Genomic DNA, 905,572 nt, shown 5'->3' on the forward strand with positions numbered 1-905,572 from the left:
AGCAAGTTCGACAACAAGTACGGCATCCGCCACTCGCTGCCCGACGGCCTCAACCGCGCCACCGACGTCCTCATCGGCGGCAAGGTCGCGTTCGTCGTGGGCTACGGCGACGTGGGCAAGGGCGCGGCCGAGGCGCTGCGCGGCCAGGGCGCGCGCGTCATCGTCTCCGAGGTCGACCCGATCTGCGCGCTCCAGGCGGCGATGGACGGCTACCAGGTCGCGCGCCTCGAGTCGGTCATCGAGCACGTCGACATCCTCGTCACCGGCACGGGCAACGTCGACGTGGTCCGCGTCGAGCACATCGAGCGCATGAAGCACCAGGCCATCATCGCCAACGTCGGGCACTTCGACAACGAGATCGACATGGCCGGCCTCGAGCGCCTCCCCGGCGTCGAGAAGGTCGAGATCAAGCCGCAGGTGCACGAGTGGCGCCTGCCGTCCGGCCGCAGCGTGCTCGTCCTCTCGGAGGGCCGCCTGATGAACCTCGGCAACGCGACCGGTCACCCGTCGTTCGTGATGAGCAACTCGTTCACGAACCAGGTGCTCGCGCAGATCGAGCTGTGGGTCCGCAACGACCAGTACCCGATCGGCGTGTACGTGCTCCCGAAGCACCTCGACGAGAAGGTCGCGCGCCTGCACCTCGACGCGCTCGGCGTGGAGCTCACGGAGCTGCGCCCCGAGCAGGCCGCCTACATCGGCGTCGCGGTCGAGGGCCCGTACAAGGTGGACCACTACCGCTACTGATCCGCGGATCCCGACGACGCCGTCCGTCCCCTCGCGGGGCGGGCGGCGTCGTCGCGTCCGGGCGCGGGGAGGCGGGGCGCGGCGCGGCGCATCCCGGCGGCGGGCGGCGGGCGGCGCGCGTCGGGCCGCCGACCGTCGGGTGCGCCGGTCAGGAGCCGGTGGACGCGCCGCGCGCCGGGAACCCGTGGGGGAGCCCCGCGAGGATCGGCTCCAGCGCGGCCAGGCGCTCCCGCTCGAGCATCAGCGCGCGGTGCTCGCGCTCGCGGCGCACCGCGCCGACGGCCTGCACGAACGACTCGGGATCCGTCGTCGGCAGCGGCGACACGTGCGGCGCGGCCTCGTCGGCGAGCTCGAGCGCGAGCCGTGCCCGCGAGGCGGGCGCCATGGCGTCGCGCTGCGTGAGGAAGCGGGCGATGCGGCGGCCGAGCGCGTCCGGCAGGCGCCCGACGTCGGCCTCGGACGCCCACGCCTCCAGCTGCGGCGGCACGGGCGGGAGGGGGCGCGGGTACGCGGGCACGCGCTCGTGCTGCGAGCGGGTGCCCGCCACGAGGTCGCCGAGGCGCTGCGACCGCGGCGACAGCAGGCCCACGAGTGCCGCGAGCCCGCCGAACGTGAGGTAGATCTCGAGGATCCCGACGAGGGCCCGGGCGACCGCGTGCCGGAGGCCGATGCCGCCGCCGTCCGCCCGCACGATGCGCGCGCCGACCGCCCAGCGGCCGAGCGAGCGTCCGCGCGAGGCGGTCTCGACGACCACGGGCAGCACGACGACGGCGAGCACGATCGCGGCGATGGCGCACGCGGCGGCGGAGGACTCGTCGAGCACCCCCTGCACGCCGAGCCAGCCGATGCCGAGCGCGAGGAGCAGGGCGACGGCGACCGAGGCGAGCACGTCGATCGCGGCGCCCGCGGCCCGGAGCACGAAGCCCGCCGGGCGGACGTCGAGGGCGACGGCCTCGCCGACCACGAGCGCGTCGGGACCGTCCGAGAGCGTCGGGTCGTGCGCGTCGGCGGCCGCCATGCATATAGTCAAGCAGATGGACCTCGACGCCTACACCGCCGCCCACCGGGACGGGTGGGACCGGCTCGCCCGCCTCGCCGGCCGGCGCCGGCTCACCGGACCCGACGCCGACGAGCTCGTCGACCTCTACCAGGCGGGCGCGGCCGAGCTGTCCGCGATCCAGGCGGCGGCGGGATCCACGGCGCAGGGCGACCGGCTCTCCATCGCGCTCTCGCGGGCCCGGATGCGCTTCACGGGCCAGACCACGAACGTGGCCGCGCGCATCCCGGCGTTCTTCGCGCTCGACCTGCCGGCGGCCCTGCACCGGATCCGCTGGCTCACCCTCGCGGTCGCCCTCGCGACCGTCGGCCTGGTCGCCCTCTACGCCACCTGGATCCTCCGCGACCCGTCGGCGATCGCGAGCCTCGGCAGCGACGCCGACCTGCGCAGGTACGTCGAGGACGACTTCATCGACTACTACAGCTCCAACCCGGCGGCCTCGTTCACGGGCCAGGTCTGGACGAACAACGCGTGGATCGCCGCGCAGTGCGTGGCCTTCGGCATCACCGGCCTCTGGGTGCCGTACGTGATGCTGCAGAACGCGCAGGGCCTCGGGACGACGACCGCGGTCATGTTCCACTACGGCGAGGGCGGCACGTTCTTCTCCTACATCCTCCCGCACGGCCTGCTGGAGCTCACGGCGATCTTCGTGGCCGCCGCCGCGGGCCTGCGCATCTCGTGGTCGTGGATCGCGCCCGGCGCCCGCACGCGCGGGCAGGCGCTCGCCGAGGACGGGCGGGCGCTCATCACGGTGGCCATGGGGCTCGTGCTCGTGCTGCTCGCCTCGGGGATCATCGAGGGCTTCGTGACGCCGCAGCCGTGGCCCGTGCCGCTGAAGATCGCGATCGGGGCCGTCGCGCTCGGGGCGTTCCTCTTCTACATGGTGGTCGTCGGCGGCCGGGCCGTGCGCGCGGGCGCCACGGGCGACCTGGACGAGTTCGAGGCGGGCGGCCGGCGGATCGTCGCGGGCTGAGCCCGATCGGATCCGCCGGCCGCCCGCCTCGCGGGTGGTGCCGGCGCGGGTGGTGCCGGCGCGGGTCAGGCCGCGGGCGCGCCGCCCGCCGGGTCGACGTCCGCCTCGAGGGGCGTCGCGGCCACGGACGTGCCGACGTGCAGGCGGAAGGCGCCCGGCTCGCGCCGCCAGCCCCCGTCCCAGTGCTCGAGGGTCCGCGCGCCGATCGCGACGTCCACGTCGGCGGACGCGCCCGCCGCGAGCTCGACCGTCGCGAAGCCCGCGAGCCAGCGGACCGGCCGGTCGACGGCGGATCCGGCGCGCGAGAGGTACGCCTGCACGACCTCCTTGCCCGTGCGGTCGCCCGTGTTCGTCACGCGGACGGTCGCGGCGACGCCGCCCGCGCCGTCGTCGCGGACCCGCAGGTCGTCGAGCGCGTGCGTCGTGTAGCCGAGGCCGTGGCCGAACGGATACGCGGGCGTCGCGCCGGAGCGGAGCCACGCGCGGTAGCCGACGTGGATCCCCTCGTCGTAGACCACCTTCCCGTCCACGGGCGTGACGGACCGCACGGGCACGTCCTCCTCCGCGGCCGGCCACGTGGTGGGGAGGCGGCCGCCGGGCTCGACGGCGCCGAGGAGCACGTCGGCGAGGGCGCCGCCGAACTCCTGGCCGCCGAACCAGGCGAGGAGCACCGCCTGCACGTCGTCGCGCCAGGGGAGGAGCACGGGCGAGCCCGAGTTGACCACCACGACCGTCCGCGGGTTCGCCGCGGCGACGCGGCGCACGAGCTCGTCCTGGCGGCCGGGGAGCGCGAGGGTGTCGCGGTCGAAGCCCTCGGACTCGACCTGCGCGTTGGTGCCGACCACGACGATCGCCACGTCCGCGCCGGTGGCCGCCCGCACGGCCTCGTCGAGGAGGCGGTCGGGCTCGGACTCGTCGGCCTCGAGGCCCACGGTGATGCCGAGGATGCCGGCGAGGCCGCCGGGCGCGCTCGTCAGCTCGAACTCGACCCGGAGGTCCACCGGCTCGCCCGCGGTCGCGCGGAGCGGCGCCGAGATGGAGGGCGGGGACATCAGGCTCGCGCCGAGGTCCATGCCCACGGGCGCGGCGCCGTCCTCGCGGAGGAGCGCGCCGTCGGCGAAGACGCGGCCGCGGCCGGTGGCGCTGAAGCCGAAGAGGACCTCGCCGGTCTCCTGCGGCGTCCAGCGCGTCGTGATCTCGATCACCGCCGCCGTGCCCGTGGGCGCGTCGCCGCCGAAGTACATGAGCGTCGTCGCGCGGCGGTCCTCCGCGAAGACCTCGGCGCCGTCGGCGTCGAGGAACCGCACGAGGGCGCCGGGCTCTCCCGTGCGGGGGTTGGCGATCTCCGCGAGCGGCAGCTCCTGGATCCCCTTCTGCACGACGGCGCCGCGGGCGTACCGCACCTCGACGTCGTCGCCGAGGGCCGCGCGGATCCCGTCGAGCGGCGTCACCACGTGCTCCGGGATCACGGTCGCGCTGCCGCCGCCCTGCGTGCGCGCCTCCACGGCGTTGTGGCCGATGACGGCGACGGTGCGGAGCGCGGACGCGTCGAGCGGCAGGGCGCCCTGCTCGTTGCGCACGAGCACGGCGCCGGCCGCGGCGGCCGTGCGCGCGAACGCGACGCCGTCCTCGACCTCGACGGGCGCGGGCACGACGGCGTCGAAGCCCTCGAGCGCGCCGACGCGGGCGGCGAGGCGGAGCAGGCGCACGACCTTGCGGTCGGGGTCCGCCTCGGGCACGCGGCCGTCGCGGACGGCCTCGAGGAGCGCGTCGCCCCACGCGCCCACCGGGCCCGGCATCTCCAGGTCCTGCGACGCGCGGGCGGCGTCGACGCTGCGGACGCCCGTCCAGTCGCTGACGACCACGCCGTCGAAGCCCCACTCGGAGTTGAGCGGCGTCTCGAGCAGGTCGTTCTCCGTGGAGGTCGTGCCGTTGATCGAGTTGTACGAGCTCATCACGAGCCAGGCGCGCGACTCCACGACGGCCTTCTCGAACGCGGCGAGGTACAGCTCGCGCAGCGCCCGCTCGGACACGACGCTGTCGGCCGTGAAGCGGTCGGTCTCGTACTCGTTGGCGACGTAGTGCTTGGGGGTCGCGCCGACGCCGTTCTCCTGCACGCCGCGCACGTACGCGGCGGCGAGGTCGGCGGTGAGCAGCGGATCCTCGCTGAACGCCTCGAAGTGCCGGCCGCCGTAGGGCGAGCGGTGCAGGTTGATGGTCGGGCCGAGCACGACGTCGACGCCCTTCCGGCGGGCCTCGACCGCGGAGGCGCGGCCGTAGCGGGCGGCGATCCCGGTGTCCCAGCTCGACGAGAGCGCGGACGCGGACGGCAGGTTGAGCGAGGGCGAGCGCTCGTCCCAGACCTCGCCGCGCACCCCGCTCGGGCCGTCGGAGACGAGCATGCGGCGGAGGCCGATCCCCTCCACGGGCCAGGTGGTCCAGAAGTCGCGGCCGGTGACCAGCTGCACCTTCTGCTCGAGGGTCAGGCGGCCGGCGAGCTCCTCCAGGGCCGCCGTGTCGGGGTCGAGCGGGGTGGGGGCGTCGTGCGTGTCGTGCGGGTCCATGGGTGCTCCTGGGGGGACGTCGGCGTCGGGTCGAGTCTGCTCGCGGTCGGCGAGGGCGGCGGGATCGGGGGCGTCCGTCACCGCACGCCCTTCACGCGGAAGGCGGCGAGCGCGCCGAGGATCCCGGCGGCGGCGCCGGAGAGGAACAGGCCCGGGTAGCCGAAGGCCGCGACCACGCCGCCGGCCGCCGTGGGCACGAGCGACTGCGGCAGGGCCTGCGCGATGTTGACGACGCCGAGGTCCTTGCCGTTGTCGGCGTCGCTCGGCAGCACGTCGGTGATGAGCGCGAGGTCCACGGCGTAGAACGAGCCGATGCCCGCGCCGATCACGAGCTGCGCGGCGTACACGACGGCGAGGCTGGGCGCGAGGGCGAGGATCACGAGGCCCACGACCGCGACGAGCGCGGCGGCGGCGACGAACACCTTGCGGCGGCCGAGGCGGTCGCTCAGCCAGCCAGCCACGAAGGTCGTCGCGACGACGCCGATCACGTTGAAGAGCGTCGCGACGAACACGGCGTTCGCCACGTCGGCCTCCGCTACCCCGAGGTCGTCGATGAGGTAGAGCGCGAGGTAGTTGGTGGCCGTCACGGCGGAGGCCGTGAGGAGGAAGCGCATGAGCCACGCCCAGCCGAAGTCGGGGTTGCGGCGCGGGTCGAACACGAACGAGCCGAGGAGCTCCCGCACGCGGAGGCGCGCCGCCGGGCGCTCGACGAGCACGCGGTCGCGGAAGACCAGCGCGAAGGCGACCACGACGGCCACGCCGACGGCGCCCGGCACGAGCACCTGCTGCGTGGTCGTGGTGAAGAGCTGCACGATGAAGGTGCCCACGACGAGCGAGCCGTTCTGCGCGACGCCGACGGCCGCGGCCACCCGGCCGCGGTTCCGGGGCCGCGCGGAGTCGGCCATCACGGCGATGAGCGCGGCGATGGCGGCGTTGAAGCAGCCCTGCACGAGCATCCACGCGCCGACGAGCGCGAGCACGGACGTCGCCTGGGTCAGGAGGACGAGGGCGCCGTAGCCGAGCACCACGCCGCCGATGATCCACGGGCGCCGCATGCCGAACCGGCCGGGCGTGCGGTCGGAGAGGCGGCCGGCGAGCGGGTTCACCACGAGCGCCACGAGCGCGCCGAGGCCGAGCACGAGGCTGAGCGTGCCGGCGGTGTTCCCGGGCGCGACCTCGGCGACCTTGAGCGCGAGCGACACGATGATGGGCGGGAGCAGCGCCACGAAGAGGCCGAGGAGCGCGATGGGCATCCCGATCTCGGCTCGGCGGGATCCGGGCGGGCGGACGCCGTCCGATCCGCTGTCGTGGGGGCGCGACGCGCCCCGGGTCTGCTGCTCTCGGACTGCGTCGGCCACGGTGCCTCCTGATGTCGGGCCGCCCTCGTCGGCGGCGCGGCACGACGGTAGCACGTGAAACCGACCAGTGGTAGGCATTGGCGGGCGCCCGGGATCGCTAGGGTCGACGCATGGCAGGGGCAGAGGGGCCGCGGCGCTACGCGAAGGGCGCCGCGCGACGTCGCGACATCCTCGAGGCGGCGCTGGCCCTCATCGCCGAGCGGGGCTACTCCGCGTCGTCGCTGCAGGAGATCGCCGACGCCGTGGGCATCAGCAAGGCCGGCGTCCTGCACTACTTCGACTCGCGCGAGGCGCTCATCGCGGCCGTGCTCGAGGAGCGCGACGCGCACTCGGCGGCGGACCACCGCGAGGCCGTCCCCGACGCCGACCCGAGCGACATGGTCGGCATGCTCCTGCACGCGAGCTCGCGCAACGCGGAGACGCCCGGCCTCGTGGCCCTCTACTCGCGGCTCGTCGTGGACGCCGCCGGGGCCGAGCACCCCGCGCACGCCTACATCGCCGGCCGCTACGCGCGCGTCGTGGGCGCGGTCGCCGACCAGGTGCGCGCGCTCGACGTGGCGCTCCCGGACGGCATGGACCCGGAGGGGTTCGCCCGGGTCGCGGTCGCCATCAGCGACGGGCTGCAGCTGCAGTGGAGCTACCGGCCGGACATCGACATGCGGGACGCGATCGAGCGGGCCATCCGCGCGCTCAGCGGCGGGGCGCTGCCGGTGCCGGTCGCGGATCCGGCCACGGCGCCCGCCTGAGCGGGGCGGCCGGAGCGCTCGACCCCTGCGCGGCGGCCTGCGCGGCGCAGACCCCGACGACCCCGACGCGGAGCGCCCGGCGCCTCAGAGCCGCCCGGTGGCCTTCAGCCGGATGTACCGGTCGGCGAGCGCGGGCGGCAGGTCCGCGGGCGCGCCCGTGACGACGTCGGCGCCGAGCCGGCGCACGGCCGCCTCCACGCGCGCCACGTCGAGGAGCGCGCGCTCGGCGGCGGCGGCCCGGTAGACGGCGGCGCGGCCCGAGCGGTCGGCGGCGCGCTCGGCGAGGCCCGGATCCACGACCGCCGCCACCAGCACGTGGTGCGTCCGGGTGAGCTGCGGCAGCGCCTGGAGGAGCGCGCGCGAGCTGCCGGGGGAGTCGATCGCGGTGAGCAGCACCACGAGCGACCGCTGCGACACGATGCGGCGCACGAGGGCGGGCACGGCCGTCCAGTCGGTCTCGAGGAGCTCCGGATCCACCGGCGCGAGCGCGTCGACCATGCGCGAGACGACGTCGCCGCCGGCTCCCGCCCGGACGCGCGCGCGGACGCGGCGGTCGTGCGCCACGAGGTCCACCCGGTCGCCCGAGCGCGTCGCGAGCGCGGCGAGCAGGAGCGACGCCTCGAACGCCGTGTCGAGGCGCGTCTCGTCCCGGATCCGGCCCGCGGCGGTGCGCCCCGTGTCGAGCACGAGCACCACGCGGCGGTCGCGCTCGGGCCGCCAGGTGCGCACGACCACGTCCTGCCGGCGCGCGGTGGCCCGCCAGTCGATCGAGCGGACGTCGTCGCCGCGCACGTAGTCGCGCAGGCTGTCGAACTCGGTGCCCTGGCCGCGGACCATGAGCGCCGTGCGGCCGTCGAGCTCGCGCATGCGCGCGAGGCGGGACGGCAGGTGGCGGCGGGAGCGGAACGGCGGGAGGACGCGGACGGCACCGGGGGAGAGGAGCGTCGCCTGGCGCGCGGCGAGGCCGAGCGGGCCGGCCGAGCGGATCGTGACGCGCTCGGTGCGGCGCTCGCCGCGACGCGTGGGCGTGAGGGAGAGGCGGATCGCGCGGCGCTCGCCCGCGGGGATCCGCACCCGGTCGCGCGTGGAGGACGCGCCGGCGGACGGCTGCCACGCGTCGCGCACGACGGCCCGCAGCAGGCGAGACCCGCGGTTCGTGACGAGCAGCACGCTCTCGCCCGTCTCGTCGAGGCGGATCCGCGCGGGCAGCACCCGCTCCAGCGCGACGGCCCGCGGGCTCCCGGCCAGCGCGAGGTCGACGGCGACGAGGAGGGCGACCAGGAGGATCCAGCCGGCGAGGACCGCGTACGCCGCGTCCGGCCCGTCACCGAGCAGGACGACGGGCGCGAGCCCCAGGAGGAGCAGCGCGATGGTGCGGCCGGTGAGGGCCATCTAGCGGCGCGCCACTAGATCGGCACCTGCACCTGCGACAGGACGCTGCGCAGCACGGCGTCGACGGAGACGCCCTCCAGCTCGGCCTCGGGCCGCAGCGCGATGCGGTGGCGGAGCACCGGCAGCACCATCTCCTGCACGTGGTCGGGCGTCACGGCCTCGAAGCCGCTGAGCCAGGCCCACGCGCGGCTGGCGGCGAGGAGGCTCGTGGATCCGCGCGGCGAGACGCCGAGCTGCACCGACGGCGAGCGGCGGGTGGCGCGCGCGAGGTCCACCATGTACGCGAGCACGTCCGGCCCCACCCGCACCTCGCGGACGGCGGCCTGCGCCCGGCGGAGCCCGTCGGCGTCGAGCACGGGCGCGACGCCCGCGGCGCGGAGGTCGCGCGGGTCGAATCCCTCGGAGTGGCGGCGGAGCACCTCGACCTCGGAGTCGCGCTCCGGCAGGTCGAGCACGAGCTTCAGGAGGAAGCGGTCGAGCTGCGCCTCGGGCAGCGTGTACGTGCCCTCGTACTCGACGGGGTTCTGGGTGGCCGCGACGAGGAACGGCTCGGGCAGCGGGTGGCTCTCGCCGTCGACCGTGACCTGCCGCTCCTCCATCGCCTCCAGCAGCGCCGACTGCGTCTTCGGCGGCGTCCGGTTGATCTCGTCGGCCAGCAGGATGCTCGTGAACACCGGCCCGCGGCGGAACGAGAACGCGCCCTCGCGGGAGTCGTACACGAGGGATCCGGTGATGTCGCCGGGCATGAGGTCGGGCGTGAACTGCACGCGCGCGGTGTCGAGCCGGAGGGCCTGGCTGAGCGAGCGGACGAGCAGCGTCTTCGCGACGCCGGGGACGCCCTCGAGGAGGACGTGGCCGCGCGCGAGGAGGGCGATGATCATGCCGGTCACGGCGCCGTCCTGCCCGACGACGGCCTTGCCGACCTCGGTCCGGACGGCGAGCAGGCTGGTGCGGAGGTCGTCGGTCATGGGTCCATTCTCCTGGGCGGGGCGGGCGGATCGGCGGGATCGGCGGGGTCGGCGGGGCGGGCGGCCTCCGGACGTGCGGGGCCGTCGGGCGCGGCGGCCGCGGCGACCCGGCGCTCGAGGGCGGCGAGGCGGCCCGCGAGGTCGACCAGGTCGCGGTCGCCGCGCGGCCGGTCGTCGAGGAGCAGGGCGCGGACGCGGGCCGGGTCCTCGCGGAGCGCGGCGGCGGATGCGGCGACCACGTCGTCCACGGACGCGAGCCGCCCGAGCGCCAGCGTCGACGCGATGCGGTCGACCGTGCCGACCCGGAGCGCGTCGAGGGCGTGGCCCCGCGCGTCCGCCCGCTGGTAGAGGCGCGCCCGGCCCTCCGCGGTCTCGTCGGCGCGCACCACGACGGGCAGCCGCTCGACGACGAGCGGGCCGAAGCGGCGGCCGCGCCACACGGCCGCGGCGATCGCCGCGAGGCCCGCGAGCGCGATCGCGGGCGTCACCCATCCCGGCGTGAGCTCGCCGAGGGTGGGCGGGGCGTCGCCCGCGGCGTCGTCCGGCGACGGCGTGTACCAGACGAGCCGCGGGCGCTGGCCGAGCACGCCGAGCGCCAGGGCGGCGGATCCGCGCTCCGCGATGCGCTCGTTGGTGAGCACCGGGTCGGCGCCGAGCACCGTCACGGTGCCGCCGTCGGCGCGCGTCGACGGGACCTCCACGAGCGCCCACGCGGAGCCGGTGTCGTCGGGGAAGCAGGTCGTCACGCCCGCGGCGGGCGCGTCGACCAGGCGGAACACGGGCGCGTCGGCGGGGAGGGACCCGGCCGCCGCGGCCGCCGGGAGCGCGCAGCCCGCGTCCAGGGCGCCGCTCGCCGACGCGGCCTCCCCGCCCGCCGCGACGGCCGGCGCGAGGGCCCGGAGCGTGCGGAAGTCGGGGGCGATCAGCACGGTGCGCGTCGCGAGGCCCGCCACCTCGGCGAGCCGCGCGTCGTCCAGCCGGTCGGAGGTGGGCCCGAGCACGAGGGTCGTGTCGTCCCCGTCGCCCGCGGCGGCGCGCGCGGCGTCGAGGGTGCCGACGACCTCGACGTCCACGCCCTGGGCCGCCAGCACGCGCGCGAGCGCCTGCGTGCCGCCGGGCGCGGCGCTGTCGGGGGCGAGCGGCTCGGCCTGGCGGGCCGCGCCGCCAAGCGCCAGGGAGACCAGCGCGATCACGACGGCCACGAGGGCCAGGGCGATCCAGCGGGCCGACCGGCGGAGCGCGTGCCCGGCCGTGCGCGTCTCGGCGGTCGCGCGGCCGGCCTCGGGCGCCGCGTCCGCCGGATCCTGGGCGCCGGTCCCGGGGGCCGGTCGGGCGGGGGCCGGCGCGCTCACGCGGCGCCCGTCGCCACGGGCTCGCGCCGCACGGGGACGGCCGTCCGGAGGTCGCGGTCGAGCGCGGCCAGCCGGTCGAGCGACTCCTCGGTGCCGGGGCGGTCGAGGTAGCGGACGCCGTCGAAGTCGGCGGCGGCCGCGAGGAGGCGGTCCGCGTGCGCGGGGTGGGCGGCGCCGGCGCGGCGGGAGAACCCGCGGGCCGTGGTGCCGGGATCCACCGCGACGATCGTGCGCTCGGCCTGCTCGCGCGCGATCGCCCGGAACAGGTCGGACACGGCGGCCGCGAGGTCCCCGGCGCGGCGGGCGGCGTCGGCGGACCGGCGGAGCTCCTCGGCGGAGCGCCGGTCGTCGATCCCGAACAGGGCGTCGCGGTCGGCGTCCGCGCGACGGCGGTCCCGCCGCGGGGCGCCGAACACCAGGAACGCGACCACGACGACCACGACCGCCAGGAGCGCGATGAGGAGCGGCACGAGGTCGCCGAGGCCGTCGCCCGCCCCGGAGAACAGCCGCGCGATCCAGTCGCCCACGGCCTGCGCGGCGAGGTCGAGCGCGGTGGGCCGGGCGGCCTGGTACTCGGGGCGCGACAGCTCGTCCCCGACGAGGCGGCGGGCCTCGTCGGCGTCGGGGTCGAGCGGCACGGCCGCGGCCAGCGTCCGGGGGGCCGCCCACCACGCCGCCGCCAGCGACGCGCCGATCGTCACGCGCGGCCCGGGACGGCGTAGGGGTCGCGGGCGTCCGGGCCGGCGGCCGACGCGGATCCGGCGGCGCGCTCCTCCGCGAAGCGCGCGAGCTCCAGGTCGAGGCCCTCGCGGCGCATGCGGAGGTCGATGTAGAGGATGGCCGCGTTCGACGACGTGACCACGCCGCCGACGCTGGCGACGACGAGGCTCACCACGAACACCACGACCTGCGACGCGACGTAGAAGGCCGTGGAGGCGTCGAACACCTGGAAGTCGAGCTGCCCGTTGGGGAAGAGCAGGGTCTGCAGGATGGAGGCGAGGAGCGTCAGCGGCACCGTGACCACGTTCGTCGCGAGCGACACGATGGCCGCGGTGAGCAGCAGGATCCCGAGCGTCCGCCAGAACGCGCCCGTGGAGAGGGTCCACGACCGGCGCGCGGCGGCGAAGGGCGGCAGCCCCTCGATCACGATCGCGCTCGGCGCGAACGCGAGCCGCGTCGACACCCAGGCCGCGACGACGGCGAGCCCGACCGCCCCGAGGACGCCGACGAGGATCCCGACCACGATGCCGGCCCCGCCCGCGAGCACGAGGAGCACGACGACGCCCGCGAGCACGCCGGCCACGAGGGTCCACCCGACGCTGACGACGAGGCTCCAGAGCACGAGGGGGCGGAGCCGGGGGAGCGTCGCCCGCCACAGGGCCCGCATCGGCAGGCGCTCGCCGAGCGTGCCGCGGGCGACCTCGTTCGCGATGACGCCCTGCAGGAACGCCGACGCCACGAGGGAGAGCACGAGGGTCACGAGCGTGGCGACCACGACGGCCGCGACGCCGCCCGCGATCAGCGCGCCGCGGTCGTCCTCCCGGGCCGAGAGCACGCGCGTGACGACGAAGCCGGTGACGCCGCCCACGAGCACGAGCGAGACGAGGCTGGCGACGCCCTGCACGAGGAGCGCCGTGCCGACCGTGGCGGCGGGGTTGCGCCGGAGCGTCGCGAAGGAGCCGGCGAGGATCGCGCCCAGGCCGAGGGGGCGCAGCGGCAGGAGGCCGGGCTTCGGCGGCGGGGTCCACCCGGACGGGGGAGCGGTCCACCCCGTGGGCGGCGCGCCCCAGCCGGTGGGCGGGGCGCCGGGCGCGGGAGGCGCGACCGGCGGCGGCTGCGGCGTCCGGTCCGTCCGCGCGTCGCTCCCCGGGGCATGGTCCGGCCCGGACGGCGCGGCGCCGGGCGCCTGCCAGCTCTGGTCATCGCTCACGCTGGCCAGCCTCCCACAGGCCCGCCGCCGCGGTCGGGGCGCCGCGCGCGGCGCGGGTCCGGGCGATCCCGCGGATCCACCGGCTAGCCTGGGGGTTCCGAGGACAGGGAACACGTAGGCAGATGACAGCACGGATCCTGGTGGTCGACGACGACACCGCGCTCGCCGAGATGATCGGCATCGTCCTGCGCACCGAGGGCTTCGAGCCCTCCTTCTGCGGGGACGGCGGCCAGGCGCTCGCGGCCTTCCACGAGGGCAAGCCCGACCTGGTGCTCCTCGACCTCATGCTCCCGGGCCTCGACGGCATCCAGGTGTGCGACCTCATCCGCGCCGAGTCGGGCGTCCCCATCATCATGCTCACGGCGAAGTCCGACACGGCCGACGTCGTCAAGGGCCTCGAGTCCGGCGCCGACGACTACATCGTCAAGCCCTTCAACCCGAAGGAGCTCGTCGCGCGGATCCGCACGCGCCTCCGCCCCGCGGCCGCCGCGTCGCCCGGGCTCCTGCAGGTCGGCGACCTCGTGGTCGACGTCGAGGGCCACGAGGTGCGCCGCGGCGACGTCCGGATCAACCTCACGCCCCTCGAGTTCGACCTCCTGCACGCGCTCGCGAGCCGCCCGCAGCAGGTCTTCACGCGCGAGATGCTCCTCGAGCAGGTCTGGGGCTACCAGTACAAGGCCGACACGCGCCTCGTCAACGTGCACGTGCAGCGCCTGCGCGCGAAGGTCGAGGACGACCCGGACAACCCGCGCATCGTCATGACCGTGCGCGGCGTCGGCTACCGCGCGGGGGCAGCGGCCTAGACCCATGCGCCCCCTGCCCGCGTGGCTCGTCGAGTGGAGGTCGTGGCCGCGCCGCCTCGTCCGGATCTGGTCGGTCTCCCTCCAGTTCCGCACCGTCCTCCTCACGGTCGCGCTCTCCGGCGGCACGGTCCTCCTCATCGGCGTGCTGATGACCCAGAGCATCTCGAGCGACCTCTTCCGCCAGCGCCTCGACACGGTGCTCGCGCAGTCGAACAGCGCCACCAGCCGGATGCAGGAGCAGTTCACGTCCTCCGACGCGTCCGACCAGACCGAGCTCGAGCAGCTGCGCACGCAGGTGTTCGACGAGCTCCGCGGCAGCGCCATCAACCTCTCCGACTTCGCGTTCCGGCGGACGCCGGGCACGGAGGCGCGGAACATCCTGCAGAACGCGTCCACGGCGGACTACGTCGACAGCCTCCTGAGCGCCGACCTGCGCCGGGCCGTCGGCGCGGGCTCGGGCACGCAGCAGTGGCAGTCCGTCGCGATCCCGGTGGGCGACACGGGGCAGACGAGCCCCGGCATCGTCGTGGGCTCCAGCATCGACATCCCGTCGGCCGGCCGGTACGAGCTGTACCTCGTCTACGACCTCGGCGACATCCAGCAGACCCTCGACTTCGTCGCCGGCACGATCCTCGTGGCCTTCCTCTTCCTCGTCGTGCTCATCGGCGCCATCGCGTGGGTCGTCGTGCGGCTCGTGGTCGCGCCCATCCGGGTGGCGGCCGACACCAGCCAGAAGCTCGCGGCCGGGCAGCTCGAGGAGCGACTGCCCGTCAAGGGCGACGACGTGATCGCGACGCTCGCCCGCTCCTTCAACGGCATGGCCGACTCGCTGCAGTCGCAGATCACCCAGCTCGCCGACCTCTCCCAGCTGCAGCAGCGCTTCGTGTCGGACGTGTCGCACGAGCTGCGGACGCCGCTCACCACGATCCGGCTCGCGGGCGGCGTGCTCTACGACCTGCGCGAGGACTTCAGCCCGCCCGCGGCCCGGAGCGCCGAGCTGCTGCACACCCAGGTCGACCGGTTCGAGACGCTCCTCGCCGACCTGCTGGAGATCAGCCGGTTCGACGCGGGCGCGGTCGACCTCGTCACGGAGCCCACGAACCTGGTGCGGCTCGTCGAGGACTCCATCGAGGAGTTCCAGGGCCTCGCCGCGCAGAAGGGCTCGGAGCTGCGGCTCGTCGCGCCCGGCGGCTACTTCGACGCGGAGATGGACGCGCGCCGGGTCCGCCGCATCGTCACCAACCTCCTCGGCAACGCCCTCGACCACGGGGAGGGCCGCCCCATCGTCCTCACGGTCGACAGCGGCCGGGACGCCGTGGCGCTCGCCGTGCGCGACTACGGCGTCGGCATGACGCACGAGGAGATGGGCCGCGTCTTCGACCGGTTCTGGCGGGCGGATCCCTCGCGCCAGCGCACCACGGGCGGCACCGGACTCGGCCTCGCGATCTCGCTGGAGGACACGAACCTGCACCACGGCTGGCTGCAGCTGTGGTCGCGGCCGGGCGAGGGATCCTGCTTCCGCCTCACCCTGCCGCGCCAGCCCGACGTCCCGTTCGACCGCTCGCCCGTCGCGCTCCCGCCCGACGACCACGCCGACGAGGAGGACGCCCGTGTCCCCGGCCCCTGATCCCCGCCCCGCCCGCCGCCGCCGTCGCCGCGGCGCCCGCTCCGCCGCCGTGGCGCTGGCGACGGCCTGCGCTCTGCTGCTCGCCGGCTGCGTCTCCATCCCGTCCGGCGGCCCCGTGTCCGAGGGCGATCCGGCCGCCGTCGCCGACGAGGCCGGCGTCAGCTACCAGCCCGACGGCCCGCAGGCCGGCGACGGCCCGGACGACGTCATCGCCGGCTTCGTCGACGCGGCCACCAGCTCCGCCGACCAGTACGGCACGGCCCGCCAGTTCCTCTCCGCCGACTTCGCGTCGCGGTGGGACCCGTTCGCCAGCGTCGTCGTGTGGGAGGGTCAGGCCGCGACGACCGAGGAGGTCGACGGCACCTACAGCTACTCCGTGACGACGATCGCCACGGTCGACGGCCAGGGCCACTACCGCGAGGTCGGCAGCGACCAGGAGACGCGCCTGTCCTTCCGCCTCGTGCGGGAGCGCGGCGAGTGGCGCATCGCCGACGCGCCCGACGGCATCGCGCTCCGCTCCACCTACTTCCGCGAGATCTTCAGCGCCCACGCGCTCTACTTCTTCGACCCGACCTTCTCGTTCCTCGTGCCCGACCTCCGCTTCTTCGTCACGCGCGCGTCGCAGAGCGTGAGCACGCGGATCGTCAAGTCGCTCCTGCAGGGCCCGTCGCCCTGGCTGTCGCAGCCGGCCGTGGTCACGGCGTTCCCCGAGGGCACGCGCCTCGCGTCGTCCGCGGTGACGACGTCGGGCGGCACGCCGCAGGTCGACCTCTCGACGGAGGCGCGCGCCGCCGACGACGTCACCCAGCAGCGCATGAAGCTCCAGCTCCGGCAGAGCCTGTCGGAGATCCCCTCGGTGCTCGACGTGCAGGTCCTGGTCGACGGCACGCCGCTCACCGTGCCGGACCTCGGAGGCCGCGGACCCGTCAAGGACCCGCAGTCGGAGTCACGCCCCCTCGTGCTCGCGCGGGGCGCGTTCGGCTACCTGGGCGGGGGCGAGGTCACGCCGCTCGGCACCCTCGGCACGCGGGTCGCCGCCCTCGGCGCGGACGCCGCCACGCTCAGCGCCGACGGGAGGCAGGCGGCCGTCCGTAACGGATCCGGCGTCTGGTCCGTCGGCGACGGCGACCGCGACGCCGTCCTCGTCGACACGCGCCCGGGCCTCGTGGCGCCGTCGCTCGACGCGCAGGGCTACGTCTGGTCCATCCCCGCGTCGGATCCGCGCGGCCTCGTCGCGTGGGGACCGGACGGCGTCGGCCACCCCGTCGCCGCGAGCTGGACGGGCACCGGCCGCGTCGTCTCCCTCGACGTGGCCCGCGACGGCGCGCGCGTGCTCGTGCAGCTGGAGACGGGGGCGGGACCCCAGCTCCTCGTGGCGTCGATCATCCGCGACGGCGGCGTGCCCACCTCGCTCACGGCGACGCCGCTCGAGCTCGCCTCGGCCCCCGGCACGCCGATCGACGCGACCTGGGTCGACGAGCTCCAGGTCGCCACGCTCACGCAGGCCCCGAGCGGCGACCGGCAGGTGGAGCTGCACGAGGTCGGCGGGAGGTCCCGCGACATGGGGACCGCCGCCGACGGGGTCGCCATCGCCGGCGCGAACGACGAGAGCGGCCTCCGCGTCCTCACCTCCGCGGGGGCGCTGCTCACGCCGCGCGGCAGCACCTGGCAGCAGACCGCGACGGGCGTCTCCTTCATCGCGACCAAGCGCTGACGCCGTCCACGGAACCGCCCGCACGCGCGCACCCGAGCGGCGCGCGGGCGGATCCTCCCGCCATGGTCCCGGTGCTGCCCCCTCCCGTCCGCTCCGCCCTGCTCGACGCGCTCGCCGTGGTCGCGCCCGTGTCCTGCGCCGGATGCGGGGCGCCCGACCGCGCGGTCTGCCCGGCGTGCGCGCACGCGCTCGTCGCGCCGCCGCTCGTCCGTCGCCTCGAGCTCCCGGCGTGCGCGGGGCCGCACGGGCGCGTGCCGGCCGCGCGGATCCCCGTCGGCTGCGGCGCCGCCTACGCCCCGCCCTGGCCCGCCCTGCTGTCGGCGTTCAAGGAGGAGGGCCGCACCGACGCGGCGCGGGCGATGGCGCCGTCGCTCGTCCGCGCGCTCGCCGCGGCCGTCGCCTCCGCGGCGGCAGACGTGGGTGCACCCGACCCCGGCCACGCCCGCGGCGACGACCGCACCGGACGCCCGGACGCGGCGCCGCCCCTCGCCGTGCTCCCCGTGCCGTCGCCCGCCGCCGCCCTCCGCCGCCGCGGCTACGCGCCGGTCGAGGTCCTCCTCGCGCGCGCCGGCGTCCGCCCGCTCCGCCTCGGGCCCCTGCGCCTGCCGCCGCTGCGCTTCACCCGCCGCCCCGCCGACCAGGCGGGCCTCGGCGTGGCCGCCCGCGAGGCCAACCTGCGGGGGAGCCTCGTCGCCCGGGCCGACCTCTCCGGCCGCCGGGTCGTCGTCGTCGACGACGTCCTGACCACGGGCGCGACGCTCCGCGAGGCCTGCCGTGCCGTCCGCGCCACCGGGGGCGAGGTGGTCGCCTGCGCCGTCCTCACCGCGGTCCCCGATCGCGGGCGCGGCGGGACCCGACGGCCGGCGTCACCCGATGGCCGCTCCCTGTGCACTTCCGATGCGCTCGCGGTCCACCCGCCGGATGCCTCGCGTCGGGACGGATCCGAGGTCTAGGCTCGCCCGAAAGGCGTGAAAGTGATCGCCCTCTTCCAGCGGGCGACGCGTCATGATCTGGAGGTACGTCATGGACATCAACATCACCGGCCGCAACGCGGAGATCACCGACCGGTTCCGCGTGTACGCCACCGAGAAGGCCGACAAGGTCGTCCAGCTCGCCGAGAAGTCCATCTCGCTCGACATCAAGGTCTCGCGCCACAGCGAGAAGTCCGGCGGATCCGCCGGGGACGACCGCGTCGAGATCACGCTCGTGGGCCCCGGTCCCGTCATCCGGGCCGAGAGCAGCGCCGCCGACAAGTTCGCGGCCTTCGACCTCGCCCTGGGGCGGATGCTCGAACGCCTCCGCCGCGCGAAGGACAAGAAGAAGATCCACCGCGGCAACCACCGTCCCGTCTCGCTCCAGGAGGCGGCCACCGAGGGCTTCGCCCAGATCGACCTCGACCCCGCCGACGTCGAGCTCATCGAGCGGGTCAACGGGAAGAGCGTCGCCCCGGCCGACCAGCCGGTCGTCGAGGACGACTACTGCCCGGTCGTCATCCGCACCAAGGTCTTCCCGTCGCAGTCCATGACGGTCGACGAGGCCCTCGAGCACATGGAGCTCGTCGGCCACGACTTCTTCCTCTTCATCGACGCGGAGACCGACCGCCCGAGCGTCGTGTACCGCCGCAAGGGCTGGGACTACGGCGTCATCGGCCTGGCCGACGGCGAGCAGGAGCTCGCGGGAGCCGGTGCCGGCTCCCGGTCGCTGCGCCGCTGATCCGCGTCCCGCTCCGACGAGGCCCCGCGCGCTCCGGCGTGCGGGGCCTCTCCGCGTCCGGCGTCCGGGCCCGCGCCCGATGATCGCGGCCCCGTCGCGACCGCCGCGTCGGCCGCATCGGCCGTCTCCCGAGGCCTGCGTCACCCGGGGTCAGGGCGCTCCCGGGAAGAGGGCCGGACGAGTCGGTACTATGGCGATGCTCGTCGGCGGCGACATCCGCGCGCCGTCACGGCGGTCGTCGTCATCCGGCGCCCGCCCATCTACGCAGGGAGACACCGATGGCCTCAGTACTCGAGAAGGTCCTTCGCGTCGGCGAGGGGCGCACGCTCCGCAAGCTGCAGAACTACGCCAAGGCGGTGAACCAGCTCGAGGAGGACTTCACGCACCTCAGCGACGAGGAGCTGAAGAACGAGACCGTCGAGCTCCGCGAGCGCCACGCCAACGGCGAGTCCCTCGACGACCTGCTCCCGGAGGCGTTCGCCGCCGTCCGCGAGGCGTCCCGCCGCACGCTCGGCCTCCGCCACTTCGACGTGCAGATCATGGGCGGCGCGGCCCTCCACCTCGGCAACATCGCCGAGATGAAGACGGGCGAGGGCAAGACCCTCGTGGCCACGCTCCCCGCGTACCTCAACGCCATCGCCTCGCGCGGCGTCCACGTCATCACGGTCAACGACTACCTCGCGAGCTACCAGAGCGAGCTCATGGGCCGCGTCTTCCGCGCCCTCGGCATGACCACCGGCGTGATCCTCGCGGGCCAGACCCCGCAGCAGCGCCGCGAGCAGTACGCCGCCGACATCACCTACGGCACGAACAACGAGTTCGGCTTCGACTACCTGCGCGACAACATGGCGTGGCAGGCGGCCGACATGGTCCAGCGCGGCCACTTCTTCGCGGTGGTCGACGAGGTCGACTCGATCCTCATCGACGAGGCCCGCACCCCGCTCATCATCTCGGGCCCCTCCGCGGGCGACGCGAACCGCTGGTTCACCGAGTTCGCGACCATCGCCAAGCGCCTCGTCCCCGAGGTCGACTACGAGGTCGACGAGAAGAAGCGCACCGTCGGCGTGCTCGAGGCGGGCATCGAGAAGGTCGAGGACCACCTCGGCATCGACAACCTCTACGAGTCCGCGAACACGCCGCTCATCTCGTTCCTGAACAACTCGATCAAGGCCAAGGCCCTGTTCAAGAAGGACAAGGACTACGTCGTCATGAACGGCGAGGTCCTCATCGTCGACGAGCACACCGGTCGCATCCTCATGGGCCGCCGCTACAACGAGGGCATCCACCAGGCCATCGAGGCGAAGGAGGGCGTCGCGGTCAAGGCCGAGAACCAGACCCTCGCCACGGTCACCCTCCAGAACTACTTCCGCCTCTACAAGAAGCTCTCGGGCATGACGGGAACGGCCGAGACCGAGGCCGCCGAGTTCATGAGCACCTACAAGCTCGGCGTCGTCCCGATCCCCACGAACCGGCCCATGCAGCGCAAGGACCAGTCCGACCTCATCTACAAGAACGAGAAGGCGAAGTTCGAGCAGGTCGTCGAGGACATCGCCGAGCGCCACGCCTCGGGCCAGCCCGTCCTCGTCGGCACCACGAGCGTCGAGAAGAGCGAGTACCTGTCGAAGCTGCTCGCCAAGAAGGGCGTCCGCCACGAGGTCCTCAACGCGAAGAACCACGCGCGTGAGGCCGCCATCGTCGCGCAGGCCGGTCGACTCGGATCCGTCACGGTCGCCACCAACATGGCCGGCCGCGGCACCGACATCATGCTCGGCGGCAACGCGGAGTTCCTCGCGGTCGCGGCGATGAACTCGCGCGGCCTCAGCCCCGTCGAGACGCCGGAGCAGTACGAGACCGAGTGGGACGACGTCTTCGCGGCCGTCAAGGCCGAGGTCGACCAGGAGGCCGAGAAGGTCATCGAGGCCGGCGGCCTCTACGTGCTCGGCACCGAGCGCCACGAGTCGCGCCGCATCGACAACCAGCTGCGCGGACGCTCCGGCCGCCAGGGCGATCCCGGCGAGAGCCGGTTCTACCTGTCGCTCACCGACGACCTGATGCGCCTGTTCAACAACGGCGCCGCCGCGAGCCTCATGGGACGCGACAGCGTGCCGGACGACGTGGCCATCGAGTCGAAGGTCGTCAGCCGCGCCATCCGCAGCGCGCAGGGCCAGGTCGAGGCCCGCAACGCCGAGATCCGCAAGAACGTCCTCAAGTACGACGACGTCCTCAACCGCCAGCGCGAGGCCATCTACGGCGACCGGCGCCACATCCTCGAGGGCGACGACCTGCAGGAGCGCTCGCAGCGCTTCCTCGAGGCCGTCATCGACGACGTGCTCGACTCGCACATCGGCGAGGGCAACGGCGACGACTGGGACTTCGACGCCCTCTGGACCGAGCTCAAGACGCTCTTCCCCATCTCCATCACCATCGACGAGGTGATCACCGAGGCCGGCAGCAAGGGTCGCGTCAACCGCGACTTCGTGCGCCGCGAGATCCTCTCCGACGCGAAGCTCGCGTACTCGAAGCGCGAGGAACAGCTCGGGGAGGCGGCCATGCGCGAGCTCGAGCGCCGCGTCGTGCTGTCGGTCATCGACCGCCGCTGGCGCGAGCACCTCTACGAGATGGACTACCTCAAGGACGGCATCGGGCTCCGGGCCATGGCGCAGCGCGATCCGCTGGTCGAGTACCAGCGCGAGGGCTTCGCGCTCTTCCAGCAGATGATGGGCGCCATCCGCGAGGAGACGGTCGGCTTCCTCTTCAACCTCGAGGTCGAGGTGCAGGCGCCGGCCGACGCCGAGTCGGTCGGACCCCGAATCCAGGCCAAGGGCCTCGCGGCCAACCAGGCCACGGCCGACAAGCTCCGCTACACCGCGCCGACGGACGACGGCAGCGTCGAGGTCCGCAACCAGCGCGGCCAGATCGAGAAGGCCGCCACGGCCAAGGCGCAGAAGGAGCAGGAGGCGGAGGACGCCGTCCTCGTCGGCGAGGACGAGCCCGAGGCGCCGCAGGGTCCGCCCGCGCGAGGCGCGTTCGGCCAGCCCACGGGTGGCGCGTCCGCGGCTCCGCAGAACCGCGAGGAGCGCCGCAAGGCCGACCGCCGGAAGTAGGCGTCCGGGCCCGCCCGGGCCCGACGCACGAGAAGGGCGCCCCTCCTAGGAGGGGCGCCCTTCTCATGTGCTCGAGGGATGCCTGCCGACCTCCACGCGGATGACGGCCGACGAAGTCGAGCGCGTCGCGCGCGTGAGGTCGGGGTGCGTCAGAGGACGTTGATGGCGGTGGCGCGCCAGCGGCGGTCGAGACCCTCGAGCCGGATGGCGACGGCACGGGCACGAGCGCGCCCGTGGACGACGATGACGGCCTCGATGACGCCGTCACGCGGGGAGAACGACGTGACCGTGCCGATGGTGAAGACCGGACGCGTGACCGACTGGCCCTTGGTGCGCCGGGCGCGTGCGCTGAGCACGACGCGCTTGAGCAGGTGACGGTAGACGTCGTCGCTCACCCATCGGGCGATCTGGTCGAGCTCTCGCGCGCCGGCGAGGATCTCGATGACGCAGCGCGTCAGGTTCTCGAGGAGCGGGCCGGAGGGCGGCAGATCCGAGCTGCTGCACGGCTGACGGCCGAAGAAGTCGTCGACGTCGAACCGCTTGCGCGTCGTCCCGCGGACCGTGGCGGTGGGGGCGGGAGCCGCGGTGGAGCCACCTGCGCGGCTCGACCCGGCGTCGCCCTTCTCCGGCGGGATGGATGCGGAGGCGGGCTTCCGTGCACCGGTCCGGCGCGAGGACGCGCTGTCGGCGCTCCCCGTGGCGGCGCTGCGGCGGTCGGGGAGGTCCTCCCGGGGCACTGCTTCACTCATGCGTCACTCCCATCCCGGTGCTCCCCCCCGATCGGGGGACCACGATGACTGGTCAACTGTGACATCGCGAGAGCCTCGGCGCATCTCCAGGAGGGAAGATGTGGACAACTGAGAGCGGATGTCAAGGAACGGACGCAAGGTGGCCAGGGTGTCCGAGCCCACGCAGCCGCCCTCTCCCGCCGCTTCCGCGCCTCCGGGAGCCGCGTCGTGAGGTGGGACGCCCTCTTCGACGACCTCGAGGGCCAGTGGGAGACGGCGCAGCTGGCCGAGGAGCGGGACCAGCGCGCCGAGGAGGAGCGTGTGCGCGTCGCCCGCACGGTGCTGCGCGAGCGGCTGCGCGCGCTCACGGCCGCGACGGCCCCACGCCCCCTGCGCGTCTCGCTGTCCGACGGGACGTGGATCGACCTCAGGGCCAAGGTCCTCGGTCGCGACTGGGTGTCCGGCGACCTGGTCGTGCCCGGGGAACCCGACGCCGGCCGGGAGCAAAGGGCGTGCATCCTGCCCCTGGCCTCCATCGACGCGCTCGCCCTCGACCGGGAGCAGGTGCGGGACAGCCTCGCCCCCACGTCCGCCCTCCCGCCGGAGCGCGGGATCGTGGATCGAATCGGACTGCCGTTCGTGCTGCGCGACCTGTGCCGTCGACGTGCGCGCGTGGAGCTGCGCCTGCGGGAGACCGTCGTCGGAGGGACGCTCGACCGCGTCGCCCGTGACCACGTGGACGTCGCGGTGCACGAGCCGGGGACGCCCCGGCGGGAGTCCGAGGTGCGCGGCTACCGGCTCGTCCCGCTGACCGGGATCGTGCTCGTCCGCGTCTGAACGCGGGTGTGGACAACCGCCGACGCGACCCGATCCCGTCCCCGACATTGACCCGCATGCCTCGCACACCCCGCTCCGCCCGTCCTGCGCGCCGCCCCGTCTGGCTGGATCCCCGCTTCGTCATCGGCCTCGTCCTCGTGCTCGCCTCGACCGGCGGCGTCGTCGCCCTGCTCCGCTCGGCCGACACGTCCGTCGTCGTCATGGCCGCGGGCGCGCCGCTCGACGCGGGGCGCACGGTGCACGCCTCGGACCTCGTCCCGGTCCGCGTCCGCCTCGACACGGCCTCCGGCCTGTACCTGACCCCCGACGCCGCCGAGGGGATGGTCGTGACCCGCTTCGTTGGCGCGGGCGAGCTGGTCCCGCGGTCGTCCCTCTCCTCCGCGGATGCACGGACGAGCGCCTCCGTCGTCATCACCACGGCGGCGGGCGCCGACCACCTCGTCGTGCCCGGCACGGTGGTCGACGTCTGGGCGGCCGCGTCCAAGGGCTCCGGGACGTCGGCGTACGAGGCGCCACGGGTCGTCGTCTCCGGGGCGACCGTCTCGCAGGTCATCCAGCCGCAGGGCTTCGTGGCGGACCAGGACCACACGCAGGTCCAGCTCACGGTGCCCCGACAGGACGTGGCGGCGGTGATCGCGTCGACGGATGCCCGCGACGAGATCACGCTCGTTCCCGTGGGCGACGCGGGGGCCTGAGCGTGGCCTCCCTCATCCTCGCGCTGCCGCCCCGCGTCGAGGACGCCCTCCTCCGCGACGTGGTCGACGCGGGGCACACGGTGCTCGCGCGCGTCACGGGCGCGCAGGAGGTGGTCGAGGCCGTGCGCGCAGCGACCGCGTCGCCGCTGCACCTCGTGATCGCCGCGGCGGCGACGACGTTGGACCGGGTCGTGCTCGCGGAGCTCGACGCCCGCGGGGCCCGCGCCGTGGCCGTGGCGTCGAGCGAGACGGACAGGCGCAACGCGCGAGCGCTGGGGCACCACGAGGTGGTGGACGAGGGCGCGTCGTGGCGGGAGATCGAGGAGCTGCTGCTGACGGTGCGGCCGGCGTCCTCGGCGACCCGCGCGCCCTCGGGGGTCCGACGCGACGACGCGATCGCGCCGCATCTCGCGGGAGACGAGCCCGACGGACGAGGGGATGGTCCCGCGTCCGATCGGACCCGCCTCTCGGGGGAGCCGTCGAGGCCGCGGGGTCGCCGCGGCGCCACGGAGATGGACGGCGTGGGGACGCGCGGCGACGACCGCGCGGACCGCGGCGCCGTGGGAGGAGAGGCGAGGAGCGGCAGCCGGCAGCGCGGGCGGCGCGGGCTCCGGCTCCTGCCCGGTCGTCGGCCCCGTGTCCCGGCGCCCCTCCGTCCGGTCGAGGCGAGCGACGAGGAGGGAGCGGGCGAGAGGGCTCCCGGGAAGGTGATCGCCGTCTGGGGCCCGCAGGGCGCACCCGGCCGGACGGCCACCGCGCTCGCCATCGCGGGGGAGATCGCCGCCGCGGGACGCTCCGCCGTCCTGGTCGACGCCGACGTCTACGGAGGGACGGTCGCCGCGACGCTCGGCCTGCTCGACGAGGCCCCGGGCTTCGCCGCCGCGTGCCGGTTGGCTGCGGCCGAGAGCCTGACGGTGGGGGAGCTCGAGCGCGTCGCGCAGCACCACCCGTCGACGCGTGCTCCGGGCTTCGCGGTGCTCACCGGCATCTCGCGTCCCGATCGCTGGCCGGAGCTCGCCGAGGGCCGCGTGTCCGCCGTGCTCGAGGCGTGCCGCACGTGGCGCGAATACACGGTCGTCGACGCGTCCTTCAACCTCGAGGACGACGAGGAGATCTCGAGCGACATGTTCGCTCCGCGTCGGAACGCCGCGACGCACGCGGTGCTCCGAGGAGCCGACCACGTGGTCGCCGTGGTGTGCGCGGACGCCGTGGGACTGTCGCGCTTCTTCCGCTCCTACGTGCAGCTCCTCGAGATCGTCGACCCGTCGCGGGTGTCCGTTCTGGTCAACCGCGTGCGGCCGAGCGCCGGGGGATGGGACGCGGCGGGGCAGGTGCGCCGCACGCTGTTCCGCTTCGGCAGCGTGGAGGCCGCCGCCTTCGTCCCGGAGGACCGGGAGTCCCTGGACGCCGCCTTGCTGGCCGGCGCGACCCTGCGGGACATCGCCCCCCGGTCGCCGGCGCTCGTCGAGTGGTCGCGCTTCACCCGGGCGACGCTGCTGCCGCCCGAGGACGCATCGCGGAGGATGAGGCGCGACGCCCGTCCGCGGCGCGGGGCCCTCCGTCGGGGGGAGGTGGTGGCGGAGGCGGACGCTGCCGGCCCGCCTAGGCTGTAGCCGTGTCCACGCTCAGCGATCTCGTGCATGCCCAGGGTCTCTCCTCCGACGCCGACGTCGAGTGGCTGCACCTCCTCGTCGGCGACTGGCAGCTCCTGGCCGACCTCGCGTTCGCGGACATCGTGCTGTGGGTCCCGACCGTCAGCGGCAGCTTCGTCGCCGTCGCGCACGCGCGGCCGTCCAGCTCCGCGACCCTCTTCTACCGGGACTTCGTGGGGCAGCCCATCAAGGCGGAGTGGCGCAAGCAGGTGACCGACGCGCACGAGAGCGCGCGCATCATCGACTCCTCCGCGCCGGACTGGTACGAGGAGACGCCCACGCGCGTGCGGGCCGTGCCCGTGCTGCGCCGGCTGGCGCAGGGCAGTCCCGAGACGACCGAGACGCCCATCGCGGTCATCACCCGGCACACGAACCTCAGCGAGACGCGCACGCCGAGCCGCCAGGAGCTCACCTTCAACGAGTGCGCCAACGACCTCTTCGCCATGATCGCCGACGGCGACTTCCCCGACCTCGGCTCGCCGACGGGCCCGCGCCGCGGAGCCCCGCGCGCCTCCGACGGCCTGCTCCGCCTGGACGTCGACGGCATCACGACGTTCGCCAGCCCGAACGCGCTGAGCGCCTTCAACCGCATGGGCTTCTCCGAGGAGCTCGAGGGGGAGTCCCTGGCGGACGCCACCTCGAGCCTCCTGACCGGCAAGCGGCTCACGGTCGACGAGTCGCTGCCGCTCATCGTCGCCGGACGGGCGCCCTGGCGCACGGACATCGAGTCGCGCGGCGTGACGGTGTCGCTCAGGGCCATCCCCATCCGCAGCCACGGCGAGCGGGTGGGCGCTGTCGTGCTCTGCCGCGACGTGACGGAGCTCCGGCACCAGGAGCGCGAGCTCATCACGAAGGACGCGACGATCCGCGAGATCCACCACCGAGTGAAGAACAACCTGCAGACCGTGGCGAGCCTGCTCCGGATCCAGGCCCGGCGCTCGCACACCGAGGAGGCGCGCGAGGCGCTCGGCCACGCGCAGCGGCGGGTCGGCGCCATCGCGGTCGTCCACGACACGCTGAGCGAGGGCCTCAACCAGAACGTGGACTTCGACGCGGTCTTCGATCGCGTGCTGCTCCTGATCGCGGAGGTCGCCTCGGCGCACAACACCCGCGTGCATCCGCAGATCCTCGGCCGGTTCGGGATCCTGCCGAGCGCCTACGCGACCCCGCTCGCGCTCGCGCTCACGGAGCTCGTCACGAACGCGGTCGAGCACGGCCTGGCCGGGCGCACGGGCGAGGTGGCCATCGAGGCCGCGCGCACGGAGGAGACGCTGACGGTGAGCGTGCGCGACGACGGCGTGGGCCTGCCGGAGGGCAAGGTGGGCACCGGACTCGGCACGCAGATCGTGCGCACCCTGATCCAGGGGGAGCTCGGCGGCACGATCGACTGGCACACGCTGATGGGCAGCGGCACGGAGGTCACCATCGAGGTGCCGCTGCGCTGGCTCGCGCCCGCGACGGCCTGATCCGGCGGACGCAGCTCCGGCCCGGGCCGGGACGAGAGCCCGGACGACGAGAGCCGGGCCGCCCCTGGGGCGGCCCGGCTCTCGTCGGTCGTGCGGTGCGTCGGATCAGCTGGCGCGGCGGGCGCGTGCGGCGCGGCGCTTGAGGGCGCGGCGCTCGTCCTCGCTGAGGCCGCCCCAGACGCCCGAGTCCTGGCCGGTCTCGAGGGCGTACTGCAGGCACATCTCGGTGACGGAGCAGCGACCGCAGACGGCCTTGGCCTTGTCGATCTGGTCGACGGCCGGTCCGGTGTTCCCCACGGGGAAGAACAGCTCGGGGTCCACAGTCAGGCAGGCTGCCTTGTCACGCCAATCCATAGGGGTGCTCCTCAGGTCGTTACTCGTTGCGCGGCTGATCAGCCGTGTGATGGGGGATGGGGCGAGGCGTCCGGGATCGGCATCGGGACGGGGCACGTGGCCCCTCCTCGTGAGATGCTCAGCTTCAGGAATGCGTTCCTTGTAAGCTCGGTTCCGGATCTGCTCACCACCCTGTGAACGAACTCGACCTGGAATATCGTCGCATAGAGCCAACGATCAATCAATAGCTTTGTATGGGAACGTGCTGTGACCGGAACCGGTGATGCCCTCGATCCGCGCGACGCCGGACCGGCCGCCCCGAGATCCGCGGCCGTGGTGCTGCTGGCGGTGCTCGTCGGGCTGGAGGCGCTCGGCATGGCGGGGCTCACGACGCTCCTCGTGGTCGACCTGCTGACCTCGACGCCGTCCTCCCTCGCCAGCGCCGTGGCGCTCATCGCCCTCGCGGCGCTCGCCGTCGTGTTCCTGGCGGCCATCGTGCGCGGGATCCTGCAGGGGCGGAGCTGGGTGCGACCCGCGGCGGTCACCTGGCAGGTCCTCCAGATCGCCGTCGGCGTGGGCAGCCTCCAGGGCGCCGACGCCCGTCAGGACCTGGGCTGGGGCCTCATCGTCCCGTCGCTGGTCGTGCTGGTCCTGCTGTTCACGCGGTCCGTCCTGGACGCCACGCGCCGCCGCTACTGAGCGCGCGACGCGCGGCGCCTCGAGCGTCAGGCGTCGACGCCGAGCTTCTTCCGCAGGGACGCCACGTGACCCGTGGCCTTCACGTTGTACAGCGGCAGGGCGACGTGCCCCTCGCCGTCGACGACGATCGTGGAGCGGATGACGCCCGTGACCTTCTTGCCGTAGAGCGACTTCTCGCCGTACGCGGCGTAGGCGCGGTGCACCTCGAGGTCGGGGTCGGAGAGCAGCGTGAAGCCGAGGCCCTGCTCCTCGCGGAAGCGCGCGAGGTCCTCCTGCGGGTCCTTGGAGACGCCGAGGACGCGGTAGCCGGCGCGCTGGAGGGAGTCCATGCTGTCGCGGAAGTCGCAGGCCTGCGTGGTGCATCCGGGGGTGCCGGCCGCCGGGTAGAAGTACACGATGACGTCCTGGCCGCGGAGGTCGGACAGGGTGACGGGGACGCCGTCCTGGTCGGGCAGGGTGAAGTCGGGGGCGGGCTGCCCCTTCTCGAGGCGGGTGGTCTCGGACATGGGGGAGCCTCTCGTTCGCGGGTCGGCCTCCATGCTAGAGCCGCGGCCCGGGCGCCGATCGCGGTGTCCACGCCCTCGATTGGCGTCGGCTCGCGACGTGGTGCTAGTGTCATCTCTCGGTCCGGTACCCCGTTCGACAGGGTCCTCACCTGCACCTCTAGCTCAATTGGCAGAGCAACTGACTCTTAATCAGTGGGTTCTCGGTTCAAGTCCGAGGGGGTGCACCACGACATCCATCCGCGCGGCGAGTCTGCCAGCCGCCGGTCCCGTCTTCCACTTCGCGTGCGTCCCGGCTCCGGGCGGATCGTCTTCGCCGGATGGTCCGACCCGTCGCCGCAGGATCGTCCCCGCCCGGTAGGGTCCCGGCGGACCACGGGCTGTCGCATGGCGGGAGGCCATGACGGGCGCGGGGTGGCGTGAGCGTCGCGGTGCGTGCCGCAGGGCGATCGCCACCCCGGACGGGTGCGACGGGCGTCGCCCGCCGACACCGCATCCGGCGTCGGCGCGGCGGGGGAGCTCCCGCCGCGACTGGCCGCGGACACCGCACCCTCTCTCGAGCGCGTGCGGCCTCCCGCGTGGCGCGCCCGCGACTCGACGGGTACCGCCCCGTTCGGGGCGGGGACAGCTCCATTTCCCTGCTCATAGAATTAGGTCGGCATCGACGTGCGATCGAGTGGGTGGGATCAGGGGCGGACGGGGGCGATGCCTCCGGCGACCGCTGACGCCACGCCCGCCGCGCTCCGTCACGGCGGCGCCGGGCCGTGCGCATCAGCTCCCGCGTCCCTCCTCCGCAGCTCGTCCCACGTTCCGAGAGGGAATGATGATCCGACCCACCTCGCTGCCGGTCCTCCGCGCATCCGCCGCCGTCGTCGCCGCGGCCATGGCCGCGCTCACCCTCACCGTCGCGACCCCCGCGGCACCGGTCGCGACGGCCGCCGTGGCCGCCGACCCGGGCGCCTCGACGCCGGTGCCGGTGGGCGCCGGCTCCTACGCCGCGGCACCCCCGAAGTCGCTCGACCGCCTGGGGCACGACGTGTCCGCGGTGGTGGACAAGGAGCTGTACATCGATCCCTCGATGCGCGGCGAGCCGGTCCCGACCAACTCGTGGTGGTCGGACCTCCTCGTGAGCAGGTACTCCGGCAACCTCTGGGCCGACCCGTTCGTCGTGTCGAACACGGAGCTGGGCACCCGCATCGCGTATCCCACCGAGTGGAACGACCAGGGCACCAGCATGCTCGACGACTCCGCGATCCAGGTGCAGGGCAGCGTGCCGCCGCAGCCCGACCCCTCGGACATCGACATGGCGGGCTTCGAGGAGGCCGCGTTCCCCGCGGGCTGGACCTCGACCGGGGACGCGTTCGCGACCCCGACGACGGGGACGGCCGCGGGCCAGACCGCCGTCGAGGGGTACCTCGGGAAGGGGCTCGTCAACTCCTTCACGACCGGGAAGGGCGACGGCGCCATGGGCACGCTCACCTCGCCCGAGTTCACCGTCGACCGCGACTTCATCAGCCTCCTGGTCGGCGGCGGAGCGCATCCCGGCCGCACCGAGGCGCGCCTCGTCATCGACGGCGCGACGGTCGCGTCGGCGACCGGCGAGCAGTCGGAGAGGCTGCGCTGGGTGACCTGGGACGTCACGGCCCACGCCGGGCAGCGGGCGACCATCCAGATCGTCGACGACATGCCGGCCGGGTGGGCGCACGTGCTCGTCGACCAGATCGTCCGCACCGACGCGCCGGAGGGCATCGGCGACCGGTTCGGCACCGCGTTCCGCGCCACGCAGGCCGACGCGCTGCGCTGGGGGGACTGGAACGTGAGCTGGCGGATGCACCAGTCCGCGACCCGCTACATGGACGTCACCCTCGCCCGCGGCACGCCGTACACCTGGTTCGAGTTCGCGGGCGTGGCGCCGCGGATCTCCGTGGGCGCCGGCGCCACCTTCGCCGCGGCCGACGGCACGCCGCTCCGGTTCCCCGCGACGGTCGACGCGTTCACCATCACGCAGGACGACCGCACCTTCGGCGTGCACGCGCCCCACGGCAGCTCGTTCGACCTCGCGGGTGACACGATCGAGGCCACCCTCGCCGCCGACCACCTCGTGGTGAGCGCCCTCCCGGCGACCGGCGCCGACCTCGACGACATGTCGGCCCACGCCTTCGCCATCCCCCGCGACACCACGATGGAGCACGAGTACAGCGTCGAGCGCGGCGAGGTGGTCGAGACGTACGCCATCGAGACCGAGGCGCTGCAGGGCACCGACCTCGACACCATCCAGGGCTGGCTGCCGCACACCTACAACAGCACGACCACGGACATCGACTACGCACCGGCGACCTACGCGACGCCGCGCGGGCTCATGAGGACCGCGATCGGTCACGGCGGCTGGAAGGTCACCTACCCGTTCACCGGGATCACGCCCGTGGCGCCCGCGCCGCAGGAGACCGGGCGCTCCCACGACTACGACCCGGCCGTGATGGAGGACTTCGTCCGCGGCTACGCCGAGCGCACCCAGTACGGCGGCGACACCTACTGGGGCGGCAAGGACGTCCTGCAGCTCGCCGAGTACATGACCATGGCCAAGCAGATCGGCGACACCGGGTCGTACGGGAAGCTCAAGGCCTCGCTCACGACGGCGCTCGAGGACTGGTTCACCTACGCGCCCGGCGAGAACGAGCGGTTCTTCGCGCGGTACGACACCTGGAAGGCCCTCATCGGATTCGGCGACTCCTACGGATCGCACGAGTTCACCGACAACCACTTCCACTACGGCTACTTCACCCTCGCCGCCGGCCTCCTCGCGTTCGAGGACCCCGCGTGGGCGGCCGAGTACGGCCCCATGGCCACCCTCGTGGCCAAGCAGTACGCCAACTGGGACAGGGAGGACGAGGACTTCCCGTACCTGCGCACGTTCGACGTGTTCGAGGGGCACTCCTACGCCGGCGGCTACAGCTCCGGCGGCGGCAACAACCAGGAGTCGAGCTCCGAGGCCATCCAGTCGTGGGCCGGCCTCTTCCTCCTCGGGTCGGCGCTCGGCGACACCGAGATGCAGGCCACCGGCGCGATGGGCTACGTCACCGAGCGCGCCGCGGTCATGGACTACTACCTCGACTACAACGGCAACCCGGACGCCGCCCACGGCACGGGCGCCGGGGTGTTCCCCGACGCGTACGCGCACAGCACCACGGGCATCCTCGGGGACTCCGGCCAGGCCTTCGCCACCTACTTCAGCGGCGACCCGGCCTGGATCTTCGGCATCCAGTGGATGCCGACCGGACCGTGGCTCAACTACCTCGGCTGGGACCGCGGCTTCTCGAACAGCCTGCTCGACGACATGTTCGACGAGCGGGCCCCGATCAACGGCCGGTGGGCGGAGGACGAGATCGAGGGCCTGCTCGGCCTCGCGGCCAAGCAGGCCGCGGGCACCGGCACCTGGTACGGCGGTGTCGTCACGAAGAGCCCGACCGACTCGGTGAACACGCTGAAGGACGTCGTCCGCAGGGCGTACCTCAACAACCCGGCGTACACGAGCGCGGAGGTGGCGGCCAATCCGCTCTTCGACGCCGCGACCGGGGAGCTGTACTTCACGGTCGGCGACGACGGCCAGCTGGCCTTCCCCGACGAGCACTGGACGCCGGGATCGCTGCCAGACGGGTTCGCTCCGGCGACCCCGCCGGCGGGCGACCCCGACGCGGATCCGGAGGGATGGGCGCCGGGCTGGGAGCTCTTCGACTACCTCTCGACCGACTACGCGGTCGACCCCGACGTGCAGCGGGGACTGCACGCCTACGACGTGTCCGGCTACGAGAGCGGCGTCGACACCGCGCAGGCGGCCGGCGTGTACAGCCGCATGGGCGACGCGCTCGGCAACGTGGTGCTCGGCATGACCGCGCAGAGCGACCCCGACTTCTACGCCGACATGCACGCGGAGCTGTCGAAGACGGACGACCCCGTCGTCACGAGCGACTCCATGGCCGGCGCGGTGTACTACAACGCCATGGCCAACCGCTCGCTCGGCAGCGAGGTGCTGACCCGGCACGTGGCGAACCCGACGAGCCAGGTGTACTACGACGCCGCGACGAAGGCGTACAGCTACGCGGTGTTCAACGGCACCGACGCGCAGGCCGGCTACGACGTGTACGACGGCGACGCGGTGATCGGCACCATCCAGGTGCCCGCGCACACGATGGTGCAGCACCACCTCGACGCCGAGCTCGACCGCATCGTCGTCACGGCCCCGGACTCCGCGAGGACCGTGCAGCGCGGGGACTCCCTCCGGTTCACCGCGGTCGGGTACGACCAGTACGGCGCGACCATCCCGATCGACGACCTGCGGTGGAGCGTCGACGGCGGCGGGTCCATCGACGCCGAGGGCATGTTCACGGCCACGGAGGACGCGGACCCGATCACCGTCACGGCCGCATCCGGGTCGACGACGGCCGGCTACGAGCTGCGCGTGGCCCCGCGCCCCGTGCTGTCGGCCCTCGCCGTGTCGCCCGGGTTCGTGCGCGTCACGGAAGGCGGCACCGCGCCGTTCTCCGCGACGGGCCTCGACCAGTACGGCGACCCGATCGGGACCGGTCCGGTCAGCTGGGAGACCACGGCCGACGGCGGTGTCGACGCCGCGGGCGTGCTCAGCGCCCGCGCCCCGGGCGCCGGTTACGTCCGCGCCTCGGTGGACGGCGCATCCGGGACGTCGGTCGTCGCGGTCGTCGCGCCCGGCACCGACATCGCGCAGGGCAAGCCCGTCGCGGCGTCGACATCCGACGGCGCCAACACGGCGGAGGCGGCGGTCGACGGCGCGTCCGGCACGCGTTGGGAGAGCGCGCACGGCGCGGGCGAGCAGTGGCTGCGCGTCGACCTCGGCGCGCAGCACGACATCTCGTCGGTGCACGTCGGCTGGGAGGCCGCGGCGGCCGCGGAGTACGAGATCCAGGTCGCGGACGACGCGGACGGCCCCTGGACGACCGCGCGGACGGTCTCCAAGACCGCCGCCACGGCCGACGACGTGGCCGTCGAGGCCACCGGCCGGTACGTGCGGATCCTCGGGCTCGAGCGCCTCACCGACTACGGCTACTCGATCTGGGACCTCGGCGTGACCGGGACCCCGTCGGCCTCCGCGATCGACACCACCGAGATCCTGGTCACGCCGCAGGACCCCACGGTCGTGAGCGGGCGGGACGTCGGGTTCGCCGCCTGGGCCTTCGACGCCGGGGGCAACGGGGGCAGGATCGCGGCGCCGTTCGCGGCGGAGGGCGGCACGATCGCCGCCGACGGCACGTACACCGCGGGCGCGACCCCGGGGACCTTCCCGATCGCCGTCGAGTTCGACGGCGCCCGGGGCTCGTCGACGGTCACGGTGCGCGCGAACGGGGCCGGCGGCTCCGGGCAGCCGGAGGTCCCGGCGCCGGGTGCGCTCGCCGACGTGGCGTACGGCAAGGACGTCACGGCGTCGTCCACCGAGAACGCGGGCACCCCCGCCGCGTTCGCGGTCGACGGGTCGCCGACCTCGCGCTGGTCGAGCGCGGCCCGCGACGACGCCTGGATCGAGGTGGACCTCGGTTCCGTGGCGACGATCGCGCGCATCGACCTGGAGTGGGAGGCCGCCTACGGGTCCGGCTACCTGCTGCAGACCCGCGCGACGGCCGACGACGACTGGGAGACGGTCGTCACCGAGTCGGCCGGCGACGGCGGGCACGACAGCCACGCCGTGGACGCCCGCGCGCGCTTCGTGCGGATGACGGGCGTCGAGCGGGCCACGCCGTACGGCTACTCGCTGCTCGGCCTCTCGGTGTGGTCGGCCGACGGCACCGTCTCCGCGAGGAACCTCGCCGAGGGGGCGACGGCCACCGCCACGAGCGAGCAGGCCCCGGGGACGAAGGCCGCGAACGCGGTCGACGGCGACCCCTCGTCGCGGTGGGCGAGCGAGGCGGGCGACGACCAGTCGATCACCGTCGACCTCGGACGGGCGTCGGAGATCTCCTCGGTCGCCGTGCGGTGGGAGGCGGCCCACGCCGCGGAGTACCTGATCCAGGGGGCTACCCGCGCGGAGGGCCCGTTCACGACGCTCGCCACCGAGACGGCGGGGGAGGGCGGGACGGAGACCTTCGCCGTGCGGGGCGAGCACCGCTTCATCCGCGTCCAGGGCGTGGAGCGCGCGACGCCGTACGGCTACTCGATCCACGAGATCGTGGTCCGCTAGCGCGAGGCGAGGGGGCGCGCCCGACCTCCGCCGACCACGTCGGGGGTCGGGGGAGAACCGTGAGAGAATACGGGTCGGACCATCACCGCGGACGCCCCTGGCGGAGCGCCGCGGAGGCCGGTGATCTCGGTGCACCGGCCACGTTCCCTGGCATCGCCTCCCGGCGCGGCCATGGTGCGCGACGTCGGCGCCCACGCGGCATGCATGCGCGTGCGCGACATCTCCGGCACACATCTCGAGGGATCGAAGGACAGCACTACATGATTTTCGAAGTAGGGGAGACCGTCGTGTACCCCCACCACGGCGCAGCCACGATCACCGCGGTCAAGACCCGCACCATCAAGGGGGTCGACAAGAAGTACATCACCCTCCAGATCCACCAGAGCGAGCTCGTCATCGACGTGCCCGTCGACAACGCCGAGCTCGTCGGGCTCCGCGACGTCATCGACAGCTCGGGCGTCGAGGCCGTCTTCGACGTGCTCCGCGGCGACGTCGAGGAGGAGGCCGGCAACTGGTCGCGCCGCTTCAAGGCCAACACCGAGAAGATGGGCTCCGGCGACGTCCGCCGCGTCAGCGAGGTCGTCCGCGACCTCTGGCGCCGCGACCAGGACTCGGGCGTCTCCGCCGGCGAGAAGCGCATGCTGGCGAAGGCCCGGCAGATCCTCGTCTCGGAGCTCGCGCTCGCGCAGAAGTCCACCGACGAGGAGGCGTCCGTCGTCCTCGACGGGGTCCTCGCGCAGAGCATCTCCGCCTGACCCCGCCGCGCCCCCCGCGCGCGGCGCCCGCCCACGGGCGGTCCCTCATCCCGAGGGGCCGCCCGTCGTCGTGTGCGGCCCCTGTCCCCGCGACGGCCGTCGGGCCGCCGGGCCGTCAGCGGGGAGGGCGACCGGCGTAGGGTGCGAGCATGCGCGATCACCCCGAACGACCCGACCACGACGGCCCCCTCGAGCAGAACCCGCTCCAGCCCGCCGGACGCGGGCTCAAGGTGTGGATCTTCGTCATCGCCGCGATCGTCGTCATCGCCGTGGTGGCCTTCGCCCTCGTGCGCCTCGCGACCGCCGGCCAGAACACGCCCGGCCCGTCGTCGCTCGGCGAGGTCCTCGGCGTCGTGGCCGCGGCGCGCGCCCTGATCTGATCCCCCCGCCGGCGATCGCCGGCGACGGGCGCGCGTGCCGCGCCCTCCCCACCCGACGCCGGATGCCGCGCTCCTCGTGTCGGGCGCTCCGTCGACCACGGCGTCCTCCATCCGGTATCCCGGGACCCGGGAGGTGGGGACGTGGACGAGCGCGGGCGACGCGGCGGGCGGTGGCGGGGCTTGATCCCGCGCCCGCGGTCCCGCGCCGCGGCGCTCCGCATCCTGCTCGCGGGCGCGGCCGTCGTCATCGTCGTCGCATCGGTGGCGGTCGGGGCGAGGGAGGCCTCCTCCGGTCCCGACGGCGGTGGCCCGCTCTCCGCGGAGGTGCGCGACGGCGCGGTCGTGGGCGTCCTCGCCCGCGCGGGGCTCGTCCGGGAGGGGCGGATCGACGTGGACGCGGTGCGCGCCATGACCGACGCGCTCGCCCCCGACGCCCGGGAGCGGGATCCGCGCTACGACCGCGACGCGTTCGGCCCGGCATGGGCCGACGCCGACGGCAACGGGTGCGATCAGCGGGACGACGTGCTCTCCCGCGACCTCGTCGGCGTCGTGGTCGCCCCCGACGACGCGTGCACGGTCGTCGCCGGGCACCTGGACGACGCGTACACCGGACGCGGGATCGACTTCGTGCGCGGACCCCGCACGAGCGCGGCCGTGCAGATCGACCACTTCGTGCCGCTCTCCTGGGCGTGGCGGCACGGCGCGTGGGCGTGGTCCGACGCGCGACGCGAGCGGCTGGCGACGGACCTCGACGAGCTGCAGGCCGTGGACGGACCGACGAACCAGGACAAGTCGGACCAGGGTCCCGCCACGTGGCTCCCGCCCGATCCCGCGTACAGGTGCCTCTACGTCACGCGCTTCGCCTTCGTCGTGAGCCGGTACCGGTTGGGCATCGACGACGCGGACCGGGCGGCCATCGACCTCGTGCTCGGCGAGTGCTCGTGAGGCGGGCGAACGGGCGGGTGGGCGCGCGGGTGGGCCGGCGACGGGACCGGCGACCGGCGCGGTGCGGGCACGACGCCGTGCCCCCGCCCCGCGCCCCCGCCCCGCGCCCCCGTCCCGCGGCGGCGTCGGTGCGCGCGCGTACGCTCGGATCGACGCGGCCGGGCGTCGCCCCGGCCACCCGGTCGGCGGCGGGCGACCGGAGAGGATCCGCATGTGGAGCAAGCAGAGCGGCGACGCGAGCGGCTCCATCGACCCGGTGCCGGAGCACCCCTACGCGCACCCCGTCCGCGGAGCCTGGCTCGTGCGCGTCGGGGACGGACCGGCGCTCGGCTGGGTGCTCCGTCACCGTGCCGACCTCGCCGAGCCCTTCTCCTACGAGGTCTACGCCTGCGGGCTCGGGTCCGATGGGCTGCGGGTCTGGGTGGCGCGGCGCGAGACGCTCAACGCGGCCGTGGCGTGGGTCGTGCAGCACGACCGGGAGCTCGTCGTGTTCGGGCGACGGCTGCGTCCCGATCCGACGCAGCCCGGCGCCGACGGGACGGACGCCGACCGGACGGACGCCGCCGCGCGGGCGGCTGCCGGTCCGCGGTCCCGGGACGACGACGCCGCCGCCCCCGGAGCGGGGGACGGCGGCGTCGGGACGCGCTGAGCGGCGCGGGTCAGCGCCTGCGCTGGTTCGTGGCGTCGCGTCCGGTGATGGGGAACGGCCCGGTGACGCCCTCGCGGAGGCGGGCGATCTCGAGGATCCGGTCGCGCTGCAGGTACCAGCCCACGACCAGCAGCGGGATGATGATCACGAGCGACGCGACCGTGAGGGTGCCGATCGGCCAGTCGATCGCCATCAGCACGAGCACGCTGACGAGGAACGCGAGCGTCAGCCACGAGGTGACGGGCGCGCCCGGCAGGCGGAACGTCGGCTCCTTCGCCTTGCCCTGCTTCGCCCAGGTGCGCAGGCGCATCTGGCACAGGATGATGGTCGCCCAGCCGGCCACGATGCCGAGCGCCGCGACGTTGAGCACGATCTCGAAGGCCTGGTCGGGCACGACCGCGTTGAGCGCCACGCCGAGGAGCGTGATGGAGCCGGTGAGGAGGATCCCGCCGAACGGCACGCCGCCCTTCGACATGACGGTCGTGAACTTGGGCGCCGACCCGTTCATGCCCATGGAGTGGAGGACGCGGCCCGTGCTGTAAAGGCCGGCGTTGAGGCTCGACATGGCGGCCGTGAGGACGACGAAGTTCATGACGGATCCGGCGACGGCGCCGACCTCGGGCGAGCCGAGGCTGGAGAAGAACGTGACGAACGGGCTCTGGTCGGCGCTGTACGCCGTGTAGGGGAGCAGGAGCGAGAGCAGCACGATGGATCCGACGTAGAAGATCGCGATGCGGAACACGACGGAGTTGATGGCGCGGGGGATGACCTTCTCCACGTCCTGCGTCTCGCCGCTCGCGGTGCCCACGAGCTCGATCGCGGCGTAGGCGAACACGACGCCCTGCACGACGAGCACGACGGGGACGAGGCCCTGCGGGAAGATGCCGCCGTTCTGCTGCAGCACCGTCCAGCCGGTCTGCACCTCGGCGCCGCCGACCGTGACGGGGAAGCTCCAGGCGAGCCACACGATGCCCACGATGAGGAAGACCACGAGCGCGGCGACCTTGACCAGCGCGAACCAGAACTCCATCTCGCCGAACACCTTGACCGCGACGAGGTTGAGCGCGAGGACGATCGCGAGGGCGATGAGGGCCAGCAGCCACTGCGGCGCCGCCGTGAAGGCGGACCAGTAGTGCATGTAGAGGGCGACGGCCGTGACGTCGACGATGGCGGTGGTGGCCCAGTTGAGGAAGTACATCCAGCCGGCGGCGTAGGCGAACTTCTCGCCGTAGAACTCGCGCGCGTAGGAGATGAACGATCCCGAGCTCGGGCGGTGCAGCACCAGCTCGCCGAGCGCGCGGAGGATGAAGAAGGCGAACACGCCGCAGACGAGGAAGACGATGGCGAGGGCGGGGCCCGCGGAGGCGAGGCGGCCGCCGGCTCCGAGGAACAGCCCCGTGCCGATCGCGCCGCCGATGGCGATCATCTGCAGCTGGCGGGGCTTGAGGCCGTGCTGGTAGCCCTCCTGCTCGTGGCTGAAGTCCTGCGCCACGAAATCCGGATCGGGCGGGACGGTGCTGCGGTCGCTCTCGCTTCGTGTCATCCGAATACGGTAGTGGTAAGGGGCATTCGCCCTGACACCCGCGTCGATCGACTTCCGCGGGGCTCTGCACCTGTGATAGACGCCGAGGAGGCGCGGATGGCACGCACGCACGGCTCGGGACGACGGATCCGGTCGCGCACGGCGGCGCTCGCCGCGGTCGCGGGCATGCTGCTCGTGGCGGGCTGCACCGCGGATCCCGGACAGCCGGGCGGCGCGACCCCGACCCCGACCGCGGCCCCGACGAGGCCAGCCGACGCCGGCGGGGAGGCGGGTACCCCGGCACCGGATCCGACCGTGACCCGCGCGCCGGGTCCGCCGACCCAGGCGGAGCTCGCCACCTGCTCCACGCTGGCGCAGGTCCTGCCCGACTCCACGAAGCTCGTGCAGGCGCTCGGCGACGGGAAGCCCGTCGACCCGACGATCCTCGAGCGGGTGAAGCAGGGCGACGCGTCCCTCGCGGGCATGGCGCCGGAGGGCATGAAGCCGCTGGTCACCGCGTTCTCGACCATCGTCGACGAGCTCGACGCGCTGCGCTCGGGCGCCGACACGGACGGCGCCTCGCTCGACACCGGGCAGTACCTGCGGGCGACGAACGCCTTCCTCGACTACTGCCTCGACGACGTCGGCTACGTGCCGCAGGCGGCGTCCCCGACGCCCGCGCCCTAGCGCCCGGGCGCTCCGCCGTCGGCGCGACCGGCGCCCTAGGTGCGCCGGGCGACCGCCTCGTCCGCCTCGATGTCCTCGCGCGCGTCCTCCCGGCGGTCGCGGCCGTCGCCGTCGTGCGTGACGACGAGGTGCGGCGTGCGGTGGATCCGGTACGAGATGCGCAGGTGCCGGTGCAGGACGAGCCAGGCGATCGCGATGACCGCGGAGACGAGGCCGGACGCCGCGCCCACCATGAGCGCCGTGCGCGGGCCCCACGTGTTCGCGACCCAGCCGACGACCGGGGCGCCGAGCGGGGTGCCGCCCACGAAGATCGCCATGTAGACCGCCATCACCCGGCCGCGCATGCGCGGCTCGACGGTGAGCTGCACGGTGCTGTTGGCGCTCGTCATGAGGGTCTGCGAGACGACGCCCACGATCACGAGGGCGCCCGCGAAGAGCAGGTACGTGGGCGCGATCGCGGCCAGCGCGGTCGCGATGCCGAAGAGCGCGGCGCCGACGAACACGAGGCGGATGCGGGGCCGCTCGCGGCGGGCGGACAGGAGCGCGCCCGCGACGGATCCGACGGCGAGGCTCGACGACAGCAGGCCGAACTCCGTCGCGCCCTTGCCGAACTCGACGCTCGCCATGGTGGAGGTGAAGATCGGGAAGTTGTAGCCGAAGGCGCCGACGAGGAAGACGATGACGAGGATCACCATGATGTCCGGCCGCCCGCCGATGTAGCGGAAGCCCTCGCGGAGCTGGCCCCGGGAGCGGGCGACGCGCTCCGGGCTGCGGAGCTCGCCGACGCGGAGGCGCGTGAGGGCGACGAGGACCGCGACGAAGCTCACCGCGTTGATGAGGAAGACCCAGCCGGTGCCGACGCCCGCGATGAGCACGCCCGCCACCGCCGGGCCGATCATCCGCGCCGCGCTGAACGACGCCGAGTTGAGGGCGACGGCGTTGGAGAGGTCGTCGTCGGAGACGAGCTCGGAGACGAAGGACTGGCGTGCGGGCGCGTCGAGCGCGGACGCGATGCCGAGGAGGAGCGCGAAGAGGTACACGTGCCAGAGCTCGGCACGCCCGGAGAGCACGATGAGGCCGAGCCCGAGGCCGAGGACGGCCATGGTGCCCTGCGTGATCATGAGGACTCGGCGCTTGTCGTAGCGGTCGGCGATGAGGCCGGCGTAGGGGGAGAGCAGGAGCATGGGGCCGAACTGGAGGGCCATGACGATGCCGACCGCGGTGGCGTCGTAGCGGGTGAGCTCGGTGAGGACGATCCAGTCCTGGGCCGTGCGCTGCATCCACGTGCCGACGTTGGAGACGAGGGCGCCCGCGAACCAGATGCGGTAGTTCGGCGCGCGGAGGCTGCGGAAGACGGCGCTCACGCGGAGGCCATCCGGCCGAGGAGGACGGCGGCGTCGGCGAGCGTGGCGCGCTCCTCGGGAGTGAGCTCGTCGAGGCGGAGCGACAGCCACGCGCTCCGCTGGCGGCGGGTCTCCTGCACGACGCGGCGGCCCTCGTCGGTGACGGAGACGGTGACCCGCCGCCCGTCGTCGGGCGCGGGCGAGCGCTCGGCGTAGCCGGCCGACACGAGGCAGTTGACCGTGCGGTTCATGCTCGGGGCCGAGACCCGCTCGAGCTCGGCGAGGCGACCGGGGCTCGCGGGCCCGTCGCGGAGGAGGAGGGCGAGGACCACGAACTGGCTGTCGCCCAGCTCGTGGTCGGCCTTCTCGGCGCGCAGGCGGCGCGAGAGGCGCATCACGCCGGCGCGGAGGCTCTGGCTGAGGTCGGGGGAGTCGGGCACCTGCTTAGGCTAGCTCATTAGACGCGCTAACGAACTCCTCCGGGGTGACGGGATGCTGCGAGCGGGCGCGATCCGGACACGGCCGGCGCCGACGCCGCCCGGTCCGGCCAGGATGGGAGGACGCCGCAGGACGCGGTGCCCGCGACGACGCGGGCGCCCGCCGCGGGACCAGAGGAGGCACGCATGACGCACCACGACGGCACGGACCACGCGCAGGACGACGCGACGCAGGACGACGCGGCGGGGCTCGGCGGCGAGGGCACGATCCCCGCGGGGAGCACCGGCGTCGCGGCCGGGCACGACGGTGGTAACGACCACTTCGAGCCCGAGGAGGACACCCCGCACCGCACCGACGAGGACGGCGCGGGCGCGACGGCCTGATCCGCCGGGTCCCGGATACGTCCGGGGCGCCCGGCCGGCCGAGACGGCCCCCGGCCGAGCCCGGCCCGCACCGCACGGGCCGGGCCGACCGCCCCGCGCGGGACCGCCCGGCGCCCACGTAGCCTTTATCCCCGTGGACACCGCGACCAACCCCCTCGACGGCACGCGCATCGCCTACCGGGCCTTCGGCGCCCGACCGGAGGGGGAGGATCCGCGCGACCCGGCGCACGCGCCCGTCGTGCTCGTGCACGGGACCGCCCTGTCGCAGGCGATCTGGCGCGGCTTCGGCTGGGTGCGCGGGCTCTCGCCCGAGCGGCCCGTCATCACGCTCGACCTCCGCGGACACGGCCGGAGCGGCACCCCGCACGAGCCCGCCGCCTACGCGATGGACCTCATGGTCGCCGACGTCGTGGCCGTGGTCGACGCGGTGGGCGTCCCCGCCGTGCACCACGTCGGCTACAGCCTCGGCGCGCGCGTCGGCTTCTCGCTCGCCGCGTCGCATCCGGAGCGTCTGCTCTCCACGTCGAGCCTCGGCGGATCCCCGCGGAGCGGCGTCGGCGTCTTCGACCGCGTGTTCTTCCCCGGCTGCATCGAGGCGCTCGAGGCGGGCGGGATGCCGGGCTTCCTCGACGCGTGGGAGCGCCACAGCGGGCATCCGGTCGACGCGGCGACGCGCGGGGCCTTCCTCGCCGACGACGCCCGGGCGCTCGCGGCGTACATGCGCGAGTCGGAGCGGGACGCCGGCGTGCCGGACGCGGTCGTCGCCGGATCCGACGTGCCGCTGCTCCTCGTCGCCGGCACCCGCGACCCCGAGCGGCTGCGGGCCGCCCACCACGTGCACGCTCTCCGCCCGGACGCGCCGCTCGTCGAGCTCGACGGCGCCACCCACGCGGACACGCCCAGGCACCCGGACGCGCTGCCCGCGGTCACGCGGTTCCTCGCGTCGCTCGGCCCGCTGGCGCGCTGACGGGCCCGCGCTGACGGATCCGCGTCGACGGACCCGCGTCCACGGGCCCGCGCCGACGGATCCGCGTCGACGGACCCGCGTCGAGGGATCCGCGCCGACGGCCCGCGCGGGCCGGGGACGCCGGCCCGGCTCCCGGGATCAGGCGGCGGCCGCCCCCGCGCCCCGCGCGGCCTCCGCATGCGCGAGCGCGGCGTTCCCCGCCCCGTGCGCGCGGTCGAGCTCGTCCGGATGCGCGGCCGCGGCCGCCTCGAGGGCGTCCGCCGCGCGCACGAGCGCGAGGTGCGACAGGGCCTGCGGCACGTTGCCCGCCTGCCGACGCTGCACCGGGTCGTACTCCTCCGACAGGAGCCCCACGTCGTTGGACAGCCCGACGAGCCGCTCCATGAGCTCGCGCCCGTCGGCTTCGCGGCCCGAGCGCGCGTACTGCTCGACGAGCCAGAACGAGCAGGCGAGGAACGGGTTCTCGCCGGCGGGCAGGCCGTCGACGCCCGCGCTCGTGTCGTAGCGGAGCAGGAAGCCCTCGTGCATGAGGGTCCGCTCCATCGCGTCCACCGTGGCGAGCATGTGCGGGTCGTCGTAGGCGCAGAATCCGGCCTGGGCGAGGATCAGCAGCGACGCGTCCACCGCGGTCGTGCCGTAGTGCTGGCGGAAGGCCCCGGTGGCGGGATCCACGCCCCGGTCGAGGATCTCGTCGCGCACCCGGTCGCGCAGCGTCCGCCACTGCTCCACCGGCCCGTCGAGGCCGTGCCGCTCGACGCCCTGCACGGCCGCGTCGAGGGCCGCCCAGATCATCGCGCGGGAGTGGGTGAAGTGCTGCTCGGCGCCGCGGATCTCCCAGATGCCGCTGTCCTGCCGCTCCCAGTTGTCCTCGACGTAGCCGATGAGCGCGCGCTGCAGCGGCCAGGAGAACTCGGTCTCGCCGACGCCGGCGTCGCGCGCGGCCTGGAGCGCCATCATCACCTCGCCGATGACGTCGGCCTGGTACTGCTCGAACGCGCCGTTGCCGACGCGCACGGGGCCGGATCCCTCGTAGCCCGGCAGGCTGTCGAGGTCGCGCTCGGGGAGGTACCGCTCGCCGCTCAGCCCGTACATGATCTGCACGTCGCCCGGATCTCCCGCGATGGCCCGCAGGAGCCAGGTGCGCCACTCGTCGGCCTCGTCGTCGAAGCCGTGCGCGAGGAGCACCTCCAGCGTGAGCGACGCGTCGCGCAGCCACACGTAGCGGTAGTCCCAGTTGCGCGGGCCGCCGAACTGCTCGGGGAGGCTCGTGGTCGCGGCCGCGACGATGCCGCCCGTGTCCTCGTGCGTGAGCGCGCGGAGCACGAGCAGCGAGCGGCGGACGGCGGCCTGGTGCGGGCCGGAGTGCTCGATGGAGCTCGCCCAGCTCTCCCACCACTCGGTCGTGTGCTCGAGCGCGGCGTCCACGTCGAACGCGGGCGGCTCGCTGCGGTGCGACGGGTACCAGGTGAGCGTGAGGTCGACGGTCTCGCCGGCCGACACCTCGAAGGCCACGCCGTGGTGGTGGTTCGTGGCGGTGAGCTCGGGGCCGCGGACCACGACGGCGTCGGGGCCGGCCACCGCGACGAGGCGGGGGTCGCCGTCGTCGAGCTTGCGGATCCAGGGCAGGGCCGTCGCGTAGCCGAAGCGCAGGCGGAGGTCGCCCTGCATCCGCACGGTGCCGTCGATGCCGCGGACGCGGCGCACGACGTCGGCCCGGCGGTTGCCCATCGACATGAAGTCGGTGACCTCGACGGCGCCCTCGGGCGTCTCCCACCGGGTCCAGAGCACGAACGTGTTGCCGAGGTAGGTGCGCATGGAGACCGAGGCGTCCGGATGCGCGGGCGCCAGGCGCCAGGATCCGTGCTCGTCCGTGCCGAGGAGCGCCCCGAACATCGACGCGGAGTCGAAGCGGGGCAGGCACAGCCAGTCGATGGAGCCGTCCCGGCCGACCAGCGCTCCCGTGTGGCAGTCCCCGATGAGTGCGTAGTCCTCGATGCGCATGGCCATGCGCCATGGTCGCACGGGCCGGCTGCGTCCCCGCCCGCGCCGCGTAGCCTGGCCGCATGCCCGCGACCTCCACGCTCCTCATCCTCGGCGCCAGCGGAGACCTCTCCGCGCGCCTCCTCCTCCCCGGCCTCGGCGAGCTCCTCGCGCACCGGCCCGACCTCGACCTGCAGCTCGTCGGCGCGGGCACGGAGGAGTGGGACGACGACAGGTGGCGCGAGGTGGTCCGCACGTCCTTCGCGTCGCTCGGCGCCACGGGCCCGGCGGTCGACCGCGTCGTCCAGGGCACCACCTACCTGCCGGCCGACGTCACCGCGCAGGCCGACCTCGAGCGCCTGTTCGCGGCGTGCGACGCGGCCCCCGCCGTCTACTTCGCCCTGCCGCCGGCGGTCACCGAGAAGGCGTGCGAGGCGATGACCGGCATGACGCTGCCCGAGGGCACGTCCCTCTCGCTCGAGAAGCCGTTCGGCACCGACCTCGCGAGCGCGCAGGCGCTCAACCGGCTGCTCGCGACGCTCGTGCCCGAGGAGCGCACCCACCGGGTCGACCACTTCCTCGGCCGCTCCACCGTGCGGAACCTCCTCGGGCTCCGCTTCGCGAACCGCCTGCTCGAGCCGGTGTGGAACGCGCAGCACATCGCGAGCGTCGAGATCGTCTACGACGAGCAGCTCGCGCTCGAGGGCCGGGCCCGCTACTACGACACCGCGGGCGCCCTCACCGACATGATCCAGAGCCACCTGCTCCAGGTCATGGCGGTGTTCGCGATGGAGCCGCCCGCCACCACGGGCGCGCGCGACGTGCGAGATCAGAAGGCCCTCGTGCTCCGCGCCACCCGGCCCTTCGGCGGCGACCCCGTCGCGTCCTCGCGTCGGGCCCGCTACACCGCGGGCGACGTCGAGGGCCGCGAGCTCCCGGCGTACGCGGACGAGGCGGGCGTGGATCCGTCGCGCGGCACGGAGACGCTCGCCGAGCTGACCGTGGAGATCGCCAACTGGCGCTGGGCCGGCGTGCCGTTCCGCCTCCGCTCCGGCAAGGCCATGGCGGACCACCGCCGCGAGATCGTCGTGACCTTCCAGCCCGCGCCGCACGTGCCCACCGGCCTCACGGGGGCCGAGGAGCCCGACCGGATCCGCATCCTCATCGCGCCCGACGAGCTGCACCTGGAGCTCAACGTCAACGGCCCGGCCGACCCCGACGTCATCGACCGCGCCGAGCTCGTGACCGCGTTCGACGCGGGCGACCTGCCGCCGTACGGCCAGGTCATCGACGGCATCATCTCGGAGGACGAGAGCCTGTCGGTGCGCGGCGACACGGCCGAGGAGTGCTGGCGGATCGTCGAGCCGGTGATCGCCGCCTGGCGCGCCGGCGACGTGCCGCTCGAGGAGTACCCGGCCGGATCCGCGGGGCCGTGGGACGGCCCGCAGGTGGCGCCGAAGGGCTGAGCCGCGCCCGGCGGCGCGCCCGGAGGCGCGGCCTAGGCGCTCCGGGTCGCGCGCAGCAGCGCGGGCACGCGCCGCGGGTCGCCCGCGAGCTCGGCGAGCGCGCCGTCGAGCGGGTCCTCGTCGAACACCGCGAGCTCGCGCGCGACGGCGTCCTCCCGGGCGGACCCCGCGCGGGCGTCCGGGGCGGAGGACCCGGTCGCTCCGGTCGCGCGCGCGTCCTCGAGCGGGAGGTCGGCCGCGGCGGGCGCCGCGCCGAGCGCCAGGGCGACGTCGCGCGCGATGTGCGCGGTCATCAGCTCGTCGAAGAAGCCGGCCGTCGACTCGGGCGTCCGGCGCACGAGCGCCCAGGCGCCGTCGGGGCCGAAGTGGTGGGCGAGCGCCGCGTGCACGATGAGCGCGATCGGGCGGAGGTCGGGATCGGCCTCGGCTTCCGCGGGCACGGGCACGGCTTCCGCGGTCGCGACGTCCGCCGGGGCCTCCGGCTCGGCCTTGTGCGCGGCGACGTGCGGCGGCCGGACCGGCCCGCCGTGCAGCCGGGCCGCGATGGCGGCGAGCTCGCCCGTCGCGAGCGACACCGACGGCGCACGCACGGGCGTCGACGCGGGCGCGTCGGCGGGGGAGGTGCCGGTGCCGGCCGTCCGGGGATCCGGCGCCGCGGGCGCGGCCTCGCTCGAGCGGGTCCTGCGCCTCAGCCATCGGAACATGATCCCGACCTCCCCGATCGCGTCCACGACGATCGGGATCATGATCGCGGCCGACACGCCCGGGCGGCGTCGCGACACGCCGGGCGGATCCGCATGGGGGCGCGGAGCGCGCGCCCCCGCGACGGCGGCCGGCCACGCGCCTCCCGGGGAGCGGCTGCGAGACTGGACGCTCCCGGGACAGCGCGGTCCGCCCCACCCGACTGGAGGATCCGTGGACCTGCCCTCGCTGCTCGCCCTGCCCGCCGTGGCCGTGACCGTGACGCTGCTCGCGGCCGTGGCCGCCGCCCTGCTCGTGACCGCCGTCGTCGCCCTCGTCGTGCGCGTCATCGCCCGACGCCGCGAATGGGCGGCCCGTCTCGTCGCCCGCGCCCGGCGCCCGTTCCGCGTGCTGCTCGTGGTCGTGGCGGTGTGGGTCGCGCTCCGCGCCTCCGTCGCGCCGGGCGAGCTGCGCGACGGGCTCGACCGCCTGCTGCACGTCGTGACGATCGTCGCGTCCGCCTGGCTCGTCTGCGCCCTCGCGATCTTCTTCGAGGACCTCGGGCTCAGCCGCTACCGCGTGGACGTCGCCGACAACCGCGTCGCGCGCCGGGTGCGCACGCAGGTGCTCATCATCCGCCGCCTCACGGTCGTGGCGATCGTGGTGGTCGCCGTCGGCGCGATCCTCCTCACCTTCCCGGGCGCGCGCACGGCCGGCGCGAGCGTGCTGGCCTCCGCGGGCCTCGTGTCGATCGTCGCGGGCCTCGCGGCGCAGTCGACGCTCGCCAACGTGTTCGCCGGGATGCAGCTCGCCTTCAGCGACGCGATCCGGGTCGACGACGTGGTCATCGTGGAGACCGAGTGGGGCCGCGTCGAGGAGATCACGCTCACCTACGTGGTGGTGCACATCTGGGACGACCGCCGCATGGTGCTGCCGTCCACCTACTTCACGACCACGCCGTTCCAGAACTGGACGCGCACCAAGTCGGAGCTGCTCGGCGCCGTCGAGCTCGACCTCGACTGGCGCGCGACCCCGGCGAGCATGCGCGAGGAGCTCGACCGCGTGCTCGCGACGACCGACCTCTGGGACGGCCGCGTCTCCGTGCTCCAGGTCACCGACGCGGTGGGCGGCTACGTGCGGATCCGGGTGCTCGTCTCCGCCGTCGACGCGCCGACCCTGTTCGACCTGCGCTGCCTCGTGCGCGAGCGCCTCGTGACGTTCCTGCACGAGAGCAGCCCGCAGTCGCTGCCGCGCACGCGGGTGCAGATGGTGGATCCGCACGAGACCGCCGACGCGTCCCGCGCGGGACGACGCGCGGCCGAGGCGGATCCGACGGGCCTGTTCTCCGGGACGGCCCAGGGCGACGTGCGGGCGGGGCTCTTCACCGGCCCGATCTCCACGGTGCCGGCCGAGGAGCGCATCGACCTCGAGGTCGACGGGGACCGCTGGCGCACGCACGACTGACGCGCACGCCCGGGGGCGTGCGCGTCAGTCGTGCGGGGCGGCTAGTTGCCGAGCTGCCCGTCGCGCGAGTCCTCGATGACGGTGCCGACGGCGATCGCCATCGTGATGCCCCAGCTCAGCCACATGAGGCCGAGCTTCCAGTCGCGCGGACCCCGCCGGGTGGTCTGGAGCGTGCTCCAGCCGCCGATGAGGGCGCTGAGGACGCTGCCGTTCAGGATGTACTTGCGCATGACACCTCCCAGTGTGCTCCCCACGGTACCGGGATCCGGCCGCCGCGACCGCGCCCGGCCCGCGCGGTCCCGCCGGTCACTCGGCGGGCGTCCCCTTTCCGCAGGCGGTGCGGGCTCCCGGCGGGCGGTGAGTACAGTGATCGCGGATCAGACAGGAGGCGCCCGTGCGCACAGCCCTCATCGGGGTGGTGCTCCTCGTCGTCGGCGCCGTCGCCGTGGCCACCGGAGCCCTCCCGCTCGACGACCTCGGCGTGCTGTACGAGCGGGTCTGGCCGATCCTCCTCTTCGTCGTGGCCATCACCGTGGTCACCGAGCTCGCCAGCGAGGCGGGCCTGTTCACCTGGATCGCCGAGCGGGCCGCCGGCCTCGGCCGCGGACGCACCTGGGCGCTCTGGCTCGCGACCGTCGCGCTCGCCTGCCTCTGCACGATCTTCCTGTCGCTCGACACGACGGCCGTGCTGCTCACGCCCGTGGTCGTGGTGCTCGCCCGGCACTGCGGGCTGCCGCCGCTGCCGTTCGCGCTCACCACGGTGTGGCTCGCGAACACGGCGTCGCTGCTCCTCCCCGTCTCGAACCTCACCAACCTGCTCGCGGAGCACGAGCTCGGCGGCCTCGGCCCGGCGGGCTTCGCGGCCCTCACGGTCGCGCCGGCGCTCGTGGCCATCGCCGTGCCCGTGCTCGCGATCCTCGTCATCCACCGCAAGGACCTCTTCACCCGCTACGAGGTCGGGCCGCCGACCGCGCCGACCGACCGGGTGCTGCTCGTGGGCAGCGCCGTCGTGGTGGGCCTGCTCGTGCCGGCGCTCGTCTCGGGCGTCGAGGTGTGGATCCCGGCGCTCGCCGCGGCGGTCCTCCTCGCGGTCCTCACGGCCGTCCGGCGGCCGCGGGTCCTCCGGCTCGGGCTCCTGCCGTGGCAGCTGGTGGTGTTCGCGTCCGGCCTCTTCATCGTGATGGAGGCGGCGCAGTCGCTCGGGCTCACCGCCGTGATGGCCGCGATCTCGGGCCAGGGCCAGGACGCCGCGTCCCTCTTCCGCCTCGCGGGCGTCGCGACGGTGAGCGCCAACGCCGTCGACAACCTGCCGGCGTACCTCGCGCTCGAGCCCGTCGCCGGATCCCCGGAGCGGCTCGTCGCGGTCCTCGTGGGCGTCAACGCGGGCCCGCTCATCACGCCGTGGGCCTCGCTCGCCACCCTGCTCTGGCATGAGCGGCTCGTGAGCATGGGGGTGCACATCAAGTGGTCGCGCTACGTGCTGCTGGGGCTCGTGGTGGCGCCGCTCACGGTCGGCCTCGCGATGCTGGCGTTCGTGCTGACGCGTTGATCCCGCGGGCGGTCCGGCCCGCGCGGAGCCGCCGACCTGGCAGGCCGCTGGCAGTCTGACCGATCGTGCAGGAGCTGACCGATCGGTCGACATAGGCTCGGCGGGTGACCCGAACCCCCCGCGCCTCCGCCGGCGACGAGCTCCGCACCATCGCCGCCGCGCGCTTCGCCCGCGACGGCTTCCAGGCGACCTCGCTGCAGCAGATCGCCGACGAGGCCGGCTACTCCAAGTCGAGCGTGCTCTACCACTTCGCCTCCAAGGAGGCGCTGCTCGACGCCCTGCTGGAGCCGACCATCGACGCGCTCGCCGAGGTCATCGAGCGGGCCGACTCCATCCGCGGCGACGCGGACGCCCGGCGCCTCTTCGTCGAGCGCTTCATCGACTTCCTCCTGCTGCACCGGCACGAGGTCGCGCTGTTCATCACGCAGGGCCGGTCGCTCGGCCACCTCGCCGTGATCGAGCGCGCCAACGACCTCGTGCGGACGCTCGGGGAGACCGCCGGCGCCCTCGACAGCACCCTCGACCAGCTGCGCTTCGGCGTGGCGCTCGGCGGCGCGGCGTACATCCTCGCCGCGAGCGACGACTGGTCCACCAACGAACCGCTGCCCGACGACGAGATCAGGGCCGCTCTCGTCGTGGTCGTGGGGGAGCTGCTCGCCCCCCTCGGCACCCGCTCCGCCTGATCCCCGCTCCGCCTGATCCCCGCTCCGCCTGATCCCCGCTCCGCCCATCCCCCCCGCACCACCCTCCGAAGGAGAGCCACCGCCCATGGCCACGCTGCTGTACCGACTCGGACGCATCTCGTTCCTCCACCCGTGGCGCGTCGTCGCCGCGTGGATCGTCATCCTCGGCATCCTGCTGGGCGGCGGGCTCGCGCTCGGCGGGAAGACGCAGGAGTCGTTCTCGATCCCGGGCACCGAGTCGCAGGAGGCCATCGACCGGCTGGCCGCCGTGTTCGCGCAGGCCGCGGGCGCGAGCGCGCAGATCGTGACCGAGGCGCCCGCGGGCGCCAAGGTCACCGACGACGCCGAGAAGGCGGCCATCGAGGCGACCGCGACGGCCGCGGCCGACGTGCCCGGCGTCGAGACGGCGCTCTCGCCCTTCTCCGAGTACGCGAGCGACGCGGTGTCCGAGGACGGCACCGTGGCGATCACGACCGTCCAGTTCGCCGGCCAGAGCGACCAGGTGACGACCGCGACGCTCGACGCGCTGAAGGAGTCGGCGCAGGCGGCCGAGGACGCGGGGATGACGGTGTCGTTCGGCGGCCAGGTCTTCCAGGACATCCACTACGGCGTGACCGTGACCGAGGCGTTCGGCGTGCTCTTCGCGGGCCTCGTGCTCGTGCTCACCTTCGGGTCGATGCTCGCGGCGGGGCTGCCGCTCATCGGCGCGCTCGTGGGCGTCGCGGCGTCCGCGGGCGCGCTGCTGGCGGCGTCGGCGTTCGTCACGGTCTCGAGCGCGTCGCCGCTCCTGGCCGTGATGATCGGGCTCGCGGTCGGCATCGACTACGCGCTCTTCATCCTCATGCGGCACCGGACGCAGCTCGCCAACGGCATGCCCGTCGAGCGCTCGGCCGCGACCGCGGTCGCCACCGCCGGCAGCGCCGTGATCTTCGCGGGCGTGACGGTGATCATCGCGCTGCTCGGCCTCCTCGTCGTGCAGATCCCGTTCCTCACGGTCATGGGCCTCGGAGCGGCCTTCGCGGTGCTGCTCGCCATGGGCGTCGCCACCACGCTGCTGCCGGCCATGCTCGGCTTCGCGGGCGAGCGCCTCCGGCCGAAGGAGGGCTCGCGGGCCGCGCGCCGCGCGAGGGCGCAGGCCGAGGGGACGCAGCGGACGCTCGGCGCGCGCTGGGTCAAGGTCGTCACGAAGGTGCCGATCATCCCCGTCGTGATCGTCATCGGCATCGCCGGCCTCCTCGCCGTGCCCGCGTCGCAGCTGCAGCTGGGGCTGCCGAGCGGGGCGACCGAGCCCGCGGGATCCACGAGCCGCGTCGCGTACGACACCGTCTCCGACGCGTTCGGGCCGGGCCACAACGGCCCGCTCGTCGTGCTCGTCGACATCACGCAGACGACCGACCCGATCGGGGTGCTCGGGCGGATCGGGGACGAGATCCGCGGGCTCGACGACGTGGCCTTCGTGGGCACCGGCACGCCCAACCCGTCGGTCGACACCGCCATCATCCAGGTGCTCCCGGACAGCCCGCCCGAGTCGGCGGAGACGACGGCGCTCATGCAGTCGATCCGCGACCTCGCGCCCGGCCTCCAGGACCGCTACGACACGCGCGTCTCCGTCACCGGCACCACGGCCGTGCAGAACGACATCTCGCAGCGGCTCGACCAGGCGCTCGTGCCGTTCGGGATCGTGGTGGTGGGGCTGTCGATCATCCTGCTGATGATCGTGTTCCGCTCGATCTTCGTGCCCGTGAAGGCCGCGGTCGGCTTCCTGCTGAGCGTCATCGTCTCGTTCGGCACCGTGGTGCTGATCTTCCAGGACGGGGCCTTCGCCGACGTCCTGGGCGTGACGCCCGGCCCCATCCTCAGCTTCATGCCCATCCTGCTCATGGCGATCCTGTTCGGCCTCGCCATGGACTACGAGGTGTTCCTCGTCTCCGGGATGCGCGAGGACTTCGTGCATCACGCCGACGCGAAGCGGGCCATCGTCACGGGCTTCTCGGGCGCCGCCCGGGTCGTGACGGCGGCCGCGCTCATCATGTTCTTCGTGTTCGCGGCGTTCGTGCCGGAGGGCGCGGGCGTCATCAAGACCATCGCCCTCGGCCTCGCGGTCGGCATCTTCTTCGACGCCTTCCTCGTGCGCATGACCCTGGTGCCCGCCGCCATGGCGCTCCTCGGGAGGCGCGCGTGGTGGATCCCGCGCTGGCTCGACCGGATCCTCCCGGACGTCGACATCGAGGGCGAGGGCCTGCGCGAGCACCAGGACGACGTGGACTGGGCGCGCGACTCGGGCGCCGCCGTCGCGGCCGAGCGGCTCGTCGCGGGCGTCCCCGGGCGACGGCTCGCGCCGGTCGACCTGCGCGCGCCGGCCGGATCCCTCGTGCTCGTCGAGGGCGACGTCGCCGACCGCCGGCTCCTCGGCGCCACGCTGGGGGCCCGGCTCGCGCCGCTCTCCGGCCGTGCGCAGGTCGCCGGGCACCCGCTCGCGTCCGAGTCCGGCCGCGTGCTCACGAGCGTCGCCATGGCCGACCTCGGCCGCGTCGACCGGGTGGACTCGGGGCTGACGGTGGGGGACCTCCTCGCGGAGCGCATCGACCTGTCCGAGCCGATGGGCCGCCGCCGCGGCGCACGCGCCCGGCAGGCCGAGTGGCTCGCCCGGATCGACCAGGCGGCCGACGCCGCGGGCGCGCTCCCCATCGGCGCCGACGACCCGGTCGGATCCCTCCTGCCGCTCGAGCGCGCCATCGCCCTCACCGCGGTCGCCGCCTCGGGACGCGCCCCCGTGCTCGTGCTCGACGTGGTGGACCCGTTCCCGGACGCCGCCGCCGAGCGCGCGTTCCTCGCCGCCCTGCCCGCGCTCGTCCACGAGAGCACGACCGTCCTCCTGGGCGCGCCGTGGTTCCCGGACGACCACGGGATCCCCGGGCGCCCCACCGTCCGCCTCCGGCTCGAGGCCGACGCGCCACCGTCGGGCGATCGACCCGACGACGACCGCGACGCCCGCCAGCCCGGCCACGACCAGACCGTCACCACCGTCGAGGAGACCCTCCGATGACCACCCGCTCCACCCGCCGACGCCTCGCCGTCGCCCTCGTCGCGATCGTGCCCCTCGCGGTCGCCGGCCTCTTCATCGGCTCGCTCTCGGACGTCGCGAAGGGCGTCGAGCGCGTGCCCGCCGCCATCGTCAACCAGGACGAGATCGTGCAGCAGAAGGCGCCCGACGGCACGGAGTCGCCCGTGCTCGCCGGCCGCCTGCTCGTGACGCAGCTCACCTCCGACGACAACCAGGCCTTCGACTGGACCATCACGAACGCCGACGAGGCGCAGCGGATGCTCGACGACGGCGAGGTCTACGCGGTGCTGACCGTGCCCAAGGACTTCTCCTCGTCGATCGTGTCGCTGTCGACGGAGACCCCGCAGCGCGCGCAGATCAGCGTGGAGACGGACGACGCGCACGGCTACCTGACGGGCGCGGCCACCCAGGCCGTCGGCGTCGGGATGACCAGCGTGTTCGGCAACGCCATCACCTCGCAGTTCGTCTCCGGCATCTACACGACCTTCGGCGGGCTCAAGGGCTCGCTCAGCGACGCCGGGGACGGCGCGACGAAGCTGGCCGACGGCGCGACCCAGCTCTCCGCGGGCGCCACGACGCTCGGCGACGGGATCACGCAGCTCGGCGACGGCATCGGCCGGACCCAGCAGGGCGCGACGCGGCTGGCGGACGGCCTCGGCACGTACACGGACGGCGTCTCGCAGCTGTCCTCCGGGCTCGACCGGCTGCAGACCGGCGCCGCCGGGCTCTCGCAGGTCTCCGACGGCGTCGGGCAGTACGCGGGTGGGGCCGGGCAGATCGCGCAGCAGGTCGCCGGACTCCGGCAGCAGCTCGCGGCGGACCCGCGGACGGCCCCGATCGCCGCGCAGCTCCAGCCGCTCGAGCAGGGGATCGACCAGTACGCCGCCCAGGGCCGCACGCTCGCGACGCAGGCGGCGGCGGGCATCCAGGGCGTGCAGCAGGGCATCGGCCAGAGCGCGTCCGGCGCGTCGCAGCTCGCGGCGAACGGCGGGGCGCTCGTCTCCGGCGCGCGCCAGCTCGGCGACGGCCTCGGCCAGCTGCGCACGGGCGCGACCGGCGCGGCGACGGGCGCGGGCGACCTCGCCACGGGCGCCACGTCGCTCTCGTCCGGCGCCACCGAGCTCGGGCAGGGCCTCGCGCAGGGCGCCGAGCAGATCCCCTCGCTCGACGCCGACCAGGCGGCCTCCGCCTCGGGCGTCGTCGCGGATCCGGTGGGCCTCACCGTGCAGCGCGAGAACGAGATCGACAACCCGGGCGACGCCATCGCCGCGATCTTCGTGCCCATCGGCCTCTGGCTCGGCTCCTTCGCGACCTTCCTCGTGCTGCGGCCGGCCGCGCGCCGCCTGCTCGCGTCGTCGGCCGCGACGGGCCGCGTCATGGGACGCGTGCTCGCCCGCGCCGGGCTGATCGCGCTCGCCCAGGTCGTGCTGCTCGTCGCCCTCGTGCACGCCGCGCTCGGCCTGTCGCTCGCGCTGCTGCCCGCGACCCTCGGGTTCGCCGCCGTCACCGCGGCGGCCTTCACCGCGATCCACTACCTGCTCCGCCAGGCGTTCGGCCGCACCGGCATGGTCGTCTCGCTCATCCTGCTGGCGGTGCAGGCCGCGGCGATGGGCGGGATCATCCCGCTGCAGCTCGTGGCGGAGCCGTTCCAGGCGATCAGCCCGTTCCTGCCGCTCACCTACGCGGCGTCGGGCATGCAGGCGATCATCGCCGGGGGAGCGCCCGCCGTCGCGTGGGGCGCCGCGGGCACGCTGGCGGCGTTCCTGCTGCTGAGCCTCGCCGTCTCCTACCTGGTGACGCGGCGCTCCCGGCGGGCGCGGAGCCTCGGCCTCCTGCCGGGCAGCGCGACGGCGTCGGCGGCCGTCGCCGTCTGACGCCTTCCGCACGACCCGATGCCGGGCGCCCTCGCGGGTGCCCGGCATCGCGCGTCTGGGGAGCCCGGCGCACGTGCGGCCGCGGCACCGCCTACCATTCGAGAACCGTTCTCGACAAGGAAGGCGCCCCATGCGCACCCCCTCCCTCCTCGGCGTCGGCCTCGTGGTCGTCGCCCTGCTCGCCGGCGGCGTCGGATCCGTCGCCGCCCCGCCCGAGACCGCGTCCGCCTCCGGCCGCGCGTCGTGGCTGCTCGTCGCCGACCCGGCGGCGCACGCCGTCTCGATCGTCGACTCCGCGACCGGCCGCACCACGGGCTCCCTCCCGGACACGACGCTGGGCGCGCACGCCGGCGTCGTGCAGCTGGGGCACGGCCGCATCGCCTTCGTCGACGAGGGCGGCCCGCGGCTCGACGTGGTCGACATCTCCTCCGCCGGGGTCCCGCGCCTCGCGTCGGCGACCCCGATCCCGTCCGCGGCCGGCACCTGGACGCGCGCCGGCTGGATCTCGGACGACGCCGGCCACCGGTACGTCGCGGTCGGGTCCGACCTCGACGGATCCACCACGCAGCAGGTCACGCTCGTCGACACGCGCACGGGCCGCGCGAGCACCGCGGAGATCCGCACGAGCGAGGTGACGCTCGCCACGACGGGCGCGCGCGGCACGGAGGAGATGGAGACGTTCCTCGTGGGATCCCCGCTGCGCCTCGTCGTGAGCGCCGGCGGGCACCTCGACGCCTACGACGCGGCCGACATCCTCCGCGGCGACGCGCACCCGGCCCCCGTCGCGTCGACGCCGCTCGGCGCGTACCCGCACGGGCCGATCGCGGACGCGCGCGGCACGGTCATCGGGTCGACCCTGCACGACGGCGTCGAGACGGTGCCGCTGACCCGGACCGGCTTCGGCACGGCCACCACCCGGGCGTACCCGGAGCGCGCGCAGCAGAGCTACCGGCCGCGCATGGCGCCGGACGGCGTGACCGCGGTGGGCGCGCAGGCGGGCGCCACCGCCGCCGACCCGGCCCTGCTCACGTCGTCGTCGATGCGCGGCGCGGGCATCGCGAGCGTCGCCCTCGGCACGGGGACGCCCACGCGCGCGGTCGTCGGGCCGTCCTCCGCCGCCGTGGTCGTGACGGAGGGTGGCGTCGACACCCTCGACCTCGTCGCGCGCGGCGCCGACGGCCTGTACGACGGGGCGGTCACGCGCGTCCGGCTCCCGGCGCTCGGGCAGGCGGCGGGCACCGGATCCTCCGCGCGCTTCCTCGCGGCCTCGGCCGACGGCTCGGAGCTGTTCCTCTCGCGGGCGGGGACGGGATCCGTGCTGGAGATCGACGTGCGCGGCACGACGGCCACCGTCCGCGGGACGATCGCCGTGCCGTCGGCGCTGGCGGACGGCGGCTACCTCGCCACCGTCGACCAGCACCAGCGGCCGTACGACCTCAGCGGGCGCTGACGCGCGGACGCCGACGCCGACGCCGACGCGGACGCCGCACCGCGCACGACGAGGGCCGCCCGGATCACCGGGCGGCCCTCGTCATGCGTCGTGCGGCGCCGGCTAGAGCGCGAGCGCGATGCGCCCGCTGAACACGCGGGTCACGGGCGGCGCGGCCAGAACCTCGCCGAGGCGCGCGGCGCCCTCGGGGGTGGCGCGCCAGGCGACGTAGGCGTCGTGGTCGGCGGTCGACGCCCACTGCTCGACCACGACCATGCGGGCGGGGTCGGCGTCGTCGACGAGGACCTCGAGGCCCTCGTTGCCCGCGAAGGCGCGGGTGGCCTGCAGGGTCTCGGCGAGGACGTCCGCGACGTCGCCGAGGCGCGTCTCGTCGACCTGGATCTCGAGGTGCACGGTGGTGCTCATGGTGTCTCCGGTCCCGACGCCGGGCGGGCGGGGCCCCGTGCGACGTCGCTCATGTGCGGGGACGTTCCCCTCGTCCATCCAACCCCCGCGGCCGTCGGGGCATGCCCGGGCGGGCGGCGCGGGCGTGTCGGCCGGAGGATCCGCGGGAGCCGCGCCCCGCTCAGCGGTCGCGGACGCCGCGGCGAGCGCGCACCGCCTCAGCGGTCGCGGCGGAGCGCCGTGCGGAGCCGCTGGTACCCGGAGAGCACGGGCGGGGCGACGGGCGTGCGCTCGGGTGCGGTGTCGAGCCGGAGCTGGCGCTGGGCGAACTCGCGCGTCTCGACGAGCATCGCGAGCCGCTGCTCCTCGGTCTTCGCCTTTCGCGTGTTGACCTCGGCGACGACGCCGCCCTGCCAGCCCTGCTCGGCGAGCCAGCGCAGGGTCTCGGCGACGGGCTGCGTGCCGCGGCCGGGGAGGAGGTGCTCGTCGAGGATGCGGCCGTCGTCCTGCGAGCCGGACCCGTCGCAGAGGTGCACGTGGCGCAGGCGCGATCCGAGGGACTTCGCCATCTCGAGCGCGTCCTGGCCGGAGAGCGAGGCGTGGGAGAAGTCGAGCGTGGTGGCGTCGCAGTCCATGTCGCGCGGATCCCAGCCGGGCGAGTACGCCTTCATGCTGCGGCCCGCGACCTGCCACGGGAACATGTTCTCGACCGCGATCTCGACGCCCGTCTCCGTCTGGATGGAGCGCACGATCTCGAGGAACGACTCGGCGTAGCCGGCCTGCCAGCGGAACGGCGGGTGCACCACGACGGCCGGGGCGCCGACCGCGCGCGCGAGCTCGGCCGACCGCTCCAGCTTCACCTTCGGGTCCCGCCCCCACACGAAGTGCGTGAGGAGGAGGACGGGCGCGTGGATCGACAGGATCGGCAGCCCGTGCTTCTCCGACAGGGCACGGAGGGCGGCGGCGTCCTGGGTGACCTCGTCGTTCGTCACCATGATCTCGACGCCGTCGAAGCCGGCGCGCTTCGCCATGGAGAAGGCGGCGTCGACGGGCTGGGGGTACACGCAGGTCGTGCTCATGCCTACTCGGATCACGACGGCGAGCGTACCCGCCGCCGCTGGGCGCCCGGGATACGCGGGAGGTCCGGCGCGTGTCGGGTACGCGACGCGGACAGGGGCGGTCGGCATGCTGGGAGGGACGACCGCGGCGCACGGCCGCGACGGCGGGAGGAGGCGGGATGTCGGCAGCGGGATCGGGCGGCGCGGCGGACGCGTACCGCAAGGAGCGGGCGGACGCGCCGCGCGGCTTCTTCGAGGCGGAGGCGGCGGGGCTGGCGTGGCTCGCCGAGGCGGAGCCCGCCGGGGGAGCGCGCGTCGTGCGCGTGCTCGACGTCGCGCCCGGGCGCATCGACCTCGAGCGGCTGCGGCCGGCGTGCCCCACCCGGGACGCGGCCCGCGCGTTCGGGGCGGCCCTCGCGATCACGCACGACGCGGGGGCCGACGGCTTCGGGTCCCCTCCGCCGCGGATCGACGGGCCGGCGTTCATCGGGCGCCAGCCGCTCTCGGTCGGCCGCGTCGCCCCGGGCGTCGGCGACGCCTCCGGAGCCGGATCCGGATCCGGCTGGGGCGCCTGGTACGCCCGCGAGCGCGTCCTGCCGTACCTCCGCCGCGCGGTCGACGCCGGGAACGCGACCGCCGCGCAGGCGGCCGACGTCGAGCGGGCCTGCACGGCCGCATCCGATGGCCGGTTCGACGACGGCGCTCCGGCCGCGCGGATCCACGGCGACCTGTGGTCGGGCAACGTGCAGTGGACCGACGGGGGAGCGGTAATCATCGACCCGGCCGCGCACGGCGGCCACCGCGAGACCGACCTCGCGATGCTCGCCCTCTTCGGCTGCTCGGGCCTCGACGACGTGCTCGGCGCGTACGCCGACGCCGGATCCCTCGCCCCCGACTGGCGCGACCGCGTCGCGCTCCACCAGCTCCATCCGCTCGCCGTCCACGCCGCGTCGCACGGACCGGCCTACGGCGACGCCCTCCATGACGCGGCGCGCGCGGTGCTCCGGATGTGAGGAGGCCCGCCCGCCGTCGTCACGGGCCGACGCGGCCCGGCCGTCCGGCGATCGCACTGGTAGCCTCGGATGACCGAGCAGGCACGACAGACCTCTGCGAGAACGAGACGGGAACCGTGACTCCGCCACCCTCATCCACGCCCTCCGCGACCGAGACGACCGCCGCCGAGCAGGCGGACGGCGGCGAGGTCCGGCCCGGCACCTACGACCTCGTCGTCGTCTCCAACCGCCTCCCCGTCGACCGCGTCGTCGCCGCCGACGGCAGCACCTCCTGGCGGCACTCGCCGGGCGGCCTCGTCACGGCGCTCGAGCCCGTCATGCGCGCCAACGAGGGCGCGTGGGTGGGATGGCCCGGCATCGCCGACCACGACGTCGAGCCGTTCGTCGACGCGGGCATCTCGATCATCCCCGTCACCCTCACGGAGCAGGACCTCGCGGAGTACTACGAGGGCTTCTCCAACGACACGCTCTGGCCGCTGTACCACGACGTCATCGCGCAGCCCAGCTACCACCGGGAGTGGTGGGACACGTACGTCAGCGTCAACCAGCGCTTCGCCGACGCGGCCGCCACGGCCGCCGCCCCCGGCGCCACCGTGTGGGTGCAGGACTACCAGCTGCAGCTCGTGCCGAAGATGCTCCGCGAGCAGCGTCCGGACCTCACGATCGGCTTCTTCAACCACATCCCGTTCCCGCCGTACGGCATCTACTCGCAGCTGCCGTGGCGCACGCAGATCATCGAGGGCCTCCTCGGCGCCGACGTCATCGGCTTCCAGCGCGTCGCCGACGCCGGCAACTTCACCCGCGCGGTCCGGCGCCTGTTCGGCTACACGACGCGCGGATCCACGGTCGACGTGCCCGTGCGCGGCGGCATCCCGCTCACCGTCCCCGGCACCAAGCCGTCGAAGCCCGTCCGCGAGCTCCGCACCCGCCAGGTCGTCGCCAAGCACTACCCGATCTCCATCGACGCGCGCAGCTACGAGGAGATGGCCAAGGACCCGGCCATCCAGGAGCGCGCCCGCCAGATCCGCGCCGACCTCGGCAACCCGAAGACGATCCTCCTGGGCGTCGACCGGCTCGACTACACGAAGGGCATCGGCCACCGCCTCAAGGCGTTCGGCGAGCTCCTCGCCGAGGGCCGCGTCACGGTGGAGGACGCCACGCTCGTCCAGGTGGCGAGCCCCAGCCGCGAGCGGGTCGAGACCTACAAGCAGCTGCGCGACGAGATCGAGCTGACGGTCGGCCGCATCAACGGCGACTACGGCTCCATCAGCCACACCGCCATCAGCTACCTGCACCACGGCTACCCGCGCGAGGAGATGGTGGCGCTGTGCCTGGCCGCCGACGTCATGCTCGTCACGGCGCTCCGCGACGGCATGAACCTCGTCGCCAAGGAGTACGTCGCCACCAAGCACTCCAACGAGGGCGTGCTCGTGCTGAGCGAGTTCGCGGGGGCCGCGGACGAGCTGAAGGCAGCGCTCCTCGTGAACCCGCACGACATCGAGGGGCTCAAGGAGGCGATCCTCCGCGCCATCGAGATGCCGAAGGCGGAGCAGCGCAAGCGCATGCGGTCGCTCCGCAAGCGCGTCTTCGAGAACGACGTCGCCGCGTGGTCGAGCTCCTTCCTGTCCGACCTCGGTCGCACGCACGCCGCCTCGATCCACGAGGGCCCCGACGAAGAGGTCGTCGAGCCCCTCATGGACGAGGGCTGGTAGCGCGCGTGGCCGAGCTGACCACCGACATCCAGGCCAAGGGCGGCCGCGGCTTCCCGGGCCGCCTCTTCGAGGCCCTCACCGAGCTCGCGCGCACGCCGCGCCTGCTCGTCGCGCTCGACTTCGACGGCACCCTCGCGCCCGAGGTCGACGACCCGGAGAAGGCGCGCGCCGTGCCCGAGGCCCGCGCGGCCGTCCTGGCGCTCCTCGCGCTGCCGGACACGCGCGTCGCGCTCGTCTCGGGGCGCGCGCTCCGCAGCCTCGAGGCGGTGGCCGACCTGCCGGACGAGGTGCTGCTCGTGGGATCCCACGGCGTGGAGATCCGCCTCGACAGCGACGACATCGAGCTCGTGCTCGACGAGGGCGAGCTGGCGCAGCGCGGCGTGCTCTCGGACGTGCTCGGCCAGGTCGCCGACTCCCTCGACGAGGTGTGGATCGAGGAGAAGCCCGCGGGCTTCGCCCTCCACACGCGCCTCGCCACGGAGAAGCACAGCCGCATCGCGCACCTCGTCGCGACGCAGGAGGCGCACGCGGAGGTCGACGGCCTCAAGGTGCGCTCCGGCAAGGACGTGCTCGAGTTCAGCATCCGCCAGGCCACCAAGGGCGAGGCCGTCGAGCACCTCCGCCGGTACGCGGAGGCGTCCGCGGTGTTCTACGCCGGCGACGACGTCACCGACGAGGACGCGTTCGCCGCGCTCCAGGCCGGCGACCTCGGCCTCAAGAGCGGCACCGGCGCCACCGCCGCCGACTTCCGCGTCGACGGCCCGCACGACGTGGCGCGCGTGCTGCAGGTGCTCGCGGACCTCCGCGGCGAGCCGGTCGTCCAGCCCGGGTGACCTCGCGGGCCTCCGCGCCCGGGACGTTCAGGCAGGCCCCAGGTAGACTGGGGAAATAGCCGACTCGCGAGAGGAGACCGCAGTTGCTCGTCCTCCTCTCGGCGTTCCTGATCGCCTCGATCCTGCTGCCGCTCCTCACCCGGGCGCTCGGCGTGCGCGCGTTCGTCGTCGCCGCGCTCGTGCCCGCCGCGGCCTTCGTCTTCACCGCCCTGCAGGGGCCGGCCGTGCTGCCCGACGGCGAGGTCGTGGAGCGGCTGGAGTGGATCCCGTCGCTCGGCATCGTCCTCGACATGCGGATGGACGCGCTGTCCTGGCTCCTCGCGCTGGTCGTGACGGGCGTCGGCGCCCTCGTCCTCCTCTACTGCGCGCGCTACTTCCGCTCGGGTGAGGACGGCCTCGGTCGGTTCGCCGGCCTCCTGCTCGCCTTCGCCGGGGTGATGTACGGCCTCGTCCTCGCGGACGACGTGTTCGTGCTCTTCACCTTCTGGGAGGCGACGAGCGTCCTCTCCTACCTCCTCATCGGCCACTACACCGGCAAGAAGGCGAGCCGCGGCGCCGCGCTGCAGGCGCTCCTCGTGACCACCGCCGGCGGGCTCGCGATGCTCGTGGGCCTCGTGATCCTCTCGGTCGCGGGCGGCACGACGAGCCTCGCGCAGCTCGTGGCCGACCCGCCCGGCGGCCCGCTGATCCCGGTCGCCGTGGTGCTGATCCTGCTCGGCGCCCTCTCGAAGTCGGCGCTCGTGCCCTTCCACTTCTGGCTCCCGGCGGCGATGGCCGCGCCGACCCCGGTGAGCGCGTACCTGCACGCCGCCGCGATGGTCAAGGCCGGCATCTACCTCATCGCCCGCCTCGCGCCCGGCTACGCCGACGTCCCCGGCTGGCGCGTGCTGCTCGTCTCGCTCGGCGTCGCGACGATGCTCGTCGGCGGCTGGCGCGCGCTCAAGCAGATGGACCTCAAGCTCGTCCTCGCCTATGGCACGGTGAGCCAGCTCGGCTTCCTCACGGTGGTCGTCGGCTACGGCACGCGCGACGCGGCGCTCGCGGGCGTCGCCCTCCTGCTCGCGCACGCGCTGTTCAAGGCCACGCTCTTCCTCGTCGTCGGCGTCGTGGACCACCGGGCCGGCACGCGCGACCTCCGAAAGATCAGCGGGCTCGGCCGCAAGGCGCCCGTGCTCGCGGTGATCACGGCGCTCGCCCTCGCCTCGATGGCGGGCCTGCCGCCGTTCCTCGGCTTCGTCGCGAAGGAGGCCGTGCTCTCCGCGCTCCTCCTCGACGCGGAGCTGGGCGGCGGCCTGGGCGGGGTCGCGCTCGTCGGCGTCTCGGTCGGATCCTGCCTCACGGTCGCGTACAGCGCCCGCTTCCTGTGGGGCGCCTTCGCCCGCAAGCGCGGCGTGGACGAGGTCCAGCCGGTGCACGAGCACCTCGACTTCCTCGTGCCGCCCGCCGTGCTCGCGGCGACCGGCCTCGTGCTCGGCTTCCTCGCCTCGACCGTCGACGGCTGGATCGCCGGCTACGCCGACACGCTGCCGGCCGTGAGCGCGGGCGCCTCCGGCGAGCCCGACCACACCTACCACCTGGCGCTCTGGCACGGGATCGAGCCGGCGCTGCTGATCTCGGCGGGCACGCTCGTCGTCGGCCTCGCGATGTTCCGCCTCCGCGACGGCGTCTTCGCCCTCCAGTCCCGCGTGCCGGCGTGGATCGACGCCGCGCGCGTCTACTGGGCCTCGATGCGCCTCATCGACCGGGTCGCGGCGCGCACCACGGCCACCACGCAGCGCGGGTCGCTGCCGTTCTACCTCGGCGTCATCCTGCTCGTGCTCATCGGCTCGGTGGGCTCCGCGCTCGCGCTCAACCGCTCCTGGCCCGCGACGGCCGTGCCGTTCGACCACCCGGCGCAGCCCGTCATCGGCGTCGTGATGATCGTGGCCGCCATCGCCGCCGCCCGCGCCGGCAAGCGCTTCCAGGCCGTCGTGCTCGTCGGCGTCACCGGATACGGCATGGCCGCGCTCTTCGCGCTGCACGGCGCGCCCGACCTCGCGCTCACGCAGGTGCTCATCGAGACGATCACGCTGGTCGCGTTCGTTCTCGTGCTCCGCCGCCTGCCCGTGCGGCTGGGGGAGCGGAACCGCTCGGTGCACCCGATCTGGCGCGCGTCCATCGGCATCGCCGTCGCCGCGCTCATGTCCACGGTCGCGGTGGTCGCGCTCGGCGCGCGCGTCGCGTCGCCCATCTCGCTGGAGTTCCCGCGCCTCGCCTACGAGCAGGGCCACGGCAGCAACGTCGTCAACGTCACGCTCGTCGACCTCCGCGGCTGGGACACGATGGGCGAGATCTCGGTGCTCATCGTCGCGGCCACGGGCGTCGCGAGCCTCATCTTCCTCAACCGCCGCACCGACTCCCTGCCCCGCCTCACGGCCCCCTCGCGCCGCAGCCTGCTCGCGCGCCTCTCCGGGCGGCACGACCCGTCGACCGCGGAGGCGCCGCTCGAGGTGGAGCAGGGCGCCGACGGACCGAGGATGGAAGCGCGCGAGGCCGTCAAGGACCAGGGGCGCACCGAGCGCAGCCCCTGGCTCCTCGCGGGCCGCACGCTCGCGCCGCAGAACCGGTCGATCCTCCTCGAGGTCGTCGTGCGGCTCCTGTTCCACAGCCTCATCGTCGTGTCGGTCTACCTGCTGTTCTCCGGCCACAACCTGCCGGGCGGCGGGTTCGCGGGCGGCCTCCTCGCGGGCATGGCGCTCGTCGCGCGCTACCTCGCGGGCGGACGCTACGAGCTCGGCGCCGCCGCCCCCGTCGACGCGGGCCGCGTGCTCGGCACCGGCCTCGTCTTCGCCGTCGGCACCGCGATCGTGCCGCTCGTCTTCGGCGCCGACGCCCTCACCTCCACCTGGATCGACACCGAGGTGCCCTTCGTCGGCCACGTCGAGTTCGTCACCAGCACCTTCTTCGACGTCGGCGTCTACCTCGTCGTCGTCGGCCTCACGCTCGACGTGCTCCGCAGCCTCGGCGCGGAGGTCGACCGCCAGGAGGAGAGCGACCGGACGGTCGAGCAGGGAGCGGACGGGATGGAGACCGAGCAGGGGGTGAGCGTGTGAGCGTCTCCGTCACCCTCATCCTGATCATGGCCGCGCTGTACGCCACGGGCATCTACCTCATGCTCGAGCGCAGCATGACGCGCGTGCTCCTCGGGTTCCTGCTCGTGGGCAACGCGACCAACATCCTGATCCTGATCATGTCCGGCCGCGTGGGCCTCGCGCCCATCTACGACCCCGACGTGGACCCGTCGGAGTACGCCGACCCGCTCCCGCAGGCGCTCATCCTCACGGCCATCGTCATCACGTTCGGCGTCTCGGCGTTCCTGATGGCCCTCATCTACCGCTCCTGGCGGCTGGCCAACGCCGACGTGGTGACGGACGACGAGGACGACCTCGCGATGCGCGGCCCCCGCACGGGCCTCGGAGAGGAGCCCACCGTCCCCGACGACGACGACACCGAGTTCGGCACCAACGCCGAGGCCGCCATCGCCTCCGCCCGGAAGCTCCGCGGCAACCGATCCGATCTGGAAGAAGCCATCGACGACTCCGCCGACGACGACGACGACCGCGACTTCCGCACGAGGCGCGCCGAGAAGGAGAAGGGGGAGGAGGGCCGGTGACGATCTTCCCGACCCTCATCCCGCTCGTCGTCCTCGTGCCGCTGCTCGGCGCGGCGGCGGCCCTCGTCGCCGCGCGCCAGCGCCGCCTGCAGGTCGCCGTCTCGGTGCTCGCGCTCCTGGTCGTCGTGGTGATCAGCGCCGTGCTGCTCGTGCTCGTGGACCAGCAGGGCGGCCAGTCCGTCGAGGTCGGCGGGTGGGCGGCGCCGTTCGGCATCGTCCTCGTGGTCGACCGGCTCTCGGCGCTCATGCTGTTGATCTCGTCGATCGTGCTGCTCGCGGTCCTCATGTTCTCGATCGGCCAGGGCCTCGAGGACGGCGACGGCGAGACGCCCGTCTCGATCTTCAACCCGACCTACCTGATCCTCGCGGCCGGCGTCTTCAACGCCTTCGTCGCGGGCGACCTCTTCAACCTCTACGTCGGGTTCGAGATCCTGCTCGTGGCGAGCTACGTGCTGCTCACGCTCGGCGGCACCGAGGCGCGGATCCGCGCGGGCGTCACGTACATCGTCGTGAGCCTCGTCTCCTCGATGCTGTTCCTCGCGTCGATCGCCATGATCTACGGCGCCCTCGGCACGGTGAACATCGCGCAGATCTCCGTGCGGCTCGACGAGATCCCGCCGGACGTGCAGCTGATCCTGCACATCATGCTGCTGGTCGCGTTCGGCATCAAGGCGGCCGTCTTCCCGCTGTCGTTCTGGCTGCCGGACTCCTACCCCACGGCGCCCGCGCCCGTCACGGCGGTCTTCGCGGGCCTCCTCACCAAGGTCGGCGTGTACGCGATCCTCCGCACGGAGACGGTCATGTTCCCGACCGACCAGCTCTCCACGGCGCTCATGGTGGTGGCGGCGCTGACCATGGTGATCGGCATCCTCGGCGCGGTCGCGCAGGCCGACATCAAGAGGCTGCTGTCGTTCACGCTCGTGAGCCACATCGGCTACATGATCTTCGGCATCGCGCTCAACACCGTGGCCGGCATGACCGCGACCATCTACTACGTGATCCACCACATCGTCGTGCAGACCACGCTGTTCCTCGCCTCGGGGCTCATCGAGCGCACGGGCGGCAGCACGTCCATCAACCGGCTCGGCGGCCTGCTGAAGGCGGCGCCGGTCATGGCGATCCTGTTCTTCATCCCCGCGCTCAACCTCGGCGGCATCCCGCCGTTCTCGGGCTTCATCGGCAAGGTCGCGCTCTTCGACTCCGGCGCCGAGGTCGGCGGCTGGCTCACCTACGCCGTCATCGCGGCGGGCGCGGCCACGAGCCTCCTCACCCTCTACGCCCTCGCCCGCGTCTGGAACATGGCGTTCTGGCGCGGGGCCGAGGAGGTCGAGGACTACGAGTCGCCCCTGCTCGAGCAGCTCTCCGAGCGCCCGGGCGGCGAGGCCGTGACGACCGTCCGCAAGACGCCCGTGCTCATGACCGGAGCGACCGCCGGCATGGTCGTCGTCAGCGTCGCCCTCACCGTCTTCGCCGGCCCGGTCTACGCCCTCTCCGAGCGCGCGGGGGAGAGCCTCACCGGGCCCGGATCCGGCAACGGCTCGGGCGAGCAGGGCTACGTCGAGACCGTCTTCCCGGGCGGCGTCCGATGACCCCGCGCCGCGCCCGCGCGCGCGCCGAGCGGCTCACGCTCCTGGTGCAGCTGCCGCTCCTCGTCTGGCTCGTGATCCTGTGGCTCCTGCTCTGGGGCCACGTCACCGTCATCTCGGTGGTCACCGGCATCGTCCTGGCGCTGCTCGTCACGCGCGTGTTCTACCTGCCGCCCGTGGAGCTGTCGGGCCGGTTCGACATCCGCTGGGCGCTGATCCTGCTCGGGCACTTCGCGGTCGACCTCGTGCGCGCGTCCTTCCAGGTCGCGGCGCAGGCGTTCGACTGGCGCCGCGTGCCCGTCAACTCGGTCATCGCCGTGCACCTGCACACGCGCAGCGACTTCGTCATGACGCTCACGGCCGAGGTCGTGTCGCTCGTCCCCGGCTCGATCGTCGTCGAGGCCGACCGCGAGCGCTCGATCCTGTACCTCCACGCCCTCGGCACCCCCACCCCCGAGGACGTGGAGCGCGTCCGCCGCACGACGCTCGACGTGGAGAGCCGCATCGTCTTCACCCTCGGCACGGCCGACGACGTGTGGCGCGTCAACCGCGAGCGGCGCGAGACGGGCCGCGAGCCGCTGCTGCAGACCCGCCGGCAGCGCGCGCACGAGCTGGTGCGGGACCGCGACCTCGAGGCGGGGCTCATCACGACGACGGGGGAGGAGCTCGCGTGAGCATCGTCATGCAGGTCGGCTGGGTGCTCGTCGGCGTCCTCTTCTTCTCGGCCGCGGTGATGGCGCTCGTGCGCATCGTGCGCGGGCCGAGCATCCTCGACCGGATCATCGCGTCCGACGTGCTGCTCACCACGCTCATCTGCGTGCTCGGCGCCGAGATGGTGTTCAACGGCCACACCCGCACGGTCCCGGTGATGCTCGTGCTCGCCATGACCGCCTTCCTCGCGACCGTCGCCGTCGCCCGCTACGTCTCGAAGCAGGACCCCTCGTGAACGACGTGCTCGCCTCCGGCCCCCTCGCCGACGCCCTCGACGTCGCGAGCCTCGTGCTCCTGCTCCTCGGCGGCGTGCTGTCGGTCGCCGCGGGCGTGGGCCTCCTGCGCTTCCCGGACCCGCTGGCGCGCATGCACGCGGCGACCAAGCCGCAGATCCTCGGCGTGATCCTCGTGCTCCTCGCGCTCGCCCTCCAGTCGAGGAGCCTCAGCACGGTCGCGATGCTCGTGCCCGTCCTCCTCTTCCAGATGCTCACCGCGCCCATCTCGGCCCACATGGTCGGCCGCGCCGGCTACCGCCTCCGCCACTTCCTGCGCGACGACCTGCTCGTCGACGAACTGGAGGAGGCCATCGACCGGGCCCACGAGGAGCTGCGCGACGCGGACGAGGTCGACGCCTCGACGCTCCCCGTGGGGTCCGCCGAGAACATCGCCGCCGAGGAGGCGGGCCACGTCCCCGGCGGCGCCGGTCCCCGCGACGAGGCGGCCACCGTGGCCTCGTCCGCTGACCCCGGGGACGGCGCCCGCGCGGACGAGCCGGACGACGGGCGCCTGCCCCCGGGCATCGGCTGACGCGGCGATCCGCTCGCCCCCAGCCCGCCGGGACTGCTCCGCGCGAGGATCTAAGCTCGTCCCATGCCTGAGATCGACATGAAGCCCCGGAGCCGTGACGTCACCGACGGGATCGAGGCCACGTCCTCGCGCGGCATGCTCCGCGCCGTCGGCATGGGCGACGAGGACTGGGAGAAGCCCCAGATCGGCGTCGCCAGCTCGTGGAACGAGGTCACGCCCTGCAACCTCAGCCTCGACCGCCTCGCGCAGGGCGCCAAGGAGGGCGTGCACGCGGGCGGCGGCTACCCGCTCCAGTTCGGCACCATCTCCGTCAGCGACGGCATCGCGATGGGCCACGAGGGCATGCACTTCTCGCTCGTCTCGCGCGAGGTCATCGCCGACAGCGTCGAGACCGTCATGATGGCCGAGCGCCTCGACGGATCCGTCCTCCTCGCGGGCTGCGACAAGTCCCTCCCCGGCATGCTCATGGCCGCCGCGCGCCTCGACCTCTCCTCGGTGTTCCTCTACGCCGGATCCATCGCCCCCGGCTGGGTGAAGCTCTCCGACGGCACGGAGAAGGAGGTCACGATCATCGACGCCTTCGAGGCCGTCGGCGCGTGCAAGGCCGGGACGATGAGCCAGGAGGACCTGACCCGCATCGAGAAGGCCATCTGCCCGGGTGAGGGCGCCTGCGGCGGCATGTACACCGCCAACACCATGGCGAGCGTGGCCGAGGCCCTCGGCATGAGCCTCCCCGGATCCGCCGCGCCGCCGAGCGCCGACCGCCGCCGCGACTACTTCGCGCACCGCTCCGGCGAGGCCGTCGTCAACCTCATCGCGAAGGGCATCACCGCGCGCGACATCATGACGAAGGAGGCGTTCGAGAACGCCATCTCCGTCGTCATGGCGTTCGGCGGGTCCACCAACGCGGTCCTCCACCTCCTCGCCATCGCGCGCGAGGCCGAGGTCGACCTCCAGCTCTCCGACTTCAACCGCATCGCCGACCGCGTGCCGCACCTCGGCGACCTCAAGCCCTTCGGCCGCTTCGTCATGAACGACGTCGACCGCGTCGGCGGCGTCCCCGTCGTGATGAAGGCGCTGCTCGACGCGGGCCTGCTGCACGGCGACGTCATGACGGTCACCGGCCGCACCATGCGCGAGAACCTCGAGTCGATGGACCTCGCGGACCTCGACGGCACGGTCCTCCGCAAGATGGACGACCCCATCCACGCCACGGGCGGCATCAGCGTGCTGCACGGCTCCCTCGCCCCCGAGGGCGCCGTCGTCAAGACCGCCGGCTTCGACCTCGACGTGTTCGAGGGACCGGCCCGCGTCTTCGAGCGCGAGCGCGCCGCCATGGACGCCCTCACGGAGGGCCGCATCTCGAAGGGCGACGTCATCGTCATCCGCTACGAGGGCCCGAAGGGCGGCCCCGGCATGCGCGAGATGCTCGCCATCACGGGCGCCATCAAGGGCGCCGGCCTCGGCAAGGATGTACTACTCTTGACGGACGGTCGATTCTCAGGCGGCACAACCGGACTGTGCATCGGCCACATGGCTCCCGAGGCGGTGGACGCAGGTCCCGTCGCCTTCGTGCGCGATGGAGACCGGATCCGCGTCGACATCGCCGCTCGCACGCTCGACCTACTGGTCGACGACGCCGAGCTCGCCGCCCGCCGTGAGGGGTGGGCCCCTCTCCCGCCGCGCTACACGCGCGGAGTCCTCGCCAAGTACGCCAAGCTCGTGCACTCGGCCGCCGAGGGCGCCATCACGGGATGACCCCCTCCTCACCTCCCGCACCACCTCCCAGGAATCGCGCACCCATGCCAGCTCTGCCCACCCCGCCCCCCACGCCGCAGGCGCCGACCGCCCACCAGGGCGACGAGATCCTCACGGGCGCCGAGGCGGTCGTCCGCACCCTCGAGCTCCTCGGGGTCGACGACATCTTCGGCCTCCCCGGCGGCGCGATCCTCCCCACCTACGACCCGCTCATGGACTCGACGAAGCTGCGCCACATCCTCGTCCGCCACGAGCAGGGCGCCGGCCACGCGGCCGAGGGCTACGCGTCCTCGAGCGGCCGCACCGGCGTCTGCATCGCCACCTCCGGCCCCGGCGCCACGAACCTCGTGACCGCCATCGCCGACGCCTACATGGACTCGGTGCCTCTGCTCGCGATCACCGGCCAGGTCTTCTCCACCCTCATGGGCACCGACGCCTTCCAGGAGGCCGACATCGTGGGCATCACGATGCCCATCACGAAGCACAGCTTCCTCGTCACCAAGCCCGAGGACATCCCGGCCACCATCGCGTCGGCGTACCACATCGCGTCCACGGGCCGTCCGGGCCCCGTCCTCGTCGACATCACGAAGGACGCGCAGCAGCTCGAGGCGCCGTTCCACTGGCCGCCGAAGATCGACCTGCCCGGCTACCGTCCCGTCGTCAAGGCGCACGGCAAGCAGATCCAGGCCGCGGCGCAGCTGCTGGTCGAGGCGAAGAAGCCCGTGCTCTACGTGGGCGGCGGCGTGATCCGCGCCAAGGCCCACGAGGAGCTCCTCGCGCTGGCCGAGGCGGTCGGCGCCCCCGTCGTCACCACGCTCATGGCGCGCGGCGCGTTCCCGGACTCGCACCCGCAGCAGCTCGGCATGCCGGGCATGCACGGCACGGTGCCGGCGGTGCTCGCGCTCCAGGAGTCCGACCTGCTCGTCTCGCTCGGCGCGCGCTTCGACGACCGCGTCACCGGCAAGGCGTCGCTGTTCGCCCCGGACGCGAAGGTCGTCCACGTCGACGTCGACCCGGCGGAGATCTCCAAGATCCGCATCGCCGACGTCCCCATCGTGGGCGACGCGAAGGACGTCATCGCCGACCTCGCCGTCGCGTTCCGCGAGGCGAAGGCCGCGTCCGCCGTGGAGCAGGACATCTCCGAGTGGTGGACGTACCTCGACGGGCTCCGCGAGGAGTTCCCGCTCGGGTACACGCCGCCCGCGGACGGCCAGCTGGCGCCGCAGTACGTCATCCAGCGCATCGGCGAGATCACGGGACCCGAGGGCGTCTTCGCCTCGGGCGTCGGCCAGCACCAGATGTGGGCCGCGCAGTTCATCAAGTACGAGCGCCCCAACTCGTGGCTCAACTCCGGCGGCGCCGGCACCATGGGCTACTCGGTGCCCGCGGCGATGGGCGCCAAGGTCGCCCAGCCCGACCGCGACGTGTGGGCGATCGACGGCGACGGCTGCTTCCAGATGACCAACCAGGAGCTCGCCACCTGCACGATCAACGACATCCCCATCAAGGTCGCGATCATCAACAACTCCTCGCTCGGCATGGTGCGGCAGTGGCAGACCCTCTTCTACGAGGGCCGCTACTCCAACACCGACCTGAACACGGGCGGGGGCACGCGCATGGTCCCCGACTTCGTGAAGATGGCCGACGCGTACGGCGCCCTCGGCATCCGCGTGACGAAGCCGGAGGAGGTGGACGACGCGATCCGCCTGGCGCTCGCGACGAACGACCGCCCCGTCGTCATCGACTTCGTGGTCAGCCGCGACGCCATGGTGTGGCCGATGGTGCCGCAGGGCCTCAGCAACAGCGCCATCCAGTACGCCCGCGACCACGCGCCCAGCTGGGACGACGACCTCGCCGAGACCGGGAGGACCGAGAAGTGAGCCACATCCTGAGCCTCCTGGTGGAGGACAAGCCGGGCCTCCTCACCCGCGTCGCCGGGCTCTTCGCCCGCCGCGGCTTCAACATCGAGTCGCTCGCGGTCGGCGCGAGCGAGATCGAGGGGCTGTCGCGCATCACCGTCGTCGTCGACGTGGAGGCGCTGCCGCTCGAGCAGGTGACCAAGCAGCTCAACAAGCTCGTCAACGTCATCAAGATCGTCGAGCTCGACCCGGGCCAGGCGGTGGAGCGGGAGCACCTGCTCGTGAAGGTGCGCGTGGACAACTCGACCCGCTCCCAGGTGCTCGAGGCCGTGAACCTCTTCCGCGCCCGCGTGGTCGACGTGGCCACCGACGCGCTGATCATCGAGGTCACGGGCGACTCGGGCAAGGTGCAGGCGCTCCTGCGCGTGCTCGAGCCCTTCGGCATCAAGGAGCTCGCGCAGTCGGGCCTCCTGGCCATGGGGCGCGGCTCGAAGTCGATCACCGACCGCGTCTTCCGCACCTCCTAGGGAACGCACGACGGCGCCCGCGGGGCAGCCGCTAGGCTCCCCGCGCACGGCACGACGCACGCACCCGAACGTCCACCACCCACGCCCCGCGCGAGCGCGAGGCGGCTCGGCACGACCGCCCCTCGCACCACCCGCGGGGACGACAGAACAAGGAGATCCATCACGTGACTGACATCGTCTACGACAAGGACGCCGACCTCTCGCTCATCCAGGGTCGCAAGGTCGCCGTCATCGGCTACGGCTCGCAGGGCCACGCGCACGCGCTCAACCTGCGCGACTCCGGCGTCGAGGTCGTCATCGGCCTCAAGGAGGGCTCGACGAGCCGCGCCAAGGCCGAGGAGCAGGGCTTCACGGTCAAGACGCCCGCCGACGCGTCCGCCTGGGCCGACGTCATCGTGATCCTCGCGCCGGACCAGCACCAGCGCGGCCTCTACGCCGACAGCGTCCGCGACAACCTCACCGAGGGCAAGACGCTCGTCTTCGCGCACGGCTTCAACATCCGCTTCGGCTACATCGAGGCGCCCGAGGGCGTCGACGTCATCCTCGTCGCCCCCAAGGGCCCGGGCCACACCGTGCGCCGCGAGTTCGAGGCCGGCCGCGGCGTCCCCGTCATCGTCGCCGTCGAGGTCGACGCGTCGGGCAAGGCGTGGGACCTCGCCTGGTCGTACGCCAAGGGCATCGGCGGCCTGCGCGCCGGCGCCATCCGCACCACCTTCACCGAGGAGACCGAGACCGACCTGTTCGGCGAGCAGGCCGTGCTCTGCGGCGGCACCTCGCAGCTGGTCCAGTACGGCTTCGAGACGCTGATCGAGGCGGGCTACCAGCCGCAGATCGCGTACTTCGAGGTGCTGCACGAGCTCAAGCTCATCGTCGACCTCATGTGGGAGGGCGGCATCGCCAAGCAGCGCTGGAGCATCTCCGACACGGCCGAGTACGGCGACTACGTCTCCGGCCCGCGCGTCATCACGCCCGACGTCAAGGAGAACATGAAGGCCGTCCTCGCGGACATCCAGTCGGGTGCCTTCGCGAAGCGCTTCATCGACGACCAGGACGCCGGCGCGCCCGAGTTCCTCGAGCTGCGCAAGAAGGGCGAGGAGCACCCCATCGAGTCGACCGGTCGCGAGCTGCGCAAGCTCTTCGCGTGGAACAAGGCCGACGACGACTACACGGACGGCTCGGTCGCCCGCTAGCCGACGCTCCACCCGCATCACCGGACGCCCGGTCGCCTCGCGCGACCGGGCGTCCGCGCATGCGGACCCGATCGTGCGCGTCGGGCGCGTCCTCGGTGTGGGCGCGCGCGGCGGGCGCTCGGATCGGAACCCGTACGATCGGGGGATGCCCCGCACCCCCGACGACGACGCCCTGAGCTGGGCCGGCGAGGAGGCGGATCCGACGCTCGCCCGCTCGCCGGAGCCGCAGCGCCCCCAGCCGCGCCGCACCTCCGCCGACGCCCGCGACGCGGACGCAGGTCGCGCATCCGCCCTCGGGGCGACGGCCGCGCGCCGTGCCGCCGCCGCAGCCGACGCGCCCGCCTCGGACGGTCCCGCCGCGCGTGGCCGCCTGGTCGACGAGGCCGAGGCCGCGCCCGAGGCGTCGCCCGAGGTCGTCGGGCTGGCGTTCTTCGGCGCCGTCGCGATCCTCGAGGCCATCGCCTGGTTCTTCGTGGTGCGCGACAACCCGTCGAACGCCGGATCCGCGTTCCAGGTCGGCGTGGCCCAGGCCACCGAGGCGCTCACCGTCCTCGCGCCCGTGCTGTGGCTGGCGGCCGTGGTCGCCGCCGGGCGCGGGATGCGCCTCGGCCGCCGCATGCTCGTGCTCGCGGTCGGCGCCGTGATCCTGTTCCCCTGGCCCTGGCTGGTGACGCGGTGAGCGCCGAGCGCACGACGGCCGGGTCGCCGGCGCCCGCTGCCGCCCGCCTGCGGCGCGGCCGGCCCACGCGAGCCGGCTGGGTCGTCGGGATCCTCGGCGCGATCGCCCACGGGATCCTCGTGTGGCAGGCGGTCGACCAGTACACGGCCTTCCGCGACATCGCGGCGGCCTTCGGCGGGACGCTCCGCGGGGGCACGGTGGCGGCGCTCGTCGGCGCGATCCTGGTGCCCGTCGTCGCGTTCGTCGTCGCGGCGCGCGCCACGCGCGGGCGCCCGATCGCCGCGCGCGTGCTCGTGATGCTCGCGGGCCTCGCCGCGGCGAGCGCGCTCACGGTGGGCCTCGCGACCCTGGTGCCGATGCTCTGACGCCGTCCCGCCCCGGCGATCGACCGCGGGCGCACGGCCCGTCGGACGGCGGACGGCGGTCGACGGCCGGCGTGGGCGCTACAGCGGCCAGCCCGCGAACAGCACCAGCGCGATCAGCACGACCTGCGCCACGAGCCGCGGCACCAGCGGGATCGCGATGCGCCCGAAGCGCTCCGGATGGCGCGCCGCGAAGGCGTTCGCGGGGAAGACGGCGACGAGGAACACCGCCAGCGCGATGCCCGCCGCGAGGCGGACGGGCTCGACGAGGAGGCCCACGCCGCCGGCGATCTCGCAGACGCCGGTGAACCACACGAGCGCCAGGGGAGAGGGCACGCCGGGCCGCCGGAAGGACGGCGGGATGATCTCCGCCATGACCCGGGCGGCCTTGGGTGCGAAGTGGTTCACCCCCATCCCGACGAACACGAGGGCCAGCAGGATCCGCACGGCGAGCTGGATCGCAGCCCACGTCTCATCGCTCATCCGCCCATTGTGGGGCCACTAGCATGTGATGGTCCCAGCCGCCCCCAGCCCGAAGGACCCCCATTGACCAAGCCCGTGGTGCTCATCGCCGAAGAACTCTCGCCCGCCACCGTCGACGCCCTGGGGCCCGACTTCGACGTCCGATCCGTCGACGGCACCGACCGCCCGGCGCTGCTCGCGGCCCTCGCCGAGGCGGACGCGGTGCTCGTGCGCTCCGCCACCAAGATCGACGCGGAGGCCATCGCCGCGGCGCCGCGCCTCCAGGTCGTCGCCCGCGCGGGCGTGGGCCTCGACAACGTCGACATCAAGGCCGCGACCACCGCGGGCGTCATGGTCGTGAACGCGCCGACCTCGAACGTCATCTCGGCCGCCGAGCTCGCCATCGGCCACATCCTCTCGCTCGCGCGCTTCATCCCGGACGCGAGCGCGTCGCTCAAGCAGGGCCTCTGGAAGCGCTCCTCGTTCACGGGCGTCGAGCTCTACGAGAAGACCATCGGCATCGTCGGCCTCGGCCGCATCGGCACGCTCGTGGCCCAGCGCCTCGCGGGCTTCGGCGCCACGCTCGTCGCGTACGACCCCTACGTCACGCCGGCCCGCGCGCAGCAGCTGGGCGTGCGCCTCCTCCCGCTCGACGAGCTGATGGCCGCGTCCGACTTCATCACCATCCACATCCCCAAGACGCCCGACACCACGGGCCTCATCTCGACGGAGCAGTTCGCGCTCGCGAAGCCGTCGCTGCGCATCGTCAACGCGAGCCGCGGCGGCATCATCGACGAGGACGCGCTCTACACGGCGCTCAAGTCGAAGCGCATCGCGGGCGCCGGGCTCGACGTGTTCGTGAGCGAGCCGCCCACGGGGTCGCCGCTGCTCGAGCTCGACAACATCATCGTCACGCCGCACCTCGGCGCCTCCACCGACGAGGCGCAGGAGAAGGCCGGCGTGTCGGTCGCGAAGAGCGTGCGCCTGGCGCTCGGCGGCGAGCTCGTCCCGGACGCGGTCAACGTCGCCGGCGGCGTCATCGACCCGTACGTGCGCCCCGGCATCCCGCTGATGGAGAAGCTCGGCCAGGTGTTCTCCGGCCTCGCGCACGAGGCGCTCACGAGCATCGACGTCGTCGTCCGCGGCGAGCTCGCCGGCTACGACGTGAGCGTGCTCAAGCTCGCGGCGCTCAAGGGCGTGTTCACGAACGTCGTCAGCGAGAACGTCTCGTACGTCAACGCGCCGCTCCTCGCGGAGCAGCGCGGGCTCGAGGTGCGCCTCATCACGGACGCGGTCTCGGAGGAGTACCGCAACGTGCTCAGCATCCGCGGCGCGCTGTCCGACGGCACGCAGGTGTCGGTCTCGGGCACGCTCACCGGCACGAAGCAGATCGAGAAGCTCGTCGAGATCGACGGCTACGACGTCGAGGTGCCGTTCAGCCGCCACCTCATCGTCATGAAGTACGAGGACCGCCCGGGCATCGTCGCGGTGTACGGCAAGGAGTTCGGCGACGCGGAGGTCAACATCGCGGGCATGCAGATCGCCCGCCAGGAGGCCGGCGGCCGCGCGCTCAGCGTGCTGAGCGTCGACTCGCCCGTGCCCGACGGCGTGCTGGAGAACGTGCGGAAGGCCATCCAGGCCACGTCGCTGCGCGAGATCGACATCGCCGACTGATCCCCGTCGGAACCATCACCGCGAGGGCGGCTGCTGCGGCGGCCGCCCTCGCGGCGCGTCCGGGCTGATGCCCCGCCTCAGCCGCGCGTCGAGCGGAGCCGCACCAGGTCGTCGACGACGCGGATGAGCTCGTCGAGCGCGGAGTCGGCGGGCGCGGATCCGCCCAGCCACGGCTGCAGCGCGGAGTTGTAGTAGAGCCCGTCGCCGATGAGCAGCACGGCACGGGCCACGGCGGGGTCGCCGACGGCCTCGAGGATCACCGCCGCCCACTCCTCCTGCAGGTGCGTGAGCGTGTCGCGCGCGCGCGGGTGGTTGCCCTGCGCGAGGCGGGACGTCGCGACGTAGGCGCGGTCGAAGGGCGTGGCGGTCGAGAGCGACCCGCGGATCCAGCGGTCGACCGGGCCGCGCTCCGCCTGCCGCAGCCGCTCCACGTCCTCGCGGGCGAGCGCCGACATGCGGGCGAGGAGTCCCTCGACGAGCGCCTCCTTGCCGCCGAAGTGGTAGAGCAGACCGCCCTTGGAGACGCCGGCCGCGGCGGCGACCGACTCGAGCGTCGTGCCGCGCTCGCCCTGCTGCACGAGCAGCTCCTCGAACGCGTCGAGGATGCGGTCGCGCGCCGACGCGGTGGACCCGGTCGCGGGGGAGTCGCCCGCGGTGCCGCCGGTCGGCGGGGCGGCGGAGGAGGCGGCGACGGGATCGGGGTCGGGAGCGGGCGGGTCGGACGGTGCGTCGGGCATGACCCCAGCGTAGCCGCGGCTTGCCCGCTGTACCGACCGGACGGTACAGTGATCCCGGTCGCTCCGGCGGCCCCGTCCGCGCGCCCCGCGCCGTCGCCTCCCGACGTCAGGAAGCCCCGTCATGTCCACGCCCCGCACCGCATCCGACCCCGTGACCGCTCCGGCCCGCGCCGGAACACGACAGTGGGCCGCCCTCGTGGTGCTCATGCTGCCGGTGCTGCTCGTCTCCATCGACAACACGGTGCTGAGCTTCGCGATGCCGTCCATCGCCCGCGACCTCGAGCCGTCCGGCGCCGCCCAGCTCTGGATCATCGACGCGTACCCGCTCGTGCTCGCCGGGCTGCTCGTGGCGATGGGCAACATGGGCGACCGCTACGGCCGTCGCCGCCTGCTCATGATCGGCGCCGCGGGCTTCGGCGTCGTCTCGGCGCTGGCCGCCTTCGCGACCGACGCGTCGCAGCTCATCGCCGCCCGCGCGGCGCTCGGCTTCTTCGGCGCGATGCTCATGCCCTCCACGCTGTCGCTCCTCCGCTCGATCTTCACCGACCGCAAGCAGCGCCGCCTCGCCATCGCGATCTGGGCGTCGGGCTTCTCCGGCGGATCCGCGCTCGGCCCGCTCGTGGGCGGCGTGCTGCTCGAGCACTTCTGGTGGGGATCCGTGTTCCTCGTGGCCGTGCCGGTGATGCTGCCGCTGCTGATCCTCACGCCCGTGCTCGTGCCGGAGTCGAAGGACCCGGCGCCGGGGCCGATCGACGTGGTCGCGATCGTGCTGTCGCTCGCGACCGTCGCGCCCATCGTCTACGCGATCAAGACCTTCGCGACGGAGGGCGTCACGCCGCTCGCGATCGCGGCGCCCGTGGTGGGCGTGGTCGCGGGCATCCTCTTCGTGCGGCGCATGGCGCGCGCCCGGAACCCCATGCTCGACGTGGGGCTCTTCCGCGAGCCCGTCTTCACGGGCGCGGTGCTCGTCAACCTGCTGAGCGTCGTCTCGCTCGTCGGATTCCTGTTCTTCGTCACGCAGCACCTGCAGCTCGTCGCGGGGCTGGATCCGCTGGCCGCCGGGTTCGCGCTCATCCCGGGATCCGTCGTGGTGATCGTGTCGGGCCTCGTGATCGTGCCGATCGTGGCGCGCGCCCGCCCCTCGCGGGTGGTCGCGATCGCGCTCGCCTTCTCGGCGGTCGCCTACGTGATCCTCGCGGCCACGGGCAAAGGCGCGTCGGTGGGGCTCCTCGTGTTCGCCTTCTGCCTGCTCGGCGCGGGCATCGGCGCATCGCAGACCATCTCGAACGACCTGATCATCGCCGCCGTGCCCCCCGCCAAGGCCGGTGCCGCGTCGGCGGTGTCGGAGACGGCGTACGAGGTCGGCGCGGTGCTCGGCACGGCCTTGCTCGGCAGCATCCTCACCGCGAGCTACCGGACGGGCCTCGTGCTGCCGGCCGGCCTGTCCGAGGGCGACGCCGTCGCGGCGCGCGAGACGCTCGGCGGCGCGGTGTCGGTCGCGGAGCGGGTGCCGTCCGACGTGGGCGCCGCGCTGCTGGAGTCGGCGCACACGGCGTTCGACGGCGGCGTGGTGACGACCTCGATCATCGGCGCCGTGCTGATGGTGGGCGCGATCGTCCTCTCGCTCACGAGCCTCCGTCGCGCGAGCTCGCACGACTGACCGCGTCCCGACCCGGGACGCACGTCGGGCCCGTCACCTCGCGAGGTGACGGGCCCGATGCGTTCGGGGAGCGGGTCAGACGACGTTGTCGTCCGAGCGCTCGCTGCGCGTGATGCGCTGCCCGGTGGCCGGGTCGATGCGCGTGCGCGTCTCGCTGACGGCCGTGCGGCGACGGGCGAGGAGCGCGACGCCGATGATGATGACGAGCGCGCCGCCGCCGATGAGGATGTACCCCACCAGCCGGAGGTCGACGCCGGGGACGGTGATGTCGACGGCGAACGCGAGGATCGCGCCGACGATGACGAGGAAGATGCCGAGGCCGATGCTCATGGGGGTCCTTCTGTCGGTCCCGCCGGGCGGCCGGGTGGGTCCACCGTAGCGCGCGGGTGCCGGCGGCGTGCGGGTAACCTGGCCCGACACCCACCGAGCCCGGGAGGATCCATGCCCCGCACCATCTCGCTCGCCGTCGTCCCCGGGGACGGCATCGGCCCGGAGGTCGTCCACGAGGCCCTCCGCGTGCTCCGGGAGGCGGTCCCCGCGGACGTGTCGCTCGACACCACGCAGTACCCGTTCGGGGCCGGGCACTACCTCGAGACCGGCGAGATCCTCACCGACTCCGACCTCGCCGCGCTCGCGCAGCACGACGCGATCCTGCTGGGCGCGGTCGGCGGCGACCCGCGCGACGCGCGCCTCGCCGGCGGCATCATCGAGCGCGGCCTGCTGCTCAAGCTCCGCTTCGCATTCGACCACTACGTCAACCTGCGGCCGACCGCCCTGCTGCCCGGCGTCGCGTCGCCGCTCGCCGCGCCCGGGGAGGTCGACTTCGTCGTGGTCCGCGAGGGCACCGAGGGCCCGTACGCCGGCAACGGCGGCGTGCTGCGGCGCGGCACCGAGCACGAGATCGCGACCGAGGTGTCCGTGAACACGGCGCACGGCGTGGAGCGCACCGTGCGGTTCGCCTTCGAGCTCGCGGAGAAGCGCGACCGCAAGCGCGTCACCCTCGTGCACAAGACCAACGTGCTGACCTTCGCCGGATCCCTCTGGCAGCGCACCGTCGACCGCGTCGCCGCCGAGCACCCGGACGTCGCGGTCGACTACCTGCACGTCGACGCGACCATGATCTTCCTGGTCACCGACCCGTCCCGCTTCGACGTCATCGTCTCGGACAACCTGTTCGGCGACATCATCACCGACCTCGCGGCGGCCATCTCGGGCGGCATCGGCCTCGCCGCGTCCGGCAACGTGAACCCCACGGGCGCGTTCCCGAGCATGTTCGAGCCGGTCCACGGATCCGCGCCCGACATCGCCGGCCAGCAGAAGGCCGACCCGACCGCCGCGATCCTGTCGGTCGCGCTCCTGCTCGACCACCTGGGCCTGCCCGAGGCCGCCGCGCGCGTCACGGCCGCCGTCACGGCCGACCTCGCGGCGCGCGCCGCGGGCGACGCGGCCCCCCGTTCCACCGCGGAGGTCGGCGACGCCGTCATCCGCGCCCTCTCCACGAACCGCTGAAGGACCCCATGAGCACCACCAGCAGCACAGCCACCACCAGCAGCACAGCCACCACCAGCAGCACAGCCACCACCAGCAGCACCGCCGCCACCGCCTTCCCCCTCTCGTTCGAGCGGACCCCGTCGGAGCGCGCCCGCGCCGACGCCGAGCGGGAGGCGATCCTCGCGGACCCGGGCTTCGGCAAGCACTTCACGGATCACATGGTCCAGATCGACTGGACCCTCGACGCCGGCTGGCACGACGCCCGCGTCGTCCCGTACGGCCCGCTGCAGCTGGATCCGGCCGCGAGCGTGCTGCACTACGGCCAGGAGATCTTCGAGGGGATGAAGGCGTACCGCCACGCCGACGGATCCGTCTGGACCTTCCGCCCCGACCGCAACGCCGCCCGCCTCCAGCGCTCGGCCCGCCGTCTCGCGCTGCCGGAGCTGCCCACCGAGGACTTCGTCGAGTCCGTGCGGCAGCTCGTGCGCGCCGACCTCGGCTGGGTGCCGACGGCCGCCGAGCAGAGCCTCTACCTGCGCCCCTTCATGATCGCCAACGAGAGCTTCCTCGGCGTGCGCGCCGCCCAGCGCGTGGGCTACTACGTCATCGCGAGTCCGGCCGGCGCGTACTTCACGGGCGGCGTCGCGCCGGTCTCCATCTGGCTCTCCACGCAGTACTCCCGCGCCGGCAAGGGCGGCACGGGCGCCGCGAAGTGCGGCGGCAACTACGCCGCGTCGCTCCTCCCGCAGGCCGAGGCCGCGTCGCACGGCTGCGCGCAGGTGCTCTTCCTCGACTCCGAGGAGGGCCGCTACCTCGAGGAGCTCGGCGGGATGAACATCGTCCTGGTCTACGAGGACGGCCGCCTGGTCACGCCCGACTCGGAGAGCATCCTCGAGGGCATCACGCGCGACTCCATCCTCGAGCTCGCGCGCGACCGCGGCCTCACGGTCGAGAAGCGCCGCGTCGAGCTGTCGGAGTGGGTCGACGGCGTCGCGTCCGGCGAGATCACCGAGGTGTTCGCGTGCGGCACCGCGGCGGTCATCACGCCCATCGGCCGCCTGATGGGCGAGGGCCTCGACGTCGGCGACGTCGACGCGCCCGCCGGCGAGCTGACGATGTCGCTGCGCCAGGAGCTCACCGACATCCAGTACGGCCGCATCCCGGACCGCCACGGCTGGCTCACGCGCCTCGACGCGTAGCGCGCGCTCCCGTGCGGGCGGCCGCGCGCCGCCCGCACGGCTAGGGTCGACAGCGTGAAGATCGCGCGATTCAGCACCGGTGACGACCCCCGCTTCGGCATCCTCGACGAGGAGGAGGGCCACCTGGTCGTCCTCACCGGCGACCCGATGTTCAGCGGCTACCAGACCACGGGCGAGCGCGTGCCGCTCGCCGACGCCCGGCTGCTCGCGCCCGTGATCCCGCGCTCCAAGGTCGTGGCCGTGGGCCGCAACTACGCGGCGCACGCCGCCGAGCACGGGAGCGAGGCGCCCACCACGCCGCTCATCTTCCTCAAGCCGAACACCTCGGTCATCGGCCCGGACGACGTCATCCGCCTCCCCGCCGACAGCGAGCGCGTCGAGCACGAGGGCGAGCTCGCGGTCGTCATCGGCCGGATCACGCGCGACGCCACCGTCGAGGACGCCGCCCGCTCGGTGTTCGGCTACACGATCGGCAACGACGTGACCGCCCGCGACATCCAGCACTCCGAGAGCCAGTGGGCCCGCGCGAAGGGCTACGACACGTTCTGCCCGCTCGGCCCGTGGATCGAGACCGAGGGCGCGTTCGAGGACGCGCTCATCGAGACGCGCGTGGACGGCGAGCTCCGCCAGTCCGGTCGCACGAGCGAGATGGTGCACTCGGTGGCCGAGCTCATCGCGTTCGCCTCGCGGGTCTGGACCCTGCTGCCCGGCGACGTGATCCTCACGGGCACGCCCGCGGGCGTCGGCCCGTTCACCGACGGCCAGGTCGTCGAGGTGTCGATCGAGGGGATCGGCACGCTCTCCAACCCCGCGCGCGCCCGCGCCTGACCATGGACCGCCCCGGCCGTGCGCTGCGCCTCGCGCTCGCGGCCGGGGCCGTCGCGATGCTGTCGGGGTGCGTCTACGACGTGTCCGACTACGGGCTCGAGACGCCGGGGCCGTCGGGCGCCGCGCCCTCCGCGTCGCCGACCGCCTCGCCCACCGCGGGCGCCGCGGAGCTCGGCCTCCCGGCGGGTTGCACGCCGGCCGACCTCGCGATCGACTGGGCGGAGCCGGAGTCGGGTCCCGCCGACGAGCTGCTCGCGGTGCGGGTCCTCACCGTGCGGATCCCGAGCGCGGGGGAGCAGCCCGGCCTCGGCTCCACCACGCAGCGCGTCACGCGCACCGACACCGCCCTGCGGCCGGCCCTCCGCCTGCGGCTCGACGAGCGGGACGGATCCGCCGTCCCCGTCGCCGACGGCCTGGCCCCGCCGGAGACCTGGGCGGCCTTCCTCGGCGCGGACCTCCGCGACCGCGACCTCGTGGGGCCGCGGTTCGGTCGTCCCCTGCAGATCACCTCGTTCGACCCCGCGCTCGACCGCGCGGCCCGCTACGTGATCGGCTACCTCGGCTCCGCGCAGTCCGCGCACGTGACGGTGACGGGCTGCGACGGCGGCTTCCGCGGATCCGGCACCCTCGAGGGCCTCGACCCCACGCGCTCCGCGGGCGCCGTCCTCCTGGAGTGCGGGGTGCCGCCCGGCGACCAGTACGACCGGTGGGACCTCCTCGAGCCGTACTGCGCCGACGTCGCGCCCGGCGCCGACGGCGAGGCGCAGCCCGAGCCCTAGAATCGTGACCAGGATGACTGACGCAACGACCCACCCCGTGACCACCGCTTCCGGCACCGACGTCCGCGTCCGGTTCTGCCCGTCCCCGACGGGGACGCCGCACGTCGGCCTCATCCGCACGGCCCTGTTCAACTGGGCCTACGCGCGCCACACGGGCGGCAAGCTGATCTTCCGCGTCGAGGACACCGACGCCGCGCGCGACAGCGAGGAGAGCTACGGCCAGCTCATCGAGGCGCTGCGCTGGCTCGAGATCGACTGGGACGAGGGCGAGGGCGTCGGCGGTCCGCACGCGCCGTACCGCCAGTCGCAGCGCACCGACCTCTACCTCGACGTGATCCGGAAGCTCACCGAGTCCGGCCACCTCTACGAGAGCTACGCGACGGCCGAGGAGATCGAGGCGCGCAACCGCGCCGCCGGCCGCGACCCGAAGATGGGCTACGACAACTTCGAGCGCGACCTCACCGAGGCCGAGCGCCAGGCGTTCCGCGACGAGGGCCGCGCGCCCGCCCTCCGCCTCCGCGTGCCGGACACCGACCTCTCGTTCGACGACCTGGTGCGCGGCACGGTCACGTTCCCCGCCGGGTCCTTCCCCGACTTCGTGCTCGTGCGCCCCAACGGCGCCCCGCTCTACACGCTCGTGAACCCGGTCGACGACGCGCTCATGGGGATCACGCACGTGCTCCGCGGCGAGGACCTGCTCTCGTCCACGCCCCGGCAGATCGCGCTGTACCACGCGCTCATCGACATCGGCGTGGCCGACGCCATCCCGCGCTTCGGCCACCTGCCCTACGTGATGGGGGAGGGCAACAAGAAGCTCTCCAAGCGCGACCCGGAGTCGAACCTGTTCCACCACCGCGACCGCGGCTTCATCCCCGAGGGCCTCGTCAACTACCTGGCGCTCCTCGGCTGGTCGCTCACGCACGACCGCGACGTGTTCTCGCGGATGGAGATGGTCACCGCGTTCGACGTCGCCGACGTCACGCCGGCGCCCGCGCGCTTCGACCTCAAGAAGGCGGAGTCGCTGAACGGCGACCACATCCGCCTCCTGGCGCTCGAGGACTTCGCCCAGCGCCTGGTACCGTACCTGCAGGCGGCCGGCGTCGTCGGCGCCGAGCTCACGCACGACGAGCGGCGGATGCTCGACGCGGCCGCCCCGCTCGTGCAGGAGCGCATGCAGCTCCTCGGCGAGGCGCCTGACCTGCTGTCGTTCCTGTTCACGACGGCCGACGCGCTGCCCTACGACGACGCGGCCGTCCAGGCGCTCAAGGACGACGCCCCCTCGGTGCTCGCCGCCTCGCGCGGAGCGCTCGACGGCGTCCCGCACACGCAGTGGGACGTCGACCTCGTGCAGGAGGTGCTGCAGAACACGCTCATCACCGGCATGGGCATGAAGCCGCGCCTCGCCTACGGCCCGCTGCGCGTCGCCGTCTCCGGGCGCCGCATCTCGCCGCCGCTGTTCGAGTCGATGGTGCTGCTCGGCAAGGACGAGACCATCGCGCGCCTCGACCGCCTCGCGGGGATGCTCGGTGAGTGATCCCGGGGGAACCGGCGCGATCGGTGCCGCGGCGACCGGCGCGGTCCCGGACGGCGCCGGGTCCACCGCGACGGGCGACTCGTACGACGTCGTCGTCATCGGCGCCGGCCCCGCGGGCCTGTCCGCCGCGCTGAACCTCGTGCGCGCCCGGCGCCGCACGCTCGTGCTCGACAGCAGCCGTCCGCGCAACGCCGCGACGCTCATGTCGCACGGCTTCGTCACGCGTGACGGGATCTCCCCGCTCGAGCTCCGCAAGCTCGGCCAGGTCGAGGTGGAGTCGTACGACGAGGGCGAGTTCCAGCTCGCCGTCGTGCAGTCCGCGGAGCCGTCCCCGGGCGGGTTCACCATCCGGGCGAAGGGCGTGCGGCGCGCGCCCGACCGCGAGGTGCGCGCGCGCCGGATCCTGATCGCCACGGGCCTCGTGGAGACCCTGCCCGACCTGCCGAGCATCCGCGCCTACTACGGCACCGCCGTGCACAGCTGCATGGAGTGCGACGGCTACGAGAAGGCGGACGAGCCGCTCTTCCTCATCGGCGAGACCGACGACCTCGTGGAGCGCGCGCTGCTGCTCTCGCAGTGGTCGCGCGACATCATCGTCTTCACGAACGGCGTCGCGGAGATCGACGAGGCGGGGGAGCGCGGGCTCGCGTCCCTCGGCATCCGCGTCGACCGGCGTCCCGTCGCCGACATCGAGGGCGAGCGCGCGGTCATCACCGGCATCCGGATGCAGGACGGCGCGGTCGTCCCGCGGTCCGGCGGCTTCGTGCGCCCGCGCTACTCGACGGCGCTCGACTTCCTCTCCGGGCTCGACCTCGACACGGACGACGACGGCCACATCGCCGTCGACGCCGAGGGCCGCACCTCGCACGCGGGCGTCTACGCGGCGGGCGACAGCTCGCAGCCGGGGCCGCAGCAGCTGATCATCGCGGCCGGCTTCGGCGCGCGTGCCGCGAGCGCGATCAACCGGGATCTGCTGCCCCGCATCTGACGCGTCACGGGCCCGTCGGGCGGGCGCCGGTTTGGCGTCGATCCGGCCGATGGGCTACACTCGACGAGGCCCGATCGCGCATCGGGACCTTGGGGTATGGTGTAATTGGCAACACGGAAGATTCTGATTCTTTTGTTCTTGGTTCGAGTCCAGGTACCCCAGCACTGAATACACAGGAAATGACGGGCCCGGTTAATCCGGGCCTTTTCCTTTTGCCTCCCCCTCCACAGCCGATGGCGTCGCGCTCTCGCCTCGGGAATCGCCGTGCACCGGCCGGGTGTCGGTCCGACGGACCATGATCGAGGCATGCCGCAGCGGACGAGGGGACGACCGATCGGTCGCCCGATCGTGCTCCAGCGGTGGCTCGTCGTGGCCGGAGCGGTGGTGGCGCTGGCGACGCTCGCGGGGCTCATGGTCCCTGCGGAGTGGAGGGTCCTCACCGCGGCGGTGTCCGCCCTCGCCGTCTTCGCCGGGGTGGTGCTGACGTGGCGCAAGACGCTCGCCGAGGAGGCGCTCCGCGCGAGGGCCGCCTCCCAGGAGGAGGTGGCGCTCCGGCGGGCGCGAGCGGACCGGGAGCGCAGCGCGATCCTCTTCGGCTACAACGTCAGCGAGCTCCTCGGCACCATCGACGGCCTGGCTCGACGACCGGCCTCGGAGCGCTCCCAGGAGATCGCCGCCGTCCGTCAGTCCGCCGCCGTGCAGTGCAAGGAGGGCGTCGGCGCGGTCGACGCTCGTGCCGCGTACTTCCGGGTGGAGGACCTCCGCGCGACCCGTCGGAGGATGACACCCGACAAGGTCGCCAGCAGCCCCGAGCGGACGGACGGCTTCACGACCGTGTTCGAGGAAGGCGGCGACGACGATCAGGATGTGTGGGATGTCCTCGACGGACGTCGGACCACGTCGTTCGTCGAGGACGTCGCGGAGTGGGAGGCCGCTCGCGCCGGCAGGCGGGGGACGCGTTCCTACGGCACGTTCATCACGGCCCGGGTCGAGGCCGGGGGCGTGGCCTTCGGCATCCTCACCGTCAACGCGGTCCGTCCCGGCAGCCTCCTGCACGAGGACAAGCTCTACGTCGCGGCCATGGCGAGGATCCTGGGCCTGGCGGAGCTGCTGTGCCTCACGACGCACGCGCACCGGACCGCGACGGATGCCGCCGCGGGGCGCAGCGGCATGTCGGGCGTCGTGCCTATGATCGGGTACCGGCAGGAAGGCGCATCATGAGCGACACCATCATCTGGAGCTCCGACACCCGCGAGTTCACCCAGGTCCCGCATCCGGAGCGCCGTCGCGAGGCCATCCGGGCTGTCCTCGCCGACATCCAGGAGGACCCGCGCGCGTCGGTCCGCGTCGTCGAGGAGCGCTCGCGCGCCCGCCTCCGGTGGGCGGACCGCGCCGAGGCTTGATCGCCGACGCCGCCCGCGGTCCCGATGGCGTGACGACGACGGCCCCGCCCGAGCATCTGCTCGAGCGGGGCCGTCGTCGCGTTCAGCGGGTGCGGATCAGGCGAGGCGCCCCTTCGGGGAGCTGTCGCTCGTCTTCGACGGGTCCTTCTCCACGACGTCGCCGAGGGCGTCGTCGATGCGGGTGAGGAGCTCGGCCGGGATCTTCACGCCCGAGGCCTTCACATTCTCGTGCACTTGCTCGGGACGCGAGGCGCCGATGATCGCGGACGCCACGTTCTCGTTCTGGAGCACCCACGCGACGGCGAGCTGGGCGAGCGACAGGCCGAGCTCGTCGGCGACGGGCTGGAGCTCCTGCACGCGGGTGAGCGTGTCGTCGTTCATGTAGCGCTTGATCATGTCGGCGCCGCCCTTGTCGTCCGTGGCGCGCGAGCCCTGCGGCAGGTCCTGGCCCGGCTTGTACTTGCCGGTGAGGACGCCCTGGGCGATGGGGGACCAGACGATCTGCGAGATGCCGAGGTCCTTCGAGGTCGGGACGACCTCCTCCTCGATGACGCGCCAGAGGGCCGAGTACTGCGGCTGGTTCGAGATGAGCTGGAAGCCCAGCTCGCGGGAGAGGCCGTGCGCCTCGCGGAGCTGCTCGGGGGTCCACTCGCTGACGCCGATGTAGAGCGCCTTGCCCTGGCGGACGACGTCGGCGAACGCCTGCATCGTCTCCTCGAGCGGTGTCTCGTAGTCGTAGCGGTGGGCCTGGTAGAGGTCCACGTGGTCGGTCTGGAGGCGCTCGAGCGAGCCGTCGATCGACGCCATGATGTGCTTGCGCGAGAGGCCGGTGTCGTTGTGGCCCTTGGCGCCGGTCGGGAAGTAGACCTTCGTGAAGATCTCGAGCCCGTCGCGGTTCTCGCCCTTGAGCGCTTGCCCAAGGACCTTCTCGGCGACGGTGTTCGCGTAGCCGTCGGCGGTGTCGAACGTGGTGATGCCGGCCTCGAGGGCGGCCTGCACGCACTGCGTGGCGGTGTCGTTCTCGACCTGCGACCCGTGGGTCAGCCAGTTGCCGTACGTGATCTCGGAGATCTTGAAGCCTGAGTTGCCTAGGTAGCGGAATTCCATGTCCCGACCCTACGCCGCATCCTCTGGGTGCCCTCGGGGCTGCCGCTGTCCGCCGGGTGACCGGGAGATGGACGCGCGGCCCCGCCCGATGGTGTCGGGCGGGGCCGCGTGGTGGTGCGGGCGAGGCGGCGGATCAGGCCTCGCGCGTCTTCGGGGAGCTCTCGTCGGTCTTGCGCGGGTCCTTCTCGACGATGTCGCCGAGGGCGTCGTCGATGCGGGTGAGGAGCTCCGCCGGGATCGTCACGCCCGACGCCTTCACGTTCTCGTGCACCTGCTCGGGGCGCGAGGCGCCGATGATCGCGGACGCGACGTTCTCGTTCTGCAGCACCCACGCCACGGCGAGCTGGGCGAGCGAGAGGTCGAGCTCGTCGGCCACCGGCTGGAGCGCCTGCACGCGGGAGAGCGTGTCGTCGTTCATGAAGCGCTTGATCATGTTCGCGCCGCCCTTGTCGTCGGTCGCGCGGGATCCGGACGGCAGCTCCTGGCCGGGCTTGTACTTGCCCGTCAGGACGCCCTGCGCGATGGGGGACCACACGATCTGAGAGATGCCGAGCTCCTTCGAGGTGGGCACGACCTCCTCCTCGATGACGCGCCATAGGGCCGAGTACTGCGGCTGGTTCGAGATCAGCTGGAAGCCCAGGTCGGTGGCGAGCGCGTGGCCGGCGCGCAGCTGGTCGCTCGTCCACTCGCTCACGCCGATGTAGAGCGCCTTGCCCTGGCGGACGACGTCGGCGAACGCCTGCATCGTCTCCTCGAGCGGCGTCTCGTAGTCGAACCGGTGGGCCTGGTACAGGTCGATGTAGTCGGTCTGGAGGCGCGTGAGCGAGGCGTCGACCGAGTCCATGATGTGCTTGCGCGAGAGGCCGGTGTCGTTGTGCCCCTTGGGCCCGGTGGGGCCGAAGACCTTGGTGAAGATCTCGATCGAGGCACGTCGCTCGTCCTTGAGCGCCTCGCCGAGCACGGTCTCCGCCTTGGTGTTGGCGTAGACGTCCGCGGTGTCGAAGGTGGTGATCCCCGCCTCGAGCGCGGCCTTGACGCACGCGGTCGCGGTGTCGTTCTCGACCTGCGACCCGTGGGTGAGCCAGTTGCCGTAGGTGATCTCGGAGATCTTGAAGCCGGAGTTGCCGAGGTATCTGAATTCCATGGTCCGACCGTACGCCGGGCGCATCCGCGGTCCCGCACGAAAGTGTGCGACGGCGGGGTCGCGTCGGTCAGGTGCGCGGGTTCCCGGCGACGTGCAGCGGCGCGAGCGCGGTGTCGAGCGCCGCCTCGAGCGGCCAGGCGGAGCGCTCCGGCTGGCTGAGCACCAGCCCGCCCTGGATGGCGGCGAGGATGACCGTGGCGATGCGCTGCGGATCCGCGGAGGGGGCGACGAGGCCCGCCTCGCGCATCCGCTCCACGCCGCGTGCCAGGAACGCGCGCCAGGACCGCATGGTCTCGGCGATGGCCCGCTCGAGCTCCGGGTCGAGGGCGGAGGCCTGCGTGGCGAGCGATCCGATGGGACATGCCCAGCGGCCGCGGCCGATGTAGTAGTCGACGAGCGCCGCGCGCCACGCCTCCCACGACTCCCACGAGCCGAGGTCGTGGATGTGCGGCTCCTGCGCCTCCATCAGCTGGCGGCCCTCCCACCCCGCGACCTCGCGCACGAGCTCGAGCTTGCCGCCGGGGAAGTAGTGGAACAGCTGGCTCTTGCTCGTGAGCGTGGCGGCGCGCACGTCGTCGAGGGTGGTGCCGCCGACGCCGGTGGCGAGGATCTGCTCGCCGGTGGCCTCGACGATCCGCTGGCGGGTGAGCCGCCCGCGCTCGGTGATCCTCGGCTCGGCCATGCCCCGATCCTACCTCGCTGGACCATCCGGTCCACTACGTGCTATCAATTGGACCATGCAGTCCAACAGTGAAGCCATCCAGTCCCTCGTCCCCGACACCCGGCTCGCCGGCCGCACGGCCGTCGTCACCGGATCCACCAGCGGCATCGGCGAGGCCGTCGCCCGCGTGCTCGCCTCCTCCGGCGCGGAGGTCGTCGTCAGTGGCCGCGACGCCGACCGAGCCCGTGCCGTCGTCGCCGCCATCACCGCGGCGGGCGGGACCGCGCACGCGGTGCCCGCCGACCTCGCGGGGGCCGCCGACGGCATCCGCCGGTTCGCGGAGGAGGCCACGGCCGCCCTCGGCGGCCGGGTCGACATCCTCGTCAACAACGCCGGCATCTACCCGGTCGGGCCGACGGCGGCGCTCGGCGACGACGACCTCGACGCCGTCCTCGCCGTGAACGTCCGGGCGCCGCACGTGCTCGTCGCGGCGCTCGCGCCCGCGATGGCGGAGCGGGGGAGCGGTGCCGTGGTCAACGTCGGATCCTGGATGTCGCGCGTCGGCGTCCCGTTCGGCGCCGCCTACACGGCGTCGAAGGCCGCCGTCGAGCAGATGACCCGCACGTGGGCGGCCGAGTTCGGCCCCCGCGGCGTGCGGGTCACCACGGTCGCGCCGGGCGTGACCGCCACGCCCGGCAACGCGTCGGATGCGGCGGTGCTCGACGCCATGACCGCGACCACGCCGGCGGGCGTCCCGGTACGCCCCGTCGACGTCGCCTTCGCCGTGCGCTTCCTCGTGTCCGACGAGGCGGCGTTCGTGCACGGCGCGCTGCTCGACGTCGACGGCGGCATCGGCAGCACGCGCCTCGGCTGAGCCGCCGCCGCCGTTCCCGTCCCACGTGACGACGCCCGCCCCCGGGATCCGGGAGCGGGCGTCGTGGCGGTGGTGCGGGGAGCGCTAGCGGCGCGGGGCGTCCGCGTCCACGCTGCGGCCGGAGCCGCGCGCCGCGTCGTCGTCCGCGTCGACCGGTGCCTTCTCGCCCTCGACGGAGGCCGCCTGGTCGGTGCCCTCGACGGCGGACGCGTCGCGCTTCGTCTTCGCGAGGCTCGCGACGGTCGCCACCGTGATGGTGAGGAGGATGAACGACAGCGAGAACCAGATCGGGATCTCGGGCGCCCACAGCATCGGCTCGCCGCCGTTGATGAACGGCACCTCGTTGACGTGCATGGCGTGCAGCACGAGCTTCACGGCGATGAAGCCGAGGATCACCGCGAGGCCCTGCGAGAGGTACACGAGGCGCTCGAGGAGCCCGGAGATCAGGAAGTACAGCTGGCGCAGGCCGAGCAGCGCGAAGGCGTTGGCGGTGAAGACGATGTACGCCTCCTGCGTCAGCCCGAAGATCGCGGGGATGGAGTCGAGCGCGAACAGCACGTCGGTGAGGCCGATGGCGAGCATCACCAGGAACATCGGGGTGAACAGCTTCTTGCCGTCGACGCGGGTCGTCAGCTTGTCGCCGTCGTAGTGGTCCGAGGTGGGGATGAAGCGGCGGAGCGTGCGGATGAGCTTCGAGTCGGACTCGTCCTCGTCGTGCGTCTCCTTCATCTGCTTGTAGGCCATCACGAGCAGCAGGGCGCCGAAGAGGTAGAAGACCCAGGAGAAGTTGTCGATGATCGCGGAGCCCATCGCGATGAAGATGCCGCGCATCACGAGGGCTATCGCGATGCCCACGAGGAGCACCTTCTGCTGGAAGGCTCGCGGCACGGCGAAGCTCGACATGATGATGAGGAAGACGAAGAGGTTGTCGACGCTCAGCGCCTTCTCCGTCACGTAGCCGGCGAAGTACTCGCCGCCGAAGGTCCAGTTCGAGAAGACGCCGACGCCCACGCCGAACACGAGCGCGATGACGATGTAGACGACCGACCAGGTCGCGGACTCCTTCAGCGTCGGCTCGTGCGCCTTCCGCACGTGCGCGAAGAAGTCGAAGACGAGCAGGCCGAGGACGGCCGCGATGGTCGCGGCCCAGAGCCAGAAGGGGATATCCATTTCGGGGGTTCTCCAGTACTCGGACCGCTGACGGGTCCGGTGGGGTACTGAAGGTCTCCTCCACCCCGCGAGCTGCTGCTCACGGAACCGGTCGTACGGGTCGGAGTGGTCCGACCGTATTGACGACACGACCGCCGGATGGGAGTACTCCCCTTCGAGGAATCACTCTATACGGCCGCATGGAGCGCTCCCGACCGTCCGGGCGGATCCGCAGCCGGACCGGCGCGGGACGAGGCGCGGCGACCGCTACTCGACGAAGAGCAGGCCGATGCCCCCGACCGCCGCGACCGCGCCGATGCCGATCAGCACGAGGCCGGTGATGCGGAGCGCGCGGCCGTCGAGCTCGGGCGCGTGGGTGCGGACCCGCCACGGGGCGCGCGGCGAGAACCAGACGCGCACGTCGGATCCGGGGGAGAGGTCGCGGGTCTCGGCCGTGTCGGCGGGTGCCTCGTGCACGTCGCCGTCGTCGTCGAACCAGCGGAGGACCCGCCTGGATCCGGCGCCGCCGTCGCCCGCGGGCGCGTCGGCCACGAGGCCCTCCGTGGCCGTCCAGCGCCGGCCGAGCACGCGCACGGAGACGCCGGCGACGTAGAGCGCGATGCCGGGGACGAGCGCGATCCAGGTGAGGAACTCGACGATGAGGGAGATGGCGGCGAGACCGTCCATGCCTGGTGCCCCCGCGTCCGCTCGTGGTGGACCCGACCGGGCCCGGAGCTCGATGCTATCGGGGCGGTCCGACCGGATCCGGCAGGCCGGCGCGGAACGGCCCCGCCGCCGCGGGTCGCCTAGAGGTCGATGCTGTCGCCGGGCTCGAGCGCGTGGAACTCGCCGCCGCCCTGCTCGGTCGCCCACTGGAGGCGGCCGTTCGACATGGCCTTGCCCGCGGTCGACAGCACCATCTCGTGCGTGGGGAACGCGCGGCGGGGCTTCACGGCGAGGACGTAGTCGATGGACTCGCTGATCTTCATCCAGGGCGCGCCGGCGGGGGCGGCGAGGAGGTCCACCTCGATGCCCTCGGGGATCGTGAAGGAGTCGCCCGCGTAGTAGAGCGCGTCGTTGACGAGCACGCCGAGGTTCTGCACGACGGGGATCGACTCGTGGATGACGGCGTGATCGCCGCCGAAGAAGCGGAGCGTGAACGGGCCGACCTCGATGACGTCGCCCGCCTCGACGACGGTCACGTCGAAGTCGGCTGCGGCGGCGGCGACGCCGGACGGCGCGTAGACGGGCACGCCCTCGTTCTTGTCGAGGATCCGCTTGAGCTGCTCGGGCGTCCAGTGGTCGGGGTGCTCGTGCGTGATGACGATGGCGTCGGCGTTCATGGCCTCGGTGATCGGGGTGGTGAAGGAGCCCGGGTCGATGAAGAGCTTCCGTCCGCTCTGTTCCAGGACCAGGGCCGAGTGCTCGAGCTTCGTCAATCGCATGAGAGGAGCCAACACCGTCGAGGCGGCCGGGGCAAACCGGCGGGCGGGGGCGGCCAGGCGCGGGCGTGGGGGCGTGGGGACGGCGTCGGATCGGGCGGATCCGGCCCGGTCGGGCCTCGATTTGGTCGGGCTGTGCGCGCTGTGGCATACTCGACGAGTTGCAAAAACGGCCCCATCGTTTAGCGGCCTAGGACACCGCCCTCTCACGGCGGTAACACCGGTTCGAATCCGGTTGGGGTCACCACCGCATCACCCAGCCCGGCTCCTCCTCACGGAGGTGCCGGGCTTTCTTCATATCTGCGTCGGCGGATCCGGCTCGGCGCGACACCCGCGGCCTGTACCGTCGAGGGGTGAGTGTGCACCTGGTCGGAGGCGGCCTGTCGGATGACGACACCCCCCTCCTCGCGCGGTTCCTGTCCGAGGCGACGACGAGGGCGACCGCGGCTGCCCGGTTGGAGCCGGCCCGCATCGCCGTGGTCCTCGTCCACGACGGCCTCGGCGCCGAGTGGTTCGACCAGTACGCCGCCGCGCTCCGTGCCGCGGGCGCGTGCGAGCCGGTCGCCGTGCTGGCGCCCGAGGGCGCGTCCATCGAGGTCGCGCAGCTGCAGGACGTCGACGGCATCGTCGTCGGCGGCGGCCTGACCCCCGCGTACCGCCAGGCGCTCGAGCCGGTCTTCGGCGAGATCCGCCGCCAGGTCACCGCGGGCGTCCCGTACCTCGGCTTCTCCGCGGGCGCCGCGGTCGCCGCCGAGACCGCCATCGTGGGCGGGTGGCGCATCGGCGACGTCGAGGTCGTGCAGGAGTCCGCGAGCGAGGACCTCGACGAGGTCACGGTCGAGCAGGGCATCGGCCTCATCGACGTCGCGGTCGACGTGCACGCCGCCCAGTGGGGCACCCTCACCCGGCTCATCGCCGCGACCGAGGCCGGGCTCGTCGAGGGCGGCGTCGCCATCGACGAGGGCACCGTGCTCATCGTGGGCGAGGGTCAGCTCGTCGTGCAGGGGCGCGGCAGCGTCTGGTCGGTCATCGGCTCGGAGACCGGCGTCACCGTCAGCTCCGCCGGCGCGTCCTGATCCGCCGCCCGTGGCGCTGACCCTGCCCGAGCTCGTCGAGCGCGGCCTCATGGACGCCGGCTGGGCGGAGGCGCTCGCCCCGGTGGCCGACGACATCGCGCGGATGGGGGAGTGGCTGCGCGCCGAGGTCGCCGCGGGTCGCCCCTACCTCCCGGCCGGCGACCGCGTGCTGCGCGCGTTCCAGCAGCCGCTCGCCGACGTGCGCGTGCTCATCGTCGGGCAGGATCCGTACCCCACGCCCGGCCACCCCGTCGGGCTGTCCTTCTCCGTCGAGCCCGACGTGCGGCCGGTGCCGCGGAGCCTCGTCAACATCCACCGCGAGCTGCGCGACGACCTCGGGATCCCGACGCCCGAGCACGGCGACCTCACCACGTGGACCCGCAGCGGCGTGCTGCTGCTCAACCGCGTGCTCACGGTGCGGCCGGGCGCGCCCGCGTCGCACCGCGGGAAGGGCTGGGAGGCCGTGACCGAGTGCGCCATCCGGGCCCTCGCCGAGCGCGGCGGCCCGCTCGTCGCGATCCTCTGGGGCAAGGACGCCGGATCGCTCGCGCCGATGCTCGCGCCCGTGCCGTCGATCACCTCCGTGCACCCGAGCCCGCTGTCGGCGTCGCGCGGGTTCTTCGGGTCGAGGCCGTTCAGCCGGGCCGACGCGCTGCTCGCCGAGCAGGGCGCGGATCCGGTCGACTGGCGGCTCTGAGCCCGGGAGCCCTCCCGCGTCCGTCCGCGTCCCCGCCCGCCGCGGACGGACCCGGACCGGCGCGCGGCGCTCCCCGTAGGATCGCCCCATGCTCGAGGAGGAATACCAGACGAGGCGCCGCCTGCCCGCCCACCTCCGCAAGCCCGCGCCGCCGGTGCCCGTGTTCTCCTACGAGATCCGGCCGGCCGCGACCTCCGACCTCCCGGACATCCGCGAGATCTACAACCACTACGTCATGAACAGCACCGTCACCTTCGACGAGACCCGCATGACGCTGGCCAGGTGGCGGGGCCGCTTCAGCCAGCTGGAGCGGATGGGGATGCCGTTCCTCGTCGCCGTGTCGCCGTCCGGGCAGGTGCTCGGCTACGCGCTCGTCGAGCCCGTCGGCAACCGCCGGTCGTCGCGCACGACGGTGGAGGACTCGATCTACCTCGGCGCCGCGTCCACGGGCAAGGGCCTCGGCCGCGCGCTGCTGGTGGCGCTCCTCGACGCGTGCCGCGAGGCGCGGATCCGGGAGGTCATCGCGGTGATCGCCGACCAGGGCGCCGACGCCTCCATCCGGCTGCACGCGTCGCTCGGCTTCACCGAGAGCGGGCGGATGGGGCGCGTCGGCTGGAAGTTCGGGCGCTGGCTCGGCACCGTCACCATGCAGGCGACCCTCAAGCCGACGGAGCGGCCGGGCCGGTGGGCGCGGGCCATGCGGCGAGCGACTCCCGTCGGCGACGCTCCTCGTCCTCCCACGCCCGCTGCCGCTCCTGGAGCCGCTCCTTCGCGGTGAGCGCGCGCGGGGCGACCGTCTCGACGCGGTGGCGGCGGGCCCACCAGCCGGCGAGGAGCGCGGATCCGAGCATCACGGCCATCGGCAGGATCATGAACGGGCCGCCGGTTCCCTCGCTGCGGTCCATGGACTCGGACATCTGGCCGAGCAGCGCCGTGGGGATGAACAGCAGCGTGTTGTTGAGCGCGTGGATGAGGACGGGCGCCTCGAGGCCGCCGGTCAGGCGCGCGGCGGTCGTGGCCGCGATGCCGAAGACGAAGTAGTAGGCGATGAGCCACGGGTCGGCGGCGAGGTGGGCGAGCGCGAAGAGCGAGCTCGACAGGATCGCGCCGACCACGAGGGCGACGCGGGTGTCGCGGAACCAGGATCCGACCGAGCGCTGCACCAGGCCGCGGAACCCGTACTCCTCGCCCGCCGACTGCAGCGGGGTGGTGAGCAGCACGATGACGAGGAACGCGACGACCTCGCCGTCGACCCGGATCTCGCCGCTCGGGTCGAGGGCGAACGTGAGCGCGATGTAGACGAGGAACACGGGCGCGATCACCAGCGCCACGCGGCCGAGCCAGCGCCAGCGGAAGCGCCCGACGACGGACGACATCGCGCGCATCGGCACCCCGAACAGCCAGCGCTGCAGGAGCATCGAGACCGGGATCAGAGCGGCGAGCGAGAGGTTCGTCGCGAGCATGATGACGGGCGTCATGGTCTCGACCGACGACGCGTCCGACGGGTCGAGGCGGCCGCGCGCGAACTCCACGGCGAAGGCGACGAGGCCGAACACGAGCGACAGCAGGAAGAAGGCCACGACGCCGAGGACGAGCGCGAGGATCCCGCGCCACGGACCGCCGGTGTCGCGGAGGCCGTGATGGTACGGCACGGGCGGGCGCTCGGGGAGCGGCGGCGGGGTCGGCGGGACGGGCGGCGCCGGGGCGGATCCGGCGGCTGCGGACTCGGGAGTCGGCGGCTGGGCGGGGGTCGTCGGCTCCGGTGCGCTCATGGGGCAACGGTACGCGGGGGCGGCTGGGGCGGGCATCCACCCGAGGGCGGAGGGCGGGCGGCGGAGGGCGGGTCGCATGCGGGGCGCGCGGCGGAAGGACGGGTCGCGGGGCGAGGGCGCGCGGCGGAGGGCGGGCGGCGGAGCGGCGGGTCGCGGTGCGTCGGCGCGGGGCGGCGGTGCGCGGCGGATGGACGTCGTCGCGCGCGATCGGGGCCGGCGCGCGCCGCGTACGGTGGACGGGACGAGAGGCGCACCCATGCAGCAGGACCAGGACCAGGACCAGGACCGGCCCGAGGACTTCGACGAGAAGCGGCACGAGCAGCTGACGACGGCCCCGAAGGCGGTGGAGTCGGATGCGGCGCCGCGCGTCGAGGTGTCGGAGCCGGAGGACGGCGTGACGCGGATCGACGTGGCGGAGACCGCGTCCGTCCGGCCGGGCACCCCGGCACCGACGCGCGACGCATGACCGACGGGGCGCCCACCGCGACCGCTGCCGCTCGCCCCGGCGCGCGCGACGTGCTCGTGCTCGGCGGCACCGCGCGGATCGGCCGGCTCGTCGCGGAGCGCCTGGTCGCGCGCGGCGACCGGGTGACGTGCCTCGCGCGCGGCGCCTCGGGATCCGCACCCGCGGGAGCGCGCCACGTCGCGGCCGACCGCGATCGCGACGACGCCTACGACGCGGTGGCCGGCACCGCCTGGGACGAGGTCGTCGACCTCACCTCCTCGGCGGCGCACGCGCGCGGCGCGGTGGCGGCGCTCGCCGGCCGGGCCCGGCACTGGACGCTCGTGAGCACCGTGTCGGTCTACGCGTCCGTCGAGCGCGCGGGCGACGACGAGTCCGCGGCCCTCGTGGAGCCCGTGGACCTCGACGAGTACGGCCAGGCGAAGGTCGCGGCCGAGCGCGCGGTGACCGCGGCCCTCGCCGGACGGCGCGCGATCGTCCGCCCCGGCCTCGTCACGGGCCCGGGCGACGACAGCGACCGCCTCGGCTACTGGCCCGCGCGGTTCGCGCTCGCGGGAGACGGACCCGTGCTCGTGCCGGACGCGACCGACCGGCGCGTGCAGGTGATCGACGCGCGCGACCTCGCCGACCTCGTCGTGGAGGTGGGCGCCCGCGGGCTCGACGGCGTGGTCGACGCGGTGGGGGAGAGCGTGCCGCTCGCCGACGTGCTGGACCTCGCGGCCGAGGCCGCCGGATCCGCGGCCGAGCGGGTCGTCGCCTCGGACGCGCGGCTGGCGGAGGCGGACGTCCGCCACTGGGCGGGACCGCGGTCGCTGCCGCTGTGGCTGCCGCGCCACGCGGCCGGCCTCATGGCGCGGAGCGACGCGGGGATCCGTGCGCTGGGCGCCCGACGGCGTCCGCTCGCCGAGACGATGCGCGGCGTGCTGTCCGACGAGCGGGAGCGCGGCCTCGAGCGGCCGCGCGTCTCGGGTCTCACGCGCGCCGAGGAGCTCGCCGTCCTGTCCGACCTGGGCTGACGCGGCGGGGCGTGACACGGCGAGGCCACGCCGCCGCGCGCCCGCTCCACGCACGAGCGCCGCGCATCGTCCAGGACGGGTGCGCGGCGCTCGGGTGAGGCGGGTGGATCAGCGGATCGCGGCCCGCAGCTCGGCGGCGGCCGCGGCCGGGTCGTCGGCCGAGTAGATCGCGCCGCCGGCGACGGCGACCACGGCGCCCGCGTCCTGCACGTCGCCGATGGTGCCGGGCTTCACGCCGCCCGCGACGGAGAACGCGACGCCGGAGGCCTTGCCGGCCTCGAGCAGGTCGCCGAACGTGTAGCCGTCCTCCGCCTGCTCGTCGAGGCCCGCGTGCATCTCCACGAACTCGGCCCCGAGCTCGGTGACCTCCTTCGCGCGCTTCGCCTTGTCGGGGACGCCGATGAGGTCGACGACGATGCCCTTGCCGTGCTTCTTGGCGGCCTTGACGGCGCCCGCGATGGTGCTGTCGCCCGCGACGCCGAGGACGGTGACGAGGTCGGCGCCCGCGGAGAACGCGATGTCGGCCTCGAGCTCGCCGGCGTCCATCGTCTTGAGGTCGGCGAAGACGATCTTGTCGGGGTGCGCCTCCTTGATCGCGGTGATCGCGGAGAGGCCCTCGGCCTTGATGAGCGGGGTGCCCAGCTCGATGATGTCGACGTGCGGCGCGGCCTTGCCGGCCAGCTCGAGCGCGTCCTTCGTCGTGAGCACGTCCATGGCTACCTGGAGCTTCATGCGGTTCCTCTTCCTGTCGTGATGCGTGGGGTGATGGGGATCGAGCGACCGACGGTCACTCGAGGTTGGCGTGACGCGGCCACAGCTCGTCGGCCGAGAGGCCGGACGCCTGCCACAGAGCGTGGAACACGGCGTCGCCGACGAGCGCGACGGAGAGCTCGAAGAGACCGCCCGCGTACTGCGCCGAGACCGTGCCGCCGTGGTCCTGCTTGGCGGCCGCGGGGATCAGCACGGTCACGTCCGCGAGGCCGGCGAGCGGCGAGTCGTCGGCCGTCGTCAGGGCCACGATGCGGGCGCCGACGTCGCGCGCGGTCTGCGCGGCGCTGACGATGCCGGCCGTGGTGCCGGATCCGCTCGCGACCAGGAGGACGTCGCCCTCCTCGATCGCGGGCGAGGTGGCCTCGCCGACGACGTGCGCGTCGAGCCCGAGGTGCATGAACCGCATCGCGGTCATGCGCAGCGCGAGGCCGGAGCGGCCGGCGCCGAGGGCGAAGACGCGGCGGCCGTCGCGGATCACGCGGGCGGCCTCGTCGAGGCGCGCCGCCAGGTCCGGCTCCGCGAGCGCGCGGGCGACCCGGGCGTTCTCCTCCGAGATGAGGGTGATCGCGGCGGCGACGTCGACGGGGGCGTCGCCGGTCGGGCGGGGGTGCGTCGTGTGGGTCACCTGTCGAGGATGCTCCCCGCCGCCCGTCCGCGCTGCCCACCCGACGGGTGGATCCGCCTACCCGTCCGAGCAGGTGCCGCCGCGGGAGGCGGGCCTTCCGGGTGGGCGTACGGTGGCGGGATGCCGACCCGGACCCACCCCGCCGATCCCGCCGCCCGTCCGTCCGCCCCTCCCGCCGCCCGGGAGGCGGGCGCGTCCGCCGGCGCCGTCGCGCTCCTCGACGGCCTGCACGACGCGCTCGCCGCGCCGCTGCAGGAGGTGGCCGGCGCGCTGTCGACGCTGCTGCAGCCGGTGGTCGCGCATCGCGCCCTCGTCGTCTTCACCGAGGACTGCACCGGCCGACCGCGCAAGAAGGCGGGCGAGGCCGAGGTCGTGGAGAACGTGACGATCGCCGAGCTCGACGGCATCCTCGCGAGCCTCGGCGCCCGATCCGACGACGGCGCGGACGACGGCGACCGCGCGCGCGACGACGAGGACGGCACCGCGTGGGCCGTCGAGCACCCCGTCGGCGGTCGTCCGCGCACCGTCGCCGCCTGGCGCGCCGACACGGGCGCGCTCCTCGTGCTCGTGGATCCGGTCGCCGCGCACGACGACGTGCCCGCCGCCCGCGAGGTGGTCCGGGCGCTGTGGCGGAGCGTCGCGCACGGGATCCGGCAGCAGGTCGCCGCGGCGCCGCCCGCCTACCTCGCGGAGGCGCGCGCCGTCTCCTCGGAGCGGGCCCGCGTCGTCGCCGAGCTCGGCGACGCCCATGCGACCACGCTCGAGTCGCTGCTCGCGGTGCTGCGCTCCTCGCGCACGGGCGACGCGGCCGCCCGCCAGACCGCCGCAGACCTGGCCACCAACGCCATGGTCGAGCTGCGGGCCGCCTCCGACCGCGACCGCTCGCTCGGCGAGGAGCCCGTCGCGCGCGCGTTCGCCCGCCTGCGCGACGACCTCCGGCCGCTCGTGCGCTTCCGCGACCTCGACGTGCAGTTCGTCGAGCCGCCCGTGGACGGCCGCGCGCTCCCGGGCGAGGTCGCGCACGCGGGCCGGGCCATCGTCCGCGGCGCCGTGCTCGCGCTCGTGGAGGAGCCGGACGTGACGCGCGTGCGCATCCAGTGGGACTGCGACGGCAGCAACCTGCTCGTCGGGATCCGCGACGACGGCGCGGGCGCGACCACCGCCGACCTCGACGCGCTGCGTCGCCTCACCGACCGGGTCGCCGCGCTCGACGGCACGCTCGAGGTGACGGCGACGCCCGGCTGGGGTTCCGAGATCGCCGTGCGCCTGCCGCTCGACGCGCCCGCCGCGGGGCTCGACGCCGCGGGGGAGGCGGGACTCAGCGGCCGCGAGCGGGAGGTGCTCGCGCTGGTGGCCGGCGGATCCCGCAACCGCGCCATCGCGACCTCCCTCGGGATCAGCGAGAACACCGTGAAGTTCCACGTCGCGAACCTGCTGCGGAAGATGGGCGCGTCGACCCGGGCGGAGCTCGCGGGGCTCGTGCGCGGCTGACCGGCACCGCGCGGGCCGGTCGGCGGGCGGCTGCGTTCGCCGCGGGTCCCGGAGTTAACCCCATGGAAACCTCAGATACGTAAGGTATTGGGCATCCCCACCCGCCGCCCGAACGAGGACGTCCCCGCATGCGCTCTGCCCCCACCCGCCATCCGTCCGGGGCCGCGCGCTCCGGTGCCCTCGCCCTCGTGGCGGGGCTCTCCGCCACCGCGGTCCTCGGCTTCGGCGCCGCGCCCGCATCCGCCGCCGAGGGCGACGTCGCCATCGACGTCTACTCGATCAACGACTTCCACGGCCGCCTCGAGACCACGTCGTCCACCGCGGGCGCCGCGGTCATCTCCGGCGCGTTCCAGCAGGCGAAGGCCCGGAACCCGAACAGCACGCTCATCAGCGCGGGCGACAACATCGGCGCGAGCACCTTCACCTCGCTGTCCCAGCAGGACGAGCCCACGCTCGACGCGCTGAACGCCATGGGCGTCTCGGTCTCCACCCTCGGCAACCACGAGTTCGACCAGGGCCGCGACGACGTGGACGGCCGCGTCACCGACCACTCCGACTTCCCGTACATCTCGGCGAACCTCTACGAGAAGGGCACGACCGAGCACGCGTACGCGGCGTACGACGTGCAGGACATCGGCGGCGTGCGCGTCGCCTTCGTCGGCGCCACCACCGAGGCGCTGCCGGAGCTCGTGAGCCCGGCCGGCCTCGCGACGATCGACGTCGGCAGCGTCGTCGACGCCTCCACCGCGACCGCCCGCGCGCTCCGCGACGGCGACGACGCGAACGGCGAGGCCGACGTGGTCGTCCTCGTGGTGCACGAGGGCGCGTCCACCTCCGACGAGGCGTCCCTCACCGACGACTCGGTCTTCGGCCGCATCGTCACGGGCGTGCAGGCCGACGTCGACGCGATCGTCTCCGGCCACACCCACCTCGGCTACGACTACGAGCTCCCCGTCGCGGGCAGGGCCCTGCCGCTGCCCGTGCTCCAGACCGGCAGCTACGGCACGAACCTCGGGCACCTGTCGCTGACGGTGGATCCCGCCACCAAGGCCCTCACCTCCATCTCCTCCGAGCTCGTGCCGCTGCTCACCACCGAGGGGAAGCCGGCGTTCCCGGCGGATCCCGCGGTGCAGCGCATCGTCGACGACGCGGTCGCGAAGGCCGAGGTGATCGGCAGCCGCACGGTCGGCGAGATCTCGGGCGACATCACGCGCGCCCGCCAGACGGACGGCGCCGAGAACCGCGGCGGCGAGTCCACCATCGGGAACCTCGTCGCCGACGCGCAGCTCTGGGCCACGCAGGCGGACCTCGGCACCGAGATCGCCTTCATGAACCCCGGCGGCATCCGCCAGGACCTCACCGTCGCGTCCTCGGGCGCCGGCGACGCGGAGGGCGAGGTGACCTACAAGGAGGCCGCCATCGTGCAGCCGTTCGCCAACACGCTGACGACCGCGCGGATCACGGGTGCCGGCATCAAGGCCGTGCTCGAGCAGCAGTGGCAGGACGAGGGCGCCACGCGGCCCTTCCTCAAGCTCGGCATCTCGCGCGACCTCACCTACACGTACGACCCGACGGCCGCGCGCGGCGAACGGATCACGGGCGTGTTCTTCCAGGGCGCGCCGGTGGATCCCGCGCGCGTCTTCACGATGGTCGCGAACAGCTTCCTCGCGGAGGGCGGCGACGGCTTCACCGAGCTCGCGAACACGACCGAGCAGAGCGACTCGGGCCGCGTCGACCTCACCGCGTTCGTCGACTACGTCACCGAGTTCTCGCCCGTCGAGCCCGACTCGGCGACGCGCTCGATCGGCGTCGTCGACACCACGGGCGCCGCTCCCCGGGCCGGGCAGCAGCGCTCCTACGAGCTGTCGTCGCTGCTCGTCTCCGGCGCGCCCGTGCAGGACACCGAGGTCGTGACGCTCATCGACGGCGCGGAGGTCGCGCGCACGCCGATCGCCGCCGCGGTGGTCGACACGACCGACGAGCAGGGCCGCGCGAGCGTGCGGTTCACGGTCCCGGCCGACCTCGCCGCGGGCGCGCACCAGCTCGCGTTCCTGCTGCCGAGCACGGGCGCCTCGGTGCTCTACGCGCTCGACACGGCGAGCGGGTCCGTCGTGCCCTCCGGCACGGGCGTCGTGCCCGCGCCGAGCACCGAGCCGACCCTCGCGGCGACGGGATCCGAGTCCGGACCCGTGCTCGGCGCCTCGCTCGCGGCGCTCGCCCTGGGCCTCGCGCTCGTCGCGTTCCGCCGCCGGGCCGCCGCCGCGGTCGCCGGGCGCCGCTGACGTCGGCGCGACCCGACGGACGGGGCGGGTGCCGGACGACCGGCGCCCGCCCCGTCCGCGCATCCGGCGCTGGTCGGAGCGCGGCGGCCCCGGCCTACGCTGGACCGGTGTTCGAACTCCACCACCTCAGCGCCCAGGACCTGTGGGACCAGCTCCAGCGCGGCGAGGTCACCCCCACCGAGCTCGTCACCCACTACCTCGAGCGCATCGAGCGGCTGGATCCGGGCCTCGGCGCCTTCACGACCGTCACCGCCGACCGCGCCCTCGAGCGCGCCCGGCACGTCGAGCGCCACGTGCCCCGCACCGCGCCGCTCTGGGGCCTGCCGTTCGGCGACAAGGACCTCTCCGAGCGCGCCGGCGTCCGCACCACCTTCGGCTCCCGCCTCTTCCGCGACCACGTGTCGGAGCGCACCGACGCGATCCCGCAGGCGCTCGACGACGCCGGCGGCATCAGCCTCGGCAAGACCAGCGCGCCCGAGTTCGGCCTGCCGTCGTACACCGAGAGCCTCGTCGCGCCGCCCGCGCGCACGCCCTGGGACACGACGCGCGGCGCCGGCGGGTCCAGCGGGGGAGCGGCCGTCGCGGTCGCCGCGGGCCTCCTGCCGTTCGCGCCCGGATCCGACGGCGGCGGCTCGGTCCGCATCCCGGCAGCGGCCACGGGCCTCGTCGGCCTCAAGCCCTCGCGCGGCCTCGTGCCCGCGGGATCCGGCCAGGAGTCGCTCGCCGGCCTCGTCGTGCCCGGCCCGCTCGCGCGCAGCGTCGCCGACGCGGCCCTGCTGCTCGACGCGATGATCGGCCGGGTCAACGGCCGCATCCCGCACCCGTTCACCCTGCGCGCTCCGGAGGACCACGACGGCGACCTGCTCGGCGCGGCCGTCCGCGGCGAGGGCCGGTTCCAGATCGGCGTGATGACCACCACGCCGTGGGACGACGCCTACGAGATCGCCCTCGACCCGTCCGCGCGCGACGCCCTGGCGGTCGCCGTGCGCGAGCTCGCCGCCGTCGGCCACGGCCTCGAGGACCTCGCGCTCCGGCCGGATCCGACCTACGCGCCCGCGTTCCGCACCATCTGGCAGGCGGGCGCCGCGGGGATCCCCGCCGAGGGCGCGGACCTGGAGCTCCTCGAGCCGCTCACCCGCTGGCTCGTGGAGCGCGGCCGCGCCCTCAGCGCGCGCGACCTCGCCCGCGCGCTCGCGCAGCTCACGGCCTACGAGCGCAGCGTCATCGCCCAGTTCGCGCACGTCGACGCCGTGCTCACGCCCGCGCTCGCGCAGGAGCCGCGGCCGATCGGCTGGTACGACGCGGAGGACGGCGAGCGGAACTTCGCGCAGCAGGTGGAGTACACGCCGTACACGTCGTTCGCGAACGTCACGGGCCTGCCCGCGATCACGCTGCCGGTGCACCTCACCGACGACGGCCTGCCGATGGGCGTGCAGCTGATCGGGCGGCCGGGCGGCGAGGCGACGCTCCTCGCGATCGGGCGCCAGCTGGAGCGGCGGCTGCGCTGGGAGCGGCGGCACCCGCCGCAGTGGTGAGGTCGAGCGGATCCGCTAGACGAGCCCGCTGACGCCCTTGACGATGGCCGTCGCGGCACCCGCGAACGAGATCACCACGACGGCGGTGCGCGCCCCGCGGCTCGGGATCCGGGGCGCGAGCAGGGTGCCCGCGCCGACGCCCGCGACGAGGGTCACGACGATCCCGATCCAGGCCGTCGTCCCGAGGTCCGGCCAGCGCTCGGGCGCCAGCACCAGCTTCGTGACGAGCGACGCCGCGCCCGTCGTGAGGAAGAACGGCTGCAGCGTGGCCGCGAACCCGCGCTGCTCCCAGCGGCTCACGACCGCGTAGACGCTCACGCTCGGGCCGCCGATGCCGGCCGCCGCGTTCATCATGCCCGCCGCGAAGCCGAAGCCGGCCATCACGCCGGGCCCGTCGACCACGCGCGTCGTCCGCCGCAGCGCGAGCGACGTCGTGAGGGCGGCCACCAGCAGCAGGCCGATGCCGATCTCGAGCGCCGGCTCCGGCAGCAGGTAGGCGAGCAGCGCGCCCGGCACGATGCCGACCACCGCGGGGCCGGCGAGCAGCAGGTAGCGGCGCCACTCCACGTCGCGCCGCACGCCCGCGAGGATCAGCGAGGCCGACAGCACGCTGCAGAGGTTGACGATCATCACGCCGTCGAAGGGCCCGAGCAGGATCACGAGCACGGGCGCCACGACGAGCGCGAAGCCGAGGCCCGTGACGCGCTGCGCCACCGCGCCCACGAACACGGCGACGAGGACGGGGGCGATCACCCTGACATCCTCCCGTGGATCCCGGCCCCGATCCGCCGCCCGCCCTCGCCCCGTGAGGTAAGGCATGCCATACTTAGGCTGTGCTTACCTCCACCGCGACCCTCGCCAGCAGCACGGCAGACGCCTCGGCCGTGGTCGCGGAGCAACCCGCGGTCGAGCGTCCCGCGTACCGGCCGTTCGCCGCCCGGGTCGCGCGCACCGAGCGCGTCAGCCCGACGTTCCTGCGGATCACGTTCCAGAGCGACGACCTCCGCGACTTCGGCGACGAGTGCCTCGACCAGCGCATCAAGCTGCTGCTCCCCGTCGCCGAGCACGGCCTGCCCGACCTCACCGGGGTCGGCGGCGACGACTGGTTCGCCTGGTGGCGCGCGCTGCCCTACGCCGAGCGCAACCCGCTCCGCACCTACACGTCCCGCGCGGTCCGCCGCGAGCTCGGCGAGGTCGACGTCGACTTCGCGCTGCACGGCGACATGGGCCCCGCGTCTCGCTGGGCGGGCTCCGCGCAGGTCGGCGACGACATGGTCCTCATCGGCCCCGACGCCCTGAGCCCCGCGCGCGGCCTCGGCATCGAGTGGCACCCGGGCGCCGCGCGCTCGCTGCTCCTCGCGGGCGACGAGACGGCCGCCCCCGCCATCTGCAACATCCTCTCCTCCCTGCCCGCGGACGCGGTCGGCTGCGCCTTCATCGAGGTGCCCGTCACGGGCGACCGCCTCGAGGTGCGCGTGCCGAAGGGCGTGCACCTCACCTGGCTGCCGCGCGACGGCCGCCCGAACGGATCCCGCCTCGAGGAGGCCGTGCGCCACTGGGTCGACTGCCACGTCAAGGTCGGCGCCATCGCCGCCCCCGAGGTCGCGCTCGCCGACGAGGCGCAGCCGCTCGCCGAGGACGACGCCGACGGCATCGTCTGGGACGCGCCCGTCGTCCACGAGGGCTCGACGCTCTACGCGTGGCTCGCGGGGGAGTCCGGCTGCATCAAGGCCCTCCGCCGCTTCCTCGTGCGCGACACCGGCATCGACCGCCGCCAGGTCGCGTTCATGGGCTACTGGCGCCGCGGCGCGGCCGAGGGCGCCTGACATGGCCGGATCCACCCGCACCCGCACCGCGAAGGGCACCAAGCGCCAGGTGCTGCTCGTCACCGACGAGACCGGCCTCTCCGAGACGCAGGCCGCCCTCGCGGTGCTGCCGATGTGCACGCGCGGCAGCGTCTTCGTGGAGGTGCCCGACGCGTCCGTCGAGGTCGCGCTCGCGCACCCGCCGCGCATGGTCGTCACGGTCATCTCCCGCGCGGGCCGCGGACCCGACGGCGAGGACGCCGCGCCCACGACCGTGGTCGCCCGGGCCGTCGGCGCGTGGGCGAGCGAGATGATGGTGTTCGCCGCCCCGATCTCCGACGAGCACCCCGTCACCGAGGTCAGCGTGCTGCTCGGCGGCCACGTCGGCGGGCACGACGACCTGCTGCACCTGCTCGCGACGCGCTGAGGCCCGTCCGCCCACGCGATCACGACGACGGGCGCGTACGCGCGCCCGCGCCCGCTGCCGCGTGCGAGCCAGCCGGCGTCCCGGCCCGCGGACGTCAGGCCCGGTCGGATCCGGCGAGCCCGACCGCGAGCTCCATCGCCGCCCACAGGTCCCGCCCCAGCTGCCGGTCGGCGGCCTGCGCCGTGGTCTTCCCGTCGGGCGTGAGCTGGTCGAAGTACGTGCCGTTCGGCGCGGCGATGTCCGGCACCGAGGCGAGCTGCACGAGCGGCACCGCGCCCGCCTCCGCGGAGATCCCGTAGGCGCCCATGGAGAGCGCGAGCAGCGCCTTCATCACGGTGCTGTCGGATCCGAACGACGTGCGGACGAGCCCCGGGTGGAACGAGACCGCCTCCATGCCGCTCGGGCCGACGCGCTCGGCCAGCGTGCGCATCATCAGGATCATCATGGCCTTCGACGTGCCGTAGGCCTGCCAGCCGCCGAGCCAGGGGCGCTTCCGCCAGTCGAGGTCGTCGAGGCGCACGCGACCCCAGAGGTTCGCGCGGCTCGCGGTGCCGATGACGCGCACCGGGCTCTCGTCGGCCCCGAGCCCGCGCTGCGTCTCCTCGAGCCGCGGGAGGAGCAGGCGCGTGAGGAGGAAGGGCGCGAGCACGTTGCGCTGGAGGGTCGTCTCGTGGCCGTCGACCGTCATGGTGCGATGCGGCACGAGGCTGCCGGCGTTGAGGGCGAGCACGTGGATCCGCGGGCAGGTGTCGAGGAGCGTCGCGGCCAGCCGTCGCACGTCGTCCAGCCGGTCCATGTCGGCGAGCACGTGCCGGGCGCCGAGCTCGGCGGCGATGCCGCGCGTGCGCTCCGGGTCGCGGCCCACCACGACCACGTCGGCGCCGCGCCCGTGCAGCTCGCGCGCGGCGATGCGGCCGATGCCGGAGCTCGCCCCGGTGATCACGACGGTGCGCCCGTCGAGCGGCCCCGTCACCGGTAGCCGCCCTTCTCCAGCCCCGCCTCGACCTCGAAGCGGTTGTGGTGCGGATCCCGCCCCGCCCAGGCGTAGAGCAGCGGCATGAGCAGGCCGTAGCGCCGCCACTGCACGACGTGCACGGCCTCGTGCTCGAGCACCGCGGGACCGGCGTTGTCGCGCGTGAGGTAGACCCGGCCGACGCACGTGCCGCCGCGGCCGAACACCCAGGACGGCAGGCCCGTGAGCACGATGAGTTCGCCGTGGCGGCGCACCTCGCCCGTGCTGAGCGGCAGGCCGATGGCCAGCGCGAGGCCCGTCGCGACGCCGCTGCCCGCGCGCGAGACGGGCGAGTCGAGCAGCAGCCCGCGGACCGCGCCCGCGACGGCGCCGAGGCCCGCGCGGATCACGCCGTCGGCCGCCCGTACATCTCGAGCAGGCGGAGCCAGACCTCGCTGATGGTGGGGTACGACGGCACGGCGTGCCAGAGGCGCGTGAGCGGCACCTCGCCGACGACCGCGATGGTGGCGGAGTGCAGGAGCTCGGCGACGTCCTGGCCGACGAAGGTGACGCCGACGATGACGCCGCGGTTCTCGTCCACCACCATGCGCGCCCGGCCCGCGTAGCCGTCCGCGTGCAGGCTGGAGCCCGCGACGGATCCGAGGTCGAAGTCGACGACGCGCGTGCGGATGCCAGCCTCGTCCGCCGCCTTCGCCGTGAGCCCCACGCTCGCGACCTCGGGGTCGGTGAACGTGACCTGCGGGACGGCGCGGTGGTCGGCCGTGGCGACGTGCACGCCCCACGGGGAGTCGTCGACCGTGCCGCCGGTCGCGCGCGCGGCGATGACCTCGCCCGCGGCGCGCGCCTGGTACTTGCCCTGGTGGGTGAGGAGCGCGCGGTGGTTGACGTCGCCCACGGCGTACAGCCACGGCGTCTCCGCGTTCACGTCGCCCGTGACGAGCATCGTGTCGTCGACGTCGAGGTACGCGCCGGGCTCGAGGCCGACGGTGTCGAGCCCCAGGTCGTCGGTGCGCGGCGTGCGGCCGGTGGCGACGATGACCTCGGCCGCCGTGACGAAGGATCCGTCGGACAGCTCCACGTGCACCTCGTCGCCGTCGCGCGTGACGACCGAGGGCGAGGCGCCGAGGCGCACGTCGACGCCCATGTCCTTCAGGCTGCCGCCGACGAGCTCGCCCGCGAAGGGCTCCTGCCCGGTGAGGAGGCCGCTGCGGGCGATGATCGTGACGGCGCTGCCGAGGGAGGCGTACGCGGTGGCCATCTCGGCTGCGACGACGCCGCCGCCGATGATGACGACCGAGTCCGGCACGACCTCGACGGCGGTCGCCTCGCGGCTCGTCCACGGACGCGCCTCGGCGAGGCCGGGGATGTCGGGGAGGAGCGCGGCGGTGCCGGTGGAGACGGCGACGGCGTGCGTCGCCTCGTGCTCCGTGACGGATCCGTCGGGCGCGGTGACCGTGACGCGGCGCGGCCCCGAGATGCGCCCGTGGCCGCGCGCGAGGTCGATGCCGATGCCCTCGAGCCAGCTCACCTGCCCCTGGTCGTCCCAGGAGCTGGTGAAGGAGTCGCGTCGCCTCAGCACGGCGGCCACGTCGAGGTCGCCCGTGACGGCCTCCGTCGATCCGGCGACGGCGCGCGCCGCGCGGAGGGCGCTGCCGGAGCGGAGGAGGGCCTTGCTGGGCATGCACGCCCAGTAGGAGCACTCCCCGCCGACGAGCTCGGACTCGACGACGAGCACGGAGAGCCCGCCCTGCTTCGCGCGGTCGGCGACGTTCTCGCCGACGGGGCCGGCACCGATGACGATGAGGTCGTAGGAGGTCATGGTCCCGACCCTACGCCCGGCCCCCGTCACGCTCCCGGGGCGGCTTCGGCGAGCGGATCAGCGGCCGACGAAGTCCGCCGGGCGGCGCTCGGCGGCGGCGCGCATGCCGCGCGCCGCGTCCTCGGACCCGGCCAGGCGCACGAGCTCGGCGGGCAGCGCGGCCGCGGCCGCGTCGTGGCCGTCCCGCTGCGCGACGCGGGCGTTGCGGAGCGTCGCCTGCACGGCGAGCGGGGCCTGCGCGGCGATGCGCTCGGCGATCCCGACGGCCGCCTCGAGCTGCTCGCCGTCGGGCACGACGAGCTGCACGATCCGCATCCGCCGCGCCTCCTCGGCGTCGAAGGGATCGCCCGTGAGCATCCAGCGCATGGCGTCGCCCCAGCCGGCGGCCGCCGGGAAGCGCAGGGTCGCGCCGCCGAACGGCAGGATCCCGCGCGCCACCTCGATCTGCCCGAACCGCGTGCCGGCCGCGGCGACCACGACGTCGCTCGCGAGCGCCAGCTCGATGCCGAGGGTGAGGCACGTGCCCTGCACCGCGAGGACGACGGGCTTGCCGACGCCGGGTCCCGCGACCCGCCAGGGGTCGAGGCCGTCGTCGGGCACCGAGTCGAGGCCGCCGCCGGGGCCGCGGCCGATGTGCGGAGCGACGTCCGCGAGGTCGAGCCCGCCCGTGAAGTGGTCGCCGATCGCGTGCACGACGCCGACCCGCAGCTCCGGATCCCGGTCGAGGAGGCCGTACGCGCTCGCGAGCTCGCGGAGCATGCGCATGTCGGCGGCGTTGCGCTTGGCGGGGCGGTCGAGGCCGATGAGGAGGAGGTGCCCGCGGCGCTCGACGCGGACGCGGGGCGCGTCGTCCTCGGCGGGCCGGTCGTCCGCGGGACGGTCGGGGGCGGATGGCGTGCGGTCGTCGTCGGTCACGGCGGTCTCCTCGTGGATCCCTCCCAGCCTCGCACCGCGTGCCCGCTGCCGCGACCTCCCGAACGGGAGCACGCGAGCCCGGGCACGCGAGCACGCGAGCCCGGGAGCACGCCGGCCGGACGCCCGAGCGCCGGCCCGGATCAGACGGGCCCGGTGAGCGCCCCGATGATCCGGAGCACGGCGCCCATGTCGTCCACGGCCGCGGCCGCGGAGCGGGGTGCGAACTCCGTGACGCCCGCGCCCGCGAGCGCGAACGCCCGCCGGAGCGCCTTGATCGCGTCGGTCAGCTGCGGCACCTCGAGCCCGAACGGCTCCGGCTGCCCGACGCCCGACATGACGCCCGGATCCAGCACGTCGAGGTCGACGTGCACGTAGACGGCGGTGGCCCCGGTCGCGGCGACGGCGGCGACGAGCGCGTCCGCCGTGAGCGCGTCGACACCGAGGGACGCGATGCCGCGCGCCGCGACGAGCTCCGACTCCGCGTCGTCGAGCGCCCGCACCCCGGCGAGCACGACGCGGTCGGCCGTGACGCTGCCCGCGGCGAGCTCGAGCCCGTCGACGCCCTCGCCCAGGACGGCGCGGAGCACCATGCCGTGGAAGGCGCGAGAGGGCGATGACCCCGGCGTGTGGAGGTCGGCGTGCGCGTCGAGCCAGACGACCGCGAGCCCCGGGTGCGCGCGGGCCGCGTGCTCGATCGACGTGAGCTCCACCCCGCCGTCGCCGCCGACGGTGACGAGCGGGCCGGACGCGGAGGCGGACGCGGCCTCGAGCGCGACGGCCTGGCGCGTGCGCACGGCGAGCAGCGACGCGTAGCGGTCGATCCCCGTGCCGAGCGACTCCCCGGCCTCGACGGGCACCTCGACGACGCGCGTGGCGGACGCGGGCAGGTCGCCGCGGATGGCCTCGGCGCCGTCCGCGAGCCTCATGGCGCGGGACGAGCCCGAGCCCTGCCATTGGGGGACGACGACGAAGGAGGCGGGCACGTCCCCAGTATCGCCTGCGGCGTCGGACATGGCGATGCCCGCCCTCGCCGCGGTGACGGGGAGGGCGGGCATCGTCGTGGGGAGGAGCGGACTACGCCATGTCGCGGTAGCGCTTCGCCTCGGCCAGGGCCGTGCGGAGGCCGGCGGCGTCGAGCTTCGGGCCGTAGCCGGGGGTGTCGCGCTGGATGCGCCAGCCCTCCGCGAGCGGCCCCGCGTCGACGGCGTCGTAGCCGAAGGAGTCGAGGATCGACGTGACGGTCGCCTTCGCCTCGGCGTCGTCGCCCGCGATGACGAGCGCGCGGCGGTCCGGCGTGCCCGCGGGGGTGCCGTCGGTCGTGAGGTCGGCCGCGTAGATGTGGTTGAAGGCCTTGACGACCTTCGACTCGGGGAGGTGGCGCTGCAGCATCTCCGCGGTCGTGGTGGTCTCGTCGTCGAGCTCGGCGATGTGGCCGTCGCGCTCCGGGTAGTAGTTGTCGGTGTCGATGACGACCTTGCCCGCGAGGGGCGCGACCGGCACGGTGTCGATGCTCTTCAGCGGGATGGTGACGACGACGATCTCGCCGGCCTCGGCGACCTCCTGCACGGTGGCGGCGCGCGCGTGCTCGCCGAGCTCGTCGATCAGGTCGGTGAGCGTCTCCGGGCCGCGGGAGTTGGCGATCACGACGTCGTGGCCGGTGGAGGTGAACAGGCGGGCGAGCTGGCTGCCGATGAGTCCGGCGCCGATGATTCCGATGTTGGTCATGCTGAGGGGAACCGGATCCACGGGGCTGCCATTCCCCGCCGGGACGACGACGGGCGCCGCCCCGGAGGACGGCGCCCGCGCATCGGACCGGGACGGCTACTCGCCGGACGTGACCTGCTTCGGCGTGGACCCGCCGGACTTGAGGGCGGCCAGGCGCGCCTCGACCTCGGTCAGCTCGCCGAGGTCCTCGAGCTCCTCGAACTGCGCGTCGAGGCTGGAGGCCTGCAGCTCCTCGGCGCCGCGGACCCGGGCCTCCTCGCGGCGGATCTTCTGCTCGAAGCGGCTCACCTCGCTGGTCGGGTCCATGATGTCGATGCTCTTCATGGCGTCCTGCACCTGCGACTGCGCCTGCACGGTCTTCTGGCGGGCGTTCAGCTCGTCGCGCTTCGACGAGAGCTGCTGGAGCTTGCCGCGCATCGTGTCAAGGCCCTGCTTCAGCTTCTCGACGACCTCGGTCTGCGACGCGATGGTCGGCTCGGCGCCCTTCGCCTCGCTCTCCGACTGCATCTGGCGCTGGAGCGCGACGCGGGCGAGCGCGTCGAACTTGTCGGCGTTCGGGGTGTTGCCGGCGTTCCGGTACTCGTCCGCCTTCTGGCTCGCGGCGAGGGCCTTGCGGCCCCAGTCGCCCGCGGCCTGGACGTCCTCGCGGTGGTCGTCCTCGATCATCCGGAGGTTGCCGATGGTCTGGGCGACGGCGCTCTCGGCCTCGCGGATGCTCTCCGTGTAGTCGCGGACCATCTGGTCCAGCATGAGCTGCGGGTCCTCGGCCTGGTCGATGAGGTTGTTGATGTTGGCCTTCGCGAGCTGCGCGATGCGGCCGAGGATGGACTGCTTGGACATGGGTGCTGCTCCTTCTCGTCTGGTGCTTCGTCGGAATGGGTTGATCATGGGTCGCTCTCGTCCTCGTCGTCGTGCTGGTCGTGCGCGGGGTCCGGGTGGGGGCGGATCCGCTAGAAGTCGCCGCCGCTGAAGCCGCCTCCGCCGCCTCCGCCGAAGCCGCCTCCGCCGAAGCCGCCGCCGCCGCCGCCGAAGCCCCCGCCGCTGAAGCCGCCGCCTCCGCCGCCACCCCAGCCGCCGCCTCCGCCGCCGCCGCTGAGCAGGCCGCCGATGATGCCGCCCATGATCGCGCCGCCGAAGGCGTCGCCGCCTCCGCGGCCGCCCATCATGCCGCCGCCGTAGCCGCCGTACCCGCCGCCCTGGTCGAGGTCGCGCTGGGCGGCCTCGATGGCCTGCGCCGAGTAGGAGGTCGCGGCCTGGGCCGCGGCGACCGCCCGGACGGGATCACGGGGTGCGGCCTCGTGCGCGTCGTCGAGCGCGCGCTGGGCGTGGGCGAGGCGCGTGCGCGCCTCCTCGCCGACGCCGCCGCGGCGCGTGGAGATGAAGTCGCGGGCCGTCGCCACCTGGCTCTCGGCGGTGGAGAGCGCGCGCGGCAGGTAGCCGATCGCGCGCTGCACCTGCTCCTGCTGCTCGCGCACGGGGGCGAGGGCCTCGTCGAGCCGCGCCTCCGCCTCCTGCAGCAGCGTGACGCTCGTGAGCGGATCCGCGAGGCGGCCCTGCAGCGGCTTCGCGTCGGCGATCGCCTGCTCGGCGGCCTCCACGAGGCGGGTCAGCTCGGGCATGCGGCCGCCGCGCTGCGCGGCGCGGGCGTCCTGGATGTCGCTGCGGACGTCCGCGATCTCCTCCTGCACGCGCGTCGACGCGTGCTCGAGGTCGGACGAGACGCGGTCGACCGCGTCGAGCAGCTGCCCCGCCTGGCCGACGGCCTGCTGCGCCGCGCGCACCTTGACCGCGACCTCGCCGGTGGACGTGCGGTCGCCCGCGCGGATCGCCTCGGCGGCCTCCTGCGCGGTGTCGGTCGCGAAGGAGAGGAGCGAGCGGGCCTGGTCGACGTTGCCGGTGACGGTCGTCATCGAGGGGCCGGCGTACCGGCGGCCGAGGAGGTCGACGGCCTCCTGCGTGCGCTCGATGCGGGTCTTCAGCGCCTCGGCGTCGGTGACGATCGCGGCCAGCGTCTGCGGCGCGTTCTGCTCGAGAGCGCGCAGCTCCTCGAACGACTCGGCCTGCGCGTCGAGCTCGCCGCGGGCCTCCTCGCACAGCTCGACGATGCGGGCGGCCCAGGTGCGGCGCTCCTCGTCGGTGTCCTCGATCGTGTCGTCGAGCTTCTGCTTGAGGGCGAAGGCCTCGCGGACCTTGCCGCCCGCGGAGACGAGCACCTCGCGGTAGGGCCCGACCGCGCCGGATCCGAACTCCGCCTCGGCGAAGCCCACCTCCTGCTCGCTGGTCTCGAGCGCGTCGTCGAGCTGCACGAGCATGCTGCCGGCGCGCTGCTCGGCCGTGCGCATCTCCTCGAGCACCGCCTGCCGCTTCTGCGCGAGGGCCTTCCTCTTGCGGCGTCGCCCCACGAGGGTCGTCACGACGGTGGCCAGGAGGATCGCGCCGAGCACGTAGAGGAGGACGAGGCCGAAGTCGATGCCGGAGCCGCTGCCGGCGGAGGGGGTGGATCCGGTGCCCGCCTCGGTGCCGGTGCCCGTCCGCGACTGGGAGTCGATGCCCTGCGCGGCGGCGATCGCGGCTGCCGCCCAGTTCCCGTCCTGGAGCTCGGGGCGGATCCCGTTCTGCAGGAGCTGGTCGCGGGCCGACTCGGAGAGGTCGGCGGGTGCGCCGAAGGAGACCTGGCGGGCGTCGACGGCCACGGCCAGGAGCGCGTCCGAGTCGCCGAAGCCGTTGGCGGAGTTGGTGGCGCGGCCCCAGGCCTCCTGGTTCGCGGCGCCCGTGAACGTATCGACGAACGCCACGTGGAGGGTGATGCCCGTGTCGGTCCGCAGCTGGTCGATCGCCTGCTGGATCTGCTGCTCCTGCGCGGACGTGACGGCGTCGACCGGGTCGAGGATCGAGGCCCCGCCGAAGTCCACCGGCTCGGTGGCCTGCGCCATCTGGGGCACGAGGGCCCCGGCCAGGCCGAGCGCGAGCGCGGCCCCCAGCAATCTCGCGGACCGCGGCATGCGACTCCTCCGTCGTCTCAAGGTCGTGCTCCGTCCAGGCTAGTGGCGCGGGTGCCGGGCGGGGCCGTGGGAGCGGCACCCGTCCGGGTCACGCGAGCTCCGTCGTCGTGCGGTCGCGGGGGTCCCAGCGGCGGAGGCCGGCGGCGGGCGCGTCGAGCGGATCCACCCGGCCGAGCGCGGCGACCGCCTCGCCGAGCTGCTCGGTCGTGAGGCGCAGGGCGAGCGAGACGTGCGGGGTCCAGGATCCGGGCCGCGTGTGGGGGACGACCTCGACCGGCTCGGCGTCGGCGTCCTCGTGGTCGCCGTCCGCGGCGGGCTCCGCCAGGGAGGCGTCGACGGCCGCGTGGATCCGCCCGTGCAGCGCCAGCAGCGCCTCGTCCACCACGACCTGCCGCGCCAGCACGAGGCCGCGCGGCGGGACGCCGAAGACGAGGAGGCCGCCCAGCCGGAGCGTCGGCAGGGGAGCGGAGGCGGCGATCCCGCGCACCGCGTCGTCCGCGGATCCGCCCAGCCCGTGCGCCGCGAGCAGCGTCACGTGCGGCCGGTTCGTCGCGCCGGCGTGGTCGGCGAGGCTCGGGACGCCCGCGTCGGCCAGGGCGCGCCACATGCCGCGGACCGCGGCGTCGGACGCCGCGTCCAGCGTGAGCTCGAGGCTGCCGGCGCTCAGGGGCGGGGCGGGGTCGCGGGCGGCGTGGGGCCCTGGCCGCCGCGGCCGCCGTCGGGGCCGAGCTTCCGCAGCTGGTCGTCGGCGGCCTGGCGCGCCTTCTGGATCTTGTCGGCGTGCTTGCTGCCGGTGGCCTTGTCGGCGATGCCGGACACCTTGTCGATGGCGGTGCGGCCGACGTCCTGGCCCTTCGACGTGCGCAGGAATCCGGTGGCGGCGGCGGCGATGCGGGACAGCTTCACGGGTGGTCTCCTATGTAGGGGATCGGGTGGGCCGCCGTGCCCGGGCGGCGCGGCGGTCGTCCTGGGACCATCCTGGCGGGTCGCGCCTGTGCCGGAGCGGGGAGTCTCCTCGGGAGAGGGAATGCGGCGGCCGCGCGTGGTCCGGGCGCGCGCCGACCGGAGACCGGGGAGCCGGCACGGCGGGCGTCCCGGCCGGTGCTACCCTGGATCCGCGCTCGCGCGCACCCTGGCCCCCATAGCTCAGGGGATAGAGCACTGCCCTCCGGAGGCAGGGGCGGAGGTTCGAATCCTCCTGGGGGCACACCTTCCCATATCCCGTGTTGGTGCGGTGAGCGGCCGGTCCCGTCAGCGGGGCCGGCCGCTCGTGCGTCCGGGGTCGTCGCGGCACGCGATCCGCGGGCGTCGGTCCGCGTGCGGCCACGGCGCGGCGGTGCGCGCCACCGCGACGGGGCGATGCCGAGGAACGCGGCCGGCATCGGATCCGATCGGCGGGCAGCAGGCGGCGGCGGCGGCCGCGGCGGATCCCTGCGGCCGGCGCACGACGAACACACGCGGCAGGGCCCGAGACGGGTCTCGGGTCCCGCCGCGTGGTGCTGGGCCCAACTGGGGGAGCGGGCCTGTCGACGACGCTAGGGGAGCGCGCCGCCGCCGAGAAGGCGCTCCGGTACTGGGAAACGCCAGTGGCGGAGGCGCCAATCCGATCGCGGCCGGGCGTCGAACATCCGCTCTCGCACGCCTCCGACGGCTCCGGCCGGTGCCGCCGGCACGCCCGCGGGAGCGGCCTAGGCTCGGCGCATGGCAGACGACGACGACGACTCCACCCCCATCCGCGACCTCCTGAAGGGCGCGAAGCCGAAGCCCCACGACTTCCCCGAGCTCGACCCGGCCGCGCTGCCCGGCGACCCGATCGACCTCGTCATCGACTGGATCCGCGACGCCGTCGCCCACGACGCCGCCGAGGTGAACGCGGTCGTCCTCGCGACCGCGGACGCCGAGGGCCGCCCGAGCGCGCGCACCCTCCTCCTCAAGGACGTGACGCCCACCGTCGACGACGAGCCCGGCGCCCTGTGGTTCTCCTCACTCGCCGAGAGCCCCAAGGGCCGCGACCTCGAGGCGAACCCGCGCGCGGCGCTCGTCGCGTACTGGCGCGAGCGCGGGCGCCAGATCCGCGCCACCGGCCCCGTCTTCCACGGCGACCGCGAGGTCAGCGAGCGCGACTTCCTCGCCCGCCACCCCGCGTCGCGCGCCGAGGTCATCGCGGGCGACCAGAGCGAGCCGATGCCCGACGCCGAGGAGCGCGACGCGCGCGTGGCCCGCGCGCGGGAGGCGGTCGACGCGGATCCCGAGCTCGTCGCCGAGTCGTGGCGCGCCTACGTGCTGCAGCCGACCGTGGTCGAGTTCTGGCAGGCGACGGAGGATCACGGCCAGCTGCGGATCATGTACCGCGCCGACGCGGACGGCACCTGGTCGCACACGCTCGTCTGGCCCTGACCCGCTGTCTGCGCTGCGGCCGCTCGCGTGTTGCGGCAGATGACGGGGAGGGTGCGGCGCCGCCCGGGAGCCCGCACACTGGATCCATGCCCGCACCCCTCCGCCGCCTCGCCGTCGTGCAGGTGACCCGATCCCGGCCCGAGGCCGTCGACTACCACCAGCTCGTGCAGGGCCTCAACATGCGCGTGGCCGAGGTCGCGGGCGCGGCCGGCTGGGTCGTCGAGAACCTCGCCGCGGAGGACGAGGGCGTCGAGTCGCTCCTCGAGCGCACGCGCGACGCGGACGCCGTCGTCATCATGGGCGGCGAGGACGTCGCGCCCCGCTTCTACGGCGGGCCGGCCGACTACGAGGGCCGCTCGCCGCACCGCGAGGTCGCGGACGCCGGCCAGATCGCGCTCGTCCGCCGCGCGGTCGCCGAGGGCACGCCGCTCCTCGGGATCTGCCGGGGCGCCCAGATCGTCAACGTCGCGCTCGGCGGCACCCTCCAGCAGCACATCGACGGCGTGGGCGAGCACCGCAACGCGGCGGACGACATCACCGCCGTCATGCGCGACCACGACGTTCGGGTCGCGGCCGACAGCCGCCTCGCGCGCGTCCTCGGATCCACCGCCCTCGTCGTGCGCAGCGCCCACCACCAGGCGGTCGACCGCCCGGGCGCCGGCCTCCGCGTCGTCGCGGTCGCGCCCGACGGCGTCCCGGAGGCGGTCGAGCACGAGACGGCGCCCATCACCGGCGTGCAGTGGCACCCGGAGGACGCGGCCGCCGCGCGCGACCAGCTCCCCGCCCTGCTGGCGGCGCTCGCCGACCAGTGCGCCCGACGCGAGCCCGCGCGGGCCGACGTCGCGGCCTGAGACCGCGCCGCCCGAGACCGCGCCGCCGGAGACCGCCCCACCGGAGACGGCGCGACCCGCCCGCGTCGTGCGCGGGCGGGTCGCCGCCGTCGGGATCCCGGTCGGCGTCAGGGCATCACGTCGCCGCTGTTCGGCCCGAGGGTCTGGCCGACGAACAGGTTGCCGTCCGGATCCGCGGCGAGCATCACCGCGACCGGCGCGACCTCGTCGACCGTGCCGAACCGCCCGAGGGGCAGCTCGCGCCGCTTGGCGGCCTTCCAGTCCTCGGAGATCCCGTCGACCAGCGGGGTCTCGACGGGCCCTGGCGCGATGACGTTCGCGAGCACGTTCGACGCGGAGACCTCGAGCGCGAGCGACTTCGTGAACGCGATGACCCCGGCCTTCGCCGCCGCGTAGTGCGCGAGGCCCGTGCCGCCCTTCTGCCCGAGCTGCGAGGCGATCTGGATGATGCGGCCGTCGCGCCGCGCGAGCATCCCCGGCAGCACGGCGCGCGTGACGAGGAAGACGCTCGTGAGGTCGACGTCGATCGTGCGCTGCCAGGTGGCGAGGTCCATGTCCACCACGTGCGCCTCGGTGAGGATGCCGTGCGAGGAGACGAGCACGTCGATCCGGCCGAGCAGGGCCTCCGCCTCCGCGACGGCCCGCGTCACCGCGCGCTCGTCCGCGAGGTCGGCGGCGACGGCGCCGTCCGCGCCGAGCGCCGCGGCCACGTCGTGCACGGAGGCCGCGCGGTCGAGGAGGACGACGCGGGCGCCGGCGGCGAGGAAGTGCGTGGCGACCGCGCGGCCGATGCCGCTCGCCGCGCCCGTGACGAGGGCCGTGCGCCCCAGGAGCCGCTCGCTGCGCGCGGGGCCGGGCGCCGCGTGCGCGCTCACTCCTGCATCGCGACCGTGAGGCCGCCGTCGGCGGTGATGCACTGCCCGGTGACGTACGCCGCGTCCGCCGACGCGAGGAAGGCGATGACCGCGGCCACGTCGTCCGGCGCGCCGACGCGGCCCGCGGGGATCCGCTCGGCCGCCCGGCGGAGGCCGTCGGGACCGAGCGAGTTGACGCCGTCGAGCGACTGCGGCGTCTCGATGAGCCCGGGGATCACCGTGTTGGCGCGGATGCCACGGGGCGCGAGCTCCACGCCCACGCTGCGCATCAGCCCCACCACGCCCGCCTTCGCGGTCGCGTAGTGCGCGTGGTCGGCCCAGCCGTAGACGCCGCCGGCGATCGAGGAGACGGCCACGACGGATCCGCCCGCGCCGAGGTGGGGCTCGGCCGCCCGGACGAGGCGCATGACCCCGCCGAGGTCGACGCCGAGCACCTCGTCCCAGCGCTCGTCGGTCATGCCGCCGAGGGGCGCGCGCCGGAGGATGCCCGCGGCCGCGACCACGTGGTCCACCCGGCCGTACGCGTCGAGGGCGGCCCGGACGAACGCGTCGACGGACGCGGTGGAGGACACGTCGAGGTCGACGGCGATGCCCTCGCCGCCGGCCGCGCGGACGGCCTCGAGGGTCGCGCCGGCGTCGTGCGGATCCGCGGGGAAGCGCCCCACGACCACGCGGTCGCCGCGCGCGGCCAGCCGCACGGCGGTCGCCCGGCCGATGCCCGAGGCGCCGCCCGAGACCAGCGCGACGGGCGCGTCCGACGCGCCGGTCACGCCGCCGCTCCCCGCGACTCGCCCGCGGGCTTCGCGAGCAGCATCACGAGGGCCGACGCGAGGATGCCGCCCGCGCCCACCCAGAGCGCGGCCGTGCCGAACGACATCGACCCCGCCGTCAGCGCCGTGAGCAGGAAGCCGCCGATGATCGCGCCGGGCTGGCTCATCGCGCCGATGAAGCTGGATCCGGTGGCCCGGCAGTCGCTGTCGAAGCAGCCGGCCTGGAAGAACAGGATCGCGGCGTACGGCCCGAGCAGGAAGAACAGGCCGACCATGTACGCGGCGAGCACGAAGCCCGCGTCGTCGGGGCCGAGCAGCATCACCGCGAACGCGAGCCCGGCGACGAGCCAGCCGCCGACGATCACGTTGCGCCGGCCGAGCCGGTCGCCCAGCCAGCCGTGCACGAGGTAGCCGAGGACGCCCACGCAGTTCGAGCCGATGACGAGCAGCAGCGCGTCGGACGCGTCGATGTGCTTGCCCGACTCGAGCACGGTCGTGCCGAGCACCGAGAACGTCTGGATCCCGAACCAGTTCAGCAGCCACGCGACGCTGAGCACGATCGTGCTGCGCAGGTGCTTCCCCTGGAAGATGCGCGCCAGCGGCGCCGACTTCTGCACGTCGAGCCCGGTGGCCCGCGCGAAGGCGGCGGCCTCGTCCTCGAGGCCCGCGGCGCGCAGCCGGCGGATCCGCTGCTGCGCCACGAACTGCGGGCTCTCCCGCAGCGTGAGGCAGACCGCCGCGACCACGAGCGCCGGCACGGTCGCCAGCCCGAACGCGATGCGCCACTCGCCCGGCCCGAAGACCGACGTGATGAGGGTCACGAACGCCGCCGCGAGCAGCGCCCCGATGGGCCAGCCGGTCTGCACGATGGCGTAGACGAAGCCCTTGTTGCGGCGGATCCGGTCGTCCTCCGTCAGCTCGTAGATCTCGTTGAGGTACGTCGCGTTGATCGACTGCTCGGCGAGCCCGAGCCCGCTGATGCTCCGGATGCCCACGAGCGACGCGGCGCCCGCGCTGAGCGCCGTGGCGCCGGACGACATGGCCGTGCCGGTCACCGAGACGACCATGCCCACGCGGCGGCCGAGCCGGTCGACCATCGGCCCGACGAGCAGCACGACCACCGCGGTGCCCACGCTCACGAGCGTCGAGACGAGCAGCGCCTCGCTGGTGTCCCAGCCGAAGTCGCGCGAGATGTCCGGCAGCAGCGTGCCGAAGAGGATGAAGTCGTAGACCGCGATGGTCCACGCGAGGAACGCGATGCCCGTCACGCGCCGGGTCTGGCGGACGCTGACGGTCTCGAGGGCGGCGGGCGCGGAGGAGCCGCCCGCCGGGGAGGCGGTGGGACGGGAGGTGCCGGTGCTCATGGTCGTGGTCCTTCGGGCGTCGGGTCGGTCAGCGGACGCGCGGCGAGCGCGCCTGGAAGTCGCGGGCGATATCGTCGAAGGTCGCCCAGCGGACGCCCTCGTGCGAGTTGATGTGCGCGATGAGCCGCTCGAGCATGAGCAGCACCTGCGGGCGCCCGGAGACGTCGGGGTGGATCGTGAACGTGAAGACGCCGTAGTCCTGCTCGCGGTAGACCCAGTCGAACTGGTCGCGCCACATCTCCTCGAGGTGGCGGGGATTCACGAAGCCGTGGCTGTTCGGGCTGCCCTTGACGAACATCATGGGCGGCAGGTCGTCGAGGTACCACGACGCGGGGATCTCGACGAGGTCGGTCTCCTCGCCGCGCACGAGCGGGTGCATCCAGCTGGCGGCGTCCTTCGTGTAGTCGACGCCCTGCCAGGTGTCGCCGACGCGCACGTAGTACGGCTCGAAGTCGCGGTGCATGAGGGAGTGGTCGTAGCGGATCCCGCGCTCGATGAGGAGCTCGTTGGTCACGCGGGAGAACTCCCACCACGGGGCGACGTAGCCGGTGGGGCGGCGGCCGGCGCGCGACTCGATCAGCTCGATCGAGCGGTCGAGCACGTCGGCCTCCTGCTGGCGCGACATCTCGATGGGGTTCTCGTGGCTGTAGCCGTGCGCGCCGATCTCGTGGCCCGCGGCGACGACCTCGTCGAACTGGCGCGGGAACGTCTCGATGGAGTGGCCCGGCCAGAACCAGGTGGAGGGCAGGCCGTGCTTGGCGAGCAGCGCGTTGAGGCGGGGCACGCCGACCTCGCCCGCGAAGAGCCCGCGGGAGATGTCGCCGGGGGAGTCCTGCCCGCCGTACGAGCCGAGCCAGCCGCTCACGGCATCGACGTCGATGCCGAACGCGATGATGATGTCCTTGGCCATGGGTGGTCCTTTCGATCGGGTGATGCGGGTCAGGCCGGCGTCGGGCGGCCGGCCGGGTGGGGGAGTGCGGTCGCGGGGTCGGCGGCGGTCGCCAGCAGGCGGCGCGCGTCGTCGACGGGGTGGTGGTCGAGGAACAGGGCGACGGCGATCCGCGCCTGCGCCACGGAGAGGCGGCCGAGCGGCACGGCGCCCGCGCGCACGGCGTCGACCGCGCCGCCGTCGCCGTAGAGCGCGGCGACCGGCCCGTGGGCCACGCGGGTGCCGAGCGCCACGAGGACGCCGGCGCGCGTCGCCGCCTCGATCTCGGGGATCAGCGCGCGGTTCGTGTTGCCCGCGCCCGTGCCGATGACGACGATCGCGCGGGCGCCCGCGGCGACGGCGGCGCGGAAGAGCACGGCGTCGGATCCGGGGTGCACGCTCACGCAGTCCACCCGGATCCCGTCGAAGCGGGGCGTGGGCAGCGGCAGCGGCGGCAGCGCCCGGGCGGGTGCGGCGAGGGCGACGTGGTCGCCGTCGACCCGGCCGACCGGGTCGCCGTCGCGCGCGGCGAAGGCGTCGGGGTCGAGCGTCCGGGCCTTGGCGACGCCGTCGGCCGCGTGGATGCGGGAGGCGAAGACCACGAGGACGCCCGCGTCGCGCGCCGCGGGCGACGCGGCCACGACGATCGCGTCGCGCAGATTGCCCGGCCCGTCGCCGCCCGGCGCGTCGGCGGCGCGCTGCGCCCCCGTGAGCACGACCGGCCGCGCGTCGTCGCCGACGAGCCGCAGGAGCGCCGCGGTCTCCTCGAGGGTGTCGGTGCCGTGCGTCACGACGACGCCGTCGACGTCGTCCCGCGCGAGGCCCGCGGCGACCGCCTCCGCGATGGTGCGGAGGTCGGCGTGCGTCAGTGCGAACGAGTTCGCGCGGAGCACGTCGCGGCTCTCCACGGTGATCCGGGCGGGCAGGGCGGGCAGGGACGCGAGGAGCGCGTCGGCGGGATCCGCGGCCACGGCGGCGCCGTCGGGGCGGCTGCGCGAGGCGATGGTCCCGCCGGTGGCGAGGACGAGGACGTGGGGCATGACGTCGATCCTGAGTTCCGCAAACGATTGCGTCAATGGTTCTCGTGGAACGTTCGTGTTGCCGTCCTGTTGCGCGCGTGTTTCGGCGTCGCCCGCGCGGACGCCCGCTCCGGGCGGCCCGCGGGCCCTGTGCCATGCTGGATCGGGTGAGGAGGCCCGAGTGACCCAGAAGCGCCGGCCGCCCACCACGCAGCGCATGATCGCGGAGCTGGCGGGCGTGAGCATCACCACCGTCTCCCGCGTGCTCAACTCCCGCGAGGAGCACCCCGAGCGGTGGGCCGGACCCGAGACCGTCGCGGCGATCCTCGACATCGCGCAGCGCAGCGGCTACCGGCGAAACCCGCACGCGGCGAGCCTCCGCACCTCACGCTCCGACCTCGTGGGCGTGCTCGTGCCGCGGCTGCAGGACTTCGTGCTCGCCACCGTCTACGAGGGCATCGACGAGGCCGCGACCGAGCGCGACGTCTCCACCTTCGTGACCAACAGCCTCGACCGGCCGGAGCTCCAGCGCACCCGCACGCGCAGCATGCTCGACCGCCGCGTCGACGGCATGATCTTCGGCGACGCCCACCTCGACGACCCGCTCCTCGACGAGCTCGCGGAGGAGGGCGTCCCCTTCGTCCTCGTCTCGCGCCGCCGCGGCGACCACGTCGCGATCACGTGCGACGACGTCGCCGGCGGGCGCCTCGCGGCCGAGCACCTCATCGCGCAGGGGCGGACGCGTCCCGCGGTCCTCGCGGGCATGGCGTTCGCTTCCACCGCGGTGGACCGCACGGCCGGGTTCCTCCAGGCCTACGCGGACGCGGGGATGCCCGTGCCGCCCGAGCGCGTGATCCACCTCGGCTTCGACGCGCCCGCGGGCCGTGAGGCGGCGGAGATGGTGCTGGCCGCGGCGCCCGGGGCCCGCCCCGACGCCCTGTTCGCCACCAACGACTTCGCGGCCATCGGCGCGATGGGCGCCCTCCGCGACGCGGGCCTCGCGGTGCCGGACGACGTCGCGCTCGTGGGCTACAACGACACGCCGCTCGCCGCTTCCGGGTCCATCGGGCTCACGAGCGTGCGCTCGCCCGCCCACCGGATGGGGCGCCTGGCGCTCGAGGCCCTGCTCGCGCTGGTCGACGGGCGGGAGCAGGAGTCGCAGCTGCTCGAGCCGACCCTCGTCGCGCGGGACTCGAGCGGGCCGCACGCGGGCTGACCCCCTCGGCCCCGGGCGTGCGCGCGACGCCCGCCGCGGATGCCACGATGGACGCATGCGCCGCGACGTCTCCTCCATGCTCGAGCTGCAGGTCGCCGGGGGGAGCGAGATGGCCTTCGCGGTCGCCGTCGCCCGCGGCGCCGACATCGCCTCCGAGTCCCTCTCCTTCGCGCTCGACGGCCGGCCCGTCGAGGCGACCGAGGTGGTCGACCGGCACGACACGCGCCTGCACGTGCTCGACGTGGGCGCCGGGGTCCTCACGATGGAGTACCGCGCCACGGTCACCGGCCGCCGCGACCCCGCGCCGCTGGACGACGTGGACCTCTGGGTCTACCGCCGCCCCAGCCGCTACTGCGAGTCGGACACCCTCTTCCCCACGGCGCGCGGCGAGTTCCGCGGCCTCGACGGCCTGCCGCTCCTCGCGGCCGTGCGCGCCTTCGTGGCGGACTCCCTGCGGTACGCGCCCGGATCCAGCCTCCCGACCGACGGCGCCGTCCGGACCCTGCTCGCGCGGCGGGGCGTCTGCCGCGACTACGCGCACCTCGTCATCGCGATGCTCCGGGCGCTCGACGTGCCCGCGCGCCTCGCCGCGGTGTACGCGCCCGGGCTCAGCCCCATGGACTTCCACGCGGTCGCCGAGGCGTGGGTCGACGGCGCCTGGCACGTGGTGGACGCCACCGGGCTCGCGCCCCGGCAGAGCCTGCTGCGCATCTCGACCGGGCGCGACGCGTCCGACACGGCGTTCCTCACCAACACGCGGAGCCTCGTCACCATCTCCCGGATGGAGGTGCTCGCCACGGTCGACGAGCTGCCGGTCGACGACGGGGCCGCGCCGGTCCGCCTGGGCTGAGGCGGCACCGGAACCGGAACCGGAGTCGGACCGCGGGCGACGCCGACCCGGTGCGCCCGATCAGCCGCCGACGGACTTCAGCACGGCGTTGCCGAGGTCGGCGTGGTCGCCGGGCTCGTAGAACGACGCCGAGCGCATGACGATCATGTGCTTCGACGAGTAGATGGTGGAGACGCCGATCGCGTCCTCCAGCTCGAAGTACGCCTCGACGCCCGAGGGGTAGCCCGCGATGGGGTCGTTCCGGAGGATGGCGGCGTCCCGGCGGGACTTGAGCTCGGTCGCGACGGGCTGCGCCACGTCGATCTCCACGTCGGTGCCGTCCGTGGCGTGGAAGGCGCAGGCGAGGCCCTGCATCGCGAGGACGTCGGCCCGCAGGCCGTCCGTGGAGGTGTCGGCGGGCAGCGCGGCGACGGCGAAGCCGGTGCCGAACGACGCGAGGTCGGGCAGCAGCTTCTGGCACGTCGTGCTCACCGGCGTGCCCTTGGGCGGCGCGGGCGTGGGCGAGGCGGGCGTGTCCCCGCCGGATCCGCCCGCGGGCGCCCCGGCGCCGCCGCCGGCGCTCGCCGTGGGCTCGGGCGTGGAGGGCTGCAGCGGCGCGGGGTTCGTGCACCCCGAGAGCAGGAGCGCGATCGCCAGCCCGGCCGCCGCGACGGCGGGCACGGAGCGCGAGGCCAGGGGGCGTGCGGGCGCGGGGAGGCGGACGGGCAAGGTGGTGCTCCTTCGGATCCGGTCGCGCCGCGCGGTGCGGCGCCAGGCGCGCGGCGTCGTGCCACGTGCGGGGGAGGCGGGATCGACACCCTACCGACCGCGGTCGAGGCGCCGCTGGGACGCTCCCCGGCTCCCCGGCCGGCCGTCGACGCGCGGGCGGGAGGGCGCCCGGCCGCCGGTAGGATCGATCCCCATGACGACCCCTGACCTGACCGGCGCACTGTTCGACATCGTGGCCGAGACGGCGGGTCGACGACCGGCATCCGAGGGCCTCGCGCTCACGCCCGACATGGTCGTCCTCGAGCGCCCGCGCAACCGCGACCACGGCGACTGGGCCACCAACATCGCCATGCGCATCGCGAAGCCGCTGGGCGAGAACCCGCGCGCGCTGGCGACCGAGATCGCCGAGGGCCTCGGCGCCCTGCCGCAGGTCGCGAAGGTCGACGTCGCGGGGCCCGGCTTCATCAACATCACGCTCGAGGCGGCGGCCGCGGGCGCCCTCGCGCGCACCATCGTCGACGCGGGGCGCGCGTACGGCCGGGGCACGACGCTCGACGGGATCCGCATCAACCTCGAGTTCGTCTCCGCGAACCCCACGGGCCCCATCCACCTGGGCGGCGTGCGCTGGGCGGCGGTCGGCGACAGCCTCGCCCGCATCCTCCAGGCCGAGGGCGCGGACGTCACCCGCGAGTACTACTTCAACGACCACGGATCCCAGATCGACCGGTTCGCCCGCAGCCTCCTCGCCAGCCACCTCGGCGAGGAGACGCCCGAGGACGGCTACGGCGGCGCCTACATCGGCGAGATCGCGGCCCGCGTGGTGGAGGGGTACGACGGCGACGTCGACGCGCTCTCCCGCGAGGAGCAGCAGGAGCTGTTCCGCAGGAGCGGCACCGAGCTGATGTTCGGCGAGATCACGCAGAAGCTGCACGACTTCGGCGTGGACTTCGACGTGTTCTTCCACGAGGACTCGCTGCACGAGTCCGGCGCCGTCGACCGCGCCATCGCGCGGCTCAAGGAGCTCGGCCACGTCTTCGAGGAGGACGGCGCCGTCTGGCTGCGCACCACCACGTTCGGCGACGACCGCGACCGCGTGGTCATCCGCTCGAACGGCGAGCCCGCCTACATCTCCGGCGACCTCGGCTACTACCTCGACAAGCGCGAGCGCGGCTTCGAGCAGAACATCATCATGCTGGGCGCCGACCACCACGGCTACGTCGGCCGCATGATGGCCATGGTGCAGGCGTTCGGCGACGAGCCCGGCGTCAACCTGCAGATCCTCATCGGCCAGATGGTCAACCTGCTGCGCGACGGCGAGCCCGTGAAGATGAGCAAGCGCGCCGGGACCATCGTCACGCTCGACGACCTGGTCGACGCGGTGGGCGTCGACGCCGGGCGCTACTCGCTCGTGCGCTCCTCCGCCGACCAGAACCTCGACATCGACCTCGCGGTCCTCGGCAAGCGCACCAACGACAACCCCGTCTTCTACGTGCAGTACGCCCACGCGCGCACGTGCGCGGTCGACCGCAACGCGGCCGCCTCCGGCGTCGAGCGCACGGCCTTCGCGCCCGAGCTCCTCACGCACCCGACCGAGTCGGCGCTCCTCGGGCTCCTGCAGGAGTTCCCCCGCATCGTGGCCCAGGCCGCGGAGCTGCGCGAGCCGCACCGGGTCGCGCGCTACGTGGAGGAGCTCGCGGGCTCGTACCACCGCTGGTACGACAGCTGCCGGGTCGTCCCGCGCGGCGACGAGGAGGTCACCGACCTCCATCGCACGCGCCTGTGGCTGAACGACGCGGTCCGCCAGGTCGTGTCCAACGGCCTCGACCTCGTGGGCGTCTCCGCCCCCGAGCGCATGTAGGGGAGCGGATCATGGCGGGGCGGTTCCTGGGCACCGAGGTCTTCGAGGCGCCCGAGCGCCGCGATCCGCGGGAGGCCAGGCGGCGGAGGCGCGGGCCGCGCGGCGGCACCGTGTTCATCTGGCTCCTCGTGCTCGCCGTCATCGGCGTCGGGCTCGCGTTCGGGCTGCGGATCATCGACCAGACCGTCCGCGGCGTGGCCGAGGACCAGGCCGAGCAGCGCATCGCCGAGCAGCTGCCCGGCCGCGTGTCGGGCAAGGTGAACGTGTCCATCCAGGGCGACTGGGTCATCCTCCAGCTCATCCGCGGCACGCTCGACCGCGTCGTGCTCGACGGGCCGAACCTCCAGGCGGACGGCACGCCGTTCCGGGCGCACATCGTCGCGACCGACGTGCCCACCGACCAGGAGCGCACGGTCGGCGGCGTGGTCGCGACCGTGACGATGGACGAGGCTCCCGCGAGCGCGCTGCTCGCGAAGACCGCCGGGACCCCGCCCGACCTGCGCTTCGGCGACGGCACGCTCGGCTACACCGGGTCCACGCGGATCCTCGGCCTCACCCTCGGCTACACCGTGTCCGCCGAGCCCGTGCTGCGCGACGGCTCGACCGTCGTCATCACGCCCGCCGAGGTGACGCTGCAGGCCGGCTCGCTCAAGGTGGACCTCGCGCAGACGATCCAGGGCATCCGCGACATCACCTACCCCGTGTGCGTCGCGCAGTACCTCCCCGCGGGCGTGCAGGTGCAGGACGTGACCGTCGCCGACGGGAAGGCGTCGATGACCGTCGCGTCGTCGTCGGTGAAGCTCACGCGCGACTCGCTCGGGGTCACCGGCAGCTGCGGCTGATCCGGCCCCGCCCCGCTCGGGCGTCCGCCTCGGGTGCTGTGCGGGCGTCCGCCCCGGGCGCCGTCACATGGGCGGGGCACCCCGATCCGCCTCGGTAGGATGCTCTCACCGCCTCCTCCTCCGGCTTCAGGGACCGCACCGGGTCCGCTCGCCATCCCGCACGTCCGCCCCGCGTACGAACAGGTGACTCCGTGACCGCGAACCCGCTGGCCCCGTCCTGGCTGCTGCCGCCCGACGACGCGAACGCGCTGGATCCGGGGCTGTGGTCCCGCGGCGCCGACCGCGACGCCGACGGCGCCCTCCGCATCGCCGGGGTCGCCGCCCCCGAGCTCGCCCGCCGCTTCGGCACCCCGCTCTACGTGGTCGACGAGGCCGACGTGCGCGGCCGCGCGGCCGAGACCCGGGCCGCCTTCGAGCGCGAGACCGCCGGGGTCGGCACGACCGCGCGCGTCTACTACGCGGGCAAGGCGTTCCTCAGCATCGAGGTCGCCCGGTGGATGGTCGAGGAGGGCCTCCACATCGACGTCTGCTCCGGCGGCGAGCTGGCCGTCGCGCTCGCGGCGGGCGCGGACCCGGCCCGCCTCGGCTTCCACGGCAACAACAAGTCCGTCGCCGAGATCGACCGCGCGGTGGCCGCGGGCATCGGGCAGATCGTCGTGGACAGCGTCATCGAGGTCGAGCGCATCGCCGCCGCGGCGGCATCGCACGGCCGCGTCCAGCCGGTGCGCCTCCGCGTGAACAGCGGCGTGCACGCGCACACGCACGAGTACCTCGCGACCGCCCGCGAGGACCAGAAGTTCGGGATCACGCTCGCCGACGCGCCCGACGTCGTCGCCCGCATCCGGTCGCACGCGTCCCTGTCCTTCACGGGCCTGCACGCGCACATCGGCAGCCAGATCTTCGAGACCGACGCCTTCGTCGAGTCCGCCCGGCGGCTCCTCGACCTGCACGAGCGGCTCCTCGCCGACGGCCCCGTCCCCGAGCTCAACCTCGGCGGCGGCTTCGGCATCGCCTACACGTCCGTCGACCGGCCCGTGCCCGTGCCCGAGATCGCCCGGCGGCTCGCCCGCATCGTGGGCGACGAGTGCGCGCGTCGGGGGATCGCGGTGCCCGTCATCGCGGTCGAGCCCGGCCGCAGCATCGTGGGGCCCTCCACCGCCACGCTCTACACGGTCGGCACCGTCAAGGACGTGCTCGTCACGGTCGGCGGCGTCGACGGCGAGGTGGCCGAGGCGGAGTCCGCCACGGGCGACGTGGAGGACCCGCGCGTCGCGGCCGAGGCCGAGACGGCGGTCCGCCGCTACGTGAGCGTCGACGGCGGCATGAGCGACAACGCGCGGCCCGCCCTCTACGGGGCGGACTACAGCGTGCGCCTGGCGGGCCGGACCTCGGACGCCGCCCCCGCGCTCGTCCGCGTCGCGGGGAAGCACTGCGAGAGCGGCGACCTGGTCGTGCACGCCGACTACCTGCCCGGCGACGTGCGCGCCGACGACCTCGTCGCCGTGCCCGCGACGGGCGCCTACTGCTGGGCGCTCGCGAGCAACTACAACTGGATCGGCCGCCCGCCCGTCGTCGCCGTGCGCGACGGCGAGGCGCGGGTCATCGTCCGCGGCGAGACCGTGGACGACCTGCTGGCGCGCGACGCGGGCACGCCGGCCGCCGCATCCCCCGACACGGACGGAGCACGATGATCGAGTACCGGAACCTGCGCGTGGCCCTGCTGGGCTGCGGCTCGGTCGGCACCCAGGTGGCGCGCCTCATGCGTGAGCACGGCGACGAGCTCGCCCAGCGCGTGGGCGTCCGGCTCGAGCTCGTGGGCATCGCGGTGCGCGACGCGGACGCCCCGCGCGACGCCTCCGTGCCGCGCGAGCTCCTCACCACGGACGCGGAGTCGCTCATCCTCGGTGCCGACATCGTCATCGAGCTGATGGGCGGCATCGAGCCCGCGCGCACCCACATCCTCGCGGCCATCCGCTCGGGCGCCGACGTCGTCACCGCGAACAAGGCCCTGCTCGCCACCCACGGGCCGGAGCTGTTCGAGGCGGCCGAGCAGGTGGGCGCGCAGCTCTACTACGAGGCCGCGGTCGCGGGCGCGATCCCCATCATCCGTCCGCTGCGCGACAGCCTCGCGGGCGACCGGGTCGAGCGGATCCTCGGCATCGTCAACGGCACGACGAACTACATCCTCGACGAGATGGACACGCACGGGCTCGGCTTCGACGAGGCCCTCGCGACGGCCACCGAGCTCGGCTACGCGGAGGCGGATCCGACCGCCGACATCGAGGGCCACGACGCGGCCCAGAAGGCGGCCATCCTCGCGAGCCTCGCCTTCCACACGCGCGTGCCGGTCGAGGCCGTGCACCGCGAGGGCATCACGGGCCTCGCGCCCGCGCAGTTCGCGTCGGCCCGCAAGGCCGGCTACGTGATCAAGCTGCTCGCCATCTGCGAGCGCCTCACGGATCCCGAGACCGGCCGCGACGGCGTCTCCGCCCGCGTGTACCCGGCGCTCGTGCCGCGCGACCACCCGCTCGCGGCCGTGCACGGCGCCAACAACGCCGTGTTCGTCGAGGCCGAGGCCGCGGGCGACCTCATGTTCTACGGCGCGGGCGCCGGGGGAGTGCAGACCGCGTCGGCCGTGCTCGGCGACGTCGTCTCGGCCGCGCGCCGCCACGTCGTCGGCGGCCCCGGCGTCGCGGAGTCGACGCACGCGGACCTCGAGACGCTGCCCGTCGGCGCGATCACGACCCAGTACCAGATCACGCTCCAGGTGGCGGACGAGCCGGGCGTGCTCGCCCGCATCGCGCACCTGTTCAGCGAGCAGGGCGTCTCCGTGGAGACGCTCGAGCAGACCACGCACCAGGCGCCCGTGGCGGGAGGGGCGGGCGACCGGCCCACCGCTAGCCTGGTGATCGGCACGCACCGCGCCACCGACGCGGCCCTCCGGGCCACCGTCGACGCGGTGTCGAACCTCGACGCGGTGACGGCAGTCGCGAGCGTCCTCCGAGTAGAAGGAGCCTGATGGCCCACCAATGGCGCGGACTGCTCCGCGAATACGCCGACCGCCTCGACGTCACGGACGCCACCCCGATCATCACGCTCGGCGAGGGCGGCACGCCGCTCATCCCCGCGCCCGCGCTGTCCGCCCGCACGGGCGCCGACGTGTGGGTCAAGTACGAGGGCATGAACCCCACCGGCTCCTTCAAGGACCGCGGCATGACGATGGCCATATCCAAGGCCGTCGAGCACGGCGCCAAGGCCGTCATCTGCGCGTCCACCGGCAACACCTCCGCGTCGGCCGCGGCGTACGCGACGCACGCGGGCATCACGGCCGCCGTGCTCGTGCCCGAGGGCAAGATCGCGATGGGCAAGCTCAGCCAGGCCGTCGCCCACGACGCGCAGCTGCTCCAGGTGCGCGGCAACTTCGACGACTGCCTCGACATCGCCCGCGAGCTCAGCGCGAACTACCCGGTGCACCTCGTCAACTCCGTGAACAACGACCGCATCGAGGGCCAGAAGACCGGCGCGTTCGAGGTCGTCGAGGTCCTGGGCGACGCGCCCGACTTCCACTTCATCCCCGTCGGCAACGCCGGCAACTACACCGCGTACACGCGCGGCTACCGCGAGGACCTCGAGGCGGGCAACGCCACGAAGCTGCCCCGCATGTTCGGCTTCCAGGCCGCGGGCAGCGCGCCCATCGTCGACGGCGCCATCGTCAAGGACCCCGACACGATCGCCAGCGCCATCCGCATCGGCAACCCCGCCTCGTGGAAGCTGGCCCTCGAGGCGCAGCTGCTCACCGACGGCTACTTCGGCGCCATCTCGGACGCACGGATCCTCGAGGCGCACCGCATCCTCTCCGCCGAGGTCGGCATCTTCGTCGAGCCCGCGTCGGCCATCAGCGTCGCCGGGCTCCTCGAGCGCGCCGAGGCCGGGCAGATCCCGAAGGGCGCGAAGGTCGTCCTCACGGTCACGGGCCACGGCCTCAAGGACCCGCAGTGGGCGCTCCGCACGGCCGACGGATCGGACGTCGCCCCCACGAGCGTGGGCGTCGACGTCGCCGAGATCGCGGGCGTGCTCGACCTGGTCGCGTCGTGACCGACGGTCCGATGACCACGGCGCTCCCCGTCGGGCGCCGCGTGCAGGTGCGCGTGCCCGCGACGAGCGCCAACCTCGGCCCCGGCTTCGACACGCTCGGCCTCGCGCTCGCGCTCTACGACGACCTCACGGTGACGGTGCGCGACGCGCCCGGCGCCACGGTCGACGTGCGCGGCGTCGGCGCGGGCGAGGTGCCCACCGACGAGACGAACCTCGTCGTCACCGCCATCGCCCACACCTTCGCCGCGTTCGACCAGCCGATGCCCGGCCTCGACCTCGTCGCCGAGAACCGGATCCCGCACGGCCGCGGCCTCGGCTCGTCCGGCGCCGCCATCGTGTCGGGGATCATGGCGGCGCAGGGCCTCCTCGCCGGCACCGTCGAGATCGACGCCGACGCGCTCCTCCGCCTCGCGACCGAGATGGAGGGCCACCCGGACAACGTGGCGCCCGCCCTCTTCGGCGGCCTCACCATCGCGTGGGTCGACGAGACCGGACCGCAGCACAAGAAGCTCGCCGTGCACCGCGGCGTCTCGCCGCTCGTGCTCGTGCCCGTCGCCACCATGTCCACCGCGCTCGCCCGCAGCCTCCAGCCGGAGTCCGTGCCGCACGAGGACGCGATCTTCAACGTGTCGCGGTCGGCCCTGCTCATCGCGGCCCTCATCCAGAGCCCCGAGCTGCTGCTCGCGGCCACCGAGGACCGCCTGCACCAGGACTACCGCGCGGCCGCCATGCCGGAGACGAACGCGCTCGTCCACCTGCTCCGCGAGGCGGGCTTCGCGGCCGTCGTCTCCGGCGCGGGCCCGTCGCTCCTCGTGCTCGGCAGCGACCCGGGCCAGCGGCTGACCGCGGCCCAGCTGGTCGCCGACCACGGCAGCACGCCGTGGCAGGCGCTGATGCTCGCCGTCGACGTCAAGGGATCCACCGTGCAGGTCGTCGACGCGGGCTCCGCCCCCTCCCGCTAGCCGGATCGCGCGGTCCTGCGGACCCGGCGCGCCGTTCCCCGCACGGGCCGGGCGCCGGGTGCTAGGATCGTCACGACCCCGGGGTCGACGGATCCACGCTTGAGCGTCGGAGATCCGGTCCCGGTGGTCGTTCTCACCACTCACCCGCTGTCGTCCCCGCCAGATCCCGCGCCTTCGTGCGCGACAGCAGCTCCGGACGGAATCAGACCGTCCGCCGCTCGGCGGAGACACACGCCTTCGGCTCTCCTCCGCACGGGCTTCGTCCCGGCGGATCGGGGAAAGGACCCACGAACATGACCGATGTCGACACCCGCGCCTCCGGCGCCGACCTGAGCACGCTCCGCGTCTCGCAGCTCCAGGCCATCGCCTCCGAGCTCGGGATCCCGGGCGGCTCCAAGCTCCGCAAGGGCGAGCTCGTGGCCGCGATCTCCGAGATCCAGGCCGCCCGCGAGCTGACCGTCCCCGCCGACGGGGCCCCCGCCGACCAGGCGCCCGCCGCCGAGGCCAGCGCCCCCGAGGCCCCCGCCGCCGAGGACGCCGCGCCCGCCGCTCCGTCCGAGACCCCCGTCGCCGAGCCCGTCGTCGAGGACGCCGCTCCCGTCGAGGCCCCGGCCGAGGCCCCCGCCGCGGAGGCGCCCGTCGCCGACGCGCCGGCCGAGCAGCCCGCCCGCTCCGGCCGCGGATCCCGGCGCGCCACCACCGCCCGCATCGTGCCCGAGCGCATCGCGGAGCCCGTCGAGGCCCCGGCCGCCGCCGAGCCCGCGAGCACCGGCCTCGAGGCCCGCATCGCCGAGGCCACCGCCACGGCCTCCTCCTCCGACGCGCCGCGCACCGCGGACGCCGCCCCCGCGACCCGCGCCGAGGCGCCCGCCGCGCGTCGCGGATCGCGCCGCGCCACGAGCTCCGGCGTCGTGGACCCCGCCGCCGAGGCCCCGCGCCAGGCAGCCCAGCACGTCAACAGCGGCCAGACCGCCGACCAGCTCGTCCCGACGGACGACGCCGCGGCGCCCGCCGCCGAGGACGGCGCCGAGTCCGCCCCGGAGCAGGGCTCCGAGCGCCGCGGCCGCGGCCGCCGTCGCGGAGGACGCGACGACCAGAACGGCCAGGGCGGCCAGTCCGGCCAGAACGGCCAGGCCGCGCAGGCCGACCGCGCGCAGGACGCCCCCGCCGAGGCCGCGACCGACGCGTCGACCTCCGGCGACGAGCGCGACGCCGACGACCAGGGCGGACGCCGCGACGACCAGGGCCGCGAGGGACGCGAGGGCGGACGCAACCGCAGCCGCAACCGCCGCAACCGCGACCGCGGGCGCGACCAGGACGACCAGCAGCAGGGCGGCCGCGACCAGGCGCCCCGCGAGCAGGCCCCGCGCGAGCAGGACGCCGACGACGAGGCGCAGGAGGAGGCCCGCACCGGCCGCCAGCGCCAGAACGGCCGCGGCCAGGGCGACCGCCAGCAGGACGTCCGCGCCGACCAGGCGCGCGCCGACCTCGGCCGCGACGACGACCGCAGCGGCCGCAGCCGCTACCGCGACCGCAAGCGCGGCCGCGGCCAGGGCGGCGACGACTTCGAGCCCGAGGTGACCGAGGACGACGTCCTCCTGCCCGTCGCGGGCATCCTCGACGTGCTCGACAACTACGCCTTCGTCCGCACGAGCGGCTACCTGCCCGGCACGAACGACGTCTACGTCTCGCTCGGCCAGGTCAAGAAGCACTCGCTGCGCAAGGGCGACGCCATCGTCGGCGCCATCCGCCAGCCGCGCGAGAACGACAGCCAGAGCCGCCAGAAGTACAACGCCATCGTGAAGATCGACTCGGTCAACGGCCTGCCGCCCGAGGAGGCCGCGAACCGCGTCGAGTTCGGCAAGCTCACGCCGCTCTACCCGCAGGACCGCCTCAGCCTCGAGACCGAGCCGAACAAGCTCACGACGCGGATCATCGACCTCGTGTCGCCGATCGGCAAGGGCCAGCGCGGCCTCATCGTCTCGCCGCCCAAGGCCGGCAAGACGCTCGTGCTCCAGGCCATCGCGAACGCCATCGCCACCAACAACCCCGAGGTCCACCTCATGGTCGTGCTGGTCGACGAGCGTCCCGAGGAGGTCACCGACATGCAGCGCACGGTGAAGGGCGAGGTCATCGCCTCCACCTTCGACCGTCCCGCCGAGGACCACACCACGGTCGCCGAGCTCGCCATCGAGCGCGCCAAGCGCCTCGTGGAGCTCGGCCACGACGTGGTCGTGCTGCTCGACTCCATCACCCGCCTCGGCCGCGCGTACAACCTCGCGGCTCCCGCATCCGGCCGGATCCTCTCGGGCGGCGTCGACTCGTCGGCGCTCTACCCGCCGAAGCGCTTCTTCGGCGCGGCGCGCAACATCGAGCACGGCGGATCGCTCACGATCCTCGCCACGGCGCTCGTGGAGACCGGGTCCAAGATGGACGAGGTCATCTTCGAGGAGTTCAAGGGCACCGGCAACATGGAGCTCCGCCTCTCCCGCGCCCTCGCCGACAAGCGGATCTTCCCGGCCGTCGACGTGAACGCCTCCGGCACGCGCCGCGAGGAGATGCTCATGGGCGCCGACGAGGTCAAGGTCACCTGGAAGCTGCGCCGCGCCCTCGCCGGGCTCGAGCAGCAGCAGGCCCTCGAGATCGTCCTCAGCCGCCTCAAGGAGACGACCTCCAACGTCGAGTTCCTCATGAAGGTCCAGGCCTCCATGCCCAACACCGCGAACGGCCAGTCCCACCAGAGCCACGGGCACGGCGCGCACGAGAAGGGCTGACGCGTGTTCGAGTCCGTCGTCCAGCTGCTGGAGGAGCACGAGGAGCTCCAGCAGCAGCTGGGCGACCCCGAGCTGCACGCCGACGCGTCGCGCTCGCGCAAGGTCAACCGCCGCTACGCGGAGCTGAGCCGGATCGTCGCCGCGCACGCGGAGTGGACCCAGCTCGGCGACGACCTCGCGGCCGCCCGCGAGCTGGCCGAGGAGGACCCGGCGTTCGCCGACGAGATCCCCGGCCTCGAGCAGGCGCTCGATGCGGCGCAGGAGAAGCTCCGGCGCCTCCTGATCCCGCGCGACCCCGACGACGCGCGCGACGTCATCATGGAGATCAAGATGGGCGAGGGCGGCGCGGAGTCCGCGCTGTTCGCCGCCGACCTCCTGCGGATGTACCTGCACTACGCGGAGTCCCGCCGCTGGAAGACGGAGGTCCTCAGCCAGACGCAGAGCGACCTCGGCGGCTACAAGGACGTGCAGGTCGCGATCAAGGGCACGTCCGACGACCCCGCGCTCGGCGTGTGGGCGCACCTCAAGTACGAGGGCGGCGTGCACCGCGTGCAGCGCGTGCCGGCCACCGAGTCGCAGGGCCGCATCCACACCTCGGCCGCGGGCGTGCTCGTGATCCCCGAGGTCGAGGAGGTGGAGGAGGTCGCCATCGACCCCAACGACCTCAAGATCGACGTCTACCGCTCGTCCGGCCCCGGCGGCCAGTCGGTCAACACGACCGACTCCGCCGTCCGCATCACCCACCTGCCCACGGGCATCGTGGTCGCGATGCAGAACGAGAAGAGCCAGCTGCAGAACCGCGAGGCCGGCATGCGCGTGCTCCGCGCGCGCGTCCTCGCGAAGCAGCAGGAGGAGATCGACGCGGAGGCCTCGGCCGTGCGCCGCAGCCAGATCCGCACGATGGACCGGTCGGAGCGCATCCGCACGTACAACTACCCGGAGAACCGCATCGCGGACCACCGCACCGGGTACAAGGCGTACAACCTCGACGCGGTGATGGACGGCGCCCTCGACCCGGTCGTGGACTCCTGCATCCAGGCCGACGAGGAGGCGCGGCTCGACGCGCTCGGGACGGACGCGTGATCCGCGCGACCGTCCCGGGCGTCGTGCCCGCCGCCGCCCGCGGCCCCCGCGCCCGTGGCTGACGGGGAGGGCGTCCCCGCCACGGTCGACGCCCTCCGCATGCGCGTCGGGTCGACGCTCGCCGCGGCCGGGATCGAGGATCCCGCGGTCGACGCGGAGCTGCTGATCGGGCACGTGCTCGACCTGTCGCGCGGGCAGGTGCAGTCCCGCGCGATCACGCGGGCCGCGGTCGACCCCGCTGACGCCGCGCGCGTCCTCGAGCTGGCCGCCCGTCGGGCCCGCCGCGAGCCGCTGCAGCACATCACGGGCGTCGCGCACTTCCGCTCGCTGGAGCTCCGCGTGGGCCCCGGCGTCTTCGTGCCGCGCCCCGAGACCGAGCACGTCGCGCAGCTCGCGATCGACGCGCTGTCCGCCGCGCCGGGGGAGGCGCCCGTCGCGGTCGACCTCGGCACGGGATCCGGCGCCCTCGCGCTCGCGCTCGCCACGGAGGTGCCGCACTCCCGGGTGCACGCGATAGAGGTGTCGCCCGAGGCGCACGCGTGGACCGCCCGCAACGTCGCCCGCCTCGCCCCCGGCGTGGACCTCGTGCTCGGCGACCTCGCCGACGCGTTCCCCGAGCTCGACGGCACGGTGTCCGTCGTCGTGTCGAACCCGCCGTACATCCCGGTCGACGCGGTGCCGCGCGACCCCGAGGTCCGCCTGCACGATCCCGCCCTCGCCCTCTACGGCGGCGCCGACGGGCTTGACGTCGTACGGCTCGTCTCGCGGACCGCCCGGCGGCTGCTGCACCCCGGCGGCGCGCTCGTCATCGAGCACGGCGAGCTGCAGGGCGCGGCGATCCGCGCGCTGCTCGACGCCGACGGCTGGCGCCAGACCCGGACGCACGAGGACCTCACGCGGCGCGACCGCGCGACCACCGCCGTCCGCTGACGCCCGGCGCGCGCGCCCGCGCACCCGGTCCCGTCCGCGTCGCGGGTCGGCGTGGCCCGCGGACGCCCGCCGCGCTCCGCCGCGGAGAGCCGGTCAGCCCTGCTGCGCCCGGATGAAGCGCTCGACCGCGGGCAGCAGGTCGCCGTCCCCGCGCACGTGGTGGCCGGTGATGCCGAGCCCGCGCGCGGACTCCACGTTGTCGATCCGGTCGTCTGCGAAGAAGGTGCGCGTCGCTGGCTGCGCGTAGGCGGCGAGCACGCCGCGGAACACGGCCGGATCGGGCTTCCGCGCGCCGTAGCCGCTCGAGGTCCGCAGGTGCTCGAGGCCGAACAGCGGCACGAGCTCGGGCGCGAGCGTCGGGAGGTGCCGGGCGGCGAGGGCGTTGTTGTTGGTGAGCAGCGTGATCCGCCCGGCCTCCCGCGCCCGCGCCACGGCCTCGAGCGCCTGCGGCCGCACCGTCATGGACGCGCGGCGGCGGCGCACCCACTCGTCCTCGTCGAGCTCGACGCCCACCGCGGCGCAGAACGCGGGCAGGTAGGAGTCGGCGTCGAACCGCCCCGCCTCGGCCGCCCACTCGCCGTCGTCGTTGTACCAGCGGCGGCGGAGCTCCGCGATGTCGTGGCCCGTCGCCGCCGTGATCCGGTCGGCCGGCCCCCGCCAGTCGTGGTCATAGAGCACGTCGTCCCTGTCGAACACGAACAGGAGCCCGGCGGCGGGCGAGGGGGAGGGCGCGGAGGTCATCCGCCCCAGTATGCGGCCGGTCCGGTCGCGCGGATCCTCCCGGGCCGTCGGCGCCGACTCGCGGACCCGCGTGCGACGGGTGCCGCCACGCGGATCCTCCGCTCAGGGCCGCGGGCGCGCGCTCGGCTACGATGAGCGACGACATGGCGCGCATCTACGACTGCTCAGTCGACACCGACCTCCTCACCGGCATGAGACTCGCCCGACAGGCGGTGGGCCGCGGCGAGGTCGTCGTCATCCCCACGGACACGGTCTACGGCATCGCCGCCGACGCCTTCAACCCGGACGCCGTCCAGCGCCTCCTCGACGCGAAGGGCCGCGGACGCGACGCGCCGCCGCCCGTCCTCATCCCCGGGCAGTCCACGCTCGACGCCCTCGCCGACTTCGTGCCCGACGTCGTCCGCCGCCTGGTCGACGAGTTCTGGCCCGGCGGCCTCACCGTGATCCTCGTGGCGCAGCCGTCGCTCGTGTGGGACCTCGGCGAGACGCGCGGCACCGTCGCGCTCCGCATGCCCGCGAACTCCGTCGCGCTCGAGCTCCTCGCGGAGACGGGCCCGCTCGCGGTGTCGTCCGCGAACAGGACCGGGCAGCCGGCGGCGGCGACCGCCCAGGAGGCCGTCGACCAGCTCGGCGCGAGCGTCGACGTCTTCCTCGACGGCGGCGCCGCCGGGGGAGCGGCCTCGACCATCGTCGACGCCTCGCGCGTCACGGAGGCGGGCGGCCGCGTCCGCATCGTCCGCGAGGGCGCCGTCACGCGCGCGCAGATCCAGCAGCTCATCGGCGACGAGCTCGAGCCCGTCGTCGCGGCCCCGAGCGAGCCGGCCGACGACGCGGGCGCCGCCGGCCCCGACGCCGCCGCCCCCGCGACCCCCGACGAGCCCGAGGCCCCGCGCGGCATCGCCAAGGGGGCCGAGCGCGACGCCCCCGCCGTGGATGCGCCGTCCTCGGTCGCCGCCGACGCGCCCTCCGCCGCCGACGCCCCGGCCGCCGACGACCCCTCCACGTACCCGACCTTCGTCGAGCCCGCGGCCGAGCCGTCCGAGCCTGCCGCGACCGAGCCGTCGGCGTCCGAGCCCTCCGCGGATCCGCCCGCGCACCCCCGGTGACCTACTACGCCGCCATGGCGGTCGTCTCCGCGGTCATCACGCTCGTGCTCTCGATGGTCGTGATGAAGCTCGGCTACCGCTTCAAGCTCTACCCGGCGATCCGCGCCCGCGACGTGCACACGCGCCCCACGCCCCGGCTCGGCGGCGTCGCCATGTTCGCGGGCATCCTCGTCGCGTTCGCGGTGGCCTCGCAGGTGAGCTGGTTCGGCCTCGTCTTCGACCGGCCCGGTCCCGTGATCGCGATCCTCGGCGCCGCGCTGATGATCGTCGTCATCGGCGTGCTCGACGACATCTACGACCTCGACTGGATGATCAAGCTCGCCGGCCAGATCCTCGCCGCCGGCCTCCTCGCCTGGCAGGGCGTCGCCATCTCGTCGCTCCCCATCGGCGGCCTCACGGTCGGCTCCTCGCAGATGTCGATCATGCTGACGATCTTCGCCATCGTCCTCGTCATGAACGCCGTCAACTTCATCGACGGCCTCGACGGCCTCGTCGCCGGCGTCGCGATCATCGCGAACGGCGCCTTCTTCCTCTACAGCTTCCTGCTCTCGGACACGGCCACCGGCCAGACCGAGCGGTTCAACCTCGCGTCGCTCATCAGCGCGATCCTCATCGGCGCCTGCCTCGGCTTCCTGCCCTTCAACTGGCACCCGGCGAAGCTCTTCATGGGCGACGCGGGCGCGCTGCTCGTCGGCCTCCTCATGGCCACGAGCGCCATCGCCGTCACGGGCGAGATCGACCCGAACCCGGAGACCTTCGGCCGCTCTCAGCTGCTGCCCGCGTTCCTGCCGATCCTGCTGCCGTTCGCGATCCTCATCGTGCCGCTGCTCGACTTCGCCCTCGCCGTCTTCCGCCGGCTCAAGGCCGGCAAGTCGCCCTTCAGCGCCGACCGCAAGCACCTCCACCACCGCCTGCTCGACATGGGCCACTCCCGCCTGCACGCCACGCTCATCTTCTACGCGTGGACGGGCGTCGTCTCCGCCGGCTGCCTCCTGATGTTCGTCGTGCAGCCCTACGCCTGGGGCGTCGGCTTCATCGTCGTCGGCATGATCGCCTGCGCCGTGGTCACGCTCGCCCCGCTCAGCCGTCGCAAGCGCCTCGAGGCTGCCGCGCAGCTCGTCCCCGCCGACGCGGACTCCGACGACGCCGCGGCCTACGACCCGCTCGACGAGGCCGCGGGCGACCGCCCCCTCGCGCGCCTCACGGAGTCCGAGCTCCAGACCGTGGAGCGCGAGCACGCCGGTCTCGCGCACAGCTCCCCACCGACCCGACCCACCGACCTCCCGCACGCGGGGGACCACAAGGAGACCGCATGACCGACCACACGAGCGCCCCCGGGACGACCGGCCGCACGCCCGCGCAGGCCGTGTTCACCCGCATCCTCGTGGCGGGCGCCCTGCTGGCCCTCGCCATCGCCGTCGTCGGCGGCATCGTCGGCTTCGCGGTCGACGGCGGTCGCGGCGTCGTCAGCGCCGTCATCGGCAGCGCCATGGCGCTGGTGTTCCTCGGCATCACCGCCGGCAGCATCCTCTTCGCCCAGCGGTTCCAGGCCTCCGACAGCTACCCGCAGCTCTTCTTCGGCATCGTGCTGGGCGCCTGGGTCGTGAAATTCGGCGTGTTCCTCGCCATCACGCTGGCGCTCAAGGAGCAGCCCTGGATCAACCTCGTGGTGCTCTTCGTGACCATCGTGGTGGGCGTCATCGGGGCCCTCGTGATGGACGTCGTGGTCATCAGCCGCGCCCGCATGCCCTACGTGAGCGACGCGCAGCTGCCCCGCAGCTGATCCGCACGCGGGTGCCGGAGTCGTGTGCGACGCGATTAGTCAGGGCACCCTCATTGTTGGTAGTCTCTCTCAAGACGATTCCCGTCGGGCCGTGCCCAGAACCACCTCACGCCGGCGTCTTCTCACCCCATCCGTTCGTCGCCGCGAGAGCTCGCGCTCCACGCCCCGAAACAGGAGATAGCGCTGTTAGCCATCGCTGCACCACGCATCATCACCCTCGCCGCTGAAGACTCGGGTGAGGGGTTCCACGCTCCCACCATCGGGGAGTTCTTCCCGCCGATCGCCTTCTTCGAGGGCACGGGCTTCGACCTGAACCGGATCATGCTGATCCGCCTCCTGGTCCTCGCGGTGCTCGTGGTCGTCTTCGTCCTCGGCACCCGGAAGCTCACGCTCGTCCCCGGCCGCGCGCAGAACCTCATGGAGATGAGCGTCGACTTCGTCCGCGTGAACATCGCCGAGGACATCCTGGGCAAGAAGGACGGCAAGCGCTTCCTCCCGATCCTCGCGACGATCTTCTTCCTCGTCGTCGGCATGAACGTCACGGGCATCATCCCGTTCCTCAACATCGCCGGCACGTCGGTCATCGGCCTCCCGATGCTCCTCGCGGTCATCGCGTACATCACGTTCATCTACGCGGGCATCAAGGACAGGGGAGTGGGCTTCTTCAAGAACAGCCTCTTCCCGGCCGGCGCACCGTGGCCCATCTACATCCTGCTGACGCCCATCGAGTTCCTGTCGACCTTCATCATCCGGCCCGTCGCGCTCACGCTGCGACTCCTGATGAACATGGTCGCGGGGCACCTCCTGCTGGTCCTCTGCTTCTCCGCGACGTGGTTCTTCCTCTTCGAGTCGCAGGGCGCCCTCAAGTTCCTGGGCGCCGGAACCCTCGTCCTCGGCTTCGCGTTCACGCTCTTCGAGCTGCTCGTCGCGGTCCTGCAGGCCTACATCTTCGCCCTCCTCACGGCTGTCTACATCCAGCTGGCCGTGGCGGAGGAGCACTAAGCGATCTCGTCCACCCACGAGATCACCCAACCGGAAGGAAACCCCAGTGGATCCCATCATTCTCGCCGAGATCAACGGCAACATCGCGACCGTCGGCTACGGTCTCGCCGCGATCGGCCCCGGCATCGGTGTCGGCATCGTCGCCGGGAAGACCGTCGAGGCCATCGCGCGCCAGCCCGAGATCGCGGGCCGCCTGCAGACCACGATGTTCCTCGGCATCGCGTTCTCCGAGGCGCTCGGCCTGATCGGCCTCGCGACCTACTTCATCTTCCAGTAAGGACCACGCGCATGATCTCGCCCCACAACGTGATGGCGGCAGGTGAAGAAACGACGCAGAGCATCCTGCTGCCCGCTGTCTACGACATCGTGTGGTCGGCGGTCGTGTTCGTCGTCCTCCTGCTGGTCATCTGGAAGTACGCGCTCCCGCGCGTGTACAAGCTGCTCGACGCGCGCTCCGAGGCGATCGCGGGCGGCATCGAGAAGGCCGAGCGCGCGCAGGCCGAGGCGGACGCCGCCAAGGAGGAGCTGACCGCTCAGCTCGCCGAGGCGCGTGCCGAGGCCGGTCGCATCCGCGAGCAGGCCCGCGTCGACGCCCAGCGCATCGCCGCGGAGATCAAGGAGCAGGCCACGGCCGACGCCGCCCGGATCACCGCCAGCGCGCAGTCGCAGATCGAGGCGGAGCGCCAGCAGGCGGTCGTCTCGCTCCGCTCCGAGGTCGGATCGCTCGCGATCGACCTCGCGTCGGGGGTCATCGGGCAGAGCCTCACGGACGACCAGCGCTCCACCGCGCTCGTCGACCGGTTCCTCGCCGACCTGGAGGCCAGCGAGACCGCCGGCAGGACCGGATCCGCCAGCTGATGGGCAGTGCATCGCGCGCATCGCTGGAGTCGGCCCGCCGCGTCCTCGTGGAGCTCGGGGGCGTCGACCTGTCGACGGCCGAGCAGCTCCTCGGGGCCGGTCGCGCCATCGGCGGATCCACGCACCTGCTCTCCGCGCTGGCCGACACCGGCATCGCGCCGGAGGTCAAGCACGCCATCGTGGACCGGGTCTTCGGCCCCACCGTCCAGGAGCCGGCGCTGCGCGTCCTCCGCGCGGTCGTCGACGGCCGCTGGTCGTCGAACGGCGAGCTGCTGGCGGGCATCGAGGAGCTCGGCATCCGTGCCGTGGCGATCTCGGCGCCCGAGGGCACGCCCATCGAGGCGGAGCTGTTCACCTTCGGCCGCGCCGTCTCCACCGACGACGCGCTGGAGCTGGCGCTCGGCGACAAGCTCGGCGACGCGCAGGCGAAGTCGACGCTCGTCCACCGTCTCCTCGACGGCCGGGCGTCCGCGCAGACCGTGGTCATCGTCGAGCAGCTCGTGCAGCAGCCCCGCGGCCGCCGCATGGGGGAGCTCATCCGCCACGCCGCCACGCTCGTGGCCGACCAGGCGGGCCTCACCATCGCGACCGTCCGCGTCGCCTCGCCCCTGTCGCCCGAGCAGTCGGAGCGCCTGGCGCAGGCCCTCAGCCGCCGCTACTCGCGGCGGGTGGAGCTGAACGAGGTCGTGGACCGCGACCTCGTCGGCGGCCTCCGCGTGCAGATCGGCGACGACGTCATCGACGGCAGCGTCGCCACCAGGATCAACGATTTGAGACTCCAGTTCGCCTGACCGGCGGGCGTCACCTCGGGAGCCGTCCGCTCTCGTGAATGCAAAGGGAAAGAAGATGGCAGAACTTTCGATCAGCCCCGACGAGATCCGGGACGCGCTCAAGGACTTCGTGCAGTCCTACGAGCCCGGCAAGGCCTCGACCGAAGAGGTCGGCTACGTGCTCGACGCGGGCGACGGAATCGCCCACGTGCAGGGCCTGCCCGGCGTCATGGCCAACGAGCTCATCACGTTCGCCGACGGGACCCTGGGCCTCGCCCAGAACCTCGAGGAGAGCGAGATCGGCGTCATCGTGCTCGGCGAGTTCGCCGGCATCGAGGAGGGCATGGAGGTGCGCCGCACCGGCGAGGTGCTCTCCGTCCCCGTCGGCGACGGCTACCTCGGCCGCGTCGTGGACCCGCTGGGCAACCCCATCGACGGCCAGGGCGAGATCGCGACCGAGGGCCGCCGCGCCCTCGAGCTCCAGGCGCCCGGGGTCATGCAGCGCAAGAGCGTGCACGAGCCCATGCAGACCGGCATCAAGGCCATCGACGCCATGATCCCGATCGGCCGCGGCCAGCGCCAGCTCATCATCGGCGACCGCCAGACCGGCAAGACGGCCATCGCGATCGACACGATCATCAACCAGAAGGCCAACTGGGAGTCCGGCGACACGAACAAGCAGGTGCGCTGCATCTACGTCGCCATCGGCCAGAAGGGCTCGACCATCGCCTCGGTGAAGGGTGCCCTCGAGGAGGCCGGCGCCATGGAGTACACGACCATCGTCGCGTCCCCCGCGTCCGACCCCGCCGGCTTCAAGTACCTCGCGCCCTACACCGGCTCGGCCATCGGCCAGCACTGGATGTACGGCGGCAAGCACGTCCTCATCATCTTCGACGACCTGTCCAAGCAGGCCGAGGCCTACCGCGCCGTCTCCCTCCTCCTGCGCCGTCCGCCGGGACGCGAGGCGTACCCCGGCGACGTGTTCTACCTGCACTCCCGCCTGCTCGAGCGCTGCGCCAAGCTCTCGGACGAGCTGGGCGCCGGATCGATGACGGGCCTGCCCATCATCGAGACGAAGGCGAACGACGTCTCGGCGTACATCCCCACCAACGTGATCTCGATCACCGACGGCCAGATCTTCCTGCAGTCCGACCTCTTCAACGCCAACCAGCGTCCTGCGGTCGACGTCGGCATCTCGGTCTCCCGCGTCGGCGGCGACGCCCAGGTGAAGAGCATCAAGAAGGTCTCCGGCACGCTCAAGCTCGAGCTCGCGCAGTACCGCTCCCTCGAGGCGTTCGCGATCTTCGCGTCCGACCTCGACGCGGCCAGCCGTCGCCAGCTCGCCCGCGGCGCGCGCCTCACCGAGCTGCTCAAGCAGCCCCAGTACTCGCCGTTCCCCATCGAGGAGCAGGTCGTCTCGATCTGGGCGGGCACGAAGGGCAAGCTCGACGAGGTCCCCGTCGAGGACATCCTGCGCTTCGAGCGCGAGCTGCTCGACCACCTCCACCGCAACACGGAGGTGCTGTCGCAGCTCAAGGAGAAGAACGTCCTCACCGACGACATCGTCGACGCGATGGACAAGGCCGTGGACGCGTTCAAGCTCGAGTTCCAGACGGGCGAGGGCAAGCCGCTCGCCTCCGTCGGCTCGGAGAAGTTCGAGGCGACCAAGGCCGAGGACGTCAACCAGGAGCAGATCGTGAAGGCCAAGCGCTGACGCGCTGACGCCACACGATCCGCCACCGACCGAGACCGATAGGGAGACTCATGGGAGCGCAACTCCGGGTCTACACGCAGAAGATCAAGTCCGCGCAGACGACGAAGAAGATCACCCGCGCGATGGAGCTGATCTCCGCGTCGCGCATCCAGAAGGCGCAGCAGCGGATGGCGGCGTCCGCGCCGTACTCCCGCGCCGTCACGCGCGCGGTCTCGGCGGTGGCGACGTTCTCGAACGTCGACCACATCCTCACGACCGAGCCCGAGAAGGTGGAGCGGGCGGCGATCGTCGTCTTCGCCTCCGACCGCGGCCTCGCCGGCGCGTTCAGCTCCAGCGTCCTGAAGGAGTCGGAGCAGCTCGCCGAGCTCCTCCGCTCGCAGGGCAAGGAGATCGTCTACTACCTCGTCGGCCGCAAGGCCGTCGGGTACTTCAAATTCCGCAAGCGGGACTCGGAGCGCATCTGGACCGGCAGCACCGAGAAGCCCGAGTTCGAGACCGCGAAGTCGATCGGCGACGCCCTCGTGGAGAAGTTCGTGACGCCGGCGTCCGAGGGCGGCGTGGACGAGATCCACATCGTCTTCAACCGCTTCGTCTCGATCGCCACGCAGAAGCCCGAGGTCGTCCGTCTCCTCCCGCTCGAGGTCGTCGAGGGGGTCGAGGCGCCCGAGCAGGGCACCGTCCTCCCGCTCTACGAGTTCGAGCCCGAGGTGGGCGACGTGCTCGACGCGCTGCTGCCCGTCTACATCGAGAGCCGCATCTTCAACGCGATGCTGCAGTCGGCCGCCTCCGAGCACGCCGCGCGCCAGAAGGCCATGAAGTCGGCGAGCGACAACGCCGACAAGCTCGTGACCACCTACACGCGGCTCCGCAACAACGCGCGACAGACCGAGATCACCCAGCAGATCTCCGAGATCGTCGGCGGCGCGGACGCGCTCGCCTCCAGCAAGTAACGCTTCCTACGCTTCACGAAAGAAGAGAGAGACAATGACTGACACCGCCACTGCGCCGGTCGACACCGACAGGGTGGCCGGCGTCGGACGCATCGCACGCGTCACCGGCCCGGTCGTGGACATCGAGTTCCCGCACGACTCGATCCCCATGGTCTACAACGCCCTCAAGACCACGATCACCATCGGCGAGGAGTCGACCGAGATCACGCTCGAGGTCGCCCAGCACCTCGGCGACGACCTGGTCCGCGCGATCGCCCTCAAGCCCACGGACGGCCTCGTCCGCGGCCAGGAGGTGCGCGACACCGGCGAGGCCATCTCGGTCCCCGTCGGCGACATCACCAAGGGCAAGGTCTTCAACGTCACCGGCGACGTGCTCAACAACGTCGGCGGCGAGCCGATCGAGATCACCGAGCGCTGGCCCATCCACCGCAAGCCCCCGATGTTCGACCAGCTCGAGTCCAAGACGCAGCTGTTCGAGACCGGCATCAAGGTCATCGACCTCCTCACCCCGTACGTGCAGGGCGGCAAGATCGGCCTGTTCGGCGGCGCGGGCGTCGGCAAGACCGTCCTCATCCAGGAGATGATCCAGCGCGTCGCGCAGGACCACGGCGGCGTGTCCGTGTTCGCCGGCGTCGGCGAGCGCACCCGTGAGGGCAACGACCTCATCATGGAGATGGAGGAGGCCGGCGTCTTCGACAAGACCGCGTTGGTCTTCGGCCAGATGGACGAGCCGCCGGGAACGCGCCTCCGCGTGGCCCTGTCCGCGCTCACGATGGCGGAGTACTTCCGCGACGTGCAGAACCAGGACGTGCTGCTCTTCATCGACAACATCTTCCGCTTCACGCAGGCCGGCTCCGAGGTCTCCACGCTGCTCGGCCGCATGCCGTCCGCGGTGGGCTACCAGCCGAACCTCGCCGACGAGATGGGCGTGCTCCAGGAGCGCATCACGTCGACCCGCGGCCACAGCATCACGTCGCTGCAGGCCATCTACGTCCCCGCGGACGACTACACCGACCCGGCACCGGCCACCACGTTCGCGCACCTCGACGCGACCACGGAGCTCAGCCGCGAGATCGCCTCGCGCGGCCTCTACCCGGCCGTCGACCCGCTGACGTCCACGAGCCGCATCCTCGACCCGCGGTACCTGGGCCAGGCGCACTACGACACGGCCACCCGCGTCAAGGCGATCCTGCAGAAGAACAAGGAGCTCCAGGAGATCATCGCGATCCTCGGCGTCGACGAGCTCTCCGAGGAGGACAAGGTCACGGTCTCCCGTGCCCGCCGCATCCAGCAGTTCCTCTCGCAGAACACGTACATGGCGAAGAAGTTCACGGGCGTCGAGGGCTCGACCGTCCCGCTGAAGAACACCATCGAGTCGTTCTCGAAGATCGCCGACGGCGACTACGACCACGTCGCCGAGCAGGCGTTCTTCAACGTCGGCGACCTCGACGACGTCGACCGCCGCTGGTCCGAGATCCAGAAGGAGAACGGCTGACATGGCCCGCGCTGATCTCACGGTGACCGTGGTGTCGGCCGACCAGCAGGTCTGGTCCGGTCAGGCGTCCATGGTCGTCGCGCGCACCAGCGAGGGCGAGATCGGCATCCTCGCCGGTCACGAGCCGCTCCTGGCGATCCTCGCGACCGGCAACGTCCGCATCACGCAGGACGGCGGCGCCGTGATCACCGCGGACGCCGACGAGGGCTTCCTCTCGGTCGAGAACGACAACGTGACCGTGGTCGCGCGCAAGGCCGCTCTGGTCGCGTAGCGTCGCCTCGCATCGTCCGAAGGCGGACGGTCCCCTCGGGGGCCGTCCGCCTTCGTGCGTCCGGCTGTCGTCGGTGCGGGTGCCGTCTCTGCGCCCGACACTCGCCCGTCCGCCCTCCGTCCGTCCCCGTCCACCGTCCGTCCCCGTCCTGGAGGTCCCGTCCCGTGCTCGTCCTGCTGCCGCCGTCCGAGACCAAGCGCGACGGAGGGGATCCCGGCTCCCGGCTCGACCTCGACCGGCTCGCCTTCCCCGCGCTGACGGAGGAGCGGCGGGCCGTGGTGCGTGCGGTGGCGGATCTCGCCCGGGATCCGGAGGCGGCGGCGCGGGCGCTGAAGCTGGGGCCGCGGCAGGCCGCCGAGGTGGAGCGGAACCGCGTCGTGGAGTCGTCGCCCACGATGCCCGCGCTCCTGCGCTACACGGGCGTCCTCTACGACCCCATCGGCGCCGCGGCCCTCGACGCGGAGCAGCTCGCCTTCGCCGGGCGCCACGTGGCCGTCCACTCGGCGCTCTTCGGGCCCGTCGCCGCGACCGACCCCATCCCCGCGTACCGGCTGTCGCACGACAGCCGGGTGCCGGGCGTGCGGATGAAGGCGCACTGGTCGGCCTCCGTCTGCGCGGCCCTGGCCGAGGTGCCCGGACTCGTGCTCGACCTCCGCAGCGAGGGCTACGCGGCGCTGGGGCCGCGACCGGGCCACGCGGACTCGGCCGTCGTGCGCGTCGTCGCTCGCGGGGAGGACGGCACCGTGCGCGCGCTCAACCACTTCAACAAGAAGGCCAAGGGCGAGCTCGTCCGGGCCCTCGTGCGGGGTGGGCGCGACCTCGGCACGGTGGCCGAGCTCCTCGAGTGGGCCCGGGAGTCCGGCATCGAGCTCGACCGCGGCGCCGACGGCGAGCTGGTGCTCGTGACCGCCTCCCGCTGACGCTCGACCGGCCGCATGCCGCACCCGCGGTCCCGGCGGATCGCGGCACGTCCCCGGCGTCGGAGCCGGGCTCGCGTGGCGTTCGGAGCCGACCGGTCGCGGCGGGATCAGGCGGCCCGGTGGCAGCCGACGACGTGGTCGTCGACGAGTCCGGAGGACTGCATGAGCGCGTAGACGGTGGTCGGTCCCACGAAGCGGAGCCCGAGCGCCTTGAGCTCCCGGCTGAGGGCGGTGGACTCGGGCGTGACCGCCGGGATGTCGTTCGCGGTCGCGGGGCGCCGGCGCGTCGTCGGATCCGCGGCGTGCGCCCAGATCAGGCGGTCCAGGGCGCCGTCGCCGCGCTCGTCGACCAGCGCCCGGACCACGCGCGCGTTGCCGCGGGCCGCCAGGATCTTCGCGCGGTTGCGGATGATGCCGGCGTCGCCCATGAGCCGCTCGACGTCGTCGTCGTCCAGGGCGGCGACCGCGTCGAGGTCGAAGCCGTGGAAGACCTCCCGGAACCGGGGGCGCTTGCGGAGGATGGTGATCCACGCGAGCCCGGCCTGGAAGCCCTCCAGGGACAGCTTCTCGAACAGGGGGCGATCGCCGTGCAGGGGCCGGCCCCACTCCTCGTCGTGGTACCTGCGGTACTCGGCGTCGGCCGCCGACCACGCGCAGCGGACCAGGCCGTCCTCGCCCGTGACCAGGGACGCGCGGGTCATGACGGCAGCACCGAGCCCTCGAGGGCGAGCAGGCGCAGCTTCGTGGCCACGCCGTCCCCGGCGCTGAAGCCCGTGACCCGGCCGTCGGAGCCGAGGACCCGGTGGCAGGGCACCAGGATGCAGAGCCGGTTCGCTCCGACCGCGCCGCCGACGGCGCGGGCACCGCCCGGACGCCCGGCGGCGTGCGCCAGCGCGCCGTACGTGACGACCCCGCCGTACGGCACGCGCAGGAGCGCCTCCCACACGGCGACCTGGAACGGCGTCCCGACGAGGCGCACCGGGACGTCGAGGACCGGCAGGCGGCCCGCGAGGTGCGCCTCGAGCTGCCGGGCGGCCTCGTCGAGCACCGGGCTCGAGCGGTCGGGCAGGTGGTCGAGCGGCAGCGCATCGGCGGTGGCGATGGAGAGGGCGACCACGCGGTCGCCGTCCGCGACGAGCTCGAGGCGTCCGACGGGGGAGGGGATCCGCAGCAGCGCGTGCCCGGGCGGGAGGGTGCCGCGCCCGGGAGGCATGCGCGGGGGCGCATCGACGGGGAGCGCCCGCGGGCGGGCGGCGGGAGCGGCGGCGGGAGCGGGGGGAGCGGTCATGCGGCGAACGTAGGGGCTGCGTGGCGGGCGTCCCGCGCGGGTCGACGGCTGGGGGATCCGCGCCGTCCGCATGGCCGGGGGAGGAGCCGGCCGGGCGTCTCCCGCGTCACCGCGAGCGCCCGTGCCCGTCCTGCGTGTGCACCTTGAGGTACACGAAGGTCTCGGTGCTCACGACGCCCTCGAGCGCCCGGATGCGCGCGTTCAGCAGCTCCACCAGCTCGTCGTCGTCCTCGCACACGACCTCGGCGAGGAGGTCAAAGGTGCCGGCGGTGATGACCACGTAGTCCACGGCCGGGATGGCGGCGAGGGCGTCCGCGACCAGGCGCACGTCGCCGCTGACGGTCACGCCGATCATCGCCTGGCGGGTGAGGCCGAGCTGCTGCGGATCCGTGAGCGCGACGATGCGGATCACCCCGCCGTCGGTGAGCTTCTGCACCCGCTGGCGGACGGCCGCCTCGCTGAGCCCGACGGCCTTGCCGATCTCCGCGTACGACCGGCGGCCGTCGGCGCGGAGCTGCTCCACGATGGAACGCGAGATCGCGTCGACGGGGAGCCCGCGTGCGGAGGGGCGGTGCGGCGTGCTCATCGTCCGAGCATGGCAGTCCGACGGAGGCCGGGCAACCGGATCCGTCGCTCGCGGACACCGGGACCGCGGGGATCGTCCGACGCATCCCGCCACCGCCGCACGCCCCCGGTGCGGGGCGCGCGGGCGGTAGGATCCGAGTCAGCGCGTCCGGCCGCCCGGGGCCCGGCGCCGACCGCCCCTCCGGGCGCCGATCCTCGATGGAGCCGATGACGTGAGCGAGGGCTCCCACCGTTCCGCGCCGGCCTCCGCGGGTCCTGCGGGCGTCGGCGTGGTCGTGCCCCACGCCGCGGTGCTCCTGCCAGCGGGGGTCGCCCCCGACGCGGTCGCGCGGGTCTGGGAGACGCTCGCCGGATCCGACGTGCGCGCCGAGTCCCTCGTCGCGGCGCTGCCGCTGCGGGGCGACGCGGAGGTCGCGTCGTTCGGCATCGCGGTCCACGACGAGGACGGGCCCGACGGCGCGCGCCTGCAGGTCGTGCTCCGCGGCGACGCCGTCATCGACGTCGCCGCCGACGGCGAGGTCCGCCGGATCGACGCGCGGGGCGCCGTCCCCTTCTACCTCGCGACCCTCGACCGCGTCGTCGCCTACCGGTTAGGCCGGGCCGTCGACGGCGTCGCGGCCGACGTCGTCGACGCCCTGCCGATCGTGGCGGGCGCCGTCGCCTGCGGGCAGGTCGCCTGGTCGCGGGGCGCCGGGAACGCCCCGTCGTCCGGCCGCCGTCACCGCGGCGCCCACGCGGGCCCGGACGCCGCCGCCGAGCCACCGGCCGTCGCCGCGGAGCCGGCCGACGCCACCGGGTCCGACCCCGTCGTCGCGCCCCCCGTCTCCGAGGCCTCCGCGCGCGCCCGGCAGGCCGCCGTCGCGACCGCCGCGATCCCCACGGCGCCGGCCGACGAGGGCCAGGCCGCTCCGCTTCCCGTCCACGCCTTCCGCATCGTGCCGGCGGACGAGACCGGCCGCATCGACCCCGGGGCGCCCGCCCGTGCCACGCGGTCCTCCGACCCGGAGCGCATCCCCCTCGACGTGCCCGCCGTCATCGGTCGCCGCCCGCGCCCGCCGCGGGTCGTCCGCGGCGCCGCCCCGCGCCTCGTCACCGTCCCGTCCCCGCTCGGCGAGGTCTCGAGCACGCACCTCGGGATCCGCCAGGAGGGCGGCGCGGTCGTCGTGACCGACCTGGACTCCACGAACGGCACGGCGGTGCTCGTCCCCGGCGCCGAGCGCCTCGCGCTGCACCGCGGGGAGTCGCTCGTGGTCGTCCCCGGCACGCGCGTGGACGTCGGCGACGGCGTCGTCCTCGAGATCCTGCCGGCCCGATGACCGCCATCGGCCCCGACGTCCCCGAGGCGCGCCTCGCCCTGCCCGACGGGCGGACCCTCGTGCTCGGATGGGCGTCGGCCACCGACCGGGGGCTCCGCCGCGACCACAACGAGGACAGCGTCCTCGCCGCCGTCCCCTACTTCGCGGTGGCGGACGGCATGGGCGGCCACGCGGCGGGCGACGTCGCGAGCGATGCCGTGATCCGCCGCCTCGCCGAGGAGCAGGCGCGCGCCGAGGGCGGCTTCGCGGATCCCGAGGGCGTGGAGCCCGCGCTGGAGCGCGCCGTCGAGGACATCCGCGAGGAGACCGGCGACCTCGAGCTGCACGCGGGCACGACCGTCACGGGCGCCTGCCTCACCATCGTGTCCGACCGGCCGTACTGGGCCGTCTTCAACGTGGGCGACTCGCGCGTCTACCAGCTGCGGGGCGACGTGCTCGAGCAGGTCACGGTCGACCACTCGGTGGTGCAGGAGATGGTGGACGCGGGCCGGATCACGCGCGCGCAGGCCGACCGGCACCCGGACGGCAACATCATCACGCGCGCGGTGGGGGTCGGCGACGCGGCGGAGGCCGACTACTGGCTGCTGCCGGTCACCGCGCGGCTGCGGCTCCTGGTCTGCTCCGACGGGCTGACGAAGGAGCTGCCGGACGCGGACATCCGGGGCCACCTGCTGCACGCGGACGACGCCGCCACCGCCGTCCAGCGGCTCGTGCGGGGCGCCCTCGCGAACGGGGGACGCGACAACGTCACGGCCGTGGTGGTCGACGTCCTCGGGATCGAGCCGGCCTCCGGGGCGCCCGCACCGGCGCGCCGCCGGGGCCTGCGTCGCTGACGACCGACCGTTCGGACCGGGCCTCCCGCGGTCAGCGCCGCTAGGCGTGCAGCGCGTCGTTGAGGATCGACCCGCCGCCGCGGCGCGGCACCGCCTCGACCGCGCCCGTGAGGGAGTTGCGGCGGAAGAGGATGCCGGGCCGCCCGGACAGCTCCACGGCCTTGACCTGCGGCACGTCCCCGTCGGCGTCGGGCGCCTCGCCCGCGAGCCGCACCTTCGTGCCCGCGGTGACGTAGAGGCCGGCCTCCACCACGCTGTCGTCGCCGATGGAGATGCCGACGCCCGAGTTCGCGCCGAGGAGCGCCCGCTCGCCGATGACGACCCGCTGCGTCCCCCCACCCGAGAGGGTGCCCATGATGGACGCGCCCCCGCCGATGTCCGAGCCGTCGCCCACGACGACGCCCTGCGTGATCCGCCCCTCGACCATGGAGGCGCCGAGCGTGCCGGCGTTGAAGTTGACGAAGCCCTCGTGCATCACGGTGGTGCCGGGGGCGAGGTGCGCGCCGAGGCGCACGCGCGAGGCGTCGGCGATGCGGACGCGGTCGGGCGTGACGTAGTCGAGCAGGCGCGGGAACTTGTCGACGCCGTGCGCGGCGATCCCCGCGCGCTGCAGCGACGGCCGGAGCCGGTCGAAGTCGTCCGGGTGCACGGGGCCGGCGTTCGTCCAGACGACGATGGGGAGATGGCCGAAGATCCCGTCGAGGGCCAGCGTGTTCGGCGCGACGAGCAGGTGGCTGAGCAGGTGCAGGCGGAGGTACGCGTCGGACGTCGACGCGGGTGGGGTCTGCAGGTCGATCTCGACGGTGACGATGTCGACCGTCACGCCGCGGCGGGGGTCCGCGACCGCGAGCTCCTCGATCCACGCCGGCGCGATCCAGCGGTCGCGGCCCGCGGGCAGGGTGCCGAGCTCGGGCGCCGGGAACCACGTGTCGAGCACCGTCCCGTCGGAGGCGACCGTCGCGAGGCCGTAGCCCCAGGCGGATCCGGAGGCGGGCAGGGGGGACGCGGGCGAAGCAGGGGAGGCCATGCGGCCAGCGTACCGATCGGCGCGCGCCCTCCCCGGTCCTCCCCAGGACGGGCGTCGGCCCCCGACTTAGGATGATCCGCATGCCGACCGAGACCCCCGCCGCGCCCGAGATCGACCTGACCGCCGGGAGCGTGGAGGTCACCCGCGTCATCTGCGACATCGAGTCCGTGTCCGGCGACGAGGCCCAGCTCGCCGACGCCATCGAGCGCGCGCTCGCGGGCTGCGCGCACCTCGAGGTGCTCCGCGACGGCGACGCCGTCATCGCCCGCACGCACCTCGGCCGCGACCGCCGCGTCGTCATCGCCGGCCACATCGACACCGTGCCCCTCAACCGCAACCTGCCCACGCGCACCGAGCACGAGGACGGCGTCGAGTACCTCTGGGGCCGCGGCACGGTCGATATGAAGGCGGGCGTCGCCGTGCAGCTGGTGCTCGCGGCCGAGCTCGCGGATCCCGCCTACGACGTGACGTGGATCTGGTACGACCACGAGGAGGTCTCCGACAGCCTCAACGGCCTCGGACGCCTCGCCCGCACCCGCCCCGAGCTCCTCGAGGGCGACTTCGCGATCCTCGGCGAGCCCACGCGCGCCGAGATCGAGGGCGGCTGCAACGGCAACCTCCGTGTCGAGGTCCGCGCGTTCGGGAGGCGCTCGCACTCCGCCCGCGCCTGGGTGGGCGACAACGCCATCCACCGCATCGCGCCCGTGCTCGCGACCCTGGCCGCATACGAGCCGCGCGAGGTGGAGGTCGACGGGCTCGTCTACCGCGAGGGGCTCAACGCCGTCGGCGTCTCGGGCGGCATCGCCGGCAACGTGATCCCCGACGAGGCGATGGTGCACGTCAACTACCGCTTCGCGCCGAGCCGCTCGGGCGCCGAGGCCGTCGCGCACGTGACGGGCCTGTTCCCCGGCTTCGAGGTCACGGTCGTCGACCTCGCCGAGGGCGCCCGCCCCGGGCTCGACGCCGAGATCGCGCAGCCCTTCCTCGCCGCGGTCGGCGGCGAGGCGCGCCCCAAGTACGGCTGGACCGACGTGGCCCGCTTCAGCGCGCTCGGCGTGCCCGCCGTCAACTACGGCCCCGGGGATCCGCTCCTCGCGCACCACGACGACGAGCGCGTCGACGTCGCCCAGATCGTCTCCTGCGAGCGCGGGCTGCGGGCGTGGCTGACGGCGCGCTGACCCGGCCGTCCCGGCGGCCGGCGCCGCGGGAGCTGGTGGCGGATGCGCGGTCGACGCGCGTCCCGTGGTGGGTTGCGGTCCTCGGCGTCTACCTCGCGAGCCGCGTCCTCACCACCGTGCTGATGCTCGTCTCCGCGCAGAGCCAGATCCGCACCCCGTGGGCCCCCGCCTCGCCCTCCTACCTGCAGTACGCGACCTTCTGGGACGCCGGCTGGTACCGCGACATCGCGACCTTCGGCTACCCGACCGTGCTGCCCGTCGACGCCGCGGGCCACGTCCAGTCCAATCCGTGGGCGTTCATGCCCGTGTACCCGGGGCTGGTGCGCGCCATCCAGGACGTCACCGGCGCGCCCTTCGACGTGGCGGGCGTCGCCGTGTCCCTCGTGGCCGGCGCGGGCGCCGTCCTCGTGCTGCACCGGCTGCTGTCGCGCTCCCTCTCCCCGTCGGCGACCATGACGGCCGTCGTGATCGTGTGCGTCGCCCCGGTGTCGCCGATGTTCCAGATCGCGTACGCCGAGAGCCTGCAGACCCTGCTGCTCCTCACGGCGCTCCTGCTCCTCTTCGAGCGGCGCTACGCCATGCTCGCGCCGGTCGCGGTCGTCATGGCGCTCACCCGGCCGCTCGGGCTCGCCTTCGCGCTCGCGCTCCTGCTGCACGGCGTCCACCGCCTGGCCACCGCCCGGCGCGACCCGTTCCCGCCGGGCGAGCGCGCGCGGCTCGTCCTCGCGACGACCGCGGCGGGAGCGGCCGGGGCGGCCTGGCCGGTGGTCGCGTGGATCCGCACCGGCTCGATCACCGCGTACACCGACACGGAGCTCTCCTGGCGGGCCGCCTACGTCGGCTACCGCCACCTCGTGCCGTTCGAGGCCTGGTTCGACGCGGGCGACTTCTGGATCGGCGGCGTGGCCGGCACCGTGGCCGTCCTGGGCGTCGTCGCGGCGTTCGTCCTCATCCTCACCCGGCCCTCGGTCCGCGCCCTCGGCCCCGAGCTGCGCATCTGGGTCGCCTCCTACGGCCTCTACCTCCTCGCCGTCTTCTTCCCGCAGTCGAGCGTGTTCCGCCTGCTGCTCCCGATGATCCCGCTGGCCGGCGCCCTCGCCGTGCCGCGCTCGCGTGCCTACCGCGTCGCGGTGGTGCTCGCGATGGTCGTCGGCCAGTGGCTCTGGATCGACCTCGTCTGGCGGGCCACCGCGGGGGACTGGACGCCGCCGTGACGCCCCCGCCCGGGGCGTCCGCGCGCCCCCTCCACCGACGCGGAGGGACTCGCGGGGCCTAGCACGACGCCCCGCGTTCATGCGGGGGCCTGTGCATACGGGATAATGGAGCCACATCCACGAAAGGGGAGCCGAATGGCAGCCATGAAGCCCAGGACCGGCGACGGACCGATGGAGGCCGTGAAGGAGGGCCGGCTCATCATCGTGCGCGTGCCCTTGGAGGGTGGCGGCCGTCTGGTCGTCTCCGTCAACGACGCCGAAGCGAAGGAGCTTCACGACGCCCTCGCCGCGGTCACCAGCGCGAGCTAGTCGGAACGCGCATCACGCGACACCGCCCGCCCCGTCGACGACGGGGCGGGCGGTGTCGTCTGCGCCGGGTGCCTCCGGGGATCCGCAGCGCGGAGGCCCGCGGACGCGGGACGGACGAGCCGGCGGTCAGCGTCCGGTCTTGGCGATCTGGAGCAGGCCGTCGCCCGCCGGGGACAGCGACGCGACCACGGCGCCGGATCCCGCCGTCTCCTGCACCAGGGTGCGGAAGGCCGCCGTCTGCGCGTCCCGGGCCGCGGGGTTCTGCACGCGGCCGCGCCACAGCGCGTGCGGGACGAGGACGAGGCCGCCCGTGCGCGCGAGGCGCAGGCCATGCTCGACGTACTCGATGACCTGGGCCGGATCCGCGTCCACCAGCACGAGGTCGTAGCTGGCGTCGCTCATGCGCGGCAGCACGTCGAGCGCGCGACCCGTGATGAGGCGCACGCGATTGGCGGGCACCTCGGCGTCGGCGAGGATCTCGCGCGCGGCCTGCTGGTGGTCGAACTCGACGTCGATGCTCGTGAGGATCGCGCGCGGCGCCCCGCGGAAGACGCAGAGCCCGGAGACGCCGGCGCCCGTGCCGATCTCGATGACGCTCGTGGCGCGCGTGGCCGCGGCGAGGAGCGAGATCTGCGCGCCGACGGCGGGGGAGACGGCCTCGATGCCCAGCTCGCGGGAGTGCTGGCGCGCGAGGGCGATGTGCTCGTCCTCCACGACGACGTCCTCGGCGAACTTCCATCCGGTCTCCTTGTCGGACACGCGGCACCTCCTCTTCCGGGTCCCCAGGGTATCGGCCCGGCGGTCGCCCTCCCGACCGGCGGGCGGGTGCCCGCGCCTGTCCGCGCAGCCCCCGCGGCGACCCGGCCGCTGACGTTCGCCTGCGCGCGGGCGGGAATGCGGCGTCGACCGACTAGCCTGTGATCATGTTCGGCCTGACGTTCGAGAAGCTGATGCTCATCGGCATCATCGCCGTGTTCCTGCTCGGCCCCGAGCGGCTGCCGGTCTACACGCAGAAGCTCGCCGACCTCGTGAAGGCGGCCAGGCGCATGGCCACGGGCGCGCGCGAGCGCATGCGCGACGAGCTCGGCCCGGAGTTCGACGAGGTCGACTGGAAGAAGCTCGACCCGCGCCAGTACGACCCGCGCCGCATCATCAAGGAGGCGCTGTTCGAGGACGAGCCCGTGGTCACGAAGCCGCGCGTCCCCGTCGAGACCACCGTCGCCCGCCGCCAGCGGCTCGAGCGGGAGGCCGCCGCGGCATCCGCGCAGCCGGCGCCGTTCGACGCCGAGGCCACCTGACCCGCGTCCCCCCCCCCCCGCACGGTCGCGGTGTCCGCTGCCACCCGCTGACCGGCATGGCCCGCACGCTCACCCTCCGCCGCTGACCCGCGCGTCCACCGCCCGCGCCTCCTCCCGGAGCGCGTCCACCACCGCCCGCACCGACGGTCGCTCCGCCCGGTCGGGGCGCAGCAGCACGTGCAGGTGGCGCTTCGACGCGACGCCCGTGAGCCGCTTCACGACCACGCCGTCGTGCTGCCCGGCCGTGTAGCGGGGGAGGAGCGCGATGCCGTGGCCCGCGGCCACGAGCGACTCCGTGATGCGGGTGTCGCTGAACCGCTGCACCACGCGCGCCGGCGCGCCCACCGCCTGCTCGATGTCGAGGAGGATCCGGTCGAACGGCAGCCCCTGCGGCACGCCGATCCACGGCTCGCCGGCGAGGTCCGACGGACCGACGGAGGCGCGCCCCGCGAGGCGGTGGTCGGACGGCATCGCCACGTCGAGCGGCTCCACCATCAGGGGCACGATCACGAGGCCCAGGCCCCGCCACGTGCCGGCGCCCGCGAGGGAGTGCGCGATGACCACGTCGAAGTCGCCCGTGAGGTCGGCGAAGGCCGCCGAGGTCGGATCCCGGTCGCTGGCGCGCAGCGTGAGGTCGGGGATCCCCGCGACGCGATCGAGCAGTCCCGGCAGGAGCATCTGCGCGGCCGTCGGGAACGTGGCGAGCGTGACCTCGCCGGAGGGCTGGTGCCGGAAGTCCTCCCAGAGGGCCTCGGCACGGGCCACCGCGACGGCGATGTCGGTCGCGGTGCGCGCGAGCGCGCGGCCGGCGTCGGTGAGCACGACGCCCCGGCCGGAGCGCTCGGTGAGCGGCACGCCCGCCTCGCGCTCGAGCACCTTCAGCTGCTGCGACACGGCCGACGGCGTGCGTCCGGCCGCCCGTGCGACGGCCCCCACGCTGCCGCGGTCGGCGAGCTCGCGGAGCAGTTCGAGGCGTCGAATGTCCATGAAGGCAGGCTACACAGTAAAGCAAGGACTATGAGCTTGTCCTGAACGGTCGCGGATGGTCCCATGGAGGTGCGGCGGAATGCGCCGCCGTCCGTCTTCCCGCAGGAGCTCCACCATGATCGTCTTCCTCATCGCCGTCGCCGCCCTCTCCGTCTCCGCCATCGCCGGCACCGTCGTCGTCACCGCCCGCGACGGCTACCGCGCCGTGCCGACGCGCACGCACCGCAGCCACGTGTAGTCGGATCCCGACGCACGAACCAGGAGGACGGCAGCCCGCGGGCTGCCGTCCTCCTCGCACGTCCGGGGCCGTCAGCGTCGAGGGACGACCGGGCGACGGTCTCGGAGCTCCTAGGAGACGGACAGGCCGAGACGGCGGCCCGCGAGGCCGCGGCCGCGGGAGGCGAGGTGGTCCGCCACCTCCTGGATCCGCTGGGCCGCCGGATCGGCCGGCGCCGCGAGGACGACGGGGGCGCCCGCGTCGCCGCCCGTGCGGAGGGCGAGGCTGAGCGGCACGCTCGCGAGGAGCGGGACGGGCGCGTCCTGGCCGATGGACAGCCGGCGGGCGACCTCGTCGCCGCCGCCCGACCCGAAGAGCTCCAGCACGGATCCGTCCGGCTGCACGAACCCGGCCATGTTCTCGACGACGCCGACCACGCGCTGCCCCGTCTGCCGCGCGACGAGCCCGCTGCGCTCGGCGACGTCCGCGGCCGCGGGCTGCGGCGTCGTGACGACGAGCACCTCGGCGTGGGGGAGCAGCTGCCCCACGGTGATGGCGACGTCGCCCGTGCCGGGCGGGAGGTCGAGCAGCAGCACGTCGAGGTCGCCGAAGAACACGTCGGTGAGGAACTGCTGGATGGTGCGGTGCAGCATCGGCCCGCGCCAGGAGACGGCGGTGCCGCCGGCGGCGTCGGGGTCGAGGAACATGCCGATGGAGATGACCTTCACGCCGTGCGCGACGGGCGGCAGGATCATGTCGCCGACGCGCGTGGGCTGGGCGGTGCGGCCGTCGGCGTCGACGAGGCCGAGGATGCCCGGGATGGAGAACCCGTGCACGTCGGCGTCGACGAGGCCCACCGCGAGGCCCTTCGCCGCCAACGCGACCGCCAGGTTAGCCGTGAGCGTGGACTTGCCGACGCCGCCCTTGCCGCTCGTGACCGCGTAGACGCGCGTGAGGCTGTCGGGCCCGAAGGGGATGCCGCGCTGGGCGGCCGGACCGCGCAGCCGTTCGGTGAGCGCGCGTCGACGCTCGGGGCTCATCACGCCGACCGTGAGCTCGATCCGCGCGACGCCCGGCACGGCGGTGACGGCCTCGCGGACGTCGCGCTCGATGGAGGTCGCGGCCGGGCAGCCGACGATGGTCAGCGCGATGTCGACGTGCGCGACGCCGTCGCCCTCGACGCGCACGTCGGAGACCATGTCGAGCTCGGTGATGGGGCGGCGGATCTCGGGATCCACGACCCGGCCGAGCGCGCGCCGGACGTCGTCGGCGGTCGCCGGAGGGGCGCCGGGCGCGTCAGCGGCCATGCGTCCTGCGGCTGCCGGGTCCGCCGGCCCCGGCGGTGCCCTCGGCCTCGTCGGCCTCGGGGTCGTCGCGGCGGTCGAGCTCCTCGAGGAGCTGGCGGAGCTCCGCGCGGATGAAGTCCTTCGACGCGACGTCCTTCATCTGCAGGCGGAGCGACACGACCTCGCGGGCGAGGTACTCGACGTCCGCCACGTTGCGCTCGGCGCGCTGGCGGTCCTGCTCGATCTGCACCCGGTCGCGGTCGTCCTGGCGGTTCTGCGCGAGCAGGATGAGCGGCGCCGCGTACGAGGCCTGGAGCGACAGGATCAGCGTGAGCGCCGTGAAGCCGAGCGCCGCCGAGTCGAAGCGCGCGGACTCCGGGCCGTACGTGTTGTAGCCGATCCACGCGACGCAGAACGCGGTGAGCCCCACGAGGAACCAGGGCGTGCCCATGCCGCGCGCGATGGACTCGGTGAAGCGGCCGAACCGGTCGCTGCTGCCGCGCGTGCGCAGCGGGAGGACGGTGGTGCGGAGGCCCTTGGGGGCGTCCAGGCGGATGTCGCGGTTACTCTGCCGTGCCACGGGGGATCCTCCGTCCTCGTACGGGTCCTGCGATGGGGATGGCGGCCGTGGCCGTGCCGTGGAACCGGGCGGTCGCGCGCTTGCGCGTCTCGCGTTCGGCGTCGGCGCTGCGCCAGTCGTCCGGCAGCAGGTGGTCGAGCACGTCGTCGATGGTGACCACGCCGACCAGGCGGTGGTTCTCGTCCACCACGGGAACGGAGACGAGGTTGTAGCTCGCCATGATCCGGGAGACCTCGGCCGCGCTCGTGTCGGCGCGCACGGGTTCCAGGCCCTGGTCGAGGAGCGTGCCGAGGCGCTCGTGCGGCGGGTAGCGCAGCATCCGCTGGAAGTGCACCATGCCGAGGAACCGGCCGGTCGGCGGCTCGTACGGCGGCAGCGTGACGCACACGGCGGCGCCGAGAGTGGGCGCGAGCTCGTGGCGGCGGATGAGCGCGAGGCCCTCCGCGACGGTCGCGTCGCCCGAGACGATGACCGGGTCCGTGGTCATGAGGCCGCCCGCGGTGTCCGGCGCGTAGCTGAGGAGCATGCGCACGTCGTCCGCCTCCTCCGGCTGCATCAGCTCGAGGAGGGCCTCGCCGCGCTCCTCGGAGAGCTGCGCGATGAGGTCCGCCGCGTCGTCCGGCTGCATCTGGTCGAGGACGTCGGCCGCGCGGTCGTCGTCGAGGGTCGCCATGATCTCGACCTGCTGCGACTCCGGCATCTCCTCGAGCACGTCCGCGAGGCGGGCGTCGGGCAGCTCCTCCGCGACCTCCAGGCGCCGCGCCTGGGGGAGGTCGAGGAGGGTGTTGGCGAGGTCGGCCGGGAGCAGGTCGGAGTAGGCGGCCAGGAACTGCGAGGCGGACTGGGCGACGCCCTCGTCCTGCAGCTCGGCGACCTCCTCCCATCCGGCGAAGAGGGTGGCGCCCTTGGCGAAGGGCGAGGGGCTCGTGCGGGGACGGCGGCAGAACAGCTGCGCGACCTCCCACTCGGCCTGGCGGGACTCCTCGATGGCGACGTCCTCGATGACGGCGGTGCCGGATCCGTCGCGCATGCTCACGCGGCGGCCGAGGATCTCGGCGATGACGCGCACCTCGCCCCCGCGCTGCTCGAAGCGGCGCAGGTTGATGAGCCCCGTGGTGATGATCTGCCCGGAGCCGATGCTCGTGACGCGCCCGATGGAGAGGAACACGCGCCGCTTGCCCGGCACCTCGACGATGAGGCCCACGACGCGCGGCGGATCGTCCTTGCGGTAGACGACGAGCACGTCGCGCACGCGGCCGACGCGGTCGCCTGCGGGGTCGAACACGCTGCACCCGGCGAGCCGGGCGACGAAGACTCGGGAGGCGCTCACGAGGCCAATCTAGTCGGTCGCCCTGCACCCTCCCGGCCCCCCGTGGAACACTGGACGGGTGACCTCCCCACTGATCGGACGCACCCCCCGCGCGCGCATGCCCCAGCTCCCGAAGGGCGAGCCCGTGGCCACCTACGACACCTACGACGAGGCCCAGAAGGCCGTCGTCGCGCTCGCCGAGGCCGACTTCCCGGTCACGCAGGTGAGCATCGTCGGCAACGAGCTCACGAGCGTCGAGCGCGTCACCGGCAAGCTCACCTACGCGCGGGCCGCGGCGGCCGGCGGCGCGAGCGGCGCGTGGCTCGGCCTCTTCCTCGGCCTCGTCACGTTCCTCTTCTCGCCCGTCCCCAACGTGTCGTCGGTCATCGGCGCGATCATCATCGGCCTCGGGTTCGGCGCCATCTTCGGCATCGTCAGCTACAGCATCACCCGCCGCCGCCGGGACTTCACCTCGGTCATGCAGGTCATCGCGACGAGCTACTCCGTGGTGGTCGAGCCAGACTCGCTGCACCGGGCACGGAACGTGCTGGGCCTCGGCGCCCCGACCACCTCGGTGTACGGCGAGCCGGTCGTGACCGCCCCGACGCCCGCGGACGCGCCTCCCGCGTCGCGTCCGGCCGGCCCCTACGGGGAGCGCGTGCCGGGACAGGGCGGATCCGACGCCCCGGAGCCGACCGCGCCGCCCACGTCGACCGACCGGCCCGTGGGGGAGCAGGGCGCGCAGGGCGCCTGACGCGCCCTCCCCGCGCGGGGCGCGCTAGGCGCGGCCCGCCATCCACGCCTCGACCTCGTCGGCCGTGCGCGGGATCCCCGCGGACAGGTTCTCGGCGCCGTCGCGCGTGACGAGGATGTCGTCCTCGATGCGCACGCCGATGCCGCGGAAGCGCTCCGGCACCGTGAGGTCGTCGGGCTGGAAGTACAGCCCCGGCTCGATCGTGAAGACCATGCCGGCCTCGACGATCCCGTCGATGTACATGTCGCGGCGGGCCTGCGCGCAGTCGTGCACGTCGAGCCCGAGGTGGTGGCTCGTGCCGTGCACCATGTAGCGGCGGTGGTGCTGGTTGTCCGCCTCGAGGGCCTCCTCCGCCGTGACGGGCAGCATGCCCCAGTCGGCGACCCTGCGCGCGATGACCTGCATCGCGGCGGCGTGCACCTCGCGGAAGCGGATGCCCGGGCGCACGATCGCGAGCGCCGCGTCCGCCGCCTCGCGCACGGCCTCGTAGACCTCGCGCTGCACGTCGGTGAAGGTGCCGGAGACGGGCAGGGTGCGGGTGATGTCGGCCGTGTAGTAGCTGTCGAGCTCCACGCCGGCGTCGACGAGGATCAGGTCGCCGGGCACGACGCGGCCGTCGTTGCGGGTCCAGTGCAGGATGCAGGCGTGCGGGCCGGACGCCGCGATGGTGTCGTAGCCGACCGCGTTGCCGTCGGCCCGGGCGCGCGCGTTGAACACGCCCTCGACGACGCGCTCGCCGCGCGCGTGGGCGAGCACGGCGGGCATGTCGGCGATGACGTCGGAGAAGCCGCGCCCCGTCGCGTCGACGGCCTCGCGCATCTGGCGGATCTCGTACGCGTCCTTGACGAGGCGGAGCTCCGAGGCGTCGCGGGCGAGGAGCGCGTCGCCGTCGTCCTCCGCGTCGCCGTCGCCGGCCGCTGCCCGGGCGGCGTCGACGCGCGAGGCGATCACGGCGTCGGCCTCGCGGACCACGCGGACGGCGCCCGCCGCGGCGATGGCGTCGTCGACGTCCGCGAGGGGCGCGGTGGCGAGGCCGAGGTCGGCCGCGACCTGGCGGAGCGACGGACGCGGGCCGATCCAGAACTCGCCGATCTCGGCGTTCGCGTAGAACTCGTCGCTGTCGCGGCCGGCGCGCTCGCGGAAGTAGAGGGTCGCCTCGTGCGCGGAGCCGTCGGCGGATGAGCCCTCGGCGACGGGCTCGAGGACGAGCACGGCGCCGGGCTCGCTGTCGGCGCCCCAGCCCGTGAGGTGGGCGAAGGCCGAGTGGGCGCGGAACGGGTAGTCGGTGTCGTTGCTGCGCTGCTTCAGGCGGCCCGCGGGGATCACGAGGCGCGTGCCCACGTGGAGCGCGGAGAGGCGGCGGCGGCGGTCGGCGGCGAACGGCGCCTGCTCGCGGGCGGGCGGGTCGACCTCCTCGCGGTCGGCCCAGTTCGTCGAGACGAAGTCGCTGAAGGCGGTGCTCGCGGGGGTGGTGCTGCGGTTGGAGGTGGCGCGGGGGACGGGGGCGGCCCCGGATCCGGTGGCCGGCGCGCCCGCGGGCGCGGTGACGGCCGGGGCCGGCGTCTCGGTCGTCGCGAGCGTCGCGGCCGGGTCGGCGGCGATGTCGGCGGGGGCGGTCTCGGACGCGGTGTCGGTGTTCTCGGCCATCCGTCGATCATCCCACCTGCTCCGGGCGGCGTCGCGGCCGGACGGGACGGGGGAGCGGCGCGCGGGATCAGCGCAGCGGGGTCAGCTGGGCGATGATCGGGCGGTGGTCGCTGCCGGCGCCGTCGCGGTCCTCGACGACGCGGAAGCCCGTGACCTCCCACCCTGGCGTGGCCATGACGTGGTCGATGGGCGTGCCGAGGAGGGCGGGGATCCCGGTCGGCCAGGTGCCGACGGCACCGTTGCCGGACGCGCGCGCCGCGTCGACGCACTGGCCGAGGTCGGTGACCTGGTCGCGTTCGGTGGGCGTGCCGCCGTAGCGGCTCATGTGGTCCAGCGTCGCGTTGAAGTCGCCCGCGATGATCACGTTGCCCTCGTCGCAGCGCTGGCCGAGCCAGGCGAGGTCGGCGCGCCAGTTGTCCATCTGCTCGGGGATGGGGGAGACGGGGTGCACGGCCATGATCACGGGCCCCTTCCCGTCGACCGGCTCCATGATGACCGTGGGCAGCACGCTCGTGGTGCCGCGCGACTCGTCGAGCCGGTAGTCGCCGTAGGCCGCGCTGATGAGGATGGTGGTGGAGCGCGCCGCCGCCACGTCGTCGAAGGCGACGGTCCGGACCCACATGGGGCGGCCGGCGTCGCGCATCATGACGGCGATCTCCGCGCCGGTCTCCTCGCGCGTCTCCGGCAGCGTGATGACGTCGGCGCCGGACTCGATGGCGAGGTCGGCCACCGCGCGGGCGCCGGTCGCGCCGCCGAGGGTGTTCCAGGACAGGACCGTGACGTCGGCGTCCTGCGGGGCGGCGAACGCCGTGTCACCCGCGCCGCGCGTCGCGAGGACCGCGCTGTTCGCCCCGATGAAGAGCGCGAGCAGCAGCGCGAGGCTCCCGAGGAGGCGCCGGCCCGGCCGGATCGCCAGGCAGAGGACGAGGACCACGACGAGCACCGCGGCCGCCGCGGCGACGAGCCCGCCGCGGATGGCGACGGCGTGGGCCACGAGGTACGTCTGCTCGAGGCCGAGGAGCTGGGGCCATGTGATGACGAGGAGGCCGGCGGCCGTGACGAGGATGACAGCTGCTCCGACGACCCGACCCATGACGCGTTCCACACTATGGCGGCTCTCTGGGAGAGCGCCGCCGCGGGGCCCCGCGGCGGGGAGCGGCCGGTGCGGCGGATAGGATCGCAGGATGCCGGACGAGCAGCCGGGTCCCATCGACCTGCACACGCACAGCTCCGTCTCCGACGGCACCGAGGCGCCCGCCGAGCTCGTCGCGCAGGCCGCGCGGCAGGGCCTGTCGGCCGTGGCCCTCACCGACCACGACTCCACCGCGGGCTGGGCCGAGGCGTCCGCCGCGGCGCTCGCCCACGGGATCACGCTCGTGCCCGGCATGGAGATGAGCACGCAGCTCGAGTACGCGAGCGTGCACGTCCTCGCCTACCTCTTCGATCCCGAGGACGCGGACCTCGCCGCCATGACCGCGCGCGTCCGCGGGGAGCGCATGACGCGCGCCGAGGCGATGGTCGGCCGCATCGCCAAGGACTACGCGCTCACGTGGGACGACGTGCTCGCGCAGACGACGCCGGGCAGCACCATCGGCCGGCCGCACATCGCCGACGCGCTCGTCGCGCGCGGGCACGTGGCCACGCGCACGGCCGCGTTCGAGAGCATCCTGCACTGGCAGGGCGGCTACTACCGGCCCCACTACGCGCCCGACCCGATCCTCGGCGTCGAGCTCATCACCGCGGCCGGCGGCCTCGCGGTCCTCGCGCACCCGGGCGCCCGCGGCCCCGAGCGCGTGCTCTCGGACTCGCGGATGACCGCGCTCGTCGCCGCCGGCCTCTTCGGCGTCGAGGTGCGGCACCGCGACAACCCGCCCGCGTCGCGCGTGCGGCTCACGGAGCTCGCCGAGCGGTTCGGGCTCGAGGTCACGGGATCCAGCGACTACCACGGCGCGGGGAAGCCCAACCGGCTGGCCGAGAACTCCACGGAGCCGGCGGTGCTCGCGCGCATCGTCGAGCGCGCGACGGGGTGGGCGCCGGTCGTGCCCGTGCCCGCGGCCTGACGCGGCGGGAGCCGCGGGCGACCGGATGGTGGTCGCCCCGACGCCGACCGCGCCCGACGACGCCGTCGGCGGAGGACGCGAGAGAGGGGCCGCATCCGGTGGATGCGGCCCCTCTCGTCGTGCGATGCGCTGCGCGGCTCCTAGGCCGTGGCGGTGGGGCGGTCGCCGCCGCTGCGCCGGCGGCGGTTGCGCGAGCGCGGGCGCGTCTCGCCGTCGGGACGCGGGGCGTCGTGGCCGCCGGCGGTGTCGGGCTGCTCGCTGCCGATGACCGCGGTCGCCTCGGCGGGGGTCGACGAGGAGGAGGAGCCGCTGCGCGAGCGCGAGCGTCCGCCCTCGCGCTCGCCGCCGCGCCCGCCGGAGCGGTCGTTGCCGCGGCTGCCGTCGCGTCCGCCGTCTCGCCCGCCGGAGCGGCCGCCGTCGGAGCCGCGGCTGCCGGGACGCTCGCGCGGGGTGCCGTCCGGGTTGACCGTGGGCGTCGCGCGGAGGCGGCCCTTGGACCCGGCCGGGATGTCGAGGTCGGTGAAGAGGTGCGGCGACGACGAGTACGTCTCGGTGGGCTCGGGCTGGCCGAACTCGAGGGCGCGGTTGATGAGCGCCCACTTGTGCAGGTCGTCCCAGTCGACGAACGTGACCGCGATGCCGGTCTTGCCCGCGCGGCCCGTGCGGCCGACGCGGTGCAGGTACGCCTTGTCGTCCTCGGGGATCGTGTGGTTGATCACGTGGGTGACGTCGAGCACGTCGATGCCGCGCGCGGCGACGTCGGTCGCGATGAGGATGTCCTTCTTGCCCGCCTTGAACGCGGCCATGGCCCGCTCGCGCTGCTCCTGGTTGAGGTCGCCGTGCACGGCGGCGGCGTTGAAGCCGCGGTCGTTGAGCTCCTCGACGAGGCGGGCGGCGGCGCGCTTGGTGCGCGTGAAGATCACGGTCTTGCCGCGGCCCTCGGCCTGCAGGATGCGGCCGATGACCTCGTCCTTGTCCATGTTGTGCGCGCGGTAGACGAGGTGGCGGATGTTCGCCTGCGTGAGGCCCTCGTCCGGGTCGGTGGCGCGGATGTGGATCGGCTTCGTCATGAAGCGGCGGGCGAGCGCGACGATCGGGCCCGGCATGGTGGCCGAGAACAGCATCGTGTGGCGCACGGCCGGCGTCTGCGCGAAGAGCTTCTCGATGTCGGAGAGGAAGCCGAGGTCGAGCATCTTGTCGGCCTCGTCGAGCACCATCTCGCGCACGCCCTGGAGCGAGAGCAGGCGCTGGCCCACGAGGTCGAGGAGGCGGCCCGGGGTGCCGACGACGATCTGCGCGCCGGCCTTGAGCTGCTCGATCTGCCCCTCGTACGCCTTGCCGCCGTAGATGGAGACGACGGTGGTGGCGCGGTTCGCGGTGGCGAGCTGGAGGTCCTCGGTGACCTGCACGGCGAGCTCGCGCGTCGGCACGACCACGAGGGCCTGCACGCCGGGCTCGGGGGTGAGGCCGAGCCGCTGGATGAGCGGGAGGCCGAAGCCGAAGGTCTTGCCGGTGCCCGTCTTGGCCTGGCCGATGATGTCCTGGCCGGACAGCGCCAGGGGGATGGTCTGCTCCTGGATGGGGAAGGGTTCGAGGATCCCGTGGTCGGCGAGCGCCTGGACCATGTCCTCGTCGATGTTCAGTTCGGTGAAAGTCACGTTGTGCCCTGTCTAGCGGTGCGGTCCACGCCCGGTCTGCTTCTCTGCGGGCGCGATGGGGCCCTTCCGTTGAGGGACCACCGGCGAGTTTAGCGGGCGGGGGCCCGGACGCCGCCTCCCGCGCCCTTTACACTGGCCACGTGCTCAAGATGTTCGGACGCCGGTCGACGACGATCGAGGCGCCCCGGGTCAGGTCCCGCGGCGAGTCGAAGCGCCGCGCCGCGTCGCCGACCGTGAGCGTCGACGACTTCTCGCCCGACACCCTCCGCTTCCTCGGCGCCGCCGCGTACCTGCAGCTCACCGTCTTCGAGACGCTGTCGCGGGCCGTGACCGAGGCGCCCGACCTCGCCGGCAAGGAGGCCGTCTCGACGGCCGCCGGCATCGCGCTCGGCAAGCACCAGGCGCTCGCCGCGGAGATCAAGCGGCTGGGCGGCGAGCCGAGCGTCGTGATGGAGCCGCACCGCGCGGCCTTCGACCGCTTCGTCGGCGTCGTCGCGGGCGCCGACTGGTACGAGAGCCTCATCTCCTCCTACGTCACCACCGGGCTGCTCGACGACTTCTTCGTGCGCCTCGCCTCCGCCCTCCCCTCCGACCAGCGCCAGCGCGTCGTCGTGCTGCTCTCCTCGGGCGTCGGGCAGCAGGGCATCGTCGACGCGGTGCGCGCGGGCATCCGCCGCGACCCCCGCCTCGCGTCGCGGCTCGCGATGTGGGGCCGCCGTCTCGTGGGCGACACGCTGCTCGTGGCGGGTACCGCCATGCGGGCGTCCCTCGCGGATCCGGCCGACGCGCGCGTGCACCTCGAGCCCGTGTTCGCCGGCATCATCACGGCGCACACCCGGCGCATGGACGCGCTCGGGCTCACCGCCTGACGCGCCGCGGTCCTCGACGACCGCCCGGACGCGACGACGCCCGGCCCCTCGGGGGACCGGGCGTCTGGTCGTGCGGGGCTCGGGTCAGCCGCCGATGGCGGCCAGGGCGCGCGCGTCCGCGGCGGACCGGCGCCGCCCCAGGACGAGGTCGACGCCCGCGGCGGCCAGGGCCGAGACGCCGAGCGTGGCGATCCAGATGACGCCCTGGTCCCAGCGGAGGCCCGCCCAGGTGAGCGCGACCCAGGCGGCCATCGCGGCGACCGTGCCGACCGCGGGCACCAGGAGCGCGCCGTGCGTGCCGCGGTGCGGCAGCGCGTACCGGGCGACGAGGCCGATGAGGGCGCCGAACAGCGCGACGAAGAGGAGCTCCACGGTCGGAGGCGGGCTAGCGGACGAAGCCGATGCGCGGGGCGTCCGCGCTGCCGAGCTCGACGTAGGCGAGGTGCGCGGTGACGGCGAGGTGCGTCGCGCCCTTCTCGTCGGTGAAGGAGAGGAACGGCGCGGAGTCGCGGACGGCCGCGGCGACGGTCTCCTGGACCTCCTCGGGCGTCTGCTTGGTGCTGAAGGAGAGCTCGCGGGCGGTGTTGACGAGGCCGATACGGATTTCCACGGGAGGTGCCTTTCGATGCGTCGGATGCGACGGTGCTCCCTCAGGCTAGGGCACCCGGATGCGCGACCCCGCGGCGTTCACTGAGGGCGGACGGGGCGCCGCGTCCGGCCCGTCGGGCGGCCGCCCGTCCGCGGATCCGGCGACGTCGGGGGTCGCCGGTAGCGTGGGTCCGTGACCATCCGGGGATTCCGCCAGCCGCCCGTCGCGTCCGCCCCGGGCGGCGCCGACCCCGTGGTCGAGCTGGACCCGTCGCAGCGCGCGGTCGTGGAACTCCCCGTCGGGGCGAGCGCCGCCGTGCTGGGCGCGCCCGGGTCGGGTCGCACCACCACGCTGCGGGAGCTCGTCGCCGACCGGATCCTCGTCCACGGGCTCGACCCGTCCGAGGTCCTCGTGCTCGCCCCGTCGCGCGCGGCCGCCACGCGCCTCCGCGACGAGCTCGCGCTGCGCGTCGGCGTCCCCACGCTCGGCCCGCTCGCCCGCACCGCCACGTCGGTGGCCTTCGAGGTGCTCGCCCGGCGGGCCGCCGAGACGGCGACCGCGCCGCCGCGGCTGCTCACGGGCGCCGAGCAGGACCAGATCATCGCCGACCTCCTCGCCGGGCACGAGGAGCTGGGCACCGGTCCGGCCTGGCCGGATCCGCTGGGCGTCGAGGTGCGACGGCTGCGCGCGTTCCGCACCGAGCTGCGCGAGCTGCTCATGCGGGCGACCGAGGAGCGCGTGCGCCCCGACGCGCTCGCCGACCTCGGCCGCGCGCACGGCGTGCCCGAGTGGATCGCGGCGGCGGACTTCGCCCGCGAGTACGAGGACGTCGTCGACTCGTTCCGCGGAGACCACCTCGACAGCGCGGAGCTGCTCGCGGAGGCCGTGCTCCTCGTGGCCCGCGGGGAGGCGCTCACGGGCATCCGCCTGGTCGTCGCCGACGACCTGCACGAGGCGACCGCCGCCACGCTCTCCCTCCTCCAGGCGCTCGCGGCGCGCGGCGCCGACGTCGTGGCGTTCGGCGACCCGGACGTGGCCGCGGCCACCTTCCGCGGCGCCGAGGCCGCCGCGCTCGGCCGGCTGTCCACCGTGCTCGGGCTCCCGGAGCTCGTCACCCTCGTGCTCGACCGCGTGCACCGGCAGCCGCCCGCGCTCCGGGCGCTCACGTCCGCGGTCACGGCGCGCATCGGCGCGGCGGGCGCCGGGCGGCAGCGGCAGGCCGGATCCGCGCCGGGCCTCGTCGACGACGCCGACCCGATCCAGGTCATCGAGGCGCCCACGCGCGCCATCGAGCTGGCGCGCCTCGCCCGCCGCCTCCGCGAGGAGCACCTGCTCGGCGGCGTCCCGTGGGCGCGCATGGTCGTGCTCGTGCGCTCCGGATCCCTCGTGCCCCAGGTCGCCCGCAGCCTCGCCACGGCCGAGGTGCCCACGCGCACCGCCGTCGCCGGCCGCGCGCTCCGCGACGACCTCGCGGCGCTCGCCCTCATCCGCGCGGTCGACGTGGTGCTCGGCCGCGTGCCGCTCACGCCCGACATCGCGGCCGAGCTCGCCACGGGTCCCCTCGGCGGTCTCGACGGCGTGGCCCTCCGTCGGCTCCGGCTCGCGATGCGCCAGGAGGAGCTCGCGGGCGAGGGCCGCCGGTCGAGCGACGAGCTGCTGGTGGAGGCGCTCGCCGCGCCCGGCCGGCTCGAGACGCTCGACCTCGCGCCCGCGCGCCGCCTCGCCCGGCTCGCCCGCACGCTGCAGGGCGCCCGCGAGCTCGCCGCCGCGGACGGCACCATCGAGGAGCTGCTCTGGCACCTGTGGGAGGGCTCGCGTCTCGCCGGCCCGTGGTTCGAGCAGGCGCTGCAGACGGGCATCGTCGCCGACCAGGCCAACCGCGACCTCGACGGCGTGGTCGCCCTGTTCACGGCCGCGCGACGCTTCGTCGAGCGGAACCCCGGCCGTCCGGCCTCCGACTTCGTCGAGGAGCTGCTCGGCGCCGAGGTGCCCGAGGACACGCTCTCGCCGCAACCGCTCGCCGACACCGTGCTCGTCGCCACGCCCTCCGCCGTCGTGGGCGCCGGCTACGAGGTCGTCGCCGTCGCCGCGATGCAGGAGGGCGTCTGGCCGAACCTGCGGCTCCGCGGATCCCTGCTGCACCCGCAGCGCCTCTCCGCGGTCGCGCGCGGGCTCGACCGCGTCGACGTCGACGAGCGCGCCGAGGTCCTCTCCGACGAGCTGCGGATGCTCGCGCTCGCCGTCTCGCGCGCCTCCCGCGTCGTGGTGCTGAGCGCCACCGCCAACGACGAGGAGGCGCCGTCGCCGTTCCTGCGCCTCGTGCCGCCCGCGCCCGGGCTCGCCGAGGCGGAGGCGGGCGCCGAGTCGGGGCGGGTGGCGAAGGACGCGCCCGCCGCGCTGCGGATCCGGCCCGACCACCCGCTGTCGCTCCGCGGGCTCGTCGGCGCGCTCCGGCGGGAGCTCGCGGTCGTCCACCGCGACGCCGTCCTGCTGGAGGACGGCCGCGTCGTCTCCGGCGACCGCACCGCGCGCCGCCTGGCCGACGCCACGCGGGAGCGCGGCCGCGCCGCCGCGGCCGCCCTCGCGCGGCTCGCGGCGGAGGGCGTGACGGGCGCGGATCCGGCCGAGTGGTACGGGCTGCGGGAGCCGTCCACGACCGAGCCCGTCGTCGACCTCGCCGACCCGGAGGCCCGCGTGCCCGTCTCGCCCTCGCGCCTCGAGGCGTTCGAGCGCTCGCCGCTCAACTGGTTCATCGACCAGGCGTCCGGCGGATCCACGAGCACCGCCATGGGCATCGGCACCATCGTGCACGCCGTCATGGAGGAGGCGAGCCTCGACCCCGACGCCGATCTGCACCCGGCCGCGCTCGAGGTCCGCCTCGACGAGCGCTGGGGCGAGCTGCCCTTCGAGTCGCCGTGGGTGGGGGAGCGCGAGCGGCGCCAGGCCGGCGAGCTCATCGCGGGCGTCAGCGGATACCTCCGCGACTTCGCGGGCGCCGGCGGCCGGATGCTCGCCGCCGAGGGCTCCTTCGAGCTCGAGGTGGGCGTCGCGCGGTTGCGCGGCATGATCGACCGCATCGAGCTGACGCCGGAGGGCCGCGTGGTCATCGTCGACCTCAAGACCGGGCGCCACTTCCCCACGCGGGCGGAGATCCCCGCCCACGCGCAGCTCGGCTCGTACCAGCTCGCGTTCGTCGAGGGCGCGCTCGAGCAGGTGCCCGCCGACGCCGCGTCCGGCGGCGCGAAGCTGCTCTACGTGTCGGGCGGCGCGCGCGGGCTGCCGTACCGCGAGCTGCCGCAGGAGCCGCTCACGCGCGAGGAGCTCGACGGGTTCCGCGCGCGCATCGCCGACGCGGCCGCGGGCATGGCGGGCGCGACCTTCGAGGGCACGCCGGACCTGGGGGAGCGGGATCCGGGGTCGGCCCGGCGGTACCGCATCCACCTCGTGCGGGCGGTGTCGGCGTGAGCGGCGCGGGCGCGACCGGCGGCGGGGTGGCCGGCGAGACCGGCGAGACCGGCGAGGCTGCCGCGGCGGGCGGCGCGGTCAGCGCGCGCCGCATCGCGGAGACCCTCGGCCTGCCGAGCCCCACGGAGCAGCAGCGGCGCGTCATCGAGTCGCCGCTCGAGCCGGGCCTCGTGGTCGCCGGCGCGGGCAGCGGCAAGACCGAGACCATGGCGAGCCGGGTCGTGTGGCTGCTCGCGAACGGGCACGTGGGCGTCGAGGAGATCCTCGGCCTCACCTTCACGCGCAAGGCCGCCGGCGAGCTGGGGGTGCGGATCCGCGCGCGCATCGAGCAGCTGCAGCAGGCGGGCCTCACGGCCGTCCCCGCGGACGCCTTCGCGACGCCCACCGTGCAGACCTACAACGCCTTCGCGAACGGCATCTTCCGCGACAGCGCCACGCTCATCGGGCGCGAGGCCGAGTCGGTCGTGCTCACGGAGGCGTCCGCCTGGCAGCTCGCGCGCCGGCTCGTGGTGGAGAGCACCGACCCGCGGCTGCTCGAGCTCGGGCGCGGGGTGGATCCCATCACGCAGGCCGTCATCTCCCTCAGCCGCGCGATGAGCGAGAACGTCGCCGACCCGGCCGAGGTCGTGCGTCTCGCCGGGGCGTTCACCCGCCTCGAGGAGCTGCCCTTCGGATCCGCGCGCATCAGGAAGGCGCCCGCGGCCGAGGCCGTCGCCGCCGTCGGCGCGCTGCCGCCGCTCGTCGACCTCGCCGTGCGGTTCCAGGAGGAGAAGACCCGGCGCGGCCTCGTGGAGTACAGCGACCAGGTCGCGTTCGCGCTCGCCATCTGCGAGCGGGTGCCGCAGGTCGTCGCCGAGCACCGGCGGCGCTTCCGCGTCGTGCTCCTCGACGAGTACCAGGACACCTCCGTCGTGCAGACCCGGCTCCTCGCCACGCTCTTCGGCGGCACGCCCGTCATGGCCGTGGGGGATCCGCACCAGTCCATCTACGGCTGGCGCGGCGCGAGCGCGGCCAACCTCGCGCGCTTCGGGGCCGACTTCGCGCCCGCGGGCGCCGTCGCGGCCGACGTGCCCGTATACGCCCTCTCCACGAGCTGGCGGAACCCGGCGTCGGTGCTCGGCGCGGCGAACCGCATCGTCGAGCCGCTCACCGCGGCGTCGCGCATCCCCGTGGCGCGCCTCGAGCCGCGCCCGGACGCGGGCGACGGCCGGCTCGATGTGGCCTACGAGGAGACCGTCGCCGACGAGGCCGCGAGCGTCGCCGCGTGGTTCGCCGGCCGGCTGCGGCAGCCCGGATCCGGCGACCGGCCCCGCTCGGCCGCCCTGCTCTGCCGGTCGCTCAAGACCATCGAGCCGTTCACGACCGCGCTCGCCGACCGCGGCGTGCCGTTCCGCGTGCTCGGGCTCGGTGGCCTCCTCGACCAGCCGGCCGTGGTCGACCTCGTGTGCGTGCTCCGCGTGCTGCACGACCCCACCGCGGGCAGCGAGCTGGTGCGCCTCCTCACGGGCGCCCGCTGGCGCATCGGCACGAAGGACGTGCACGCGCTGTCCCGCGTCGCGTCCTGGCTCATGGCGCGCGATCCCGCGCAGAAGGAGCTCGCCGCCGAGGTGCGGGCGGGCTTGCGCGCCTCCGTCGTGCCGGACGAGGTGGGTTCCGTCGTCGACGCGCTCGACTTCGTCGTCGGCGCGCCCGAGGGCCACCGCGCGCTCGACGGCTTCAGCGCCGAGGGCCTCACGCGGCTCCGCGCCGCCGGGCGCCAGCTCCAGGTGCTCCGCTCGCGCGTCGGGCTCGACCTCGTCGACCTCGTCACGGTCGTGCAGCAGGAGCTGCTGCTCGACATCGAGGTCGCCGCCAACGAGACGGATCCCCTCGGCCGCGCCAGCCTCGAGGCCTTCACCGAGCAGGTGGCCGGCTACCTCCAGGGCGACACCGCGGGCACGCTCGGCCCGTTCCTCGCCTGGCTCGCCGAGGCGGAGCGACGCGACAACCTCGCGCCGCGCACGGAGGAGCCGGAGCCCGGCACCGTGCAGATCCTCACCATCCACGGCTCCAAGGGCCTCGAGTGGGACGTCGTCGCCGTGCCGCGCATGGTCGAGGGCGAGCTGCCCGGCACGCTCCGGGAGAAGAGGGGCTGGGTCGCGTTCGGCGCCCTGCCGTTCGAGTTCCGCGGCGACTCCGCCGAGCTGCCGTCGCTCGCCTGGCGCGGCGTGGAGACGCAGAAGGAGTTCGCGGAGGCCATGGAGGCGTTCGGCGAGGAGCTCGAGGAGCGCAACGCCGCCGAGCAGCGCCGCCTCGCGTACGTCGCCGTCACGCGCACGCGGTCGGACCTCCTCCTCTCCGGATCGTTCTGGTCCACGCAGCAGAAGCCGCGCGGGCCCGGCGCGTTCCTCCGCGAGATCCAGGAGGTGGGCCTCATCGCGCCGGACGCGCTGCCCGAGGCGCCCGAGCTCGAGGAGAACCCGCTCGAGCCCGGATCCGCCCGCGTCGCCTGGCCGCTGCCGCCGCTCGGTCCGCGCGAGGCCCGCGTGCGCGCGGCCGCCGAGGCCGTCACGGTCGCGGATCCGCACGCCGAGACCGTCTGGACCCGCGACATCGACCTGCTCCTCGCCGAGCGCGACGCCCGAGCGCGCGACGCCGAGCTCGTCGACCTGCCCACCCGCATCCCGGCCTCGCGCTTCAAGGACTTCGTGAGCGACCCCGCGGGCGTCGCCGCGCGCCTGCGCCGCCCCATGCCGGAGCGCCCCTACCGGCAGACGCGGCTCGGCACGCTCTTCCACGGCTGGGTCGAGGCGCGCTACGGGCCCGCGGGCACGGCCGACGTCATCGACGCGTCCGGCGTCGAGCTCGATGCGGATCCGACCGAGCCGCCCGTGGAGCAGGAGGACCTCGACCGGCTGCGCGCCACCTTCGAGGCGAGTGAGTGGGCGTCGCGGAAGCCCGAGGAGGTCGAGGTCGAGATCCACATGGAGCTCGCCGGGCAGGTCGTCATCTGCAAGATCGACGCGGTGTTCCTCATCGACGGCCGGTACCGGGTCGTCGACTGGAAGACCGGCCGCACCCCGAAGGACGCGGCCGACCTCGAGCTGAAGCAGCTCCAGCTCGCCCTCTATCGCCTCGCCTTCGCGAAGTGGCGGGGCATCGACCCGGAGCTCATCGACGCGGAGTTCTACTTCGTGGCCGAGGGCCGGTCGCTGAAGCCGGAGCGCATCTACTCCGAGGAGGACCTCGTGGCGCTCTGGTCGGGTGCGCGCACGCCGGACGGGTCGCGCGGGCCGTCGGGGCCGACGGTGGGCTGAGGACGCGAGTCGAGCATCTCCTCGACCTGGTCGACGTCCATCACGGGCAGCGTCTCGTGCGCGATGCGCTGGCCCTCGTCGGCGCGCACGGTGTCGACGAGCGCGCTGAGCATGTTGACGGCGTCGTCGATGATGCCCTGGTTGCGCGTGTCGGTGCCGTGCAGCAGCCAGCGGGCGATCTCGAGCTCGGCGTAGAGGAGCGCGCGCTGCTTGAGCTGGCGGTCGACCGTGACGTGGTGCGCCTCGTTGTAGGCGCGGAACACGCTCTCGGCGACGTGCTCGGCGCGCGCGCCCAGCACCCAGTGCAGGTCGTGCGCGGGGTCGGCGACGCGGAGCTCGGACCAGCCGATCATGCCGGTCACGTCGTCGCCGTCGACGAGGAAGGACGAGGCCTGCACGGCGCCGTTCACGACCGCGGGCTGGAACTGCCAGAGCGACGCGTCGTCGAGCGCCTCCTCCCAGCGCGAGAGCAGCAGGCTCGGCACGAGCGCGGTGGCGGCGGCCCGGTCGATCAGCGCCGCGGTCTGGCTGTGGATCTCGGCGGCCGAGAGCACGGGCAGCCCGGCGTCGGCGACGAACCCGGTCGGCAGGCTGTGCACGGCGGAGACGGCGGCGCCGATGGAGCGCGCGAGGCCGGCGCCCGCGGGGATCTCGTCGAGCGAGATGACCCGACCGGGCACGTGCTCGTACACGAATCCGCGGGTGGGCCTGATGGGCGCCTGCCCCAGGAACTCGGGGACGCGGAACGGCAGGCGGGAGCGGATCCCGGTGCTCAGCGCGCGCAGCGCCACGAGGTCGGCGGACTGCTCGGACTCGGAGGCCTGGGTCGTGGGCACGCGCACGAGGAGCTCGCGGCCGTCCCCCGTCGTGAGGAGCGCGGAGTCGAAGTCGCCCGCGCCGCCGGCCGTGAAGGGGGTGCTGCGGACCACGTCGAGCCCCGCGACGGCCGAGGTCGCCAACGCGGCTAGAGTGAGATGGGATCTGGCCATGCCTTACAGGTTAGGTCGCTGGGAGCCCTCCGTCTCACCGCGCCACGCGCTTCCGGCCCCACCCGCGCACCGTCGGCGGGGCCTCGGCACCGCCGTCGCCGCCCCTCGGCCCGTCCGCCCTCGAAGTCGATTGGTCTCCCGTGCTCGACAGCTTCCTCTCCCGCCTGCCCCTGTCCCGCGAGGGCGTCGACCGCGACGGCCTGAACCGCGACTCGCCCGCCCTCTTCGACGAGCTGTGGGCGGATCCGGCCACGCGCGTCCTGCCGATGCACGGCCACCGCGCGCTCGGCTCCATCGCCGACGACCGCGCCGCCCTCGAGCTCCTCCCGGTCGACCGCGTCACCGCCGCGACCGTGCGCATCTACCTCGGCCGCACGACCATCGCGCACGAGGGCGAGCCCGCGGGCACGCCCGTCGTCGCCGCCGTGCTCTCCGACGCGGCCGCCGCCGAGCTGCAGCCCGCCGAGGACCGCTGGATCGAGCTGCGCGCCACCGCCGTCCAGCTCGACGACCGCGACGCCGCGCTCTTCACCGAGGCCCTCGCCACCGCGAACTGGCACGCCTCGCACGCGTTCTCGCCGAGGACGGGCGAGCCGACCGTGGTCGAGCAGGGCGGCTGGGTGCGCCGCGCGCCCTCCGACGGCTCGCAGGTGTTCCCGCGCACCGACGCCGCGGTGATCATGGGCGTCGTCGACCAGGACGACCGCCTGCTCCTCGGCGCGAACGCCATGTGGGGCGGCGACCGCTACTCGCTGCTCGCGGGCTTCGTCGAGCCGGGGGAGTCGTTCGAGGCGGCCGTGAAGCGCGAGGTGCTCGAGGAGTCCGGCGTCACCGTCGAGGACCCGCGCTACCTCGGCAGCCAGCCGTGGCCGTTCCCCGCCTCCGTGATGGTCGGCTTCCTCGCGCGGGTCTCCGCGACGAGCGGGCCCGCGACCCCGGACGGCACCGAGATCATCGACCTGCGCTGGTTCAGCCGCGAGGAGCTGCGCGGCGCGCTCGACGAGATCGCGCTGCCCGGCCCGTCGTCCATCGCGCGCGCCATCATCGAGGAGTGGTACGGCGGCCCCCTCGACGACGGCGAGCGGGAGTGGTGACGCGCCGATCGTGACCGACCAGCTCGTCCCCGGGACGCCCGGCCGCGACCCCTACGGATCCGGGCCCTCCGGCGCCCTCCCGGCGCCCATCGCCCTCGGCCCCGTGCCCGAGGCCGTCGACGAGCCCGGGGAGGACGTCCCCACCGCCGAGTCCCTGCTCGAGGCGCTCGACGACCAGCAGCGTCTCGCCGCCGAGGCGCTCCTCGGCCCCGTCGTCGTGCTGGCGGGCGCCGGCACGGGCAAGACGCGCGCGATCACGCACCGCATCGCGTACGGGATCCAGGCCGGCGTCTACCCGCCCAACCGGGTGATGGCGCTGACCTTCACGTCGCGCGCCGCCGCCGAGCTGCGCGGCCGCCTGCGCGAGCTCGGCGCGGGGCCCGTCGCCGCCCGCACCTTCCACGCGGCCGCCCTCAAGCAGCTCAACTTCTTCTGGCCGCAGGTGGTCGGCGGCACCATGCCGCGCCTCATCGAGAGCAAGGGGCGGATGCTGGGCCACGCCGCCGAGTCCCTCCGCCTCCGCCTCGACACGGCCGCCCTCCGCGACATGGCCGCCGAGGTCGAGTGGCGCAAGGTCTCGATGACCTCCGTCGAGGAGTACGGCCTCGCCGCGCGCACCACGCGCACGCTGCCGCCGCAGCTCGACGCCGACCAGGCGGTCGCGCTCCTCCAGGCCTACGAGGACATCAAGGACCAGCGCCGGCAGCTCGACTTCGAGGACGTGCTGCTCGCCACCGCCGGCATGATCGAGGCGGAGCCGTGGGTCGCGCAGCAGGTGCGCGAGCAGTACCGCTTCTTCGTGGTCGACGAGTACCAGGACGTCTCGCCGCTCCAGCAGACGATCCTCGACCTCTGGATGGGCGACCGCCGCGACCTCTGCGTCGTCGGCGACGCCAGCCAGACCATCTACTCCTTCGCCGGCGCGAAGAGCGCCTACCTCCTCGACTTCGCGTCGCGCTTCCCCGAGGCGACCGTCGTGCGGCTCGAGCGGAACTACCGGTCGACCTCGGGCATCACGGAGGCCGCGAACCGCCTCATGCGCGGCCGGCCGGGCGCCCTCACGCTCGTGTCGGCGGACGCGGATCCCGACGGCGACGGCACGGGCGCGGCCTCCGCCCGCGCGAAGGGCCGCGGATCCGCCGCCGTCCCCGGCCGCGGCGAGGGCTTCCGCGCGCCGCAGGTGAGCGCGTTCCCGTCCGACGGCGCGGAGGCGCGGGCCGTCGCGGGCGCGATCGCGCAGCAGATCTCCTCGGGCATCGCGCCCGAGGACATCGCCGTGCTCTACCGGATGAACGGCCAGTCCGCCGTGCTCGAGCAGGCCCTCGGCGACGCGGGCGTCAGCTACCAGGTGCGCGGATCCCAGCGCTTCTTCGACCGCCCGGAGATCAAGCAGGCGCTCCTCGCGCTCCGCGGCGCGTCCGTCTCCATCTCCGGCGAGCCGCTGTTCAAGTCGGTGAGCGACGTGCTCCGGGGCCTCGGCTGGAGCCAGCAGCCGCCCGAGCAGCAGGGCGCCGTACGCGACCGCTGGGAGTCGCTCGACGCGATCATGGGCCTCGCCGAACGGATGCCCGCGGGCAGCACCTTCCGCGCGTTCACCGACGAGCTGCTCGAGCGGCAGGCGGGCCAGCACGAGCCGACCGTCTCGGCCGTCACGCTCGCGACGCTGCACTCCGCCAAGGGCCTCGAGTGGGAGCACGTGTACCTGATGGGGCTCAGCGAGGGGCTCGTGCCCATCAGCTACGCGCAGACGCTCGAGGCGGTCGACGAGGAGCGACGCCTCCTCTACGTGGGGATCACGCGCGCGCGATCCGGCCTGCGGCTGTCGTGGAGCCGGAGCGGACCGCATCGATCGGGGCAGCGGGAGCCGTCGCGGTTCCTGGCAGAGCTCGACACCCGCATCGCGGGTGGGGGCGCGAAGCGCGGCGGCTGATCCGCCCGGTCCGCACGTCGAGCAGCGCCTGGTGCCCGGCGAGCGGGTTCTCGCCCGTGGCGAGCAGGCGGTGCGCCGGCCGCGCCGCGAGGGCCGCGACCTCGCCCGCGACGAGGCCCTCCTCGGATCCGCTGTCGCGCCCGAGCAGCTGCGTCGCGAGGGCGGGCCACGCCGGATCCGCGTCGCGCCGGTGCAGGTCGAGGCAGTAGCAGCAGACCGTGCGGCCCGGCTCCACCAGCGGACCGACCGCGACGTGCCGGTCGCCGAGCACGACCGGCAGGTGCGGCACGTCGGCGCGCGACCAGCGCCCGTAGACGGCGGGCGCGATCGCGAAGTGCGCCACGATCACGGCGAGGTCGGGCGGATCCGCGACGGGCGCCGTCCCTGCCGCGGCCCGGACGTCGTGCCCCGCGCGGGCGAGGGCGTCGGCGATCCGGTCGGCAGTGGGACCCGCGCCGACGATCGCGACCCGTCCCGTCGGCGTCGCGGGCCGGCCGTCGTCGCCCGGCGGGAGCAGCGCGGGCCGCACCAGGTCGAGCAGCTGCGTGACCTGCGCCGGTCCGGCGCCCTCGGTCGCGGCGATCATGTCGAGCCCGCCGCGGCTCACGCCGGTGCGGAGCGCGTGGAGCAGGCGCTCGTCGAGGCGGGAGACGGCAGTGAGCACCACGGGCGGGCGGTCGACGCCGAGCTGGAGGGAGTCCGGCGTGCGCCAGACGAGGGGGAGGCGGGGATCGAGTCGGATGGCCATGGGCGCGGAGAGTGCCGGACGCGCGGACCTCGCGCCGGGCGCGTCCACAGGGGCGGACGGCGCCGACGACGCGCACGACCCCGCAGACGCGCCGAGGCCGGCGCCGCGGGTGCGACCCCGGCCTCGGCGGGTGGTGCGGTGCGACTCAGACGGGGCGCGGATCCGTACCGTCGTCGTCCGGGCGGTCGTCCGTGGGCGCGTCCGGCTCGGTCGCGCGGCCCTGGCCGTCCTCGACGGGGCGCCCGGCGTCGGATCCGCTCAGCAGGTCCTCGAGCGCCTGGTCGACCTCGTCCGGCTGGGGCTCGCCCTGCGTGAGCCGCGCGACGAGCGCGTGCGGCGCGTCGACGTCCTCGCTCGTCGGCAGCACGTCGGGGTGCGACCAGAGCCGGTCGCGCTCCTCGGCGCCGACCGCGTCCGTGACGGCCTGCCACATGGCGGCCGCCTCGCGGAGGCGACGCGGCCGGAGCTCGAGGCCCACGAGCGTGGCGAAGGCCGACTCCGCGGGCCCGCCCGTCGCGCGACGGCGGCGGACGGTCTCGGCGATGGCGTCCGCGCGGGGGAGGCGCACGGTGGCGGCGGCCGTGACCACGTCCACCCAGCCCTCGATGAGCGCGAGCATCGTCTCGAGGCGGCCCAGCGCGGCGAGCTGGGCCTCGCTCTTCGGCGGGATGAGGGATCCGTCGACCATGGCCTGGCGGAGCTCCTCGGGGTTCGACGGGTCGAAGCCCTCGGCGAGCGTCTCGAGCCGCTCGGTGTCGATGTGCACGCCCTTCGCGAACTCCGTGATGGAGGTGATGAGCTGCAGCCGCAGCCAGCGCGCGTGGCGGAACAGGCGGGCGTGCGCGAGCTCGCGGACCGCGAGGTAGATCTCGACCTGGTCGTCGGGCACGTCGATGCCGGATCCGAATGCGGCGACGTTCTGGGGGAGGAGCGCGGCCTGCTGGTCGTCGAGGAGCGGGATGCCGACGTCGCCGCCGGAGACGACCTCGGTGGACAGCTGCCCGACCACCTGGCCGAGCTGCATGGCGAAGAGCGTGCCACCGAGGTTCCGCATCATGCGGCCGGCGCCCGCGACCATGCCGCGCATCTCCTCGGGCGCGTTCTGCTGCAGCACCTCGGTGAGCGAGTCGGCGATGCTGAGCGCGACGGGCTCGGCGAGCTGCGTCCACACGGGCATGGTGAGCTCGGTCCACTGCGCGCGCGTGATGAGGCGCGGCGCCACGGTGAGCTGGCTGACGTGGGTGACCTCGTCGAGCCAGAGCGCGGCCACCTGGAAGGCCTGGTCGAGGGGCGCGGACGCGGCCGCCGTGACCTGGGTCTGCTCCGCCGCGGCGAGCTGGCGGGCGCCCTCGCGGGCCACCTTCCAGTCGACGCCGTCGCCGCTGTTGCTGAGCGCGCCCTGCAGCTGTGCGATGAGCTGGCGCACCATCTCGGGGTCCTGCGGGAGGCCGGCGGCGCCGGCGAGCCGCTCCGGGTCGATCTGCCCGTCGCCGCCCAGGAAGCGCGCGAGCATGCGGCGGAACTCGTCCTCGGGATCGGGGGTGGGCTCGTCGGCCATGGGGGTCCTCCCGGTGGATCTGGCTCCCGATCCGCGGTGCCGCGGCCGGTGGATCCACGCTAGCCCGCGCCCACGGGAAACCCATCCGCATTCGCCTAGGCTGAGCCGTCGCGGCTTCCGCCCGCCGCGAACAGCGGCCCCTCGGGCCGCCCCGTCACCCGCCCGGCGGCCGCATCCCGGCCCGCCGCGCCCCGACCGCGAGGACCTCCGGATGAGCCTGTTCGCCCAGCACGCCCCCCGCGCACCCCGGCCTCCGCGCCGTCGCCGCGTCGGCCGCGTGCTCGCCGGCGTCGGGGCCGTCCTCGCCCTGTCCCTCGGCCTGATGCCGTCCCCCTACGTCATCGAGCAGCCGGGCCCGGTGTTCGACACCCTCGGCACGAGCGACCACCAGGGCACCGAGCGCCCGCTCATCTCCATCCCGGACCGCCCGACGTACCCCACCGACGGCCGCCTCGACATGCTCACGGTGAGCGTCGTCGGCAACCCCGAGCAGCGCCCCGACTGGTTCTCCGTCGTCTCCGCCTGGCTCGACCCGAGCCGCAGCGTCGTGCCGCTGGAGGCGATCTTCCCGGCCGACCAGACGGCCGAGCAGCGCGACGCCCAGAACCAGGTGCAGATGACGGACTCGCAGCAGGACGCCGTGGCCGCGGCCCTCGGCGAGCTCGACATCCCGGTGCCGCGGACCCTCGACGTGCAGAGCGTGCTGGCGGGCTCGCCCGCGGAGGGGGCGCTCCGCGCGGGCGACGCGATCCGCCAGGTCGACGGCGCGGACGTCGTCGACCTGGCGGACCTGCAGGCCCGCGTCGCCGCGGCCGGCACGAGCACCCCGCTGTCCTTCGCCATCACGCGCGACGGCCAGGAGAGCACGGTCGAGGTCACGCCCGCCGCGCGCGACGGGCGGCCGGTCATCGGCGTCGTCACCTCGACCGACTACCGGTTCCCGTTCGAGGTCGACATCCAGCTCGACGACGTGGGCGGGCCGAGCGCCGGCATGATGTTCGCGCTCGGGATCATGGACAAGCTCGAGGAGGGCTCCCTCACCGGCGGCAAGGCCATCGCGGGCACCGGCACCATCGACGCGGCGGGCGAGGTCGGCCCCATCGGCGGGATCCGGCAGAAGCTCTTCGGCGCCGAGCGCGCGGGAGCCGAGTACTTCCTCGCCCCCGCCGAGAACTGCGACGAGGTGCGCGGGCACGTCCCGGACGGCCTCCGCGTGTTCTCGGTGGCGACCCTCGACGACTCGCTGGCGGCGCTCGGCGCCATCTCCTCCGGTGGCGACCTGGACGCCCTGCCGACCTGCTGATCGCGCGCCCCACGACGCGGACGCGAGGGCCCCCTTACCAGACGAGGGGCCCTCGTCGCTCGCAGGTCGCTGGCAAGAGCCCCGCCTAGGATGAGGACTCCGCTGTCCCCGACTCTGAGGCACACACGTGACAAGCACATCCGCCCGGCCCGCCAGACGGAGCCGAGCCCCTCTCGCCATCACCGCGGCCATCATCGCCGCCCTCGTGATCGCGTTCTTCATCTTCGCCGGCTTCTACGCCGACGTCCTCTGGTACGACCAGCTGGGCTACCTGGGGGTGCTGCTCACGCAGTGGGGCGCGGGCATCGCGCTGTTCCTCGTCGGGTTCCTCGCCATGGCGATCCCGGTGTTCGTGAGCATCCAGATCGCGTACCGCTCGCGGCCCGTCTACGCGAAGCTCAACTCGCAGCTCGACCGCTACCAGCAGGTCATCGAGCCGCTCCGCCGCCTCGCCATGTTCGCGATCCCCGCGGTCTTCGGCCTGTTCGCGGGCGTCTCGGCGTCCAGCGGCTGGCAGCGCACGCTGCTGTGGCTGAACCGCACGCCCTCGGGCACCACGGATCCGCAGTTCGGGCTCGACGTGTCGTTCTACCTCTTCGAGCTGCCCTTCTACCATGCGGTCGTCGGCTTCGCCTCGGCCGTCGTCATCATCTCGATGCTCGGCGTGCTCGCCACCAGCTACCTCTACGGCGCCGTGCGGTTCACGGGCCGCGAGGTGCGCATCTCGAAGAGCTCGCGCATCCAGATCGCGGTCACGGCCGCCGTCTACTTCCTGCTCCAGGGCGTGAGCATCTGGCTCGACCAGTACTCCTCCGTGGTGAACAACGCCAACGGCGGCCTGTTCACGGGCGCGGCGTTCTCGGACGTGAACGCGGTCATCCCCGGGCGCGCGATCCTCGCGGGCATCGCCGGGGTCGTGGCCCTGTTCTTCATCGTCACGGCGGCCATCGGCCGCTGGCGCCTGCCCATCATCGGCACCGCCGGCCTCATCGTGGCCAGCATCCTCGTGGGCACGGCCTACCCGGCCGTCGTGCAGCGCTTCCAGGTGGAGCCGAACGAGCGCGCGCTCGAGTCGCAGTACTACGAGCGCAACATCGAGGCGACGCGCACGGCCTACGGCCTCTCCGACATCGAGGAGATCCCCTACGACGCGACCACGGACACCACGCCCGGCGCGCTGCGCGAGGACGCCGCCACGACGGCCAACATCCGCATCCTCGACCCCGCGGTCGTGGGCGACGCGTTCAGCCAGCTGCAGCAGTTCCGGCAGTACTACCAGTTCGGCGACAACCTCGACGTCGACCGGTACCAGATCGACGGCCGCGTGCAGGACACCGTGGTGGCGGTGCGCGAGCTCAGCCCGACCAACACGGGCACCTCGTGGGTCAACCAGCACCTCGTCTACACGCACGGCTACTCGCTCGTGGCGGCGTACGGCACGCAGCGCACCTCCGACGGCCAGCCCGTGTTCCTCGAGTCGGGCATCCCGGCCTCGGGCGACCTCGGCGACTTCGAGCCGCGCGTGTACTTCGGCGAGAACTCGCCCGACTACTCGATCGTGGGCGGACCCGCGTCCGGCGACAACGTCGAGCTCGACTACCCGTCGGGCGTCGACGGGGCCGACGAGACGTACACGACGTTCCAGGGGAACGGCGGGCCGAAGGTCGACAACGTCTTCAAGCGCCTCATCTACGCGCTGAAGTTCCAGTCGGAGCAGATCTTCCTGGCCAACCAGATCAACGACCAGTCGCAGATCCTCTACGACCGCGACCCGGCGCAGCGCGTCGGCAAGGTCGCGCCGTACCTCACCATCGACAAGGACCCGTACCCCAGCGTGGTCGACGGCCGCGTCGTGTGGATCGTCGACGGCTACACGACGAGCGACCAGTACCCCTACTCGCAGCGCCAGGACATGAGCCGGCTCATCACCGACTCGCAGCAGCCGCAGCCGCTCGTGCCGACCGACCAGATCAACTACATCCGCAACTCGGTGAAGGCGACGGTCGACGCGTACGACGGCAAGGTCACGCTCTACGCGTGGGACACCGACGACCCGATCCTCAAGACCTGGCAGAAGGTGTTCCCCTCGACCCTCAAGCCGATCGCGGACATCTCCGGCGGGCTCATGAGCCACCTGCGCGTGCCGGCGGACATCTTCAAGGTGCAGCGCGCCGTGCTCGGCAAGTACCACGTGACCGACCCCGGCTCGATCTACTCGAACCAGGACCTCTGGACCACGCCGAACGACCCGACCGCCACCACGGACCCGGGCACCACGGCGAAGCTCCAGCCGCCGTACTACCTGACCATGCAGATGCCGGGCCAGGACTCGCCGCGGTTCTCGCTGTACTCGACGTTCATCCCGCCGGCCACGCAGGACACCGCGCGGAGCGTGCTCACGGGCTACCTCGGCGTGGACTCCGACGCGGGCAGCACCGCGGGGGAGAAGGCGCCGGACTACGGGAAGCTGCGGCTGCTGACGCTGCCGAACGACGACACCATCCCGGCGCCGACGCAGATCCAGAACAACTTCAACTCGGACACCAACGTCGCGAACCAGCTCAACCTGCTGGAGCGGGGCGGACGGACCTCGGTCGTGCGCGGCAACCTGCTGACCCTCCCGGTCGGCGGCGGCCTGCTCTACGTGCAGCCGGTCTACGTGCGGTCCACGGGTGACACGAGCTACCCGCTGCTCCGCAAGGTGCTCGTCGCGTTCGGCGACAAGATCGCCTTCGAGGACACGCTGGATGCGGCCCTCGACAGCATCTTCGGGGGCGACTCGGGCGCCACCGCGGGGGACGAGGCCGTGGAGGGCACGACGCCCGCGGACCCCGGCGCCGTGGACGGCTCCGGAGGCGGCGCGACCGACGGCGGCACGGGGTCCACCCCGACGCCGACGCCCACCGCGACCACGTCGCCCGCGGCTCCCGCGCAGGACGTGCAGGCGGCCCTCGCCGCGGCCGGTCAGGCGCTGCAGGAGAGGGAGGCGGCCTACAAGGCCAACGACCTCGTCGCGGCGGCGCAGGCCGACCAGCGCCTGACCGAGGCGCTGAACCGGGCGATCGAGCTGGGCGCGGCCCAGCAGTAGCCCGGACGCTCCACCAGGACGGCCCCGGCGGCCCCGCGATGCGGGTGCTGCCGGGGCCGTCCTCGTGCCGGGGAGCGATCCGCGAGCGCGGGAGGCGCCGAGTGGTCATGAGCGCCTCGGACGTCTGGTAATGTATTCCTCGTAGCGCGGGGTGGAGCAGTTCGGTAGCTCGCTGGGCTCATAACCCAGAGGTCGTAGGTTCAAATCCTGCCCCCGCAACAGAACGAAGGCCCGGTCTCATCGAGACCGGGCCTTCTGCTTTCCCGGAGGTCCCTCAAGGGGACCGCTGAGCGATCCCAGCGCAGCGATATGCCCGCCGCGGCACGATCATCCCCGATGCGGGGCGCGGCCGGCCGGCGCGTCAGCGGTAGCGAGCATGCCGGGCATCTCGATGCGCGTGGTGCCGTCGACGTGGACGTCCGCGAAGGCAGACCGACGTGCCGCGATCCCCGGGGGCGGGCGGGCGCTCAGCGGGCGCGGCGGCCCGGGAGGAGCGCCTGCGCGAGCGGCAGCACGGAGACCACCAGCAGCACGGTGCCGAGCACCTCGTCGTCCGGGCGGAGGAGCACGCCGCCCGCGAGGAGACCGCCGAAGACGAGGGCGGAGATGGCGCGGCGGAGGGTGCGCTCCAGGGCACCCACGCGGCGCTCGAGCGTGGGGTCGCTGATGGGGAGCGCGCCCTCGTCGATGCGGGTGAGCAGCGCGTCGAGACGGCCGGGCAGGCGCGCGATCGTGCCCGCGGTGTCGGACACGCGCGTGCCGAGGTCGCGCACCACGTTGCCGCGCTCCTCGCGGATGAGGCGCTGCGCGTACGGCTCGACGGAGTCCCAGAGGTTGAACCGGGGATCCAGCGCGCTGCAGACGCCCGACGTGAGCGACATGGCGCGGATGATGAGGAGGAAGTCGTCCGGGAGCTGGAACGGCAGCGTGCGCACGACCTCCTGGAACTCGTCGGCGAACGCGCGGAACTCGCGCGGGTCGACCTCGCGCAGCTCCGCGAAGCCGAGCCCGCCGAAGCGCGCGAAGAGGCGGGTCATGGCGAGCTCGAGCTGCGTGGTGTCGGCCGAGGGGAGCAGCACGCCGATGTCGCGGGCCGCGTCGACGAGGCCCTTCCCGTCGCGCGAGGCGGCGGCGATGAGCATCTTGCGGAGGCCCCGGCGCGTGCTCGGCGGGACCTCGCCCATCATCCCGAAGTCGATGAAGGTGAGGGTCCAGCCCTGCTCGACCGAGCCGTCCGCGGCGGGCGTGACGAAGACGTTGCCCGGGTGCGGATCCGCGTGGAAGAAGCCGTCGGCGAAGAGCTGGTCGAACATGACGGCCGCGAACACCGGGGCGACCTCAACGGGGTCGATGCCGGCGGCCAGGAGCCCGGCGTGGTCGGTGATCTTGATGGCCGTGACGTCCTCGAGGGTCAGCACGCGCCGGGTGCTGCGCTCCCACACGATCTCCGGGACGGCGACGCGGGCGTCGGCGCGGAACATGTCCTGGAACCGCGCGGAGCTGCGGGCCTCGTGCAGGTAGTCGATCTCCTCGAGGCTCGTCTCGGCGAACTCCTCGACGAGCGCGGGCGCGTCGACCCGGTCCGAGACGAGCCGCACGTGCGTGAGCCAGCCGCCGATGCGGCGGAGCGCGGCGAGGTCGATGCGGACGATGTCGTCGATGCCCGGCCGCTGCACCTTGATGACGGCGCCCGTGAGGCCGGTGTCGGCGGAATCGATCGGGCCGAGGATCGCGCGGTGCGCCTGGCCGAGCGACGCGGCCGCGACGGGCGTCTCGTCCACCCATGCGAAGGCCTCGGCGAGGGGCATGCCGAGCTCCCGCTCGGCGAGCGTGCGGATCTCGGCGAACGGGACCGCGGGCACCTCGTCCTGCAGGTCCTCGAGCTCCGCGGTGATCTCGGGCGGCAGCACGTCGAGGCGCGACGACATGAACTGGCCCACCTTGATCATGAGGCCGCCGAGCTCGACCGCGAGCACGCGGAAGCGCCGGGCGAACCTCTTCATGCGGCGGGTGCGCGTGCGGTCGGCGATGCGTCGCAGCCCGACGCGCGGCAGGAACAGCTCGTACCACCACGTGACCGCGAGGTTCCAGGCGGCGAAGCGGAGGATGCGGCGGTAGCGGGCGCGCGTCTCCGGGGCGTCGCCCTCGGGAGCCGTCCCGGGTGCGGCGCCGGCCGTGGCCGCGGTCACTCCCGGGCGAGGATCGCGTAGAGGCGGCGGCGCACCGCGTCGAGCTCGGAGGCGGCCTCGGCGACCTGCTCCGGGGTGCCCGAGCGCTGCACCTGCGTGGCGGCCTGCGCGAGCGCGAGGCCGGCCTTGGGCAGCGCGGAGCGGTCGCGGCGGTCGTGGCCGGCGTCGTCGCGGCCGTGCGCGTGGTCGGCCCACGGCGCCGTGATGCCGTCGCGCGCGACCGTGGAGCGGCCCGCCTCGGTGAGCGCCCAGACCTTGCGGCCGTCCGTGGTCTCGGCGGCGATGAGGCCCTCGTCGGCCAGGAGCTGGAGCGTGGGGTACACGGCGCCGGCGTCCGGCGTCCAGGCGCCGTCGGTGCGCGCGGCGATGGCGTGGATGAGGGCGTAGCCGTGCATGGGCTCCTCCGCGAGGAGGGCGAGGACCGCGTGGCGGACGTCATCGGGACCGTGGCCGAGCCGGTGCCCGGTCTCGTGGCCGGGCATGCCGCCGTCGCGCTTCTCGAAGCGGACCCGGAGCGACTCCATCGCCTGCCACACGCCGTCGGCGGCGTCTCCGAATGCGGATCCTGCGGTCGGGGACGATGCGGCCATGACGAGCTCCTAGCTGTGGGACGTGCGCGGTGGTTCCGACGATAGGGCGCGCACCTGGCCGCGGACCCGGGAGGGGCGCGTTCGTCAGCGAGCCGACAGGTCCGCGGCATGGGGAGGGACCGCCGGGATCAGCCGACGGCCTGCGCGAAGCCGCGCGACGCATCCGCGAGGTGCTCGAGGCCGACCGGCAGCGCCCGGCCCTTGGCGCTCATCGACTGCGCCCACAGCCGTCCGGCGCGGTAGGAGGAGCGCACGAGGGGACCGGCGAGCACGCCGAGGAACCCGATCGCCTCCGCCTCCGCCTTGATCTCCACGAACTCCTCCGGCCGCACCCAGCGCGCCACGGGGAGGTGCCGCGGGCTCGGGCGCAGGTACTGCGTGACGGTGATGATGTCGCAGCCCGCGTCGTGGAGGTCCCGGAGCGCCTCCGACACCTCCTCGCGCGTCTCGCCCATGCCGAGGATGAGGTTGGACTTCGTGATGAGGCCCGCGTCGCGCCCCTGCGTGATCACGTCGAGCGAGCGCTCGTACCGGAACGCCGGGCGGATCCGCTTGAAGATGCGCGGCACCGTCTCGACGTTGTGCGCGAAGACCTCGGGGCGCGAGGAGAACACCTCGGCCAGCAGGTCGGGGTTCCCCGAGAAGTCGGTCGCGAGGATCTCGACGCCCGTCCCGGGGTTGTCGGCGTGGATCCGCCGCACGGTCTCGGCGTGCAGCCACGCGCCCTCGTCGGGCAGGTCGTCGCGCGCGACGCCCGTGACGGTCGCGTAGCGGAGGCCCATGCGCTTCACGGAGTCGGCGACGCGGCGCGGCTCGTCGGTGTCGTAGTCGGCCGGCTTGCCGGTGTCGATCTGGCAGAAGTCGCAGCGGCGCGTGCACTGCGAGCCGCCGATGAGGAACGTGGCCTCCCGGTCCTCCCAGCACTCGTAGATGTTCGGGCAGGCCGCCTCCTGGCAGACGGTGTGCAGGTCCTCCGTCTTCACGAGCTGCTGGAGCGCCTGGTACTCGGGCCCCATGCGGGCCGTGGTCTTGATCCACTCGGGCTTCCGCTCGATGGGCGTCTCCGCGTTCCGCACCTCCAGGCGGAGCATGCGGCGGCCGTCGGGGGCGGCGGCGCTCATGCGCGGATCCAGGTCGCGGCGGACATCAGGGTAGGGGTGGCGGCGGCGCTCATGCGCGGGCTCCGGCGACGGGGGAGAGGGAGGCGGTGGAGGTCATGGCGGATCCGTTCGGGGCGAGGGCGCGCATCAGGTGCGGGCGGAGGAGGGGGACGACGTCGGCCGGCGTGACGGTGCGGCCGAGGACGCGGCTGATCGTGGTGACGCCGGCGTCGCGGATGCCGCAGGGCACGATCCGGTCGTAGGCGTCGAGGGAGTTGCTGCAGTTGAGGGCGAAGCCGTGCAGGGTGACGCGCTCGGCGACGCGGACGCCGATGGCGGCGACCTTCTCGTCGCGCGGGGTGCCGTCGGGTGCCGCGCCGCGGATCCAGACGCCGGACCGGCCGTCGACGCGGCGGGCCGCGACGCCGAGGTCGGCGAGGAGGCCGAGCAGCGCGTCCTCGAGGCGGCGCACGTGGGCCACGACGTCGAGGGGCTCCGGCAGGCGAACGATCGGGTAGCCGACCAGCTGGCCCGGGCCGTGCCACGTGATGCGGCCGCCGCGGTCGACGTCGACGACCGGAGTGCCGTCGCGCGGCCGGTCCGTCGGCTCCGTGCGCCTCCCCGCCGTGTAGACGGAGGGGTGCTCGAGGAGGATGACGGTGTCCTGCGCCCGGCCCGCGACGACGTCGGCATGCAGGGCACGCTGACGCTCGAGGGCCTCGATGTACGGCACGGAGTTGGCGCTTAGCCCCGTGACGACGATGTCGACCACGGGGTCAGCATAGGGGCGCGCCTCCGGGGTGGCGAGGGACCGCGCGGCCGCGTCGCGTTGCGGGGGCGGCCCGCGGGGCGGAGGATCGACCTCGATGACCGACACCGCCGCACCCGCCGTCCCCGACCGTCCCGCCCGCGCCCCGCGGCCCCAGCACGTGCTGGAGGTGGTGCGCACCGAGCGGCTCGCACCGCACCTCGTGCGGGTGCACCTCGGCGGCGAGGGGACCCGGGCGTTCCTCGAGCAGGCCGTCCCCGAGCGGCTCGCCGCGACCGACGCCTACGTGAAGCTGATGCTGCCGCAGCCCGGATCCGGCGTCGCGCCGCCGTACGACCTGTCCGCCCTCCGCGCGACGCTCCCGCCCGAGGCGCTGCCGGCCGTTCGCACCTACACGCTGCGGCTCGCGGATCCGGCCGCGGGCACGGCGGCGATCGACTTCGTGGTGCACGGGGAGGAGGGGCTCGCGGGCCCGTGGGCGGCGTCGGCCCGACCCGGCGACGTGATCGCCGCGAGCGGCCCCGGCGGGCTGTTCCGGCCGACCCCGGACGCGGATGTCACGCGCGTCCTCCTCGGCGACGACTCCGCCGTGCCCGCGATCGCCGCGGCGCTCGCCGCGATGCCCGATGACGCACGCGGCGTCGCGCTGATCGAGGTCGACGGCCCCGCGGACGAGCTCCCGCTCGCGCACCCCGCGGGCGTCGAGGTGCGCTGGATCCACCGCGCGCGCACGCCCGACGCCGTGCCCGGCGCGCCCCTCGTCGCGGCGGCGCGCGCCCTCGACCGTCCGGACGGCGCGGTCGAGGTCTTCGCGCACGGCGAGCGCGGCGCGATGAAGGAGCTGCGGGCGCTCATGCAGGACGGCTGGGGCGTCGACCGGCGGGCCCTCTCGCTCTCCGCGTACTGGGCGCTCGGCCGCGCGGAGGACCGCTTCCAGGCGGAGAAGCGCGAGCCGGTGGGGGCGATCTTCGCGGACTGACCGCGCCTCGGGGTCGATGAGCCCGCCTGTGCGATCGGGGCCCACGAGCCGCCGCCCGGTCCGTACGCTCACCGAGGCCGTGCCTCCCGAGGCGTCCTCCCTCCGAGGCCGGCCCGCTCGCCGACAGCGCATGTCGCTGGACCGGGGAGAGCGCATCATGTGGATCGACGACGACGGCACCGTGTCGTCCATGTGGGTGAGCGGGTCGTTCCGGCTCCTCCCGTGGCGAGCGCGCTGGGCGCTCTGGACCGCCGAGCCCGACGACCTCGACGAGCTGGCGGACGACGTGACCGCGCTCGCGACCGCCGTCGGCAACGCCGCGTCCTGCCGACGGGAGTGGCCGGACCAGTCGGCGTACCGCATGCGGGAGATCCCCCGTCAGATGCTCGGCTTCCGCGGGCTGCGCGACTTCGCGGACGTGCGCGAGCACCTGCTCTCCTTCCCGCTGGCGCTCTCCGTGCAATGGCAGACGGATGCGGCGCAGGTCGCGGTGGACGTCGTCCGCACCGTGCGCCGCGGCACCCGCCGCCGGCGTCTCGCCCGCGGCGTGCACGTCGTGGCATCGCGGCTCCGGATCCCCGTGATCGGCCGCCCGGAGACGGCGCCGCCGCGGATCCGCCGCATCGCCCCGCTGGACGCGTGCGCGGCGCCCGGGCGGCTCGTGGACGAGGACGGCGAGCCGCTGCGCGATCCCACGCGCGCCGGGCGGCGCGCGTGATCCTCCCGCGGTGACGCCGTCCCCCCGTCCCCGTCCAGTTCGAGCCGTACGCCCCGCGCTCCTTCCTGCGCAACGCCGCGGTGCCGCCGTACGGCGACTGGCTGCCGGCCGGGATCGCCGGGCGCATCCGGCTGCCGGGGTACCCGCACCCGTGGGTGCTGGCCCGGACCATGCACGGGGACGACGAGCTCGGTCCTGACGCCTACCGCCTGGTGCTCCCCGAGGAGCTGCGGTACGGCGACACCGAGGACGACCGGATGGTGACCATGCCCGAATCGGGGTTCCTGCCCGGCCCCGAGGGCGGTCTCATCGACGTCGTCACGACCGCGCTCGACGTCCGGTGGGATCCGTCCCCCGAGGCGTGGGAGGAGGCGAGGGCGTGGTTCGTCCGGCAATCCGACCGCGGATGGGAGAGCATGACGCGGTGGCAGCGCCTGTCGTTCGGCTCGATCTCCGGTCGCCAGGGGAAGGGGCCCGTGGCGTTCTTCGACGTGGGGCCCTTCGAGGAGCCCTTCGGCTGACGCCGCAGCGCCCGGCCGGCGGAGGTGGCGGATCGGGCGGCGCCGCGTCCTCCCGAGGCCCGCGCATCCGCCATGCTGGTCCCTGCGCGTGACGCGGCACGACCGCCCGCGCGGATCCCGTCCCCCCACCCCGGAGACCGCCATGACCGCTTCCGCGTCCGAGCCCCTGCCCACGCCGCCCGCCGTCTCGCCCGGCGAGCCGACGACCGCGGGCATCCCGCACTCCGTGGCGGAGGACGTGCTCGGGATCCTCACCGGCACGTTCGTCGCGTCGTTCGGGCTCTTCCTGCTGCGCGACAGCGGCGCCGTCACGGGCGGCACCGCCGGTCTCGCGCTGCTGCTGAGCTACACGGGCGTGCTGCCGTTCGGCGTGCTGTTCTTCGTGGTCAACGCGCCGTTCTTCGCGCTCGCGGTGTGGAAGAAGGGGTGGCGGTTCACGATCCGCACGGTGATCTCGGTCGCGCTCGTCTCGCTGTTCTCGACGCTCCACCCGGCGATGGTGACGAGCCTCGACCTGCAGCCCGTCTACGGCGTGCTCGCGGGGAACCTGCTCGTGGGGATCGGGCTGCTCGTTGTCTTCCGCCACGGATCCAGCCTCGGCGGGTTCAACATCGTGGCCCTCGTAGTGCAGGAGCGGTTCGGCTTCCGCGCCGGGTACGCGCAGATGATCCTCGACGTGAGCGTGATCCTCCTCGGCCTCACGGTCGTGTCCGTCGGCGGCGTCGTCATGTCGGCGCTCGGCGCGGTGCTGCTCAACCTCGTGCTCGCGCTCAACCACCGGCCGGGGCGGTACACCGGGATCTGAGCGGGGTCAGCTGGCCCGCGGCGGATCAGCCGGCGGTCGTCGGCGGGGATCGGATCAGGCGGCGGTCGTCGGCCGGGATCGGATCAGGCGCCGGTCGTCGGCGCGGGGCGCGCGTCCGCGTCCTCCGCGGGGTGTCGCAGGTAGCCGCGGCGACGCAGTCCCACCTCGAGCGGCAGCGTCGCGAGCGGCGGGATCGCCGCGACGCCCGCGAGGAGCGCGGCCTTCCAGCCCCAGCGCAGTCGGATCGCCGCCACGGCCGTGACGATGACGTACAGCACGAACGCGGCGCCGTGCAGGCGCCCGAACACGAAGACGCCGAGCTCGGTGGTCTCCGTCACGTACTTGAGGAACATGCCGACGAGCAGGCCCGTCCACGTGACGGCCTCCACGATCGCGACCACGGCGAAGAGGCGGCCGAGCCGCGACGGGCGATCCGTGCGGTCGCGCGTGCCGCGGAGGAGGCGGGCGATGGCGCCCGATACGGCGGGGGAGGAGGCGGACCCCTGGCGCCCGTCGGCGTCGGGGCGGGCGGCGTCGGCGTGCGGCGTGTGCGTCATGGGGCCTTCCGGGGCGGGGCGGCGGATCCGGTGCGGATCCCCTCGGAGCGGAGCAGGTCGCCGCCAGGGTACGGGGGCCGTCCGGACGGAGGCTGAGGGTGGTGATGGCGGGCGGGGGCCTGGGCGAGCACCTGCGGGAGGGCTCCGGCGGGCGGGCCGCACGCGCCGCGATCATCCGCGGACGGCCCTCGGCACCCGCTGGTCGGAGGCATGTGGCAGCATTTCCCCACGGGGTGAATCCGCCTCGCGATCTGGGGGGATCACTTGGGGGAGTTCCGCACGCCCGTCCGCCGTGCCTTGGCACGGAGGACCGGCACCGCATCCGCGTCCGCACGTCTCGTCGCCGCCGTCACGGGGCTCAGCCTCGGGGTGGCGCTGCTCGTCGCGGTCGAGCCGCGTCCGGCGCCGGCCGCGGCGGCGACGTCGGCTGTCGCGTCGACGGCGTCCACCGCGTCGTCCGCGTCCACCGGCGCGTCCGCGCCGGCGGAGGGGACGACCCCGACCGCGGCCTCGATGATGCGGCTGCTCACCGCGACCGAGGACCCGCCCTTCACGACGACGCCCGCGCCCGTCATCACCGGCAAGGCCGTCATCGGGCAGCGCCTGCTCGTGACGACCGCGCGCTGGACCCCGATCGCCACCACCATCTCCTACGCCTGGCTCGTCGACGGCGTGCCCGTGACCGGGCAGACCTCGACCGCGTACGCCGTGCGGGCCGAGGACGCGGGCGCGGTGATCACCGTCGCCGTCACGGGCGCGCGACCCGGGTACGCGACCACGACCCGGACGAGCGCGCCCACCTCCGCCGTGCCGACGCCCGTCGTGGCGGAGTTCACGCGCGTCGACGCCCCGACCATCACCGGCAGCCCGATCGTCGGTTGGACGCTCACGGCACGCGCCGGGACGTGGACCCCGTGGCCGACGTTCTCCTACGCCTGGACCCGCGACGGCGTGCTCGTCGCCGGCCAGTCCGGAGCCTCGTACCGGGTGACCGAGGCGGACGCCGGCGCGGCGATCGCCGTCCGCGTCATCGGGACGAAGACCGGGTACGCGACCCGGGTCGTGACGAGCGATGCCGTGCGGGTGGCGGGCTCGGCGACGCCGACGGTCGCGCCCACGGTGACGCCGACGGTCGCGCCGACGGGGACGCCGCAGCCGACCCCGACGCCGACGGTCGCGCCGACCACGACGCCCAAGCCGACCCCGACGCCCACGGTCGCGCCGACGATCGCACCGACGCCGACGCCGACGCCGACGCCGACGCCGACCGCCGTGCCGACCCCGACACCGACCGCCGCGCCTACGACCGCGCCGACCCCAACGCCGACCCCAACGCCGACCGCTGCGCCGACGACCGTGCCGACGCCGACGCCGACGCCGACGCCGACCGTCGCACCGACCGCTGCCCCGACGCCGACCCCGACGCCCACGGTCACGCCGACCACCGCCCCGACGCCCACGGTCACGCCGACCACCGCCCCGACGCCCACCCCGACCCCCACCGCGCCGACCGTCCTGCCCTTCGCCGCCGCGGCGACGCCCACCATCGCGGGCACGGCGCGCGTCGGCTTCACGCTCACGGCGCGCGCCGGCGTCTGGACCCCATGGCCGACCTTCGGCTACACGTGGCTCCGCGACGGCGTCGCGATCGCCGGGCAGACCGCCGCGACCTACCGCGTGCAGGCCGGGGACGCCGGATCCGCCCTCAGCGTCACGGTCACCGGCACCCGCACGGGCTACGCGACCCAGGCGCTCACGAGCGCGGCGCTCGCCGTCCCGCCCGCGAGCACGCCGACGCCCACGCCGACCTCGCCCGCCCCGACGCCCGAGCCCACCGCCCCGCCCGCGGACGCGCCGTACGCCGTCGCCTCCACCCCGACGATCACGGGCACCGCTGGTGTCGGCTTCACGCTGACCGCGCGCCCCGGGGTCTGGACCCCGTGGCCGACGTTCTCCTACGTCTGGACCCGGGACGGCGTCGCAATCCCCGAGCAGACCGCCGCCACCTACCGCGTCCAGGAGACCGACCGGGGCGCGAGCGTCGCCGTCGTCGTCACGGGCACGCGCACCGGCTACGTGACGCAGTCGATCTCGAGCGAGGGGATCCTGGTGCCGCTGCCGGAGGTCGAGCCCGAGCCGCCCGCGCCGACGCCCGAGCCCGAGCCCGTGCCGGACGTGGCGTACGAGGCCGTCGGCGAGCCGTCGATCACGGGCCTCGGCCGCGTCGACTTCACGCTCACCGCGCGCGCCGGGACGTGGACCCCGTGGCCGTCGTTCTCGTACGCGTGGCTGCGCGACGGCGTCGTGATCCCCGACCAGACCGGGCCGAGCTACCGCGTGGTCGCCGGCGATGTGGGGACGGGCATCGCGGTCGCCGTCACCGGCACCCGCACCGGCTACATCACGCAGACCGTCACGAGCGCCGCGATCCCCGTGGTCGAGACGCCCGTCACGCCCCCGCCGCCTCCGCCCGCCGTGCCGTTCGAGGCGACGGTCGCGCCGGTGATCGCCGGCGACCCCGTCGCGGGGACCGTCCTCCGGGCCGCGACGCCCGCCTGGACGCCCGAGGCCACCGCCGTCGCGTACGCCTGGTCCCGCGACGGCGTGCCCGTCCGCGGCGCCACCGAGGCGACCTACGCGGTGGCGCGCGGCGACGCGGGCACGCGGATCACCGTGACCGCGACCGGATCCCGCTCCGGCTACAGGGACGCGACGCGCACGAGCGAGCCGACCGCGGTCGTCGTGGACGCCCTCGACGTGCCGCCCGCGACGCCCGCCCCGGCGCCCGGCGACGAGCCCTTCGCCGCGACGCCCGCGCCCACGCTCTCGGGGACGCCCGCCGTGGGATCCACCCTCACGGCGGCGACGCCCGAGTGGAGCCCCGTGGCCACGTCCATCGCCTACGCGTGGTCCCGGGACGGCGTCGTCGTGCCGGGGCGCACGGCCGCGACCTACGCGCTGTCGGCACGGGACGCCGGCACGCGGATCACCGTGACCGCCACGGGCCGCGCCGACGGCCTCGTGCCGACCGCGAGCACCTCGGAGCCCCTGTCCATCGCCTCGACCGGCGAGGGCTACGACGTGGTCGTGGTGCTCGGGCAGTCGAACGCGCAGGGCGTGGGCGCGGGCTACGACCCGGCGCTCGACGTCGCCGTGCCGGGCCTCGACCAGCTCGCCGGCAGCGGTGCCCAGGCCGGGAGGATCGTGCCGGCCAAGGACTCGCTGCACCACGTCACCACGTGGGTCAACGCGGGCGGCGTGCCGTCCGTGGGCCCGGGCATGGAGCTCGGCAGGCGGCTGCTCGCCGAGGCGCGTCCCGGCCGCAAGGTGCTCCTCGTGCCCGCCGCGATGGCCTCGACCTCGATGACCGGCGACGGCTACTACGCCTGGAACCCGGCCGACACCCGCGCGCGCGTGAACCTGTTCACGCGGGCGCTCGGGCAGATCGACCAGGCGCTCGCGCAGGATCCGGACAACCGCCTCGTCGCGGTCGTCTGGGCGCAGGGGGAGTCCGACGCCACGCGCACCACGGGCGACGGCTACCAGTCGATGCTCCTCGACCTCGTCGACCGGCTCGACGCGCGCTACGGCCCGGTGCCGTTCCTCATCAGCGGGATGGTGCCGGAGTGGCTGGCCGCTTCGTCGCAGCGGCAGGCGATCGACACGGCGCAGCAGGGCCTGCCCGCGCTGCGCCCGAACGTCGCGTACGTGCCGGGGGCCGCCGGGTTCAGCAGGAGCGAGGACGTGATCCACTACACGGCGTCGGGCGCGCGCGTCATGGGCGCGAAGCAGTTCGCGGCGTACCAGCGGGCGACCGGGGCGATCCCGGTCACGCGGTAGGCGGCGGGGTCAGCGGCAGGAGCCGGGAGCGCTCGCGTCGGATGTGCCCGCGCCAGTCGCGTCCGCGCCAGTCGCGTCCGCGCCGGGCGTGCCCGCGCCAGGCGCGCCCGCGTGGGGCGCGTCGGCCTCGGGCGCGCGCTCGCCCGTGAGGGCGGCCACGGGGACGGTGCAGGCGTCGCCCCGCCACGCCTCGACGCCCTCGCGGACGGCGAACGCGGCGATGGCCAGCCCCGCGACCGGATCCGCCCACCACCAGCCGAGCCCGGCGTCGAGCAGCAGGCCGACGAGGAGCGCCGCCGACAGCCACGCGCAGACGAGGGTCTGCCGCGAGTCGGCGACCGCGCTGGCGGACCCGAGCTCGGTGCCGGTGCGGCGCTCGAGCAGGCTGAGGGCGGGCATCACGGCGAGGCTCAGCGCGGCCAGGACGATGCCCGTGGGGCTCGGGCGCGCCGCGGATCCGCCGACGAGGGCGAGCGCGGCGTCGACGGACACGTAGGCCGCGAGGCAGAGGAACGACACCGCGATGAGCCGGAGGGCCGTGCGCTCGCGTGCCTCCGGATCCGGCGCCGAGAACTGCCACGCGACGGCCGATGCGGCGAGCACCTCCACGATCGAGTCGAGGCCGAAGGCGACGAGCGCGGTCGACGACGCGACCGCGCCGGCGGACAGGGCCACCCCCGCCTCCACGGTGTTCCACGCGATGGTGCCCGCGACGATCCAGCGGATCCGGCGGCGGAGCACGTCGCGCCGGGCGGGCGCGAGCGGCGGAGCGGCCGATGCAGGGGAGCCGGGAGCGGCCGACGCGGGGGAGTCCGCGTGACCGCGAGCGGCGGACCCCGGCGCGGCGGCGCTCACGCGCGTGGCTCGCAGCAGTCCGGGGCGCAGAGGGACGGATCCGCGCACGCCCGGTCCTCCTCCACCGCGAGGACGACCTCGACGAGCGTTCCGAGCCCGCGGGCGATGCGCGGGTCGGCGATCTCGTAGCGCGTGCTCCGCCCCTCGGGGACCGTGCGCACGATCCCGCAGCCGCGCAGGCAGCCGAGGTGGTTCGACACGTTCTGCCGGGTGAGGCCGAGCGACTCCGCGAGGAGCGCGGGGTAGGCGGGGCCGGCGAGCAGCTCCACGAGGATCCGGGACCGGGTCGGGTCCGCCAGCGCGCGACCCAGCCGGGTCATCACGTCGAGGCGCGGGGCGAGGGTGGGCATGCGGCGACGGTACAGCATCCGCTGTACCGTGCGCGAGCACGGCCGCGGGCGTCGGGGCCCGACGCCCGCCTCCCGGCGGACGTCCCGCGCGCCGGATGGCAGGATCGAGGGGCCGGCCCATCCGCCGTCCGCCGTCCACCCGAGTCCCGGAGGCCCCATGCCCGACCGCGCCCCGCACGTCGTCTTCGTCTGCGCCCGCAACGGCGGCAAGTCCCAGCTCGCGGCGGCGCTCATGCGGCACGACGGGGGAGGCGCGGTCGCCGTGTCGTCCGCCGGCACGGATCCCGGGACCGACCTCAACGCGCTCGCAGTGGCCTCGCTCGCCGAGCTCGGCATCGACGTGGGGGACGAGCGCCCCAAGCCCCTGACGGACGACATGGTGCGCGCCGCCGACCTCGTGGTCGTGCTCGGCGCCGAGGCCCACGTGGACGGCGACCGGGGCGTCGCGGTCGAGACGTGGATCACCGACGAGCCGTCGGAGCGCGGCATCGACGGGATGGAGCGGATGCGCCTCGTGCGCGACGACATCCGCGCCCGCGTCGGCGAGCTGCGCGGGCGGCTGGGCGGCGCGGCCTAGGCCTCGCGGCGCGGGGTCCGGCCCGCCGGGACGTCGTCGCGCCCCGACGGCCGCTCACCCCGATCGCCCCGATCGCCGCGCTCGCCCCGCGGACGCGCCACGAGCGCGTCCACGTGCCGCTCGAGCAGGCGGAGCGCGCGGGCGTGCTGCGCGGGATCCGGCTCGTGCACGAGGAGCTGCAGCGCGAGGCCCGCGACGAGCGCCTGCAGGTGGTCGGCCTCGTCGTCCGGATGCGCGTCCGGCCGCAGCAGCCCCGCGGCTCGCAGCTGCGCGAGCTGCGTGAGGCACGTCTCGCGCGCGGCCGCGTGGGCGGCCCGGCGCACCTCGCGGAGGCGCGGGTGCGACGCGGCGTCGGCGTGCAGCGCGGCCGTGACCTCGGCCTCCGCGCGGCGCTCGTCGTCGAGCGGGAGCCGCTCCGCGAGCACCTGGACCGTGCGGCGCCGGGCGTCCGGCTCGGAGCGGCGGCGCGCGGTGCGGGCGGCGACCCGGCGGCCGACGAGCGCGGTCGCGTGGGCCATCAGCTCGATCCGCGTGGGGAACGAGTGCCGCAGCGACCCGGTGCTGAGGCCCGCCTCCGCCGCGACCGTGCGCACGGACACGCCGCTCGCGCCGTCCCGGCGGATGACGCGCCAGACGGCCTCGGCGAGCTCGTCCTCGCGGCGCGCGCGGTCGATCAGGCGGGGCATGGCGTCACGGTAGCACCGGCGTCCGGCGGCTCCCGGGCGGCCCGGCGAACGCGTCGCGAACGGTAGCGTCGATCGGATGCGCCCCTTCACGCCGCCCTGCGGCCCCGTGGTCGGCTGGGCCGACGGCGAGGTCGTGCGGGCCACCGGCATCCCGTACGCCACCGCCGACCGGTTCGCCCCGCCCGTCCCGCACGCCGACTGGAGCCAGCCGCTCGACGCGACCGCGTGGGCGCCCGCCTGCCCGCAGGCGCCCATGGCGGAGCTCGACGCCGTGCTCGGCGACTTCGCCGGCCTCCGGGTCGACGAGGACTGCCTGCGCGTCTCCGTCACGATGCCGCGCGACGTCGCGCCGGACGCGGCGCTGCCGGTCATGGTCTGGATCCACGGCGGCTCGTACGTCGCGGGCGCGGGAGACGTGCCGATCATGGATCCGGCGCCGCTCGTCGCCGAGCAGCGCGTGGTCGTCGTCACCGTCACCTACCGGCTGGGCCTTCTCGGCTACCTCGGCGACGGCGCCGGCCGCCCCGCGAACCTCGGCCTCCTCGACCAGCTGGAGGCCCTCCGCTGGGTGGCCCGCAACATCCGCGCGTTCGGCGGGGACCCCGCTCGCGTGACGGCCTTCGGGCAGTCCGCTGGCGGCGACGCGGTCGCGCACCTGATGGCGCTCCCGGAGGCGGCGGGGCTCTTCCGCCGCGCCATCGTGCAGAGCGCGCCCCTCGGCATCTCCCGCGGACGGCGGCGGATGAACGCGGCCATGGCCCGCGCCTCCCGCGACCTCACGGCCGACATGCCCGTCGAGGACGTGGTCGCGCGGCAGGCGGCCGTCGAGCGCGTCGCGGCGCCGTACGGCCTCATCGGCGCGATGCCGTTCGGCACCCAGTACGGGCACGCGCCGCTGCCGCCGGAGTCGCGCCTCGACGCGGCGTGGGACCGCGCGGCGCCCGGCGTCGACGTCCTGATCGGCTACACAGCGGAGGAGGCGCGGCTGTTCCTGCCCGGCATCCCGTGGCTCGCGCGCCTGACACGGACGCCCGTGCTGGGGCCGCTCGTGCGGCGGGCGGCCGTCGCGGCGGTCACGGGGATCATCTACGGCGTGCCGGGCCGCCGCTTCGCCCGCCGGCACGCGCGCGCGGGCGGCACCGCGCACCGCTACGTGATCCGCTGGTCGGCCCCCGGCAGCCCGCTCGGCGCCGCCCACACCGTCGACCTGCCGCTCCTGTTCGGCGACGAGGAGGCCTGGCGCGGCGCGGGGCTGCTCGCGGGGGCGCCGTGGGAGGGGATCCAGCGCGACGCCCGCCGGGTGCGGCAGGTGTGGGGCGACTTCGCACGCGGCCGCATCCCCACCCGGCAGCTCGTCCCGGGCGTGCTGGAGCTGCGGCGCGTCGACGGGTAGGCCCGCGGCACCCGCTCGGGGGCCGTGCCGCGCCCGCCGTTGGGGCGTGGTGTCGGGCAGGCTGGGCGGGTCCGGATCCGGATCCGGACGCCCGCCCAGCCGAGCCGCCCGCACCGAGCCGCCACCAGGAGCCCCGTGTCCACGTCGAAGCCGTCCCGCACCGCCCGCGAGCGCCGCGGGCACATGATCTTCACCGGCGTCATCATCGCCGTCGTCCTCGTCTTCGCGGCATCCGCCGTGCTCCGCCCGGGCGCCGTGCCGTTGTGGGCCTTCCTCGGGCTGACGGCCGCGGGCATCGCCGTGGCGCTCGTCGGCTACGCCGCGGGGAACCACTGGATCCGCCTGCTGCTGGTGGTCGTCGTGCTGGGGGTCGTGCTCGCGCTCACCGCCGCGTCCATGGTCGCCGCCTCCGTGCCGTTCGCGGCGGGCGCGTTCGTCGGCGGCCTCCTCTCCCGCGACGAGTGGCCGTGGCGCCGGACCCCGGAGGAGCGGCTGCGCGAGAGCCAGCCGCGGTCGCTCGCGAGCATCGGGCCGTGGTCGGGATCCGGCCTCCGGGCGACGCTCGCGGACGTGCCGATCGGGCGGCGCCGGGAGACGGAGACGGGCGTGCTGCTGGAGGCCGGGGACGTGGCGCAGCGCTTCCGCGTCGACGAGCTGCACCGCCTGGCGAACGGCCGCGGCGACATGGCGGAGTCGGTCGACGCCGACCGTCCGGAGGTGCCGGACGGCACCGTCTACCTCGTCCGCGTCGACACGGCGTCGCCCGACTCGATCATCGGCGAGGTGCTCGTCGGCCTCCCCGGGGACGCGCTCGCGCTCGTGCCCATCGGCGATCCGATGACCGGCCCCGTCGCCGTGCTCACGGGATCCGACGCCGCGTCCTTCCGCGCCTGGGTGACGGCGATCCCCGCGCCCTGAGCGGCGCGCGACCTCAGGGCAGGGCGGCGACGACCGCGGCCACCACGTCCGGATCCGTCACGGGCACCATGTGCTCGGACCGCGGCGCCGGGATCCACGCGCCGTCGGCAGCGGCAGCGGCCGACGCCCGATGCGCGCGCACGAGGTCGGCCCGCTGCCGTCGGGTGAGCGCGCGGTACGCCGTGCCCGAGATCACGCGGACGGGCACGCCGGGGAGCGTCGCCGTGGTGCCGGGGTGCACAGCCACAGCCTGGAGGCCGGGCAGGAGGTGCCGCTGCTCGGCCGCGGTGGCGCGCGCGGCGCCGACCGAACCCGCCGCGGCGACGGCGTCCGCGAGGAGGGGCGCGGGCAGCCCGGCCAGAGCGATCCGGTGCAGCGGCGCGAGCAGGCCGACGCGGGCGAGCGGCACGAGCAGTGCGGCCTGCGCGGCGAAGGCGGTCCGCACGGCGCGCGTCGCGTAGGTGCGGGCGCGCTCGTCGCTCGGGTCCACCAGCACGACGCCGGCGGTCGGCAGCCCCCGCGCGATCCGCCGCGCCGCCGCCACGCGCACGATCGGCCCGCCCCAGCTGTGCCCGACGAGCACGAGGCGGCGATGCGGGAACGCGGCGATCACCGCCTCGAGGTCGTCGGCGAGGCGGGCGAGGTCCCGCGGCGCCGGATCGGGGTCGCTGGATCCGAGGCCCGCGCGGTCGTAGGCGACGACGCGGTGGGAGCGCGCGAGGATCCCGTGCACGAGACCCCAGGTGAGGCCGCTGCCGCCGAGGCCGGCCTCCAGGACGACGAGGTCGTCGCCGACGCCGTCGACCATCGCGCGGAGGCGGCGACCGTCCGGCGTCGTGACCGCGACGTCGCGCCCGAGGAGGCCGCCGCTCATGCGAGCACGGGCCACGTCCGTGGCGTGCGGCCGTCCGTCGCGAGGAGCCCCGCGAGCCAGTCGTCCTCGCGGCCGTCGCGGCCCGTCGCGCCGAGGCGGGCCACGCCCTCGAAGCGGAAGCCGAGCGCGCGGGCGACCGCGGCGGATCCGGCGTTCCCGGCGAACGCGCGCCAGCCGATCCGGATGAGCCCGAGGCCGGCGGACGCGTCGAACGCGTGGTCGACGACGGCGGCCGCGGCCTCCCGCATCAGCCCGCGACCCCGTGCGTGCGGCGCCAGCCAGTAGCCGATCTCCGCGGCGCCCTCCGCGACCTCGCTCAGCCCGACCGTGCCGACGAACGCGTCGCCGTCGAGCACGGCCCAGGTGAGGCGCTCGCCCGACGCCCAGCCGTCGGCGCAGAAGCCGGTGACGTAGGAGAGCGCGTCGTCGCGCGCGTACGGCGCGGGGACGGGCACGTAGCGCTGGATCGCCGGGTCCCGGCAGGCGGCGGCGATCGCGTCGACGTCGTCGAGCGCGGGCGGGCGCAGCGTCAGGCGCGGGGTGCGGAGGGTGACGGGATCCATCGGCCCACGCTATCGGCCGCGCACCCGGCGACCGCGACCGCATGCGACGACGGCCCGCCCCCTGCGGCAGGGGACGGGCCGTCGGGCGTGCGACGCGATCAGTCGCGGGGCTTGCGACCCCGGCGCTCGGGGGCGGCGCCGCGCTCGGCGGCACGGGGCCCGCCGCGGTCGGGGCGGATGTCGATCGGCCGGCCGTTGATGAGCGTGCTGGCGAGGCGGTCGAGCCGGTCCTGCGGCAGGCCGGCCGGCAGCTCGACGAGCGAGAAGTCCGGGCGGATGTCGATGTGCCCGAAGTCCTCGCGGCTGAAGCCGCCCTCGTTGGCGAGCGCGCCGACGATCTGGCGGGGCTCGACGCGGTGACGGCGGCCGACGTCGATGCGGTAGGTGGCCATGTTGCCGCTGCCGCGCGCGGGGCGGGCGCGACGCTCGCCGCGGTCGTCGCCGTCGCGGCCCGGGCGGTCGTCGCGGCGCTCGCGCTCGACGCGCGGCGGGCGGAGGTCGTCGGCCGAGAGCAGGAGCGGGGTGTCGCCCTGCGCCACGATCGCGAGCGCGGCGGCGACGTCGGACTCGACGACGTCGTGGTGGTTCACGTAGTGGCCCACGATGTCGCGGAACGCGTCGAGGCGCTCGCGGTCCTGCAGGGCGGCCGTGATCGCGTCGTCGAAGCGCGTGAGGCGGGTGACGTTGACGTCCTCGGCGCTCGGCATGCGCATCTCGGTGAGCGGCTGGCGGGTGGCCTTCTCGATGGCGGTGAGGAGGCGGCGCTCGCGCGGCGTGACGAAGCTGATCGCCGCGCCGCTGCGTCCGGCGCGGCCCGTGCGGCCGATGCGGTGCACGTACGACTCGGTGTCGATGGGGATGTCGTAGTTGACGACGTGGCTGATGCGGTCGACGTCGAGGCCGCGGGCCGCGACGTCGGTGGCGACGAGGATGTCGAGCTTGCCCGACTTCAGCTGCTCGACCGTGCGCTCGCGCTGGGCCTGCGCGACGTCGCCCGAGATGGCGGCGGCCGCGTAGCCGCGGGCGCGGAGCTTCTCGGCGAGCGTCTCCGTCTCGTTCTTCGTGCGGACGAACACGATCATGCCCTCGAAGTTCTCGGTCTCGAGGATGCGCGTGAGCGCGTCGACCTTCTGCGGGTACGACACCATCAGGTAGCGCTGCGTGGTGTTCGCGGAGGTCGTGGTCTTGTTCTTGACCGTGATCTCCTCGGGGTCCTGCAGGTACTTGCCCGAGATGCGGCGGATCTGCGCGGGCATCGTGGCCGAGAACAGCGCGATCTGCTTCGACTTCGGGGTGTCCGCGAGGATCGTCTCCACGTCCTCCGCGAAGCCCATCTTGAGCATCTCGTCGGCCTCGTCGAGCACGAGGAACTTCAGCTGCGACAGGTCGAGGGTGCCCTTGTCGAGGTGGTCCATGATGCGGCCGGGGGTGCCGACGACCACGTGCACGCCGCGGCGGAGCGCCGACAGCTGCACGCCGTAGCCCTGGCCGCCGTAGACGGGCAGCACGTGCACGCCGCGCATGCCGGACGCGTAGCGCTCGAACGCCTCGCACACCTGGAGCGCGAGCTCGCGGGTGGGCGCGAGCACGAGGGCCTGCGGCGTCTTCTGCGAGACGTCGAGGTTGGAGAGGATCGGCAGCGCGAACGCGGCCGTCTTGCCCGTGCCGGTCTGGGCGACGCCGAGGACGTCGCGGCCGGAGAGGAGGGAGGGGATGGTGGCGGCCTGGATGGCCGAGGGGGTCTCGTAGCCGACGTCCTTGAGGGCCTTGAGAACGGGGTCGGACAGGCCGAGGTCGCTGAAGGTCGTGCGGGGGGCGGCGTCCGCGTCGGGGGTGGATGCGGTGTCGTCAGTGCTCATGCCTCAACGGTAGGGGGTCCGGGGGGGCGTCGCGCCCCACCCGGGCGGATCCGGGGACGCGGGTCAGCGGGGCCGGCGCCCGACGTAGGCGGTGCGGGTGCCGCGGAGGCGGAGGCCGGGGATGCGCGCGAGGGCGTGCGGCCCGTCCGCGTCGAGGAGGGCGTCGAGCGCCGCGACGTCCGCCGGCGCGAGGCGGTCGGCGGAGCGGGCGCGGACGCGGGCCAGCCACGCGCGGGCGTAGGGGAGCGTGGCGGCGGCGGCGATCGGATCCGCGGGGTCGGGGGCGAGGGGGAAGGTGCGGGTCGCGACGTCGACGAGGCCCACGTCGCGGAGCCACGGGGCCCAGTCCGGGTGCGACGGACCGCCCGTGCCGCCGTGCGTGACGGCGTCGTCGAGGCGGTCGGCGAGGCCCGGGCCCGCGAGGTCGGGCCCGAGGTCGAGGTCGTCCGGCAGGAAGCGCGGCGGCCCGTCCATCTCCACGACGGCGACGAGGCCGCCCGGCGCGAGGCCGTCGTGGATCCGGCGGAGGAGGCCAGCCGGGTCCCGCACCTCATGCAGCACGAGCGAGGCCCACACGACGTCGGCGGGCGGGAGCGCGGGCCAGGCGTCGTCGAGGTCGGCGCGCACGGGGCGGATCCGGTCGGCGAGGCCGTCGACGACCGCGCGCTCGGCGACCCGGTCGAGCATGGCCTCGCTCGCGTCGACGGCGACCACCTCGGCCCGGTCGAAGCGCCGGGCCAGCGCGACGGATCCCGTGCCCGTCCCGGCGCCGATGTCGACGACGACGCGGCCGGCGGTGTCGCGGGCGAGGCCGCGGATCCACGTGGTCACCTCGAGGAGGTGGCGGTGCAGGATCCGCGCGTCGAGGTCGAGGAGGGCGGCGAGCGACGGGTCGGCCGGGGCGTGCGCGTGGTGGTGGGGCATGGATCCATGCTCGCGCGTCGCTGCTCCATGCGCATACGATCTTGCCCATGACGCAAGAGACCGACGTCGACGCCCTCGTCCGCCAGCGCATCCGGGGGCTCCGCGAGGCGCGCGGCTGGTCCCTCGACGTGCTCGCGGCGCGCTGCTTCCTCAGCCCGTCGACCCTCAGCCGGATCGAGACCGGCCATCGCCGCATCGCCCTCGACCAGCTGGTGCCGCTCGCCAAGGCCCTCGACACGACGCTCGACGAGCTCATCGAGTCCGGGGACGACGCCGACGTCGTGATCCGGCCGCAGAAGGACGTCGAGGCCGGGCGCACCACGTGGGTGCTGTCGCGCGGCGGGGGGAGCGCGTCGGGCGTCTTCGTCGCGAAGATGCGCCTCACCCCGCGGCGCCCGTTCCCCGTCGAGGAGCTCGGCGTGCACCCCGGCCGCGACTGGTTCACGGTGCTCTCGGGCACGGCGCGGCTGCAGCTGGGGGAGCGGACGATCCTCGTGGAGGCCGGCGACGCGGCCGAGTTCTCGACGATGGTGCCGCACGCCATCAGCGCGCACCGCGGGGTCGCGGAGGTGCTCACGATCCTCGACCGCGACGGGCAGCGGGCGCACCTCGCGACGACCGGGGCCGCGGCGGAGGCGGACTAGCCCTCGGGAGCCGGGTCTGCCGGGTCCTCGGTCGGGCCGGGGTCGGACGTCGGTACGGGATCGGGCTCGACCGGTGCGGTGGTGGGCTGCTCGGTCGGGACGGGGTCGGGATCCGTCGGGGCGGGCGGGGCGGTCGGCTCGGGGACGGGATCCGTCGTGGGCACCGGCTCGGTCGTGGGCTGCGGGTCCGTCGTCGGCGCGGGATCGCTGCCGGAGCCGCCGTCCGAGCCGCCGCCCGTCGAGCCGCCGCCGCCGCCGCCCGAGCCGCCGGTGCCGGTGCCGCCGCCGTTGCCACCCGAGCCGCCGCCGGGCTGCGCGCCCGGGCGGCTGGGGGTGCGCGTCGGCACGTTCGGGGCCTTCGGCACGGTGGGGAGGGCGATCCGCTCGGGAGCGGCCACGGCGAGCGTGAGGGTGACGACCGTGCCGGGCGCGACGCGCGTGCCGGCAGCCGGATCCTGGCTCGAGACGATGCCGGTGTCCTGGCGGACGAATCCGGCGCCGCCGGAGCCGGCGAACGCGATGCCGAAGCCGGAGGCGGCGAGCGTGTCGCCCGCGTCGGCGCCCGTCATGCGGGTCACGTCGACCATCTCGACGAGCCCGTCGGCGGAGACCGGGAGCGGGTTCGCGGGATCCGTGGCGTCGGGCACGGGGCGCGCGTCCGAGATCTCGATGGCGTCGGGGTCGGCGACGACGTCCGGATCCGCGGCGGGCAGCGTCGCTGCCACGGCGCCGCCCGCGATGAGCGCGAGCGCCAGACCGGCCGCGATGCCGCCGGTGGCGCGGGAGCGGATGCCGGGGATCCACGCGGCGCCGCGGCGCACGAGCGGCACGAGGCCGGCCGCGAGGGCCACGAGGCCGAGGGCGATGAGCAGCCCGGGCAGCCCCGCGACGAACGCGGCCGCGACGACGAGCACGGCGGCGATCGCGAGCGCGGCCCACGACCACGTGCCGCGGGCGGTGCGGGCGGGCGCGGTCCGCTGCAGGGCGGCGGCCGAGGCGGCGCTCGTCGCGGGCCGCGGCGGCGCGGGCCGCGGCGACGAGGGGCGCGGAGGTGCGGGGCGCGGGGAGGCGGGGACGTCCGGCGTCGGGGGGACGGCGGACCCGGGCGGCGGGATGCGCAGCGATCCCGTCGGCGGCGTGACCGGCGACCCGGTGGGCGGCGCGAGCGGGTAGCCGGCCGGCGGGGCCACGGGCGATCCGGTCGGCGGCGCGAGCGGCGCGTCCGCGGGGGACGCAGCGGCGGTGCCCCCGGATGCGGCGGCGGTCGCGGCGGACGCCGATCCGGCCGCGTAGTCCGCCGGCAGCGGCGACTCCGTGATGAGGCGCGGCTCCGGCGTCGACGACGCGCGGCCGGGGAACACCCGGCGGCCGGACACCAGCTCGGTCCAGCGGGATCCGTCCCAGTAGCGCTGGTCGCCCGCGCCGTCCCCGTACCAGCCGGGCTCGTCGGACGCCGGCGTCACCGACGTCGGGGAGGCGGGCGGCGGGGTGGACGACATGGTGCTCCTCAGGTGGAGAAAAGACTCCTGAGGTCAGGCTAGGCGGCAGTGCGCCGGCTCGGAAGCCCGGGCGCGTCGCGTGGCGTCGCGCGCGCACCCCCAGTCAGGGGCGCGCATCACCGGGCATCGCGGCGCGTCAGGATGCGGGCGGATCGCCCGCCGGTCGCGTCAGGCCGTCGTCAGCCGGTATCCGCGCTTGATCACCGTCTGGACGATGCCGCCGTCCGGGAGCGAGCGCCGCAGCCGCGAGATGGCGACGTCGACGGCGTGGTCGTCGAGCTCCTCGGGGGCCGCGCGGGCGAGCACGCGGCGCGGGACCGTCGCCCCCTCGGCCGCGACGAGCGCACGGAACAGCGCGAGCGGCACGGGGCTCAGCGGCACGCGCTCGTCGTCGATCACGACGAGCTTCCCGCGCAGCTCGACCGTGCCGTGCCGGGTCTCGACGCGCCCCACGCCGGATTCCTCCAGGTGCGCGCAGACGAGGCGGATGAGCGCGCCCATGCGGAAGCGGTCCGGCGTGATGGGCAGGATCCCGGCCTCCACGAGCGGTGCCGCGGTGACCGGTCCGACCGCGGCGGCGACCACCATGGTGCGCAGCGCCTCCTGCAGGTCCTCGAGCCGGCCGGCCGCGTCGGCCGTCGTGAACAGCGCCTCCACGGCGGGCGCGCTCGTGAAGGTGACGGCGTCGATCCCGCCCGTGCAGACCGCCTCGACGAGCCGCAGGACGCGCGCGGAGTCCTCGTGCACCGTCCAGCGGTAGGGCGCGACCGTGAGCACGCGCGCGCCGGCGGCCTCGAGGCGCGTAAGCTGCACCGGATCCGTGAAGCCGTGCAGCTGCACCGCGATCGTCGTGCCGGCGACGTCGCCGCGCAGCACCAGGTCGACGAGGGAGGTGGTGGTCTCCCGCTCGCTCATCCCGTGGTCGTCGAGGGAGGCCGCCCGGATGGCGCCGCGCGCCTTGGGGCCGCGCACGAGGATCCGGGCGTCGCCCAGCACCCCGGTGAGCTCGTCGCCGACGCCCGCCGCGTCGGCTGCCTCGAACCATCGGCGGATGCCGTAGGACGTGGTCGCGAGCAGGACGTCGGGGCGGGCGCGGATCACGGCGCGCGTCTCCGCCTCGAGCGCGGAGTCGTCGGCGACGCCGGTCATGCGGATCGTGGGTGCGTGCAGCACATCGGCCCCGCGGCGCTCGAACGCCGCGATGAGGTCCTCGGAGCGCCGGTCGGAGGTGATGCCGATGCGGAAGCCCTCGAGCTGGTCGGGCCGGAAGCCGGGGCCGTCGGCGCCGGCCGCGTCCGTGCCGGCGGCGGGGGTCTCGTCGGATCCGGTCACGGCGATCATCCCTCCACGGTCACGGCGTCGCCCGTGCCCGGCGGTCATCCTCCCACGGGGCGTGGCCGGCGCTCGCCGCCTCCTCCGCCCAGCCGGGCACGCGCACGACCTCGCCGACGACGATCACGGCGGGGGAGCGCGGCGCGACCGTGCCGAGCAGCCCGGCGACGCCCTGGACCGTGGTGACCGTGGTGCGCTGGTCGATGGCGTAGCCGCGCTCGACGATCGCGAGCGGCATGTCGGGACGCATCCCGTGCCGCTGGAGCCCGGCGACGAGGTGCGGGAGCGTGTTGACGCCCATGAGCACCACGAGGGTGCCGCCGATCCCGACGAGGTGACCCAGCTCCTCCTCGCCGAAGGGCACGTGGCCCGACACGACGGTGAACGCGCGGCTGACCTCGCGGTGGGTCACCGGGATGCCCGCCGCGGCGGGCACGGCCACCGCGCTCGTCACCCCCGGCACCACCGTCACCGGAACGCCCGCGGCCCGGCACGCGATGACCTCCTCGCCGCCGCGCCCGAAGACGAACGGGTCGCCGCCCTTCATCCGCACCACTCGGAGGCCCTGGCGCGCGTGCTCGACGAGCAGCTCCTCGATCCGACGCTGCGGCACCGCGTGGTGGCCCGGCGTCTTGCCGACGTCGACGAGCAGGGCGCCGGGCGCGAACGCGGCCACGTCGTCGGTGGGGCCGAGGCGGTCGTGGAGCACGACGTCGGCCTCGGCCAGCGCGGCGCGGGCCGCGACCGTCATGAGGCCGGGATCGCCGGGGCCGCCGCCCACGAGCGTCACGTGCCCGCGCGGCGTCGGCGCCCGCCCCGTCTGATCCTGGAACCACACGCGCGCGACCCGGCACGCCTCCGCGACCGCTGCCCGGCGCACGGGGTCGCCCTCCACCCAGACCAGGAGGTCGGGCAGGTCGGGTGACTCCAGGCGCGGGCCCGCGGCGTGGTCCGGCACGAGCTGCACGTCAGCGCCGTCCGCGGCGAGGCCCGCGGTGATCCGCCGGGTGGCGTCGGCGCCGCCGACCACGAGGACGCGACGGCCCCGGACGTCGAGGGGGATCGTCACGGCTCACCCCTCCCGCACGGGGATCGAGGGGCCGGACAGCAGCACGGACCCGTCGCGCTCCTCCGGGAAGGCGGGCCGGCGCTGGCCGCGCTCCTCGACCCGGGCGAGCGACGGATCCGGCGTGGTCGGAGCGTTGACGAAGGAGCGGAAGCGGCGGAGGCGGTCGGGATCCGCGAGGGTCGCCGCCCACTCGTCCTCGTAGCCGTCGATCTGGCGCGCCATGGCCTCCTCCAGCTCCGCCGCGATCCCGAGCGCGTCCTCGACCACCACGCGGTGCACGTGCTCGAGGCCGCCCTCCAGCTCCTCCTGCCAGCGCGCCGTGCGCTGGAGCCGCTCGGCCGTGCGCACGTAGTACATGAGGTAGCGGTCGATGTACCGGATGAGGGTGTCGTCGTCGAGGTCCTTGGCGAGCAGCTGCCCGTGCGCGGGCGTGAAGCCGCCGTTGCCGCCGACGTAGAGGTTCCAGCCGGTCTCCGTCGCGATCACGCCGATGTCCTTGGCGCGCGCCTCCGCGCACTCGCGCGCGCAACCTGAGACGCCCATCTTGAACTTGTGCGGCGAGCGCACGCCGCGGTACCGGAGCTCCAGGTGCACGGCCATGGCGACCGCGTCCTGCACGCCGTAGCGGCACCAGGTGGATCCCACGCACGACTTCACGTTCCGCAGCGACTTCCCGTACGCCTGGCCGGACTCGAAGCCGGCGTCGACGAGGATCCGCCAGATGTCCGGCAGCTGCTCCAGCCGCGCGCCGAACATGTCGATGCGCTGGCCGCCCGTGATCTTCGTGTAGAGGTCGTACCGCTCGGCCACCTCCGCGATGACCTTGAGCTTCGCGGGCGTGATCTCGCCGCCCGGGATGCGCGGGACGACGGAGTAGGTGCCGTCCCTCTGCATGTTCGCGAGCGCCCGGTCGTTGGTGTCCTGCAGCGGGCCCTGGCCGGCATCGAGGATGTAGCCCTTGGTCTGGGTGGCGAGCACGGACGCGACCACCGGCTTGCAGACGTCGCAGCCGAGGCCGGAGCCCAGGCGCTCGAAGACCTGCGCGGCGGAGGTGAGGCCGAGGATCCGCACGGTCTCGAACAGCTCGCTGCGGCTGACGGCGAAGTGCTCGCACAGGGCGCGCGACACCTCGACGCCCGCTGCCTCGAGCTCGGTGTCGAGGATCTTCTTCACGAGCGGCACGCACGACCCGCACTGGGTGCCGGCGCGGCTGCACGCCTTGAGCGCGGCGAGCTCGGTGCAGCCGGGGGCGCCGTCGGCTCCGCGCACCGCGTCGCGGACGTCGCCCGCGCTCACGTCGTTGCAGGAGCAGACCTGCACGTCGTCGGGCAGGTCGGTGGCGCCGGGCGCCTCGCCGCCGGCGGCCGAGAGGTACGCGCCGGGCTCGGCGCCGAGCTCCCGGCCGAGCAGCGGGCGGAGCGCGCTGTAGGGCGCCGCGTCGCCGACGAAGACGCCGCCGAGGAGCGTCTTGGCGTCGTCGCTCATCACGATCTTCTGGTAGAGGCCGCGGGCCGGATCCGCGTACACGACCTCGAGCGCGCCCGGCGTGCGCCCGAGCGCGTCGCCGAAGGACGCGACCTCGACGCCGGAGAGCTTGAGCTTGGTGGCGTCATCGATGCCGGGGAACTCGGCCTCTCCGCCCGTGATCCGGTCGGCGACGGTCTCGGCCATGGCGTTCGCGGGCGCGACGAGGCCGACGCACACGCCGTCGACCGCCGCCACCTCGCCGATCGCCCACACGTGCGGCGCCGAGGTGCGGCACGCCTGGTCGATCGCGACCCCGCCGCGCGGGCCGATCGCGATCCCCGCATCCCGCGCGAGCTCGTCCCGCGGGGTGATCCCGATGGAGAAGACGACGACGTCGGCCGGGATGGAGCGCCCGTCGGGGAGAGCGACGCCGGTCACGCGGCCCGTCGGCGTCGTGATGATCCCCGTGGGCCGCATCCCCAGGTGGAGGTCGATGCCCTGGTCGTGGATGATGCGGCCGAGCGCCTGCCCGGCGCCCTCGTCGAGCTGCGACGACATGAGCCACCGTCCCGAGTGGACGACCGCCGAGCGGGCGCCGAGCGCGTGGACGCCGCCCGCGGCCTCGAGGCCGAGCAGCCCGCCGCCCACGGTGACGACGTTCGCGGGCCGACCGACGCGCGCGCGGACGTCCGCGACCTCGGCCACGAGGTCGGCGACGTCGGCGAGCGTGCGGTAGACGCGGCCCGCGTGCGCGTCCGCGATGGGCGGCACGGTGGCGCGGGATCCGGTCGCCAGCACGAGCTCGTCGTAGCCGAGGACCTCGCCGTCGTCGAGCGCGACCGTGCGGGCGTCCGGGTCGATGCGCGTCGCGAGCCGTCCGGGCCGGCAGTCGAGCGCGACGTGCCGCCAGAACGCGGCGTCGCCGAGCGTGAGGTCGACCTCGCCGGCGAGGCGCTTCGAGAGCTGCACGCGGTCGTAGGGGAGGTGCGGCTCGTCGCCGACGACGGTGACGCGGAGGCCGGGCGCCGCGGGGTCCATGCGCGCGACGAGCGACTCGGTGAGGCGGTGCGCCGCCGGTCCGCCGCCGATCACGACCACGTGGCGGAGGCCGTCCGGCCCCGCGGTCGGGGCGCTCGCGGACGATGCGGCGGCGTGCGGCTCGGGCGGCGTGGTCGCGGATGCGCTCATGACGGACCTCCTCGGGGTGTGCTCCCACGCTAGGCAGGTCCCGTTTCCGGGTCGTTGCCTCCATGTCACGTCGTGTGACGCGCGTCTCACGGCGACGCCGCGCGGCCGAGAGGTCTTCGTTACGCCGCCGTCACGGCCGCGGTCGGCGGCCGAAACACGGGCTCCCTAGCGTGGCCGTCACGAGGCCGATCCCGCGACGGGGATCGACCGCATCCGCCGCCCCACCGGGCGCCGCCCGCGAGGAGGACGCATGACGATGACGGACGCACCGACCGACGGCACCGCCCTCGGGACGGACGGCCCCTGGACACCGGTCTGCCGCCTCGACCAGCTCGAGCCGCTGTGGGGCGAGGCCGCCCTCGTCGACGGCGACCAGGTCGCGGTCGTCCGGCTCCCGGACGGCAGGGTGCGGGCGGTCGCCCACGCCGATCCCGCCACGGGCGCCTTCGTCATGGCGCGCGGCATCGTCGGATCCCGCGGCGACCGCACCACCCTCGCCTCACCCCTGCACAAGGCCGTCTTCGACCTCGACACGGGGGAGTGCCTCACCGACCCCGCGCTCCGGCTGCCCGTGTGGCGGAGCCGGGTGCGCGACGGCGTCGTCGAGGTCGCCCGGAGCGCGGCGCTCGTCGCGGCGTCGCACGGCACGTCGGATCCGGCCGGCCGTCGGGCGGTCGCCGGCCTCGTGCAGGCCGTGCGGGAGCGGCGCCCGGATCTCCGCGTCGAGGACGCCCACGTGGACGTGCAGCAGCCCGACGTCCCGGCCGCCATGGAGGGGCTCGCCGACGCGGATCGCGCCGTCGTGGTCGTGCCCCTCCTCCTCAGCGCCGGCTACCACGTGCACGTCGACCTCGCGGAGGCCGCCGCGGAGGCGGCGCCGCGGGAGGTGCGCGTCGCCGGGGCGCTGGGGCCGGATCCGCGGCTCGCCACGGTGCTCGCCCGGCGCCTCCGCGCGGCCGGCCTCGCGGACGGCGACCGCGTGGTGCTCGCCGCCGCGGGATCCAGCGACGCCGGGGCCGTCGCCGACTGCCACGCGGTCGGCGCGATGCTCGCCGCGGAGCTCGGCCGCGACGTGGCCGTGTCGTTCATCTCCGCCGCCCGGCCGCGCGTGCCCGCGGCGGTGACGGCCGAGCGGGAGGCGCACCCCGGATCCCGCGTCGTCGTCGCCACCTACCTGCTCGCGCCCGGCTACTTCGCGATGCTCGCCGCGCGCGCGGGCGGCGACGCCACGAGCGCGCCGCTCCTCGTCGACGGGGAGGCGCCGCCCGAGGAGCTCGTCGACATCGTCGTCGAGCTGCACGCGGAGGCCGCCGCCGCGCTGCGCTGACGGGCGGCCGCTCCCAGCGGGACCGCCGCCCTCCCCATCCCGTCCCGCCGCGATCCGCGCGGGGGCACCCCGTCGCGCCCGCGCGACCCGACCCGTCATGCACCGCCCACGACCAGGAGAACGCCATGACCGAACTGCTCCCCACCCGCGCCGACCCCGGGACGCCCGCCGCGCCGACCGCCGCACGGGCACCGCGCACGGTCGACGCGCACGGCGCCTCCGCCCCCGGCCTCACCTTCCGCGACGGCGCCGTGATCGACGGCTGGGACCCGGAGGACCCGGCGCAGTGGGCGGGCGGCGGCTCGCGCATCGCCGCGCGGAACCTGCGCTGGTCGATCCTCGCCGAGTTCCTCGGCTTCGTCGTCTGGCAGCTGTGGTCGATCGTCGTGGTGCAGCTCCCGGCCGCCGGCTTCGACCTCTCCACCGGCGAGGTCTTCTGGCTCATCTCGATGCCGAGCCTCGTGGGCGCGACCCTCCGCTTCCCCTACACGTTCATGGTGCCGCGCTTCGGAGGCCGCAACTGGACGGTCATCTCGGCGCTGCTGCTGCTCATCCCGACGATCGCCCTCGCCGTGTGCGTGGGAGACCCCGAGACGCCGTTCGGCGTGCTGCTGCTCGTCGCGGCGCTCGCGGGCTTCGGCGGCGGCAACTTCGCGAGCTCCATGTCGAACATCACCTTCTTCTACCCGCAGAGCCGCAAGGGCTGGGCGCTCGGCCTGAACGCCGCGGGCGGCAACCTCGGGGCGTCGGTGGCGCAGCTCGTCGTGCCGCTCGTGATCACGGTGGGCGCCGCGGCGACGCTCGACCTGCCGCTCGCCGGCTGGATCTGGGTGCCGCTCATCCTCGTCGCCGCGTTCGGCGCGTGGCGCCGCATGGACAACCTGTCCCATGCCAAGGCCGACGGGCGCGCGTCGCTCGCCGCGCTCACGGAGCCGCACCTGTGGATCCTCGCCTTCCTCTACATCGGCACGTTCGGCTCCTTCATCGGCTTCGCGGGCGTGTTCCCGAAGCTCATCTCCGACGAGTTCCCCGAGATGTCGACGTTCGCGGTGGGCTCGGCGACGCTGTCGCTGGCGTTCCTCGGCTCGCTCATGGGATCGCTCGCCCGGCCGCTCGGCGGACGCCTGGCCGACCGCCACGGCGGCGCGCTCATGACCATGTGCGCGTTCGTCGTCATGGCGCTCGCCGTGGTCGCGGTCATCGCGACCCTCCCGCTCGGCAGCTTCCCGCTCTTCCTGGCGCTCTTCCTCGTGCTGTTCACGGCGAGCGGCGTCGGCAACGGCGCGACCTACCGCATGATCCCCGCGGTCTTCGCGCTCCGTTCCGGCACGGCGCGTGCGGGCAGCTCCTCCGGCGACGTCGGCACGCAGCGGAAGACGGCGGCGGCGCTCGGCCTCGTCTCCGGGCTCGGTGCGTACGGCGGCTTCCTCATCCCGCAGGCGCTCAGCCTCTCGAAGACGGAGACGGGCGGGTACTCGACCGGCCTCGGCGGGTTCGTCGTCGCCTACGTCGTGATGCTCGCGGTGACCGGTCTCGTCTACCTGCGGGCCGGCGGGATCCGCCGCGGGACCGCCGCGGGCGCGCGCATCTGATGCGGGCGGCCGGCGAGGAGGACGCGGGTGCTGCTGCCGACGCCGATGCGGGCGTCCGCGGGCACTGCCCGTACTGCGCGCTGCAGTGCGCGATGACGATGACGATGACGCCGACGGAGGCGCCGACGCCGACGCCGACCGGTCCGGCGGGGCCGCCGCTCGCGGTGACCGGCCGCGACTTCCCCACCAACCGCGGCGGGCTCTGCCGGAAGGGCTGGACGAGCGCGGAGGTGCTCACGGCCGCGGGCCGGCTCGTGCATCCGCTCGTCCGGGACGCGTCCGGCGAGCTCGTCCCCGCGACCTGGGACCAGGCGCTCGACCTCGTCGCCGACCGCCTCCGCGACAGCCGCGCCCGCTTCGGCGCCGACTCGGTGGGCGTCTTCGGCGGCGGCGGCCTCACCAACGAGAAGGCGTACCAGCTCGGGAAGTTCGCGCGCGTCGCGCTCGGCACCTCCCGCATCGACTACAACGGCCGGTTCTGCATGTCGTCGGCCGCGGCCGCCGGGAACCGCGCGTTCGGCGTCGACCGCGGGCTGCCGTTCCCGGTGTCCGACCTCGACGGCGCGTCCACGATCCTCCTGCTCGGCTCCAACGTGGCAGCGACCATGCCGCCCTTCATCGGCCACCTCGGCGGGGCGCGCGCCGCGGGCGGGCTCGTCGTGGTGGATCCGCGGCGCTCGGCCACCGCGCAGCTCGCGGACGACGGGGGCGGGATCCACCTGCAGCCCGCGCCTGGCACCGACCTCGTGCTGCTGCTCGGGCTCCTCCACGTGGTGCTGGCCGAGGGGCTCGCGGATGAGGCGTACCTCGCCGCCCGCACCACCGGGATCGACGCCGTCCGGCGGAGCGCCAACGCCTGGTGGCCCGAGCGCGTGCAGCAGGTGACGGGCGTGCCCGTCGCCGAGCTGCGCCGGGTGGCGCGGCGGCTCGCGGACGGGCGCGGCACGTACATCCTCACGGGGCGCGGCGTCGAGCAGCACGTCGACGGCACCGACACGGCGACCGTCGCGATCGACCTGGCGCTGGTCCTCGGGCTGCCCGGCCGTCCGGGATCCGGCTACGGCACGCTCACCGGCCAGGGCAACGGCCAGGGCGGCCGCGAGCACGGGCAGAAGTGCGACCAGCTGCCCGGCTACCGGCGCATCGCCGACCCGGCCGCCCGCGCGCACGTCGCGGCGGTGTGGGGCATCGATCCGGCCGCCATCCCCGGCCCGGGCGTGCCCGCGGTCGAGCTCCTCGGCGAGCTGGGGGAGCCCGGCGGGATCCGCTGCCTCCTCGTGCACGGGTCGAACGTCGTCGTCTCCGCGCCCGACGTGGTTGCCGTCCGCCGCGGCCTCGCCCGGCTCGACCTCCTCGTGGTGTGCGACCTCGTGCTCTCCGAGACCGCGGCGCTCGCCGACGTCGTGCTTCCCGTCACGCAGTGGGCCGAGGAGGAGGGCACGACGACCTCGCTCGAGGGCCGCGTGATCCGCCGCCGCCGGGCCGTCGCCCCGCCGCCCGGGGTGCGCACGGAGCTGGAGGTGCTGGCCGAGCTGGCCCGGCGGCTCGACGCGCCCTCGACCTGGCCGACCGACCCCGCCGTCGTGTTCGACGAGCTCGCGCGCGCCTCCGCGGGCGGCGTCGCCGACTACTCCGGGCTCAGCCACGCGCTCCTCGACGACGACGCCGTGGAGGGCTTCTGGCCGTACCCGGCCGGATCCGCGGGCACGCCCCGCCTCTTCGTCGACCGTTTCGCGCACCCGGACGGGCGCGCGCGGCTCGTCGCGGTGACCCCGCGGGACGTCACGGCCCGGGATCCGGCGCCCGTCGGCGGCGCGCTCACGCTCGTCACCGGGCGGCTGCTCGAGCACTACCAGTCGGGCGCGCAGACCCGGCGCGTGCCGGAGCTGCAGGCGGCGCAGCCCGTGGCGCGGCTGCAGATCCACCCCTCGGCCGCCGCGCGGCTCGGCATCGAGCACGGGGCGCCGGTCGCGGTCGCGAACGCGCGCGGCGAGGTGCGGGCCGTCGCGGAGGTGACCGCGGGGATCCGGCACGACACGGTGTTCCTCCCGTTCCACTTCGCTGGCCCGGAGTGCGCGAACACGCTGACCGAGGCCGCGGTGGATCCCGTCTCCGCCATGCCCGAGTTCAAGCGCACGCCCGTGACCGTGCGCGCCCTCGTCGACGACGGGGGCGCCGCGCATGGGTGAGCGGTCGCGGGACCGGCCCGCGCGCGTGGTGGTCGTCGGCAACGGGCCCGTCGCGGCGCGCCTCGTCGAGGGTCTGCTGCCGGCCGTCCGCGCGGGCGCGCTGCGGGTGGCCGTGGTGGGCGCCGAGCATGACGACGCCTACAACCGCGTGCTGCTGGCGGAACACGCCGTCGGCCGCGCCGACCGTGGGCGGCTCGAGGTGAGCGACGCCGCGGGGGCGCGGGAGGCCGGGGTGCGGATCCTCCGGGGCTGCGCCGTCGTCGCGATCGACCGCGCGCGGCAGACCGTCGCGCTCGACGACGGCGGCGAGCTCGCATACGACCGGCTCGTGCTCGCCACGGGAGCCCGCGCCCACGTCCCGCCGATGGACGGCCTCGAGGACGCGCGCCGCGACCGCCGGGACCGGCCGCGCGACGCGGACGGCCTCGACCGGGGACGGCACCCCCTGCCCGCGGGCGTCGTCGCGCTGCGCGACCTGCGGGACGCCCGGCAGGTGCACGCCGCCGTGCGCTCCCGCCGCAGGATCGTCGTGCTCGGCGCGGGCGTCCTCGGGATGGAGCTCGCGCTCGCGGCCGCCGAGGAGGGGGCCGACGTCGTCGCCGTGCACCACGGGGAGATCCCCATGGCCCGCAACCTCGACCGGGGCGGCGGCCGGACGCTCGCGCTCGTGGCCGATGCGTGGGGGGTGGCGCTCGCCGCCCATGCCCGGGCGGAGGGCGTCCTGCTGCACGATCGCGGCACCGCCGACGCGCGGTTCCAGGCGCTCCTCCTCGCGGACGGCGGACGCGTCGACGGCGACCTGCTCGTGCTCTCCTGCGGCGTGACCGCGCGCGACGAGCTCGCCCAGGCGGCGGGTCTCGCGGTCGGCCGCGGCGTGCTCGTCGACGAGGACCTCCGCAGCTGGACCGACCCCGACGTCTTCGCCGTCGGCGACTGCGCGCACGTGGCCCCGCCTGCGTCGGCGCGCGCCGACGGATCCGTGCCGGGCGGCCCGTCCGGCCTCATCGGACCGGGCTGGCGGCAGGCGGATGCGCTCGCGGGCCTCCTCGCCGCGGAGGCGGAGGCCGAGCGGGGCCTGGTGCCCGGGTCCGCGGGCGGCGCGTCGCTCTCGGCGGCGCGCGCCGGCGGCGCCGCCGACGGACGCCCCCTCGTCGTGATGCTGAAGGCCGAGGGCGTCGACGTCGTCGCGGGCGGCGACGTGACCGCCGAGCCGTGGGACGATCCGCCGCGTCGCCGCCGTCCGGGGCGCGCGCACGCGGGCGCGTGCGGAACCGGGTCGCTCGTCGCCGGCTCCGGGATGGACCCCGGTGCGCCGGACGCCGTCGGCCCCTCCCCGCGCGAGGTCGCGGTGTGGAGCGACCCCGCGCGCGGCGCCTACGTCAAGACCGTGACCCGCGACGGGATCCTCGAGGGGTTCGTCTCCGTCGGCATGCCGCGCGCGGGCGCGGAGCTGACGCTCCTCTACGAGCGCGGCGGCGAGCTGCCGGCCGACCGCTCCGTGCTGCTGCGCCTCGACGCGGACGACGCGGGCGCGCCCGCGACGTCCGATCCGCTCGCCCCCGACGTCACGGTCTGCTGGTGCAACGGGGTCACCGTCGGCGCGATCACGGCGGCGGCCGGCGACGGCGCGGCGACGGTGGCCGAGGTGGGCGCGTGCACGCGCGCCGGGACCGGCTGCGGGACCTGCCGCGGGCGGATCCAGGAGGTGCTGCAGGCCGCAGGCGCGGCCGCGGGGGCGGCGGTCGGCTAGAGCACGAGCGCCCGCACCGTCTCGCCGGACCGGATCCCGGTCGGCGGCACCACCGCGAGGGCGTCGGCGGACGCGAGGCCGCGGAGCATGCCGGGCCCCTGGCCGCCGAGGGGCGCGAGCCGCCCGTGGGCGTCGAGGGCGCACGCGACGAGCCGGGTCGCGAATCCGCCGCCGGGCAGGTCGTCGCCCGCGACGAGGAGCGGCAGGGGCGGCACCGGCGCACCGTCGCGCCCTGCCGCGAGCGGGGGGAGCAGGGACACGAGGCACGCGACCGCAGCCATCGGGTTGCCCGGCAGGCACAGCACGACGCGGCCGTCGGGCAGCTCCGCCAGCATCACCGGATGGCCGGGGCGCATCCGCACGCCGTCGACCACGAGGCGGGCGTGCAGGCCGTCGAGCGCCGCGCGCAGGTGGTCCGCGGGTCCGCGGGCGCTGGATCCGGTGGTGATCACGAGGGGCGCGGTCGTCGCGGCGAGGGCCAGGCGGGTGGCGCGGAGGTCGTCGCCGACGCGCACCGCGGATCCGACGGCGACGCCGTGCGCCGCGAGGAGGCCGGGCAGCGCGGGGCCGATGGCGTCCCGGACGCGGCCCGGTGCCGGGACGCCGTGCGCCTGGATCTCGTCGCCGAGGTGCAGGAGGTCGGCCGCGTCGGCGTCCCGCACGTCGACGCGGTCGTATCCAGCGGCGGCGGCGTGCCCGAGGCGGACGGCGGTGAGGCGGGTGCCGGCCGCGACGAGCACGCTCCCGCGGGTCGCCTCCTCGCCCGCCGGCCGGATGTCGGCGCCGGGCCGGACGGCGGACGCGGGGGCGAGCGCGCCGCGACGGAGGACGCCGTCGACCACCTCGCCGTGCTCGCTCCGGAGGATCCCTGCGCTCGCGGGCGGGACGGGCCCGCCGGTCGCGATCGGCCGGGCGTCGTCGGGTCCGAGCGGGGTGCGGGCGGGGGCGTCGCCCGTGCGCACGGGCGCGCCCACCCGCCAGGGGCCGGCGTCCGCGGATCCGACGGCCCAGCCGTCCATCGCGGAGACGGCCACCTGCGGCAGGTCGATCCGCGCGTGCAGGTCGTGCGCGAGGACCCGGCCGAGCGCGGCGTCGAGCGGCACGGACGCCGTGGCGCGGGCGAGCCGCGCGCGCATCCGCTCGCCGAGGCGCCGGGCCGATGCGCGCGCGTCGTCCCAGGAGGCGTCCCGCGCCGAGGGCGCGGGACCGGTGATCCCGGTGGCGGCGTCCTCGGTGCCGGCGGACTCGACGGGGTCCCCGTCGACCTCCGGGGGACGTGCCGCGACGCGCCCGCGGGTGCCGTCGCCGACGCGGGTCACGCGGGCCCGCCGAGGTCGGAGTCCGCGGGCGGGCGTCGTCCGTCGGCGCGGAGCAGGTCCGCTCCGCCCCGGGACCGGCCGTCCGCGTCGAGCGGTCCGACGGGATCGCGCAGGTGCGCGATCTCCGCCGTGATGTCGGCGGCGAGCCGACGCGCGTCGTCGGCCCCGCCGCCCGCACGGCCCACCGCGAGGCCGAGGAGGTAGGTCGTGAGCGGGGCCGCCGGGCGGGCGACCCCGTGGGCCGCGTCGCGCGCCAGGTCGAGGACGAGGGACACGTCGACCTCGTGCGCGGGGAGCTCGAGCAGCGCCGCCACGCGGTCGACCCAGCGGTCGAGGAGCGCCGGATCCTGAGGCCGGCTCGCGGGGGAGGCGGGTGCGCCCGCGGCCGAGGGGAGTGCGGTGTCGTCAGCGGCCATGGGCGGGGATCCTGTCGTCGAGGAGGCGGAGCCCGTGACGCCGGGCGTCGGCGGGGCTGTCGACGTCGGCGCAGAGCCGGGCGTCGAGGTCGGCGTGCGCGACGGTTGCCGGGCCGAGGGCCTGGAGGACCGCGCGCAGGGACGCGCCCGGCAGGCCACCCGCGCGGTCGACCGCGTCGAGCGCGTCGATGAGCGGCGCCGCGCGGTACAGGGCGAGGAGCGGCTGGGCGCGGCCGTCGGGATCGCGGGCGACGACGGCGTCGTGCCGCGCGGCCGCGGCGCCGTGGCGGAGCGGGAGGAGGGCACGCACCGCGTCCGGCGCGTGGGCGAGGTCGGCGGCGAGCACGAGGATCCAGGCCGGACCCGTCCCGCCGGGCTCCGTCGCGGCACCGAGGTCGAGGGCCCGCACGCCCGCCCCGAGCGCCGCCGCGGGACCGCCGTGCGCGGGTCGCTCGTCCACGAGCACGGCCGGTGCGAGGACGTCGCGGTGCGCGGAGGGCACCCCGCCCGGGCGGGTTCCCGCGCCCACGACGACGGTGCTCGCGCAGCCGGACGCCGCCAGCAGGGCGCCCCCGAGGAGCGTGACGCCGTCGCGCGCGAGGGCCGTCTTGTCGATTCCGCCGAGGCGGCGGGCCCGGCCGCCCGCGAGGATCACGGCGGCGACGTCCGGACCGGCGGCGGCACGCGCGTCGGCCGCTCCTGCTCCCACGGATCCTCCCGCCCTGCGCCCGGTGGCCCCGGCATCTCTCGTCGTGCGGCCGACGATACGGGCCGGCCGTTTCCGGCGCGTTGCGGCCGGGCGACCCGGCGCGTTACGCCGACCTCTCCATGGCACGCGCTGGCGGTGAGGCCGGTGGCGGGCGCGGCCGGAGCGGGGGAGCCGGGCTCAGGCGGCGCGCACGAGGCCGCCGCGAGCCGAGGCGGCGAGGAAGGGGGCCAGGTCGAGCTCGAGGATCCGCGTGCCCGCGTGGCGGAACGGACCGGCGGCCTCGGTGAACGCGACGCAGACGGGGTCGCCCGCGCGCGGCGAGCGGGGATCGGGTGCCGCGACGGACGCGGACGGGGCGGCGAGGGGAGCGACGGACACGGGCACGGGATCCTCCAGATCCACCGCCCGGGCGGGCGATGACCCCAGGTTGGCGGGAGACCCGCGCCCGCGCCTCCTCCGCGGGGACCGCGCGCCTCCTCCCCGGGTCGGGGATCGCGCGGGCCGCGTCAACCGGCGGATGCGCGCCCCCGCGCCGCCTCGAGGTCGCGCGCGTCGAGCCCGTGGCCGCCGGGTCGCACGTGCGACACGACGTCCGATCCGCGCGCCGCGGCCTCCCGCACGGTCCGCTCGACGTCGACGAGCGGGGCCATCGCGTCGGCATCGCCGTTGAGCAGCGTGATCCGGGTGCCGGCGAGGTCCGCGGCCGGCGCGCGGTCGCCCAACGGCCAGCGCGCGGAGAACGCGATCGTGGTCGGCAGCGCGGCCGGGTGCAGCAGCGTCGTCGCGAGCGCCATGTTCGCGCCGTTCGAGAAGCCGACCGCGAGGATCGGCCGGTCGCCCAGGTCGTGCGCGACGCGCGCCGCGGCGACGAGCTCCACGAGCTCGGCCGCGCGGGCGACCACGTCGTCCACGTCGAAGACGCCCTCGGCGTGCCGGCGGAACCAGCGGGCGGCGGATCCCTCGCGCACGCTCCCGCGCGGCGCGAGCACGGGCTGCCCGGGCGCCACGAGCCGCGCGAGCTCGACGCCCTGCCGCTCGTCGGCGCCCGTGCCGTGGAGGCCCAGGATCACCGGGCCGTCGACCGCGCCGGCCTGGAAGAGGTGCGGGGTGCGGTCGAGGATCGCGCTCACGCGACGGATCCGGCGTCGGTGGACGCGGGCGCAGCCGGGGCCGCCTCCTCGTCGGGCAGGCGCAGCGGCGGCACCGCGGCCTCGATGTCGGTGCGGCTCGGCTCCAGCCACGGCGGCAGGCGGAGGCTGCGGCCGAGCTCGAGCAGCGGCTCGTCGATGTCGAAGCCGGGGGTGTCCGTCGCGATCTCGAACAGCACGCCGCCGGGCTCGCGGAAGTAGATGGAGGTGAAGTACTGCCGGTCGAGGATCTGCGTCACCTGGTGCCCGCGGTCCACCAGCTCGTCGCGCCACGCCTGCTGGCGGGCGCGGTCGGGCACGCGGAACGCCACGTGGTGCACGGTGCCGCCGGCGGTCAGGCCCTGCTGCGCGGACGGCTCGGCCACGACGTCGACGATCGCGCCCGGGCCGCCCGCGCCCGCCGCGAAGCGGAACCGGCCGTCGCGCTCGTCCACGAGCCGGAGCCCGAGGTCGTCGGTGAGGACGGATGCGGTGCCGGCCGGATCCCGCACGGTGAGCACCGAGGAGTGCTGGCCGCGGATCGCGTGCTCGGCGGGGACGTCGGCCGAGTCCCACGGGTCGCGCGGGTCGACGACGGAGGACGCGACGAGGTCGATCTGCAGCCCGTCGGGGTCCCGGAGGGAGAGGCGCTCTTCGGCGGATCCGGTGTTCGTCACGGACGCGGCGACGCCGAGCCCGCGCAGGTGCTCGGTCCACCACCCGAGGCTGCCGGCCGGCACGGAGAACGCGGTCGTCGTGGACTGGCCCGCGCCGACGCGGCCCGCGGGCACGCCCTGCCACGGGAAGAACGTGAGGAGGGATCCGGGCCGGCCCTCGGTGTCGCCGTAGTAGAGGTGGTAGCTGCCGGGGCTGTCGAAGTTCACGGTGCGCTTCACGAGCCGGAGGCCCATGGCGCGCACGTAGAAGTCGACGTTCCGCTGCGGGTCGCCTCCGATGGCGGTCACGTGGTGCAGTCCCTGGGTGCTGGCGGTCATGAGGCGCTCCTTCCGCGCGGCCCGGTCGGGCCATGTCCATGCAAACGCATGAGATGGCGGATCATTCCCGTTCGGCGGACGCGGCGTCAGCCCTCGTGCTCGCGCGCCAGCTCGCTACGGATCGTCGCCTCGTAGGCCGTGCGGTCGAACGCGAACTCCAGCACGCGGTCCGCGCCCATCGAGGCCCACGGCTCCACCACGCGCTGCGTCTCCGTCTCCGACTTCTGCTCCTCGGCGCGCCGGCGGCCGAGGCCGAGGAGACGCCGCGTCCGTCTGGGGGGCCGAGGCGTGCTGGAGGTCCACATCCCGTCGGGCCACTCGAATCGGAGACCCCGCCACAGGACCCGGTCGTCGTCGAGGACGAGGTCGGCGGCGTGGAAGCCGCAATAGGGGTCGCCGCAGCTGCTGCAGGAGAGGATCGCGATGCGCCCCTCCGGCAGGTCGTCGACGAGGGATGGTCCCTCGCCCAGCAGCGAGCGGAGGTACGCCGCTCGGTCGAAGACCGGGGCGCATTGCGCGCCCGGCGTGGTGACGACCGCGATGACCGCGTCGGCATCCACGCCGTCGAGCGTCATCGTCCGCGGGTGCGCGGGCTCGCGGCCCTCGTCGATCGAGTCGATGAAGTCGAGGCGGCTGAGGGTGGTCATGCGCTCATGGTGCCATCGGGGCGGCGCGCCCCGTCCGGCCCCGCCACGCAGCTCGTGCGCGCCGCGCCTCAGCCCCCGACGGCCCGCCGCACCAGCTCCGCCACGCGCTCCTCGTTCGCGGGATCCACCGCGGTCAGCGCGTACGACGTCGGCCACATGGTGCCCTCGTCGAGGCGCGCCGGATCCTGGAAGCCGAGCGTCGAGTACCGGGTGCCGAACTTCGAGCCCGGCTGGAAGAAGACGACGGGCTTGCCGTCGGCGTCGGCGTAGGCCGGGAAGCCGTACCAGGTCTTGGGGGAGAGGCCCGGCGCGTGCGCGAGCACCAGCCCGTGCAGCCACTCGGCGATCGCGCGCTCCTCGGGCGGCATCGCGGCGAACGCGTCGAGCACGCTCTGGAGCGCGGCGGCCTGCTTGTCGGCGGCCTTCTGCGCCTTCGCCTCCTCGCGCAGCTCCTTCGCGCGCTGCTTCATCGCCGCGCGCTCGTCCGCCGAGAATCCGCTGTCGGTCATGTCCGCTCCCTGCCTGGTGGTGTGACTGGAGCGTGGCAGGCGGCGGGCGAGCCGACAAGCGCCCGGCGGATCCGCACCCCGGTCGGACGGCGTACCGTCGTCCCATGAGCACCCACGAGCAGGACCAGCCCATCATGGACGGCGCCGGCGAGGCCACCGCGGACGAGAAGCGCGCCGGGCTCGCCGAGCAGGTCGCCTACGACCACCGCGACAGCGGATCCGACGCGATGGCCGCCGACCTCGAGCGCCGCATCGAGGACGCCGGGCTCGGCGACGGCCCGGCCGACCCCGCCGCCACGCAGGCGACCTCCACGGGCCGCGACGGCATCGATGGCGAGGCCGACGCCGAGGTCGACGGGCCCCACCCCGCCTGATCCGACCGACACGCCCGCGAGGAGCCGCCCGGAATGGCCGGGCGGCTCCTCGTCGTTGGGGCAGGGGATGACCGAGAACCGAGAGACCCCCGCCCGCACGTCCGCCGCTCCCGCATCGCCCCGATCCGACGGCACCGGCCGCACGGCCCTCGTCGTCGGCGCCACCGGCATCAGCGGATCCGCCCTGGTCGACCAGCTCACCGCCGAGGGCTGGGACGTCCTCGCCCTCAGCCGCCGCGCCGGCGCCGACCGCCCGGGCGTCCGCTGGATCAGCGCCGACCTCCGCTCCGCCGACGACCTCCGCCGCGTCCTCGCGCCCGAGCAGCCGACCCACGTGTTCTTCACGGCGTGGTCGCGCCAGGCCACCGAGCAGGAGAACATCGACGTCAACGGCGGCATGGTGCGCGACCTCCTCGCCGCCCTCGACGGCGCGCCCGTCGAGCACACGGCGCTCGTCACCGGCCTCAAGCACTACCTCGGCCCGTTCGAGGCGTACGGCCAGGGCACGATGCCCGACACCCCCTTCCACGAGGAGGAGGAGCGCCTCGACGCCCCGAACTTCTACTACGCGCAGGAGGACGAGCTCTTCGCCGCCGCCTCGCGCCAGGGCTTCGCGTGGTCGGTGCACCGCTCGCACACCGTCATCGGCCACGCGGTCGGCAACCAGATGAACATGGGCCTGACCCTCGCGGTCTACGGATCCCTCTGCCGCGACCTCGGCCTGCCCTTCGTCTTCCCGGGCAGCGAGACGCAGTGGAACGGCCTCACCGACGTGACCGACGCGACCGTGCTCGCCGACCAGATGATCTGGGCCGCCACCCACGAGGCCGGCCGCGACGAGGCGTTCAACGTCGTCAACGGCGACGTCTTCCGCTGGCGCTGGATGTGGCCGCGCCTCGCCGCGTACTTCGGCGTCGAGCCCGTCGGCTTCGAGGACGCGCCGCGGCCGCTGGAGCAGCAGATGGCGGGCTACGAGGACGAGTGGGCGCGCATCGCCCGCGAGGCGGGTCTCGCGGAGTCCGACCTGGGCCGCATCGCCTCCTGGTGGCACACCGACGCCGACCTCGGCCGCGACATCGAGGTCGTCACCGACATCAGCAAGAGCCGGCTCGCCGGGTTCCAGACCCACCACCGCACGCTCGACAGCTTCCTCGGGCTGTTCGAGCGGTATCGCGCGGAGGGGCTCATCCCGCGCTGATCGGCGTGCCCGGTCCGGTCGGGGTCGGCCGGGCCGGCGCCCGCCCGTAGGCGAGGCGTCGGATCGCCCGCTCGGCCGGACCGGCGAGCCCGCGCCGCTCCATCGCGACGGCCACCGCGACCGTGACGAGCCACACCCCGATCGCCACGAGGGCGATCCGCGCCGTCCCCGCGCCCACCCCGAGGCCGAGCGACCACGGTTCGAGCAGGATGGCGAAGAGCGCCGACTGCAGCAGGTAGCAGGTCATCGACCGGCGGCCCACGGCGACGAGCGCGCGGAGGACCGGCCCGGGTGCCGGATCCCCACGGCGGGCCCGCCCCGCGACCGCCCAGCCGACGACGCCCAGCAGCCCGAGGGCGCCGGCGACGCCGGTGGCGCCGTGCAGCACGCCGAGCAGGTACAGGGCCACGGGGTCCGCGTCGAACGCGCCGACCGTCGCGAGCACGAGCGGCAGCGCGCCGAGCACGCTGACGGGCATGCCGACGAGCGCGAGCCGACGGAGGAGGGGCAGGTGCGCCACCGGATCCTCGAGCACCCGACGGCGGCCGAGGAGGATCCCGATCGCGGCGAGCGGCACGAGCGCGCCGACCGAGACGGGCGTCGAGACGAGGATCGCCGCCAGCGCGATCGCGCGGCCCGCGAGGTCGCCGAGGAACGTGCCGCCGCCGCCGAGCAGCGAGCCGGCCCCCGCGTCGACCGCGAGCCCGTCCGCCCCGGCGACGATGAGGAAGACGATCGCCGGCGCCCACACGAGCACGCGGAAGACGCGGTCGCTGGCCCGGTACAGGGCCGCGAGCGCGAGCCCGAGGATCCCGTAGCTCAACAGGATGTCGCCCTCGAACAGCAGCACCACGTGCAGGGCACCGAAGACCATGAGCCACGCGCTCCGGCGGAGGAGCAGCCGACGGGCGCGGGGTCCGTCGACGCCCGCGGCCGCCTGGCGCCGCAGGATCACCGCGAAGCCGTACGCGAACAGCATCGTGAACAGCGGGAACGCGCGGTTGTCGACGAGCGTGCCCACGAGCGCATCGGCGACGTGGTCGAGCGCGGAGCCGTCCGTCGGGCGGGCGAGAGGGCCCATCGGCCGGTCGGCGATGAAGTAGACGGAGTTGGCGAGAGCGATGCCGAGCAGCGCGATCCCGCGGAGCAGGTCGGGCGCGAGGCTGCGCTCCGCCACGGGCGTCGGGCCGGCATGGGCGACGGGCGCGGGGGATCCGGGGAGCGAGGTCACGGGTCCAGCCTGCCCGGTGCGGACACGCGGCGCCTCCAACGGGCGGGGGACCGCGCGTGGCGGCATCCACCGATCGGCCGATGCCGCGGATCGACCGCTCGGCCGTTCCGCTCGGACCCGGCGCGCGCGAGGCTGGACCCATGACCACAGCAGCCGTCGAGGAGCACGTCAGCGTGCGCGACCTCGCCAAGTCCTACGGCACGACCGAGGCCCTCCGGGGCGTCACCTTCGACATCCACCGCGGCGAGACCTTCGCGCTCCTCGGGCCGAACGGCGCGGGGAAGTCCACGACCATCGAGATCCTCGAGGGGTACCGGCTCCGCACGGGCGGATCCGCGACCGTGCTCGGCGTGGATCCCGCCACCGGCGGCCGCGCCTGGCGCGCCCGCATCGGCATGGTGCTCCAGTCGAGCTCGGAGAGCGGCGCCATGACCGTCCGCGAGCAGGTCGCGCACTTCGCCCGGATGTACCCGCGGCCGCGCGACGTCGACGCGACCATCGCGGCCGTCGGCCTCACCGAGAAGGCCGGCACCCTGCTGCGCGCTCTCTCGGGCGGCCAGCGGCGGCGCGTGGACGTGGCCCTCGGGATCATCGGCCGCCCCGAGCTGCTGTTCCTCGACGAGCCGACGACCGGCTTCGACCCGGAGGCCCGGCACCGGTTCTGGGACCTCGTGCGCGAGCTGAAGGCGGAGGGCACGACGATCCTCCTCACCACGCACTACCTCGACGAGGCCGCGCAGCTCGGCGACCGGGCCGCGGTGATCGCGGGCGGCGAGCTGGTGGCGATCGGCCGGCTCGACGAGATCGGGGGAGAGGAGGCGCGGATCCCGCGGGTGCTCTGGCGCGACGACGCCGGACCGCACGAGGAGCGCACGCGGGAGCCCGCGGCGTTCGTGTCGCGCCTGGCCGCCGCGACGGGGGGCGGCGAGCCGCGCGACCTGCGCATCGTCCGCCCGAGCCTCGAGGACGTGTACCTCGGGCTGCTCGCGGAGGCCGGGACCACGGACGACGCCGTGGCCTCCGCCGCCCCGGCGTCCGCCGAGGAGGTGGCGGCATGACCGCCGTCCGCCCCGCGCGTCCCGTCGCGGACCGCGACCGCGCCCTCGCCCTCCCCGGCGTGCTCCCGCTCGGGATCCACCGGATCCGCTACGAGGTGCGCCGCTACTTCCGGCAGACCGACACGATCATCTTCACGTTCCTGTTCCCGGTCATCATGCTGTCGATCTTCTCGGTCGCCTTCGGCTCGTCGGGCAACCTCGGCACGGCGCCCGACGGGTCCGGCGGCGTCAGCGCCGCGGCGTACTACCTGCCGGGCATGATCGCGGCGGGCATCCTCCTCTCGGGCGTGCAGAACCTCGCGGTCGACATCGCGATGGAGCGCAGCGACGGCACGCTCAAGCGGCTCGCCGGATCCCCGCTGCCCGTGCTCTCGTACTTCATCGGCAAGGGCGGCCAGGTGGTCGTCACGTCCCTGCTCCAGATGGTCGTGCTGCTCCTCGTCGCCCGGTTCGCGTTCGGGGTGGAGCTGCCGACCGCCGCCGGCCGCTGGCTGACGTTCGCGTGGGTGTACGCGCTCGGGATCACGTCCTCGGCCGTGCTCGGCATCGCGCTCAGCCGCATCCCGCGCTCGGGCGCCTCGGCCACGGCCGTCATCACGCCCATCGTGCTGGTGCTCCAGTTCATCAGCGGCGTCTACCTGGCCTTCACGATGCTGCCCACCTGGCTGCAGGACGTCGCCAGCTTCCTGCCGCTGAAGTGGATGGCCCAGGGCATGCGCTCCGTGTTCCTGCCGGAGGCGCTCGCCGCGAGCGAGCGCGGCGGCACGTGGGACCTCGCCGGGGTGGTGGTCGTGCTCGCGCTCTGGCTGGTCGGCGGCACGATCGCGGCGGCGGCGACCTTCCGCTGGATCCGCCGGGACTCGTGAGCGTGCGCGCCGGGTCGACGCCTGCCAGGCTCGGGGCATGATCCCCACCCGCTGGGTGCACGTCGCCTACGCGGTGAACCTGGCGCTCCTCGTCGCGCTCGCCGTCACCGGCCTCGACGACCCGGCGCCCGCGCTCGCCGCGGTCGCGGCCATGGCGGCGCTGTACCTGCTGATCGGCCGCCGGGCGCTCGAGGCCTCGGCGGCCGCGGTCGGCGGGGAGGCCCCGGTCCCCGCGGCCGTGCTGTTCCTCGTGCTCGTGATCCCGACGGCCACCTGGGGCGTCGCGACCCTCTCGTCGTTCGCGGTCGTGCAGTGCGTGCTGTGCCCGCTGGTCTGGATGCTGCTGCCGCGGATCCGCGACGCCGTCGTCGGCACGCTCGTGCTCACCGTGACCGTCGCCGTCGGGTTCGTCGTCGGCTTCGGCGACCTGCCCGGCGCCCTCCCGACCATGGCCGTGTCGCAGGGGCTCAGCCTCGCCGGCAGCATCGCGCTCGGCCTCTGGATCAGCCGCATCGCCGACCTCAGCCGCGAGCGCCTGGAGCTGCTCGACGGGCTCCGGGCCGCGCAGGCGCGGGTCGAGGAGCTGGGGCGCGTGGCCGGCGCGGCCCGCGAGCGCGAGCGGCTGTCGGCCGACATCCACGACACGGTCGCGCAGGACCTCACGGGCGTCGTGATGCTCGCCCAGCGCGGCCGGCGCGAGCTCCGCGGCGCCGACCCCGCCGCCGTCGAGGCGACCCTCGCGCTCCTCGAGGACAGCGCCCGCGACGCCCTCACCCAGACCCGCGCCATCGTGGCCGCCACCGCGCCCGTCGAGCTGACGGACGGCCTCGCGGCGGCGCTCGCCCGCATGGGCGCGCGCCTGGAGCGCGAGACGGGCACCCCGGTGTCGGTGCGGGCCGATGCCGGCGCGGACCCCGTCGACCGCGACGCCGAGGTCGTCCTCCTCCGCTGCGCCCAGGAGGGCCTCGCGAACGTGCGCCGCCACGCGTCCCCCTCCGCCGTGGAGCTGGGGCTCGCGCGGGAGGGCGGCGACCTGGTGCTCGTGATCCGCGACGACGGCCGCGGGTTCGACCCGGCGCGGGCGTCCGACGGCTACGGGCTCGCCGGCATGCGGCGCCGCCTGGACACCGCGGCGGGGCGCCTCGACGTCGCGAGCGGGCCGGACGGGACCGTGCTCACGGCGCGGATCCCCGCGCACGCGGAGGCGGCCGTCGCGGATCCCGTCGCGCCCGCCGCCGCGCCCGCCGCTCCCGCCTCCTCGACCACCGAGGCGGCGCGCGCGTGACCGCCCCGCGGATCCGCGTCGCCGTCGTCGACGACCACCCCGTCGTGCGCGCCGGCCTCGCCGCCCTGCTCGCGTCCGCCGACGACATCGAGGTGGTCGGCCAGGCCCCCGACGGCGAGGCAGCCGTCGCGCTCGCCGCCGCCGCGCGCCCCGACGTCGTGCTCATGGACCTCCGCATGCCCGGGCTCGACGGCGTCGGCGCGACCGCCCGCATCCGCGAGGCGTCGCCCGACGTGCGCGTGCTCGTCCTCACGACCTACGAGACGGACGCGAGCATCCTCACCGCCATCGAGGCGGGCGCGAGCGGCTACCTGCTGAAGGCGGCGCCCGAGGAGGAGATCCTCGCGGGCGTGCGCGCGGTGGCGCGCGGCGACGTCGCCCTCGCGCCCGCCCTCGCGGCGCGGCTCGTGCGGCAGGTCGCGCGGCCGGCCGCTCCCGCCGCCCCGACGCCGACGCTCAGCCCGCGCGAGACCCAGGTGCTCGCGCTCGTCGCGGCCGGGCGAACGAACGCGCGCATCGCCCTCGAGCTGCACGTGACCCCGGCCACCGTGAAGACGCACCTGCTGCACGTCTTCGAGAAGCTCGGCGTCGGCGACCGCACCCGCGCGGTCACGCTCGCGATGGAGCTCGGCCTGCTGCCACCCGCGACGCCGCGGTAACGCTTGGATAACGTCTCCGGGAACCGGTGTCCCCGGCTGCGGAAATGGATAAGTTCTGACCGACGACAAAAGCACGGATCCCCGCCCACGCGCCGATCCGCCGCCGTCGCCCGCACCACCCCCAGCACACCACCACATCGCAGCAGCACCCGACCCGAGGACGCGTCGGCGCACCACGACGGCCCTCGCGAGGACGCGACCGCCCGGTGCCCGCACGACCCGGATCGGCCACCCGAGAGGACCCGCCGACATGGCATCCGGACACAACGCACGAAAGATCAGCTCCCTCCTCCTCCTCGCCGGCGTCGCCGTCGGCATGACCGCGTGCGCGCCGCAGGGCGCGACGAACACCGGCTCCGGAGGCGGCGACGCCGCCGGCGGCACCGAGTGCAACGTGGGCATCTCGATGCCGACCCGCAGCCTCGAGCGCTGGATCAACGACGGCGAGGGCCTGAAGACCAAGCTCGAGGGCGACGACTGCACCGTCGACCTCCAGTACGCCGACAACAAGACCGACGCCCAGATCAGCCAGATCCAGAACCAGGTCGCCGGCGGCGCCAAGATCCTCGTGGTCGCGGCCGTCGACGGCAAGACCCTCGGCCCGGCGCTCGAGGACGCGAAGAGCCAGGGCGTCACGGTCATCGCCTACGACCGCCTCATCAACGGCACCGACGCAGTCGACTACTACGCCACCTTCGACAACTACAAGGTCGGCACGCTCCAGGGCGAGTTCATCCGCGACACGCTCGACCTCGACAACGCGGCCGGCCCCTTCACGCTCGAGCCCTTCGCCGGCAGCCCCGACGACAACAACGCCGGGTTCTTCTTCGGCGGCGCGTGGGACGTCCTCCAGCCCTACGTCGCGAGCGGCAAGCTGACCGTGCCCTCGGGCAAGTCGCCCGCCACGAGCGCCGACTGGCAGGCCATCGGCATCCTCGGCTGGGGATCCGACGACGCGCAGGCCGAGATGGACAACCGCCTGCAGTCGTTCTACACGGGCGGCCAGAAGGTCCAGGTCGTGCTCTCGCCCAACGACAGCCTCGCGCTCGGCATCGAGGCGTCGCTCGCGAGCGCCGGCTACGCGCCCGGCGCCGACTGGCCCGTCATCACCGGTCAGGACGCCGACAAGGCCAACGTGCAGGCGATCCTCGAGGACAAGCAGTCCATGACCGTCTGGAAGGACACCCGGGCGCTCGGCGACCAGGTCCAGAAGATGATCGGCGAGATCGTGAAGGGCGACGAGGTCACCGTCAACGACACGAAGTCCTACGACAACGGCAAGAAGGTCGTCCCGTCGTTCCTCCTCGACCCGCAGGTGGTCGTGAAGGACGACGTGCAGAAGACGCTCGTCGACTCCGGCTTCCTCAAGGCCTCCGACGTCGGCCTGTAGTCCCACCCGCGGTCGACGGGCGCCCGGCAGCACGCCGGGCGCCCGTCGGCCGCGTCACCGTCTCCACCCGGCGCCCGCCGACCCGGCGCGCGCCACCGACCCGAACGGGAACCAGGAGCCACAGGAATGAACGACGTCATCCTCCAGATGACCGGCATCGTCAAGGAGTTCACCGGCGTCCGCGCGCTCGACGGCGTGGACGTCACCGTGCGCCGCGGCCAGGTGCACGCGATCTGCGGCGAGAACGGCGCGGGCAAGTCGACGCTGATGAAGGTGCTCAGCGGCGTCTACCCGCACGGCTCGTACGAGGGCACCATCACGATCGACGGCCGCGAGGTCCGCTATGGATCCATCAACGACAGCGAGCGCGACGGCGTGGTGATCATCCACCAGGAGCTCGCGCTCAGCCCCTACCTCTCCATCGCGGAGAACATCTTCCTCGGCAACGAGATGTCGCGCGGCGGGGTCATCGACTGGAACAGGACCAACCTCGAGGCGGTCAAGCTCCTCAAGCGCGTGGGCCTCGACGAGAACCCGGCGACGCGCGTGCTCGAGCTCGGCGTGGGCAAGCAGCAGCTCGTGGAGATCGCGAAGGCGCTCTCCAAGGAGGTGAAGCTGCTGATCCTCGACGAGCCGACCGCCGCGCTCAACGACGACGACTCGGCCCACCTGCTCGGCCTCATCGGCCAGCTGCGCGACCAGGGCATCACGAGCATCATCATCAGCCACAAGCTCAACGAGATCCGCGCGATCGCCGACGACGTCACCGTGATCCGCGACGGGAAGACCATCGAGTCGTTCCCCGTCACGGACTCCGACGACATCGAGACGCGCATCATCCGCGCGATGGTGGGCCGCCCGCTGGACGCGCAGTTCCCGCCGCGGGACCCGCACATCGGCGAGGAGAAGCTCCGCGTCGAGGACTGGACCGTGCACCACCCGGTGGACGTCGACCGCGTCGTGGTCGACAACGCGTCGTTCTCGGTCCGCGCGGGCGAGGTCGTCGGGTTCGCCGGCCTCATGGGCGCCGGCCGCACCGAGCTCGCCATGAGCATCTTCGGCCGCTCCTACGGATCCGGCATCACCGGCCGGATCTACAAGGACGGCAAGGAGATCCGCACCCGCACCGTGAGCGAGGCGATCCGCAACGGCATCGCCTACGCGACCGAGGACCGCAAGCGCTACGGGCTGAACCTCATCGGCAGCATCACGGTGAACGTCTCGGCCGCGGCGCTCTCGAAGCTCGTCAAGCTCGGCGTGATCGACCGGCACCGCGAGTACGCGGTCGCCGACGACTACCGCAAGAGGATGAACATCAAGACGCCCGACGTGTCGGGGGTCGTCGGCAAGCTGTCCGGCGGCAACCAGCAGAAGGTCGTCCTCAGCAAGTGGATCTACTCGGGTCCCGACGTGCTCATCCTCGACGAGCCCACCCGCGGCATCGACGTGGGGGCGAAGTACGAGATCTACAGCATCATCAACCAGCTCGCGGCCGAGGGGAAGGCGGTCATCGTCATCTCCTCCGAGCTGCCGGAGCTCATCGGCCTCTCGGACCGGATCTACACGATCGCCGAGGGGCGGCTCACCGCGGAGGTCACCCGGGCCGACGCGACCCAGGAGGAGCTGATGCGGCACATGACCGCCAGCCGGAAGTCAGGAGTCGACCAGTGACCGTCATGCCCGAGCAGGCCACATCGCCGAACGTCCCCACGCCGGACGGTGTGAAGAAGCGCCCGCGCCGGCGCATCGACCTCCGCCAGTACGGGATCCTCGCGGCGCTGGCCGTCATCATCCTGCTGTTCCAGATCCTCACCGAGGGGCGGCTGCTCTACCCGGGCAACGTCGCGAACCTCATCCAGCAGAACGCGTATGTGCTGATCCTCGCGATGGGCATGGTCATCGTGATCATCGCGGGCCACATCGACCTGTCGGTGGGCTCGGTCGTCGCGACCGTCGGCGCCGTGGCCGCGCTCAGCATGAACGAGTGGGGCCTGCCGTGGGGGACCGCGGTGGTGCTGTCGCTCATCGTCGGCGCGCTGATCGGCGCGTGGCAGGGCTTCTGGGTCGCGTTCGTCGGGATCCCGGCGTTCATCGTCACGCTCGCGGGCATGCTCGTGTTCCGCGGCGTCGCGCTCGTGCTCCTCACGGGCGGCACGATCTCGGGCCTCCCGGCCGAGTTCAACTCGATCGGATCCGGCAACCTCCCCACCACGGGCGCGCCCGACCTCCTCACGCTCGGCATCGGCGCGCTCGTGTCGATCGCGCTGGTCGTGCAGCAGCTGCGCACGCGCGCCACGCTCCGCAAGCTCGAGCTGCCGCGCGAGCGGGCGGTCTCCTTCTGGATCCGCACCGCCATCGCCGTCTTCGCGATCATGTACCTCTGCTACCTGCTGGCGTACAACCGCGGGACGCCGATCATCCTGATCATCCTGGCGACGCTCGTGCTCCTGTACTCGTTCCTCCTCACGCGCACCGTCTTCGGGCGGCACGTGTACGCGATGGGCGGTAACCTGTTCGCGGCGATGATGTCCGGCGTCAAGACGCAGTGGGTCAACTTCTTCATCTTCGTGAACATGGGCCTGCTCGCCGGCCTGGCGGGCGTCGTCAGCACGGCGCGCGCCGGATCCGCCGTGGCCTCGGCCGGCCAGAGCTTCGAGCTCGACGCCATCGCCGCGGTGTTCATCGGCGGCGCCGCGGTGCAGGGCGGCGTCGGCACGGTCGTCGGCGCGGTCATCGGCGGCCTCGTGATGGGCGTGCTCAACCAGGGCCTGTCGATCCTGTCGGTGGACGCGGCGTGGCAGCAGGTCATCAAGGGCCTGGTGCTGCTGCTCGCGGTGGCGTTCGACGTCTACAGCAAGCGGCGCTCCGGGCGCTGACCCGCGGCACCACGACGACGGCCCGGCCGGTCCCGCGAGGGATCCGCCGGGCCGTCGTCCGTCCGGCATGGGGAGCGATCGCCCGCCGGGACCGCCCGCACCGCCAGGCTCGGCGCATGGGACACGGACCGCACGACGCTCTGTCGCGCGACGAGGTGGCGGCCCGGCTGGCCGAGGGGTGCGCGTGGCGCATCGCGTGGTGCTCCGGCGGACGGCTCCCGGATGCGAGCGGCGCCGGTCGCCCGCTCCCCGCCGGCGTCCTCGAGCGGGTCCCGTCGCCGGCGAAGCTGCGCGGCGGACGCCTGCCCTCCGGACGGAACTGGATGCTGGTGATCGAGCGCGAGGAGGACGGCCGGCCGGTCCTCCTCTTCGACGAGGGGCCCGAGGACCGGTTCGTCTGATCAGCCGCGGTGGCGACCGCGCGGGCGCTGCGCTGCGTCGGCCGGGGCTGCCGCGTCGACGCCCGGGTGCGACGGGTCGGCGAGCGCCGCCGCGGCGACGCCCTCGGACATCGCGTCGGCGTGCACGTGGTCGCCCTCCGCCGTCACGTCGTCCGCGGCCGACGCCCGGCGCTTCCGCCGGGTCTGCACGGCCGCGACCGTGATCGTGACCACCGAGTAGGCGATGAGCGCGACGGCCGCCGCCGGGATGATCCAACTGCGGGCCTGCCCATTGACCGCCTGGTTCGCCCAGCCGACCAGCGGCACGGAGTACCAGAGCTCGCCCTGGATCTGCTCGGGCGTGACCGGCAGCGAGTCGGGCGACGCGTTGTTGTCGCCCTGGAAGGTGAACGTGCGCGTGCCGTCGGAGGCCGAGGAGATCGCGGTGATGCGGTGCGTGATGACCGCCGGGTCGCCCGACCGGATCTGGTAGGTCGCCACGTCGCCCACCTCGAGCGTGTCCGTGTCGACCGGGCGCACCACGATGAGCGTGCCCGGCGGGAGGCGCGGCTCCATCGACTGCGTGAGGATCGTGAGCGGCACGGACCCCGAGACCTTCGGCACCACGAGCAGCACGCCCGCGAGCGCGATGACGACCAGCAGGATCCCGACGCTCAGCCCCACGGCCGCGGACCGCACGAGCTGGGGGAGGACGCGGCGGGGCGTCGTCTCCGGCTCGAGCTCGACCGGGGCGAGGTCGTCGGCCGGCCGGGCGCCGACGACCGCGTGGCGTCCGTCGCGGCGACGTCGGGGGAGGAGGCGGGGCATGAGCGTGCCGACCGTGGAGGGGCGGGGGATCACGAGCAGCGGAAGCCGCGCGCGCCGCTCTGCTCGAAGGCGACGACCGTGCCGTTGGCGACCTGGCGGACCTTGGCGCCGTTGCCGTCGAGGAGGTCGACGGAGACGGGCACCGTGCCGTCGGCGGCCAGCGTGGACGGGACCTGGTCGCGCGTGATGGCGGCCTTGCCGTAGGAGCCCTGCGACGTGGCGATGCGCGTGCCGTTGACCATGACGCCGTAGTTGGAGTCGGAGGGCGCGACCGAGGTGTCCCAGGCGACGAAGACGTACCAGTTGCCGTCCGTGGGCTCGCAGCGGAAGCCGCCCGAGACGGTCGGGCCCGCCGCCGTCTGCGTGGCGGAGGTGGAGGCGCGGCCGGTCCACGTGCCGGAGCCGAGGACCACGCCGAGCGTGCCGGTGACGGAGGCGGATCCGCTCGTGGGGAAGCCCGACGCGGTGGTGCGGACGCACCAGGTGGAGTGGGCGCCGCCGGCCAGGGTGCCGGAGACCGTGGGCGGGGAGGCCCAGGTGCCCGACACGGATCCGGAGCCGACGGACGTGGTGGCGGAGCAGCTCGACGCGGTCGTGCTCCACGCGACCACCTTCGTGCCGCTGGCCAGCGTGCGGTCGGCGGTCGCGGATGCGGTGGCGGAGACCGTGCCGGTCCAGGGGCTCTGCACGGTGCCGGTGTTCTTCACGACGACCGTGGCGGTGCGGCTCGGGCTGCTCGAGGTGACGGCGCCGGAGAGCTGGTCGAAGCCCGTGCTCGTGACGGACACCGTCGCCGCGCGGACCGACGACCCGGTCGTGGCGCTCGAGGCCCAGAGCGCGTGGACGGCGGTGCCGCCGCTGCCGAGGAGGATCACGGTGAGGCCCACGAGGAGCGCGGCGTGCAGGCGGCCGACGGGGCGGCGCGTGCGGCGGGCGCGGCTCACGGGGTGACCTGCGTGCCGGTGACGTCGAACGCGAGCTGGGCGGTGGCCCCCTGCACGGACTGCGGCGCGTCCTTGTCGAGGACGACCTCGGTGCAGACGACCGACGAGGCGCCGGGCTGGATGCGGACGAACCCGCTGGGCGTGTGCAGCGCGCCGGGGCGGCCGGAGAAGGTCGTGGCGCCGTGGACGCAGTCGGCCGTCGTCGCGACGGGGCCGAGGCGCAGCGACAGCTCGCCGGGGAAGGCGGAGTTCGACGAGGTTCCTCGCGTGGAGATGGCCACGTCCAAGGCTACCGTGCCGGTGTTCCTCGCGGTGAAGGCGGCGACGTTCCCCTGTCCGGGGAGGAGCGATGCGGTGTCGAGCGCCACCTGCTGCGTGATGACGAGGCCGCTCGATCCGCTCGTGACGCTCGCCGGCTGCGTGCTCGCCGCGCCGTTCCAGAGCGCGTAGCTGCCGCCGGTGGCGGCGAGGGAGGCGACGAGGACCGCGGTGAGGAGCCCGGTGGTGAGCCACGCGGCGCGGAGGGGGCTGACGCGGGTGGGACGGGCGGAACGGCGGCCGTGGGCGGGACGCGGGGCGGATGCGCGGTTCCTGCTCATGTCGTCCTCGTTCCTGGTCGTCGTGCAGTGGTGCGGTGGTGCGTGATGCGGGGGATGCGGTCGGGCGCGGCCGTGGGGGGACGGCCGCGCCCGGGTGGAGCCCCCTCCCCGCGGGTGACGTCACCGCGGAGAGGGGAGTCGGGGGACTAGACGGTGCGCTGCGTGAGCGTGAACGCCAGCTTGTCGAAGGAGAGCGTGCCGTTCTGGCCGGTGGTCGCGGCGGAGGGGAAGGTGACCGTGAGGACCACGTTGACCTTGGACGTGGACGTGGACGGCTTGACCGTGAAGGTGTTCGCGGCGGAGCCGGCGGTGATGCTCGCGTCGTTCGACGTGACGGCCAGCTTCGTGGTGACGGCCTGCTTGAGCGCGGCGTCGCCCGAGATGGACATGGGGTCGTAGGTGAGGTCGGCGGAGAGCGAGTCGCCGGTCGCGGTGACCGTGAGGGCGCTCGTGTACTGGAGGACGTTGCCGGGGACGATGCGGTACGTGGCGGGGTCGATGACCTTGCTGCCGCCGTTGGTGATGTCGGTCCAGACGCCCGCGGTGTCGGCCGAGAGGGCCAGGTTGCCCGACGAGACGCTCGAGGCGGCGACCGTGGCGTTGGCGTTCCACAGCGCGAAGCTGCCCGCGCCGCCGAGGAGGAGGACGATTCCGGCGGCACCGGCGACGGCGCTCGAGACGATCTTGTTCATGGGGGATTCCTGTTCTCGTACGCGGGGTGCCGCGCAAGCTGTGGGGGAGGCGGCGGGTGGGTGTCCCGCCGGTCGTCTCCGGTCCGATCGGGTCGCAGCGACTGCGTCCTCGTGGTGCCGACCGGTGTTCCTTCGACGTGCTCCACTCTGACGGGCCGGCCTCAAGCCACCCGCTGGCAATGCGCAAGAGACCCCGAGCTTTGCCGCAAGCCCGACCCGGCGTTCCCTCAAGCCGGTGGATCCCCGTGGTCGCGCGGATCCGCCGGGGGCCCCGCCGGTCTAGGCTCGGGCGACGGCGTGCTTCGACGGCCGGTACGGGAGGACAGCGCATGGTGTCTCCCGACGCGACCCGGACCGGCGGCGCCGGCGCCGAGCGCCCGCCGGGGTTCTCCCGGGCGCAGCTGCCGTTCCTCGTGAGCTGCGCCATCGTCGCGGTCATCGTCGGGGTGGTCGAGCCGAGCATCGAACGGGATCCGGGCTTCCTCGGCGCCCTCGCCCTCGTGGGCGTCGCGACCGTCCTCGCCGTGCTGCGCCTCGTGGGCGTCCTGCCCGCGCGGCTCCTCATCGTCGTCCCCGCGCTCGACCTGCTCGCGGTCGCCGTCATCCGGGACGCCACGGCCGCGTCCATCCCGTCCGCCGCCCTGCTGGTGATCTTCCCCCTCCTCTGGCTCGTCTTCGCGTTCCCGTCGGGCGGCGTGTGGGTGGCCGTGGGCGGCGCCGTCGCCATCTCGGCGCTCCCGCTCGTGCGCGACGGCGGCCTGCCGGGCACCCCGTCGGGCTGGGCCGACCTCGTGGGCACGCCCCTCCTCACCGCGCTCCTGGTCGGGGCGGCGGCGCAGGCGGCCGCGCTGCAGCGCCGCGCGCGCCGGGACCTCGCGGAGGCGACCGCCACCCAGGCGCGCCTCCTCGACGAGTCCCGCGAGCAGACCGCCATGATCCGCGACGTGGCGGACGCGGTCGACGTCGGCATCGTGTTCTTCGACGCCGACGACCGCCCCGTCGTCCGCAACGCCGCCGTCCGCTCGCTGCTCGACCTCGCGGGCTACGACCACGTGACGGGGATGGCCGGCCACGTCTACGGGTCCGACCGCGTCACGCCCGTCGCCCGCGACGGCCGCGTGCTCATGGAGGCGCTGTACGCCGACAAGGTGCACGGTCCCGTCTACTGGGTGGGGGAGCCGGGCAACCAGCGCGCCCTCGTCCTCTCGGTGCGCGCCATCGGCCGCCGGGACGGGCGCCTCTCCGGCACCGTGCTCGGCGCGTACGACGTCACCGACCTCGCGCAGGCCGTGCAGGTGCGCGACGAGTTCCTCGCCACGGTCTCGCACGAGCTGCGGACGCCGCTGACCTCGATCGTCGGCTACCTCGACCTGCTCGACGAGCTGCACGACACGGCCGAGCTCGGCATCGCGGCGGAGCTCGCCGTGATCCAGCGGAACGTGGACCAGCTCTCCACCATCATCGGCTCGCTCCTCGCGGGCGCCGACCACGCGCCCGCGCTCGTCCGCGGCCCGGTCGACCTGTCCGCCCTCGTGCAGGCCGCGGTCGACGCGGCCGCCTCCCGCGCCGAGGAGCGCGGGCTCGCGCTCGCGTCCCGCGTCGAGCCGGGCGTCGTCGTCGACGGGGACGCCGGCAGCCTCGCCCAGGTCGTGGAGGCGCTCGTCTCCAACGCCCTCACCTACACGCCGTCGGGCCGGGTGGACGTGACGCTCGCGCGCGAGGGGGACGACGCCGTCGTCGCGGTGGCGGACACGGGAGTCGGCATCAGCGAGGAGGACCAGCGCCACGTCGTCGACCGCTTCTTCCGGGCGCAGACCGCGCGCGACGGCGCCGTCCCCGGCCTCGGGCTCGGCCTCTCGATCGCCGAGCGCACCGTCACGGCGCACGGCGGGACGCTGCGGATCGCCAGCCGGCTCGGCCAGGGCACGCGTGCCGTCGCGACCCTGCCCGCGACCCCGCGTCCGGACGCCGCGCCGGCCGCGCCCTAGCCCTCTCCATAGCCGATGGCAAGGCCGGATCGCGAATCGACCGATCGCGCGGCCTCCGCCTAGACTCGGCCGGTCGATCGGGGGACCCCCTCGGCCGACGCCCCACGCACCCGAGCCCACAGGAGCCCATCCCCTCCATGACCTCCACGCGCACGTCCGCAGAACGCCTCCTCGACCGTCTCGTCCCCGGGCGACGGACGAACCCCGACGGCACCCGGCCACCTCGTCGCGACCACTCCGACCACCGCCTCCTCGAGGCCAGGTTCACCGGATCCGTCGACCTCTACGAGCCCGAGCACCCGAAGATCGACAGGCTCGTCTTCGGCGTCACGGCGGTCCTCGCGGTCGGCTTCGTCGTCTGGGGCATCGTGAGCACCGACGGCCTCGCCTCCATCTCGGGCGCGGCGCAGAGCTGGGTCATCGAGAAGACCGGCTGGCTCTTCGTGCTCGCCGCGAGCTTCTTCGTGATCTTCGTCCTGTGGCTCGCCGCCAGCCGCTACGGCCGCATCAAGCTGGGCGCCGACGACGAGAAGCCGCAGTTCAAGACGGTCTCGTGGATCGCCATGATGTTCAGCGCCGGCATGGGCATCGGCCTGATGTTCTTCGGCGCCGCCGAGCCGCTCAGCCACTTCGTCACCCCGCCGCCCGGCACCACGCAGCCGGAGTCGGAGGCGGCCATCCGCACGGCCATGGCCACCGCGATGTTCCACTGGGGCCTGCACCCCTGGGCCATCTACGCGGTCGCCGGCATCGCGATCGGCTACGGCACGTTCCGCAAGGGCCGCAAGCAGCTCTTCTCCTCCATCTTCCAGCCCCTCCTCGGCACGAAGCGCACCGAGGGCTGGGCCGGACGCGTCATCGACATGCTCGCGATCTTCGCCACGCTCTTCGGCTCGGCGGCCTCGCTCGGCATCGGCGCCACGCAGATCGGCGCGGGCCTCGAGTTCAACGGCTGGGTGCCGGAGGCCACGGCCCCGCTGCTCATCGGCATCATCGTGGTGCTCACGATCGCGTTCATCTTCTCGGCCGTCTCGGGCATCGCCCGCGGCATCCAGTGGCTGTCCAACATCAACATGGTGCTGGCCGTCGTGCTCGCCGTCTTCGTGTTCGTCGTCGGCCCGACGCTGCTGATCCTCAACCTCATCCCCGCCACCCTCGGCGCCTACCTCGGCGACATGACCGAGATGGCCTCGCGCACGGCGGCCACCGGCGGCGACGAGATGAGCTCCTGGCTCGCCAGCTGGAGCGTCTTCTACTGGGCCTGGTGGATCTCGTGGACGCCGTTCGTCGGCATGTTCATCGCGCGCATCAGCCGCGGCCGCACCATCCGCGAGTTCGTGGTCGGCGTGCTCCTCGCACCGAGCATCGTGGCCCTCATCTGGTTCTCGATCTTCGGCGGCTCCGCGATCCACGCGCAGCAGACCGACGGCGACATGACCGTCGACGGCGCCGTGGTCAGCGACAACACGCTGTTCCAGCTGCTCAACCACTACCCGCTCGCGAGCGTCAGCACCGTCCTCGTGATGCTGCTGGTCGGCATCTTCTTCGTCTCCGGCGCCGACAGCGCGTCGATCGTGATGGGGACCCTGTCGCAGCGCGGCGCGCTCCACCCGAGCCGCAAGGTCGTCGTCTTCTGGGGCGTCGTCATGGGCGCGGTCGCGGCGATCATGCTCGCCATCGGCGGGGGAGGCACCGAGGCCCTCACCGGCCTGCAGAACCTCACGGTCGTGGCGTCGCTGCCGTTCGTGCTCGTGATGCTCGTCGCCTGCTACGCCCTCTGGAGCGAGCTGCGCACGGATCCGCTCATCGTGCGCCGCCAGGTCGCGGTCGAGATGATGCGCGACGCGGTCGTCAACGGCGTCGAGCAGCACGGCGACCACTTCCAGCTGTCGGTCGACCCCGTCGATCCCGAGGAGGCCGCGACGCGCGAGCCCCTCGGCGACGAGGACGAGGCGCGTCGCTCCTGACGCCCGATCCGTGACCACGATGCCGACCCGCGCCCCGCGCGCGGGTCGGCATCGTCGTCTGCGGGACACCCGGCGTGCTCGGGGGCCGCGCGGACCCCTCGCGCGGCCCGCGCGTCGGTAGGGTGACCATGATGACGACCTCCACCCCCGCCTCCGCGCCCGCCTCCGCGCCCGCACCCGCCGCCACCGACGGGTCCGGTCGACGCGCCGCCGTCGTCTACAACCCCATCAAGGTCGACCTGGCGTCGCTGAAGGCCAAGGTCGCGCACGCCGCCGGCGTCGCGGGCTGGCAGGAGACCCTCTGGTTCGAGACCAGCGAGGACGACCCGGGCAAGGGCGCGGCGGAGGAGGCCCTGTCGCACGACGTCGACATGGTCATCGCCGCCGGCGGCGACGGCACGGTCCGCGCGGTCGCCGAGGGCATGGCCGGATCCGGCGTCTCGCTCGGGCTGCTCCCCTCGGGCACCGGCAACCTGCTCGCCCGCAACCTCAAGCTCACGCTCAACGACGTCGACCACTCGCTGGAGGCCGCGTTCTCCGGCCACGACCGGCAGGTCGACCTCGCGGCCATCGAGATCCTGCGCGAGGACGAGACCCGCGACAAGCACGTCTTCGTCGTGATGGCGGGCGTCGGCATCGACGCCAAGATGCTCGCGAACACCGACTCCGAGCTGAAGAAGCGGGTCGGCTGGCTCGCCTACGTCGACGCGATCTTCAAGGCCCTGCGCGATCGCGACCAGCTCCGCCTGCGCTACCGCCTCGACGGCCGCAGCACGCACCGCCGTCGCGCGCACACGCTCATCGTCGGCAACTGCGGTTCGCTGCCGGCCAACATCCTGCTGCTGCCGGACGCCGCGGTCGACGACGGCATCCTCGACGTGGTGCTCATGCGCCCCGAGGGGCTGTTCGGCTGGGTCCAGATCTGGGTGAAGGTCGCGTGGGAGAACGGCGTCGTCCGCCGCACGGCCGCGGGCCGCCGCCTGATGGGCCCGGAGAAGGAGGTGCGCGCGCTCGAGTACCGCACCGCCGAGGAGGTGGTGGTCCGCCTCGAGAAGGAGGAGGACATCGAGCTCGACGGCGACCCGTTCGGGCGCGCGCTCGGCTTCAAGATCCAGGTGCTGCCCGGCGGCCTCACCGTCCGGGTCCCGCAGGACTCCTGACCCGCGTCACGCGGACGGACCGGCGGCTGTCGGCCGTGCGTGGGAGGGTCGCGGCATGATCCGCACCCTCGCCGTCTCCGGCTACCGCTCTATCCGCGACCTGGCGCTGCCGCTCACCGGCCTCGACGTCGTCACGGGCGCGAACGGCAGCGGCAAGTCCAACGTCTACCGCGCCCTCCGCCTCGTCGCCGACATGGCGGCGGGCGGCGCCGTCGGCGCGCTCGCCCGGGAGGGCGGCCTCGAGGCGGTCCTGTGGGCCGGGCCCGAGGGCCTCTCGCGCGCCGTGCGCGACGGCGAGCACCCGGTGCAGGGGACGACGCGGAAGGGCCCCATCGCGCTGCGCCTCGGCTTCGCCGGGGACGAGCTGGGCTACCTGGTCGACCTCGGCATCCCGCAGCGGGATCCGCGCGCCCTGCCGCCGACCCTGTTCGGCCGGGACCCGGAGATCAAGCGCGAGCTCGTCTTCAGCGGACCGGTGGCGCGGCCCCGCTCGCTGGTGCTGGAGCGCCGCTGGCAGGACGTCCGCGTCCGCGACGAGGCCGACGGCTGGACGCACGTGCCCGCCCTCGTGCCGCCGCACCTCAGCGTGCTCAGCGAGGTGGCCGACGCGGTCACGAGCCCCGAGGCGATGATCCTGCGCCGGCGCATGACCGGGTGGCGCTTCTACGACCACCTCCGCACCGATGCCGAGGCTCCCGCCCGCCGGCCGCGGGTCGGCACGCGCACGCCCGTCCTCGCGAGCGACGGATCCGACCTGGCCGCGGCGGTGCAGACCATCCGCGAGTGGGGGAGCGGCGACGCGCTCGACGCCATGGTCGACCGGGCCTTCCCCGGCTCGACCGTCGTCGTCCGCTCGCAGGACGGCGTGCTCACCCTCGGCCTCCGGCAGCCGGGCATCCTGCGGGTCCTCGACGCCGCGGAGCTCTCCGACGGGACGCTCCGGATGCTCATGCTCACCGCCGCCCTGCTCACGACCGAGCCGCCCGAGCTGATGGTGCTGAACGAGCCGGAGACGAGCCTCCACCAGGACCTGCTCCCCGCCCTCGGCCAGCTCATCGCCGAGGCGTCGCGCCACGTGCAGATCCTCGTCGTGACGCACGCGCCGGGGCTGGCCGCGGCCGTGTCGGCGCACGCGGAGGCGGGGGAGCTCGTGCTGGAGAAGCCCCACGGCGAGACGGTGCTGCAGGGCCAGGGGCTCCTCAGCGCGCCGCCATGGGACTGGGGCAGGCGCTAGGCCGCGCGGCTCGTGCCGCCCGCACGACGACGCCTCCCGGTCGCGGCCCGGAGGGGCGGCGCGAGCGGGAGGCGTCGGGTGGTGCGAGGTGCGAGGTGCGGATCAGCGTCCGAAGGCCGCCGATGCCGGGCAGTCGAACGGGTCGCCGCCGGCCGAGAGGCCCACGCGGTTGAGGTAGGCGACGACGATGCCGTACGAGGCCAGCAGCGTGGTCTCGGTGTACGGGATGTTGTGCGTCGCGCAGTACTCCTTGGCGATGACCTGGGCACGCCGCAGTGCGGGCCGCGGCATGTTCGGGAAGAGGTGGTGCTCGATCTGGTAGTTGAGGCCGCCCATGTAGATGTCGGTGAGCCACGTGCTCTTGATGTTGCGGCTCGTGAGCACCTGGCGGCGGAGGAAGTCGACCTTCGAGTCCTTCGGGAGGACGGGCATGCCCTTGTGGTTCGGGGCGAACGACGCGCCCATGTACACGCCGAAGACGGCGAGCTGCACGCCGACGAAGGCGAAGGCCATGCCGACGGGGAGGAAGAAGAAGACGACCGCGAGGTACGCGATGATGCGCGTGGAGAGCATCGAGATCTCGAGCCAGCGCTTGTCGACCTTGCCGCGGCCGAAGACGGTGCGGAAGCCGTGCACGTGGAGGTTGAGGCCCTCGAACATGAGGATGGGGAAGAACGCGTAGCCCTGGTGGCGGGTGAACCAGCCGTAGACGCCCTTCGCACGGGCGGCGTCCTCCGTGGTGAAGGAGATGACGTCGCGCTCGATGTCGGGGTCCTTGCCCATCACGTTCGGGTTCGCGTGGTGGCGGGAGTGCTTGGTCATCCACCAGGAGTAGCTGATGCCGACGAAGAGGTTGGCGAGCGTGCGGCCCGCGATGTCGTTGGCCTTGCCGGAGGCGAAGACCTGGCGGTGCGAGGCCTCGTGGGCGAGGAAGGCGAACTGGGTGAAGACGATGCCGAGGCCCGCGGCGATGAGGAGCTGGAACCAGCTGTCGCCGAGGAGCACGAAGCCGGCGCCGAGGCCGACGAGCGCGGCGGTGATGCCGGCGAACATCAGCACGTAGAAGCCGACGCGGCGGTTGAGGAGGCCCGCGTCGCGGACGGTGTTGAGGAGGCCCGAGTACTCGGTGGTCGGGTTGGCTCCGCCGCCGCGCTTCGGGCGGGTCAGCACGATGCGGGGTGCTGCGGTGGTGTCAGTCATGGTCAGCTCGTTCGTCCGTGGCCTCTCGGCCAGGTGGAGCGGGCCGCCTCGGCGAGCCGCTGTCTGTCGACGTCGTGCGGGACACGACGCAGGCGCCGGGGATCTGGGGCAACCAGGACTCACACTCCCATAGGCGCCGGTCCGATGCACCAGGGAGACTCACAGCGCGGGCGGCGTGTCGCCGTCGATGGGGGACAGGACCCCGTGCTGCCGGGGATTACGGTCTGCTGGGCGGCTCCGGCACGATGACCGCGCGGCCGCGCACGGTGCCCGCGGCGAGGGCCGCGTAGGCGTCCGGGCCGTCGTCGAGCGAGTAGCGCTGCGTCTCGACCGACACCTGGCCGGAGCGCGCGAGGTCGAGGACCTCGATCAGCTCGGAGCGGCTGCCCCAGTAGGGCACGCGGATGGCGGCGTCGAAGGCCACGCGGCCGAAGCCGACCTCGACGGCGCCCCCGCCGATGCCGACGATGGTCACGTCGCCGCCGACCTCGACGACGTCGAGCGCGGTGGCCATGGTGGGCGTCGCGCCGACGAAGTCGAAGACGGCCTGCACGCCGCGGCCACCGGTGATCGCGCGGATCCCGTCGGCGGCGTCGGCGTCGCTGATCACGGTGTGGTGGGCGCCCACGTGGCGCGCGAGCTCCAGCTTCTCGTCGTTCACGTCGAGCGCGATGACGGTCGCGCCGCTGAGCGCGCGGAGGATCTGGATGCCGACGTGACCGAGGCCGCCGGTGCCGATGACCACGGCGAACGTGCCGGCGCCGAGCTTCGGCAGCGATGTCTTGATGGCGTGGTACGGCGTGAGGCCGGCGTCGGTGAGGGAGACGTTCTCGACCGGGTCGAGGTCGCCGAGCGGCACGAGGTGGCGCGCGTCGTCGACGATCATGTACTCGGCCATGGACCCGGGGGCGCCGAGCCCGGGAGGCTGGATGCCCTCGGCGGCCGCGTTCGGGCAGTGGTTCTCGCGGCCCTCGGCGCACGCGTGGCAGCGGCCGCAGCCCCAGGGGCCGTAGACCGCGACGGCGTCGCCGACCGCCAGGTGCGCGACGCCCTCGCCGAGCTCCTCGACGACGCCCGCGCCCTCGTGGCCGAGCGTGAGGGGGAGCGGGTAGCCGGCGGCGCGGTACTCCTCCTCGGAGAGGCCCATCACGTACTCGTCCGAGTGGCAGACGCCGGCGGCCGTGATGCGGAGCAGGACCTGCCCCGGCGCCGGCGACGGCTTCTCGATCTCGACGACCTCGGGGTGGGATCCGATGCGGGTGTACTGGAGCGCCTTCATCCGTCCACCGTATTACCCACCTGGGGGAACGTCCGGGCGTGTCGGTGGATCAGGGCAGGCGGCTGCCGTGCGGCGGCACGACGGGCGGGGCCACGGCGCGCTCGTGCTCCGGGAGCGCGAGCTCGGCGTCGGCGGCGTCGCGGAGGAGGGCCATGCGGCCGGCGGCCACGGACTGCGTCCACAGCGTCGTGGCGGACATCAGCAGGTAGACCGGGGCGAGCCACACCAGGGTCCCGGCCTCTCCCGAGAGCGCGTACACGGGGAGCCCGACGAGCGCGGCGAGGCTGAGCATGACCGCGCCGGGCACGGGGGTGGAACCGGACGCGATGACCCGACGCGTCTCCGGGGCCACCCGCTCGGCGGTCCCCGGGGCGAGGGAGACGCGGCCGCGCGCGTCCACGGCACCGTCGAGGAGGGCCGCGTCCCGCCAGGCCGGATGGGTCCCGACGACCGACGGGTGGCGGCGGATGGCGCGCGCGAGCCAGACGGACAGCGGGATCGCGCCGACGGCGACGCCGACGACCGCGCCGAGCACGATCGCCCCGGGGAGCGCGGTCGCCTCGCCGTCGGCGCGCGCGAGCACGGGCCGGATCAGCAGGCCCATCGCGACGCCCGCGAGCAGGGCGACGCCGAGCGCGACGATCCGGCGACGCGGGGTGACGACCTCGGCGATCCAGGCGGCGATGGCGCGGGCGCCGATGCGGGCGAGCGCGCGCTTCCCGTGGCCCGGGTCGACGGGCGTCGTGTCGTCGCGGGCGGCGGGCGCATCGGCGGGCGCACCGGCGCGGGCGTCAGCGGCGGTCGTGTCGTCGGCGGTCATGCGGGCCTCCCGGTCCGGGCCGGTCGTCGGCCCCTCCCATCCTCCCGGGCGTGTGGACCCGCCGGCGCCGCGGGACGTGCCCCGTTCTGGGCGCATCCGGGCGCGCGGCGTCGGGCGGTCGGGGCTGGACGCGCGTCGGAGGTGCCTGGGAGGCTCGCGGCATGACCGCAGCGCAGCCCTCGTCCGCGAACCCGTCCGAGCGCGGCGACGACGCCGTCCGGGACGACCTCGTCCGCCACCTCCGCCTCGCGCGCGAGGCCCTCGTCTGGAAGCTCGAGGGGCTCGGGGAGCACGACGTCCGCCGGCCGCTCGTGCCGACCGGATCCAACCTGCTCGGGCTCGTGAAGCACGCCGCGGGCGTCGAGGCCGGCTACCTCGGCTTCGTCTTCGGCCGGCCGTTCCCCGAGAGGCTCGACTGGATGGAGGAGGACGCGCCGCCGAACGCCGACATGCGCGCGACCGCCGACGAGTCCCGCGCCGACATCGTGGGCCTCGCCGAGCGCGTGGGAGCCCACGCCGAGGCGACCCTCCGGGCCCTGCCGCTCGACGCGCTCGGCACCGTGCCGTGGTGGCCGGGCGGATCCGGGAACGTCACGCTGCAGCGCATCGCGGTGCACCTCATCGCCGAGCTGAACCGCCATGCCGGTCACGCCGACGTCCTCCGCGAGCTCGTCGACGGAGCCGCGGGCCTGCGCGTCGACGACGGCAACCTGCCCGAGGGCGACGCGGCGTTCTGGCGCGCGCAGCACGCCGAGACCGCGCGCGTCGCCCGCGAGGTGGCGGGGCTGCCGCCGGTCGACTGACCGAGGAGCCCGCCGCGCGGACGCCGGCTAGCGGCGCGCGAACCGCAGGGTCGCGATCTCGAACGGGCGCAGCGTGATCGCCACGCCCTCCCCGGCCGGCACGACGTCGTGGCCCGCGAGCGGCCGCTCGAGCAGGTCGGTGCGGTGCGCCTCGCCGAGCCCGGCCGCGGCATCCACCCGCACGACCGCGTGCTCGCGCCCGCCGCGCGCCTCGTAGAGCCGCACGACGAGGTCGCCCGAGCGGTCCTCGGCGAGCTTCACCGCCTCGATCACGACGGCGGGGTTCGACGAGGTCACGAGCGGCGCGACGCCGTGGTCGCCCGCGACCTCGCGCACCGGCAGGTTGAGGCGGTACCCCGCGTCGGCGGCGTCGAGCACGTCGGGCGCCACGCGCACCGCGGAGCGCAGCACGTGCCGGCCCTGGTCGGCGTGCGGATCCGGGAACACGGGCGCCCGGAGCAGCGACTGGCGCACGAGGGTCGCGCTGCCGCCGTCGGGACGGGGGATCCGCGTCACGTCGTGCCCGTACGTCGCGTCGTTCGCCACCGCCACGCCGAAGCCCGGCTCGCCGACGTGCACCCAGCGGTGCGCGACCGTCTCGAAGCGCGCGGTCTCCCACGACGTGTTGGCGTGGGTCACGCGCTGCACGTGCCCGAACTGCACCTCGGAGGCGGCGCGGTCGGCGTGCACGTCGAGCGGGAACGCGAGCTTGAGGAGCTTCTGCCGCTCGTGCCAGTCGACGTCGGTCACCACCTGGAGCTCGGGCTCCCCGGCCGTCAGGGTCCACGTCTGGGTGATGCGGGAGGAGCCGGCCGCGCGCTCGACCACGAGGGCCGCGCCGTCGATCCGGACCGCCGACACGTCGGTGAGGTCGGTGCGGTTGCGGCGGTAGGCGTCGTCGATGTCCCACGCGTCCCACTGGTTCGGGGTGTCGCGGAACAGCTGGAGGAGGCCGAGTCGCTGGCCGGGGGCGACGAGGTCGCGGCCGGACGCGTGGTCGACCAGCGAGGAGACCGTGCCGTCGGCCGCGAACCGCGCGCGCACGAATCCGTTTTCGAGGACCCAGCCGTCGCCGTCGGGGACGGGCACCCCGGCGGCCGGGGCGTCGACCGCGACCGCCGCGGACAGCGCGCCCACGCCGTCCGCGTCGACGGGCGCCGCGTTGAACGCGATCCGCCGCTCGCCGGGTCCCGCGAGCGCGCCCTGCGCCTCCGCCACCAGCTCCCGCAGCCGGCCCTGCACGCGGGCGTGCTCGCGCTCGGCCTCCTGGTGCACCCACGCGATGGAGGTGCCGGGCAGGATGTCGTGGAACTGGAGCAGCAGCACGGTGCGCCACAGCGCGTCGAGCTCGTCGTGCGGGTACTCCACGAGGTCGCGGACGGCCGCGGTCGCGAGCCAGAGCTCGGCCTCCCGCAGCAGGTGCTCGCTCCGCCGGTTGCCCTGCTTCGTGCGCGCCTGCGACGTGTACGTGCCGCGGTGGAACTCGAGGTACATCTCGCCCGACCACACGTGCGGATCCCGGATCTCCGCCCGCGCGGCGTCGAAGAACGCCAGCGGCGTGCCGAGCGTCACGCGCGGCGACCCCTCGAGGTCGTGCGTGCGGTGCGCCGCCGCGACCATCTCGCGGGTCGGCCCGCCGCCGCCGTCGCCCCAGCCGAACGGCACGATGGAGGAGTTGCCCACGGCCTTCTCCGCGTGCTGCCGCTCCGCGCGCGCGAGGTCCTCCCCGGAGAGGTCGGAGTTGTAGGAGTCCACGGGCGGGAAGTGCGTGAAGACGCGGCTCCCGTCGATCCCCTCCCAGAGGAAGGTGTGGTGCGGCATCGTGTTGGTCTCGTTCCACGACTGCTTCTGCGTGAAGAAGTACTCGGCACCTGCTCCGCGCACGATCTGCGGCAGCGCGCCCGTGTAGCCGAACGAGTCGGGCAGCCACACCTCGCGGGAGTCGATCCCGAACTCCTCGCGGAAGAACCGCTTCCCGTGCACGAGCTGGCGGACGAGCGCCTCGCCGCCCGGCATGTTCGTGTCGGACTCGACCCACATGCCGCCCACCGGCACGAACCGGCCCTCGGCGACGCGCCGCCGCAGGCGCTCGAAGAGGCCCGGGTGGTCCTCCTTCAGCCACGCGTACTGCTGCGCGCTGGAGGCCGCGAACACGAAGTCCGGATCCTCGTCCATGAGCGCGAGCACGTTGGAGAACGTGCGCGCGACCTTGCGGCGGGTCTCGCGCACGGGCCAGAGCCACGCGGAGTCGATGTGCGCGTGGCCGACGGCCGTGACGCGGTGCGCGCTCGCGTGGGCGGGCGCGGCGAGCACGGCCCGGAGCTCCTCGCGGCCGGCGTCGGCGGTGCCCGCGACGTCGTCGGGGTCCACCGCGTCGCACATGCGCTCGAGGGCCGCGAGGATCTCGGCCCGCCGCGACGACGCCGGATCCAGCTCCGCCATCAGCCCGCGCAGCGTCCACACGTCGCGGTCGAGCTCCCAGACGGCCTCGTCGCGCCAGGCGAGGTCCATGGTGCGCAGCCGGTAGAGGGGCTCGTCACCCGCGGTCGCGGGGTCGCCGAGCGGCGTCTCCCCGTGGAAGGAGTCGCCGCCGATGTCGGGGTTCGAGGCCGCCTCGATCCAGAGGTCGATGGGCGTGCCCGGCGCCGTGCCCGCCCCGACGGCCGCGAGGGGCACGTACCCGTTGTACGGCTCGATGGCCTTGACGACGCTCCCGTCGGGGCGGTGCACGAGGCCCTCGGCCTGGAAGCCCGGCTGCCGGTCGCTGAAGCCGAGGTCGACGACGACCTCGAGGACGGTGCCCGCAGCGTCCGCGTCGGCGGGCACGACGCCCGTGACGTGGAACCACGTGGTGCCCCACGCACGGCTCCACGGGGTGCCGACCGCGAAGGGCCGGTACTCCTGCCGCACCGCCTCGGCGAACGGCACGGGTTCGCCGGGCGCGTCCCACGCCGCGATGTCGAGCGCCATCCGGCGGCGGTGGACGTTCGGCACGAGGCGGTCGCGCACGAAGCGCTCGATGCGGGCCTCGGCGAGCGCGGGGGTGGGGGGCATGGTCGTCTCCGATCGGTGGTGCGGCGGACCGCGGGAGGGATGGTCGGGCGCCGCGCGGTCGGCGCGCCCGTGGTGCGGGTCGGGGCGGTGCGGGCGGATGCGGGCGGTGGCGACGCGGGGCGCCGCCCGCGCATCAGCCCTTCACGGCGCCGGCGAGCGCGTTCGAGCCGCCGAGCGTGCGCGACACGAGCACGTACAGCGCGATGACGGGCACCGAGTACACGAGCGAGAACGCCGCGAGCTGGCCGTACGCGACCGACCCGTACTGCCCGAAGAAGGCGAAGATGCTCACGGCGGCGGGCTGCTTGTCCGGGCTCAGCAGCAGGATGAAGGGCACGAAGAAGTTCCCCCAGGCCTGGATGAACACGAAGATGGACACCACCGCGATCCCCGGCCGCATGAGCGGCACGACGATGTGGGTGAGCGTCCGGAGCATCGACGCGCCGTCGGTCCACGCGGCCTCCTCGAGGGAGATCGGCACGGAGTCCATGAAGTTCTTCGCCATCCAGATCGCCATCGGCAGGCTCGTGGCGGCGAGGAAGAAGACCGTGCCGCCGATCGAGTCGATGAGGTCGAGCGCGACGAAGAGGCTGTAGACGGGCACCATCATCGCGGTGATGGGCAGGCACGTCCCGAAGAGGATCCCGTAGAGGAACGGCTTGGTGATCCGCATCCGGTAGCGCGACAGCGGGTAGGCCGCGAGGATCGCGACCACCACCGTGACGATGGCGCAGCCGCCCGAGAGGATCAGGCTGTTCATCAGCGGGATGAACGCGATCTCGGGCGTGAGCACGGCCCGGAAGTTGTCGAGCGTGAACTCCTCCGGCACCTTCGCCGACAGCGTCGCCGACGGGTCGAAGGCCGCGAGCAGGAGCCACACGAGCGGCACGGCGAAGCACAGGGCGACGAGCACCAGCACGCCGTTCGCCACGGCGCGCATCACGCGGCCGCTCGGCGAGGTCATGCGGGAACCCGGCGGGCGGACCGCGCGGCGGGACAGGGGCGAGCGGGAGGCGCGGGCGGGAGCCGGCGCCGTCGTGGTCACGGCCATGGTCAGTCCACCTCCGGGCGCAGCGCCCTGATGTAGATCACCGAGAACACGGCTCCCACGAGGAGCATGATCGTGGCGATCGCGGTGCCGAAGCCCAGCTGCGAGAACTGGAACGCCTCCTGGTAGGCGAGGATCGGCAGGGTCGAGCTGCTGGTGCCGGGGCCGCCGCCCGTCATCACGAAGATGAGGGTGAAGACCGAGAGCGTCTGCAGCGTGGTGAGCATGAGGTTCGTCGAGATGCTGCGGCGGATCACCGGCAGCGTGATGAAGACGAGGCGCTGCCACCCGGTCGCGCCGTCCACCTCGGCCGACTCGGTGATCTCCGGCGGCACCTCCTGCACGGCGGCGGCGTAGACGAGCATCGAGAAGGCGGATCCGCGCCACACGTTCGCGAGGATCACCGACAGCAGCGGCAGCCCGTAGAGCCAGTTGGCGCCCGGGATCCCGAACCAGCCGAGGATCGTGTTGAGCGTCCCCGTGTCGTTGAAGAAGGCATAGGCGGCGAACGCGGCGACGATCTCCGGCAGCACCCAGGCGGCGATGACGAAGGTGCCGACGACCGCGCGCACGACGCGGTTCCCCTGGCGCATCAGGAGCGCCAGCCCGAGCCCGACGACGTTCTGCCCGACGACCGCGGAGAAGAAGACGAACGCGAGCGTGAGGAGCACCGACTTCGGGAAGTCGGGGTCCGCGAACAGCGCGGTGTAGTTGTCGAAGCCGATGAACTTCGCGCCGCCGGCGGCGTACCCGGTGAGGGACGCGTCGGTGAAGGAGCCGTAGAGGCTCGAGATCACGGGGCCCAGGAGGAACAGCGCGAGCAGGACGATGGAGGGGATCAGCGGGATCGTGCGCGCGCGGGTGCGGAGCGCGCGGGCGCGGGCGCGGCCCGGGCGGACGGGCGACGGCCCGCCCGGTGCCCGGCCGACGCCCGATCCGGCCGCGTCCCGCCCGTCGGCGCTCCGCACGTCGGCGTCGGGGCCGACCGGGACGGGGGCGAGGGTGGCCACGGATCAGTCCTCGGCCTTCTCGGTCCCGTCCGCGCCGACGATGCCGACGAGGGCCTGGTCGTACGCGGCGGCCGCCTCCTCGGGCGTCTGCTGGCCGGTCATCACCGACTCCATGGCGACCGTGATCGCGTTGGAGATGCGGCTGTAGTCGGTGGTCGCCGGCCGGAAGTGCGTCGTGTCGACGAGCGAGGAGAAGAACGCGGAGGTGGGATTCGAGGAGACGTACTCCGGATCCTCGGCCACGTCGCTGCGCACCGCGATCTGGCTGGCGGCGATGTCGTACGACTTCGAGCCCTCCTTGTCGAGCGCATCCGCGATGAACTCGAACGCCTTGTCGGGGGCCTTCGTCTTCGCTCCGACCGCGAGGGTCCAGCCGCCGGACATGCTCACGGATCCGGGCGCCTGGCCGTCCTGCGTGGGCATGGGCGCCTGCCCCATCACGGTGTCCCACTCGGGCCACGGGTTCGTGCCGCTGTCGAGCCAGGTGCCGCTCAGCCAGGATCCGTCGAGGTCGATGGCGAGCTTGCCCTGCGGCAGCCACTGGCCGGCGACGATGGTGCCGATGTTGGTGTCGAGCGCCTCCTCGGGCTTCGGGCCGACGCCGCCCTGGTAGACGTCGCGGATGAAGCCGAGCGAGTCCTCGAAGCCCTGCGAGCCCGTGAGCCACTTGCCCGACGCGTCGTCGTAGAGCGTGCCCGTGGGCGTGCCGTAGTGCAGCATCTCGAAGCCCTGCATCGTGGCGCCCTCGCCCTGCGGCTTGCCGGAGTAGACGTTGATCGGGACCACGTCCGGCAGCGCCTGCTTGAGCGTCTTCGCCGCGTCGAGCACGTCGTCCCAGGTCTTGGGCTCCCACGGCACCGGCAGCCCGGCCTTCGCGAAGAGGTCCTTGTTGTACCAGAGGGCGCGCGTGTCCGTGCCCATGGGGATCCCGTAGACCTTCCCGTCCTCGCCGACGCCCGCCTGCTTGGCGGAGTCGAAGAAGGCGCCCCAGTCGTCCCACTTCCCGACGTGCTCGTCGAGGGGGAGGAGGTACCCGGCGGCGGCGTCGGACTTGACCTTGAAGGTGTCCTCGTACATCACGTCGGGAGCGGTCGAGGGCGAGCGGTTCATCAGCGCGAGCTTGGTGAAGTAGTCGTCGTTCTGGGCGGCGATGGGCACGAGCTCGACCTTCATGCCGGGGTTCGCGGCCTCGAAGGTCTTAGCCGTCTCCTTCATGTGGTCGTCCATCTGGGTGAACGTCCCGAACTTCTGGTACGCGACCTTGATGGTCTTCCCGTCCCCGCCGCCGGAGCCGCCCGAGCAGCCGCTGGCGAGGAGGAGGGCGGCGACGGAGGCCGCCGTGATCTGGAGGATGCGCGCCCGCGTCCGGCGGTGCGGCGTTCGATTCGTCATGGTGCTCCCTTGCTCCACTGGCCCGGACGGTCGGCGTCGTCGCCGGTCGTCGAGGGTTAGCCAAACGTATGGACTAATCCATGTCAAGACATCAGGCACGGCGGATGCGCGACGATCCGGAGGCCGGAGGCCGGTGCCGGGGGTCGACGCTGCCGCCGTCGGGGCGCTACGGCCGGATGAGCATCGCGGACGGCCGCGGCGAGAAGGCGTTGTCGAGCACGAGGCAGGCGGCGCCCACCGCGGCGACGTCGTCGCCGATCGCCGACTCGACGATGCGCACCGGGTGCTTGGCGATGAGCGCGGGGGAGCGGCGCACCTCCTCGGGGAGCAGCTCCAGCACGACCCGCGAGATCGGCTGCCAGAAGGGACCGCCGCAGACGACCTCGTCGAGGTCGAGCAGGTTCACCTGGATCACCACGGCGTGCGCCAGGTGCCGGGCCGCGGCCCGCACGATCCGCCGGGCCGGGCCGTCCTCCGCGTCGGCGCGCGCGGCCAGGGCGTGGAAGGCCTCGCCGATGAGCCGCATGTCGACCGCGTCGCCGCTCGCCGCGGCCTCCGCGAGCGCCGCGTCCGAGACAGCCCCCGGCGCGAGCGCCCCGCCCTCGACGGCCTGGCGGACGAGCGCGTGCGGCGTGATGAGCTCGCCGACGCAGCCGATGCGCCCGCAGGTGCAGCGCCGCCCGCGCGACGCCACCATGATGTGCCCGGCGTCGCCCGCGTTCGAGCTCGCGCCCCGCACGGGCTCGCCGCCCAGCACGAGGCCCGTGCCGAAGCCCGTCCCGTAGTAGACGAAGGCGAGGTTCCGCCGGCCGCCGTCGCCGAACCACAGCTCGGCCACGGCCGCGGCGGTCACGTCCTTCTCGAGCAGCACGGGCAGGCCCGTCGCGGTGGCGAGCGCGGAGCGGAGCGGGACGTGGCGCCAGCGCGGCAGCATCGGCGGATCCAGCACCAGGCCCTCGGCGACGTCGATGGGCCCGGGCGCCGCGATGCCGACGCCGAGCACCGCGGACCGGTCGACGCCCGCGTCGCGGATCAGCCCGTCGACGAGCCGGGCCACCAGCGCCACGACGTCGTCCGGGCGCGACGCGGACGGCGTCGGCGAGCTCGCGTGCCGGAGCACGGCGCCCTCGAGGTCGAGGAGCACCGCGGTGATCACGGCCGGGTCCACGTGCACGCCCACGGCGAGGCGGCCGGCGGCCACGAGGTGCAGGAGCGTGCGGGGCTTGCCGGGGCCGCGGATCACGGTGCCGCCCTCCCGCACGAGCCCCTCGTCGATGAGGCGGCGGGCGACGTTGGTGACGGTCTGCGCGCTCAGCCCGGTGCGCTCGGCGACCTCGGACCGGCTCGCGCCGTCGGTCGCGCGCCGGATCGCGTCGAGCACGACGGTGCGGTTGTAGCCGCCGATCGCGGGGAGGTTCGTGCCGCGGCGCATCGGCATCCTCCTCGATCCGGGTCGGGCCCGTCGCGCACGGGCCCCTCCGCAGTATCCCGGATGGACGGGCCCCGCCCGGCCGCGGGCCGCCGGTGACCCCGTTCCCTTACCGCTGCCCGGGGCGGATCCGACACGCCCGGCCGGGCGTCCGCGGGTCGGAGCAGGGTGGATCCATGACCGACGTCCTCACCGCCCACGAAGCGGTCCGCACCCTGCCCCTGCCCGTCCCCGCGCCGCGCGGCCCGCTGAGCGCCGCGCTGATCGCCGACCTCCTCGGCGCGCCCGCCCGGACCGCGGCCCCGCAGGGCGCGGCCGCCGCCGATGGATCCGCGCGCACCGGCACCGCCGCCGACGCGCTCCGGATCGCCGCCGCCCCCGACCTCGCGGCGCTCGCCGCCGAGGCGCTCGCCGCGACGGACGACGTCGTCCGCGACGACGACGTCCAGCTCGCCCTCTTCTGCCTCTACGAGCTGCACCACGCGGGGATCGCCGGGGTCGACGACGACCGCGAGTGGGACCCGCGCCTCCTCGCCGTCCGCGGGATCCTCGAGGCCGCGTTCGAGGCCGCCCTGCGCGAGCGGGTGTCCGTGCCCGCGCGTCCCGAGGCCACGTCCGGGGGCGTGGCCGCCGCGCTCTTCGCGCTCACCGCGGCCGACTCCGGGCCGTCGCTGTCGCGGTTCGTCGCGCGCAAGGCGACCGAGGAGCAGCTCCGGGAGTTCCTCACGCACCGCTCGATCTACACGCTCGGCGAGGCGGATCCGCACTCCTGGGCCATCCCGCGCCTCCGCGGCCGCTCGAAGGCCGCGCTCGTCGAGATCCAGGCCGACGAGTACGGCGGCGGGCGGCCCGAGCGCGTCCACGCGACGATCTTCGGCGCCACGCTCCGCGGCGTCGGCCTCGACGACCGGTACGGCGCGTACCTCGACGACGTGCCCGCGATCACGCTGGCCTCCTCGAACGCCATGTCGCTCTTCGGCCTGCACCGTCGCCTCCGCGGCGCCATCGTCGGCCACCTCGCCGCGTTCGAGATGACCTCCAGCGTGCCCAGCCGCCTGTACGCGAGCGGGATCCGCCGCCTCGGCTTCGGCGACGACGTGGCCTGGTACTACGACGAGCACGTGGAGGCGGACGCGGTGCACGAGCAGATCGCGGCCCACGACCTCGCGGGCGGGCTCGTCGAGTCCGAACCCGAGCTCCTCGACGACGTGCTCTTCGGCGCGGCCGCGTGCCTCGAGGTCGAGGGCTGGGTCGGCGCGCACGTGCTGGCGAGCTGGACGGCCGGGCGGTCGTCGCTGCGGCGCGCGCCGGGCGGTCCGGCGGAGGAGGGCTCCGTGGACGCTGTCGTGGCGGGCGCGATCCCCGCGGGTGCCGTCCCGGCGGACGCCGCGTGAGCGTCGCACCCGCCGACGGCGAGTCGTCCGCCGCGCCCGCGCCCGCGCGCCCGGCCGGCGACGTCCCGCGCATCATCGCCTACCCGGACGGCCCGCTCCTCGTGCGCGGCGAGTTCGAGATCGTGGATCCTGACGGCCGTCCCGTGCCCCGCACGCGCAGCACCGTGGCGCTCTGCCGCTGCGGGGTCTCCTCGATCAAGCCCTACTGCGACGGCACCCACCGGCTGGTCGGGTTCCGCACGGACCCGCCGGCGCCCGCCGCCGACTGACCCCGCGGGGCCTCACAGCCGGTCGCCCGCGACGGCGAAGGTGTCGCACGCGGTGGGGCCGCCGGCGCGGCCGGTCTCGAACCAGCGCTGGCGCTGCTCGGCGGATCCGTGGGTCCAGGTGTCCGGATCCACGCCGCCGCCGCCCGACGCCTGGATGCGGTCGTCGCCCACCGCGGCCGCCGCGTCGAGCGCGTCGGCCACCTCCGCCGCGGTGACGGGCTCCAGGAACGGCGTGCCGGCGTCGTCGCGCACCTGCGAGGCCGCGCCGATCCAGGCCCCCGCGTAGCAGTCGGCCTGCACCTCGAGCCGCACGGAGTCGGAGTCCGGTCCCGTGCCGCGGCGGTCGGCGCGGTCGAAGGCCCCGGTGAGCTGCTGGATGTGGTGCCCCCACTCGTGGCCGACCACGTACATCTGCGCGAGCGGCCCACCCGACGCGCCGAACCGGGTGCGCAGCTCGTCGAAGAACGACGTGTCGACGAACAGGCGCCGGTCGGGCGGGCAGTAGAAGGGCCCGGTGGCGCTCGACGCCTCGCCGCAGCCCGTGGTCGTCGCCGCGTCGAAGAGCGAGAAGCCCGGGCTCGCGTAGTCCGCGATCCCGACGGCCGGGGCCTCCGCGGCCCAGTACGTGTCGAGCGAGTCGGCGGCGCCCGCCATGCGGCACTCGACGCTCGCGTTCGCCTCCCGGCCCGTCGTGCAGCCCTCGATCGCCTCGTCGCGCTGGTCGGAGGATCCGGTGCCGCCCCCGGCGCCGCCGCCCACGAGCTGCGACAGGTCGACGCCCGTGAACTGCTGCACGAGGATCACGGCCACGACGACCAGGAGCCCGCCCCCGCCCGCCGCGATGCCGGTCGTGCGTCCCCGGCCGCCGCGACGCCGCGTGACCTTGCTGCTGTCGATGCGGGCGTCGTCGTCGAAGGTCATGGACCGACCGTACCGGCGCCGGCGTCCGGCGGCAGGGGCAGGTCGGGCCGGGCGGCCGCGACGTCCGTGCGGATCCGCTCCACCGCCTCCCGCACGACGTCGTGCCCGCCGCGCGGCGCCGCCCCGGCGACCCGCGCCCGCCGGAGGAAGGCGTCCCAGTCGCCGCCGCCCGCGCGCAGCGGCCGCGACGCGGACAGGAGCGCGGCCCGGCGGAGCCACACGTCCTGCTCGCCGGCCCAGCGGTCGAGCGCGGCGTCGGCCCTGGCGCGCGCGGATCCGGCGAGGCCGTCCACGAGCGGCCCGATCACGTCGAGCGCGAGCGGGTCCACGAGCGCCCGCAGCCGCGCGTCGCGCACGAACCCCTCGATGCGGGTGAGGTCGCCGTTGTCGAGCCGCGCGACGTGCGCCTGCAGCAGCACGACCGCCGCGAGCCGCTGCTCGTACACGCGGCTCCGCCACAGCTCGGACGCCAGCGCCACCGCATCGTCGCGCGTCATGCCCGGCCGGCGGCGGCCGAGGTCCCGCACGGTCCCGCGCACGGCGCCCACGGACGCGCCCACGAAGGCCAGGTCGGAGCGCAGGCGCTCGCGCTCGGCGTCCGCGCGGTACCCGTCGCCCTCGCGCTCGAGGGTGGCCGCCACGAACGCGGCGTCCTCGCTCACCGGCGGCCCTCCGCCATGCCGGGCGTCATCCGGCGAGCGGCGCCGAGCCCTCGCGGCCGGTGCGCCGCACGAACGCCCGCCCGAACTCGGCGAGCACCTCCTCGGCCGGATGCTGCGGCGCCCACCCGAGCACCTCGCGGGCGCGCGCGGTCGACATCACGGGCGCGTTCGCGGCGATGTCGATCCAGCCGGGATCGGTCCGCTGCACGCGCAGCCGCCAGCTCGCGGACACGAGCGCGCGGAGCGCCGGGAGCGGCACGGTCACGACGCGCGCGCCGAGCAGGCGGCCGACGAGCGCGGGGTCGACGACCGGATCCGTCGCGATGTTGAAGGCCCCCGGCGCCCGCCGCTCCACCGCGCGCCAGAACGCGTCCGCGACGTCCTCGTCGTGCACGACCTGCGACACCAGCTCCCGCGGGAGCGGCAGCACGGGCGTGCGGGTGGCGAGCCCGAGCCAGCGCGTCGGGATCCACCGCCCGAGGAAGAGGCCCGCGATCTCCGCGGCCGCCTCGTCGTGCATCACGAGCCCCGGTCGCATGCGCGTCACGACGACCTCGGGGTGCGCGGCCGCGAAGGCGTCCATCGCGCGCTCGTTCTCGGCCTTGTGCCGCGAGTAGTGGGAGGTGTGGATCCCGCCGGTGGGCCACGTCTCGTCCCGCGGCCGGTCCTTCGGCGCCGCGCTGTACGCGCCCACGGACGAGGCCACGACCACCTGCGGCACGCCGGCCTGCGCGACGGCCTCGAGGACGTAAGCCGTGCCGAGCACGTTGGTGCGGTGCATCACGCGCTCGCGGTGGTTGGGCTGCAGCGCCCAGCCGAGGTGGATGACGGCGTCGGCGCCGCGCATCGTGGCCGCGAGCCCGGAGACGGCGCCGGCCGCGCCGATGTCGGCGAGCCGCCAGGTCACGCCGGAGTAGGGCTCCACGGAGGCGTCGGGCATGCGCCGCGCGACGCCCACGATCTCGGCCCCCGCGGCGTGCAGGCGACGGAGGATCCCCGTGCCGAGGTTCCCGGTCGCTCCGATGACGACGACGCGCATGATGCTCCTCTCCTGCGGACGCGGCCCGCCGGGCCGGCGGATCCGCGGGTCACCTCCATCATGCTCGCCGCGGCGGCGGACGGTCCGGCATCCCGCACGGGCGGGTCAGCGGTCGACGGCCTCGATCAACGAGCCCTGCGCGAACGTCAGCCAGTCGTACAGCCCCGCGCTCTCCTCGGGCGCCCGCGCGCGCCAGGCGTCGGACTCGTCGATCCGCAGCGGCACGGAGATCGCCAGCCGGAGGTCGTTGAGGGTCCGCAGCCACGCCTGCGCGTCCGCGGGGTCGAGCACGACGAGGAGGCCCCGCCGCCCGGGGCCGCGCGCGTCGGCCTCCGCGAGCGTGCCCTCGACGACGGACGCGTTCGCGGCCTTCGCCTCGGCGAGGTCGGTGGCGGTGAAGCGGCGGAACTCGGCGGACGCCTCGGCGTCGTCGGGGTACGCGTCGGGCAGGAGCCGCGCCGTGACCGGGCCGGGGGAGGCGGGCGACCGGTCGGCCCCGGCGGACGGGTCGTCCCCGTCGGCGAGGATGCCGGTCAGCTCGCCGAGGAGCCCGCGCAGCAGCGCGACCTCGTGCGGCTCGAGGTGCGCCTGGACGGTCCCGTCGGGCCGGGCGCGGAACGCCCTCACGCGTCGACCCGCTCGAGCGTCGCCCACAGGCCGTAGCCGTGCATCGCGAGCACGTGGCGCTCGATCTCCTCGCGGATCCCGGTGGCCACGACCGCCCGCCCGTCCTCGTGGACGCGCAGCATCAGCTCGTCGGCGCGCTCGCGCGGGAACCCGAAGTAGCTGCGGAACACGTACGAGACATACGTCATGAGGTTCACCGGGTCGTTCCACACCACGCAGCTCCAGACGGGAGGGGTGGCGGGGCGCTCGAGCAGGCCGGTGTCGGCGCCGGGGCTCGCGCCCGTGCTCGTGCCGGGGTCGCCCACGGGCGGATCCGCCGCGCGGCGGGCCCGGAGGAGGGGACGCGCGGCGGTGCGCGCGTCCGCGTGGATGGTGGTCATGCCGCTCCTCGGGTGCCCGCCCGGCCGATCCCCGGGGACTCCATCCTCTCGCGCCGGGACGGGCCGACGCGACGCCCCCGGCGACCCGTCACGCACCGGGCCGCACGAGTCCGCAGTCGTACGCGAGGATCACGGCCTGCACCCGGTCGCGCACCTCGAGCTTCGCGAGCACCCGGCCCACGTGCGTCTTCACCGTCGACTCCGACAGGTACAGGCGGCCCGCGATCTCCTGGTTGGTGAGGCCCTCGGCGAGGGCGGTGAGCACCTCGAGCTCGCGGGCGGTGAGCGGACGGAGCCGGGGATCCGCCGCGCCCGAGCCGCCGCCGGCGTCGGCGCCCGCCGCGGGCATCGCCGTGCCGAGCAGCTCGATCATGCGGCGCGTCACGCGCGGCGAGATGGCGGCGTCGCCGTCGGCCACGGCGCGGATCGCCTCCATGAGGTGCTCCGGCCGCGTGTCCTTCACGAGGAACCCGCTCGCGCCGGCGCGCAGGCCGGCGAAGGCGTACTCGTCGAGGTCGAAGGTCGTGAGCACGATGACGCGCGTCGCCGGGTGGCGCGCGACGATCTCCGTGGTGGCCTCGATGCCGTCCATGCCCGGCATCCGCACGTCCATGAGCACGATGTCGGGGGAGAGCTCGCCCGTGCGCGCGACGGCCGCGCGCCCGTCGGCGGCCTCGCCGACCACCTCGATGCCGGGCTCTGCGTCGAGCACCATCCGGAAGCCCATGCGCACGAGCGCCTGGTCGTCGACGATGAGCACGCGGACGGGGCGGGCGGGGTCGGTCATCGGTCCTCCTGGATCCGCGGGGGGAGCGGGGCGCGGCGGTCGCCGTCCCCGGGTCGCACGTCGTGGCGGCCGCTCGGCAGGGTCGCGAGCACGCGCCAGCCGCCGCCCTCCCGGCGGCCCGCCGACGCGGTGCCGCCGTAGACGGCCATCCGCTCGGACACCCCGAGGAGCCCGCGTCCGCTGCCCGGGACGGGCGGCACGACCGGACCGGTGACGTCGTCGTCCGTCACCTCCACGGTGATCGCGTCGGGCCGGTGGTCGACGCGCACGTCCACCCGGTCGGCGTTGGGCGCGTACCGCAGCACGTTGGTCAGCGACTCCTGCACGACGCGGAAGACGGCGAGCTGCCGGCCCCGGTCGTCGGGAGGGGCGCCCGTCGTCGTGAAGCGCACGGGCAGGCCGGTCGTGCGGAACGAGTCGACGAGCGCGGCGAGGTCGGCGTGGCCGGGCTGCGGCGCGCGGAGGGGCGGCGCGTCCGCGTCGGCGTCCTCGGCGAGCACGCCGAGCATCCGCCGCATCTCGGAGAGCGAGGTGCGGCCCGTGTCCGCGACCTCGCGCATGGCCTCGCGGGCGAGCTCGGGTCGCCCGACGGCGCTCGCGCGGGCCCCGTCCGCGAGGGTCACCATGACGGTGATCCCGTGGGCCACGATGTCGTGGATCTCCCGCGCGATGCGGGTGCGCTCCGCCGCGGTCGCGAGGAGCGCCTGCTGGTCGCGCTCGCGGGCGAGCTGCACCGCGAGGTCGCGCAGGGCGTCGACGTAGCGCTTCCGTCCGCCGATGTTGACGCCGATCAGCGTCGCGATCAGCATCGGGATGAGGGCCACCACGAGCAGCGTCGCCGCGGAGAGGTCGAGCGGTCCCGTCCCGGCGGTGGTCGGCACCACGACGGCCGCGAGGGCCGCCGCGCCGCCGAGTCCCAGCCATGCGCGGCGGGTGGATCCGTGCACGGCCACCGCGTACAGCGCCACCGCGATCACGATGCCGTCGAACGCGCCGGTGATGACGGCCGAGGCCGCGGCCGAGGCGCCGGCGATCGCGAGGACGGTCACGGGGCGGGTGCGGCGCGCCATCAGCGCGACCCCGGTGACGAGCGCCAGCACCACGACCACGACGCCCCCGGCGGGCACTGCCGAGCGGCTGCCGGACACCGCGCCCGACGCGATCGACGCCCACGTCACGACCAGGGCGAGCGCCCCGTCGACGACGCGCGGGTGCCGGGCCATCCAGCCGCGGACGGCGCCGGGCGGGGTGGGCAGGCGGACGCCGTCGGGCGCGGCGACGTCCGCCGCGCCCGACGGCGCCCTCCGGTCCGCGTCGATCAGGCGTCCCGCTTGCGGGCGAGCACCAGGGCGGGCACGAGGATCACGGCGACCCAGCCGACCATCACGAGCAGCGCCTGCCAGAACTCCAGCTCGCCAGGGGCGGGGGTGCCGGTGCTGTAGAGGCGGTTGCCCGCGCTCAGCGGGAAGTACCGCGCGAGGTCGGCCACCCAGTCGAGGACGCCGCCGAGCAGCTGGCCCACGATGGGCAGCACCAGCACGAGGCCGACGAGCGCCCCGATGCCGGCGGCGCCGTTGCGGAGGAGGAGCCCGAAGCCGAAGCCCATGAGCCCGATGAGCACCACGAACAGCACGGCGCCGAGCGCGGCCAGCAGGAACTCGCCCGAGAGCACGTCGACCTCGGCGCCGGCGGAGACGAAGAAGGCGCGCGCAACGAGCAGCGCGCCGGCCACGGCGACGGCCGTGACGACGGCCGTCACGAGCGTGTAGACGATGGCCTTCGCGGCGAGCACCCCGAACCGGCGGGGCGCGGCGCTGAAGGACGAGCGGATCATGCCGGTCGAGTACTCGCCGCTGATGACGAGGACGCCCAGCACCCCGGCCACGAGCATCGACAGCGTGACGCCGCTCAGCCCCACCGAGAGGAGGAGGTCGGTCGCGGGCACGCCCGGCAGTGAGATCTGCTCCCGCACCTGGTCGACGACCAGCGGCGTGAACAGCGTCGCGAAGCCGACGAGGATGAGGAGGACGAGCGCGAAGCACCAGATGGTGGAGCGGAGCGTGCGGAGCTTGATCCACTCCGAGCGCATGAGGCGGGGGAGCGTGGGACGGCCCGACGTCACCGGGGCGGGCGCGTAGGCGGTGCGGGTGGCGGTCATCGTGCGATCTCCTGCTCGGTCGTGCCGACTGCGGCGCTGTGGTACTCGACGTCGCCCTGCGTGAGCGACAGGTAGGCGTCCTCGAGGGACGCGGTGACGGGCGTGAGCTCGTGCAGCACGACCCCGGCCGACATCGCGGCGTCCCCGACCTGCGCGGCCGTGAGGCCCGTGATCTCGATGACGTCGCGCTCGACGCTCGTCACCACGACCTCGGGCCGGGCCACCGCCTGGCCGAGCCGGTCGGCGTGCGGGGAGCGCACGCGGACGAGGCCGCTCGTGGCTCCCGCGACGACCGCGGCGACGGGCGCGTCCGCGAGCACGCGCCCGCGGCCGAGCACGATGAGGTGGTCGGCCGTCTGCGCCATCTCGCTCATGAGGTGGGAGGAGAGGAGCACGGTGCGGCCCTGGCCCGCGAGGTAGCGGGTGATGTTGCGCACCCACAGCACGCCCTCGGGGTCGAGGCCGTTGACGGGCTCGTCGAGGATCAGCGTGCGCGGGTCGCCGAGGAGCGCGACGGCGATCCCGAGGCGCTGCCCCATGCCGAGCGAGAACCCGCCGACGCGCTTCCTCGCGACGGGCTGCAGGCCCGTCATCTCGATGACCTCGGTGACCCGCGAGCGCGGGATCCCGTGCGTGGCCGCCATGGCGAGCAGGTGGTTGTAGGCGCTGCGGCCGGTGTGCACGGCCTTCGCGTCGAGCAGGGCGCCCACCTCGTGCAGCGGCGCCTGCAGATCGCGGTAGCGGCGGCCGTTGACGGTGACGGAGCCGGACGTGGGGGCGTCGAGCCCGACGATCATCCGCATCGTGGTGGACTTGCCCGCGCCGTTCGGACCGAGGAATCCGGTCACCATGCCCGGCTGGACGGTGAAGCTCACGCCGTCCACGGCGGTCTTCGCGCCGTAGCGCTTGGTCAGGTTCTCAGCGACGATCATGCGCGCTGCCTCCTCAGGATGGGGTCGCGGGCCCAGCGCCCGCGGCTCCCACGTTAGGGGCGGCCCCTCGGCGGCGCGTCCCCCCTCCGGCCCCCGGCCGCGGCCCCCCGTGGTACCCGGGTGCCGTGTCAGCGCGGGCGGTCCGCCAGCCGGGCGAGTCGTCGCGCCGCCTCCTCGAGCACCTCCGTGCGCTTGCAGAAGGCGAACCGCACGAGCGAGGCGTGCTCGGTCGCGAGCGGCTCCCGGCAGAAGGCGGAGAGCGGCACCGCGACCACGCCCGCGAGCTCCGGCAGCCGCAGGCACAGCTCGCGGGCGTCCGGGAAGCCCAGCGGCGCCGCGTCCGCGACGATGAAGTAGCCCGCGGCGGGCAGCGTGATCCGGAAGCCCGCGGCCGTGAGGCCGGCGGCGAGGATGTCGCGCTTGGCCCGCAGGTCGTCGGCGATCCCCGCGAAGACCTCGTCCGGCAGGGCCAGGCCGACGGCGATGGCCGGCTGGAACGGCGCGCCGTTGACGAAGGTGAGGAACTGCTTGACCGCGAGGATCGCGGACACGAGCGGCGCGGGCGCGGTCAGCCAGCCGACCTTCCACCCCGTCGTGCGGAACGTCTTCCCGCCGGACGAGATGGTGACCGTGCGCTCCCGGGCGCCCGGCAGGGCGGCCACGGGCTCGTGGGATCCGTCGAACACGAGGTGCTCGTAGACCTCGTCGGTCACGATCACCGCGTCGTGCGCGATCGCGAGCTCCACGATCAGCTCGCGCGCCTCCCGCCGAAGCACGGTGCCCGTGGGGTTGTGCGGGTCGTTGAGGAGGATCACGCGCGTGCGGTCCGTGACCGCGCTCCGCAGATCCTCGAGGTCGGGCTGGAAGTCGGGTCCGCGCAGCGGCACGGTGCGGTGCACGCCCCGCGCGAGCGCGATGAGCGCCCCGTACGCGTCGTAGAACGGCTCGAGCGTCACGACCTCGTCGCCCTCCTCCACGAGCGCGAGGAGGGTGGCGGCGATCGCCTCCGTCGCGCCGGCCGTGACGAGCACCTCGGTGGCCGGATCGACGTGGATGCCGTGGAAGCGGGCCTGGTGGTCGGCGATCGCGCTCCGCAGCTCGGGCGTCCCGCGTCCCGGCGGGTACTGGTTCCACCCGGCGGAGATGGCCTCGCGCGCCGCCTCGAGCACCTCGGCGGGGCCGTCCTCGTCCGGGAAGCCCTGCCCGAGGTTGATCGCCCCCTTCGCCGCCGCGAGCGCGCTCATCTCGGCGAACACCGTGGTGCCGGGCGTCCCGTCCTCGGCCAGCAGCATTGCCCCGCGGGCCGCGCGCGTCCACGCGCCGGTGATCGTCATGCGCCCATCATGGCCGCAGCGTCGCCTATCCGGTCGACCGCCGCGTACGCTCGGGGCATCACGGCGGGGGAGCCGGCGGGAGGTCGCCCGCGGACGCGGGCACGGGACGTGCGCCGCACGCGACGACGCCTGTCAGCCCGGCCATAGACAACGCCCAGACTCCACCGTGATGCTGGCATCACCTGAGAGGAGCACCACTGATGACTGACAGTCCCCACGGAGCCGGCGACGACGAGGCCACGCGCGCACGCGCGACCGGTCCCGACGACTCCGCGACGGGCCCGTCATCCTCCGGTCAGGCGCGCGAGGGCGACCCGGCGACGACCGCCGCATCCTCCGGTGACGCGCGCGAGGCCGGATCCTCCTGGCCCGCCCCCGATGGACCCGCGGCCGCCGCCCACCCCGCTCCCACGGCTCCCGCCGCCACGCCGGCCGACCAGCGCGACACCCTCGCCTACGGCACGCCCGCCGCCGCCCTCCCGCCGGCCGACGGCGCGATCGCCCCCTCCGCCTCCGCTCCGGGCGAGGCCCCGAAGCCGCCGCGCCGGAAGGCGGGCAAGGCCCTGCCGCTCGTCGCGATGCTCGCCGTGGGCGCCCTCATCGGCGGCGCGGCGGGCGGCCTCACGACCTGGGCCGTGGCGCACGACGACGACTCCTCCGAGGCGGTCAGCCAGTCCCCGGCCAACATCACGGTCAACGACCCCGAGGACGCCACCCCCATCACCGCGGTGGCGGCGAAGGCCTCGGGATCCGTCGTCACCATCGACGTGGTGGGCGCCCAGGGCAGGGGCACCGGATCCGGCGTCGTCCTCTCCGCCGACGGCTACGTCCTCACGAACACGCATGTGGTCACCCTCGACGGCGAGACCGGGGACGGCACCATCCAGGTCAAGACCGCCGACGGCGCGCTCTACACCGCCAAGCTCATCGGCACCGACCCGGTGGTCGACCTCGCCGTGATCAAGCTCGACGGCGCGAGCGGGATGACGCCCATCGAGTTCGCGGACTCGTCGAAGCTCAACGTCGGCGACACCGCCATCGCGATCGGCGCGCCCCTCGGGCTCTCCGGCACCGTCACCGACGGCATCGTGAGCGCGCTCGACCGCAGCATCCAGGTCGCCTCCTCCGCGGCGCCGCAGACGCCGGGGGACGGCAGCCAGAGCGACGAGACGCCCTTCAACTTCTGGCCGTTCGGCAACGAGGGCCAGGGCGGCTCCGGGGGACAGGGCGGCTCCGGCGGCCAGGCGCAGCCGGCGGCGAACATCAACCTCGCGGTGATCCAGACCGACGCGGCGATCAACCCCGGCAACTCCGGCGGCGCGCTCCTCGACGGCGACGGCAAGCTCATCGGCGTCAACGTGGCCATCGCGAACGCCAGCGGGACGAGCGGCACCTCCGGGAACATCGGCGTCGGATTCGCGATCCCCTCCAACCTCGCCAAGCGCGTGGGCCAGGAGATCATCCAGGACGGGTCCGCCTCGCACGGCCTCCTGGGCGCGAGCGTCCGCGACGTCGCCAAGGGCGACTCGTCCACCCCGGTCGGCGGCGCGTTCATCGCCGAGCCGCAGAGCGGCGGGGCGGCGGCGGCGGCCGGCCTCAAGACGGGCGACATCGTCACGGCCTTCGACGGGCGTCCCATCAGCAAGGCCAGCGACCTCACGGCGCAGGTCCGCGCGATGCCGGGCGGCAGCGACGTGCAGCTGACCGTCCTTCGCGGCGGCCAGAAGCAGCAGGTCGACGTGAAGCTCGGCACGCTGCAGCAGTAGCGACCCCGCAGCAGGGTCAGGGGCGGATCGGCGACAGCCGGTCCGCCCCTCTCTCGTGCCGGGATCAGGGGATCCGGCAGGCTGGTAAACTCCTGCGAGGCTCGGCCAGGCAGGCCCCGGCCGCACCTCCCCACGAGATCGGCTCAGATGGCGAACCACCCGCGACGCGACCCCGTCGCCGGCATCCCCGGCGGCCTGCCCGCCGTGTCGTACGTCATGCCCATCCTCAACGAGGCGGCGCACGTGCGCGCGGCGGTGGAGAGCATGATGCGCCAGGACTACGCCGGCGACTTCGAGGTCGTCCTCGCGCTGGGTCCGAGCACCGACGGCACGACCGAGGTCGTGCGCGAGATGGCCCGGGCGGATCCGCGCATCACGAGCGTCGAGAACCCCACGGGCTCCACGCCCGGCGGCCTCAACGCGGCCATCCGCGCCACCCGCAACCCGGTCGTCATCCGCGTCGACGCCCACTCCCTCCTGCCCCGCGACTACACGCGCATCGCGGTCGAGACGCTGCAGGCCACCGGCGCCGACAACGTCGGCGGCCTCATGTCGGCCGAGGGCCGCACGCCGTTCGAGAAGGCCGTCGCCCGCGCCTACGGGGCCCGCGTCGGGCTCGGCGGCACCGCGCACCACGTCGGCGGCGAGGAGGGTCCGGCCGAGACCGCGTACCTCGGGTCGTTCCGCCGGGAGCGGCTCCTCGAGGTGGGGCTCTTCGACGAGGGCGTCCGCCGGGGCCAGGACTGGGAGCTCAACCGGCGCCTCCGCCAGAGCGGCGGCCTCGTGTGGTTCACGCCCCGGATGAAGGTCACCTACCGCCCCCGCTCCACCTTCCGCTCGCTGGTCCGGCAGTTCTTCGCGACGGGGCTCTGGCGCGGCGAGCTCGCGCGTCGCTACCCGCGGCAGAACGGCATCCGCTACTTCGTGCCGCCGGTGGCCGTCGCGGGCGTCGCCACGGGGCTCCTCCTCGGTGCCGCGGGGGTGGTCGGCCCGGCCGTCGGCCTGCCGGGCCTCCGTCGCCTGGTCGGCGCGTTCGCCGTGCCCGGCGTGTACGCGGGCTTCGTCCTCGTGAGCACCGTCGGCGTCGCGGCGCGCGACGGCGCGTCCACGATGCTGCGGTTCGCGGCGGTGCTGCCGTGCATCCACTTCAGCTGGGGCACCGGCTTCGTGCTCGGCTTCCTGCACCTCACCGACGACCTCGACGGGCACACGGGCCGATGACCCCCACGACCGACCCCGACGGGCGCGGCCTGCCCGGATCCATCGCCGAGCTCCGTCGGGTGACGCAGCCGCCCGAGGTGCGCCTGCGCGCCAACGCGGAGCACTGGACGGCGCACCTCTACCTCCGCGACCTCTCGCCGTACCTCACGTGGCTCCTGCTCCGCACGCGCATCAGCGCCAACGGCGTCACGGTCGTCATGATCCTCACCGGCTGGGCCGCCGCCGCCGCGCTCCTGATCCCCGGCATCGCGGGCGCCGCGCTCGCGCTCGTGCTCGGCCAGCTGCAGATGCTCGTGGACTGCTGCGACGGCGAGGTGGCGCGCTGGCGCCGCACCTCGTCCCCGGTGGGCCACTTCCTCGACGCCGTCGGGCACTACTCGACGGAGACGCTGATCGCGCTCGCGCTCGGCATCCGCGCGGCCGCCTACCCCTTCGAGGCGCCCGGCGACCTCCCGTGGACGACGCTGGCCTTCGCCCTGGCGCTCGTCATCGTCCTGAACAAGGCCCTGAACGACATGGTGCGCGTGGCGCGGGCGTCGGCGGACCTGCCCAAGGCGCCCGCGGGGGCCGGCACCGTGGCCTCGCAGCGGTCGCTCATCGCCACCGCCCGCCGCATCGTGCGCTTCCTGCCCTTCCACCGGATGTTCCACTCGGTGGAGCTCACCATCGTGACCTTCGTCGTCGCGCTGGCGGGCCTCGTCGCCGGTCAGCCGGCGACCGACCGGGTGTTCCTCGTCGCTCTCGTGCCGCTCGCGGTGCTCGCGCTCGTCGGCCACTTCGTCATGATCGTCACCTCGCGCCGGCTGACCTCCGCGTGACCGGCGCCCTGCCGCGCGTCGGCGTCGTCGTCCTCAGCCAGGGGCGTCGGCCGGAGGGGCTGGCGGCCTCCCTCGCCTCGGTCCTGCGCCAGGAGGGCGTCGCGCTCGACGTGGTGGTGGTGGGCAACGGCTGGGACCCCGTCGGCCTGCCTGCGGGGGTCCGCGGCCTGCACCTCCCCGAGAACCTCGGGATCCCGGCCGGGCGCAACGCCGGCGTGCCGCTCGTGGTCGGCGAGGCGCTGTTCTTCCTCGACGACGACGAGACCGTCCCGAGCGCGTCGTTCGTCCGGGACGCGCTCGCGCTGATGCGGGACCAGGTCGACGTGGCGCTCATCCAGCCCCGCATCGTCGACCCGACCGGAGCCGCGACGCCCCGGCGCTGGATCCCGCGCATCCGCAAGGGCGATCCCGCGGACTCGAGCGCCGTCTTCTCCGTGCTCGAGGGCGCGGTCGTGGTGCGCCGCGACGCGTTCGAGGCGGCCGACGGCTGGGCGGGGGAGTTCTTCTACGCCCACGAGGGGATCGAGCTCGCGTGGCGGATCTGGGACCAGGGGCTGCGCGCCTGGTACGCCGGCGACCTCGTCGCCCACCATCCGGCCGTCGCCCCCACCCGGCACGCGGAGTACCACCGCCTGAACGCGCGCAACCGCGTCTGGCTCGCCCGCCGCAACCTGCCCCTGCCGCTCGTGCCCGTCTACGTCGCGACGTGGACGGCCGTGCAGCTCATTCGCAGCGCCCGCGGCGCGGACGGGCTCGGCACGTGGCTGCGCGGCTGGCGCGAGGGCTGGACCACCTCCCCGGGCCGACGGCGACCCCTGTCCTGGCGGACCGTCCTCCGGATGACGCGCGCGGGCAGGCCGCCCGTCATCTGATCGTGACACGGCGCCCGGCGGTCACGATCTCCTACCGTTCCGCGCCCCCGACCGGGGCCGGGTCGGGAGCGTCCGGAGCGCTGGCTACGGTGGATGCATGGGTCTCCTGAACGACGCGCGCCTCGGCGTGCGCGCCATCCGCTCGCTCGTCCAGCAGCGTCGGGCGCGCGGATCCCTGCAGCGCAAGCTCGCGCTGCGTCCGCCGTCGCCGCAGGGCGAGTACCGCATCGCCGTGTACTTCGCCGACTCCGCGGTGAACATGTACCAGATCCGCCAGTGGTACCGGCCGCTGGTGGAGCTCGCCCGCACGCACCCGGTCGTGATCCTCAGCCGCCACCCCAGCGGGGCCGACGCGCTCCTCGACGAGAGCCCGCTGCCGGTCGAGTACGTGCGCCGGGTGGCCGACCTCGAGCGCGTGATCGCGGAGCAGGACATCCGCATCGTCCTCTACGTCAACCAGAACACCCGCAACTTCCAGATGATGCGGTACGGGCGCCGCTGGCACGTCTTCGTCAACCACGGCGAGTCCGACAAGATGTACATGACCACGAACCAGTTCAAGGCGTACGACTACAGCCTGATCGCGGGGGACGCGGCCCGCGCCCGGCTCGGCAAGGTGCTCTGGGACTACGACCTCGACCGGCGCGCGATCCCCATCGGCCGTCCGCAGGCGGACCACTACGCGGGCGAGCTTCCGTTCACGCCGGACGGCCGGACCGTCGTGCTCTACGCCCCCACCTGGGAGGGTGACCGGGCGGCGGCCGCGTACGGGTCCATCGCCTCGCACGGCGTCCCGCTCGTGCGCGACCTGATCGCCACGGGTCGGCACCGCGTCGTGTACCGCCCGCACCCGCGCTCGGGCGTCGTCGACCCCGAGTACGCGCGGGCGAACCGCGAGATCGCGGGCATGCTGGAGCGGGCCAACGCGCAGGACGCCTCCGCGCAGCACGTCGTCGACCGGTCCCGTGAGCTCGGCTGGCAGCTGTCCGCGGCCGACATGGCCATCGTCGACATCTCGGCCATGGTCTACGACCGGCTGGCGGCCGGGAAGCCGCTCATGGTGACGCGACCCGTGCAGGCCGAGGCGCAGGTCGACACCGACGGCTACCTCTCCGACTGCGAGTGGCTGACCGCGGAGGACGCCCGCGGCATCGTCGCGCGCCTCGACGAGCTGCAGCACGACGCGGCGGCCGACCGGCGGCTCGCGGCGTGGGTGCGCCACTACTTCGGCGACGCGACGCCCGGTGCCGCGACCGCGCGCTTCCACGCCGCGATCGACCACCTGCTGGCGGAGTGGGACCGGCACGCCGCCCTGCACGCGCGCGACGAGGCCACCGACGGCGGCGACGCCGAGGTGGACGACGAGGACGAGGAGTCCTGAGCGCGTCGTCGCCGCGAGGCGCCGGGGTCCCCGCCCGCTAGCGCTTGGCGGCCTTCTTCTCCGCGATGCGGATCACGCGGGGCTTCTTCCCCGGCACCGCGAGGTCGGCCGGGAACGTCGCGGGGGCCGGGCCGAACGCCTGGCGCGAGCTCGCGACGATCTTGCCGCCGAGCATCCGGTTGCCGGCTCCGCCGATGACGGCGCCGATGCCGAAGGGCACCGCGCGGCCGAGCGCGCTCGCGCCCTGGTTCACGACGAAGCGGCGGATGAAGGCGCGCTTGATCCGGTCGGCGATGGGCCCGATGGCGAACGACGGCAGGCCGGACGTGATGGCCCGGCCCCAGTTGGCGTTCCGGTCCACGGGCTGGCCGGAGAACTGCCCCGTGAACTGCTGGATGACCTGCGCGCCGGGGGCGCCGAGCATCATGGTCATGACGAGCGCGCGTGCCCGCACCGGATCCTCGACCGTGATGCCGTGGACCTCGGTGATGGACTGCGCGAACAGCGCGCTCGCCTCGAGGAAGCCCGCGGTCTCGACGCCCGTCAAGGCGAGCGAGACGCCCGTGCCGATGCCGGGGATGACCGCGCTGGCGCCCACGGCCGCGCCGCCCGCGGTGACCGCGGCGAGGAATCGCTTCTCCAGGATCGCGATGATGCGGTCGGGGGAGGCCTCCGGGTGACGCGCGCGGATCGACCGGATGTGGGCGAGCACGACGGGGCGCTGCACGGACAGGAGACGATCGATGCCCGTGGCCACGGCGGGATCGAGCTCGGGTGCGTCGTTCATGGGGAGAGCCTACGCGGCGGCGGCTGATCGTTCGTGCCCTCGGGGTCTGCGCGGCGCACGTGGCACTCCGGCGGTGCCCAGGTGAGCAGGCCGCGAACGCATGGGACGTCCGCGCTCTGGCTATTCCTTCATGTGGCGGATAAGCATGTGCCATGGTCACCACCGTCTCCGAGGCCGCCGCCGCGTTCGGCGCCCGCGTGCGCGAGCAGCGCCAGCGCATCGGCATCAGCCAGGAGACGCTCGCCGAGCTCTCCGGCATCCACTGGACCGCGCTGGGCAAGATCGAGCGCGGTCAACGGAACCCCTCCCTGCGGAACATCATCAAGATCGTGAGCGGCCTCGACGTGGACGCCGGGCTCCTCGTGACGGGCCTCACCGCCGACATGCTGCCGCAGGACGACGGCGACTCGCCGGCCGAGCTCATCCGCCTCGAGCGCGAGCGCGACCGGCGCGGCACCACGCCCATCAGAAGCTGACCCGCCACAGGTACTCGCCTCCGTCCGGTCGGAACCACCGCACCACGAGGACGGTGTCGAGCGCCAGGTCGTCCCCGCGGATGGTGGTCGACAGCCGCTCGCCGGGCCGCACGGTGACGGGCGCGCGCGAGAGCATCGTGCCGGAGCCGAGCAGGTGCAGCGAGATGGCGTGCAGCACCTCGTCGCCCACGTTGACGAGCGCGAAGCGCGGACGCTCGAGCGTGCGGTCGAAGTGCCAGGGCACGCGGTAGGCGGGCTCGGGATCCGGACGGACGGGCAGGGGCGGGACGGGTCGCAGCATGCGTGCACGGTAGGGGCGACGTGCGACGTGCGCGGTCGAGGGCCTGTGGAGGGGCGGGGCTGGGGAGGAGGGGCGCCTAGCCGGCCGTCGCCTTCGGGGCCGGGGGCGGATCGTGGTCGGCGTTGTAGGCGTCCACGACCCGGTCGATGGGGCCGTCGAGGACCAGCGCGCCCTTGTCGAGGTAGAGGCCGCGCGTGCAGAAGCGGCGCAGGTCCCGCTCGTTGTGCGAGACGAAGAAGAGGGTGCGGCCCTCCGCCAGCATCTGCTCGATGCGGTGGTAGCACTTCTCGCGGAACGCCTTGTCGCCGACGGCGAGCACCTCGTCGACCAGCAGGACGGGCTCGTCGAGCCGCGAGATGACCGCGAACGCGATGCGCACCTTCATGCCGCTGGACAGGTGCTTGTACGGGGTGTCCACGAAGTCGGGGATCTCGGCGAACGCGATGATCTCGTCGAACTGCGCGTCGATCTCCGCCCTCGACATGCCGTGCAGGCCCGCCGTGAGGTAGATGTTGTCGCGCACGGTGAGGTCGTTGACGAAGCCGCCCGTGATCTCGATGAGCGGCGCGACGCCCGCGTGCACGCCGATGGCGCCCTCGTCCGGGATCAGCACCTCGGCGACCAGCTTGAGGAGCGTCGACTTGCCCTGCCCGTTGCGGCCGACGACGCCGATCGCCTCGCCCGCGCGCACCTCGAAGGTCACGTGGCGCAGCGCCCAGAACTCGCCCGGCCGGGCGCGGCGGGCGGATCCGGCGAACAGGTCCTTGAAGCTGCGGCGGGCCTTGCGGTTGCGGCGGAAGCGGATGCCCGCGTCGCGGACGGCGATGACCGGCGCGGAGGCGTCGGCCGTGGCGGGTGCGGCGTCCATCAGATCTCCTTCAGCACGGCCGGCAGCGAGCGGCGGAAGACGAGCGCGCCGGCCGCGAGCAGGACGGCCGCGATGAGGGCGCTGACGCCGACGGCGTACCAGTCGAGCTCCGCGGGGAAGAACGCGGAGCGGTAGAGGCCGAAGATGCCCGTGAGCGGGTTGAGCGCCGCCCAGGGGTGCAGCTCGGCGGGGAGGTCGCGCGACGAGTAGACGACGGGGGAGGCGTAGAAGAGGAAGCGCAGGACGAGCTTGACGGCGCGCTCGAGGTCGCGGAAGAACACGACGAGCGGCGAGACGACCAGGCCGATTCCGAGCAGCAGCGCCGCCTGGATGAGCACGGCGAGCGGGAACAGGAGGACCTCGACCGACAGCCGCGCGCCGGCCACGACCGCGAAGACCGCGAGGACCGGCAGGCTCGCGATGAGCTCGAACCCCTTGGCGAGGACGAGCCGCAGGACCCAGATGGTGCGGGGGATCCGGGTCGACCGCACGAGCTTCGCCTGCGAGCTGAACGCCTTGGTGAAGTCGCTCGTGGCGCCGGTGAACCACATCCACGGCAGGAGCGCCGCGAGGAGGAAGACGATGTAGGGCTCCTCGCCCACGTCGCGGGAGAAGACGACGGTGAAGACGAACCAGTAGATGCCCGACATCACCAGCGGGTCGAGGATCGACCAGAACCAGCCGAGCGCGCTCGTGGAGTAGCGGACCTTGAGGTCGCGCGTGGTCAGCAGCCAGAGCGATCGGCGGTACCGGGCCGCGGGGGTGCGGGACGCGCGGCCGGGACGGACGGCATCGTGCACGGCGGGGATCCTCTGCGTCAGCATCCCCGAGGCGGCCTAGACGAAGAGGTTGGCCCTCTCGAGGTCCTCCGCGAAGTCGACCTCGACCGCGTACAGGTCGGAGATGTCTACCGGTTCGATGAGCAGGGAGTCCTGCTCGACGCCCAACTCTATTCCACGCTCGAAGTAGTCCTGGTCGCCGACGCGGGCGAGCTGTCGGATGAGGACGGGCTTGTCGGCCTTGGAGACGTAGTTGATGCCGACGGCCTCGCCGAGCCCGCCGACGACCGTCTTCGACAGCTCGCGGATGTAGCCCTCGGGGCTCGTCGTGTACTTGACCTCCTCGTCGGACACGCGGGAGGTGTTGACCGTGACGAAGGACTGGTCCCGGGCGATCATGGCGGCCGCGCGGCGCAGGATCATCGGGTCGAACACGACGTCGCCGTTCATCCAGAGGACGCCGCCGGGGCCCGAGGCGCGCAGGGCGCGGAGCAGGCTCTTCGACGTGTTCGTCTGGTCGTACTGCTCGTTGTAGATGTACTCGGCGTCCGGGAAGGCGTCGATGATGTGGTCGAGCTTGTAGCCGACCACGATGCTGACCTTGGCGTCGTCGCCGAGGCCGAAGCGGATGTTGTCGAACTGCTGGCCCATGATCGTGCGGCCGTCGCTGAGCTCGGTGAGGGGCTTGGGGAGGCTGCGTCCGAGACGGCTGCCCATGCCTGCCGCCAGGATGACTACCTGGGTGGTCATGTGTTCTCCGTTCGATGCGGGGTGCGGAGTCCGATCGGGAGCCCTCCGACGTCGAGGGTTCGCCGGGACTTCACCCGCGGGTTTCCTGTTCGACACGCCGTCATGCCTCCTCCACCTTACGCTGCGGGTGAGGAAATCCGGGGGATGCGGGCGCCGGTCGTGTCCCTTTCGTGACGTCCCGGCGGGCGCGCGAGGCGGGGGCGGACCCGCGGCCGGCACGCCCGCGCGCGATCCTCGACGTCGCGCGAGGACGCGCAGGCGGGCACGGAGGACGGCCTTGCTAACGTGGGCGCGTGACCGACGCCCCCGACGAGACGACCTCATCCGACGCGACGTCCGACCGGTCCGCCGTGCTGCCCGACGGAGCAGCGGGCAGCGCCTCCGCGACACGCTCCGACGCCGAGCGCACGACCGGCGCCGATGCCGCCGCTCCCGCGCCGCGACCCGCTCCGCGCCCGCCGCGGCGGGCCACGGCGCCCTCGCCGCGCACCGCCCCCGCCGTGGTCGTCGCCCCCACCGCGCCGCGCGTCAAGTCGCCTCGCGTCACGCCCCCCGCGGCCCGTCCGGCGGCGCTGGGCGAGGACGGCGACGACCCGACGACGGGCGCGGCCCCGCGGTCCCCGCGCGTGCGGAAGCGGACCCGCGTCCAGCGACCCGCGGGTGCCACCGCGGCCGACGCCGCTCCCGAGACCACGACTCCCGCCGACGAGCAGGGGCCCACGACGCCGGAGGCGGCAGCGCCGATCTCCGACGACTCGTCGGATGCCCCGGCCGGACCCGCGCCCGCGACGAGCGAGCGCGACGACGCCGTCGCGGAGCTGCGCGGGCTCCTCGACGCCGCCGAGCAGGATCACGCGGCCCGTGCCGGACGCGACGACCCGCGTGCGGATGCCCCCGCCGGGGCGGGTGACGCGCTCGTGGGCGAGGACGTCGACGACGCCCCCGTCGCGGCGGAGGACGACCGGCCCGGCGCCCCGGCCGATGACGCTGCCCCGGCTGACGACGCCGTCGAGGCTGATGACGTCGTCGAGGCGGAGGGCGCCGTCGCACCCGCGGCTCCGGCCGCGCCCGCCGAGGATCCGGACGACGCCACCGAGAGCTCCGTCGTCGAGGACGGGCCCTCGGCCCATGGCGAGCGGGATGACGCCGCCCCCGTCGAGGGGGCTGCCCCTGCGCACGAGTCCGCGGTGGACGCAGACGACCCCGCGGAGGAGGCCCTCCCCGAGGAGTCCGCGGCGCACGTCGAGGCCGCGGTCCTGCGAGACGCCGAGGAGACGCCCTCGACCGACGACACGCCCGCCCTGGATGGGACGCCCGCCGCGGACGAGACGCCCTCGACCGACCATGCGGCCGCCACCGACGATGCGGTCATGCCCGAGGATGCGCCGTCGATCGACGAGGCGACCTCGACCGACGAGGCGACCTCGACCGATGCAGCGACCTCGATCAACTCGTCCGATCGGACTGCGGGCTCCGACGCCGGACAGCCGGCCGAGCGCGCCGACGGAACCGCGGACGCCGCCGTCCCGGTCCCGGATCCGAGGCCGGAGCCCACCCGCTCCGTCACCGTGCGCACCGACAGCCTCACCGCGCCGCGATCGCCCCGGGGCGGCCTCGCGCGCGTCGACGAGACGGCGCTCACCCCCTCCGTCCGCGGCGACCGGGCCGCCGCGCCCGAGCTCGGCGACGAGGTCCTCGTGATCGAGGGGCTCACCAAGCGCTTCGACGAGAAGGTGGCCGTCGACGACGTCGCGCTCACGGTCCGCGCGGGGTCCTTCTACGGGATCGTCGGGCCGAACGGCGCGGGCAAGACCACCACCATGTCGATGGTCACGGGCCTCCTCCGGCCGGACGCCGGCACCGTCACCGTGAACGGCGTCGACGTCTGGCGCGATCCGCTCACCGCCAAGCGCAGCATCGGCGTGCTGCCCGACCGGCTCCGTCTCTTCGACCGCCTCACGGGCGCGCAGCTCCTGCACTACTCGGGAGCGCTCCGCGGACTCGACGCGGCGGAGATCCGCGACCGCTCCGCCGACCTCGTCGCCGCCTTCGGGCTCGAGGACGCCGTGGGCCGGCTCGTCACCGACTACTCGGCGGGCATGACCAAGAAGGTCGCGCTCGCCTGCGCGATGATCCACTCCCCGCGCGTGCTCGTGCTCGACGAGCCGTTCGAGTCCGTCGACCCCGTGTCGGCCGCGAACGTGGTGGAGATCCTGCAGGACTACGTCGCGCACGGCGGCACGGTCGTGCTCTCGAGCCACGGCATGGACTTCATCCAGCGCATCTGCGACCACGTCGCGATCATCGTCAACGGCCGCGTGCTCGCCGCCGGCACCATGGACGAGGTCCGCGCCGGGCGCACGCTCGAGGAGCGGTTCGTGGCGCTGGCCGGCGGCCGACGCACGGCGGAGGGGTTCTCGTGGTTGCACTCGTTCTCCGACTGAGGCTCGCGCTCCTCGCCAACGCGTTCCGCCGGAGCCCGTGGCAGGTGCTCGGGCTCGTGGTCGCCGCCGTGTACGGGATCCTCGTGACGGTCCTCGCGATCGGCGCCCTCGCCGGCCTCCGCGACGCGGACGTCTCCTCGGCGCGCGACATCGTCGTCGCCGGGGGAGCGCTCGTCGTCCTCGGGGCGCTCGTGGTGCCCCTCGTCCTCGGATCCGACGACGCCATGGACCCGCGCCGCTTCGCCCCCTACGGTATCGAGCCCCGGTCGCTGGCCTTGGCCCTCGGCGTCGCCGCGCTGGTGAGCGCACCCGGCGCGGCCCTCGTGGTCGTCGCGCTGACCACCGTCGTGACGTGGGCGCGCGACCCCGCGACGGCACTCGTGGCGATCCTCTCCGCGGCGGCGGCCGTGGTGACCTGCGTGCTCGTCGCGCGGCTGAGCACCGTCGCCGCCTCCGTCCTGCTCAGCACGCGCCGCGCACGGGAGGCGACGGGCCTCGTCGCGGGCCTGGTCGCCGTCCTCCTCGTCCCCGTGGTCGTCGCCCTCGCGCAGGCCGACCTGCTCGACGACGGCCTCCGCCCGGTCCGGGGCCTGCTCGGGGCGCTCGCCTGGACGCCGATCGGCGCCGCGTGGGCCGCACCCGCCGCGGCCGTCGCGGGCGACGCCGGCGGGGCGCTCGGCATGCTCCTCGTCGCCCTCGCCTCCGCCGCGCTCCTCGCGCTCCTCTGGACGCGGGCCGTGCCGTGGTCGCTCACGGCGCCCGACCGGGCGCGCAGCGGGCGGAGCCAGACCGGCCTCGGCTGGTTCGGGCGCTTCGGCGCGTCCCCCGCGGGTGCCGTGGCCGCGCGCAGCGTCACCTACTGGGTTCGCGACCCCCGCTACCGGGCGACCCTCGTCCTCATCCCCGTGCTGCCGCTCGTGCTGCTCGTCCCGCTCGTGATCGTCGACGTCGACGCGCACGTGCTCGCGCTCGTGCCGCTGCCGGTCATGGCGCTGTTCCTCGGCTGGAGCGTGCACAACGACACGGCGCACGACCACACCGCGGTGTGGCTGCACGTGGTGTCGGGGATCCGCGGCACGGCCGACCGCGTGGGGCGGCTCGTGCCGGTGCTCGCCATCGGCGTGCCGCTGGTCGCGATCGGCGCGCCCCTCAGCGCCCTGGGATTCGGGGACACGGCCGTGCTGCCGTCGGTAGTCGGCGTCAGCGGCGGGGTGCTGCTCGCGGGCGCCGGACTCGCGTCGCTCTTCTCGGCGCGCTTCCCCTATCCCGCCTCGCGTCCGGGCGACAGCCCCTTCCACGCGCCGCAGACCGTCGGCGCCGGTGCGTCCACCGTGCCGACGCTGACCTTCATCGCCACGGTCGTGCTGGCGCTCCCGTCGGCGTGGCTCGGCTGGCTCGGGCTCGTGCACGGCGGCGCGTACCCGACGTGGTCGCTCGTGGTGGGGCTCGGGATCGGCGTCCTCGCGCTCCTGGTCGGCGTGGTCGGCGGGGGCCGGGTCTTCGAGCGCCGCGGGCCCGAGCTGCTCGCCTTCGCGCAGCGCCACTGATCCCGGTCCGCGGCCCGGGCGCGCCCTCCACGGGACCCGCGGCCACGCCGACCGGCGGAGTCGCGCGCGACATCCCCCGGGGTCGCGGCATGCGCGGAAAAGTACACTGGGACGATGGTCATCCTCAGCATCGAACAGTCCCCCGGGAGCCCCGCCCAGGGCGGCGGCACCGACACCCTCGACCGCGAGCTCGAGGAGCTCCTCGAGCAGGAGACGATCGAGCCCGGCGATCACGAGCGCTTCTCGCACTACGTGAAGAAGGACAAGATCCTCGAGTCCGCCCTCAGCGGCAAGCCCGTCAAGGCGCTCTGCGGCAAGAAGTGGCTGCCCGGCCGAGACCCCGAGAAGTTCCCCGTGTGCCCGGACTGCAAGCGCATCTACGAGGGCATGAAGGCGGAGTAGGCGCGCGTCTGCGCGACCGGCCTCAGGCGGTCGAGCCCTCCTCGGTCGGGATGGCCGGGTCGCCGGCGCGGAGCCGGAACGCCTGCGCCGGCAGGTCCCGCACGACGCGCGCGTGGTGCGCGCGGGCCGCGGCGGTGCCCTCCGCGCCGAGCCAGCGGGGGTCCGGCTCGCCTGCCTCGACGAGCGGCACGACGAGGTCGCGGTCGCCCGGGCGCGGATCCGGGTGCGGTCCGACCGTGACGAGCTCCGCGGTCGCGACGCCGTCGGCGTCGTGCCGGCGGAGCGCGGCCTTGAGGCCGCCCCGGCTCTGCTTGCCGGTCGAGCGCTTGGCGACGGCCACCCACTCGCCCCGTCCGCCCGCCTCGCGGTGGGCGACGAGCTTGAAGACCATCCCCGCGGCGGGGGCGCCGGACCCGGTGACGAGCGACGTGCCGACCCCGTACGAGTCGACGGGGGAGGCGGCGAGGCCCGCGATGCCGTGCTCGTCGAGGTCGTTGGTGACGGTGATCCGCGTGCCGGTCGCGCCCAGCGCGTCCAGCTGGGCGCGCACCTCGCCGACGAGGACGGGCAGGTCGCCGGAGTCGAGCCGGACGGCGCCGAGGCCCGTGCCCGCGACGCGGACCGCGGTCTCGACGCCCTGGCGCACGTCGTAGGTGTCGACGAGGAGCGTCGTCCCGGCGCCGAGGGCGTCGACCTGCGCCCGGAACGCCTGCTCCTCGGTGTCGTGCAGGAGCGTGAAGGAGTGCGCGGCCGTCCCCATCGTCGGGACGCCCCAGGTGCGGCCGGCCTCGAGGTTCGAGGTGGCGCTGAAGCCGGCGATGAACGCCGCGCGCGCCGCGGCGACGGCCGAGCGCTCGCCCGTGCGGCGCGATCCCATCTCGGCGAGCGGTCGGGCGCCGGCGACCTGCACCATGCGCGCGGCCGCGCTCGCGACCGCCGAGTCGTAGTTGAGGACGCTGAGGACGAGGGTCTCGAGGATCACCCCGTCGGCGAAGGGCGCCTCGACCGTGAGCAGCGGCGAGCCGGGGAAGTAGACCTCGCCCTCGCGGTAGCCGGTGATGCGGCCGCGGAAGCGGTAGTCGGCGAGCCAGGCGAGCGCCTCCTCGCCGACGACGCGCTCGGACCGGAGGTACTCCAGCTCGGCGTCGCCGAAGCGGAAGTCGCGGATCAGCTCGAGCAGGCGGCCGGTGCCCGCGACGACGCCGAAGCGGCGTCCGCTCGGCAGGCGGCGGGCGAAGCACTCGAACACGCACTCGCGGTCGTGGGTGCCCGCCTTCAGCGCTGCGTCGAGCATCGTCAGCTCGTACCGGTCGGTGAGGAGGGAGGTCGCCTGGTGCACGTGCCCAGCCTAGGGCGGCGCCCTCGCGGCGGCCCGTCGCGGAGGTCGCGGCGGCCGGCAGGCGGTCGATCCGCCTGGCGCACGCGCCGCGGCGATGACGGGGGTCCGGCCTAGGGTCGCAGCATGCAGCGCACCCGATGGATCCTGGCCGACCAGCTGGGCGACCACTTCGACGACGGCGGGCCGATGCTGCTCATCGAGTCGCGCGGCCTCCTGGCGCGGCGCCCGTACCACCGGGCGAAGGCGCACCTCATCCTCTCCGGCATCCGGCACCGCGCGCGGGCGCTGGGGGACCGGGTCGAGTTCCACCAGGTGGAGCACTACCGCGACGCGGTCAGCGGTCGCGACGACCTCGAGGTGGTCGACCCCACGTCGCGCGGCCTGCGGCGCCTCGTGGCGGAGGTCGGCGCCGCGGTGCTGCCGAGCCGCGGCTTCGTCACGAGCGAGCAGGAGTTCGCGGAGTGGATGGCGGGCCGCACGTCGAACCGCCTCGTCATGGAGGACTTCTACCGCTGGTCGCGCGCCCGCACGGGCATCCTCATGGACGGAGAGGATCCGGTCGGCGGCCGCTGGAACTACGACCACGACAACCGCGAGCGTCCGCCGAGGGGAGCCGCGAGCCTCGGCCTGCCCGAGCCGTGGTGGCCTGAGGAGGACGACATCGACGCCGAGGTGCGCGCCGACCTCGACGAGTGGGAGCGCAAGGGGCTCATGCGCTTCGTCGGCGAGGACGGCCCGCGACGCTTCGCCGTCACGCCGGAGGAGGGACGCCTGGCCCTCGAGGACTTCGTCGCGACCCGGCTCAACGACTTCGGACCCTTCGAGGACGCCTCGCTCGCGGGCGACTGGACCATGGCGCACTCGCTGCTGAGCGCCACCTTGAACATGGGGGTGTTGGATCCGGCGGACGTCATCGAGCGCATCGTCGCCGAGCACGCGGCGGGCCGTGCGCCCATCCAGAGCGTCGAGGGCATCGTGCGGCAGATCATGGGCTGGCGCGACTACGTCTGGCACCTCTACTGGGCCTTCGAGGACGACTACACCTCGCAGAACCGGCTCGACGCGCATCGGGGCGTGCCGAGCGCGCTGCTCGACCTCGACGCGTCCGGCATCGAGGCCGCGTGCCTCGCCCACGTGGTCGACAAGGTCCGCACGCACGGCTGGGCGCACCACATCGAGCGCCTCATGATCCTCGGCAACCTCGCCCTGCAGCGCGGCTACGACCCGTCCGCCATGAACGACTGGTTCATCGACTCGTTCGTCGACGGCACGCCGTGGGTCATGCCCGCGAACGTCGTCGGCATGGCGCTGCACGCGGACGGGGGCCGGATGGCGACGAAGCCGTACGCGGGAGGCGGCGCCTACATCGACCGCATGTCGGACCACTGCGGAGGGTGCCCCTTCGACCCCAAGGTGCGCGTCGGTCCCACGGCGTGCCCGTACACCGCGGGCTACTGGTGGTTCCTCGACCGCAACCAGGACCGCCTCCGCGGCAACGCGCGCATGGCCCAGCCGCTCGCGGGGCTGAAGCGGCTGAGCGACCTGCCGGAGCTGGTCGCGCAGGAGGACGCGCGGCGCTCGATGTGAGCCGGGGGCCCGCGCACGCCGCCGCCGCGCACGCCGCGGGAGCCGCCCGGCCCGCCGGTAGGCTGGCGGGATGAGCGACGCGCCGATCGGGATCTTCGACTCCGGCGTCGGCGGCCTCACCGTGGCCCGCGCGGTCGCCACCCTCCTGCCGCGCGAGTCCATCGTCTACATCGGCGACACCGCCCACACGCCCTACGGCGACAAGCCCATCGCCGACGTGCGCCGGTACGCCCTCGCCGTGCTCGACGACCTGGTGGAGCGCGGCGTGAAGCTGCTCGTGATCGCGTGCAACACCGCGTCCGCCGCCATGCTGCGGGACGCGCGCGAGCGGTACGACATCCCCGTCGTCGAGGTGATCCAGCCGGCCGTCCGCACCGCGGTCAGCGTCACCCGCAACCACCGCGTGGGCGTCATCGCCACGCACGCCACGGTCACGAGCCGCGCCTACGACGACGCCTTCGCGGCCGCGCCGCACCTGGAGCTCACCTCCGCGGAGGCGCCGCGCTTCGTCGAGTTCGTCGAGCGCGGCGAGACCTCCGGGCCCGAGCTCATGGCGGCCGCCGAGGGGTACCTCGCGCCGCTGCGGGCGGCGGGCGTCGACACGCTCGTGCTCGGCTGCACCCACTACCCGTTCCTCGAGGGCGCGATCTCGCTGCTCATGGGCCCGGACGTCACGCTCGTCTCGAGCGACACGGAGACCGCCAAGGACGTCTACCGCGAGCTGGTCTCCGCGGGACTCGAGCGCCGCTCCGACGCGCCGCCCGTGATCCGCTACGAGGCCACCGGCGGCAGCGCGTCCGACTTCGAGGCGCTCGCGCGGCGGATGCTCGGCACGGGCGTCACGCACGTCGAGCTCGTCGAGACCGGCGCCATCCAGCTTCCCCGCCCGCCCCGGCCGGACGCGGCGACGCATCCGGACCGGGACGGCACCCCCACCCCCGACACGAGCCGAGGCCGCACATGACCGACGACACCCCCCGCCACGACGGCCGCGCCGCCGACCAGCTGCGCGAGATCACCATCGAGCGGAACTGGAGCGAGCAGGCCGAGGGATCCGCCCTCATCTCCTTCGGGCGCACCCGCGTCCTCTGCACCGCGTCCTTCACGAACCGCGTCCCGCGGTGGAAGGCCGGCAGCGGCCAGGGCTGGGTCACCGCCGAGTACGCGATGCTGCCCCGCGCCACGAACGAGCGCATGGACCGCGAGGCCGTCAAGGGCAAGGTCGGCGGCCGCACGCACGAGATCTCCCGGCTCATCGGCCGCAGCCTCCGCGCCGTCGTCGACATGAAGGCGCTCGGCGAGAACACGATCGTCATCGACTGCGACGTCCTCCAGGCCGACGGTGGCACGCGCACGGCGGCGATCACGGGCGCGTACGTCGCCCTCGCCGACGCGCTCGAGTGGGGCCGCGAGCGCAAGTTCATCGCGCAGCGCGCCACGCCGCTGAAGGACAGCGTCGCCGCGGTCTCCGTCGGCATCGTCGACGGGAAGCCGCTGCTCGACCTCGCGTACGTCGAGGACGTGCGCGCCGAGACCGACATGAACGTGGTGATGACCGGGAGCGGCTCCTTCGTCGAGGTCCAGGGCACCGCCGAGGGCGCGCCCTTCGACCGCGCCGAGCTCGACGCCCTGCTCGACCTCGCGCTCGGCGGCGGCACCACGCTCACCGCGCTGCAGGCGCAGGCGCTCGGGCGCTGAGGGGACCGCCCGTGATCCCGCTCGTCCTCGCCACGCACAACGCGCACAAGGTCGAGGAGCTGCGCCGGATCCTCGGGGCCCGCCTCGACGGAATCGACCTCGTCGCCTACGACGGCCCCGAGCCTGTGGAGGACGGCACGTCCTTCGAGGAGAACGCGCTGATCAAGGCGCGCGCGGCGGCCCGGCACACCGGCCATGCGGCCCTCGCCGACGACTCGGGCATCGGCGTCGACGTGCTCGGCGGATCGCCCGGCATCTTCTCGGCGCGCTGGTCGGGTTCGTCGCGTGACAGCCGCGAGAACCTCGAGCTCCTGCTCTGGCAGCTCGGCGACGTGCCCGACGCGCATCGCGGCGCGCGCTTCACGTGCGCGGCCGCCCTCGTCGTGCCGACGGCCGACGGCCTCGTCGAGCGCACGGCGGTCGGCGTGTGGGAGGGATCCGTCCTCCGTGAGGTCGCGGGGGAGGGCGGGTTCGGCTACGACCCGATCTTCCGCCCGGCCACCGGCGGCGCCAGCGCGGCCGCGCTCACCGCCGACGAGAAGAACCGGGTCAGCCATCGCGCGCGGGCGTTCGACGCGATCATGCCGGTGGTCCGCCGGGAGCTCCTCGGCGAGGTCTGACCGCTCCTCCCGCTCTGCTGAGAGCGGGAGTCGTTCCCGACTGCGGCGCCGGCTGGATCCGCATGGCCGCGGGCCCGTACGGTGGACGCATGGCCCCCGGATCGCACGACCACGGCGCGGCCACGACCGACCGCCGGCGCCTCGTCGCGGCCCTCCTCATCACCGCCGTCGTGCTCGTGGTCGAGGTCGTCGGGGCGCTGGTCTCCGGATCCCTGGCCCTCCTCGCGGATGCAGGCCACATGACGAGCGACCTGCTCGGACTCGGCATCGCGCTGGTCGCCACCGTCGTCGCCGCGCGTCCCGCGACCGACCGGCACACCTTCGGCTTCCAGCGCGGCGAGGTGCTCGGAGCGCTCGTGAACGGCCTGATCCTGTCGGTCGTCGCGGTCTACGTGGCCGTGCAGGGCGTCCAGCGGCTGCTCGCGCCGGAGGGCCCCGAGATCGACCCGCGCGTGATGCTCGTGGCCGCGGGCCTCGGCCTCGTCGCCAACGTCGCCGCGCTGCTCGTGCTGCGCGGGGGAGCGGAGCGCTCGATCAACGTGCGCGGCGCGTACCTCGAGGTGCTCGGGGACGCGTTCGGCTCGGTCGCGACCATCGTCGCGGGTGTCGTCATCGCCCTCACCGGCTTCGGCCGCGCGGACGCGATCGCGTCCCTCGTCATCGCCGCGCTCATCGTCCCGCGCGCGGTCGTGCTCCTGCGCGACGTCGTGCGCGTGCTCAACGAGTCGACGCCCGTGGGCACCGAGCCCGAGCGGATCCGCGCCCACCTGCTCGAGACCCCCGGCGTCACGGCCGTGCACGACGTGCACGTGTGGGCGATCACGTCGGGGTCGCCCGTCTTCACGGCGCACGTGGTCGTCGAGCCGGACGTGTTCCGCGAGGGCCGCACGGGGGAGCTCCTCGACCGGCTCGCGGGATGCCTCGACGACCACTTCGACGTCGAGCACAGCACCTTCCAGCTGGAGCCGGCGGAGCACGCCGGGCACGAGCACCGGCACCACGTCTGAGACGGCGGCCGACCCGTCGGGTGGGCGCCGCGGATCACGGCCCGGCGCCGCGTGTCACCGGCAGTCGGGGCATCGCCGGGGTCGATCGATCAGCGCCGCGTGGCCGCTCGCATCATCGACGCGTGCACGTCCGCTTCGCCGCCGCCCGCCTCAGCGGCGCGGGTCGTTCGACGGGTCCTGGTCGAAGGACTCGGGGGCGAGCGCGAGCTCCTCGCCGTCCTCCGCCGCGACGCCCGCCGCCTCCTCGTCGCGCGCGTGCTTGCGGGCGCGGAGGAAGTGGATGACGGTGGGCACCGCGGTCACGACGACGGCGCCGAGCAGCACGTAGTCGATGTAGTGCGTGACGAAGTCGCGGATGGGCGGGAACCCGTTGAGCAGGTGGCCGAGGAACGTGAGCCCGGCGCCCCAGATGAGCGCGCCGATCGCGTTGTAGAAGGAGTACTTGCGGTAGTCCATGTGGCCGACGCCCGCGGCGATGGGCGCGAACGTGCGCACGATGGGCACGAAGCGCGCCGCGATGACGGCGAGGCCGCCGAACCGCGCGAAGAACGCGTTGGTGCGCACGACGTTCTGCCGGCTGAAGATGCCCGAGTCCTTGCGCTCGAAGACCCGCGGTCCCGCCTTGTGGCCGATGAGGTAGCCGACCTCGCCGCCCGCGAACGCGGAGAAGGCGATGGCGAGGCAGATCCACCAGATGTCGATGCCCGTGATGCCGGGGAGCGTGAGGCCCGCGATGACCAGCAGCGTGTCGCCCGGGAAGAGGAAGCCGAAGAGCAGGCCCGTCTCGGCGAAGATGATGAGGCAGATCCCGACGAGGGCGAATCCCCCGAACGACTCGATGAGGGTCGTCGAGTCGAGGAAGTCGAAGAGCTGGGGATGCACGTGTGGGGCTCCAGTCGTGGTGGGCCGCGACGACCCGTTCGATCGAGCGGCGGCAGAGCACAGGATATCGGGAGCCGCCGCGAGCGCGCCGAGTCCCGGCCACCCCCGGTCGAGGGGCGCGGCGCCCTCAGCCGCCGAGCTCGGCGTGCCCGAAGAGGCCCGGGACGCCGCCGGAGTGCCAGAGCACGACGCGATCGTCCTCGCCGATGTATCCGTCGCGCACGGCGGCGACGAGCCCCGCGGCCGCCCGGGCGGTGTAGGTGGGGTCGAGGAGGATCCCGGTGGTCCGCGCCACGAGGGTCAGCGCGGCGCGCGCCTCGTCGGTGAGGCGCGCGTACCCGGCGCCCACGCGGTCCGCGTCGATGCGGAGGCGGTCGGCCGCGATCCCCGTGCCGCGCTCGGCGAGGAAGCCGGCGACCACGGCGCGCGGGTCGCCGACGGCGCCGCAGTGCACGCCGAGGACCCGCTCCGGCCCGAGCGCCTCGACGAGCCCGGCCATCGTGCCGCCCGATCCCAGCGCGACGACCACGTGGTCCACCTCGCCGACCTGCGCCGTCAGCTCGTGGCCCGCGTCGACGAAGCCCTGCACGGAGTGCGCGTCGGATCCGCCGAACGCCACGCGGTGCACGCGTGCGCCCGCGGACTCGAGCTCCGCGACGACGGATCCCGCCCGCGTCTCGGCGCCCGCGTCGCCCGACCAGACGATCCGCGCCCCGTACAGCGCGTCGAGCAGCACGTTGCCGCGCTCGGCGACCTCGTGCCCCTCGAGCACGAGCACGACGTGGAGTCCGAGCGCGGCACCGGCCGCCGCCGTCATGCGCGCGTGGTTGCTCTGCGGGGCGCCCGTGGTGACGACCGCGTCCGTGCCGCGCGCGACGGCACGGCCGAGCGAGCGCTCGAGCTTCCTGGCCTTGTTGCCGCCGCCGCCCCAGCCGATGAGGTCGTCCCGCTTCATCAGCAGCCGGTCGGGTCGGAGCCCGACGGCCTCCGCGAGCCGCGGGACGGGATGCACGGGCGTCGGCTCGGTCCAGAGGCGGAGGCGGTCGTCCACGGGTGCTCCTCGTCGCGGGTCGGAGCGCCGCGGCGGGCGGATCCGCTCCCCGTCGACCACGGGCGGGCGGGCCGCGCCCTCGTGCGGGAGAAGGGACTTGAACCCTCACGCTCGAAAGCACAGGAACCTAAATCCTGCGTGTCTACCGATTCCACCACTCCCGCGGGTGCCCGACCAGCTTAGGACGCCCCCTAATATGTTGATCGTGACAACGAAGACACTGGTAGCAGGCATCGACTCCTCCACGCAGAGCTGCAAGGTGGTCGTCCGCGACCTCGACACGGGCGCCCTCGTGCGCTCCGGCCGCGCGTCCCACCCCGACGGCTCGGAGGTGGATCCCGCGCACTGGTGGGACGCGCTCCTCGCGGCCGTCGCCGACGCGGGCGGCCTCGACGACGTCGCCGCCATCTCGGTCGGCGGCCAGCAGCACGGCATGGTCTGCCTCGACGAGTCCGGCGCCGTCGTCCGCGACGCGCTCCTCTGGAACGACACGCGGTCCGCGCCCGCCGCCGCCGACCTCCGCGACGAGCTCGGCGCCGACGCCTGGGCGAGCGCCACGGGCGTCGTCCCGGTGGCGTCCTTCACCGCCACCAAGCTCCGCTGGCTGCGCGACGCCGAGCCCGAGAACGCCGCCCGCGTAGCCGCCGTCGCCCTCCCGCACGACTGGCTGACCTGGCGCCTCCTCGGGCACGGCGTCGGATCCCCGGACCTCGCGGCCCTCACCACCGACCGCTCCGACGCGAGCGGCACCGCGTACTGGTCCAGCGTCACGGGGGAGTACCGCCTCGACCTGCTGGAGCGCGCGCTCGGCCGCGTCGTCGGCCTGCCGCGCGTGCTCGGCCCCGGCGAGTCCGCAGGGCTGACGGGCGACGGCATCCCCGGCGTCCCGGCCGGCATCCCCGTCGGCCCCGGCGCGGGCGACAACGCCGCCGCCGCGCTCGGCCTCGGCGCGGTGCCCGGCGACGTGGTCGTCTCCATCGGCACGTCCGGCACGGTGTTCGCCGTCACGGCGGATCCCATCACGGACGCGTCCGGCACGGTCGCCGGCTTCGCGGACGCCACGGGCAACTTCCTCCCGCTCATCGCGACCCTCAACGCCGCCCGTGTACTCGACGGCGGCGCGCGCCTCCTCGGCGTCGACCACGCGCGGCTGTCCGAGCTCGCGCTCGAGGCCCCCGCCGGATCCGACGGCCTCGTGCTCCTGCCCTACTTCGAGGGCGAGCGCACCCCGAACCTGCCCGACGCGACCGCGTCGCTGCACGGCATGACCCTCCGCAACTCGACGCCCGCGACCATGGCCCGCGCCCACGTCGAGGGCATGCTGTGCGGCCTGGCCGACGGCCTCGACGCGATCACGCGCCAGGGCGTCGAGGTCGAGCGCGTGCTCCTCATCGGCGGCGGCGCGAAGAGCCGCGCCGTGCGCGAGATCGCCCCGACCGTCTTCGGCGTCCCCATCCACGTGCCGGACGCGGGCGAGTTCGTCGCCGACGGCGCCGCGAAGCAGGCCGCGTGGATCCTCACGGGCTCGCTGCCCGAATGGCCCCTCGCGGGCGACGAGGTCTTCGACGCGCCGGGCGTGCCCGCGGTGCGCCAGGCGTACGCGGCGGCGAAGGCGGAGCTGGGGTACTGACGCCGGTCGCGCGCTAGCGGCGCGACCTGTGGACGGCCCGTGCGGGATCGGGTCCTGATCAGCATCCTGTGCGGGTGCAGACGCGGACGCCCCTTGACATCATCTCCGGACGGGTGCGGGAGCGCCTCCGCGACGACGGCGCGGTCGCCGAGGCGGCGGGCACCGCGGTGGTCGTGCGCGAGGAGGTCCGGCGGTTCGCGGAGCAGGCGCTCGGGTCCGACGCGCGGCTCCTCGACGACGAGGCGGCGACCGAGCGCGAGGTGCTCGCCCGCATCACCGGCTTCGGCGCGCTGCAGCCCCTCCTCGACGACGACACGATCGAGGAGATCTGGATCAACGCCCCCACGCGCGTGTTCGTGGCACGCACCGGCGTCCCCGAGCTGACGTCGCTCGTCCTCTCCGACGCCGAGGTGCGCGACCTCGTCGAGCGGATGCTGCAGTCCTCGGGCCGTCGGGTGGACCTGTCGACGCCGTTCGTCGACGCGTCGCTGCCCGACGGCTCCCGGCTGCACGTCGTCATCCCCGACGTCACGCGCCGCCACTGGGCCGTCAACATCCGCAAGTTCTCCCGGCGCATCCGCGACCTCGACCACCTCGTGGCCCTCGGCAGCCTCCCACTGCAGGCGGCGGAGTTCCTCCGGATGAGCGTGCGGGCCGGCCTCTCCATCGTCGTGAGCGGGGCGACGCACACCGGCAAGACCACCATGATCGACGCGCTGCTGTCCGCCGCCCGCGCGTCCGACCGCATCGTCACGGTCGAGGAGACGTTCGAGCTGGATCCCGCCGGCCGCGACGTCGTGGCGATGCAGTGCCGGCAGCCGAGCCTCGAGGGCTCCGGCGAGATCACGCTCCGGCGCCTCATCAAGGAGGCGCTGCGGATGCGGCCCGACCGGCTCGTCGTGGGGGAGGTGCGCGAGGCCGAGTGCCTCGACCTCCTCATCGCGCTCAACTCCGGCGTGCCGGGCATGTGCTCCATCCACGCCAACAGCGCCCGCGAGGCCCTCGTGAAGATGTGCACGCTGCCGCTGCTCGCCGGCCGCAACATCGACTCGGCGTTCGTGGTGCCCACGGTCGCGAGCTCCGTCGACCTCGTCGTCCACCTCGAGGTGCGGCCCTCGGGCGCGCGGCGGGTGGTCGAGATCCTGGCGCCCGGCGGCCGTCATTCCGGGATGGTGATCGAGGCCAGCTCGGTCTTCGCGCTGGAGGACGGCGTGCTCACCGCCACGGGCGGCCAGCCCGCCCACCTCGCCAAGTACCACGCCGCGGGGCTCGACCCGCTCCGCGTGCTGGTGGCGGCGCCGTGAGGGTCGCGCTCGGCCTCGCCCTCGGGGCCGGCCTCCTCCTCATGCTCGCGCCACGCCTGTGGCCGTCGCGGCCGGAGGCGCCGGGCGGGCGTCGCGGGGCGGCGGACGCGGTGCACGACCGCCTCACGCACGCCGGCCTCGCCAAGGTCTCCGTCAGCTCCTTCCTCGCCATCTCGGTGCTCGTCGGCCTCGCGGCCGGGGTGCTGGTCGAGGCGCTGCTCCGGATCGACGGCGCGGCGGTCGCGGCGGGGGTCGCGGGCACGGCCCTCCCGTGGATCGCGGTCGGCGCGCGGTCCGCCTCCCGGCGCCGCGCGTACCGTGCCGTCTGGCCCGACGTCGTCGACCACCTCGTGAGCGCGGTGCGCGCCGGGATGGGCCTGCCGGACGCGGTCGCCTCCCTCGCGGAGGCCGGGCCGGCCGTGCTCCGACCGGCCTTCCGCGCGTTCGCCGCGGACAACCGCACCACGGGCAGCTTCGGCGTCGCCCTCGACGAGCTCAAGGCGCGCCTCGCGGATCCCACGGCCGACCGCATCCTCGAGACCCTCCGCATGGCCAGGGAGGTCGGCGGCACCGAGCTGCCCGACGTGCTCCGCGGCCTCGCCCGCTTCCTGCGGGAGGAGGCCGCCATCCGCAGCGAGGCGGAGGCGCGGCAGTCGTGGGTCGTCAACGCGGCGAAGCTCGGCGTGGCCGCGCCGTGGATCATCCTGGCGCTCCTCTCCACCCGCTCGGAGGCGGCCGCGGCGTACGACACCCCCACGGGGACGGTCGTCATCGTGGTCGGCCTCGCCGTCTCCGCCGTGGCCTACCGGGTGATGCTCGCCCTCGGCCGCCTCCCCGAGGACCGGAGGTGGTTCGCGTGACGGGCGTCGAGTCGTGGGGCGCGGTGCTCGGGCTCGTCGCTGGCCTCGGCCTGTGGAGCATGCTCGGCGCGGTGCCGCGGCTGCGGCGGGCGCGACTGCTCGACCGCGTCGCGCCGCACGTGCTGGACGTCTCGGACGGGGCGCGGCGGCACCTCGCGCTCACCACCGTGCATCCGCTCCCGGTGCTCGGCACGCTCGGCGCGCCGGCGGTCGTGCCGCTGCGGCGGGGGCTGTCGCGCGTGCTCGGCGGCACCGAGCGCATCGAGCGGCTGCTGTCGCAGTCCGGATCGGCGGACGACGTGGAGCGTCACCGCTCCCGGCAGCTGGTCGGCCTGGTCCTGGGCGCCGCCGTCGGCGCGCTGACCGCGGCGGTCGTCGGCGGGGCGGCGCTGCTCGCGGGGACCCTGCCGCAGGCCCAGCTGGTCGTCGTCCCGATCGTGGGCGGCATCACGGGGCTCGTCCTCTGCGACACCGCGCTCGAGCGGCGGGCGAAGCGTCGCCTCATCCGCATCTCGGCCGAGCTGCCGACCGTCCTGGAGTTCCTGGCGCTCAGCCTCGCCGCGGGCGAGGGCCTGCTCGACGCGCTCCGCCGCGTGGCGCGCGTCGGATCCGGCGAGCTGGCCGCGGAGCTCGGGCGCGTGGTCGGCGACGTGGGGACGGGCATCCCGGTCGCCCGGGCCTTCGACGACCTCGCGCGCCGACTCGCCCTCCCCGCGGTGTCGCGCCTGGTCGACCAGCTGGCCGGCTCGCTCGAGCGGGGCACGCCGCTCGCGGAGGTGCTCCGCGCCCAGGCGCAGGACGCGCGCGAGGTCGCCAAGCGCGAGCTCCTCGAGAGCGCCGGTCGCAAGGAGGTGGGGATGCTCGTGCCCCTGGTGTTCCTGATCCTCCCGCTCACCATCGTCTTCGCCCTCTTCCCGGGCGTCTTCGTGCTGCAGCTCGGGCTGTAGCGCACCACCACCCCCACCGATCGAGAGGCATGACATGACCCGTCCCCACGCAGGCAGCGACACGACGACGCGCGTCGGCGACCTGGCCGACGACCGCGGCGACGTGCCGGGCTGGGTGCTCATCACCCTGATGACCGCCGGGCTCGTCGTCCTCCTGTGGAGCGTCGCCGGGCCGCTGCTGCAGAACGTCTTCACCCAGGCCATCGACCGGGTCACGTCCTTCTGATGCGCGACGACCGCGGCTCGGCCCCGGCCGAGTTCGTCATGGTCGGCGCGCTCCTGGTCGTGCTCGCCCTGTCGGTCGTGCAGCTCGCCCTCGCGCTGCACGTGCGCACGACCGTGCTCGACGCCGCCGCCGAGGGGGCGCGGGTCGCGGCGCTCGCCGGCTCGACGCGGGCGCAGGGGGTGGAACGGACGCACGACCTCATCGCCGCGGCCGTCGGCGAGCGGTACGCGGGGGACGTGACCGCGGCGACCGGCACCGTGCTCGGCCACCCGGTGGTCAGCGTCACCGTGCGCACCACGCTCCCGCTGCTCGGCCTCCTCGGCGTCGACCGCGGGCTGGAGGTGACCGGGCATGCGGCCGTGGAGCGCCTGGGCTGACGACCGCGGGTCGGCCGCGCTGGAGTTCATCACCGCCGGGGTGCTGCTGCTCGTGCCGCTCGTCTACCTCGTGCTCGCCCTGTCGGCGATCCAGGGCGCGGCGCTCGCGACGGAGGGAGCGGCGCGGCAGGCGGCGCGCGTGTACGTGCGGGCCGACGACGACGCGGCGGGGCGCCGGGAGGCTGAGGCAGCGGTCGACGTGGCGCTCGCCGACCAGGGCGTCCCTCCCACGGGCATCGCCCTCGACATCACGTGCACGCCGGATCCGCGCTCATGCCACGTCCCGCGCTCCCTGGTGCACGTGTCCGTGCGCGTGTCAGCCGACCTGCCGCTCGCACCGCCGGTCGTGGGACCGGACGCGCCGGGGGCCGTGGTCGTCGCCGGAGCGGCGGACGAGCGCGTGTCGGTCTTCACCCGGAGCGCGCCGTGAACCGCCGGGTCCACGACCGCTGGGCCCGCCACCGCCGGGTCGCGAGGATCACGCCTGCGCACGCAGCCGCGAGCGCGACCGGCGACGACGAGGGCTCCATCCTGCTGCTCGTGATCGCGGCGTGCGCCCTCGGTCTCGCCGTGATCCTCATGGTCTCCGCCGCATCGTCCCTGTACCTCGAGCGCGTGCGGCTCTCCGACCTCGCGGACGCCGCCGCGCTCGCCGGAGCCGAGTCCTTCGACGTCGACGGGCCCGTCGACCCGGCGGCCCTCGACGCGCCGGCCGGCGGGGTGCCGCATCCGGTGCTGACGGACGCCGGGGTGGCCGACACGGTGACGCGCTTCCTCGCCGAGGAGCCGACGACCGGCCTGCACGACCTGCGCGTCGACGGCGCCACCACGCCCGACGGCCGCAGCGCCCGCGTCACCCTGTCGAGCACGTGGATCCCGCCCGTCGCCTCCCTGCTCGTGCCGGACGGGGTCCGCATCGACGTGACGAGCACGGCCCGCGGCGTCCTGGTCGGGCCGGGCGCGGCGACGCCGGGACCGGTGGGAGGCGGCTGAGCCGCCTCCCACTCACGCGTCGGGTCAGCGGCTCGCGGTGCTCCCGACGACGTCGCGGTGCCGACGCGACCGGTCGCCGTCAGCGCGCGGGCCGCGGCTTCCGCGGGACGTACCGCGGCACGTACCGCACGAGGATCCCGGCGCCGATGAGGCCGAGCACCCCCATCACGCCGCTGGCGACGGCGAGCGACGCGGCGGAGGTGAGCGCGGCGATGAGGAGCGGGGACGCGGCGCTGCCGGCGTCGCCCGTGAAGCGCCAGGCGCCGAGGAAGGGAGCGGGGTCCTCGCGCGGGGCGAGGTCGGCGCCGAGGGTCATGAGGATCCCCGATCCCACGCCGTTCGCGACCGACATGAACATGGCCACGCCGATGAACCACTGCACGCTCGTCGGCAGGTCGGGCGTGAGCGCGAGCACGAGGTAGCCGATCCCGAGCCCGACCATCGACGGCACGGCGCTCCAGAGGCGGCCGAAGCGGTCCATGATCTGGCCGCTCGCGTAGAAGAGCGCGAAGTCCACGCCACCGGCGATGCCGATGATGAGCGCCGTGTTCGCGTCCGAGATGCCGATGCTCACGGCCCACAGGGGGAGGAGCACGCCGCGGCCCGCGCGCATCGCGCCGATGAGGGCCGCGCCGGATCCGAGCTTCACCAGCACGCCCTTGAAGCGCCAGAGGGTGCGCGCGAGGCCGGCCGACTCGCGGGCCGGGGGAGCGGTGCCCGCGGCGGCCGCGACCGACTCGTCGTCCTGCGGCTCGCCGGCCGTCGCGGGCGCGGCGCTCTGCAGGTCGGCCGCGCGGTTGCGCCGCACGACGTCCATCGGGTCGGGCAGGACGAGCAGCGTCACGGCGGCGGCGAGGCACGCGACGATGTGGATGACGAACGCGGACTGCGACGCCCCGGTCAGGTGGATCACGCCGGCCGCGAGGAACGGCCCGACGAAGTACCCGGCGCGGAACGTGCCGCCGAGCGTCGACAGGGCCCGGGCGCGGAACGCCTGCGGCACGAAGCTCGTCATGAACGCGTGCCGGGCGAGCGCGAACACGGCCGTCGAGACGCCGATGAGGAAGACGCCCACGCCCAGCACGAGCGGGTTCGGCGCGAGGAGGCACAGCACCAGGCCGCCGATGGAGACGAAGGCCGCGCCGATCATCGCGGTCCGCTCGCCGATGCGGCTCACCACGGATCCGCTCGGGATGTCGCCCACGAGCTCGCCGAGCATGATCATGCCGCCGATGAACGCGGCTATCGCGAGCGAGGCGCCGAGGCTGCCCGCGACGATCGGGATGATGGGGATGATCGCCCCCTCGCCGATGGAGAAGAGGAGCGCGGGGAGCAGCGCCGGGAGCGCCACCGCGCGGAGGGAGAAGGGGGTCTCGGGGCTGGACATCGCCCCCGAGCCTACGCGCGGGCGGCCGGGGTCCCGGCCGGGCCTGCCGGTAGGCTGGGCGGCACCATGATCGACCAGGACTTCTCTTCGCGGATCACAGAATTGCGCGACACCTACTCCAACATCCGCTCGGTCGTCGGCGTCGAGCGCCTGCAGCAGGAGGTCGAGGAGCTGAGCGCCCAGGCGGGCGAGCCCGACCTCTGGGACGACACGGAGAAGGCCCAGAAGGTCACGAGCGACCTGAGCCACCGGCAGTCCGAGCTCGCCCGGATCGACGAGCTGCAGCGCCGCCTCGACGACCTCGACGTGCTCGTCGAGATGGCCAAGGACGACGAGGAGTCCGCCGAGGAGGCGGTCGTCGAGCTCGACGGCATCACCAAGATCATGGACGAGCTCGAGGTGCAGACGCTCCTCAACGGCGAGTTCGACCCGCGCCCCGCCGTCGTCACCATCCGCGCGGGCGCCGGCGGCGTCGACGCCGCCGACTTCGCCGAGATGCTCATGCGCATGTACCTGCGCTGGGCCGAGCAGCACGACTACTCCGCCACCGTGCTCGACACCTCCTACGCGGAGGAGGCGGGCATCAAGTCGGCGACCTTCGAGATCGACGCGCCCTACGCCTTCGGCACGCTCTCGGTCGAGGCCGGCACGCACCGCCTCGTGCGGATGAGCCCCTTCAACTCCGCGGGCAAGCGCCAGACGTCGTTCGCCGCCGTCGAGGTCGTGCCGCTCATCGAGCAGACCGAGTCGATCGAGATCCCCGAGAACGACATGCGGGTCGACGTGTTCCGCTCCTCCGGCCCCGGCGGCCAGTCCGTCAACACGACGGACTCGGCGGTGCGCATCACCCACCTGCCCACCGGGATCGTCGTCACCTGCCAGAACGAGAAGAGCCAGATCCAGAACCGCGCCGCCGCCCTCCGGGTGCTGCAGTCGCGCCTGCTCCTCGTGCAGCGCGAGCAGGAGGCGGCCACCAAGAAGGAGCTCGCCGGCAACATCACGGCGAGCTGGGGCGACCAGATGCGCAGCTACGTGCTCGCGCCGTACCAGATGGTCAAGGACCTCCGCACGGAGCACGAGGTGAACAACCCGTCGAACGTGTTCGACGGCGACCTCGACGGCTTCATCTCCGCGGGCATCCGCTGGCGCAAGTCGCCCGACCGCGCCTGAGAGAGTCCGGGGGACCGCCCGCCGCGGTGAGTCGATGCGGCGTTCGGAGGGTCTGGTGCCTAGGGTCGTACCGACATGATCAGGTTCGACCACGTATCCAAGGTGTATCCCGGCAACCCCCGACCGGCGCTGAGCTCCGTCGACCTCGAGATCCTCCGGGGGGAGTTCGTCTTCCTCGTCGGCGCGTCCGGGTCCGGCAAGTCCAGCTTCCTGCGTCTCGTGCTCAAGGAGGACCGGCCCACGCAAGGGACGATCCACGTCCTGGGCCAGCAGCTGAACCAGCTGTCGAGCCGCAAGGTCCCCTACTACCGGCGGAGCCTGGGGGTGGTGTTCCAGGACTTCCGCCTGCTGCCGAACAAGTCCGTGTTCGACAACGTGGCCTTCACCCTCCAGGTGATCGGCAAGTCCCGCGGCTTCATCCAGGAGGCCGTCCCCGACGTCCTCAACATGGTGGGCCTCAAGGGCAAGGAGCAGCGGCTCCCGCACGAGCTCTCCGGCGGCGAGCAGCAGCGCGTCGCGATCGCGCGCGCCGTGGTCAACAAGCCCGCCGTGCTCCTCGCGGACGAGCCCACCGGCAACCTGGACCCGCTGACGAGCGCGGGCATCATGCAGGTGCTCGAGCGGATCAACGCCAACGGCACGACGGTCATCATGGCCACGCACGACTCCGGCATCGTCGACCAGATGCAGAAGCGCGTCATCGAGCTCATCGGCGGCGAGGTCGTCCGCGACGAGCTCGGCGGCCAGTACCAGACCTCTGCGATCGACCTGCCGCGCACGGCCGAGAACGCGGTCGGCGTGAACCCCGAGCACCCGCCCGTCGCGGCGCCCACGCCCGTGTTCGTGCCGGCGGCGCCGCTTCCCGCACCCGTGCGCCCGACCGCGCCCGCCGCTCCCGCCACCGCGGCGGAGCGGCGCGAGCAGGCGCGTCGCGACAAGCAGCGCCGCGCCGACGAGAAGGCGCGCGCCAAGGAGGAGGCGACCCGCGAGGCCGCGGCCGCCAAGGCCGCGCGCAAGGCGCCGAAGGAGAAGGCGCCCGCTGCGGCGCCCGCCGCCGCCGCGCCCGCGGTCGCCCCGGCGCCCGCCGCGGCACCGGTCCCCGAGGCCGCAGGGGAGGCCCCCGCGACGACGGAGCCCGCCGCGCCCCTCGTCCCCGCCGCGTCGCCCGTCCGCGAGTCGACGACGCCCCGTCCCGACCGCGACGCCGCACGGACGTCCACGTCCACGTCCACGCCCTCGGCCTTCGCGGAGGCGGCCCGCGTGGATCCGCTGCCCGCGCCCGCCGCGGAGCCCGCGCCCGCCGCGGCGCCGTCGTCCTCCGGGTCCCGTCCCGGCGACGGCGAGCCCGCCTCGCGTCCGGCCGACGCCACCCCCGCGGCGGACGACCGTCGCGAGTCCGCGCCGCGGGAGACCGCGCGTCCCGACGCCGGGACCGCGCGCCGACCCGGGGAGGAGCAGGCGCCGTCCCGAGCCGTCCCCGTGGTGCGAGAACCCGCCGACGAGCCCGTGCGGGAGTCCGCTCCGGTCGACGACGCGCCGCCGTCCGCCTCGGCGCCGCGGGCGCCCAGCCGCCGCAACGGCGGGGGAGCGGCACCCGCCGCCCCCAGCACCGGATCCATCCGCCGCCTGCCGGAGGGGACGGGCGTGATCCGCCTCCCCGACCTGTCCGACGGGCAGGGCGGCACCGCGCCCGCCGACGGGCGCGACGACGCCGAGCTCGCCGAGCTCGGCCTTGCCGAGAAGCTGGGGCTCCGCGCCCGCGGCGAGTCGCCGGACGACACCGGCGCACAGGATGTGGGGCCCACACGATGAGACTCGGACTCGTCCTCTCCGAGGTCGGCCACGGCCTCCGTCGGAACGTCAGCATGGTCGTCTCGGTCGTGCTCGTCACCTTCATCTCCCTCACGTTCGTGGGCGCCGCCGTGCTGCTGCAGATGCAGATCGGCCAGATGAAGAACTACTGGTACGACCGCGCCCAGGTCGCCATCGACTTCTGCACCGACACGTCGGTGCCGAGCGAGACCTGCGTCAACGGCAAGGCCACCCAGGAGCAGATCGACGCGGTGAAGGAGCGGCTCGACAGCGAGACGCTCGCCCCGTTCATCGACAAGTACTACTTCGAGGACCAGGACACGGCGTACAAGAACTTCCAGGAGCAGTTCAAGGGCGATCCCGTCACCGAGCTGGTGCAGCCGGAGTTCCTCAACGAGGCGTTCTGGGTGAACCTCAAGGACCCGTCGAAGTCCGACATCCTCAGCGACAGCCTCTCCGGGCTCGCGGGCGTGGAGAACGTGACGGACCAACGGCAGTACCTCGACCAGATCTTCTCGATCCTCAACGCCGCCAGCCTCACCGCGGTCGGCATCGCCGGGCTCATGCTCGTGGCCGCCGCGCTCCTGATCGCCACCACCATCCGGCTGTCCGCGTTCTCGCGGAGACGGGAGCTGGGCATCATGAGGCTGGTCGGGGCGTCGAACCGCTTCATCCAGACCCCGTTCATCCTCGAGGGCGTGTTCGCGGCGCTCATCGGGAGCGTGCTCGCCAGCGCGGCGACGGTGGCGCTCGTGAAGTTCTTCGTGCAGGGGTTCCTGAGCTCGAGGCTCACGTCGATATCCCTGGTGAACATGGACGACGCGCTGCTGGTGGTGCCGATCCTGCTCGCGGTCGGCGTCGTCCTCTCGGCGGTGTCGGCGAACTTCGCGATCAGCAGGTACCTCCGGATCTGATCCTCCGGTAGACTGATGGGCTGCCCGGATCCGGGCGCATCCACCTGAACCATCGAGGAGTCCACCGTGCCCAGGGAACGTGGCGAGAAGGTGGTGGCGACCAACCGCAAGGCGCGCCACGACTACACCATCGAGTCGACCTACGAGGCGGGCCTCGTGCTCACGGGCACCGAGGTCAAGTCGCTCCGTCAGGGGCGGGCGTCGCTCGTCGACGGCTACGCGTTCGTCGACGCCGGCGAGGCGTGGCTCGACGCGGTGCACATCCCCGAGTACAACCAGGGCACCTGGAACAACCACCCGGTCAGGCGGAAGCGCAAGCTCCTCCTGCACAAGGAGCAGATCCTCAAGATCCACTCCAAGGTGAAGGAGGGCGGCTACACGGTCGTCCCCCTGCAGCTCTACTTCGTCGACGGCCGCGCCAAGGTGGAGCTCGCCGTCGCGAAGGGCAAGAAGGAGTACGACAAGCGCCAGACGCTCCGTGAGCGCCAGGACAAGCGGGAGGCGGACCGCGCCATGTCCTCGCACCGCCGGCTCGGCGAGTAGGCGCGCACCGGTCCTCCCGGTGGTGCGGCCGGCTCGCGTCGGCTATCATTGAGGGCTGGCCGGGGTTCGCTCCGGCCGACGTTTGACAACTCGACAGCGTGGAACATGCGACCCGGCTCGGGCACCGACAGGTGCACGGTCGTGCATGGGGATGATCGGTTTCGACATTGCCTGCAAAACTGCGAGAAGCGGGTCGAGGATGCAGGGTCAGCTCGTAAACGATCTCTGCAAACTACAACTGCCGAAAACAAGCAGTCGTCCTTCGCTCTCGCTGCCTAAGCGAGCGAACTAACAGGACCGTCGACCCGGGGATGCTCTCTATCCGGTAAGTCGGCGTCAGAAAAGGGAGCTCGCTGCGCGGTCGTGCCTCAGGGCCGCGCGGGACTCGAACTGAGGCTGGGCCCGTCGGATCAGACGCCAGGAGCAAGTTCCGGGGCCGAGCAGGACGTCTTTCCTGGATACACCCGTAGAAGGCGCAGGCTTACAGCAGTGGACCGGGGTTCGATTCCCCGCATCTCCACCATCGCGTCGCATGTCCCACGCTCGTCGAGGACCGGATCCGTCCGGTCGACGCGAAGGCCCCGTCCACCCGGACGGGGCCTTCGTCGTCCGGGGAGCCGGATCAGCCCAGGGGTGCGCGGGGTGTCGCGGGCGCGGGAGCCCCCGGGTCGCTCGTCGCGAGGGCCGGAGCCGTGGTCCCCACCGCGGGCGACACCGTGCGGCCGCGACGTCGCCTCCGTCCGCCCGAGCGCCCGTACACGAGGTACATCGTGAGCCCCATGATGACCATGAGCAGCACCGTGTAGACGAACGTGATGCCCATGGAGTCGAGGTTCGCCTCGCCCTCCGTGCTCGCCTTGATGGCGATGCCGAGCGGCTCGTACAGCGGCTGATAGAGGAAGACCGCGGCGTCGTAGTCGTCGAGCAGGCTGTTGAAATTGAGCGCCGTGATGGCGGCGACCGTGGGGATCACGAGCGGCACCAGCACCCGCCGGAACGTCGTGAGCGACTTCGCGCCGAGGATCCGCGCCGCGTCCTCGAGCGACTGCGGCACGCTCGCGAACGCCGCCTTCAGCAGGCGCAGGGTGAACGGCACCTTGACGATGATGTAGGCCAGGAGCAGCAGCCAGGTCGTCCCCGTGAGCACCTGGCCGCCGATCAGCGGCTGCGGCCGGTCGAACGTCTGCAGCAGCGCGAGCGCGATGAGGATGGTCGGCAGGATCCACGGAATGTGCAGCAGGTACTCGAGCGTCGCGGTGACCCAGTTGCGGTTGCGCTGGATCATGCGCGCGACGAACAGGAGGCCTGCCACGACGATCACGGCGGCCAGCGCGCTGTAGACGAGGCTCACGATGAAGGGCCGGAGCACGTCGGGGGAGCCGAGGACGGTCGCGTAGTTCCGCAGCGTGAACGAGTCCCACGTGATGGTGCCCGTCTGCACGCTCTTCGAGTCGAGGAACGAGAACAGCACGATGAGGATCACCGGCAGCGAGTAGACCACGAACAGCGCGTACGCGACGACGTGCACGACGCCGTTCACCATCGGGTTCCGGATGCGCTGCTTCTGCAGCGGCGTCGCGACCTTCGCCACCGAGAAGTACACGCCCGACTTCTCGACGCGGTTCATGATCGCGAGCAGCACGATCGTCGCGACGCCCAGCACGATCGCGAGGAGCGCCGCGAGGTCGCGCGAGCTCGTGCTCTTGGAGAACGTGACGATCATGGGCGCCACCGTCTGGAAGCCCGTGCCGCCGAGCACCAGGGGAGCGGTGAGCGCCCCGAGGCCGGTGAGGAACGTGAGCACGGTGACCGCGAAGATCATGGGCCGCAGGGCCGGCAGCACGATGCGGAAGAGGATGCGCCCGTTGCCCGCGCCCATGCTCCGGGCCGCCTCGATGGTCTGGTGGTCGATCGCCGCGAGCGACGAGCGGAGGAAGAGCATGTGGTTCGTGGTGGTGGCGAAGGTCATCACGATGACGACCGCGAAGTAGCCCGAGAACCAGTCGGGGTCGAGGTCGGGGAACGCGCGCTGCGCGAGGGCCGTGACGAACCCGTGGCGCCCGTAGATGAAGTCGTAGCCGGCCGCCAGCACGATGCCGCCGTAGATGAGCGTAGTGGCGTAGCCCAGCCAGAGCACGCGGGATCCGCGCACCACGAAGTACTCGGTGACCAGCACGATGAAGATGCCGACCACGTTGACGGTGACGGCCAGGGTCACCGCGAGGAGCAGGCTGTTGCCGACGCTGCGCATGGCCCGGTCGGAGCTCACGAGCTTCTCGAGGGCGCCGCCGCTGAAGGACCCGTCGGGGAAGAACGTCGTGACGAGCAGGTTGGCGTTGGGGAGCACCAGGAACGTGACGACGAACCAGAGCGCGGCGATGAGCACCACGACGCCGAGCGGGGAGCGCAGCAGGGCGCGGACGGGGGTGCGCACGGCTACGACCGGTACTGCAGGATCGCGGCCGGGTCGATGCCCACGACGACCTCGGCGCCGGGCGCGAGCGGCGGGGCGCCCGTCTCGGCGACGAGCGCCTCGACCGCGTCGTCCCCGAGGTCGACCCGGTACGTGCTGTGGGGCCCGTGGTACGTGCGCTCGGCGACGACGCCGTCGAGGTGGATGCGACGGGAGCGCGAGGGCGTTGCGTCCCGCGGATCCACCGACACGCGCTCACGCCGCACGTACGCACGGCCCGAGGCGTCGAGGTCGGTCGCCCCCGCGTCGCGCAGGCGGGCGACCGTGCGGGGGCCGAGCGCGTTGATGGCGCCGACGAAGGTGGCGACGAACTCGGTGGCCGAGCGGTCGTAGATGTCCTCCGGGGTGCCGACCTGCTCGATCCGCCCCGCGTCGAAGACGGCGATGCGGTCGCTCATGGTGAGCGCCTCCTCCTGGTCGTGCGTGACGTACACGGTCGTGATGCCCAGGCGGGACTGCAGGCCCTTCAGCTGGTCGCGCAGCTGCACGCGGAGCTTCGCGTCGAGGTTGGAGAGCGGCTCGTCGAGCAGGAGGATCCGCGGCTCGAGCACGAGCGCCCGCGCGATGGCGACGCGCTGCTGCTGACCGCCGGAGAGCTCCGCCACGTTCTTGTCGAGCTGCGCCTCGCTCAGCTCGACCTGGTCGGCCATGGCGCGCACGAGCCGGTCGGTCTCGGCCTTGCCCGCCTTCCGCACCGTGAGGCCGAACGCGATGTTCTGCCGCACCGACATGCTCGGGAAGAGCGCGTAGTTCTGGAACACCATGCCCACGCGGCGCTTCTCGCTCGGCAGCCGCGTGGCGACCTGGCCGTCGATGACGATGTCGCCGCGGCTCGGGTCGACGAAGCCGGCGAGGGTCCGCAGTGCCGTCGTCTTGCCGCAGCCGGACGGCCCGAGGAGCGTGAAGAACTCGCCCTCGTGGATCTCGAGGTCGAGCCCAGGGATCGCCACCTGGTCGCCGAAGCGCACCTCGACGTCGTCGAAGCGGATCATCAGGGCAGGTACTCCAGCTCGGTCTTCTCGACCCAGTCGGCGATGTGCTCGCGCACGAAGCCGTAGTCGACGTCCTGCTTGTCGAGCGACTCGATGAGCTCCTTCACGGCAGGCAGCGCCTTCTCGCGCGCGGTCGTGTTGACGGGATAGCTCGAGAACTTCTCCGCGAACGCGCCCTGGACGTCGGCGCTGCCGAACCAGTCGATGAACGCGCGGGCGCGCTCCTCCTTCTTCGTGCCGGCGATCTCGGCGATCTGCTCGGTGACGAACGGGACGCCGGCCTTCGCGGGCACGATCTCGGTGGTCGTGCCGTACTGCGCGTCGCGCGCCGCGATGCCGCTCGAGGGGAGCGTGCCGAACGCGACCTCGCCGCGGGAGAGGCGGGCGTAGAGGTCCGTGCCCTCGACCGCGGGGGATCCGTTCGCGAAGTAGTCCTTCACGACCTGCCAGCCGGCGTCGCTGATGCCGAGGTCGCCGTCCGGGTCCTCGTAGGGCGCGAGGAGGCCCGCGAGGATGAGCTGCGGGGTCGCCTCGCCGAGGCGCGTGTTCACCTCGTACTTCCCCTCGTACTTCGACGAGTAGAGGTCCGTGACGTCCTTCGGCACGTCGCCGCCCGAGGTCTGCTTCGCGTCGTGCACGGTGACGATCGCCTGCTCCACGAGCGGCCAGTACGCGCCGTCGGCGGGGTCGCCCGCGGCCTGGTCGACCTCGTCCGACCACGCGGGCGTGTAGGCGGTGATGGCGTCCTCCGCCTTGAGGTCCTCGAAGTACATGTTGTTGAGGCCGAACACCACGTCCCCGACGGGGTTGTTCTTCTCGGCCACGATGCGGTTCGCGAGGTCGGCGCCGCCGAGGCCCACGATCTGGATGTCGAAGCCCGCCTTCGCCGCCTCGACCGTGACCCAGTCGCCGCGGCCGTCGCCGTTGGAGTTCGTGTAGACGATGAGGGTGTCGCCCGAGGCGGGGGAGGCGCCGGGCTCCGCGCTGCCGCCGCCCGACGACCCGCATCCGGCGAGGGCGAGCCCGGCCGCGACGACGGCGGCGATCGAGGCGGGGAGACGGCGGGCGCGGTTCTTCATGGTGTCCTCTCGGAGGGAGCACGGCGGCGTGCTCGCGGGCGGCGCCGATCCGGCGCGAAGTCCTCACCCTAGGAGCGGGATCCACGGCGGCCCGGCCCCGCGATCGCTGTTGGCGCGCTGTTCAGCGCAGGGACACCCCGGACGATTCCCTCAGGTGAGGAGCAAGCTGGTCGGGGCGCGTCGCGCCGCTCGCGGGAGCGGGAATACATAGCACGTGCATTGGATTCGATACCTCATGACCGGACGCACCACCGCGGAGACCCCCTCGACCACCAGCCCCGCCGACGACGATCGCGACCGCACGCGCTGGCAGGCCTTCTGGGTCTGCGTGGGCGTCGCGGCCCTGACGATCCTCGACCTCTCGAAGGTCAACGTCGGGCTGCCGTCGATCGAGGAGTCGCTGGGCGCCGGATCCACCGACCTGCAGCTCATCGTCGCCGGCTACGCGCTCGCGTTCGGGCTGGCGCTGGTGCCGGCCGGCCGCCTCGGCGACATCCGCAGCCGCCGCCTCATGTTCGTGATCGGCCTCAGCGCCTTCACGCTCGCGAGCCTGCTCTGCGCCCTCGCGCCCGACGTGAACACGCTCGTGGTCGCGCGGATCCTGCAGGGCGTCGCCGCGGGCATCCAGATGCCGCAGGTGCTCGGCCTCATCCAGCAGCTCTTCCAGGGCGAGGAGCGGGCGCGCGCATTCGGCCTGTTCGGCGCCGTCGTGGGCGTCTCGACGGCGTTCGGCCCGACCGTGGGCGGCCTGCTGATCCAGCTCGGCGGCCCGGAGGACGGCTGGCGGCTGCTCTTCTGGATGAACATCCCGCTCGGCATCGCGGCCATCCTCTTCGCGCTCAAGCTCCTGCCCCGGCGTCAGGCGCGGCCGGAGGGGAAGGTGGGCCTGGACCCCGTCGGCATCGTGCTCCTCGCGGTCGCGACGTTCTCGCTCATGCTGCCGTTCGTGCTCACGACCGGCGGACCCGACGACGACCCGCGCCGCTGGCTCTCGCTGGCGGTCGCCGTGGTCGCGGCCGCGCTCTTCGTGGCCTGGGAGCACCGCTACGCGTCGCAGGGCAAGTCGCCCGTCGTGCACTTCGCGCTGTTCCGGCTGTCGTCGTACCGCAACGGCATCCTCATCGCGACGGCCTACTTCGCCGCGATCCCCGCGGTGTTCCTGCTCACGACGCTCTACCTGCAGCAGGGCCTCGGCCTCGCCCCCGTGTTCGCGGGCATGGTCGGCATCCCGTTCGCCCTGTCCTCGGCCGTGACGGCGTGGATCGGCGGGCGCCTCGTGTCGCGCCTCGGCCGGCAGCTGGTGGTGATCGGCCTCGCGGTCGTCGTGGTCGGGATCACGCTCCTGCTGCTCGCGGCCGTGCTCACGCCGCGCGAGGTCACCCCGTGGGCCATGGCCGCGGCCATGCTCGTGGCGGGCGTCGGCGCGGGCTTCGTCATCTCGCCGAACCAGACCCTGACGCTCGCGGAGATCCCGGTCACCGAGGGCGGCGTCGCCGGGTCCATGGCGCAGGTCGGCCAGCGCGTGGGGACCGCCGTGGGCGTCGCGGCCGCGTCGGCCACGTTCTTCAGCACGCTCTACGCGGAGGCGGCGGGCGGATCCGACGCCAGCCTCGCCGTGTACCACGACGGCTTCCGCAACGGCTTCCTCGTCACGATCTCGCTGGTGGCGGTCGCGCTCCTGCTCGGGCTCGTGGACCTCGGGCAGCGCCGCCGCCGTCAGCGGGCCGCGACCGCCTGACCTCGTCGGGTTGGGCGCGCCCGCTCCGGATCCGGCGTCAGCGCGCGACGACCCCCAGCACGGCGTCGTGCAGGTGGCCGTTCGTCGCGAGCGCCGACCCGTGCCACGGGCCGGCCTCGCCGTCGATCGAGGTGAAGCGGCCGCCCGCCTCCTCGATCACGGGGATGAGCGCGGCCATGTCGTAGGGCTTGAGGTCGTGCTCGCCCGCGATGTCGAGGAGGCCCTCGGCCAGCAGCATGTAGGCCCACATGTCGCCGAAGTCGCGCGAGCGCTTGACCCGGCCGGACAGGTCGAGGAGCTCCTCGAGCCGGTCGGCGTCGCGCCAGCGTTGCACGCCGGCGACGCTCATGGAGGCGTCCTCGAGCCGGGCGACGTCCGAGACGCGGATGCGCCGCTCCTGGGAGGTGGTGGCCTGCCCGAGCGTGTCGTCGACGTAGGCGCCGAGGCCCGTCGCGCCCCACCAGCGGCGGCCGAGCGCGGGCGCGCTCACGACGCCGACCACGGGGACGCCGTCGACCGCCAGCGCGATGAGGGTGCCCCACACGGGCACGCCGCGCGCGAAGTTCGAGGTGCCGTCGATCGGATCGACGATCCACTGCCTCGACGACGAGCCGGACGTGCCGTACTCCTCGCCGAGGACGCTGTCGTGCGGGCGGCTGTCCGCGATGCCCGCCCGGATCGCGCGCTCGACGGACATGTCGGCGTCGGTGACCCAGCTGGAGTCCGCCTTCGTCTCGACGGCGAGGTCCGCGGAGCGGAAGCGGTCGAGCGAGATGGCGTCGGCCATGTCGGCCAGCTCCCTCGCGAGCCGCAGGTCGGACGACAGGGAGTGCAGGGGTTCGGAGGCCACGGGGTCGAGCCTAGCGAGCGGCCCGGCGCCGCCCGATCACTCCCCCTTGACGGCGTCCGAGCGGTTGGACACGAGGTGCTGCAGGGAGTGGAGGCGCTCGCGCCCGGCGTCGCCGAGCTCGCCGGCCTCGACGCGGTCGACGATCTCCCAGTCGTGCGCCTCCGTGAGCGGGATGCCGCCCGGCGGCTCGCCCTCGGGCAGGTGCGCGTAGCTGGCGAACGAGCGGAGGATGTTGGCCGGATCCACGTGGCCGAGCCCGAAGGACCGCACGCCCGGGGTGTCGATGATCCAGCCGTGGCCGCCGTCGCTCGTCTCGACGCGCATGGACACCGTCGAGCTCGAGGTGTGCCGCCCACGGCCGGTGACCTGGTTGACGACGCCGGTGGCGCGCTTCGCGTCGGGCACGAGCGCGTTGACGAGCGTGGACTTGCCGACGCCCGAGTGGCCGACGGCGACGGTCGTGCGGTCGGCCAGCAGCGCGCGCAGCTCGTCGAGCGGGACGTCGTCCGAGCGGCTGAGCACGATCGGCACGTCGAGCACGCGGAAGTGGGCGGCGAAGGGCGCGGGATCGGCGACGTCGGCCTTCGTGATGCAGAGGATCGGCTGGATCCCCGCGTCGAAGGCCGCGACGAGGTAGCGGTCGACGAGGCGGGCCCGCGGCTCCGGCTCCGCGGCCGCGACCACGATGAGCATCTGGTCGGCGTTGGCCACGATGACCCGCTCGACGGCGTCGGAGTCGTCGGCGCTGCGGCGCAGCAGCGTGCGGCGCGGCGCGATGCGGACGATCCGCGACAGGCTGCCCTCGTCGCCCGACGTGTCGCCCACGATGTCGACGCGGTCGTTGGTGACCACGGCCTTCTTGCCGAGCTCCCGGGCGCGCGTGGCCGTCAGCGTGTGCTCGTCGGGCGTGTCCTCGCCGACCAGCACGCCGAAGCGGCCGCGGTCGACCGTGAGCACGCGCCCCTCGACCGCGTCCACGTGGCCCGGTCGCTGCTTGCTGCGCGGCTTGTTGCCCTTGGGGTTCGGCCGCACGCGCACGGAGGACTCGTCGTAGGCGTCCCAGACGCCGTCGTCCTGCTCGGGATCCGCGAGCCAGCTCACAGGATCCCGCCGAGGCCGCCCGGGCCGGTCACGCCGCCGAGCGCCAGCGGGTCGACGGCGGCGCGCGGGGCGCGGCCGAGGAGCGCGCCCAGCCACAGCTCGGGGAACTGGGGGAGCGTCTTCGCGGTCGTGCCGATGTCGTCGATCTCGACGCCCGGCACCGCGAGCCCGATGATCGCGCCCGCCGTCGCCATGCGGTGGTCCTCGTACGCGCGCCAGGGGCCGCCGTGCAGGGGAGCGGGTGCGATGGTGAGGCCGTCCTCGAGCTCCGTGACGGATCCGCCGAGCCCGGTGATCTCGGCCGCCAGCGCCGCGAGCCGGTCCGTCTCGTGCCCGCGGAGGTGCCCGATGCCCGTGATGCGGCTGGGCCCGTCGGCCAGGGCCGCGAGCGCCACGAGCGCGGGGGCCAGCTCGCCGCCGCGGCTGAGGTCGAGGTCGACGCCGGGGATGCGCCCGCCCGCGGCCAGGCCCGGTCCGCCGTCGACGACGAGCGCGCCGCCCTCGCGCGTGACCGTGGCGCCGAAGCGCGGCAGCAGCTCGATGAGGTCGGCGCCGACCTGCGTGGTCTCCGCGGGCCAGCCGGGGATCGTCACGCGGCCGCCGGCGACGAGCGCGGCGACGAGGAAGGGCGCGGCGTTGGACAGGTCGGGCTCGATGGCGACCTCGCGGCCGCCGATGGCGGACGGCGGAACCACCCAGAGGCCGGGCTCCGGGCTGTCGACGACGACGCCGCGCTCGGCGAGCGTGCGGATCGTCATCGCGATGTGCGGCATGCTCGGCAGCGTCGCGCCCGTGTGCCGGAGCCGCAGCCCCTCGGTGAAGCGCGGCGCCGCGAGGAGGAGGCCGGAGACGAACTGGCTGGAGGCGGACGCGTCGATGCCGATGTCGCCGCCGGGCACCGCGCCGGTGCCGTAGAGGCTGAAGGGGAGGGCGCGGCGGCCGTCGTCGTTGACGTCGACGCCGAGGGCCCGGAGCGCCTCGATGGTGCCCGACATGGGCCGGCGGCGCGCGCTCGGGTCGCCGTCGAAGGAGACGGGGCCGAGGGCGAGCGCGGCGACGGGCGGCAGGAAGCGCATCACGGTGCCGGCCAGGCCGCACTCGATCGTGACGCCACCCGCGAGCTCCGCCGGCGTGATCCGGAGGTCCGGACCGAAGGCGCCGTCGCCCTCGACCTCCTCGACGACCGTGCCGAGCGACCGGAGCGCCTCGATCATCAGCCGGGTGTCGCGCGAGTGCAGCGGCGCGCGGAGCACCGACGGCGCGTCCGCGAGGGCGGAGAGGACGAGCTCGCGGTTGGTGAGGCTCTTGGATCCCGGCAGCGGCACGGTCGCGTCGAGCGGGCCGTCCGCGACGGGCGCGGCCCACGGCCCGTCGTCCTCGGGGACCGGCTGGTGGGTCCGGTCGTCGTCGTACGGGCTGAAGGTCGGACCGGAATACCTGAAGATCTCCATGGGTTCACCAGAGTACCGGGCACGCGTCCGGCAGGCCCGGATCCCGGGCCGGGAAGGAACACCCGTGATCACGAGGACAGCACCGGCGGCCCCGTCCGACGAGCTCGTGCGCGCCGTAGAATCTGCCTTGATGGCCAATTCGAGGAACACCAGTCACGACGCGTCGGCCGAGACCGCGGAGGGCGACGCGCCCACCGCGTCGACCGCGCCCGCCCAGCTCGTGGAGGCCGTCGTGCAGTCCACCGAGGAGGCGGCCGACCAGCAGGAGGCCGAGCGGGCCGAGGCCGAGGAGCCGCGCAAGGCCCAGCCCGGCGACAACCGCGAGCTCTTCGAGGAGCAGGCTCTGCCGTTCATCGACCAGCTCTACGCCGCGGGACTCCGCATGACGCGCAACCCCGCCGACGCGCAGGACCTCGTGCAGGAGACGTTCGTGAAGGCGTACACCGCCTTCCACCAGTTCAAGCAGGGCACGAACCTCAAGGCCTGGCTGTACCGGATCCTCACGAACACCTTCATCAACAACTACCGCAAGAAGCAGCGGGACCCCTACAACGGCACCATCGACGAGCTCGAGGACTGGCAGCTGGGCGGGGCCACCTCCGCCACCGCGACCACCACGCGCTCGGCCGAGGCGGAGGCCATCGACCACCTGCCGGACAGCACCGTCAAGGACGCGCTGCAGTCCATCCCGGAGGACTTCCGCATGGCGGTCTACTTCGCGGACGTCGAGGGCTTCTCCTACCAGGAGATCGCCGACATCATGAAGACCCCCGTGGGCACCGTCATGAGCCGCCTGCACCGCGGCCGCCGGATGCTTCGGGGCCTCCTTTCCGACTACGCGCGCGAGCGGGGCATCTCGACCGCGCATCTCACTGGAGCGACCAAATGAGCGACTGCGGCTGCGACAAGGCCAAGAAGGATCTCGAGGAGTACCTGCACCACGAGCTCGACAAGGCGGATGCCGCCGACATCCGCGAGCACATGGCGAACTGCGCCGACTGCGCGCGCGAGCACCGCGTGGGCGTCGTCCTGCGCGACACCGTCCGCCGCGCATGCACCGAGGCGGCCCCGGAGGACCTCCGCACGCAGGTGATGGACAAGCTCCGCGCCATCCAGGCCACCCACTGAGCCGCGCGGTCGCGCGCGGCCGGTAATCTCGGCATGTGACCAACGCGATCCAGTCCCTCGGGACGCCGTCCCCCTCCGACCTGACCGTGATCGTCGAGCTGCTCCGGCTGCTCGACTACGAGGTCGACGAGGAGCGGGTCGCGGCGCGCCTGTCGCGCATGACCGCGGCGGCCGGCCACGAGACCTGGGTCGTCCGAGACGACGCGGGCGAGATCGCCGGCCTCGCGGGCGGGCACCTCATGTGGGGGCTCGCCGACGACGAGCCCATCGCGCAGCTCATCATCCTCGTGGTGCGCGAGGGGCGGCAGGCCGGCGGCATCGGATCCGACCTCATCCGCCACTACGAGGCGTGGGCCCGCGAGCACGGCGCCACGCGCTTCCTCGCCACCAGCGCCGCCGCGCGCGACAACGTCACGCGGTTCTACGCGCGGCGCGGATACCACGCGTCGGGCATCCGCTACTCGAAGCTCGGCTGATCCGGCGGCGCGCGCGCTCCGACGCCGCGCGCCCGGCGCACCCCGCACGACGAGAGGCCCGGTCCCCCAGGGGATCGGGCCTCTCGTCGTGCCGGGCGGGCGCCCCTAGCGGATCACTCCGCCGTGGCGCGCGCGATCAGGTCGGTCTGCTCCGTGGCGTGGCGCTTGCTCGACCCGGCGGCCGGCGACGCGGCCGCGGGACGGGAGACGACGCGCACGGCGCGGTCGTGCAGGATCCGGCTGAGCTCCACGTGCACGAAGGGCCACGCGCCCTGGTTCTCCGGCTCGTCCTGGACCCAGACCACCTCGGCGTCGGGGTAGGACTCCACGACGCGGCGGACCTGCTCCTCGGGGAACGGGTAGTACTGCTCGAGGCGCACGAGGGCGATGGACGTGTCCTGGCGCTTCTCCAGCTCGCCGAGCAGGTCGTAGTGCACCTTGCCCGAGTGGAGGAGCACGCGGCGGACGGCGCCGCGGTCCTCGATGCGCACGTCGTCGATCACCGGCTCGAAGCGGCCCGAGGTGAAGGCCTCCACGTCGCTCGTCGCGCCGCGCAGCCGCAGCATGGCCTTCGGGGTGAAGACCACGAGCGGGCGACGGGGACGGGAGTACGCCTGGCGGCGCAGCAGGTGGAAGTACGACGCCGGGGTCGAGGGGCGCGCGACCGTCATGTTCTGCTCCGCGCAGAGCTGGAGGAAGCGCTCGATGCGGGCGGACGAGTGGTCCGGCCCCTGGCCCTCGTAGCCGTGCGGCAGCAGCAGCACGACGCTCGAACGCTGGCCCCACTTCTGCTCGGCCGACGAGATGAACTCGTCGATGATCGTCTGCGCGCCGTTGGCGAAGTCGCCGAACTGCGCCTCCCACAGCACGAGGGCGTCGGGCCGCTCGACGGAGTAGCCGTACTCGAAGCCCATCGCGGCGTACTCGCTGAGCAGCGTGTCGTAGATCCAGAACCGGGCCTGGCGGTCGCTGAGGTTGGCGAGGGGCAGCCACTCCTGGCCGTTGTCGCGGTCGTGCAGCACCGCGTGGCGCTGGACGAACGTGCCGCGGCGGGAGTCCTGGCCGGCGAGGCGGACGGGGGTGTTCTCCAGCAGCAGGGAGCCGATGGCCAGGAGCTCGCCGAAGGCCCAGTCGATGGATCCGTTGCGACTCATCTCGAGGCGCTTGCGCATGAGCGCCTGCAGCTTCGGGTGCACGGAGAAGCCCTGCGGCGGGTTGTCGTGCGCGTCGCCGACCGCCTGCACGACGGACTCGGAGACGCCCGTGGTCTCGGGCTCGCCGTGGCCGTCGTCCTGCTGCGAGTCGGGGCGTTCGAGGTCGGACACCGCGCCCTCGTCGTCGGTCTGGATGGGGATGGAGGACGTCTGCGCCGCGTGCGTCTCCGCGAAGGCGCGCTCCAGGCGGTCCTGGAAGTCCTTCTGCGCCGCGTCGTACTCCTCCTGCGTGATGTCGCCGCGGCCGACGAGCGCCTCCGTGTACAGCTTCCGCACCGAGCGCTTGGCCTCGATGAGGTTGTACATGAGCGGCTGCGTCATCGACGGGTCGTCGCCCTCGTTGTGGCCGCGACGGCGGTAGCAGACGAGGTCGATGACGACGTCCTTCTTGAACTCCTGGCGGAACTCGAACGCGAGGTGCGCGACGCGCGCCACGGCCTCGGGGTCGTCGCCGTTCACGTGGAAGATCGGCGCCTGGATGCTCTTGGCCACGTCGGTCGAGTACACCGACGAGCGGGACTCCGACGGCGGCGTCGTGAAGCCGACCTGGTTGTTGATCACGATGTGGACCGTGCCGCCCGTGCGGTACGCGCGCAGCTGCGAGAGCTGCAGCGTCTCGAACACGACGCCCTGGCCGGCCATCGAGGCGTCGCCGTGCACGAGGATCGGCAGCACCGAGAACGAGCCGATCGGCTTCCGGTCCTGCTTCGCACGCACGATGCCCTCGAGCACGCCGTTGACGGCCTCGAGGTGCGACGGGTTCGCCGCGAGGTACACCGGCATCTCCTCGCCGTGGACGCCGCGGAAGGTTCCCTCGGTGCCGAGGTGGTACTTGACGTCGCCGGAGCCCTGCACCGTGCGCGGGTCCTGCGTGCCCTCGAACTCGCGGAAGATCTGGCCGTAGCTCTTGCCCGCGATGTTGGTGAGGACGTTGAGGCGCCCGCGGTGGGCCATGCCGATCGCGACCTCGTCGAGGCCGTGGTCGGCCGCGCCCTGGAGCAGGGTGTCGAGCAGGGAGATGGTGGACTCGCCGCCCTCGAGGCTGAAGCGCTTCTGCCCGACGTACTTGGTCTGCAGGAACGTCTCGAAGGCCTCCGACTCGTTGAGCTTGGAGAGGATGCGCATCTGCTCGTCGTGCGTGGGCTTCGCGTAGGGCTGCTCGACCTTGCCCTGGATCCACTCGCGCTCGTCGGGCTGCTGGATGTGCATGTACTCGATGCCGATGGTGCGGCAGTACGAGTCGCGCAGGATGCCGAGGATGTCGCGGAGGAGCGCCTGCCGGCGTCCGCCGAAGCCGCCCGTGACGAACTCGCGGTCGAGGTCCCAGAAGGTGAGGCCGTGGTTCGTGATCTCGAGGTCGGGGTGGGTGCGCTGCTGGTACTCGAGCGGGTCGATGTCCGCCATGAGGTGCCCGCGGACGCGGTACGCGTTGATGAGCTCCTGCACGCGGCCGGTCTTCGAGACCCGCTCCGAGAGGTCGACGTTGATGTCGGTGGCCCACTGGATGGGGTCGTACGGGATGCGGAGCGCCGCGAAGATGTCCTCGTAGAAGCCGTGCTGGCCGATGAGGCGCTCGTGCACGATCTTGAGGAACTCGCCGGAGCCCGCGCCCTGGATGACCCGGTGGTCGTAGGTGCTCGTGAGCGTGATGGTCTTGCCGATGCCGAGCTCGACGAGCGTCTTCGGGCTCGCGCCCTGGAACTCGGCCGGGTACTCGAGGGCGCCGGCGCCGATGATGGCGCCCTGGCCCTTCATGAGGCGCGGCACGGAGTGGACCGTGCCGATGCCGCCGGGGTTCGTCAGGGAGATGGTGGTGCCGGCGAAGTCGCCCGCGGCGAGCTTGTTGCCGCGCGCCTTCTTCACGAGGTCCTCGTAGGCGGTGAGGAACTCGCCGAAGGTCATGCCCTCGGCCTCCTTGATGCTCGGCACGAGGAGCGCGCGCGTGCCGTCGGGCTTCGGCATGTCGATGGCGATGCCGAGGTTGATGTGCGCGGGGGAGACGACGCTGGGCTTGCCGTCGACCTCGTCGTAGTGCACGTTCTGGCTCGGGAACTCCTTGAGCGCCTGGATGAGCGCCCAGCCGATGAGGTGCGTGAAGGAGACCTTGCCGCCGCGCGCGCGCTTCAGGTGGTTGTTGATGACGATGCGGTTGTCGATCATCAGCTTCGCCGGGATCGTGCGCACGCTCGTCGCGGTGGGGATCGAGAGCGACGCGTCCATGTTGGTCGCGAGGCTCTTCGCCATGCCGCGCAGCGGGGAGACCTCGTCCTCGCCGGGCGGGGTGGGCTCGGCGCCCTTCTTGGCGGGCGCCTTCGCGGGCGCCTGGGCCGGGATCGGCTGCTGCTTGGGCGCGATGCTCGTGGTGCGCGCCGCCGGCTGGGAGCCCGTCGCGGGCTGCTGCGCCTGCGCGTCGGGCTGCCCGGCGGAGGCGGGGGACGGCGTCGCGGCCGGTGCGCCGGTGTTGGTCGCGGCGGGGGCGGACGTCTCGTCCGACTCCGGGATCTGCGGCTCGGCGGTCCGGTCGCCGGTCGCGGGCGTGGACTCGCGGCCCTCGATCACGGTCGCGTGGTAGTTCTCCAGGATCGGCCACCAGCTGCGGTCCACCGAGTCCTTGTCGACGACGTACCTCTCGTACATCTCGTCGACGAGCCATTCGTTGGCTCCGAAGTCGCCCGTGGAACCGTCATCGGTCCCCGTACCAGTCACCTGGCTCGACACAGTTGATCGCCCGCTCTCTTGCTGTTGGTCGTCTGCCTCGCGCGGTCGTTCGCTGGCCGCGCGTCCACGATGACCCAGCCTAAACCTTCCGCCGGTGGGGCCGGCGGGGTCGTGGGGGAGCGGCGCGTCGCGGCACCCGCTGATCCGGACGGGCGCCCTGGTGCGGACGCGGGGGCCGGGTTAGCGTCGGGGCATGAGGTTCACCGGAGAGGCTCCCGCCCACGACCTGACGTACTCGGACGTCTTCCTGAGCCCCGGCCGGTCGGACGTCGGCAGCCGGATGGACGTCGACCTCTCCCCGGGCGACGGGACGCCGTGCAGCATCCCCGTCGTCGCCAGCAACATGGGCTCGGTCACGGGACCGCGGCTGGCGGCCGTGCTCGCGCGGCGCGGCGGCATCGGGATCCTGCCGCAGGACCTGCGACCCCAGGAGCTCGACGCGGCCATCCGCCGGGTGAAGGACCAGCCGGTCGCCTACGACTCGCCGCTCGAGCTGCCGCCGGACGCGACGGCCGGGCAGGCGCGGGAGCTGCTCCCGCCCATCGCCGGCCACGGGATCGTGCTGCGGGACGCCGACGGGGAGATGGTCGGCTGCCTCGAGGGCACGCAGCTCGCCGGGGTGCCGGACGGCACGCGCCTCGGCGACCTCCCGCACGGCGCGCTCGCGTCCCTCGACGCCGACGACGTGCCCACGGGCCGCGCCGCGTTCGAGCTGATGCACGCGGCCGGCATCGACTTCGCGCCCGTCCTCGCGCACGGCCGCCTCGTCGGCACGCTGAGCCGGCGCAGCGCCCTCCGCTCCACCGTGTACGCGCCCGCCGTCGACGGGGACGGCCGCCTCGCGGTGGGCGCCGCGGTGGGCGTCAACGGCGATCCGGTCGGCCGGGCCCGGGCGCTCCTGGCCGCCGGGGTCGACGTGATCGTGCTCGACACCGCCCACGGCCACCAGGAGTCCATGCTCCGCGCGGTCCGCGCCGTGCGCGCGCTCGACCCCGCGGTGCCGCTCGTCGCCGGCAACGTCGTCACCGCGGGCGGCGCGCGCGACCTGGTCGAGGCCGGCGCGGACATCGTCAAGGTCGGCGTCGGTCCCGGCGCCATGTGCACCACGCGCATGATGACCGCCGTCGGCCGCCCGCAGTTCTCCGCCGTGCTCGACACGGCCGAGGCGGCGCGCGCGGCCGGCGCCCTCGTCTGGGCCGACGGGGGAGTGCGGTACCCGCGGGACGTCGCGCTGGCCCTCGCCGCGGGCGCCGCCAGCGTGATGATCGGATCCTGGTTCGCCGGCACCGTCGAGTCGCCCGGCCGCCTGCTCGTCGACGACGACGGCGGCCTCGCCAAGGAGAGCTGGGGCATGGCCTCCACCCGCGCCGTGCAGGAGCGCTTCGGCCGGCGCGAGGCGTTCGAGCTCGCCAGGCGCACGCTCTTCGCGGAGGGGATCTCGACGAGCCGGATCCGCATCGACCCGCTCCGGCCCGGGCTCGAGGACCTGCTCGACACGATCACCTCCGGCGTCCGCAGCGCGTTCACCTACGCCGGGGCGCGCACGCGGGCCGAGTTCGCCGAGCGGGCGACCGTGGGGATCCAGTCCGCGGCGGGCTACGAGGAGGGCAAGCCCCTGCCGGTCGGCTGGTGAGCCCCGGTATGCTCGACGGACGATGGACGACCCCCCTCCTGCTCATAGACCCCCGCCCCGCGCCGCCCACGACCTGAGGCCGGCCCCGCGCCCGGCGCCCGGGAGCCGCTCCGGTGCATGAATGGCTCCTCCTCGCCGTCGGACTGCTCCTCACCCTCGGCACCGGCCTCTTCGTGGCCAGCGAGTTCGCGCTCGTCAACCTCGACCGCTCCGACCTGGAGAAGCGCCAGGAGCGCGGCGAGAAGCGCCTCGGCCCGCCCATCCGCGCCCTGCGCATCACCTCCACCCACCTCTCGAGCGCCCAGCTCGGCATCACGCTGACGACGCTCCTCACCGGGTACACGATGGAGCCGGCGCTCAGCCTGCTGCTCGCGGGTCCGCTCACGTCGGCCGGCCTCGCCGAGGGGCTCGTGTCGCCCGTCTCGACCGTGGTGGCGCTCGTCGTCGCGACGCTCCTGTCGATGATCGTCGGCGAGCTCGTGCCCAAGAACTTCGCGCTGGCGCTGCCACGTGAGACCGCCAAGCTCGTCATCCCGTTCCAGACCCTCTTCACCAGCGTGTTCAAGCCCGCCGTGCTGCTGCTCAACAACAGCGCGAACGGGATCCTCCGCCTCGTCGGCATCGAGCCGAAGGAGGAGCTGTCGGGGGCCCGGAGCGCCGAGGAGCTGTCGTCGCTCGTCCGCCGGTCCGCGCTCGCGGGCCTGCTCGAGGACGACACGGCGATGCTCCTCAGCCGCACCCTCCGCTTCGCCGACCTCACGGCGTCCGACGTCATGACGCCCCGGCTCCGCGTCAAGTCGGTCGAGCGCACGGACAGCGCGCAGACCGTCATCGAGCTGGCCATGACCACCGGCTACTCCCGCTTCCCGGTCACGGACGACGGCGTCGACGACGTCATCGGCCTCGTGCACGTGAAGCAGGCCGTGGCCGTGCCGCGCGAGAAGCGCGCGCAGGTGCCCGTCACGGCGCTGCAGTCGGAGGCGATCCGCGTGCCCGAGACCATGAAGCTCGACGACCTGCTCGGCGAGCTGCGCGGCCGCGGCTTCCAGATGGCCGTCGTGGTGGACGAGTACGGCGGCACCGCCGGGGTCGCGACGCTCGAGGACCTCGTGGAGGAGCTGGTCGGCGAGCTCGCCGACGAGCACGACCGCACGCGCGCCGGCGTCGTCCGCTCGCGCGACTCCCTCACCTTCCCCGGCATGCTCCGGCCCGACGAGCTCGTGGAGCGCACCGGCCTCCGGATCCCCGAGGAGGGCCCCTACGAGACGGCCGCCGGCTTCGTCATGAGCGAGCTCGGCCGACTGCCCGTCGTGGGCGACGAGCTGCAGCTCGAGACGGGGATCCTCCGGGTCGAGCGGCTCGACGGCCGGCGCATCGACCGGATCCGGTTCACCCCGTCGCCCGAGCCCGTCGCCACCGCGGTGGGCACCACCCGCGCCGAGCGCCAGGCCGACCGGCAGGCGGGCCGACAGGCCGATCGCGAGGCGGGCCGACAGGCCGTCGCGGATCGCGCCGCCAGCAGGAAGGAGCCGTCCCGTGGGTGAGTACGCCGGGGGGATCATCGCGCTCGTCGTGCTGCTCGCCGTCAACGCCTTCTTCGTCGGCGCCGAGTTCGCGGTCATCTCCGCGAAGCGGTCGCAGATCGAGCCGCGCGCGGAGGAGGGCAGCCGCGCCGCGCGCGTCACGCTCTACGCCATGGAGCACGCGACGCTCATGCTCGCGACGACCCAGCTCGGCATCACCGTGTGCTCGCTGCTGATCCTCAACGTCTCCGAGCCGGCGATCCACCACCTGCTCGAGATCCCGCTGCACGCCACCGGGCTGCCCGAGGAGGCGATCTCCACGATCGCCTTCGTCATCGCTCTGCTGATGGTGTCGTTCCTGCACGTGGTGCTCGGCGAGATGGTGCCGAAGAACATCTCGTTTTCGGTGCCGGACCGGGCGGCGCTGCTGCTCGCGCCGCCGCTCGTCGGCATCGCGCGCGTGGTGAAGCCGCTCATCGTCGCGCTCAACGCGATCTCGAACGCGGTGCTGCGCGTGTTCCGCGTGGAGCCGAAGGACGAGGCCGCGAGCGCCTTCACGCTCGACGAGGTGCAGGGCATCGTCGACCAGTCGACCCGCGAGGGGCTCCTGGAGGACCGCACGGGCGCGCTCACCGCGGCGTTCGAGTTCACGGGCAAGAAGGTCGAGGACATCGCGATCCCGCTGGGCGCGCTCGTCAGCCTGCACGAGACGGCGTCGCCGTCGGAGGTCGAGCGGGCGGTCGCGCGGCACGGCTTCTCGCGCTACGTGATCGTCGACGACCGGGACGAGCCGTCCGGCTACCTGCACCTCAAGGACGTCATCGACCTCGACGAGGCCGACGAGTTCGTCCGCCCGGTGCCGGCCAAGCGGATCCGCCAGCTCGTCTCGATCTTCGCGGGCACCGAGCTCGAGGACGCCCTCGCGACCATGCGCCGATCCGGCGCGCACCTGGCCCGCGCCTTCGACGAGGCGGGCGAGACCACGGGCGTGCTGTTCCTCGAGGACATCATCGAGGAGCTCGTCGGCGAGGTGCAGGACGCCACCCGGCGCGTCTGACCGCCCGCACGACGACGGCCCGGCACCCTCGCGGGGTGCCGGGCCGTCATCGACGCTCGGGGGAGGTCAGGCCGCCCAGCGCGCCCGGTCGTACTGCTTGGGCCAGTAGTCGATCTCGACGCCCAGCTCGTGCGCGGCGCGGAGCGCGAAGTGCGGGTCGCGCAGCATCTCGCGGCCGAGCATCACGGCGTCCGCGCGGCCCTCGGCCACCACGGCCTCCGCCTGCGCGGGCTCGGTGATGAGGCCGACGGCGTTGAGCGCGACCTTCGCGTGCTCCTTCACGTACTCGGCGAAGGGCACCTGGTAGCCGGGGGCGACGGGGATCGTGACGCCCGTCGTGTTGCCGCCGGTGGAGATGTCGAAGAAGTCCGCGCCGTGCTCGGCCGCCCAGCCGGCGACGGTCGCGGTCTGCGCCTCGTCCCAGCCGGCGTCGCCCGCCCAGTCGGTCGCGGAGAAGCGCACGAGGAGCGGCGCGTCGGGGACCTCGGCGCGCACCGCGTCGATCACCTGGAGCAGCAGGCGCGCCCGGTTCTCGAGGCTGCCGCCGAACTCGTCGTCGCGGTGGTTGCTCAGCGGCGAGAGGAACTGGTGCATGAGGTAGCCGTGCGCGGCGTGGATCTCGAGCACGTCGAAGCCCGCGTCGACGGAGCGGCGGGCGGCGGCGGCGAAGTCGTCGACGACCTTCCGGAGCCCCGGGGCGTCGAGCGCGACGGGCGTGCCGTAGCCGGGGAACGGCTCGGCGGACGGGGCCACCGTGTCCCAGCCGCCCTCCGCGGCGGGCATGGTGCCGCGGCCGGAGAACGAGTACGTGGACGCCTTGCGACCGGCGTGCGCGAGCTGGATCGCGGCGACCGCGCCCATCTCGTGGATGAAGTCGACGATCGGCTTCCAGGCGTCGCGCTGCGCGTCGTCCCAGATGCCGGTGTCCTCGGGCGTGATGCGCGCCTCGGGGCTGACGCCCGTGGCCTCCGCCATCACGAGGCCGGCGCCGCCGCGGGCGAACGAGCCGAGGTGCGCGAGGTGCCAGGCGCCCGGGACCCCGTCGCGCGCGTCGATGCTGTACTGGCACATCGGCGCGACCCAGATGCGGTTGCGGGCGGTGACGCCGCGGACGGTGATCGGCTCGAAGAGCGGGGACGTGGTCATGGGGATCCTTCCAGGCGGGCGGCGGCGCGGATCCACGAGGGAGGCGCGGCGCACGGGGACGGGCGGAGGGCGACGGCGGCCTCATGGTCCCAAGGCCCGGCGCGGCCGCCGTATTCCCGCCCGCCTATCGTGAGGGGATGAGCGACGCGCGCGACGACCAGGTGCCCGAGGGCTGGATCCGACAGGACGAGGAGCGCACCCGGCGGGAGCTCCGCCTCCCGCGCGACGACGACGACAAGTACACGCGCGGCGTCCTGGGCGTCCGCACCGGGTCCGACCGCTACCCGGGCGCCGCGGTGCTCGGCGTGGAGGCCGCCGCGCGCACGGGCGTCGGCATGATCCGGTACCTCGGCCCCGCGGGCGCCTCCGCGTCGGTGCTCGCCCGTCGCCCGGAGGTCGTCACGGCCGACGGCCGCGTGCAGGCGTGGCTGGTGGGGTCCGGCATGGACGCCGCCCACCGGGACGACGCGACGACCGACGCGATCGCCGCGGCGCTCGCGCAGGGGCTGCCCGCGGTCGTCGACGCCGGGGCGCTCGACCTCGTGGACCGGGCGACCGGCCCGGTCGTCGTCACGCCGCACTTCCGGGAGCTGTCGCGGCTGCTGGAGGGCGCGGGCATCCGCGCGTCGGCCGAGGACGTCGCGGGGGACGCGCCGGCGTGGGCCGAGCGCGCGGCGCGGGAGCTGGGCGTCTGCGTGCTGCTGAAGGGGGCGACGACGCTCGTGGTGGGCGGATCCGCTCGCATCGCCGTGCGGGCGGGGACGCCGTGGCTGGCGACGGCCGGATCCGGGGACGTGCTGGGCGGCGTGCTCGGGGCGCTCCTGGCGGGCGCGTCGACGCGCGTGGCGGAGGCCGCGGATCCGCTGGCCGAGCTCGCCGGGGTGGCCGCCGCCGCGGCGTGGCTGCACGGGCGGGCGGGGGAGCGCGCGTCGGGCGGCGGACCGATCACGGCCCTCGACGTCGCCGAGGCGATGCCGAGGGCCGTGCGGGACCTCCTGGCGCGATCCGCCGAGGGCTAGGCCTTCGGCGCGACGTCGAGCGAGAACTCGACCGAGCCGTGGTCCTCGACCGTGACGAAGCCGAGGCTCGGCGCCTGGACGCCGAAGTCCTGGAACGTGATCGGGATGGAGCCGGTGATCTGGCCCGAGCCCTCCGTGAACGCGGCCTGCATCTGCGCGGTGACGGGCTTCGTCACGCCGTGCAGGGTGAGGTCGCCGGTCACGTCGTAGGTCGCCGGGACGCCGGACTCGACGCCGTTCGCCTCGATCGGCTGCGTGAGCGTGAAGGTGGCGGTCGGGAACTCCGACGTCTTCATCGCCTCGCCCTGGAAGTACGCGTCGCGCGGCGCCGCGTCCGTCGCCATGGTCGTCACGTCCACCGTGATGGTGCCGGACTCCACCTTCTGCCCGGCGACCGAGATGTCGCCCGTGACGCCCTTCGTGCGGCCGTTGACCGTGACCGGGGTGCCGTTGAGGACCTCGTTCACGCGGTAGCCGGCGTAGGAGTCGCCGCCCACGGACCAGTCGCCGGAGAGGTCCGTGAGGGCCTGGCCCGACGCCGCGGTCGCGGAGAGCGAGGGCGCCGCGTCGGGCGTGCCGGCGAGCTGCGCGTAGAGGGGGCCGCCGAACGCCGCGAAGGCGCCCACGAGGACGACCGCGCCGCCCGCCACCCCGATGATGATCTTGGTCTTCTTCTCCATGGCGTGCTCCTCCTGCTGCGATGCGGGCGGCCGCTCGGGCCGTCCTGTTCTGTGAACTCTCAAGTACCCGACGAGTGTCGCGGCAGGCGCGGACCGGCGTCGGCGTCCGTCCACAGGAGCCCGCGCTCGGTAGCCTGGGCGCACAGCCGGCCGCCGGCCGGGCGCCCGCCCGGAGCACCGCCGTCCGTCCACCACCGGGGGTCCCCATGCTCGTCGCCTTCTCCGTCGCACCCAGCGGGGGCGACGCGCCCGACGCCTCCGTCCACGACGCCGTGGCCGCCGCCGTCGAGGTGATCCGCGCGTCCGGGCTGCCGAACCGCACCGACTCGATGTTCACCACGATCGAGGGGGAGTGGGACGAGTGCTTCGACGTCGTCCGCCGCGCCACCGAGGCCGTCGCGCCCTTCGGGACGCGCGTGTCGCTCGTGCTCAAGGCGGACATCCGGCCCGGGTACGCGGGCGAGCTGACCGGCAAGCTGGAGCGGCTCGAGTCCGCGCTCGAGGCCCGGGGCGCCGACGCCTGAGGCCCGGCGCCGTCCGGGCGGCGGTCCACGCCGCCGTTAGGCTCGTCGGGTGAATCCCCCCATCTCCGGGCGGGCGACCCTGTCGCCGGCCCGCGTCCGCGTCGCCCTGCTCGCCCTCGCGATGGGCGGGTTCGCCATCGGCACCACGGAGTTCGTCGCGATGGGACTGCTGCCGCAGCTCGCGGCCGACCTGCTGCCGGAGGTGGCCGCCCGCTCGACCGAGGCCGCGAACGCGCAGGCCGGCACGCTCATCAGCGCCTACGCCCTCGGCGTGGTGGTGGGGGCGCCGACCATCGCGGCCGCGTCGGCGCGGGCGCCGCGACGGAAGCTCCTGCTCTGGCTGCTCCTCGCGTTCACGCTCGGCACGGTGCTGAGCGCGATCCTGCCGAGCTTCGGCCTCGTGGTCCTCGCCCGCTTCGTCGCGGGCCTGCCGCACGGGGCGTACTTCGGCATCGCGTCGCTCGTCGCCGCCCAGCTGATGGGGGAGGGCAAGCGGGCGCGCGGGGTCGCGTTCGTCCTCGCCGGGCTCACGATCGCCAACGTGATCGGCGTCCCGATCGTCACCTGGATCGGCCAGCACGCCGGCTGGCGCGTCGCCTACCTGGTGGTCGCCGCGATCTTCGCCGCGACCTTCGTCGCGGTCTTCCTCGCCGTGCCCGCGCAGGACGGCAACCCCGAGGCGACCCTCCGCCGGGAGCTCCGCGCCTTCACGCGCCTGCAGGTCTGGCTCGCGCTCCTCATCGGCGCGATCGGCTTCGGCGGGTTCTTCGCGGTCTACACGTTCGTGTCGCCGATGGTCACGGACATCACCGGGCTGCCGGAGTGGTCGGTGCCGCTCGCGCTCGTGGTGGTCGGCCTCGGCATGACGACCGGCAACCTCGTCGGCGGCTGGTGGGCGGACCGCGACGTGCGGACGTCGCTGCTGTCGCTGTTCGGCCTGCTGATCGCGTCGCTCGTGGGGCTCGTGCTCACGGCGACGAACCCCGTCGGCCTCTTCGCGTTCCTGTTCCTCATCGGCGGGTCGGCGGCGGCGCTGTCGCCGGGCATCCAGATCCGGCTGATGGACGTGGCGCACGACTCGCAGTCCATCGCCGCGGCGCTCAACCACTCGGCCCTCAACACGGGCAACGCGGTCGGCGCGGCCCTCGGCGGCGTGACCGTGGCGGCCGGACTCGGCTACACCTCGCCCGCGCTGGTGGGCGTGGGGCTGAGCGTGGCGGGCCTCCTCATCGCGCTGGCGAGCTTCGGGCTCGACCGGCGGCGACGCGGGGCCCGCGGGCCGGTCGACGGGCCGCGTCCGTCGACGCAGCCGATCGGCATCGGGGGCTGACCGTCCTGACCGCGGCGCCCGCGAGGGGCGCCCGCCGGTCGGCGCCGGGTCACTCGCCCTGGAGCAGGATGCCGTCCTGGATCGCGCGCTTCCGCAGCGCCACCTTCGTGCCCACGTCGAAGCCCGCGACGCGGTACTTCTCGCGGATCCGCTTGAGGTACGACTTCGCCGTCTCCTCGGAGATGCCGAGGCTGTAGGCCACGGACTTGACGGGCTCGCCGCCGCCGTAGAGCGCCATGACCCGGCGCTCCTGCGCGCTGAGCTTGGGGACGCCGCCGACGTCGGTGCTGTTGATGGCGAGGTCGAGCTCGCTCGAGATGTAGGACTGGCCGTCGGCGGCCAGGCGGATGGCGTCGACGATCATGCTCGCGTCCTCGCTCTTCACGAGGTAGCCGAGCGCGCCCGAGGCCAGCGCCTCGCGCACCACGTTGGGCTCGGAGTAGGTGCTCATGAGCACCGTCGGCACGCCCGTGGTCTTCAGCATCGAGAGCTTGAGCGAGATCGGCAGGTTGTCCTTGAGGTCGAGGTCGAGCAGCACGACGTCGACGGGGAAGCGCGGGTGCGTGAGCAGCTCCGGCCAGGTGGACACGGCGGCGACCATCTCGATGTCGGACGCGGCGTTGCGGATCCACTCGGTCAGGGCCCCGAGCAGCATCTTGTGGTCGTCCACGATGGCGAGGGTGATCGGTCGGTTCTCAGCTGACACGTGCTCTCCGGTCCTTGTGCGGGCCCTCACCGGTCGGCGGGGTTGTCCACGACGCAGTCGATCGTGATGAGGAGGCTCGCACCGCGGGTGGTGTCCGTGTGCGCGCCGACCTTGTCGATAGCATCCCACGTCGAGGGATCGAGGCGGGTCCGGGGGAGACCCGTGGTCGTGATGGCGATCGGCACGATCGCGCGGCGCAGCGGCACCGGCTGCTCGCCCGCCGGGCGGCCGCGCAGGGGGCCGAGCGCGAGCTGCACCGAGACGCCGGGCACGCCGTTGCGCCGCTCCGTCGAGGTGAGCAGGAGCCAGACCGCGGAGAGGAGGCCGTCGCGCTGGCGGCGGTCGAGGAGGCCCGCGAGCGCGTTCGGGTCGCTGAGCGTCACGTCGGGTCCGAGGAACTCCGACTCCGTGATCGCGTGGTGCAGCCACGTCTCGCGCCGCCCCTCGATGAGGTGGAGCCGCAGCTCGGTGGCGAGCGAGGCGGCGGTCGACGCGGCCAGCGGCGACAGGGGCAGCGGCTCGTCGCCCGTCGCCACGCCCTCGAGCAGCTGCTCGGCGGCGAGGTCGAGGCGCGCGAGCTCCTCCGAGGCGAGCATGCCGACCGCGTAGCGCGGCGCGGACACGGTGCTCTGCACGAGCACGCGGTCGAGCTCCATCTCCACGACGCGGCGGAATCCGCGGACCACGGCGACGCCGAACGCGGCGGGGACGACGGCCCGGGCGATGGCCGAGATCTCGGGCGCCAGGTCGCCGGGCCGCACGGGGTCCGACACGAGGAAGACGACGAGGAGCACGGCGCCGAGGGCCGCGTCCACCGTCAGGACCTCGCGGGCCGGGCGGTAGGTGACCGTGGTGAGCAGGGCGGCGCCGGCCGCGACGCCGGCGGTCGAGTGCTGCATCACGTCGCCGAGCGGCCACACGGCCACGAGGTCGAGGGCGACGACGGCGCCCATGCCCGCGACGAAGACGGCCATGAGCGGGCCGGGCATGCGGTCCCGCAGCGCCCGGACGGCGACGACGGACGCGACGAGGAGGGCGACCAGGAGGATCCACGCCGTCGCGGCGAGGCCGGGCGCCGGGAGCATGCGGTACTCGAGGGCGAAGCGCACCAGCCCGTAGCCGAGCGCGATGGCGCACACGACGGCGGATCCCGCGCCCAGGTAGCCGAGGCCGATCGACGTCGGCTGCGCGGGCGTGCCCGCCGGCAGCCGGATCCGGCGGCTGGTCCGGGCCGGGGCGGCCGCGTCGGCGCGCGTCACTTCGGCACCTCCAGCACGACGGTGGTGCCGGACCCGGGCGAGGAGAACAGGCGCGCGTTGCCGCCCACGTCCTTGAGCCGCGCGACCACCGACTCCTTGAAGCCGAGCTTCGCCGGATCCACGTGCGAGAGGTCGAAGCCCACGCCCGCGTCGGTGACCATGGCCCGCACGGTCGTGTCGTCGTCGGTGATGGTGACGTGCGCCTCGGTCACGCCCGCGTGCCGCCGCACGTTCTCGAGGCACTCGGCGAGGGAGAGGAGGAAGGCGTCGAGGATGTCGCTCGGCAGCAGCACCTGCCCGGTCCCGTGCCAGCTGACCTCGAGGCCCATCCGCCCGAAGCGCTGCTTCACGGACTCCAGCGTGTTCCCGAGCACCGACTGCTCCACGGGCTCCAGCGTGTACCCGCCGGAGGCCTGCGGCGTCGGGTTGGCCCCGAGCCGCAGCTGGCGGAGGAGCCGCGCGTCGTCGGCGGCCTGCTGGCGCATGGCCTGCGGGGTGACGCCGACGCCCGAGTGCGCGAGGAGGGTGAGGGTCGCGAGCACGGTGTCGTGGAGCAGGCGCGCACCCTGGCGGCGCTGGGCCTCGAGCTCGCTGGCCAGCCGCTCGGCGCGGTGGGCGCGGCCGATGTCGGTGATGCGCCGGCCGACGCGCCGGACCGCGACGCTCAGCCAGTAGCCGAGGATCGCGACGAGCAGCCACCCGAACACGTGCACGAGCACGACGTACGGGAACGCCGGGGTGCCCCAGGACGCCCCGACCGCCGCGACGCTCGTGAGCGCGAACGCGGCCACGACGATGCGGAGCCGCCCGTGCCCCATGGTCTCCAGGAGGGCGAGCGACCCGACGGATCCGGCGGAGACGTGGGTGAGCGCGGTGAGCGAGGAGGCGCTCCGACCGCCGAGCTGCGCGACGACCATGGCGGCGATGCCCGCGAGCACGACCGCGACCATCCAGCGGCGGCCGGCGGCGGCACCGAGGCGCCACTGCGCGACGCCGAGGACGGCGAGGAGGGCGACGCTCGCGGCCTCGACGGGCAGCGACAGCTCGCCCGGCAGCAGGATGCACGCGGCGGCGACGGCCGTGAAGCACAGGCCGTACACGCGCGCCGTCCTCTGCAGCAGGCGCTCGCGCTCGCGCTTCATGCGATCCATCGGGTCCCCGCTCGGAGTGCGACGCCGCCGGAGGCGCGCGCTGGGTGTGCCTCGATCCTAGGCGCGCGCACGCGATGCCTGTCACGTCCTGGCTTCGCGCGCGCCGATCATCCACATGCCGTACGTTCCGCGACCCGGTGGGCGCGGACGGCCGAGCGGATCCCGGCTACTCCGGGGAGATCCAGCCGTGGCGGATGGCGTGGCGTCGCAGCAGCAGCTTCGTGCCGAGGTCCGTGCCGGCGTGCAGGTACTTCCGCCGGCCGCGCTTGATGTACGACTTGACGGTCTCCTCCGTCGTGCCCATGGCCTCCGCGACGTCGCGGATCGACCGGCCGCCCGCGTAGAGCACGAGCGCGCGCTGCTCCTGCTGGCCGAGGCGCGGGTCCTCCGCGGCGTGGAAGTCCTGCATCGCCCGCTGCACGAGCGTCGTCTGCCGGGGCGTGCCGTCCGCGGCGGCGTGGATGGTCGCGATCAGCTCCTCCGACGACTCCGCCTTCGGCACGACCGCGGCGGCGCCCGCCCGCATGGCCCCGTGGATCGTCGACGCGTCGGCGTGCGTGCTGAGCAGGACGGAGGTCAGGCCGGCGCCGGCGAGCGTCCGGATCTTCTGCGCCACCGGCACGTCGTCGCGCAGCGCCAGGTCGAGGACCACGACGTCGAACGCGTCGGGGAAGCGGTCGTCCCGGATCAGCCCGATCCAGGTGGGCGACGTCGCGACGACGTCGACCCCGGTGCGCGGCCGCGACAGCCGCGCGCTCAGCCCGTCGAGCAGCAGGACGTGGTCGTCCACGAGGGCCACGCGGACCCGGTGGCCCTGACCCGTCGCGTGCGGCGGCCGTCGGCTCATCGGTGCTCCCCTCGTGCGCCGACGCCCGGAGGCGGCGGCGTGCTCCCAGGGGAAGCATAGGAACGCATGATGTCGCGCGGCGATGGCGCGGGCCGAACTCACCCCCGGACTGGGGCGCTGCTCCTAGGCGTCCGTCGCCAGGAGCCGGGCCAGCTCGCGGCCCACGGCCTCGCCCTCGATGAGGAAGCCGTCGTGCCCGTAGTCGGAGGAGATCACCACGACCTCGCCGCCGTCGATCGAGCCCGGGACGTGCCGCGCGACGAGCCGCTGGTCGTCCACGGGGAAGAGGCGGTCGCTGTCGATCCCGAGCACGAGCGTCGCGGCGCGGATCCGGGCGAGCGCCGCGGGGATGCCGCCGCGACCCCGGCCGACGTCGTGCGAGCTCATCGCGTCGATCAGGCGGATGTAGCTCGTCGCGTCGAAGCGGCGCGTGAACTTGTTGCCGTGGAAGTCGAGGTACGACTCCACCGCGTACCGTCCCGCGTCGCCCATGGGGCTGATCCCGCTCTGCCACGAGCGCGCGAACCGCTGGTTGAGCTCGTCCGGGCTGCGGTAGTTGAGGAGCGCCATGCGGCGGGCGAGCGCGAGCCCGCGGTGCGGCCCGTCGCCGTCGGCGGCGTCGAAGTAGTCGCCGTCCCGGTAGGCGGGATCCATCCGGATCGCCTCGGCCTGCACGGAGTTGAGCGCGATCTGGTCGGCGCTCGCGAGGGCGGGGGCCGCGAGCACCGCGAGCCGCCGCATCCGGTCGGGGTGGCCGACGCCCCACTCGAGCGCCTGCATCCCGCCCATGGACCCGCCGACGACCGCCGCCCAGACGTCGATCCCGAGCGCGTCCGCGAGGGCGGCCTGCACGGCGACCTGGTCGCGGACGGTGATGAAGGGGAAGCGGTCCGCCCACTCGACGCCGTCGGGCGCGAGCGACGCCGGACCCGTCGTGCCCTGGCACCCCCCGAGCATGTTCGGGGCGACGACGAACCAGCGGTCGGTGTCGATCGCGAGCCCGGGCCCGACGATGCCGGACCACCAGCCGCCCGTCGGCTGCCCGGGGCCGGCCGGGCCGCGGAGGTGGCTGTCGCCCGTGAGCGCGTGGAGGACGAGGACCGCGTTCCGCCCGTCTTCGTCGCGTTCGCCGAAGGTCTCGTAGGCGACGCGGACGGACGGGATCCGTCCGCCCGCCTCGAGCTCGACGTCGCCGACCGACGCGAAGAGCCGGTCGGCGACGGGGTCGCCCTCGCGCCACGCCCCGGATGCCGGGGGCCGGCCGATCAGGGAGCGGATCTGCGCGTCCGTCACGAGGCTCGACGGGACGGTGTCCTCGGGTGTCTGCCAGTCCATCCCGCCCAGTGAAGCACCGCCGCCGTCGCGCGCGGCGAGTGTTACGCCCCGTGCGCCCCCTGGCCCGCGGACGCCGAGCCGACGGCCGCGTCCTTGACCGCCCTCGCCGCCCGCAGGCCGCTCCCGAGGTCGTCGAGGATGTCGTCGATGCTCTCGAGGCCGACGGACAGCCGCACGAGCCCGGGCGTGACGCCCGCGGTGAGCTGCTGCTCGGGCGTCAGCTGCGCGTGCGTGGTCGACGCGGGGTGGATCACGAGGCTCCGGACGTCGCCGATGTTCGCCAGGTGGCTGAACAGCTGCAGCGAGTCGACGAGCGCGCGGCCGGCGTCCACGCCGCCCTTGAGCTCGAACGACAGCACGGCGCCGACGCCGCGCGGCGCGTAGCGGTCGGCCGCGGCCCGCCATGGGCTCGACGGCAGGCCGGAGTAGTAGACGGCCGCCACGTCCTCGTGCGCGTCGAGCCACTCGGCCACGGCCTGCGCGTTCTGCACGTGCCGCTCGATCCGGAGGCTCAGCGTCTCGATGCCCTGGATGAGCTGCCAGGCGCTCGCCGGCGCGATCGACGCGCCCAGGTCGCGCAGCAGCTGCACGCGCGCCTTGGTGACGTAGGCGACGCCGTCGCCCACCGCGTCCGCGTACGTGACGCCGTGGTACGACGCGTCGGGCGTGGTGAGGCCGGGGAAGCGCTCCGCGTGCTCGGACCAGGGGAAGCGCCCGCCGTCGACGACGAGCCCGCCGATCACCGTGCCGTGGCCGCCCAGGAACTTGGTGGCCGAGTGCACGACGACGTCGGCCCCGTGCTCGAACGGGCGGATGAGGTACGGCGTGGCGATCGTGTTGTCCACGATGAGCGGGACGCCGGCCGCGTGCGCCCGGTCGGCGACGCTGCGGATGTCGAGGATGTTGATGCGCGGGTTCCCGATGGTCTCCGCGAAGAAGAGCTTCGTGTTCGGCCGCACCGCCCGCGCCCAGGCCTCGGGGTCGTCCTGGTCCTCGACGAAGGTCGTCTCGATGCCGAGCTTCGCCAGCGTGTACTTGAAGAGGTTGTAGGTGCCGCCGTAGATGGAGGAGCTCGAGACGATGTGGTCGCCCGCCTCGGCGATGTTGAGCACCGCGAAGGTCGACGCCGACTGGCCCGACGCCACCAGCAGCGCCGCCGTGCCGCCCTCCAGGGCCGCGACGCGCTCCTCCACCACGGCCTGCGTCGGGTTCATGATGCGCGTGTAGATGTTCCCGGGCTGCGCCAGGGCGAAGAGGTCCTGCGCGTGCTGGGAGTCGTCGAACACGTAGGAGGTGGTCTGGTAGATGGGCGTGGCGCGCGCGTGCGTGACCGGGTCCGGCGCCGCTCCCGCGTGGATCTGCTGCGTCTCGAAGCGCCAGCCGGCCGCTCGGTCCTCGTCGTGGTCGCTCATGTCGCGCCCTTCCTTCCGCTGTCGGTGCACGCCGCCGTCGGGCGCACGCCGACCCTAGGAAGCGCGTCGCGGGCTGGTCAACGCGAGCCGTCGCGGGGCGTAACCCGCGGACATCCGCGTTCCCTACGCTGGGGTCATGTCCACAGCCAAGAGGGTCGTCGTCACGGGTGCGAGCTCGGGGATCGGCGCCGCCACCGTCCGCCTGTTCCGGAGCCGGGGGTGGGACGTCGTCGGCGTCGCCCGCCGCGAGGACCGCCTGCGGGCGCTCGCCGAGGAGACGGGCGCCTCCTACGCGGTCGCGGACCTCACCGTCCAAGCCGACGTCGATGCCCTGCGCGACCACCTCCGCGAGACGGGCGACGTGCACGCGCTCGTCAACAACGCCGGGGGAGCCGTCGGCACCGACTCGGTCGAGGGCGGATCCGCTGCCGACTGGGCCTGGATGTACGAGATCAACGTGCTCGCCGTGCAGCGCGTGACGAGCGCGCTGCTGCCGCTGCTCCGCGCGGGCGTCCCGGAGGGCGGGAGCGCCGACCTCGTGACGGTCAGCTCGATCGCCGCGCACGTGCCCTACGAGGGCGGCGGCGGGTACAACGCCGCGAAGGCCGCCGTGCACGCGATGCTCGGCGTGCTGCGCCTGGAGCTCGCGGGCGAGCCCATCCGCGTCATCGAGATCGCGCCCGGCCAGGTGCGCACCGAGGAGTTCTCGCTCGTGCGCTTCGGGGGAGACCGGGCGAAGGCGGATGCCGTGTACGACGGCGTCCCCGGCCCGCTCACCGCGGAGGACGTGGCCGACGCCATCGTCCACGCGGTCGAGCTGCCGCCGCACGTGAACGTCGACCTGCTGACCCTCAAGCCCGTCGCGCAGGCCGCCCCGCACAAGCTCGTGCGGAAGCCGCTGGCCGTGCGCGAGGAGCTGACCGACCGCGGCTGACAGGCATCGTGCGCGGATGACCCGCGTCACGCGCGGGTCGGCCGCCGGGCGGTCAGGCCGCGGGCTTCGCGGCGTCCGCGGCCGGCAGATCGGGCAGCGGGCCGGTGAGGAAGCCCTGCACGACGGGACCGTGGAGCGCGACGACCATCTCGCGCGACATGCTCGCGATGGGCTCGCTGCGCCAGATGTAGCGCGTGATGGCGATGCCGCCGAGCGCGGCGCCGACGAGGGAGTTGCGGATGTCCGCCTCCTCGGGGGGCGTGCCCTCGGGCAGCGCGTTGGTCCAGTGCTGCGGAGCGGCCTCGACGAAGCGGCGGTACGCGCCGCTGTCGTGGTCCGACGAGACGGTGACCCAGCGCATGATGGTGGACCCCACCGGATGCTCCCACGTGTGCAGCGCCGCGTCGACGAGGGCGGCGCCGCGCTCCTCGACGGGCAGCTCGCGGAGGCGCAGGTACGGGGCGACCAGGTCCTCCGAGGGGCGCAGCGCCTCCTCGAGGAGCGCCTCCAGCGAGCCGAAGTAGTAGCGGACGAGGCTCGGGTCGACTCCGGCCGTCGCGGCGATGCGCCGGGCGCTCACCCGGTCGGCGCCGGACTCGATGAACAGCATGCGGGCCGCGTCGATGATGCTCGCGCGCGCGTCGCCGGAGGTGCGGGGCCCCCGTCGCCTCGGGGCGGCGTCGTCGGCGACGCGGTCGCGGGGATCGAGCTCGTTCGCCAGTACGGCCATGGGGCGTCCCTCTCGTGTCATGGTCCATCAACGTAGTGCGGGGCCGCTGGCCGGATGCCCCGCATGAGGGAATTGTGAACAACCCGTCGGACGACCTGTAGTTTCGTCGAGGCGTCCTCGTGCCGCCTCCCCCTCCCTCCCGCTGAAGAAGGCGTCCGCGTGCCCCTGGTCCTCCCACCCCTGTTCGAGATCGTCTCGTTGACGATCCTGGTCGTCGTCCTCGTCGCCGACCTGCTCATCGTGTACCGGCGCCCGCACGTGCCGTCCACGAAGGAGTCGGCCCTCTGGGTCGCGTTCTACGTGGGCCTCGCGCTGGTGTTCGCGGTCATCATGCTCATCGTCGGCGGGCCCGAGCACGCGGGCCAGTTCGTGGCGGGCTGGCTCACCGAGTACAGCCTCAGCATCGACAACCTGTTCGTCTTCGTCATCATCATGGGGCGCTTCAGCGTGCCCCGGAAGTACCAGCAGGAGGTGCTGATGGTGGGCATCATCATCGCGCTGGTGCTGCGCGGGATCTTCATCCTCCTGGGCGCCGAGCTCATCGAGAGCTACAGCTGGATCTTCTACATCTTCGGCGCGTTCCTCCTCTACACGGCCGTCAAGCAGGCGGTGGGCGACGAGGACGAGGACAGCGAGGACTCGCTCTTCATCCGGTTCCTCCGCCGGCGCCTCAAGATCGCGCCGGACTTCGACGGCTCCAAGGTGCGCACGGTCATCGACGGCCGCAAGGTGCTCACGCCGATGGTGATCGTGTTCGTCTCGATCGGCACCACGGACCTGATCTTCGCGCTCGACTCGATCCCGGCCATCTTCGGCATCACCGAGTCGCCGTTCATCGTCTTCACCGCGAACATCTTCGCCCTGATGGGCCTCCGCCAGCTCTACTTCCTGCTGGGCGGGCTGCTCGACCGGCTCGTGTACCTCAAGTACGGGATCGCGTTCATCCTCTTCTTCATCGGCGTGAAGCTCGTGCTGCACGCCTTGCACGAGAACACCCTGCCGTTCGTCAACGGCGGGCAGGGGATCGAGTGGGCGCCCGAGATCCCGACCGTGGTGAGCCTCGTGGTGATCCTCGCCTCGATGCTGGTCGCGACGGTCGCGAGCCTCGTCAAGATGCGCGCGGACGGCACGCCCGTCACCGGCGCCGGCGCGGAGGCCGCGTCGGTCGAGCGCGCCGACGAGGACCGGTCCGAGCGGTGACCGACGCCCGCAGCATCGCGATCGGCGGGAGGCGCATCGACGTCTCGTGGGCCGCCCGCACCGACGTGGGCAGCGTCCGCGCCGTGAACGAGGACGGGCTCCTGGCGGATCCGCCGGTGTGGCTCGTGGCCGACGGCATGGGCGGGCACGCGTTCGGCGACCGCGCGAGCGCCACGCTGGTCGAGACCTTCGGCGGGCTGACGGGCGACCAGCCCGTGACGCGCGACCTCATCGTGGAGGCGGTCGACGCGTCGAACGAGGCGATCGGCGACCTCATCACGGGCGACGACCCGCCCGGCACGGTGGCCGGCACCACGCTCGCCGGCATCGCGCTCGTGCGGGCCGAGGACGGCGAGCCCCTCTGGATGGTCTTCAACGTCGGGGACTCGCGCGTCTACGCGTGGATCGACGGGCGGCTGCAGCAGGTCACGGTCGACCACTCGGCCGTGCAGGAGCTCGTCGACCAGGGGCGCATGACGCGCGCGGAGGCCGAGCGCAGCCCGGTGCGGAACCTCATCACGCGGGCCGTCGGCTCGCACGACGAGGTGGCCGCGGACGAGTGGCTGCTGCCCGTCTCCGCCCACCAGGTCTTCCTCATCTGCTCCGACGGCCTCACCAAGGAGCTCGACGACGACGCCATCGACGCGGTCCTGCGCCTGGCCCACGAGGACGGCGGCGGCGTCGACCGCGCCGCGGACGCCCTGGTCGCCCAGGCCCTCGCGTCCGGCGGCCGGGACAACGTCACGGTCGTCGTGATCGAGGCGGCCTCCGACGAGCAGCCGTCCGACGACGGGTCCGCGGGCGCGCCGTCACCCGAGGAATAGCCGCGGGCACCCGGCGTTAGACTCCCAGGATGCGCGAGGGCCCCTCGCGCCCCTTCCCTGAGGAGAGCCGCGTGCGGACTGCGAAGACCCTGGCCGAGAAGGTGTGGGCCGACCACCTGGTCGCCGAGGGCGAGGACGGCACCCCCGACCTCCTCTACATCGACCTCCACCTCGTGCACGAGGTCACGAGCCCGCAGGCGTTCGACGGCCTCCGTCTCGCCGGCCGCCCCGTGCGCCGCCCGGACCTCACCATCGCGACCGAGGACCACAACACGCCCACGATCGGGATCGACCAGCCCATCGCCGACCTCACGAGCCGAACGCAGATCCACACGCTCCGCGCCAACGCCGAGGAGTTCGGCATCCGCCTGCACTCCCTCGGCGACATCGAGCAGGGCATCGTCCACGTGGTCGGCCCGCAGCTCGGGCTCACGATGCCGGGCATCACCGTCGTGTGCGGCGACTCGCACACGTCCACCCACGGCGCGTTCGGCGCCATGGCGTTCGGCATCGGCACGAGCGAGGTCGAGCACGTCATGGCCACGCAGACCCTGCCGCTCCAGCCGTTCAAGACCATGGCGGTCACGGTCGAGGGCACGCTGCGACCGGGCGTGACGGCCAAGGACATCATCCTCGCGGTCATCGCGAAGATCGGCACGGGCGGCGGCCAGGGCTACGTGCTCGAGTACCGCGGCAGCGCCATCCGCTCGCTCTCCATGGAGGGCCGCATGACGATCTGCAACATGTCCATCGAGGCCGGTGCCCGCGCGGGCATGGTCGCCCCCGACCAGACCACCTACGACTACCTCCGCGGCCGGCCGCACGCCCCGACGGGCGCCGACTGGGACGAGGCCGTCGCCTACTGGGAGACGCTCGCCACGGACGACGACGCGGTCTTCGACGCCGAGGTCCTCCTCGACGCCGACACGCTGGAGCCGTTCGTCACCTGGGGCACGAACCCCGGCCAGGGCGTCTCGCTGAGCGAGCCCGTGCCGGATCCCGCCGCCGTCGCCGACCCGAACGAGCGCGCCGCCGCCGAGCGCGCCCTCGCCTACATGGACCTCGCCCCCGGCACGCCCATGAAGGATATCCCGGTCGACACGGTCTTCATCGGCTCCTGCACCAACAGCCGCGTCGAGGACCTGCGCGCCGCCGCCGAGATCGTGCGCGGCCGCACCAAGGCCGAGGGCGTCCGCGTCATGGTCGTCCCGGGCAGCGCCCGCGTGCGGCTCGAGGCCGAGGCCGAGGGCATCGACCGGGTCTTCACCGACTTCGGCGCCGAGTGGCGCTTCGCCGGCTGCTCGATGTGCCTCGGCATGAACCCCGACCAGCTCGCGCCGGGGGAGCGCTGCGCGTCCACCAGCAACCGGAACTTCGAGGGCCGCCAGGGCAAGGGCGGGCGCACGCACCTCGTGTCGCCGCTCGTGGCCGCGGCCACCGCCATCCGGGGCACGCTGTCGAGCCCGTGGGACCTGCAGGAGGCCGGCGTCGTCGACGCCGACGCGATCCGCCAGGCCGCCGCCGTCGGACAGGGGGCCTGACCCGTGGAGCCCATCACCCGCGTCACCGGCACCGGCGTCCCGCTCAAGCAGTCGAACGTCGACACCGACCAGATCGTCCCCGCCCAGTTCCTCAAGCGCGTCACCAAGACGGGCTTCGAGGACGCGCTCTTCTTCCAGTGGCGCAAGGACCCCGACTTCTTCATCAACCAGCCGGCCTACGAGGGCGCGACCGTCCTCGTCGCCGGTCCGGACTTCGGCACGGGCTCGTCCCGCGAGCACGCCGTGTGGGCGCTGCGCGACTACGGCTTCCGGGCCGTGCTCAGCCCGAGGTTCGGCGACATCTTCCGGGGCAACTCGGGGAAGCAGGGCCTCCTCACGGGCATCGTGACGGAGGACGACGTCGAGAGGCTGTGGACCGCGATGGACGCGGAGCCCGGGCTCGACCTCACCGTCGACCTCGTCGAGCGGATCGCCACGGCACCCGGCCTGACGGTCCCGTTCGAGATCGACGAATACACTCGGTGGCGGCTCCTCGAGGGGCTCGACGACATCGCCCTCACCCTCCGGGACGAGGACGCCATCACCACCTTCGAACACCGACGGGCCTCATGGCGCCCGCGCACCTTGCCGGCCCGGCCGGCAGCTCTGGAGAACTGAATGAACTCACTAGTCAGCGACGCCAAGAAGGCGGGAGAGCGAGTGGGTCTCCTGTCCGACTCCATCGTCATCAACGGCGGCATCCCGCTGCGCGGCCGCATCGAGGTCCGCGGGGCCAAGAACCTGGCCACGAAGGCCATGGTCGCCTCGCTCCTCGGCGAGAGCCCCAGCCTCCTGCGCTCGGTGCCGGACATCAGCGACGTGCGCGTCGTCTCTGGTCTCCTCGAGGTGCACGGCGTGACGCTCCGCAAGGGCGAGCAGGAGGGCGACCTCATCCTCGACCCGAAGGACGTCGAGAGCGCCCACATGGCGGACATCGACGCGCACGCCGGCAGCTCGCGGATCCCGATCCTCTTCTGCGGCCCGCTGCTGCACCGCCTGGGCGAGGCGTTCATCCCCGACCTCGGCGGCTGCCGCATCGGCGACCGCCCCATCGACTTCCACCTCGACGCGCTGCGCGCGTTCGGCGCGGTCGTCGAGAAGCTCCCGAGCGGCATCCGCCTCACGGCGCCGGACGGCCTGAAGGGCGCGAACGTCGAGCTGCCCTACCCGAGCGTCGGCGCGACCGAGCAGGTGCTCCTCACGGGCGTCCGCGCGAAGGGCGTCACGGAGCTGAAGAACGCGGCCATCGAGCCCGAGATCATGGACCTCATCGCGATCCTGCAGAAGATGGGCGCGATCATCTCCGTGGAGCCGAACCGCGTGATCCTCATCGAGGGCGTCGACCGCCTCGAGGGCTACACGCACCGCGCGCTCTTCGACCGCAACGAGGCCGCGAGCTGGGCCTCCGCCGCGCTCGCGACCGGCGGCGACATCTTCGTCGGCGGCGTGCGCCAGGCCGAGATGATGACCTTCCTCAACGTGTTCCGGAAGGTCGGCGGCGCGTTCGACATCGAGGAGGACGGCATCCGGTTCTACCACCCGGGCGGCGACCTCAAGCCCGTCGTCATCGAGACCGACGTGCACCCCGGCTTCATGACGGACTGGCAGCAGCCGCTCGTCGTGGCGCTCACGCAGGCGCCCGGCGTCTCGATCATCCACGAGACCGTGTACGAGAACCGCTTCGGCTTCACGGACGCGCTCAACGAGATGGGCGCCGACATCGTCGTGCACAAGGAGGGCCTCGAGGGCCACGAGCGCCGCGTCGCGCGTCGCGACTTCGAGCAGGCCGCGGTCATCACCGGACCGACGCACCTCCACGGCGCGGACATCACCGTGCCGGACCTCCGCGGCGGCTTCAGCCACCTCATCGCCGCGCTCACGGCCGAGGGCCGGTCCACCGTCAGCAATGTGGGGATCATCTCCCGCGGCTACGAGGACTTCATCGGGAAGCTGCGCCAGCTCGGCGCGGACTTCTCCTACGAGGGATAGCCTCGCCGGCGGCGCACCGCGCCGCCCACGCCGGCCGGGCGCGTCCCCAGGGACGCGCCCGGCCATCCGCCGGGCGGATCCCACCCGGCGGGCGACCGACGACGACCGCGACCCGACCGGAGCATCCATGGCGAACGAGAAGGCCCGACCGTCGATCTTCTGGGTGCTGGCCGCCCTCGTGCTCCCGGTGCTGAACGCGGCCGTCCGCTTCGACATCCGGCACCCCGAGCGGCTGCCCCGCACGGGCTCCTACGTGCTCGCGCCGAACCACTACAGCGAGATCGACCCGGTCGTCATGGGCGCGGTCGCCTGGAAGCTGGGACGGCTGCCCCGGTTCCTCGCGAAGGCGTCGCTGTTCGACGTGCCGGTGGTGGGCTGGTTCCTCCGCCGCTCGGGGCAGATCCCCGTGCAGCGCGACGGCGGCGTCCGCGGCGGCGAGGCCATCTCGGCCGCGAAGGACCTCGCGAGCGACGGCCGGATCGTCGTCGTCTACCCCGAGGGCACGCTGACGCGCGACCCCGACCTCTGGCCGATGCGGGGCAAGACCGGCGCCGTGCGGCTCGCGCTGCAGGCCGGCATCCCGGTGATCCCGACGGCCCACTGGGGCACGCAGGAGCTGATGGGGCGGTACTCCAAGCGCGTGCGCCTGTTCCCGCGCTCGACCATCCACGTGGCCGTCGGCGAGCCCGTCGACCTCTCGCGCTTCCGCGACCGGAGCCTAGACTCCGCGACCCTGACCGAGGCGACCGCGGTCGTCATGGCCGCCATCACGGAGCTCCTCGAGGAGCTCCGCGGCGAGACCGCCCCGACCGAGCGCTGGGACCCCCGCTCGAACAACCAGAAGGAGACCGGCCGATTTGAGTGACGCGACCGCGAGCCCCCGACCCGCAGGATCCACCGCCCCGAGCGCGGACGCGTCCGCCAGCGCATCCGCGTCCGCCGACGCGGGGGAGCGCCGCCGGGTCGTCGTCCTCGGCGCCGGCAGCTGGGGCACCACCTTCGCCAAGGTCATGGCCGACGGCGGCAGCGACGTGCTCATGTGGGCGCGCCGCCCCGAGCTCGCCCGGGAGATCTCCGAGGCGCAGCGCAACAGCGACTACCTGCCGGGCGTCAACCTCCCGCGGCGCCTCACGGCGGACGCGTCCCTCGAGCGCGTGCTCGACGGCGCCACCGACGTGTTCGTGTCGGTCCCCAGCCAGACGCTGCGCCAGAACCTCGAGGCCGCCCGGGACCTCATCCCGTCCGACGCCGTCGTGGTCAGCCTGATGAAGGGCGTCGAGAAGGGCACGGGCCTCCGCATGAGCGAGGTCATCGCGGAGACGCTGGGGCTCGGCCCCGAGCGCATCGCCGTCGCGTCGGGCCCGAACCTGGCGCTCGAGATCGCGCGCGAGCAGCCCACCGCGGCCGTCGTGTCGTCGGCGGACCCGGCCACGGCCGAGCGCATCGCGAAGATCGCGCGCAACCCCTACTTCCGCTCCTTCGTGAACACCGACGTGATCGGCACCGAGTTCGGCGGCGTGCTCAAGAACCTCATCGCCGTCGCGGTCGGCATCGTCGACGGCGTGGGCTACGGCGAGAACACCAAGGCGTCGATCATCACCCGCGGCCTCGCCGAGATGACCGCCTTCTCCGTGGCGTACGGCGCGCGCGCCGAGACCCTCGCGGGGCTCGCGGGGCTCGGCGACCTGATCGCGACGTGCGAGTCGTCGCTGTCCCGCAACAACACGGCCGGGCGACTGCTCGGCCAGGGCTACAGCTTCGGCGACGTCGTGACGCGCATGCAGCAGACCGCCGAGGGGCTCTCCTCCGTGGCGCCCGTGCTCGAGCTCGCCCGCCAGCGCGGCGTGGTGATGCCCATCGTCGAGCAGGTGTCGCAGGTGCTCGCGGGCACGCTCTCGCCGCGCGACATCGCCCCGCACCTCACGACCGACGACGACACTCCTCAGGGGGAATGACCATGGCCGACCGCATCCGCGTCGTCCTGCTGTTCGGCGGGACCTCCAGCGAGCACTCCATCAGCTGCGCCACCGCGAGCGGCGTCCTCGGCGCCCTCGACCGCGACCGCTTCGAGGTGATCCCGGTGGGCATCACCCGCGGCGGCGCCATGACGCTGCAGGCGGACGACGCGTCCGCCCTCGCACTCGACGCCGAGGCCCTGCCCGAGGTCATCGAGAACGGCACCCGCGTGCGCTGGCCCGAGGACGCGTCCTCGCGGGAGCTCCGCGTGCGCGACGCCGACGGCGCCGAGCGCTCCCTCGGGCGCGTCGACGTCGTGTTCCCGATCCTCCACGGCACGCAGGGCGAGGACGGCACCGTCCAGGGGATGCTCGAGCTCGCCGGCCTCCCGTACGTCGGCTCGGGCGTGCTCGCCTCCGCGCTCGGCATGGACAAGCACTTCGCGAAGACCGTGCTGCGCGACGCCGGCATCGCCGTGGCGCCGTGGACCACCGTGACGCGCCGCGAGTGGGAGGCCGACCCCGAGGCGGTCCGCGCGCGGGCCGCGGGGCTCGCCCTGCCGGCGTTCGTGAAGCCGGCGCGCGCCGGATCCAGCGTCGGCGTGAGCCGCGTCGCGGAGGCGGGGGAGCTCGACGCCGCCCTCGCGACCGCCTTCCGCGAGGACGACCGCGTGCTCGTCGAGGCCGGCCTCGTCGGCCGCGAGGTGGAGTGCGCGATCCTCGACGGCGGGCCGGGCGCCGCCCCGCGCGCGTCCGTCGCGGGCGAGATCGTCGTCTCCGGACGCGCGTTCTACGACTTCGAGGCCAAGTACCTGGGCGCCGACGGCATCGAGCTGGTCTGCCCGGCGGACATGACCGCGGATCAGCTGGCTGAGATGCAGGAGCTGTCGGTGCGCGCCTTCCGGGCCGTCGACGCCCGCGGCCTCGCGCGCGTGGACTTCTTCCTCACGGCCGACGGCTTCGTGCTCAACGAGATCAACACGATGCCCGGCTTCACGCCCATCTCGATGTTCCCGGCCTGCTGGGCCGCGTCGGGCGTGGCGTACCCCGACCTCATCTCCGAGCTCCTCGACGTGGCGCTCGCGTGGGAGGCGGAGGGCCGTCGCGCCTGAGCCGGTCGACGGCGGACGGCCCGGGGGAGTCGCGCGGCGCATCCGCGCACGGCCGAGCCCGGGCCGCCGCGACGGCGAGAGCCTAGGCTCGGACGCATGCTCGTAGGACGATCCGTCGCCCGGCCCCTCCTCCACCCCGACGCCCGGATCGGGGTCCCCGTGCGCCCCGCGGGCCGGCTCCCCGCCGTCGTGCGCCGGCCGGCGGGCGGGTCCCCGTCCCTCCGTCGGCCCACCGTCTCCGTCGTGATCCCCGTCCGCGACGACGCCGGGCACCTGCGCGCCTGCCTCCGGGCCCTCGCGGGGCAGACGGTCGCGCCCGACGAGGTCGTGGTCGTCGACAACGCCTCCCGCGACGACAGCGCGGAGGTCGCCCGCGCGGCCGGCGCGCGCGTCGTGCACGAGCCGGTAGTGGGGATCCCGGCCGCCGCGTCGACCGGCTACGACGCCGCCCGGCACGAGGTGATCGCGCGGCTCGACGCCGACTGCGTGCCGCCCGCGGACTGGATCGAGCGGCTCGGCGACGTGCTCGCCGCGCGCCCCGACGTCGCCGCCGTCACGGGCGCGGCGCGCTTCCTCGACGGCCCGCGCGCGCTCCGCGGGGTGGCCGCCGTCGCCTACCTCGGTGCGTACTTCGCCTCGGTGACGCTCGCGCTCGGGCACCCGCCGCTCTTCGGATCCAACTTCGCGCTGCGCGCGGACGCCTGGCGCCAGGTGCGCCACGAGGTGCACCGCAAGGGGACGCACCTGCACGACGACATCGACCTGTCCGTGCACCTCGGGCCCGAGCGGCGCATCGTGCTCGACCCGCACCTCGGCATGGGGATCAGCATGCGGCCGCTGACGCGCCCGTCGACCCTGCCGCTGCGGATGAGCCGGGGCATGGCGTCGCTCACGACCCACTGGCCGCACGAGCTGCCGTGGCGGCGCTGGTGGCGCACCAGCCGGATCGTCGTCGCGGAGCGCCGCGGACGCGGGCCGCGCGCGCTCGAGGCGCCGGTCAGCTCCCGGGCGGCGGGGCCACGCCGAGGTCCTGGGCGCTGACGCAGCGGTCGGTCTGCGGGATGGCGGAGACGACACCGCTGAGGTCGGTGAGCGCCGTGTAGCTCGCCTGCGTGGAGTCGATGACGACCTCGACCGCGGGCGTGCGCCCGAAGGTGGTGTACCGGATGTTCGGGGCCTTCGAGTCGTCCTCGACCCAGTCGACGTCGTCGTAGCTGATGCACGCGTCGGTCGTGGGGCCGGGCGTCGCGACGCCGCAGCGCAGGATGACCGTGCTCTGCGGATCGCCCCAGGCGCCCGTGCCCTGGGCGTCGGTCTCCCGCAGCGGCGCGGTGCCGAGCTCCGCGGGGAGGTGCACGACGACGTCGGCGCAGAGCGGATCCGCGGCGCCGGCCGCGGGCTCGAGCGAGACGGTGGGCGCGCATCCGGCGAGGAGGACGGTGATGCCGCACGCGGCGACGGCGGCGGCGGCGCGCACGGCGCGGGCGGGGCGGCGGGGAGTCATCGCGGCCAGGCTACCGTGGCAGTCGTGACGACTCCTGAGACGCCCCCGCCCGCCGACCGCCCGATGGCCGGGCCGTCCGGGGACGCACGATCCGACGTCGCCGCGACCGACGACGACGCGACCCTCGGCAGCGCGGGCGAGCTCGCGACCCTGGCGCGGATCCTGCCCCGGCTGCCCGAGGCCGACGCCGCCGACGCCGGGCCGGGGGACGACTGCGCGGTCGTGCGGGCGCCCGACGGCCGGTTCGTCATCACGACCGACATGATGGTGGAGGGCCCGGACTTCCGCCGCGCGTGGTCGACGCCGCACGACCTCGGACGCCGCGCCGCCGCCTCGAACCTCGCCGACGTGGCCGCGATGGGCGCCCGGCCGACCGCGCTCCTGGTCGCGATCGCCGCGCCGGCCGACACGCCGGTCCGGGACCTCGAGGCGCTGGCCGACGGGCTCCGCGACGGCTGCCGGATCCAGGCGCCCGGCTGCGGCGTGGTCGGCGGCGACCTCTCCGTCTCCGACGCGCTCGTCCTCACGGTGACGGCGACGGGGGACCTCGAGGGCCGCGCGCCCGTGCTCCGCTCCGGCGCGCGGCCCGGCGACGTGATCGCGGTGGCGGGCGCGCTCGGCATGGCGGCCGCCGGCGTCCGGCTGCTGTTCGACCACGCGCGGCGGGCCGTGCCCGGCGGCGAGCCCGTCCCCGACGCTGCCCTCGCGCGGGCGCTCCGGGCCGCGCATCCGGCTGCGGTGGAGGCGCAGCTCTCGCCCGTCGCGCCCATCGCCGCCGGCGTCGAGGCGGCACGCGCGGGGGCCACCGCGATGCTCGACGTCTCCGACGGCCCGCTCCTCGACCTCGCCCGGATGGCGCGCGCGAGCGGCGTGGGCATCGACCTCGACACCGCGGCCCTCGCCGAGGACGTCCGCCGGGTCGCGGACGCGCATCCGGCGCTCCCGCCCGTCGCGCTCGACCTCGTCCTCACGGGCGGGGAGGACCACGGCCTCGTCGCCGCGTTCCCGGCGGACGCGACGCTCCCGGCGTCGTTCCGGGTCGTCGGCGTCGTGCGGGAGGCGGATGCCGGGGGACCGGCGGTCACGGTCGACGGCGCGCCCTACGCGGGTCCGCGCACCCCGCGGGGCGGCTGGGACCCGTACGCCGACTGGGACGGGGCGCGCTAGCCCCGATCCGCCCCGGCCCACCACACGACGGTGTCGCCGTAGGCCCGGCGCCGGTCGAGCGCCATCCCCGCGGGCCACGCCGGCTCGGCCGACCGCGCGCTGCGCTCGACCATGACGACCGCGTCGTCGGCGAGCCGCGGCGCGAGGGCGGCGAGCTCCTCGGCGAGCTCCGCGTCGCCCACCTCGTACGGCGGATCGAGGAACGCGACGTCGTAGGTGCCGCGGTCGCCGAGGAGGAAGGCGTGCACGCTCTGGGCGGCGACGCGGATCGCGAGGTCGGCGCCGCGCGGGGCCGCGCCCTCGAGGATGCGCGCGTTCGACCGGCACACGGCCGCGGCGGGCGTCGCCCGCTCCACGAGCACCACCTCGCGCGCGCCCCGGCTGGCCGCCTCGAGTCCCAGGGCGCCGGATCCGGCGTAGAGGTCGAGCACGCGCGCGCCGTCGAGCGCGTCGCGGGCCTCGAGCCCGGAGAAGAGGGCCTCGCGCACGCGGTCGCTCGTGGGGCGCGTGCCCGTCCTCGGGACGCGGAGCACGAGGGAGCCGGCGAACCCGGCGACGATGCGGGTCACGACGGGCGTCCGACGGGGCGCGGGACGGAGATGCTCGGGGCGGGGTGCACGGGCGTCCACGCTACCGGCCGCACCGCCGCCGCGCCCGCCTCCCGCGCGCCCCGCGACCGCGCCGGCGAGGGGCCCAGCCGCTCACGGCCGCTCCCCGGACGCGCCCGGGGCGCTGACGTATGCTGCGAGGACGCCCACGACGCTGGAGGATCTGCGTGACGAGCCCCGAGTCCGAGTCCGTTCCCCTGCACGGCGGATCGGGCGCAGCGCCCGCCCGCATCCACCCCGCCCCGCGGACGGGGGCCCACGCGACGGCCCCGCGCGGATCCGCGTCGATGCCGCTGACGGAGGTGCGCCGGCTCGCCGAGCTCATCCTCGGCAACGTCGACGCCGTCATGTCCGGCAAGCAGGACGCCACCCGCATGGCGCTCACCGTCTTCCTGTCCGGCGGCCACCTCCTCATCGAGGACGTGCCCGGCGTCGGCAAGACCATGCTCGCCAAGGCGCTGGCGCGGAGCGTCGACTGCACGGTCAACCGCATCCAGTTCACGCCCGACCTGCTGCCCTCGGACGTCACGGGCGTCTCCGTGTACAGCCAGGCGGACCACCGCTTCGAGTTCCAGCCGGGCGCCGTGTTCGCGAACATCGTCATCGGCGACGAGATCAACCGCGCGAGCCCCAAGACCCAGTCCGCCCTCCTCGAGTGCATGGAGGAGGGGCAGGTCACGGTCGACGGCGTCACGCACGGGCTCCAGCAGCCGTTCACGGTGGTCGCCACGCAGAACCCCGTCGAGATGGAGGGCACGTACGCGCTCCCCGAGGCCCAGCGCGACCGCTTCATGGCCCGGATCTCCATGGGCTACCCGGACGCGTCCGCCGAGCTCGCGATGCTCCGCGACCGCGACACGGTCAGCCCGCTCGACGAGCTGCGGCCCGTGGTCGACGCCGACGACCTCGACGCGATGATGCACGCGGCCCGCGGCGTCTACGTGTCCGACCCCGTCGCGCGCTACGCCGTGGCGATCGTGCAGGCCACGCGCGGCCACGAGGACATCCGCCTCGGCGCGAGCCCCCGCGCCACCCTCCAGCTCATCCGGGCCGCGAAGACCCGCGCCGCGCTCGACGGCCGCGACTTCGTGCTGCCCGACGACGTCGACGCGCTGGCGGCCCCGGTGCTCGGCCACCGGCTCGTCGCGACCGGGCGCGCGCTCGGCCGACGCGGGAGCGGCCAGGCGGCCGTGGTCGAGATCCTGGAGCGCATCGTCGCCACCACGTCCGTGCCGCTGAGCGCCGCGGGTCGGACGCGCTGACCCCGTGCGGCCCCTCGCGCGCCTGATGCGCCGGATCGGCATCGACGCCGTCCCGCATCCGACCCTCCGCGGCATCGCCCTGCTCGCCGCGGGCGTCGCCGCGTTCGCGGGCGCGTTCATCGCGGGGCGGCGCGAGTTCGTCTTCATCGGCGTCGCGGTCCTCGCGCTGCCGCTGCTCGCGGCCGCCTGGCTGGTCGTCGCGCGCATCCGGCTGCACGTCGAGCGCTCGTTCTCCTCGGACGTCGTCGAGTCGGGCACCGCGACCACCGTCACCGTCTCCGTGGCGGGCACGGGCCCCTTCCCGACGCCGCCGGCGCAGGTGCTCGACGTCGTGCCCGGCGTCGAGGGGACGACGCCGCCCGCGGCGCTGCCGACCCTCCGCGGGCTGCCGCGCGGATCCCGCCGCGCGGCCGTGCGCCCCGTCCTCCGCTACGACCTCACACCCGAGCGCCGCGGCGTGCACGAGGTCGGGCCGCTCGCGGTCGAGGAGAACGACCCGTTCCGCCTGATGCTGCTGCGCCACGTCGCCGGCGGCACGTCGCGCCTCGTCGTGACCCCGCGCCTCGCCGACCTCGAGGCGGAGCCCGCCGGCCAGGTCGCGTCGGAGGGCGAGTCCGAGCGCGTGCAGCGCCGGGCGGACGGCGGCGAGGACGACCTCGGCACGCGCGAGTACCGCGCGGGCGACCCGCTCCGCCGCGTGCACTGGCGCGCCACCGCCCGCCACGGCGAGCTCATGGTGCGCCAGGAGGAGCAGCGGTCGAGCCCGCGCTCCCTCGTGCTCCTCGACACCCGCGCGGCCGCCTTCCCGCGCCACGCGGACGACGACGGCGAGGGCGACCACGCGTTCGAGCGGGCCGTCGCCTTCGCCGCGAGCATCTGCGTGCACCTCGAGCGGGGCGGATACGCGGTGCAGCTCGTCGAGACCGCGGGCGCGCCCGACGCCCCCGCGCCCGGACGCGCGGCCGACCCCGCCAGCGAGGCCGACCTGCTGCTCCACCTCGCCGAGGTGCTCCCGAGGGATCCCGACCCCGAGCGCGACGCCGTGCAGGAGCTCCTGTCCGACCTCCGCCGCAGCCGCCGCGCCGTGCCCCTGCACGCCGTCCTCGGCCGCCTGGACGAGGTCGAGGCCCGCCGCCTCGCCGGGCTCGGATCCGCCTGCCGGCCGGCCGTCGCCTTCCTCGCCCACCCCGGCCGCGTCGACGGACGGGACGACCGCGAGGCCGTCCGGATCCTGCACGAGTCCGGGTGGACCACGGTCGTCCTCGACGAGGGCACCCGGCCGGCCGACGCCTGGCACGCCGCGCGCTCCGAGGAGATGGCCCGATGACCGACCTCGACTCCGTGGGCCTCGGCGGCCGCGAGCGCTGGACCGTCGAGCCGCGGCCCCTGCCGGGCGAGCGGCGCGGCGGTCGCGGGCCCGCCGGACCCGTCGGGCCCGGGCGCGACGACCGGGCGTCCCGGCCGCGCGGCGCCGCCGCCGCCCGCTGGCCCCTCACCGTCGCGCTCGCGGTCGCGCTCCTGGCCGCGGCGGCGAGCCTCCACCTGCTCATCGAGACCGGACCCTGGTTCCTGCTCTGCGTGGTCGTCGTGGCCGCGGTGCTCGGCTCCGCGGCGCTGCTCCGCGCCGCGGGCGTCCCGCGCCTCCTCGCGTCGGCGGGCGGCCTCGTCGTGCTCGTGCTCCTCATCACGCTCGTCTTCGCGGGCCGCACGGCGATCCTCGGCGTGCTGCCGACGCCCGAGACGGTGCGCACGCTCGTCGCCGTGGGGGAGCAGGCGGGGGAGGAGATCTACCGCCGCTCCGCGCCCGTGCCGCCGCTCGCCTCCATCGTGTTCGTCGCCGTCGCGTCGGTAGGCGCGCTGGCCGTGCTGCTCGACGTGCTCGCCTCGGCCCTCCGCATGCCGGCGGTCACGGGCCTGCCGCTGCTCGTGCTCGTGTCCGTGCCCGGGGCGGTCCTCGTCGGCGAGTTCTCGATCGCGTCCTTCGCGGTCACGGCGCTCGCGTGGTTCGCGGTGCTCGCGGCGGACGCGCGCGACCGGGCACGGGACGGCGCGGGCGCAGCGGCCGTCCGGTCGGGCGGACGCGGATCCGGCGGCGGGAGCCCGGTCGCCGCGCGCGCGACCCTCCTCCCCGCGGGCGGGCTCGCGGCCGGCGCCGTGGTCTTCGCGCTGGTCGCCCCCGCGATCGTCCCCGGCCTCACGAGCGCCACGTTCCCCACGGCGTCCGGAGCGGGCGCCGGCGGATCCCGCGTCGTCAACCCGATCCTCGACCTCGGCGACGACCTGCGCCGCCCCGTCGACGTCGACGCGCTCCGCTACTCCACGGCCTCGACCACGCCCCTCTACTTCAAGGTCACGACGCTGTCCCGCTTCGAGGGCGAGGAGTGGGCGCCGTCGCCCCTCCGGCCGCCGGAGGAGAACACGGTCGACGCGATCGGGCCCGACCTCGGCGCGGGCCGCGACGTGCCGGTCGAGGACGTCGAGGCGCGCGTGCAGGTCGAGGGCTCCTCGAGCGCCTGGCTGCCGGCGCCGTACGCTCCGCGCAGCGTCGCCGGGCTCGAGGGCACGTGGCGCTGGTCGGAGCAGGGCCTCGAGATCCGCTCCTCCGACTCCGACAGCCGCGACCAGAATTACACCGTGCGCTCCGAGCTGCCCCGGCCGTCGCGCGAGCAGCTGGAGGCCGTTCCCGCCGCGACCGCGGGCGACCTCGCGCCGTTCCTGCAGATCCCCGACGGGACGCCGGCCGTCGTCGGCTCCACGACGGCCGACGTCCTCGCCGGCATCGACGACCCCTACGACCAGGCCCTCGCCCTCCAGCGGTTCTTCACGGGGGGCCAGTTCCGCTACTCCGAGGACGCGCCCGTCCAGCAGGGCTACGACGGCAGCGGCGTCGACGTCGTCGGCGAGTTCCTGCGGGTGCGCGCCGGGTACTGCGTGCACTTCGCCTCGGCCATGGCGATCATGGCGCGCGAGGCGGGCATCCCGTCGCGCGTGGCGGTGGGCTACCTCCCGGGGAACCAGGTCGGACGCGACGGCGACCTCATCACCTACCGCGTCGGCTCGCACGACCTGCACTCCTGGCCGGAGCTGTACTTCGCGGGCATCGGGTGGATCCCCTTCGAGCCGACCCCGGGCCGCGGGCAGGCCGCGCCGTACGCGCAGCCCTCCGCCGCACCGAGCGCCGCGCCCACCCCCTCCGCCGCGCCGACGCCCACGGCCGCCGCCACGCCCACCACGGCCCCCGCCCCCACGTCGTCGGCCGCGCCCGGCACGAGCGGCGCCGGCGCCGCGCGGATCCCGTGGGCCGGCATCGGCGTCGCGGCCCTCGTCCTCCTCGTGCTCGCGCTCCTCGCCGCGCCCGCGCTCCTCCGCCGCGCCCGACGCGCGCGCCGCCTCCGCGCCCTGGCCGCCGGCGACGCGCCGGCCGGCACCGCCTGGCGCGAGGCGGAGGACCGGGCCGTCGACCTCGGCATCCGCGTGCCCGACACCGAGTCGCCGCGCGAGCTCGGCCGTCGTCTCGCGGGCGACGACCCCGCCCTCCGGGATCCGGTCGCGCTGCTCGTCGGCGCGCGCGAGCGGGAGCGGTTCGCCCGGACCGACGCCCCGGTCGACGCGGCGACGGGCGCCGCCCAGGCCGACGCGCTCGTCGCGATCGGGGCGGCCCTCGGCGCCCGCGCGGGCCGGATCGACCGGCTGCTCGCGCTCGTCGCCCCCCGCTCGCTCGTCCGCCGCCGTCCGCGCGGGGAGGACGACGACCGGCGCGGTCCCGGATCCCGGGCGTCGGACGCGCCTCGTACACTCGGGGGATGACCGGATCCGACGCCGCGCTCGCGGGCGTCGTGGGCGGCCGCACCGCCGGCGTCCTGCAGAAGGCCTTCGGCCTGCGCACGGTCGCCGACCTCCTCGAGCACCTGCCGCGCCGCTACGCCCGCCGCGGTGAGCTCACCGCCCTCGCCGAGCTGCCGGTGGACCAGCAGGCCACCATCGTCGCCGAGGTCCGGGAGGTGCGCGAGCGCCCCATGCGCGCGCGTCGCGGCAGCATCCTCGAGGTGCGGATCACCGACGGCCGCGGCTTCCTCACCCTCACCTTCTTCAACCAGGCGTGGCGCGCCAAGGACCTGGTGCCCGGCGTCCGCGGCATCTTCGCGGGCAAGGTCAGCGACTACCGCGGCGCCCTCCAGCTCGCCCATCCCGACTACGAGCTCTTCGACGCGCACGAGGGACCGGAGCTCTCCGGCGGCGAGCCCGACGCGGCCGCGCGCCGCTGGGCCGAGATGCCCATCCCGATCTACCCAGCCACCGCGTCGATGGCGAGCTGGCAGGTCGCGAAGTCCGTGGCGCTCGCGCTCGACGCGGTCGACGACCTCGAGGACCCCGTCCCCGCCGACGTCCGCGCCGAGCGCGGACTCCTCCCGTACCGCGCGGCGCTCGAGGGCGTGCACCGGCCGGAGAAGGACGTCGACTGGAAGCGCGGCCGCGACGCCCTCCGGTTCCAGGAGGCCTTCGTGCTGCAGACCGCGCTGCTGCAGCGGCGGCAGGCGGCGCGCGCCCTGCCCGCCACCCCGCGGATCCCGACCCCGGGCGGCCACCTCGACCGCCTCGACGCGCAGCTTCCCTTCGAGCTCACGGGCGACCAGCGGCTCGTCGGCCAGGAGATCGCCGTCGACATGGCGCGCACCTGGCCCATGAACCGCCTCGTGCAGGGCGAGGTCGGCTCCGGCAAGACCCTCGTGGCGCTCCGGGCGATGCTCGCGGTCGCCGACACCGGCGGCCAGTCCGCGCTGCTCGCGCCCACCGAGGTGCTCGCCAGCCAGCACCTCCGCTCGCTCACGGCGTCGCTCGGCCCGGACCTCGCGGCGGAGCTCATGCCCACCCTCCTCACCGGCCAGCTCTCCACCGCGGAGCGCAAGCGCGCGCTGCTGCGCATCGTGAGCGGACAGGCGCGCATCGTCGTCGGCACGCACGCGCTCCTCGGCGACCGCGTCGAGTTCCTCGACCTCGGCCTCGTCGTGGTCGACGAGCAGCACCGCTTCGGGGTGGACCAGCGCGAGGCGCTCCGACGGAAGGGCGGCACGCCGCCGCACGTCCTCGTGCTCACGGCCACGCCCATCCCGCGCACGGTCGCCATGACGGTGTTCGGCGACCTGGACGTGTCGACCATCGCGGAGCTGCCGAGCGGACGCCAGCCCATCGAGTCCTTCGTCGTCCCGCTGCACGAGCACCCGGGCTGGATCGAGCGGGTGTGGACGCGCACGGCCGAGGAGATCGACAAGGGCCGGCAGGCGTTCGTGGTCTGCCCGGCCATCGACCCGCAGGATCCGGACGCCGAGGACGAGGACGCGGCCGAGGGCGCCGACGACGCGCCCGCCCGCCCGTCGCTCGCCACGGTCACCGAGATCGACGCGCTGCTCGCCGCCCACCCGCGCCTCGGATCCGTCCGCCGCGCCGTGCTGCACGGCCGCATGTCGGGGGAGGAGAAGGACCGCGTCATGCGTGCGTTCTCCGCGGGCGACATCGACCTCATCGTGGCCACCACCGTCATCGAGGTCGGCGTCGACGTGCCCAACGCCTCGACCATGGTGATCCTCGACGCCGACCGCTTCGGCGTCTCGCAGCTGCACCAGCTGCGCGGCCGGGTCGGTCGCGGCGGCGTGCCCGGGCTCTGCCTCATGGTCACGCACGCCGAGCCCGAGACCATCGCCCGCGAGCGGGTGGACGCGGTCGCCGCGACCCTCGACGGCTTCGAGCTCGCCCGCGTCGACCTCGAGCTCCGCCGCGAGGGCAACGTGCTCGGCACGAACCAGTCGGGCGGCCGATCGTCGCTCCGGCTGCTCCGGGTCGCGCAGGACGGCGACCTCATCGAGTCCGCGCGCGAGCACGCCCACGACGTGCTGGAGGCGTCGCCCGCGCTCGAGGGCCACCCCGCGCTCGCCCGCGCGCTGGCCCGCCGGCTCGACGACGAGGAGCGCGCCTTCCTCGACAAGAACTGATCCCGCCCCGGCCCTAGGCTGGCGGGATGCAGCGGATCGCCGTCGTCCCCGGATCGTTCGACCCCGTCACGCTCGGCCACCTCGACGTGATCCGCCGGGCGGCCCGCCTCTACGACGAGCTCGTCGTGCTGGTCGTGCACAATCCCGGCAAGACGCCCATGCTCCCGCTCGAGGAGCGCGTGGCGCTGATCGAACGGGTGATCCGCGACGCCGGCCTCCCCGCGACCGTGCGCGTCGACTCCTGGGGCGCCGGCCTCCTCGTCGACTACTGCCGGCAGGTCGGCGCGACCGTGCTCGTGAAGGGCGTGCGCTCGCAGCTCGACGTGACGTACGAGACGCCCATGGCGCTCGTGAACCGCGACCTGGCCGACGTGGAGACCGTGCTGCTGCTGCCGGATCCCGCGCACGCCCACGTCTCGAGCTCGCTCGTGCGGCAGGTCGAGGCGCTCGGCGGCGACGTGACGCCGTACGTGCCCGCGGCCGTCGCCGAGGCCCTCGCCGTCCGGCGGGATGGCTGACGACCCGTACCATGTACGGGTGTCCCGGTTCCAGAAGACCCCATTCACGGTCAACGTCCACGACATCGTGCACCGCCCCGGCGAGATGCGCGAGCTCGAGCTGACCATCACCCTCCCGGAGCGCATGGGGGAGGGCCTCATCGCCGTCCCCGCGGGCCGCGAGATGCAGGTCGCCGTCCGGCTGGAGTCCCTCCACGACGGCATCCTGGTGACCGGCGACGTCGACACGGTGGCCGACGGGCAGTCGGCGCGCACCCTCGCCGACATGCAGGAGCGTGTCCAGGTCGATTTCGCGGAGATGTTCGCGTATGGTCTTGATGAAGCTTTCGACTACCAGGTCCAGGACGAGCACGTGGACCTGGAGCCGGTCATCCGGGATGCGGTGGTCCTTTCACTGCCGTTCCAGCCCGAAGTGCCGGGCGAGGACCTCGATCTCGATCTGGGTCCCGGCATCAGCCTGGTCCTGGCGGACTCCGACCCGGAGCCCGTGATCGATCAGCGCTGGGCGGCCCTGTCCGGCTTCCGAGCTTCCGAAGACAGCGGTGCGGCGCGTGAAGACGCCGACACCGAAACGCAGAGAGATGAGAGTTAGCCATGGCTGTTCCCAAGAGAAAGATGTCCCGATCCAACACGCGTGCGCGTCGCTCGCAGTGGAAGGCCGAGGCTCCCACGCTCGTCAAGACCATCGAGAACGGCAAGGTCGTCTACTCCATGCCCCACCGCGCGCGCGTGGTCGAGGACGCCGCCGGCACGCCCCTGTACATGGAGTACAAGGGCCGCAAGGTCGCCGACGTCTAGTCGCCGCCCGCACGGTACGTCGGACATGACCGACACCCCGGGATCCCACGTCCACGGCGACCGCGACGCGCTCCGGCGCCTCCTCGCCGTGGACGTGAGCCCCGAGCTCCTCGAGCTCGCGCTCACCCACCGCTCGTACGCGTACGAGCACGGCGGCATCCCGCACAACGAGCGCCTCGAGTTCCTCGGCGACTCCATCCTCGGGCAGGCCGTCACGGTCATGCTCTACCTCGAGAACCCCGACCTCGACGAGGGCGAGCTCGCCAAGCGGCGCGCCAGCCTCGTCTCGAGCGTCGCCCTCGCGGAGGTCGCCACGCGCATCGGGCTCGGCGAGCACCTGCTGCTCGGCCGCGGCGAGGAGCTCACGGGCGGCCGGGCCAAGTCGTCGATCCTCGCGGACACGGTCGAGGCCATCATCGGCGCCTGCTACCTCGACGCCGGGGGAGAGGCTGCGACCGGTCTGGTGCTGCGCCTCATCGCGCCGCTCCTCGAGGACCCCGCGCGCTTCGGCGCCGCCATGGACCCGAAGACCGCGCTCCAGGAGAGCGCCGCGCGCCAGGGCCTCCCCGCGCCCGTCTACGACGTGAGCGACAGCGGTCCCGACCACAGCAAGCGCTTCCACGCCGTCGTGACCGTGGGCTCCGCCGTGCGGACCACGGGCGAGGGATCCAGCAAGAAGCAGGCCGAGATGACGGCCGCGCTCGAGGCGTGGACCCGCCTCGAGGCGCGCACCACGGCCTGACCCGCGGTGCCCGAGCTCCCCGAGGTCGAGGTCGTCCGAGCCGGCCTGGAGCCGGCCGTGACACGCGCCCGCATCACCGGCGTCGAGATCCTCGACCCTCGCTCGCTCAAGCGGCACGATCCGCTGGAGGGCGTCTTCGCCGACCTGCTCGTTGGCCGCGTCATCTCGTCCGCCGTCCGCCGCGGCAAGTTCCTGTGGCTGCCGCTCGAGCCCGACGTCGGTCGCGACGGCACAGGTCCCCGTGCGCTCGTCACGCACCTCGGCATGAGCGGGCAGGTCCTCCTCCGCGAGCCCGGCTCCGACCCGGACGGGCTGCTGCGGATCCGCCTGGGCATCGAGCACCCCGTGCACGGCGAGCTCGTGGTCGCGTTCGTCGACCAGCGGATCTTCGGGTCGATGGCCGTCGACCGCCTCGTCGCGACGCCCGACGGGCACGCGGGCGGTCGCGGATCCGACGGCGCGTTCGTTCCCACCCAGGTCGCCCACATCGCGCGGGATCCGCTCGACCCGGCGTTCGACGACGAGCGGCTGCTCGACCGGCTCGCGCGCCGCCGCACGGGCGTCAAGCGCGCGCTGCTCGACCAGACGCTCGTGAGCGGCATCGGCAACATCTACGCGGACGAGGCGCTCTGGGCCGCCCGGATCCACTACGCGCACCCCACCGACCAGCTCGGTCGCGGACGCGCGCTACGGCTGCTCGCCGAGGTGCGGACGGTGCTCGCGCGGGCGCTGGCCGAGGGCGGCACGAGCTTCGACGCCCAGTACGTGAACGTCAACGGCGCGTCCGGCTACTTCTCGCACTCGCTCAACGCCTACGGGCAGCAGGGCAAGCCGTGCCCGCGCTGCGGCACGCCCATCGTGCGCGAGGCCTTCATGAACCGCGGCTCGCACCTGTGCCCGCACTGCCAGGTGCTGCCGGATCCGGACGCGACTGCCGCCTGATCGGCCCCCGCCCGTCCGCGGCCGCCGGGGCGTGCCGCACGCGAGCCGCGAGGGAGACCATGCGTGTCCGTCCTACCCCTCGCATTCCGCCCTCTGCCTCTCCATGAACTCGGCGAACGACCGGGCGTAGGCGTGATCACCGCCGCCCAGCGCGTCCTCTCGGATCACCGGATGCTCGCCCTGGTCGTAGCGGGCCAGGTCGAAGGCGAACGACTCCTCGAGGCTGGGCACGAAGAAGCACAACCGATCCAGCGGTCTGGCGCCGCTGCTCACGTCGAGCTTCCTCACGTAGACGAGATCCTGGTCGGCATCGTCACGGAACTCCGGCGGCGCGAGCGTCAGCATGTCCTGGCCGGCTATGGAGATGTCCCCGTACTCCGCCGACCACCACCTGCAGGACTCGGGAAGCGGGAAGCCGAGCGCCTCCTCCGCGTCGGCTGTCCATGCGGGATCCACGGGGGGCCCGTGGCGGATCACGGAGGCGGTGGCGGCGATCTCCCGCAGCGCAGCTTCATCGAACACGTGGACTCCTGCACAGGATCGTCATCGACGAGTCCGCATCAGCCGGACGGCGGTCGAGAACGCGAACGTCATCGGTCGCGCCCCGCCCTCACCGAGTTCGAGGTAGACGCCGGCTGCCCCCGCGGGCGAGATGGGCAGAGACGTCGTGAACCCATCGGTGACGAGGACGGGGAAGCGCGCGACAAGATCCTCGATGCGTTCCGCATCGCCCGGGTCGATGCGGTGAACGGGTGCGATCAGCGAGTCCATCTCGATCTGGATGAATCGTGCCCCTGCCTGGACGAGCCGACTCAGGTGGGCTTCGTGGTCGAGCAGCCAGAGGTCGTCTCGCGCCACCCACATGCCGGTGCAGATCCACGGCACTCCGAGTGGCGCCAGCGAGGCGAGTTCGCGCGCCAGCAGGTCGGTCTTCTCCGGGTCGGTGGGAGCCCATTCGAGGTAGTCCGGCGCGAGACGATCGACCAGATCGCGGTCGATGGACAGCGGGTCGACCTCCATCGAGATCTCCGCATCCGTCGACGCTCTGATCTCCGCGTAGGTCGTCGTCGTGATCGCACGCGCCGCGTCAGGGTGCCCCTCGTCGGACAGTCGCACGCTGATGACATCGGCACCGCGCGCCATCCGGGCCTCGCTCGCGGAGCGGATCGGCCCGACCTTCAGCACCATGCCGTGAGCCCCGTGTGGCGTGTCACGCGCCGACTCCCACCTCGAGCGACGACCCGGGTCCCGAACACCAGGCCGCGGACCATCGGATTCCGCCACGGCGGGGAGGACACCGCGCCATCGTCCCACTCGACCGCCGAGGTCCCCGGGGGGCGAGTGGATTCCAAGCGCGTCTCCTCTCCGACGCCCTGCTCCACGGCCGGCGCGATCATCGGTCTCCGCCTCGCCACCTCTACTCCAGATCCCGATCGTACGGATCAAGCGACATCGTCTCGGCATCTCCGGCGAGGAATGCGCGGCGGTACCGGTCGAGGTACCTCTCCTCCGTCGCATTCCACTCAGCCTCGCCGGGCCACTGATCGGGAAGCGAGACGCCGTCTCGCATCACGCGGGTGAGCCGTGCATCTCCGGAATCGAGCGCTGTCCGCTGTGGAGAGCAGCGGTCGAAGACGGTCGCCTCCGAGAACTTCACCCCCACGAACGAGCAGTCGATGAAGGTGGCATGCCGGAAGACCGCTCCTCGGAGATCCGCACCGTCGAATCGGCACCGCTCGGAAGCGGTGTCGGGAGCGGACTCGAGTCGCGGGGCTCGGGCATCGGTGAAGTCGCAGTCGATGACGTGAGGACCCACCGCGACGCGAGTCAGGTCGGCGCCGCGGAAGCTGCTGCGCTTGAACCGGCGAGTGAAGCGCGGCTGACCGGCGAGCTCGACGGCGTCGAACCGACTGTCATGGATCTCCGACTGGAAGCAACTGGTCTTACCGCGAGAGAAGCTGAGGACCACGCGCGTGATGGTGAGGTGGTCGATGGCCAGGCCTTCGGCGCCGACCTCGATCCCCCGCAGATCGGTCAGGCTCGCCGGTGCATCCGGCCACGGAGAGACGAGCTCGTGGGCGTCCCTCACGGGCCGACGTCCCTGGACTGCAAGCTGATGCCGCAGATCGTCGATCATGGTGGATGTCCATCTGCGACGCAGTGCAGTCATCTCAGACCGTTTCACGAATGGACTCCATCACTGGAAAATCGGCTCGTACCGCGCTGAGGCTTCGACTGTCGACGAGCTTCGCTCGTGTCCCCTCACTCGCTCGAGCAGGAGCGTCCCGAGCGTCATGCGCTGGACGACGGTGGTGGCTGCCGGATCGGAGGACAGGACGGACCCGACAGCCACCAGCGACACCTAGTTCTTGATGAGCTCGATCGAGAGCGGGTACTTGTACGGGCGGCCCTGGTTCGCCGCGACGGCGGCCATGATCGCGAAGATGATCGTGACGACCCAGATCGCGAACACGAGCAGCAGCCCGATGCCGATCACCGACAGGACCAATCCGGCGACGTAGGCGATGAGCATCGTCAGGTGGAAGTTCAGTGCGTGTCGCGTGTGCTCCTTGATGAACGGGCCCCGGTCGCGCAGGACGAGATACCCGATGAGGGGGATCAGGAAGCCGAAGAGGACACCGCCGATGTGGATCAGGGTCGCCCAGAGCTTCTCCTCATCGGGGCGCAGCGGCGGTGTCGGATGGCTGCTGCTGTACGGGTCTCCCGAGCCGGGTGTTCCTGCCGCACCGCGATTCTCGGACGCGCCCGGAGGGGGCGTCGGGTGGTGACCTGTGGTGTTGCGGTCATCCTGCGGGGGAGTGGGGGGTGCATCGGTCATTCGCGTGACTCCAATCGTTCTCTTCGTGGTTCCTGGCCGGTGGGTCCTCGTGAGAATCGGCGCAGGCGTGGGTAGGGGGGTAGGGGATCCGGGTGCATCCGGCGACGTGGTGCCGCGGACGGGCTGTCGTCCGGCGTCGGCTGCGTCAGGTGCGATGCGGCGAGTCCGCATCGGGGCGGCCGCGTGCCGAGGCTGGTCGGGTCTGCGCCCCGGGACAGGTCGTCGGCCGGGGTCGCCCGGCCGACCCGCTCACGACACGGCCGCCGTTCCGCACTCCGCGCAGAATCGAGCGCTCTTCGCCAGGTCCGCGCCACAGGAACCGCAGGGACGGGCCATCGCGAGCGAGCCGCCGCACTCGGTGCAGAACTTCCCGCCACGTGCCTGCGCACCGCATGACGGACACGCCGCATGCGCCTGCTGCGCGAGCGACATGGTCCCGACGAGATCGACCGTCTCGAGTCGCTGCTGCATCTGGGTGCGGCGGGCCTCGGCCTGGAGCTGAGCCAGCTGTTCCACGATCACGGGCGAGCAACGGGCGCACTGCCCGACATCGGTGTTCCAGCAGCCGTCGCCGCAGACCCAGTCGCCGCATCCTCGGCACTGGTGGAAGCGGGGCGCGATCTCGGCGGTCGCCGTCTGCAGGGCCTGGTCCTTGGCGGGGGAGTTCGTCCCGCGGTCGAGGAGCCGGTCGGCCATGTACCCGACCTGGGCGATGGGGCCGCCGATGAGTCCGCTCAAGCCACGGGCGAGCTTCTGCCCCGTCGCACGCGGGTCGCGGCGGAACGCGGATCGGAAGCCGTTGCCGCAGCGCTCGCAACGGAACTCGAATTGGCATCCGTCCTGGTTGGACAGGTCGGTCACTTTGTCGGTGAACGGGATGTGCGTGGTCATCTCACTCCTGGCGAGGAACGGTGGGGTCGGGCGAGGAGGGGTGTCGAGGGGGAGTGCGGAGGATGGTCGCGACGAGCCCGCCGAACGCATGCTCGTCTGCGTAGCGGGCGGCTTCCATGAGCATCAGGTTGTTGATGAGCATGCCGCGGCCCATGAAGGTCGCCACCTCCTCATCGGAGCCGCCCCTGTCGCGGAGCGTGCGGTAGACCTCTCCGAACAGCCGGCGCGACTCGCGTCCGATCTCGGGTTCGGCTGTGGCGGCGGAGAACCCGTGGGCATGGACCAGAACGGCTTCCGGCATCGAGAGCACGAGCTCCCGGTAGGCGGCCCCGAGGCGCTGGGGATCGAACCCCCGGGCGGGCGCGGTCCGGAACGTGTCGATGATCATCTCTCCCGCATGTGCGTGTGTCCGGATGAAGAGCAGTCGCTTCGAGCCGTAGGCCTGGATGACGTACGGCTGGGAGACGCCCATCTGCTCGGCGACCTGCGCGGTGGTGGTGCCGAAGTAGCCCCGCGCCGCGAAGGCGCGCATCGAGGCGGCGAGCAGTTCGTCGTTGCGGGCAGGGACGCTCCGCTCCGACATGGTGCACCTGTCCCTCGCTCACCTGTTATCGAGCGATAACAGGATGGCCGGGCGCCGGGGGCGTGTCAACACCCTGCGGGGGCTCGCACGATGTCCGGCGGAGGTCAGGCATTGGCGTCGAGGGACGTGCCTGCGCCCCGTCGCCGGGGGCGCGGCGGTCGAGGGGCCCCGACGATCTCGCCCCTGTCACCGGCTCCCTCGATGACGAACCCGTTCTCGCGGATGAGGGCGTGGTCCGCCGCGGCCGTCTGCCCTTCCGCGGTGAGGTAGTCGCCCAGGAACATCGAGTTCGCGACGTGGAGCGCGAGGCCCTGGAGCGTGCCCAGGTGGAGCTCGCGGCCTCCGGCGAGCCGGATCTCCGCCTCCGGGCAGATCAGTCGAGCCAGCGCCACGATCCTGAGGCACCGCAGCGGGGTCAGCGTCCACCTGCCTGCCATCGGGGTGCCGTCGAACGGCACGAGGAAGTTGATGGGGACGGACTCGGCTCCCAGTTCCCGGAGCGCGACGAGGGCTTCGACGATCTGGCGGTCGGACTCGCCGAGTCCGACGATCAGTCCGCTGCAGGGGGAGACTCCCGCGCGCTGCACCGCGGTGATGGTGTCGACTCGATCGGCGTAGGAGTGCGTCCGCACGATCTCGTCGTGGAAGGACTCCGCGGTGTTGATGTTGTGGTTGTACGCATCCACGCCGGCGGCGGCGAGGCGCTCGGCCTGGCCGTCGCGGAGGAGCCCGAGGCACGCGCAGACCTCGACGCTCGGCTGCCGGGCCTTCACGTGGGAGGCGATGTCCGCCACCCGGTCGATGTCGCGGCGCGACGGTCCGCGTCCGCTGGCGACCAGGCAGACACGGGCCGCCCCGCCCGCGATGCCGAGCTCGGCGTTCTCGACCGCCTCCTCCGTCGTGAGCCAGGAGTACCTCAGGATGGGCGCCGTGGATCCGAGGGCTTGCGAGCAGTAGCCGCAGTCCTCGGGGCACATGCCCGACTTCAGGTTCACCAGGTAGTTCAACTTCACCCGGTCGCCGAAGTGCCGTCGCCTGACGGCGGAGACGGCGGCGACGAGGTCCAGCACCTCGGAGTCGGGTGCGTCCAGCACCCGGAGGGCGTCGCTGTCGTCGATCCGGCCGCCGGCGAGGGAGATGTCCGCGAGGTCGTGGAACCCGCTCATGCCTCGTCGCCGGCGGAGTCCGGGCGCACCTTCCGGACGGCCCTCCAGGCGGACGGGAGGAGGGCGCTCAAGGCCAGCACCTTCACGGTGTCGCCGATCAGGAACGGGACGACCCCGAGCACGAGCGCGCGCCCGAGGTCGACGTGCAGGGACGCGGCGAGCCACGGCACGCCGAAGGCGTAGATGACGATCGTGCCGAGTCCGCCGAGGAGCAGCGTCGTCCCCACCTTCCGATCCGCCCGGCGACGGGCGAGCTGTCCGACGATGAGGGCCGCGGCGACGAATCCGACGATGTAGCCGAAGGTCGGGATCGCGATCCCCGACTGGCCGGAGGAGAACACCGGGGCCCCTGCCGCGCCGAGCGCCAGGTAGAGCACGGCGCTCAGCGCTCCCCGTGAGGATCCCAGCACGGCTCCGGTCGCCATCACCGCGAAGGTCGACATCGTGATCGGCACCGGCGTGAAGGGGAGGGGGATGGTGATCGTGGCCGAGGCGACGATGAAAGCGGTTCCCAGCGCGACGAGGACGGCATCCGTGGCCCGGGATCGGCGGATGACGTCGGCCAGGTACCGCGTGGGGCGTGAGGCGACAGCGAGAGTCAAGACTCCTCCTAAACGGTGTTCAGTGAACAGTGTTCAGGAAGATAGCAGAGCGCGCGGCTGTGTCGGTCCTCGGGCAGGACGACTTCGGTCTCCCCTGGGCGGAGCGGCGGCCGGTCTCGATGTCGAGCCCAGCGCCATCTCCTGCTGCTGCCCGGACGAGCCGGCGCTTCTGACGGAGCGGGGGCATCAGATCATGGAAGCTGGCGAGCGCGCCGACCGCGCCGACCGCGCCGACCGCGGGCGGCGCGGATCCGCGCCGAAGTCGTGGCCGTGCCGCTCGACCATCGCCGAGCCGACGGCTTCCTCCTCGGCGTCGACACGATCATCGGCGGACGCTCATCCCCTGTCGCGCCGCAGATATCCATCGACGTCGAATTCGACGCCCGTGACCGGTTCGCCGTTGATCCTCATCCCGTCCACCAGGCACCCCTCGAACACAGCGGCATCGACCTCCCCGAGGACCTGGCTTCCCGCGAAGGACGCGAAGTCCAGCCTCGCGCCGTCGAACCGGCAGCCGTCGAACGTGCAGTGGTTGTAGATCGCCCCGGTCATCCTGGTTCGGGAGAAGTCGCAGCGCACGAACGTCGTGCCCATCGCCACGGCCCTGTCCATCGCGGCGCCCGTGAAGTCACAGTCGATGTATTCCGCCCCCGGGCGGATGCCGTTCAGCTTGGCACCCACGAAACTGGTGGCCTCGAATCGCCGCGTCACGATGGTGCCGCGCAGGTCGATCCCGTCGAATACGCAGCCCGAGAACTCGGACTGGCTCAAGGACGCCCCTTCCGTGAAGGTGGAATAGGACATGTCCGTGTCCCGGACCGTCAGGTACCTGATCGATCTACGGACGTCCAGTCCGCGGAAGTCGACTTTGCCGCCGTCGGTGAATCCGAACGGTGAGTCGGGCATGGACCCGAACGTCCGAGACGCGTGGAGGATCGCCTTGTTCACGGCCAGCGCCTGTTCGGGTGTCCATCTCGCCCGTAGATCTCCGCGTCTCATCTATGGCGACCTCCTCCTGGTCCGAGGTCGTCGGACCTCCCTGCGCGGTGAACGCTTCTCGCGCCACGGATGCTACGGGGGTATCGGAGGGCGGGAGACCGTGTGAGTCATCTTGGCGCGCATGTCGCGTGTCGTCGATCCATCCCGTCGCTCGTCCGAGGCGCCAGGTCACCCTCTGGTCCACGTGGGTCCGTGGCCTGCTGTCGGGACACGACGACCGATCCGGTGTCGGGGCCGCCTTCAGCGGGCATCCTGGTCTCCGCGCCGCTCGCGCGGGGCGCTGCGGGGTCCCGCGCGGTGCGGTGATCGGATTCGAACGAGGAGGGGCTCGATGGGAAGCGACGAGTGGTCGCCAGGGAACTGCACCGGGGATCGGCGTCGGCGGGCTCGACCATGACGGGTCTCCGGGACATGGGCGTGCATTTCAGCGAGCTCGGCGGGTTCGCCCTGATGTCGCCTGCGGTGGTGGAGCGCGAGCTCGCCCCCGCCGTGGGCGACGATCTCTGGGGCCGTCTCGCCGCCGACGTCACGGGCGACGACGCGACCGATCGCGGCGTCATCATCCCCGTGACCGTGGATGAGTCCGGTCACTGCCGGATCGGCTTCCGGTTCGATCCGGGCGCGGAGGAGGTCGTCGCTCCTGCGGGACCGCTGGAGGTCGTGGGGAACCGCGTCGTCATGATGAAGCTGGCATCCCTCCTCGCGTGGGACCCCGAGAGGTCCTTGTTCGCGCTCGACGTGCCTGACGGGTGGTACGCGGTCCGCGTCGTCTCCGGCCGCGGAGACGAGGTGGCCGACCTCACCGTGACGGTCGCCCTCAGCCCGACGGCCGGCCCTGTCCGCCGGACGGCGGATCTCGACCTGCGACTCGCGGCGGACGGCACCCGTCGGACCCCGGGCATGGTGTCGATATGGACGGGTCGATTCGGTGACGAGGAGCGCCTCTGGGAGCACGTGTCGCTCGAGCGCCCCCATCGAGGGCCTGCCGGGAGCGTCTTCATGCAGGCCATGGGACTGGGCTGGTACGACCAGGATCGGTCATCGACGGTCTGGTTGCGACGGGCGGACGGCACCACCTCCATGGACCTGCCAGAGGGCGCGTTCGCCGCTGCCGTGGCGAACGACCTCGCTCGACGACCCGATGACGACGCGGCGGTCCTCCTCTACGACCTCGACGCCCGCGACTTGCCCGAGCCACCCGGGCTCACGCCCCTGCGGCTGCTCGGCGCGTACCGCTACTGAGGCCGCGATGCCGGCGTCGCGGCGCCTGCTCCTCCCGGCCGTCCGCGTCCAGCGATGGAGGCGATCATCCGGTAGCTCGAGGCCCGTGGGATCCAGGGCTCGATGAGCGTCGCAGGTCCGGTTTCACGTTTCGTCATGCGTTGACCCCGCAATTCTGCTTCTGCTAACTTCGCCTCCACGCGGCCACCCGGTCGCGTATCTGCCACGACCGAGAAAGCGCATGATGGGTCTTTTTTCCGCATTCAAGAAATTACTCGACGGCCCCGGATTCGTCACCTCTGACAATTCTCGTGAGCTGGATGGAGACGAGCGGCGCGCCATCGCCATGGGTCACATCTACGCCCGAGAGGGAGGGCTGCCGATCGACGCCCTCACGATGGAAGCCGACCAGCCCACCACCCAGAAGCTCCTGGCACGCGCGTGGGGCGTGGTCGATCACGACTCCTACCTCGACACGATGGGATGGCTCCGCGAGACCGGGCACCGATCCCTGTACCCGATCGTCACGCCGCTCGTCGACCGGTCGATCGCCGAGCGAGCGTGGTCCAAGGCAGCGAATGCCATCCAGGCCGAGGGCGTGGCCGAGGCGGAACGCCAGGGGCTCGACGGAGGACAGGCCGCGCTCTTCTTCCGGGGGTGGCTCCGTTCGACCGTGAGCGGCGGGCGCGCCGAGCTGCCGGTTCCGCTGCCTGCGTCGATCGCCGCCTGGGACTGCGCGCGCGCCGTCCAGCTGTCACGGCTCGCCGTCGACGCCGGGTTCACCACAGACGCTGAGGCCTTCGGCCTGCTGACCCACTTCGTCACCATCTCCCGGGAGCACCATCAGTCGTGGCAGGAGTTCGGCGACGCCTTCGTGACGGGGAGGGCGTTCTGGTGCGCGAAGGACGTGAAGAACCCCGTGGACCAGGAGCTGCGGAGCTTCACCCTCGCGCGGGACGACCTCATCAGGCGCGAGGACTCACCCTGGCGGACGGCCGCCTGGTAGTGCGGATGCACCCGCGATCACGGCTGTCACGATCGGCCACGCATCGACCACTCGTCCTCCGCATGTGGCCGTCGCTCGTGCTGCTCGGAGCCACCATCACGGGGATGGTGATCGTCGCCGTCGGTCATGATGACATCGCCGATGAGGTCCAGACATTCCTTCAGGCGCTGCGACGCGCGCTCTGAACCCAAATTCGAAAGAGGCAACAAGACCCGATGTTCAACCCATTCAGCGCTCGCCGCACGAAAGCTCCCGTCGTGCTCGACGTGCACCTCAACTCGCGGCTGCAACCCCAGCACCGCGGCGACGTCTTCGAAGACCCCCTGGATCAACTCCTCGCGAAGCACGCCCCGGGCAGCGAGGTGATCGGCGGCGGTACCGAATTCGATCCGGAACGAGGGCCGCTGTCCTGCGATTCCGAGGTCCGACTCTCCGGCGACCCCGAGGAGACGACACGACGCGTCATCGACATCCTCGAGTTCCTCGGTGCCCCCACGGGATCGTGGGCGCGCCTGGGTGACGGTGAGCCGATCCGCTTCGGCACGTGGCACGGGCTGTCGCTGGCTCTCGACGGCACGACTCTGCCCGACGAGGTCTACGACCAGAACTCGACCCAGGACTTGGTCGACCGGATCGACGCAGCGCTTCCCGAGGACGCCGAGAGGCACTCTTCGTGGGCGGGACCAGCGTGGACGTACCTCTACTACTACGGTCGCGATCTCGAGGCGCTCCGAGCGGCGATCGAGTCGGTCACCAGCGTCCATCCGCTGGCCGCCAACCACGTCATCGAGAAGATCACGTAGGCAGCCATAGCGGCCTCTCGTCGCCGAGCGCCACGGTGCTCGAGCAGATCCCCGCTGACCCCGATCGCGTCTACAAGCTCACGGCGGACATCAGCTAGAGGATGACGGTGCCCGCGATGAGGACGTCGGCACGGCCTCCGACCCAGAGGCCGTCCTGGTCCTGTTCGATGTGGACGAGGCCGTGCCGGCCCATGGCGCCGCCTTGCGCTGCCGTGTACGGCGCTGCGATGCGACCCGCGGCGATGAGCCATTCGGCGGCCGCGGCGTTGAGGCTGCCCGTCACAGGGTCTTCGCGGAGTGGCTCGCTGCCGTCGGTGAAGAACGCGCGTACCTCGAGTGCGGAGCCCTTCGAGGGATCCCGAAGACCGAGGACCCCGATGTCCCACCTCCCGGGTTCTGTCGCAGCATCGGGGCGGAGGGCGAGCACGGCGTCGGCGTCGGCGAGCAGGACGCCCACCCACCCGGGACCGTTGTCGAGCCATTCCGCAGCTACGACGTCGCCGGGGCCGATGCCGAGGATCCTGGAGATGGCCGCGAGCAGATCAGGGTCGACGCAGCCGGAGCGCGTGCGCGGAGGAGCGACGAAGGCCAGGGTGTCGTCTTCCACCCGGATGGGGACGAGACCTGCCATGCACTCCTGCGTGACACGACCCGGGACGTTCGGGGTGTTGCCAGCGTCGAGCCAGGCGCGGACGGTGCCGAGGGTGGGGTGGCCGGCGAAGGGCAGTTCCAGGTCGAGGCTGAAGATCCGGACCCGGTAGTCGGCACCCGGCGATGTAGGCGGGAGGACGAAGGTGCACTCGGAGAGGTTCGTCCACGCGGAGAAACGGCGCATCGTGGCCTCGTCGAGACCGTCGGCGTCGAGGACGACCGCCACCGGATTGCCGGTGCCTGCGGTCGCGCCGAACACGTCGACCTGCCGGAAGTCCCGCTGTCGCGCGATGTCGAGCATGTCTGACAATCGACGTCCCCTCATGATCTGGTCGGTGGATGGAGCGCCCAGCGTGCCGGGTCTGACGCTTCGAGAACCGAGGCGGTCACTCGGTCCGTGGAACCCGGCTGCGTCGATGCTGCCACCGGGTCGCTGCTCGTGCAATGCAGATCCTGCCGCGTCGATCTGCGCTGTCACGGCGCCGTCATCGTGTCGTCGGAGATCCGTCTCATGATGCGGAGAGATCATGGTCGCGCCTGCGGTGAGCCGATCAGCCGCGAGATCGCCGTGTCGGTTCATGCAGCAGTCCTCCACGGCGTCGCCGTCGGCGGCGCCGTTCGGTCCGCCGTCGAGTGGGTCACGGTCACGGACGCGGAGAAGGCCGGTATTCGGCACGGGCAGCCGGCAGAAGGCCTCAGGAGCACGCCTAGGCCCTCCCGCCCGCCGGCGACGGACGGGAAGCCGATCGCGACGCGGGCGACGGGGACCAGCGTCGCGAGTTCCCGCCATGGGCCGAGGGTCGCCCCAGCGCGCACGACTCGCATCGTCTGTGTCGCGGCGACATCAGCTCGGATCTCGGTGAGGCCCTCCGCCACGTCGAGGACGGCGACGATGCCGAGGAAGGCGCCGATGCCTGTGCGGTCGGTCACCTCGATGTGGAGCGGTGTCTCACGGGGAGCAGCCTCTCGTCCCGGGTCGCGGGTCGCGGGTCTATGCCACCTGAACGATGTTCACCTATGCTGTGGCTCCGTAGACGACCTGCCGGATCGGGTTCGGTCTGCCGCGCGCGGCGCTCCGATCGCAGTCGGGATCGTCACGAGTCCGTTACCGCTGTCGCCGCTCACGCGGCGGACCGTCCCGCTGAATGGAGAAAGTCATGGACCCTGCCGGTTCCTGGGGGATCGAAGACCTAGACGGGCACGCCTGCACGATCGTCGGCCACTATGTCGGCCCGTGGGACGTGTCCATCGGGGGCGGCCCCGACCGATTCATGGTCACGGCATCGGCCGAGGACGGCCTGCGCATCGCGAACGCCCTGAGTGTCGCCGATGAGGATGAGGATGAGGACGAGGACGACACCGTCGACTTGACAGTAGGCGGTCAAGCGATCGAGTTCCCCCGCCGGTACGCGCTGACGCGAGATGAAGCGCTGGCGGCCATGGGCGATCTCCAGAGCGGCAGCCTCGACGTCTCCCGTTGGGAACTCCTCGGTGATGCGTGAGGGCAGACGACATGCCATGTCGCCAGGGCTCTGACCGGGGTATCCCAGAGGATGCGCGGAAGGTGAGATCGCGATGAGGCTCGGGAAGTCGTCTGATTCGAGCGGATGCACGAACGTCTATGAGATCTCGAATGAGATCGAGTCCGTCTTCCCGTTTCTGGAGGAGAAGTACGCGCACGTGGATGTGGAGGTCTTCGTGGTGTTCCGCTGCTTCCCGGGTCCGCACCGGCGGAAGGCGACGCGGAGGTATGTGAAGAGCGAGAGGGTGCTCTACATCGATCTGCACTTCGACGAAGAGATATTGAAGCATGCATCTGGCGACGAGCAGAGGGCCGCGATCAGTTGCGGCTTCCTCACCTATCTCAGTGGCAGCTTGAGCAATTACGAGTTCAGCGAGTTGCATGTGGAGAAGTTCATGAGCGATCTTCGAGAGGCATGTGAGGGGATCGGCTGGCGCACGGATTGCCCGCCCGAGAGCGTCCTTCCGGACGCACGAGGCCGCGGCCGATGAGCCGAAGAGCCGTACTGCTGCACAGTTCGCACCGCGACGCGTTCCTGGGGGACGACGTGGACATGGTGTTCTACGACCAGCCGGCCGATGTCGACGAGCTGACTCATGTCCGTGACGCGCATCTGTGGTCGCCGCACGGGGCGCGCATCGATCGTCTGCCCGAGATCGTCGCCGCGATGGCGGGTCTGAGGAAGCTGAGCATCGGGCCGGGTGATGTGTCGTCCGATGTCGTGACCCGGTTGCGGGAGGGCGACCTGCCCGAGGGTCTGCGGGAGCTGTCCATCCTCACCGGGAGGCGGCCTGTGACGTGGCCGGACGTGCGCCTGCCGAATCTGAACGCGCTGATGGCGGAGGGACCGCTCCGATTCTCCGTCGTCAGCTTCCCGGAGCTGCGGAGCCTCACCATCTACCCGCAGAGGTCGTTCGACGACGTGCGGCGAGCACTCGCGTTGCCGCTGGAGGAGTTGAATCTCCTCAACGTGCCCATCGACGAGCGGGTGTTCGCGCTCCTCGAACCGGTGGGTCTTCGGCGGCTGGGACTCCACGGTGGGCGCACACTGAAAGGGTTGACGGGCATCGGAGTGCTCGGGCAGCTGGAGTCCTTGCGTCTGAAGAACCTCACGAGCCTCGGTGACATATCCGAGCTGGCGACTCTCCAGCGGCTCGAGAACCTGGACATCCAGTACTGCAAGAGCATCACGGGAATCGCGGCCATCAACGAGCTCGCCGTCTTGCGACGTCTGATCCTGGTGGGTTGCGGGAAGATCGGTCTCTCGGAGATCGAGGAGAAGGTGTCGACGCTCGACACGGTGATCGGGGCCACCAGCTGAATCGACGCGGTACCCGTGCGCACCGCGCCGAGCTCGCGCGGTGAGATCGGCATCTATGCGAGTAGATGTCCGTGGGTCAACAGGATCCATGCGGCACGGGACGATGGCGCTGGTCTCTCCTCCCCGAGGAGGGGTTTCGACGCTCAGCCGCCGATATGCGCATCGAGCAGCACTCCAGAGAGTGCCGATGGGAATGCGCGACTGGCGCGGATCGAGCTGCGCTCGGCCGCATCGCCGGGCGCAGGGGATCGTCACTCCGCATAGGCGTCGGGGAAGAGCAGCTCGAGGGTGCCGCTCGGGGTGCCCAGTAGAGGTGGTCGCCTCGTGTCTGCCAGACGCTGACCAGGAACGCCTCGAAGGACGGTGCGATCACGGGCCAGCTCCCGACGACGCCGTGGAGCTCGGAGAAGCTGTCCAGCACGCGATCGGGACGATCGACGGACAGATCCACGGTGACGAACTCACCGGAGGACGTACGAGCGACCAGATACGCGCTCCGGCTCGTCGGGTCGTCCCATCCGGGATCGCCCGCGATCACCGGATTCGCGGGTATCACGTCCTCGGGCGCGAGAACCTGCACCTCGCCCGCCTGGCCCATGAACAGCGTGGCACCTCCGCAGGAGCGGTAGAACGTGACCAGGTCAGCAGGCAGGGTCTCGATGTCGTCACGCAGCCGAGGAAGGGACGTCGGTGGCAGCACGGCGCAGCCGCTGTGGAGTCGAGCCTCGGTCATCACGTCGAGCAGCCTCATCGGGAGCACGATAGCGGGATGCGGAGCGAAGATGGGATCGGTCGCTCCGGATGCCGTCCACGCTCCGCCACGCCCGTTCCCGTACGCTCATACCCCATGGACGCTGAGATGACCGTGCGGAAGGCCCTGATGCAGGCCGACCGCGGCGATCACGCGGCCGCAGTGGCCACCCTGCGTCAGCTGGTCGACGCAGACGACGCCGACTCGGTCGTGCGGGTACGAGCGCTGGTGATCCTCGGTGACATGCTCAGCAGCCAGGGAGATCGTCCCTCCGCCCGCCCCCTGTTGATCGAGGCGGTGGACATGGCCGAGCGCCTGGGTGAGGTCGACGACCTGCTCGACCACGAACTGATGCGAGCACGCGAGCTCCTCGACTGAGGGGGGGAGCCGAGCGGCGCCATTCCGCACGGCGGGTCCGTGGGACCCGGGTGAAGGGGGAAGGCGACGGGAGGGGCTCCGCATCTCATACGAGGAAGCAGCTCAGCCGAAGTATCGGCCTCGGAGCTCGCCCGGCTGCTTCACGATGACCTCGTACTCGGCATGCTGGTCCTCCATCACGGACAGCTGATCCTGGAGAGCGGCGACGACCTGGGCGAGCTCGATCACCTGAGAGCCCGGATGTACACAGGCCTGCCCGCCGACGGTGATGTCGACCCCGTCGTCGTCAGCAGCGTTCAGGACATTCAGCACGGTCCGCGGTGTCTCCACGCGGGCGACGTAGCCGCCGTCTCCACCACCGACCATGATCACGGTGTCGCCGGGTCCGAATGACGTCATGGTCCGGTCATCCAGTCGGGGATCGCCCGTCCGTGACACATGCTCGGCGGCTGGAGTGCGATCCGATGGCGACGGGGACTGGCGCGTATCCTACGCGCATGGCAGAGCACTCCCTGGGCTTCGAGCTGTTCCCACGAGATCTCGGCGGCCGGGATGAGCCCCCTGCCGCAGGCACGAGGGTGATCGGCCGCATGTTCGGCGACGAGTTCTCCGTCGAGGAGCGTGCCGACGGACGCGTCGTCGTCGTACGTGCTGCGAACGGGGAGGTCATCCCGCTGAATCGCGACCGGGAGGCGCTCGAGGAGTTCCTCGAGGCGTTCGACGAGTACGTGCGCGACGGGCCGCCCCCGTCTGGTCCCGTCGTGAGGACAGCGGCGCAGATGGCGGAGCGTCTCGCCCTGATGCGCGCCGGCGCGCTGAAGCCCGCGGCTCCGCGAACGCCGGCGGTGTCGCATGAGCGACGCGTGGAGCGGCTGCGGAAGCGGTGGGAAGCCGCGGACCCCGATGCGCTGGGCGTCGACGGGTGGTGGACGGGGACGCTGGAGCAGGCCGAGGACGAGCAGATCTGAGTCGCGGCCTCCCTGCCCTCCCGCGTGATGCGGTCTCGGTCGCCTCGGCCTAGAACTGGCTGAATCCCGGGACGACCTCGCTGACCCGCCCGTGCGCGTCGAAGTCGGCGTAGACGTACAACGCGCCGTACCCGAGGGGATAGTCGCCCTCCACGAAGCGAGAGCTCGCGCAACCTCACCGCCCGGGTCAGGGCATCAGATCGAGTGATGCCGTGTCGCTGATCTCGAGGTGTTCGGCGCCGAGGCACCATTCGGGAAGCCCGGCACTGACGTCGCCCCAGAGCTGGACCAGGGCGACGGATCGCGGTTCGCCGTCCACGAGCAGCGAATCGAGCTCACCGGAGAGCGGGATCTGCCTCAGGTCCGTCGGCATCCGCAGCCTCAGCGGCGCATGGATGCCGCTGATGGTGAGACGGGTCACCGAGGTGCGCGCGATGTCGAGGGTGGGTGACGGCGGGTCGTGCAATACGAGCCCGTCGACATCGACGAGCTGCGCGCGGTCGGGCGCTTCGCCGTGGTGCTCCGAGGTCGTGCACACCCCACGCGAAGTAGCAGGCGGGCGCCTGTCGCGACGCCGGCTGGGTCCGCGGTCCCTCTCGTCACATGCGGTCGCGCGCTCGCCTCTCACGTCGGAGATGCCGACTTGCTGTACTCGCATGCACCGATGTAGGTCAACGGAGCGTCGGCGGTGCCGGCACCGGGAGAGCCCTCGAGGTCGTACACGACGTACACCGCGTTGAATCCGTGCAGATCGATGGCGGAGACCAGGGCATGCGCGAACGACGCCCCCCAGGACAGCCCGCAGAGGGCGGCCCGGACATCACGGCACCCCTCGAGGTAGATGCCCTCGGCGAAGTCCTCGTCGTACCAGGGCACACCTGATCGGGAGATGAAGGCGCTGCTGACCGAATCACCCTCGTACTGCATCTCGACATGCGAGAAGAACTGCTCCTCGCTGTCGAAGTGCCCCGCCCAGACGGATACCAGCTGAGGGTCAGGGCCCACGATCATCTCCTCCCATGCCGGCCGGTCCTCTTCCTCCGACCTCACCGACCGGGCTCACGAGGCTACAGCTCCCCGAAGCGATCCCGCCTGCCCCTCGGGTGAGATGTCGGGCACCGACATGGAGACCGCGGGAGCCCTCGTGCGCGGCGCTCATGCCGCGGCTCAGCACCATCCCCGCTCGCGGTCGAGGAGATCCGATCCGAGATCAGCCCAGGCCGAGCTCCGTCCACCCTCAGCGGGCCGCGTCGACCTCCCGCAGCCAGCTCCCGCTCGTGCCGACGTGACGGAACCCCAGCGCCTCGTTCACGGCGAGCATCGGCCGGTTCTCGTCCGCGTTCCAGGTGACGACGCGGTCGGCCTCGGGCGCCTCGCGCGCCAGGAGCCGCAGGTTCTCGACCTTGAGGAGCATGCCCAGGCGGTGGCCGCGGTGCTCGGCGAGCACGAGCGTGTCCTGCTGGTAGGTGTACGCGTGGCCGTCGGATCGGCGGCCGCTGGGGGAGACGGCGATCTCGGTGAAGCCGACGAGGCGGCCGGTCGCGACGTGCTCGACCGCGGTGGTGAGACCCGTGCGGCCGGCGGACGCGCGGCGGGCCTCGGCCTGGCGGATCCGGTCGGCGTCCCAGGCGTCCTCGGCCTGCGGGAGGTCGCCCTGCGGGGTGTCGGTCGACATGCGCGTGTGCAGCACGGCCAGGTCGTCGAGCAGGTGCTCCGGCGTCGCGTCGACCCACGAGACGACGCGGTAGGCGTCCCCGGCGGCGCGGCGCGCGTCGGCGAGGTGCGCCGCGAGCGTCGGGGCGGCGGCGACGGTGTCGAGCGCGCTCGTCCGCGCGGTCTGGCCGAGGCGGTAGCCGGCATCGACGACGAAGCGGGAGGACGGGTCGTCGGCCCCCACCGCGCCGATGCCCGTGGGGGAGGGGATGGGGGTCCCGTTCGCCTCGGCGCGGTGCATCGTGAAGCCCATCAGCGTCCGGCAGCCCTCCTCGAGCGCGATCCGCTCGACGCGCTCGCGCAGGGCCCGCCCGATGCCCTGGCGGCGGTGCTCGGGGAGCACGGAGACGGCCACGTCCGACGTCGTCGGATCGTTGAGCCAGGTCGTGAGGAGGCCGCGGCCGACGATCCGCCCGTCGACCCGGGCGGCGTACAGGCGCTTCCGCACGTGCGCGACGTCGGCGTAGTCGGCGATCAGCTCCTGCGGGAGCCAGACGAACGCGTCGTGTCCGAGGTCGTGCGACTGCGCGCGGTTGACGACGTCGGTGAGGGCCACGAAGTCGTCCCAGCCCGCGGCGCCGGCGGCGGTCGGCGGGCGGACCTCCTCGACGGCGAAGGCGCGGTCGTCGGCGTCGTGCGGCATGGTCGGCTCCCTCGTCGGCGCGCGCGACCGTCCGGGGCCGGCGCTCCACCACGGTAGCGGCGGCACGACGGGCCGGGCCTCACGCGCGCGGCTCCCGGCCAGGCGCCTCCCGTCCGGTAGCGTGATCGAGACCATCACGCGAGGAGGGCGACGGGCGTGCACCTGAAGAGCCTGACCCTCAAGGGGTTCAAGTCGTTCGCGCAGCCGACCACGTTCCAGTTCGAGACGGGCGTGACGTGCGTCGTCGGCCCGAACGGATCCGGCAAGTCGAACGTCGTCGACGCCCTCGCCTGGGTCATGGGCGAGCAGGGCGCGAAGACCCTCCGCGGCGGCAAGATGGAGGACGTCATCTTCGCCGGCACGTCCACGCGCGGGCCGCTCGGCCGCGCGGAGGTCACGCTCACGATCGACAACGCCGACGGCGCGCTCCCCATCGACTACAGCGAGGTGGCGATCCGCCGCACGCTCTTCCGCAACGGCGGCAGCGAGTACGCGATCAACGGCACGTCCTGCCGCCTGCTCGACGTGCAGGAGCTCCTCAGCGACTCCGGCCTGGGCCGCGAGATGCACGTCATCGTCGGCCAGGGTCGGCTGGACAACGTGCTCCGCGCGACCCCCGAGGAGCGACGCGGCTTCATCGAGGAGGCCGCGGGGATCCTCAAGCACCGCCGCCGCAAGGAGCGCACCCTCCGGAAGCTCGAGGGGATGCAGGCGAACCTCACGCGCCTCAACGACCTGGCCGGCGAGATCCGGCGGCAGCTCAAGCCCCTCGGCCGGCAGGCGGAGGTCGCGCGGCAGGCGCAGACGGTCGCGGCCGTCGTGCGCGATGCCCGCGCCCGCCTCGTCGCCGACGAGGTCGTGGGCCTCCGTCGCGCGCTGGCCGAGCACACGCGCACCGAGGAAGAGCGCACGACCGAGCGCATGGTGCTGCAGGAGAAGCTCGACCGGGCCGTCCTCCGCTCCGCGCGCATCGTCGAGGAGCAGGAGGGCGACGAGGTCGACGGCGCCCGCCGCACGGCCTTCGCGCTCGAGCAGGTGCAGGAGCGCCTCCGCAACCTGCTCTCGCTCGCGCAGCAGCGGCTCGCGCTCCTCGGCTCCGCGGACGACGCCCCGGAGGCCGCCGCGGGTACCACGCCGGCGCAGGTGCAGGAGTCGCGCGACGAGGCCGAGCGGCTCGTCGCGCTCATCGCCGAGGCGGAGGCGGGCTGGGCGTCCGCCCGCCAGGCGACCGCCGCGGCCCGGCAGGCGCTCGACGCGCTCGACGAGGAGATCCAGGCGCAGAGCGCGCTCGTCTCCCGGCACGACCTCGAGATCGCGGGGCTCACGGGACGCGCCGAGACCGCGGGATCCCGTCTCGCGGCCGTGCGCGGCGAGGTGCTCCGGCAGCAGAACGCGCTCGACGCGGCGCGCGCCCGGCTCGCCGCGGCGGAGGCCGAGCGGGAGCGCGGCGAGGCGGAGGGCGAGGCCGACGAGCAGGGCGGATCCGAGCTGACCCGCGCCTACGAGGACGCGCAGGCCGACGTCGCCACCGAGGAGTCCGCCATCGAGGCCGTGCGCGAGGAGCTGCACGCGAGGGAGCGCGAGCGCGACGCCCTGGCCGCGCGCGAGCAGGCCCTGGCGAGCGCGCTCGACCAGCGCGACGGATCCAGCGACCTCGTCGCCGCCGGCCTGCCGGGCGTCCGCGGCCTCCTCGCCGAGCACGTGCATGTCCACCCGGGCTTCGAGGCCCCGGTCGCCGCGGCGCTCGGCACGCTCGCCGACGCGGTGCTCGCCGACACGCACGAGGACGCCGTGGCGGCGCTGCGCCGCGCGGTGGACGACGACCTCGGGCGCGTCGAGGTCGTCGTCGCGGGATCCGGCGCCGCGGCGGACGCCCCGGCCGCCGCCGCGGGCGGCCCGGTCCCCGCGTCCTCCGTGGTCGACGCGCCCGACGGCGTCCGGCGGATCCTCGCGGGCGTCGTGATCGTCGACGACCTCGACCAGGCGGTCACCCTCCTCGACGGCCCCGCCGCGCCCGCCACCGCGATCACCCGCGCGGGCGAGGTCGTCCAGGCGCACGTGCTGCGCGGCGGATCCGGCGCCACCCGCTCCAAGCTCGAGCTCGTCGCCGCGCGCGAGGCGTCCGCCGCGACGCTCACGGGCGTGCGCGCCCGCATCGACGACCTGCAGGTGGACCTCGCGGCCGGCCGGGAGCGCCTCCGCGCCGCCCGGGAGCGCGCCGCCACGGCGCTCGGCGGGCTCCGCGAGGCCGACGCGCGCCTCGCCGCGCACGCCGAGCGCCTCAGCCGCTCCCGCGCGCAGGCCGAGTCCGCCGCCGCCGAGCTCGCGCGGGTGCAGCGCGGCCTGGACCTCGCGAGCGCCTCCGTCGACGAGGCCGTCGCCGCGTCCGACGCCGCGCGGCGCGCGCTCGACGAGGCCCGATCCCGGCCCCGTCCCGTGCTCGACGCGAGCGGCCGCGACGCCCTCGTCGCGGAGTGGGAGGCGGCGCGCGAGGCCGAGATCGAGGCGCGCCTGCAGGTCGAGACCGCCCGCGAGCGCGTGCGCGCGGAGCAGGAGCGCACGGTCGCCCTCGAGCGTCGCCTCGCCGCCGAGCGCGCCGCCGCCGAGGAGGCCGCGCGCCGCCAGGTGATCCGCCGCCGCCAGATCGCCCGGGCCGCGTCCGTCGCCGACGCCCTGCCCGCGGTCGTCCGCGCCGCCGACCGCAGCACCGCCGAGGCGCGGCTCGTCCTCGCCCGCGCCGAGGAGTCCCGCGCGGGCCGCAACGCCGAGCTGGCCGCCCTCCGCCGCGAGGAGGCCGAGCTGCGGGAGCGCCTGCACGGGATCACCGAGGACGTGCACGGACTGGAGCTGCAGATCTACGAGAAGCGCCTGCAGGTCTCGCAGCTGCTGGAGCGCGCCGCGAGCGAGCTCGGACTGGGGGAGGAGGTGCTCGTCGCCGAGTACGGTCCCGACGTGCCCGTGCCCGAGGAGGCGCCGCTCCCGCCGCGGCAGCGTCCCCGGAAGGACGCAGCGGCCGACCCGGACGCGGATGCCGATGACGGGGCCGAGGCCGTCGCGGAGCCGGTGGATGCGCCGGCCGAGCGCGCGGAGCCGACCGACCACGGGGACGACGCCGACGCGGATCCCGACGCCGCCGCCGACGACGACACCGACGCCGCCCCGCCCGTCCCCACCCGCCCCTTCGACCGCGAGGAGCAGCGTGCCCGGCTGCAGTCCGCCGAGCGGAAGCTCGCGCAGCTGGGCCGCGTCAACCCGCTCGCGCTCGAGGAGTTCGCCGCGCTCGAGCAGCGGCACCTGTTCCTCACCGAGCAGCTCGCCGACCTGACGGCGACGCGCAAGGACCTGCTCACGATCATCGACGACCTCGACCGCACCATGCAGGGCGTGTTCGCGGCCGCGTTCGAGGACACGCGCCAGGCGTTCGACCGCGTCTTCCCGATCCTCTTCCCGGGCGGCACCGGCAGCATCCACCTCACCGACCCGGACGACCTCCTCACCACGGGCATCGAGGTCAGCGTGCGTCCGGCGGGCAAGCGCATCGAGCGCCTGTCGCTGCTGTCCGGCGGCGAGCGATCGCTCGCTGCGGTGGCCCTGCTCATCGCGATCTTCACCGCCCGGCCGAGCCCGTTCTACATCATGGACGAGGTGGAGGCGGCCCTCGACGACGCCAACCTCGGCCGCCTGCTCACGATCCTCGAGCAGCTCCGCGACACGTCGCAGCTCATCGTCATCACGCACCAGAAGCGCACCATGGAGATCGCCGACGCCCTCTACGGCGTCTCGATGCGGCAGGACGGCGTGAGCGCCGTGGTCGGCCAGCGGGTGAGCCGCGAGCCGCGTCCCGCGACGCCGACCGCGGGATCCGACGACGCCCCGTCCGTCGCCGCCGCCCACGACGCGTCCCCGGCTCCCGCCGACGCCCCGGAGGAGCGGGCGGCCTCCTGACCCGCGGCTACGCTGGGCACATGGCAGCCCGCACCCCCTGGTCCCTCTCCGGCGCGCTCCGCGGCATGTTCGCGAAGCCGACGATCGACGAGACCACGTGGGACGACCTCGAGACCGCCCTCATCACCGCGGACTTCGGGCCCGACGTCACCGAGGCCACCATCGATGACCTCCGCCAGAAGGTCGAGCGCTACCGCACGACCGACCCGCGCGACCTCCAGCGCATGCTCCGCGAGAGCATCGAGGAGCGCCTGGCGAAGCACGACCCCACGCTCAAGCTCAGCGCGCGCCCCGCCGTGATCCTCGTGGTCGGCGTCAACGGCGTCGGCAAGACCACCACCATCGGCAAGTTCGCGAAGTTCCTCCGCAACTACGGCCGCACGGTCGTCGTGGGCGCGGCGGACACGTTCCGCGCCGCGGCCGTCGACCAGCTCGCGACCTGGGCCGAGCGCGCGGGCGTCGAGATCGTGCGCCCGCAGCAGCCCGGGCAGGATCCCGCGAGCGTCGCCTTCCAGACCGTCGAGCACGCGATGCGCACGGGCACCGAGATGGTCATCATCGACACGGCCGGCCGCCTGCACACCAAGGGCGGCCTCATGGACGAGCTGTCGAAGATCCGCCGCGTGGTCGAGAAGCAGTCGCCCATCGCCGAGGTGCTCCTCGTCCTCGACGCGACGACCGGCCAGAACGGGCTCGCGCAGGCGCAGGCGTTCATCGAGCACGGCGGCGTCACGGGCCTCGTCATCACGAAGCTCGACGGATCCGCCAAGGGCGGCTTCATCCTCAACGTGCAGGAGCGCACGGGCATCCCCATCAAGCTCATCGGCCAGGGCGAGGGCATCGGCGACCTCACCGGCTTCACGCCCCACGTCTTCGCCCAGAACCTCGTCGGCTGACCCGACGCCGTCCGGGCGCAGGACCTCGCCGGCCCCCACGTGTCCGCGCAGGACCTGGTCGGCTGACCCGGGCCTGGCCCGACCGCGCTCCGGCGCCGGTTAAGCTGGACCCACCATGGCTACCTTCGGAACACTCTCGGACCGCCTCGCCGAGACCTTCAAGAACCTGCGCGGCAAGGGCAAGCTCAGCGCCGCCGACGTCGACGGCACCGTCCGCGAGATCCGCCGCGCGCTGCTCGAGGCCGACGTCGCGCTCGACGTCGTCAAGGCGTTCACCGCGTCCGTCCGCGAGCGCGCCCTCGGCGGCGAGGTCAGCCAGGCGCTGAACCCCGCCCAGCAGGTCGTGCAGATCGTCAACGAGGAGCTCGTCGCGATCCTCGGCGGCGAGCAGCGCCGCATCCAGTTCGCGAAGCGCCCGCCGACGGTCATCATGCTCGCCGGCCTGCAGGGCGCGGGCAAGACGACCCTCGCCGGCAAGCTCGGCAAGTGGCTCGCCAAGGACGGCCACACGCCCATGCTCGTCGCGGCCGACCTCCAGCGCCCCAACGCCGTGCAGCAGCTGCAGGTCGTCGGCGAGCAGGCCGGCGTCCCCGTCTTCGCGCCCGAGCCCGGCAACGGCCGCGGCAACCCCGTCCGCGTCGCCAAGGACGCGATGAAGCACGCGGTCGACAAGCAGTACAGCGTCGTCATCATCGACACGGCCGGCCGCCTCGGCGTCGACCAGGAGCTGATGAAGCAGGCCGCGGACATCCGCAAGGCCACCGACCCCGACGAGGTCCTCTTCGTCATCGACGCCATGATCGGCCAGGACGCGGTCGCGACCGCCAAGGCCTTCCAGGACGGCGTCGACTTCACGGGCGTCGTGCTCTCCAAGCTCGACGGCGACGCGCGCGGAGGCGCGGCCCTCTCGGTCGCCTCCGTCACCGGCCGCCCGATCATGTTCGCGTCCACGGGCGAGGGCCTCGACGACTTCGAGCCCTTCCACCCCGACCGCATGGCGAGCCGCATCCTCGACCTCGGCGACATCCTCACCCTCATCGAGCAGGCCCAGCAGGCCTTCGACGAGGAGGAGGCCATGGAGGTCGCCGCGAAGCTCGCGAGCGACACCTTCACGCTCGACGACTTCCTCAAGCAGATGCAGCAGCTGCGCGGCAAGGGCTCCATCAAGAAGATGATGGGCATGCTGCCCGGCATGGGCGCCATGAAGGAGCAGTTGGAGAACTTCGACGAGAAGGAGATCGTCCGCACGGAGGCGATCATCCAGTCGATGACCAAGGCCGAGCGCCAGAACCCGAAGCTCCTCAACGGCTCGCGCCGCCTGCGCATCGCGCGCGGATCCGGCATGACCGTCACCGACGTCAACGGCCTCGTGCAGCGCTTCGAGCAGGCCTCGAAGATGATGCGCACGGTCGCCCGCGGCGGCATGCCGCAGATCCCCGGCATGGGCCCGATGCCCGGCGCCCACTCGAGCCGCAAGCCCGTGCAGCAGAAGAAGAAGGGCTCGAAGTCAGGCAACCCGGCCAAGCGCGCGCAGGAGAACGCGGCGCTCGCGTCCGGCCAGCGCATCGGCGGCCCCACGGCCCCCGCGGGCTCCGGCTTCGGCCTGGCCGGTGCGGCGAAGGGCGGCCAGGACGGCGCCCCGAGCGAGGAGGAGCTCGCCTCGCTGCAGAAGTTCCTCGGGCGCTGACCCGGCGCTCCCGCACCGCCCTCGACGGCGTCCTCCCCGCGGGGAGGGCGCCGTCGTCGCATGCCCTCGACGCGCGGGGCGCCGCGTGCCACGGTGGGATCAGCGTCGCGGCCGTCCGTCGCGGCCCGCGCGTCAGGAGCTCCCCGTGTTCGCACCCGTCGCCGCCTTCAGCGGCTTCAGCGTGGACGACGTCCCCGCCGCGCTCGCCTTCTACCGCGGCGCCCTCGGCCTGGAGGTCGAGGAGGTGCCCGAGATGGGCATGCTCCGGCTCGTGCTCCCCGGATCGGGCGCGCGCGTCCTCGTCTACCCGAAGCCGGACCACGTGCCCGCCGCGTTCACCGTCCTGAACCTCGCGGTGGAGGACGTCGAGGCCGCGGTCGTCGAGCTGAACGCGCGCGGCATCGTCACCGCGATCTACGACGGGATGCCGACGGACGCCCGCGGCATCATGCGCGGGCACGGACCCGACATCGCGTGGTTCCGCGATCCGGCCGGCAACGTCCTCTCGGTGGTGGCGGCCTGACCGGACGCGCACCCGCCCCCGCTCAGCGGACGGAGCAGCGCCCGGAGTCGACGGGCGCCGTGGCGCCGGCCTGCTGGAGCACGGGCGCGATCTCGTCGAGCGTCATGGCGTAGCCCGTCTGGGAGTCGACGGTCGAGGTCGCGAACACGAGGCCGACGACCCGGCCCTGGGCGTCGAACAGCGCGCCGCCCGAGTCGCCCGGACGGACGGTGCCGCGGACGGAGTAGATCTCCCGCGTCACCGGCTGCTCGTGCTGGATGTCGGTGCCGAGCGCCTGCATCACCTCGCGGACGCGCGCGCTGGTCGCCTGGTATGGGCCGCCGCCCGGGTAACCCGCGACGACGGCCTCGTCGGATGGGCCCAGCTCGTCGCCGAGCGCGAGCGGCGCGGCGGTGAGGCCCGGCACCGCGAGGACCGCCACGTCGCGCGCGGGATCGAACACGACCAGCTGCGCGCGCATCAGCTCGCCCGTGCCGCCGGGCTGCACGTACACCTCGTCGGATCCGGTGACGACGTGGGCGTTGGTGATCACGCGCCCGTCCTGCACGACCCAGCCGCTGCCGGCCGACGACGTGCCGCACGCGGGTGCCGAGGAGAGGATCTTCACGACGCTGCCGGCGGAGCGCCGCACCGCGTCGGGCACGTCGGCGTCGGGCGCCGCGGTGTCGGCGATGGACTCCTGCCCGTTCGCGAAGACCCGCGGGTAGCCCACGTCGTGCAGGGCGTCATCGAGCGCGGAGAGGGCGGTGCCGCTGGAGACCGGGCTGACGCGGTCGAGGGTCGCGAGGATGCGCGACGACGAGGCGAGCTGGACCGCGGGGATCACGCCGCTGGATCCGAGGAAGCCGCCGATGAACCACACCGACACGGCCCACGCGGCGAGGCCGGCCACGGCGCCGATGCCGCGGTCGAGCCCCTGCGCCGCGCCGCGCGGACGCAGCAGGCGCGTGAGCACGCTGGCGACCTGGGCGAGGATCCCGCTCACGAGCGAGGTGGTGACGAGCATCAGCAGGGCTGCGGCGACGGTCCGCATGATCCCCGTGGCCACCCCGAACTGGTCGAGGAGCGCCAGGAACGCGGGCGTGATGGCGAGGGCCAGCAGCACGCCGAGCACGATCCCGGCCAGCCCGGCGACGGTGACGATGGCCCCGCGCCGCCAGCCGGTGAGGGCCGCGACGACCGCGACGACGAGGATGACGATGTCGACGGCGGGGCTCACCTCGACAGTCTGCCCCGGCTCACCGACCGAGACCTGAGCGCAGCTCCTCGACCAGGTGCGTCACCACGGGCGCGAGCGCGCCGTCGTTCTCCTCGGCGACCCGGAGCTGCCGCTGGTAGCTCGCGCCGCCGTCGACGATGTCGAGGATCCCGGCGAGCTCGTCCCCGCAGCCGAGCTCCTCGGCGACGGGGGAGAGGCGCTCCACGAGCGCGCGCGTGTCGTCGCCGACGAGGGCCTCGTCGCCGGCCGCGTCCTGGATCACGATGGCGTCCATGCCGTACCGGGCCGCGCGCCACTTGTTCTCGCGCACGAACCACGGCTGCATCCGGGGCAGCTCCTCGCCGCGGTCGAGCGCGGCGGACATGTCGTGCACGAGGCACTGCACGAGGGCGGCCAGCGACGCGATCTCGCGCAGCGTCGAGACGCCGTCGAACACGCGCGTCTCGAGCGTTCCCCACTTCGGCGCCGGCCGGATGTCCCAGCGCAGCTCGCTGTGGTGGTCGATGACGCCGACGTGCGTCATGTCGCCCACGAGCCGCTCGTAGTCGGCCCAGGTCGTGAGGTCCGGCGGCAGCCCGGCGGTGGGCAGCTGCTGGAACATGAGCGCGCGGTTGGACGCGTATCCCGTCTCCTGCCCCGACCAGTACGGGCTCGACGCGCTGAGCGCCTGGAACCGGGGGAGGTGAACGAGCAGCGCGTTGAGGATGGGGAGCGCCTTCGCGGCGTCGTCGATGCCGACGTGCACGTGCACGCCCCAGATCATCATCTGCCGGCCCCACCACCTGGTGCGGTCGAGGAGCGTCGCGTACCGCTCGTTGTCGGGCGTCACGTCCTGGTCGGGCCACGAGCTGAACGGGTGCGTGCCGGCGCACATGAGGTCGATGCCGAGCGGGTCGGCGACGTCGACCACGCGCTCGATCAGGCGCGCGAGGTCGTCCACCGCGGCGCCGACGCGCGCGTGCGGCGCGCTCACGACCTCGACCGTGTTGGTGAGGAACTCCCCGGTCACGTGCGGGTGCGCGTCGTCGTGCGGGAACGAGCGGAGGATGTCGGGGGCGACGCCCGCGAGCTCGCCGGATCCGCGGTCGACGCACGCGAGCTCCCACTCGATCCCGACGCGGGAGGGCGGCTGCCGGGCGAAGTCGATCTGCATGCGGGTCCTGCCGTCCACGGGGTCTCGGGGCGCATGCGCCGGGTGTCGTCCGATCATGCCACGCACCCCGCGGGGCGGCCGGGCGATGACGCCGTGCGGCGCGCCGACGGGAGGGGTCCCGGCCGCGCCCGGCGTCTGCCATAATGATCTGTCGAGTCCGCGATCGTCCGACCCTCTAATCAGGCGCCGCGAGACCCCATCGAACCTATGCCGAGTGTGCCCCCACGCTCACGGCCGTCAGTTCACCCCACACAAAGAAATTCAGGAGAATTGTGGCTGTCAAGATCCGTCTGAAGCGCCTGGGCAAGATCCGCGCGCCGTACTACCGCATCGTCGTCGCCGACTCGCGCACCAAGCGCGACGGCCGCGTCATCGAGGAGATCGGCAAGTACCACCCCACCGAGGAGCCCTCGTTCATCGAGATCCAGTCGGAGCGGGCGCAGTACTGGCTCTCCGTGGGCGCGCAGCCCACCGAGCAGGTCGAGGCCCTCCTCAAGCTCACGGGCGACTGGGGTCGCTTCAAGGGGGACAAGGACGCGGTCTCCACCGTCCGCACGCGCGAGGCGAAGCCCGCCTACGTCGCCGACGAGAAGAAGAAGCCGGTCCTCAAGCCCAAGACCGAGAAGGCCGCCCCCGCGCCCGAGGCCACCGAGGCCCCGGCCGAGGCGACCGAGGAGCAGGCCTAGCCCATGCTCGCTCCCGCGCTCGCTCATCTGGTCAAGGGCATCGTCGAGCACCCGGACGACGTCTCCGTGACGAGCAAGGGATCCCCCCGCGGCGAGGTCCTCGAGGTGCGCGTGCACCCCGAGGACCTCGGCCGGGTCATCGGCCGCGCGGGTCGTACCGCGAAGGCCCTCCGGACCCTGGTGTCGGCTCTCGCCGACGGCCAGCGCGTCCGCGTCGATGTGGTGGACACCGATTCCTGAGGTCGAGGGCCGGGACCCCGCGGCGTTCCGCGTGGGCCGGCTCACCAAGGCGCACGGGCTCAAGGGCGCCGTGAAGCTCGAGCTGTTCACCGACGACCCCGCCAAGCGCTTCGTCCCCGGCGCCGAGTTCAGCCTCCAGGTGCCGGATTCCTCGCCCTGGCACGGCCGCACCCTCACCCTCACCGAGCTGCGCTGGTACAACAGCCACCCCGTCGGGTTCTTCGAGGGCGTCGCCGACCGCACGGCCGCCGAGTCGCTCGCGAAGGCCATCCTCTGGATGACGCCCCCGGCCGACGAGCCCGCCGAGCCGGACGCCTGGTACGACCACCAGCTCGTGGGCCTGAAGGTCCTCCGCGACGGCGTCGAGGTCGGCACCGTCTCGCTGGTCGACCACTTCCCGGCGCAGGACCTGCTGCACGTCGACACCCCGAACGGCACCGTCCTCGTCCCTTTCGTGCAGGCCATCGTGCCGTCGGTCGACGTCGACGCCGGCACGCTCGTGGTCACGCCGCCGCTCGGCCTCTTCGAGGACGTCGCCGAGGAGGCGGAGCCCGCGGCCGCGCCCGACGCCGCCCCGGCCGCGGAGGACGCATCCGTCCCCGGCGCGGATCCCGCGCCCGAGGGCGACGACGCCCGCTGACATGCGGATCGACATCGTCTCGATCTTCCCGGAGTTCTTCGGGGTGCTCGACATCTCCCTGCTCGGCCGCGCCCGCCAGTCCGGCCTCATCGACCTGCGCGTGCACGACCTCCGCGCCTTCACGCACGACCGGCACCGCACCGTCGACGACACCCCGTACGGCGGCGGCGCCGGCATGGTCATGCGCCCCGAGCCGTGGGGCGAGGCGATCGACGAGGTCCTGTCCGACGACACGGATCCGGTCGTCATCTTCCCGTCGCCCGCGGGCGACGTCTTCACGCAGGCGATGGCGCAGGAGCTCTCCGCGGAGCCGCACCTCGCCTTCGGCTGCGGCCGCTACGAGGGCATCGACCAGCGCGTGGTGGACCACACGGCCACCCGCGCCCGCGTGCGGCTCGTGAGCCTCGGCGACTACGTGCTCAACGGCGGCGAGGTCGCGGTCATGGCGATGATCGAGGCCATCGGGCGCCTGGTCCCCGGCGTCGTGGGCAACCCGGCGAGCCTCGTCGAGGAGAGCCACTCCGACGGGCTGCTCGAGCACCCCAGCTACACCAAGCCGCCCGAGTGGCGCGGCCTCGCGGTGCCCGACGTGCTCCGCAGCGGCAACCACGGCGCCATCGCGGCCTGGCGTCGCGAGCAGCAGCTCGAGCGCACCCAACGTGTCCGTCCGGACCTGCTGCCCGACTGACCGCAGGACGCGCGCCGTCGTCCGCTAGGAGCGCGCGGTGAGGATCAGCGGCCCGGACTCCGTGACGGCGACCGTGTGCTCCATGTGCGCGCCGCGGGAGCCGTCGGCGCTGCGGAGGGTCCAGCCGTCCTTGTCGGTGTAGATCTCGTCGGTGCTCTGCAGGAACCACGGCTCGATGGCGATCACGAGGCCCGGGCGCAGCGGCACGCCGCGGTTCGGGCGGCCCTGGTTCGCGATGTGCGGGTCGCCGTGCATCGTGCGGCCGACGCCGTGGCCGCCGAAGTCGGTGTTGACCGAGTAGCCGGCCGCGGTCGCGACCGCGCCGATGGCGGCGGAGATGTCGCCCGTGCGCCCGCCGGGCTGGGCGGCGCGGATGCCGGCTTCCAGGGCTGCGGTCGTCACCTCGATGAGGCGCACGTCCTCGGGGCGCGGGGTGCCGACGATGACGCTGACCGCGGAGTCGCTGACCCAGCCGTCGACGGACGCCGCGAAGTCGAGGCTGAGGAGGTCGCCGTCCTGCAGCCGGTAGTCGTGGGGGAGGCCGTGCAGCACGCCGTCGTTCACGGAGGTGCAGAGCACCTTCCCGAAGGGGCTCGCGCCGAACGACGGGTGGTAGTCGATGTAGCAGGACTCGGCGCCGCGCTCGCGGATCATCCGGTGCGCCGCCCGGTCGAGGTCGAGCAGGTTGACCCCCACGTCGGCCTGCGCGGCGAGCGTCGTGAGCACGTGCGCCACGAACTCCCCGGCGGGTCGCATCTGGTCCATCTCGGCGGGCGTTCGCAGTTCCATCACGCGATGGATCCTACGCGAGGGGCATCGAGGAGCCTCGGCGCCGCCCAGGTTCCGCTCCTACCATGGGTCCATGCAGCAGTCCCCGGCCCTCGCCCTCCGTCGCGCGCTGCACCGCTGGCAGCCCGTCGCCGTCGTGGTGCTCCCCGCCTGGCTCCTCGTGGGCTGGGCGGTCTTCGGCTCCGGCGGCTGGGAGCTGCTCCTCGTGATCATCGCGGCCGGCGCCCTCGGCATCGCGCTCCTCGTGGGCCTCGGGCTCGTGCGCGCCCGCCGGTCGGTGCGCGAGTCGCGGGCCGTGTCGCCCGCCGACGCGGTCGCGCTCGGGGCGCTCACGCTCGCCGTCCTGGGCGCCGGCACCTACTCGGTCGTGAGCACCTGGTGCGCCGTGGCGGCCGTGCTGGCGCTGGTCGCGCTCCTCGTCCTCGCGGTCCGCCAGCTGCTCGTCGAGACCCGGCAGCGCATGCAGGAGGTCGTCTCCGTCCTCGAGCGCGACGCCCAGCCGCGTCCGCCGGAGTGGAAGGCGGCCGAGGGCCCGGACGCCGGCCGCACCATCCGCCTCGACTGACCCGCGCCCTCCGTCGGTCCTCCGCTTTGCGCTCGACGCGCCCGAGGTGACACAATGGGCGATCGTGCCTGCCGTCGACCCTGCCACGGGGGAGTCGGCCACTCATGCGGGCCGTTCCCCTTCCAGACATTGATGCGCAGTCGACCCGTGGCGGTTGCAGAGAGCGGTACACCATGCACATCCTCGATTCCGTCGACAAGGCGTCGCTGCGGTCGGACATCCCCGACTTCCGCGCCGGCGACACGGTCAAGGTCCACGTCAACATCGTCGAGGGCAGCCGCTCGCGCATCCAGGTGTTCCAGGGCATCGTCATCGGCCGTCAGGGCGAGGGCGTCCGCGAGACGTTCTGCGTCCGCAAGGTCAGCTTCCAGGTCGGCGTCGAGCGCACCTTCCCGGTTCACTCCCCGGTCATCGACCACATCGAGGTCGTGACGCGCGGCGACGTGCGCCGCGCGAAGCTCTACTTCCTGCGCGACCTGCGCGGCAAGAAGGCGAAGATCAAGGAGAAGCGCTCCTAGCGCATCCCCACCTGTCCTCCGACCGAGCTCCCGGCATCTACACTTGCCGGGAGCTCAGGCGGTTAAATGACAGACAGCACGGCGCCCACGGACACCAGATCCTCGGGCAGGCACAGCGACAAGCGTTCGCGCGGATGGAAGACGTTCCTGCGGGACGTCCTCGTCATCTTCGTGGTGGCCCTCCTCGTATCGGTCCTGATCAAGGCGTTCCTGATCCGGTCGTTCTACATCCCGTCGTCCTCCATGGAGGACACGCTGCAGATCGACGACCGCATCGTCGTGAACCAGCTCACGCCGAAGTTCGTGCCGCTGGAGCATGGCGACGTGGTCGTGTTCCGGGATCCCGGCGGGTGGCTCACCCCCTCGCCCCAGGTCGAGAAGCCGCCCATCGCGGCCGCAGTCGACTGGGCCCTCACGGCCGTGGGGCTGTCCGCGTCCGACAGCAATGATCACCTGATCAAGCGGCTCATCGGTCTGCCAGGCGACCACGTCGTCTGCTGCAACTCCCTCGGCCAGATGAGCGTGAACGACGTGCCGCTGGACGAGCCCTACATCAAGCTCGTCCCCGGCGTCACACGTGCGTCCGACGTCGACTTCGACGTCACCGTCCCGGCGGACTCGCTCTGGGTGATGGGCGACAACCGCGGCAACTCCTGGGACTCCCGGTACAACCAGGACGGTCCCACCAGGGGCTTCGTCCCCATCGACCACGTGGTCGGCCGGGCCTTCGTCATCACCTGGCCCATCGACCGCTGGTCGATCCTCAGCGACCACCCGGAGACGTTCGGCGACGTGCCGGACCCCGTCCCCGCGGGCTGATGCCCGTCCAGGACCCGACGCTCGAGCTCGAGCGGGAGCTCCTCGCCGCCGGCGCGGCCCTCGTCATCGGCTGCGACGAGGTCGGTCGCGGCGCCCTCGCCGGGCCCGTCGCGGTCGGCATGGCCGCGGTCGGGTCGGATGCCGGGGCCTTCCCGGCCGGTCTCCGCGACTCCAAGATGCTCAGCGCGAAGCGTCGCGAGGCGCTCCATCCCGTCGTCTCGGGGTGGGTGCGCCACTCGGCGATCGGCATGGCCTCCGCGGCGGAGGTCGACGAGCTCGGCATCACGGCGTGCCTCGGACTCGCCGGGCGCCGCGCGCTGGTCGAGCTGCACCACGCGGGCGTGCCGCTGCTCGCCAGCGTCGTCCTGCTCGACGGCGCGCACGACTGGCTGACCCCGCACCTCGCGCATCCCGTGCCGGTGCGGATGCGCGTCAAGGCCGACCGCGACTGCGCCTCCGTGGCCGCCGCGTCCGTGCTCGCCAAGGTGGAGCGCGACCGCATGATGACCGCGTGGCACGAGGACCATCCGGAGTACGGCTGGGCGGGCAACAAGGGCTACGGCAGCTCCGCGCACCTTGACGCCATCCGCGAGCGCGGCGCGTCGGCCCTGCACCGCCGCACGTGGCTCACCGGGGTCCTCGCGGGCTCGTCGTCCTGACGCACGGGGCCGGGCGGAGCCGGCGGGCGCCGACACGGCCGGCGGAGGGTGACGTCCTCCCGGGCGGATAGGATCGACGGACCATGGATGACGACGAGTTCGAGGACTACGACCGCGAGGTGGAGCTCGCGCTCTACCGCGAGTACCGGGACATCGTGTCCCAGTTCAAGTACGTGGTCGAGACCGAGCGGCGCTTCTACCTCGCGAACGAGGTCGAGCTCGTGCGCCGCGACACGGAGCACGACTTCTACTTCGAGCTGAGCATGAGCGACGTGTGGGTGTGGGACGTGTACCGCTCCGACCGCTTCGTGAAGTCCGTGCGCGTGCTCACCTTCAAGGACGTCAACGTCGAGGAGCTCTCGGCCAAGGAGTTCGAGCTCCCCAAGGAGCTCGCCATCGACGAGTAGGGCGCTCCGCCCCCTCCCCAGGCGCACGATCCCGGCGTGAGGCACGTGTTCCTCCGTGGACCCCCTCGCCGCCGTGCGCGTCGCGCATCCTCCTCGCGGAGGTGCCCATGACACGCACGCAGGACCTGGGACGACGCGGCGAGGATCTCGCCGCACGGCATCTGATCGCGCGGGGATACGCGCTCGTCGAGCGCAACTGGCGCTGCCGCGAGGGCGAGATCGACCTCGTGATGCGCCACGCGGGCACCACGGTGCTCGTGGAGGTGAAGACCCGGGCGGGCCTGGGGTACGGGCATCCGCTGGAGGCCGTGACGCGGGCCAAGGCCGCGCGGCTCCGCGTGCTCGCCGGGCTGTGGTGCCAGGAGCACCCGGAGCACCGCGGACCCGTCCGCATCGACGTCGTCGGCGTGGTCTGGCCGCCGGGTGCGGCGCCCACCGTCGACGTCATCCGGAGCGCCTGCTGATGGCCGTGGGACGCACGCTGGCCGTCGCCCTCTCCGGGCTCGACGGCTCGCTCGTCGACGTCGAGGCGGACATCACGAGCCAGCTGCCCGGCTTCGTCCTCATCGGGCTCCCGGATGCCGCGCTGAGCCAGGCCCGGGAGCGCGTGCGCGCCGCCACGGGGAACGCGGGATGCGAGTTCCCGGTCCGTCGCGTCACCGTCAACCTGTCGCCGGCCGTGCTGCCCAAGCACGGCTCCGGGTTCGACCTCGCCATCGCGCTGGCGGTGCTGGCCGCCGGCGGATCCGTCTCGGCCGAGTCCGTCGCCGGCACGGTGCACCTCGGCGAGCTCGGGCTCGACGGACGCCTGCGCCCCACGCACGGCGTGCTCCCCGCCGTGCTCGCCGCCCGACGCGCGGGCTGCCGCCGCGTCATGGTGCCGCGCTGCCACGCCGACGAGGCGTCGCTCGTGCCGGACATGCACGTGGTGGCCGTGTCCGGGCTGCGCGAGGCGGCGATCCACCACGGCGCCGAGCTGGAGCCGGAGCCGGATGACGGGGACGTCACCGGAGCTGCGCCGCCATCCGCCGCCGTCCTCCCGGTGTCGGTCGATCCGGCCCCCTGCCTCGGGGACGTCGTGGGCAACGAGGAGGCCGTCGAGGCGCTCGTCGTGGCGGCGGCCGGCGGGCACCACATGTTCCTGCTCGGTCCACCGGGCGCGGGGAAGACCATGCTCGCGCAACGGCTGCCGGGTCTCCTGCCCGACCTCGACGAGGAGGCGGCGCTCGAGGTCGGCTGCGTCCGGTCCCTGTGCGGCGACCAGCTCGGTCCGGAGCTGCCCGTGCGTCCGCCGCTGGAGGCGCCGCATCACACGGCGAGCGCCGCCGGGCTCGTCGGCGGCGGGAGCGGCCGCATCCGACCGGGAGCCGCCGTCCGCGCCAGCGGGGGAGTGCTGTTCCTCGACGAGGCTCCGGAGTTCTCGGGCGCGGTGCTCGACTGCCTGCGGCAGCCGTTGGAGTCGGGGGTGGTGAGCATCCACCGTGCCAACGGCGTCGCGCACTTCCCCGGCCGCTTCCAGCTGGTGATGGCGGCGAACCCGTGCCCGTGCGGCTCCTTCGGCGTGCCGGGCGCGGACTGCACGTGCCCGCCGCAGGCTCGCCGTCGGTACCTGGCCCGCCTGTCGGGTCCGCTCATGGACCGCATGGACATCCGGCTCACCGTGCGCCGGGTCACGAGCGCGGTCCACCGCGCCGCCGACGGGACGCCTCGCACGACCACCGCATCCGGCCGCGCCCGCGTCTCCGTCGCCCGCGCCGCCGCCGCCGAGCGCTGGTCCGCGACGCCGTGGAGGGTCAACGCCCACGCATCCGGGACGTGGCTCCGGCGGGAGGCGCGCCTCGGCCGCGGCACCACCGCCTCGCTCGACCGCGCCCTCGACCGCGGGCTCATCACGATGCGGGGGTACGACCGCGTGCTCCGCATCGGCTGGACGCTGGCCGACCTCGACGGTGCCCCGCGTCCGGACGCCGACCACCTCGGCCGCGCCCTCCTCCTGCGGGGTGCGTCGTGACGGACGGCGGCGTGCGCGCGGCGGCCGCGCACGACGGCTCCGGCGTCGACCCCGTCACCCACGCCGAAGCCCCCGGCACGGCGCGGGCTCGGGCGGTCGCGAGGCTCGGCATGTCCGCGGGCGAGGCGCGGGAGCTCGTCGCGGCCCTCCGGCCGACGGCGGGCATCGAGGGCGACCTCGACGCAGACGACGCACCGGAGATCATCGCGCGTTGCACCTGGTCCGGCATCGCGGAGCCGGGTGACCGCGTCGCCGGTGCTGTCGTGGGGGTGCTGGGAGCTACGGGCGCCCTCGCTGCGGTGGTCGACGCGCGGGACGCGGACGCCGTCGTCGGCCGGATGGTCGACGCCGGGCTCGTCCTCGCCCCGGACAGCCGCGACGCCCTCGTCGACGAGGTGCGCGCCGCCCTCGACCGATGGCGGCCGCGGGTCGTGCGCACCGAGGCGATGGCCCGGCTGCACGCCGCACGCACCGTCGGCGCGGGCGTGCTGGTGCCCGGTGATCCCGCCTGGCCCGGCGGAGCCGACGACCTCGGGCCCCATGCTCCGCTCGTCCTCTGGTGGACCGGCGAACAGCGGGCCCTGGCCGCCCTGTCGAGGTCCGTCGCGGTCGTCGGCGCCCGGGCCGCCACGGGATACGGGGAGCACGTCACGGCGGAGCTCGCCAGCGGGCTCGTCGACCGCGGCGTGGAGATCGTGTCGGGCGGGGCGTACGGGATCGACGGCGTCGCCCACCGAGCGGCGATCGCGTCCGGCGGCAGGACCGTCGCTTTCCTGGCCGGGGGCGTCGACCGCCTGTACCCGTCCGGGCACACGGAGCTCTTCGGCCGGATGCGACGGGACGGCGCCGTCGTGTCCGAGCTGCCCTGCGGCGCGTCGCCCACCCGCTGGAGGTTCCTCCTACGCAATCGACTCATCGCGGCCGTCAGCGCCGCCACCGTCGTGGTGGAGGCGGGAGCGCGCAGCGGGTCGCTCAACACCGCCAACCACGCGCTGGCGCTGGAGCGACCGCTGGGGGCGGTGCCCGGCCCCGTGACGAGCGTCTCCTCGTCCGGCTGCCACCGGCTGATCCGCGACTCCGGGGCCGTCTGCATCACCTCGGCGGAGGAGGCGATGGAGCTCGTCCCGGGCTGGAGCGGCAGCGCGGCGGAGGGGGCGCGCGGGCTCCCCCCGCAGTCGGCTGCGTCGCCCGCATCGCCGGGAGCGGCGCCGTCGCGGGGCGCCGCCGCGCGTCCGCGCGGCCCGGGTGTGGAGGAGGACGGGCGCGCGGCCTCGTCGGGGACGGATCGCACCGACGATCCGCGCGCGACGCGCGTGCTCGACGCGTTGAGCACGCGGCGCGGTCGGGAGACCTCCGACGTCGCGTCCCGGGCGGGGCTGGGCGTCGCGGAGACGTCCTCCGTCCTCGGGCGGCTCGAGCTGGAGGGCCTGGTCGCGCGTCCGGACGGGGGCTGGGTCCGGCGACCGGCGGCGCGATGACCGTGGCCGCGCCGCGCGCGGACCGGCGCCGCCCCGGCCGGCGCGGAGGGCCCGGTCGCGGCGGAGGAGCACGTAGCCTTCCGGCATGGAGACCCTCCGGACCGGTCGAACGCCCCTCGAGCAGGACATCGAGGACTTCGGCGTCGCGCTCCGGCTCGAGCGGGGGAGCTCGACGAACACCGTGCGGTCCTACGCGTCCGACCTGCACGACCTGGCTGCGCATGCCGCGAGGCAGGGCGTCACGGCCGCCGACGACCTCGACCTCGAGCTGCTGCGCGACTGGATGTGGCGCGCGTCCCAGGCGCGGCTCGCCCCCGCGACGCTCGCCCGGCGCTCCGCGGCCGTCCGCGGCTTCGGCGCGTGGCTCGTCCGCCAGGGTCGGATCGACGCAGATCCCGCGGCGCGTCTCAAGGCGCCCCGCGCCGGGGCGCATCTCCCGCGCGTCCTCGCCCGAGAGCAGATGTCGGCCCTCCTCGACGGGCTCGCAGCGCGCGCGGCGGAGGACGACCCGGTCGCCCTCCGCGACCTGGCGGCGGTCGAGCTGCTCTACGCCTCGGCGCTCCGCGTCTCGGAGCTCACCGGGCTCGACGTCGGCGACGTCGACGCGTCCCGATTGACGGCGCGCGTGGTCGGCAAGGGCGACCGGGAGCGCGTCGTGCCGTTCGGCGTCCCCGCGGCCGAGGCGCTGGACGCCTACGTCACGCGCGGCCGGCCGCGTCTCGTCACCCCGCGGACAGGCGCTGCCCTGCTGCTCGGCGCGCGCGGCGGGCGACTCGGATCGCGTGCCGTCTACGGGCTCGTCGCCTCGCTCCTCGAGGGCATCCCCGGATCGGGTCCGCAGGGACCGCACGCGCTCCGGCACACGGCCGCGACCCACCTCCTGGACGGCGGCGCGGACCTCCGCACCGTGCAGGAGATGCTCGGGCACGCCAGCCTCGGGACCACGCAGATCTACACCCACGTCTCCGTGGACCGGCTGCGTCGCAGCTACGTGGGCGCGCACCCGCGGGCCTGAGACGTGGACGAGCGCGTCTCCCGGTACGCACCGCGGGCTCGCGACGCGGACGAGCGCGCCTCCCGATGCGCATCGCGGGCTCGCGACGCGAACGGACGCGTCCGACCCGCGCCCACCCGCGGGCTCGTGACGCGGACGGACGCGTCCGCGCGGGCGGCTCGACGCAGGCCCTCCGTGGTGGTCGGTCGGCGGTCTCCGCGCTCGCGAGAGGGGACCGATCGTCAGTGTCAGCCGACACGCGCACCCGGAGGCGGATCGTCGCGCCCGCCCGCCCGCCCGCCCGCCCGTGCGCCCGTACGCACGTCCGCACGTACGCCCGGACGTACGCCCGGACGCGCGCCCGGACGCGCGCTCGATCGCGCGCGCAGCCGAGCCCGCCACGTCACGGGTCGAGCGGCAGCAGCACCGCGTGGCGGAGGGAGGCGAGGAGCAGGGCCGGATCCACGTACTCGCCGACGAGCCGGGCGCCGAGATGGACTCCGCCGTCGGGCTCGTGCCGGGGCTCGACGGCCACGGTGCCGATGACCTGCCCGGCCGACACCCGCTCGCCGGCCGAGACGGCCGGGACGACGGGCTCCACGGAGGACACGAGCCCGTCCGCGTGACGGATGCTCACGACGGGCCGGTCGACCACGACGCCCGCGAAGGACACCGTGCCGTCGGCCGGCGCCAGGACCTCGGCGCCCGGATCCGCCGCGACGTCGATGCCGCGGTGGCCCGGGCCGTACGCGGTGGTGGGAGGCGAGAACGGGCGGGTGATGAGGTGCGGGGGCCGCACCGGCCACTGCCATCGGGGCGCCGCCGACGATGTCGACGCGGGTCCACGGCCCGCGCCGCCGACATCCGCGGACACCGGGGCGGGCGATGCCGACCCTCGGCCGTCGCCGGTCGCGGAAGCGGCGACCGCGCGCGGGACCGGCCCGACCGCCTCCGCCGTCCCGCTCGGGCAGGCGGGCGCCACGGCCAGGCCGAACGCCATCCCGGCGATGAGGACGGCGCTGCCGGCCGCCCGGACCGTCCTGCGCCCCCGTCCCCCTTCCCGGCAGCATGCCGGAAGCCGCAGGCCGTCCGCGCCCGCCGCCGCGGATCCCGCCGGCCGCGTCGCCCGCCCCGCCGACGGCGAGCCCGTGAGCGCCCGAGTCCCGGTCATGGCCTGTGTCCCCGCCCGTCCCACACGCACCCGCACCTGGTCCCGGTCCCGCCCCCGCTGCCGCACCCGCTGCCGCCCCCGCTCCCGCTGCCGCACCCGCATCCGCATCCGCTCCCGCCTCCCGTCCCGCGACACCCCGCGCGCCGTCGTCCCGGGTCAGGATGCGCGCCCGCTAGCACGCCCGCCGCGGGGCGACCCGCACCGCGGAGAAGTGGCAGAGTGGTCCGTTGTGAACGAGACGACGACCCCCCGGGATGACAAGAAGCTCCAGCGACGCGCGATCGGGCTGGCCGTCTCGGCCGCGGTGGGGGGCTTCCTCTTCGGGTTCGACTCCTCGGTCATCAACGGCGCGGTGTCCGCGATCCAGGGTCGCTTCGAGCTGAGCGAGACGCTCATCGGCTTCGCGGTCGCGAGCGCGCTCCTCGGCTGCGCCCTCGGCGCCTACCTCGCCGGCCGCATCGCGGACCGCTTCGGGCGGCGCTGGACCATGATCGCGGGCGCGTTCTTCTTCTTCGTCAGCGCCTTCGGCTCCGGCTTCGCGTTCAGCGTCTGGGACCTCACCATCTGGCGCGTCGTCGGCGGCCTCGGCATCGGGATCGCCTCGGTCGTGGCCCCCGCCTACATCGCGGAGATCTCGCCGAAGCTCCTCCGCGGCCGGCTCGCGTCGCTCCAGCAGCTCGCGATCACGCTCGGCATCTTCACCGCCCTCCTCTCGGACGCGGTCTTCTCCGGCGCCGCGGGCGGCGCGTCCGAGGGCTTCTGGTTCGGCCTCGAGGCGTGGCGCTGGATGCTCCTCGTCTGCGCGATCCCGGCCGTGATCTACGGCTTCCTCGCCTTCCGCCTGCCGGAGTCCCCGCGCTTCCTGGTGGAGAAGGGCCGCAAGGACGAGGCGCAGGAGATCCTCGCGAGCGTCTGGAAGCAGGAGGACATCGACCGCGCGAGCCGCGACCTCGAGCGCCAGATCGAGGAGGACCGCGTCGCCAAGCGCACGGGGACGCTCCGCGGCAACAAGCTGGGCCTCCAGGGCATCGTCTGGATCGGCATCATCCTGTCGGTGTTCCAGCAGTTCGTCGGCATCAACGTGATCTTCTACTACTCCACGACGCTCTGGCAGGCCGTCGGCTTCGACGAGTCCCAGTCGCTCACGACCTCGGTCATCACCGCCGTCACGAACGTCGCCGTCACCTTCATCGCCATCGCGCTCGTCGACCGCATCGGCCGCCGCCCGATCCTGCTGACCGGCTCGCTCGCGATGGCCGTATCCCTCGCCGTTATGGCCATCTGCTTCAGCCAGTCCGCGACCGTCGACGGAGAGGTCGCCCTGCCGCAGCCCTTCGGCGTCATCGCGATCATCGCGGCCAACGTCTTCGTCATCGGGTTCGGCGCCTCGTGGGGCCCGCTCGTCTGGGTGCTGCTCGGCGAGATCTTCCCGAACCGCATCCGCGCGAAGGCGCTCGGCGTCGCCGCGATGGCCCAGTGGATCGCCAACTTCGCCATCACGGTCTCGTTCCCCGCGCTCTCCGCGTTCTCGCTGCCCTTCACCTACGGCATGTACGCCGCGTTCGCCGCCCTCTCGTTCGTCTTCGTCCTCACGAAGATCCCCGAGACCAACGGCATGTCGCTCGAGGAGGCCGAGACGCTCTTCGTCGACAAGCCCAAGAAGCGCAAGGACGCGGCGCGCGCCTGATCCGCCGCGCCGCCCGGCGCAGCGCCCCGCGGGTGCTACCATCGAGCAGCACCCGATCCAGGTCGGGTGACTACGCGTGCCCATCAGGCCTCCGCATCCACTCGGTCTCCTCGTGGCGATGATCCCAATCGCCGAAGGAGCGGATGCGCGCCGGGCACCAGGATCAGCGGTCGTCCCGACCGCCGAGCGAACCGACGAGGCGCGCCGCGTGAGCGCGCGCCGGAACAGGAGTACGGCCATGGCCGTCGTCACCATCCGCCAGCTGCTCGACTGCGGCGTCCACTTCGGTCACCCGAAGACGCGCTGGAACCCGAAGATGAAGCGCTTCATCTTCACCGAGCGCTCCGGCATCTACATCATCGACCTGCAGCAGTCGCTGGCCCTCATCGACAAGGCCTACGACTTCGTCAAGGAGACCGTCGCCCACGGCGGCACCATCCTCTTCGTCGGCACGAAGAAGCAGGCGCAGGAGTCCATCGCCGAGCAGGCGCAGCGCGTCGGCCAGCCCTACGTGAACCAGCGCTGGCTGGGTGGTCTGCTGACCAACTTCCAGACCGTGCACAAGCGCCTCAACCGCCTCAAGGAGCTCGACCTCGTCGACTTCGACGACACGACGCGCGGCTTCACCAAGAAGGAGCTCCTCATCCAGCGTCGCGAGCGCGACAAGCTGGAGAAGAGCCTCGGCGGCATCCGGAACCTCACCAAGACGCCGTCGGCGATGTGGGTCGTGGACACCAAGAAGGAGCACCTCGCCATCGACGAGGCGCGCAAGCTCGGCATCCCCGTCATCGGCATCCTCGACACCAACTGCGACCCCGACGAGGTCCAGTACCCGATCCCGGGCAACGACGACGCGATCCGCTCCGTCGCGCTGCTGACGCGCATCATCGCCGACGCCGCCGCCGAGGGCCTCATCCAGCGCCACCAGAAGCCCGACGCCGAGGGCTCCGCCCCCGCCGAGCCGCTGGCCGACTGGGAGCGCGAGCTCCTCGAGCAGGGCGACGCCGCGAAGGCCGCGCTGCCCGTCGAGGAGAACGACGTCGACGCCGAGGTCTCCGCCAAGAACGAGGCGAAGTCCGAGGACGAGGTCGCCGCCCCCGTGCACGCCCCCGAGTCCGACGACGCCACCGAGGCGAAGATCGAGGCCGAGGCGACCGACGCCGAGAAGGCGCCTGCCTCCGAGTAGTCCGACCACACGCACCATCCCGACGGGCGGGCGCGGGGAACCGCGTCCGCCCGTCGGGCTCTCACCACCGGCTGAACCCCGGATCATCACCTACAGAAGGAGTCCATGAGCATGGCGAACTTCACTGCCGCTGACGTCAAGGAGCTGCGCGACCGCCTCGGCGCCGGCATGATGGACAGCAAGAACGCGCTGGTCGAGGCCGACGGCGACATCGAGAAGGCCATCGAGATCCTGCGTCTCAAGGGCCAGAAGGGCAACGCCAAGCGCGGCGACCGCTCCACCGCCGAGGGCCTCGTCGCCGCGTCCGAGGAGGGCGGCGCCGCCACCCTCATCGAGCTCGCGTGCGAGACCGACTTCGTCGCCAAGAACGACAAGTTCATCGCGCTGTCCGAGTCCGTCCTCGCCGCGGTCGTCGCGGCCGGCGCGTCCACCGTCGAGGAGGCCCTCCAGGCCCCCGCCGGCGAGCAGACCGTCGACCAGCTGATCAGCGACCAGGCGGCCATCCTCGGCGAGAAGATCGCGCTCCGCCGCGTCGCCCGCCTCGCCGGCGAGCACCAGGAGGTCTACCTCCACCGCACGTCGAAGGACCTCCCGCCCCAGGTCGGCGTCGTCGTCGACTACTCGGGCACGGACGCCGAGACGGCGCGCAGCATCGCCCAGCACATCGCGTTCGCGAACCCCGAGTACCTCGCCCGCGAGGACGTCCCGTCCGACAAGGTCGAGGCCGAGCGCGCGATCGTCACCGAGATCTCCCGCAACGAGGGCAAGCCCGAGGCCGCCCTGCCGAAGATCATCGAGGGTCGCCTCACCGGCTACTTCAAGCAGGTCGCGCTCCTCGAGCAGGACTACGCGAAGGACAACAAGCAGTCGGTCAAGAAGGTCGTCGAGGCTGCGGGCCTCACGATCACGGGCTTCGCCCGCTTCAAGGTCGGCGCCTAGCACCACCACGGGGAGCCCGGGTCATCGCGACCCGGGCTCCCTTCTCCATGCCCGGGCGAGGTCCGGCCGCGATCCGCGGTCGTCCGGCCGGGCGCCACAGTAGATTGGACCGGGGCCGGATGCGGCTCGGACCGAGGGACGGGAACAGCAGCATGACCGATCAGACCACCAGGCGCCGCGTCCTCCTCAAGCTCTCGGGGGAGTCGTTCGGCGGCGGCCAGATGGGCGTCGACCCGGACGTCGTGAGCGCCCTCGCCCGCGAGATCGCCGAGGCCGCGCAGACCGTCGAGGTCGCCATCGTCGTGGGCGGCGGCAACTTCTTCCGCGGCGCGCAGCTCTCGCAGCGCGGCATGGACCGCGGCCGCGCCGACTACATGGGCATGCTCGGCACCGTGATGAACGCCCTCGCCCTGCAGGACTTCCTCGAGCAGGCCGGCGCCGCGACGCGCGTGCAGTCCGCCATCTCGATGACGCAGGTCGCCGAGCCGTACATCCCCCGCCGCGCGGAGCGCCACCTCGAGAAGGGCCGCATCGTCATCTTCGGCGCCGGCGCCGGGCTGCCGTACTTCTCCACCGACACCGTGGCCGCCCAGCGCGCGCTGGAGATCCAGGCCGTCGAGGTCCTCGTCGCCAAGAACGGCGTCGACGGCGTCTACACGGGGGACCCGCGCACGGATCCGTCCGCGACGCTCCTCGACACCCTCACCTACCAGGACGCGCTCCAGCAGGGCCTCAAGGTCGTCGACTCGACGGCCTTCAGCCTCTGCATGGACAACGACATGAAGATGGTCGTCTTCGGCATGGAGCCGGGCGGCAACGTCACGCGCGCCATCCGGGGCGAGCGCATCGGCACGATCGTCTCCAACTGACGAGGCCCCGCCCGCCGGTCCCGCGGCCGCGCCGGGCGGGCGCCTCTCCCCATCCGCGTTAAGATCGATCGGGCGCCTGCCGCGCCCGCGCTACCGAAGGAGAACCCGTGACCGTCGCCGAAGTCCTCGCAGATGCCCGAGACCGGATGGGCAAGGCCGTCGAGTCGGTGAAGGAGGACTTCGGATCCGTGCGCACGGGCCGTGCCAACCCCGCCCTCTTCCAGAAGGTCCTGGTCGAGTACTACGGCAGCCCCACGCCGCTCGGCCAGCTCGCGAGCATGAACAACCCGGAGGCGCGGACGCTCATCGTCACGCCCTACGACAAGACCGCGCTCAAAGAGATCGAGAAGGCGCTCGTCAACGTCCCCAACCTCAGCGCGACGGTCGGCAACGACGGCGAGATGGTCCGGCTGACGCTCCCCGAGCTCACGGAGGACCGCCGCAAGGAGTTCGTGAAGATCGTCCGCGGCAAGGCCGAGGAGGGACGCGTGAGCGTCCGCAACATCCGACGCCGCTCCAAGGACGAGCTGGACGCGCTGAAGGGCGAGGTCGGCGACGACGAGGTGGCCCGCGGCGAGAAGGAGCTCGAGGCCCTCACGAAGACGCACACCGACCAGGTAGACGACGCGCTGAAGCGCAAAGAGACCGAACTCCTCGAGGTCTAGGTGGACAGCCCCGACGATCCCGCCGAGCGGACGCCCGTCGTCCCGCCCCCGGCGGGCCCCGGCGGCGCTCCGCGGATCCGGCGGCACCGCGGCCGCGTGACCCGCGCGGACTTCGAGGCGCAGGTCCAGGCCACGCGGGCCGACCTCACGGCGCAGGTGCGCGCGACGCGCGCCTCGCTCGAGGCGACGAACGACCGCATCAACGCGCGCACTGGACGGAACCTCCTGTTCGCCGTGTCCGTGGGCCTGCTCCTCGGCGGGGTCGTGCTCGTGAGCCTCGTGGTGGTGAAGGAGCTCTTCCTCCTGATCGCGATGGCGCTCATGGCGTTCACCGCGTACGAGCTCGCCACGGCCCTCCGCCAGGCCGGGCGACGGGTCCCACGCGTCGGATCCGTGGTCGCGGTCGTCGCCTACCTGCCGATCACCTACTTCTGGCGGCCGGACGGGCAGTGGCTCGGCCTCCTCGGGGTCATGGCCGGGCTCGCGCTCTGGCGCGTGGTCGAGCAGGCGGTGCCGGCCCGGCGCACGTCCGCGCGCGCGCTCGCGGGCGACGTCGGCTCGAGCCTGTTCCTGCTCGCCTACGTCGGGCTGCTCGGCTCGTTCGCCGTGCTGCTGACAGCGGGCGACGGCGGGGAGTGGTGGACGCTCGCGTTCCTCATCCTCGTCGTCTGCTGCGACACGGGCGCCTACGTCGCCGGCCTCAACTTCGGCAAGCACCCCATGGCGCCGACGATCAGCCCGAAGAAGACGTGGGAGGGGTTCGCGGGCGCCGCGATCGCGGCCGTGCTGGCGGGCATCCTCCTGGCGGTCTTCATGATCGACCAGCCCGTGTGGTTCGGGGCGCTCATGGGCCTCGTCATCGTGGTGACCGCGACGATGGGCGACCTCGCCGAGTCGCTCATGAAGCGCGACCTCGGCGTGAAGGACATCAGCTCCTGGCTGCCGGGCCACGGCGGCTTCCTCGACCGGCTCGACTCGATCCTCCCGTCCGCCGCGGTGGCCTACGCGCTGTTCCTCATCGTCCAGGGAGTTCCCTCGTAGGATGTCCCGGATGACCACCACCTTCCCGAGCGCCGGACGCCGCGAGCGCGGCTACGACCCCGCCCAGGTCGACGCCTTCCTGCAGGACGCGCGCCGCTGCTACGACGACGAGGCCGACCGCTCCCTCACCTCGGAGACCATCCGGCGCGTCTCCTTCGACATGCGCCGCGGCGGGTACTCGGCCGCCGCGGTGGACCGCGTGCTCGAGCGCCTCGAGGACGCCTTCGCGGTGCGCGAGCGCGACCGCACGGTGGCGCGCGTCGGCGCGGACGCCTGGAACGCGGAGGCACGGAGGGCGGCCCAGGAGATCCTCGACCGGGTCAGCCGGCCGGCGGGGGAGCGCTTCGACCGCGCGGGCTTCCTGACGACCGGGTACGACCGCCGCGAGGTGGACCGCTTCGCGGACCGCGTCGCCAAGTACTTCCGCGGCACGAAGCCCATGAGCGTCGACGACGTGCGCACCGTGGCCTTCCACCCCCGTCGCGGCGGCTACCGCGAGGCGCAGGTCGACCTGCTCCTCGACGCGGTGGTCGACGTCATGAACGCCGTCCGCTGACCGATCCCACTCCTCCTCCACCGCATCCGCGCCTGGCAGGACGCCCCCGATCCCGCCCTCGACTCGCCATCCAGGTAACGGTTGGGTAAAGTCGTGCGGAGTTATGGGTAGACACGCGCACGACCTCGCTCCTCGCCAGCCGCTCACCGCCGCGCCGAGGCCCGTCCGCCGACGCCGGTCGGCGTTCTCCCGCGTGGCGGCCCCCACCATCGCGTTCGGCGCGGCTGCCGCCTTCATGCTCGTCAACGTCGTGGATCCCACGTCCGGGGCCGTCGCCAACCCGCAGTACCAGGAGTACCAGGCGACCGTGGCGCAGCTCGCCCGGGCCGACGCGCAGACGCTCACGGTCGCCTCCGCCCAGACGACCGTCGACATCGAGCCGGGCTTCCAGTCCGTCGCCCCGCCGCCGCCGCCCCCGCCCGTCGCGGCCGCACCTGCGCCGTCCACGGGGACCGGGTCCGGTTCGGGCTCCAAGTCCTCCGGCTCCGGCGCGCCCTCGGGTGGCTCCGTGGCCATCCCGGATCCCGGCAGCGCCCGCGGCATCGCGCGCAGCATCCTCGCCTCGCAGGGCATGGGCGACGACCAGTACGCCTGCCTCGACTACCTCTGGACCAAGGAGTCCGGCTGGCGCGTCAACGCGTACAACCCCAGCGGGGCCTACGGCATCCCGCAGGCCCTCCCCGGCAGCAAGATGGCGTCCGCGGGCGCCGACTGGCAGACCAACCCCGCCACGCAGATCGTGTGGGGCCTCGGCTACATCGACTCGCGCTACGGCTCGCCCTGCGGCGCGAAGGCGCACAGCGTCCTGAAGAACTGGTACTGACCCGACGCCCGTCCGGACCGCGATCCGGACGGGCGTCCGTCGTCCGCCCGGCGGGCTAGCCTCGGAGGATGGACTACGCGGCTCTCGGCGTCGCCGGGATCGCGACCCTGGTCGCCGTCACCCTGCTCGCGCGGCGCATCCGGGTGGCCACGCCGCTCGTGCTCGTGCTGGTGGGCGTCGGCGTCTCCTTCCTCCCGGGCGTGCCGCCGGTCGAGGTCCCCCCGGAGCTGATCCTCGCGGGAGTCCTCCCGCCGCTGCTCTACGGAGCCGCGGTGACGGTGCCGCTCGTCGACCTCCGTCGCAACCTCCGCACGATCGTGAGCCTCTCCGTCGTGCTCGTGCTGGTGTCGGCAGGCGGGATCGGGCTGCTGATCTACGCGCTCTTCCCGAACCTGTCCTTCGCGGGCGCGCTCGCCCTCGGCGCCGTCGTGAGCCCGCCGGACGCCGTGGCGGCGACGAGCATCGCCCGGCGCCTGGGCCTGCCGCCGCGCCTCGTCACGGTGCTCGAGGGCGAGGGCCTCGTCAACGACGCGACCGCCCTGGTGCTGCTGCGGACGTCCATCGCGGCGGTCGGCGCGACGATCGACCTCTGGCAGGCCGCGGGCGGCTTCCTCCTCTCCGCGGTGGGCGCGCTCGCCATCGGGATCGCCGTCGGGGCCCTGACGACCGAGATCCGGCGGCGCCTCGACGACCCCGTGCTCGACACGGCCATCTCCTTCGCGGTGCCGTTCGTGGCCTTCATCCCCGCGGAGGAGGTCGGGGCCTCGGGCGTGCTCGCGGTCGTCGCCGCGGGCATCTGGTCGGGGCACCGCAGCGCGTCCACGCTGTCGGCGCAGTCGCGCATCAACGAGCGGCTCAACTGGCGGACCGCGCTGTTCGTGCTCGAGAACGGGGTCTTCCTCGTGATGGGGCTGGAGCTGCGCGACATCCTCGACGAGGTGCACGAGGCCGACCTGGGCGTGGGCAGGGCGGTGCTGTACGGGATCCTCACCCTCACGGTGCTGACGCTCATCCGCTTCGCCTTCCTCGTGCCCCTGCTGCTGGGGCTCCGCCGCCACGAGCAGCGCGCCGCGGATCGCGCGCGACGCGTCGGGCACTGGCTGGAGCGGCTCCGACGCGCGCGGGGCGACGACCGGCCGAGCCGCCGGGAGCGCCGTGCGGCTCGGATCCTCCAGCGGCGCCGCGCCGACATCGAGGCGCTCCGCTCGCAGGGCCTCGGCTGGCGCGGCGGGCTCGTGCTCGGCTGGGCCGGCATGCGCGGCGTGGTGACGTTGGCCGCGGCGCAGTCGCTCCCGTCGGGGACGCCGTACCGGGCGCAGCTCGTGCTCATCGCCTTCACGGTCGCGATTGCGTCCCTGCTCGTCAACGGCGGCACGCTCCCGGCGGTCATCCGCCTGAGCGGCATCCGGGGGAGCGACGAGGTCGAGGACGAGCGCGACCTCGCCGAGCTGGTGTCGGAGCTCGCGGACGCCGGGATCCGCGCGCTCGACGAGGGGGCGCGGGGCCTTCCCGACGGCCAGGAGGTCGACCCCGAGGTGGTCGAGCGCGTGCGGCGCGACACGGCCCTGCGCGCGGAGTGGGCGAGCGAGCGCGCCGAGGCGATGGCGGCCGACGACGACGCGCCGCTCACCCCGCGCGCGACCTACCTGCTGCTCCGTCGCCACGTCCTCGACGCCGAGCGCCAGGCGCTGCTCGAGGCGCGCGGCTCGGGCACGCACCCGTCGCGGGTCCTCGCCCGCGCGCAGCGGATGCTGGACCACGAGGAGGCCCGCCTCGGCCGGCAGAGCGACGCCGGCTGACGGGACGGCGCGGCGCGCGGCCTAGGATCGGATCATGCCGCGCAGCAATCGACCCCGGGGGAGACGCCGCCCGGGGGACGAGGACGAGGACGTGCTGACGCGCCTCCTCAGCGGCTCGCAGCACACGGAGACCCGGCGCGGACGCGTGTGGAACGTGCAGCCCGTCTCCGCGGCCCGCGCGCTCAAGGTCTACCGCTGCCCCGGCTGCCTGCTCGACATCGAGCCGGGCCACGCGCACGTCGTCGCGTGGCGCGCCGACGGGATGATGGGCGAGGAGAGCGACCTCGCCGCCCGCCGGCACTGGCACTCCCACTGCTGGAAGGTCTCATGACGGACACCGCGCCCCGCCCCATCACGAGCTCCACGGAGCTGCCCGCCCGGCGCGAGGAGGTCGAGCTCCGGACGGCCGACGGCCTGCGCCTCGTGGGCGAGCTGGCGCTGCCGGCCGACCGCGATCCCGTCGCCACGCTCGTGACCCTGCACCCGCTGCCCACCGCCGGCGGCTTCATGGACTCGCACGTGCTGCGCAAGGCGGCGCTCCGCCTCCCCGCCCTCGCCGACCTGGCGGTGCTGCGCTTCAACACGCGCGGCACGACGTCGGCCCGGGGGACCAGCGAGGGCGCGTTCGACGGCGGCGAGGGGGAGCGGCACGACCTCGCGGCGGCCATGGACCTCGTGGCGGCGCGCGGTCTGCCGGCTCCCTGGATCGTCGGCTGGTCGTTCGGCACGGAGATCGCGCTGCGGCACGGCCGGGCGCACCCCGTCGAGGGCGCCGTGCTGCTGTCGCCCCCGCTGCACCGGGCGAGCGCCGAGGAGGTCGCCGCCTGGCACGGCGACCCGCGGCGCCTCGTGATCCTCGTGCCCGAGCACGACGACTTCCTCCAGCCGGCCGAGGCGCGGGAGCGGTTCGCGTCGGTGCCGGAGGCGGAGCTCATCGCGGTCGACGGCGCCAAGCACCTGTGGGTGGGCGAGTCGCAGGTGTCCCGCGTGCTCACCGAGATCGTGCGAGCGGTCCACCCGACGGCGCTACCGCTCCCGACGGAGTGGCCCGTCGTCTGACCCGTTCGGTCGTCAGCGCTCGTTCTGGAGCGGGACCGCCACCTGCCGGATGATGAGCAGCACCGCGGCGGCCACCGGCACCGCGATGAGCGCGCCGAGCACGCCGAGCAGCGTGCCACCCGTGAGCGCCGCGATGACCACGATGACGCCGGGCACCTTCACGGCGCGGTTCATGATGTTGGGGCTGAGGACGTACGCCTCGATCTGCATGTAGACGAGGTAGTACACGGCCACCGCGATCCACGTGTTCATCGACTCCGGCAGCAGCACGACCTGGCCGAGGACGATGAGCGCCGAGCCCGTGATGGTTCCGACGAGCGGCAGCAGCGAGAAGAGGAACGCGATGAAGGCCCACACGGCGGGGAGCGCCGCGCCCACGATGCTGAGGTAGACGAAGCTCAGCACGCCGTTGCACAGCGCGAGCCCCACCTGCCCGGTGACGTACCGGCCGACCGACTGGGTGATCTGCTCGGCGATGTCGGCGAAGCGCGCGCGGCGGGTCGCCGGCACCAGCTTGTAGACGCCGCTCTTGAAGGAGTTGAGCGAGGCCGTGAAGTACATCGTGAGGATCACGATGATGACCATGCCGAAGAGGAAGTTGCCGATGGTGAAGGCGACGTTGATGACGTTGCCCGTGATGGTCGCGACGTTGGAGGCGTTCGACAGGTAGGCGATGAGCTGGTCGGCGCCGCTCTGCACGTCGAAGACCTCGCGCGGCACGAACGACTGCAGGTTCGCGATGAACTGGTCTCCGCTCACGCTCTGGGCGTAGTCGACGATCTGCGAGACGAGCGCGCTCGCCTGGTTGACGACCACCGGGATCACGGCGAGGAGCACGCCGGCGAGGGAGCCGAGGAGCACGAGGAAGATCACGAGGATGGCGACCGGGCGCGGCACCCCCTTGCGCTCCAGGAAGGTGACGAGCGGGTCGATGCCGAGCGCCAGGAAGATGGCGGTGCCCACGTACGTGAGCACCGTGCCGAGGGAGACGAGCGCGCCGCCGATGACGAGCGCGGTGAGCACGCCGAGCCCGGCCAGGAGCCCGAGCCGGTAGGGGTTCTGGATCTTCACGTCGGGACCTCCGAGTCGGCGGCGCTCAGCGCTCGGTGCGGGAATCGTCGGAGGAGGCGTCGTCCGCCTGGGTCAGCACGCCGCGGACGTTCTCGAGGTACGCGGCCACCGCCTCGCGCTCGATCCTAATGCGGTCGAGGCGCTCCTCCGCGTCGGCCACCGTCTCGCGGGAGCGGCGCTCCGCGTCGGCCAGGGTCTCGCGGGCGCGGCGCTCGGCGTCGGCGATCGCGGCGCGGGCGTCGTGGTCGGCGTCCTCGCGCACGGAGCGGGCGGCCTCGCGGCTCTCGACCGCGAGCTCCTCCGCCTCCTGCCGTGTGGAGGCGAGGAGCGCCGTGACCTCCTGCAGCCGCGCCTCGGCCTCGCCCAGGTACGCGGCGGTGCGCTCGGCGGCGTCGCGCTGGCGCTCGGCGGCGTCCTGCGCGTCGTGGTCGCGCCGGGCGGTGATCTCGGCGTCGAGGTCGAGGTGCCCCTGCTCGATCTCGCGGCTGAGGGCCAGGCGCGCCTCGTCGGCCTCCGCGCCGAGGATCCGGCGCGTCTCGGCCGCCTCCCGCTCGAGGCGGAGCCGCTCGGCCTCGCGGCGGTCGGCCTCCAGGTCCTCGGCCTCGGCGATCTCCCGCTCGAGCGCCGTGCGCGCGGTGACGGCCTCCAGCTCCAGCTGCTCCCGGGTGGCGCGCGTCTCGAGGGCGAGCTGCTCGGTGCCCGCCGCGATGTCGCGGGCGAGGTCCGTGCGCGCCTCGTCGACGTCGCGCGCGAGCTCCGCACGGGCGGTCGCGACCTCGAGGTCGAGCGCCTCGCGCGTCTCCGCGATCTCGCGCTCGAGCGACGCGCGCGTCTCCTCGACGTCACGGTCGAAGGCGGTTCGCTCCGCCTGGATGCGGCGGTCGAAGTCGTCGCGCGACGCCTGCAGCTCGCGGGCCCAGTCGGTGCGGGCCTGCTCGACCTCGCGGTCGAGGTCGGCGCGGGTGCGCTCGTCGAGCTCGGCGAGGGCGATGCGCTGGGTCTCCGTCTCGAGGCCGAGGCGCTCCTCGACCTCGCGGACCTCGCGGTCGAGGTCGGCGCGCTCCTCGGCGACGGCCTCGTCGTGGCGGGCGCGGGCGTCCGCGAGCTCCCGCTCGAGGGCGCCGCGGGCCAGGACGCTGTCACGGGCGAGGTCGGCGGCGTCCCGACGGGCCTCGTCGGTCTCCCGGTCGACCCGGGCGCGGAGCTCGGCGACCTCGCGGGCCACCTCGGCGCGCAGCGCCTCGGTCTCGCGCTCGGCCGTGCCGCGGAGGTCCGCGACCTCGGTGCGCGTGCGGAGGAGGAGGGCGGCGGCCTCGCGCTCGGCGTCGCTGCGGAGCCCCTCGGCGCGGTCGTCCGCGCGCTCCCGGAGGTCGTCGGCCTCGCGGCGGGCGGCGTCGACGATCTGGGCGGCCTGCGCCCGGGCGGAGTCCACGAGGTGGCGGGCGGTGGCCTCGGCCTCGGCGCGCTGCGCGTCCGTCTCCTCCTGCGTGGCGCGACGGAGGCGCGCGGCGTCCGCGTCGGCCTGGGCGACGAGCCGCGTGGACTGCTCCTCGGCGACGCGGAGGGTGGCCTCCAGGCGGGATCCGAGCCCCGCGAAGGTGGGGCTGCCCACCTCCTCGAGCTCGTCGCGCAGCTCGCCCTCGACGCGGCGCAGGCGCTCGGCCTCGGCGCGCGCCTCGGCGGCGAGCTGGTTGGAGCGGATGAGCTCGCGGCGGAGGTCGCCGACCGCCCGATCGACCTCGTCGCGGTTGTAGCCGCGCATGGCAGGGCTGAACGGGGTGTCGTCGTGGGGCACGGGGACTCCTTGTCGGGCGTCCGCGCACGCGGGGGCGGGCGCGGCAGGTGCCGATCCTACCGAGACCGGCCCCCCTCCTCCGCGGGGCGTCCCCGGGGACGGAGGCGGCGGGAGGGGAGGCGCTCCCAGGGTCGTCCGGTATCCTTCGATGTCGTCGTCCGCCGCCGCCCGCCCGCATGTCGGCGGTGCGTCGCCCGGGCATCGCGCTCGTCGGCCGCCGCGGTCGCCGTGCCGGCCGCCGCCATCACCGCGGCCGCCCGCGACGACACGAGAGGAGACACCCGTGCGATTCGTCCTGGCGATCGCGACCTTCGTGGTCGCCGCCCTCATGATCGGGCTGGGCATCGCCCAGCACACGTTCCTGGCCGGACCCGACCGCATCACCGCGTCGACTTCGTCCGCCGGGGGCGCGGCCTACACGGTCATCGACGGGAAGACGCTCAACGCGCACCCCGGCCTGCAGGACACCGTGGCCCGCGGCGAGGGCGAGGTCTTCGCCGCCTACGGCCCCACGACCGACGTCGAGGCGTGGGTGGGCACCAGCCCCTACACGCGCGTCGCGGTCGACGAGGCCGGCGCCCTGACCAGCGAGGTCGTCGAGCCCGAGGCGTCCACGCCGACGCCCGCACCCAGCGCCACGCCCGCCCCGGAGGGCGACTCCGGCGCCCCGGCGACCGTCACCTCCGCCGTCACCGACCCGCGCGGATCCGACCTCTGGCTCTCCGAGCAGACCGGCGAGGGCGAGCTGTCGCTCAGCACGCGCCTGCCGGACGACGTCAGCGTCATCCTCGCCACGGACGGCACGGCCGCGGCACCCGCCGAGGTCACGCTGTCGTGGCCCTCCGAGGGCGAGAGCCCGTGGGTCCTCCCGCTCGTGATCGGCGGCATCGTCCTGCTGATCGTCGGCCTCGTGCTCTACCTCCTCGCGCTCCGCCACCTCCGTCGGAGCCGCGGCCCGCGCCGCAACCTGCCGCCGCGCGGCGGCCCCCGCATCCCGCGCATCGGCCCGGCCGCCCGCCGCGCCGCGCTCACCGCCGGCACGGGCGCGGCCCCGCCCGCCCCGCGTCGCGGCCGTCGCAGCATGATCGCCCTGCCCGTGCTCGTCGTCACCGGCCTCGCCCTGAGCGGCTGCACGGCCCAGGGCGCGCCCGCCGCCCTCACCGCAGGCGTGGACTCCACGCCGACGCCGACCCCCACGTCGTCGCTCGACGCCGCGCGCGAGGCCGAGGACGCGGATCCGCCCGTCGTCACCGAGGACCAGGCCGCGCGCATCGTCTCGCGCGTCTCCGAGGTGGCCACGGCGGCCGACCAGGCGCTCGACGCTGACCAGCTGGCCCCGCGGTTCGCGGGTCCCGCGCTCCAGGAGCGCACGTCCGACTACACGGTGCGCAAGGCCAAGCCCGACATCGCGGCGGTCCCCGCCATCCCCGCGGGCGACCTCCAGCTCACGCTGCCGCAGGCCACCGTCGCCTGGCCGCGCACGATCGCCGCGGTCGTCAAGGACCCGGACGCGGACGACGCGCCGACCCTGTCGCTGACGCTCGTGCAGACGAGCCCGCGCGAGAACTACCGCGTCCTCTACGCCATGCCGATCTCCACCACGGCGGCGCTCCCGGACGTGGCGCCCGCCGCGATCGGCGCCGCGCGGCTCGCGCCCGACGTGAAGCTGCTCGCGGTGCAGCCCGACCAGCTGTCCGCGGCCTACGCGGACCTGCTGAACAAGGGCGACCAGAGCGAGTTCGCGGCGCTCTTCGACGCGACCGACGACGGCGTGCGCGCGCAGGACGCCAAGCGCAAGGTGGACTTCCCGGCCTCCATCGGCGAGACCGGCTCGGTCGAGTTCTCGGCCACGGCGGACTCCGCGACGCCCGTGGCCATGTCGACCGTCGAGTCCGGCGCGCTCGTGAGCGTCACCGTGAAGCTCGGCATCGTCGCGAAGCCCACCGCCCAGGGCGCCAAGGTCAACGCGAACCCGGAGGTGCAGGCCATCACCGGGCTCACCGACTCGGCGAAGGGCTTCGACACCGTGCGCACGGCGCAGATGCTCATGTACGTGCCCCCCGTGAACTCGGGGGAGAAGATCCGCCTGTACGCGTCCAGCACCCACATCACCTCGGCCAAGGAGCTCCCATGACGAACGTGCCCCCCTCCGCCGCCAGCCTCCGCGGCGCCGTCGACCTGTCGTCCCTCGTGAACCGCGCGCAGGCACCGGCCGCGCCCGCGGGTGGCGCGCCCGCCGCCGCCGGCGGTCCCGGTGCCCCCGCGGGCGCACCGGGCGCACCGGGCGCACCGGGCGCACCGGGCGCACCGGGCGCACCGGGCGCACCGGGCGCGCCGGGCGCGCCTCAGACGGTGGACGTGCCGGGCCTCGTGCTGGCCGCGGACGACGCGTCGTTCACGCAGTTCCTCGACATCTCGTCCGTCGTGCCCGTCGTCGTCGAGCTCGTCTCCACCGGGCTCGCGAGCAGCCGGGAGCTCTCGCCCGTGCTCGAGCGCGTCGTCACCGAGCAGGCGGGGCGCGTGCTGCTCGTCCGCATCGACGTCGACCAGAGCCCGCAGCTCGGCCAGGCATTCCAGGCGCAGACCGTGCCCACGGTCGCGGCGCTCATCGGCGGCCGCCCTGTGGGGCTCTTCGCCGGCGTGATCCCCGAGGACCAGGTCCGCGACGTCCTCCAGCAGGTGCTGGAGCTCGCGCAGCAGAACGGCGTGACCGGCCGGGCCGTGGCGCCCGACGCGTCCGCCGCCCCGGCGGCCCCGGTCGAGGAGCCGCTGCCCCCGCACCACGCCGAGGCGTACGCCTTCATCGAGCAGGGCGACTACGCGTCCGCGGCCGCGGAATACCGCACGGCCATCGCGCAGAACCCGCGGGACGCGCTCGCGGTCGCCGGCCTGGCGCAGGTCAGCCTCCTGCACCGCCTCGACGGGAAGGCGGCGGACGAGATCCGCGGCGCCGCCGCGGCGGCGCCCGAGGACGTGGACGCGCAGCTGCTCGTCGCCGACCTCGACCTGTCGGGCGGCCACGTGGAGGACGCGTTCGCGCGCCTGCTCGAGCTCTTCCCGTCGGCCGACGCCGAGGGGCGCGAGGCCGTCCGTCAGCGCCTCCTCGAGCACTTCGAGGTCGTCGGCCTCGAGGACCCGCGCGTCGCGGTCGCCCGCCGCCGGCTCACCCGCCTGCTCTACTGACGCGCGTCCGCACCGACGACGACGGCGCCGCACCCCGAGGGGTGCGGCGCCGTCGTCGTATGGGGCGGCTGCGGATCAGACCGTGGGCACCCGCGGGGTGCCGTCGTCGGATCCGGGGGCGTCGTCGGTCGCGGACAGCCCCTCCACGGGCGGCTGCGCGTCGGGCGACTGCGGCAGCACGGGCGCGTCTGCCGCGTCCCCGAAGGGCGTGCCGTCGACCCGGGACTCGTCCGCGTCGGGCGCCGCGTGGGCCGGGGCCTCGACGGGCGTGAGGTCCGCCGGGTCCTGCCGCAGGCGCAGCCAGAGGCCCGCGAGCGGCGGCAGCGTGAGCTCCGCGGAGGCGGGCCGGCCGTGCCAGCCGTCGTCGCCCGCGTGCACGGCGCCGAGGTTGCCGACGCCGGATCCGCCGAACTGCTCCGCGTCCGTGTTGAGGATCTCCTCCCAGACGCCCGCCTGCGGCAGCCCCAGCCGGTAGCCCGAGATGGGCGCGCCGGAGAAGTTGTGCACGACGGCGACCTGGTTCCCGTCGCGGTCGCGGCGGAGGAACGCCAGCACGTTGCGCTCGGCGTCTCCCGCGTCGATCCACTCGAAGCCGGCCGGGTCGTTGTCGAGCGCCCAGAGCGCGGGCGTGTCCACGTAGGTGCGGTTGAGCGATCCGACGAGGTCGAACAGGGCGCGGTGCACGGGCTGGTCGAGGATCCACCAGTCGAGCCCGCGCTCCTCGCTCCACTCGGACGGCTGCCCGAACTCCTGGCCCATGAAGAGCAGCTGCTTGCCGGGGTGCGACCACATGAACGAGAGGTAGGCGCGCACGTTGGCGAGCTTCTGCCAGTGGTCGCCCGGCATCTTGCCGACGAGCGAGCCCTTGCCGTGCACGACCTCGTCGTGGCTGATGGGGAGGAGGAAGTTCTCCGTGTACGCGTAGACCATCGAGAACGTGATCTGGCCGTGGTGGTACGCGCGGTACATGGGGTCGACGGCGCTGTAGTCGAGGGTGTCGTGCATCCAGCCCATGTTCCACTTGAGGCCGAAGCCGAGGCCGCCCTCGCTCGTGGGGCGCGTGACGCCGGGGAAGCTCGTGGACTCCTCCGCGATCATCACGATGCCGGGGTGGGTGCGGTACGCGGTGGCGTTGACCTCCTGGAGGAACGAGATCGCCTCCAGGTTCTCGCGGCCGCCGTGCACGTTCGGCAGCCACTGGCCCTCCTCGCGGGAGTAGTCGAGGTACAGCATCGAGGCCACGGCGTCGACCCGGAGGCCGTCGACGTGGAACTCCTCGAACCAGTACAGGGCGTTCGCGACGAGGAAGTTGCGGACCTGCGAGTGGCCGAAGTCGAAGACGAGCGTGCCCCAGTCCTGCTGCTCGCCGCGGCGGGGATCCGTGTGCTCGTAGAGCGGCTGGCCGTCGAACTGCGCGAGCGCGAAGGCGTCCTTGGGGAAGTGCGCCGGGACCCAGTCCACGATGACGCCGATGCCCGCCCGGTGCAGGGCGTCGATGAGGGACTTGAGGTCGTCCGGGGAGCCGAAGCGCGACGTGGGCGCGTAGTAGCCGGAGACCTGGTAGCCCCAGGACCCGCCGAACGGGTGCTCGGCCAGCGGCAGGAACTCCACGTGCGTGTACCGCAGCTCCTGGAGGTAGGCGACGAGCTCGCCGGCGACCTCGCGGTAGCCGAGGCCCGGGCGCCAGGATCCGAGGTGCATCTCGTACACGCTCATGGGGGAGTCGTGCGGGTCGCGCGCGGCGCGCTCCTCGAGCCAGGCGGCGTCGTCCCAGACGTAGTCGCTCGTCTCGACGCGCGACGCGGTGGCCGGGGGCACCTCGGTCATGCGGGCCATCGGGTCGGCCTTCTCGATCCACTGCCCGGCCTGCGTGAGGATCTCGAACTTGTACGAGACGCCCGGCTCCACGCCCGGGACGAAGAGCTCCCAGACGCCGTTGCCATCGAGGCGGCGCATCGCGTGCTGCACGCCGTCCCAGCCGTTGAAGCCGCCGATGACGCGGACCGCGCGGGCGTGCGGCGCCCACACGGCGAACGCGACGCCGACGTAGGTGCGCGCGACGCCCCAGTGCTCGCGGTGCTGGGCGCCGAGGACGTCCCAGAGGCGCTCGTGGCGGCCCTCGCCGAAGAGGTAGAGGTCGAGGTCGCCGACCGTCGGGAGGAAGCGGTACGGGTCCTCGGCGGTCCAGGTGCCGCCGTCGCCGTAGCGCGCCTCGACCTGGTAGTCCTGCAGGCCGAGCACGTGCGCGCCCTGCCAGACGCCGTGGCCGAGGTGGGCGAGCTCGACGCGGGCACCGCTGGCGAGGACCACGGAGACGCCCTCGGCGAGCGGCCGGAGCGCCCGGACGACCACGAGGTCGTCGGAGACGCCGTCGATCGCGACCGGGTGCTGGCCGAGGACCGAGTGCGGTCCGGAGTGGACGCCCTCGGCGACGGCGCGCAGGTCGTGGTCGGCGACCTCGGGGAGGCGGATCGGGTCGGCGGCGGCGGCGGGGGAGCCCGCGGCGTCCGCGGCCGTCGCGTCGTCGTCGTCGGCCGGGGGCACGACCACGTCGGCGCCCGCCTCGGGCCGCGGCTCGGCGGCGGGCGGCACGACGACGTCGGCGCCGTCCCTCGGGTCCTGCTGGGGGGTGGTGTCGGTCATGTCCGTCATCCCTTCGATGCGGTCGGGTGGACCCGGAACACGTGCACGGGGTGCGTGAACGCGTCGAGCCGGACGAAGTTGGAGGTCGACCACGTGTAGACGTCGCCCGTGAGGAGGTCCTCGACGTCGAACACGGCGTCCTCGGCGAGGCCGAAGCGGGTCGGGTCGAGGTAGACCTGGGTCTCGCGCGCGGAGTGCGGGTCGACGTTGGCGACCACGAGGATCGTGTCGGCCTCGCCCGTGCCGGTGTGCTCGGCCGCGAGGTGCTTGGAGTAGACGAGGATCGAGTCGTCGTCGCTCCAGTGCACGTCGAGGTTGCGCAGCTGGCGGAGCGCGGGGTGCTGGCGGCGGATCTCGTTGAGGCGCGTGATCTCGGGCGCGATGGAGCCGCCGAGCTCCTCCTGGCGCGCCCAGTCGCGCGGCTTGTACTCGTACTTCTCGTTGTCGATGTTCTCCTCGGCCCCGGGGCGCGCGACGTTCTCGATCAGCTCGTAGCCCGAGTAGATGCCCCACGACGGCGACGCGGTCGCGGCGATGGCGGCGCGAATCCGGTACGCGGTCCGCCCGCCGAACTGCAGGTAGGGCGTGAGGATGTCGTGCGTGTTGGCGAAGAAGTTCGGGCGCAGGTAGTCGCTCGTCTCGTGGCTGACCTCGGTGAGGTACTCCTCGAGCTCCTTCTTCGTGTTCCGCCAGGTGAAGTACGTGTACGACTGCTGGAACCCGATCTTGGCGAGCGTCCGCATCATGGCGGGGCGCGTGAACGCCTCGCTGAGGAAGATCGCGTCGGGCTCGTCGCGCATCACCTGGTGGATGAGGCGCTCCCAGAACACGAGCGGCTTGGTGTGCGGGTTGTCGACGCGGAAGATCTTGACGCCGAGGCCGAGCCACACGCGCATGACGCGGAGCATCTCCCGGTACGACCCCTCCGGGTCGTTGTCGAAGTTCAGCGGGTAGATGTCCTGGTACTTCTTCGGCGGGTTCTCCGCGAAGGCGATGGAGCCGTCGGGCAGCGTGGTGAAGAGCTCGGGGTGCGTCGTGACCCACGGGTGGTCGGGCGAGGCCTGCAGCGCGATGTCGATCGCGAGCTCCATGCCGTGGTCGGCGACCGCGGCCACGAACTCGCGGAAGTCGTCGACCGTGCCGAGCTCGGGGTGGATGCTGTCGTGCCCGCCGTCCTCGGAGCCGATGCCGTAGGGCGATCCCGGGTCGTGGGGCCCCGCGGTGAGCGTGTTGTTCGGGCCCTTGCGGTTGGTGCGGCCGATGGGGTGCACCGGCGGGATGTAGACGACGTCGAAGCCCATGTCGCGGATCGCGGGGAGGCGGCGCGCGGCGGTGGCGAACGTGCCGCTCGTCCAGGAGCCGTCCTCGTGCTCCACGGCGCCCTCGGAGCGGGGGAAGAACTCGTACCAGGAGCCGACGGCCGCGCGCTCGCGCTCGACGACGATCGTGCGCGGGGGCGAGAGGGTGACGAGGCTGCGGACGGGCACGCGGTCGATCGCGGCGTGGACCTCGGCGGACGTCGCGGCGGCGAGGCGCTCCTCGGCGGTGCGGCCGGCGTCGGCGACCTCGGCGAGGGCGTCGCGGAGGACGCGCCGGTCGTCGGCCCTGCGGGCGTCGTCCGCGGCGGCGCGCTCGAGGAGCTCGGCGCCGAGGGCGAGCATCACGTCGACGTCGAGGCCAGCGGGGACCTTGATCTCCGCGTTGTGCAGCCAGGTGCCGAAGTCGTCGGACCACGCGCTGACGCGCCACGTCCAGACGCCCTGCGTCTCGAGCTGGGCCGTCGTGGTCCAGCGGTCGAGGCCGGGCTTCGTGGCGTCGAGCGACATGCGGTGCGACGTGACCGCGCCCGACGGGTCGGTGAGCTCGACGTCGGCGCCGATGAGGTCGTGGCCCTCGCGGAAGATCGTCGCGCCGAAGGGGACCACGTCGTGGACGAAGGACTTGGCGGGCCAGAGGTCGTCCTCGATCTGCGGGGTGAGCGACAGGATCGGGATGCGGCCGATGACGGGGACGTGGTCGTCCTCGGGGGCGTCGGCCTCGGGTGCGGCCGGCTGTACGGGCGTGGGCGCCGGGGCGTCCGCGGCCGGCGTCGCCACGTGCTCCGCGGGGACCGGCCGCTCGGCGGGAGCGGACCCCGCCGCGTCGACGACCGGCGTCGTGGCGGCCTCGGCGACCGGCGCGGCGTGGCGCGGGGCGGGGGCGGATGCGGGCACCGCGGCGGCCTCGGGCGCGGCGGGCTGCGCGGTCGCGGGCGTGGCGGGCTGCGGATCCGCGGCGGGCTGCGCCTCCGCGGCGGGTGCGGCCGGCGCGGTCGGCGGCTCGGGCGCGCGGGTCGGCTCGGGCGCGGCGGTCGGCTCGGGCGCCGTCGGCGCGACCGGCGTCGCCTGCTCGGGGGCCGCCGGCTCGGGCGCCTCGGGGATCAGCGGGGGCAGCGGGGCGGGCGGGCGCTGGGCGTCCTGGGCCTTCTGGGCCTTGGCGGCCTTGCGGGCCGCACGGCCGCGCACCGGGCGGGGGAGGGGATCGGGTCCGTCCTGGGGTGTGGTCACTGTTCGACCGTAGCCCGTGCGCCCTCCGGCTGTCGCTCGCCGCGGCGCGGAGGGACGCCGTCCGGATGCCCGACGCCGCCGCGTCACCCCGCGTCCGGGCCCCGTCCACGCGGGCGCCCGACCCTGGTGCGGTCCACCCCGCGCGCCTAGGCTCGGGGCCGAGCGCGCGGGTGCCTCTCGCCGCCGAACCGGTCCGAGGGAGTCCCGTGAAGGCCATCCGCAGATTCACCGTCCGTGCCGTCCTCCCGGAGGAGCTGTCCGCGCTGGACGAGCTCGCCGGGAACCTCCGGTGGTCCTGGTACGAGCCGACGCGTCGCGTGTTCGCGCACGTCAGCCCGGAGCTCTGGGAGGGCACCGGGCACGACCCGGTGGCGCTCCTCGGCGCGGTCGACCAGGAGCGGCTCCGCGAGCTCGCGGCCGACGAGGGCTTCGTGGCGTGGGCCGAGGAGCAGCGGGCCGACCTCCGCGCGTACTGCGAGCAGCCGCGCTGGTACCAGTCGCTCGAGGGCGACGTGCCCGAGGCCGTCGGCTACTTCTCGCCCGAGTTCGGGATCGCCGCGGCGCTGCCGCAGTACTCGGGCGGCCTCGGCATCCTCGCGGGCGACCACCTGAAGAGCGCGTCCGACCTCGGCGTCCCGCTCGTGGGCGTCGGCCTCTTCTACCGCTCCGGCTACTTCCGCCAGGGGATCTCCTCCGACGGCTGGCAGCAGGAGACCTACCCGGTCTTCGACCCGGACGGCCTGCCGCTCCAGGTGCTGCGCGACGCCGACGGCCGGCCCGTGCAGATCGCCCTCGGGCTGCCCGCCGACCGCACCTTGCACGCGCGCATCTGGCAGGCGCGCGTGGGCCGGATCCCGCTGCTGCTGCTCGACACCGACGTGCCCGACAACGACGACGACCTCCGCGGCGTGACCGACCGGCTCTACGGCGGCGGCGGCGAGCACCGGCTGCACCAGGAGCTGCTGCTCGGCATCGGCGGCGTGCGCGCCATCGCCGCGCACGCGCGCGTCACCGGATCGCCCGTGCCGCGGGTCTTCCACACCAACGAGGGCCACGCCGGCTTCCTCGGCCTCGAGCGGATCTCCGCGCTCATGGCGGAGGGCCTCGACTTCGACGAGGCCCTCCAGGTCGTCCGGGCGGGCACGGTGTTCACGACGCACACGCCCGTCCCCGCCGGCATCGACCGCTTCGACGTGGAGCTCGTGCGCGCGCACGTGACCGACGCGCTCCTGCCGGGCGTGCCGCGCGACCGCGTGCTGGAGCTCGGCGCCGAGGCGCACGACGGCGGCGACCTGGGCGTGTTCAACATGGCGCTCATGGGGCTCCGCCTCGCCCAGCGCGCGAACGGCGTCTCGCAGCTGCACGGCGAGGTCAGCCGGGGCATGTTCGCGGGGCTGTGGCCGGGGTTCGACACCGAGGAGGTGCCGATCACGAGCGTCACGAACGGCGTGCACGCGCCCACGTGGACGGATCCGATGCTCATGTCGCTCGCGGGCGAGCGCCTCGGCACGACGGACACGACCGCCGCCGACTGGTCCTCCCCGGCCGTGACCGACGGCGACCTGTGGGACGTCCGCGGCCGGATGCGCCGCCAGCTCGTCGCCGACGCCCGCCGCCGCGTCGTCCGTGCCTGGCGCGAGCAGAACCCGGGCGGCGTCGAGCCGGCGTGGCTCGAGGACGTGCTCGACCCGGAGGTGCTCACCATCGGCTTCGCGCGCCGCGTGCCGACCTACAAGCGCCTGACCCTGATGCTCCACGACCGGGAGCGCCTCCGCCGCATCCTCACCGACCCGGACCGGCCCGTGCAGATCGTGGTCGCCGGCAAGTCGCACCCGGCGGACGACGAGGGCAAGCGCCTCATCCAGGAGCTCGTGCGGTTCGCGGCCGAGCCCGAGATCCGCGGCCGGCTCGTGTTCCTGCCCGACTACGACATCGGCATGGCGCAGCTGCTCTACCCGGGCACCGACGTGTGGCTCAACAACCCGCTGCGGCCGCTGGAGGCCTGCGGCACGTCCGGCATGAAGGCGGCGCTGAACGGCGCGCTCAACCTGTCGATCCTCGACGGCTGGTGGAACGAGTACTTCGACGGCGGCAACGGCTGGGCGATCCCGTCCGCCGACCGCGCGCACGACGGCGCCGAGCGCGACGCGATGGAGGCGACGGCGCTGTACGACCTCATCGAGAACCGGATCGCGCCGCGCTTCTACGAGCGCGACGCGGACGGCGTGCCCGCCGGCTGGGTGCACGACATCCGCCACACGCTCCGGACGCTCTCGCCCGAGCTGAGCGCCGACCGCATGGTGCGGCAGTACGTCGAGCGGCTGTACGTGCCCGCCGGCCGGGCCCAGCGGATCGTCGCGGCCGACGACCACGCGCGCGCCCGGGAGCTCGCGGCCTGGCGGCGGCGCATCGTCGCGGCCTGGCCGTCGGTGCAGGTCGCGCACGTGGAGTCGGAGGGCGTGGGACCCCACGCGCAGGTGGGCGACGAGCTGCGCGTGCGCGCGTGGGTCGCGCTCGGCGGGCTCCACGCGGACGACGTCAGGGTCGAGGTCGTGCACGGGCGCACCGGCGAGGGGGACGTGCTCACGGACGTCGTGCGGCACGCGCTCGCGCCCGTCGGCGGCTCCGGCGGCCAGCAGGAGCACGTGGGCACCGTGCCGCTGCGCTCGGCGGGGCCCTTCGGGTACACCGTGCGGGTGGTGCCGCGGCACGAGCTGCTCGCGTCGAGCGCGGAGCCGGGGCTGGTCGCGGTCGCGGGCTGATCGTGGCGGCGCGCGCCCGGCATCCGGCGCGCGCCGCCCGCCGGCCCCCGCGGGTCAGGCTGGTGTCGCGGAGAGCTTCGCGGCGAGCACCTCGGCGAAGCGCGCGTAGCCGCGGTCGTTCGGGTGGTTGTCCGGGCCCATCCAGCCGTACGGGTCGCTCGCGCCCTCGCCCACCATCCGCGGGATGTGGGCGCCGATGTCGAACACGTCGGCGAGCGGATCGGCCGAGGCCGCGTCGCGCAGCGCCCCGAGGTAGTCGGCCCACGTCGTGCCGCGGATGGGCAGCGTCGTCCGCTCGTAGGGCGGCGTGAAGAGGATGGGCGCCTCGCTCGTGGTGCGGATCAGCTCGATGAGCACGGCCGCGTCCGACCGCACCTGCTCGGGCGTGCGCACCACCACGTCGTTGATGAGGTGCTCGGGCATCCAGAGGTCGAGCTCGAAGCGCGGGGCCGAGCGGATCCAGGTGCTCACCCCGTCGGGACGCGCCCGCTCCGAGAGCTGCCACAGCTGCGAGCCCGAGTTGCCGCCCTCGATCACGTGGATCCCGCGGTCCTCGTCGCCGTCGAACAGCCACGCGCCCTCGAGCTCCGGCTTCCCGCCCGCCCACGCCACGGCGATCTCGTGCTCGGCGGACTCCAGGACGGGGCTCCTCCAGGTGAGCGAGCCGCCGACGTCGGCGCGCACCGTCTCGGGCTCGCCGCCGTCGATCGTGATGGTGACGGCGGCGTCGAGCCCGGGCGCCCACCAGCAGACGCGCGCCGAGGTGATGCGCGCCCGATAGGTGCCGGGGCCGGACGCCTCGGTGAGCGGCACGACGCGGCGCCCCCAGCCGTGGCGACCGCCCGCGACCGTCGGGCCGGCGAAGGCGAAGCCCTGGTCGGCGGGGACGGTGACCTGGTGGCGGGACGCGACGTAGTCGAGGCCGCCGCGCGCGCCGGACGGGAACGCGGCGCGCAGCCGGTCGCGCAGCTGCGCCGGGTAGGCGTGCTGCAGGGTCGTCGCGCCCTGGCCCTCGGCGATGCTGTCGCCCAGCACGCCGATCGCGAGCCGCCGGCCGCGCACGTCGGCGCGCAGCGCGTAGAAGCCCGCGAGGGCGTCGTCAGGGGCGTAGGTCATGGGCGCGACGGGCGGGCCGCCGGACGCGGTGACGGCGGCGGCGGGCGGATCCGCGGGGGCGGGGGACGGACCCGCGGAGGCGCTCGCCGCGGGGTCGGCCTGACGCGGGGTGGCGGTGCAGCCCGCGACCGCGGCGACCGCGGACAGCGCCGCGAGGCCGCCGCCGGCCACGAGGGCGCGGCGGGTGAGCGTGCGTCGCCGGTCCGCGTCCGCGGGCGGGCGCTCGGGGCGGGGGCCCTCGTCGCGGCGGGAGATGTCGGCGGGGCCGCCGCCGGCGGGCGGAGCGGGGGAGTCCTCGGTCACGTGCGGCCTCCTCGTGCTCGGGCGCGGCGGGGCGCGGGGGATCGTGCGGTGCCGTCCCAGCAGAGCACAGCACCCCCGCGCGACGCGAACCCTCCGCGGCCCCCGTCCGGGTGGACGGCGGATCAGGTCGCGCGGTAGATCCGCAGCGCCGGGCCGCGCACCTCGACGCGGTCGCCCGGCGCGTCGTCCGCGGAGACGACCTCCGGGCGCTCCCACGCGCTCGACCACAGCAGGCGCCAGGCCGTGACGCCGTCCTGCTCCGGCAGCGTGACGGTCGCGGTCGTCTCCAGCCCGTGCACCACGACGAGGACCGTGTTCGGCTCCTCGGTCTCGGGCGTCGAGGCGCTGATCCACTGCAGCGTGCGTGTGCCCGTCGACTCCCACGCGGCCTCGGTCATGGGCGCGCCGTCCGCGTCGCGCCAGGCGAGCACCGACGCGCTCGGCACGCGGGCGTCGGGCTGCGCGTAGCGCACGGGCCGCAGCGCCGGGTTCTCGCGGCGGACGCGGATCAGGTGCCGCGTCGTCGCCTCGAGGTCGAGCCGCCACGCGTCCTCGTCGCGGTGCAGCCAGGTCGCCGCGTTGTCGAGGCAGTAGCCGTTGTTGTTCCCGCGCTGCGTGCGCCCGCGCTCGTCGCCCATCGTGATCATGGGGATCCCCGCGGAGACGAGGAGCGTGCCGAGGAGGTTCCGCGATGTGCGGCGGCGGGCGGCGAGGACGGCCGGATCGCGCGTCGGCCCCTCCACGCCGTGGTTCCAGGACCGGTTCGCGTCGGTGCCGTCGCGGTTCGACTCCCCGTTGCCGCTGTTGTGCTTGCGGTCGTAGGAGGTGAGGTCGGCGAGCGTGAAGCCGTCGTGGGCCGTGACGAACGAGACCGACGCGAGCGGGCCCCGGTCGGCGGCGAACGTGCCCGAGGACCCGGCGAGGCAGGAGGCGAGCGCCCCCACGCCGTGCGGCGCGCTGCCGGAGCGGCGGGCCTCGGCGACGTCCGTCAGCCAGAAGTCGCGCACCACGTCGCGGTAGCCGTCGTTCCACTCGCTCCAGCCGGATCCGAAGCCGCCCGTGCGCCAGCCGCCCATGCCCACGTCCCACGGCTCGGCGATCATCAGCAGCCCCCGGAGCGCCTCGTCCTCGACGATGGCGCGCAGCAGCGGGTGCTCCGGGTCGAAGTCGACGCGCTCGTCGCGGCCGAGGGCGACCGCGAGGTCGAAGCGGAAGCCGTCGACGCCCATCACGTCGGACCAGTGCTCGAGCGAGTCGAGCACGAGGCGCTGCGCGTCGGGCCGGGAGAGGTCGACCGTGTTGCCGCAGCCCGTCACGTCGATGGGCGTGCCGTCGGGCGCGTGCCGGTAGTACCGGGCGCCGTCGATGCCGCGGAGGCTCGTGACCGGGCCGTCGGCGCCCTCCTCGGCCGTGTGGTTGTAGACGACGTCGAGCACGACCTGGATCCCGGCGGCGTGCAGCGCGTCGACCATCCCGCGGAACTCGTCGGCGACCGCGTCGGCCCCGGCGTCGCGCGCCCGGCGGCTGGCGTAGGGCGCGTGCGGGGCGAGGTAGGCGAGCGTGTTGTAGCCCCAGTGGTTGATGCGGCCCTGCGCGCGCAGCCGCTCCTCGCTCGTGGACGCGTGCACGGGGAGCAGCTCCACGGTCGTGATCCCGAGCTCGACGAGCCGCTCGACGGACGCCGCGTGGCCGAGCCCCGCGTAGGTGCCGCGGAGGTCCTCCGGCACGCGCTCGTCGAGCTTGGAGAAGCCGCGGACATGCAGCTCGTAGACGACCTGGCGATCGCGCGGCACGACGGGGCGCGCGGCGCGGCGGGCGGCGCGCTCCTGCGCGGGCACCTCGCGCGTGGCGACCGAGCGCCACGCGGCGGGGCCCACCTGCACGAGGCCGCGGGCGTACGGATCCAGCAGGTGGCGCGTCGGGTCGAAGGAGTCGCCGGGCGCGGGGTCGCCGTCGACGCGCACGGAGTACGCGGTGCCGGGGACGAGCCGGGCGCTGGATCCCGTCCACACGCCGCCGTCGCCCCGCTCCATCGCCACGACCTCGACCGCGCGGCGGGGGTCGTCGACGTCCGCGACGGTGAGCTCCACGGCGGACGCGCCGTGGCTCACGACGCGCAGCGTGCCGCCCTGGTCGTGGAGCGTCAGCCCCAGGGGCACGGGCGGTCCGGGGCGCGGCATGCGACCTAGGGTAGGGGCATGACGGTCTACCTCGACCACGCCGCGACGACCCCCATGCGGCCGGAGGCGATCGCGGCGCTCGCCGGGGCGCTGACCCTGGTGGGGAACCCGTCCTCCATCCACTCGCACGGCCAGGAGGCCCGACGGGTGCTCGAGCAGGCGCGCGAGGACATCGCCCGCGCGCTCGACGCCGACCCGGTCGAGGTCGTCCTCACCTCCGGCGGCACCGAGTCGGTCAACCTCGGCATCAAGGGGCTGCACGGGGCCCGGGTCGCCGCGGACCCCCGGCGCACCCGGATCCTCGTGCCCGACGGCGAGCACCACGCCACCGTCGACACGGTCGAGTGGCTCGAGCGCCGCGGCGCCGTCGTCGAGCGGCTGCCCATCGACGCGCTCGGGCGCATCCGGGTCGACGCCGTCGCCGCCGCGCTCGCCGCCGACCCCGGATCCGTCGCCCTCCTCACCTTCCTCGCGGCCAGCAACGAGGTCGGCACGATCCAGCCCGTGGAGGAGCTCGCGGCGCTCGCCGCGGCCCACGGGGTGCCCGTGCACGTCGACGCGGTCGCGGCGCTCGGCCACATGCCCGTGCCGTTCCGCCGCTGGCGCGACGCGGGCGTCTCCGCGGTCAGCGTCTCGGCGCACAAGGTCGGCGGTCCCGTCGGCAGCGGCGCGCTCGTGCTCGCGCGGACCGCGACGGTGGACGCGCAGATCCACGGCGGCGGCCAGCAGCGCCAGGTGCGCTCGGGCACGCAGGACGCGGCGTCGGCCGTCGCGTTCGCGGCGGCCGTGACGCTCGCGGTCCGGGAGCTCGACGCCGAGCGGATGCGCCTGGCCGCCCTCCGCGACCGCCTCGTCGCGACCGCGCTCCGCGACGTGCCGGGCGCCGTCCTCCGCGGGGACCCGGATCCCGCGGGCCGCCTCCCCGGCAACGCGCACCTCACCTTCGCCGGCTGCCAGGGCGACTCGCTCCTCCTCCTGCTCGACATGGCGGGCGTCTCGGTGAGCACGGGATCCGCGTGCCAGGCCGGCGTCCCCGAGGTCTCGCACGTGCTCCTCGGCATGGGCATCCCGGAGGACGAGGCCCGGGGCGCCCTCCGCTTCACCCTCGGCCGCACCACGACCGACGCGGACGTCGACGCGCTCCTCGCGGCGCTGCCGGACGCCGTCGCGCGCGCCTCCCGGGCGGGCCTCGCGGGACGCGCGGCGCGTAGGCTCACGGGGTGAAGATCCTCGCAGCGATGAGTGGCGGAGTCGACTCCGCCGTGGCCGCCGCCCGCGCCGTCGAGGCCGGGCACGACGTGACGGGCGTGCACCTCGCGCTCAGCCGCATGCCGGGCACGCTCCGCACCGGATCCCGCGGCTGCTGCACCATCGAGGACTCGATGGACGCCCGCCGGGCGGCCGACCTCCTGGGCATCCCGTTCTACGTGTGGGACTTCTCCGAGCGCTTCGCCGCCGACGTGGTCGACGACTTCGTGGCCGAGTACCAGGCCGGCCGCACCCCGAACCCGTGCATGCGCTGCAACGAGCGGATCAAGTTCGCCGCGCTCCTCGAGAAGGCGCTCGACCTCGGCTTCGACGCCGTGTGCACCGGCCACTACGCGGACGTGCTGGAGGGGCCCGACGGGCGGCCCGAGCTGCACCGCGCGGCAGCGTGGGCCAAGGACCAGTCGTACGTGCTGGGCGTGCTCACGGCCGAGCAGATCGCGCACTCCTACTTCCCGCTGGGATCCACGCCCTCCAAGGCCGAGGTGCGCGCCGAGGCCGCCGCCCGCGGGATCCAGGTGGCGCAGAAGCCCGACAGCCACGACATCTGCTTCATCCCGGACGGAGACACGCGCGGCTGGCTCGCCGACCGCGTGGGCGCCGAGCCCGGCGAGATCCTCGACGGCCAGGGCGCGGTGGTCGGCACGCACGCCGGCGCCGCGGCCTTCACGGTCGGGCAGCGCAAGGGCCTCGCGATCGGCACCCCCGCGCCCGACGGCCGCCCGCGGTTCGTGCTGGAGATCCGGCCCAAGGACAACACGGTGGTCGTCGGCCCGCAGGAGGCGCTCGCCATCCGCGAGATCGCCGGGTCGTCGTTCACCTGGGCGGGCACGCCGCCGACGCGGCCGGACCAGGCGTTCGACTGCGACGTGCAGATCCGCGCCCACGCCGACCCGGTGCCGGCCAGCGCCCGGGTGTCGGGGGTCGACGGCATCATCGAGCTCGTGATCACCCCTCGCGAGCACCTCATCGGCGTGGCCCCCGGGCAGACCGCCGTCGTCTACGCCGGCACGCGCGTGCTCGGCCAGGTCACCATCGACCGCACGGTGAGCGCCGTCGACGACGCCCGCCCGCCGATGCGCGACGCCGCCCTCGTCGGCGCGGACGCGGGGGAGCGGCGCGCGTGAGCGACACCGCCAGCGCCTCGCCCGCCGCGGACGACGCCGTCCCCGCCAGCACGCCCGCCGACCTCGAGGCGGCGGCCGCGCGCGTCGACGCGCTCCGCACCGAGATCGAGCGCCACCGCGACGAGTACTACGCGTCGAACGCGAGCACCGTGAGCGACGCCGAGTACGACGCGCTCGTGCACGAGCTCGAGGAGCTCGAGCAGGCGCACCCGACGCTGCGCAGCCAGGACAGCCCCACGCAGACGGTCGGCGGCCGCGCCGAGACCACCCTCTTCGCGCCCGTCACGCACGCCGAGCGCATGCTCAGCCTCGACAACGTCTTCAGCGAGGAGGAGCTCGCCGAGTGGGCGGCCAAGGTCGAGCGCGACGCGGGGAGCGGCCGGGTCCGGTACCTCAGCGAGCTCAAGATCGACGGCCTCGCCATCAACCTGCGCTACGAGCACGGCGTGCTCGTCACGGCGGCGACCCGCGGCGACGGCGTCGTGGGCGAGGACGTCACGCAGAACGTGCTCACCATGGGCACCGTCCCCGCGCGGCTCGCCGGATCCGGGCATCCGCCGCTCGTCGAGGTGCGCGGCGAGATCTTCTTCCCCGTCGCCGAGTTCGACGAGCTCAACGCGCAGCAGCTGGCCGCGGGCGAGCGCGTCTTCGCGAACCCGCGCAACGCCGCCGCCGGATCCCTGCGGCAGAAGGAGGAGGGCAAGACCCCCGCGCGCCTCGAGCTCATGAAGGCCCGCATCCGCCGCCTCCGCATGCTCGTGCACGGCATCGGCGCGTGGCCCGTCCGGGAGCTCGAGCGCGACGCCCACGTCTCCGCGCAGTCCGAGGTCTACGGGCTGCTCGCGGGCTGGGGGCTCCCCATCTCCACGCACTTCCGCGTGTTCGACGACGTCGCCGACGTCACCGCGTTCGTGCGCCGCCACGGCGCGGCCCGCGCCGAGGTCGAGCACCAGATCGACGGCATCGTCATCAAGGTCGACGACCTCGGGCTCCACGAGGAGCTCGGCGCCACCAGCCGCGCGCCGCGCTGGGCCACCGCCTACAAGTACCCGCCCGAGGAGGTCAACACGACCCTCCTCGACATCGTCGTCAGCGTCGGCCGCACGGGCCGCGCCACGCCGTTCGCGGTCATGGAGAAGGTCGAGGTCGCCGGATCCGAGGTGCGCCAGGCCACGTTGCACAACCAGCAGGTCGTGAAGGCCAAGGGCGTGCTCATCGGCGACACGGTCGTGCTCCGCAAGGCCGGCGACGTCATCCCCGAGGTGCTCGGCCCGGTCGTGGAGCTCCGCGACGGCACCGAGCGCGAGTTCGTCATGCCCACGCTCTGCCCCGAGTGCCAGACGCCGCTGAAGCCCGCGAAGGAGGGCGACATCGACCTCCGCTGCCCGAACGCGCGCAGCTGCCCGGCCCAGGTCCGCGGGCGCGTCGAGCACGTCGCCTCCCGCGGCGCGCTCGACATCGAGGGCCTCGGCGAGGTCGCCGCCGCCGCGCTCACGCAGCCGCTCGAGCCCGAGGACCCGCCGCTGGAGACCGAGGCCGGCCTCTTCGAGCTGACGATGGCCGACCTCGTGCCCATCACGGTCGTCGTGCGCGACGCCGAGACCGGCATGGTCAAGGTCGACGAGAAGACGGGCGAGGCCAAGCGCGTCACGCCGTTCCGCCGCAAGCGCGTGCAGAAGCGCGACGGCGCGTTCGACCCGGCCGAGCCGTGGGGCGACGAGCTGTCGGTTCCCTCGAAGTCGGCCGAGGTGCTGCTCGAGAACCTCGAGAAGGCGAAGACCCAGGACCTGTGGCGCATCCTCGTGGCGCTGAGCATCCGCCACGTCGGCCCGGTCGCCGCGCGGGCGCTGGCCGGCTGGTTCGGCTCGCTCGACGCCATCCGCGCCGCCAGCCGCGAGGAGCTCGCCGCGGTCGACGGCGTGGGCGGCATCATCGCCGACGCGCTCCTCGACTGGTTCGAGGTCGACTGGCACCGCGAGATCGTCGAGCGCTGGGAGCGGGCGGGCGTCGTCACGGCCGTCCCCGGGCATCCGGGTCCGGGCGCCGCGGCGGCCGCGGGCGGCGTGCTCGCCGGCCTCACGGTCGTGGCCACGGGATCGCTCGAGGGCTACACCCGCGAGGGTGCGCTCGAGGCCATCATGGCGGCGGGCGGCAAGGCCGGATCCAGCGTCAGCAAGAAGACGCACTACGTGGCCGCGGGGCCCGGCGCGGGATCCAAGCTCGGCAAGGCCGAGGCGCTCGGCGTGCGGATCATCGACGCGGCCGAGTTCCGCCTCCTCGTGGAGCAGGGGCCGGACGCCATCGCGCTGCCGGAGCCGGAGGCCGACGCGGACCCCGAGGGCGAGGTCGGGCCCGACGCGGGTGCCGCTCCCGACGCCGAGACCGCGTCCGAGGCCGCGGGCACCGCAGGCGCGGAGCCCGCCACCGAGGACGACGCCGCCGCCCCCACGAGCTGACGGGCCCGGGCGGCGCGACCTCCCGTCGCTAGCATGGGAGCGCGTCGGCCCGGAGCACGGCGCATCCCGGCATCGGCTCTTCTGGGGGGCTCTCCACCCGTGTCCGCTCGCGTCCTCGCGCTGCTGATCACCGCGGCCCTCGCCGTCGGCCTGGTCGGCGCCGTCGGCGTCCCCCCGGCGGCCGCGTCGCCGCCCGCCGCGTCGCCGCCCGCCGCGTCGCCGCCCGCCGCGTCGCCGCCCGCCGCCGCGACGACCGCCGCCGCGACGACCGCCGCCGCGACGGCCGGGGGTGCGCACGTCGTCCCCGCGTCCGCCCTCCTCGCCGTGCCGGACGCCGCGGATCCCACGCTCGCCGCCCGGACGCCCCCTTCCCCGCGCGTGCTGGAGCTCCTGCGCCACGGCCGCGGGTCGGATCCGGCCCTCCGCGGCATGCCGCCGGTCGCGCTCCTCGCCGCGCTGCCCGCCCTCGACGACGCCGAGCTCCGCCGGCTCGCGCGCACGACCCCCGACCTGCTCCACGACCTGGTGCGCCTGCCGCCGACGGCCTCCACCGTCCGGGCGTGGTGGGACGCGCTCGCCCCCGACGACCGGGACGGCCTCGCGGCCGCGGTCCCCGAGCTCGTGGGGAACCTCGAGGGCCTGCCCGTCGACGTCCGGGACGCCGCGAACCGCCGCCACCTCGCCGAGCGCGGACGCCACCTGCACGCGACCGCCCGGTCGACCCCCGGCCGCGGCGCCCAGCAGGCGATCGGGCGCGACCTGCGGCTGCTCGCCGAGGTCCGCGCCGCGCTCGAGCCCGGTGCCGGACCGGATCGCGCGCTGCTCGCGCTCGACACGCGCTGGCCGGGACGCGCGGCGGTCGTCACGGGCGACCTCCAGGCCGCGGCGTACGTCGACGTCGTGGTGCCCGGCATGCTCTACGGCGTCTCCGAGCGGCTCGTCGACTGGACGGAGGTGGCGGCCCGGCTGCAGGACCAGCAGACGCGGCTGCTCGGCGGGCCGGGCCGGGCCGGCGGCGTCGCGACGATCGCGTGGCTCGGCTACCGCACGCCCGACCTCACGGGCATCGGATCGCTCGCCCTGGCCGAGGAGGGCGCCGTGCGCCTGGAGGCCGCCATCCAGGGCATCCGCGGGATGCGCCCCGACGCGCCGCCGCACGTCACGGTGATCGCCCACTCGTACGGGTCGACGGCCGCGCTGATCGCGCTGTCGAGCGGCCGGGCGTCGGCGGACGCCCTCGCCCTGGTCGGCTCGCCGGGCGGCGTCGTCCGCGACGTGTCCGAGCTGAGCGTGCCGGCCGACCGGGTGTACGTGGGGGAGGCGCCGTGGGATCCGGTGGTGGGCTCGTCCTGGTTCGGCACCGACCCCGGCAGCCCGGGCTTCGGGGCGCGGCCGTTCGGGGTCCGCGGCACGGGCGCCGCGTCCGGCGTGTCGGCCGACGGGGCCCTCGCGGGCGTCGCCGGCCACAACGGCTACTTCGACCGGGGGACGGAGTCCTTCCGCAACCTCGCGCTCATCGGGATCGACCGCCCGGTGCTCGACGCCGTCGCGACGGATGCGAGCGGGCGGGAGGGCCCGCGGTAGGGCGGGCGGATCAGCCCCGGCTGCGCTCGGCGTACTCGAGCCGCACGCCGTCGTCGCCGGACGCGACGAGGTGGCCGTCGTCCACGCGCCAGGAGGTGACCTCCGCGAGGTCGCGGAGGTACTCCGCCTCCACGCCGTCGTCCTCGCAGGGGAGCGCCCCCGGCGTGACGGCGGCGAGCATCCCCTCGCCCTGGTCGCGGATCGGGCCGGAGTAGTCGTTGCACGGGCCGCGCCCGCTGACCTCGCCGCCGCCCACCCGCATGGTGATGAGCGCGTCGCCGATCGCGAGCTGCCCGCCGGAGTCGCGGGCGTCGACCAGGTGCCAGTTGCCGCGCACGTCGCTGACGGGCGCGCAGCCGGCGAGGGGCACGAGGGCGAGCGCGACGGCGGAGGCCGCGACGGCGGCGCGGCGGGCAGCGGATCGACGGGCGGACGGGATCCGGGCTGCGGTGGGCATGGGGGTCACGCTAATAGAATCTCCCGGTACCCCTGCACACAGTCCTTTGGAGACGCATGTCCGACACCCGGCCCGAGCCCGACGACGCGACCGGCGGGGTGGAGACCCCCCGGGCGTCGACCCCCGCGGAGCAGATCAGCCGGGAGCAGGTGCAGCACCTCGCCGGCCTCGCGCGCATCCGCCTGAGCGACGAGGAGATCGACACGCTCACCACCGAGCTCGGCCTCATCGTCGAGTCGGTCGCGAAGGTGACCGCGGTCGCGGGTCCCGACGTGCCCGCCACCAGCCACCCGATCCCGCTGGTCAACGTGTACCGCCCCGACGTCCCGGGCGTGACCCTGACCACGGAGCAGGCCCTCCAGGGCGCGCCCGAGCACGACGGATCCCGCTTCAAGGTGTCCGCGATCCTCGGCGAAGAGCAGTAGGAGCACCATGACCGACGACCTCACGCGCCTCAGCGCGTCCGCCCTCGCCGACCGCCTCGCGTCCGGCGACGTCTCCAGCGTCGACGCGGTGCGCGCGCACCTCGACCGCATCGACCACGTCGACGGCGACGTCCACGCGTTCCTCCACGTCTCCGGGGAGCGCGCGCTCGGGCGCGCCGCCGAGATCGACGCGCAGCGCGCCGAGGGCGCCGCGCTCGGGCCGCTCGCGGGCGTGCCCATCGCCATCAAGGACGTGCTCTGCACCATCGACATGCCCTCCACCGCGGGCTCGCGCATGCTCGAGGGCTGGACGCCGCCCTACGACGCCACCGTCGTCCAGCGCCTCCGCGCCGCGGGCCTCGTGCCGCTCGGCAAGACCAACATGGACGAGTTCGCGATGGGCTCCTCCACCGAGCACTCCGCGTTCGGCGCCACGCACAACCCGTGGGACCTCGACCGGATCCCCGGCGGGTCGGGCGGCGGATCCGCGGCCGCGGTCGCCGCGTTCGAGGCGCCCGTCGCGCTCGGCTCCGACACCGGCGGGTCCATCCGCCAGCCGGCCGCCGTCACCGGATCCGTCGGCGTCAAGCCCACCTACGGCGGCGTGAGCCGCTACGGCGCCATCGCGCTCGCCTCCAGCCTCGACCAGGTCGGCCCCGTCTCCCGCACGGTGCTCGACTCGGCGCTCGTGCACGACGTCATCGGCGGGCACGACCCGCGGGACTCCACGTCGCTCACGGACGCGTGGCCGTCCTTCGCGGATGCCGCCCGCGCCGGGCAGCGCGAGGGCGCCCTGAAGGGCGTCCGCGTCGGCGTCGTGGAGCAGCTCGACGGCGAGGGCTTCCAGGCCGGCGTCACGCAGCGCTTCCGCGAGGCGCTCGCGCTCCTCGAGGAGGCCGGCGCCGAGATCGTCGAGGTGTCCGCCCCGAACTTCGAGCACGCCATCGCCGCGTACTACCTGATCCTCCCCGCGGAGGCGTCGAGCAACCTCGCGAAGTTCGACTCGGTGCGCTTCGGTCTCCGCGTGAACCCGCCCGGCGGCGGCACCGTCGAGGACGTCATGGCGGCCACCCGCGAGGCCGGCTTCGGCCCCGAGGTCAAGCGCCGCATCATCCTCGGCACCTACGCCCTGAGCGCCGGCTACTACGACGCCTACTACGGGAGCGCGCAGCGGGTCCGCACGCTCATCCAGCGCGACTTCGACGCCGCGTTCCAGCAGGTCGACGTGCTGGTCACCCCGTCGGCGCCCACCACGGCGTTCACGCTCGGCGAGAAGCTCGATGACCCGCTGGCGATGTACCTCAACGACCTCACGACGATCCCCGCGAACCTCGCGGGCGTCCCCGGCATCGGCCTCCCCATCGGGCTCGCGCCCGAGGACGGCCTGCCCGTCGGGATCCAGTTCATGGCGCCCGCCCGCGAGGACGCGCGCCTCTACACGGTCGGCGCCGCGCTCGAGCAGATCCTCGAGCGGCAGTGGGGCGGGCCCCTGCTCGCCCAGGCACCCGAGCTCGCGCGCGCCGCGCGCCGCACCACGGACGGAGACACGCACTGATGGCCAAGGCCGAGCTGATGGACTACGACAAGGCCATCGAGATGTTCGAGCCCGTGCTCGGGTTCGAGGTGCACGTGGAGCTGAACACGCGCACGAAGATGTTCTCCGACGCCCCGAACTTCTTCGGCGGCGAGCCCAACACCAACATCACGCCGGTCGACCTGGGTCTCCCGGGCTCGCTGCCCGTGGTGAACGAGCAGGCCGTGAAGCACTCGATCAGCCTCGGGCTCGCGCTCGGCTGCTCGATCGCGGAGAGCTCGCGCTTCGCCCGGAAGAACTACTTCTACCCGGACCTCGCGAAGAACTACCAGATCAGCCAGTTCGACGAGCCCATCGCCTACCGTGGCTCCGTCGAGGTCGAGATGCCCGACGGCCGCATCGTCACGGTGCCCATCGAGCGCGCGCACATGGAGGAGGACGCCGGGAAGCTCACGCACGTGGGCGGCGCGACGGGCCGCATCCAGGGCGCCGACCACTCGCTGGTCGACTACAACCGCGCGGGCGTGCCGCTCGTGGAGATCGTCACGGACATCATCTACGGCGCGGAGGGCGAGGCGCCCGAGCTCGCGAAGGCGTACGTGTCGACCATCCGCGACATCGTCGTGGCGCTCGGCATCTCCGACGCGAAGATGGAGCGCGGCAACCTCCGCTGCGACGCGAACATCTCGCTGAGCCCGCGCGGATCCGGCAAGCTCGGCACCCGCACGGAGACGAAGAACGTCAACTCGCTCCGCAGCGTCGAGCGCGCCATCCGCTACGAGATCCAGCGGCAGGCGGCGATCCTCGCGGCCGGCGGCACCATCACGCAGGAGACGCGGCACTGGCACGAGGACACCGGCCGCACGTCGGCCGGCCGCCCGAAGAGCGACGCCGACGACTACCGCTACTTCCCGGAGCCCGACCTGCTGCCCGTGCAGCCGAGCGCCGAGCTGATCGAGGAGCTGCGGGCCGCCCTGCCCGAGGCGCCCGCGATCCGCCGCCGCCGGCTCAAGGCCGAGTGGGGCTTCACCGACCTCGAGTTCCAGGACGTCGTGAACTCCGGGCTGCTCACCGAGCTCGTCGGGACGGTCGAGGCCGGCGCCGCGCCCCAGGCCGCGCGCAAGTGGTGGACGGGCGAGATCGCCCGCATCGCCAACGCGCGCGGGGTGGACGCGGCGACGCTCATCACGCCGGAGCAGGTCGCGTCCGTCGTCGAGCTCGTGGAGGCCGGCACGCTCACGAACCGCCTCGCGCGCGACGTGATCGAGGGCGTCATCGACGGCGAGGGCACGGCCCAGGAGGTCGTGGACGCCCGCGGCCTCGCGGTCGTGTCCGACGACGGCCCGCTCATCCAGGCCATCGACGAGGCGCTGCAGGCGCAGCCCGACGTGCTCGCCAAGATCCGCGACGGCAAGGTGCAGGCCGCCGGGGCCGTCATCGGCGCCGTGATGAAGGCCATGCGCGGCCAGGCGGACGCGGCCCGCGTCCGCGAGCTCGTGCTGGAGCGCGCGCAGGCCTCGTGACCGCCACCCTCGTCGCCCGGGGCCTCGCCGGAGGCCACGGGCACCGCACGCTGTTCTCCGGGCTCGACCTCACGGTCGCGCCCGGGGACGTCGTGGGCCTCGTCGGCGCGAACGGCGCCGGCAAGAGCACGCTGCTCCGGCTCCTCGCCGGCGTCGACGCGCCGCAGGACGGCCGCGTGCTGCTCTCGCCCGCCGACGCGTTCATCGGCTGGCTGCCGCAGGAGCACGAGCGGATCCCGGGGGAGACCGTGGCCGGCTACGTCGCCCGCCGCACGGGCTGCGCCGAGGCCTCGGCGGAGCTCGACCGCACGGCGGTGGCGCTCGGCGAGGGCCTGCCCGGCGCCGACGACGCGTACGGCACCGCGCTCGACCGCTGGATGGCGAGCGGCGCGGCCGACCTCGACGAGCGCCTCCCCGTCACGCTCGCGGAGCTCGGCCTCGACCTCGATCCCGCGCTCCCCACCGCGGGCCTCTCCGGCGGACAGGCGGCGCGCGTCGCCCTCGCCGCGCTCCTCCTCAGCCGCTTCGACGTCGTGCTCCTCGACGAGCCCACCAACGACCTCGACCTCGACGGTCTCGCGCGCCTGGAGACCTTCGTGCGCGGCCTCCGCGGCGGCGTCGTGCTCGTCTCGCACGACCGCGAGTTCCTCGCGCGCTGCGTCACGACCGTCGTCGAGCTCGACCTCGCGCAGGACAGCGTGCGCGTCTACGACGGCGGCTACGACGCGTTCCTCGAGGAGCGCCAGGTCGCCCGCCGCCACGCGCGCGAGGCGTACGAGCAGTTCGCCGACACCAAGGCCGACCTGGTCGCCCGCGCCCGCACGCAGCGCGAGTGGTCGTCGCAGGGCGTCCGCAACGCGATGCGGAAGGCGCCCGACAACGACAAGATCCGTCGCAAGGCCTCGGCCGAGTCGAGCGAGAAGCAGGGTCAGAAGGTCCGCCAGATGGAGAGCCGCATCGCGCGCCTCGAGGAGGTCGAGGAGCCGCGCAAGGAGTGGGAGCTCGCCTTCACCATCGGCTCCGCGCCCCGGTCGAGCGCCGTGGTCGCGACGCTCCGCGAGGCCGTCGTCACGCGCGGGTCCTTCACGCTCGGCCCCGTCTCGCTGCAGGTCGACGGCGGCGACCGGATCGGGATCACCGGCCCGAACGGCGCCGGCAAGTCCACGCTCCTCGGCCTGGTCCTCGGCCGCATCGCGCCCGACGCCGGCGACGCGTCGCCCGGTCGCAGCGTGCAGGTGGGCGAGATCGACCAGGCCCGCCAGTCGCTGCGGGGCGAGCTGCCCCTCGCGGAGTCGTTCGCCGAGCAGGTGCCGGACATGTCGCCCGCCGAGGTCCGCACGCTGCTCGCGAAGTTCGGGCTGCGCGCCGACCACGTCACCCGGCCCGTCGACGGCCTGTCGCCGGGCGAGCGCACGCGCGCGGGGCTCGCGCTCCTGCAGGCGCGCGGGGTCAACCTGCTCGTGCTCGACGAGCCGACGAACCACCTCGACCTGCCCGCCATCGAGCAGCTCGAGCAGGCGCTCGACTCCTACGAGGGCACGCTCCTGCTGGTCACGCACGACCGGCGGATGCTCGACGCCGTGCGCCTCGACCGGCACTGGCACGTGGACGCGGGCGTCGTCACCGAGTCCTGACCCGTCGGCCGGGCCGACCCGTCGGCCGGGCCGATGCGTCGGCAGGGCCGACCCGTCGGGCGCGGCCGGCCGTCGGCACCGCCGGCCACGTCCGCCCTACTGGTAGGTGACCAGGTCGGGCACGGGCGACACGTCCCGCATCGTCTGCTCGGGCGTGAGCATCGGCTCGTCCTCGTCGATGAAGTCCTTCCAGCCCCAGCGCACCCCGGCGGGCGCGTCGGCGTGCAGGGCGCGCCAGGTGGCCTGCTTGTCGGGCTGGCCGCCCTGGCCGTCGGCGTGGATGAGCATGGCGAGCTCCGGGTGGGACGTGTCGAGCGACGCCCGGTCGGTGATCATGCTCAGCCGGAACTGGTGCAGCACGAGCATCTTCTGCGGCAGGCCGCGGTCGCGCACGAGCCCGGCCAGCCAGTCGGTGGTCGCGTCCACCTCGGCGGCGGAGACGCTGCCGATCTGCTTCAGCGGCACCTGGTCCGGGCCGAGCCGCCACTCGGGGTCGAGCGCGAGGCCGACGCCGGGCTGCGCGAGCACGGACTCGTAGCGCTTGGCCTGGGTGAGGAAGTCGGTGCGGCCGGGCTGCAGGTCGATCACCACGTAGACGCCGGCCTCGCGCGCCGCGTCCAGCCACGGCTGCAGCGTCTCGACCGGGACCTCGGAGGAGTAGTCGCCGTCCGGTCCCGCGGACCCCGCCGCGACGGTGGCGATGAGCTCGAACATGGGGATCACGGGCTCGTCGGAGAGGGGCTGGTACTCGGCGGCCTGGGCCTTCGCGCGCGTCACGGCGTCGGCCGGGCCCTGCTCGCCGAGGACCCCGAGCGCGCCCGTGCCGGCCGCCCCGTACAGCGCGACGTACCGCTTGTCCGGGAAGACGAGCTGGCCGCCGCCCGGCAGCTGGTCGCCCGTGGCGGCGGTGCGGATCCGGCCCTCGAGCGACGCGTCGTCGGCGTACGCGGCGCCGATCGCGAGCGTGTGCGCGGCCTGGGCGTCGTGCAGGGCGGTGATCGCGTCGGCGGAGGAGCGCGGATCCGGCGAGGCCGCGGGCAGCACCGTGACGCCGACCCCGGCTGCGCGGGCCGTGGCGACGGCGGCGAGCGAGGACGCGGCGTCGGTCGCGAGGGCGTGCGCGCCGTCGAGGGCGGCGGCGGGTGCCGTGCGGGGGAGGCCGGCGTCGGGATCCGCGGAGGAGGCGGGCTCGCCGTCCCCGTCGGCGGGGGCCGTGAGGGCGGCCGCCTGCGCGACCGCGGCGGCCGGGTCGTCCCCGGCGGGAGCGGCCTCGGCGGCGGCCCCGGTGAGGCGCGCGACGTCCGCGGCGTGATCCGCCCGTACGACGGTGGTGGACTCCGGCAGGCCCTCGGTGGCGGCCTCGCCGACGCCGCCCACGGCGAGCACGTCGGCGGATCCGAGGCGCTCGATCTCGGGCACCGCGCCCGCGCCGTCCACGAGGAGCGGGGCGCCCAGGGCGACGGCCGCCTCGGCGCCGAGCGCCTGCGCGGCCACGTCGCCGGCCGGCGCCAGCACGGCCACGGGCGCGGAGCGGAAGAGGCTGCCGCTCATCGCGACCGACGCGCCGGAGTCGTCGGCGTCGCCGACCACCGTGAGGGCGGCGTCCGGGGTCGCCGTCACCGGGCGCTGCACCTCGGGCGGATCGGCCTCGGACGTGCAGGCGCCGAGGCCGGCGACGACGCCCGCGACGGCGAGGAGGGAGACGGAGGTGCGGAGGGACCGGGGGATTCGGATCGGGGACGGCACCCGTCCACGGTACGGGACGCCCCCGCGGCGCGCCCCCGCCCCGGGTGCCCGGGCGCGTCCCGCCAGCCGCCCGGGGGCGCCGCCGCCCGCCCGCGGACCCCGGCCACATGGCGGCCGGTACCGTGGACGGGTGACCGCTCTCCTGCCGCCGACCCTCCTGCCGACGACGACGATGTCCGGGATCCGCCCCGCCGCGACGGGGGAGGACCCGCTCCAGGGCCTCGACGGGCTCGTGGGCGCCGCCGCCCGCGTCATCGAGGCGCTCGGCGAGGTCGGCGTCGGCGCGATGACCTTCGTCGAGACGGTGTTCCCGCCCATCCCGAGCGAGGTCGTGCTCCCGCTCGCGGGCTTCGTGGCCGCGACGGGGCGGATGAACATCGTCCTGGTGATCATCGCCAGCACCCTGGGCGCGTACCTCGGCGCCCTCCTGCTCTACGCGCTGGGCCGGAAGGCGGGCGAGGAGCGCACCATCCGCGTCCTCTCGAGGCTGCCGCTCGTGGAGCGCCACGACTTCGAGGTCGCCGCCGCCTGGTTCCACCGGCACGGGCGCTCGGCGGTGTTCTTCGGGCGGCTCGTGCCCGGGGTCCGCAGCCTCATCTCGCTCCCCGCGGGCGCGGCGGGCATGCACCTCGGCACGTTCAGCTTCTACACGATCGCCGGCAGCGGGCTCTGGAACGGGGCGCTCATCGGCCTCGGCGCCGCGCTCGGCAGCCAGTACGAGCTGATCGACCGGTACGCGCAGTACCTCGACTACGCCGTGTACGCGGTGCTCGGGATCCTGCTGCTCCTCCTCGTCGGGCGCGCCGTCCGCCGTCGCGTGCAGGGCGGCCGCGGGGAGCGCTGACCCGATCCCCACGTGCCTCCCACGGGTCTCCCCGGCGGGAGGAATACGGTGGCGGCGGCTGATGCGGTCGGCGACCCGCGCCGATCCGGCCCTCTGCGAGAGGCACCACCATGGGATTCCTGGACAGGCTCCTGGGCCGCGACGAGCAGCCCGACGACCGGCGCGGACCCGCGTCAGCCCCGCGTGAGCGCAGCGCCGACGAGGTCGCGGTCGAGCGCTACCGCTACCTCCTCCGCACGGCGCCGCCCGAGCGCATCGAGGAGGTGCACCTCGAGGCGTTCCGGAAGCTGACCCCGGAGCAGCGCGAGATCCTCTTCCGCCAGCTCAGCTCGGACGCCGCCGAGGGCGACGCGCCCACGGACGACCGTCCCGAGTCGCTCGCGCGCTCGGCGACCCGCTCGGAGATGCGCGCGCCGGGCACGCTCGAGCGCACGCTGGGTCCGCGCGGCGGGCTCGCCGGGGGAGGCGGCGCGGGCATGGGCATGGGCGGCATGATCGCCGGATCGATGCTCGGCACCATCGCCGGCGTCGTGGTCGGCTCGGCCATCGCCCAGGCGCTGATCCCGGACGCGGTCGGACACGACCAGGCGGGGCCCGACGGAGCCGACGGGGCGGGCGACGCCGGTGCCGCGGACGGGAGCGGCGACGCGGGATCAGCGGACGCCGGGGCGACCGACGCCGGCGCGCCCGACGCGGGTGCCGGTGACGCGGGTGCCGGTGACGCGGGTGCCGGCGACTTCGGCAGCGGCGACTTCGGGGGCGGGGACTTCGGCGGGGGCGGCGACTTCGGCGGCGGTGCCGACTTCGGCGGGGGCGACTTCTTCTAGCGACGCGACGGGAGGCGAGGCGGCGCGCTCGGAGACGCTCCCCGGAGCCGGCCGGTCGCGACGCGACGAACGCGCGCGTCGCCCGGACTAGCCCCGCGCCACGATCCCCTCGCGCACCTCCCGGCGCAGCACCTTCCCCAGCAGGCTGGTGGGCAGCTCGTCGAGCACGACGATCCGCCGCGGCACCTTGTACGGCGTCAGGTGCCCGCGGAGCTCGGCGCGGGCGGCCTGCTCGTCGAGCGTCGCGCCCTCCTCGAGCACGACGGCCGCGACGACCTCCTCGTCGCCGCCGTCGCGGGGGATCCCGACGACGGCCGCGTCCCGCACCCCGGCGAGCTCGCGCACGGCGTCCTCCACCTCGGACGGCGAGACGTTGAAGCCGCCGGTGATGATGAGCTCCTTGATCCGGTCGGCGATGCGGACGAAGCCGTCCCCGTCGATCGTCACCACGTCGCCCGTGCGGAACCAGCCGCCCTCGAGCAGCACGGACGCCGTCTCCTCCTGCCGGCCGTGGTACCCCCGGAACACCTGGGGGCCCCGCACGAGCAGCTCGCCGGCCTCGCCCGCGGGCCGGTCGACCGACGGGTCGTCCGGATCCACGACGCGCACCTCGGTGTTCGGCAGCGGCAGCCCGACGGTCCCGGCGCGACGCGTGTCGCCGACGGGGTTCGCCATCAGCACGGGGGAGCACTCCGACAGGCCGTAGCCCTCGACGAGCCAGCCGCCCGTCTGCTCCTCCCACGGCACGACGACGGACTCGGGCAGCGCCATCGCGCCCGAGATCGAGATCGAGATGCCCGCGAGCGGCACCCCGGCGTCCTCGGCGGCCTGGCGGAGCTTCGCGTAGATGGGCGGCACGGCGGGGAGGAACGTCGGCGGGTGGCGGCGGATCGCCTGCAGCACGAGGTCGGGCTCGAAGCGCGGGAAGAGCACGAGGCGGGATCCCATGCTCATCGCGAAGGTCAGGCAGAGCGTGAGGCCGTACGCGTGGAACATCGGCAGCACGGCGTAGACGACGCTCGTGCCGCGCGGCACCGTGGGCACCCACGCACGCGACTGCGCGGCGTTCGCGCTGAGGTTGAGGTGCGTGAGCTCGGCGCCCTTGGGCGCACCGGTCGTGCCGCTCGTGTACTGGATGACCGCGAGGTCGTCGGCGGCGGGCCGCGGGTGGTCGACGGGCAGGGGCGCGGCGGCGGCGATGCGCTCCCACGGCGTCGTGCCGCTCACCTTCGCGGCGATGGCGGCGCGCGCGGCGCGGGCCTTCGGGACGGGCAGGCGGAGGAGCAGCCGCGTGCGCCGCGGCATGGCGCGCGTCACGTCGACGGAGACGATCCGCTCGGGCCGCACGCCGTCCGGCAGCGCCTGGATCGTCGCGACCGACCTGTCCCAGGCGATGACCGTGCGCGCGCGGTGGTCCTCGAACTGGTGCTGGAGCTCGCGCGGCGTGTAGAGCGGGTTGTGCTCCACCACCACGGCGCCGAGGCGGAGCACGGCGTAGAACGCGACCACGTGCTGCGGGCAGTTCGGCAGCACGATCGCGACGGGGTCGCCCGCCCGCACGCCCTGGTCGTGCAGGCCCTGGGCCGCCCGCGCGATGAGGTCGCCGAGCTGGGCGTAGCTCGTCTCGGCGCCGAGGAAGTCGAGCGCCGTGCCGCCGGGGAAGCGGAGCACCGACTGGTCCACGATGTCGACGAGCGACCCCTGCGGCAGGTCGATCTCGTGCGGGACGTCGGGCGCGTAGCTGGCCAGCCAGGGCCGGTCGGTGGGGGTGCTCACGCGTCCCACCCTAGGCCGCGGGGCTCGCGCGGCCCGCGACGTTCCCGGGGTCGGGAGGGTGGCGCCGCGGTGCGTCGGCGGCGCGGCGGTCACGGGGTCACCGGCGCCCGGCGTGCCGCCCCTCGGCGAGGTAGGCGAGGCGGCGGAGCGTCTCCACGTTGCGGGCGTGCAGCATCAGGTCCATGAGCGGCGCGGGGACGAGGCGGCCGGGTCCGCGCACGGCCTCCTCGGTCATGCGCACCTCGCAGCCGTCCGGCAGCGTGCGCACCTCGATCGTGACGCGGGCCTCGCCGATCGGCCAGCCCTTCGGCTGCATGACCATCCGGCGCGGGGCGTCCCACTCGAGGATCGTGGTGGCGTCGTCGATGAGGACGGGCCAGGAGCCGAAGGAGTGGTGCAGCTTCGCGCCGACGGCCGGCCAGGCGTCGTCGACCGCGCGCATCCGCGAGGCGCCGACGACCCACGCGGGGAAGAGCCAGCCGTCGGACACCACCTCGGCGACGTCGGCGGGCGAGCACTGCATGCGGCGGCGGGTGACGGACATGGATCCAGTCTGCCCCGCGCGCTCAGGCTCCGGTAACCACGGCCGGGGGCTCGACGCCCGCGAGCCGCCCTGCTACAGCGACAGGTCCGGCCCGCGCTCGATCCCGAACTCGTGACGCAGCGCGCTCCGAGCGGCCTGGTACCCGGCCATGCCGTGCACGCCCGGGCCGGGCGTGGCGGAGCTCGACGCGAGGTAGACGCCCGCGGCCGGGGTGCGCCACGGATCCGGCGAGAGCACCGGCCGCGCCAGCAGCTGCCAGACGCTCGCGGCACCCGCGGCGATGTCGCCGCCGATGTAGTTGGGGTCGTGCTCCTCCATGCCGACGGCGTCGATGCTCGAGGAGGCGAGGATCAGGTCGCGGAAGCCCGGGGCGAAGCGCTCGATCTGCCGGGTGATGGCCTCGGTCTGGTCGACCGTGGATCCCGCGGGTACGTGCGTGTACGCCCAGAGCACGTGCTTGCCCTCGGGGGCGCGGCCGGGGTCGTCGATCGAGGGCTGCGCGACGAGCACGTACGGGTCGTCGCTGTGCCGTCCCGCGGCCACATCGCGCTCGGCGCGCTGGATCTCGGCGCGCGTGCCGCCGACGTGCAGCGTGCCCGCGCGGCGCAGCTCGGGATCCGTCCACGGCACCGGGCCGGAGAGCGCGAAGTCGACCTTGGAGGCCGCGTTGCCGTAGCGGAAGCGGCGGAGGGCGCGGAGGTAGCGCGCGGGCAGGCGGTCGCTCGCGATGCGCGAGAGGGCCCGGGCGCTGGTGTCGAGCAGCACGGCGCGGGCGGCGGGCAGCTCGCGGAGCGTGCGCACCTCGGATCCCGTGACGACCTCGCCTCCGTGGGCACGGAGGTCGTCCACCATCGCGTCGACGATCGACTGGCTGCCGCCGATCGGCACCGGCCAGCCGCGGGCGTGGGCGTAGGCGCCGAGGGAGAGCGCGGCGGCGGCCGTCGAGACGCTCGGCATGGTCTGGATCGCGTGGGCCGCGACGCCCGTGAACATCGCGGGCGCGACGTCGCCGCGGAAGCGCGCGTTCCAGGCGGGCGAGCCCTGCTCGAGCGCGCGGAGGCCGAGGCGGATGGCGGTCGGCGGATGCCGCGGCACCTGGAGGAGCGGGCCGTTCGTGAACTGGGCGACGCGGTCCGCGGTCTCCGCGAGCGGCCCCATGAGCTGCCGCCACGCGCGCCCGTCGACGCCGAGCGCGTCGGCCGTGCGGTCGATGTCGCGGTAGGCGATGCCCGAGACGCCGCCGTCGAGCGGGTGCCCGTAGGAGATCTCCGGCACGACGAGGTCGATGCGCCGGTCGAGCTGGAACGCCCGGAAGAACCCCGACGCGAGGGCCATGGGGTGCACGGCGGAGCAGATGTCGTGGTGGAAGCCGGGGAGCGTGAGCTCCGCCGTGCGGCTCCCGCCGCCGATCGTGTCGGCCCGCTCGTGCACCTCGACCCGGAGGCCCGCCCGGGCCATCGTCACGGCCGCGGCCAGCCCGTTCGGCCCCGAGCCGACCACGATCGCGTCGATGTCACCCATGCGTCGAGGCTATCGGCGGCGGAGCGCGGCGGTGCCGGCGACGACGCCCGAGAGCAGGGCGCCCGCGCCGATCGCCACGGCCTTCGCGCGGTTGCGGACGATCCAGACCTGCGGGCTCGTCATGCGCGCCCGGTCGCTGAAGATGCCGCGCGCGCCGTGGTCGCCGGCGGTCGGCGTGTAGAGGTTCGTCGTCAGCATCGGCTGCGTCTTGTCCTCCGCCTGCTGGCCGGAGTAGCCGGTCTTCGCGAGGTAGCCGTCGAGCCAGTTCGCGACGAAGCGGTTGCCGAGCACGGTCATGACGGTGGGCTCGCCGACCCAGTTGCGCCGCTTCGGCTTCTCGGCGACCGCGGCGATGGCCTGCGCGCCCACCTCGGGCTCGAAGATCGGCGGCACGGGCTGCGGGTGGTGCGGCAGCTGCGACTTGACCCAGTTGAACTGGATCGTGTTGAGCGCGGGCATGTCGACCGTGGAGATGCGCACCTGGCTCTTGTTGTGGATCAGCTCGGTCGTCACCGACTCCGTGAAGCCCTGCACGGCGTGCTTGGCGGCGCAGTACGCGGCCTGCAGCGGGATCCCGCGGTGCGCGAGCGCCGAGCCGACCTGGATCACGTGGCCGCGGTCGCGCGGCACCATGCGGGACAGCGCGGCGCGCGTGCCGTTGACGAAGCCGAAGTAGTTGACCGCCGTGGCCCGCTCGAAGTCGGCCGGGTCGGTGGTGAGGAACTCGCCGAAGACGCCGACCATGGCGTCGTTGACCCAGAGGTCGATGGGGCCGAGCTCGTCCTCGACGCGGTCGGCGGCGGCCTCGACGGCCAGGCGGTCGGCGACGTCGGTGGAGATGCCGAGGCCGCGGCGTCCGCGCGCCTCGATGTCGGCGACGGCGCCCGCGAGCCCGTCCTCGCCTCGCGCGAGGACGGCGACGTCCCAGCCGCGGTCCGCGAGCTCCCGGACGGTGGCCCGTCCCAGTCCGGCGGATCCTCCGGTGACGACGGCGATGCCTCGAGTCATTGCGCTCCTTCGATGGTTGGTGCACGAAACGTGCCCCTCCACCGTAGGACCGCGCAGGCCGCGGGCAGGCGCTGGCCGCCCAGCTGCCAGGCGGCGGTCAGCCTTCGCGCTGCAGCTCCTCGCGCACCTGGCGGCGGAGCACCTTGCCGATGAGCGACGTCGGCAGCGCGTCGACCTGCACGACGCGGCGCGGGACCTTGTACGCGGTGAGGTGCGCGCGGCAGTACGCGCGCACGGCGGCCTCGTCGAGGGTGCGACCCGCGTCCATGACCACCGCGGCGGTGACGTCCTCGCCGCCGTCGGAGGACGGCATGCCCACGACCGCGACGGACTGGACGCCCGGGGCGCCGCGCACGACGTCCTCGACCTCGCTCGGCGACACGTTGAAGCCGCCCGTGATGATGAGCTCCTTCATCCGGTCGACGATGGTCGTGAAGCCGTCGGCGTCGACGCGCACGATGTCCCCGGTGCGGAACCAGCCGCCGTCGAGGAGCGCGGCGCGCGACTCGTCCGGGCGGCGCCAGTAGCCCTGGAAGACCTGCGGGCCGCGGATCAGCAGCTCGCCCTCCTCGCCGGGGGCGCGGTCGACCGTCGGGTCCTCGGGGTCCACGACGCGCACCTCGGTGCTCGGGAACGGCACGCCGACCGTGCCGGGGCGCCGGGACGGGCCGATGGGGTTGCCGAGGGCGACGGGCGACGTCTCCGTGAGCCCGTAGCCCTCCACGAGGTAGCCGCCGGTGAGGCCCTCCCAGAGCTCGACCGTGGCGACGGGCAGGTTCATCGCGCCGGAGATCGCGAAGCGGACGCCCGTGAGGTCGACGCCCTTCTCCTTCGCCCCGCGCGCGAGGCGCTCGTAGATGGGCGGCACCGCCGGCAGGAACGTGGGCGGGTGCTTCCGCGCGGCGGCGAGCACGAGGTCCACGTCGAACTTCGGGAACAGCACGAGCCGGGCGCCGATGGCCATCGCGAACGTGAGGCAGAGCGTGAGGCCGTACGCGTGGAACATGGGCAGCACGCCGTAGACCGTCTCGCCGCCGTCCGCGAGGCCCGGCACCCAGGCGCGGCCCTGCATGGCGTTGGCGTGCAGGTTGCGGTGCGTGAGGATCGCGCCCTTCGGGCTCGCGGTCGTACCGCTCGTGTACTGGAGGATCGCCGTGTCGTCGAGGGCGGGGCGCGGGCGGGAGGATGCGACGCGGCGGTGGTCGACGAGCTGCTCCCACGTGACGGTGTCCTTCACCGGCGCGGTGATCGCGGCGCGCGCACGGCGGGCGGCCGGCACCGGGAGGCGGAGCTTCAGGCGCATGGCGAGCGGCATCGCGGCGGGAAGGTCGACCGAGACGATGGTGTCCACCGGCACGTCCCGCGGCATGTCCTGGATGGTGCCGACGACCGTGTTCCAGGCGATGACGACGCGCGCGCCGTGGTCCTCGAACTGGTGGCGGAGCTCCCGCGGCGTGTAGAGCGGGTTGTGCTCCACGACGATTGCGCCGAGCCGCAGCACGGCGTAGAACGCGATCACGTGCTGCGGGCAGTTCGGCAGCACGAGCGCGACGCGGTCGCCCTTCCGGACCCCGAGCTTGCGGAGGCCCTCCGCGGCGCGGCTGATCCGGTCGCCGAGCTCCCGGTAGGTCGTCTCGCGGCCGAAGAACTCGAGGGCGACGGCCCTGGAGTGACGCTGGATGCTGCGCTCGACCATGTCGACGAGCGATCCCTGGACGGGCGGGATGTCCGCCGACACCCCGTCCGCGTAGCTGCGTACCCAGGGGCGGTCGGCGTCGATGCTCATGTCCCCACCATAGGGAATGCGCCCGGGCGCAGCCCGGGCGCATCGCTCGTGCATCGGTGGCGGGCTAGGCGGGGTAGACGACCCCGGTCAGCTGCTCGGACGCGTCCCAGAGGCGGCGGGCGAGCTCCGGGTCCTTCGACCACGGGCTCGAGGCGGCGAGGTGCGGCATGCCGCTCATCCCGCCGGGGCCCGCGGGGCCGTAGTAGTCGCCGGGGTGCACGCCGAGGCCCGTCGCGGCCTGGATCTGCGGCAGGGCGCCCACGCGCACGTCCTGGCCCAGGGCGGCCGGGCCGAACTTCGCGGCGAGGTCGCTCATCACGCCCTGGGGGCCGGATCCGGGACCGTTCTTGGCGAGGTTCGTCGACGTCACGCCGGGGTGGGCGGCGACGGCCGTGAGGCCCCAGGCGCGGTCGTCGGACAGCGCCTGCAGGCGGCGCATGAAGAGGAGGTTGGCGAGCTTCGCCTGGCCGTACGCGGCCCACGGGCTGTAGCGCTCCTCCGACTGGAGGTCGCCGAACGCGATACGACCCATCCAGTGCGCGAGGCTCGACACGACGACGACGCGGGGAGCGTCGGCCGCCTGGAGCGCGGGCAGCAGGAGGCCGGTCAGCGCGAAGTGGCCGAGGTGGTTCGTGCCGAGCTGCAGCTCGAAGCCGTCGCGGGTCTCGCGGCGGTCCGGCGGGGCCATGACGCCGGCGTTGTCGACGAGGATGTCGATCGGTCCGGCCTCGATCTGCCGGGCGGCGAAGTCGCGCACCGAGGCGAGGTAGGCGAGGTCGAGGGATCCGACCTCGACGTGGACGCCGGGGTGGCGGTCGCGGATCGCGCCCGCCGCGTCCTCGCCGCGCTCGGGGTCGCGCGACGTGAGGACGACGGACGCGCCGGCGGCGGCGAGGCGGCGGGCCGTCTCGGCGCCGAGGCCGCTGTTGCCGCCGGTGACGACGGCGCGCTTCCCGTCGAGCGGGCTGATGATGATGTCGGTGGGACGGGGCACGCGGACTCCTCATTGCGGGTGGGATCCCCACGCTAGCCGCCGCGGCCGGGCGTCGTCCGTGCGGCGGCCGGCGGGCCGTGCGACGCGTCGTCGTGCGGCGGGCGGCCCCGGGGTGGCTCACGCGCCGCGTGCCGGGCACCCGCGCCGAGCGGCCGATGGGACGATGGGCGCATGTGGATGAGACGCGGCCGGGATGGATCCGAGGGCGAGCGCGGCGGGGAGGCGTCGCACGCGATCGGCGTGGGGGCCGTGGTCGTGGTCGTCGACGGCGCCGCCGCGACCGGCGACGCGACGCTCGCGGGCGAGCCCGTGGGCCTCGTGGTCGCGTCCGCCTCCGACGGGCTCCGCAGCGTCAGTCCGGTGCCGACCGCCCGCGGACGCGCCTGGGTCGTGGAGCTCGGCGCCGACGCGGACGACGTCCCCGGCCGCCGGGTCGTGGTGCCGCAGAGCGCGCTGCGCCTCGTCGACGAGGCCGACGCGGTCGACGCCGGCGCGCCCGCCCTGCCCGCCGACGACCTGCCGCCGCGCGCGTGAGCCCGGACGCCGCGCCCGGCGCCGCAGCCACGGACGCGACACCACGCGCAGCCGCGGACGCCGCCGCCGTCGACCCCGTCGAGCTCGCCGCGGACCTCATCCGCATCGACTCCACCAACCCCGACCTCGTCGCGGGCGCCGCGGGGGAGGCCGCGGTCGCCGCGCACGCCGCCGCCTGGCTCCGCGCCCGCGGCTTCGCCGTCCGGATCCTCGAGGACGTCCCCGGACGCCCCACCGTCCTCGCGACCGCGGCGGGCACGGGCGGCGGCCGGACGATCCTGCTCGACGGGCACCTCGACACCGTCCCGCCCGGCGACCCGGAGCGCGGCGGCCTCCTGCCGCGCGTCGAGGACGGCCTGCTCCTCGGCCGCGGCGCCTTCGACATGAAGGCCGGGCTCGCGGCGATGATGGTCGCCGCCGACCGCGCCCGCAGGATCCGCACGCGCGGCGACGTCGTGCTCGCCCTCGTCGCCGACGAGGAGTTCGGCAGCAGGGGCACCGAGGAGGCCCTCCGCGCGCTGGCTGCGGACGGCACGGTCGTCGACGGCGCCGTCATCTCCGAGCCCAGCCAGTCCGAGGCGATCGTCGCCCACCGCGGCTTCGGCTGGTACGAGATCCGCCTCCGCGGGCGCGCCGCCCACGGCTCCATGCCCGAGCAGGGCGTCGACGCCATCGCGCATGCCGGCCTCGTGCTCCGCGAGCTGGACGCGCTCGGCGCGCGGCTCGCGGCGGGCCCGCGGCATCCGCTGCTCGGGACGGGCGCGGTGCGCGTGTCGCGGATCCACGGCGGCACGGACGCGGCGACCGTCGCGGATGCCTGCACCCTCACGATCGAGCGGCGCTACCTGCCCGGCGAGAGCCCGGCCGACGTGGAGGCGGAGCTGCGGCGGATCCTCGACGCGGTCGTCGCCCGCACGCCGGACATGGCCGCCGAGCTCGTGCCGCTCGTCGCCCGCGCGGCCTTCGAGGCCGACGTCGACGGGCCGCTCGCCCGCGCCGTGCTCGACAGCGGCGCCCGCGTCACCGGAGCCCCCGTCGCCCACCGCGGTGAGCCGTTCTGGACCGACGCCGGCCTCGTGCAGGAGGCCGGCATCCCGTGCATCCTGCTCGGCGTCACCGGCGGGGGCGCGCACGCGGCCGAGGAGTGGGCCGAGGTCGACTCGATCCGCGCGCTCGCGGACGTGCTCGAGGGCGCGATCCTCGACTTCTGCGGCCGGGCCGACGCGGCGGAGCGCTCGGCCTGAGGACCGGCGCCCGGCGCTGCGCCGCCTCAGTCCCGCGTCGCCGACCGCACGAGCCGCACGTCGAGCCGTCCGGCGTCGGCCGTGGCGGTCATCCAGGTGAAGTCGGGCTGGCGCCGGCGGTCGGTGGGGGAGCCGGGGTTCAGCAGCCGGAGGCCCGCGGGCGTGACGGTGTCCCACGGGATGTGGCTGTGGCCGAAGACGAGCACGTCGGTCTCCGGGAAGGCCGCGTCCATCCGCCGCTCGCGTCCCGTCGCGGCCCCGGTCTCGTGGGTGACGGCGATCCGGATCCCCTCGACGACCACCCGCGCCGTCTCGGGCAGGCGGGCCCGCAGCCCCGCGGGGTCGTTGTTGCCCCAGCAGGCGACCAGCCGCCGGGAGCGCGCCTCGAGCGCGTCGAGCGCGGGCTCGTCGACCCAGTCGCCCGCGTGGATCACGAGGTCGGCGGCCTCGACCGCCCGCCAGAGCGCCGCCGGCAGGTCCTTCGCGCGCTTCGGGAGGTGGGTGTCGCTGAGGAGCACGAGCGATGCGGTCACGCGCCCACGCTACGCGGACGCGTCACCGGGCGGGCGCCGAGCGGACGGGCGCGGCATGATGGACGGGACCCGTCCCCGACCGCCCCTGGAGGCGCGCATGACCGGCATCACCCGCGGCTTCGTCGGCCGCCCCCGGAAGGGCCCGGCCGACCGCCTCCCGCCCGGCCAGTACGACACCGAGGGCGGCTGGCCCGTCCTCACCGCCGAGGCCGTCCCGAACCTGCCGGAGTCGCGGTGGTCGATCGCGGTCGACGGCCTCGTCGAGCGGCCGACGTCCTGGGACTGGGACGCGGCGCACGCGCTGCCGCGCTCCGAGTACGCGGGCGACATCCACTGCGTCACCACCTGGACCCGGCTCGACACGCGCTTCGCGGGCGTCAGCGTCGACACGCTGCTCGACGCCGCGGGCCCGCTCCCGGAGGCGCGCTTCGTCCTCGCGACCTCGCACTCCGGCTACACGACGAACCTCCCGCTCGACGACCTCCGCGGCGGCCGCGCCTGGATCGCGTTCGAGGCCGACGGCCAGCCGCTCACGGCCGACCACGGCGGACCCGCGCGCCTCCTCGTGCCGCACCTCTACTTCTGGAAGAGCGCCAAGTGGATCGCGCGCCTCACGCTGCTCGACCGCGACCAGCAGGGCTTCTGGGAGCGCAACGGCTACCACGACCGCGGCGACCCGTGGCGCGAGCAGCGCTACCAGGGCGACCGCTGAGCGCGGGAGCGGGTGCCGGCGCGTCCCCGGCGGACCGCGTCCCCGCCGTCCCCGCGTCCGTCGGCGGCGAGTGGCGCACGGCGACGATCACGGCGGTCGAGCACCCGACGCCCGGCACCGTGCTGCTGCGCTTCGACGTGCCCGACCGGATCCCGCACCTGCCCGGCCAGCACTGCGTCGTCCGCCTGCGCGCGGAGGACGGCTACGTCGCCCAGCGCTCGTACTCGATCCTCTCGGCGCCGCACGAGCCGGGCGTCGAGCTGCTCATGGAGCGCTACGAGGACGGCGAGGTGAGCGGCTTCTTCGCCGAGATCGCGCGGGTGGGCGACGAGATCGAGATGCGGCTCCCCATCGGCGGCTTCTTCGCGTGGGACGGCGCGACGCCCGCGGTCGCGCTCGGCGGCGGGACGGGCGCGGTGCCGATCGTGTCGATGATCCGCCACGCGCAGCGCATCGGCGCCCCCGGCCTCGTCCGCGTGGCCGTCTCGGCGCGGACGGCCGTCGACGTGCCGTGCCGCGCGGAGCTCGAGGCCGCCGGCGCCCTCGTCGCGACGACGCGCGAGCGGCACGGGGTGCGCGGCTTCGGCCGGCTCCGGCCGGAGGAGGTGGCCGACCTCGCGGCGGGCGCGCGCGTGGCGTTCGTCTGCGGATCCACCGCGTTCGCCGGCGGGGCGACGCGCCTCCTCCTCGACGCCGGCGTCCCGCGCGAGGCGATCCGCGTGGAGCAGTTCGGCCCCTCCGGCGACTGACGGCGCGGGCCGCCCCTGCGCCGCGGCCCGGGCCGCTGCGCCCCAGCCCCACGGCTCCTCGGCCGTCCGGATCGCGACCGCATCGCGCCCGGCCGTTCCGCGCGCGCCGTCCCCGGGCCACACTGGTGCGGACGGCGAGGGCGCCGGGGGAGCGGGTGCCGGATGGAGCGGTCGGTCGTGCTGCTGCGCGGGATCAACGTCGGGCGGGCGAAGCAGGTGCCGATGCCGGCGCTCACGGAGGCGCTCGAGGGCCTCGGCTACACGCGCGTGCGCACGCACCTGCGGAGCGGGAACGCGGTCGTCGACCACGCGCGGCCGGCGGGGCAGGGCGCCGCGGTCGCCATCGAGGACGCCGTGCGCCTGGCCACCGGCGTGACCGCCGACGTGCACGTGGTCGGCGCGGACGACTTCCGCGCCATCGCCTCGGCCATCCCCTTCGCCGGCGTCGCGGACGACCCCTCCCGCCTCCTCGTCTCGTTCCTCGACCGTCCGCTCCGCCCGGCGCCGCCGCCCCCGGCCGCGGAGGGGATCGCCCCCGACCTCGTGCACGTCGCCGAGCGCGCCGTCTACTCGTGGCACCCGGACGGCGTCTCGCGCTCGCGCGTGCCCGCCGCCTTCTGGCGCGGCCTCGGGGCCTCCGTCACGGCGCGGAACGCCCGCACGGTGGCGGCCCTCGTCGCCCTCCTCGACGGCTGACCCGGCGTCCAGCCGGCGTGCCCCCCCGCTCGGGGGACGCATCCAGGGACCCGTCACGCCCCCGTTCGGGATCCGTCCCGCGCGGGCCTCCCCAGGCCGCGGAACGCGGGATAGGTTCGGAGTCGTGAGCAGATACGCGGACCGCTGGAAGTCCCACATCCTGGAGACCTTCTCCGCGGACTCCGAGGGGCGACCCCAGTGGATCCAGGACCTGGAGAAGGGCGACGACGCGGGCTGGTTCGGGCCCGGCTCCGCCGTCTGGTCCGTGCACGGCGGAATGCCGTCGCTCGTCGCCGGAATCCGCGCCCTCCTCATGCAGACCCTCCACCCGGGCGCCATGGCCGGCGTGCACGACTGGTCGAGGTACCGCGAGGATCCGCTCGGCCGCCTCGCCGGCACCGTGCGCTGGGTGGTCACCACCTCGTTCGGCGACCGCGACACCGCCGTCGACGTCAGCCGCCGCGTCCGCGGGTACCACCGCAAGGTGCAGGGCACGTTCGTCGACGGCCACGGCGTCGAGCGTCCGTACAGCGCCAACGACCCCGACCTCCTCTCCTGGGTGCACATCGTCTTCACCGACGCGTTCCTCAGCACGCACATGCAGTGGGGCCCGCCGATCCCCGGCGGCCCCGACCGGTACGTGGCCGAGTGGGCCAAGGCGGGCGAGCTGATGGGCGTGGAGGCGCCGCCGCGGTCGCACGCGGAGCTGCACGCGCAGATCGACGCCTTCCACGACCAGGGCCTGCTCCGTGCCGACGAGCGCACGCGCGAGACGATCTCGTTCCTCCGCGAGCCGCCGCTCCGGCCATCCATGCTCCCCGCCTACCGCGTGCTCTTCGCGGGCGCCGTCGCGTCGCTGGAGCCGCGGTACCGCGAGCTGCTCGGTCTCGACCGCGCGTCCTTCGGGCCGTTCCCGCTGCCGGCGCTCGCGTCGACCCGGGTGATGCTCGGGGTCGCCGGCCGCGTCATGGGCGCGCAGTCCACGAGCCACGAGGCGGCGCTCAAGCGCATCGCGCGGCTCGCCGAGGAGGGCACCGGGCGGGAGGCCGTGGACGCGGAGTGCGACGACGACGCCGGGCACCGCGCCCAGCCCGCGGCCTGACCGGCGGCGCGCCGCCGCGACGCCCGTCGCGGACCCGCCCGCGTCCGCCGATGTCGGCGGCCCGGGCTAGCGTGGGGACGACATGAGCAGGCAGGACGGATCGACCAGGCGCACGTCCGACGCGAGCGCGGACGACTCCGAGGCGACCATCCTCCACGTCGACATGGACGCGTTCTTCGCCGCGGTCGAGCTCCTCGAGCGGCCGGAGCTGCGGGGCACGCCCGTCATCGTCGGCGGATCCTCGGGGCGCGGCGTGGTCACGAGCGCCACGTACGAGGCGCGTCGGTTCGGGGTCCGCTCGGCCATGCCCATGGCGCAGGCGCTCCGGCTCTGCCCGCAGGCCACCGTCATCGGCGGCCACATGGAGAAGTACGCGCACTGGTCGAAGGTCGTCATGGGCATCTTCCGCGACGTCACGCCGCTCGTCGAGCCGCTCTCCATCGACGAGGCGTTCCTCGACGTGGCCGGGGCGCGCAACCTCTTCGGCTCGCCCGCGGAGATCGGCGCCATGATCCGGCGGCGCGTCCACGCCGAGACCGGCCTCACCTGCTCGGTCGGCGCCGCGTCCACGAAGTTCGTCGCCAAGCTCGCCAGCACCCGCTGCAAGCCGGACGGCCTCCTCGTCGTCCCGGCCGCCGAGACTCTCCCGTTCCTCCACGCGCTGCCGGTCGGCGCGCTCTGGGGAGTGGGGAGGACCACCGAGGAGGCCCTCCTCCGCCGCGGCCTTCGCACGGTGGCCGACATCGCCGACACGCCCCTGCCGACACTGCAGTCGATGCTGGGCGAGTCCGCGGGCGCCCGGCTGCACGACCTCTCCTGGGGGCGCGACCCGCGGCGGGTCAGCACCCACCGCGAGGAGAAGAGCATGGGGCACGAGAACACGTTCCACGACGACGTGGCGGATCCGGCCGTCGTGCGCCGGGAGCTCCTCGGCCAGGCCACGCGCGTCGCCGAGCGGCTGCGGCGCGCGGGGCTCACGGCGCGCACCGTGTCGCTCAAGCTCCGCTACTCCGACTTCCGCACCATCACGCGGTCGCGCACGCTCTCCGAGCCCACCGACGTGGCGCGGCGCATCTACGACGAGATCCGCGAGGTCTACGAGCAGGTCGCGCGCCCGGGCGACCGGATCCGGCTCGTCGGCGTGCGGGCGGAGCAGCTCGACGACGCCGACAACCGCGCCGTCGCGCTGTGGGACGCCGACGAGGGCTGGCGCGAGGCCGAGCGCACGGTCGACCAGGCCGCCGCGCGCTTCGGCCGCGGCGCCATCGGGCCCGCGTCGCTCCTGCGTCGGCCCGGCACCGAGCGGGCCGCCGTGTCGGATCCGCGCTCCGAGGCCTCCGCGCGCGATACCCTCCCGGGACGCCCACCCGACTGACGAGGACCCCATGACCGATCCCGCCGCGCCCGCCCCCGACGACCACGAGACCCCGGCCGGCGGGGAGGCGGTTCCCGCGCACGATCCCGCTGCCGCGCACGATCCCGCTCCGGCCCACGACCCGGCACCGACGGCTCCCGCCGCTCCGACGGCTCCCGCGGCCCACGAGCCGATCCCGCCCGCGGCCCCGCAGCCGTACGCTTCCGCCCCCGACGCGGCCCCCTACGGGCTCGCGCCCGCGCCGGTGCCGCCCGCCCCGGCCTCGATCGCCTGGGGCCACCCGGTCTACGCGGTCGCGCCGCCGAAGGGCCTCAGCCTCACCTCGATGATCCTGGGCCTCGTCTCGGTGTTCTTCTTCTGGACGTTCCTCTGCCCGCTCATCGGGCTCGTCTTCGGCATCGTCGGCATCCGCAAGGAGCCGGCCGGGCGCGGCTTCGCCATCACGGGCCTCGTCCTCAACGGGCTGCTGCTGCTCATCCCGGTCGCGTTCGTGCTCTCGATCGTCGTCGCCGGCGGCACGCTCTTCGGCATCGCGGCCACCACGCCGCGGTGACCTCGCGCCCGCTTCCGCTCCCGCTCCCCGCCGGTCGGGCGGGGTCGGGGTCGGGCGCAGCGCGCGTCGGCTACGGCCGGCCCATGCCCCGGTAGCGCCAGCCGGCCGCGCGCCACTCCACGGGGTCGAGGCAGTTGCGGCCGTCCACGATCACGGGCGAGGCGACGATGGCCTTGAGCTCCGCGGGGTCGATGGCGCGGTACTGCTTCCACTCGGTGAGCAGCATGACCACGTCGGCGTCGCGGGCCGCCTCCTGCCAGCTGTCCACGTAGGTGAGCTCGGGGAAGCGGCGGCGCGAGTTCTCGTTCGCGTACGGATCCGTCGCCAGCACGCGCGCCCCCTGGAGCTGCAGCTGGGCGGAGATGCTGAGCGCGGGGGAGTCGCGCACGTCGTCGGACTCGGGCTTGAAGGCCAGGCCGAGGACGGCGACGTTGCGGCCGAGCAGGGATCCGCCGCACACCTCGCGGGCGACGTCCACCGCGCGCACGCGGCGCCGCATGTTGATGGAGTCGACCTCGCGGAGGAACGTGAGCGCCTGGTCGGCCCCGAGCTCTCCGGCGCGGGCCATGAAGGCGCGGATGTCCTTGGGCAGGCAGCCCCCGCCGAAGCCGACGCCGGCGTTGAGGAAGCGCCGGCCGATGCGGTCGTCGTAGCCGATGGCGTCGGCGAGCTGGGTGACGTCGGCGCCCGTGGCCTCGCACACCTCGGCCATGGCGTTGATGAAGGAGATCTTCGTGGCGAGGAACGCGTTGGCGGAGACCTTGACGAGCTCGGCGGTCTCGTAGTCGGTGGTGACGCGCGCGGTGCCGGCGCCGATCGCGGCGGCGTACACCTCGTCGAGCAGGGCGCGGGCGGCCTCGCCCTCCTCGCCCGCGGGCAGGCCGTAGACGAAGCGGTCGGGCGTGAGCGTGTCGTCGACCGCGAAGCCCTCGCGGAGGAACTCCGGGTTCCACATGAGCGTGGCGCCGGGGACGCGCGCCTGCACGCGCTCGGCGAGGCGGCGTGCCGTGCCGACGGGGACGGTCGACTTGCCGGCGACGACGTCGCCGTCCGACAGGTGCGGGATCAGCGCGTCGACCGCCGCGTCGACGTACGTGAGGTCGGCCGCGTTCTCGCCGCGCTTCTGGGGCGTGCCGACGGCGATGAAGTGCACGCGGGCCCCGGCGGCCTCGGCCGCGTCGGTGCTGAACCGCAGGCGCCCGGTGGCGAGCTGCTCGGTGAGGAGCTCCGGCAGGCCCGGCTCGAAGAAGGGGGCGACGCCCTGCTGCAGCGAGGCGATCTTCGCGGCGTCCACGTCGATGGCCACCACGTCGTGCCCGAGCCGGCTCATGCAGGCCGCGTGCACGGTTCCGAGGTAGCCGCAGCCGATCACTGAGATGCGCAAGGGGAGTCCGTTCCGTCGAGTGGTGCCGCCGCCGTCCGGCATGCGGGAACCACTTCGGCGTGCCCCCCAGCCCCGGCCTGGATCGAACCTAGCACGGGCGCGGGACCGGACAGGGAGAGGGCCCGGGAGCGCGTCTCGGCGCTCCCGGGCCCTCGGATCGATCAGGCGAGCAGGGCCTCCGCGGCGTCCGCCACCGGGCCGAGGATCGCCGCGGTGCGCGCGGGGAGCACGACCTCGTCCGCGGCCAGCTCCACGCCGTCCGCGGTCGCGAGCAGCAGCGCGGGACGCTCGCCGACGACGGGCACGCGGCGCTCCTCGTCGGAGAGGTTCACCACGATCGACAGCTCGCCGCGGTCCATGACGAGCAGGCGCGCCTCCTCGTGCACCTCGACCTCGACCTCGGCGAACCGGGGGTCGGTGAGGTCGGGGTGGGCGCGGCGGAGGCGGATCAGCTCGCTGTAGAGCGCGAACAGGCGGGCGTGCTGCGAGGCGGCCGCCTCGGCGCCGTAGAGCTCCGACCAGTCGAGCTTCGAGTCCTGGAACGTCGACAGGTCCTGCGGGTTGGGCACGACGGACTCGTCCCAGCCCATCTTCGCGAACTCCTCGATGCGGCCCTTCGCGGTCGCCTCGCCCAGGTCGTGCTCGGGGTGCGACGTGAAGAACTGCCACGGCGTGGTCGCGCCCCACTCCTCGCCCATGAAGAGCATGGGCGTGAAGGGCGACGTGAGCGTGAGCACCGCGGCCAGCGCGAGGCCGCCCTCGTCGAGCGTCGCGGTGAGGCGGTCGCCCGTCGCGCGGTTGCCGATCTGGTCGTGGTTCTGGTTCGCGACCACCAGGCGGTGCGCCGGGATCCGCTCGAGGTCGAGCGGCCGCCCGTGCACGCGGCCCCGGAACGACGACCACGTGCCGTCGTGGAAGAAGCCGCGCGTGATGACCTTGGCGAGCGCCCCGAGCGACGCGAAGTCCTCGTAGTAGCCCGTGGTCTCGCCCGTGAGCGCGACGTGGACCGCGTGGTGGAAGTCGTCGCTCCACTGCGCGTCGAGCCCGTAGCCGTGCGCCTCGCGCGACGTGATCAGCTTCGGGTCGTTGAGGTCGGACTCCGCGATGAGCGTGAGCGGGCGGCCGACGTGCGCCGAGAGGACGTCCACCTGCACCGCGAGCTCCTCGAGGAGGTGCGTGGCGGTGTGGTCGACGAGCGCGTGCACCGCGTCCAGGCGCAGCGCGTCGACGTGGTAGTCGCCGAGCCACATGAGCGCGTTGTCGATGACGTACTCGCGGACGGGACCGGAGTCCTCCCCGTCGAGGTTGAGGCTGGACCCCCACGTGTTGGCCGACGCCTCGTGCAGGTACGGGCCGTAGACGGGCAGGTAGTTGCCCGACGGGCCGAGGTGGTTGTAGACGACGTCCTGCACGACGCCGAGGCCGCGCGCGTGGCAGGCGTCGACGAAGCGCTGGTACGCCTCGGGGCCGCCGTAGGTCTCCTGGACCGTGTACCAGAGGACCCCGTCGTAGCCCCAGTTGTGCGTGCCGTTGAAGCCGTTGACCGGGAGCACCTCCACCAGGTCGACGCCGAGCGCGACGAGGTGGTCGAGCCGGTCGATCGCGGAGTCCAGCGTGCCCTCGGGCGTGAAGGTGCCGATGTGCATCTCGTAGATGACGGCGCCGGCGAGCTGACGGCCCGTCCACGCCTGGTCGGTCCACGCGAACGAGGACGGGTCGTACGTGCGCGAGCGGCCGTGGACTCCCTCCGGCTGGCGGCGCGAGCGCGGGTCGGGCAGCGGGGTGTCGCCGTCGTCCACGAGGTAGCCGTAGTCGAGGTCGCCGGACGGCAGGGCCTCGGCGCGGTCGGCGTCGAGGGTCCACCAGCCGTCGCCCGTGGGGGAGAGCGGCAGGCGCTCGTCCCCGACGGACAGGGCGAGGGTGCGGGCCTTCGGGGCCCAGATGTCGAAGCGGTCGTCGGTCATGCTCAGCTCCCGGGGGTGGCGTCGGCGGCGGTGGTGGCGGGCGCGAGGATCGCGACCGGGTAGTCGGCGAGCAGCGCGGCGACGGACACGCGTCCGCCGTCGAGCCGGCGCCCGCTCACGTGGTCGACGAGCTCGCCGTCGGGCAGCGTGATGGTGGTCGATCCCCATCCGCCGCCGGACTCCAGCCCGACGGGCAGGCGGGTGGCCACGGTGATCGCGCCGCCGCGGTCGAAGGCGATCACGTGCGCCGCGGCGTCGCCGGCGGCGTGCAGCGGCTCGTAGCCCGTGAAGAGCTCCGGGTGGTCGCGGCGGAGGCGGAGCGCGCGGGCGGTGACGAGGAGCTTGGCGGCGCCCGTCTCGTCGATCGCGGGCTCGGCGCCCGCGAGGACCGCGTCGAGCGCGGCGCGGCGCGTGCCGAAGTCGACCTCGCGGCGGTTGTCCGGATCCACGAGGCTCGTCTCCCACAGCTCGCTGCCCTGGTAGACGTCGGGCATGCCGGGGGCGGTCAGCTGGATGGCCTTGGCCGCCAGCGCGTTCGACCAGCCGGGGCCGGAGAGCCGGTCGTAGAGCCCGGCCACGATCGTGCGGGCGCGCGGGTCGTCGAAGGCGGCGTCGACGAGCCCGTGCATGCGCTCCTCGAAGGCCTCGTCGGGCGCGGTCCACGTGGTCGAGTCGCCGGCCTCGCGGGACGCCTTCTCGGCGTACGCGTGCAGGCGCTCGCGCGACGCCGGCCAGGTGCCGACGAGCGTCTGCCAGAGCAGGTTGTCGAACGGGCCGTCGCCGGTGGGCGCGACCTCGCGGAGCTTCTCGAGCGCGTCGCGCCAGGCCTCGGGCGTCTCGGAGAGCACGTCGATGCGGGCGCGCACGTCCTCGCCGCGCTTCGTGTCGTGCGTCGAGAGCGTCGTCATCGCGTGCGGCGCGATGCGGTGGCGCTCCAGCTGGCGCGCGTGGAAGTCGTCGACGTCGATCGCGAAGATCGACGGGTCCGCGCCGACCTCGTTGAGGGAGACGAGGCGCGAGTAGCGGTAGAACGCGGTGTCCTCCACGCCCTTGGCCATGACCATGCCGCTCGTCTGCTGGAAGCGCTGCGCGACGAGCGTGGACGGGTCGGAGAGCTGGGGCATCAGCGCGTCGATGGTCGCGACGAGGTCGGGGCGGCTGGTGCGCGCGGCCTCGGCCGCCTCCTCGAGGTGCGCGAGCCCGCCGGGCAGGTAGCTGCGGTAGACGGGGAAGGTCGCGAGCAGCTCGGCGATGGCGTCGGCGGCGTCGGCCGGGGCGTCCTCCACGAGGCGCTCGAGCCGGAGGACCTCGCTGCGGAGGATCCCGTCGGCGATGCCGCGCTTGGTGCCGCGGATCATGTCGGCCCAGCTCGTGAGCTCGCCCTGCGGCAGGCCGCGGAGCGACGCCTCGAGGTGGTCGAGCTCGACCTGGCCGTCGGGGTCGACGAGCACGCGGTCGATCTCCGCGAGCGCGTCGTAGCCCGTCGTGCCGGCGGTCGCCCAGTCGGTGGGCAGCGTCTCGCCGGGCTCGAGGATCTTCTCCACGAGCACGTAGGCGCCGCCCGTGATGCGCGCCAGGTCGTCGAGGTAGCCCTGGGGGTCGAGCAGGCCGTCCGGGTGGTCGACCCGGAGGCCGTCGGCGAGGCCCTCGCGGAACCAGCGCGAGATCTCCGCGTGCGACTCCTCGAAGACGCGCGGCAGCTCGACGCGGATGCCCGCGAGCGTGTTGACCGCGAAGAAGCGGCGGTAGTTGAGCTCGGCGTCGGCGCGGCGCCAGTTGATCAGCTCGTAGGACTGGCGCTCGTGCACCGTGCGGGCGTCCGCGTCGTCCTCGGCCGTGCCGGGCGCGACGGGGTAGCGGGTGTCGTAGTAGCGGAGCTCGACGGTGCCGTCGTCGCCGCGCACGAGCTTCAGCTCGTCGAGCTCGGACTCGCCGTCGCCGAGCACGGGGATCCGGACCTTGCCGCGCCCGAAGTCCCAGTCGACGTCGAAGGCCTCGGCGTACCGGCTCGCGGTGCCGTGGGTCAGCAGGTCCCACCACCAGAGGCTCTCCACCGGGGTGGCGACGCCGACGTGGTTCGGGACGATGTCCACCAGCACGCCCATGCCGAGCTCGTGGGCGCGGTCGGCGACGGCCTTGAGGCCCGCCGCCCCGCCGCGCGTCGGGTCCACCTGCGCGTGGTCGACCACGTCATAGCCGTGGTCGGATCCGGGCTCGGCCGTGAGGATCGGGCTGAGGTACACCCAGTCCGCGCCGAGGTCCTTCACGTACGGCAGCTGCGCGGCCACGGCGGCGAGGTCGAAGGACTCCCGCACCTGGAACCGGTAGGTGGAGATGGGGGTTCTCAACTGATGTCGCTCCTTGGGTCTGCGGCGGGCCGGTCGGCCTGCGCGTGGGTGAGGACCGCGAGGCTCGCCGCGACCGAGTGGTCGGGCTCCACCTCGGGCTCCGTGTAGGCGCGCAGCACCACGAGTGCCTTGGCCGCCACGTCCACGACGCTACTCGCGCGGAGGGCCGTCGAGTCGGCTCCGACGCCCGCGGTGTCGATCACGGTCTCCCACGCGTCCGCGTACTCGTCCGACGGGAGCGTGAAGGACACGGGCTCGTCGTGCGCGTTGAAGTACAGGAGGAAGTGCGTGTCGTAGATGTCCTCGCCGCGGCGGTCGCGCCCGCGGATCCCGTTGCCGTTGAGGAACATGCCGATCGCCCGGAGGCCGGACTCCCAGTCGTCGTCCACCATGGGCGTCGCGTCGGCGTCGAGCCACACGATGTCGGGCAGCGGCTCGCCCTCGCCGCGGCGCACGGGCCGGCCGTCGAAGAAGCGCCCGCGACGGAACGTGGGGTGCTCCTTGCGCAGGCGCACGACCGAGGCCGTGAACTCCGCGAGCGGCTGGTCGGCCTGGTCCCAGTGCACCCAGCTGATCTCGTTGTCCTGCGCGTACGTGTTGTTGTTGCCCTGCTGCGTGCGGCCGAGCTCGTCGCCGTGGAGGATCATCGGCACGCCCTGCGACAGGATCATCGTCGCGAGCATGTTGCGCTGCTGGCGGCCGCGCAGCGTGAGGATCGCCGGGTCGTCCGTCGGCCCCTCCACGCCCATGTTCCAGGAACGGTTGTGGCTCTCGCCGTCGTTGTTGTCCTCGCCGTTCGCGTCGTTGTGCTTCTCGTTGTAGGAGACGAGGTCGGCGATCGTGAAGCCGTCGTGCGCGGTGATGAAGTTGATCGACGCGACCGGCCGGCGGCCCGAGTGCTCGTAGAGGTCGGCGGATCCCGTGATGCGGGCCGCGAACTCGCCGAGCGAGGAGGCCTCGCCGCGCCAGAAGTCGCGCACCGTGTCGCGGTACTTGCCGTTCCACTCCGTCCACTGCGGCGGGAAGTTGCCCACCTGGTAGCCGCCGGGGCCCACGTCCCACGGCTCGGCGATGAGCTTGACCTGCGACACCACCGGGTCCTGCTGCACGAGCTCGAAGAAGGTGGCGAGCTTGTCGACGTCGTAGAACTCGCGCGCGAGCGCGGAGGCGAGGTCGAAGCGGAAGCCGTCCACGTGCATCTCGGTCACCCAGTAGCGCAGCGAGTCCATGATCAGCTGCAGCGCGTGCGGGTGGCGGACGTTGAGCGAGTTGCCCGTGCCCGTGTAGTCCATGTAGTAGGTGGGGTCGTCCTCCATGAGCCGGTAGTAGGCCTGGTTGTCGATGCCCTTGAACGACAGCGTCGGGCCGAGGTGGTTGCCCTCGGCCGTGTGGTTGTAGACCACGTCGAGGATGACCTCGATGCCGGCCGCGTGCAGCGCCCGCACCATCGACTTGAACTCCTGCACCTGCTGGCCGAGCTCGCCCGTGGACGAGTAGGCGTTGTGCGGCGCGAAGAACCCGATGGTGTTGTAGCCCCAGTAGTTGCGGAGGCCCTTCTCGAGCAGCGTGTTGTCCTGCACGAACTGGTGCACGGGCATCAGCTCGATGGCCGTCACGCCGAGTCGCTGCAGGTGGTCGATGACCGCGGGGTGCGCGATGCCGGCGTACGTGCCGCGCAGCTCCTCGGGGATCCGCGGGTGCAGCTGCGTGAGGCCCTTCACGTGCGCCTCGTAGACGACGGTCTCGCTGTAGGGCGTGCGGGGGAGCCGGTCGCCGTCCCAGTCGAAGAACGGGTTGACCACGACGCCGAGCATCATGTGCGGGCCCGAGTCCTCGTCGTTGCGGCTCGCCGGGTCGCCGAACTCGTACGCGAACAGCGACGGGTGCCAGTCGAACTCGCCGCAGGTGGCCTTCGCGTAGGGGTCCAGCAGCAGCTTCGCGGGGTTCGAGCGGTGCCCGGCCTCGGGCTCGTACGGCCCGGTGACGCGGTAGCCGTAGCGCTGGCCCGGCTGCACGTGCGGGAGGTAGCAGTGCCAGACGTGCGCGTCGACCTCGGTCACGTCCACGCGGGTCTCGGTGCCGTCCTCCTCGATGAGGCACAGCTGCACCCTCTCGGCGACCTCGCTGAAGAGCGCGAAGTTCGTGCCGCTCCCGTCGAAGGTCGCGCCGAGCGGGTACGGGTTTCCGGGCCAGGTGTGCAAGTGGTCCTCCAGTTGGGTCGACTCGTCCGCCGACGGCGCGCGTGCGCGCGGGTCCGTCGGGGGCGGGGCAGGCGGTGGATCCGCGTGGGCCGCAGCGGCGGGGAGGCCGGATGCGACGCAGCGACGCACCAGGGGCGAGGCTACCGCGAGGACGCGGATCGCCCGGCATCCGGCGGGCCTCGCGGGGTACGGTGGGACGCATGACCAACCTCGTCGCACAGCTCGCAGAGAACGTGAAGAACGCCGGAGTGGGGACGGTCTACGGCGACCCCCTCGACATCGACGGCTCGACCATCGTCCCGGTGGCATTCGCCTGGTACGGCTTCGGCGGGGGCAGCGACCTCCCCGACTCCGACGGCAACGTCGCGGGCGGCGGCGGGGGCGGCGGCGCCACTTGGCCGATCGGCGCCTACATCGCCACCGACGGCGAGGTGCGGTTCCAGCCGAACGTCATCGCGCTGCTCGCGGTGGCCACGCCCGTCATCTGGATCTCCGGCAAGGTCCTCGTCAAGCTCATCAAGACGCTGAAGTAGCGCACGGCGTCCCCGGACGCGCACGACCAGCGCGGAGCGCGGGTGCCCTCGGGCACCCGCGCTCCCGTGCGTCCGTGGCATCTGCGCATCCCGGGCGCGCCGGATGCCCGACCGCGCGCTAGGATCGCACCGAACACGGGAGTCCGGTGAGCCGGGCTGAGAGGAAGACACCCAGTCTTCGACCGTCGAACCTGATCTGGATCATGCCAGCGCAGGGAGGCTTCCATCTCGCACCCGTGCCCTCTTCCACTCCTCCGAAGGGCACGTCCAATGACCGCATCACCCTCGTCCACCGCATCCGCCGCGAGCGTCGACCCCGGCGCCCGCGCTCCCCGCTCGGGCCTCCGCGCCCGCTGGCGCGTCATCGACATCGTCGTGGCCAGCGTCCTCGGCGTCGCGTCCGGCCTCGTCTTCGTCCTCTGGAACACGGCGTCCGTGCCGGTGAGCGGGCTCTTCGAGCCCCTCCTCCCGGGGCTCCAGGCCCTCGCCGGCGGCGGCTGGCTCTTCGCGGGCGTCCTCACCGGCATCGTGATCCGCAAGCCCGGAGCCGCCCTGTACGGCGAGCTCCTCGCGGCCTTCGTCTCGATGCTGGTCGGGAACGTCTGGGGCGTGAGCACGCTCCTCTCCGGCCTCACCCAGGGCCTCGGCGCCGAGCTCGTGCTCCTCGTCTTCCTCTACGCGAACTGGCGCGCGTACGTCGCCGTGCTCGCGGGCATGGGCGCGGGCCTCGGCATGGCCGTGACCGACCTCATCACCTACTACCCGGGCTCCTCGCCGCTCTTCGTCGCCGTCTACACGATCGCGGCGCTCGTCTCCGGGGCGGTCGTCGCGGGCCTGCTCTCGTGGCTGGTGGCCCGGGCGCTCGCGCGCACGGGCGCGCTCTCGCGCTTCGCCTCGGGTCGCGACACCGCGGCCCGGGTCTGAGCGTGCGGCGGCCCGGCCGACGCGGGTCGGCGGGCGCGCCGGTCGCCGGCACCGCTCCCGGGGGCGGATCGTCCTCGGGCGGCGCCGCCGTCCGGGCCGTCGGCTGGGGCTGGCGCCACGCGGGCCGGAGCGCCTGGGCCGTGCGGGACGTCGACCTCGTCATCGAGCCGGGGGAGCGCGTCCTGCTGCTCGGCGCATCCGGCGCCGGCAAGACCACGCTGCTGCACGCGCTCGCGGGCGTCCTCGGCGGCGACGACGAGGGCGAGAGCCGGGGCGAGCTGCAGGTCGACGGCGCGGATCCGGCCGGCCAGCGGGGGCGCGCGGGCCTCGTCCTCCAGGACCCCGACGCGCAGGTGATCCTCTCCCGCGTCGGCGACGACGTCGCCTTCGGCTGCGAGAACCTCGGCGTCCCGCGCGACGAGATCTGGGCCCGCGTCCGCGACGCGCTCGACGCCGTCGGCCTCGACGTCGCGCTCGACCGCTCGACGACCGCGCTCTCCGGTGGCCAGAAGCAGCGCCTCGCGCTCGCGGGCGTCCTCGCCATGCGGCCCGGCCTCCTCCTCCTCGACGAGCCGACGGCCAACCTCGATCCCGAGGGCGTGGGCGAGGTGCGCCGCGCGGTCGAGCGGGTCGTCGCGTCCACGGGCACCACGCTCGTCGTCATCGAGCACCGCGTGGCCGTGTGGCAGGACCTGGTCGACCGGGTGGTCGTGCTGGGTGCGGACGGCGGCGTCCTCGCCGACGGCGCCCCCGACGACGTGCTGCGCGACCAGGGCGCCTCCCTGGCGGCGGCCGGCGTCTGGGTCCCGGGACGCGAGCCGGTCGCCCCGGTCCGGTCGCCGGCCGCGCCGTCCCCGCTCCTCCGGGCCGACGGCCTCGGGGTGGGGCGGCGCCGCGGGGTCGCCGTGGCCGGCGACGTCTCCCTCGGGCTCTCCGCGGGCCGCGTCGCGGCGCTCACGGGCCCGAACGGCGGCGGGAAGAGCACGCTGGCGCTCACCCTGGGCGGCCTGCTGCCGGCCGTCGCGGGCCGGGTCGTCGCCGAGGGCGCGCTCGCGGACGGCCTCGGCGCGGATCCGTCCGCCTGGCGCTCGCGCGAGCTCGCCGCCCGCATCGGCACGGTCTTCCAGGATCCCGAGCACCAGTTCCTCGCGGCGACCGTCCGCGCGGAGCTCGAGGTCGGCCCCCGCGCCGTCGGCGCCGATCCGGTCGCCTCCCCGCGACGCGTCGACGAGCTGCTCGTGCGCCTCCGGCTCGACGGCCTCGCCCAGGCCAACCCGTTCACGCTCTCCGGCGGGGAGAAGCGCCGCCTGTCCGTGGCCACCGCGCTCGCGACGGCCCCGCGCCTCCTCGTCCTCGACGAGCCGACCTTCGGCCAGGACGCCCGCACCTGGGCGGAGCTCGTCGCCCTCCTCGCCGACCTCGTCGACCGCGAGGGCGTCGGCGTCCTCGCGGTCACCCACGACGAGCACCTCGTGGCCTCGCTCGCGGACGACGTGCTCCGGCTGGATCCCGCCGACGCGGCTCCCGCGCGCCTCCGGGTGGTGCGATGAGCGCCGCGATCCGCGAGGCCGTGCCGGCCTCGCGCGCGACCGGCCTCGCCGCGGTCAACCCCGTCGCCCGGCTGGCCGCCGCGCTCGTGCTGACGCTCGCGCTCGTCCTCAGCCTCGACGTGGTCTCCGCCGGCGCCGCGCTGGCGCTCGAGCTGCTGCTGCTGCCGCTCACCGGGATCCGCGTCCGGTCGCTCCTCGTCCGCGGCATCCCGATCTGGATCGCGGCCCCGGGCGCGGGCCTCACGATCCTGCTCTACGGGCGCACCTCCGGCGACGTCTACGCGCAGTTCCTCCTCGTGGTGGTGAGCGAGGGATCCGTGCTGCTGGCCGTGGCGACGACCCTCCGCGTGCTCGCGGTCGGCATCGCGTCGCTCATCCTGTTCTCGGACGTGGACCCGACCGACCTCGCCGACGGCCTCGCGCAGGTGTGGCGGCTCCCGTCGCGGTTCGTCCTGGGGGCCCTCGCGGGCGTCCGCCTGGTCGGGCTCCTGCTCCACGACTGGCGGTCGCTCGAGCTCGCCCGCCGGGCCCGCGGCGTGGCCGACCGGGGCCGCGTGCGCCGGTTCGCCGGGCAGGCGTTCGCCCTGCTGGTGCTGTCCATCCGCCGTGGCAGCAAGCTCGCCACCGCGATGGAGGCGCGCGGCTTCGGCGGCCCGGGCCTCCGCACGTGGGCGCGGCCCAGCGTCGTCGGCCGACGCGAGCACCTGGTGGTCCTCGTGGCCGTGCTGGTCGCCGCGGCGTCCGTCGGGGCCGCGGTCGCGGCCGGGACGTGGGACTTCGTTGCCGCCTGACGCGGGGGAGCGGCGCCCGGCGCTGGTCCTCGTCGACGGCCCCAGCGGATCCGGCAAGTCCACGCTCGCCGACGCGCTCGTCCGGGACGGCGACGCGGCGGCGCACCTCCCGCCGGGCGCCCAGCTGCTCCGCCTCGACGACGTCTACCCCGGCTGGGACGGCCTGGAGGCGGCGTCCCGCCACCTCGAGCAGCACGTGATGACGGGGATGCGTCCGGGCGGCCGACCGCGCTGGCGCCGCTGGGACTGGGCCGCCGACGCCCCTGCGGAGTGGCACGACCTCGATCCCGACCGGCCTCTCGTGGTCGAGGGCTGCGGATCCCTCACCCGCGCCGCGGCGGCCCTGGCGACGCACCGGATCTGGGTCGAGGCGGACGACGACGTCCGTCGCGCCCGCGCCATCTCCCGCGACGGCGCGTCCTTCGCGGTCGAGTGGGAGCGCTGGGACGCCCAGTGGCGCGCGCACGTGGCCCGCGAGGACCCGCGCGCCCTGGCCGACGCCGTCGTCCGCACGGACGCGGTCGCGGCGCCCGGGTAGCCTGAGGCCATGACCGATTCCGCACCCACCGACGTCCGCTACCTCGCCGTCTTCGCCGACGGCCCCCTCGAAGGCACCACCGAGACGCGCGTGCTCGTGGACGGCGCGCACGACGAGACCATCAGCACCCTCTCCGCCGTCGAGGGCAAGGAGTCCCTCTTCCAATACCGCGCCGGCGAGGTGACCGAGGTCGCGGGCGAGAAGCGCGTCACGTACTCGTTCGTGGCCGACGGCAGCGACGACGTCCTCGGCGAGGGCGACGACGAGTCCCTCGAGCTCTGATCCGTTCCCGGCGCCTCCGCGCCGGCCCCGACGGCCCCGGCCCGCGACGCGGCAGCCGGGGCCGTCGTGCGTCCGGGCGCGCTCGCGCCGGTCCGGCGTCAGGCCCAGCCGAGCTCGTGCAGCCGGTCGTCGTCGATGCCGTGGAAGTGGGCGATCTCGTGCACGAGCGTGACGTGCACGAGGTCGCGGAGCGCGTCCACGTCCTCCGCCTCGTGCAGGTGCGGCTCGCGGTACACGACGATGCGATCCGGCATCTCGCCGAACCCGTACTGGCCGCGCTCGGTCATGGCGACGCCGTCGTAGAGCCCGAGCAGGTCGAGGGACCCGTCCTCGGGACGGTCCTCCACCACGAAGACGACGTTGTCGAGGCCGTCGACCATCTCGTCCGGCAGCGCGTCGAGCTCGTCGACCACCAGCCGCTCGAAGTCCTCCGGGTCGCAGTGCAGCACGGATCCAGCCTCGCACACGCCCCGGACCCGGGCTGCCCCGGAGACGACGGAAGGGCCGGAGACGACGGAAGGGCCGGGACCCTCTCGGATCCCGGCCCTTCCCGGTGGGGTGGACGACGGGGCTCGAACCCGCGACTTCCGGCTCCACAAGCCAGCGCTCTGCCAACTGAGCTACGCCCACCATGCGGCCGATCCCGCTCTCGCAGACGGCCATGAATGAGGATACTACAGGCGCGGAGCCCATGCGGACGTCACGTCCGCGGAGATGGCCTGCACGTCCTCCGTCGCGGGCCCCGGAGCCGGCACGAAGGCGGCGCGGCGGTAGTACTCGAGCTCGCGGATGGACTCGAGGATGTCGGCGAGGGCGCGGTGCCCGCCGTTCTTCGCGGGGGAGTTGAAGTAGATCCGGGGGAACCACTCCTTCGCGAGCACCTTGATCGAGGAGACGTCGACGCTGCGGTAGTGCAGGTGCGCGTCGACGCGCGGCATGTACTTGGCGAGGAACGCGCGGTCGGTGCCGATGGTGTTGCCCGCGATGGGCGCCTTGCCGCCGTTCGGCACGTGCTGCAGCAGGTACTCGAGCACCGCGAACTCGGCGTCCGCGAGGCTCACTCCCGCGGGGATCTCGTCGAGCAGGCCCGAGGAGCGGTGCATGTCGGTGACGAACTCGCCCATGTTGGCGAGCGCCGCCGGATCCGGGTTGATGACGATCGTGAAGCCCGGGTCCACGGGGACGAGGTCGAAGTCGGTGACGACCACCGCGACCTCCACCAGCTCGTCGATCGCGAGGTCGAGCCCCGTCATCTCGCAGTCGATCCACACCAGCCGGTCCGCGTTGTTGCCCATCCCGAGATCCTATCGGCGGGCCGGGCGGGGCGGATCCGGCCCGCCTACCATGGGTGGGTGATCACCCTCCTCGCCGTCCTCCTCCTCGTCAACGGCGTCTGGAACGTCGTCGTCTGGCCGCAGTTCCTGAAGCGCGTCGCGAGGGACCCGCGTGCCCGCGCCGCTGACGGGTCCCGCACCCCGTTCTTCACCGTGCACCTCGTGCTCGTCTCCGTGTCGCTGCTCCTCGCGGCCCTCTCCCTCGTCGCCGCCGTCGCGGCCTTCCTCTCCTGACCTCCGCCGAGGACGCGGGCGCGCCCGGCGTCCGCGTCGTGATGTACTCCTCGCTGTTCTGCGTCCCGTGCCAGGCCACCCGGCGCGTGCTCGCCGAGGTGCAGCGCCTGCTGCCCTGGCTCGCCGTGGAGGAGCTCGACGTCGCGGCGCACCCCGACCGGGCCGAGGCGGAGCGGATCCGCTCGACGCCGACGATCCTCGTGCACGCCGGCGACGTGCAGGTGCTGCGCGCCGAAGGCGTGCCGACCGCCCCGCAGGTGCTGCAGGCCGTGGCGCGGGCGATGGACGCGTCCGCCGCGCCGCCCCGCTCCGGCCCGGGCGCCGCGGGACCCGCGTAGTACCCTCGTCACGACCCTCCGTAGCTCAATGGATAGAGCATCGGCCTTCTAATCCGACGGTTGCGCGTTCGAGTCGCGCCGGGGGGACCACCGCTGTCGCGGGGCACCTGTTCGTCGTAGATTTGGGCGCATGCGCGACATCCAGTCACAGATCATCGACGCCCTCGAGGTGCGACCGACCATCGATCCCGCGGACGAGGTCCGGAAGCGCGTCGACTTCCTCAAGGCCTACCTCCGCTCCACGGGCGCGGAGGGATTCGTCCTCGGCATCAGCGGCGGACAGGACTCCTCCCTCGCGGGTCGTCTCGCCCAGCTGGCCGTCGAGGAGCTCGCCGCCGAGGGCGTCCGGGCGGACTTCGTCGCCGTGCGGCTGCCCTACGGGGTGCAGGCCGACGAGGAGGACGCGCAGCTCGCCCTGCGCTTCATCCAGCCGAAGGCCAGCGTCGTGTTCGACATCAAGCGCGCCGTGGACGGCTTCGAGGCGGAGTACGCCGACGCGGCGGGCCACCGGATGCTCGACTTCACCAAGGGCAACGTCAAGGCGCGCTCGCGCATGGTCGCCCAGTACGCCCTCGCCGGACAGGCGCGCCTCCTCGTCGTCGGCACGGACCACGCGGCCGAGGCGGTCACGGGCTTCTTCACCAAGTACGGCGACGGCGGCGCGGACGTGCTGCCCCTCACGGGCCTCTCGAAGCGCCAGGGCCGCGCGCTGCTCGAGCACCTGGACGCCCCCGAGCGCCTCTACCTCAAGGCGCCCACGGCGGACCTCCTCGACGACACCCCCGGTCAGACCGACGAGGCGAACCTCGGCCTCACCTACGCCGACATCGACGACTACCTCGAGGGGCGCGTCGTCGCCGACGAGGTGGCCGAGGCCATCGAGGCGCGGTACGCCAGCACGGAGCACAAGCGCCGCGTCCCCGCGACGATGTTCGACGACTGGTGGAAGTGATCCGCGTCCTTCCCCGCACATGACGACGCCCCGCACCTCATCGAGGTGCGGGGCGTCGTCGCGCGAGGCCGAGGATCAGCGGCGCTCGGCCTCCGCGGCGCGGGAGTTCGCGGCGGACGACGAGGGGACAGGCGGGCTGTACTGCTCGTCGGGGGACTCGACGCGTCGCTCGGCGGCCTGCTGGTCGTCGGTGCCGGGGCGCCAGGGGACGGGGACCGCGGCGATGCCGGGGGAGGGCTCGGGCGCCCGGGGAGCCGGAGCGTCCGTCGCGGGCGAGTCGTCCTCGAACTGCCAGCGGGCGATGTCGCCCTGGAAGATCTTGCGGGCGCGGCCCGGGTGGTGCTGCCACTCCACGATGCGGTCGCGGAACTCGGCGAGCTGCGTGTCGAACTGGAACCCGAAGCTGCCGCTGCCGCGCTTGAACTCCGTGATCTCGTGCGCCGCCCACGTGGCCGCGGTCGCGGCGCCCTTGACCGGCATGAGGCGGATGCGGATGTCGGCCTCGCCGGCGGCGCGATCGGCGAGCACGCGCTCCTGCGGCGTGAGGCCGTCCCACACGGAGGCCTGACGCGCCGCGTCGACCAGCGCGCCGATGGCGGCCGCCTTCACCTCCCGGTCGTGGCGCGTGAGGACCCGCTGCGTGGCTCCGCGCGCGATGAGGGCGGCGAGCACGCCGGCCACCACGATGGCCACGAAGGGGACGATGACGCTCGAGAGGAGCTGCGTGCCCCGCTCGGACGCGAGGGCATCGAGGAGATCATTCCACCACTGCATGCGGTGACCGTACCCCGGGCTCCGGCCGTCGCCGGGGAGGCGAGGCGGGCGCGTCGCGGCCTCGGCATGCCGACGCGCAGCGGATCAGAACCGGAGGCAGTCGACGGCGTCCTGGAGGGCCCAGAAGTCACCGAGGGGGACGAACCCCTGCGCGTCCCGGCGGAGGCGCTTGGCGCGGAAGCGCTCGCCCTGCGGCTCGTGCATCCGCTCGACGTAGCCGAGCACGGCGCCGTCCGGACGGGTGACGCGCAGGAGCCCGTCGTGCAGCTCGCGCACCTGGGCCGCCGAGCGCGACAGGGGGGTGTAGGTGATGCTGGGCATGGTGTCCTCCGTCCGCGTGCCGCCGGCCCGGCGGTGTCTCGATGTCCCCGAAGCTACGGGGGACCACCGACATCGCGGCCGGCAGGAATGGGCGGCGTCCGATGACGGTTCCCTCCCATGTCGACCCGTGCGGACCTCGCGCGCGGCGACGGGAAGTAGGTTCATCTCTCATGCAGACATTCATCCTCGCCGGCGGCTGCTTCTGGTGCCTCGATGCGGTCTACCGCACGCTCGACGGCGTCCAGGACGTCATCTCCGGCTACATCGGCGGACACACCGCCCACCCCTCCTACGACGCCGTGTGCACGGGCGCGACCGGGCACGCCGAGGCGGTGAAGGTGGTCTTCGACGAGGAGGTCATCCCCGCCGACGTCATCCTCGACGTGTTCTTCACGCTGCACGACCCGCGCCAGCTCAACCGGCAGGGCGCCGACGTCGGCACCCAGTACCGGTCGGCCATGTTCCCCGCGGACGCCGAGCAGGAGCAGCTGTTCCGCGACGCCATCTCCCGCGCCGGCGAGCTGTGGGACGGCACCGCCGTCACCACGATCGAGCCGGTCGGCACCTGGTACGACGCGGAGGACTACCACCAGGACTTCTTCGCGAAGAACCCGGGCCAGGGCTACTGCAACGCGGTCGCCGTGCCCAAGGTCAACAAGGTGCGCAAGTCGTTCGCGCAGTACGTGCGCGCGGCCTGACCCACCCTCCCCGACGCCCCGCGGCCTGTACGGCCGCGGGGCGTCGGCGTACCATCGGCACGTCCGGGCGACGGAGCCCGGCGAGGAGAGGCGACGACGATGTCGATGACCACGAACACGAGCACGACCGGCCTGCCGCGCACCGCGGGCAAGACCTGGGTGGCCTTCGGGGCCACGGGGGCGCTCGCCTCCATCCACTCGCACGACGACGGGTACGAGGTGCGGCCGCTGCACCGCGGCGTCGTCGCCGGCACGTACCCGTCGCTGGAGATCGCGAAGTCCGCGCTCCGGGCGGGGCAGGGCGGCGACGTGGAGTTCTCCGCGCACTGAGCCGCCCGCGGCTCCTCCCCAGCGGGGGCGGACGCGCGCATCCGCCGTCCCCGGGACCCGCTCTCGTCGGCATGCCCGGGATCGTGCACGATGCGACCGCGGCACGGTGCCGCCGGGGGAGGCGGCATGCGCGGAACGGGCACGGCGGACGGGACGACGGTCGGCGACGGCGGGGGGATGCCGCATGCCCTGTTGCGCGGGCGGCTCGGCGGTGCCGCCCGCGGCATCCGCACGGCGGAGGGCTGGGAGGTGGCCGCCCTCCACGTGGGCGGCGTGATCGTCACGTGCGCGGGCGCGGGGGCAGCGGATGCCGTCCGGTCGCTCCACGCGGGCGACGAGGTCGTCGTGCGCGGGGTCCTGCGCGCCCGCCGAGGGGGACGTCCGGGCGACGACGCCGTCGAGATGGAGGCGACGCTCCTCGCCGTGCGGAGGCGGCGCGGGTCGCACCCGCGGAGACCCCGGGCGAGGCGCCCTAGGATCGCAGCATGAGCGGATCCCCCCGGTGGCTCGAGCCGGATCAGCAGCGCGCCTGGCGGACCGTCATCGTCGCGCTCAACCACGTCAGCGAGCGCATCGAACGGCAGCTGGTGCGCGACGCCGGCATGCCGCACGCGTACTACATGATCCTCGTCCGGCTGTCCGAGGCCGAGGGCAACGCGCTGCCCATGTCCGTGCTCGCGCGGGCCCTGCAGGCGTCCGCGAGCCGCACGTCGCACGCCGTGACCCGGCTCGAGCAGCTCGGCTGGGTCCGCCGGGTCCCGTCGTCGCGCGACGGCCGGAGCCTCCTCGCGGAGCTCACGGACGAGGGCCGCGGCACGCTGGCGGCCGCCGCCCCCGGGCACGCCGAGGAGGTGCTGCACACGGTGTTCGACCCGCTGAGCGCCGAGCAGACCGCTCAGCTCGAGGCCATCGCCCGCGATATCCTCACCACCATGACCGCTTCCTCCCCCCTCGACGGCCGGGGGAGCGCCCGCGGCGACGACCTGGCCATCCCCCCGGCCCCCGACGCACCCGCGGCGGGCGCGACCGCCCGGCCGGACGAGCACGTCGCGTGAGGGGCCGCATCGGCGCCCTCGTCGCACCCGCGCTCCTCGCCGCGCTCGTCCTGAGCGGCTGCACGCAGACGCCGTCGCCGACGCAGCCGACGGCCCCGGCGACGGCGGGGTCCGCGTCCCCCGACGCCGCCGCGTCCGCCGCCCCCACCACGGCGCCCGTGGACCCGGCGGGCACGGCCGAGGCCAACCTGCCGGCCTTCGAGGCGACGGCGGGCGGGGTCGTCTCCGCGGATCCGAACGCGAAGGGCCGCGCGATGGTCGACGCGCTCGTCGGCGTCGGGTTCCCGAAGGACAAGATGGAGGTCACGGCGGACGCGACGCCGCTCGGCAACTCCGTCGACTCGATCCTCGTGGCCGTGCGCCTGGGCGACGGCTGCCTCATCGGCCAGCGCGCGCAGGACGGCTTCTCCGCGCACGTGGAGCCGGCGCTGTCCTCCGGCCGCTGCCTGGTGGGGCAGACGCGCGCCATCGACTGGTGACCCGTGCCCGGCCGGGCCCCGACGGACGGCTGGTCGGCGTCCGGGCGTGCGCGGCACTGAATAGACTCGACCCATGGCTGAATACATCTACTCGATGGTCCGCGCCCGGAAGTCGGTCGGCGACAAGCTGATCCTCGACGACGTCACGATGTCGTTCATCCCGGGCGCCAAGATCGGCGTCGTCGGACCGAACGGCGCGGGCAAGTCCACGATCCTCAAGATCATGGCGGGCCTCGACACCCCGAGCAACGGCGAGGCCAAGCTGTCGCCCGGCTACTCGGTCGGCATCCTCATGCAGGAGCCCGAGCTCGACGAGTCGAAGACCGTCCTCGAGAACGTCCAGGAGGGCGTCGGCCCGCTGAAGGCGCAGGTCGACCGCTACAACGAGATCGCCGCGGCCATGGCCGAGCCCGACGCCGACTTCGACACGCTCCTCGCCGAGATGGGCACGCTCCAGGAGGCCATCGACGCCGCCGACGGCTGGGAGCTCGACTCGCAGCTCGAGCAGGCGATGGACGCGCTGCGCACGCCGCCGGGCGACGCCTCGGTCGCGAACCTCTCCGGCGGCGAGAAGCGCCGCGTGGCGCTCTGCAAGCTCCTGCTCCAGAAGCCCGACCTGCTCCTCCTCGACGAGCCCACCAACCACCTCGACGCCGAGAGCGTGCTCTGGCTCGAGCAGCACCTGTCCAAGTACCCGGGCGCCGTCCTCGCCGTGACCCACGACCGGTACTTCCTCGACCACGTGGCCGAGTGGATCGCCGAGGTCGACCGCGGGCGCCTCTACCCGTACGAGGGCAACTACTCGACGTACCTCGAGAAGAAGCAGGAGCGCCTCAGCGTCCAGGGCAAGAAGGACGCGAAGCTCTCCAAGCGCCTCGCCGAGGAGCTCGACTGGGTCCGCAGCAACGCGAAGGGCCGCCAGGCGAAGTCCAAGGCGCGCCTCGCCCGCTACGAGGAGATGGTGACCGAGGCGGAGCGCACGAGGAAGCTGGACTTCGAGGAGATCCAGATCCCCGTGGGCCCGCGCCTGGGCTCGCAGGTCATCGACGCGAACAAGCTGCACAAGCAGTTCGGCGAGCGGGTCCTCATCGACGACCTCTCGTTCACGCTGCCGCGCAACGGCATCGTCGGCGTCATCGGCCCGAACGGCGTCGGCAAGACCACGCTGTTCAAGACCATCGTGGGCTTCGAGCCGCTCGACTCCGGCGAGCTGAAGGTCGGCGACACGGTCGACATCTCCTACGTCGACCAGAGCCGCGGCGGCATCGACCCGGAGAAGTCGCTGTTCGAGGTCGTCTCCGACGGCCAGGACTACATCCAGGTCGGCAAGCAGGAGGTGCCCGCGCGCGCCTACGTCTCCACCTTCGGGTTCAAGGGGCCGGACCAGCAGAAGAAGGCGGGCATCCTCTCCGGTGGAGAGCGCAACCGCCTGAACCTCGCGCTGACGCTCAAGCAGGGCGGCAACCTGCTGCTGCTCGACGAGCCCACCAACGACCTGGACGTCGAGACGCTCGGCAGCCTCGAGAACGCGCTGCTCGAGTTCCCCGGCTGCGCCGTGGTCATCACCCACGACCGGTGGTTCCTCGACCGGATCGCGACGCACATCCTGTCCTACGAGGGCACCGAGGAGGACCCCGCGAACTGGTACTGGTTCGAGGGCAACTTCGAGTCGTACGAGCAGAACAAGATCGAGCGCCTCGGCGCGGACGCCGCGAAGCCGCACCGCTCCGCGTACCGCAAGCTGACGCGCGACTGAGCCGGTGACCCGGGTCCACGTCCCGGTCCACCTGCGGTGGGCCGACCTCGACGCCTACGACCACGTGAACAACGTGGAGGTCCTCCGGCTGCTGGAGGAGGCGCGCGTCCGCGCCTTCTGGCGGAGCGACGGCGACGACGACGGCGAGGACGCGGGGCTCGCGCTCATCGACGCGTCGGCGGGCGCGGCGACCATGACCCTCATCGCCCGTCAGGAGGTCGAGTACCTGCTGCCGATCTCCTACGGGCGGCGTCCGCTCGACGTGCAGGTGTGGCTGGGGCGGCTCGGCGGGTCCAGCTTCGAGGCGTGCTACGAGCTGCGCACGCCCGCGGGCGTCGAGCCGTCCGCGCTCTACGCGCGCGCCTCCACGACGATCGTGCTCGTCGACGCGGGGACCGGTCGACCGCGCCGCATCACCGATGACGAGCGCGCGGCATGGAGCGCGTACGTCGAGGAGCCCGTGGCCTTCAGCCGACGCGGCTGACGCGGGCGACGCGGGGCACGCGGGTCAGCCGTGCGCCTCGGCGGGGACGCGGGCGGCGCGGGGCACGCGGGTCAGCCGCGCGCCTCGGCGGGGACGCGCACCATGCCCTCCTGGGCGACGCTCGCGAGCAGCACGCCGTCGCGCGAGTAGATGCGTCCGAGGGAGAGGCCGCGTCCGCCCTGCGCGCTCGTCGACTCCTGCACGTAGAGCATCCACTCGTCGGCGCGGCCGAAGCGGTGGAACCACATCGCGTGGTCGAGGCTCGCGGCGTTGATGCCGGGCGTCGCCCACGAGAGGCCGTGCCGGCGGTAGATGGACTCGAGGATCGAGTAGTCGCTCGCGTAGGCGAGGGACGCGAGGTGCACGGCCGGGTCGTCGGGCAGGCGGCCGATGGCGCGGATCCACACCGCCTGATGCGCGACGCGCTCCTCCGCGGCGCCGAAGTAGACGGGCTGCTCGACGTGGCGCATGTCGAAGGGCCGGTCGTTCGCCCAGTGCGCGGCGACGGGGTGGTCGATGCGCGACAGCACGTCGCGCGCGCTCGGCAGCGACTCGGGCTCCGGGATGCCCTCCGGCATCGGGGCCTGGTGCTCGAGGCCCTCGTCGGAGTCCTGGAACGAGGCGATCATCGAGAGGATCGGGCGACCGTCCTGGTACGCCTGCGTGCGCCGCGTGGAGAACGAGCGGCCGTCGTGGATGCGGTCCACGGAGAAGGTGATGGGCTTCGTGACGTCTCCGGGGCGGAGGAAGTAGCCGTGCATGCTGTGCGGGCGGCGGTCGGGCTCGGTCGTGCGCATGGCGGCGACGAGCGACTGCGCGAGCACCTGGCCGCCGAAGACGCGGCCCATGGGCATCCACTGCGAGGGGCCGGTGGAGATGTCCTCGCTGGTGCGGGCGCCGGTGTCCGTGAGGTCGAGCGCGGTGAGGAGGCCGGCGAGCGGGCCGTCGTCGGGGGTGTCGGATGCGTGGTCGGTCATGGGTCCTCCGCCGTACGGGCCGGCCTCGGGCGGCCGGGCTGCCGGGCGGGCCGCCCGGGTGCATCCAGTAGCTTAGACAGGCCATGACGCCCTCCTTCGCCCTCCGGGACGCCCTCGCCCTCGGCGATCTGCAGACCTTCCTCGGGCGCTCCGCCCGCGTCGACGACGGGGCCGTGCGGCTCATCGGATCCGGGGGAGTGCTCGCCGTGTACACCTCGGTGCTGCAGCCGGCCGGCCTCCTCGACCGCGCGCCCACCGTCCTCGGCCTCCGCACGTTCGCCGCGGAGACGCAGGCGCCCGTCGACAGCGTGGTCCCGATCCGCGCCCTGCTCGACCGGCTCGCGCGGCTCGAGGGGCCCGCCACCGGCTCGCCCGGCGAGCCCGTGGGCGTCCTCGTGCCGCCGGACACCGCCACCGCGCCCTGGGCCGGGATCTCGCCGCCCCGCTCCGGATGGGAGCGCGTCGCCGACGTGCCCGCCGCCGCCCTGCGCGCCGCCGCGCGGGCCGGCATCGACGAGGTCGCGGCGGCCGTGCCCACGGGGATCGGCGAGCAGATCGTCTCGCGCGTGCGCGGCGAGGTCTGGGGCCGGCCCGTGGAAGGCGCGCCCGACGTGCCCGCCGGGGGCGCGTTCGCGGCCTACAGCCTCGGCTTCCTCGGTCCGGATCCCGCGCCCGACGCCGTCGCCGACGACGAGGAGCCGCCCGTCGCCGTCCTCCGCACCGGTCCGTGGACGCGCCTCACGACGGCGCGTGGGCACGTGCTCATCCGCCGGCTCTAGGAGCGGGTCGAGCCGGTCGCCGCCTCCCGTCGCCGACCGCTCGACGGGAGGCGCTCAGGACTCCTCGAACGTGTTCACCATCGCGTGGGCGGCGCGCTCCAGGTAGTCCCAGAGCTGGGCCTCGTGCAGGGGCGACAGGTCGAGCGAGTCGACCGCGACGCGCATGTGCGCGAGCCAGCGGTCGCGGGCGTCCGGGTTGACGCGGAAGGGTATGTGCCGCATCCGGAGCCGCGGATGCCCGCGCTCCTCGCTGTACGTCGTGGGCCCGCCCCAGTACTGCTCGAGGAACCCGGTGAGGCGTTGGATGGCGCCCTCGAGGTCCTCCTCCGGGTACATCGCGACGAGCACCGGGTCCTCGGCCACCCCGCGGTAGAACTCGCGGACGAGCTTCTCGAAGGTGGGGCGGCCGCCGACGTCGTCGTAGAAGGAGCTCGCGAGCAGGTCGGCCATCAGGATCCCTCGGGCGGAGTCGTGGGCTTCCGCGGGGCCCGGGGAGCACGCGGCGGCTTCGGCGGCGCGGCGTCTGCGGGCGCGTCGTCGGCGGGCTCCGGGTCCTCGGGCAGCACCGTCCAGGTGGCCGTGACCTCGTCCTCGTCGTCCGGGTGGCTCGCGGGCGCGGGGTCCTGCGCGGGGATCATCTGGGTCGCGCGCGGGTCGGGGCGGGAGCCGGCCGCGCCGCGGACGACCGGCGATGCCGGGGCCTCCGACGCGGTCGTCGGTCGCTGGGCCGCCTTGCGGGCGGCGCGCTTCTTCGGCGCGGGCGCCTCCGGCTGCTGCACGGGGGTCGGGACGGTGCGCGGCGGGTGCGCGCCGCCGACGCTCGCGGCGCTGTCGAACCCCGTGAGGACGACCGCGGACAGCGACGGCAGGGTCACGCCCATCTGGTCGAGGGCGCCCTTGAGGCGCCCGCGGAGCTCGCGGGACACGTCGTCCCGGGCGTTGCTGCGGGTCTTCACGACGATGCGGATCACCACGGCCGACTCCGAGATCGACTCGATGCCCCAGAGCTCCGGCTTCTCGACGATGCGCGAGCGCCACTTGGGCGTGGTCGCGAGCTCGGTGGCGGTGGCGAGCATGCGCTCCTGCACGGCCTGCACGTCGGTGTCGTAGGGGACGGCGAGGTCGATGACCACGCGCGCCCAGCCCTGCGACATGTTGCCGACGCGCAGGATCTCGCCGTTGCGCACGAACCAGAGCGTGCCGTTGACGTCGCGGAGGGTCGTGATGCGGATGCCGACGGTCTCCACGACGCCCGTCGCGGGACCCACGTCGACCACGTCGCCGACGCCGAGCTGGTCCTCCACGACCATGAACAGGCCGTTGAGGATGTCCTTCACGATGTTCTGCGCGCCGAAGCCGAGGCCCGCGCCGAGCGCGGCGGTGAGGAGGGCGAGCGAGCTCGTGACATCGGGGGCGACGACGGAGAGCACGCTCGCGATGACGATGACCACGATCACGACCGTGGTGATGTTGCTGAGCACGCTGCCGAGGGTGCGGGTCCTCTGGACCACGCGGACGGCCGTGAGGGGAGACGCCTGGATGGACTGGGTGTCGTCGACGTTCTGCCGCTTCTTGACGCCCGACACGATCCGGTCGACGGTCTGCCGGATCACCACGAGGAGGATCAGCCGGAGCAGGAGGCCGCCGGCGATGTAGGAGACGACCTTGATGAGGTCGCCCCACGTGGAGAAGAACGAGCCGTCGCCGCAGCACACCATGCTCAGGTCCATCGCGACGCGCTTCCGAGGGGGAGGAGGAGAGGGGTGGTCATCCGCCCGAGTGTACCGGCGGGGGCCGGGCCGGTCCTGGGTGCGCACGGGTCGCGGAGGGCGATGGGGCGGGACGCGGGAGGGGGCGGCCGCGTGCGCGACCGCCCCCTCCCCTCGTGCCGGTGGTGCTACTCGGCGTCCTTCGCCTGCGCGCGGAGCGCCCGCTCCACGCCCGACAGCAGCTCGCTGACGAGGCGGCGGAGCGCCGGCGGCTCGGGGTTCGCGTCGAGCCAGGCGACGGTCGCGTCGCGCAGCTCGGCGTCGGCGAGCGGCGACGGGTAGAAGCCGCCGATGAGCGCCGCGGCGATCGCGTAGCTGCGCGACTCCCACACGCCCTGCAGCGCGTCGAAGTAGGCGCCGACGTACGGACGCAGGAGCTCCGTGTCGGCCGCCCGGCGGAAGCCGAGGCCCGTGGTGCGGACGATCGTGTTCGGCTCGGTGTCGGCCTCCCACACGGAGGCCCACGCGGCGCGCTTGCCCTCCGCGGTGGGGAGCGCGGCGCGCGCCTGGGCGGCAGACTGGGCGCCGGTCGCCGTGCGGTCGGCCTCGAGGGCCGCGTCGATCTCGGCGGTGCCGGCGCGACCGCCCGCGACGAGCGCGGTCAGGAGCTCCCACCGGAGGTCCGCGTCGATCTCGACGCCCTCGAGCGTCTCGGTGCCGTCGAGGAGCGCCTGCACGTGGTCCAGCTGCGCGGGCTCGGCCGCCACCTGCGCGAAGGTGCGCAGGAACTGGAACTGGTTGTCGGATCCGGGCGCGGCCTGCGCGGTGAGCGCCCACAGCTCGGTGGCGACCGTCGCGAGCAGCTCGTCCCGGTGGTCCGGGGCCGAGTACGACGCGGCGGCCGTGGTGAGCTGCGCGAGGGCGTACCGGAGCGCCGTGGACTCGTCCTCGGTGGCGACGTTGTCGAGCACCAGGCGCGCGTAGTCGCGGGCGCGGATCTCGCCGTCGCGCGTCGCGTCCCACACCGAGGCGAAGACGAGCGAGCGGGCGAGCGAGTCCTCGAACGCGGCCAGGTGGCGCATCGCGACCTCGAGCGAGGCGGCATCGAGGCGGACCTTCGCGTAGGTGAGGTCGTCGTCGTTGAGCAGCACGAGCGCCGGGCGCTGGCGGCCGACGAGCTCGGCGACCTCGGTGCGGTCGCCGTCCACGTCGAGCTCGAAGCGCTCCGTGCGGACCAGGTGCGCGTCGCGGAGCTCGTAGAAGCCGATCGCGAGGCGGTGCGGCCGGAGCGTCGGGTAGTCCTCCGCGGCCTCCTGCAGCACGGCGAACGACGTGATGACGCCGTCCTCGTCCGTCTCGATCTCGGGACGCAGGGTGTTCACGCCCGAGGTCTTCAGCCACAGGTCGGTCCATCGCTCGAGGTCGCGGCCGCTCGTGCCCTCGAGCTCCCGGGTGAAGTCGCGGAGCGTCGAGTTGCCGAACGCGTGGCGCTGGAAGTACGCGGCGACGCCCGCGAGGAACTCGTCCTGGCCGACGTAGGCCACCAGCTGGCGGAGCACGGAGGCGCCCTTGGCGTACGTGATGCCGTCGAAGTTGACCTGCACGTCCTCCAGGTCGTTGATGGTCGCGTAGACGGGGTGCGTGCTCGGGAGCTGGTCCTGGTTGTACGCCCAGGACTTCTCGCCGGCGTTGAACGTGGTCCAGGCGCCCGTCCACTCGGTGCCCTCGGCGGTCGCCAGCGTGGAGATGTAGGTGGCGAAGGACTCGTTGAGCCACAGGTCGTCCCACCACTTCATGGTGACGAGGTCGCCGAACCACATGTGCGCGAGCTCGTGCAGGATCGTCGTGACCCGGCGCTCCTTCACGGCGTCGGTGACCTTGGAGCGGAAGACGTAGCTCTCGACGAACGTGACGGCGCCCGCGTTCTCCATCGCGCCCGCGTTGAACTCGGGGACGAAGAGCTGGTCGTACTTGGGGAACGGGTACGGGTACGCGAAGCGCTCCTCGTAGAACGCGAAGCCCTCGCGGGTCTTCTCGAAGACGTAGTCGGCGTCGAGGTGCTCCATGAGCGACTTGCGCGCGAAGACGCCGAGCGGGATCGTGCGGCCGTCGCTCGAGGTGAGCTCGCTGCGGACGACGCCGTAGGGGCCCGCGATGAGCGCCGTGATGTAGCTCGACATGCGGAGCGTCGGCTCGAAGGTCCAGGTGGAGGCGCCGTCGGCGGCGGCCGTGGGCTCGGGCGTGGGGGAGTTGGAGACGACCTCCCAGTGCGACGGCGCGGTGACCGTGAAGCGGAAGACGGCCTTGAGGTCGGGCTGCTCGAACACCGCGAACATGCGGCGGGAGTCCGGCACCTCGAACTGCGAGTACAGGTAGACCTCGTCGTCGACGGGATCCACGAAGCGGTGCAGGCCCTCGCCCGTGTTCGTGTACATGGCGTCGGCGACGATCGTCAGCTCGTTCTCCTGGGCGAGGTCGTCGAGGCGGATGCGGACGCCGTCGCTGACGTCGGCCGGGTCGAGCTCGCGGCCGTTCAGGGTCACGGCGTGCACCGTGCGCGTGATCGCGTCGATGAAGGTGGACGCACCGGCGGTGGCGGTGAAGCGCACGGTCGTGGTGGATCCGAACACCTCGGCTCCGCGGGTGAGGTCGAGCGTCACGTCGTACTCCGTCACGTCGAGGAGCGCCGCGCGCTCCTCGGCCTCGACGCGGGTGAGGTTCTCTCCTGGCATGCTGCTCCTGCTCGTCCGTGAGGTGGGTGGGGCCGTGCGCGCGGACGCGCCTCGTGCGGCCGTGCACCTGGCGGTCGGGGACCGGGGTGCCGCGGGTGGAGGGGCGCCGCTTCCGGAGCCGATCCTATTCCGTCGGCTGACCTAGGCTGGCGGCATGTCCGACGTACAGAGCAGCCCCCGCACGACCGCCGTCGAGTTCTGGTTCGACCCCTCCTGCCCGTGGGCGTGGATGACCTCCCGCTGGGTCGACGAGGTCGCCCGCCACCGCGACCTCGACATCACCTGGCGCGTGATGAGCCTCGCCGTCCTCAACGAGGACAAGGCCGACGACCCGAACTTCGCCGCCTTCCTCCCGCGCGCGCTCCGCTTCACGCGCCTCGTCGCCGCCGTCGAGGCCGAGCACGGCGCCCAGCACGTCAAGCCGCTGTACGACGCGCTCGGCACGCGCATCCACCTCCGCGACCAGAAGGACGCCGACGTGGTGATCCCCGAGGTCCTCGCCGAGCTCGGCCTCCCCGCGGAGCTCGCCGAGACCAGCCGCACCGACCGCTACGACGAGCCGATGCGCGCCAGCCACTTCGACGGCATCGAGCGCGTCGGACAGGACGTGGGCACGCCCGTCATCGCGGTCGACGGCGTCGCCTTCTTCGGCCCCGTCATCTCGCCCGCGCCGAAGGGCGAGGAGGCCGTCGAGCTCTGGGACGGCGTCGTCGCCGTGGCCGGCTACCCCGGCTTCTTCGAGATCAAGCGCTCGCGCACCGTCGGCCCGATCTTCGACTGATCCCTTTCCCGTCGCGGTCGCGGCGGCCGGCGCCCGCGGGTGCCGGCCGCCTCGCACGCGGCACGCCCGCCGTGCGGGCACGACGCCGCGACGCGCGGCAGGAGGAGTGCACCCGATGCGCATCCACATCGCGACCGACCACGCGGGCCTCGACTTCTCGAGGCACCTCGCCGAGCACCTGACCGGTGCCGGGCACGAGGTCGTCGACCACGGCCCGACCGCGTACGACGCGCTCGACGACTACCCGTCGTTCTGCATCCGCGCCGCCCGCGCGGTCGTCGCCGACCAGCGCGGCGGCACCACCGCCCTCGGCGTGGTCTTCGGCGGATCCGGCAACGGCGAGCAGATCGCGGCCAACAAGGTCGTGGGCGTCCGCGCGGCGCTCGTCTGGAACCTGTCGACCGCGGTGCTCGCCCGCCAGCACAACGACGCCAACGTGATCTCGATCGGCGCGCGCCAGCACACCGTCGACGAGGCCGTGTCGTTCATCGACGCGTTCATCGCCGAGCCGTTCTCCGCGGAGGAGCGGCACGCGCGCCGCATCGCGCAGCTCGCCGAGTACGAGACGACGGGGGCCATCGCCGGTCACCCCGTCACCGACTAGGCCGCCGTGCCCGAGGGGCATTCGATCCACCGGATCGCGAAGCAGTTCGAGGCGCACTTCGTGGGCGACGTCGTGCAGGCGTCCTCGCCCCAGGGCCGGTTCGCCGAGGGCGCCGCCGTGCTCGACGGCCGCCGCCTCCTCGCGGCGAAGGCCGTCGGCAAGCAGATGTTCCTCGAGTTCGACGGCGACGTCTGGCTTCGCGTGCACCTCGGCCTCTACGGCGCGTGGGACTTCGCGGGCGACGTGACGACCCTCAACCGGATGGGCCAGAACGGCATGCGGGGCGACGTGCCCGTCGACGACCGAGTGGACGACGCCCCGGTCGACTCCGACGCGGAGGATTCGCTCGCGAGCATCGGGGCGCCCCGTCGCGCGCGCCTGCGCATGGCGGAGCAGGAGAAGGTGCATGACCCGTTCTCGGCCGAGGCGTGGCCGCCCGAGCCGGTCGGCCAGGTGCGCGTCCGGCTCCTCACCGAGCACGCGGTCGCGGACCTCCGCGGGCCCACCGCCTGCGTCGTCGCCGATCCCGGCGAGGTGCGGCAGGCCATCGACAAGCTCGGGCCCGACCCCCTCGTCGACGGCGGCAAGCGCTCCGAGGACCGCTTCACGGCGACCGTGCGGAAGAAGCCCACGGCGATCGGGCTGCTGCTCATGGACCAGTCGGTCGTCAGCGGCATCGGCAACGTCTACCGCGCGGAGCTGCTCTTCCGCGCGCGGCAGAACCCGCACACGCCGGGGCGGGACGTTCCCGAGGACGTCGTGCGCGGCCTCTGGAAGGACTGGTCGAAGCTGCTGCGCAAGGGCGTCGAGGTCGGGCAGATGATGACGATGGACGGGCTGCGCGGGAAGAAGCTCGAGGCCGCGCTCCGCAACCGCGCGGATCGGCACTGGGTCTACCACCGCGAGGGGCTGCCGTGCCGGGTGTGCGGCACGAACGTCGTGATGGAGGAGGCCGCGGGCCGGAAGCTGTACTGGTGCCCGTACTGCCAGGCGTGACGCGGCGCTGACGCGGGGCTGTCGTCGCCAGCGCGCCGGGGCTCGTCGGGCGCCGGGGCGGAGCGGGCGCGGCGGTCATCCCGGCGCGGCGCCCGTTCCGGCGCGGACATGACGGAGGGGCCCGGATCCACGGTGGATCCGGGCCCCTCGACCGTCGGCTGGTGCGTGCCGGGTGCTACTCGCTGATGTGGGCGAAGAGGAACCAGCGGTCCTTCTCGAGCCCGCGGGCGATCTCGATGGCGACGTCCTGGCTGTTGACGTCGATCTCGCCGAGCTCCTGCACGGCGCGGTTGACGAGCTCCATCGTCGCGTCGATCTGCGCGATGACCTCGGCGATGGTGGCGCTCGACTGGCGGAACCCGGGGGTGAGCGGCGCGGTCGTGGTGGCGGACGCGACGGTCTCGATGCGGGCGTCGATGGGCAGGCCCAGGGCGACGACGCGCTCGGCGGCGGTGTCGGCCCAGTCCTGCGCGTGGGAGACGAGCACGTCGAGGAACTCGTGCACGCCGATGAAGTTGGCGCCGCGGACGTGCCAGTGGGCCTGCTTGCCGTTGACGGCGAGGGCCTGGAGGTTCACGACGACGGGGCTGAGGAACTGCGCGACCCCGGCGGCGACGTCGGCGGAGGCGGAGCTGGTGGGGACGTGGACGGTGTCGGTCATGGGTTCTCCTCGAACGGCGGACGGGTCTCGCGGGCTGCGGACGATGCCGTCAATCTCGCGCATCCCGACGGCGCCCGCAAGCAAGCTGAGGCATGGCTTACCGGGGCCGTCGGGGGATCAGCGGAGCGCCGACACGCGTGCGGCCACCTCCTTGACGTCCCGGATCCGCCGCTCGTAGCGCGCCGCCACGGCGATGAGGACGACGCCGCCGATGCCCGCCCACGCCCACCAGGGGACGGTGGCCGACGCCTCGCGGATCCACGGCCAGAGCTGGGCGAGCGCGTGCACGAGGAGCGCCGCCGCTCCGAGGAGGAACGGCGCCCGGAGCCGGAGGCGCGCTCCGACGAGCAGCGTGGCGAGCGCGAGGACCCCGAGGCCCACGATGCGCCATGCGGGGCTCGGCCCGAGGTCGGCCAGCAGCGGGGGGACGAGCAGGACGAGGAGCCCGGGTCCCAGGCGCCGCATGCTGCCCGCGGTCGCGTCCCGGAGGAGGTGCCGGGCGCCGACCGCGAGGAGCGCGGCGGCGATCGGGACCGTGACGGTCTCCACCGGATCCGCCGTGCCCGTGAGCGCGAGGACCACGGCGACCAGCCCGCCGAGCGCGAGCGCCGCGAGGGCGAGGACGCGGTCGCGCAGCGGGGCGGCGTCCACGGCTGGACCCGCCGGACGGGGTTCCGCGTCGTCCGGCGCGACGGTGGACGGCGCGACGGCGGACGGCGCGACTGCGGACGGCGCGCAGGCGACGTGCAGGATGGCGACGAGGCCGACCAGGAGGGCGGAGCGCGCGGCGACTCCGTCGATCCCCTCGGCGTGGGCGCGGAGGAGTCCGACCGTGCCGACCGCTCCTGCGCCGACGAGCGCGACCAGCACGGCGATCCTCGGAGCCATGGGGAGCAGGGACGCCGTGGGGAGGCGCGGGGGACGGGCTGCATCCTGTGCCGGCCCCGTGTCCGCTGCCTCCGCCGCGGGATCGCTCGCGGGGGCGCCCCAGCCCAGGCGCGACTCCCCGCTGCTGCGGGCGACTACGGCCTCGCGTGCGGGCAGGAGCGCCACGGCGACCACGAGGACGGCGGCCGCCGTGAGCGTCCAGAGGTCCGTGCGTCCGAACGTCGCCGGTTCGCGGGCAGCCAGCTGCGCGACGGTGCGACCGAATCCGACGAGCGGGACCGTGAGCCCCGAGGCCGCCGCTGTCACGAGGAGCAGGGGTCGCGTCGACGCGTGCGGTGCCGGGTCCGCACGGCGCAGGGCCGCGGCGGTCGCCAGCAGGACGACACCGGCCGCGCTCCCGAGGACCAGGGCCCGGACGGGCGTCCCCGTCCACGACGCGACGGCCGTCGGCAGGGCCGCGAGGAGCAGGGCGCCGAGGAGGACGGGAGCCGCGCCGGACGACCGTGCGCGATCCGCCGTCGATCCCCCACGGAGTCGGCGGGGGAGCCCGCGGTGCAGGAGCGCGGCCAGGATGAGCATGATCCCGGCCGGAGGCAGGACGTACGCCTCCACGGCGTCGACACTGCCGCGGGCGAGCGCCACCCACAGGGCCGCGGAGCCGAGCACGAGGGCCGCCCAGCCCACGTGTCGGCGTGCGCGGGAACCGGGTCCCGACGAGGCCACGAGCACCGCGACGCCCGAGAGCAGGAGCGCCACGGGGAGCCCGACGCCGTCCACGGACGCCGCCACCGCGACCGTCCCGACGACGAGCGCGCCCGTGGCCAGGTCGGCCGCGTGCGGGACGACCCGGAAGATCCGGTCCGCCGTGCGCGTCGGCAGGGATCCCGGAGCCGCGGACGCCGCCTCCGGGGCCGCCGACACGGCGGGGACCCGGAGGCGGTCGGCCGCGCCCACCGCCGCGACGAGCACGGCCACGATCGCGGGGACGGCGAGCGCGGCGGGGTCGGAGGAGGTGGAGCCGCCGCGCCAGGCGAGGAGCGCCACGACGACCGCGCCGAGCAGGGCGACGGCGGCGGAGCCGGCGAGCACGCGCCGGTGGACGGATCGCCGGACGAGGAGGACCCCCGCCCCGGCCACGAGCGCCACGCTCGCCACGAGCGGGCGGACGGCGCCCTCGCCGGGGTCGACCGACGCGAGCATCACCACGCCCACGAGCGCGCTGGCCGACATCCACGCCGAGCCGGCGACGCGGGCGTCGGCGGGATCGCGGGCGCCGCGCAGCGCGAGGGCGCCGACCACCACGAGCACCGCGGCCGGGACCGCCGTCTGGAGGTCGACGGCCGGGTCCCGGTCGACGAGCCCGGCGAGGCGCAGCGCGTGCGCGCCGCCGACGACCAGGAGCCCGATGCCGGCGCCGACCACGACGGCCCTCGGCAGCGGGCGGACGGGAGCCGGCGCGCGGCGCAGGGCCGCGGCGGCGGCGGTGGCGAGGACCGCGCAGATCCCGGTGAGGAGGGAGGCCCGGAGGACGTCGTCGGCCCGCCCGACGACGGCGAGCGGCAGGACGGCGGTGAGGATCCCCGCGAGGGTCAGCGCCACCACCCCGCGGCGGACGCGGGGTCCACCCGGGGCGTCGGCGCCGCCCCGGTCGGCGCGGAGGGCGGCGCGGTGCAGGAGCGCAGCGAGGAGGAGCAGCGCGCCCGCGACGGGCAGCCAGTAGGCCTCCGACATCGTGACCCCGCGCGCGAGCAGGCTCGACCACAGCGCGGCGATCGCCGTCCCGAGCGCCGTCCAGCCCCACGCGCGGCGCGCGCTGCGCGACACGAGCAGCCCGTCGTGGGCGATGGCGAGGACCGACGCCGTGGCGGCGAGGACGAGCAGCGGGATCCAGAGGAGCGCGTGCCCCTCCCGCGTCGCGTCGGACGAGATGGCCGCGAGGAGCGCCCCGCTCGCGACCACGGCCGTGCCGGCGTCGAGGGCGATGCGCAGCGCGCGGGAGGTGCTCCGGTAGGCGAGGAGTGCGGCCCCGGCCACCAGGAGCGCGACCGCCGCGGCGACCACGCCGTGCGGTGCGACACGGCGGCCGACCAGGGCGCCGGCCGTGAGGACGGCAAGCAGCGTCGACGGCGCGACGAGGCCGGCCGTCGCGAGGCGCCACCGACGCAGCGCGGTGGTGCCGGGTGTCCGGGGTGCGGCGGCTTCGGTGTCTGCCCGGATCGCCCGCGGGGGCAGGGGCGCACGTCGGACGCCGCCGACGCTCCACAGCACCAGGCCGACGACGAGCACCACCTGCGCGGCGATGGACCACGCCGGGGACGCGGTGAGCGAGCCGCCGACGCGATCCGCCCCGACGACGGCCGCCACCAGGGCCGCGAGGCAGGCGGGCAGCAGGACCGTCGCGAGGAGGGCGCGTCGCCGGACGCCGGGCGCCCCCGGCAGGGCGCCCGCGACGAGGACGACGAGCGCCGAGCCGAGGAGGACGAGCACGAGCGGATCCGCGGCCGCGTCGAGGACGCTCGAGCGCGGCGTCCGTCCGATGGCACCCGCGTGGACGAGCGACGGCGCCAGCGCCCCCGCCGCGATGAGCCCCACGAGCGCCGCCCCCGCCGTCGCCAGGCGCGCGGTGTCGTCGATGCGCGCGGTCCGCGATCCGACGACGAGGAGCAGGACCACGATCGGGGTGACCACCCACCACGTGCCGGTGCTGGCCCACGACGCGGCCCAGGCGAGACCGCCCGCCACGAGGGACAGCGCCAGGAGCGGGGCACCGGGCGGGACCACCGCCCGGCGTCGCTCCAGGGACGTCGCCGACCGCGCGGCGAGGCGCCAGGCGAGGGCGCCCGTGGATGCGGCGAGGTACGCGCCCGTCACGACGGCGACCGGTCCGAGGGCGGGGATCGCGACGAGGACCACGGCCGCTCCCGCCCACCCGAGGAGGGCACGTCGCGCCGGGAGACGGCCGCCCGCGAGCGCGGCGGCGACCGCGAGGATCCAGACGGCGACCAGTCCGGACGCGGCCGCGCGGACGTCCCCGGGGAGGCCGGCGACGCCGCTCGTCCGGCTGAGGACGACCACCGCGTCGGCGGACGGCGCCAGCCCCCACGCGGGCAGTCCGACGGCCAGCACGGCCGTGATGCCGCCGAGGCCCGCGATCGCGGCGGGCAGGCCGGCCAGGACCGCGATGACGAGCGAGGAGAGGGCGGCCACCCGCGCGGTCGCGGAGACCACGGGGTCGCGCAGTCGGCGTGATGCCACGTCGAGGACGGCGGCGACGAGCGCCGCCGCCGCGAGCTGCGCGCAGACCGTGAGGAGCGCCGGGCCTCCCGTGAGGGCCGTGATCGGCAGCGCCGCCGCGGCTCCCATGCCGGCGACGGCGGCCGCGAGCACGCGCAGCGGAGCGCCCGACGGCGTCCCGTCGTCTCCGGTGAGGGGAACCGGAGGCGTGGCCTCCCCGACGGGTCCCGCATGCGTGGTCCTCCCGTCGGAGTCCGGCCGTGCCTCGACGGGGCCCGTGGACGCGACGGCGTCGCGATCCCGTTCGTCGAGGCGACGCCCCGCGGGAGATGCCGCTCGGGCAAGAGCCCACGCGTGCACGCCGCTGGCGGCGGCGGCCGCGAGCAGGGGCACGGCCGGCACGGCATCGGGATCGACCGCACTGGCCGCCCCGGCCACGACCGCCGCCGCGGCTGCGACGACGCCGACCACGCGGAGGAGAGCGCGCTCGAGCCCGTCCGGGAGCCCGGCCGCGCGCCACCGCGGCGCCGCGTGGACGAGGGCGACCGCGGAGGCCGCGGCCAGGGCGAGCGCCGTGCGCGTGCCGGCGTCGGCCGAGGGGACGGCACCGACCAGGACGCCGACGCCGACGGGCAGCCCCGCCCAGCCGGCGATGCCCGCCGCGCGGATCCGCAGCAGGGGCCGGAGGGCGAGGAGCGCAGCCGAGACGACGAGCGTGCCGACGCCGAAGTGCACGAAGGGGTCGTTCGACGCGGCGCCGGCCAGGTCGTAGGAGCGCACGGCCCAGACGTCGAGGTGCAGCAGCACGATCCCGACCACGCCGACGGCCTCGGCGGTGCCGGGGAGGCGCCGCCTCGCCAGGATGCCCGAGGCGGCGAGGGCGGCGAGGGTGACCGCGGCCGTGATCGCCGCCCGCACGACGAGCCCGTAGGTCACGAAGGCGTAGACGACGTAGAAGACGGCGGCGACGGAGAGCAGCACCACGCCGACGGCGAGCAGCACGGCGGGGACGCTGATGCGGCGACGCGGCGCCGGGGGAGCGGCGTCCGCCATCGGCCTCGGCGTCCGGAGACGGGGGAGCACGGTCTCGCCCGCGGGAGCCGTGCCCGCCGACGTCTTGGCGGGAGCGGCGGGAACCGGGGAGCCCGTCGTCGCCGGGTGCACGGACGCCGCGGCCGTCACCGGCACGGAGGCGTCGACGATCGGACCGGCGGACGCCTGGTCGGCGGCCGCGACCGCGTCGGCGGCCGCATCGCGCCGGGCGCGCGCCGCCGCGTCGCTCCACCGACGCATGGCCTCCACGAGCCGCTCCCGCTCCGCGACCGCGTCCACCACGCGACGCGACGCCGTGAGCACGGCCACCGCGTCGGGCGCGCGGACGTCGAGCCCGCAGCGGCTGCAGACGAGCGCGCCCAGCGGCGCGAAGCAGGCCGGGCACAGGTCCGTGCGCAGGAGGTCGTCTGCTCGTGCGGGCCAGGGCTGATGCCCGATGCGCGACCCCCGTGCGTCGTCCTCGACCATGCAGCCCCCCGAGCTCGCCCGTTGCGGAAGCTCCCAGGCTATCCACGGATCGGGACGCTATCGCGGGTCGACGGACATGACGCGGCGGGTCGCCCCGGACGGGGGACGGAGGGCGTCTCGCCCAGGCTGGGGAGGAGCGGCGGGTTCGGCCTGGAGGGCCTGCTCTGACTGGGGCCGGGGCCCCGATGGAGGGGATGACGGGAATCGAACCCGCGTGATCAGTTTGGAAGACTGAGGCTCTACCATTGAGCTACATCCCCGCGACGCCGGCGCCGCCGCCCCGAAGGGCCGCACGCCGGATGCGCGGGATCCAGCGTAGCGCAGCCCCCGGTCGGCGGTGACCAGCGCGCGGCACGAGTCGGATAGGCTGTGCCACGGTCGATCCGGCTTCCGCGCGCCTGCACGTCAGGGGAGCGGTCATCGCCTCGACCGCACGGGAATGCGTGGCAGCCGGGGCGTAGCGTAGTGGCTAGCGCGTCCGCTTTGGGAGCGGAAGACCGCAGGTTCGAGTCCTGTCGCCCCGACCACATCCCCGACGACGAAATGCCGTCTCAGCCGAGGCGTGTACCGCGATTACAGGAGAACTCCACACGTGAAGACCACGGTCGAAAAGCTGAGCCCCACGCGCGTCAAGCTCGCGATCTCTGCGACCCCCGAAGACCTGAAGCCGCACATCGACCACGCCTACGGCCACATCGCCGAGCAGGTCGCCATCCCCGGCTTCCGCAAGGGCAAGGTGCCGCCGCCCATCATCGACCAGCGCGTCGGTCGGGAGGCCGTGCTGGAGCACGCCGTCAACGACGGCATGGACGGCTTCTACCAGGCCGCCGTCAAGGAGACGGACATCCGTCCCCTCGGCCGCCCGGAGGCCGACGTCAAGGAGTGGCCCGGCAAGGACCTCACCGGCGACCTGCTCCTCGAGATCGAGGTCGACGTGCGTCCCGACTTCGAGCTCCCCGCGTACGAGGGCCTCGAGCTCACCGTGGACTCCGTCGAGGTCACCGACGACGAGGTCGGCACCGAGCTCGACAGCCTCCGCAGCCGCTTCGGCACGCTGATCACGGTCGACCGCCCCGCGAAGACGGGCGACTTCGTCCAGATCGACCTCACCGCCACCATCGCCGGCAACGCCGTCGACACCGCGAGCGGCATCTCCTACGAGCTCGGCTCCGGCGACCTCATCGACGGCATCGACGAGGCGCTCGAGTCCCTCACCGCCGGGGAGAGCACCACGTTCGAGTCGAAGCTGCTCGGCGGCGACAACGAGGGCGAGACGGCCGAGATCGCCGTCACCGTCCAGTCCGTCAAGGAGCGCGAGCTGCCCGAGGCCGACGACGACTTCGCCCAGATCGCCAGCGAGTTCGACACGATCGACGAGCTGCGCGCGGACCTCAAGGTCCAGGTCGGCAAGTCCAAGGTCTTCGGCCAGGTCACCCAGGCGCGCGACCAGATCGTCGACAAGCTCCTCGAGACCGTCGAGATCCCCGTCCCCGAGAAGCTCGTCGAGGACGAGGTGCACCGCCACCTCGAGAACGAGAACCGCCTCGAGGACGACGTGCACCGCGCCGAGGTCAAGGAGTCCAGCGAGAAGGCGTTCCGCCAGCAGCTGCTCCTCGACGTCATCGCCGAGAAGGAGGACCTGAAGGTCAGCCAGGACGAGCTGACCCAGTACCTCATCCAGGGCGCGCAGCAGTACAACATGGAGCCGAACGAGTTCGTCCAGGTGCTGCAGCAGAACAACCAGATCCCCGCCATGGTCGGCGAGGTCGCGCGCAACAAGGCCCTCGCGGTCGTGCTCGACAAGGCGAAGGTCGTGGACGCCGACGGCAAGGTCGTCGACGTCACCGAGTTCACGCAGCCCGTCGTGCGCGACGCCGACGCCGTGACCGAGGAGCCCGCGGACGCGGACGCCGAGGCCGTCGTCGCCGACGCCCCCGCGGAGGAGGCCTCGGCCCCCGCCGCGGAGGAGGCGCCCGTCGAGAAGCCGAAGAAGAAGGCGGCGCCGAAGAAGAAGGCCGCCGAGAAGGCCGCCGACTCCGAGTAGTCGCACCCGCCGACCGCTCGCGCGGCCGGCACCACGAGGGCCCGGGGAGCATCAGCTACCCGGGCCCTCGTGCGCGCGGCGGCTGCCGTCTGCGCCCGCGGCGGCTGCGCTCTCCGCCCGCGGCGAACACGGGCGTCGGCGCGGATCCGCTCCGATAGATTCATGACTCGAAGCGACGAATGAATGGGAGCTCGAACAATGGCCGAACCGACACTGGTACCCGGTGTTTTTGACCGACTGCTGAAGGACCGCATCATCTGGCTCGGATCCGAGGTCCGCGACGACAACGCGAACGAGATCTGCGCGAAGATCCTGCTCCTGGCGGCGGAGGACACCGAGAAGGACATCTTCCTCTACATCAACTCGCCCGGCGGTTCCGTCACGGCGGGGATGGCCATCTACGACACCATGCAGTTCGTCCCCAACGACATCGTCACCGTCGGGATCGGGATGGCCGCCTCCATGGGGCAGCTGCTCCTCACGAGCGGCACCAAGGGCAAGCGCTACATCACGCCCAACGCCCGCGTGCTCCTGCACCAGCCGAGCGGCGGCTTCGGCGGCACCTCGAGCGACATCCAGACGCAGGCCCAGCTCATCCTCGCGATGAAGCACCGGCTCGCCGAGATCACCGCGGGCCAGACGGGCAAGACCGTCGAGCAGATCAACGAGGACGGCGACCGCGACCGCTGGTTCACCGCCCAGGAGGCGCTCGAGTACGGATTCGTCGACCACATCCGCGAGTCGGCGACCGACGTCGTCGGCGGCGGCGGCACCGAGACCTCCTAGAGCCCGCGACTTTCGAGACAGGTAAGAGAAGAGAACATGGAACTCCCCACCTTCGGCGGCGCCCGCGGCGCCGGCTCCACCGCCACGAGCCCGTCGTCGCGGTACATCCTCCCCAGCTTCGAGGAGCGCACGGCCTACGGCTACAAGCGCCAGGACCCGTACGCGAAGCTCTTCGAGGACCGCATCATCTTCCTCGGCGTGCAGGTCGACGACGCGTCCGCGGACGACGTCATGGCCCAGCTGCTCGTGCTCGAGTCGATGGACCCCGACCGCGACATCGTGATGTACATCAACTCGCCCGGCGGCTCCTTCACGGCCATGACGGCGATCTACGACACGATGCAGTACGTGTCGCCGCAGATCCAGACGGTCTGCCTCGGCCAGGCGGCGTCCGCCGCCGCCGTGCTGCTCGCGGGCGGCGCGCCCGGCAAGCGCCTCGCGCTCCCCAACGCGCGGGTGCTCATCCACCAGCCCGCCACGGGCGAGTCCAGCGGCGGACAGGCCTCCGACATCGAGATCCAGGCCGCCGAGATCATGCGCATGCGCTCCTGGCTCGAGGACACGCTCGCCAAGCACACCAACCGCGAGCGCGACCAGATCAACCGCGACATCGAGCGCGACAAGATCCTGGGCGCGGACGAGGCGCTCGAGTACGGCCTCATCGACCAGGTGCTCACCTCGCGCAAGAACCTGACGGCGGCGATCCCCGCCCGCTAGGCCCGCACGGACGAGAGGGGCGGTCGGCATCAGCCGACCGCCCCTCTTCCGTCGCCCCGATGTCCCGGCCCGGATGCGTCAGGCCGCCGGCTCCGCGATCTCGCCGCGCTCGATGGCCTCCCGCTCGAGCTCCCGCACGATCGGCAGCACCTGCGCGCCGAACCGCTCGATGTCCTCGAGGTAGTGCAGGAAGCCGAGCAGCAGCAGGTCCACCCCGCGCTTGCGGTACTCCACCATGCGCCGCGCGATCTGCTCCGGGGTGCCGATGAGGCCCGTGCGGAAGCCGTCGTTGTACTGCACGAGGTCGCGGAAGGTGGAGTCGGACCACATGCCCTTGCCGTCCCCGGTGGAGGATCCCGCCTGCTTCACGGCCTGGCGGAAGCCCTCGACGGCGTCGGGGTTCGCCTTCGCGATGATCTCCTCGAGCACGTCCTTCGCCTCCTGCTCCGTGTCGCGGGCGATGACGAAGCCGTTGAGGCCGAACCGCACCCGCTCCGCGCGCCCGGCCGCGCGGGCGGAGGCGAGCACGTCGTCGCGCTGCTCCTCGAACCCGGCGAAGTCCTTGCCGTTGGAGAAGTACCAGTCGGTGACGCGGCCGCCCATCTCGCGCGCGTCCGTGCTGTTGCCGCCCATGAAGATCTCCGGGTGCGCCCTTCCCGGCACGGCGACGGGCGGCGGCTTGAGCGTGAAGTCGTGGATCCGGTAGAAGTCACCGAGGTGCGTGAAGTCCTTCTCGGTCCAGAGGCCCCGGAGCACGCGGATGAACTCCTCGGTGCGGCGGTACCGCTCCCCGTGCTCGAGCCACGGCTCCCCGAACCCGACGAACTCGTCCTTGAGCCAGCCGGACACGACGTTGACGGCGGCGCGGCCGTGCGACATGTGGTCGGCCGTGATGATCCACTTGGCCAGCACGCCCGGGTGCCACAGCCCGGGGTGCACGGCGGCGATCACCTTGAGGCGCTCGGTGGCGAGGAGGAGGCCGAGGGAGAACGACGTGGACTCGTGCTGCTGGTCGGCGCCGTAGGACGCGGCGTACCTCACCTGGCTCAGCGCGTAGTCGAAGCCGTTCCTCTCGGCGAGCTGGGCGACCCGGACGTTGAAGTCGAAGTCGAAGTGCGTGCGCTGCTCGATGTCGCTCGTCACGAGGCCGCCCGAGACGTTCGGGACCCAGTAGGCGAAGGACAGCGCGTCGGGGGATGCGGTGGCGGGGTTCTCGGTCATGCGGACATGGTGGGCGACCGACGCTGGGGTGCACCCGCGTGTTGCGTCGTGTGACGCGTCGATAGCACGCGACGGGCCGTCCTCCCAGGGGTCCGGGCGATGTCCCATGCACGGGTTAGGCTCGTGGCACACCGCACGACTTCCGGGGAGGCATTCATGGCACGCATCGGCGAGAGCGCGGATCTGCTCAAGTGCTCCTTCTGCGGGAAGAGCCAGAAGCAGGTCCAGCAGCTGATCGCGGGACCGGGCGTCTACATCTGCGACGAGTGCGTGGAGCTCTGCAATGAGATCATCGAGGAGCGCCTGGCCGAGGCCAGCGAGGAGACCACGGGCGAGTTCGACCTCCCCAAGCCCAAGGAGATCTTCGGCTTCCTCGACGAGTACGTCATCGGGCAGGAGGCCGCCAAGCGCGCCCTGTCCGTCGCGGTCTACAACCACTACAAGCGCGTGCGCGCGGTCGGCACCATCGGCCCGGCGGAGGCGGTGGGCGAGGAGATCGAGATCGCGAAGAGCAACATCCTGCTCATCGGCCCCACGGGCTGCGGCAAGACGTACCTCGCGCAGACGCTCGCCAAGCGGCTCAACGTGCCGTTCGCCGTGGCGGACGCCACCGCCCTCACCGAGGCGGGCTACGTGGGCGAGGACGTGGAGAACATCCTCCTCAAGCTCATCCAGGCCGCCGACTACGACGTGAAGCGCGCCGAGACCGGCATCATCTACATCGACGAGGTCGACAAGATCGCGCGCAAGGCCGAGAACCCGAGCATCACGCGCGACGTGTCGGGCGAGGGCGTGCAGCAGGCTCTGCTGAAGATCCTCGAGGGCACGGTCGCCTCGGTGCCGCCGCAGGGCGGACGGAAGCACCCGCACCAGGAGTTCATCCAGGTCGACACCACGAATGTCCTGTTCATCGTCGCCGGCGCCTTCGCCGGCCTCGAGGACATCATCAGCCAGCGCGCGGGCAAGAAGGGCATCGGCTTCGGCGCCCCGCTGCACCGCAAGGACGTGAACGCCGACGTGTTCGGCGAGGTGCTGCCGGAGGACCTCCACAAGTTCGGCCTCATCCCCGAGTTCATCGGCCGCCTGCCCGTCGTCACGACGGTCACGCAGCTCGACCAGCGCGCGCTGATGGAGATCCTCACGAAGCCGCGCAACGCGCTCGTGCGCCAGTACCAGCGCATGTTCGAGCTCGACGGCGTGGAGCTGGAGTTCGAGCAGGGCGCTCTGGAGTCCATCGCCGACCTCGCCGTGCTCCGGCAGACGGGCGCCCGCGGCCTCCGCGCCATCCTCGAGGAGGTGCTCGGGCCGATCATGTTCGACATCCCCTCGGACGACGAGGTGGGGCGCGTGGTCATCACGCGCGAGTCGGTCGTGCAGAACGCGGCGCCCACCATCGTGCCCCGGGCCTCGATGCTCCGGGCGGAGAAGTCCGCCTGAGTCGATCTGCCCGATCCGATCCGGTCCGCCGGACGCGCGCGTCGCACGGACGGCCCGCATGATGAGAGCGCCGCACCCCGAGGGGTGCGGCGCTCTCGTCGTGCGGAACGCGGATCAGTCGGCGAGGCCCCGGCGCTCGAGGAGCGGCTCGATCACGGCGTCGCGTCCGCGGAAGTCGCGGTAGGCCTCCAGCGGGTCCTTCGATCCGCCGACGCCGAGGAGGCGCGACCGGAAGCGGTCGCCGTTCTCGCGGGTGAGCCCGCCGTTCTCGTGGAACCACTCGACGGTGTCGGCGTCGAGCACCTCGCTCCAGATGTAGGAGTAGTAGCCGGCGTCGTAGCCGCCTGCGAACGTGTGCTGGAAGTAGCTCGACGCGTAGCGGGGGAGGACGGCGGGCACGTCGAGGCCGACCGCGGCGAGGGCCTCCGCCTGGAAGGCGTCCACGTCCTCGACCGCGTCGTCGACGCCGATCCGGTGCCAGGCCTGGTCGAGGAGCGCGGCGCCCAGGTACTCGCTCGTGAGGAAGCCCTCGTTGAAGGCGGAGGAGGCCTGCACCGCGGCGACCAGCTCCTCGGGCATGCGCTCGCCCGTCTCGTGGTGCACGGCGTAGGAGGCGAGGATCTCCGGCCACAGCATCCACATCTCGTTCACCTGGCTCGGGAACTCGACGAAGTCGCGGAACACGTTCGTGCCGGCGAAGCGCGGGTAGGTGACCCGCGCGAACAGCCCGTGCAGCGCGTGCCCGAACTCGTGGAACAGCGTGTTGGCCTCGTCGTAGCTGAGGAGGGTCGGCTGGCCGGCGGGCGGCTTCGGCACGTTGAGGTTGTTGAGCACCACCGTGGGGGTGTCGAGGAGCGCGCTCTGCGAGATGAGCGGGTTCATCCAGGCGCCGCCGCGCTTCGAGTCGCGCGTGTGGAGGTCGAGCACGTAGAGGCCGACGGGGGACCCGTCCTCGTCGCGCACCTCGAAGACGCGCGCGTCCGGGTGGTACGCGGGGATGTCGTCGCGCTCGGCGAAGGTCACGCCGTAGAGCGCGGTCGCCGCGCGGAAGACGCCGTCGCGCAGCACGCGCTCGGACTCGAGGTAGGGGCGCATCCGCGCGGTGTCGACGGAGTAGCGCTCGGTGCGCACCTTCTCGCTGTAGAAGGCCCAGTCCCAGGCGGCGAGCTCGAACGTGGGCTCGCCGCGCTCCTCCTGGGTGCGGTCGATCACGCGCTGCAGCTCGACGGCCTCGGCGCGGGCGTTGCGGGCGGCGGCCGGGGCGAGGCGTCCGAGCATGTCGGCGACGGCCTCGGGGGTGCGGGCCGTCTGGTCGGCCGTGACGGCCGCCGCGTGGCTCGAGAAGCCGAGGAGGGCCGCGCGCTCGGCGCGGAGGCGGGTGATCTCCCGCACGAGCGGGCGGTTGTCGTGGTCGTTCCCGCGGGATCCGCGGGCGAGGGACGCCTCCATGATGCGCTGGCGCAGCCCGCGGTCCGTCAGCTGGGCGAGGTACGGGTGGCCCGTGGGCAGCACCAGCGTGATGAGGTGCTTGCCGTCGAGGCCGCGGTCGGCGGCGGCCTGCGCGGCGGCGGCGATCGCGCCCTCGCCGAGGCCGTCGAGCTCGGCCGGGTCGTCCACGACGACGGCGAGGTCGTTGGTGTCCTCGAGGAGGTTCGACTCGAAGCGCGTGGTGAGCACCGACAGGCGGCGGTTGAGGTCGCGCAGGCGCCCCTTGGCGTCGTCGTCGAGGCCGGCGCCGGCGATCGTGAACTCGGCGAGGTACCGCTCGACGAGGTACACGGACTCGGCGCCGAGGCCCGAGTCGTGACGGGACGCGTGCACCGTGCGGATCCGGGCGTAGAGCGCGGAGTCGAGGCGGATCGCGTCCTCGTGGGCGGCGAGCTCGGGGGCGATCTCCGCCTCGAGCTCGCGCGTGAAGGGGGAGCTGTCGGACGAGGTGAGGGTGAAGAAGACGTGTCCGACGCGGTCGAGGATCCGTCCCGCGCGCTCGAGGGCGACGAGCGTGTTCTCGAAGGTCGGCGGCTCGGGGGAGTCCGCGATCGCGCGCACCTCCGCCAGGTGCTCGGCGATCCCGGCCTCGAAGGCGGGGCGGAAGTGGTCCTCCCGGATGTCGTCGAAGGGCGGCATGCCGTAGGGGAGGGTGCTCGGCTCGAGGAAGGGGTTCGGGGGCGTCGTCATGTAGCGAGCCTAGGCCGGGCGCCGACCTAGGCTCGGGGGGTGAACAGCGAGCGATACACCCACGGCCACCACGAGAGCGTCCTCCGCGTGCACAGCGCGCGCACCGTCCGGAACTCCGCCGCCTACCTCGAACCGCATCTGCGGGCCGGGCTCGACGTGCTGGACGTGGGCAGCGGCCCCGGGACGATCACGGTGGAGCTCGCCGACCTCGTGGCGCCGGGCCGCGTGGTCGGGATCGACATGTCGGAGGAGGTCGTCCGGCAGGCCGCCGGGCTCGCCGCCGAGCGGGGCACCGCGAACGTGGAGTTCGCGGTCGGGTCCGTGTACGAGCTGCCCTACGCGGACGCGTCGTTCGACGTCGTGCACGCGCACCAGGTGCTCCAGCACGTCGGCGACCCGGTGCGGGCGCTGGCGGAGATGCGCCGCGTCACGCGCCCCGGCGGGCTCGTGGCGGCCCGCGACGTCGTCTACTCGAAGGTCGCGCTCTTCCCGGAGTCGGACGGGCTGCGGCTCTGGGCCGACGTCTACCTGCCCGTGCACCGGGCGAACGGCGGCGAGCCCGACGCCGGATCCCGGCTGAAGGCGTGGGCGCGGGAGGCCGGGTTCACGGACGTGGCGTCCAGCGCATCCGTGTGGTGCTTCTCCTCCGACGACGAGCGCGCGTGGTGGGGCGGCGCCTGGGCCGACCGGGCCGTGGCGTCCTCCTTCGCCGGCCAGGCGCTCGAGGGCGGCTTCGCCTCCGACGACGACCTGCAGGCCATCCGCGCCGGCTGGCAGGACTGGGCGGCGGACGCCGACGGGTTCCTCGCGATGCCGCACGGCGAGGTGCTCGCGCGCCGCTGACCGGTCGCCCGTCCCCGGACGCGAGGGAGGCCCGCCGGACGCGTCGTCCGGCGGGCCTCTTCGCGCGTCGCGTCCGCGACGCGGCGACGCGTCAGTCGTCGAACGGGTCGTCGGTGCTCTCGCCGGGGATCGTGATGGTGGCGGCGTCCTCGATCGGGTCGTAGCGGATCACGGTGCCGTCGTCGAGCTCGACCACGGGCTTCCGCTCGAGCCACGTGAGCGTCCAGCGCCACCCGGACGTGTCGGCGTCGAGCGCCACCACGTCGGACTCGACCGTCTTCACGGCGAGGAGGACGACCTCGGGGAGCTCCGCCGGGGCGGTGCCGCCGACGGGCCAGCGGGTGCCGAGCTGCATCAGACGTCCTGCTCGTAGGTGACCCACGTGGTGCGGCGGGCGATGCGGTCGTAGAGGCGCTGGGCGTCGGCGTTGTCCTCCGCGGTGATCCACCGGAGCATGCTCGCGCCGTCGCGGCGCGCGGCCTCGCCGACCGCCGCGACGAGCTGCTCGCCCACGCCCTGGCGGCGCGAGATCTCGCGCACGTACAGGTCGTCGAGCAGCAGGCCGTCGGCGCCGCGCGCCAGGCGCGCGAAGCGGTGGAAGTGGGCGAGGCCGACGAGGGTGCCCTCGTGCGCGTCGTCGACGGCCACGAGCCCGGTGCTCGCGTGCTGGTCGTCGATGAGGTGGCTCCACGCGAGCACGGCGTTCTCGTCGGTCAGCTCGATGCCGTAGGACTCGGCGTAGCCGGTGAACAGGTCGAACCAGGGGAAGAAGTCGCCGTCGCGGACGGGGCGGATCGAGATGGTCATGCGTCGGTCTCCTCGTGCTGCTCGGCGTTCGCGAGCGTGATGCGGGTGACGGCGGGGCCGTCCCCCTCGGTGAAGGTCAGGTCGGTGATGCGGCCCACGGCGCGGAGGTCCTGCGCCACGAGCTCGAGCGAGCGGATGTCCTCCGGCGACGCGGAGACCACGGCCTCGGCGACCGGGGTCTTCTGCGAGGCCTTGGCGTCGGTCTTGGCGCGGCGGATGCCCACGAGCGCGCGGCCGGCGAGGGCGAGGAGCCGCGGATCGGCCGAGCCGCCGGTCGCCGGGGCGTCCGGGGTCGGCGCGATCGGCCAGGGCGCGGTGTGGATCGAGCCGTCGTGCGACCAGCTCCACGCCTCCTCGGCCGCGAACGGCACGAAGGGCGCGAACAGGCGCAGCAGCACGTCGAGCGCCTCGCGGAGGGCCGCGACGGCGGATCCCCGGTCGGCCGGGTCGGCGTCGGCCGAGTAGGCGCGGTCCTTGACCAGCTCGAGGTAGTCGTCGCAGAAGGTCCAGAAGAAGCTCTCCGTGACCTCGAGCGCGCGGGCGTGGTCGTACTCCTCGAGCGCCGTGGTGGCCGTCTCGACGACCTCGGCGAGGGCGGCGAGCATCCCCACGTCGATGGCGTGCGTGGCCCGGGCGCCCTCCGGCGCCTCGAAGGACAGGATGAACTTCGCCGCGTTGAGGACCTTGATCGCGAGCCGACGGCCGATCTTGATCTGCGTCGGGTTCTGCGGGTCCATGGCGGCGTCAACACCGAGGCGCGCGGACGCGGCCCAGTAGCGGACCGCGTCGGAGCCGAACTGCTCGAGCGTGGCCGCGGGGGTCACGACGTTGCCCTTGGACTTCGACATCTTCTTGCGGTCGGGGTCGAGGATCCAGCCGGAGATCGCGGCCGTCCTCCACGGCGCCTGGCCGTGCTCCAGCTCGGCGCGGAGGACCGTGGAGAAGAGCCACGTGCGGATGATGTCCTGGCCCTGCGGGCGCATCGAGAACGGGAAGACGAGGTCGAACAGCTCGGGGTCGCGCTCCCAGCCGCCCGCGAGCTGCGGGGTGAGGGACGAGGTGGCCCACGTGTCCATGACGTCGAGCTCGCCCTGGAAGCCGCCGGGCACGCCGCGCTGGTCCTCCGTGAAGCCGGGGGCGGGATCCGACGACGGGTCGACGGGCAGCTGCTCCTCCGTCGGCGTGATCGCCTTGTCGAACTCCGCGTTGCCGTCGGCGTCGAGCGGGTACCAGACGGGCAGCGGCACGCCGAAGAAGCGCTGGCGCGAGACGAGCCAGTCGCCGTTGAGGCCGCCGACCCAGTTCTCGTACCGCACGCGCATGAAGTCGGGCACGAACCCGATCTCCCGGCCGCGCGCGATGAGGCCCGCGCGGAGCTCCTCGTCGCGGCCGCCGTTGCGGAAGTACCACTGCCGGGTCGAGACGATCTCGAGGGGCTTGTCGCCCTTCTCGTAGAACTTCACGGGGTGGGTGATCTTGCGCGGCTCGCCGATCAGCTCGCCGGACTCCGTGAGGAGCTCGACCATCGCGGCCTTCGCGGAGAACACCGTCTTGCCGGCGAGGGCGGCGTAGGCCGCGCGGCCCGCCTCGGACGTGATCGCGGCGGGCGCCTCGGAGACGATGCGGCCGTCGAAGCCGACGATCGCGCGGTTCTCCAGCTGCAGCTCGCGCCACCAGACGACGTCGTTGAGGTCGCCGAAGGTGCAGACCATCGCGATGCCGGATCCCTTGTCGGGCTGCGCGAGGTGGTGCGCGAGCACGGGCACCTCGACGCCGAAGACGGGCGTCGTGACGGTGGTGCCGAACAGGCCCTGGTACCGCTCGTCGTCGGGGTGCGCGACGAGGGCCACGCATGCCGCGAGGAGCTCGGGGCGCGTGGTGTCGATGATCACGTCGTCGCCGCCCGGGCGGTGGAACGCGAGGCGGTGGTACGCGCTCGGCTGCTCGCGGTCCTCCAGCTCGGCCTGCGCGACGGCGGTGCGGAAGGTGACGTCCCACAGCGTCGGCGCGTCGGCCTGGTACGCCTCGCCGCGGGCGAGGTTGCGGAGGAACGCGCGCTGCGACGCGACCTGGGCCTCCTGGCCGATGGTGCGGTAGCTCTGGCGCCAGTCGACGCTGAGGCCCAGCGTGCGGAACAGGTCCTCGAACTGCTTCTCGTCCTCCTCGGTGAGGCGCTCGCACAGCTCGATGAAGTTGCGGCGGCTGATCGGCTGCTGGTCGCCGGGCTTCGAGGTGCCGCCGGTCTCGGCGGGCTGGAAGCCGGGGTCGTAGGGGAGCGTGGGGTCGCAGCGGACGCCGTAGAAGTTCTGGACCCGGCGCTCGGTGGGGAGGCCGTTGTCGTCCCAGCCGAGCGGGTAGAAGACGCTCTCGCCGCGCATGCGGCGGTACCGGGCGATGACGTCCGTGTGCGTGTAGCTGAAGACGTGGCCGATGTGGAGGGATCCGCTCGCCGTGGGCGGCGGGGTGTCGATGGAGAAGACGGTGCCCGCGGTGGCCTCGTCGCGGCGGAAGTCGTAGGTGCCGTCGGCCTGCCAGCGGCCGCCCCACTTGGCCTCGAGGCCCTCGAGGGCCGGCTTGTCGGGGACCCGGGCGACCTGTCCGATCGCCTCCTGCGCGGTGTCCGGACGTCGTTCGTCAGCCATGCGTGCTCCGGTTCCCTCGATGTGGACGGCACCGTGTCGATGGTGAGGTGCCTTCTGTGCGGGGATAAGGCTACCGGATGGGGGCGCGACGGCCGGATGCGGGGACCGTCACGGGCCCCGCATCCGGCGCGGGCATCAGGCGTCGTAGTCCTCCCGGGCGGCGCGGAACGCCCGGCGCATGGCGTCGACGCGGGCGGTCAGCTCGGGCGGCACCCGGCCGCCGAACCGCGCGAAGTGCGCGTCCACGGCGTCGAGCTCCTCGAGCCAGGAGGCGGGGTCCAGCGCCAGCAGCTCGTCGAGCGCGCCCTCGGCGAGGTCGAGCCCGGCGACGTCGAGGTCGTCCGCCAGGGGCAGGCCGCCGACCGGGCTCGGGCGGACGTCCACGCGGTCCTCGACGCGGCGCACGATCCACTCGAGCACGCGCGCGTTCTCGCCGAAGCCCGGCCAGAGGAAGGAGCCGTCGTCGCCCCTGCGGAACCAGTTGACCTGGAAGACCCGCGGGGCTCCGGCGCCCAGGCCCGCGCCGACCTCGAGCCAGTGCCGCCAGTGGTCGGCCATGTCGTAGCCGACGAAGGGCTGCATCGCGAAGGGGTCGTGGCGGAGCTCGCCGACCCGGCCCTCCGCGGCGGCGGTGCGCTCGGACGCCATGGTCGCGCCGACGAAGACGCCGTGCTCCCAGTCGTCCGCCTCCGCCACGAGCGGCACGTTGGTGGCGCGCCGGCCGCCGAACAGGATCGCGTCGACGACCACGCCGTCGGGGTCGTCCCAGCCGTCCGCGAGCGTCGGGCACTGCTCGATCCCCACGGTGAAGCGCGCGTTCGGGTGCGCGGCGGGCGTGCCGGAGGCGGGCGACCACGGCCGCCCCTGCCAGTCGACGAGGCCGGCCGGCGGCGTCGGGGTCATGCCCTCCCACCACACGTCGCCGTCGGGGCGGAGCGCGACGTTGGTGTAGATCGCGTTGCCCCAGATGGTGGACATGGCGACCGGGTTCGTCGCCTCGCCCGTGCCCGGCGCGACGCCGAAGAGGCCGCGCTCGGGGTTGACCGCGCGGAGCCGGCCCTGCGCGTCCGGGCGGAGCCACGCGATGTCGTCGCCGAGCGTCTCGACCGTCCAGCCCGGGATGGTGGGCGTGAGCATCGCGAGGTTGGTCTTGCCGCACGCCGACGGGAACGCCGCCGCGACGTGGAAGCGGCGGCCCTCGGGGCTCGTGATGCGGATCAGGAGCATGTGCTCCGCGAGCCAGCCCTCGTCGCGCGCCATGGCCGAGGCGATGCGGAGCGAGAAGCACTTCTTGCCGAGGAGGGCGTTGCCGCCGTAGCCCGAGCCGAACGAGATGATCTCGCGCTCCTCGGGGAAGTGGCAGATGCGCTTGTCGGGGTTGTGCGGCCACGGGACGTCGGGCGTGCGGCGTCCCGCGTCGTCCACGAGCGGGGCGCCGAGGCCGTGCAGCGCGCGGACCCACGCGGTGTCCGGGCCGATGAGGCGGAGCGCGTCGTCGCCCATCCGGGTCATGAGCGCCATGCTCGCGACGACGTAGGGGCTGTCGGTGATCTGGACGCCGAGCTGCGAGATGGCGCCGCCGAGCGGGCCCATCGAGAACGGGACGACGTAGAGGGTGCGGCCGCGCATGGATCCGGCGAACAGCTCCCGGAGCTCCGCGCGCGTCTCGTCGGGATCGCGCCAGTTGTTCGTCGGGCCGGCGTCCTCCTCGCGGGCGGAGCAGATGAAGGTGCGGTCCTCGACGCGCGCGACGTCGGCCGGGTCGCTGCGGGCGAGGAAGCTGTGCGGGCGCCACTCGGGGTTCAGCTTGATGAGGGTGCCGGCGTCGACCATCTGCCGGGTGAGGCGGTCGTACTCGGCGACGCTGCCCGTGCACCAGACCACCCGGTCGGGGTGGGTGAGCGCGGCGACCCCGGCGACCCAGGCGGCGATGCGGGGATCGCGGCACAGCGCGGGCGCCTCCGTGCCAGGCGGCAGGGGGGCGGCGGCGGGCGTCGCGGCGGGCGGTGCCGCGGCGTCGGCGGCGGCGGGATCGGCCGCGCGCGGTCCGGCGGCGGTGAGCGGGGGTGCGTCCTGGATGGTGGTCATGTCGGTCCGTCCTCGTCGATCGGTCTGTTGTTCCAGCCTGCGACCCGTCAGGATGGGGTTCGGGGATCCGTCGGCGTGAAGAAGCGCCGATGTTCACGGAGAGGTGAAGGCATGGACCAGCTCGTCATCGGCCGGCGCATCCGGCACGCGCGGAAGGGCGCCGGGCTCACGCTGCAGGCGCTGGGGGAGCGGGCGGGGATCCTGCCGAGCCAGCTGAGCATGATCGAGAACGGCCGGCGCGAGACGCGGCTGTCGACGCTCGGCCGGATCGCCGGGGCGCTCGGCGTGGACGTCACGCACCTGCTCGCCGCCGACGCGCCGGATGCGCGCTCGGCCCTCGAGATCGAGCTCGACCGCGCGCAGCGCTCCTCCCTCTACGGCTCGCTCGGGCTGCCCGCCGTGCCCGCCAGCCGCGCGCTGCCGCAGGAGACGCTCGAGGCGCTCGTGGGCCTGCACCGCGAGCTCGCCCGGCGCGCCCGCGAGTCCATCGCGACGCCCGAGGAGGCCCGGCGCGCGAACACCGAGCAGCGGCTCATGATGCGCGGGCGCGACAACCACATCCCCGAGATCGAGGAGCTGGCCGAGCGGATGCTCGCCGACGTCGGCCACCGCGCCGGCGCGCTCTCGCATCGCAGCGTGAGCCGGATGGCCGAGGGGCTCGGCTTCGAGCTGATCTACGTGGACGACCTGCCGCGCTCGACGCGCTCGGTCACCGACCTCGGGGAGGGCCGCATCTACCTGCCGCCCGCGTCGATCCCGGGCGGCCACGGCCTCCGCTCCATGGCGCTGCAGGCCATGGCGCACCGCGTCCTCGGGCACGAGGAGCCCGCGAGCTACGCCGACTTCCTGCGGCAGCGGCTGGAGATCAACTACTTCGCGGCCGCGTGCCTCATGCCGCTCACGCAGTCGGTCGCGTTCCTCGCCGACGCCAAGGCGCGGCGCGACCTCGCGGTCGAGGACTTCCGCGACGCGTTCGGCGTGACGCACGAGGCGGCGGCGCTCCGGCTCACGAACATCAGCACGACGCACCTCGACCTGCGCGTGCACTTCCTCCGGGTCGGCGGCGACGGCGCGGTCTACAAGGCCTACGAGAACGACGGGCTGCCGCTGCCGGTGGACGTGACGGGCGCGGTCGAGGGCCAGCCCGTGTGCCGGGAGTGGGCGGCGCGCGGCGCGTTCGACCGCACGAACCGCACGACCGAGTTCCACCAGTACACGGACACGCCCGCGGGCACGTTCTGGTGCTCGACGCAGACCGGATCCACGGCCGAGGGCGAGTACTCGATCTCGTTCGGCGTGCCGTTCGCGCACGCGAAGTGGTTCCGCGGGCGGGAGACGACCGCGCGGAGCGTGTCGCGGTGCCCGGACGAGTCGTGCTGCCGACGCGCCGACCCGGAGGACGCCGGCCGGTGGCGCGACCGCGCCTGGCCGAGCGCCCGGCTGCATGCGCACATCCTCGCGCCGCTGCCGCGCGGGGCGTTCCCGGGGGTCGACGACCGGGAGCTGTACGCGTTCCTCGATCGGCACGCCGGGGTGTGACGCGGGCGTCGCCGGGTGGTCGTTCTCCGAGGCCGGGCCGACCGCCGCGCGTCCGAACCCGACCGGCCGTCAGCGCGCCGCGGCGTCCGGATCCAGCCGGGGCACGGCGTCGAGGAGCGCGCGCGTGACGGGGTGGGCCGGACGCGCGAGCACGTCCTCGGCCGATCCGCGCTCGACGACGCGGCCCTCGCTCATCACGGCGACCTCGTCGCTCATGTGCGCGACGACGCCGAGGTCGTGCGAGATGAGCAGCAGCCCGAGGCCGAGCCGGCGCTGCAGCTCGTCGAGGAGGTCCAGCACCTGCGCCTGCACGGCGATGTCGAGCGCGGAGACCGGCTCGTCGCAGATGAGCACGTCCGGCCGCGCGGCGAGCGCCCGGGCGATCGCGACGCGCTGGCGCTGCCCGCCGGAGAGCCGGGCGGGGCGGCGGCCCAGGAGCGCGGGCTCGAGGCCCACCTGCGCGAGGAGCGTGCAAGGCGTGTCGCGGACGTCCGGCCCGCGCAGGTCGGCGACCGCGAGGGCGTCGCGGAGGACGCGCTCGACGGTCCAGCGCGGGTCGAACGAGGCCAGCGGATCCTGGTACACGGCGCCCACGCGGGGCCGACGCGCGTGGCGGTCCCGTTCGGGGATGCCGCTCCACGGCTCGCCGTCGAGGGTCACGACGCCGGTGTCGGGCTCCTCGAGCGCGAGCAGCAGGCGCGCGACGGTGGTCTTGCCGGAGCCGGATCCGCCCACCAGCCCGAGCGTGCGCCCGCGGCGGACCTCGAGCGAGACGTCGTCGACGGCCGTGCGGACGGATCCGCCGGGGCCGCGGTACGCGCGGGTGACGCCGGCGGCGCGGAGGACGACGCGGTGGTCGGCCGGCGGGGTGGGCGCGGGTCGCGGGGCGTCGTGGTCGTCGGGGCCCGGGGAGGCGACGCCCGGGGAGGCGACGCCCGGGGAGGCGACGCCCGGGGAGGCGACGCCCGGGGAGGCGGGCGCCGCCGCCGCGCGGCGCTCCTCCGACAGCGGCACCCCGCGCGGGACGCCCGTGGGCACGGCCGCGACGAGCGCGCGCGTCCGGCGGTGCGCGGGCGCGCGGAGGACGTCCGCGGTGGGGCCCTCCTCGACGACGCGGCCGTCGTGCATCACGGCGACGCGGTCCGCGAGGCGGGCGACGACGGCGAGGTCGTGGCTCACGAGCAGCGTCGCCTGGCCGGCGGCGCGCAGCTCGGCGAGGAGGTCGAAGATCCGCGCCTGCACGGTCGCGTCGAGGGCCGTCGTGGGCTCGTCGGCCACGAGCAGCGGCGGGTCGAGGGCGATGGCGGCCGCGAGCAGGGCGCGCTGGCGGAGCCCGCCGGAGAGCTCGCCGGAGCGCTGGCGGGCGCGCATCCCGGGATCGGGCATGCCGACCCGCTCGAGCAGCTCGACGACGCGCGCCTGCCGGGCCCGCGCGTCCCGCATGCCGTGCAGGCGGAGCGGGTCGCCGATCTCGCGGCCGATCGGGCGGAGCGGGTCGAGCGAGGACAGCGCGTCCTGGAGCACGAGGCCGACGCCGGATCCGCGCACCCGCCGCCACGCGCGGGGCGTCGCCGCGCGGAGGTCGCGGCCGCCGACCTCCAGCGCCCCCGCCTCCACGTGCGCGCCCGCCCCGGCGAGGCCGAGGAGGCTCCGGGCGGTGACGCTCTTGCCGGATCCCGAGGTGCCGACGAGCGCCAGGCACTCGCCCGGCGCGATCCGGAGCGAGACGCCGTGCACGACGCGCACGCCGCCGAAGGACACGCGCAGGTCCTCGACGCGGAGCGCGAGGGGGACGGCGGGCGCGGCGGGCGGGACGCCGTCGTCGGGCGCGCGGCCGCTCACGACTCCCGCACCCGTCGCTCGAGCGCCCGGCCGAGCACGGTGGACGCCGTGGCCGTGAGCACGATCATCAACCCGGGCACCACGGTCAGCCACGGCGCGGAGCCGATGTAGGTGCGGCCCGCGGCGAGCATGGCGCCCCACTCGGGATCCGGCGGCACCGTCCCGAGCCCCAGGTAGCTGAGCGACGACGCCCACACGATCGCCTGCCCCACCCCGAGCGTGCCCAGCACGAAGAGCGGCGCCGCGGTGTTCGGCAGGATGTGCCGCGCGAGCACCACGAGCGGCGGGCGGCCGAGCACGGTCGCCGCCTCCACGTACGGCGACCGGCGCACCGACATGACGCGGCCGCGGATGATGCGGGCGTAGCCGGGGGCCGCGGAGACGCCCACCGCGAGCGTGGCGCTGCCGATCCCGGGGCCGAGGATCACGATGAGGAAGAGCGCGAGCAGGAGCCCGGGGAAGGCGAAGACGACCTCGATCACGCGGTTGACCGCGAAGTCGGCGACTCGGCCGAGGAGCGCGGCGGCGAGGCCCAGGACGGCGCCCAGGCCGAGGCCGATCGCGGTGGCGCTCACCCCGATCACGAGGCTCGGGCCCGCGCCGTGCACGACGCGCGTGAGCACGTCGCGGCCGGACTCGTCGGTGCCGAGGAGGTGGCCGGGCCCGGGCGCGCGGAAGGCCTCGGCGGGGGCGATGGCGAGCGGGTCGCCGGGCGCGAGGAGGCCCGGCGCGACGGCGGCCGCGACGAGGAGCGCGACCACGAGGGCCGCGCCCGCGGTGCCGGCGATCGCGAGGACCGGCACGGGCGGGCGCGACGGCGCGGTCGCGAGGAGCGTCTCGGCGCGGGGATCGCTCATCGCGCGGCCGCCCGCGGGGCGGATGCGCCGGCGGCCGCCGACGCGTCGGGGGCGGGGGCGGACGACGGCGCCGCGGCCGGCACGGGGCCGGTCCGCGCGTCGACGAGCCGCGGATCCACGAGGCGGGCCAGCAGGTCGGTGACCGCGGTGAGCACGATGTAGACGACGGCGACCACGAGCACGACCCCCACGATGACCGGGACGTCGCGGCTCGTCACCGCCGCGAGCGCCGTGCGGCCGAGGCCGGGGCGGGCGAAGATCTGCTCGACGACGACCGCGCCCGAGATGAGGAACCCGAACGCCCAGCCGGAGAGGGCGATGCCCGGGGCGGCCGCGTGCCGGAGCGCGTGCCGCAGCCGCACCCCCGCCTCGGACTCGCCGCGCGCCCGGGCCGCGAGCGCGAAGGGCGCGTCGAGCGCGTCGAGGAGGGCCTCGCGCATGATCTGGCCGAGGAAGCCGGCGAGCGGGATCGCGAGCGTCAGCACGGGGAGCACGAGGCCCGCGGGGGAGGACCCGCTCACGGCGGGCAGCCAGCCGAGGCCGGTGGAGAGGACGAGGATCAGCACCACGCCGATCCAGAAGTGCGGGAGCGACGCCGCGACGATCTCGACGCCCGCGCCGAGCGCCGCCGCCACGCGCCCCGCCCCGGTGGAGACGAACGCGAGGGCGAGCGCGAGGATCCAGGCCACGGCGAGCGCCAGCACCGCGAGCAGGAGCGTGCCCGGCAGCTGGCGCGCGAGCACCGCGACGACGTCCTCGCGGAGCGCGTAGGAGCGGCCGAGGTCGCCCTGCGCGAGGCGCCCGAGCTGCGCGAGGTACTGCACGAGGAGCGGCTGGTCGAGCCCGTACTCGGCGCGCACGGCCTCGACGGCCTCGGGCGGCGCCTGCGAGCCCGGGCCGCCGAGGATCGCCTGCGCCGGGTCGCCCGGGATCAGCCGCACGGCGAGGAACGTGACGGTCGCGACCGCCCACAGCACGAGCACCGCGCCGCCGATCCGCGCCGCCGCGGCCCGCAGGAGCGCGGGCGCGCGGGAGGCGGACGCGGGTCGGGCGCGGCCCCGGGTCACCGGGCGAGCCAGGCGTCGTACAGGGTGGGCGTCGCGACGGACGGCAGCGCGCGGAGGCCCTGCACCGCCGTGCCGTGCAGGAAGTGGTTCTGCTGGTCGTAGAGCGGGAGGATCCAGTACCCGGCCATGACCCGCTCCTGCACGTCGGCGTAGAGCGCGTTCCGGCGGTCGAGGTCGGTCGTGGAGCGGGCCTCGGCGAGCGCCTGGTCGATCTCCGGCACGGAGACCTTGGCGTGGTTCGCGAAGTAGCCGCTGGGCGCGGGCGTGATGCCCGAGGTGTCGTAGAGGATCCGCAGCACGTCGGGACCCGCCTTCGTGTACGGCGCGCTCACGAGCTCGTACGCGTCGTCGCCGAGCGCCTCGTACCAGCTGCCGAGGTCCATCGGCTCGAGCTGCACGTCGAACCCGACGGCCTTGACGTTCGCCTGGATCTGCTCGAACAGCGACTGCTCGGCGGGGATCGACTGGTTGGTGCTCACGGGGAAGCGCAGCGTGAGGCGCGTCCCGTCCTTGGTGCGGATCCCGTCGGCGTCCTTCGTCGACCAGCCGGCCTCGTCGAGCAGCTGGACCGCGCGGTCCGCGTCGATCGCGAAGAGGTCGGCGTCGGAGACGGCGGCGGGCTCGGTGCTGGCGAGCGGGGAGTGCGAGCGCTCGGCGGTCCCCTGGAACAGCGCCGTGATGCCTGCGTCGACGTCGGCCGAGCGGATGAAGGCCTCGCGGACGCGCTCGTCGTCGAAGGGCGCCTGGCCCGAGTTCAGCTCGATGCGGTTGGAGGCGCCCGGCCGCGGGGCGTCGAGCTCGCCGAGCGCGCCGGACGCCGTGGCGGAGGCGATGGCGTCGGGCTGCGCGTTGTCGATCACGTCGACCTCGCCGCTCTGCAGGGCCGCGTAGCGCGACGCGGCGTCGGGCAGGAAGCGCCAGTCGATGCGCTCCAGGTAGGCGGGGCCCGTGTGCGCGGCGTCGGCGGGCGGCGACGCGTAGGCGTCGTTCCGCACGAGCGAGATCGACTGCTGGCGGTCCCAGCGCTCGACGGAGAACGGCCCTGTGCCGATGGGCTGCGCGCAGTTCGCGTCCGTGCCGCGGGCGATCCCGGCGGGCGACTCCATCGCGAGCCACGGCTGGGAGAGCGACTCGAGCAGCGCGCTGTCGGGCGTGGAGAGCGTGAGCCGCACCGTGTCGGCGTCGACGGCGGTCGCGTCGGTGACCGCCTGCAGGGCGAGGTACCCGGTGGAGGAGAGCGTGGCGGGATCCTGCACGTGGCGGATGTTCGCGACCACGGCGTCCGCGTCGAACGGCGTGCCGTCGGTGAAGGACACGCCCTGCCGGAGCTCGAGCGTGAGGCCGAGGCCGTCGTCGCTCCAGGTCCAGCTGTCGGCGAGCCAGGGCGTGATCCCGCCCTTGCCGTCGAGGGACACCAGCGGCTCGAGGAACTGCGAGGAGACGAGCGCCTGCGGGTAGTTGCCGCCGACGTGCGGGTCGAGGCAGTCGGGCTCCGCGTCGCCGGACGCGTAGACGAGCGTGCCGCCGGGGACCGGGGTCGTGGAGGCCTCGGGGGTGGCGGTCGTGCAGCCGGAGAGGACGAGGGCGGTCGCGGCGAGGGCGCCGAGGCCCGCGAGGGCGCGGGCGCGCGAGGTGGGGATCATGGGTGCTTCCGATGTGCGCGCCGGACGGGCGCTGGTGCGGGTGGTTTCTGTACCGCGTCCAACAATACGCGAGCCGACGGCCGCCGGTGCGCGAGGATGGGCCCATGACCTCCGCCCGCCCCGCCGGCCGCCCGCGCCGCTCGTCGCGCGCGACCCTGGAGGAGGCGGCCGCCGAGCTCTTCCTCGAGCACACCTACGCGGCCACCACCGTGGAGCAGATCGCCCAGCGCGCCGGGGTCAGCCGCGCCACGTTCTTCAACTACTTCGCCTCCAAGGCCGACCTCCTCTGGGCGGGCCTCGATGACACGCTGCGGGAGGCGGGCGAGGCGGTCTCCGGCGTGGGGACCTGCGCCGCGCCCGTCGACGCCGTGGTCGAGGCGATCGCCGGAGCCGCCCGGGAGCGCGGCGAGGGCTGGCTCCCGCTCGCGCTCACCCAGCACGAGGTCATGGGCCTCGGCGCGGACGTCGCGGGGGAGGGCGTCGCCCGCGCGGCCCCGCTCGTGGACCCCGTCGCGCAGGCCCTCGCGCGCGGCGCCGGCCGACGCGCGTCCGACGGACCGGTGCGCGTGGCGGCGTCCGTCGTCGCCGCGGCCACGGCCGCCGCGGTCATGGCGTGGGCGGCCGACGGCGTGGGTCGCGGGCCGCTCGAGGGCGCGGTCCGCCGGGCGCTGGATCCGCTCCGCCCGGCGCTCCAGGCCGCCCTCGCCGCCGGCTGAACGCCGCGCGTCCTGCCGGCGAACGCGCCGAGCACGTCGGCCGCGGACCTTCCGCGACCGGTGGACGCGGTCCTACCCTGGCCGCGCGGCGCGACCGCGCCGCCCCCTCGAGATGAGAAGAGACGCCATGCACCTCATCAACGCCCTCTCCGACCGACCGCGACGGGAGGGCACCCGGTGGATCCGCGGACGTGCTCGCCGCCGCAGGACCCTCCCCGCCCTGCTCGCCCTGCTCGTCGCGATCGCCGGCATCGCGGCGGTCGCGCCCGCCGGGTCCGCGTCGGCCGTCGCCGCCGGATCCGGTCGCGCCACGCACTACTCGCTCGGCCCGGACGGCAACACGACGAACGGCAACTGCTCGCTCCCGTCGATCCCCGCGAACCGTCTCTACGTCGCCGTCGGACCCGACGCGTACCGGGGGAGCGCCGCGTGCGGCACCTACCTCGACGTGACGGGCCCGCGCGGCACCGTGCGCGTCGAGGTCGCCGACCTGTGCCCCGAGTGCGGAGCCCAGCAGCTCGACCTCAGCGAGGAGGCGTTCCGCGCGATCGGCGACTTCGACGCCGGCATCATCCCGATCTCGTGGAAGCCCGTCGCGGCCCCGACCGTGCCGCCGCTGGCGTTCCGGCTGAAGGAGGGGTCGTCGGCGTACTGGGCGGCGATCCAGGTGGTCGACGCCGGCACGGAGGTCCGCTCGGTCGAGGTGCGGGTCGGCGCGCGCTGGGTCCCGCTGTCGCGGACGACGTACGGCTACTGGCTCGCCTCGTCGGGCCTGGGCGCGGGCCCGTACACGGTCCGGGTCACCGACGTCACGGGACGCACGGCGACGGTGCCGGGCATCGCGCTCGACCCGATGCGGCTGCAGCGCACCTCCGCCCGGCTCGGCTGAGGGCCCGCGCGACGGCCGGGGCGCGGCGCACGGTCCGCCCCGGCCACCGCACGCGGCCGGGGGCCAGGATGTCCGCATGACCTCCGACGCCCCCGGAACGCCGACCCGCTCCGACCTCGCCTCCTCCTTCGGCGCCGTCGCCGACCAGTACGACCGCGTGCGGCCCGGGTACCCCGACGCGGCCGTCGACTGGATGCTCCCCGCGGGCTCCCGCCGCGTCGTCGACCTCGGCGCTGGAACGGGCAAGCTCACCCGCCTGCTCGCCGCGCGCGGCCTCGCCGTCACGGCGGTGGAGCCCGACGCGGGGATGCGCCGGGTGCTGGCGGAGTCGGCCCCCGACGTCGACGTCCGGGCGGGCAGCGGTGAGGCGATCCCCGTGGGCGACGGCGAGGAGGACGCGGTCCTCGTCGCGCAGGCATGGCACTGGATGGACGCGGGCGAGGCGGCGCGGGAGGCCGCGCGCGTGCTCCGCGCGGGCGGCCGGCTCGGCATCGTCTGGAACGTCATGGACACCGACGTCGACTGGGTCGCGCAGCTCGACGCCCTCCTCCAGCCGGGCCGGCGCTCCTCCGGACGCGCCGTCGAGCCCGGCCCGTTCCCCGGCTTCGGCCCGGTCGAGCACGCGTCCTTCCCGCACGTGCACCCCCTGGCGCCCGAGGACGTGGTGGCCCTGGCCGGATCCATCAGCCGGGTCATCACGCTGCCCGACGGCGAGCGCGCCCGCGTCCTCGACGACATCCGCACCCTCCTCGCCGGCCACCCGGACACAGCCGGACGCGACGTGCTCGAGCTGCCGTGGCGCGCCGACGCGTACCGGGCCCAGCTCGGCGGCTGAGCCCGCCGGATCCGCCGCCCGGGCGCGCTAGCATGGGGGCACAGGCGTCGATCCGGCCATCACCGGGGAGCCTTCGGAAGAGAGCCCCGCGCACGTCGGCGGGGAAGGTAGAACCGAACGGGTCGGGCCCGTCATCGCCCATGCAGAGTGGTCGCGCATCGCGCGGCAAGCGGGGTGGTACCGCGCTCGGGATCCGCACACGGCATCCGGGCGTCCTCGCGGAGATCCCCGTCGCCGCAGGAGATGCCATGACCTACCCCCGTCCCGTCCCCGACGACCCGGGCGCCCCCGACCACGTCGCCGCGAGCCCGCGCTTCCCCGACGTCGAGAAGGGGATCCTCGCGTTCTGGAAGCGCGACGACACCTTCCGCGCCTCCGTCGAGCGGCGCGAGGGAGGCGACGAGTGGGTCTTCTACGACGGCCCGCCCTTCGCGAACGGCCTCCCGCACTACGGGCACCTCCTCACCGGCTACGCCAAGGACGCGTTCCCGCGCTTCCAGACCATGCGCGGCAAGCAGGTCCACCGCCGCTTCGGCTGGGACACGCACGGCCTGCCCGCCGAGCTCGAGGCGATGCGCCAGCTCGGGATCACCGAGAAGAGCGAGATCGAGGAGATGGGCGTCGAGGAGTTCAACGCCGTCGCCCGCCGCTCGGTGCTCGAGTACACGGGTGAGTGGGAGGAGTACGTCACCCGCTCCGCGCGCTGGGTCGACTTCGAGGACGACTACAAGACGCTCGACGTCGACTTCATGGAGTCCGTCATCTGGGCCTTCAAGCAGCTGCACGACAAGGGCCTCGCCTACGAGGGCTTCCGCGTGCTGCCGTACTGCTGGCACGACCAGACCCCGCTGAGCAACCACGAGCTGCGGATGGACGACGACGTCTACCGCATGCGCCAGGACCAGTCCGTGACCGTCACGTTCCCGCTCGTCGGCGCGAAGGCGGAGTCGCTCGGCCTCACCGCCGTCCGCGCGCTCGCCTGGACGACCACGCCCTGGACCCTGCCCACGAACATGGCGCTCGCGGTCGGGCCGGACATCACCTACGCCGTCGTGCCCGCGGGCCCCGCCGGCACGCCCGACGCCGAGGCGCCCGACTCCCTGCCCCGCGCGTCGTCCGTGCAGCTCGCGGCCGAGGCGCTCGGATCCGAGTACCTCATCGCCCAGGACCTCGTGGGGAACTACGCCAAGGACCTCGGCTACGCATCCGCCGACGACGCGCGCGCCGCCGTCTCCCGCACCGTGCTCGGGCGGCAGCTCGAGGGCGTCGCGTACGACCGCCTCTGGGACTTCTACGCCGACACCGAGCGGTTCGGCACCGAGAACGCGTGGCAGGTGCTCGTCGCCGACTACGTCACGACCACCGACGGCACCGGCATCGTGCACCAGGCCCCGGCCTACGGCGAGGAGGACCAGCAGGTCTGCGCCGCCGCCGGCATCCCCGTGATCCTCTCCCTCGACGAGGGCGGCCGCTTCGTCGACACCGTGCCCGACGTCGCGGGGGAGCTGTGGTCGGACGCCGGGAAGACGCTCACGCGCATGCTCAAGGCGCAGGGTCGCCTCATCCGGCAGGCCAGCTACGAGCACTCGTACCCGCACTGCTGGCGCTGCAAGAACCCGCTCATCTACAAGGCCGTCTCCAGCTGGTTCGTGCGCGTCACCGACTTCCGCGACGACATGGTGCGCCTCAACCAGGACATCACGTGGACGCCCGAGAACGTCAAGGACGGCCAGTTCGGCAAGTGGATCGGCAACGCCCGCGACTGGTCCATCTCGCGCAACCGGTTCTGGGGCAGCCCCATCCCGGTGTGGAAGAGCGACGACCCGGCCTACCCGCGCATCGACGTCTACGGCAGCCTCGACGAGCTCGAGGCCGACTTCGGCGTGCGCCCGACCGACCTGCACCGCCCGTTCATCGACCGCCTCACGCGCCCGAACCCCGACGACCCGACGGGGAAGAGCACCATGCGCCGCATCGAGGACGTGCTCGACGTCTGGTTCGACTCCGGATCCATGCCGTTCGCGCAGGTGCACTACCCGTTCGAGAACCGCGAGTGGTTCGACGAGCACAGCCCGGCGGACTTCATCGTCGAGTACATCGGCCAGACCCGCGGCTGGTTCTACACGCTGCACGCGCTGTCGACCGCGCTGTTCGAGCGGCCGGCGTTCTCGAGCGTCGTGAGCCACGGCATCGTGCTCGGCAACGACGGCCAGAAGATGTCGAAGTCGCTCCGCAACTACCCGGACGTCAACGAGGTCTTCGACCGCGACGGATCCGACGCCATGCGCTGGTTCCTGCTCGCGAGCCCGGTGCTCCGCGGCGGCAACCTCGTGGTCACCGAGGAGGGCATCCGCGAGGGCGTCCGCCAGGTGCTGCTGCCGCTGTGGAGCACGTGGTACTTCTTCTCGCTCTACGCGAACTCCGCGCAGCCGGGCGGCTACGAGGCGACGCGCGACACGACGAGCGACGACGTGCTGGACCGCTACGTCCTCGCCCGCACGCGCCGCCTGGTGGCCGAGGTCACCGAGCACATGACCGCGCTCGACTCGACCCTCGCCGCGGCGTCGCTCCGCGACTTCGCCGACGTGCTCACCAACTGGTACGTGCGCCGCAGCCGCGACCGCTTCTGGGCGGGCACGGCGACGGGCGACACGCGCGCCTTCGACACGCTGTACACGGTCCTCGAGACCGTGACCCGCGTCGCCGCGCCGCTCCTGCCGCTCGTCTCCGAGCGCATCTGGAAGGACCTCACGGGCGGCCGCAGCGTGCACCTGGAGGACTGGCCGGAGCCCGACGACCTGCCCGCCGACGACCGCCTCGTGGAGGTGATGGACCGGGTCCGCCAGGTCGCGTCGACCGCGCTCTCGCTCCGCAAGCAGTCGGGCCTCCGCGTGCGCCAGCCGCTCGCGCGCCTCACGGTCGTGAGCGACGACGCCGAGGGGCTCGCCCGCTTCGAGGACATCCTGCGCGACGAGCTCAACGTCAAGGCCGTCTCCGTCGAGGAGCTCACCCCCACGAGCGCCTCCGACGCGGGCATCACGCGCCGCCTCACCGTCAACGCGCGGGTCGCGGGTCCCCGCCTCGGCAAGGGCGTGCAGCAGGTGATCCAGGCGGCCCGCTCGGGCGACTGGACCGAAGTCCACGGCGAGGTCGTCGCGGGCGGCGTGCCGCTCGTGGCCGGCGAGTACGAGCTCGTCCTGGAGGTGGCGGGCGACCGGGCCGACCAGGCGCTCGCGCTCCTGCCGGGCGGCGGCTTCCTGCTGCTCGACACCGCGCTCACCCCCGAGCTCGAGGCCGAGGGCCTCGCGCGCGACGTGGTGCGGAACGTGCAGGACGCGCGGAAGGGCGCGGGGCTCGACGTGAGCGACCGCATCGCCCTCGTGATCCGCCTCGACGCGGCGGGCGCCGAGGCCGCGGAGCGGTTCCGCGACCTCATCGCCCGTGAGACCCTGGCGGTGGCGCTGCGGATCGACGCGGACGCCGAGGCGACGGCGTCCGGCATCGTCGTCGGCGGCGGATCGCCCCTGGACATCGAGGTGGAGCGAGCATGAGTGACCAGCAGGGCGGACGGCCCTTCGACGACGACGAGCCCCGCCGCGACGACGACTTCGAGCCCGAGGGGGACCAGGGCGTCGACGCCGCGGCGCGCGCCCTCGACCCCGACGTCGACGGCCTGAGCGACGACCAGCTCTTCGCCGACGACGCGGCCGAGCTCCGCCGCGAGGCCGAGCGGTCGATCGTGGCCGGCCGCGAGGTCGACGACGAGAACTACTTCGAGCGCGAGGGGGAGCAGGTGTACCAGGCGCTCCTCTCCCGCGTCGGCGAGCAGGCGCCCCAGCCGCGCCTCACCGCGACCCGCCGCGTCGTCGAGCTGCTCGGCGACGTGCACCGCGCCTACAAGGTCGTGCACGTCACGGGCACCAACGGGAAGACGTCCACGAGCCGGATGGCGGAGAGCATCCTCCGCGCCGCCGGGCTCCGCACGGGGCTGTTCACGAGCCCGCACCTGGTGCGCGTCAACGAGCGCATCGTGATCGACGGCCAGCCCATCACCGACGAGGCGCTCAGCCGCAACTGGGCCGACGTCGAGCCGTTCATCGACCTCGTCGACCAGGAGCTCGGCGCGGCGGGGGAGCAGCCCGTCACGTTCTTCGAGGCGCTCACCGTGCTCGCGTTCGCGTCGTTCGCGGACGCGCCGGTGGACGTCGCCGTGGTCGAGGTCGGCATGGGCGGCGAGTGGGACTCCACCAACGTCGCCGACGGCGAGGTCGCGGTCTTCACCCCCGTGTCGCTCGACCACACGCAGCGGCTGGGCTCCACCGTCGCGGAGATCGCGCGCACGAAGTCGGGCATCGTGAAGCCCGCGTCCGACGTGGTCTCGAGCGCCCAGGTGCCCGAGGTCGTCGCCGAGCTGACGCGCGCGGCCGAGCTGACCGAATCGACCTGGTCGATGGAGGGGGAGCGGTTCCGCCTCCTCGACACGACCCTCGCGGTCGGCGGCCAGGTCATCAGCGTGCAGGGCCTCGCGGGCACCTACCGCGACGTCTTCCTGCCGCTGTTCGGCGCGCACCAGGCCCAGAACGCGGCGGTCGCGATCGCGGCGGTCGAGTCGTTCCTCGGCGGCGGCGACCACGCCATCCACGACGACGTCCTCGCCGAGGGCCTCGCCACCGTGACGAGCCCGGGGCGCCTGCAGGTCGTGGGCACCGAGCCGACCGTGCTGGTGGACGCCGCGCACAACCCGGCGGGCGCCGCGTCGCTCGCGGCCGCCCTGCCCGTCTACTTCACCTTCGACCGCGTGACGGCCGTGATCGGCGTGCTCACCGACAAGGACGCCGAGGGCATCGTGCGGGAGCTCGCGCCCGTGGTGGACCACTTCATCGTCACCCGGTCCGCGTCCGTGCGCTCGGTGGATCCCGACGAGCTCGCCCGCGTCGTCGTGGGCGTCGTCGGCCGCGACCGCGTCACGGTCGAGCCCGACCTCCGCACGGCGCTCGACGACGCGCGCGACTCCGCCGGCGAGACGGAGAAGGGCGCGGCGCTCGTCACCGGCTCGATCCTCCTCGTGGGCGAGGCCATCGAGCACGCGCGCGACGAGGGCTGGAAGACCGCGTGAGCACCGACGGCCGCCCGGCCCGCACGCGACGACCCCGTCCGCCCCGGACGACGGTCGAGATCCTCGGATCCATCGTCATGGGCTTCCAGGTGATCGTCGTGTTCCTCGCCAGCCTCGTCGCCTTCGGGCTCCAGGCGCTACCCGCGCTGCCCGCGCTCGGCGGCGGCGCCCTGCTCGTCCTCGCGATGCTCACGGTCGTCGGCTCGCTCCGCACGCCGCTCGGCGTGCGCGCGGGCTGGGTCGTGCAGGTCCTCGTCGTGCTCACCGGCTTCGTGCTGCCGGCCATGTTCGCGGTCGGCGGCTTCTTCCTGCTCCTCTGGGTCTACGCGATGGTGCAGGGCGCCCGCATCGACCGCGAGAAGGCCGCGGCCCGCGGCGCGTGGGAGCAGGCCATGCTCGACGAGCAGCGGGCCGCGCGATCCGACGACGACCGCCCCACCGATCACCGACCCACCACCGAGCCGCCGGCTCCCACCCCGTAGGAGGAACCCATGACCGCTCCCGTCCAGGAGACCCTCGTCCTCGTCAAGCCCGACGGCGTCGCCCGCGGCCTCACCGGCGAGATCCTCCGCCGCATCGAGGCCAAGGGCTACCGCATCGTCGACCTCCGCATGGTGCAGGCCGACCGCGCCCTGCTCGAGCAGCACTACGAGGAGCACCAGGGCAAGCCCTTCTACGAGCCGCTCGTCGCGTTCATGGAGTCGGGCCCGGTCGTCGCCGTGCGCGTCGCCGGGAACCGGGTCATCGAGGGCTTCCGCTCGCTCGCGGGCACGACCGACCCGACGGGCGCCGCACCCGGCACGATCCGCGGGGACCTCGGCCGCGACTGGGGCCTCGCCGTCGCGCAGAACCTCGTGCACGGCAGCGACGCGCCGGAGTCGGCCGAGCGCGAGCTCGCCCTCTGGTTCTAGGGGCTAGCACGACGAAGGGGCCGACCGGCGATCCGGTCGGCCCCTTCGTCGTCCCGGAGCCTCAGCCGAGGAGCGTGGGGAGCAGCGCCGGGAACGTCGCGATGATCGCGACCACGATGACCGCGTAGTTGAGCACGACGACGGCCCACGTGTACGGCGCCACCGCGTCGGCGGCACGGCGGACGCCCGCCGGCAGCGGCAGGAGCCCCGCCCGGGCGGTGGCGGAGAGCGTGCCCCACCACAGCGGGATCATCGCGCTCCAGACGAGCAGGCAGTAGGGGCAGAGCGCCCCGATGACGAAGACGCTCTGCGTGAAGAGCCACGTCACGAAGACCCAGCCCGCGAACGTGCCCAGCGCGAACAGGGTCCAGAACCAGCGTGCGAAGCGGGCCCCGGCGAGGAGCGCCATGCCGATCACCACGGGCACGACGAACGCGGCCACGCCGATGAGCGGGTTGGGGAAGCCGAACAGCGAACCCTGCCGCGACTCGATGACCGTGGCGCAGGAGATGAAGGGGTTGACGTCGCAGGAGAGCGACGCGCCCGGGTTCTCGAGCAGGTGCAGCCGGTCGAGCACGAGGACGAAGGCGCCGATCCAGCCGACGACGCCGGTGACGACCAGCAGGAGGGCCAGGGAGCGGGGGTGCACGGGGGCCCGGGTCGCGGTCATGCGGCGATCATGGCAGACCGCCGGGCGCCGACCCTGACGGCCGGGTGGACGTCGGCGTGCGATACTGGCAGGCAGGTCGCCCCGCCGCGCGGGACGGCCGCCATGAAGAGTCTTTCCCGGGGCAGACCCGGGCCGCCAGGCACGTCCGGCGGCGGATAGCCAGTTCCGTACCAGTGCGCACGACCGAAGCCTCGGGCCGGTCGTCGCAGACCAAGGATCGACGGAGACCCGCGAACGCGGGGATCCACTCGGAGAGCTACCGGGGTACGGCGCGGCCGTACCGCCCGGCTGAGGAGTGCACCAGAGATGGTGGAGAGAGACGAGAACACCGGCAGGAGGCGTCCGCGCCTCTTCGAGCGGCTCACGGGCCGCCGTGCCGAGCCGACCGCGGCCGAGGGGACCGACGGCACGTCCGTCCTCCCCGGTGCCGCGACCCCCGAGGCGAGCGGCCCGTCCGCCGCCTCCGAAGCGAAGGGCCGAACCCTGAACGAGAACGAGACCACCCCGTCCACGCCCGACGAGACGGAGGCGCCGGTCGTCCGACGCTCCCGCCGCGCGAGCGCCGCCGCCTCCGCCCCCGCGGGCGCCCCGACGGACGACGCCAGCGTCGACGCGTCCGCCGCCGCCGCCGCGCCGGCCGAGGCCCCTGCCGCCGAGGCCCCTGCCGCCGAGGGATCCGCCGACGCGGGAGAGGTCGTGGCGCCCGCCCGGGCGACCCGCACCCGCGCGCCGCGTCGTGCCGCGGCGTCCGCTGCCGCGGACGCGGCGTCCGCCGAGGAGCCGACCGCGGACGCACCTGCCGCGGCGACGACCCCCGACGCGGCCCCGGTCGCCGAGGACGCCGCCGTCGCGCCGGAGCCGGAGGCCCCCGCGGCTCCCGCCCGCGCGCTCCCGTCCCTCTCCGTCTTCTTCCAGGCCCCGGACATCGCGCCGCTGCCGCCCCGCCGCGAGCGGGACGACCGCCGCGACGACCGCCGCGACGACCAGGACGACGACCTCGAGCGCGACGAGCGCCCGTCGCGGTCCTCGCGCCGCGGCGGGCGCGGCCAGGACCGCAGCACGGGCCGCGACCCGCGCGACCGCGACGACGACCGCGACGATGATGAGGACGCCCCGTCGGTCCGCCGCCGCGCGCGCCGCCGCTCCGGCGAGGAGGGCCGCGACGGCGACGACGCGCCCGGCACCGTCGTCAAGGTCCGGACGCCCCGCGAGCCCGAGCTCATCACCGAGCCGCAGCGGATCAAGGGATCCACGCGCCTCGAGGCCAAGAAGCAGCGCCGCCGCGACGGCCGCGACGCCGGCCGCCGCCGTCCGGTCCTCACGGAGTCCGAGTACCTGGCCCGCCGCGAGTCGGTCGACCGCAGCATGATCGTGCGCTCGCGCGACGGCAAGATCCAGATCGGCGTGCTCGAGGACCAGGTCCTCGTGGAGCACTACGTCGCCCGCGCCGACGAGGCCTCGCTCATCGGCAACGTCTACCTCGGCCGCGTGCAGAACGTGCTCCCGAGCATGGAGGCCGCGTTCATCGACATCGGCCGCGGCCGCAACGCGGTCCTCTACTCCGGCGAGGTCGACTGGGAGGCCGCGAACGCCGACAAGGGCGGCGGCAACCACGCCCGCCGCATCGAGGTCGCGCTGAAGCCCGGCGACCGCGTGCTCGTCCAGGTCACCAAGGACCCGGTCGGCCACAAGGGCGCCCGCCTCACCAGCCAGGTCAGCCTGCCCGGCCGCTACCTCGTCTACGTGCCCAACGGGTCGATGAACGGCATCAGCCGCAAGCTCCCCGACACGGAGCGCGCGCGCCTCAAGAAGACCCTCAAGGAGGTGCTGCCCGAGAACGTGGGCGTCATCGTCCGCACGGCCGCCGAGGGCGCGACGGAGGAGCAGCTGAAGCTCGACGTCGAGCGCCTCACGTCGCAGTGGTCCGAGATCAGCCGCCAGGTCGAGAAGGCGCAGGCGCCCGCGCTCCTGCACTCCGAGCCCGACCTGCTGCTGAAGATCATCCGCGACGTCTTCAACGAGGACTTCCGCGAGCTCGTGATCGACGGCGGCGACGCCCAGGAGATCATCGAGGGCTACCTCCGCGGCGTGGCGCCCGACCTCATCGACCGGGTGCAGGCGTACTCGGGCGAGAAGGACTCGTTCGACCACTACCGCGTCAGCGAGCAGATCGAGAAGGCGCTCGACCGCAAGGTCTGGCTGCCGTCCGGCGGCTCGCTCGTCATCGACCGCACCGAGGCCATGACCGTGGTCGACGTCAACACCGGGAAGTTCGTCGGATCCGGCGGCAACCTCGAGGAGACCGTCACCAAGAACAACCTCGAGGCCGCGGAGGAGATCGTCCGCCAGCTGCGCCTGCGCGACATCGGCGGCATCATCGTCGTCGACTTCATCGACATGGTGCTCGAGACCAACCGCGACCTGGTGCTGCGCCGCCTCGTCGAGTGCCTCAGCCGCGACCGCACGAAGCACCAGGTGGCCGAGGTCACGTCCCTCGGGCTCGTGCAGATGACCCGCAAGAAGCTGGGCCTCGGCCTCCTCGAGTCGTTCTCGGAGAACTGCGAGACGTGCGCCGGGCGGGGGATCATCATCCACCACGACCCGCTCATGGCCCACAAGCAGACGCCGCAGGAGCCCGTGCAGGGCCAGGGTCGCCGTCGCGGCGGCAAGGGCCAGCAGGAGCACGGCACCGGCAGCGGGGGCAACGGCAACGGCGGCAACGGCGGCGGACGCGGCGGCGCCCCGGCGCAGCAGCAGCGGACGCCCGCGGCCAGCACGCACAGCATCACGGACGACGCCCGCTCGGCGCTCGCCAAGATCGCGACGAGCACCATCCAGACCGTCACCGACGCCGTCGACCGGGTCGAGGACGTCGTCCGCACCTCCGAGGAGCCGGCCGAGTCGGCGCAGCCCGCGACCGAGGCGCCCCGCGCCGACGAGCAGCAGCCGCGCGGCGACCGCCCGCGTCGCAGCCGCGGCGGACGGGGACGCGCGTCGTCCGCGACGTCGGAGGCCCGTGGGGAGCAGGACGCCGAGGCGCCCGTCGCCGCGGCCGAGCCGGCTCCCGCGGAGGACCCGACGCCCGTCGACGCGGCCGTGGAGGAGCCCGCGCTCTCGACGCTGGAGCCGCGCGAGGCGATCCGCCTCGAGCCCGTGCAGATCCTCGACATCCCGGTGGCGAGCACCCGCACGGCGCCCCGCCGCGTCAGCTCGGCGGATGCGGAGCAGCTCCTCGGCTCCGTGCTCGACGCGCTGCCGCAGCCCAAGGAGCCGGGCCAGGGCCGCTCGCGCAGCCGCCGCGTCTCCACCGCGACGCTGACGACGCCGGCACCCGAGGCCGACGCCGACGGCAGCTAGTCCGCTCGGCCGTCCGTACGACGGCCGCACGGAGGAGGGCCCGGAGCGCATGCTCCGGGCCCTCCGTCGTCCACGTCCCGCTCGCGCGGGCACGCTCCTCAGGAGCGGGGCGCCCGCCGCTCCCGCTGGGTGACGCGCAGCCCGCTCGCCTGGAGGCGACGGACGAGGTCCCGGTTCGACACGGGCACGGCGCCGCGCGCGACGAGCTCGTCGTAGCGGGCGGCGGGGACGTCGTAGTGGTCCCGGTCGAAGCCCCGCTCGGGGATGCCCGCGGCCCGGGCGAACGCGTGCAGCTCCTCGAGCGACGCGTCGCTCACGAGGTGCGCCCAGAGCGTCCCGTGCGCGGGCCAGGCGGGTCGGTCGAGGAGCACGCTCATCCGTCGATCCTAGGCACGCGGAGGTCGCGTCGCGCCCCGGGCGGTGCCGTCCCGACGCGCGACGCGCCCGGCGGGGATGCCCGGGGGAGCGCTCGCCCTCGCGTATGATCGACCGAGGACGCCGGGGGTCCGGAGTTTGACCCCTGTCCGGCGTTCCGGTAACGTGAGTCGCTGGCATGCGCTGATCCTCGAAGGTCGCGTGCGTGCCGCAGACTTCCTCCAATGATTCGGGCCACGAGGCGTCATGTCCTCAGTGAGTCAAGCCCGCGAGAGAAAACAGGTACGGAAAAGTGGTTTACGCAGTTGTGCGCGCCGGCGGTCGGCAGGAGAAGGTCGAGGTCGGGACCATCGTCACGATGGACCGGGTCAAGAACCAGCAGAGCGGCAAGGTCGTGCTCCCCGCGGTCCTGCTCGTCGACGGCGACACCATCACCACGGACGCCGCGAAGCTCGCCGACGTCACCGTCAGCGCCGAGATCCTGAACGACCTCCGCGGTCCCAAGATCGTCATCCAGAAGTTCAAGAACAAGACCGGGTACAAGAAGCGCCAGGGGCACCGCCAGGACCTCACGCGCGTCCAGGTCACCGAGATCAACTAGCACCGAGACCGCAGGGAGATACAGATGGCACACAAGAAGGGCGCGAGCTCTACCCGCAACGGCCGTGACTCGAACGCCCAGCGCCTCGGCGTGAAGCGCTTCGGCGGCCAGGTCGTCGGCGCCGGCGAGATCATCGTCCGCCAGCGCGGCACGCACTTCCACCCCGGCGTCAACGTCGGCCGTGGCGGCGACGACACGCTGTTCGCCCTCTCCGCCGGCTCGGTGGAGTTCGGCGTCAAGGGCGGCCGCAAGGTCGTCAACATCGTCGTCCCGGCCTAGCGCAGGCCGACAGCACGGACCCTGCAGCGGCACTGCCGCGCAGCACCGCAAGGGCGGGCCTCCTCGGCCCGCCCTTGCGTGCGTTCCGCAGGGACACCTCTAGAAGAAACGAGCGACAGCCATGGCGACATTCGTCGACACCGTGACCCTCCACCTGCGGGCGGGAAACGGCGGCAACGGCTGCGTCTCGGTGCGCCGCGAGAAGTTCAAGCCCCTCGCGGGTCCCGACGGCGGCAACGGCGGCAACGGCGGGGACATCGTCCTCGTCGCCGACCCGCAGGTCACCACCCTGCTCGCCTACCACCGCGGGCCGCACCGGTCCTCGCGCAACGGCGGGCCCGGCATGGGCGACCACCGCCACGGCACGCTCGGCGAGATGCTCGAGCTGCCCGTCCCGGTCGGCACCGTCGTCAAGGACCCCGACGGCGAGGTCCTCGTCGACATGGCGGTCCCCGGCATGCGCTTCGTCGCCGCCGAGGCCGGCCAGGGCGGGCTCGGCAACGCATCGCTCGCCACCACCAAGCGCAAGGCGCCCGGCTTCGCGCTCCTCGGCACCCGCGGCCACGAGGGCGACGTCGTCCTCGAGCTCAAGGTCGTCGCGGACGTCGCGCTCGTCGGCTACCCGTCCGCCGGCAAGTCGAGCCTCGTCGCGTCCATCTCGGCCGCGAAGCCGAAGATCGCCGACTACCCCTTCACCACGCTGCACCCGAACCTCGGCGTGGTCGAGGTCGCGGACTCGCGCTACACCGTCGCCGACGTGCCCGGCCTCATCGAGGGCGCGAGCGAGGGCAAGGGCCTCGGCCTCGAGTTCCTCCGCCACGTCGAGCGGTGCTCGGCCCTCCTGCACGTGCTCGACTGCGCCACGCTGGATCCCGGTCGCGACCCCATCTCGGACCTCGACATCATCCTGGGCGAGCTCGCCGCGTACCCCGTGCCCGACGGCCAGGTGCCGCTGATCGAGCGCCCGCAGCTCATCGCCCTCAACAAGGTCGACGTGCCGGAGGCCAAGGAGCTCGCCGAGCTCGTGCGCCCGGAGCTCGAGGCCCGCGGCTACCGCGTGTTCGAGATCTCCACGGTCAGCCGCGACGGACTGCGCCAGCTCTCCTTCGCCCTCGCGGAGCTCGTGGAGGCCGCGCGCACGAAGGCGCTCGAGCAGCCGGAGGCCGAGCGCATCGTCCTCCGCCCCCGCGCCGTGGACGAGAAGCCCTTCACGATCCGCGTCGACGGCGGCAGCTACGGCGACATCTTCCGCGTCCTCGGCGCGAAGCCCGAGCGCTGGGTGCAGCAGACCGACTTCACCAACGACGAGGCCGTCGGCTACCTGGCCGACCGGCTGGCGAAGCTCGGCGTCGAGGACGGCCTGTTCAAGGCCGGCGCGGTCGCCGGATCCAGCGTCGTCATCGGCGAGGGCGACGGCATCGTCTTCGACTGGGAGCCCACGCTCACGTCCACGGCCGAGCTCATCACGAGCCCGCGCGGCGCCGACGCCCGCGTCGACCCGATCCGCCGCCGCACCAACCAGGCGCGCCGCGAGGACTACTTCGCGCGCATGGACGCCAAGGCCGAGGCCCGCGCCCAGCTCGTGCGCGAGGGCGAGGCCGGGCTCTGGGCCGACGAGGACGGCGAGGCGCCCGCGGACGAGAAGGCCTGACCCGTGGGGACGGCTCCGCGCTCGGGCATGACCTCGCGCGCCGGCATCCCGGGCGCCCGGCGCATCGTCGTCAAGGTCGGCTCGTCGTCCATCAGCGGCGAGAACGCGGGGCAGATCGCGCCGCTGGTCGACGCGATCGCCACCGCGCACGGCCGCGGTGCCGAGGTCGTGCTGGTCTCCTCCGGCGCCATCGCGACCGGCATGCCGTTCCTGCGGCTCGACGACCGCCCGGCCGACCTCGCCACGCAGCAGGCTGCCGCCGCGGTGGGCCAGAGCATCCTCGTCTTCCGCTACCAGGAGGCGCTCGACCGCTACGGCATCGTCGCGGGCCAGGTGCTCCTCACCGCGGGCGACCTCGCCGCTCCTGACCACCGCGAGAACGCGCAGCGCGCCATGGTGCGGCTGCTGGGGCTCCGGATCCTGCCCATCGTCAACGAGAACGACACCGTCGCCACCCACGAGATCCGCTTCGGCGACAACGACCGGCTCGCGGCGCTCGTGGCGCAGCTCGTGCGGGCCGACCTGCTGCTCCTGCTGTCCGACGTCGACGCGCTCTACACGCGGCCGCCGCAGGAGCCGGGCGCCGAGCGCATCGCGCACGTCGGCTTCGGCGACGAGCTCGCGGGCGTCGAGATCGGGAGCACCGGCACGGGCGTCGGCACGGGGGGAGCGGTGACCAAGGTCGCGGCGGCCCGACTCGCCGCCGGATCCGGCACGGGGGTCCTGCTCACGTCGACCGCGCAGGTGGCGGAGGCGCTCGAGGGCGCGCCCGTCGGCACCTGGTTCGCGCCGCGCCCCTGATCCCGCGCGATCGTCCGGCGCCCCCGCCTGGCTAGGCTTCCCCCATGCCCACGACCGTCCCCGGCGCGCCCGGCGCCGCGCTCGCGCCCGCCGCCGATCCCGCCGCCGTCCGCCCCGAGACGGACGCGTCGTCGCCCGCGCTCGAGGCGATCCTCGTCGCCGCGCGCGCCGCATCGACCCGGCTCGCCGCCAGCACGGCGGGGGAGCGCGACGCCGCCCTCGACCGGATCGCCGAGGGGCTCCGCGCGGCGTCGGACCGCATCGTGGCGGCCAACGCGGAGGACCTCGCCGCCGGACGCGCGGCGGGCCTCGCCACCGGGCTCCTCGACCGGCTCGCCCTCGACGCCGCCCGCGTGCGCTCCCTCTCCGAGGCCGTGTCGGGCATCCGCCGCCTCGACGACCCGCTCGGGGAGGTCGTGCGCGGCCGCACCCTCCCGAACGGCCTGCTCCTGTCCCAGGTCCGCGTGCCGTTCGGCGTCGTCGGCGCGATCTACGAGGCGCGCCCGAACGTCACCGTCGACATCGCCGCGCTCGCCCTCCGGAGCGGCAACGCCGTCGTGCTCCGCGGCGGATCCGCGGCCCAGCGCTCGAACGCCGTCCTGGTCGAGGTCATGCGGGCGGCCGTCGCCGACGCGGGCCTCCCCGCGGACGCCGTGCAGACGGTGGACGCGCACGGCCGCGCCGGCGCCGCGCGGCTGATGCGCGCCCGCGGCCTCGTCGACGTGCTCGTGCCGCGCGGCTCCGCCGACCTGATCCGCACCGTCGTGGAGGAGTCGACCGTGCCCGTCATCGAGACGGGAGCCGGCGTCGTGCACGTCTATCTCGACGCGTCCGCGGATGCGGCCATGGCGGTGGACGTCGCGGTCGACGCCAAGGTCAGCCGCCCCAGCGTCTGCAACGCCATGGAGACGCTGCTCGTGCACCGGGAGGCGGCACCCCGGATCCTCCCGGCCGTCCTCGACGCCCTCCGGGACCGCGGCGTCACGATCCACGGCGACGCGGCCGTGCGCGACCTCTGGCCCGCCGCCGTCCACGCGACGGACGAGGACTGGGCCGCCGAGTACCTCTCCCTCGACCTCGCCGTCCGCGTCGTCGACTCCGCCGAGGACGCGGTCGCGCACATCGCCCGCTGGTCGACGCACCACACCGAGTCGATCGTCACCTCGGACGTGCGGGAGGCGGAGCGCTTCCTGGCCGCGGTCGACTCCGCGGTCGTGATGGTCAACGCGTCGACGCGGTTCACGGACGGATCCGTCTTCGGCTTCGGCGCCGAGGTCGGCATCTCGACGCAGAAGCTGCACGCCCGCGGCCCGATGGGGCTGCAGGAGCTCACGAGCACGAAGTGGATCGTCCGGGGGAGCGGGCAGGTCCGCGGCTGACCCTGCAGGCGGCCCTCCGAGCGGGAGCCGGAGCGCCCGCGGAAGCGACCGCGGCACGCCCGGGAGCGGATGCGCCCCTCCCGGGGGCCCGCCGATAGGATGGCAGGCGCCGCCTCCGTGCCCCGGGGCGTGCCACGAACGGAGATCCCATGCACGCGCTGACCACCACCATCCTCGCCGAGACCGAGCACGCCATGGAGCTCGCCGCTCCGCTCTGGGTCTTCCCGGCGGTCGCGGCCGTCGCGTTCATCGCGCTCGGGGTGGTCATGTTCAGCTTCCGCGACGTCAGCAACCGCCACTCGGAGAAGTGGGGCAAGCCGCCGGTGGCGGAGCAGGGCCACGGGACCGCCGACCAGGCGCACTGATCCGGAGCCCCCGCCCCATGACCACCCCCTCGACCCCGCGCCCGCGCATCGGGGTCATGGGCGGCACGTTCGACCCCATCCACAACGGCCACCTGGTCGCCGCGAGCGAGGTGCAGCAGCACCTGCAGCTCGACGAGGTGGTCTTCGTCCCCACCGGCCAGCCGTGGCAGAAGCAGACCGTCACGGACGGCGAGCACCGCTACCTCATGACCGTCATCGCGACGGCCGCCAACCCCCGCTTCACCGTCAGCCGTGTCGACATCGACCGCGGCGGCACGACGTACACGATCGACACGCTCCGCGACATCCGGCGCGCGCACCCCGACGCGGAGCTCTTCTTCATCACGGGCGCCGACGCCATCCAGCAGATCCTCGGCTGGAAGGACGTCCAGGAGCTGTGGGACCTGGCGCACTTCGTCGCCGTCACGCGGCCCGGGCACGACCTCACCGAGAGCGGCCTCCCGCACGCCGACGTAAGATTGCTGGAGGTCCCAGCGCTCGCCATCTCCTCGACCGACTGCCGGAGCCGAGTCGGACGCGGATTCCCCGTGTGGTACCTCGTCCCCGACGGAGTCGTCCAGTACATCTCCAAGCACCACCTGTATCGGAGCCCGCAATGACCCCCTCCCACGATGCGCCCGACACCGGGCCGACCTCGTTCGACGACGGTCCCGCTCCCGCGACCCTCGGGCTCAGCCGCCGCGAGATGCGCGCCGCCGAGCGCGCCCGCGCCCAGGCCCTCGGCATCGACGAGGCCGACGACGCGCCCGCCGAGGACGCGTCGACGACGTCCCCCGACGGCGAGGCCGGTGCGGGCGATGGTGCTGCCGACGCCGCCGGCGAGGCCGGGTCGGCATCATCCGCCGACGCCTCGGACGGCCCCTCCGACGAGCGCCCCGCGGAGTCGTCCGCGACGCCCGGCGTCGGCCCGGACACCTCCGCGATCCTCCTGTCCGGCGGCGTCCTGACCCGCCGCCAGCTCCGCGCCATCCGCGAGGCGGAAGAGGCGGCCCGCCAGCAGCGCGGATCCGAGCACGACGCCCCCGCCGAGGACGCGGCCGACCCGGCCGCTCCTCCCGCCGACGCGCCCGGCTCCGACGCCCCGCCCGTGGCTGACGACGCCCCCGACGAGGCGCCCGCCGCCGACGAGGCGCCGGCCCCGGTCGACGACGCCCCGCCGGCCGGCGACACCACGGTCCCGCCGTACGTCCGATACGGCCGCGGATCCCGCGCGACGCCGCGTCCGCGCGCCCCCTACGGCAGCGCCTATCGCCGGGCCGCCCTCGTCGAGGACGAGCGCGAGACCGCGGACGAGGTGGCCCCGGAGGCCGCGGCTGATGCCGCACCGGAGGCTCCCGCGACCGGCTCGGCGGAGTCCGCCGCCGACGCGTCGGCCAGCACGCCGTCGGCCTGGCCCTTCGCGCCCATCACCCCCTCGGTGGGCGATGCCGACCACGACGTCGACGCCTCGGGCGAGCAGCCCACCGTCCCGCCGCTCGCGACGCACCTGCCCGACCGCACCGAGGACCCGCGACCGTCGCCGTCCCTCGACGGCGCGGCCTGGGACTCCGCCGCCCCCGCCCCGCGCATCGAGCCGGCCTTCGGGACGCGCGCCTCCGACGCCGAGGACGACGACGCCCCGGGAGCGCCTGCGCGCTCCGACGAGGTCACGTCCCCGGACGCCGCCGCTCCGGCCGCGGCTGATCCGGCCGCCGCCGACGCACCCGCGCCGTTCACCCCGCCGACCGGCCACTGGTCGGTGCAGGACCAGGTCGACGAGGACCAGCCGCACACCGGCAACCACTTCATCCTCCCGACCGTGCCGCACGTCAACGACATGCAGCAGGCGCTGAACAGCACCGGCGAGATCATCATCACGGGATCCATCGACCTCCCGCGGAGCCTCGGCTCCATGGGCACGCACCCGGACCGCTTCGACACGGCCGACATGGACCGCATCCTCGAGCAGGGCGACGACCAGGACCACGCTCCCGGCGGCTCCGACTCGGAGCCCGTCCGCGCGAGCCGCGCCGTCAGCACCCACACCTCCACGCGCGCCGTCGTGCAGCCGCCGCCCCGCAAGCGCTTCACCGCGCCCGTCGTGGCGGCCGTCACGGCCGGGGGAGTGGCCGTCATCGGCGCGGGTCTCGTCATCGTCGCGTTCATGACGAATGTATTCTGATCGTCTGATCCACCACCCCACCCGTCCCGGAAGGACTCTGTGACCGCTTCTCCCCGCGCCCTCGACCTGCTCAAGGTCGCCGCCCTCGCTGCCGACTCCAAGCAGGCCATCGACCTGGTCGCGCTCGACGTCTCCGGGCCCCTGCCCCTCACCGACGTCTTCCTCATCGCCTCGGCCCGCAACGAGCGGAACGCGCAGGCGGTCGCCGACGAGATCGAGGACAAGATGATCGAGGCCGGCGCCAAGCCGCTGCGCCGCGAGGGGAAGAGCGAGGGCCGCTGGATCCTCCTCGACTTCGGCGACGTCGTCGCCCACGTCTTCACCGAGGAAGATCGCATGTACTACTCGCTGGAGCGCCTCTGGAAGGACTGCCCCGTCGTCGCCCTCGAGATCGAGCCGACGGCATCCGCATCCTGATCCGCTCGCGTCTCACCCGCGAGGGGATCGCCGCATGAAGTGCCCCAACGACTCGGCCACCCTCGTGATGAGCGAGCGCGCCGGGGTGGAGATCGACTACTGCCCCGACTGTCGGGGCGTATGGCTCGACCGCGGGGAGCTGGACAAGATCCTCGACCGCGCCGACCAGGAGGCGCGGCCCGCGGCCGCAGCCGTCCCGCCGGCCGCTCCGCTCGGCGGCTACCCCGACCCCGCGCGCGACGGCCGCCGTCGCGACGACGACCGGGACCGCCGCGGTGACGACCGCCGCCGCGACGACGACCGCGAGCGTGACCGCGCATACGGATCCCGCGACGACCGCGGGTACGGCTCCGCCGCCTCCTCGTCCGGGGGCGGGTACGGCACGGCTGACGGCTACGGCGGCAGGCGCCGGAAGAAGGAGAGCTGGCTCAGCGAGCTGTTCGACTGAGCCTTGGTCCGGCACCGACCGCCTCGGAGGATGCCCTGGTCATGGGGCGGTCGGAATGTGTAGTAATGTAGACGAGTCGCTTCCGCAGGGGAGCGGAGAACGGGTCTGTGGCGCAGTTGGTAGCGCACCTGCATGGCATGCAGGGGGTCAGGGGTTCGAATCCCCTCAGATCCACCGCACGAGCCCCGCACCTCATCGAGGTGCGGGGCTCTTCTCGTTCCCGGCGTCGCATGGCGAGGCCTCGGGTCCCGTGGCGTCGGGTCCCATGGCGTCGAGCCGGGGAGCGTCGCTGTCGTCGCCGTGCGGCCGACCGGCCCTCGCGGCCCCGCGCGCCGCGCGCGGATCACGGTCGGCGCGCGTGCTCGATCCGCTCGATGTGCGCGCCGTCGGAGGCCAGGAGCTCGACCAGCCGCTCGATCCGCTCGCCGCTGAGCTTCACCGTCCGGCCCCGGGCGACGCCCGCGAGCAGCGCCTCGAGCCGCTCGGGTCCCGCCACCACGGCCGTGGGGATGTCGGAGGAGCCCGGACGCTGCTCCTCCGGGCCGAGCACCAGCGCGTCGGGGTGGCTGTAGAGCACGACGGTGGTGAACCACGGCGCCGGCCCGCCGCGCTCCGCGATGTGCGCCGCGAGGCGCCGCGCCTGGGTCCGCACCTGCGACACCGGCGAGTCCCCGCCCCGGTGCGTGCGGACGGTGAGGGACGTGCTGGTCCCGTCGCCGACGACCTGCACGGCGAACGAGGCCTGCAGGTCGCCGTCGGGCAGCATGGCCGCGACTGCCGGGTGCACATCGCCCGGTCGGATGCCGTCGAGCACGAGCCCCCGCCAGTGCTTGCCCTCGATGATGAGCGCCCCGGTCGGCGTGAGCAGCACGTGGTCGACCTGGACGAGGAAGCGGGCGCCCCGATGCGGATCCACCCCCGGCAGCACGACGTTGGTGGCGAGGACCCCTCCGAGGCCCGCCGCCCGGCAGGCCTCGACGATCATGCCGTGCGAGACCACCTCCGTCCGCCACGTGCTCGCGAAGCGGCGTCGCGCCTCGGCCGCGTCCGAGACGGCCTCGGCGAGACGGCCGTCGGCCTCCGCGCGGTCGCGGGCGTGCGCGTCCGCGAGGGCGGTCGCGCGCGCCTCGTGCGCGTCCTCGAGCGCGCGGACGGCCCGGCCGTGCGCCGCCGTCGCCTCCCGCGCGGCCTCCTCCGCCCGCGCCGCGAGGGCGCGACGGGATCGGACGAGGACGGCGACGGCGAGGAGGGCGGCGGCGACGAGCGCCCAGGCGAGGATCTGCATCCTGCGAGGGAACCACGGCATGCGGGCCGCGCGGGCGAACCGCTCCCCGATCGGGGGACTGTCCTCCACTTGGAGGACCGGCGTACCGTGGATCAGGTCATCGACCCCCTGGAGCACCACATGTCGCACGCCACCCTGCACGGGAACAGCCGCACCGATCCGCACCGCGCGTCGGTGGTCGGATCCGCGGTGCTGGGCTTCCTGGCGGCGTTCGTGGTGGGCGCCACGGTCATCGTGACCCTGCTCATCACCTCGTTCGCGCAGGCCACCGAGGGCTACCCGGGGCTCGACGTCCCGGGCGTGGTGGACACGCGCATCGACCACGGCAGCGTCATCACGCAGATCGGCCCGGGCGGCTTCCTGTTCCCGCTGGCCGCCGGCCTGGTCGTCGGCCTCATCGTCGCCGTCGTCGTCTACGCGCGCCAGCGCCGCATCCAGGACTGAGCGGACCCGGCGCCCGTCCGGCCCGCGCGTAGGGTCGAGGGGATGACCGCCGACCGCCGCCTCCCGTCCCGCGCCAAAAGCCGTCGACGGAGGACGTCCCGCGGCGCCGCCCTCGCCGTCGTCGCGACGGCGGCCGCGCTCGGGCTCGCGGCGTGCACGACCCCGTCGCCCGACCTCCCGACGCCGCCTGCCGCGCCCCTGCGCGTCGTGTCGCTGGGCGACTCGTACTCCACCGGCACCGGATCCGCCGCGCCCCTGCCGGGCGACCCGGGCGTGTGCGGGCGCACGGTGGCGGCCTCCGTCCGGGTCGCGGCCGAGGCCGTGGGCGCCGAGCTCGTGGACGCGGCGTGCGACGGCGCCACGACGGCCGACCTCCTCGCCCCGCGCGAGCGCGGCGGGCGGACGCTGCCCGCGCAGATCGACGCGCTCGACGGCGGCGCGGACGTCGTCCTCGTCCGCATCGGCGGCAACGACCTCGGATTCCCCGCCCTCGTGGGCGGCTGCCTCGCCCGGGACGCGGACGGACCCGTCGCCGCGGGGCCGACCACGTGCGTCGACGCGCTCGCGCCCGCCGGCGGGACCGACGCGGTGCGGGCCCGCATCGACGGCGAGGTGTCGACGCGCCTCGCCGACGCCTTCGGCCGCATCCGGGCCGCCGCGCCGGACGCGCGCATCGTCGCCCTCGGGTACCTGACCGTGCTCGGCGACCCCGACACCCTGCCCGCGGAGGGATGCCTCGCCGCGACCGCCGCGTCCTCGGTCAACGGGCAGGTGCTCCTGACCGACCGCGACGCGCCCTGGCTCGCCGGCGTGCAGAGCGCGCTCGACGACGCCGTCGCGCGCGCGGCCGAGGCGGCGGGCATCCGCTTCGTCGACCAGGAGACGCCGACGGCCGCGCACGGGTCGTGCGTCGGCGACGCGGGCGATCCCTACGTCGCGGGCCTCGGCGGCAGCGCGGGGGACGTGCCCCTGCATCCGAACGCGGCCGGACTGGCCTGGGAGGCGTCGGCGATCGCCGACGTGCTGCGCGAGGAGGCCGCGGCGCTCGGGCGTTGACCGGCCCGCGATCCGGGTCCCGTCTGTGGATTCGTGTGGGATCGTGTTGCTTCGTCTGCGGATGAGGGCTACAGTGCGAGGACGCGAGGCGCACGTGCCCCGCGGAGTCGAAGGAGACCGCCCGTGTACGCCGAGGAACGCCAGGACCGGGTGGTCGACCTCCTCGAGCGCACGGGCCGCGTCGCCGTCATGGACCTCGCTCGCGACTTCGCGGTCACCACGGAGACCGTCCGCCGCGACCTCGCCCAGCTGGAGTCCCGCGGCGTGCTGCGGCGCGTCCACGGCGGGGCCGTCCGCGCGAGCCGGTCCACGCGCGTCGAGGAGAGCCTCGACGCCCGCAGCACCCGCAACACCGACGCCAAGGCGCGCATCGCGGACGCCGCGATGGCCCTGCTGCCCGCGACATTCCAGGGATCCGTCGCCGTCGACGCCGGGACGACCACCGGCCTCGTCGCGGAGCGCATCGCCGCCTGGACGCCGGACGTGGCCGGGCGCACGCTCGTCGTGGTCACGCACTCGATGGTGGTCGCGCAGACCGTGAGCCGGAACCCCGCCGTGGAGGTGCAGCTGCTCGGCGGCCGCCTGCGCGGCATCACGAGCGCCGCGGTCGGGCCCGCGACGCTCGGTCAGCTGTCGCGCCTGCGGCCGGACATCGCCTTCATCGGCGCCAACGGCATCCACGCGGGGTTCGGCCTGAGCACGCCCGACGAGGAGGAAGCCGCCGTGAAGACCGCCCTGACCCGGGGATCCCGCCGAGCCGTCGCGCTCGTGGACGCCTCGAAGGCGGGGGAGGAGGCGCTCGTGGGCTTCGCCGCCCTCGACGACCTCGACACCCTCGTGACCGACGCGCCGCCGGACGGCCCCCTCGCCGACGCGCTCGCCCGTGCCGAGGTGGAGGTGATGGTCGCGTGATCCTCACCCTCACGGCCAACCCGAGCCTCGACCGCACCATCGACCTCGCCGGCGCCCTCGCGCGCGGCGCCGTGCAGCGCGCCCGCGGCGTCACGGAGCAGCCGGGCGGCAAGGGCGTCAACGTGTCCCGCGCGCTCATCGCCTCGGGCCTCGACACGATCGCGCTGCTCCCCGGACGGCTCGACGACCCGATGCTCGTGGCGCTGCAGGCGGAGCGGATCCCGCTCGACCACCTCGACATCCACGGCCGCGTCCGGCAGAACGTCACGCTCACCGAGCCCGACGGCACGACCACGAAGGTCAACGAGCCGGGGCCCGTGCTGAGCGCCGCCGAGGCCGACGCCCTCGTCGCGCTCGTGGTGCGCCACGCGCGCGCCGCCACGTGGCTCGTGCTCGCCGGATCCCTGCCGCCCGGCCTCGACGACGACTTCCCCGCCCGCGTGGTGCAGGCCGTCCGCGCCGAGCTCGGGGACCGGGCGCCGCGGATCGCCGTCGACTCCTCCGGAGCCCCCATGGCGGCGCTCGTCGCGTCCGACGCCGTGGTCGACCTCGTCAAGCCGAACGGCGAGGAGCTCGCCGAGCTCCTCGGGCTCGACGACCCGGACGCGCTGGAGCAGGATCCGCGGCTCGCCCACGAGGCGTCCCGGTCCCTCGTCTCGCGCGGCTGCCGCGCGGTCCTCGCGACCCTCGGCGCCCGCGGAGCCGTCCTCACCACGGCCGACGGCGGGTGGCACGCCACCATGCCGCCGATCGTGCCGGTGAGCACCGTGGGCGCGGGCGACTCGTCGCTCGCGGGCTACCTGCTCGCCGACCACCGCGGAGCCGGACCGGAGGGGCGCCTCCGGCAGGCCGTCGCCCACGGATCCGCCGCCGCGTCCCTCCCCGGCAGCACCATGCCGTCCCCCGACCAGACCCGGCCGGACAGCGTCACCGTCCAGCCGCTCCTCCCGATCGCCGCCGATCGCTGACCCGTCCACCCTGGAGAAGAACATGCCATCGCTCATCACGAACCGCCTCGTGCTCCTCGACGCCGACCTCGGCGCCGACCGCGAGCACGCCGTCCGCACGCTCGCCGAGCGCGTGGTCGCCGAGGGCCGCGCCACCGACGCCGACGCCCTCTTCGCCGACGCGTGGGAGCGCGAGTCGAAGACCGCGACCGGCATGGGCGGCGGGCTCGCCATCCCGCACTGCCGCTCCGCCGCCGTGACCGAGGCCACGCTGGTCATGGCCCGCCCGGCGCCGACCGTCGACTTCGGCGCGCCGGACGGCCCCGCCGACCTCGTCTTCTTCATCGCCGCGCCCGACGGCGCCGACCAGGAGCACCTCGTGCTGCTGTCGCGCCTCGCGCGCTCGCTCATCAAGCCGGAGTTCGTCGAGGCGCTGCGCGCGGCCACCGACGAGGAGCAGGTCGTGTCGCTCGTCGAGGGGGCGCTCGTCGACGAGCCCGCCTCCTCCACCGGCGCGCCGGCCGCCGCCGCTCCCGCCCTGTCGACCTCCGCGTCCGGATCCGCCGCGCCGGCCCCTGCCGCCGACGCGCCCGTGCTCATCGCCGTCACCGCGTGCCCCACCGGCATCGCGCACACCTACATGGCGGCCGACTCGCTCGTCGCCGCCGCGAAGCGCGCGGGCGTCGAGCTGCACGTCGAGACGCAGGGGTCCTCCTCCGTCACGCCCGTCGACCCCGCGATCGTCGCGCGCGCCACGGCCGTGATCTTCGCCGTCGACGTGGACGTGCGCGATCGCGCCCGGTTCGCCGGCAAGCCCGTGATCCAGTCGCCCGTCAAGCGCGGCATCGACCAGCCCGACCAGATGGTCGCCGAGGCCGTCGCGGCCGGCAGGGACCCGAACGCGACGCGCGTCCCGGGCGGGGCCTCCGCCTCCGCCGGATCCGAGCAGGCGTCCCCGCAGGCCGCGCAGTCGGTCGGCGCGCGCCTCAAGCGCTGGCTCCTCACGGGCGTCAGCTACATGATCCCGTTCGTCGCGGGCGGCGGCCTCCTCATCGCGCTCGGCTTCCTCCTCGGCGGCTACCGCATCACGGAGACCGCGTCGGACGTCGTGCTGCAGAACTCGCTCGCGAACCTGCCGGACGGCGGCCTGCTCCAGTACCTCGGCGCCGTGGCCTTCGTCATCGGCAACGCGTCCATGGCGTTCCTCGTCCCGGCCCTCGCCGGCTACATCGCCTACGCGATCGCCGACCGGCCGGGCATCGCGCCCGGGTTCGTCGCGGGATCCGTGTCCGTCATCATGGGCGCCGGCTTCCTCGGCGGCCTGGTGGGCGGCCTCCTCGCCGGCGGCATCGCCTACGCCATCGGGCGCATCGACGTCCCGCGCTGGCTGCGCGGCCTCATGCCCGTCGTGATCATCCCGCTGCTCGCGTCCATCGTCGCCTCCGGCCTCATGGTCATGGTGCTCGGCGGGCCCATCGCGGCGCTCACGCGCGGCCTCAACGCGTTCCTCACCGGCCTGTCCGGCACCTCGGGCGCCCTCATCCTCGGCGTGATCCTCGGCGTCATGATGTGCGTCGACCTCGGCGGCCCGATCAACAAGGTCGCGTACTCGTTCGCGGTCGCGGGCCTCGGCGCCGGCACGCTCGACAACCAGGCCCCGTGGCAGATCATGGCCGCGGTCATGGCCGCCGGCATGGTGCCGCCGCTCGCCCTCGCGCTCGCCTCCACCGTCATCGACCGCCGCCTCTTCAGCCCGGCGGAGCGCGAGAACGGCAAGGCGGCGTGGCTCCTCGGCGCCGCGTTCATCTCCGAGGGCGCCATCCCGTTCGCCGCGGTCGACCCGCTGCGCGTCATCCCCGCGAGCATCGTGGGCGGCGCCGTCACGGGCGCCATGGTGATGGGCCTCGGCGTCGTCTCGCAGGCCCCGCACGGCGGCGTCTTCGTGCTCTTCGCGATGAACGGCACGTTCCTCGGCTTCCTCGCCTCCGTCGCCGTCGGCACCGTGATCTCGGCGTTCCTGGTCGTGCTCCTCAAGCGCTTCACGGTGAAGCGCCCCGAGGCCGTCGCCGAGGCGTCCGTCGACCAGGGCGTGCCCGTCGCGGCCTGATCCGCTCCCTTCCGACCCACCCGATCCCCGCACGAAGGAGAACACCATGACCGAGCGCACCGCCACCATCGGCAGCCGCGTGGGCCTGCACGCCCGACCCGCCTCCCTCTTCATCGAGGCCGTGCGTCGCACGGGCGTCGCCGTGAAGATCAGCAAGCCGGGCGGCACGCCGCTCGACGCGACGAGCATCCTGTCGCTCATGAGCCTCGGTGCCGCGAACGGCGACCAGGTCGTCCTCACAGCGGAGGGCGACGGCGCGGACGCCGCGCTCGACGAGCTCTCCGCGCTGCTCGAGTCGGACCTCGACGCCGTCGAGTAGTCCCGCACGACGAGAGGGCCCGGTCACCGCGATGCGGTGGCCGGGCCCTCTCGTGTCAGCCGGCGGGCGGCGTCACCACTCGGCGACGCGGTAGTCCTTGAGGAAGACGCCCGAGATGTCCTCGCCGGCCTGGCCCATGACGATGGGGTCGTACACGCGCGCGGCACCGTCCACCAGGTCGAGCGGGGCGTGGAAGCCCTCCTCGGCGAGCCGCACCTTGGTGGGGTGGGGGCGCTCGTCGGTGATCCAGCCGGTGTCGACACTCGTCATGAGGATGCCGTCGGTCTCGCGCATCTCGCGCGCCGACGTGCGGGTCATCATGTTGAGCGCGGCCTTGGCCATGTTGGTGTGCGGGTGGCCCGGGCCCTTGTAGGCGCGGGCGAACTGGCCCTCCATGGCGCTGACGTTGACGACGTACTTGCGGCGCGCGGTCGAGGCCGCCATCGCGGGCCGCAGCCGGCTCACGAGGAGGAACGGGGCCGTGACGTTGGCGAGCTGCACCTCGAGCATCTCGAGCGGATCCACCTCGTGCACCACCTGGGTCCAGCTGTTCGCGTCGTGCAGGTCGGGCACGAGGCCGCCCGCGTCGATGGCCGTGCCGGCGGCGAGGCGCGCGAGCGAGGAGGACCCCGCGGTCATCGCGAGCTCGGTGACCTCCGCGGCGGTGATGCCCGTGGCCGTCGACAGGATCGGGTGCGCCGCGACGCTCGCCGCGAGGGCCGCGGGGTGCGCGTCGTTCGTGTGGCCGAACGTGAGCAGCTCCGGGATCGGCCCGTCCGGCAGCGACGCGGACTCGGCCTCCGACAGCGGCGCGTACGAGCCGGGGGAGCGGCGCACGGTCTGCGCGGCGTTGTTGATGAGGATGTCGAGCGGGCCGGCGGCCGCGACGGCGTCGGCGAGGCCGATCACCTGGGCCGGGTCGCGCAGGTCGAGGCCCACGACGCGGAGGCGGTGCACCCACTCGTGCGCGTCGGGCAGGCCGGCGAAGCGGCGCACGGCGTCGCGCGGGAAGCGCGTGGTGATGGTGGTGTGGGCGCCGTCGCGGAGGAGCCGCAGCGCGATGTGCATGCCGATCTTGGCCCGGCCGCCGGTGAGGAGCGCGCGCATGCCCGTGAGGTCGGTGCGGGCCTCGCGCTTCGCGTGGTTGATCCGCGCGCAGTCCGGGCAGAGCTGGTGGTAGAACGCGTCGACCTGCGTGTAGTGCTGCTTGCAGATGTAGCAGGGCCGCGAGCGCAGCAGCGTGCCGGCGGTGGGCGCGGCGGTGGTGATCGCCAGCGGGATGCCCCGCGTCTCGTCGTCGATGCGGTCCGGGGCGCCGGTGGCGGTGGCGGCGACGACGGCGCGGTCGGCGGTGGCGACGGCCTCCCGCTTCTCGAGGCGGCGGGCCTTCTTCACGGACTTGAACATGCTCGCCGTGGCGCGGCGGACGGCGACGAAGTCGGGGTGCTCCTCGTCGATGTCGGCGAGCGAGCCGAGGACGCGGAGCGTGACGGCGAGGTCGGCCGGGTCGATGGAGGTGGCGGGAGCGTCGGGAGCGGGCGCGGCGGCCGCGTCGGGAGCGGGGGCGGCGGGATCCGCGGGCGCGGCGGGGTCGTCGGGGAGGGCGTCGGAGGGCACAGGAGATGATACCCGGCGGTGCGCGGGCGGATCGGACCGCGGGGCACGCCCTCGCGCTACATGGTGGTGGCGAAGCCCACGGCCGCCGCGATCACGGCCCAGAGGGCGATGGTCACCACGATGAGGGCGATGAGCCCGGTGCGGCGGTCGCGCCAGCGCGCGCGCTCCACCTCGGTGGGCGCGGCCTCGGGAGCGGGGGCCGCGGCATCCGCGGCGCCGGAGCCGGGGCGGTCGGATCCGGCACCCGTCGGCTGCGCGGTGCCGGAGGCGGCGGACGCGTCGGCGTGCGGGTCGGCGGATCGAGCGCGGTCGGGGCTGGGCTCGAGGGGGAGGGTCGGCATCCGGCGACCGTACGCGCTGCAGCCGGGGAGCCGCCGCCGCCTGTGGAGAACTCCAGCCGCGGCCCGGCCGCCCGGTCGTGGGGGAGGATGGACGCATCATGCCGGAGACCTCGCTCGCCCCCACGCTCACTGACGAGGCGGCCCGCCTGGCCGTGGACGGGGCCACCGATGACGCGATCTACGACGCGTTCGCGGAGTGGGCGCTCGCGCAGGGCATCGAGCTGTACCCGGCGCAGGACGAGGCGGCGCTGGAGATCGCGTCCGGCGCGAACCTCATCCTCTCGACGCCGACGGGCACGGGGAAGTCGCTCGTCGCCGTCGCGGCGCACTTCGCGGCGCTCGCCCGCGGCCGCCGGTCCTACTACACGGCGCCGATCAAGGCGCTCGTCTCGGAGAAGTTCTTCGCGCTCGTGGAGCTGTTCGGTGCCGCGCAGGTCGGCATGGTCACGGGTGACTCGTCGGTGAACCCGGACGCGCCGATCATCTGCTGCACCGCCGAGATCCTCGCCAACCGGTCGCTGCGCGGCGGTGCGGACACGCCCGTCGACCAGGTGGTGATGGACGAGTTCCACTTCTACGCGGATCCGCAGCGCGGCTGGGCCTGGCAGGTGCCGCTCCTGCTCCTCCCGCACGCGCAGTTCGTGCTGATGTCCGCGACGCTCGGCGACGTCACCGACCTCGCGGAGGACCTCACCCGGCGCACCGGGCGGCCGACCGCGCGGATCACGGGCATCGAGCGGCCCGTCCCGCTCTTCTTCCACTACGCCGTGACGCCCGTGCAGGAGACCGTCGAGGAGCTGCTCGACACGAAGCAGGCGCCCGTCTACATCGTGCACTTCGCGCAGGCCGCGGCGCTCGAGCGGGCGCAGGCGCTCTCGAGCATCAAGATCGTGACCCGGGAGCAGCGCGACGCGATCGCGGAGCTCATCGGCGGATTCCGGTTCAGCACGGCGTTCGGGAAGACGCTGTCGCGGCTCGTGCGGGCCGGCATCGGCGTGCACCACGCGGGCATGCTGCCGAAGTACCGGCGGCTCGTCGAGCAGCTCGCGCAGCAGGGGCTCCTCCGGGTGATCTGCGGCACCGACACGCTCGGCGTCGGCATCAACGTCCCGATCCGCACGGTGCTGTTCACGGGCCTCACCAAGTACGACGGCACCCGGATGCGGCAGCTGAACGCGCGCGAGTTCCACCAGATCGCCGGGCGCGCGGGCCGCGCCGGCTACGACACCGCGGGCACCGTGGTCGCGCAGGCGCCCGAGCACGAGACCGAGAACATCAAGATGCTCGAGCGGGCCGGCGACGACGTGAAGAAGCGGCGGAAGCTCGTGCGCAAGAAGGCGCCCGAGGGCTTCGTGTCGTGGGGCGAGCCGAGCTTCCGCAAGCTCATCGACGCGGAGCCCGAGCGGCTGACCTCGAGCATGCAGGTGAGCCACGCGATGATGCTCAACGTCATCGCGCGCGGCGGCGACGTGTTCGCCCACATGCGCGCGCTCGTCGAGGACAACCACGAGCCGCGGACCCGCCAGCTCGCGCTCGCGCGCCGCGCCCTCGCCATCTACCGCACGCTGCGCACGGCGGGCATCGTCGAGCAGGAGGCGGACCCCGACGGCGGGCCCGCGCGCATCACGCTGACGGTCGACCTGCAGGCCGACTTCGCGCTCAACCAGCCGCTCTCGCCGTTCGCGGTCGCCGTCTTCGAGCTGCTCGACCGGGAGTCGCCCACCTACGCGCTCGACATGGTGAGCGTGGTCGAGGCGACGCTCGACGACCCGCGGCCGATCCTGTCGCAGCAGCAGTTCAAGGCGCGCGGCGAGGCCGTGCAGGCGATGAAGGCCGACGGCATCGAGTACGACGAGCGCATGGAGCTGCTCGAGTCGGTCACGCACCCCAAGCCGCTCGAGGAGCTGCTCGACCAGGCCTTCACGACCTACGCGGCGAGCCAGCCGTGGATCGGCGACTTCGCGCTCAGCGCGAAGTCGGTCGTCCGCGACATGTACGAGCGGGCCATGAGCTTCAGCGAGCTGATCTCCTTCTACGGGCTCATGCGCTCCGAGGGCCTCGTGCTCCGCTACCTCTCCGACGCCTTCCGGGCGCTGCGGCAGACGATCCCGGACGAGGCGAAGACCGAGGAGCTGCTCGACGTGATCGAGTGGCTCGGCGAGCTCGTGCGCCAGGTCGACTCGAGCCTGCTCGACGAGTGGGAGGAGCTGTCGCACCCGACCGCGGCGCCCGGCGACGCGCCCGTGCTGCCGCCCGCGCCCAAGCTGCTGACCTCGAACACGCGCGCGTTCCGGATCCTCGTGCGCAACGAGATGTTCCGGCGGGTGCAGCTCGCGGCCCGCGAGGACCTCACGGCGCTCGGCGAGCTCGACGCCGCGGCCGGATTCGACGCCGACGCGTGGGGCGACGCGCTCGACGGGTACTTCGGCGAGTACGACCGCATCCTCACCGACGGCGACGCGCGCAGCCAGGCGCTCGTGACGATCGAGGAGGGCGCGACTGCGTGGACCGTGCGCCAGGCGCTGCACGATCCCGAGGGCGACCACGACTGGGGGATCGAGGCGACCGTGGACCTCGACGCGTCGAACGAGGCCGGCGAGGCGGTCGTGCGCGTGACGCGCGTCGGCACCCTCTCGTGAGCGCGGCCCCGCTCCTGCCCGACCTCGCCGGCCGGACCGTCCTCGTCACGGGAGCCAACGGCGGCGTGGGCTTCTGGACCTCGGCGCAGCTCGCCGGCGCGGGCGCGCGGGTGCTGCTCGCCTGCCGCTCCGCCGAGCGCGGGGACCGGGCCGCGCGGGCCCTCGTCGCGCGCGTGCCGGGCGCGGACGTGGACGTCGTGCCCCTCGACCTGGCCAGCCTCGCGAGCGTGGACGCATGCGTCGCCGCGGTGCGGGAGGACCTCGACGCGATCGTCGCGAACGCCGGCCTCACGCCGGCGGGCGGTCGCGCCCGCCACCGCCGCACGACGGTCGACGGGTTCGAGGAGCTCACGGGCACCAACGCGCTCGGGCACTTCGCGCTGGTCGCCGGGCTCGCCCCGCGGCTGCGGGCGGGCGGGCGCGTCGTGATGCTCGGATCCCTCGCCCACCGCTTCTCGCCCCTCGACCTCGGCGACCTCGCGGGGGAGCGTCGCATGCCCGCGCTCGTCCGGTACGGCCGGTCGAAGACGGCGTGCATGATGCTCGCGGACGCACTCGACCGGCGCTGGCGGGCGGCGGGATCCGACCGCGTCGCGCTCTCCGCGCACCCCGGCTACGCGGTGGACGCGCTGACCCCGCCGCAGGATCCGGCCGAGCGCGCGCGGGGCGTGGACGCCGCCCGCCGGCGCCTCGCCCGGGTGGGACGCGTCCTGGTGCAGGGGAAGGACGCCGGAGCCTGGCCGGTCGCGCACGCGGCCGTCGCCGACGGCGTCACGGGCGGCGCCTCCTGGGGACCCGCCGGGCCGCTCGAGCTGAAGGGCCCGCCGGCGCCCGCCTTCGTCGCCGAGCACGCGCGGTCCGCGGCCGTCGCGGATCAGCTGTGGGCCGCCGCCGAGGACGCGACGGGGATCCGCTTCCGGCCCTGACGACGACCGCCGGGATCAGCCCCGCGGCGTCCCGAGCACGTCGTCCAGCGCGTCGCGGAACGCGGCCGTCTCCGAGGGCGTGCCGACGGAGACGCGCAGCCAGCCCTCCGGCCCGGTCTCGCGGATCAGCACGCCCCGGTCGAGCAGGCCCTGCCACACGGCGTGCCGGTCGGGGAAGCGCCCGAAGAGCACGAAGTTCGCGTCGGACGGCGCGACCTCGAAGCCGCGTCCGCGGAGCCACTCGACGAGGCCGTCGCGCTCCTCCCGGAGCGACGCGACCTGCGCGAGCAGCACCGCGCTGTGGCGGAGCGCGGCCGTCGCGCTCACCTGGGTGATGCGGGAGAGGTGGTACGGCAGCCGCACGATCCGCAGCGCGTCGACCACGGCGGGGGAGGCCGCGAGGTACCCGAGCCGTCCTCCCGCGAACGCGAAGGCCTTGCTCATGGTGCGCGAGACGATGAGGCGCGGGTGCTCGGGCAGCAGCGAGACGGCCGTCGGGACGCCCTCGCGACGGAACTCGGCGTAGGCCTCGTCGATGACGACCACGCCGGGCGCGACGGACAGCACGTGCTCGATCTCGGGGATCGTCAGCGCCGTGCCCGTCGGGTTGTTCGGCGAGGTGAGGAACACGACGCTCGGCTGGTGCTGCTCGATGAGCGCCGTGACGTTCGCCAGGTCGAGCGTGAAGTCCTCCTGGCGGCGGCCGGAGACCCAGCGCGTGAGGGTGTTGCGCGCGTACTCGGGGTACATCGCGTAGTGCGGCGCGAAGGAGAGGGCCACGCGGTCGGTGCCGCCGAAGGCCTGGAGCACCTGCTGGAGGACCTCGTTGGATCCGTTCGCCGCCCACACGTTCTCCGGCCCGAGCGGCAGGCCGCTGTCGGCCGTGAGGTAGTCGGCGAGCTCGGTCCGCAGCTCCAGGAACTCGCGGTCGGGGTAGCGGTTGAGCCCGCGCGCCGCCTCGAGCACGGCCTCGCTCACGGCGACGGCCACCTCCTCGGGCAGCGGGTGCGGGTTCTCGTTCACGTTGAGGAGCACCGGCACGTCGAGCTGCGGGGCGCCGTAGGGCTCCTCGCCGCGCAGGTCGTCGCGGAGGGGCAGGTCGGCGAGGGTGGTCCTCGACCAGTCGGGGCTCATGGCTCTCCTTCGGGTGGCGGGATCCCATCCTCCCATCGCGACGCGCCCGGGCGTGCCGAGGCCGGGGCGGGTCGTCGGGAGCCGGTGCGCGCACGGGCGGCGGACGCACGGGGCGCGGCGGCTAGGGTCGTCGGATGCGCTCCCCCCTCGCCCGGCTCACCCGCGTCCGGCGCCCGGGGGACGTGCACCGCACCGAGTCCTCGCCGCCGCGCTGGCTCCTGCTCTCCCGCCGCTACGGGTCGCGGGCGATCCCCGTGGACCACGACCTCGAGCGCCGCACCGTGCTCGGCTTCCGCATCGCGATCAAGGTGTTCCGCTCGCCGCGCGGGAACGCCGGGCGCACCCTCTCCGCGGCGCCCTCGGGGATCGGGTCCGCGGGGCCCGCCGCCGGCCGGCCGTCGTTCGTGCTCGTGCACGGGATCGGCGTCTCCTCCCGCTACTTCCACCCCGTCGCGGCGCTGCTGGCCGAGCACGGCGACGTCCACGCGATCGACCTGCCGGGCTACGGCGAGTCGCCCCGGGTGCACCGGGACGTGACGCTCGACGACCACGCGGCCGTCGTGGCCGAGGTCATCCGGACGCACGGCCTCGTCGACCCCGTCGTCGTCGGCCACTCGATGGGCTCGCAGATCGTCGCGCGCCTCGCGGCCGAGCACCCGGAGGTCGCCGACCGCATCGTGCTCATCGCGCCGACGCTCGACCCGCGGAAGCGCGGCGTCGTGCGCGCCGGGCTCGCCCTCGCCCACGACACGCTGCGCGAGCCGCTGCTCTCGAACGCCGTCGTGCTCGGCGACTACTTCCTCCGCTGCGGCATCCCGTACTACCTGCGGCAGCTCCCGCACCTCATCCAGGACCGGGTGGAGGACCGCGCCGGGCGGATCCGCGCCCGCACGCTCGTCGTCGTGGGCGACCGCGACGCCGTCGTCGACCGCTCCTTCGCCCGGGACCTCGCCGACGCGATCCCGCGCGGCCGCCTCCACGTGGCGCACGGGCCGCACGTCGTGATGTTCACGGATCCGGTCGGCGTCGCCCGCGCGATCGTCGAGCATGCCCGCCTCGGCTGATCCCTCAGGCCCCGCCGACGCGTCCCGCGGCCAGGATGGAGGGGTGACCGCCGACGGACGAGACGCCCTCCCGCCGCTGTCCGCCCTCGCGAAGGCCGTCGACTGGGCGCTCGACTACGCCTACGTCCTCCGCTGGCAGGCCGCCGCCACCCTCTCCCGCGACGACGCGCACGCGTTCGAGGACGGGCGCGACGACCGCCCCACGATCCTCGTGCTGCCGGGCGTCTACGAGCGCTGGCAGTTCATGCTCCCGATCATCCGGCGGCTCCACGCGCGCGGCCACGGCGTGCACGTGGTCGGCGCGCTCGGCGCGAACGTGGGCCGGGTCGCCGAGATGGCCCGGCGTGCGCGGGCGCACCTGGAGGCCGCCGACCTCCGCGACGTCGTCGTCGTCGCGCACAGCAAGGGCGGGCTCATCGGCAAGCACCTCATGGCGTTCGACGACCCCGACCGGCGGATCCGGGCGATGGTCGCGATCAACGCGCCGTTCGGCGGGTCGTCGTACGCGCGCTTCATCCCGATCCGCAGCATCCGCGACTTCTCGCCGCGGAACGGCGCGCTCGTGGCGCTCGGCCGGTCGCGGGAGGCCAACGCGCGGATCACGAGCATCCACGCGCGCTTCGACCCGCACATCCCCGGCGGGAGCGCGCTCGAGGGCGCCGTGAACGAGCGGGTGCCGGCGGCCGGGCACTTCCGGATCATGGGCGACGAGGACGTGCTCCGCCGCGTGGAGGCCGCGATCGACCGCTCCGGGCCGGCGACGGGCCCTCAGGCCTGAGCGGGCGCGCCGCCCGGCGCATACTGGGCACATGCCCGACCCCGCCGCCCCCGCCCGATCGCGCGGCCCGGCCGACGGCCCCGCGGACGGCCGCGGCCGCACCGTCCTCGTCGTCGCGATCCTCGCCTCGTTCGTCGCGTTCCTCGACGGCACGGTCGTCAACGTCGCCCTGCCCGCCATCGGCGAGGACCTCGGCGGCGGCCTCGTCGTGCAGCAGTGGGTGGTGGACGCGTACCTCATCACGCTCGGCGCGCTGATCCTCCTGGCCGGCTCGCTCTCGGACGCGTTCGGCCGGGTGCGCGTGCTGCGCTGGGGGCTCGTCGGCTTCGGCGTGACGTCGCTCGTCTGCGCGATCGCGCCGACCGCGGGGATCCTCATCGCGGCCCGCGCCGCCCAGGGCGCGGCCGGCGCGCTCCTCGTGCCCAGCTCGCTGGCCCTCATCTCCCAGACGTTCCGGGGAGCCGCTCAATCGCGCGCCATCGGCTCGTGGACGGCGTGGACCGGCACCGCGATGCTCGTCGGGCCGGTGCTCGGCGGCGTGCTGGTGGACGCGCTCGACTGGCGGCTCGTGTTCGGGATCAACGTGCTCCCCATCGCCGTCACGCTCGTGCTGCTCGCGCGGCTCCCGCACGCCGCGCCCGCGGCCGACGGCACGCGCGTGGACGTGCCGGGCGCGGTGCTCGGCGCCCTCGGGATCGGCGGCCCGGTGTTCGCGCTCATCGAGCAGTCGCGGCTCGGGCTCGGGCATCCGCTCGTCGTCGGCAGCCTCGTCGTGGGCGTCGCGTGCCTCGTGCTGTTCGTGCTCCGGGAGCGCCGCACGCCGCACCCGATGCTGCCGCTGTCGCTCTTCCGCGAGCGCGACTTCCTGGTCGGCAACGTCGCGACCGTCGGGATCTACGGCGCCCTGTCGCTCGGCGGCTTCGTGATCGCCGTGTTCCTGCAGCAGACCGGCGGGCTGTCGGCGACGCAGGCCGGGTTCGCGCTCGTGCCCACGACGGTGATCATGCTGCTGCTGTCGACGCGCTTCGGCGCGCTGGCCGGGCGGATCGGGCCGCGGCTCCTGATGGGCGTCGGCCCGATCGTGGCGGGCGCCGGCTACCTGCTGATGCTGGGGGTCGCCGAGCCGGTCGACTACTGGTCGCAGCTGCTGCCGGGGATCGTCGTGTTCGGCGTGGGCCTCTCGATGACGGTCGCGCCGCTCACCTCGACCGTGCTCGAGGCGGTGCCGTCCGCGCAGGCGGGCATCGCGTCGGCCGTCAACAACGCGGTGTCGCGCGTGGCGGGCCTCGTCGCGATCGCGGCGATCGGCCTCGTCGCCGGGCCCGACCTCGACGTCCCGGCGTTCCACCGGGTGGTGCTCGTGACCGCGGCGCTGCTGGTCGCGGGCGGGCTGGTGTCCCTCGTGGGGATCCGGTCGCGCCGGGCGGCGGGGTCGGACACGGCGTCCGCCGACGCCGCGTCGACGGACGCGCCCGCGGCCTAGACCGCCAGCAGCACCTTGCCCACGTGCTGCGACGACGCCACGTGCGCGTGCGCGGCGGCCGCCTCGGCGAGCGGGAACACGCGGTCGACGACCGGGCGCACCGAGCCGTCCGCGACGGCCGGCCACACGTCCGCGCGGATCGCGTCGACGATGCGCGCCTTGTCGTCGGCGTCGCGCGCCCGGAGCGTCGTGCCCCAGATCCGCCCGCGCCGGGCCATGAGCTGGCCGATCGCGATGCTCGTCGGCGCGCCGCTCTGCGCGCCGATGACCATGATCCGGCCGTCGCGGGCGAGCGCGCGGATGTCGCGGTCGACGTAGTCCCCGGCGATCGCGTCGAGGACCACGTCCGCGCCGCGCCCGTCCGTCGCCGCGAGGAGCGCCTCGACGAAGTCCTGCTGGCGATAGTCGATGAGGATGTCCGCGCCGAGCGCGCGGCACGCCTCGAGCTTGGCGGGGCTGCCCGCGGTCACGGCGACCCGTGCGCCGAGGCACGTCGCGAGCTGGATGGACATGGTGCCGATGCCGCTGGATCCGCCGTGCACGAGCAGCGTCTCCCCGGGCTGGAGCCGCGCGTCGAGCACGACGTTCGACCACACGGTCGCGACCACCTCGGGCAGGCCCGCCGCCTCGACCAGGTCGAGGCCCTCGGGGACGGGGAGGACGTGCCGCTCGTCGACCGCGACGAGCTCCGCGTAGCCGCCGCCCGCGAGGAGGGCGCACACGCGGTCGCCGACGCTCCAGCGCGTCGCGCCCTCGCCGACGGCCGCGACCGTGCCGGACACCTCGAGGCCGAGGTGCGTCGGCGCCCCGGCGGGCGGCGGGTAGGCGCCCTCGCGCTGGCTGAGGTCGGCGCGGTTGACGCCCGCGGCCGCCACGCGGACGAGGACCTCGCCGGGACCCGCGACGGGATCCGGGAGCTCGGTGAGGGTGAGGACGTCGGGGCCGCCGGGGGAGTCGAAGGTGATGGCACGCATCCGGCCACGGTACGCCCGGGCGGTCCGCGCGGGCTGCGCGCGCTTCCCCGGGTGCCCTGTCGCGGCTCGTCACCGGAAGTGCATGAACTCGCAACGAGATCCGGGAATGGATGTCGGATCCATGCGCTTGCATATCTTCGAGGCCGTCGGCCCGCACCCCATGACCCCGCACGAGAGGCACGCACATGAGCGACACCAGCACCGTCCCCGGCTACATCGCCGGCACCTGGACCATCGACAAGACCCACAGCTCGGTCGGGTTCAGCATCCGCCACATCATGATCAGCAAGGTCAAGGGCACGTTCAAGGACTTCGACGCCGAGATCGTCACGGGCGCCACGCCCGAGCAGAGCTCCGTGAAGGCCCACGCGACCATCGTCTCGATCGACACGAACGAGCCGAACCGCGACCAGCACCTCCGCACGAACGACTTCTTCGACGCCGAGAACCACCCCACCATCGACTTCGTCTCCACCGCTGTCCGCGTGGAGAAGGACGGCGACGCGAAGATCGACGGCGAGTTCACGATGCGCGGCGTCACCAAGCCCGTCACGTTCGACGTCGAGTTCGGCGGCTTCGGCCAGGACCCGTACGGCCAGACCAAGTTCGGCGCGACGGCGACCACGGTCGTCAACCGCGAGGACTTCGGCCTCACCTACAACGCGGCCCTCGAGACCGGCGGCGTGCTGCTCGGCGACAAGGTCACCATCACGCTCGACATCCAGGCGGTCCTCGCGACCCCCGCGGCCTAGCGCTCCCGGCCGGGCACCGTCCCGGCCGCCTCCGCTCCGGCGGAACCGGCGCCCCCTGTCCCTCGCGGACAGGGGGCGCCGTCGTGCGCGGGGCGGATGCCGGGAGCGGCCGGCGGGGCGGCCCGCCCTCCCGCGAGCGGCCGTCTGGCGGGCGATCAGGCCACGGGGAGGAGCCCGAGCGCCCGGAGGGTCTCGGCCGGCCGTTCGACGTGCGCGAAGTGCCCGGCGTCGGGGACCACCGCGAAGCGCGTGCCCGGGACGTCCCAGGCGAGCCCGGGGAGGTCGTCCGGCCCGACGAAGACGTCGCGACCGCCGCGCACGGCGGTGACGTCGCAGGAGATCCGCGGCCACAGGTCGTCGGCGGGGTACGCGACGGCGATCCCCGTCGCCCGGAGGAAGCCGCGGGGCCGGACCTCCGCCGCCAGCGCCGCGATGACGGTCGCGGGCACCCGTCGCACGTGCGCGAAGAGCGGGGAGGTGAGCGGGCGCAGGAGCCCCGAGCGCTCGAGGAGCCGGACGAGGGGGAGCCCGGCCGGGCCGAGGAGCCGGGTCGTGCGCATCGCCCCGAGCATCATGCTGAAGCCGGGGAGCACGGCGAGGTCCCGGACGGGATGCGCGGCCGAGCGCAGGACCGAGCGCAGCGTGGGCGACACCAGCGCCACCGAGCGCACGCGGTCCGGATGGCGGACGGCGGCGTGGAGGGCGAGGAAGCCGCCCATCGAGTGGCCCACGATGCGGCAGTCGGCGTAGCCCAGGTCGTCGATGACGCGGAGCACCGCGTCGGCCATGGCGTCCAGCGTGACGTCCCCGTCCGGGACGCCGAGCACTGAGTCGCCCCACCCGGGGAGGTCGACGGCCACGACGTCGCCGAGGGGCGCGCCGGCGTCGCGGGCGGCGCGGAGGGCGGGCGTCCAGGTGGTCCAGGATCCGGCGGCCCCGTGGAGGAGGACCGTGGCCGTGGCGGAGCTCCGTCGCGGGTCGTGCTGCTGCCGCACCGTGCCGAGCGCCGTGCCGGTCGCGCCGGCGACCAGGCCGGAGGCGCGGGGATCCGGGTCGAGCCCGGACGGGCAGTAGCCGTCGCCGGACCGGGGGGATCGGCTCGCGATGCCGCGGGCGTCGCGCTCCGCGGCGGGGGCGCGCGGTCGCCGGGGCGGACGAGGGGGAGCGGAGCGGGGCATGCGCACGGACGGCCTCCGGGTCGGGGATCCGCCCAGGGTCCCCGACGGCGGCCTCGCCGCGCGGGCGGCGTCCCCAGCCCCGGTGCTCGCCGCGGCGCGCTGGTCGGACGCCGCCGGCGGATCACCTGGGTCCGGCCGATCGGGTGCGGCCTGCGGATCAGACGCCGGGGAGCAGCCCGAGCGCCCGCAGCGTCTCGGCCGGCCGCTCGACGTGCGCGAAGTGGCCGGCGTCCGGGATCACCGCGTGGCGGAGGTCGGGGACCGCGCGCGCCAGCCGGTCGAGGTCGTCCCGGGAGACGAACACGTCGTCGTCGCCGCGCACCGCGACGACCGGGCAGACGATGCGCGACCAGAGCCCGTCGGCGTCGTAGCCGCGCGTGACCTCCGCCGCGAGCGAGAACGCGCGGGGCCGGGCCTCCGTCGCGATCGCGTCGACGATCGACCGCCGCACGCGCCAGCCGTGCGCGAAGAGCGGGAGGGCGATCGCGCGCATCAGCCGGACGCGGCCGACGCCCCGGATGAGCGCCGCGCCCGGGCGGCCGAGGCGGCGCATGGTGCGCATGATCCCGAGCATCATCGTGAAGCCCGGGATGATGCGGAAGGCGCGCACCGGGTGGGCGACGCTCCGGATGACCGAGTACGTGGTGGGGGAGACGAGCGCGAGCGATTCGGCGCGCGCGGGATCGCGCGCGGCGAGGTGCAGCGCGATGAACCCGCCCATCGAGTGGCCGACGAGGCGCCAGCGCGCGTAGCCGAGGCCGTCGACCACGCGCGTGACGGCGTCGGCGATGGCGTCGACGGTCGCGTCCGCGTCGGCGGCGTCGAGCGGGGAGCCGCCCCAGCCCGGTAGGTCGATCGCGACGACGTCGGCGAACGGGGCGCCGGCCTCCCGGGCGGTCCCGAGCAGCGGCGTCCACGTGGTCCAGGACCCGGCGGCGCCGTGCAGCAGGACGGTCGCGGTGTCCGAGCCGCGGCGCGCCGGGTGGTGGTGCCGCACGACCCCGAGCGGCGTGGGCGTCGTGCCGCGCACGAGGCCGGACGCGCGCGGGTCCGGGTCGAGCTCGCGCGGGCTGTAGCCCGGGAGCGGCCGGGTCACTCGGCCCCGCCGATGATCTCCGACCGGATGCGGCGGATGTCCTCCAGCAGCGAGCCGATGAGGATCCAGTGCTCCTCGCTCGGCTGGAGCACCACGAGCGGCGCCGTGAGCGCCGGCTCCTCCTGCGCGGCGTCGGCGGATCCGCCGCCCGGCAGCGCGTGCTCGGCGAGCAGCCGCACGTCGTGGGCGGCGCGCGTCAGCTCGGTCGCGATGCCGCGCACGACGGGCTCCTCGGCGAGCGACGGGTCGTAGCGGTCGTGCACGGCCCGGGTCATCCCGACCACGCGGTTGACGAGCACGGTGAGGGTGGCGAGCAGCTCCCGGTCGGCCTCCAGCAGCGCGCGGTGCCGGCGGCGGAGCGGGTTGAGCGTGAGGCTCTCGAGGCCGCGGTCGACCTCGGCGACGGCCTTCGTGTGCCGCGGCCGGAGCTCGCGGGCGCGCACGAGCATGCGGTCGAGCTCCTCGCGATCGACGGGCTCCGCGAGCGCCCCCGCCAGCCGGTCGAGCGCGGCGGCGCAGTCGCCCGCGAGCCCGACCACCGCGCGCCGGCTCGCCTCGTGCAGCACCGGCGGGGCGATCGCGATGTTGACGACCACGCCGATCGCCGCGCCGAGGATCGTCTCCACGATGCGGTCGACCGCGTACACGGGCGAGAGCTGCCCGATGGCGAGCACGAGCATCGCGCTGATGGGGATCTGCGTGCTCGACCCGGGCGTGAGCCGGAACACCCAGCCCACCAGCACCGCGACGACGACCGCGAGCAGCACCACCCCGCTCGACGTGCCGAGCGCGAGGCCGAGGACGAGCGCGAGCAGCACCCCGGTGATCACGCCGAGGCTGCGCTCGACCGCCTTGCCGAAGGTCTGGTTGATGCTCGGCTGCACCACGAGCAGCGCCGCGATGGTCGCGAAGATGGGCAGCTGCGCCGGGAGCAGGGCGATGCAGACGAACCAGGCGATGATCGCGGCGACGCTGGTCTTGACCACCTGGACGAACGGGATCCGCGTGGTGGTGCGGACGGTCGTGGTGATGCGCACGTGCGGCCTCGGGCTTCCGTCTCGGGTGCCTCCATCATCCCGGAGCGCGGGCGCGGCGGCGACCCGCGGATCAGGCGACCTCGGCCGCGTCGTCCATCCCGTCCATGCCGTCCCCGCCGCCCTGCCGCCGGGCGTCCTGCCAGCGCGCCCACATCTCCTTGAGGTCCCACGCGTCCTCCGCCTGGATGGAGACGCCCCGCTCGCCCGTGCGCCGGGTGCGCCCGCGGATGACGAGCAGCCGCGTGCCGAAGAGCATGGGCCCCGCCTTCTGCTGCGCCTCGTCGAAGAAGGTGGAGTCGGAGCAGCCGGAGCCGTCGTCGAGGCTGATGAAGACCACGCGCTTGCCGCTGCGCATGGGCGGCGTCTGCGTGGCGATGCGGATCCCCGCGACCACCACCTCCGATCCGCTGCGCACCTCGAGCAGCTGGCTCGCCGGGATGACGCCGAGCTCGTCGAGCATCGGCCGGTAGCTCTCCAGCACGTGCGCGGTGACCTCCATCTGCAGGATGTCGAGCTCGGCGGCGACCCGCGCGCGGCCGTCGGGGTCGGGCGAGCCGCGCGGGATGAGGTCGCGGTCGTCGACGAACAGCGGCAGCTGCCCGGCCGGATCCGCGGGCCGGGCCGCCCGCGCCGTGAGCCGCCGCACGTACGCCATCACGTCGCCCCGGGACGCGGGACCGCGGGCGCCGGCGGCGTCGTCGGCGGACGCGGCCAGCGAGTCGAGCGCGCCCACCGCGGCGAGCCGCTCCAGCAGCGCGCGCGACGGCTGCGCCTTCGCGTAGAAGTCGCTGATGGAGTCGTACGGCTGGCCCGCGACGATGCGCGCCATCTCCGCCTCGCTCATGCCGTGCACGTCCTGCAGCGACAGCCGGATCCCGAGCTCGCCGATGCGCGTGCGCCCGGTCGTCGCCTCGCCCGCGACGCGCTCCACCCGGTAGACGCCGGTCGACCGGTCGACGTCGAGCGGCAGCACGGGCACGCCCATGCGCCTGGCCTCGGTGAGCAGCAGCCGCTTGGGGTACATGCCCGGGTCGTGCGTGAGGATCCCCGCGAGGAACTCCGCCGGGTAGTGCGTCTTCAGCCACGCGCTCTGCCAGGTGGGCAGCGCGAAGGCCGCGCCGTGCGCCTTGCAGAACCCGAACGAGCCGAAGCCCTTCAGCGCCTTCCAGATGCGCTCGACGTCGGCGTCGGAGAACGGGCGCCGGCCCGTGCGCCCGTCGACGTGCGTCGTGGTGCGCTCCCGGAAGGCCCGCTCGACCACGGTGTCCTGCCGCTCCATGTTGCGGCGCAGCTCGTCGGCCTCCGCGAGGGAGACCTGCATGCAGTCGGCGAAGATCCGGATGACCTGCTCGTGGTAGATGACGACGCCGAAGGTGGGCGCGAGGAACGGCGCGAACCGGGGGTGCAGGTAGTCGGGCCGGGTGATGCCGTGCTTCGTGTCGAGGAAGGGCGCCACCATGTTGCCCTTCATGGGGCCCGGCCGGAACAGCGAGATGTCGGCGATGAGGTCCTCGTAGACGTCGGGCTGCATCTTGCCGATGAGCTCGCGCTGGCCCGGCGACTCGATCTGGAACATGCCGAGCGTGTGCGTGGTGCGGATGGCGGCGAAGGTCTCCTCGTCGTCGTGCGGGATCTCGTCGAGCTCGATGCGGCCGTCGCGGTGCACGTAGCGCGCGTCGACCGGGATGCCGCCCGCGACCGCCGAGCGCGCGCCGTGGATGCGGTGGATCTCGTCCAGCGCGTACGCCATGGTGCTCTGCATCCGCACGCCCAGGATGTCGAGCTTGAGCAGCCCCATGTCGTCGATGTCGTCCTTGTCGAACTGGCTCATGGGCAGGCCCATGCCGCTCGGCTGCACGGGGCTCGTGCTCAGCAGGTCGGAGTCGCCGAGGATCACGCCGCACGGGTGCATGGAGATGTGCCGGGGGAGCCGGTCGAGCCGCTCGGTGAGGTCGACCAGCAGGTCGATGCTCGGGTCGTCGCGCACGAGGTCGGCGATGGGCTTGAGCTCGGGCTTCGTCTCGAGCACCGCCCGGAACTCGCGCGCGTTGAAGCGCCAGATGTTCTTGGCGATGAAGTCGATCTGCTGCTCGTCGAGGTCGAGCGCGAGCCCCGCGTCGCGCGCGGCGCCGCGGGCCCGGTAGGTGTTCTGCATCGACAGCAGCGTGACCCGGTTGCTGCCGTACCGCTCGAACACCCGGTGGTACACCTCGTGCCGGCGGGCGGACTCCACGTCGATGTCGATGTCGGGCAGCGTCGAGCGCACCTTGCCGAGGAAGCGCTCGAAGAGCAGGTCGTGCTCGAGCGGGTCGACGTTGGAGATGCGCAGCAGGTAGTTGACGAGGCTGCCGGCGCCGGATCCGCGCGCCTGGTTGCGCACGCCCATGTCGCGCATGAGCGAGCACACGTCGGCGACGGTGAGGAAGTAGGTGGCGAAGCCGAAGCCCGTGATGGTCTGCAGCTCGGTGCGCATCCGCGCGAGCACGCGCTGCCGCATGGCCTCGTCGACGTGGCCGAACCGCTCGGTGACGCCGGCCTCGGCCTTCCGCCAGAGCGCCTCGTCCGGGTCGCCCGTGACGCCCAGGACCTCCTTCTCCGGCAGCTTCGGCTTCCGCCAGGCGAGGTCGGCGTCCGGATCCAGCCGGCACCGGTCGGCGAGCTCCTCGGTGGCGCGCAGCAGGGCCTCGCCGGCGCGGCGGTCGAGGGCGGAGGCGCCGGCGACCTCGCGCGCGATCTCCTGCATCTCCTCCGGGGTCTTCAGCCACGCCTGGCCGTTCGGCTGCGCCCGGAACGAGCCGAGCGGCCGGAGCGTGCCCGCGGAGTCGAGCACGTCGCCCGTGAGCGCGTCGTCGGGCGCGAGGTAGCGCACGGCGTTGGTGAGGACGGCCGGGACGCGGTGCGCGTCCGCGAGCTCCAGCATCCGGGCGGCGTGGCGGAGGCTCGCGGCCTCGCCGGGCTCCGTGTAGTGGCAGACCACCTCGACGGCGATCGCGCCCGGGAGGAGCCGCGCCCACTCCGCGAGGTGCCGGGAGGCGAGCGCGTGGTCGCCCGCCGCGACCGCGCGGCCCACGTCCGAGTCGGGCCCGAGCATCACGGTGCCGACCGGCCCGTCGTCGCCGAGCAGGAACCCGGGCGGCCGGGTGCGCGAGATGCCCGCCTGGGCGCTGCGGGCCGTGCTCCTCGCCGTGCCCCGCCCGTGGCTCGCGCTGATGAGCCGGCTGAGCGCCGCCCACCCCTGGCCGTGCGTGCCGCCGTGCGCGAGCACCGTGATCCGGCCCGGGTGCTCGCCCGTGAGCCCGAGCTCGGCGCCGACGACGGGGGAGACCCCCGCGGCGATTGCGCGGCGGATGTGGCGGACGGCGCCGTAGAGCCCGTCGCGGTCGGTGACGGCCGCGGCCGACGCGCCCCGGGACGCGACCTCGTCGACCAGCGCCTCGGGCGCCGTGGTGCCGAAGTGGGCGGAGAAGGCGGACGCGACGTGCAGGTGGGTGAAGCTCACGCGCGCCTCCCGTGCTCGTCGCCGCGCGTCCTCCCCGGACGCGTCGTTCGAACGGATGTTCGACTCGCCCAGTGTAGGTCGGCTGCCCGGCAGCCGCGACCCGTAGTCTCGGAGGATGACCAGCGAACCCTCCACCCTCGTCATCCTCGGCGCCAGCGGCGACCTCACGGAACGCCTCCTTCTGCCGGGTCTCGGCAGCCTCGTGGCGAGCGATCGGGGGCGGCGGATCCAGCTCATCGGCACCGGCCGGAGCGAGCGCGGGGCGGACGAGTGGCGGAAGACCGTGAAGACCGCGTTCGACTCGGTGGACGCGAAGGGGCGCCGCGCGGCGGGCATCGTCTCGTCCACGAAGTACATCCAGGCCGACCCCACGGACCTCGACGACCTGAAGCGCATCCTCAACGCGTGCGAGGGCGCGCCGGCCCTCTACTTCGCGCTGCCGCCGGCCATCTCCATCGCCGTGTGCGAGAAGCTCGAGCAGCTCGACCTGCCGGAGGGCACCACGCTGGCGCTCGAGAAGCCCTTCGGCTCGAACAGCCGCACGGCCGCCCAGCTCAACCGCCAGCTGCTGAAGCTCGTGCCGGAGGACCGCATCCACCGCACCGACCACTTCCTCGGCCTCTCCACGGTGCTCAACCTCGTGTCGCTCCGCTTCGCGAACCGCTTCTTCGAGTCGGTGTGGAGCGCGCGCGACATCGAGGAGGTCGAGATCCTCTACGACGAGACGCTCGCGCTCGAGGGCCGCGCCGGTTACTACGACAAGTCGGGCGCGCTGGTCGACATGATCCAGAGCCACCTGCTGCAGGTGCTCGCGGTCTTCGCGATGGAGCCGCCGGCGAGCATCGACCCGGACGACCTCCGCTCGAACATCGCCTCCGTGCTCCGCGCCACCGAGGTCTGGGACAACGACCCCGTCGCGAACAGCCGGCGCGCCCGCTACACGGGCGCCACCATCGACGGCACCCGCATCCCCGCGTACGTCAAGGAGGAGGGCGTGGATCCGGGCAACGAGACGGAGACGCTCGCCGAGGTCACGTTCGGCATCGCCAACGCGCGTTGGGCGGGCGTGCCCTTCCGCCTCCGCTCGGGCAAGGCCCTCAAGGAGGCGTCGAAGCGCATCGTCGTCACGTTCAAGCCCGTCGCACACCTCCCGCGCGGCCTGCACGGCTCGGCCCGCCCGGACCGCCTGGTCATCGAGCTGAAGCCCGACGCCATCACCCTCGAGGTCACCATGGACGGCACCGGCGAGCCCTTCACCCTCACGCAGGCCGCCTTCCGCACCGAGTTCGCGCAGCCCGAGCTCACGCCCTACGGCGAGGTGCTCGACGGCATCCTCGCGGGCGACCCGCGGCTGTCGGTCCGCGGCGACGTGGCCGAGCGGTGCTGGCGCATCGTCGCGCCCGTCATGCGCGCCTGGAAGGGCGACCGCGTGCCCATGGCCGAGTACCGCGCCGGCTCCACGGGCCCGACCGCCTGGCGCTGACCGCGGGCCGCCGCGCCGCCCGGTGCGGTCGACCGGCATGACGGATCGCTGGGGGTCCGGCGCCTCCCCGGGCGGCGCGGTCGTCGCGCCCTAGCGTGAGGTCATGCCCGTGACCCTCACCGAGATCCCGCTCCCCGCCGCCGGCCCCGGCGCCTCGCCCGGCCTGCACGGCGTGCTGGCGGTCCCGGACGGCGTCGGGCCCTGGCCAGCCGTCGTGGTGGTCCACGAGGCCTTCGGCGTCACCGACGTGATGCGGCGCCAGGCGGAGCGGCTCGCCGCGGCCGGCTTCCTCGCACTGATGCCCGACCTGTTCTCCGCGGGCGGCGCGCGCCGGTGCCTCGTCGCCACCTTCCGCACGCTGGCCGCGGGCGAGGGCCGCGCGTTCGTCGACGTCGAGTCGGCCCGCCGGCTCCTCCTCGACCGCGACGACTGCACCGGGCGCATCGGGGTCATCGGCTTCTGCATGGGCGGCGGGTTCGCCCTCGCGGCGGCCTCCCGCGGGTTCGACGCCTCGAGCGTCAACTACGGCATGCTGCCCGAGGACCTCGACGGCGTCCTCGCGGGCGCCTGCCCGATCGTCGCCAGCTACGGCGGACGCGACCGGCAGCTCGCCGGGGCGGCGGCCCGGCTCGAGGCGGGGCTCGTCGCCCACGGCATCGACCACGACGTGCGGGAGTACCCGGACGCCGGGCACGCGTTCCTCAACGACGCGGAGTCGGGGCCGCGGATCCTCCGCCCGGTGCTCCGCGCCACCGGGCTCGGGCCCGAGCCCGCGTCCGCCGCGGACGCCTGGCGGCGGATCGACGCCTTCCTCGGCGCGCACCTGCGGGGCTGACCCGCCCGACGCGCACGCGAGACGCGCGCTCGTCGCCATAGCGCATCCGGCCCGTCGCCGTGCGGACCATCCACCGGTCTCGGTTAGCCTGAGGGGCATGCGGGCCGCCGTGCCCGAACCTCCCCGCCCGGCGACGAGAGATCCCCCCATGCAGCACGCCCCCCAGAGGACCCGCGCCGACCGGGCCCGCGTCCGCGGCATCGCGCGGCACGGACGCCTCCGCACGCCGAGCGCCGGCCGCACCGTGATGAAGGGCGTCGCGGCCGTCGTCGCCGTCGCGCTCGCGAGCACGCTCTCCGTCGTGGGCATCGCCGCCTGGGACCTCTCGCGCACCGTCTCCGCCAACCAGGTCGACATCTCCGGCGGTCAGGCGCTTCCACCGTCGCTCGGCGGGATCGACGGCGGCGCCAACATCCTCATCGTCGGCAGCGACAGCCGCGCCGGCCAGGGCGACGGCTACGGCGCGGCCAAGGACGTGGGCACCGCGACGCTCAACGACGTGACGATGCTCCTGCACATCAGCGAGGACAGCTCGCGCGCCACCGTGATCTCGTTCCCGCGCGACATGCTCGTCCCGATCCCCGCGTGCCAGGGCCCGGACGGCACGCAGTACCCGGCGCTCGCCCGCGCGCAGCTCAACGAGTCGCTGTCCCGCGGCGGCTTCGAGTGCACCGTGCGCATGGTCGAGGGCCTCACCGGGCTCGACATCCCCTACGGCGGCGTCGTCCAGTTCAACGGCGTGGTCGAGATGTCCAACGCGGTCGGCGGCGTCGAGGTCTGCGTGGCCAACGGCATCTACGACAAGAAGACCGACCTGGCGCTGGATCCCGGCCTGCACACCCTCCAGGGCAAGGACGCGGTGCAGTTCCTCCGCACCCGCTACGGCGTGGGCGACGGCAGCGACATCTCGCGCATCGGCAACCAGCAGGTCTTCCTCAGCGCGCTCGTGCGCACGATCAAGAGCACCGACACCCTGACGAACCCGGCGAAGCTCTACGGCATCGCGCGCGCCGTGGTCGACAACATGCAGCTGTCGACGTCGCTCGCGGACCTCGACACGCTCGTCTCCGTGGCGCTCACGTTCAAGGACATCCCGCTCGACGACGTCGTGTTCCTCCAGTACCCGGGCACGGTGCTCGCCAACGGGCGGGTGCAGCCGGACGAGGCCGCGGCCGCCCAGCTCGTGGGCCTGCTCGCGTCCGACGCGGACTTCTCGCTCGGCCAGCCCGCGGCGACGGACGAGGCCGGCAGCGTCCCGGGCAGCGTGCCGGGCGAGGCCGCCACGACGCCGCCCGCCGCGGAGTCGGCGGCCCCGGCGGACGGATCCTCGCCCGCCCCGGCGCCGTCGCCCACGTCGGAGGTGCTCGACCAGAGCATCACCGGGCAGACGGCCGCGCAGAGCACCTGCTCCAACGGCCAGGGCCGCTAGCGCCGCCCACCCGCTGGGATGTCGAGCGACCGGCGCCAGCGGTCGGTCGAGTATCAGCCGTCAGCCGTCGACGCTCAGCGGTCGGCGGGCGCCTCGACGACGCGCGGATCCGGGAACGCCGTCTCGACCGCGGGCGACGCGGTGCCGCGGGCGCGCATCCAGACGAAGAAGCCCGTGAGGGTGAAGGCGCCGTAGAAGACGTACATGAACGCCGACGCGTAGTAGCCCGCGCCCACGAGGAGCGGCACGCCGACGAGGTCGACCGCCACCCAGATGAGCCAGAACTCGACCCAGCCCTTGGCCATGCCGTAGGTGGCGAGGAGCGAGCCGACGAAGATCCAGGCGTCGGCCCACACGGGCTCGTAGGAGCCGAGCGCGCGGAAGAGGGGCGTGAGGAGCGCCGTGCCGCCGACGAGCGCGACGACGAGCAGGGCGCGCTGGCGGCCGGACGCCCAGCGCGGCACCACGGGCGCGCCACTGTGCCGGGCTTGCTGCCAGCGGTGCCAGCCGTAGACGGACACGGCGATGAACATGACCTGGCGTCCGGCCTGGCCGAGGAGGTTCACGGGGTTCGGCGTGCCGAAGACGGCGCCGAGGAAGACGGTGAAGAGGAGCACGTTGCCGACGATGCCGACGGGCCACGCCCAGACCTTCCGGCGCATGCCGCCGAGCGCGCTGGCGAGGCCGAAGAGGTTGCCGACGATCTCGCGCCAGAGGATGGTCTGGTCGCCGATGCGGAGCTGCGCGTCGAACAGCCACTCGAGTGCCGCCATGCGGGATCCCTCCGTGCGCCGCGGTCCGGGTGATCGCGTGCCGACGCCGTGCGCGGCGCCGTGGGATCCAAGGCCGCGACGCCGCCCGCTATTCCCCGCACGCCGCACGCCCGGGTGGGCGGGCGCTCAGGCGAACAGGCGCGTGTCGAGCTCCTCGTCCGACGCCGTGACGAGCGACCACCGGCCGCGTCCGTCGACGCTCAGGTCGAACGACCCGTCGACCCGGCGCGCGCCCGTGGTGAGCGGCACGGCCTCGACGCGCCACATCCGGAGCTCGAGCAGGTGCCCGCTCGCGCCGCGGGGCGCGCGGCCCGTGCGCTGCCACCAGTCGACCCGCGCGATCCACCGCTCGGGCGAGCTGACGACGCCGTAGACCACGCCCCGCCAGGTGAACCGGAGCGGCGAGCCGTCCCCCGAGAGCTCGACCTCCACGTCCTCGTCGATCCGCATCATGCCGCTCCTCCCATCGTCGCGCCGGCCGCGCCTCGTGCGTTCGAACGGGTGTTCGAACGTCTGATCCGAGTGTAGGAACGGGCGCCGACATCCACGAGGGGAGCGGGCGGATCCGCCTCACCCTCCACCGGAGGTCGAGGGTCGGGCGCGGCCGGCCGATCGGGCATGGATCCGGGCACGCGCGCGTTGGCCCTGGAGTCCCGAGGGCGGCAGACGCCTCCCTCGTCATCGACACCCGAGGAGGGTCCACATGACCGACACCACCACCGCGGCCGGCGCATCCGGCACGTTCACCATCGGCGGCGACCTGCCCGTCGTCCGTCTCGGCTACGGCACCATGCAGCTGACCGGCGAGGGCGTCTGGGGCGCCCCCGCGGATCCCGCCGAGGCCGTCCGCGTCATCCGCCGCGCCGCCGAGCTCGGCGTCACGTTCTTCGACACCGCCGACTCCTACGGCCCGTTCGTGGCCGAGGAGTTCCTCAAGGAGGCGCTCCACCCGTACGCCGACGACGTCGTCGTCGCAACCAAGGGCGGGCTCACGCGCCCCGGCCCCGGCGACTGGCGCCCCGTCGGCCGCCCCGAGTACCTGCGCCAGCAGGCCGAGCTGAGCCTCCGCCACCTCGGCCTCGAGCGCATCGACCTCTACCAGCTGCACCGCATCGACCCGGCCGTCCCGTTGGAGGACCAGATCGGCGTGCTCAAGGAGCTGCAGTCCGAGGGCAAGATCCGCCACATCGGCCTGTCCGAGGTCTCCGTGGACGACGTGAAGGCGGCGCGCGAGATCGCCGAGATCGTCTCCGTGCAGAACCTCTTCAACCTCGCCAAGCGCGACGCCGAGCCGCTGCTCGAGTACGCCGAGGCCGAGGGCCTCGCGTTCATCCCGTGGTTCCCGCTCGCGACCGGCGAGCTCGCGAAGGACGGCGGCCCGCTCGACGCCCTCGCGAAGCAGCACGACGCGAGCCCGTCGCAGCTCGCCCTCGCGTGGCTCCTCCGCCGCTCGCCCGTGATGCTGCCGATCCCCGGCACCAAGTCAGTCGGGCACGTCGAGGACAACATCGCCGCGGCGGCGATCGAGCTCACCGACGACGAGTTCCAGGCGCTCACCGACGCCGTCTGATCCCCGCGCGCGCGAGGGCCCCGCAGGAGATCCTGCGGGGCCCTCGTGCGTCGTGCCGTGCGCGCGGTGCCGCGCGATGGCGCCGCTAGGTGCCGATGCGGGTGCCGGAGTCGTCGGCGAGGCCGAGGTCGTCGAGCTGCGCGAGGAGGCTCGCGCCGTCCGGGGCGTAGACCCACGGGACGCTGCTGTCGAGCGCCCGCTCCTCGGCCTTCGCGCGGCCGCCCGCGAGGACGGCCTCGCCGGCGCTGAGCTGGCGGATGAGCACGACCTTCACGTTGTCGGGGTTCCGCTCCGCGAACTCGCCGTAGAGCAGCTCGTCGTGCTGGCCGTCGTCGCCCGCGAGGATCCACTTCACGCGCGGGAACTCCTCGGCGAGCCGCTGCAGGTTCAGCCGCTTGTGCTCCATGCCGCTGCGGAACCAGCGGTCGACCGTGGGACCCCAGTCGGTGAGGAGGATCGGGCCCGGCGGGTACAGGTTCCGCGACAGGAACCGGGTGAGCGTCGGCGCCACGTTCCACGCGCCCGTCGAGAGGTACAGCACGGGCGAGCCCGCGTGGCGCACGCGCAGCCGCTCGTAGAGGACGGCCATGCCGGGCGTGGGCGTCCGCGCGTGCTCGTCGAGCACGAACGTGTTCCACGCGGCGAGGAAGGGCCGGGGGAGCGCGGTGACCATCACGGTGTCGTCGATGTCGCTGAGGATCCCGGTGCGCACGTCGTCGCCCACGATGAACACCGGCGCCTCGACGGTCTCGGACCCCTGCGAGCGGATGCGGATGGTGTGCCACCCGCTCGGCAGCGCCGCCTCGACGACCGTGTCGACGACGCCGCCCCGGTCGGCCCGCACGTGGTGCTCGGTGCCGTCGATCTCGACGACCACGTCGACGTCGGTGAGCGGCACGCTCGTGAAGCTGCGCCAGCCGCGGACGACCTTGTCGCCCGCCAGCGCGCGCTTGCTCTTCGGGTCGGTGAGGAGGACGCGGCAGAGCACGCGCACCCACCGGACGGATCCGTAGCCCGCGTACGGGATGACGGTCGGCTGGAGGCCCCGTTTGCGGGCGCGGCCCTCGCGGATCTCGTGGATGCGGTCCTCCATGCGCGCCGCCCGGTGCAGCACGGGTGCGGCGGCGGGGGACTCGAGGAGCGTGCGGGTCGCGTGCTTCTTCTTCTTCGAGGAGGGGGCCACGGGCTCAGTCAAGCAGACCCGGGCGGAGCGGGACGCCGATCACACCGGGCGGGCGAGCTCCGCGGTGTCCGGCGCGCCCTGGTCGACGCCGGGGCCGACCTCGTCCATGGCGAGCTCCTCGATGACGTCCTCGGCCTGCGCGGCCACCGCGCGCAGCAGGTCGGGCGAGCCCTCCGCCGTGGGGTCGAGCCACTCCTCGACGACGTCCGGCGACAGCACGACGGGCATCCGCTCGGCCAGCGCCTCCACCGTGCCGGCCGCGGGGCGCGTGAGGACCGCGCAGCTCAGCACCCAGCGGGCCGGGTCGTCGGCCGCGCGCGACGGGTCCCGCCACCACTCGTACAGCGCCGCGAGCAGCACGATCCCGTCGCCCGCGCCGACGAGGTAGGGCGTGCGGAGGCCGTCGTCGGTCTCGTGGTGCTCGTAGTAGCCGGAGACGGGGACGGCCGCGCGCCGGGAGACGAGCGCCGGCAGGAGCTCGGGCCGGGAGGCGAGGGACTCGGCGGGGACCTCGGCGAGCGGCGGGCCCTGGTCCGGCCCCGGGGATCCGGCCGGGACGAGGCCCCAGCGCGCGGACTCGAGCCGCCGGACCGGCACCTGGTCCTCCGTGTCGCCCTCGGGGCGGCGGGGGAGCGTGTCCACCAGCACGGCGACGCGCTGGCCCGGCTCGATGCGCCAGGACGGGGCGGGCACGGCGCCGCCCGCGTGGTCGACGTCGAGCAGGGCGACCAGGTCGTCGGCGGACAGGGCCCGGGCGAGGATGCGCGTCATGCCCTCCATCCTGGCCGACGCCCGGACGGCCGGGTCCCGCGGGCGGCATCCGGTGGGCTGTCCGGCGAGCGTCCATTTGTTACGAAGTGGCGTCAGCGGACCCTCCGGTGCGGTCGATCCGCGGCGGGCGTGGTTCGCTGGTGTGCCTGGCAAGTGTCGATTCGTAGTGCCTACGAGGAATGAGCCACCCATGATCGAGTTCCACCACGTCCGCAAGCAGTACCCGGACGGCACGCTCGCGATCGAGGACTTCAGCCTCGTCGTCCCCTCGCAGACCACGACGGTCCTCGTCGGGTCCTCGGGCTGCGGCAAGACGACCCTCATGCGCATGATCAACCGCATGGTCGATCCCACGAGCGGCCGCATCGAGATCGACGGCACCGACATCGCCACGCAGGACGCCGTGAAGCTCCGCCGCAGCATCGGCTACGTGATGCAGAACTCGGGCCTCCTGCCGCACCGCAAGGTCGTCGACAACATCGCGACCGTCCCCCGCCTCACGGGCGTGGACAAGCGGACGGCGCGCGAGGACGCGCTGAAGCTCATGGACACGGTGGGCCTCGACCGCTCGATGGCCGACCGCTACCCGTCGCAGCTCTCCGGCGGCCAGCAGCAGCGCGTGGGCGTGGCGCGCGGGCTCGCGGTCGACCCGAACATCCTGCTGATGGACGAGCCGTTCGGCGCCGTCGACCCGCTCGTGCGCGACGACCTCCAGCAGGAGCTCATCCGGCTCCGCACCCAGCTCGACAAGACCGTCGTCTTCGTCACGCACGACATCGACGAGGCCTTCCTCCTCGGGGACCAGGTCGTGATCCTCGAGAAGGGCGGCCGCATCGCCCAGCAGGGCACGCCGCAGGAGATCCTCTCGGACCCCGCGAACGACTTCGTGCGCGACTTCGTGGGCGCCGACAAGGGCAAGCGCGCGCTCCACCTCGAGGACACCGGCACCGGCCGCGTGCTCGTCGACCGCGACGGCCGGCTCGTCGGCGTGCTCGACGGCGAGGACCGCGCCGCCCGGACCGCCGCCGCGTCCGAGCGCGCCACGACCGAGGCGGGGGCCGCGCACGCCCCCGGTGCTCCGGCGCAGGGTGCGGGACCCGCGTGAACTGGGTCCTCACGAACATCCAGACGGTGCTGGACCTGGCCGTCGCGCACGTGACGCTGGCGGCGCCGCCCATCATCGTGGGCCTCGTGCTGTCGCTGCCCTTCGGTTGGCTGGCCAACCGCTACCGGCCCGTCCGCGGACCGCTCCTCACGGTCGGCGGGATCCTGTACACGATCCCGTCCCTCCCGCTGCTCATCGCGATCCCGGCCATCATCGGCACGACGATCATCGACCCCCGGAACGTCGTCGTCGCGCTGACCGTCTACGCCCTCGCCCTCCTGGTGCGCATCACGTCGGACGCGCTGGCCGCCGTGCCGGAGGACGTCAAGCAGTCGGCCACCGCGATGGGCTACTCCGGCTGGGCGCGCTTCTGGCGCGTCGAGCTGCCGCTCGCCGGACCCGTGCTCCTCGCGGGCCTCCGGGTCATCTCCGTGAGCACGGTGAGCATGGTGACGGTCGGCGCGCTGACGGGCATCCAGAGCCTCGGCACCATGATCCTCACCGGGTACCGCCGCTCGTTCTACACGGAGATCGTCACGGGCGTCGTCGGCATCCTGCTCATCGCGCTCGCCTTCGACCTCCTGCTGCTGCTCATCGGACGCGTCCTCATGCCCTGGGCGGCCGTGACCTCCAGCCCGACCCGGCGGCGCCTGCGCCGCGGCGCCCTCGTGACGAAGGGGAGCACGCTGTGAACTCGTTCGCCGAGGCGTTCCAGCTCCTCCTCGACCCCTCCCGCTGGGGCGGCACGGGCGGCTACGCCCTCGGCCTCCGCGACCACCTCTGGTACACGTTCCTCGCGATCGCGCTGGCCTCCGTGATCGCGGTCCCGGCGGGCCTCTACATCGGCCACACCGGGCGCGGGCGCAACCTCGCCGTCGGGTTCTCCGGCGGGCTCCGCGCCCTGCCGACGCTCGGCGTGCTGGTCCTCCTCGGGCTGTACTTCGGGATCGGGCTGACCGGCCCCATCGTCACCTTCGCGATCCTCGGCATCCCGCCGCTCCTGGCGGGCGTCTACGCCGGCGTGCTCGCCGTCGACCGCGCGACCGTCGACGCCGCCCGGGCGGTGGGGCTCACCGAGTGGCAGATCCTCGGCCGCGTGGAGATCCCGCTCGCCCTGCCGCTCATCATCAGCGGCTTCCGCGCCTCGACCCTGCAGGTCATCAGCACCGTCACGCTCGGGGCCTACCTCGGCCTCGGCGGCCTCGGGCCGTACATCTTCACCGGCCTGACGACGCGGAACTTCCCGCTGATGCTCAGCGGCGCCCTCCTCGTCACCGCCCTCGCGCTCGTCGTCGACGGCGTGTTCGCGATCGTGCAGCGCCTCGTGATCCCGCGCGGCGTCGTCGCCGCCGCGGGCCGCACCCCCGACTCCGCCCGGACCTCGTCGAGGCCGGCGGTCAGCACCACCTCCTGAAAGGAACACAGCAATGTCCCACAGCATCTCCCGCCGGCTCCTCGTCGGCACCGTCGCGCTGGGCACCGCGATGGCCCTCGCCGGCTGCTCGTCCGGCGACCCCCTCGACACCTCGGGCGGCCAGGCGTCCGCCGCTCCCAGCGACACCATCTCCGTCGGATCCGCCGCGTTCGGCGAGAACGTCATCCTCGCCGAGGTCTACGCGCAGGCGCTCGAGGCCAACGACGTGAAGGTCACGCGCAACCTGCAGATCGGCGAGCGCGAGGTCTACCTCAAGGCGCTCGAGGAGGGGTCCATCGACCTCATCCCCGAGTACACCGGCAACCTGCTCGCCGCCTACGACGCCGACTCGACCACCACCTCCAGCGACGACGTCTACTCGGCGCTCGGATCCGCCCTGCCGGACGGCTTCGAGGTGCTCGACCAGTCGCCCGCCGAGGACAAGGACTCCTACAACGTCACCAAGGAGTACTCGGAGTCGAACGGCGTCACGAGCCTCTCCGACCTCGCGGGCAAGGGCACGATCAACGTGGGCGGCGGCGCGGTCCTGGGCGAGCGCGAGTACGGCATCCCCGGGCTCACCGACACGTACGGCATCGACGCGAAGCTCGTCACCATCGAGGACCAGGGCGGCCCCAACACCGTCAAGGCCCTCGTCGACGGCCAGGTGCAGATCGCGAACATCTACTCGACCACCCCGTCGATCCTCGACAACGGGTTCGTCACGCTGGAGGACCCCGAGAACCTCATCAAGGCGCAGAACGTCGTGCCGCTCGTGAAGACCGCGAAGATGAACCCCGACATCACCTCCATCCTCGACAAGGTGTCGGCCGCGCTGACCACCGAGGACCTCACCGAGATGAACCGCCGCAACCAGGGCGACGAGAAGGCGGAGCCCGCCGCCATCGCCGCCGACTGGCTGAAGGAGAAGGCCCTCTTCTAGGAGCGGGCGACCGGGCCGCGAGGCCCGTCCCGCGACAGGGGCCGACGCGCGAGCGCCGGCCCCTCGTCGCATCGGCCTCCGACGCGCACGCGACGGAGCAGAATGGACGCACCGATGCACGACCCGACGGCAGGAGCCCGCGCATGGCGAAGAAGAAGAAGTCCCCGACCGGCGAGGTGAGCGTGTTCGGCGCCGTGACGACCGTGGCCCGCGAGGTCCGCAAGCACAAGGTGGTCGCCGAGTCGGCCCCGCGCGGGCAGGGGGCGAACATCCCTCCCGCGCCCAAGCGCAGCCCCGAGGAGCTCAAGCGCGACATCCGCTCCGGCCGCGACGAGCTCGCCCGCACCGTCCGCGAGCTCGAGACGGCGCTCGACGTGCCCGCCCGGGCGTCCGAGCTGAAGGCCGAGGCCAGGGGCCGCGTGCGCGGGATCCGCGACGACGTCGTCGCGCGCGTCCGCACCACGGCCGACGACGTATCGGCCCGCACTCGTGCCTTCACGCGCAAGGACCCGGCCCTCGCCGCCTCCCTCGGCGCCGGCGCCGTGGCCGTCGTCCTCGCGGTGGGCGCCGCCGTCGTCTCCGGCGGCCGACGCTGACCGCCTCGATCCGCTCCATCGCGACCGAGGTCCCGCCGACCGTCCTCGCGCAGGAGGGGGTGCGCGACCTCTTCGGGAGCCAGCCCGAGCTCGGGCGCCTGGGCACGCGGCTCGTCTCGGCCGCCTTCGGGGCGTCGGGCATCCGCACCCGGCACACGGTGATCCGCGAGCTCGGCACGGCGCCCGGGATGGCCGGGGCATCGGCCGAGGCCGCCGAGCCGGAGGCCGCCGACGAGCCGCCGGTGTACTACGACCGGACGACCGGCCGCATCCTCACCCCGGGCACCGGCGCCCGCAACGACACGTACATCCGCGAGGCGCCCGCGCTGCTGCTCGGCGCGGCGCGCCAGGCCGTCGAGCAGGCGGGTGGCATCGAGGCGTCCGACGTGACGCACGTCGTCACCGTCTCCTGCACCGGCTTCTACGCGCCCGGCCCCGACTACGCCGTCGTGCGCGGCCTCGGGCTCGGCGCGTCCACCCAGCGCTTCCACCTCGGCTTCATGGGCTGCTACGGCGCGTTCCCCGCGCTCCGCATGGCGTCGCAGTTCTGCGCGGCCGACCCGGAGGCGGTCGTCCTCGTGGTGTGCGTCGAGCTGTGCTCGCTGCACCTGCACTCCTCGGGCGACGCCGACACGATCGTCGCGTCCTCCGTGTTCGGGGACGGCGCCGCGGCCGCGATCGTGACCGCGCGACCCGCGCCCGCCGGATCCACCGTGCTCGACCTCGACGCGTTCGAGACCGTCCTCACGCCCGTAGGCGAGGACGACATGGCGTGGACCATCGGCGACCAGGGCTTCGACATGATCCTGTCGAGCTACGTGCCGAAGATCATCGACGACCACATCACGGGCGCGCTCGAGCCGCTGTGGGCGCAGGTGCCCGCGCTCGCGGGCGTCGCGCCGGCGGAGGTCGAGGACTGGGCCATCCACCCGGGCGGCCGCAGCATCCTCGACCGCGTGGAGGACCGGCTCGCGCTGTCGCCCGCGCAGCTGCAGGCGTCCCGGTCGACGCTCGCGGAGGTGGGGAACATGTCGAGCGCGACCGTGCTGTTCGTCCTCGCGCGGATCCTGCACCGGACGCCGCCCGCGGACGTGCCGGGCCTCGACCGCGCCGACCTGGCCGCGCCCGTCGCGACCCCGGGAGCGGGCGCCGGCCGCGTGTGCGCCATGGCGTTCGGCCCCGGGCTGACCGTCGAGACGGCGCTCATGACCCGCCGCACCGCCTGATGGACCTCTCCCGCCGGGACGCCGCGCTCACCGAGCTCATGGACGACCCCGACTGCGATCCGGTCGCGCTCGAGCGCACCTACGCGCGGTTCGCGCTGGTGAACCGCGTGGTGTCGGGGTGGCGCGGGGTGTACCGGTCCCGGATCCGTCCGCTGCTGTCGGCCGCGCGGGTCACGACGCTGCTGGACGTCGGGTCGGGCGGCGGCGACGTGCCGCTGGCGCTGGCCAGGTGGGCGCGGCGCGACGGGCTGCGCCTGCGCGTCACGGGCATCGACCCGGACGCGCGCGCGTCCGCGTTCACGCGGGCCCTCCCGGCGGATCCCGACGTGACGTTCCTCCGCGCGTCGAGCTCCGACCTCGTGGGCGACGGCCGGCGCTTCGACCTCGTGACGAGCAACCACGTGCTGCACCACCTCGACGACGCCGCGTTCGACGCGCTGCTCGCCGACTCGGCCGCGCTCGCGCCGCGGGCGATCCACAGCGACATCGCCCGGAGCCGCCTGGCCTACGCCGCCTACGGGCCGGCGTCGCGCCTCGTGGCGCGCGGGTCGTTCGTGCACGTGGACGGGCTGCGCTCCATCCGCCGCAGCTGGACCCCGGTCGAGCTCGCGCTGCGGGCACCCGCGGGGTGGCGCGTCGAGGGCGCGCTGCCGGCGCGGGTGCTGCTCGTGCGCGACGCGACCGCCGGCGCCGGCGTGGCGCGATGAGCCGGGTCGACGTGCTCGTCGTGGGCGGCGGCCCGGTCGGGATCCACCTGGCCGCGCTCCTCGCGCAGGCCGGCCTCGACGTGCGCGTCTGGGAGGCGCGGCCCGAGCCCGCGCTGCTGTCGCGGGCGATCGGCATCCACGCGCCCGCGCTCGACGCGTTCGACCGGCTCGGCGTCGCCGACGAGATGGTCGCGGAGGCCGTGCTCGTGCGGCACGGCATCGCCATGGCCCGGGGCCGGGAGATCGGCCGCGTGTCCTTCGCCGGCGTCTCCGCCACGCACCCGTACGTCGCGGCGCTGCCGCAGTGGCGCAGCGAGGCGATCCTCGCCCGCCGTCTCGCCGGGCTCGCGCCGGACGCCCTCCGCCGCGGCGTCGCGCTCACGGGGCTCGAGGTCGATCCCCTCGGCGAGCCCGGCGGCGGCGTCCGGGCCACCGGTGCCGACGCGGACGGCCGGACCGTCGAGGTCGAGGCGCGCCTCCTGGTCGGCGCCGACGGCACGCGCGGCGCGGTGCGCGGCCTCCTCGGCATCGGCGTCGACGAGCGCCCCCTGCCCGACCGCTTCCTCATGGGCGACGCGCCCGACACCACCGACGGCGGCGACGACGCCGTCGTCACGCTGCACCCGGACGGCGTCGTCGAGTCCTTCCCGCTGCCCGGCGGCATGCGGCGCTGGGTCGTCGGGCTGCGAGCGGGGGAGCGGGACGGCGATCCGGCGGAGACCGTCGCCGCGACGGTGCGGGAGCGCACCGGGCACGTCGTGCGCGCGGCCGACCTCGATCCGGTGAGCGGCTTCGGCGTGCGCCGGCGCCTGGCGCGGCGGATGTCCGCGGGCCGCGCGATGCTCATCGGCGACGCGGCCCACGAGATCAGCCCCATCGGCGGCCAGGGCATGAACCTCGGCTGGCTCGACGCCGACTCCCTCGCGCCGATCCTCGTCGACGCCGTGCGCGCCCGCGACGGCGTGCCGGATCCCGCCCGCCTCGCCCGCTGGGAGCGCGACCGCATGGCGAGCGCCCGACGCGCGGCCGTGCAGTCGGAGATCAACACGGCGCTCGGCCGGCCCGTGCGCGGGCTGACGCGCGTGGCCAGGGACGCCGGGCTCCGCGCGGTCCTCGCGTCGCCCGCCGCGGCGGGCCTCGCCTCCGTCTACGCCATGGGGCGGGACGCGGGCGCGCGCGTCAGGTGAGGCGCGTCGCGTTCAGCGCGACCTGGGCGACCAGCAGCAGCGAGGCCGCCATGATCAGCTGGAAGAGCAGCCGCCCCGGCGGGCGCGTGACGACGAGCACGGCGCCCCACGCGGCGATCGCGAGGGTGACCGCGAGGCCGCCGACGGCGAGCGGCGTGAGGGGGAGGCCGGGATCCGCGAGCACGGGCCCCACAGCCGCCGCCAGCGCCCCGACCGCGAGGGCGCCGAACGCGACGAGGCCCGACGGCACGCGGCCGAGCCGGTGGGGCAGGCCGCGGACGCCCGTGCGCGCGTCGTCCTCGAGGTCGGGCAGCACGTTGGTGAAGTGGATGGAGACGCCGAGCACCCCGCCCGTCGCCCACGCCCATGCGGCGGCGGGCACGGGGTCGGCGGCGCCCAGCGCGACGACCGTCGGGAGGATCCCGAACGCCACCACGAACGGCACGACGCTCACGGCCGTGCGCTTCAGCCCCGCGTTGTAGGCCCAGCCGGATCCCACCAGGACGACGTGGGCGAGGAGGAACAGGGGCCCGAGCGCCGCCGACGCGACGAGGCACGCCGCCGCGGTGCCGAGCGCGGCGGCCCGCACCTGCGCCACCGTGACCTCGCCGCGTGCCACGGGCTTGTCGTCGCGGCCGACGCTGCGGTCGCGGCCCGCGTCGATCCAGTCGTTGGACAGCCCGATGGAGAGCTGGCCGAGGAGGACGGCCAGCGCGACCGCGACCACGCGTCCGGGCCCGTATCCCAGCGCCACGGCCAGCCCGGCGGCCAGCACGGTGACGGTTGCGGTCGGCCCCGGGTGCGAGGAGAGGGCGAGCAGGCGGACGAGCCGCAGGGCGCGCCTCACGCGAGCGTCAGCCCGTAGCAGTGCGAGCCCGCGGATCCCGCGTAGGCGCCGAAGCAGGGGATGGCCGCCCAGCCCTCGCGGGCGTAGAACCGCATCGCGTCGGGCTGCGCGTCGCCGGTCTCGAGCACGAGGTCGACGACGCCGAGGGCGCGCGCCGCCTCCTCGAGCGCCCGGAGGAGCGCGGTGGCGACGCCCGTGCCGCGCGCGGCGGGCACGACGTACATGCGCTTGAGCTCCGCCCACCGCGGGCCGTCCGGGCGCTCGGGGAGCATCCGGATCCCGCCGCAGCCGACGGGCGCGCCCCGGTCGTCGCGCGCGACGAGGAAGACGGCGACGTCGGCCGCCGTGGGCTTCGTGCCGGGCTCGGTGTCGCCGCCGTAGCGGAGGTCGAGCTCGTCGCGCTGGGCGCGGCGGAGGAGGGTCGCGTCCTCGTCGTCCCACGGGACCGGCGCGATGGTGCAGTGCATGGGTCGATCCTGCCGCACGCGCGGGCCCGCGCCGACCGCGCCGATACCCTGGTGGGATGCTGATCCGCCCCGCCGAGCCCCGCGACATCGACGACCTGCTGGACATCCGCAACGACGCGATCCTGCACGGCACGGCCCTCTGGATGGACGAGCCCGTCGACCGGGCCGAGCGCGAGCGCTGGTACGCGGCGACCACGGCCGCGGGCGAGCCCATCCTCATCGCCGACATCGACGGGCGCGTCGCCGGCTACGGCACCTACGGGCAGTGGCGCGACAAGTCCGGCTACCGCTTCTCGGTGGAGGACTCGGTCTACGTGCGCGAGGAGTTCCAGGGGCAGGGCATCGGCCGGGCGCTCGTGGAGGAGCTCATCGCGCATGCGAGGGCGGCGGGGAAGCGCGCGATGTTCGCGGACATCGAGGCCGGCAACGCGGGATCCATCCGGCTGCACGAGCGGCTCGGGTTCCGCCGGGTGGGGCTGCTGCCCGGCATCGGCGTCAAGTTCGGGCGGTCCCTCGACCTCGCGATCCTGCACCTCCCGCTCGAGGACGCGCCCCGCGACTGAGGGGGCGGCCCGGCGGCGGGCATGAGGCACGCGTCCCGGCACGGGGTCGCTGGCGGAGAGGCCGCCGATCGCTGTCGGACGGTCGAGAGGCCCGGCACGGGGTCGCCCGCGGATGCGTCGCCGATGCACGCCGGACGGTCGAGAGGCCCGGCACGGGGCGCGGGAACGCCTCACGGTGCCGGGCCTCTCCGACGGCCTCGGTCCTTCGGGGGAGAGGGGGCCGTCGTGGTCCGGGAGCGGTCCGTCCGGGGGGGGGTGGACGGACGTGCTCGTCGGGTTGCGAGCGTCGGGCCCAAGGGGGGGGGTAAGGGCCGTCCGCTCGTAGACGACTCTAGCCCGGTCCTCATTTATGCGGACACACCGGGGTGGCCCCAGAAAGAGGGGCGCGCGGTGGATCAGTCCTGGGACTCGTCCAGCTCGCGCGCGCCGACGGCGACGACGGCGTCCCGCAGGGCGTGGAAGTGGTGCACCTCGAGGCCGTTGCGGAGGAGGTACGGCTCGACGCCGCCGCGCCCCGCCAGCGAGTGCAGGGCCTGGATGACCGGCGCCGGATCCCCGGCCACGGCGTGCTGCGCGGCGTCGCGCACGTCGAGGCCGCCGGCCACCAGGGCGAGGGCCACGACGAGCGCGTCCGCGACCGACGCGGTGCGCGCGTCGTAGCGCTCGGGCGCCTCGGCCTCGACCCGCTCGGCGACCTCGGCGACGCGCCCGGCGAGCAGCGCGCCGTCGGCCACGAGGACGGCGACGTAGGCGGAGGCGGTCGCGGGTGCCGCGGCGGCGGGGCCGGCGGCGGAGCCGGGCGCCCGGGAGGCGGGGGCGGAGGAGGTCATGGCGGCCCTTCGGTCGTCGTGCGGTTCGGGTCGTGCGGGGCCGGGGAGCTACGGGTCGGGCTCGGCGGGAGCGCGACCCGGCGGGCCGCGCGTGGACGCGGGCGCACCGGGTCGACGCCGACCTGGTGCGTCATCGAAGGCTCGCCCGGCCGGATGAACGGCGGGTGTCGCGCGCGCCGCCGTCGGACGAACGCGGTCCGACCGGCATCCGCCGCGCCCCTCGCGCGGATCGTCTACAAGTCGTAGAATGGAGGGGTCGCGATGGAGCCTCGAACCGCACGATCCGCCCTCCACAGGAAGCGCAGCCGGTCGCCATGACACCGCATCCCGCCCGCCTCGACCACCCGCACCCGAGCCGTCCCGCGGCCGCCGACCCGTCGCGTGCGTCGCGCCCGACGGATCCCGCCCGCCGCCCGGTCGCCGCTCGGACCGGGGCCCCCGCGTGAACGAGCTCCTCGACCCGCTCGTCCTCTCGCGCTGGCAGTTCGGCCTCACGACCGTCTACCACTTCCTCTTCGTGCCGCTCACGATCGGCATGGCCGTCGTCTGCGCGCTCTACCAGACCGCCTGGGTCCGCACCGGCAGGCAGCAGTACCTGCGGCTCACGCGCTTCTTCGGGCGGATCTTCCTCATCAACTTCGCGATGGGCACCGTCACCGGCATCGTGCAGGAGTTCCAGTTCGGCATGAACTGGTCGGAGTACTCCCGCTTCGTGGGCGACGTGTTCGGCGCCCCGCTCGCGCTCGAGGGGCTCCTCGCGTTCTTCCTCGAGGCGTCCTTCATCGGCGTCTGGATCTTCGGCTGGGACAAGCTCCCGAAGCGGCTGCACCTCGCGTCCATCTGGGTGGTCTCGGTCGCGTCGATCCTCTCGGCCTACTTCATCCTCGCGGCCAACGCGTTCATGCAGAACCCGGTGGGCTACCGCATCGACGAGGCCCGCGGCCGCGCGGAGCTCACCGACATCGGGGCGCTGCTCACCAACAAGGTGGCCCTCGCCGCGTTCCCGCACACGATCTTCGCGGCCTTCATGTGCGCGGCCGCCGTCATCATCTCGGTCGCCGCCTGGCACCTGTCGCGCAACCAGCACCTCGACACGATGATGCCGGCCATGAGGTTCGGCATGTGGTTCATGGTCGTCTCCGGCGCGCTCACCATCCTGTCGGGCGACCAGCTGGGCCTCGCCATGGTGCAGACGCAGCCGATGAAGATGGCCGCAGCCGAGGCGCACTACGACACCTCATCGGGAGCGGCCGCGTCGTTCTCGCTCTTCACCTGGGGCACGCCGGACGGGTCGAGCGAGCTGTTCTCCATCCGCATCCCGTACCTGCTGTCGTTCCTCTCCACGCACACGCTCGACGGGACCGTGCAGGGGATCAACGACCTGCAGGCGCAGTACGTCGCCAGCTACGGCCCCGGCGACTACACGCCCACCATCTGGGTCACCTACTGGGCGTTCCGCTGGATGATGGGCTTCGGCATGGCGGCCATCGGCGTCGCCGTCGCGGGCCTCTGGCTCACCCGCCGCGGCCGCCGCATCACGAAGCCGTGGATGTGGAAGGTGGCCATCTGGGCCGCTCCGCTGCCGCTGCTCGCGATGACAGTCGGCTGGATCTTCACGGAGATGGGCCGCCAGCCGTGGATCGTCTTCAGCCTGCTGCAGACGTCCTCCGCCGTGTCGCCGAACGTCACCGGCCTCCAGGTGCTGATCTCGCTCGTCGCGTTCACGATCGTCTACGGCTCGCTCGCGGTGGTGGAGTTCCGCCTGATCCTGAGGGCGGCGCAGCAGGGGCCGGAGCCCGAGCGGGAGCCCGACCCCGTGACGGGCGAGGTCGTCCGGGAAGCGAGCGTGTACTGAGATGGACCTCCCCGCGCTCTGGTTCGGCGTCATCGCCTTCCTCTTCGTCGGCTACTTCGTGCTCGACGGCTTCGACTTCGGCGTGGGGATGAGCCTGCCGTTCCTCGCGAAGGACGACACCGACCGACGCGTGCTCATCAACGCCATCGGGCCCGTCTGGGACCTCAACGAGACGTGGCTCATCGTCGCGGGCGCCGCGCTCTTCGCGGCGTTCCCGGAGTGGTACGCGACCATGTTCAGCGGCTTCTACCTGCTGCTGCTCGCGATCCTCATCACGCTGATCCTCCGCGGCGTCTCGTTCGAGTACCGGCACCAGGGGGCGTCCGACCGGTGGCGCGGGTCCTTCGACGCGATGATCGTGGTCGGCTCGGTCGTGCCGGCGTTCCTCTGGGGCGTCGTGTTCGCGAACGTCGTGCGCGGCGTGCCGATGGATGCGGGCCACGACTACACGGGATCCACGCTCGACCTGCTGAACCCCTACGCGCTCCTCGGCGGGCTCACGACCCAGTCGCTGTTCCTCGTGCACGGGCTGCAGTTCGCGGCGCTGAAGACGGACGGGCCGATCCGGGCGCGTGCCCGTGTCCTCTCGATGCGGGTCGGGGCCGTGACCATCGTCGTCGCGGCGACGTTCCTCATCTGGACGACGCTCGCGCACGGCTCGGCGCTCTCGGGGCTCGTCTCGGTGCTCGCCGCCGCCGCGCTCGTCGCCTCGTACCTCGCCAACGTGTGCGGTCGGGAGCGCTGGGCCTTCGGGCTGCTCGCGGCGACCATCGCGCTCGCGGTGGCCAGCCTGTTCGCCGCGCTGCACCCGTACGTGATGCCGGCGTCGAACGACCCGGCGCACGGGCTGACGATCGCGAACGCGTCGTCGTCGCCGTACACGCTCACGATCATGACGTGGGCCGCGGGCTTCGCGCTGCCGCTGATCCTCGCCTACCAGGCGTGGACGTACTGGGTGTTCCGGAAGCGCATCACGCGCGCCGTCATCACCCGGGCCGCCCACTAGGCGCGCGATGAGGCCCCTGGACCCGCGGCTGCTGCGGGCGTCCGCCGCCGCCCGGACGATGCTCGTCGTCGGCGCCCTCGCGGGCGTCGTGCAGACCGCCGCGCTCGTCGGCTTCTGCTGGTCGCTCACGCAGCTCGTGGTGCGGGCGATCGCGGGGCGGACCCCGGAGGAGCTCGCGCCCGTGCTCGCGCTGGTCGTGGTCTCGGCGCTCGTCCGCGGCCTCGCGGGCTGGCTGCTCGACGTGGTCGGCGCGCGCGGCGCCGCGCAGGTCGTGGCGGAGCTCCGGCGGCGCGCGCTCCGGGCGGTCGTCGACCTCGGCCCCGCGTGGACCGCGCGCCGCAGCCGCGCCCGCGTGGCCACCGTGATCGGCCCCGGCCTCGACGCGCTCGACCCCTACTTCGCGCGCTACGTGCCGCAGCTCATCCTCACGGCCCTCGCCACGCCGATCGTCGTCGCGGTGCTGCTCCTCGCCGACCCGCTCACGGGCGTGACCGTGCTCGTGACGCTGCCCGTCATCCCCGTGTTCATGGTGCTGGTCGGCTGGGCGACGCAGGAGGTGCAGCGGCGGCAGTGGGCGCGCCTCACGGAGCTCGCCTCGGGGTTCCTCGACGTGGTCGACGGGCTCTCGACGCTGCTCGTGTTCGGGAGGGCCCGGCGGCAGACGGCGCGGATCCGGCGGGTCACCGAGGAGCACCGCGTCGAGACCATGCGCGTGCTCCGGATCTCGTTCCTGTCCGGCTTCGTGCTGGAGCTCGCGGCGTCGCTGTCGGTCGCGCTCGTCGCGGTCTCGGTGGGCGTGCGGTTGATCGGCGGGCAGCTCGACCTCGAGGTGGGGCTGTTCGTGCTGCTGCTCGCGCCCGAGGCGTTCCTGCCTATCCGGCAGGTCGGCGTGCAGTTCCACGCCGCCGCGGAGGGGGTCGCGGCCGCGGCCGACGTGCTCGGGATCCTCGACGAGGAGCGGGTGGGGCGGGCGGCCCGCGCCGCGGGAGCCGCAGCCGCTCCCGCTCCGGGGTCGGCGCGGGACCGGGCGGGCACCGCGCCCGGCGAGGTGGCTCCGGGCGACGAGCTCGTGATCCGCGACCTCGTCGTCGCGCATGGCGACCGGTGCGCGGTCGACCGCTTCACCGCGCGCCTTCCCCGCGGACGCGTCACGGCCGTGACCGGACCGAGCGGCGCCGGCAAGTCGTCGCTGCTCGCGGCGGTGCTGGGGCAGCTGCCCGCGAGCGGCGGCATCGGCTGGGCGGACCGCGACGCGGCCGCGGGGGACCCGGGCGCGCTCCGGCCGCTCGCGCCCGCGCAGATCGCCTGGGCCGGACAGCGGCCGGGCCTCGTCGCGGGCACGGTGCGGGAGAACGTGGCGCTGGGCGTCCAGGATCCGGACGACGCGCTCGTCCGCCGCGCGCTCGCCCTCGCGGCCGCAGACCACATCGACCCCGACCTCGCGCTCGGCGTCGGCGGCCAGGGCCTCTCGGGCGGGCAGGCCCAGCGGGTCGCCGTCGCGCGCGCCGTGCACCGCGCGCTCGCCCTCGACTGCCCGCTCGTGCTCCTCGACGAGCCGAGCTCGGCGCTCGACGCCGACGCCGAGGAGCGCCTCGCCCGCGGCATCCGGACGCTCGCCGACCAGGGCCGCGCCGTCGTCGTCGTGACCCACCGCCCGGCCCTGGTGGCCGCCGCGGACGTGGAGCTGCGGCTGGAGGCACCGGGATCCGCCGCGGCACGTCGCGCTCCCGACACATGGGACGCCGGGCTCGAGCGGGCCGGCGCCGCCGCCCCGGCATTGACGGAAGCCGACCCGGCGCGCCCCGCGCCCGAACCCGCCTGGCGCGCGCAGGTGGCGCCGTGAACCGCGACGAGGTGCTGCGCCTCGCGCAGCCGCCCCTCCGCCGTGCGCTTCCCGGGCTCCTCGCGGGGCTCGCGAGCGCGGCGGGCGCGGTCGCGCTCCTCGCCACGTCGGCGTGGCTGATCACGCGGGCCTCGGAGCAGCCGCCCATCCTGTTCCTCGGCATGGCGATCGTCGGGGTGCGGGCCTTCGCGCTCGGACGGGCCGCGTTCCGCTACCTCGAGCGGATCACGAGCCACGACGCGGCGTTCCGCGCCCTCGCGACGCTGCGGGTCGGGGTGTTCGAGCGGCTCCTGCCGCACGCGCCGGCCGGGCTCCGGCACACCCGGCGCGGCGACCTGCTCGCGCGGCTCGTCGGCGACGTCGACCGCCTCCAGGACCTCCCGCTGCGCGTCGTGCAGCCGCTCGCCGTGTCGGTGCTCGTCCAGGTGGCGAGCGTCGCGGTGGTGACGGCGGTGCTCCCCGCGGCGGGGCTGGCGCTCGCCGTCGTGCTCGCGGTGGCGCTGGCCGTGGGCGTCGTCGCGACGGGGGCGCTCGCGGGGCGCGCGGAGACGCGGATCGCCCCGCTGCGCGCGGCCGTGCAGGACCGCGTGCTCGACCTCGTCGGCGGGCTCGACGTGCTCACGGCGTTCCAGGCGGTGGACGCGCGGCTCGCCGACCTCGAGCGGGTCGCCCGGCGGCTCCGGCGGGAGGAGCTGCGGAGCGCGGCGGCGGCGGGCGCCACGACGGGCGTCGTCCTCGTCGGCACGGGCGCCGTCGCGGGCTGGACCGTGCTGCAGGGCGTGCCCGGCCTCGCGTCGGGGGCGATGGATCCGGCCTGGCTCGTCCTCGCGGCGCTCGTGCCGCTGGCGCTCGTCGAGTCGGCGACCGCCGTGCCGCTCGCGGTGCAGGCGTGGACGCGGGTGCGCACGAGCGCGGACCGGGTGGCGGGGGCCGCGCCCGCGGTCGTCCCGGCCGAGATCCCGACGGAGCAGGCGGACGACCCGGCGACCGCGACGGGCCCGGCGCCCTCCGCGCCCCGCGGGGGCGCGACCCTCGTGCTCCGCGACCTCGTGACCCGCTGGCCCGGTGCCGAGGGCGACGCCCTCCTCCCGGTGTCGCTCGCGGTGCGGCCGGGGGAGACGGTCGTCGTGCGCGGCCCGAGCGGATCCGGCAAGTCGTCGCTCGCCGCCGCGCTCGTCCGGTTCCTCGAGTCGACCGGCCGCTACGAGCTCGACGGCGTCGACGCCCGCTCGCTGCGGCCCTCCGAGGTGCGGCGGATCGTCGGCCTCTGCGAGCAGGCGCCGCACCTCTTCGACGCGAGCATCCGCCAGAACCTGCTGTTCGCGCGGGAGGAGGCGACCGACGCCGAGCTGCTCGCGGCGCTCGACCGCGTGGGCCTCGCGGACTGGACGGCCGAGCGCGGCGGCCTGGACGCGCGCGTCGGCGACCGGGGCGGCCTCGTCTCCGGCGGACAGGCGCAGCGGATCGCGCTCGCCCGGGCCCTCCTCGCCGACTTCCCGGTCCTGGTGCTCGACGAGCCGACCGCGGACGTCGACGCCGACCGCGCCCGCGCCGTCCTCCGCGACGTGCTCCAGGCGGCGCGCGACCGGGGCCGCGGGGTGCTGCTCCTCACGCACACGGACGTGCCGGCCGACCTCGTCGACCGGACGGTGGAGCTCGCGGCCGTCGGGGGAGCGGAGCGCCTGCCCTCCGCAGCCGGGTGACTCAGCCCGCGGGCAGCTCGCGCCGCAGCGCGTCGAGCCGCGCGCGCCACGCCGCCACGCGGCCCGGCTCCGCGGCGACGGCCGGCCCGTCGACCCACGCGCGCACCAGGCGGATCCCGTGCAGCGCGCTCACGGCCCACACCTCGTGCCCGTCGAGGTCGGCGGGACGCACCCGGTCGTGCAGCACGTCGACCCCGAGGGCCGTCGCGAGCGCGAGGATGCTGCGCTCGGTGACGCTCGGGATCCGCGGCACGTCGCCCTCGACCACCGCGAGCGCGTCCCCGTGCCACCAGAGGATCGCGCTGTACGCGCCCTCGACGACCGTCCCGTCGGCGGCGAGGATCACGGCCTCGCCCGCGCCGTGCCGGGCCGCGCGGCTCCGCAGGGCGCCGAGGGCGTGCAGGTCCGGGCCCTTGAGACGCGGCGTCGTGCGCGGATCCGGCCCGTCGTGGTCGCGCAGGACGACCGTCGCCGTGCGCTCCGGGGCCGGCCGCACGAGCAGGCGGGCGACGTCGCCGTCCGGGCCGCGCAGCGCCTCCACGCGGGGGAACCAGGCGCCCGCGCGCGGCAGGGCGGCGACGGCCGCGTCGAGGAAGGCGGCGGGATCCGGCACCGCGGCCGCCTGCGTCCGGAGCGCCGCGAGGAACCGCTGCCGGTGCACGTCGAGCGCGAGGACCCGCCCGTCGTCCACGAGGAACGAGTCGGCCGCGAGCACCCGGTGCCCGGCGGGCCGCGTCTCCTCGGCTCCTCCCCGGGTCGCGTCCCCGGCGTCGGGCGCCCAGCCCGCGGGGGTCCACCGGAGGATCTGCTCGGAGCTCATACCCTTGAGGCTAGGCGGCCACGGGGTGCGGCCACGACACCGGGAGGCCGCGCATGGACGGAGCGCACGCGCACGCGAGGGCGGCCGTCCGGGGGCGCCGCATGGGCGGGTGGCACGACCCCGATGCCGTGTTCGCGGCGCTCTTCGCCGACGAGGCCGCAGGTGACGTCGCGTGGCTCGACGACTCGGCGGGGGAGGGCTGGAGCTACCTCGCCGCGTCCGCGGGCAGCGTCACCCGGTGGCCCGACGGGGTCTTCGCCGGGCTGGCCGGCCTGCTGGCGGATGCGCCGGCCGCCCACCCCGACCCCGGCCTCCCGCCCGGCCTCGCCTTCCGCCTGGGCGTCGTCGGCTGGATCCCGCACGACGCCTGGCCCGAGACCGTGCCGCTGCACCACGCGCCGGTCGCCGGCGCGAGGTCCGACGCGACGTCCGAGGCGACGCCCGATCCCGCCGAGCCGGTCGCGGCCGCCTTCCTGCGGGTGGAGCGCCTCCTCGCCTTCGACCACGTGGCGTCCGCCGTGTGGGCGGTCGCGCGCGCCGGGGACCCGTGGCTCGACGCGGTCGAGGGCGACCTCGACGGCGTCCCGGCGCGCCCCCGGCGGACGGCCGCCGCGCCGTCGGCAGGCCCGTCCGACGCCGACCCCGGATCCGCCCCCGCCTGGCGCCACGACGACGACGCCTACCTGGCGCTCATCCGCTCCTGCCAGGAGTCCATCCGCCGCGGCGACGCCTACCAGCTCTGCCTCACCAACCAGGCGCGCGTCCCCGGGCGCGTCGACCCGGTGCGCGTGCACACGGCCCTGCGCGCCCTCAGCCCCACCCACCACGGCGGCTTCCTCCGGATCGGCGGCACGACGCTCGTCAGCGCGTCGCCCGAGCGCTTCGTGGAGGTGGACGCCGACGGCACGCTGCGCACGCTCCCCATCAAGGGCACCCGGCCCCGCCACGCCGATCCCGCGGCCGACGCGCGGGCCCGCGACGAGCTGCTCGCGAGCGACAAGGAGCGCGCGGAGAACGTGATGATCGTCGACCTCATGCGCAACGACCTCAGCCGCGTGTGCGTGCTCGGCTCGGTCCGCGTCACGAGCCTCTTCGCCGTCGAGGCCTACGCGCAGGTGCACCAGCTCGTCAGCCGGGTGGAGGGGGAGCTCGCGCCGGGCGTCACGGCGGTCGACGCGGTGCGCGCCCTGTTCCCCGCCGGATCCATGACGGGCGCCCCGAAGTCCGCCGCCGTCGGCATCCTCCGGGCTCTCGAGCGCGGGCCGCGCGGCATCTACGCCGGCGCGTTCGGCTGGTTCGGGGACGACGGGCGCGCGGACCTCGCCATGGTCATCCGCTCGGTCGTCGTCGCGGAGGGCCGCGCCACCGTGGGCGCGGGCGGCGGCATCACGGCGCTGTCGGTGCCCGACGAGGAGCTCGAGGAGGTCCGCGTGAAGGCCGCGCCGCTGCTCGCGGCCGTGGCCGCCGGGCGCGTGGCGGAGCGTCCGGAGAGCCTCCCGTCCTCCCTCCCCAGGGGCGCCGCCGGGGCCTGATCCGTCACCCCGCCGCCGGTTCGGGATCCCCCCGGCCGGGTCACTAGTCTTGTCGAGGCCTCCACGGCCGCGACCCCCGCATCGAATCGAGAGCGCCCTTGGCACACGAGACCCCCGACACCCCCGGCGACACCTACGACTTCCGCGCCATCGAGGCCGAGTGGTCGGAGGTGTGGGAGCGCGAGCAGCCCTTCCGCACGCCGGACGCCAACGACACCCGCCCCCGCAAGTACATCCTCGACATGTTCCCGTACCCGTCGGGCGACCTGCACATGGGGCACGCGGAGGCGTTCGCGCTCGGCGACGCGGTCGCGCGCTACTGGCGCCAGCAGGGCTTCACCGTGCTCCACCCCATCGGCTGGGACTCCTTCGGCCTACCCGCGGAGAACGCCGCCATCAAGCGCGGCGTCGACCCGCGCGAGTGGACCTACGCGAACATCGAGACGCAGAAGCAGTCGATGAAGCGCTACGGCCTGTCCTTCGACTGGGAGCGCGAGCTCCACACGAGCGACCCCGAGTACTACACGTGGAACCAGTGGCTGTTCCTCAAGATGCACGAGAAGGGCCTCGCCTACCGGAAGGACAGCTGGGTCAACTGGGACCCGGTGGACCAGACGGTCCTCGCGAACGAGCAGGTCCTGCCGGACGGCACGTCCGACCGCTCGGGCGCCGTGGTCGTCAAGAAGAAGCTCACGCAGTGGTACCTGCGCATCACCGACTACGCCGACCGCCTCATCGACGACCTCAACCAGCTCGAGGGCACGTGGCCCTCCAAGGTCCTCAACATGCAGCGCAACTGGATCGGTCGCTCCGTCGGCGCCGAGGTCGACTTCGTCGTTGAGGGGCGCGACGAGCCCGTCACGGTCTTCACCACCCGTCCGGACACGCTGCACGGCGCCACCTTCATGGTCGTCGCGCCCGACAGCGACCTCGCGGCCGAGCTCGTCGAGGGCGCGTCCGACGAGGTCCGGGAGGAGTTCCGCGGATACCTGGAGCGCACGCAGCGCCTCAACGAGATCGAGCGCTCCACGACGGACCGCCCGAAGACCGGCATCCCGCTCGGCCGCACGGCGATCAACCCCGTCAACGGCGAGCGGATCCCCGTCTGGGCCGCCGACTACGTCCTCGCCGACTACGGCACGGGCGCGGTCATGGCCGTCCCCGCGCACGACCAGCGCGACCTCGACTTCGCGCGCGCCTTCGACCTGCCGGTGCGCGTGGTGGTCGACACCACGCAGCCCGTCACGGGCGCCATCCGCATCATCCCCGAGGACGGCGAGCTGCCCGACCTCGAGGAGGTGCTGCCCGGCCGCACGGGCGTCGCGCTTCCCGGCGAGGGCCGACTCATCAACTCCGGATCGCTCAACGGCCTGAGCAAGCAGCCCGCCATCAAGCGCGTCATCGAGCAGCTCGAGGCGGAGGGGCGCGGGCGCGCGGCGAAGAACTACCGCCTGCGCGACTGGCTCATCTCGCGCCAGCGCTTCTGGGGCACGCCCATCCCCATCGTCTACGACGCCGAGGGCCGCGAGATCCGCGTGCCCGAGGACCAGCTCCCCGTGCGCCTGCCCGACACCGAGGGCCTCGACCTCACGCCCAAGGGCAAGTCGCCGCTCGCGGCCGCCACGGCGTGGACGAACGTGCCGAGCCCCGTGGACGGCAGCCCGGCCACGCGCGACCCCGACACCATGGACACGTTCATGGACAGCTCCTGGTACTGGCTGCGGTTCCTGTCGCCGAACGACGCCACCAAGGCGTTCGACCCGGCCGACGCCGACCGCTGGGCGCCCGTCGACCAGTACGTCGGCGGCGTGGAGCACGCCATCCTGCACCTGCTCTACTCGCGCTTCATCACCAAGGTGCTGTTCGACCTCGGCTACGTCACCTTCACCGAGCCGTTCAGCGCGCTGCTCAACCAGGGGATGGTGCTCTCCGGCGGCAGCAAGATGTCGAAGAGCAAGGGCGGCGTCGACCTCGGCTCCGAGATCGACCGCCACGGCGTCGACGCCATCCGCCTCACCATGGCGTTCGCCGGCCCGCCGGAGGACGACATCGACTGGGAGGACGTCTCCCCGTCCGGGTCCGCGAAGTTCCTGGCGCGCGCCTGGCGCCTCACGGGCGACGTCACGAGCGCGCCCGAGGTCGAGTGGAAGACGGGCGACGAGGCGCTGCGCCGCGTCACGCACCGCTTCCTCGCCGAGGGCCCGGGTCTGCTCGAGGCCTTCAAGTTCAACGTCGTCATCGCGCGCACCATGGAGCTCGTCAACGCCATCCGCAAGACCATCGACCAGGGCGCGGGCGGCGGCGACGCGGCGGTGCGCGAGGCCACCGAGGTCGTGGCGGTCGCTCTCAGCCTGTTCGCGCCGTACACCGCCGAGGACATGTGGAAGCGCCTCGGCTACACGGGCTCGGTCGCGTTCGCCGGCTGGCGCAAGGCCGACCGCAACCTGCTCGTCGTGAGCACGGTCACGGCGGTCGTGCAGGTCGACGGCAAGGTGCGCGACAAGCTCGAGGTCGACGCCCGCATCGGCGCCGACGAGCTCGAGGCCCTGGCGCGCGAGACGGCGGGCGTCAAGCGGTCGACCGCCGGCCGCACGATCGACAAGGTCATCGTGCGCGCTCCGAAGATCGTCAGCATCACCACCACGCCCGCGTCGTAGCGGGTCGCCGCGCACGCGGTCACGAGGGCGGTCCGGCATCCGGGCCGCCCTCGCTCCATCCCAGGGGCCTCCGCGCGGGACGATCCCCAGTCCGGCTGCGCGGCGTCGCCCGCACCGGCGTCGCGGCCTACCGTGCGCGCATGCGCCCCCACCGCCGCTCCCGGCCCGGTCCCCCCGACGAAGACCCGTACGTCGTCGCGGGCTTCGCGGAGACCGGCCCCGCGTGGGAGCCCGACGAGGATCCGTTCCCGACGGAGGAGCCGTTCCCTCCGGACCCGGCGGCCTCGCCCGGGGACCCCGACCCGGACGCCGACGCCCATGCGGACGGCGAGGCGGAGCCCGCGGGCGGGGTCGAGCACGCGGGTCGCGACCGCGCGTCCGGGCGCCGGCGCATCGACGCGCCCCACGGGCACGGCGCCGACGCCGACGGGACCACGCCCGTCCCCACGACGCGGCTGCCGGCGGAGCTCGCGGGGAGGCGTCCGCGGATCCGCCTCCGCACCGGGGTCGGGGCGGCCGCCGTGCTCGTGGCCGCGGCGCTGGTCGTCACGATCCTCGTCACGGCCGTCCAGGCGGCCGGGCCCACGGGGTCCGACGGATCGGGGTCGCCGTCGGCCCGCCCGTCCTCCCACGGGGCGGGGACCACGACCGGGCACGACGCGGACGGCTCGGGCATGGGCGGCGCCGCATCCGACGCGCGCTCCGACGGGGCTGGATCCACCCGCGCGGAGGGCGACGCGGCGGGCGCGGGCTCCCGCTCCGGCGACGCGGCCGGCGCCGACGCCGCGGACTCCGCGAGCGGCGGATCCGCGCCCGTCGACGCCACCCCCATCTACGTCCACGTGGTCGGCGCGGTCGTCTCTCCCGGCCTGTACCCGCTGGCGTCCGGCAGCCGGGTGGTGGACGCCCTCGCGGCGGCGCATGGCCTCGCGGCGGGCGCCGACCCCGCGGGCGTCAACCTCGCGCGCGTCCTCGCGGACGGCGAGCAGCTCGTCGTCCCGCGCCAGGGGGAGACCCCGCCCGTCGCCTCGGGTTCCGCCGGGGCGGCCGCAGGGGGCACGGGCAGCGCGTCCCCCTCCGCGCCCGTAGACCTCAACACCGCCACGGCGGAGCAGCTCGAGACGCTCCCGCGTGTCGGCCCCGCGCTCGCCGGGCGCATCATCGCCTGGCGGTCCGCGCACGGCCGCTTCGCCCGCGTCGCCGACCTCGGGCGCGTCCCGGGCGTCGGCGACCGGACGCTCGCCTCGCTGACGCCCCTGGTCCGCGTGTGACGCCCCCGCGCGCGGACCCGACCGCCCGCGACCACCCGGGTCGCAGCCCGCGCGACCACCCGCTTCGCAGGCCGGGCGACGTCCGCGGCGGCCGGAAGCGCGCGCGGACCGCCGCCGCGGCAGCGGCGCCCCTGGACCTGCGCCTCGCGATCCCCGCGGCGGTCGGATGGTGCGCGACGGCCGCGGCGATCGGCGTCTCCGGTTCCGCGGCTCCCGCGGCGGCCCTCGCCGCGGCGCTGGCCGCCGTGGTCGCGCTGACGTCGGTCGTCGCGTCACGGAGATCCCGACGCGCCGAGCACCGACGCGGCCCGCTCGCACGGCGACGCGGAGTGCGGGACGGATCACGGCGTCCGGCCCGGGCACGGCCCGGGATCCTGCGCGGTTCGGCGGGCCTGGCGGTCGCGGCGGGCATGGCGGCGATGCTCCTCGGCGCGGCAGCGGCTCGCGAGCCGCTGCGCCACCCGGCCGAGCTCGAGGCCGCGGCGGCCGCTCACGGCATGGTCGTCGCCGACGTCGTCCTCGACGAGTCGCCCGCTCCGGTGGCGGGTCGCCCGTCGGGCGGGTCCGCGGCACCCGCCCGGGTCCGGATCGTTGGCCACCTCCGTGCGATCCACGTCGGCGCGGAGGCGCACGGACGGGCCGCCGACCTCACGGTGACCCCGCCGGCACCGGTCCCCGTGGTCGTCTTCGCGTCCGCCTCCGCCGTGGGCGGCGCCCGGTCCGGGGTGGGATCGACGGTCCGGCTGAGCGCCGCGGTGCGACCGGCGGATCCGGGCGACGAGGCGGCCTACCTGCTCCTCGCCCGGGGCACCCTCGAACGGGTCGCCCGACCGGACGGGCCGCTGGCCCTCGCGGACGGGCTGCGCGCGGGCCTCACGCGCGCCGCGTCCGAGCTGCCCGGCCCGGGAGCGCAGCTGCTGCCCGGGCTGGCCATCGGCGACGTGTCCCAGGTGCCCGCCGACCTCGTCCAGACCATGAAGGACACCTCCCTGACGCACCTGACGGCCGTCTCCGGCGCCAACTGCGCGGTCATCGTGGGACTCGTGCTCGCGCTGTCCGCGGCCGTCGGGCTGCGGCGACCCGGCCGCGCCGTGGCGGCGGTGGCGGCCCTCGCCGCGTTCGTCGTGCTCGTGACCCCGCAGCCCAGCGTGCTGCGCGCGGCCGTCATGGCCGCGGTGCTGATCGTGTCCACCGTCACCGGCCGCCCGTCGCGGGGGCTGCCCGCCCTCGCCCTGGCGGTGGTGATCCTCCTCACGACCGATCCCTGGCTCGCGCGCGACCTCGGCTTCGCGCTGAGCGTGCTGGCCACCGCCGGCCTGTTGGCGCTCGCGCCGCCGCTCGCCGACCGCCTGGCGCGTCGGATGCCGCGCCGCCTCGCCGAGGCGCTCGCGATCCCCGTCGCCGCGCAGGTCGCGTGCCAGCCCGTCCTGCTCGTGCTGCAGCCGGGCCTGCCCGTCCACGGCGTGCTGGCCAACCTGCTGGCCGAGCCGGCGGCGGCGCCCGCCACGGTGGCGGGGCTCGTCGCCTGCGTCCTGCTGCCCGTCTGGCCGGCCGCAGGCGGGCTGGCGCTGCGGATCGCGTGGCTGCCGTCCTCGTGGATCGCCGCCGTCGCCCGCGTCATGTCCGAGCTGCCGTGGGGGAGGATCCCGTGGCCCACCGGCCCGGGAGGCGTCGTCGCGCTCACGCTGGCGAGCGCGCTGGTGGTCGCGGCGCTCGCCCTGGGACGCGGACCGGGGGAGCGCGAGCCCGCCATCTCCGCCGCCGGCGCTCCCGCCCCGTCAGCGGCCCCGCCGCCCGCATCCGAGGCGGCCCCCGCGCCGCTCCCCGCGACCGGCGATGTCCCACCCGACGGCTAACCTGGATCCGCTCGCGGCCCTCCGCCGCGGACCCGTCTCCCACCCCCGCCCGGAAGGACCCGCATGGCGACCAGGACCACCCGCGGCGCCGCGGCCAAGGCGTCCGCCGCCATCCCGCAGCTCGCGTGGGACGCCGTGCGGCCCGCCCCGATCGTGCTCGTCTCCGGCACCGAGTCGCTCCTCGCGGACCGGGCCATCCGGCGCCTGCGCGACATCCTCACGGCGGAGGACCCGAGCATCGAGGTCTCCGACATCGAGGCCGACTCCTACGCGCCGGGGGAGCTCATCACGCTCGCCAGCCCGTCGCTGTTCGCCGAGCCCCGCCTCATCCGCGTGGTCAACGTCGAGAAGTGCTCCGACCAGTTCCTGCTCGACGCCGTGGCCTACCTCGACTCGCCGGCGGACGACACCTACGTCGTCCTCCGTCACGCCGGCGGAGTGCGCGGCAAGAAGCTGCTCGATGCGGTGCGCGCGGGCACGGGCGGCGGCATCGAGGTCGTCTGCGCGGAGCTGAAGAAGGACAGCGAGAAGCACGACTTCGCGGTCGCCGAGTTCCGGGCGGCGAAGCGGTCGATCACCCCCGGCGCCGTGCGCCAGCTCGTCGCGGCGTTCCAGGACGACGTCAGCGAGCTCGCGTCCGCGTGCCAGCAGCTCATCTCCGACACGGCGCACGAGATCACCGAGGTCACGGTCGACGAGTACTACGGCGGCCGGGTGGAGATCAACGCCTTCGCCGTCGCCGACTCCGCCATCGCCGGACGCCGCGGCGAGGCCCTCGTGCTCCTCCGGCACGCGCTCACCTCGGGGGCGGATCCGGTTCCCCTCATCGCCGCCTTCGCCATGAAGATCCGCACGATGGCCAAGGTCTCCGGCGTCTCCGGCCCCTCGGGGCAGCTCGCGTCGAAGCTCGGCATGGCGCCGTGGCAGGTGGATCGCGCGCGGCGCGACCTGCAGCTCTGGGACGACGAGGGCCTGGGCCGCGCCGTCGAGGCCCTCGCCGAGGCGGACGCGCAGGTCAAGGGCGGCGGGCGCGATGCCGTCTACTCGCTCGAGCGCATGGTCCGCATGGTCGCCTCCCGCGGCCGCGACTGACGCTGCGCCCGGCGGCCGACGGAACGCCCACGCGCCCCCTTCCACGAACGGGGTGGGACGACGAAAACCCGTCCACGAGCACGTCCCCCGCACGACGAAGGGCCCCGCGCCATGCGGGGCCCTTCGTCGTGCGTGGTGCGGAGATCAGCCGATCTTGGCGACCTGCTTGGCGATCGCGCCCTTGCGGTTCGCGGCCTGGTTCTTGTGGATGACGCCCTTGCTGGCGGCCTTGTCGAGCTTCTTGCCGGCGAGGCTGACGGCCTTGACGGCCGCGTCCTTGTCGCCCGCGGTGATGGCGGTCTTGACCGAGCGGATCGCCGTCTTCAGCTCGCTCTTGACGGCCTTGTTGCGCTCCTGGGCCTTCTTGTTCGTGCCGATGCGCTTGATCTGCGACTTGATGTTTGCCACGTGTTATGTCTTCCGTTCGAGTTTTCGTCAGATGGATTGCCGCTCAGCGAGAGAGGGCGCCTGCGGCGATACCGCGTGATCGGGGAGGATCACACGCAAGCCAACAGGCGACGATACCAGGTCGCGGCCGGGAAATCAGGTGGCGGAGCCCGGCGCGTCGCGGTCCGCCCGCGGGGACGGCTCGCCCGGGCGCACGAAGCGGGTCTCCGGCACGTCGTCCACGGCGTCGCGGATGCGCCGCCGGAAGTCCGCGGGCATGTCGGGCAGCGCGTCCACCGGCCACCAGCCCACCTCGAGCGACTCGTCGTCCGCGACGTGCGCCTCGCCGCCGACGTAGCGGCAGCGGAACGTCAGGTCGAGGTAGCTCGCGCGGTCGCCGTTCGGGTAGGTGATCTCGCCGGTCGTGCCCACCGCGACGAGGCGCTCGACCTCGACCTCCACGCCCGTCTCCTCCGCTGCCTCGCGCCAGGCGCCCACGGCGGGCTCCTCGCCGGGCTCGAGGATGCCCGAGACGGGCGCCCAGCCGCCGGTGTCGCCGCGGCGGACGAGGAGCACGCGCGGGCCGTCGAGGATCACGGCGGTCACGCCGGAGAGCCACAGGGGCTCGGTGCCGATGCGCTCGCGGAGCGACACGATGAAGTCGGGGATGCCCATGCCGCGAGCCTATCGACGCGCATCCCGCGGCCCCGTCCCCCGCCCGCGGCGCCCCGCCCGCCGCCCGCGGCGCCCCGCCCGCCGCCCGCGGCGCCCCGCCCGCCGCGTCCGGCACGCCGTCGCCGTCCTAGGCTCGGAGCATGGCCCTCCCCGCAGATCCCACCGCCCCCGTCCGCGCCTCCGCATCCACCGTCACCGCCGTCGTCGGCGGCCACGTCGTCCCCGTCGACGGCGCCCCGATCCCCGGCGGCACCGTCCTCCTCCGCGACGGCCTCGTCGCCGCCGTCGGGCAGGCCGCCGACGTCGAGGTCCCCGAGGGCGCCACCGTCATCGACGCCGCCGGCCGCTGGGTCCTCCCCGGCTTCGTCGAGGCGCACGGCCACGTGGGCATCCACGAGGAGGCCAACGGCCCCGCGGGCAACGACACGAACGAGATGACCGACCCCGACATGAGCTCGGTGCGCGCGATCGACGCCATCGACATCGACGACGAGGGCTTCCGCGACGCGCTCAAGGGCGGCGTCACGACCATCGTCGTGAAGCCCGGCTCCGGCAACCCGATCGGCGGCCAGTCGGTCGCGATCAAGTCGTGGGGCGGCCGCACGATCGACGAGCAGCTCGTGAGCGACTCCGTGAGCGTCAAGAGCGCGCTCGGCGAGAACCCGAAGCGCGTGTACGGCGCCAAGGACCGCACGCCGTCCACGCGCCTCGGCGTCGCCATGGTGATCCGCCGGGCCTTCCGCGACGCGGAGGACTACCGCGCGGCCCGCGACCACGCCGAGAAGGAGGGCAAGCCGTTCTCGCGCGACCTCGGCAAGGAGACGCTCGTGCGCGTGCTCGACGGCGAGCTCGCCTGGGACCAGCACACGCACCGCCACGACGACATCGCCACCGCGATCCGCCTCGCCGACGAGTTCGGCTACCGGCTCGTCGTCAACCACGGGACCGAGGGCGACAAGATCGCCGACGTCCTCGCCGAGCGCGGCATCCCCGTCATCTTCGGCCCGATGATCACCTCGCGCTCCAAGGTCGAGCTCCGCGACCGCGCCGTCGCGAACCTCGCGGCGCTGCACCGCGCGGGCGTCCTCGTGGCCATCACGACCGACGCGCCCGTGGTGCCCATCGACTTCCTGGTGCACCAGGCGTCCTTCGCGGTCAAGGACGGGCTGCCCGCCGACGTCGCGATCCGGGCGATCACCGCGAACCCGGCCGCGATCCTGCGCCTCGACCACCGCGTCGGCGCGCTCACCCCGGGCCTCGACGCCGACGTCGTGATCTGGTCGGGCGACCCGCTCGACGTGCAGTCGCGCGCCGAGCACGTCATCATCGGCGGCGACACCGTCTACACCTGGGCCGACGGCGTCGGCACGACGGTCGAGCGCCGCACGCGCTTCGGCGCATGAGCGACGCGCCGGGGCCGGGCGCCCCGCGCACCGCGGTGGTCGCGGGCGCGTCCGGCTTCATCGGGCAGGTCCTCGTCCGCGAGCTGACGGAGGAGGGCTACCGCGTCCGCACCATCGGACGCGCGGGGGCCGACGCGCGCTGGGGCGACGCCGAGGGGATCCGCCGCCTCCTCGACGGCGCCGAGCTGCTGGTGAACCTCGCGGGCAAGAGCGTCAACTGCCGCTACGGCGTGGCGAACCGCCGGGAGATCCTGCGTTCGCGCGTGGAGACGACCGCCGAGCTCGGGCGCGCGATCCACGACAGCGCGTCGCCCGTGCCCGTCTGGATCAACGCCTCGACCGCCACGGTGTACCGGCACGCGACCGACCGTCCGCAGACCGAGTCGACCGGCGAGCTCGGCGACGACTTCTCGCCGTCGGTCGGCCGCGCCTGGGAGCGGGCGTTCTTCGCGCCCGAGCTGCCCGCCACCCGCCGCGTGGCGCTCCGCATCGCGATCGTCCTCGGCCGCGACGGCGCGCTGCAGCCGCTCCTCGGCCTCGCGCGCTTCGGCCTCGGCGGGCCGCAGCTCGACGGGCGGTTCCCGGGGCGCCCGTCGCGCATCCGGGCGGGCGCGCACCACGTCTTCCAGCCGACGAAGGGTCGCCAGGTCTTCAGCTGGCTGCACATCGACGACCTCGTAGGGATCATCCGCTTCGTCCGCGACACGCCCTCCCTCGAGGGACCGGTCAACGCGTCGAGCCCGGCGCCCGTCACTAATCGCCGGCTGATGAAGGTGCTCCGCGGGGCGGTGGGCATGCCGGTCGGCCTCGCCGCGAACCGGTGGATGCTCGAGGTCGGCATGTGGCTCTTCCGCACCGAGCCCGAGCTCGTCCTCAAGAGCCGCTGGGTCGTCCCGGAGACGCTCGAGGCGGCGGGCTACCGATTCCGGTGGCCGGAGCTGGATGCGGCCGTGCGGGACATCGTCCGGCGCTGACCCGGCGCGGCGCGCGCCCGGCCGGTCCGGTCGCGCGCCGCGGGGACGGCCCGGCGGGCGCCCGGGCGGGCGTCGCATGGGATGATCGTGGTTCCGCCCCACCGCACTGACCCCCCTGAAGGAACGCGTGAGCCCCCTAGCAACGAAGGCCCTCCGGCCCGCCGCGACCGACCCCGCGTCCATCCGCAACTTCTGCATCATCGCCCACATCGACCACGGCAAGTCCACGCTGGCCGACCGCATGCTGCAGCTCACGGGCGTCGTCGAGTCGCGCGCCATGCGCGCGCAGTACCTCGACCGCATGGACATCGAGCGCGAGCGCGGCATCACCATCAAGAGCCAGGCGGTGCGCATGCCGTGGGAGCTGGAGGGCAAGACCTACGCGCTCAACATGATCGACACCCCGGGGCACGTCGACTTCTCCTACGAGGTCTCCCGTTCGCTCGCCGCGTGCGAGGGCGCGATCCTCCTGGTGGACGCCGCGCAGGGCATCGAGGCCCAGACGCTCGCGAACCTCTACCTCGCGCTGGAGAACGACCTCACGATCATCCCGGTGCTCAACAAGATCGACCTGCCCGCGGCGGATCCGGACAAGTACGCGGCCGAGCTCGCCTCCCTCATCGGCGGCGACCCCGCCGACGTGCTGCGCGTCTCCGGCAAGACCGGCGCCGGCGTCGAGGAGCTCCTCGACCGGGTCTCCCGCACCATCCCCGCGCCCGTCGGCGACCCCGACGGCGCCGCCCGGGCCATGATCTTCGACTCGGTCTACGACGCCTACCGCGGCGTGGTCACCTACGTCCGCATGATCGACGGCAAGCTGAGCCCGCGCGAGAAGATCGCGATGATGTCGACGCGCGCCACCCACGAGATCCTCGAGATCGGCGTCAGCTCGCCCGAGCCCACGCCGTCCGACGGCCTCGGGGTCGGCGAGGTCGGCTACCTCATCACGGGCGTGAAGGACGTGCGCCAGTCGAAGGTCGGCGACACCGTCACGACCGCCGCGCGTCCCGCGACCGAGGCGCTGCCCGGCTACACCGAGCCGCTGCCCATGGTCTTCTCGGGCCTCTACCCGATCGACGGATCCGACTACCCCGACCTCCGCGACGCGCTCGACAAGCTCAAGCTCTCCGACGCCGCGCTCGTCTACGAGCCCGAGACCTCGGTCGCGCTGGGCTTCGGCTTCCGCTGCGGGTTCCTCGGGCTCCTGCACCTCGAGATCATCACCGAGCGCCTCTCCCGCGAGTTCGGCCTCGACCTCATCACGACCGCGCCCTCCGTGATCTACGAGGTCACCAGCGAGGACAAGAAGACGGTCACGGTCACCAACCCGAGCGAGTTCCCGGGCGGCAAGATCGTGAGCGTGTCCGAGCCCGTGGTGAAGGCCGCGATCCTCGCGCCCAAGGACTACGTCGGCACGATCATGGAGCTGTGCCAGTCGCGGCGCGGGATCCTGCTCGGCATGGAGTACCTCGGCGAGGACCGGGTGGAGATCCGCTACACGATGCCGCTCGGCGAGATCGTGTTCGACTTCTTCGACAACCTCAAGAGCAAGACGGCCGGCTACGCGTCGCTCGACTACGAGCCCGCGGGCTCGCAGGAGTCCGACCTCGTGAAGGTCGACATCCTGCTGCAGGGCGAGCAGGTCGACGCGTTCAGCGCCATCGTGCACCGCGACAAGGCCTACGCGTACGGCGTGCTGATGACGGGCCGCCTCCGCGAGCTCATCCCGCGCCAGCAGTTCGAGGTGCCGATCCAGGCGGCCATCGGCGCGCGGATCATCGCCCGCGAGTCCATCCGCGCCATGCGGAAGGACGTGCTCGCCAAGTGCTACGGCGGCGACATCACCCGCAAGCGCAAGCTGCTCGAGAAGCAGAAGGAGGGCAAGAAGCGCATGAAGATGGTCGGCCGTGTCGAGGTCCCCCAGGAGGCGTTCATCGCCGCGCTCTCGGGCGACACGGAGAAGAAAGCCAAGTAGCGGCGTCCTCCGCATGCACGACGCGCCCCCTGCCTCGAGAGGCAGGGGGCGCGTCGCATGTCCCGGAGCGGTCGGTCAGCAGCGGGCGGGAGCCGGGCGACCCGCGGTGACCCACTGCGAGTAGGTCATCTTCACGCCCTTCGGCGCCGCGTATCCGCGGTAGGTGATGTCGGAGGATCCCACGGCCTGGCAGTACCGGTCCCCGGGGAAGGACTTCACGACCTGCGGGGTCGGGAATGCGAGTGCCGCCCACTCGTCGTAGGTCAGGGCGTCGCCGCTCCCGTTCTTCGGGATCTCCTGCACGATCGCGGGACTCCACGCGAGCTTCCGCACGTACATGTCCGAGAACGGGTAGCTGTCGTGTCCGAACTCCTCGGCGAGCCGAGGGGATCCGAGGTGGGTGTACTCCGCGTACGTGAGCTTGTGCGTGGTCGTCGGTGCGCTGCTGCCCTGCTGGAGGAGCGAGGTGTTCACGAACACCTCCGACGACGAGGCGAAGCTGTAGGCGATGGCGGAGGACGGCAGCGATGTCGTGATCGGGCGGGGCGAGCCGACCCGCTGCCACTCGGCGAGCGACAACCGCGTCGCCTCGGCTCGGTCGTCGGTGCCGAAGGTGAGGTCGGCGAGCACGTCGGACGACCAGGTGTACGCGTGGTACGTGACCCCCGCGGCGACCGGAGCAGGGAAGCCGTCGGCCCGCCACTGGGCGTAGGTCGCCGTGGTGATGGAGGCTCCCTGCGTCTCGGTGCTCTGGTCGACGCGCACGAGGTCGCCGCGGAACGGGAGCGAGTAGTAGATGACGTTGCCGTTGCCCTCGGCGGCGGCGGGAGCAGCCGCGACGGCTCCTCCGACGAGCACCGCGCCGACGAGGGCGATGGAGACGAGCGGACGGTTCATGAGGGCCTTTCGGACGATGCTGCGGGCAGGGAGACCGCGAGGCGGTCGGACCCGAGCATGACCCGGATCCGACCGCCTCGCTCGATCTGTTCGACTAGCAGCGCGTCGGCGCCGGCTTCCCGGCCGTGACCCACTGCGCGTAGCTCATCTTCAGGCCCTGGGGAGCGGCGTCGCCACGGTAGACGATGTCGGCGGATCCAGCCGCCTGGCAGTAGCGGTCGCCGCGGAAGGACGCGACGACGCGGGGGGTCGGTCGGTCGAGGTAGACCCACTCGTCGTAGTCGACGAAGCCGCGCTCGCCGGTCTGGTAGTCCGGCCCGATGATAGTCGAGAGCCACGAGAGCTTCTCGTAGGAGACGTCGGGCTCGAGGTCGGCCGCGGGGGATCCGAGGCGGCTCCACTCGCCGTAGGTCAGCTTGTGGATCGCAGCGGTGTCCGTCTGCCAGCGGACGGTGGACGCGAACAGCTCGTCCGAGCTGGCGTACTTGAAGATGAAGGTGCCCGACGCGAGCACGTCCGTGCGCGGCGTCGGGAAGCCGGCCGCGCGCCATCCGGCGTAGTCGAGCTCCAGGGTGATGGTCTGACCCGGCAGGTCGACGTCCGCGTAGATCTCCGGCGCCCAGGTGTACTTGAGCGTCGTGAACGTCGCGCGGACGGGCGACGGGAAGCCGTCGGCCTGCCACTCCGCGTAGGAGGCGGTCGTCGGCTCCGCATCGCCAGCGGCCCGGTACAGGTCGCTGGTGAAGGGGAGCGAGTAGTAGGTCGCGCCCGAGGGCGCGGCCGCTGCGGGGGCCGCGAGGGCGGGTGCGGCGGTGAGGGTCGTGCCGAGCGCGAGCGCTCCGGCGACGATGACGGCGAACGATCGGTTCATGGTGCGGGTTCCTTCTTGCCTCTAGGTCGTGCGGTGGTGGGCAGCCGGTCGGCTGCCCACCGGGTGATCAGCAGCGTGCGGGGGCGGGCGAACCCGCCTCGCGCCACTGGCTGAAGCTGAGCTTCGCGCCCTGCGGCGCGGCGATGCCGACGTAGCGGATGTCGGCGGAACCCGCGGCCTTGCAGAACCTGTCGCCGTCGAATGACTTCACGATCTGCGGCGTCGGCTTGCCCCAGTACTCCCAGATGTCGTAGTCGATGGCCTCGATGTCGTAGGAGGGCACGGTGCGACCGACGATTGCCGGGAACCAGCCGAGCTTGCGGAAGCTGTCGGAGCTCACGGTCGGCGTCGGACGACCCAACGCGGAGTACTCGGCGAAGGTCAGCTTGTGATTGACCGGCACGTCATCGGCGAAGCTCAGGACGGAGACGAAGAGCTCGTCCGAGTAGCTGTACTTGTAGAGGCTCGAAGCCGCCGGCAGCACGTTCTTCGTCGGCGCGGGCGAGCCTGCGGAGGCCCACTGCGAGTACGACAGTCCGAGCGTCGACACGGCACCCGGCTCCGTCTGGATGTCGGCGTAGATGTCCGGAGACCAGGTGAAGCCGCGGTAGGCCACGGTCGCCGCGGCGGGCTTCGGGAAGCCGTCCGCCTTCCAGTCGTCGAAGTAGGCCGGCGCCGAGTAGCGACTTCCCTCGTAGGACTCCGTGACGTAGAGGTCGCCGCTGAACGGGACCGAGTAGTAGGCCTGGTGCTTCGGGGCAGCCTGCGCCGGCGTGGCGACGAGGGCGCCGCCGAGCGCGAGGGCTCCGGCGATGGCGAGGGCGGGGATCGAGCGGTTCACGATGGCCTTCCGAGGCGAGGGGGATTCAGGTGGGAGGAGCAGGAGGGAGAGGGGAGAACGGGAGGGCGGGCAGCCGGTCGGCTGCCCGCCCGGGGATCAGCAGCGTCCGGGTGCCGGGAACCCGGCCTCGCGCCACTGGGCGTAGCTGAGCTTCACGCCCTTCGGCGCGGCGATGCCGACGTAGCGGATGTCCGCGGAGCCCGCGGTCTTGCAGAACCGGTCGCCGTCGAAGGACTTCACGATCTGCGGCGTCGGGCGGGCGTAGTAGTCCCACGCGGCGAAGTCGATGACACCGACCTCGCCCGTGAAGTCCTTCGGTCCGACGACGGCGGGGAGCCATGCGAGCTTCCGGAAGGTGGTCGCCTCCACGCGGTCCACGGGCGGCTGCCCGAGGTGCGCGTACTCCCGGAAGGTGAGCTTGTGGAAGCCGGGCTCGTCGGTGAACGAGGCACCCTCGAGGACGAAGAGCTCGTCGGATCCGTCGTATCGGATGATCTCGTGCTGGTGGGCGAGCCGGTCGTCGCGCGCCGCGGGCCGGCCTGCGTGCGTCCATCGGTCGAAGTCGAGCATGGTGGTGGACGAGAAGCGGCCGAAGGTCTGGTCCGCCCAGATCGTCGATTCCCAGGAGTAGCCGATGTAGGTGACCGTCGCGGGCACGGGCGTGGGGAATCCGTCGGTACGCCACTCGTCGAAGGTGGCGCCGGAGGGGTCGAGCGAGGTGTCGCCCGGTCGCACGGCGATGAGCGTGTCGTCGAACGGGTTCGAGTAGTAGACGACGGTCCCTGCGGGTGCTGCGCTCGCCGGCGCAGCGGATGCTGCGGGGAGCGCAGCCCCGAGCAGCAGCGCTGCGGCGAGGGCGAGGGCGGGGATGGAGCGGTTCACGGTGGCCTTCCGAGGCGAGGGGGGAGGAGCAGGAGACGGGATGAGGAGAGGAGGGAGAACGGGAGAACGGGAGGGCGGGCAGCCGGTCGGCTGCCCGCCCGGGGATCAGCAGCGTCCGGGAGCGGGGAATCCGGCCTCGCGCCACTGGGCGTAGCTGAGCTTCACGCCCTTCGGCGCCGCGATGCCGACGTAGCGGATGTCCGCGGAGCCCGCGGCCTTGCAGAACCGGTCGCCGTCGAAGGACTTCACGATCTGCGGCGTCGGCCGGGCGAAGAAGTCCCACGTCCCGAAGTCGACGACGCCGATGCGGCCGGTCTGGTCCACCGGCCCGACGATGTTGGGGTTCCACGAGAGCTTGCGGAAGGCGGGCTCCGACTCGTCGTCGACACTCGGGTAGCCGAGGTGGGCGTACTCGGCGAACGTGAGCTTGTGCACGATGAAGTTGTCGCTCAGGCCGAGGCCCTCCCACACGAAGAGCTCGTCGGAGCCCGTGTACGCGCGGACCGTGGAGTCCGCGGCGAGCTGGTTCGTCCGAGGCGAGGGGAAGCCCAGGGAGCGCCAGGTCGGGTAGTCGACCAGTGTCGAGAACGAGATGTCCTCGACGGTGACGTCCTGGTAGATGGTGTCGCCCCACGTGTACTTCACGTAGTCGACGGCGGCCGGGCGGGGCGCGGGGAATCCGTCCGCCCTCCACTCGTCGTACGTGGCCACGAGCAGGCGCGACTGCCCGTCGGCGACGTCGACCTGGAACAGGTTGGACGACGCGGGGATCGAGTAGTAGGTGCCGTCACCCGGCGCGGCCTGCGCCGGCGTGGCGACGAGGGCGCCTCCGAGCGCGATGGCTCCGGCGAGGACGAGGGCGGGGATGGAGCGGTTCACGGTGGCCTTCCGATGGTCGACGCGGTGGTCGAGGGGTGATGGGAGTGGATGCCGGGCGGCGTCGCATCCGCGCCTCGACCATCTCCGACCCGCGAGCGGACCGGTTCGACGACGCGTGAGCTGACGTTCCCCTGAGCCGGTCGAACCGGCCATGGCTGAAAGCTATCTGCCCGGGAAGACGCGGAAGAGAACCCCGGGTCACGGACGGATAACGCTTCTGACCGGGACTACAGCGCCCGGATGAGGGCACCCGCCCCGGCGTCATCCGCACGGATGACCGGGGCCTCCGGCGGACCCCAGATCGGGGGTGGGCGTCCGTCGAGGGGCGCCGGGCGGGCTCGCACGCGGGACGTCGTCCGGGTCCTCCGCCGGGGTCTCGCAGCCCCACGCCGTAGTCTGATCCGCATGCGCCGCAGCACCTACACCGCGACCGCCGTCACGTACGGCTCCGTCGGCGGCACCCAGGCCGTCGACCTCATGACCTACCCGCCCGAGGGCTACCGCCCCTCCGAGGCGAGCGCCCGTCTGGGCAGCGGCGACGAGCGCTTCGAGCAGGCCGTCGCCCTCCTCATGACATGGGGGGTGCAGCGCGGCAGCGGCATCGACGTCACGCGCATCGAGCAGGAGGTGCCGGACGAGCCCGGCTACCGCGGGCTCGAGTTCGACGAGGACGGCGTGCCGCAGGCGCCCGCCGACCGCCCGCGCGAGGCGCTGTACGGCGACGACGGCACGGCGTGGATCACGTCGGGCACCTCGGCCGTGCTCCGCATGCCGTTCGGCCCGCTCCACCCCGAGGCGCCGGTGCGCGTCGTGTACACCGTCGAGGAGGCCGACCGCGTCGGCTTCGCCTACGGCACGCTGCCCGGCCACCCCTTCAGCGGCGAGGAGGCGTTCCTCGTCTCGCGCGAGCCCGACGGCAGCGTCTGGCTCACCCTCCGCGTCTTCTCCCGGCCGGCCTCGTGGCCGCTGCGGCTCGCGAGCCCCGTGCTGCGCGTCGTCCAGGGCGTCTTCACGCGCCGCTACCTTCGCTCGCTGCACCCGGCCGTCGCCTCCGCCTGATCCCGGGGGACGGCGCGATCCGGACCCTCGGTCGCCCGGCTCAGCGCGCGGCGAGCCCGTCCAGGAACGCGAGGACCTCATCGTGCCCGGCGCGGAGGTCCGGCACGACGAGCGCGGCGTGCGCGTCCGGCGCCCGCAGCGCGTCCACGTCGTAGGCGCCGGTCGCGACGGCCACGTACGGGAAGCCCGCCGCCTCGGCGGCCACGCCGTCCGCGGGGGTGTCGCCGATGATCACGACGGGCGCGCCGACGAGCTCGGCCGCGGCCCGCCGGGTGAGGTCGCTGCGGATCCTGGCCTCGTGCCCGAACGCGGACGCGTCCCAGTCGAAGAGATCCACGTCGAGCCCGGCGCCGTCGAGCTTGTACCGGGCGCGGAGCGGCGAGTTGCCCGTCAGCAGCGCGTTCACCCACCCCCGCGCGGCGACGTCGGTCACCAGCTCGGGGACGCCGACCGGGATGGTGCGCCGACCGGGTCCGTAGTGCTCGACGCGCGACAGCTCCTCGAGGTGCTGCCGCACCGGCGCGTGCAGGGACTCCGGCAGGCCGTAGACGTCGAGGGTCTCCCAGATGATCTGCCCGTCGGTCTTGCCGTGCGCGTGCACCGTGCGGTCCTCGAGCGGCTCGCCGGCCGCCAGCTCGATCGCGCGGTGGTACATGCTGCCGGAGCGCGGGCTGTTGTGGAGGAGCGTGCCGTCGACGTCCCAGAGGACGTGGAGGGGCCGGGGCGAGGGGGCGTCGGTCATGCGCCCATCCTGCCGGAGCCCGCTGCGCGGACCGCCCTCCCCGCCGGGGGATGATGGACGGATGCCGTCCGCCCTGCCCCTCGCCGATCCCGCCCCCGCCGACGGCCTGCTGCCCGCCTCCGCCGCCGAGGGCGCCGACGAGCGCGCGTTCGGCGTCTACCTGCACGTGCCGTTCTGCCGCGTGCGCTGCGGGTACTGCGACTTCAACACCTACACGGCGCCCGAGCTCCGCGGGGTCAAGCAGTCGGACTACGCGTCGCAGGCCGTGCAGGAGCTGCGCTTCGCGGGATCCGCGCTCCGGGCCTCCGGCGTCCCCGCGCGCCCCGCGTCCACCGTGTTCCTCGGCGGCGGCACGCCCACGCTCCTGCCCGTCGAGGACCTGGTGCGGATGCTCGACGCCGTGCGGGCGACGTGGGGCATCGCCGAGGGCGCCGAGGTCACGACCGAGGCGAACCCCGACAGCGTCGACGACGCCTACCTCGCCGCTCTCGCCGCGGGCGGCTTCACGCGCGTCTCGTTCGGCATGCAGTCCGCCGTGCCCCGCGTGCTCGCCACGCTCGAGCGCACGCACGACCCCGCGCGCATCGCGCCTGTCGTCCGCGGCGCCCGCGCCGCCGGCCTCGAGGTGAGCCTCGACCTCATCTACGGGACGCCGGGGGAGACCATCGACGACTGGCGCGCCTCGCTCGAGCAGGCGATCGCCCAGGAGCCCGACCACCTCTCCGCCTACGCGCTCATCGTGGAGCCCGGCACCAAGCTCGCGCGGCAGATCCGACGCGGCGAGGTGCCCGAGCCCGACGAGGACCTCCAGGCGGACATGTACGAGCTCGCCGACCGCATGCTCGGCGAGGCCGGCTACGAGTGGTACGAGGTGAGCAACTGGGCCCGCGGCGGCCGCCGCAGCCGGCACAACCTCGCCTACTGGCAGGGCCACGACTGGTGGGGCGTCGGCCCGGGCGCGCACAGCCACGTCGGCGGCGTCCGCTGGTGGAACGTGAAGCACCCGGCCGCCTACGCCGACCGCGTGCTCGCCGGGGCCTCGCCCGGGGCCGGCCGCGAGACGCTCGACGACGCCACGCGCGAGGTCGAGCGCGTGCTGCTGGGGGCGCGGATCCGCGACGGCCTGGCCATCCCGACCCTCACGGTCGAGGGCCGCCGCCAGGTCGCCGGGCTCATCGCCGACGGCCTCGTGGATCCGCGCGCCGCCCTCGCGGGCACGCTCGTGCTCACCCTGTCGGGGCGGCTCCTCGCCGACGCCGTGGTGCGCCGCCTCCTCGCGGACTGACGCGGCGCGGGACGACCACCGGCTGGCGGACCGCCGCGCGGCCCGGACGGGTCAGAGGACGACCGCGCCCACCTCGTCGCCGGCCTCGCGCTCGGCGTCGCTGCGCTCCACGCAGAACTCGTTGCCCTCGGGGTCGGCGAGCACCACCCAGCCGCTGCCGTCCGCGTTCCGGCGGTCGGCGACGAGCGTCGCGCCGAGCGCGAGCACCCGGTCGACCTCCTCGTCGCGCGTGCGGTCGTCGGGCGCCAGGTCGAGGTGGACGCGGTTCTTCGACGTCTTCGGGGCGTCCGTGCGCTGCAGGATGATCCCGAGGCCGGACACGGGGTCGCCGAGCCACGCGGCGTCCTCGCCGGGCCGGTTGGGCTCGTCGGGGTCCTCGGCGAAGCCCGTGACGCCCGCCCAGAAGATCGCGAGCCCGTGCGGGTCGAGGCAGTCGACGGCGACGTGCCGGATCCGGGCGCTCACCGGGTGACGCCTACTTGATCCACCGGATGTTGAGCGGGTAGCGGTACGGTCGGCCGCCCTGGACGCGGGCGCCGCCGATGATCGCGAACACGATGTTGACCACGACGACCGCGAAGATCACGAGGCCGAGCAGGACGGAGATGAGGATCCCGAGGAACGGGATGACCACGAACACGGCCTGCAGGACGTTGAGGATGACGAGCGCGCCGGCGACGTTGATCGTCCAGTTCGTCGCCTCCTTGCCCTCCTGGTCCGTGAAGCGGCCCCGCTCGCGGAACACGAGCCACACGATGAACGACGGCACGATGAGGATCGCGAGGAAGTGCGTGAGCGACGCCCACAGCCGGTCCTCTGCCGGGGTCAGGGGGGCGGGGGCTCCGTAGGGGTGGGGATCGGGTGCGGACATCGCGGGCCTCTCGGTGCGCGGCACGGCGGGAGGCCGGGGGATCGCGCGGGATCGTGGGTGGTGCCCGGCCTCGCCCGGCGCCTCCACGCTACCTCCGCCGACGCGCGACCGGCAATGCCGGACGGTCGGATCCACGCGGTACGATTGGCAGTCAGAACCGACGAGTGCCAGGAGGGAGCCGCCATGGTCTCGGAACGCGGACTCGACGTCCTCCGGGTGATCGTGCAGGACTACGTGTCCTCCCGTGAGCCCGTGGGCTCCAAGTCCATCGTGGAGCGCCACGCCTTCGGGGTCTCGGCCGCCACCATCCGCAACGACATGGCCCTGCTCGAGGAGGAGGAGCTGATCGCGGCGCCGCACACCTCCTCGGGGCGCGTGCCGACGGACAAGGGCTACCGGCTCTTCGTCGACCAGCTCGCGGACGTGCGTCCGCTCACGCCCGCGCAGCGCCAGGCCATCCACGTGTTCCTCGGGCAGTCCGTCGACCTCGACGACGTCCTCGCGCGCACCGTCCGGCTCCTCGCGCAGCTCACCAACCAGGTCGCGCTCGTGCAGTACCCGTCGCTCGCGACGAGCCACGTGAAGCACGTCGAGCTGGTCGCGCTGTCGGCCACGCGCGTGCTCACCGTGCTCATCACCGACACGGGCCGCGTCGAGCAGCGCGTCGTCGAGCTCCAGGGCGATCCCGACCAGGAGTTCCTCGCGGCCATGCGCACGCGGGTGAACGCGGCCGTCGGCGGCCTCGGCCTCGCCGAGGCGGCCGCGCGCCTCGAGACCCTGGCCGACGAGGTCGAGCCCGCCCAGCGGGCCGCCGCCTCCGCGCTCGCGGGCACGCTCGTGGAGCAGGTGCTCGCGAACCGCCAGGAGCGGCTGCTGCTCGCCGGATCCGCGAACCTCGCCCGCACGGAGCGCGACTTCCCCGGCAGCATCTCGCCCGTCCTCGAGGCCATCGAGGAGCAGGTGGTGCTCCTGCGCCTGCTCGGCGAGATGGAGGCCGACCAGCACGGCGTCTCCGTGAGCATCGGCCGGGAGAACGCCCCGTTCGGGCTCGGCGAGACGAGCGTGCTCACCAGCGGCTACAGCTCGTCGGGAGGCGTGCTCGCGCGCCTGGGCGTGCTCGGCCCGACCCGCATGGACTACTCCACCAACATGGCGTCGGTGCGCGCGGTCGCGCGCTACCTCTCGCGCCTGCTCGAGGAGCGGTGACGCCCGCACGCCGGCGCACCGCCCCTGTTCCCCACGACCATCACCACCGAAGGGCCCGACGTGGCTGACCACTACGAAGTACTGGGCGTGAGCCGCGAGGCGACGCCCGAGGAGATCAAGAAGGCGTACCGCAAGCAGGCGCGCCAGCTGCACCCGGACGTCAACGACGCCCCCGACGCGGCCGAACGGTTCAAGCTCGTGACGCACGCGTACGACGTGCTCTCCGACCCGCAGCAGCGGCAGCAGTACGACCTCGGCCCGCAGGCCGGGTTCGGCGGGGGCGGCGGCCAGGGCTTCGGCGGCTTCGGCGACATCTTCGAGACGTTCTTCGGCGGCCAGCAGGGCGGTGGCGGACGCGGTCCCCGCTCGCGCCAGGAGCGCGGCCAGGACGCGCTGCTCCGCGTGGAGGTCGAGCTCGAGGAGGTCATCTTCGGCGTGCACCGCGACCTCGAGATCGACACGGCCGTCGTGTGCGAGACCTGCCACGGATCCTGCGCGCAGCCCGGCACGAGCGCCGTCACGTGCGACATCTGCCGTGGCTCCGGCAGCATCCAGCGCCAGGTGCGCTCGCTCCTCGGCAACGTCATGACGTCGAGCCCCTGCGGCACCTGCCGCGGCTACGGCACCGTCATCCCGCACCCCTGCCCCACCTGCGCCGGCCAGGGCCGCGTCCGCGCGCGCCGCACGGTGCCGGTCGACATCCCGGCCGGCGTCGACACGGGCCTCCGCCTCCAGATGCCGGGCTCCGGCGAGGTCGGCCCCGCGGGCGGGCCGAACGGCGACCTCTACATGGAGATCAAGGTCGCGCACCACGACGTCTTCAGCCGCAACGGCGACGACCTCCTGGCCACCGTCGAGGTGAGCATGGTCGACGCGATCCTCGGCAGCGACGCGCGCATCGAGGCGCTCGACGGCGACGTCGACCTCGAGCTCCGCCCCGGCATCCAGAGCGCCGAGATCATCACGGTGCGCGGCCGCGGCGTCACGAAGCTCCGCGGCTCCGGGCGCGGCGACCTCAAGATCGGCATCCAGGTGATCACGCCGCAGAAGCTCGACCACAAGGAGCGCGACCTCATCCAGCAGTTCGCCAAGCGGAACAAGGCGCCGGCCCCGCACCTGGCGCACTTCCAGCAGGGCCTGTTCCAGAAGCTCCGCGACCGCTTCCTCAACGTCTGACCGTGGCGCACTTCCACCTGGCGGACGACCTCGGCGACGGCGACCTGGCCGTCGGCCGCGTCGTCGCGCTCGGCGCCGCGGAGTCGCGCCACGCGGTCACCGTGGGGCGCATCCGGGCGGGCGAGGCGCTCCTCGTCGGCGACGGCCGCGGGACGATCGCGTCGTGCACCGTCACGACCGCGGATGCGCAGCGGCTGGAGCTCCGGGTCGACCGCGTCGAGGAGCACCCCGAGCCGTCGCCGCGCGTGGTGCTCGTGCAGGCGCTCGCCAAGGGCGACCGCGACGAGCTGGCCGTGCAGGCGGCGACCGAGCTCGGCGTCGACGCGGTGATCCCGTGGCAGGCGCAGCGCTCGGTCTCCCGGTGGGAGGGCGCCAAGGTCGCCAAGGGCCGCGACCGCTGGCAGGCGATCGTGCGCGAGGCCGTGAAGCAGTCCATCCGGCCCCGCGTGCCCGCGGTGGAGGAGCTCGCCACCACGAAGGACCTCGTGCGGATGGCCGCGACCGCCCGCGTCCTCGTGCTCGACCCGACGGCCGCGATGCGGCTGTCCCGGCTCGACCTGGGGGCCACGGGCGCGGACGCCGCGTCCGACGTGCTCCTCGTCGTGGGCCCCGAGGGCGGCATCGGCCCGGCCGAGGTGGAGGCCCTCCGCGCGGCGGGCGCCATCCCCGTCGCGCTGGGGTCCGGGATCCTCCGCACGTCGACCGCGGGACCCGCCGCGCTGGCGCTCGTCAACGCGGCGCTCGGGCGATGGTGACGTCGCGGGTGCCGCGTAGGCTGGACGCATGAGCGAGACCCGAGAGCCCACCGTCTTCGAGCGCATCGTCGCCCGGGAGATCCCGGCCGAGATCGTCGCGGAGACCGAGCGCGTCATCGCGTTCGCGGACATCGCCCCGAAGGCCCCCGTGCACGTCCTGGTGGTGCCGAAGACGGCCGCGTACCGCGACGTCGTCGAGCTCGCCGCGGGCGACCCGGCGCTCCTCGCGGAGGTCGTCGAGGTCGCGTCGCGCATCGGCGCCGAGCGCGCGGGCGGGCAGTTCCGCCTCGTCTTCAACACGGGCGCCGACGCCGGCCAGACCGTGTTCCACGTTCACGCCCACGTGCTCGCCGGCTTCGGCGGCCGGGAGGACCATGTCGGGCTCTGACCCGCGGGGCGGCGCGTCGGCTGCGGCGGACCGCGTCGAGCAGACGGCGACGATGGACGGCGTGCTCATGGTGCGCCTCCTCGGACCGCAGGACCGGCTGCTCCGGCAGATCGAGCGCGAGCACCCGGACGTCGACGTCCGGGTCCGCGGCAACGAGATCACGCTCGTCGGCACCCGGGCGGACGTGGCCGCGGCCCGTCGGCTCATCGACGAGGTCGTGGCGATGGTGGAGGACGGACAGCACGTGGAACCCCAGGAGATCGAGACGAGCGCGCGCCGGCTCGGCGAGGACGACGGGCGGACCCTGTCCGACGTCCTGAGCGAGGCCATCGTGCAGTCGCGCGGCCGCACGGTGCGGCCGAAGACGCAGGGCCAGAAGGAGTACGTGCAGGCGATCGACGAGAGCACGATCGTGTTCGGCATCGGCCCCGCCGGAACCGGCAAGACCTACCTCGCGATGGCCAAGGCCGTCCAGGCGCTGCAGCGCAAGGAGGTCGAGCGCATCATCCTCACGCGGCCGGCCGTCGAGGCGGGGGAGCGGCTCGGCTACCTGCCCGGCTCGCTCACCGACAAGATCGACCCCTACCTCCGCCCGCTGTTCGACGCGCTCAACGAGATGATGGACCCGGAGCTCGTCCCGAAGCTCATGGCCTCCAACACCATCGAGGTCGCGCCGCTCGCCTACATGCGCGGCCGCACGCTCAACAACGCGTTCGTCGTGCTCGACGAGGCCCAGAACACCACGCCCGAGCAGATGAAGATGTTCCTCACCCGCCTCGGCTTCGGCTCGAAGATGGTGGTCACGGGCGACATCACGCAGGTCGACCTGCCCACGGGCTCGAGCGGGCTGCAGCTCGTCACGCGCGTGCTGGACGGCATGGACGACATCCACTTCTCCCGCCTCACGAGCGACGACGTCGTGCGGCACACCCTGGTCGGCCGCATCGTGGACGCGTACACGCGCTACGACGCGGAGCGCCAGGCCGCCGACCACCTCCGCGCCGAGCGCCGCACCGCCCCTGGGAGCACCCGATGAGCATCGAGATCAACAACGAGTCGGCCGTGGAGGTCGACGAGCCGCTCATCCAGCGGCTCGCGACGTACGCGCTGGACACCCTGCACGTGCACCCCGACGCCGAGCTCGCCATCGTGATGGTGGACGAGGGCGCGATGGAGCAGCTGCACGTGCAGTGGATGGACGAGCCCGGCCCCACCGACGTCCTCAGCTTCCCCATGGACGAGCTGCGCCCCGGCACGGAGGACCGGCCGACGCCCGCGGGCCTCCTCGGCGACATCGTGGTGTGCCCGCAGGTCGCGGCCGAGCAGGCCGTGACGGCCGGGCACTCGACGATGGAGGAGATCCTGCTGCTCACGGCGCACGGCATCCTCCACCTGCTGGGCTTCGACCACGCCGAGCCCGACGAGGAGCGCGAGATGTTCGGGCTCCAGCGCGACATCCTGATCGGGTTCGCCATGAGCGAGCGCGGTCGCTGACCCGCCGACGATGCTCGCCCTCCTCGTCCCCGCCTTCCTCCTGGTGGTCCTCGGCGGCCTCTTCGCCGCCTCCGAGGCGGCCATCTCGTCCCTCTCCCGCGCCGACATCCAGGAGCTCGCGCTCGCGTCGCGCGCCCGGCGGTCGATGCTCGCGATCTCGACCGACGCGGGCGCCTACGTCAACTCGCTGAGCTTCGTGCGCATCATCGCGGAGACGAGCGCCGCCGTGCTCGTCACCCTGGCGCTGGCGTACACGATCGCCGAGTGGTGGATCACGCTGCTGCTCGCCGCGGCCATCATGACGGCCGTCTCATTCGTGCTCGTCGGCGCCAGCCCGCGCTCCGTCGGCCGCGTCCACGCGCGCCCGCTGCTCGCGTGGACGGCGCTCATGGTGCGCGTGATCCGCGTCGCCATCGGCCCGGTCGCCGACGCGCTCGTCGCGCTCGGCAACCGCGTCACGCCCGGCCGGCCCAAGACCGTGGCGACGTTCACCAGCGAGGAGCAGCTCCTGAGCATGGTCGACGAGGCCACGGAGCTCGAGGTGCTCGAGGAGGACGACCGCGAGCTCATCCACTCCATCTTCGAGTTCAACGACACCGTGGTGCGCGAGGTGATGATCCCGCGCACCGACATGGTCGTGGTCGAGCAGACCGCCCAGGTCGGCAGCGCCCTCGGGCTCTTCCTCTCCCGCGGCATCTCGCGGGCGCCCGTCACGGGTCGCGACTCGGACGAGATCGAGGGCGTGCTCTACCTGCGGGACCTCGCGCGCATGGTCTACGAGCGGCCCGAGGAGGCCGAGCGCACGACGGTCGACCACCTCGCCCGACCCGCCGTCTTCGTCCCCGAGTCGCAGAAGGCCGACGCGCTGCTCCGGCAGATGCAGCTGGAGTCCAACCACCTCGCGATGGTGGTGGACGAGTACGGCGGCATCGCCGGCCTCGTGACGCTCGAGGACCTCATCGAGGAGCTCGTGGGCGACATCAGCGACGAGTACGACCGCGACGTGCCCGAGTTCGAGGACCTCGGGGACGGCGTGTACCGTGTGAGCGCCCGGCTCCCGATCGACGAGCTCGGCGACCTGTTCGGCCTCGAGCTCGACGACGACGACGTGGACAGCGCCGGCGGCCTGCTCGCCAAGACCCTGGGCCGGCTGCCCGAGCGCGGATCCGTCGTGCGGGTCGGCGGGCTCGTGCTCACGGCCGACCGGGTCGAGGGGCGCCGCACGCGCATCAGCACGATCCTCGTCGAGCGCGACCGCGCGGACGAGGACGACGACCACGAGGCGGCCCCCGCGGGCGCCGCCGCCAGCAGAGGACACGACCATGACTGACCCCCGGGACGACGACGCCGCGGACGACGCGACCACCGCCGCGGACACGGCGCCGGGAGCGGGGACCGAGGCGACAGCCGACGCGGCCGCGCCCGCGCCGCTCTCCGACGAGGCGTGGGGCATCGACCGCGACGCCGACACCGCGGCCGCCCGCCCGAAGCGCAAGCCCCGCGGCGGCGCGCCCGCCTACCGCGCCGGCTTCGTCTCCTTCGTCGGCCGCCCGAACGTGGGCAAGTCGACGCTCACGAACGCGCTCGTGGGGGAGAAGGTCGCCATCACGAGCTCCAAGCCGCAGACGACGCGCAAGGCGATCCGCGGCATCGTGCACCGGCCGGACGGGCAGCTGATCCTCGTGGACACCCCCGGGATCCACCGCCCGCGGACGCTCCTCGGCGAGCGGCTCAACTCCCTCGTGCAGACCACGCTCGGCGACGTGGACGTCATCGGCCTGTGCATCCCCGCCGACGAGCGGATCGGCCCGGGCGACCGGTTCATCAACGAGCAGCTCGACGAGTACCCGCGCGCCCGCAAGATCGCGATCGTCACCAAGACGGACTCCGCGTCGCGCCACGCGGTCGCCGAGCAGCTCCTGGCCGTGCAGGAGCTCCGGGACTGGGACGCGATCGTGCCCGTCTCCGCGGTCGAGGCCATCCAGCTCGACGCGCTCGTGGGCGAGCTGCTGAAGGCCCTGCCCGTCTCGGAGCAGCTCTACCCGGACGACGCCGTCACCGAGGAGGGGCTCGAGGCCCGCATCTCCGAGCTCATCCGGGAGGCCGCGCTCGAGGGCGTGCAGGACGAGCTCCCGCACTCCCTCGCCGTCACGATCGACGACATGATCGAGCGCGAGGACAAGGAGCTCCTCGAGATCTACGCGAACCTCTTCGTCGAGCGCGACAGCCAGAAGGGCATCGTCATCGGCGCCCAGGGGTCGCGGCTCAAGCACGTGGGCCAGGTCGCGCGCGCCCAGATCGAGCCGCTCGTCGGGAAGCGCGTCTTCCTCTCGCTGCGGGTGAAGATCGCCAAGGACTGGCAGCGCGACCCGAAGCTGCTCGGCCGCCTCGGCTTCTGACCGGCGGCCGGGCCTCCCGGTGGCGCGGCCGCCCGTCGGCCGCCGCGCGTACATCGCGCGGATGAGATCGGGGCGACGGGCCGCGGATCCTCGACCGAGGCGGGCGCGTCCGCCGGGCGCGGCCCGTACGGTGGTCCCATGCTGCGCAGGATCCCGAGGTACCAGGTCGTCCTCGACGTCGTCCTCGCCGTGGCGTTCGTCGCCCTCCTCGCCCCCGGGTCGATCGGCGTCATGGCCGCCGGCGCCTTCGGCGTCTTCTCGTTCACGACCTCGCCGGTCTCCCTCGTCCTCGTGCTCGTCATGGGCGCGGCCCTCGCCGTGCGCCGCCTGTCGCCCGGCCTCTCGCTCGCCGTCGCGTGGGCGGGCGCCGTCATCCAGATGGGCGCGGGCGTGGGCGTCGAGCCCGGCGACCTCGCCGTCGCGGGCGTCGTCTACTGCACCGCCGCCTACGGGGGCCGGCTCGTGCGCGCGCTCGGCCTCGCCTCGGCGCTCGTCGGCGGCGTCGTCGCCGCCCTCTACCTCTCGTACGAGTCCGGGCGCGTGCCCATCGGCAGCGCGGCCTTCAGCACGGGGGAGTGGACGGCGTACGCCACCCTCGTGCTCTTCCTCCTCCTCTGCGCGTGGAGCGTTCTGCTCGCCTCGTGGACGGCGGGCCGCCTCGTCGTCGCGTCGCGCGCGTCGCACGCCAGCCGGAGCGCGCAGGAGACCGCCGAGCGCGACCAGGCGCGGGCGCTGCACGACGTCGTGGTCGAGCAGGAGCGGAACCGCATCGCCCGGGACATGCACGACGTGGTCGCGCACTCGCTGGCCGTCGTGATCGCCCAGGCCGACGGCGCGCGCTACGCCCGGCTCGTGGATCCCGAGGCGTCGGACCAGGCGCTCCGCACCATCTCCACGACCGCCCGGCAGGCGCTGGGCGACGTGCGGATCCTCCTGGCGCAGCTCCGGCACAGCTCCGACGACAGCCCGCAGCCCGAGCTCAAGGAGCTCAGCGACCTCATCGAGCAGATGCGCTCCACGGGCCTCACGATCGCCTTCGTCGAGACGGGGGAGCCGGGCGCGTTCGGCACCGGCCAGCAGCTCGCCGTCTACCGGATCGTGCAGGAGGCGCTCACCAACGTGCTGCGGCACGGCGACGTCGCGCATCCCGTCGACGTGGAGCTGGCGTGGGAGCCCGACGGCGTGTCGGTCGCGGTGCGCAGCCGCACGCTGCCGGACCCGGTCCGGCCGCCGCGCACCACCACCGGGATCATCGCGCTGCCCGTGCTGCCGCCCGCTCCCGCGACCTCCCCGCAGCCGGTCGGCCACGGGCTCGCGGGCATGCGCGAGCGCGCGACGCTGTCCGGCGGCCGGTTCTCCGCGGGCGTGCGCGACGGCGTGTGGACGGTCTCGGCGTGGGTCCCCTTCGCGCCGGCGACCCGGCCCGTCCCGCGCGTGCCGGTCGCCGGCGCCGAGGCCGCGACCGGACCCGACGCCCGCAGCCGGCCGCTCACGCTCGACGAGCTCTTCCCGCCCGAGGCGGCCGCCGCCGGCACCGCGACGCTGGGCGCCGCCGTCAGCCCGCACCGCACCGCCGCCGCCCGTGGCGTCGCGGCCGCGGCCCGGCGCGCCGCCGACGACCCGCCCGCGCGGCCCTGACCCGGCCCTCCGCCGCACCGCACAGCCGCTCCACCCCGCCCGCTCCGCTCCGACAGAAGGACCCCCGTGCCGACACCCCCCATCCGCGTCGCCCTGGTCGACGACCAGGCCCTGTTCCGCACGGGCGTCCGCATGCTCATCTCCTCGCAGCCCGACCTCGAGTTCGCCGGGGAGGCGGCCAACGGCGAGGAGGCCGTGGGCCTCGCGCGGGAGCAGCGGCCGGACGTGATCCTCATGGACATCCGCATGCCCGTGATGGACGGCATCCACGCGACCGCCGAGGTGCTGCGCGCGGCCGACGCCCGGGGCGAACGGCCGCCGCGGATCCTCGTGCTCACCACCTTCGACCTCGACGAGAGCGCCGCGCGCGCCATCCGCGCCGGCGCGAGCGGCTTCGTGCTGAAGGACGCCGACCCCGAGTTCCTGCTCGCCGCCATCCGCACGGTCCACGCCGGCAACTCGGTCATCGCGGCCTCCGCGACCCGCCAGCTGCTCGAGCACTTCGACCCCGGATCCCAGCCGCGCGTCGCCCCGCCCGCCTTCGCCGCGCTGACCTCCCGGGAGCGCGAGATCTTCGTCCTGGCGGCGCGCGGGCTCAGCAACGCCGAGATCGCGCAGGCCGAGTTCCTCAGCGAGGCGACCGTGAAGACCCACGTGAGCCGCATCCTCGCGAAGCTCAGCCTCCGCGACCGCGTGCAACTCGTGGTCTTCGCCTTCGAGCACCGGCTCACGGGGACGCAGCCGCGCGCCTAGCCGCTCTGCACGCCCACCCGGGTCCGCCCGGGCCGGTGGGCTAGATTCGATCGCCGCCATCGCTCCCCGTTCCAGAGGAACCCTCCGTGCTCCACGACCTCGCCGACCTGCCGATCATCTCGGCGTCGTTCGTGACCGCGTCGACGGTCGGCTCGATCGTCGTCTTCGTGCTCCTCGCCGTCATCGCCCGCCGGGCGCGCCTGCGCACCGGCGCCCGCAGCGCGGATCCCCGGCGCACCCGGCGCGCGCTCCTCATCGGCGCCGCGACCGGCGCCGTCGCGGGCCTCGCCCTCACCTGGATCCTCGGCGACGCCCTCGACCTCTTCGGCGTCATCCTGTCCGGCCCGACGCGGGCGTGGACGGCCCTCGGCGGGCTCGGGCTCGGACTCGCCGTCGTGACGCTGCTCGGCAGCAGGCGCGCGGTCACGGGCGTCGGCGGACTCGGCCCGGCGCCGCGCCGCCTGCGCGTCCTGCACGCGGTCGTCGCGGCCGTGACCGTGCCCGCGGTGGCGTTCTCGGCCGCCGTGGGGATCAACGCGGACATCCAGGAGTACCCGAACATCGCGGCCGCCTTCGGCCTGTCGCGCATCGGACCGCTCGACCTGTCGTCCGTCGCGGGTCCGGAGGACCCCGCCGCCGAACCCGCGTCGAGCGACCCGGTGGAGGCGACCTGGAAGGCGCAGGAGAACCTGCCCCCGCGGGGCCGCGTCGGCAGCGTCACGATCCCGGGCACGCAGTCCGGGTTCCCCGCCCGCGACGCGCTCGTCTACCTGCCGCCCGCGGCGCTGGTGGCCGACGCCCCCGCGCTGCCCGTGGTCGTGGCCATGTCCGGGCAGCCCGGCTCCCCGCTCGACCTCGTCGACTCGGGCCGCATGGACAAGGTCCTCGACCGCTTCGCCGCGACGCACGGGGGCCTCGCGCCCATCGTGGTGATCCCCGACCAGCTCGGGGCGCAGGGCGCCAACCCGATGTGCGTCGACTCGCCCCTCGGGAACACCGACACGTACCTGACGGTGGACGTCCCGGCGTGGATCACCGCCCACCTGCGCGTGCTGCCCGGTCGCGACCACTGGGCGGTGCTCGGCTTCTCGCAGGGCGGCACGTGCGCGGCGCAGCTCGGGTCGTCGCACCCCGACCTCTTCGGCACGTTCGTCGACATCTCCGGCGAGGTCGCCCCGTCGCGCGGCGGCGACACCGTGGCAGCCGGCTTCGGCGGCTCCCAGGCGCAGTACGCGGCGGCGTTCCCGGCGGCCATCATGGAGGCCAGGCGCCCCTACGAGGACAGCGCGGCGTACTTCTGCGTCGGCGAGAACGACCAGCAGTACCGGCCCGAGGTCGAGCAGGTGCAGGCAGCGGCCCAGGCCGCGGGCATGGTCACGCGGATGAGCACGGCACCGGGACGCGCGCACGACTGGGGGGCCGTCAACCTCTGCGTCGCCGACGTCACCCCGACGCTCGCGCAGCGGCTGGGGCTCACGCGATGAGCGCCCGCCCCCGCATCCTCACCGTCCGTGGCGCCGCCCGCGCGCTGGCCGCCCGGCTCCTGGCCCAGCCGGTGACCCTCGGCATCGCCGCCGTGATCCTGCTGCTCGGCGTGCTCCCCGCGGTGTCCGACCACTGGGCGCACGTGATCCACCACGACCTCGCGACGGGCTACCTCCCGGTCGTCGAACGCGGCCACTGGTGGACGACGGCGACCGCCGCCTTCCTCACGGACGGCCCGGTCGAGCTCGTCGTGTCCCTCCTCGCCGTCCTCGTGCTCGTCGGCGCCGCCGAGCGGCTGATGGGCTGGTGGCGCACCCTCCTCGGCTTCGTCCTCACGGGCACCGTCGGATCGCTCCTCGGCATCGCGGTGCAGGCGCAGGGCCTCGTGGACGGCGAGCTGTGGTCGCACGGCGTGCGCGGCATCGCCACGGCGGATCCGCTCACGGCGGTGGCCGGCGTCCTCGCCCTCTCGAGCGCGTGGGCCGGGGTGCTGTGGCGGCGGCGCATCCGCGTCGTCCTCGCGGTCGTGGTGCTCGTGTTCCTGCTGTACTCCGGGCAGCCGTCGGACCTGTACCGGCTCCTCGCGATCATCGCGGGCGGCGTCGCGGGCGGGCTCCTCCACCGGCCGGGCGGCGGCGCGCGCTGGCAGCGCAGCTCCCACCACGAGGTGCGGGTGATCCTCGCCGCCGTCGTCGGCATCCTCGGCACCGGCCCGGCCATCGCCCTGCTGTCGCGGAGCCGCTACGGGCCGCTCGCGCCCATCGCCCTCCTGTTCGTCGACGACCGCGTGCCGGGCGACGCCATCTCCACGCGCTGCCTGTCGAGCGACTTCACGCACGACTGCCTGCAGGAGATCATGCTGGCCCGCATCGGCGGCGGCGTGGGCCCGATCCTGCTGTCCGTCGCCCCGCTGCTCGCCCTCCTCGTCGCCGCCTACGGCCTCGCCCGGGGGCGCCGCTTCGCCGTGTGGCTCGCCGTCGCGGTCAACGCGCTGCTCGCCGTCCTGTCGGCGTACGCCTTCGGGATGCTCGTGCACCGCGACATGGTCTCGCCCCGCCTGTCCGCGTCCCCGTCCGCGCACCCCGAGGCGGTGGCGGCGCTCGTGGCGTCCGTGCTGCTGCCGCTCGGCAGCGCCATCGTGCTCGTGCTGATGCGGCGGCACTTCACGATCCTCTCCACGGCCCCGGCCATCCGCCGCTTCCTCATCACGGTGGGCGCGGCGCTCGCGGGCCTCATGTCGCTCTTCGTGGGCGTCGGCCTCGCGCTGGCGGACGGCTTCACGCGCACCGTCGACCTCAACGACCTGGTGGCGGAGGCGCCCGACCGCTTCATCCCGGCGTCGTTCCTCCGCGGCGAGTCGCTCGACTTCCTGCCGACGGACCCGATCACCGACGTCGTGTACCGCGGCGTCGGCCCCGCGTTCTGGATCATCCTCGTGATCGCGAGCCTCCGGGCCATCGCGGACGTCCGCATGGCCGCCGTGCCCCGGGCCGCGTCGCTCGTGCGACCGGCGCTCGAGCGCGGGGCGATCGGATCGCTCTCGCACATGGCCACCTGGCCCGGCAACTCGTACTGGATCGCCGCCGACGGGGCGACGGTCGTCGCCTACCGCGTGGTGGGCAGCGTCGCGATCACCACGGCGGCGCCCTTCGGCGCGCCCGCCGACGACGAGCGGGCCCTCCGCGACGTCCTCGGCCAGTTCGCGCGCTACGCCGACGACAACGGCTGGACGCCGGTCTTCTACAGCGTGCCCGCGACCCTCACCCCGATCTTCCGCGACATGGGCTGGGAGACGCTCGTCGTCGCCGAGGAGACGGTCGTGCGCCCGGGCACGTGGCAGACCACGGGCAAGAAGTGGCAGGACGTGCGCACCTCGATCAACCGCGCCGACCGGGCGGGGATCCGCGCCGAGTGGACCACGTGGGGCGAGCTGCCGCTGGCCTGGGCGGGCCAGATCGACCAGATGTCCGAGGAGTGGGTCGCCGAGAAGGAGCTGCCCGAGATGGGCTTCACGCTCGGCGGCGTCGAGGAGCTGCGCGACCCGCAGGTGCGGCTCATGCTCGCGGTCGACGCCGACGACCGGGTGCAGGCGGCCACGAGCTGGCTCCCCACCTGGCGCGACGGACAGGTGGTCGGCTGGACGCTCGACTTCATGCGGCGCCGGCCCGACGGCATCAACGGCGTGATGGAGTTCCTCATCGCCCGCTCCGCGATGCGGATGAAGGAGGACGGCATCGAGTTCATGAGCCTGTCCGCGGCGCCTCTCGCGCAGACCCGGGCCGCGTCCTCCGCCGGGGAGTCGGACGCGGCGGGGGAGGAGCCCCGGGAGAGCGCGGTGGAGCGGATCCTCGAGTTCCTCGCCGACTCGCTGGAGCCCGTGTACGGCTTCCGCTCGCTGCTGGAGTTCAAGCGCAAGTTCCAGCCCGAGCTGGTGCCGCTGATCATGGCCTACCCGGACGCGACGGCGCTCCCCACCATCGGGCTCGCGCTCACCCGCGCCTACCTGCCGTCCACGTCGGTGCGCGACCTCACGCGCGTGCTCCGCTCCGCCCGCTGACCGACGCGGCCGCGCGCCCGCGGGTGCGGACCGCCCGGAGGCCGGTGTACCGTGGAGGCATGCAGTCCGGCCGCCTCCTCCTTAGTCGCCGCGGCGAGGCCTGATCCGGCCCTCCTCGTCGCGGAGTCCCGTCACGGCTGACCCGACATCGACGAGGAGACGACCATGAAGAGCACGCAGACCCCCAGCGGGATGCCGATCCACAAGTACCGCCCGTTCCACGAGCAGATCACCGTGGAGCTGCCCGACCGCACCTGGCCCGCCCGCCGGATCACCCAGGCCCCGCGCTGGTGCGCGGTCGACCTCCGCGACGGCAACCAGGCCCTCATCGACCCGATGAGCCCCGAGCGCAAGCGGATCATGTTCGACCTGCTCGTGCGCATGGGCTACAAGGAGATCGAGGTCGGCTTCCCGTCGGCCAGCCAGACCGACTTCGACTTCGTGCGCAGCCTCATCGAGGAGGGCGCGATCCCCGACGACGTCACCATCCAGGTGCTCACGCAGGCGCGCGAGCACCTCATCGCCCGCACCTACGAGTCGATCCGCGGCGCGAAGCAGGCCATCGTCCACCTCTACAACTCCACGAGCGTGCTGCAGCGCGACGTGGTGTTCCGCACCGACCGCCAGGGGATCATCGACATCGCGCTCGAGGGCGCGCGCCTCTGCAAGCGGTACGAGGAGACGATCCCGGACGTGGACGTCTACTACGAGTACTCGCCGGAGAGCTACACGGGCACCGAGCTCGAGTTCGCGGCCGAGATCTGCAACCGGGTCGTCGAGGTCCTCGACCCGACCCCCGAGCGCAAGGTGATCCTCAACCTGCCGGCGACCGTGGAGATGGCGACCCCGAACGTCTACGCCGACTCCATCGAGTGGATGTGCCGCCACATCGACCGCCGCGACGAGGTCATCGTGTCGCTGCACCCGCACAACGACCGCGGCACGGCCGTCGCCGCCGCTGAGCTCGGCTACCTGGCCGGCGCCGACCGCATCGAGGGCTGCCTGTTCGGCAACGGCGAGCGGACCGGCAACGTCGACCTCGTCGCCCTCGGCATCAACCTGTTCACGCAGGGCATCGACCCCGAGATCGACTTCAGCGACCTCGACGGCATCAAGCGCACCGCCGAGCACTGCAACCAGCTGGCCGTGCCCGAGCGGAGCCCCTGGGCGGGCGACCTCGTCTACACCGCGTTCAGCGGGTCGCACCAGGACGCCATCAAGAAGGGCTTCGAGGCCATGGCCGTCGACGCCGCGTCCCAGGGCAGGACGGTCGACGAGATCCCGTGGGCCGTGCCCTACCTGCCGGTGGACCCGCAGGACCTCGGCCGCTCCTATGAGGCCGTGATCCGCGTCAACTCCCAGTCCGGCAAGGGCGGCGTCGCCTACCTGCTGAAGGCCGACCACTCGCTCGACCTGCCGCGCCGGCTGCAGATCGAGTTCTCCGGCGTCGTGCAGGCGAAGACCGACGCCGAGGGCGGCGAGGTCACGAGCGCGCAGATCTGGTCGATCTTCCAGGACGAGTACCTCCCCGCGCCGCTGGACCGCGTCGAGGAGAAGTGGGGCCGGTTCGAGCTCACCTCCACGCGCACCTCGAGCGACATGGGCGGATCCGTCTCCCTGGACGTCGAGCTCCGCGACGGCGACGAGGTGCGGCAGGCGTCCGCCGCGGGCAACGGGCCGATCGCGGCGTTCCTGCAGGTGCTCGCCGACCAGGGCGTCGACGTGCGCCTCCTCGACTACGTGGAGCACGCCCTCAGCGCGAGCGGCGACGCGCTGGCCGCGTCCTACGTGGAGCTCGAGGTCGAGGGCGTGCGCCTCTGGGGCGTCGGCATCGACGAGGACAGCTCCACGGCGTCGCTCGAGGCCATCGTCTCGGGCGTCAACCGGGCGATCCGCCGCCGCGTGCGCGAGCCGGAGCTGGCCGCGGTCTGATCCGCGGGGCACGACGACGGCCGGGCGGCGACGCCCGGCCGTCGTCGTACGCGCGGTCCTCGGTGCGGGGTCCGTCGTGCGCGGGGAGCGACGCGTGCGGGCTCCCGTCGCGCCGGGTCAGCGGCGCGGACGCGGCCGGCGCAGCGCCGTGAACCGCAGGCGGCTGAGCGCCCGCTGCTCGGGCAGGCTCCAGCCGAAGCGCACCGCGAGGAGCCGCGTGGTGGCGGTGATCGCGACGCACACGATGGCGGCGATCCACATCGGCACGCCGAACGCGGCCAGCGCGACCACGATGATCGCGCCCACGCCGGCCGCGACCGCGTAGAGCGAGCCGACGTGCATCATGGCGATGGGCAGGTTGAGCAGCAGATCGCGCACGAACGAGCCGCCGACCGCCGAGACGACGCCGATGAACACGGCGGGCACCTCCGGGACGCCGGCGGCCATCGCCTTCGACGTGCCGATGGCGCAGAAGAGCCCGATGGTGAGCGCGTCGAGCACGGTGATGACGACGTCGAGCCGGGTGAAGATCCGCTCGAGCAGCATGCCCCCGAGGGCTGCGGCCACGGCGACGAGCATGAGCCAGTTGCTGGAGAGCGCGGCCGGCGTGACGTTGAGGAACACGTCGCGGAGGAGGCCGCCGCCGAGCCCGGTGGCCGTGCCGATGATGGCGACGCCCAGCAGGTCGAGCCGCCGGTCGCGGAAGCCCGCCGCGAACATGGCGCCCTGGAGGCTGCCGATGCTCACCGCCAGGAGGTCCGCCCACAGCGGGATGGTGAGGGGGACGGGATCCATGGCCTCCCCTTGATAGCACAGCGCGGGCGTCGCTCCCGGACCCGTGACGCCGGGCGGACCGGACCCGCCCCGCGCGGCGGCGGAGGGGGAGCCCGGCCGCGGGGCGGATAATCGACAGGTGCCCCTCTACCGTGACGAGATCGTCGTCCTGCGCACCCACAAGCTGGGCGAGGCGGACCGGATCGTCACGATGCTCTCGCGGCAGCACGGCAAGATCCGCGCGGTCGCGAAGGGCGTGCGCCGCACGCAGTCGAAGTTCGGCGCGCGGCTCGAGCCCTTCATGGTCGCCGACGCGCAGTTCTTCGAGGGCCGGACGCTCGACATCATCACGCAGGCCGAGTCCATCGCCTCCTACGGCGCCCTCATCGCGACCGACTACGGCAGCTACACGGCGGCCAGCGCGATGGTGGAGACGGCCGACCGCGTCACCGAGGACGAGGGGTCGCTGCAGCAGTACCTGCTCCTCGTCGGCGCGCTCCGGTCGCTGAGCCGCCGGGAGCACGGCGCGAGCCTCACGCTCGACTCGTACCTGCTGCGGAGCCTCTCGATGGCGGGCTGGGCGCCCAGCTTCCAGGACTGCGCGGTCACGGGCGCGCCCGGACCCCACTCCGCGTTCGTCGTGCAGCTCGGCGGCGTGGTCGCCGACGCGGCCGCCCCGCCCGGATCCCCGCGCCTCGACCCGGACACCCTCGCGCTCCTGTCCGCCCTCCTCACGGGCGACTGGCGGCACGCCGAGGCGGCGACGCTGCGGTCCCAGGCGCGGGCGAGCGGCGTCGTCGCGGCGTACGCGCAGTGGCACCTCGACCGGGGGATCCGCTCGCTCGGCCTCGTCGACCGCAGCGACGCCCGCCAGCTGCTGCCGCCGACCGAGCAGCCCGTGCCGCTCGACGCGCCCGACCTCGACGGCGCCGACCCGGATCCCGCCGCCGCCCTCGCCGCCGCGACCGCGTCCGTCGTGCGGGCCACGCCGCGCGACGCCGAGCCCGACGACGCGACCGCCGCCCGCGCGACCACCGACCCCGCCGACCGATCCCGAGCACAGGAGACGACCCCATGAGCCGACGCCCCGAGGTCCCCGGCCGCACCGACCTGCCGCTCGACTGGACGGGGGAGCGGCCGCCCGCCATCCCCGCCGAGCTCGTGCCGAAGCACATCGCGGTCGTGATGGACGGCAACGGCCGCTGGGCCAACCAGCGCGGCCTCCCGCGCACCGCCGGGCACCAGGCGGGCGAGGAGGCCTGGTTCGACACGGTCGCCGGCGCCGTGCAGCTCGGCGCGACGCACCTGTCCGTGTACGCGTTCTCGACCGAGAACTGGAAGCGCTCGCCCGCGGAGGTCCGCTTCCTCATGGGCTTCAACCGCGACGTGATCCACCGCCGCCGCGACCAGCTGAACGCCTGGAACGTGCGGATCCGCTGGGCCGGCCGGCGCCCGCGCCTCTGGCGCAGCGTCATCGACGACCTGCGGGTCGCGGAGGAGATGACCAAGGACAACACCGGCATGACGCTCACGATGTGCATCAACTACGGCGGGCGCACCGAGATCGGCGACGCCGTCAAGCGCATCGCGGAGGACGTGGACGCCGGCCGGCTCAAGGCGTCGCGCGTCGACGAGCGCACGATCCAGCGCTACCTCTACCTGCCGGACGTGCCGGACGTCGACCTCTTCATCCGCAGCTCCGGCGAGCAGCGCACGAGCAACTTCCTGCTCTGGCAGTCGGCGTACGCCGAGATGGTGTTCCTCGACCGGCTCTGGCCCGACTTCCGGCGGAAGGACCTCTGGGACGCCGTCGAGAGCTACGTCCACCGCGACCGGCGCTTCGGCGGCGCGGTCGACGCGCACGCGGCAGGCGACGACGAGGGGTCCGCGGAGGATCCCGACGCCCCGGACGCCGGCGACCGGGAGGCCGGCGCTCAGTAGCATCGGACGGGTGAGCACACCCGACACCGCCCCCGCCGCCCCGTCCGACCCCGCCGCCGACGCCGCCGCCGACGCGCCGATCCGCGTCGGGATCGTCGGCTACGGGCTCGCCGGCCGGGTCTTCCACGCGCCGTTCCTCGAGGCGAGCCCGGAGTACCGCATCGCGCTGGTGTCCACGTCCGACCCCGACCGCGCGGCCCTCGTGCGCGAGCGCCACCCCGGCGCCGACGTCGTCGCCTCCGCCGACGAGCTGTTCGCGCGGTCCGCCGAGCTCGACATGGTCGTCATCGCGTCGCCCGCCTCCGCGCACCTCCAGCAGGGCCTCCAGGCGCTCGACGCGCACCTCGCCGTCGTGATGGACAAGCCGTTCGTCGCCACCGTCGACGAGGCGCTCATGCTCATCGAGCGCGCCGAGGCGCTCGGCGTCGCCTTCTCCGTCTTCCAGAACCGCCGCCTCGACGGCGACTTCCTCACCGTCCGCCGCCTCATCGAGTCCGGACGCCTGGGCGACGTGCACCGCTTCGAGTCGACCTTCGAGCGCTGGGGTGGGCCCGTCCGCGACCGCTGGCAGGACCGCGAGACCCCGGCCGACGCCGCCGGCATCTCGTACGACCTCGGCAGCCACCTCATCGACCAGGCGCTCCAGCTCTTCGGCCCGGTCGTCGACTTCGCCTCCGAGCTCGCGACCGTCCGCGACGGATCCGCCAGCGACGACGACGCCTTCTACTCGCTGCTGCACGAGTCGGGCGTGCAATCGCACATCACCGTCAGCCGCGTCGCCGCCCTCGCGGGCCCCCGGTTCCGCGTGCTCGGCACCGCCGGCGCGTACGCCGTGCGCGGGCTCGACCCGCAGGAGCCGCTCCTCAAGGACGGCGCGGCGCCGACCGACGCCGGCTTCGGCGAGGCGCCGGAGTCCGACTGGGGGACCCTCGTCGAGGCGGCGGGCGACCCCGCGGGCGAGCGGATCCCCACCGAGCGCGGCCGCTACGCCGACTTCTACGCGGCGATGGCCGACGCCGTCCGCGGCCGCGGACCCGTGCCGGTGGAGCCGCGCGACGCGCTCGAGACCATCCGCATCGTCGAGCTGGCGCACCGCCGGTCCGCGGGCGACGAGGACTGAGCGACCCGCGCCCGTAGACTGGGGGCCGCCTTTCCCCCGGCGACGCCGGCGCCCCGCCGGCGGTCGCCGTCCGCCGACCGGGCACCCAGTCCGGCCCCACCAAGGAGCAAACGTGGCAACCCCCTCGCGTCTCGACCCGGTCATCAACCTCGCCAAGCGGCGCGGGTTCGTCTTCCAGGCGGGTGAGATCTACGGCGGCTCGCGCTCCGCGTGGGACTACGGGCCGCTCGGCGTGGCGCTCAAGGAGAACATCAAGCGCCAGTGGTGGCAGACCATGGTCAACGGCCGCGACGACGTCGTCGGCCTCGACTCGTCGGTCATCCTGCCGCGCCGCGTGTGGGAGGCCTCCGGCCACGTCGAGGTCTTCAGCGACCCGCTGGTCGAGTCGCTGCACACGCACAAGCGCTACCGCGCCGACCACCTCCTCGAGGCGTACGAGGCGAAGCACGGGCACCCGCCCGTCAACGGCCTCGCCGACGTCAACGACCCGGACACCGGCCAGCCCGGCTCCTGGACCGAGCCGCAGAACTTCTCCGGCCTCCTCAAGACCTTCCTGGGACCGGTCGACAACCAGGAGGGCATGCACTACCTCCGCCCCGAGACGGCGCAGGGCATCTTCGTCAACTTCGCCAACGTCCTGAGCGCCGCGCGCCAGAAGCCGCCCTTCGGCATCGGCCAGATCGGCAAGAGCTTCCGCAACGAGATCACGCCGCAGAACTGGATCTTCCGCACGCGCGAGTTCGAGCAGATGGAGATGGAGTTCTTCGTCGAGCCCGGCACCGACGCCGAGTGGCACCAGTACTGGATCGACCAGCGCTACGCCTGGTACACCGACCTCGGCATCGACCCCGAGAACCTCCGCCTCTTCGAGCACCCCGCGGAGAAGCTCTCGCACTACTCGACCCGCACGGTCGACATCGAGTACCGCTTCGGCTTCACGGGCGGCGCGTGGGGCGAGCTCGAGGGCATCGCGAACCGCACCGACTACGACCTGCGCACGCACTCCGAGGCGTCCGGCCAGGACCTCTCCTACTTCGACCAGACGAAGAACGAGCGCTGGATCCCGTACGTCATCGAGCCCGCGGCCGGCCTCACCCGCTCGATGATGGCGTTCCTGGTGGACGCGTACCACGAGGACGAGGCGCCGAACGCGAAGGGCGGCGTCGACAAGCGCACGGTCCTCCGCCTCGACCGCCGGCTCGCGCCCGTCAAGGTGGCCGTGCTGCCGCTGTCGCGCAACGAGCGGCTGTCGCCGGTCGCGCGCGAGCTGGCCGCCGAGCTCCGCAAGGTCTGGAACATCGAGTTCGACGACGCGGGCGCCATCGGCCGCCGCTACCGCCGCCAGGACGAGATCGGCACGCCGTTCTGCGTCACGGTCGACTTCGACACGCTCGACGACCGGGCCGTCACGGTCCGCGAGCGCGACACCATGGCGCAGGAGCGCATCCCGCTCGACGAGCTCATGGGGTACCTGGCCGGGCAGCTCATCGGCGCCTGACCCGCTCCGCGCACGACCGGTCCGCCGTCCCCCATCCCGCCCCGCGCGGGATCAGGGGCGGCGGATCGTCAGCTCGTCGGTGATGTCGCCCACGGTCGCGTCGAGCGCCGCGACGAGCGCGTCCGCGTCCACGAGCGCCGAGACGCCGTGCTCGCCCGCGCCCATGCCGATGCGGCGGCCGCGGACCCGCTCGTCGGCGTACACCGGCAGGTCGCCCTCCGCGCCGAGCGGCGTGATGGTGCCGCGCGCGTAGCCCGTCGCCTCGAGCGCGACCTCGGGCGCCGGCATCGAGAGCTTGTTGACGCCCACGAGCGCGCGCAGCTTCGCCCAGCTGATCTGCCGGTCGCCCGGCACGAGCGCGAGGAGCAGCGCGCCGTCGTGGCGCTTCACGACGAGCGACTTCACGAGATGCGACGGGGGGATGCCGAGGCCCGCGGCGGCCTCCTCGAGCGAGGAGGCGTCGGGGCGCTCGACGACCTCGACGCCGATCCCGAGGCGCGCGGCGTGGGCGAGCACGCGCGCCCGTCCGCGGGGCGCGGCGTCGTCGGATCCGGACGGGACGGGGGCGGGGGAGCTGTCGGCCATGCTCGGGCAACACCGCGGGAATGCCCCGCCTTCCCGACGGGTTGCCCACCCGTGACCGACACCCCCGCCTCCGCCCTGCCCGCCCTCCGCGTCGACGTCTGGTCCGACATCGCCTGCCCGTGGTGCTACGTCGGCAAGCGCCGGTTCGAGGCCGGCGTCCGGGCGTTCGCGGCGCAGACGCCCGACGCCCCGGCGGTCGAGGTCACCTACCGCTCCTTCGAGCTCGCGCCCGACACCCCGGTCGACTTCGCCGGCACCGAGGTGGACTTCCTCGCCGGGCACAAGGGCATCCCCGCCGAGCGCGTCCGCACCATGCTCGCCGACATGACCGCGCTGGCCGCCGCCGAGGGCCTCGCCTACGACTACGACGCGCTGCAGCACACCAACACGGTGCTCGCGCACGAGCTGCTCCACCACGCGCGGGCGCACGGGCTGCAGCTCGAGATGGTCGAGCGCCTGCTGTCCGCGTACTTCACCGAGGGGCGCCACGTGGGACGCGTCGCGGACCTCGTCGAGCTCGCGGCCGAGGTCGGCCTCGACGCGGACGCGGCGCGCGAGGCGCTCGAGTCGCACCGCCATCTCGACGACGTGCGGGCCGACCAGGCGCAGGCGGTGGCCTACGGGATCCAGGGCGTGCCCTTCTTCGTGGTCGACGAGCGCTTCGGCATCTCCGGCGCGCAGGACCCGACGGTCTTCGCGTCCGCCCTCGCCGAGGCGCTGGCCGCGCGCGACGGCGAGACCGTGCGCGTCGTCGCGGGCGAGGAGGCGACGCGATGAGCGCCGCGCCCGCCACCGGGACGCCGCCCGTGGTCGCGCCGGCCGTCGTCGCTCCGGCCGCGACGCCGGCGCCGCAGGTCCCGCTGCTCGCGATGCGCGGATCCGCCGACGCCGCCGCCTGCGAGGGCGACGCGTGCCTCGTGCCCGGCATGGTCGCCGACCCGGCCGCCGCCGGATCCGGAGCCGCCGCGGACGCGGATCCCGCCGCCGACCTCGCGCGCGTGCGCGACGCCATCGACTCCGGCCGCGCCATCTGACCGTCCCTCCCCAGGCGGCTCGGTCCGCCTCCCGGGGCGGATGCCCGCCCGCGTCCGCCGCCCGCCGTCCCGTCTGGGAGAATCGAGCCGTCATGTCCTCTCCGACCCTCACCCCCGTGCCCTCCGCGGCCGACGCGCCCGGCGCGCCCGCGCCCGCCGCCGAGCCGGCCCTCCGCATCGGCGGCATCCCGCTCGACGTGCCCGTGGTGCTCGCGCCCATGGCCGGCATCACGAACACCGCCTTCCGCCGCCTCTGCCGCGAGTTCGGCGCCGGCCTCTACGTCAGCGAGATGATCACGAGCCGCGCGCTCGTCGAGCGCACGCCCGAGTCCATGCGGCTCATCACGCACCACCCGTCGGAGAAGGTCCGCTCCATCCAGCTGTACGGGGTCGACCCGAAGACCGTGCGCGAGGCCGTCACCATGCTCATCGCCGAGGACCGGGCCGACCACATCGACCTCAACTTCGGCTGCCCGGTGCCCAAGGTCACCCGCAAGGGCGGGGGCGCGGCGCTGCCGTGGAAGCTCGGGCTCTTCACCGACATCGTGGAGGGCGCCGTGAAGGCCGCGGGCGACGTGCCGCTCACGGTCAAGATGCGCAAGGGCATCGACGCCGACCACCTCACCTACCTCGAGGCCGGCCGCGCCGCCGAGGCCGCGGGCGTCGCCTCCATCGCGCTGCACGCCCGCACGGCGAGCGACTACTACAGCGGCCACGCCGACTGGTCGGCCATCGCGAAGCTCAAGCAGGCCATCACGAGCGTGCCCGTCCTCGGCAACGGCGACATCTGGGCCGCGGAGGACGCCATCCGCATGATGGACGAGACCGGCGCCGACGGCGTGGTCGTCGGCCGCGGCTGCCTCGGCCGCCCCTGGCTCTTCGGCGACCTCGCGGCGGCGTTCCACGCCCGCGCCGCCGGCCTCGATCCCGCCGACACGCCCCGCGCGCACCCCTCGCAGGGCGCCGTGGCCGACACCTTCCGCCGCCACGTCGAGCTCCTCGCCGAGTTCTTCGAGAGCGAGGAGCGCGGCTGCCGCGACGCGCGCAAGCACGTGGCCTGGTACTTCAAGGGCTATCCCGTCGGCGGCGACCTGCGGGCGGCGCTCGCCTCGGCGTCGTCGCTCGAGGAGATCGACGGCCTGCTCGCCACCCTCGACCGCGACCAGCCCTACCCGGGCGCGGGCGCCGAGGGAGCGCGCGGCCGCCAGGGCAGCATGAAGCGCACGGCGCTGCCGGACAGGTGGCTCGAGAGCCGCGACATCGACGCGCAGGATGCGATGGACATCGCGGACGGGGAGATCCACAACAGTGGCGGCTGAGGGCATGACCGGACGGTCCACGTACAGCGAGACCGACGCCGAGCGCTGGTACCCGGAGCAGCACTCCTCCCGCCGCAGCGACTTCGCGCGCGACCGCGCCCGGCTCCTGCACTCCAGCGCGCTCCGCCGCCTCGCCGCGAAGACCCAGGTCCTCAGCCCCATGGCGGGCCTGGACTTCGCGCGCAACCGCCTCACGCACTCGCTCGAGGTGGCGCAGGTCGGCCGCGAGCTCGCCTCGAGCCTCGACCTCGACCCCGACGTGGTCGACACCGCGTGCCTCGCGCACGACATCGGGCATCCGCCGTTCGGCCACAACGGCGAGCGGGCCCTCAACGACTGGGCGTTCGACATCGGCGGCTTCGAGGGCAACGCGCAGACCCTCCGGCTGCTCACGCGGCTCGAGCCCAAGGTCATCGGGCCGGAGGGGCGGCCCTACGGGCTCAACCTCACGCGCGCCAGCCTCGACGCGAGCTGCAAGTACCCGTGGCCGAGCTCGCAGTCGGTGCCGGATCCGTCGGGCCGCGGCAAGTTCGGCTTCTACGACGACGACGTGGCGGCCTTCGAGTGGCTCCGCGAGGGCGCGCCCACGAGCCGCCGCTGCATCGAGGCGGAGGTCATGGACCTCAGCGACGACATCGCGTACTCCGTGCACGACTTCGAGGACGCCATCGTCGGCGGCTACGTGGACGTGCGCGCGCTCGGCGCCCGCGTGGACCACGAGGAGCTCGTGGACTCGATGGTCGCGTGGATCGGCGGCGCGCATTCGCACGAGGAGCTCATCCAGGCCTTCGACCGGCTCGACTCGCTCGACGTCTGGGTCGACGAGTACGACGGCGGCCGCGGCGCGCAGGCGGCGCTCAAGGACCTCACGAGCCAGCTCATCGGCCGCTTCGCGGGCGCCGCCACGCAGCTCACGCGCGCGACCCACACCGACCGCAGCCTCATCCGCTTCGGCGCGCACGTGGTGGTGCCACGGGCCATCCAGGCGGAGATCGCCGTGCTCAAGGGCATCGTCGCGGCGTTCGTCATGTCGAAGAACACGCGCCAGCCCATCTACGCCCGCCAGCGCGAGGTGCTCGCGGGCCTCGCCGACGCCCTGCACGCGCGCGGCGCCGACGAGCTCGACCCGGGCTTCGCGGGCGACTGGCGCGAGGCCGCGGACGACGGGGCGCGCAAGCGCGTCATCGTCGACCAGGTCGCCAGCCTCACCGACCAGTCGGCCATCGCCTGGTACGAGCGCCTGTGCGCACGGCCCGTCTTCTGAGCCCCGCGCGGAACGCCCGGCGGCCCGGGAGCGCGCCGGCGCCCGGACGTAGGATGAGCCAATGGCCCTGATCCGCAAGAGCGACATCGACGAGGTGCGCTCCCGGGTCAACCTCGGCGACGTGGTGGGGGAGTACGTCACCCTCAAGTCCGCCGGCGTCGGATCCCTGAAGGGCCTCTGCCCCTTCCACGACGAGCGCACGCCGAGCTTCCACGTGCGGCCCCAGGTGGGCTTCTACCACTGCTTCGGCTGCGGCGAGGGCGGCGACGTCTACACGTTCCTCCAGCGCATGGACCACGTCACGTTCGCCGAGGCCGTCGAGCGCATGGCGCAGCGCATCGGGTACCAGCTCCACTACGAGGACGGCCAGGCCGCCACCGACCAGGGCAACCGGTCGCGCCTGCTCGGCGCCAACGAGGCCGCGGCCGAGTTCTTCGTCGAGCAGCTCGGATCCGAGGAGGCGGAGATCGGCCGCACCTTCCTCGGGGAGCGCGGCTTCGACCAGGGCGCGGCGCAGCGCTTCGGCGTCGGCTTCGCGCCGCAGAGCTGGGACGCGCTGTCGTCGCACCTGAAGTCGAAGGGCTACTCCGAGGCCGAGCTCGTGACCGCGGGCCTCCTCAGCCAGGGCGACCGCGGCGCGTACGACCGGTTCCGCGGCCGGCTCGTATGGCCCATCCGCGACCTCACGGGCGCCACGGTCGGCTTCGGCGCGCGCCGCCTCCGCGAGGACGACAAGGGCCCCAAGTACCTCAACACCCCGGAGACGCCCGTCTACCACAAGAGCTCCGTGCTCTACGGGCTCGACCTCGCCAAGCGCGACGTGAGCCGCGGCCGCCAGGTCGTCGTGGTCGAGGGCTACACCGACGTCATGGCCTGCCACCTCGCGGGCGTCACCACGGCCGTCGCCACGTGCGGCACGTCGTTCGGCGTCGACCACATCAAGGTGCTCCGCCGCGTGCTCGGCGACGACAGCGGGCTCGGCGAGGTCGTGTTCACGTTCGACCCCGACGCGGCCGGCCAGAAGGCCGCCATGCGCGCCTTCTCCGAGGAGCGGCGCTTCGCCGCCCAGACCTACGTGGCCGTCGGCCCCGAGGGACTGGATCCCTGCGACCTCCGCCTCACGCGCGGCGACGACGCGGTGCGCCGCATGATCCAGGGCAAGAAGCCCATGTTCGAGTTCGCCATCAAGCAGATCCTCGCCGACCACGACCTCGACACCGTCGAGGGCCGCGTCGCCGCGCTCCGGGCGGCCGCGCCCGTGGTCGCGGACATCCGCGACCCCTCGCTCCGGCCGGGCTACGCGCGCGAGCTCGCGGGCTGGCTGGGCATGGACCTCACCGAGGTCGGCCGCGCCGTCCAGACGGCCGGCCGCAGCATGCCGGCCGACGGCGCGGACCGCTCGGGCGGCACGCCCTCGGGGCGCGGCGGATCCGGCGGGCACGGCCGCGACGAGGACGGCCCGGTCGTCGAGAGCTCCCGGTCGATGTCGCTCATGGACCTGCCCACCGACCTCGCCACCCGCCTCGAGCGCGACGCGCTCATGGCGATGCTGCAGCACCCGGAGCTCGTCGGGAACGACCTCGTCATGCGCGCGGCGCAGGTCACCTTCGTCAACGAGAGCCTCGCGGTGGTGCGCGACGGCGTCATCGGCAGCATGGACGCGCTCGGCGGCGCCGACTGGCTGTCGCGCGTGGCGCTCGAGGTGCCCGAGTCGTTCGCCACCCTGGTGAAGCAGCTGGGCGTCGCGCCGCTCCCGAACCGCGGCGACGCCGACAAGCTCGCGATCTACGTGAAGGGCGTCACGGCCGAGCTCGTCGGGCGCGACCTGCTGCGTCGGAAGGCCGACCTCATCGGCCGCCTGCAGCGCACCGACGCGACGCACGAACGCGAGCGCTACCAGGAGATCCAGCGCGAGCTGATGCAGGTCGAGGCCGAGCGCCGCGCCCTCCGCGAATAGGCCCCGCCGCGCATAGGCGGCTTTGTTTCATTCGTGTGAAGAAGCGTCGTCGCGCGTCCCCGGGGTCCGGACTGCTGTTTCCCGTGTGTTAGAAATCATGCACAGCACAGCGTCCGTGTCTTCCCGATGCGCGGGCGCGATCCCCTCCACGAAAGAGGCATTCGGAACATGACGTCCGCATTCTCCCGGCGCTCACGCGTCCTGCTCGCCACGGCCGGGTTCTCCGCCGCGGCCCTCGTCCTCGCCGGCTGCTCCGGCGGATCCGGCGACCCGCTCGCCGAGGACGGCGCGTCCGGCGGCGGCTCGATCGTCGTCGGCACGACCGACAAGGTCCTGTCGCTCGACCCCGCCGGCTCCTACGACAACGGCTCGTTCGCGGTGCAGAACCAGGTCTACCCGTTCCTGTTCAACAGCCCGTACGGCAGCCCGGACGTCGAGCCCGACCTCGCCGTCTCCGGCGAGTACACCTCGGCGAACGACTTCACCGTGAAGCTCAAGCCCGACCTGAAGTTCGCGAACGGCCACGCGCTCACCGCGAGCGACGTCAAGTTCACGTTCGACCGCATCGCGACCATCGCGGCCAACGGCGCCGACAACGGCAACGGCCCGTCCTCGCTGCTCGCGAACGTCGAGTCCGTCGCGGCGCCCGACGACACCACCGTCGTCTTCACGCTGAAGACCGCCAACGACCAGACCTTCGAGCAGGTGCTCTCGAGCCCCGCCGGCCCGATCGTCGACGAGGAGGTGTTCCCGGCCGACGCGCTGGCGGACCCCGCCGACATCGTCTCCGCGAACGCGTTCGCCGGCCAGTACGTCATCACCGACTTCCAGCTCAACCAGCTCGTCGCCTACGCGCCGAACGCCGACTACCAGGGCGTCCTGCCGAAGGCCGCGAACGGCGGCGTCACCGCGCGCTACTACGCGGACGAGACGACCATGAAGCTCGCCGTCCAGAACGGCGAGATCGACGTGGCGGGCCGCTCGCTCGGCGCCACGGACATCGCCGACCTCAAGAAGGACGACTCCGTCCAGGTCATCGACGGCCCCGGCGGCGAGATCCGCTACATCACGTTCAACCTGAACACGCAGCCCTTCGGCAAGACCACGGGCGAGGCCGACGAGGCCAAGGCCCTCGCGGTCCGCGCGGCCGCCGCCGACCTCATCGACCGCGACGAGCTGTCGACCCAGGTCTACAACGGCACCTACACGCCGCTCTACTCCTACGTGGCCGACGGCCTCTCCGGCGCCAACCAGGCGCTCAAGGGCCTGTACGGCGACGGCGACGGCGGACCGGACGCGGACAAGGCGGCGAAGGCCCTCTCCGACGCCGGCGTGCAGACCCCCGTGGCCCTGCAGCTCCAGTTCAACCCGGACCACTACGGCGCGGGCTCGGACGACGAGTACGCGCTCGTGAAGCAGCAGCTCGAGGCGACCGGCCTCTTCCAGGTGAACCTGCAGTCCACCATCTGGGACCAGTACAGCAAGGCTCGCGTGAACGACGAGTACCCGGCGTACCAGCTCGGCTGGTTCCCCGACTACTCGGACGCGGACAACTACCTCACGCCGTTCTTCTCCCCGCAGTCCTTCGTGAAGAACCACTACGACAACCCCGTCGTGACGGACCTCATCACGAAGCAGCTGTCGGAGGCAGACGCCTCCACGCGCGCCGCGCTCATCGGCCAGATCCAGGACGAGGTCGCCGCCGACCTGCCGACCCTGCCCCTGCTCCAGGGCTCGCAGGTCGCGGTGGCCGGCAAGGACGTGAAGGGCGTGACGCTCGACGCGTCCTTCAAGTTCCGCTACGCCCCGATCACCAAGGGCTGAGCCGACCGGCGGGAGGGCGGTCGATAGGCTGACGCCCTCCCCGGATGGGGCGTCCCGCTGCGGCGGGACGCCCCACTCCTGTGTCACCCGCGGTGGCACCGCCCGCCCGCCCCGCACCGCTCCTCCGCCGACCTGAAAGGCACATCCGCCGTGACCGTCATCCCGGACGCCGTCCCCGCGTCCGCACCCCCCGGCGCCAAGCCGCCCAAGGCCCGGAAGCAGGGGATCGGGCTCGGCCAGTACATCCTCATCCGCGCCGTGCTCATCATCCCGACCGTCTTCATCCTCGTGACGCTCGTGTTCTTCCTCATGCGCATCGTGGGCGACCCGATCTCCGCGGCCGTGGGCGACCGCCTCACGCCGGAGCAGCTCCAGGAGCGCCTGGCGACCGCCGGCTTCGACCGGCCGATCATCGTGCAGTACCTCGAGTACCTCGGCCAGATCGCGACGGGCGACTTCGGCCGCTCGCTCACCGACAACCGGCTCATCAGCGAGGTCCTGCTCCAGTACGGCTCCGCCACGCTCGAGCTCGTCATCTACTCGCTCATCGTCGCGTTCCTCATCGGCATCCCGCTCGGGCTCGTCGCCGCGTACTTCAAGGACCGCACGCCCGACGCCGTGCTGCGGATCCTCGCGATCCTCGCCTACGCCACCCCGGTGTTCTTCGCGGGCCTGCTCCTCAAGCTCGTCTTCTCCGTCTGGCTCGGGATCCTCCCGCTGTCGGGCCGCGCGGACACGCGCGTCGAGGTCGCCCTCGGGCGGCTGGAGAACCCGACGGGCATCTACCTCATCGACGCGCTCCGCCTCGGCAGCCCCACCGCCGTGAGCGACGTGCTCGAGCACGCGGTGCTGCCGGCGCTCGCGCTCGGCCTCCTCACCGCGGGCATCTTCCTGCGGCTCGTGCGCACCAACGTCATCTCCACGCTCGGCACCGAGTACGTGGACGCGGCGCGCTCGCGCGGCGTGGGCGAGTTCCGCCTCACGACGCGGCACGCGCTGAAGCCCGCGCTCATCCCGATCATCACGGTCGTGGGCCTGCAGATCGCCGTCATGCTCGGCGGCGCTGTGCTCACCGAGACCACGTTCGAGTGGCGCGGCCTCGGCTTCCAGCTGGCGCAGTACCTCGCGGCGCGCGACTTCGTCGCCGTGCAGGGCATCGTGGCGCTGCTGGCCGTGATCGTGGCCGTGACCAACTTCATCGTCGACGTCGTCGCGGCGCTCATCGATCCGCGAGTGAGGTACTGACATGACCGACACCACCACCGTCCCCGCGGCCGCCCCGGCGCGCCGCTCGCTCCTGTCGCGCCTGCCGCTCCTCTCGCACGTGCGGCAGAGCGTGGGCCTCCAGCGCGGCATGCTCGTCGCCGGCATGGTCATCACCGGGATCTTCATCGTGCTCGCCGCCCTCGCGCCCGTCATCGCGCCGTTCGGCTTCGCGCAGGGCCGCGACGACTCCGGGTCGTTCCCGCGCCAGTCCGCCCCCGACGGCACCCACGTCTGGGGCACCACCGTCGGCGGGTACGACGTGTTCTCGCGCGTCGTCTGGGGCACGCAGACCGCCCTCTCCGTCGTCGTGATCGCCGTCGTGCTCTCGCTGTTCGCCGGCGTGCTGCTCGGCGTCGTCTCCGGCTACCTCGGCGGCTGGCTCGACCGGATCCTCGTGGTCATCGCCGACGCCATCTACCCGTTCCCGACGCTGCTGCTCGCCATCGTGGTGAGCATCGTGCTGAACGGCGGGCAGTCGAGCCTCTGGGGCGGCATCCTGTCGGCGGCCGTCAGCATCACGGTCGTCTACATCCCGCAGTACTTCCGGGTGATCCGCGCGGAGGTCGTGCGGCTGAAGGCGGAGGCGTTCGTCGAGAGCGCCAAGGTCATCGGCACGTCGACGCCGCGGATCATGTTCGTGCACGTGCTGCGGAACTCCACCCGCACGCTGCCGCTGATCCTCACCCTCAACGCGTCGGAGGCCATCCTCACGCTCGCGGGCCTCGGCTTCCTCGGCTTCGGCATCGCGCCGACGTCGGCGGCCGAGTGGGGCTACGACCTCAACCGCGCGCTCGCGGACACCGCGAGCGGCGTCTGGTGGACGGGCGTCTTCCCGGGCGTCGCCATCGTGCTGCTCGTCCTCGGGCTCACGCTCGTCGGCGAGAGCGTGAACGACATCTCCGACCCCAAGCTGCGCGCCCGCAAGCGCGCCTCGACGAAGAAGGTGGCCGCATGAGCGACGTCGTCTCCATCCGCGACCTCGGGGTGACCTTCGCGACCGACGGCGGCGACGTCCGCGCGGTCGACGGCGTGTCCCTCACCGTCTCGCCCGGCGAGATCCTCGCCATCGTGGGGGAGTCGGGATCGGGCAAGTCCGTCACCGCCCGCACCGTGCTCGGGCTCCTCCCCGACACGGCCGTCACCGACGGCGCCGTGCTCCTCAGCGACCGCACGGGCCAGGGCGCGGTCGACGTGCTCTCGCTCTCCGCCGACGAGCTGCGCCGGGTGCGCGGCCGCGACGTCGCGATGGTGTTCCAGGAGCCGTCCACGGCGCTGAACCCCGTGCACACGGTGGGCTGGCAGATCATCGAGGGCCTCCGGGCCCACGGCCGCGTCTCGAAGAAGGAGGCGCGGGCGAAGGCGATCGACATCCTCCGCCGCGTCGGCATCCCGGATCCCGAGACGCGCGTCGACCACTACCCGCACCAGTTCTCCGGCGGGCAGAAGCAGCGCGTCGTCATCGCGATGGCGCTCGTGCTCGACCCCGGCCTCATCGTCGCGGACGAGCCGACCACGGCGCTCGACGTGACCGTGCAGGCCGAGATCCTCGACCTGCTGCGCCGCTGCCGCGACGAGTTCGGCGCGGCCGTGATCCTCATCACCCACAACATGGGCGTCGTCGCCGACCTCGCCGACCGGGTGGCGGTCATGTACCGCTCGCGGCTCGTGGAGCAGGCCGACGTGGCCACGCTCTTCGCGTCGCCGCGCGAGGAGTACACGCGGAACCTCCTGGCGTCCGTGCCGAAGCTCGGCGAGGGCGTCGCGGCGACCGAGGAGCGCGCCGCGGTGCGCACCCGGGCGCGCGCGGCGTCGACCACGCAGGCCGCGCCGGTCGTCGTGGCGAAGGGGCTCGAGATCGAGTACCCGGGCCGCCTGGGCTCGCCCGCCTTCCGCGCCGTGAAGGGCGTCGACCTGCACATCGAGGCGGGCGAGGTCCTCGGGCTCGTGGGGGAGTCGGGCTCCGGCAAGACCACCATCGGCCGCGCCATCGCGGGTCTCACGAGCGTGTCCGGCGGATCCCTGCAGGTGCTCGGCACCGAGATGCTGGGCGTGCGCGAGCGCGACTTCCGGAGGAAGCGGGCCGACATCGGGTTCGTGTTCCAGGATCCGGCGACGAGCTTCAACCCGCGCCTCACCATCGCCGAGTGCGTGGCCGAGCCGCTCATCGTCCACGGGCGGGCGAAGAGTCCCCAGGCCGCGCGCTCCCGGGTCGACGAGCTGCTCGAGGCCGTGCAGCTGCCGAAGGCGTTCGGCGACCGCTACCCGCACGAGCTCTCGGGCGGCCAGCGCCAGCGCGCGAGCCTCGCCCGCGGCCTCGCGCTCGAGCCGTCGCTGCTCGTGGCCGACGAGCCCACGAGCGCGCTCGACGTGTCGGTGCAGGCGCGCGTGCTGGAGCTCTTCGCCGAGCTGCAGCGCGAGCTCGGGTTCGCGGCGCTGTTCATCAGCCACGACCTCGCCGTCGTCGACCTCCTCGCCGACCGGATCGCCGTGCTGTACCGCGGCGAGCTGGTGGAGGAGGGCACGGGCGCCGAGGTGCTCGGGAACCCGCAGCATCCGTACACGCAGCGCCTGCTGGCGTCGCTGCCGGTCCCGGATCCCGCCGAGCAGGCCGAGCGCCGCGGCCGGCTGCACGCGCTCCGGGCCGCCGAGCGCGCGGACGGCTAGGCGGCCTCCGAGCGGGGCCCGGCCGATGCCGGGCATGATGGGACGCGACCCGCGCAGGCGTCCGGCCGGGCACGACGCCCGGCCGGACGGCCTCGCCGAGGACGGAGCAGCCGCATGACGCACACCCCCCGAGACGCCGAGCCGGGCGCGCCCGACGCCGCCGGATCCGCGTCGACCGAGCCCGTGCTCGACGCGCGCGACCTCCGCCTCGCGTACGCCCCGCGCCGCGGCGCCGACACCCCGCCCGCGGTGGACGGCGTCACGCTCCGCATCCGGCCGGGCGAGGTGCTCGGCCTCGTCGGCGCGAGCGGCTCCGGCAAGTCGTCGCTCGCGCGCGTGCTCGCCGGCCTCGTGCCGCCCGGCGAGGAGGGCGCCGCCGTCCCGCGCATCACGGGCGGCGACGCGTCGGTGCTCGGCCAGGGCCTCCGCCGCATGGGCCGCCGCGCCCGCACGCGCACCACCTACGCCATCGGCTACGTGCCCCAGGACGCCGGCACGACGCTCCACCCGCAGCTCACGGCGAGCGAGGCCATCGCCGAGCCGATCTTCTCCCGCGACCGCCGCTTCGACAGCCAGGTCGCCGCCCGCCGCGTGGTCACGCTCCTCACCGCCCTCGACCTCCCGCCCGGCACGCAGGACCGCTACCCGCACGAGCTCTCCAGCGGCCAGCGGCAGCGCGTGGCCCTCGCCCGCGCGCTCGTGCTCGGGCCCCGACTCCTCATCGCCGACGAGCCGACCTCCGGCGTCGACGTGATGAGCCGCGTCGCGGTCCTCGACCTGCTGCGCGACCTCCAGGCCCGCGGCGGGTTCTCGGCCCTCATCGTCAGCCACGACCTCGCCGTCGTCGAGCGCCTCACCGACCGGCTGGCCGTGATGCACCGCGGCACGCTGGTCGGCTACGGCGACATCGACCACGTGCTCGCGGATCCCACGCACCCCTACGTGCAGGGGCTCGCCGAGTCGCGCGCCGCGGCCGACGGCCGCCCGACCGCCGTCACGGCGTCGGATCCGGACCCCACCGCACCGCCCGTCGTGATCGACCAGCCCGCACCCCCCGCCCGCGTCCCGCACCCCCGGAGGCCCCTCGCATGACCGACACCGCCGCATCCGCCCCCGCCCCCCGCCGCGTCCACCGCGCGGTCGACGGCGCCACGCCCCACCGCCTCGAGGGCGACGCGCGCCCCGAGCCCGGCCCCATCGCGATGCTGCCCCGCACCGAGGACGCCTACCTCGAGGCCGTCCGCGCGGGCGGCGGCGAGGTCGCCGAGCTCTCGCCCGAGACGCGCGGCATCGTCTGGCTCTCGATCACGCGGGCCGCCGAGCTCACGGACACCCTGTCCGCGAACCCCCAGGTGCAGTGGGTGCAGCTGCCGTTCGCGGGCGTCGACGCCTTCGCCGACACGCTGCGCGCGTGCGACCGCCCGGGCCTCGTCTGGACGAGCGCGAAGGGCGCGTACTCGCAGCCCGTCGCCGAGCACGCCCTCGCCCTCACCCTCGCCGCCCTGCGCGAGCTCCCGAAGCGCGCGCGGGCCACGTCGTGGGCGTCGTCCAGCGGCCTCTCCCTGTACGGCGCCGAGGTCGTCGTGGTGGGCGCGGGCGGCATCGCGCTCGAGTACATCCGGCTGCTGCGCCCGTTCGACGTCACGGTCACGGTGGTCCGCCGCAGCGGCGACCCCGTCGAGGGCGCCGACCGCACCGTCACGGCCGACCGCCTCGACGAGGTCATCGCCGACGCCGACGTCGTGATGCTCGCGGCCGCCAGCACGGACGACACAGCCCGCCTCATCGGCGCCCCGCAGCTCGCGCGCATGAAGGGGACCGCGGTCCTCGTCAACATCGCCCGCGGCGCGCTCGTGGACTCCGACGCGCTGCTCGAGGCGCTGCGGGCGGGATCCATCCACGGCGCCGGCCTCGACGTCACCTCGCCCGAGCCCCTGCCCGACGGCCACCCGCTGTTCTCCGAGGAGCGCTGCGTCATCACGCCGCACACGGCCGACACCCCGGACATGGTGCGGCCGCTGCTCGCCGAGCGCATCCGGCTGAACACCGAGGCGTTCCTCCGCACGGGAGCGTTCGTGGGCATCGTCGAGCCGTCGTCCGGGTACTGAGGCGGGGCCCGCGCGAGCGCCCGGGCGAGCGGCCGGGCGTGCGCGTCGGGGGCGCCGCGTAGGGTGATCCGCGTGATGACGCCCGAGGAAGCCGCCGTGCCCGAGGTCTCGATGTGGGCGGGCGGGTACACGTCCGACTCGGGCGGGTCCGGCATCGGCATCACGGGCCTGACGGTCGACCCGGTCACGGGCGAGCTCGCCGTCGTCGGCACCGCGGTCGAGACGCCCTCGCCGTCGTTCCTCCTCGCGCGCGGCGACGTCGTCTACGCGGTGGGGGAGGCGGCCGACCGCGTCGAGGCCTTCCGCCGCGGCCCCGGGGGATCGCTCCGCTGGGCGGGCGGCCAGCCGAGCGGCGGATCCGGCCCCTGCCACCTGCACGTCGTCGACGACCTGCTCCTCACCTCCCACTACGGCGACGGCACCGTGGCCGTCCACCCGCTCGCGGAGGACGGCACCATCGGCGCGGCCGTCCAGCTCCTCGGCGCGGAGGGATCCGGACCGCGCCCGCAGCAGGACGGCCCGCACGCGCACAGCGCCCTGCACGTGGGCGACGGCGTCGTGCTCACCGCCGACCTCGGCACCGACACCGTGCACGTGCACGTCCTCCGCGGCGGACGGCTCGAGCGCGTCGCCGCCGTCGACCTGCCCGCCGGCACCGGCCCGCGCCACCTCGCGCTCCTCGACTCCGGCCGCGTGCTGCTCGTGGGCGAGCTCGACGGCACGCTGCACGCGCTGGAGGGCACCGGGACGACGTGGCGAGTCGCCGCCTCCACGCCGTGCGCGGCGGAGCCCGACCCGCGCGACTCCGCGGCCGAGGTGCGCGTGTCCGCCGACGGGCGGCTCGCGTACGTCGGCCTCCGCGGATCCGACCGCATCGCCGTGGTCGGCATCGGCGCCGACGGCGGGCTCGCGCCGGTCGCCGCGTTCGACTGCGGGGGCGCGATGCCGCGGCACCACGTGCTCGCGGGGGACCGGCTGCACGTCGCCAACCAGGCGTCCGGCACCGTCACCACCTTCCGGCTCGACCCGGCGACGGGGCTGCCCACGGCCGCCCCCGCGGTCCTCGCGGTGCCGAGCCCCACGTACCTGCTGCCCGTCGCCTAGGGCGCGTCGTGCGACGCACGACCCGCGGCGGATGATGTCGCCTCCCGCCCGGGGGCTGACGGGGTCGCCTCCCGCCCGGCGGCTCAGCGCAGCAGCATCGGCGCGGCCGCCCGGATCTCCTCCTCGACGCCCAGCCCGCGCCAGCCCGCCGAGGTGAACACCCGTCCGCCGACGCCGTTGCGGTCCACGAGCGCGAAGCCGACCGCGCGGATCCCGGAGTAGGCGAGGAGCACGGGCCGCCCGGGATCCGAGACCAGCGCGACGATGCGGTCCCGCCGGGCCTCGAGCAGGGGCAGGGCGTCCGCGGGCGATCGGTCGGCGGAGGGCGGCTCGGCGACGACGGCGTCCACGGGGTCCGGGTCCGGATCCGGGTCCGCCGTGCCCGCCGCGTCGCCGTCCGGCGCGGTGGCCGCCGTCGCGCGCTCCCGGTGGTCCTCGTCGAGCAGCGACCACAGCCGGTCCACGTCGTTCGGCCGCGCCTGCACAACCCGGAACATCCCCATGCGCCGACGCTACCTGTGGACAGGCGATCCGTCCGCGTCCCCATCCGGCCTAGCGTGACTCCATTGAGAACCGTTCTCAATAAGAGAGAGGAAGGATGCCGACATGATCGACGTCTCCATCACCAGGATCGCCGGCGACGACGTGCTGAGCGCGCCGCAGGGACCGGGCACGAACGCCCTCGTCCACAACCCGTTCGCCGTCGAGGCCATCGCCGGCGACGACGTGCTCAGCGCGCCGCAGGGACCGGGCACGAACGCCCTCGTCCACAACCCCTTCGCCGTCGAGGCCATCGCCGGCGACGACGTGCTCAGCGCGCCGCAGGGACCGGGCACGAACGCCCTCGTCCACAACCCCTTCGCTCTCCAGCACTAGGAGAGGGAAGCCGGCCGGCGCGCCCCGCGCGCCGGCCGGGACGACCTCCCGCATCCGCCGCCCGGCCTGCCGGCCCCACCCGAACGTGAGACCCGATGCTCCGCCTCGCCCCGCACCACCTCCTCTACCGCGTCGCCGCCGACGAGTGGCGGCACGTCAACCCCGCCCGCGAGTTCCACCGCGTGAGCGGACCCGACGCCCTCATCGCCGAGGTCGTCGCGCGACTCGCGGGGGAGGGCGTCCCCGCGTCGGACGATGCGCGATCCGCCGACGACCCCGCGGCCCCGCTCGTGCGGCTGCTCGAGGAGCGCGGCGCCCTCGTGCCCGGGATCCCCGACGCGGCAGGGCCCCTGCCCGGCACGGCTCCCGTGGCGATCCACGGCGACGGTCCGGTGGCCGACGCCCTGCGCGCGCTCCTCGGCGGGCGCGCCATCGCGGTCGGCGGGGACGGCGCCGGCAGCGGTGCCGACGCATCCGCCCTCGCGGAGTCCTGCGCCCTCGCCGACGCCTGCGCGCTGATCTCCGTCGCCCCCGAGCAGCCCGACGCCGCCTGGAGCCGCCTCGGCCGCGAGCTCGCCGGCACCGGCCTCCCCTGGCACCGCATCCACCAGGAGGGCGAGCTCCTCGTCGTGGGCCCGCTCCAGGCGGCGTCGGGTCCGGGATCCGTGACCTACGCCGACTACCGCGGACGCCGCCGCGCGGCCCACCGGGTGGTCGAGGAGCTCGACCGGCTGTGGGCCGAGGCCGACGCGCGCGTCGCCGCGGGCGTCGCGCCCGCGCACGCCTGGCACGGCGTCGGGACGGGCGCGGCCGCCATCGCCGCGGGCATCGCCCTCGACGAGCTCGCCGCGCACCTGCGGGGCGCGGATCCGGGCATCCGCCACGAGCACACGATCGACCTGGCGTCGGGGCGCGTCGAGCGCCATCCGGTGCTACCGCTCCCCGTGGACCTGGCCGCGCCGCCCGCGGCCGCCTCCGCCTCCGCGACCGGCGCCGCGGATGCCGCCCTCGCCGCGCCCGCCTTGGGCGCCCGGTGACCGGCGGCACGATCGCCGGGCTGCCGCTGCCCGCATCCGACGGCTGCGCCCTCGTCCTCGACGCGCACGTGCCGGAGGGCGCGGGCCGCGCCGACGGCATCGGGCGCGTGCCGTGCGTGGTCACGCGCACGCCGTACGGGCGGTCCGCGCACCTCGCCGAGGGCCGCGGCTGGCGCGAGCGCGGCCTCGCGTACGTGGTGCAGGACGTCCGCGGCCGCCACGACTCCGACGGCGCCTGGGCCCCGTACCGCGGGGAGCGCGAGGACGGCGCCGCGCTCGTCGACTGGATCACCGCCCAGCCCTGGAGCGACGGCCGCGTCGTCGCGTACGGCGGCTCCTACTCCGGGTACACCGCCTGGGCGATGGCGGTCGAGCGCCCCGACGCCGTGCGGGCGGTCGTCTCGCTCGGCCCGTCGATGTCGCTCGCGCGCACGAAGTTCGGCGGCGGCGGGATCCTGCGCCTCGCCGAGCACGCGTCCTGGTGGCTGGAGCGCGGCGACGCCCGCACGAGCCGCGACGGCCTCGCGGCGCGCGTCTTCCGCGAGCGGCCCGGGATCCTGCGGCACCTCCCCGTCCTCGACCTCCCGCGCGCGATGGGCGCGCACCTGCCGTCGTGGGCCGGGATCGTGGAGGACGGCGCGGATGCGCGCACGGGGGAGGAGATCACCCCCGCCGAGCTGGCCGGCCTCTCCGCCGCGACGCTGCACGTGGGCGGCTGGCACGACCTGCTGCTGCCGGAGACCCTCGAGCACCACCGCGTCGCCGGATCCGCCGTGCCCGGCACGCCGTCCCACCTCCTCGTCGGCCCCTGGGAGCACGACCTCGTCGCCAGCGCGTCCGGCCGCGTCGGCGACCTCGACCACGGCGACGACGCCGTCGTCCCGTGGGGCCGGATGCTCGTCGACTGGATCCGCGACGCCCTCGACGGCTCCCTCCCGCCCCGGCGCGCCGAGGTGCACGTGCGCCACGCCGGCTGGGAGCGGCACGACGACTGGCCGCCTCCGCACGCGTCGACGCGCGTGGCGTGGACCGCGGACGGCGCGCACGGGTTCGTGCACGACCCGCGGGATCCGCGCCCCTCCCGCCACGCGGGCGTCGACCGGCGCGCGCTCGCGTCCCGGCCCGACGCCGTGCGGGCCCGCACGCTCCCGCTGGAGGAGCCGCTGCGGCTGACCGGCGGCGTCTCCGTCGAGCTGGCCTCCGCCTCGGACGCGCCCGGCGTCGACTGGATCGCCCGGCTGCTCGCGCAGGACCCCGACGGGGCCGAGCAGGAGCTCGCGGCGGGGGAGACGACCGTCGCGGGCCCGCACGCCGACCGCCGCCTCGCGATCCCGCTGGGTCCCGTCGCGGCGGTCCTCCCGCCCGGCACCCGGCTCGTGCTCGAGCTGGCGGGAGCCGACGCGCCGCGGCTCGCGCGCAACCTCGGCGGGCCTCCGGCGGACCGGTACGGATCCTCCGGGCAGGAGCCGGTGCGGCAGGCCGTGCTCACGGGCGCCGCGACGCCGCTCGCGCTCGTGCTGCCGATCGCGGCGGGGGCGGCCCCGGTCGCGGACGACGTGACGGCGGGCGGTGCGCCCGCCACGGCCGAGCGCCACCACGCGCACGCGGCGGACGCGGTGGGCGCATGAGCGTCCACGACCTCGTCGACGCCCGCACGGGCCTCCTCACGTCCCTCGCGCGGCAGCCCGCCGACCCGCGGCTCCCGTTCGCGTGGGTCGGGCACGGCGCCACGGTCTCCCGCGCCGACCGGTTCGCGCCGTGGCGGGCCGACGGCTTCGGCTTCGGCGCGTCCTCCGGGGATCCGGTGCCGGCGCGGCTCGCGGCGTGCGGCGAGGCCGTCGAGCGGTACTGCGGCAACGCCGTGCCGGAGCGGTTGATGCGCGCCTCCCACGCCGCGCTCACCGCCCGCGGCCTCCGCGCGGTGGATCCCGACGACCTCGCGCTCTACTCGCCCGCCCAGCACGCCGCCCCCGGCTTCCCGTTCCGGCCCTTCACGCGGCGCGACGAGGTGCTGTGGACCGAGGGCACGGACCTGCACGACGGCGGTCCGGTGCTCGTGCCCGCCTCGCTCGCCTGGCTCGACTTCGTGCACGGCGCGCGCGCCGACGAGGTGCCGCGGCACTCGCTCGCGTACTCGGGCATCGCCGCGGGCGCGGACCGCAGGATGGCCGAGCGGAACGCGCTCGAGGAGCTGTGGGAGCGCGACGCCTGCGCGATCTGGTGGGCGAGCGGCGCCTCCACGCGCGCGCTCGACGACGGCGGCCGGATCACGGGCGCGCTCGGCTGGGCCGACGACGCCACGACGCCGCCCGTGCGCGTGCGGCTCCTGGAGGTGCCGTCCGAGTCGCCCGCGCCCGTGGTCGCCGCGTTCCTGGAGGAGGAGCACGCCGACGGATCCCGGCTCGTGGCCTTCGGCAGCGCCTGCCGCAGCACGCCGGAGCACGCGGCGACCAAGGCGCTCGTGGAGGCGCTCGGCCTCCTGCAGCTCACCCGCCAGCTCGTCGACCCCGCGAGCGAGGTGTGGCGGGCGGTCCGCGCGGGCGGCATCGAGGAGCACGTGTTCCTGCCGTACCGGGAGGACCGCCGCTACCTCGACGACGTCGGCCCCGGCTACGCGCGGCTCACCGACCTGCCGCCCGTGGCGCAGCTGCACCTGGATCCGCGGAGGAACGGCGCGCACCTCGACCGGCTGCGGCCGACCGCGACCGCCCCGCTCGACGACCTGCCGCGCATCGACGCCGCCGACCCGACCCCCGTCCACCTCGAGGCGCTGGCCCGGCTCGGCATGCGGGCCGTCTCCGTCGACCTCACGACGCCCGACGTCCGGCTCGCCGGGCTCGAGGTCGTGCGCGTCGTGGTGCCGGGGCTCGTGGGGAACGGGCCGCCCGCGTACCCGCTGCGCGGATCCGCCCGCCACCTCGACGTGCCGCGGCGACTCGGGTTCGACCGGATCCCCGCCACCGCCGACGACCTCGTCGCCGACCCGATCCCCCTGGCATGAGAGGCCCGATGGAGACCGCACCCGCACCCGCCGCCGCACCCGGCCTCGCCGCCGCACCCGGCCTCGCACCCGCCGACCCCACGCCCGCCGACCTCGTCGACGCCCGCACCGGGATCGTCCGCCGCGTCGAGCCGCGCGCGACGCCCGCGCACTTCCCGCCCGCCTTCGCGCTCGCCCACGCCGTGCTCGCCGACTCCGCGGCGCACTGCGGCTGGGCCTCCGACGCGTCCGGCGCGGGGCACGCGTTCGCCGACCCGGACGCCGTGCTCGGCGCGGCCGTCGGCGAGGCGGTGGAGCGGTACTGCGGCAACCTCGTGCCGGCGGGCCTCGTCCGCGCCTCCGCGGACGACCTGCGTGCCGCTGCCCGGCCCGTGCTGGATCCCGCCGCGCTCGCCCTGTACTCCGCCGCCCAGCACGCGAGCGGCCGGCTGCCGGTCGTGCCGCTCGACGCGCGCACCGTCGTCGACTGGGCCGAGGGGGAGCGCCTCGGCGCCGCCCCGCATCTGCTCGGCACCGGCGACGCCGTGCTCGTGCCGGCCTCGCTCGTCTGGGTGTCGCACGCGCTCCTGGTGCCGCCCGCCGTGCACCCGATCATGCAGGCGGGCCTCGCGACCGGCCGCTCGGTCGCCGAGGCGCGCTGGGGCGCCCTCTGCGAGGTGCTCGAGCGCGAGGCCATGACCCGGGCGTGGACGGACGGCGCGGGGTTCGAGGAGCTCGACGTGCCGCGGGCGCTGCACGACCTCGCCCGCGGACCCGCCGACGCGCTCTCCTGCCGGTGGCTCCTGCTCCCGTCCGAGGCCGGACCGCCCGTGATCGGCGCGCTCCTCCGCGACGCGCGCACCGGGTACCTCACCCTCGGCATGGCGAGCGGCGGCCGGCCGATGCGCGCCGCGCGCAAGGCGCTGGGGGAGGCGCTGCAGCTCCAGCTGTTCCAGGCCGACCTCGACGATCCGCATGGCCCGTACATGGCCGCGGCCCGGCTGCCGGGCAGCCCGCTGAAGCCGTGGCGCGCCGACCGCGCGTACCGGCTCTCCTACCGGCCGGACCTGTCCGACGTCGTCGACTACGGCTGCCACCTGCAGCTGCACCTCGACCCGGTGCTGCAGCTGGCGTTCCTCGACGAGCTCGACCGGTCGATCACCGGGCGCCGGGCGCTCGCGGACGTCCCGGACCGCTGGGACGGACCCGAGCGGCTACCCGAGCTCGTCACCGCGCTGGGGGACGCGGGCCGCGAGGCGATCGCGGTCGACGTGACCCTCCCGGAGATCCGGCGCGCGGGGCTGCACGTGACGCGCGTCGTCGTGCCGGGCCTCCGCTCGAACGCGCCGCACGCGCTGCCGTTCCTCGGCGGGCCGGATCCCGCGCCGCCCCGCCCGCCGCGCCCCGTGCCGCTGCCGCACTGACCGCGCGCGCCCGGCACCGGCCGCCGCGTCCGCCGCCGCATCCGCCCGATCCTCGCCCGACCACCGCCCGCACCCGACCGAGAGCCGCCATGCCCCCGACCTCCGCCCCGCCCCCGACCACGACCGCGACGCCGTCCGCCGCCGCCGGATCGCCCATCGCCGCACCGACCCCCGCGCGACCCGGCGCCCCGGCCCGGCGCGCGCGGCTCGTGCGTCGGATCCTCGTCCCCGCGCTCGTCCTCTCCGCGCCGCTCGTGCTCGCCGTCGCGATGGGCGTCGGGGCCGTCGCCGTCTCGCCGCCGCACGTGCTGCAGGTCGTCCTGCACCACCTGCTCGGCACCCCGCTCGAGGGGGCGGACCTCGACCCGATCGACGACCAGATCGTCTGGGTGTACCGGGCGCCGCGCGTGCTGCTCGCGCTGGTCACGGGCGCGTCGCTCGCGCTCGCCGGCACGGTGCTGCAGACGCTCATCCGGAACCCGCTCGCCGACCCCTTCGTGCTCGGGATCGCCTCGGGCGCCTCGCTCGGGGCCGTCGCCGCGCTCCTCGTGGGCGCGTCCGCCGCGGGCCTCCTCGCGACCCTCGGCGTGACCGGCGCGGCCTTCGCCGGCGCGATCGGAACCCTCGCGCTCGTGCTGGCCCTCGGGCGGCGCGGCGGCCGCGTGGATCCCGCGCGCCTCGTGCTCGTCGGCGTCTCGATCTCCTCGCTCCTCCAGGCGCTCACGAGCTGGCTGCAGCTGCAGGCCTCGCCCGACCAGATCGCGGGCGTGCTGTTCTGGCTGCTCGGCAGCGTCTCGGGCGCCGCCTGGTCGTCCCTCGCGCTGCCCGTGATCGCGCTGGCCGCGGGCCTCGTGGGCCTCCTCGCGGCGGGGCGCACCCTCGACGCGCTGCTCCTCGGCGACGACCGCGCCGCGTCCCTGGGCGTCGACCTCTCCCGGGCCCGGACGCTCCTCTTCGTGGTGTCGGCGCTCCTCACCGCCGCCGCGGTGTCGGTCGCGGGCGGCGTCGGCTTCGTCGGGCTGATCGCGCCGCACCTCGTCCGGCTCGTCGTCGGCCCCGCGCACCGGCGGCTCCTCCCGCTCGCCGCGCTCGTGGGCGGCCTGTTCCTCGTGCTCGCCGACCTCGCGGGACGCACGCTCACGGCGCCGCGCGAGCTGCCGCTGTCCATCGTCACCGCGCTCGTCGGGGTGCCCGTCTTCCTCGCGGTGCTGCTGCGGTCCGACGCGGGACGCGCGCGATGAGGCTCGCGATCGAGGACGTGTCCGTCCGCATCGGCCGCGCCACGCCCGTCGCGCACGCCACGCTCGAGGCGCGCGACGGCGAGCTCGTCGGGCTGGTCGGCCCGAACGGCAGCGGCAAGTCGACGCTGCTCAAGGCGCTGTACCGCGCGCTGCCCGTCGCCCACGGCCGCGTGCTCGTCGGCGACCGCGACCTCCGCGGCATGCGGCCCCGCGACTCCGCGCGCGTCGTCGCCGCCCTCACGCAGGACCCGGGCGACGACGGCGCGCTCGACGTCCGCGAGGTCGTCGCCACCGGTCTCACCCCGCACAAGGGCGCGCTCGACCGCGACACGGCCGAGGACCGGGAGCTCGTCGACGCCTGCCTCGCGCGCACGGGCGCGACGGCCCTCGCCGACCGCTCCGTCCGGTCGCTGTCCGGCGGCGAGCGCCAGCGGGTGATGCTCGCGGCGGCGCTCGCGCAGCGCCCGCGCATCCTGGTGCTCGACGAGCCCACCAACCACCTCGACGTGGCGACGCAGCTCGAGCTCCTGGACCTCGTCCGGGGACTCGGCGTCACGGTGGTCGTGGCCCTGCACGACCTCAACCTCGCGGCGGCGTACTGCGACCGGATCCACGTGGTGCAGGCCGGCCGCATCGTCGCCGGCGGCACACCCGACGAGGTGCTGCAGCCGCGCCTCATCCGCGACGTCTTCGGCGTCGACGCGCACCTGGGGGAGCACCCCGTCTCCGGTCGCCGCCACCTGTTCTTCAGCTCGCCCCAGCCCACCACGATCCCGGACGGACGCCCATGACCCCCCTCGCCCCCGCCTCATCCACGCCCCCCGCGCATCGGCCGCACGCGCATCGGCCCGCCGCGCCCGGATCCGCGCGCCGCCGCCGCCCGGCCCCGCGCCGGCTCGCCGCCCTCGCCGGCGCCGCCGCCGCGGCCGCCCTGCTCCTCGCGGGCTGCGCCGCCGACACCGCGGGCGCGGGCGCGCCCGACGCGGCCGCGACCTCCGGGCCCGTCTCCGTGGACAGCTGCGACCGCACTCTGTCCTTCCCCACCGGGCCCCAGCGCATCGTCTCGCTCTGGCCGGCCGTGACCGAGATGCTGCTGCAGCTGGGCGCGGCCGACCGGCTCGTCGGGCAGGCGTTCACGGACCAGTCGCCGCCGCTCGACGCGTACCGCGACGCCTACGACCGGGTGCCCGTCCTCGCCACGGGCGCCGTCGACCGCGAGACGCTGCTCGCCGCGCACCCCGACCTCATCGTCGCGGACGGCGAGTACCACTTCGACGGCACCGAGCTGCCGACCATCGACGACCTGGCGGCGCTCGGCATCCGCGTCTACGTCATCAGCTCGTTCTGCCACGGCCAGGTCACCACCGGGCACGTCGACGACGCGGCGACCGACCTCACGGCCCTCGGCACGCTCCTCGGCGCAGAGCCCGCGGCCGCCGACGCCGTCGCCGACCAGCGCGCCCGGCTCGCCGCGGTGGACGACCGCGTGCGGGGCGCGGATCCGGTCGACCTCGCGGTCCTGCAGGTCTTCGACGGCGCCGTCTACGCCGACGCCCGCGGCCTCTACAGCGACGTCGTCGCCCGCGCCGGCGGCCGCGACGTCTACGAGGACGCGCTCCCGGCCGACCAGTACTACGCCGAGGTGAGCGTCGAGGACGTCGCCCGGCGGGACCCGGGCACCATCGTCTTCCTCTACTCGACCGACGCCGAGCGCGACAGCGTGCGCGCCGACCTCGAGGCGCGGCTGCCGGGCGTGCGGGCCGTGCGCGAGGGCCGGATGCTGGCACTGCCCTCCACCGACTTCATCGGCTCCCGCGCGGTCGACGGCGTCGTCGCCCTGGACGCGCTGCTGCATGGCTGACGCGACGGCGGATCCGGCGGACGCGCCCGCCCCGGGACCCGCCCCGAGCGCCACCAGCAGGATGCGCACCTTCGTCCTCTCCCGCGGCGTGTCCTGGGCGGGCAACGCGCTCACGGCCGTGGCGCTCCCCGTGCTCGTCTACACGACCACGGGCGACGCGGCGCTCCTCGGCCTCGTCGCGATGATGGAGGCGCTCCCGTACCTGGTGCTCGCGCTGCCCGTCGGCGCGCTCGTCGACGGCTGGGACGCACGCCGGACGATGCTCGCCACCACCTGGCTGAGCGCCGCGGCGACCGCGACGGTCCCGCTCGCCGCCCTCGGCGGCACGCCGCACCCCGCGCTCCTCGTCGGCGTCGCGGCGGTCGTCTCGTCGCTGTTCGTCTTCTTCGACGCCGCGAGCTTCGCCGCCGTCCCCGCGCTGGCGGGCCGCGACCGCGTCGGCGCCGCGACCACCCGCATGACGACGGTCTACACGGTCATCGGCATCGCGGGGCCCCTGGCGGGCGCGGCCGCGGTCTCGGGGCTCGGCGCGCCCGCGGTCCTCGCGCTCGACGCCCTCAGCTACGCCGCCTCCGCGCTCCTGCTCGCGCGCGTGCGGTGGACGCCCGTCGCGCGGCCCGCGGCGCCGGCCCGCCGTCGCCTCGCCGCGGAGGTCCTCGAGGGGCTCGGCCACATCCGCCGCACCCCGCTCGTCCGCGACCTCACGCTCCTCGGCCTCGGCAGCAGCCTCACCGGGGGAGCGGTGACGGGGACGCTCGTCGTGATGATCGCGCGCGGCCTGCACGAGCCCGCCGACGGCCCGGCCCTCGGCGTGCTCGCCGCCGCGGCCGCGGTCGGCACGCTCGTCGCGTCGCGCGCGCTCGGCGCCGTCCAGCGGCGGCTCGGCGTCGGGGTCGTCGCCATCTGCGCGCTCGCCGCGCAGACCGCCCTCACGGCGGCGTGGGCGGCCGTCGGATCCCTCGTCGTCGCCGTGCTCGTCCTCGCGCCGTGGCAGGCCGCGGCATCGACGGTCGCGCTGTCCGGCATCGTCGTCCGCCAGACCGTGACGCCCGCGCAGCTGCAGGGCCGCGTCAACACGACGGCGCGCATGGTCGCCTGGGGCGGCCAGCCCGTCGGCGCCGGCCTCGGCGGCCTGCTCGCGGCCTCCGTCGGCATCCGCGTCGCGATCCTCGTCACCGGCCTCGGGGCGCTCGCGTCGCTCGTCGGGGCGCTCGCCTCGGGGCTCCGCCGGGCCCCGCGGCTGGCCGACCTGCCGGTCCCCGACGCCGCGGACGCCCCGGACCACCCGAGGTGATCGGAGGCGCCTGAATTCTTTGCTACGCTTTCCAGGTTGCTCCACGTGATCCTCGATAGCTCAATTGGCAGAGCAGCCGGCTGTTAACCGGCAGGTTGTTGGTTCGAGTCCAACTCGGGGAGCGAAGGCCTCGCGGCTCCACCCGCGGGGCCTTTTCCTTTCCCCGCATGCACGGCGCACGGCACACGCCGGGAGCGGCGCCGGTCGCGACCGACGCCGCGCCCCGCGCGCCTCAGTCCTCCAGGTGGTCGCGCCCCGGGAGCCACGAGTTGCCGGGCACGCCCCATCCGCTCTTCCGGATGACCTTCGCCACGGGCTTGCGGTGCTCGTGCGCGAGCCGGTCGGTGTAGAGCAGGCCGTCGAGGTGGTCGAACTCGTGCTGCAGGATCCGCGCGAACCAGCCCTCCGCCTCGATCTCGAACGGCCGCCCGTCGAGGTCGACCGCGTGGAGGATCGCCCGCTCGGCGCGCACCAGCGGGAAGCGCTCGCCCGGGAACGACAGGCAGCCCTCCTCCTCGAGGTCCTCGTCGGCGTCGCGCACGGCGACGGGCGTGATGAAGAGGTCGGGGTTCACGGCGACCCCGCGGAGCGGCTCGCCCGCCTCGGTCTCGTAGGAGTACACGAAGACGCGCAGCGGCACGCCCACCTGGGGCGCCGCGAGGCCCACGCCCGGCGCCTCGTCCATCGTCAGGAACATGTCGGCGACGAGGGCGCGGAGGTCGTCGTCGAAGGCCTCCACCTCCCGGGCGCGGGCGTGCAGGACGGGGTCTCCGGTGATCCGGATGGGGAGGACGGGCATGCTGCCGATGATAGGCGCGCTACCGTGGCGGGCTGTCCGCCGCCGAGGCGGCCGGTAGGGTCGGGGAGTGGACTTCGACGCCGGCCCCGTGCTCCAGGCAGCATCGCTCACCCCGTACCAGGCGCTCGGCATCCCCATCGCGCTCGTCGGCGCGGTCTTCCTCTCCGTCGGCGCGCAGCTGCAGTCGCAGGGAGTGGCCAAGATGGAGGCGCGCGGGAAGAAGAGCACGGCGGGCCTCAGCCTGCGGCAGCTCGGCGCGCTCCTCGGCCGGCCCTCGTGGGTCGCCGGCACCGTGATGCTCGGCCTCGCCATCGTGCTGCAGCTCACGAGCCTCCGCCTCGCCCCGCTCATCGTGGTGCAGCCGCTCGGCGCCGTCGCGCTCGTGGTCACCGCCATCCTCAACTCCCGGGCCACGGGCAAGCGGCTCGACCGCAAGGCCAAGCGCGCGGTGGCGCTCTGCATCGGCGGCGTCGGCCTGTTCGTCGTCTTCGCGGCCGTGTTCGCCAAGGAGACGCCCATCCAGACGCCCGAGCTCATCACGATCCTGGTGATCCTCGCGCTGGTGCTCGCGATGCTCGGCGGCCTCTTCCTCTACTTCCGCCGCCGCGTGCAGGCGATCTTCTACATCATCAGCGCGGGCGTGCTCTACGGCTTCGTCGCGACGCTCGCCAAGGTCGTCATCAACCGCATCACGATCGGCGCCTTCGACGCGCTCACGGTCGTCTGCGTCGTCGCGCTCGTCGCGGCCACGCTGCTCGGCGCGTACTTCGTGCAGACCGCGTACTCGTCCGGACCGCCCGACCTCGTCATCGCCGGCCTCACCGTCGTCGACCCGCTCGTCGCGGTCTGCATCGGCGTGACGATCCTCGGCGAGGCGGCCGACGCGCCCGTCTACGCGAGCGTCATGTTCCTCGTCGCGGGGGCGGTCGCGGTCGTCGGCGTCTTCCAGCTGGCGAAGCACCACCCGCACACGACCTGACGTCCCGGCGAGCCCACCGGCCGTCCTCGCGGCGTCCGGTGCGCCGCGCGGCCGCCGCGGAACACCTGCGATACGTTGCCTTTCGACACCCGGTCCCCGCCCCACGAGGGTGACGGATCCGGACGCCGACACCCCTGGAGAGACACCTCGTGCCGAACACCTCGGACCCGAACGCCCAGCACCCCGTTGATCCCGAACGCCCGTTGCGCATCGTCATCGGCGCGGACACGTTCCCGCCGGACGTGAACGGCGCCGCCCGGTTCGCGGAGCGGCTGGCGGCCGGCCTCGTCCGTCGCGGCCACGAGGTCCACATCGTCGCCCCGGCGGCCAGCCGCAAGCACGGCACGTGGACCGAGCTGCACGACGGCGAGGAGGTCACCGCGCACCGGCTGCGCAGCTGGCGCTGGTACCCGCACGACTGGCTCCGGTTCGCCCTGCCGTGGACCATCAACCAGAACAGCGCGCGGATCCTCGACGCCGTCCAGCCCGACGTCGTCCACTTCCAGTCGCACATCGTGACGGGCCGCGGCCTCAGCATCGAGGCGGCGAAGCGCGGCATCCGCATCATCGGCACGAACCACTTCATGCCCGAGAACATGCTCCAGCACACGCTGCTGCCGGTGGCGTGGCAGGACAAGGCGATCAAGGCCGCCTGGCGTGCCGCGCGCCGCACCTTCGGGCGCGCCGAGGCCGTCACCACGCCGACCCACCGTGCCGCGCAGTTCCTGGAGCGGTACACCGGTCTCACCGATGTGATCGCGATCTCCTGCGGCATCGACGCCGGCAACTACACGCCCGACTTCACGCCGCGCACGCGCAACCGCATCGTCTTCGTCGGCCGCGTGACGGGGGAGAAGCAGATCGACGTGCTGCTCCGCGCGTTCGCGCTCCTGCCCGCCTCGCTCGACGCCGAGCTCGAGATCGTCGGCGGCGGCGACCAGAAGAACGCGCTCGAGAGGCTGGCCGCGGAGCTCGGCATCGCCGACCGCACCACCTTCACCGGCTACGTCACCGACGAGGAGCTGCGCCGCGCGTACACCCGGGCCACGGTGCTCGCGATGCCGAGCATCGCCGAGCTGCAGTCCATCGTCACGATGGAGGCGATGGCGTCCGCGCTGCCCGTCGTCGCGGCCGACGCGATGGCGCTGCCGCACCTCGTGCACGACGGGGAGAACGGCTACCTGTTCCGCCCGAGCGACGCGGGCGACCTCGCCGCCAAGCTGCGGAAGGTGCTCGAGCTGCCCGAGGAGGAGCTCCAGCGGATGAAGCGCGAGAGCCTCGCCGTGGTCGCCAGCCACGACATCGAGCGCACGATCTCGACGTTCGAGAGCCTGTATCGTGGGGAGCCCGTGGCCGCCCCGGTCACGGACGAGGCACGCGGACGCACGGACGGCTCAGGTGCCGCCTAGGCCTCCCGACTCGGGGCGGTAGCTCAGCTGGTCAGAGCAGCGGACTCATAATCCGTCGGTCATGGGTTCAAGTCCCATCCGCCCTACTCCCGCGCAGCAGGATCCGGGATCCGTCCTCGGGTCTCCTGCGTCCTCGGCGGACCGCATGCGACGCCGGTCCGCCCGGCCGACCCGCCGAGGCCGTGCGACCCGCCCGCCGCGTCGGGCTACCGCTCCGCGTGCAGGAGCTCGCGGTCGATCCGGTCGAGGAGCGCGGCGCTCCGCCCGGTCTCGAGCTTGCGCAGGAACCACCCGGACGACGCCGCCACCTCGGGCCAGTCCGCCTCCGTGTAGACCTTGGTGAGCGACGGGTCGATGTGGTGGAGGTTGGCGTAGCGCCAGTTGCCCGGGCCCGCGTAGGGCTCGGAGCCGTCCGCGTGCGGACCGCCCGTCTCCCGTCCGCGCGCGGAGTTGAGGGCCAGGGACTGGTAGAACTTCTCCTCCGCGACGAAGACCCGACGGAAGTAGCGCTCGATCGCGGGCGTCACCGACGCCTCGAGCTCCGCCGCGAAGCCCGCCGTCATCGCGAAGTGCGTCACGCCGTGCGCGACGTGGAAGCCCGCGGGCGGCCGGAGCGGGCCGGCGGCGCGGGACGCGGACTCGAGCACCCGGATCGCGGCGTTGCGCGCGCGCCGCAGCCGCGGATCCGTCGTGCGGGCGCTGAGGAGCGCGAGGTCGCGGTGGTACCGGCGGTCGACCTGCGCGGTGTACTTCTCCTCGGATCCCGCCACGTCGAAGTAGCGCAGGAACTGCTTCCCGCCCGACCCGGCGAGCATCGCCTCGAGCTCCGCCACCGGCCGGATCGGGTAGTCCTGCCCGGACAGGAGCACGAGGTGCTCCTCCGGGCGGGCGCGCGCGATGCCCGCGGCGACCAGCCGCCGGATGGCCTCCACCTGCGAGTACCCACCCCAGTTGACCCGCACGCGGTCCGCGAGGAACTCGACGCGGTCCCGGTCCTCCGCCGCGAGGGCCGCGACGAAGGGCGCCTGGTCCACCTTCCGGTCGACGTGCACGACGACCGGGTGCGGTGCGAGCCGACGGATCGTCCGCGCGAGCAGCTCCGGCTCGCGGAACGTGTAGATCAGGAAGACGGACATCGGGCACCTGTCTGTGGGCGGTTCCTCGTTCGGCGGGTGCGGCCCGGGGCCGCCGCGGCGCTACTCGCGCAGCGTCGTGATGTGCTCGCGGTACCACTCCACGGTGGAGCGCAGCCCCGCGTCGAGCCCGATGGACGCGGTCCAGCCGGCGTCCGCGAGCTTGGAGACGTCGAGCAGCTTCTGGGGCGTGCCGTCGGGCTTCGTGGTGTCCCACTCGGTGCGTCCCTCGAAGCCGACGACGCGCGCGATGGTCTCGGCGATCTCGCGGATCGTGACGTCGCTGCCCGTCCCGACGTTGACCTGCTCGGGCCCGTCGTAGTGCTCCATCAGGTGCAGGCACGCGGCGGCCATGTCGTCGACGTGCAGGAACTCGCGGCGCGGCGAGCCGGTGCCCCAGTTCGTGACGGACTCCGCGCCCGATGCGCGCGCCTCGTCGTAGCGGCGGATGAGCGCCGGCAGCACGTGCGAGCCCTGCGGCGAGAAGTTGTCGCCGGGGCCGTAGAGGTTCGTCGGCATCGCCGAGATCCACGGCAGGCCGTACTGGCGGCGCACGGCCTGGATCTGCATGATGCCCGCGATCTTCGCGATCGCGTAGGCGTCGTTGGTGGGCTCCAGGTGCCCGGTGAGGAGGCTGTCCTCCGTGATGGGCTGCGGCGCGAGCTTCGGGTAGATGCACGAGGAGCCGAGGAACAGCAGCCGCTCGACGCCGTGGGCCAGGGCCGCGTCGAGCACGTTGACCTGGATCCGCAGGTTGTCGCTGAGGAAGTCGACGGGGTAGGTGCTGTTCGCGAGGATGCCGCCGACCTTGGCCGCCGCGAGCACCACGTGCACGGGCCGCTCCGAGGCGAAGAACGCGAAGACGGCGTCGCGGTCCTTCAGGTCGAGCTCGGCGGACGTGCGGCCCACGACGTCGGTGAACCCCTCCGCCTCGAGCCGTCGGACGATGGCGGAGCCGACGAGGCCGCGGTGGCCGGCCACGTAGATCCGCGCGGACCGGTCCAGCGGGGCGGGCGTGAAGGCGACGGCGTCGCGCTCGTCGGCCACGCGCTCGGCGCCGGTCACGCCTGGTCCGCCGTGGACTCGGCCGTGCCCCAGCTGGCGAGGCGCACGGTGTCGATCCACGGGCTGCCCTCGGCCTCGAGGGCCTGGATGTCGGCGTCGACCATGATGCGCGCGAGCATCGTGGTGTCGACGGTCGCCTCCCAGCCGAGCTTCTCGCGCGCCTTCGAGGCGTCGCCGACGAGCGCGTCGACCTCGGTGGGCCGGAGGTACCGCGGGTCGAAGCGCACGTGCTCGGACCAGTCGAGGCCGGCGTGCGAGAACGCGGTCTCGAGGAAGTCGCGCACGGTGAAGTTGCCGCCGGTGGCGAGGACGAAGTCGTCGGGCTCGTCGGCCTGCAGCATCCGCCACATGCCCTCGACGTACTCCGCGGCGTAGCCCCAGTCGCGGATGCTGTCGAGGTTGCCGAGGTAGACGTGGTCCTGCTTCCCGGCCTTGATGGCCGCGACCGCGCGCGTGATCTTGCGCGTCACGAACGTCTCGCCGCGGCGGGGCGACTCGTGGTTGAAGAGGATGCCGTTCACGGCGAACATGTCGTACGCCTCGCGGTAGTTCTTCGTGATCCAGAAGCTGTAGAGCTTCGCGGCTCCGTAGGGCGAGCGCGGGTAGAACGGCGTGGTCTCGCTCTGCGGCGGGGGAGTGGCCCCGTACAGCTCGCTCGAGGAGGCCTGGTAGAAGCGGGTCTCGATGCCCGAGAGGCGCACGGCCTCGAGCAGGCGGATGGTGCCGGTGCCCGTGGTGTCCGCGGTGTGCTCCGGCTCGTCGAAGGAGACGCGCACGTGCGACTGCGCCGCGAGGTTGTACACCTCGTCGGGCTGGATCTGCATCATGAGCGTCGTGAGGCGCGAGCCGTCGCTCAGGTCCCCGTAGTGCAGGAAGAGCTTCGCGCCGTCCTCGTGCGGGTCCTGGTACAGGTGGTCGATGCGCGACGTGTTGAACGTCGACGAGCGGCGGATGAGGCCGTGGACCTCGTAGCCCTTCCGGAGCAGCAGCTCCGCCAGGTACGAGCCGTCCTGCCCGGTGATGCCGGTGATGAAAGCCTTCTTGGCCATGGATCCCCCCAGATGTCCGTTCGGCGGCGCCCGCGGAGTCGCTCCGCGTCGGCCGGCCGTCCCGACGAATCTACTGGTCTCGGCGCTGGGCCCGGGAATCGGGGAGCGCCGCGGGGCGCAGGATTCACGCCATCGAAACATCGAGGGGTCACAATGTCCTCATGGGGGATCTTCGAACGACCGACGCTGCCCGCACGCGCGCGGCGGACGACCTGGGGGGCCTCGCGGTCTGCCTGGTCGGCATCAACTACTGGCCGGAGACCACGGGCATCGCGCCGTACACGACCGCGATGGCCGAGGCGCTGACGGACGCGGGGGCGACGGTGCACGTCGTCACGGGCATCCCGCACTACCCGCAGTGGAAGCTGCAGGACGCCAGGTACGAGCGCGGCCGGCGCTGGGAGGAGATGCGCGACGGCGTCCGCATCACCCGCGTCCGCCACGCCATCCCCGAGACCCCCGACCTCGTCGGCCGCGCGAAGCTCGAGGCCTCGTTCCTGCAGGGCGCGCTCCGCGAGGTGCGCCGGGACCGCAGCGACGTCGTGATCGCGGTCACCCCCTCGCTCGCCGGACTCGCCGCCGGGGCGCTCGGCCACGGCCGGCGCCCGTTCGGCGTCCTCGTCCAGGACCTCACCGGCAACGCCGCGGGGGAGTCGGGCACCACGGGCGGCCGGGCGTCGCGGCTGATCGCGTCGGGGGAGTACGCGCTGCTCCGCCGCGCCGACCGCATCGGCGTCATCACCCCGCGCTTCGGCGACCTCCTCATCCAGCAGGGCGTCGCCGACGAGGGCATCGTCAGCCTCCCGAACTTCACGCACATCACCCCCGTCGACGTCTCCACGGCCGCCGCGCGCACGCGCCTCGGCTGGACCCGCGACGCGTTCACCGTGGTCCACACCGGCAACATGGGCATGAAGCAGGGCCTCGACTCGGTCGTCGAGGCCGCCCGCCTGTCGGACGCGCGCGACCTCGGCATCGAGTTCGTGCTCGTGGGCGACGGCAACCAGCGGGCCGCGCTCGAGGAGCAGGGAGCCGGGATCCGCTCGCTCCGGTTCGTGCCGTCGCTCGACGGCGACGACTACCCCTACGCGCTGGCGGCCGCCGACGCGCTCCTGCTCAACGAGAAGCCCGGCGTGCGCGAGATGAGCATGCCGTCGAAGCTCACGTCCTACACGAGCAGCAGACGGCCGATCATCGCGGCCGTCGAGGACGGCGGGATCACGGAGGGCGTGGTCCGCGAGCACGGGGCGGCGGCGATCATCCCGCCCGGCGACCCGGAGCGGCTGCTGCAGGCCGCGCAGGACCTCCGCTGCGACGCCGCGCAGGCGGCCGACCTCACGTCCGCCGCCCAGCGCATGTTCCAGAACCGCTACTCGCCCGTCAGCGCCCACGCCCGCTACGTGCGCTTCGCCCAGCAGCTGGCCGGGCTGCGCAGCGGGGTCTCCGCGTGAGCGCGGACGCCCGGCGCGCCACCACCGTGCCCGTCATCGACCTCTCCCGGGCGCCGGGCGAGCGGCAGTCCTGGGACCGGCCGAGGCGCACGGTGTACCTGTGGGCGGTCGTCGAGCTCCTGCTGGTCACGAACCCGTGGCAGATCAGCTCGGCGCTGCGCGTCCGCGCGCTCCGGGCGTTCGGCGCCGAGATCGGCGACGGCGTGGTGTTCCGGCCCCGGACGCGCGTGAAGTTCCCGTGGAAGCTGCGCATCGGCGACCGGTCGTGGATCGGCGAGGGCGTCTGGTTCCACAACCAGGACCTCATCACCGTGGGCCACGACGTCGTCCTCTCCCAGGAGACGATGCTCACCACCGGCAGCCACGCGCACCGACGGGACATGGCGCTCGTCACGCGGCCCATCGTCATCGAGCCCGGGGCCTGGATCACGTCCCGCTGCATGGTGCTCGGCGGCGCCCACGTCGGCCGCTCCGCGCTCGCCCGTCCGATGACCGTCGTCTCCGGCGACGTGCCCGACGGCGCCGTGGTGTCCGGGCCCGACGGCGCCGTGGTCGGCTCGCGCTTCCCCGCCTCGTGACGCGCCCGCTGCGCATCGCGCACGTCATCCCCTACGTCTCCGCGGACGGCGCGTTCGGGGGCCCGGTCTCCGTCGCCGTCGAGCAGTCCCGCGAGCTCGCCCGCCAGGGGCACAGCGTGGTGCTCATCGCCGGCTGGGACGGCGAGGTGGAGCTCGGGGTCGCCGGCGTCGACGTGCGCCTCTTCCGCGCCCGCGCCCTCCCGGGCCTCGGCTTCAGCGGCCTCCTGTCGGGCGCGCTCCTCGCCGGCCTCCGCCGCCACGTCCGCGAGTTCGACGTGGTCCACCTCCACCTGGGCCGGCACCTGCTGGCCCTCGCCGCGGCCGACGTCTGCCGTCGGGCGGGCGTGCCCTACGTGCTGCAGACCCACGGCATGGTCGCCGAGGACGCGCGGGCGAGGTCGCGCGCGCTCGACGCGCTGGCCGTGCGGCGCGCCCTGGCCGGGGCGCGGGCCGTGCTGGCCCTCACCGACGAGGAGGAGCGCGGGCTCGGCGTCGTCTCCCGGGGACGCGCGCGCGTCGTGCGCATCCGCAACGGGGTGTCGCCCGCGTCGGTGGCGCGCCCGCGCGACGCCGACCGCGATCCCGAGGTGCTCTTCCTCGCCCGCCTGCACCCGCGCAAGCGCGTGCTGGCGTTCGCGGAGGCGGCGGCGCTCCTGCACGGGCGCGGGGTCCGCGCGCGCTTCGCCGTGGTCGGGCCGGACGAGGGCGACCTCGCCGCGCTGACCGCGTTCGTCGCCGCGCATCCGGGCCTGCCGCTGGCGCATGAGGGCAGCATCGCCCCCGGGACCTCCGGCGCGCGCCTGGCGGCCGCCGACGTGTACGTGCTGCCGAGCGTCCGCGAGGTCTTCCCGATGACCGTGCTGGAGGCCATGGCGGTGGCGACGCCCGTGGTCATGACCCGGGACTGCGGCATCGCCGACGAGCTCGAGGCCTTCGGGGCGGCCGCCGTCACCGACGGCTCGGCCGAGGAGCTGGCGGATGCCGTGGAGGCGATCCTCACCCGGGAGCCCGTCCGCGACGCGCTCGTCGCCGGCATGCGCCGCGCCGTCGCCGAGTCCTTCGGCATCCGGGCGGTGGTCGACGGCCTGGTCGACGTCTACGACGCGGGCCGGGGCGATGTCGTCCGCCCCTGAGCCCCCCCCCGCCGTCGCGTCCGGGCAGCCGGCCCGCCTCGACCGCCTCACGAGCCTGCGGTTCGTCGCGGCGCTCGTGGTCTTCGGCTTCCACGGGCTGGTGTTCTTCGAGGGCGACACGCTCCGGGTCCTCGACGTCCTGTTCGGCCAGGGCCGGAGCGGGGTGACCTTCTTCTTCGTCCTCAGCGGGTTCCTGCTCGCCTGGTCGTCGCGACCCGCGGATCGCGCGGTGCCGTTCTACCGGAGGCGCTTCGCGCGCATCTACCCCGCCTACCTCGCGTCGCTGCTGTTCGCCGCCGCGCTCTGGGCCGTGCTCGACCCCGCCTCGCTCGGGCGGGGACCCCTCACGCCGTTCCTCCTGCAGGCGTGGGCGCCGACGTCGGACTCCTACTTCGCCGTCAACGTGCCCGCGTGGTCGCTGTCCGTCGAGGCGTTCTTCTACCTGGCGTTCCCGTTCCTCATCCGCGGCCTCCGACGGCTGACGACCCGCGGGCTGGCGCTCCTGCTCGTGCCGATGGTCGCCGTCCCGGTGGCGCTGGCCGCGCTCGTCTCCCGGGACGCGGGCGCGACGGGCCTCGACGCGGACACCGTCTCGATCTGGCTCGCCTACTACTTCCCGCCGTCGCGGCTCCCCGAGTTCGTGGTGGGCATGATCCTCGGCGTGCTGGCGCGGAGGGACGCGCTCCCCGCGGTGGACTGGCACGCCGCCGTCGCGCTGGCCGCGGCCGTCTACCTCTCCGTGGGCGTGTGGCCGTCGGCCTACGGCGTCGCAGCGCTCGTGGTGCTCCCGTTCGGCCTGCTGATCGTGGCGGCGGCCCAGCGCGACGTCGCCGGGACGCCGGGCCTCCTGCGGGCACGGCTGCCGGTGCAGCTCGGGGAGGCGTCCTACTGCTTCTACCTGCTGCACCACGTGTTCGTCATCCGCCTCGCCCAGCCGGGGTTCCGCGACCTCGGGCTCGACGGGGCGCCCGCGTTCGCGCTCGCGCTCGTCCTAGCCCTGGTGGGCGCGTCCCTGCTGCACCGCCTGGTGGAGCTGCCCGGCGACCGGCTCCTGCGCGGGGCACGACGGCGCGGACCCGCCACGGGGACGCCGACCCCGACCGCCGCCCGCTGAGCTCCGCGCTACCTGCCCGGGCGCTCGTCCGACCGTAATCGCGACGGGCGGGACGCCATCAGGGACGAAGCCCGGCCAGGGGCGGAACGTCGTCAGCGATGGAGCGCCTCCCGGGCGGATCCTCGTCAGGGACCGGTCGACGGGGCCGGGCGGGTCACCGGCGCGTGCCGCCGGCGCCGCGCCTCGACGCCACGCGGGTCGTCCGCATCGCGTCCCGGAACGTGGCGGCGAAGTCCTCGGGCGTCCGGCGGAGGATCTCCGGCTCGTCGATGGGCACGGCGGGCAGGGCCGACGCGATCCCGACCCGCAGCCCCTCGACCGACACCCCCGCGACGACGACCCCGCGCATGTCGCGCACGGACGGGGTGACGCCGGCGTGCTCGCCCACCACCACCGTGAGGCCGGCCGCGAGGGCCTCGTTGACCGTGAGGCCCCACACCTCCTGGAGCGCGGGGTGCACGAGGACGTCGTGACGGGCGAACAGCTCGGGGAGCTCGTCCGCGGGCACGTATCCGGCGAACGCGATCCGCCCGCCCAGGCCGAGCTCGTCGGCCCGCCTCTCGAGCGCCTCGCGCTCCGGGCCCGCGCCGACCACGGTGAGGGTGCACGCCGCGAGCTCGGGCGCCGCCAGCGCCTCGATGAGGCTGACGACGTTCTTGCGCGGGATCAGCTGGCCGACGCAGAGTAGGCGCGAGCCCACCGGTCCGACCGCGGGTCCCGCGGCGAGGCGCGCCGCCCGCGTCCGCGCGTGGATGGCCGTCACGTCGACCGCGTTGAAGCCGACCCGGATGCGCCGCGGGTCGATCCCCTCGGCGACGAGGGCCTCCCAGGCCGCGATGCCCGGCACGACGATCTCGTCCATGCCGGCGAAGAACGCGCGGCGCACACGCGCGATGACGCCGCCGTGATGCTGCTGCGAGAGCCGGTGGGACTCGTAGAAGCCCACGCGCCGCACGCCGGCGAGCTTCGCCGACCAGGACGCCACCCAGTACGCCGGGGAGTCCCACCCGCCGATGAGGATCGCGTCCCTGCCGCGGAGCTCGGAGCGCGGGATCCATCCCGTCACGTAGTGCCGGGCCTCCCCGCGGCGGACGACGCGGTTCGGCAGGAACCGCGTTCGATACGCGGACGCCCGGTCGCCCGCCGTCCAGTCGTCGCCCCGGTTGTTGTCGTCGCTGCGCAGGCGCTCGTCGCTCTCGAGGAGCCACACCTCCAGGTCGACCTCGCGGGCGAGCGCGTCCCAGACGGGCACGCGGTAGGGCGGGGCCAGGTTCGTCATCCACACGACCGAAGGTCGGCGGGCCGCGTCGGGGTCGGGCTCGTGGAGGGCGAGCAGCGCTTCGACCGTCGCGCGCGTCGACGCCCCGTCCGGCACGGACCCGCCCGTCGCGTCGACGACCAGCTCGCGGAGGGCGCCGTCGGCGAGCGCCGACCCGGCGGCGCGGGGGAGCGCCTCCGACGGCGCGTCGACGACGACGGGTCCGAGCTCGCGGAGGTCGTCCGGGATCCCGCCCTCGAGCGCCTCGGCGAGGGGGACGGCGTCGGCGCTGCCGACGCGGGCGGCGATCCGCAGCACGGTCACCCCGGCGAACCGCGCGCGCAGCGCGGCGGCCTCGTCGTCCGACCGGGCCAGGACGGCGGAGGCGCCCCGGACCATGCGGGCGGATGCGCTGCGGTCCCCGGACAGCGGCGCGGGTCCGCCCGCCGTCTCCCCGGAGCCGTGCGTCTGCACGACGTACCGGATCCCGAGACGCCTCGCCGACGAGGCCACCTCGAGGTGGAGGGGGTCGGCGTCCGCGTGCACGTGGAGGACGTCGACGTCGCGCGCGTTGTCGACGAGCCACGCGCGCAGCGCGGGGGAGCGCAGGGCCGGCGATCCGGGGATCGCCTCGACGAGCGGGAGGACCACCCGGACCCCGGGGACGCGGAGCCCGGCGTCGCCGGGGCGCGCGACCAGCAGGGTCACGTCGTGTCCGCGGCGCGCCATCTCGCCGCACTGCTCGACGGCGTCGGCGAGGGTGCCGGACGCGACGCCGTCCGCGGAGGCCGCGGAGACGAACTGCACGATCCTCATCGGAGCGGGCGCCGGTCGTCGTGCGCATCCCGGGGCGCGGCGGCGCGCAGGACGATGTCGGACAGCCCCCGGGCATGGGCGTGCTCGTGCTCCACTGCTCTCCCTCGTCACGGGCCCGCCGAGGACCCGGGTTGGTCCGTGACGGCGAGCGTGGTGTGGCGGCTGCAGTCTAGGAGCGCAGGACGCGGCGTCCCCGCGAACTGTCCACCGGGGGAGCGCCGCTGTGCGCACCGGCGTGCCCGCGGGCGGGGCGGGGCCCGCCGGCCTCCCGTCAGGCGGGTCCGAGCGCGTCGAGGATGGTCGCGCTGATGGTGCGCGCGGCGGCCTCGATGGTCGGGTGGTCCGCGGGCGGCGCATCCACCGGCGCGTCCTCGGCCATCCACGCGCGGGCGTACGCCTCGGCGGTCGGCGGGACCTCGACGACGTCGACGCCGGGGCGCAGGTACTCGAACTCGGGGGCGTGCGCCGCACCGGAGGTCGTCACGACCCGGAGGCCCATGACGAGCGCGTCCACCGCCACGAGGCCGACCCGGCCCGGGTTCAGGAGCGAGTGGGACATCGCAGCCGCCGGGGCGAAGTCCGCGGGACCCGACTGCCCCAGGAGCACGACGCGTCCCGTCTCGCGCGCCAGCCGGTCCACCAGCTCGCGCGACTCGCCGTCGCCCGCGACCACGAGCCACTGCGCGGGATCCGCCGCGAAGACGATGCGGGCCGCCTCGACCAGCAGGTCGACGGCCTTGAAGCGGTTGAGGGCCCCGAGGAAGAGCGACACGCGCGCGTCGTCCGGCATGCCGTGCCGCGCGCGGAACGCCGCCGTGTCCGCCGGGGTGACGTCGTCCATCGCCCGCTGGAGCCGGGACGTGTCCGTGGAGTTCCGGAACGCCGAGACCTGGTCCTCGCGCAGCCGCGTCGAGGCGAGCACGTGGCGTCGACCGGTCTCCGTGTAGGTCAGGGCGCGGGTGGCCTGGGAGTTGAGGAGGTTCTCCGCCGCGTCGGCGAGCGGGGACTGGGTCGTCGTCGCCGAGATGCCGTGGCCGAGCGTGACGAACGGCTGCCGCAGCCCGGCACGCAGCCACGCGTTGAGGTTCGTGCCCTGCATCTCGGTGACGAGGAGCACGTCCCGTCCGCGCCACGTGCGCGGGAGGCGCCGGAACATGAACTTCGGCACGGACCGCACGGGCTGCAGCGTCAGGACGCCGACGCGGCTGGCCCAGCCCGGCTCGATGCCGTCGCCGCGTGCCGCGACGTCCCGCTCCTGCTCCCGGTCGCCGCCGTAGAAGACCCGGCAGTCCACGCCGGCCTCGCGGAGCTCGTCGATCACGGCGGACCAGAGCCGCTCGCGATAGCCGGGGACGTACGGCTGCGTCACCGCCACCCGGCGGTTCACGACCGTCCCCCGTCTGCCTGGCCCGTGCGCACGATGTCGTCCATCGTCTCCCCCCATCGACGATCGGGGGTGTCGGCGACCTCGGCTCCACCCGACCGCCCGCTCGTCCGCTGACCGGACCAGGTGCGCGTCATCACGACGGCGCCACCCCCTTCCGACGAGCCTAGCCGCCACCGGGGAGCGGCACCGCGGCACCGCGGCCTCCGGTGCCGCTGCGGGGCGGACGCCCGCACGGGGTCCGGCATACTGGTCCGGGCAGGGGGCGCGTCCTCCTGGTCGACGTCGGGAGGGGACGGATTCGCATGGGGGAGTGGGCATGTCGGGAGCTGTCGTCGGGGTCCGCGCACGGGACGGCGGCCACCACGGGCATCCGTCGCGCCGCACGGCACGGGCGCGCGTGCTGATCCCGCGCGCCGCACCCCACCGCCGCGGCCTCCACGCCGAGGACCGCCGCGCATGAGCGCCGACCGGCCCTCGCCGCCCGCCGCCGGCGACGCCGCCCCCGTCCTCGTCCTCGAGGGGAACGGCGACGGCCACCGCTTCTACTACGTGCGCCTCCTCGCGGACGCGATCCTCGCCGCAGGCGGACGCCCGGTGCTCGTGACCCGTCCCGGGCAGATGGACAGCCCGCAGGCGGCGGAGTTCCTGGCCGGGCTCCCGACCTCCTTCCGATCGGTCGAGGTCGCCCAGGCCGACGTCGCCTCCGCGTCGGTCGTGGCGCGGCGGCTCGGTGCGCGCCGCATCGTCGTCCCGGACGGCGACCGCCATCTCGTGTCGCTCGTCACGCGCCGCGGCAGGGACCTGCCCCACGTCACCGCGCTCGTGATGCGCGAGCCGGTGCTGCGCCGCGACCAACGGCTCCGCCCGCTCGCCCGCCAGTGGCTGAAGCGCGCCACGATGACGCTCGCCGGACTGCGCCGGTCGACCACCGTGACGGTCCTCAAGTCGTCCGTGTGGGCGGGTCGCTCCCGCTTCCCCGTCGCCCAGGATCCCGTGACGCTGGCCGCCACGACGGCGGACGTCGCCGCGTTCCGCGAGCGGTGGGACCTGGGGGCGGATCGCCGGTGGTTCGGCGTCGTCGGCGCCATCACCGCCCGCAAGAACCTGCCCCTCGTCGCTGAGGCCCTCGCGCGGGTCGCCGACGAGGGCGTCGGCCTGTTCGTCGGCGGGGCCGTGTTCGACGGCCAGCTCGCCGCGGCTGAGCCGCACCTCGCGGAGGCCCGCCGGCGGGGAGCCCGCGTGGTCGTGGTCGACCGGATGCTCGAGGACGTCGAGCTCGACGCCGCCATCGGCGCGGTGGACTGCGTCGTCCTCGCGCACTCGAACGAGGGCCCGAGCGGCATCCTCGGCAAGGCCGTCATGTCCGGCACGCGCCTGCTCCTGTCGGGGGCCGCGAGCCTCCGGCGCGACGCGGAGGCCGTGCCCGCGCACGCGAGCTGGACCCCGCTCACGGTCGACGCGATCGCGACGGGCATGGCGGACGCGCGCCGCGCCGACCGTCCCGCCGCGGTGACCGACATGGGCACCTCCCGCTTCACGGCGGCGCTGCTGTGACGGACGCCGCACCCGCCCCCGCGCCCTCCGGCGGCCTCGGCCGGCAGGCCACCTTCCTGGCCGCGTCGACCGCGTTCGCGCAGATCCTCACGGCGCTCATCTACCTCTTCGCCGCGCGGGTCAGCGGCCCCACCGCGTTCGGCCAGGTCGTCACGGCCATCGCGATCGCCACGAGCGCCGTGGGCGTCCTCGACTTCGGCACCAACTCGCTCTGGATCCGCGAGACGGCGAAGGGCGCGCTCACCACGCACGACCTCGCCCGCCGTGCGCTGGCCAAGACCCTGATCGCCCTGGTGGCCTTCTCGATCGGCGGCGTCCTCCTCCTCGTCCTCTCGCCCAACCCGTGGCTGTGGACGGCCGCCCCGATAGCCATGTTCCTGCTGATCTCGCAGACGGCCCAGGTCCCGCTCCGCGCGCACTCGCGCATCGGCGTCGTCGCGCTGTCCCTGGTCGTCGACCGCCTCGTCGGCATGCTCGTCCTCTTCGGCGGGATGCTGCTCGGCGCGGACGGCGCCGCCTCGCTGTGGCTGGCGCTCGTCTGCGGCTCCATCGGCGGCACCCTGCTGCTGGTGTCGCAGATGCCGGGACGCCGTCGCCTCCTGGTGTCCCCGGAGCTCCGGCACCACCCGTGGCGCGGATCCGGGTTCTACGGGCTGAGCTCGATGGCCGCCACGTCCCAGGTCCTCGACGTCGCCATCATGTCGGCCGTCGCGGGCCCCGCCGCGGCGGGCATCTACGGGGCCGTCAACCGGTGGACGCAGCCCATGGGCCTCGCGGTCTCGGCCTTCGCGGCCGCCGCCGTCCCCGTCGTCGCCCGCGCGCGGTCGTGGAGCGCGGCGTGGCCGCAGGTGAAGAGGGCGCTGTGGCTCCCGGGCGCCGCGCTGGCCGCGTGCGTCGTGGTGATCATCGGCGCCCCGGTCTTCGTGGACGTCCTGGTCGGGGACGCCTACGCGGAGTCGGCCACCGTCCTCCGGGTGCTCGCGTTCGGCACCCTGTTCGCCATCGTCAACCAGCCCGTCGCCGTGTTCCTCCAGAGCCTCGGTCGGGACAGGGCGGTGTCGTTCGTGACGCTCTCCCTCGTCGCCATCCAGCTCGGGCTGGTCGCCGTGCTGGCGTCGCTCTACGGCGCGGTCGGCGCCGCGTTCGCCTTCCTGCTCACGCAGGCGTGCATGCTCCTGCTCCTCCTGCTGCTCACCCGCACCGGACGCGCGCGGACCGGCGGGGGAGACCCGTCATGAGGATCCTGCAGCTCCTCCTCCGCCCGCAGATCGGCGGCGCCGAGACGCTGGTCGCCAGCCTCGCCGCGGAGTGGCGGCGGCTCGGCCACACCAGCGAGCTGGCCTACCTCGATCCGGAGGGGGCCTCGACGGGGAAGGTCGCCCGCGGGCTGCGGCTGCGGCGCGTCATCCGCGACGTCGACCCCGACCTCGTGGTCAGCCACTCCGCCCTCCCGAACCTCTACTCGGCGATCGTGACCCCGCGCCGGACGCCGCTGCTGTCCGTGCTGCACAGCGCCACCGACGACTTCGCGTCGACCCTGCTCCGGCAGGCGGAGGCGCGCAGCCGGACCCGGGCCCGGACCGTCGTCGCGGTGAGCCGGAAGCAGGTCGACGAGTACGCCGCGCACTTCCCGGGCCGACCCCGTCCGGTGCTCGTCCCGAACGGCATCTCCGGCGACCTGCCGCGGAGGCCCGAACGCACGCCGCGCCCTCCGCGCGTGATCACCATGGCGCGCGTGGCGAGCCAGAAGGAGCCCGAGCTCTGGCTCGACGTGGTCGACCGGTTCGCCCTCGCGGACCCGGGCGTGGCGTTCTCGTGGAGGGGCCCGGTGCTCCTGTCCGATCCCCGGATCGCGCGCTTCTGGGAGACCGTGCGGGCGCACGGCCATGAGGACCTCCTCCCGGGGCCCTCGGGCGACGTCGGCGCCGACCTCGCCGCCGCCGACCTCTGCTTCCACCCGTCCAGCCGCGAGGCGCACAGCATCGGCGTGCTCGAGGCGGCGGCCGTCGGGTTGCCCGTGGTCTGCAGCGCGGACGTCGCGGCCACCCTCCCGTCCTACGTGCCCGCCGCGACCTTCGTCTCGGGCGACGCCGCGTCCGCGGTCGCCGCCATCCGTTCCGTCCTCGACGACCATCCCGCCGCCCTCGCCCGAGCGGTCACGACGAGCGCGCGCGTCCGTGAGGAGTACAGCATCGGCGCCACGGCGCGCGCGTACCTCCGGATCGCCGGCGTCGCGGGCCCGAGGGAGCCGGCACCTCGCTGATCCGGCTCCGCCGACGCGAGGGGGAGCAGGACCTCGCCCTCGCGCGTCGGCGCCGCTCACGTGCCGTCCGCGGACGGCGCGGCCCCTGATGCCCGGGCTCCGGCATCCGCGCGTGCCGACGACGAGCCGGTCAGGTCGAGCGCCGCACGCGCCTCAGTACGCCCCGTCCCGCTGCAGCACGGCCCGCGCGGTCTTCCAGAGGATGACGAGGTCGCCCACGATGGACCAGTTCTCCACGTAGTACAGGTCGAGCCGGACGCTGTCCTCCCACGAGAGGTTCGAGCGGCCGCTGACCTGCCAGAGCCCCGTGATGCCCGGCTTCACGAGGAACCGGCGGTGCACCTTCGTCTCGTACGCCTCCACCTCGCGGGCGAGCGGCGGCCGCGGGCCGACGAGCGACATGGTGCCGTTGAGGACGTTGACGAGCTGCATCAGCTCGTCGAGGCTGTAGCGGCGGAGGAAGCGGCCGACCGGCGTGACCCGCGGGTCGTCCTTCATCTTGAAGAGGACGGAGTTCCCCGCGTCCCTGTCCTGCTTCTGCAGGTCCAGCAGGCGCGCCTCCGCGTCGGTGGCCATGGTGCGGAACTTGAGCATCGGGAACGGCCGCCCGTTGATGCCGACGCGCTCCTGCCGGAACAGCACGGGGCCGGGGGTGCTCAGGCGGATCGTCGCGGCGATGGCGAGGAAGAGCGGCGACGCGAGCACGAGGATGAGCACGCTCGCCACGATGTCGAACGCCCGCTTCGCGAAGAGCTTCGTGCCCTCGTAGCGCGGCGTCTCCACGTGGATGAGCGGCAGGCCGGCGACCGGGCGGGTGTGGATGCGCGGACCCCCGATGTCCGTGAGGCTCGGCGCGACCACGAGGTGCTGCCTGCCGGGCTCGAGCGACCAGCTCAGCTCCCGGATCCGCTCCGGCGCGAGCTCGTCGTTGCTCGCGATGACGATGGTGTCGGCGTCGACGGCGCGCATGGCGGCCGGGAGGTCGTCCAGCTTGCCGAGCACGGGGATCCCGGTGCCGGGGATCGTCGCCGCGATGACGCCCGACGGGATGCACGCCCCCACCACGAGGTAGCCGGCGTACGGCTGGCGGGCGAGCTCCCGGGCGAGGAAGCCCGTCGACGCCTCGGAGCCGATGAGGAGCACGCGGGACGAGTAGCGGCCCTTGGCCCGCTGCACGTTGAGCCACTGCCGCCACATCCAGCGGCTGAGCACGAGGGTCACGAGGCCCAGGGGGAGGGCGATGATGATGTAGCCGCGGGCGAAGTCGATGCGGCCGAGGAACGCCACGATCGCGACCATGCCGAAGAGCCGGACCGTGGCCGAGAGGATGAGCCGGTACTCCTGCGGCCCGGTGCCGAGCACGCGGTAGCCGCGGGTGCCGTAGAGGCCGAGGGCGAGCATCCAGGAGGCGACGATGACGATGGAGATGAGGGAGTAGCTGACGGTGACGCCGTCGTAGTCGCCGTTGAAGGCGACGTCCGACGTCGTGACGCCGAACCAGGCGATCTGCACGCCGAAGACGACCCAGATGAGCACGAGGAGGTCGGTGATGACGAGGCCGATCGCGTAGGTGCGGCGCCAGTCGTTCGCGCGGACGCCGTCGGCCTCGGTCACGGGTCCGGCGTCGGGCCGGGTGCCGCGCGCGGCGCGCTCCTCGGGATGCAACCGCGGGTCCGTCTCGCGCGCGTCCTGTCCGTGCGTCGCCCTCTGTCCGATCACTGTCCCCCCCAGCCGATGGTGCATCCCCCTGAGGCGTCATCGGCTCCAGGTTCCGAGACTACAGGCGAACCCCCGCATCCCCGGCGGCGCGACCCTCACCGGACGTGAGGTCATGGACCGGAGGCCGCGATCGGGTGGGTCAGATGCGCGTCCACGTGCCGCCGTCGCGGCGGGTGATGCTCGCCCGGGGCACGTCCACGAGCTCCGCGGTCCGCGCCCGGACGGTTCCGGCGACGCGCTCGGCCATGTCGTCGTCGTCGGCGGTGAAGCGGACGGTGAGGCGCGGCTCGCCCCGCACGACCTGGATGTCGTTCGCCTCGAGCGTCGCGCGCTCGGCGGCCACACGGGCCGCGGCGGGGAGGACGGCGCTCGGATCCGCGCCCGCGCGCAGGGCCCCGACGGTCATGGTGATGCGGTAGGAGGGCACGCCCCATGCTCTCGCACGAGCGGATGGTCCGTTAACGGGAGAACGGCTCCGACCGCATGGTCGGAGCCGTTCCCGGAAGCTCAGCGTGCGTCGCCCACCAGGGTGGGCGGGTGGCGTTAGAGCGGGCGGATGTTCTCAGCCTGGGGACCCTTGGGGCCCTGGGCGACCTCGAACTCCACCTTCTGGTTCTCGTCGAGCGACTTGTAGCCGCCCGTCGCGATAGCGGAGTAGTGAGCGAACACATCCGCGGTTCCGTTGTCGGGAGCGATGAAGCCGAAGCCCTTTTCAGCGTTGAACCACTTGACGGTGCCTGTTGCCATGACGAAATTTCCTTCAAAAAGAGATGCATCGATCCCGGGACCCGGGACCGCGGGTCATCCGCCCCTCTGACACGACTCCGGCGGACCGGGCGGATCCGAGGACCTGACGACTTGTGAGCAACCCTAGCGGGTACCGCGGCGCAAAAGGGGGATGCGGCGACATTCGCGGGGGTGTTTCCCTGCGTGACGCCGTGGAGGGGTCGCGTGACGCCGCGTCCCCGGACCGTCGGCGCGGGGTCGGCCGGCGGCGTCGGAGGCGGCCGCCATGATGGGGGAGTGCACATCCTGGTCGCGAGGACGCCCGAGGGCGTGCGGCTCGTCGACCTCGACGCGGCGGGCGAGGTCGTCGCCGTGCGCGACGTCGGATCCGACGCGTGGCCGCGCCTCGCCGCCGAGCGCGAGCGCGCCGCCGACCCGCCGCGCTGGGTGTTCGACGACACGCGCACGTGGGCGCGCCCGCTCCTGGCCGCGGGCGTCCGGGTCGCGCGGTGCCACGACCTGCGGCTCTGCCACGCGATCCTCCGCCTCTCCACCCTCACCGCGGACAGCGCCCTCGCGCGCACGCCGCCCGGGCCGTGGGACCGCCCCGCCGGCATCGCTCGCGACCCGGCGCAGGGCGCCACCCTCTTCGACGACCTCGACGCGGCCGAGGGCCGGTCCGCCGACGAGCTCCTCGTCGAGCTCCGGCTCCAGCTCCAGGCCGTCGCCGGCAGCGCCGCGCCCGGTCGGCTGCGCCTGCTGCTGGCCGCCGAGTCCGCCGGCGCCCTCGTCGCCGCGGAGATGGAGCACGACGGCCTGCCCTGGGACACGGGCGTGCACGACGCCCTCCTCGTCGCGGCGCTCGGGCCGCGCCCGGCGGCGGGCGGCACGCCGGCGGCCCTCCAGCGCCTCGCCGCGCGCATCCGCGACGTCCTCCGTGCCCCGGACCTCAACGTCGACAGCCCGCCTGAGGTGCTGCGCGCCCTCCGCCGCGCCGGCATCGACGCCTCCAGCACCCGCCAGTGGGAGCTGCAGGAGATCGACCACCCGGTCATCGCGCCCCTCCTCGAGCACAAGAAGCTGTCCCGCCTGCTCACGGCCAACGGCTGGACGTGGATGGAGACCTGGATCCGCGACGGTCGATTTTACCCCGGCTACGTGCCCGGTGGCGTGGTCACCGGCAGGTGGGCGGCCAGCGGGGGCGGCGCGCTCCAGCTCCCCCGGCAGATCCGCTCGGCCGTGCGGGCGGACCCGGGCTGGCGCCTCGTCGTGGCCGACGCCGCGCAGCTCGAGCCGCGGATCCTCGCCGCCCTCGCCGAGGACCGCGCGATGGCCGACGCCGGCCGGGGCACCGACCTGTACCAGGGGCTCGTCGACGCCGGCGTCGTCGACACCCGCGCCCACGCCAAGGTCGCGATGCTCGGCGCCATGTACGGGGCCACGTCGGGAGAGAGCGGCCGGCTGATGCCCCGCCTCGTCCGCGCGTACCCGCGGGCCACCGGGTACGTGGAGCAGGCGGCGCGCGCGGGGGAGAGCGGCGGGATCGTCAGCACGCGGCTCGGCCGGTCCTCGCCGCCGCCCGCCGACGCCTGGCGCGACGTCCAACAGCGCGGACAGGGCGCCGAGGCGTCGCCGGCGGACGCCGCTCGCGCGCGCACCTCGGCGCGCGACCAGGGCCGCTTCACCCGCAACTTCGTCGTCCAGGGCACCGCCGCCGAGTGGGCGCTCAGCTGGCTCGCCGGCCTGCGTCGTCGGCTGGCGGCGCTGGAGCGACCCGGATCCCGTCCCCACCTCGTCTTCTTCCTGCACGACGAGGTCATGGTGCACGCGCCCGACGACCGCGTCGACGAGGTGCGGGCGGCCGTCGCCGAGGCCGCCGCGGAGGCCGGGCGCCTGCTCTTCGGCGATGCCCCCGTCGACTTCCCCGTGACGATCGCGGTGGTCGACGACTACGCCCAGGCCAAGTGACGCGGCCCTCCGGACGCGACGATGCCCGGCCCCCTGGGGGACCGGGCATCGGATGCTGCGGGGAGGATCAGCCGCCGGAGCCGACGTCGCCCTCGTGGTCGTCGCCCTCGGCGGTGTTGCTGCCCGAGCCGTCGGGCGTGGAGTCCGAGGACCCGCTCTCCTCGGTGACCGAGGAGGACTCCACGTGCTCCTCCGTGTGCGTCGTCGTGCCGTCGTCGTCGGTCGAGGTGCTCTCGTGGTCTGTGCTCATGCCCCGACCGTACGCCCGCCTCCCGCCCGGGGGAACCCCGCCGACGACGACCGCGACGGGCCGCGCCGACTTGGCCGCCGACCCCCGGGCGGCGAGGATGGGGGCATGACCGATCCCGTCGCCCCCGCCGCCCCCGTGCCCACCGACCCGGCGCAGGTCCTCGCGGTCTTCCGCGCGCGCCGCGAGCAGATGGTCGTCCTCCCGCAGGGCAACCTGGCCCTCGTCAACACCCAGTGGATCTCGCACGACGCGGCGCCGCAGCCCGTCTACGGCATCCCCGGCACCTGGTCGCCGCTCGAGCCCGGAGCGTCGGGCCTGCGCGTGCAGGCCTCCGCCGCGGACGGCCTCGTGGTGGACGGCGTGCTCGTGGACGGGGAGGCCGTCGTCCGCGGCCGCGACGACGCGGCGCCCTCCGCCGTGGTCGCGAGCGACACGGTCTCCGCCTTCGTCATCGCGAGCGAGGAGAGCACCTACGCGCTCCGCGTCTGGGACGCACGGTCCGAGGCCATCCGCGACTTCGGCGGGATCGACGCGTTCCCCTACTCCGAGGAGTGGGTCGTGAAGGCGGACTTCACGCCCATCGAGGGCGGACGCGCCATGGGCTTCGAGCACCTCAAGGACGACGGGGCGACCAAGGACAAGGTGGTCCCCGGGGAGATCACGTTCACGAAGGACGGCATCGACTACTCGCTCGCCGCGTTCCGCGAGGGGCGCGCGCTCCTGCTCGTCTTCTCCGACGCCACGAGCGGCGAGTCGACCTACGGGGTGGGCCGGTTCCTGATGGTGGCGCCGTCGCCCGACGGCACGATCACGCTCGACTTCAACCGCGCCTACCTGCCGCCGTGCGCGTTCAGCTACAACTTCAACTGCCCGATGCCGCCGAAGCAGAACCGCTTCGCCGTGCCCATCGAGGCGGGGGAGAAGAACGTGCTCGCCAAGGACGGCGGCCTCCTGCACTGAGCCCCCGGGTCTCGCCGGCCGCCGCGGCCTACGGTCGCGCGTCGCGGCGGACGGGCCGACCGCGACGCGGGGCGGCGGCGAGGCCGGTCGGGCGTGCGCCCGCGGCACCGGCGTCGAGGATCCGCCGCTCGGCCGCGTCGAGCCACGCGAGGCGCGCGGTCAGGGCGGCCTCCAGGGCGTCGGCCGCCAGCGCGGCGGCGAGCGGGACGTCGGCGCCGTCCGCCTCCCGCGACAGCGCGAGCTCCCGGGCGTCCGCGCGGGTGCGCTCCCGCTGCGCCCGGACCAGGGCGCCCGCGTCCGCGCCCGGCAGGGACAGCGCGAGGGCGACCTTCACGAGCAGTTCGTCGCGCGTCGCCGGCGGCCCGATCGTCGCCTCCAGCCACGCGCCGACGTCGGCACGGCCCGCGTCCGTGATCGTGTACGGCACGTGCCCGGCCTCGTCGGTCGCGCCCTTCACGACCAGGCCGTCGCGCTCGAGCCGGTCGAGGGTGTTGTAGATCTGGCCGACGTTGAGGGGCGCCGCGGTCCCGGTGCGGGCGGTGTACTCCGTCCGGAGCTGGTACCCGTAGCAGGTGCCCTCGGTGAGGATCGCAAGGAGGGCGTGCCGCACCGACATGCGTCCCCCGTCCCCGGCCCCGCGGGCCGCCTCCTGGAGCATAGGCATTCCCGGCATGCACGCCGACGGGACCCGCCGCCGCAGGGTCCTGATCCGGCCGCGACGCGTCCCCACCGGCGCGTCGCGCCCGCGATGTTGCCGATCCCCAGGATCACCCGTCATGATGAGGACCGTCGGCGTCCGCGCCGGCCGCACCGACAGGTGTGGAGCTCGTCCATCGCACGCAGATCGTTGGGGAAGACGCATCTGATCGGATGGAGGAGACCCATGGAAGCGCCCGTCGACAACTCAAGACCGGCTCGAGGGGTGCTCTACGTGCACTCCTCTCCTCGCGCGCTCTGCCCCCATGTCGAATGGGCAGCGGGTCGTGCGCTGGGTCACGCCGTGAACTTCACCTGGGACCCGCAGCCGGTGCTCAAGGGCGCCATGCGCGCCGAGCACTACTGGGAGGGGCCGCCAGGATCCGGTGCCGCCATCGCGAGCGGCCTCCGCGGGTGGGAGCACCTGCGCTACGAGGTCACCGAGGACGCCGGCCTCGGTCGCGACGGCGGCCGGTGGATGCACACGCCCGACCTCGGCGTGTTCTTCGCGCAGACGGACACCGCCGGCAACACGGTGATCCCCGAGGACCGGATCCGCTACGCGCTCGACGTCGCCGGCTCCAACACGCTGGAGCTCCACCGCGAGCTGCGCCTGGCCATGGGCCAGGCCTGGGACGACGAGCTCGAGGCCTTCCGGCACGCGAGCGACTTCAGTCCCGTCGTCTGGCTGCACAAGGTCGGCTGACCGGGCCGCGTCGGGCGACTCCTCCCGCCCGGCGCAGCCCGGCGACGCCGACGGTGCGTGATAGGTTCCACGTGATGAGACCGGGGGGCCTCGCCGCCGCTGCTCGGGGCACGTGGAGCGCGATCCGACCGGACGGCTCCGCGGGACCACCCCCTACCGGACGTGCGACGAGCACAGCGAGATCGGCGACGACACCATGCGGGAACGACTCTCCACCGAACGCCCCGCGCTGGCCCGCCTGTCGGGCCCGGCCCTCGTCGTCGCCTGCGCGGCGTGGATCCTCGGGTCGACCTACCTCCTCGCCCGGGACCCCCTCGTGGGGACCGCGGTCGGGCTGGCGCCCATCGTCCTCTTCTTCATCGTCCGCAACTCGGTGGTCCGGTTCCTCTTCGTCGTCGTCGGCGGGCTGCTCGTCCTCGGCTCCAGCGGTGACCTGAGCGCGAACAAGATCGTCTACGCGGGGCTCCTCATCCTGTGCGCCGCGGTCTCCGTCGGCCGGCTCATCGCCTCGCCCCCGTCCTACGCGCGCCACTTCAAGTCGCTGATCTGGGTGGGGCTCGCCCTGCTGGCGATCGTGAGCCTGAGCTACCTGGCGTCGCCCGCCGGCTCCGACCTGGGCACGTTCGGCCGGCAGGCGATCTTCTACCTCCTCATCGTGCTGGGCCCGGTCATCGGGCTGGACGCCGGCCGCGACATCCCCCCGCGCATCACGTACCCCCTCGTGGGCGTCCTCGGCCTCGTGGCGGCGATCGGGTTCGCCTTCGACTGGTTGGAGAGGCGCGGCGTCACCGCGCTCTCGTCCGGACGGTTCATCCTCTCCAGCCTCATGCTGCCGTCGTTCGCGTTCGCGCTGGCCCTCGTCATGGTGTTCCACGCGGAGAAGCGCCTGGCCCGCATCCTCTGGCTGGTGCCGGTCGTCGGCATCCCCATCGCGATGCTGGTCACCGGCACGCGCACCAACCTCATCGTCTTCGCGGCGGTCTTCGCCGTCCTGGGCCTCCAGCGGAGCATGCGCGTGCCGCCGGGGAAGATGCTCGGCCTCCTCGTGATCGGCGGCGTCGTGGGCGGCCTGGTCTTCCCGATCGTCGCCTCCGTCGCGATCGCCGACCCCGACTTCCTGCAGAGCCGCATCCGGGCCTCGCTGACCGTCCTCAACGGCGAGGGCGGCGCCGACCAGTCGTACGCGATCCGGCAGAACGCCTACGTCGTCGCCACGAGCCTCATCGACAGCAGCCCGGTGTTCGGCATGGGGCTCGGCTACACGATCCCCATCACCCTCGACACCCCGCTCCTCACGGTCGTGCGCCTGGGATGGCTCGGGACGGTGGCGGTCGCGGCGTTCATCGCGGCCATGGGCTGGTCGATCTGGAAGGCGACGCGCGCCATCGGCCCGTCGCCCGCCACGACGGCGTGGTGGGGGCTGCTCCTCGTGATGCTCTGCAACATCCCCTTCGGCACGCCGTTGGAGGACCGCGGGTTCGGATTCACCCTGCTCCTCGCGACCGTGGCGATCGCGAGCGGACTGCACGCCAAGACCCTGCAGGGTCCATCGGCCGCGGTCGCGGAGCCGGCCCCGAGCACGCAGGGCCTCACGCGGGGCGCCGCGGCGCCGACCCGCACCGGCATCCCCACCTAGGCACGACCGGGGCGCACGTCGGGGCAAGCCCGGTGCCTCCGGGGCCCCGCACGCACGAGGAGAGGCCCCGACCGGATGGTCGGCACCTCTCCTCGTGGACGCGCCGGCTAGACGCTGCGGAAGGCGATGACGGCGTTGTGGCCGCCGAAGCCGAACGAGTTGCTGATCGCGAGCAGGTCGCCGTCGCCCAGCGACCGCGGCGACGTGACCACGTCGAGCTTGATGTCGGGATCCTGCTCGGTGAGGTTGATCGTCGGGGGAGCGGTGCGCTCGGCCAGCGCCTTCACCGTGAACACCGCCTCGATCGCGCCGGCGCCGCCGAGCAGGTGCCCGGTGGAGGCCTTCGTGGCGCTCACCGGGATGCCGTGGACGGCCTCGCCGAACACGCGCTCGAGCGCCTTGTACTCCGCGATGTCGCCGACGGGCGTGCTGGTCGCGTGCACGTTGATGTGCGACACGTCGGAGCGCGAGTAGCCCGCGCCCTCGATGCTCGTGATCATGGCCCGCGCGGCCGCCGTCCCCTCGGGATCCGGGGCCGTGATGTGGAACGCGTCGCTGGTGACCGCGCCGCCGACGAGCTCCGCGTAGATGCGCGCTCCGCGGGCCGTGGCGTGCTCCTCGGTCTCCAGCACGAGCGCCGCGCCGCCCTCGCCGAGGACGAAGCCGTCCCGCGAGATGTCGTAGGGACGCGAGGCGCCCGCGGGGTCGTCGTTGCGCTTCGAGAGGGCCTGCATCGCCGCGAAGGAGGCGATCGGCAGGGGGTGGATGGAGGCCTCGGAGCCGCCGGCCACGATGATGTCGGCACGGCCCGCCTGGAGGTGCGCGTAGGCGCTGGCGATCGACTCGGTGCTCGACGCGCAGGCGGAGACCACGGTCTGGATGCCGGCGCGCGCGCCGAGGTCCATGCCGACCGCGGCCGCCGGCCCGTTGGGCATGAGCATCGGCACCGTCATGGGCAGGACGCGACGCGGGCCCTTCTCGCGGAGGGTGTCCCACGCGTCGAGCAGGGTCCACACGCCGCCGATGCCGGTGGCCCAGTCGACGGCGAAGCGCAGCGGGTCGACCTCGGGGGAGCCCGCGTCGGCCCACGCCTCGCGCGCCGCCGTGAGGGCGAACTGGCTGGACGGGTCGAGGCGCTTGGTCTCGATGCGCGCCATGACCTCGGACGAGGGAACCTTCGCCTGGCCGGCGAACGTGACCGGGATGTCCCACTTCGCCACCCAGTCCTGCTCGAGCGTGGTGATGCCCGACTCTCCGCGGAGGAGCGCCTGCCAGGTCTCCTCGGCGGTCCCGCCGAGGGGGGACGTGGCGCCGATGCCGGTGACGACGATCTTCTTGGGGGTGGTCATGCGTGGCGTCTCCTCGACGTCGGGAACGGGGGAGGGGGACGGCCGGCCCCGCGAGCGGGACCGGCCGTCCTCCGCGCGGTCAGGACTGCGCGTTGGTGATGAACGTGACCGCGTCGCCGACGGTCTTGAGGTTCTTGACTTCCTCGTCCGGGATCTTGACGTCGAACTTCTCCTCGGCGTTGACGACGATCGTCATCATCGAGATCGAGTCGATGTCCAGGTCGTCGGTGAACGACTTGTCCATCTCGACGGTGTCGGTGGCGATCCCGGTCTCGTCGTTGACGAGCTCGGCCAGGCCGGCCAGGACTTCTTCGGTGGACAGTGCCATGTGTATCTCCTCGTGGTTCGTGATGACCGGAACAGCTTATGGGGCGGGGCTCAGGGCAGGACGACGACCTGCGCGCCGAACACGAGTCCGGCGCCGAATCCGATCTGCAGGGCGAGTCCGCCCGAGAGCGACGGGTCCTCCTCGAGCAGACGGTGGGTGGCGAGCGGGATGGAGGCGGCCGACGTGTTGCCGGTGGTCTCGATGTCCCGCGCGATTGCCACCGTATCCGGGAGGCCGAGCTGCTTGGCGAACTCGTCCACGATGCGCATGTTCGCCTGGTGGGGGATGAACGCCGCGAGCTGGTCGGGCGCGACGCCGGCCCGGTCGAGCGCCTCCTTGGCGACCTTGGCCATCTCCCAGACCGCCCAGCGGAAGACCTTCTGGCCGTCCTGGCGGAGGGTGGGCCACGCGGATCCGTCGCGCATGCTCTTCAGGGTGCCGGTCATGCCGACGGCGTCCCAGTTGGAGCCGTCCGAGCCCCACACGGTGGGGGAGATGCCGGGGGCGTCGCTCGGCCCGACGATCGCGGCGCCGGCGCCGTCGCCGAGGAGGAACGAGATGGAGCGGTCCGTGGGGTCGACGATGTCGGACAGCTTCTCCGCGCCCACGACGAGGACGTACTCCGCGAGGCCCGACCGGATGAAGGAGTCGGCCTGCGCGATGCCGTAGGTGTACCCGGCGCACGCGGCCGAGATGTCGTAGGCGGGGGCCGGGTTGGCGCCGATGCGGTCGGCGAGGAGCGCCGCCATCGACGGCGTCTGCACGGTGTTGCTCACCGTGGAGACGAGGACGATGCCGATCTGCTCGGGCCGGATGCCGGCCTTCGCGATGGCCTCGAGCGAGGCGGTGGTCGCGAGGTCGACGGCGTCGACGTCGGCGCCCGCGCGCTTGCGGGTGACGATGCCGGTGCGCTGGCGGATCCACTCGTCGGACGAGTCGATGGGCCCGACGAGGTCGTCGTTGGGCACGTCGAGCTCGCCGCGGGCGGCGCCGAGGCCCCAGATGCGGGTGAAGCGCTCGACGACGGGCGCGGTCTGGATGGTGGGGCGGGGCTGGGCGGTCATGTGTCCCTGTTCGGTGTCGGGTGCGGCGGGATCAGGCGTGCGCGTCGAGCATGTCGATGGCCGCCGGGAGGTCCTCGGGGGTGGAGAGGGCGAGGGTCGGCAGCCCCTTGAGGCCGCGCTTCGCGAGGCCGGTGAGCGCACCGGCGGGGGCGACCTCGATGAGGCCGGTGACGCCGGCCGCGTCGAAGGCCTCCATGCAGAGGTCCCAGCGCACGGGGCTCGCGACCTGGCCCACGATGAGGTCGAGGTAGGCGGCGCCGGAGTCGACCCGGCTGCCGTCGCGGTTCGTCCAGACGGGGAACCGGGGGTCCCGGGGCGCGAGCGGGGCGACGGCGTCCCGCAGCACGTCGACCGCGGGGGCCATGTGGTGCGTGTGGAACGCGCCCGCCACCTGGAGCGGGATGACGCGGGTCCCGCGGACCGGCTCGGCCTGCAGGGCCGCGAGGGCCTCGGGCTCGCCGGCCACGACGATCTGCCCGCCGCCGTTGAAGTTGGCGGGCTCCAGGCCCAGCTCAGCCAGCCGCGCCAGGACCGCGTCCTGGTCGCCGCCGACGACGGCGCTCATGCCCGTGCGGGTGATCGCCGCGGCCTCGGCCATGGCGTCGCCGCGGGTGCGCACGACGCGCATCGCCTCGTCGTCCGTGAGGATGCCGGCTCCGGCGGCCGCCGTGATCTCGCCGACCGAATGCCCGGCGATGCCCGCGACGTAGGCGTCGCGGCCGTCGGCGAGGAGCGCGCGCAGGGCCATGATGCCCGCCGCCACGATCAGCGGCTGCGCGACCGCGGTGTCGCGGATGGTGTCCGCGTCCGACGTGGTCCCGTGGGTGACGAGGTCGAGCCCGGCGGCGTCGCCCAGCTCGCCCAGGAGCCGGGCGTGCTCGGGGTGCTCGAGCCACGAGGAGAGGAAGCCGGGCTTCTGGGAGCCCTGACCCGGGCAGACGACGATGATCATCCGTCCATCCTCCCAGCGCGGGGGAGGCCCGTCGGAGTCGAGGTCCTACAGAGGATCCCCGGCGACGTTGTCACGACGCCACACGATCCGCGGCTCACCGCGCCGCCTGGCGCTTCGGGCGCGCCCGACCGGACGCCTGCTGCTTCGGCACGACCGTCCCCGCCTCCGCGATGCTGCCGATGATGAGGGCCGCCTGGAGGATGAGGGCCTCCCGGGCCCCGGTCGCGTCCCAGCCGATGACGTCCGACACGCGCTTCAGCCGGTACCGCACGGTGTTGGGGTGCACGAACAGCTCCCGGGCGGTCGCCTCGAGCGAACGCCCGGTGTCGAGGTAGCACCACAGCGTCGCGAGCAGCTCGGTCGAGTGCGCCTGCAGGGGCTTGTAGATGCGGTTGATGAGCGTGGAGCGCGCGAGCGGGTCCCCGGCCAGGGCCCGCTCCGGGAGCAGGTCGTCGGCGAGCGTGGGACGCGGGGCGTTGCGCCAGGACCGCGCCACCGCGAAGCCGGCGAGGGCGGCCCGCGCGCTGCGGGAGGCCTCGACGAGGCTCGGCACCTCGTGGCCGAGCACGAGGTGGCCGTTCCCGAAGCCGGGCTCGAGCTGGGTGGCGATCTCCAGGAACGTCACGGGCGGCGCCTCGGAGTCCGGGGCGTCCGCATCCGCGACCGCGGGCGACGCGCGCCCGATCACGAGCACGAGCCGGCTGCCCTGCACGCCGATGAGCACGTCGGCGTCGAGGTGCCGGGCCGTGCGCCGCAGCTGGTCGACGTCGAGGACGGGAGGCGCCGTTCCGACGAGGACCGACACCTCGCCGTGCCCGTGCCACCCGAGGGCGGCGATGCGGGACGGCAGCTCGTCGTCGTACTCGCCCGACAGGATGCTGTCGACCACGAGGGCCTCGAGCCGCGCGTCCCAGAGGCCGCGGGCCTCGGCGGCGCGCGCGTAGACGTCCGCCGCCGCGAAGGCGATCTCCCGGGAGTAGAGCAGGATCGCATCGCGCACCGTGCGGTGCCGGTCGCGCACGCGGTCCTCGACGACCTCCACGGTGACGCGGATGAGCTGCAGCGTCTGCTGCAGCGTCACCGAGCGCAGGAGCTCCCGCGGAGCCGCGCCGAACACGTCCGCCGCGATCCACGGCGTCGAGTCCGGATCGTCGTACCAGTGGATGAACGACGTGATGCCGGCCTGCGCGACGAGCCCGACCGCGGACCGCCGCCCCGGCGGCATCCCGCCGTACCAGGGCAGCGTGTCCTCGAGCCGCTTCAGCGTCGCGCTGGCGAGCTCGCCCGACAGGGACCGGAGCCACGCCAGCGTCTCCGCCTTCGTCTCCCCGGTCTCCACGTCGGTGTCGTGCCGGTCGCTCGTCGTCACGTCAGGTGGGCGCAGCTCACGCCTCGCCGCCCGCCGATCCGGTCGTGCCGGCGTTGACGTCGAGGAGGCGGTACTTGTCGATCGCCCACTTGGGCGCGTCGCGGTCGACCTTGCCCTGCTTGGCCAGGCGCTGCAGCGTCTTCACGACCATCGACGGGCCGTCGATCGCGAAGAAGCGGCGGGCCGCCGGACGCGTGTCCGAGAAGCCGAAGCCGTCGGCGCCGAGGGTGGAGTAGTCGCCGGGGACGAACTGGCGGATCTGGTCGGGGACCGCGTGCGAGAAGTCGGTGACCGCGACGAACGGGCCCTCGGCTCCGCGGAGCTTCTCCTCCAGGTACGGGACGCGCTCCTCGGAGTGCGGGTGGAGCAGGTTGTGCTCCTCCGCCGCGAGGCCGTCCCGGCGCAGCTCGCCCCACGAGGTGACGGACCACACGTCGGCGGACACGCCCCAGTCGTCGGCGAGGAGCTGCTGCGCCTCGAGCGCCCACGGCACGGCCACGCCGGACGCCATGAGCTGCGCCTTCGGGCCGTCGACCCAGCCGTCCTTGAGCTTGTGGATGCCGCGGACGATGCCGTCGACGTCCACGCCCTCGGGCTCGGCCGGATGGATGATCGGCTCGTTGTACACCGTGAGGTAGTACATGACGTTCGGGTCCTCGTGCTCCCCGCCGTACATGCGCTCGAGTCCCGTGCGCACGATGTGCCCGATCTCGTAGGCGTACGCCGGGTCGTAGGAGACGACGGCGGGGTTCGTGGCCGACAGGACGAGCGAGTGCCCGTCGGCGTGCTGGAGCCCCTCGCCCGTGAGCGTGGTGCGTCCCGCCGTGGCGCCGATGAGGAAGCCGCGCGCCATCTGGTCGCCGGCCGCCCAGATCGCGTCGCCCGTGCGCTGGAACCCGAACATCGAGTAGAAGACGTAGATCGGGATGAGCGGCTCGCCCTGCGTCGAGTACGTGGTGCCGAGGTTCGTGAACGCCGCCAGGGCGCCCGCCTCGTTGATGCCCACGTGCACGATCTGGCCCTGCGGGCTCTCCTTGTAGGAGAGCAGCAGCTCGCGGTCGACCGACGTGTAGTGCTGGCCGTTCGGGTTGTAGATCTTCGCCGTCGGGAAGAAGGCGTCGATGCCGAAGGTGCGGGCCTCGTCCGGGATGATCGGGACGACGCGGTTGCCGAAGTCCTTCGCGCGGATGAGGTCCTTGAGCAGCCGGACGAACGCCATCGTCGTGGCGATCTCCTGCGTGCCCGAGCCCTTCTTGGAGATGCGGTACGCCGAGTCGTCCGGCAGCGAGATGGCCGTGTGCTTCGTGCGGCGCTCGGGGGAGTACCCGCCGAGGGCGCGGCGGCGCTCCTGCATGTACTGGATCGCCTCGTCGTCCTGGCCGGGGTGGTAGTACGGCGGCAGGTACGGGTCCGCCTCGAGCTGGGCGTCCGTGATCGGCACGCGCATCTCGTCGCGGAACTGCTTGAGGTTGTCGAGCGTGAGCTTCTTCATCTGGTGGGTCGCGTTGCGGCCCTCGAAGCTCGGGCCGAGGCCGTAGCCCTTGACGGTCTTGGCGAGGATCACCGTGGGCTGGCCCGTGTGCTCGCTGGCCGCCTTGAAGGCCGCGTAGACCTTGCGGTAGTCGTGCCCGCCGCGCTTGAGGTTCCAGATCTGGTCGTCGGTGTAGCCCTCGACGAGCTTCGCGGTGCGCTCGTCGCGCCCGAAGAAGTTCTCGCGGATGTAGGCGCCGCTCTCGGCCTTGAAGGTCTGGTAGTCGCCGTCGGGCGTGCGGTTCATCAGCTCGAGGAGCGCGCCCTCGGTGTCCCGGGCGAGCAGGTCGTCCCACTCGCGGCCCCAGACGACCTTGATGACGTTCCAGCCGGCGCCGCGGAAGAAGCTCTCGAGCTCCTGGATGATCTTGCCGTTGCCGCGGACGGGTCCGTCGAGGCGCTGCAGGTTGCAGTTGATGACGAAGTTGAGGTTGTCGAGCTTCTCGTTGGCCGCGACCTGGAGCTGTCCGCGGCTCTCGACCTCGTCCATCTCGCCGTCGCCGAGGAAGGCCCAGACCTGCTGGTCGGAGGCGTCCTTGATGCCGCGGTTGGTGAGGTACTTGTTCGCCTGCGCCTGGTAGATCGCGTTGATCGGGCCGAGGCCCATCGAGACCGTGGGGAACTGCCAGAACTCCGGCATGAGGCGGGGGTGCGGGTACGACGAGAGGCCGCCGCCGTCGTGGCTCTTCTCCTGGCGGAAGCCGTCGAGCTGGTGCTCGCTCAGGCGTCCCTCGAGGAACGCGCGGGCGTAGGTGCCCGGGGACGCGTGGCCCTGCACGAAGACCTGGTCGCCGCCGCCCGGGTGGTCCTGGCCGCGGAAGAAGTGGTTGTACCCGACCTCGTAGAGGGCGGCGGAGGACGCGTACGTGGCGATGTGGCCGCCGACCGCGATGCCGGGGCGCTGGGCCCGGTGCACGGTGACGGCCGCGTTCCAGCGGATCCACGCGCGGTAGCGGCGCTCGAGGTCCTCGTCACCGGGGAACTCCGGCTCGTTCTCCGGTGCGATGGTGTTGATGTAGTCCGTGGTCGGGACCATCGGCACGCCGAGGTGCAGCTCCTTGGAGCGCTTGAGGAGGCTGAGCATGACGTCGCGCGCGCGACCCCGACCCTGCGCCTCGACGAGCCCGTCGAGCGACTCGTTCCATTCGGCGGTCTCTTCCGGATCGCTGTCGGTGTGGTTCACCGAGTACGGATCCTGGTCGTTGACAGTCACCCTCGACCTCTTCCTGTGGTGTGCAGACATCGTCTTCGGTGCCACGGGGCTCGAAGGGTGCGAGACCGCGCGTACGCCGAGGGCCAGCCTACCCATGCCGACCGACGGTCACGGACGACGGGCGGCGAGCCCCCGGACGGCGTCTCGGCGGCCCCCGCTGGACATCGCGGATCCCCGGCGTAAGCTCGTCACTCGTGCCAGACAGGGGACATCTGCCGGCACGGAAGGATCCGCACCCCATGGCCCTGGCCAACGACACACAGGCTCCCGACTTCGAGCTCGCCAACCAGTTCGGCGAGCGGGTCCGGTTGAGCGAGTACCGCGGTCACCGCGCGGTCGCCCTCGTCTTCTTCCCCCTGGCGTTCTCCGGCACGTGCACCGGCGAGATGTGCCAGCTCGAGGAGAACCTCGGCATGTTCGCCGACAGCCGCGTGGAGCTCATCGGCATCAGCGTCGACAGCAAGCACACGCTGCGGGCCTGGGCCGAGCAGCAGGGCATCGACTTCCAGCTCCTCGCCGACTTCTGGCCCCACGGCCAGGTCGCCAAGGAGTACGGCGTGTTCCTCGAGCAGAAGGGCTTCGCGAACCGCGCGACCTTCCTCATCGACACGCGCGGCATCATCCGCCGCAGCTTCATCACCGCGCCCGGCGAGGCCCGCGAGCTCGACGCGTACCGCTCCGCCATCCGCGACCTGGCGCTCGTCCCCGCCTGATCCCGTCGGCGCTCGCCGTCAGCTGAGGATGTTGACGGCACGCGCGATGACGAGCGCGAGGATCACGAAGCCCGCGAACGCCTGCAGCGCCATGAGGCCCTTGGCCCGGTGCGACAGCGGCATGACGTCGGTGGGGCTGTAGGCCATCGAGTTGGTCAGCGAGAAGTAGGCGTAGTCGACGAAGCCCGGCACCCAGTCCGCGTGCTCCGACGAGCGCCTGGCCACCTCGGACACGGCCCCCGCGTCCTCGTCCTGGGGGAAGCGGAAGTCCGCCGGCGCGAGAGACGCCCGGGCGTGGGTGCGGCGCGCGATGGGCCCGCCGCGGTCCATCTCCCAGTAGACGAGCGCGAACGCCAGCATGTTCGTCGTCCACACCTGCAGCGCCGTCAGGAGCAGCTCCGGACCCGCCTCCGAGGCGTCGACGAGGGCCACCACGAGCAGCACGAGGCTCACCTGGTTCGCGACCAGCAGGAGGCCGCCGAGGGCGAGGCCGAGGCCGCGCGACCACGTCGTCTCCCGGTCGAGGCGGCGCGGGTTGAGCGCGACCAGCGGGACGAGCAGGGCGACGGCCCCGACGACCACGGCGATCCGCACGCCCCCGGGCACGGCGGTCGGCGCGACGCCGTACAGCGCGACCGCGGCGAGGAGGCCGAGCGCGGCGGGCCAGCGGGACTCCGCGACGGCACGGCGCGAGGGGTGGGTGGGCACGGGGGAGAGGCTACGGCGATCGCCGCCGGGGGAGCCGGGGCGCGCCGACGCGGTCGACTAGCATGGCGGGGCGCCGGATCCCCGGCCGTCGGGGCCCTTAGCTCAGTTGGTAGAGCGCCACGCTTACACCGTGGATGTCGTCGGTTCGAGCCCGGCAGGGCCCACCTCCGGTCCCGCTCCCCGTGCGCCGATCGAGGACAGGCCGCGCACCAGCAGGTCGATCCCGAAGTCGAACGCGTCCGCCGCCTCGCTCTCCGCGTCGGGGTCGGCGGCGACCACGCCGAGGCGGACGAGCTGGGTCCGCTGCTGCTCATGGGCCACGTGGCCGAGCACGAAGTGCAGCAGCGCGCCCGCCGCGCGGTCGGCCGTGTCGGCGGGGAACCCGTCGGCTGCCACCGCCAGGGCGAGCGCGTCCCGGGCGTCCGCCGCGCCCAGGCCGAGCGCCGTCGTGCTCGCGACGACCTCGGCGCCGTCGCGGTGGGCGAGGAGCGCGAGGCGCAGCGCCGACGCCTGGGCGCGGACGCCCGCCGTCCGGGCACGCGCGGAGCCCGAGCCGTGGCGGTCCCACGCCGCTCCGGCCACGATGCGGTCGGCGACCGCCGCCAGGAGGGTCTGCTTGTCCGGGTAGTGCCAGTAGAGCGCGCTCGGCTGCACGTCGAGGGCGGCGCCGAGGCGCCGCATCGTGAGATCGGGGAGGCCGTGCTCGTCCAGGATCCGGAGGGCGGCCGACGCGACGTCGTCGCGGGTGAGGCGCCTCCCGCCGCGCGCATCGGCCATGCGCTCACTATAGTGAACGGCGTTCAGGAGGGACCCCGGCGCCGACGTCCGCGCCCGTCCCGCCCGCCGACCCGAAGGATGCCCGTGACCCCGTCCTCCCACCCCGCCCGCGTCTCCGAGCAGGTGGAGCGCGCCCCGCGCGTCGACGCCACCGACCTGGCGCGGGTAGCGGTCCTGGCCGCCGTGATCGCGGTGCTCGGCCTGCCCGGCGGCATCAGCGTCCTGGGCGGCGTGCCCATCACGGCGCAGACGCTGGGGGTGATGCTCGCCGGCGCGATCCTCGGCCCGTGGCTCGGCGCCCTCTGCATCGTCGTGCTCCTGCTGCTCGTCGCCGTCGGCCTCCCGCTCCTCTCGGGCGGCGCGGGCGGGCTCGGGGTGTTCGCCGGCCCGAGCGCCGGGTACCTCGTCGGCTGGATCCTCGGCGCGCTCGTGGTCGGGCTCGTGGTCCACGCGGGCGGGCGCAGACCCGTCGCCTGGCGCACGGCGATCGGCATGGCGGCCGGCGGGATCCTCGCGATCTACGCCGTCGGGATCCCCGTCCAGAGCGCGGTGACCCGCCTGCCCCTCGGCGAGACCCTCCTCACCAGCCTCGTCTTCCTGCCGGGGGACGCGATCAAGGCGGTCATCGCGACGGGCATCGTCATGACCCTGGTCCGCGGCTACCCGCGCGCCTTCCGTCGCCGCGCAGGCTGGACCCGGAGCCCCGCCGCGCGCCCGGTCCCGACGACGTGACGCATCCCGCGCTGCGGCTCGACGGCGTGGGCGTCCGGCTGGGCGACGTCGACGTGCTCGAGGGCGTGACGCTCGACCTCGACGCGCGCACGGTCGCGGTGGTCGGCGAGAACGGCTCCGGCAAGAGCACCTTCGCCCGGCTCGTCGGCGGGCTGATCCGGCGGGACGCGGGCGACCTCCGCGTGCTCGGCCTCGATCCGCAGCGCGACGCCCGCGAGCTGCGGCGCCGCGTGGCGCTGGTGTTCAGCAACCCCGACGCGCAGATCGTGATGCCGACCGTGCGGGAGGACGTCGCCTTCTCCCTGCGGCCGGAGCGGCTGCCGCGGGCGGAGGCCGACGCGCGGGTGGATGCGGCGCTCGCGCGTCTCGGGCTGGGTGACCTGGCCGACCGTCCCGCCCACGACCTGTCCGGCGGCCAGAAGCAGCTGCTCGCCCTGGCGGGCGCGTTCGTCCGCCGGCCCGAGCTGGTGATCGCCGACGAGCCGACCGCGTACCTCGACGCGCGCAACGCCCGGCGGGTCGCCGACCACCTGTTCGAGGACGGGCACCGGCTGGTCCTCGTCACGCACGACCTCGCCGCCGCGCGGCGCTGCGACGTCGCGGTCCTCTTCGCCGAGGGGCGCGTGCGCCGGGTCGGGACCCCCGACGAGGTCGTCGCCGAGTACGAGGCGATGCTCGCGTGACGGCGACGGGATCCGCCGCCGGACGCCTCGCGCGGATGCCCACCGGGCCGAAGCTCGTCCTCGTCGCGGCCGTCGTGCTCGGCGTCTCCCTGCTGCCGTCGACGTGGGCGGGGGCGGTCGCCGCGACCGGGATCGCCGTGGTCGCGTACGCGGTCGCCGGCCTCGGGGACGGCGCCATCGGGCTGCGCGCGCTCGGGCGCCAGGTGCGCGCGACGCGGTGGATCCTGCTGTTCACCCTGGTGACCCAGCTGGTCCTCCTGGGCGTCGAGCCGGCGGTGTCGAACACCGCGCGCATCGCGGCGGCGATCGCCCTGCCGGGCCTCCTGATGCTGACGACCTCGACGACCGCGCTCCTCGACGCCGTGGAGCGGGGACTGCGGCCGGCCGGACGGCTCGGCCTGGACTCCGAGCGCGTCGCGCTGCTGCTGGCGGTCACCGTCTCGACCGTGCCCGTGCTCGCGCGCCTCGCCCGCGACGTGCGCGACGCGCAAAGGGCCCGCGGCGGACGCGCGGGGATCACGACCTCGGTCGTCCCGTTCCTCGTCGTCGCCCTGAAGCACGCGGACGACCTGGGCGACGCCCTCGCGGCGCGCGGCGTGCGCTGACGGGACGCGGGCGCGGGGGAGCGCCCCGTGCATCCGTTAGGGTCCTCACGGTCTTCCCCGCTACTGTTCGACCATGAGCCCCGACACCGCCGACGACGAGGCCTCCTGGTCCGTGGTCGACGCCGCGACCCACGGGTCGAGCACGCACCCCGGATCGTCGCAGCGCGCGCTCTGGCCGCTGGAGCCGCTCGTGCCGACCGCAGGGATCCTGCCCGAGGTCACGGCGGCCGGCGGCGCGGGATCCGCCGCGCCTCGCGGACGCCGCGGCTGACGCCCTCCCGCGCGCCGGCGCCCGACGCCCCTTCGTTACGATGGGCGACGTGACCCCCACCCTCGCCGACGCCGTCCGCGCCATCGAGGACGCCTGGCCGCCCGCGGGCGCGTCGGACTGGGACTCCTCCGGCCTCGTCAGCGGCGATCCGCGGCGTCCCGTCCGCCGGATCCACCTGGCCGTCGACGCCGTGCGCACGACGGTGGACGAGGCGGTCGACGTCGGCGCCGACCTCCTGCTCACGCACCACCCCCTGCTCCTCCGCGGCGTGACGACCATCGCCGAGACCGGCTACAAGGGCGCCCTCCTCGCCGACCTCGTCCGCGCGGACTGCGCGCTCTACGCCGCGCACACCACGTCCGACGTCGTCGAGGACGGCACGTCCGGGCGCCTCGCCGCGCTGCTCGGGATCCTGCCGGAGACGCTCCGGCCCATCGAGCCGGCCACCGACGGCGTCCGCGGCATCGGCCGGGTCGGCGACCTGCCCGCCGCGACGACGCTCGGGCGCCTCGCCGCCGAGCTCGCCCGGATCCTGCCGCCGACGGCCACCGGCATCCGCGCCGCAGGGCCCTACGACGCTCCCGTCCGGCGCGTCGCGCTGTGCGGGGGAGCCGGCGACTCGCTCCTCGGCTCCGCCGCCGTCACGGGCGCCGACGTCTACATCACCTCCGACCTCCGCCACCACCCCGCCAGCGAGGCGCGCGAGTCCGCGGCGCTCCGCGGCGGGACCCCGTACCTCCTCGACACGTCGCACTGGGCGAGCGAGTGGCTGTGGCTCGACGTCGCGGCCGAGGCGCTCCGCTCCGCCCTGCCCGGCACCGAGGTCACGGTGAGCGACATCCGCACCGACCCCTGGGACTTCGCCGTCACCCAGTGACGCACGCGGCTCGCGCCGCACCCGCACCACCGGCCGGCGCGCACGCCGCACCGCCGCACCACGAGAGGGAGAGCATGAAAGCCGATCCGAGCGTCCAGAAGGAGCTCCTCGACCTGCAGGAGATCGACACCCGTCTCACGCACCTGCGCGGCCGCCTCGCGCAGCTCCCGCAGCTGAAGCAGATCGACGCGCTGCAGCGCGAGATGGACGGCGTCCGCCGTCGCCTCGCCGAGCGCACGGGCGTGGTCGAGGACGCGCAGACGGAGCTCGCGCGGATCGAGTCCGACGTGGCCGTCGTGCAGGCGCGGATGGACCGCGACCGCAGCCGCATCGAGGCGGGCGGCAGCTCCAAGGACGTGCAGGCGCTGGAGCGCGAGCTCGAGTCGCTGCTGCGTCGCCGCGGCAACCTCGAGGAGGTCGAGCTGGAGGTCATGCAGCGGCTCGAGGAGGCCCAGGCCGCGCAGGCCGAGGTGGCCGTGGAGCGCGACGCCCTCGGGGAGCGGATCGCCACCCTCGAGGCGGAGCGCGATGCCGCGGCCCTCGAGCTGCGCGTGCAGGCCGAGCAGGCGCAGGACGACCGCGACGCGCTCGCCCCGCGGTTCCCCGCCGACCTCCTCGCGCTCTACGAGAAGCAGCGCGCCCGCTACGGCGTGGGCGCCGCGATGCTCCACCGCGGCATCTCGCTCGGCAGCAACATCGCGCTCCACCAGAGCGACCTCGACGCGCTCCGCAAGCGCGCGCCCGACGACGTCGTCATCGACCCCGAGAGCAACGCGATCCTCGTGCGCACCGACGAGTCCGGCCTCTAGGGGCGTCGCCCGCGGGCGCCTGCCCTAGACTCGTCCCGCGGATGGGTCGGCAAGACGGTCGCGCCGCGGAGGAGCCCGAGAGGGCGAGACCGCGTCGAGGAACGTCCGGGCTCCGCAGAGCAGGGCGGTGGGTAACACCCACCCGGGGCGACCCGCGAGACAGTGCAACAGAGAGCAGACCGCCCGTCGCGCGAGCGGCGGGTGAGGGTGAAACGGCGGTGTAAGAGACCACCAGCGGCCCGAGTGATCGGGTCGGCTATGCAAACCTCGCCCGGAGCAAGGTCGAACAGGGGACGCACAGGCTGCTCGTCCAGTCCCCGGGTAGACCGCTGGAGGGCTGCGGTGACGCAGCTCCGAGATAGATGGCCGTCCATGGTGCCTCGGCACCGGGACAGAACCCGGCGTATCAGCCGGCCCATCCGCACCCCGCACGGAGAAGCGGCCGGGACCCCTGGGGATCCGGCCGCTTCCGTCGTCTAGGCGATGCCGCGCGTCAGTCCTCGGGCTTCGTCTTGTCCACGAGCTCGGCGGCGGGGGCGTGCGTGCTCGCGCCGACCGCGTGCGCGGCCAGGGCCGCCGCGCCCATGATGCCCGCGTTGTTGCGGAGCTCCGCCGGCACGATGGGCGTGCGCAGGCGCAGCAGCGGCAGGAAGTGCTTGTGGTTCTTGGAGACGCCGCCGCCCACGATGAAGAGCTCCGGCCACATCAGCTTCTCGAGCTGGCCGTAGTAGACCTGCAGACGCGCCGCCCACCGCTTCCAGTTGAGGTGCGCGCGCTCCTTGGCGGCGTACGAGGCGCGGCGCTCGAAGTCGCGCCGACCCGCCACGTCCATGTGGCCGAGCTCCGCGTTCGGGATGAGGACGCCGTCGTGGATGAGGGCCGTGCCGATGCCGGTGCCGAGCGTGGTCATGATGACGAGGCCGCGCACGTCCTTGGCCGCGCCGTAGCGGGCCTCGGCGTAGCCGGCCGCGTCGGCGTCGTTGACGAAGGTGATCTCGAGGCCCAGGCGCTCCTCGAACAGCTTCTCGGCCTCCAGGCCGATCCAGGTGGGGGAGACGTTCGCGGCCGACATGGTCGTGCCGTGCACGATCGCCGCGGGGAAGCAGACGCCCAGCGGCGTGCCCGCCGGGACCTCGCCGAGCGCCTCGATGATCTGCTTCACGGTGGCGACGATGTCCTCGGGCTCGCCGCCCTGCGGCGTCGGGAGCTTCACGCGCTCGCTGCGCAGCTCGCCGGTCGCGACGTCCACGATGGCGCCCTTGATCCCCGTGCCGCCGATGTCGATGCCGATTGCGGTCGTCGCGTCCTCGCTCATGCAAGCGACCCTACCGGCTCGTCCGACCGCGTCCCGCCCGGCCGGCGGGCTCCCGCGGGCCTAGCATCGGCAGCATGAGCGACAGCGACGAGCAGTACTGGTACGACGACCGCACGGGCGAGGTGGAGAAGGGGATGCTGTCCCCGGGCGTCCACCGCATCGGCCCGTTCGCCACCGCGGAGGAGGCCGCCGCCGCGCCGCAGCGCCTGCGCGAGCGCTCCGAGCAGTGGGCCGCCGAGGAGCGCGACGCCGACTGACGGCGTCAGTCGGAGTAGCTCTCCGCCTCCGACGGGAACGCGCCCGCGACGACGTCGTCCCGGTAGCGCGTGGCGGCGTCGAGCAGCACCCGGCGCATGTCCGCGTAGCGGCGCACGAAGCGGGGGACCCGCCCCGAGGTGAGACCGGCGAAGTCGGTCCACACGAGGATCTGCCCGTCGGTGCCGCGGCCGGCGCCGATGCCGATGGTCGGGATCCGCAGCTCGGCCGTGACGCGCCGCGCGATCTCCTGCGGCACCATCTCCAGCACGACCGCGAACGCGCCCGCGTCCTCGACGGCGCGCGCGTCGGCGAGCAGCGCCTCGGCCGCGTCGCCCCGGCCCTGGATGATGTGCCCGCCCAGGCCGTGCTCGCTCTGCGGGGTGAAGCCGACGTGGCCCATCACGGGGATGCCGGAGGAGACGACCCGGCGGATCTGCTCGGCGCTCCGCACGCCGCCCTCGAGCTTCACGGCGTGGGCGCGCGCCTCCTTCATGAACCGCACCGAGGTGGCGAGCGCCTGGTCGGGCCCCGACTCGTAGGAGCCGAAGGGCAGGTCGGCGACGACCAGCGCGCGCTGGGCGGATGCGGCGACGGCGCGCGCCAGCGGGAGGAGCTCGTCGACCGTGACGGGCACGGTGGTGTCGTAGCCGAGCACGGTGTTGCCGGCCGAGTCGCCGACGAGCAGGAAGTCGATGCCGGCCTCGTCGAAGACGCCCGCGGTGAGCATGTCGTAGCTCGTGAGCCCGGTGATCTTGAGGCCCTGCTCCTTGGCCCGGGCGAAGTGGCGGACGCGCACGCGCTTCGGGGCCGCCGAGGGCTCGGACGGGAGGCGGGCGGGCTCGGGCGGGGTGACGGCAGCGTCGGGGCTCTGCATGTCCGCGAGTCTACGGGCGGGCCCCGCCGCGATCCGCGCCGCCCCTGGTCAGCCGGTAGGTTGGACACCGACGAGAGGGTGGTGGATGGACAAGCAGCGTGACTTCGTCCTACGGACGATCGAGGAGCGCGGGATCAAGTTCGTGCGCCTGTGGTTCACCGACGTGACCGGCACCCTGAAGTCGGTCGCGATCGCCCCGGCCGAGGTCGAGGGCGCGTTCGCGGAGGGCCTCGGGTTCGACGGCTCCGCCATCGAGGGCCTCACCCGCTCGTACGAGGCCGACATGCTCGCCCACCCGGATCCGACGACGTTCCAGATCCTCCCGTGGCGCGGCGAGATCGACCCCACCGCGCGCATGTTCTGCGACATCTCCACGCCCGACGGGCAGCCGGCCATCGCCGACCCGCGCAACGTCCTCAAGCGCACGCTGGAGAAGGCGGCCGACCGCGGCTTCACCTTCTACACGCACCCCGAGATCGAGTTCTACCTGCTCAAGTCGAGCGAGTTCGGCGTCGACGGCCCGGAGCCGGTCGACGCGGCGGGCTACTTCGACAACGTCCCCGGCGGCACGGCGCACGACTTCCGCCGCCGCTCGGTGCGGATGCTCGAGGACCTCGGCATCTCGGTCGAGTTCAGCCACCACGAGGCGGGGCCCGGCCAGAACGAGATCGACCTCCGCTACGCCGACGCGCTCACCACGGCCGACAACATCATGACCTTCCGCACGGTCATCAAGGAGGTTGCGATCGAGCAGGGCGTCTACGCGACGTTCATGCCGAAGCCCCTGGCGCACCAGCCGGGCAGCGGCATGCACACGCACATGTCGCTGTTCGAGGGCGACGTCAACGCGTTCTACGCGTCGGGCGCCGAGTACCAGCTGTCCACGATCGGGCGGCAGTTCATCGCCGGCCTGCTCAAGCACGCCCCCGAGATCACGGCGGTCACCAACCAGTTCGTGAACTCCTACAAGCGCCTCTGGGGCGGCGGCGAGGCCCCGAGCTTCGTCACGTGGGGCCACAACAACCGCTCCGCGCTCGTCCGCGTCCCGCTGTACAAGCCGAACAAGGGCAACAGCTCCCGCGTCGAGTACCGCGCCATCGACTCCGCCGCGAACCCGTACCTCTCGTTCTCGCTCATGCTGGCCGCGGGCCTCAAGGGCATCGAGGAGGGCTACGAGCTCCCCGCCGAGGCCGAGGACAACGTCTGGAGCCTGAGCGACGCCGAGCGTCGCGCCCTGGGCTACGCGCCGCTGCCGTCGAGCCTCGACCACGCGATCCAGCTCATGGAGCGCTCGGAGCTCGTCGCCGAGACGCTGGGGGAGCAGGTGTTCAACTACGTCCTGCTCAACAAGCGGCAGGAGTGGCGCGACTACCGCGCCCAGGTGACGCCGTACGAGCTGCGCTCGAACCTCGAGATGCTCTGACGCGGATCCGCGCCCGACGCACCCGCACCGACATCCGACGACGAGGCCGGAGCCCCCGATGAGACGCGGACAGACCCTGACCGGCGCGCTCGCGCGCGCCGGATTCGCCCGGCTCAGCGAGGTGGGAGCCGCGCTGGCGGAGGCGGCGGACCTCTCGGGGTGGGCCGAGGCCGACCTCGTGGAGGCGCTGACCCCGAGCGCGGACCCCGACGCGGCGCTCGACGCGCTCGTCCGGCTGCTCCGCATCGACCCGGAGCGCACCCGCGCGGTCCTCGGCGACGGCGACGCGCGGCACCGGCTGGCCCGGGTGCTCGGATCCTCCGCGGGCCTCGCCGACTTCCTCGCGCGGCACCCGGCCGAGCTCGACGGGTTCGCCCGTCCGCTCGCCCACCTGCCGGCTCCTGGCGACGTCCGCGACGTGCTGCTCCGGTCCGTCGGCGCGGTCGAGGGCGTCGCGGCGACCACCGGAGCGGAGGCGCGCGCGGCGCTCCGCATCCGGTACCGCGCGCTCGTGGCGCGCGTCGCCGCCTGGGACCTCGTGCACCCGGACCCGCTCGTCGCGGTCCGCCCCGTCACGGCCGCCCTGGCCGACCTCGCCGGCGCCGCCCTCGAGGCGTCGCTCGCCGTGGCGCGCGCCGAGCTGTCCTCGCCCGGCACCTTCGGGCGCGCGCGTCCCGAGGAGATCGCGGCGACCCGGCTCGCCGTCATCGGCATGGGCAAGGCGGGGGCGCGCGAGCTGAACTACGTGAGCGACGTGGACGTCATCTTCGTGGCCGAGGCCGCGCTCGACGCCGACGGCGAGCCCGTCATCGAGCCCCATCGGGCGGTCGAGCTCGCGACGCGGCTCGCCGTGCTCACCATGCGCGGGATCGACGAGCACGAGGTCGAGCCGGCGCTCTGGGAGGTGGACGCCAACCTCCGCCCCGAGGGCAAGGCGGGCGCGCTCGTCCGCACCCTCGACTCGCACCTGGCCTACTACGACCGGTGGGCCAAGGACTGGGAGTTCCAGGCGCTGCTGAAGGCACGGCCGCTCGCCGGCGACGCCGAGCTGGGGGACCGGTACGCCGCCGCGGTCGCGCCGCTCGTCTGGTCGAGCGCCTCCCGCGAGGGCTTCGTCGGGCAGGTCCAGCGGATGCGCACGCGCGTCACCGACAACATCCCCGCCGACCAGCTGCACCAGCAGATCAAGCTCGGGCCGGGCGGCATCCGCGACATCGAGTTCACGGTGCAGCTCCTGCAGCTGGTGCACGGCCAGACCGACGAGGAGGTGCGGCAGCGCGGCACCCTGCCCGCGCTCGTCGCCCTCGCCGACGCCGGCTACATCGGCCGCGTCGAGGCCGGCGACTTCGCACGCGACTACCGCTACCTGCGCCTGCTCGAGCACCGCCTGCAGCTCGAGCGCCTGCATCGCACGCACCTCATGCCCGTCGACGAGGAGCGCCTGCGCGCCCTCGCGCGCAGCACGGGCCTCGACGGGCGCGCGGAGGAGCTCGTCGCGCGGTGGACGGCCACCAAGACGCGCGTCCGCACGCTGCACGAGCGCCTCTTCTACCGACCGCTGCTCGCGGCCGTGGCGTCGCTGCCGGAGGAGACCCTCGCCCTCACGAGCGACCAGGCGGCGGCGCGCCTCTCGGCCATCGGGTTCGTCGACGCGCGCGGCGCCCTCGGCCACATCCGCGCGCTCTCCCAGGGCGTCTCGCGGAGCTCCGCCATCCAGCGCCACCTCCTGCCCGTGCTGCTGCAGTGGTTCGCCGACGGCCCGGATCCGGACCACGGACTCCTCGCGTTCCGCCGGCTCAGCGAGGCGCTGGGCGAGGCGACGTGGTTCCTCCGGATGCTGCGGGACTCGGCGGGTGCGGCGCAGAGGCTCACGCAGGTGCTGTCGGGATCCCGCTACGTCTCGGAGCTCCTCGACCGCGTCCCCGAGGCCGCCGCCTGGCTCGCCCGCGACGAGGACCTCCGCCCCCGCTCCCGGGCGGCGCTCGACGAGGAGGCCCTCGCCACGGTCAACCGCCACCCCACGGCCGACGCAGCGGCCGCGGCGCTGCGCACGCTGCGGCGCCGCGAGGTCCTGCGCCTCGCGATCGGCGCCATCGTGGGCGTCACGCACGTCGAGACCCTCGGGCCGTCGCTCGCGGCCATCACCACGGTCACCCTGCGCGGGGTGATGCGCGCCATCCGCCGGGAGGACGGGCCCTGGCCCGAGTACGCCGTGGTCGCCATGGGGCGCTACGGCGGGGCGGAGCTCGGTTTCGGGTCCGACGCCGATGTCATGCACGTGTACCGCCCGATCGCCGGCATGGACCCCGACCTCGCGCAGCGCCGGGCCCAGCTCATCTCCTCGGAGCTGACGCGGCTCACCGAGGACTCGCGCCTGCCGCTCGACCTCGACACGGGCCTCCGCCCCGAGGGGCGCAACGGGCCCGTCGTCCGGTCGTTCGCCTCGTATCGCGCCTACTACGAGCGCTGGTCGCTCACCTGGGAGGCCCAGGCCCTGCTGCGGGCCCGCGGCGTGGTCGGCGACAGCGGCCTCATCGCGGACTTCACGGAGCTCGCCGACCGGATCCGGTACCCGTCCGCCATCGGCGAGGCCGACGTGCGGGAGATCAAGCGCATCAAGGCGCGCGTGGAGAACGAGCGCCTGCCGCAGGGCGCGGACCCGACGCGTCACCTCAAGCTCGGCCGCGGCTCCCTGAGCGACGTCGAGTGGCTCGTCCAGTTGCTGCAGCTGCAGCACGCGCACCGGCACCCGGCCCTGCGCACGCCGACGACCCTCGGCGCCCTGGACGCGGCGGTCGAGGCCGGGCTCGTGGAGGCCGAGGACGCGGGTCGGCTGCGGGACGCCTGGCTGCTCGCGTCCCGCGTGCGATCGGCGATGACCCTCTGGACGAACCGCACGGCCGACGTCCTCCCGGCGGACCGCGCGGCGCTCGACGCCATCGCCCGCCTGCTGGAGTACCCGCCCGGATCCGCGTCGGTCCTCGAGGAGGAGTACCTCGGGGTCACGCGCCGGTCGCGCGCGGTGTTCGAGCGGCTCTTCTACGGGCTCGACGACCGCGTCGACCCCCTCGGGTCCTGAGGCCGCATCGGCCCCGCGGGTCCTGACGCCGAGGCACGGCGCCCGCGCGAACGCCGAGCCGCCGTCCACGACGCCATCACCATCGCCATCGCCATCGACTTCGCGGACCCTCCTGCACGACGACGGGCCGCCCTCCCGGAGGAGGACGGCCCGTGCGTCATTCGCCCCGCTGCGGGGCGCCGGCGGGATCAGACGCCGTAGTACAGCTCGAACTCGAACGGGTGCGGGCGCTGCGCGAGGGGCTTGATCTCCATCTCGCGCTTGTACTCGATCCACGTCTCGATGAGGTCGGGCGTGAACACGTTGCCGGCCGTGAGGAACTCGTGGTCGGCCTCGAGCGCCTCGAGGGCGGCTCCGAGCGACGCGGGCACCTGCGGGATGTTCTTCGCCTCCTCGGGCGGGAGCTCGTAGAGGTCCTTGTCGACGGGCTCGTGCGGCTCGATGCGGTTCTTGATGCCGTCGATGCCGGCCATGAGCTGCGCGGCGAACGCGAGGTACGGGTTGCTCGACGCGTCGGGCGCGCGGAACTCGATGCGCTTCGCCTTCGGGTTCGTGCCCGTGATGGGGATGCGGATCGACGCCGAGCGGTTGCCCGCCGAGTACACGAGGTTGACGGGCGCCTCGAAGCCGGGGACGAGGCGGTGGTACGAGTTCACCGTCGGGTTCGTGAACGCGAGGATGGCGGGCGCGTGCTTGAGGATGCCGCCGATGTACCAGCGCGCGACATCCGACAGCCCGCCGTAGCCGGCCTCGTCGTAGAACAGCGGCTTGCCGTCGTTCCAGAGCGACTGGTGCGTGTGCATGCCCGAGCCGTTGTCGCCGAACAGCGGCTTCGGCATGAACGTGGCCGTCTTGCCCCACTGCTCGGCCGTGTTCTTGACGATGTACTTGAACTTCAGGATGTCGTCCGCCGCGTGCACCATGGTGTCGAAGCGGTAGTTGATCTCGGCCTGGCCGCCCGTGCCCACCTCGTGGTGCGCGCGCTCGAGGATGAGGCCGGCGTCGATCAGCTTGAGGCTGATGTCGTCGCGGAGGTCGGCCTGCTTGTCGACCGGGCTGACAGGGAAGTAGCCGCCCTTGTAGGGCGTCTTGTTTCCCAGGTTGCCGCCCTCCTCCTCGCGTCCCGAGTTCCAGGCGCCCTCCTCGGAGTCGACCGAGTAGAAGCTCGTGTGCTGGTTCACCTCGTAGCGGACGTCGTCGAAGATGTAGAACTCGGCCTCGGGCGCGAAGAACGCGGTGTCGGCGATGCCGGACGCGGCGAGGAACTTCTCGGCCTTCTTGGCCACCTGGCGCGGGTCGCGGGCGTAGATCTCGCCGTTGCGGGGGTTGTAGATGTCGAACACCATGATGAGGGTGCGCTCGATGCGGAACGGGTCGATGTAGGCCGTCGTCACGTCGGGGATGAGCTGCATGTCCGACTCGTGGATGCTCGCGAAGCCGCGGATGGACGAGCCGTCGAACAGCTGGCCGACGGAGAAGAACTCCTCGTCGACCGTGGACGCGGGGATGTTGAAGTGCTGCTGCACCCCGGGGAGGTCGGTGAACCGGATATCGAGGAACTTGACGTCGGTGTCCTTGATGAACGCGAGCACCTCGGATGAGTCTCTGAACATGTGGTGTCTCCAAAAGGGGGCCGGAGCGGATGAGACTGACGGTTTCAGCCTCTCCGACCCTAGGGGGAAGGGGTTACCTCGCCATAACCGCCGTGTTTCCGCGATGTTACGCAGGCTGCCCCGGGCGCGTCGCCGACTGTCCGCATGCCCGGGGGATCAGGGGATCCGCCGGCAGCGCGCCTAGGATCGAGGCGTGCCCGCGACCCCGTACAGCCCCGACCTCGGCGATCCCGGCCGGAACAGGTGGCCGGGGGAGCGCCTCGGCCTCCCGGAGCGGGGGCGCGGCTCGGTGGCCCGCGCGGGGCGCCGACTCGTCGGCGTCTGCATCGACTGGGCCCTCGCGGTGCTCGTCTCGTGGGCGTTCTTCGCCTACGACGCCTCGGCCACGCTCGCGATCTTCGCCGTGATGCAGTACGTCCTCATCGTCACCCTCGGCGGCAGCGTGGGCCACGTCGTGCTCGGCATGCGCGTACGGCCCCTCACGGGCGGGTACGTCTCCCTCTGGCGCCCCGCGCTGCGCACGGTCCTGCTCTGCCTGGTCGTGCCGGCCGTGGTCTGGAACGCGGATCAGCGGGGCCTCCACGACGTCTTCTCGGGCACCGTGCTCGTCCGCACCTCCTGATCGCGGGCCGTCGGTCGGGCATCCCGCTGACGGGGACCGGGATCAGCCGGGCTCGCACCCCAGGTAGACCAGCTCCGGGTCGACCCCTCCGAGCACCACGCGCGCAGGCGACCCGGCGCGGACCGCGCCCAGCTCGCGGCTCTCGGTCTCGCGGCCGTCGTCCGAGCGTCCCGTGGTCACCTCGAAGCGCGCGAGCGCCGCGCTGCAGTCCTCGGGCGCCGTCATGTCCAGCAGCGTGCACGACGTCGGGTCGACGCACTCGCTGGCCCGCGAGGCCGGGTCGAGGACCGGCACGACGACCGCGCCCTGCGTGAGGTCGGCGCCGATCGTCGTGAACTGCGCGCGCGTCGAGTCCTGGAACGTCACGAGGACCACCAGGATGCCGGCGAGGCCGCACACCGCGGCGATCGACGGGCCCAGTCCCCGACGGGCGAGCTCGCGGCGGGACCGTCCGTAGGGGTGCCGCCGCTCCGGCGCCGGGGAGGCGGCCGGTCGATCGCCGCGGTAAGCGCCCGCGGGGGCCGGACGCGCCGACGCCGCCGCTGCCGGTCGGGGCGACGCCGCTTCGCGGGGGATCAGCAGCGCGTCCCGCGCGAGGGTCAGCTGCACGAACCGCTCGTGCGCCGAGCGGAGCTGCTGCGGCGTCGCGCCGGGGAGCCGGTCGGGATGCGTGTCCCGGGCCCGGCGGGCGTAGGCGCGGCGGACGGCCGTCCGATCGGCGTCCACGTCGACGCCGAGGAGAGCCGCGGCGGAGACGGGATCCATGTGGTCAGTCTGCGCCGGGGCGGATGCCCGCGCAAACGGGCGGCGAGAGGCGGATCAGCGGGCGCGCGACGGGCGCACCTTGAAGGGGTCCACGCCCTTGGGGATCGGCATGCTGTTCTGTCCGAGCGAGGTCAGCCGGTTGTTGACGGCCAGCACCTCGGCCTTGGTGATGGTGCGGGGGAAGCGCTGCAGACGACCCGCGAGCTTGTGCAGCTCGACCGAGTCCGCGTCCGGGCCGACGAAGACGAAGTGGACGGGCACGTTGGGGAGGACGCGCGCGATCTTGCGCCGCTCGTCCTCGAGCATGCGCGTGGTGCGGCTCTTCGGCCCCTCGCCGATGAGGGCGACGCCCGGCCGCCCGACGGCGCGGTACACGGCGTCCTGCGACTTGCCGTTGACGGCGACGGGCATCTCGCTGCCGACCCAGCCGCGCTTCAGGGAGCTGCGGAGCACGACGCCGACGGCGCCGGGCTGGCCCTTGATCTGGAGGTAGGCCGCGCGCTCCGCCTTGCGCCCGAGGACGATGAGGAATGCGAGGACTCCGGCGAAGACGCCCGCGATGACGAAGAGGATGGCCGTGAGCCAGTTCCCGCCCGTCGCGAAGACCGCGAGGAGGATGCCGACGACGATGGGCCCGAGCAGCGCGAGGAGCATCCACCAGACCGAGCTCTTGTCGTAGCGCCGGGTCATCTGGAAGACCTGCCACATCTGCTTGATGCGGCCGGGTTCCTTGGGTGCCTTCGGAGAGGCTGTCTTGCGGGCCATGGTGCTCAGGATACCCGGTGCCCGGACGCGTCCCGGCACCGCGACGCGTCGGCTCCTCCTCAGGTTCGAGAACGCGACGCCGTCCCCGGACGGCCGCGGCGGTGCCGTCTCGATACGCGGCGTCGCGGATGCTCCGTGCACGAGGGCCCGCCCCTCCCGACAGGGGAGCGGCTGCCCGGGGAGGACGGTGGACGTGCAGGGAGCACGCGAGTCAGGGCGGGGTCCGCGCGAGGCGCGCACGCGAGAGGGGGAGCGACCGCCCGCGCGGACGCGCGGCGGCACGCGGCGGCGGACCGGTGCGGGATCCGTCGACGACGGATCCGTCCTCGCGGGATATCGGCTCGTCCGGCTCATCGGGCGAGGGGAGCGGACGCAGGTGTACCTCGGGCGTCCGACGGCGCCGCACGGCACCTCCGACGGGTCGTCAGGCAACGTCGCCGTCAAGGTGGTCCCCGCCTCGCGGCGGAGCCGCGGGGACACCGAGATCCTCGCGCTCCAGGCGGTCGACTCGGAGCACGTCGTGCACCTGCTCGACGTCGCGTCCCTCGCCGACGGCGGCGTGTGCCTCGTACAGTCCCTGTGCGCTCGCGGCACGGCCGCAGCGCTCGTGGGCAGGAGGGGCGAGCTGACGCCCGGGGAGGTGTGCACCCTGCTGACCTCCGTCCTGCGGGGCCTCGGCGACCTCCACCAGGTCGGTGTCGCGCACGGCGCGCTCGACCTCACGCACGTCCTCCTCGACGCGACGGGACGCCCGATCCTCGGCGGGCTCGGGTCCGCGCAGCTGCCGGGTGGAGCCCCAGGCGACGAGCCGGCAGCCGGACGCCACCACGGAATGGACCCGATGGCGGAGGACCTGGCGCGGGTGGCGCGCATGGCGGCGGCGCTCTGGACGCCCGGCAGGCCGACGGCGCGCTCGACCGACGCCTCCTGGGACGACTGGCTCGCCACGCTGGACGACGCGGTGCACGGCGAATCGGACCTCACCGCCCACGACCTCGCCGATCGGCTGCTGGAGATCGCGGACGCGGCTCCGCTGGCGGACGTGGCGTCCGACGGCCCCGGCGACGACCGGGGCCCGGTGGGCGGGACGGCCGGCTCCGGGGACGACCCGGCGGTCCTCGTGCGTCGACCCGAGCCCGAGCGGCGAGGGAGGCGACGGGAGCCGTCCACGAGCAGGGACGCCTCCGCCCGAGCCCGCCGGCACCGGGCTCCCCAGGAGACCCCCATTCGGCGGACGCGCGCCCGTCTCCGTGGAGCCGTCGCGACCGTCCGACAGGAGATGGCCCTCGTGCGCCCACGCGTGTGGATGGGCGGCGCGGCCGCGCTCCTCGTCGCCGCCTCGGGCGCCGTGGCCGTGCCGATGCTGGGGGCCGCCGCGCACGGGGCCCCGCAGGCGGTCGTCGGACCGACGATGCCGTCCGCGGACCCGGAGGCCGACGGCGGGACGACCGATGCGGTGCCGCCGGACGCCGCCCCGCTGCAGCCCGACGTCGACGCCGCATCCTCCCCGGACCCCGACGTCGCCGCACCGGCCCTGCTGCGCCTCCGGGCCGACTGCCTGCGCTCCTCCCAGGACGGGTGCCTCGGCGGGGTGGATCAGCCGGACTCCGCGATGGAGGATGCCGACCGCTCCCGGGCGCGCACGGGATCCGCGGACGCGGCTGCCCTGCACGCGACGGACCGCCTGGATCCGGCCCAGCGCCTCGGCGACTCGGCGCTGATCACGCTGCACGGGGACGCCGACGCCCCCCGACGCCGACCGGCCTCCCTCCTGATGGTCAGGGGGGAGGCCGGGTGGCGGATCCGCGACCTGATGGACGACCGGTGAGGTCGGCCATCAGGCCCCGGCGCTAGATGCCGAGGTCGGCGTCGAAGGCGCCGGCCTCGAGGCGGTTCTTCACCGCGACGAGGAAGCGCGAGGCGTCCGCGCCGTCGACGATGCGGTGGTCGTACGAGAGCGCCAGGTACACCGTGGAGCGGATGGCGATCGTGTCCTGGCCGTCGGCCGTGATCACGACGGGACGCTTCGTGACGATGCCCGTGCCGAGGATGGCCGACTGCGGGAGGAAGACCACCGGCGTGTCGAACAGCGCGCCGCGCGAACCCGTGTTGGTGAGCGTGAACGTGCCGCCGGCCAGCTCGTCCGGCGACAGCTTGTTGTCGCGCGTGCGGGCGGCGAGGTCGGCGATCTCGGTCGCGAACTGCGCGAGGTTCTTGCCCTCGGCGTCCTTGACCACGGGGGTGAGCAGGCCGCGCTCGGTGTCGACCGCGATGCTGATGTTCTCGTGGTCCGGGTAGACGATGCTGTCGCCGTCGACGGTCGCGTTGACGACCGGGTAGGCGCGCAGCGCCTCCGCGGCGGCCAGCGCGAAGAACGGGAGGAAGGAGAGCTTGACGCCCGTCTTCTCGACGAACTCGGCCTTCACGCGGTCGCGGAAGCGCGCGACCTTGGTGACGTCCACCTCGACGACGCTCGTGAGCTGCGCCGTCGACTGCATGGAGACGACGGCGCGGTCGGCGATGAGCTTGCGCATGCGCGACATCTTGGCCGTCGTGCCGCGCAGCGGAGACGTCTCGAGGGGAGCGGCGGCCGGAGCGGCGGGAGCCGACGGCGTCGAGGCGCTCGCGGCGGAGGCCGCGGCCTCGGCCGCCGCGAGGACGTCCTCCTTGCGGATTCGTCCGCCGACGCCGGTGCCCGTGACGGACGCGATGTCGACGCCGCGCTCGTTCGCGAGCTTGCGCACGAGCGGCGTCACGTAGCCGGCGTTGCCGGAGGCGGCCGGGGCGGGAGCCGCGGTAGGCGCCGGAGCCGCCGGAGCCGCGGCAGGCGCGGGGGCAGGAGCCGCGGCGACGGGCGCGGGAGCCGGCGCCTCCTGGGCGGCAGGAGCCTGCGTGGCGGCGGGTGCGGGCTCGGGCTCGACGGGCGCGGGCGCCTCGGAGTCGTCGTCCGCCTCCGTGGACGGGGTCACCTGGTCGTCGACGGCGTCCTCGGCTGGCTCGTCCTGCTGCACGGGCTCGGGCTCGGCCTCGGCCTCGGGCTGCTCGGCGGGGGCGTCGCCGCCGCCGGAGCCGTCGCCGATGCGCACGAGGACGGCGCCGACCTCGACGGTCTCGTCCTCCTGCACGAGGATCTCCTCGATCACGCCCGCCACGGGGGAGGGGATCTCGGTGTCGACCTTGTCGGTCGAGACCTCGAGGAGGGGCTCGTCCACCTCGACGTGGTCGCCGACGTTCTTGAGCCAGCGGGTCACCGTGCCCTCGGTGACGCTCTCGCCGAGTGCGGGGAGGTTGACGGATTCGCTCATGGGGTTGTCTCCTTCAGGCCCGACTCCGGACCCGGCTTGTGTGTCGGTGGTGGCGGGGTGCTACAGGGCGTGCAGCGGGGTGCCGGCGAGGGCCAGGTGGGCCTCTCCGAGCGCCTCGTTCTGAGTGGGGTGGGCGTGGACCAGGTTGGCGACGTCCTCGGGGTAGGCCTCCCAGTTCACGATGAGCTGGCCCTCGCCGATGAGCTCGCCGACGCGCGCGCCGATCATGTGGATGCCGACGACCGGGCCGTCCTGCACCCGCACGACCTTCACGGATCCGGCCGTGCCGATGATCGAGCTCTTGCCGTTGCCGCCGAGGTTGTACTCGTAGCTGGAGACCTTGTCGGCGCCGAACTTCTCGACGGCCTTCGCCTCGCTGTAGCCGACGCTCGCGACCTCGGGGTCGGAGTAGGTGACCTTGGGGATGTTGATGTCCTCGACGACGACGGGCTTGTTGCCCGCGATCTCCTCGGCGACGAAGATGCCCTGCTGGAAGCCGCGGTGCGCGAGCTGGAGGCCGGGGACGATGTCGCCGACGGCGTAGACGCCGGGGACGCTGGTCTGGAGGCGCTCGTCCGTCAGCACGAAGCCGCGGTCGGTCTTCACGCCCGCCTCCTCGAAGCCCAGGCCCTGGGTCGCCGGTCCGCGGCCGACGGCCACGAGCAGGATGTCGGCGTCGAACGCGGTGCCGTCCTCGAGCGTGACCTGCACGCCCTGGTCGTCCTGCGTGACCGACTTGAAGCGCACGCCGAGCGAGAACGCGATGCCGCGCTTGCGGAAGGCGCGCTCGAACTGCTTGCTGATCGACTCCTCCTCGTTCGGCACGAGGTGGGGGAGCGCCTCGATGATCTGCACGTCGACGCCGAAGGAGCGCCAGACGGACGCGAACTCGACGCCGATGACGCCGCCGCCGAGGATGGCGACCTTCTTCGGGATGTAGTCGAGCTCGAGGGCCTGCTCGCTCGTGATGACGCGGCCGCCGATCTCGAGGCCGGGGAGGGTGCGCGAGTACGAGCCGGTGGCGAGGACGACGCTCTTCCCGGTGATGGTCTGGTCGCCGACCTGCACGGTCGTGCCGGACGTGAGGCGGCCCTCGCCCTCGATGACGGTGATGCCGCGGGCCTTGATCAGGCCCTGGAGACCCTTGTACTTGCTGGCGACGATGGCCTCGCGGTACGCCGTGACGCGCGCGATATCGACCCCGTCGAACGTGACGTTGACGCCGTACTTCTCCGACTCCCGCGACACGTCGGCCACCTCGGCCGAGTGCAGGAGCGCCTTCGTGGGGATGCAGCCGCGGTGGAGGCAGGTGCCGCCCAGCTTGCCCTTCTCCACGAGGCCCACGGTCTTGCCCAGCTGAACCGCGCGGAGGGCGGCTGCGTAGCCACCGCTCCCGCCGCCGAGCACCACCACGTCAAAGTTCTGTTCCGACACCCAGGATCTCCCTCGTATGCATCAAGGTCGTCTCATGCGACCGCCCGACCGGGCAGGCGCGGGACCCCCTCAGGAGGCCTCTCCGAGCCTACTACGCGCGTGTAAAACCGGCGGCCAGGGCGAGGAGCGTGCGCACCCCGACGCCCGTCGGGCCCTTGCCCGTGAACCCGTGCCCGCCGCCCTTGTTGTGCGAGGGCCCGGCGATGTCGATGTGCGCCCACGGGATGCGCGGGGCGTCCTCGGCGTCGCTCGTGCGTCCGACGAACTCCTTGAGGAAGACGCCGGCGACGAGCATGCCGCCCGCGGGGTTGCCGGGCTTGACGTTGGCGATGTCCGCCACGTCGGAGTTGAGGAGCGCGCGCATCTCCTCGGGGAGCGGCATCCCCCACATGCTCTCGCCCTGCTCGCGCGCGACGCCGAGGAGCCGGGCCACGAGCTCGTCGTCGCCCATCACGGCGGAGTACCGCTCGCCGAGCGCGACGACCTGCGCACCGGTGAGGGTGGCGATGTCGATGACCGCGTCGGGGTGCTCCTCGCTCGCCGCGACGAGGCCGTCCGCCATGACGAGGCGCCCCTCCGCGTCGGTGTTCAGCACCTCGACGGTCGTGCCGCCGCGCATGCGCAGGACGTCGTCGGGGCGGATGGCCGACCCCGATGGCATGTTCTCCGCGATGCAGAGCCAGGCCGTGAGCCGCACGGGCAGCTCGAGGCGCGCCGCCGCGACGACGACCTCGAGGATGCTGGCCGCGCCGGTCATGTCGTACTTCATCCCGATCATCGGCACGGCGGGCTTCAGCGAGATGCCGCCGGTGTCGTAGGTGATGCCCTTGCCGACGAGCGCCAGGTGGCGCGTGGCGCCTGCGGGGGAGTAGGCGACCTTGACGAGGCGCGGCGGCCGGGTGGATCCCTGGCCGACCCCGAGGATGCCCCCGAAGCCGTCCGCGGCGAGCGCCTCCTCGTCCCAGACGCGCACGTCCACCGGCAGGTCGGCGGTGCGCGCGTGCACGGCGTCGACGAACGTGGCGGGGTAGAGGTCGAGCGGCGGGGTGTTGACCAGGTCCTTGGTGCCGGCGACGGCGTCGGCGACCGCGGTCGCCCGCGCGACCGCCTCGTCGGCGTCCTCGGCGGTCCACGAGTCGTCCGACGCGGCGACCGTGACGGCGGAGGCGCGCGCCTTCTGCCCCGCGAGGGAGTCGTGGCGGTAGGCGTCGAAGGCGTACACCCCGAGCGCCGCGCCCTCGAGCACGGCGGTCAGCTCCTCGAGGGAGGACACGGGCAGCGCCAGCACGACGCTCTCGATCCCGCGCAGCTGGCGCGTCGCCGTGCCGGCGGCGTAGCGGAGGGCCACCGCGTCCAGCGGGGCCGAGCCCACGCCGACGAGCGCGACGGTGCGGGCGGCCGTGCCGGTCCCGCCGATGCGCGTGACCTCGTCCCGTCCGCCGGTCACGCCGAGCGCGACGAGGTCGGCGGCATCCAGCTCGAGCCCCTCGGGGGCGTGCACGCGGATGCCCTCCTTGTCGGAGGAGACGGCGACGACGAGGACGTCGGCCGAGGTCTCGACGGCGCGGTCGGGGGACACGGAGAGGAGGGGTGTGGTCATGGGCCACGAGCCTATCGACGCGCGGACCCGCGCCGGCCGGGTCCGCCGGCCGGGCAGCTCGCGTGTTCGCTCTGGGCGGCACCGCTCCCGGCCGCCGCCGCGGGAGGCCGTCGGGAGCGCGGCCTAGAGTTGGGACATGGCTGACGCGGACGGACTGTACGAGATCGACACCGACATCGGCGAGGTCCCGACAGGCCTCCCCCTCGTCGCCGGGCTCACCGGGTTCTCCGACGCCGGGTCCGGGGTCTCCCAGGTCAGCGCCTACCTCCTCGACACGCTGAGCCACCGCGACGTGCTCCGCTTCGACACCGACACCCTGCTCGACTACCGCGCCCGCCGTCCCACCATCTACTTCGACCAGGACCACCTCGCCGACTACCGTCCGGCGCGGCTCGCCCTCTACCTCGCGCACGACGAGATCGGCCAGCCGTTCCTCCTGCTCACGGGCTTCGAGCCGGACTTCCGCTGGGAGGCGTTCACGGCCGCCGTCCTCGGCATCGTCGACCGCTACCGCGTCTCGACCACCACGTGGGTGCACAGCATCCCGATGCCCGTGCCGCACACGCGCGACATCAACGTGACGGTGAGCGGGAACCGCACGGAGCTCATCGACGCGCTCTCAGTCTGGAAGCCGCACACGCAGGTGCCGGCGAACGCCCTGCACCTGGTGGAGCACCGCCTGCACGACGCCGGGCACCCCGTGGCCGGGTTCGTCCTGCTCGTGCCGCACTACCTGGCCGACACCGAGTTCCCGCTCGCCGCGGTGGCCGCGCTCGAGAGCATCAGCGCCGCGACCGGCCTGATCTTCCCCACCGACCGCCTGCGCGAGGAGGGCCGGGACTTCGTCGGCCGCATCGACGAGCAGGTCGCCGGCAACCAGGAGCTCGCCCGGCTCGTGACGACCCTCGAGGAGCGCTACGACAGCTACATGGAGGACACGCCCCTCAAGTCGCCGCTGACGGACGAGGACGGCGCGCTGCCCTCCGCAGACGAGATCGCCGCCGAGCTCGAGAAGTTCCTCGCGCGACGCCGACCGGGGGACGGCGAGGCGGTCTGATCCGCCCGCCGGGACGGGCGCGCCGGTCCCGCGCACGACGCCGCTAGTCTCGGGGGCGATGAGCACACGCCGCGCCCGGATCGTCTTCGGCGTCGCCACCGTCGCCTACCTCTCCTCCGTCCTGCAGCGGGGGTCGCTCGGCGTCGCGGCCGTCGAGGCGGGCGACCGGTTCCACGTCTCCGCGGCGCTGCTGTCCACGCTCGCCGTCACCCAGCTCATCGTGTACGCGGCCCTGCAGATCCCCGTCGGCGTGCTCATCGACCGGGTCGGCCCCCGCGCGCTCCTCGCCGGCGGCGCCCTCCTCATGGTCGCCGGGCAGCTGACGCTCGCCTTCTCCACGACCCTCGAGGTGGCCGTCGCGGGACGCGTGCTGGTGGGCGCCGGGGACGCCATGACCTTCGTGTCGGGGCTCCGCCTCATCAACGCCTGGTACTCCGGGCCGCGGGTCCCCGTGCTCTCGCAGTGGTTCGCGAACGTCGGGCAGCTGGGGCAGGTGCTCTCGGCCGTCCCCCTCTCGCTCGTGCTGCACACCGCCGGCTGGACCCCGGCCTTCGTCGGCTCCGCATCGGTCGCGGTCGTGGCGCTGGTCGCCGTCGCGGTCGCGGTGCGGGACCGCCCGGCGGGGGATCCGCCTCCTCCCCGGGTGCCGTGGGCCGACTCGATGCGGGAGCTCGGGCGGAGCCTGCGCCGGCCGGGGACGCGCCTCGGCTTCTGGTCGCACTTCGTGACGCAGTCGCCCGGCGGCGTGTTCAGCCTGCTCTGGGGGTTCCCGTTCCTCGTCGGGGGACTCGGCTACAGCCCGGCGCTCGCCTCCGGGCTCCTCATCGTCATCGTGGCCTCGGGAATGGTGGTCGGCCCGGTCATCGGGATCCTCACGGGGCGGTTCCCGTTCCGCCGCTCGAACCTCGTCCTCGGCATCGTCGTGATGATGGGCGCGGCCTGGGCGCTCGTGCTCCTCTGGCCCGGCGTCCCGCCGCTCGGGGCGGTGCTCGTGATGGTCGTGGCGATCGGGATCGGCGGGACGGGATCGCAGGTCGGCCTCGACTTCGCCCGCACGTTCAACCCGCCGCGGAGCCTCGGCGCGGCCTCTGGCGTGGTCAACGTCGGCGGCTTCACCGCGAGCTTCACGACCATGCTGCTCATCGGCATCGCCCTGGACGTGCAGGACGGCATCCGGGTGGCCGGCGGCGCGGCGAGCGACCTCTACTCCCTCGACGCGTTCCGGCTCGCGTTCGCGGTGCAGTACCTCGTGGTCGGGTTCGGCGTCGTCATGCTCGTCCGCACCCGGCGTCGCACCCGTCGGGCGATGGCCGACGAGGGAATGCGGGTGGGGCCCCTGTGGGTTGCCTACCTCGACAGGCGACGCCGCCGCCGCGCGTGACGGTGGCTCGTCCTCACGCGCATCCGTGCAATAATCAGGTACGGACCCGTTCATGTCCCGCATCTCGCGCCGCCCCGGTGGTGCACGAGCAGCGGACTTGACATGGGTCCTAGCAATGTCCGAAAACAACCCCGACCCACCTCCGGCAGGTCACCCCGCAGAGCCACCGCGGAGCGCGAGACCGGTCGCCCGTGGGGACGAAAGGTGTTCGCATGGCCACCCCCTCCACCCCGTCCGCCACCCTGGACGCGGCGACCGCGACCGGCACGGCCGACGACGCCGCGACGGGCGAGGCGACGGCACCCGCCAAGCGCGCTCCCGCCCGCAAGGCGCCGGCCGCGAAGAGCACCGCGGCGAAGTCCACTGCCGCCAAGGCCCCGACCAAGGCCGCCGCCGCGAAGGCCGCTGCTGCGGCCGCCGCTGCCGATGAGCCCACCGCCGACGACGCTCCCGCGGCTCCAGCCAAGGCGCCCACGGCCCGCGCCAAGGCCGCTGCCGCGAAGAAGGCCGCCGCCGCCGCGGGCGACGACGCCGCCGCTCCGGCGAAGGCGCCCCGCAAGACCGCCGCCAAGAAGGCCGCGCCCGCGACGGACGGCCCCGGCGACGCATCCGACGAGGACGCCGAGGAGGTCGTGGTCCCGGCCGTCGAGGACGATTCGGAGGACGAGGCCGTCGAGGACGGCGCGCCCAAGCCGCCCGTCGTGCTGGAGCCGCTTCCCACCGGCGCCATGGTCCTGTCGAACAAGGAGGAGGACGAGGACGTCCCCGTCTACTCGACGACCATCACCGGCGCCACGGCCGACCCCGTCAAGGACTACCTCAAGCAGATCGGCAAGGTCGCGCTGCTCAACGCCGCGGAGGAGGTCGAGCTCGCCATGCGCATCGAGGCGGGCCTCTTCGCCGAGGACAAGCTGGCGAACACCCCCGGCATCTCGCGCGAGCTGGAGCGCGAGCTCCGCTGGGTCGCGCGCGACGGCCAGCGCGCGAAGAGCCACCTGCTGGGCGCCAACCTCCGCCTCGTGGTCAGCCTCGCCAAGCGCTACACGGGACGCGGGATGCAGTTCCTCGACCTGATCCAGGAGGGCAACCTCGGCCTCATCCGCGCGGTCGAGAAGTTCGACTACACGAAGGGCTTCAAGTTCTCCACGTACGCCACGTGGTGGATCCGCCAGGCGATCACGCGCGCCATGGCCGACCAGGCCCGCACCATCCGCATCCCGGTGCACATGGTCGAGGTCATCAACAAGCTCGCCCGCGTCCAGCGCCAGATGCTGCAGGACCTGGGCCGCGAGCCCACGCCCGAGGAGCTGTCGCGCGAGCTCGACATGACGCCCGAGAAGGTCATCGAGGTCCAGAAGTACGGCCGCGAGCCCATCTCCCTGCACACGCCCCTCGGCGAGGACGGCGACAGCGAGTTCGGCGACCTCATCGAGGACACCGAGGCGGTCGTCCCGGCCGACGCCGTCGGCTTCACCATGCTGCAGAAGCAGCTCGAGTCGCTCCTCGACTCGCTCTCCGAGCGCGAGGCGGGTGTGATCCGCATGCGCTTCGGCCTCGGCGACGGCATGCCGAAGACGCTCGACCAGATCGGCGACACGTTCGGCGTCACGCGCGAGCGGATACGCCAGATCGAGTCGAAGACCATGGCCAAGCTCCGCCACCCGTCGCGCTCGCAGTCGCTGCGCGACTACCTCGAGTAGGCCGTGCCGCTGCGCCTCGCCGTCGCCGCGGGACGGGCCGCCCGCTGGGCCGCCCGTCTCCGCGGCGGCGGTTCCGCCGTGCCCGGCGTCGTCGCCCTCCGCCTCGAGCCGCGCTTCCTCGAGCGCACCATCGCCGACCTGCCGCACGGCGTGGTCGCCGTCACCGGCTCCAACGGCAAGTCGACGACCACCCACATGCTCACCGCCGTCCTCCGGGCGCACGGGCTCCGCGTGTTCACGAACCCCTCAGGCGGCAACCTGCCGCAGGGCATCGCGTCGGCCGTGCTGGCGGATGCGGACGCCTCCGGGCGCCTGGACGCCGACGTCGCCGTGCTCGAGATCGACGAGGCCTACGGCGTCGCGCTCTCGGCGCTGCTGACCCCGCGCACGGTGCTCCTGCTCAACATCCAGATCGACCAGCTGAACCGCTTCCACGAGCCCGACCGCGTGGTCGGCATGCTGGAGCGCATCGCCGCGACCGCCACGGAGGCCGTGGTCGCGAACCGCGACGACGCCAACGTCAACGCCATCGCCGCGGACGCGACGTCGTCCGGCCGCGTCGCCGTCGACTGGTTCGGCGTCTCCCCGGGCCTGCTCGGCGACAGCAAGCACGGGCTCGCCTCCGCGCCGCGCTACGGCTCCGAGGAGCCGGCGCCCGTCGAGGCGCGCGCCGCGGTGGAGGCCGTGGCGCTCGAGGGGCGCGACGCCGTCTTCCGCCTCGCCTCGGGCGACCTCACCGCGACGCTCCCGTCCCGCGGGCTGCACTACGCGGTCGACGCCGCCGGGGCGCTCGCCACGGCCCGCCGGGTCCTCGGCGACCGCTTCGACCCCGCCCTCGCCGCCCAGGGCCTCGGCTCCGTCGCCGCCGTCTACGGACGCGGGGAGGTGCTGCGGGCCGGGGACGAGGACATCGAGATCATCATGATGAAGAACCCGGCGAGCCTCCAGATGAACCTGGACGCGCTGGACGACCCGCCCGAGCAGGTGCTCCTCGCGGTCGACGACGGCACGCCCGACCCGTCGTGGATCTACGACACCGACCTGTCCGCGCTCACGCACGCCGACGTCGTCTCGGGTACGAAGGGCTACCAGCTCGCCGTGCGCTTCGGCTACGAGGGGCTCGAGGTCGGCCGCGTAGAACCCGACCTTCGCCGCGCCGTGCAGACGTTCCTCGCGCTGGAGAAGCCGTCCCGCGGGGTCAAGACCATGATCGTCAACTACGAGCAGATGATGGCGATCCGCCGCATCCTCGGGCGGACGGACCTCGAGGGGGGACCGGCGTGAGCGACGTCCTGCGCATCCTGCACCTCTACCCGGAGGAGCTCGGCATCAACGGCGACCGCGGGAACGTGACGGTGCTCGTCGAGCGCGCGCGCATCCGCGGCATCCGCACGGAGGTCGTCCGTCACGCCCCGGGCGGCGGGCACCCCGGCGACGCCGACCTCGTCTTCGCGGGATCCGGTCCGCTCTCCGCGCAGCGCACGGTGCTGCCGGACCTCGTCGCGCACGCGGCGCACCTCGTCGCGCTCCAGGCGGCCGGCGTGCCGCTCCTCGCCGTGGGCGGCGGCCTGCAGCTGCTGGGGGAGACCGTGCGGCTCGTCGACGGCGGCGAGCTCGTGGGCGCCGGCGTGCTGCCCGTGCGCACGACGCTCACGGCGTCGCGTCAGGTGGGCGACCTCGTCGTCGACACGGCCGAGGGCGAGCTCGTCGGCTACGAGAACCACGGCTCGACGCTCGACGTCGGCGACCACGCGCCCCTCGGCACCGTGCGGGCGGGATCCGGCAACGGCGGCGGCCATGAGGGCGTGCGCGTCGGATCCTCGATCGGCACGCACCTGGGCGGCCCCGTGCTCGCGCTCAACCCGCGGCTCGCGGACGAGCTGCTCGGCGCCGCGCTCGCGCGTCACGGCCGGGAGCTCCCCGCGGACATCTCGGGCACGCTCGAGCGCCTCGACGGCTGGGCGCGCGAGGCGCGCGCCACCGTCATGGCCCGTCCCGCCCACTACTGACGGTCGTCCGTCGACCGCCCGCGCGGCCGCTCGCGGAAGGCGGGCGACCGGGGACGACGAAGGGCGCACCCTCCGAGGAGGATGCGCCCTGGGTCGTGCCGGGCGGAACCGGCGCCGGATCGGCGGCTAGGCCCGCTCGTCGAGCAGGCGGCTCGACTCGTCGTGCCAGCTCGTGGCGATGGCCGACAGCTTCTCCTGGTACTTCTTGCCGTGGTGGGCGCAGAAGAGGAGCTCGGAGCTGTTGACCTCGACTCGGATGTAGGCCTGCGCCCCGCAGCTGTCGCAGCGGTCGTTGGCGGTGAGCTGGTGGTTGTCGAGCTCGTCCACGGGACGCTCGGTCGCGGTCGGTGTCATGTGATGCTCCCCTCCGGGTCGGGTCTGGGTCGAGCCGAATGCGTCAAGTAGACCACGTGCTCCCGGGTGACCGCTGTCCTCGCGCCCGCCGTTTCGCTCTGCGCGTAGGCGCGGGCCGGGACGGCGGGTCGGAGGGGGAGGCACCGGGTGGCGGTTAAGATCGACACCGGCTCGCGTCCGGCGAACGCCGGACGCACATGGAGGACAGCACGTGGCAGCATCCGATTATTCCGCCCGCCATCTCTCCGTCCTCGAGGGGCTCGAGGCGGTCCGCAAGCGGCCCGGCATGTACATCGGCTCCACCGACTCGCGCGGCCTCATGCACTGCCTCTGGGAGATCATCGACAACAGCGTCGACGAGGCCCTGGGCGGGCACGGCGACCGCATCGACGTCCGGCTCCACGCCGACGGGAGCGTCGAGGTCCGGGACACCGCGCGCGGCGTCCCCGTCGACATCGAGCCCAAGACCGGCCTGTCCGGCGTCGAGGTCGTCTTCACGAAGCTGCACGCCGGCGGCAAGTTCGGATCCGGCTCCTACGCCTCCTCGGGCGGCCTGCACGGCGTCGGCGCGTCCGTCGTCAACGCCCTCTCCGAGCGCCTCGACGTGGAGGTCGACCGCGGCGGCAAGACGCACGCGATGAGCTTCCGGCGCGGCGAGCCGGGCATCTTCGACGACCAGGGGGAGCCGAGCCCCGACGCCCCCTTCCGGCCCTTCACGTCCGGCAGCGAGCTGCGGGTCGTCGGCAAGGTGCGCAAGGGCGTCACCGGCACGCGGATCCGCTACTGGGCCGACCGGCAGATCTTCACCCGCGGCGCGTCCTTCCTCACCGAGGAGCTGCTCGGCCGCGCGCGCCAGACGGCGTTCCTCGTCCCCGGCCTCGCGATCGACATCGAGGACCTCCGCGGGGAGCAGCCCGTGCGCGAGTCGTTCCGGTTCGACGGCGGCATCGCCGAGTTCGTCGACCACCTGGCCGTCGACGCGCCCCTCACCGACACGTGGCGCCTCGAGGGGTCCGGCACGTTCACCGAGACGGTGCCCGTGCTCACGGACGGCGGCGCGATGGTGCCGACCGAGCTGACGCGCGACTGCGCCGTGGACATCGCGCTCCGCTGGGGCACCGGGTACGACACGCGCTTCAAGTCGTTCGTCAACATCATCGCGACGCCCAAGGGCGGCACGCACCAGGCCGGCTTCGAGGCAGGCCTCCTCAAGTTCGTCCGCGCGCAGGTCGACGCCAACGCCCGCAAGCTCAAGGTCGGCACCGACAAGCTCGAGAAGGACGACGTGCTCGCGGGCCTCACGGCCGTGCTCACCGTGCGGTTCCCCGAGCCGCAGTTCGAGGGGCAGACGAAGGAGGTGCTCGGCACCCCCGCCGTCCGCCAGATCGTCTCGCAGGTGGTGCAGAAGGCCATGGCGGAGCGCTTCGAGTCGACCCGACGGGAGGACAAGGCGCAGACGGCCGTGCTCCTCGAGAAGGTGGTCGGCGAGATGAAGTCGCGGATCTCGGCCCGCACGCACAAGGAGACCCAGCGTCGGAAGAACGCGCTGGAGAGCTCGTCGCTCCCGGCGAAGCTCGTGGACTGCCGGTCGAACGACGTGGCCAACAGCGAGCTGTTCATCGTCGAGGGCGACTCGGCGCTCGGCACGGCCAAGCTCGCGCGCGACAGCGAGTACCAGGCGCTGCTGCCCATCCGCGGCAAGATCCTCAACGTGCAGAAGGCGTCGCTGCCGGACATGCTCTCCAACGCGGAGTGCGCGTCGATCATCCAGGTGCTCGGGGCCGGATCCGGTCGGACGTTCGACCTGTCGGCGGCGCGCTACGGGAAGATCATCATCATGAGCGACGCCGACGTCGACGGCGCCCACATCCGCACCCTGCTGCTCACCCTGCTCTTCCGCTACATGCGGCCGATGATCGACGAGGGCCGCGTGTTCGCCGCCGTCCCGCCGCTGCACCGCGTCGTGGTGATGAACCCGGGCTCGAAGCCGAACGACGTGATCTACACCTACTCGGAGCGGGAGCTCGCGGGCGTCCTCGCGCAGGCGAAGCGGCAGGGCAAGCGCTACCAGGACCCCATCCAGCGCTACAAGGGCCTGGGGGAGATGGACGCCGACCAGCTGGCGACCACCACAATGGACCGCCGCAACCGCACGCTCCGCCGCGTCCGGGTGGACGACGCGGAGGCGGCGACGCGCATGTTCGAGCTGCTCATGGGCAACGACGTGGCGCCGCGCAAGGAGTTCATCATCGACGGCGCCGGAGCCGTGCGGGACCGCATCGACGTGTGAGGCGGGGCGCCCGAGGGCGCGCACGACGACGGCCGCGGACCTGGAAGGGTCCGCGGCCGTCGTCGTCGTGCGCGCGGGCCTAGGTCTCGAGCGGGGCGGACCCGTCCTCGGCGGCGGGCTCAACGACGCCCGCCGCGGCGCCCGAGGCGGCGTCCGGGACCTCGGCGGGGGTGACCGCCTGGCCCACGCCGCCGATGGCCTTCTCGAGCGGGATGCCGGACCCGTCGCGCTTCATGCCCGTGGGCGGGAGCTGACGCACCTCACCGGCGGGGCCGACCGCGAGCGCGGGGCCGGGCCCCACCCAGGCGAGGGCGAGGTGGTCCTCGCCCTTGAGGTACGCGTGCGCGCGCACGCCGCCGGTGGCCCGTCCCTTGCGCGGGAAGTCGCCGAACGCGGACACCTTGGCGCGCCCGGGGTCGACGCCGGCGATGGTGGCCGACGACGCCGAGACGGTGACGACCTGCGCGCCCTCGGGGGCGACGGAGGAGAAGAAGAGCACGCGGGCGCCCGCGCCGAGGTTGACCCCGGCCACGCCGCCCGCCTGCACGCCCTGCGGCCGCACGGAGACGGCGGGGAAGTGCAGCAGCTGGGCCTCGCTCGTGACGAAGACGAGCTCGTCCGTCTCGGCCCCCTGGCGCGCGCCGACGACCTCGTCGCCCTTCTTCAGCGCGATGACCTCGTACTCGGGCTTCGCGGGCAGCGACGACGGCGCGACGCGCTTGACGACGCCCTGCCGCGTGCCGAGGGCGATGGCCTCGTCGGACTCGAGCGCGACGAGCGCGACGACCCGCTCCTTCCTGTCCGCGAGGCCGAGGTAGTCGCGGATCCGCACGCCCGCCCCGAGCTGCACGCTCGCGACGGGGACGACGGGCAGGTCGACGGGCGTCATCGTCACGAGGCGCCCCGTGTTCGTGATGGCACCGATGCGCGTGCGGCTCGTGGTCTCGATCGCCGTGAGCACCGCGTCGTGCGAGCTGCGGCGCACCGTCTGCAGCGGCGTGCCCGGGGCGTCGGTCGGCAGGTCGACGCGGACCGCGCGGCCGGTCGTCGAGAGCAGCACGCGGCAGGGCACGTCGGCGATCTCGAGCACGGGCGCCGAGCGGCGGCTCGACGCTCCCGCGACGCTCGGCGCCGCCTCCGTGAGCAGCGTGCGCCGGGGCGTCCCGAAGCGGTCGGCCACCTCCTGCAGCTCGCTGGAGACGAGCGCGCGCAGGCGGAGGGGATCCGCGAGGATCGCCTCGAGCTCGGCGATCTCCGCGCGCAGCCGGTCGCGCTCCTCCTCCAGCTCGATGCGGCTGAACCGCGTGAGCCGGCGGAGACGGAGCTCGAGGATGTAGTCGGCCTGCAGCGTCGACAGGTCGAACACGTCCATGAGGCGTGCGCGCGCCTGCTCGGTGTCGTCGCTGCCGCGGATGACCTGGATGACCTCGTCGATGTCGAGGATCGCGATGAGGAGGCCGAGCACCAGGTGCAGCCGCTCCTGGCGGCGCGCGAGCCGGTAGCGCGTGCGGCGCGTGACCACGTCGAGCCGGTGCGCCACGTAGACCTGCAGCAGCTCCTTCAGCCCGAGCGTCTGCGGGCTGCCGTCGACGAGCGCGACGTTGTTGATGCTGAAGCCGTCCTCGAGCGGCGTGTACCGGTAGAGCTGCTCGAGCACGGCCTCCGGGTTGAAGCCCGTCTTGATCTCGATCACGAGCCGCAGCCCGTGCGTGCGGTCGGTGAGGTCCGTGACGTTCGTGATGCCGGACAGCTTCTTGTTCTGGACGCCGTCCTTGATCTTCTCGATGACCTTCTCGGGCCCGACGAGGTAGGGCAGCTCCGTGACGACGAGCCCCGACTTCCGCGGCGTGAGGCTCTCGACGGAGACGCGCGCGCGGGTCTTGAAGCTGCCTCGGCCCGTGAGGTACGCGTCCTTGAGGCCCGCGAGGCCGATGATCGTGCCGCCCGTGGGCAGGTCGGGGCCCGGCACGAACGCCATCAGGTCGTCGAGCGAGGCGTCGGGGTGGTCGATGAGGTGGCGCGCCGCGCCCACGACCTCGATGAGGTTGTGCGGCACCATGTTCGTCGCCATGCCCACCGCGATGCCGCTGGCGCCGTTGACGAGCAGGTTCGGGAAGGCCGCCGGCAGCACGGCCGGCTGCATGAACGCGTTGTCGTAGTTCGGCACGAAGTCGACGACGTCCTCGTCGAGGCCCTCGACCATGGCGAGCGCGGAGGCGGCGAGCCGGGCCTCCGTGTAGCGGGGCGCGGCGGGGCCGTCGTCGAGCGACCCGAAGTTGCCGTGCCCGTCGATGAGCGGCACGCGCAGGGTGAACGGCTGCGCCATGCGCACCATGGCGTCGTAGATGGCGGAGTCGCCGTGCGGGTGCAGCTTGCCCATCACCTCGCCCGTGACGCGGGCGGACTTCACGTGCCCGCGGTCGGGGCGGAGGCCCATCTCGCTCATCTGGTAGAGGATCCGGCGCTGCACGGGCTTGAGGCCGTCGCGCGCGTCGGGCAGGGCCCGGGAGTAGATGACCGAGTAGGCGTACTCGAGGAACGAGTTCTCCATCTCGGTGGAGACGTCGACGTCCTCGATCCGCTCGGCGGGCTCGTCGGGCGTGGTGTTCGTGGTGGAGGGACTCATGGACTCTCTGGGTCGGGATCGCGCTGCTTCGGATCGGCGTCACGACGCGGATGCGCGTCGGGCTGCTGTGGCAGACTGGGCCGGATGGCCCCCATGCTACCGGCGCCCGGATCCGGCCGGATGAGCCTCACCGCGGTCCTGCCCGGCTGCCTCGCCGCCCTCGCGGGGGAGGGGTCGGAGGCGTCCCTGCCCCCGGTCGACCGCGCCGTGGTCGTGCTCGTCGACGGGCTCGGATCCGCCGCCCTCCGCGCGCGGGCCGGTCACGCGCGGAACCTGGTGCGCGACTGGCGGAAGCGCGACCTCGTCGACGTGGGCTTCCCCACCACGACCGCCGCCAGCATCACCTCGTTCACCACGGGGGTGCGCGCCGGGGAGCACGGCCTCGTGGGCTACAGCGCGCTCGACCCCGCGGGCGACCGCGTCCTCAAGCTCCTCTCCGGCTGGGATGCCTGGAGCGTGCCGGAGGAGTGGCAGCCCGTCCCCACGGTCTTCGAGCGCGCGGCCGCGCAGGGCCTCGCGGCGTTCGCGGTCGGGCCGGCGCGCTACTCCGGATCCGGCTTCTCGCGCGCCGCCCTCCGCGGCGCGACGTACGTGGCCGCCGAGTCCATGGCCGACCGGTTCGCCACGACCCGGGCGCTGCTGGACCGCACGCCGCGCGCGCTGGTCTACCTGTACGTCCCCGAGCTCGACCAGGCCGCGCACTCGCACGGCTGGCAGTCCGACCGCTGGCTGCGGGGGCTCGAGGAGCTCGACGCGGCCTTCGGCCCGTTCCGGGACCGCCTCGGCGCCCGCGAGGGGCTGCTCGTCACCGCGGACCACGGGATCGTCGACGTGCCCGCGGAGTCGCAGGTGCTCTTCGACCGCGTGCCCGAGCTCGTGGCGGGCGTCCGGCACGTCGCCGGCGAGCCGCGCTGCCTGCACCTGCACCTCGAGCCCGGCGTCGACGCCGACGCGCTGGCCGACGCGTGGCGCGCCTCCGAGGGCAGCCGCGCCCACGTGGCCACGCGCGAGGAGGCCGTCGCGGCGGACTGGTACGGCGGCGTACGCGACGGGGTCGCCGCGCGCATCGGGGACGTGGTCGTCGCCGCGCGCGCGCTCATCGCCTACTACGACGGGCGCCCGCGCGACCAGGGCGCACGGCGCATGGTCGGCCAGCACGGGTCCTTCTCCGACGAGGAGCGGCTCGTGCCGCTCATCCGCGCCGGGGCCTTCGCGCGCGACTGACCCGGATGCGGCGCCGCGGCGGACCGCGTCAGGCCAGGTCGTCGTCGCTGCGCGCGCCGAAGACGATCTCGTCCCAGCTCGGCATCGCCGTCCGGCCGCGTCGTCCGGAGGCCTTGCCGGCTCCCCGCGACTCGGCGCCGCCCGGGGTCCGCAGGCCCTCGTCCTCGTCGTCGGCCGGAGAGCGCTCGCGTCCCGTCTCCCCGCGGCCGATCCCGGGGATCACCGTGGAGCGCACCGGGGCGGAACCGCGCTGCCCGCCGCGCGGACGCGTGAGCTGCTCGCCGCCGTGCGCGGCGGGCACGGGCGACTCGACGGCGTCGTCGCCCTCGTCCTCGCGCGGCACCGACTCGCGCTCCCCGCGCCGGCGGCGGAGCGCCTCCAGCAGGTCGGCGGTCTCGTTCAGCTCGGCCTGCGCGACGCGGGCCGGCTGCTGGCTGCCGGCGGGGTGGTTGCCCTGGCGCCCGAGGTGGGCCACGGACGCGCCCTCCTCGCGGCGCGGGACGTCCCACTGCTGGGGCGCGGTGTCCTGCGTCGCGGACGGGGTGGGCTCCGGGAGGCGGAACGCCCCGCTGTCGAACCGCGTGACGCCGTCCTCCTGGTGCGTGTCCACCGCCTCGGGCGGCAGCGCCCGGAGCCTCGGGATGAGTGCGCCGCGGATCTCGCCCTGCTGGGACAGCGTGACGGCCTCGTTGTTCGCGGGGGAGAGGGCGTGCTTCTTGGGGTCGTAGGTCCAGCGCGCGTCGTGGTCGATGTCCTCGGAGGTGAAGGACACCTTCACCACCCATCCGCCGAGCTGCTCCTTCCAGCTGCTCCAGCGCACCTCGGTCGCGCCCAGCGACTCGAGGCGCTCCTCGATGACCTGGCCGAAGAGCGTGCCCTGGCCCATCGGGTCGACCTCGATGGCCGTGTGCACGGGGACCTTCATCGCGCTGCGGACCACGTGCTCGCGCTCGGCGACGACGGGGCCCTCGAACTTGCGCACGTACTCGACGGACGCCCCGGTCTCCCGGGCGACGTCCTCGGCGCTCATGCCCTGGCGGATGAACGACTGGATGATGCGGGGCGCGGCCTTGCGCACGGCGCCGCCGTCCCCCGTCTGGCGGCGCAGCGCCTGGCGGAACGCGTCGTCCATGGCGAGGCGGTGGCGTTCGCCGCCCGCCGCCTCGACGACGAGGGCGCCGTCCTCGACTCCGACGATCTTCAGATCCTGCATGTGTTCCACGCCTCTCGCGCTCACTGGACGATTCACGATGACACGAACCGGCCCCTCTTCCGGGGAATACGCGTGGCGCGCCGCGACTTGTGTCGGACGAGAGCGCCGGGAGGCGGGATCGCGGCGCCGGACGGCACTCAGTTAGTGCGCGAACGGTGTACCGTGTGAGTCCGCATCCGCGGCCCGGAGACGGGTCGGCGCTCCGCATCGGAACGGCCGATCAGGCGCCTCGCGAGGGGTCCTGGAGCGGTTTGCTATCCGGATGCGATTCATGCAAACTGTGCCCGCCGATTCCGTTCGGCGGTTATTCGAGAAGTGGACAGGAATGGCAACTGATTACGACGCCCCGCGCAAGACGGAGGACGACTCCGACTCGATCGAGGCTCTGAAGGAGCGCGTCCCGGACCGCATGTCCGGGGTCGTGGACGTCGACGATGCCGACAACCCCGGGAGCTTCGACCTCGCCGGAGCCGACCTCTCCGACCTCGAGCTCGAGACCGTGGTGCTGCCGCCGCAGGCGGACGAGTTCACCTGCGTGAGCTGCTTCCTCGTGAAGCACCGCTCGCAGATCGACCACCAGGAGAAGCTCGGGCCCATCTGCCAGGAGTGCGCCGCCTAGCGCGACGCCGGGCGAGAGCCCCTAGAGGCCCCGCGCCTCACCGCACGTCATGATCGCCGCGATCCCCGGATCGCGGCGATCAGTCGTTCCGGGTCCCGCGTGGACAGCAGCCAGTACGGCGCCGGGTCCGTCGGGTCGAGCAGCGGTACGCGGACCACCGGATCCACCCACCCGCGGATCACGAGGTGCGCCCGCGCGTGGAGGCGCACGCCGCGCTCGGCCGTCGCCTCGGCACCGCGGAACCCCTCGGGGTCGCCGAGCTGGTCGACGTCGATGGACGCGGGACCGGCGCGCAGCCGTCCGTCGGCCACCTCGATGACTGGGCTGGTGAGCACGAGGACGGCGACGACGCCCCCGTAGAGGACGATCGCGACCACCACGCCGGCCAGCACGCTGATGGGGAGGAACACGAGCAGGCTCGCGGGGATGACCAGGGCGGTGGCGACGAAGAGCCAGGGAGCCGGCCGGAGCCGCTCCGCGTAGGGGGAGGCGTGCATGCGCCTATTCGATCAGATTCCTGCACTAGCCTCGGACCGTGCCCGATCCCGTCGACGTCCTCATCGCGGGCGACGCCCCGATCCCCGCCTACGCGCACCCCGGCGACGCCGGCGCCGACCTCGTGAGCGCGGAGGCCGTGCGCCTCGAGCCCGGACGACGGGCCACCGTCGGGACCGGCGTCTCGATCGCCCTCCCCGACGGCTACGCCGCCTTCGTGCTGCCGCGCAGCGGGCTCGCCGCGCGACACGGCATCACCATCGTCAACGCGCCCGGCACCGTCGACGCCGGCTACCGCGGCGAGATCCGGGTGACGCTCCTCAACACCGACGCCGACGACGCGTACGATGTCGCGGTCGGCGACCGCATCGCGCAGGTCGTCGTCATGCCGGTCAGCCGGGTGCGCTTCGTGCCCGTGGAGAAGCTGCCCGGGAGCCACCGCGGCTCGGGGGGCTTCGGCTCCACGGGCACCGGCGCCCTCCCCGCCCGAGAGTCAGGAGACCGAACATGACCGACGACACCACCGACCAGCCCGACGACGCCGTCGCGGACGAGGCCGAGCACGTCCTCGACGCGAAGTCCGCGCCCGACGACCGGGCCGACGAGGGTCCCCTCGACGAGACCGAGGCGAACCCGGTCCGTCCCTACGTCGACCTCGGCGGGATCAAGATCCTGCCGCGCGAGGGCCTCCACCTCCGCCTCGAGGTGGCCGAGGGCACGCAGCAGGTCGTCGCCGTCGGGCTCGACTTCGCCGAGTCCAGCCTCCAGGTGCAGCCGTTCGCGGCGCCGCGCTCGAGAGGGCTGTGGCACGAGATCCGCACGACCATCGGCGAGCAGATCCAGCGGCAGGGCGGCACGACGCGCCTCGCCGACGGCCCGTTCGGCCCCGAGCTGCACGCGGTCATCCCCGTCGTCCCGCAGCCGGGCCAGCCCGCGGCGACCACGCGCGACGCGCGCTTCATCGGCGTCGACGGACCGCGCTGGTTCCTGCGCGGCGTCATCACGGGCCGGGCCGTGTCCGACCCCGAGGCGGCCGCCGCCGTCGAGGACCTGTTCCGCAGCGTCGTCGTGGTCCGCGGATCCTCGCCCATGCCGCCGCGCGACCTCATCCCCCTGAAGATGCCGGCCGCGCAGGTCGGCACCACGTCGGGCGCCGCACCCGCAGGCGAGGCCGCGGCTCCGGCCCTGGGCTCCTGAGCATGACGGCGGGGGAGGAGCCGCGCCGGCCGGAGCCCGGTCCCGACGCGCGGCCCGAGCAGCCGGCTCCCGCCCCCGCTCCCGGTGAGGCGATCGGCGCGAGCATGGCCCAGGCGGCCGAGCGCGCCGGGCTCGGCCAGGCCGCGCGCGGCGAGCAGATGACCGCCTCCGCCCTGATCGGCGCCATGGGCGGGGTCCGCGGCGTCCTCGAGGCGATCGTGCCGGGCCTCCTCTTCCTCGTCGCCTTCACGATCACGCGCGACGTCGTGCTGTCCGTCGCCGTCCCGGTCGCGGTCGCGGTCGCGGCTGTCGTCGCGCGGCTGATCCAGCGATCGGCCGTGGCGCCGGCCGTCGGCGGCCTCGTCGGCATCGTGATCTCCGCCGTCCTCGCCCTCCGCTCCGGGGAGGGCCGGGACTTCTACGCGCTCGGCCTCTGGACCAACGGGGCGTACTTCACGGCCCTGCTGGTCTCCGTCCTCGTCGGCTGGCCGCTCGTCGGCGTCGCCGTCGGGTTCCTGATGGGGGACGGCACCGCCTGGCGACGCGATCGCCGGAAGGCGCGCGCCCTCCGCCTCCTCACGGTGGTGTGGGTCGGCTTCTTCGGCCTCCGCCTCGCGGTGCAGCTCCCGCTCTACCTGGCCGACTCCATCGACGCGCTCGGCGTCGCCCGCCTCGTCATGGGCACGCCCCTCTACGGCGTGCTGCTCGTGCTCTCCTGGCTGTTCGTCCGCGCGGTGTACGCGGGCGAGCGGTCCGCTCGGCCCGCCGCCTGAGCCGTCACCCGCCGGCCCGGGCGCGCCGCGGCGCCGGGCCACCGATGCGGTGATACGTTTATCTCGACGTCGAGATACATCGACGCCGTCCCCGCCTCGCGTCGGCGCGCCCGCTCAGGGTCGCCTTACTGGACCCGGCCGCGGCGGGCGACCAAGATCGGATGACGGGCGGAACGCGGGTTCCGCGCCCATCCAGCGAGGGAAGAGGGCCACGTGTCTGCAATCAACAGCTTCGGCGCGAAGGACACACTCCGCGTCGGGGACACCGACTACGAGATCTACCGCATCGACACCGTGGCGGGCCACGAGCGTCTCCCGTTCAGCCTCAAGGTGCTGCTGGAGAACCTGCTCCGCACCGAGGACGGCAAGAACGTCACCGGATCGCAGATCAGCGCCCTCGGCGACTGGGTGCCGGAGTCGGAGCCCGACACCGAGATCCAGTTCACCCCCGGCCGCGTCGTGATGCAGGACTTCACCGGCGTCCCCTGCATCGTCGACCTCGCCACCATGCGCGAGGCCGTCGGCGAGCTGGGCGGGGACCCGACCCGAATCAACCCGCTCGCGCCGGCCGAGCTCGTGATCGACCACTCGGTCATCGCCGACCTCTTCGGCTCCGAGGACGCGCTCGAGCGCAACGTCGACATCGAGTACGAGCGCAACGGCGAGCGGTACCAGTTCCTCCGATGGGGCCAGACGGCGTTCGAGGACTTCAAGGTCGTCCCGCCCGGGACCGGCATCGTCCACCAGGTCAACATCGAGCACCTCGCCCGCGTCACCATGACGCGTGAGGTGGGCGGCGTCCTCCAGGCCTACCCCGACACCTGCGTCGGCACCGACTCGCACACCACCATGGTGAACGGCCTCGGCGTGCTGGGCTGGGGCGTCGGCGGCATCGAGGCCGAGGCGGCCATGCTCGGCCAGCCCGTCTCGATGCTCATCCCCAAGGTCGTCGGCTTCAAGCTCTCGGGTGAGATCCCCACCGGCGTCACCGCGACGGACGTCGTGCTCACGATCACGCAGATGCTCCGCAAGCACGGCGTCGTCGGCAAGTTCGTCGAGTTCTACGGGACCGGCGTCGGCGCCGTCCCGCTCGCGAACCGCGCCACCATCGGCAACATGAGCCCCGAGTTCGGCTCCACCGCCGCGGTGTTCCCCATCGACGACGTCACGCTCGAGTACCTGCGCCTCACCGGTCGCAGCGAGGAGCAGGTCGCGCTCGTCGAGGCCTACGCCAAGGAGCAGAAGCTGTGGCACGACGCGGACGTCGAGCCGTCGTTCAGCGAGTACCTCGAGCTCGACCTCTCCACGGTCGTCCCGTCCATCGCCGGCCCGAAGCGCCCGCAGGACCGCATCGAGCTCACGGATGCCAAGGGCCAGTTCGAGCGCGACCTCAACGACTACGCGAAGGTCGACCACGACATCGTCGACCTCGCGTCGGCCATGAGCTTCCCCGCGTCCGACCCGGGCGAGCTCCAGCCGGAGGACGAGCACTCCACGCACGAGACGCACCACGCGTCGCACAGCCCCGCGAGCGTCACGAAGCCGACGCGCGTCACCCTCGAGGACGGGCGCGACTTCACGCTCGACCACGGCGCGGTGGCCATCGCGGCGATCACCTCGTGCACCAACACGTCGAACCCGTCGGTGATGCTGGCGGCCGGGCTCCTCGCCCGCAACGCCAGCAAGAAGGGCCTGAAGGCCAAGCCGTGGGTGAAGACCACGCTGGCGCCCGGCTCCAAGGTCGTCACCGACTACTACGAGAAGTCCGGCCTCACCACGTACCTCGAGGACCTCGGCTTCTACACGGTCGGCTACGGCTGCACGACCTGCATCGGCAACTCGGGGCCGCTGCTCGACGAGATCTCCACCGCGGTGCAGGACAACGACCTCGCCGTGACGGCCGTCCTCTCGGGCAACCGCAACTTCGAGGGCCGCATCAACCCCGACGTGAAGATGAACTACCTCGCGAGCCCGCCGCTCGTGATCGCGTACGCGCTGGCCGGGTCGATGAACTTCGACTTCGACGCCGACGCGCTCGGCACGGACACCGAGGGCAACGACGTGTTCCTCAAGGACATCTGGCCCGACGCGGCCGAGGTCCAGTCGACCATCGACAGCTCCATCGACACGGGCATGTTCACGCACCAGTACGCCGGCGTCTTCGACGGCGACGAGCGCTGGCGCTCGCTCCCCACGCCCACGGGCGCCACGTTCGAGTGGGACGCGGAGTCGACCTACGTGCGGAAGCCCCCGTACTTCGAGGGCCTCACGATGGAGACCACGCCGGTCTCCGACATCACGGGCGCCCGCGTGCTCGCGAAGCTGGGCGACTCGGTCACGACCGACCACATCAGCCCGGCCGGCTCCATCAAGGCGGACAGCCCGGCGGGCCACTACCTCGACGAGCACGGCGTCGGCCGTAAGGACTACAACTCCTACGGCTCGCGTCGCGGCAACCACGAGGTGATGATCCGCGGCACGTTCGCGAACATCCGCCTGCGGAACCAGCTGCTCGACGGCGTCGAGGGCGGCTACACGCGCGACTTCACGCAGGAGGGCGGCCCGCAGTCGTTCATCTACGACGCGTCGGAGAACTACCAGGCCGCCGGCACCCCGCTCGTGATCCTCGCGGGCAAGGAGTACGGCTCCGGCTCGTCGCGCGACTGGGCGGCCAAGGGCACGAGCCTGCTGGGCGTCAAGGCCGTCATCACCGAGAGCTTCGAGCGGATCCACCGCTCGAACCTCATCGGCATGGGCGTCGTCCCGCTGCAGTTCCCGACGGGCGAGACCTGGGACACCCTGGGGCTCGACGGCACCGAGGAGATCAGCATCACGGGCCTCGAGGAGCTGAACTCCGGCACCACGCCGCGCACCGTGCGCGTGGTCGCCGCCCCCACCTCCGATTCGCCCGCGGGCAAGGAGACGGTGGAGTTCGACGCGCTCGTCCGCATCGACACCCCCGGCGAGGCGGACTACTACCGCAACGGCGGCATCCTGCAGTACGTGCTGCGCAGCCTCGTCGCGTAACAGCACCCTGAGGAGGCCGGGCGGCGACGCCCGGCCTCCTTCGTGCATGCAGGGCCCTGCGTACACTCGAATCGGCGGACGTCGCGACATGGCGTCCGAGGGAAGGCGGTCAGCATGGGAATCCTCGAGACCATCACGGGACCCCGGGACCTCGACCGGCTGAGCCGCGAGCAGATGCTCGAGCTCGCCGCGGAGATCCGGCAGTTCCTCGTGGCGGAGGTGTCCAAGACCGGCGGCCACCTGGGCCCCAACCTCGGCGTCGTGGAGACGACCCTCGCGATCCACCGGGTCTTCGACTCGCCGAAGGACCCCATCGTCTTCGACACCGGGCACCAGTCGTACGTGCACAAGCTCGTGACGGGCCGCCAGGACTTCAGCCGGCTCCGCGCCTCCGGGGGCCTCGCCGGCTACCCGCAGCGGTCGGAGTCCGAGCACGACATCGTGGAGAGCTCGCACGCGTCCAGCTCGCTGAGCTGGGCCGACGGCATCTCGCGCGCCTTCGGCATCACGGGGCAGACCGACCGGCACGTGGTCGCGGTGGTGGGCGACGGCGCCCTCACCGGCGGCATGACGTGGGAGGCGCTCAACAACATCTCCGACGACAACACGCGGAAGCTGATCATCGTCGTCAACGACAACGGCCGCTCCTACGCGCCGACCATCGGCGGCATGGCGCGGTTCCTCAACACCGTGCGCACGCGCCGCACCTACCGCGGCCTGTACGAGACCAGCCAACGCGTCTTCGGCGTCTTCGGCGCGCCGGGGGACAGCCTCTACCGCGGGCTCCGCGGCGGGCTGCACGGCTTCCTCACGCGGGTCACCGACAACGAGGCGCTGTACTCGAACCTCGACATCAAGTACCTGGGGCCCATCGACGGCCACGACCAGCAGGCGATGGAGGAGGCGCTCGAGCAGGCGCGCGACTACGGCGCCCCGGTCATCGTCCATGCCATCACCGAGAAGGGCCGCGGCTACGAGCCCGCGCGCCGGGACGTGGCCGACCAGTTCCACGCCGTCGGCCAGATCGACCCCGAGACGGGGGAGCCGATCGACGCCGCGCAGGCGGCGAGCTGGACGAGCGTGTTCGCGGACGAGATCCTCGCCCTCGCGGACGAGGACCCGCGCATCGTCGGCATCACGGCCGCGATGCTGCGTCCCGTGGGCCTCCACAAGTTCGCGGAGAAGCACCCCGACCGCGTGCACGACGTCGGCATCGCCGAGCAGCACGCGGTGACGAGCGCGGCCGGCCTCGCGTACGGCGGCCTCCACCCCGTCGTCGCGCTCTACGCCACCTTCGTGAACCGGGCGTTCGACCAGGTCCTCATGGACGTGGCGCTGCACCGCGCCGGCGTGACCTTCGTGCTCGACCGCGCGGGCGTCACCGGCCCCGACGGGCCCAGCCACCACGGCATGTGGGACCTCGCGCTGCTGCAGATCGTGCCGCACATCCGCCTGAGCGCCCCGCGCGACGCGACGCGGCTCCGCGAGGAGCTGGGGGAGGCCGTGAAGGTGGACGACGCGCCCACGGTCGTGCGCTTCTCGAAGGGCACCGTGGGCGACGAGATCGAGGCGCTGCGGCGCCTGGACGACGGTGTCGACGTGCTGCACGAGTCGGAGGCGAAGGACGTCCTCATCGTCACCGTGGGCCCGATGGCCGCCATGGGCATCGAGGTCGCCGAGCGGCTCCAGGCGCAGGGCATCGGCGCGACCGTCGTGGATCCGCGTTGGGTCGTCCCCGTGCCGCGGAGCGTCGTGGAGCTCGGGGGCACGCACCGCCTGGTCGTGACCATCGAGGACGGCGTGGTCGTGGGCGGCATCGGCACCCGGATCCGCCAGGACCTCCGCGAGGCCGGCATCGACACGGGCGTCACCGAGCTGGGCCTGCCGGACGAGTTCCTCGACCACGCGAGCCGCGGCGAGATCCTCGAGCGCGTCGGCCTGACGCCGCAGCACATCGCGCGCGACGTGGTCGCGCAGGTCCTCGGCAGCCGCGTGCCGTCCGCCCGCCCGCTGCGCGACGACGCCGACCGCGTCTCCGTGGCGCCGGAGGAGGACGAGCAGGCCTAACCGCCGCGTCGCACGACGGAGGGCCCGGCCATCACGGCCGGGCCCTCCGTCGTCCGGTGGAGCGCTACGCCACGCCGCGGATCGCCGGCCGGTGGAACGTCGTGCCGAACGCGCGCTCGCTCGCGCCGACCCGGTCGAGGTAGGGCGTGAGGCCGCCCATCTGGAACGGGTAGCCGGCGCCGAGGATGAGGCACAGGTCGATGTCCTCCGCCGCGTGCACCACGTCGTCCTCGAGCATGCGGTGCACCTCGTCGGCGAGCCCCGTCTCGACCCGCTCGCGGATCGCCTCGGCCGTCATCGGGTCCTTGCCCCCCTTCACGATCTTGACGGCCTCCTTGTCGAAGCCCGTCGGCCGGCCCTTCGCGTCACGCGCGTAGATGCGCCCGAGGTCCGCGAGCCGGTGCAGGTTCGGGCTCTCGAAGAACCGGTCCGGGAACGCCGCGTGATGCGTGTCCAGCACGTGCGCCCCGACCTTGAGGCCGACGAGCTCGAGCAGCTCGAACGGCGTCATGGGGAGGCCGAAGGGCGCGAGCGACCGGTCGACGACCTCGAAGGGCGTGCCCGTGTCGACCGCGTGCATGGCCTCGCCGAGCACCTTGGCGAGGATCCGGTTGACGACGAAGCCCGGGGTGTCGCGCGTGATGACGGCGTTCTTGTTGAGCTTCCGCGCGACCTGCATCGCGGTGGAGAGCGTCGCGTCCGTGGTCTGCGGCGTGCGCACGACCTCGATGAGCGGCATGACCGCGACCGGGTTGAAGAAGTGGAAGCCCACGAGGCGCTCCGGGTGCGCGAGCCGCTCGCCGATCCGCTCCACCGAGAGGGACGACGTGTTGGTCGCGAGGATCGCGGTGTCGGAGACGTGCTGCTCGATCTCCGCGAAGACCGCCTGCTTCACGCCCAGCTCCTCGAAGACGGCCTCGATGACCCAGTCCGCGTCGGCGAAGTCGGCCTTGTCGGTCGTGCCCGTGACGAGCGCCGTGAGGCGGTTGGCCTCGTCGCGGGAGACGCGCCCCTTCTCGGCGAGCTTCCGGATCTCGCCGTGGATGCCGGCGACGCCCGCGTCCACGCGCGCCTGGTCGAGGTCGGTGATGACCACGGGCACCTGGAGGCGGCGGACGAACAGCAGCGCGAACTGCGAGGCCATGAGCCCGGCGCCGACGACGCCGACCTTGGTCACGGGCCGCGCGAGGTCCTTGTCCGGGGCGCCCGCCGGCCGCTTCGCCCGCTTCTGCACGAGGTCGAAGGCGTAGATGCTCGCGCGGAACTGGTCGCCGGAGATGAGGTCGGCGAGGGCCTCGTCCTCGGCGGCGAAGCCCTCCTCGCGCGTGCTGCGCTTGGCGGCCTGCAGCAGGTCGAGCGCCCGGTACGGCGACTGCGCGACCGTGCCGATGCGCTGCTCGAGCGACCTGCGGGCGATGCCGATGGCGACGTCCCACTTGGCGATGCGCTCGAGGCGGCCGGGCGCGTTCGGACGCGTGACCTCGATCGCGCCGGAGATGACGCCGTCGGCCCAGCGGATCGACTGCTCGAGGAACGACGCGGACGGGAAGGACGCGTCGGCGATGCCGAGCTCCATGACGTCCGCGGCCTTCAGCGTGCGGTTGTTCTTGAGCGGGTTCTCGATGATCACCCTGAGGGCGTTCTCGATGCCGATGAGGTTCGGCAGCAGCCACGCGCCGCCCCAGCCGGGGATGATCCCGAGGAACACCTCGGGCAGCGCGACGGCGGGGACGGATTCGTCGACCGTGCGGTAGTCGGAGTTGAGGCCGATCTCGAGCCCGCCGCCGAGCGCGAGCCCGTTGACGAACGTGAACGACGGGACGCCGAGCCGGTGCAGCCGACCCAGCGTGTCGTGCCCGAGCTGCGCCATCTGCCGGCCGACCTCGCGGCTGGGGATCTCGCCGACCTTGCTGAGGTCGGCGCCCGCGGCGAGGATGAACGGCTTGCCGGTGATCGCGACGCCGCGGATCTCCCCGGCGGCCGCGCGTGCCGCGAGCCGGTCGAGCACGTCGGCGAGCTCGAGCAGCGTGGCCGGGCCGAGGGTGGACGGCCGGGTGTGGTCGCGCCCGTTGTCGAGCGTGACGAGCGCGAGCACGCCGCCGGAGGGCAGCGGCACGTCGCGGACGAACGAGTGGGTGACGACCTCGTCGGGATCGAGCGCCACGAGCTCCCGGAAGCGGCTGGTGTCGGTCACTTGGTCCTCTTCCTCTTGCCGGTGAAGTGCGGGTTCTCCCAGATGACGCTGCCGCCCTGGCCGAGGCCCACGCACATCGCCGTGAGGCCGTAGCGGACCTCGGGGTGCTGCGCGAACTGGCGCGCGAGCTGGTTCATCAGCCGGACGCCGCTGGACGCGAGCGGGTGCCCGACGGCGATCGCGCCGCCGTACTCGTTGACGCGCGGGTCGTCGTCGTCGATGCCGAAGTGGTCCAGCAGGCTGAGCACCTGGATGGCGAACGCCTCGTTGAGCTCGAACAGCCCGATGTCGTCGATCGTGAGGCCGGCCTTGCGGAGCGCCTTCTCGGTGCTGGGCACCGGGCCGATGCCCATGATCTCGGGCTCCACGCCCGCGAAGGCGAACGAGACCAGCGTCATCTTCGGGGTGAGGCCGAGCTCCTTCACGGCGTCGCCGCTCGCGAGCAGCGCGGCCGTGGCGCCGTCGTTGAGGCCCGACGAGTTGCCGGCCGTGACGCGCCCGTGCGGGCGGAACGGGGTACGGAGGCCGGCGAGCCCCTCGAGCGTCGTCTCGGGGCGCATGGCCTCGTCGCGCGTCGCGAGCCCCCAGCCGCTCTCGGAGCGGGTCGCGACGGGCACGAGGTCCGGCTGGATCTCGCCGTTCGCGTACGCGAGGGCTGTCTTCTGCTGGCTCGCGAGCGCATAGCGGTCGGCCCGCTCGCGGGTGAGCGCGGGGAACCGGTCGTGGATGCGCTCGGCCGTGTTGCCCATGTTGAGGGCGTCCTGGCTCACGAGGCGCTCGGCGAGGAAGCGGGGGTTCGGATCCGCGTCGAAGCCCATCGGGTGGCGGCCCATGTGCTCGACGCCGCCCGCGATCGCGAGGTCGTAGGCGCCGAACGCGATGCCGCCGGCGGTGGCGGTGACGCTCGTCATGGCGCCCGCGCACATCCGGTCGATGGCGAAGCCCGGCACGGAGCGGGGGAGCCCGGCCAGGAGCGCCGCGGTGCGCCCGAGCGTGAGGCCCTGGTCGCCCGTCTGGGTCGTGGCCGCGATGGCGACCTCGTCGATCCGGTCCTTCGGGACCTCCGGGTTCCGCTCCAGCAGCCCGATCATGGCCTTGACGACGAGGTCGTCGGCCCGGGTCCGCCAGTACATGCCCTTCTCGCCCGCTCGTCCGAACGGGGTGCGTACCCCGTCCACGAAATGGACTTCGGCTCTCTCGACCACTGACGCCTCCTCGCATCGATTTCCCCCACCCTAGGAAGAAGCCGGACGGGGGCCGAATCCGTTGACTGTTCCTACGAGGCCCCGTCGTCGGCTGCGTCGTCCGCTTGGTCCGCATCGACAAAGGCCGCCGCGACCGCGGGGGCCGCCGCCTCGATCTGCCAGGGACGCGCGCCCCACGAGGCGAGCGCCTCGCCGACGGCCTCGGGGGCGAGGTCGGCGGGCGGCGTCCACGCGACGCGACGGAGCACTTCGGGCGTCAGCAGGTTCTCCTGGGGGAGGGACATGCCGTCGGCCACCTCCTGGACGGCCGCGCGGGCGCGCTTGAGGCGGCGGTCGGCGGCGGGGTCCTTGTCGGCCCAGGCCTTGGCGGGCGGCATCGACTCGCCGGCGCCGCGCAGCGACGGGAACTCGGTCGCGGCGAGCCCGCGCTCGACGGCGGCCCACCAGCGGTCGATCTCGCTGCGGCTCGCGCGGCCCGAGAACTCCCGGACGGCCGCGAGGTCGCGCTTGGACTGCGGCAGCACCCGCGCGACGGCCACGAGGGACCCGTCGGGGACGAGGCGGCCGGGGCTCGTGTCGACCTCGCGCGCGTAGGCGTCCCGGGCCTCCCACAGCTCCTTCGCGACCGCGAGGTTGCGTCCTCCGCGGACGCCGTGCAGGCCGCTCAGGCGACGCCACGGCTCCACGCGCGCCGGCTTCGCCTCCTTCGCGATGGTCGCGGCGAACTCCTGCTCGGCGATGCGCGTCTTGCCCTGCTCGTCGAGGCGGCGCGCGATCTCGTCGCGGACGTCGACGAGCAGCTCCACGTCGAGCGCCGCGTAGACGAGCCAGGCGCGGGGGAGCGGGCGGGTCGACCAGTCGGCGGCCGAGTGCTCCTTGGCCAGGTGGATCCCGAGCAGCTCCTCCACCACGGTGCCGAGGCCCACGCGGGGCAGACCCAGGAGGCGCGAGGCCAGCTCGGTGTCGAAGATGCGCTGCGGGTCGAGCCCGACCTCGCGGAGGCACGCGAGGTCCTGGCTCGCGGCGTGCAGGACCCACTCGACGTCGCGGATCACCGCGTCGAGCTCCGCGAACGAGCCGACGGCGGGCGGGTCGAACAGGAACGTGCCCGCGCCCCGGCGGAACACCTGGATGAGGTAGGCGCGCTGGCTGTAGCGGAAGCCGGAGGCGCGCTCGGCGTCGACGGCGATGGGCCCGGTGCCGGCGGCGATCGCGTCGACCGCGCGCAGGTACTCCTCGCGCGTGTCGATGACCGTCAGGTCGCCCGTGGCCGCGGCCTCGCGGAGGGCGGGGCGCGCGGGCGCGTCCTGGACGGCGGTCGACGGGTCGGCGGACTCCGCGGACGGCGCCGACGCGGCCTCGGCGGGTGCGGAGGACGCGCGACGGCCGCGCCCGCGGGTCGTGCGCGGGCGGGCCTCGGAGCCGTCCGGCTCCGCCGCGGGGGAGTCGGGCACGGGCGCGACGGACGCGTCCGACGCCGTGGCGTCCGCGACGGCCGCGGTCTCCGCGGGGGCGGCCCGACGCGTCCGGGTGCGCGCCACCACGGCGTCGGTGGCGGTGGATCCGGGCACGTCCGAGAACAGGGAGGCGCCCATGGCCGGGCGGCGGAGCCGCGGTGAGGTGACGGATCCGGAGGCGTCCGCGCGGCCGTCGGCGGGGTCGGGGATGTCGGACGGGGCGTTCACGTCCGGGTGCGTCGCGCTGATAGCAGTGTCACTCCTTCGCCCGCGGGAGGGAGTCCGGCGAGCATGCACAGTAGTTCCCCCCAGCCTTCCACATGGGCGGTCACGTCGGCGTCGGCGGGCGTCCACGAGGCGCGCAGCTCGATCTTCGCGCCGCTGCCCTGGCGGGCGAGCTCGCCGTAGCCGGTGGAGATGATCCGCGTCGCCGTGCCCGAGGGCGCCGAGTAGCGGGCGCCGCGGGAGGCGAGCCCGTCGACGAGCCACGACCACGCCACATCCGCGAGGAAGGGGTCCGTGCCCATGTCGGTCTCGAGGGGCGCCTGCGCGAAGCAGACGATGCGGAACGCGCCGCCCCAGGCCTCGGGCTCCTCGGGGTCGTGCAGCAGGATGAAGCGGCCCGTGCCGAGCTCCGAGTCGGACGCGTGGCCGGACGGCGACACGTCCGCCGCGAGCGCCACGGCGTAGGGCGCGAGGTTCGACGACGGCGACGGGATCTTGGTCAGCACGAGCTCGGACCGGGTGGTGGCCCGCCGGAGCGCGTCCAGCGCCGCGCGGAACTCGGGCGGATCCTCGGCGCTGTCACGGGTGTCTACCACGTGGGCAGACTACGTTCCGCGGTCGCGCCCGCCGGGAGCCACGCCGGTCGGCTCCGGGCGATGCGCCCGCGACCAGGGCATCAGCCGCGGTCGACGGCCCACCGGGCGTACGTGCGGTGGTCGTCGTCCACGAGCAGCTGCGCGAGGCGCATGGGCGCGTGGATCCCGGAGCCCGCCGGCACGAGGGGCATCAGGGGCGTGACGAGCTCGGGGGAGGTGGTGAGGCAGAGCTCGTCGACGCGGCCGGCGGCGAGGAGCGCCGCGGCGAGGGCCGGCCCGCCCTCGCACACCACGCTCGTGAGGCCGTGGCGGCCGAGCGCGTCGATGACGTCGTCGCCCGAGAGACGGCCGTCCGCGGCCGCGCCCAGCGGGACCGGCACGATATCGGCGGGGACCCCGTCGAGGGTGGCGAGGGCGCGGTCGCGCGCCTCGGGCGGGCACAGGACGAGCAGGCGGCCCGCCTCGGCGTCGGCGTCGAAGCGGTGCCCGGCGAGGTCGCCCGACGACGTGGCGACCGCGAGGGGCGTGCGGCGGGGGAGCACGTACCGCTCGGCGCGCACCGTGCCGGCGCCGACCAGGACGACGTCGGCGAGCTCGCGGATCACCCCGAGGATGCGGCGGTCCACGACGCTGCTGAGGCTGTCAGAGGACCCGTCGGCCCCGATCACGCTGCCGTCGACGGACGCCACGAAGTTGAGGCGCACGTGCACGGGGGATCCGGGCCGGTAGAGGCCCTCGAGCCAGACCCGCGTGCCGTCGTCGTCGAGCCCGCGGGTGGCGGCGTCGCCTGCGCCCGCCACGGGCAGGACCCGCGAGATCCTCACCCGGCGAGCCGCTCGCGCACCTGGCGCTTGACGCGGCCGAGCATCGCCGTCATGCCGCGCATGCGCAGCGGCGAGACGGCGGCGTCGAGCCCGATGGTCGACGGGTAGTCGTCGGGCACCGCGAGCACATCGTCGGCCGGGAGCCCGTCGAGCCCCTGCGCGAGGATCGACGCGAAGCCGCGGCTCGTCGGCGCCTCGGCCGGCGCCTGGGCGTGCACGTGCACGTCGCCGTCCACGACCTCCACGAACATGAACACGGGCGACTGGCACTCCTCGACCCGCTCGAGCAGGTCCGGGTGCTCGGCGTAGCGCGCCGGCAGCTCCGGCAGGTCGTTGCTGAAGTCGAGCAGGAGGAGCAGCCGGTCGCGCTGCCCGAGCGCGAGGAAGTCGTCGCGGATCTCGGCGAGCGCCGCGGGCAGCGCGGGGGAGCCGCTCATCGGGAGGGCAGCTCCCCGGGCTCGGCGCCCTGGACGATGGGGACGCGCACGGCGGAGCCCCACTCGGTCCAGGATCCGTCGTAGTTGCGGACGCCCTCGAAGCCCAGCAGGTGCGTGAGCACGAACCACGTGTGGCTCGACCGCTCGCCGATGCGGCAGAGGACCACGACGTCGTCGCCGTCGGAGAGGCCCGCGCCCTCGCGGTAGACGGCGTCGAGCTCGGCGCGCGTCTTGAAGGAGCCGTCCTCGGCGGCGGCCTTGGCCCACGGCACGTTGCGCGACGTGGGGATGTGGCCGGCGCGGAGCGAGCCCTCCTCGGGGTACGCGGGAGCGGTCGTGCGCTGGCCCGTGTACTCCTCCGGGCTGCGGACGTCGATGAGCGGGTGGCCGAGGTGCGCGAGCACGTCGTCCTTGAACGCGCGGATCTCCTCGTCGCGGCGCTCGACGACGGGGTACTCGACGGGCGCGACCTCGGGCTGGTCGGTGGTGGTCGGGCGGCCCTCGGCGATCCACTTGTCGCGGCCGCCGTCGAGGAGGCGCACGTCCTCGTGGCCGAAGAGCGTGAAGACCCAGAGGGCGTAGGCGGCCCACCAGTTGCTCTTGTCGCCGTAGACGACGACCGTGCTGTCGCGGGAGATGCCCCGCTCCGACATGAGCTGGGCGAACCGCTCGCCGTCGACGTAGTCGCGCTGGACCGGGTCGTTGAGGTCGGTGTGCCAGTCGAGCTTGACCGCGCCGGGGATGTGGCCGGTCTCGTACAGCAGCACGTCCTCGTCGGACTCGACGACCACGAGGCCGGGCGTGAGCGCGCCGTCCGCGAGGCGCTCCTGCAGCCAGTCGCCGCTCACGAGCCGCTCGGGGTGGGCGTACTCGGCGAACCTGGGGGTGGTGTCCGGCTCGACGGCCATGGGGCTCTCCTGATCTCGCGGCCTCGAGGGCCGCGCTGGGTGGGACGCGGTCTAGTCTGGGGGTCTCCCGCGGGCGCTCGGCGCGCGCGACGACCACCATCCACGGTAACGGTTCGCGATGCGCGGGACCTTCCCATGACAGCCGGAGACCCACCTGTGACGAACACCGACACCGGATCCCGGCACCACGACGAGCGCGGCGCGGGACCGGGGGCGCTCGTCGGACGGTCGCCGAGCATCACCGGCCAGGAGATCGCCGCGCACCTCGTGCCCCCGCGGCAGTTCGACGAGGCGCGCTTCGACACCTACCGGCCCGACCCGGAGTACGACACGCAGGCGCAGGCCGTCGAGGTGCTCCGCGCGTTCTCGGGCGACCGCGCCGGATCCCGTGGCGGCCTCTTCTCCCGGCGGAAGGCCCCGGCCGTGAAGCCCGGCGTCTACCTCGACGGCGGCTTCGGCGTCGGCAAGACGCACCTCCTGGCCTCCCTCTGGCACGCGATGCCGGGGCCGAAGTACTTCGGCACCTTCATCGAGTACACGGCGCTCGTCGGCGCCCTCGGCTACCAGGGCGCGGTCGAGATCCTCCGCGGCGCGACGCTCGTCGCCATCGACGAGTTCGAGCTCGACGACCCGGGCGACACCATGATGATGACGCGCCTGCTCTCCGACCTCGTGGCCGACGGCACGCGCATCGCCGCGACCAGCAACACCCCGCCGAACGCGCTGGGGGAGGGGCGCTTCGCCGCGGCCGACTTCCTCCGCGAGATCCAGGCCATGAGCGACCGGTTCGACACGATCCGCATCGACGGCCTCGACTACCGCCGCCGCGCCTTCGAGGGCCACGCGGTGACGGTCGACGACGCCGACCTCGACGCGCGCGCCGAGGCGGCCGGCGCCGGCGGGCGACAGGTCACGGTCGACGGCTTCGCCGAGCTCGTGGGGCACCTCGCGCGCCTGCACCCGTCGAAGTACGTGAAGCTCATCGAGGGCGTCGACGTGATCGCCCTCCGCGACGTCACCCAGCTGACCGGGCAGACGGACGCGCTCCGCTTCGTGGCGTTCGTCGACCGCGTGTACGACGCGCAGATCCCGCTGCTCGCGACGGGCACCCCGTTCGACGAGGCCTTCTCCGCCGAGATGCTCGCGGGCGGGTACCGGAAGAAGTACCTGCGGGCGATCTCGCGGCTCATCTCGCTCACGGCCTCGGCCCGCGAGCTGTAGCGCACGCGGCTCCCACGGAGCTGGGTCCGGGGCCGCCGAGGCGGCCTCCCGAGCGTCCGGTAACACGATGTTCACACGGCCGCCTCCCGTGTAACGCGCCCGAAACACGTCCGGCGAGCCCGCGAAACCTCGCCCCCGGACACTGGTTCCGTACCCGGCACCCGGCACGCGCCGAACCACCCGACCACACGGGCGGCCGCTCGCCCCCGTCGGTGCGACCCCTGCACGATCTACGAGAGGTGAAACACCATGGACCAAGGCAACACCGCCTTCCTCCTGATCGCCGCGGCGCTGGTCCTCCTGATGACGCCGGGTCTGGCGTTCTTCTACGGCGGGCTCGTCAAGGCCAAGAGCGTCATCAGCATGATGATGATGAGCTTCGGGGCCATGGGCCTCATCGGGCTGCTCTGGGTCCTGTACGGCTACGCCATCGCGTTCGGCAACGGCCCCGACGGCGCCGCGGGCAACCCGCGCTTCGTCGGCATCGACGGCGTGCTCGGCATCGACCTCGGCCAACTCGGCCTCGGGGACGCGTACACGGCGGCCCTCGGCGAGCAGACCTCCGCCTACCCGACGCTGGCGTTCGCCGCCTTCCAGGCGACCTTCGCGATCATCACCGTCGCGCTCATCTCCGGCGCCATCGCCGACCGCGCCAAGTTCGGCGCGTGGATGGTCTTCGCCGGCGTCTGGGCCACGATCGTCTACTTCCCGGTCGCCAGCTGGGTCTTCAACTTCACGCTCGCCGACGGCGCGACCGTCGACGGCGGGTGGATCGCCTACAACGTCGGCGCCATCGACTTCGCCGGCGGCACCGCGGTGCACATTAACGCGGGCGCCGCGGCCCTCGCCCTCTCGCTCGTCCTCGGCAAGCGCGTCGGGTTCGCCAAGGGCATGCACGTGCCGCACAACCCGCCCTTCGTGCTCCTCGGCGCCGGCCTGCTGTGGTTCGGCTGGTTCGGCTTCAACGCCGGATCCGAGCTCGCGGCCGACGGCATCGCCGCCATCGCGTTCCTCAACACCATCGCGGCGCCCGCCGCGGCCATCCTCGGCTGGCTCGTGGTCGAGAAGATCCGCGACGGCAAGCCCACCTCGGTGGGCGCCGCCTCCGGTGCCGTCGCGGGCCTCGTCGCCATCACCCCGGCCTGCGCCGCGCTCTCGCCGACCTGGGCGATCGTGCTCGGGCTCGTCGCCGGCGCCGTCTGCGCCGTGGCCATCGAGCTGAAGTTCAAGCTCGGCTTCGACGACTCGCTCGACGTGGTGGGCATCCACCTCATCGGCGGCCTCATCGGCACGCTCTACATCGGCATCTTCGCGACCAACGTCGGCCTCATCTACTCGGGCTCGCTCGAGCAGCTGGGCAAGCAGGCCCTCGCCGCGTTCGCCGTGCTGATCTACTCGTTCGTCCTCTCCTACGTCATCGGCACGATCATCCAGAAGACCATGGGCTTCCGGGTGAAGAACGAGGACGAGATCGCGGGCATCGACACGATCGTCCACGGCGAGGAGGGCTACGTGCTGGAGACCTCCGGCCGCTGACCCGCCGCTCCGCGCCACCGACGGGCGCCGCTCCTCGCGAGGGGACGGCGCCCGTCGTCGCGTCCGGGGCGCGAGCGGCACGTGTCCGGGACGCGACCGGCGCGCGGCCGCGTGTTCGCCCAGCGCGGAGCCCGGCGTCCTGCGGGCCGTCGGGGCGCGGGCCGGGCGTACGGTGGACGGACGCGGGGAGCCGAGCACGACGGCGCCCCGCTCCCCGTGACCATCGAGACGAAGAAGACGAGAGCACATGGCATCCCCCCTCATCACCCTGAACAACGGCGTCACCATCCCGCAGCTGGGCTTCGGCGTCTTCCAGACCCCGCCCGCCGAGACGCAGCAGGCCGTGGAGCGCGCCTTCGAGGCCGGCTACCGCCACATCGACACCGCCGCCGGCTACTACAACGAGGAGGGCGTGGGCGCCGCCATCCAGGCGACGGGCATCCCGCGCGAGGAGCTCTTCATCACCACCAAGCTCCGCAACGGCGACCAGGGCGCGGACAGCGCCCGCAGCGCCTTCGAGGACAGCCGCCGCAAGCTCGGCGTCGACGCGGTGGACCTCTACCTGATCCACTGGCCCTACCCGAAGCACGGCCTCTACGTGGAGACGTGGAAGACCTTCGAGGCGCTGCACGCCGAGGGCCTCATCCGCGCGATCGGCGTCTCCAACTTCCTCCCGGAGCACCTGGAGAAGCTGGCCGCCGAGTCCGACGTCGTGCCCGCGGTCAACCAGATCGAGGTGCACCCCACGTTCCAGCAGCACGATCTCTCGACCTTCTCGGTCGAGCGCGGCATCGAGGTCGAGGCGTACAGCCCGCTCGGCCAGGGCGCCGACCTCGAGTCGGAGGTCGTCACGCGCCTCGCGAAGGAGCACGACGCCACCCCCGCGCAGATCGTGCTCGCGTGGCACCTCGCGCAGGGCCGCATCGTGATCCCGAAGTCGGTCACCCCGGAGCGCATCGTGCAGAACTTCCAGAGCATCGAGGTCGAGCTGTCCGTCGAGGAGCTCGCCGAGATCGACACCCTGGAGACCGGCACGCGCCTCGGCGCCGACCCGGCGACGGCGGACTTCACGCAGTTCCCGTCCTGATCCACCCGCCGGGATCCCGGCCGCACGACGCCCGCCCGGCCCCCTCGCCGCGGCGGGCGTCGTCACGCGCGGACCCCGCATCACGCGGCGCTCGTGCACGGGCCCCGAGGGGGCTAGCCTGAGCCACACGACGCTCCCTCAGGCCGGAGGCGATCGCCTCGGACCCGTCGGGGCGCGGCCCACCGTCAGGAGCATCGTGATCGATCCCACCGTCCCGCATGCCCGGCTCGCCGACGCGCTCAGCTCCGTGTCCGAGCGCATCGACGCGTCCGTCGACGCCAGCTGGGACGGGCTCACCGGCGTCCAGGTCCTCATCCTCCGTCGGCTCTCCGGCACCGAGCGGATGGACCGCGCGTCGCTCGCGCTCGACACCCGCACCGCCCGCGCGGCCACCGTGCCGAGCCTCGCGTCGCTCATGCAGAAGGGCCTCGTGCTGGAGTCGGAGGACCCCGTCGGGTCCTACCTGCACCTCTCCGACGGGGGACGGGAGCTCCTGCTGGGCGTCCGGACGGCCCGCGCCGAGTGGATGGAGCAGGCCGCGCGTCTGTCGAAGCCCCCGGTGCACGGCGACGACCTGCTGCGCGCCGCGGCGCTCTTGGAGCACCTGCGCGCCACGGACGACATCTGAGCGCGCACGGCGCGAGCCCGGATGCGCGCGACGCGAGACCGGATGCGCGCGACGACGACCTGGTCGCGCGCCTGCGGGCCGCGGGCTGCGTGTTCGCCGAGGAGGAGGCCGCGCTGCTCGTCGCCGAGGCGGCGCACCGCCATCCCGACCACGGCTCCGGCCCGGGCGCCGGGCGGGACGGACGCGCGGAGGGGCTCGAGCGCATGGTCGCGGCCCGCGTCGACGGGGAGCCCCTCGAGACGGTCCTCGGCTGGGCCGCGTTCGCGGGACGGCGGATCATCGTGCGCCCCGGCGTGTTCGTGCCGCGCCGACGCACGGAACGCCTCGCGCGGGCGGCGGTGGCCGCGGCGGGCGAGGTCGCGCATGCGGTCGTCGTCGACCTGTGCTGCGGCTCGGGTGCCATCGCCGCCGTGCTCGCGGACGACGCGCCGGGCGCGGTCGTGCACGCGGCCGACGTGGATCCCGTCGCCGTCGCGTGCGCGGCGGAGAACCTCGTCCCGCGCGGGGCCTCGGTGCACCAGGGCGACCTGATGGCGGCGTTGCCCGCGACGCTGCAGGGCGGGATCGACGTCCTGGTGGCCAACGTGCCCTACGTGCCGCGCGCCGGGCTCGACCTCATGCCGCCCGAGGCCCGCCTGCACGAGCCGGAGGCGACGCGCGACGGCGGGGTCGACGGGCTCGACGTGCTGCGGCGCGTGGCGCGGGGGAGCGGCCCGTGGCTCGCGCCCGACGGGCTCCTCCTCGTCGAGGTCGCGGACGCGCAGGTCGACGCCGCCCTCGACGCGATCGCGCGCGCCGGCCTCGAGGCGCGGGTCGAGCCCGGCGACGCGAGCGACGCGCAAGACCCGGGCGACGACGCGGCCGAGGACGAGGACGACGGCACGCGGGTCGTGACCGGCCGACGCCGCCGCTGACCGGCCGGCACCACGTCGCGGGCCGAGGGGGAGGCGCGCCGCGCATCCGCACCCCGCTGCGGATATCGTTGCCTCCTGTCCACAACCCGCTCGGCGGCCGGCCGGTCCTCCCTAGGGTCCAGGTGTCCCATCCACCGTACGAGAGGCACCAGTGACCCCCACCCCATCCCGTCCCGACGCGTCCGTCCGCACGACGCCGTCCCTCCCGAACCGCGACGCCCGCCGTCGCCCCCGTCGCGGCCTCGCCGCCCTCGCGTCGGCCGCCGCCCTCGTCACCGCCGTCGCCGTCGGCCTCCCGGCGGGCTCCGCATCCGCCGCCGCCCCGAGCACGCCCGTCCCCGGCATGCAGGTCCCCGCGCTCAAGGACGTCCTCGGCGCCGCCGGCATCGAGCACGTCGGCGTGGCGATGGGCAGCGGCGAGGTGCAGGGCACCTCGGCCGACCTCATCGCCCGCCACTTCAACGCCATGACCCCGGAGAACGAGGGCAAGGCCGACGCCATCCAGCCCGTCGAGGGCCGCTTCGACTTCACCGGCGTCGACAAGCTCCTCGACTTCGCCGACGCCCACGGCATGAAGATGTACTTCCACGTCGACTTCTGGATGCCGCAGACGCCCGCCTGGTTCTTCCTCGACAACGGCCGTCCGCTCACGAACAGCCCCGCCGACCAGGCGCTGCTCAAGGCGCGCATGGAGGCCCACGTCAAGGCGATCTCCGACCACATCGCGTCCCGCTACCCGAACGGGAACAGCCCCATCTGGGCGATGGACGTCGTCAACGAGGTCATCGACGACGGCCCCAACGCGAACCCGCACCACATGAAGGACACCCGCTGGTTCCAGGTGCTGGGCGAGGGCTTCGTCGACGAGGGCTTCCAGCTCGCGAAGAAGTACTTCCCGGGCGTGAAGCTCTTCATCAACGAGTACAACACCGACTCGCCGAGCAAGCGCACCGACTACCTCGGGCTGATCTCCGCCCTCCTCCAGCGCGGCATCCCGGTCGAGGGCGTGTCGCAGCAGAGCCACATCGGGCTCCGCACCGACATCGAGCAGCTGAGGAACACGATCCACGCGGTGAAGGCCCTCGATCCGAACCTCATCGAGGCCATCTCCGAGCTCGACGTCGGCGCCTCGCAGGCGGCCGCGACCGGCAACAGCCAGAACCGCGCGCACACGGCGCCGATCTACTCGAACCCGGACGACACCGCCGCGGCCGTGGGCTGGGTCTACAAGGACCTGTTCACGATGATCCGGCAGGAGGCCGCGAACCTCGACTCGGTCACCTTCTGGGGATCGGACAACTCGCGCACCTGGCTGCACAGCCCGTCGATCGACCAGCCGTGGGACCAGCCGCTCCCGTTCGGGGTGAACCAGGAGGCCATGCCCGCCTACTGGGGCATCGTGGACCCGTCGAAGCTCCCGGCGCGTCCGCCGCTGCCGGAGGCCTGATCACCTCCTGAGTCACCACAGCGGCCCCCGTCCTCGTCGAGGACGGGGGCCGCTGTGCGTTCGTTGCCATACGCAACAAAGGTTTTCGAATACCTTGCCCCCCGCAGGGGAGGGTGCCTACGGTGCGAGCATCCGACACCGAAGTCGGACCACATGGAAGGTGTTCGACGATGAGCATTCCCCGCACCACCACGTCCGCGCTCGCGGACGTCAGCCCTCCGAGCCCCGGCCGCAGCGGCCTCGGGGCCCGCCCGCGACGCGACCGCCGCCGCGGCCTCGCCGCCCTCACCGCCCTCGGCCTCCTCGCCGCAGCGGGCGCCCTGACCGCCCCCGCCGCCCAGGCCGCCGACCGGGTCCCGGCCGGGGTCGGATCCGACTTCGAGTCCGGCACGGACGGCTGGGCCCCGCGGGGCGACGGTGTCCGCATCGCCCCGAGCACCGAGGCGCGCACCGGGTCCGGCAGCCTCCTCGTCACCGACCGCACGCAGGAGTGGCACGGCGCCGCCCTCGACGTCACGTCGTCGCTCGCCGTCGGCCAGGAGGTCGAGGTCACCGTGTGGGCGCGCCTCGCGCCGGGGGAGGAGCCCGCGTCGCTCAAGGTCTCCGTGCAGCGGGACACCGGCGGCGGCAGCGGCTACGACGGGGTCGCCGGAGCCGCCGCGCGCGTCACCGCCGACGCGTGGACCGAGCTGACGGGCACCTACACGCTCGGCGGACCGGTCGACAAGGCGCAGGTCTACGTGGAGGGCACCGTCGGCGCCGACTTCCTCCTCGACGACTTCCAGCTGGGCGACGCCGTGGGCACGCCCGTGCAGACCGACATCCCGGCGCTCAAGGACGTCCTCGGTGCCCGCGGCATCGAGCACGTCGGCGTCGCCATCGACGGCCGCGAGACCGTCGGCGCGGGCGCCGACCTCGTGAGCCGCCAGTTCGACGCCTTCACGCCGGAGAACGCCGGGAAGCCCGAGAGCGTCCAGCCGGAGGAGGGGCGGTTCACGTTCGCGCAGATCGACCAGCTGCTCGACTACGCCGACCGGACGGGCACGAAGGTCTACTACCACGTGCTGTTCTGGCACTCGCAGACGCCCGCGTGGTTCTTCCTCGACGGCGACCGCCCGCTCACCGACAGCCCCGCCGACCAGGCGATCCTCCGGGCGCGCATGGAGGCGCACGTGAAGGGCATCTCGGACCACGTGGCGGCCCGCTACCCGGACGGCGGCAGCCCGATCTGGGCGATGGACGTCGTGAACGAGGTCATCGACGACGGCCCCAACGACAACGCGCACGACATGCGCGACAGCCGCTGGTACCAGGTGCTGGGGGAGGGCTTCGTCGACGAGGGCTTCCGCCTGGCGCGCGCCTACTTCCCGGGCGTGAAGCTCTTCATCAACGACTACAACACGGAGCTGCCGACCAAGCGCGCCGACTACCTCGAGCTGATCTCCGCGCTCGTCGCCCGCGGCGTGCCGATCGACGGGGTGGGCCACCAGGCGCACGTCGACTTCGCGCGGCCCGTCTCGTGGTTGCGCGACTCGATCCGCGCGGTGGAGCGCATCGACACGCGCCTGCTGCAGGCGATCACGGAGCTCGACGTGAACGCGTCGAACCAGAACGAGGGCGCCGACGTGAGCGGGGCGCCGCAGGATCCGTACACGCCGGTGTACGCGGACGACGCCGAGGCGGGGGCGGAGGTCGGCTACTACTACCGCGACCTCTTCCAGATGATCCGGCAGCAGGCCGCGTCGATCGACTCGATCACCTTCTGGGGCGTGAGCAACGCGCGCAGCTGGCTGCGCACGTGGCCCATCGCGCGACCGTGGGAGCAGCCGCTCCCGTTCGACGACGCCCTGCAGGCGGCTCCCGCCTACTGGGGGATCGTGGACGCGAAGAGGCTGCCGGCGCGTCCGGCCGACCTCTCGGCGCCGCGCATCGCGGACGTGGACGACATCGCCGCGGTGGCGACCAAGGCCACGGGCACGCGCGTCCCGTACGCGCTGCCGTCGGCCATCGACACCCGCGACGGGAACGTGCGCGTGGTGTGCGACCCGCCGCGCAGCGGGGTCTTCCCGGTGGGGACGACCACGGTCACCTGCACGGCGGAGGACCGCGCCGGCAACGTGCGGACGACCACGTTCGACGTGGTGGTGACGCGCGCCGGCAGCTGACCGCCGCTCGCGGATCCCGCGCCGTCCTCCCGGACGGCGCGGGATCCGTGCGTCAGCGCAGCGCGGAGATGACCAGCACCAGCGCCGCGAAGCCGACGATGGTCCACGGCATGAGCAGCAGCACCGAGGAGGCGACCCGCCAGCGCCGGTCCGCGTCGCGGGAGAGACGCTCCCGGAGCGCCTCGGCGACGGCCTGCCGGGACAGGGAGACGGACAGCGCGGCCGCGGCGACCAGCAGGCCCGCCCCGCTCGCGATCGCGGCCGGCGCCATGTCGGCGCTGCCGTCGATCCAGGCGGACCCGCTGAGGGCCACGAGGACGAACGTGGCGATGAGCGCGAGGACGATGAGCGCCGGGGCCCCGGCGGGGGACTCGTCGTCGGGATCCGCGATGGCCGCGGCGTAGACGACGGGGTCGCCGAACGCCGTGCCGGCGTCGCCCCCGGCCTCGCGCACGTGCTGCCGCACGGTGTCGACCGCCTCCTCGATCCGGTCGGGGGCCATGTGCCTCCTGTCCAGCTCGGTGCCGAACTCGTCGATCCACCTGTCGGTCGTGTCCATCAGCTGCTCCTGTCGATCTCGTTGAATGCGTCGGCCGTGCCCGTGAAGCGCGCCCACGCCTCGCGGAGCCGTGCCGCGTGCGCGTGGCCGTCCTCGGTGAGGACGAAGTACTTGCGGCCGGGGCCCCCGTCGCCCGGGCGCCATTCCGTCGCGACGAGCCGCCGGCGCTCCAGCCGCGCGAGCAGGGGGTAGAGGCCGCTGCCGGTCACGCCCCGGAACCCGGCCCGTTCGAGCCGCGTCAGCATGGCGTAGCCGTAGGACGGCCCGTCCCTCAGGGAGGTGAGGACGAGGAGGGGGAGGAGCGCCCTCACCCATTCGCCGCTCGGCTCCAGGGCGGGCGACGTCCCCGCCTCGTGCCCGTCGTCGTGATCCATGACTAGATCGTGTCCCGGACTAGTCGCTCTCGATACCGACGAAGGTATCGACCTCCGGGACCGGGTTCCTCGGCCGTCGTGGCGGCCCGTCCCCGCCGCGCCGGCGCCGCGGGTCCCCGCGGGGCCCGGTCCGGGGCATCCCATCGGACCATCGCGAGTAGACGTACGTCGTCCCGCGCTGGCCGTGAGGAGGCGGCCCCCGCGGACGGTCCTGCCTAGCGTGGGCCGTGCACCAGGCATCGAGCACCCGCACCTGCCACGGACGGGTCCACCTGGTGCCGGATCAGGAAGTTGTCACCATGAGCGCCATCAGCACGGACATCACGAACTCGAGCCGGACGTCCACCTGGAAGGTGGCGGCCGTCGGGGCCGCACTCGCCTTCGCCGTCGTCGGACTCGTCGTCACCGGCTTCGACCCCATGTGGATCGCCGGATCGCTCGGCATCAGCGCCGCTGCCGCGAGCCAGATCGTGGCGGCCATCAAGGCCGGCCGGACGGCCGTGACGGTCGTCGCGGCGATCGCGGGCGCGGGAGTCGCATCCGCCATCACCGCGACCATCGCGTTCATCGCGATCAGCTGGGCCGCCGGTCCCGCCATCGCCTGACGATCGCCCCACCGGGGGTCGGACGTCCGGTACGTCCGACCCCCTCTCCTCACCCAGAGCATCAGAGATCGAGGCCATCCATGTCGTCCACCTCCCTGGAGCACCGCTCCGCCGCCCGCCCGACGACCGTGACGGCGGCGTTCTGGCTCGTCCTGCTCTCCGCGGCGGTCGCGGCCGTCTCCGCGTTCCTGGCCATCCAGGCCCTCCTCTCGGCCGAGGGCTCGGAGGAGCTCCGCCGGACGATCGAGGCGACACCGGAGGCCGCGGGAGGCGACATCGACATGGAGTCGCTCGTGGGCATCGCCCGTGCGACCGCGGTCGCCATCCAGGTCCTCCTCATCGTGGTGTCGATGGCGATCGCCCTGTGGATCGCGTTCGCGATGCGCTCCGGCCGCGCGTACATCCGCATCGTCGCGGTCGTGCTGGCCGTGTTCCAGGCGGTGGGCACCGTGACGGCCCCGTCGCCCGCCTCCGTCGTCAGCCTCGCTCTCATCGTCGGCGCGCTCGTGCTCATCTGGGCTCCGGCCTCCAGCCGCTACGTCGCGGAGCGCACGGCGGCGCGACGCCGTCCGCAGGACCCCGCGCGCGAGCCGTCGTTCGTCGGATGACGACCACCCCGGCCGTGCGCAGGGGCGCCGTCGCGGCCCCTCCCCGCCCGAAGGCCTACCTGCTGTCCGCCTCCGTCGTGCTGGTGCTCGCGGGAGCGGGCTCCGCCGCCGGCGCCGTGGCGATGACGGGCATCGCGATCCCCGGCGCGTCCGGGGTCCGCGCCGGGCTGGCGGGGAGGAGCGGATTCGACGAGACGCTCCTCGGCGTCCTGGCCGCGAACGTGCCCGTCGCCGCCTCCCTCGCCGCCGGCCTCGTCACGTTCGGCGCGGTCTCCGCGCTCTTCGCCGTGCTGCTCGGCGTCTACCTCGGCGCCACGGTCGCCGGATCGGTCAACACCGTCGGCGCCGGGCCCCTGCTCGACTCCGTGGGCGCCTACGTGGGCCTGGAGATGCTGGGCCTCCTCCTCGCCGGCGTGGCCGGCATGCTGCCCGCCGCGCACGTCGTGCTCGGGATGAGGGGCGTGCGCAGCAGCGCGTGGCGCCGGTACCTGTCGGCCCTCGCGCCCGCCGCCGTCCTGCTCGGGATCGGCCTCGCGCTGCTGGCCGTCGGGGCGGTCGTCGAGGCCACGGTCATCACGGCGAGCGGATCCGGGCTGGGCGAGAGGTGATCGACGTCGCGGGCGCGCGCAAGGCCTACGGCCAGGTCGCGGCCCTGGACGACGTGGAGCTCCATGCGCGAGCGGGCGCCGTGACCGCCGTGGTCGGCCCGAACGGCGCGGGGAAGTCGACGCTTTTCCGCGCGATCCTCGGGCTCGAGCGGCTCGACGGCGGCAGCGCCCTCGTGGACGGCGTCCCCTTCGCCCGGGCTGCGTCTCCCCAGCGGGTGGCGGGCGCGGCCATCGACTCGTCGTCGTTCCACCCGCGCCGTCGAGCCGTCGACGAGGTCCGGATCGCCGCGGCCGCCGGGGGCATCGGGCGGCGTCGCGTGCCGGAGGTCCTGGAGGAGGTCGGCCTGGCGCACGCCCAGCGCAAGCAGGTGCGCACCCTGTCGATGGGCATGCGGCAGCGGCTGGCCATCGCCGTGGCACTCCTCGGGAGACCCCGGAACCTGATCCTGGACGAGCCCCTCAACGGCCTCGACGTCGACGGGATCCAGTGGGTGCGGGAGCTCCTCCTCGCGAGCGCCTCCGCCGGCAGCACCGTGCTCATCTCCTCCCACGTCCTCACGGAGGTCGAGCGCGTCAGCGACGACGTCCGCATCCTCGTGGGGGGCCGGATCGCGTCCCGCGACCGCTCCGTGGCCTCCGCCGCGGGGGCTCCGCCCACGGAGGTGCTGGTCGTCACCGACTCGCCCGTGGAGCTGGCGGCGCTGCTGCGTCGGCATGGGGCGACGACGGAGGGCGAGGGGAGGAGCCTGCGCGTGCGCGGCATGCGCGCCCGCACCGTCGCGGAGCTGGCCTTCCGCGACCGGATGCTCGTGGAGACCCTGTGCGAATCGACGGAGTCGCTCGAATCCGAGTACCGCCGCGTCCTGGCCGACGCGCGGCCGCGCCCCGACGCGTCCCGGCGCCCTCTCGAGGGACGGCCGGCGTGACCGGGGAGCACGAGCCCACCCTGCGGACGCGGCGACGGCAGACGGCGGGCGACGTGCTGCGATCCGAGCTCCTCATGGCCTGGACCCTCGGGTCGCAGCGGATCCTGTGGACCGCGGCGCTGGTCGGGGGGCTGGTGGGGACGGGGACGGCGCTCGTCTTCGTGGAGGTGCTCGCCGCCGTCGGGGGAGCGGCCGCCTCGGAGGTGGACGCGCTCGTCGGCCGCGCCTCCGTCAGCGGAGCCGCGACGGTGGCCCTGCTCCTGGGCCTCTCATCCATCCACCTCTCCGCCGGGCAGCGGTCCACCGGTCGGCAGCGCCTCACGCACCAGATGGTCCCCGCGACGAGCCGCACGTTCGTCGCGCGCGTCGTCGTGGCGGGCGGCATCGCGGCCGGCGTCGCGGTCGCCGCCTTCCTCACGGGCGCGATCCTCGTGGCGGGCGTGTGCGCGCTGACGGGGCGGACCGCGGACGCCCTCGGCGCGCATGGACTCGCGATCGTCGCCTGCACCACGGCCGGCGTCACGCTGACCGTGGTGCTGGCCGCGGCGATCGGCCTCGTCGCCCGACACGGCGTCGTGGGGGCCACCGCGTTCCTCGGGATCATGGTGATCGGCCCCGCCGCGCTGGGCACGGTCGGCGCGACCGCCTCCCTCGAGGCCCTCTCCTGGGCGGCGACCGCGCTCCCGGCGGGCCGCCTGGGCGCGGTCGTCGAGTCCGCCGCCGTGGGCGACGCCGAGGGCGCGCTCCTGGCGCTGGCGGCGCTGCTGGCCTGGGCCGCTGCGGCGCTGGGGCTGGCCTACGCCGTCTGGCGGGCCGAGGGCGCCGCGCGGCCCGGCCGCGGACAGGCGACGCCGGGGCGCGCGCGGTGATCGCCGAGACGAGGACGTCCGCGATCATCGCGGCATCGACGTCGACGCGGCGGTGGCGGCGGTTCGTCGCCGTCCCCGTGCTCACCCCCCGGCTCGGCCTCGCCGCCGCGGGCCTCGCCGCGGCGGCGTGGACGGGAGCGGGCGTGTGGGCGGGCTTCGTCGTCGTGGCCCTCGGCGTCGACGCGGGGACCGTCCTCACGGCGGCCACCGTGCTCGTGCTCCTCGCCGGCGTCGGGGCCGGCTCCCTCTGGGCGGAGGTCCGAGCGGCCCTGGCCGAACCGCGCAGCTGGTCGTTGTTCGCGCAGATGGGGACGAGGCCGCGCACCTACCTGATCGGCCGGCTCCTGGTGCCCCGCGCGGCACGGCTCGGAGCGGCGTGCTGCGGCGCCCTGAGCACCTGCGCCACGGCGTCCCTCCTCCGCCCCGAGGCCCTCACCCCGGCCCACTGGGCGCTCATCCCGCTCGCCGCGGGGGGCGGCCTCTCCGTGGGCGTCCTCCACGCGACCGTCCGCCTCGAGCGCATCCGGCGGGCGTCGCCGACGCGGGCCGTGCTCCTCCCGATCGCGGTCGTCGGGGCGCTGGTCGCGTCCTGCTGGTGGTGGGCGGCCTCCTGGCTGCCGGGTCCGGTCGAGGCGCTGCTGGCCGGCACGACGCCGGATGCCCTCCCGGCCGTGCCCTGGCCGAGGGCGGCGGTCCTCGGGGCGGCGTGCGTCGCGTGCGCGGTCCTGGCCGCGACGCGCTTCCACCGCGCCGGCGCCCTGACCTGGTCCACCGTGACGACGCGATCCGACCTGACCGGTCCCCGTGCACCCCGCCGACCCGCACGCACCGGGGGAGCGCGCGTGCTCGTCGAGGTCATGCTGCTCGACCTCCGCCGCGCGATCCGGGCGTTCGAATGGCGCGTCCGTCCGGCGGCGTACCTCCTCCTCTCCCTCGCCGTCTCCGCCGCGCTGCTCGGCGCGATGGCCTCGTGGATCCTGGGCGACGGAGCCGAGGCGCTGCTCTCGAGCGACGTGGGGGCGACGCTGGCCGGGGGAGTGACGGCGGGGTACGTCCTGATCGTCTGGACCACCGCATCCGCGTGGTCGTCCCTCGACTCGGACCGGGGCGGGACCGTCCTCATGCGCTCGCTCCCGCACGGCATCCGCATCCTGGCCGCGGCCCGAGCCGCTTCGGGGGCGTTCGTCATCGGCGCCGCGGGGCTCCTGCTCCTCGGCGTGCTCTGCGCCTTCGCGCCCCTCGGACCCCGCGCCGTCGGCACGGCCGCGTCCGCCTGCGCGACAGTGGCCCTCCTCGCACCGACCCTCGGCTGCTGGGTGTCGCTCCGCCACCCGCACACCGAGTGGAAGGAGGTGGGGGAGATCGGCCGACACGGCTGGGCGCGATCGGGCATCACCTACCTGCTGGGTGCCGGCATGGCGCTCACGACCGCCGTGGCGTCGGGACGCGACTGGACCGCAGGGGAGGCCACCGCGGTCGCCCTCGCGTCGGCGTTGCTCACCCCGCTCGTCGCCGCCGGCGTCACCGCCACCCTCCCCACGAGAATCGGAGTCGGACATGCTCGAGGTTGATGCCGAGATCGGGTACGCGCACGGCGCGGCCATCCAACGCGTGCGACTCCTCGTCGCACCGGGGGAGTTCGTGCTCGTGCGCGGTCCCAACGGCGTGGGCAAGTCCACGCTGCTGAGCACCGTGGCGGGGATCCGCGCCCCCCTCGCCGGGACGGTCACGGTGGCCGGGCGCCCCACGCAGTCCTCCCGCGCACGGCACGACATCGGCTACGTCACCGACCCGCCGAACCTGTTCGAGGAGCTCACCCCGGCCGAGCACCTGCGTCTGGCGATGTCGCTGTGGCGCGCCTCGCGGCTGCCGGTGACCGGCATGGCGGCCGCCGCGGGCGTGCTCGAGGGCACGCCGGAGCTGCCGGCGACCATGCTCTCCCTGGGGCAGCGGAAGCGGTTGGGCATCGCCCTGGCGGTGCTGCACGGTCCGCGGCTGTGGGTGCTGGACGAGCCGTTCAACGGGCTGGACGACGCGAGCTGCCGCCGGCTCCGGGGATCCATCGACGAGCACCTCGGTCGCGGAGGCGCCGTCGTCTGCGCGACCCACGACGTGGACGCGCTCGACCGTCCGGACGCGACAGTCCTGGAGCTGGCCGCGGGAAGCGCGACGGTCTCGCACCAGGCGTCCACCGCTCCGAGCCGCGCGTCCGGACCGGTCGCATGACATGAGGACCGCCACCGGCGGATGGGAGCGGGCCGGCACGGCGCTCGGGCTCCGCGGCCTGGCTCGGGAGCCTCGGGTCATGGGACGTCCCACGAACGGAGCCGGGAGCGCCGGCAGACCTCGATGCGGGAGACGGCGACACCGCGACCCCGACGGGGTCCCCGGCAGCCGGAGCGGCGGGCGCGATCACGAGCGGGGAGGGCACGGAGTGCGTCTCGCTCAGCCCCCTCCAGCGGACCGGTCCATCGGGACGAGCCATGACGCAGGGGTCTCGAGTCCGCTCACCATCGCGACGGAGCAGCCGCTGGCGTGTCCGGCGGGCGAGCACGGGGTTCGATCGCCACGCCGTCCTGCCCGTCCACTCCGGCACCCCTCCCGGACCGCCCTCCGGGAGCGGTCCCGATGCGTCAGAGTCCCGTCGTGGACGACACCACGTCGACGAGGAAGCGCGTGACCTCGCCCGGGTGGGTGAGCATCGCGGCGTGGGGTGCTGCGACCGTGTCCACGCGAGCGCACATGCGGTGGGCGAGCTCGGCCTGCGTGGCGGGGTCGAGGGCGCGGTCGTCGGAGGCGATGAGGTAGTGGGCGGGCACGCGCGTCCACGCGGGCCTGCCGGACGGGGTCCGGTCGATCCCGATCCGCGGGGTCCTCTGCACCGCGGCGGGCACGAGCGCGGCCGAGGCGTCGGCCCCGGTGATCATCACGTCGCCGGAGCGGGCGCGGGCGGTGGTGGCCGGTGTCACCGCGGAGGTGAGCTGCTGCGCGGTGCCGACCGGACCGGACCGCCGATCTCGGCCATCCGGTTCCGATCCCGGACCAGCGGTGTCGGTCAGCTGCTGGCCGTGGGGTCGGCTCCGAGGCGGTCGACGAACGAATGAAGGGTGTCCCGGAGCTCCATGAGCTCGGCGATCGACATCCCGGTCCGGGCAGCGATGCGGCCGGGCACCTGCTCGGCCTGCTCCCGCAGCGCGCGCCCGGCGTCGCTGAGCGTCACGCGCACGACGCGCTCGTCGTCCGCGCTGCGCGCCCGTCGCACGAGCCCGGCCGCCTCGAGGCGCTTGAGGAGGGGCGTCAGCGTCGCCGGCTCGAGCTGCAGGGCACCGCCGAGGTCGGAGATCGACCTGTCGTCGCGCTCCCAGAGCGCGAGCATCACGAGGTACTGGGGATGCGTGAGCCCCAGCGGCTCGAGGATCGGCCGGTACAGCGACACGACGGTCCGGGCGGCCAGGACGGCGGCGAAGCAGACCTGGTTGTCGAGCGTCAGGGGATCCGTGCTCATGTCGTGCCCTTCCTCCGGCGCGGCCGCCGCCCGTGGACCGGCGAGCATTTACCGCGTACACTAAACACTATGACACGCGGTACTGGGGACAAGGACGGCACGCCACGCGAGCGCGGCTTCGGGGCGGCCGTCGAGAGGTTCAACGCACGGCTGCGTCCCTACCTGGGCGCACCTCCGCTGGGCCCGTACACGGACGACCCGGTGCCGACGCCGCGGTCGCGCCTCTGCCCGATGTGCGGGAAGCCGATGCCGGACCACGACATCGACCGCTCGGGCGCTCGGACCCAGGTGCGCTGTCCCGTCTGACGCGGAGCGGCCGGCGCGGAGCGGCGGGCGCGCCTCGAGCGAGCGGAGCCACTCCGCCGTCCGCGGCGCGGATCCGCGAAGGCGCCGCCCGCCCCTTCGGCTCGTCGAGGTCGACCAGGTGGGCGCGGAGCTCGCCGGGAGATGCGGAGAGGGGTCGCCTGCGCCGAGCCGGCCGGGCACGACCCCGGTCGAGACCGCCTACATGACATAATGTGCATTATCGGCGACTCCGGGAGCGGCCGAGAGGGGCTCCATCTCATCGTCGCACGACGCTCGGGCGACCCCTAGGCTCTGGGCCATCCAGCTCCCCACCGGACGTTTTGTCGCGTGAGCTGACGTGCGCCGCGCACGGAAGCCGACGGCAGGGACGATCCGGCGCCGGAGCCCCGTCGAGATCAGCGGAGGCCCCCCCATGTCCCGTGCACGCATCCTGCCCGTCGCGTACTTCGCGCTCGCCGCCGTCGGCCTCGTGGCCACGTGGTGGTTCAACCTCCGGTATCGCGGCGACGACTACGTCGCGGACTGGTTCGCCAACCCGGCCAGCTCGTCCGCGGCGGTCGACATCATCGTCGTGTTCGCGGTCACCGTGCCGTTCTACGTCGTCGAAGGACGGCGAGTCGGGTTGCCGACCTGGTTCCCCGTCCTGCTCGTCCCCATCTCGCTCGTCGGCGCCGTGGCGTTCGCGCTGCCGCTGTTCCTCGGGGTGCGCGAGCTGCGCCTGACGCGTCGGCGCCGGGATCCCGCCGACGGGCGCCCGTCCGGCACGGCCGCGGAGTAGCCGCCGCACGTCCGGCGAGCGGCTCGTCCGCGGCCGACGCGGACATCTGGTCGATAGTGACGCTATCATCATGTCATGCCCGACATGACGATCTCCGAGCTCTCCGCCCGGTCCGACTGCCCCGTCGCGACCATCAAGTACTACCTGCGCGAGGGACTGCTCCACGCGGGCACCAAGGTCAACGCCCGGAAGACGACCTTCGACGACAGCCACCTCGCCCGCATCCGGCTCGTGCGGGGCCTCATCCACGTCGTCGGCGTGAGCGTGGAGCAGGCCGGGACGATCCTGCGGCTGATGTCGGATCCCGAGCAGAGCGTCGCGGGGGCGATGCGCGCGGCCACGGAGGCCCTCCCGTCGGTGGGCCGCGCCGCGTCGCCCGACCACGGGACCGCAGGGTCGCGGGACCCCTCCCCCACGCGCGAGCTCCTGGACCGGCTCGGCGTGCGGCATCGCGAGGATTCCGTTCCCGTGGAGCAGCTCGAACGCGCATTGGAATTGGCGGGATCCGCGGGGATCGCGCTGGACGAGCACCAGATCACGGAATACCTCGCGGCGGTGCGGCGAATCGCTCGTGCGGATTTCTCGCGGGTGCCCTGGGACGACCCGCGGGCCGCCGTGGAATTCGCCGTCCTGGGCACGGCGCTATACGAGCCGGTGCTCCTCGCCCTGCGCCGGGTGGCGCACCACGAGATGGGGCTGGACCTCGAGGCACGGGACGACTGAGGAGCGCTCCCCTCGCCGCACGCGGTGGATCGCCCGATCGGCGCCGCAGAATACCACGCATCTGAGCACCTAGGTGAACCTTGCCCCCGGGCGGAAGATCGTTCTCCGCGTTCTGCGCGTTTAGCTCCCTCCATGACGGCATCCGAAGGCTCGGTCGGAGCGGACCGCGGTCCAAAGGAATGGCCGATCCGCCGGGTATCTCGCGGGATATTCGCCAGCGGGCCCGCGCCCCCGCCCGGGGGTGCGGGCCCGGTCCGCGATAACGAGGACTTCATCCGCCGCGGAGTCGGGATGCTTGAACACTTGACAACGTCTAGTGCCGAACGCTTGTCTACGACTCGGAGTTGGTCGACGACCGACCGGACGGGCGCCGCAGGCTGCCCGTCGCCATCAGGCGCAGAGGGAGCGGCACATGGTCGATGCAACATCGGTGGAATCCTGGCTCGTCGAGAAGATCGCCGCGCGCACCGGGATGGAGAGGGCGGAGGTGGATCCGGAGAGGTACTTCGACGAATTCGAGCTCGATTCCACGGAGGCGCTCGTGCTCGCCGGGGAATTGGAGGAATGGCTCGGATTCGACGTCGCCCCGACGGCCCTGTGGTACTTCCCGACCGTCGAGAAGCTCGCCGAGCACATCGCGGCCGAGTCGGCCTCGCGGTAGACGAGCGACGTCCCGCGTCATGACCTCCTCGAAGCGCCGCGTCCACGTGATCCACCCCGGCACGCTGCCCGCGTCGGTCTACGCGGGGCTCACGGCGTCCGCCCCGGACGTCGCGCTCTCCGTCAGCGACCTGGGCGCGCATCGGGAGTACGTCCACGCGGGACTGGACGCCCGCATCCCGACGCCGACGATGGACTCCCTGACGCGGCACATCCTGGCGGAGGACGGGGACGCCGTCCGCCGGGCCGAGCTGCTCGTCGGCTGGTCGTTCGGCGGCCTCGTCGCCCTGGCCCTGCGGCGGGAGGCCGACCTGCGGGTCCACGTGGGCCTGCTCGACACCGTCGCCCCCGTCGTCGACGTGGACGGGACCCGGTCGCTCACCCGGCGGTGGCTCGCCGACTACCTGGGCGCGCGCGCCGGACGTCCCCTGGCGCTGCCGGCCGCCGTCCCCGGCGAGGACCCCCTCCCGCCGCTGCACGCCGCGGCCGTGGCCGCGGGGGCCGTCGCCCCGGACGTGACGATCGGCGGGTTCCGCGCCCTCGTCCGCGCCTACACGGGCGGCCTGGAGCGCAACGTCCGGATCACGGGGTCGAGCGACGTCCCGGACGTGACCGACGCCACCCTCGTGAAGCCGGAGGTCGGCCTCCTGCCCGACACCGCGTCCAACGGCTGGGACGCCGTCGCCCCCGACCTCCCCGTCGTCGCCTGCCCGGGCGACCACTACTCGATGCTCACGCTCGGCTCCGCCTCCCCGGCGGTGCTCGCGCTCATCCCGCACCGCTGACCGCCTTCCCCCACCCCTCGAGGGCCGCTCGCCGCCGACCGCGCGAGAGGCCCCTCCTCGCAGACCCTGGAGATCGACATGGACGACACCGCAGACGCAGGAACCCTCGACCGACGACTCGCCCGCACGCCCCTGGCGGTCGTCGGCCTCTCCAGCCTGTTCCCGGGCTCGACGGATGTCGAGGGCTTCTGGAACGGCATCGTGGACCGGGTCGACGCGATCCGGGACATCCCCGACTGGCACTGGGACGTGGAGGACCACTACTCCCCCGACCGGACCGCCCCCGACAAGACCTACGCGCGGCGCGGCGGCTTCATCGACCCGGTGCCGTTCCACCCCATCGACTTCGGCATCCCGCCGTCCCAGCTCGACGTGACCGACGTGCTCCAGCTGCTCAGCCTCGTGGTGACCCGGGACCTGCTCCGCGACGCGGGGACGGACGCCGGCGACTGGTACGACGCCGCGCGGACGGGCGTCGTCCTCGGCGTCACCGGCGCGAACCAGCTGACGCAGCCCCTGTCGGCGCGGCTCCAGACGCCCGCGATCCTGCGCGCCGCGCGGTCCGTCGGGCTGAGCGAGGCGGACGCCGCGGAGATCGCGCGGCGCTTCCGCGCCGGGTTCGCGCCGTGGGAGGAGAACTCCTTCCCCGGCATGCTCGGCAACGTCGTCGCGGGGCGGGTGGCCAACCGCTTCGACCTCGGCGGGATGAACATGACCGTCGACGCGGCGTGCGCGAGCTCGCTCGGCGCCCTGCGCGCGGCGGCGGCGGAGCTCGTCGACCACCGGGCGGACACCATGATCACCGGCGGCTGCGACGCGGAGAACACGGTCTTCATGTACCTGTGCTTCTCGAAGACGCCGGCCTTCAGCCCGTCGGGCGACGTGCGGCCCTTCGACGCGTCGTCGGACGGCACGCTCATCGGCGAGGGCATCGGCATGCTCGCCCTCCGGCGCCTCGAGGACGCGGAGCGGGACGGGAACCGCATCTACTCGGTGATCCGCGGGATCGGCTCGGCCAGCGACGGCCGCTACAAGTCCATCTACGCCCCGCGCGCCAGCGGCCAGCAGCTGGCGCTCCGCCGGGCGTACGAGGACGCGGACTGCGCGCCCACCTCGGTCTCCGTGGTCGAGGCGCACGGGACGGGGACGGCCGTCGGCGACGCGACGGAGCTCCGCGCGCTCAGCGAGGTGCTCGCCGAGGCGGGCGCCGCCGAGGGGTCCATCGCGATCGGGTCGGTGAAGTCGCAGATCGGCCACACCAAGGCCGCGGCGGGCGCCGCCGGGCTCATCAAGCTGTCCCTCGCGCTGCAGCACCGCATCGTGCCGCCGACCATCAAGGTCGAGACGCCCGCGAGCGCGTTCGCCGGCAGCCCCCTGCACGTCAGCACGCAGCCGCGCCCCTGGTTCCGGAGCCCCGACCAGCCCGTGCGCCGCGCGGGGCTGTCGGCCTTCGGCTTCGGCGGCACGAACTTCCACGTGGTCCTCGAGGAGCACCCGGCCTCGCGGGCGATCGGCAACGCCCTCGACCGCAGCGTCGTGCGGCTGTGGGCCGCGCCCACGCCCGCCGAGCTCGCGGCGGCCCTCGAGGACGGCGCGGCGCCCGTGGCGTCGGGCACGGCGATCGACCCGGGCTGGCCGCGGATCGCGCTGGTCGCGCCGACCACGGACGCGGCCGACGCGATGCGGTCCGGCGCCGCCCGCCGCATCCGCGCCGAGTCCGACGCCGCGTGGTCCGACCCGCGGGGATCCCACTACCGCCCGGCCGCCCTCGACGGCGCCCGCGTGGGCCTCCTGTTCTCCGGGCAGGGCAGCCAGCACGTCGACGCCGCGCTCTCCGCCGTGCTCCGCGAGCCCGTCCTCATGGACGCGCTGGAGGACGCGTACGCGACCGCGGGCCTGGAGGGGCTGGCGGCGATCGCCTATCCCCCGCCCGCGACCGACGACGCCGGCCGGTCCGCCCGCACGGCCCGGCTCCGGGAGACGCAGGACGCGCAGCCCGCCATCGGCGCGCTGTCCGCCGCGCACCACCGCCTGCTCACCGGGCTCGGGCTCGCGCCGTCGGCGTTCGCCGGCCACAGCTTCGGCGAGCTGACGGCTCTGTGGGCAGCCGGATCGCTCGACGACGCGTCCTTCCTGCGCCTCGCGCGCCTCCGCGGCGAGGCGATGGCCGCGGCCGCGAGCGGGCACGGCGACGCCGGGGCGATGGTCGCGGTCCTCGCGGATCGCGCGACCGCGGACGCGCTCGTCGCGGCGACCGAGGGACTCGTCCTCTGCAACGTCAACAGCCCCCGGCAGCACGTCGTCGGCGGATCGCGCGAGGCCGTCGACCGGGTCGTGCGCCTCGCGGAGGAGCGGGGCGTGCGCGTGGTCGAGCTGCCGGTCGCGGCGGCGTTCCACACGCCGGCGGTCGCCGGCGCGGTCGACGCGTTCGGCGAGGCGGTCCGGGCTGCCGGGGTCGGGGCCCCCACCCGCGGTTCGGTGCACGCGAACACGCCGGGCGGCTCGTACGGATCCGACGTCGCCGCCAACGCGGAGCTCCTCGCCGCGCAGCTCGCGCACCCGGTGGACTTCGAGCGCGGCGTCCGGCGGATGCACGAGGACGGCGTCCGCGTCTTCGTCGAGTGCGGCCCGGGAAACGTGCTCGCGCGCCTGGTCACCGAGATCCTGGGCGACGCCGACGACGTGCTCGTCGTCGCCGCCGACGCCGGGGATCCGGCGACCTCGCAGCACGTCCTGGCCACGACGATCGCCCGGCTCGCCGTCGCCGGCGCCCTCGAGCGCTGGCAGAGCGCCGGCCTGCGGGAGCGGCCCGTCCCGCGCGAGGGCACGGGGCCCGCGGTGATGCTCACGGGCGTCAACCACGTGTCCGCCGCCCGCGCGGACGGGTACGAGCGCCTCCTGGCCGAGCCGTACGAGCTCACGTCCCGCGCGCCCCGCTCCCCCGACGTCGCCGCGTCGGCCGCCCTCGCGGTCGCCGCGTCGAGCGCCGTCGCCGTCCCCCCGCACGCCGCTCCCCCCACGCCGGCGCCCGCCGGCCGCGTCGCGGACGAGGTCCCCCTCCCCGTCCGCGCCCCCATCCCGATCACCACCCACCGCACACGAAGCGAGCCGGAGAACATGAGCGTCATCCACACCACCCCCAGTCGTCACCTCGACCTGGCGCGGGAGCAGCTGAACGTCCACGCCGACTTCCTGTCCGGCCAGCAGGACGTGAGCCGCGCCCTGCTGTCCATGCTCGAGGGCGACCACGACCACGTCCCCGTGGACGGGATCCGCGAGATCGTCGCCCAGTGCATCGCCGTGGGCGACGCCCACGTGCAGGTGAACCGCATGATCTCCGCCGGCGGCGCCGACGAGCCCGCCGACGGGTCGAGCCGCGGAGCGCGCTCCGGGCGGGCCCGCATCGGAGCCCCGGCTGACGGCGGCGGCAGCGGCGGGAGCGGCGGGAGCCGACCGGCACGGCACGAGGGCGCGCTCGCCGAGCGCCCGGCGCCCCGGTCGATCGCGCTCCGGGACGACCACGTGCGCGCGGGGTCCGAGATGACCCGCATGGGCGCCCCGACCGCGACGGAGGCCGTCGTGCACGCGGCGGCCGCGAACCCGGGAGCGCACGCCGCCGCATCGGCGACGGCCCCGCCCGCCGTCCAGGAGGACGCGACCCCGGCCGCCCCCGACGCGTCGCCCGACGTGGTCGCCGACACCGCGGCCGCGGACGCTCCCGCGGCCCCCGCGGTGGACGTGGACATGGAGGCGCTCGTCCGCGAGGTCGTCGCCGAGAAGACCGGCTACTCGGCCGACATCCTCGAGCTCGACATGGGCATCGAGGCCGACCTCGGCATCGACTCGATCAAGCGCGTGGAGATCCTCGGCGCGATCGGCGAGCGCTTCCCCGGCCGCGCCCCGTTCTCGCCGGAGGAGGTCGCCGAGCTGCGCACGCTGGGCGACATCGTGGACGCGCTCCGCACCCCGGGCTCCGGCACCAGCCGCGAGCGTCGCGCCGCCGCGGCGGCCGACGACGAGGAGGCGGCGCCAGGGATCCGCAGATCGGTCGTGCGATGGCGGCGGATCCCGGGGCCTGACCTCCCCGCGAGCCGTCCGCGGCGGCGGGTGGCGCTCGTCGACCTGGCCGACGCTCCGCTCACCGCGCCCCTGCGACGGGCGCTCGAGGGCGTGGGCCACGAGGTCCGCGTGACGACGCCCGACGACCTCGGCGACCTCGCCGGGGACATGGTCCTCGTGGCGGGCCCCGGCGGGGACGCCACCGGCGCGCTCGTGGCCGCGCTGATCGCGGTCCAGGCGTTCGTCCGCGCGCACGGCCCGCGCCCCGCCGACGACGAGGCGGCGCCCCGCCTCCTGGCCGTCGGCCTCCTCGACGGCCGGGACCCGGACTCCGCCGACGGGATCGCCGCCGCCGGCCTCGCGGGCCTCGTGCGGACGGCGCGCATCGAGCACCCGGGCATCCGGTCCCGCGCGGTGATGCTCGAGGACGGGGGCGGCCTCGACCCGGACGCCGCGGCGACCGCGCTCGTCGACGAGCTCGACGACGCGGCCGACGGCCTCGACACCGTCCGGTGGAGCGCGGGCGAGCGCTCCGCGGTCCGCGTCGAGCCCGACGACACCGCCGCCGCCGCCGCCGCCCAGGACGCCGACGCCGCCGTCCCCTCCGCGCGAGCCCGCTGGGACGACCTCGACGTCGACGACGCCGTGCTCGTCACGGGCGGCGCGCAGGGGATCACCGCGCTCTGCGTGCGGGAGCTCGCCGCCGCGAACCCCCGCCCCGCCTACGTGCTCGCCGGCCGCACCCCGTCCGCGGAACCGGCGTGGGCGACGGGCCTCGCCTCGCCCGCCGAGCTGCGCGACGCCGCGGCGACGCTCCTGCGCGACGCCGGGAAGCGCCCGACGCCCCGCGCCGTGGGAGCCCTCGCGGAGTCCGTCCTCGCGGGACGTCGCGTCGCGGAGCAGCTCGCCGCCCTGGAGCGGGCCGGCGTCCGCGCGCACTACGTCCGCGTCGACCTGACCGACGCGGACGCGACCCGCCAGGCGCTGGCGCCGTTCGCCGCGCGCATCACGGCCGTCGTGCACGGCGCGGGGGCCATCGCCGACAAGCTGATCGCGGACAAGGCGCCGGAGGACGCCCGCCGCGTGATCGCCACCAAGCTGCGGAGCCTCGAGAACGTCCTCGCGGGCCTCGGCGGCTCGACCCGCCTCCGTCACGTCGTGCTCTTCTCGTCCGTCGCCGGGCTCTTCGGCAACCGGGGCCAGGGCGACTACGCCATGGCGAACACGGTCCTCGACCGGTGGGCCGAGGGGCTCGCCGCGCACCTGCCCGCCGCGCACGTCGTCTCGATCGACTGGGGCGCGTGGGACGGCGGCATGGTCTCCGACGCGGTGCGGGCCCTGTTCCGCGCCCGCGGCTACGCGCTCGTCGCCCCCGGCACCGGCGCGCGGATGCTCGTCGAGCAGACCACCGCGCCGCACGTCGACCAGCGGCAGGTGCTCATCGGCCCCGCGGAGCCGCTCTCCGGGGATCCGGTCCTCGCCCGCCGCACCCGGTCCGCGCTGCTCCTCGACGGGCTGTTCGGCTCCGAGCTGGTGCGGGCGCACGCGCTCGACGGCACGAGGATCCTGCCCCTCGCCGCGGCCGCGTGCCTCCTCGCCGCCGCCGGCGGACGCCACACCGGGCGCCTCCCTGCCGAGCTCCGGGACGTCCGCGTCTCCGCGGGCGTCGGGGACGCGGACGCCGGCCCCTTCGTCGTGCTGCTGGAGGACGCGACGGCCGACGGCCCGGGCGACGCCCGGATCCACGCGGTGCTCGCCAGCGCGGGCGACGGTCCCGGCGGACGCGACCGCCCGCGGTTCGCGGCGACCCTCGCCTCCGCCTCCCCCGCCCTCCCTGGCGGGACGCCCGCAGCGCCGCCGTCATCCACCTCCCCCGTGCGCCCCCTCGACCCCTACGCCTCGGGCCTGCTCTTCCACGCCGACGCGCTACAGGCCGTCACCGGCGTCCAGCGGGACGAGGACGCGGTCACCGTGCACGCGGTGAACCCCGCCGTCGCGCGCCCGCTCGCCACCGAGGCCGGCGCGATGGACGTGGTCGCGCTCGACGTGGCCATGCAGGCGGCCCTCGTGTCCGCCCACGAGGCGGGCGGCATGGTCGCCCTGCCCTCCGCCGTCGGATCGCTCCGGTGGACCGGGGGCACGGCGGCCGGCGACGCGCTGCGGATCCGGGCGACCGGCATCCGGGCCCTGGCCGACCGCACGCGCATGGACCTCGTCGTGACCGCGGTCCGCGCGGGTCGGGAGCACGTGGTCGCCACGCTGGACGACGTCGAGGTGACCCGCCGCCCGGCGGCCGTCACCGCCCCGAGCGCCGCCGACGCGCTCGTGACGGCGGGTGCGTCATGACGCAGCGCATCGCGGTCGTGTCCATGGAGTGCCTGCTCCCCGGCGCGGACGGCGTGCCCGCCTTCGAGCGGCTGCTCGCCGACGCGACCGACGCGCGCGGGGCCGACGACCCCCGCCTCCCCGCCGCGGGCTCCTCGGCGGGCGCGACCTTCGCCTCCCGCCGCGGCGGCTTCCTCGACGCGGCCTCCCGGGAACGCGCCCGCGCCGGCAGCGGGCTCGACGCCGACGCGGACGACGCGCGCGCCTGGGCGTCCTACGTGGTGCGCCGCGCCCTCTCCCGGGTCGGCGGTCCCGGGGCCGACCGCTCGCGGACGAGCCTCCTGCTCGGCTGCTACACGTTCCCCACGGACCGCTCGGCGCGCGTGTCGCTGTCCCTCATCGAGGACGAGGTGCGGGCCGGCCTCGACGACGCCGGCATCGCCACGACGCCGCGCTCGGCCCCCGACGCGGCCCTGCCCGGGCACGTCGACGTCGCCGGATCCGTGGCCGACGCGGTCGCGGACGCCGCGGGCCTCGGCGGCCGACGGCTCGTCCTCGACGCCGCCTGCGCGTCGGGCCTCTACGCCGTGCGCCTCGGCTGCGACGCCCTCGCCGAGGGCACGGCGGACACCGTCGTCGCCGGCGCGGTGTGCGCGCCCGACCTGCCGCTGCTCCACGTCTCCTTCTCGGACCTCGGCGCGTACGGGAGCGGGCTCTCCGCGCCCTTCCGCGCGGGCAGCACGGGGATCCTCACCGGCGAGGGCGCCGCGGTCGTCGTCCTCCGGCGCCTGGAGGACGCGATCCGCGACGGCGACGAGGTCCTCGCCGTGATCGACGGCTCGGCGATCACGAACGACGGCGCCGGGCAGCACCCGCTCGTCCCGGGCCGGGACGGGCAGCGCTCCTGCTACGAGCTCGCCTACGCGGACGCGGGGGTCCTCCCCGCCGACGTCGACTACGTCGAGTGCCACGCGACCGGCACCCCGGTCGGCGACCGCACCGAGCTCGCGTCCCTCGCGTCCTTCTTCGGCGAGCGCATGCCGCTCCTCGGATCCGTGAAGGGCAACATCGGGCACCTCCTGACCGTGGCGGGCATCACGAGCCTCATCAAGGTCGTGCTCGCCCTCCGCTCCGGCACCATCCCGGCGACCGTGGGGGGCGACGCGAGCGCCCCGCTCCTGCACGACCGGGTGGTGGAGCGGCCGACGGCGTGGCCCGACGTCGCCGGGCGTCCGCGGCGCGCGGCCGTGTCCGCGTTCGGCTTCGGCGGCGCCAACGCCCACGTGGTGCTGTCGCACGCGCCCGACGGGGAGTCCGCCCCCACGCCCGGCCCCGCCCCGCGGCCGGCGGCGCGGACGACGCTCGCGGTGACGGGCGTCGGCGCGTACGTCGGCGCGGGAGCGCGGATCGACGACCTCCTGCGCGTCGAGGGGACGGGCGACCGCGCCCCGCTCCTCGACGCAGACACCACCGCCCGCTCGACCCGGGCCCCGCGCGACGGCGCCCCGCTCGGCCCGATCGCGCTCGAGCCCATGGCCGACCGGATCCCGCCGACGGACGTCCGGCACATGAACCCGGCCCCCCTCGCGGTCGCCCGCGCGGTGCGCGACGCGTTCGCGGACGCCGGCGGACCGCCCGCTCCCGGCACGCGGACCGCCGTCGTCGTCGCCCTGGACCTCGAGGCCCGGGCCCACGAGCGGCTCGCGCACCTGCACGCGGACACGATGCTCGGCCGCGTCCTCGACCCGTCGATCGCCGGGTCCCGGACGGCCGCCACCGCCTCCCTCCTCCGCGACGCCCTCCACGCGCGGCTCAGCGCCAACGAGGTCCTCAGCTGGATCGGGAGCATCACGGCGGCGCGGATCAGCGCGACGTGGAACCTCACCGGGCCCTCCTTCACCGTCTCGGCCGGGCCGCTCGGCGTGCTCCGCGCGATCGAGGCGGCGCAGCTGCTCCTCTCGGACCCGACGATCGACCAGGTCGTCGTCGCCGGCGTCGACCTCTCGGTGACGGCCGAGCGCGCGCTCCTCCCCGGCGCGTCCGACCGCCCCCTCGAGGCCGCGACCGCCCTCGTGCTGCGCCGCCCCGAGGACGCGCCGGGCGCCTCCGCCCTCCTCGACCCCGTCGACCCGGCGGAGCGGCAGGATGCGGCGCCGCAGGTCGTCGACGTGCACGCCGCCACCGCCGCGGGCCGGGCGGCCCTCCTCGACGCCGCCCTCCCCCGCGGCGCCGACCACGACCCCGACGGCACCGCCGTCGCGAGCACCCGCGAGACGTGGGGCGACGCGGCCAACGCCGCGGCCGGCCTCATGGTCGTGCGGATGGTCCTCGCGCTGCGTGGCCGCGTCCTGCCGGGCACCCCCGCCGACGTCGACCTGCCGGAGGACCGCCGCCGGGGGCTCGACGTGGCCCGCGCCGGCGAGGTCGTGCCGGGGACCCCCTGGCTCGCGCGACGGGACCGCCCGCGGATCGGCCTGGTGTCCGTCGAGGGCCACGGCGGCGCGACCGGCGCCCTCCGCGTCCGCGAGCCCGACGACGCCCGGCGCGTCGACGGCCGCGCGGCGTGGCGGGCGGGCGGCGGCGCGCGCCTGCTCCGCCTCGACGCGGGGACGCGCGATGCGCTCGTCGAGCGGCTGCGGCTGCTCGCGGACGGCGTCGCGCCCGAGGACCTCCCGGCGACGGGCGCCGGATCCGAGCGCCTGGTGCTGGTGTTCCGCGACCGGGCCGCGCTGCCGCGCGAGGCGGCCCGGGCGCGGGACGCGCTCGCGACGCTCCCGCCCGGCGCCCGCTGGGCGGCGCCCGGGGGCAGCAGGTACGCGACCGTCGATCCGGCGCGCGTCCCGCGGATCGGCTACGCCTTCCCGGGCGCGTTCACCGCGTACCCCCGGTTCGGCGCCGACCTGCTGCGCACGGTGCCGACAGCCATGGACGCCCTCGACGGGCTCGTCCGCGCATCGCGGGAGGACGTCACCCTGGCGCGCCTGTACCCGCGGCGCTCCGAGGCCCCCGGCCCCGCCGACCTCATGCGCCGGGAGGCGGAGCTGCAGGCCGACGTGCCGTTCATGCTCGGCGTGGGCACGACCTTCGCCATCGTCTACGCCGACCTGCTCGAGCGGGTGACGGGGCGCCCGCCCGCGGCGACCATCGGCTACTCCCTCGGGGCGTCGTCGATGCTCTTCGCCACCCGCCGGTGGGACCGGGAGCATCGGAGCCTCGCGCGGATCACGGCCTCTCCCGTCTTCCGGGACGAGCTCGCGGGCGACCTCCGCACCGTCCGCCGCGCCTTCGCGACGGACGACGGGACGCCCGTCGCCGAGGTGTGGCGCGCGGTCGTGGTGCTCGCGCCGTCCGACGAGGTGGCGGCGCGGGTCGCCGGGCGCGACCGGCTGTTCGTCACGCACGTCAACACGCCCGCCGAGGTCGTGGTCGCCGGGCTGTCCGCCGACGTGGAGGCGTTCGTCCGCGAGACCGGCTTCCGCACGGCGCCGTCGCCCGTCGTCTCGCCGCTGCACTCGCCGCTGGCCGAGGGGTGGGCCGACGAGCTCGTGGAGCTGCACCGCTTCCCCACGGGTCCCGGATCCGACGCCGCGCTCCTCGACGCCGTCGGCGGCGCGGCCATCTCCCCCGACGCCGGATCCGACGAACTCGCCACCCGCATCGCGCGCTCCGTCATCGAGCCCGTCGACCTCCCGGCGCTGGCGCGGGCCGTCGCCGAGCGCGTGGACCTCGTCCTGGAGGCCGGCCCCGGGGGGACGTGCGCGCGCTGGATCACGGACACGCGGATCCCCGGGCTGCGCGCGCTCGCGCCCGACCATCGCGGCGCGCCCTTCGGGAGCACCTGGCCGGCCTTCCTCGCGGAGCTCGTCACCTCCGGCATCGACGTCGACATCGCCGACCTGGCCGTCGATCCCCGCACCACCCCGCCGGAGGGCCCGCTCGTGGGACGCACCGCATCCATCCGCCAGGACGTGGCGGCGGCGTTCGGCACGGCGGACGCGGGCGCGGTGCGGGGAACCCGCGCGGACGCCCGCCCCGCCGCGTCCGCGCCCGCCGACGCCGACGCCGGCTCGTCCGCCCCCGCCCCCGCCCCCGGCTCGGCGTCCGCCGCCGCCGCGGCCGCGGCCATCACGTGGGAGGCGGCCGCGGTCGCCCTGAGCCCGTGGTGGGACGACCGCGGGCGTCCCCTCCCCGCCGATGACGGGGCCCCCGGGGATGCGGGCGCACCCGCCGATCCCGGCGCGGCGGACGACGCCGGTCCCCTCGGGGACGACGTCCCGCCGGACGGATCGCCGGAGGGCGCGAGCGCCCTCGTGGCGGAGGGCCGCGACGCGCTGCGCTGGCAGGTGCTCGAGGCGCACCGGGACTCCCTCGAGCTGCAGCACGCGCTCCTCACGGCCGCCGCCGCCGAGATGCGGGGCGCTGCGGCGGACCGCGGATCCGACGCCGACGCCGACGCCGCGACACCACCGCCCGCATCGACCCCACCGCCCGCCGCCGACCGCCCCGCGCCCCCGGGTGACGCCGTCCTCTGGGACGCGGACGACCTAGTGGAGTTCGCGACGGGCCGCATCGCCCCCGTGTTCGGGCCCGCGTACGCCGACATCGACGACCTCGCCGTCCGCGTCCGGCTGCCGGCCCCGCCGTACCACTTCGTCTCCCGCGTCCTCGCGGTGGACGGCGAGCGCGGTCGCTTCGGCCGCTCCACCATCACGACCGAGTACGACGTGCCGCTCGACGCGTGGTACCTCGTGGACGGCGGGGTGCCGCCGGCCGTCGCCATCGAGGCCGGGCAGGGCGACCTGGTCCTGGTCGCCTGGCTGGGCATCGACGCGGAGAACCAGGGCCGGCGCGTCTACCGGCTGCTCGACAGCACGCTGGTCTTCCACGGCGACCTGCCGCGGGCCGGGCAGACGCTGCGGTACGAGATCACGATCGAGCGCTTCATCCGCAACGGCCCGACGACGCTGTTCTACTTCAGCTACCGCTGCTTCGCCGACGGGGTCCTGATCCTCGAGCTGACGCGCGCGACGGCCGGCTTCTTCTCGGCCGACGAGCTCGCCGCGCCGCTCGGGATCCTGTCCGACGCCGGCGAGCCGCGGGTCCCGGAGACCGGCCCCGAGCGCCCCTGGCTGAAGCCGGTCGCGCGCACCGACCACCACGTGCTCGACGCGGCGGACCTCGCGCTCCTCGCGGACGGGGACGTCGGCGCGGTCTTCGGCCCGGAGCACGCGCAGCCCGCGGGCGCCAACCGCGCCCTCCGGCTCCCCACCGCGCAGCTGCGGATGATCGACGGCGTGGTCGTCGACCCGGAGGGCGGCACCCGCCGCCTCGGGCACGTCACCGCCTCGTTCGCCCTCGATCCCGACGCCTGGTACTTCCGGTGCCACTTCACGGACGACCCCGTGCTGGCCGGATCGCTGGTCGCCGAGGGGGCCGTGCAGGCCCTCCAGGTCCTGCTGCTGCACCGGGGCTTCCACCTGGTGCTGCCGGACGCGCGCTTCCAGACGATCCGGGGCATCACGACCGAGGTGTCGGTGCGCGGCCAGATCGTCCCCGGCGACGCCGCCCTCCGCTACGAGCTCGACGTCACGGAGCTGACCCTGCTCCCCCGGCCCACCGTGGTCGCGGACGTCGTCGTCTACCGCGACGACCAGGCCGTGGTGCGGATGCGCGACTTCGGCATGCAGATCCGCGAGAAGGACGGCGCCCCCTTCCGCCCCGGCGACGGCGGCGTCTCGCCCTTCCTCGGCCGCACCAGCAGCCGCGGCGTGCCGACGGTGGTCAACGAGCTGCAGCTGGCCCACGCCGCGCGCGGGGACCTCGGCACCGCGATGGGCCCCGAGTTCGACGTCTACGGCGACCGCCGGGCGCCGCACATCCCGAACCGCGACTTCCAGTTCGTCGACCGCATCGAGTCGGTGACGGGCGCCCGCGGCGCGCTCGCGCCGGGGATGGTCATGGTGAGCGAGTACGACGCCCACGCCGACAGCTGGTACTTCCGGGAGAACCCGGCGGGCGCCATGCCGCACGCGGTCCTGCTCGAGTCGTCGCTGCAGGCGGCGATCCTCCTCGGCTACTACCAGGGCGCGACGCTCGACCAGCCGGACGTCGAGTTCGCGATCCGGAACCTCGACGGATCCGCGGAGCTCGTCGCCCCCGTCCCGGCGCCGGGGTCCACCATCCGGCAGCGCACGGAGCTCGTCTCCAGCTCCGCCGTGCAGGGCAACGTCCTGCAGCGGTTCCGCTACGAGCTGTCGGGACCGGACGGGCCCTTCTACCGCGGCGAGTCGGTGTTCGGGTACTTCTCGGACGACGCGCTCGCGACCCAGGTCGGGCTCGACGCCGGCCGGCGGACGGTCCCCGAGTCCCTGCGCGCGGGCGCGGGCGAGCCGGACGCGGTCCTCGACGGCGCCGCGCTCGCCGCCCGCCACCGCGGCCGCCCGGATCGGCTCGCGCTGCCCGGCGGACGGCTCGACCTCCTCGACGAGGTCCGGATCCACCTGGATGCCGGCCCGGCCGGGCTCGGGCGCGTCTGGGGCCGGCGGGACGTGACGCCGGAGGACTGGTACTTCACGCGCCACTTCCACCGGGATCCGGTGCAGCCGGGGTCGCTCGGGATCGAGTCGATGCTGCAGGCGCTGCAGGTCCTGGTGCTCGAGGCCGGCCTCGCGGACGGCATCCCGGATCCGCGCCTCCGCCTCGCCACCGGCGTCACCACCACCTGGAGCTACCGCGGCCAGGTGGGGACGACGGACGCGGAGTGCTCCGTCGAGGTCGGCGTCACGCGCGTGGACAGGACCCCCGGGTCGGTCACCGTGGTCGCCGACGGCTCGCTCTGGAAGGGCGACCTGCGCATCTACGCGGTCACCGGGCTCGCGATCCGCATCGCGAGCGGCGCGGACGACGACCAGCACGACCTGCACGACCCGCACGACACCGACGACGACATCGACCAGGAGGAGCACGATGACTGACCCATGGGGCTGGAGCGGACCGGGGAGGCCCGCGACGTCGGCCGACGCCCTGGAGCGGGCGATCCACGACGTGGCACGACCGGTGTTCGTCGTGGAGACGCCCGAGGGGGTCGCGGTCGCGACCGACGGCGCCCTCAGCGCGACGCCGCGGCACCGGCTGCTCGCCGCGGCGGGGCCCGTCGACCCGGGAGGCCTCGGATCGGCGGCGTTCCGCGAAGACCACGGCGTCCGCGCCGCGGCGATGGCCGGGGCCATGGCGGGCGGCATCGCGTCCGTCGAGCTCGTGTCGGCCCTCGCCCGGGCCGGGCACCTCGCCTCCTACGGCGCGGCCGGGCAGCTCCCGGAGCGCATCGACGAGGCCGTGCGGCGGATCCGCGAGGCCGCGCCCGGCCGCCCCTTCGCGGTCAACGTCATCCACAGCCCGAGCGAGGCCGCGCTCGAGGAGGGCGTGGTCGACGTCCTGCTGCACCGCGACGTCCGCCTGGTCGAGGCGTCCGCGTACCTCGAGCTCACCGAGCCCCTCGTGCGGTACCGCCTCACCGGCGCGCATCGCGACGGTCAGGGGCGCGTTCGCGGGCGCAACCGCGTGATCGCCAAGGTGTCGCGGCCGGAGACCGCGCGCCTGTTCCTCGCGCCCGCGCCGGAGGCCCTCGTGCGCCGCCTGCGCGACCGCGGCGCGATCACCGAGGAGGAGGCGGCCCTGGCGCCGTCCCTCCCGATGGCCGACGACATCACGGTGGAGGCGGACTCCGGCGGGCACACCGACCGGCGCCCCCTGCTGCCGCTGCTCTCGAGCATCCTCGTCCTCCGCGACCGGCTCGCCCCGGGCCTCGGCACCACGCCCCGGGTGGGCGCCGCGGGAGGGCTGGGGACGCCGCACGCCATCGCCGCGGCGTTCGCGATGGGCGCCGAGTACGTGGTGACCGGATCCGTGAACCAGTCCTGCGTCGAGTCGGGCACGAGCGACGCGGCGCGGTCGATGCTCGTCGCCGCCGGGATCGCGGACTTCGCGATGGCGCCGGCCGCCGACATGTTCGAGCTCGGGGTCGAGCTGCAGGTGCTGCGCAAGGGCACCATGTTCCCCATGCGGGCGGCCCGCCTCTCCGCCCTCTACCGCGCGCACGACTCCCTCGACGACCTCGGCGAGGACGACCGCGCGTGGCTCGAGCGCACGGTCCTCCGGGCGCCGGTCGAGGCCGTCTGGGAGAGCTGCGTGGAGTACTTCACGCGCCGCGACCCGGATCAGCTGCTCCGCGCCCGGGACCACCCGAAGCGCCGCATGGCCCTCGTCTTCCGGTGGTACCTGGGCATGGCGTCCCGCTGGGCCGCCGTGGGGGACGCCGAGCGCGCCGCCGACTACCAGATCTGGGCGGGCCCCGCCCTCGGGGCGTTCAACGACTGGGTGGCGGGCACGGCCCTCGCGCGGCCGGAGGAGCGGCGGGTCGCGCTCGTGACGGACGTGCTCCTCGGCGGCGCGGCGGTCATGATGCGCAAGAGCATCCTCACCGCGGGCGGCATCCGCTCGGGACCGGTGGATCCGCAGCGCCTCCTCGACGCGCACGCCGCGGCCCACGCGGCCGCGACGACGGGCGGGTCCCGGGCATGACCGCCGTGACCGTCGCCGACGTCCCGGCCGTCGCCCCGGTCCCCACCGGAGCCCCCGCGGACGCCGCCGACCACGACCTGCGCTGGCTCGGCGATCCCTTCGCGCCCGACAACCCCGCCGGCTTCGCGCAGGCGGTCGGGCGGGCGCGCCGCGGCGAGCGCCCGACGGCGCTCCTGGAGCGCGCGCGGGCCGAGGACCTCCACCTCCTCTACACGCCGCGGGCCTGGGGCGGCACCCTCGACGACCCGGTGCGCGCCGGTCGCACCGCCCGCACGCTGGTCGCCCGGGACGGCGACGTCATGACGAACCTCCTCATGTCGCTCACCCCCGTGCTCGTCACCGGGCTCCTCGGCAGCGGGGCCCAGCGGGCATCCGCGGTCGACGCGGTCACCCGCGGCGCGGACGTCGGCTACGCCCTCTCGGAGCGCGAGCACGGCTCCGACCTGCTCCGGATGGACACGACGGCGCGCACCGACGGCTCCCGGGTGGTCCTCGACGGCCGCAAGTGGTGGGTCGGCCGGGCGCCCACGGCGGAGCGCTTCGTCGTCGTCGCCCGGAGCGGCGGACGCGGACCCACGGCGTTCTCCGCCTACGACGTCCCCGCCGACGCCCCGGGCCTCTCGGTGGACGCGCCGCACGGGACGGCGGGCTTCCCCGGCACCGCGTTCGCGGACGTGGGCCTCTCCGGGGTCGCGATCCCGTCGACGGCGCTCCTCGGCGCGGAGGGATCCGCGATGGAGGCGATCCTCCGGTCCCAGTCCGTCGTGCGGGTCCTCAGCCTCCCCGCGTCGCTCGCGGGGATGGACGCCGACCTGATGCTCCTCGGCCGCATCGCCGAGGAGCGCCGCGGGGGTCGCGCGCTCCGGGACGACCACGTCTTCCTGGCCGACGCGGGCCGCATCGCCGCCTGGGCGCTCGCCGCGGAGGCCGTCGCCGAGGGCGCCCTGCGCGAGCTCCTCACCGATCCCGCGTCCGCCGTGCTCCGCTCCGCGTGCGCCAAGCACGTCGTGTCCCGCTGCGTGCAGCAGGTGCACGACCTCGTCGGCGACGCCCTGTCGACGCGGGGGGTCGACGGCGCCGGGCCGTGGGGCATGCACGAGCAGGTCGCCCGGAACGCGCGGATGATCCGCGTCATCGACGGGAGCCCGATGTCGACCCTGCGCGCCGTCGCGGGGTCGCTCCCCCGGATCGCCGCCGAGGAGGACGACGACCGGTCCGGGGAGGCGCACCCGCCGCCCGGTCGCGCGCCGGACGGGCTCGACCCGGCCCGCCTCGCCGTCGCGCCCCCGCGCCGCGACCGGGCGGTCGCGGGCCTCCGGCTGGACGCGGACGCGCTCCGCGCCTCGCCCGACGGCGGCTTCGGATCCGACGTCGAGCGCCTCCTCGACGCGCTCGACCGGTCGGACGCCCGCATCCGCTCGAGCGCGGCCTCCTCCCGGGAGTCCCGCTCCGCGCACCTCGTCGCCGAGATGCGGCGCCGGTCGTTCCTCTCGAGCGCCGCGAGCGCGATCTGCGCCCGGCACGGCGGCCTCGTCGGCCCCCTCGCCGCACGGCTCGGCGTGGACCACGTCCCCGTCCTCACCTCGGCGCTGCTCGACGGCGCGGGGCACGGGCACGACGGCGGCCGCGTCGACGACGAGGTCGACCGGGGACGCGGGCTCCTCGACGCCCTCCGCGGCGACCTGCGGGGACGGCGGGACGATGACTGAGCCGGGCACGGGCCTGCACGCTCCTCGCGGCTCCCGCGGCCGCCCCCGCCGCCTCGCGCTCGGCGCCTCCTTCGAGGCGGCGATGGGCGACGCCTGGGGCTCCGGCCCCTTCGGCTACGCCGCCAGCCGGCGACGTGACGAGGACGAGCGCGAGGCGAGCGACGAGTACGGGGCGCTCCGTCGGATGGGCTTCCTCGAGTGGACCATCCCGGCGAGCGCCGGCGGCCTCGCGGTCGACGTCGACGAGACGTTCCTCCTCACCCGGCTGCTGTCCCGGCGCGACCAGACGCTCGCCGTCACGGCCATGGCCACGTCGGTGGGCTACCTCCCCGTCTGGGTCGACGGCACCGATGCGCAGCGCCGGGAGCTCGGCGCGCGCATCCTCGCCGGCGACCGCGTCGCCTTCGCGCTGTCCGAAGAGGCCCACGGGAGCGACGTGCTGGGCAACGAGACGGTCGCCGTGCGGGACGGCGCGGACTGGCGCGTCTCCGGACGCAAGGAGGGCATCGGCAACGCGCCCCTCGCGCGCTTCCTCACCTGCGTCGCGCGCACCGGGGCGCGGCCGGGCCCGGGGAGCCTCTCCCTCCTGCTCGTCGACCGGACGACGGCGGGCGCGGATCCGGAGACGGTGCGCTCGGGGCGGACCTGGCGCCTGACCGGGCTCCGCGGCTTCGCGCTCGGCGACGTCTCCCTGCGCGACGCGCACGTCCCCGCATCCGGTCTGATCGGGCAGGAGGGCCACGGGCTCGAGACCGTCCTCCGCTCCGGGCAGGTCGCCCGCGCGCTCGTCACCGCGCTGCCCCTGGGCGGCGCCGACACCTCGCTCCGGCTCGCCCTCGACTTCGCCAGCTGGCGCCGGATCTTCGGCAGGACCGTCGCCGAGAGCCCCTACAGCCGGCGGCAGCTCGCGGAGTGCTTCGCGCAGCTCCTCTTCGCCGAGAGCGCGAACACGACGGCGATCCGCGGCATCCAGGCGTTCCCGGGGCACGCGTCGATCCTGAGCAGCGCCGTGAAGTACCGCATCCCGCGCCAGCTCGCGGCGCTGCAGGACGTCCTCACCGACGTCCTCGGCGCGCGGCACTTCGACCGCGACGCCCCGCGGGCGTGGCCGCACGCGAAGGCCGTGCGCGACGGCCGGGTGGCGCACTTCGCGGACGGCAACGGGGTCGTGAACCTCAAGGTCGTCGCCGCGGCCCTCGACCGCGTCCTCCCCGCCGACGTCCGGATGGCCGACGTCGCCGATCCCGGGGACGCGCTCGCCCGGGTCGCCGACCTCGACGCGGAGCTCCCGGGCTTCCGCCCCGAGCGCCAGACGGTCGCGCCCCAGGGGGCGGACGTCGTGACCGTCGCCCTGGCCGGCGCCGCCCGGCGGCTGGCCGCCGACGCGGCGGAGCCCGGACCCGCCGGCGACCTGGCCCGGCGCGTCACGGCCGACCTCGACGCGCTCTGGGAGCTCGGCCGCGCGGCCCGTCTGCGCCACGCCGCCCGGGCGCGGGCGGAGGGCGCGGCGTACCTGTCGTCCGTGCATCCGCTCCGCACGGCCGAGCTCGGCTGCGTCGTCGTCATGGCCGGATGCGCCGCCGCGGCCTGGGCCGGGAACCCGCGCGCCCTCGGGGACGAGGAGGACACCCTCGCCGTGTTCGCGCTCGGCCTGGCCCTCCAGGTCGGCACCGCCGACGACGTCGACGACGGGATCGTCGAGCGGGTCATGCGCGTGGCCGAGCGCCTCCACGCGGAGGGGCGCCTGTTCTCGCACCTGCCGGTGCGGCTGGCCCCGGAGCGGGAGGCGCCGCCGTGGCGCTAGCGCGGAACGCGCTCCGGATCGCCGACGCCGCGACCGCGGCCGCGCTCGCCGCCCGACCGCTGGCCTCCGCCGCTGACCGGGCGCGCCACGACCGCATGCGCTCCGCACGCGCGCGCACGGGCTTCGCCGCGACCCGCGCGCTCGCGGCCGACATGCTGCGGGAGCGCGGCATCCCGGAGCCGCAGGCGATCCGCGCGGATCCCCGCGGCCGGCCGTTCCTCCCGCCGTCGTGCGGCCTCTCCATCAGCATCTCCCACACGGATACCTGGGTCGCGGTCGCCCTCGCCGCGGACGACCGCTGCGGCGTCGACGTGCAGTCGCCGCTGGATCCCCGGGCCTTCACCCGCGCCGTCCTCCAGCGCTACCTGCCGCCGGGCTGGGCCGACGCCCTCGCGGACGGCGGGGACGCGACCGCCCCGGCGACCCTCACCCGCATGTGGGCGACCGTCGAGGCCGCGCTCAAGTGGCGCGGGACCGGCTTCGCGCACGGCCTCGACGTGCTCCGCTGGGAGGCCGACGGGATCCGGACCCTCGTCCACGACGACGAGGCGGGGCGCTCCGCCCGCGTCGACGCGCGGCGCCTGCCCGACGGGTCGGTGCTGGCCCACGCGTTCGACCCGCCCGCCGACGCCGTCGACGTCCACGTCGCCGTCCACGTCGCCATCGACTCCCCCTCCCCCGGCGCGCGCCACGACTCGCGGTGCGCACCGACCCCCGCCCCGACCCCCGCAGAAGGAAGACCCACATGACCACGCACCTCCCCCGGCTCGCGATCATCGGCGCCGGCGTCTCCGGCATCGCCGCCGCCCACGACGCGCGCGACCGCGCCGACGTCGTCGTCTTCGAGGCCGCGGACCGGGCCGGCGGCCACGCGGACTCCCACGACGTCGCCCCCGGCATCGGGCTCGACACGGGGTTCGTCGTCCTCAACCGGCCGAACTACCCCCGCTTCTCCGCGTTCCTCGACGAGCTCGGCGTGGCGACCATCCCCCACGTCGGCGAGTTCACGTTCTTCGACGACTCGACCGGCCGCGTCTACGGATCCCGGGAGCTCGAGTCCGACACCGAGCCGGCCGATCCCGAGCTCGCGGAGATCTGGCGGGAGTCCGCGCGCTTCGGCGTCGAGGGCCCGCGGGACTTCATCCGCGGCCGGGCCGACGTGCCCCTCCGCGAGTACCTCGACGCGAACGGGTACTCGCGCGCGTTCCAGGAGGGCTACATCGTCCGGCTGAGCACCGCGGTCTGGTCGGTGCCGTACGACCTGATCTGGGACATGCCCGCCGCGACCGTGATCGCGTACTTCGTCGCGCACGGCAACAGCTCGCTGGGCGGCCGGGGCGTCGGATGGGAGACGGTCGCCGGCGGCTCCCGGCGCTACGTCGACGCGGCCCTCGCCGCCGCCGGCGCGGACGTCCGCCTCTCCACCCCCGTCGCGAGCGTCGCCGAGGACGAGGACGGCGTCACCGTCACGACGGCGGACGGCCGCGTCGAGCGGTTCGACGCCGCCGTCGTCGCGACGCACGGCGACACGGCGCGCGACCTGCTCGCCTCGCCCACCGACGGACAGCGCCGGGCGCTGGCCGGCATCCGCTACTCGGAGAGCCGCGTCGTGCTCCACACCGACGTCCGCGTCCTCCCCGCCGACCGGTCGCGGTGGGCGAGCTGGAACTACGGCGACGCGGAGGGCCCCGACGGCCGCGTGCCCTACGTCGCGTGGTACCTGAACAAGCTGCAGGGGTTCGAGTCGACGACCGACTACATCGTGACCCTCGACCACGTCGGCGAGATCGACCCCGCCCTCGTCCTCGCCGACGACCGTGTCCGCCACCCGATCATCGACTTCGAGCTCCGGGCGCTGCAGCGGGAGATCCACCGGCTCACGGTCAGCCCGCGCGTGGCCCTCGCGGGCTCCTACTTCCACTCCTCCGACCTCGGCTGGGACGTCATCGGCTCCCACGAGGCCGGATACGCGTCGGGCGTGCGCGCCGTCCGGGCGCTCGTCCCCGTGCGGGAGCCGAGCACCGCGGCCGGGTAGCGGCGGCACGGCGGAGGGGCGCAGCGGCTGATCCCGCCCCTGCGCCCCTCCTCGTCGTCACCCGCCGTCCGCGACGGACCGGCGACGACGCGTCAGCCCTCGGCGGACCTCGCCGCGACCCGGCTGCGCGCCTCGCTCCAGTCCACGGGCAGGAGCTCGGCGGACTCCCGCCAGAACACGAACACGCTCGAGGCCATGCTCACCCTCTGCCGGCGGGCCGCCCCGCTGTGCGGCGAGGTCCGCGCGTACTCCTGGATGGCCTCCTCGGACTCCCACGCGGACAGGGTCCAGAACGTCCGCCGGAGCGGCAGCGCCTCGAGCGCGACGCCGACGCACCCCGGAGCGCGCCGCGACTGCCGCCAGGAGGCGATGGAGTCGGCGAAGAACCCGGGCACCGCGCGGAGACCCGTGAGCTCGAACCTCGACGCCATCACCACGACCTCGCCCGTCGCCGATCCCGCGGCCGGGCCGGCCGACCATCTGAGCTGCACCATGCTGTTCCTCCTAGAGGGATCGGCCCGCGGTCGCGGGCTCGGGGGACGGGACGGAAGCGGACGCGGATGCGCGGGGGCCGGCGTCCGCAGCCGTCGCGCGGCGCGGCAGGCCGATCATGGCGACCGCGCCGGCGGCCGTGATGGCCGCGCAGGTCAGGAGCGCCGGCCGCATGCCGTCGACGAACGGCTGGCCGGGCAGGTAGTCGCCGCTGCCGACGAAGATCGCCGTCGCCAGGGCGATGCCCACGGCCATGCCGAGCTGCCGCAGCGTGCTGTTCACGCTCGAGGCGATGCCCTGCTCGGACTCGACGCGGCCGGTGAGGACGGCGCTGGCGAGGGGCGCGAACGTCAGGCCCATGCCGATGCCCGCGGCCACCATCGGCAGCACGACGTCCGCGTACTCCGTCCGCGCCTCGATCCGCAGGGCGATCACGAGGATGGCGGCGGCCTGGAGGGCGAGCCCCGTGATGAGCACGGGCTTCACGCCGAGGCGCTGCACGATGAAGCCGCTGAGGGGCGCCACGACCATCGGCGCGAGCGTCCAGGGGGCGGCGCGCAGTCCGGCCTCGAGGGCCCCGTACCCCATCGACACCTGCAGGAACTGGCTGAGGAGGAAGATCGCGCCGAACACGCCCGCGCTGAACAGGAGGCCGCCGAAGTTCGCCAGCGCGAAGGCGCGCTCGCGGAAGAACCGGAGCGGCAGGAACGCGTGCGGGCTGCGGTGCTCGTGGAGGATGAAGGCCGCGAGCCCGACGGCCGAGAGGGCGAAGGCCGCGAGGATGCGCCAGTCCGTCCAGCCGCGGCGCTCGCCCTCGACGACCGCCCAGATCAGCGGCAGCGTCACGACGATGCCGAGGACCGAGCCGAGCACGTCGAACCGGAGCTTCCGCCCCGTGGACTCCCGCAGCGCCACGAGCACGAGCGCCACCGTCACGACGCCGATCGGCACGTTGAGCCAGAAGATGCCCGGCCAGGTGAAGCCCTCGACGACCGCGCCGCCGATGATGGGACCCGCCGCGATCCCGAGGCCGTTCACGCCGCCCCAGACGCCGATGGCGATGGGCCGGGCCTTCGCCGTGGTCGACGCGGAGACGAGCGCGAGCGACAGGGGGACGATGCCGGCGGCGCCCAGCCCCTGGACGGCCCGTGCCGCGATCAGCATCTCGGAGCTGGAGGCGAGCGCGGCGGCGATCGACGCGGCGGTGAAGAGCACGACGCCGCCGAGGAACACGCGGCGGCGCCCGATCAGGTCCCCGAGCGCGGCGACGGGGAGCATCAGCGCCGTGAAGACGATGCTGTAGGCGTTCACGAACCACTGGAGCTGCTCGACGGAGGCGTCGAGGTCCACCTTGATGATGGGCAGGGCGAAGGTCATGACGAGGCTGTCGAGGGCCGCCATGAACATCGGCAGGGACGCGGCGACGACGGCGAGGACGGCTCCGTGCGGCGGACGTTCGGGGGATTCGCGGGACACGTGCTTCCAATCCGTAGGGGTCGGTATCGCGTCGATAGTAGCACTGTCTACGTGTCGCTGGACAGTGTCAAGCGACATTCGCCGGGACGTCATCATGCGTGCACGCGCACCGCCCTCGCCCGGCCGTGGGCGCGGGCGCGGGGACGCGGGCCCGGGGATGCGATGCGGATGCGAACGCGAACGCGCCCCCGACGGCGTCGCGCCCCACGGGCCGGAGGGCACGACGGAGGCGGTCCGACCAGGACGGCACGGCGCCGGGTCACCGGGGCCCTCGGGCCCTCAGCCGGTCAGGACGCCGCGAGCTCGAAGGCGTCGACCATCGAGTCGGCCAGCCGCTCGATGTCGCCGTCCGTCGCCATCCGCTGCAGCGCGCCGTCGCGGATCAGCGCTACGAGCCCGTGCGCGAAGGCCCAGCTCACGAGCGCCAGGACGGGCGCCCGCATCTCCTCCGGCTCGTCGCCGGCGGACGTCGCGGCGGCGGAGAGGAAGCTGATGCTCTGGGCCTGCGCCGCCCGGAGGTCCGGGTCGTCCGGGTGCAGCTGGTCGGGCCGGAACATCAGCTCGAACAGCGCGGGGTTGTCGAGGCCGAAGCGCAGGTAGACGCGGCCGAGGACGCCGAGCCGGGAGCCCGAGGCCGCCTCGGCCTTCGCCAGCTCCTCGGACAGCTCGATGAAGCCCTGCGCCGCGATGGCCGTCAGGAGCCCCGCGCGGTCGCCGAAGAAGTACTGGGGCGCCGCGTGCGTGACCTTGGCGCGCCGCGCGATGCTCCGGACGCTGATGCCGGAGACGCCGCGCTCCACCAGCTCGTCGCGGGCCGCGGCCACCAGGCGACTCCGGGCATCGGGTCGCCGGTCGTCGGAGGTGGACATCGCCTGACCTTCCCATGTGCACCCGGTGATGTCAATCGAGCGGATCCGGTGTGACGCGCGGCCGATCGCGCGCCGCCGCGTCAGCCGGCCAGGGCCGCGCGCGCGACGTCGACGAGCTCCGCCGGCTCGATCGGGTCGACGCTGGCCGCGAGCTCGTCGAGCGCGAACCAGCGGTGGGCGTGGATGTCGTCGAACTCGTCGGGCATCCAGTTGTCCGACACCGGCGTGAACGCGTCCGCGCGCACGAGGTAGAAGGTCGAGTGGCCGACGTCGAGGCCGCCGTCGATGCGCGGACGCGCGTAGTCGTGCTCCCACACCGGCTCGCCGACGGACTCCACGCGGAGCCCGGTCTCCTCGAAGAGCTCCCGGCGCGCCGCGACCGCCGGCGTCTCGCCCGGGTCGATGCCGCCGCCGGGCGTCAGCCAGCGCGGCGGCAGGTCGACGACCACGGAGTAGTTCGTGAGGAACAGCAGCAGCCGGTCGCGCTCGTCCACCAGCAGGATCCGCGCGGTGTCGCGGACGTGCCGCACGACCCCGTCGGCGGTCATCGGCCGTCGCCGACCGGCAGGTGCCGCGCCCACCACTCGAGGATCGCCTCGAAGCGCTGCACGCGGTGCCGCGGCCGCCCGGACCGGCTCAGCTCGTGGTCCTCGCCCGGGAAGACGAGCATCTCGGTCTCGACGCCGGCGCGCACGAGCGCCAGGTGGTACCGCTCGGCCTGCGACAGCGGGCAGCGGAGGTCGTCCTCCGAGTGGACGACGAACGTGGGCGTCCGCACCTGGTGGGCGAACGCCTGCGGGCTCTGCGCGCGACGCGTCCCCTCGTCGTGGCCCGTGTACTCCTCGCCGAAGAACGTGCCGATGTCGGAGGTGCCGGTGAAGAGCTCCGGGTCGAGGAAGCCGCGCTCGACGATCGCGCCCTGGAAGCGGTGCTCGTGCGCGATGGTCCACGCGGTGAGGTAGCCGCCGTACGAGCCGCCCATGATGCCGGCGCGCGATCCGTCGATGGAGTCGTGCACGGCGACGGCGCCGTCGAGGAAGTCGAGCACGTCGTGCATGTCGACCGTGCCCATGCGCTCCTTGATGACGCGGCCGTGCTCCTGGCCGTATCCGGCCGCGCCGCGCGGGTTGCAGAGCAGCACCGCGTACCCCGCGTCGGCGTACACCTGCGCCTCGTCGAAGAGGTGCACCCCGTAGGCGGCGTAGGGCCCGCCGTGGATCACGAGGAGCACCGGATGCGGCCCCTCCCCCTCCGGCAGCACGACCCAGCCGTGCACCGGGTACCCGTCCCGGCCCTCGACGACGAGCTCGTGCAGCGGCCGGATCCCGCGCTCGCGGAGGGACGCGGAGAAGTCGGTGAGCGGGACGAGGGCGGAGCCCGCCTCGGGGGCGCGGTCGTCGCGCACGAGCGCGAGGTCGCCGTGGGTGCGCGGGTCGGTCAGGGAGACCACGATCGCCCCTCCCCCGACGCCAACCCCGGTGACCTCCACCTGGTCGTCGACGAGGGCCTCGACCGCGCCGTCCGCGGTGACGCGCAGCAGCTGCACGGTGCCGCGCGAGGCGTTGAGGACGAGCACGGCGTCGCGGTCGAGCACGGTGATGTCGCTGCGGCCGAGGTCGACCGTCTCCGCGTCGGTGAGGACGCGCGGGGCGGCGTCGGCCGCGTCGAGCACGTACAGGGAGGTGTTGCGGGCGACGAAGTCGACGCCGCTCTCCCCCAGCTCCTGGGCGAGCAGGTAGACGCGCCCGCCGTCCACGGCGACCGCCTCGCCGACGCCGAGCCCGGCCTCGTGCGAGACGACCGTGCGCACCTCGGGGACGCCGGAGGGCGTCTCGCCTGGTGCGGGGACCCGCACGGCGTAGGCGCCCGCGAGCAGGTCGTCGTCGCGGCCCGCGTGCCGCGAGGCCACGAAGAGGACCTCGGTGCCGTCGGCCGAGAAGCGCGGGGAGCCGTGGTCCACGGGCTCGTCGGTGAGCCGGATGACCGGCGGCACCCCGGCGCGCTCGGCGGCGGACGGCGAGGCGTCCGCGCCCTGGCCGCGCAGGGCCGGATCCGCGGCGTCCGGGTACCCCGAGGGCGCCGCCGCCGCGAACGGCTCGGCCTCGAGGTCCGGGACCTCCACGAGGTGCAGCTGCACGTGCCGGTCGGTCGACCAGCCGAGGCCGTTGGCGAGGTACTTGGTGGTCGTGATGCGCCGGGCCGGCTCGGCGGCGGCGGGGACGCCCTCGACGCTGCCGTACCGGCCGGGCTCGGCGACCCGCGCCGCGTACACGATGCGCGTGCCGTCCGGCGACCAGTCGTACGTGCCGACCCCGAGCAGCTCGTCCGTGACGGCGACGGGCTCGCCCCCGGAGGCGCGGACCACGTGCAGCTGCGGCGGCCCCTTCGGCTCCGCGCGCAGGAACGCCAGCACGGCGCCGTCCGGCGAGAGGCGCGGGGCCGTGTCGCGGAAGCCGCGCGTGATGCGGCGGGGCGGCGCGGATCCGTCCGTCGCCACCTCCCACAGCTGTCCGGTGTACGCGTCGGCGTGCACCCGCGGCCGCGTCACGGACGCGACGGCACGGCGGCCGTCGGGCGAGACGGCGGGGCGGGAGACGGACAGGAGGAGGTCGAGATCCGTGGTCTTCATCGCCCCGAGCCTAGCCCGGGCCGGTCAGCCGCGGCCGGCCGGGCCGACGCCGCCGGGCGTCACTCGGGGCGGAAGCTGCTCGTGTCGCCCACGAGGCGCAGGTGGTCCGCCGGGATGGGGTCGACGACCGCGCGCGCGACCTCGGCCGCGAACTGCGAGACGTTGTAGAGGCCGCCCGAGGCCTCCTTGCGCTCCTGGATCGCCTCGGGGTTCATGCGGCTGAGGAGCGTGGCCGTGATGGTGCCCTCGATCATGTCGCCCGAGACGACGACGAAGCCGATGTCGCGGGCGTCGAGCTCGGGGATGAGCTCGCGGAGGGCGTCCTCCCCCGCGCGCTTGCTGCGGGCGACGGCCTCGTACTCGGGCATCGTCTCGGTGGTGCGGATGAAGTGGGCCTGGTGGCTGGTGACGAACACCACGCGGCCCCCGTCGGACAGCAGCGGGAGGGCGCTCCGGAGCACGTTCAGCTGCGCGTCGCGGTTGAGGGTCATGGCGTAGTCCTCGGCCATGCCGCTCTCCATGCCGCCGGACGCGTTGAGCACGAGCACGTCGAGCCCGCCGAGCTCGGTGCGGATGGTGTCCATCAGCGCGTCCACGGACGCCGGGTCCGTGAGGTCGGCCCCGACCGCGACGGCCTTCGTGCCGCCCTCCGCGAGCTTCGCGACGAGCTTCTCGGCGCGCGCGGCCTTGTTGCGGTAGTTGACGACCACGTCCGCGCCGGCGCCGGCGAGGTAGGCCACGGTGTCGGCGCCGATGCCGCGGGACGAGCCGGTGACCAGGGCGCGGCGACCGCGCAGCTCGTCGGGGGCGAACGGGCGGATCTCGTCGACGGTGCTCACAGGGGTCTCCTCCTCGGGGGTGCGCACCCGCGGGCGCGCGACGGGTCTTCCGGCTGCTGCCGGGACTCCGACGGGCGGGCTGGGCACCACGCCGACGGCGCCTGAGAGCCTACCAACGGCCCCGCGCGCCCGGGTCGAGGTCGCGCCCGGGTCTAGGTTCGGAGCAGGCCACGAGGGGGAGGCACGGACCATGGCGCACCGCCCCGACGACGCTCCCGACGACGCGCGCCCCGTCCGCTACCTCGACGACGCGCTCCCCCGCGTGCTCGCCCACCGCGGCGGGATCCGGCAGGGCACCGTCGAGAACACCCTGGGCGCCTTCCGCGCCGCGTGGGACGCCGGGGTCACGCACCTCGAGACGGACGCGCGCGCCACCGCCGACGGCGCGTGCGTGCTCTGGCACGACGCCGACCTGCGTCGGCTGACGGGCGACCGGCGCCGCGTCGAGGACATGACCCTCGCCGAGCTGCGCGCGATCGACCTCGGGTCGGGCGCCCGCGTGACGACCCTGGCGGAGCTGCTCCGCGCGCTGCCGTCCGCGCGCGTCAACGTCGACGTGAAGGGCCGGTCGGCGCCCGCGGCGGTGGCGCGCGAGGTGCGCGACGCCGATGCCGTGGGGCGCGTGCTGGTGACCTCGTTCTCGGGGTCGCGGCGCCGACGCGCGGTCGCGCTCCTCCCGGGGGTCGCGACGTCGGCCGACGCCGGCCGCCTCGTCGTCGCGGTGCTCGGTGCGCGGATCGGGCTCGCCCCCGTCGTCCGCACGGCCCTCGGCCGCGTCGACGCCGTGCAGATGCCGCGTCGTGTCCTGGGGATCCGCACCACGTCCCCCGTGATGGTCCGCCGACTGTCCCGCGCGGTCCGCGAGGTGCACGTGTGGACGATCGACGACCCGGCGGAGGTGATCCGCCTGGTCAGCGCGGGGGTCCACGGCATCGTCACCGACCGGCCCGAGCTCGCCATCGCCGAACTCCGAACCCACGACTGGGATTCGCCTGGGAACCGGCTGCCCTGAGAAAGGATCCTCACAGCCGCGCGGTTTACAACGGGGAGTGCATCGCGAGAGGAGACCACCATGGCAGATCGCAGCTTGCGCGGGATGCGGCTCGGTTCCACGAGCCTGCAGAGCGAGGAGGGCGTGAGCTTCTCCCCCCGGCAGAGGAAGACCTATCGCACGGCCGACGGCACCACGTTCGAGGTCGTGTTCTCGGCGGACGCCGAGGTCCCCGAGGTGTGGGAGTCGCCGAAGAGCGGCCAGGAGGGACGCCTCCTCGACGCCGAGGGCGCGCCCGTCGCCCACGACGAGGTCGAGGCGAAGATCCCCCGGAGCCACTGGGACATGCTGCTCGAGCGCCGCACGCGCGCCGAGCTCGAGGAGCTCCTCGAGGAGCGCCTCGCCGTCCTCCGCGCACGGCGCGGACAGCATCGCATCGGCGCCTGACCCCGCCTCCGATCGCGACGCGTCACGAGAGCCCCCGGCTGCGGCCGGGGGCTCTCGTGCGTCCGGGGGGGCCCGCGCCGCCGCCCGGGTCAGCGGGCCGCGCGCCGCCCGCGGCGGCCGAGCGCCAGCCCGGCCACCGCGAGGGCCCCGAGGCCGAGGCCCGACACGAACCACTCGATGTCGCGGCCGACGAGGATCGCGGGCGTCACGACGTCCGCGGTCGGCACGTCCACCACCATCGACCCGGCGGTGAACCAGGGCAGGCGGTCGAGGTCGCGGCCGTCCGGTCCGACGATCGCGCTCGTCCCGACGGTGGAGATGTTGACGACGCTGCGGCCGGTCTCGAGCGCGCGCATGCGCGCGATGGCCAGCTGCTGGACGCTCTCGTCGGTCCGGCCGAAGTCGGCGTTGTTGGACTGCGCGAGGATGAGGCCCGCGCCCTCGTGCACCATGTCGGTGGTCAGCTGGTCGTCGACGATGTCGAAGCAGATGGCGATGCCCGCGGTGACGCCGGCGACGTCCATGACCTGGTCGGTGGTGCCCGGCGTGTACTCCCGCTGGATGAGGCCGATGAGGTCGGGGGCGAACGGCTCCCAGAACGCGCGGTCGGGGACGTACTCGCCGAACGGGACCGGGTGCTTCTTGTCGTAGTGGTCGGTCGCCCGTCCCCCGGTCCACACGATCGACTCGTTGTAGAAGCGGCCGTCGCGCTCCGTGACGGTGCCCACGACGAGCGGCGCGCCGAGCCGCGCCACCACGCGGTCGAGCGCCGCGGCCGACCCCGCGTCCCGGAGCGGATCCGCGTCGGCCGCGTTCTCGGGCCAGACGACCATGTCCACGCCCGCGTCGGACGGGATCGCCTCCGTCGCCTGGAGGTGCGCGCGCAGGATGTCGCCGTAGCGCGCGCCGTCGAAGTAGCCGGCCTTCGCGTTCCCCTGCACGGCGGCGACCCGGGTGGTCCCCGTGGTCGCCACGGGGAAGGCGGGGACGACGAGCACCAGCGCGACCGCGATCCCCGCCACGAGCGCGCGGGCCGAGCGGCGCACGCGCTCCTCGGCCGCCAGCTCGAGCAGCAGGGCCACGAGGAGCACGAGCACGAAGGACAGGCCGGACAGGCCGAGCCAGGTGACGAGGTGCGCGAACGGGCTCTCGGACTGGGACAGCGCCACCCTCCCCCAGGCGAAGCCGCCGTACGGCCACACCGCGGAGATCGCCTCGCGTGCCGTCCAGAGGCCCGCGACGGCGACGGGCAGGAGGACGACCCGGCCGGCGACCGTGGGGAACGCCCGCGGGATCCAGCGGTACGCGGTCGCGATGACCGCCGCACCCGCCGCGACGAACAGGGACTCCAGGGCCGAGAGGGCGATCCACGGCACGGGGCCGAGGTACAGGGACGCCCACTCGATGTGCGTGAGGTAGAAGGCGAGGCCGGCCACGAGCCCGATCAGGGACGCCGGCCCGGCCCGCCGACCCCGCAGCGCGAGGAGCACGAGGGCGATGCCCGGGAAGACGAGGGGCCACAGCCCGCGGTCGGGGAACGCCGCGTCCAGGACGGGTCCGGACGCGGCGGCGGCGAGGAGCGCACCCCACAGCGGCAGCGGCGGACGGGTCGGCTCGACGGGCGCGAGCCCGGCCGACGGCGCGGGCAGGGGGCGCTCCCGCCGGGGCGCGCGGGCGAGCGCGGTCACACCGACGAGTACGCGACGATGCCGCGCCGGATGCTGTCGAGGGCCGTGCGCGCGTTGCGGGAGACGGGGCCGTCGGCGACGATCGACAGCTGGTCGAGGAGGTCGATGGTCTGCTTGGTCCAGCGGACGAAGTCGCCCGCGGCGAGGTCGGCCTCGTCGAGCACGGCGTCGAGGCTGCCGCCGCGCGCCCAGCGGTGCATGGGCGCGCACAGGCCGGTCGACAGCGGCTCGGTCGTCGGCAGGCGGCGCTCGCGCTCGACGTCGTCGAGCCGCGACCAGATCTCCTCGGTGCGCTCGAGCGCCGGCCGGAACGCGCCCCGCGGCAGGTTCCGGTCGTTGCGGTCGCCCTCGTCGCGACGCGGCTGGTAGACGAGCGACGCGGCCATGGCGGCGAGCCCGGCCGGATCGAGGTCCACCCACACCTGCGTGCGCAGGCACTCGGCGACCAGGAGGTCGCGGTCGCCGTAGATGCGCTTGAGCATGCGCCCGTTCGGGGTCGGCGCGACCTGCCCGTCGGCGGCGCGCTTGAGGTAGCCGAGGGAGAGGAGCAGCTCGGTGACCCGGTCGAAGACCTTCGCGACGGCGTTGGTGCGCGTGCGGATCTGCTGGCCGAGGGCATCCGTCTGCCGCTTGAGGCGCCACCAGCGCTCCGCCCAGCGCGCGTGCGACTCGCGGTCCTTGCACGCGTGGCAGGGGTGCGCCTTCATGCGGCGGCGGAGGTCGGCGAGCTGGCGCTGGCGCTTGTCGCGTTCGCCGTGCTGGCCGGGCTGCTGCGTGTCGGCGCGCACCGCGGTGGCGCGCTCGAGGTCGCTGAGCTCGCGGCGGAGGCCCGAGTACTCGCGGAAGTCGCCGAGGTGGCAGGCCATCGCCTTCTCGTAGCCAGCGAGCGACTCCTCCTGCGTGCGGACCTTGCGCGCCAGGTCGACGACGGCGCGGTCGGCCTGGAACTGGGCGAAGGACGACTCGAGCACCTCGCGCGTGCGCTCGCGGCCGAACTGGTCGATGAGGTTGACGGCCATGTTGTACGTGGGTCGGAAGCTGGAGTTGAGCGGGTAGGTGCGGCGGGAGGCGAGGGAGGCGACGGCCTGCGGGTCGAGACCGTCCTTCCACTGGATGACCGCGTGGCCCTCGACGTCGATGCCGCGACGCCCGGCGCGCCCCGTGAGCTGCGTGTACTCCCCCGGCGTGAGCGGCACGCGCGCCTCGCCGTTGAACTTCTCCAGCTGCTCGAGCACGACCGTGCGCGCGGGCATGTTGATCCCGAGGGCGAGCGTCTCCGTCGCGAAGACGGCCTTCACGAGCTTGCGCTGGAACAGCTCCTCGACGACCTCCTTGAAGGCCGGGAGCATGCCGGCGTGGTGGGCCGCGACGCCGCGCTCGAGACCCTCGAGCCACTCCCAGTAGCCGAGGACGGCGAGGTCCTCGTCGCGGAGCGTGCGGCAGCGCTCCTCCACGACGGCGCGGATCTCGTCGCGCTCGTCCGCATGCGTGAGCCGGACGCCCGCCCGGAGCACCTGCTTGACCGCGGCGTCGCAGCCGGCGCGGCTGAAGATGAAGAAGATGGCGGGCAGGAGGTTCCGCTCCTCGAGGAGGGCGACCACCTCGGGCCGGTCCATGCGCCCGCGCTCCCAGGGGCCCGGAGCGCGCCGACCGGCGCCGCCCGCTCCCCCGCGGCCGCGGGCCTGGCCCTGCCCGCCGCGCACGCGGGCGGACTCGCGGCCGCCGCCGTGCGTCATCCGGACGAGCTCCGGGTTCACCCGGTGCGTGGCCGCGAGGCCCGAGGAGTCGAAGAGGTCGACCATCCGGTGGCGCACGATGACGTGCTGCTCGAGCGGCACGGGTCGGTCCTCGGAGACGATGACGTCCGTCTCGCCGCGGACGGCCTGCAGCCAGTCGCCGAACTCCTCCGCGTTGGAGACGGTGGCGCTCAGCGAGATCATGCGCACGCTCTGCGGCAGGTGGATGATGACCTCCTCCCACACGGCCCCGCGGAAGCGGTCGGCGAGGTAGTGCACCTCGTCCATGATCACGAAGGCGAGGTCGCGGAGGAGGTCGGAGTCCGCGTAGAGCATGTTGCGCAGCACCTCGGTCGTCATGACGACGATGCGCGCGCGGCTGTTCACGTTCGTGTCGCCGGTGAGGAGCCCCACCTCGTCGGGCCCGTACTCGGCGACGAGCTCGGCGTACTTCTGGTTGCTGAGCGCCTTCATCGGCGCCGTGTAGAAGATCTTGGCGCTCGGCCGCTGCATCGCCAGGTACACCGCGAACTCGGCGACCACGGTCTTGCCCGCCCCGGTGGGCGCGGCGACGAGGACGCTGCGCCCGTTCTCGAGGGACGCGGCGGCGGCGCGCTGGAACGGGTCGAGGTCGAAGCGCAGCCCGCTGGCGAACTGCTCCAGGAGCGGGAGGCCGCGGCGGCTCCGGGAGGCGGCGTAGCGTTCGGCGGGCGAGAGCTGGTCTGTCACGATTCTGCCAGTCTAGGCGTCGGATCCGGGCATCGGCCGGGCGCGGACGCGACGACGCCCGCCCCTTCCGGGACGGGCGTCGGGCGGTGCGGGACGCGATCGCCTCAGGGCAGCAGGTCGTCCGCGAGCGACGCGGCGCGGCGCGCGCGGCGCCGGTCGTTGAGCAGGGAGATGCCGGCGGCGATCAGGTACAGGATCGTCATCGGCACCGCGAGCAGGAACATCGACATGACGTCCGCGGCGGGCGTCGCGATGGCGCAGAACAGGATGATCAGCAGGATGGCGATGCGCCACGACTTGATGATCGCCTTGCCGGTGAGGATGCCCATGAAGTTGAACAGCACGAGGAACACCGGCAGGACGAACGCGATGCCCACCGCGAACACGAGCTTCAGGACGAAGTCGAAGTACTCGCGCGCCGTGATGAACGACGAGTCCCCCGATCCGGCGAACTGCGTGAGCAGCGCGACGATGTGCGGCAGCACGAACCAGCCGGCCGCGCAGCCGCCGAGGAACAGCGGCACCGCGGAGAAGAAGAACCCGAAGGTGTAGCGGCGCTCGGTCTTGGTGAGGCCGGGGACGAGGAACGCGAACACCTGGTAGAGCCACACGGGGCTCGAGATGATCAGGCCCACGTAGAGCGCGATCTGCAGCCGCAGGTCGAACGCGGACGTGATCGTGGGGAAGTTGAGGCTCGCGTTCCGCCCCTGCTCCGCGTTGATCTGCTCGATGGGCGCGCGCAGCGCCTCGAGCACGAACGACGACAGGAACCATCCCACCACCATCGCCAGGATGATGGCGACGCCCGCGATGAACAGGCGCTTCTTCAGCTCCAGCAGGTGCTGGACGAGGGACATGCGCCCCTCGGCGTCCCGCTTCTTGGCGCGGGGCCGCTCGGTGGTGCTCACGGATCAGGCGCGGGGGCGGGAGTCCCCGTCACGCGGGGAGTCGTAGCGCGGGGCGTCGTAGCGGGGCTCGTCGACGCGGGCGTCCGCGGGACGCACGTAGTCGCGGGGAGCTGCGTCACGAGGAGCGTCGCGGTCGTCCGAGCGGTAGCGCTCCTCGTCCCGGCGGCGGTTCTCGTCGCGGGTGTCGTCGCGACGGTCGGATCCGCTCTCCTCCTTCATGGTCTTCACCTCGCCCTTGAAGATGCGCATCGACTGGCCCACGCTCTTCGCCAGCGCCGGCAGCTTGGTGGAGCCGAAGAGCAGGACGATGACGACGAGGATGATCACGAGGTGCCATCCGGTGAGGTTTCCGAGCATGTGGTTCACGTTCCTTCAGGTCGGGAGGGGCCGGACAGTCGTTGTCGGATCCGCGACGAGTCTAACGTCGCGACCCCGGCGACGGCAGGGTGCCGGCGAGCGGTTCACGCGGAGTTCGCCTCGGGCGCCTACCGGTGTTCGCGGAGGGCTCCGAGGTGACAGGTGTTCGGAGCGGACCCCCGTCATGGTGGGTGGCGTCCCCTCAGCCCTCCGCGTCGTAGGCCGCGGCGGCGCGCTCGGCCCAGTCGGCGACGGCCGCCCGCGCCTCCGGCGGCCCGGTGACCACGACGACGCCGGCCATGCCCGAGACGAGCCGGACCAGGCCCTGGTAGTGCGCCACGCGCACCGTGATGCCCACGCGGCCCGGGCTGCCGGGGATCGGCACGGGCCGCTCGTCGCCCACGAAGTCGCCGAGGAGCGGCAGCGCGGACTCCGCCACCTCGAGCGTCACACGGAGGTCGTCGGGGCTCGGCTCGAACAGCGTGTCGCCGAGGACCACGTCCTGGGGGCGGTGCTCCGGCGGCAGATCCGTGACGAGCAGCTCGTCGAGGCGGTCGAGGCGGAAGGTGCGGACGGCGCCGCGCGCCAGATCCCAGCCACGCAGGTACCAGTCCTGGTCGACCGACTCGAGGCGCAGCGGATCCACCACCCGGCGCTCCGTGCCGCCCCGGGGGCTGCGGTAGTCGAACTCGACGCGGCGCTCGTCGGCGATCGCGCGGCGGAGGTCCTCGCGCGTGCGGTCCCCCGCTCCCGCGGCGACGGCCACCTGGCTGGGGCTCGCCGAGGAGCCGCGCGCCAGCTTCGCCATGAGCTGTCCGACGAGGTCGAGGTCGCTCGCGTCGGCCTGGGAGGACACGTACTGGAGCCCCGCGATGAGGGCCGCCGCCTCGCGCGCGGAGAACCGCGGCGAGTCGTCGAGGGCCACCATGTGGGTGATCACGATCTGGTCGTTGTCCTCGAAGTCGTCCCAGGCGATGTCGAACAGGTCGCCGTGCTGGTACGAGGACGTGGATCCGGGCACGCCGGAGACCGCGATGAGGCGCACGGCCTGGCGGATCTGCTCGGCCGGCACCCGGAAGTGCGCGGCCGCCTGGGCGACGCCGACCCGGCCGTGGTCGGTGAGGTAGGGCACGAGGGCGAGCAGGAAGGCGAGCTTGTCCTGCGCCTGGAGCGGTGCGGCGCGGTCGGTCACGATGCGTCCCCCCGGTGGGCGGCGGCGGTCTCGGCGAGGCGGGCGCGCACGGCGTCGCGCAGCCGGGGCGGCGCGACGACGCGCGCCTCGGGGCCGAAGCCGGCCACCTCATCGGCGAACAGGTTGGTGTCGGAGTAGTGCACGCGCAGGCGCCCGTCGCCGAGGTCCTCGGTGTCGCGACGGCGGCGGAGGCGGATCTCGGCGTCGGACCCGGGGGCGACCGCCACCTCGCCGACGCCGTTCGCCCAGACCCGGTCGAGGTCGGCGAGGGCGCGCTCGGCGTGGTCCTCCCCCTCGGGGGTGAACGCGCGGCTCGTCACGCGCACGCGGTCGACGATGCGGGAGAGCAGGAAGGTGCGCGGGCCGTCGGCGTCCTGGTCGACGCCGTGCAGGTGCCAGCGTCCCTGGTGCTGCACGAGCGCGAGCGGCGCGACGGTGCGGGTCCGGGCGGTGCGCTCGCCGGGCTTGAGGTAGCCGAACGTGACGAGCACGTGCCGCTCCAGCGCGACGCTGAGCGGCCCGAACGCCGCCTCGCGGGTGCGGAGCCGCGGCGCGTAGCCGATGACCGGGTCGTCGGACTCGACGCCGAGCGAGCGCAGCTTGATGAGCGCGCGGCGCGACTCCCCCGACAGCGACCCCTCGCGCCACACCATGGCCGCGAGGTTGAGCAGCGTCGTCTCCTCCGGCGTGAACGACAGGTCGGCGGGCAGCTCGTAGGCGCCCCGCGGGATCCGGTAGCGGAGCAGCTGGTTGTTGCCCTCCTGGCCCGGGGACTCGACCGTCTCGAGCGGCACGCCGAGGTCGCGGATGTCGTCCTTGTCGCGCTCGAACTGGCGCTCCAGGTTCGCGTTGTCGCCGCCGGCCCGGTACCGCTGCCGGTATCCCTGGACGCTCGAGAGGACCTCGTTCTTGGTCAGGCCCTGCTCGGTGGCGAGCAGCGCCAGCACCAGGCTGAACAGCCGCTCCTCGACCGGCACGGCGGGGCGGGGGGATGACTCGGGCACTCGGATGTCCTCACGGTGGTGCAGCCCCCGGCCGGTGGCGATGCGCTTACTTGCTCGGCTTGCTCGTCCCGAGGATATCCACCACGTAGACGAGCGTGGAACCCGCGGGGACCTTGGCGGACGCCTGGTCGCCGAATCCGTCGGCGGGCGGGACCACCGCGATGACCTGGTCGCCCACGTGCTTGCCCACGAGGGCCTTGGCGAGCCCCGGGGTGACGACCACCGCGGAGGGCGCCGCCGACGCGCCGCCCGTGCTCGCCGTGGCGGGCACCTGGAGCGGGCCGCCGGCGGCCCAGCTGGATCCGAAGACGGCCTGCTTCTCGGCCGACGCGCTCGTGCCCCAGACGACGCCCGTGTACTGCATCGTGACGACGTCGCCCCCGGCCACCTCGTCGCCGTCGCCCGCGCGCAGCAGCGCGTCGCGGTACTCGGTGGGCGGCGTGCTCGGCGGGATCGTGACGCCCGGGACGCCGTCGTCGGTCGTGACGACCGAGGGGAAGCCGGCCTGCGCGGGACGCGGGTCGCCGGTGGCGCGCTCCGGGAAGGAGGACGTGATGTCGACGACGAGGACGAGGCCGTCCGTCGCCGCGAGCCCGCGGGAGGAGAGGTCCTGGCCCGGGAAGACGGCGGAGACGGGCACGGTGACGGCGAGGCGCGAGCCGACCGGCATGCAGGTCATGGCGTCCTCGAGGTACGGGAGCCCCTCGTGCAGCGACGCCGTGGTGAACACGTCCGACCCGGTGGTGCGGGAGTTCGGGGCGACGCGGGCGTAGTCCGCGAGCGTCTCGCCCGTCTTCCCGTCGACGATGGAGGCCGCCGCGGTGATGCCCTGGTGCGGCTGCACCCGCGCGCCGTCGCCCTCGACGAGGACGGACACCTCGGTGCCCGAGGGCTTGAGCGGGGTCGGGAACGTGACGGACGCCGGCGCGCTGCCGACGTCGCCCGTGGCGGTGACCGTGCTCGACGAGGTGCCGGGCTGCCCGAGGGGCGTGCAGTCGGCCGCGGAACCGGATCCGGAGCCCGAGGGGCTGCAGGCGGCGAGCGACAGGACGATCCCTGCGCAGACGGTGAGCGCGGCGGAACGGCGCACGTGACTCCTCTTTCGATGGTGGGGGCGGCCGGCACGCACCCGCGTGATCGGCCCTGTCATCCTAGGCGGTGGGGTCGGCGGGCTCCGGCGCATCGCCCGGGACCTCGGGAGCGGCGGCGCCGTCCGCCTCGGCCGCGTCGCGCGCGCCGGCCAGCTCGGCCCCGTGCTCCGCGATGCGGACGCGCTTGCGCAGGACCTTGTCGCTGACGCGCCGCTCGCCGAGCGATCCGGGGGTCCAGGCCTCCATGTCCTCGTCGCTGAAGTCGGACTTCGAGGCGCGGCGCTTGAGCTGCGGGAGGACGGATCCGGGCGCGAGGCGCCGGGCGGTGATGAGGAAGCCGGTGTGCCCGATCATCCGGTGCTCGGGGCGGACCGCGAGGCCCTCGACGTGCCAGCCGCGGATCATCGTCTCGCTCGCGTCGGGGTTCGTGAACAGGCCCGTGTCGCGCAGCGCCTCGGCGACGCGCGACAGCTGCGTGACCGTGGCCACGTAGCAGAGCAGCACGCCGCCGGGCGTGAGGGCCTCGGCGACCGCGACGACGCACTCCCACGGGGCGAGCATGTCGAGGACGACGCGGTCGACGGAGTGCGGCTCGGTGACGGTCGGCAGCGCCTCGGCGAGGTCGCCGAGCGTGATCGACCAGTTCTCCGGGCTGTGCCCGAAGTAGCTCGAGACGTTGCCGCGGGCGACGTCGGCGAACTCCTCGCGGCGCTCGAAGGAGAGCAGCGTGCCGGTGGGGCCGAGGGCGCGCAGCAGCCACATGGAGAGCGCGCCGGATCCGACGCCCGCCTCCACGACCGTGGCGCCCGGGAACACGTCGGCGAGGCCGAGGATCTGGGCGGCGTCCTTGGGGTAGATGATCGCGGCGCCGCGGGGCATCGACATGACGACGTCCGACAGGAGCGGCCGGAGCGCGAGGCACTCGACCCCCGCGCTGTTCGTGACGACGCTGCCGTCGGGGAGGCCGATGAGGTCGTCGTGGTCGATCATGCCCCGGTGGGTGTGGAACACCTTGCCGGGCTCGAGCAGGATCGTGTTGAGGCGGCCCTTGGGGCCGGTGAGCTGCACGCGGTCGCCCGCGCGGAAGGGGCCGCTGAAGCGCGCGGCCGCGGTGTCGACGGTCATGCGCGCACCTCGTCGCGGGTCGGGGCGACGGCATGGCGCGCGTCGTGGGCGGCCTCGACGTCGGCGAGCGTGCGGCCGGCGAGCGTGTCCCAGAGGACGTAGGCGTCGTCGGCGGGCAGGGGGACGTGGTGCGGGACGGCGATCACGGTGGCGCCGGCGGCCACGGCGGAGGCGACCCCGGGGACCGAGTCCTCGATGGCGACGCAGTCGCGGATGTCGACGCCGAGCAGGTCGGCGGCGGCGAGGTACGCCTCGGGGTGCGGCTTGCTGCGGGCGACGTCGTCGCCGGCGACCACGTGGTCGAACGCGTCGAAGGGCACGGCGTCGGCGACCTGGCGGGCCATGCGGCCGATGCTCATGGTGACGAGCGCGGTGGGGACGCCGGCCTCGCGGATGGCGCGCAGGAGCTCGCGCGCGCCGGGGCGCCACGGCACCTCGACGAGGATCTGCTCCATCACGCGGTCGCTGAGGCGGTCGATGATCTCGCCCACGGGCAGGTCGACGCCGGCCTCCTGGAGGATGCGCGCGGAGTCGGGCAGTCCGTTGCCGACGAGGCGGAGCCCGTCCTCGTGCGTCCACGTGCCGCCGAACGAGCCGACCAGCGCCTCCTCCGCCACCATCCAGTAGGGCTCGGTGTCCACGATGGTGCCGTCCATGTCCCAGAGGACGGCCGCGGGTCTGTTGCTGATCACGGGGAGCGAGTCTATCGGGGGGCCGCCGCGTCCTAGGATCGTACGACGACCGCCGGCCGGGCGGACGGGGACGGGAGTCACGTGGCGGATGCCGAGAGGTTCGTGAGCGGACGGCTGCTGGTCGTCGCCTTCGAGGGCTGGAACGACGCGGGCGAGGCGGCCAGCGGGGCGGTCCGGGCGCTCAAGGAGCTGCTCGACCTCGAGGCGGTGTCGTCCGTGGATCCCGAGGACTACTTCGACTTCCAGTTCAACCGCCCCACCATCGGCTTCGCCGAGGACGGCACCCGCGAGCTCGAGTGGCCGGGCGCCACGCTCTACGGCCCGAAGGACCCCCGACGACCCGCCCAGGACCTCGCCGCCGACGCGCAGCTCGGCGTGAGCGGCGACAACGGCGGCAGCATCCACCTCCTCCTCGGCGTCGAGCCGTCGCGGCACTGGACGGCGTTCACCGCCGAGGTGCTCGACGCCGCCCGGGCCGCCGGGGTGGAGGGCGTCGTGCTGCTCGGCGCGCTGCTCGCCGACGTGCCGCACACGCGGCCGATCACGGTCTTCTCCACGAGCGAGAACGCGGACGTCCGCGCCGAGCTCGGCATCGAGCGGAGCACGTACGAGGGCCCCGTCGGGATCCTCAGCATCATCGCCCAGCGCGCCGAGGAGATGGGCATGCCCACGGTCTCGCTCTGGGCGTCGGTCCCCCACTACGTGCACAGCGCGCCGTCGCCGAAGGCCACGCTCGCGCTCATCGACAAGCTCGAGGAGATGGTCGACGTGGTGATCCCGCGCGGCGAGCTCATCGAGGAGGCCGCCACGTGGGAGGCCGGGATCGACCAGCTGGCGGGCGAGGACGAGGACATGGCGTCCTACATCCAGCAGCTCGAGCAGGCGCGCGACACGGTCGACTCCCCCGAGGCGAGCGGCGAGGCCATCGCGCAGGAGTTCGAGAAGTACCTCCGCCGGGGCGACGGGCCGCGCGGACGCGGCGACGACCGGCCGGACGAGCCGTGGCGCCCCCGCGAGCCGAAGGACCCGAAGGAGCCGTAGGAGCCGTAGGCCCCGGAGGCCGGGACCGGCGGCTCCTCCCGCGCGGCGCCGCGCGGGCACGGGCCGTCGCGGAGGTCAGGCCGCCGGGCTCCCCAGCCGCACGCCGAGGAGCGCGTCGACGGCCTCGACCTCGACGGGCGCGGCGGGCACGCCCGTGGCCACGCGGAGGTCGACCAGCAGCAGCGCGCCGGGGGTGTCCAGGTCGTCGGCCAGGCGCTCGCGGACGAGGTGCACCAGCTCGCCGGGCTCCCCGGGCTCCCCAGCTACGACGTCGGCGTCGGCGTCGGCGTCGGCCGACGGCGTCGCGTCGGCGGCCCAGGCGTCCCACGCGGCGAGCCGGGCGACGGACTCCTCCAGGAGCGCGTCCGTCCACTCCCAGTCGGCGCGGTAGTGCTGCGCGAGGAGCGCGAGGCGGATGGCGCGCGGATCCACGCCCGCGGCCCGCAGGCGCGACACGAGCACGAGGTTGCCGAGCGACTTGCTCATCTTCTCGCCCTGGTAGGCGACCATGCCGGAGTGCGCGTAGACGCACGCGAAGTCCTCGCCGGTGAGGGCGGAGGCATGGCCGGCGGACATCTCGTGGTGCGGGAAGATCAGGTCGCTGCCACCGCCCTGAACGGTGACCGGGCGGTCGAGCTTCCGCAGGGCGATGACCGCGCACTCGATGTGCCAGCCGGGCCGGCCGCGGCCGACGACGCTGTCCCACGCGGGCTCGCCCGCGCGCTCGGCGCGCCACAGCAGCGGATCCAGCGGGTCGCGCTTGCCGGGGCGGTCCGGGTCGCCGCCACGCTCGGCGGAGAGCACAGCCATGGTGTCGCGGTCGTAGCCGCTCTCGTCGCCGAGGGCCCACGGGCCGTCCTCGCCCGCGCGGGCGACGTCGAAGTAGAGGTCCCGGGCACCGGGCTCGGCGGCGTCCGGCGTCGCGACCGGGTACGCCGTGCCGCGGCGCACGAGCTCGGCGACCGCGGCCGCCACCTCGTCGACGACCTCCGTGACGCCGACGTAGGAGTCGGGCGGCAGGATCCGCAGCGCCTCCATGTCGGTGCGGAAGAGCTCGACCTGCTCGGCGGCGAGGTCGCGCCAGTCGACGCCCGTGGCCGTGGCGCGCTCCAACAGCGGGTCGTCGACGTCGGTCACGTTCTGCACGTAGGCGACGTCGTAGCCGCGGTCGAGCCACACGCGCTGCAGCGTGTCGAACGCGAGGTACGTGGACGCGTGGCCGAGGTGCGTGGCGTCGTAGGGGGTGATGCCGCAGACGTAGAGGCCCACGCGGCCGTCGCCCACGCACTCGGCGGGGCGCACGGATCCGGTGCTCGTGTCGTGCAGGTGCGGGACGGGCGGCTCCCCCGGGACGGCGGGGACGGCGGGGCGTGACCAGGCGCGCACGGGATCAGGCCGCGATCGCGCCCGTGCCCAGCAGCACGAGCAGCACGACGCCGAGGGCGACGCGGTAGACGACGAAGGGCATGAACGTGCGCGTGGAGATGTAGCGCATGAGGCCGGCGATGACCGCGAGGCCGACGACGAAGGCGATGAGCGTCGCGACCGCGGTCTGCCCGGCGCCCGCCTGCCCGGTCTCGTCGAAGCTCTTCACGAGCTCGTAGAGGCCGCTGCCGAACACCGCCGGCACCGCGAGGAGGAACGAGTACTCCGCCGCGACCGGGCGGGCGTAGCCGAACGCGCGCGCCGCCGTCGTGGTCGCGCCCGAGCGCGAGACGCCGGGCACGAGGGCGAGCGCCTGGGCGATGCCGATGCTCACGCCGTGCCCGTAGGTCATGTCCTTCTCCCCGCGATCGCTGCGGCTGTACCGGTCGGCGAGGCCGAGCAGGATGCCGAACACGATGAGCACGATCGCGACGATCCAGAGGGAGCGGAAGGTGCTGCGGATCGTGTCCTGGAAGAGGTAGCCCGCGATGCCGATGGGGATGGTGCCGATGATGACGAGCCAGCCCATGCGCACGTCCGGGTCGCCCTTCGGCATGCCGCCGCGGAGCGAGCGGGACCAAGCCGACAGGACCTTGCCGATGCGCTTGCGGAAGAACACCACGACCGCGAGCTCCGTGCCGAGCTGCGTGATGGCGGTGAACGTGGCGCCCGGGTCGCCGCCCATGAAGAGCCCGGCGATGCGGAGGTGCGCGCTCGAGGAGATGGGCAGGAACTCGGTCAGGCCCTGGACGAGGCCCAGGATGATCGCCTCGAGATAGCTCAAACGGGTGCTCCAAGTGTCGGGTGGCCCACCTGGGGCTCGGTTCTAGTACGTCAGGAGGAGGTCGCGGAGGACCTGCCTCCCGAAGACTAGTGCGTCGAGCGGGACGCGCTCGTCGACGCCGTGGAACATCGCCGGGAAGTCCATCGAGGCCGGGAGCTTGAGCGGCGCGAAGCCGTATCCGGTGATCCCGAGGAGGCTGAGGGCCTTGTTGTCCGTGCCCCCGGAGAGCATGTACGGCAGCACCTCGGCGTCGGGGTCGTGCGTCCCGAGGGTGGCGACCATGGCGTCGACGAGCGGACCGTCGAACGGGTTCTCGAGGCCGACGTCCTGGTGCACGATGCGCACCTCGACGCCCTCGCCCGCGAGCTCGCGGACGCGCGCGAGCACCTGGTCCTCCTCGCCCGGGAGCACCCGGATGTCGACGAGCGCCTCGGCGGTGTCGGGGATCACGTTGTGCTTGTAGCCGGCGGCGAGGAGCGTCGGGTTCGTGGTGGTGCGGAGCGTCGCGGCGATGAACTTGGACGCCGTGCCCGTGGCGATCGCCAGGTCGTCCGGGGTGACCTGCGTCGGGTCGGCGCCGACGATGCGGGCGATCTCGTCGAGCAGCTGACGCGTGGTGTCGGTGAGGTGGACGGGCCACTCCTCCATGCCGATGCGCGCGACCGCGCCCGCGAGCCGGGTGACGGCGTTGTCGCGGTTGACCTGCGAGCCATGGCCCGCGGTGCCGGTGGCGACCAGGCGGATCCAGATGAGCGCCTTCTCCCCCGTCTGCAGCAGGTACGCGCGCTTGCCCGCCAGGTCGATCGAGTAGCCGCCGACCTCGCTGATGGCCTCGGTCGCGCCGGCGAACCACTCGGGGCGGTTCTCGACGACGTAGGCGGAGCCGAGCACGCCGCCGGCCTCCTCGTCGGAGAAGAAGCCCATGATGAGGTCGCGCTCGGGTGCGCGGCCCGAGGTGATGATCTCCTGCAACGCGGTGATCATCATCGCGTCCATGTTCTTCATGTCGACCGCGCCGCGGCCCCAGAGCATGCCGTCCTTGATCACGCCGCCGAACGGGTCGACGGACCAGTTCGCGGGGTCGGCGGGGACGACGTCGAGGTGGCCGTGCACGACGAGCGCGGGCTTGTCGCGGTTGCGGCCCGGGATGCGCGCGAGGACGCTCGTGCGACCGGGCGCCGCGTCGATCAGCTCCGGCTTCAGCCCAAGGTCCAGCAGGTGCTGCTCGACGTACTCGGCGGCCTCCGTCTCCCCCTCCGACCGGCCCTCGCCGTGGTTGGTCGTGTCGAACCGGATGAGGTCGCGGGCGATCCGGGCGGTGGCGTCGAGGTCGTCGGGGAGCGTGTCGGTCATGGGTCCACGCTATCGAGGCCGGGCACGGGCGTCCGGCCCGCGGGTGGTCGAGAGGCCTCCCGAGCCGTGCTAATGTCGTCTCTCGGCAGCCGGAGACGGCGGGCCGCACATCCTGTCCGGATGGCGGAATTGGTAGACGCGCTAGCTTGAGGTGCTAGTGCCCGTATTAGGGCGTGGGGGTTCAAGTCCCCCTTCGGACACACACGAGAGCCGGTCGGATCCTTCGGGATCCGGCCGGCTCTCTCTTTCTCCTCGTCGCCGCGGGCGACGACCGCGCGCCCGTTCCCGGGCTCCTCGGCCGGCGTCGGGCTACAGTCGCACTCGGCCCGCACGAGGCCACCGGACCCGAGAGCGAGATCGCATGACCGTCGTCGACAGCGCCGTGTACGTCCAGGGGGTCCGCACCGCGGATCCGGAGAGCCTCGACGAGACGTTCGAGGTGCTGCGCGAACGCCGGGGCCTCGCCTGGATCGGCCTCTACCGGCCGGACGCCGACGAGCTCCGCCACGTCGCGGACGAGTTCGGGCTGCACCCGCTGGCCGTCGAGGACGCCCTCACCGGCCACCAGCGCTCGAAGATGGAGCGCTACGGCGACACGTGGTTCGTCGTCCTCCGGCCCGCCCGCTACGTCGACGCCGACGAGCGCGTCGAGTTCGGCGAGCTGCACGTGTTCGTGGGCCCCGACTTCGTGGTCACCATCCGCCACGCCGAGTCGCCCGACCTGTCCGCCGTCCGCCGCCGCCTGGAGGACGACCCCGAGCTGCTCGGGCTCGGCGCCACCGCCGTGCTCTACGCGATCCTCGACCAGGTCGTCGACGAGTACGGCCCCGTCGCCGCGGGCCTCGAGGACGACGTGGACGAGATCGAGGACCAGATCTTCGGCGCCGACCCCGACGTCTCCCGCCGCATCTACGCCCTGATGCGCGAGGTCACCGCCTTCCAGCGCGCGACTGCGCCCCTCGGCGCCATGCTCGACGACCTGCGGGTCACCGCCGAGCGGCGCGATGTGGACCTGGAGCTCCGACGGGGCTTCCGCGACGTCCACGACCACGTCATCCGCGTCGCCGAGCGGGCCGACGCATTCCGCACGCTGCTGCAGAACGCGCTCACGGTGCACACGACCCTCGTGGGCCAGCGCCAGAACGACGAGATGAAGCGGCTCACCGAGACGAGCCTCGCGCAGAACGACCAGGTCAAGCGGATCTCGTCCTGGGCCGCGATCCTCTTCGCGCCCACGCTGGTCGGCACCATCTACGGCATGAACTTCACCAACATGCCGGAGCTGAAGTGGACCTACGGCTACCCGCTCGCGCTCGGCCTCATGGTCGTGATGGGCGGCATCCTCTACGCCGCGTTCCGGAAGCGCGGCTGGATCTGATCCCCGGGCCGGTCGGCCGTCCGCCGCGCCGATAGGGTGACGGGATGCGCGTCGTCGTCATCGGAGCCACCGGCCACATCGGGACCTTCCTCGTCCCCCGCCTCGTCGACTCCGGCCACGACGTCGTCGCCGTCAGCCGCGGCACCCGCGAGCCCTACCGCGGGTCCCCGCTCTGGGATCGCGTCGAGCGCGTCACGGCGGACCGCGACGCCGAGGACGCCGCCGGCACCTTCGCCGAGCGGATCGCGGCGCTCGCGCCCGAGGTCGTGATCGACCTCGTGTGCTTCACGCCCGAGTCGGCGCGCCACCTCGTCGAGGGGCTGCGCGGCCGCATCCGCCACCTCGTCCACGTCGGCAGCATCTGGACCCACGGCCTGAGCGCCGCGCTCCCCCTCCGCGAGGACGACCCCAAGGAGCCGTTCGGCGAGTACGGCGTGCGGAAGGCCGAGATCGAGCGGTACCTGATCCACGAGTCGCGGTCGGGCGGCGTGCCGTCCACGGTGGTGCACCCCGGCCACATCAGCGGCGGCGGCTGGCCCGTCATCACACCCGTCGGCAACCTCGATCCCGCCGTCTGGACCGCGCTCGCCACGGGCGCGCCCCTCGCCGTGCCGGGATCCGGCAGCGAGACCATGCACCACGTGCACGCCGACGACGTCGCGCAGGTGGTGCAGCTGGCCGTCGTGAACCGCGAGACGGCCGTGGGCGAGAGCTTCCACGCCGTCTCCGAGCGCGCCCTGTCCGTCCGCGGTTTCGCCCACGCCGCCGCGGCCTGGTTCGGCCGCGAGCCCGAGCTCGAGCACCTCGACTGGGACGGCTTCCGGGCGCGCACGGACCCGGAGCACGCGGACGCCAGCTGGGAGCACCTCAGCCGCAGCCACGTCGCCAGCATCGAGAAGGCGCGGGACGTGCTCGGCTACGCGCCGCGGTACACGAGCGAGGAGGCGGCCCGCGAGGCCGTCGAGTGGATGGTGCGGTCGGGCGAGCTGGACGTGCCGCTCCCCCGCTGAGCGCGCGAGGATACGACGCCCCCGGCGTCCCGGCTCCCGCCGCGCGACGTCAGACGAAGCGCGCGTCGAGCACGAGCCGGGTGCGGACCGCGAGCAGGCGCTCGGGCTCCATCGCGGTGAGGCCGGGCAGTCCCTGGGCGACGTGGTCGGCCAGCAGCGTGCGCGCGACGGCGTAGGCCGGGATCGCGTGCGGGTCGTCGGCGCCGTGCAGGACGACCGGCGCCGCGCCGAGCACGCCCGAGGGGAGCGACAGCACGAGCCCGACCACCGGCACGTCCATCTCCCGGGCGAGCGCGCGCGCTCGGGCGTCGAGGCTCCGGAGGACCCCGGCGCGCGCCGCGGGGTCGGTCGCCGCGGCGGATCCGCCGGGCACCGACTCGACGGCGACGAGCCCCTGCGGCCCGAGCACCAGGTGGTCGACGGCGTCGCCCGAGCGCGGCACGGCCACGCTGTTCCAGAACGCGTACGACGGCCCGAGCTCCATGAGCTCGCGCGCCGTCTCCTCCTGGGCCACGGCGGCGCGGAGGGCCGCGGCCGCCTCCTCGGGGACCTCCGCGACGAGGTCGGCTGCGTAGGCGTCGGCCTCGAAGCGCCGGCGGAGCCCCTCGAGGCGCGTCAGCCGGTCGCTGTAGGCCGCCATCAGGTCGGGGTAGGCGCGCAGCGCCCGCTCGTGCGCGAGCACGTCCTCCTGCAGACGTCGGGCGGCGACGCGACGCGGCTCCTCCGAGCGGAACCAGGCGCGGCCGAGGGGGCCGGCGAGGGCGAGGCCCGCGCTCGCGCCGAGGACCGCGCCCGCGAGCGCGCCGATCGCCCCGAGGCCCGCGACGAGCAGCACGACGGCGAGGACCACGGCGAGCACGGGCGGGGCGACGGCGCGCGTCCGCCGCACGTACGGTCCGGGCTCGGGCGACAGCGCCGGGCCGCCCCGCGGCGGGACGGGCGTCGCCGGCACGACGGGCTCGGCGGGATCCGCCAGCCACTCCCGCACGAGCGCCAGGTAGCGGAGGCGGGCGAAGCCGCCGGGGTGGCCGAAGCTGCGGGTGCGGGCGGCACCGCGCTGCCGGGGCGCTCCCGGGCGGCCTCGGCGCGCGGCCGGATCCCAGGCCGGTCCCGCGGTCGACTCCGGGTGCGCGGGGTGCGCGCGTCCCGCGTCCTCGGGGGCGGCGGGAGCGTCGCGGAGGGTGCGCTCGTAGCGGGCGCGGCTCTCGGGATCGCCGACGGCCTCGAACGCGTCGCGCACGGCCTGGAACTCGTCGGCGCTCCCGCCCATGTCCGGGTGGGCGGCGCGGACGCGGCGGCGGTAGGCGCGGCGGATCTCGTCCTGGGACGCGGCCGCGTCCACGCCGAGCACGGCGTACGCGTCGGCGTCGCGCGACGGGACGGGCATGGGACTCCTCGCGGGCGCCGGTCGGGCGGCTCCCAGGATGCCGAGCGTAGGCGAGGTCGCCTGGGCGACGCCCGAGCGCCGGATGCACGCCCCGCGCACCTCTCGACCACGGGCGCGCCCGCCCGCGCCGCGCGCGTGATACCACCTGCCACGCCGCGCCCGCGAACTTCGCGCCTCCCGGCAAGCCTGCGTAGGGTGTCCCCCGCCGACGCCCCTCCCGGTGACCGACCGACGCAGAGGAGACCGACATGTGGGACTTCCTGTCCGCCCGAGCCGACCAGATCGCCTTCTCCGCCTGGCAGCACCTCAGCCTCGTGGTGCAGTGCCTGGTGCTCGCCACCCTGATCGCCGTGGGCATCGCGGCCGCCGTGTACCGCAGCCGCCCGCTCACGTCGCTCGCCAACAGCGTGTCCGCCGTCGGCCTCACGCTCCCCGCGTTCGCGCTGGTGGGACTGCTCATCGCGCCCCTCGGCTTCGGCGTGCCCCCCGCGGTCGCGGTCGTCACGTTCTTCGCGACGCTCCCGATCCTCCGCAACGCGGTGGTGGGGCTCGCGGGCATCGACCCGACGATCGTCGAGTCGGCGCGCGGGATCGGCATGGGGCGGATGCGCACGCTCCTCCGCGTGGAGCTGCCGCTCGCCTGGCCCGTCATCCTCGGCGGCATCCGCGTGTCCGCGCAGATGGTCATGGGGATCGCCGCGGTCGCCGCCTACGTGCTGGGACCGGGGCTCGGCGGCTTCATCTTCTCCGGGCTCTCCCGGCTCGGCGGCCAGAACTCCACCGAGTCCGTCCTCACCGGCGTCGTCGGCGTCGTCCTGCTCGCCCTCCTGCTCGACCTCGTCCTCGTCGGCATCGGCCGGCTCACCACACCGAGAGGCATCCGTGTCTGAGACCACCACCACGACCCCCGGCACCCCCGAGATCAGCGGCCGGTCGATCCTGCTCGACCGCGTCACCAAGCGCTACCCCGGCCAGGCGAAGCCCGCCGTCGACGGCATCACGCTCGAGATCCCCGCGGGGAGGATCGTGATGCTCGTCGGCCCCTCCGGCTGCGGCAAGACCACGACGCTCAAGATGATCAACCGGCTCATCGAGCCCACCGAGGGACGCGTGGTCCTCGGCGACGAGGACGTCACGGGGATCGACGGCGACGAGCTGCGGCGCCGCATCGGCTACGTGATCCAGGCCGGCGGCCTCTTCCCGCACATGACGGTGGCCGCCAACATCGCCGTCGTGCCGAAGATGCTCGGCTGGGACGCCGCCCGGATCCGCGCCCGCGTCGACGAGCTGCTCGAGCTCGTCTCGCTCGACCCCGAGCAGTACCGCGACCGCTACCCGAAGGAGCTGTCCGGCGGACAGCAGCAGCGCGTGGGCGTGGCCCGGGCGCTCGCCGCCGACCCGCCCGTGCTGCTCATGGACGAGCCCTTCGGCGCCGTGGACCCGATCACGCGGCAGCGGCTCCAGGACGAGCTGCTGCGCATCCAGGCCGAGCTGCAGAAGACCATCGTCATCGTCACGCACGACTTCGACGAGGCCGTGAAGCTCGGCGACTGGATCGTCGTCTTCGCCGAGGGCGCGCGCATCGTCCAGTACGACACCCCGGAGCGGATCCTCGCGGAGCCCGCCGACGCGTTCGTGGAGGAGTTCATCGGCTCCGGCGCCGGGCTCAAGCAGCTGACGCTCCGGCGCGTGGACGAGGTGCCGCTCGCCTCCGCCGTGATCGCGCACCCCGGCGACGCGGCGCGCGACGTGCTCGCCCGCATGGACGAGGTCGGCCACGGCCACGCGGTGGTCGTCGACGCGCGCGAGCGCCCCCTCCAGTGGCTGTCCCGCCGCCAGCTCGGCCGGCTCGAGGCGGTCGGTCGGGTCCCCGAGCCGCGGCTGCCCGTGATCGGCGCCCGCGCGACCCTCAACGACGCCCTCGACACGATGCTCGTCTCGAGCGCCGGCGCCGCGCTCGTCACCGGACGCGGCGGCGCCTTCCTCGGCGTGATCGACGTCGAGACGGTGATGGACGCGATCACGAGCGCCCGGGCCTCGGCCGCCGACGGCCAGGACGACGCGCCCGTCGGGACCAACACCGGCACGATCGGCACGGTCGGCGCCGACGCCGAGCGGGCCGACCCCGCCGCGTCCGCCGCCGCCGCGTCCGACGTCGCGGAGGGGCCGGGCGCATGAGCATCGCCCTCGACGCCCGCACCGGCGTCCCCCGCGGCGCGAGCACCTGGCGCGGGCTCGTCGCGCAGCCCGTCGCCATCGCGGTGGTCCTCGCGGGCTACGTCGCCTGGCTGCTGATCGCGCCGCTCACCGCCGTGGAGCGCACGACCCTCGCCCCCGCGGCGCTGGGGAAGGCGACCCTCGAGCACCTCGTCCTCACGTTCACCGCCGCCGCGATCGTCCTGCTGCTCGCCATCCCGCTCGGGGTCCTCCTCACGCGCGCCCGCTTCCGGCCGTTCTCCGCGCCGGTGCTCGCGGTCGCGAACCTCGGGCAGGCGGCGCCGGCGATCGGGCTCGTGGTGCTGCTCGCCATGGCCGTGCCCGACGGCTTCACGGCGAGCCTCGTCGCCCTGGTGCTCTACGCGGCGCTGCCCGTCCTCCGGAACACCATGCTCGGCATCCGCGGCGTCGACGAGCGCCTCGTCGAAGCCGGCCGCGGGATGGGCATGAGCCGCGTCGCCGTGCTGTTCCGCATCGAGCTGCCGCTGGCCGTGCCCGTGATGCTCGCCGGGATCCGCACCGCCCTCGTGCTCCTCGTCGGCACCGCCGCCCTCGCCGCGTTCGTGAACGGCGGCGGCCTGGGCGTCCTCATCACCACGGGCGTGAGCCTCTACCTCTACCCCGTCCTCGTCTCCGGGGCCCTCCTCATCGCGCTCCTCGCGCTCGCCATCGACTGGCTCGGCCGCATCGTCGAGCACGTCGCCCGCCCGAAGGGACTCTGACCGTGCCGCTCCTCCCCCGATCCCGCCGCCGGCGCCGCATGCTCGCGGCCCCCGCGCTCGCCGTGGCCGCGCTCGCGACCCTCACCGGGTGCGGCCTGCAGCCCGCGACCGCCTACGTGCCGGACGCGGCGCCCGGCTCCATCCGGCCGCTCGACCTGCCGCCGGGCGCATCGCTCACGGTGACGTCGAAGAACTTCACCGAGCAGCTGATCCTCGGCAAGATCGCGGTCATCGCGGCGAAGGCGGCGGGCTTCCAGGTGACGGACGAGACGAACGTGCCCGGCAGCGTGCCCGCGCGCGAGCTCATGACGAGCCATGGTGCCGACATGACGTGGGAGTACACGGGCACGGCCTGGCTCAGCTACCTCGGCGAGAAGTCCGGCATCCCGGACCAGCGCGCCCAGTACGAGGCCGTGCGCGACGCGGATGCGGCGAACGGGCTCACCTGGCTGACCCCCGCGCCGCTCAACAACACGTACGCGCTCGCGATGCGCAGCGAGGAGGCCGACCGGCTCGGCATCACGAAGCTGTCGCAGATCGCGGACCTGCCCGTGGACCAGCGGACGTTCTGCGTGGAGGCGGAGTTCAACTCCCGGAGCGACGGGCTGTCGCCGCTGCTGGAGGCCTACGGCATCCCGCGCGGATCCGCGGACGGCGTGCCCGACGGCAACGTCTCGATCTTCGACACCGGCGCGGTCTACACGGCGGCCGACCGCGGCACCTGCCAGTTCGGCGAGGTCTACACGACGGACGGGCGCATCGACAAGCTGGGCCTCACGATCCTGCAGGACGACCTCGGGTTCTTCCCCGCGTACAACGTGGCGCCCGTGCTCGACAGCGCGACGCTCGCCGAGTACCCGGGGCTCGAGGACGTGTTCGACCGCATCTCCCCCGAGATCACCGACGACGCGCTCCGGAAGATGAACCTGGAGGTGGACGACCAGGGCGAGGAGCCCGCGGACGTCGCCTACCGCTTCATGGTCGACCACGGCTTCGTGACCGCGCCGTAGGCCGGCGTCGCCGGGGACGTCAGCTGCGCATCCACCTGCGGAGCTGCCCGCCGGACCACGACCGCGCCCGCTAGCTGCGCATCCACCTGCGGAGCTGCCCGCCGGACCACGACCGCGCCCGTCAGCTGCGCATCCACCCGCGGAGCTGCCCGGCGGACCTTGACCGCGCCCGCTAGCTGCGCATCCACCTGCGGAGCTGCCCGCCGGACCACGACCGCGCCCGCTAGCTGCGCATCCACCTGCGGAGCTGGTCGATGCGCTGCTGCAGCTGCGTCACGCTGCACTGGCCGACCGCGGGCCCGCCGCAGACGCGCCGGAGCTCCGCGTGCACGAGCCCGTGCGGCTCGCCGTGCAGCTTGGCGCGCATGCCGACGAGGCTGTTGAGGAGCTGCCGCTGCTCCTTGAGCGTGCGGTACAGCGGGATGTCGTCCGGGTCCTTGGGGGCGCCGCTCTCCGCCTGCTTGCGCTCCCGCTCGCTGGCGTGCTTGGACTGCCGGTGCTGCCGCTGGGCGAGGAGCTCACGCACCTGCTCGGGCTCGAGGATCCCGGGGAGCCCGATGAACTCCTCCTCCTCGAGGCTGCCGACGTCGGCCATCTGCCCGAACTCGGCGCCGTCGAAGAGCACCTTGTCGAAGGTGGCCTCGGAGCCCATCGCCTCGAAGGAGAACTCGCTGAGGAGGGAGTCGGACCCCTTCTCGCTGCGGTTCGCCTCGCCCATCATGGCGTCCTCGGGGTTGTAGAGGTCGCCCTCCTTGGAGGAGTCGCGGTCGAGGGCGTGGTCGCGCTGGCGCTCGAGCTCGTTGGCGAGCACGAGGAGGTTCGGGACGCTGGGCAGGAAGATCGACGCCGTCTCGCCGCGGCGGCGGGCCCGCACGAAGCGGCCGATGGCCTGCGCGAAGAACAGCGGGGTGGACGCGCTGGTGGCGTACACGCCGACGGCGAGGCGCGGCACGTCGACGCCCTCGGACACCATGCGCACCGCGACCATCCACCGCGAGGTGCCGGCGGAGAAGCGGTCGATGTTCGCGCTCGCCTCGACGTCGTCGGAGAGGACGAGGGTGACGGGCTGGCCGCTGAGGCGCTGGAGGATCGCGGCGTAGGCGCGCGCGGTGGTGTGGTCGGTCGCGATGACGAGGCCGCCCGCGTCCGGGATCGACTGCCGCACCTCGCTGAGGCGGCGGTCGGCCGCGGCGAGAACCTGAGGGATCCACTCCCCGTCCGGGGCGAGCGCCGTGCGCCACGCCTGCGAGGTGATGTCCTTCGTGTTGCCCTCGGCGAGCTGCGCCTCCATCTCGTCGCCCATCTTGTTGCGCCAGCGCATGCTGCCGGCGTAGGCGAGGAAGATGACGGGCCGGACGACGCCGTCGGCGAGCGCGCGGCCGTAGCCGTAGTCGTAGTCGGTCTGCGAGAGGCGGACGCCGCGGTGGTCGCGGAGGTAGCTGACGAACGGGATGGGCGCCGTGTCCGAGCGGAAGGGCGTCCCCGTGAGCGAGAGGCGGCGGGTCGCACGCTCGAAGGCCTCGCGGATCGCGTCGCCCCAGCTGAGCGCGTCGCCGCCGTGGTGGACCTCGTCGAGGATCACGAGGGTGCGGCTCGACTCGGTCATGGTCTTGTGCAGGTACGGGTTCGCGGCCACCTGCGCGTACGTGACGGCGGCCCCGTGGTAGTGCCGGCCGAGGGCGCCGGAGCTGTTGCTGTACATCGGGTCGAGGCGCACGCCCGCGCGCGCCGCGGCGTCGGCCCACTGCTTCTTGAGGTGCTCGGTGGGCGCGACGACCGTGATCCGGTCGACGGTCTTGCGGTGCAGCAGCTCGGAGGCGAGGCGGAGCGCGAACGTGGTCTTGCCGGCGCCCGGGGTCGCGTTGGCGAGGAAGTCGCGCGGCTCGTTCTCGAAGTAGGCGGTGAGGGCCTCCTCCTGCCAGGCCCGCAGCTTGCTGACGGTGCCCCAGGCGGCGCGCTCCGGGAAGGCCGGCGAGAGGTGCTCGGCCGCGGCGGATCCGACGTGCGGAGGAGGGGACGGCAGGGTGCTCACTCGACCTCACGATACCCGCCCGCGACCGTCGGCCCGACGGCTCGCGCCCCCGTCGGGGAGGACGGCGGGAGCGGATCCGCACGGCCGTCGGCGAGGCGTCCCGGCGCTCCCCGTCCGGCGGATCCGGAGCCCGGCGGACGGCCGGGCGCGTCGCCTCCCCTGCCCCTCGGCGCACGTCGACCGGCTGCCCGGCGTGCGCTCAGACCGGGCGCCCGGCGGGCCCGAGGAGCGCCGTCGCGAGCGTCTCGGCGGCCTGCCGGTCGCTCGGCGGGTGGAAGCCGCCGGCCAGCGCGTCGCGGTGCAGGCGGCCGAGCTCGTCGCCCGTGCGGAACGCCGATCCGCCGACGACGCCGACGGCCGCGCGCACGACGTCCGCCGCGGTGCGCGTGGCGCGGGCCTTGGCGCCCACGAGGAGCGACGGCCACCGGTCGCCGTGGTCGACGCCGCGGTCCACGTCCTCGGCGAGCGCCCGCAGCTGCGGGGCGAGGGCGTCCTGCTGGAGGGCCGCCTCGGCGACGAGCGCGCGCACGGCGGGGTCGACGGCGAGGGACGCTCCGCCCGCGGCGTGGGAGGTCCTGCTCCGCGCGGACGCGACCGCGAGGTCGAGCGCGCGCCGGCCGAGCCCCGCGTACACGGACGCGATCAGCAGCTCGAAGGCCTGGAGGACCGCGAGCGCGAAGGGGTCGTCGCGACGTCCCGCCTCGCGGCGGCGGACGACGTCGGCGGCGGGGGCATGCACGTCGCGCAGCTCGACGCTGTCGCTGCGCGTCGCGCGCATGCCGAGGGTGTCCCAGTCCTGGACGATCTCGAGGCCCGGCGCGTCGCGGCGCACGAACGCGTGCACGAGGAGCGGCCGCTCGGGATCGGCGTCGTCCCGGCCGAAGAGCCCGAGCCGGGTCCACGCGGGAGACATGCTCGCGGACGCCTTCGTGCCCGTGAAGTTGTAGCCGCCCGTGCCGTCGGGCACGGCGCGCGTGCGGGCGTCGCCGAGGCCGGCGTCGTTGCCGGGCTCGCTGATGGCGAAGGCGAGCACCTCGCCACGGGCGGCGTCCTCGAGCACGCCGCGGAGGGAGTCGTCGCCGCGGTCGGCGAGGATCCGCGCGACGGCCGTCCAGACGAGATGCATGCCGACGCCGAGGGCCGTCGCGGGAGCGGCCTCCGCGAGGAGCGACTGGCAGCGCACGGCGTCCGCGAGCGAGGCGCCGGATCCGCCGAGGTCGCGCGGCACGAGGAGGCGCAGGTACCCCGCCTCCCGCAGCTCCGCCAGGTCCTCCGTGAAGAAGGCGGCGCGCTCGTCGTAGCCGGCGGCCCGGGAGCGGATCCGCTCGAGCAGGGCGTCGTCGAGGAGCGCGTGCGGATCGAGCGGGTCGGCCGGCGTCATGCGCCCATCCTCCCCCGGGCAGGCGGCAGCCCGGGGCCCGGATCCCGCCGCTCAGCCGGCCGACAGGACCAGCGCGTTGCCCCACGGGTCCTCGAACGCGAGCGCGCGCCCGTCGTCCCGCGTGGCCACGCCCGCGTGGCGGAGCCGCGCGTCGACGGCCTCGACCTCGTCGCGCGTGGGCACCTCGATGCGGACGGTGCCGAGCCCGAGCGTCGCCGGACGCCGACCCGCGCCGCGGCTGTTCCAGGTGTTCATGGCCATGTGGTGGTGGTACCCGCCGGCCGAGACGAAGATCGCCGAGCCGTGCCAGCCGGCGACGAGCTCGAAGCCGAGCGTGTCGACGTAGAACGCGCTCGCCGTCTCCGTGTCGCCCACCTGGAGGTGCACGTGCCCGATGCCGGCCGCGTCGTCCGCGGGCGAGGCGACGGGCGCGAGCTCCTGCTGCAGGTAGGCGTTCGGGTCGAGGCGGAGCGAGCCCATGACGACGTGCCCGTCCTCCCACGTCCACTCGTCCCGCGGGCGGTCGGTGTAGAGCTCGACGCCGTTGCCCTCGGGGTCGGTGAAGTAGAACGCGCGGCTCACCAGGTGGTCGGCGCTGCCCGCGTACGTGCCGGGCGCGCGACGCGCGACGGAGGCGACCGAGCGCGCCAGGGCCGCGGGGGTGTCGAAGAGCACGGCCGTGTGGAAGAGGCCCGCGTCCCCGGGGCTCGGCAGGTCGAGGCCGTGCCCGGTCTCCAGGATCACGGCGGGGGCGCTCCCCCGGCCGAGCGTCGCGGACCCCCGGCCCTCGGCGACGAGGTCGAGGCCGACGGCGTCGCGGTAGTAGGCGGTCATGGCGTCGAGGTCGCGGACCAGGAGGGTCACGGGCCCCATGGTCGTGTCGGCGGAGAGCAGGTCGGGCATGGGTCCTCGGGTTCGCTCGGGGTGGATCAGGTTGCTTGAGGGCTCAACCAACTCGTCGCCGCGGTCATTCCCGCGCCCCGTACGCGAGTCCCGGCGCGAGGCCGTTCCTATGATGGGATGCGCCCCACCCGGAAGGAACCGCATGACCCAGCCCCACCCCTGGCGCCGCTACGTCGCCCTCGGCGACTCCTTCACGGAGGGCATCGGCGATCCCGAGCCGGGCAGCCCGGGCGGGCACCGGGGCTGGGCGGACCGCGTGGCCGAGGTGCTCGCGGATCAGGTCGAGGGCTTCTCCTACGCGAACCTCGCCATCCGCGGACGGCTCCTCGCGCAGATCGCCGACGAGCAGGTCGAGCCGGCCCTGGCCCTGCACCCCGACCTCGTGTCCCTCTCCGCGGGCGGCAACGACATCCTCCGGCCGGGCGCCGACCCCGACCGGCTCGCGGACCGCCTCGACGGCATGGTCGCCCGGCTCTCCTCCGAGGGCGCGACCGTGGTGCTCTTCACGGGCACCGACGTCAAGTTCTCCCCCGTGTTCGGGCGCCTCCGCGGCAAGGTCGCGATCTACAACGAGGACATCCGCGCGATCGCCGCCCGGCATGACTGCATCGTGGCCGACCAGTGGTCGCTCACCGAGATCCAGGACCCGCGCATGTGGGACGTCGACCGGCTGCACCTCGCGCCGCTCGGCCACCACACGGTGGCGCGCATGGTGCTCGCCGCGCTCGCCGTGGAGAACGACCTCGAGCCCCGGAAGCCCGAGCCGCTCCCGGCGCGCACGTGGCGGCAGGCGCGCGCGGGCGACATCGACTGGGCGCGGTCCTACTTCGTGCCGTGGGTGCTGCGGCGGCTCCGCCACCAGTCCTCCGGCGACGGGCGCACGGCCAAGCGGCCGGACGCCTCGCCGTGGACGCGCGTCGACGCGGGCGGCTGACCCGCGACGCCGGTCGTCAGCCGAGCAGCTGCGCGGGGTTGCCCAGGCGCCACCATCCGTCGGGGCCCGGGATCGCGCGGTCGAGCGCGAGAGGCACCTCCACGCTCTGCGCGCCGGCGGTGACGGTCGCCGTGCCCACCGCATCGCCCGCCGCGGCCTCTCCCGCCCCGCGCGCGTCGACGGTCGTGGTCACGGGCGTGTCCCCCCACACCAGGAGCGATTCGTCCTCGGTGGCGACGGCCTGCGCCGTGGCGCCCCACGCGGTCGCGTAGTCGGCGAACGGCTCCCCCGCGGTGGCGACCCGCACCACGTGCAGGTTCGCGGTCACGGTGGGCAGGAGCGCCACCACCTGGCGGGCGAGCTCCGCGTGGTCGCGGGCGCCGAGGGTGATCCCGACGAGCGTCACGTCGCGGTCGCCCACCTTGGTGTCCACCGCCCAGAGCAGGCACTTGCCCGCCTGCTCGAGCGTGCCCGTCTTGATCCCGCGGAAGCCCGGCACCGCGGCCAGCATGTTGCGGTTCTGGATGGTCCCGACGCCGGGGAGGTCCGCGCTCCGCTGGTCGACGATGCCCGAGAGCACGGGGTCGGCGAGCGCCATCTCGCCGATGCGCACGAGGTCCGCGGTCGTGCTCACGGTCTCGGGCGAGAGCCCCATGGCGTCGGCCACGTGCGTGCCGGTCAGCCCGTGCTCCGCGAGCCAGGCGTTCGCCGCGGCGACGAACGCGTCGTTGGATCCATACGCCCACACCCCGAGCGCCGCGGCGTAGTTGTTGGCGCTCGCGAGCAGCGCGCCCTCGAGGAGGTCCCGCTGGGCGAGGCTCGTGCCCGGCACGGCCGGCTCGACGATGCCGTCCTGCTGGAGGATCTGCCCGCGCAGCGCCTCGTCCTCCGCCGTGAAGGTCACCTGCGGCCCCTCCTCGCCGGGCGCGAGCGGCTTGGCCTGCAGCACCACGAGGGCGGTGACGATCTTGGTGATGCTCGCCATCGGGCGCGGCGTGGGCGTCGCGTCGTCCGTCGCGAGGACCCCGTCGAAGCCGACGGCGCCCACCGCGGAGACGCCCGCGCCCGGCCAGGCCTCGGGCGTGAGGACGTTGACGACCGGATCGGGCGCGTCGACCTGCGCGACCGCCGGGGGCGGATCCGCGGTCAGCGTGACCGGGACGTAGACGCCGCCCGAGACGAGGAGCGCGGCCGCGACCCCGGTGAGGGCGATGCGCCGGGCGCGGCTCACGCGGGCACCCGGAGCGCGTAGAGCGCGACGGCGCTCGCGGCGGCGACGTTGAGCGAGTCCACGCCGTGCAGCATCGGGATGACGACCGTCGAGTCGGCGTGGCGGAGCGCGGCGCGGCTGAGGCCGTCGCCCTCGGTGCCGAGGACGAGCGCGATCCGCTCCGGCGGATCCGCCGCGAAGGCGTCGAGCGTCACGGCGTCGTCCTCCAGGGCGAGCGCGGCGAGGTGGAAGCCGGCCTCGTGCAGGAGCGTCACGGCCTCCGGCCACTCGGGCAGGCGGGTCCACGGCACCTGCAGCACGGTGCCCATGCTGACCCGGACGCTCCGGCGGTAGAGCGGGTCGGCGCAGCGCGGGGTGATGAGCACGGCGTCGGCCCCGATGCCGGCGACCGCGCGGAAGATGGCGCCGACGTTCGTGTGGTCGACGACGTCCTCGAGCACGACCACGCGTCGGGCGTCGCGCAGCACCTCGGCGACCGCGGGCAGCGGCGGCCGGTGCATGGCGGCGAGCGCCCCGCGGTGCAGGTTGTACCCGGTGAGCCGCTCGAGCACCGCGGCCTCGCCCACGAAGACGGGGACGTCCGGGAAGGCCTCGAGGAGCGGCGCCACGTCGTCGAGCCACTGCTCCTGCAGGAGCACGGAGCGGGGCACGTGACCCGCCGCGAGCGCGCGTCCCATGACCTTGGTCGACTCGGCGATGTAGAGGCCGCCCGCCGGCTCGCTGACGCGGCGGAGCGCCACGTCGGTGAGCCGGGAGTAGTCCTCGAGCCCCGGGGAGTCGAGGTCCTCGATGCGGTGGATGTGCACGCCGGTCCTCTCCGTGCGCCGCGTGGACGGCGCTGCTCGCGCGGAGCCATCGCGGGGGTGCGCTGTCTAGACTCGGCAGGACAATGATGCCCTGCCCCGTCGTCGCCCGCCGACGGGGCCGGGCGTCCGCTCGGCACCGGGAGGCCCCATGAGCACCGCTCTCCGCGACGATCCCCTGCCCCCCGCGGGATCCACCGTGGCCGAGGCCGTCGACCTGATGCGCGGCCGCCGCACGGCGGTCCTCACGGGCGCGGGCCTCAGCACCGACTCGGGCATCCCCGACTACCGCGGCGAGGGCGCCCCGAAGCGGAACCCGATGACGTTCCAGCAGTTCCGCAGCGAGGGCGACGACTTCCGCCGCCGCTACTGGGCGGGAGGCCACCTCGGCTGGAAGGCCTTCAGCTCGGCGCGGCCCAACGACGGGCACGCCGCGCTCGCCGACCTGGAGGGCGCCGGCGTCGTGTCGGGCCTCGTGACCCAGAACGTCGACGGCCTGCACGAGCGCGCCGGCTCCCGCCGCGTGGTGGACCTGCACGGATCCCTCGACCGCGTCCTCTGCCTCGACTGCGGCCAGGCCTACGCCCGGTCGGCGATCGCCGACCGCATCAGCGCCGAGAACCCCTGGCTCGACCAGCCCGACGCGGTGGAGCTGAACCCCGACGGCGACGCGCAGGTGCACGACGTCGACCGCTTCCGGATCCCGGTCTGCAGCGTCTGCGGCGGCATGCTCAAGCCCGACGTGGTCTTCTTCGGCGAGCTCGTGCCCACCGAGCGCTTCCAGGAGGCGAGCGCCATCGTCTCCGACGCGGACGTGCTCCTCATCGCCGGGTCCTCGCTCGCCGTGAACTCCGGCATCCGCCTGCTCGAGCTCGCGCGGAGGAGCCGCATGCCGATCGTGATCCTCAACCGCGGCATCACCAAGGGCGACACCCGCGCCACCGTGCGCCTCGAGGGCGGCACCAGCGAGACCCTCCGCGCCATCGCGACGGAGCTCGCCGCGTGACCCGCATCGTGCTCGTCCGCCACGGCCGGACCGCGTGGAACGTGGAGCGCCGCGTGCAGGGGTCGAGCGACATCCCCCTCGACGACACCGGCCGGGCGCAGGCGGCCACCGCGGGCGCGCTGCTCGCGGAGGCGGTCCGCGGCGGACCCGGGTGGGACGCCGTGTACGCCAGCCCACTCGGGCGCGCGTTCGAGACGGCGTCGATCATCGTCGAGCACCTCGCGCTCGGCGGCTCCCCCAGCGCCGGTCCCCGTCCGGAGCCGGCGCTCGCGGAGCGCCGCTACGGCCTCGCCGAGGGCCTCACGCACTCCGAGATCGAGGCGCGCTTCCCGGACGGCGACGTCCCCGGCCGCGAGACCGTCGAGTCCGTCACGGAGCGGGCCGGCGGCGCGCTGCTGCGCCTCGCCGAGGAGCACCCGGGCGGCTCGCTCGTCGTCGTGTCGCACGGCGGGGTGATCGCCGCGCTCGCCCGCAGCCTCGACGCCTCGCTCACCGGCCGCCCCGGCCCCATGATCGAGAACGGCTCGGCGCACACCTTCGGCGTGGTCGACGGGACGCTGTCTCTGCTGCGGTTCGGCGGCGTCGCGGAGCTCGCGGCCTCCGTGCCGTCGTCGGACGCCCGCCCCGCCTGACCCGTCGTCGCACGCGAGCCCCGGCGGGCCCGGCCGCCCGCGGTCAGGCCGCCGGGTGCCGCGCCCGCGCGACCTGCTCGAGCAGGTCCCCGAGCGCGACGGCCGAGCGGTCCCAGTCGTAGGCCGCGGCCCGGGCGACGCACGCGGCGGAGCGACGGCGCCACTCCGCGGGGTCGTCGAGGGAGCGGACCGCGGCCGCGAAGCCCTCGGGATCCTCCGGGTCGACGTAGATCGCGGCGTCCCCGCCGATCTCGCGGAAGATCGGGATGTCGCTGACCACCACGGGGAGCCCGACGCTCATCGCCTCGATGACGGGGATGCCGAAGCCCTCGTCGCGCGACGCCGTGAGGAGCGCGGTGGCGCGCCGGAGCGTCCGGGCGTACTCGGCGTCGCTCGCGCCGTCGCGGAAGACGAGGCGCGCGCCGTCGGCCAGCTCCTCGAGCCGCGCGCGCTCGGGGGCGGAGACGCGGCTCATCAGGTGGAGCTCGTGCTCGGGCAGGTCGTCCGCGGCGCGCACCAGGGCGTCGACGTTCTTGTACGGCATGTACGAGCCCATGTACACGAGCGTCCGCTCGGCGGGCGCCTCACGCGGCCCGTCGGGCACGCCGTCGGGCGCCGGCGCGAGCTCCGCGGCGTTGGGCACGACGACGACGGGGCGGGAGGTGAGCCGGTGCCGGCGGATCAGCCCGCGCGTCGTCTCGGACACCGTCACGATCGCGTCCGCCCGGTCGAGCAGCAGGCGCTGGGGCCACCAGGCGAGGTGGAAGGCGCGCCACAGGGCGCGCACCCCGACGGGGAGGTCGCGCGGCGGGCGCCGGTGGCGGTAGTAGATGAGGTCGTGCAGCGTGAGCACGAGCGGGTAGTCGCGGCCGCGGGAGCCCATCGTCTGCATCGGGCTGTAGACCACGTCGGGCCGCAGCCGCCGCACGCGTCGGGCGACCCACGGCTCCGACGCCCCCGTCGGCGCGCTCACGAGCTGCCACGGCAGGTCGGGCAGGAGCTCGAGCTGCCGGTGGTCGCTGATGAGCATGGTCACGTCGAAGCGCTCCCCGAGCCGCGCGACGAGCTCGGCGCCGTAGCGGCTGATCCCGTCGTGGCGCCCGAGGCGCGTGTACCGGCAGTCGAACACGAGCCTCACGACGCGCTCCCCTCGTCGAGGAACGCGCGGATGAAGCCGGCGGCCTCCCGGGGCGTCTCGTAGTGGATCAGGTGCCCGACGCGCGGGATGACCTCGAGGCGCGCGTCCGCGAACAGCCCGCGCAGCCGGTGCTGGGCCGCGACGGGCGTGATGTCGTCGCGCTCGGCCGCGACGAGCAGCACGGGCACGCGGACCCGGGGCGCGTAGGTGCTCGCGTCGGAGGACACGGACGCCCGGAAGGCCTCGAGCACGACCCGGCGGTCGCCGAACGCGCTGAAGAACCTGTCGTGCTGGTCGTTGATCCAGCGGCGGAGCCCCCGGTCGCGCGTCTTCGCCATGGCCTCGCTCATCACGCGCACGATCGCGCGGTTGCGCAGCAGGCCGAAGCCCGCGCGCTCGGGGAGGACGGCGGCGGCGCGGTAGTAGAGCACGGCGAGCCGGGTGAGGATCCCGCGCGGCCCCTCGAGGGCGGGCGCGGCGATCGGGTTCACGAGGATCGCCCGCGGGTTCGGCAGGCCGTCCGCGAGCGCGGCCGTGACGACGATGGAGCCGAAGGAGTGCCCGAGCACGGTCGCGTGGCGCGTGCCCGTGGCGTCGACGAACGCGCGGAGCCAGGCGGCGTACCCGGGGATGTCGTGCCGGGCGTCCGCGAGCGGCGCCGAGTCGCCGAAGCCGGGCAGGTCGGGAGAGAGGATCCGCACCCCGGGCAGCTGCGCGACCACGGGCTCGAGCCCGTGGTGGTCGCCGCGGAACCCGTGCACGACCACGAGCACGTCGCGCGCGTCGGCGGGTCCGTACTCCCACCACGCCGTGCGGCTCCCGAGGAGGTCGGCGGTGCGCCGGACGACGGGGATCCGGTCGAGCTGCGGGGCGTAGGGAGAGGGGACGTTCATCGGGGTCGAGTCTACGAGCGGCGGGCGCCCCCGCCCCCGGGCGCGCCGGGCCGGGCCGGGCACCCGGCGCGCCTAGAGTTGCCCCGAGCCTTCCCGCCCCGCCGTCGACGCGTCCCGTCGCGCCCCTGAGGAGAACCGTGAGCTTCACCGCCCCCATCACCCTGCCCGGCCTCACCCTCGACAAGCAGTGGTACAAGCGCTCCGTCTTCTACGAGGTGATGATCCGCTCCTTCGTCGACTCGAACGGCGACGGCACGGGCGACATCCAGGGCCTCATCTCCAAGCTCGACTACCTGCAGTGGCTCGGCATCGACGGCCTCTGGATCCCGCCCTTCTTCCAGTCCCCGCTCCGCGACGGCGGCTACGACATCAGCGACTACATGTCGGTGCTGCCCGAGTTCGGCACCCTCGACGACTTCAAGGAGCTCGTCACCAAGTCCCACGAGCGCAACATGCGCATCGTGATCGACCTCGTGATGAACCACACCTCCGACCAGCACGAGTGGTTCCAGCAGTCCCGGTCCGACCCCGACGGCCCCTACGGCGACTTCTACGTCTGGAGCGACACCGACGAGAAGTACGAGGACATCCGCGTCATCTTCGTCGACACCGAGGAGTCCAACTGGACCTTCGACCCGGTGCGCCGCCAGTTCTTCTTCCACCGCTTCTTCTCGCACCAGCCCGACCTCAACTTCGACAACCCCAAGGTGCACGAGGCCATCTACGGCGTCATCCGCCACTGGCTCGACATGGGCGTCGACGGCCTCCGCCTCGACGCGATCCCGTACCTCTACGAGACCGAGGAGGGCAACGGCGAGGGCGAGCCCGCGACGCACGAGTTCCTCAAGCGCCTCCGCGCGATGGTCGACGAGGAGTACCCGGGCCGCATCCTCATCGCCGAGGCGAACCAGTGGCCGCGCGAGGTGTCCGCGTTCCTCGGCACCGAGGAGGAGCCGGAGTGCCACATGGCGTTCGACTTCCCGATCATGCCGCGCATCTTCTACTCGCTCCGCTCGCAGACGGCGGACGAGCTGAAGCGGATCATGAGCGAGACGTTCGAGATCCCCGACGCCGCCGCGTGGGGCGTCTTCCTCCGCAACCACGACGAGCTGACGCTCGAGATGGTGAGCGAGGAGTACCGGCAGGCGATGTACGGCTGGTACGCGTACGACCCGCGCATGCGCGTCAACATCGGCATCCGGCGCCGCCTGGCTCCGCTGCTCGACAACTCGCGCGCCGAGCTCGAGCTCGTGCACGCCCTCCTGTTCTCGCTCCCCGGCAGCCCGTTCCTCTACTACGGGGACGAGATCGGCATGGGCGACAACATCTGGCTGCCGGACCGCGACGCGTCGCGCACGCCCATGCAGTGGACCCCCGACCGCAACGCCGGGTTCTCCACGGCCGACCCGGGCAAGCTCTACCTGCCCGTCGTGCAGTCGCTCGTCTACAACTACGCGCAGATCAACGTGGAGTCGCAGCTCGCCCAGTCCCGCTCCCTCCTGCACTGGGTGCGGAACGTCATCCACGTGCGGAAGGCGCACCCGGTCTTCGGTCAGGGCACCATCCGCGTGCTGCCGACCGACCACGAGAGCGTCCTCGCGTTCGTGCGCTCGTACGAGGGCAGCGGCACCCACTTCGGCGACCGCGCCGAGGACGTGCTCTGCGTCTTCTCGTTCGCGCACAACCCGGTGTCCGTCACGATCGACGCGTCCGACTTCGCGGGCTCCCAGCTCTACGACCTCTTCGGCGGCGGCGTCTTCCCGACGGTCGGCGACGACGGCCGGCTCACCCTCACCCTCGCCACGCAGAGCTTCTACTGGCTCCACATGGGTGCGCCCGCCATCGGCGGTCGCCCGTAGCATCTACAGGATGAGCTCCCGCTGGCACCACTCCCTCGCCTCCTTCGACCTCGAGACGACGGGGGTGGACGTCGAGACCGCGCGCATCGTCACGGCGTGCATCGTCGTGCTCGACGCCGACGGGGAGGTCACCGAACGGCACGACTGGCTGGCGGATCCCGGCGTCGAGATCCCCGCGGGCGCCGCCGCCATCCACGGCGTCACCACGGAGCGCGCCCGCGCCGAGGGACGCGACGCCGCCGCCGTCGTGCTCGAGATCGTCACGACCATCCGCGAGGTGTTCGCCCGCGGCCTCGCGCTCGTGGTCTACAACGCGCCGTACGACCTCACGCTCCTCAACCGGGAGGCCGTGCGTCACGGCGTCGAGCCGCTCCGCGACACCGGCCCCGTCATCGACCCCCTCGTCATCGACAAGGCGGTCGACACCTACCGCCGCGGCAAGCGCACGCTGTCCGTCGCCGCCGAGCACTACGGCGTGCGGCTCGACGACGCGCACGACGCGGGCGCCGACGCCATCGCCGCCGGCCGCGTCGCGCAGGCCATCGCCGGCCGGTACGCCGACCAGCTCGACATCCCCGTGCTCGACCTCCACGACCGCCAGGTGGACTGGTCCCGCGTGCAGGCGGAGAGCTTCCAGGACTACATGCGCCGCACGCGCGACCCCGCGTTCACGACCTCGGGCGCCTGGCCCGAGCGCCACGCCGACAGCTGATCCCGGCGGGCGTCGCGCTCCCCGCGGGGAGAGCACCACCCCGTGCACGACGAAGGGCGCCCGGCCGGAGCCGGGCGCCCTTCGTGGTGCTGCTGAGGGCTGCTACTTCTTGGTGCCGAAGTTCGCGTAGCGCGAGTTGAACTTCTCGACGCGGCCGGCGGAGTCCATGATGCGCTGCTTGCCCGTGTAGAACGGGTGCGACTCGCTCGAGATCTCGACGTCGATGACCGCGTACTCGACGCCGTCCTCCCAGACGATGGTCTTGGAGCTGCTCACGGTGGAGCGCGTGAGGAAGGTCGCGCCGGAGGCGAGGTCGCGGAAGACGACGGGGGCGTACTTGGGGTGGATGTCGGTCTTCATCGGGGTGTCCTTCGTCGTTTCTGGTGTCTGCGTGGGAAGCGTGGGTGCCCGGGATGATCACCCGACCAGTGGACGAGCCTACCAGACGGGTGCCCGGATCGGGTCGGCGCGCCGAGGGACGGCGCAGGCGGATCAGCGGCGGACGGCGCGGGCCGTGAAGCGGCCGTCGTCCTGCGTGACCTCGAGCTCCAGGCGGAAGGTGCGGCCCAGGTTGTCGGCGGTGATGACGTCCGCGAGCGGTCCGGCCGCGACGACGGCGCCGTCGCGCAGGAGCAGCCCATGCGTGAACCCGCGCGGGATCTCCTCCACGTGGTGCGTGACCATGACGATGCCGGGCGCCTCGGGGGCGGACGCGTAGCCGCCGAGCAGCTGCAGCAGCTCCTCGCGCGCGCCGAGGTCGAGGCTCGCGGCGGGCTCGTCGAGGAGCAGGAGCTCGGGGTCGGTCATGATCGAGCGGGCGATCTGCACGCGCTTCTGCTCGCCGTCGCTCAGCGTGCCGAACCGGCGCTGCTCGAGGTGGTCGAGGCGCCACTCGGCGAGGACGCGCTGCGCGCGGCGCACGTCGATGTCCTCGTAGTCCTCGTTCCAGCGGCCGGTGACCGAGTACGCGGCCGTGAGCACGACGTCGAGCACGGTCTCGTCGGCGGGGATGCGGCGCGCCATCGCGGTGGAGGCGAAGCCGATGCGCGAGCGCAGCTCGAAGACGTCGACGCGGCCCAGCTCGTGGTCGAGGACGGTGGCCGTGCCGGAGGACGGGTGCGCCATCGCCGAGGCGATCTGCAGGAGGCTCGTCTTGCCGGCGCCGTTCGGGCCGAGGACGACCCAGCGCTCGTCGCCGTCGACGGTCCAGTCCACGTGGTCGAGGATGGTCGTCCCGTTCCGGACGAAGGACACTCCGGACAGGGAGAGGACGTGGCTCATGCCCGCCAGTCTATCCGCCCGGGCCGCGGCTCCGGCCCGACGGCACCCGGGCCGGGGAGCCGGTCAGCGGAGGATCGACGCGTAGATCGCCTCGGTCTGCCGGGCGATCCGGTCCCAGCCGAACTCGCGCTCGGCGCGCGCCCGGCCGGCCTCGCCCATGCGGCGGGCGGCGTCGGGATCCGCGACGACCTCGATGAGCGCGGCGGCGAGGTCGCGGACGAAGCGCTCGGGGTCGGTGGGCGTTCCCGTGCCGTCGGTGGCCTGGTCGATGGGGACGAGCCGGCCGGTGACGCCGTCGTCGACGACCTCGGGGATCCCGCCCGTGGCGGTGCCGACGACGGGCGCGCCGCACGCCATCGCCTCGAGGTTCACGATGCCGAGCGGCTCGTAGACCGACGGGCAGACGAAGACCGTGCCGGCGGTGAGCACGGCGGAGAGCTCGCGGCGCGGCAGCAGGCGGTCGATCCAGACGACGCCCGAGCGCTCCTCCTGGAGGCCGCGGACGAGGGCCGTCACCTCCTCCATGATCTGCGGGGTGTCGGGCGCGCCGGCGCACAGCACCATCTGCACGTCGGCGGGCAGGAGCGCGGCCGCGCGCAGCAGGTACGGCAGGCCCTTCTGGCGGGTGATGCGGCCGACGAACACGACCGACGGCCGCGACGGGTCGATGCCGAGGGAGCGCACGAGCTCGTCGTCGTGCACGGGCGCCCAGGCCTCGAGGTCGATGCCGTTGTAGACGGTGTGCACGCGCGCATCGTCGAGCGCGGGGTACGAGCGGAGGATGTCGCGCTTCATGCCGTCGCTCACGGCGATGACGGCGTCGGCCGCCTCGTACGCCGTGCGCTCGATCCAGCTGGAGACGCGGTAGCCGCCGCCCAGCTGCTCGGCCTTCCACGGACGAAGCGGCTCGAGGCTGTGGGCCGTGACGACGTGCGGGATGCCGTGCAGCATCGACGCGACGTGGCCCGCGTGGTTCGCGTACCAGGTGTGGGAGTGCACCACGTCGGCGCCGGCGACGTCGCTCGCGATGGCGAGGTCGACGGCCATGGTCTGCAGGGTCGCGTTGGCGCCCGCGAGCTCCGACGGCACGGGGTAGGAGAAGACGCCGGGCTCGTCGCGCGGCGCCCCGAACGCCCGGACCACGACCTCGGTCCGCTGCCGCATCGCCTTCACGAGCTCCGTGACGTGCACCCCGGCACCCCCGTAGACCTCGGGCGGATACTCCTTGGTGATCACGTCTGCTCGCATTCGTCGAACGCTAGTACATGCCCTGCGGTGCATCTACGCTGGGGCAATGGCATCGAAGAAGATCTTTGGAATCGTGCTCGCCGGCGGCGAGGGCAAGAGGCTCATGCCGCTCACCGCGGACCGCGCCAAGCCCGCCGTCCCGTTCGGCGGCCAGTACCGGCTCATCGACTTCGCGCTCTCCAACCTCATCAACTCGGGGCTGACGCAGATCGTCGTGCTGACGCAGTACAAGTCGCACTCGCTCGACCGCCACGTGTCGCAGACCTGGCGCCTCAACCAGATGCTCAACTCCTACATCGCCTCGGTCCCCGCCCAGCAGCGCCTCGGCAAGCGCTGGTTCAGCGGCTCGGCCGACGCCATCCTGCAGAGCCTCAACCTCATCAACGACGAGAAGCCCGACATCGTCGTCGTGGTGGGCGCGGACCACGTGTACCGCATGGACTTCAGCCAGATGATCGACGCGCACATCGCGTCGGGCCACGGCGCGACGGTCGCCGCCATCCGCCAGCCCATCGAGCTGGCCGACCAGTTCGGCGTGATCGACGTGGACCCGGCGAACCCCTACGCGATCCGCGCGTTCCTCGAGAAGCCGAAGGACCCGCAGGGCCTCGACGACTCCCCCGGCGAGGTGCTCGCCTCCATGGGCAACTACGTCTTCGACACCGACCAGCTCATCGACGCGGTGCGCCGCGACGGCGAGAACCCCGAGTCCGCGCACGACATGGGCGGCGACATCGTCCCGTGGTTCGTGGAGCAGGGGAACGCGGGCGTCTACGACCTCAACCGCAACGAGGTCCCCGGCGCCAACGACCGCGACCGCTACTACTGGCGCGACGTCGGCACGATCGAGTCGTTCTTCGACGCGCACCAGGACCTCATCTCGGCGCTGCCGGTGTTCAACCTCTACAACAAGGACTGGCCGATCTTCAGCCAGCAGCTCAACAGCCCGCCGGCGAAGTTCGTCCGCGACGCCCAGGGCAACACGGGCACGATGATCGACTCCATCACCTCGCTGGGCGGCGTCATCAGCGGCGCCCACGTGGAGCGCAGCGTCCTCGGACCGTGGGTCATCGCCGAGTCGCAGGCGCGCATCGTCGACTCCATCGTGTTCGACAAGGTGCACATCGGGGCCGGCGCGGTCATCAGCCGCGCCATCCTCGACAAGGACGTCGAGGTCGAGCCCGGCGCCACCGTCGGCGTGGACCACGACCGCGACCGCGCGCGCGGCTTCACGGTCACCGACGGCGGGATCACCGTCGTGGGCAAGGGCGTGCGCGTCACCCCGTGAGCGCCGTCCTCCCCCTGACGCCACCCGCGACGGCCGCGTCCGAGCCGCGGTCGGCGCGCCCGCGCATGCTCGTCGTGCTCGACGTCGACTCCACGCTCATCGAGGACGAGGCGATCGAGCTGCTGGCCGCGGAGGCGGGCTCGCTCGACGAGGTCGCCGACGTCACCGAGCGGGCGATGCGGGGCGAGCTCGACTTCGCCGAGAGCCTCCGCTCCCGCGTGCGCACGCTGGCGGGCCTGCCGGAGTCGGTGCACGCCATCGTCGGAGCGCGGATCCGCGTCACGCCGGGCGCCGAGCGGCTCGTGGCCGGGCTGCACGACGCCGGCCACGCGGTGGCCGTCGTCTCCGGCGGCTTCCACGAGCTGCTGGATCCCCTCGCCGAGCGGCTCGGACTCGACCTCTGGCGCGCGAACCGGCTGGAGACCGCCGACGGGCGCCTCACGGGACGCGTCACCGGACCCGTCATCGACGCCGCGGCGAAGCGCGCCGCCGTCGAGGAGTGGAGCGCCGGGCTCGGCATCCCGCTCTCCCGCGTGGTCGCCGTGGGCGACGGCGCCAACGACCTCGAGATGATGGCCGTCGCCGGCCTCTCCGTCGCCTTCGACGCGAAGCCGGCCGTCCGCGCGCGCGCCGACGTCTGCGTCGACCGTCGCGACCTCGCGCAGGTGCTCGCGCTCCTCGGCCTCCCCCGCTGACGCCCGGCCGATCCGCGCGTCGCCGCCTCAGCCGGTGACGACCGCCCGGGCGATGGCCACGAGCTGCGCGATGTTCGCGGGCATCCGCTCGCGCTCGGACGGCAGGCTCGCGAGGTGCGTGACGTTGTCGAGGTACGCCAGGAAGATGAACGCGCCGAAGCGCTCGTCCGGGACGCCCGTGCTGCCGCCCGCCGCCGTGTAGGCGCTGTGGAACTGGGCGCGCTGCCGCGGCGCGAGGTACATGATCGCGGCCGCGACGTCGAGCCCGGCGGGCCCCAGCCCGCAGCGGTCGAAGTCGATGACGGACGCGCCCGCGGGACCCTGGATGAGGTTGCCCGGGTGGTAGTCGCCGTGCACCATGATCGGCGGGCCCGCCTGCGCGAGCGTGGCCCGCAGCTCCTCGACGGCGCCCGCGAGCGCGGCGGCGGTGGATCCGTCGGCCATGATCCCGGGATACCCGTCCGCCAGCCGCTCCAGCCGGAAGGCGGCGTAGTCGGCGTCGTAGCGCCGGCGGCGCGACGCGAGCGCGACCGCCTGCGGATCCGCCCCCGCGGAGTGCAGGGACGCCAGCGCCTCGGCGAACGGCCCCGCATCCGACGACGCGGGGAGGCTGCTCAGCATGTCGCCGTCGTGCCAGGTGAGGAGGCTCGCGAGCCGCAGCTCGACCCGGTCCCCCGACGCGCCCGTCACCGCGCGGCGCAGGCCGACCTCGTCGTCGTCCGGCACGGCGGCCTCGACCGTGGCCGTCCAGGCGCCGTCGCGCGTGCGCTGCGGCACGGGGACCGAGGGCCCGCCGCGCTCGGCGAGCAGGGCCAGCCAGTCGAGCTCGAGGTCGATCTCGTGGGGCTTCCGCCGGGCGACGTGCAGGCGGAGCAGGTACCGGGATCCGCCGTCGACGTCCACGCGGTACGCGTGGTTGTGCGTGGCCCCCAGCTCGGTGAGCGCGGCGGGACCGAGGTCCCACGCGGCCAGGAGGTCGGACACGGCCGTCTCCCCCGCGAGCGGGGTCAGTGGCCCATGCCGAGGCCGCCGTCGACGGGGATGACGGCGCCGGAGACGTACGCCGCCTCGTCCGACGCGATCCACGCGACGACGCCCGCGACCTCGGCCGCGGTGCCGTAGCGGCCGGCGGGGATGGACTTCCGGTACTCGGCCGCGGTCGCCTCGGGGAGCTCGGCCGTCATGTCGGTCTCGATGAAGCCGGGAGCCACGACGTTCGCGGTGATGCCGCGGCCGCCGAGCTCGCGCGTGACCGAGCGCGCGAGGCCCACCAGCCCGCTCTTGGACGCCGCGTAGTTGACCTGCCCGCCGGAGCCGTAGAGGCCGACGACGCTCGAGATGAGGACGATGCGGCCGAAGCGCGCCTTGAGCATGCCCTTCGACGCGCGCTTGACGACCCGGAACGCGCCGCCGAGGTTCGTGTCGACGACCTCGGTGAAGTCGGCGTCGCTCATGCGCATCATGAGGGTGTCGCGGGTGATGCCGGCGTTGGCGACCACGACCTCGACGGGCCCGTACGCGGCCTCGACCTCCGTGAACGCGGCGTCGACGGACGCGGCGTCCGTGACGTCGGCGCGGACGGTGAGGCTGCCGGCAGGGCCCTCGCCCGACCGGGCGGTGACGGCGACGCGGTGGCCCCGGCGGAGCATCTCCTCCGCGATCGCGAACCCGATCCCCCTGTTGCCTCCGGTGACGAGGACGGTGCGTGCAGTGCTCATGGGGGACCTTCCATTACGGCTCGGCGGGGGCTCGCGGACGCGGACGAGCCTATCGGTGGCCGGGCGTACCCTGGTCCCGATGGGGCGCGCGACGTGCCCTCGAAGGACGCCAACCACGCATGCCAGCCTCGCAGCAATCGGTCACCAGCCTCCCCCGGTCCCCGCAGGAGGATCGCCACGCCCGCATGGTGAAGTACACCATCGCGATGAGCATCAGGATGGTCTGCATCCTCTCCTGCCTCTTCCTCCAGGGCTGGTGGCTCGCCGTCGCGGCCGTCGGCGCCGTCGTGCTCCCCTACTTCGCGGTCATCCTCGCGAACGTGGGCGGCAACCAGGGAACCGCGGTCGAGCGTCCGGGCGGCGTGATCGTCGTCTCCGCGCGGCACTCGGGCTTCCCGCCGCCGGCCGAGCCGTACGTCCCGTCCGAGCCGTTCACGATGTCGGAGCCGTACGCGCCGTCGGAGCCGTTCCGCTCCTCCGAGCCCTTCACGACGCCCGAGCCCTTCACCACGTACGAGACCGGCCGCGCCCCCGCGCCGCGCCCGGACGCCGCCCGCCCCGCATCGGCCGCCGAGCCGGGCGTGCCCGACTCCCCGACCGACGCGTGAGCGGGCTCGCCTCCTGGGGGCTCGGCTCCGGCCCGTCCCCCGACGTCGTCGAGTGCTCGCGCGCCGGCTGCCGGGCGGACGCCGCCTGGCGGGTCGAGTGGCGGAACCCGCGGATCCACGGGGTCGAGCGCGTCAAGACCTGGACGGCCTGCGACGAGCACGTCGACTTCCTCCGCGACTTCCTCGCCGGCCGCGACTTCCCGGTGCGGGTCGCCGCCGTCGACGCACCCGTCGAGGGGGCGATCGCGTGAGCCGCTGGCGCTTCGTCCTCAACCGCCGATGGGCGGGCTACCTGCTCGTGGCCGTGGTGTTCTCCATCGCCTGCGTGCTGCTCAGCCACTGGCAGTTCGCGCGCCGCGACGAGGCCCTCGCCGAGATCGCGAAGGTCGAGGACAACTGGGACCGCGCTCCCCAGCCGGTGGACCAGGTGCTCGCCGACACCTCCGCGTACGTCGACACGCAGAAGTGGACCCCCGTCTCGATGACGGGCACGTACCTCGTCGACCAGCAGATCCTCGCGCGCAACCGCCCCTTCAACGGCCAGCCCGGCTTCGAGGTCCTCACGCCGCTGCGCCTCGAGGACGGCCGGGTGTTCGTCGTGGACCGCGGGTGGGTGCCCATCGGCAACTCGCAGGACTCCCCCGACTCCGTGCCGGCTCCGCCCGCGGGCCAGGTCACCGTCACGGCGCGCCTCAAGGCCGGCGAGCCCGAGCTGCCGGGGCGCTCGGCTCCCGAGGGGCAGATCGCCACCGTGAACCTGCCCGACATCGCCGAGCGCGTCCAGGCGCCGACGTTCACGGGCGCGTACGGCCTGCTGATGTCGGAGGACCCCGCGCCCGCCGACGCCACGCCGTTCGCCACGCCGCGGCCGGAGGAGGACGAGGGCCCGCACCTCTCCTACGCGTTCCAGTGGCTCGTGTTCGCGGTCATCGCGTTCGTGGGGCTCGGCGTCGCGATCCGCAACGAGTACCGCATCATCAACCAGGACGACCCCGAGGAGCAGGACCGGGAGCGCGCCCGCCAGGCGAAGCGCGCGCGGAAGCAGCCCTCGGACGCCGACGTCGAGGACCGGATCCTCGACGAGGCCCGCTGAGCCGATGCAACGGAGGCGGCCGCGCCCCGAGGGCGACGGCCGCGACCGGGTGGGTCAGGCGAGCTCGATGAGGTCCATGTAGTCGGGGCTCCAGTGGTCCTCGGTGCCCTCCGGCATGATGAGGACGCGCTCGGGGTTGAGCGCCTCCACCGCGCCGGAGTCGTGGCTCACGAGCACGACGGCGCCGGAGTACGTGTTGAGCGCGCCGAGGATCTCCTCGCGGCTCGCGGGGTCGAGGTTGTTGGTGGGCTCGTCGAGGAGCAGCACATTGGCGCCCGACACGACGATCATCGCCAGGGCCAGGCGCGTCTTCTCGCCGCCGGACAGGACGCCCGCGGGCTTCGCCGAGTCGTCGCCCGTGAACAGGAACGAGCCGAGGACGCGTCGCGCCTCCATCTCGGAGATGTCCGGCGAGGAGGACACCATGTTCTCCAGCACGCTGCGCTTCACGTCGATCGTCTCGTGCTCCTGCGCGTAGTAGCCGATGCGCAGACCGTGGCCGGGTTCGAGCCGGCCGGTGTCGGGCTGGTCGACGCCCGCGAGGATCCGCAGCAGCGTCGTCTTGCCCGCGCCGTTGAGGCCGAGGATGACGACCTTGCTCCCGCGGTCGATCGCGAGGTCGACGGCCGTGAAGATCTCCAGCGAGCCGTAGTTCTTGCTGAGGTCGCTCGCCATGAGCGGCGTGCGCCCGCAGGCGACGGGCTCGGGGAAGCGCAGCTTCGCCACGCGGTCGACCGCGCGCACCTCCTCGAGGCCGGAGAGCATCTTCTCCGCGCGCCGCACCATCTGGTGGGCGGCGGCGGCCTTCGACGCCTTCGCGCCGAACTTCGCGGCCTGCAGCTGGAGGACGCCCGCCTTCTTCTCGACGTTGGCGCGCTCCTTCTTGCGGCGCTCCTCGTCCGCGGCGCGCTGGCGCTGGTAGTGCTTCCAGCCCATGTTGTAGATGTCGATGACCATGCGGTTGGCGTCGAGGTAGAAGACGCGGTTGACGGTGTCGCCCACGAGCTCCACGTCGTGGCTGATCACGATGAGCCCGCCCTGGTACCCCTTGAGGAACTCGCGGAGCCAGGTGACGGAGTCGGCGTCGAGGTGGTTGGTGGGCTCGTCGAGCAGCATCGTGTCGGCGCCGGAGAAGAGGATGCGCGCGAGCTCGATGCGACGGCGCTGGCCGCCGGAGAGGGTGCTGAGCGGCTGGTCGAGGATCCGGTCGGGCAGGCTGAGGTTGCTCGCGATGGACGCGGCCTCCGCCTCGGCCGCGTAGCCGCCGAGCGCGACGAAGCGCTCCTCGAGCCGGCCGTAGTCCTTCATGGCCTTCGCCGAGACCTTCTCGTCCGTGGACGCCATCTCGAGCATCGCGCGCTGCATGTCGAGCGAGAGCGTGCCGAGGCCGCGGGCGTCGAGGATGCGCGTGCGCGCCAGGTCCTCCGGGTTGCCGGAGCGCGGGTCCTGCGGGAGGTAGCCGATCTCGCCGGAGCGGTCGATGCGGCCGCCCGTGGGCTGGCCCTCCCCCGCGAGGATCTTGGTGAGAGTCGTCTTGCCGGCGCCGTTGCGGCCGACGAGGCCGATCTTGTCCCCCGGGCTCACCCGGAACGAGACGTCCTCCATGAGGACGCGGGCGCCGACGCGCAGCTCCAGGTCGTGTACAGCGAGCACGGTGAGGGGTCCTTCTGATCAGCGGATGTCCCACGGTCCGTGGGATGAGGGCGACCCGCAGCAGAGGGGGTCGAGCCCGGTCGGTCGAGGGCGTCCATCGGACCCGACCGGTCCAGTGTACGAGACGGCGGCGTCCGGACCCTCCCCGGACCGGGCGGGAGGGCGCCGACGCGACGACGGCCCCACCCGGTGCGGGTGGGGCCGTCGTGGTCGGGCGACGCGGGGCGCGGATCAGATGGAGAAGCCGAGGGCCCGCATCATGTCGCGGCCGTCGTCGGTGATCCGCTCGGGACCCCACGGCGGCATCCACACCCAGTTGATGCGGAACGCCGCCACGACGCCGTCGAGCGCCTCCGCGGTCTGCTCCTCGAGCACGTCCGTCAGCGGGCAGCCCGCCGACGTCAGCGTCATGTGGATGATGAGGGCATCGTTCTCGTCGTCCCACGCGAGGTCGTAGATGAGCCCCAGGTCGACCACGTTGATCCCGAGCTCGGGATCCATGACGTCCTTGAGCGCCTCCTCGACCTCGTCGAACTTGGCCGGGGTCAGCGTGCTCTGCGTGCTCACGCGTCCACCGTGGTCGAGGGGGTGAGGAAGCGGTCGTAGCCCTCCTCCTCGAGGCGGTCGGCCAGCTCGCGGCCGCCCTGCTCGGCGACGCGGCCCGCGACGAACACGTGCACGAAGTCGGGCTGGATGTAGCGGAGGATGCGCGTGTAGTGCGTGATGAGCAGGAGCCCGAGGCCCGTGTTCGCCTTCGCGCGGTTGACGCCCTCGGAGACGATCTTGAGCGCGTCGACGTCGAGGCCGGAGTCGGTCTCGTCGAGCACCGCGAACTTCGGCTTGAGCAGCTCGAGCTGCAGCACCTCGTTGCGCTTCTTCTCGCCGCCGGAGAAGCCCTCGTTGACGTTGCGCTCGGCGAACGCGGGGTCCATCTTGAGCGCCGCCATGGAGGTGCGGACGTCCTTGATCCACCCGCGGATGGCCGGGGCCTCGCCGTCGATCGCGGTCTTGGCGGTGCGGAGGAAGTTCGTCGTGGTGACGCCCGGGATCTCGACCGGGTACTGCATGGCCAGGAAGAGACCCGCGCGGGCGCGCTCGTCCACCGTCATGTCGAGGACCTCGACGCCGTCGAGCGTGATGGAACCGGAGTCGACGTGGTACTTCGGGTGGCCCGAGATCGTGTACGCCAGCGTGGACTTTCCCGAGCCGTTGGGGCCCATGATCGCGTGGATCTCGCCCTCGTTGATCGTGAGGTCGACGCCCTTGAGGATCTGCTTGCGACCCTGCTCGGTGTCGACGCTGACGTGCAGGTCGGTGATGGTGAGAGTTGACATGCGTGCGGTTCCTCTAGCTCTTCGGGGTGGTGTCGATGTGGATGTCGCCGTCCACGATCGACACGGGGTAGACGGGGACGGGCTCGTACGCCGGCAGAGTGCGCGGCTTGCCCGTCTCGAGGGAGAACTTCGACCCGTGGGCCCAGCACTCGAGGGTGTCGCCCTCGACGAACCCCTCGGCCAGCGAGATGTCGCCGTGCGTGCAGGTGTCGCCGATGGCATGCACGGTGCCGGAGGAGTCCTTCACGAGCGCGATGGCGAGGCCCTCGATCTCGATGCGGAGCGCCTCGTTCTCGCCCAGCTCGTCGACGGCGCAGATGCGGACGGCGGTCATCGGACGACCGCCCCGGTGGTCGTGCCGGCCAGCTCGGCCTCGATGGCGGCCTGCAGCCGCTCCTCGAGGTCGGGGACGCCGATCTGCTGCACGATCTCGCTGAGGAAGCCGCGCACGACGAGGCGGCGCGCCTCCTCCTCGGTGATGCCGCGGGCCTGCAGGTAGAAGAGCTGCTCGTCGTCGAAGCGGCCCGTGGCGCTCGCGTGACCGGCGCCGGCGATGTCGCCGGTCTCGATCTCGAGGTTCGGGACCGAGTCGGCGCGCGTGCCGTCCGTGAGGACCAGGTTGCGGTTCTGCTCGTAGGAGTCGGTGCCGGGCGCGGAGCGGCGGATGAGCACGTCGCCGATCCACACGGTGCGCGCGCCCTTCCCCTGCAGCGCGCCCTTGTAGGTCACGCGGCTGCGGGTGTTCGGGGCGTCGTGGTCCACGTACACCTGCTGCTCGAGGTGCTGGCCCGCGTCGGCGAAGTACACGCCGAGCAGCTCGCCGTCGGCGCCCTCGTTCGAGAGGTGGGCCGAGGGGTTGACCCGGACGATGGATCCGCCGAGCGTCACCACCACGTGCTTGAGCTTCGCGTCGCGGCCGACGACGGCCTGGTGCGCGGCCAGGTGGCGCGCCTCGTCGTCCCACTGCTGCACGGTCACGACGGTGAGCTCGGCCTGGTCGCCGACGACAATCTCGACGTTCTCGACGAGCGACGCGGATCCGGCGTTGTCGAGGATGACCACGCCCCGGCTGAAAGGCGCGGCCGTGATGACGGTGTGCGCGGCGCGCGCGACGGAGCCGAGGTCGGAGCGGCCGACCGTGACGGTGACGCGCTCCTCCCCGGTGACGTCGATGGCGAGCGCCTCGCCGAACGACGACCAGGCGTTGGCCTGGGCGCGGTCCTCGGGGGCGCCGGCGGTGCCGACGCGGGCGTCGTCCCGCGGGATCCAGGAGACGGACGTGCCGGCCGCCTCGGAGCTCGTGACCGGGTAGCGCGAGCCGTCGAGCTCTCCGGAGATGAGGTCGTCGAGCCGGCGGACGGGCGTCAGCTTCCAGACGGCCTCACGGCCGGTGACGGCGTCGAACGCCTCGACGTCCGTGGACGTGAAGCGCTCGGAGCGGGTCTGGATGGGGATGACGCCCCACCCTCCGTCGGTGTGCGGTCGGGCGCCGTTCCCCAGGGGGGCGACGGCTTCGGTGGTGGCGAGTGGGGTCGTCATCTAGCCGACGGATCCTTCCATGCCCATCTCGATGAGCTTGTTGAGTTCGAGCGCGTACTCCATGGGCAGCTCTCGGGCGATGGGCTCGATGAAGCCGCGGACGATCATGGCCATGGCCTCGTCCTCGGGCATGCCCCGGCTCATCAGGTAGAACAGCTGCTCCTCGCTGACGCGCGAGACCGTGGCCTCGTGGCCGAGCTGCACGTCGTCCACGCGGATGTCGATCGCGGGGTACGTGTCGGAGCGGGAGATGGTGTCGACCAGCAGCGCGTCGCAGCGGACGGTGTTGGCGGAGTGGTGGGCGGCCGCGTCGACGCGGATCTCGCCGCGGTAGCCGGCCCGGCCGCCGCCGCGCGCGATGGACTTCGAGACGATCGACGACTGCGTGTACGGCGCCATGTGCACCATCTTCGCGCCGGCGTCCTGGTGCTGGCCGGGGCCCGCGAAGGCGACGGACAGCGTCTCGCCCTTGGCGCGCTCGCCCATGAGGTAGATGGAGGGGTACTTCATCGTGACCTTGGACCCGATGTTGCCGTCGATCCACTCCATGGTCGCGCCCTCGGCCGCCGTCGCGCGCTTGGTGACGAGGTTGTAGACGTTGTTCGACCAGTTCTGGATGGTCGTGTAGCGGACGCGGGCGTCCTTCTTCACGATGATCTCGACGACCGCGGAGTGCAGCGAGTCGGACTTGTAGATGGGCGCGGTGCAGCCCTCGATGTAGTGGACGTAGCTGCCCTCGTCCGCGATGATCAGCGTCCGCTCGAACTGGCCCATGTTCTCGGTGTTGATGCGGAAGTACGCCTGCAGCGGGATCTCGACGTGGACGCCCTTGGGCACGTACACGAAGGAGCCGCCGGACCACACGGCCGTGTTCAGCGCCGCGAACTTGTTGTCGCCCGCGGGGATGACGGTGCCGAAGTACTCCTTGAACAGGTCCGGGTGCTCGCGCAGCGCCGTGTCGGTGTCCATGAAGATGACGCCCTGGTCCTCGAGCTCCTTCTGGATGGAGTGGAAGACGACCTCGGACTCGTACTGGGCCGCGACGCCGGAGACGAGGCGCTGGCGCTCCGCCTCGGGGATGCCGAGCCGCTCGTACGTGTTCTTGATGTCGTCGGGCAGGTCCTCCCACGTCTGGGCCTGCTTCTCCGTGGAGCGCACGAAGTACTTGATGTTGTCGAAGTCGATGCCGGACAGGTCGGCGCCCCACGTCGGCATGGGCTTCTTGCCGAAGAGCTCGTAGCCCTTCATGCGGTTCGCGAGCATCCACTCGGGCTCGTCCTTCCGCCGCGAGATGTCGGCGACGACCTGGGGGGAGATGCCGCGCTTGGCCGAGGCGCCGGCGACGTCGGAGTCGGACCAGCCGAACTCGTACTGCCCCAGGCTCTCGAGCTCCGGTCGGTCGATGAGCACATCTGACATGGCTACCTGCTTTCCTGACGATCTGGGCGTATCAGCGCCGTATCGGCAACCCCCTCGCACGGCGGGGCCGCTTCGGTGACGAGGGGAAGACTGTGGGTCTCAGGGATGCCGCGGCTTCGCGCCTCGCACCCCTCTTAGGATGAACATGAACGCGGGTGGACTTGTTCCCGCCGTCCTCGCTGACGTGCCGGATGCCGCAAGGCCCGACGTGTTCCATGAACCACCCGATTCTACGGGCAATCCAGCGGGCGCGGAAGGCAGGCAGTGACTCACGGCACCGATGCGGGGCAGTCTCCCAGTGGGAGCGTGCTAGGTCAGACCACCATGGTGGCGAGGAGGCTGCGGGAGCGGCTGCCGGACGGGATCACCCGCGCGACGCGGATCCTCGTCTGGACCACGCTCGTCGTGCAGACGCTCGTCGTCGGCACGGGCGGGCTGGTGCGGCTCACGGGCTCCGGGCTCGGCTGCCCCACCTGGCCGCGGTGCACGGCCGACTCGTTCGTGTCGACGCCGGAGATGGGCGTGCACGGGATCATCGAGTTCGGCAACCGCCTGCTCACGTTCGTCCTGGTGATCGTCGCGATCGCCACGTTCCTGGCGGTCCTGCGGCTGCGGAACCGCGGACGCGGGCTCTTCTCCCTCGCGCTCGCCATCGGCCTCGGCATCCCGGCGCAGGGCGTCATCGGCGGCATCACGGTGCTCACGGGCCTCAACCCCTACATCGTGGGCCTGCACTTCGTCGTCTCGGTGGTGCTCGTGGTCCTGTCCACCGTCCTGGTGTGGCGCACGTACCACCCGCTCGACGAGGCGGAGCGGTCGGTCCCCGCGTCCTTCCTCGCGCTGGCGCGGGTGACGGCCGCCGCCGTGGGCGTCACCATCCTCGTCGGCATCGTCGTGACCGGATCCGGCCCCCACGCCGGGGACCAGGGCGCCGCGCGCAACGGCCTCGACCCCGAGCTGCTGCAGCACGTGCACAGCTGGCCGGCCTACACGACGTTCGGCCTCACGATCGCCCTGGTCGCGATCGCGGCACGCCACCGCTGGGCCGCCGTCTCCCGGTGGACGCGCGTGCTCCTCGGCGTGGAGCTGCTGCAGATCGCGGTGGGGCTGATCCAGGCGCGCACCGGGCTCCCCGAGTTCCTGGTGGGCCTGCACATGGTGCTCGCCTGCCTGCTGGCCTCCGCCATGACGGCGACGCTCCTGAGCACGACGCGTCGCGCGGACGCGCTCCGCCTCACGCCCGCCGAGGTGCGTCGCGCCGCCCACGTCGGCTGATCCCGGGACGCGCTCCCGTCGACGCCCGTCCGAGCACCGCTCGGGCGGGCGTCGCCGTCCGGGCGGCGGTCCGCACGGTCCCGCTCCGGGCGTCGCCGTGTCGAACGGCGGTCCGCACGGTGCCTCGATCCGTCGCCGCAGCGACCTCGCGCGAGCCCCGCGGGATTCCCGGAGACCACGGCGATCCCATGCCCCGCTCGGGCGAGGGCGGCGGCACCGGCGTCCGAGGCGCGCGGACATCGCGTGACCGACAGCCGGAGGCGCTCTCCGTCGGACACGCGACCTGACCGACAGCCGGGTGCGAGCGTCCCGGGCGGGTCCCCGTCATGGCACGCCCCTCCCCGGGATGCCGAGGAGCCGTCCGGCAGGAGGTCGCGCGGCGACGGCCGTCCGACCGACTCGCCACGCGCCGTCAGATGTTCGGCGACCGCCGGTGAGGCGTCCGCCGTTCGGAGACCGGCCGTCGGACGTCAGGCGCCGGGCCTGGCCGCCACGAACCGTCGCGTGGGCCGGAGCCGGGGCGCACCGCCTCGCGATCGTCCCGCTCGCGGCCGCGCGGATCAGAAGGGCAGCAGCGGATCGATGCCGACCGCGAGGAACAGCAGCGAGAGGTAGGAGATGGACGCGTGGAACACGCGCATCGGCTTGATGGGCTCGTGGCGCACCGCGAGGTCGTACAGGCGGTGCGTCTCGTAGACGAACCAGCCGCCGCCCGCGAGGGCCGCGAGCGTGTAGACGAGGCCCATGCCGGCGACCGGGATGAGCAGCAGCGAGCAGGCGAGCGTCGCCCACGCGTAGAGGATGGTCTGGAGGCCGACGGCCGCCCGCCCGCGGACCACCGCGAGCATCGGCACGTTCACCGAGGCGTAGTCGTCGCGGTACTTCATGGACAGGGGCCAGTAGTGCGGCGGCGTCCAGAGGAACACGATCATGAAGAGGATGACCGGCGCCCACGAGATGTCGCCCGTGACCGCGGCCCAGCCGATGAGGACGGGCATGCAGCCGGCGGCTCCGCCCCACACGATGTTCTGCGGCGTGCGGCGCTTGAGCCAGAGCGTGTAGACGAAGACGTAGAAGAGGATCGCGGCGAGCGACAGCGCGGCGGCGAGCCAGTTCGAGATGACGCCGAGCCAGACGATGCTGGCGACGCCGATGACCCAGGCGAAGACGAGGGCCTCGCGGTCCGACAGCTCCCCCGTGACGAGCGGCCGACGTTGCGTGCGCTTCATGACGCGGTCGATGTCGCGGTCGATGTAGCAGTTGAACGCGTTGGCGCTGCCGGCGCTCAGGGTGCCGCCGACGAGCACGCCGAGGATCAGCCAGGGGTTCGGCCATCCGCCCTGGGCGAGGATCATGACGGGCGCGGTGGTCACGAGCAGGAGCTCGATGACGCGCGGCTTCGTCAGTGCGACGTACGCCTTGGTCTTCCTCGCCACGCCGATCGTCTCCCGATCGACCCGGCTCTGCACCGCAACGTTCATCGCACCTCTAACTCGCCGGACATTCCCTCCCCATGGTAGGCCACGGCACCTGCGAGCCGAGCCGCGGGCGGGCGCCCGGACGGGCTCGGAACACCGAGGGCCGGGTGGGTGTTCCCTATACTGATAGGCGGTCCGGCTGGGCCTCCCCCCATCTTCAGAAGGGCTAGAACCAAGTGGCAGCATTGCAATGGGACCCCATCGACAGCAAGGCGGTCGACACCGCACGGATCCTCGCCGCGGACGCGGTCGAGAAGGTCGGAAACGGTCACCCCGGCACCGCCATGAGCCTGGCCCCGGCGGCCTACCTCCTCTTCCAGAAGGTCATGCGCCGCGACCCGTCCGACAGCACCTGGATCGGTCGCGACCGGTTCATCCTCTCGGTGGGCCACAGCTCGCTGACGCAGTACACGCAGTTCTTCCTCGGCGGCTACGGCCTCGAGATCGAGGACCTCCAGGCCCTCCGCACGTGGGACTCCAAGACCCCGGGCCACCCGGAGTACGGCCACACCGACGGCGTCGAGATCACCACCGGCCCGCTCGGCCAGGGCCTCGCCTCCTCCGTCGGCTTCGCCTACGCCGCCCGTTACGAGCGCGGCCTGTTCGACCCGGAGACCCCGGCGGGCGAGAGCCCCTTCGACCACTTCGTGTACGTCATCGCCGGCGACGGCGACATGCAGGAGGGCATCACCTCCGAGGCGTCCTCGCTCGCGGGGCACCAGGAGCTCGGCAACCTCATCGCGATCTACGACAGCAACCAGATCTCGATCGAGGACGACACGGACATCGCCTTCACCGAGGACGTGGCCGCGCGCTACGAGTCCTACGGCTGGCACGTGCAGCACGTGGACTGGAAGAAGAGCGGCGAGTACGTCGAGGACGTCCAGGAGCTGTTCGACGCCGTCGAGGCCGCCAAGGCCGAGACGCGCAAGCCCTCGCTCATCATCCTCAAGACGATCATCGGCTGGCCGTCCCCGAAGAAGCAGAACTCCGGCAAGATCCACGGCTCCGCCCTGGGCGCCGAGGAGCTCGCGGCCGTCAAGCAGATCGTCGGCTTCGACCCCGAGAAGAGCTTCGAGGTGCCTGACGGCGTCCTCGAGCACACGCGCCAGGCCGTCGAGCGCGGCCAGGAGCAGCACCGCGAGTGGGAGGAGAAGCTCGCCGCGTGGGCCGAGGCGAACCCCGAGCGCAAGACGCTGCTCGACCGCGTCCTCGCCGGCGACGCCCCCGAGGGCCTCGACGACGCGCTCCCCGTGTTCCCCGCGGGCAAGGACGTCTCGACGCGCGCCGCGTCCGGCAAGGTCATCAACGCCATCGCCGAGGTCATGCCCGAGCTGTGGGGCGGCTCCGCCGACCTCGCCGAGTCGAACAACACGACCATCGAGTCCGCGCCGTCCTTCGTCCCCGCCGAGCGCTCCACCGACATGTGGAAGGGCGACCCCTACGGCCGCGTCCTCCACTTCGGCATCCGCGAGCACGCGATGGGCGCGATCCTCAACGGCATCGTCCTCCACGGCAACACGCGCCCCTTCGGCGGCACGTTCCTCATCTTCAGCGACTACATGCGCCCGGCGGTCCGTCTCGCCGCGCTCATGAAGGCGCCGTCGATCTTCGTCTGGACGCACGACTCCGTCGCGCTCGGCGGCGACGGGCCGACCCACCAGCCGGTGGAGCAGCTCGCCAGCCTCCGCGCCATCCCGGGCCTCGACGTCATCCGCCCCGCGGACGCCAACGAGACCGCCCAGGCGTGGAAGACGATCCTGACGCGTCGCATGGGACCCGCGGGTCTCGCGCTGTCGCGCCAGAACCTGCCCGTCGTCGAGCGCGGCACGGGCGACGCGACGGCCACCGAGTACGCCTCGGCCGCCGGCGTCGCGAAGGGCGCCTACGTCCTCGCCGACACCGAGGGCACGCCCGACGTGATCCTCATCGCCACGGGCTCCGAGGTCCAGTTCGCGCTGGAGGCCCGCGAGGCCCTCGCCGCGGAGGGCGTCCAGGCCCGCGTCGTCAGCGCCCCGAGCCTCGAGTGGTTCGAGGAGCAGGACGCGGCCTACAAGGAGCACGTGCTCCCCGAGGCGGTCGCCGCGCGCGTCTCCGTCGAGGCGGGCATCTCGCTCTCCTGGAAGCAGTACGTCGGGCACCACGGACGCAGCATCTCGATCGAGCACTTCGGCGCCAGCGCCGAGTACGAGGTCCTGTACCGCGAGTTCGGCATCACCACGGAGGCCGTCGTGAAGGCGGCCAAGGAGTCCATCGCCTCCCTCTAGAAGCTGACGAGGAGCGGGGCGGCCGAGCTGCTCCGCTCCCCACCGGCCCGCCCCGACCCGCTCGCCTCGACGAGGCCCCCGGGTCGGGTACACGTGAGGGGCGCGCGTGCGCGCCCCTCCCCCAGAACCTCACAACCAGCATGGAGAAGGCAACATGACCGACACCACATCCCCCACCGCGCAGCTCTCCGCCGCCGGCGTCAGCATCTGGCTCGACGACCTGTCCCGCGAGCGCATCGACGCCAAGGGCATCGAGAAGGTGATCGCCGACCGCGACGTCGTCGGCATCACCACCAACCCCACCATCTTCGCGTCGGCCCTCGCCAAGGGCGAGGCGTACGACGCCCAGGTCCGCGAGCTCGCGGCCGACGGCGCCGACGTCGACCGCGCGGTCTTCGAGATCACCACCCGCGACGTCGGCGAGGCCGCGCGCATCTTCCGCCCCGTCTACGACCGCACCGCCGGCTTCGACGGCCGCGTCTCCATCGAGGTCTCCCCCGACTTCGCGAACGACACGCAGGCGACCATCGACGAGGCCCACAAGCTGTGGGACAAGATCGCCGAGCCCAACGTCATGATCAAGATCCCCGCGACCCGCGAGGGCCTCGAGGCGATCACCGAGGTCATCGGCGCCGGCATCAGCGTCAACGTGACCCTGATCTTCTCGCTCGAGCGCTACCGCGAGGTCATCAACGCGTACCTCACCGGCCTCGAGAAGGCGAAGGCGGCGGGCATCGACCTGTCGACCATCCACTCGGTCGCGTCCTTCTTCGTGTCGCGCGTCGACACCGAGATCGACAAGCGCCTCGACGCGCTCGGCACCGAGCAGGCCACGGCGCTCAAGAGCAAGGCCGGCGTCGCCAACGCGCAGCTCGCCTACCAGGCCTTCGAGCAGTCCTTCGCGTCCGAGCGGGCCCAGGGCCTCCTCGGCGCCGGCGCCAACAAGCAGCGCCCCCTCTGGGCCTCGACGGGCGTCAAGAGCCCCGACCTGCCCGACACGCTCTACGTGACGCAGCTCGTCGCGGCCGACGTCGTCAACACGATGCCGGAGAAGACGCTCGACGCGACCGCCGACCACGGCGTCATCGAGGGCGACACCATCACGGGCTCCTACGACGCCGCGAACGCGATCCTCAACGAGGTCGACTCGCTCGGCATCTCCTACAAGGAGGTCACCGAGCTCCTCGAGAAGGAGGGCGTCGAGAAGTTCAAGGTGTCGTGGAGCGAGCTCATCGAGACCGTCACGAACGCCCTGGACGGCGCCAAGTGAGCGTCCGCATCGCGCTGAGCGGCGCGGCGGCCACGGCCGTCGAGACCCACGTGCCCGCGCTCGTCGAGGCGCACGTCGCCTCCGGCATCACGGGCCTCGACGGCAGCCTCTGGGGCCCGGACGCCGAGTCCGAGGCCACGAAGCGCCTCGGCTGGACGCAGGCGGTCTCCGTCTCGCGCCCGCTCGTCGCCGAGATCGAGGCGCTCCGCGAGGAGCTCCGCGGCGAGGGCGTCGACCACGTCGTCCTCGGCGGCATGGGCGGATCCTCGCTCGCTCCCGAGGTCATCACCCGCACCGCGGGCGTCGAGCTCACGGTCCTCGACTCGACCGACCCCGGCCAGGTCCTCGCCGCACTCGGCGACCGCCTCGCCACCACGGTCGTGGTCATCTCGTCGAAGTCGGGCTCCACGCTCGAGACCGACAGCCAGAAGCGCGTCTACGAGAAGTCGTTCCGCGAGGCGGGAATCGACCCGACCCGCCGCATCGTCATCGTCACCGACCCCGGCTCCCCGCTCGACGAGTCGGCCCGCGCCGACGGCTACCGCGTCTTCAACGCGGACCCCGACGTGGGCGGCCGCTACAGCGCGCTGACCGCGTTCGGCCTCGTGCCGTCCGGCCTCGCCGGCGCAGACATCTCCGGGCTGCTCGACGAGGCGGAGGCCGCGTCCGCGCAGCTCGCCGTCGACGACGTGTCGAACCCGGGTCTCGTGCTCGGCGCCGCGATCGCCGGCACCTCGCCGCTGAAGGACAAGCTCGGCATCGTCTCCGACGGCACGCACATCGTGGGCTTCGGCGACTGGGTCGAGCAGCTCATCGCGGAGTCGACCGGCAAGCTCGGCACGGGCCTGCTGCCCGTCGTGCTGCCGACCGACGCCCCCGAGCTCTCGCTCGGCCTCGCCGACCTGCAGATCGCACGGCTCGTCGCCGACGCCGACGCGCACGACGCCGCCGAGGGCGAGATCGTCATCAGCGGCACGCTGGGCGCGCAGATCCTCACGTGGGAGTACGCCGTCGCCGTCGCGGGACGCCTGCTCGAGATCAACCCGTTCGACCAGCCCGACGTGGAGGCCGCCAAGGTCGCCGCGCGCGGACTGCTGGACGACCGCCCCGCCCCCGAGGCCCCCGTCGTCACGACGGACGGCATCGAGGTCCGCGGCACGAGCGACGTCACCGACGGCGCGACCGACGTGTCCTCGGCGATCGACGCCCTGCTCGCGCAGGTCGGCCCCACGGGCTACGTCGCCGTCCAGGCCTTCGTCGACCGCCTCGCGCTCCCCGAGCTCGAGCGCCTCCGCGACGCCGTGGCCCGCAAGGCCGGCCGTCCCGTCACGTTCGGCTGGGGTCCCCGGTTCCTGCACTCCACGGGGCAGTTCCACAAGGGCGGCACCCCCGTCGGCGTGTTTCTGCAGATCACCGCGGACGCCGCGTCGGACCTCGAGATCCCGGACCGCCCCTTCACCTTCGGCGAGCTCATCCAGGCGCAGGCCGCCGGCGACGCCACCGTGCTCGCCGAGCACGGTCGTCCCGTCCTGCGACTGAACCTAACCGACCCCACCACGGACGCCCGGGCTCTGCTCTCGACGCTCGAATGACCGCATCGCCGGATCCGTCCGGCAGATCGAGGAGTTACATGTCGCCGGTGGATATCACCCCGGAATTCAATCCACTGCGGATCCCGTCAGACCGACGGCTGAACCGCATCGCGGGGCCGAGCAGCCTCATCATCTTCGGCGTGACGGGTGACCTGTCGCGCAAGAAGCTGATGCCGGCCGTCTACGACCTCGCCAACCGGGGGCTCCTGCCCCCCGGCTTCGCGCTCATCGGCTTCGCCCGGAGGGACTGGGAGGACCAGGACTTCGAGCAGGTCGTGTACGAGGCCGTCAAGCAGTACTCGCGCACCAAGTTCGACGAGGACGTCTGGCGCCAGCTGGCGCAGGGCATCCGCTTCGTGCAGGGCACCTTCGACGACGACGAGGCGTTCCAGACGCTGAAGGACATCACGGAGGAGCTCGACCGCGAGCGGGGCACGATGGGGAACCACGCGTTCTACCTGTCGATCCCGCCGAAGTCCTTCCCGCTGGTCACCGAGCAGCTCCGCCGCTCGGGCCTCGCGGAGCAGAAGGAGGGCCACTGGCGCCGCGTCGTCATCGAGAAGCCCTTCGGGAGCGACCTCAAGACGGCCCGCGAGCTCAACGCGGTCGTCGAGACGGTCTTCCCGCCGGACTCGGTGTTCCGCATCGACCACTACCTGGGCAAGGAGACGGTCCAGAACATCCTGGCGCTGCGCTTCGCGAACCAGCTCTACGAGCCCCTGTGGAACGCGAACTACGTCGACCACGTGCAGATCACCATGGCCGAGGACATCGGCGTGGGCGGCCGTGCCGGCTACTACGACGGCATCGGCGCGGCCCGCGACGTGATCCAGAACCACCTCCTGCAGCTCCTCGCCCTCACGGCCATGGAGGAGCCCGTCGCGTTCGACGCGTCGAGCCTCCGGGACGAGAAGGAGAAGGTGCTCTCGGCGGTGCGCCTGCCGAAGGACCTGTCCACCGCCACCGCCCGTGGGCAGTACGCCGGCGGATGGCAGGGCGGCGAGGAGGTCGTGGGCTTCCTCGACGAGGACGGCATGGACCCCGAGTCCCTGACCGAGACCTACGCGGCCATGCGGCTCGACATCAACACGCGCCGCTGGGCCGGCGTGCCGTTCTACCTGCGGGCGGGCAAGCGCCTCGGCCGCCGTGTGACGGAGATCGCGGTCGTGTTCAAGCGCGCCCCGCAGAACCTGTTCGCGGAGGACCAGACCTCGGCCCTCGGGCAGAACGCGCTCGTCATCCGGGTGCAGCCCGACGAGGGCGTCACCATCCGCTTCGGCTCCAAGGTGCCGGGCGCGGGGATGCAGGTGCGCGACGTCACCATGGACTTCGGCTACGGCCACGCCTTCACCGAGGCGAGCCCCGAGGCGTACGAGCGGCTCATCCTCGATGTGCTCCTCGGCGACCCGCCGCTCTTCCCCCGTCACCAGGAGGTCGAGCTGAGCTGGAAGATCCTGGACCCCATCGAAGAATTCTGGCGCACGCAGGGCCAGCCCGAGCAGTACCGTCCGGGCACCTGGGGGCCGGCCTCGGCCGACGAGCTCCTCGCCCGCGACGGACGGACCTGGAGGCGGCCATGAGAGTCGATCTGCCGAACACCACCACCGCCAAGATCTCGAAGGCGCTCGTCAAGATCCGCGAGGAGGGCGGCGCGGTCGCCCTCGGCCGCGTCCTGACGCTCGTCATCTCCACCACGCTGGGTAGCGAGGAGGAGGCCATCGAGGCCGCCAACGACGCGTCGCGCGAGCACCCGATGCGCGTCATCGTGATCTCGACGGAGCGCGGCGCCGCACGGGAGACGACCACCGAGTCGGCTCGCGTCGACGCCGAGATCCGCGTGGGCGGCGACGCCGGCGCGAGCGAGGTCGTCGTGCTCCGCGTGTACGGCGCGGCCGCCGAGGACGAGGAGAGCCTGGTCACGGGCCTGCTCCTCCCCGACGCGCCCGTCGTCGCCTGGTGGCCGCACGACGCCCCCGCGGTCGTCAGCCAGTCGCCGCTCGGCCGCATCGCCCAGCGGCGCATCACGGACTCGTCCACGAGCAGCAACCCCCGCGTGGCGCTGCAGCACCTGGCCGAGACCTACGCCCCCGGCGACACGGACTTCGCCTGGACGCGCCTCACGCTGTGGCGGGCCCTGCTCGCGGCGGTGCTCGACCAGCCGCCGTACGAGCCCGTCACGCAGGTGGAGGTGTCCGGCGCCGCCGACTCCCCCTCCACCGTGCTCCTTGCCGCGTGGCTGGGGCTGCAGCTGCAGGTCCCCGTGCTGCACGAGGTCACCACGCGGGCCACCGGCTCCAGCGGCATCCACGGCGTGCGGCTCCACCGCGCGTCGGGCGTGATCGACCTCGACCGGCCGATCGCGAACGTGGCGACGCTCAAGCAGCCGAACCAGCCCACGCACGACGTGAGCCTCCCGCGCCGGAGCCTCCGCGACTGCCTGGCCGAGGAGCTGCGGCGCCTGGACCCGGACTCCCTCTACGGGGACGTGATCCGTCACGGACTCGAGCGGTCCACCGCGGGCCAGGGCTACATCACCGCGTCCACCACCGCAGGGAAGGACTCGGCCGACCGATGACGAACGACCGCAGGGTGCTCGTGCACCCCGACAAGAAGGCCATGACCGGCTCCGTCGCCGCGCGCTTCCTCACGAAGCTCGTGGACATCCTGGACGAGGAGGAGACGGCCAACGTCGTCCTCACCGGGGGGACGGTGGGTCCGAGCATCCTCGCGGCCGTGAACGAGTCCGCGGCGCGCGACAGCGTCGACTGGACCCGCGTCCACTTCTGGTTCGGCGACGAGCGCTGGCTCCCGCAGGGCGACCCCGAGCGCAACGACACCACGGTGCGCGAGGCGCTGCTCGACCACATCGACCTGCCCGCCGAGAACGTCCACGCCATGGGCGCGAGCGACGCGGGGCTCAGCCTCGACGAGGCCGTGGCGGCGTACACGGCGGAGCTCGCCGAGCACGCCAACGGCGAGACCGCCCTCCCCCGGTTCGACATCACGTTCCTGGGCGTCGGGCCGGACGGGCACGTCGCATCGCTGTTCCCGGACAGCGAGGGCATCCGCACGATGGACGCCGCGGTGATCGGCGTGCGCAACTCGCCGAAGCCGCCGGCGGAGCGCATCTCGCTGACGCTGCCGGTGCTCAACTCGTCGCTCCGGATCTGGATGGTGCTCGCCGGTCCGGACAAGGCCTTCGCGCTGGGCCTCGCCCTCGCGGGAGCGGACCGCACCGAGGTGCCCGTCGCGGGCATCAAGGGCCGCAAGCGGACGGTGTTCTTCATCGACCGCGAGGCCGCGGCGGACGTGCCGGAGAACCTCATGCTGTCGTCCTACTGACGACGCGGCCGGTTCCCCCGGCCGATGCGATCACGGGCGGGTCTCCTCGGAGGCCCGCCCGTCGTCGTCGCCGCCCGTCGTCGTCGCCGCCAGTGGAATGCAGAACGCCCCCGTCCGATGGACGGGGGCGTTCGACGTGGTGCGCTGGGCCTACTTCGTGGCCTTCACGGTGCCGCGGCGGGCGCGGAGCTGCTCCAGCGCCTCCTCGAGGAGCTGGCTCGCCTCCTCCTCGCTGCGACGCTCCTTCACGTACGCGAGGTGCGTCTTGTACGGCTCGAGCTTGGCGACCGACGGCGGGTTGGCCTTGTCGCGCCCGGCCGGGAGACCCGACTGCGGGGAGTCGATGGTCTCGGGGATCTCCTCCTCGGGCAGGTTCGCCGCGAAGTGGCGGACGGTCTCGTTGCCGAGGGCGTCCCAGTACGAAATCGAGATGCGCTCCGCGTGGAAGCCGCGGTCCTGCTCGCCCATGGGGCCCGCGCCGACGCGCGAACCGCGGATGGCGCTTCCTCCTGATGCCATGTGGCTGCTCCCTACAATCCGGTGTCGAACTTGGTGATCAGCCCGAGGACCACGATGCACGTGACCCAGACGAGGCCGAGGATGACGGTGATGCGGTTCAGGTTCCGCTCGGCGACGCCCGACGAGCCGAGGCTCGACGTGGTGCCGCCGCCGAACATGTCGGAGAGACCGCCGCCCCGCCCCTTGTGGAGCAGGATGAGCATGGTCAGCAGGAGGCTGGTGATTCCCAGAACCACCTGCAGGACTACCTGGAGGATTTCCACGTGCGGCCTTTCGGGTGCGGTGCTGTGGCCGAGTCGACCGGTGGACGGCCGATGGGCCGTTGTCGATTATAGCGGGCGCCTGGACGCGGGGAGCCGCCCGCGCCCGGATGGACGCGAGCGGCTCGGGGACGCCGGTGGATCAGACCCCGACGTGGGAGCGGAACCGCACGATGGCGGAGAACTCCTGCACGTCCAGGCTGGCGCCGCCGACGAGCGCGCCGTCGACGTCGGGCTCCCGGAGGAAGCCCGCGATGTTGCCGGACTTCACGGATCCGCCGTAGAGGATCCGCGTCGCCTGGGCCGCCTCGTCGCCGAGCAGCTCCGCGACGACGGCGCGGAGGGGCGCCGCGACCTGCTGCGCCTGCTCGGGCGTCGCGGCCGTGCCGGATCCGATGGCCCAGACGGGCTCGTAGGCGACGACGACGTCGGCGCCCTTCGGCAGGCCCTGGAGCGCGACCCGGAGCTGGGCCACGGGGACGGCGCTCGCGCCGTGCTCCTCGAGGTCGGCCGCGGTCTCGCCCACGCAGATCACGGGCACGATGCCGTGCTGCACCGCGGCCGCCGACTTCGCGGCCACCTGCTCGTCGGTCTCCCCGTGCAGCGTGCGCCGCTCGGAGTGGCCGACGATGACGTACCGGCAGGCGAGCTGCGCGAGGAACGTGGCCGAGATCTCGCCCGTGTACGCGCCGGACTCCTGCGCCGACACGTCCTGCGCGCCGTACGCGATCTCCAGCTTGTCGGCCGTGACCAGCGTCTGCACGCTGCGGATGTCGGTGAAGGGCGGGAACACCGCCACCTCCGCGTCCGTCGCCTCGTGCTTGGCGTCCTTGAGGCTCCAGGCGAGCTTCTGCACGAACGCGATGGCCTGGAGGTGGTCCAGGTTCATCTTCCAGTTGCCCGCGATGAGGGGCGTGCGCCCCTGCGGGCGATCGGTCACTGCCATCCGAGGACCTCCAGTCCCGGCAGGCGCTTCCCCTCGAGGAACTCGAGGCTCGCGCCGCCTCCGGTCGAGATGTGACCGAAGCGGTCATCATCGAATCCGAGCGCGCGGACGGCCGCGGCGCTGTCGCCGCCGCCGACCACGGACAGCCCCTCGACGCGCGTGAGCGCCTCGGCGACCGTCTTCGTGCCGGCCGCGAACGGCTCCAGCTCGAAGACGCCCATGGGGCCGTTCCAGAACACCGTCGTGGAGCCGCGGATGATCGTCGCGAACGCGTCGGCGGTCTCGGGGCCGATGTCGAGCCCGAGCCCCTTCGCGCCCGCGGGCGTCTCCTCGATCGCGTCGGCCCGCGTCACCTCGTGGGCGGCGTCGGCGGAGAACCCGTCGGCGACGACCACGTCGGTGGGGAGCACGATCTTCACGCCGCGCTCCTCCGCCTCAGCCAGGTAGCCCTTGACGGTCTCGACCTGGTCCTCCTCGAGGAGGCTCGCGCCCACCTCGTGGCCCTGGGCCCTGAGGAACGTGAAGAGCATCCCACCGCCGATGAGCAGCGAGTCGACGCGCGGGAGCAGGTGGCCGATGACGCCGAGCTTGTCCGACACCTTGGATCCGCCGAGCACGACGGTGTACGGCCGCTCCGGGTTCTCCGTCAGGCGGTCGAGGACCTCGAGCTCGCTGGCGATGAGCGACCCGGCGGCGCTGGGGAGCGCCGACGCGAGCTCGAACACGCTGGCCTGCTTGCGGTGCACGACGCCGAAGCCGTCGGACACGAAGGCATCCCCGAGCTCGGCGATGGACTCCGCGAAGCCGCGGCGGACGGCCTCGTCCTTGCTCGTCTCCTCCGCGTGGAAGCGGAGGTTCTCGAGCACGACGACCTCGCCGTCGCCGAGGGCCTCGACGGCCGCACGCGCGGAGTCGCCCACGGTGTCGGTCGCGAAGGCCACGTCGGCGCCCAGCAGCTCGCCGAGGCGGGCCGCGACGGGACGCAGGCTGTACTTCTCGTCGGGCGTGCCGTCGGGGCGGCCGAGGTGCGAGATGACGACGACGCGGGCCCCGGCCTCGCGGAGACCCGAGAGGGTCCCCAGCGAGGCGCGGATGCGCCCGTCGTCGCCGATCACGCCGTCCTTCAGGGGGACGTTGAGGTCGCAGCGCACGATGACGCGGCGTCCCCGGAGATCCCCCAGGGAGTCGATGGTGCGGAGTGCCACGGCCGGTTACAGGCGGTCGGCGACGTACTCGGTGAGGTCGACGAGGCGGTTGGAGTAGCCCCACTCGTTGTCGTACCACGACGCGACCTTGACCTGCGAGCCGATGACCTTGGTGAGGCCGGCGTCGAAGATCGAGGAGTGCGGGTCGTTGACGATGTCGCTCGAGACGATCGGGTCCTCGGTGTACTTGAGGATGCCCTTGAGGGGGCCCTCGGCCGCGGCCTTGTAGGCGGCGTTGACCTGCTCGACCGTGACGTTCGCCGTGGTCTCGATGGTGAGGTCCGTGATCGAGCCGGTGGGCACGGGCACGCGGAGGGCGTAGCCGTCGAGCTTGCCGACGAGCTCCGGGATGACGAGGCCGAGCGCCTTGGCGGCACCCGTCGACGTCGGGATGATGTTGACCGCGGCGGCACGGGCGCGACGCAGGTCGCTGTGCGGGCCGTCCTGCAGGTTCTGGTCGGCCGTGTACGCGTGGACCGTGGTCATCAGGCCGCGCTCGATGCCGAACTCGTCGAGGAAGACCTTGGCGAGGGGCGCGAGGCAGTTCGTGGTGCAGGACGCGTTGGAGATGACGTCGTGGGTGGCGGGGTCGTAGGTGCCCTCGTTGACGCCGAGGACCAGGGTCGCGACGTTGTCGCCCGTGGCGGGCGCGGAGACGAGGACCTTCTTGGCGCCGGCGGTGATGTGCTTGCGCGCGTCCTCCGCCTTCGTGAAGCGGCCCGTGGACTCGATGACGATCTCGACGCCCAGCTCGCCCCAGGGGAGGTTCGCGGGGTCGCGCTCCTCGAGGACGCGGATGGCCTTGCCGTTGACGACGATGTTGTCGCCGTCGAGCTCGACGGTCGCGTCGAGGCGGCCCGTGATGGAGTCGTACTTGAGCAGGTGCGCGAGCGCCTTGTTGTCGGTGAGGTCGTTGACGGCGACGATCTCGATGTCGCTGCCCTTGGCGAGCGCGGCGCGGAAGTAGTTGCGGCCGATGCGGCCGAAGCCGTTGATGCCGATCTTGACGGTCACGTGTTCTCCTGGTGTTCTGCGCGCTCGGGGGCGGCGGTGGGTGAGGGAGGTCGGGGTCTTCGGGGAGCCGGGGCGTGCGGATCCGCGGGCGGCCGGGGTCTCCCCGCCGACCGCCCGCGGATGCGGCTACGAGAGGAGGAAGAGGCCCTGCGTCTTGGTGCGGGTCGCCTCGAAGCGCGCCTGGACGTCGGCCCAGTTGACGATGTTCCAGAACGCCTTGACGTAGTCGGCCTTAACGTTGACGTAGTCGAGGTAGAACGCGTGCTCCCACATGTCGAGCAGCAGGATCGGGACGGTCGCCGCGGCGAGGTTGCCCTGGTGGTCGTAGAGCTGCTCGATGATGAGCTTCTCGCCGAGGGAGTCCCACGCGAGGATGCTCCAGCCGGAGCCCTGGATGCCGAGGGCGGAGGCGGTGAAGTGCGCCTGGAACTTCTCGTACGAGCCGAAGAACTCGTCGATGGCCGCGGCCAGCTCGCCGGTGGGCTTGTCGCCGCCGTCCGGGCTGAGGTTGTTCCAGAAGACCGTGTGGTTGACGTGGCCCGCGAGGTTGAACGCGAGGTCCTTCTGCAGCTTGTTGACGAAGGTCAGGTCGCCGGCGTCGCGCGCCTCCTGCAGCTTGACGAGGGCGGTGTTCGCGCCGTCGACGTACGTCTTGTGGTGCTTGTCGTGGTGCAGCTCCATGATGCGGCCGCTGATGCTCGGCTCGAGGGCCGAGTAGTCGTACGGGAGGTCGACGAGAGTGTAGTCAGCCATAGGTGTATCTCCTCTTCATTGCCCGGGGGCTCCCGGCCAGAGGCCGGGGGTGGGTGACGGGTCGAGTCTAGTCCGGCGGCCCTCCGCGCCACCTGGCCGGATGACGTCCGGCGTCCGGCGGATCACCCCCGCTCCCGTGCGCGGGAGGCGGCGTCCCCTCGCCGGAGCGGCGGCGTCCGGCGACGCGGCTCAGACGTCGTCGAGGTCCGCGGGGAGGTTCGCGTCGGTGCCGGGCAGACCCTCGTCGACGGCCTTCTTGTCGGCCATGGCGAGCAGCCGGCGGATGCGGCCCGCGACGGCGTCCTTCGTCATGGGCGGGTCGGCGTGGTGCCCGAGCTCGTCGAGGCTGGAGTCGCGGAAGCGGAGGCGGAGGTCGCCCGCGTACTTGAGGTGGTCCGGGATGTCCGGGCCGAGGATCTCCATGGCGCGCTCGACGCGCGCGCAGGCGGCGACGGCGGCCTGCGCGGAGCGGCGGAGGTTGGCGTCGTCGAAGTTGACGAGCCGGTTGGCGGTGGCGCGGACCTCGCGGCGCTGGCGCATCTCCTCCCAGTTGAGGACGGTGCCCTGCGCGCCCATGACGCGGAGCATCTGGCCGATGGCGTCGCCGTCGCGGATCACGACGCGGTGCACCCCGCGGACCTCGCGGGCCTTGGCGCTGACGTCGAGGCGGCCGGCGGCGCCGACGAGCGCCATGGCGGCCTCGTTGCCCGGGCAGGTGACCTCGAGGGCGGCGGAGCGCCCCGGATCCGTGAGGGTGCCGGCGGCAAGGAACGCGCCGCGCCAGACGGCCGCGATCTCCTCGCGCGAGCCCGTCGTGAGGCGGTTCGGCAGGCCGCGGATGGGGCGGCGGCGGGCGTCGAGCAGGCCGGTCTGGCGGGCGAGCGTCTCGCCGCCCTCCATCACGCGGACCAGGTAGTGCGTGGCGCGGCGCATGCCGGAGGCCGGGACCACCGAGATGTCGCTGCGGACGCCGTACAGCTCGGCCAGGTCCTTGCGAACGCGACGGGCCAGCAGCGGGGTGTCGAGCTCGGACTCCACCGCGATGCGGTTGGAGATGAGGTGCAGACCGCCGGAGAAGCGCAGGATCGTGGCCAGCTCGGCGGCCCTCACCGTGGTCTTGCTGACCTCGACGCGTGACAGTTCTTCCTTGACGTCCGAGGTCAGAGGCAAATGCTTACTCCCTTGATGAGATGGGTGCCCTACTCCCGGCCGAGGTCGCGGTGCTTGGTGCTGACAGCGACGCCGGGAAGGGCGCGGAGGAGGCTGGAGAGCTCCTCGGCGACGGCCACCGAGCGGTGCTTGCCGCCGGTACAGCCGATAGCGATCGTAGCGTGTCTCTTGTTCTCGCGCTGGTACCCCGCGAGCACCGGGGAGAGCGCGCGGGCGTAGGCCTGGACGAACTCCTCGGCGCCCTCCTGGCCCAGCACGTAGTCGCTCACGGCCTTGTCGCGGCCGGTCAGCGGGCGGAGCTCCGGCGTCCAGAACGGGTTCGGCAGGAAGCGCATGTCGGCCACCATGTCGGCGTCCGCGGGCGTGCCGTACTTGAACCCGAAGCTCATGACGGTGACGCGCACGCCGGCGTCGTCCGCGCCGCTGAACCGCTCGGTGACGGCGGTCGCCAGCTGGTGGATGTTGAGCTCGGACGTGTCGATGACGAGGTCGCTGGCCTCGCGGATCTCGATCATTCGCGCGCGCTCGGCCGCTATGCCGTCGAGCAGCGTGCCGTTGCCCTGGAGCGGATGCGGCCGGCGCACCTGCTCGAAGCGCCGCACCAGCGCCGCGTCCGTGGCCTCGAGGAAGAGGACCCGCAGGCGTGGCCCCGTGCCGAACGTCTGCAGGATGTCCCGCAGCTCGGAGAAGAAGTCGCCGCCGCGGACGTCGACCACCGCCGCGATCTTCGGGAGGGACGTGCCCGCGCGGCCGGCCAGCTCCACGAGGGGCTTGAGCATCTGCGGCGGGAGGTTGTCGACGACGTACCAGCCGAGGTCCTCCAGCGCGTTGCCGACGGTGGAGCGGCCCGCGCCGGACATCCCCGTCACGATCATGACGTCCTGCTGGGGGATCTCCACGCTCATGCGGGCATGCACCTCTCGTCGCGCTGTCGGTGGATCCAGTCTAGGTGCGACCCACGACGCCGGGTCGGGCCGGGTTCACGAGCGCAGACGCTCGTAGACGGCCTGCGCGAGGGTCGGCCCGATGGTGCGGACCGCGGCGATCTCCTCCACCTCGGCCTGCTTGAGCTTCGCCACCGAGCCGAACTGCTGCAGCAGGCGCTGCACGCGCGACGGCCCGAGGCCGGGGATCTCGTTGAGCACCGACGTGATGTCGCGCTTCCGGCGCGCGCGCTGGTGCGTGATGGCGAACCGGTGCGCCTCGTCGCGGATGCGCTGGATGAGGAAGAGCGCGTCGCTGTTGCGCGGCAGGATGATGGGGTAGTCGGAGTCCGGCAGCCAGATCTCCTCGAGGCGCTTTGCGATGCCCGCGAGCTGGATGCCCGTGACCCCCGACTCCTCGAGCGCCCGCTGGGCGGCGGCGACCTGCGGCTGTCCGCCGTCGACGATGAGCAGGTTGGGGCTGTAGGAGAACTTGTTCACCGGAGGCGCCTCGCCCAGCTCCGGCGGCGCGGCGTCCGCCGGCACCTCCGCCTCCTTGCCGAGGTACGCGAGGCGGCGCGTGATCACCTGGTGGATGGACTCGGTGTCGTCCGTGGAGTCGGCGATGTTGAAGCGGCGGTACTGGTCCTTGCGCGGCAGCCCGTCCTCGAAGACGACCATCGACGCGACGATGTTGGTGCCGCTCAGGTGCGAGACGTCGTAGCACTCCATCCGCAGCGGCGCGTCGGGCATGCCGAGCGCCTCCTGGATGTCGGCCAGCGCCTTCGACCGGGTGGTGAAGTCGGAGCTGCGCCGCGTCTTGTAGAGCATGAGCGCGTTCTGCGCGTTGGTCGCGGCGGTCTGCGCGAGCGCGGCCTTGTCGCCGCGCTGGGCGACCCGGAGGTCGACCTGCCACGAGCTCGGGCGCCCCCGGCGCACGGTGCCGTCGTCCTCCCCCGCGGCCCGGCGCTGGCTGAGCCACAGCTCGAGCTCGGCGGCGTCCACCGGCAGCTCCGGGACGAGGACCTCGCGCGGCGGATGCGCCTCGTCCTCGTAGGCGTTGTGCAGCACCGTCTCGACGAGCTCGCCGATGCCGATGTCGAGCTCCTTGTCGACCACCCACGTGCGCGTTCCGCGGATGCGGCCGCCGCGCACCATGAACTGCTGCACCGCCGCGGCCAGCTCGTCCGCGGCGATGCCGAACACGTCGGCGTCCACACGGTCGTCGAACACGACCGCGGTCTTCGACAGCGCGGCCTCCAGGGCGCCGATGTCGTCGCGGTGGCGGGCGGCGGCCTCGTAGTCCATCTCCGCGGCGGCGTCCTTCATCCGCTGGGTGAGCTGGCCCACGTACTTCGAGTCGTTGCCGGCCATGAAGCTCACGAAGTCGTCCGCGATCTCGCGGTGCTCCTCCTCCGACACGCGGCCGACGCAGGGCGCGGCGCATCGGCCGATGTCGCCCAGCAGGCACGGCCGGTTCGTCTGGCGGGCGCGCTTGAAGGTGCTCTCCGAGCAGGACCGCATGGGGAAGACCTTGAGCATGTGGTCGACGGTCTCGCGGATGGCCCACACCTTGGTGTACGGCCCGAAGTACTTGGCGCCGCGGATCTTGCGGTTGCGCGTGACCATGACCCGCGGGTAGTCCTCACCCAGCGTGACCGCGAGGTACGGGTACGACTTGTCGTCCCGGAACTTGACGTTGAAGGGCGGGTCGAACTCCTTGATCCAGGTGAACTCGAGCTGCAGCGCCTCGAACTCGCTGCCGACCACGGTCCACTCGACGCCGGCCGCGGACGTGACCATGCGGCGGGTGCGCTCGTGCAGGCTCTCCAGCGGCGCGAAGTAGTTGGCGAGGCGGGCGCGGAGGTTGTTCGCCTTGCCCACGTAGAGCACGCGGTCCGCGGCGTCGCGGAAGCGGTACACGCCCGGCGACGTGGGGATCTCCCCCGCCGCCGGACGGTACCCGACGGTGTCGGCGCGGGCCATCAGACGGCCGCGCGCTCCTCGCGCGCACGCGGCGACGCGACCGCGGAGGCCTCGGCCTCCGCGTCGAAGACCTCGCGGAGGAACTCGCCTGTGTAGCTCTCCGGCACCGTGGCGAGGTGCTCGGGGGTGCCCGTCGCGAGCACGGTGCCGCCGCCCGCGCCGCCCTCGGGACCCATGTCGATGAGCCAGTCGGCGGACTTGATGACGTCGAGGTTGTGCTCGATGACGATGACGGTGTTGCCCTTGTCGACCAGGCCGTTGAGCACGAGCAGGAGCTTGCGCACGTCCTCGAAGTGGAGGCCGGTGGTCGGCTCGTCGAGGACGTAGACGCTGCGCCCGTTCGACCGGCGCTGCAGCTCGGTGGACAGCTTGACGCGCTGCGCCTCGCCGCCCGAGAGCGTCGTGGCGCTCTGCCCGAGCCGCACGTAGCCGAGGCCCACGTCGACCAGCGTCTTCATGAAGCGGTGGATGGCCTGGATCGGCTCGAAGAACTCCGCCGCCTCGCTGATGGACATGTCGAGCACCTCGGCGATGCTCTTGCCCTTGTAGTGGACGCTGAGGGTGTCGCGGTTGTAGCGCGCTCCCCCGCAGACCTCGCACGCGACGTACACGTCGGGCAGGAAGTTCATCTCGATCTTGATGGTGCCGTCGCCCGAGCACGCCTCGCAGCGCCCGCCCTTGACGTTGAAGCTGAAGCGGCCGGGGAGGTACCCGCGCGCCTTCGCCTCGGTGGTCTCGGCGAACAGCGTGCGGATCCGGTCGAACACGCCCGTGTAGGTGGCGGGGTTCGAGCGCGGCGTGCGGCCGATGGGGTTCTGGTCGACGTGCACGACCTTGTCGAGGTTCTCGAGCCCGGTGACGCGGGAGTGCTTGCCCGGCACCTTGCGGGCGCCGTTGAGCTCGTTGGCGAGCACCCGGTAGAGGATGTCGTTCACGAGCGACGACTTGCCGGATCCGCTGACGCCCGTGACGGCCGTGAGGGTGCCGAGCGGGAACGCCGCGGTGACGTTCTGCAGGTTGTTGGCGCGGGCGCCGACCACCTGGATCTGCCGCTTGCGGTCGATCTTGCGGCGCTTCGCCGGCGTCGCGATGGCGCGTCGGCCCGCGAGGTAGTCGCCCGTGAGCGACTCGCGGTTCTCGATGAGGCCCGCGTACGAGCCGGAGTGCACGACCTTGCCGCCGTTGACGCCGGCGCCCGGTCCGATGTCGACGATCCAGTCGGCCGTGCGGATGGTGTCCTCGTCGTGCTCGACGACGATGAGCGTGTTGCCGAGGTCGCGCAGCTTGATGAGCGTCTCGATGAGCCGCCGGTTGTCGCGCTGGTGCAGGCCGATCGACGGCTCGTCGAGCACGTACAGCACGCCGGTGAGCCCCGAGCCGATCTGCGTGGCGAGGCGGATGCGCTGCGCCTCACCACCCGAGAGGGACGCCGCCGCGCGTGCGAGGTTGAGGTAGTTGAGGCCCACCTCGATGAGGAAGTCGAGCCGGACGCGGATCTCCCGCAGCACCTGCGCGGCGATGTGCGCCTCGCGGTCGGTGAGCTCCAGCTGCGCCATGAACGTCTGCGCGTCCGAGAGGCTCATCTCCGCGACGTCGGCGATGTTCGCGCCGTGCACCAGGACCGCGAGCACCTCGGGCTTGAGGCGCTTGCCGTCGCACACCGGGCACGGGATCTCGCGGAGGTACTCGCCCCAGCGCGCGCGCTGGTTGTCGGTCTCGGCTTGCGCGAACTGGCGCTCGATGTAGGGCATGACGCCCTCGAAGCCGGACGAGTAGGTCATCTCGCGGCCGTAGCGGTTCTTCCACTTGACCTGGACCTCGAAGTCGTTGCCGCGGAGGACCGCCTCGCGCACCTCCTCCGACAGCTTCCGCCAGGGCGTGGTGAGCGAGAACTTGAGGTCGCGCGCGAGACCCGCGAGCAGCTTCTCGTAGTACTGGAACAGGCCCTTGCCCTGCGTGGTCCACGGCAGGATGACGCCGTCCGCGATGCTCAGCGACTCGTCGCCGATGAGCAGCTCCTGGTCGACCGACATGCGCGTGCCGAGGCCGGAGCACTCGGGGCACGCGCCGAAGGGCGCGTTGAAGGAGAAGGTGCGCGGCTCGATCTCGGTGAGCTGGATCGGGTGGTTGTTCGGGCAGGACAGCTTCTCCGAGTACGTCTGCAGGCCCGCGGGACCCTCGACGTCGACGAAGTCGATCATGACGATGCCGTCGGTGAGGCGGAGCGCGGTCTCGAGCGAGTCCGTGAGGCGCCCGAGGATCTCGTCGCTCGCGACGAGGCGGTCGACCACGACCGAGATGTCGTGCTTGTACTGCTTCTTGAGCTTGGGCGGGGAGCTGAGCTGGATGAGCTCGCCGTCGACGATGGCGCGCGAGTAGCCGCCCGAGGCGAGCTCCGCGAAGAGGTCGACGAACTCGCCCTTCTTCTGCGACACGATGGGGCTCACGACCTGGTACCGGGTGCCGGTCTCGAGCTCCATGAGCTGATCGGCGATCTGCTGCACGGTCTGGCGGGAGATGCGCTCGCCGCACACGGGGCAGTGGGCCACGCCGATGCGCGCCCAGAGCAGGCGCATGTAGTCGAAGATCTCGGTGATGGTGCCGACGGTGGAGCGCGGGTTGCGGTTCGTGGACTTCTGGTCGATGGAGACCGCGGGGCTCAGGCCCTCGATGAAGTCGACGTCGGGCCGGTCGACCTGGCCGAGGAACTGGCGCGCGTACGCGGACAGCGACTCGACGTAGCGGCGCTGGCCCTCGGCGAAGATCGTGTCGAACGCGAGGGACGACTTGCCGGACCCCGACAGGCCCGTGAAGACGACGAGCGAGTCGCGCGGGATGTCGAGGTCGACGTCGCGGAGGTTGTGGACACGGGCGCCGCGGACGCTGAGGAGGGAGGAGGACTCGACGGGGGAGATGGACACGCATCCATCGTATGCGTCGCCACCGACACCTCCGACGGCGCGGGGGTCGCCGGCCATCGCCGCTCCCCCGCGCCGGCCCCTCAGGACAGGTGCCCGGCCTTCTCCATCTGCCGGAGCTCCCGCTTGAGGTCGCCCAGCTCGTCACGGAGGCGCGCCGCGAGCTCGAACTTGAGCTCGCCCGCGGCCTGCAGCATCTGGTCGTTGAGGTCGGAGATGATCGTCTCCAGCTCGTTCGCCCCCGCAGCCGCCTTGCCCTCGCGCCGGAGGTTCGGCGTGGGCGAGCGCTTGCCGCCGCCGCGGCCCTCGAGCATCTTCTTCGTGTCCTCGCCCTCGCGCGCCAGGATCTCGGTGATGTCCGCGATGCGCTTGCGCAGCGGCGTGGGGTCGATGCCGTGCTCGGTGTTGTAGGCGACCTGCCGCTCGCGACGCCGGTCGGTCTCCTCGATGGCGCGCTTCATGCTGTCCGTGAGGACGTCGGCGTACATGTGCACCTCGCCCGAGACGTTGCGCGCCGCGCGGCCGATGGTCTGGATGAGCGACGTGGACGAGCGGAGGAAGCCCTCCTTGTCGGCGTCGAGGATCGCGACGAGCGACACCTCGGGGAGGTCGAGGCCCTCGCGCAGCAGGTTGATGCCGACGAGCACGTCGTAGATGCCGGCGCGCAGCTCGCTGAGCAGCTCGACGCGGCGCAGCGTGTCGACGTCCGAGTGGAGGTAGCGCACGCGCACGCCCGCCTCGGCGAAGTAGTCGGTGAGCTCCTCGGCCATCTTCTTGGTGAGGGTCGTGACGAGGATGCGCTCGTCCTTCTCCACCCGGATGCGGATCTGCTCCAGCAGGTCGTCGATCTGGCCCTTGGTGGGCTTCACGACGATGGCCGGGTCGACGAGGCCCGTGGGGCGGATGATCTGCTCCACCACGCCGTCGCCCATGCCGAGCTCGTACTTGCCGGGCGTCGCCGACATGTACACGGTCTGCGGCACGCGCTCGGTGAACTCGTTCCACTTGAGGGGCCGGTTGTCGAGCGCGCTCGGGAGGCGGAAGCCGTGCTCCACGAGCGTGCGCTTGCGCGACGAGTCGCCCTCGAACATGGCGCCGATCTGCGGCACGGTGACGTGCGACTCGTCGATGACCACGAGGAAGTCGTCCGGGAAGTAGTCGAGCAGGCAGTGCGGGGCCTCCCCCGCGTCGCGGCCGTCGATGTGGCGCGAGTAGTTCTCGATTCCGGAGCAGAAGCCGATCTGCTGCATCATCTCGATGTCGAAGTTGGTGCGCATGCGGAGGCGCTGGGCCTCGAGAAGCTTGCCCTCGCGCTCGAGCACCGCCAGCCGCTCCTCGAGCTCCTGCTGGATGGTGCCGATGGCCCGCTGCATGACCTCGGTCTCGGCCACGTAGTGCGAGCCGGGGAACACGGACACCGAGTCCATCTTGCGGACCACGTCGCCCGTGAGCGGGTGCAGCGTGTACAGCGCCTCGATCTCGTCGCCGAACATCTCGATGCGGATGGCCAGCTCCTCGTACATCGGGATGATCTCGATGGTGTCGCCGCGCACCCGGAAGTTGCCGCGCGAGAAGTCGACGTCGTTGCGCTGGTACTGCATGGAGACGAACTTGCGGATGAGGGTGTCGCGGTTGATCTGCATGCCCACCTGGAGCGCGACCATGGCGTTCATGTACTGCTCGGGCTGGCCGAGGCCGTAGATGCAGGAGACCGTGCTGACCACCACGACGTCCCGCCGGCTGAGCAGCGAGTTGGTGGTGGAGTGGCGGAGGCGCTCGACCTCGGCGTTGACCGAGGAGTCCTTCTCGATGAAGGTGTCCGTCTGCGGCACGTACGCCTCGGGCTGGTAGTAGTCGTAGTACGAGACGAAGTACTCGACGGCGTTGTCCGGCATGAGCTCGCGGAACTCGGTGGCGAGCTGGGCGGCGAGCGTCTTGTTGTGGGCGAGGATCAGCGTGGGCCGCTGCACCTGCTCGATGAGCCAGGCGGCGGTCGCGGACTTGCCGGTGCCCGTGGCGCCGAGGAGCACCACGTCGGGTTCGCCGGCGTTGACCCGGCCCGCCAGCTCGGCGATGGCCGTGGGCTGGTCGCCGCTCGGGGAGTACTCGCTGACGACCTTGAAGGGGCGCACGGACCGGGTGGGCTGCATGCTCCCGAGTCTACGAGCGGCCCCCGACACCGCCGGACAGGTTCGCCCAGAGCCGATCCGTCTGCCCGAGCGTGGACGCGAGCGAGACGCCGGAATCGATGACGTCGTCCGCCACCCGGAGCCGCTCCTCGTCGGACGCCTGCAGGGCGATGCGACGCTCCGCCTCCTCGGCGGCCATGCCGCGGAGCTCGACGAGCCGTCGGATCCGCTCCGCCCGCGGCGCGTGCACCACGACGATCCGCTCGAACTCGTCCGTGCGCCCGGACTCCACGAGGAGCGGGATGTCGTAGACGACCACCGCGTCCGGGTCGGCCTCCCCCGCCTCGGCCATGCGCTGCGCGGACAGCGCGCGGACGGCGGGGTGGGTGATCGCCTCGAGGTCGCGTCGGGCGTCCGGGTCCTGGAAGACGATCGCGCCGAGCGCCGGCCGATCGAGCGCCCCGTCGGCGCCGATGACGCCGGCGCCGAAGCGGCGCGCGATCTCCGCCAGCGCCGGCGTCCCCGGCTCCACGACCTCGCGGGCGAGCCGATCGGCGTCGATGCGCACCGCCCCGAGCTCCGCCAGCCGGTCGGCCACCACCGTCTTGCCCGCGGCGATGCCGCCCGTCAGTCCGATCACGCGCATGGATCCACCCTAGGCGCGGCCGCGCCGGAGACCGACGCCCCGGGGCGGGCGCTCCGGAGCCGGGCTCCCCGCGCACGACGGAGGCCGCCCTCCCCGAAGGAGAGCGGCCTCGTCGTGGTGCGGGTGGGACTACTTCGAGCTGGACAGCTTCTCGCGCAGGGCGGCGAGGCTCTCGTCGTCCGCCAGCGTGCCGGCGCCCGTCGAGTCGCTCGTGAAGCCGGGGCCGGCGGACGTGATGCCCGTGTCGGCCGCCTCGGCCTCGGCTGCTGCCGCGACCTGCTTCTTGTGGGCCTCCCAGCGGGCCTGAGCTGCGGCGTACTGCTGCTCCCAGGTCTCGCGCTGGGCCTCGAAGCCCTCCTTCCACTCGTTGGTCTCCGGGTCGAAGCCCTCGGGGTACTTGTAGTTCCCCTGGTCGTCGTACTCGGTGAGCATGCCGTAGAGGGCGGGGTCGAACTCGGTGCCCTCGGGGTCGACGCCGTCGTTGGCCTGCTTGAGGCTCAGCGAGATGCGGCGACGCTCGAGGTCGATGTCGATGACCTTGACGAACACCTCGTCGCCGACGGACACGACCTGCTCGGCGAGCTCGACGTGCTTGCCGGAGAGCTCCGAGATGTGCACGAGGCCCTCGATGCCCTCGGCCACGCGGACGAACGCGCCGAACGGCACCAGCTTGGTGACCTTGCCGGGTGCGACCTGGCCGATGGCGTGCGTGCGGGCGAAGACCTGCCACGGGTCCTCCTGCGTCGCCTTGAGCGACAGCGACACGCGCTCGCGCTCCAGGTCGACCTCGAGGATCTCGACGGTCACCTCCTGGCCCACCTCGACGACCTCGCTGGCGTGCTCGATGTGCTTCCAGCTGAGCTCGGAGACGTGCACGAGGCCGTCGACGCCGCCCAGGTCCACGAACGCACCGAAGTTGACGATCGAGGAGACCACGCCCTTGCGGACCTGGCCCTTCTGGAGGTTGTTGAGGAACGTGCTGCGGCTCTCGGACTGCGTCTGCTCGAGCAGGGCGCGGCGCGACAGGACCACGTTGTTGCGGTTCTTGTCGAGCTCGAGGATCTTGGCCTCGATCTCCTGGCCGAGGTACGGCGTGAGGTCGCGGACGCGGCGCAGCTCGATGAGCGATGCCGGGAGGAAGCCGCGGAGGCCGATGTCCACGATGAGGCCGCCCTTGACGACCTCGATGACGGTGCCGGTGACGACGCCGTCGGACTCCTTGATCTTCTCCACGTCGCCCCACGCGCGCTCGTACTGCGCGCGCTTCTTGGACAGGATCAGACGGCCTTCCTTGTCCTCCTTCTGGAGGACGAGGGCCTCGACGGTGTCGCCGACCTTGACGACCTCCGTGGGGTCGACGTCGTGCTTGATCGACAGCTCACGCGAGGGGATGACGCCCTCGGTCTTGTAGCCGACGTCGATCAGGACCTCGTCCCGATCGATCTTCACGACGGTGCCCTCGATGAGGTCTCCGTCGTTGAAGAACTTCAGTGTCTTCTCGACCGCGGCGAGGAAGTCCTCAGCAGATCCGATGTCGTTGATCGCGACCTGCTTGGGCGCCTTGTCGGTCGTTGCGATTGTCATGTAGTTAGTGCTCCAGGATGGGCATGAATAAGGCCGCTGGCGCGGACCCGCGCGGGTACCGGTCGAGCGGCGGACGGATGGGTCGTCGCAGAAGCGCGACAGTCGATCTTAGACCCGGGTCGCGAGGCGGGACAACCGCGCCGCGCGGGCCGATGCGGGCCGCGCGGCGCGAGGGACGGCCGGACGCGTCAGCGGAGGACCGCGGCGCGGAGCGTGTCGAGGCCCACGCCGCCGACGTCGAGCGCGCGGCGGTGGAACTCGCGGACGTCGAACGCGGCGCCCTCGCGGCGTCGGGTCTCGTCGCGGAGGTCCTCCCAGATGCGCTGCCCCACCTTGTACGACGGCGCCTGGCCCGGCCAGCCGAGGTAGCGGTTGACCTCGAAGCGCACGAACGACGGATCCATGTTGACGTTGCGGCCCATGAAGTCGAAGGCGAACTCGGCGTCCCAGACGGCCTCGCCGTCGGGGCGCGTCTTGCCGAGGTGGACGCCGATGTCGAGCACGACGCGGGCGGCGCGCATGCGCTGGCCGTCGAGCATGCCCAGGCGGTCGGCCGGGTCGTCGAGGTAGCCGAGCTCCTGCATCAGGCGTTCGGCGTAGAGGGCCCAGCCCTCGGCGTGGCCGGAGGTGCCGGCGAAGCGGCGCCACGTGTTGAGCTCGGCCTTGTTGTAGGTGGCCTGCGCGATCTGCAGGTGGTGCCCCGGGACGCCCTCGTGGTAGACGGTCGTCAGCTCGCGCCAGGTGTCGAACTCGGTGACGCCCTCGGGCACCGACCACCACATGCGGCCGGGGCGGCTGAAGTCGTCCGCGGGGCCGGAGTAGTAGATGCCGCCCTCCTGCGTGGGGGCGATCATGCACTCGAGCGCGCGGATCTCCTCGGGGATGTCGAAGTGCGTGCGGCCGAGCTCCTCCACGGCGCGGTCGCTCGTCTCCTGCATCCAGGCGCGGAGGGCGTCGGTGCCGTGCAGCTTGCGGGACGCGTCGCCGTCGAGGTGGGCGATGGCCTCGAGCACGGTGGCGCCTGGGAGGATCTCGCGGGCGACGGCCTCCTGCTCCTCCACCATGCGCGCGAGCTCGCCGACGCCCCACTCGTACGTCTCGTCGAGGTCGACCTCGGCGCCGAGGAACGAGCGCGAGCGGAGGGCGTACTGCTCGCGGCCCACGGCGTCGGCCTCGCGGCCGGCGGGCTCGAGCTCGGTGCCGAGGAACGCGGCGAGGCGCGCGTAGGCGGTGCGCGCCTCCTCGGCGCGGGCCGCGAGGTCCCGGCGGAGCGAGGCCGGCAGCTCGCCGGAGTCGGCCCGGGCCTCCTCCGCGAAGGAGCGGAAGAACCCGTCGGGGGCCGCCTGCCGCTCGACCTGGCCGAGCACCTCGCGGATCTGCCGCTTCGCCGGGGTCTGGCCGCGGCGCACGCCCTCGCGCAGCGTCTCGACGTACCCGTCGACCGCGCCGGCGACGTTGCCCAGGCGCGTGGCGAGGTGCTCCCAGTCGCCCTCGGTGGCCGTCGGCGAGATGTCGAAGACCTCGCGGATGCCCTGCGCGGGCGACGCGATGACGTTGAGGTCGGAGAGGTGGACGCCCGCGTCGTGCATCTCGACGTCGAGCTCCAGCTCGCGCGTGAGGTCCATGCGGGTGACCTCGTCCACCGCGTCGACCGGGCGCGCGTCGGCGAGCTGCCGGATGACCGCGCGCGCGGCCTCGGCGTGCGCCGCGTGGCCCGCGGGCGACGTGTCGCCGTACTCGCCCTCGCGCCCGGGACGGCCCAGGTAGACGCGCTCCTCCGGGTGCAGGTCGAGCGAGGCGTCGATCCACCCCTCGGCGATTCGGTCGATGTCCGTCTGCGGTCGGGGGGCCTTCGGCGTCGTCGTCATCCCTCGACGTTACCGGCTCCCAGCAGCGACCGGACGGCCGCGGGATCGGTGGCGCCGCGCAGCCGCTCGGCGCGCACGGGGTCGAGCAGGATCTCCGCGAGGCGCGACAGCAGGGCGATGTGCCCGCCGCCCGTGGCCGCGATCCCGATGACGATGCGGACGTCGTGCCCGTCCCAGTCGACGCCGTCCGGGAGGCGCAGGACGCTGATGGCGTCGGCCCGCACCAGATCGCGTCCGGCGGCCAGCGTGCCGTGCGGCACGGCGACGCCCTCGCCGACGAACGTGGAGACCGAGCGCTCGCGCTCGACCATCGCGTCCACGTAGCCCGGGTCGACCGCGCCGGCGGCGACGAGCGCCTCGCCCGCCTGGCGGATGGCCGCCTCCCGGTCGGCGGCGCGCGCGTCGAGCCGGATGGACCCGTCCGCGAGGAGGTCCGAGAGTCGTCCGTTCGTCATGCGTGCTGCTCCTCGTGCTCGGGGGTGGGGACCGGGTGGTCGCGGTCAGTGCGCGGCGGCGGCCCACGAGTCGCCGCGGCCCACCTGCACCTCGAGCGGCACCCGGAGGTCCGCCGCGTGGGCCATGCGGTCGGTGACGATCGCCTCGAGCGCGTCCCACTCCCCCGGGGCGACCTCGAGGATGAGCTCGTCGTGCACCTGGAGCAGCATGCGCGACGCCATGTCGCGCTCGCGCATGTCGGCCTCGATGCGGATCATCGCGATCTTCATGATGTCGGCCGCCGACCCCTGGATCGGCGCGTTGAGGGCCGCGCGCTCGGCGTTGTCGCGGAGGACGCGGTTGGGGCTGTTCAGGTCGGGGAACGGGCGGCGGCGACCGAAGATCGTCTCCGTGTAGCCGGCGGCGCGCGCCTCCTCCACGACCTGGCGGAGGTAGTCGCGCACGGAGCCGAAGCGCGCGAAGTAGTCGGTCATGAGCTGCTTCGCCTCGGACGACGGGATGCGCAGCTGCTTCGAGAGGCCGAACGCGCTGAGGCCGTAGGCCAAGCCGTAGCTCATGGCCTTGACCTTCGTGCGCATCTCGGCGCTCACGTCCGCTGGCGTGACGCCGAAGATGCGGGACCCCACGAACCGGTGCAGGTCCTCCCCCGCCGCGAACGCCTCGATGAGGCCCTCGTCGCCGGAGAGGTGCGCCATGATCCGCATCTCGATCTGCGAGTAGTCGGCCGTGAGCAGCGTCTCGTACCCCTCGCCCACGCGGATGGCGCTGCGGATGCGGCGGCCCTCCTCGGTGCGGACGGGGATGTTCTGCAGGTTCGGGTCGTTCGAGGAGATGCGGCCCGTGGTGGTGCCGGTCTGCACGTACGTGGTGTGGATCCGCTCGTCGTCGCCGATGCCGCGCTCGAGCGTCTGGATGATCTGGCGCAGCTTGCTCGCGTCGCGGTGCTCGAGCAGCAGGTCGAGGAACGGGTGCGGGTTCGACGCCTGGAGGTCGGCGAGGGCGCCCGCGTCGGTGGAGAAGCCCGTCTTGTTGGCGCGCGTCTTCGGCATGCCGAGCTGGTCGAAGAGCACCTCCTGCAGCTGCTTGGGCGAGCCGAGGTTGATCTCCTTGCCGATCTCCGCGAACGCCCGCTGGGCGAGGTCGGTGATGCGCTCCTGCAGCTGAGCGGACAGCTCGGCGAGCCCCGCCCGGTCGGTGGCGACGCCGCGCAGCTCCATCTCCACGAGCACGAGCAGCGTCGGCATCTCGATGTCGACCATGACCCCGAGGGTGCGCTCGTCGAGCACCTGGCGCAGGGCCTCCTCGACCCGGAGCGTGTACCAGGCCTCCGTCGGCGCGGTGAGCGCCTCGGTCTCGGGCACGAGCTGGTTCGCGTCGGGCTCGGGCAGGTCCTCCAGGAGGTACCGGCTGACGAGCGCGGCCAGCGTCTTGTCGGTGAAGCCGGGACGCAGCAGCCAGCCGGCCACGAGCACGTCGAACGCGAGGCCGGCGACGGCGAGGCCGGCGCGGCGCATGGCCTTCACCTGCACCTTGGCGTCGGCCATGATCTTCGGCGCGTCGCTCGCGAGCCAGCGCTCGAAGGGCGCGTAGTCGGCGCGGCCCTCCTGCCACGGCAGGGTGACGGACTCGGTCGCGCTCGCGATGCCGAAGCCGACCGGCTTCCCGTCCTGCGTCTCCACCGTGAGGCCGAGCCCGTGCGGCGACGCGGCGACCTGGGTGCGGATCCACTTCTCCAGCTCCTCGTCGAGCAGCTGCTGCGCCTGCGGGGCGGCCGGGGCCGTCGACGGCTCCTGCTCGACCGCGCCGACGGGCGTGCCCTCGCTCGACGCGGAGGCGCCGGATCCCTCGAGCTTCAGCACGCGGTCCAGCAGCTGCTTGAACTCCAGCACCTGGAACACCTCGCGGAGGGCGGGCTCGTCGATGGGCTTGCGCTCCAGGTCCGCCGGGCCGAGCGGCAGCTCGACGTCGGTGAGCAGCCGGTTGAGGCGGCGGTTGCGGATGACGTTCTCGTACTGCGCGCGCAGGTTGTCGCCGACCTTGCCCGGGATCTCGTCCCGGTGCTCGAGGACCGCGTCGAGCGATCCGTACTGGTTCAGCCACTTGACGGCGGTCTTCGGCCCGACCTTGTCGACGCCGATGAGGTTGTCGCTCGTCTCGCCCACGAGCGCGGCGATGTCCGGGTACATCCCCGGCTGCACGCCGTACTTCTCGAACACCTTCTCGGCGTCGTAGCGCGTGAGCTGCGAGACGCCCTGGGTGGACGGGTAGAGCAGCGTGACGTCGTCGTTGACGAGCTGGATGGCGTCCCGGTCTCCCGAGACGACGAGCACGCGGAAGCCCTGCTCCCGGCCCTGGGTGGCGAGGGTCGCGAGGATGTCGTCCGCCTCGTGGTCCTCCTTGGTGAGGGTGGGGATGTTCATGGTCTTCAGCGCCCGCTCGAGCAGCGGCACCTGCCCGGTGAACTCCATGGGCGTCTCGCCGCGAGTGCCCTTGTACTCCGGGTACTCGCGCGTGCGGAAGGAGAAGCGGGAGATGTCGAACGCGACGCCGACGTGCGTGGGCTTCTCCTTCTGCAGGAGGTTGATGAGCATGGCGATGAAGCCGTGCACGGCGTTCGTGTGCTGCCCCTCGCGGTTCTGGAAGCTCTCCGCCGGCAGGGCGTAGAACGCCCGGAACGCCAGGGAATGGCCGTCGATGACGAGGAGGGTAGGCTTTTCCGTGTTCGGCACGGTCCCAGCCTATCGAGGGCCCCCGACCTCGGACCCGGCCTCGGAGGATCGCCCATGACCCAGCCCGCACCCGAGTCGTCCGCCACCGCGCGGCTCCTCCGCCAGCCCCAGGACGTGGGCGCGCTGGCCGAGAAGATGGGCATCGTCTTCCACGAGCTCAGCCCCGAGCGCGCCGTCGCGACCATGCCCGCGGAGGGCAACACGCAGCCCTACGGCGTGGTGCACGGCGGCGCGTACGTCGTGCTCGCCGAGTCGCTCGGATCCATGTCCGCGAACGTCCACGCCGGTCCCGACCGCGTGGCGTTCGGCATCGAGCTCAACGCGAGCCACACGCGCTCCGCGTCCGCCGGCACGATCACGGGGACCTGCACGGCGATCCACCTGGGCGGCACGCTCACCACGCACGAGATCGTGATGACGGACGACGAGGGACGGCGCCTCTCCACGGTGCGCATCACGAACATCATCCGCGAGCGCACGCCCCGCTGATCGCCGCGGACCTTCGTCGGCAGACCGGCCGGGGGCGCCCGGCAGGGTCCCTACTTCTTGGCGCTGAGCTGCTCGATGATGGCCTGGGCCACGTCGTGCATGGTGAGGCGGCGGTCCATCGACGCCTTCTGGATCCAGCGGAACGCCTCGGGCTCCGTGAGGCCCATCTTCTCGTTGAGCAGGCCCTTGGCCCGGTCGACGAGCTTGCGGGTCTCGAAGCGCTCGACGAGGTCGGAGACCTCGGCCTCGAGCGTGATGATCTGCGCGTAGCGGGCCAGGGCGATCTCGATCGCCGGCAGCAGGTCGTTCGGCGTGAACGGCTTGACGACGTACGCCAGCGCGCCGGCCTCGCCCGCGCGCTCGACGAGCTCCTTCTGGCTGAAGGCCGTGAGGAGGACGACGGGCGCGATGTGGTTGCGGTTCAGGCGCTCGGCCGCGGAGATGCCGTCGAGCTGCGGCATCTTGACATCCATGATGACGAGGTCGGGACGCAGCTCGGTGGCGAGGGCGACGGCCGTCTCGCCGTCCCCGGCCTCGCCGACCACCTCGAAGCCGTTGTCGCGGAGCGTCTCCACGATGTCGAGGCGGATGAGCGACTCGTCCTCGGCGACGACGACACGGCGGGGGGCTGCGGGGGTTGTTTCCTGGTCACTCACGGATAGGAGCCTACGGTATCGTCGGCCGGGCCGGTGCGTGCCGGATCGGCCGGACGCCTGCGGTAGCGTCGGACGGCCGAGGTGCGCCGGATTGGCGGAATGGCAGACGCGGAGCACTCAAAATGCTCTGTCCGTGAGGGCGTGTGGGTTCGAGTCCCACATCCGGCACCGCGTCCCGCGAGGGGCATGCGAAGAGGGCGGGCGACCACGTGGTCGCCCGCCCTCCTCGCGTGCCCGCCGGAGCCGGAGCCCCGCGGTGCCGCGCTACTTCTCGTACGCGGGAGCCGCCTCGTTCACGGCGTCGCCGACGACGTGGACGCGCAGCTCGTTGGTCGACCCCGCGATCCCGGGAGGGGACCCGGCGATGACGACGACCTTCTGGCCGACCTCGGCGAGGCCCTCCGCGAGGAGCACGTCGTCGACCTGGTGGAACATCTGGTCGGTGTGCGTGACCGGCTCGACGAGGTAGGACTGGACGCCCCACGAGAGCGCGAGGCGGCGGCGGATGCCCTCGTTCGGCGTGAACGCGAGGATCGGGATGCCGTTGCGGAGCCGGGTCATGCGGCGCACGGAGTCGCCGGACTCGGTGAACACGCAGAGGAACTTGGCCTCCACGAACTCGGCGACCTCGGCGGCCGCGAGCGTGATGGCCCCGCCCTGGGTGAAGGGGCGCGTGCCGAGCTTCGGGATGCGCTCCAGCCCGTGCTCCTCGGTGGACTCGATGATGCGCGCCATGGTCTTCACGGTGACGACGGGGAACTCGCCCACGCTCGTCTCGCCGCTCAGCATGAGCGCGTCGGCGCCGTCGAGCACCGCGTTGGCGCAGTCGGAGGCCTCGGCGCGCGTGGGGCGCGGGCTCGTGATCATCGACTCGAGCATCTGCGTCGCGACGATGACGGGCTTGGCCTTGCGGCGGGCGAGCTCGACCGCGCGCTTCTGCACGATCGGGACGGCCTCGAGCGGCAGCTCGACGCCGAGGTCGCCGCGGGCGACCATGATCGCGTCGAACGCGTCCACGATCTCCTCGAGGGCCTCGACGGCCTGCGGCTTCTCGACCTTGGCGACGACGGGGACGCGGCGGCCCTCCTCGTCCATGATCTCGTGCACGCGGACGATGTCCGATGCGTCGCGCACGAAGCTCAGCGCGATGAGGTCGGCGCCGAGGCGGAGGCCCCAGCGGAGGTCCGCCTCGTCCTTCTCGGAGAGCGCGGGCACGTTGACCGCGACGCCCGGGAGGTTGATGCCCTTGTTGTTGCTGACGGTGCCCGCGACCTCGACCGTGGTCGTGACGCGGGTGCCGTCGGTGGAGACCACTCGGAGCGTGACCTTGCCGTCGTCGATGAGCAGCGGGTCGCCGGCCTTCACGTCGCCGGGCAGGCCCTTGTACGTGGTGGAGCAGATGTCCTTCGTGCCGAGGATGTCCTCGACCGTGATGACGAACGTGTCGCCGAAGGCCAGGTCGTGCGGGCCGTCGGAGAACTTGCCGAGGCGGATCTTCGGGCCCTGCAGGTCGACCAGGACCGCGACCGCGCGGCCCGCGTCGTCGGCGGCCTTCCGGATGGTGGAGTAGATGCCCTCGTGGACGTCGTACGTGCCGTGGCTCAGGTTCATCCGGGCCACGTCCACGCCGGCGTCGATGATGGCGCGGATGCTCTCATAGGAGCTGGTCGCGGGCCCGAGGGTCGCGACGATCTTCGCTCGTCTGGTCATGCTCTGTCTGTCTCGCGTTTCTGCGTCGCACGTGGACGCGGGTCGGGTCAGTGGTCGCGACCGCGCGCACGGGTGCGGCGGGCGGCCGGGTCAGATGGAGAGAGCGCGGTCCGTGGGACGGACCGGGAACGGGAGCTCCGTGTCCCCCTCAAGGTACCGGTCGACGGCGGACGCCGCTGAACGTCCCTCCGCGATGGCCCAGACGATGAGGGACTGGCCGCGGCCCGCGTCGCCCGCGACGAACACGCCGGCCTGGTCGGTCTGGTAGTCCTCGTCGCGCGCCACGTTGCCGCGGTCGTCGAAGGGGACCTCCAGCTGGGACTCGAGCGCGTCCTTCTCGGGGCCGGTGAAGCCGAGCGCGAGGAGCACCAGGTCGGCGGGGATCTCGCGCTCGGTGCCCGACTTCGGCACGCGGCGCCCGTCGCGGAACTCGGTCTCGGCGACCCGGACCGCACGCACGTGCCCGTCGTCGTCCTTCAGGAACTCGACCGTGGTGGCGAGGTAGTGGCGCTCGCCGCCCTCCTCGTGCGCGCTCGACACCTCGAAGAGGGTCGGGTACGTGGGCCACGGCTGGTCGGGGCGGCGCTCCGTCGGCGGCTGCTGGCCGATGGCGAGGTTGGTGACCGAGGCCGCCTTCTGCCGGTGCGCGGTGCCGATGCAGTCGGCTCCCGTGTCGCCGCCGCCGAGGACGACGACGTGCTTGCCCTCCGCGTGGATCTGCTCGGGCACCTGGTCGCCGGCCGTCGCGTGGTTCGACTGGCGCAGGTAGTCCATGGCGAAGTGCACGCCGTCGACGTCGCGGCCCGGGATGTCGAGGTCGCGGGGCACGAGGGCGCCCGTGCAGACGACGACCGCGTCGTACCGTAGGCGCAGGTCGGACCAGGTGATGTCCTTCCCGATGTCGACGCCCGCGCGGAAGCGGGTGCCCTCGGCGGTCATCTGCGCGAGGCGCGCCTCGAGGTGCTTCTTCTCCATCTTGAAGTCGGGGATCCCGTAGCGCAGCAGGCCGCCGATGCGGTCGTCGCGCTCGAACACCGCGACCGTGTGGCCGGCGCGCGTGAGCTGCTGCGCGGCGGCGAGGCCGGCGGGACCGGATCCGACGACCGCCACGGTCTTGCCCGTCAGGCGCTCGGGCGGGTGCGGCTCGACCCAGCCGTTCTGGAAGGCGTCGTCGATGATCGACACCTCGACCTGCTTGATGGTCACGGGCGGCTGGTTGATGCCGAGCACGCACGAGCTCTCGCAGGGCGCCGGGCACAGGCGGCCCGTGAACTCCGGGAAGTTGTTCGTGGCGTGCAGGCGCTCGATGGCCTGCCGGCCCTCGCCGCGCCAGGTGAGGTCGTTCCACTCCGGGATGAGGTTGCCGAGCGGGCAGCCCTGGTGGCAGAACGGGATGCCGCAGTCCATGCACCGGCCGGCCTGGCGCACGAGCTCGCCGCGCTCCTGCTGCTCGTACACCTCCTTCCAGTCCATGAGCCGGACCGAGACGGGTCGGCGCTTGGGGAGCTCGCGCTCCGTCACCTTGAGGAAGCCCTTGGGGTCAGCCACCGGTCACCTCCAGGATGCGCTTCCAGGCGACGTCGCCGTCGGGGTCGATTCCCTCGTCCACCGCGGTCTGGCGGGTGGCGAGGACGGCCGCGTAGTCCCGCGGCAGGATCTTGGTGAATCGCGTCATGGACGCCTCCGGGTCGGTGAGCAGGCGCTCGGCGACGGTCGAGCCGGTCTCGGCGAGGTGCCGGCGGAGCAGGTCGAGCACGATCTCGGCGTCGGCGCTCCCGAGCGGGTGCAGCTCGAGCTCGCCCGACGCGAGGGCGTCGGTGTTGATGCGGTCCTCGGCGAGGTCGAGCACGTAGGCGGTGCCGCCCGACATGCCCGCGCCGATGTTCCGGCCGGTGCCCCCGAGCACGAGGGCGAGCCCGCCCGTCATGTACTCGAGCGCGTGGTCGCCCACGGCCTCGACGACGGCCGTGGCGCCGGAGTTGCGGACGAGGAACCGCTCCCCCACCATGCCGCGGATGAACATGGTGCCCTGGGTCGCGCCGTAGCCGATGACGTTGCCCGCGATGACGTTCTCCTCCGCGGGGAAGCCGGCCCTCTCATCGGGCCGCACGACGATGTCGCCGCCGGAGAGGCCCTTGCCGAGGTAGTCGTTGCTGTCGCCGACGAGGCGCAGCGTGATGCCCGACGGCATGAACGCGCCGAAGGACTGCCCGGCCGAGCCGCGCAGCGTGACGTCGATGGATCCCGTGGGCAGCCCGTCCACCCCGTGGCCCTTCGTGACGAGGTGGCCGAGCATCGTGCCGACCGCGCGCGCGGTGTTGCGCACGGGCAGGTCGATCTCGACGCGGCCGCCGTGGTCGAGCACGTCGCGGCTGAGCCGGATGAGCTCGTTGTCGAAGTGGTCCTCGAGCTCGTGGTCCTGCGACCGGGCGTGCTTCCGCGGCTCGTCGTCCGCGAACGTCGGGCCCACGAGGATCGGCGAGAGGTCGAGGCCCGACGCCTTCCAGTGGTCGACCGCGTCCTCGACGCCGAGCAGGTCGTTGCGGCCCACGATCTCGTCGAGCGAGCGATAGCCGAGCGCCGCCAGGTGCTCGCGCACCTCCTGCGCGATGAACTCGAAGAAGTTGACGACGTGGTCCGCCTTCCCCGGGAAGCGCTTCCGCAGCTCCGGGTTCTGCGTGGCGACGCCGACGGGGCAGGTGTCGAGGTGGCAGACGCGCATCATGATGCAGCCGGACACGACCAGCGGCGCCGTGGCGAAGCCGAACTCCTCGGCGCCGAGCAGGGCGCCGACGATCACGTCGCGGCCGGACTTCATCTGCCCGTCGACCTGCACGACCACGCGGTCGCGCATGCCGTTGAGGCGGAGGGTCTGCTGCGTCTCCGCGAGGCCGAGCTCCCACGGCGTGCCCGCGTGCTTGAGCGAGTTGACGGGGCTCGCGCCCGTGCCGCCGTCGTGGCCCGAGACGAGGATCACGTCGCTCAGCGCCTTCGCGACGCCCGCGGCCACCGCGCCGATGCCCGACTGGCTGACGAGCTTCGTGTGGATCCGGGCGGAGGGGTTCGCGCGCTTGAGGTCGAAGATCAGCTGCTTCAGGTCCTCGATCGAGTAGATGTCGTGGTGCGGCGGCGGGGAGATGAGCCCCACGCCCGCGGTCGCATGGCGGGTGCGCGCCACCCACGGGTAGACCTTGCCGGGCGGCAGCTGCCCGCCCTCGCCGGGCTTGGCGCCCTGCGCGAGCTTGATCTGGATGTCGTCCGCGTGCGTGAGGTACATGCTCGTGACGCCGAAGCGCCCCGAGGCGACCTGCTTGATCGCGCTGCGGCGCTCGGGGTCGAGCAGGCGCTCGACGTTCTCGCCGCCCTCGCCGGTGTTCGACTTGGCGCCGAGCCGGTTCATGGCGATGGCGAGCGTCTCGTGCGCCTCCTCGGAGATCGAGCCGTAGCTCATCGCCCCCGTGGAGAAGCGCTTCACGATGTCGGAGATGGGCTCGACCTCGTCGAGCGGCACGGGCGGACGCGTGCCGGTCCGCAGCCGGAACATGCCGCGGAGCGTCATGAGGTCCTTCGACTGCGCGTCGACCATGGAGGTGTACTCGCGGAAGATGTCGTACCGCCGCATGCGCGTGGCGTGCTGCAGGCGGAAGATCGTGTCCGGGTTGAACAGGTGCGGGGACCCGTCGCGACGCCACTGGTACTCGCCGCCCGTCTGGAGCCGCTCGTGCGAGAGCACGGCGCCGTCCGTGGGGTAGGCGCTGCGGTGCCGCGCGGCGTTCTCGGCCGCGATGACGTCGATGCCGACCCCGCCGAGGCGCGTGGTGGTGCCGGAGAAGTACTGGTCCACCAGCTCCTGCGAGAGGCCGACGGCCTCGAAGCACTGGGCGCCCGCGTACGACGACACCGTCGAGATGCCCATCTTGGACATGATCTTCAGCACGCCCTTGCCGAGCCCCTTGATGAGGTTCCGCGTGGCCTTCTCCGGCGTGACGCCCGTGAGCATGCCGCTGCGCACGAGGTCCTCGCACGACTCCATGGCCAGGTACGGGTTGACCGCCGAGGCGCCGTACCCGATGAGCAGCGCGATGTGGTGCACCTCGCGCACGTCGCCGGCCTCGACGACGATGCCGACCTTCATCCGGGTCTGGCGGCGGATGAGGTGGTGGTGCACGGCCGCGATCATGAGGAGCGACGGGATGGGCGCGAGGTCGCGGGTGGAGTCGCGGTCGGACAGCACGATGAAGCGCGCGCCGTGCTCGATGGCGCGGTCGACCTCGTCGCACATCGCGTCGATGCGCTTCTGCATGGCGAGCGGGCCGTCGTCGACGCGGTACAGGCCGCTGACGATCGTGGTGGTGCGGCTGCCCGGCCGGTGGTCGATGTGGATGACCTTCGCGAGCTCGTCGTTGTCGATCACCGGGAAGTCGAGCACGACCTGCTCGGCGTGCTCGGGCCCGGCGTCGAGGAGGTTCCGCTGCGGGCCGAGGCCGAGGCGGAGGCTGGTGACGACCTCCTCCCGGATGGAGTCGAGCGGCGGGTTCGTGACCTGCGCGAACTGCTGCGTGAAGTAGTCGAAGAGCAGGCGCGGCCGCTGCGAGAGCACGGCGATGGGGGTGTCGGAGCCCATGGCGCCGAGGGGCTCGGCGCCGACCTTCGCCATGGGCATGAGCAGCATCCGCACCTCCTCCTCCGTGTAGCCGAAGGTGCGCTGGCGCCGGACCACCGAGGCGGGCGTGTGCACGATGTGCTCCCGCTCGGGGAGGTCGGCGAGGTGGATCCGGTTGCGGAGCCACTCCCCCCACGGCGCGCTGGCCGCGAGCTCGGACTTGATCTCGTCGTCCTCGATGATGCGGCCGGCGTCGGTGTCGACGAGGAACATCTTGCCGGGGCGCAGGCGGCCCTTCCGCGCGATGCGCGCGGGGTCGATCTCGAGCACGCCGATCTCGCTGCCGAGCACGACGAGGCCGTCGTGCGTCACGAGGTAGCGGCCCGGGCGCAGGCCGTTGCGGTCGAGGGTGGCGCCGACGAGCGTGCCGTCGGTGAACGTGAGCGCGGCCGGGCCGTCCCACGGCTCCATGACCATGGAGTGGTACTCGTAGAAGTCGCGGCGGACCGGGTCGATGTCGGTCTGCTTCTCCCACGCCTCGGGGACCATCATCATCATCGCGTGCGGCAGGCTGCGGCCGCTGAGGCTGAGGAGCTCGAGCACCTCGTCGAACGACGCGGAGTCGCTCGCGCCCGGCGTGACGATGGGCAGGAGGGGCGACAGGTCGCCGAGCAGCTCCGACTCGAGCTGGGACTGGCGGGCGCGCATCCAGTTGCGGTTGCCCGCGACGGTGTTGATCTCGCCGTTGTGCGCCATCATCCGCAGCGGCTGCGCGAGCGGCCACGAGGGGAACGTGTTGGTGGAGTACCGGGAGTGCACGATGGCGAGCTTGGAGGCGAAGCGCTCGTCGGAGAGGTCCGGGTAGAAGGGCTCCAGCTGGAGCGTCGTGACCATGCCCTTGTAGACGAGCGTGCGCGAGGACAGCGAGATGAAGTACGCGCCGAGCTCCCGCTCCGCGCGCTTGCGCAGACGGAAGGCGAGGCGGTCGAGGGCGAGGCCCTCGGGGCGGTCCGCGGCGTCCGCGGGCGCGTCGGCGGTGAGGAAGAGCTGGCGGAACGCGGGCATCGCCTTGCGTGCCAGGTTGCCGAGGTGCGACGGGTCGACGGGCACCTCGCGCCAGCCGAGCACGCGCAGGCGCTCGGACGCGGCGATGCGCTCGATGCCGGCCTGCAGCTCCTCGCGCTCGGCGTCGTCGACGGGCAGGAAGGCCATGCCGACCGCGTACTCCCCCATCGGCGGCAGTTCGAAGCCCACGACGCCGCGGAGGAACGCGTCGGGGATCTGCGTCATGAGGCCCGCGCCGTCGCCGGTGCCGGCGTCGGAGCCGATGGCGCCGCGGTGCTCGAGGTTCCGGAGCGCGCCGAGGGCGTTGACGATGATGTCGTGGCCGGGCGTGCCGCGGAGCGTGGCCACCATGGCCAGCCCGCAGGCGTCCTTCTCGAACGCCGGGTCGTACAGGCCCTGCTTCGCGGGGAACGCGCCGCCGGGAGGGGAGGTGGAGGAGAACGCCATGGGAACCGTCCTAGATGCACTGCGGAGGGACGTCGCTGGCCCTGTGGTGGGGACCGCCTCGCGGGAGGAGGCGGTGACCGCGGGGGTGCCCGCGCTGGGGACTAGGCGCGTCCGCTTGTGGCGGGGAGAGCGTGGGAGTCCGACCCGGTGGATGCCCGCTCGGCGTCGCCGTCGGTGAAATCCGATTCCGTGTACACCGATGCTACCTCGCCGTCGCGGCCCGCCTTCGCGCGCGCGCTTACGTCATCCGGGGTGCGGCCGGGCAGGTACGGGCTCGGCTCGCTGCCGACGTGCCGCCGGGTCTGCACGAGGAACAGCACGAGACCGATCGCGACGGCGATGAAGGCCGCCCACACGTTGGTGCGGATGCCGAGGATGATCTCGCTCGGATCGATGCGGATGGACTCGAAGACCATGCGCCCGAGCCCGTACCACATGAGGTACACGGCGAGGCCGCGGCCCCACTGCAGGCGCACGGCGCGGCCCAGCAGCATGATGAACAGCGCGCCCGCGACGTTCCAGACGATCTCGTACAGGAACGTGGGGTGGAAGAGCGTGCCGGCGGGGAGGCCCGCGGGGAAGGCGGCGTTGGTCGCGTCGACCTCGAGGCCCCAGGGCAGCGTGGTCGGGGTGCCGAACAGCTCCTGGTTGAAGTAGTTGCCCATGCGGCCGGCGGCCTGCGCGAGCAGGAGGCCGGGCGCCAGCGCGTCGGCGAAGGTCCAGAAGCGGACGCCCGTCCACTTGGAGCCGAGCCACACGCCCACGGCGCCGCCGAGGAGCGCGCCGAAGATGGCGATGCCGCCCTCCCAGACGTAGAGCACGCGCCACAGGTTCGCACCCTCGTAGAAGTAGTCGCCCGGGTGCGTGAGCACGTGGAACGCGCGGGCGCCGACGATGCCGAGCACGAGCGCGCACAGCGTGAAGTCGATGACCGTGCCCGACTCCACGCCGCGCGCCACGAGGCGGCGGTTGGTGAGGAAGGCCGCGATGAGGATGCCGACGAGGATGCACACGGCGTACGCGTGGATCACGAAGGTGAGCGGGAGGTCCACGCCGAGGCCCTGGAGCCACGCCGTGACGTCGAACCGGGTGTCGGACGGATCCGGGCTGGGGATGCTCATCGGGACGAACAACGGATGGCGCTCACTTTCGCAGGGGGGTCGGCGGGCGCGGCGGGACCGCGGGCCGGGGGCTACTGTAGCGCGGTTCCGCGCGCGAGATCCGCCGCGGCGCGGGCGACGCCGGGCACCCCGCCGTCGGCCAGCGCCGCCACGAGGGCGGATCCGACGATGGCGCCGTCGGCGTAGTCGAGGACCTCGCGGACCTGGTCGCCCGTGGAGATGCCGATGCCGACGCACGCGCTCGTGGAGCCGGCGTCGCGCAGGCGCGCGACGAGCCCGCGGGCCGCCTGGTCGACGTCCTGGCGTGCGCCCGTGATCCCCATGGTGGAGACGGCGTACACGAAGCCGCGGCTGCGCTCGACGGCCTGGTGCAGGCGCGCCTCGCTCGAGGACGGGGCCGCCAGGAACACGCGGTCGAGGCCCGTGCGCTCGGAGGCGGCGAGCCAGTCGGCGCCCTCGTCGGGGATGAGGTCGGGCGTGATGAGGCCGGCCCCGCCCGCCGCGACGATGTCGTCGGCGAAGCGCTCGACCCCGTACTGCACGACCGGGTTCCAGTACGTCATGAGGAGGACCGGCGCGTCCACGCGCTGCGTGATGGCGTGGAGCGCGTCGAAGCCGTCGCGGAGGCGGAAGCCCTGGGCGAGCGCGGTCTGGGTGGCGCGCTGGATGACGGGGCCGTCCATGACCGGATCGCTGTAGGGCAGGCCGAGCTCGATGACGTCGACGCCGTTCTCGACGAGGGCGACGGCCGCCTCGATGCTCGTGGCGACGTCCGGGAATCCGACGGGCAGGTAGCCGACGAGCGCGCCGGACCCCTGCTCGCGGCGGAGGGCGATGGCCCGCTCGACCGGGCTGGCGACGGGCGGCGCCGCGTGGGCCGTCACGACTGCTCCGCCCCGGCGTCGATGAGGTCGAAGTAGGCCCCGGCCGTCTCCATGTCCTTGTCGCCGCGACCGCTCAGGTTGATGAGGATGATCGCGTCCGGGCCCAGCTCCTTGCCGAGCTCGAGCGCGCCCGCGAGCGCGTGCGCGGACTCGATGGCGGGGATGATGCCCTCCGTGCGGCTGAGCAGGCGGAGCGCGCTCATGGCCTGGTCGTCCGTGACGGGACGGTAGGTGGCGCGGCCGAGGTCCGACAGCCACGAGTGCTCGGGACCGACGCCCGGATAGTCGAGTCCCGCGGAGATCGAGTGCGAGTCGATGGTCTGCCCGTCCTCGTCCTGGAGGAGGTAGCTGCGGGCGCCGTGCAGCATGCCCGGCCGGCCCTTGGTGATGGTGGCCGCGGTGCGCGGGGTCTCCGCGCCGTCGCCGCCGGCCTCGAACCCGTAGAGGGCCACGTCGGCGTCGTCGAGGAAGGCGTGGAAGATGCCGATGGCGTTGGATCCGCCGCCCACGCACGCGGCGACGGCGTCGGGCAGCCGGCCGGTGAGCGCGAGGACCTGCTCGCGCGCCTCCTCGCCGATGACCTTCTGCAGGTCGCGGACCATGGCCGGGAACGGATGCGGTCCCGCGACCGTGCCGAAGACGTAGTTCGTGGTCTCGACGTTGGTGACCCAGTCGCGCATGGCGTCGTTGATGGCGTCCTTGAGGGTGCGGGAGCCGGAGCGGACGGGCACGACCTCGGCGCCGAGCAGGCGCATCCGGGCCACGTTGAGCGCCTGGCGCTCGGTGTCGACCTCGCCCATGTAGATGACGCAGTCGAGCCCGAAGAGCGCCGCCGCGGTCGCGGTGGCGACGCCGTGCTGGCCGGCGCCCGTCTCCGCGATGATGCGCTTCTTGCCGATCTTCTTCGTGAGCAGCGCCTGGCCGAGCACGTTGTTGATCTTGTGGGAGCCGGTGTGGTTGAGGTCCTCGCGCTTGAGGATGATGCGGGCGCCGCCGGCGTGCTCGGCGAAGCGCGGCACCTCGGTGATGAGGGACGGCCGGCCGGTGTACGTGCGGTGCAGCTCCTGGAGCTCCGCGATGAAGGCCGGGTCGACCTTCAGCTCCTCCCACGCCTCCGCGAGCTCGTCGAGCGCGGCCACGAGCGACTCGGGGACGTACCGCCCGCCGAAGTCGCCGAAGTACGGGCCGGTCGCGCTGCGGAGGTCCGTCACGGGCGCGCCTCCAGGAACTCCGTCAGGGTGCGGACGGGATCGCCGGTGACGAGCGCCTCGCCCACCAGCACGACGTCGGCCCCGGAGCGGCGGTAGTGCGCCACGTCGTCGGCGGTCTTCACCGCGGACTCGGCGATGCGGATGACGCCGGACGGGATGGAGTCGGCCAGCGAGCCGAACAGGTCGCGGTCGAGCTCGAAGGTGGTGAGGTTGCGGGCGTTGACGCCGACGACCTGGGCGCCGAGGTCGAGGGCGCGCGACACCTCCTCGGCGGAGTGGGTCTCGACGAGCGCGGTCATGCCGAGCTCGTTGACGAGCGCGTGCAGCTCGACGAGCGTCTTCTGGTCGAGCGCGGCGACGATGAGGAGCACGAGGTCGGCGCCGGACGCGCGGGCCTCGAGCACCTGGTACGCCTCGCCGATGAAGTCCTTGCGGAGCACGGGGATGGAGACCGTGTCGCGGACCTGCTCGAGGTCGTGCAGGGAGCCGCCGAACTTGCGGCCCTCGGTGAGCACGCTGATGGCGCTGGCGCCGCCGGTCTCGTAGCGGGACGCGAGGAGCGCGGGATCGGGGATCTCGGCGAGGGCGCCGCGCGAGGGGCTCGAGCGCTTGACCTCGGCGATGATCTTGACGCGGTCGGCCGGCGCGAGCGCGCTGAGGACGTCGAGCGCGGCGGGCCGGGCGAGGGCCGCGGCCTCCACCTCGGCGAGCGGGCGGGTCTCGCGGCGCGTGGCCGCGTCCTCCAGGGCGCCGGCGAGCAGGTCGCCGAGCATCAAGAGTGCGCCTTCGTGGGCGAGGTGCGGTGCCCGTCGACGCCGTAGCCCATCTTCTTCATGATGCCGCCGACGGCGAAGCCGACCAGGACCAGGCCCGCGGAGGCCCACACGACGGGCGCGAGGGAGAACCAGAAGGCGATGGTGCCCACGGCGAAGCCGATGAGCGCGATGACGACCGCCGTCCAGGCCGCCGGCGAGTTGCCGTGGCCGGTGTCTGCTGACTCTGTGGACATGCGTGCTCCTCCTGGGTCGTGCGGGTGGGATCGGGGTCGAGTCTACCGTGCGGCGTCGGGGCGGCCGTCGGCCTGGGGAGCGTCCTCGGCCGGGTCGCCGGCCTCGCGGCGGGTGGGGTCGGCGCCGCCGCTCAGGCTGTCCCAGGCGGCCACCGGGTCCTCGGTGGGGACGATGCGGCGGGCCGGCGCGTCGGCGGCCGCGTCGTAGCGCGAGCGGCCCGTGGGCCAGCGCGGGCCCGTGATCGCGACGAGCACGCCGGTGAGCGCCGACGCGATGCCGGCCACCAGGGTCACCGGACCCCAGGGCGTGGTGGTCCAGCCGACGACGAGGTCGGCGACGGGCGCGGATCCGGCGACGCCCGTGACGGTCGTGACCGCTCCCTCGCCGGCCTGCACGGGACCGGAGACCGCGGCGAGGGCCGTGACGGCGACCGTGGCGCCGATGAGGACCTGCAGGATCCCGAGCACCACGCGCAGCGCCCGGCCGGCGATCGCGAGCGCCCCGGCGAGGGCGAGGCTCGACAGCGCGAGGGCGCTGAGCGCGGGCGCCGCGACGCTCCCCGCGACCGGGACGAGCGCGGGCGCCTGGCCGCCGATGCGGAGCGTCGACCAGTCCTGCGACCAGCCGAGGAACGTGGCCGCGCTGGTGGCCAGGACGAGCAGGAGGGCGAGGGACTTCGTGCGGCGGGTGACGCGCATCAGCGCACGCGCCGCATGGCCTCGGCGACCGCGACCGCGCGCAGCGGCGCCGCCGCCTTGTTCTGCGACTCGAGGTACTCCGCGTCGGGGTCGGAGTCGGCGACCATGCCGCCGCCGGCCTGCACGTGGGCGACGCCGTCCACGATGGTGGCGGTGCGGATCGCGATGGCGAGGTCGGCGTCGCCCGCGAAGTCGAAGTAGCCCACCACTCCCCCGTAGACGCCGCGCTGCGCGGGCTCGAGCTCGTCGATGATCTGCAGCGCGCGCGGCTTGGGCGCCCCCGAGAGGGTGCCGGCCGGGAAGGTGGCGCGGAAGACGTCGATGCTCGAGACGCCGGGCCGGAGCGTGCCCTCGACCGAGCTGACGAGGTGCATGATGTGGCTGAACCGCTCGACGCGCATGAACTCGGTGACCTCGACGGATCCGGGGGCGCACGCCTTGAGCATGTCGTTGCGCGCGAGGTCCACCAGCATGAGGTGCTCGGCGCGCTCCTTCGGGTCGGCGAGGAGCGACTCCTCGTGGGCGACGTCCTCCTCCACGGTCCCGCCACGCGGACGCGAGCCCGCGATGGGGTGCATGTAGACGTGGTCGTCGGTGACGGTGACGAGCGCCTCGGGCGAGGATCCGACGATGGAGTACGGCTTCCCGTCGGCGTCCTCGAGCGTGAGCAGGTACATGTAGGGGCTCGGGTTGAGCACGCGCAGGATGCGGTAGACGTCGATCGGCTCGGCCGTGGTCGGCTGGTCGAAGCGCTGCGAGACCACGACCTGGAACACGTCGCCCTCGTGGATGTGGTGCTTGCTGCGCGCGATGGCCTCGTGGAAGTCCGCGGGCTGCGTGCGGAGCGTGGGCGACGGCTGCGCCTGCAGGTCGACGTCGGCGAGGAAGGTCTCGGCGGGGCGGGCGAGGTCGGCCTGCATGCGGTCGAGGCGCGCCTGCGCGTCCGCCCACATGGCGTCCTCGTCGTCGACGCCGTCGTTGAGGGCGGTGGCGACGAGCGTGACGGTTCCGCGGCGGTGGTCGAGGACGGCGAGCTCGGAGACGAAGCTCAGGGCCTGGCCGGGCACGGGCACCTCGGCCGGCGGACGGTCCGGCAGGCGCTCGATCTGGCGCACGGCCTCCCAGCCGATGAAGCCCACGAGGCCGCCGGTGAGGGGCGGCAGGCCCGGGATGCGCGGGGTCTCCCAGCGCGCGTAGAGCGCGGCGAGGGCGGCGAGCGGGCCGTCGGGCGCGTCGTCGCCGAGGGCGCGCCGCGCGTCGACGCCGTAGTCGAGCCAGCAGGCCTCGTCGCCCTGCTGCGTGAGCACGCCGAAGGACGAGACGCCGACGAACGAGAACCTCGTCCAGATGCCGCCCTGGCCGGCGGACTCGAGCAGGAAGCTGCCGGGGCGTCCGGCGGTGAGCTTGCGGTGCACGCCCACGGGGGTCTCGCCGTCCGCGAAGACCTCGCGGAGCACGGGGATCACGCGGTGGTCGGCGGCGAGGGCGCGGAAGCCGTCGCGCGTGGTGGTGCCGGGCGCTGCGGCGGATGCGCCGGGGCGCGGGGTCTCGCTCATGGGGTGGGCCCTTCGTCGGCGGCGGGGCGCGCGCCCGGGACGGGGTGGAGGTGGTCCGCGTCGAAGCAGGTGCGCGTGCCGGTGTGGCAGGCCACTCCTACCTGGTCGACCTGGACGAGGACCGTGTCGCCGTCGCAGTCGAGCGCCGCGTCGCGCACGTACTGGGCGTGCCCGGAGGTGTCGCCCTTCCGCCAGTACTCGCTCCGGGAGCGGGACCAGAAGGTGACGCGGCCGGTGGTGAGCGTGCGGCGGAGCGCCTCGCGGTCCATGTAGCCGAGCATGAGCACCTCGCGCGTGTCGTGCTGCTGGATCACCGCGGGCAGCAGCCCGTCGTCGGCGAAGGAGGCGCGGGCCAGGATCCCGTCGACGTCCGGGCTCGCGGCGGGCCCGCTCATCGCCTGACCACCCGTCCGGCGTCGGCGAGGGCGCCCTTGACGTCGCCGATGGTGAACCGGCGGGAGTGGAAGACGCTCGCGGCGAGCACGGCGTCGGCGCCGGCCTCGATCGCGGGCGCGAAGTGGTCGAGCTCGCCCGCGCCGCCCGAGGCGATCACCGGCACGCGGCTCGCGGCGCGCATCGCGGCGACGAGCTCGAGGTCGAAGCCGTCGCGCGTGCCGTCGGCGTCGATGGAGTTGACGAGCAGCTCGCCGGCGCCGCGCTCCACGGCCTCGCGGGCCCAGGCGACGGCGTCGATGGTCGTGCGCGTGCGGCCGCCGTGCGTCGTGACCACGAAGCCGGACGCGGTGTCGCCGCGGGTCACGTCGAGCGAGAGGACGCAGACCTGCGCGCCGAACCGGTCGGCGATCTCGCCCACGAGGTCGGGCCGGGCGATGGCCGCGCTGTTGACGCCGATCTTGTCGGCGCCGCTCGCGAGGAGCCGCGCCACGTCGTCGGCGCTGCGCACTCCCCCGCCGACCGTCAGCGGGATGAAGACCTGCTCGGCGGTCGCGCTCACGACGTCGTACATCGTGGAGCGGTCCTCGACCGTGGCCGTGACGTCGAGGAACGTGAGCTCGTCGGCGCCCTGCTCGTAGTAGAGGCGCGCGAGCTCGACGGGGTCGCCCGCGTCCTGCAGGTCGAGGAAGTTGACGCCCTTGACGACGCGGCCGGCGGCCACGTCGAGGCAGGGGATCACGCGGACGGCGAGGTCGCCGGAGGACGGGGACCCGGGCACGGGGCGATCGGCGGCCACGTCAGATCCGGGCGGCGTGGATGGGGCTGACCAGGATCGCGCGCGCGCCGACCTCGTGCAGCCGGTCCATGATCTGGTTCGTGTCGTCGCGCGGCACCATCGAGCGCACGGCGACCCACGCGGGATCCTGCAGCGGCGAGATGGTGGGCGACTCGATGCCGGGGGTGATGGCCGTGGCGGCGTCGAGCAGGTCGAGCGGCACGTCGTAGTCCATGAGCACGTAGCGGCGCGCGACGAGCACGCCCTCGAGGCGGCGGAGGAGCGTGGCGGCGCCGGGCTTCTCCTCGGCGCCCGAGATGAGCACGGCGGTGGAGCGGAGGATCACCGGGCCGAAGATCTCGAGGCCGGCCTTGCGGAGCGTGGTGCCCGTCTCGACGACGTCGGCGATGGCATCCGCGACGCCGAGCTGGATGGCGGACTCCACGGCGCCATCGAGGCGGATGAGCTGCGCCTCCACGCCGTGCTCGCGCAGGAACCCGCCCACGAGGACGGGGTAGCTGGTGGCGATGCGCACCCCGGCGAGGTCGGCCAGGTCGGAGAACCGGCCGACGGGGCCCGCGAAGCGGAACGTGGATCCCGCGAAGCCGAGCTCCGCGGTCTCCGCCGCCTCGGACGCGGAGTCGATGAGGAGGTCGCGGCCGGTGATGCCGACGTCGAGCGCGCCGGATCCCACGTAGGTCGCGATGTCGCGGGGGCGGAGGTAGAAGAACTCGACGTCGTTGCGCGCGTCGAGGACGTAGAGCTCCTTGGGGTCACGCCGGCCGGCGTACCCGGCCTCGGCGAGCATCTGGGCGGCGGTCTCGGCGAGCGAGCCCTTGTTGGGCACGGCGACACGGAGCATGGGGATCACTTCTTCCGATGGAGGGGACGACGCGGGTGACGGGGCGCGTCACAGATGTCGGCCGACGTCCTCCAGGGTGAGCCCGCGCGCGATCATCATGACCTGCACGTGGTACAGCAGCTGCGAGATCTCCTCGGCCGCGCGGTCGTCGGACTCGTGCTCGGCGGCCATCCAGACCTCGGCGGCCTCCTCGACGACCTTCTTGCCGATCGCGTGCACGCCGCCGTCGAGCTCGCGGACGGTGCCGGACCCCTCGGGCCTCTCGGCGGCGATGCGGGTGAGCTCGCCGAACAGGTCATCGAAGGTCTTCACGTGCTCCAGGGTACAGGCGCGCGAGGGCGCCCCCGGCACGACGACGGGAGGCCGGGAGCGCGATGCTCCCGGCCTCCCGGTGGTGGTGCCGCTGCCGCGGCGGACGGCTCGCTAGCCGACGCCCTGCAGGTCGATCACGAAGATCAGGGTGCGGCCGGAAAGGCGGTGTCCGCCGCCCGCGGGGCCGTAGGCGAGCTCCGGCGGCACGACGAGCTGGCGGCGTCCGCCGACCTTCATGCCGGGGATGCCCTGCTGCCAGCCGGCGATGAGGCTGCGGAGGGGGAAGCGCACGGACTGGCCGCGGCTCCAGGACGAGTCGAACTCCTCGCCGGTCTCGTAGTCGACGCCGAGGTAGTGCACGTCGACTGTGTCACCGGGCTGGGCCTCGGGGCCGTCGCCCACGGTGACGTCGGAGATGGTGAGCTCTGCGGGGGCCGGGCCGTCGACGGGCTCGACCTCGGGCTTGGTGGTGTCGGTCATGGATCCAGTCAAGCAGATCCGCGCCGGGCCTCCGTCTAGTGCGCGTGCGTGTGGGCCTCGGCCGCGCGGCGCAGCTCGGCGATGGACGCCTCCGGGTCGCCGCCGCGGAAGACGCCGGATCCGGAGACGAACGTGTCGGCGCCGGCCTCGGCCGCGCGGCCGATGGTCTCGACGTCGATGCCGCCGTCCACCTGGAGCCAGACGTCGTGGCCGGACTCGCGGAGGCGGGAGCGGAGGGCGCGGAGCTTGGGCATCGTCTCGGGCATGAAGGACTGCCCGCCGAAGCCGGGCTCGACCGTCATCACGAGCACCTGGTCGAACTCGTGGAGGAGGTCGAGGTAGTCGTCGACGGGGGTGCCGGGCTTCAGCGCGATGCCGGCGCGCGCGCCGATCTCCCGCAGGCGCCGGGCGAGCGCGACGGGCTCGCGCGTGGCCTCGGCGTGGAAGGTGACGCTCGCGGCGCCCGCCTCCGCGAAGCCGGGGGCCCAGCGGTCGACGTCGTCGATCATGAGGTGGATGTCGAGCGGCACCGGGGTCACCTGCTGGAGGCGCTCCACCATCGGCAGGCCGAACGTGAGGTTCGGCACGAAGTGGTTGTCCATGATGTCGACGTGCACGAGGTCGGCGGTGGCGAGGCGCTGGATCTCGCGCTCGAGGTTCGCGAAGTCGGCGGACAGGATGCTCGGTTCGATGCGGACGGGCATGCCCCGACCCTACCGGCGGGTCAGCAGGGCGATGAACATGGCGTCCGTGCCGTGCCGGTGCGGCCAGAGCTGCACGCTGGATCCGCGGGTGGCGGCGTCCGGGTCGGCGTCCGGCAGCTCGAGGTCGCCGTCGGCCACCTCCTGCAGCACGGCGCGGGTGTCGAGCGCCGTGACGTCGGCGTGGCGCTGGAGCGCGGCCTGCACGATGGCGCGGGTCTCGGCGAGGTGCGGCGAGCACGTGACGTAGGCGAGGACCCCGCCGGGCGCCAGCGCGGCGATCGCCGAGTCGAGGAGCGCGGCCTGCAGGGCGCCGAGGCCCGCGACGTCGCGTGGGGTCTTGCGCCAGCGCGCCTCGGGCCGGCGGCGGAGCGCGCCGAGGCCGCTGCACGGGGCGTCGAGGAGGATCCGGTCGAAGGCGCCCGGGTGCTCCTCCCCCACGGTCGTGCCGTCGGCCTCCCACACCTCGGTGTCGCCGGGGACGGCGCGGAGGGCGTCGCGGACGAGGCCCGCGCGCGCGGGGACGAGCTCGTTCGCGGTGAGCAGGGCGCCGGACCGGCCGGCCTCCGCGGCGAGCAGCGCGGCCTTGCCGCCCGGTCCCGCGCACAGGTCGAGCCAGCGCTCGCCCGGGGTGACGGCGCGGGCGCGGCTGAGCGCGAGCGCGGCGAGCTGGGAGCCCTCGTCCTGCACGCGGACGCGGCCCTCGGCGACGCCGGGCGCGTCCATCGGGTCGCCGCCCTCGAGGTAGGCGCCCACGGGCGAGAAGGCGGCCGGCTGCTCGCCGGTCTCCTCGACGGTCGCGAGGCCGGGGAGCGCGACGAGGCTGACGGCGGGCGCGGCGTTGTCGGCGCGCAGGAGGTCCTCGAGCTCGTCGGCACGGCCCTCGCGGGCGAGCGCCTGGCGGAGGGCGCGCAGCACCCAGAGCGGATGGGAGTGCTCGAGCGCGAGCCGCTCGTCGTCGCTCGCGGCGCTGTCGAGGACGCGCTCGCGCCACTCGGCGGGCTCGGAGCGCGTGATGGTGCGGAGGACGCCGTTGACGAATCCGGTGGCGGAGCGGGATCCGACCGCGCGCGCCATGTCGACGCCCTCGTTGACGGCGGCGTGCGTGGCGACGCGCATGCTGAGGAGCTGGTGCACGGAGAGGCGCAGCACGTCGAGGATCGGCGCGTCGATCGCGGTGACGGGGCGGCCGGCGGCCAGCTCGATCACGCGGTCGTAGTAGCCGGACATGCGGAGCGTGCCGTAGGCGAGCTCGGTGGCGAGGGCGGCGTCCTGCGCGGAGAGCGCGGCACGGCGGATCCGGACGGGCAGGAGGAGGTTGGCGTACGCGTCCGACTCGCGGACCGCGCTGACGACCTCGTAGGCGACGCGGCGGGCCGGGCTCACGGTGGCGGGGCCGCCGACGTCGCCGCCGTCGCGCCCGGCCGCGCGGGAGCGGTCGTCGGGGCGGCCTCGGCCGGCGCCCGCGGGACGGCGTCCGCCCGGTCGGCGGGCGGGGGATCCGGTGCTGTCGCTCATCGTGCGGTGAGGTCCTTCCTCGTGACGCCTGGCCGTCGGTCGGCGGCGGGCGATCCTGTGCTCGGGCTCATCGGGCGGTGAGGCCCGTGCCCGTCACGCCGCGCCACCAGTCGGCGGCCGGCATGGGGTTCTTCCCGGCGGGCTGCACCTGGATGAGCTCGACCGGGTGGCTGGCGGTGCCGACGGCGACGCGGCCGTCGACGGACGCGATCGCGCCGGGGGGCAGCGGCGCGGCGTCGTGCAGGGCGGCCGCGCGGTGCACCTTGAGGCGCACGTCGTCCACGGAGGTGTGCGCGCCGGGCTCGGGCGTCACGCCGCGGATGCGCGCGAGCACCTCCCCCGCGGGCCGCGCCCAGTCGATGCGGCCGTCGTCGATCGTGGTCTTCGGCGCGAGGGTCGGCTCGCCCTCCTGCGGGCGCGCGACGGCGGTGCCCGCGCCGATGGCGTCGACCGTGCGCAGCAGGAGGTCGGCGCCCTGCTCCGCGAGCGCGTCGAGCACGTGGCCGGCCGTCTCGTGCTCGCCCGTGGGCCGCTCCTCCGTCGCGAAGACGGGACCCGTGTCCATGCCGCGCTCCAGCTGGAAGACGCTCGCGCCCGTGACGCGCTCGCCCGCCATGATCGAGCGCTGCACGGGCGCGGCGCCGCGCCAGCGGGGCAGCAGGGAGAAGTGCAGGTTGATCCAGCCCTTCGCGGGCGTCGACAGCAGCGGCTCGCGGACGAGGCCGCCGTACGCGACGATCACGCCGAGGTCGGCCCCGACCGCCGCGACGCGGGCGGTCGCCTCCTCGTCGAGGCGGTTCACGCGGAGCGTCGGGATGCCGAGGCGCTCGGCCTCCGCGGCCACGGGCGACGGGGTGAGGACGCGCTTGCGGCCGAGCGGGGCGTCGGCGCGCGTGACGACGAGGGCGACCTCGTGGCCGGACGCGGCCAGCAGCCGGAGCGAGGGCACGGCCGCGAGCGGCGTGCCGGCGAAGACGAGTCTCATCTGGGTCCATTCCGGGGGCGGCGTGCGGGGTGGGCGGGGCGGGCGGAGGAGGCGCATGCCGGGACGACGCGCCCGGGCGCTCGCGCCGCGCGGCGAGCGCGGATCAGAACAGCCCCGTGTCGTCGAACCGTACACGGAGCGGGACGGTGGGCCGGAACCCGGTGCGGCCCGCGACGGGCTTGCGGCGGCTGGAGGCGTTCTTCACGACGGCCGCTCGGAGCTCGCGCGCCGCGTCGCCGCCGCGGGCGTAGTCGAGGCGGACGATGGCGCGCACGCGGCCCTGCTCGGTGGGCACGGGACCGAGGACGTCGACGCCCTCGATCCCGTCGAGCCGCTCGACGGCCTGGCCGACCGCGTCCGGCAGCCCCTCGACGCTCGCGGCGCGCACCGCGGGCGGGAAGCGCAGGGCGCGGCGCTCGAGGAGCTCCTCGTGCGCGTAGCGCGGCTGCTGCCAGGTGGCCAGGGCGCGGGCCACCTGGCCGCCGACGCCCACGAGCATCACGGGCGCGCGGGGGGCGGCGAGGGCGGCGGCGTTGGACCACTGGCGCAGCACGTCCTCCCCCACCCGCAGGCTCTCGCGCGCGAGCATCCGCTCGCCGTCGAGGAGGAGGACCGCCCGGTAGCCGCCGGCCGCCACCGGCTCGGCGCCGCGCGTGGCGACGACGAGCCGGGACTCCGCGTCGATCTCCTGCACGTGGCGCTCGCCGTCGGCCAGCACGACCTGCACGCCGGGGAAGGCGCGGCCGAGCTCCTCCGCGGTGCGGCCGGCGCCGATGGTCACGAGGCGCAGCTCGTCGGACCCGCAGTTGGCGCACGTCCAGTCGCCCGCGAGGTGGCCGCACCAGCCGCACGTGGGCGTGCTCGTGGCGGTGGACATGCCGAGCGGACCCGTGCACACCGTGCAGCGCGCGGCCTGGCGGCAGGCGCGGCAGGCGACGAGCGGCGCGTAGCCGGGGCGCGCGACCTGGATGAGGACCGGCCCGTGCTCCACCGCGTCCTTCGCGGCGCGCCAGGCGCCCGATGGGATCCGCGCCTGCCGGGCGAAGCCCTCGTCGCCCGTCTGGGATGTCGTCGGGATCACGCGCGGCGGCCGGTTCACGGCGGGCACGACGCTCCCCAGGTGGCCGATGGCGACGAGCCGCTCGACCTCGGTGCTCCGGGAGTGCGCGAGCAGCACGAGCGCGGTGCCCTGCTGCTGGGTGCGGAGGAGCGCGACGTCGCGGGCGTGCGCGTAGGGGCTCAGCGGCTCGGCGTGCAGCGGATCGCCCTCGTCCCACATCGCCAGGAGGCCGAGGCGCGGCGCGGGCGCGTACACGGCGGAGCGGTTGCCGACGACGATGCGCGGCTCCTCGCCGAGCCCCTGGAGGAACGCGCGGTACCGGTCGGGGCCGGACTGGCGCGCGTCGGTGCGGATCACGGACCCGTCGGGCGCGTGGGCGGCGAGGGCCGCCTCGAGCTGGTCCTGGTCGCGGTAGTCCGGCACGACGAGGACGCTGCTGCGCCCCGATGCGAGCACCCGGACGGCCGCCTGCGCGAGCGTGACGGCCCAGCGGCCGGCCCACGCGCCGCCGGGCAGCTCGACGACCTCGGGGATCGCCTGGACCGCGGCCCGTCCGGATCCGTCGACGACCGCGTCGAGCGAGCCGGGCGCGTAGCCGTCGACGGGCGGGAGCGCGGCGTCCGCGAGCGGCGCCGCGGAGGGGTCGGTCGACAAGGCGCCGGCGTCCGCGATCGACTCCCCCGCGTCAGAGGCGCCGGCCGTGTCCGCCGTGCCCGATGCGTCGCCGTCGGCCGCCGCCGTGAGGGCCGCGAGGTGCGCCTTCTCGACGCGGACCTGGCGCGGCGGCACCGCCAGCCGCACCACGTCGGACGCCGTGCCCGCCTGCCGGTCGGCGACGGCGCGCGCGAGCGCCCACACCTCCGGCCGCAGCACGGGGATCGGCGACACGACCTGCTCGACCTCGCTCAGCGCGCCGTCGTAGCCCTGCCCGTCGCCGACCTCGATCACGTAGCCGTCGGCCACGCGCCCCGCGGAGCGCAGCGGCACGCGGACGCGGACGCCCGGCACGCAGGTCGCCCGCAGCGCCTCGGGCACGGCGTAGTCGAACAGCCGGTCGAGCTGCGGCAGGGGCGAGTCGACCATCACCCGCACCACGGGCGGACGCCCGTCGGCCCCGCCCGCGGGCGTCGCGGTGCCGGGCGCGGTCTCCCCCGCCGTCATCGCGCGCCCCCGGTCACGGCGCGACCCGCGCGGCTGGGCGCGTCAGAGCCCCGCGGCGCTCTGCAGGTCGGCGACACGGTCGAGCGCCTCCCAGGCGAAGTCCGGCAGCTCGCGGCCGAAGTGCCCGTAGGCGGCGGTCTGCGCGTAGATCGGGCGGAGCAGGTCGAGCTGCTCGACGATGGCCGCCGGACGCAGGTCGAAGGTCTCGCGGATGGCGCGGACGATGCGCTCCTCGGGCACGTGCGCCGTGCCGAACGTCTCGACGTAGAGGCCCACGGGCGCGGCCTTGCCGATGGCGTACGCGACCTGCACCTCGAGCCGGTCGGCGAGGCCCGCGGCGACCGCGTTCTTCGCCACCCAGCGCATGGCGTACGCGGCGCTGCGGTCGACCTTCGACGGGTCCTTGCCGCTGAACGCGCCGCCGCCGTGCCGGCTGAACCCGCCGTACGTGTCGACGATGATCTTCCGGCCGGTGAGCCCGGCGTCGCCCTTGGGGCCGCCGATCTCGAACTTGCCGGTGGGGTTGATGAGCAGGGTCGCCGCGCGCGAGTCGAGCTCGATGCCGATCTCCGCGGCCTGCGCGAGCACCGGGCGGATCACGTGCTCCTCGACCTCGCGGCGGAGGTCCTCCTGCGAGACCTGCGGGCCGTGCTGCGTGGAGAGCACGACCGTGTCGACCGTGCGCGGCACGAGGCCGTCGTAGCCGATGGTGACCTGGGTCTTGCCGTCGGGCCGGAGGTAGGGCAGCTCGCCCGAGTGGCGGACGGCCGCGAGGCGCTCGGCCAGGCGGTGCGCGAGGTAGATGGGCAGCGGCATGAAGACGGGGGTGTCGCGCGACGCGTAGCCGAACATCAGCCCCTGGTCGCCCGCGCCCTGGAGGTCGTGCGCGTCGGTGGACGCCGATCCCGACCGCGACTCGTACGAGCGGTCGACGCCCTGCGCGATGTCGGGCGACTGCGCGCCGATGGAGACCGTGACGCCGCAGTTGCTGCCGTCGAAGCCGACCTCGGAGGAGTCGTAGCCGATGTCCCGGATGCGGTCGCGGACGATCTGCGGGATGTCGACGTAGCCGGACGTGGTGACCTCGCCCGCGACGTGCACGAGGCCCGTGGTGACGAGCGTCTCGACGGCCGCGCGGCTCGTCGGGTCCTGCGCCAGGAGCGCGTCGAGGATGCTGTCCGAGATCTGGTCGCAGATCTTGTCGGGGTGGCCCTCGGTGACGGACTCGGAGGTGAACAGGCGCAGATCGGTCACAGAGGAGCTCCAGGGGATCGCGTGGCATCCGCCCGTCGCTGCCGCGGAGTCGCTACCGCGGAGCCGGGAGACCCACTACGTCGAGAATTCGATGGGCCACCTGCTCCTTGGAGCCGGAGGCCTCCGCCAGTGTATCGCCGGTCCTCGCGAGCACCGTGATGGTGTTGCGCTCCGCGGCGAACCCCTCGTACCATCCGACCCTGTTGAGGACGAGCAGGTCGCAGCCCTTCCGCGCGAGCTTCTCGCGGCCGATCCGCAGCAGCTCGTCCGGGTCCTCCTCGGTCTCCGCCGCGAAGCCGACGACGACGCGGCGCGTGCCGTCCGCGCGCGGCACGGCGGCGTCGGCGGCGAGCCGCTGGAGCACGTCGGGGTTCCGCACGAGCTCGACGGAGAGCGCGTCCCCCGCCTGCTCCTTCTTGATCTTGCCCTCGGACACGGACACCGGCCGGTAGTCGGCGACGGCCGCGGCCATGATCACGACGTCGGCATCGTCCGCCTCGCGGACCATCGCGTCGGACAGCTCGAGCGCGGTCGACACGGGCACGACGCGGACGCCCGCGGGCGCGGGCACCTCGAGGTGCGCGGCGACGAGCACGACGTCGGCGCCGCGATCGCGCGCGGCGACGGCGAGGGCGACGCCCTGCCGACCGGACGAGCGGTTGCCGAGGAAGCGCACGGGATCCAGCGGCTCGCGCGTGCCGCCGGCGGACACGAGGACGCGGCGGCCCTCCAGGTCGCGGCCGCCGGGGCGCACGGCGGCGAGGGCCGCGGCGATGACGTCCTCCACCTCGGCCATGCGGCCGGGCCCGGAGTCGGTGCCGGTGAGGCGGCCCGACGTGGGGCCGACCAGGGTGGCGCCGCGGGAGCGGAGGATCGCCGCGTTGGCCTGCGTCGCCGGGTGCTGCCACATCTCGGTGTGCATCGCGGGGGCGATGACGAGGGGCGCGCGGCTGGCGAGGATCGTGGTGCCGAGGAGGTCGTCCGAGAGGCCGAGGGCCAGGGACGCCATCGTGTGCGCGGTGGCCGGGGCGACGACGATGAGGTCGGCCTTCTGGCCGAGCGCCACGTG

At 74.0% G+C, this 905,572-nt stretch carries 807 protein-coding genes, 16 tRNA genes, 2 other RNA genes, 2 pseudogenes and 1 riboswitch (2 of these 828 cut by a window edge); of the genes and pseudogenes, 475 read left to right on the top strand and 352 right to left on the bottom strand.

The window, feature by feature from the left end; genetic code table 11:
- Positions 1 to 744: the 3' portion of an adenosylhomocysteinase gene (ahcY, locus tag FGG90_RS01005; RefSeq protein WP_094126035.1), read on the top strand. Its footprint begins 741 nt before the window's first position; the window shows 744 of its 1,485 coding nt (coding positions 742-1,485); its start codon lies beyond the left edge, outside the window; its stop codon occupies positions 742 to 744.
- Between the two features lie 148 nt (positions 745 to 892).
- Here the strand turns inward: ahcY and FGG90_RS01010 are convergent, their stop codons facing one another.
- Positions 893 to 1,762 carry an RDD family protein gene (locus tag FGG90_RS01010; RefSeq protein WP_094126034.1) on the bottom strand — a complete coding sequence of 290 codons (870 nt, stop codon included), beginning with the start codon at positions 1,760 to 1,762 and terminating at the stop codon, positions 893 to 895.
- A 16-nt stretch (positions 1,763 to 1,778) separates the two neighbouring features.
- Here FGG90_RS01010 and FGG90_RS01015 point away from each other — a divergent pair, with 16 nt between their 5' ends.
- A complete protein-coding gene (locus FGG90_RS01015) occupies positions 1,779 to 2,774 on the top strand; it encodes a stage II sporulation protein M (RefSeq protein WP_094126033.1) in 996 nt (331 codons plus the stop codon).
- 65 nt (positions 2,775 to 2,839) lie between these two features.
- On the opposite strand, the gene FGG90_RS01020 is transcribed toward FGG90_RS01015, so the two are convergent.
- Positions 2,840 to 5,338 (bottom strand): beta-glucosidase H, encoded by a 2,499-nt coding sequence (locus FGG90_RS01020; RefSeq protein ID WP_094126032.1) that lies wholly within the window; start codon positions 5,336 to 5,338, stop codon positions 2,840 to 2,842.
- 77 nt (positions 5,339 to 5,415) lie between these two features.
- Positions 5,416 to 6,696: an MFS transporter gene (locus FGG90_RS01025; protein WP_094126031.1), complete on the bottom strand. Its 1,281-nt coding sequence runs from the start codon at positions 6,694 to 6,696 to the stop codon at positions 5,416 to 5,418.
- A gap of 110 nt (positions 6,697 to 6,806) precedes the next feature.
- On the opposite strand from FGG90_RS01025, the gene FGG90_RS01030 reads away from it, so the two are divergent.
- Positions 6,807 to 7,442 (top strand): TetR/AcrR family transcriptional regulator, encoded by a 636-nt coding sequence (locus tag FGG90_RS01030; RefSeq protein WP_094126030.1) that lies wholly within the window; start codon positions 6,807 to 6,809, stop codon positions 7,440 to 7,442.
- Positions 7,443 to 7,526: 84 nt separating this feature from the next.
- Here the strand turns inward: FGG90_RS01030 and FGG90_RS01035 are convergent, their stop codons facing one another.
- From FGG90_RS01035 to FGG90_RS01055, 5 genes are read right to left on the bottom strand one after another with little or no spacing between them, the layout of a single operon-like run.
- A complete protein-coding gene (locus tag FGG90_RS01035; protein ID WP_094126029.1) occupies positions 7,527 to 8,834 on the bottom strand; it encodes a DUF58 domain-containing protein in 1,308 nt (435 codons plus the stop codon).
- A 14-nt stretch (positions 8,835 to 8,848) separates the two neighbouring features.
- Positions 8,849 to 9,802: an AAA family ATPase gene (locus FGG90_RS01040; protein WP_086516703.1), complete on the bottom strand. Its 954-nt coding sequence runs from the start codon at positions 9,800 to 9,802 to the stop codon at positions 8,849 to 8,851.
- Positions 9,799 to 11,154, bottom strand: a complete 1,356-nt coding sequence (locus FGG90_RS01045) for a DUF4350 domain-containing protein (RefSeq protein ID WP_133065114.1) — start codon at positions 11,152 to 11,154, stop codon at positions 9,799 to 9,801. The genes FGG90_RS01040 and FGG90_RS01045 overlap by 4 nt, the downstream gene beginning before the upstream one ends.
- A complete protein-coding gene (locus FGG90_RS01050; protein WP_237583485.1) occupies positions 11,151 to 11,855 on the bottom strand; it encodes a DUF4129 domain-containing protein in 705 nt (234 codons plus the stop codon). The genes FGG90_RS01045 and FGG90_RS01050 overlap by 4 nt, the downstream gene beginning before the upstream one ends.
- Positions 11,852 to 13,084, bottom strand: a complete 1,233-nt coding sequence (locus FGG90_RS01055; protein ID WP_094126028.1) for a glycerophosphoryl diester phosphodiesterase membrane domain-containing protein — start codon at positions 13,082 to 13,084, stop codon at positions 11,852 to 11,854. Before FGG90_RS01055 ends, FGG90_RS01050 begins: the two co-directional genes overlap by 4 nt.
- Positions 13,085 to 13,206: 122 nt before the next feature.
- On the opposite strand from FGG90_RS01055, the gene mtrA reads away from it, so the two are divergent.
- From mtrA to secA, 6 genes are all read left to right on the top strand, one after another.
- Entirely contained in the window at positions 13,207 to 13,887 is a 681-nt protein-coding gene (gene mtrA / locus FGG90_RS01060; protein WP_086527181.1) for an MtrAB system response regulator MtrA, read from the top strand.
- Between the two features lie 4 nt (positions 13,888 to 13,891).
- A complete protein-coding gene (mtrB, locus tag FGG90_RS01065) occupies positions 13,892 to 15,514 on the top strand; it encodes an MtrAB system histidine kinase MtrB (protein WP_094126027.1) in 1,623 nt (540 codons plus the stop codon).
- Positions 15,498 to 17,228 carry a lipoprotein LpqB gene (gene lpqB, locus FGG90_RS01070; protein WP_094126026.1) on the top strand — a complete coding sequence of 577 codons (1,731 nt, stop codon included), beginning with the start codon at positions 15,498 to 15,500 and terminating at the stop codon, positions 17,226 to 17,228. The genes mtrB and lpqB overlap by 17 nt, the downstream gene beginning before the upstream one ends.
- 62 nt (positions 17,229 to 17,290) lie before the next feature.
- On the top strand, positions 17,291 to 18,181 hold the full coding sequence (locus tag FGG90_RS01075; protein WP_094126025.1) for a ComF family protein: 891 nt from the start codon (positions 17,291 to 17,293) through the stop codon (positions 18,179 to 18,181).
- A 70-nt stretch (positions 18,182 to 18,251) separates the two neighbouring features.
- Complete coding sequence (gene hpf, locus FGG90_RS01080; protein ID WP_094126024.1) at positions 18,252 to 18,941, top strand: ribosome hibernation-promoting factor, HPF/YfiA family; 690 nt, start codon at positions 18,252 to 18,254, stop codon at positions 18,939 to 18,941.
- Positions 18,942 to 19,219: 278 nt separating this feature from the next.
- Positions 19,220 to 22,045, top strand: coding sequence for a preprotein translocase subunit SecA (secA, locus tag FGG90_RS01085; RefSeq protein WP_094126023.1), 2,826 nt, complete (start codon positions 19,220 to 19,222; stop codon positions 22,043 to 22,045).
- 149 nt (positions 22,046 to 22,194) lie between these two features.
- Here the strand turns inward: secA and FGG90_RS01090 are convergent, their stop codons facing one another.
- Entirely contained in the window at positions 22,195 to 22,794 is a 600-nt protein-coding gene (locus FGG90_RS01090; protein WP_094126022.1) for an Rv3235 family protein, read from the bottom strand.
- A 207-nt stretch (positions 22,795 to 23,001) separates the two neighbouring features.
- On the opposite strand from FGG90_RS01090, the gene FGG90_RS01095 reads away from it, so the two are divergent.
- Genes FGG90_RS01095 through FGG90_RS01110 form a run of 4 tightly spaced genes read left to right on the top strand, consistent with a single transcriptional unit; the run spans position 23,002 to position 27,423 of the window.
- Positions 23,002 to 23,610, top strand: coding sequence for a hypothetical protein (locus FGG90_RS01095; protein WP_094126021.1), 609 nt, complete (start codon positions 23,002 to 23,004; stop codon positions 23,608 to 23,610).
- A gap of 56 nt (positions 23,611 to 23,666) precedes the next feature.
- Positions 23,667 to 24,305, top strand: a complete 639-nt coding sequence (locus FGG90_RS01100; RefSeq protein ID WP_094126020.1) for a flagella basal body P-ring formation protein FlgA — start codon at positions 23,667 to 23,669, stop codon at positions 24,303 to 24,305.
- Between the two features lie 2 nt (positions 24,306 to 24,307).
- Positions 24,308 to 25,918 (top strand): P-loop NTPase family protein, encoded by a 1,611-nt coding sequence (locus FGG90_RS01105; protein ID WP_094126019.1) that lies wholly within the window; start codon positions 24,308 to 24,310, stop codon positions 25,916 to 25,918.
- A 2-nt stretch (positions 25,919 to 25,920) separates the two neighbouring features.
- Positions 25,921 to 27,423 (top strand): sensor histidine kinase, encoded by a 1,503-nt coding sequence (locus FGG90_RS01110; protein WP_086516715.1) that lies wholly within the window; start codon positions 25,921 to 25,923, stop codon positions 27,421 to 27,423.
- Positions 27,424 to 27,528: 105 nt separating this feature from the next.
- On the opposite strand, the gene FGG90_RS01115 is transcribed toward FGG90_RS01110, so the two are convergent.
- A complete protein-coding gene (locus FGG90_RS01115; RefSeq protein ID WP_012037746.1) occupies positions 27,529 to 27,777 on the bottom strand; it encodes a WhiB family transcriptional regulator in 249 nt (82 codons plus the stop codon).
- 246 nt (positions 27,778 to 28,023) lie between these two features.
- Here FGG90_RS01115 and FGG90_RS01120 point away from each other — a divergent pair, with 246 nt between their 5' ends.
- Entirely contained in the window at positions 28,024 to 28,455 is a 432-nt protein-coding gene (locus FGG90_RS01120) for a hypothetical protein (protein WP_094126018.1), read from the top strand.
- Between the two features lie 26 nt (positions 28,456 to 28,481).
- Here FGG90_RS01120 and bcp read toward each other — a convergent pair whose 3' ends face one another.
- Positions 28,482 to 28,961 (bottom strand): thioredoxin-dependent thiol peroxidase, encoded by a 480-nt coding sequence (bcp, locus tag FGG90_RS01125; protein WP_094126017.1) that lies wholly within the window; start codon positions 28,959 to 28,961, stop codon positions 28,482 to 28,484.
- Positions 28,962 to 29,112: 151 nt separating this feature from the next.
- Here bcp and FGG90_RS01130 point away from each other — a divergent pair.
- The 6 genes from FGG90_RS01130 to FGG90_RS01155 all read left to right on the top strand — a co-directional run bounded on the left by FGG90_RS01130 (position 29,113) and on the right by FGG90_RS01155 (position 37,889).
- Positions 29,113 to 29,188, top strand: a tRNA-Lys gene (locus tag FGG90_RS01130).
- A 593-nt stretch (positions 29,189 to 29,781) separates the two neighbouring features.
- On the top strand, positions 29,782 to 35,160 hold the full coding sequence (locus FGG90_RS01135) for a discoidin domain-containing protein (RefSeq protein WP_133065113.1): 5,379 nt from the start codon (positions 29,782 to 29,784) through the stop codon (positions 35,158 to 35,160).
- 260 nt (positions 35,161 to 35,420) lie between these two features.
- Positions 35,421 to 35,915, top strand: coding sequence for a CarD family transcriptional regulator (locus FGG90_RS01140; protein ID WP_012298114.1), 495 nt, complete (start codon positions 35,421 to 35,423; stop codon positions 35,913 to 35,915).
- Between the two features lie 149 nt (positions 35,916 to 36,064).
- Complete coding sequence (locus FGG90_RS01145; RefSeq protein WP_094126015.1) at positions 36,065 to 36,295, top strand: hypothetical protein; 231 nt, start codon at positions 36,065 to 36,067, stop codon at positions 36,293 to 36,295.
- Between the two features lie 180 nt (positions 36,296 to 36,475).
- On the top strand, positions 36,476 to 37,240 hold the full coding sequence (locus FGG90_RS01150) for an HNH endonuclease family protein (RefSeq protein WP_378143279.1): 765 nt from the start codon (positions 36,476 to 36,478) through the stop codon (positions 37,238 to 37,240).
- Positions 37,241 to 37,451: 211 nt separating this feature from the next.
- A complete protein-coding gene (locus FGG90_RS01155) occupies positions 37,452 to 37,889 on the top strand; it encodes a hypothetical protein (protein ID WP_094126014.1) in 438 nt (145 codons plus the stop codon).
- 10 nt (positions 37,890 to 37,899) lie between these two features.
- Here FGG90_RS01155 and FGG90_RS01160 read toward each other — a convergent pair whose 3' ends face one another.
- Positions 37,900 to 39,432 (bottom strand): amino acid permease, encoded by a 1,533-nt coding sequence (locus FGG90_RS01160; RefSeq protein ID WP_094126013.1) that lies wholly within the window; start codon positions 39,430 to 39,432, stop codon positions 37,900 to 37,902.
- A 96-nt stretch (positions 39,433 to 39,528) separates the two neighbouring features.
- On the opposite strand from FGG90_RS01160, the gene FGG90_RS01165 reads away from it, so the two are divergent.
- The gene (locus FGG90_RS01165) at positions 39,529 to 40,098 is read left to right on the top strand and encodes a hypothetical protein (RefSeq protein WP_094126012.1); all 570 of its coding nucleotides are present in this window, start codon (positions 39,529 to 39,531) and stop codon (positions 40,096 to 40,098) included.
- A 35-nt stretch (positions 40,099 to 40,133) separates the two neighbouring features.
- On the opposite strand, the gene FGG90_RS01170 is transcribed toward FGG90_RS01165, so the two are convergent.
- Together FGG90_RS01170 and FGG90_RS01175 are read right to left on the bottom strand one after the other, a co-directional pair.
- Positions 40,134 to 41,462 (bottom strand): MFS transporter, encoded by a 1,329-nt coding sequence (locus tag FGG90_RS01170; RefSeq protein WP_094126011.1) that lies wholly within the window; start codon positions 41,460 to 41,462, stop codon positions 40,134 to 40,136.
- The gene (locus FGG90_RS01175) at positions 41,459 to 41,881 is read right to left on the bottom strand and encodes a MarR family winged helix-turn-helix transcriptional regulator (RefSeq protein WP_094126010.1); all 423 of its coding nucleotides are present in this window, start codon (positions 41,879 to 41,881) and stop codon (positions 41,459 to 41,461) included. Before FGG90_RS01175 ends, FGG90_RS01170 begins: the two co-directional genes overlap by 4 nt.
- Before the next feature lie 183 nt (positions 41,882 to 42,064).
- Between FGG90_RS01175 and FGG90_RS01180 the strand changes: the two genes are divergently transcribed.
- Together FGG90_RS01180 and FGG90_RS01185 are read left to right on the top strand one after the other, a co-directional pair.
- The gene (locus tag FGG90_RS01180) at positions 42,065 to 42,262 is read left to right on the top strand and encodes a hypothetical protein (RefSeq protein ID WP_094126009.1); all 198 of its coding nucleotides are present in this window, start codon (positions 42,065 to 42,067) and stop codon (positions 42,260 to 42,262) included.
- 133 nt (positions 42,263 to 42,395) lie between these two features.
- Positions 42,396 to 43,229: an alpha/beta fold hydrolase gene (locus FGG90_RS01185; protein ID WP_094126008.1), complete on the top strand. Its 834-nt coding sequence runs from the start codon at positions 42,396 to 42,398 to the stop codon at positions 43,227 to 43,229.
- Between the two features lie 138 nt (positions 43,230 to 43,367).
- Here FGG90_RS01185 and FGG90_RS01190 read toward each other — a convergent pair whose 3' ends face one another.
- Positions 43,368 to 45,236: a glycoside hydrolase family 15 protein gene (locus tag FGG90_RS01190; protein WP_094126007.1), complete on the bottom strand. Its 1,869-nt coding sequence runs from the start codon at positions 45,234 to 45,236 to the stop codon at positions 43,368 to 43,370.
- A gap of 56 nt (positions 45,237 to 45,292) precedes the next feature.
- Here FGG90_RS01190 and FGG90_RS01195 point away from each other — a divergent pair, with 56 nt between their 5' ends.
- Positions 45,293 to 46,675, top strand: a complete 1,383-nt coding sequence (locus tag FGG90_RS01195) for a glucose-6-phosphate dehydrogenase (protein WP_094126006.1) — start codon at positions 45,293 to 45,295, stop codon at positions 46,673 to 46,675.
- 32 nt (positions 46,676 to 46,707) lie between these two features.
- Here the strand turns inward: FGG90_RS01195 and FGG90_RS01200 are convergent, their stop codons facing one another.
- On the bottom strand, positions 46,708 to 47,457 hold the full coding sequence (locus FGG90_RS01200) for a hypothetical protein (RefSeq protein ID WP_094126005.1): 750 nt from the start codon (positions 47,455 to 47,457) through the stop codon (positions 46,708 to 46,710).
- 133 nt (positions 47,458 to 47,590) lie between these two features.
- On the opposite strand from FGG90_RS01200, the gene FGG90_RS01205 reads away from it, so the two are divergent.
- Positions 47,591 to 48,820 carry a mechanosensitive ion channel family protein gene (locus FGG90_RS01205; RefSeq protein ID WP_210433002.1) on the top strand — a complete coding sequence of 410 codons (1,230 nt, stop codon included), beginning with the start codon at positions 47,591 to 47,593 and terminating at the stop codon, positions 48,818 to 48,820.
- Between the two features lie 41 nt (positions 48,821 to 48,861).
- Here FGG90_RS01205 and FGG90_RS01210 read toward each other — a convergent pair whose 3' ends face one another.
- The gene (locus tag FGG90_RS01210) at positions 48,862 to 49,050 is read right to left on the bottom strand and encodes a hypothetical protein (protein ID WP_063072817.1); all 189 of its coding nucleotides are present in this window, start codon (positions 49,048 to 49,050) and stop codon (positions 48,862 to 48,864) included.
- A 164-nt stretch (positions 49,051 to 49,214) separates the two neighbouring features.
- On the opposite strand from FGG90_RS01210, the gene FGG90_RS01215 reads away from it, so the two are divergent.
- The 5 genes from FGG90_RS01215 to FGG90_RS01235 all read left to right on the top strand — a co-directional run bounded on the left by FGG90_RS01215 (position 49,215) and on the right by FGG90_RS01235 (position 57,440).
- Complete coding sequence (locus FGG90_RS01215) at positions 49,215 to 50,369, top strand: SLC13 family permease (protein WP_094126004.1); 1,155 nt, start codon at positions 49,215 to 49,217, stop codon at positions 50,367 to 50,369.
- A gap of 104 nt (positions 50,370 to 50,473) precedes the next feature.
- A complete protein-coding gene (locus FGG90_RS01220) occupies positions 50,474 to 51,052 on the top strand; it encodes a TetR/AcrR family transcriptional regulator (protein WP_086516732.1) in 579 nt (192 codons plus the stop codon).
- 85 nt (positions 51,053 to 51,137) lie between these two features.
- A complete protein-coding gene (locus FGG90_RS01225) occupies positions 51,138 to 54,098 on the top strand; it encodes an MMPL family transporter (protein ID WP_094126003.1) in 2,961 nt (986 codons plus the stop codon).
- A complete protein-coding gene (locus tag FGG90_RS01230; protein WP_094126002.1) occupies positions 54,095 to 55,990 on the top strand; it encodes a YhgE/Pip domain-containing protein in 1,896 nt (631 codons plus the stop codon). The genes FGG90_RS01225 and FGG90_RS01230 overlap by 4 nt, the downstream gene beginning before the upstream one ends.
- 130 nt (positions 55,991 to 56,120) lie before the next feature.
- Positions 56,121 to 57,440, top strand: a complete 1,320-nt coding sequence (locus FGG90_RS01235) for a hypothetical protein (RefSeq protein ID WP_094126001.1) — start codon at positions 56,121 to 56,123, stop codon at positions 57,438 to 57,440.
- 102 nt (positions 57,441 to 57,542) lie between these two features.
- On the opposite strand, the gene FGG90_RS01240 is transcribed toward FGG90_RS01235, so the two are convergent.
- Both FGG90_RS01240 and FGG90_RS01245 read right to left on the bottom strand, forming a co-directional pair.
- Positions 57,543 to 57,845: a putative quinol monooxygenase gene (locus FGG90_RS01240; RefSeq protein WP_063072823.1), complete on the bottom strand. Its 303-nt coding sequence runs from the start codon at positions 57,843 to 57,845 to the stop codon at positions 57,543 to 57,545.
- Positions 57,846 to 58,042: 197 nt separating this feature from the next.
- Positions 58,043 to 58,918, bottom strand: coding sequence for a sugar phosphate isomerase/epimerase family protein (locus tag FGG90_RS01245; RefSeq protein WP_094126000.1), 876 nt, complete (start codon positions 58,916 to 58,918; stop codon positions 58,043 to 58,045).
- 143 nt (positions 58,919 to 59,061) lie between these two features.
- On the opposite strand from FGG90_RS01245, the gene FGG90_RS01250 reads away from it, so the two are divergent.
- From FGG90_RS01250 to FGG90_RS01320, 15 genes are all read left to right on the top strand, one after another.
- A complete protein-coding gene (locus FGG90_RS01250) occupies positions 59,062 to 59,895 on the top strand; it encodes a fructosamine kinase family protein (protein ID WP_094125999.1) in 834 nt (277 codons plus the stop codon).
- Between the two features lie 116 nt (positions 59,896 to 60,011).
- Positions 60,012 to 61,607 carry an alpha,alpha-trehalose-phosphate synthase (UDP-forming) gene (gene otsA, locus FGG90_RS01255; protein WP_094125998.1) on the top strand — a complete coding sequence of 532 codons (1,596 nt, stop codon included), beginning with the start codon at positions 60,012 to 60,014 and terminating at the stop codon, positions 61,605 to 61,607.
- 5 nt (positions 61,608 to 61,612) lie between these two features.
- A complete protein-coding gene (gene otsB / locus FGG90_RS01260) occupies positions 61,613 to 62,440 on the top strand; it encodes a trehalose-phosphatase (protein WP_094125997.1) in 828 nt (275 codons plus the stop codon).
- A gap of 83 nt (positions 62,441 to 62,523) precedes the next feature.
- Entirely contained in the window at positions 62,524 to 65,532 is a 3,009-nt protein-coding gene (locus FGG90_RS01265) for a Na+/H+ antiporter subunit A (protein WP_094125996.1), read from the top strand.
- On the top strand, positions 65,529 to 66,092 hold the full coding sequence (locus FGG90_RS01270; protein WP_094125995.1) for a Na(+)/H(+) antiporter subunit C: 564 nt from the start codon (positions 65,529 to 65,531) through the stop codon (positions 66,090 to 66,092). The genes FGG90_RS01265 and FGG90_RS01270 overlap by 4 nt, the downstream gene beginning before the upstream one ends.
- Entirely contained in the window at positions 66,089 to 67,681 is a 1,593-nt protein-coding gene (locus tag FGG90_RS01275) for a Na+/H+ antiporter subunit D (protein WP_094125994.1), read from the top strand. Before FGG90_RS01270 ends, FGG90_RS01275 begins: the two co-directional genes overlap by 4 nt.
- On the top strand, positions 67,678 to 68,352 hold the full coding sequence (locus FGG90_RS01280; protein WP_094125993.1) for a Na+/H+ antiporter subunit E: 675 nt from the start codon (positions 67,678 to 67,680) through the stop codon (positions 68,350 to 68,352). Before FGG90_RS01275 ends, FGG90_RS01280 begins: the two co-directional genes overlap by 4 nt.
- On the top strand, positions 68,349 to 68,624 hold the full coding sequence (locus FGG90_RS01285) for a monovalent cation/H+ antiporter complex subunit F (protein ID WP_094125992.1): 276 nt from the start codon (positions 68,349 to 68,351) through the stop codon (positions 68,622 to 68,624). Before FGG90_RS01280 ends, FGG90_RS01285 begins: the two co-directional genes overlap by 4 nt.
- Positions 68,621 to 69,196, top strand: coding sequence for a monovalent cation/H(+) antiporter subunit G (gene mnhG, locus FGG90_RS01290; protein ID WP_094125991.1), 576 nt, complete (start codon positions 68,621 to 68,623; stop codon positions 69,194 to 69,196). Before FGG90_RS01285 ends, mnhG begins: the two co-directional genes overlap by 4 nt.
- 63 nt (positions 69,197 to 69,259) lie before the next feature.
- A complete protein-coding gene (gene ilvD, locus FGG90_RS01295; protein ID WP_086516746.1) occupies positions 69,260 to 70,954 on the top strand; it encodes a dihydroxy-acid dehydratase in 1,695 nt (564 codons plus the stop codon).
- A gap of 44 nt (positions 70,955 to 70,998) precedes the next feature.
- Positions 70,999 to 72,834, top strand: a complete 1,836-nt coding sequence (locus FGG90_RS01300; protein WP_237583486.1) for an acetolactate synthase large subunit — start codon at positions 70,999 to 71,001, stop codon at positions 72,832 to 72,834.
- A complete protein-coding gene (gene ilvN, locus FGG90_RS01305) occupies positions 72,831 to 73,340 on the top strand; it encodes an acetolactate synthase small subunit (RefSeq protein WP_094125990.1) in 510 nt (169 codons plus the stop codon). Before FGG90_RS01300 ends, ilvN begins: the two co-directional genes overlap by 4 nt.
- 164 nt (positions 73,341 to 73,504) lie before the next feature.
- Positions 73,505 to 74,530, top strand: coding sequence for a ketol-acid reductoisomerase (gene ilvC / locus FGG90_RS01310; protein WP_086516748.1), 1,026 nt, complete (start codon positions 73,505 to 73,507; stop codon positions 74,528 to 74,530).
- Positions 74,531 to 74,675: 145 nt separating this feature from the next.
- Entirely contained in the window at positions 74,676 to 75,209 is a 534-nt protein-coding gene (locus FGG90_RS01315) for a hypothetical protein (protein ID WP_094125989.1), read from the top strand.
- On the top strand, positions 75,206 to 75,574 hold the full coding sequence (locus tag FGG90_RS01320; RefSeq protein ID WP_094125988.1) for a hypothetical protein: 369 nt from the start codon (positions 75,206 to 75,208) through the stop codon (positions 75,572 to 75,574). Before FGG90_RS01315 ends, FGG90_RS01320 begins: the two co-directional genes overlap by 4 nt.
- Positions 75,575 to 75,652: 78 nt before the next feature.
- Here the strand turns inward: FGG90_RS01320 and FGG90_RS01325 are convergent, their stop codons facing one another.
- Positions 75,653 to 76,054, bottom strand: coding sequence for a DoxX family protein (locus FGG90_RS01325; protein ID WP_094125987.1), 402 nt, complete (start codon positions 76,052 to 76,054; stop codon positions 75,653 to 75,655).
- Positions 76,055 to 76,117: 63 nt separating this feature from the next.
- On the opposite strand from FGG90_RS01325, the gene serA reads away from it, so the two are divergent.
- On the top strand, positions 76,118 to 77,707 hold the full coding sequence (gene serA / locus FGG90_RS01330) for a phosphoglycerate dehydrogenase (RefSeq protein ID WP_094125986.1): 1,590 nt from the start codon (positions 76,118 to 76,120) through the stop codon (positions 77,705 to 77,707).
- A 77-nt stretch (positions 77,708 to 77,784) separates the two neighbouring features.
- Here the strand turns inward: serA and FGG90_RS01335 are convergent, their stop codons facing one another.
- Positions 77,785 to 78,444: a TetR/AcrR family transcriptional regulator gene (locus tag FGG90_RS01335; protein ID WP_094125985.1), complete on the bottom strand. Its 660-nt coding sequence runs from the start codon at positions 78,442 to 78,444 to the stop codon at positions 77,785 to 77,787.
- Positions 78,445 to 78,565: 121 nt separating this feature from the next.
- On the opposite strand from FGG90_RS01335, the gene FGG90_RS01340 reads away from it, so the two are divergent.
- A complete protein-coding gene (locus tag FGG90_RS01340; RefSeq protein WP_094125984.1) occupies positions 78,566 to 80,104 on the top strand; it encodes an MFS transporter in 1,539 nt (512 codons plus the stop codon).
- Between the two features lie 75 nt (positions 80,105 to 80,179).
- Here FGG90_RS01340 and FGG90_RS01345 read toward each other — a convergent pair whose 3' ends face one another.
- On the bottom strand, positions 80,180 to 80,434 hold the full coding sequence (locus tag FGG90_RS01345) for a DUF6458 family protein (RefSeq protein WP_094125983.1): 255 nt from the start codon (positions 80,432 to 80,434) through the stop codon (positions 80,180 to 80,182).
- A 111-nt stretch (positions 80,435 to 80,545) separates the two neighbouring features.
- Between FGG90_RS01345 and FGG90_RS01350 the strand changes: the two genes are divergently transcribed.
- The 9 genes from FGG90_RS01350 (at position 80,546) to FGG90_RS01390 (ending at position 88,326) form a co-directional block, all read left to right on the top strand.
- Positions 80,546 to 81,613 (top strand): 3-isopropylmalate dehydrogenase, encoded by a 1,068-nt coding sequence (locus FGG90_RS01350; RefSeq protein ID WP_094125982.1) that lies wholly within the window; start codon positions 80,546 to 80,548, stop codon positions 81,611 to 81,613.
- Between the two features lie 8 nt (positions 81,614 to 81,621).
- Positions 81,622 to 82,794: a branched-chain amino acid aminotransferase gene (locus tag FGG90_RS01355; RefSeq protein ID WP_094125981.1), complete on the top strand. Its 1,173-nt coding sequence runs from the start codon at positions 81,622 to 81,624 to the stop codon at positions 82,792 to 82,794.
- Positions 82,795 to 82,848: 54 nt separating this feature from the next.
- The gene (locus tag FGG90_RS01360; RefSeq protein WP_094125980.1) at positions 82,849 to 83,622 is read left to right on the top strand and encodes a fumarylacetoacetate hydrolase family protein; all 774 of its coding nucleotides are present in this window, start codon (positions 82,849 to 82,851) and stop codon (positions 83,620 to 83,622) included.
- Positions 83,623 to 83,624: 2 nt separating this feature from the next.
- Complete coding sequence (locus FGG90_RS01365) at positions 83,625 to 84,401, top strand: hypothetical protein (protein ID WP_094125979.1); 777 nt, start codon at positions 83,625 to 83,627, stop codon at positions 84,399 to 84,401.
- Positions 84,402 to 84,414: 13 nt separating this feature from the next.
- Positions 84,415 to 85,935 carry a glutamate--tRNA ligase gene (gene gltX / locus FGG90_RS01370; RefSeq protein WP_094125978.1) on the top strand — a complete coding sequence of 507 codons (1,521 nt, stop codon included), beginning with the start codon at positions 84,415 to 84,417 and terminating at the stop codon, positions 85,933 to 85,935.
- Positions 85,936 to 86,032: 97 nt separating this feature from the next.
- Positions 86,033 to 86,923: an NAD(P)/FAD-dependent oxidoreductase gene (locus FGG90_RS01375; protein ID WP_210433078.1), complete on the top strand. Its 891-nt coding sequence runs from the start codon at positions 86,033 to 86,035 to the stop codon at positions 86,921 to 86,923.
- A gap of 90 nt (positions 86,924 to 87,013) precedes the next feature.
- Positions 87,014 to 87,085 (top strand) — tRNA-Gln (locus FGG90_RS01380).
- A 144-nt stretch (positions 87,086 to 87,229) separates the two neighbouring features.
- The gene (locus tag FGG90_RS01385; RefSeq protein WP_094125977.1) at positions 87,230 to 88,144 is read left to right on the top strand and encodes a hypothetical protein; all 915 of its coding nucleotides are present in this window, start codon (positions 87,230 to 87,232) and stop codon (positions 88,142 to 88,144) included.
- On the top strand, positions 88,141 to 88,326 hold the full coding sequence (locus FGG90_RS01390) for a hypothetical protein (protein ID WP_094125976.1): 186 nt from the start codon (positions 88,141 to 88,143) through the stop codon (positions 88,324 to 88,326). The genes FGG90_RS01385 and FGG90_RS01390 overlap by 4 nt, the downstream gene beginning before the upstream one ends.
- Positions 88,327 to 88,422: 96 nt before the next feature.
- On the opposite strand, the gene FGG90_RS01395 is transcribed toward FGG90_RS01390, so the two are convergent.
- The 3 genes from FGG90_RS01395 to FGG90_RS01405 all read right to left on the bottom strand — a co-directional run bounded on the left by FGG90_RS01395 (position 88,423) and on the right by FGG90_RS01405 (position 91,259).
- Entirely contained in the window at positions 88,423 to 89,433 is a 1,011-nt protein-coding gene (locus tag FGG90_RS01395; protein ID WP_094131128.1) for an aldo/keto reductase family protein, read from the bottom strand.
- 133 nt (positions 89,434 to 89,566) lie between these two features.
- Positions 89,567 to 90,577: an aldo/keto reductase family protein gene (locus tag FGG90_RS01400; protein WP_094131126.1), complete on the bottom strand. Its 1,011-nt coding sequence runs from the start codon at positions 90,575 to 90,577 to the stop codon at positions 89,567 to 89,569.
- Between the two features lie 67 nt (positions 90,578 to 90,644).
- A complete protein-coding gene (locus FGG90_RS01405; protein ID WP_094131124.1) occupies positions 90,645 to 91,259 on the bottom strand; it encodes a TetR/AcrR family transcriptional regulator in 615 nt (204 codons plus the stop codon).
- Between the two features lie 55 nt (positions 91,260 to 91,314).
- Here FGG90_RS01405 and FGG90_RS01410 point away from each other — a divergent pair, with 55 nt between their 5' ends.
- Positions 91,315 to 92,112: an SDR family NAD(P)-dependent oxidoreductase gene (locus FGG90_RS01410; protein ID WP_094131122.1), complete on the top strand. Its 798-nt coding sequence runs from the start codon at positions 91,315 to 91,317 to the stop codon at positions 92,110 to 92,112.
- Positions 92,113 to 92,196: 84 nt separating this feature from the next.
- Here FGG90_RS01410 and FGG90_RS01415 read toward each other — a convergent pair whose 3' ends face one another.
- The 3 genes from FGG90_RS01415 to FGG90_RS01425 all read right to left on the bottom strand — a co-directional run bounded on the left by FGG90_RS01415 (position 92,197) and on the right by FGG90_RS01425 (position 94,706).
- A complete protein-coding gene (locus tag FGG90_RS01415) occupies positions 92,197 to 93,282 on the bottom strand; it encodes a TerC family protein (RefSeq protein ID WP_094131120.1) in 1,086 nt (361 codons plus the stop codon).
- A gap of 246 nt (positions 93,283 to 93,528) precedes the next feature.
- Positions 93,529 to 93,948 (bottom strand): DUF3592 domain-containing protein, encoded by a 420-nt coding sequence (locus FGG90_RS01420; RefSeq protein ID WP_094131118.1) that lies wholly within the window; start codon positions 93,946 to 93,948, stop codon positions 93,529 to 93,531.
- Positions 93,949 to 94,067: 119 nt separating this feature from the next.
- The gene (locus FGG90_RS01425; protein WP_094131116.1) at positions 94,068 to 94,706 is read right to left on the bottom strand and encodes an MBL fold metallo-hydrolase; all 639 of its coding nucleotides are present in this window, start codon (positions 94,704 to 94,706) and stop codon (positions 94,068 to 94,070) included.
- Between the two features lie 168 nt (positions 94,707 to 94,874).
- Between FGG90_RS01425 and FGG90_RS01430 the strand changes: the two genes are divergently transcribed.
- From FGG90_RS01430 to FGG90_RS01445, 4 genes are all read left to right on the top strand, one after another.
- Positions 94,875 to 94,950, top strand: a tRNA-Glu gene (locus FGG90_RS01430).
- 106 nt (positions 94,951 to 95,056) lie between these two features.
- Positions 95,057 to 95,779, top strand: a complete 723-nt coding sequence (locus FGG90_RS01435; protein WP_094131114.1) for a Type 1 glutamine amidotransferase-like domain-containing protein — start codon at positions 95,057 to 95,059, stop codon at positions 95,777 to 95,779.
- 10 nt (positions 95,780 to 95,789) lie between these two features.
- A complete protein-coding gene (locus tag FGG90_RS01440) occupies positions 95,790 to 96,476 on the top strand; it encodes a uracil-DNA glycosylase (protein ID WP_094131112.1) in 687 nt (228 codons plus the stop codon).
- Between the two features lie 88 nt (positions 96,477 to 96,564).
- Positions 96,565 to 97,254, top strand: coding sequence for a GNAT family N-acetyltransferase (locus FGG90_RS01445; protein ID WP_094131110.1), 690 nt, complete (start codon positions 96,565 to 96,567; stop codon positions 97,252 to 97,254).
- Here FGG90_RS01445 and FGG90_RS16105 read toward each other — a convergent pair.
- The gene (locus FGG90_RS16105; RefSeq protein ID WP_272930228.1) at positions 97,136 to 98,248 is read right to left on the bottom strand and encodes a CPBP family intramembrane glutamic endopeptidase; all 1,113 of its coding nucleotides are present in this window, start codon (positions 98,246 to 98,248) and stop codon (positions 97,136 to 97,138) included. The two genes, FGG90_RS01445 and FGG90_RS16105, sit on opposite strands and share 119 nt — an antisense overlap.
- Before the next feature lie 256 nt (positions 98,249 to 98,504).
- On the opposite strand from FGG90_RS16105, the gene FGG90_RS01455 reads away from it, so the two are divergent.
- Positions 98,505 to 98,714 (top strand): hypothetical protein, encoded by a 210-nt coding sequence (locus tag FGG90_RS01455; RefSeq protein ID WP_094131106.1) that lies wholly within the window; start codon positions 98,505 to 98,507, stop codon positions 98,712 to 98,714.
- Positions 98,711 to 99,727 (top strand): NAD-dependent epimerase/dehydratase family protein, encoded by a 1,017-nt coding sequence (locus tag FGG90_RS01460; RefSeq protein ID WP_094131104.1) that lies wholly within the window; start codon positions 98,711 to 98,713, stop codon positions 99,725 to 99,727. Before FGG90_RS01455 ends, FGG90_RS01460 begins: the two co-directional genes overlap by 4 nt.
- Positions 99,728 to 99,835: 108 nt before the next feature.
- On the opposite strand, the gene hxlA is transcribed toward FGG90_RS01460, so the two are convergent.
- Together hxlA and hxlB are read right to left on the bottom strand one after the other, a co-directional pair.
- The gene (hxlA, locus tag FGG90_RS01465) at positions 99,836 to 100,459 is read right to left on the bottom strand and encodes a 3-hexulose-6-phosphate synthase (protein WP_012037809.1); all 624 of its coding nucleotides are present in this window, start codon (positions 100,457 to 100,459) and stop codon (positions 99,836 to 99,838) included.
- 55 nt (positions 100,460 to 100,514) lie between these two features.
- On the bottom strand, positions 100,515 to 101,123 hold the full coding sequence (gene hxlB, locus FGG90_RS01470) for a 6-phospho-3-hexuloisomerase (protein WP_094131102.1): 609 nt from the start codon (positions 101,121 to 101,123) through the stop codon (positions 100,515 to 100,517).
- A gap of 120 nt (positions 101,124 to 101,243) precedes the next feature.
- Between hxlB and FGG90_RS01475 the strand changes: the two genes are divergently transcribed.
- The 3 genes from FGG90_RS01475 (at position 101,244) to FGG90_RS01485 (ending at position 106,431) form a co-directional block, all read left to right on the top strand.
- The gene (locus tag FGG90_RS01475; protein WP_094131100.1) at positions 101,244 to 102,614 is read left to right on the top strand and encodes a LuxR C-terminal-related transcriptional regulator; all 1,371 of its coding nucleotides are present in this window, start codon (positions 101,244 to 101,246) and stop codon (positions 102,612 to 102,614) included.
- A 128-nt stretch (positions 102,615 to 102,742) separates the two neighbouring features.
- A complete protein-coding gene (locus tag FGG90_RS01480) occupies positions 102,743 to 104,896 on the top strand; it encodes a bifunctional metallophosphatase/5'-nucleotidase (RefSeq protein ID WP_094131098.1) in 2,154 nt (717 codons plus the stop codon).
- 107 nt (positions 104,897 to 105,003) lie between these two features.
- Positions 105,004 to 106,431: an amidase gene (locus tag FGG90_RS01485; RefSeq protein WP_094131096.1), complete on the top strand. Its 1,428-nt coding sequence runs from the start codon at positions 105,004 to 105,006 to the stop codon at positions 106,429 to 106,431.
- A 15-nt stretch (positions 106,432 to 106,446) separates the two neighbouring features.
- Here the strand turns inward: FGG90_RS01485 and FGG90_RS01490 are convergent, their stop codons facing one another.
- Positions 106,447 to 107,184, bottom strand: coding sequence for a sulfite exporter TauE/SafE family protein (locus FGG90_RS01490; protein WP_094131094.1), 738 nt, complete (start codon positions 107,182 to 107,184; stop codon positions 106,447 to 106,449).
- A 131-nt stretch (positions 107,185 to 107,315) separates the two neighbouring features.
- Between FGG90_RS01490 and FGG90_RS01495 the strand changes: the two genes are divergently transcribed.
- Positions 107,316 to 108,257: a siderophore-interacting protein gene (locus FGG90_RS01495; protein WP_094131092.1), complete on the top strand. Its 942-nt coding sequence runs from the start codon at positions 107,316 to 107,318 to the stop codon at positions 108,255 to 108,257.
- A 1-nt stretch (position 108,258) separates the two neighbouring features.
- Positions 108,259 to 108,663, top strand: a complete 405-nt coding sequence (locus tag FGG90_RS01500) for an SIP domain-containing protein (RefSeq protein ID WP_094131090.1) — start codon at positions 108,259 to 108,261, stop codon at positions 108,661 to 108,663.
- Positions 108,664 to 108,757: 94 nt separating this feature from the next.
- Here FGG90_RS01500 and FGG90_RS01505 read toward each other — a convergent pair whose 3' ends face one another.
- The 10 genes from FGG90_RS01505 to FGG90_RS01550 all read right to left on the bottom strand — a co-directional run bounded on the left by FGG90_RS01505 (position 108,758) and on the right by FGG90_RS01550 (position 118,003).
- Positions 108,758 to 109,636 (bottom strand): SDR family NAD(P)-dependent oxidoreductase, encoded by an 879-nt coding sequence (locus tag FGG90_RS01505; protein WP_094131088.1) that lies wholly within the window; start codon positions 109,634 to 109,636, stop codon positions 108,758 to 108,760.
- Positions 109,633 to 110,025 (bottom strand): Fe-S oxidoreductase, encoded by a 393-nt coding sequence (locus FGG90_RS01510; RefSeq protein WP_094131086.1) that lies wholly within the window; start codon positions 110,023 to 110,025, stop codon positions 109,633 to 109,635. Before FGG90_RS01510 ends, FGG90_RS01505 begins: the two co-directional genes overlap by 4 nt.
- Positions 110,022 to 111,455 carry a dihydrolipoyl dehydrogenase family protein gene (locus FGG90_RS01515; RefSeq protein WP_094131084.1) on the bottom strand — a complete coding sequence of 478 codons (1,434 nt, stop codon included), beginning with the start codon at positions 111,453 to 111,455 and terminating at the stop codon, positions 110,022 to 110,024. The genes FGG90_RS01510 and FGG90_RS01515 overlap by 4 nt, the downstream gene beginning before the upstream one ends.
- A gap of 57 nt (positions 111,456 to 111,512) precedes the next feature.
- Positions 111,513 to 112,370 carry a crotonase/enoyl-CoA hydratase family protein gene (locus tag FGG90_RS01520; RefSeq protein WP_094131082.1) on the bottom strand — a complete coding sequence of 286 codons (858 nt, stop codon included), beginning with the start codon at positions 112,368 to 112,370 and terminating at the stop codon, positions 111,513 to 111,515.
- Between the two features lie 140 nt (positions 112,371 to 112,510).
- Complete coding sequence (locus tag FGG90_RS01525) at positions 112,511 to 113,353, bottom strand: arginase family protein (protein WP_094131080.1); 843 nt, start codon at positions 113,351 to 113,353, stop codon at positions 112,511 to 112,513.
- A gap of 91 nt (positions 113,354 to 113,444) precedes the next feature.
- Positions 113,445 to 114,095, bottom strand: coding sequence for an NADPH-dependent F420 reductase (locus FGG90_RS01530; protein ID WP_094131078.1), 651 nt, complete (start codon positions 114,093 to 114,095; stop codon positions 113,445 to 113,447).
- 96 nt (positions 114,096 to 114,191) lie between these two features.
- On the bottom strand, positions 114,192 to 114,935 hold the full coding sequence (locus FGG90_RS01535; RefSeq protein WP_094131076.1) for a PspA/IM30 family protein: 744 nt from the start codon (positions 114,933 to 114,935) through the stop codon (positions 114,192 to 114,194).
- Between the two features lie 110 nt (positions 114,936 to 115,045).
- The gene (locus FGG90_RS01540; protein WP_094131074.1) at positions 115,046 to 117,097 is read right to left on the bottom strand and encodes a TPM domain-containing protein; all 2,052 of its coding nucleotides are present in this window, start codon (positions 117,095 to 117,097) and stop codon (positions 115,046 to 115,048) included.
- A gap of 88 nt (positions 117,098 to 117,185) precedes the next feature.
- Positions 117,186 to 117,704 carry a 2'-5' RNA ligase family protein gene (locus FGG90_RS01545; RefSeq protein ID WP_094131072.1) on the bottom strand — a complete coding sequence of 173 codons (519 nt, stop codon included), beginning with the start codon at positions 117,702 to 117,704 and terminating at the stop codon, positions 117,186 to 117,188.
- 56 nt (positions 117,705 to 117,760) lie between these two features.
- On the bottom strand, positions 117,761 to 118,003 hold the full coding sequence (locus FGG90_RS01550; protein WP_094131070.1) for an antitoxin: 243 nt from the start codon (positions 118,001 to 118,003) through the stop codon (positions 117,761 to 117,763).
- A gap of 229 nt (positions 118,004 to 118,232) precedes the next feature.
- Between FGG90_RS01550 and FGG90_RS01555 the strand changes: the two genes are divergently transcribed.
- From FGG90_RS01555 to FGG90_RS01565, 3 genes are all read left to right on the top strand, one after another.
- Positions 118,233 to 118,304, top strand: a tRNA-Arg gene (locus FGG90_RS01555).
- Positions 118,305 to 118,798: 494 nt separating this feature from the next.
- Positions 118,799 to 119,494 (top strand): pyridoxine/pyridoxamine 5'-phosphate oxidase, encoded by a 696-nt coding sequence (locus FGG90_RS01560; RefSeq protein ID WP_094131066.1) that lies wholly within the window; start codon positions 118,799 to 118,801, stop codon positions 119,492 to 119,494.
- Positions 119,495 to 119,580: 86 nt separating this feature from the next.
- Positions 119,581 to 120,345 (top strand): gamma-glutamyl-gamma-aminobutyrate hydrolase family protein, encoded by a 765-nt coding sequence (locus tag FGG90_RS01565; RefSeq protein WP_094131064.1) that lies wholly within the window; start codon positions 119,581 to 119,583, stop codon positions 120,343 to 120,345.
- Between the two features lie 107 nt (positions 120,346 to 120,452).
- Here FGG90_RS01565 and FGG90_RS01570 read toward each other — a convergent pair whose 3' ends face one another.
- The 5 genes from FGG90_RS01570 to FGG90_RS01590 are packed head-to-tail and all read right to left on the bottom strand — an operon-like array spanning position 120,453 to position 125,322.
- Entirely contained in the window at positions 120,453 to 121,220 is a 768-nt protein-coding gene (locus tag FGG90_RS01570; RefSeq protein WP_094131062.1) for an SDR family NAD(P)-dependent oxidoreductase, read from the bottom strand.
- On the bottom strand, positions 121,217 to 121,990 hold the full coding sequence (locus tag FGG90_RS01575) for an SDR family NAD(P)-dependent oxidoreductase (RefSeq protein WP_094131060.1): 774 nt from the start codon (positions 121,988 to 121,990) through the stop codon (positions 121,217 to 121,219). The genes FGG90_RS01570 and FGG90_RS01575 overlap by 4 nt, the downstream gene beginning before the upstream one ends.
- Positions 121,987 to 123,354 carry an MFS transporter gene (locus tag FGG90_RS01580; RefSeq protein ID WP_094131058.1) on the bottom strand — a complete coding sequence of 456 codons (1,368 nt, stop codon included), beginning with the start codon at positions 123,352 to 123,354 and terminating at the stop codon, positions 121,987 to 121,989. The genes FGG90_RS01575 and FGG90_RS01580 overlap by 4 nt, the downstream gene beginning before the upstream one ends.
- A 28-nt stretch (positions 123,355 to 123,382) precedes the next feature.
- Positions 123,383 to 124,264: a polysaccharide deacetylase family protein gene (locus tag FGG90_RS01585; RefSeq protein WP_094131056.1), complete on the bottom strand. Its 882-nt coding sequence runs from the start codon at positions 124,262 to 124,264 to the stop codon at positions 123,383 to 123,385.
- Between the two features lie 29 nt (positions 124,265 to 124,293).
- Positions 124,294 to 125,322 (bottom strand): asparaginase, encoded by a 1,029-nt coding sequence (locus FGG90_RS01590; RefSeq protein ID WP_094131054.1) that lies wholly within the window; start codon positions 125,320 to 125,322, stop codon positions 124,294 to 124,296.
- Between the two features lie 160 nt (positions 125,323 to 125,482).
- On the opposite strand from FGG90_RS01590, the gene FGG90_RS01595 reads away from it, so the two are divergent.
- Together FGG90_RS01595 and FGG90_RS01600 are read left to right on the top strand one after the other, a co-directional pair.
- Complete coding sequence (locus FGG90_RS01595; RefSeq protein WP_210433077.1) at positions 125,483 to 126,517, top strand: LacI family DNA-binding transcriptional regulator; 1,035 nt, start codon at positions 125,483 to 125,485, stop codon at positions 126,515 to 126,517.
- 55 nt (positions 126,518 to 126,572) lie between these two features.
- Positions 126,573 to 127,367 carry a transglutaminase-like domain-containing protein gene (locus tag FGG90_RS01600; RefSeq protein WP_094131052.1) on the top strand — a complete coding sequence of 265 codons (795 nt, stop codon included), beginning with the start codon at positions 126,573 to 126,575 and terminating at the stop codon, positions 127,365 to 127,367.
- A gap of 60 nt (positions 127,368 to 127,427) precedes the next feature.
- On the opposite strand, the gene FGG90_RS01605 is transcribed toward FGG90_RS01600, so the two are convergent.
- Positions 127,428 to 128,075, bottom strand: a complete 648-nt coding sequence (locus FGG90_RS01605) for a hypothetical protein (protein WP_094131050.1) — start codon at positions 128,073 to 128,075, stop codon at positions 127,428 to 127,430.
- A 193-nt stretch (positions 128,076 to 128,268) separates the two neighbouring features.
- On the opposite strand from FGG90_RS01605, the gene argS reads away from it, so the two are divergent.
- From argS to prmC, 9 genes are all read left to right on the top strand, one after another.
- Positions 128,269 to 129,933 (top strand): arginine--tRNA ligase, encoded by a 1,665-nt coding sequence (argS, locus tag FGG90_RS01610; protein ID WP_094131048.1) that lies wholly within the window; start codon positions 128,269 to 128,271, stop codon positions 129,931 to 129,933.
- An 11-nt stretch (positions 129,934 to 129,944) separates the two neighbouring features.
- Positions 129,945 to 130,775, top strand: coding sequence for an LmeA family phospholipid-binding protein (locus FGG90_RS01615; protein ID WP_094131046.1), 831 nt, complete (start codon positions 129,945 to 129,947; stop codon positions 130,773 to 130,775).
- A gap of 191 nt (positions 130,776 to 130,966) precedes the next feature.
- Positions 130,967 to 132,466 carry a diaminopimelate decarboxylase family protein gene (locus tag FGG90_RS01620; protein WP_094131044.1) on the top strand — a complete coding sequence of 500 codons (1,500 nt, stop codon included), beginning with the start codon at positions 130,967 to 130,969 and terminating at the stop codon, positions 132,464 to 132,466.
- Positions 132,463 to 133,794: a homoserine dehydrogenase gene (locus tag FGG90_RS01625; RefSeq protein ID WP_094131042.1), complete on the top strand. Its 1,332-nt coding sequence runs from the start codon at positions 132,463 to 132,465 to the stop codon at positions 133,792 to 133,794. The genes FGG90_RS01620 and FGG90_RS01625 overlap by 4 nt, the downstream gene beginning before the upstream one ends.
- Positions 133,794 to 134,870: a threonine synthase gene (gene thrC, locus FGG90_RS01630; RefSeq protein WP_094131040.1), complete on the top strand. Its 1,077-nt coding sequence runs from the start codon at positions 133,794 to 133,796 to the stop codon at positions 134,868 to 134,870. The genes FGG90_RS01625 and thrC overlap by 1 nt, the downstream gene beginning before the upstream one ends.
- Positions 134,871 to 134,881: 11 nt before the next feature.
- On the top strand, positions 134,882 to 135,832 hold the full coding sequence (thrB, locus tag FGG90_RS01635) for a homoserine kinase (RefSeq protein WP_094131535.1): 951 nt from the start codon (positions 134,882 to 134,884) through the stop codon (positions 135,830 to 135,832).
- Between the two features lie 293 nt (positions 135,833 to 136,125).
- The gene (gene rho / locus FGG90_RS01640) at positions 136,126 to 138,606 is read left to right on the top strand and encodes a transcription termination factor Rho (protein ID WP_094131038.1); all 2,481 of its coding nucleotides are present in this window, start codon (positions 136,126 to 136,128) and stop codon (positions 138,604 to 138,606) included.
- A 3-nt stretch (positions 138,607 to 138,609) separates the two neighbouring features.
- Entirely contained in the window at positions 138,610 to 139,689 is a 1,080-nt protein-coding gene (prfA, locus tag FGG90_RS01645) for a peptide chain release factor 1 (protein WP_094131036.1), read from the top strand.
- Between the two features lie 54 nt (positions 139,690 to 139,743).
- Complete coding sequence (gene prmC, locus FGG90_RS01650; RefSeq protein ID WP_094131034.1) at positions 139,744 to 140,619, top strand: peptide chain release factor N(5)-glutamine methyltransferase; 876 nt, start codon at positions 139,744 to 139,746, stop codon at positions 140,617 to 140,619.
- A gap of 93 nt (positions 140,620 to 140,712) precedes the next feature.
- On the opposite strand, the gene FGG90_RS01655 is transcribed toward prmC, so the two are convergent.
- Entirely contained in the window at positions 140,713 to 141,360 is a 648-nt protein-coding gene (locus tag FGG90_RS01655; RefSeq protein ID WP_094131032.1) for an HAD family hydrolase, read from the bottom strand.
- 131 nt (positions 141,361 to 141,491) lie between these two features.
- Here FGG90_RS01655 and FGG90_RS01660 point away from each other — a divergent pair, with 131 nt between their 5' ends.
- From FGG90_RS01660 to yaaA, 12 genes are all read left to right on the top strand, one after another.
- Positions 141,492 to 142,466 carry an L-threonylcarbamoyladenylate synthase gene (locus FGG90_RS01660; protein WP_237583487.1) on the top strand — a complete coding sequence of 325 codons (975 nt, stop codon included), beginning with the start codon at positions 141,492 to 141,494 and terminating at the stop codon, positions 142,464 to 142,466.
- Complete coding sequence (locus tag FGG90_RS01665; RefSeq protein WP_094131028.1) at positions 142,463 to 143,782, top strand: MraY family glycosyltransferase; 1,320 nt, start codon at positions 142,463 to 142,465, stop codon at positions 143,780 to 143,782. The genes FGG90_RS01660 and FGG90_RS01665 overlap by 4 nt, the downstream gene beginning before the upstream one ends.
- The gene (locus FGG90_RS01670) at positions 143,779 to 144,249 is read left to right on the top strand and encodes a hypothetical protein (protein ID WP_094131026.1); all 471 of its coding nucleotides are present in this window, start codon (positions 143,779 to 143,781) and stop codon (positions 144,247 to 144,249) included. Before FGG90_RS01665 ends, FGG90_RS01670 begins: the two co-directional genes overlap by 4 nt.
- Before the next feature lie 321 nt (positions 144,250 to 144,570).
- Positions 144,571 to 145,251, top strand: a complete 681-nt coding sequence (gene atpB, locus FGG90_RS01675; protein ID WP_337249879.1) for a F0F1 ATP synthase subunit A — start codon at positions 144,571 to 144,573, stop codon at positions 145,249 to 145,251.
- A 46-nt stretch (positions 145,252 to 145,297) separates the two neighbouring features.
- Positions 145,298 to 145,528, top strand: a complete 231-nt coding sequence (gene atpE / locus FGG90_RS01680; RefSeq protein WP_063072899.1) for an ATP synthase F0 subunit C — start codon at positions 145,298 to 145,300, stop codon at positions 145,526 to 145,528.
- Between the two features lie 11 nt (positions 145,529 to 145,539).
- Positions 145,540 to 146,109, top strand: coding sequence for a F0F1 ATP synthase subunit B (locus FGG90_RS01685; RefSeq protein WP_086517411.1), 570 nt, complete (start codon positions 145,540 to 145,542; stop codon positions 146,107 to 146,109).
- Entirely contained in the window at positions 146,109 to 146,900 is a 792-nt protein-coding gene (locus FGG90_RS01690) for a F0F1 ATP synthase subunit delta (protein WP_094131022.1), read from the top strand. The genes FGG90_RS01685 and FGG90_RS01690 overlap by 1 nt, the downstream gene beginning before the upstream one ends.
- A 55-nt stretch (positions 146,901 to 146,955) precedes the next feature.
- Positions 146,956 to 148,593 (top strand): F0F1 ATP synthase subunit alpha, encoded by a 1,638-nt coding sequence (gene atpA, locus FGG90_RS01695; RefSeq protein WP_094131020.1) that lies wholly within the window; start codon positions 146,956 to 146,958, stop codon positions 148,591 to 148,593.
- A 50-nt stretch (positions 148,594 to 148,643) separates the two neighbouring features.
- Positions 148,644 to 149,543, top strand: a complete 900-nt coding sequence (locus FGG90_RS01700) for a F0F1 ATP synthase subunit gamma (protein WP_094131018.1) — start codon at positions 148,644 to 148,646, stop codon at positions 149,541 to 149,543.
- Positions 149,544 to 149,577: 34 nt separating this feature from the next.
- Positions 149,578 to 151,038 (top strand): F0F1 ATP synthase subunit beta, encoded by a 1,461-nt coding sequence (gene atpD, locus FGG90_RS01705; RefSeq protein WP_086517407.1) that lies wholly within the window; start codon positions 149,578 to 149,580, stop codon positions 151,036 to 151,038.
- A 1-nt stretch (position 151,039) separates the two neighbouring features.
- Complete coding sequence (locus tag FGG90_RS01710; protein ID WP_012037856.1) at positions 151,040 to 151,309, top strand: F0F1 ATP synthase subunit epsilon; 270 nt, start codon at positions 151,040 to 151,042, stop codon at positions 151,307 to 151,309.
- Between the two features lie 164 nt (positions 151,310 to 151,473).
- On the top strand, positions 151,474 to 152,229 hold the full coding sequence (yaaA, locus tag FGG90_RS01715; RefSeq protein WP_094131016.1) for a peroxide stress protein YaaA: 756 nt from the start codon (positions 151,474 to 151,476) through the stop codon (positions 152,227 to 152,229).
- A 107-nt stretch (positions 152,230 to 152,336) separates the two neighbouring features.
- Here the strand turns inward: yaaA and FGG90_RS01720 are convergent, their stop codons facing one another.
- The 3 genes from FGG90_RS01720 to FGG90_RS01730 all read right to left on the bottom strand — a co-directional run bounded on the left by FGG90_RS01720 (position 152,337) and on the right by FGG90_RS01730 (position 154,103).
- Complete coding sequence (locus FGG90_RS01720; RefSeq protein ID WP_094131014.1) at positions 152,337 to 152,930, bottom strand: DNA-3-methyladenine glycosylase I; 594 nt, start codon at positions 152,928 to 152,930, stop codon at positions 152,337 to 152,339.
- Positions 152,927 to 153,517 carry a methylated-DNA--[protein]-cysteine S-methyltransferase gene (locus FGG90_RS01725; RefSeq protein WP_094131012.1) on the bottom strand — a complete coding sequence of 197 codons (591 nt, stop codon included), beginning with the start codon at positions 153,515 to 153,517 and terminating at the stop codon, positions 152,927 to 152,929. The genes FGG90_RS01720 and FGG90_RS01725 overlap by 4 nt, the downstream gene beginning before the upstream one ends.
- 106 nt (positions 153,518 to 153,623) lie before the next feature.
- Positions 153,624 to 154,103 carry an Lrp/AsnC family transcriptional regulator gene (locus tag FGG90_RS01730; RefSeq protein ID WP_063072906.1) on the bottom strand — a complete coding sequence of 160 codons (480 nt, stop codon included), beginning with the start codon at positions 154,101 to 154,103 and terminating at the stop codon, positions 153,624 to 153,626.
- Positions 154,104 to 154,314: 211 nt separating this feature from the next.
- Between FGG90_RS01730 and FGG90_RS01735 the strand changes: the two genes are divergently transcribed.
- Complete coding sequence (locus FGG90_RS01735) at positions 154,315 to 155,418, top strand: FHA domain-containing protein (RefSeq protein ID WP_094131010.1); 1,104 nt, start codon at positions 154,315 to 154,317, stop codon at positions 155,416 to 155,418.
- A complete protein-coding gene (locus FGG90_RS01740) occupies positions 155,415 to 156,251 on the top strand; it encodes a PP2C family protein-serine/threonine phosphatase (protein WP_094131008.1) in 837 nt (278 codons plus the stop codon). The genes FGG90_RS01735 and FGG90_RS01740 overlap by 4 nt, the downstream gene beginning before the upstream one ends.
- A 40-nt stretch (positions 156,252 to 156,291) precedes the next feature.
- Here the strand turns inward: FGG90_RS01740 and dapD are convergent, their stop codons facing one another.
- The gene (gene dapD / locus FGG90_RS01745) at positions 156,292 to 157,278 is read right to left on the bottom strand and encodes a 2,3,4,5-tetrahydropyridine-2,6-dicarboxylate N-succinyltransferase (RefSeq protein WP_094131006.1); all 987 of its coding nucleotides are present in this window, start codon (positions 157,276 to 157,278) and stop codon (positions 156,292 to 156,294) included.
- An 80-nt stretch (positions 157,279 to 157,358) separates the two neighbouring features.
- On the opposite strand from dapD, the gene dapE reads away from it, so the two are divergent.
- The 3 genes from dapE (at position 157,359) to FGG90_RS01760 (ending at position 159,979) form a co-directional block, all read left to right on the top strand.
- Positions 157,359 to 158,456 carry a succinyl-diaminopimelate desuccinylase gene (dapE, locus tag FGG90_RS01750; protein ID WP_094131004.1) on the top strand — a complete coding sequence of 366 codons (1,098 nt, stop codon included), beginning with the start codon at positions 157,359 to 157,361 and terminating at the stop codon, positions 158,454 to 158,456.
- On the top strand, positions 158,438 to 159,670 hold the full coding sequence (locus FGG90_RS01755) for a hypothetical protein (protein WP_094131002.1): 1,233 nt from the start codon (positions 158,438 to 158,440) through the stop codon (positions 159,668 to 159,670). Before dapE ends, FGG90_RS01755 begins: the two co-directional genes overlap by 19 nt.
- A 135-nt stretch (positions 159,671 to 159,805) precedes the next feature.
- Positions 159,806 to 159,979, top strand: coding sequence for a DUF3117 domain-containing protein (locus tag FGG90_RS01760; RefSeq protein WP_012037866.1), 174 nt, complete (start codon positions 159,806 to 159,808; stop codon positions 159,977 to 159,979).
- 126 nt (positions 159,980 to 160,105) lie between these two features.
- Here FGG90_RS01760 and FGG90_RS01765 read toward each other — a convergent pair whose 3' ends face one another.
- Positions 160,106 to 160,738: an O-methyltransferase gene (locus FGG90_RS01765; protein WP_094131000.1), complete on the bottom strand. Its 633-nt coding sequence runs from the start codon at positions 160,736 to 160,738 to the stop codon at positions 160,106 to 160,108.
- 164 nt (positions 160,739 to 160,902) lie between these two features.
- Between FGG90_RS01765 and FGG90_RS01770 the strand changes: the two genes are divergently transcribed.
- Entirely contained in the window at positions 160,903 to 161,277 is a 375-nt protein-coding gene (locus FGG90_RS01770; RefSeq protein ID WP_053775682.1) for a Sec-independent protein translocase family protein, read from the top strand.
- Between the two features lie 69 nt (positions 161,278 to 161,346).
- Here FGG90_RS01770 and FGG90_RS01775 read toward each other — a convergent pair whose 3' ends face one another.
- On the bottom strand, positions 161,347 to 162,264 hold the full coding sequence (locus tag FGG90_RS01775) for a LysR family transcriptional regulator (RefSeq protein ID WP_094130998.1): 918 nt from the start codon (positions 162,262 to 162,264) through the stop codon (positions 161,347 to 161,349).
- A gap of 115 nt (positions 162,265 to 162,379) precedes the next feature.
- Between FGG90_RS01775 and FGG90_RS16110 the strand changes: the two genes are divergently transcribed.
- Positions 162,380 to 162,502 carry a hypothetical protein gene (locus FGG90_RS16110; protein ID WP_272930229.1) on the top strand — a complete coding sequence of 41 codons (123 nt, stop codon included), beginning with the start codon at positions 162,380 to 162,382 and terminating at the stop codon, positions 162,500 to 162,502.
- Positions 162,503 to 162,612: 110 nt separating this feature from the next.
- Here FGG90_RS16110 and FGG90_RS01780 read toward each other — a convergent pair whose 3' ends face one another.
- Genes FGG90_RS01780 through FGG90_RS01790 form a run of 3 tightly spaced genes read right to left on the bottom strand, consistent with a single transcriptional unit; the run spans position 162,613 to position 165,677 of the window.
- Positions 162,613 to 163,788: an Mrp/NBP35 family ATP-binding protein gene (locus FGG90_RS01780; protein ID WP_094130996.1), complete on the bottom strand. Its 1,176-nt coding sequence runs from the start codon at positions 163,786 to 163,788 to the stop codon at positions 162,613 to 162,615.
- On the bottom strand, positions 163,778 to 164,347 hold the full coding sequence (locus tag FGG90_RS01785; RefSeq protein WP_094130994.1) for a DUF1003 domain-containing protein: 570 nt from the start codon (positions 164,345 to 164,347) through the stop codon (positions 163,778 to 163,780). Before FGG90_RS01785 ends, FGG90_RS01780 begins: the two co-directional genes overlap by 11 nt.
- Entirely contained in the window at positions 164,331 to 165,677 is a 1,347-nt protein-coding gene (locus FGG90_RS01790) for a magnesium transporter MgtE N-terminal domain-containing protein (RefSeq protein WP_094130992.1), read from the bottom strand. Before FGG90_RS01790 ends, FGG90_RS01785 begins: the two co-directional genes overlap by 17 nt.
- Before the next feature lie 58 nt (positions 165,678 to 165,735).
- Between FGG90_RS01790 and FGG90_RS01795 the strand changes: the two genes are divergently transcribed.
- Positions 165,736 to 166,410 (top strand): YflT domain-containing protein, encoded by a 675-nt coding sequence (locus FGG90_RS01795; protein ID WP_094130990.1) that lies wholly within the window; start codon positions 165,736 to 165,738, stop codon positions 166,408 to 166,410.
- Positions 166,411 to 166,434: 24 nt separating this feature from the next.
- On the opposite strand, the gene FGG90_RS01800 is transcribed toward FGG90_RS01795, so the two are convergent.
- Together FGG90_RS01800 and FGG90_RS01805 are read right to left on the bottom strand one after the other, a co-directional pair.
- On the bottom strand, positions 166,435 to 168,057 hold the full coding sequence (locus FGG90_RS01800) for an aminopeptidase P family protein (protein WP_210433076.1): 1,623 nt from the start codon (positions 168,055 to 168,057) through the stop codon (positions 166,435 to 166,437).
- Positions 168,058 to 168,124: 67 nt separating this feature from the next.
- On the bottom strand, positions 168,125 to 169,150 hold the full coding sequence (locus FGG90_RS01805) for an endonuclease/exonuclease/phosphatase family protein (RefSeq protein ID WP_094130988.1): 1,026 nt from the start codon (positions 169,148 to 169,150) through the stop codon (positions 168,125 to 168,127).
- Positions 169,151 to 169,241: 91 nt separating this feature from the next.
- Here FGG90_RS01805 and FGG90_RS01810 point away from each other — a divergent pair, with 91 nt between their 5' ends.
- Complete coding sequence (locus FGG90_RS01810) at positions 169,242 to 170,117, top strand: PHP domain-containing protein (RefSeq protein WP_094130986.1); 876 nt, start codon at positions 169,242 to 169,244, stop codon at positions 170,115 to 170,117.
- A gap of 140 nt (positions 170,118 to 170,257) precedes the next feature.
- On the opposite strand, the gene FGG90_RS01815 is transcribed toward FGG90_RS01810, so the two are convergent.
- The gene (locus tag FGG90_RS01815; RefSeq protein ID WP_094130984.1) at positions 170,258 to 171,775 is read right to left on the bottom strand and encodes a DEAD/DEAH box helicase; all 1,518 of its coding nucleotides are present in this window, start codon (positions 171,773 to 171,775) and stop codon (positions 170,258 to 170,260) included.
- A 149-nt stretch (positions 171,776 to 171,924) separates the two neighbouring features.
- Between FGG90_RS01815 and FGG90_RS01820 the strand changes: the two genes are divergently transcribed.
- Complete coding sequence (locus tag FGG90_RS01820) at positions 171,925 to 172,644, top strand: ferritin-like fold-containing protein (RefSeq protein WP_237583554.1); 720 nt, start codon at positions 171,925 to 171,927, stop codon at positions 172,642 to 172,644.
- 84 nt (positions 172,645 to 172,728) lie between these two features.
- Here FGG90_RS01820 and FGG90_RS01825 read toward each other — a convergent pair whose 3' ends face one another.
- Complete coding sequence (locus tag FGG90_RS01825; RefSeq protein WP_094130980.1) at positions 172,729 to 173,016, bottom strand: hypothetical protein; 288 nt, start codon at positions 173,014 to 173,016, stop codon at positions 172,729 to 172,731.
- 13 nt (positions 173,017 to 173,029) lie between these two features.
- Positions 173,030 to 173,254: a DUF3107 domain-containing protein gene (locus FGG90_RS01830; protein ID WP_094130978.1), complete on the bottom strand. Its 225-nt coding sequence runs from the start codon at positions 173,252 to 173,254 to the stop codon at positions 173,030 to 173,032.
- 171 nt (positions 173,255 to 173,425) lie between these two features.
- Between FGG90_RS01830 and FGG90_RS01835 the strand changes: the two genes are divergently transcribed.
- Positions 173,426 to 176,698, top strand: coding sequence for an ATP-dependent helicase (locus FGG90_RS01835; protein ID WP_094130976.1), 3,273 nt, complete (start codon positions 173,426 to 173,428; stop codon positions 176,696 to 176,698).
- A complete protein-coding gene (locus tag FGG90_RS01840) occupies positions 176,695 to 179,994 on the top strand; it encodes a UvrD-helicase domain-containing protein (RefSeq protein ID WP_378143268.1) in 3,300 nt (1,099 codons plus the stop codon). The genes FGG90_RS01835 and FGG90_RS01840 overlap by 4 nt, the downstream gene beginning before the upstream one ends.
- On the opposite strand, the gene FGG90_RS01845 is transcribed toward FGG90_RS01840, so the two are convergent.
- Positions 179,907 to 180,983: a phosphotransferase gene (locus tag FGG90_RS01845; protein ID WP_094130974.1), complete on the bottom strand. Its 1,077-nt coding sequence runs from the start codon at positions 180,981 to 180,983 to the stop codon at positions 179,907 to 179,909. The genes FGG90_RS01840 and FGG90_RS01845 overlap by 88 nt on opposite strands.
- Before the next feature lie 140 nt (positions 180,984 to 181,123).
- On the opposite strand from FGG90_RS01845, the gene nudC reads away from it, so the two are divergent.
- A complete protein-coding gene (nudC, locus tag FGG90_RS01850) occupies positions 181,124 to 182,077 on the top strand; it encodes an NAD(+) diphosphatase (protein WP_094130972.1) in 954 nt (317 codons plus the stop codon).
- A 10-nt stretch (positions 182,078 to 182,087) separates the two neighbouring features.
- Positions 182,088 to 184,007, top strand: coding sequence for an ATP-dependent helicase (locus FGG90_RS01855; RefSeq protein WP_094130970.1), 1,920 nt, complete (start codon positions 182,088 to 182,090; stop codon positions 184,005 to 184,007).
- On the opposite strand, the pseudogene FGG90_RS01860 reads toward FGG90_RS01855, so the two are convergent.
- A pseudogene (locus tag FGG90_RS01860) lies at positions 183,970 to 184,755 on the bottom strand (TOMM precursor leader peptide-binding protein); the annotation flags it as partial. The gene FGG90_RS01855 and the pseudogene FGG90_RS01860 sit on opposite strands and share 38 nt — an antisense overlap.
- Before the next feature lie 145 nt (positions 184,756 to 184,900).
- A complete protein-coding gene (locus FGG90_RS01865) occupies positions 184,901 to 186,313 on the bottom strand; it encodes a zinc-dependent metalloprotease (RefSeq protein ID WP_094130966.1) in 1,413 nt (470 codons plus the stop codon).
- A 211-nt stretch (positions 186,314 to 186,524) separates the two neighbouring features.
- On the opposite strand from FGG90_RS01865, the gene FGG90_RS01870 reads away from it, so the two are divergent.
- From FGG90_RS01870 to FGG90_RS01880, 3 genes are all read left to right on the top strand, one after another.
- Positions 186,525 to 187,616, top strand: a complete 1,092-nt coding sequence (locus tag FGG90_RS01870; protein WP_094130964.1) for a YlbL family protein — start codon at positions 186,525 to 186,527, stop codon at positions 187,614 to 187,616.
- A 127-nt stretch (positions 187,617 to 187,743) separates the two neighbouring features.
- Positions 187,744 to 190,704 (top strand): UPF0182 family membrane protein, encoded by a 2,961-nt coding sequence (locus FGG90_RS01875; protein ID WP_210433075.1) that lies wholly within the window; start codon positions 187,744 to 187,746, stop codon positions 190,702 to 190,704.
- 145 nt (positions 190,705 to 190,849) lie between these two features.
- Positions 190,850 to 190,923 (top strand) — tRNA-Met (locus FGG90_RS01880).
- A 248-nt stretch (positions 190,924 to 191,171) separates the two neighbouring features.
- Here the strand turns inward: FGG90_RS01880 and FGG90_RS01885 are convergent.
- The 4 genes from FGG90_RS01885 to lipB all read right to left on the bottom strand — a co-directional run bounded on the left by FGG90_RS01885 (position 191,172) and on the right by lipB (position 195,355).
- Complete coding sequence (locus FGG90_RS01885) at positions 191,172 to 192,893, bottom strand: ABC1 kinase family protein (protein ID WP_094130962.1); 1,722 nt, start codon at positions 192,891 to 192,893, stop codon at positions 191,172 to 191,174.
- Positions 192,890 to 193,483, bottom strand: coding sequence for a PadR family transcriptional regulator (locus tag FGG90_RS01890; RefSeq protein WP_094130960.1), 594 nt, complete (start codon positions 193,481 to 193,483; stop codon positions 192,890 to 192,892). Before FGG90_RS01890 ends, FGG90_RS01885 begins: the two co-directional genes overlap by 4 nt.
- 128 nt (positions 193,484 to 193,611) lie before the next feature.
- Complete coding sequence (gene lipA, locus FGG90_RS01895) at positions 193,612 to 194,604, bottom strand: lipoyl synthase (protein WP_210433074.1); 993 nt, start codon at positions 194,602 to 194,604, stop codon at positions 193,612 to 193,614.
- Between the two features lie 49 nt (positions 194,605 to 194,653).
- Positions 194,654 to 195,355 carry a lipoyl(octanoyl) transferase LipB gene (gene lipB, locus FGG90_RS01900; protein WP_094130958.1) on the bottom strand — a complete coding sequence of 234 codons (702 nt, stop codon included), beginning with the start codon at positions 195,353 to 195,355 and terminating at the stop codon, positions 194,654 to 194,656.
- A gap of 94 nt (positions 195,356 to 195,449) precedes the next feature.
- On the opposite strand from lipB, the gene FGG90_RS01905 reads away from it, so the two are divergent.
- The 4 genes from FGG90_RS01905 to FGG90_RS01920 all read left to right on the top strand — a co-directional run bounded on the left by FGG90_RS01905 (position 195,450) and on the right by FGG90_RS01920 (position 198,375).
- On the top strand, positions 195,450 to 196,331 hold the full coding sequence (locus FGG90_RS01905; RefSeq protein WP_094130956.1) for a siderophore-interacting protein: 882 nt from the start codon (positions 195,450 to 195,452) through the stop codon (positions 196,329 to 196,331).
- A gap of 157 nt (positions 196,332 to 196,488) precedes the next feature.
- Positions 196,489 to 197,049, top strand: a complete 561-nt coding sequence (locus FGG90_RS01910; protein ID WP_133065169.1) for a hypothetical protein — start codon at positions 196,489 to 196,491, stop codon at positions 197,047 to 197,049.
- Positions 197,050 to 197,129: 80 nt separating this feature from the next.
- Entirely contained in the window at positions 197,130 to 197,570 is a 441-nt protein-coding gene (locus tag FGG90_RS01915) for a hypothetical protein (protein ID WP_237583488.1), read from the top strand.
- 142 nt (positions 197,571 to 197,712) lie between these two features.
- On the top strand, positions 197,713 to 198,375 hold the full coding sequence (locus FGG90_RS01920) for a YitT family protein (protein ID WP_086518020.1): 663 nt from the start codon (positions 197,713 to 197,715) through the stop codon (positions 198,373 to 198,375).
- Between the two features lie 83 nt (positions 198,376 to 198,458).
- Here FGG90_RS01920 and FGG90_RS01925 read toward each other — a convergent pair whose 3' ends face one another.
- A complete protein-coding gene (locus FGG90_RS01925) occupies positions 198,459 to 198,932 on the bottom strand; it encodes a DUF3817 domain-containing protein (RefSeq protein WP_237583489.1) in 474 nt (157 codons plus the stop codon).
- A gap of 297 nt (positions 198,933 to 199,229) precedes the next feature.
- On the opposite strand from FGG90_RS01925, the gene FGG90_RS01930 reads away from it, so the two are divergent.
- Positions 199,230 to 202,772, top strand: a complete 3,543-nt coding sequence (locus FGG90_RS01930; protein ID WP_237583490.1) for a sialate O-acetylesterase — start codon at positions 199,230 to 199,232, stop codon at positions 202,770 to 202,772.
- Positions 202,773 to 202,781: 9 nt separating this feature from the next.
- On the opposite strand, the gene FGG90_RS01935 is transcribed toward FGG90_RS01930, so the two are convergent.
- Both FGG90_RS01935 and cmtR read right to left on the bottom strand, forming a co-directional pair.
- Positions 202,782 to 203,513, bottom strand: coding sequence for a cation diffusion facilitator family transporter (locus FGG90_RS01935; RefSeq protein WP_094131529.1), 732 nt, complete (start codon positions 203,511 to 203,513; stop codon positions 202,782 to 202,784).
- Between the two features lie 110 nt (positions 203,514 to 203,623).
- Entirely contained in the window at positions 203,624 to 203,977 is a 354-nt protein-coding gene (gene cmtR / locus FGG90_RS01940) for a Cd(II)/Pb(II)-sensing metalloregulatory transcriptional regulator CmtR (RefSeq protein ID WP_094130949.1), read from the bottom strand.
- Positions 203,978 to 204,134: 157 nt separating this feature from the next.
- Between cmtR and FGG90_RS01945 the strand changes: the two genes are divergently transcribed.
- Positions 204,135 to 204,554, top strand: coding sequence for an arsenate-mycothiol transferase ArsC (locus FGG90_RS01945; RefSeq protein ID WP_094130947.1), 420 nt, complete (start codon positions 204,135 to 204,137; stop codon positions 204,552 to 204,554).
- Here FGG90_RS01945 and FGG90_RS01950 read toward each other — a convergent pair.
- Complete coding sequence (locus FGG90_RS01950; RefSeq protein WP_094130945.1) at positions 204,551 to 205,240, bottom strand: TetR/AcrR family transcriptional regulator; 690 nt, start codon at positions 205,238 to 205,240, stop codon at positions 204,551 to 204,553. The two genes, FGG90_RS01945 and FGG90_RS01950, sit on opposite strands and share 4 nt — an antisense overlap.
- Before the next feature lie 76 nt (positions 205,241 to 205,316).
- On the opposite strand from FGG90_RS01950, the gene FGG90_RS01955 reads away from it, so the two are divergent.
- On the top strand, positions 205,317 to 206,633 hold the full coding sequence (locus FGG90_RS01955) for a carboxylesterase family protein (RefSeq protein WP_094130943.1): 1,317 nt from the start codon (positions 205,317 to 205,319) through the stop codon (positions 206,631 to 206,633).
- 135 nt (positions 206,634 to 206,768) lie between these two features.
- Positions 206,769 to 207,551 carry a hypothetical protein gene (locus tag FGG90_RS01960; protein ID WP_094130941.1) on the top strand — a complete coding sequence of 261 codons (783 nt, stop codon included), beginning with the start codon at positions 206,769 to 206,771 and terminating at the stop codon, positions 207,549 to 207,551.
- Between the two features lie 13 nt (positions 207,552 to 207,564).
- Here FGG90_RS01960 and FGG90_RS01965 read toward each other — a convergent pair whose 3' ends face one another.
- The 4 genes from FGG90_RS01965 to FGG90_RS01980 form a co-directional block, all read right to left on the bottom strand.
- Positions 207,565 to 208,425, bottom strand: coding sequence for an alpha/beta fold hydrolase (locus FGG90_RS01965; RefSeq protein WP_094130939.1), 861 nt, complete (start codon positions 208,423 to 208,425; stop codon positions 207,565 to 207,567).
- Positions 208,422 to 208,988, bottom strand: a complete 567-nt coding sequence (locus FGG90_RS01970; RefSeq protein ID WP_094130937.1) for a GNAT family N-acetyltransferase — start codon at positions 208,986 to 208,988, stop codon at positions 208,422 to 208,424. The genes FGG90_RS01965 and FGG90_RS01970 overlap by 4 nt, the downstream gene beginning before the upstream one ends.
- Before the next feature lie 98 nt (positions 208,989 to 209,086).
- Positions 209,087 to 210,847 (bottom strand): DEAD/DEAH box helicase, encoded by a 1,761-nt coding sequence (locus tag FGG90_RS01975; protein WP_094130935.1) that lies wholly within the window; start codon positions 210,845 to 210,847, stop codon positions 209,087 to 209,089.
- 63 nt (positions 210,848 to 210,910) lie between these two features.
- Positions 210,911 to 211,771 carry a class I SAM-dependent methyltransferase gene (locus FGG90_RS01980; RefSeq protein ID WP_094130933.1) on the bottom strand — a complete coding sequence of 287 codons (861 nt, stop codon included), beginning with the start codon at positions 211,769 to 211,771 and terminating at the stop codon, positions 210,911 to 210,913.
- Between the two features lie 47 nt (positions 211,772 to 211,818).
- Here FGG90_RS01980 and FGG90_RS01985 point away from each other — a divergent pair, with 47 nt between their 5' ends.
- Positions 211,819 to 212,415: a helix-turn-helix domain-containing protein gene (locus FGG90_RS01985; protein WP_094130931.1), complete on the top strand. Its 597-nt coding sequence runs from the start codon at positions 211,819 to 211,821 to the stop codon at positions 212,413 to 212,415.
- On the opposite strand, the gene FGG90_RS01990 is transcribed toward FGG90_RS01985, so the two are convergent.
- The 4 genes from FGG90_RS01990 to nirB all read right to left on the bottom strand — a co-directional run bounded on the left by FGG90_RS01990 (position 212,412) and on the right by nirB (position 218,970).
- Positions 212,412 to 213,914, bottom strand: coding sequence for a PASTA domain-containing protein (locus FGG90_RS01990; RefSeq protein WP_094130929.1), 1,503 nt, complete (start codon positions 213,912 to 213,914; stop codon positions 212,412 to 212,414). The two genes, FGG90_RS01985 and FGG90_RS01990, sit on opposite strands and share 4 nt — an antisense overlap.
- A gap of 168 nt (positions 213,915 to 214,082) precedes the next feature.
- A complete protein-coding gene (locus tag FGG90_RS01995) occupies positions 214,083 to 215,255 on the bottom strand; it encodes a uroporphyrinogen-III synthase (RefSeq protein ID WP_094130926.1) in 1,173 nt (390 codons plus the stop codon).
- A 10-nt stretch (positions 215,256 to 215,265) separates the two neighbouring features.
- Entirely contained in the window at positions 215,266 to 216,315 is a 1,050-nt protein-coding gene (cobA, locus tag FGG90_RS02000; protein WP_237583491.1) for a uroporphyrinogen-III C-methyltransferase, read from the bottom strand.
- Positions 216,316 to 216,318: 3 nt separating this feature from the next.
- Positions 216,319 to 218,970 carry a nitrite reductase large subunit NirB gene (nirB, locus tag FGG90_RS02005; RefSeq protein ID WP_094130924.1) on the bottom strand — a complete coding sequence of 884 codons (2,652 nt, stop codon included), beginning with the start codon at positions 218,968 to 218,970 and terminating at the stop codon, positions 216,319 to 216,321.
- Between the two features lie 250 nt (positions 218,971 to 219,220).
- Between nirB and nirD the strand changes: the two genes are divergently transcribed.
- From nirD to FGG90_RS02030, 4 genes are all read left to right on the top strand, one after another.
- Positions 219,221 to 220,297, top strand: coding sequence for a nitrite reductase small subunit NirD (nirD, locus tag FGG90_RS02015; protein ID WP_094130922.1), 1,077 nt, complete (start codon positions 219,221 to 219,223; stop codon positions 220,295 to 220,297).
- A 125-nt stretch (positions 220,298 to 220,422) separates the two neighbouring features.
- Positions 220,423 to 221,889, top strand: coding sequence for an MFS transporter (locus FGG90_RS02020; protein WP_094130920.1), 1,467 nt, complete (start codon positions 220,423 to 220,425; stop codon positions 221,887 to 221,889).
- 92 nt (positions 221,890 to 221,981) lie between these two features.
- Complete coding sequence (locus FGG90_RS02025) at positions 221,982 to 224,078, top strand: molybdopterin oxidoreductase family protein (RefSeq protein ID WP_237583556.1); 2,097 nt, start codon at positions 221,982 to 221,984, stop codon at positions 224,076 to 224,078.
- Positions 224,071 to 225,828 carry an FAD-dependent oxidoreductase gene (locus FGG90_RS02030; RefSeq protein WP_094130916.1) on the top strand — a complete coding sequence of 586 codons (1,758 nt, stop codon included), beginning with the start codon at positions 224,071 to 224,073 and terminating at the stop codon, positions 225,826 to 225,828. Before FGG90_RS02025 ends, FGG90_RS02030 begins: the two co-directional genes overlap by 8 nt.
- Here FGG90_RS02030 and FGG90_RS02035 read toward each other — a convergent pair.
- From FGG90_RS02035 to FGG90_RS02070, 8 genes are all read right to left on the bottom strand, one after another.
- Positions 225,825 to 227,147, bottom strand: coding sequence for a molybdopterin molybdotransferase MoeA (locus tag FGG90_RS02035; RefSeq protein ID WP_210433073.1), 1,323 nt, complete (start codon positions 227,145 to 227,147; stop codon positions 225,825 to 225,827). The two genes, FGG90_RS02030 and FGG90_RS02035, sit on opposite strands and share 4 nt — an antisense overlap.
- Positions 227,144 to 227,563: a DUF6457 domain-containing protein gene (locus FGG90_RS02040; RefSeq protein ID WP_210433072.1), complete on the bottom strand. Its 420-nt coding sequence runs from the start codon at positions 227,561 to 227,563 to the stop codon at positions 227,144 to 227,146. Before FGG90_RS02040 ends, FGG90_RS02035 begins: the two co-directional genes overlap by 4 nt.
- A complete protein-coding gene (gene mobA / locus FGG90_RS02045) occupies positions 227,553 to 228,272 on the bottom strand; it encodes a molybdenum cofactor guanylyltransferase (RefSeq protein ID WP_165771412.1) in 720 nt (239 codons plus the stop codon). The genes FGG90_RS02040 and mobA overlap by 11 nt, the downstream gene beginning before the upstream one ends.
- Before the next feature lie 177 nt (positions 228,273 to 228,449).
- On the bottom strand, positions 228,450 to 228,650 hold the full coding sequence (locus FGG90_RS02050) for a hypothetical protein (RefSeq protein WP_133065167.1): 201 nt from the start codon (positions 228,648 to 228,650) through the stop codon (positions 228,450 to 228,452).
- Positions 228,651 to 228,778: 128 nt separating this feature from the next.
- Positions 228,779 to 229,402 (bottom strand): alpha/beta hydrolase, encoded by a 624-nt coding sequence (locus FGG90_RS02055; protein ID WP_094130912.1) that lies wholly within the window; start codon positions 229,400 to 229,402, stop codon positions 228,779 to 228,781.
- Positions 229,399 to 230,394 carry a ring-cleaving dioxygenase gene (locus FGG90_RS02060; protein WP_094130910.1) on the bottom strand — a complete coding sequence of 332 codons (996 nt, stop codon included), beginning with the start codon at positions 230,392 to 230,394 and terminating at the stop codon, positions 229,399 to 229,401. Before FGG90_RS02060 ends, FGG90_RS02055 begins: the two co-directional genes overlap by 4 nt.
- 86 nt (positions 230,395 to 230,480) lie before the next feature.
- Positions 230,481 to 231,041 (bottom strand): hypothetical protein, encoded by a 561-nt coding sequence (locus FGG90_RS02065; RefSeq protein WP_094130908.1) that lies wholly within the window; start codon positions 231,039 to 231,041, stop codon positions 230,481 to 230,483.
- Between the two features lie 68 nt (positions 231,042 to 231,109).
- A complete protein-coding gene (locus tag FGG90_RS02070) occupies positions 231,110 to 231,550 on the bottom strand; it encodes an iron chaperone (RefSeq protein ID WP_094130906.1) in 441 nt (146 codons plus the stop codon).
- Between the two features lie 104 nt (positions 231,551 to 231,654).
- Between FGG90_RS02070 and FGG90_RS02075 the strand changes: the two genes are divergently transcribed.
- Together FGG90_RS02075 and FGG90_RS02080 are read left to right on the top strand one after the other, a co-directional pair.
- Positions 231,655 to 231,924, top strand: coding sequence for a hypothetical protein (locus tag FGG90_RS02075; RefSeq protein ID WP_094130904.1), 270 nt, complete (start codon positions 231,655 to 231,657; stop codon positions 231,922 to 231,924).
- A gap of 67 nt (positions 231,925 to 231,991) precedes the next feature.
- Positions 231,992 to 233,122 carry an SDR family oxidoreductase gene (locus FGG90_RS02080; RefSeq protein ID WP_094130902.1) on the top strand — a complete coding sequence of 377 codons (1,131 nt, stop codon included), beginning with the start codon at positions 231,992 to 231,994 and terminating at the stop codon, positions 233,120 to 233,122.
- Here the strand turns inward: FGG90_RS02080 and FGG90_RS02085 are convergent.
- On the bottom strand, positions 233,109 to 234,353 hold the full coding sequence (locus FGG90_RS02085; RefSeq protein WP_094130900.1) for a DUF418 domain-containing protein: 1,245 nt from the start codon (positions 234,351 to 234,353) through the stop codon (positions 233,109 to 233,111). The genes FGG90_RS02080 and FGG90_RS02085 overlap by 14 nt on opposite strands.
- Positions 234,354 to 234,493: 140 nt before the next feature.
- Here FGG90_RS02085 and FGG90_RS02090 point away from each other — a divergent pair, with 140 nt between their 5' ends.
- The 8 genes from FGG90_RS02090 (at position 234,494) to FGG90_RS02125 (ending at position 242,888) form a co-directional block, all read left to right on the top strand.
- Positions 234,494 to 235,411, top strand: a complete 918-nt coding sequence (locus FGG90_RS02090; RefSeq protein ID WP_094131525.1) for an ABC transporter ATP-binding protein — start codon at positions 234,494 to 234,496, stop codon at positions 235,409 to 235,411.
- The gene (locus FGG90_RS02095; protein ID WP_094130898.1) at positions 235,408 to 236,277 is read left to right on the top strand and encodes an ABC transporter permease; all 870 of its coding nucleotides are present in this window, start codon (positions 235,408 to 235,410) and stop codon (positions 236,275 to 236,277) included. The genes FGG90_RS02090 and FGG90_RS02095 overlap by 4 nt, the downstream gene beginning before the upstream one ends.
- A 37-nt stretch (positions 236,278 to 236,314) precedes the next feature.
- Positions 236,315 to 237,562, top strand: a complete 1,248-nt coding sequence (locus tag FGG90_RS02100) for a sensor histidine kinase (protein WP_094130896.1) — start codon at positions 236,315 to 236,317, stop codon at positions 237,560 to 237,562.
- A complete protein-coding gene (locus tag FGG90_RS02105) occupies positions 237,559 to 238,221 on the top strand; it encodes a response regulator transcription factor (protein WP_094130893.1) in 663 nt (220 codons plus the stop codon). The genes FGG90_RS02100 and FGG90_RS02105 overlap by 4 nt, the downstream gene beginning before the upstream one ends.
- Positions 238,222 to 238,471: 250 nt before the next feature.
- Positions 238,472 to 239,611, top strand: a complete 1,140-nt coding sequence (locus FGG90_RS02110) for a substrate-binding domain-containing protein (RefSeq protein WP_094130891.1) — start codon at positions 238,472 to 238,474, stop codon at positions 239,609 to 239,611.
- A 126-nt stretch (positions 239,612 to 239,737) separates the two neighbouring features.
- Positions 239,738 to 241,282: a multiple monosaccharide ABC transporter ATP-binding protein gene (mmsA, locus tag FGG90_RS02115; RefSeq protein WP_094130889.1), complete on the top strand. Its 1,545-nt coding sequence runs from the start codon at positions 239,738 to 239,740 to the stop codon at positions 241,280 to 241,282.
- Positions 241,279 to 242,487 carry a multiple monosaccharide ABC transporter permease gene (gene mmsB, locus FGG90_RS02120; protein WP_094130887.1) on the top strand — a complete coding sequence of 403 codons (1,209 nt, stop codon included), beginning with the start codon at positions 241,279 to 241,281 and terminating at the stop codon, positions 242,485 to 242,487. Before mmsA ends, mmsB begins: the two co-directional genes overlap by 4 nt.
- A 116-nt stretch (positions 242,488 to 242,603) precedes the next feature.
- A complete protein-coding gene (locus tag FGG90_RS02125; protein ID WP_094130885.1) occupies positions 242,604 to 242,888 on the top strand; it encodes a hypothetical protein in 285 nt (94 codons plus the stop codon).
- On the opposite strand, the gene FGG90_RS02130 is transcribed toward FGG90_RS02125, so the two are convergent.
- The 4 genes from FGG90_RS02130 to FGG90_RS02145 form a co-directional block, all read right to left on the bottom strand.
- Positions 242,889 to 243,728: a signal peptidase I gene (locus FGG90_RS02130; RefSeq protein WP_237583492.1), complete on the bottom strand. Its 840-nt coding sequence runs from the start codon at positions 243,726 to 243,728 to the stop codon at positions 242,889 to 242,891.
- Positions 243,725 to 244,639: a hypothetical protein gene (locus tag FGG90_RS02135; protein ID WP_094130883.1), complete on the bottom strand. Its 915-nt coding sequence runs from the start codon at positions 244,637 to 244,639 to the stop codon at positions 243,725 to 243,727. Before FGG90_RS02135 ends, FGG90_RS02130 begins: the two co-directional genes overlap by 4 nt.
- Positions 244,636 to 245,238 carry a TasA family protein gene (locus tag FGG90_RS02140; protein ID WP_094130881.1) on the bottom strand — a complete coding sequence of 201 codons (603 nt, stop codon included), beginning with the start codon at positions 245,236 to 245,238 and terminating at the stop codon, positions 244,636 to 244,638. The genes FGG90_RS02135 and FGG90_RS02140 overlap by 4 nt, the downstream gene beginning before the upstream one ends.
- A gap of 146 nt (positions 245,239 to 245,384) precedes the next feature.
- Complete coding sequence (locus FGG90_RS02145; RefSeq protein ID WP_094130879.1) at positions 245,385 to 245,930, bottom strand: alternate-type signal peptide domain-containing protein; 546 nt, start codon at positions 245,928 to 245,930, stop codon at positions 245,385 to 245,387.
- A 329-nt stretch (positions 245,931 to 246,259) separates the two neighbouring features.
- Here FGG90_RS02145 and FGG90_RS02150 point away from each other — a divergent pair, with 329 nt between their 5' ends.
- The 4 genes from FGG90_RS02150 (at position 246,260) to FGG90_RS02165 (ending at position 252,279) form a co-directional block, all read left to right on the top strand.
- Complete coding sequence (locus FGG90_RS02150) at positions 246,260 to 247,918, top strand: sensor histidine kinase (RefSeq protein ID WP_094130877.1); 1,659 nt, start codon at positions 246,260 to 246,262, stop codon at positions 247,916 to 247,918.
- Positions 247,919 to 248,055: 137 nt separating this feature from the next.
- Positions 248,056 to 249,885, top strand: coding sequence for a BCCT family transporter (locus FGG90_RS02155; RefSeq protein WP_094130875.1), 1,830 nt, complete (start codon positions 248,056 to 248,058; stop codon positions 249,883 to 249,885).
- A gap of 131 nt (positions 249,886 to 250,016) precedes the next feature.
- Positions 250,017 to 251,045, top strand: a complete 1,029-nt coding sequence (locus tag FGG90_RS02160) for a diacylglycerol/lipid kinase family protein (RefSeq protein WP_094131523.1) — start codon at positions 250,017 to 250,019, stop codon at positions 251,043 to 251,045.
- Positions 251,046 to 251,100: 55 nt separating this feature from the next.
- A complete protein-coding gene (locus tag FGG90_RS02165; protein ID WP_094130873.1) occupies positions 251,101 to 252,279 on the top strand; it encodes an AAA family ATPase in 1,179 nt (392 codons plus the stop codon).
- A 102-nt stretch (positions 252,280 to 252,381) separates the two neighbouring features.
- Here the strand turns inward: FGG90_RS02165 and FGG90_RS02170 are convergent, their stop codons facing one another.
- The 3 genes from FGG90_RS02170 to FGG90_RS02180 form a co-directional block, all read right to left on the bottom strand.
- The gene (locus tag FGG90_RS02170) at positions 252,382 to 253,479 is read right to left on the bottom strand and encodes a fatty acid desaturase family protein (protein ID WP_094130871.1); all 1,098 of its coding nucleotides are present in this window, start codon (positions 253,477 to 253,479) and stop codon (positions 252,382 to 252,384) included.
- A gap of 217 nt (positions 253,480 to 253,696) precedes the next feature.
- On the bottom strand, positions 253,697 to 254,758 hold the full coding sequence (locus FGG90_RS02175; RefSeq protein ID WP_094130869.1) for an NAD(P)-dependent alcohol dehydrogenase: 1,062 nt from the start codon (positions 254,756 to 254,758) through the stop codon (positions 253,697 to 253,699).
- Between the two features lie 49 nt (positions 254,759 to 254,807).
- A complete protein-coding gene (locus tag FGG90_RS02180; protein ID WP_094130867.1) occupies positions 254,808 to 255,578 on the bottom strand; it encodes a hypothetical protein in 771 nt (256 codons plus the stop codon).
- Between the two features lie 161 nt (positions 255,579 to 255,739).
- Here FGG90_RS02180 and FGG90_RS02185 point away from each other — a divergent pair, with 161 nt between their 5' ends.
- Positions 255,740 to 256,381, top strand: coding sequence for a DinB family protein (locus tag FGG90_RS02185; protein ID WP_094130865.1), 642 nt, complete (start codon positions 255,740 to 255,742; stop codon positions 256,379 to 256,381).
- A gap of 27 nt (positions 256,382 to 256,408) precedes the next feature.
- On the opposite strand, the gene FGG90_RS02190 is transcribed toward FGG90_RS02185, so the two are convergent.
- From FGG90_RS02190 to FGG90_RS02210, 5 genes are all read right to left on the bottom strand, one after another.
- Positions 256,409 to 259,435: an alpha-mannosidase gene (locus FGG90_RS02190; protein ID WP_094130863.1), complete on the bottom strand. Its 3,027-nt coding sequence runs from the start codon at positions 259,433 to 259,435 to the stop codon at positions 256,409 to 256,411.
- A gap of 133 nt (positions 259,436 to 259,568) precedes the next feature.
- Positions 259,569 to 260,486 carry a carbohydrate ABC transporter permease gene (locus FGG90_RS02195; RefSeq protein WP_094130861.1) on the bottom strand — a complete coding sequence of 306 codons (918 nt, stop codon included), beginning with the start codon at positions 260,484 to 260,486 and terminating at the stop codon, positions 259,569 to 259,571.
- Positions 260,487 to 260,488: 2 nt separating this feature from the next.
- Positions 260,489 to 261,451, bottom strand: coding sequence for a carbohydrate ABC transporter permease (locus tag FGG90_RS02200; protein ID WP_094131522.1), 963 nt, complete (start codon positions 261,449 to 261,451; stop codon positions 260,489 to 260,491).
- Positions 261,452 to 261,496: 45 nt separating this feature from the next.
- Positions 261,497 to 262,885 carry an extracellular solute-binding protein gene (locus FGG90_RS02205; protein ID WP_094130859.1) on the bottom strand — a complete coding sequence of 463 codons (1,389 nt, stop codon included), beginning with the start codon at positions 262,883 to 262,885 and terminating at the stop codon, positions 261,497 to 261,499.
- Positions 262,886 to 263,051: 166 nt separating this feature from the next.
- A complete protein-coding gene (locus FGG90_RS02210) occupies positions 263,052 to 264,317 on the bottom strand; it encodes an ROK family protein (RefSeq protein WP_094130857.1) in 1,266 nt (421 codons plus the stop codon).
- A 173-nt stretch (positions 264,318 to 264,490) separates the two neighbouring features.
- Here FGG90_RS02210 and FGG90_RS02215 point away from each other — a divergent pair, with 173 nt between their 5' ends.
- Together FGG90_RS02215 and FGG90_RS02220 are read left to right on the top strand one after the other, a co-directional pair.
- Entirely contained in the window at positions 264,491 to 265,708 is a 1,218-nt protein-coding gene (locus FGG90_RS02215; RefSeq protein ID WP_094130855.1) for an iron-containing redox enzyme family protein, read from the top strand.
- Positions 265,705 to 265,977 (top strand): CDGSH iron-sulfur domain-containing protein, encoded by a 273-nt coding sequence (locus FGG90_RS02220; protein WP_094130852.1) that lies wholly within the window; start codon positions 265,705 to 265,707, stop codon positions 265,975 to 265,977. The genes FGG90_RS02215 and FGG90_RS02220 overlap by 4 nt, the downstream gene beginning before the upstream one ends.
- Positions 265,978 to 265,989: 12 nt before the next feature.
- Here the strand turns inward: FGG90_RS02220 and ypfJ are convergent, their stop codons facing one another.
- The 10 genes from ypfJ to FGG90_RS02270 form a co-directional block, all read right to left on the bottom strand.
- Positions 265,990 to 266,898 carry a KPN_02809 family neutral zinc metallopeptidase gene (gene ypfJ / locus FGG90_RS02225; RefSeq protein ID WP_094130850.1) on the bottom strand — a complete coding sequence of 303 codons (909 nt, stop codon included), beginning with the start codon at positions 266,896 to 266,898 and terminating at the stop codon, positions 265,990 to 265,992.
- Positions 266,895 to 267,560 (bottom strand): DNA alkylation repair protein, encoded by a 666-nt coding sequence (locus FGG90_RS02230; protein ID WP_094130848.1) that lies wholly within the window; start codon positions 267,558 to 267,560, stop codon positions 266,895 to 266,897. Before FGG90_RS02230 ends, ypfJ begins: the two co-directional genes overlap by 4 nt.
- A 25-nt stretch (positions 267,561 to 267,585) precedes the next feature.
- Positions 267,586 to 268,599, bottom strand: coding sequence for an NAD-dependent epimerase/dehydratase family protein (locus tag FGG90_RS02235; protein ID WP_094130846.1), 1,014 nt, complete (start codon positions 268,597 to 268,599; stop codon positions 267,586 to 267,588).
- 105 nt (positions 268,600 to 268,704) lie between these two features.
- On the bottom strand, positions 268,705 to 269,226 hold the full coding sequence (locus tag FGG90_RS02240) for a DUF2017 family protein (RefSeq protein ID WP_094130844.1): 522 nt from the start codon (positions 269,224 to 269,226) through the stop codon (positions 268,705 to 268,707).
- Positions 269,223 to 269,606, bottom strand: coding sequence for an ATP-dependent Clp protease adapter ClpS (clpS, locus tag FGG90_RS02245; protein WP_094130842.1), 384 nt, complete (start codon positions 269,604 to 269,606; stop codon positions 269,223 to 269,225). The genes FGG90_RS02240 and clpS overlap by 4 nt, the downstream gene beginning before the upstream one ends.
- 88 nt (positions 269,607 to 269,694) lie before the next feature.
- Positions 269,695 to 270,393, bottom strand: a complete 699-nt coding sequence (locus FGG90_RS02250) for a response regulator transcription factor (protein ID WP_094130840.1) — start codon at positions 270,391 to 270,393, stop codon at positions 269,695 to 269,697.
- A complete protein-coding gene (locus FGG90_RS02255; RefSeq protein ID WP_094130838.1) occupies positions 270,390 to 271,616 on the bottom strand; it encodes a sensor histidine kinase in 1,227 nt (408 codons plus the stop codon). The genes FGG90_RS02250 and FGG90_RS02255 overlap by 4 nt, the downstream gene beginning before the upstream one ends.
- Before the next feature lie 95 nt (positions 271,617 to 271,711).
- On the bottom strand, positions 271,712 to 272,551 hold the full coding sequence (locus tag FGG90_RS02260) for an ABC-2 transporter permease (protein ID WP_094130836.1): 840 nt from the start codon (positions 272,549 to 272,551) through the stop codon (positions 271,712 to 271,714).
- A complete protein-coding gene (locus FGG90_RS02265) occupies positions 272,548 to 273,483 on the bottom strand; it encodes an ABC transporter ATP-binding protein (RefSeq protein ID WP_094130834.1) in 936 nt (311 codons plus the stop codon). Before FGG90_RS02265 ends, FGG90_RS02260 begins: the two co-directional genes overlap by 4 nt.
- Positions 273,484 to 273,611: 128 nt before the next feature.
- Positions 273,612 to 274,817 (bottom strand): aminotransferase class I/II-fold pyridoxal phosphate-dependent enzyme, encoded by a 1,206-nt coding sequence (locus FGG90_RS02270; protein ID WP_094130832.1) that lies wholly within the window; start codon positions 274,815 to 274,817, stop codon positions 273,612 to 273,614.
- 200 nt (positions 274,818 to 275,017) lie between these two features.
- On the opposite strand from FGG90_RS02270, the gene FGG90_RS02275 reads away from it, so the two are divergent.
- The 5 genes from FGG90_RS02275 to FGG90_RS02295 all read left to right on the top strand — a co-directional run bounded on the left by FGG90_RS02275 (position 275,018) and on the right by FGG90_RS02295 (position 280,875).
- Positions 275,018 to 276,583: a S1C family serine protease gene (locus FGG90_RS02275; RefSeq protein ID WP_094130830.1), complete on the top strand. Its 1,566-nt coding sequence runs from the start codon at positions 275,018 to 275,020 to the stop codon at positions 276,581 to 276,583.
- A 147-nt stretch (positions 276,584 to 276,730) separates the two neighbouring features.
- Positions 276,731 to 277,804: a glycosyltransferase family 2 protein gene (locus FGG90_RS02280; protein WP_094130828.1), complete on the top strand. Its 1,074-nt coding sequence runs from the start codon at positions 276,731 to 276,733 to the stop codon at positions 277,802 to 277,804.
- Positions 277,801 to 278,622 carry a CDP-alcohol phosphatidyltransferase family protein gene (locus FGG90_RS02285; protein ID WP_094130826.1) on the top strand — a complete coding sequence of 274 codons (822 nt, stop codon included), beginning with the start codon at positions 277,801 to 277,803 and terminating at the stop codon, positions 278,620 to 278,622. The genes FGG90_RS02280 and FGG90_RS02285 overlap by 4 nt, the downstream gene beginning before the upstream one ends.
- The gene (locus tag FGG90_RS02290) at positions 278,619 to 279,494 is read left to right on the top strand and encodes a glycosyltransferase family 2 protein (protein ID WP_094130824.1); all 876 of its coding nucleotides are present in this window, start codon (positions 278,619 to 278,621) and stop codon (positions 279,492 to 279,494) included. The genes FGG90_RS02285 and FGG90_RS02290 overlap by 4 nt, the downstream gene beginning before the upstream one ends.
- Positions 279,495 to 279,591: 97 nt before the next feature.
- Positions 279,592 to 280,875: a hypothetical protein gene (locus FGG90_RS02295; protein ID WP_094130822.1), complete on the top strand. Its 1,284-nt coding sequence runs from the start codon at positions 279,592 to 279,594 to the stop codon at positions 280,873 to 280,875.
- A gap of 37 nt (positions 280,876 to 280,912) precedes the next feature.
- Here the strand turns inward: FGG90_RS02295 and FGG90_RS02300 are convergent, their stop codons facing one another.
- Complete coding sequence (locus tag FGG90_RS02300; RefSeq protein WP_094130820.1) at positions 280,913 to 281,662, bottom strand: hypothetical protein; 750 nt, start codon at positions 281,660 to 281,662, stop codon at positions 280,913 to 280,915.
- Between the two features lie 152 nt (positions 281,663 to 281,814).
- On the opposite strand from FGG90_RS02300, the gene FGG90_RS02305 reads away from it, so the two are divergent.
- Complete coding sequence (locus FGG90_RS02305; protein WP_237583494.1) at positions 281,815 to 282,138, top strand: helix-turn-helix domain-containing protein; 324 nt, start codon at positions 281,815 to 281,817, stop codon at positions 282,136 to 282,138.
- On the opposite strand, the gene FGG90_RS02310 is transcribed toward FGG90_RS02305, so the two are convergent.
- The 4 genes from FGG90_RS02310 to FGG90_RS02325 form a co-directional block, all read right to left on the bottom strand.
- Positions 282,128 to 282,439: a hypothetical protein gene (locus FGG90_RS02310; RefSeq protein ID WP_043672820.1), complete on the bottom strand. Its 312-nt coding sequence runs from the start codon at positions 282,437 to 282,439 to the stop codon at positions 282,128 to 282,130. The two genes, FGG90_RS02305 and FGG90_RS02310, sit on opposite strands and share 11 nt — an antisense overlap.
- Before the next feature lie 76 nt (positions 282,440 to 282,515).
- Positions 282,516 to 283,307 carry an ABC transporter ATP-binding protein gene (locus FGG90_RS02315; protein WP_094130816.1) on the bottom strand — a complete coding sequence of 264 codons (792 nt, stop codon included), beginning with the start codon at positions 283,305 to 283,307 and terminating at the stop codon, positions 282,516 to 282,518.
- The gene (locus FGG90_RS02320; RefSeq protein WP_237583495.1) at positions 283,307 to 284,107 is read right to left on the bottom strand and encodes an ABC transporter permease; all 801 of its coding nucleotides are present in this window, start codon (positions 284,105 to 284,107) and stop codon (positions 283,307 to 283,309) included. Before FGG90_RS02320 ends, FGG90_RS02315 begins: the two co-directional genes overlap by 1 nt.
- Before the next feature lie 36 nt (positions 284,108 to 284,143).
- Positions 284,144 to 284,836: a phosphocholine cytidylyltransferase family protein gene (locus tag FGG90_RS02325; RefSeq protein WP_063071246.1), complete on the bottom strand. Its 693-nt coding sequence runs from the start codon at positions 284,834 to 284,836 to the stop codon at positions 284,144 to 284,146.
- 293 nt (positions 284,837 to 285,129) lie between these two features.
- On the opposite strand from FGG90_RS02325, the gene FGG90_RS16205 reads away from it, so the two are divergent.
- The 3 genes from FGG90_RS16205 to FGG90_RS02340 all read left to right on the top strand — a co-directional run bounded on the left by FGG90_RS16205 (position 285,130) and on the right by FGG90_RS02340 (position 289,229).
- Positions 285,130 to 287,280 carry an ATP-binding cassette domain-containing protein gene (locus FGG90_RS16205; RefSeq protein WP_414146369.1) on the top strand — a complete coding sequence of 717 codons (2,151 nt, stop codon included), beginning with the start codon at positions 285,130 to 285,132 and terminating at the stop codon, positions 287,278 to 287,280.
- Positions 287,256 to 288,827 carry an ABC transporter permease gene (locus tag FGG90_RS02335; protein ID WP_094130812.1) on the top strand — a complete coding sequence of 524 codons (1,572 nt, stop codon included), beginning with the start codon at positions 287,256 to 287,258 and terminating at the stop codon, positions 288,825 to 288,827. Before FGG90_RS16205 ends, FGG90_RS02335 begins: the two co-directional genes overlap by 25 nt.
- Positions 288,828 to 288,941: 114 nt before the next feature.
- On the top strand, positions 288,942 to 289,229 hold the full coding sequence (locus FGG90_RS02340) for a DUF3039 domain-containing protein (RefSeq protein WP_094130810.1): 288 nt from the start codon (positions 288,942 to 288,944) through the stop codon (positions 289,227 to 289,229).
- A gap of 22 nt (positions 289,230 to 289,251) precedes the next feature.
- On the opposite strand, the gene FGG90_RS02345 is transcribed toward FGG90_RS02340, so the two are convergent.
- Positions 289,252 to 290,568, bottom strand: a complete 1,317-nt coding sequence (locus tag FGG90_RS02345; protein ID WP_094130808.1) for a nicotinate phosphoribosyltransferase — start codon at positions 290,566 to 290,568, stop codon at positions 289,252 to 289,254.
- 123 nt (positions 290,569 to 290,691) lie between these two features.
- Between FGG90_RS02345 and FGG90_RS02350 the strand changes: the two genes are divergently transcribed.
- The 5 genes from FGG90_RS02350 to FGG90_RS02370 all read left to right on the top strand — a co-directional run bounded on the left by FGG90_RS02350 (position 290,692) and on the right by FGG90_RS02370 (position 295,480).
- A complete protein-coding gene (locus FGG90_RS02350) occupies positions 290,692 to 292,155 on the top strand; it encodes a cryptochrome/photolyase family protein (protein ID WP_094130806.1) in 1,464 nt (487 codons plus the stop codon).
- Between the two features lie 70 nt (positions 292,156 to 292,225).
- Positions 292,226 to 293,119 carry a glutamate racemase gene (gene murI / locus FGG90_RS02355; RefSeq protein ID WP_094130804.1) on the top strand — a complete coding sequence of 298 codons (894 nt, stop codon included), beginning with the start codon at positions 292,226 to 292,228 and terminating at the stop codon, positions 293,117 to 293,119.
- A complete protein-coding gene (gene rph, locus FGG90_RS02360; RefSeq protein ID WP_094130802.1) occupies positions 293,116 to 293,853 on the top strand; it encodes a ribonuclease PH in 738 nt (245 codons plus the stop codon). The genes murI and rph overlap by 4 nt, the downstream gene beginning before the upstream one ends.
- 11 nt (positions 293,854 to 293,864) lie before the next feature.
- Positions 293,865 to 294,473, top strand: a complete 609-nt coding sequence (gene rdgB, locus FGG90_RS02365; RefSeq protein WP_094130800.1) for an RdgB/HAM1 family non-canonical purine NTP pyrophosphatase — start codon at positions 293,865 to 293,867, stop codon at positions 294,471 to 294,473.
- An 89-nt stretch (positions 294,474 to 294,562) separates the two neighbouring features.
- On the top strand, positions 294,563 to 295,480 hold the full coding sequence (locus FGG90_RS02370; protein ID WP_094130798.1) for a cation diffusion facilitator family transporter: 918 nt from the start codon (positions 294,563 to 294,565) through the stop codon (positions 295,478 to 295,480).
- A gap of 150 nt (positions 295,481 to 295,630) precedes the next feature.
- Here FGG90_RS02370 and FGG90_RS02375 read toward each other — a convergent pair whose 3' ends face one another.
- From FGG90_RS02375 to FGG90_RS02385, 3 genes are all read right to left on the bottom strand, one after another.
- Positions 295,631 to 296,362 carry a DedA family protein gene (locus FGG90_RS02375; protein WP_094130796.1) on the bottom strand — a complete coding sequence of 244 codons (732 nt, stop codon included), beginning with the start codon at positions 296,360 to 296,362 and terminating at the stop codon, positions 295,631 to 295,633.
- A 127-nt stretch (positions 296,363 to 296,489) separates the two neighbouring features.
- The gene (locus tag FGG90_RS02380; protein WP_094130794.1) at positions 296,490 to 297,413 is read right to left on the bottom strand and encodes a pyridoxal-phosphate dependent enzyme; all 924 of its coding nucleotides are present in this window, start codon (positions 297,411 to 297,413) and stop codon (positions 296,490 to 296,492) included.
- Between the two features lie 82 nt (positions 297,414 to 297,495).
- Positions 297,496 to 297,577, bottom strand: a tRNA-Leu gene (locus FGG90_RS02385).
- Positions 297,578 to 297,609: 32 nt separating this feature from the next.
- On the opposite strand from FGG90_RS02385, the gene xylB reads away from it, so the two are divergent.
- The 8 genes from xylB to FGG90_RS02425 all read left to right on the top strand — a co-directional run bounded on the left by xylB (position 297,610) and on the right by FGG90_RS02425 (position 303,750).
- On the top strand, positions 297,610 to 299,043 hold the full coding sequence (gene xylB, locus FGG90_RS02390; RefSeq protein ID WP_094130792.1) for a xylulokinase: 1,434 nt from the start codon (positions 297,610 to 297,612) through the stop codon (positions 299,041 to 299,043).
- A 68-nt stretch (positions 299,044 to 299,111) separates the two neighbouring features.
- Positions 299,112 to 300,347, top strand: a complete 1,236-nt coding sequence (locus FGG90_RS02395) for a CpaF family protein (protein WP_094130790.1) — start codon at positions 299,112 to 299,114, stop codon at positions 300,345 to 300,347.
- Positions 300,344 to 301,207 (top strand): type II secretion system F family protein, encoded by an 864-nt coding sequence (locus FGG90_RS02400; protein ID WP_094130788.1) that lies wholly within the window; start codon positions 300,344 to 300,346, stop codon positions 301,205 to 301,207. Before FGG90_RS02395 ends, FGG90_RS02400 begins: the two co-directional genes overlap by 4 nt.
- Positions 301,204 to 302,154, top strand: coding sequence for a type II secretion system F family protein (locus FGG90_RS02405; protein WP_094130785.1), 951 nt, complete (start codon positions 301,204 to 301,206; stop codon positions 302,152 to 302,154). The genes FGG90_RS02400 and FGG90_RS02405 overlap by 4 nt, the downstream gene beginning before the upstream one ends.
- Positions 302,155 to 302,188: 34 nt before the next feature.
- Positions 302,189 to 302,380: a hypothetical protein gene (locus FGG90_RS02410; protein ID WP_094130783.1), complete on the top strand. Its 192-nt coding sequence runs from the start codon at positions 302,189 to 302,191 to the stop codon at positions 302,378 to 302,380.
- Positions 302,380 to 302,757: a TadE/TadG family type IV pilus assembly protein gene (locus FGG90_RS02415; RefSeq protein WP_094130781.1), complete on the top strand. Its 378-nt coding sequence runs from the start codon at positions 302,380 to 302,382 to the stop codon at positions 302,755 to 302,757. The genes FGG90_RS02410 and FGG90_RS02415 overlap by 1 nt, the downstream gene beginning before the upstream one ends.
- The gene (locus FGG90_RS02420) at positions 302,732 to 303,187 is read left to right on the top strand and encodes a hypothetical protein (RefSeq protein WP_094130779.1); all 456 of its coding nucleotides are present in this window, start codon (positions 302,732 to 302,734) and stop codon (positions 303,185 to 303,187) included. Before FGG90_RS02415 ends, FGG90_RS02420 begins: the two co-directional genes overlap by 26 nt.
- The gene (locus tag FGG90_RS02425) at positions 303,184 to 303,750 is read left to right on the top strand and encodes a pilus assembly protein TadG-related protein (RefSeq protein WP_237583496.1); all 567 of its coding nucleotides are present in this window, start codon (positions 303,184 to 303,186) and stop codon (positions 303,748 to 303,750) included. Before FGG90_RS02420 ends, FGG90_RS02425 begins: the two co-directional genes overlap by 4 nt.
- A gap of 79 nt (positions 303,751 to 303,829) precedes the next feature.
- Here the strand turns inward: FGG90_RS02425 and FGG90_RS02430 are convergent, their stop codons facing one another.
- Positions 303,830 to 305,137, bottom strand: a complete 1,308-nt coding sequence (locus tag FGG90_RS02430; protein ID WP_094130777.1) for an MFS transporter — start codon at positions 305,135 to 305,137, stop codon at positions 303,830 to 303,832.
- Between the two features lie 66 nt (positions 305,138 to 305,203).
- On the opposite strand from FGG90_RS02430, the gene prfB reads away from it, so the two are divergent.
- The 5 genes from prfB (at position 305,204) to ssrA (ending at position 310,099) form a co-directional block, all read left to right on the top strand.
- A complete protein-coding gene (gene prfB, locus FGG90_RS02435) occupies positions 305,204 to 306,307 on the top strand; it encodes a peptide chain release factor 2 (RefSeq protein WP_094130775.1) in 1,104 nt (367 codons plus the stop codon).
- Between the two features lie 75 nt (positions 306,308 to 306,382).
- Positions 306,383 to 308,119, top strand: a complete 1,737-nt coding sequence (gene ftsE / locus FGG90_RS02440) for a cell division ATP-binding protein FtsE (protein WP_094130773.1) — start codon at positions 306,383 to 306,385, stop codon at positions 308,117 to 308,119.
- Positions 308,116 to 309,033, top strand: coding sequence for a permease-like cell division protein FtsX (ftsX, locus tag FGG90_RS02445; protein ID WP_086516081.1), 918 nt, complete (start codon positions 308,116 to 308,118; stop codon positions 309,031 to 309,033). The genes ftsE and ftsX overlap by 4 nt, the downstream gene beginning before the upstream one ends.
- 66 nt (positions 309,034 to 309,099) lie before the next feature.
- Complete coding sequence (gene smpB / locus FGG90_RS02450; RefSeq protein WP_086516082.1) at positions 309,100 to 309,576, top strand: SsrA-binding protein SmpB; 477 nt, start codon at positions 309,100 to 309,102, stop codon at positions 309,574 to 309,576.
- Positions 309,577 to 309,723: 147 nt separating this feature from the next.
- Positions 309,724 to 310,099, top strand: a transfer-messenger RNA (tmRNA) gene (gene ssrA / locus FGG90_RS02455).
- A 99-nt stretch (positions 310,100 to 310,198) separates the two neighbouring features.
- Here ssrA and FGG90_RS02460 read toward each other — a convergent pair.
- Genes FGG90_RS02460 through FGG90_RS02470 form a run of 3 tightly spaced genes read right to left on the bottom strand, consistent with a single transcriptional unit; the run spans position 310,199 to position 314,120 of the window.
- Complete coding sequence (locus FGG90_RS02460; protein ID WP_094130771.1) at positions 310,199 to 312,010, bottom strand: ABC transporter permease; 1,812 nt, start codon at positions 312,008 to 312,010, stop codon at positions 310,199 to 310,201.
- Positions 312,011 to 312,012: 2 nt separating this feature from the next.
- On the bottom strand, positions 312,013 to 313,041 hold the full coding sequence (locus tag FGG90_RS02465) for an ABC transporter ATP-binding protein (protein WP_094130769.1): 1,029 nt from the start codon (positions 313,039 to 313,041) through the stop codon (positions 312,013 to 312,015).
- Positions 313,041 to 314,120, bottom strand: a complete 1,080-nt coding sequence (locus FGG90_RS02470) for an extracellular solute-binding protein (RefSeq protein ID WP_094130767.1) — start codon at positions 314,118 to 314,120, stop codon at positions 313,041 to 313,043. Before FGG90_RS02470 ends, FGG90_RS02465 begins: the two co-directional genes overlap by 1 nt.
- Positions 314,121 to 314,355: 235 nt before the next feature.
- On the opposite strand from FGG90_RS02470, the gene FGG90_RS02475 reads away from it, so the two are divergent.
- Entirely contained in the window at positions 314,356 to 315,858 is a 1,503-nt protein-coding gene (locus FGG90_RS02475; RefSeq protein ID WP_094130765.1) for an MFS transporter, read from the top strand.
- A gap of 37 nt (positions 315,859 to 315,895) precedes the next feature.
- Here FGG90_RS02475 and FGG90_RS02480 read toward each other — a convergent pair whose 3' ends face one another.
- The 3 genes from FGG90_RS02480 to aroA are packed head-to-tail and all read right to left on the bottom strand — an operon-like array spanning position 315,896 to position 319,260.
- Positions 315,896 to 316,708, bottom strand: a complete 813-nt coding sequence (locus FGG90_RS02480) for an inositol monophosphatase family protein (protein ID WP_094130763.1) — start codon at positions 316,706 to 316,708, stop codon at positions 315,896 to 315,898.
- A gap of 36 nt (positions 316,709 to 316,744) precedes the next feature.
- Positions 316,745 to 317,809 (bottom strand): ribosome small subunit-dependent GTPase A, encoded by a 1,065-nt coding sequence (rsgA, locus tag FGG90_RS02485; RefSeq protein ID WP_094130761.1) that lies wholly within the window; start codon positions 317,807 to 317,809, stop codon positions 316,745 to 316,747.
- The gene (aroA, locus tag FGG90_RS02490) at positions 317,806 to 319,260 is read right to left on the bottom strand and encodes a 3-phosphoshikimate 1-carboxyvinyltransferase (RefSeq protein WP_094130759.1); all 1,455 of its coding nucleotides are present in this window, start codon (positions 319,258 to 319,260) and stop codon (positions 317,806 to 317,808) included. Before aroA ends, rsgA begins: the two co-directional genes overlap by 4 nt.
- A gap of 130 nt (positions 319,261 to 319,390) precedes the next feature.
- On the opposite strand from aroA, the gene FGG90_RS02495 reads away from it, so the two are divergent.
- From FGG90_RS02495 to FGG90_RS02505, 3 genes are read left to right on the top strand one after another with little or no spacing between them, the layout of a single operon-like run.
- A complete protein-coding gene (locus tag FGG90_RS02495; RefSeq protein WP_237583497.1) occupies positions 319,391 to 320,149 on the top strand; it encodes a sigma-70 family RNA polymerase sigma factor in 759 nt (252 codons plus the stop codon).
- A complete protein-coding gene (locus tag FGG90_RS02500; protein WP_086516090.1) occupies positions 320,146 to 320,388 on the top strand; it encodes a zf-HC2 domain-containing protein in 243 nt (80 codons plus the stop codon). The genes FGG90_RS02495 and FGG90_RS02500 overlap by 4 nt, the downstream gene beginning before the upstream one ends.
- 35 nt (positions 320,389 to 320,423) lie before the next feature.
- A complete protein-coding gene (locus FGG90_RS02505) occupies positions 320,424 to 320,864 on the top strand; it encodes a GNAT family N-acetyltransferase (protein ID WP_094115595.1) in 441 nt (146 codons plus the stop codon).
- A 113-nt stretch (positions 320,865 to 320,977) separates the two neighbouring features.
- Here FGG90_RS02505 and FGG90_RS02510 read toward each other — a convergent pair whose 3' ends face one another.
- Positions 320,978 to 324,796: a multifunctional oxoglutarate decarboxylase/oxoglutarate dehydrogenase thiamine pyrophosphate-binding subunit/dihydrolipoyllysine-residue succinyltransferase subunit gene (locus FGG90_RS02510; protein ID WP_094130757.1), complete on the bottom strand. Its 3,819-nt coding sequence runs from the start codon at positions 324,794 to 324,796 to the stop codon at positions 320,978 to 320,980.
- A gap of 193 nt (positions 324,797 to 324,989) precedes the next feature.
- Here FGG90_RS02510 and guaB1 point away from each other — a divergent pair, with 193 nt between their 5' ends.
- From guaB1 to FGG90_RS02525, 3 genes are all read left to right on the top strand, one after another.
- Positions 324,990 to 326,429, top strand: a complete 1,440-nt coding sequence (gene guaB1 / locus FGG90_RS02515; RefSeq protein ID WP_094130755.1) for a GMP reductase — start codon at positions 324,990 to 324,992, stop codon at positions 326,427 to 326,429.
- Between the two features lie 113 nt (positions 326,430 to 326,542).
- Complete coding sequence (locus FGG90_RS02520) at positions 326,543 to 327,973, top strand: hemolysin family protein (RefSeq protein WP_094130753.1); 1,431 nt, start codon at positions 326,543 to 326,545, stop codon at positions 327,971 to 327,973.
- Complete coding sequence (locus FGG90_RS02525) at positions 327,966 to 329,009, top strand: hemolysin family protein (protein ID WP_094130751.1); 1,044 nt, start codon at positions 327,966 to 327,968, stop codon at positions 329,007 to 329,009. The genes FGG90_RS02520 and FGG90_RS02525 overlap by 8 nt, the downstream gene beginning before the upstream one ends.
- A 66-nt stretch (positions 329,010 to 329,075) precedes the next feature.
- On the opposite strand, the gene FGG90_RS02530 is transcribed toward FGG90_RS02525, so the two are convergent.
- Positions 329,076 to 330,155 (bottom strand): NADH:flavin oxidoreductase/NADH oxidase, encoded by a 1,080-nt coding sequence (locus FGG90_RS02530; RefSeq protein WP_094130749.1) that lies wholly within the window; start codon positions 330,153 to 330,155, stop codon positions 329,076 to 329,078.
- A 137-nt stretch (positions 330,156 to 330,292) separates the two neighbouring features.
- Here FGG90_RS02530 and FGG90_RS02535 point away from each other — a divergent pair, with 137 nt between their 5' ends.
- Entirely contained in the window at positions 330,293 to 331,174 is an 882-nt protein-coding gene (locus FGG90_RS02535) for an ADP-dependent NAD(P)H-hydrate dehydratase (protein ID WP_378143257.1), read from the top strand.
- On the opposite strand, the gene FGG90_RS02540 is transcribed toward FGG90_RS02535, so the two are convergent.
- Positions 331,171 to 331,854, bottom strand: coding sequence for a YceI family protein (locus FGG90_RS02540; protein WP_094130743.1), 684 nt, complete (start codon positions 331,852 to 331,854; stop codon positions 331,171 to 331,173). The two genes, FGG90_RS02535 and FGG90_RS02540, sit on opposite strands and share 4 nt — an antisense overlap.
- A gap of 206 nt (positions 331,855 to 332,060) precedes the next feature.
- Between FGG90_RS02540 and FGG90_RS02545 the strand changes: the two genes are divergently transcribed.
- Complete coding sequence (locus FGG90_RS02545) at positions 332,061 to 332,378, top strand: thiamine-binding protein (RefSeq protein ID WP_094130741.1); 318 nt, start codon at positions 332,061 to 332,063, stop codon at positions 332,376 to 332,378.
- Positions 332,379 to 332,427: 49 nt separating this feature from the next.
- Positions 332,428 to 333,708, top strand: a complete 1,281-nt coding sequence (locus FGG90_RS02550; protein WP_094130739.1) for an MFS transporter — start codon at positions 332,428 to 332,430, stop codon at positions 333,706 to 333,708.
- A gap of 49 nt (positions 333,709 to 333,757) precedes the next feature.
- Here the strand turns inward: FGG90_RS02550 and FGG90_RS02555 are convergent, their stop codons facing one another.
- From FGG90_RS02555 to FGG90_RS02580, 6 genes are all read right to left on the bottom strand, one after another.
- Positions 333,758 to 334,363, bottom strand: coding sequence for a LuxR C-terminal-related transcriptional regulator (locus FGG90_RS02555; protein ID WP_063070749.1), 606 nt, complete (start codon positions 334,361 to 334,363; stop codon positions 333,758 to 333,760).
- A 77-nt stretch (positions 334,364 to 334,440) separates the two neighbouring features.
- The gene (locus FGG90_RS02560; protein ID WP_094130737.1) at positions 334,441 to 335,673 is read right to left on the bottom strand and encodes a hypothetical protein; all 1,233 of its coding nucleotides are present in this window, start codon (positions 335,671 to 335,673) and stop codon (positions 334,441 to 334,443) included.
- Positions 335,670 to 336,824 (bottom strand): sensor histidine kinase, encoded by a 1,155-nt coding sequence (locus tag FGG90_RS02565; RefSeq protein ID WP_094130735.1) that lies wholly within the window; start codon positions 336,822 to 336,824, stop codon positions 335,670 to 335,672. The genes FGG90_RS02560 and FGG90_RS02565 overlap by 4 nt, the downstream gene beginning before the upstream one ends.
- Before the next feature lie 166 nt (positions 336,825 to 336,990).
- On the bottom strand, positions 336,991 to 337,671 hold the full coding sequence (locus FGG90_RS02570; RefSeq protein ID WP_094130733.1) for a response regulator transcription factor: 681 nt from the start codon (positions 337,669 to 337,671) through the stop codon (positions 336,991 to 336,993).
- 123 nt (positions 337,672 to 337,794) lie between these two features.
- Positions 337,795 to 339,006 carry a homoserine O-acetyltransferase MetX gene (gene metX / locus FGG90_RS02575; RefSeq protein ID WP_094130731.1) on the bottom strand — a complete coding sequence of 404 codons (1,212 nt, stop codon included), beginning with the start codon at positions 339,004 to 339,006 and terminating at the stop codon, positions 337,795 to 337,797.
- A 41-nt stretch (positions 339,007 to 339,047) separates the two neighbouring features.
- Positions 339,048 to 340,418 (bottom strand): bifunctional o-acetylhomoserine/o-acetylserine sulfhydrylase, encoded by a 1,371-nt coding sequence (locus FGG90_RS02580; RefSeq protein WP_094130729.1) that lies wholly within the window; start codon positions 340,416 to 340,418, stop codon positions 339,048 to 339,050.
- Positions 340,419 to 340,554: 136 nt separating this feature from the next.
- On the opposite strand from FGG90_RS02580, the gene FGG90_RS02585 reads away from it, so the two are divergent.
- The gene (locus FGG90_RS02585; protein ID WP_094130727.1) at positions 340,555 to 341,352 is read left to right on the top strand and encodes an SDR family NAD(P)-dependent oxidoreductase; all 798 of its coding nucleotides are present in this window, start codon (positions 340,555 to 340,557) and stop codon (positions 341,350 to 341,352) included.
- Positions 341,353 to 341,404: 52 nt separating this feature from the next.
- On the opposite strand, the gene FGG90_RS02590 is transcribed toward FGG90_RS02585, so the two are convergent.
- Positions 341,405 to 342,082 carry a TetR/AcrR family transcriptional regulator gene (locus FGG90_RS02590; protein WP_094130725.1) on the bottom strand — a complete coding sequence of 226 codons (678 nt, stop codon included), beginning with the start codon at positions 342,080 to 342,082 and terminating at the stop codon, positions 341,405 to 341,407.
- A gap of 159 nt (positions 342,083 to 342,241) precedes the next feature.
- On the opposite strand from FGG90_RS02590, the gene FGG90_RS02595 reads away from it, so the two are divergent.
- The 9 genes from FGG90_RS02595 to FGG90_RS02635 all read left to right on the top strand — a co-directional run bounded on the left by FGG90_RS02595 (position 342,242) and on the right by FGG90_RS02635 (position 351,744).
- Positions 342,242 to 343,282, top strand: a complete 1,041-nt coding sequence (locus FGG90_RS02595) for a TerC family protein (protein ID WP_094130723.1) — start codon at positions 342,242 to 342,244, stop codon at positions 343,280 to 343,282.
- Entirely contained in the window at positions 343,279 to 344,106 is an 828-nt protein-coding gene (locus FGG90_RS02600) for a PP2C family protein-serine/threonine phosphatase (protein WP_094130721.1), read from the top strand. The genes FGG90_RS02595 and FGG90_RS02600 overlap by 4 nt, the downstream gene beginning before the upstream one ends.
- 29 nt (positions 344,107 to 344,135) lie before the next feature.
- Positions 344,136 to 345,647, top strand: coding sequence for a 3-isopropylmalate dehydratase large subunit (gene leuC, locus FGG90_RS02605; RefSeq protein WP_094130719.1), 1,512 nt, complete (start codon positions 344,136 to 344,138; stop codon positions 345,645 to 345,647).
- A gap of 3 nt (positions 345,648 to 345,650) precedes the next feature.
- On the top strand, positions 345,651 to 346,265 hold the full coding sequence (leuD, locus tag FGG90_RS02610) for a 3-isopropylmalate dehydratase small subunit (protein WP_094130716.1): 615 nt from the start codon (positions 345,651 to 345,653) through the stop codon (positions 346,263 to 346,265).
- Positions 346,266 to 347,636 carry a UDP-N-acetylglucosamine 1-carboxyvinyltransferase gene (gene murA, locus FGG90_RS02615; RefSeq protein WP_063070740.1) on the top strand — a complete coding sequence of 457 codons (1,371 nt, stop codon included), beginning with the start codon at positions 346,266 to 346,268 and terminating at the stop codon, positions 347,634 to 347,636.
- Between the two features lie 127 nt (positions 347,637 to 347,763).
- Complete coding sequence (locus tag FGG90_RS02620; RefSeq protein ID WP_094130714.1) at positions 347,764 to 348,501, top strand: lysophospholipid acyltransferase family protein; 738 nt, start codon at positions 347,764 to 347,766, stop codon at positions 348,499 to 348,501.
- Complete coding sequence (locus tag FGG90_RS02625) at positions 348,494 to 349,591, top strand: NAD(P)H-dependent glycerol-3-phosphate dehydrogenase (RefSeq protein WP_094130712.1); 1,098 nt, start codon at positions 348,494 to 348,496, stop codon at positions 349,589 to 349,591. Before FGG90_RS02620 ends, FGG90_RS02625 begins: the two co-directional genes overlap by 8 nt.
- Before the next feature lie 2 nt (positions 349,592 to 349,593).
- Positions 349,594 to 350,703, top strand: coding sequence for a D-alanine--D-alanine ligase family protein (locus FGG90_RS02630; protein WP_094130710.1), 1,110 nt, complete (start codon positions 349,594 to 349,596; stop codon positions 350,701 to 350,703).
- 96 nt (positions 350,704 to 350,799) lie between these two features.
- A complete protein-coding gene (locus FGG90_RS02635; RefSeq protein WP_237583498.1) occupies positions 350,800 to 351,744 on the top strand; it encodes a glycosyltransferase family 2 protein in 945 nt (314 codons plus the stop codon).
- On the opposite strand, the gene FGG90_RS02640 is transcribed toward FGG90_RS02635, so the two are convergent.
- A complete protein-coding gene (locus FGG90_RS02640) occupies positions 351,701 to 352,207 on the bottom strand; it encodes a DUF3515 family protein (protein ID WP_094130708.1) in 507 nt (168 codons plus the stop codon). The two genes, FGG90_RS02635 and FGG90_RS02640, sit on opposite strands and share 44 nt — an antisense overlap.
- 24 nt (positions 352,208 to 352,231) lie before the next feature.
- Here FGG90_RS02640 and FGG90_RS02645 point away from each other — a divergent pair, with 24 nt between their 5' ends.
- Positions 352,232 to 353,374 (top strand): thiamine-phosphate kinase, encoded by a 1,143-nt coding sequence (locus FGG90_RS02645; protein WP_378143254.1) that lies wholly within the window; start codon positions 352,232 to 352,234, stop codon positions 353,372 to 353,374.
- On the opposite strand, the gene rsmD is transcribed toward FGG90_RS02645, so the two are convergent.
- The gene (gene rsmD, locus FGG90_RS02650) at positions 353,371 to 353,943 is read right to left on the bottom strand and encodes a 16S rRNA (guanine(966)-N(2))-methyltransferase RsmD (protein WP_094130704.1); all 573 of its coding nucleotides are present in this window, start codon (positions 353,941 to 353,943) and stop codon (positions 353,371 to 353,373) included. The genes FGG90_RS02645 and rsmD overlap by 4 nt on opposite strands.
- 326 nt (positions 353,944 to 354,269) lie before the next feature.
- Here rsmD and FGG90_RS02655 point away from each other — a divergent pair, with 326 nt between their 5' ends.
- From FGG90_RS02655 to mutM, 9 genes are read left to right on the top strand one after another with little or no spacing between them, the layout of a single operon-like run.
- Complete coding sequence (locus tag FGG90_RS02655; RefSeq protein WP_094131517.1) at positions 354,270 to 355,244, top strand: AAA family ATPase; 975 nt, start codon at positions 354,270 to 354,272, stop codon at positions 355,242 to 355,244.
- 4 nt (positions 355,245 to 355,248) lie between these two features.
- Positions 355,249 to 356,571 (top strand): DUF58 domain-containing protein, encoded by a 1,323-nt coding sequence (locus FGG90_RS02660; RefSeq protein WP_237583499.1) that lies wholly within the window; start codon positions 355,249 to 355,251, stop codon positions 356,569 to 356,571.
- Complete coding sequence (locus FGG90_RS02665; RefSeq protein WP_094130703.1) at positions 356,568 to 359,051, top strand: transglutaminase TgpA family protein; 2,484 nt, start codon at positions 356,568 to 356,570, stop codon at positions 359,049 to 359,051. Before FGG90_RS02660 ends, FGG90_RS02665 begins: the two co-directional genes overlap by 4 nt.
- Complete coding sequence (locus tag FGG90_RS02670) at positions 359,048 to 361,231, top strand: ATP-dependent DNA helicase RecG (protein WP_094130701.1); 2,184 nt, start codon at positions 359,048 to 359,050, stop codon at positions 361,229 to 361,231. Before FGG90_RS02665 ends, FGG90_RS02670 begins: the two co-directional genes overlap by 4 nt.
- Positions 361,232 to 361,257: 26 nt before the next feature.
- Positions 361,258 to 361,749, top strand: coding sequence for a pantetheine-phosphate adenylyltransferase (coaD, locus tag FGG90_RS02675; protein ID WP_094130699.1), 492 nt, complete (start codon positions 361,258 to 361,260; stop codon positions 361,747 to 361,749).
- Positions 361,750 to 361,768: 19 nt separating this feature from the next.
- Complete coding sequence (locus FGG90_RS02680) at positions 361,769 to 362,341, top strand: YceD family protein (RefSeq protein ID WP_094131515.1); 573 nt, start codon at positions 361,769 to 361,771, stop codon at positions 362,339 to 362,341.
- Positions 362,342 to 362,343: 2 nt separating this feature from the next.
- Positions 362,344 to 362,547 (top strand): 50S ribosomal protein L32, encoded by a 204-nt coding sequence (gene rpmF / locus FGG90_RS02685; RefSeq protein WP_012038043.1) that lies wholly within the window; start codon positions 362,344 to 362,346, stop codon positions 362,545 to 362,547.
- A 25-nt stretch (positions 362,548 to 362,572) separates the two neighbouring features.
- Positions 362,573 to 363,289, top strand: a complete 717-nt coding sequence (rnc, locus tag FGG90_RS02690) for a ribonuclease III (protein WP_094130697.1) — start codon at positions 362,573 to 362,575, stop codon at positions 363,287 to 363,289.
- A gap of 6 nt (positions 363,290 to 363,295) precedes the next feature.
- Positions 363,296 to 364,231 carry a bifunctional DNA-formamidopyrimidine glycosylase/DNA-(apurinic or apyrimidinic site) lyase gene (gene mutM, locus FGG90_RS02695; protein WP_094130695.1) on the top strand — a complete coding sequence of 312 codons (936 nt, stop codon included), beginning with the start codon at positions 363,296 to 363,298 and terminating at the stop codon, positions 364,229 to 364,231.
- A 72-nt stretch (positions 364,232 to 364,303) separates the two neighbouring features.
- Here mutM and FGG90_RS02700 read toward each other — a convergent pair whose 3' ends face one another.
- The 9 genes from FGG90_RS02700 to FGG90_RS02740 form a co-directional block, all read right to left on the bottom strand.
- Complete coding sequence (locus FGG90_RS02700) at positions 364,304 to 364,753, bottom strand: SMI1/KNR4 family protein (RefSeq protein WP_094130694.1); 450 nt, start codon at positions 364,751 to 364,753, stop codon at positions 364,304 to 364,306.
- A 21-nt stretch (positions 364,754 to 364,774) separates the two neighbouring features.
- The gene (locus FGG90_RS02705; RefSeq protein ID WP_094130692.1) at positions 364,775 to 365,419 is read right to left on the bottom strand and encodes a hypothetical protein; all 645 of its coding nucleotides are present in this window, start codon (positions 365,417 to 365,419) and stop codon (positions 364,775 to 364,777) included.
- 229 nt (positions 365,420 to 365,648) lie between these two features.
- Entirely contained in the window at positions 365,649 to 366,368 is a 720-nt protein-coding gene (locus FGG90_RS02710; RefSeq protein WP_210433070.1) for a pentapeptide repeat-containing protein, read from the bottom strand.
- A gap of 225 nt (positions 366,369 to 366,593) precedes the next feature.
- Complete coding sequence (locus FGG90_RS02715) at positions 366,594 to 367,070, bottom strand: DUF4870 domain-containing protein (RefSeq protein WP_094130688.1); 477 nt, start codon at positions 367,068 to 367,070, stop codon at positions 366,594 to 366,596.
- A 249-nt stretch (positions 367,071 to 367,319) separates the two neighbouring features.
- The gene (locus FGG90_RS02720; protein WP_094130686.1) at positions 367,320 to 367,961 is read right to left on the bottom strand and encodes a zinc ribbon domain-containing protein; all 642 of its coding nucleotides are present in this window, start codon (positions 367,959 to 367,961) and stop codon (positions 367,320 to 367,322) included.
- Position 367,962: 1 nt separating this feature from the next.
- On the bottom strand, positions 367,963 to 368,544 hold the full coding sequence (locus FGG90_RS02725; protein WP_094130684.1) for a TetR/AcrR family transcriptional regulator: 582 nt from the start codon (positions 368,542 to 368,544) through the stop codon (positions 367,963 to 367,965).
- A 104-nt stretch (positions 368,545 to 368,648) separates the two neighbouring features.
- A complete protein-coding gene (bioB, locus tag FGG90_RS02730; protein ID WP_094130682.1) occupies positions 368,649 to 369,710 on the bottom strand; it encodes a biotin synthase BioB in 1,062 nt (353 codons plus the stop codon).
- A complete protein-coding gene (locus FGG90_RS02735; protein WP_094130680.1) occupies positions 369,707 to 370,312 on the bottom strand; it encodes a biotin transporter BioY in 606 nt (201 codons plus the stop codon). Before FGG90_RS02735 ends, bioB begins: the two co-directional genes overlap by 4 nt.
- 336 nt (positions 370,313 to 370,648) lie before the next feature.
- Positions 370,649 to 371,260, bottom strand: coding sequence for a pentapeptide repeat-containing protein (locus FGG90_RS02740; protein ID WP_165771411.1), 612 nt, complete (start codon positions 371,258 to 371,260; stop codon positions 370,649 to 370,651).
- A 444-nt stretch (positions 371,261 to 371,704) separates the two neighbouring features.
- Between FGG90_RS02740 and FGG90_RS02745 the strand changes: the two genes are divergently transcribed.
- The 4 genes from FGG90_RS02745 to FGG90_RS02755 all read left to right on the top strand — a co-directional run bounded on the left by FGG90_RS02745 (position 371,705) and on the right by FGG90_RS02755 (position 374,341).
- The gene (locus FGG90_RS02745) at positions 371,705 to 372,553 is read left to right on the top strand and encodes a hypothetical protein (RefSeq protein ID WP_133065166.1); all 849 of its coding nucleotides are present in this window, start codon (positions 371,705 to 371,707) and stop codon (positions 372,551 to 372,553) included.
- A gap of 220 nt (positions 372,554 to 372,773) precedes the next feature.
- The gene (locus tag FGG90_RS02750; RefSeq protein WP_094130677.1) at positions 372,774 to 373,538 is read left to right on the top strand and encodes a DUF1266 domain-containing protein; all 765 of its coding nucleotides are present in this window, start codon (positions 372,774 to 372,776) and stop codon (positions 373,536 to 373,538) included.
- Between the two features lie 62 nt (positions 373,539 to 373,600).
- A complete protein-coding gene (locus FGG90_RS16115) occupies positions 373,601 to 373,723 on the top strand; it encodes a hypothetical protein (RefSeq protein ID WP_272930231.1) in 123 nt (40 codons plus the stop codon).
- Positions 373,724 to 373,795: 72 nt separating this feature from the next.
- Positions 373,796 to 374,341, top strand: a complete 546-nt coding sequence (locus FGG90_RS02755; RefSeq protein ID WP_094130676.1) for a hypothetical protein — start codon at positions 373,796 to 373,798, stop codon at positions 374,339 to 374,341.
- Positions 374,342 to 374,435: 94 nt separating this feature from the next.
- Here FGG90_RS02755 and FGG90_RS02760 read toward each other — a convergent pair whose 3' ends face one another.
- Both FGG90_RS02760 and FGG90_RS02765 read right to left on the bottom strand, forming a co-directional pair.
- Positions 374,436 to 375,572 (bottom strand): PhzF family phenazine biosynthesis protein, encoded by a 1,137-nt coding sequence (locus FGG90_RS02760; RefSeq protein WP_307858624.1) that lies wholly within the window; start codon positions 375,570 to 375,572, stop codon positions 374,436 to 374,438.
- On the bottom strand, positions 375,569 to 375,922 hold the full coding sequence (locus FGG90_RS02765; protein ID WP_094130674.1) for a hypothetical protein: 354 nt from the start codon (positions 375,920 to 375,922) through the stop codon (positions 375,569 to 375,571). Before FGG90_RS02765 ends, FGG90_RS02760 begins: the two co-directional genes overlap by 4 nt.
- A gap of 215 nt (positions 375,923 to 376,137) precedes the next feature.
- On the opposite strand from FGG90_RS02765, the gene FGG90_RS02770 reads away from it, so the two are divergent.
- From FGG90_RS02770 to FGG90_RS02780, 3 genes are all read left to right on the top strand, one after another.
- Positions 376,138 to 376,494: a hypothetical protein gene (locus FGG90_RS02770; RefSeq protein ID WP_237583500.1), complete on the top strand. Its 357-nt coding sequence runs from the start codon at positions 376,138 to 376,140 to the stop codon at positions 376,492 to 376,494.
- A 73-nt stretch (positions 376,495 to 376,567) separates the two neighbouring features.
- On the top strand, positions 376,568 to 377,005 hold the full coding sequence (locus FGG90_RS02775; protein WP_094130672.1) for a hypothetical protein: 438 nt from the start codon (positions 376,568 to 376,570) through the stop codon (positions 377,003 to 377,005).
- A complete protein-coding gene (locus FGG90_RS02780) occupies positions 377,002 to 377,835 on the top strand; it encodes a hypothetical protein (protein ID WP_094130671.1) in 834 nt (277 codons plus the stop codon). The genes FGG90_RS02775 and FGG90_RS02780 overlap by 4 nt, the downstream gene beginning before the upstream one ends.
- Before the next feature lie 76 nt (positions 377,836 to 377,911).
- On the opposite strand, the gene FGG90_RS02785 is transcribed toward FGG90_RS02780, so the two are convergent.
- Positions 377,912 to 378,586, bottom strand: coding sequence for an SMI1/KNR4 family protein (locus FGG90_RS02785; protein ID WP_133065165.1), 675 nt, complete (start codon positions 378,584 to 378,586; stop codon positions 377,912 to 377,914).
- A 96-nt stretch (positions 378,587 to 378,682) separates the two neighbouring features.
- Between FGG90_RS02785 and FGG90_RS02790 the strand changes: the two genes are divergently transcribed.
- Positions 378,683 to 378,964, top strand: coding sequence for a hypothetical protein (locus FGG90_RS02790; protein ID WP_094130669.1), 282 nt, complete (start codon positions 378,683 to 378,685; stop codon positions 378,962 to 378,964).
- Positions 378,965 to 379,066: 102 nt separating this feature from the next.
- Here the strand turns inward: FGG90_RS02790 and FGG90_RS02795 are convergent, their stop codons facing one another.
- A complete protein-coding gene (locus FGG90_RS02795; RefSeq protein ID WP_094130668.1) occupies positions 379,067 to 379,363 on the bottom strand; it encodes a hypothetical protein in 297 nt (98 codons plus the stop codon).
- Positions 379,364 to 379,461: 98 nt separating this feature from the next.
- Here FGG90_RS02795 and FGG90_RS02800 point away from each other — a divergent pair, with 98 nt between their 5' ends.
- The gene (locus FGG90_RS02800) at positions 379,462 to 379,932 is read left to right on the top strand and encodes an SUKH-4 family immunity protein (protein ID WP_165771410.1); all 471 of its coding nucleotides are present in this window, start codon (positions 379,462 to 379,464) and stop codon (positions 379,930 to 379,932) included.
- 187 nt (positions 379,933 to 380,119) lie between these two features.
- On the opposite strand, the gene FGG90_RS02805 is transcribed toward FGG90_RS02800, so the two are convergent.
- The 3 genes from FGG90_RS02805 to FGG90_RS02815 all read right to left on the bottom strand — a co-directional run bounded on the left by FGG90_RS02805 (position 380,120) and on the right by FGG90_RS02815 (position 382,288).
- Positions 380,120 to 380,470, bottom strand: coding sequence for a hypothetical protein (locus FGG90_RS02805; RefSeq protein ID WP_094130666.1), 351 nt, complete (start codon positions 380,468 to 380,470; stop codon positions 380,120 to 380,122).
- Positions 380,471 to 380,556: 86 nt separating this feature from the next.
- Positions 380,557 to 380,937 carry an immunity 22 family protein gene (locus tag FGG90_RS02810; RefSeq protein ID WP_165771409.1) on the bottom strand — a complete coding sequence of 127 codons (381 nt, stop codon included), beginning with the start codon at positions 380,935 to 380,937 and terminating at the stop codon, positions 380,557 to 380,559.
- Between the two features lie 232 nt (positions 380,938 to 381,169).
- A complete protein-coding gene (locus FGG90_RS02815; protein ID WP_094130664.1) occupies positions 381,170 to 382,288 on the bottom strand; it encodes a GNAT family N-acetyltransferase in 1,119 nt (372 codons plus the stop codon).
- A 156-nt stretch (positions 382,289 to 382,444) separates the two neighbouring features.
- On the opposite strand from FGG90_RS02815, the gene FGG90_RS02820 reads away from it, so the two are divergent.
- From FGG90_RS02820 to FGG90_RS02835, 4 genes are all read left to right on the top strand, one after another.
- Positions 382,445 to 386,233 carry an AAA family ATPase gene (locus tag FGG90_RS02820; protein WP_094130663.1) on the top strand — a complete coding sequence of 1,263 codons (3,789 nt, stop codon included), beginning with the start codon at positions 382,445 to 382,447 and terminating at the stop codon, positions 386,231 to 386,233.
- A gap of 20 nt (positions 386,234 to 386,253) precedes the next feature.
- Positions 386,254 to 387,129, top strand: a complete 876-nt coding sequence (gene ftsY / locus FGG90_RS02825; protein WP_063072657.1) for a signal recognition particle-docking protein FtsY — start codon at positions 386,254 to 386,256, stop codon at positions 387,127 to 387,129.
- A gap of 115 nt (positions 387,130 to 387,244) precedes the next feature.
- Complete coding sequence (gene ffh / locus FGG90_RS02830; RefSeq protein WP_094130662.1) at positions 387,245 to 388,816, top strand: signal recognition particle protein; 1,572 nt, start codon at positions 387,245 to 387,247, stop codon at positions 388,814 to 388,816.
- Positions 388,817 to 388,961: 145 nt separating this feature from the next.
- Positions 388,962 to 389,339, top strand: coding sequence for a VOC family protein (locus FGG90_RS02835; protein WP_094130661.1), 378 nt, complete (start codon positions 388,962 to 388,964; stop codon positions 389,337 to 389,339).
- A 22-nt stretch (positions 389,340 to 389,361) separates the two neighbouring features.
- Here FGG90_RS02835 and FGG90_RS02840 read toward each other — a convergent pair whose 3' ends face one another.
- Positions 389,362 to 390,558 (bottom strand): MarP family serine protease, encoded by a 1,197-nt coding sequence (locus FGG90_RS02840; protein WP_094130660.1) that lies wholly within the window; start codon positions 390,556 to 390,558, stop codon positions 389,362 to 389,364.
- A 19-nt stretch (positions 390,559 to 390,577) separates the two neighbouring features.
- On the bottom strand, positions 390,578 to 391,711 hold the full coding sequence (locus FGG90_RS02845; protein ID WP_165771408.1) for a glutamate--cysteine ligase: 1,134 nt from the start codon (positions 391,709 to 391,711) through the stop codon (positions 390,578 to 390,580).
- Positions 391,712 to 391,983: 272 nt separating this feature from the next.
- Between FGG90_RS02845 and rpsP the strand changes: the two genes are divergently transcribed.
- From rpsP to trmD, 4 genes are read left to right on the top strand one after another with little or no spacing between them, the layout of a single operon-like run.
- The gene (gene rpsP / locus FGG90_RS02850) at positions 391,984 to 392,397 is read left to right on the top strand and encodes a 30S ribosomal protein S16 (protein ID WP_094130658.1); all 414 of its coding nucleotides are present in this window, start codon (positions 391,984 to 391,986) and stop codon (positions 392,395 to 392,397) included.
- A gap of 3 nt (positions 392,398 to 392,400) precedes the next feature.
- Positions 392,401 to 392,637, top strand: a complete 237-nt coding sequence (locus FGG90_RS02855) for an RNA-binding protein (RefSeq protein WP_012038054.1) — start codon at positions 392,401 to 392,403, stop codon at positions 392,635 to 392,637.
- Complete coding sequence (gene rimM / locus FGG90_RS02860; protein ID WP_094130657.1) at positions 392,615 to 393,277, top strand: ribosome maturation factor RimM; 663 nt, start codon at positions 392,615 to 392,617, stop codon at positions 393,275 to 393,277. Before FGG90_RS02855 ends, rimM begins: the two co-directional genes overlap by 23 nt.
- A gap of 1 nt (position 393,278) precedes the next feature.
- Complete coding sequence (gene trmD, locus FGG90_RS02865) at positions 393,279 to 393,965, top strand: tRNA (guanosine(37)-N1)-methyltransferase TrmD (RefSeq protein ID WP_094130655.1); 687 nt, start codon at positions 393,279 to 393,281, stop codon at positions 393,963 to 393,965.
- 24 nt (positions 393,966 to 393,989) lie between these two features.
- Here trmD and map read toward each other — a convergent pair whose 3' ends face one another.
- The gene (gene map, locus FGG90_RS02870) at positions 393,990 to 394,757 is read right to left on the bottom strand and encodes a type I methionyl aminopeptidase (RefSeq protein WP_094130653.1); all 768 of its coding nucleotides are present in this window, start codon (positions 394,755 to 394,757) and stop codon (positions 393,990 to 393,992) included.
- Between the two features lie 70 nt (positions 394,758 to 394,827).
- On the opposite strand from map, the gene FGG90_RS02875 reads away from it, so the two are divergent.
- The 9 genes from FGG90_RS02875 (at position 394,828) to FGG90_RS02915 (ending at position 402,226) form a co-directional block, all read left to right on the top strand.
- The gene (locus tag FGG90_RS02875; RefSeq protein WP_094130651.1) at positions 394,828 to 395,319 is read left to right on the top strand and encodes a hypothetical protein; all 492 of its coding nucleotides are present in this window, start codon (positions 394,828 to 394,830) and stop codon (positions 395,317 to 395,319) included.
- Between the two features lie 173 nt (positions 395,320 to 395,492).
- Positions 395,493 to 395,837 (top strand): 50S ribosomal protein L19, encoded by a 345-nt coding sequence (rplS, locus tag FGG90_RS02880; protein WP_012298189.1) that lies wholly within the window; start codon positions 395,493 to 395,495, stop codon positions 395,835 to 395,837.
- Between the two features lie 66 nt (positions 395,838 to 395,903).
- Positions 395,904 to 396,656, top strand: coding sequence for a signal peptidase I (lepB, locus tag FGG90_RS02885; RefSeq protein ID WP_094130649.1), 753 nt, complete (start codon positions 395,904 to 395,906; stop codon positions 396,654 to 396,656).
- The gene (locus FGG90_RS02890) at positions 396,656 to 397,315 is read left to right on the top strand and encodes a ribonuclease HII (protein ID WP_094130647.1); all 660 of its coding nucleotides are present in this window, start codon (positions 396,656 to 396,658) and stop codon (positions 397,313 to 397,315) included. The genes lepB and FGG90_RS02890 overlap by 1 nt, the downstream gene beginning before the upstream one ends.
- 83 nt (positions 397,316 to 397,398) lie before the next feature.
- A complete protein-coding gene (locus FGG90_RS02895; RefSeq protein WP_086516136.1) occupies positions 397,399 to 397,722 on the top strand; it encodes a DUF2469 family protein in 324 nt (107 codons plus the stop codon).
- A gap of 107 nt (positions 397,723 to 397,829) precedes the next feature.
- A complete protein-coding gene (locus FGG90_RS02900) occupies positions 397,830 to 398,186 on the top strand; it encodes a YraN family protein (RefSeq protein ID WP_094130645.1) in 357 nt (118 codons plus the stop codon).
- Complete coding sequence (locus tag FGG90_RS02905) at positions 398,186 to 399,733, top strand: YifB family Mg chelatase-like AAA ATPase (RefSeq protein WP_094130643.1); 1,548 nt, start codon at positions 398,186 to 398,188, stop codon at positions 399,731 to 399,733. Before FGG90_RS02900 ends, FGG90_RS02905 begins: the two co-directional genes overlap by 1 nt.
- A 110-nt stretch (positions 399,734 to 399,843) precedes the next feature.
- The gene (gene dprA / locus FGG90_RS02910; protein ID WP_094131514.1) at positions 399,844 to 401,211 is read left to right on the top strand and encodes a DNA-processing protein DprA; all 1,368 of its coding nucleotides are present in this window, start codon (positions 399,844 to 399,846) and stop codon (positions 401,209 to 401,211) included.
- Between the two features lie 85 nt (positions 401,212 to 401,296).
- Entirely contained in the window at positions 401,297 to 402,226 is a 930-nt protein-coding gene (locus tag FGG90_RS02915) for a tyrosine recombinase XerC (protein WP_094130641.1), read from the top strand.
- Between the two features lie 382 nt (positions 402,227 to 402,608).
- Here FGG90_RS02915 and FGG90_RS02920 read toward each other — a convergent pair whose 3' ends face one another.
- Entirely contained in the window at positions 402,609 to 403,004 is a 396-nt protein-coding gene (locus FGG90_RS02920; RefSeq protein ID WP_237583502.1) for a murein hydrolase activator EnvC family protein, read from the bottom strand.
- 583 nt (positions 403,005 to 403,587) lie between these two features.
- Here FGG90_RS02920 and FGG90_RS02925 point away from each other — a divergent pair.
- The 11 genes from FGG90_RS02925 to FGG90_RS02975 all read left to right on the top strand — a co-directional run bounded on the left by FGG90_RS02925 (position 403,588) and on the right by FGG90_RS02975 (position 414,000).
- Positions 403,588 to 405,063: a sugar porter family MFS transporter gene (locus FGG90_RS02925; protein ID WP_210433069.1), complete on the top strand. Its 1,476-nt coding sequence runs from the start codon at positions 403,588 to 403,590 to the stop codon at positions 405,061 to 405,063.
- A 238-nt stretch (positions 405,064 to 405,301) separates the two neighbouring features.
- Entirely contained in the window at positions 405,302 to 406,249 is a 948-nt protein-coding gene (gene rpsB / locus FGG90_RS02930; RefSeq protein WP_094130635.1) for a 30S ribosomal protein S2, read from the top strand.
- Between the two features lie 111 nt (positions 406,250 to 406,360).
- Positions 406,361 to 407,188, top strand: coding sequence for a translation elongation factor Ts (gene tsf / locus FGG90_RS02935; protein ID WP_086516196.1), 828 nt, complete (start codon positions 406,361 to 406,363; stop codon positions 407,186 to 407,188).
- A 152-nt stretch (positions 407,189 to 407,340) separates the two neighbouring features.
- Positions 407,341 to 408,057, top strand: a complete 717-nt coding sequence (gene pyrH, locus FGG90_RS02940; protein WP_094130633.1) for a UMP kinase — start codon at positions 407,341 to 407,343, stop codon at positions 408,055 to 408,057.
- Between the two features lie 146 nt (positions 408,058 to 408,203).
- The gene (gene frr / locus FGG90_RS02945; protein WP_214582230.1) at positions 408,204 to 408,722 is read left to right on the top strand and encodes a ribosome recycling factor; all 519 of its coding nucleotides are present in this window, start codon (positions 408,204 to 408,206) and stop codon (positions 408,720 to 408,722) included.
- Positions 408,723 to 409,763: a phosphatidate cytidylyltransferase gene (locus FGG90_RS02950; RefSeq protein ID WP_094130629.1), complete on the top strand. Its 1,041-nt coding sequence runs from the start codon at positions 408,723 to 408,725 to the stop codon at positions 409,761 to 409,763.
- A 10-nt stretch (positions 409,764 to 409,773) separates the two neighbouring features.
- Entirely contained in the window at positions 409,774 to 410,319 is a 546-nt protein-coding gene (locus tag FGG90_RS02955) for a DivIVA domain-containing protein (RefSeq protein WP_086516144.1), read from the top strand.
- A 193-nt stretch (positions 410,320 to 410,512) separates the two neighbouring features.
- Positions 410,513 to 411,142, top strand: coding sequence for an aggregation-promoting factor C-terminal-like domain-containing protein (locus tag FGG90_RS02960; protein WP_237583503.1), 630 nt, complete (start codon positions 410,513 to 410,515; stop codon positions 411,140 to 411,142).
- A 68-nt stretch (positions 411,143 to 411,210) separates the two neighbouring features.
- The gene (locus tag FGG90_RS02965; protein WP_094130626.1) at positions 411,211 to 412,941 is read left to right on the top strand and encodes a cation:proton antiporter; all 1,731 of its coding nucleotides are present in this window, start codon (positions 411,211 to 411,213) and stop codon (positions 412,939 to 412,941) included.
- A 34-nt stretch (positions 412,942 to 412,975) separates the two neighbouring features.
- Positions 412,976 to 413,272 (top strand): hypothetical protein, encoded by a 297-nt coding sequence (locus tag FGG90_RS02970; protein WP_063072682.1) that lies wholly within the window; start codon positions 412,976 to 412,978, stop codon positions 413,270 to 413,272.
- Positions 413,269 to 414,000: an alpha/beta hydrolase gene (locus tag FGG90_RS02975; protein WP_094130623.1), complete on the top strand. Its 732-nt coding sequence runs from the start codon at positions 413,269 to 413,271 to the stop codon at positions 413,998 to 414,000. Before FGG90_RS02970 ends, FGG90_RS02975 begins: the two co-directional genes overlap by 4 nt.
- A 12-nt stretch (positions 414,001 to 414,012) precedes the next feature.
- On the opposite strand, the gene FGG90_RS02980 is transcribed toward FGG90_RS02975, so the two are convergent.
- Together FGG90_RS02980 and FGG90_RS02985 are read right to left on the bottom strand one after the other, a co-directional pair.
- Positions 414,013 to 415,071 carry an AI-2E family transporter gene (locus tag FGG90_RS02980; protein ID WP_094130621.1) on the bottom strand — a complete coding sequence of 353 codons (1,059 nt, stop codon included), beginning with the start codon at positions 415,069 to 415,071 and terminating at the stop codon, positions 414,013 to 414,015.
- Positions 415,072 to 415,096: 25 nt separating this feature from the next.
- Positions 415,097 to 416,866, bottom strand: coding sequence for a coiled-coil domain-containing protein (locus tag FGG90_RS02985; RefSeq protein WP_094130619.1), 1,770 nt, complete (start codon positions 416,864 to 416,866; stop codon positions 415,097 to 415,099).
- Positions 416,867 to 417,149: 283 nt separating this feature from the next.
- Between FGG90_RS02985 and FGG90_RS02990 the strand changes: the two genes are divergently transcribed.
- Both FGG90_RS02990 and FGG90_RS02995 read left to right on the top strand, forming a co-directional pair.
- Complete coding sequence (locus tag FGG90_RS02990; RefSeq protein ID WP_094130617.1) at positions 417,150 to 419,000, top strand: hypothetical protein; 1,851 nt, start codon at positions 417,150 to 417,152, stop codon at positions 418,998 to 419,000.
- Positions 418,997 to 420,049, top strand: coding sequence for a tetratricopeptide repeat protein (locus FGG90_RS02995; protein WP_237583504.1), 1,053 nt, complete (start codon positions 418,997 to 418,999; stop codon positions 420,047 to 420,049). Before FGG90_RS02990 ends, FGG90_RS02995 begins: the two co-directional genes overlap by 4 nt.
- A gap of 75 nt (positions 420,050 to 420,124) precedes the next feature.
- Here FGG90_RS02995 and glgB read toward each other — a convergent pair whose 3' ends face one another.
- Together glgB and FGG90_RS03005 are read right to left on the bottom strand one after the other, a co-directional pair.
- The gene (gene glgB / locus FGG90_RS03000; RefSeq protein WP_094130613.1) at positions 420,125 to 422,701 is read right to left on the bottom strand and encodes a 1,4-alpha-glucan branching protein GlgB; all 2,577 of its coding nucleotides are present in this window, start codon (positions 422,699 to 422,701) and stop codon (positions 420,125 to 420,127) included.
- Positions 422,698 to 424,788, bottom strand: coding sequence for an alpha-1,4-glucan--maltose-1-phosphate maltosyltransferase (locus FGG90_RS03005; protein ID WP_378143591.1), 2,091 nt, complete (start codon positions 424,786 to 424,788; stop codon positions 422,698 to 422,700). Before FGG90_RS03005 ends, glgB begins: the two co-directional genes overlap by 4 nt.
- A 656-nt stretch (positions 424,789 to 425,444) precedes the next feature.
- Here FGG90_RS03005 and glgP point away from each other — a divergent pair.
- Positions 425,445 to 428,000, top strand: coding sequence for an alpha-glucan family phosphorylase (gene glgP / locus FGG90_RS03010; protein WP_094130611.1), 2,556 nt, complete (start codon positions 425,445 to 425,447; stop codon positions 427,998 to 428,000).
- Positions 428,001 to 428,054: 54 nt separating this feature from the next.
- Here glgP and FGG90_RS03015 read toward each other — a convergent pair whose 3' ends face one another.
- Together FGG90_RS03015 and FGG90_RS03020 are read right to left on the bottom strand one after the other, a co-directional pair.
- A complete protein-coding gene (locus tag FGG90_RS03015) occupies positions 428,055 to 429,419 on the bottom strand; it encodes a hypothetical protein (RefSeq protein ID WP_237583505.1) in 1,365 nt (454 codons plus the stop codon).
- 122 nt (positions 429,420 to 429,541) lie between these two features.
- Positions 429,542 to 431,599, bottom strand: a complete 2,058-nt coding sequence (locus FGG90_RS03020; RefSeq protein WP_094130609.1) for a glycogen debranching protein — start codon at positions 431,597 to 431,599, stop codon at positions 429,542 to 429,544.
- Between the two features lie 18 nt (positions 431,600 to 431,617).
- Here FGG90_RS03020 and FGG90_RS03025 point away from each other — a divergent pair, with 18 nt between their 5' ends.
- From FGG90_RS03025 to FGG90_RS03040, 4 genes are all read left to right on the top strand, one after another.
- The gene (locus tag FGG90_RS03025; protein ID WP_094130606.1) at positions 431,618 to 432,823 is read left to right on the top strand and encodes a cysteine desulfurase family protein; all 1,206 of its coding nucleotides are present in this window, start codon (positions 431,618 to 431,620) and stop codon (positions 432,821 to 432,823) included.
- A complete protein-coding gene (gene mnmA / locus FGG90_RS03030) occupies positions 432,820 to 433,992 on the top strand; it encodes a tRNA 2-thiouridine(34) synthase MnmA (protein WP_210433068.1) in 1,173 nt (390 codons plus the stop codon). The genes FGG90_RS03025 and mnmA overlap by 4 nt, the downstream gene beginning before the upstream one ends.
- A complete protein-coding gene (gene ligA, locus FGG90_RS03035; protein WP_094130604.1) occupies positions 433,989 to 436,448 on the top strand; it encodes an NAD-dependent DNA ligase LigA in 2,460 nt (819 codons plus the stop codon). Before mnmA ends, ligA begins: the two co-directional genes overlap by 4 nt.
- A 99-nt stretch (positions 436,449 to 436,547) precedes the next feature.
- Positions 436,548 to 438,032 carry an alpha/beta hydrolase gene (locus FGG90_RS03040; RefSeq protein WP_237583506.1) on the top strand — a complete coding sequence of 495 codons (1,485 nt, stop codon included), beginning with the start codon at positions 436,548 to 436,550 and terminating at the stop codon, positions 438,030 to 438,032.
- 10 nt (positions 438,033 to 438,042) lie between these two features.
- Here FGG90_RS03040 and FGG90_RS03045 read toward each other — a convergent pair whose 3' ends face one another.
- Entirely contained in the window at positions 438,043 to 438,489 is a 447-nt protein-coding gene (locus tag FGG90_RS03045) for an META domain-containing protein (RefSeq protein WP_237583507.1), read from the bottom strand.
- A gap of 56 nt (positions 438,490 to 438,545) precedes the next feature.
- Between FGG90_RS03045 and gatC the strand changes: the two genes are divergently transcribed.
- The 4 genes from gatC to FGG90_RS03065 are packed head-to-tail and all read left to right on the top strand — an operon-like array spanning position 438,546 to position 443,605.
- Entirely contained in the window at positions 438,546 to 438,914 is a 369-nt protein-coding gene (gene gatC / locus FGG90_RS03050; protein ID WP_094130597.1) for an Asp-tRNA(Asn)/Glu-tRNA(Gln) amidotransferase subunit GatC, read from the top strand.
- Positions 438,915 to 438,921: 7 nt separating this feature from the next.
- Positions 438,922 to 440,469 carry an Asp-tRNA(Asn)/Glu-tRNA(Gln) amidotransferase subunit GatA gene (gene gatA, locus FGG90_RS03055; RefSeq protein WP_094130595.1) on the top strand — a complete coding sequence of 516 codons (1,548 nt, stop codon included), beginning with the start codon at positions 438,922 to 438,924 and terminating at the stop codon, positions 440,467 to 440,469.
- Positions 440,469 to 441,971 carry an Asp-tRNA(Asn)/Glu-tRNA(Gln) amidotransferase subunit GatB gene (gene gatB, locus FGG90_RS03060; protein ID WP_094130593.1) on the top strand — a complete coding sequence of 501 codons (1,503 nt, stop codon included), beginning with the start codon at positions 440,469 to 440,471 and terminating at the stop codon, positions 441,969 to 441,971. Before gatA ends, gatB begins: the two co-directional genes overlap by 1 nt.
- Positions 441,968 to 443,605: an ABC-F family ATP-binding cassette domain-containing protein gene (locus FGG90_RS03065; protein ID WP_094130591.1), complete on the top strand. Its 1,638-nt coding sequence runs from the start codon at positions 441,968 to 441,970 to the stop codon at positions 443,603 to 443,605. Before gatB ends, FGG90_RS03065 begins: the two co-directional genes overlap by 4 nt.
- A gap of 96 nt (positions 443,606 to 443,701) precedes the next feature.
- Here FGG90_RS03065 and FGG90_RS16120 read toward each other — a convergent pair whose 3' ends face one another.
- Entirely contained in the window at positions 443,702 to 445,351 is a 1,650-nt protein-coding gene (locus tag FGG90_RS16120) for a hypothetical protein (protein WP_094130589.1), read from the bottom strand.
- Positions 445,352 to 445,523: 172 nt separating this feature from the next.
- Between FGG90_RS16120 and FGG90_RS03075 the strand changes: the two genes are divergently transcribed.
- Complete coding sequence (locus tag FGG90_RS03075) at positions 445,524 to 446,195, top strand: DedA family protein (protein ID WP_094131510.1); 672 nt, start codon at positions 445,524 to 445,526, stop codon at positions 446,193 to 446,195.
- Positions 446,196 to 446,305: 110 nt separating this feature from the next.
- Positions 446,306 to 447,022 (top strand): hypothetical protein, encoded by a 717-nt coding sequence (locus FGG90_RS03080; RefSeq protein WP_094130587.1) that lies wholly within the window; start codon positions 446,306 to 446,308, stop codon positions 447,020 to 447,022.
- An 87-nt stretch (positions 447,023 to 447,109) separates the two neighbouring features.
- Here FGG90_RS03080 and FGG90_RS03085 read toward each other — a convergent pair whose 3' ends face one another.
- The 6 genes from FGG90_RS03085 to FGG90_RS03110 form a co-directional block, all read right to left on the bottom strand.
- Positions 447,110 to 448,798, bottom strand: coding sequence for a long-chain-fatty-acid--CoA ligase (locus tag FGG90_RS03085; RefSeq protein ID WP_094130585.1), 1,689 nt, complete (start codon positions 448,796 to 448,798; stop codon positions 447,110 to 447,112).
- Between the two features lie 97 nt (positions 448,799 to 448,895).
- Positions 448,896 to 449,342 carry an SRPBCC family protein gene (locus FGG90_RS03090; protein WP_094130583.1) on the bottom strand — a complete coding sequence of 149 codons (447 nt, stop codon included), beginning with the start codon at positions 449,340 to 449,342 and terminating at the stop codon, positions 448,896 to 448,898.
- Between the two features lie 72 nt (positions 449,343 to 449,414).
- Entirely contained in the window at positions 449,415 to 450,863 is a 1,449-nt protein-coding gene (locus tag FGG90_RS03095; RefSeq protein ID WP_094130581.1) for a phytoene desaturase family protein, read from the bottom strand.
- Positions 450,864 to 450,872: 9 nt separating this feature from the next.
- Positions 450,873 to 451,871: an SDR family oxidoreductase gene (locus FGG90_RS03100; protein ID WP_094130579.1), complete on the bottom strand. Its 999-nt coding sequence runs from the start codon at positions 451,869 to 451,871 to the stop codon at positions 450,873 to 450,875.
- Positions 451,872 to 451,968: 97 nt separating this feature from the next.
- Positions 451,969 to 453,657 carry a long-chain-fatty-acid--CoA ligase gene (locus FGG90_RS03105; RefSeq protein WP_094130577.1) on the bottom strand — a complete coding sequence of 563 codons (1,689 nt, stop codon included), beginning with the start codon at positions 453,655 to 453,657 and terminating at the stop codon, positions 451,969 to 451,971.
- Positions 453,658 to 453,721: 64 nt separating this feature from the next.
- Complete coding sequence (locus tag FGG90_RS03110) at positions 453,722 to 454,651, bottom strand: oxidoreductase (RefSeq protein WP_094130575.1); 930 nt, start codon at positions 454,649 to 454,651, stop codon at positions 453,722 to 453,724.
- A 171-nt stretch (positions 454,652 to 454,822) separates the two neighbouring features.
- On the opposite strand from FGG90_RS03110, the gene FGG90_RS03115 reads away from it, so the two are divergent.
- A complete protein-coding gene (locus FGG90_RS03115; RefSeq protein WP_094130573.1) occupies positions 454,823 to 455,185 on the top strand; it encodes a hypothetical protein in 363 nt (120 codons plus the stop codon).
- Positions 455,182 to 456,429 carry a M20/M25/M40 family metallo-hydrolase gene (locus FGG90_RS03120; RefSeq protein WP_094130571.1) on the top strand — a complete coding sequence of 416 codons (1,248 nt, stop codon included), beginning with the start codon at positions 455,182 to 455,184 and terminating at the stop codon, positions 456,427 to 456,429. The genes FGG90_RS03115 and FGG90_RS03120 overlap by 4 nt, the downstream gene beginning before the upstream one ends.
- A 26-nt stretch (positions 456,430 to 456,455) precedes the next feature.
- Here FGG90_RS03120 and FGG90_RS03125 read toward each other — a convergent pair whose 3' ends face one another.
- The gene (locus tag FGG90_RS03125; RefSeq protein WP_094130569.1) at positions 456,456 to 456,962 is read right to left on the bottom strand and encodes a metallophosphoesterase family protein; all 507 of its coding nucleotides are present in this window, start codon (positions 456,960 to 456,962) and stop codon (positions 456,456 to 456,458) included.
- Between the two features lie 97 nt (positions 456,963 to 457,059).
- On the opposite strand from FGG90_RS03125, the gene FGG90_RS03130 reads away from it, so the two are divergent.
- From FGG90_RS03130 to FGG90_RS03155, 6 genes are all read left to right on the top strand, one after another.
- The gene (locus FGG90_RS03130; RefSeq protein WP_094130567.1) at positions 457,060 to 457,674 is read left to right on the top strand and encodes a sulfite oxidase-like oxidoreductase; all 615 of its coding nucleotides are present in this window, start codon (positions 457,060 to 457,062) and stop codon (positions 457,672 to 457,674) included.
- On the top strand, positions 457,641 to 458,423 hold the full coding sequence (locus FGG90_RS03135; protein ID WP_094130565.1) for an FAD-binding oxidoreductase: 783 nt from the start codon (positions 457,641 to 457,643) through the stop codon (positions 458,421 to 458,423). The genes FGG90_RS03130 and FGG90_RS03135 overlap by 34 nt, the downstream gene beginning before the upstream one ends.
- 162 nt (positions 458,424 to 458,585) lie before the next feature.
- Complete coding sequence (locus FGG90_RS03140; RefSeq protein WP_094130563.1) at positions 458,586 to 459,119, top strand: DUF1697 domain-containing protein; 534 nt, start codon at positions 458,586 to 458,588, stop codon at positions 459,117 to 459,119.
- Positions 459,120 to 459,243: 124 nt separating this feature from the next.
- Positions 459,244 to 460,221 (top strand): oxygenase MpaB family protein, encoded by a 978-nt coding sequence (locus FGG90_RS03145; RefSeq protein WP_094130561.1) that lies wholly within the window; start codon positions 459,244 to 459,246, stop codon positions 460,219 to 460,221.
- A gap of 82 nt (positions 460,222 to 460,303) precedes the next feature.
- Positions 460,304 to 461,596: a DNA polymerase IV gene (locus FGG90_RS03150; protein ID WP_094130559.1), complete on the top strand. Its 1,293-nt coding sequence runs from the start codon at positions 460,304 to 460,306 to the stop codon at positions 461,594 to 461,596.
- Between the two features lie 10 nt (positions 461,597 to 461,606).
- The gene (locus FGG90_RS03155) at positions 461,607 to 462,149 is read left to right on the top strand and encodes a DUF4190 domain-containing protein (protein WP_094130557.1); all 543 of its coding nucleotides are present in this window, start codon (positions 461,607 to 461,609) and stop codon (positions 462,147 to 462,149) included.
- Between the two features lie 70 nt (positions 462,150 to 462,219).
- Here FGG90_RS03155 and FGG90_RS03160 read toward each other — a convergent pair whose 3' ends face one another.
- From FGG90_RS03160 to glgX, 4 genes are all read right to left on the bottom strand, one after another.
- A complete protein-coding gene (locus FGG90_RS03160) occupies positions 462,220 to 463,533 on the bottom strand; it encodes a UDP-glucose dehydrogenase family protein (RefSeq protein WP_094130555.1) in 1,314 nt (437 codons plus the stop codon).
- Between the two features lie 161 nt (positions 463,534 to 463,694).
- Positions 463,695 to 465,497, bottom strand: a complete 1,803-nt coding sequence (gene treZ / locus FGG90_RS03165) for a malto-oligosyltrehalose trehalohydrolase (protein ID WP_094130553.1) — start codon at positions 465,495 to 465,497, stop codon at positions 463,695 to 463,697.
- Positions 465,498 to 465,499: 2 nt separating this feature from the next.
- Positions 465,500 to 467,845 (bottom strand): malto-oligosyltrehalose synthase, encoded by a 2,346-nt coding sequence (gene treY / locus FGG90_RS03170; protein ID WP_094130551.1) that lies wholly within the window; start codon positions 467,843 to 467,845, stop codon positions 465,500 to 465,502.
- Entirely contained in the window at positions 467,842 to 470,046 is a 2,205-nt protein-coding gene (gene glgX, locus FGG90_RS03175) for a glycogen debranching protein GlgX (RefSeq protein ID WP_094130549.1), read from the bottom strand. Before glgX ends, treY begins: the two co-directional genes overlap by 4 nt.
- A 200-nt stretch (positions 470,047 to 470,246) precedes the next feature.
- Here glgX and FGG90_RS03180 point away from each other — a divergent pair, with 200 nt between their 5' ends.
- The 6 genes from FGG90_RS03180 to FGG90_RS03205 all read left to right on the top strand — a co-directional run bounded on the left by FGG90_RS03180 (position 470,247) and on the right by FGG90_RS03205 (position 474,664).
- Positions 470,247 to 470,579: a hypothetical protein gene (locus tag FGG90_RS03180; RefSeq protein ID WP_012038119.1), complete on the top strand. Its 333-nt coding sequence runs from the start codon at positions 470,247 to 470,249 to the stop codon at positions 470,577 to 470,579.
- A gap of 134 nt (positions 470,580 to 470,713) precedes the next feature.
- A riboswitch (TPP riboswitch) is annotated at positions 470,714 to 470,814 on the top strand.
- A gap of 35 nt (positions 470,815 to 470,849) precedes the next feature.
- Complete coding sequence (locus FGG90_RS03185) at positions 470,850 to 471,503, top strand: ECF transporter S component (protein ID WP_094130547.1); 654 nt, start codon at positions 470,850 to 470,852, stop codon at positions 471,501 to 471,503.
- Positions 471,504 to 471,505: 2 nt separating this feature from the next.
- Entirely contained in the window at positions 471,506 to 473,053 is a 1,548-nt protein-coding gene (locus FGG90_RS03190) for an ABC transporter ATP-binding protein (protein ID WP_337249880.1), read from the top strand.
- Positions 473,050 to 473,844, top strand: a complete 795-nt coding sequence (locus tag FGG90_RS03195; RefSeq protein WP_094130545.1) for an energy-coupling factor transporter transmembrane component T family protein — start codon at positions 473,050 to 473,052, stop codon at positions 473,842 to 473,844. The genes FGG90_RS03190 and FGG90_RS03195 overlap by 4 nt, the downstream gene beginning before the upstream one ends.
- On the top strand, positions 473,834 to 474,382 hold the full coding sequence (locus tag FGG90_RS03200; protein WP_094130543.1) for a nucleoside/nucleotide kinase family protein: 549 nt from the start codon (positions 473,834 to 473,836) through the stop codon (positions 474,380 to 474,382). Before FGG90_RS03195 ends, FGG90_RS03200 begins: the two co-directional genes overlap by 11 nt.
- Before the next feature lie 9 nt (positions 474,383 to 474,391).
- A complete protein-coding gene (locus FGG90_RS03205; protein ID WP_086517923.1) occupies positions 474,392 to 474,664 on the top strand; it encodes a hypothetical protein in 273 nt (90 codons plus the stop codon).
- Between the two features lie 98 nt (positions 474,665 to 474,762).
- On the opposite strand, the gene FGG90_RS03210 is transcribed toward FGG90_RS03205, so the two are convergent.
- The 3 genes from FGG90_RS03210 to orn form a co-directional block, all read right to left on the bottom strand.
- Positions 474,763 to 475,113, bottom strand: a complete 351-nt coding sequence (locus FGG90_RS03210; RefSeq protein ID WP_094130541.1) for a metallopeptidase family protein — start codon at positions 475,111 to 475,113, stop codon at positions 474,763 to 474,765.
- Positions 475,114 to 475,218: 105 nt separating this feature from the next.
- Positions 475,219 to 475,294, bottom strand: a tRNA-His gene (locus tag FGG90_RS03215).
- A gap of 44 nt (positions 475,295 to 475,338) precedes the next feature.
- A complete protein-coding gene (gene orn, locus FGG90_RS03220; RefSeq protein ID WP_094130539.1) occupies positions 475,339 to 475,959 on the bottom strand; it encodes an oligoribonuclease in 621 nt (206 codons plus the stop codon).
- Between the two features lie 57 nt (positions 475,960 to 476,016).
- On the opposite strand from orn, the gene FGG90_RS03225 reads away from it, so the two are divergent.
- The 4 genes from FGG90_RS03225 (at position 476,017) to nadE (ending at position 477,522) form a co-directional block, all read left to right on the top strand.
- Entirely contained in the window at positions 476,017 to 476,232 is a 216-nt protein-coding gene (locus tag FGG90_RS03225) for an SCO4848 family membrane protein (protein ID WP_094130537.1), read from the top strand.
- Between the two features lie 41 nt (positions 476,233 to 476,273).
- Positions 476,274 to 476,570 (top strand): thioredoxin family protein, encoded by a 297-nt coding sequence (locus FGG90_RS03230; protein ID WP_094130535.1) that lies wholly within the window; start codon positions 476,274 to 476,276, stop codon positions 476,568 to 476,570.
- 14 nt (positions 476,571 to 476,584) lie between these two features.
- A tRNA-Arg gene (locus FGG90_RS03235) sits at positions 476,585 to 476,660 on the top strand.
- 40 nt (positions 476,661 to 476,700) lie between these two features.
- A complete protein-coding gene (gene nadE, locus FGG90_RS03240) occupies positions 476,701 to 477,522 on the top strand; it encodes an ammonia-dependent NAD(+) synthetase (protein WP_094130533.1) in 822 nt (273 codons plus the stop codon).
- 75 nt (positions 477,523 to 477,597) lie between these two features.
- On the opposite strand, the gene FGG90_RS03245 is transcribed toward nadE, so the two are convergent.
- Both FGG90_RS03245 and FGG90_RS03250 read right to left on the bottom strand, forming a co-directional pair.
- On the bottom strand, positions 477,598 to 478,296 hold the full coding sequence (locus tag FGG90_RS03245) for a hypothetical protein (protein ID WP_094130531.1): 699 nt from the start codon (positions 478,294 to 478,296) through the stop codon (positions 477,598 to 477,600).
- Positions 478,297 to 478,380: 84 nt separating this feature from the next.
- A complete protein-coding gene (locus FGG90_RS03250; RefSeq protein WP_094130529.1) occupies positions 478,381 to 478,617 on the bottom strand; it encodes a hypothetical protein in 237 nt (78 codons plus the stop codon).
- A gap of 170 nt (positions 478,618 to 478,787) precedes the next feature.
- On the opposite strand from FGG90_RS03250, the gene msrA reads away from it, so the two are divergent.
- From msrA to FGG90_RS03280, 6 genes are all read left to right on the top strand, one after another.
- A complete protein-coding gene (msrA, locus tag FGG90_RS03255; RefSeq protein WP_043587182.1) occupies positions 478,788 to 479,315 on the top strand; it encodes a peptide-methionine (S)-S-oxide reductase MsrA in 528 nt (175 codons plus the stop codon).
- 105 nt (positions 479,316 to 479,420) lie between these two features.
- Positions 479,421 to 479,645 (top strand): hypothetical protein, encoded by a 225-nt coding sequence (locus FGG90_RS03260; protein WP_237583508.1) that lies wholly within the window; start codon positions 479,421 to 479,423, stop codon positions 479,643 to 479,645.
- A 485-nt stretch (positions 479,646 to 480,130) separates the two neighbouring features.
- Positions 480,131 to 480,700, top strand: a complete 570-nt coding sequence (locus tag FGG90_RS03265) for a MarR family winged helix-turn-helix transcriptional regulator (protein ID WP_094130523.1) — start codon at positions 480,131 to 480,133, stop codon at positions 480,698 to 480,700.
- Positions 480,697 to 481,179: a DUF6993 domain-containing protein gene (locus FGG90_RS03270; RefSeq protein WP_094130521.1), complete on the top strand. Its 483-nt coding sequence runs from the start codon at positions 480,697 to 480,699 to the stop codon at positions 481,177 to 481,179. The genes FGG90_RS03265 and FGG90_RS03270 overlap by 4 nt, the downstream gene beginning before the upstream one ends.
- A gap of 73 nt (positions 481,180 to 481,252) precedes the next feature.
- On the top strand, positions 481,253 to 482,935 hold the full coding sequence (gene ettA / locus FGG90_RS03275; protein ID WP_094130519.1) for an energy-dependent translational throttle protein EttA: 1,683 nt from the start codon (positions 481,253 to 481,255) through the stop codon (positions 482,933 to 482,935).
- Between the two features lie 4 nt (positions 482,936 to 482,939).
- Positions 482,940 to 483,419 (top strand): acyl-CoA thioesterase, encoded by a 480-nt coding sequence (locus FGG90_RS03280; RefSeq protein ID WP_094130517.1) that lies wholly within the window; start codon positions 482,940 to 482,942, stop codon positions 483,417 to 483,419.
- A 71-nt stretch (positions 483,420 to 483,490) separates the two neighbouring features.
- On the opposite strand, the gene FGG90_RS03285 is transcribed toward FGG90_RS03280, so the two are convergent.
- Positions 483,491 to 484,396 carry an acyl-CoA thioesterase gene (locus FGG90_RS03285; protein WP_094130515.1) on the bottom strand — a complete coding sequence of 302 codons (906 nt, stop codon included), beginning with the start codon at positions 484,394 to 484,396 and terminating at the stop codon, positions 483,491 to 483,493.
- Between the two features lie 83 nt (positions 484,397 to 484,479).
- On the opposite strand from FGG90_RS03285, the gene FGG90_RS03290 reads away from it, so the two are divergent.
- Positions 484,480 to 485,175, top strand: coding sequence for a hypothetical protein (locus FGG90_RS03290; RefSeq protein ID WP_094130514.1), 696 nt, complete (start codon positions 484,480 to 484,482; stop codon positions 485,173 to 485,175).
- A 54-nt stretch (positions 485,176 to 485,229) separates the two neighbouring features.
- Here the strand turns inward: FGG90_RS03290 and FGG90_RS03295 are convergent, their stop codons facing one another.
- The 3 genes from FGG90_RS03295 to pepN all read right to left on the bottom strand — a co-directional run bounded on the left by FGG90_RS03295 (position 485,230) and on the right by pepN (position 489,616).
- Positions 485,230 to 485,625, bottom strand: a complete 396-nt coding sequence (locus tag FGG90_RS03295) for a globin (RefSeq protein ID WP_094130512.1) — start codon at positions 485,623 to 485,625, stop codon at positions 485,230 to 485,232.
- Positions 485,625 to 486,905 carry a mechanosensitive ion channel family protein gene (locus FGG90_RS03300; protein WP_094130510.1) on the bottom strand — a complete coding sequence of 427 codons (1,281 nt, stop codon included), beginning with the start codon at positions 486,903 to 486,905 and terminating at the stop codon, positions 485,625 to 485,627. The genes FGG90_RS03295 and FGG90_RS03300 overlap by 1 nt, the downstream gene beginning before the upstream one ends.
- A 167-nt stretch (positions 486,906 to 487,072) precedes the next feature.
- Positions 487,073 to 489,616 carry an aminopeptidase N gene (gene pepN, locus FGG90_RS03305; protein WP_094130508.1) on the bottom strand — a complete coding sequence of 848 codons (2,544 nt, stop codon included), beginning with the start codon at positions 489,614 to 489,616 and terminating at the stop codon, positions 487,073 to 487,075.
- A gap of 154 nt (positions 489,617 to 489,770) precedes the next feature.
- Here pepN and FGG90_RS03310 point away from each other — a divergent pair, with 154 nt between their 5' ends.
- From FGG90_RS03310 to FGG90_RS03320, 3 genes are all read left to right on the top strand, one after another.
- On the top strand, positions 489,771 to 490,397 hold the full coding sequence (locus FGG90_RS03310; RefSeq protein WP_094130506.1) for a mycothiol-dependent nitroreductase Rv2466c family protein: 627 nt from the start codon (positions 489,771 to 489,773) through the stop codon (positions 490,395 to 490,397).
- Positions 490,398 to 490,512: 115 nt separating this feature from the next.
- A complete protein-coding gene (locus FGG90_RS03315; protein WP_094130504.1) occupies positions 490,513 to 491,001 on the top strand; it encodes a ribose-5-phosphate isomerase in 489 nt (162 codons plus the stop codon).
- Between the two features lie 6 nt (positions 491,002 to 491,007).
- Positions 491,008 to 491,997: an Fpg/Nei family DNA glycosylase gene (locus FGG90_RS03320; RefSeq protein WP_094130502.1), complete on the top strand. Its 990-nt coding sequence runs from the start codon at positions 491,008 to 491,010 to the stop codon at positions 491,995 to 491,997.
- A 175-nt stretch (positions 491,998 to 492,172) separates the two neighbouring features.
- Here FGG90_RS03320 and FGG90_RS03325 read toward each other — a convergent pair whose 3' ends face one another.
- The 3 genes from FGG90_RS03325 to FGG90_RS03335 all read right to left on the bottom strand — a co-directional run bounded on the left by FGG90_RS03325 (position 492,173) and on the right by FGG90_RS03335 (position 498,561).
- Positions 492,173 to 492,658 carry a Dps family protein gene (locus tag FGG90_RS03325; protein ID WP_094130500.1) on the bottom strand — a complete coding sequence of 162 codons (486 nt, stop codon included), beginning with the start codon at positions 492,656 to 492,658 and terminating at the stop codon, positions 492,173 to 492,175.
- Positions 492,659 to 492,775: 117 nt separating this feature from the next.
- Complete coding sequence (locus FGG90_RS03330) at positions 492,776 to 498,301, bottom strand: SCO7613 C-terminal domain-containing membrane protein (protein WP_094130498.1); 5,526 nt, start codon at positions 498,299 to 498,301, stop codon at positions 492,776 to 492,778.
- A gap of 186 nt (positions 498,302 to 498,487) precedes the next feature.
- Positions 498,488 to 498,561, bottom strand: a tRNA-Gly gene (locus tag FGG90_RS03335).
- A 191-nt stretch (positions 498,562 to 498,752) separates the two neighbouring features.
- Here FGG90_RS03335 and FGG90_RS03340 point away from each other — a divergent pair.
- From FGG90_RS03340 to FGG90_RS03355, 4 genes are all read left to right on the top strand, one after another.
- Positions 498,753 to 498,828: transfer RNA gene (locus FGG90_RS03340), tRNA-Pro, on the top strand.
- A 65-nt stretch (positions 498,829 to 498,893) separates the two neighbouring features.
- Positions 498,894 to 500,345 carry a trigger factor gene (tig, locus tag FGG90_RS03345; RefSeq protein ID WP_094130496.1) on the top strand — a complete coding sequence of 484 codons (1,452 nt, stop codon included), beginning with the start codon at positions 498,894 to 498,896 and terminating at the stop codon, positions 500,343 to 500,345.
- Positions 500,346 to 500,543: 198 nt separating this feature from the next.
- A complete protein-coding gene (locus FGG90_RS03350) occupies positions 500,544 to 501,131 on the top strand; it encodes an ATP-dependent Clp protease proteolytic subunit (protein ID WP_015490151.1) in 588 nt (195 codons plus the stop codon).
- Between the two features lie 36 nt (positions 501,132 to 501,167).
- Positions 501,168 to 501,848 (top strand): ATP-dependent Clp protease proteolytic subunit, encoded by a 681-nt coding sequence (locus FGG90_RS03355; protein WP_094130494.1) that lies wholly within the window; start codon positions 501,168 to 501,170, stop codon positions 501,846 to 501,848.
- Positions 501,849 to 501,926: 78 nt separating this feature from the next.
- On the opposite strand, the gene sfnG is transcribed toward FGG90_RS03355, so the two are convergent.
- On the bottom strand, positions 501,927 to 503,069 hold the full coding sequence (gene sfnG / locus FGG90_RS03360) for a dimethylsulfone monooxygenase SfnG (protein WP_094130492.1): 1,143 nt from the start codon (positions 503,067 to 503,069) through the stop codon (positions 501,927 to 501,929).
- A 156-nt stretch (positions 503,070 to 503,225) separates the two neighbouring features.
- Between sfnG and clpX the strand changes: the two genes are divergently transcribed.
- Entirely contained in the window at positions 503,226 to 504,506 is a 1,281-nt protein-coding gene (clpX, locus tag FGG90_RS03365; protein WP_094130490.1) for an ATP-dependent Clp protease ATP-binding subunit ClpX, read from the top strand.
- 114 nt (positions 504,507 to 504,620) lie between these two features.
- Here the strand turns inward: clpX and FGG90_RS03370 are convergent, their stop codons facing one another.
- Positions 504,621 to 506,684, bottom strand: coding sequence for a M3 family metallopeptidase (locus FGG90_RS03370; RefSeq protein ID WP_094130488.1), 2,064 nt, complete (start codon positions 506,682 to 506,684; stop codon positions 504,621 to 504,623).
- Between the two features lie 39 nt (positions 506,685 to 506,723).
- On the opposite strand from FGG90_RS03370, the gene FGG90_RS03375 reads away from it, so the two are divergent.
- Positions 506,724 to 507,527 carry a class I SAM-dependent methyltransferase gene (locus tag FGG90_RS03375; RefSeq protein ID WP_094130486.1) on the top strand — a complete coding sequence of 268 codons (804 nt, stop codon included), beginning with the start codon at positions 506,724 to 506,726 and terminating at the stop codon, positions 507,525 to 507,527.
- Positions 507,528 to 507,618: 91 nt separating this feature from the next.
- Here the strand turns inward: FGG90_RS03375 and FGG90_RS03380 are convergent, their stop codons facing one another.
- The 4 genes from FGG90_RS03380 to FGG90_RS03395 form a co-directional block, all read right to left on the bottom strand.
- On the bottom strand, positions 507,619 to 507,882 hold the full coding sequence (locus FGG90_RS03380) for a hypothetical protein (RefSeq protein ID WP_094130484.1): 264 nt from the start codon (positions 507,880 to 507,882) through the stop codon (positions 507,619 to 507,621).
- A complete protein-coding gene (locus FGG90_RS03385; RefSeq protein WP_094130482.1) occupies positions 507,882 to 508,334 on the bottom strand; it encodes a GNAT family N-acetyltransferase in 453 nt (150 codons plus the stop codon). Before FGG90_RS03385 ends, FGG90_RS03380 begins: the two co-directional genes overlap by 1 nt.
- Entirely contained in the window at positions 508,331 to 510,976 is a 2,646-nt protein-coding gene (gene valS, locus FGG90_RS03390; RefSeq protein WP_094130480.1) for a valine--tRNA ligase, read from the bottom strand. The genes FGG90_RS03385 and valS overlap by 4 nt, the downstream gene beginning before the upstream one ends.
- Positions 510,977 to 511,111: 135 nt before the next feature.
- Complete coding sequence (locus FGG90_RS03395) at positions 511,112 to 513,064, bottom strand: phosphoenolpyruvate carboxykinase (GTP) (RefSeq protein ID WP_094130478.1); 1,953 nt, start codon at positions 513,062 to 513,064, stop codon at positions 511,112 to 511,114.
- Between the two features lie 111 nt (positions 513,065 to 513,175).
- Between FGG90_RS03395 and FGG90_RS03400 the strand changes: the two genes are divergently transcribed.
- Complete coding sequence (locus FGG90_RS03400; RefSeq protein ID WP_094130476.1) at positions 513,176 to 514,603, top strand: helix-turn-helix domain-containing protein; 1,428 nt, start codon at positions 513,176 to 513,178, stop codon at positions 514,601 to 514,603.
- Positions 514,604 to 514,672: 69 nt separating this feature from the next.
- On the opposite strand, the gene FGG90_RS03405 is transcribed toward FGG90_RS03400, so the two are convergent.
- The 4 genes from FGG90_RS03405 to FGG90_RS03420 are packed head-to-tail and all read right to left on the bottom strand — an operon-like array spanning position 514,673 to position 520,012.
- Positions 514,673 to 516,445 carry a dipeptide ABC transporter ATP-binding protein gene (locus FGG90_RS03405; RefSeq protein WP_094130474.1) on the bottom strand — a complete coding sequence of 591 codons (1,773 nt, stop codon included), beginning with the start codon at positions 516,443 to 516,445 and terminating at the stop codon, positions 514,673 to 514,675.
- Complete coding sequence (locus FGG90_RS03410; RefSeq protein ID WP_094130472.1) at positions 516,442 to 517,302, bottom strand: ABC transporter permease; 861 nt, start codon at positions 517,300 to 517,302, stop codon at positions 516,442 to 516,444. The genes FGG90_RS03405 and FGG90_RS03410 overlap by 4 nt, the downstream gene beginning before the upstream one ends.
- On the bottom strand, positions 517,299 to 518,369 hold the full coding sequence (locus FGG90_RS03415; RefSeq protein WP_094130470.1) for an ABC transporter permease: 1,071 nt from the start codon (positions 518,367 to 518,369) through the stop codon (positions 517,299 to 517,301). Before FGG90_RS03415 ends, FGG90_RS03410 begins: the two co-directional genes overlap by 4 nt.
- Entirely contained in the window at positions 518,366 to 520,012 is a 1,647-nt protein-coding gene (locus FGG90_RS03420) for an ABC transporter substrate-binding protein (RefSeq protein WP_094130468.1), read from the bottom strand. The genes FGG90_RS03415 and FGG90_RS03420 overlap by 4 nt, the downstream gene beginning before the upstream one ends.
- A gap of 104 nt (positions 520,013 to 520,116) precedes the next feature.
- Between FGG90_RS03420 and FGG90_RS03425 the strand changes: the two genes are divergently transcribed.
- From FGG90_RS03425 to ndk, 7 genes are all read left to right on the top strand, one after another.
- Positions 520,117 to 520,728, top strand: a complete 612-nt coding sequence (locus FGG90_RS03425) for a TetR/AcrR family transcriptional regulator (protein ID WP_094130466.1) — start codon at positions 520,117 to 520,119, stop codon at positions 520,726 to 520,728.
- A gap of 127 nt (positions 520,729 to 520,855) precedes the next feature.
- Positions 520,856 to 521,617 (top strand): expansin EXLX1 family cellulose-binding protein, encoded by a 762-nt coding sequence (locus FGG90_RS03430; RefSeq protein WP_165771407.1) that lies wholly within the window; start codon positions 520,856 to 520,858, stop codon positions 521,615 to 521,617.
- A 76-nt stretch (positions 521,618 to 521,693) separates the two neighbouring features.
- Positions 521,694 to 522,452 carry a class I SAM-dependent methyltransferase gene (locus tag FGG90_RS03435; protein WP_094130462.1) on the top strand — a complete coding sequence of 253 codons (759 nt, stop codon included), beginning with the start codon at positions 521,694 to 521,696 and terminating at the stop codon, positions 522,450 to 522,452.
- Positions 522,453 to 522,700: 248 nt separating this feature from the next.
- On the top strand, positions 522,701 to 526,003 hold the full coding sequence (gene ileS, locus FGG90_RS03440) for an isoleucine--tRNA ligase (protein ID WP_094130460.1): 3,303 nt from the start codon (positions 522,701 to 522,703) through the stop codon (positions 526,001 to 526,003).
- Positions 526,000 to 527,568 (top strand): bifunctional folylpolyglutamate synthase/dihydrofolate synthase, encoded by a 1,569-nt coding sequence (locus tag FGG90_RS03445; protein WP_237583509.1) that lies wholly within the window; start codon positions 526,000 to 526,002, stop codon positions 527,566 to 527,568. Before ileS ends, FGG90_RS03445 begins: the two co-directional genes overlap by 4 nt.
- Positions 527,565 to 528,050 (top strand): DUF4233 domain-containing protein, encoded by a 486-nt coding sequence (locus tag FGG90_RS03450; RefSeq protein ID WP_094130456.1) that lies wholly within the window; start codon positions 527,565 to 527,567, stop codon positions 528,048 to 528,050. Before FGG90_RS03445 ends, FGG90_RS03450 begins: the two co-directional genes overlap by 4 nt.
- A 9-nt stretch (positions 528,051 to 528,059) precedes the next feature.
- Complete coding sequence (gene ndk, locus FGG90_RS03455) at positions 528,060 to 528,479, top strand: nucleoside-diphosphate kinase (protein WP_094130454.1); 420 nt, start codon at positions 528,060 to 528,062, stop codon at positions 528,477 to 528,479.
- 61 nt (positions 528,480 to 528,540) lie between these two features.
- On the opposite strand, the gene FGG90_RS03460 is transcribed toward ndk, so the two are convergent.
- Positions 528,541 to 529,149, bottom strand: coding sequence for a vitamin K epoxide reductase family protein (locus FGG90_RS03460; RefSeq protein ID WP_094130452.1), 609 nt, complete (start codon positions 529,147 to 529,149; stop codon positions 528,541 to 528,543).
- A 306-nt stretch (positions 529,150 to 529,455) separates the two neighbouring features.
- Here FGG90_RS03460 and FGG90_RS03465 point away from each other — a divergent pair, with 306 nt between their 5' ends.
- On the top strand, positions 529,456 to 532,506 hold the full coding sequence (locus tag FGG90_RS03465) for an Rne/Rng family ribonuclease (protein WP_094130450.1): 3,051 nt from the start codon (positions 529,456 to 529,458) through the stop codon (positions 532,504 to 532,506).
- 98 nt (positions 532,507 to 532,604) lie between these two features.
- Here the strand turns inward: FGG90_RS03465 and FGG90_RS03470 are convergent, their stop codons facing one another.
- Positions 532,605 to 532,883, bottom strand: a complete 279-nt coding sequence (locus FGG90_RS03470; RefSeq protein WP_094130448.1) for a DUF4031 domain-containing protein — start codon at positions 532,881 to 532,883, stop codon at positions 532,605 to 532,607.
- Between the two features lie 290 nt (positions 532,884 to 533,173).
- Here FGG90_RS03470 and rplU point away from each other — a divergent pair, with 290 nt between their 5' ends.
- The 11 genes from rplU (at position 533,174) to FGG90_RS03525 (ending at position 541,178) form a co-directional block, all read left to right on the top strand.
- On the top strand, positions 533,174 to 533,482 hold the full coding sequence (gene rplU, locus FGG90_RS03475) for a 50S ribosomal protein L21 (protein ID WP_012038175.1): 309 nt from the start codon (positions 533,174 to 533,176) through the stop codon (positions 533,480 to 533,482).
- 24 nt (positions 533,483 to 533,506) lie between these two features.
- Entirely contained in the window at positions 533,507 to 533,761 is a 255-nt protein-coding gene (gene rpmA, locus FGG90_RS03480) for a 50S ribosomal protein L27 (protein WP_012299161.1), read from the top strand.
- 121 nt (positions 533,762 to 533,882) lie between these two features.
- Positions 533,883 to 535,412: a GTPase ObgE gene (obgE, locus tag FGG90_RS03485; protein ID WP_094130446.1), complete on the top strand. Its 1,530-nt coding sequence runs from the start codon at positions 533,883 to 533,885 to the stop codon at positions 535,410 to 535,412.
- Between the two features lie 27 nt (positions 535,413 to 535,439).
- Complete coding sequence (proB, locus tag FGG90_RS03490) at positions 535,440 to 536,213, top strand: glutamate 5-kinase (protein WP_094131508.1); 774 nt, start codon at positions 535,440 to 535,442, stop codon at positions 536,211 to 536,213.
- 44 nt (positions 536,214 to 536,257) lie between these two features.
- The gene (locus tag FGG90_RS03495; protein WP_094130444.1) at positions 536,258 to 537,592 is read left to right on the top strand and encodes a glutamate-5-semialdehyde dehydrogenase; all 1,335 of its coding nucleotides are present in this window, start codon (positions 536,258 to 536,260) and stop codon (positions 537,590 to 537,592) included.
- Positions 537,593 to 537,741: 149 nt separating this feature from the next.
- Positions 537,742 to 537,957 (top strand): hypothetical protein, encoded by a 216-nt coding sequence (locus tag FGG90_RS03500; RefSeq protein WP_094130442.1) that lies wholly within the window; start codon positions 537,742 to 537,744, stop codon positions 537,955 to 537,957.
- Between the two features lie 17 nt (positions 537,958 to 537,974).
- Positions 537,975 to 538,577 (top strand): nicotinate-nucleotide adenylyltransferase, encoded by a 603-nt coding sequence (gene nadD / locus FGG90_RS03505; RefSeq protein ID WP_094130440.1) that lies wholly within the window; start codon positions 537,975 to 537,977, stop codon positions 538,575 to 538,577.
- Positions 538,574 to 540,139, top strand: a complete 1,566-nt coding sequence (locus FGG90_RS03510; protein ID WP_094130438.1) for a hypothetical protein — start codon at positions 538,574 to 538,576, stop codon at positions 540,137 to 540,139. The genes nadD and FGG90_RS03510 overlap by 4 nt, the downstream gene beginning before the upstream one ends.
- A gap of 39 nt (positions 540,140 to 540,178) precedes the next feature.
- Positions 540,179 to 540,556, top strand: a complete 378-nt coding sequence (rsfS, locus tag FGG90_RS03515; protein WP_012038183.1) for a ribosome silencing factor — start codon at positions 540,179 to 540,181, stop codon at positions 540,554 to 540,556.
- A gap of 34 nt (positions 540,557 to 540,590) precedes the next feature.
- Complete coding sequence (locus FGG90_RS03520) at positions 540,591 to 541,004, top strand: TFIIB-type zinc ribbon-containing protein (protein WP_094130436.1); 414 nt, start codon at positions 540,591 to 540,593, stop codon at positions 541,002 to 541,004.
- Positions 541,005 to 541,105: 101 nt separating this feature from the next.
- Positions 541,106 to 541,178: transfer RNA gene (locus FGG90_RS03525), tRNA-Ala, on the top strand.
- A gap of 169 nt (positions 541,179 to 541,347) precedes the next feature.
- On the opposite strand, the gene FGG90_RS03530 is transcribed toward FGG90_RS03525, so the two are convergent.
- The gene (locus tag FGG90_RS03530) at positions 541,348 to 542,289 is read right to left on the bottom strand and encodes a nuclease-related domain-containing protein (RefSeq protein WP_133065163.1); all 942 of its coding nucleotides are present in this window, start codon (positions 542,287 to 542,289) and stop codon (positions 541,348 to 541,350) included.
- A gap of 87 nt (positions 542,290 to 542,376) precedes the next feature.
- Between FGG90_RS03530 and FGG90_RS03535 the strand changes: the two genes are divergently transcribed.
- The 6 genes from FGG90_RS03535 to FGG90_RS03560 all read left to right on the top strand — a co-directional run bounded on the left by FGG90_RS03535 (position 542,377) and on the right by FGG90_RS03560 (position 548,074).
- On the top strand, positions 542,377 to 542,733 hold the full coding sequence (locus tag FGG90_RS03535; protein ID WP_094130432.1) for a hypothetical protein: 357 nt from the start codon (positions 542,377 to 542,379) through the stop codon (positions 542,731 to 542,733).
- Positions 542,734 to 542,775: 42 nt separating this feature from the next.
- Positions 542,776 to 543,789 carry an SGNH/GDSL hydrolase family protein gene (locus tag FGG90_RS03540; protein ID WP_094130430.1) on the top strand — a complete coding sequence of 338 codons (1,014 nt, stop codon included), beginning with the start codon at positions 542,776 to 542,778 and terminating at the stop codon, positions 543,787 to 543,789.
- 123 nt (positions 543,790 to 543,912) lie between these two features.
- Positions 543,913 to 544,701: a DeoR/GlpR family DNA-binding transcription regulator gene (locus FGG90_RS03545; RefSeq protein WP_094130428.1), complete on the top strand. Its 789-nt coding sequence runs from the start codon at positions 543,913 to 543,915 to the stop codon at positions 544,699 to 544,701.
- Complete coding sequence (locus FGG90_RS03550) at positions 544,698 to 545,669, top strand: 1-phosphofructokinase family hexose kinase (RefSeq protein WP_094130426.1); 972 nt, start codon at positions 544,698 to 544,700, stop codon at positions 545,667 to 545,669. Before FGG90_RS03545 ends, FGG90_RS03550 begins: the two co-directional genes overlap by 4 nt.
- Before the next feature lie 22 nt (positions 545,670 to 545,691).
- Complete coding sequence (locus tag FGG90_RS03555) at positions 545,692 to 547,755, top strand: PTS fructose transporter subunit IIABC (protein WP_094130424.1); 2,064 nt, start codon at positions 545,692 to 545,694, stop codon at positions 547,753 to 547,755.
- 46 nt (positions 547,756 to 547,801) lie between these two features.
- A complete protein-coding gene (locus FGG90_RS03560; protein ID WP_094130422.1) occupies positions 547,802 to 548,074 on the top strand; it encodes an HPr family phosphocarrier protein in 273 nt (90 codons plus the stop codon).
- A gap of 72 nt (positions 548,075 to 548,146) precedes the next feature.
- Here FGG90_RS03560 and FGG90_RS03565 read toward each other — a convergent pair whose 3' ends face one another.
- Positions 548,147 to 549,691, bottom strand: a complete 1,545-nt coding sequence (locus FGG90_RS03565) for an SDR family oxidoreductase (protein ID WP_210433067.1) — start codon at positions 549,689 to 549,691, stop codon at positions 548,147 to 548,149.
- Between the two features lie 56 nt (positions 549,692 to 549,747).
- A complete protein-coding gene (locus FGG90_RS03570) occupies positions 549,748 to 550,032 on the bottom strand; it encodes a hypothetical protein (protein ID WP_094130420.1) in 285 nt (94 codons plus the stop codon).
- A 98-nt stretch (positions 550,033 to 550,130) separates the two neighbouring features.
- Between FGG90_RS03570 and FGG90_RS03575 the strand changes: the two genes are divergently transcribed.
- Together FGG90_RS03575 and FGG90_RS03580 are read left to right on the top strand one after the other, a co-directional pair.
- A complete protein-coding gene (locus FGG90_RS03575; RefSeq protein WP_094130418.1) occupies positions 550,131 to 552,671 on the top strand; it encodes a DEAD/DEAH box helicase in 2,541 nt (846 codons plus the stop codon).
- Entirely contained in the window at positions 552,668 to 553,597 is a 930-nt protein-coding gene (locus FGG90_RS03580; RefSeq protein WP_094130415.1) for an SDR family NAD(P)-dependent oxidoreductase, read from the top strand. Before FGG90_RS03575 ends, FGG90_RS03580 begins: the two co-directional genes overlap by 4 nt.
- Before the next feature lie 15 nt (positions 553,598 to 553,612).
- On the opposite strand, the gene FGG90_RS03585 is transcribed toward FGG90_RS03580, so the two are convergent.
- Entirely contained in the window at positions 553,613 to 554,731 is a 1,119-nt protein-coding gene (locus FGG90_RS03585) for a histidinol-phosphate transaminase (protein WP_094130413.1), read from the bottom strand.
- Positions 554,732 to 554,865: 134 nt separating this feature from the next.
- Between FGG90_RS03585 and FGG90_RS03590 the strand changes: the two genes are divergently transcribed.
- Genes FGG90_RS03590 through FGG90_RS03600 form a run of 3 tightly spaced genes read left to right on the top strand, consistent with a single transcriptional unit; the run spans position 554,866 to position 558,056 of the window.
- Positions 554,866 to 555,795 carry an alpha/beta fold hydrolase gene (locus tag FGG90_RS03590; RefSeq protein WP_094130411.1) on the top strand — a complete coding sequence of 310 codons (930 nt, stop codon included), beginning with the start codon at positions 554,866 to 554,868 and terminating at the stop codon, positions 555,793 to 555,795.
- Between the two features lie 43 nt (positions 555,796 to 555,838).
- Entirely contained in the window at positions 555,839 to 556,573 is a 735-nt protein-coding gene (locus FGG90_RS03595; protein ID WP_094130409.1) for an esterase/lipase family protein, read from the top strand.
- Positions 556,574 to 556,604: 31 nt separating this feature from the next.
- Positions 556,605 to 558,056, top strand: coding sequence for an MFS transporter (locus FGG90_RS03600; RefSeq protein WP_094130407.1), 1,452 nt, complete (start codon positions 556,605 to 556,607; stop codon positions 558,054 to 558,056).
- Here the strand turns inward: FGG90_RS03600 and FGG90_RS03605 are convergent.
- Positions 558,053 to 559,030, bottom strand: coding sequence for an NAD(P)H-quinone oxidoreductase (locus tag FGG90_RS03605; RefSeq protein WP_094130406.1), 978 nt, complete (start codon positions 559,028 to 559,030; stop codon positions 558,053 to 558,055). The genes FGG90_RS03600 and FGG90_RS03605 overlap by 4 nt on opposite strands.
- Before the next feature lie 185 nt (positions 559,031 to 559,215).
- Here FGG90_RS03605 and FGG90_RS03610 point away from each other — a divergent pair, with 185 nt between their 5' ends.
- Positions 559,216 to 559,782 carry a YceI family protein gene (locus FGG90_RS03610; protein WP_094130404.1) on the top strand — a complete coding sequence of 189 codons (567 nt, stop codon included), beginning with the start codon at positions 559,216 to 559,218 and terminating at the stop codon, positions 559,780 to 559,782.
- 155 nt (positions 559,783 to 559,937) lie between these two features.
- Here FGG90_RS03610 and FGG90_RS03615 read toward each other — a convergent pair whose 3' ends face one another.
- The 4 genes from FGG90_RS03615 to FGG90_RS03630 all read right to left on the bottom strand — a co-directional run bounded on the left by FGG90_RS03615 (position 559,938) and on the right by FGG90_RS03630 (position 566,592).
- Positions 559,938 to 560,960, bottom strand: coding sequence for an alpha/beta fold hydrolase (locus tag FGG90_RS03615; RefSeq protein ID WP_094130401.1), 1,023 nt, complete (start codon positions 560,958 to 560,960; stop codon positions 559,938 to 559,940).
- Between the two features lie 157 nt (positions 560,961 to 561,117).
- Positions 561,118 to 562,056 (bottom strand): alpha/beta fold hydrolase, encoded by a 939-nt coding sequence (locus FGG90_RS03620; protein ID WP_094130398.1) that lies wholly within the window; start codon positions 562,054 to 562,056, stop codon positions 561,118 to 561,120.
- A complete protein-coding gene (locus tag FGG90_RS03625; protein ID WP_094130395.1) occupies positions 562,053 to 563,093 on the bottom strand; it encodes an FUSC family protein in 1,041 nt (346 codons plus the stop codon). Before FGG90_RS03625 ends, FGG90_RS03620 begins: the two co-directional genes overlap by 4 nt.
- A 70-nt stretch (positions 563,094 to 563,163) precedes the next feature.
- Positions 563,164 to 566,592 (bottom strand): DNA polymerase III subunit alpha, encoded by a 3,429-nt coding sequence (locus FGG90_RS03630; protein WP_094130392.1) that lies wholly within the window; start codon positions 566,590 to 566,592, stop codon positions 563,164 to 563,166.
- 115 nt (positions 566,593 to 566,707) lie between these two features.
- Between FGG90_RS03630 and FGG90_RS03635 the strand changes: the two genes are divergently transcribed.
- The 3 genes from FGG90_RS03635 to FGG90_RS03645 all read left to right on the top strand — a co-directional run bounded on the left by FGG90_RS03635 (position 566,708) and on the right by FGG90_RS03645 (position 570,339).
- Positions 566,708 to 568,075 (top strand): glucose-6-phosphate dehydrogenase, encoded by a 1,368-nt coding sequence (locus FGG90_RS03635; protein WP_094130389.1) that lies wholly within the window; start codon positions 566,708 to 566,710, stop codon positions 568,073 to 568,075.
- Between the two features lie 103 nt (positions 568,076 to 568,178).
- The gene (locus FGG90_RS03640) at positions 568,179 to 568,910 is read left to right on the top strand and encodes a dienelactone hydrolase family protein (protein ID WP_094130386.1); all 732 of its coding nucleotides are present in this window, start codon (positions 568,179 to 568,181) and stop codon (positions 568,908 to 568,910) included.
- A 148-nt stretch (positions 568,911 to 569,058) separates the two neighbouring features.
- The gene (locus FGG90_RS03645; RefSeq protein ID WP_094130383.1) at positions 569,059 to 570,339 is read left to right on the top strand and encodes an LCP family protein; all 1,281 of its coding nucleotides are present in this window, start codon (positions 569,059 to 569,061) and stop codon (positions 570,337 to 570,339) included.
- 74 nt (positions 570,340 to 570,413) lie between these two features.
- On the opposite strand, the gene pnuC is transcribed toward FGG90_RS03645, so the two are convergent.
- Positions 570,414 to 571,112: a nicotinamide riboside transporter PnuC gene (gene pnuC / locus FGG90_RS03650; protein WP_094130380.1), complete on the bottom strand. Its 699-nt coding sequence runs from the start codon at positions 571,110 to 571,112 to the stop codon at positions 570,414 to 570,416.
- A 126-nt stretch (positions 571,113 to 571,238) separates the two neighbouring features.
- Complete coding sequence (locus FGG90_RS03655; protein WP_237583510.1) at positions 571,239 to 571,565, bottom strand: DUF6504 family protein; 327 nt, start codon at positions 571,563 to 571,565, stop codon at positions 571,239 to 571,241.
- Positions 571,566 to 571,815: 250 nt separating this feature from the next.
- On the opposite strand from FGG90_RS03655, the gene FGG90_RS03660 reads away from it, so the two are divergent.
- A complete protein-coding gene (locus FGG90_RS03660; protein WP_094130378.1) occupies positions 571,816 to 572,682 on the top strand; it encodes an aldo/keto reductase in 867 nt (288 codons plus the stop codon).
- An 85-nt stretch (positions 572,683 to 572,767) separates the two neighbouring features.
- On the opposite strand, the gene FGG90_RS03665 is transcribed toward FGG90_RS03660, so the two are convergent.
- On the bottom strand, positions 572,768 to 573,865 hold the full coding sequence (locus FGG90_RS03665; protein ID WP_094130375.1) for an App1 family protein: 1,098 nt from the start codon (positions 573,863 to 573,865) through the stop codon (positions 572,768 to 572,770).
- 39 nt (positions 573,866 to 573,904) lie between these two features.
- Positions 573,905 to 574,636, bottom strand: a complete 732-nt coding sequence (locus FGG90_RS03670) for an SOS response-associated peptidase (protein ID WP_094130372.1) — start codon at positions 574,634 to 574,636, stop codon at positions 573,905 to 573,907.
- Between the two features lie 190 nt (positions 574,637 to 574,826).
- Here FGG90_RS03670 and FGG90_RS03675 point away from each other — a divergent pair, with 190 nt between their 5' ends.
- The 8 genes from FGG90_RS03675 (at position 574,827) to FGG90_RS03710 (ending at position 581,814) form a co-directional block, all read left to right on the top strand.
- Positions 574,827 to 575,741 carry an ABC transporter ATP-binding protein gene (locus FGG90_RS03675; protein WP_094130369.1) on the top strand — a complete coding sequence of 305 codons (915 nt, stop codon included), beginning with the start codon at positions 574,827 to 574,829 and terminating at the stop codon, positions 575,739 to 575,741.
- Positions 575,738 to 576,433 carry an ABC transporter permease gene (locus tag FGG90_RS03680; RefSeq protein ID WP_094130366.1) on the top strand — a complete coding sequence of 232 codons (696 nt, stop codon included), beginning with the start codon at positions 575,738 to 575,740 and terminating at the stop codon, positions 576,431 to 576,433. Before FGG90_RS03675 ends, FGG90_RS03680 begins: the two co-directional genes overlap by 4 nt.
- On the top strand, positions 576,430 to 577,155 hold the full coding sequence (locus tag FGG90_RS03685; RefSeq protein WP_094130363.1) for an ABC transporter permease: 726 nt from the start codon (positions 576,430 to 576,432) through the stop codon (positions 577,153 to 577,155). The genes FGG90_RS03680 and FGG90_RS03685 overlap by 4 nt, the downstream gene beginning before the upstream one ends.
- Before the next feature lie 13 nt (positions 577,156 to 577,168).
- On the top strand, positions 577,169 to 578,098 hold the full coding sequence (locus FGG90_RS03690; protein ID WP_094130360.1) for an ABC transporter substrate-binding protein: 930 nt from the start codon (positions 577,169 to 577,171) through the stop codon (positions 578,096 to 578,098).
- 143 nt (positions 578,099 to 578,241) lie between these two features.
- Positions 578,242 to 578,694, top strand: coding sequence for a DUF3618 domain-containing protein (locus tag FGG90_RS03695; RefSeq protein ID WP_094130357.1), 453 nt, complete (start codon positions 578,242 to 578,244; stop codon positions 578,692 to 578,694).
- Positions 578,691 to 579,920, top strand: coding sequence for a type III polyketide synthase (locus tag FGG90_RS03700; RefSeq protein ID WP_094130353.1), 1,230 nt, complete (start codon positions 578,691 to 578,693; stop codon positions 579,918 to 579,920). Before FGG90_RS03695 ends, FGG90_RS03700 begins: the two co-directional genes overlap by 4 nt.
- A complete protein-coding gene (locus tag FGG90_RS03705; RefSeq protein ID WP_094130350.1) occupies positions 579,920 to 580,627 on the top strand; it encodes a class I SAM-dependent methyltransferase in 708 nt (235 codons plus the stop codon). The genes FGG90_RS03700 and FGG90_RS03705 overlap by 1 nt, the downstream gene beginning before the upstream one ends.
- Positions 580,624 to 581,814 carry an FAD-dependent oxidoreductase gene (locus tag FGG90_RS03710; protein WP_094130347.1) on the top strand — a complete coding sequence of 397 codons (1,191 nt, stop codon included), beginning with the start codon at positions 580,624 to 580,626 and terminating at the stop codon, positions 581,812 to 581,814. Before FGG90_RS03705 ends, FGG90_RS03710 begins: the two co-directional genes overlap by 4 nt.
- Here the strand turns inward: FGG90_RS03710 and FGG90_RS03715 are convergent.
- Entirely contained in the window at positions 581,807 to 582,661 is an 855-nt protein-coding gene (locus FGG90_RS03715) for a UbiA family prenyltransferase (RefSeq protein WP_237583511.1), read from the bottom strand. The genes FGG90_RS03710 and FGG90_RS03715 overlap by 8 nt on opposite strands.
- The gene (locus FGG90_RS03720) at positions 582,658 to 583,128 is read right to left on the bottom strand and encodes a GNAT family N-acetyltransferase (RefSeq protein WP_094130344.1); all 471 of its coding nucleotides are present in this window, start codon (positions 583,126 to 583,128) and stop codon (positions 582,658 to 582,660) included. The genes FGG90_RS03715 and FGG90_RS03720 overlap by 4 nt, the downstream gene beginning before the upstream one ends.
- Positions 583,129 to 583,184: 56 nt before the next feature.
- Between FGG90_RS03720 and FGG90_RS03725 the strand changes: the two genes are divergently transcribed.
- Positions 583,185 to 583,691 carry a GNAT family N-acetyltransferase gene (locus FGG90_RS03725; RefSeq protein WP_094130341.1) on the top strand — a complete coding sequence of 169 codons (507 nt, stop codon included), beginning with the start codon at positions 583,185 to 583,187 and terminating at the stop codon, positions 583,689 to 583,691.
- A gap of 395 nt (positions 583,692 to 584,086) precedes the next feature.
- Here FGG90_RS03725 and FGG90_RS03730 read toward each other — a convergent pair whose 3' ends face one another.
- Entirely contained in the window at positions 584,087 to 584,521 is a 435-nt protein-coding gene (locus tag FGG90_RS03730; RefSeq protein ID WP_094130339.1) for a hypothetical protein, read from the bottom strand.
- Between the two features lie 442 nt (positions 584,522 to 584,963).
- On the opposite strand from FGG90_RS03730, the gene FGG90_RS03735 reads away from it, so the two are divergent.
- The 4 genes from FGG90_RS03735 to cydC are packed head-to-tail and all read left to right on the top strand — an operon-like array spanning position 584,964 to position 590,928.
- Positions 584,964 to 586,376, top strand: a complete 1,413-nt coding sequence (locus tag FGG90_RS03735; RefSeq protein ID WP_094130336.1) for a cytochrome ubiquinol oxidase subunit I — start codon at positions 584,964 to 584,966, stop codon at positions 586,374 to 586,376.
- A gap of 1 nt (position 586,377) precedes the next feature.
- Positions 586,378 to 587,382: a cytochrome d ubiquinol oxidase subunit II gene (cydB, locus tag FGG90_RS03740; RefSeq protein ID WP_094130333.1), complete on the top strand. Its 1,005-nt coding sequence runs from the start codon at positions 586,378 to 586,380 to the stop codon at positions 587,380 to 587,382.
- Between the two features lie 7 nt (positions 587,383 to 587,389).
- On the top strand, positions 587,390 to 589,225 hold the full coding sequence (cydD, locus tag FGG90_RS03745) for a thiol reductant ABC exporter subunit CydD (protein ID WP_094130330.1): 1,836 nt from the start codon (positions 587,390 to 587,392) through the stop codon (positions 589,223 to 589,225).
- The gene (cydC, locus tag FGG90_RS03750) at positions 589,222 to 590,928 is read left to right on the top strand and encodes a thiol reductant ABC exporter subunit CydC (RefSeq protein WP_210433066.1); all 1,707 of its coding nucleotides are present in this window, start codon (positions 589,222 to 589,224) and stop codon (positions 590,926 to 590,928) included. Before cydD ends, cydC begins: the two co-directional genes overlap by 4 nt.
- Position 590,929: 1 nt before the next feature.
- On the opposite strand, the gene FGG90_RS03755 is transcribed toward cydC, so the two are convergent.
- A complete protein-coding gene (locus FGG90_RS03755) occupies positions 590,930 to 591,748 on the bottom strand; it encodes an aminotransferase class IV (protein WP_094130324.1) in 819 nt (272 codons plus the stop codon).
- 101 nt (positions 591,749 to 591,849) lie between these two features.
- Between FGG90_RS03755 and FGG90_RS03760 the strand changes: the two genes are divergently transcribed.
- From FGG90_RS03760 to holA, 5 genes are all read left to right on the top strand, one after another.
- Complete coding sequence (locus tag FGG90_RS03760) at positions 591,850 to 593,280, top strand: anthranilate synthase component I family protein (RefSeq protein WP_237583512.1); 1,431 nt, start codon at positions 591,850 to 591,852, stop codon at positions 593,278 to 593,280.
- Positions 593,281 to 593,378: 98 nt separating this feature from the next.
- Positions 593,379 to 595,937, top strand: a complete 2,559-nt coding sequence (gene leuS, locus FGG90_RS03765; RefSeq protein WP_094130318.1) for a leucine--tRNA ligase — start codon at positions 593,379 to 593,381, stop codon at positions 595,935 to 595,937.
- Between the two features lie 140 nt (positions 595,938 to 596,077).
- A complete protein-coding gene (locus FGG90_RS03770; protein ID WP_094130315.1) occupies positions 596,078 to 597,208 on the top strand; it encodes a ComEA family DNA-binding protein in 1,131 nt (376 codons plus the stop codon).
- Between the two features lie 410 nt (positions 597,209 to 597,618).
- Complete coding sequence (locus FGG90_RS03775; protein ID WP_237583513.1) at positions 597,619 to 599,064, top strand: ComEC/Rec2 family competence protein; 1,446 nt, start codon at positions 597,619 to 597,621, stop codon at positions 599,062 to 599,064.
- Positions 599,065 to 599,127: 63 nt separating this feature from the next.
- Positions 599,128 to 600,156, top strand: a complete 1,029-nt coding sequence (gene holA, locus FGG90_RS03780; RefSeq protein WP_094130309.1) for a DNA polymerase III subunit delta — start codon at positions 599,128 to 599,130, stop codon at positions 600,154 to 600,156.
- Positions 600,157 to 600,300: 144 nt separating this feature from the next.
- Here the strand turns inward: holA and rpsT are convergent, their stop codons facing one another.
- Together rpsT and FGG90_RS03790 are read right to left on the bottom strand one after the other, a co-directional pair.
- A complete protein-coding gene (rpsT, locus tag FGG90_RS03785) occupies positions 600,301 to 600,564 on the bottom strand; it encodes a 30S ribosomal protein S20 (protein ID WP_012038238.1) in 264 nt (87 codons plus the stop codon).
- A 135-nt stretch (positions 600,565 to 600,699) separates the two neighbouring features.
- The gene (locus FGG90_RS03790) at positions 600,700 to 601,218 is read right to left on the bottom strand and encodes an NUDIX hydrolase (RefSeq protein ID WP_094130306.1); all 519 of its coding nucleotides are present in this window, start codon (positions 601,216 to 601,218) and stop codon (positions 600,700 to 600,702) included.
- Between the two features lie 140 nt (positions 601,219 to 601,358).
- On the opposite strand from FGG90_RS03790, the gene FGG90_RS03795 reads away from it, so the two are divergent.
- The 3 genes from FGG90_RS03795 (at position 601,359) to lepA (ending at position 605,570) form a co-directional block, all read left to right on the top strand.
- Entirely contained in the window at positions 601,359 to 602,621 is a 1,263-nt protein-coding gene (locus FGG90_RS03795) for an amidohydrolase (RefSeq protein WP_094130304.1), read from the top strand.
- The gene (locus FGG90_RS03800; protein WP_094130301.1) at positions 602,618 to 603,595 is read left to right on the top strand and encodes an epimerase; all 978 of its coding nucleotides are present in this window, start codon (positions 602,618 to 602,620) and stop codon (positions 603,593 to 603,595) included. The genes FGG90_RS03795 and FGG90_RS03800 overlap by 4 nt, the downstream gene beginning before the upstream one ends.
- Positions 603,596 to 603,722: 127 nt before the next feature.
- On the top strand, positions 603,723 to 605,570 hold the full coding sequence (gene lepA / locus FGG90_RS03805; RefSeq protein ID WP_094130298.1) for a translation elongation factor 4: 1,848 nt from the start codon (positions 603,723 to 603,725) through the stop codon (positions 605,568 to 605,570).
- A 75-nt stretch (positions 605,571 to 605,645) separates the two neighbouring features.
- Here the strand turns inward: lepA and FGG90_RS03810 are convergent, their stop codons facing one another.
- The 5 genes from FGG90_RS03810 to FGG90_RS03830 all read right to left on the bottom strand — a co-directional run bounded on the left by FGG90_RS03810 (position 605,646) and on the right by FGG90_RS03830 (position 609,940).
- Positions 605,646 to 606,467, bottom strand: a complete 822-nt coding sequence (locus FGG90_RS03810) for a hypothetical protein (RefSeq protein WP_094130295.1) — start codon at positions 606,465 to 606,467, stop codon at positions 605,646 to 605,648.
- A 94-nt stretch (positions 606,468 to 606,561) separates the two neighbouring features.
- Positions 606,562 to 607,338, bottom strand: coding sequence for a hypothetical protein (locus tag FGG90_RS03815; protein ID WP_094130292.1), 777 nt, complete (start codon positions 607,336 to 607,338; stop codon positions 606,562 to 606,564).
- A gap of 67 nt (positions 607,339 to 607,405) precedes the next feature.
- Positions 607,406 to 608,179: a hypothetical protein gene (locus FGG90_RS03820; RefSeq protein WP_165771406.1), complete on the bottom strand. Its 774-nt coding sequence runs from the start codon at positions 608,177 to 608,179 to the stop codon at positions 607,406 to 607,408.
- A gap of 96 nt (positions 608,180 to 608,275) precedes the next feature.
- Positions 608,276 to 609,061 carry a hypothetical protein gene (locus FGG90_RS03825; protein WP_094130286.1) on the bottom strand — a complete coding sequence of 262 codons (786 nt, stop codon included), beginning with the start codon at positions 609,059 to 609,061 and terminating at the stop codon, positions 608,276 to 608,278.
- 105 nt (positions 609,062 to 609,166) lie between these two features.
- Entirely contained in the window at positions 609,167 to 609,940 is a 774-nt protein-coding gene (locus FGG90_RS03830) for a hypothetical protein (RefSeq protein ID WP_094130284.1), read from the bottom strand.
- 405 nt (positions 609,941 to 610,345) lie between these two features.
- Here FGG90_RS03830 and FGG90_RS03835 point away from each other — a divergent pair, with 405 nt between their 5' ends.
- Positions 610,346 to 610,999: a DUF1990 family protein gene (locus FGG90_RS03835; RefSeq protein WP_094130281.1), complete on the top strand. Its 654-nt coding sequence runs from the start codon at positions 610,346 to 610,348 to the stop codon at positions 610,997 to 610,999.
- Positions 611,000 to 611,039: 40 nt separating this feature from the next.
- On the opposite strand, the gene FGG90_RS03840 is transcribed toward FGG90_RS03835, so the two are convergent.
- Positions 611,040 to 611,741 carry an HAD family hydrolase gene (locus FGG90_RS03840; RefSeq protein ID WP_094130278.1) on the bottom strand — a complete coding sequence of 234 codons (702 nt, stop codon included), beginning with the start codon at positions 611,739 to 611,741 and terminating at the stop codon, positions 611,040 to 611,042.
- A gap of 61 nt (positions 611,742 to 611,802) precedes the next feature.
- On the opposite strand from FGG90_RS03840, the gene hemW reads away from it, so the two are divergent.
- Complete coding sequence (gene hemW, locus FGG90_RS03845; RefSeq protein WP_094130275.1) at positions 611,803 to 613,026, top strand: radical SAM family heme chaperone HemW; 1,224 nt, start codon at positions 611,803 to 611,805, stop codon at positions 613,024 to 613,026.
- Between the two features lie 51 nt (positions 613,027 to 613,077).
- On the opposite strand, the gene FGG90_RS03850 is transcribed toward hemW, so the two are convergent.
- Positions 613,078 to 613,491 carry a VOC family protein gene (locus FGG90_RS03850; RefSeq protein ID WP_094130272.1) on the bottom strand — a complete coding sequence of 138 codons (414 nt, stop codon included), beginning with the start codon at positions 613,489 to 613,491 and terminating at the stop codon, positions 613,078 to 613,080.
- 10 nt (positions 613,492 to 613,501) lie between these two features.
- On the bottom strand, positions 613,502 to 613,897 hold the full coding sequence (locus FGG90_RS03855) for a DUF4870 domain-containing protein (RefSeq protein WP_086518641.1): 396 nt from the start codon (positions 613,895 to 613,897) through the stop codon (positions 613,502 to 613,504).
- Positions 613,898 to 614,080: 183 nt separating this feature from the next.
- Here FGG90_RS03855 and hrcA point away from each other — a divergent pair, with 183 nt between their 5' ends.
- The 13 genes from hrcA (at position 614,081) to leuA (ending at position 629,680) form a co-directional block, all read left to right on the top strand.
- Positions 614,081 to 615,103, top strand: coding sequence for a heat-inducible transcriptional repressor HrcA (gene hrcA, locus FGG90_RS03860; RefSeq protein ID WP_094130269.1), 1,023 nt, complete (start codon positions 614,081 to 614,083; stop codon positions 615,101 to 615,103).
- A gap of 60 nt (positions 615,104 to 615,163) precedes the next feature.
- The gene (gene dnaJ, locus FGG90_RS03865) at positions 615,164 to 616,279 is read left to right on the top strand and encodes a molecular chaperone DnaJ (protein WP_094130266.1); all 1,116 of its coding nucleotides are present in this window, start codon (positions 615,164 to 615,166) and stop codon (positions 616,277 to 616,279) included.
- Between the two features lie 2 nt (positions 616,280 to 616,281).
- Positions 616,282 to 617,034 (top strand): 16S rRNA (uracil(1498)-N(3))-methyltransferase, encoded by a 753-nt coding sequence (locus FGG90_RS03870; protein WP_094130263.1) that lies wholly within the window; start codon positions 616,282 to 616,284, stop codon positions 617,032 to 617,034.
- 28 nt (positions 617,035 to 617,062) lie between these two features.
- The gene (locus FGG90_RS03875) at positions 617,063 to 617,422 is read left to right on the top strand and encodes an HIT domain-containing protein (protein ID WP_094130261.1); all 360 of its coding nucleotides are present in this window, start codon (positions 617,063 to 617,065) and stop codon (positions 617,420 to 617,422) included.
- Complete coding sequence (locus tag FGG90_RS03880; protein WP_094130258.1) at positions 617,409 to 618,458, top strand: PhoH family protein; 1,050 nt, start codon at positions 617,409 to 617,411, stop codon at positions 618,456 to 618,458. Before FGG90_RS03875 ends, FGG90_RS03880 begins: the two co-directional genes overlap by 14 nt.
- Positions 618,455 to 618,916: an rRNA maturation RNase YbeY gene (ybeY, locus tag FGG90_RS03885; protein WP_012299081.1), complete on the top strand. Its 462-nt coding sequence runs from the start codon at positions 618,455 to 618,457 to the stop codon at positions 618,914 to 618,916. The genes FGG90_RS03880 and ybeY overlap by 4 nt, the downstream gene beginning before the upstream one ends.
- A 10-nt stretch (positions 618,917 to 618,926) precedes the next feature.
- On the top strand, positions 618,927 to 620,246 hold the full coding sequence (locus tag FGG90_RS03890) for a hemolysin family protein (RefSeq protein WP_094130255.1): 1,320 nt from the start codon (positions 618,927 to 618,929) through the stop codon (positions 620,244 to 620,246).
- Complete coding sequence (gene era, locus FGG90_RS03895; RefSeq protein WP_094130252.1) at positions 620,239 to 621,315, top strand: GTPase Era; 1,077 nt, start codon at positions 620,239 to 620,241, stop codon at positions 621,313 to 621,315. The genes FGG90_RS03890 and era overlap by 8 nt, the downstream gene beginning before the upstream one ends.
- 138 nt (positions 621,316 to 621,453) lie before the next feature.
- Complete coding sequence (locus FGG90_RS03900) at positions 621,454 to 622,953, top strand: sensor histidine kinase (protein WP_094130249.1); 1,500 nt, start codon at positions 621,454 to 621,456, stop codon at positions 622,951 to 622,953.
- A 66-nt stretch (positions 622,954 to 623,019) separates the two neighbouring features.
- The gene (locus tag FGG90_RS03905; RefSeq protein ID WP_094130246.1) at positions 623,020 to 623,706 is read left to right on the top strand and encodes a response regulator; all 687 of its coding nucleotides are present in this window, start codon (positions 623,020 to 623,022) and stop codon (positions 623,704 to 623,706) included.
- Between the two features lie 86 nt (positions 623,707 to 623,792).
- A complete protein-coding gene (locus FGG90_RS03910) occupies positions 623,793 to 625,190 on the top strand; it encodes an alpha/beta hydrolase-fold protein (protein WP_094130243.1) in 1,398 nt (465 codons plus the stop codon).
- Entirely contained in the window at positions 625,187 to 627,748 is a 2,562-nt protein-coding gene (locus FGG90_RS03915; RefSeq protein WP_094130240.1) for a bifunctional lysylphosphatidylglycerol flippase/synthetase MprF, read from the top strand. Before FGG90_RS03910 ends, FGG90_RS03915 begins: the two co-directional genes overlap by 4 nt.
- 165 nt (positions 627,749 to 627,913) lie before the next feature.
- Entirely contained in the window at positions 627,914 to 629,680 is a 1,767-nt protein-coding gene (leuA, locus tag FGG90_RS03920; protein ID WP_094130237.1) for a 2-isopropylmalate synthase, read from the top strand.
- A 117-nt stretch (positions 629,681 to 629,797) separates the two neighbouring features.
- On the opposite strand, the gene FGG90_RS03925 is transcribed toward leuA, so the two are convergent.
- Positions 629,798 to 630,475: a trimeric intracellular cation channel family protein gene (locus FGG90_RS03925; RefSeq protein WP_094130234.1), complete on the bottom strand. Its 678-nt coding sequence runs from the start codon at positions 630,473 to 630,475 to the stop codon at positions 629,798 to 629,800.
- A 118-nt stretch (positions 630,476 to 630,593) separates the two neighbouring features.
- On the opposite strand from FGG90_RS03925, the pseudogene recO reads away from it, so the two are divergent.
- The 4 genes and pseudogenes from recO to FGG90_RS03945 all read left to right on the top strand — a co-directional run.
- Positions 630,594 to 631,307 (top strand): annotated as a pseudogene (gene recO / locus FGG90_RS03930) (DNA repair protein RecO); the annotation flags it as partial.
- Positions 631,308 to 631,528: 221 nt separating this feature from the next.
- Positions 631,529 to 632,395, top strand: a complete 867-nt coding sequence (locus FGG90_RS03935) for an isoprenyl transferase (RefSeq protein WP_094130228.1) — start codon at positions 631,529 to 631,531, stop codon at positions 632,393 to 632,395.
- Between the two features lie 10 nt (positions 632,396 to 632,405).
- Complete coding sequence (locus tag FGG90_RS03940; protein ID WP_094130225.1) at positions 632,406 to 633,515, top strand: Gfo/Idh/MocA family protein; 1,110 nt, start codon at positions 632,406 to 632,408, stop codon at positions 633,513 to 633,515.
- Between the two features lie 112 nt (positions 633,516 to 633,627).
- Positions 633,628 to 635,013, top strand: a complete 1,386-nt coding sequence (locus tag FGG90_RS03945; RefSeq protein ID WP_094130222.1) for a glycine--tRNA ligase — start codon at positions 633,628 to 633,630, stop codon at positions 635,011 to 635,013.
- 51 nt (positions 635,014 to 635,064) lie between these two features.
- On the opposite strand, the gene FGG90_RS03950 is transcribed toward FGG90_RS03945, so the two are convergent.
- Positions 635,065 to 635,598 carry an aminoacyl-tRNA deacylase gene (locus tag FGG90_RS03950; protein WP_094130219.1) on the bottom strand — a complete coding sequence of 178 codons (534 nt, stop codon included), beginning with the start codon at positions 635,596 to 635,598 and terminating at the stop codon, positions 635,065 to 635,067.
- A 51-nt stretch (positions 635,599 to 635,649) separates the two neighbouring features.
- Here FGG90_RS03950 and FGG90_RS03955 point away from each other — a divergent pair, with 51 nt between their 5' ends.
- From FGG90_RS03955 to FGG90_RS04010, 12 genes are all read left to right on the top strand, one after another.
- Positions 635,650 to 636,375, top strand: a complete 726-nt coding sequence (locus FGG90_RS03955) for a DsbA family oxidoreductase (protein WP_094130216.1) — start codon at positions 635,650 to 635,652, stop codon at positions 636,373 to 636,375.
- Positions 636,372 to 636,632: a hypothetical protein gene (locus FGG90_RS03960; RefSeq protein ID WP_094130213.1), complete on the top strand. Its 261-nt coding sequence runs from the start codon at positions 636,372 to 636,374 to the stop codon at positions 636,630 to 636,632. The genes FGG90_RS03955 and FGG90_RS03960 overlap by 4 nt, the downstream gene beginning before the upstream one ends.
- A 92-nt stretch (positions 636,633 to 636,724) precedes the next feature.
- The gene (dusB, locus tag FGG90_RS03965) at positions 636,725 to 637,951 is read left to right on the top strand and encodes a tRNA dihydrouridine synthase DusB (protein WP_094130210.1); all 1,227 of its coding nucleotides are present in this window, start codon (positions 636,725 to 636,727) and stop codon (positions 637,949 to 637,951) included.
- 4 nt (positions 637,952 to 637,955) lie between these two features.
- Positions 637,956 to 639,215, top strand: a complete 1,260-nt coding sequence (locus FGG90_RS03970) for a deoxyguanosinetriphosphate triphosphohydrolase (RefSeq protein ID WP_094131505.1) — start codon at positions 637,956 to 637,958, stop codon at positions 639,213 to 639,215.
- A 61-nt stretch (positions 639,216 to 639,276) separates the two neighbouring features.
- Positions 639,277 to 641,172 carry a DNA primase gene (dnaG, locus tag FGG90_RS03975; RefSeq protein ID WP_094130207.1) on the top strand — a complete coding sequence of 632 codons (1,896 nt, stop codon included), beginning with the start codon at positions 639,277 to 639,279 and terminating at the stop codon, positions 641,170 to 641,172.
- A gap of 168 nt (positions 641,173 to 641,340) precedes the next feature.
- Entirely contained in the window at positions 641,341 to 642,996 is a 1,656-nt protein-coding gene (locus FGG90_RS03980) for an ABC transporter substrate-binding protein (RefSeq protein WP_094130204.1), read from the top strand.
- A gap of 150 nt (positions 642,997 to 643,146) precedes the next feature.
- Positions 643,147 to 644,241, top strand: a complete 1,095-nt coding sequence (locus tag FGG90_RS03985) for an ABC transporter permease (RefSeq protein ID WP_094130201.1) — start codon at positions 643,147 to 643,149, stop codon at positions 644,239 to 644,241.
- A gap of 1 nt (position 644,242) precedes the next feature.
- Entirely contained in the window at positions 644,243 to 645,217 is a 975-nt protein-coding gene (locus tag FGG90_RS03990) for an ABC transporter permease (RefSeq protein ID WP_094130198.1), read from the top strand.
- A complete protein-coding gene (locus tag FGG90_RS03995; protein ID WP_094130195.1) occupies positions 645,214 to 646,926 on the top strand; it encodes an ABC transporter ATP-binding protein in 1,713 nt (570 codons plus the stop codon). Before FGG90_RS03990 ends, FGG90_RS03995 begins: the two co-directional genes overlap by 4 nt.
- Before the next feature lie 114 nt (positions 646,927 to 647,040).
- Entirely contained in the window at positions 647,041 to 648,018 is a 978-nt protein-coding gene (locus tag FGG90_RS04000) for an ABC transporter ATP-binding protein (protein ID WP_094130192.1), read from the top strand.
- Between the two features lie 110 nt (positions 648,019 to 648,128).
- Positions 648,129 to 649,034, top strand: a complete 906-nt coding sequence (locus FGG90_RS04005) for a D-isomer specific 2-hydroxyacid dehydrogenase family protein (RefSeq protein ID WP_094131504.1) — start codon at positions 648,129 to 648,131, stop codon at positions 649,032 to 649,034.
- 75 nt (positions 649,035 to 649,109) lie between these two features.
- Positions 649,110 to 650,138: a lactonase family protein gene (locus tag FGG90_RS04010; RefSeq protein WP_094130189.1), complete on the top strand. Its 1,029-nt coding sequence runs from the start codon at positions 649,110 to 649,112 to the stop codon at positions 650,136 to 650,138.
- Positions 650,139 to 650,221: 83 nt separating this feature from the next.
- Here FGG90_RS04010 and FGG90_RS04015 read toward each other — a convergent pair whose 3' ends face one another.
- The gene (locus FGG90_RS04015) at positions 650,222 to 650,641 is read right to left on the bottom strand and encodes a hypothetical protein (RefSeq protein WP_094130186.1); all 420 of its coding nucleotides are present in this window, start codon (positions 650,639 to 650,641) and stop codon (positions 650,222 to 650,224) included.
- 103 nt (positions 650,642 to 650,744) lie between these two features.
- On the opposite strand from FGG90_RS04015, the gene FGG90_RS04020 reads away from it, so the two are divergent.
- From FGG90_RS04020 to FGG90_RS04065, 10 genes are all read left to right on the top strand, one after another.
- Positions 650,745 to 651,014 (top strand): streptamidine-related RiPP repeat protein, encoded by a 270-nt coding sequence (locus FGG90_RS04020; RefSeq protein WP_086516542.1) that lies wholly within the window; start codon positions 650,745 to 650,747, stop codon positions 651,012 to 651,014.
- 95 nt (positions 651,015 to 651,109) lie between these two features.
- Positions 651,110 to 652,051, top strand: coding sequence for a hypothetical protein (locus FGG90_RS04025; RefSeq protein WP_165771405.1), 942 nt, complete (start codon positions 651,110 to 651,112; stop codon positions 652,049 to 652,051).
- Positions 652,048 to 653,679: a CocE/NonD family hydrolase gene (locus FGG90_RS04030; protein ID WP_165771404.1), complete on the top strand. Its 1,632-nt coding sequence runs from the start codon at positions 652,048 to 652,050 to the stop codon at positions 653,677 to 653,679. The genes FGG90_RS04025 and FGG90_RS04030 overlap by 4 nt, the downstream gene beginning before the upstream one ends.
- Complete coding sequence (locus FGG90_RS04035) at positions 653,676 to 655,052, top strand: YcaO-like family protein (RefSeq protein ID WP_094130182.1); 1,377 nt, start codon at positions 653,676 to 653,678, stop codon at positions 655,050 to 655,052. The genes FGG90_RS04030 and FGG90_RS04035 overlap by 4 nt, the downstream gene beginning before the upstream one ends.
- Before the next feature lie 8 nt (positions 655,053 to 655,060).
- Positions 655,061 to 656,455, top strand: coding sequence for a YcaO-like family protein (locus tag FGG90_RS04040; protein WP_094130179.1), 1,395 nt, complete (start codon positions 655,061 to 655,063; stop codon positions 656,453 to 656,455).
- Between the two features lie 89 nt (positions 656,456 to 656,544).
- The gene (locus FGG90_RS04045; protein ID WP_237583514.1) at positions 656,545 to 657,696 is read left to right on the top strand and encodes a FecCD family ABC transporter permease; all 1,152 of its coding nucleotides are present in this window, start codon (positions 656,545 to 656,547) and stop codon (positions 657,694 to 657,696) included.
- On the top strand, positions 657,693 to 658,487 hold the full coding sequence (locus tag FGG90_RS04050) for an ABC transporter ATP-binding protein (RefSeq protein WP_094130176.1): 795 nt from the start codon (positions 657,693 to 657,695) through the stop codon (positions 658,485 to 658,487). The genes FGG90_RS04045 and FGG90_RS04050 overlap by 4 nt, the downstream gene beginning before the upstream one ends.
- The gene (locus tag FGG90_RS04055; RefSeq protein ID WP_094130173.1) at positions 658,484 to 659,557 is read left to right on the top strand and encodes an ABC transporter substrate-binding protein; all 1,074 of its coding nucleotides are present in this window, start codon (positions 658,484 to 658,486) and stop codon (positions 659,555 to 659,557) included. Before FGG90_RS04050 ends, FGG90_RS04055 begins: the two co-directional genes overlap by 4 nt.
- Positions 659,550 to 660,851 carry an MFS transporter gene (locus FGG90_RS04060; RefSeq protein WP_094130170.1) on the top strand — a complete coding sequence of 434 codons (1,302 nt, stop codon included), beginning with the start codon at positions 659,550 to 659,552 and terminating at the stop codon, positions 660,849 to 660,851. Before FGG90_RS04055 ends, FGG90_RS04060 begins: the two co-directional genes overlap by 8 nt.
- Before the next feature lie 49 nt (positions 660,852 to 660,900).
- A tRNA-Asn gene (locus tag FGG90_RS04065) sits at positions 660,901 to 660,973 on the top strand.
- Positions 660,974 to 661,083: 110 nt separating this feature from the next.
- Here FGG90_RS04065 and def read toward each other — a convergent pair.
- Complete coding sequence (def, locus tag FGG90_RS04070; protein WP_094130167.1) at positions 661,084 to 661,650, bottom strand: peptide deformylase; 567 nt, start codon at positions 661,648 to 661,650, stop codon at positions 661,084 to 661,086.
- A 67-nt stretch (positions 661,651 to 661,717) separates the two neighbouring features.
- Between def and FGG90_RS04075 the strand changes: the two genes are divergently transcribed.
- The 3 genes from FGG90_RS04075 (at position 661,718) to FGG90_RS04085 (ending at position 664,124) form a co-directional block, all read left to right on the top strand.
- Positions 661,718 to 662,629, top strand: coding sequence for a DMT family transporter (locus tag FGG90_RS04075; protein ID WP_094130164.1), 912 nt, complete (start codon positions 661,718 to 661,720; stop codon positions 662,627 to 662,629).
- 149 nt (positions 662,630 to 662,778) lie between these two features.
- Complete coding sequence (locus tag FGG90_RS04080) at positions 662,779 to 664,038, top strand: glycosyltransferase (RefSeq protein ID WP_094130161.1); 1,260 nt, start codon at positions 662,779 to 662,781, stop codon at positions 664,036 to 664,038.
- Between the two features lie 12 nt (positions 664,039 to 664,050).
- A tRNA-Ile gene (locus FGG90_RS04085) sits at positions 664,051 to 664,124 on the top strand.
- Positions 664,125 to 664,244: 120 nt separating this feature from the next.
- Here FGG90_RS04085 and FGG90_RS04090 read toward each other — a convergent pair.
- The 3 genes from FGG90_RS04090 to gmd are packed head-to-tail and all read right to left on the bottom strand — an operon-like array spanning position 664,245 to position 667,285.
- Positions 664,245 to 665,174, bottom strand: coding sequence for a beta-1,6-N-acetylglucosaminyltransferase (locus FGG90_RS04090; protein ID WP_094130158.1), 930 nt, complete (start codon positions 665,172 to 665,174; stop codon positions 664,245 to 664,247).
- Between the two features lie 60 nt (positions 665,175 to 665,234).
- Entirely contained in the window at positions 665,235 to 666,236 is a 1,002-nt protein-coding gene (locus tag FGG90_RS04095; protein ID WP_094130155.1) for a GDP-L-fucose synthase family protein, read from the bottom strand.
- Complete coding sequence (gene gmd, locus FGG90_RS04100; RefSeq protein ID WP_094130152.1) at positions 666,233 to 667,285, bottom strand: GDP-mannose 4,6-dehydratase; 1,053 nt, start codon at positions 667,283 to 667,285, stop codon at positions 666,233 to 666,235. Before gmd ends, FGG90_RS04095 begins: the two co-directional genes overlap by 4 nt.
- A gap of 161 nt (positions 667,286 to 667,446) precedes the next feature.
- On the opposite strand from gmd, the gene FGG90_RS04105 reads away from it, so the two are divergent.
- From FGG90_RS04105 to FGG90_RS04120, 4 genes are read left to right on the top strand one after another with little or no spacing between them, the layout of a single operon-like run.
- Positions 667,447 to 668,736, top strand: coding sequence for a glycosyltransferase family 4 protein (locus tag FGG90_RS04105; RefSeq protein WP_094130149.1), 1,290 nt, complete (start codon positions 667,447 to 667,449; stop codon positions 668,734 to 668,736).
- Positions 668,733 to 669,314, top strand: coding sequence for an LbetaH domain-containing protein (locus FGG90_RS04110; protein WP_094130145.1), 582 nt, complete (start codon positions 668,733 to 668,735; stop codon positions 669,312 to 669,314). Before FGG90_RS04105 ends, FGG90_RS04110 begins: the two co-directional genes overlap by 4 nt.
- Complete coding sequence (locus FGG90_RS04115) at positions 669,311 to 670,447, top strand: glycosyltransferase (protein ID WP_094130142.1); 1,137 nt, start codon at positions 669,311 to 669,313, stop codon at positions 670,445 to 670,447. Before FGG90_RS04110 ends, FGG90_RS04115 begins: the two co-directional genes overlap by 4 nt.
- Positions 670,431 to 671,561: an acyltransferase family protein gene (locus FGG90_RS04120; RefSeq protein ID WP_106408882.1), complete on the top strand. Its 1,131-nt coding sequence runs from the start codon at positions 670,431 to 670,433 to the stop codon at positions 671,559 to 671,561. The genes FGG90_RS04115 and FGG90_RS04120 overlap by 17 nt, the downstream gene beginning before the upstream one ends.
- Positions 671,562 to 671,715: 154 nt before the next feature.
- Here FGG90_RS04120 and FGG90_RS04125 read toward each other — a convergent pair whose 3' ends face one another.
- The gene (locus FGG90_RS04125; protein ID WP_165771403.1) at positions 671,716 to 673,626 is read right to left on the bottom strand and encodes a glycosyltransferase; all 1,911 of its coding nucleotides are present in this window, start codon (positions 673,624 to 673,626) and stop codon (positions 671,716 to 671,718) included.
- A 280-nt stretch (positions 673,627 to 673,906) separates the two neighbouring features.
- On the bottom strand, positions 673,907 to 675,022 hold the full coding sequence (locus tag FGG90_RS04130; RefSeq protein WP_094130133.1) for a glycosyltransferase: 1,116 nt from the start codon (positions 675,020 to 675,022) through the stop codon (positions 673,907 to 673,909).
- A gap of 456 nt (positions 675,023 to 675,478) precedes the next feature.
- On the opposite strand from FGG90_RS04130, the gene FGG90_RS04135 reads away from it, so the two are divergent.
- The 3 genes from FGG90_RS04135 to FGG90_RS04145 are packed head-to-tail and all read left to right on the top strand — an operon-like array spanning position 675,479 to position 678,839.
- The gene (locus tag FGG90_RS04135) at positions 675,479 to 676,576 is read left to right on the top strand and encodes a glycosyltransferase family protein (RefSeq protein WP_094130130.1); all 1,098 of its coding nucleotides are present in this window, start codon (positions 675,479 to 675,481) and stop codon (positions 676,574 to 676,576) included.
- On the top strand, positions 676,573 to 677,814 hold the full coding sequence (locus FGG90_RS04140; RefSeq protein WP_094130127.1) for an oligosaccharide flippase family protein: 1,242 nt from the start codon (positions 676,573 to 676,575) through the stop codon (positions 677,812 to 677,814). The genes FGG90_RS04135 and FGG90_RS04140 overlap by 4 nt, the downstream gene beginning before the upstream one ends.
- Positions 677,811 to 678,839: a glycosyltransferase family 4 protein gene (locus FGG90_RS04145; RefSeq protein WP_094130124.1), complete on the top strand. Its 1,029-nt coding sequence runs from the start codon at positions 677,811 to 677,813 to the stop codon at positions 678,837 to 678,839. Before FGG90_RS04140 ends, FGG90_RS04145 begins: the two co-directional genes overlap by 4 nt.
- A gap of 153 nt (positions 678,840 to 678,992) precedes the next feature.
- On the opposite strand, the gene FGG90_RS04150 is transcribed toward FGG90_RS04145, so the two are convergent.
- From FGG90_RS04150 to FGG90_RS04160, 3 genes are all read right to left on the bottom strand, one after another.
- The gene (locus FGG90_RS04150) at positions 678,993 to 680,582 is read right to left on the bottom strand and encodes a sugar transferase (protein WP_237583515.1); all 1,590 of its coding nucleotides are present in this window, start codon (positions 680,580 to 680,582) and stop codon (positions 678,993 to 678,995) included.
- Between the two features lie 115 nt (positions 680,583 to 680,697).
- Positions 680,698 to 680,985, bottom strand: coding sequence for a hypothetical protein (locus FGG90_RS04155; protein WP_094130118.1), 288 nt, complete (start codon positions 680,983 to 680,985; stop codon positions 680,698 to 680,700).
- A gap of 116 nt (positions 680,986 to 681,101) precedes the next feature.
- Positions 681,102 to 681,305, bottom strand: a complete 204-nt coding sequence (locus tag FGG90_RS04160; protein ID WP_012038298.1) for a cold-shock protein — start codon at positions 681,303 to 681,305, stop codon at positions 681,102 to 681,104.
- Between the two features lie 276 nt (positions 681,306 to 681,581).
- Between FGG90_RS04160 and FGG90_RS04165 the strand changes: the two genes are divergently transcribed.
- Positions 681,582 to 683,252 carry a bifunctional 3'-5' exonuclease/DNA polymerase gene (locus FGG90_RS04165; protein WP_094130116.1) on the top strand — a complete coding sequence of 557 codons (1,671 nt, stop codon included), beginning with the start codon at positions 681,582 to 681,584 and terminating at the stop codon, positions 683,250 to 683,252.
- A 67-nt stretch (positions 683,253 to 683,319) separates the two neighbouring features.
- On the opposite strand, the gene FGG90_RS04170 is transcribed toward FGG90_RS04165, so the two are convergent.
- Positions 683,320 to 683,502, bottom strand: coding sequence for a hypothetical protein (locus FGG90_RS04170; protein WP_165771402.1), 183 nt, complete (start codon positions 683,500 to 683,502; stop codon positions 683,320 to 683,322).
- Between the two features lie 105 nt (positions 683,503 to 683,607).
- Here FGG90_RS04170 and FGG90_RS04175 point away from each other — a divergent pair, with 105 nt between their 5' ends.
- A complete protein-coding gene (locus tag FGG90_RS04175; RefSeq protein ID WP_094130113.1) occupies positions 683,608 to 684,462 on the top strand; it encodes a DUF1684 domain-containing protein in 855 nt (284 codons plus the stop codon).
- A gap of 28 nt (positions 684,463 to 684,490) precedes the next feature.
- On the opposite strand, the gene FGG90_RS04180 is transcribed toward FGG90_RS04175, so the two are convergent.
- Complete coding sequence (locus FGG90_RS04180; RefSeq protein WP_094130110.1) at positions 684,491 to 685,078, bottom strand: PadR family transcriptional regulator; 588 nt, start codon at positions 685,076 to 685,078, stop codon at positions 684,491 to 684,493.
- A 267-nt stretch (positions 685,079 to 685,345) separates the two neighbouring features.
- Here FGG90_RS04180 and FGG90_RS04185 point away from each other — a divergent pair, with 267 nt between their 5' ends.
- Positions 685,346 to 685,864, top strand: a complete 519-nt coding sequence (locus FGG90_RS04185; RefSeq protein WP_094130107.1) for a DUF3145 domain-containing protein — start codon at positions 685,346 to 685,348, stop codon at positions 685,862 to 685,864.
- Positions 685,865 to 685,976: 112 nt separating this feature from the next.
- Entirely contained in the window at positions 685,977 to 687,500 is a 1,524-nt protein-coding gene (locus FGG90_RS04190; protein ID WP_094130104.1) for an O-antigen ligase family protein, read from the top strand.
- 107 nt (positions 687,501 to 687,607) lie between these two features.
- Here FGG90_RS04190 and FGG90_RS04195 read toward each other — a convergent pair whose 3' ends face one another.
- From FGG90_RS04195 to aceE, 6 genes are all read right to left on the bottom strand, one after another.
- Positions 687,608 to 688,849 carry a beta-ketoacyl-[acyl-carrier-protein] synthase family protein gene (locus tag FGG90_RS04195; RefSeq protein WP_094130101.1) on the bottom strand — a complete coding sequence of 414 codons (1,242 nt, stop codon included), beginning with the start codon at positions 688,847 to 688,849 and terminating at the stop codon, positions 687,608 to 687,610.
- Positions 688,850 to 688,928: 79 nt separating this feature from the next.
- On the bottom strand, positions 688,929 to 689,177 hold the full coding sequence (locus FGG90_RS04200; RefSeq protein WP_012038305.1) for an acyl carrier protein: 249 nt from the start codon (positions 689,175 to 689,177) through the stop codon (positions 688,929 to 688,931).
- A gap of 50 nt (positions 689,178 to 689,227) precedes the next feature.
- Positions 689,228 to 690,241 (bottom strand): beta-ketoacyl-ACP synthase III, encoded by a 1,014-nt coding sequence (locus tag FGG90_RS04205; RefSeq protein ID WP_094130098.1) that lies wholly within the window; start codon positions 690,239 to 690,241, stop codon positions 689,228 to 689,230.
- A gap of 31 nt (positions 690,242 to 690,272) precedes the next feature.
- Complete coding sequence (locus FGG90_RS04210) at positions 690,273 to 691,193, bottom strand: ACP S-malonyltransferase (RefSeq protein WP_094130095.1); 921 nt, start codon at positions 691,191 to 691,193, stop codon at positions 690,273 to 690,275.
- Between the two features lie 94 nt (positions 691,194 to 691,287).
- Complete coding sequence (locus FGG90_RS04215) at positions 691,288 to 692,562, bottom strand: PucR family transcriptional regulator (protein ID WP_094130092.1); 1,275 nt, start codon at positions 692,560 to 692,562, stop codon at positions 691,288 to 691,290.
- 16 nt (positions 692,563 to 692,578) lie between these two features.
- Entirely contained in the window at positions 692,579 to 695,305 is a 2,727-nt protein-coding gene (aceE, locus tag FGG90_RS04220; protein WP_094130089.1) for a pyruvate dehydrogenase (acetyl-transferring), homodimeric type, read from the bottom strand.
- 239 nt (positions 695,306 to 695,544) lie between these two features.
- Here aceE and FGG90_RS04225 point away from each other — a divergent pair, with 239 nt between their 5' ends.
- Positions 695,545 to 696,018: a peroxiredoxin gene (locus tag FGG90_RS04225; protein WP_094130087.1), complete on the top strand. Its 474-nt coding sequence runs from the start codon at positions 695,545 to 695,547 to the stop codon at positions 696,016 to 696,018.
- Between the two features lie 18 nt (positions 696,019 to 696,036).
- On the opposite strand, the gene FGG90_RS04230 is transcribed toward FGG90_RS04225, so the two are convergent.
- On the bottom strand, positions 696,037 to 696,726 hold the full coding sequence (locus FGG90_RS04230; protein ID WP_094130084.1) for a DUF1345 domain-containing protein: 690 nt from the start codon (positions 696,724 to 696,726) through the stop codon (positions 696,037 to 696,039).
- A 91-nt stretch (positions 696,727 to 696,817) separates the two neighbouring features.
- On the opposite strand from FGG90_RS04230, the gene FGG90_RS04235 reads away from it, so the two are divergent.
- A tRNA-Val gene (locus FGG90_RS04235) sits at positions 696,818 to 696,890 on the top strand.
- Here FGG90_RS04235 and FGG90_RS04240 read toward each other — a convergent pair.
- Positions 696,850 to 697,503, bottom strand: coding sequence for a TetR family transcriptional regulator (locus tag FGG90_RS04240; RefSeq protein ID WP_094131501.1), 654 nt, complete (start codon positions 697,501 to 697,503; stop codon positions 696,850 to 696,852). The two genes, FGG90_RS04235 and FGG90_RS04240, sit on opposite strands and share 41 nt — an antisense overlap.
- Before the next feature lie 84 nt (positions 697,504 to 697,587).
- Here FGG90_RS04240 and FGG90_RS04245 point away from each other — a divergent pair, with 84 nt between their 5' ends.
- The 7 genes from FGG90_RS04245 to rnpB all read left to right on the top strand — a co-directional run bounded on the left by FGG90_RS04245 (position 697,588) and on the right by rnpB (position 701,902).
- The gene (locus FGG90_RS04245; RefSeq protein WP_165771401.1) at positions 697,588 to 698,235 is read left to right on the top strand and encodes a biotin transporter BioY; all 648 of its coding nucleotides are present in this window, start codon (positions 697,588 to 697,590) and stop codon (positions 698,233 to 698,235) included.
- Entirely contained in the window at positions 698,232 to 698,918 is a 687-nt protein-coding gene (locus FGG90_RS04250) for an energy-coupling factor ABC transporter ATP-binding protein (RefSeq protein WP_094130078.1), read from the top strand. Before FGG90_RS04245 ends, FGG90_RS04250 begins: the two co-directional genes overlap by 4 nt.
- On the top strand, positions 698,915 to 699,523 hold the full coding sequence (locus FGG90_RS04255; protein ID WP_378143218.1) for a CbiQ family ECF transporter T component: 609 nt from the start codon (positions 698,915 to 698,917) through the stop codon (positions 699,521 to 699,523). Before FGG90_RS04250 ends, FGG90_RS04255 begins: the two co-directional genes overlap by 4 nt.
- Before the next feature lie 73 nt (positions 699,524 to 699,596).
- Complete coding sequence (locus FGG90_RS04260) at positions 699,597 to 699,794, top strand: hypothetical protein (protein ID WP_094130075.1); 198 nt, start codon at positions 699,597 to 699,599, stop codon at positions 699,792 to 699,794.
- A gap of 49 nt (positions 699,795 to 699,843) precedes the next feature.
- Positions 699,844 to 700,671, top strand: coding sequence for a Nif3-like dinuclear metal center hexameric protein (locus tag FGG90_RS04265; protein WP_094130072.1), 828 nt, complete (start codon positions 699,844 to 699,846; stop codon positions 700,669 to 700,671).
- 74 nt (positions 700,672 to 700,745) lie between these two features.
- Complete coding sequence (locus FGG90_RS04270) at positions 700,746 to 701,480, top strand: zinc ribbon domain-containing protein (RefSeq protein ID WP_094130069.1); 735 nt, start codon at positions 700,746 to 700,748, stop codon at positions 701,478 to 701,480.
- A gap of 42 nt (positions 701,481 to 701,522) precedes the next feature.
- An RNA gene (rnpB, locus tag FGG90_RS04275) (RNase P RNA component class A) lies at positions 701,523 to 701,902 on the top strand.
- A 71-nt stretch (positions 701,903 to 701,973) separates the two neighbouring features.
- On the opposite strand, the gene ppgK is transcribed toward rnpB, so the two are convergent.
- Positions 701,974 to 702,795: a polyphosphate--glucose phosphotransferase gene (gene ppgK, locus FGG90_RS04280; protein WP_094130066.1), complete on the bottom strand. Its 822-nt coding sequence runs from the start codon at positions 702,793 to 702,795 to the stop codon at positions 701,974 to 701,976.
- Between the two features lie 74 nt (positions 702,796 to 702,869).
- Between ppgK and FGG90_RS04285 the strand changes: the two genes are divergently transcribed.
- Complete coding sequence (locus FGG90_RS04285; RefSeq protein ID WP_063071884.1) at positions 702,870 to 703,052, top strand: hypothetical protein; 183 nt, start codon at positions 702,870 to 702,872, stop codon at positions 703,050 to 703,052.
- A gap of 5 nt (positions 703,053 to 703,057) precedes the next feature.
- Here the strand turns inward: FGG90_RS04285 and panB are convergent, their stop codons facing one another.
- Complete coding sequence (gene panB / locus FGG90_RS04290; protein ID WP_094130063.1) at positions 703,058 to 703,927, bottom strand: 3-methyl-2-oxobutanoate hydroxymethyltransferase; 870 nt, start codon at positions 703,925 to 703,927, stop codon at positions 703,058 to 703,060.
- Between the two features lie 85 nt (positions 703,928 to 704,012).
- Here panB and glnA (FGG90_RS04295) point away from each other — a divergent pair, with 85 nt between their 5' ends.
- Both glnA (FGG90_RS04295) and FGG90_RS04300 read left to right on the top strand, forming a co-directional pair.
- A complete protein-coding gene (gene glnA, locus FGG90_RS04295) occupies positions 704,013 to 705,350 on the top strand; it encodes a type I glutamate--ammonia ligase (RefSeq protein ID WP_063071882.1) in 1,338 nt (445 codons plus the stop codon).
- A 58-nt stretch (positions 705,351 to 705,408) separates the two neighbouring features.
- Positions 705,409 to 708,429, top strand: a complete 3,021-nt coding sequence (locus tag FGG90_RS04300) for a bifunctional [glutamine synthetase] adenylyltransferase/[glutamine synthetase]-adenylyl-L-tyrosine phosphorylase (RefSeq protein ID WP_094130060.1) — start codon at positions 705,409 to 705,411, stop codon at positions 708,427 to 708,429.
- 188 nt (positions 708,430 to 708,617) lie between these two features.
- Here the strand turns inward: FGG90_RS04300 and glnA (FGG90_RS04305) are convergent, their stop codons facing one another.
- Complete coding sequence (gene glnA, locus FGG90_RS04305) at positions 708,618 to 710,042, bottom strand: type I glutamate--ammonia ligase (protein ID WP_012298985.1); 1,425 nt, start codon at positions 710,040 to 710,042, stop codon at positions 708,618 to 708,620.
- 193 nt (positions 710,043 to 710,235) lie between these two features.
- Between glnA (FGG90_RS04305) and FGG90_RS04310 the strand changes: the two genes are divergently transcribed.
- Positions 710,236 to 710,664, top strand: coding sequence for an RDD family protein (locus FGG90_RS04310; protein ID WP_094130057.1), 429 nt, complete (start codon positions 710,236 to 710,238; stop codon positions 710,662 to 710,664).
- Positions 710,665 to 710,706: 42 nt separating this feature from the next.
- On the opposite strand, the gene FGG90_RS16125 is transcribed toward FGG90_RS04310, so the two are convergent.
- Positions 710,707 to 711,429, bottom strand: coding sequence for a DnaJ domain-containing protein (locus tag FGG90_RS16125; RefSeq protein WP_094130054.1), 723 nt, complete (start codon positions 711,427 to 711,429; stop codon positions 710,707 to 710,709).
- A gap of 54 nt (positions 711,430 to 711,483) precedes the next feature.
- On the bottom strand, positions 711,484 to 712,194 hold the full coding sequence (locus FGG90_RS04320) for a DUF4191 domain-containing protein (protein WP_086517460.1): 711 nt from the start codon (positions 712,192 to 712,194) through the stop codon (positions 711,484 to 711,486).
- A 376-nt stretch (positions 712,195 to 712,570) separates the two neighbouring features.
- Between FGG90_RS04320 and FGG90_RS04330 the strand changes: the two genes are divergently transcribed.
- A complete protein-coding gene (locus tag FGG90_RS04330) occupies positions 712,571 to 714,022 on the top strand; it encodes a protein kinase domain-containing protein (RefSeq protein ID WP_272930232.1) in 1,452 nt (483 codons plus the stop codon).
- Between the two features lie 22 nt (positions 714,023 to 714,044).
- Here FGG90_RS04330 and sucB read toward each other — a convergent pair whose 3' ends face one another.
- The 3 genes from sucB to FGG90_RS04345 all read right to left on the bottom strand — a co-directional run bounded on the left by sucB (position 714,045) and on the right by FGG90_RS04345 (position 718,533).
- Positions 714,045 to 715,499, bottom strand: coding sequence for a 2-oxoglutarate dehydrogenase, E2 component, dihydrolipoamide succinyltransferase (gene sucB, locus FGG90_RS04335; protein WP_094130048.1), 1,455 nt, complete (start codon positions 715,497 to 715,499; stop codon positions 714,045 to 714,047).
- Between the two features lie 60 nt (positions 715,500 to 715,559).
- The gene (gene lpdA, locus FGG90_RS04340; protein WP_094130045.1) at positions 715,560 to 716,933 is read right to left on the bottom strand and encodes a dihydrolipoyl dehydrogenase; all 1,374 of its coding nucleotides are present in this window, start codon (positions 716,931 to 716,933) and stop codon (positions 715,560 to 715,562) included.
- Between the two features lie 91 nt (positions 716,934 to 717,024).
- On the bottom strand, positions 717,025 to 718,533 hold the full coding sequence (locus tag FGG90_RS04345; RefSeq protein WP_094130042.1) for a leucyl aminopeptidase: 1,509 nt from the start codon (positions 718,531 to 718,533) through the stop codon (positions 717,025 to 717,027).
- A gap of 136 nt (positions 718,534 to 718,669) precedes the next feature.
- On the opposite strand from FGG90_RS04345, the gene FGG90_RS04350 reads away from it, so the two are divergent.
- The 5 genes from FGG90_RS04350 to FGG90_RS04370 all read left to right on the top strand — a co-directional run bounded on the left by FGG90_RS04350 (position 718,670) and on the right by FGG90_RS04370 (position 724,680).
- Positions 718,670 to 719,590 (top strand): proteasome assembly chaperone family protein, encoded by a 921-nt coding sequence (locus tag FGG90_RS04350; RefSeq protein WP_063071873.1) that lies wholly within the window; start codon positions 718,670 to 718,672, stop codon positions 719,588 to 719,590.
- A 58-nt stretch (positions 719,591 to 719,648) separates the two neighbouring features.
- The gene (locus FGG90_RS04355) at positions 719,649 to 720,971 is read left to right on the top strand and encodes an MFS transporter (RefSeq protein WP_094130039.1); all 1,323 of its coding nucleotides are present in this window, start codon (positions 719,649 to 719,651) and stop codon (positions 720,969 to 720,971) included.
- Positions 720,972 to 721,183: 212 nt separating this feature from the next.
- On the top strand, positions 721,184 to 722,671 hold the full coding sequence (locus FGG90_RS04360; RefSeq protein ID WP_094130036.1) for an RNA polymerase sigma factor: 1,488 nt from the start codon (positions 721,184 to 721,186) through the stop codon (positions 722,669 to 722,671).
- A gap of 3 nt (positions 722,672 to 722,674) precedes the next feature.
- A complete protein-coding gene (locus tag FGG90_RS04365) occupies positions 722,675 to 723,955 on the top strand; it encodes a Mur ligase family protein (protein ID WP_094130033.1) in 1,281 nt (426 codons plus the stop codon).
- A complete protein-coding gene (locus FGG90_RS04370; protein ID WP_094130030.1) occupies positions 723,952 to 724,680 on the top strand; it encodes a type 1 glutamine amidotransferase in 729 nt (242 codons plus the stop codon). Before FGG90_RS04365 ends, FGG90_RS04370 begins: the two co-directional genes overlap by 4 nt.
- A 126-nt stretch (positions 724,681 to 724,806) precedes the next feature.
- Here FGG90_RS04370 and FGG90_RS04375 read toward each other — a convergent pair whose 3' ends face one another.
- Positions 724,807 to 725,034: a DUF7455 domain-containing protein gene (locus tag FGG90_RS04375; RefSeq protein WP_012038337.1), complete on the bottom strand. Its 228-nt coding sequence runs from the start codon at positions 725,032 to 725,034 to the stop codon at positions 724,807 to 724,809.
- 211 nt (positions 725,035 to 725,245) lie between these two features.
- Here FGG90_RS04375 and FGG90_RS04380 point away from each other — a divergent pair, with 211 nt between their 5' ends.
- Positions 725,246 to 727,324, top strand: coding sequence for a DNA gyrase/topoisomerase IV subunit B (locus FGG90_RS04380; RefSeq protein ID WP_094130027.1), 2,079 nt, complete (start codon positions 725,246 to 725,248; stop codon positions 727,322 to 727,324).
- Positions 727,325 to 727,403: 79 nt separating this feature from the next.
- On the opposite strand, the gene FGG90_RS04385 is transcribed toward FGG90_RS04380, so the two are convergent.
- On the bottom strand, positions 727,404 to 729,950 hold the full coding sequence (locus FGG90_RS04385; protein WP_094130024.1) for a DNA gyrase/topoisomerase IV subunit A: 2,547 nt from the start codon (positions 729,948 to 729,950) through the stop codon (positions 727,404 to 727,406).
- 84 nt (positions 729,951 to 730,034) lie between these two features.
- Between FGG90_RS04385 and FGG90_RS04390 the strand changes: the two genes are divergently transcribed.
- Positions 730,035 to 731,174 carry an alkaline phosphatase family protein gene (locus tag FGG90_RS04390; RefSeq protein WP_094130021.1) on the top strand — a complete coding sequence of 380 codons (1,140 nt, stop codon included), beginning with the start codon at positions 730,035 to 730,037 and terminating at the stop codon, positions 731,172 to 731,174.
- 28 nt (positions 731,175 to 731,202) lie between these two features.
- Here the strand turns inward: FGG90_RS04390 and sepH are convergent, their stop codons facing one another.
- The gene (gene sepH, locus FGG90_RS04395; protein ID WP_094130018.1) at positions 731,203 to 732,387 is read right to left on the bottom strand and encodes a septation protein SepH; all 1,185 of its coding nucleotides are present in this window, start codon (positions 732,385 to 732,387) and stop codon (positions 731,203 to 731,205) included.
- Positions 732,388 to 732,712: 325 nt separating this feature from the next.
- On the opposite strand from sepH, the gene FGG90_RS04400 reads away from it, so the two are divergent.
- Positions 732,713 to 733,006: a DUF4193 domain-containing protein gene (locus tag FGG90_RS04400; RefSeq protein WP_012038342.1), complete on the top strand. Its 294-nt coding sequence runs from the start codon at positions 732,713 to 732,715 to the stop codon at positions 733,004 to 733,006.
- Positions 733,007 to 733,053: 47 nt separating this feature from the next.
- On the opposite strand, the gene FGG90_RS04405 is transcribed toward FGG90_RS04400, so the two are convergent.
- Entirely contained in the window at positions 733,054 to 733,503 is a 450-nt protein-coding gene (locus FGG90_RS04405) for a DUF3093 domain-containing protein (RefSeq protein ID WP_094130015.1), read from the bottom strand.
- 38 nt (positions 733,504 to 733,541) lie between these two features.
- Here FGG90_RS04405 and dut point away from each other — a divergent pair, with 38 nt between their 5' ends.
- The 5 genes from dut (at position 733,542) to dxs (ending at position 740,565) form a co-directional block, all read left to right on the top strand.
- Entirely contained in the window at positions 733,542 to 734,012 is a 471-nt protein-coding gene (gene dut, locus FGG90_RS04410; protein WP_094130012.1) for a dUTP diphosphatase, read from the top strand.
- Positions 734,009 to 734,698 (top strand): DUF3710 domain-containing protein, encoded by a 690-nt coding sequence (locus tag FGG90_RS04415; protein WP_094130009.1) that lies wholly within the window; start codon positions 734,009 to 734,011, stop codon positions 734,696 to 734,698. Before dut ends, FGG90_RS04415 begins: the two co-directional genes overlap by 4 nt.
- Before the next feature lie 2 nt (positions 734,699 to 734,700).
- On the top strand, positions 734,701 to 735,471 hold the full coding sequence (locus FGG90_RS04420) for a DUF3159 domain-containing protein (protein ID WP_094130006.1): 771 nt from the start codon (positions 734,701 to 734,703) through the stop codon (positions 735,469 to 735,471).
- A gap of 213 nt (positions 735,472 to 735,684) precedes the next feature.
- Entirely contained in the window at positions 735,685 to 738,498 is a 2,814-nt protein-coding gene (gene acnA / locus FGG90_RS04425; RefSeq protein ID WP_094130003.1) for an aconitate hydratase AcnA, read from the top strand.
- Positions 738,499 to 738,612: 114 nt separating this feature from the next.
- A complete protein-coding gene (dxs, locus tag FGG90_RS04430; RefSeq protein ID WP_094130000.1) occupies positions 738,613 to 740,565 on the top strand; it encodes a 1-deoxy-D-xylulose-5-phosphate synthase in 1,953 nt (650 codons plus the stop codon).
- Positions 740,566 to 740,629: 64 nt separating this feature from the next.
- On the opposite strand, the gene FGG90_RS04435 is transcribed toward dxs, so the two are convergent.
- The 7 genes from FGG90_RS04435 to FGG90_RS04465 form a co-directional block, all read right to left on the bottom strand.
- The gene (locus FGG90_RS04435) at positions 740,630 to 742,759 is read right to left on the bottom strand and encodes a 3-hydroxyacyl-CoA dehydrogenase NAD-binding domain-containing protein (protein ID WP_094129997.1); all 2,130 of its coding nucleotides are present in this window, start codon (positions 742,757 to 742,759) and stop codon (positions 740,630 to 740,632) included.
- A complete protein-coding gene (locus tag FGG90_RS04440) occupies positions 742,756 to 743,892 on the bottom strand; it encodes a thiolase family protein (protein ID WP_414146759.1) in 1,137 nt (378 codons plus the stop codon). The genes FGG90_RS04435 and FGG90_RS04440 overlap by 4 nt, the downstream gene beginning before the upstream one ends.
- Positions 743,893 to 744,035: 143 nt before the next feature.
- The gene (locus FGG90_RS04445; protein WP_094131499.1) at positions 744,036 to 745,223 is read right to left on the bottom strand and encodes an HRDC domain-containing protein; all 1,188 of its coding nucleotides are present in this window, start codon (positions 745,221 to 745,223) and stop codon (positions 744,036 to 744,038) included.
- Positions 745,224 to 745,645: 422 nt separating this feature from the next.
- A complete protein-coding gene (locus FGG90_RS04450; protein WP_094129991.1) occupies positions 745,646 to 746,242 on the bottom strand; it encodes a DUF3000 domain-containing protein in 597 nt (198 codons plus the stop codon).
- Between the two features lie 80 nt (positions 746,243 to 746,322).
- A complete protein-coding gene (locus tag FGG90_RS04455) occupies positions 746,323 to 747,066 on the bottom strand; it encodes a dihydrofolate reductase family protein (protein WP_094129988.1) in 744 nt (247 codons plus the stop codon).
- Complete coding sequence (locus tag FGG90_RS04460) at positions 747,063 to 747,503, bottom strand: SufE family protein (protein WP_094129985.1); 441 nt, start codon at positions 747,501 to 747,503, stop codon at positions 747,063 to 747,065. Before FGG90_RS04460 ends, FGG90_RS04455 begins: the two co-directional genes overlap by 4 nt.
- A complete protein-coding gene (locus FGG90_RS04465; protein WP_094129982.1) occupies positions 747,500 to 748,411 on the bottom strand; it encodes a sulfurtransferase in 912 nt (303 codons plus the stop codon). The genes FGG90_RS04460 and FGG90_RS04465 overlap by 4 nt, the downstream gene beginning before the upstream one ends.
- Before the next feature lie 156 nt (positions 748,412 to 748,567).
- On the opposite strand from FGG90_RS04465, the gene zapE reads away from it, so the two are divergent.
- From zapE to FGG90_RS04500, 7 genes are all read left to right on the top strand, one after another.
- Complete coding sequence (zapE, locus tag FGG90_RS04470) at positions 748,568 to 749,632, top strand: cell division protein ZapE (protein ID WP_094129979.1); 1,065 nt, start codon at positions 748,568 to 748,570, stop codon at positions 749,630 to 749,632.
- A 249-nt stretch (positions 749,633 to 749,881) separates the two neighbouring features.
- Positions 749,882 to 751,168, top strand: coding sequence for an ammonium transporter (locus FGG90_RS04475; protein WP_086517487.1), 1,287 nt, complete (start codon positions 749,882 to 749,884; stop codon positions 751,166 to 751,168).
- 247 nt (positions 751,169 to 751,415) lie between these two features.
- Entirely contained in the window at positions 751,416 to 752,255 is an 840-nt protein-coding gene (locus tag FGG90_RS04480) for an aldo/keto reductase (protein ID WP_094129976.1), read from the top strand.
- A gap of 196 nt (positions 752,256 to 752,451) precedes the next feature.
- Positions 752,452 to 752,883, top strand: a complete 432-nt coding sequence (locus FGG90_RS04485; protein ID WP_094129973.1) for a helix-turn-helix domain-containing protein — start codon at positions 752,452 to 752,454, stop codon at positions 752,881 to 752,883.
- A gap of 89 nt (positions 752,884 to 752,972) precedes the next feature.
- The gene (locus FGG90_RS04490) at positions 752,973 to 753,797 is read left to right on the top strand and encodes a putative protein N(5)-glutamine methyltransferase (protein ID WP_237583517.1); all 825 of its coding nucleotides are present in this window, start codon (positions 752,973 to 752,975) and stop codon (positions 753,795 to 753,797) included.
- 151 nt (positions 753,798 to 753,948) lie between these two features.
- On the top strand, positions 753,949 to 755,244 hold the full coding sequence (locus tag FGG90_RS04495; RefSeq protein WP_094129970.1) for an endo-1,4-beta-xylanase: 1,296 nt from the start codon (positions 753,949 to 753,951) through the stop codon (positions 755,242 to 755,244).
- Positions 755,245 to 755,414: 170 nt separating this feature from the next.
- Complete coding sequence (locus tag FGG90_RS04500; protein ID WP_094129967.1) at positions 755,415 to 757,409, top strand: endo-1,4-beta-xylanase; 1,995 nt, start codon at positions 755,415 to 755,417, stop codon at positions 757,407 to 757,409.
- A 52-nt stretch (positions 757,410 to 757,461) separates the two neighbouring features.
- Here FGG90_RS04500 and FGG90_RS04505 read toward each other — a convergent pair whose 3' ends face one another.
- Complete coding sequence (locus FGG90_RS04505; protein ID WP_094129964.1) at positions 757,462 to 757,968, bottom strand: hypothetical protein; 507 nt, start codon at positions 757,966 to 757,968, stop codon at positions 757,462 to 757,464.
- Complete coding sequence (locus FGG90_RS04510) at positions 757,968 to 758,342, bottom strand: PadR family transcriptional regulator (protein ID WP_094129961.1); 375 nt, start codon at positions 758,340 to 758,342, stop codon at positions 757,968 to 757,970. Before FGG90_RS04510 ends, FGG90_RS04505 begins: the two co-directional genes overlap by 1 nt.
- A 299-nt stretch (positions 758,343 to 758,641) precedes the next feature.
- On the opposite strand from FGG90_RS04510, the gene FGG90_RS04515 reads away from it, so the two are divergent.
- The 7 genes from FGG90_RS04515 to ccmA all read left to right on the top strand — a co-directional run bounded on the left by FGG90_RS04515 (position 758,642) and on the right by ccmA (position 764,184).
- Entirely contained in the window at positions 758,642 to 758,947 is a 306-nt protein-coding gene (locus FGG90_RS04515; protein WP_094129958.1) for a hypothetical protein, read from the top strand.
- An 80-nt stretch (positions 758,948 to 759,027) separates the two neighbouring features.
- Positions 759,028 to 759,555: a hypothetical protein gene (locus FGG90_RS04520; RefSeq protein WP_094129955.1), complete on the top strand. Its 528-nt coding sequence runs from the start codon at positions 759,028 to 759,030 to the stop codon at positions 759,553 to 759,555.
- The gene (locus FGG90_RS04525) at positions 759,552 to 760,163 is read left to right on the top strand and encodes a hypothetical protein (RefSeq protein WP_165771400.1); all 612 of its coding nucleotides are present in this window, start codon (positions 759,552 to 759,554) and stop codon (positions 760,161 to 760,163) included. Before FGG90_RS04520 ends, FGG90_RS04525 begins: the two co-directional genes overlap by 4 nt.
- Positions 760,160 to 761,089, top strand: coding sequence for an ATP-binding cassette domain-containing protein (locus tag FGG90_RS04530; RefSeq protein ID WP_165771399.1), 930 nt, complete (start codon positions 760,160 to 760,162; stop codon positions 761,087 to 761,089). Before FGG90_RS04525 ends, FGG90_RS04530 begins: the two co-directional genes overlap by 4 nt.
- A complete protein-coding gene (locus FGG90_RS04535) occupies positions 761,086 to 761,958 on the top strand; it encodes a hypothetical protein (protein WP_094129949.1) in 873 nt (290 codons plus the stop codon). The genes FGG90_RS04530 and FGG90_RS04535 overlap by 4 nt, the downstream gene beginning before the upstream one ends.
- A 77-nt stretch (positions 761,959 to 762,035) precedes the next feature.
- A complete protein-coding gene (locus FGG90_RS04540; protein WP_133065159.1) occupies positions 762,036 to 763,529 on the top strand; it encodes a hypothetical protein in 1,494 nt (497 codons plus the stop codon).
- Entirely contained in the window at positions 763,516 to 764,184 is a 669-nt protein-coding gene (ccmA, locus tag FGG90_RS04545; RefSeq protein ID WP_094129943.1) for a heme ABC exporter ATP-binding protein CcmA, read from the top strand. The genes FGG90_RS04540 and ccmA overlap by 14 nt, the downstream gene beginning before the upstream one ends.
- A 407-nt stretch (positions 764,185 to 764,591) precedes the next feature.
- Here the strand turns inward: ccmA and FGG90_RS04550 are convergent, their stop codons facing one another.
- Both FGG90_RS04550 and FGG90_RS04555 read right to left on the bottom strand, forming a co-directional pair.
- Entirely contained in the window at positions 764,592 to 764,927 is a 336-nt protein-coding gene (locus FGG90_RS04550; protein ID WP_094129940.1) for a hypothetical protein, read from the bottom strand.
- 86 nt (positions 764,928 to 765,013) lie between these two features.
- Positions 765,014 to 765,463 (bottom strand): MarR family winged helix-turn-helix transcriptional regulator, encoded by a 450-nt coding sequence (locus FGG90_RS04555; protein WP_094129937.1) that lies wholly within the window; start codon positions 765,461 to 765,463, stop codon positions 765,014 to 765,016.
- Positions 765,464 to 766,181: 718 nt separating this feature from the next.
- On the opposite strand from FGG90_RS04555, the gene FGG90_RS04560 reads away from it, so the two are divergent.
- The 11 genes from FGG90_RS04560 (at position 766,182) to FGG90_RS04610 (ending at position 789,227) form a co-directional block, all read left to right on the top strand.
- Positions 766,182 to 766,547: a DUF2834 domain-containing protein gene (locus FGG90_RS04560; protein ID WP_094129931.1), complete on the top strand. Its 366-nt coding sequence runs from the start codon at positions 766,182 to 766,184 to the stop codon at positions 766,545 to 766,547.
- A 75-nt stretch (positions 766,548 to 766,622) separates the two neighbouring features.
- Complete coding sequence (locus tag FGG90_RS04565) at positions 766,623 to 767,270, top strand: MerR family transcriptional regulator (RefSeq protein ID WP_094129928.1); 648 nt, start codon at positions 766,623 to 766,625, stop codon at positions 767,268 to 767,270.
- A 430-nt stretch (positions 767,271 to 767,700) separates the two neighbouring features.
- The gene (locus tag FGG90_RS04570; protein ID WP_237583518.1) at positions 767,701 to 767,931 is read left to right on the top strand and encodes an acyl carrier protein; all 231 of its coding nucleotides are present in this window, start codon (positions 767,701 to 767,703) and stop codon (positions 767,929 to 767,931) included.
- A gap of 19 nt (positions 767,932 to 767,950) precedes the next feature.
- A complete protein-coding gene (locus tag FGG90_RS04575; RefSeq protein WP_094129922.1) occupies positions 767,951 to 768,715 on the top strand; it encodes a hypothetical protein in 765 nt (254 codons plus the stop codon).
- Between the two features lie 78 nt (positions 768,716 to 768,793).
- The gene (locus tag FGG90_RS04580; protein WP_094129919.1) at positions 768,794 to 775,120 is read left to right on the top strand and encodes a type I polyketide synthase; all 6,327 of its coding nucleotides are present in this window, start codon (positions 768,794 to 768,796) and stop codon (positions 775,118 to 775,120) included.
- Positions 775,117 to 782,073: a beta-ketoacyl synthase N-terminal-like domain-containing protein gene (locus FGG90_RS04585; protein ID WP_094129916.1), complete on the top strand. Its 6,957-nt coding sequence runs from the start codon at positions 775,117 to 775,119 to the stop codon at positions 782,071 to 782,073. The genes FGG90_RS04580 and FGG90_RS04585 overlap by 4 nt, the downstream gene beginning before the upstream one ends.
- The gene (locus tag FGG90_RS04590; protein ID WP_094129913.1) at positions 782,066 to 783,679 is read left to right on the top strand and encodes a PfaD family polyunsaturated fatty acid/polyketide biosynthesis protein; all 1,614 of its coding nucleotides are present in this window, start codon (positions 782,066 to 782,068) and stop codon (positions 783,677 to 783,679) included. The genes FGG90_RS04585 and FGG90_RS04590 overlap by 8 nt, the downstream gene beginning before the upstream one ends.
- Positions 783,676 to 785,388, top strand: coding sequence for an acyl-CoA dehydrogenase (locus FGG90_RS04595; RefSeq protein ID WP_094129910.1), 1,713 nt, complete (start codon positions 783,676 to 783,678; stop codon positions 785,386 to 785,388). Before FGG90_RS04590 ends, FGG90_RS04595 begins: the two co-directional genes overlap by 4 nt.
- Entirely contained in the window at positions 785,381 to 787,192 is a 1,812-nt protein-coding gene (locus FGG90_RS04600; RefSeq protein ID WP_094129907.1) for an acyl-CoA dehydrogenase family protein, read from the top strand. Before FGG90_RS04595 ends, FGG90_RS04600 begins: the two co-directional genes overlap by 8 nt.
- A complete protein-coding gene (locus tag FGG90_RS04605; RefSeq protein WP_094129904.1) occupies positions 787,183 to 787,941 on the top strand; it encodes a 4'-phosphopantetheinyl transferase family protein in 759 nt (252 codons plus the stop codon). Before FGG90_RS04600 ends, FGG90_RS04605 begins: the two co-directional genes overlap by 10 nt.
- Positions 787,938 to 789,227: an NAD(P)/FAD-dependent oxidoreductase gene (locus FGG90_RS04610; protein ID WP_094129902.1), complete on the top strand. Its 1,290-nt coding sequence runs from the start codon at positions 787,938 to 787,940 to the stop codon at positions 789,225 to 789,227. The genes FGG90_RS04605 and FGG90_RS04610 overlap by 4 nt, the downstream gene beginning before the upstream one ends.
- A gap of 92 nt (positions 789,228 to 789,319) precedes the next feature.
- On the opposite strand, the gene FGG90_RS04615 is transcribed toward FGG90_RS04610, so the two are convergent.
- From FGG90_RS04615 to FGG90_RS04640, 6 genes are all read right to left on the bottom strand, one after another.
- On the bottom strand, positions 789,320 to 789,721 hold the full coding sequence (locus FGG90_RS04615) for a hypothetical protein (RefSeq protein ID WP_094129899.1): 402 nt from the start codon (positions 789,719 to 789,721) through the stop codon (positions 789,320 to 789,322).
- A 10-nt stretch (positions 789,722 to 789,731) separates the two neighbouring features.
- Positions 789,732 to 791,195 (bottom strand): DHA2 family efflux MFS transporter permease subunit, encoded by a 1,464-nt coding sequence (locus FGG90_RS04620; RefSeq protein ID WP_094129896.1) that lies wholly within the window; start codon positions 791,193 to 791,195, stop codon positions 789,732 to 789,734.
- 287 nt (positions 791,196 to 791,482) lie between these two features.
- Positions 791,483 to 792,064: a TetR/AcrR family transcriptional regulator gene (locus FGG90_RS04625; protein WP_094129893.1), complete on the bottom strand. Its 582-nt coding sequence runs from the start codon at positions 792,062 to 792,064 to the stop codon at positions 791,483 to 791,485.
- A gap of 80 nt (positions 792,065 to 792,144) precedes the next feature.
- Positions 792,145 to 792,612, bottom strand: a complete 468-nt coding sequence (locus FGG90_RS04630) for an NUDIX hydrolase (RefSeq protein ID WP_094129890.1) — start codon at positions 792,610 to 792,612, stop codon at positions 792,145 to 792,147.
- Positions 792,609 to 794,693: a S9 family peptidase gene (locus tag FGG90_RS04635; RefSeq protein ID WP_094129887.1), complete on the bottom strand. Its 2,085-nt coding sequence runs from the start codon at positions 794,691 to 794,693 to the stop codon at positions 792,609 to 792,611. The genes FGG90_RS04630 and FGG90_RS04635 overlap by 4 nt, the downstream gene beginning before the upstream one ends.
- Before the next feature lie 59 nt (positions 794,694 to 794,752).
- On the bottom strand, positions 794,753 to 795,532 hold the full coding sequence (locus FGG90_RS04640; protein WP_094129884.1) for an SDR family oxidoreductase: 780 nt from the start codon (positions 795,530 to 795,532) through the stop codon (positions 794,753 to 794,755).
- Positions 795,533 to 795,722: 190 nt separating this feature from the next.
- On the opposite strand from FGG90_RS04640, the gene FGG90_RS04645 reads away from it, so the two are divergent.
- The gene (locus tag FGG90_RS04645; RefSeq protein WP_094129881.1) at positions 795,723 to 796,544 is read left to right on the top strand and encodes a glycerophosphodiester phosphodiesterase family protein; all 822 of its coding nucleotides are present in this window, start codon (positions 795,723 to 795,725) and stop codon (positions 796,542 to 796,544) included.
- Between the two features lie 60 nt (positions 796,545 to 796,604).
- Positions 796,605 to 796,970 carry an RNA polymerase-binding protein RbpA gene (locus FGG90_RS04650; RefSeq protein ID WP_086517510.1) on the top strand — a complete coding sequence of 122 codons (366 nt, stop codon included), beginning with the start codon at positions 796,605 to 796,607 and terminating at the stop codon, positions 796,968 to 796,970.
- Positions 796,971 to 797,059: 89 nt separating this feature from the next.
- Here the strand turns inward: FGG90_RS04650 and lnt are convergent, their stop codons facing one another.
- The 9 genes from lnt to FGG90_RS04695 all read right to left on the bottom strand — a co-directional run bounded on the left by lnt (position 797,060) and on the right by FGG90_RS04695 (position 807,492).
- Entirely contained in the window at positions 797,060 to 798,658 is a 1,599-nt protein-coding gene (gene lnt / locus FGG90_RS04655; protein WP_210433065.1) for an apolipoprotein N-acyltransferase, read from the bottom strand.
- Positions 798,655 to 801,123: a DEAD/DEAH box helicase gene (locus FGG90_RS04660; RefSeq protein ID WP_094129878.1), complete on the bottom strand. Its 2,469-nt coding sequence runs from the start codon at positions 801,121 to 801,123 to the stop codon at positions 798,655 to 798,657. Before FGG90_RS04660 ends, lnt begins: the two co-directional genes overlap by 4 nt.
- Positions 801,124 to 801,227: 104 nt before the next feature.
- A complete protein-coding gene (tatC, locus tag FGG90_RS04665) occupies positions 801,228 to 801,980 on the bottom strand; it encodes a twin-arginine translocase subunit TatC (protein ID WP_094131496.1) in 753 nt (250 codons plus the stop codon).
- A 54-nt stretch (positions 801,981 to 802,034) separates the two neighbouring features.
- The gene (gene tatA, locus FGG90_RS04670; RefSeq protein WP_210433105.1) at positions 802,035 to 802,388 is read right to left on the bottom strand and encodes a Sec-independent protein translocase subunit TatA; all 354 of its coding nucleotides are present in this window, start codon (positions 802,386 to 802,388) and stop codon (positions 802,035 to 802,037) included.
- Positions 802,389 to 802,590: 202 nt separating this feature from the next.
- Positions 802,591 to 803,580 (bottom strand): helix-turn-helix transcriptional regulator, encoded by a 990-nt coding sequence (locus FGG90_RS04675; RefSeq protein WP_094129875.1) that lies wholly within the window; start codon positions 803,578 to 803,580, stop codon positions 802,591 to 802,593.
- The gene (locus FGG90_RS04680) at positions 803,577 to 804,584 is read right to left on the bottom strand and encodes a helix-turn-helix transcriptional regulator (protein WP_094129872.1); all 1,008 of its coding nucleotides are present in this window, start codon (positions 804,582 to 804,584) and stop codon (positions 803,577 to 803,579) included. The genes FGG90_RS04675 and FGG90_RS04680 overlap by 4 nt, the downstream gene beginning before the upstream one ends.
- Positions 804,585 to 804,630: 46 nt before the next feature.
- Entirely contained in the window at positions 804,631 to 805,674 is a 1,044-nt protein-coding gene (locus FGG90_RS04685) for an FKBP-type peptidyl-prolyl cis-trans isomerase (RefSeq protein WP_094129869.1), read from the bottom strand.
- Between the two features lie 61 nt (positions 805,675 to 805,735).
- Complete coding sequence (locus FGG90_RS04690) at positions 805,736 to 806,800, bottom strand: tRNA (adenine-N1)-methyltransferase (RefSeq protein WP_094129866.1); 1,065 nt, start codon at positions 806,798 to 806,800, stop codon at positions 805,736 to 805,738.
- Positions 806,797 to 807,492, bottom strand: coding sequence for an HAD family hydrolase (locus FGG90_RS04695; RefSeq protein WP_094129863.1), 696 nt, complete (start codon positions 807,490 to 807,492; stop codon positions 806,797 to 806,799). Before FGG90_RS04695 ends, FGG90_RS04690 begins: the two co-directional genes overlap by 4 nt.
- 81 nt (positions 807,493 to 807,573) lie before the next feature.
- Here FGG90_RS04695 and FGG90_RS04700 point away from each other — a divergent pair, with 81 nt between their 5' ends.
- Complete coding sequence (locus tag FGG90_RS04700; RefSeq protein WP_094129861.1) at positions 807,574 to 808,533, top strand: PAC2 family protein; 960 nt, start codon at positions 807,574 to 807,576, stop codon at positions 808,531 to 808,533.
- A gap of 75 nt (positions 808,534 to 808,608) precedes the next feature.
- Here FGG90_RS04700 and mshC read toward each other — a convergent pair whose 3' ends face one another.
- The 3 genes from mshC to FGG90_RS04715 are packed head-to-tail and all read right to left on the bottom strand — an operon-like array spanning position 808,609 to position 812,095.
- On the bottom strand, positions 808,609 to 809,919 hold the full coding sequence (gene mshC, locus FGG90_RS04705; protein ID WP_094129858.1) for a cysteine--1-D-myo-inosityl 2-amino-2-deoxy-alpha-D-glucopyranoside ligase: 1,311 nt from the start codon (positions 809,917 to 809,919) through the stop codon (positions 808,609 to 808,611).
- 4 nt (positions 809,920 to 809,923) lie between these two features.
- On the bottom strand, positions 809,924 to 810,742 hold the full coding sequence (locus FGG90_RS04710) for an undecaprenyl-diphosphate phosphatase (protein ID WP_094129855.1): 819 nt from the start codon (positions 810,740 to 810,742) through the stop codon (positions 809,924 to 809,926).
- 42 nt (positions 810,743 to 810,784) lie between these two features.
- Positions 810,785 to 812,095, bottom strand: coding sequence for a M20/M25/M40 family metallo-hydrolase (locus FGG90_RS04715; RefSeq protein WP_094129852.1), 1,311 nt, complete (start codon positions 812,093 to 812,095; stop codon positions 810,785 to 810,787).
- Between the two features lie 114 nt (positions 812,096 to 812,209).
- On the opposite strand from FGG90_RS04715, the gene FGG90_RS04720 reads away from it, so the two are divergent.
- The 3 genes from FGG90_RS04720 (at position 812,210) to FGG90_RS04730 (ending at position 814,483) form a co-directional block, all read left to right on the top strand.
- A tRNA-Leu gene (locus FGG90_RS04720) sits at positions 812,210 to 812,295 on the top strand.
- Positions 812,296 to 812,456: 161 nt separating this feature from the next.
- Positions 812,457 to 813,473 carry a magnesium and cobalt transport protein CorA gene (locus FGG90_RS04725; protein WP_094129849.1) on the top strand — a complete coding sequence of 339 codons (1,017 nt, stop codon included), beginning with the start codon at positions 812,457 to 812,459 and terminating at the stop codon, positions 813,471 to 813,473.
- A 44-nt stretch (positions 813,474 to 813,517) separates the two neighbouring features.
- Entirely contained in the window at positions 813,518 to 814,483 is a 966-nt protein-coding gene (locus tag FGG90_RS04730; RefSeq protein WP_094129846.1) for an NAD-dependent epimerase/dehydratase family protein, read from the top strand.
- A 49-nt stretch (positions 814,484 to 814,532) separates the two neighbouring features.
- Here FGG90_RS04730 and FGG90_RS04735 read toward each other — a convergent pair whose 3' ends face one another.
- On the bottom strand, positions 814,533 to 815,870 hold the full coding sequence (locus FGG90_RS04735) for a DnaJ domain-containing protein (RefSeq protein ID WP_094129843.1): 1,338 nt from the start codon (positions 815,868 to 815,870) through the stop codon (positions 814,533 to 814,535).
- Positions 815,871 to 816,118: 248 nt separating this feature from the next.
- Here FGG90_RS04735 and FGG90_RS04740 point away from each other — a divergent pair, with 248 nt between their 5' ends.
- The 4 genes from FGG90_RS04740 to FGG90_RS04755 are packed head-to-tail and all read left to right on the top strand — an operon-like array spanning position 816,119 to position 819,819.
- Entirely contained in the window at positions 816,119 to 816,760 is a 642-nt protein-coding gene (locus FGG90_RS04740; protein ID WP_094129840.1) for an ABC transporter permease, read from the top strand.
- Positions 816,753 to 818,048 carry an ABC transporter ATP-binding protein gene (locus FGG90_RS04745; protein WP_094129837.1) on the top strand — a complete coding sequence of 432 codons (1,296 nt, stop codon included), beginning with the start codon at positions 816,753 to 816,755 and terminating at the stop codon, positions 818,046 to 818,048. Before FGG90_RS04740 ends, FGG90_RS04745 begins: the two co-directional genes overlap by 8 nt.
- Complete coding sequence (locus tag FGG90_RS04750) at positions 818,045 to 818,809, top strand: ABC transporter permease (protein ID WP_094129834.1); 765 nt, start codon at positions 818,045 to 818,047, stop codon at positions 818,807 to 818,809. The genes FGG90_RS04745 and FGG90_RS04750 overlap by 4 nt, the downstream gene beginning before the upstream one ends.
- 2 nt (positions 818,810 to 818,811) lie before the next feature.
- Positions 818,812 to 819,819: a glycine betaine ABC transporter substrate-binding protein gene (locus FGG90_RS04755; RefSeq protein WP_094129831.1), complete on the top strand. Its 1,008-nt coding sequence runs from the start codon at positions 818,812 to 818,814 to the stop codon at positions 819,817 to 819,819.
- 223 nt (positions 819,820 to 820,042) lie between these two features.
- Here the strand turns inward: FGG90_RS04755 and FGG90_RS04760 are convergent, their stop codons facing one another.
- From FGG90_RS04760 to FGG90_RS04770, 3 genes are all read right to left on the bottom strand, one after another.
- Positions 820,043 to 821,851 (bottom strand): DEAD/DEAH box helicase, encoded by a 1,809-nt coding sequence (locus FGG90_RS04760; RefSeq protein ID WP_086517528.1) that lies wholly within the window; start codon positions 821,849 to 821,851, stop codon positions 820,043 to 820,045.
- A gap of 199 nt (positions 821,852 to 822,050) precedes the next feature.
- On the bottom strand, positions 822,051 to 823,232 hold the full coding sequence (locus tag FGG90_RS04765) for an acyl-CoA dehydrogenase family protein (RefSeq protein WP_094129828.1): 1,182 nt from the start codon (positions 823,230 to 823,232) through the stop codon (positions 822,051 to 822,053).
- Positions 823,233 to 823,283: 51 nt separating this feature from the next.
- The gene (locus tag FGG90_RS04770; protein WP_094129825.1) at positions 823,284 to 824,135 is read right to left on the bottom strand and encodes a VOC family protein; all 852 of its coding nucleotides are present in this window, start codon (positions 824,133 to 824,135) and stop codon (positions 823,284 to 823,286) included.
- Between the two features lie 142 nt (positions 824,136 to 824,277).
- Between FGG90_RS04770 and FGG90_RS04775 the strand changes: the two genes are divergently transcribed.
- Positions 824,278 to 825,069, top strand: coding sequence for an SGNH/GDSL hydrolase family protein (locus FGG90_RS04775; protein ID WP_094129822.1), 792 nt, complete (start codon positions 824,278 to 824,280; stop codon positions 825,067 to 825,069).
- 16 nt (positions 825,070 to 825,085) lie between these two features.
- Here FGG90_RS04775 and FGG90_RS04780 read toward each other — a convergent pair whose 3' ends face one another.
- Positions 825,086 to 826,300 (bottom strand): D-alanyl-D-alanine carboxypeptidase family protein, encoded by a 1,215-nt coding sequence (locus FGG90_RS04780; RefSeq protein ID WP_094129819.1) that lies wholly within the window; start codon positions 826,298 to 826,300, stop codon positions 825,086 to 825,088.
- Positions 826,297 to 827,106, bottom strand: a complete 810-nt coding sequence (locus FGG90_RS04785; protein WP_094129816.1) for a TrmH family RNA methyltransferase — start codon at positions 827,104 to 827,106, stop codon at positions 826,297 to 826,299. Before FGG90_RS04785 ends, FGG90_RS04780 begins: the two co-directional genes overlap by 4 nt.
- A 148-nt stretch (positions 827,107 to 827,254) precedes the next feature.
- Between FGG90_RS04785 and FGG90_RS04790 the strand changes: the two genes are divergently transcribed.
- The gene (locus FGG90_RS04790; RefSeq protein ID WP_094129813.1) at positions 827,255 to 828,109 is read left to right on the top strand and encodes a Sir2 family NAD-dependent protein deacetylase; all 855 of its coding nucleotides are present in this window, start codon (positions 827,255 to 827,257) and stop codon (positions 828,107 to 828,109) included.
- The gene (locus FGG90_RS04795) at positions 828,106 to 828,741 is read left to right on the top strand and encodes a histidine phosphatase family protein (RefSeq protein WP_094129810.1); all 636 of its coding nucleotides are present in this window, start codon (positions 828,106 to 828,108) and stop codon (positions 828,739 to 828,741) included. The genes FGG90_RS04790 and FGG90_RS04795 overlap by 4 nt, the downstream gene beginning before the upstream one ends.
- Positions 828,742 to 828,784: 43 nt before the next feature.
- On the opposite strand, the gene FGG90_RS04800 is transcribed toward FGG90_RS04795, so the two are convergent.
- Positions 828,785 to 829,879: a glycosyltransferase family 4 protein gene (locus FGG90_RS04800; protein ID WP_094129807.1), complete on the bottom strand. Its 1,095-nt coding sequence runs from the start codon at positions 829,877 to 829,879 to the stop codon at positions 828,785 to 828,787.
- A complete protein-coding gene (locus tag FGG90_RS04805; protein ID WP_094129804.1) occupies positions 829,876 to 830,772 on the bottom strand; it encodes an alpha/beta fold hydrolase in 897 nt (298 codons plus the stop codon). Before FGG90_RS04805 ends, FGG90_RS04800 begins: the two co-directional genes overlap by 4 nt.
- Before the next feature lie 137 nt (positions 830,773 to 830,909).
- Between FGG90_RS04805 and treS the strand changes: the two genes are divergently transcribed.
- Both treS and FGG90_RS04815 read left to right on the top strand, forming a co-directional pair.
- Positions 830,910 to 832,631: a maltose alpha-D-glucosyltransferase gene (treS, locus tag FGG90_RS04810; protein ID WP_094129801.1), complete on the top strand. Its 1,722-nt coding sequence runs from the start codon at positions 830,910 to 830,912 to the stop codon at positions 832,629 to 832,631.
- A 10-nt stretch (positions 832,632 to 832,641) separates the two neighbouring features.
- Positions 832,642 to 833,343, top strand: a complete 702-nt coding sequence (locus FGG90_RS04815) for a 3'-5' exonuclease (RefSeq protein WP_094129799.1) — start codon at positions 832,642 to 832,644, stop codon at positions 833,341 to 833,343.
- A 102-nt stretch (positions 833,344 to 833,445) separates the two neighbouring features.
- Here the strand turns inward: FGG90_RS04815 and FGG90_RS04820 are convergent, their stop codons facing one another.
- From FGG90_RS04820 to glgA, 3 genes are all read right to left on the bottom strand, one after another.
- The gene (locus tag FGG90_RS04820; protein ID WP_094129796.1) at positions 833,446 to 833,703 is read right to left on the bottom strand and encodes a type B 50S ribosomal protein L31; all 258 of its coding nucleotides are present in this window, start codon (positions 833,701 to 833,703) and stop codon (positions 833,446 to 833,448) included.
- Between the two features lie 132 nt (positions 833,704 to 833,835).
- Positions 833,836 to 834,624 (bottom strand): ABC transporter ATP-binding protein, encoded by a 789-nt coding sequence (locus tag FGG90_RS04825; RefSeq protein WP_094129794.1) that lies wholly within the window; start codon positions 834,622 to 834,624, stop codon positions 833,836 to 833,838.
- A gap of 63 nt (positions 834,625 to 834,687) precedes the next feature.
- Entirely contained in the window at positions 834,688 to 835,872 is a 1,185-nt protein-coding gene (gene glgA, locus FGG90_RS04830; protein ID WP_094129791.1) for a glycogen synthase, read from the bottom strand.
- 46 nt (positions 835,873 to 835,918) lie between these two features.
- Between glgA and FGG90_RS04835 the strand changes: the two genes are divergently transcribed.
- Both FGG90_RS04835 and serB read left to right on the top strand, forming a co-directional pair.
- Entirely contained in the window at positions 835,919 to 837,160 is a 1,242-nt protein-coding gene (locus FGG90_RS04835; protein WP_094129788.1) for a glucose-1-phosphate adenylyltransferase, read from the top strand.
- Positions 837,157 to 837,855: a phosphoserine phosphatase SerB gene (gene serB, locus FGG90_RS04840; protein WP_210433064.1), complete on the top strand. Its 699-nt coding sequence runs from the start codon at positions 837,157 to 837,159 to the stop codon at positions 837,853 to 837,855. Before FGG90_RS04835 ends, serB begins: the two co-directional genes overlap by 4 nt.
- Positions 837,856 to 837,882: 27 nt before the next feature.
- Here the strand turns inward: serB and FGG90_RS04845 are convergent, their stop codons facing one another.
- Both FGG90_RS04845 and fabG read right to left on the bottom strand, forming a co-directional pair.
- A complete protein-coding gene (locus FGG90_RS04845; protein WP_094129785.1) occupies positions 837,883 to 838,839 on the bottom strand; it encodes a phosphotransferase enzyme family protein in 957 nt (318 codons plus the stop codon).
- A 23-nt stretch (positions 838,840 to 838,862) separates the two neighbouring features.
- Complete coding sequence (gene fabG, locus FGG90_RS04850; RefSeq protein WP_094129782.1) at positions 838,863 to 839,573, bottom strand: 3-oxoacyl-ACP reductase FabG; 711 nt, start codon at positions 839,571 to 839,573, stop codon at positions 838,863 to 838,865.
- A 185-nt stretch (positions 839,574 to 839,758) separates the two neighbouring features.
- Between fabG and FGG90_RS04855 the strand changes: the two genes are divergently transcribed.
- Genes FGG90_RS04855 through FGG90_RS04865 form a run of 3 tightly spaced genes read left to right on the top strand, consistent with a single transcriptional unit; the run spans position 839,759 to position 841,274 of the window.
- Positions 839,759 to 840,181: a DUF3099 domain-containing protein gene (locus tag FGG90_RS04855; RefSeq protein WP_237583520.1), complete on the top strand. Its 423-nt coding sequence runs from the start codon at positions 839,759 to 839,761 to the stop codon at positions 840,179 to 840,181.
- The gene (locus FGG90_RS04860) at positions 840,178 to 840,432 is read left to right on the top strand and encodes a hypothetical protein (RefSeq protein ID WP_094129776.1); all 255 of its coding nucleotides are present in this window, start codon (positions 840,178 to 840,180) and stop codon (positions 840,430 to 840,432) included. Before FGG90_RS04855 ends, FGG90_RS04860 begins: the two co-directional genes overlap by 4 nt.
- Positions 840,429 to 841,274 (top strand): SURF1 family cytochrome oxidase biogenesis protein, encoded by an 846-nt coding sequence (locus FGG90_RS04865; RefSeq protein WP_094129773.1) that lies wholly within the window; start codon positions 840,429 to 840,431, stop codon positions 841,272 to 841,274. Before FGG90_RS04860 ends, FGG90_RS04865 begins: the two co-directional genes overlap by 4 nt.
- Positions 841,275 to 841,328: 54 nt before the next feature.
- Here the strand turns inward: FGG90_RS04865 and FGG90_RS04870 are convergent, their stop codons facing one another.
- The 6 genes from FGG90_RS04870 to sufB all read right to left on the bottom strand — a co-directional run bounded on the left by FGG90_RS04870 (position 841,329) and on the right by sufB (position 847,219).
- Positions 841,329 to 842,927 carry an ABC-F family ATP-binding cassette domain-containing protein gene (locus tag FGG90_RS04870; protein WP_094129770.1) on the bottom strand — a complete coding sequence of 533 codons (1,599 nt, stop codon included), beginning with the start codon at positions 842,925 to 842,927 and terminating at the stop codon, positions 841,329 to 841,331.
- 231 nt (positions 842,928 to 843,158) lie between these two features.
- The gene (locus FGG90_RS04875; protein ID WP_052129085.1) at positions 843,159 to 843,428 is read right to left on the bottom strand and encodes a metal-sulfur cluster assembly factor; all 270 of its coding nucleotides are present in this window, start codon (positions 843,426 to 843,428) and stop codon (positions 843,159 to 843,161) included.
- Positions 843,429 to 843,490: 62 nt separating this feature from the next.
- Positions 843,491 to 844,261, bottom strand: coding sequence for a Fe-S cluster assembly ATPase SufC (gene sufC / locus FGG90_RS04880; protein WP_015490399.1), 771 nt, complete (start codon positions 844,259 to 844,261; stop codon positions 843,491 to 843,493).
- A 13-nt stretch (positions 844,262 to 844,274) separates the two neighbouring features.
- Entirely contained in the window at positions 844,275 to 844,595 is a 321-nt protein-coding gene (locus FGG90_RS04885) for a non-heme iron oxygenase ferredoxin subunit (protein WP_045528105.1), read from the bottom strand.
- Positions 844,592 to 845,800 (bottom strand): Fe-S cluster assembly protein SufD, encoded by a 1,209-nt coding sequence (sufD, locus tag FGG90_RS04890; RefSeq protein ID WP_210433063.1) that lies wholly within the window; start codon positions 845,798 to 845,800, stop codon positions 844,592 to 844,594. The genes FGG90_RS04885 and sufD overlap by 4 nt, the downstream gene beginning before the upstream one ends.
- Positions 845,801 to 847,219 carry a Fe-S cluster assembly protein SufB gene (gene sufB / locus FGG90_RS04895; RefSeq protein ID WP_043669553.1) on the bottom strand — a complete coding sequence of 473 codons (1,419 nt, stop codon included), beginning with the start codon at positions 847,217 to 847,219 and terminating at the stop codon, positions 845,801 to 845,803. It lies immediately after the preceding gene.
- Between the two features lie 264 nt (positions 847,220 to 847,483).
- On the opposite strand from sufB, the gene FGG90_RS04900 reads away from it, so the two are divergent.
- Entirely contained in the window at positions 847,484 to 848,494 is a 1,011-nt protein-coding gene (locus FGG90_RS04900; RefSeq protein ID WP_094129767.1) for a COX15/CtaA family protein, read from the top strand.
- Positions 848,495 to 849,054: 560 nt separating this feature from the next.
- On the opposite strand, the gene FGG90_RS04905 is transcribed toward FGG90_RS04900, so the two are convergent.
- Positions 849,055 to 849,975, bottom strand: a complete 921-nt coding sequence (locus FGG90_RS04905; RefSeq protein WP_086517552.1) for a heme o synthase — start codon at positions 849,973 to 849,975, stop codon at positions 849,055 to 849,057.
- 173 nt (positions 849,976 to 850,148) lie between these two features.
- Here FGG90_RS04905 and tkt point away from each other — a divergent pair, with 173 nt between their 5' ends.
- From tkt to pgl, 6 genes are all read left to right on the top strand, one after another.
- Entirely contained in the window at positions 850,149 to 852,239 is a 2,091-nt protein-coding gene (tkt, locus tag FGG90_RS04910) for a transketolase (RefSeq protein WP_094129764.1), read from the top strand.
- Between the two features lie 154 nt (positions 852,240 to 852,393).
- Positions 852,394 to 853,509 carry a transaldolase gene (gene tal, locus FGG90_RS04915; protein ID WP_094129761.1) on the top strand — a complete coding sequence of 372 codons (1,116 nt, stop codon included), beginning with the start codon at positions 852,394 to 852,396 and terminating at the stop codon, positions 853,507 to 853,509.
- Positions 853,506 to 855,101, top strand: coding sequence for a glucose-6-phosphate isomerase (locus tag FGG90_RS04920; protein WP_094129758.1), 1,596 nt, complete (start codon positions 853,506 to 853,508; stop codon positions 855,099 to 855,101). Before tal ends, FGG90_RS04920 begins: the two co-directional genes overlap by 4 nt.
- 38 nt (positions 855,102 to 855,139) lie before the next feature.
- Entirely contained in the window at positions 855,140 to 856,681 is a 1,542-nt protein-coding gene (gene zwf, locus FGG90_RS04925) for a glucose-6-phosphate dehydrogenase (protein ID WP_063071793.1), read from the top strand.
- The gene (locus tag FGG90_RS04930; protein ID WP_094129756.1) at positions 856,678 to 857,676 is read left to right on the top strand and encodes a glucose-6-phosphate dehydrogenase assembly protein OpcA; all 999 of its coding nucleotides are present in this window, start codon (positions 856,678 to 856,680) and stop codon (positions 857,674 to 857,676) included. Before zwf ends, FGG90_RS04930 begins: the two co-directional genes overlap by 4 nt.
- Complete coding sequence (gene pgl, locus FGG90_RS04935) at positions 857,673 to 858,443, top strand: 6-phosphogluconolactonase (RefSeq protein ID WP_094129753.1); 771 nt, start codon at positions 857,673 to 857,675, stop codon at positions 858,441 to 858,443. Before FGG90_RS04930 ends, pgl begins: the two co-directional genes overlap by 4 nt.
- Positions 858,444 to 858,593: 150 nt before the next feature.
- Here pgl and FGG90_RS04940 read toward each other — a convergent pair whose 3' ends face one another.
- The 16 genes from FGG90_RS04940 to polA form a co-directional block, all read right to left on the bottom strand.
- A complete protein-coding gene (locus FGG90_RS04940; protein ID WP_053774592.1) occupies positions 858,594 to 858,962 on the bottom strand; it encodes an RNA polymerase-binding protein RbpA in 369 nt (122 codons plus the stop codon).
- Between the two features lie 11 nt (positions 858,963 to 858,973).
- Positions 858,974 to 859,225, bottom strand: coding sequence for a preprotein translocase subunit SecG (gene secG / locus FGG90_RS04945; protein ID WP_012038429.1), 252 nt, complete (start codon positions 859,223 to 859,225; stop codon positions 858,974 to 858,976).
- A gap of 139 nt (positions 859,226 to 859,364) precedes the next feature.
- Positions 859,365 to 860,168: a triose-phosphate isomerase gene (tpiA, locus tag FGG90_RS04950; protein WP_094129750.1), complete on the bottom strand. Its 804-nt coding sequence runs from the start codon at positions 860,166 to 860,168 to the stop codon at positions 859,365 to 859,367.
- Positions 860,159 to 861,373: a phosphoglycerate kinase gene (locus FGG90_RS04955; RefSeq protein WP_094129747.1), complete on the bottom strand. Its 1,215-nt coding sequence runs from the start codon at positions 861,371 to 861,373 to the stop codon at positions 860,159 to 860,161. Before FGG90_RS04955 ends, tpiA begins: the two co-directional genes overlap by 10 nt.
- Positions 861,374 to 861,379: 6 nt before the next feature.
- Positions 861,380 to 862,387, bottom strand: coding sequence for a type I glyceraldehyde-3-phosphate dehydrogenase (gene gap / locus FGG90_RS04960; protein WP_043669585.1), 1,008 nt, complete (start codon positions 862,385 to 862,387; stop codon positions 861,380 to 861,382).
- 126 nt (positions 862,388 to 862,513) lie between these two features.
- A complete protein-coding gene (locus FGG90_RS04965; RefSeq protein WP_063071787.1) occupies positions 862,514 to 863,140 on the bottom strand; it encodes a superoxide dismutase in 627 nt (208 codons plus the stop codon).
- 189 nt (positions 863,141 to 863,329) lie between these two features.
- Positions 863,330 to 864,310: a DNA-binding protein WhiA gene (gene whiA / locus FGG90_RS04970; protein WP_086517561.1), complete on the bottom strand. Its 981-nt coding sequence runs from the start codon at positions 864,308 to 864,310 to the stop codon at positions 863,330 to 863,332.
- Positions 864,311 to 864,339: 29 nt separating this feature from the next.
- Positions 864,340 to 865,215: an RNase adapter RapZ gene (rapZ, locus tag FGG90_RS04975; RefSeq protein WP_086517562.1), complete on the bottom strand. Its 876-nt coding sequence runs from the start codon at positions 865,213 to 865,215 to the stop codon at positions 864,340 to 864,342.
- A 75-nt stretch (positions 865,216 to 865,290) separates the two neighbouring features.
- Positions 865,291 to 867,219, bottom strand: a complete 1,929-nt coding sequence (uvrC, locus tag FGG90_RS04980) for an excinuclease ABC subunit UvrC (protein ID WP_094129744.1) — start codon at positions 867,217 to 867,219, stop codon at positions 865,291 to 865,293.
- On the bottom strand, positions 867,219 to 870,140 hold the full coding sequence (uvrA, locus tag FGG90_RS04985) for an excinuclease ABC subunit UvrA (protein ID WP_094129740.1): 2,922 nt from the start codon (positions 870,138 to 870,140) through the stop codon (positions 867,219 to 867,221). The genes uvrC and uvrA overlap by 1 nt, the downstream gene beginning before the upstream one ends.
- Before the next feature lie 80 nt (positions 870,141 to 870,220).
- The gene (gene uvrB / locus FGG90_RS04990) at positions 870,221 to 872,287 is read right to left on the bottom strand and encodes an excinuclease ABC subunit UvrB (RefSeq protein WP_094129737.1); all 2,067 of its coding nucleotides are present in this window, start codon (positions 872,285 to 872,287) and stop codon (positions 870,221 to 870,223) included.
- Between the two features lie 10 nt (positions 872,288 to 872,297).
- Positions 872,298 to 872,912: a dephospho-CoA kinase gene (coaE, locus tag FGG90_RS04995; protein WP_094129734.1), complete on the bottom strand. Its 615-nt coding sequence runs from the start codon at positions 872,910 to 872,912 to the stop codon at positions 872,298 to 872,300.
- A 129-nt stretch (positions 872,913 to 873,041) separates the two neighbouring features.
- Entirely contained in the window at positions 873,042 to 874,496 is a 1,455-nt protein-coding gene (gene rpsA / locus FGG90_RS05000; protein ID WP_063071780.1) for a 30S ribosomal protein S1, read from the bottom strand.
- A 188-nt stretch (positions 874,497 to 874,684) separates the two neighbouring features.
- On the bottom strand, positions 874,685 to 876,364 hold the full coding sequence (locus FGG90_RS05005) for a DUF885 domain-containing protein (protein WP_094129731.1): 1,680 nt from the start codon (positions 876,362 to 876,364) through the stop codon (positions 874,685 to 874,687).
- A complete protein-coding gene (locus FGG90_RS05010; protein ID WP_094129728.1) occupies positions 876,361 to 876,819 on the bottom strand; it encodes a PTS sugar transporter subunit IIA in 459 nt (152 codons plus the stop codon). The genes FGG90_RS05005 and FGG90_RS05010 overlap by 4 nt, the downstream gene beginning before the upstream one ends.
- Before the next feature lie 45 nt (positions 876,820 to 876,864).
- Entirely contained in the window at positions 876,865 to 879,549 is a 2,685-nt protein-coding gene (polA, locus tag FGG90_RS05015; protein ID WP_094129725.1) for a DNA polymerase I, read from the bottom strand.
- Positions 879,550 to 879,603: 54 nt separating this feature from the next.
- Between polA and FGG90_RS05020 the strand changes: the two genes are divergently transcribed.
- On the top strand, positions 879,604 to 880,038 hold the full coding sequence (locus tag FGG90_RS05020; protein ID WP_094129722.1) for a PaaI family thioesterase: 435 nt from the start codon (positions 879,604 to 879,606) through the stop codon (positions 880,036 to 880,038).
- A gap of 50 nt (positions 880,039 to 880,088) precedes the next feature.
- Here FGG90_RS05020 and FGG90_RS05025 read toward each other — a convergent pair whose 3' ends face one another.
- Complete coding sequence (locus tag FGG90_RS05025) at positions 880,089 to 880,694, bottom strand: ANTAR domain-containing response regulator (protein WP_094129719.1); 606 nt, start codon at positions 880,692 to 880,694, stop codon at positions 880,089 to 880,091.
- Between the two features lie 85 nt (positions 880,695 to 880,779).
- Between FGG90_RS05025 and FGG90_RS05030 the strand changes: the two genes are divergently transcribed.
- A tRNA-Leu gene (locus FGG90_RS05030) sits at positions 880,780 to 880,862 on the top strand.
- A gap of 96 nt (positions 880,863 to 880,958) precedes the next feature.
- On the opposite strand, the gene pyk is transcribed toward FGG90_RS05030, so the two are convergent.
- The 21 genes from pyk to coaBC form a co-directional block, all read right to left on the bottom strand.
- Positions 880,959 to 882,404, bottom strand: coding sequence for a pyruvate kinase (gene pyk, locus FGG90_RS05035; RefSeq protein ID WP_094129716.1), 1,446 nt, complete (start codon positions 882,402 to 882,404; stop codon positions 880,959 to 880,961).
- Positions 882,405 to 882,494: 90 nt separating this feature from the next.
- Complete coding sequence (locus tag FGG90_RS05040; protein ID WP_094129713.1) at positions 882,495 to 883,952, bottom strand: glutamate synthase subunit beta; 1,458 nt, start codon at positions 883,950 to 883,952, stop codon at positions 882,495 to 882,497.
- Entirely contained in the window at positions 883,945 to 888,519 is a 4,575-nt protein-coding gene (gltB, locus tag FGG90_RS05045; protein ID WP_094129710.1) for a glutamate synthase large subunit, read from the bottom strand. Before gltB ends, FGG90_RS05040 begins: the two co-directional genes overlap by 8 nt.
- 101 nt (positions 888,520 to 888,620) lie before the next feature.
- Positions 888,621 to 889,640, bottom strand: a complete 1,020-nt coding sequence (gene lgt, locus FGG90_RS05050) for a prolipoprotein diacylglyceryl transferase (RefSeq protein ID WP_094129707.1) — start codon at positions 889,638 to 889,640, stop codon at positions 888,621 to 888,623.
- Between the two features lie 71 nt (positions 889,641 to 889,711).
- A complete protein-coding gene (gene trpA, locus FGG90_RS05055) occupies positions 889,712 to 890,524 on the bottom strand; it encodes a tryptophan synthase subunit alpha (protein ID WP_094129704.1) in 813 nt (270 codons plus the stop codon).
- Entirely contained in the window at positions 890,521 to 891,735 is a 1,215-nt protein-coding gene (gene trpB, locus FGG90_RS05060) for a tryptophan synthase subunit beta (RefSeq protein WP_094129702.1), read from the bottom strand. Before trpB ends, trpA begins: the two co-directional genes overlap by 4 nt.
- Positions 891,732 to 892,508, bottom strand: a complete 777-nt coding sequence (gene trpC / locus FGG90_RS05065) for an indole-3-glycerol phosphate synthase TrpC (RefSeq protein ID WP_094129699.1) — start codon at positions 892,506 to 892,508, stop codon at positions 891,732 to 891,734. The genes trpB and trpC overlap by 4 nt, the downstream gene beginning before the upstream one ends.
- On the bottom strand, positions 892,508 to 892,744 hold the full coding sequence (locus tag FGG90_RS05070; RefSeq protein WP_094129695.1) for a DUF6704 family protein: 237 nt from the start codon (positions 892,742 to 892,744) through the stop codon (positions 892,508 to 892,510). The genes trpC and FGG90_RS05070 overlap by 1 nt, the downstream gene beginning before the upstream one ends.
- Positions 892,745 to 892,786: 42 nt before the next feature.
- Positions 892,787 to 893,443, bottom strand: a complete 657-nt coding sequence (locus FGG90_RS05075; protein ID WP_094129692.1) for a Trp biosynthesis-associated membrane protein — start codon at positions 893,441 to 893,443, stop codon at positions 892,787 to 892,789.
- A complete protein-coding gene (locus tag FGG90_RS05080) occupies positions 893,443 to 894,999 on the bottom strand; it encodes an anthranilate synthase component I (protein ID WP_094129689.1) in 1,557 nt (518 codons plus the stop codon). The genes FGG90_RS05075 and FGG90_RS05080 overlap by 1 nt, the downstream gene beginning before the upstream one ends.
- On the bottom strand, positions 894,996 to 895,394 hold the full coding sequence (hisI, locus tag FGG90_RS05085; RefSeq protein ID WP_094129686.1) for a phosphoribosyl-AMP cyclohydrolase: 399 nt from the start codon (positions 895,392 to 895,394) through the stop codon (positions 894,996 to 894,998). The genes FGG90_RS05080 and hisI overlap by 4 nt, the downstream gene beginning before the upstream one ends.
- On the bottom strand, positions 895,391 to 896,173 hold the full coding sequence (gene hisF / locus FGG90_RS05090; RefSeq protein ID WP_094131493.1) for an imidazole glycerol phosphate synthase subunit HisF: 783 nt from the start codon (positions 896,171 to 896,173) through the stop codon (positions 895,391 to 895,393). Before hisF ends, hisI begins: the two co-directional genes overlap by 4 nt.
- A gap of 19 nt (positions 896,174 to 896,192) precedes the next feature.
- A complete protein-coding gene (hisG, locus tag FGG90_RS05095; RefSeq protein WP_094131492.1) occupies positions 896,193 to 897,032 on the bottom strand; it encodes an ATP phosphoribosyltransferase in 840 nt (279 codons plus the stop codon).
- 48 nt (positions 897,033 to 897,080) lie between these two features.
- On the bottom strand, positions 897,081 to 897,344 hold the full coding sequence (locus FGG90_RS05100; protein ID WP_012038459.1) for a phosphoribosyl-ATP diphosphatase: 264 nt from the start codon (positions 897,342 to 897,344) through the stop codon (positions 897,081 to 897,083).
- A gap of 111 nt (positions 897,345 to 897,455) precedes the next feature.
- The gene (locus FGG90_RS05105; protein ID WP_086517581.1) at positions 897,456 to 897,824 is read right to left on the bottom strand and encodes an FKBP-type peptidyl-prolyl cis-trans isomerase; all 369 of its coding nucleotides are present in this window, start codon (positions 897,822 to 897,824) and stop codon (positions 897,456 to 897,458) included.
- Between the two features lie 35 nt (positions 897,825 to 897,859).
- Positions 897,860 to 898,528, bottom strand: coding sequence for a ribulose-phosphate 3-epimerase (rpe, locus tag FGG90_RS05110; protein WP_086517582.1), 669 nt, complete (start codon positions 898,526 to 898,528; stop codon positions 897,860 to 897,862).
- 9 nt (positions 898,529 to 898,537) lie between these two features.
- On the bottom strand, positions 898,538 to 900,043 hold the full coding sequence (locus FGG90_RS05115; RefSeq protein WP_210433062.1) for an RsmB/NOP family class I SAM-dependent RNA methyltransferase: 1,506 nt from the start codon (positions 900,041 to 900,043) through the stop codon (positions 898,538 to 898,540).
- A 67-nt stretch (positions 900,044 to 900,110) separates the two neighbouring features.
- Positions 900,111 to 901,028: a methionyl-tRNA formyltransferase gene (fmt, locus tag FGG90_RS05120; RefSeq protein ID WP_094129682.1), complete on the bottom strand. Its 918-nt coding sequence runs from the start codon at positions 901,026 to 901,028 to the stop codon at positions 900,111 to 900,113.
- A 103-nt stretch (positions 901,029 to 901,131) separates the two neighbouring features.
- Positions 901,132 to 903,249 (bottom strand): primosomal protein N', encoded by a 2,118-nt coding sequence (locus tag FGG90_RS05125; RefSeq protein WP_094129679.1) that lies wholly within the window; start codon positions 903,247 to 903,249, stop codon positions 901,132 to 901,134.
- A 42-nt stretch (positions 903,250 to 903,291) separates the two neighbouring features.
- Entirely contained in the window at positions 903,292 to 904,503 is a 1,212-nt protein-coding gene (gene metK / locus FGG90_RS05130) for a methionine adenosyltransferase (protein WP_094129676.1), read from the bottom strand.
- Between the two features lie 52 nt (positions 904,504 to 904,555).
- Positions 904,556 to 905,572: the 3' portion of a bifunctional phosphopantothenoylcysteine decarboxylase/phosphopantothenate--cysteine ligase CoaBC gene (gene coaBC / locus FGG90_RS05135; RefSeq protein WP_094129673.1), read on the bottom strand. It continues 201 nt past the right edge of the window; 1,017 of the gene's 1,218 nt are visible here — the last part of the coding sequence; its start codon lies off the right edge, out of view — the gene reads right to left on this strand; it ends in the stop codon at positions 904,556 to 904,558.

The sequence above is a fragment of the Clavibacter michiganensis subsp. tessellarius genome, from assembly GCF_021922985.1.
GTDB lineage: Bacteria > Actinomycetota > Actinomycetes > Actinomycetales > Microbacteriaceae > Clavibacter > Clavibacter tessellarius.

What these genes read in the sequence shown, in the direction of transcription:
- FGG90_RS02310 (WP_043672820.1), bottom strand. Translation starts at nt 282,439, where the DNA reads ATGCTGCGACCCGTCCCGCCCCTGCCCGTCCGTCCGGATCCCGAGCCC.
- FGG90_RS01690 (WP_094131022.1), top strand. Translation starts at nt 146,109, where the DNA reads ATGGGCAGTGCATCGCGCGCATCGCTGGAGTCGGCCCGCCGCGTCCTC.
- FGG90_RS16125 (WP_094130054.1), bottom strand. Translation starts at nt 711,429, where the DNA reads ATGGATCCCGTCTCCGCCGCGGCTCTCCTCGGCGTCGACGTGGACGCC.
- FGG90_RS04765 (WP_094129828.1), bottom strand. Translation starts at nt 823,232, where the DNA reads ATGACGCCGGCCGACCCGCTCGATCCGCACGCGCTCCTCGACGACGCC.
- FGG90_RS01075 (WP_094126025.1), top strand. Translation starts at nt 17,291, where the DNA reads ATGGTCCCGGTGCTGCCCCCTCCCGTCCGCTCCGCCCTGCTCGACGCG.
- FGG90_RS04035 (WP_094130182.1), top strand. Translation starts at nt 653,676, where the DNA reads ATGAGCGTCCACGACCTCGTCGACGCCCGCACGGGCCTCCTCACGTCC.
- FGG90_RS01655 (WP_094131032.1), bottom strand. Translation starts at nt 141,360, where the DNA reads ATGACCTCCGCGCCCTCCCCCTCGCCCGCCGCCGGGCTCCTGTTCGTG.
- FGG90_RS03710 (WP_094130347.1), top strand. Translation starts at nt 580,624, where the DNA reads ATGAGCCGGGTCGACGTGCTCGTCGTGGGCGGCGGCCCGGTCGGGATC.
- FGG90_RS05080 (WP_094129689.1), bottom strand. Translation starts at nt 894,999, where the DNA reads ATGAGCGAGACCCCGCGCCCCGGCGCATCCGCCGCAGCGCCCGGCACC.
- FGG90_RS03295 (WP_094130512.1), bottom strand. Translation starts at nt 485,625, where the DNA reads ATGGCCGACCTGCTCGCGAGCTCCTTCTACGACGACGTCGGCGGCCGC.
- FGG90_RS04585 (WP_094129916.1), top strand. Translation starts at nt 775,117, where the DNA reads ATGACGCAGCGCATCGCGGTCGTGTCCATGGAGTGCCTGCTCCCCGGC.
- FGG90_RS01390 (WP_094125976.1), top strand. Translation starts at nt 88,141, where the DNA reads ATGAGCGACACCATCATCTGGAGCTCCGACACCCGCGAGTTCACCCAG.
- FGG90_RS02100 (WP_094130896.1), top strand. Translation starts at nt 236,315, where the DNA reads ATGATCCCCACCCGCTGGGTGCACGTCGCCTACGCGGTGAACCTGGCG.
- FGG90_RS03500 (WP_094130442.1), top strand. Translation starts at nt 537,742, where the DNA reads ATGCACGCGCTGACCACCACCATCCTCGCCGAGACCGAGCACGCCATG.
- FGG90_RS04475 (WP_086517487.1), top strand. Translation starts at nt 749,882, where the DNA reads ATGGACCAAGGCAACACCGCCTTCCTCCTGATCGCCGCGGCGCTGGTC.
- FGG90_RS02285 (WP_094130826.1), top strand. Translation starts at nt 277,801, where the DNA reads ATGACCCCCACGACCGACCCCGACGGGCGCGGCCTGCCCGGATCCATC.
- FGG90_RS04815 (WP_094129799.1), top strand. Translation starts at nt 832,642, where the DNA reads ATGAGCTCCCGCTGGCACCACTCCCTCGCCTCCTTCGACCTCGAGACG.
- FGG90_RS02070 (WP_094130906.1), bottom strand. Translation starts at nt 231,550, where the DNA reads ATGACCGACAGCGGATTCTCGGCGGACGAGCGCGCGGCGATGAAGCAG.
- FGG90_RS03705 (WP_094130350.1), top strand. Translation starts at nt 579,920, where the DNA reads ATGGACCTCTCCCGCCGGGACGCCGCGCTCACCGAGCTCATGGACGAC.
- FGG90_RS01770 (WP_053775682.1), top strand. Translation starts at nt 160,903, where the DNA reads ATGTTCGGCCTGACGTTCGAGAAGCTGATGCTCATCGGCATCATCGCC.
- FGG90_RS01335 (WP_094125985.1), bottom strand. Translation starts at nt 78,444, where the DNA reads ATGCCCGACGCACCGTCCGACCCGCCCGCTCCCGACCCCGATCCCGTC.
- FGG90_RS04225 (WP_094130087.1), top strand. Translation starts at nt 695,545, where the DNA reads ATGGCCCTGGCCAACGACACACAGGCTCCCGACTTCGAGCTCGCCAAC.
- FGG90_RS04965 (WP_063071787.1), bottom strand. Translation starts at nt 863,140, where the DNA reads ATGGCTGACTACACTCTCGTCGACCTCCCGTACGACTACTCGGCCCTC.
- FGG90_RS02140 (WP_094130881.1), bottom strand. Translation starts at nt 245,238, where the DNA reads ATGAGCAGGAACCGCGCATCCGCCCCGCGTCCCGCCCACGGCCGCCGT.
- FGG90_RS04150 (WP_237583515.1), bottom strand. Translation starts at nt 680,582, where the DNA reads ATGCACCATCGGCTGGGGGGGACAGTGATCGGACAGAGGGCGACGCAC.
- sfnG (WP_094130492.1), bottom strand. Translation starts at nt 503,069, where the DNA reads ATGACCGAGAACCCCGCCACCGCATCCCCCGACGCGCTGTCCTTCGCC.
- FGG90_RS03420 (WP_094130468.1), bottom strand. Translation starts at nt 520,012, where the DNA reads ATGATCCCCACCTCGCGCGCCCGCGCCCTCGCGGGCCTCGGCGCCCTC.
- ftsE (WP_094130773.1), top strand. Translation starts at nt 306,383, where the DNA reads ATGATCAGGTTCGACCACGTATCCAAGGTGTATCCCGGCAACCCCCGA.
- FGG90_RS03585 (WP_094130413.1), bottom strand. Translation starts at nt 554,731, where the DNA reads ATGAGCCCCGACTGGTCGAGGACCACCCTCGCCGACCTGCCCCTCCGC.
- FGG90_RS01700 (WP_094131018.1), top strand. Translation starts at nt 148,644, where the DNA reads ATGGGAGCGCAACTCCGGGTCTACACGCAGAAGATCAAGTCCGCGCAG.
- FGG90_RS02315 (WP_094130816.1), bottom strand. Translation starts at nt 283,307, where the DNA reads ATGGACGCCGCACCCGCCACGGCCGACGCCTCCGCGCCGGTCATCGCC.
- FGG90_RS02215 (WP_094130855.1), top strand. Translation starts at nt 264,491, where the DNA reads ATGACCGACGTCCTCACCGCCCACGAAGCGGTCCGCACCCTGCCCCTG.
- FGG90_RS04560 (WP_094129931.1), top strand. Translation starts at nt 766,182, where the DNA reads ATGTCCCGTGCACGCATCCTGCCCGTCGCGTACTTCGCGCTCGCCGCC.
- coaE (WP_094129734.1), bottom strand. Translation starts at nt 872,912, where the DNA reads ATGCGCGTGATCGGACTGACGGGCGGCATCGCCGCGGGCAAGACGGTG.
- FGG90_RS04015 (WP_094130186.1), bottom strand. Translation starts at nt 650,641, where the DNA reads ATGGGGATGTTCCGGGTTGTGCAGGCGCGGCCGAACGACGTGGACCGG.
- FGG90_RS02475 (WP_094130765.1), top strand. Translation starts at nt 314,356, where the DNA reads ATGACCGGACGCACCACCGCGGAGACCCCCTCGACCACCAGCCCCGCC.
- FGG90_RS01810 (WP_094130986.1), top strand. Translation starts at nt 169,242, where the DNA reads ATGCCGGACGAGCAGCCGGGTCCCATCGACCTGCACACGCACAGCTCC.
- FGG90_RS04510 (WP_094129961.1), bottom strand. Translation starts at nt 758,342, where the DNA reads ATGGATCACGACGACGGGCACGAGGCGGGGACGTCGCCCGCCCTGGAG.
- FGG90_RS03530 (WP_133065163.1), bottom strand. Translation starts at nt 542,289, where the DNA reads ATGCAGATCCTCGCCTGGGCGCTCGTCGCCGCCGCCCTCCTCGCCGTC.
- murA (WP_063070740.1), top strand. Translation starts at nt 346,266, where the DNA reads ATGAACTCACTAGTCAGCGACGCCAAGAAGGCGGGAGAGCGAGTGGGT.
- FGG90_RS04580 (WP_094129919.1), top strand. Translation starts at nt 768,794, where the DNA reads ATGGACGACACCGCAGACGCAGGAACCCTCGACCGACGACTCGCCCGC.
- ileS (WP_094130460.1), top strand. Translation starts at nt 522,701, where the DNA reads ATGACCTACCCCCGTCCCGTCCCCGACGACCCGGGCGCCCCCGACCAC.
- hisG (WP_094131492.1), bottom strand. Translation starts at nt 897,032, where the DNA reads ATGCTCCGTGTCGCCGTGCCCAACAAGGGCTCGCTCGCCGAGACCGCC.
- rpe (WP_086517582.1), bottom strand. Translation starts at nt 898,528, where the DNA reads ATGCCCGTCCGCATCGAACCGAGCATCCTGTCCGCCGACTTCGCGAAC.
- FGG90_RS01350 (WP_094125982.1), top strand. Translation starts at nt 80,546, where the DNA reads ATGCCCCGCACCATCTCGCTCGCCGTCGTCCCCGGGGACGGCATCGGC.
- FGG90_RS05070 (WP_094129695.1), bottom strand. Translation starts at nt 892,744, where the DNA reads ATGTCCACAGAGTCAGCAGACACCGGCCACGGCAACTCGCCGGCGGCC.
- FGG90_RS02155 (WP_094130875.1), top strand. Translation starts at nt 248,056, where the DNA reads ATGACCTCCACGCGCACGTCCGCAGAACGCCTCCTCGACCGTCTCGTC.
- FGG90_RS02655 (WP_094131517.1), top strand. Translation starts at nt 354,270, where the DNA reads ATGCCGCTGACGGAGGTGCGCCGGCTCGCCGAGCTCATCCTCGGCAAC.
- FGG90_RS04420 (WP_094130006.1), top strand. Translation starts at nt 734,701, where the DNA reads ATGACGGCGGGGGAGGAGCCGCGCCGGCCGGAGCCCGGTCCCGACGCG.
- FGG90_RS04005 (WP_094131504.1), top strand. Translation starts at nt 648,129, where the DNA reads ATGCTGCCCCGCACCGAGGACGCCTACCTCGAGGCCGTCCGCGCGGGC.
- FGG90_RS02900 (WP_094130645.1), top strand. Translation starts at nt 397,830, where the DNA reads ATGACACGCACGCAGGACCTGGGACGACGCGGCGAGGATCTCGCCGCA.
- FGG90_RS03115 (WP_094130573.1), top strand. Translation starts at nt 454,823, where the DNA reads ATGTGGATGAGACGCGGCCGGGATGGATCCGAGGGCGAGCGCGGCGGG.
- FGG90_RS03950 (WP_094130219.1), bottom strand. Translation starts at nt 635,598, where the DNA reads ATGGCCGACAGCTCCCCCGCCCCCGTCCCGTCCGGATCCGACGACGCC.
- FGG90_RS01195 (WP_094126006.1), top strand. Translation starts at nt 45,293, where the DNA reads ATGCCCGCGACCTCCACGCTCCTCATCCTCGGCGCCAGCGGAGACCTC.
- pepN (WP_094130508.1), bottom strand. Translation starts at nt 489,616, where the DNA reads ATGCCAGGAGAGAACCTCACCCGCGTCGAGGCCGAGGAGCGCGCGGCG.
- FGG90_RS02585 (WP_094130727.1), top strand. Translation starts at nt 340,555, where the DNA reads ATGTCCACAGCCAAGAGGGTCGTCGTCACGGGTGCGAGCTCGGGGATC.
- FGG90_RS03575 (WP_094130418.1), top strand. Translation starts at nt 550,131, where the DNA reads ATGCCGGAGACCTCGCTCGCCCCCACGCTCACTGACGAGGCGGCCCGC.
- FGG90_RS02255 (WP_094130838.1), bottom strand. Translation starts at nt 271,616, where the DNA reads ATGGCCCGGCACCCGCGCGTCGTCGACGGGGCGCTCGCCCTGGTCGTG.
- FGG90_RS03290 (WP_094130514.1), top strand. Translation starts at nt 484,480, where the DNA reads ATGACGCCCTCCTTCGCCCTCCGGGACGCCCTCGCCCTCGGCGATCTG.
- uvrC (WP_094129744.1), bottom strand. Translation starts at nt 867,219, where the DNA reads ATGGCCCGCGCCGACACCGTCGGGTACCGTCCGGCGGCGGGGGAGATC.
- FGG90_RS02195 (WP_094130861.1), bottom strand. Translation starts at nt 260,486, where the DNA reads ATGGCCGTGACCACGACGGCGCCGGCTCCCGCCCGCGCCTCCCGCTCG.
- FGG90_RS04590 (WP_094129913.1), top strand. Translation starts at nt 782,066, where the DNA reads ATGACTGACCCATGGGGCTGGAGCGGACCGGGGAGGCCCGCGACGTCG.
- FGG90_RS02845 (WP_165771408.1), bottom strand. Translation starts at nt 391,711, where the DNA reads ATGCAGATCGACTTCGCCCGGCAGCCGCCCTCCCGCGTCGGGATCGAG.
- FGG90_RS02030 (WP_094130916.1), top strand. Translation starts at nt 224,071, where the DNA reads ATGGGTGAGCGGTCGCGGGACCGGCCCGCGCGCGTGGTGGTCGTCGGC.
- FGG90_RS02815 (WP_094130664.1), bottom strand. Translation starts at nt 382,288, where the DNA reads ATGCCGCACGACGCCGACGACCGCGCCTTCGCCGTCGAGGAGGTCCGC.
- FGG90_RS03250 (WP_094130529.1), bottom strand. Translation starts at nt 478,617, where the DNA reads ATGCCCAGCATCACCTACACCCCCCTGTCGCGCTCGGCGGCCCAGGTG.
- FGG90_RS01315 (WP_094125989.1), top strand. Translation starts at nt 74,676, where the DNA reads ATGCCCCGCACCCCCGACGACGACGCCCTGAGCTGGGCCGGCGAGGAG.
- FGG90_RS04630 (WP_094129890.1), bottom strand. Translation starts at nt 792,612, where the DNA reads ATGACCGCCGACGGGGTCGTGCGGCACGTCCGCGACACCGCGCGGATC.
- FGG90_RS03900 (WP_094130249.1), top strand. Translation starts at nt 621,454, where the DNA reads ATGCTGCGCAGGATCCCGAGGTACCAGGTCGTCCTCGACGTCGTCCTC.
- rnc (WP_094130697.1), top strand. Translation starts at nt 362,573, where the DNA reads ATGACCGACACCCCGGGATCCCACGTCCACGGCGACCGCGACGCGCTC.
- gatB (WP_094130593.1), top strand. Translation starts at nt 440,469, where the DNA reads ATGGCCAAGGCCGAGCTGATGGACTACGACAAGGCCATCGAGATGTTC.
- FGG90_RS04350 (WP_063071873.1), top strand. Translation starts at nt 718,670, where the DNA reads ATGGCTGACGCGGACGGACTGTACGAGATCGACACCGACATCGGCGAG.
- FGG90_RS03880 (WP_094130258.1), top strand. Translation starts at nt 617,409, where the DNA reads ATGTCGGGCTCTGACCCGCGGGGCGGCGCGTCGGCTGCGGCGGACCGC.
- FGG90_RS04240 (WP_094131501.1), bottom strand. Translation starts at nt 697,503, where the DNA reads ATGGCCGATGCGCGCGGCGGGAGGCGCCTCACCCGCGACGACGTCGCG.
- dusB (WP_094130210.1), top strand. Translation starts at nt 636,725, where the DNA reads ATGTCCTCTCCGACCCTCACCCCCGTGCCCTCCGCGGCCGACGCGCCC.
- FGG90_RS04060 (WP_094130170.1), top strand. Translation starts at nt 659,550, where the DNA reads ATGGCTGACGCGACGGCGGATCCGGCGGACGCGCCCGCCCCGGGACCC.
- FGG90_RS02710 (WP_210433070.1), bottom strand. Translation starts at nt 366,368, where the DNA reads ATGATCGACGATCTGCGGCATCAGCTTGCAGTCCAGGGACGTCGGCCC.
- FGG90_RS04195 (WP_094130101.1), bottom strand. Translation starts at nt 688,849, where the DNA reads ATGACCACCCCCAAGAAGATCGTCGTCACCGGCATCGGCGCCACGTCC.
- FGG90_RS03445 (WP_237583509.1), top strand. Translation starts at nt 526,000, where the DNA reads ATGAGTGACCAGCAGGGCGGACGGCCCTTCGACGACGACGAGCCCCGC.
- FGG90_RS03770 (WP_094130315.1), top strand. Translation starts at nt 596,078, where the DNA reads ATGCGCCCCCACCGCCGCTCCCGGCCCGGTCCCCCCGACGAAGACCCG.
- FGG90_RS03300 (WP_094130510.1), bottom strand. Translation starts at nt 486,905, where the DNA reads ATGGACCTGAGCATGGTGTGCTGCGGCGACGGCTCGTTCTTCTCCACG.
- FGG90_RS05010 (WP_094129728.1), bottom strand. Translation starts at nt 876,819, where the DNA reads ATGACGAACGGACGACTCTCGGACCTCCTCGCGGACGGGTCCATCCGG.
- FGG90_RS02720 (WP_094130686.1), bottom strand. Translation starts at nt 367,961, where the DNA reads ATGACCACGCACATCCCGTTCACCGACAAAGTGACCGACCTGTCCAAC.
- FGG90_RS04460 (WP_094129985.1), bottom strand. Translation starts at nt 747,503, where the DNA reads ATGAGCGGCTCCCCCGCGCTGCCCGCGGCGCTCGCCGAGATCCGCGAC.
- FGG90_RS03155 (WP_094130557.1), top strand. Translation starts at nt 461,607, where the DNA reads ATGACCGATCCCGCCGCGCCCGCCCCCGACGACCACGAGACCCCGGCC.
- FGG90_RS01600 (WP_094131052.1), top strand. Translation starts at nt 126,573, where the DNA reads ATGCGCCGCGACGTCTCCTCCATGCTCGAGCTGCAGGTCGCCGGGGGG.
- ypfJ (WP_094130850.1), bottom strand. Translation starts at nt 266,898, where the DNA reads ATGACCTTCGACGACGACGCCCGCATCGACAGCAGCAAGGTCACGCGG.
- FGG90_RS04175 (WP_094130113.1), top strand. Translation starts at nt 683,608, where the DNA reads ATGACCGATCCCGTCGCCCCCGCCGCCCCCGTGCCCACCGACCCGGCG.
- FGG90_RS04790 (WP_094129813.1), top strand. Translation starts at nt 827,255, where the DNA reads ATGAGCACCGCTCTCCGCGACGATCCCCTGCCCCCCGCGGGATCCACC.
- FGG90_RS04905 (WP_086517552.1), bottom strand. Translation starts at nt 849,975, where the DNA reads ATGAACGTTGCGGTGCAGAGCCGGGTCGATCGGGAGACGATCGGCGTG.
- FGG90_RS02260 (WP_094130836.1), bottom strand. Translation starts at nt 272,551, where the DNA reads ATGACCGCCACCCGCACCGCCTACGCGCCCGCCCCGGTGACGTCGGGC.
- holA (WP_094130309.1), top strand. Translation starts at nt 599,128, where the DNA reads ATGGCGACCAGGACCACCCGCGGCGCCGCGGCCAAGGCGTCCGCCGCC.
- FGG90_RS02770 (WP_237583500.1), top strand. Translation starts at nt 376,138, where the DNA reads ATGGAGAAAGTCATGGACCCTGCCGGTTCCTGGGGGATCGAAGACCTA.
- FGG90_RS01325 (WP_094125987.1), bottom strand. Translation starts at nt 76,054, where the DNA reads ATGAGCGATGAGACGTGGGCTGCGATCCAGCTCGCCGTGCGGATCCTG.
- FGG90_RS01995 (WP_094130926.1), bottom strand. Translation starts at nt 215,255, where the DNA reads ATGATCGCCGTGACCGGATCCGACGAGACCCCCGCCGCCGGCACGGAC.
- FGG90_RS02160 (WP_094131523.1), top strand. Translation starts at nt 250,017, where the DNA reads ATGACGACCTCCACCCCCGCCTCCGCGCCCGCCTCCGCGCCCGCACCC.
- FGG90_RS02800 (WP_165771410.1), top strand. Translation starts at nt 379,462, where the DNA reads ATGGCAGAGCACTCCCTGGGCTTCGAGCTGTTCCCACGAGATCTCGGC.
- FGG90_RS01240 (WP_063072823.1), bottom strand. Translation starts at nt 57,845, where the DNA reads ATGAGCACCACCGTGCACCTCGAGATCCAGGTCGACGAGACGCGCCTC.
- FGG90_RS03790 (WP_094130306.1), bottom strand. Translation starts at nt 601,218, where the DNA reads ATGGGCATCCCCGACTTCATCGTGTCGCTCCGCGAGCGCATCGGCACC.
- FGG90_RS03230 (WP_094130535.1), top strand. Translation starts at nt 476,274, where the DNA reads ATGTACTCCTCGCTGTTCTGCGTCCCGTGCCAGGCCACCCGGCGCGTG.
- nirB (WP_094130924.1), bottom strand. Translation starts at nt 218,970, where the DNA reads ATGAGCGCATCCGCGACCACGCCGCCCGAGCCGCACGCCGCCGCATCG.
- FGG90_RS03460 (WP_094130452.1), bottom strand. Translation starts at nt 529,149, where the DNA reads ATGACCGCGACCCGGGCCCCCGTGCACCCCCGCTCCCTGGCCCTCCTG.
- FGG90_RS03245 (WP_094130531.1), bottom strand. Translation starts at nt 478,296, where the DNA reads ATGCAGTGGTGGAATGATCTCCTCGATGCCCTCGCGTCCGAGCGGGGC.
- mtrB (WP_094126027.1), top strand. Translation starts at nt 13,892, where the DNA reads ATGCGCCCCCTGCCCGCGTGGCTCGTCGAGTGGAGGTCGTGGCCGCGC.
- FGG90_RS02640 (WP_094130708.1), bottom strand. Translation starts at nt 352,207, where the DNA reads ATGACTCCCCGCCGCCCCGCCCGCGCCGTGCGCGCCGCCGCCGCCGTC.
- FGG90_RS04180 (WP_094130110.1), bottom strand. Translation starts at nt 685,078, where the DNA reads ATGTCGGTGCGGCACGCCCTCCTTGCGATCCTCACCGAGGGCACCTGC.
- FGG90_RS01920 (WP_086518020.1), top strand. Translation starts at nt 197,713, where the DNA reads ATGACCGCTTCCGCGTCCGAGCCCCTGCCCACGCCGCCCGCCGTCTCG.
- FGG90_RS04200 (WP_012038305.1), bottom strand. Translation starts at nt 689,177, where the DNA reads ATGGCACTGTCCACCGAAGAAGTCCTGGCCGGCCTGGCCGAGCTCGTC.
- FGG90_RS02795 (WP_094130668.1), bottom strand. Translation starts at nt 379,363, where the DNA reads ATGACGTCATTCGGACCCGGCGACACCGTGATCATGGTCGGTGGTGGA.
- FGG90_RS01155 (WP_094126014.1), top strand. Translation starts at nt 37,452, where the DNA reads ATGTGGAGCAAGCAGAGCGGCGACGCGAGCGGCTCCATCGACCCGGTG.
- dapE (WP_094131004.1), top strand. Translation starts at nt 157,359, where the DNA reads ATGCCGACCGAGACCCCCGCCGCGCCCGAGATCGACCTGACCGCCGGG.
- FGG90_RS01945 (WP_094130947.1), top strand. Translation starts at nt 204,135, where the DNA reads ATGCCCGACCGCGCCCCGCACGTCGTCTTCGTCTGCGCCCGCAACGGC.
- FGG90_RS01235 (WP_094126001.1), top strand. Translation starts at nt 56,121, where the DNA reads ATGCGCACCCCCTCCCTCCTCGGCGTCGGCCTCGTGGTCGTCGCCCTG.
- guaB1 (WP_094130755.1), top strand. Translation starts at nt 324,990, where the DNA reads ATGAGGTTCACCGGAGAGGCTCCCGCCCACGACCTGACGTACTCGGAC.
- FGG90_RS02545 (WP_094130741.1), top strand. Translation starts at nt 332,061, where the DNA reads ATGCTCGTCGCCTTCTCCGTCGCACCCAGCGGGGGCGACGCGCCCGAC.
- FGG90_RS03205 (WP_086517923.1), top strand. Translation starts at nt 474,392, where the DNA reads ATGACCGATTCCGCACCCACCGACGTCCGCTACCTCGCCGTCTTCGCC.
- FGG90_RS01545 (WP_094131072.1), bottom strand. Translation starts at nt 117,704, where the DNA reads ATGTGGCGCGCCCTGGCCGACGCGGGCGTCCCGAGCCTCGCCGACCAC.
- FGG90_RS03925 (WP_094130234.1), bottom strand. Translation starts at nt 630,475, where the DNA reads ATGGATCCCGTCCCCCTCACCATCCCGCTGTGGGCGGACCTCCTGGCG.
- FGG90_RS03540 (WP_094130430.1), top strand. Translation starts at nt 542,776, where the DNA reads ATGACCGCCGACCGCCGCCTCCCGTCCCGCGCCAAAAGCCGTCGACGG.
- FGG90_RS02635 (WP_237583498.1), top strand. Translation starts at nt 350,800, where the DNA reads ATGCTCGTAGGACGATCCGTCGCCCGGCCCCTCCTCCACCCCGACGCC.
- FGG90_RS01475 (WP_094131100.1), top strand. Translation starts at nt 101,244, where the DNA reads ATGCCGACCCGGACCCACCCCGCCGATCCCGCCGCCCGTCCGTCCGCC.
- sepH (WP_094130018.1), bottom strand. Translation starts at nt 732,387, where the DNA reads ATGCAGGATCTGAAGATCGTCGGAGTCGAGGACGGCGCCCTCGTCGTC.
- FGG90_RS04480 (WP_094129976.1), top strand. Translation starts at nt 751,416, where the DNA reads ATGGCATCCCCCCTCATCACCCTGAACAACGGCGTCACCATCCCGCAG.
- FGG90_RS04645 (WP_094129881.1), top strand. Translation starts at nt 795,723, where the DNA reads ATGGCGCACCGCCCCGACGACGCTCCCGACGACGCGCGCCCCGTCCGC.
- FGG90_RS01160 (WP_094126013.1), bottom strand. Translation starts at nt 39,432, where the DNA reads ATGACACGAAGCGAGAGCGACCGCAGCACCGTCCCGCCCGATCCGGAT.
- FGG90_RS04715 (WP_094129852.1), bottom strand. Translation starts at nt 812,095, where the DNA reads ATGACCGACACGCTCCCCGACGACCTCGACGCCACCGCCCGGATCGCC.
- FGG90_RS02975 (WP_094130623.1), top strand. Translation starts at nt 413,269, where the DNA reads ATGACGGACACCGCGCCCCGCCCCATCACGAGCTCCACGGAGCTGCCC.
- FGG90_RS03690 (WP_094130360.1), top strand. Translation starts at nt 577,169, where the DNA reads ATGTCCCACAGCATCTCCCGCCGGCTCCTCGTCGGCACCGTCGCGCTG.
- FGG90_RS02210 (WP_094130857.1), bottom strand. Translation starts at nt 264,317, where the DNA reads ATGCGCCGCGGCACGAACCTCCCCGCGATCGGCGGCTACAACCGCACC.
- FGG90_RS03560 (WP_094130422.1), top strand. Translation starts at nt 547,802, where the DNA reads ATGACCGAGCGCACCGCCACCATCGGCAGCCGCGTGGGCCTGCACGCC.
- orn (WP_094130539.1), bottom strand. Translation starts at nt 475,959, where the DNA reads ATGGGCAACAACGCGGACCGGCTGGTGTGGATCGACTGCGAGATGACG.
- clpS (WP_094130842.1), bottom strand. Translation starts at nt 269,606, where the DNA reads ATGACCACCATCCACGCGGACGCGCGCACCGCCGCGCGTCCCCTCCTC.
- era (WP_094130252.1), top strand. Translation starts at nt 620,239, where the DNA reads ATGACTGACCCCCGGGACGACGACGCCGCGGACGACGCGACCACCGCC.
- rpmA (WP_012299161.1), top strand. Translation starts at nt 533,507, where the DNA reads ATGGCACACAAGAAGGGCGCGAGCTCTACCCGCAACGGCCGTGACTCG.
- FGG90_RS02540 (WP_094130743.1), bottom strand. Translation starts at nt 331,854, where the DNA reads ATGGAGAAGAAGACCAAGATCATCATCGGGGTGGCGGGCGGCGCGGTC.
- FGG90_RS03350 (WP_015490151.1), top strand. Translation starts at nt 500,544, where the DNA reads ATGGCCGAACCGACACTGGTACCCGGTGTTTTTGACCGACTGCTGAAG.
- FGG90_RS01180 (WP_094126009.1), top strand. Translation starts at nt 42,065, where the DNA reads ATGACGCACCACGACGGCACGGACCACGCGCAGGACGACGCGACGCAG.
- FGG90_RS04285 (WP_063071884.1), top strand. Translation starts at nt 702,870, where the DNA reads ATGAGCGACAGCGACGAGCAGTACTGGTACGACGACCGCACGGGCGAG.
- FGG90_RS02420 (WP_094130779.1), top strand. Translation starts at nt 302,732, where the DNA reads ATGCGGCCGTGGAGCGCCTGGGCTGACGACCGCGGGTCGGCCGCGCTG.
- FGG90_RS04575 (WP_094129922.1), top strand. Translation starts at nt 767,951, where the DNA reads ATGACCTCCTCGAAGCGCCGCGTCCACGTGATCCACCCCGGCACGCTG.
- FGG90_RS02530 (WP_094130749.1), bottom strand. Translation starts at nt 330,155, where the DNA reads ATGACCACGTCCCCGCTCTTCGAGCCGATCACCGTCCGCGGCGTCACC.
- FGG90_RS03400 (WP_094130476.1), top strand. Translation starts at nt 513,176, where the DNA reads ATGGACCAGCTCGTCATCGGCCGGCGCATCCGGCACGCGCGGAAGGGC.
- dapD (WP_094131006.1), bottom strand. Translation starts at nt 157,278, where the DNA reads ATGGCCTCCCCTGCTTCGCCCGCGTCCCCCCTGCCCGCCTCCGGATCC.
- rimM (WP_094130657.1), top strand. Translation starts at nt 392,615, where the DNA reads ATGTGGTGGACACCGATTCCTGAGGTCGAGGGCCGGGACCCCGCGGCG.
- FGG90_RS02250 (WP_094130840.1), bottom strand. Translation starts at nt 270,393, where the DNA reads ATGACCGACCCCGCCCGCCCCGTCCGCGTGCTCATCGTCGACGACCAG.
- FGG90_RS02955 (WP_086516144.1), top strand. Translation starts at nt 409,774, where the DNA reads ATGACCACCACCTTCCCGAGCGCCGGACGCCGCGAGCGCGGCTACGAC.
- FGG90_RS03195 (WP_094130545.1), top strand. Translation starts at nt 473,050, where the DNA reads ATGAGCGCCGCGATCCGCGAGGCCGTGCCGGCCTCGCGCGCGACCGGC.
- FGG90_RS04355 (WP_094130039.1), top strand. Translation starts at nt 719,649, where the DNA reads ATGAGCACACGCCGCGCCCGGATCGTCTTCGGCGTCGCCACCGTCGCC.
- FGG90_RS04020 (WP_086516542.1), top strand. Translation starts at nt 650,745, where the DNA reads ATGATCGACGTCTCCATCACCAGGATCGCCGGCGACGACGTGCTGAGC.
- argS (WP_094131048.1), top strand. Translation starts at nt 128,269, where the DNA reads ATGACGACCCCTGACCTGACCGGCGCACTGTTCGACATCGTGGCCGAG.
- FGG90_RS02325 (WP_063071246.1), bottom strand. Translation starts at nt 284,836, where the DNA reads ATGACCACCCAGGTAGTCATCCTGGCGGCAGGCATGGGCAGCCGTCTC.
- FGG90_RS04520 (WP_094129955.1), top strand. Translation starts at nt 759,028, where the DNA reads ATGTCGTCCACCTCCCTGGAGCACCGCTCCGCCGCCCGCCCGACGACC.
- FGG90_RS03370 (WP_094130488.1), bottom strand. Translation starts at nt 506,684, where the DNA reads ATGACGACGCCCCCGAACCCCTTCCTCGAGCCGAGCACCCTCCCCTAC.
- tatC (WP_094131496.1), bottom strand. Translation starts at nt 801,980, where the DNA reads ATGTCCCTCGTCCAGCACCTGCTGGAGCTGAAGAAGCGCCTGTTCATC.
- FGG90_RS01625 (WP_094131042.1), top strand. Translation starts at nt 132,463, where the DNA reads ATGATCGAGTACCGGAACCTGCGCGTGGCCCTGCTGGGCTGCGGCTCG.
- trpC (WP_094129699.1), bottom strand. Translation starts at nt 892,508, where the DNA reads ATGCTCGGCGACCTGCTCGCCGGCGCCCTGGAGGACGCGGCCACGCGC.
- rplS (WP_012298189.1), top strand. Translation starts at nt 395,493, where the DNA reads ATGCACATCCTCGATTCCGTCGACAAGGCGTCGCTGCGGTCGGACATC.
- FGG90_RS03185 (WP_094130547.1), top strand. Translation starts at nt 470,850, where the DNA reads ATGACCGCATCACCCTCGTCCACCGCATCCGCCGCGAGCGTCGACCCC.
- dprA (WP_094131514.1), top strand. Translation starts at nt 399,844, where the DNA reads ATGTCCGCGGGCGAGGCGCGGGAGCTCGTCGCGGCCCTCCGGCCGACG.
- FGG90_RS03100 (WP_094130579.1), bottom strand. Translation starts at nt 451,871, where the DNA reads ATGACTCGAGGCATCGCCGTCGTCACCGGAGGATCCGCCGGACTGGGA.
- FGG90_RS04725 (WP_094129849.1), top strand. Translation starts at nt 812,457, where the DNA reads ATGACCGTCGTCGACAGCGCCGTGTACGTCCAGGGGGTCCGCACCGCG.
- FGG90_RS04515 (WP_094129958.1), top strand. Translation starts at nt 758,642, where the DNA reads ATGAGCGCCATCAGCACGGACATCACGAACTCGAGCCGGACGTCCACC.
- FGG90_RS03020 (WP_094130609.1), bottom strand. Translation starts at nt 431,599, where the DNA reads ATGCCGCGCCCCGGACCGCCCGTGCCCCTGGGGCTGACGCTCCACGAC.
- FGG90_RS04385 (WP_094130024.1), bottom strand. Translation starts at nt 729,950, where the DNA reads ATGAGTCCCTCCACCACGAACACCACGCCCGACGAGCCCGCCGAGCGG.
- FGG90_RS01115 (WP_012037746.1), bottom strand. Translation starts at nt 27,777, where the DNA reads ATGGATTGGCGTGACAAGGCAGCCTGCCTGACTGTGGACCCCGAGCTG.
- msrA (WP_043587182.1), top strand. Translation starts at nt 478,788, where the DNA reads ATGCAGACATTCATCCTCGCCGGCGGCTGCTTCTGGTGCCTCGATGCG.
- FGG90_RS04120 (WP_106408882.1), top strand. Translation starts at nt 670,431, where the DNA reads ATGTCGTCCGCCCCTGAGCCCCCCCCCGCCGTCGCGTCCGGGCAGCCG.
- FGG90_RS03150 (WP_094130559.1), top strand. Translation starts at nt 460,304, where the DNA reads ATGAGCAGGCAGGACGGATCGACCAGGCGCACGTCCGACGCGAGCGCG.
- FGG90_RS03105 (WP_094130577.1), bottom strand. Translation starts at nt 453,657, where the DNA reads ATGAGCATCGACGCCGACCGCCCCTGGGTACGCAGCTACGCGGACGGG.
- FGG90_RS02470 (WP_094130767.1), bottom strand. Translation starts at nt 314,120, where the DNA reads ATGAAGAACCGCGCCCGCCGTCTCCCCGCCTCGATCGCCGCCGTCGTC.
- rapZ (WP_086517562.1), bottom strand. Translation starts at nt 865,215, where the DNA reads ATGAGCGTGGAGATCCCCCAGCAGGACGTCATGATCGTGACGGGGATG.
- FGG90_RS01775 (WP_094130998.1), bottom strand. Translation starts at nt 162,264, where the DNA reads ATGGACATTCGACGCCTCGAACTGCTCCGCGAGCTCGCCGACCGCGGC.
- FGG90_RS02725 (WP_094130684.1), bottom strand. Translation starts at nt 368,544, where the DNA reads ATGTCGGAGCGGAGCGTCCCTGCCCGCAACGACGAACTGCTCGCCGCC.
- FGG90_RS04260 (WP_094130075.1), top strand. Translation starts at nt 699,597, where the DNA reads ATGAGCCCCGACACCGCCGACGACGAGGCCTCCTGGTCCGTGGTCGAC.
- FGG90_RS02775 (WP_094130672.1), top strand. Translation starts at nt 376,568, where the DNA reads ATGAGGCTCGGGAAGTCGTCTGATTCGAGCGGATGCACGAACGTCTAT.
- FGG90_RS02300 (WP_094130820.1), bottom strand. Translation starts at nt 281,662, where the DNA reads ATGAACGACGCACCCGAGCTCGATCCCGCCGTGGCCACGGGCATCGAT.
- FGG90_RS01725 (WP_094131012.1), bottom strand. Translation starts at nt 153,517, where the DNA reads ATGACCGCTCCCCCCGCTCCCGCCGCCGCTCCCGCCGCCCGCCCGCGG.
- FGG90_RS01530 (WP_094131078.1), bottom strand. Translation starts at nt 114,095, where the DNA reads ATGACCAACATCGGAATCATCGGCGCCGGACTCATCGGCAGCCAGCTC.
- FGG90_RS01030 (WP_094126030.1), top strand. Translation starts at nt 6,807, where the DNA reads ATGGCAGGGGCAGAGGGGCCGCGGCGCTACGCGAAGGGCGCCGCGCGA.
- rpsA (WP_063071780.1), bottom strand. Translation starts at nt 874,496, where the DNA reads ATGACAATCGCAACGACCGACAAGGCGCCCAAGCAGGTCGCGATCAAC.
- FGG90_RS01015 (WP_094126033.1), top strand. Translation starts at nt 1,779, where the DNA reads ATGGACCTCGACGCCTACACCGCCGCCCACCGGGACGGGTGGGACCGG.
- lepB (WP_094130649.1), top strand. Translation starts at nt 395,904, where the DNA reads ATGACAGACAGCACGGCGCCCACGGACACCAGATCCTCGGGCAGGCAC.
- FGG90_RS04735 (WP_094129843.1), bottom strand. Translation starts at nt 815,870, where the DNA reads ATGCCCGTCCCGTCGCGCGACGCCGACGCGTACGCCGTGCTCGGCGTG.
- glgB (WP_094130613.1), bottom strand. Translation starts at nt 422,701, where the DNA reads ATGACGGACATGACCGACACCACCCCCCAGCAGGACCCGAGGGACGGC.
- FGG90_RS04025 (WP_165771405.1), top strand. Translation starts at nt 651,110, where the DNA reads ATGCTCCGCCTCGCCCCGCACCACCTCCTCTACCGCGTCGCCGCCGAC.
- FGG90_RS03840 (WP_094130278.1), bottom strand. Translation starts at nt 611,741, where the DNA reads ATGACCGACGCCCCCTCGCCCCGGCCCCTCCACGTCCTCTGGGACGTC.
- FGG90_RS04205 (WP_094130098.1), bottom strand. Translation starts at nt 690,241, where the DNA reads ATGACCGCCCAGCCCCGCCCCACCATCCAGACCGCGCCCGTCGTCGAG.
- FGG90_RS02565 (WP_094130735.1), bottom strand. Translation starts at nt 336,824, where the DNA reads ATGGATCGCATGAAGCGCGAGCGCGAGCGCCTGCTGCAGAGGACGGCG.
- FGG90_RS03730 (WP_094130339.1), bottom strand. Translation starts at nt 584,521, where the DNA reads ATGACCTCCTCCGCCCCCGCCTCCCGGGCGCCCGGCTCCGCCGCCGGC.
- FGG90_RS04440 (WP_414146759.1), bottom strand. Translation starts at nt 743,892, where the DNA reads ATGTACTGGCGGACCCGGGCCGACGACCTCGTCGTCAAGGCCATGATC.
- FGG90_RS02555 (WP_063070749.1), bottom strand. Translation starts at nt 334,363, where the DNA reads ATGCTGCTCGGGGCCCTGACCGAGTGGATCCGCAACGCCGCGTCCGAC.
- FGG90_RS03465 (WP_094130450.1), top strand. Translation starts at nt 529,456, where the DNA reads ATGGTGGAGAGAGACGAGAACACCGGCAGGAGGCGTCCGCGCCTCTTC.
- FGG90_RS03810 (WP_094130295.1), bottom strand. Translation starts at nt 606,467, where the DNA reads ATGAACCGTCCGCTCGTCTCCATCGCCCTCGTCGGCGCGGTGCTCGTC.
- FGG90_RS01990 (WP_094130929.1), bottom strand. Translation starts at nt 213,914, where the DNA reads ATGTCGTCCACCCCGCCGCCCGCCTCCCCGACGTCGGTGACGCCGGCG.
- pyrH (WP_094130633.1), top strand. Translation starts at nt 407,341, where the DNA reads ATGACCGATCAGACCACCAGGCGCCGCGTCCTCCTCAAGCTCTCGGGG.
- trmD (WP_094130655.1), top strand. Translation starts at nt 393,279, where the DNA reads ATGCGGATCGACATCGTCTCGATCTTCCCGGAGTTCTTCGGGGTGCTC.
- tsf (WP_086516196.1), top strand. Translation starts at nt 406,361, where the DNA reads ATGGCGAACTTCACTGCCGCTGACGTCAAGGAGCTGCGCGACCGCCTC.
- FGG90_RS01405 (WP_094131124.1), bottom strand. Translation starts at nt 91,259, where the DNA reads ATGGCCGAGCCGAGGATCACCGAGCGCGGGCGGCTCACCCGCCAGCGG.
- gmd (WP_094130152.1), bottom strand. Translation starts at nt 667,285, where the DNA reads ATGGCCAAGAAGGCTTTCATCACCGGCATCACCGGGCAGGACGGCTCG.
- FGG90_RS04610 (WP_094129902.1), top strand. Translation starts at nt 787,938, where the DNA reads ATGACCACGCACCTCCCCCGGCTCGCGATCATCGGCGCCGGCGTCTCC.
- FGG90_RS04820 (WP_094129796.1), bottom strand. Translation starts at nt 833,703, where the DNA reads ATGAAGACCGACATCCACCCCAAGTACGCCCCCGTCGTCTTCCGCGAC.
- FGG90_RS01560 (WP_094131066.1), top strand. Translation starts at nt 118,799, where the DNA reads ATGGCAGACGACGACGACGACTCCACCCCCATCCGCGACCTCCTGAAG.
- FGG90_RS05125 (WP_094129679.1), bottom strand. Translation starts at nt 903,249, where the DNA reads ATGACGGCGGGGGAGACCGCGCCCGGCACCGCGACGCCCGCGGGCGGG.
- FGG90_RS04770 (WP_094129825.1), bottom strand. Translation starts at nt 824,135, where the DNA reads ATGCCCGACCTGCTCTCCGCCGACACGACCATGGGGCCCGTGACCCTC.
- FGG90_RS03815 (WP_094130292.1), bottom strand. Translation starts at nt 607,338, where the DNA reads ATGAACCGATCGTTCGCCGTCATCGTCGCCGGAGCGCTCGCGCTCGGC.
- FGG90_RS03995 (WP_094130195.1), top strand. Translation starts at nt 645,214, where the DNA reads ATGAGCGACGTCGTCTCCATCCGCGACCTCGGGGTGACCTTCGCGACC.
- FGG90_RS04940 (WP_053774592.1), bottom strand. Translation starts at nt 858,962, where the DNA reads ATGGCATCAGGAGGAAGCGCCATCCGCGGTTCGCGCGTCGGCGCGGGC.
- sucB (WP_094130048.1), bottom strand. Translation starts at nt 715,499, where the DNA reads ATGAGCGAATCCGTCAACCTCCCCGCACTCGGCGAGAGCGTCACCGAG.
- FGG90_RS01740 (WP_094131008.1), top strand. Translation starts at nt 155,415, where the DNA reads ATGACCGCCATCGGCCCCGACGTCCCCGAGGCGCGCCTCGCCCTGCCC.
- FGG90_RS03970 (WP_094131505.1), top strand. Translation starts at nt 637,956, where the DNA reads ATGACCGGACGGTCCACGTACAGCGAGACCGACGCCGAGCGCTGGTAC.
- ilvD (WP_086516746.1), top strand. Translation starts at nt 69,260, where the DNA reads ATGCCTGAGATCGACATGAAGCCCCGGAGCCGTGACGTCACCGACGGG.
- FGG90_RS04375 (WP_012038337.1), bottom strand. Translation starts at nt 725,034, where the DNA reads ATGACACCGACCGCGACCGAGCGTCCCGTGGACGAGCTCGACAACCAC.
- ettA (WP_094130519.1), top strand. Translation starts at nt 481,253, where the DNA reads ATGGCTGAATACATCTACTCGATGGTCCGCGCCCGGAAGTCGGTCGGC.
- FGG90_RS02430 (WP_094130777.1), bottom strand. Translation starts at nt 305,137, where the DNA reads ATGTCCAGCCCCGAGACCCCCTTCTCCCTCCGCGCGGTGGCGCTCCCG.
- FGG90_RS04775 (WP_094129822.1), top strand. Translation starts at nt 824,278, where the DNA reads ATGACCCAGCCCCACCCCTGGCGCCGCTACGTCGCCCTCGGCGACTCC.
- mtrA (WP_086527181.1), top strand. Translation starts at nt 13,207, where the DNA reads ATGACAGCACGGATCCTGGTGGTCGACGACGACACCGCGCTCGCCGAG.
- FGG90_RS02075 (WP_094130904.1), top strand. Translation starts at nt 231,655, where the DNA reads ATGAGCACCCACGAGCAGGACCAGCCCATCATGGACGGCGCCGGCGAG.
- gatC (WP_094130597.1), top strand. Translation starts at nt 438,546, where the DNA reads ATGTCCGACACCCGGCCCGAGCCCGACGACGCGACCGGCGGGGTGGAG.
- FGG90_RS04090 (WP_094130158.1), bottom strand. Translation starts at nt 665,174, where the DNA reads ATGTCCGTCTTCCTGATCTACACGTTCCGCGAGCCGGAGCTGCTCGCG.
- FGG90_RS03410 (WP_094130472.1), bottom strand. Translation starts at nt 517,302, where the DNA reads ATGAGCGATCCCCGCGCCGAGACGCTCCTCGCGACCGCGCCGTCGCGC.
- FGG90_RS01035 (WP_094126029.1), bottom strand. Translation starts at nt 8,834, where the DNA reads ATGGCCCTCACCGGCCGCACCATCGCGCTGCTCCTCCTGGGGCTCGCG.
- ppgK (WP_094130066.1), bottom strand. Translation starts at nt 702,795, where the DNA reads ATGAGCGAGGACGCGACGACCGCAATCGGCATCGACATCGGCGGCACG.
- FGG90_RS03470 (WP_094130448.1), bottom strand. Translation starts at nt 532,883, where the DNA reads ATGAGCGTGCTCCTCGACCGACCCGCCTGGCCCGCGCACGGGACGCTC.
- FGG90_RS03660 (WP_094130378.1), top strand. Translation starts at nt 571,816, where the DNA reads ATGACCGACACCACCACCGCGGCCGGCGCATCCGGCACGTTCACCATC.
- FGG90_RS01975 (WP_094130935.1), bottom strand. Translation starts at nt 210,847, where the DNA reads ATGAGCACTGACGACACCGCATCCACCCCCGACGCGGACGCCGCCCCC.
- FGG90_RS01970 (WP_094130937.1), bottom strand. Translation starts at nt 208,988, where the DNA reads ATGGATCCCGTCACCCTCCGCACCCCGCGCCTGACGCTGCGCCCGCCC.
- FGG90_RS03645 (WP_094130383.1), top strand. Translation starts at nt 569,059, where the DNA reads ATGCAGCACGCCCCCCAGAGGACCCGCGCCGACCGGGCCCGCGTCCGC.
- FGG90_RS02185 (WP_094130865.1), top strand. Translation starts at nt 255,740, where the DNA reads ATGACCGCAGCGCAGCCCTCGTCCGCGAACCCGTCCGAGCGCGGCGAC.
- hisI (WP_094129686.1), bottom strand. Translation starts at nt 895,394, where the DNA reads ATGAGCGGGCCCGCCGCGAGCCCGGACGTCGACGGGATCCTGGCCCGC.
- rpsB (WP_094130635.1), top strand. Translation starts at nt 405,302, where the DNA reads ATGGCCGTCGTCACCATCCGCCAGCTGCTCGACTGCGGCGTCCACTTC.
- FGG90_RS05020 (WP_094129722.1), top strand. Translation starts at nt 879,604, where the DNA reads ATGACCCAGCCCGCACCCGAGTCGTCCGCCACCGCGCGGCTCCTCCGC.
- FGG90_RS05005 (WP_094129731.1), bottom strand. Translation starts at nt 876,364, where the DNA reads ATGACGACGACGCCGAAGGCCCCCCGACCGCAGACGGACATCGACCGA.
- FGG90_RS01410 (WP_094131122.1), top strand. Translation starts at nt 91,315, where the DNA reads ATGCAGTCCAACAGTGAAGCCATCCAGTCCCTCGTCCCCGACACCCGG.
- FGG90_RS02270 (WP_094130832.1), bottom strand. Translation starts at nt 274,817, where the DNA reads ATGACGATCACCGGCGCGTGGACGCGCGCGGCCCGCGGGGCAATGCTG.
- FGG90_RS03755 (WP_094130324.1), bottom strand. Translation starts at nt 591,748, where the DNA reads ATGAGCTCCGAGCAGATCCTCCGGTGGACCCCCGCGGGCTGGGCGCCC.
- FGG90_RS01720 (WP_094131014.1), bottom strand. Translation starts at nt 152,930, where the DNA reads ATGACCCGCGCGTCCCTGGTCACGGGCGAGGACGGCCTGGTCCGCTGC.
- FGG90_RS04855 (WP_237583520.1), top strand. Translation starts at nt 839,759, where the DNA reads ATGGTGAAGTACACCATCGCGATGAGCATCAGGATGGTCTGCATCCTC.
- FGG90_RS16105 (WP_272930228.1), bottom strand. Translation starts at nt 98,248, where the DNA reads ATGAGCGCACCGGAGCCGACGACCCCCGCCCAGCCGCCGACTCCCGAG.
- FGG90_RS04635 (WP_094129887.1), bottom strand. Translation starts at nt 794,693, where the DNA reads ATGAAGACCACGGATCTCGACCTCCTCCTGTCCGTCTCCCGCCCCGCC.
- FGG90_RS03980 (WP_094130204.1), top strand. Translation starts at nt 641,341, where the DNA reads ATGACGTCCGCATTCTCCCGGCGCTCACGCGTCCTGCTCGCCACGGCC.
- FGG90_RS02570 (WP_094130733.1), bottom strand. Translation starts at nt 337,671, where the DNA reads ATGAGCCGACGGCCGCCGCACGCGACGGGTCAGGGCCACCGGGTCCGC.
- FGG90_RS01590 (WP_094131054.1), bottom strand. Translation starts at nt 125,322, where the DNA reads ATGCCCCACGTCCTCGTCCTCGCCACCGGCGGGACCATCGCCTCGCGC.
- FGG90_RS04400 (WP_012038342.1), top strand. Translation starts at nt 732,713, where the DNA reads ATGGCAACTGATTACGACGCCCCGCGCAAGACGGAGGACGACTCCGAC.
- FGG90_RS01905 (WP_094130956.1), top strand. Translation starts at nt 195,450, where the DNA reads ATGACCGACACCGCCGCACCCGCCGTCCCCGACCGTCCCGCCCGCGCC.
- FGG90_RS03180 (WP_012038119.1), top strand. Translation starts at nt 470,247, where the DNA reads ATGACCAACCTCGTCGCACAGCTCGCAGAGAACGTGAAGAACGCCGGA.
- FGG90_RS05105 (WP_086517581.1), bottom strand. Translation starts at nt 897,824, where the DNA reads ATGACCGACACCACCAAGCCCGAGGTCGAGCCCGTCGACGGCCCGGCC.
- FGG90_RS03695 (WP_094130357.1), top strand. Translation starts at nt 578,242, where the DNA reads ATGGCGAAGAAGAAGAAGTCCCCGACCGGCGAGGTGAGCGTGTTCGGC.
- FGG90_RS02170 (WP_094130871.1), bottom strand. Translation starts at nt 253,479, where the DNA reads ATGACTGACACCACCGCAGCACCCCGCATCGTGCTGACCCGCCCGAAG.
- FGG90_RS01535 (WP_094131076.1), bottom strand. Translation starts at nt 114,935, where the DNA reads ATGTCCAAGCAGTCCATCCTCGGCCGCATCGCGCAGCTCGCGAAGGCC.
- xylB (WP_094130792.1), top strand. Translation starts at nt 297,610, where the DNA reads ATGTTGATCGTGACAACGAAGACACTGGTAGCAGGCATCGACTCCTCC.
- FGG90_RS02785 (WP_133065165.1), bottom strand. Translation starts at nt 378,586, where the DNA reads ATGAGGCTGCTCGACGTGATGACCGAGGCTCGACTCCACAGCGGCTGC.
- FGG90_RS02060 (WP_094130910.1), bottom strand. Translation starts at nt 230,394, where the DNA reads ATGACCGCCAGCACCCAGGGACTGCACCACGTGACCGCCATCGGAGGC.
- FGG90_RS04600 (WP_094129907.1), top strand. Translation starts at nt 785,381, where the DNA reads ATGACTGAGCCGGGCACGGGCCTGCACGCTCCTCGCGGCTCCCGCGGC.
- FGG90_RS02580 (WP_094130729.1), bottom strand. Translation starts at nt 340,418, where the DNA reads ATGAGCGACCACGACGAGGACCGAGCGGCCGGCTGGCGCTTCGAGACG.
- FGG90_RS01565 (WP_094131064.1), top strand. Translation starts at nt 119,581, where the DNA reads ATGCCCGCACCCCTCCGCCGCCTCGCCGTCGTGCAGGTGACCCGATCC.
- FGG90_RS02590 (WP_094130725.1), bottom strand. Translation starts at nt 342,082, where the DNA reads ATGGCCGTACTGGCGAACGAGCTCGATCCCCGCGACCGCGTCGCCGAC.
- FGG90_RS01890 (WP_094130960.1), bottom strand. Translation starts at nt 193,483, where the DNA reads ATGGCCGCATCGTCCCCGACCGCAGGATCCGCATTCGGAGACGCCGCC.
- FGG90_RS01800 (WP_210433076.1), bottom strand. Translation starts at nt 168,057, where the DNA reads ATGGCCGAGAACACCGACACCGCGTCCGAGACCGCCCCCGCCGACATC.
- sufB (WP_043669553.1), bottom strand. Translation starts at nt 847,219, where the DNA reads ATGTCAGATGTGCTCATCGACCGACCGGAGCTCGAGAGCCTGGGGCAG.
- rph (WP_094130802.1), top strand. Translation starts at nt 293,116, where the DNA reads ATGACCGACGACACCCCCCGCCACGACGGCCGCGCCGCCGACCAGCTG.
- FGG90_RS02715 (WP_094130688.1), bottom strand. Translation starts at nt 367,070, where the DNA reads ATGACCGATGCACCCCCCACTCCCCCGCAGGATGACCGCAACACCACA.
- FGG90_RS04885 (WP_045528105.1), bottom strand. Translation starts at nt 844,595, where the DNA reads ATGACCGCCGTCCGCATCTGCGCCGTCGACGAGCTGGGCGAGAACGAG.
- FGG90_RS03555 (WP_094130424.1), top strand. Translation starts at nt 545,692, where the DNA reads ATGCCATCGCTCATCACGAACCGCCTCGTGCTCCTCGACGCCGACCTC.
- FGG90_RS01425 (WP_094131116.1), bottom strand. Translation starts at nt 94,706, where the DNA reads ATGCGATTGACGAAGCTCGAGCACTCGGCCCTGGTCCTGGAACAGAGC.
- FGG90_RS02080 (WP_094130902.1), top strand. Translation starts at nt 231,992, where the DNA reads ATGACCGAGAACCGAGAGACCCCCGCCCGCACGTCCGCCGCTCCCGCA.
- FGG90_RS02095 (WP_094130898.1), top strand. Translation starts at nt 235,408, where the DNA reads ATGACCGCCGTCCGCCCCGCGCGTCCCGTCGCGGACCGCGACCGCGCC.
- FGG90_RS01660 (WP_237583487.1), top strand. Translation starts at nt 141,492, where the DNA reads ATGAGCGACGACATGGCGCGCATCTACGACTGCTCAGTCGACACCGAC.
- FGG90_RS04300 (WP_094130060.1), top strand. Translation starts at nt 705,409, where the DNA reads ATGAGACGCGGACAGACCCTGACCGGCGCGCTCGCGCGCGCCGGATTC.
- aroA (WP_094130759.1), bottom strand. Translation starts at nt 319,260, where the DNA reads ATGGAGATCTTCAGGTATTCCGGTCCGACCTTCAGCCCGTACGACGAC.
- FGG90_RS04555 (WP_094129937.1), bottom strand. Translation starts at nt 765,463, where the DNA reads ATGAGCACGGATCCCCTGACGCTCGACAACCAGGTCTGCTTCGCCGCC.
- def (WP_094130167.1), bottom strand. Translation starts at nt 661,650, where the DNA reads ATGCCCGTCCTCCCCATCCGGATCACCGGAGACCCCGTCCTGCACGCC.
- FGG90_RS02630 (WP_094130710.1), top strand. Translation starts at nt 349,594, where the DNA reads ATGGCCGACCGCATCCGCGTCGTCCTGCTGTTCGGCGGGACCTCCAGC.
- FGG90_RS02020 (WP_094130920.1), top strand. Translation starts at nt 220,423, where the DNA reads ATGACCGAACTGCTCCCCACCCGCGCCGACCCCGGGACGCCCGCCGCG.
- FGG90_RS01090 (WP_094126022.1), bottom strand. Translation starts at nt 22,794, where the DNA reads ATGAGTGAAGCAGTGCCCCGGGAGGACCTCCCCGACCGCCGCAGCGCC.
- FGG90_RS01020 (WP_094126032.1), bottom strand. Translation starts at nt 5,338, where the DNA reads ATGGACCCGCACGACACGCACGACGCCCCCACCCCGCTCGACCCCGAC.
- FGG90_RS04730 (WP_094129846.1), top strand. Translation starts at nt 813,518, where the DNA reads ATGCGCGTCGTCGTCATCGGAGCCACCGGCCACATCGGGACCTTCCTC.
- nadD (WP_094130440.1), top strand. Translation starts at nt 537,975, where the DNA reads ATGACCACCCCCTCGACCCCGCGCCCGCGCATCGGGGTCATGGGCGGC.
- FGG90_RS04690 (WP_094129866.1), bottom strand. Translation starts at nt 806,800, where the DNA reads ATGACCGTCGACACCGCGGCCGCGCGCTTCAGCGGCCCCTTCCGCGCG.
- FGG90_RS03615 (WP_094130401.1), bottom strand. Translation starts at nt 560,960, where the DNA reads ATGCCCCGCTCCGCTCCCCCTCGTCCGCCCCGGCGACCGCGCGCCCCC.
- FGG90_RS04825 (WP_094129794.1), bottom strand. Translation starts at nt 834,624, where the DNA reads ATGAGCCACGTCCTCTCCCTGTCCGGAGTGTCCTTCGTCCGGAACGGG.
- cydB (WP_094130333.1), top strand. Translation starts at nt 586,378, where the DNA reads ATGGACCTCCCCGCGCTCTGGTTCGGCGTCATCGCCTTCCTCTTCGTC.
- cydD (WP_094130330.1), top strand. Translation starts at nt 587,390, where the DNA reads ATGAGGCCCCTGGACCCGCGGCTGCTGCGGGCGTCCGCCGCCGCCCGG.
- FGG90_RS03075 (WP_094131510.1), top strand. Translation starts at nt 445,524, where the DNA reads ATGTCCGGGATCCGCCCCGCCGCGACGGGGGAGGACCCGCTCCAGGGC.
- FGG90_RS02040 (WP_210433072.1), bottom strand. Translation starts at nt 227,563, where the DNA reads ATGGCCGCTGACGACACCGCACTCCCCTCGGCCGCGGGCGCACCCGCC.
- FGG90_RS04405 (WP_094130015.1), bottom strand. Translation starts at nt 733,503, where the DNA reads ATGCACGCCTCCCCCTACGCGGAGCGGCTCCGGCCGGCTCCCTGGCTC.
- FGG90_RS01140 (WP_012298114.1), top strand. Translation starts at nt 35,421, where the DNA reads ATGATTTTCGAAGTAGGGGAGACCGTCGTGTACCCCCACCACGGCGCA.
- FGG90_RS03675 (WP_094130369.1), top strand. Translation starts at nt 574,827, where the DNA reads ATGATCGAGTTCCACCACGTCCGCAAGCAGTACCCGGACGGCACGCTC.
- cmtR (WP_094130949.1), bottom strand. Translation starts at nt 203,977, where the DNA reads ATGCCCACCCTCGCCCCGCGCCTCGACGTGATGACCCGGCTGGGTCGC.
- FGG90_RS02180 (WP_094130867.1), bottom strand. Translation starts at nt 255,578, where the DNA reads ATGACCGCCGACGACACGACCGCCGCTGACGCCCGCGCCGGTGCGCCC.
- lipA (WP_210433074.1), bottom strand. Translation starts at nt 194,604, where the DNA reads ATGAGCGCCGCCGCCCCCGACGGCCGCCGCATGCTCCGCCTGGAGGTG.
- ffh (WP_094130662.1), top strand. Translation starts at nt 387,245, where the DNA reads ATGGCTACCTTCGGAACACTCTCGGACCGCCTCGCCGAGACCTTCAAG.
- FGG90_RS01250 (WP_094125999.1), top strand. Translation starts at nt 59,062, where the DNA reads ATGTCGGCAGCGGGATCGGGCGGCGCGGCGGACGCGTACCGCAAGGAG.
- FGG90_RS04145 (WP_094130124.1), top strand. Translation starts at nt 677,811, where the DNA reads ATGAGGATCCTGCAGCTCCTCCTCCGCCCGCAGATCGGCGGCGCCGAG.
- murI (WP_094130804.1), top strand. Translation starts at nt 292,226, where the DNA reads ATGAGCGACGCGCCGATCGGGATCTTCGACTCCGGCGTCGGCGGCCTC.
- atpB (WP_337249879.1), top strand. Translation starts at nt 144,571, where the DNA reads ATGCTGATCCGCCTCCTGGTCCTCGCGGTGCTCGTGGTCGTCTTCGTC.
- FGG90_RS03425 (WP_094130466.1), top strand. Translation starts at nt 520,117, where the DNA reads ATGACCTCCGCCCGCCCCGCCGGCCGCCCGCGCCGCTCGTCGCGCGCG.
- FGG90_RS01585 (WP_094131056.1), bottom strand. Translation starts at nt 124,264, where the DNA reads ATGGCCAAGGACATCATCATCGCGTTCGGCATCGACGTCGATGCCGTG.
- FGG90_RS01950 (WP_094130945.1), bottom strand. Translation starts at nt 205,240, where the DNA reads ATGCCCCGCCTGATCGACCGCGCGCGCCGCGAGGACGAGCTCGCCGAG.
- FGG90_RS01210 (WP_063072817.1), bottom strand. Translation starts at nt 49,050, where the DNA reads ATGCGCAAGTACATCCTGAACGGCAGCGTCCTCAGCGCCCTCATCGGC.
- hxlA (WP_012037809.1), bottom strand. Translation starts at nt 100,459, where the DNA reads ATGAAGCTCCAGGTAGCCATGGACGTGCTCACGACGAAGGACGCGCTC.
- FGG90_RS02965 (WP_094130626.1), top strand. Translation starts at nt 411,211, where the DNA reads ATGGACTACGCGGCTCTCGGCGTCGCCGGGATCGCGACCCTGGTCGCC.
- FGG90_RS01165 (WP_094126012.1), top strand. Translation starts at nt 39,529, where the DNA reads ATGGCACGCACGCACGGCTCGGGACGACGGATCCGGTCGCGCACGGCG.
- FGG90_RS04050 (WP_094130176.1), top strand. Translation starts at nt 657,693, where the DNA reads ATGAGGCTCGCGATCGAGGACGTGTCCGTCCGCATCGGCCGCGCCACG.
- FGG90_RS03890 (WP_094130255.1), top strand. Translation starts at nt 618,927, where the DNA reads ATGCTCGCCCTCCTCGTCCCCGCCTTCCTCCTGGTGGTCCTCGGCGGC.
- FGG90_RS01190 (WP_094126007.1), bottom strand. Translation starts at nt 45,236, where the DNA reads ATGGCCATGCGCATCGAGGACTACGCACTCATCGGGGACTGCCACACG.
- FGG90_RS05115 (WP_210433062.1), bottom strand. Translation starts at nt 900,043, where the DNA reads ATGAGCGACAGCACCGGATCCCCCGCCCGCCGACCGGGCGGACGCCGT.
- FGG90_RS03090 (WP_094130583.1), bottom strand. Translation starts at nt 449,342, where the DNA reads ATGTCCGTCACCCGCCGCCGCATGCAGTGCTCGCCCGCCGACGTCGCC.
- FGG90_RS03960 (WP_094130213.1), top strand. Translation starts at nt 636,372, where the DNA reads ATGAGCGCCGCGCCCGCCACCGGGACGCCGCCCGTGGTCGCGCCGGCC.
- FGG90_RS02350 (WP_094130806.1), top strand. Translation starts at nt 290,692, where the DNA reads ATGCAGCGCACCCGATGGATCCTGGCCGACCAGCTGGGCGACCACTTC.
- fmt (WP_094129682.1), bottom strand. Translation starts at nt 901,028, where the DNA reads ATGAGACTCGTCTTCGCCGGCACGCCGCTCGCGGCCGTGCCCTCGCTC.
- proB (WP_094131508.1), top strand. Translation starts at nt 535,440, where the DNA reads ATGACCTCGCGCGCCGGCATCCCGGGCGCCCGGCGCATCGTCGTCAAG.
- FGG90_RS02915 (WP_094130641.1), top strand. Translation starts at nt 401,297, where the DNA reads ATGGAGACCCTCCGGACCGGTCGAACGCCCCTCGAGCAGGACATCGAG.
- FGG90_RS03760 (WP_237583512.1), top strand. Translation starts at nt 591,850, where the DNA reads ATGGGCGGGTGGCACGACCCCGATGCCGTGTTCGCGGCGCTCTTCGCC.
- FGG90_RS03080 (WP_094130587.1), top strand. Translation starts at nt 446,306, where the DNA reads ATGGGATTCCTGGACAGGCTCCTGGGCCGCGACGAGCAGCCCGACGAC.
- FGG90_RS01460 (WP_094131104.1), top strand. Translation starts at nt 98,711, where the DNA reads ATGACCGACGGGGCGCCCACCGCGACCGCTGCCGCTCGCCCCGGCGCG.
- rpmF (WP_012038043.1), top strand. Translation starts at nt 362,344, where the DNA reads ATGGCTGTTCCCAAGAGAAAGATGTCCCGATCCAACACGCGTGCGCGT.
- FGG90_RS01135 (WP_133065113.1), top strand. Translation starts at nt 29,782, where the DNA reads ATGATCCGACCCACCTCGCTGCCGGTCCTCCGCGCATCCGCCGCCGTC.
- atpD (WP_086517407.1), top strand. Translation starts at nt 149,578, where the DNA reads ATGACTGACACCGCCACTGCGCCGGTCGACACCGACAGGGTGGCCGGC.
- FGG90_RS01500 (WP_094131090.1), top strand. Translation starts at nt 108,259, where the DNA reads ATGGCCGGATCCACCCGCACCCGCACCGCGAAGGGCACCAAGCGCCAG.
- uvrB (WP_094129737.1), bottom strand. Translation starts at nt 872,287, where the DNA reads ATGCAGCCCACCCGGTCCGTGCGCCCCTTCAAGGTCGTCAGCGAGTAC.
- FGG90_RS02500 (WP_086516090.1), top strand. Translation starts at nt 320,146, where the DNA reads ATGAGCGACTGCGGCTGCGACAAGGCCAAGAAGGATCTCGAGGAGTAC.
- FGG90_RS02890 (WP_094130647.1), top strand. Translation starts at nt 396,656, where the DNA reads ATGCCCGTCCAGGACCCGACGCTCGAGCTCGAGCGGGAGCTCCTCGCC.
- clpX (WP_094130490.1), top strand. Translation starts at nt 503,226, where the DNA reads ATGGCACGCATCGGCGAGAGCGCGGATCTGCTCAAGTGCTCCTTCTGC.
- FGG90_RS04565 (WP_094129928.1), top strand. Translation starts at nt 766,623, where the DNA reads ATGCCCGACATGACGATCTCCGAGCTCTCCGCCCGGTCCGACTGCCCC.
- FGG90_RS01955 (WP_094130943.1), top strand. Translation starts at nt 205,317, where the DNA reads ATGCGCCCCTTCACGCCGCCCTGCGGCCCCGTGGTCGGCTGGGCCGAC.
- leuA (WP_094130237.1), top strand. Translation starts at nt 627,914, where the DNA reads ATGAAGAGCACGCAGACCCCCAGCGGGATGCCGATCCACAAGTACCGC.
- FGG90_RS03310 (WP_094130506.1), top strand. Translation starts at nt 489,771, where the DNA reads ATGTCCGACGTACAGAGCAGCCCCCGCACGACCGCCGTCGAGTTCTGG.
- FGG90_RS01300 (WP_237583486.1), top strand. Translation starts at nt 70,999, where the DNA reads ATGCCAGCTCTGCCCACCCCGCCCCCCACGCCGCAGGCGCCGACCGCC.
- bcp (WP_094126017.1), bottom strand. Translation starts at nt 28,961, where the DNA reads ATGTCCGAGACCACCCGCCTCGAGAAGGGGCAGCCCGCCCCCGACTTC.
- ndk (WP_094130454.1), top strand. Translation starts at nt 528,060, where the DNA reads ATGACCGCTCCCGTCCAGGAGACCCTCGTCCTCGTCAAGCCCGACGGC.
- FGG90_RS03610 (WP_094130404.1), top strand. Translation starts at nt 559,216, where the DNA reads ATGAGCGACACCAGCACCGTCCCCGGCTACATCGCCGGCACCTGGACC.
- FGG90_RS03670 (WP_094130372.1), bottom strand. Translation starts at nt 574,636, where the DNA reads ATGACGCGCATCCTCGCCCGGGCCCTGTCCGCCGACGACCTGGTCGCC.
- FGG90_RS01985 (WP_094130931.1), top strand. Translation starts at nt 211,819, where the DNA reads ATGACGCAAGAGACCGACGTCGACGCCCTCGTCCGCCAGCGCATCCGG.
- FGG90_RS02410 (WP_094130783.1), top strand. Translation starts at nt 302,189, where the DNA reads ATGACCCGTCCCCACGCAGGCAGCGACACGACGACGCGCGTCGGCGAC.
- FGG90_RS04875 (WP_052129085.1), bottom strand. Translation starts at nt 843,428, where the DNA reads ATGGATCCCGAGCTCGGGATCAACGTGGTCGACCTGGGGCTCATCTAC.
- FGG90_RS02280 (WP_094130828.1), top strand. Translation starts at nt 276,731, where the DNA reads ATGGCGAACCACCCGCGACGCGACCCCGTCGCCGGCATCCCCGGCGGC.
- FGG90_RS02665 (WP_094130703.1), top strand. Translation starts at nt 356,568, where the DNA reads ATGACCGACCTCGACTCCGTGGGCCTCGGCGGCCGCGAGCGCTGGACC.
- mmsA (WP_094130889.1), top strand. Translation starts at nt 239,738, where the DNA reads ATGAACGACGTCATCCTCCAGATGACCGGCATCGTCAAGGAGTTCACC.
- FGG90_RS03330 (WP_094130498.1), bottom strand. Translation starts at nt 498,301, where the DNA reads ATGGTCGAGGACGACGCACGGGGGTCGCGCATCGGGCATCAGCCCTGG.
- FGG90_RS03875 (WP_094130261.1), top strand. Translation starts at nt 617,063, where the DNA reads ATGAGCGAGACCCGAGAGCCCACCGTCTTCGAGCGCATCGTCGCCCGG.
- gltB (WP_094129710.1), bottom strand. Translation starts at nt 888,519, where the DNA reads ATGGCGTTCTCCTCCACCTCCCCTCCCGGCGGCGCGTTCCCCGCGAAG.
- FGG90_RS03395 (WP_094130478.1), bottom strand. Translation starts at nt 513,064, where the DNA reads ATGACCACCATCCAGGACGCACCCCCGCTCACCGCCGCCGGACCGCGC.
- FGG90_RS04650 (WP_086517510.1), top strand. Translation starts at nt 796,605, where the DNA reads ATGGCAGATCGCAGCTTGCGCGGGATGCGGCTCGGTTCCACGAGCCTG.
- FGG90_RS03725 (WP_094130341.1), top strand. Translation starts at nt 583,185, where the DNA reads ATGCTGATCCGCCCCGCCGAGCCCCGCGACATCGACGACCTGCTGGAC.
- hpf (WP_094126024.1), top strand. Translation starts at nt 18,252, where the DNA reads ATGGACATCAACATCACCGGCCGCAACGCGGAGATCACCGACCGGTTC.
- FGG90_RS02670 (WP_094130701.1), top strand. Translation starts at nt 359,048, where the DNA reads ATGACCGGATCCGACGCCGCGCTCGCGGGCGTCGTGGGCGGCCGCACC.
- leuC (WP_094130719.1), top strand. Translation starts at nt 344,136, where the DNA reads ATGCGCGAGGGCCCCTCGCGCCCCTTCCCTGAGGAGAGCCGCGTGCGG.
- FGG90_RS01365 (WP_094125979.1), top strand. Translation starts at nt 83,625, where the DNA reads ATGGACCGCCCCGGCCGTGCGCTGCGCCTCGCGCTCGCGGCCGGGGCC.
- dxs (WP_094130000.1), top strand. Translation starts at nt 738,613, where the DNA reads ATGGGAATCCTCGAGACCATCACGGGACCCCGGGACCTCGACCGGCTG.
- FGG90_RS03130 (WP_094130567.1), top strand. Translation starts at nt 457,060, where the DNA reads ATGACCGGCATCACCCGCGGCTTCGTCGGCCGCCCCCGGAAGGGCCCG.
- FGG90_RS03590 (WP_094130411.1), top strand. Translation starts at nt 554,866, where the DNA reads ATGCGCTCCCCCCTCGCCCGGCTCACCCGCGTCCGGCGCCCGGGGGAC.
- nirD (WP_094130922.1), top strand. Translation starts at nt 219,221, where the DNA reads ATGACGATGACGGACGCACCGACCGACGGCACCGCCCTCGGGACGGAC.
- FGG90_RS04360 (WP_094130036.1), top strand. Translation starts at nt 721,184, where the DNA reads ATGGCCACCCCCTCCACCCCGTCCGCCACCCTGGACGCGGCGACCGCG.
- thrB (WP_094131535.1), top strand. Translation starts at nt 134,882, where the DNA reads ATGACCACGGCGCTCCCCGTCGGGCGCCGCGTGCAGGTGCGCGTGCCC.
- FGG90_RS03025 (WP_094130606.1), top strand. Translation starts at nt 431,618, where the DNA reads ATGACGGTCTACCTCGACCACGCCGCGACGACCCCCATGCGGCCGGAG.
- FGG90_RS04750 (WP_094129834.1), top strand. Translation starts at nt 818,045, where the DNA reads ATGAGCATCGCCCTCGACGCCCGCACCGGCGTCCCCCGCGGCGCGAGC.
- FGG90_RS04040 (WP_094130179.1), top strand. Translation starts at nt 655,061, where the DNA reads ATGGAGACCGCACCCGCACCCGCCGCCGCACCCGGCCTCGCCGCCGCA.
- FGG90_RS01230 (WP_094126002.1), top strand. Translation starts at nt 54,095, where the DNA reads ATGACCACCCGCTCCACCCGCCGACGCCTCGCCGTCGCCCTCGTCGCG.
- FGG90_RS03260 (WP_237583508.1), top strand. Translation starts at nt 479,421, where the DNA reads ATGACCACGAACACGAGCACGACCGGCCTGCCGCGCACCGCGGGCAAG.
- bioB (WP_094130682.1), bottom strand. Translation starts at nt 369,710, where the DNA reads ATGAGCGGGTTCCACGACCTCGCGGACATCTCCCTCGCCGGCGGCCGG.
- FGG90_RS03635 (WP_094130389.1), top strand. Translation starts at nt 566,708, where the DNA reads ATGACCAGCGAACCCTCCACCCTCGTCATCCTCGGCGCCAGCGGCGAC.
- FGG90_RS04135 (WP_094130130.1), top strand. Translation starts at nt 675,479, where the DNA reads ATGAGCGCCGACCGGCCCTCGCCGCCCGCCGCCGGCGACGCCGCCCCC.
- FGG90_RS04210 (WP_094130095.1), bottom strand. Translation starts at nt 691,193, where the DNA reads ATGATCATCGTCGTCTGCCCGGGTCAGGGCTCCCAGAAGCCCGGCTTC.
- glgA (WP_094129791.1), bottom strand. Translation starts at nt 835,872, where the DNA reads ATGCGAGCAGACGTGATCACCAAGGAGTATCCGCCCGAGGTCTACGGG.
- FGG90_RS01980 (WP_094130933.1), bottom strand. Translation starts at nt 211,771, where the DNA reads ATGCCCCACCACCACGCGCACGCCCCGGCCGACCCGTCGCTCGCCGCC.
- FGG90_RS04615 (WP_094129899.1), bottom strand. Translation starts at nt 789,721, where the DNA reads ATGGTGCAGCTCAGATGGTCGGCCGGCCCGGCCGCGGGATCGGCGACG.
- FGG90_RS01580 (WP_094131058.1), bottom strand. Translation starts at nt 123,354, where the DNA reads ATGAGCACCGGCACCTCCCGTCCCACCGCCTCCCCGGCGGGCGGCTCC.
- FGG90_RS01730 (WP_063072906.1), bottom strand. Translation starts at nt 154,103, where the DNA reads ATGAGCACGCCGCACCGCCCCTCCGCACGCGGGCTCCCCGTCGACGCG.
- FGG90_RS01780 (WP_094130996.1), bottom strand. Translation starts at nt 163,788, where the DNA reads ATGGCCGCTGACGCGCCCGGCGCCCCTCCGGCGACCGCCGACGACGTC.
- FGG90_RS04345 (WP_094130042.1), bottom strand. Translation starts at nt 718,533, where the DNA reads ATGACCACACCCCTCCTCTCCGTGTCCCCCGACCGCGCCGTCGAGACC.
- FGG90_RS02205 (WP_094130859.1), bottom strand. Translation starts at nt 262,885, where the DNA reads ATGACGAATCGAACGCCGCACCGCCGGACGCGGGCGCGCATCCTCCAG.
- pyk (WP_094129716.1), bottom strand. Translation starts at nt 882,404, where the DNA reads ATGACCAGACGAGCGAAGATCGTCGCGACCCTCGGGCCCGCGACCAGC.
- FGG90_RS02745 (WP_133065166.1), top strand. Translation starts at nt 371,705, where the DNA reads ATGACGGGTCTCCGGGACATGGGCGTGCATTTCAGCGAGCTCGGCGGG.
- FGG90_RS04105 (WP_094130149.1), top strand. Translation starts at nt 667,447, where the DNA reads ATGGGGGATCTTCGAACGACCGACGCTGCCCGCACGCGCGCGGCGGAC.
- FGG90_RS02970 (WP_063072682.1), top strand. Translation starts at nt 412,976, where the DNA reads ATGCCGCGCAGCAATCGACCCCGGGGGAGACGCCGCCCGGGGGACGAG.
- FGG90_RS01515 (WP_094131084.1), bottom strand. Translation starts at nt 111,455, where the DNA reads ATGACCTCCTACGACCTCATCGTCATCGGTGCCGGCCCCGTCGGCGAG.
- FGG90_RS01870 (WP_094130964.1), top strand. Translation starts at nt 186,525, where the DNA reads ATGAGCCTGTTCGCCCAGCACGCCCCCCGCGCACCCCGGCCTCCGCGC.
- metX (WP_094130731.1), bottom strand. Translation starts at nt 339,006, where the DNA reads ATGGACTGGCAGACACCCGAGGACACCGTCCCGTCGAGCCTCGTGACG.
- FGG90_RS02340 (WP_094130810.1), top strand. Translation starts at nt 288,942, where the DNA reads ATGGTCATCCTCAGCATCGAACAGTCCCCCGGGAGCCCCGCCCAGGGC.
- FGG90_RS01480 (WP_094131098.1), top strand. Translation starts at nt 102,743, where the DNA reads ATGCGCTCTGCCCCCACCCGCCATCCGTCCGGGGCCGCGCGCTCCGGT.
- FGG90_RS02415 (WP_094130781.1), top strand. Translation starts at nt 302,380, where the DNA reads ATGCGCGACGACCGCGGCTCGGCCCCGGCCGAGTTCGTCATGGTCGGC.
- FGG90_RS01540 (WP_094131074.1), bottom strand. Translation starts at nt 117,097, where the DNA reads ATGCCGCGGTCCGCGAGATTGCTGGGGGCCGCGCTCGCGCTCGGCCTG.
- sufD (WP_210433063.1), bottom strand. Translation starts at nt 845,800, where the DNA reads ATGACGACCCCACTCGCCACCACCGAAGCCGTCGCCCCCCTGGGGAAC.
- FGG90_RS04500 (WP_094129967.1), top strand. Translation starts at nt 755,415, where the DNA reads ATGAGCATTCCCCGCACCACCACGTCCGCGCTCGCGGACGTCAGCCCT.
- gltX (WP_094125978.1), top strand. Translation starts at nt 84,415, where the DNA reads ATGACTGACGCAACGACCCACCCCGTGACCACCGCTTCCGGCACCGAC.
- FGG90_RS04270 (WP_094130069.1), top strand. Translation starts at nt 700,746, where the DNA reads ATGAAAGCCGATCCGAGCGTCCAGAAGGAGCTCCTCGACCTGCAGGAG.
- glnA (WP_012298985.1), bottom strand. Translation starts at nt 710,042, where the DNA reads ATGTTCAGAGACTCATCCGAGGTGCTCGCGTTCATCAAGGACACCGAC.
- FGG90_RS03355 (WP_094130494.1), top strand. Translation starts at nt 501,168, where the DNA reads ATGGAACTCCCCACCTTCGGCGGCGCCCGCGGCGCCGGCTCCACCGCC.
- FGG90_RS04170 (WP_165771402.1), bottom strand. Translation starts at nt 683,502, where the DNA reads ATGAGCACAGACCACGAGAGCACCTCGACCGACGACGACGGCACGACG.
- FGG90_RS01280 (WP_094125993.1), top strand. Translation starts at nt 67,678, where the DNA reads ATGACCCCGCGCCGCGCCCGCGCGCGCGCCGAGCGGCTCACGCTCCTG.
- FGG90_RS04000 (WP_094130192.1), top strand. Translation starts at nt 647,041, where the DNA reads ATGACGCACACCCCCCGAGACGCCGAGCCGGGCGCGCCCGACGCCGCC.
- coaD (WP_094130699.1), top strand. Translation starts at nt 361,258, where the DNA reads ATGCAGCGGATCGCCGTCGTCCCCGGATCGTTCGACCCCGTCACGCTC.
- FGG90_RS03775 (WP_237583513.1), top strand. Translation starts at nt 597,619, where the DNA reads ATGGCGGCGATGCTCCTCGGCGCGGCAGCGGCTCGCGAGCCGCTGCGC.
- FGG90_RS02780 (WP_094130671.1), top strand. Translation starts at nt 377,002, where the DNA reads ATGAGCCGAAGAGCCGTACTGCTGCACAGTTCGCACCGCGACGCGTTC.
- nadE (WP_094130533.1), top strand. Translation starts at nt 476,701, where the DNA reads ATGCGCGACATCCAGTCACAGATCATCGACGCCCTCGAGGTGCGACCG.
- FGG90_RS03265 (WP_094130523.1), top strand. Translation starts at nt 480,131, where the DNA reads ATGAGCGGATCCCCCCGGTGGCTCGAGCCGGATCAGCAGCGCGCCTGG.
- valS (WP_094130480.1), bottom strand. Translation starts at nt 510,976, where the DNA reads ATGGCTGACGAACGACGTCCGGACACCGCGCAGGAGGCGATCGGACAG.
- FGG90_RS04465 (WP_094129982.1), bottom strand. Translation starts at nt 748,411, where the DNA reads ATGGCCGTCGAGCCGGACACCACCCCCAGGTTCGCCGAGTACGCCCAC.
- FGG90_RS03915 (WP_094130240.1), top strand. Translation starts at nt 625,187, where the DNA reads ATGAGCGCCCGCCCCCGCATCCTCACCGTCCGTGGCGCCGCCCGCGCG.
- thrC (WP_094131040.1), top strand. Translation starts at nt 133,794, where the DNA reads ATGGCCCACCAATGGCGCGGACTGCTCCGCGAATACGCCGACCGCCTC.
- FGG90_RS01040 (WP_086516703.1), bottom strand. Translation starts at nt 9,802, where the DNA reads ATGACCGACGACCTCCGCACCAGCCTGCTCGCCGTCCGGACCGAGGTC.
- zwf (WP_063071793.1), top strand. Translation starts at nt 855,140, where the DNA reads ATGTCGCCGGTGGATATCACCCCGGAATTCAATCCACTGCGGATCCCG.
- FGG90_RS03605 (WP_094130406.1), bottom strand. Translation starts at nt 559,030, where the DNA reads ATGCGTGCCATCACCTTCGACTCCCCCGGCGGCCCCGACGTCCTCACC.
- FGG90_RS02905 (WP_094130643.1), top strand. Translation starts at nt 398,186, where the DNA reads ATGGCCGTGGGACGCACGCTGGCCGTCGCCCTCTCCGGGCTCGACGGC.
- ftsY (WP_063072657.1), top strand. Translation starts at nt 386,254, where the DNA reads ATGGCAGCCCGCACCCCCTGGTCCCTCTCCGGCGCGCTCCGCGGCATG.
- FGG90_RS02110 (WP_094130891.1), top strand. Translation starts at nt 238,472, where the DNA reads ATGGCATCCGGACACAACGCACGAAAGATCAGCTCCCTCCTCCTCCTC.
- frr (WP_214582230.1), top strand. Translation starts at nt 408,204, where the DNA reads ATGGGCAAGGCCGTCGAGTCGGTGAAGGAGGACTTCGGATCCGTGCGC.
- secA (WP_094126023.1), top strand. Translation starts at nt 19,220, where the DNA reads ATGGCCTCAGTACTCGAGAAGGTCCTTCGCGTCGGCGAGGGGCGCACG.
- FGG90_RS02165 (WP_094130873.1), top strand. Translation starts at nt 251,101, where the DNA reads ATGATCCGCACCCTCGCCGTCTCCGGCTACCGCTCTATCCGCGACCTG.
- ccmA (WP_094129943.1), top strand. Translation starts at nt 763,516, where the DNA reads ATGCTCGAGGTTGATGCCGAGATCGGGTACGCGCACGGCGCGGCCATC.
- FGG90_RS04805 (WP_094129804.1), bottom strand. Translation starts at nt 830,772, where the DNA reads ATGAACGTCCCCTCTCCCTACGCCCCGCAGCTCGACCGGATCCCCGTC.
- FGG90_RS01805 (WP_094130988.1), bottom strand. Translation starts at nt 169,150, where the DNA reads ATGGGTCGGGTCGTCGGAGCAGCTGTCATCCTCGTCACGGCCGCCGGC.
- pnuC (WP_094130380.1), bottom strand. Translation starts at nt 571,112, where the DNA reads ATGGCGGCACTCGAGTGGCTGTTCGACGCGCAGCTCCGCATCGGCGAC.
- FGG90_RS03285 (WP_094130515.1), bottom strand. Translation starts at nt 484,396, where the DNA reads ATGACCGACCACGCATCCGACACCCCCGACGACGGCCCGCTCGCCGGC.
- FGG90_RS02705 (WP_094130692.1), bottom strand. Translation starts at nt 365,419, where the DNA reads ATGGTGCTGAAGGTCGGGCCGATCCGCTCCGCGAGCGAGGCCCGGATG.
- FGG90_RS03325 (WP_094130500.1), bottom strand. Translation starts at nt 492,658, where the DNA reads ATGACCGACACCGTCCACGTCCCCACCAGCTCCGCCTCCGCCGACGTC.
- gatA (WP_094130595.1), top strand. Translation starts at nt 438,922, where the DNA reads ATGACCGACGACCTCACGCGCCTCAGCGCGTCCGCCCTCGCCGACCGC.
- FGG90_RS01345 (WP_094125983.1), bottom strand. Translation starts at nt 80,434, where the DNA reads ATGAGCATCGGCCTCGGCATCTTCCTCGTCATCGTCGGCGCGATCCTC.
- FGG90_RS02145 (WP_094130879.1), bottom strand. Translation starts at nt 245,930, where the DNA reads ATGAACAAGATCGTCTCGAGCGCCGTCGCCGGTGCCGCCGGAATCGTC.
- FGG90_RS04045 (WP_237583514.1), top strand. Translation starts at nt 656,545, where the DNA reads ATGCCCCCGACCTCCGCCCCGCCCCCGACCACGACCGCGACGCCGTCC.
- FGG90_RS03795 (WP_094130304.1), top strand. Translation starts at nt 601,359, where the DNA reads ATGGCCCTCCCCGCAGATCCCACCGCCCCCGTCCGCGCCTCCGCATCC.
- tatA (WP_210433105.1), bottom strand. Translation starts at nt 802,388, where the DNA reads ATGCTCGGAAACCTCACCGGATGGCACCTCGTGATCATCCTCGTCGTC.
- FGG90_RS02150 (WP_094130877.1), top strand. Translation starts at nt 246,260, where the DNA reads ATGGTGTCTCCCGACGCGACCCGGACCGGCGGCGCCGGCGCCGAGCGC.
- obgE (WP_094130446.1), top strand. Translation starts at nt 533,883, where the DNA reads ATGGCGACATTCGTCGACACCGTGACCCTCCACCTGCGGGCGGGAAAC.
- FGG90_RS03430 (WP_165771407.1), top strand. Translation starts at nt 520,856, where the DNA reads ATGCACCTCATCAACGCCCTCTCCGACCGACCGCGACGGGAGGGCACC.
- FGG90_RS02235 (WP_094130846.1), bottom strand. Translation starts at nt 268,599, where the DNA reads ATGCGCGTCGTCGTCATCGGAGCGACCGGGAACCTCGGCACGGGGATC.
- FGG90_RS03095 (WP_094130581.1), bottom strand. Translation starts at nt 450,863, where the DNA reads ATGGGTGACATCGACGCGATCGTGGTCGGCTCGGGGCCGAACGGGCTG.
- FGG90_RS03385 (WP_094130482.1), bottom strand. Translation starts at nt 508,334, where the DNA reads ATGACCATCTCGATCCGCCCCGTCCGCGACGGCGACTTCTTCCCCTGG.
- FGG90_RS02265 (WP_094130834.1), bottom strand. Translation starts at nt 273,483, where the DNA reads ATGATCGTCGCTGAGAACCTGACCAAGCGCTACGGCGCGAAGACCGCC.
- hrcA (WP_094130269.1), top strand. Translation starts at nt 614,081, where the DNA reads ATGGTCTCGGAACGCGGACTCGACGTCCTCCGGGTGATCGTGCAGGAC.
- FGG90_RS01685 (WP_086517411.1), top strand. Translation starts at nt 145,540, where the DNA reads ATGATCTCGCCCCACAACGTGATGGCGGCAGGTGAAGAAACGACGCAG.
- rho (WP_094131038.1), top strand. Translation starts at nt 136,126, where the DNA reads ATGACCGATGTCGACACCCGCGCCTCCGGCGCCGACCTGAGCACGCTC.
- panB (WP_094130063.1), bottom strand. Translation starts at nt 703,927, where the DNA reads ATGCAGAGCCCCGACGCTGCCGTCACCCCGCCCGAGCCCGCCCGCCTC.
- FGG90_RS02125 (WP_094130885.1), top strand. Translation starts at nt 242,604, where the DNA reads ATGGGACACGGACCGCACGACGCTCTGTCGCGCGACGAGGTGGCGGCC.
- FGG90_RS02065 (WP_094130908.1), bottom strand. Translation starts at nt 231,041, where the DNA reads ATGACCACCCTCAGCCGCCTCGACTTCATCGACTCGATCGACGAGGGC.
- FGG90_RS01340 (WP_094125984.1), top strand. Translation starts at nt 78,566, where the DNA reads ATGTCCACGCCCCGCACCGCATCCGACCCCGTGACCGCTCCGGCCCGC.
- FGG90_RS04740 (WP_094129840.1), top strand. Translation starts at nt 816,119, where the DNA reads ATGTGGGACTTCCTGTCCGCCCGAGCCGACCAGATCGCCTTCTCCGCC.
- FGG90_RS01445 (WP_094131110.1), top strand. Translation starts at nt 96,565, where the DNA reads ATGCTCGAGGAGGAATACCAGACGAGGCGCCGCCTGCCCGCCCACCTC.
- atpA (WP_094131020.1), top strand. Translation starts at nt 146,956, where the DNA reads ATGGCAGAACTTTCGATCAGCCCCGACGAGATCCGGGACGCGCTCAAG.
- sufC (WP_015490399.1), bottom strand. Translation starts at nt 844,261, where the DNA reads ATGTCAACTCTCACCATCACCGACCTGCACGTCAGCGTCGACACCGAG.
- FGG90_RS02875 (WP_094130651.1), top strand. Translation starts at nt 394,828, where the DNA reads ATGCAGCAGTCCCCGGCCCTCGCCCTCCGTCGCGCGCTGCACCGCTGG.
- FGG90_RS02995 (WP_237583504.1), top strand. Translation starts at nt 418,997, where the DNA reads ATGACGAACGTGCCCCCCTCCGCCGCCAGCCTCCGCGGCGCCGTCGAC.
- FGG90_RS02750 (WP_094130677.1), top strand. Translation starts at nt 372,774, where the DNA reads ATGATGGGTCTTTTTTCCGCATTCAAGAAATTACTCGACGGCCCCGGA.
- FGG90_RS01455 (WP_094131106.1), top strand. Translation starts at nt 98,505, where the DNA reads ATGCAGCAGGACCAGGACCAGGACCAGGACCGGCCCGAGGACTTCGAC.
- FGG90_RS01225 (WP_094126003.1), top strand. Translation starts at nt 51,138, where the DNA reads ATGGCCACGCTGCTGTACCGACTCGGACGCATCTCGTTCCTCCACCCG.
- FGG90_RS01355 (WP_094125981.1), top strand. Translation starts at nt 81,622, where the DNA reads ATGAGCACCACCAGCAGCACAGCCACCACCAGCAGCACAGCCACCACC.
- pgl (WP_094129753.1), top strand. Translation starts at nt 857,673, where the DNA reads ATGACGAACGACCGCAGGGTGCTCGTGCACCCCGACAAGAAGGCCATG.
- FGG90_RS03510 (WP_094130438.1), top strand. Translation starts at nt 538,574, where the DNA reads ATGACCCCCTCCCACGATGCGCCCGACACCGGGCCGACCTCGTTCGAC.
- FGG90_RS03720 (WP_094130344.1), bottom strand. Translation starts at nt 583,128, where the DNA reads ATGCACTGCACCATCGCGCCGGTCCCGTGGGACGACGAGGACGCGACC.
- tpiA (WP_094129750.1), bottom strand. Translation starts at nt 860,168, where the DNA reads ATGGCAGTGACCGATCGCCCGCAGGGGCGCACGCCCCTCATCGCGGGC.
- FGG90_RS03835 (WP_094130281.1), top strand. Translation starts at nt 610,346, where the DNA reads ATGCGCCGCAGCACCTACACCGCGACCGCCGTCACGTACGGCTCCGTC.
- FGG90_RS02790 (WP_094130669.1), top strand. Translation starts at nt 378,683, where the DNA reads ATGGACGCTGAGATGACCGTGCGGAAGGCCCTGATGCAGGCCGACCGC.
- FGG90_RS01615 (WP_094131046.1), top strand. Translation starts at nt 129,945, where the DNA reads ATGGCGGGGCGGTTCCTGGGCACCGAGGTCTTCGAGGCGCCCGAGCGC.
- FGG90_RS05075 (WP_094129692.1), bottom strand. Translation starts at nt 893,443, where the DNA reads ATGCGCGTCACCCGCCGCACGAAGTCCCTCGCCCTCCTGCTCGTCCTG.
- lgt (WP_094129707.1), bottom strand. Translation starts at nt 889,640, where the DNA reads ATGAGCATCCCCAGCCCGGATCCGTCCGACACCCGGTTCGACGTCACG.
- FGG90_RS01400 (WP_094131126.1), bottom strand. Translation starts at nt 90,577, where the DNA reads ATGGAATTCAGATACCTCGGCAACTCCGGCTTCAAGATCTCCGAGATC.
- FGG90_RS03640 (WP_094130386.1), top strand. Translation starts at nt 568,179, where the DNA reads ATGCCCGTGACCCTCACCGAGATCCCGCTCCCCGCCGCCGGCCCCGGC.
- FGG90_RS01845 (WP_094130974.1), bottom strand. Translation starts at nt 180,983, where the DNA reads ATGGCCAGATCCCATCTCACTCTAGCCGCGTTGGCGACCTCGGCCGTC.
- FGG90_RS04160 (WP_012038298.1), bottom strand. Translation starts at nt 681,305, where the DNA reads ATGGCAACAGGCACCGTCAAGTGGTTCAACGCTGAAAAGGGCTTCGGC.
- FGG90_RS02535 (WP_378143257.1), top strand. Translation starts at nt 330,293, where the DNA reads ATGAGCGACGCGCGCGACGACCAGGTGCCCGAGGGCTGGATCCGACAG.
- FGG90_RS04625 (WP_094129893.1), bottom strand. Translation starts at nt 792,064, where the DNA reads ATGTCCACCTCCGACGACCGGCGACCCGATGCCCGGAGTCGCCTGGTG.
- FGG90_RS03315 (WP_094130504.1), top strand. Translation starts at nt 490,513, where the DNA reads ATGCGCATCCACATCGCGACCGACCACGCGGGCCTCGACTTCTCGAGG.
- ftsX (WP_086516081.1), top strand. Translation starts at nt 308,116, where the DNA reads ATGAGACTCGGACTCGTCCTCTCCGAGGTCGGCCACGGCCTCCGTCGG.
- FGG90_RS02295 (WP_094130822.1), top strand. Translation starts at nt 279,592, where the DNA reads ATGGGTCTCCTGAACGACGCGCGCCTCGGCGTGCGCGCCATCCGCTCG.
- FGG90_RS03495 (WP_094130444.1), top strand. Translation starts at nt 536,258, where the DNA reads ATGCCCACGACCGTCCCCGGCGCGCCCGGCGCCGCGCTCGCGCCCGCC.
- FGG90_RS03990 (WP_094130198.1), top strand. Translation starts at nt 644,243, where the DNA reads ATGACCGACACCACCACCGTCCCCGCGGCCGCCCCGGCGCGCCGCTCG.
- tal (WP_094129761.1), top strand. Translation starts at nt 852,394, where the DNA reads ATGACCGACACCACATCCCCCACCGCGCAGCTCTCCGCCGCCGGCGTC.
- dnaG (WP_094130207.1), top strand. Translation starts at nt 639,277, where the DNA reads ATGGCCCTGATCCGCAAGAGCGACATCGACGAGGTGCGCTCCCGGGTC.
- FGG90_RS04055 (WP_094130173.1), top strand. Translation starts at nt 658,484, where the DNA reads ATGACCCCCCTCGCCCCCGCCTCATCCACGCCCCCCGCGCATCGGCCG.
- FGG90_RS03520 (WP_094130436.1), top strand. Translation starts at nt 540,591, where the DNA reads ATGAAGTGCCCCAACGACTCGGCCACCCTCGTGATGAGCGAGCGCGCC.
- FGG90_RS03800 (WP_094130301.1), top strand. Translation starts at nt 602,618, where the DNA reads ATGAGCGACGCGCCGGGGCCGGGCGCCCCGCGCACCGCGGTGGTCGCG.
- FGG90_RS04505 (WP_094129964.1), bottom strand. Translation starts at nt 757,968, where the DNA reads ATGGACACGACCGACAGGTGGATCGACGAGTTCGGCACCGAGCTGGAC.
- FGG90_RS03655 (WP_237583510.1), bottom strand. Translation starts at nt 571,565, where the DNA reads ATGATGCGGATCGACGAGGACGTGGAGGTCGAGCTCTCGGGGGACGGC.
- FGG90_RS04595 (WP_094129910.1), top strand. Translation starts at nt 783,676, where the DNA reads ATGACCGCCGTGACCGTCGCCGACGTCCCGGCCGTCGCCCCGGTCCCC.
- FGG90_RS01100 (WP_094126020.1), top strand. Translation starts at nt 23,667, where the DNA reads ATGCCTCGCACACCCCGCTCCGCCCGTCCTGCGCGCCGCCCCGTCTGG.
- FGG90_RS02175 (WP_094130869.1), bottom strand. Translation starts at nt 254,758, where the DNA reads ATGAAGGCGCTCCAGTACACCCGCATCGGATCCCACCCCGAGGTCGTC.
- FGG90_RS01925 (WP_237583489.1), bottom strand. Translation starts at nt 198,932, where the DNA reads ATGACGCACACGCCGCACGCCGACGCCGCCCGCCCCGACGCCGACGGG.
- FGG90_RS04390 (WP_094130021.1), top strand. Translation starts at nt 730,035, where the DNA reads ATGGCCCCCATGCTACCGGCGCCCGGATCCGGCCGGATGAGCCTCACC.
- FGG90_RS04835 (WP_094129788.1), top strand. Translation starts at nt 835,919, where the DNA reads ATGGCATCGAAGAAGATCTTTGGAATCGTGCTCGCCGGCGGCGAGGGC.
- FGG90_RS04415 (WP_094130009.1), top strand. Translation starts at nt 734,009, where the DNA reads ATGACCGACGACACCACCGACCAGCCCGACGACGCCGTCGCGGACGAG.
- FGG90_RS04930 (WP_094129756.1), top strand. Translation starts at nt 856,678, where the DNA reads ATGAGAGTCGATCTGCCGAACACCACCACCGCCAAGATCTCGAAGGCG.
- FGG90_RS02855 (WP_012038054.1), top strand. Translation starts at nt 392,401, where the DNA reads ATGCTCGCTCCCGCGCTCGCTCATCTGGTCAAGGGCATCGTCGAGCAC.
- treZ (WP_094130553.1), bottom strand. Translation starts at nt 465,497, where the DNA reads ATGACCGACGACCGCTTCGACATCTGGGCCCCGAAGGCCCGCACCCTC.
- FGG90_RS01420 (WP_094131118.1), bottom strand. Translation starts at nt 93,948, where the DNA reads ATGGACGGTCTCGCCGCCATCTCCCTCATCGTCGAGTTCCTCACCTGG.
- FGG90_RS02305 (WP_237583494.1), top strand. Translation starts at nt 281,815, where the DNA reads ATGGTCACCACCGTCTCCGAGGCCGCCGCCGCGTTCGGCGCCCGCGTG.
- FGG90_RS04525 (WP_165771400.1), top strand. Translation starts at nt 759,552, where the DNA reads ATGACGACCACCCCGGCCGTGCGCAGGGGCGCCGTCGCGGCCCCTCCC.
- FGG90_RS03600 (WP_094130407.1), top strand. Translation starts at nt 556,605, where the DNA reads ATGCCCGACCCCGCCGCCCCCGCCCGATCGCGCGGCCCGGCCGACGGC.
- FGG90_RS03570 (WP_094130420.1), bottom strand. Translation starts at nt 550,032, where the DNA reads ATGCCGACCCTCCCCCTCGAGCCCAGCCCCGACCGCGCTCGATCCGCC.
- FGG90_RS01865 (WP_094130966.1), bottom strand. Translation starts at nt 186,313, where the DNA reads ATGGCCGACGAGCCCACCCCCGATCCCGAGGACGAGTTCCGCCGCATG.
- FGG90_RS04185 (WP_094130107.1), top strand. Translation starts at nt 685,346, where the DNA reads ATGGAAGCGCCCGTCGACAACTCAAGACCGGCTCGAGGGGTGCTCTAC.
- FGG90_RS01820 (WP_237583554.1), top strand. Translation starts at nt 171,925, where the DNA reads ATGTTCGGACGCCGGTCGACGACGATCGAGGCGCCCCGGGTCAGGTCC.
- FGG90_RS03045 (WP_237583507.1), bottom strand. Translation starts at nt 438,489, where the DNA reads ATGCCCACCGCAGCCCGGATCCCGTCCGCCCGTCGATCCGCTGCCCGC.
- FGG90_RS03140 (WP_094130563.1), top strand. Translation starts at nt 458,586, where the DNA reads ATGGAGCGGTCGGTCGTGCTGCTGCGCGGGATCAACGTCGGGCGGGCG.
- fabG (WP_094129782.1), bottom strand. Translation starts at nt 839,573, where the DNA reads ATGAGCACTGCACGCACCGTCCTCGTCACCGGAGGCAACAGGGGGATC.
- FGG90_RS01145 (WP_094126015.1), top strand. Translation starts at nt 36,065, where the DNA reads ATGCGCGATCACCCCGAACGACCCGACCACGACGGCCCCCTCGAGCAG.
- FGG90_RS03855 (WP_086518641.1), bottom strand. Translation starts at nt 613,897, where the DNA reads ATGTCCGCACCCGATCCCCACCCCTACGGAGCCCCCGCCCCCCTGACC.
- prfB (WP_094130775.1), top strand. Translation starts at nt 305,204, where the DNA reads ATGATCGACCAGGACTTCTCTTCGCGGATCACAGAATTGCGCGACACC.
- FGG90_RS02495 (WP_237583497.1), top strand. Translation starts at nt 319,391, where the DNA reads ATGGCCAATTCGAGGAACACCAGTCACGACGCGTCGGCCGAGACCGCG.
- FGG90_RS04320 (WP_086517460.1), bottom strand. Translation starts at nt 712,194, where the DNA reads ATGGCCCGCAAGACAGCCTCTCCGAAGGCACCCAAGGAACCCGGCCGC.
- FGG90_RS01910 (WP_133065169.1), top strand. Translation starts at nt 196,489, where the DNA reads ATGTGGATCGACGACGACGGCACCGTGTCGTCCATGTGGGTGAGCGGG.
- FGG90_RS02090 (WP_094131525.1), top strand. Translation starts at nt 234,494, where the DNA reads ATGACCACAGCAGCCGTCGAGGAGCACGTCAGCGTGCGCGACCTCGCC.
- FGG90_RS16115 (WP_272930231.1), top strand. Translation starts at nt 373,601, where the DNA reads ATGTGGCCGTCGCTCGTGCTGCTCGGAGCCACCATCACGGGGATGGTG.
- FGG90_RS02370 (WP_094130798.1), top strand. Translation starts at nt 294,563, where the DNA reads ATGGCCCCCGGATCGCACGACCACGGCGCGGCCACGACCGACCGCCGG.
- FGG90_RS02190 (WP_094130863.1), bottom strand. Translation starts at nt 259,435, where the DNA reads ATGCCCCCCACCCCCGCGCTCGCCGAGGCCCGCATCGAGCGCTTCGTG.
- FGG90_RS01395 (WP_094131128.1), bottom strand. Translation starts at nt 89,433, where the DNA reads ATGGAATTCCGCTACCTAGGCAACTCAGGCTTCAAGATCTCCGAGATC.
- FGG90_RS04010 (WP_094130189.1), top strand. Translation starts at nt 649,110, where the DNA reads ATGACGCCCGAGGAAGCCGCCGTGCCCGAGGTCTCGATGTGGGCGGGC.
- FGG90_RS16110 (WP_272930229.1), top strand. Translation starts at nt 162,380, where the DNA reads ATGATCGTCTTCCTCATCGCCGTCGCCGCCCTCTCCGTCTCCGCCATC.
- FGG90_RS01760 (WP_012037866.1), top strand. Translation starts at nt 159,806, where the DNA reads ATGGCAGCCATGAAGCCCAGGACCGGCGACGGACCGATGGAGGCCGTG.
- FGG90_RS02025 (WP_237583556.1), top strand. Translation starts at nt 221,982, where the DNA reads ATGACGATGACGATGACGCCGACGGAGGCGCCGACGCCGACGCCGACC.
- FGG90_RS03380 (WP_094130484.1), bottom strand. Translation starts at nt 507,882, where the DNA reads ATGCAGCTCGGCACCCGCTGGCCCGTCGGCGGCACCGCCCCGGCGGAG.
- FGG90_RS03435 (WP_094130462.1), top strand. Translation starts at nt 521,694, where the DNA reads ATGACCTCCGACGCCCCCGGAACGCCGACCCGCTCCGACCTCGCCTCC.
- FGG90_RS01385 (WP_094125977.1), top strand. Translation starts at nt 87,230, where the DNA reads ATGCCGCAGCGGACGAGGGGACGACCGATCGGTCGCCCGATCGTGCTC.
- ybeY (WP_012299081.1), top strand. Translation starts at nt 618,455, where the DNA reads ATGAGCATCGAGATCAACAACGAGTCGGCCGTGGAGGTCGACGAGCCG.
- FGG90_RS02620 (WP_094130714.1), top strand. Translation starts at nt 347,764, where the DNA reads ATGGCGAACGAGAAGGCCCGACCGTCGATCTTCTGGGTGCTGGCCGCC.
- FGG90_RS01415 (WP_094131120.1), bottom strand. Translation starts at nt 93,282, where the DNA reads ATGGATATCCCCTTCTGGCTCTGGGCCGCGACCATCGCGGCCGTCCTC.
- FGG90_RS02760 (WP_307858624.1), bottom strand. Translation starts at nt 375,572, where the DNA reads ATGAACCGACACGGCGATCTCGCGGCTGATCGGCTCACCGCAGGCGCG.
- FGG90_RS02275 (WP_094130830.1), top strand. Translation starts at nt 275,018, where the DNA reads ATGACTGACAGTCCCCACGGAGCCGGCGACGACGAGGCCACGCGCGCA.
- glnA (WP_063071882.1), top strand. Translation starts at nt 704,013, where the DNA reads ATGGACAAGCAGCGTGACTTCGTCCTACGGACGATCGAGGAGCGCGGG.
- FGG90_RS01010 (WP_094126034.1), bottom strand. Translation starts at nt 1,762, where the DNA reads ATGGCGGCCGCCGACGCGCACGACCCGACGCTCTCGGACGGTCCCGAC.
- FGG90_RS02465 (WP_094130769.1), bottom strand. Translation starts at nt 313,041, where the DNA reads ATGATCCGCTTCGACGACGTCGAGGTGCGCTTCGGCGACCAGGTGGCG.
- FGG90_RS03935 (WP_094130228.1), top strand. Translation starts at nt 631,529, where the DNA reads ATGAGCCGACGCCCCGAGGTCCCCGGCCGCACCGACCTGCCGCTCGAC.
- FGG90_RS01670 (WP_094131026.1), top strand. Translation starts at nt 143,779, where the DNA reads ATGACCGACCACACGAGCGCCCCCGGGACGACCGGCCGCACGCCCGCG.
- FGG90_RS01965 (WP_094130939.1), bottom strand. Translation starts at nt 208,425, where the DNA reads ATGAGCGGCGGCCTCCTCGGGCGCGACGTCGCGGTCACGACGCCGGAC.
- FGG90_RS02895 (WP_086516136.1), top strand. Translation starts at nt 397,399, where the DNA reads ATGGATGACGACGAGTTCGAGGACTACGACCGCGAGGTGGAGCTCGCG.
- hemW (WP_094130275.1), top strand. Translation starts at nt 611,803, where the DNA reads ATGCCGTCCGCCCTGCCCCTCGCCGATCCCGCCCCCGCCGACGGCCTG.
- FGG90_RS01710 (WP_012037856.1), top strand. Translation starts at nt 151,040, where the DNA reads ATGGCCCGCGCTGATCTCACGGTGACCGTGGTGTCGGCCGACCAGCAG.